The sequence below is a fragment of the Alteromonas sp. M12 genome (assembly GCF_037478005.1).
Taxonomy (GTDB): Bacteria; Pseudomonadota; Gammaproteobacteria; order Enterobacterales; family Alteromonadaceae; genus Aliiglaciecola; species Aliiglaciecola lipolytica_A.
The window spans coordinates 3,748,651-4,671,396 of sequence record NZ_CP144164.1 but is presented as its reverse complement, the minus strand read 5'-3'; the positions used below and the strand labels follow the sequence as shown (position 1 = coordinate 4,671,396).

Sequence of the window (922,746 nt, the reverse complement as noted above, 5' to 3'; positions counted from 1 at the left end):
GCCATTTACATAATCGATAGCAAGCTGCCCATTAACAAACCACTGAGCGGGTGCGTTCCAATCAAGCCCTACGCCTGCTAACAGGCGTTTTGCCCGTGCAGATTGCAGCGGAATTTCACTAATAATATTGATAGATTGATCAGGAATGTAGGCAATTTCACCGCGTAGCACCGTTTCTCCCAAACTTAGATCATAGGTTGCGCCATAAAGAGTTCTTCGCTGATATGTTAGGGTAACCGTTGCGGGCTGATTAATTAATGGTTGCTGTACTAAAGTTAGAAGGGGATCTGTATCCGGTCCTCGAAACGTCAACAACGAAAGCTCGCCAGAACCAAGTGGACGAGAAGCACGCATTCCGAAAGTGGATTGCTCGAGGCTGGTATTGCGCTGTTCAGCGATCATCGCAATCGGTGTCGAGGATAGATTTATGCCTCCCGTAAAGCGAGTCGAATGAGTAAAAAATAGCGTGTTGATTTCTGCCTGCTGGGAAACTGTGCCATCCAAGGCAAATGAAGCATCTAGTTTAAATTTCCCCAGAGTATTGCGCCAGCGAGCTCCCCACCGAGCAATGCGTTGGGGTCTAACATCGGTCAGCACAAAATCGCGGCGCCGCACTGGGTCAAAGCGATCGGTAATTTGAATACCATCTAACACTCCCCAAGGAGTAACTTGCTTACCCAGAGTAAGCGTATGAGCACGCTCGCGCCATTGCACAAATGCACGGTCTACCTCGAAACGTGTATGTTTACCATCGAGCAAAGGCTTGCTAAGCGATGAGTAGGTATTTACCGTGCCTAAGCCAACGTCGTCATCTGCTGCTTCACCTCGTAGATCAAGGTATATGCTCCAGTTTCGGTTAATACGATAGCGTGTATCAGCGCTTATACTTAATCTCGCATGTTGTAGCTCAGCGTCATTCAGATTTAAACCTAAGCGGTATTCGACTTTTATTATGCTCGAAACAGATTGCGCAAAGGCCAAATTTATCTGGCAAACAAAAATGCTCAGCAAAACCAGGCTGGCTTTAAGCAGATTATTGTTTGCTCGCAAAAAAATGCTGTTCATGCTGAAGCTCAACTTTTATCTTCGAGTAGCATAAGTGGTGCTCCATAGGCTAACTCATCGGCAGTGAGCAAGTAGGTAGGCACCTGAGTAACCGCCCGCATATCGCTTATGATAATTTCGGTTTGATGTTGGAGTTGGGAATTGTCAATCGTAAAATGTGTTGCAGTCCAGGTTTCATCGATAATATCGAGGGCAACAACATTTACCTCTTTTAGGGGCGCATTGTCGCTATCCGTATATTCTATCTTGATGGGAAACCAGGTTTGAGAATCAATCTTTGCTCTAAAACTAGCGTAGCCAATTTCAGCTTTTATCAGCTCGTTTTTGGGTACTCCTTTGAGTTGGTAATAGGTCTTACCGTTTTCCACTGTCGACTCTCCTAAACTGAAGTCCCAATCTTCCAGTGCAAACTTAAAGTTGTCTTTAATGTCGCCATAACTCAAATCGGTGCCCATGAAGTAGTCTCCGCGGCTCGAAGAGGGAAGTTTTCGTACTCGATCAGTGGCAGGTAAGTAGAGCCAGTTTTGGTCCTGACTCGCGCTGTTGTCATGACTTAAAAAGCTAGTGTCACGCAGCCCTGCAGGTTCGGTAAAATAAATACCTATTTTGGTTCTTTCTGGCACTTGAGAGTGGACTACCAAGGCTGAGCGTTTACGCTCAGAACCTGCATTGTTACGCATAGTAAAATGCATAAACCCTACTCTGCTTTTATTTGACGAGCGATTAGCCACTTTTTCAGCAAGCTCAATTGCACTCATTTTAGTGCTGGCGTTCCCCTCATGGATGGGCATTAACAGCAAAGATAAAAGTGATATGACTACCAATTTTTGTAAGTATTTCATTAGTATGCTCCTTTAAATTTGGGTAATAGGGCGTGCTTTGTGAACAATGCATAAAGTGCAGGGATGACAAATATCGCGCCCATAAGACTGCCTAAAGCTGCCATGGCAACTAACGCGCCAAACCATTGCAGAGGTGGCGCAGAGCTTAAACAAACAACGCCAAGTGCAACGGCAAGGGCGAGAGCAGAAAATAAACAGGCTCTGGCGACGATTAAATAATTCCCTGAGAATGCATCCTCTATAGATGTGTTTTGTTGTCTGGCTTGATTGACGCTGTAAATTAAGTGAATGGCGAAGTCGACACCTAGGCCGGTAGAAATGGCGGCTGTCATAGATGTAGCTGGTGCAATATCGATGTTAAGTGCGCCCATAGCCGCGTACGTAAACAAGACGCCAGTGATAACCGGCACTAAACTCAGCAGTGCTTTGAAAAATGAGCGAAACATTATCAAAGCAGACATAAAAACAAATAAAATCGCCAGTCCAAGCCCGACAAAATGTGACTCTGCTAACAGCGACATCCAGCCAACGTTGACTGCCACTCTGCCGCTAACACTTGCTTCTAAACCTGTTTCTAAAGACCATCGTTTGGCAATGTTTTCGAAGTTTTGCACGGTATTTTTTACATTACTAAAACGATCTGTGCTCAGCTGCGCGCGGATGAGAGCGTGTTGATAGTTTAAATCTATCTCCTCATCAAAATCGCCGGGGTCGCCCGATGATTCATATAAAAACATATATTGTGCAGGGGCATTTTGCTTACTCGGAAAACTACCAATCGGCTCATCGGTGAGAACGTTATGCATGAGTGTCATGTAGTCAGCAACCGAGGTTGTTTTTGCTACAAATGCCTGCGCATTCAACTGTGCTTGCAAGCGCGCGATCGCTTTCATCGCATCAGGTGTTATCAAATCGTTTGAGGCGCTACCAGAGACCACTACATCTAAAAAATTCAAGCCCGATAAACGCTCATTTAAGGTGATATCAGCGATACGCACTTGCTCATTTTCTTGAAAATAATTTTGACGTTGGTAATCAAAATTTGCCTGCAATGCAAAATATCCCATAACCAACGTCAATACTGCCAATACACTCGCTGTGGTTGCAGGTTTTTGAGTCGCTTGTTGAGTGACATTTTTCAAACAGGCATCAACAAAGGTAAATTGGCTTTTTACTTGGTTTTCTTTTGCCTGTAGCTTGCTTAAAGCCATAATTGCAGGTAACGCGCTGATACTTAGCAGCCACGCCATGATTGCACCAAGAGCAGCCATCCGGCCAAATTCAGCGATGGGCTGCATAGTTGAACCTAGCGCTAAGCCGCAGAAACCAGCCACAGTAGTGACAGTCGTGAGTGTAATTGGTAAATAAGTATGATTGAGGGCATCAAGCAAATTTTGCTGACGGGTTTTGTGCCAATTTGTACGACACTTATGCAAAAACAGGGTTGATATATGCAGACTATCAGCAATGGCGATGGCCATGATAATTACCGGCAAAGCGGTTGTGATTAAATAATACTGCGCCCCCATCCAACCCATAAAGCCAATTGTTGTAGCGGCAGAGCCAGCGATCACGTAAAACGGGCCAATTAACCCACGTAGATTGCGCAGTGCCAACCAAACTATGAGCATGGCGACTGTCACTGCGACAGGTATAAACAACCGTGTATCGCTTGTGACCATTTGCGCCAAGCGTCCGTTCATTGAGGCTACGCCGGTAACATGTATAGTGATTGATGAGGTCGATTCACTATTCGCAATTGCCAATACTTGACGATAGGTTTCAGTGGCATGATTAGCATCATACACTGGGATAATTAGAGTTAATGTATCGCCATTTTTCGACGCCAATAGTCCTTTCATCATGCTCATACTATTGAGGCGCACAAAGGCTTGCTTTGCTGCATCCATGGTTAAAGGGCCTGACGGGACAATAGCTTCAACAAGCAGGTCACCCTGTTCACCACGTATCGCGCTTTCATTTAAGATACTAATAAAATTATGTTTTTTAACATTACTTAGTGCTCGGGCTCTGCTCTCAATTCGGCGTAGTGTTTCGATATTTTCAGGCGTAAACGCAGACCTATTTTTGGCAGCAACTAAACCCACTACAATAGGATCTTCTAATCCGAATATTTCGGCAGCTCGGTCTCTCGCGTAGGCAGCTGGATGATCCTGTGGTACGAATGCATCTACCGAAGATTCTTTATGCACTTTGCTAATTCCAAAGCCCATCGTGAGGATAAATATAAGTGAGATTAAGATTACCCGTTTGGGCTTTTCGATGACCCAAGCGAAGTAGCGAGTTGTATATGAGGATGTATTATTGTTGGAAGTCATAATCTTAGTCTCTTAATCAATTTAATTGATAAATATGCCTATCTCAGCGCTGTATTTTCGGTCGCTATTTAACTAAGCGTCCTGAGTGCACAAAAACGACACGACCTGTCTAATTTTTTTAATCTTTTGTCTTAAGTTCGCTCATTTGCAGTCGAAACTGAAGATGAGTTAGCTTCGATGACGGTCTAATATGTAATCAGTCACCTGCTGAATAACGAATGGATCTTTTAAAATATTGCGATGGCCTAGGCTTTGAGTTTTGATATATCGAGAGCCATCCCAGGCCTTTGCCAATTGGTCACCTACTTCTATTGGAATGAGTCGATCATCTTTATCGTGGATGAGTAAACCGGGAACCGGCACAGACTGAATTAAACGGGTAATGTCTGTCTTTTTTGCTTCCAACGCGTATCGTTTTTTCAGTTTTGTTAGAAGCTTATCCATGATGGCTTCGGGTAATCCGGTGATGGTATTGAATACTTGCAGATGGCTATCTAGGGATTTCATTGGCGCGATCAAACAAAGCTTACTAGGCAGTAACCAGGTTTGTGCGCGCAACAACAAGACGCTAGCAGTGCCGCCAAACGAGTGCGCCACTATGCCAAATGGTTTTCCGTATATGGAAATCACAAACTCTAAGGTGGCAGAAAAATCACCTAAGTGAGTAGCTTGATTGCTTGACAGTCCATGGGCCGGCATGTCGAAGGCTACAACCTTATACCCTTGTTGTATCAGCGGCGAGATAAAGGCTTTCATCACATTTGAGTTACTCTCCCAGCCATGCACCAGATATACAATTTTTTCTCCATGACCCCAACTGTGAGTTACAATGTGTCCATTACGATAAGCTATTTTTCGAGACTGCAATTGAGGCGGTAAATCCAGCAAATTATACGGGCGGCGTTTGCGTGTATTCGTGAAGTGGTAAAGCGCCACTTTGAGTCCTATTGGTGGTAACGCTGTGCAGCAAAATTTAAGCGCTAGCCGCTGGATTTTTTGCAATGCATTCAATGAAAAAGTCTTATCTTTAGCACCGTTGTCATACTCTCTAACATGTGTCATCGCGTTCTCCCTTTTACAATAAGGTTTACGAATTGCCTTCTAGTCTTTCAAACAAGGGGCTTGATGCTTGCCTCTGGTTATTTTCAGGCGTCCTATATCTATAAGCGCTAGTCAATTTCGAAAACGACAAAATATTTTTAAACGAATGAATTAATTATCTATTTTTTTGAAAAGCGGCCAGAAAAGTGAGAGCAAGGAAAGTGAAAGCGAATCACATCTTGACGATGAGAACACAGATATATTTGCTTAACGTAAAACAATGGGAGTATATTTGAACAGCTATTTGCCTGTATTTAACGCGATTTTTGGGCACAAAGTAGACAGGGTTAAAGCGTTATCGCTTTTCTGGAAATAGATTCTTCACATGGGTGAATTGATATGCCAGTGGCACTTCACAAGGGCAATATAACTGAGCTTCTATACCAATGGCAGGAGGGCGATGAAAACGCCCTGTCTGAGGTCAGTAGTATTGTGTACGCAGAGCTAAAAAGGCGTGCAAAAGCTCATATGCGCCAAGAACGCCCTGGCCACACTCTCGAAACCGCGGCACTGGTCAACGAAGTCTTTTTGAGCTTATTCGATGCTGATGTCAGCTTTGCCGACCGGCAACACTTCTATAGTTTGGCCAGTAGAACAATGCGTCGCATTTTAGTTGACCATGCGCGCAGCATTGGCCGCTTAAAACGGGGTGCTAACGGCATGAAAATCACCCTAAACACCGAGTTTTTAAGCGCTAAACAGGATGTAACCCAATTTCTGTCTCTCAATAGTGCTCTAGAGGGGCTGGTGAAGCTTGATAATCGCAAGGCGAATATTCTTGAGTTAGAGACATTTGCCGGATTAAGTATTCAACAGATTGCTGATTTGTACGCACTTTCAGTCAGAACCGTGGAACGTGAATTGAAGTTTTCGAAGGCGTGGATTTGTAAAGAGATGACGTAAACCTTCATCGCATTATTGGTAAAGCTTTTTATTGTCTCCTCAAATGCCATAGAAAAAATTTTGGGATTGGCAAGTTGGGCCGCTTATGTTCGCCGAGTTTAGCGAAAATATATCAAGTAGAGACAATTTATGGATAATAACGATCTACCCATTATTGAAGAATATTTTCATAAGGCACTTGAACTACCCGCTGAAACAAGACGAGATTTCATCACTCAAACTTTCCCAGACCAAATTGATATTCAACAGGCCATAATGGGTCTATTAGAGCACGCAGACGAAACCCAAGGGCTTGGTAAAATTGTTCAGAGCGCAACTCAAAATGTGTTTGACGCTGAGCAAGATTTAAGTGGCACTATGGCGGGGGTTTACAAGCTTACCAAAAGGCTGAAAACAGGTGGTATGGGGGCGGTGTATATAGGTGAGCGAGCCGATAACCTCTATGAAAAGAAAGTCGCCGTAAAACTCATTAAATCCTTGACCACCAGTGAATATTTGTTAACACGCTTTATCGAAGAGCGACAAATACTGGCTAATCTAGAGCATAACAACATAACACACCTATTAGATGGTGGCACGACCGCGTCGGGCACTCCTTTCCTAGTGATGGAGTATGTTGAAGGCCTGCCCATTGATCAGTACTGCGAACAGCATCGACTGAGCGTGAAACAACGACTTAAACTGTTCGTAAAGGTATGTGAAGCGATTCAATACGCCCATCAAAACTTAGTGGTGCATTGTGATATTAAGCCTGAAAATATCCTAGTCAATCAGGATGGTGAGCCCAAAGTGATGGATTTTGGTATTTCCTACTTATTAACCCAAAGAGAAATGAATTCTTCGGGACCTCGTTTGTTAACTATCCAATATGCAAGCCCTGAGCAAATTTTAGGAGAAGCCATAAGTGTCTCTTCGGATATTTATTCGTTGGGGGCGGTGCTATATAAAATACTGACGGGGAGCATCGTATCCCAACAGCAAAACCTCAGCAAAGAAGAGGTGCTGGCATATATTCAATCCCAAGCACTAACCCGTGCAAGTGTTCGCGCTAAAAACAACGAGAATGACTTTTACAAAAATACAGCGAGTTCTATAAGCACAGACCTAGACGCGATAGTAGATAAGGCCCTACAAGGGAAAAGTCAGGACAGATATAGCTCGGCAGCGGATTTTGCAGCAGATATAGCACGTTTTTTAAATCAATATCCTGTTCGAGCTCATGCTATCGGTTGGATGCATAGAACGTCGTTGTTTTTGCAGCGCAATGCGATAGCGTCGGCGATGGGATTCGGACTATCAATTTCGTTGATAACTGCGAGCGCGGCGATTTGGTATCAATCTGAACAAGTGAAACAACAGCGTGACATTGCGCAACAAGAGCGTGATACCGCGCAAACAGAACAGCAAAAAGCACAGGCTGTCACCGATTTTATTACCGAAATGTTTAAAGGTATTGATCCCGATAGGGCACAAGGAAATGAAGTGACTGTGTTTGATATGGTGGAATCGGCAAAAGAAAAGCTGAGTAATCCTGAGCAAACCAAACTCGCACAGCAACCCATGGTACTTGCTCAATTGCGCTACGTGATTGGCGAAATGTATTGGCAAATCGGCAAGATACAAGAAGCCACAGAGCAGTTGCAAATGGCTGACGCAATTTACAATCAATACCCTGCTCAGGATATTGAACTTCATATTTCAACACTCAACGCACTGAATTCGGCCTATAGTCGTGCAGATTTGCCAGAAAAGCGAGGTGAGATACTTGAATCAATTGTCGCTCAGGCTCGGACACTTTACGGAGAACACCACCGACACACGATAGGCTATACACTAAATTTAGGCGGTTATTACAGTGATACGGGCGAGGTTGAAAAAGCGATAGATATGCATTTGCAAGTGCTTGAAGATGCAAAACAATATTTGGGTGAAAAACACCTCATGGTAGTGCTGGCCTTAGCAAGTCTAGGAAACAACTATTTACGCTACGGTGATAATGAGGCCTCTATTGATTATTTTAAACAAGCCTTGTCTTTAGCAAAAGCAAGTTTAGGTAGTAAACATACGCTGGTTATATATGTACTGGAAAGACTCAGCTTTCATTACATTGAAAAAGATAGGTTTAATTTGAGTAAACCCTACACAGAAGAGCTACTTTCCCTAACTACCGAAATGTTAGGGCTTGAGCATCAAGATACTCACAGAGCACAATTCTTAAACGCAAAGATACTTAGCTCAGAAGGGTACTTTGCTGAAACACTCGAGATTCTCAATCATTCTTTACAGACATTGCCCGCGATTGTCGGTGCTAATCACATTGACATTATTAATACTAAATCATTTAAAGCCGAAACCTTGTCAAATCTGTCGATGCACCAAGAGGCGATATTATTGGCGCAAGAGGCTATCGATGGCATGGCTGATAAGTACGGTGAACTCAGTCCAAATACGTTATATGAATATCATAAATTAGCCCTGCGCTATCTTGCCGCTGATGCCCAAGACGAAGCGCAACATCTCTACCGGTTAGTGCTAACTAAATGGCACAATTTTGATGCTAAGACGCCATATGATGTAACCGCAAAAAACGGCTCGCTGTATTTTCTGCATACCCAATTTTCAGACTTTGAGCGAAGCAATAATCTACCGATAGATGCTATCAACTCACTGAAACGCGCTATAGATGTGACGCAACGTCATCCAGAGCAAGACTATCCTGACTTGAGCCAAAATATTCGCTTGTTGATAAGCTTAATGCAAACTCAAATGCCAAACGATAGCGCACAAGAGTACGTTGAATATTTGCACAAGGTAGAATCTACAGCGTCCGACACCTAACCGAGTATTCAGGGTATAAAGGATAATCAGGGGGCAAGCAAAGCAAATTGAAGATGATTCAATTACTAATGCAATTCTTTCACAGTTTCCAGCTGCAATATTCCGCTCATGTATGGATTAATCTATGTTTTTAGTGTTAAAACAGCCACTTAGTTTAGCTGGTAAGAAGTTTGCTACATACAAACCGTAAACAAATCATTATTTAGGTTAGGTTGGTTAAACAGAATAATAATACAGGACACTGTTGAGCTAACCGTTTTTATGGAGGTATAGAATGAAGAATACTAAACTTTTAGCAGGCGAAAAATTTCCAACAATACAAATCACAGATACTAACGGCAATTTAGCAAGTCTTTCGGATGCAGCACACCTTGGTGAGGATAAAGACAAGTGGTCTTTGGTTGTTGTTTACCGCGGGTATCATTGTCCGATTTGCCTCAAATATCTAAATTCACTTACCGAATATACAGAAAAACTAAAATCCTTGAACATCGACGTAGTTGCCGTTTCTGCTGATACACCAGAGCAATTAGACAAGATGAAAGATAAAGGATTAGATGTTAATTTTCCGGTTGTTACTGGTTTAACCTTAACTCAAATGCATGCACTGGGGTTATACATTTCAGATCCTATGAGTGACTCTGAAACCGACCATGCTTTTCCAGAGCCTGGCTTGTTTGTAGTCAATCCAAAAGGTGAAACCGTGATGATTGAGATTGCAAATGCACCTTTCATTCGTCCAGATCTGGAACAGTTCGTTAGTGGACTTGAGTTCGCACTCAACAAAAATTATCCAGTGCGCGGTACTCACCAAAATTAATCGTTCAGATTAGGTCGGCATTGGCTTCTATTGCTATCCAATTTGGAAAAGGCAATTGCCAATGTCGACCACACTTAACTTCAGCTTAGCGTCCCTCATCAGCCTAATTTTGATTCCTACCTGCGAGTTTTCGCTTGGTTTTAATCGACAAAAACGCTAATCATCAGTCACCTTTGTTTTACCTTCTTTGCAAGACGAAGGGCGTCTCACCTTTAATATCCTACGATTGCCTTCTTTGTCTTAACAATCTAATTGCATAAAAAAAGAGCCGATAAAATACCGACTCTTTTAGATTTCAATGGATTTTACATTCAATCCGCAGTTTAGGTGACTAGGTTCTATTGTTGATTGATTACGACCGATTTAATATTCACGAATTCGGTTATGCCAAACCCACCATGTTCTCTGCCATAACCACTGGATTTCACGCCACCAAAAGGCAAATTGGGCTGTGCTAATCCATAACCGTTGATATTAACCATACCGGTATCAAATTCTTCAACGGCTAGTTTTACCGCTTTGTCTTCATCTTCTGAGAAGATACCGCCGCCTAAGCCATATCTGGAGTCATTGGCAACTTCCATTGCTTCTTTGTTATCTTTGACTTTGATTAGCGCTGCAACTGGACCAAATAACTCATCGTCATAAGCGGGCATACCTGATTGCACATTTTCAAGAACTGACGGTGGGTAAAAATAACCCGTCATATCTGGGATTTCGCAACCTATTAAAACTTTTGCCCCTTTATCAATGGACGTTTTAACTTGCTCATGTAATTCGTCTCGCAAATCTTCTCGTGCCATAGGGCCTAAATCTGTTTTTTTATCGTTAGGATCACCCATTTTCATATTTTTAAGTTGGTCAATGAAGGCTTGTTTGAATTCGTCATATTTCGCTTCAGTAACAACGAAACGTTTGGCGGCTACACAGGTTTCCCCATTGTTGATCATTCGCCCCTGAACACAGGCTTGCACCGCGGTTTCAATATTGGCATCATCAAGTATCACATATGCATCGTTACTACCTAATTCCAAGACGGTTTTCTTTGAATGTTTACCTGCTGTTTCAGCTACTTTTTTACCTACACCGTCACTGCCTGTAAAAGTAACACCACGTACTTTGCTGTGTTCAATAAGCTGGGTTGCCATAGACCCTTTGATGATGAGAGATTGATAAACGTTTTTTGGAAAGCCTGCTTTTTCGTACATCTTTTGAATTTCTACAGCCATGCCAAATACATTGGAAGCATGTTTCATCACTGTGGTGTTGCCGGCCATAATGTTGCTGATGCTGTATCTAATGACCTGATATAGAGGAAAATTCCATGGCTGAATACCTAAAATAACACCTATAGGTTGGTAGCTGATTATCGCCTTGCCACCTTCAATTTCCCGCTCTTCGTCTTCCAGAGCTTTTATCGCTTCGGTGGCAGTGTATTCACAAATGCCTGCACAAAGTTCAATTTCTTGTTCACCCTGGGCGCGCACTTTGCCCATTTCTGCGGTCATTAATCTGAGCAATTCACTTTTATTTTCGCGAATTGTGCTGGCCAAGCTTAATACCAGTTCCGCACGTTGATCTTTAGGTGTGTTTCGCCAAGATAAAAATGCCTCATGACTTTTATCTACGGCTGCATTTGCTTCTTCTAAGCTCAAAAGTTGGAACTCGTCTAGTACCTGCTCAGTAAAGGGATTAATTGTTTTTACTGTGTTCGACATGATATTTCCTCTTTTTAATTCAACGAAGCTGTAGGTGCAAAACCTTTACCAACTTGTAACCTTATGAATTTAAGATGAAATTTGATTTTTCGAATTTAATTTTGTGAACTTGATTCAATACCTTTGCAAAATATTCACAGTCAACATGCAAGGTGATTGGTCTTGAAGAAGTAAATAAAAAGCCCGTAAAATTGATATTTACGGGCTTGTTAATAGAGCAATTTCAGCTTAGTGTTTTGTGAACTCTAAAAAACGTCTATTACTGCTGATTGAAAAGTTTAATGGAAGCTGACTTTTAATAATTCCACTGAGTCTGCAAAGGTCAGAGTTTGCAGTTCGCCTTTACCTTCAACATTAATCGTGTTGACTTGTTGTGGCCATAAATCGCGTAAGGCATCATGACGTATACTCAGATTCTCTAACTTAGCAGGCTGTGTGGTTTCCTGATAAACCCAGAAAAACTTCCCCTCTATTTCATGACCAACCACTTTTAGAGGCAAGGCTTTTTGCTGACTATCAAACAAGTAAAAGCGTTTGCTTACATAGTCGCTAAACTCATTTTGAGTCTTTTCTGAATCGAGTATATCCGCGTCTTTACCAAATATTTCTTTTACCGCATGCTCGGCATCATGAACCCTAAAGCGGTGCATGATTTCAATATTCTCAGTGCGCGGATTAAACAACACTGTGCTTATCGCGGTCTTTTGTTGATGTGCACTTAGGGAAAAAGCTGTTAACAACAGCGCCCCTAAAGCTAGTTTGATTAAATTATTCATGATCAATTATTGTCGTCTTCTTCAATATCGTCTTCATCATAGGTTTTTAGTTCGGTTTTTATATCTTGCATAATGTCCCGATAAACCTTGCCGCTACGCTTTTTGGTCTTGTAAGCTTCAATCCGCGACGGAATAATTTTAGGTGGATAATGGTTGTTGCTTACATCCACGTCAGCTGTTTCCCAGTGGGGGTCAACAGTCACACTAACTAGCTCTTTGTCTTTGTCAGTGATAATCAGTTTGCTAACCGCTTTAGGGGTACGACGCCAGATTTCTGCTGGAATATACTGATTTTCAACACTGCCGTCAGCAAAGGTTAGCTCCAGTATAATTGGCATGACTAGACCACCTTTATTGGAAAAGTCCAATACATAGTAGTTTTTGTCTTCTTTCACAGCGCGTTCTAAGGCTGTTTTTTCCCATGGTTTGAGTTTGCTTAAGAACTTCTGATAAGCATTGCGTTCTTTGTTGGTTACCGTGAAACGATCATTCTCGTCATAAAAATCGGTAATATCAGGGAAACGCTCAATCCAAAGTTTGCGTCCTTCCGCTTTGTTACGGATGTCCGTTAACGATTCAGGTTTATCCAACTCTTCTTGGCGCTGACGAGCAAAATCGATATCTGGATCATGGGTGTCTAAACGTAGTTTATAGATTTTATCTATGGAGATATCAACATGGTCTGTACTGTAAAACCAACCACGCCAGAACCAATCTAGATCAACCCCAGAGGCTTCTTCCATAGTGCGGAAAAAGTCTGATGGTGTAGGGCGCTTATACTTCCAACGTTGCGCATACTCTTTAAATGCAAAGTCGAATAATTCACGGCCTAGGATAGTTTCGCGCAGAATATTGAGGGCTGCGGCAGGCTTTGTATAAGCATTAGGACCTAGTCGTAAAACGCTGTCTGATTGAGTCATAATGGGTACTTGATTTGATGACTTCATGTAATCCACAACATCTCTTGGTTCAACACCCCAAGGAATACTAGGATCCCATTCACGACCGGCTACACCGTCTAAAAAGCTATTTAATCCTTCGTCCATCCAAGTCCACTGACGTTCGTCTGAATTGACTACCATTGGAAAATAAATATGACCAATTTCATGGATAACTACGCCTATTAAGAAACGCTTTTCAGCTTGCGAATAAGTGCGGCTACCATCTTTTTGCAATTCAGTACGAGGACCGTTAAAGGTGATCATCGGATATTCCATTCCACCTACAGGACCATTCACTGATTGTGCAACGGGGTACGGATAATCAAAGGAAAAACGTGAGTAGACTTCTAAGGTTTGGATGATTGATTCAGTGGAATACTTTTCCCATAATTTGCCGCCTTCTTTAGGGTAAAACGACATCGCCATGACTAAAGGTTGATCATCTCCACCTTGCTGGTGGCCACGGGCATCCCACATGAATTTGCGTGACGAAGCCCATGCGAAATCACGTACATTGTTAGCACTGAATTTCCATGTTTTTGTTGCGTCTGTGCCTTCTTTCTCGTTTTCTAGCGCTTCTTCAGCCGTCACCACGAAAACGATACGCTCTGCATCTTCAGCTTGCTTTAAACGTTTGCGTTGGGTAGATGTGAGTACATTTTTGGGGTTTTGTAACTCGCCAGTGGCGCTGACAATATGATCCGCAGGTACGGTCAGTTCCACCTCGTAGTTACCAAACTCCAAGGTAAATTCACCTCGACCAATGAACTCTCGGTTAGTCCACGCTTCGTAATCGGTATAAGCATGTAAACGCGGGAACCATTGGGCTAATAAGAAAATATCATTTCCGCCTTCACGCTCATCATCAGGGAAATGTTCATAACCTGAACGTGCTGTTACGGCATCTTCTTCGACAATATTAAACGCGTAATCAATATTGAATACGGTTTTTTTACCCGGCTTCAGGTGACGAGGTAAGTCGATACGCATGTTGGTACCCACTATTGTGAATTTGAGCTTGTTACCGTTGCTGTCGGTCACTGACTGAATATCAAAGCCTAAGTCGTGGTCATCGGTAAATTGCTGGCGACGCAGTGCACCTAAGCTAAGCTGTGCGGGTTTATCAGATGATGCAGATGCCGTTGCTGGACCACGGTTACCAATACCACCAAAGGTGGTGGTCATGGCCGACATTGAGTCGTTGCGAAATTTATTCTGCTCTAATTGCATCCACAAATACTTTAACGTATCCGGTGAATTGTTGTGGTAAGTGATTTGTTCACTGGCTTCAATTCGACGCTTTTGTTCATCTAATTTTGCCTTGATTTGGTAATCTACTTGCTGCTGCCAATATTCATGACCGGGTTCACCTGCGGCGTTGCGATACACATTGGGAGTAGGAAGAGATTCATCTAGCTGACGAAATTTATCTTCAAAATCGCCTTTTGTTTGATTAATTGCTGCGTTTGCAAAGCCAATCGCAAAACATGATAGCAAAGCTACCATAGAGAGTGGTTTAAACATTGTGTTACCTGATTGTTGTATAGAAAATTTGCAATGTGAGCAGAGTTTTAATCGACACCTTCAACGACATGCAGTTATTATTATTTAAAGAATGCTTCTTTGAGTAACAAATGAGGGAGAGCCTAAACTGATCGCAAATTAGGGGCTGCAAAAGCTACAAAGTTACTTGAAACATCATTTAAATCTTACAACAATGCGCTGAAAAACTGAATGTTATAACTTAGTGATTGTTTTTTTGATTTAGCGAAATTTGTATCAATATGCTTACATAGTTTGCTAAATTTGTTCAATTAAAACACGATGATAATGGCTAAATGGTAAAAATAGCGAAGATGACTAGCTAAATTTGGTCTCACCGATGAGCAATCAAAATGGCTGAGATATTGTCTTTTCCTCCTAGCTGATTTGCCTGTTTAATTAATTCATTGACCCTAGTTTCAGATGCTTTTTTTTCGCTAATAATAGCCTGCATGTCTTGCAAATTTAGCTCGTTATACAAACCATCTGAGCACAGTAGTAACAAATCATTAAGACCTAATATGAGCGTTATATTGTCGATCACAGGTTGTGCAAGGGATCCTCCTAAACATGACGTAACTAAGTGGCGCTGGGGATGTTTAGCCGCCGCCTGATCATCAATAATATTGTCGTCTTTGAGTTTCTGTATCAAAGAATGATCTTTGCTAACTAATCTCAATTTACCTGCAGTGTATAAATAGGCGCGACAATCTCCACTCCAGTATATTTGTAAATGCTGTTGTTGCTGGACTGCCAGAATCATAGTGCTACCCATACCTGCATACAATGTGTGTTGCCGGCTGGCGGTTTGTATTTGGTTATGCACTTTGAGGATCGCATTGGTGACGGTTTGAGATGGCTGTTTAATTTCAGTTGGTAAATACTTACAAATTATATTGGCCGCTATTTCACCAGCATTGTGCCCACCCATACCATCAGCGACTATCCAAATACCTTGGCTATCATCCATAAAAATTGCGTCTTGATTGCTAGTTCTGCGAATGCCTTTGTGGGTGTTACCCGCAGCCATATACATCTCAGTTTTTGGCACTTTGCAGGCGTTGGTACAAGGTTTTGTATTCAAAAGAGTCTAGTCCAAATGTAGTTTGTAAAATGTTCAATGCAGATTCTTCGTATTCAATTGCTGCTTCTGGCTGAGCATTTTTATATAAGCTTACCGCATATAATGCGTTGGCTTTTGCCATTAATTCTGAGGGATCTGGTGCCTTGGACGTTAAAATTTGCAGAGCTTGTTCAAAGTTGTCTTTTGCTAGTTGGATTTTATCTTCCCGTAGCGCGAGATCACCTAGATTGACTAAAGTTTTTGCCACATATATATGACCTTCGGGAAAGATCAGCGCAAAAAGTTCATATGAATCATCGAAATACCGGCGTGCTTTTTGATAGTCATTTTTGAGCATGTGTAAATTGCCTAACGCATCCAATACACTGGCATAAAACGGGTGTTCCTTACCCACAGCTTGCTCCACCATGTTCAACATTTCTTCACGCATTTCGATACTGCGATCATAGTGCTTTTGTTTCGCGTAAATATTGCTAAGCACTCCTGTACTGGCAATGATTTCGATATGTCCATAATCATGAATATTGCGCCTAATAGTAAGTCCTTCTTGGGCATATTTTTCTGCTAGTTCTAGCTCACCAAGTTGCAAATACGTGTCTGCAAGTTGGTTGAGGCCATGGGCAAGATCTAAGCTTGGCGGTTTATCTAACGATTTTTCAATTTCAATACCACGTAGCAGCACTATTTTAGACTGGGCGTAGTCACCTACCCTGCGAAGTGAATGGCCCAATCCAAAATAACGACTTGATAAATGATTTATCAATATCTCTTCGGCGTACTCTCCTCCTGCCGCTACCACTTGCTCGGATCGTGTTAAGGCATTTTGATAATGCTCGATTGCCAAGGTGTCTCGTCCACTATATGAGTAGGCGGAACCCAATCCGTATTCAAGCCAGATGTAAAAGTTATCTATTTGCTCTGCACTTAAGCTGGAAGTATCGGTATTTTCCAGATCTTGGATAAGTGACGCAGTTAAGCTGAGTGCCTGATCATATTGACCGGTATTTACGAGTAGGTTGGCCTTCTCATTTCCCAATAAAAATTTTAGGGCAATATAGCTCGCATTTTCTGAATCTTGTTTGGAGGCGAACAGATATTGTTCGGCTTTTTCCATCATAGAAGAGGATAAATCGTATTCCCCGAGTTGGTTATATACGCTGGATAACGTGCCGCTGAGTTGTGCCATGATCAATGGATCACTGTTAAGCTTGTCTAAATCGACGGCTGCTTGGTCGACTAATGACTTAACACTAATGGATTCGCCTGCATGGATATTGGGATCTGCGGCATCGAACATATCCGTCATGAATTTAGCTGTTTCTTGCGCGATAAAAGCTTGTTTTAACGCCGCATCACGTTCATTTTGAATCGTAATAGATTGCTGCATTATGACGATACTAGTGCTTATTAAACTCGCCAAAAACAGGGATACTAGCACCGTACTTAAGGTATTACGTTGCACAAACTTTGTGACTCTATAAACAAGGCTGTCTGGCTTGGCAGATATGGGATAGTTGCGTTGATGTCTTACAATGTCTTCTAAAAAGTGCTCAGTACTTGAATAGCGTCGTTCAGGATCTTTTTGCAAGGCTTTCATTACAATCGTATCTAAATCCCCCTTCAGGCTTTTGGCCCGTTTACGGATATGTTCATCAGTTGACTCTAAACACTTGAAACTTGGACGTACCGGCACTTGGTCGACTATCATCGATTCCAAGCTAGACTGAGTGGTGGCGGAAGTATCGAACACTGGTTCGTCGGTTAACAGGTGCATTAACAAAGCACCCAATCCATATACATCTGAGCGAGTCGTTATATTGCTACCAAGCACTTGCTCTGGAGATGCATTGGCAGGAGTTAAGACTCGGCTAAACTCTTGGGTTAAATCGCCGGCAAGGTTAGCTCCCTCGTGACTTTCTTGTACCAACTTGGCAATGCCAAAATCCAGTAATTTAACGTCACCTTGAGCATTAACTAAAACGTTGCTGGGCTTAATATCACGGTGCACAACTAGGTTTTGATGAGCGTAGATTACGGCAGCTAAAACTTGTTTAAATAAATCCAAGCGTTGTGGAATATCTAATCTATGTTGCTGGCAATATTGGGTAATAGTGACCCCATCAACGTATTCTAAAATAATATAGGGTTGTCCATGCTGGGTTTCTCCACCACCAATAAAGCTTGCAATGTTTTTATGGTGTAATGACGCCAGAATTTGACGTTCGCGTATGAAGCGTTGTAGGCTTTGCACCGTAAAATGTTTACGGTGAATCACTTTAATGGCAACCAGTTGTTCAAAATCACCTTCGGCACGTTCGCCCAAGAATACACTGCCCATGCCGCCATCACCTATAGGTTCAACCACTTTAAATTGTTCGACAACATCGCCTGCTTGCAATGCTTGATCATCGATTAATAATTGCGATGCTGAAGCGGCAATAATGCCCGACAAATTAGGATTATTTCGAGTGCTATTTTCGACTCCTAGCATTTGCATCACACTTTCGTAAACCTGTTCATCTCCCTCGCTTTTACGCTGCACGTATCCTTGTTGCTCAGCTGTTGGCAGCGCTTGTGCTTCGCTAAATAACTGTTTAATTAGAAACCATTTTTGTTGCTCCATATCAGTTTCGCTCTGGGCTGGATGAAGATGAATTATTGGCGTGAATTTGGACTTTGAACCAGGCTTTCGCGGCCTGTATGTCGCGTTCTACTGTTGCTACGGAAAGTCCCAAGAGGTCTGCTATTTCAGGATGGGTTAACATGGAAAAGAGTTTGAGTTCAAAAATCTGCGAGGCACGTTGATCAAAGCAGGCAAGTTGATTAAGTAATTCATCAATGTACATCAGCTCTACTTGATCTTGACTTGAGAGCTGGGCTATATCCCCTTGTTGATCGACTAAGGTCACTTTAATTTGCTTACCACCTCGTTTAGCCGCATATTTTTCACGGGCATGGTCAACCAAAATTCTGCGCATTTGTTGGGCGGCAATGGCGATGAAGTGTTGTTTGTCAGCAATATTCATCGTTTTTTCAGCAAGCCTTATGTACGCTTCATTCACTAATGCAGTAGCCTGCAGCGTGTGGCCTTGTTGTTCAGCACACATAAAGCGTGATGCAATACGATGTAATTCTGCAAGCATCAGTGATTGTACTTCTGGGGATAACGATTCGATTTTGTTTGCAAAAGACGACATAACTTCGTTCTCTGTGAAGTGCACTGCAAATCTGCTAGGCGTTTTGTTTATTTCATTTTTGCACAAAAAACAAACCGAGCAAAGAAATCCACGGAATTCAGCTACATTGCTTTTTCGCTGTTTACTAAGCACCATTCTCAATCCACAGTGTTGTCTTTAGCTACCGGATTGACGAATTTGCTTAATGAGTTTGTTAAACGCTTCGTTGTCGTCTAATTGTCGAGGGATCATCTGGTAATTGACCTGACCAAGCGCACCATCAACGTCAACATCTAACACTCTGTCTCCGGTTAAAACTGCTTTTAACGGGCCTTGCAAAGGCAAATCGTCGCCAACAAATACCCCTGGAGATTGTTGTTGAAATGGATGGATGACTACCATGCCTGGTTGTATTTTCAACACAAATAAGTGGGTCCAACCTTCAATGGCATAAATACGACCACGGTCTATGCGTACCACTTTATCGAGGCTAGAAATTGTCCATAATCCATCGATTGCAGATACCTCTTTGGGTTTAACATCAGTGATAGAGGGTAGAAACGCGCCTATCTCGGGTATTTGATTGACTTGAGCTTGCGTTGGCGTAAACCATAAAATACTCATGACAAAGAACGCTTTTATTTTAAAATGACGAAACATGTATAAATTCCTTGTTTTGATCGTTAGTTAGCTAAAAGGTGAGTGGAGCTAGCAGCAAAAATGCTGCTAGCTGTTATGAATGCTCACAGTGCAAATAGTGATCTATTCGATATTGGTGTTTCCGAATGCGCCTGTGCCTTCTTTAGTGCCACCATTCTCGCCAGGCTCGCCAATATCAAAGCTGTTATCATTCAGTATCACAGCAAAATTATCTGCTGGTACGGCATCGAAGATGCCGTAACTCCAGCCTCCTTCACCGGCGGCAGTGTCATCCTCTGAACCAATTCTCGCAGCAGCGCCATCGCCACCCATTCCTGTCGTAACTTGGTTATTGCTGATGGTTGCCGGTGTATTGCTACCTATAAAGATACCAAATGATGGACCGCCAGCACCTGAACCACCGATACCGCCATCGCCACCGTCACCGCCATCACCACCGTCTCCACCTTCGCCACCACTGAGGTTGCCTGGATCGCCTTCGCCACCGCTGCCGCCTTCACCACCATCAGAGCCCAAACCACCTTGGCCACCGTTTCCACCATTGCCAGAAATGAGGATATTGTCGACAACTTCATTTAAGCTTCCTCCGACGATGTGAATGGCAATGGATGCACCGCCTGAGTAACCGGCATAACCACCGGTACCGCCACCACCGCCTTCACCGCCACCGCCGCCAGCTCCACCATTTTGTCCAAATGAACCGCCAGCGCCACCACCGCCGCCACCGCCGCCGGCACCTGAGTAGCCTACATCGCCCACTTCACCCGTACTGACGCGATATGCTCCAGTGCTAAATAAAGCCCCCCAACCCAAGGCTCCGTCGCCAGAGGAACCTCTAACACCATCATCTCCGTCCGAACCGGGCGAACCTTTTCCATCATTGTAAGTCGAAAATCCTCTAGTACCTCCGCTACCACCGGATATAAATGGAGACGTCGTTCGACCTTTACCTGACACGCCGTCTTCTCCTGTTTCAAACGAATTATTTCCTGCATTACCGCCAGCACCGCCATCCCACCCCGTTGTACCAGAACCTCCTTCACCTCCTACTGTATTAAAACCGACTCGGCCATCTTCGCCATCGTTACCATCGGAGCCTTTAGTAGAAGGCTGGGTTGTCCTGTCGGCACTGGATTTTCCATCTCCAACACTAATTTGATTGTTCCTCACATAAGTGGTTTCAACTTGATCTAAGTAGACACCCACTGTGTAACCAGGTGTCGTTTGTAAATTGGTTGAAGTGAAACCGTCAACGGTAATTGTGGAGTTTTCGAGGGTGAAAGCACTGGCGCCACCTGAAACATATAGACCCAACATGTTTAAGTTTGAATCCGTATCTTCAGTGATCTGCAAATTGATCCCAGCCACTTTGGAAGCTTGATCAACATTGTAAAAAACCAATCCAACGCGTTCTACTACTATTGGAGTGGGGTTACTTTGAGGTTCGTAACTCCAGTCGTCGTCATAGCCCCCATAGATACTGTTTCCTCCTGTTAAATTCTCACGTTGACTATAATCAATCCCTTCCCATAGGGCATAAACAGTTGGTTGAGCTGGAGTTTGAAGATAGAAATCAGCAGTATCGGGTGATTGCAGTATTGCATTTGTAAAGTCAACAAAGGGGGCATCTATACTTCCGGTAGAGGTTCCGCTGAAATCTGCATCAACAAATACCGCGGTATCGGTATCTTCTACTACGATAACGGAAATAGTGTCAGTGGCACTTTGACCACCCGCAGTTGCCGTGACTCTGAATTGAATGGTATCCACATCATCAGGTGCATTAAAAGACGCGCTAGCACTACTAAACCCTTGTGTATTGGCTACGGGATCACCGTTAAGTTGCTGCCAAGAATAGCTAATGCTGTCAGCATCCGGGTCGGTGGCAGTGGCGGTAATGGTGACGACATCACCTGCGCTGACTAACATACGAGAGTCAACCGACACTGTCGGTGGGCTTCCAGTGCTTTGGCCGGTTCCTCCACCACTACTTCCGCCGCTACCGCCCCCACCACAAGCTGATAGGGTGATTAATGCAACCGGGATGCTGGCGTATCGACAGCAACTATAAAGATATGTCTTCCGTTTCTCAGTGGGCAATTTCATTGAATTCTCCTTGGTGAACTTATTGTTTTATTGATGCCTTAATCTAAGAAGCGTAAAGCAGTCTAAAAAACCATCAAAAAAATGAAGAAATAGAAATTTACTCAGAGATTGTTCTGTATGTGTTTGAATTATTTGTATTTTAATTTTTAAAAAGTCAGGAATTGATTTCTAAATAGGCTGTTGCTAGGATCCAACTTCAAACTTGGATGTGGGGACGACCTCACCGCTCTATTTTATTTTTTGAGGACGACCTCAACTTAATATGAGCGTTATTATGTCTTGGTTTATTCTCATTATTGCAGGGTTTTTGGAAGCTGGTTGGTTAGTCGGTATTCAAAAATCTGAATCATTTACTCATATTCCCTACGTTATACTTGCTGTGTTATCTATGGCACTGAGTTTACTGTTGTTTTCAATTGCAACAAAAGACATTCCCATTAGCCATGCATATCTTGTTTGGTTGGCTGTTGGTGCGTCTAGTATTTCAATTATTAATCATTACTTCTTCGATCAAAGCCTTTCTATTAAACAACTTATTTGTTTAATTATCATTGCGTTGGGAGTTATTGGTTTGAAGTTGAGTAGTTAATTTCAAGAAGATTTACGATTATAAAAAGAGTGAGATATTTATGTCTGGTGAAAAAGATTTAGCCAAACTTATTGCTTCAATGGAACCCGTTTTGTTGCCACAAGAGTATGTGTTTGCGACTTTTGAAACTTATGATTACCAAATGTTGCAACAGTTGAAACCGATAAGCACGTTTTTAGAAAAAGAAGGTATGTCGGTGATTATTGAAAAACACCTCGCCGATAAGCAAAAAATTGCTTATTCAGGGGTATTTAAGTGTATTACCCTAAATGTGCACTCAAGCCTTGATGCCGTTGGTTTAACCGCCGCTATCTCTAAAAAACTTACCCAATCAAATATCAGTGCAAACGTGGTTGCTGGTTATTATCACGATCATATTTTTGTCAGTACCAAGGACGCCGCTCAAGCTATTAAAGATTTAAAGGATTTGGCAAAGAACGGTTTAGTCAACTGACAAGGCTGTTAATTGTAATGAGCCTGTTTAGTTGGAGCTGTGTTCATATTCAGCTTCAGCTTTGACCTCAGACTCATCTTTTCCACTATTCTCCACGGGGAGGCGGATGATCATTTGGCGGACCACCTGCGCCATTAGGTCCGCCAGGAGGGCCGCCAGCGGGGCGAACGGATTCGCCGTGCAAGCAGCCTATGAACATATTCTCACTGGGACTGGCAGCGTGGTAATGATAACCTCGTGTTTGGTCGGTAATTCCCCGACACTGATCAAGTCCTTCTGTTTCTTTACCTTGGGCATCTTTCATTGCGTAAATACCGTATCCATCAGACGCGTAACCAATTAAAGGAGCATGACCATCATCGGTGTCTTCGAGGGTATCAGTGCAGCCGGTGGTCGAATGGTAGTGATAGCCTTGATGGACGTTAATATGTCCACCACAATCGTCAAAAGCTGCGATGGTATAGGCTCCTAGAATGGCATTAATTGGTGCTGGACCAGATAGTTCAGTGCCGTCTAAGGCAATGCCTACCGTATGAACTCGTCCGGTTTCAGCTGCAGGAATAGGTTGGGTAGGAATTAGATAAGTCAGTGAAAAATCGTCATCAAGGTATTCTAATTCGCATTCAATGCAGTTTTGCATATATTGTTCTTCAACGTCAGGCCGTGCCGCCCCTAAACAGGCTGCTTTGGTCGCGGTGTAGCGCACATTTCCAGTGTTGGCTTCATACACCATCCACTTTTCGTCACCGTAATATTCACCTAGCTTTAAAATAAACTCACCGGTGATATCTACCAAATCGCCAGTTCCCTCTTTACTAAACCAAGTTCCGCCTTTATCTGCCCCATCGGTGATTTTTCTCGGGCAAAAAGGACCAGGTTCACGTCCTGCTGGCGCCCCAGAGGTAACTAATTTATAGCAGGTGGTTTTTGTGCCTTCAGCTGTTTCACAGTCAACGATTGTCGGCGTTTCGAGAAACGCTCCTTCGGCAAACATGGAAAGGTCTATGCCCTTGGCACTGGCTGATTGCGTAACATTCTTGACCGAAGCGTCGTTGCATCCTGTTAATGCAATCGCAGCAGACACAGCCACCATCATTAATGGCCATTGATATGATAATCCCATGCTTTAACCTCTGAATTCTGATTTTACTAAGCTAACTTTTCATTAAGTATACTCATTAGTCTACAGAATAAATGTGCAGATATTATGAAGTGAGGCGGTTTAAAGTCTAAAAACAGTAACACTAATTATAGAGAATGTGCGCTGTTAGAAATAACTAGTTACTCCTACTTAATCCCACTGACAACCAATATAAACAATAATCGTAAAGATTTATGAACATATTTTAAAACAGCATAGATACGTTAACCCTACCTTAACCATCAGCTTGTTAAGCTTTGCTTCAATTATAGGCCAATACAATTTATCGATAGTGCATTGCACAATCATAAAGTGGCTTTCGCCTCATCTTATTTTGTGTATTTAATTAGGAATGCTTAATTATGAAATCTTCAATCAGCATCGTGGGACTGCTTACGGTAGTAACTTTGCTAAGTGGTTGCCAGCAAGAAAGCGCACCCCCGAAAACCGCCTCTGTGCCAGTCGTATCTTATGTTGCAGTAACAACGGGTGAGCATAAAATTGATACTAAAATGCAAGGTCGTGTTGTTGCTTCCTCAATTGCAGAAGTACGCCCACAGGTAGGTGGCATTGTGCAACAGCGTTTATTCAATGAGGGCAATACCGTAGAAAAAGGTGAATTGCTCTATCAAATTGATCCGGCTACGTATCAGGCAGCTTACAATGAAGCAAAAGCAAATTTGAACAGTGCTAAGGCTTCGCTAGAAACGGCTAAGTTGAAGGATGAGCGTTATGCGAACTTGTTGAAGTTTGAAGGTGTTTCACAACAAGATGCTGACGATGTTCATGCGACTTATTTAGAAGCGAAAGCCAATATTGAAAAGTATGAAGCCGCATTAGCTTCTGCGTCTATCAATCTTGAATTTACTAAGGTTACCGCTCCTATTTCTGGGCATATTGGCATTTCCAATGTGACTCAAGGGGCATTAGTTACTGCGCAGCAAACTACCGCCTTAGCGACTATCCGCAAACTTGACCCTATCTATGTGGATATGACAAAAAGCAGTAAAGAATTGCTTAAATTGCGTCAAATGTTGGGTTCCAAGGGGATTTCCGAAGGCACAACTGAAGTTTCACTTACCTTGGAAGACGGCTCTGAGTATGACCACAAAGGCCAGTTGAAAATGCAGGAAGTGTCAGTAGATGCGTCAACCGGTACTGTCACCCTTCGCGCTGAATTTCCGAATCCAAATGGTTTGTTATTACCTGGAATGTTCGTAAGAACTCAAGTAAATGAAGCGGTCAATCAACACGCAATACTCGTTCCACAACAAGGTATTTATCACTCAGCCACAGGCGAAGCTTATGCCTATGTTATTGGTGAGAATAACTTAGTCGAAAAACGCACTGTTGAAACCGTTAATGCCGTTGAAAACAAATGGTTGATCTCAAGCGGATTGTCAGAGAACGATAAGCTCTTAGTTGAAGGGGCTGGTAAAGTTCGTCCTGGCAGTGAAGTTAAACCTGTATTGGTTGAAATGACCGAGCAAGGCACCATGATCACCGTGGTTAAACAAGACCAAAATAGCTCCTCTGTACAAGTGGGAGTGTAGTTGATGTTTGCTCGCTTTTTTATTGATCGCCCAGTATTTGCTTGGGTTATCTCAATCATCATTATGCTTACGGGTATTGCCTCTATTTTATCGTTGCCTGTAGCGCAGTACCCAAGTGTGGCACCGCCTGTAATCAGTGTAAGTACTAGCTATACAGGGGCGGATGCGGCCACAGTTGAAAACAGTGTTACGCAAATACTAGAACAACAGTTAACAGGGTTAGATGGGCTTCTGTATTTTTCGTCTTCTAGCACGTCTGATGGTGCAGCTTCGGTTAAAATCACCTTTGAAGAAGGGACTGATCCTGATTACGCGCAAGTACAGGTACAAAATAAAGTTGAGCAAGTTAGTACTCGATTTCCTGAGTCGGTGCAAGCACAAGGTGTCACAGTTACTAAATCCAATTCAGATTTTTTATTGGTAGTTGCACTGTATGATAAAACCGATCAGGCGACAGCCTTTGATGTAGCAGACTATATATCTTCCAACCTACAAGACTCTCTAGCACGAATTGAAGGTGTTGGTGACGTCAGAGTATTCGGTTCGCAATATGCCATGCGTATTTGGTTAGACCCGAATAAATTAGCGGCTTATGAGCTTATGCCGTCAGACATTAGCAGTGCATTAAGCGCACAAAATGTTCAGGTTCCTGCTGGTAAAATAGGTGCCGTACCTACGCTGGCTAATCAAGAATTGAATGCTACTGTGACTGCCCAATCGATGATGTCTACGCCGGAAGAATTTCGCAATATTATTGTTAAATACAATTCAACGGGGGCGAATGTACGCTTAAGTGATGTCGCTCGAGTGGAAATTGGCAGTGAAAGTTATAGCGCTATTCCACGTTTGAACGGCCATCCAGCCTCAGGTATTGCAATAATGTTGTCACCTGGAGCAAACGCCCTTGATACGGCCACGCGGGTTAAAGATAAAGTGGCTGAACTGTCGGTCAACTTACCTGACGGTTACGAAGTGACCTTCCCCCGTGACAGCACAGCGTTTATTAAAATATCCATAAGTGAAGTGGTACAAACCCTGATTGAAGCGGTTATTTTAGTTGTGCTGGTTATGTGGTTGTTTTTGCAAAATTGGCGGGCCACATTGATCCCTGCTATTGCTGTGCCGGTAGTTTTATTGGGGACATTTGGCGTGCTGGCGGCGTTTGGGTTCTCAATCAACACACTGACTATGTTCGGTATTGTCTTGTCCATTGGTTTGTTGGTAGATGATGCCATTGTTGTGGTAGAAAACGTCGAACGTTTGATGCGCGAAAAGAACCTATCGCCACGTGATGCGACCATAGAGTCTATGTCGGAAATTAGTACGGCACTGGTGGGAATCGCGGTTGTGTTATCTGCTGTATTTTTACCTATGGCGTTTTTTGGTGGCTCCACAGGTGTAATCTATAAACAGTTCTCTATTGCTATTGTCTCTTCTATGACGTTATCGGTTATTGTCGCGTTAACCCTGAGTCCTACGTTATGTGCCAGTATGCTTAAACAAAGCAACCATAGCAGTGAAGGTAAGGGCTTTTTTGCTCGTTTTAATCGCGGTTTTGAGCGCATGACGAAGTCTTATACTGGCCATGTCGAAAGCATTATTGCGCGTAAAGTTCGCTGGGTTTTGGTGTACGGTGGCATAGTTGTTGTTTTAGGTTTGCTAATTGTTCGTCTACCTACTGGTTTCTTACCTCAAGAAGATCAGGGCAGCACTATGTTTCAAATTAATTTGCCCCCAGGTGCATCCATCAAGCGTACACGGGCCGTGGCAGAGCAAGTCGAGCAATACCTGCAGGAAAAAGAGTCTGACATTGTTATTCGTTCCTTTTCTATTTCCGGTTTTAATTTCGCCGGTAGTGGCCAAAATGCGGGTATGGGATTTGTTGCATTGACGCCTTGGGATGAGCGACCTAACGAAGAGCAAAGTGCAGATGCGCTAATTAATCGAATGAATAAAAACCTGTCTAGTATTCGTGATGCCAGCGTATATTCTATGTCGCAGCCGGTGATTCAAGGGCTAGGGCAAAGCAATGGTTTCACCTTTGAATTGCAAGCCGCAGCGGGCACAACTCGTGATGAGCTTACCCAATTGAAAAATGAGTTGCTCGAAAAAGCACGACAAAGCAGTTTGCTTGTTGGGGTCAGAGAAGGGGCGTTAAGTGATACTCCTCAACTGAAAATTGATATTGATAATGGCAAAGCCACCGCACTTGGATTGTCATTATCAGATGTATCTAGCACCTTAACCTCAGCTTGGGCTGGAACTTATGTAAATGACTTTATTGATAATGGTCGGGTGAAAAAGGTCTATTTAGAAAGTGATGCGCAGTTCCGTTCGAAACCTGAAGACCTGGGTGAATGGCATGTTCGTGGCACCAACGCTGATGGTGAAACGAGTATGACGCCTTTCTCCGCTTTCAGTACTATTTCTTGGTCAAGCGCACCACAAAGTTTGTCTCGTTTTAATGGAATTGCGTCTTATCAGCTTCAAGGTGCGGCAGCCAGTGGCGTCAGTTCGGGTCAAGCTATGGCTGAAATGGAGCGCTTAACCCAAGAAGTGGGGCAGGGAAAATTAAATTTCTCATGGAGTGGATTATCTTACCAAGAGAAATTATCTAGTGGACAGTCCTCCACCCTCTACGCTATTTCCATTTTAGTGGTTTTCTTAGCGCTAGCGGCGTTATATGAAAGTTGGTCGGTGCCGTTATCGGTGATTTTAGTTATCCCGCTTGGTGTTGTAGGTGCAGCATTGGCAGCCAGTTTAAGAGGTTTGGAAAATGACATTTATTTCCAAGTAGCTCTGGTTACTACCATTGGATTGGCTTCAAAAAATGCGATTTTGATTGTGGAATTTGCAGAGTCTTCTTATCAGCGCGGTATGTCGTTGATTGATTCTGCTGTGCACGCTGCCAAGTTGCGTTTAAGGCCAATCATTATGACGTCTCTTGCGTTCATTTTCGGAACCATACCATTGGCTATCTCATCCGGTGCAGGAGCTAATAGTCGAATTTCCATAGGTACAGGAATCGTTGGTGGAACCTTCACCGCAACTGTTTTGGGGATTTTCTTTGTACCTTTATTCTTTGTCATCATCCGTGGCTTATTCCCAAAAAGACGTCCGGTTTATGATGATGCTGTTAATACAGGGGAGAAAGCTGATGCGTAAATTCTCTTTACCTAACAAGGGTGTCGCTCGTTTATTACCTATTGCTGGTGCTTTGATATTGGCAGGTTGTAGTACTTTATCGCCTGAATATACACGTTCAGAACTGCCTGTTGCACAGACATGGGAAAATGCTCCCCAAGCGCAGACTCCCGGTTTATCAGACCAACAGGCCGCGCAGGTGCCGTGGAAAAGCTTTATTAAAGATCCACGCTTAACTCAGGTTATTGAACTTGCCCTGAAAAGTAATAGAAGCTTGCGCCAAACTTTAGCCGATGTAGAAGCTGCCCGAGCAACTTATCGAATCCAAGATGCAGAACTGTATCCGCAGATAAATGCAGGATTAAGCGGTAATCGTACTAAGGCTTCGTCAGGAAATATTAGTACGACCTACCAAGCTGAAGTTGGTTTAAGTAGTTACGAAATAGATCTGTTTGGCAAAAACCGCAGTTTAAGTGCGGTGCAAATGGAAGCTTATTTGTCGAGTCAAGAAACGGCAAAGGCGGCAAAAATTTCACTGATTGGTGAAATTACCAGTGCTTGGTTAACCTTGGCCGCTGATAAAAACCAGCTCAAATTGGCTCAGGAAACGGCCACTAACGCGCAAAAAACCATGGATATAACCAATAAAAGGTTAGAAATGGGAATCGATTCTAGAATCGATGTGGCCAGCGCTGAAACCATTTATTATAACGCCCGTTCTGATATTGCTAGTTATACAACCCAAGTGGCGCAAGATCTGAATGCACTGCGTTTGCTTGTGGGCGAGCAACTAGACGACAGTTTATTGCCAGAACTATTACCAAGTAGCGAAAGTTTAGTCACAGATGTACCTGTTGGCTTGTCATCATCTGTATTGTTGCAGCGTCCCGATGTATTGGCAGCTGAGCATACTTTGAAATCGGCCAATGCCAATATTGGTGTAGCTAGAGCAGCCTATTTCCCAACGTTATCTTTAACCGCAACCGGTGGTTTGGCTAGCTCGGTACTCGCAGATATATTCAGCGGCGGTGCAAGTTCAATCTGGACCCTTGCACCTAGTATCAGCTTGCCAATATTTGACGGTGGATCTAATGATGCCAACTTAGCGTACAGCGAAGCTCAGCAACAGAAGTACTTAGCCGCATATGAATACACTATTCAAAGCGCGTTCTCAGAGGTCGCCGATGCGTTAGCACGCAGAGCAACTATTCAAGAGCAGCTAAATAGTCAAAAATCCTTGGTGTTGGCTGCAACTCGCAGTTACGTTTTATCCCTTGCCCGCTATAAAGGTGGTATCGATAACTTTCAAAGCGTTTTAGAAGCACAGCGAACAATGTATCAAGCCAATCAATCGCTGATTCTGACCAAACAAGCCGACTTGGAAAATCGTATCACTTTGTATCGAGTTTTGGGTGGCGGACTAGCTGAAGAGAAAACTGCGTAACACAAATGTCTATACTCACGGGTAAGACAACTGGCGGTTATTAAAGCAAATTAGGAATAGTTAAATTAATCATGAACGTATTGTTAGTTGAAGATGATATCGACCTTGCCACAACCATAGTTGATTATCTTGAGATCGAGTCTATCGAGTGCGATCACGCAAGTAATGGTTTAATGGGATTAAGTTTAATCGAAAGTAATCATTACCAAATGATAATACTTGATATTAACATGCCTAAAATGGATGGTTTAACGCTATGCAGCACCCTACGGGAAAGAGGCATGGATATTCCTATTTTGATGTTAACCGCCCGAGATAGCCTTGATAACAAATTACAGGGTTTCGAGGCGGGTAGTGATGATTATTTGGTTAAACCCTTTGCCATGAAAGAGCTGGTGGCACGGGTACAAGTGCTTGCAAAACGGCGAAGCGGAGAAGTTAAAAAGTTAGCCGTTGGTGATTTAAGTTTAGATTTAAGCCAACACACTGCACATTTAAAGCAGAATACGCTAAAACTTTCGCCAATCGCATTTAAGATACTCGAGGTCTTGGTGCGGACCAGTCCGCAAGCTGTGAGTCGGCAACAACTTATGCAACAGGTTTGGGGCGACGAACAACCAGACAGTAACAGCCTAAAAGTACATATCCATCATCTACGAAAGCAGTTGGATGTTGAGCAGAGTAATGTAAAACTTGAAACTGTGTCAGGTGTTGGTTTTGCCATTAAAGTGGATAGTGAAGGAAATTAATCGTGAAAATCAGGCCAAGTCTTAAGCTACACTTTTTTTTTAGCGTCGTATTGCTTGGCTCCTCTATGGTCATTGGTTTTTCGTTTTTAAGTGTTAACTACTTTGTGGATGGGCTCGACAGGAGTCTAAATGGCATAATGTTCGAAATCGCCAAAACCACTGAAGTTGAAGATCAACATCCTAAAATTATCGCCGGCATTCATGTTGCTAGTCGTTGGCAAGATACCCCTGAACTCATACGGCAACATTTCCCCAATCCACCGTCGGAAGTAGGACAGTTACTCAAGATAAAAGACCAAGCCACTATTTTATCCATGCCTAAAAATCTGTACTTTGTGGTTTTGTACCATGGCCCTAATGGTGAAGAAAGATTCATATCTAAGGTCATGCTAGAAAAAGACTTTGTGCCAAATTACTCCGATCTGCATCCTACTAACCGCTTAATATGGACGGCTATAGTCGCTATTATCGCCATATTATTATTTGCTCTTTTACTGGTAATGATAATGCTAAAAGTCACTAAGCCTCTTGAATCATTAAAAAGTTGGGCTAAGTCTTTAGATAAATATAATCTTCATTCGCCGCCCCCTGATTTTACCTTTAACGAACTCAATGTATTGGCTTCGTTGGTGCAGAGTAGTCTGGTGTCAGCACATCAAAGTTTAGAACGAGAACAGCGTTTTCTCAGCTATGCCAGTCATGAATTGAGAACACCTATTGCAGTTATTCGAAGTAATGTTGACTTATTGCAGCGCATAAACGAGAAAGTTCCCACCAGTGAAAAGCAGAAGCTTACGTTAGAACGAATACAGCGGGCTGGTCTTACTATGACGAATCTGACGGATACATTTCTTTGGTTGAGTCGGAATGAAGAATTAAACGTAGCGCCAGAAACGGTCAAGCTGGATGAAAAAATTAGACAGGCCTGTTGTGACTTAAACTATTTGCTCAGCGGCAAAGATGTAGAGGTCAAAGTGGAAACGGAAGAGTGCGAGGTAAATACCGTCGCCGTTGCCTGCCACATTGTTATCAACAATTTAATTCGAAATGCCTATCAGCATACTCAACACGGTGAAGTGAAAATTGAACAACAAGGCAGTCGAGTGATAATCATTAACACCAATACCAGTAATGATAATACTTCACCTATGGTTGATTCGAATGATAGCAAAGTAGCTTTTGGTTACGGTTATGGATTGGGGTTACAATTAAGCGAAAAAATTATTAATCACCATGAATGGCATTATGAAAAGACCAGCACTCCTGGATTTTATCAAGTTACAATAGACTTTAACGGTCACAATTAGTTGCCCTAGGTTAAGGTGATTAATTTACAATACTTAATTCCGCCCTTTTTTGCCTAAAGCTTTGGCGTTTCTAATGTCTCAATTGGACTAATATGCAGTACAAACAGAAAAGATGGATCAAGATGTTCATCGGCATCATTCTGATATGTTCAGGATGTGCAACTATCGCAAACCTTGATTTAAACCGACTTTACGGTGAAGAAAATACCGATAACCGGATCAATGCAACAACTGAACAATCTTCGCCAGACAGCGCCGCCACAGTTTTTTATGAGACCGAAGTTGCACCTGTTATAAATGCGCGTTGTGTGGTTTGTCATGCTTGTTATGACGCCCCTTGTCAGTTAAAAATGACACACCCTGAAGGCATCGAGCGAGGTGCAAATAAAGAGAAGGTCTATCACGGCTCACGTATTATTGCCGCCACGCCTAATCGACTTTTTATTGATGCGCAAAGCTCAAGTGAATGGCGAGAGCGGGGATTCTATCCAGTATTAAATGAGCGCGAACAGTCAGCTGTGGCTAACACTCAAGCTTCGGTGTTAGCAAAAATGCTCACCTTGAAAAAGCAAAACCCGTTACCAGCCGATAAATTGTTAGATGAGCGCTTTGATGTCAGTATCGACCGCAGCCAACAATGTCCCACAGTGCAAGAGTTCGAAGGTTATGCCCAAAGCCAAGCATTTGGAGGGATGCCTTATGCGCTGCCTGAATTGAGCGATGATGAACATAACACCTTAATCAATTGGATTGAACGAGGTGCTTACATGCCAGCGCCAGCGCCTATTTCGGTTGCAGAACAACAGGCGGTGCAGCAACTAGAAGATTTTTTAAACGCTGAGAGTTTGAAAGAGCAATTGACCGCTCGTTACATTTACGAGCATTTGTTTAGCTCTCATCTGTATTTCAGTGAGCTAAGTGATGACGATGTTCAACCGCAGTTTTTCAATATGGTACGTTCTCGAACGCCCTCTGGGCAGCCGATAGAAATTATTGCTAGTCGTCGTCCGTTTGATGATCCTAAGGTAGAGCGGGTTTATTACCGCTTGTTCCCAGTGCACTCAACAATAGTCAATAAAACCCATCAACCTTATGCCATCAACAAAATTCTGACCGACAAATGGCAAAAATGGTTTATTGAAGCGGATTATACAGTCACAAAAATGCCTAGCTACGAGCCGAAAATCGCAGCCAATCCGTTAACCGCGTTTAGTCAATTACCGGTCAACGCTCGTTATCGTTTTATGTTAGAGCGTGCACAAAATACTATTATGGGGTACATCAAAGGTCCCGTTTGTCGCGGACAAGTCGCGTTGAATGTGATTAACGACAGGTTTTGGGTGTATTTTGTAAAGCCAGAAGTAGCCGCTTCCCCTCAGATCAATCGATTTTATGAAACACAAAAAGACAACCTGCGTTTACCTGCTGAAAAACAAAGTACCGCTTTTGCTGTAACTTGGATCGAATACGCTTCTCGTCAAGGTGATTACATGCGGGCCAGGCAAAACTTCATGAACACTGAACTGGAAAAAGACTACCACTTTAGCCCTGACGATATTTGGGATGGTGATGGTGAAAATCAAAATGCCACATTGACGGTATTTCGTCACTTTGACAATGCTACCGTGATCAAAGGTTTAGTAGGTGAACCGCCTAAAACAGCGTGGGTTATTGACTATGCCCTGCTGGAACGTATTCATTACTTGTTGGTCGCAGGCTTTGATGTGTATGGTAACTATGGTCATCAACTGATGACTCGTTTATACATGGATTTTTTACGTATGGAAGGGGAAACTAATTTCTTAGCATTTTTACCACCAGATAGTCGGCGTGAAGAGTTGGCTTCTTGGTATCAAAAATCTGGTCCCGAATTGACGTCATTTTTTGAAGGTAATGTGCATATTTTTGATCAACCAAGTGGCATTGAATTTAAGACCAAGAATCATAAACAAGAGCTATTTGATATTTTTGCGGAACACTTAAAAAAGGTGCAACCTGTTCGTTACCAATTGAAAGAGAGTGAGCTAACAGGCAAAAGCAAGGCGCTGCTGGCTCAGTTAGCCAATATTAAAGGAAAAAGTGCGTCTGTATTGCCGGAATTAAGCATGATTATGGTTGAACCAAACGATGGCAAACAACCAGAAATTTTTACTCTTGTACGTAACAGTGCGCATTTTAATGTGAATAGCTTATTTTCTGAAAGTGCCAATCGAGATCCAAAAAATGATGACGTAACCTTAGTGCATGGATTGCTCGGTAGTTACCCAGATGCGTTCTGGCGAGTCAAAGAAACTGAGCTTGCTCCCATGGTCGCATTGGCGCAAAAAATTGAAACAGAACAAGATTATGCCGCATTTTTAGACTCATTTGCAGTGCGTCGAACCGCTGCAGACTTCTGGCAATTTAGTGATAAGCTAAACCAAATTTTCAAGCAGCAGAACCCTATCGAAGCAGGCTGGTTAGATTACAACAGGTTGGAAAATCGTTGAGCCAATCGTGGTCATAACTCCAGTTATTCAATACAGTAGCGCACACAACAATATCTGAATAGGTCAAAAGTCATCATTAAAAAGGTGACTTTCTTCACCTGTGCGCTTCACTGTCTGTCGCTATATTAAGCTCTCTTACTTAATATCTTTCTAAAGGATTAATCATGAGCTTATCAATAACTGCACATACTAAAACAATCAATGCGTTTATCGTCTGTGCGCTTGGGGCCCTATTCTGGCTTGCCGCTCCCAGTGCTTTTGGCCAAAACCAACAACCCAATGGTCCTGCTTTTACGGCTCAAATGAGCAAGGTGGACTTGTTTGATAAGTCTCGGCAACGACCGATTAAGGTCACGGTGTGGTTTCCTTCTGAACAAATCGCTGTATGTGAAAAAGCGCCCATTTGTATTGATAAGCGAGGGCATAAAAATAAAGTGTTTGTCTTTTCACATGGTGCGATGGGCGATCCCATGGGGTATAACTGGATAGGGTATGCATTAGCATCTCAAGGGTTTACCGTTTTAGCTCCCTCGCATTTTGGTGAATCTTGGATATATGGCCCAGATAATATCGATCCTCAAGCGGCTTTGCGTATGTGGGATCGTTCCTTGGATATATCCTATGTTCTCAATCAGTTTTCCTCTGCCGAGTATTTAAGTGAACAATTAAACTTCAATAACGTCACTGCCATAGGCCATTCTTCAGGTGGCTTTACAAGCCTAGCGTTGGCGGGTGCGACCTTGGGTAAAGACATGACTCAGTACTGTCAATCAACTGCTGCGCAAAAAGATTTAAGTTGTCAGTATGCAAAGCTATCAGAAGCAAAAAATGATAAGGAAACACTGTTATCTGCAAGCTACAAAGATGAGCGGATTACTGCCGTCATTGCTTTCGATCCTGCTCTGGGTCCATCAGCGGATGTCGAAAGTGTCAGTGAAATTTCTGTCCCCGTGCTACTGATTGCTCCACTTAATAACGACTTTTTAGACTTTGCAGGGCACGCTGGTTTTTATCATCAGCAATTGCAAAATAGCCGCTTGGTGAGCTTACAAAATAATGAAGGTCATTTTGTTTTTTTAGACAGTTGCAAGCATACCCACAAAGCGATGGGAGTTTCCCTGTGTAAAGATAGAGTTGGTGTTGATAGAGAGGCGGTACACAGACAACTGTATGCTGACATCTTTGGATTTATTTTTAGGTCGTAATTGAATTGTATGTTGCGACAAAATAGAGCTGAAATTAATTTGCGGGTTTTCCTGTCTAATACTGAAGATAACAATGGAAAATTGAGGGAGATTGAAATGTGCAGTTCACCCAAAAGCAGCGGTTCAAGCCGCCCGCGCCGTGCTCCGATTAAAAGTATAGCCGAACGTTTAACCTCAGAACAAAGAGCACGATTTACTCTAGTAGCGAATCGTGCACAAGAACGACGTGATCAGCGACAGGCTATCAATAAGCGCTGGGAGCAGAGGAATTTAGATAATTGCCAACAAAAGGCTAGGGCAATTAACAGTACCTCCAACTCTTCGCCTATCATAGCGTGGTTTGCTAAATTGTATTTTGCTATTCGGTAAATTCAAACCCCTAGCATGGCCTTTAGGTCATGGAAATAACCAAAACCTCACAAAGTTGTAGCACGGGCTTTAGGCCGTGGAAACGGTTGCCGTATCCTCGCGGGGGGTAAAGCCCCCGCCTACACATTCCAACCGTAGCATGGCCTTTAGGCCATAGGGAAACCCTTACAACCGCGGCGCTAAAGCACTCCAATAATTATATTTCTTCAATTATGGCGTTTACTTTCTCCAAATAAACTTGCTCTGGAATCTGCCCATTTAAATACAACTGTTTGAGTTTTTCTAAGCGCACTTCAATTTCTGATTTTTGTTGTTGATTAGATGGCTGTGAAACTCTTTGTTGCTGAGTTTCTTTAAAGGTTAAATTACTTTCATGCTGATTAGCTGTTGCCCGAATTTCCCTTGATTGATTTGGCTGTTGGTTATTTTGCTTAGATTGTGCTGCTTGCATAGGTCCATCTAATGCTATTTTAATCCAATCTTTTCGCTGCTTTACCTGAGTTACACCATCGGACAACTGGAGTTGCCATGAGTGATCCGTCTCTGAACTGTAATCACCAGTTGATAATTTAAATCCCTTTAATTCCGAATTGGTGGCAAAGCGTGAATTATTGACACTATTTCCAGCTCTAATGTACTTTTTTTGAATATCGACCTGAGCTTCTGCCAACAACAAATACAGGTCATTTCCACTAACATACACAGAACCGCTGGAATACAATGTCTCTGCGCCTATACCAAGAAATGAGGAATGTCTGTCAGACACCGAAAATATCAATAGTTGATTATTGGCAAGGGATTGTAAGGTGCTAAAAATACCCTCAGATAAAACCTTTACCTCTCGTTCTGTAAAAACTGTTTTTACCTCGTCGCTGCTTACCAAAGAAGACAACAGGCTATCTGAAGATTTAGGCTCGATGCTAATTTTAGCTAAAGCTGAAGCTAAAATGGGTTGAGAAATCTGTGCTGCAGGTTGGTTTTTTGTCGGTATATTTTCAACTTCTTGAATGGCGATATAATCGAGCTTATGCTGCCAAATGGTTTTTTCAAAGCCATGCAGATTGGATGTGTAACCGATCAACATTAAAATTGCTGTAAAACACTGTAAGTTGCTCATAATTATTCGCCGCCAAGTCAGGTTTAGTTGTTTTATTAGTAGCATTAGATACAGCAATATACATACCATAGCCCTAATTACAGAGCGTTATATTCCATTGAAAAGCTAAGGTCATTCTGGATGTGTTGATGGCATTGAGTCTACCGACGCTTTAGGGCGAAATCGGCTTTTAAGATGGGCGACACAGCAACTGTCTTAAAAATCACCAAACTGTATCATCTGCGACACTTGGACATGCAACACTTGATGCTTTTTCTCCTTTACGAAGTTTGTTTCTGACTAAATAGCTTTTGTCATTTTTCTCCCATCTAAATAAAAAAACACTTTCATAACATTGGCTTAACAATAAAGTGAGGATAGTTATAACAGCTGGTGTGACGCTTGCACTAAGTCTTAGGTATTGTTTTTTACCCAACCATATTACAAAGCTAAGGGGTTGCTTGGTATTAGACAATCATTCTGTTTAAACGGATTAGATTATTCCGAGCCGGTGCAGTCCTTGAAAGGAGTCTCATAGAGACACGGCGTAATGATTTATAAACGACTTGAAATTAAAACGTGGGAGTAATTCAAGCATGTCTGATATACCAGTTTATCGTAATTATATTAATGGTGAGTTTAGCGCTGAGCCAACATCCACCATTGAGGTGTTCAACCCTGCAAATGGCCGTTTGTTGTCTAAGGTTCCTAATTCTTCAACTGAAGAAGTTGAACAAGCTATTCATGCTGCTCGAAAAGCGCAGTCTTCATGGGCCCAAAAGCCGGCTATCGAACGCGCAGGTTTTTTAAAGAAAATCGCCGATAAAGTAAGACAGAATGCTGAAAGACTAGCTACTGTCATCGTAAAAGAGCAGGGAAAAACAAAAGAGTTAGCGAACGTAGAAGTTAACTTTACGGCCGACTACATTGATTATATGGCTGAGTGGGCACGTCGCATTGAAGGTGAAGTTGTTACTAGTGATCGACAAGGAGAAAACATCTTTGTCTTTAGGAAGCCCCTTGGCGTAGTCGCGGGAATCTTGCCGTGGAACTTTCCATTCTTTTTGATTGCAAGAAAAATGGCTCCTGCACTTATCACCGGCAATACCATTGTTGTTAAGCCAAGTGAGGAGACGCCAAACAACTGCTTCGAGTTTGCTAAACTTGTGGCTGAAACCGATCTGCCTGCTGGCGTATTCAATGTTGTTTTTGGGACAGGGCACGAGGTGGGTAATGCACTGTCTACCAGCCCTAAAATAGATATGATCAGCTTTACTGGCAGTGTAGGTACAGGTTCAAGAATAATGGCCGCTGCAGCGCCAAATATCACCAAACTTAATTTGGAGTTAGGTGGTAAAGCACCTGCAATAGTATTGGCGGATGCAAATGTTGACTTAGCTGTGGAGGCAATAAAGAACTCGCGAGTGATCAATACAGGGCAAGTTTGTAATTGTGCTGAGCGAGTCTATGTTCAGGCTTCTGTGGCCGATGAATTTACTACCAAATTGAGCGCTGCAATGTCTGCCACACGGTACGGCGATCCCTTAGCACAACCCGATATTGATATGGGACCATTGGTAAATAAAATTGGATTAGATAAAGTTGCTAAAATGGTCGAGTTTGCCAAACAGCAAGGTGCTGAAGTGGTGACTGGCGGAAATTTAGCAGATCTAGGTCAAGGTTTCCATTATCAACCAACAGTCTTGACAGGATGTAATAGCGATATGGAAATTATGCAAAAAGAGATTTTTGGCCCGGTCTTGCCTGTTCAAATTGTCGCAGATTTAGATGAAGCGATTGCTTGTGCAAATGCATCAGAATATGGACTAACATCTTCTGTTTATACTCAGAATTTAAGCCTTGCCATGAACGCGATTAGCGGCTTAGATTATGGAGAGACCTATATCAACCGGGAAAACTTTGAAGCTATGCAAGGTTTCCATGCTGGTGCTCGTAAATCAGGCATCGGAGGTGCTGATGGTAAGCACGGTTTATACGAGTATATGAGAACTCATGTGGCCTATATTCAGTCTTAATCTTATTCGCTGGGTCTCGTTAGTCGAGGCCCTTTGCCATTAAGATCAAAGTTGTATGGAATATCATGGAAAGATTAAAGCGAAAACTCAAAAATCGAGGCGTGAAAGTTGTTGAACTCAGCAGGGAAGAATACGCTAATAAGGGCGTAGCGCTCAACAATACTACAACCTCTTTGACTAGCAACTGCACTGAAGAGTGTGGCGAGATTGCAAACTTTAGTGCTATCTTAGCCGTTGACGAAGGTGGTATCTTTTATTTTGTTGAAAGCACCCTGAACGATTACTTGTTGTTACCTAAAGGTTATCCCTCCAGCATAACCGTTTATGAAAAAAATATATTTGAAAGTGTCGAAGTTGCGACATTTTTTATACAGAACATTGTCCCCAAAAATCAATTACCGCTGCACATCATCAATCCCGCTGAATTGTCCAATCTGCGTCGCGTTTATATTATAAAAAACTAGCTTAATTCAGATGCTTTTTTAGGCTTATTTTGGTGATTAAAAAGGGCATATCGAGTATGCCCTTTTACCTACTTCAGTTAATAATTGCAGTGAGTAAGTCCTATTTAGAAGGTCACTGATGCTTCAGCAATTATGCCGTCCCATTCTGCTCCGCCTGCAGCACCAAACTCAGTAGCACCACCGCCAGAGAATTGTTCTTCTTCTTGTTTCACATATTCAATTTTAAATAAGGTTGAATCATTCATCCACCAACCGGCACCAACCTGTAATCTTGTTGCATCATTTTCCGTCTCGATTCCTTCACTATCGTTTGTCGATTCTTGATAGCGCACCGCTAAATAGGCACTAGCGGTAAGATCGTATTTACCTTCAATTGACCAAAATGCCATTTCTGATTCTTGTTCGATATAGTTGGTCTGCAAGCTACCTTGACCATCTGCCCAACTAAAATCGTCGTTGGCTTTGCCGTATAAAGCATGGATCATGAAGTTATCGGTTTTGTATTGCACGTCGGCTTGCCAGATAAAGGCATCAACGCCGGGTATGATCAACGTATGAGTGCCTCTAGCACTTACCGCCGTACTAGCGAACTGATAGTTGTCACCATCACCTAAGCCTATTGCAGAACCAAATGCTTTGCCTGTTACGGCATCCATATCATGATTGGTTTTGAAGGTACCTGCACCGAAAGAAAGTCCGCTCTTGAAATTCAACGTCCCTCTTAAACCATAGTTATAACCACGACCGTCACTGAAATCAGCAAAGAAGTCAGGTGTAGAAACAACTGCATCCCAGGTGATGTTTGTGTCGTTTGAGACATCATGAACACCGTAAACCCAAACACCTTCTTCAGCGGTGATCATGTCAACTAAGCCATTTCCTACAAATGGATTGGCTTGCACCGCGGCACCATCTGAATAACGTAAGAATGTCTGAGTGGTGGAAATGAGATTACCTAAACGCAAGCCCATGGTATCGGTCATATCAAATTGAATCCAAGCCAAATCTTGCGAGATAGCAGCACTGCCGTTATTCCAATCATTTGGTTCTTCCGCAAGCTCTGCAAATATCGACACTTTTTCGGAAACCTGTGCATTAATGTTCAATGCAAAGCGCAAACGATGGAAGCCTGAGTCAGATTCTGCATCCGCCGGATTTACCGCAGCTCCATCAACTTCCATTCCTGTCTGCCAAGACTGCATGACGGCACCGCTAAATTGAATTTTACTTGTATCAGCAGCGAAGGCTTGGCTAGCTAATAAAGAGGTCAGAATCGCTGATGCGACTTTTAATTTTTTAAATTTAATTTTCATGATTATTTTCCCATTGTATTGTGGCCTGTGAATGGTTAGCCATCGACTATTTCGCAATTCGCATGCCATGGTTTTTACATTTCGATAACAAAATAAAGCTAGTTAAAACAATGGGTTGTGCTTTTTGTTGAAAATTGTGAGTGACGCTTATGTTGCAATGTTGCATTAGTGATGCGACAAGTGAATGATACCTGTGATAAACATGCTACGAGCGGATTTGAGGTATCAAAAAAAGCCAACGCAAGGCGCGTTAGCTATTTTTAATCGAGGCTAATTTAGGTTAGTTAAGTGGCGCAATAAGACTGTGGTTTTTTTAGTCGTTTGCTAGTAAATTTCGTTAGGTTGAACGATGTTATATTTGCGCATTTTTCGATATACAGTGGAGCGGCAAATATTCAACTCTTCTGACACTTGAGTGATATTCCAACGATACTTTTTAAGGGTTTCTAGTAAATGCTGTCCTTCCTGATTTCCCACATAATTTGAAAGTGTTTTATTTTGCTCAACAGAGTCTTCAATTGGAGCTTTGTTTTCTAATTGTATGTTGGCACTTACTATGTCTTTGGGGAGGCAGTCTACTTCAATTTTATTGTCTTCGGATAACGCTTCTGCAAACTTTAGAGCGCTGACTAACTGGCGGATATTGCCAGGCCAATGATAACTGTGCAAAATACTCCGTGCCTGCTCGGAGACTTGGATTTGTTGCTCAGAATTTAGATTGTTCAACAGATAATTAATTATAAAATCTTTGTCTTTTCTATCTCTTAAGTTTGGTAATTCGATAGACATACCGTTTAAACGATAATAAAAATCTTCCCGAAACAATTTTTGGCCAATTAATTCGTGCAAATTTTGGTGGGTAGCTGAGATAACTTGAATATCGATATGCGTCGGCTCAGAAGCGCCTAGTGGGATGGTCTCCCTCTCAGCTAAAACCCGTAACAAACGGGTTTGCAGTTGGATCGGCATATCACCTATTTCGTCCAGAAATATAGTGCCTCCGTGGGCCAACTCCAATTTACCTTTCATTCCCTTTTTATTCGCACCAGTAAAAGTACCGCTGCGGTAACCGAATAATTCGCTTTCGATCAAAGATTCTGGAATAGCTGCACAATTGAGGGCGATGAAAGGTCCATCAGAACGGTCGCTTGCACGATGAATTGCGCGTGCAAAAGCTTCTTTTCCTGTACCCGTTTCACCGGTAATCAGGAATGGAATATCTTTATTAATGACCCGCATGATTTGTTTAATTTGCGACTGTGCAACGGGGTCTTCCCCCGCGAGCTGTTGCAAAGTCGGGTGCGCTTTCATTGCTAAGCTTTCTGTGGGTTTTCGTTCTGCAACAGTGTGTACACTGTTTAACTTGCCAGATGGAACCCGTAAGCCAATCTCAATTTCCTCTAGCATCTTAGGCGAGAAGGATCGCACGACGACGCCGCCACCTTTACTTTTGGTAAGCAACTCATCAATTGATTGACCAACGATATCTTCTATTTGACTGCCCGGAAGTTGTTGATCTGCAGGCAATAATGAATCGTATTCAGCGAAAGCAGAACGATTTGCACCTACGATGATACCTCGTTCATTCACCGCTAAGAGTTGTTCTTGAATGAGATCTGCAAAGCTTTCTGTTGGTTTAATACTCATGGTGATTTGATTGCGATATGCTTGTCGAAAATAACTATTTTCGATCATTCGTCCGTACATCATTACCATTTGTAAGGTCAAAAATTGGTTTTCTTTGTTTTTCGAAGCACCTAAACAAGAGGCATTTAAGCAACCTCTTAATTCACCCATTGGATCGAAAATAGGTGTGACTGAGCAACTCAATTGGCTTTGTTCAGCAAAAAAATGTTCGTGTTGATGAACGATAATTGACTCTTTTTCAGCTAAACAAGTACCAATTCCATTTGTTCCAACTTGTTTTTCTGACCATCCAGCTCCAACTCGTAATCCAGATTTCTGACATTTTTCACGAATACTATTAGGTATTTTAGCGTCTAAAGTTAAGCCTGTTTCATCGGTTAAAACAACAGAAAAACCGGCATTTGAAATTCGTTTTGCAAGGCCAGTAACACCATGCTTTGCAATATTTAAAAAGTCTTCTTGTCGCTGCAACTGTTGTTGCATTTCACTACTAGATAAAATCTCTACTTCGCTTTGTTTATGCGGGTCAAGGCCATATTTCAAAATACTTCGCTGCCAAGAATTGACGATCATTTCATTCGGTTTTACATCTCGTTTTTGAAAATTTCCGGTCATAAAAGCGATAACATCGTTTGTCGATTTGAGCTGAGGTGCTTGTCTCATTTTATCCATTCTCCAACACAATTAAATTCCTAGCGTAAACAGCAAATTTTTCACTATTTTCGTTCTATTCATTTAGACCTTCCCTTTCACCATAACACTGAATTTTTAAATGTTTAACATTTATTTGACATATGTTTGCAATGTTCAATATATCCAAAATTTAGGTGTCTCATTTTCGCATTTATGCTGCAACACCTGTGTACTATTTAAAAATCATGTTTTCAAAAGGTTAAAGGCTATAAATAATAATTCGTTAAAAATCAGCTGGTTATAAAATTATTTAAAGGGAAATGTTATTGGCATGTTAATTGATTCATAAGTTCGCCAATCAAAAAATCAAACAGGGGCACGGATAATAATGAAATCTTTAGTATTTAAAATGAAATATCTTAGTTGTTGCATAGGCGCTGTAGGGCTGATATCCGCTTATTCGGTATCAGCAGCAAACCTGACAACCCTTAACAAAAAAATTGAAAACTATAAAACGGTTACCCACAAACGATTAGTTGAAGCAGCACCCCAAGACTGGTTGTTGCCTAAAGGTAATTACGAAGGCTGGATGTACAGTAAGCTAAAAGAAATCAACTCTAAAAACGTTAGTAAGCTTAAACCGGTTTGGACTTACTCTACGAATTTGGACTCAGGTCATGAAGCACCTGCACAAATTAACAATGGCGTTATGTTTGTATCTACACCTTACAACAACGTACTTGCATTAAATGCCAAAACTGGACAACTGTATTGGCGTTATAAGCATGATAATCCGTATGATTTGAGTGTTATGCACAATACTAGTCGTGGTGTAGCCTTGTGGGGTGACAAAGTTTATGTTGCTGGCCTAGATGGCACACTTAACGCGTTAGATGCAGCAACGGGTGAACGTTTGTGTCAAAGCCAAATCGGTGATTGGAGCATAGGTGCATACATCACGTCAGCGCCTACTCCAGTGAAAGGCAAAATTCTAGTCGGTCCTTCAGGCGGCGAATATGGTGTACGTGGTTTCCTTGAAGCTATGGATGCAGAAACCTGCGAAACTGCTTGGAAAACCTATAGCGTACCTGGCCCTGGTGAGCCTGGCCATGAAACCTGGAAAAAAGAAGGAAAACGTCCTGACGCTTGGAAATATGGTGGCGGCAGTATGTGGATGCCTGGCAATTATGACGCCGATGAAGATATCCTTTATTGGGGCGTAGGTAACGGTTCGCCTTGGTTAGGTGACCAACGTCCAGGTGATAACTTGTATGTTGCATCTTCTATCGCGATGGATCCTGACACCGGCAAAATTAAGGGGCACTATCAGTACCACTATAACGACTCTTGGGATTGGGCTGCGATGAACGCACCTATGCTGATTGATGGCCTCAAAGACGGTAGAAAAAAGGTTAAAGGTTTAGTTTCTCCACAACGTAACGGTTACATGTATTGGTTAGAAAGAGATGGTAAAGGCAAGATTGAATATCTCGAAGGCAAACCTTTCGTAGCGAACAATGCGTTTAAATCTTTGGATCCTAAAACGGGTCGTCCTACCTATGATTACGACCACGTTCCAGTCACTGGCAAACGTGTCTCTTACTGCCCAAGTCTTTGGGGTGGGAAAAACTGGCCTTACGAATCATATAACCCAGATACAGGGATGATGTATGTACCAGCAAACGACAACATTTGTAATTCCTTCGAAGGTAAATTCCAAGATGATGTTGAACCTGCTTCAGGTCAATTCTGGGCTGGTATCGATATTCCTGACTTAGACGTGTATTTAGCTGATAAGAATAAAGGTGTTGGCCAGATGCAGGCGTGGGATGTGAACAAGCGCGAAAAAGTATGGCAGCACGATTACGGCAAAACCATGAACTGGGGACCTGTTCTATCTACAGCTGGCAACATTGTATTTAGCGCCGGTACCAATGATCGCATGTTGCGAGCATTTGATGCCAAAACTGGCGAAGTACTTTGGGAGTTCCCTTTGAACTCAACCGCTATTGCACCACCTGTCGCTTATGAAGTGGACGGTAAGCAATACATAGCTATAACCGCTGGCTACGGTGTTGATCCTCATTGGACCAATGGTGTTTTGGCAGCAAAAGACGAAACCGGTGAATGGATATCAGATGTGCCTGAAGGTGGCGTAATCTGGGTATTCGCTTTACCTGACGCTTAAAAAGCTTGAAGGGGAGGCGAGTGTCTCCCCTGACTTTCATAAACCAATAAAATAAAAAGTCTATTTAGCCTGCTGAAGTTCGAGGTGTAGCAATGAAAGAAAAAATAAATAACAAGCATGATGATATCGAGCAAGCAGCATGCTGTGGTTGTGCCCAAACCAATCAAAATCACGGTACCGATAGCAAGAGACGCAATTTGCTGAAATATCTTGCTTTAGCAATACCGGCAGTGAACTGTTTCACTGGAAATACAGCATTAGCTGCAATCAAGAAAAAATCGCCAGAAAGTAAATTGCCCCCACAAGTAGGTGATCGTTTTACCTATTTTAGCAAGCGTTTACAGGGACCTTTAATCAAAATATCTGATCTCGCTGAATCAGATAAACAATTGCTAGTGGTACCTGTGGATCCAAAAACCGGGGAAGTGCGAGATGGCTCTCGTTACAACCAAATTCTGATTCAAAAGCTGTCTAAAGAATCGCTATCGACAGAAACACAGCAAATGTCTGCCGACGGCATAGTTGCTTACTCCGCCATATGTACTCACGCAGGCTGCCCAGTCACCGGTTGGGTAGAAGAGGAAGAAAACTATATGTGTCCTTGCCATCAGTCGGTTTTTAATCCTAAAGAAGGCGGCGGAGTGGTGTCTGGTCCTGCGCCAAGAAAATTACCAGCCTTGGCATTAGCCGCTGAAAACGATGAACTCGTGGTTGCCGCAGAGTTTAATAGTTGGATTGGATTTGGAAAGCCACCGCGGTGAACACGTTAAGTCAAATTAATTGGTAGTGCGTCAAATGCTACTTAATAGATAACCAAAGAGAGTTAATTATGAAAAAAGTCAGTATTAGTTTAATTGTTATTTCACAAATGCTTTTGGGACTTGCTGCATCAACAACTGTATCAGCCGCTGCGAAACCGATTACAGGAGTGAGTTGTAATGGTGGTTTTTTCGTAAGAACACCTGACAAACATATTCATTGGATTGATGAAAAAACCGAAGAGCATGTTCAGGTTTATGACAAAAGTGATGACATTTATGCCATGGCACAATGTGGCACGGGCGTGGTGACGGTTTTTGAAAAGCAAATCGATGGTGAGCAACAATACAATGCGACCTATAGCCCAAATTGCATGAACATTGGCAGTGAAAAAGGCTTGTCGTCACATATTTATCAAGGTAAAGAAAAGATAAATAAGATCGATGCAAAGGACGGAAAACTCGAGATTCGCTTTGTTAATAACACTTACCTGCGTGGTGAGACCTGTGCGTCAGTTAGTGCAGGAAAATAAAGTGTTAGCGCGCGCTTTTGGGCACGTTGCAGTGGTTAAGCAGTTAATCTGCTTTGCCACTGCTTTTTTGTTTTTAATCAGCTGTACCGGCACTAAAAGTCCGACTCACGCAACAATAGACGCTGATCGAGTGATGCTCAGAGCAGTACTTGATAAGCTAGAACAATCTTATCCTCTTTTACCTAGCGTCGATGAAAAACCAACATCATCACCGCTTTTTAGGTTGGGCAAAGAATTATTTTTTAGCCGCTCGTTAAGTGGCAACAAAGACGTTGCTTGCGCTAGTTGTCATCATCCGTACCTTGCAGGCGGAGATAAACTTAGTTTGCCAGTTGGCGAGTCAGCTTATGATCCCGAGTTGCTTGGTCCCGGCCGTTGGCATGACTGGCAGTCTTCTGCTGATCCTAATGCGGATGGCGCGCCAAACGTTGCGCGTCACGCACAAAGCACTTTTAATTCTTCATTATATAATCGAGCAATGTTTTACGACGGTCGTGTTTTTGTTTTAGATGACGAGTCTAAGAATGGCGGTCAGGGCCAAAACCATCGCACACCTGATAGTAATTTATGGTTAGGAGATATTGCTGCAGGCAATGATCTTTTGGCCAGTCAAACCCGTTTTCCAGTGGTCTCAAATGACGAAATGCGCGGCTATAGTTTCGCCACTGCACAAACTCATGAAGGCATACGTGACGCACTTGTAGCAAGAATGAAACAGCATGATAAAAATCAGTCATGGTTAAAATTGTTTCGTGCCGCATTTGGTGAACCTGATGCTAATGCCGATACGTTGATAAATTTTAGCAATATTGAAAAAGCCATTTCGTACTACCAATCTACCCAAGTGTTAATTGATAATGATTGGTATGCCTATATCAAAGGCGACGAAGATGCACTAACAGATTTACAAGTTGAAGGTGCATTATTATTCTTCAACCAATCGCAACAAGGCGGTGCTGATTGTGTTGCTTGCCACACTCCGCCAATTTTTTCCGATGAACAGTTCCACAACATTGCTGTTCCCCAATTTGGTAGAGGCAAGCAGCCCAATGGTGAAGATTTTGGACGTCGAGGGGTCACGCAAAAAGACCAAGATAGATTCGCGTTTCGGACACCCACTTTACTGAACGTGACCGCGACTGCTCCTTACACACACTCGGGAGCATTTACCCAATTGTCGGATGTTATTGCTCATCATATCGATCCTGTGAACTCCGTTGAAAATTACGATTTTAGTTTCGCCAATAATCCGCAAATGCAGTATGTCAGTGAGTTAAATCCGCAGGCCAAAGCGCATTCTCAAAAGCCGCTTAAATTTTTATTAGAACAACAACAGCAAGGTTTGAGTAAACTACCCAGTGATGTGCATATTAATACCCATCAAAGGGATGCCATTGTAGCTTTTCTCAGTGCGTTGACTGACCCCTGTTTGAATAATCAAGAATGCCTTGCGGTTTGGGTGCCAAATGAAAATGAAGACGCACCCGACTCACTGCGTCTAAATGCAAAAATGGGTGATTTTGCTCCTCCTCCTAAACCTTTGGCTAGTCTGAGCAAAACCTTAATCACTGATAACCGCAGTACGCTCAAATCTTCAGGTCGGATAAAAGCCATCGTACTTGAGTCCCACTTATTTGGTTGCGAAGTCGCAAAGGTGGACGAGATTGACAATAAGCCCCATCAATTCAAAGAAGTGGCTTTAAGATCGGGGTTAACTAAGCGACATCACATTTCTTGGCCACTTTATAATCTACAATCTGCACAACGCCTAATTTTTAGTGGCGGTGTTGCCGCTGGCGATGTTGACGGCGATTGTTGGCCAGATATTTTTCAACCTACCGGAGATGGCTCGGCAGACGTTTTATACCGAAACAACCGAGATGGCAGTTTCACCGACATATCTAAACAATGGGGAATTACCTCTAAAGAATTATCGAATGGCGTTGCCATGGTCGATATCGATGGCGACAACGATTTGGATATTATTACCTCTAATTTGGTTCACCCTAATTTGTCTTCTATAGCAGGTGAGTTAAATGGTGATCAACATAGCCAGAATCCCACGTTATACATTAATCATAACAATCAAAAATTTATACCGATTAAAAACTCAGGTATTGCAGCGCAGTTAACCAGTTGGTCATTTGCGTTTGCCGATTATGATTTGGATGGTGATTTAGATGCATTAACGACCCACTGGCGAGGTCCTGGATTGGGAGGTCAACAGCCCAACCATTTGTGGGAAAATGTTAGCTCTGGTACTACTTTGGAGTTTGTCGCAGCTGATAAAAAAGCGCATTTAATGGAAATGATCGGCAGCACTGACTTTACCTTTACCGGTACCTTCTCTGACATTGATGACGATGGCTACCCAGATCTGTTGATGGCCGCCGATTTTGAAACTAGTCAGGTGTATAAAAATAGCGGTAATGGTCGCTTTGAAAATACCACCCACTTATCACAGATTACCGATAAAAACGGTATGGGCAGTGCTGTGGCTGATTATGATAATGATGGCGATCTGGATTGGTTTGTCAGCAGTGTATCTGACTCCAATGGTAAAGCTGAAGGAAACTGGGGAGTAGAAGGAAACCGTCTATACAACAATATTGATGGACAATTTATTGATGTGACGGACGAGGCTGGAGTTGCCGAAGGGTTGTGGGCTTGGGGAGCGTGTTTCGCCGATTTCAATAATGACCAATGGCCCGATATCTTTCACGTGAATGGCTTTGATTTGGATAGTGAGTTACGCAAACACTTGGGTAGCCCCTATGCCTATATGAAGTTAAAACGTTCAATGCGAGAATTTGAAAACACCCCAAGTCGTTTATTTATGTCTAATCAAGATGGCACTTTTAGCGAACAGAGCAGTGAGCTTGGGATTACCGATACGTTATCAGGACGCGGTGTTGCCTGTTTAGATTATGACCGAGATGGTGATGTTGATATTTTAGTCAGCAATCATCAAGACCGATTGTTGTTATATAAAAACAACGCATCTTCGTCTGCAGACAAAGGGTTCATTCATTTGACCTTACAAGGGCTGGGTAAAAATACCCAAGCTATAGGTGCAAAAGTATACGTCACCGCCAATGGCATAACGCAATTGCAAGAGGTTCGGTCTGGCGGAAGTTTTATATCTAGCTCTCCATCTGAATTACATTTTGGTTTAGCAGATGCCGATGTTGTCGATGAAATTCGTATTGTGTGGCCTGGCTCGGAACAGTTTGAAAGCGTTCATCGGAATGTTGTGGTGAATAAGTTTTATACCATTAAACAAACCCAAAAGCTGGATGATGAGTTAGGTAACTCGGCTCTTCAAGCAATGACAATATCTTCTAAAAATGCAGATAACATCAGTGAGTAAATCATTTCAAAACTCAACCATTTGTTATTTAAATCTTAGTTTCAAAATAGGAAAAAACTGAATGAGATTAAGTCAGTGTCATAATTTTCACGACTTTAGAAAACTTGCAAAAAAACGCCTACCTAGCCCCATTTTTGATTATATCGATGGTGGTGCTGACGATGAGGTTACTATGCAACGTAATACTCAAGCGTTTAATCAATGTGACCTTATTCCGAGTGTTTTGTCAGGGGTACAAAACATCGATATGTCAGTTGAAGTGATGGGCACCAAATTACCTATGCCTGTCTATTGTTCGCCAACGGCATTGCAACGTCTGTTTCATCATCAAGGTGAACGAGCAGTTGCTGCCGCAGCTGATAAATTTGGAACCCTTTTTGGTGTTTCTTCTCTTGGTACTGTCAGCATGGAAGAGATTGCTGAAAAATTCAGTGCGCCGCAAGTCTATCAATTCTATTTTCACAAAGACCGAGGCTTGAATCGGGTAATGATGGAGCGTGCTAAACAGGCCAATATCAAAATAATGATGTTAACCGTTGACTCAATCACTGGCGGAAACAGAGAAAGAGATTTGCGCACCGGTTTTTCGATTCCCTTTAGATTGAATTTAAAAGGGCTTTGGGAGTTCGCATCTAAACCTATGTGGGGGATTAATTACGTCACCCACGAAAAGTTTTCATTACCGCAATTAGACGCGCATATCGATATGAAAGGTGGTGCCAGTTCTATTGGGGGGTATTTTACTGAGATGCTGGACCCTTCTATGAATTGGCAAGACGTTGAAGACATGGTGGCGTTTTGGGGAGGCGAATTTTGTCTTAAAGGTATCATGAATGTCGAAGATGCTAAAAAAGCCGTGGATATCGGTTGTACCGGCATAGTGGTGTCGAATCACGGTGGTCGGCAACTTGACGGTTCTCGAAGTTCTTTTGATCATCTAGCTGAAATTGTAGAAGCGGTTGGCGATAAAATTGATGTGCTATTTGATAGTGGGGTGCAACGTGGAACCCATGTGTTAAAAGCACTTTCATTGGGCGCTAAGGCGGTTGGTATAGGACGGATGTATCTATATGGATTGGCCGCAGCGGGACAGCCTGGCGTCGAACGTGCACTTGGTTTGATGCGCACTGAAATTGAAAGAGATATGCGTTTAATGGGCTGTAAAAACATTCAGCAATTAAGCTCCAAGAATTTGCGTTTCAGATAAGGTTTTGGTTTTTACAGCGGGTGGAAGTTTTGCCCACGATGGACATTTAAGCACAATAAAAACAAGGTGAGAAAATGAATTGTCAGAAGTTTAAGATTATTTGGTGCAGTATTTTCACTATTGCTGGGAGTAGTGTATCCGCTGTCAGTTTGGCTGAGTCATTAGCGATAGATGAACGAATTACAGTAACTGCAACTCGTCAACCTCTTGCAATTATGCAAGCCGATAGTAGCGTAAGTATTATCGACTCAAGTGAGATTGAAGAAGTTGGGCATCAGCATATCAATCAGTTATTTCATACTGTACCCGGTGGTTGGATAAGCCGTGGCAATGGTCAAGAACACTTAACTGCTATTCGTTCTCCTGTTTTTACTGGGGCTGGTGGTTGTGGCGCATTTTTATTTGCCCAAGACGGTATTTCCTTGAGAGCTCCTGGGTTTTGTAACGCTAATCAACTGTTCGATGTGAACTCTGAACAAGCTAGTAGAGTGGAGGTGGTTCGAGGCCCCAACAGTGTTTTTTACGGCTCTAATGCAGTTCATGGACTGATTAACGTTATTAGTGCCGATGTTGAAGGTGTGCAAAATACAGTTTCTGCTGACGTAGGCGGATACGGTTTCCATCGACTCAAAGGCACTTTTAGTCAAGGCACTGCAGAGGCGGGTTTTGCCTTATTAGCGAATATCACTGACGATGACGGTTATCAAAACGACAGTGGTTTCAATCAGCAGAAAATTGACCTTATTCATCAGCAATCTGTAGGTCGGTGGGAAGTTAAAAATGTGCTTAGTTATGCCAACTTAAACCAAGAAACCGCTGGTTTCATTGAAGGCGAATTGAGTTACAAAGATGAAGCTATGCGGCGTATAAACCTGAATCCAGAAGCCTTTAGGGAGTCTAAGAGTTTTCGTGCTCATAGTCAGTGGCAAACAGAACTAGAACAGGGCGTTTTTAAACTAACCCCTTACGTCCGTTGGACTGATATGCGTTTTCTACAGCATTATTTACCTTGGCAAGCACTTGAAGAAAACAGTCAACAAAGTGTTGGTATTCAGGGCCAATATGAAAAGCACTTTACCGATGTAGAATTCATTTCAGGAATTGACGTTGATCTTACTAATGGTGAGTTAACAGAGTCCCAAGGGGAAGACTTTTCGCCGACTATTCCCCAAGGTGTTCACTATGATTATGATGTGGACGCTACGCTTATCTCGCCTTTTGCGCATACAAAATGGAGTATTACAGAAAATACGCAGCTAAGTGTAGGCGCGCGTTTTGATATGACGAAGTACGACTACGATAATCATTTAACCGATGGTGATGTATGTGCAGCAGAGGTGGAAAATTGTCGTTTTACCCGTCCCTCTGATCAAACTGTCGACTTTGAACAGTGGTCTTGGCGTGTAGGCTTATTGCATTCAATCACTCCTAATCAAACTATCTTTTCTAATTTAAGCAGTGGTTTTAGAGCACCTCAAAGCACAGAACTTTTTCGCTTACAAAGCGGCCAACAAATTGCGAATTTAGAAGCTGAAGAAGTGCTATCTGTTGAGTTAGGATGGAAAGCATCGTGGCAAGGATTTCAGGCAGAAGCCGTTGCTTATCAAATGGAAAAAGAAAACGTAATTTTCCAAGATACTCAGAGACAAAATATTAGCGAAGGAAAAACAATGCATACGGGGTTGGAATTCAATTTCCGTACAGCATTAGCTGACAATGTTCAGCTTGATGCCAATTTGGGGTGGGGACGACATACTTATAAATCCGATTTAACCCTGTCTAATATTAACATCGAAGGGAATTATATTGATACGGCACCTAAAGTTTTGGCCGGAGCCAGATTACATTGGCAAGCTATGGAGACATTGAACTTCCGTCTGGAATGGACTCATATGGATGAATATTATCTAGATCCAGAAAATACAGCCACTTACGCGGGACATGACTTGTTTAACCTGCATTCAAGTTGGCAAATGAACGACAACATAAGTTTGTCACTGCGATTAAATAACCTTACCAATCGAGATTATGCAGAGCGCGCAGATATCGCATTTGGCAATTATCGATATTTTGTCGGTTTACCTAGAACCTTGTTCGCTAGCATTACCTTCACCCTGTAAAAATCTGCGGGGCTAAAGCCTCCGCCTACACATTCAAACCCGTAGCATGGCCTTTAGGCCATGGGGAAACCCTTACAACCGCGGGGCTAAAGCCTCCGCCTACACATTCCAACCTGTAGCATGGCCTTCAGGCCATGGAAATAACCAAAACCTCACAAAGTTGTAGCACGGGCTTTAGCCCGTGGAAACGGTTGCCCTATCCTCGCGGGGCTAAAGCACCCGCCTACACATTCCAACCGTAGCATGGCCTTTAGGCCATGGGGGAACCCTTACAACCGCGGGGCTAAAGCACCCGCCTACACATTCTTGTTATGTTTCTTTGTTCTTGTAGCACGGGCTTTAGGCCGTGGAAACGGTTGCCGTATCCTCGCGGGGCTAAAGCCTCCGCCTACACATTCCAACCTGTAGCATGGCCTTTAGGTCATGGGGAAACCCTTACAACCGCGGGGCTAAAGCACCCGCCTACACATTCTTGTTATGTTTCTTTGTTCTTGTAGCACGGGCTTTAGCCCGTGGAAAATATATATCGATCACTGGGTTAGGTGCATAAAAGTTGTATTCATCAGCATTCTAATGATAATTTCACGTCTACTAAAAAAATCATTAGAAAAATTCTTAGTTCTAATGATGTTGGGAATTTACATAGGAATAAAAAATGGATAATAACGAAAATAGCCCGTATCAAGCTCCCGAGTCTGATCTTACTTCAACAGAGGCACCTACTGGATCTTGGGTTTATACCGGCCCATCAAATAAAGCCGTCGGCGATGGAATGACATGGATATCAGAAGGTTTTAGTTTATTTAAGCAAGATATTGGTATGTGGATAGTGACCATGATTGTTGGCTTCGTTGTCGCAATTGTGATCAATATTATTCCTTTCATTGGCTCAATCATTAGCATGTTTTTAACCTATATTTGGGTAGGTGGATTGATGTTAGGTTGTCAGGCAGCAGCAGAGGGTAAGCCCTTTGACATCAAATATTTGTTTGCTGGATTCTCTTATCGCGCAGGCAGGCTAGTGGGCTTATCTGCAATTGGTGCTGTTATCAGTATTGTCGTTATGTTTGTAGCTATGGGTTCGGTATACATGGACATCCTAGCAGGAGAGAGCAGTCCTGAAATGATGGGTGCGCAATTTTGGTTATCATTTTTAGTCGCAATGGCGTTAATGTTGCCAATGGTAATGGCAGTATGGTTCGCTCCAGCATTAATCGTATTACAAGATATGCCGGTTTTTGCTGCGATGAAGGAGAGCTTTATCGGGTGCTTTAAAAACGTGATGCCATTCTTAATCTACGGCATAGTGATGTTGGTGCTGTACATTTTAGGCGCTTTACCATTAATGTTAGGTTTGTTAGTGGTTGTACCTTTGTTGTTCACATCAATGTACATTTCTTATCGTTCAATTTATCTGACCGAAGCTGCATAAGCTAGCAACAATAGCTGGAGTCATCCGTGACTCCAGCGTTCCAATCTAGGATATGTAAGCGCCCATAAGTGCGATCAAAATGATTAGTAAATGAGGAACTAAAACAGTTGGAGTTAGTGCATTTGTCGCATAACTCACAATCAACTTAATGCTACTAGGACGGTTAAACTCCCATTGGCTATTGTATTGCATACCAGTGTCTTGCATCGGATTTAGTAATGCTTTTTCAACTGCCAAAAGTCGCTGACTAATTCTCCCCTGAAAGGTTTTCCAAATTCCATCGAGCATCCAAAATACGATACACAGTGAAGGTACGATAAAATCAAGCTGTACATGAAACACTAAAAAGCTGCATAAGATCACACTGAAAACTTTAATCAACAATGAAAATTTCTCATAACTGTCGTATTGGTACTGTAATGTTGTCCATTCTTGTTGCAGGGAGCTAGGGTTAACTATGTCCAAAATTTATTCCTATTTATACCGGCGCTAGGTTCAAAAGTATTTGTAATTCAACCTCAGTATTACAGACAAAAAAACGGCTCGCAATGGAGCCGTCAAATTTTGTTGTTGGTATTGCTTAGCTATTATTTATCTCATCATGTTGATGAATAATTAAATACGTTCGTTCAAAACGCTGGCAATTGCAGAATCCATCAAACCTTGTTCAGAAACCCAAGCTCGCAAGGTTTTACCGTCAGATTCAGGCGCATTCAACTGACTTTTTGGCATTTTTTTAACTAACAAAGTCCCGGTTTCAATTGCGCCGGCTTTAAATGCAGTGCGAATTAGGCTTTCTCCATTACAACTTACAGAAGCGTAATAGTCTTGAAGTTTAAGTCTGTAGTCGGTTTGAACGACTTTCATTTTTTTACGTAACTCGGTTTTATCATCCGCTTGAACAATAGTGCAGATATTTTTCAATGCTTCATTCACGTCAGCTTGAGCTTGCCCAGCGAACACAAATGAAAAGGCAACAATAGACAGCGAAGTTTTAACTATTTTCAACATGGTTATTTCCTCAATAAATTAAAGTTTAAATTTTAAGCGTGTTTCGATGGCGCGCATTAAACGTGAAAATCCTAGTTGCCGATAGCATTGGGAGAATACATTCGTATCTCAGTGGATACCTTAAAAATACTATCTGGTCCTTTAATCCATTTGGTATTACTGAGTATGATAGACAGCATTTTTTTAACATGTTGATTTGTATGAATATTGAACAGGTGTAAAAGGTGAAGATTAGCGCATAATGGTGAAATAAAGCTCATCAGCAACCACGAGAATTAAAATTATTTCTTCTGAATTTAGGCTAAAGCATCAATTTCCGTTAAGCGTTGAGGTAGTTGTTTTTTCAAATAGATAAAGCGTCCCCATGTCCCAGCTAGCACTAGGGTTTGTAAAATTACTTGCGTCAGCCAAAGACTCTCGCCACCTTGCTTGATAAAAGATAACCCTGCAAATCCAACCAAGCCTAACCACAGAGCAGTTAAAATCACTGCGCTGACTTTCCAGTAGTACACTTGGTTGCTTAGTTTTTTACGTTTGAATTCTAATAGCTGATTGATATCCAGACTGTGCTCGAAAGGTTGCGATTGACGTAAACGAAACGCCCAAAGGCTAAATACCAAGGGAATAGGACTTAACGCCGCGAACAATAGCTTGCCAAGAGTTGTATCAGCATAAACTAATAAAAAGTACACGCAAAAAACGCTAACGCCGCAACCTGTAATTAAATCAATCCAGGCTTTTAGCTTTTCCCGTTGGTTGTTTCTGGCAACTTGCAGAGCTAATTTGTGTACGTCTATTTTAGGGGTATTTTGTTGAAAGGCTTGCTGCCATTGTTCAAATTTCGGATCCATGATTGTTCCTCTATAACAATTGTTCTAGTTGTTGCCGAGCTCTACTGGCGCGCTTGGCAACAGCGGCTTCAGACAAACCTAAAACGCTAGCAATCTCTAATTGGGTAAAACCTTCCAATTGCATAGTAATAATTTGTCGATGGCCAAGGGTTAGTTGACGCAGCGCTGACATTAGGTCTAAGTGTTTATCTTGATGGGTGGCATTTGGCGACATTGTTTGCAAATCATCAATATTCTCATCTGACAGGTTGTTATTGCGTCGGCTTTCGCGCAGTACATGATCAACTGAACGATTGTGAGCAACTCGTGCAATAAAGGTTTTTATGCTGCTGTCACCCCTAAAAGTCTCCAGAGCTCGCCAAACCGCCAAACTAATATCTTGAATCAAGTCTTCTCTTAGCCCCAAATCGGCTTCATAAGTTGCTGCAATACGTGCCAATAACGGCGCGTATTGCGACAAAATATCTTCAATCCTTGCAGTTTGAGTCACGCACCTTCCTATTGATCGTTGGTGAGATCTTTAAATGCCACATAGTTTATACAAAGCAACCATGGACCGAGTAATAATGCGCTAAGTAAAAACGTAAATGGCACAGCCATTATTGCCAGTAGATTGATAGCGAAAACTACTGTTAGGGGTTTCCATGCGCGAAGTGCTAAGCGAATTCCGTTGTTAATTGAAGTCGGTATATTTTTGTTTTCTAACAAAAGGTATGCAGGTACAAACATCAACAATATGCTAACCGGGGTAGCTGAGGCAAATATAATGGATAACTGCGCAGGCGTCACATCTACCATTTGAGCATAAAACAATAATTCGAGGCCACTGCTCCCCAACATAGCAACAGCTGTGAGCACTTGCGCCGCAGTCGGGAGTAACAATAACAAACTCAACAATGGTAGTTTCGACCAACCTGTATAGAGTCTTAAACTTTTGAATGTAAAAGATTTATGCAGTGATATTTGATCTAATACTGGCCATAACGAAGCGATTAGTATGGCCATCACTAATTTAGATGTGATGACACCAAAAGGAGCGGGTAATAATTGAAATAGACCTTCAATAATGATTGTTGCCAACATTAAAAAGAATATCTTAAACGGTGCTTTTAAGCATAAATTTAGCCCTTGTTTTAACCAAATAAAACTTTGTGATGGTGTGGTTTTTTCATGCATTTTTAACGTTGCAGTGTTCATATCAAATCTCTCGTTTTAGTGAATTACTTAAATAGTCGAGACAAATGAAAATAACCTGACATTTTTTTTCAATTTTTTTAAAAAGTATTTTCCACGACATTAAAAACTGTTTTTATATACAGCTTGTAGATTGGTGTTATACTTATTTTTGGAATCTAAAAGAGACATGGAAATGCACAATCTTAAAACCATTTTAGTGATAGCTTGTTTCTGTATTTTAGGGTTGGTTGTTGTTCCTTATGCCCAAGTTGTTTATTCAGGAGATCCAAATTTGAATACTGAAAATGTAACAGGCGAGTTCGAAGTAATCATGCAACCGCAAACGGATGCCGAATTTTCAGTTGCAAGAATGACCTTGGATAAAACTTATCATGGTGAACTTGACGGCCAATCGAAAGGGCAAATGCTAAGTCATATGACCGAGGTTAAAGGTTCTGCCGGTTATGTGGCATTAGAATCGTTCACAGGTACTTTAGACAGCAAACACGGCAGTTTTGTGTTAATCCATCAAGGCATTATGAACAAAGGCGAACCGTCTTTAGCGATTACCGTGGTACCTGATTCCGGCAGCGGCGAATTGACCGGTATTGTGGGTACTATGAACATTGAGATTAAGGACACAAAGCACTTCTATATTTTTGATTACAAGCTACCTTAGTTGATTTACTTGGTGTTGAATGAACCACCTTCAACACTTCTATCCTTAAGCTAAACGCCCTTTATATCTAATCCCTGCAAATACACCTATGTTTAATCGTCGTCTTTCTACTTGCATTTATATATAAGTGGTTATATAAATGCTTATATAGAGGTGCGTATGAACAAAGATTTTCTAAATGAATTAGGTGAACTGGCGTTAGGCAGTCGCTTAAAACGAGTCAGTGAACGAATGATGGCAGATGCTGCCGCGGTGTATCAGCATTTTGATATGAACATTCAGCCCAAATGGTTTACTTTGCTGGCTTTATTAGATCGAAAAAAGCAAGTAAGCGTAGTAGAAGCTGCTAATTTGCTGGGATTAACTCAACCAGCCCTGAGTCAATTCAGTCGACAGTTAGAATCTAAAAAATTAATTGAGATTCAGTTAGACACTGAAGACTCAAGAAAAAGAGTACTGAGCTTATCAACGCTAGGGCATCAAAAAGTCGCGGAAATGCGACCTGTATGGGCGGCCGTTGATAAAGCGGCCAAAGATTTATGCAGTGAGTTTGAAAATCACTTTTACGCTTCATTGCAGACTTTCGAAAAAGCCCTTGATAAACGCTCGTTACTTGAGCGCAGCAAAGATCATTTTGAGCCATTAAATACCTCCCAAAACACCAATATCGTGGATACAACTATGTTAGAAAACAGCCTCACTTTTTTAGATTTTGAATCGGATTTAGCGCCATTTTTTGAGCAAATTAACAGCCAATGGATAAAAAGCATGTTTGTGCTTGAAGATGTCGACAAACAAGTATTGGGTCATCCTCAGGAAAACATTATCGATAAGGGAGGCAAAATTTGGTTTGCTAAGCATTCCCAATTAGGTGTCGTTGGCGCTTGCGCATTATTAAATAAAGGAGATGGCGCATTCGAACTGACTAAGATGGGCGTGTTGGAGAACGCCCGCGGTTTAAAAGTAGGTGAAAAATTGCTGCAGCATGTCATCGCCCAAGCGAAACTATTGCCTATCGACTGCCTATTTTTATTAACCAATGCCAAATGTGAAGCCGCCATTCATTTGTATGAAAAAAATGGCTTCACACATGATGCGTTGATTATGGATAAATACGGTAAGAGTTATCAAAGGTGTGATGTGGCTATGCGTTGGAGCGACGCATAGCCTAGGGATAGTTACTGCTAGTTAGAGATTTGCACACCACTGAGACAACTCTTCGGCTACTGGGCGTTTATGTTCGGCTAAAAAAGCCAAATAGGTTTTTGCATCACGATTTACAATTCGTTCAATGGGAAAATTAATTGATTGCGCATGGCCAATACTCTTTTCGTAATTTCCTAAATCAAAAGCGATATGCGCATCACTTGAAAATACAACTTTCCAATCATGCTTATCTATTAGTTCCAGAATGCGAACGCAATTAGGTTCGCTGCCTTGCCGTGAATGAGTGAAGGAGCTGTTATTTATCTCCAGTAAAACATTATGTTCCTTGGCCGCAATAATTACTTCTTCGTAGTTTATCGGAAAGTTTGGGTTGCCCGGATGACCGATTATCTGGCAGTCTCCACCGGCAATAGTGTTTATTAGTGCTTTGGTGTTGATGGTTTTACTCGCTGGTGCGAATACCGGTTCATGGAAACTCGCAATAACAAAGTCTAAGTAAGGTTTCATACCATTTGGCACATCTAACCCCCCTTCAGGTGGCAATATATTTGCCTCAATGCCTTTAAGACAGGCTATTCCATCGACAATTCGTGGTATCACATTACGATTTCCAAAGTGCCAAGGGTGAGGCGAGTCAGGCATTTCAGGTCCATGATCGGTTAATGAAAACATTTGTAACCCTTTCACTTTAGCTTGCACAAAATAATCATGAACGGTGCTATATGCATGTGTGCTGGCGATGGTGTGTGAGTGGGTGTCTACAAGAATTTTCATTGCTTTTGTTATCCTTTTGGCGTTTAACTGCAGATAAATAACAACATCACTTTAGATGGATCTTGTTATTGTTCAGTAATTTATATAGCGAATTTATTGCGCATCAATGACAGGGGTATTGGAAACTTAAAATACATGGAAATTGGGCGTTGATACGACGTTAAATGAATGCTTCAAAACTATACACTAGCAGTGTATCAATTTATGCTAGATTGGTGAAATAAAGCAGGGAGACAGATTAATTGTAAGGCTAAACAGCTAACCTCCTTGCTAACATCAAGTGCGCGAAACTAACCATAATGGGAGAGCAAATTGGACAAATTCATGCGAGCAGCCATTGATGAAGCTATCAAAGGCAAACAGGAAGGCGGTATCCCTATTGGTTCAGTTATTGTTTATCAAAACCAAATCATTGGTCGTGGACATAATCGCAGAGTGCAATCTGGTAGTCCCATTTTACACGGTGAGATGGATGCCTTCGAAAATGCTGGGCGACAACCTGCAAGTGTATACCGTGAGTGCGTTTTGTATACAACATTGTCACCCTGTTCAATGTGTTCAGGGGCAATTCTGTTGTATGAAATTCCTAAAATTATCATTGGTGAAAATCAAACCTTTATTGGTGAAGAGCAATTGCTTAAACGCAGAGGTGTTGAGCTAGAAGTTCTGCAGGATCCAGAATGCATTCAACTGATGGAGCAATTTATTACTGAATCTCCCGAATTATGGAATGAAGATATTGGTACTGAATAGCTAGAAAAAGTAACTTTAGGTCTTTAAATATTTACTCTATGTTAATAATTTTTGACATTGAGTTTGTTTAGGTATACATTTCTTCCAAGTTAGTTTGGAGGAACTTGCATGGACATGTCATTTAAAGAGAAAAGTCATTGGATTTCATTAGTCAGCACAATTTGTATATTTGGTTACTACTTTTATAGCATTGTGATGCTCACTGGTATCCCGATTGAAGAGGCTAAAGAAAGTGCCAAAGATTTACTGATTCAAGCTATTGGTCTTAGTGTATTGGTAGAAATAGTGCTGCACAGCATGTTGGCAGCCACCAATCATAAAGCAGCTGAAATGGGCGCTGACGAAAGAGACAAACTGTTTGAATATCGCGGTAATCAAGTTGGCTATACCATTTTGGTGGTCGGCGTAGTTTTTACCCTTGGACGAATAATTACAGTTGAATATAATCCTGAATTTGCCGACCACTATAGTTCTATGCAAATTCCACTGTTAACTGCGCATATATTGATGTTTAGTTTCATTTTGTCTGAAGTCGCTCGATTTTCTGTCACCTTGTTTAATTATCGTAGAGGATATTAGGGTGGCAGACATACTTATTACTAATCGCATACGTGAAAAGCGTTTTTTTGCTAACGAAATGACGCAACAAGCGCTAGCGGACAAAGTTGGGGTGACCAGACAAACCATTATGGCGATCGAAAAAGGCAAGTATTCCCCTTCTTTGGAAGTTGCCTTTAAAATGGCTGAAGTGTTTGAATGTCACCTAGATGATATTTTTCAATATCAACCCAAATAAATAGTACACTTTTAGATCATCAGCAAAGTATAATGCTGGCAATTAACAATGAATTTAAGTTGTTTGAGCAATATTAGAATGGGGCAATTCCTTTTGAATTGCCCCTTTTTACAAATATTGGCAAACCTCGGAGCAAATAAATGAGCAAACCCGATAACTGGACAATTGAAGACGCAGAGAAGTTGTACGGCGTTAAGCGCTGGAGTAGCGGCTATTTTGAGATTGGTCCTAACGGAAATTTGCATGTTACCCCTGATGTAACGAATGCTGAAATGCGCATCGATTTCAAAGATGTTATTGAAGAGATCAAAGAAGAAGGAATTCAGTTTCCTGTTGTTCTTAGATTTCACGACATTCTGCGGTCACAAGTTGCGTTGTTAAATGAAACTTTCATCAAAACCATCAAAGATTTTGGTTATCGCGGAGAGTATCGCGGTGTTTATCCTGTGAAAGTTAACCAAATGCGCGAAGTAGTGGAAGAGATTGTCGATGCGGGCAATAAATATGCTTACGGCTTAGAAGCAGGTTCTAAAGCTGAACTACTGACGGTTTTAGCCTACAACACCAACCAAGACTCACTAACCATTTTAAATGGTTATAAAGATGAGGAGTTTATGCGCTTGTCATTAATGGCGCGTAAACTTGGACGCAAAATAATTGTCGTCATTGAAAAGTATTCTGAGCTTTTGTTGCTAGTCAAACTGGCCAAAGAATTAGACATTGAGCCGATTATTGGCCTGCGCTCGAAAATGACCGTGAAAGGTCAAGGCAAGTGGGAAGGTTCTGGTGGTGATCGGGCTAAATTTGGCCTCACCAATACCGAGATTATTCAAGCGGCTCGTTATCTTGAAGCTCAAGGCATGGGGCAGTGTTTTAAACTACTGCATTTCCATATTGGTAGTCAGTTGACGGATATTCGCGCCGTTAAAGACGCCATCAGCGAAGGTGCGATGATCTACTCCGAATTGCACCATATGGGCTTTCAGCTCGATTATGTTGATGTTGGTGGTGGACTTGGTATTGATTACGACGGCAGTAAATCTACCAATGATTCATCTCGCAACTACACCATTGCTGAATATGTAGCAGACGTTGTGTTTGGTATGAAGGAAGTTTGTGATCTTGAACAAGTGCCTCACCCAACTTTAGTAACCGAGAGTGGCAGAGCTATCACCGCTCATCACAGTTGTGTTGTGGCAGAAATTGTTGGTGAAATTCGCTCAAACAGTGCGGAAATGGAAACGGATTTCGAAGAGCACGAGCATATTTTAGTTACCAATATGCGCGACCAAATTCGTTTATTAGCAACCCAAGATAACTTGCAAGAAATTTTCAACGATGCTTCTCAATACAAAGAGCAAGCGGTATCTGCGTTTAAACTGAGAGTTATTAGCTTTGAAGAGTTAGCGAAAATCGAAACCCTTTATTGGCAAATTATGGTTAATTTGCAAGAGCGTTTGCAAAATGCTGATTTTATTCCTGAAGAGATGCAAGAGCTTGATTACAACTTATCATCGCAATATTTGTGTAACTTCTCGGTATTCCAATCAGCTGCTGATACATGGGCGATTGATCAAGTATTACCGATTGTGCCGCTTTCTAGAATGAATGAGCGACCAAATGTAAACTGTTCGCTGGTGGATATAACCTGTGACAGTGACGGTAAAATTGACCAATTTGTATTGGGTAAAGGTATTTCAGATGTATTGCCTATGCACAAACTGAACAAAAACGAAGACTACTATTTAGGTATGTTCCTCACCGGAGCGTACCAAGATGTAATGGGTGACATGCACAATTTGTTTGGTCGTTTGAATGAAGTGCATATCTTCAGTCATGATGATGACCCTCTCGATTTTTATATCGAAGAAGTTGTCACCGGATCGTCTGTAGATAATGTGTTGTCTATCATGCAATACAACCCAAGCTTTATGGCGCAATCCGTTAAAAAATTGATTGATGCTAAAATTGCTGAAGGTGAAATTAAGCCTAGAGAAGGTGTTAAGTGGACGGATTTTTACGAAAATTGTTTGAAAGGGTATACCTACCTAAAAACCTCGTAATTGAAATCTAGGTGGTGTATTTGCGCCACCTAGATGATCCCATTTCTGAAATGTTTTTACTGCTGATAGTGATTTACTCAATTCACTGCATTAAAGGTTTTTGCAATTGTCAGCGCATGTCAGTAAAGTGCTAAGCTACGGTTAACCCCCAGTTTGCTTTGCCAATTGCCGTTTTTGAGTTTCTTCATAAGATTCAAAATAAGCCTGCCAGAATTTTGCAGTAAAACTATTGATAAGATTTGATTCGGCATTCATCAGCATCGCGTAACCTACTTTTTGATCTGGTGCGAAAGACACATCTGCGCGATAGCCCTTCACCCAACCACCATGATAATTTAATTTGTGGCCTTTAAAGTCGTAAATCCGCCAACCTAAGCCATAATGGGCATCTTTCAAGAATCGTCGCCAATCTCGTCTGCGTAACTCTCGTGTTGTTTTGATTTTTTCTGAGGTGACCGTATCAACTATTTCTGGGGGAATAACCTCTGGATATTCTCCTAACATTGCGCGCACCCAAATCGCCATGTCTTCAATACTGGCGTTTACTCCCGCTGCTGGACCATAACGATAATAATCATCTTGAACTTTGGTTTCTCGCCATTTCGAGCGGGTGATTGCCACATGGGGTTTTGCCCATTTGGGCGAGCTTTGTAAACCTTGTCTTCCTGTACTGGCGTGCGGCATTTTTAATGGTTTAAAAATGGTCTCGCTTAATTCTTTACCATAACTACTTTTATGGTTGATGTAATAATCTTCAAGTACGCCAAATAATGCATTTTGATAGGTGTAACATTTGCCTGGGGAACACAAGGGCTCTAATTTCGCTAACTGTCCTAGAACACGTTTTAACGAGTAATTCGCTTCAATTAAATTGTCGTAAGCATTGGGGATATATCCACTGGACTGGCTTAACAAATGTCCAAGGGTTATCGGATTGGGATCTAACCGATTAAAGCCGTATTCGGGCACAATCTCTAGTATCGGTGTTTGCCACGTAAACTGTTTTTCTGCGACTTTTTTGGCCATTAACACACCGGCGAATGTTTTCGACACAGAGGCCAATCTAAACACAGTATCGGTATCAATTTTTTGACCAAAATTTTCAGTCAAACCATAACTAATCACCTTAGCCGGTTCGCCTTTACGAATAAAAACAAGAATATAACCAGGCACATTGTGCTTCATAGCTTGTGCTTGGGTTTTGGAGGCAAAGTCGTAAAGCCAGCTATCTTCTTCAGCGAAGGCCGGCGGGCAGACAATTATTGTCAACCAGAAAAGGACAATTAACGTTAAACATCTCATCCTGACAAGGATACTAGTTGAAGGTGGCTGAAACAACAGGGAAATGAATTCACTCTAATAAGGGACTAATTTCATATCACTTCCGTTTTCAGCGCGTTTTATTGATCTTTTGCGGTTAAACTTGCTCTAAGTTGGCTAAAAGTAACCTTTATGAATACCAAGCAAATATACCAACAGGCGCGCAAGTCCCGTGATCCTCGATTTGACGGACAGTTTTATGTGGCAGTGAAAAGCACGGGCATATTTTGTCGGCCAATTTGTCCTGCGCCTTCACCAAAAGAACAAAATGTCGAATATTATGAATTGGCACCTTTGGCGATGCAGGCGGGCTTTCGTCCGTGTTTACGTTGCCGCCCTGATAGTGCACCGGGTTCTTTTGCTTGGAAGGGCACCACTACTACACTCGAACGGGGCATCAAATTACTGCGTGCTCACCCCGAGTTAAATGTTGAGGATATTTGTGAAAAATTGGGTGTCAGCGATCGCTATCTGCGTGATTTGTTTCAAAAGAAGCTGGGAATATCACCTAAAAAGTTTCGTTTGTTTGACCAGCTATTGATGGCTAAAAATTTATTACACAACAGCACATTGTCGATTGACGATATAGCTATCGCTAGCGGCTTCACTAGTGCCCGTCGGTTACAAGCTAACCTGCAATCCAACTTGCAACTCACGCCGACTCAGATTCGTAAGAGCGCAGCCAGCAAAATCACCTCGCCCCACGGCAGTGAGCAGGGTATGAAGTCAGCCTCATTACACATTCAGTTGGCGTATCGAGCCCCTTACAACTGGCCGCATTTACGTGACTTTTTAAAACTACGGGCGATTGCTGAGATAGAAACCGTGACTGAAAATAGTTATAGCAAAGGATTCACCTATGGCAATGCGCTAGGGCATTTTACTGCTACTTTAAACGCTACCAAGAATTGTTTTGACGTGTCGCTCAGCATCAATGATTTGAGTTGTTTTCAAGCTGTGGTAATGCAAATCCGGCGTTTATTGGATTTGGATTGCGATCCGCATATCATTCACACGAGTTTGCAGGCCACCGGGCTACCCCATGACATTATTGTTCCAGGAATTCGAATTCCTGGTGTATGGAGTGCTTTTGAGGCTGCTTGTCGAGCCATTTTAGGGCAACAAATTTCAGTTAAAGCCGCGGTCAATCTGGTTTCTCAATTAGCTCATGAACTTGGCGGAAGTTATCAGCAGCAACGACTTTTTCCTTCCCCTGAGGCTATTGCCGAGTCAGATTTGAGCTTTCTTAAAATCCCTGACAAACGCCGACAGTGTTTACGGGATCTTGCCAAGTTCCAGGTTCAAAATGGGCTGTTAAGTGACTGGCAAAGTATCAAAGGAATTGGCCCTTGGACGGTGGCTTATGCCAATATGCGCGGGCTTTCCAATCCGGATATCTGGTTAGATTCTGATTTGGTGATCAAAAAACAAATTCAACAACACCTTTTAAATCCCGATGCAGCGGCTCCATGGAGGAGCTATCTTACTTTTCAATTGTGGAGCATGGCATGACGCATAGCAGTGATTTATTTTATAGTTATCTCGAAACGCCCATAGGGCAAATAGAAGTTTGTGCAAATAGTCAGTGTATTGTTTCTATATATTTTTCAGAATCTCAACAAGACATTTATCAAGGCAACCCCATAACGGAAGAGGCAGTAACTCAATTGAATGCCTATTTCGAGGGTAAGTTAACCCGTTTTCAATTACCTTTGGGTGCTGTAGGTACTGACTTTCAGCGCCAAGTTTGGCAGGCTTTAGCAAATATTCCTTTTGGTGCGACATGCAGTTATGCTGATATAGCCAATCAATTACACAAACCCAAAGCCGTTAGAGCTGTAGGGGCGGCAAATGGCAAAAACCCACTTTCTATCGTTGTTCCTTGTCATCGAGTGATTGGCAAAAATGGCACACTTACCGGTTACGCCGGCGGATTAGAACGTAAGTCATGGCTATTAGAATTTGAACAAAAAGGTCAATAACTCCTACTTGTTATTAAATCGGAGTGAGCAAAGGTAAATGATGTAATGAGATTAAAAGACGTATTCGAATTGGTGATGTTAGGTGCAATTTGGGGATCATCCTTTTTGTACATGCGTTCTGCCACACCAGAGTTTGGTGCTTTTGCCCTTGTCGCAGTGCGCACAGGAATTGCCGCCTTGTGTTTATTACCACTGCTATTTCTTCGTAAAAAGGTCTCAGTTGTTAGGCAGTATTGGCGTCCCATTTTATTTGTAGGATTAGTTAACACTGCCATCCCTTTTGTTATGTTTAGTTACAGTACCGTGTTATTGGGGGCTGGCATGGCCTCTATTCTGAATGCTACCGCCCCAATGTTTGGCGCTATTGTTGCCTTTTTGTGGTTGAAGGAACGACTAACAGGCTTGTCGGTTTTTGGCCTATTTATTGGCTTTAGTGGCGTGGTTGTGATCAGTTTGGTTCGTACTGGAATTGACTTACATTTGTCTGTGTTACCTATTTTGGCGGCGCTAGGCTCAACATTCGCTTACGGAATTGCTGCTTGCTACACCAAAAAACATCTTACCGGAATCAACACTCTTGCCATAGCAACGGGTAGTCAAGTCTTTGCTACGCTTGCTTTAATTCCCTTTGCCGTAATGCTTTGGCCGCAACAAATGCCATCATTTGATGCGTGGGTGCAAGTGATAGTGCTTGGGGTCGTTTGCACCGGTTTTGCCTATATTTTGTATTTCCGGTTAATTGCTAATGTGGGTGCATCCAAAGCCATTACCGTTGCGTATTTGGTGCCAGTATTTGGGGTGTTATGGGGCGTGTTGTTTTTACAAGAAATGCTAACTCTAGGCATGTTGTTGGGGGCAGGGTTAATTTTATTCGGAGTGAGCCTCACAACAGGTGTGATTAAGTTTAGACTCAAACTCGCCTAGCAAAATACAAGCAGGTAGCAAGTGTAACTACTTACTACTCTGATTTTGATAATTGCATTCTGACAATATTACGACCGTCTCGTTTGGCCTGATACAAAGCATCGTCTGCATAACCTAGCACTTCGGTTAGAGGGCGCAGCGTGTCGGTGTGTGATACGCCAAAGCTAGCAGTTACTTGAACTGCAGCTGAGCCGGTGGAAGCGGTCATATTCGACATGCTTTCACGTAACTTTTGTGCCACGTCGTAGGCTTGATCAGGACTTGTGTCTGGCAACAACAGTACAAACTCTTCACCACCCCAGCGACCTACAACATCACCGTGTCGTAACTGATTACTTAACATATTTGATATTTGACGAAGTACATTGTCACCCGCGTTGTGGCCGTGGGTGTCATTCACCGCTTTGAAGTGATCAATGTCAATCAGAATCACCCCTACTTGTAGTCCTTTATCCATCATTTCAGCATAGCGTAATTCGACTTTATTACGATTCGGCAAACGTGTAAGAGGATCGGTCTGGAAGTTTTTCTGCATGTCTTGCTTAAAATAATACAGCAGGTGATAAATCAGCATAAACAATACAAATATAATCACCAACAACGTGACAACACTAATGATAAAGCTGCGGCTTATTTCAGTTTGTCTTGCTTCCAAAGGAGTCAGCAAATACATAGTCCAGCCGAAAGGCTCAACTTTCACTTCCGCAATGAGCGCATCTACACCGGAGGTTTTAACTAACAAATTATTCAGTGAACCATCGGGTAATTTGCTGATGTCTAGCGTTTTATACCAATCTAAACTTTCAAGGGTTTTAAATGTGGCATTCTCAACGATTAAATTAGGATCTGAAGAAAGTGCGATATTATTGTCTTGGTCCACAAAAATAAAATCGTAGCCATATTCGCGTTTGTACTGATCAAAAATTTCCACGAAACTGTCGAGGCTTTTACTGATCCCAAAAAAGCCGAGAAAGTTATCATCACCGTCATACACTTTTAAATCGATATAAAAATGTGGATCTTGCCATTGACCAATATCAGCTATAGCGTCATTAGGAGCAGCTTTGTAGCGAAAATACCAATCCACTTTGTCTTCGACTAATGCCAGTTTTGTCTTGTCTGAGTTGTATTGCATACGGCTGCTTTCACTGGCAATAAAAAACTCCATATCAAACTCGCTTTCGAGTCTTGTGAGCATAGAAAACATTGCTTCTTCATCAATGTCTTTGTCTTTCATTAAATCTTTGAGTTCTTTGGCTTTGGCTAATGTTTCGGATACATGAAGGGGTTCAAGAAGCTGATCAATAATTAAAGTAATAGCAGGAGAAATGGATTGCTGTTGAGCTCGGCTTTGCTCAGCAACAATTTTTGACGCTGTAAAATGAACAAGGGTTACTATTGAAATAACCACTACGGCAAACAAAATTAAAATACTACGATGTAAAGTTCGAAAGGCGTTCAAAGAAATCCAATTTCCATTCATTAATTTCAAGACATCATCTTAACGATAAGCGTCCAATACTTCTACGGATAAAATCCGCACAGGTTTTAGCCAAACAAATAATATATGCTTTGTGTGATATTACTAGACCTTTTAGTGAGCTTAGTTAGAATAAATAGAATTTTATGATTTAAGGATACTCAATGACGTTTTCAGTAGTTGTACTTGCAGCGGGCAAAGGCACGCGAATGAAGTCTAAATTACCCAAAGTACTTCACCCCATTGCCGATAAACCTATGGTGCAACATATTATCGATACTGTGAACACGCTGGGCGCTGAAAGCATTCATTTAATTTATGGCCATGGTGGCGAGCAACTGCAATCGGCATTGGCGCATAATCAACTCAATTGGTGTTTACAATCAGAGCAATTGGGTACTGGCCATGCGGTTCAGCAAGCGGTTCCTCATATTAAAGATGACGAAAACGTTTTGATCTTGGTGGGTGATGCGCCTTTAATTAAAGCGCAGACATTGCAGCAACTAATTGATGTTAAACAACAATCAGATCTAGCACTGTTGACCGTTGAATTGGATGACCCCACAGGAATGGGACGTATTATTCGAGATGGTGAAAATGTTACCGCCATCGTAGAACATAAAGATGCCACAGATGCTCAACGTCAAATAAAAGAAATTAATACCGGCATGATGATCATGGGCGGCGCTGACCTGAAACGTTGGTTATCAGCGCTAAACAGTGATAACGCACAAGGTGAGTTTTATCTCACAGACGTCATCGAGATGGCTGCCAATGAAGGTAAAGTGATTAAAGCTGCTCACCCAGCAAATTCGGTGGAAGTAGAAGGGATTAATAACCGTAAGCAATTGGCAATGATAGAACGGGCTTACCAGCTGGAAAACGCTGAGAACTTGCTGATGGAAGGCTTGTATATTTTAGATCCCCAACGTTTCGATTTGCGCGGTGAAATTTCATTCGGTTTAGATTGCAGCATTGACGTTAATGTCATCATTAAAGGCAAAGTGGAGTTAGGCAATAATGTAAAAATTGGCCCTAATTGCATTTTGATTGACTGCCAAATCGGCGATGATTCGGTAATAGAAGCGAACTCTATAATTGAGCAAGCTGAATTGCATAGTGGCTGCAGTGTCGGTCCATATGCTCGACTCAGACCAGGGGCTGTAATGCATGATAAGTCTAAGGTTGGTAATTTCGTAGAAATGAAAAAAACCGTATTAGGCAAAGGTTCTAAAGCCAACCACCTAACCTATTTAGGCGATACGCTGGTTGGAGAAGGAGCCAATATTGGTGCAGGCACCATTACTTGTAACTATGACGGTGTGAATAAATCCAAAACTATTATCGGTGACGGCGCGTTTATTGGCTCCAATAGTGCGTTAGTCGCGCCAGTGACAATCGGGAAAATGGCCACAGTAGGCGCTGGTTCAACGGTCAATACTAATGTCGATGATCATGAATTGGCGGTCGCTCGGAGCAAACAGCGAAATATACAAGGTTGGAAACGACCGACCAAAAAGACTTGAGAGAATAGGTAACAGGATTCTAGCGACAATTTTTATCTTTAAGTTTTTGCTAACTAATATTAGATAGAAATTGATTCAGGTTGTTATCGTGTATTTCAAGGCCTTGAACAAGGCCTTAAACAAAATTACTGGTTTGCAAATTCGAATATGTTTGAAAAATTGATCTCTCGCTTGTTTAAGCGCACAACACCCAAACCAGCGGTTAAAACTCCGTTAGTCAAGACGTCTGCGGCTATAGATTCGGCAAAAAGTGGCTTACCGGAAGTAACAAAACAAGCGAGTCCTGCTGAATCTAATTTACCTGATATTCCAGTACCTGCAAAAAGTATCACTCTTAGCGTTGCTTCATTTAACCGCTTGGAGTTTCTGTTCTACGATTATTTGTTAGGGCCATCTGAAACCAGTACCACCTTAAATCCCCTAGAACAATATATCTTAACTCGGGTGAATCACGCCCTTAAAAATCCGCAAGACGTGTTAACTCATTTCCCAGTTCTGCCGCAGTCTGTGCTGACCTTAACTAATTTATTGAACGATCCCGACTTTAACTTGACTGAATTCATCAAAGTGATTGAACAAGAGCCGAGTATTGCAAGCGAGCTGATGAAAAAAGCCAACAGCCCTGCTTATAAACGTGGAAATAATGAAATCACCGATCTGCAAAAAGCGTTTATGTTGATGGGTGCAAAAGATATAAAAGAATTTGTTTTAAATGGTTTTGTAAAAAACTTATGTCATCAAAAACCGATTTATTTTAAAGCATTTGGAGAAAAAGTTTGGTTGCATAGCCAAGAGGTAGCGGTGCTTGCCAAAACCCTAGCCCAAGCGCGCAATTTGAATGCTGATGCTGCCTATATTATTGGCTTGATGCATGATTTAGGCAAAATCGTTATTTTCCAATTTATGGTTGAAGCGTTTCAAAAAAGTCATCCAGACTTCAAACAAGATTCATTGGTGTTTAAGAAATTTCTCAGTCAGCGCTCTATGTTGCTCAGTGTTGAGCTAATGAAAATATGGGAAATGCCTTCTTTAATAATCGAAGTGGTAAAAGACCAAACTATATCCATATCTAAGATCTCAGAGCTCTCGCCACTCTCGGCGACACTTTTTGAAGCTAACTTAATGAGTGAGATCAGTCTTACCTTCCAAGCAGGTGATTACGACGAGTTGGCGTTAGAAGAAATGCTTGCAGAAGCATTATTGAGTGACCAAGCCAAAGACCTGCTAAAACAAAACCTTGGAATATTGCCGCCTACCGAGAATTAATCTTGATTGGTGGCAAATTGTTTATCTCAGCTTTTCTCCTTTTGATCGAAAAATACACAGGTATGAAACTAAATACTTGCAATTCGTAAATTATCACCTATTATTTCTTTCGTTTCGAAACTTAAGTGCTTTCATCGGTGGATACAATAGTGCAAAAACGCAATACCCAACAACGTCGTAGAGCTATCATTGAGCGTTTAAACGAACGTGGAGAAGTCGCTGTAGACGCTTTATCTAAGCTGTTTTCAACCTCTGAAGTAACGATTCGAAAAGATTTATCAGAACTCGAAAGTAACGGGTTATTGCTCAGAAAATTTGGTGGCGCTGTCTTATTGCCGTCAGAATCTTCTGAATTAACCAATGAAAAGCTTTCGAGTCGAAAGAAAGCTATTGCCATTGCCGCAGCTACTCTTATTCAAGATCATAACCGTATTATTATTGATAGTGGCAGCACTACAGCGGCGTTAATCCCCCATTTAGCCGCCAAACGTGGTTTAGTCATTATGACCAATTCACTGCATGTGGCGAATGACTTATTAGAACGTGAAAACGAGCCGCAAGTGCTAATGACCGGCGGCACATGGGATCAACAGTCTCATTCGTTTCAAGGTCAAATGGCTGAACAAATGCTTCGCGCCTATAATTTCGACCAAGCTTTTTTAGGTGCTGCGGGATTAGATACGCAGCGCGGTTCTACAACTTTCAATGAGTTAACCTCATTGAGCCGCACCATGGCAGAAGTATCAAAACAAGTGATTGTGATGGCGGAATCAGAAAAATTACAGCGCAAAATACCCAATGTGGAATTGCCCTGGTCAAAAATCTCAATATTGGTGACTGATGATGGCATTGATGAACAAGCCAAACATCAAATTGAACAACACGGCGTAAATGTGATTTGCGCTCCAACCCTTGAAACACATTAGGAGAAGATTATGTGTGGGATAGTAGGCGCAATTGCCGAACGCAACGTAGTTGAAATATTGTTAGAAGGACTGAGACGACTCGAGTATCGCGGATACGATTCAGCTGGAGTGGCAGTGTTGGATGGCAACGGCAACTTGACCCGTGAACGTCAGATTGGAAAAGTAAAAGCACTAAGTGATGCGATTGAAGCGAATCCAGTGAAAGGTTCTACCGGTATAGCGCATACTCGCTGGGCAACCCATGGCGGTGTTACTCAGAAAAATGCACACCCACACTTTTCAAATGACCGGATTGCCGTGGTGCATAACGGCATCATTGAAAACTATGAAGATCTGCGTGCCGATTTACAAGCCAAAGGTTATACCTTTGGTTCAGATACCGACACTGAAACCATTGCTCACACGGTTCACGAAGAGCTTAAAAATGGCAAAGATCTGCTACAAGCAGTGCAAGATTCTGTGAGCCAATTTCATGGTGCTTACGGTACCGTGATTATGGACAAAATGGACGCAAATCGCGTTATTGTTGCTCGTTCAGGCAGTCCATTGGTAATAGGTTTGGGGATTGGCGAGAATTTTATCGCATCAGACCAAATGGCTTTATTGCCGGTTACTCGTCGTTTTATGTTCTTAGAAGAAGGCGACGTCGCAGAGATAACTCGTACAAGCATCAAAGTATACGATGCTGCAGGTACGTTGGTAGAGCGCGATGTATTCGATTCAGATATTGAACATGATGCTGGCGACAAAGGCGGATATCGTCATTATATGCTCAAGGAAATCCATGAGCAGCCCATAGTTGTGCGCAATACTCTGCAAGATCGCTTAGGTGAGAGTGACTTAGTTGAAGGGATATTTGGGGCAGGTTCTGAGGCCATCTTAAAAGATATTAAACATGTGCAAATTATCGCATGTGGTACTAGTTATCATGCCGGTATGACGGCGCGCTATTGGCTGGAACAATATGCCAACGTATCTTGTAACGTTGAAATTGCTTCTGAGTTTCGTTATCGCAAATCAGTGGTACACCCTAACAGCTTGTTGGTGACTATTTCTCAATCTGGTGAAACTGCCGATACCTTAGCCGCGCTAAGATTAGCCAAAAACGTCGGTTATATGTCGAGTTTGGCGATATGTAATGTGCCAGGTTCATCGTTAGTGCGCGAATCTGACATGGCGTTTATGACCTTAGCAGGTGCAGAAATAGGCGTTGCTTCTACCAAAGCGTTCACCACTCAGTTGACTGGTTTCTTGATGCTGACATTGGCCCTAGGTAAGTACAATGGCATGTCTGAAATAGATAAGAAGTCGATTGTTAGTGGCTTACACAGCTTGCCAGCTAAACTTGAAGAAACCTTGAGTTTAACCGCTGGAATTGAAGATTTAGCCGAAGAGTTTGCCGATAAACAACACAGCCTTTTCTTAGGCCGAGGTGATCAATACCCGATTGCTATGGAAGGTGCGTTAAAGCTCAAAGAAATTTCTTACATCCACGCTGAAGCCTACGCATCTGGAGAACTAAAACACGGACCTCTGGCGTTAATCGATGACGAAATGCCAGTAATAGTCGTTGCTCCTAATAACGAACTTTTAGAAAAGTTAAAATCCAATGTAGAAGAAGTGCGCGCCCGAGGCGGTATTATGTATGTGTTCGCCGATAGGCAAGCAAAATTCGCCAGTGACGACACCATGCGAGTTATTAATGTGCCTCATTGTGAGCCAGCTATCGCACCAATCGTGTACACACTGCCCTTACAATTACTTTCCTACTACGTAGCCGTAATTAAAGGTACAGATGTTGACCAACCGCGAAACTTGGCCAAGTCAGTTACTGTTGAATAGAGACTAAAAGGGCCGAAAGGCCCTTGTACGAGTACATTAAAGTTTGAAACTAGACATTAAAGTTTGAAACTCGCACAGCCACGTCACTAGGTTTTGGTTGGGTTTGTGCCAATTGCCGACATTTAGGCTTAAATATTATTTGTATTGTTGAAGAAAGCGGCCGTTTCAAATCAGTCACCAGATGAAATGCAAAAGGTTGTTTACCGATAATTGATTAAACTAATTGTAGGACGGCTTAGAGCGATTTATAGTCATTTAAAAACCTGGCTTTTGGGGTTAAATTCTAGCCCTAAACCGGTCATTTGGAACTGAAAGGCTAATTAGTTCTAGGTCAAAAGTATGTTCAACTCGCTAAAAATGCAGCATAAGGGATTGCAAATAAGCGGTCACCAAAAGAGAGTATTGTATCTCCGTCGTAAAATACAACACCATTTGCAAAACAGTCGTTAACCGCATCACGTAACTTAATGAGTCCCTTGAAATCACTTAATTGGATGGTCGCAGACGCTTTCACTTCTATACCAGTAATATACTTGCCGTCTTGTATAACAAAATCGACCTCTACTTTGTCTTTGTTCCTGAAATGGTAAATATCTATATTGTTGTCTTGCCAACTGGCATATTTTTGTAATTCTTGATACACGTAAGTTTCAAGAAGCTGTCCTAACAAACTTCTATCTTTCTCCAAGTCATCACTTTTTACGTTAAGTAAGGCACACGCTAATCCCGTGTCTGCTAAATGTATTTTGGGGGTCTTGATTAAACGACTCAAGCGGTTAGTGTGCCATGGCTGAATTTGCTCAACTAAGAATATTTGTTCAAGTAATGTAATGTATTCTTTTATAGTGGGGCGGCTTACTGAAAAGGGGGACGCTAAGTCAGATACGTTGAACAATCTAGCAGTCTGACTGGCGCAGAGCTGAAGTAATTTCGGGAGTATGCTTATATTCTGAATACTGGCAATATCCTGAATATCTCGTTGAATAATAGTGTTAGTAAAATCTCGATACCATGCCATTTTCCTGTTTTCACTAGTTCGGCTAAGTGCAGAAGGGTAGCCGCCAGCAGTGATTAACGTGTTAATCTTTTTCCCAAGTTTTACATATCCAGTTGTTTTGACATTTTGATCTAAGGTGCGTGTAAATATGCTTAGCATGACGCTGGATTGGCGACCAATAATTTCAGCTTTCGATAACGCTCTTAGGTGAATAATTTCTACCCTACCCGCGAGCGAATCCGATAACTTTGGAAGGAGTAAAACGTTTGCCGAGCCAGTTAGTATAAAACGTCCAGGTTTTCTATTTTTATCAACGCTAGCCTTAATACTTGTAAATATTTCTGGAGCACGCTGGACTTCGTCGATAATGACTTTTTCTGGTAAATTATCGATAAAACCCACAGGGTCGTTTTTTGCAGAGTTGAGTTGGTTAGTATCATCAAAGGTCAGATAGTAATAGCCCTGCTTTTCACCTACAAGTTGTGCGAGCGTTGTTTTACCACATTGACGAGAACCATGAATTAGCACAACAGGTGTGTCACTAAGCGCATCTAATAAATTTTTTTTAGCGAAACGTTCAAACATTATGCGACTCAATTGGGTTAAGTATGATTCTGACTAATAGTAGAATTTAGTTCGTCCAATTGAAAGTTTAATGTCGTCCAATTGAAAGTTTAATGTCGTCCAATTGAAAGTTTAATGTCGTCCAATTGAAAGTGCGCGAGTACGAATACTTATTTAATAGCTTACTCAAACCAGTTTTTGTCGGCATTATCACTGCAAATTAATGTCGTTCAATAAAATATTTTGAACGGCAGATAAGCTTATCGAGGAACGGTCATTTCATTTTCTTCTGTGCTATTTTCTAAAGCAGTCATTTAGCCTTGGGAACCTGTTCGACGCATGCACTGCTTGAACGGATAGTTTTACGTTAATTCTGACTGAGAACTTTGTGCCAATTGCAGACGTAGCCGATCAGTGCGGGAACGATCTCAAATCGCAGGTTGCGGATCTTCAGAACTTAGCTGCATAAGGTGTGTATAAAGTAAAAGCAGACGGTGAGTGTATTGTTTCGTCATTCAGACATTGCTTTTTATGCTTACACATTTAGCAGTAAGGCGGTGACATGAATGTATAGACTCAGACACTAAAACGAAGTAAAACTGTCAGCTTTTTTTTCAATTCCACATCTTCATTCTCGTAAGTCATTGATTTTGTTTGCTGGCGTGAATATTGCCTATCTGTATATTGACAAATAAAAACAACTAGGAGTTAGCGTGAAACGATTTATGAAGTACATTTTTACAGTAGTCATATTTACAGGTTGGATGGGTGCCGCGCAGGCTTCACTTATTTTTGATTTTACTTTTACGAACTCAGCTAACGGCGGTGGAGTAGTAAGTGGTGAGATTTTGGGATTAGTGAACAATAACACTGTAATGGCCAGTAGTGTAAAGATATTAAGTAACAGCGCGGGTTTTGGTATAGGGTCTTATTCGGCTTTCGCCTATTTGAATTTATTTTACGATCATAAACTACGTGTTAACATTCATAAGATTTCTTGAGCTTCGGAGCGCACAATACATCCCCATTCGTAACCGATTCTTCCCTGATATTTAGTAATTTGAGTTTCACCGGTAGTGGTTTGTCGCACTCTCCACTGAGTGTTGGTACTGATATTTCGGCAGGCTTCAAAGCAACGCTACGTTCCGTCCCCGAACCTCATACGGCCGTGTTGGTTATATTAGGTCTTGCAGGCCTTGGGTTCTCGCGTTACAGAAAACAACATTAACTGGCGTTCCCACTATCCCTGCATTTACCCAACGTAACCAGCGGGTAATATAGTCATCAAGCGCAGCGGCTCTTTTTGGAGCCGTTTGCTTTTGCTCATAAAGCTGACGCACTTTATTCACCGCGTTAGTTATCGTTTTTTCTGCCAAGGCTAGTTCTGGCAGGCCAAATCGATAACCCAAAAAATCGAATGTTTTAACAATCTTTCCAATAAACGTCTTATCTCGCGCTTGTGCAACTTTAAGTAGATTGAAGTGCTGATTAACTGTTTTGACGGCCTTACGTAAGTGCCAGCGTGTTTTTGCCAATACAATGACGTCATCCATGTACCTGCGATAAAAATAACGGAAGTCACCTTCCATCTTTTTATCTAAGGCCTTTAAGTAATAGGCTGCGATTATCGGTGAGAGTGAGCAGCCCCTTGATATACCACATGTAATCGATTTAAACGTTCCACCCATCTCAACACTGCGTTTTACAAACTGCACCAGCAAACGCCAAATAAACGGGTCGCTAATTTCTTTATCTAGCAGTTTAAGTAATAGAGTATGGTCTATGGATTGATAATACTGTTTTACATCAGTTTTCATTACGTAGGAGTAATCAGGCAGGGCTGCGCGAATATCATTCACCGAGGCTTTTAAACCACCATGCCCTTTAATGTGGGTACACAGGGGCGATAAGCCTAATGCATCGGGTAAGGCCATCGCTAACATCTTTAACACTAAAGCATCTTGCGACGACCACAAATGCATTGTGGTGCCATTGGCATTGGTCACCATGCTCAAGGGCATAAAGGTGTAATCTTGCTGGTTGAGCATTTGCAGTAGCTCTGCCCGCAGGGTGTGCCAATGAAAACGCAAATGCCATATATCCGCATTGGCAGGAAAGTTAGTCCGCTGCTTACACAGCCATGAATAAGCGGTATCGATAGCGGCTTCAGTAAAAACGTGTTTGGCTTTTAACATGATTTAAGGATAGTCGAATGGCTGCTATAGGAGAAACCAAACGTTTGTAGGGTGGACGTTGAACGGCTGCTAACTCAGTGAATTTGTTAGACGTCACAGCCAAGACGTATGACCGTTGATCGCTCAAACCCGCCTGTCAGTTTATTTAGTAAGTCTGAGTTTCAAACATTAATCAGTCGAATTTTTATAAAGTTTTAGCTTTGGTTTTTCCTAGTTACAAACATTGGGTAATTTAGGCAAAATCTAAGTACACAAAATTGCGGGTTTGAAACTGACTCAAGTTTTTGATGTGTGGTTACAATGAATAAAGATAGGATTAATTAAGATACGACAAAGTCGCTTGGTGTTAACAAATTAAGGTATCGTATCTTAGACTCGATCTGACATTTATGGTCAAGTGTTTTAGACCTAATCTGACAGTCAGAAATGTAGTCATAACGGACCTTCGAAAATTTTGAATTCCGAACAACTAAAGATATAGATTATTCTTTGCTCAGTGAAACCACAAACAATTACTTTAGAAATCAAAAAACCGACATAAGCACTTGAGTCTGATAATATCATTGGTCAATGAGAGTAGGAAGAGTAACGATAGAGGAACACTGGTGAAGTTGCTTATTTATATTTGCATACTGGTAACGATGTTAACGACGAAGGATGTGGTTGCATTGACAAAAGATGAGTATTTTCATGCCTATCGAGACGTCCTACAGGGCGCACCAACAAACAAACAAGAATTAGCTGTGCTTATAGAGAAGTCGTCGGTGTTATCTGACTCAAGCCCAGTCGCTTCAATTTACATCGCATTGCTTGACTCGCTGATTGACCATCCCACGGGATTCGAAATGTACTCTACGGTGTCTCAAGAAATATCAGCAAAGGTCAAATCGACTCATCCATCGCTGTTTTACAGGCATCAAATACTTGAAGCTTACAATTTAGGTATCAATGGCGATTGGGACTTAGCACACCGCGCTATAGAAAACATCATTTCCAATTCTGTTGACAGCGATGAAGAGCTTTATTTTGACGCCGTAGCGGCAAAGTCTACGTTTTTGGCACGTATGGGGCTGATTCGCGCCTCATTAAATGAAATATCACGTGTTCTCGACCAATTACCTTCGTTAAAAAATAAACACTTTTTTGGTGATGGCGCTATCCAGAATGCCGAGCTTCTAATAGGACTAAGCATGTCTTATCTGGGTGAATACGAAAAAGCAATAGAGCTTTGTTCTAGGACTCAAGGCTTCTTTAAAGAGCGCCCGATGGCCAGCCCCCACAGATATTATCAAATCTCAATGGATTGTCAGCGGCGAAGTTTTAAGGAGGTAGACAAGTCGAAGCAAGCTTACATGATTCTTGATGAATATATTGCATATGCGGAGAATATACGTGACTGGGAAACTTATGTTTATGGGCTTACTCTAAAAATTGATGATTATTATCAAAATGAAAAAGAAATAGCTGCAATAAATCTTATCGAAAGTACTCAAGAGTTTGTTTCAACATTGCCAGAGTCGTACGACAAAGCCACATATGATATTGCTCGTTTCAAGTCAGCAGTGGTTCGAGGGCAACTTGGACTCGCAAAGCAACTGTCAATAGAGCTTAGTGAGCGCTTGAAGAATATTGCAGAAGGAGATTTGTTAAGTGCAGGGTTCAATGCTATACAAGCCGACCTATTTGTAGCAACAGGGGAGATGGAGCGCGCTATCGACTCGCTAAGACAAAGCAAAAGCTATTACCAATCTCTTTACTTTCAAACCGATAACCGAAAGGAGCTGTTTAGCGACTATTACGAGAGTGCCTTAGCAGAGAGAAAATTGCAGTTGGTATCAAAAGAGCATGAATTTTCTAAGCTAAAGTTATTGAGCAGTAGCAGACTAAACACTTTATTAATAACTGGGCTTATACTGTTAACATTAGCCCTGATGGTTATCAGCTATCTCTTCATTGTTCAAAGAAAACTTAAAAAAGAGCAGGCGAAACTTGCATCAACAGATCCACTTACTGGTATTCGTAACAGAAGAAGCTTATTGAGTGCAATAGATCTTGAGGTGGATAAAGCCAAGAGACATAAACAATCTCTGTCTTTAGCATTGATCGATCTGGATTATTTCAAAACCATAAATGACAAATATGGACACGATTATGGTGACGAGTTATTACAAAAGTTTACTCACTTTTTAGAAAGCGTTATCAGGGAAACTGATGTATTTGGAAGATATGGTGGAGAGGAGTTCATTATTTGCCTTCCAATGACCTCCGCTTTGGAGGCCGAAAGGATCTTGAATGATATTCTCAATGGCTATCGTAAACTTCAAATAGGGGCCGATATAAAAAATCAAACTTTTTCAGCGGGAATTACTGAATATAATAATGGGGAAACAACATCTTTGTTAATTAGTCAATGTGATAAGGCGTTGTACAAAGCAAAACACGATGGTCGTGGAAGAATTTACACTCATAAAAAGTAGTTGTGTTTTAAAAATCACGAAATTACATTTAACGAAAACCTAATTATCGGGCGTCTCAGGCAATACTCTAAAGCTCATTTACTAAGTACTGCCTCTTTTCTTTTCCCGGTTCCATACCACCAAAAATTGAACTCACAGTCTATTGCTGCCGATGGAAAACGCCGGAACCTACTTCTGCTTTTCGCTTATTGCCGAATATCTGCTCGTTGCCAAAGCGGACATAGCATTTACATGGACAGCCACAAACTTGATTCTTAAGAAAAGCGAAGCAACTATGTTTGTGTCATCTTTTCAAAGTGTGAATCTGGCCGCTTGAGGCTATCGAGTTCAATCAGGTTTAAACTCATCGTAAATCTTATGCATTTAAACGACTGCAGAGGAATCTAAAGGGAGTTCGAAATTCATTTTACGGTTAAGTGAGTCAACGTCCTTTAACACAACGGTGACTTCATTCCCTATTTCAAATTCATGATGGTTGTTGGTTAATTTTTGCTTATTTGCGTCAAAGTTAAATCCTTGACCGGGCAAACTTGCAATGTGCACTAGGCCTTCGGCACCAGATTGCGCTAACGTAACAAATAAACCTGAGCTGTTCATTCCCGATATACATGCTTCAAAAGAATTGCCGATAAAAGGTTGCATATACTTGCACATCATTGCGTTTTCAACTTCGCGACTAACGATGTCTGCTAAGCGCGATTGGTTAGAGCAATGCACTGATAAAAGATCAATCTCTTCGGAGTTATAGGGATATGCCGTTTTAGGCAGTGTCTTATTTTGCAATTTATCCAACTTTAATTGGCGTAATACCCATTGCAACCCCGTTCTTTTTTGTTGTTTTCGAATCTTTGCGCGAATTGCACGGTGAGTTAATAAATCAGGGTAGCGCCTAATTGGCGAAGTGAAATGGGCATAGGCGTCGTAAGCTAAACCAAAGTGTCCTTGATTATTTGGCGAATATTCCGCCTGACTTTGTGAGCGAAGTAACAAGGTTTGAATCACCTTTGCATCCGCTCTTTTACTCACCTTTTTTAATAAATTATTATAGTGATGAGGTGTTGGCTTATCTCCGCCGCCGAGGTTTAAACCTTTGTCTGACAAAAATGCGCGAAGTGCCGTTAACTTTTTCTGTTGCGGACCGGCATGTACTCTAAATAAACTCGGAATTTTGTTACGTTCTAAAAACTGCGCAGTGGCGACATTGGCGCAAAGCATGAACTCTTCTATCATTCGATGCGCGTCGTTGCGCTTCAGCGGTGATATGTTGGCGATGTTTTTATTTTTGTTGAGTTTAAGCGCGAGTTCTTGTGTTTCGAATTCAATTGCACCTCGTTGTTTGCGTTGTTTGCCTAAAACTCTAAACAAGGAGTGTAAGTTTGCAACATGTGGCACTATTTCTGGATTGGAATCGGAAATTGTCTTACCCAGCTTACTACCTGGTTTAGTAACAAGTGCATTGGCTTGATTGTATGTTAATCGAGCATGAGACTTAATCAAGCCCTCAGAAAACTGAGCGTTGCTAACTAGCCCTTTTTGATTAATTGTCATTTCGCAAACCATCACTAAGCGATCTTCATCTGGGTTTAGCGAGCAAAGTCCGTTGGACAAGGCTTCAGGTAACATAGGAACAACCTGATCTGGAAGATAAATTGATGTCGCTCGTTGTTGCGCCTCAATATCTAAATCATCGTTTGGCAGAACGTAGTGAGAAACATCTGCTATTGCAACCAATAGACGCCATTCGCCAGTTTCTAACTTTTCACAATAAACCGCATCATCAAAGTCTTTCGCATCGGCACCATCAATGGTCACAAATGGCAGAGAGCGATAATCTACGCGCTGGGTTTTATCTTTTTCAGACACTTGCGTACCCAAAGCGCTTGCTGCTTCAAGTAGGGTGTTATCCCATTGAGCTGAAATACCGTGTCGATAAAGGGCAAGTTTGCTGTCTATTCCGGCATCGCTAACGTTACCTAGTACGTCAGTAATTTCAACTTGTGTGTGTTGGCGAAAATTAGGGTAATTTAGGATTTTTGCATTCACATACTGACCGACGCGTGCTTGATTGAGCTTACTCTTATCAACCTGGATAATGTGTGAAATCTTGCTGTTATCTGACTGCAAGACGTAACCTTTACTCTCACGTTGGAGCAAACCAACAATGTGAGTGGTGTTGCGTTCGAGCACTTTAATCAGCGTATTGAAAGCACGTTTTGCATTTTTTGTGGGTTCAATAAGTACCTGAACAATATCACCGTCAAATACGTGATTTAATTGATTTTTGGGTATAAATAAGTCTTTTTCAGACTCGCTATAAGTGACGAATCCGAAGCCATCCGGGTGAATATTGATGACGCCACTTACCAGTGATTCTGGATCGATGAGTTGATAGCCCTTGCGCTGAAATGATAGCTGACCATCACGTTCCATGGCGCGCAAACGTCTTCTTAGTGCCTCTTTATCTTGTGAGGAGTGCAATGCTAATGCATCGGCGATTTGTTCGCGGTTTAGGTGTTTTTTGACGTTGCTAAACAGGCTTAATATAAATTCACGACCAGGAATAGGGTTGTCATAGGTTCTAACATTTGCAGGGTGAGTTGCTGAAATTGATGCGGTTTGATTCAAATTAATAAAATTCTCTTTGAGCCGCCTTGCGTTTTACGTGTTTTTTCAAAAATGGGGATGTAAACCAGTATGTTGGAAATAGAACTTATGAAAAACAGGGCGGTGTGACTCTGAAAATGAGTCGAAATAATAAAACGAGTAAAAGTATTGATAACTCGTTGGACTTAATTGTATGTCAGTCTTCTGCTCACATTTACATATGAGCAAAATCTGACATTAGCTTTATCTGTTTAGTTAAAGCGGTTTAGATACAAACAATGTTTTCTGCTTGTGGGCCTTTTTGACCTTGAGTAACAGAGAATTGTACGCGCTGTCCTTCAGCTAACGTTTTAAAGCCATCGCTAACGATTGCGCTGAAGTGAGCGAAAACGTCAGGGCCAGATTCTTGTTCGATAAAACCAAAACCTTTACCTTCGTTAAACCATTTTACTGAACCAGTAGTTGTATTAGACATAATAGATATCCTAGAAATAATTAAAATTGTGCCAAAAAATTTGGCAATTGAGCGTGAAAAATGGAGATTGTACTGAGGATAACGCGAAGTATTACAAATAAACTATTATGACTAGATTACTACAAATGGAAAACAACGAGGGATTCACAAAAACAGGCCTTTTCTCAAACCTTGGGACTAAAGTACTCTCAATATGCAGGGTAGTCAAGGTGTATTTTTATACCGAATACCAACGAAAATCCTAAGGTCGAATAAATCTGTTATATTTTGCTCCCGTGGTTATTACCTTTGTATTGGCCTTGTAAATTCCCGAACAAGCGAAAAAAGGAACAAATAAGGTGTTTCACCTTAGAGGCCAATTTGCCGTTTTTATTTCGCTGTTAGTGCTTTTGTTATCTGCTTGTTCTTCCAGTCCCAAATTAATGCCGACACCGAATGGTTTTATCAATACGCCTTTTTTAGAAAGCGATATTCCCGAAGCTCTGCGTGAAACCAGTATGGAACTGATATATGTGACAGACCGAGGTAGCTCTGAGCAAAAAGGGGTTATATACGATGCGAGTCGTTTGCCATCAATTGCTTATGGTTTACTCATTGTCATTTGAAGCGTGATCCGTAAGCGGCTAGACCAATCAGGGATTTTCTGCTATTCCTTAAATACCAATTGAAGTCTTTATTCTTCATGGAGGCTAACCCATGACAAGGTCACAAAAAAGTCTACAAAAGTATGCTCTGGGAAGACATAGCGTTTTCAGGAATCTAAAGTTCATTATGGCCTCGGTCATTTCACTTTTTTTGCTGTCATCTCCTTCATTCGTTGCCGCCCAGAGCAAAGCTATTGAACACATTCTGCTTCAGACTGATAAATTAAAACTTATGCCTTACGATAATGGTTCGTTGTCCGGTTGGTGTAAGTTGGAAAATAAAGGAAGTTTTCCCAAAACGATCCCTTTGCGGGTAGAGCATAAGCTCAGCCCCAAACAACGAGCTCAGTTGTTCAAACCGAATCTCGAACAATTTGTACTTCAACAGGTTATTCCTGCTATCGAAAAAACGTGCTCTGGAGCTGCAGGCTTTCGGACAAACTATAACATTCGTCTGTCTATGCAAGATTGGTCAGATTCTTATGGTTATTACGACTTTGATAACTTTGTATTTCGCTATCGTGATGGCATCATCACTCGAACTCAGTATAACCCGTCAAGTGCAGCTCGTACCGCGCTCGGGGAGGACGGTATAGACGCATTAACACCCCCAAAACAGCTAGACCGGGTAGATAAAGTCCTTGGCCAAATCGGTCCTTTCTCGCTTTATCCTCGCAATGATCCCTTTTGTTACGGCTCTATAGCTCACGTCGATGCAGAGTTCGATAGCACCATAGATGAGCGTGATGAATGGGTTAAGGCCAATTATAAAGGGAATGATAAAATCGGATTTGAAGGATTTGTTAGTGAAGAGGTGTTGCCAAGAGTGCGGGAGCACTGCAAACGTTTTATGGCTATAGAGCTACATTTTTATGAACGAGGTTCAGTTAACCGGTGGGAGTCCATGAGGTTTAATCTTAGTTATCAAGGTTCAGTATCCATCGCCCAACATAATATGAGCGAGAAAGCCAAGTCATATGCACGTTTGAAGATTAATCAGCGAGTATTTGGCACCTGTGATTCCTCCCCTTATTGTTCAATGCTCGGAGGTGTGTATCTAGATGCTATCTACCGCTATGACATTCAAACGATTGCCAAAATAAACCAGCAACTGGAAGCTGAATATGCCAAGAAAGCGGGAACAGCCGATCTTAAACGGTTTTTTGACCTAGCCGCTGAGGCAGGGCTCAAAGGTGCCAAAAATACTGATGTATCGTTGCAGTTCCCATCGCTTTTGATCAGCAAATACATTTACGACTTCAGTCGCTTCGCGGTAAGTAAGGCAAAACTCACCGGCAATCGTCAGGATGCTTGTTTTCGTGAAGGAACCAAAGTAGTGGATACCCGCACCACCACTCGAGTGATTGACTATCAAGACCAGATGGGCAACTACGCAGGTAGTGCTGGCGGCATACGAATAGGCAAGGTCTATCGTGTAAACCCCGAATTTCAAACCTTATGTGAGAGATTCTGCGGCCCCGCGAGCGGCGAATTTGCTGATTTTTTAGATAGCTTCCTCACACTGGAAAAAAGCGGGCATATCCTTGCTGGTCTTGAGCACGGAATTAAAACCTTGGATTGCCAAAGCCCGGAAGTTCTGCAGTTCGAAAAGAACTTAATAAAGCTGACAAATAGCGTCATTCAGTAATGTATTACTTTATTAATCAGCCAATTCGAGTCCACAGTATAAGAAGGCGGGAAAAGTAAGATAGGCATCTTTATGAGCTCTTTTGCCGACGTTTTTGTCTTTGCTTTTTCCGCAATTCGCGTTTTTTCTGTTGTTTTATTTTGTCTCGCCATACCGAGATAATAATTGCAGCGATTATGCTGATAAATAAAACGGCGATGCCCACGCCTTACAAGAAACATAGCTGTTCATACGCGCAAGGTAAACCAATGCTAATTTCCATATTGTTTACGCTGCCTCTTTATCTTTTAGTGATATATAAGACCTGATTCTCAGGCAAAGCATTTCCGACAAATCTGTTGGGCCACAGATTTGAAATCTGTTATATTTTGCTCCCTTGGTTATTACTTTTTGTATTGGCCTTGTAAATTCCCGAACAAGCGAAAAAGGAATAACTATGTTTCACCACAGAGCTCAACGCTCAGTTTTTATCTCCTTTTTAGTTCTGCTGATATCTGCGTGTGCTTCCGCTCCAAAATTAATGCCGACACCTAATGTATTTATCAATACGCCTTATGCAGAAAGTGAGGTGCCCGAAGCTCTGCGTGAAACCAGTATGGAACTGATATATGTGACAGACCGAGGTAGCTCTGAGCAAAAAGGAGTTATATACGATGCGAGTCGTTCGCCATCAATTGCTTATGGTGTTGCCAAAGTGAATTTTGCAGATAAGTTATTGCCGTGGAATACATTATTAGCGCAAAGTAACCTGCAAAATCGTTCAGCTGATTTAACCTATGTACTAGAAAACGTCGACGAGCAGGGACGCTTTCCTTTATCGCCGTATAAATTTAGACGGGTAGGAGATCGACTTCAAATTGACGAAGAAATTCTCGCGCAAAAGTCTTTTCATGAAAATCAACTCAACAACAATATTAGCCAACGTTTAAAACAAAGTGAAAATAAAGACGTAATTTTATTTGTTCACGGTTTCAATAATACTTTTAATGAATCCGTATTTACTCTTGCTGGTATTTGGCATTTTCTAAAACGCCAAGGTGTGCCTATCGTATATTCTTGGCCTGCGGCGGCAAAAGGCTTGAATGCCTATTTTGCAGATAGAGAGTCGGGACAATTTACGATTTTCCATTTAAAAGAAACCTTACGATTACTGTTTAAAAATCCTGAAATCGAAAACATTCATATTATTGCCCACAGTCGAGGTACTGATGTCGTCACCACAACGCTACGGGAGCTGATCATTGAGAATAGAGCCAGTGGCGGAAACCCAAGGAAAGACTTACGTATCGAAAACCTCATTCTGGCGGCGCCAGATCTCGATTTTGGGATTATTAAACAGCGATTAATGGCCGAACAATTTGGGCCAGCCTTTGGAAAAATTACTATTTATACGTCTCAAGAAGATAGCGCCTTGGGTATCTCCCAATGGTTAACAAACAGCTTGAGTTTTGGTCGATTAAATACCAAAGATGTTAATCTCAATGAGCGCAATATCTTTAATTCAGTAGGAAATGTGAGCTTAATCAAAGTACCAAAGTCGGGCAGTTTTATTGGACATGATTATTTTCATAGTAATCCAGCCGTCAGTTCTGACCTTATCAACCTGATCTTATTCAATGCCGAACCTGGTTCTAAAGAACGGCCATTGAAAAGACTCGAAAATAACTTTTGGTCACTGGATTCTGATTATTTAATTGAGAAATAAGCACTTTGCATTAAAAAGAAAGTAAGCAGAACCTCTCAGGCTATTTGGCGTGTCGTAATTATCCATTAGTATTGTTTTCATAAAAAATTGTATAGTAAAAATACAATCACACTCATAAAAGGTATCTAAGGTATGAAAGGATTTCAGCTCATTCGCAGCATGTTATTTTCTGTTTTTGGCGTATTTGCGTTAAATACTCTGGCCATTGCAGACACTCAGTTTGTTTATGCAGACGCCTTTGTGAATGTTAAAACCGGTAAATTGGTCACGCGTCCGTTATTAGAAATTCAAGACGGTAAAATTGTCAAAATTACCGCCAATAAGCGTGCCCCAATGCCGCAAAACACCGTCGATTTGAGCGGTCATACACTTTTACCCGGTCTGACCGATATGCACGTTCATCTTACTGCCGATTCACAACAACATGGTTATAGTGGCTTAGCTGACTCTTTACCTAGAGTGACATTAACGGGCGCAAAACATGCGAAAGTAACTTTAATGGCTGGCTTTACTACCGTGCGGGATGTAGGCGCTCCAGGTTTTTCCGATGTGGCACTGCGTGATGCGATTAATGATGGCGACATTGAAGGGCCACGGATGTTTGTCGCAGGAAGCTCTTTAGGTGTTACCGGTGGGCACTGTGATAACAATCTGTTGCCTGCTGAATATAAAGTGACAGCCGATGGTGTGGCAGATGGTCCTTGGGGAGTGCGTAAAAAAGTTCGTGAGAATATTAAGTACGGCGCAACTGTGATTAAGTTTTGCGCCACAGGTGGGGTGTTATCTAAAGGCACTAAAGTAGGCGTTCAGCAATATACGCTAGAAGAAATGCAAGCCATTGTTGACGAAGCTCATATGCGAGGATTAATAGTGGCGGCTCACGCACACGGAACCGACGGTATTGTCAGTGCGATAAAGGCGGGTGTAGATTCAATAGAACATGCTTCATTTCTTAATGACGAGGCGATTTCTTTAGCTAAGAAAAACGGAACTTACTTTTCTATGGATATCTACGTTACTGAATTTATTCTAAGTGAAGGCAAAAACGCAGGCATATTAGAGGAAAGTTTAGCGAAGGAACGTACGGTAGGTAAAAAGCAGCGTGAAAACTTCAGAAAAGCAGTAAAGGCGGGCGTCAATATGGTATTTGGCAGCGACGCAGGGGTTTACCCCCATGGTGACAACGCCAAACAGTTTTCGCGAATGGTAGAGTTTGGTATGACACCACTGCAAGCCCTACAAGCAGCTACTATCAACTCGGCGAAGCTTCTCCAGCAAGAACAGCTATTTGGCAGCATTGAAGAAGGGAAAATGGCCGACATAGTCGCGATCAAAGGCAACCCATTAGATGACATCAGTTTACTTGAGAACGTTGTTTTTGTGATGAAAGAAGGTACTGTGTATTTACAACCAGCGCTTAAGTAACCTGAAAAACCGCGGCACAAAACTCGTTGATCAGAAAAACGCACTGTTAACTATTGCAACTTGCTTTTTCGTTGCCTTAGCCGCTTTTCGCGCTTTTTCCGCTGTTTTATTTTGTCTCGCCAAACAGAAACAACGATTGCCGCTATTATGCCAACAAATAAGGCAGCGATTCCTACTCCAGACCAAAAACACAATTGCTCATATACGCATGGTATGCCAATTTGAATCTCCGTATTGTTCACAATATTTGGTTACTCCATGCATATAGGACAGTGTCAATTGGTTAGCTATGAGTGAGTTGTCACCCTAATAGCTTTTATACTATCGATATATTAGACCTGTTGTTTGTAGATAAAATTTCCGGCACTGCGCAGTGGCGGTCAAATTCAGTTGTAACCAGCACTATTCTATAATTCGACTACAATTAATTAAATCAAATGCCATTGCCACAAGCAGGTTGCATACTTAGGAAATTAGCAGCGCTATAAGTTCAGCGTTTTATCACCCTAAACCTGACCTAGATCAATATGTAAGACTACCTAAGCAGTACACTGAAGTTATCCAATTAGAGCGATAAACATAAGGTAAATTTCAGCATGCAAATAGAAAAACATACACTAACTAATGACTTTCCAGAACATCATCATACTATTCGTCATCTTAAAATGAACGATAGACATTTTGCTAAACAATTTGATCAGTATCATGATGTAAATAAAGAAATTCATCATATTGAAGAACAGAATGAAGCTGTTTCAGACGATTATTTAGAGTCGTTAAAAAAACAACGTGTGGTACTTAAAGATCAATTATTCGCGCAAATAACCGAGACTGAGAAAGCGCTGTAATTTTTCGCTAACTTTTTGATAATGATAAGGCGGCTATAAGATGAAAATGCACAAAAGTTTATTTGTATTCTCCGTTTCCCTGCTGTTTTTCAGCATTACGTTAATTCAGGGATGCTCAAGTCAGATGGCCGCTAATCTCAGAAAAGTAACCTACCCACCTGATTTCAAATACGTGGAGCCGTCACAGCTACGTTCGGATATGGATCGTCTCGCGCAACAAATGCGGGTATTGGAGTTTGCGTTAAGCCAGCAACATGAGCCACAAAGTGTCGGTTTTGCTAAGCAACAACAGCAAGTATTATCTACTTTGCAGAATATTGAAAAGATAGCTTCTGGATTGCGCGCAGGAGATGCGGGGGCCAGTCACCCTTTTCTTCAAGACTATATGCGTGACTTTGTAAGTAAAGTAGACAATGCACGCATTGCCGCGTCTTTGGAAAAACCGAGTTATTACTTGGCTGGGAAAGTGTCTGGTGCCTGTACTAACTGTCATAGCGTAAATCGCTAAGCTCGTTCAAAAATAGCAAAAACCTGCGGGGCAGATCCCGCAGGTTTTGCTGGTCTTATTGTTTTGCAGTGTTTGTCTTTTTTAAGCTTTCAATGTCGGCTATTAGATAGGCCACAGAGGCTTTGTTAAGACCATTGTATATGCCACGTACGTGTCGGTTTTGATCAATCAATAACAGACTTTCGGTATGTAAAAAATCATCTGTGTTTTGAATGTTACCCAAATCTTCACTGGCGAAATAGGCCGACTTGGCAAGTGAATATATCGCGTCCCTATCTCCGGTGGCTAAATGCCATTTGCCACTAACGATGCCATTGGTATCCGCATAATCTTTCAACAAAGCAACTGAATCAGAGGTTGGTCTAATAGAGTGTTGAAGAATTTTCACTTCAGGATCATCAATGAACCTTTCTTGAACCGCAATCAATTTCGATCTAATCGATGGGCAAATTCCTGGGCAAGTACTAAAGAAGAATCCGGCAACATAGATTTTATTTTCAAAGGTTTTTTCGCTTACTTCTTTGCCATCTTGATCAATAAAACTAAACGGCGGAATTTGATGAAAGTTTTCAAGCTCTTTACTATCTGGCTCTAGCCAGATAGGCGTAAATTCTTCACTATTATAGTAAGGTAAAGTATCGGATGCGTGAGCAAACGCACTTAATACTAATCCGCTAAAGAGAATTGTTTGCTTGATTTTGGTAGTAATCTGGTGAAACGACTTCATCTTCAACCCCAACACAGTTATTTGCTTTTCTAAGACCATAAATCCGTCCATTTTTGTATTCAAAATTGGAAAATAGTTTTCCGTTTAATCGCCAGGCTTGTTGTAACCCTATGGGTTTGCCCGCGAGATAGTTAAATTTCTTAAACTTGGCACCGTTCCTATACCAGCGCCAAGCGGTGCCTTCTGCTTTGCCATTGACATACACAAAGTGAGACCGTGGATTACCATTGATCCACCATGTTTTGGTGTCACCGTCACGTTTACCTGAAACATAGTGGGACTCATAACCTAAAGTCCCATTTTCAAACCATTTCCTTGCATGGCCCTGACGCCTACCATTCACGAATTGGTCGCTGGTCGCGATACTTCCTGATGGGTGGTAACTCACCATGTCACCATTAAAGGGTTCGTCTTGGTATACCCGCTGCCCTTGGCTGTTTATCGAAATTTCTGATTTTTCAATAACAAGCGGCCTAACAGGTGCTAATGTCGTTGCCGCCGTTATGGCAGCCACCATCAGCACTGCCAGTACACATATTGAGCGCAGGCCTAAGCAAAAAAACCTTTGCTTATCAGTTGATATCACTCGGTGTACCCTGAAAGTTACCTGGGAAGATTAAATAGTAGTCACCGTTCAAGTATTGTTCGGTTGAAACATGATAATGATATTCAGCATCTTCTTCTGATCCGCCAGTGTACAGAGTGACCGACGTATGGCCATTGGACTCATCTAGATCCGTTGGGTAGCCAGCTGTTGAATAGCAGCGTCTTCCAAATATAAAAAATCCATCGGCCATAATCCCAACCAGTGAATCATCATCATATGAAACTGCCCTAGGCTCTAAATGATAATGGTAGGTTTCGGGCCCTGTGTGAGCACCATTGCGGTCGAATCCTTGAATAACTCCTAAAGATACGTCACCGTTACCTTCTGAATCATTGAATATGGGAGCGCCGCTTATGGCAATACCAATAGCGCCAAGAGGTGTGGCAGATGAAGTAGCGGCAAGCTCAGGATTTACCGGAACGGTTAAATCATAGTCGTTAATATAATCTTCAATATCACCCGGTGAGCGTTGCTGATCAAATAATTCAGCATCTTCAGGTTCAACATATAAACCACTTTCGTTGCCTGAATCCCAATAGGACGATGTGTGGTCGGGTTTACCTGCTGATTCAAGCGCGACTGTGCAGCCATCTTCAGACAGCACAACGGTAACATTTGGTGCAGCTACGAATTCAAGAAAAGCGCTGGATAGCTCTGTCATCGGAGTGTCGCAGGTGCTGGTATCTGAACCTGTATCTGTTCCTGAACCTGTATCAGTGTCACTATCATCTTGGGCAAGCGCAGTATCTGATGAACTGCCTCCGCAAGCGACCAACAATGACAAAACACTGGCAATGCATAGTTCTCTTATTCGATATTTTTTTTCAAACATAATTCACTCACTTTTCTTCACAAAGCTACTTGTTATTCGCATTCATGCGTTTAATTCGTGTGCAATTTAGCATTAAATAAAACGCGGAAATGTGCATTTTTGGAGGAGATTTAGCGCACAATGCTGCAAACTCTATTCGACTATCCCTATATTTTGACTCATAAGAATTCTGGCTATACCGGTTTACAGGGCGTTGTATGCTGGGTAATCTTGAAAGGGTGAGAAACGAGTTTTTATACATTAGGCAATCAAAGAGCGTACATAGATGATACCCATTGAGACCTTATTCATGTTTTTGGCAGCTTCGGCGGCACTTTCTGTTGCACCTGGACCGGATAATATCTTTGTTTTAACCCAGTCGGCATTGAATGGTCGTAAAGCAGGGATTTTAGTGACACTAGGACTCTGCACTGGGCTCTTAGTGCATACTGCTGCTGTATCACTAGGTGTCGCTGTCATTTTTCAAACCTCCGAACTGGCGTTCAATATTCTTAAAGTCGTGGGCGCAGTGTATTTGCTTTACTTAGCTTTTCAGGCTTTTCGCGCAGGTGCCACTCGATTAGAAGCAGCAGGAAACGCAAAGCTAGCTTGGCAGCAGCTCTATTCACGGGGCATTATTATGAATATTACCAATCCTAAGGTAGCGATATTTTTCCTTGCTTTTCTTCCTCAATTTGCCGATCCCAGTAAAGGCTCAGTTACCCTACAAATGTTAGTTTTTGGCGCTGTTTTTATTATTACCGCGCTTGTTATCTTTAGCTTGATTGCATGGTTTGCGGGCTATCTAGGAGATTGGTTAAAAGGATCGACAAAAGCACAGGTGATTATGAATAGAATTGCCGGAACCGTGTTTACCGCGCTCGCATTGAGACTTGTTTTAAGCGAACGTTGATCAGTTCCATTCGACGACTCATGGGGTAAAGTTACCCCATGCAACCCATAGCAACTGATAATTCCCGCAAACGCAATACCCAAAACATCGTTTAACGATTTTATATAAATAATGGCGTGCAAAATTCTTGTTGGTTTTCCGAAACAAAATATTAGCAGCACACATTAATGAAAGCAGAAAGCGACTTTCCTGTTCTTTATCTTAGAGTGCCACATTTTGGTGGGTCTACGATTGTTGTTTGAAGGATGTTTATGAAAACTATTTTGTCTGCGCTGATATTCAGTGTGTCGATTTTTACGGCGAATGTGCAAGCTGATGAGACTATCCTAGCGGGTGGTTGTTTTTGGTGTATGGAGTCTGATTTTGAGAAATTAAATGGCGTATCTGATGTGGTATCAGGTTTTACCGGTGGTGATACGCCTAATCCCACATACAACGGCAATCATCGTGGACATTATGAAGCGGTTAAAATTACTTATGATGCTAATGTGGTGAGTTATCAGCAAATTTTAGATCACTACTGGGTTAATATTGACCCTTTCGATGCTAAAGGACAATTTTGCGATAAAGGTCACAGCTACTTAAGTGCAATTTTTGTTGCTAATGATGAAGAGCGTGCGATTGCTGAAAAATCAAAAGCTGCTGTACAGACTCAATTTCCCGCACAAAAACTGGTAACTCCTGTATTAGCGGCAAGCCGTTTTTACCCAATTAAAGGCGAAGAGATTGGCCATCAAGATTTTTATAAAAAAAGCCCCGTTCGCTACAAAATATACCGTTGGAACTGTGGTCGTGATCAGCGTTTAGAAGAAATTTGGGGCGAAAAAGCTAGCCATTAAAAACACAAAAATCGCCACCTTTGTGTCATGCAGTGAAAACAATAGACGCCACGAAACCGCAAAACTCAGCTATTTATGTAGCAAGGTTTTGCTTTACTCGTTGTTTGTTGTTTAAAATCACCGAGGTTGCGGGCTAGGTTCACTTTCCCTTATCATTCATCAAATGGCACTTGTCGGCATTTTAAATCCTTGAAATTTGTGCTGACCCCTTCACTGATATTAAGGAATATAGATTGAAAAAATCACCGATTCTGGTCGTTCTCATCGCCAGTTTATTTGGCTGCAATACCACCACTGAAAGTAACCAGGCCGTCGCCAATCAAGATGTTAAAAGTAAGATTGTGCAACGGGATTTAAATAGTATCGCCACAGACTATGTAAAACTGGTATTACAGGTAGGGCAGTTTGACGGTGATATTGTTGATGCCTATTACGGACCAGAGGAGCTCAAGCCGGATGACTTAGAGCAGGGGGCTGCTTTTCCTGCCGATGAGTTAAGCGCAACTGTCGAAATATTAATTCGTGAGATTAAAGAGCTGGCAGACGATGCTATTCCAACAGACCAGCAAGCCCGGCGAGAAATGCTAGAAAAACAGCTAATTGCGATCAAAACAAAAGTAAATATGTTAGCTGGGAAAGAGTATAGCTTTGACCAAGAAGCGAACTTGTTATATGACGCCGCACCACCCAAATTTGAGCTTGAATACTTTGACGCTCTGCTTGCTCAGCTAAACGGCTTATTGCCAGGAGAAGGGGCTTTATCGCAACGCTATGTTGATTTTACCAGCCAATTTGAAATTCCAAAAGATAAGATAGATATAGTATTTAAAACCGCAATTGCAGAGGCGCGCAAACGCACCTTAGCTAAAATTTCTCTGCCTGAAAACGAAAACTTTGTATTGGAATATGTTACCGATAAGGCGTGGAGCGGATATAACTATTATCAAGGTAACGCGCAAAGTCTTATTCAAATTAATATTGATTTTCCTATTTATATCACCCGCGCAATAGACCTTGCTGCCCACGAAGGATACCCAGGACATCACGTATACAATGCTTTGTTAGAACAGAAATTGGTGAAGGAAAATCAATGGATAGAATTTTCCGTTTATCAATTATTTTCGCCCCAGTCTTTAATTGCTGAAGGCAGTGCTAATTACGGGATCGACGTTGCCTTCCCTGGCGAATCACGACTTAACTATGAAAAAGAAGTATTGTTTCCCTTAGCTGGTTTAGATGTAAGTAAGGCCGATTTGTATTACCAAGTACATGAGCTAATCGGAAAATTAACTTATGCTGGAAATGAAGCTGCAAGACAATATTTGAACGGGATGATCACAAGAGATGAAGCGGCTGAAATAATGCAAAAATACCAGCTGTATAGCCAAGAAAAAGCTTATCAAAGAACACGTTTTATCGATAAATATCGCAGTTATGTTATCAATTACAATCTTGGCAAAGACTTGGTAGCCGAGTATGTAACATCAAATGGAGGCACTGCAAATAACGTCGATACACGTTGGCAAGTATTTGAAGAGTTATTAAGTAACCCCAAAACCGCTAGTATGATCGCGAAATAAACTGATTTGACCCTGCAGGTTTCAACGGCTTTGACCCTGCAGTTTTCAACGGCTGACTTCTGGGGGACCCCGCAAGTTATCACCAGCATTTAGCTGGGCTAATTTGCTGATCTGATAGGGTTAAGATATATTGTCTTGCATATCAAATATATTGAAAAGTGACTTCCTGTAGTATTGAATTTTGGAGGAGTTTTCCTCTAAGGCTCGTTCAAGTATAGCAGTTTTAAGCTAACCAATTGGTTTTAAAGGGCTTTTATGTCTAAACGTTTGCCACCGCTAAACACTCTTTGGGTATTCCTCACCGCATCTCGTTTATTAAGTTTTACCAAAGCCGCCGATGAACTCTTCATTACTCGATCTGCAGTAAGTCGGCAGATTAAAAATTTGGAAGAGTATTTCGGATTTAAATTATTTGAACGCCATAAAGTGGGCTTAGAGTTGACTGAGCAAGGAGTCATTTACGCGAACTCCATATCGAATGTTTTTGCAGATTTAAAGGTTGCCACCGATACAGTGCATCATGGTAGCGAAAACCGAAAACTAAAGTTGGGGATCTCGGCTACTGTTAATTCAACGTGGTTAATGAGTCGGCTTTGTAGGCTTGAGCAACACCACCCTGAACTTACTTTGTCATTTTTTACCAACAGTTTCGATACCGGTAAAGATTCAATTGATTTTTCTGGTGAAAATATGAATGCGGCTATTCGTCTTGGAACAGAAGATCAATGGCAAGGTTGTCACTACGACAAGCTTATCGACGTATATGTGCAACCTGTGTGCTCCCCATCTTTGCTCGACGAATCTCATGATCCTGAAGATATCACCGCGTTAGCTAACTACAATTGGTTGCACTATGGTCATTTGTCGAAGTTATGGGCTCAATGGTTGTCAACGAGTCGCTATCCCGCGCTACAAACGGATAAAAAAAATATTGTCTTAGATAATGTTGCTGTGGCTACTCAAGCCGCTGTTGATGGTTTAGGGATTATCCCCATGTATCGACCACTAGCTGATCCTCTTTTAAAAGAAGGCAAATTAGTGGTCGCCCATAATTATATGATGCTGAAAAAAGAGTCTTACTATTTTGTTTGCCCTGAAAATTATGAAAATAATCAGACCCTCAAGATTTTTCGAGACTGGTTAGTTAACGAGTCTCAGCAAGCACAACAACAGTGGGATAAAGACTTTTTAGACTAATGCTAATGGCAGTTGTGGTAGGTTAACTACCGTTAACCTAATTTATATGCCACCCATACAGAGATATTTTATCTCGATGTAATCGTCGATACCGTATTTAGAACCTTCTCTACCGTTACCCGATTGTTTTATTCCACCAAAAGGTGCTACTTCTGAAGAAATAATGCCTTCGTTTATACCGACTATGCCATTTTCTAAGTTTTCAGAAAATCGCCAAATTCTTGCATAATTTTGGGTGTATACATAAGAAGCCAATCCCGCTTCAGTGGCATTGGCTAATTCAAGGGCCTGTTCTTCAGTATCAAATGGAATTATAGGGGCAACAGGGCCAAAAATTTCTTCTTTGAATATGCGCATTTGAGGGGTGACATTGGTTAAAATTGTTGGCAGATAATAATTAGCACCCAAGTGGGTTGCTGCTCCGCCTAGTACCTTAGTTGCGCCATTTTTTTCAGCATCTGTCACCAATGCGTGTACATTTTGTGCCGCCGCAGCATTAATCAATGGCCCGATAGTAATACCCTCATCATTGCCATTTCCCACTTTTAGTTTCTTGGCTTCGGCAACAAACTTATCGGTAAATTCTTGATAAATACTCCTTTGCACAAGAAACCGGTTTGCGCAGACGCAAGTTTGACCTGCATTGCGAAATTTGGAAGCGATAGCGCCTTGCACTGCTTTATCAATATCTGCATCTTCGAACACCACAAAAGGAGCATTACCGCCCAGTTCCATTGAGGTTTTTTTAACCGTATCGGCACATTGTTTAATTAACAGCTTTCCTACCTTAGTAGAGCCAGTAAAGGATAGTTTTCTGACCAGTGAACTATCGGTTAACGCCTTGCCTATTTCTATGGCATCAGCACCCACAACAATGGAAAGTAACCCTTTGGGTAAACCGGCCCTTTTTGCTAATTCGGCCAGCGCCAGAGCACTTAACGGCGTGGCTTCTGCTGGCTTCAGTACAACCGCGCAACCAGCTGCCAATGCTGGTGCTACTTTGCGTGTGATCATCGCATTTGGGAAATTCCAAGGCGTTATAGCGGCAACCACGCCAATGGCTTGTTTGATGGTTAATAGTCTTTGGCTAGTGTTATTACTTGGAATAACATCGCCGTAAATACGTTTGGCTTCCTCTGCAAACCATTCGATATAAGCAGCGCCATAGAGTATCTCGCCTTTGGCTTCTGCTAAGGGCTTTCCTTGCTCTGCACAAAGAATTGATGCCAAATCGTCTATGTTTTCTATAATCAGGGCATGCCACTTTTGCAATATTTTTGCTCTATGTTTTGCTGTGGTTTGACGCCATTTTTGCATGGCACTTTGAGCGCCCTGTATAGCAATATTGGTATCATTTTTATTGCCGCTAGCCAGCTTACATATTTCTGTACCAGTGGCTGGATTGAGTATTGGAAAGGTGCTTCCTGAGTCACCTTTCACCCATTCTCCATTAATAAAAAGTTGTGTTTTTAACAACAACGGATCTTTTAGAGATAGCATTTTAACCCCATTTTATATTGGCAAAGAACATCGATGATTAACCTTTATGGGTTAACCGCGATGAACAAATAAACGTTTATTTGGTTGACGATTGTTAATTAGCTGAAGGCTCTAATTTGGTTGACGATTGTTACTTAGTTGACGACTCTTCTAGCGAAACTAAAGTTGCGCGGTAATGAGGTAAACATTTTCCTAGCAATAGAGCTGAGCCTGCCATGGCAAAAAATGAGACTAACAACAAAGAATATCCCACCATCTCCGGTGAACCGAAAATGTAATCTGTAGATAAAGCAACCAATGTTGGACCTAGCCCTAAGCCGATTAAATTTACGATGAATAGATACAAAGCACTAAATTGTCCTCGCATATTACTCGGAACAACTTCTTGAATTGCTGCAGGCCCTAATCCCATCATGAAGTTTGCGAAAAACGTTGAAATTGCCAGGATGAGCAGAACCACTGTGAGATCAGAAATAAGGGGGTAAATTAAGGTTGGAACAATACCAATGATCATTGCCCACATCGCCACCCTTATTTTCGCATCACTTTGGCCTTTCTTGAAACGTCTATCAGCGGCTATTCCGCCAGCAATGACACCGCCAGCACCACAAATTAAAACGATTAAACCAAATGCTAGGCCCACCTCACCACTATCCATTCCATGTACGCGAATTAAGTAGCTTGGTACCCAAGCCAACGCACCATAACCGGCAACCGAAGCTAGGGCTGCGCCAAAATTATGTAATAAAATTGTCTTTTTATTATTTTTAAAAAACTGAACAACTTCGGCTACTGGTACCGCCTTTTCTTGTTTTTCACTTCGTGCAGGTTCTTTTAGGGTAAACAGAAAGGGTACTAGCAGCAGCCCTGGCAGACCGACGGCTAAAAATACCGCTTGCCATGCATAAACTTCACCTATAATCGGTAAGGAGATGGACGAAAATGTAGAAGCCCATTGGATAACCATGCCGCCAACAATTAACGCCATACCACCACCAAGATAGATACCCATGGTGTAAACTCCAATGGCTTTGGCTAAGTGTTTTTTCGGTACGCTATCGGCGATAAGTGAATACGCTGCTGGAGATAGTCCGGCTTCACCAACACCTACTCCCATGCGTGCAAAAAACAACGACCAATAACTTTTTGCTAAACCACAAGCTGCGGTCATTAAACTCCAGATGAAAATGGACCAAGCAATTATGCCTCTGCGACTTTTACTATCAGCTAGCCGCCCTAAAGGGAGCCCCATGAGGGTATAAAATAAAGCAAACGACAAGCCTTGTAACAAACTCATTTGCGTATCGCTTATGTCCAAATCGCGCTTCATAGGTTCAACTAATAAGCTTAAAATTTGTCTATCGATAAACGAAAATGTATAGGCTAATAATAAAATAAAAATTAAATAGGCAGCATAAATACTCTGCTTCGGAGATTCGCTTAGTATTGCACTTGATTCTACTTTGCTCAGTGTTTTTTCAGTCATTTCACTATCTCATCTAACAATTAGAAGGAACTAATAAGCGGCTTGATAAATGGCTAGAATATCTGCTTCGTTCATCGGTCTGGGGTTATTAATCAATAAGCGTTCTTGTTTCATTGCATCTTTGGCCAGTGTGACTAAAGAGTCTTGGGTAACCGCCACACTCTCCAAGCGAGTGGGAAGTCCTATATCTGTAATTAGGTATTCTAAATGTTGGATAAAGGCTTCTGCTTTTTCGGTATCAGAACCAAGCATGGAGCAGGTATCAGGAATGATGGCTTCGGCTAACTCAGCATACAAGTGCGCTGCAGCCGGCATATTAAACTTCAGTACGTGGGGCAATACCAGCGAATTACTCAAACCGTGGGGAATATGGTAATGACCACCTAATGGATAAGCCAGAGCATGAACAGCGGCTACGGGCGCATTGGCAAATGCCTGACCAGCCAAAGTTGCACCTAGCATCATATTAGAGCGTGCAGCTAAATTCTCTCCTTGATGCACTGCAGTTTGAATATTTTTCGACATCAACGTTAAGGCTTGCAGCGCGAGCATATCTGAATAAATGTTTTTCTTAATCTTACTGGTGTACGCTTCAATGGCATGCACCATGGCATCGATGCCTGTGGCAGCAGTGATATGCGGAGGGAGTTTGACTGTCAGAGTGGCATCTAGCAGCGCAATATCGGGTAGTAGTACACTCGACACTATTCCCATTTTCATTGCTTCACCTGTGGTGACAATAGAAATTGGCGTCACTTCAGATCCTGTGCCAGCAGTGGTTGGAATTTGGATTAATGGCAGTCTTGAGTTTTCAAGTTTGTCGATACCAAAGACGTCGTTTAGGGATTGCTTAGAATCAGTAAGTGCCGCGATTAATTTTGCCGTATCTAATGAGCTACCTCCACCTAGACCAATTACGCCATCGATATTGTTCTTTCTGGCAAATGATATTGCGTTTTCAATGACTTCTGTTGGAGGATCTACCTCGACTTCACTGAACACCGCAAAGTTTATTGCGTTGTCTTGTAAACTGGTCGTTATTTTTTGATGTAGCCCAAGGCTGACAATACCTGGATCTGTCACTAGCAAGACATTTTTAATGTTGAGCTTGTAACAATATTCAGCTATCTCGGATGCAGCGTTAGGTGCATTAACAATTGATTTGGTGGTATTGAAAACAAATGACATATTTTTTAACTTATTGTTGGAAAGAGGGGGAAGCCCCCTCTTTGATTTCTGCAACTATGGGATCGAATTTAGAATGCTAATTTCACTTTCGCATAGAGTACACGGCCTAGTGGGTTATGTTGTTTAGGATCATAACTTAAGCTGCCTTCAGCAATATAAGCACGTGGTGGCATTTCATTGAGTAGGTTTTTAATACCTAAGGTTAATACAGCTTCACTGTCATCGGTAATATAAAAATTAGCCGAATATTGCATATCTACAGTTGTAAATGCGTCTACTGTTGAACTTTCGTTTGGTAAAGCGGACACATCTACTCCAGTGTCATAGCTTGATACATAGTTAACATTAATTGAAGCTCTTTGGCTTTCACCCAACCAATTAAAGTTTACAGAGCCTTTGGTTTCAGGCATTGAGCGAGCAAAGTTATCAATATTAAACGAGCCAGCTGCTTCAACTACTTCACCGTTATCTTTAGTCAGTTCGTACGAATTAAAATGCGATGCATTTAAACTAATATTAAACTGATCTGATAAAGTCCATGTCGATTCGAAGTCAATACCTTCAACACTTACCGACGATGAATTAAAGTAGTTAACTTTGACAGAAGATAAGAAACCAGCATCAGTACGAATAATATCTACACCATTTGGATCATCAATCAACTTCCCCTGAGCATTTTCAACAGTGATCAAATTGGTATAATCAACACGCCAGAAGTCTAATTTAAAATCCAAGTTATCCGTTGGTTTAAAAATCAAACCTATATTGTAGTTGTCAGATTCTTCAGGCTTTAAATCCTCGTTACCTGTAGCAATTACCCCAACAAAGGCACTGGATTTTGCGGTACCGTCATCGTTGTAATCGGTAATACTGGTAATAACTGCCGATGAAGCATTTTTCTGTGATAACGATGCGTCTCTAAAGGCGGTACTTGCAGATGCGCGCATGATCCATTGATCAGATATTTGCCAGCGAACGGCTATTTTGGGATCGACACTTGAATCATTTTCTAATTTTTCGTAACGCAGTGCCGCTTTTATTTCAATGTCTTCTGAAACAGGGATAACACTTTCAGCAAACAGTGCAAAGGTGTTTTTATCAGCATCAACTTCTGACAAACCTTGTAGAAAGATTAAATCAACTGGGATAGGGTTGCCTTCGTCATCAAATCTGATTTCATTGACATCATCGGTTTCAACTTTAAAGCTTTCAGTTCGCGCTTGAATACCAGCCGCAAAACCAATTGCTCCGGCTGAAACTTCATATAAATCACCACTAACAACAGCATCAAGTACCAACAAATCGGTGGTTTTCTCTGATTCTGTCATGTAGGTAAAGTCATCGATAACTGATTGGCTAAGGCTAGAGCGATCAAAAGGGTTAAACAGCTCATCGTTATTCGGACCACCCACCCCTGCTAATGCTGCTACTAGTCTTGATTTCAATTGGTCTTGCTGATACTGCTTATAGTTATTTTTACTGTAAGTTAATGCTGTATCCCAACTCCAACCATTATCAAAGTCACCGACTAAACTTAACGAGGTGCGGAAGGTATCATTTTCACGGGGTGATAAAGCGGGTTCATAGTCAGCTCCTAATGGTCGACCTAACCAAACGACACCGACACCAAATGGGTTACCTGAGTCTGTAGGACCAATGTATGGAAAAGTTAAGTCCGGGTAACTGGGTGATTGAGGGTTATCTTTTACCTCATTTGAGCTCCAACTAATATCAGCAGATAAGGCAATTCCGTTGTCAAAATCATGAGATATATTGCTATACAGTTGTGCACGGGTTTCAGTATTCACCAAGTTATATAAAGGCCCATAATTAAAACCACAGCGTGAACCATATGCTTGGGGAATTATCATGCCTAAGGTATCATCTAAGCAGGTGGGGTCAGGTACATTTTCAAAGGCCCCATAGCTCCCAGCGTAGGGGCCATCGGCTACCTCAGCATCAGCCAAAAGTAAGAATGAATTACCCAAAGAGCTAAATGCTACATCACCTAACTCAGGTCTATCAGCAATTGTTAGCGGTGTTCTGTCTAGGTAATGACCTGATACTACAATCGAGGTGTTGTCAAATTCAGCTCCCCATAAAAAGCCTATGTCAGTGTCTTTTTGACTACTATCGGCGGCTTTGCTGATTGAAGCGTTAATTTCAAACCCTTCAAAATCTTTACGTAATATAAAGTTAACTACACCGGCAATGGCATCCGAACCATACGTAGATGCGGCACCCTCTTTTAACACTTCAATTTGCTCAATGGCATCAATAGGAATATGACTGGTATCCACAAATACACTGCCATCATTGGTCAGTGCCCCTGAAATTGTTTGACGACGACCATTGATGAGCACCAATGTTGAACTTAAGCCTAAACCTCGTAAATTCACATTACCTGTTCCTTGGCTAGCGGCTTGTGAAAAAGAGTCAGCTTGGTTTTCAGCACCGGAAGAAATCGCTAATTTTCCGATCAGCTCTGAAACCGTGGTGGCACCGGTAGACTGAATGTAATTGTAATCTAGCACTTGTACAGGCTCTGCAGCATCAACTGAGGTGCGTTTAATGTATGAACCTGTAACTTGAATTTTTTCAGGTTCGTCTTCACTATTTTTTGTTTGTTGAGCATTTGCAGAGAAAGCTAATGCTGTAGTGATAGAAATAGCGAGTAATTTTTTTGAAGTTAATATTTTAGTTATTTTCATATTGTGTGTCCCGATAGAGTAGTTTTAATTTCAAACTTGTCTTACTTTTTCTGCATCTTACTTCTGGTACATCACCGATTTGAGCACCATTGCGCACTCACAGACTGCGTCTTTTGATTGTTGTAATACGCCGAAGTTGATAAATCCGTGAAACATGTCGGTATAGCAAGAATGTTTAACTTCTACGTCGTTTTCAGTGAGTTTATCGGCGTACATTTGGCCTTCATCCCTAAGGGGATCAAAACCACAAGTTAAAATAAAAGCAGGTGGTAAATTTTGAAAATCCTTTGCTTTTAATACGTTAAAGCGAGGATCATTTTCTTGTTCTTTACTAATGTATAACTGATGAAACCATTTCAATAAATTTTCGGTTAGCAGTAAATTTTTAGAAAAAGCTTCACGACTTGGTGTGGAATCATTTCCAGCAATGCTGGGGTAAATCAATAGCTGAAAATAGGGTTTGAATTTATCCTTATTGAGTAAGCAATAAACGGTTGCAAGGTTAGCTCCTGCACTATCACCACCCAATGCAATTCGAGCTGAATCCAAGTTAAGAGATTGTGCATTTTCCACAATCCAGTCAGTGGCTTCTTGGGTATCTTCTATCGCTCCGGGAAACACTGTTTCTGGCGCTAATCGATAGGCTACAGAAATAATAACAACATTCGACTGCACACAAAGTTGAGCAAGAAATTTGTCGTACGATTCAATGTCGCCAAGGACAAAACCTCCCCCATGAAAATAGATAAGTGTAGGGTACAGATTTTCATGTGAGGAGGCTGGCCTATAAACTCGTGCGGCTAACTCATGGTTTTCACAAGGAATAGTAATATCTTCCCTGATGATATTTGTAACTTCTGCATGCTCATATGGGTTCTTTCTAAACTGTCTAACATATTTAGGTTCGAACTCGTATGCCGGAGGTAACGAATGGATATAATTAAGCACTTCTTTGGCATGGTCATCAATACCTGCACTTGACGCTTCTGCTTTGTTCAAAACATTTTCTTTTGCGTTGGTTTGACTGCCAAAAAATGTCTCTTTTTCGGTCTGACTTATTTGTTTATTCACATCTTTTGACAACATTATTCCTAGCCACTGTTATTTTTTTGTTATTTTTATGTTTGTTTCGAAGTGGTAGTTTTTACATCTTAAAAATTGAGCGCTCAAGTAACATATAGGCAACAGGCTGTTGACATATAATCAACAGCCTTAAAAATAGACATTAAAACAATGGGTTAAGTTTTTTTTGTGCGGTTTTTTGAAGCTTATACTGATGTGTTTTTTTGTTTAATTTTTTTAACAAAAACGCACGAATAATAACAATTAGATGAATGAGTCAAAATGAACTGGATAAGTGGAACAATGATCTACGCCTAACTGACGAGCTTGATCGATGTCCAACAAGATATTATTTAAATTTAGACTGATTAGTGGTTTTGGAGGGGAGAGTTAAAATTTGTCTATTCTATTTTCCTTAAGAACAGAGGGAGCAATTATTTTCATAGAGCTTTAAAAACAACCAACAAAGGTAAATGAATATTTACCTTTGTTGTCCTGACTATTCATTGCCACCGCTTTAAATCAGTTTATCGTTACCTTTCTGAGCGATTAGTTGCTTAGTTCCCTGGCATTGAAATGTAACCAGGTAGCTGTTCAATGCGATCCATCCACGCTGTAATATTGGTGTATTTAATCATTGTGATGTTTCCTTCATGAGCAACGGAGATGTAGGGATATATAGCACAATCTGCAATGGTTGGTCGGCCTGCTGCTAACCAATCGTGGTTGAAAAGGTGGTTATTGATTAACTCTAATATTCGCGTTGAACGCTCTAAACATAGGCTCAGATCGCTTTGTATATTGAATTTTTCAATTAGCCTAGCGGTGTTAGGGCCGTGTTGAATTTCATTCGATGCCACAGACAGCCATTGCATCACGTCAGCTTGTAAATGTGGCTCACTTGGCCACCAAGCTTCACCGCCATACTTACTTGCTAGATAGACAAGAATGGCTTGTGCATCTCGCAAAACCACGTCACCGTCTTTTAAAATTGGAATCTCACCCCAAGGATTTAACTGCAATATGTGTTCTTCTTTGTGTTCACCTTGCATGAAGTCCACTGGGGTAATAGTTAACGGAATTTCTGCAAGTGAGGCGAATAACCTTACTTTGTAACAATTGCCTGATAGTTCTAAATCATATAGCTTCATTGTTTCCTTCCTTAGGTAGTAATTGGTTAAATTCAAGAACATTTCCGTCTGGATCACGGATGAATAATGAGATTCTGCGAGGCCCTAGTTTTTTGGGGCCTTCAGTAATTTTTATGCCTTCTTTCGCTAACCAGTCTAAAAATTCATTCATATCATCAATTATAAATGCAGGATGGGTAATGCCTGGTTTCTTTATTGCTTCATCAAGAAGTACATTTTTTTGATCTTTAGTTTTTGCGCCATTAAAAATAAGGTTAATGCGCACACCTGCTGATGTAACCATTTCATTCGCTTCACCTTCAGGAATTCGATATGTCTCCTTGAAACCAAGACGTTGGTAAAATTGAAGGGAGATTTTTCTATTACTCACTCTGATACCCACATGATCATATGCTTGTGCTACTTGAGGGTTAACAGGTAGTTGATTACTCATAGTGATTTTGATTCCGCTCATTAATCAATACACTATGACATTTTGTGATTTAAAAGATAATACGGTAAATTTGGTAAAGATATTTTCAAAAAGTGAGATAATAATGGATCGATTACAAGCTATGTCTATGCTGATAAAAGTCTTAGAGGCAGGCAGTTTTTCAGTTGCAAGCAAGAAGCTGAAAGTGCCGCTGCCTACGTTGAGCAGGAAAATATCGGAACTTGAGAATCAGCTGGGCGTTCGCTTGATCCACAGAACAACACGAAAATTATCATTTACGGAGTCTGGTCTTGATTACATCAGAGCCTGTAAAAGAATTCTTGAGCAGGTTGAAGAAGCTGAGCGCGGGGTTAAAGGAGAATATTCAGAACCGCGAGGAGATTTAGTTGTCACCGCCCCTGTGATGTTTGGTCGGCTATATGTTTTGCCTATTGTTACCGAGTTTTTAGCGCTGTATGCCAACATCAATGTACAACTTCTGTTGTCAGATGGAAATGTGAATCTATTCGAAGATGAGGTAGATATGGCATTTAGAATTGGTAAATTGACCGACAGCTCAATGATTGCAACACAAGTGGGAAACATGCGAATTGTGACCTGTGCCAATCAACAGGTGTTAAGTCAGCACCACAGATTAGCGACCCCTGATGATTTAGTGAATTTTTCATGTGTCACTCTCAATACGGCTATGGCAACACCACATTGGAGTTATAAACGCCCTGACTCCAATGTAGCTATTAATGTGAATATTAGATCGCGCTTGACCGTTACCGATAGTGAATCTGCGGTTTTAGCGGCAATTAATGGGGTTGGTATAACCCAACAATTACACTACCAAGTTAAACAAGCGGTAGATGAGGGAACCCTTAAAATTATATTGCCAGAGTTCGAACCCGATGCGGCACCTGTGCATATAATTCATAAAACTAGAAAGTATATGCCGCAAAAAATGCGCAGCTTTCTAGATTTTGCATCACCAAAATTGAAAACTAGAATTCAGGCGCTGTCTGCTTAACTCATGCTTAATCCATTTCTGTCTTGGTCAAGCCAGTTTTGTGAGCAGCATGTCGCTTTGTCGCTGGCTATCTATTTAGTCGGTGTATCCGGTTCAATCTACTGAGGGCAGTTTTCGCCTTGCCGTAACCTTTTTCTGCTGATAGTTGGTACCAGTTTTTTGCTCGATCGAGATCTTTAGTTACGCCTTTGCCCGTCTCATACATCACTCCTAACTGATATTGTGGAATGGCATCTCCTTGTTCAGCTGCCATCAGCCACCACTTTACAGCTAATTCGTCACTTTGCTCTACTCCTGTTCCTGAAGCGTAGGCATTGCCTAAATTATGTTGGGCAAGAACATTGCCAAGCTTGGCGGCTCGTCGATACCATTCAACTGCCTCTTGAGGATTTTCCTTTTTGGCCAGTCCTTCTGCATATGCGGTTCCCATCAAAAAAGTTGCCTCGGGCACCCGCTGTTCTGCTAGTTTTTCTACATCAGCAATAACGCCTCTAGCAATAGCTTTTGCTTTGTCTTTATCCGCTGGATATCCCATTCTGCCGGTTGAATACACTCTTGCTATCCACATAACCGCTAGTGGATCTTTGGTCAAAGCTGCGGTCTCTAGCAGTGTTTTAGCCTTGCCATCATCCACTTTTCCCGTGGCACCTATGTACCATTTAATTGACTCATCTAAATTAGGGTCAATTTCATATTGCTGTGCAGCATGAGTGCGGAATGAAACAGCAATGAAAAGCACAATGAGTAATGAAAGTGATCGAAGAATAGATAATTGAAAGTAGTTTTTCATTTTACTCCTAAGGCTTATGCTTTAATGATTGAATTGTGATGGTTGAGTTGAAAATTAAACTCTGACGAATTGTGGATTGGCAGATTGTTCAACTTATTTTTAGAGTACAAGTTAATAAAGCGCGGCTCAATATACTTTTTAAAATTGAGACGGTTTGTGACCAGAAAAGAAAGAGTACGAAGGTTAGTGTTAGATAATTACCGCCCTTGTTGCGCTATGTAAACAAAGGCGGCAATGGTAAACCTTTAGCTGATTGGCTCAGCCAAAGGTTGATTCGGATTTAGAATGACGCTTTTACTGCAAGTCTTGCAGTTGCACCATCACCAATAGTAACGTTATTCGTACCGCCACCAGCTAAGTAATCTTTATCCAAAAGGTTTTCAATATTCAAACGAAAATCAACATCTTTACCCATTAGGTTTGCGCGGTATGTAGCACCTACATCGACTCTGGCATATGAATCTTTAGTGACCGTATTCGCATTGTCAGCGAAACGCTCACCTTGATAGAAAATACCCGCATTAAGCGCTAGTTTTTCAGATAATTCGTAACGTGACCATATGGAAGCCGACCATTTAGGGGCATCTGCAGGAGTGTTACCTTGATAGGTTTCATCTACTTCATACTCTGCATGCAAGTACATCGCTGATGTCATTACAAACCACTTGTCGGTAACGGCACCTTGTGCGGATATTTCAAACCCTTTATGGGTTTGTAAACCAGACTGAGTGGTAACAGTCTCATAATCTGGATCGTCATTTAATTGTTCAGAAATGAGTGTTCCCGATTTTTCAATATTGAAAATGGCAGTATTTAATAATAGACGATCTGATACTTCCCATTTAGCACCTATCTCAATTTGTTTAGAGGTAGTTGCATCGATTTCCATACCAAAGTTTCTATCTAATTCATCTTCAATAGTTTCACTTGATTGTGGTTCAAAACCTTCAGAATAGTTCACATAAATAGTGCTGTTTTCTGCAGGGTGATAAAGCACACCAACTTTAGGTAATAATGATTCGTTGTCTGCACCTTCACGATTTTGCTTGTCGTAACGACCACCAATAGCTACTTGCCATTGTTCATTTAAGGTCATTAAGTCTTGGAAATAAACGCCATAATAATCATATTCAGTGGTGCTTAACGTTGTATCTCTGTGATAATCAAGGTCTGGAACCGTTGGTTCAACTTCACCTGGAGTAAAAGTGATTGAATCACCTCTTTCGATTAATTGACCGTAATAATAATCAAGACCGTTAGCACCAAACAATAGGTTATGTTCAATACCACCGAAGGTGAATTCACCATTTAAATCTATAAAGGCGGTTTTAAACTGCCAATCATCAAAACGATCATAAGGATTGGAAGTATAGCTATCACCCTGTTGATAACCAGAAGGTAAGGAAGGTGAAGATTCAAAACGCTGACGTTCAAATGTCTGTTCGTTATAACCAAGTTTCACTTGCCATTCCGGGGTAAAGAAATAAGTTACTTTAGCGCCGATATTTTCTACTGTTATATCAGTAAATGCCCATGAAAAGTCATTAATGGTGTGCTTCTCACTGACGATATCACCATTGCTATCTAGCCAAGCGCCTGTATCTAAACCAGCTTTATCATTAGTGCGGTCATAGTAGGCACTTATCACTAAGTCGTCGCTGAACTTGTGCTCTAGGGCAAGAGAGCCCAAAAAGCGATCACGTTCACGGGTTTCACCGTTTTGATATTCGCGATCAAAATTAACGTCTTGTTTAACCACAACTGCACGGTAAGTTGTGTCAGCCGTGATTTCGCCACCGGCATCAAGCATAAAGCGAGTTGAACCCTGTTGATCGGTATCCGCGCTTATTTCTAACAAGCGTGTATTGGTGGGCTTTTTGGTAACCATGTTAATTAAGCCGCCCGGTGCAGATTGGCCATATAGAATACTTGAAGGCCCTTTGATAACTTCGACACGGGATAAGGTTTCAATGGGTTGTTGGTAATGGGACCAATGCTGATGGCCGTCACGTAAATAACCGGTAGATGAACTTAATTCAAAACCTCTGGAGCTAAAGACTTCACGATTTCGTTGTTTAGTTCCTGGTGACAAACTTGCGTCATTGTGCAGTACTTCACCGAGTGTCGTGGCTAACTGTTCATTGATAATCGTATCAGGAATTACGGTTACTGCTTGGGCTGTTTCTAGTAACGGAATGTTGCTACGCATGGCACCAGATGCATCTTGCACCTGATAATCATTAAAATATGTTCCATTTACACTAATGACCTCAAGGTCTTTTTCACTATCGCTGGAATCTGGTGTTTGAGCGGCACTTGAAAGAGACATTAGTCCTAAACTAACACCAACAAAAATCTGGTTAAACTGCATGGAAAGCCCTGAAATTATTTAAACTAAATTACGTGGAAGAGGATGTTAACACAAACGCGAATGATATCAATTCCTATTTGGGGTTTTAAATAAATATAAAGGAATGAAAAAATATAAGGAAAATACACAGAAACAGTGGCGTTGGAGACAAAGGATTCAAAAAATCACTATCATTGCGTTGGGTTTGACAAAGTTGGATTCTTCACACGTTGAATAATCAAACTGCTAATAACGGCTTAATACCTTGAATTTGGAAAAGCACAATAATCATTTATATGTATAGGGAGATTTAAGTTTGAGCAATTGTGTGATTCATTACTCAGCGTGAATTTTTATTAACGACAAGGCGGGGCTATTCTCTTTTATGATAGAGATTTAGGCCGATTAACTAGGCGTAATACATTATCAGTTGAATCACTACCATTACCACTAATAAGGGTAATATCCAGCGACTCATTTTAGACATTTGTTCACTAGACAATCTAAAGTTGGAACGTTCAAGTAACGGAATGACAACCAAAAGACTAATAAACAAAACACCCAATATAATTAAAACTGTCAATTTTCACTCCTGTTTGTGCCAACTTAAATTGCAATGCATAAGCAATTTTCAAGCGACTGTTGTTGACGCTAGCTCAAGGCGTCAATTCATACATACAAATATGGGGGGAGCGCGGCTAAATTCAAGCTAAATGAAACCGCAGGCTACAGCTTCTTCAGTCAACCGTCATTGGCAATCTACATTAACAACTTTTGGATTAGCTAATTTACTTTTTTTTCTTTGGGGCATACGACATACTTGCGCCAACTTAATTTTAGGTACAACAACGATGCCATGGTAAAACGAAGTATTTTGACACTGGTTAGCGTCTCGATAGTCATTGCAGCAATATTAATTGGCTCATCTATTCATACTCTTTACAGTAAAAAACACATTAATATTGACCCAAAGTTGCATGAAATTTCAGGGATAGAAATTGATAAAAGAAATCGTTTGTGGGCGATCAATGATAGTGGTGACGATCCTAAGCTCTATCAAATAAACACAGACGGTTCTATTGCCAAAGAAATATTAGTGACTAACGCTAAAAATATAGATTGGGAAGACATGACTCAAAATAGTTTTGGGCATTTTTTTCTTGGTGATTTTGGTAATAACGACAATTCACGCAGATGGCTAACTATCTATAAAATAGAAAATCCCATTGATATTAAAGGCAATACCACTGAAGCGGAAATTATTAAGTTTACCTATCCTGAGTTAGATGAAAATCCTGTCACGCCAGATAAGAGGAACTACGATTTAGAAGCTTTTGTTGAATTTGATAGGCATCTGTATTTGTTCACTAAGAATAGAACCGAACCTTTTGATGGTATTACAAATGTTTACAAGGTCGGTGATCATGCAGCTAACTTTGATGCTGAATTAATTGGTTCATTTAAAACCTGTACCACAATGGGCAAGTTATGTTGGATTACATCTGCCGCGTTAAGCCCTAACCGCAAACAGTTAGCCCTATTAGATTCAACTAGCATTTGGCTATTTGAAAACTTCGAGGGTGATAAGTTTTTTGACGGTGATGTGTCGCGCATCGACTTAGGTATTGTGACCCAAAAAGAAGCTATCACATTCTTGGATGACAATAGCATAGTGTTCACAGATGAATCATTTCGTGGTATCGGCGGAAATGCTTACGTTATTAAATTGGATGAAGTCTCAAAAATATCAATTCGTCACCGCATTAAAAAAGTCGCTAGTGACGTAAACGATTAAATTGCTTAGCAATATAAAACCTAGCCAAGCCAAACTATCAAAGTTGGTTTAGCTAGGCTCGCAATTACTATTTGGTCACTAACTTGTTTTAAAGAAACCGACTTCTTTATTTAGTTTTTCCGCGAGTTTATCTAAAGCAATGGTTGCTGCGTTATTCTGCTCTAACGAATAAACGGTTTTTTTGTTGATTTCATCAATTTGAGCGACAACCTCATTTATTGTGCCAATTATGACAACTTGGTCAGAAGCCGTATCTGCCACTATGGTCGCATTATTAAATGAATTGTTCGCATTTTCTTCAATTTCTTGCAGTAAATCCATGGCATTGTGCGTCTTGGTTTGACCATCTTGTACCTTGGGCAACGTATTTTGCATGACAGTTACTGCTGTGGAAGTTTCTTGTTGCACTTCTTCAATGGTCGATTGAATTTCACTGGTTGCTTCTCCTGTGCGCAAGGCTAACTGTCTTACTTCATCTGCAACCACTGCGAAACCGCGTCCAGATTCACCAGCTCGAGCCGCTTCTATGGCTGCGTTGAGCGCTAAAAGGTTAGTCTGATCTGAAATACTGTTAATCACATTGGTAATGCCACCAATCTGATTGGTTAACGCCTCTAATTTACTAATTTGTTCCACCGCTTGGGCCACTGTGGTTGCGACGTTTTGCATGGCATCGACACTCAATGCCATGGAATCGATTCCATTGCTCGCACGTTCCACCATACGTTTCGCATTAACTTTGTTTTTAGATGCGGTTTCAGACACAAAAACGATATTTTCTTTAATGTCACTCAAACGAGTACGAGTGCTCACGGTGAGTTGATCTTGTTCTTGGGCGAGTAACACTATCTCTTTCGAGCCTTGGGTAACCAATGTGGATTGTTGTTTTAAATCGTGAGATGCCGCCGCAATTTCAAGTACTGTATTGCGCAGTCTTTCCTGCATTTTTGACATCGTTGCCAACATGCTATGGTCATGCTTAGTACTGAATGATTGAGCCAAATTCCCTTGCGCAATTTGAGACAGGGATTCTGCTGCAACCGCAGGTTCTGCGCCAAGTGACGCTTTAAAGCTATTGGCGATAACATAGGCGACTAAAATGGAAAGTATTAACGCACTAAAGGTTAACACCAACATGGTAGTTTTAAAGCTAGCGGCGTTTTCTAAAATCTGATTGGTAGCAGCAACGTTTTTGCTTTCTTGCAAATCGATAAACGAATTAATCGTATCGAGCCATTGAACGAAGAGTTGGCTACCACCATTTCTTAGCAGCGACAAACCATCGTCGCTCGACTGACCTGTTTTGGCCTTTATCACTTGTTGTATCACGCGTTCTGTTTGTTGTTGGAGATTATCGAGTTGTTGCAAAATCGATGTTTCTTGGCTGCTAAAAATAGTTCCCGCTGCTTGCATTGCTTGCATTTTATCACTGGATGAGCGGTAAAATTCGGTTAACCTATTAATATCGTCTATATGAACCTTAACATTCGCAGGGCTTTGAGCTGTGGCTAAATCGCGAATCGCAATGGCACGATCATGGACACTTCCGCGAAAGTTAATTGCGTGCCTTTGTTTTACCACATTAATGTTTGTCATTGTGGTGAGCGTGCTACCGATCATATTGACTCGATAAATGCCTACCATGGTAAGTATCACCATAAGTAAAGTGACAATACTAAAACCAATAAGCAAACGTTTATTTATACTAAAGTTATTCAACATATCCATTATCTTTCCAGTTCAAAGTTGGGCGACTTAGCCATCCAAAGGTTTTGTTTTTTCTATTGGCTTTGTATCTAATCGTGCCACGCTACTTGAGTACATCGATACACAAAATGGCACAATATAAGTAAGGATTACCTTGAACCAAATTATTTCTGCTTCGCCTAAAAACGCCTCTCCTTGATTGATTAACGTTAGTATTGTTCCTACCACTATACTAATAAAAATTGCTGTCTTAAGTTGTTTTGCCGTAAACACCGTTGTCACCTTCTGTAGTAAACTGTGTTGTAGAGTTGCCGCCTTCAATTTTTTGAAAACTCCTATGCAATCGGTTCTTAAAAACCAAGTGTATAGGGCGATATCGATGATATTGTTAAACAACTTGTTGAATCGCATCTCGTTGTGTTTTATCAATCGCTAGTTTAAGAACAATGTTATCGGCGAAAACTTTCACTTTGTTATGTTTAAAATTTTCCGCAACTCGGGAATTTAAGCCTGACAAATACTCATTGTAGTTTAAATCAGGCGTTATTCTATTAGACTAAAGCAGTGAGTATTGCTCAACACAGTTCGAATTGAACAAGTAAGGATGATTAAAAGCCATAATCATAAGCAATTTAGAAAGTTATATTTGCTTGGAACCTATGGTTGAGGTTTAGGTCAGAATCTGCGGTTATTAAAATCTGTTACTTGGAAATCGTCTTATGTCTTACCGTTTAAGTTTTGTGATTCTACTTTTTTCGTTTGCTTTGTCAGCCTGTGCAGGCAAACCTGAGCGCCATCAAGAAGCAGAAGAAATATTCACTACCAAAATTCACGCTGATGGCTCGAAGCGCTTTGTTCTGGCGATATTGTATGAACAGGGTAAAGGCGAAGGTCGTGGCGGCGAAGGTAAGCCTGAGGGCAAAAGAGGGGGCGGCGAAGGTGGCCGTTCACGGCAAGGTAGAGGTGGCCGAGGTCAATCTGAGTCAACCCAAGATACTTCGCAAGTCAGTTCGATTCAGCGCAGTGAAGGCGGTTCTGATGAAGATAAACGAGAGGCCGTCTTGGAATTGTTAGACAAAAAATTAACCGAAACAGGTTATTGTCGACATGGTTTCATTGAACTGGACTTTTCACAAATGCGCAGCAAAACTGAAATAGTCGGTGAGTGTCAGGAAAGTGCCTCACAAGAAGATAAACAACGTTGGTAATAGTGCCCTGATATGCCTGTCATTGGCCATATCAACGTTTATCGAATTGCTTGTATGCTAAGTTAATATGCCTGATAGTATGGAACTGATTACGTACAACAAATTACTTCCAACCAAGTTGTGGACCAAGCCTAGGAGGCATTATGAAATATTTGCTAATGACCATTATTGTGATGTTTAGTAGTATTGTGAATGCAGAGGATACCAGCATCGACAGTGATAGCATCTTAGTTACGGTGATCTTAAAACATCAACAAGACAAGAGTTTAACTGAACTGCAGGCCATTCAAGATAAAAACGAGTTTTGGCAATCATTTCCGCCCGAAGGTATGCAGATTGAATCTTGGTATGTGGCTATGGGCTTAGGCCAGGTTATTACTTTGCGCGTGTCGCCCAAAGATTTGAGAACTTTAAATTTAGCAGTAGAAAAATCTGCGTGGGGCTCGTTTACCACTGAGTTTTATCCGACCTACGAGTTTCAAGGGATAGCGAAAAAAATAAAAGCGAGTAAAGCCGAGCCGAAATGATGCATTAACTTTTTACATCGTTAAGCAAACTTTTCTATCATGCTAAACAGCTTTGCCTGCTCTATTGGTTTGGATAAATATTCATTCATTCCAGATGCAAAACACTTTTCACGTTCATCAGACATTGCATTAGCAGTAAGCGCTATGATTGGAATTGAATTAACCGGTGTTGGTAGTTGTCGAATATGCTGTGTGGCTTGGTAGCCATCCATATTGGGCATCTGACAATCCATTAAAATGATTGAATACTCGTGCCCAAATTTGATGCCATGTTTGAGAATAGCAAGCGCCTCGATACCATCTTTCACAATGTCGAAAACGATGTGTCGCTGCTTTAACATTTCGCCGATCACCACTTGATTAATTTCGTTGTCTTCAACGATGAGTATTCGTAAGTGGCTTAGATCCATTTCTGTGGTCTGAACAGCAGAAGTGGTTGAGGTTAATCCACTGGCTTCAACTATCCCAACGTTAATGCTTGCTTTGAATTTGCTACCTGCATCAGGGGTGCTTTCTACGCTAACGTCCCCTCCCATTAGTTGACATAATTTTCGGGTAATAGAAAGCCCTAAACCCGTGCCCCCAAACTTACGCGTGGTTGATGCATCCGCTTGATTAAAAGGTGAGAACAATTGCGCTAACTGTTCTTCATTTATACCCACACCTGAGTCTTCCACAAGAATCGTCAACATAGCGCGATTGTTGTCTTTCAGTGTTATTTGGGTCGTTATATCAACCTGCCCTTGATGAGTAAATTTTATAGCATTCGAGAGCAAATTAGAGCAAATTTGACGTAATCTCGTAGGGTCAGATACGGCAAAAACTTTATCGGTTAATTCAAACTTTCTTACTAACTTGATGGATTTGTCTTGCGCCCGTGGATTAAAGATTTCGACGCAATTATTGAGCAATTGATTGAGATCTATTGGCACTTCTTCGAGGGTTAACTTATCTGAGTCAATCTTGGTGAAATCCAAAATATCACTGATAATCCCCAGTAAAGAGGTTGCGCTATCCTTGGCCAATCCTAGAAATCGTTGTTGTTGAGAGTTAAGCGGAGAGCTCTCCAATATTTGTAACATGCCTAGAACACCATTAATCGGTGTGCGAATTTCGTGGCTCATATTGGCTAAAAATAAACTACGAGCTTCAAGTGCTAGTGAGAGTTCTTTATGCCTACTTTCCAATTCAACCCTATTGTTAACTTGCGCAGTAATATCTTGAAAAGCGCCGACTAATCTTACGCATTTGCCATTATCTAACTCTGCTTTACCCTTTACTGCTACCCATTTTTCAGTGCCTCTTTGGGTAATAATCTCAAACTCGCCAGAAAAGTGGCCACCCTTTTCTACGATGCCGTTGAGCAAAGAAGTTATTCGTCGCTGATTTTCACCAGGTTTATAAAAATCTAATCCGGATTCAATAGTTGGTTCAAAACCATCGTCTACTTCATGAATTTTTTTCGTTTCTGTAGACCAAAAAAGTTTTTCGCTTGCTAAATCCAGTTCCCACGCGCCGACATTTGCTACCTGACCCATTTGCTCTAAGATATCTTGTTGACGCGCCATGGCTTTTTGCTGTGCTTGTAACAATTCGATCTTCTCATGACGAGCAATTTCATTCCCTATCCAATGTGAAAGTAATTCGATAAAGTCATGTTCTTCGTCGCTAAAAGGTTTTGAGCGAGGTGCGCTTGCTGAAAAATTAATGGTACCGAAACGTCTGCCTTCCACTATCAAAGGTGCACCTATATAACTTTCCAAACCAAAATTTGTATAACAAGGGTGCTGAGCAATACGGCTTTTTCCTGCATGATAGAATGACAGTGCTTGATTGGTTGCTAAAGTGTGCAAACAATAAGTTTCAGCTACATTGAAAGTGGTACCAGCTAGGAGTGAGTTATCTGGGGAAATCGCATATCGAACCGTATAAATATCATCGTTTATTTCACTGATAATACCAAGTTCCAACTGAAAATAATCGGCACCCATTTTCAGCAGGGAAACCATTTTTTCAGAATCTGACAGTCTGTTATCTGAGGTGATTTGATACAACTGTTTTAGATTATGCACCGCAATTTGTTTCCTTCTAAATTTAAACCAATAGTAGGCTTAAATTGAGCATTTAGCACTATGGAGTTTAGCTGAATTGAAAATCAATGTTCCTGATTTCCTGCACCCTACCGTTTTGATAAATAAGTTTCAAACTTTAATATACTCTAAACGGATTTTGTCCGGTTTTAGACCACTTTAAGTTTCAACCAGTTTAAAAAAGGGGGAGGAGTCTAGGATTCCAAAACAAGTTATAAAATTGGTTAATATAACAATCGTAAGTGTTGGTGTGCCAATAAATAACGGATGTATTTAAGACCCATCACTTATTGGCATTAAATTGGCACTTTTGCGGCTTTCTCACAGGATTGGCGGAATTACGCCAATTAGGCGTGTTGACTATCTTTCTACTTATTTAAATCAGCTATTAATAGCCGTTATTAAACTCTATGTAGACGAAAGATTGAGTCGTTTTTCAACTATGATGGGCATATCTTTGCGCACAGCAGAAATACGAACTCGGACCTTTTGAGTATCATCAGATAGAGCTTGATATTTAAACGATTGATTCCCTTTAATACGAGTCAAATACATCGTTGAGTTATCTAATAATTTAACGCCTTTACTGCTTACCACTTCTGCTTTCACATTGTGGTAATCAGGATGGATATCATAACTAATAGTGAATACTCCGCCTTTAGCTGAGGCTTGGCTATCAGTTGAAAGGGTTACGTTCAGCGGCGCGTTTTGTGGAGGCCTAAAATGCTGCAACATCACAGGGTGTAATTCTGGTGACAGTGGCGGAAATTGGGGGATCTTACTCGTTCCATAATCGTGGTACTGACAGCTAAAGCTATATGCTGAGAATAGTACGCAACAGTACACAAGAAAAAGCGATAATTTTTTCATCTTTATGCCTATATTGTTAGTTAAGTGAGGTTTTCACAATAATTTGTCTGGCAAAAACGCGATGACTGTCTATTAGCTAGAAAAAACGACAGCGTTTCAACGTTTGTATTGGAAAAAACTGGCTAAATATCAACCCGTACTCCCATGCTGGTCGAATAATAAACTAGCAAGATGTTCGCTTATCGGTCAAGTTATATCGACGAAGTGACCAACAACAGAGACTGTTGGACAAAATATCCCGCCTAATCATTTTTCCTCAAGTTGGTAATCTAGTCTTTGATAAAAACCCTAAAACACATCATCGGCTATGTTAGTTATCGTTCTTTTGAGCTAAAGCAACGCTTCCAATTTTACAACTAAGGTGTTGATAGGCACTATCTTAGAAAACTGGTATTACGATATAACAAAATTTATATTTGGGTTGTAAATTCTGCTAACTATAATTTTAGAGTGATAAAAAATTGAACAGAAAAATTGCTTTGGGTCGTTGCTACAGTATTGGATTCCTTTTATTAATATTACTCTTATGCACTTCTGCACAGGCGGAAAGTAATCCGATTTATGATGAAATTGAATGGATAGAGTTAATGCCGCAGAGCGATCTCGACGCATTACTTGATCCACCTGACTTTCTGAACGAAATAAAAGACGGTAGTGAGCTAGACTCTGTTCAAGCTCTATCTGGTATGAGCGAAAAGAGTGAAAATGTAGAACGCTTTCAACAAGCGTTAACGTCAACTCGTATTATTCAGAGTTTCGACAAAAAATCGATAAGAATTCCTGGGTTTATTGTTCCTCTGAGCTCTGATGATCAGAAACGTGTAGTGGAGTTTTTCATCGTTCCGTATTTTGGTGCATGTTTGCATATGCCGCCACCGCCACCAAATCAAATCATTTACGGTAAATTTAGTAAGGGAATTAAGCTTACTCAGTTAGATGTGGCGTTTTGGTTTGAAGGTGTCATTAATATTGAAACCAATAGCAACGAAACAGGGACATCTGCTTATGCAATGACCTTGGATAATATTGAAATATATGACTGATAATTCAATCGCCAAAATAACTCTGGTTGAAAACTAAAGTATCTTGTATGTGATATCGCAGTTAAAACAGTCTTGAAAATGTCAGTATTTGCACATCGTAAATTTGCAATTAGCATATTGTTTTGTGCCGGTTTGGGACTATTGGTTGGGCGTTTGGGTGCTGATTCTTGGCCATCCGTGAAGAATGTATTTTTTACAACGCCCCAACTGTATTTCACATATAATAAACTGCTGCAAGAACATTACCAAAAAGCTAAGGCTCTCGCTGTTGACATAGAAAGTTCTACCTTTACTTATTTTAGGATAATCAATCGAGTTTATAATTCATTTAAGAGGTTGCTTGGTAAGGTTGATAATTCGACTTCCTAAGACTTAAATTCTTAATGTGACCAAAACCGATTAACGCTGCGCCAGTAACAGAAGCAATCACTTCGCCGGTTTCACCGAAAACATCGTGTCCAAGCACAGCTGCAAGGACTAATATGATTATTCCTATTAATGCTGTGACTAGAACAGACAAACTACGTTGGTGCACATAACCAAATGCAATGGCAAATACACTGATGGGAACCACTGCATAAAGTAGCCAAATGTGAAAGTGTTCATCATCAAAAATCGCGAAACTCGTCAAAGTCGGTAGCGCAATTAAAATTATCGGTGACAGTAGGCAATGAACAACACATAAAGTCGATATTGTAATTGCAGAGCGGTCAGCAAAAGTTAACAGTTTTTTTAACATCATATTAGTACCTGATTTTATTTTTAAAGGTGTTTGTTATCGCACTCTAATACTAAGTAAAAATAGATGTATTCGAGTTTAAGCTGGATGGCTTTAAAAGGTTCATGTTTAACGCCATTGCAATTGAGGTGCACTTGCAGTTATCAGCTTCGAACCCTGCCCCAATTGCGTGCTCCATTGAACGTGTAAACTTTTTAGATTGTGGTATTGCTGCAGAATCGGAAAAGTCATTTCTGATATGGCTTGCTCGCATTCGAGTAAGTAAATAAATTCTAGATCGTGATGTTGCTTAGTTGGACTCTCATCATGTTCAGTGGATGCCAAAGCGCTTTGTGAATCGTTACGCTGAACACACGTTGAATCAAACTGAACAAGATTGTTAAAGTCTGTTCGATTTTTCTCAAACTGGTCAACTAAATACTGCTGATGTTTATTTTCAGGGCTATGTTCAAAACCCAATATGTCTGAGGCGGGTAGTAAAAACTGTACTTGCCAGAGCTCATTTTCCTGAACAATAAAAACGCTGCCTTGTCCATGGACATGGTGTTGAGATTGCACATTACAAGCCCAGCTAGCTAGTATAAGGACTCCTAAAATGGATAATTTCATCTCTCCCCCCATCTCGATTAAAGGTTGTTAGTTTGGTTGTTGTTGAGATAATATAACATCACTTTATTGATTGATATGGTATAACGTATCAACATTTTGCTATGTTGTTTAGTGCTCTTCGGGGCTTTTTGTCAATAAATATTATGACTGATGCTGAGATAACAATCTGTCAGCAAAGTGAAACACACTTTATGCTGCACAATAGCTAGACTTAGCACAATTAAGGTTGTGTACATGTTTATGCAATATTTTGGTGTTTGAATAAACCCAATACAGAATAATACTCACCAATATAATAGGAATTTTTATGCTTACCCGAAGACAGTTTAATCAAGGTTTTGTAGCCATGGCATTTGGTGGTCTTGCTACTCATTTACACGGTGGTGAGCTAACTCGTTATTTAACTGATGTGGCTAGCGGTAGCAATTCTCTAGGCGGTTTGGTTCCAGATCCTAAAGGCATAATTGATTTGCCGCCGGGATTTAGTTATCGAGCGATTTCACAATTGGGCGAGGTTATGAATGACGGCTTAACTGTGCCTGATCGTGCCGATGGCATGGGGTGTTTTATGGTGGATGAGGAACGTGTAGTGTTAGTTCGCAATCATGAACTCTCTCCTTCTAACGGCACAACCGGGCAGGTTCGTACAAGCGTAGATTCGGCAGCCGTTTATGATACCTATTCATCGGGCAATCCGTTGCCAGGTGGTACCAGTAATATTGTTTACAACCTTAAAACACACCAAGTTGAATACCAGTGTATGTCGTTGCTTGGAACTATCCGAAATTGTTCTGGTGGTATTACTCCTTGGGGAAGCTGGTTAACCTGTGAAGAATCCGTCGCCACTGCATCTGCTAAAATTAACAAAAATCATGGTTACGTGTTTGAAGTGCCGTCTCAAGCAAGACAATTGGTTAAACCAGATCCGATAAAAGCCATGGGGAGGTTTAATCATGAAGCAGCATGTGTGGATCCTATAAGTGGAATTGTTTATTTAACAGAAGACCGCCCAGATAGTCTTTTCTATCGATATATACCAAATCAAAAAGGAGATTTAAAAGCGGGAGGTCAATTACAAGCTTTGGTAATTCAAGGAGAGTCTAAATTTGATACCCGTAACTGGCAAGAATCGCGCATGCAGGTTAATCAACCTTATGCTTGTGAATGGATAGATCTGGATAATGTGGATAGCCAAGATGATGATTTACGGATACGCGGGTTTGCAAAAGGCGCTGCTCTATTTGCTCGCGGTGAAGGTATTCATTTTGGAACAGATGAAATGTACTTTTGTTGCACCAGTGGCGGCAAGGCAAAGCTTGGACAAATTATGCGTTATAAACCTTCGCCTAAACAAGACCAGCAAACAGGCACTTTGACATTGTTTGTGGAAAGTTTAGACAAAGTCACTTTTAATTTTGGAGACAATATAACAGTCGCACCTAGCGGCCATTTAATTGTGTGTGAAGATCAATACTCAGACACGGTTAATAATCATCTAAAAGGGGTTACTCCCTCAGGTAAAGTCTACGACGTTGCTAAGGTGCGTTGGCAGACCGAGCCCGCTGGAGCTTGTTTTTCAGATGATGGTTCAGTGTTATTTGTAAATTTATATTCTCCTACTACCACGTTGGCTATAAGTGGTCCTTGGGCGTCACTTAATGCATAAAATCGAATACCTACCCACTAACATAATAACAGGCGCTTTAGGTGTTGGAAAAACCACACTTATTCAGTCTTTACTAAAACAAAAACCTAAAGAGCAACGGTGGGCGGTGTTAGTTAATGAATTTGGTGAAGTGGGTGTCGACGGGGCACTTTTAACCAGTCCTGAAAAAAATGGTGTATTTATCAAAGAAGTACCTGGTGGCTGCATGTGTTGCACGTCAGGAGTGCCGATGAAAATAGCGTTGAATGTATTGCTGGCCAAAGCCAAACCACATCGTTTACTGATTGAGCCTACGGGCCTCGGTCATCCAAAAGAAGTGTTAGCCACGCTTACTTGTGCAGATTATCGAGACGTGCTGGACGTACATGCAACTCTAGGTTTAATCGATGCGCGCCGAATTCTGGATCAGCGTTGGCGTGCACACAAGACGTTCCAAGAGCAACTACAGACTGCTGATTATATAGTGGCAACCAAGTCGGATCTTTATGATCACGAATCTCAATCTTTATTGGCTAGTTATTTATCAGAAATTGGTGTTTCCACCACTCCAATTGTATATTCTGACAATGGCATTATTGACCCTATACTACTGCACAATAGGTCTCGACATGTAGAGAACATCTACGTTCATCAGCATAATCATCCTGCACATTCTATTTTGACTCCCTCGTTTGACACACCTAAAGTAGGCTCAATTAAAGTTGAAAATAGTGGTGAAGGATATTTTTCGTGTGGTTGGATTTGTGCCCATTCAGTCGTCTTCGATTATCAACAAATTATGGATACGTTAAGCGGCTTAGACGTGGAACGTTTAAAAGCCGTTTTTATTACCCAACAAGGTGCTTTGGGGTGTAACTATAGTGACGGTGTTTTACGGATCACCGAAATTGACAGTGCCAAAGATTCGCGCATTGAATTTTTAACCCAAGATAAGCAACTCGCCGGGCAAACTAGCAAAATATTAGAAACCTCGTTAGGTTTAAATTCGGTTTGTTCTAACACTTTTAGTTAATGCTGTATCTTAAGTTTCACTGTTTGATTGCTTTTTAATTAATTCGCCTTGTCTTCCGATGTATGAGGTTCTGGTTGTTTATTCATTCTCTGCAACTGATAGTTTCTTATATGGGCAAAGGCGATAATGCTCGAACCCAATACGGTTAAAGCAACTTCAGCATAGTTACCGAGTAAGTCATGGCCCAGCAGTGCTGTCACAATTAATAGTGTTAGCCCTAATGAAGCGAGCAAAAAGACTCTTCCGCTGCGATGATGGAAATAACCCATAATCAAAGCGATGACACTAATTGGCACTACCGCAAAGAGCAACCAACGGTGGAATAGCGCGTCATTGATGGCAAATAAGCCAGAAAGCGGAGGCATGATAATGAGTAAAATAGGAAAAAAAAGACAGTGAACTACACATAAGAGAGATAACCCCACCGCTACTTTATCGCTTATTTGTTGAATCTTAGTCATATAGATAGACCCCCAGATGAATTCTTTTTGTGCTTCTGTGAAGAGCAATCGTTGCAAATGCTATTTAGTTCAATTTGTGAACCTAAAATCGGAAAGCCAGCACTTTTCGCTTGTTCAGACAATGTTTTAATCAGGTCATTCGCCAATTCGATTTTTTTTATGCTCTGACAAGATTTACAAATCAAAAAAAGTGGAGGTTGGTGCTTCCACGGACCAAAAGTAGGGGCACAAATGATGTATTTGTTAATCGAATTAAGGCGATGAACTAGCTTCGCAGCTTCTAAAAATTCCAATATACGATAAACCGACATTGCGGTAATCGGTGCGCCGATTATAGAGTTATAGTGATCTGTTAATTCGTAAGCTGATACCGGCGTGTTTAGTTGGAATAACACTTCTAATACATGCTGGCGTTTTTCCGTTAGCTTACTACCAGATTCTTCACAAATTAACCTAGCTATTGAAATCAAATTTTTTGTTTCACTAGACTTCATAGTCTTTTTCCCTACCGACTTTTCGCAGTTTGAGACAGTTATTTCTAAATTAGCCACAAGGGCAGGTTTAGTTGAAATACGCTCGTTTGCGCCTGTCTATGCAAATTTCCGCACTAATATTTTTTCCAATTTATAGGATTGCCTTTGCTTTTGATACATTATAACATAACCTAATTGGTTGAAACAGTATAACATAACATTGGAGAGTGAGATGTATAAAATATCGAGAATTGTGGCACTTGTTAGTGCGCTCATACCTGCGAGCGTCATGGCGCAATCTATCGAAGGGGTGGTTAAAAATAGTGATGGGAAGGCCGTTTCTGGTGCCCTTGTTAAGGTTGAAGGAACAAACGCCAAAACCCATACCGATAGCGACGGATATTTTGTAATTAACGATTTGAGAGCAGGAGTTAATGAATTTCATATCTCAGCTTCCGGTTTTGCTCACCTTCATCAAGACATCGTTTTGAATGCAGATGAAGTTACAGAATTGGCGTTAACTTTAATTCGTTCACCTATTGAGGTTATTGACGTAGTTGCGACTCCCATCCATATGTCGGTGATGGAATCAGCCTCTCCGATAAGCGTGCTTTCAGGTGAAACATTGCGTCGTCAACAAGCTTCCACCTTAGGTGATACCTTAGAGAAACTGCCAGGTGTTCAATCGAACTTTCACGGTAATGTTGCCAGTACCCCGATTATTCGAGGCTTGAGTGGGCCTCGGGTACTAATTGCACAAAATGGTTTAGACGTAAGTGATGTATCCAGAGTGGGTCCTGACCATTCAGTGGCCACTGAAGCTTCTACTTCGCAACAAATTGAAGTCCTGCGTGGACCTGCCACCTTATTTTACGGTAGTGGTGCAATTGGAGGTGTCGTCAATGTGGTTGATGGACGTGTTCCCACTGACAATTCCACGCAAGGTGAATGGTTGCTTGAAAGCAATTCCGCTGATGATAAAAAGCTCGCGAGCTTTAATCTCACCACAGGGTATGAGTCGTTTGGTTTTTACGCCGATGGTTATTGGCATGAATCTAATGATTACGAAGTGCCTGTAGAAGCTGAGATCGAAGAAGATGAACATGATCATGAAGAAGAAGAGGGTGGTGATTATGTTGTGGAAAACAGCGCTGAAAAATCAAATGGTTTCACTCTAGGCGCGAGTTATCTCTTAGATGATGGTTATGTAGGCGTTGCGGTTGAGCAATTTAACCGTGAATACGGTGTGCCCGGCCATTCACATGATGGTGACGTCAGTGTGTTTGCCGATCTAGAACAAACACGGGTGCAATTGCTCGGCGAATTAAATGTGCAATCACAGTGGATCAATAAAGTTAACCTTAGAGGTACATTTACTGACTACGAGCATGCCGAGATAGAAAATGGCGAGGTGGGTACCTTATTCGAAAATGATACACATGAGCTCAAAGTAGACGTGATGCATAACCCATTCGTTGATTGGAATGGTGGTATCAGCTTTCATTATAAAAATAGCGAAGTTTCAGCTGTCGGTGAAGAGGCTTTCACTCCCCCTTCGAAGTCTGAGACCATTGCATTAGCTGTTATGGAAGAAAAACACTTCGCAGATGTGTTATTACAATTTGGTGCTCGAATAGAGCGTGTCACCATTGATGCCGATAACGTTTTACTTCCTGTTCTTGAAGCTCACGGGCACGACGAAGAAGAAGATGAACATGATCACGATCATGGCGATGAAGAAACCGCCACACGGGTTTTCGATGTTGCTCATAAGTTTACGCCAGTTAGTGTGTCTGCTGGTTTAGTTTGGGACTTCACCCCTGGTTATAATATTGGCCTTTCTGTTTCACGTTCACAGCGTGCACCTTCAGCTGCAGAGCTGCTGTCTTTTGGCGCACATATAGGCACCAATAGCTATGAAGTGGGCGCTTTATTTGCGCTAGACGATGAAGAAATTGGGCTCTCTGGTGAAACCATTGACCTTGAAACTGCCAATAACATTGATTTGACACTGCGTAAGACTCAAGGTGATGTGGCATTCGTATTCAATGCTTTTTATAACCAAGTAGACAATTACTATTATCAAACCAATACCGGTCTTTATGTTGAAAGTAGTCATGACCATGATGAAGAAGAACACGATCATGATGCGGAAGAAGAAGAGCATACTGACGAGTTACCAGTGTATATATTTGAAACCGATGACGTAGTCTTAAATGGTTTTGAAGTGCAAATAGCATGGCAGGCAACCGATACGTTTAAAGCCACTGTGTTCTCTGACTTTGTTCGCGCGCGATTAAAAGACGGTGGCAATTTACCCCGTACTTCACCACTTCGTTACGGCACGCAATTCGCCTACGTCGATGACAGCCTAACTGCCCACTTAGATGTGACCCGCTATCAAAGCCAAAACCATGTTTCAACGGATGAAACCACTACCGATGGTTACACCATGGTTGATGCAAGTGTTGCTTACGATATACCTGTGTCGAATCAAGACGTCACTGTGTATCTGAAAGGCACAAATTTGACCGATACCGAAGCGCGAGTACATACCTCATTTATTAAAGATATCGCCCCTCGCCCAGGACGTAGTTTCGCCGTGGGCATAAGAGGCAATTTCTAATTCGATAATCACTTTTCACACAATAAGGAATAAACAATGACAACCACACGCAAACTTTCTTTACTCGCTGCGACAATCAGCGCGCTACTGTTAACCGGCTGCGGTGATGCAGAAACGACCATTATTGAAAAAGAGTCGATTGAAGAAGTTGATGATTCAACGGAAGATGAGCATGATCACAGTGATGACGAATACCTAATTGAATCAATGGGCCGATTGGCAGTGTTATCTTCTGATAGCAATGCTGCCATTTACGATTTAGATGATGGGGATGAGTTAGATTCGTTTTCATTAACCTATTCGTCGAGCACTCTAACTTCCTCTGCTGACTATCGTTATGCCGTAATTGCTAGTCGTTCTGATGATTATGTCGGTTTTATCGATAGCGGTATGTGGCGTGAGGATCATGGCGAGCATTTACATGATTACCAACAAGGTCCGGCGATGAGTGACTATCAAATCATTGGCAGTCGACCTACCCATATTATTAATCATGATGGCCAGATGGCAATTTTCTTTGATGGCGATGCAGACTCCAATACACCAGCTTCTATACAGGTTGCAACGGATACCGATATCAGTGGTGAGACAAGCCTACTGCCGACTCTGAGCTATGATATAAACATGCATGGTGCAGTTGAACCTAAAGGAGAGTATTTATTGGCAACTGTGCGTCGTGATGACGCAGAAAGTACCTCGGCGGCTAAAATATTACCTGACCAAGTTGCTTTGTATCATTTGCATGATGATGAATATGAACAAGAGCAGGTGCTTGATGTACTTTGTCCAGATTTGCATGGCAGCGCTATAAATGAAAGCTACGCTGTGTTTGGATGCAGTGACGGTATATTGGCCGCGCACGCACATGATGATGAATACGAAGCTGAAAAAATTGCCAATATTGATGTGTTGGACGGTTTGAGAATCGGCACTATTTATGGTCATGAAGAGAATGATACTTTTATCGGTATCGCTTCAGGCCACGATGCTGGTGAGGCAATTTTAATTAAAATTGCCCCTGCAGACAGTGAAATGGAAGCCCTTGAATGGCAACCAGAAAGCGATGCCAGTCCGGTTGCTTACGGGTTTTCCTATGAAGGGGATATGTTTTTGGTGTTGGACAGCCAAGGTTATTTGAATATCCTTAGTGCTCACGACCATGATGGCGAAACCCATTGGGAGCTTGAGCAAAGCCTTGATATCTCGAATGAAGATATTGCCGATATGCCTGATGGCATCAATTTCAGTATGACAATGGCACAAAATGGAAACTATGTGTATGTATCTGACCCCATTGCTCAACACGTTTTGCAAATTGATTTGGAAACTATCGAAGTTGTGAGTGATATTGAACTAGGCTTTGCCGCTTCCAGTATTGAATGGTTGGGTATCGCCGAAGAAGCGCACGATCACTAGTTATTGATTGTTGTCGACTTAGTTAGCCATGGAGAGGACTTTGATCCTCCCATGGCTATGTTTATTGGCTAAAAATCATTCGTATTATATCCACAGTTCGAACTATTACTGATTCGATGATAAGTGTCCTTTCATTCTTAAAAATCGTGTTACCACTAGTGTCAACAGCGCCCAGCCAACCCCCATCAACCAACCCGCGACTACATCAGTAGGCCAATGCACGCCTAGGTAAACTCGGCTCACACCAATTGATAAGGTTAATATAATCGCGATCACATAGAAGTAGGTTTTGACCCGTTTGCGCACCGGCAAATACGACAGCATTCCGGCTAAGGTAAAGTAAACCAAGGCTGATAGCATGGCATGCCCGCTAGGAAAACTGCTGGTATACACATAACTGCCATGAGGGACTAAATCTGGGCGAGGGCGAGTAATGCCAAACTTCAATGAAAAGCTAACCAACATTCCTGAAACAATGGTTAACACTAATAGCGCTGCAATTTTGGGTTTATTTTCGATGAGTAAGAAAAGAGTGACAAACAAGGTGAAACTGGTTAGCACTGCTACCCCACCTAAGGCAGTAATGTCCCTCATCATCTCTTCTACCCACTTAGGACCAATGGGGTCTGAAAGGTCATTAGCATCACGAAATGCTAGAATAATATTCTGATCTATCTGCGGTGTACCACCTAACACCGCAAACCCAGCTAATTCGTAAAACGCCCAAATAATCACGGCAAATAAAAAAAGCAACATAAACTGCTTAATATAGGGTTTTTCTACCACTGTTTTTAGCACTAATTGTCTCCCTAAATAGCGTAATTTTTATCATTCTATATTAGATGGCAATGAACAAACTCACCAGCCTAATCATCACTACAAACATCACGTTAACTTTTGGTTAACTTAAGTGGTGACAGTATTAACAAATTTATAAAAACGACTTTCGTATATAAACTTCACTAGGCTATTGCTCTGTTCATTTAAATTATATTAAGTTGTTGTTTTTATTTATCTTTTTTGTCCCGTAAGACTAAAGTCGTAGATCCGTTTTAATCTCGGACGAGTTAATTTGAGGCGTTTTATTGGTATTCTGATATGCACATTAACCGATATAATTTACTGCAAGAGAGAAGCAATAATGTCAGCAACTTCTAGAATTCTTTGTCCGACACTTAAAGAGCGAGTTATGAGTGCAGAACAAGCCGCTGAATTGATACCCGCAGGTGCTAATATCGGCATGAGTGGGTTTACAGGGGCAGGTTATCCAAAAGCAGTACCGAAGGCGTTAGCCGAACGTATCAAACGCTTAAATGCAGAGGGCAATGATCCATTCCGTATTAGCCTTTGGACAGGCGCATCGACAGCTCCTGAGCTTGATGGTGTTTTAGCCGAAGTCGATGGTATCGAAATGAGACTGCCATTCCAAAGTGATCCTATTTGTCGCGATAGAATTAACAACGGCACTATGGACTATGTCGATTTGCATCTTTCAGAAGTGTCACAATATGCTTGGTCTGGCTTTTTAGGCAAAATGAATATTGCCCTTATTGAAGTTGCTGGAATACGCGAAGACGGTAAGCTAATTCCATCCTCGTCCATTGGTAACAATAAAACCTGGATAGAACAGGCCGATAAAATCATTCTGGAAGTGAATAGCAAACAAAATATTAAGCTTGAGGGCATGCATGATATTTATTATGGCACGGCATTACCGCCTAACCGCAAACCTATTATGCTTACCGATCCTGCTGACCGTATTGGCGAGTTCTACTTTGAATGCCCTCCTGATAAAGTGATTGCGGTAGTTGAAACCCATGCGGAAGATCGAAATTCTCCGTTTAAACAACCTGATGAGGTTTCGCAGAAAATTGCTCAGCATATTCTTGATTTTTTCCAACGGGAAATTGAAGTAGGTCGTTTGCCAAAAGAACTGTTACCTATTCAATCTGGTGTAGGAAACATCCCTAATGCTGTTTTAGAAGGTTTAGATGCGGGTCCGTTTAAAAACCTATCGGCATTCACTGAAGTGATTCAAGATGGTATGTTGAAAATGCTCAAATCCGGCACTTTGAGTGTTGCCTCAGCAACGGCATTCTCGTTGAGTCCAGAGGGACTTAAAGAGTTTGATGACAATATCGATTTGTACCACGACAAAATTATTCTGCGTCAACAGGATATCAGTAACAATCCAGAATTGGCGCGACGTTTAGGTATAATTGCAATGAACGGCATGATCGAAGCGGATATTTACGGTAACGTGAATTCTACCCACATCATGGGCACTCGAATGATGAACGGTATCGGTGGCTCCGGAGATTTTGCTCGTAACGGTTATCTATCTATTTTCGTGTCTCCATCTATTGCAAAAGATGGTGCTATTTCATCTATCGTGCCTATGGTATCTCATGTGGATCACACTGAACATGATGTGAAAGTAATAGTGACAGAGCACGGTTTAGCAGATTTACGTGGGCTATCGCCGCGTCAACGGGCCAGAGAGATAATCAACAATTGTGCTGATCCTAGTTATCGTCCTGCGCTGCAAGATTATTATGAAAGAGCATTACATTCAGGCAGAGGCATGCATACTCCGCATTTACTAAGCGAAGCCCTTAGCTGGCACGAACGTTTTGAAAATGAAGGTCATATGTAACAACTAGTTTGTGACGTTAACCTAAAAACCTCTTTATTGAGGTTTTTTAGGTTTTAGCTCGGCGTAATCTCAGCCATTGAAAAACACCTATTCCAATGGCTAATATTATAAGGTTAATAATGCCGTTTTCAGGCCCGCCAGCGCCACCATTTAACCACACTTCAGAGGTTGGAATTAAGCGAATAATTAACGCTGCAGCATCCACATCTACGCCTGTAATTGGGATCTCAAAACCACATCCGAAAAACCAATTCCAACCAGCATGCCAACCCATTGCCGACCATATATTGTTTGTATAGAGGACCAATGAGCAGGCAAATACGGAAAACAGGAAGGAGCCCACCGCGACATACCAAGCAACACTTGAATCAAAGTGCAGTAAGGTAAATAGCAATGATGACAATGTAATGCCGATCAGAAGGTTAGACTTGCGGGTAATAGCAGAGAGTAACCAGCCCCTAAATAACAGCTCTTCAGCACTTGATTGTATACAAAAGCCAATCAGCAATAGGAATATCATCCCTAGTTCGGATGTTGAAGACCACGCCGGGAAAATCGCATCTAACTGATAACCGCCTGCCAGCGCGATTAAAAAAACGATTGTGCCGCTCATGGCAATCCCAAAAAATAGGTATCGAGGGAAGGTAGTGGTTGCCTCTTGGATAGATAAGCCAATACTAACTAGCGGACGTTTCTCAACATAACACGTCCACAGGCTAACAATCGCGATCATAAGGGCGAAGGGTAAAAGTAGAAAAAGTAACAGTCCATATGTGCCAGCGAAGTCACCTTCATCGGTCATAAAGCCCAAGCTGGTAAGAAGTAGGTGGAAAGGCAATACTGAGCCAATCACAAATACTGCACCAATAATTGGACAAAGTGCTGCCCATGGGATCCATCCGTTGGCCTCGACATCAGAATAAAGCTTGTTTGTGTGCAATTTAAATCCCTTCAGAGTATATGGAGCTAGATTAAGTTGAAACTAACGAATAAAACTCTTTTATCTCTTTTACGGTAACAGTGACGAGTTCCATCTCGTCCTACTTTATTCTAAATTTGCCGGCAATATCGTTTTATTGTTTAGTTATCCTTTAACAGCTTTGTATTTATTGTGCATAAACACCAATAAAATAAAGCCAACTAGCACCACTCCAGCGCCTATTGGGCGTCCCAAATCAGCAGACAAATTAAACCCAATTGCGGCTGTCATGATGTAAGAAATAGTGACTCCGGTGGTGATCACAGCAGGAATACTGGCGATCCAATGAAATGTGCCTCTGTCGAACAAATATTTCGTGGCCAGCCACAACACGCTGGTAGACAACAACATATTTGAGAACGCAAAATAACGCCAAATTACGGTGAAATCGAGTTTCGTCATAAAGTAAGCAATAGCCAAAATAGGCACAGCAAGTAACAGACGATTGCGAATGCTCTGAGGAATATCAAACGCATCAACAATAGTTAGGCGCAACGAGCGAAACGCTGTATCACCCGATGTGATCGGGAACACCGCTACTGCAACAATGGCCATAATACCGCCAAATACGCCTAAGTAGCTATTTGCAATGTGGTTAACCACCAATCCTGGACCACCCGCATCCAGCATAGCTTTGAGACCCGCATAGCCTTCCGGGAAAGCGGCAATACCTGCTAACGCCCATACACAAGCAACAATGCCTTCACACATCATAGCGCCGTAATAGACAGGTCTTACGTATTTTTCATTGGTTAAACAGCGGGCCATAATGGGTGCTTGTGTCGAGTGAAAGCCACTGATAGCACCACAAGTTATAGTCACAAACAATAATGGCCAAGTGGGCAAACCTTCGGGGTTAGGGGCTAAAAAGTCGTGAGCATGGTCAGCTTCAAAATAAGCTAAGAAGTCGCCAGCGATAGGTAGATGGGGAGCATCGATTAACAACGCAATGGCAATCATAGACGTCATAACGATCATTAATAATCCAAATATGGGGTAAAACTTGGTAATGATCTTATCAATAGGCAAAAGTGTGGCGAGAAAGTAATAGCCTAGGATTACTAGTACCCAAAAGGTATTATTGGCCAAAAAGGTATCTTGGAAAGCGTCTAGGTTACTCAATAAACCTGCTGGGCTCATGATAAAAACCACGCCAACAAAAAACAGTAACATAGCGGTGAAAATAAGCATTAAACCTTTAAATACTATGTTGAAGTAGTGCCCCGCGATTTCCGGTAAGCTTTTGCCATCTTCCTTTATGCTCATCACTCCAGAGAAATAGTCGTGAACGGCACCACCTAAAACATTACCTAACACAATCCAAACCAGTGCGACTGGACCGTATAGTGCACCTAGGATGGGGCCAAAAATTGGACCTACACCGGCAATATTCAAAAACTGAATTAAAAACGCCCGAACAGGGTGAACAGGAACATAGTCGACCCCTTCGCTAAAACGCGTTTGCGGAGTGGCAATATTGGGATCTATGCCGGCCTGTTTTTCAACAAATGGGCTATAGAATTTGTAGCCGAGGAGCAATATAGAAATACAAATAAAAAAGATGATCATTGCTGTGAATATCTCAGTTTAGGTTTTTTGAAAAAGAGCACAGTGATCGCACTCCGCCTTCATTTTTTAATAATTTATAATAGGTTGAATGTAGTGGGAGATAATAACAAAGTCGAACATAACAGAAAACGGAAAACACGCTTAATAGAATTTAATCAACAAAAAAGGGCTAACCATGTTAGCCCTTACAATGCATAACTTACAACGAAATTAGAAGGTGTAAGTATAACCAAGGGTTGCTGATTGAGGTTTGCCTGCAAATACAGAGCCATGCACTCGTGTGGTTATGTACGTTTCGTCGAGTAGGTTATCCACGGTTAAGTAAAGTTCAGATGCATCATTAATAAAGTAACGAGCCGATAAATCAATAATAGTTCTAGCGTCAATTAACTCATTTGCAGGAATAGCACCTTGTCCTGCTTTAGTACGCATTTTTGACGTGTAGCGACCCGCTAGTGTTACTTGCCAAGAATCGGCTAGTACACCAACAGAAAGATATAACTGATCATCAGGTAAGTAGGTTAACGAGTCACCCTTTTGAACGTCATCCCAACTTTCAAAGTCTGATGAGAAGTCTGAACCAAACTCTGCACTGGTGTAGGTATAAGCTAGTCTTACCGGGAAGCTTATACTGTTATTTTGGTTAAACTCATAACCTAAACTCAACTCTAAACCACTAACTTCAACTTCCCCGGCATTGTACTGGCTACCTATGTTGTCATCGTCACAACCCTGAGCTGCAGTGCAGTTACCGTGCATGTTGCTGTAATCTCCAATAAATACAATCGCCTCAGAGTTAAATGCATTTTGGTTGTAACGAAAACCCGCTTCGTAGTTCCAACTTTCTTCTTCTTGACCATCGGCATTTCCAGGTGCCGCGGGTGAAAACCCTTTTTGCATGCCCGCCAATGCAATCAGAGAGGGGGTTACTTGATAAGTTGCCGATAAAGAAGGCAATATCGAGCTAAAGCTGTTTTCTATATCTGTATCAGCCATCCCGCTGCGACCCGGATTAGTTTTTCCCCAATCTAAGCGTTTTGTGGTGACATCTTCAAAGCGAAGACCAGCGGTTATTGCAAAATCACCTAAAGTGATACGGTCTTGTATAAATATTGCCCACGCTTCAGCACTGTCAATACGGTTTGAATCTGTTCCTGGGACTCCACTAGAAATACGAGTCATGATTTGGGTTGTATCTAATTGGTATGTGTCAGCCCACTGGTAACGATCCATCTCATCTTCATGGTAGCGCACGCCAAACGCAAGCTCATGATTTTCAGTGTAATAATTGAGTTCAGACTGAATGCCTTGTGATAAATAATCACGATTGTTAGCTTTGACGCCAACTTCAATTGGTGCGGTATTGAGACCCTGATCAAAATCAGCGGCAGCTTGAATGCCACCACTGCTTAGACTTTTACCATCAATACTATACGCTTTGTACCAATTACGGTGAAAATCATTGAAGTAAGCGGTTGTACTTAATACTGCATCTGGATTGAATTCAATCATGTGACTCAACTGAATCTGTTTGTGCTCAGTGTTCATCTGATCTTTTTGTGATGCTGAATAACGCACAAATGGTGTAGTTGCATAGTCTTCGTCAGTTAATCCCATGTAGGTTTCATCTGATACTTCATCTGCATATTTCAGTTTTAGCTCAAAAATTTGTTGATACTTAGCCGACTTGTTTGATTTGAAACGAATTTTTGTCATAACATCGTTTTTTACAAAACCGGTGTCGCCGCCAACACCATTGATATCGCGGAAACCGTCCGCTTGGTAACGGTAAACTTCGCCTACTGCATCAACACGTTCACCTTGACCACCTGCATACGCATGTATTTTACCGAAGCCATCTTGACCGGCGGCAATATCAATTTTACCGGCTAAAGCTGCCTCTGGAATTTCACGAGAGAGCATATTGATTACACCACCAGTGGTACGTGGGCCATATTTAACCGTAGAACTACCTTTTAATATTTCAACACTTTGCATACGACCGGAAGTCGGGAAGTAATAAGCCGCCGGAGATGCATAAGGTGCGGGGGCAGCTAATATGCCGTCTTCCATGATAGTGATTTTTTCAGAACGGTTTTGGCCGCTGCCACGCATTCCTAAATTAGGACGTAGGCCATAACCATCTTCTTCTTGAACATACACTCCAGGGACTGTGGCTAAAGACCGCATAATATCTGTGTACTTAAACTTATCGATTTCAATTTGGCTAATTACGTGAGCGCTACCTGGTACCGTGTTGATGGGATTCTTACTACCAAAAATATGCATTTGCTCAATTTCGGTGTCTACAGCGTTATCGTCTGCAACCGAATCAAATGTAATTAATAAAGCACTTGCGATTATGCTTAAGCACAAAGTGTTTGGCTGGTTCATTAAAAGCTCCGATACAATGAATATATTAATGTAAATAGAAATTATTCTTGTTTACATTGTGGTGGCGAGCATTTTACTTAAGCAAATCTCAAAAGCAAGATTACGCAAAGAGCTATTTTTAATTTAATATTCTAATGATTGTAATTAATAATAGGATTGAGTGAAAAATAGGACTTGCATCAATTTTAATGATGATTTTAGTGTTTTTTCAACGACTCACGAATAGCGATTCGCAGCATTATTGTTTAGCTCAGTGGTTATTTTCCAAAGACAGACCAGCCGGTTTTATTGGCCAGCAGTTCCAATGCCATAGTACCGAGTTTACTATTACCGATATCATCGAGTCCGGGTGACCAAACGGCAATCGAGGCATTTCCAGGGGCAACAGCAAGAATACCACCGCCTACACCACTCTTGCCTGGTAGTCCGACTCGAAAAGCAAATTCACCTGAGCCATCATAATGGCCGCACATCAGCATCAAAGCGTTGATACGTTTGGCTCGTTGTGCAGAAACCACCGTGTAGCCGGTTATTGGATTAATGCCATTGTTGGCTAAAAATAAGCCGGATTTTGCCAGCTGAGTGGTGTTCATAGCAATTGAACAGTGATGGAAATAGGTGCCTAGCACTTGTTCAACAGGGTTTTCAAAGTGTCCAAATGAAGCCATAAAATAGGCCAGAGATGCGTTTCTTGCACCGGTTTCCAATTCAGACTTAGCCACTTTTTCATCAATAGCGATGCTGTCATCATCTGCAACATAGCGCATAAAATGTAAAATTTCGGCTAACACTTCCTTAGGTTCATGGCCTTGCATAATCAGATCTGCAATAGTGATTGCACCGGCATTGATAAAAGGGTTTCGGGGTTTACCGTGTTCATGTTCAAGTTGTACGATTGAATTAAAGGGATCACCTGAGGGTTCTCTACCCACTCTATGCCAAATATTATCCCCTAACTTACCTAGTGCCAGTGTTAAGGTGAAAACTTTGGATACGCTTTGAATCGAAAATAAAGTATCGGCGCAGCCTGCTCGGTAAATTTCACCGTTGGTTAAGGCCACGCTGATGGCAAATTGATTAGGGTCGACTTTAGCTAATTGAGGAATGTAGCTGGCGACTTTACCTTTATCTTCAATGGCCATCATTTGTTCGGCAATTTCGTCGACAATACTTTGCAAAGATATCTCCAATTATTTGCGGTTGGCGTTTTCTGCTTGCTTTACATACTATCTCGCAATTCTGCCATTAACCTAAGGCTTTTTAACCGAGCGTCGGAATCATGAATCGGAAATGACACTATCAATTCGTCGATGCCTGTTTTTTCAATAAAGTCAGTCAACTTTGCTTTTATCGATTCTTTTGTTCCAACTAATGCGTATTGTAGAACGTGCTCGACATTGTACATGTCAGCAATACTCCAATGAATTTTGTCTACAGGTTTAGGGAACGGAGTGTTGGCACTTGTACGCATCTGCAGAAATTTTTGTTGGACCGAAGTATATAAATAAGTTGCTTCTTCTTCTGTATCCGCCAGCACAGCCATTACCCCTGCCATTGCATAGGGTTTAGGGTTGTCAGTGGTTGCTTTGAAGTTACCTCGGTAGCTCTCTAAAGCTTGAATTAACTGATCAGGAGCAAAATGAGAGGCGAATGCGTAAGGCAATCCAAACTCTGCGGCTAGCTGTGCACTGTATAAGCTGGATCCCAGCAACCATAAAGGAATATTGGTATCTTGGCCTGGTACTGCCAATACAGGTTGAGCTTGCGGACCTAAATAGCTTTGTAACTCACGAATATTTTGTGGGTACTGATCAGCTCCAGAACCACCTTGGCGTCGCAATGCCATAAGTGTTTGCATGTCGGTTCCCGGCGCACGTCCTAAACCTAAATCAATACGATCGCCATAGAGCTCTGCCAAAGTACCAAATTGTTCCGCAATGATTAACGGTGCATGGTTAGGGAGCATAACTCCGCCACTTCCAATTCGAATTGATTTTGTGGCTGCACCAATATTGGCAAGTAATACTGCAGTAGCCGAGCTGGCAACACTTTTCATTCCGTGGTGCTCTGCTAACCAATATCGTTTGTAGTTATGCTTTTCTGCTTCTACCGCCGTTGTACGAGCCATATTTAATGCGTCAGAAACGGTTCTGTCTTCGCCGATGGTGGCCAAATCTAATATCGAAATCGGAATCATGTTAATTATCTAGTCATTGAATCGGTACTAGGATTATTGCGGCGCAAGAAGACGTTTACAAGGGGGCGAATGGTAATATCAGCGCAGAACTAAGCCGTTGTCTATAATATTCAAAATAAGCAAAATCAATAGAGCTAGATGGAAGCCTGTGGCGTTGATAAAATTAGCAAGTAATCTGTTGGGAGGAATCGCTATCGTTTCGTTGGCTTTCAGTCGTTTTCACAGTTGATCCATATTTGAATGGTGATATTGTGGTTGTTTAGAGGGCGAATAACCCGTAACCAAATATACATGAGAAGAAACTAATGAAAAAAGGACTAATCGTTTTTGCAATTATTATCCTGCTTATAGCAGGCGGCGCTTGGTATTTGTTAAGTGGTGCGGGGGACTTTATACGTGTTCAGATTGAACAGCAAGGCTCCAAATATCTTGGCACACCGGTATCGGTTTTCAAAGTCGATTTAGCCTTGGGCGAAGGTCGTTTGACGATTAGCGATATAGATGTTGAAAATCCAGACGGTTTTAGTGATGAGGATGCGTTTAGTGTTGAGAACATTACTTTAGATTTAGGCGAAGTGCTAAGTGAACCTTATGTCGTTCAAACTGTAAGCATAAACGCACCAGAAGTACTGTACGAAGTAGATGAAAAAGGCCAAGGAAATTTACTGGTCATTAAAAATAATTTGACTGCCAACCTACCTAAATCAGAAGGTCAAGCGTCTACTGAACCAGGTGCCAATCCGTTAATAATTGTGGAAAATGTGACGGTTAGCAATGTGCGTTTAAAACTCGACTTTGAAAAACTCTCCACGGGAGATTTTAAAATTGAGCAAAAAACTTATGAGATTACTTTACCTACCTTTAACGCGGGTCCTATTGGTCAACCCAATGGCATACCTGCCGACCAAGCTGGTGTTGCGATAGTAAATGCAATGCTTGATAACATCATTGCTAAAGCGAAATCTGAAGCAAAGAATAAGTTAGCAGAAGAAGCCAAAAAACTAGCGCAAGAAAAACTTGATGAAGAGAAAGACAAACTTACCGAGAAAGCCAAAGATAAACTTAAAGGTTTGTTTAATTAAGCTTGGTAAAACACTCTTTAAATAGTCTAAAAGGGTCAGATTGAATTTAAATCTGACCCTTTTTTTATCGCTATAAATCGATATTTGATTATGTGACAACCCCTCACTTTTAGCCATTTACTGATGCAGCTAAATACCAATTTTCAGTCTCAAATAACTAGAGGAAGTGAATGCTAACTTCGGTATAAGTATCAGAAAAAAAAGAAGATTATATAAAACCTAGATGTAAATAGTTGGTGAATGCCTTATAGTGACGCTCGCATTTTCAACGATTCTTAAAATCAGGCATCCAACAAAAATGCATTCGTTGTTAGATTATTAGTGTCAATTTTTGTCACTTACCACAGGCACTCTTTTTATAAGGATCGTTATGAAATTCGCATGTATTGGACTAGGTAATGTTGGTCGTTCATGGGCTGTTACTTTTGCACGGGCAGGTTATCAAGTTCGTTTATGGGATAAAGATCCAGAATCTTTAGCAAAAGCCTATTCGCTTATACGCAAAGCACTAGAAGACTTAACCACAGTGGATCCAGATTTTGATGTGCAAAAGGCTTTTGCTAATGTGCACCTTGCTGAAACTATGGCGTTGGCGGTTGAAGATGCCGATTATGTACAAGAAAGTACGGCTGAAAACGTTAACGTGAAGGTGCAAGTGTTTAATGCGTTGGGGGATTTGGCTCCGGAAAAATGCCTATTAGCTAGCTCCACATCAGCGATTCCGGCCTCTGAATTTTTAGCATCGGTAAGTTATCCGCAACGCTGCCTTATTGTTCATCCTGTTAACCCTCCACATATTATTCCCTTGGTGGAGTTATGCGCATCGCCTTGGACCAGTCCTGAAGTTGTCCAGCAAGCTAAGTCTATGATGGAGCAATTGGGCCAATCGCCGATTGTATTAAACAAAGAAATCGATGGTTTTGTGCTTAATCGACTGCAGTGGGCCTTACTTGGTGAAGCTATGCATTTGGTTGGTGAAGGATACTGTTCAGTTGAAGATATCGATAAAGTGTTAACTAAAGGTCTGGCTTTACGCTGGGCACTTATGGGACCTTTTGAAGTGGGGCATCTTAACGCGACTAAGGGTTTAGAAGGTTACTTTGATGTACTCCAAGACGCGCTAAAACGTGTGCAAGGTAGTCTTAAAACAGATTATCCACCGAATAGTGACTTAGTCTCACAGGCCCATGATGTTATGGCTAAACGAATACCGGTAAACGAAATCGAAAACTATCAATCAGCAAGAGACCAACGTTTATTGAAACTGCGCCAGCATATTGATGGGACGAGTTGCAAAAATACCTAAATGAACCTAACAGCAAGCATTGAATACATGCTCTTCACGACTGTATTCAATGCGACTTATTGAGCTTAATCACTACTTGGGTTTAACTACGCGAGGTTCTTAGACAAAAAGTCGACCGTTCTGGTAAATGCTAACTCCGCACTTTTTTGATGATAACTAGCGCGATCAACACAGGAAAATCCATGATTGGCTTCGGCATAAACATAAATAGGTTGTTGTGGATTAGCTGCACGAATCAATTCAATATCTTGTTGGCAAACATAAGGGTCAACTTCCCCAAAATGAAACAGCATAGGACAGCTAGGTTGCTTGCTTAAATGATCTGTAATTGCCGTTCCGTAATAACTCACCGCGCAGGTTGGTGATAATTCGTTAGCACTTACGTACGCCAAAGTACCTCCCATGCAATATCCTAGCACCGCAATTTTACCATCTACTTTAACGGCTTCCATCGCAGACTTAATATCAATTAGCATATCTTGTTGTTTGGATTTGCCCATCAGCTCGACACCTTTTTCGACATTAGCATAATCGAGAACAATGCCTGGCTCTAGTCTGTCAAACAATGAAGGCACTATGGTTTTATAGCCCAATTCAGCAAATTCCCGTGCTACCGATTTTAGATGTTCTGTGATGCCGAAAATTTCCTGAATGATTACCAAACCCGCTTTCGGATTTTCAGGCTCGGCAAGATAGGCGGTAAATTTATGGCCATCTTCAGCGGTTAAATTTATATTTTTGTTCACAGCGTTCACCTTTTATAACGTCAGATACTTTTAGCTCAATTTATCCAATGTGCATACTATTAAGCCGCATTGAAAAGCGGCGCAATTATGGATTTCAGTTAAGCAAAATCCTTAGTTCCATAACCAAGGTTGCGTTTGGCTTTGTTTATTCTCGAATGCGCTTATATCGTCTATGTCCATTGTCAGTTGTCTGGATATTTCATCTAAACCTGAGATCAACATTTGCTTATGTGCAGCGCCGATTTCAAAGGTTATGTTACTCTTCCCCTCAACTTCGATGCTCTGGGTCGCAAGGTCGATAGTGATAGGTTTTGCTTGGGCTGCGTTATCTAACAATATTTTAATCTGTGATTCTGATAACACTATGGGTAATAACATATTGTTAAAACAATTCGAATAAAAAATCTCACCGAAACTTTGTGCGATAACGCACTTTATTCCATAGTCTGTAAGCGCCCAAACAGCGGTTTCTCTGCTTGAGCCACAACCAAAATTATTGCCGGCAATGAGAATCTTTGTTTTAGAAAATTGTTGCTGATTTAATACGAAGTCGGCTTTTGGTTGGCCCTGACTATCAAATCTTCGATCATAAAATAAACATTCATGCATCCCTTGTTTGCTCAGACGAGTTAAGAAGCGTCCAGGGTAAATAACGTCGGTGTCTATGTTGTCTTCAGGCAACGCCGCAGCGATTCCCGATATTTGTTTAAAGCCTGTCATATTTGAGTTCTACTATGCTATTAAATAAGTTCACGGACGTCTGTTATTTCACCCGTAATTGCCGCGGCGGCTGCCATGGCTGGGCTCATTAAATGGGTACGTCCGCCGACGCCTTGGCGTCCTTCAAAATTTCTATTTGAGGTTGAAGCGCATCGCTCGCCCGGCTTTAGTCGGTCATTGTTCATCGCCACGCACATGGAACAGCCTGCAGCTCTCCATTCAAAACCTGCGCCCATGAAAATTTGGTCGAGGCCTTCAGCTTCCGCGTGAGCTTTTACTTCACCTGAGCCTGGGACTACAATTGCCAACACATTTTCGGCAACGCTTTTTCCGATGATAACCTTGGCCGCTGCGCGCAAGTCTTCAATCCGACTATTAGTACAAGAACCAATAAAGACTTTGTTTATCTTCAATCCTTTAATTTCAGCATTGGCTTTGATATCCATATAATCTAGGGCTTTTCTCCAACTTGCCTCAGTGGAGTCGTCTTTAGCATCAGCAAGTTGTGGAATTTTATGGCTAATTGAGATGGTGTGTTCAGGGCTGGTCCCCCAACTGACATAAGGTTCAAGGTTATCAATGTCGATCTCAATTTCAGCGTCGAATATTGCATCGCTATCACTGGGTAAGGTGCGCCAATAGTTAACTGCTTGATCCCACAAGTCGCCTTTGGGGGCCATAGGACGATTTTGCAAATAGTTAAAAGTCACTTCATCAGGTGCGACCATACCAACACGTGCGCCGGCTTCGATTGTCATATTGCAAAGCGTCATGCGCGCTTCCATGCTCATTTTTCGGATCACATCACCAGCGTATTCAATGGCATAACCTGTTCCACCGGAAACTCCTAACTTAGCGATAGTCGCAAGCGCCATATCCTTAGCGGTAACATGCAATGGTAATTCACCGCTGAAGGTAATACGCATGGTCTTTGCTTTCACTTGGTTTAGGCATTGAGTAGCGAACACTTTTTCACATTCACTTGCGCCTATTCCAAATGCTAGGCTACCAAATGCACCATGAGTTGCGGTATGAGAGTCACCGCATACCAAAGTAGTGCCAGGCAATGTAAAGCCTTGCTCAGGACCCACGATATGCAAAATCCCCTGACGCTTATCGTTTACTGAAATGTAGGGCATTCCTGTATCTTCGACGTTATTTTCCAACGCAATTAACATCGCTTTTGCTTGTGGATCTGCTATGTGCTGTCTGTTGTTGCTGCTAGGTATTGTGGTTGGTAAAACGTGATCTACCATCGCCAATGCTTTTGCTGGTTGGCGTAATTTAGCACCTCGTTGCTTTAATGATGCAAAAGAAACTGGCGTGCTAACTTCTTGAACAAGATGGCGATCGATGTAAATTAGGCAAGTATCATCCTCATTTTGCTTAACGACGTGGCTATCCCAAATTTTGTCATACAGTGTTTTACTACTCACTTTTAATCACCTGTTAAAGAATGTACTGAGGTTAAGGAACTATGCAAACTGGCGACATTCGACTAGAGACCCTGTTTAATTTGCAGAGCGGGTCGTTGAGCTATGTCTATGGTTAATCGCTGACTTTTTAATTGCTTCTTTTATCGATTTATCTGGATTGAGTACACCACCGTAACTTGGCAAGATTGCGCTAAATTGGTGTTCATTAGTACGGCTGAAAATAGGCAAATGGAGCTGTAGATGATCGCCCTAGTTATCGGAAACCGTTGTTATGTAAACAATTTTGTGGATGGAGTCTACCTGAAACTTAGCGCTTTAAGTAGCAATGCGTACCATCTGGCTATGTCCATTTCGTATAATATATTTAATTCACGTTAAGCTGAGTAGAGTAGCAGTTACTTTCATTGGCGTGCAGGCATGTATGCCAAATCAACCAATTTGAATTTTGAAATGGCATACAATGAAGTTGCTAAAGCACTTTATAACGCTAAAATTAATGGACTGCACAAATTAGAGGTTTGTCATTCATCGGGTACTTTTTCGATGTCCATTTTTGCCAAGGAGAATCGCGGTGCAAAACTATATTCTGGCTATCGATCAGGGAACTACCAGTTCAAGGACGATTTTATTTTCATTGGATGGCAAACCTTGCTTTATTGCCCAACAGGAGTTTAGTCAATCCTATCCTGATGATGGATGGGTAGAGCATGATCCTGAAGAAATTTGGCAAAGCGTCCTGAAAACCTGTAAAGACGTTATTGTTGAAGCACAGATTGACGTTTCTCAAGTCGTTTCTATTGGTATAACCAATCAACGAGAAACGACAATAGTGTGGGATAAAAAAACCGGAAAAACCCTGTATCCTGCAATAGTGTGGCAAGACCGGCGAACTTCCTCAATCTGCAAGCAGTTCAGTGAAGATTCCCAGCTAGTAGAGCATATCACCGACACTACGGGATTATTATTAGACCCTTACTTCTGCGCAACTAAAATTAAATGGATATTGGACAATGTAGAAGGAGCGCGCGAAAAAGCTGAATCTGGTTTACTTGCTTTTGGCACCGTTGATACATTCTTAATTTGGCGGTTGACCAAAGGACGCTGCCACTACACAGACGCAACCAATGCCTCTCGCACTATGTTGTTCGATATTCATAAGCAACAATGGGATCCACAACTTTTAAAAACATTCGATATCCCGCAATCAATCTTGCCAACAGTATTAGACAGCGCTGACGAGTTTGGTAAAACGAATCCTACATTGCTGGGCAAAGCTATCCCTATTCAAGGAGTTGCAGGGGATCAACAGGCAGCGCTGTTTGGACAAACTTGTTTTAAAAAGGGCATGGCAAAAACAACCTATGGCACTGGTTGTTTCATGGTGTTGAATACCGGTTTAACACCGCTTAAATCTCATAATCGACTATTAACAACGGTCGCTTATCGGTTAAACGGTGAAACAACTTACGCTTTAGAAGGCAGTATCTTCATGGCTGGCGCTACGATTCAGTGGTTGCGCGATGGCTTGCAACTAATCAAAGAGGCGTCTGAAACTGAATCGCTGGCGAAGATGGCCAGTCCGAACAATAGTGTATTTTTGGTGCCGGCGTTTACTGGCTTGGGTGCGCCTTATTGGGACCCTGATGCGCGCGGAGCTATTTTAGGTTTAACCCGTGATACAGGTATTAATGAAATAGTCGCAGCAGGTTTACAGTCAGTGTGTTATCAATCAAAAGATCTGCAAAAAGCCATGGAAAGTGATGGTGCCCGTGCAACCAACCTTCGAGTTGACGGCGGAATGGTTAAGAATGATTGGTTGATGGGTTTTTTAGCTGACATCTTAGGAGCAGAGGTGGATAGACCTGAAATTACTGAAACCACTGCTTTAGGAGCAGCCTATTTGGCCGGATTACAAGCGGGTATCTACAAATCTTTAGATGAACTGAGTGCACAGTGGCGATGCGAACACACATTTACGCCAAGGTTCTCTAAACAAGAAAGGGACCATGCTTATTCTTTATGGCAACAAGCGGTGAATCGAATTCGCTGTGATTGAATGCTAAACCCTTGCACACAGATCCATCTTAATGCTGTTAGACAGGCAATAAATTGCCCATGCTCATCGCTTTTTATCCTTAAGTGGGCGTGATTTTGCCACTTAATTTCATGTGTTTTTGGCCTATTACCTACTAATAGTTTCTAGAAACAAAGCTATACGCTTTATTCGCTTGTTCAATTGTATTGGTCACCTGAGAAACCGTTGATTCTATCGTTTCCTTGTCGGCATCTTCAAACATGTAGTCTGTTACATTGTTATAGATGGATTTGCCGGAGAATGATTCAATCGCCATATCGGCAGCGGCAAACGCCACCCCTATGGGCCCCCCATAAACAAATCCACCCAATAATTCAGATACCGGATCCACACTGGTATGGTATGTATTTTGGTAAATATCAGAGACAATAGGAATGTGATTTAGAATGTTAATAGTATCAAAAAAATCATCCATGCCTAAGCCATCTTCACCTATTACATAATTTGAAATATCTTGAATTGAACCCAACAAGGTAGTGTCAGAATTTAACGCGCTTAAGTCAGTGGTGCTTACTTCCGGCTCGGCAGAAATAGCGGCAGTCGCACTACTGAAAAGGTTGGCACTGAGACTACTCAATAAAGAGGTTTGTAGGTTCGCAATTGAATCTAGTGACGTCAGTTGAGATAAAGAGTCTTCAGTAAATTGATCTAACCCAATAGCTGAAAAAAGACTTTTCTGAATGCTGTCAATTGCTGAATCCATGTTGGCGTTTTCTTCAGTGGAGTTATCACTGTCGTTTTGCTGCATCAGTGACATTAAACCACCAAACACCTGATTGATTCCTTCTGAGCTTGCTGAGGATTCACTTGCAGAAGGTGTTTCAACGGCGGTGCCTAAACCTAAGTTATTTTGCAATGTATCTATGACATTCATGGGTAATGACTACTCTTAATTTACGCATTTTGGATGGAGTTTTGTAGATGCTGATAGGCTAAAATCGTGCCAAAAATTTAGCCAAGTATCATATACTTAAACAACTTGGCTGAAATTCTATTTACATTAAAAGCGCTAGTGTAAAGTTTTAGTAAAGGTACTAAAGTGATTTATTTTTTCGGTAAAATAACCTCAGAATTTGGCATGTGAGAGGCAATTCTAATCATAAATATGTTGTTATCTTTAGATAGCAATTGAGGTTATATTTGAGTATGAAAAAGTATCACTTTATCTCTTTTTTCTGTTTTGTTGTTTGCTCATGTTCACAAACACCTAGCGTAGAAGAAGAAGTTGTCGAAAACCTGCCAACCAATCCAAAAGTTAGTCAAAGAGCCATTAGTCAAAAAGACAAAGAGATCATGCCCAATGATCCCAGTTACAGACCTATCCGCATGGAAGGGGTCGAATCTATAGCAGTCCCCACAGGATCACTTTTTCAACTAGACGATGACGCTAGCCTGTATCAGTTGCACCGCAAATACCAAGTGGGTGACATGATTTTAGTTCGACTAAGTGAGTCAACTACGTCAAAAAAATCCATCGATTTTCAAAGGGATAAAAGTAGTCGATTTGAGTTAGGACCTGTGAATGTTACTGCTGGACCTATCCAGATTGATGAAACAGACTTAAATATAGAACACAATGAAGAAAATGAGTTCGATACATCATCAGAAGCCAATCAATCTAATTCTTTGAAAGGTGATATTACCGTATATGTAAAAGAAGTCTTACCCAATAATAATCTTGTGGTTGCCGGCGAGAAGTGGATTACGCTGAACACTGGGCAAGAATACGTCAGATTTTCCGGTGAAATACGAACCGCCGATATTGATGCTTCAAATACTATTATTTCCTCTAAAGTGGGGAATTCACGCATTGAGTACAGTGGCAAAGGCGAATTGCACTCCAATCAAGAAGAGTCAGTAATCAATAAATTATTTGGCATTTTCAATTAACTGAAAAATGAATATAACTATGATGAAAATGTTGAATTGCACAACCTTGTTGGTGCTTTTGCTGCTCTGTCCTAGGGCCTTTGCTGTGTGGCAACAAGGTGAGGCGACGGTCAAATTAGACGGTGCTGACGTTAGCGACGTAAGAGTGACAGCTATCAAAAATGCAGTTGCAGACGCATCTTTTAAAAACGGCAGTTTTGTTTCTGCAGAAGATGTGGTGTTAGATGGACTACTAGTGAGCAGTAAATCGGTGATTACCACCCAAGGCCAAATTCAGCGAGTAGAAGTGCTTAGTGAATCTGTGAATGAAGATGTATTTAATGTTATCGTCAGAGTCGAATTCTCACCTATGTTCAATTGTCCCCATGATGGATACAACCGCTCGGTGTTGCTTACCCAGTTTCAAGTCTTAAAACCCCAGCAAGCTAGCCATGGTGGTATTTTTGATATCGGTAAGCAAATAAGTAAACGCATTGAGCAACAATTGCGTGCTGAACAAACCAGTCCTAAGGTACGACTGATTGACAAGGCGTTCACTGGGGTTAACTCCTATGACCAAATCCATCTTAACGAATTAACCAACAAAGCCATTTATATGTCCAAAGAATATGGACGGCAGTTTGTCATGTTTGGGTTTATTCGCGATATCAGTTTATTTGAACAAGTCAAAGAAGAATTGCTTTCAGACGATGTATCTTTAAGACGCAATTTCACGATTCAAGTATATGTACTGGATGTTTATCGGCATACGATTATATTCCAAGAGTCTTACCATAGTGAAGCGGATTGGGAGTACAGTGATGACTACAATGTAGATACCAATAACAGTTTGTTTTGGCGCAGTGACTATGGCCGTACAGTACTTAACACTGTCAATGGCGCGGTGTCGGATGTTGCTAATAAACTTCAGTGTGAGCAGAGCTTTGCGCAAATTGTAGGAACAAATAACCATAAATTGATCATCAATATGGGCTTAGACAATGGACTAAAGTTAGGCGATAAATTCCTACTCTATAAAAAACGCTTACCTGTTAGCGCAAATGGATTGAGTCATGCGGCTTTGACTGCGGTTAACCAAGGTGTATATAAAGTCGTGCAATTAGACAGTTTGACCGCTGAATTGAGTAATGATGATCCTGCCCAAGTGATAAACGGCGACTTACTCGATCTGGTCAGCCCAACTCGCTAAGATCAAAGCATAAAGTCACTTAGTGTTGGCGGAGTAATATTCAAAGACGCATATCTATTCTTACCACTGGGCTAGTTGCCCTTAACGAACACAGATACGCCAGTCATAGCTATACCTGAAACTACTCGTTTTGCATTATTAGGAATTGGTTTTGCGGCGAAATTCAACACTTCCCCCCGACTATCAAATTAGCAAGTGCATTTTTATTCCAGCTTATAGCGCATCATTTTAGTGCAATCATTTATGCTTGGGATAAGTCCAATTAGCCTAATCTGGCTGCTAGGCCTTTAAAATTAACAATTCTTAAAACTTGACCTTTTGGTCATTTTCTTGCATCGCAACCCCATTCGTTTTGGCTATGACAAATCAAACTCAATGACATCGAGTTCTAACTCTCATTTACGGGCAGACCTAAGGCAAATTAATGAAATCCAATTCTGAACTGCTCTATGGGCTTAACGATATTCCCTCTAAAAAGCAAAGTATCACCGCTGCAACCCAGCATATTCTGGCGTGTTTTGTGGGGATCATCACGCCAACCTTAATAATAGGTGGAACTCTAGGGTTGCAGGCTGAGTTGCCATATTTGTTGAGTATGGCGTTATTTGTATCAGGAGTGGCTACCTTTATCCAAGCTAAAACTATAGGCCCTATTGGTAGTGGCTTGATTGCTGTACAAGGTACAAGCTTTTCCTTTGTTAGTGCCATTTTAGTAGCCGGCTTTGCAATCAAAGCCAAAGGGGGAAGCAACGAGGAGGTATTATCGACTATTTTTGGGGTGTGTTTGCTCGGAGCCTTTATCGAAGTTGTTATTAGTCAATTTATTACCAAAGTGAGGCGTATTGTTACCCCTCTCACCACCGGTATTGTGATCACAACCATTGGCTTTAGTTTAATTAAAGTCGGCATGACAGACCTTGCAGGTGGTTTTGGTAGTGACACTTTTGGCGATACGCAAAATTTATATATTGGAATTTTTGTGCTGGTGACTATCATTGTACTCAATGTCTCGTCAAACCCATGGGTTAGGTTATCAGCCATCATGGTTGGTATGGGATTAGGAACATTGCTGGCCTACTGGTTAGGTATCGTTTCGGTGGAACATATTGGTGAACAACCTTTGTTTAGCATACCCGTGCCTTTCAAATACGGTTTAAATTTTGATTGGGAGGTGTTTTTACCCGTTGCGCTGATTTATCTGATGACGGCGCTGGAAAGCTCTGGTGACTTGACGGCTAACAGCTTGTTTTGTGGTTTGCCCATCAAAGGTGAACAATACTTAAAGCGCATTAAAGGCGGTATTCTGGCCGATGGGGTTAATTCTGCATTGGCATCGGTGTTCAATACCTTTCCAAATACCACTTTTGGGCAAAACAATGCGGTAATCCAACTAACCGGAGTGGCGAGTCGACACGTCGGGTTTTATATCGCCGGTATTTTGGTGTTGTTAGGTTTGTTTCCGGTAATTGGAGGTGTATTGCAATCAATTCCTAAACCTGTTTTGGGCGGCGCGACTTTAGTGATGTTTGCCACTATTGCGGTGGCCGGTATTAAAATTCTGGCAAGTGAACCTATCGACAGACGCAAAACACTGATTATGGCCACTTCATTTGGCGCTGGCTTTGGGGTGTTAATGGAGCCAAATGCGCTTCAAGGACTACCTGAAGCGCTGCGAAATATATTTTCTTCTGCGATTACCACAGCCGGCGTTATCGCCATTGTGATGAGTTTATTGATCCCAGATCCTGTTCACGAGGAGGAGAGAGTCTCCTCGCAATCTTAACCGCTCTGTACAAGTGCGGTTCAATACTCATCAGTTTGCAGATACCACTTTGGCTTTTCCTCTGCCACTTTTTTCTGAGGCAGCACTAAGTTCGCCGTCTTTTTGCAAAATCAAATGTACATCGCCAAAGCGACCTTCGCTTATGATGTAACCCATTTCTTGCAGCGAGTTTAACGTAGCATCACTGATACCTGGATGCACTCTGATGGTGTCCTTGGGCCATAATTGGTGATGAAAACGCGGGCTATTTGCAGCTTCTTCGGCGCTCATATTAAATAACAATGTGTTGAGTATTGATTGGGTAACTGAGGATATGATGGTGGTACCGCCAGGTGAGCCTGTTACCAGTTTCACCGTTTCGTCCTCAAGCACAATAGTCGGAGACATTGACGATAACATACGTTTGAAAGGGGCAATTGCATTGGCTTCACCGCCAATTGCGCCAAAGAAGTTTGGAACGCCTGGCTTAGCACTGAAATCATCCATTTCATCATTTAATAAAAAGCCTGCACCTTCCGCTACTACACCCGCCCCAAAACTCAAATTGATAGTGGTTGTATTGGCAACGGCATTACCCCAACCATCAACAATGGAAAAGTGTGTGGTGTCCTCACTCTCATGTAAGCCTGGTTTGATGTCGCTGGTGGCTGAGATAGCGGTTAAGTTAATGTCGTTTGCACGGGATTGAATATATTCAGGGAGCATTAACTCAGTTTGCGGAACATCGATAAAATCTGGATCACCTAAGTATTCGGCGCGATCGGCAAAAACTCGTTTACCTGCCTCTGAGACTAAGTGCAAATAGGCCGTAGAGTTTTGTTTAGGCAATGGATTGGTTTGAATAACAGCATCAATCATGCCTAACCACTGAGCAACGGCAATACCACCTGAACTCGGTGGTGGAGCGGTGATCAAAGTATAACCACGCCATGGAAAGCTTATCGGTGTGCGCCACTTAGCTTGATAAGAAGCTAAGTCTTCCAATGTAATTAAACCGCCATCTTTTTGCATAAAGGAAACAATGTGTTCGGCAGTTTCACCTTTATAAAATCCATCTACACCAAGATCGCGGATACGCTCAAGGGTTGCAGCTAACTCGGGCTGTTTGAACAACATACCTGACTTAGTGGCATCCGCGAAGTAGTCTTCAAAATTACTTTCAATGCCATTTTCTTTTTTACGAGCGATATAACGAGTCACTTTTTCAGCCAATTTCTCAGGCACAATAAAACCGTCTTTGGCCAGGCTAACAGCTGGCTGAACTAAACGAGTCCAAGGTAACTTGCCATACTTTTTATGCGCTTCCCACATGCCCGCTACTGTACCAGGAATTCCGGATGCTTTTGCACCAAATAATGACTGGACCGAGACCACATTGCCTTGTTCATCAAGGTACATATCTCGAGACGCTGCAGCAGGAGCCATTTCACGATAATCTAAAAAGTCAGTTTGACGATTAAAATAGATTGTCATAAATCCACCACCGCCAATATTTCCAGCTTCTGGAAAGGTAACTGCTAGGGCAAACTGGGCAGCAATAGCAGCATCTATCGCGTTACCGCCTTCGTCTAAAACGGCCAGCGCAACATCAGCACCAAATTTATCAGGCATTGCCACAGCATAGTCGCCCTTGGCTTTGTCGATACCTGTCTGAGTACAGGCACTGAGGAAAATAACAAAAGATAAAACAAATAATGTACGCATAAGTATCTATCCAATCATAAGTAAACTAGCAATAAAATAAGCAACCAGAGTTAATCCACCGGCAACCAGCGCGTAGGGTAATTGAGTGCGAACGTGCTCGAGTAAATCACACCCCGAAGCTAATGAAGACACCGCTGTACTGTCTGATATTGGTGAACAGTGATCACCAAATATTCCACCACCCAAAATCGCAGCGATGACCAACGAAGGAGGTAAACCAAGTTGTTGAATCAGTGGCACGCCTATGGGGATTAGAATAGCGAATGTGCCCCACGATGTCCCTGTAGTAAATGACATAATCGCCCCAGCAATAAACAACATTGGTACAACAAATACTAATGGTAAGTACTCACCAACCATGCCTGCTACAAATGTGCCCGTGCCTAATATTTTTAAGCTAGCGCCTAAGGTCAGAGAAAGCAGTACTATGGTTACCAAGGGTAAGAGTTCTCCCATGCCTTTAAAACCAATCTCCACCGCTTGATGATGATTAAATTGTTTGCCAGTCAACAATAAGAAATAAGCAACAACAGTAGCTAAGACCGTGGCATACAATACGGATTTACTGCCACTGCCGTCAGATAAAACGCCGTTGCCAGTCCAAAACATAAAACCTACCATGCTTAGTACCATGGTTAATATAGGGACTACCATGTAACGGGCTTTGGTGGCTGGCGCGGCAGAAAGTTTACTTTTAGTGGCATCGAGTTGCTGCTCAGCCTTTGCCATTGGACCGTGAACTTTATCCGCAAACACAGTGTAAGCAGCAATGACCAAGGTAATAATTGCATAGAAGTTGAATGCAACTGTGCCCCACAAAATACTGGCTGAAGATTCTTCTAATTCATAACCATCGAGTAAACCAAGTACAAAGGCGCCCCAACCATTCAGTAAAATTAAAATACAAACGGGCGCGCTGGTGCTGTCAATAAGGTAGGCAAGTCGCGCCCGGCTCATACCAAATTTATCAAACAAACCGCGAGCAAATATTCCAGCAGTAAGCACACTTAGATTCGATTCAATGAAGATCACTATGCCGGTTAACATCGTCAAGCCGCCTACTTGTCGGCGATTGTTGGCAATACCACGATGGGTTAACCAGTTTACGGTGGCTGTAACACCGCCTGAATCTCTGATATAGGCTAATAATGCACCCACTAGTATACTGAACAATAGAATGCGCGTATTTCCTGCGCTGGTGGCTACCGCTACCACTCGTTCAACCGAAGATATTGGTGCTAAAATCACACTTTCAGAAGCTGAAGTGAGTAATATAAGTGTCTCGGAACTTAGTACAGCCATCAATAATGCCATGATGACTTCTTTCTTCCAAAACACGATAAATATCGCAATCAATGGCGGTATGATGGAAACCCAGTCCATAAATTAGTCCCTACAGTCTTATTTTTATTAATTTGAGTACATGGAAGTATTCGTGATCTGAATGACGTTAAACCAATAGTGTATTCTTTTACTGGTGGTAATTACATGCTCTTATTCAGTCGGTCACCTTAAACCAGACAGGTTTAAAAGGGAATATGTACAATTAAGCTAATAACATAAAAATATAAAAAACATGACGTTTGTCTAGTCCTAAGATGTGACATGGACTCTATTAGCAAACCAATTTTATATGGTTAAAAAGCTAACTAAAAAGCATCAAACCTAATTTACGTACTGGGATTTTCCCTATTAGGTTTGATGACTTATGTGGGGAAGGGGTTGTTAACAATCAAAACATCCCTTAATTAGGCAGTCGTATTTATGGGGGGAGCGACCTTATTCATCAATTCCACCGATTTTTGGACGCCCTCTTTTGAATAACCTTCAGATTCTAATTCGGTTAGAAGATCTTTCAAGCGTGAAGCCGTAGTCTGGTCTTTTGTATCATCAGCAATCGAAGACAACATGCTTTTGAACGATTCAAAATTTACCGCTTTTTCTGAGTCTTTTTCACCGTACAGACCAATTTCCCCGTCCATTTGGGCCATCATTTGCGTCATTTTTTGTTCACGCTCTTGAACGGCTTTGTCATGTTCTTGTTGGCTCAAATTACCATCGCTATTTGAGTCCATGTTACTGAACATGTCAGCTGATTTGGTGCTCTCTACGCCTTCAGCTGTTAACGCTGCCATAAACTCAGTAGCGCTGACAACTCCGTCTTCATTAGTGTCAGCGATATCAAATTGTTGCTGAGCTTTTTCTTTCTCACGGGCAGCAGGATCTGGGCCACCTCCACCTATCGACATAATATTCATATTTTGCTCCGGTTGGTTAACTTCAACTAGCTACAAAGCAGATTTGATTCCAATTTGTGTAAAGATTATGTAAAGGTCAAAGGTTCAAGGTAAGTAATTGAATTTTAGAATATTAAAAGTTATTGGTGGTGCTTTTTGAGTCACCTGTTAAGCACTCATTTTTTTAATTTTATAGCTAACACGGCATGATTTTGCCTACTTACCAAATTTGTATAAATACAACAGGAAATGTGCTGCCAGCATTGGAGGTGCTGCAATTGCCGCGATAGTAACTTTAAAACTAAGGGAAATACGAAGATTGAGGGCTAATTAGTTTGTACCTCTCTTGGTGCCACTACTACTAAAGTACCCCTTTGGTTAACCCTTTAGCCAATAGGCGTTTGGCACTCTTCTGAATTAGGATTGTTAACCAAAAGTTAATAACAAATACAAGGTCAATAGACATGAAGCGACGGAGCGTATCATTTTCGATGCTGATAATGAGTTTTTCTACGATGGCTCAGCAGCCCGGACCTGAAATTATTGAAAAGCTAGTTATTACCGGAGTATCCCCACTTGGTGTGCAAAGTGTTGGGAGTATATATTCTGTCAATCAGGTACTAGACAGCTCTGATTTGGCGCCTCAATATGGTCCGTCTTTGGCTCGTTTACTCGATAGCCAGTTATTTAGTGTGTCGATCAATGATGTGACTAATAATCCATTTCAACCAGATGTACAATATCGTGGTTTTACCGCATCGCCTTTATTAGGTCTTCCTCAAGGATTATCAGTATATTTAAACGGTACACGCTTCAACGAACCATTTGGTGACACCGTGAATTGGGATTTGTTGCCAACATCGGCATTAGAGCAAGTTTCCCTAGTCGCTGGCGCGAATCCATTGTTTGGTCAAAACACCCTTGGTGGCGCATTGGTTTTGCGTTCTAAAAACGGTTTTAACTTTGAACAGAATAAAATAAGTCTGCAAGCAGGAGATTTTGGTCAGCAGGGGATTAATTTTGAATCCGGTGGTAACAATGAAGAGTGGGCTTACTATGTGAACGTCAACTCTTACCAAGAAGATGGCTGGCGAGATTATTCTGATAGCGAAATAAAACAGCTATTTTCAACAATTAGCTACCAAGGCGATAACCACTTTTCAGAGTTGACCCTAGCTGCGAGCGATAATAGGTTAATTGGTAATGGCGCTATTCCTGTTGAATTAATTCCATTTGAAGGACGCGACGCAATCTTTACTCGGCCTGATCAAACTGAAACTGCGCTACGCTTTATTAGTTTGAAAAATCAATGGACGCTCTCTGAAGACACCAATTTAGTGGTAAACGCTTATTATCGGAAAAATGAAATTGTCACTTACAACGGTGACGATAGTGATTATGAAGAGTGTGATATTGGTTTTGGTGAAACCCTTTGTGTCGAAGATGAAGATGCCGAAATTGCAGAATTAGATGACGATTTAGAGGGCGATGATGAGGCGGAAGAAGATGACGAATTTGAAGCCGATGATGCTGTACACTTTGTGGATTATGCCGCGCTAACCCCCCTTGAAGATATCTCATCATTTGATGCCGACGACATAGATGGCACAGCCAATACAAGTTTAACGAAAAATCAATCTTCAGGTATCAGCGCAGAGCTAAGCGGCAAGGTCGAAGCCGCCAGCCTAGTGCATCATTGGACTGCAGGACTAGGGATTGATGTGGCTTCAATTGATTTCAGTAGTGATACTGAATTCGCCATACTAAATAACGATAGCGCCGAAGATAGTCGCGATGTGATGGGCATTGGAGTATATGACCTAGATTCTATGGTTAGATTAACAACTGATGTACGCCATCTGCATCTGTTTTTCAGTGATAACATCGTTTTAAACCAACAATGGTCGTTGCAACTATCGGGTCGCTACAATCGCTCAGATATTGACATGGTAGACGGTGTAGAGACTGGTCCAGGCTCGCTAAATGGAGAACATCAATTTAATCATTTCAATCCGTCGTTTGCTGTCCATTATCAGACTGGTGATCTATCGGTTTATAGTAGTTATAGTCAATCCTCTCGAACGCCTAGCCCTGCTGAGTTAAGTTGCGCTGATGAGGATGATCCGTGTAAATTACCCAATGGTTTTGTTGCCGATCCTCCGTTAGAGCAAGTGGTGACTAATACCATTGAATTGGGTGCTCAATGGCAATATCAGAATGGCCAACTTAGCGCTGCTATTTATAGCAGTGACAGTAAGGACGATATTATCTTCCAACAAGCCGGTGATCGTCCCTCAGTTGGCTACTTCGTGAATGTGGATAAAACCCGTCGCCAAGGTATCGAGTTGGGCTTAGCCCATAGTATCGACAAGTTGGATATAGACGCGCAATTTAGTTATCTACAGGCTACTTTTGAATCGTCATTTATGTCGTTTAGCCCGCAAAATCCTTTGGGGCCAAATCGACAAGTTAATCCGCGAGACAAAATTCCTGGTCAGCCAACCACTCAAGCAAGCATATCTTTTGATTACGCGGTTAGCGAAGCGTTCGCTCTTAACGCAGATATTAACTATTCTTCAAGCCAATATTTCCGCGGAGATGAAGCTAACGAGAACCGCCAACTATCTGGTTATACAATTGTAAACCTAGCCGCGAGTTATGGGTTTGAAAATGGTATTAATTTAGCTATCCGCCTAGAAAATGCCTTCGATGAGGAGTTTGAGACCTTTGGAACCTATGGTGAAGCTGACGAAGTATTAGGAGACCTATACCCTGATATAGAATCACCTGAATTTATTGGCCCTGGGCAGCCTCGAACATTACGTTTGTATGCCTCTTATGCCTTCTAGATTAGTGTAAAGTCCTCAATAATCTTCAGTTTAGGGGATACTTAACTGAACGAACTATGGAATCGAATTCACTTAATCGATTTGCGCACAAAAATCGGTTAAGTGAATGAGATTACGTGTGATATTATTCTTTGTTCGAGCCCCGCATCAGGGACAATTTTCACACACTCTAGTTTAAAGGTATTTAATCACTGTGCGTTGTTATTATTCCACCAGACCCTCTCTTATACTCATCCTTACCCTAAGTTTGCTCGGTTCATTTAAATCACAGGGTAACCCGCTCGAATCTGAAAATGTCTCATCTAAGGTTCAGCAATCTTCGCAACAGGAAACAAATAGACAGTTTGCTGGAAATCAACTTAATGATGCTGACGAGCACGACGAGCACGACGAGCATGACGACGAGGTTGAAACTATCACTGTTTCCTCTACGCGAGTTGGTCGCAACGTTACCGATGAACCTGTTCGAATAGAAGTGATTAACCAAGAAGAGCTCGAAGAAAAAGCCATGATGCGCCCGGGTAATATTTCTATGCTAGTGGCCGAAACAGGGGGCGTAAGAGTTCAAACCACATCTCCGGCATTAGGCAGTGCTAATATTCGTTTGCAGGGGCTTTATGGTCGTTATACGCAGTTGCTAAATGATGGTTTAGCCCTTTATGGTGGGCAAGCTGCTTCTATTGGTTTGTTACAAATTCCGCCAACTGATTTAGCCCGTGTTGAAATCATCAAAGGCTCAGCTTCTTCGCTTTATGGTGGTTCAGCAATGGGCGGCGTGATCAATCTCGTCTCTCGCAGACCTTCAGATGAAGCCGAAGGAGAAGTGTTATTTAATTTTACTTCCCGAGATGGACAAGACGTCACCACTTATTTAGCTACTCCGGTAAATGATTCTTTAGGCGTATCATTGACCGCTGGTGGCCATCATCAAAGCACACAAGATTTTGATGATGACGGTTGGATTGATATGGCTGGCTATGAACGCTATACCGCTCGACCTCGCTTATTTTGGGAAGGAGAAAATGGCGCGACTGTTTATGCTACCGCAGGCTACATGACTGAAAATCGTCAAGGTGGCACCCTCGAAGGTTATACCTTGCCCGATGGAAGTTTTTTCGAACAAACTCAAGACAGTGAGCGAATCGATAGTGGCATCATTGCTACCGGACCTTTAGGGGATGTCTTAACCTGGAATGTGCGCGGTTCTGCGATGCTGCAGAAACACGATAAACAATTTGGTGAAGACCTAGATGAAGATAGCCATGAGAGTTATTTATTGGAAAGTACTCTGTCTGGTTATACCGATAAATCGCAATGGGTAGTTGGCCTAGCCATGCAGTCAGATAGTTTTGAGTCAGAATATTATCCTGAGTTTGATTACACCTTTGATGTCCCAGGATTATTTGCCCAAGCTGATTATGAATTCAGCGAGCAGGTATCAACTTCATTAAGTATGCGTTTAGATGATCACAGCGAATATGGCAGCCAGTTGAGCCCTCGAGTATCAGTGTTATACCGTCCGCAAGATTGGACCGTTAGAGCATCTTATGGCCGTGGCTATTTTGCACCAACGCCCTTTGTGGAAGAAATCGAAGCTGCTGGCCTATCACGCTTGGCACCGCTTCAAAACATTCAAGAAGAAACGGCGGTTACCTCTTCATTGGATATTGGGCGTCAATTTGATCAGTTAGAAGTAAACGTTACTTTTTTCGCATCAAATGTTGAGCATGTCACAGAATTAGAAGCTTATGCATCTGAAATCGATGGTCCCCTAGACCGCGTGCGTTTAGTAAATGCGCAAGGTGAATCAAGGATTTACGGTTCAGAATTAATGCTGCGTTATAAATGGCAGGATTTTAAAGTCACCGCCAGCTATCTCTTTTTAGATGCCACCGAGGTTGATCAAACAACTAAGCAGCGTCAACGTATCAAGCTCACTCCTAAACATTCTGCGGGTTTGGTAGCAATGTGGGAACAGCACGGGAAAGGCCGGATTGGTTTTGAAGCCTATTACACTGGAAAACAGCGATTAAGCGGTAATCCCTATCGTTCTGAAAGTAAACCTTATTGGCATCTTGGTTTGTTGGGCGAAATAACCTTAGGTCAATTTAGTTGGTTTGTGAATGCGGAAAACCTTCTGGGTATCCGCCAGACCAAAGAAGATCCATTGGTATTACTAATCAGAGCACCTGATGGTCAATGGACTACCGATATATGGTCGCGTAATGACGGTTTCATTGTGAATGCCGGCCTAAGAATGCGTTTTTAATATATGCATTCATATTGCTAATTGTTTTGGCAATTACTTAGTGCTGAGTAGAAATCTGAGGTGCCAAATAGGGATGCTAAATTTAATTAGCATCCTGTGGTAACAGAACCCGCCCGCGCAGTGTTGTCTGTTCTATCAAAAATATGATAGGCGAAGCAATCGTCTGCGACACTCTTCGATTTTGGATAGATGATACTTGCCACACCGGGAGAAAAAGATAAATCTAAAGTCGCTGGGGCTGAACTAGTGTTGAAATACATAAAACAAAAATCCCCACTGTACTCGCAGATTTCAGTATGTTCATTGTAACCTTGGTCAAGTATATCAATGTCCATGAAATTGGTTAGCGCAGTACCAGAGTATATCCATGGAGTACCATAGACGGTAGCGATAAATACACCGTTCACAGTTACACCTGTTTCACCATCTTCAGGATCAGAATCTCTATCTTTGTTGTGTTGCTGCTTAATCACCGACTTTGCGTAGACTAAATCATTGGCTGATTGCAGTTGTCCACCAATATTCTTCAGCACAGATGCGTTTGCATCCGATGACAAATCAATGAATCGCGGGGCAGCCGTGACGGCCAAAATGCCGAGGATGACGATGACTATTATTAGTTCTATTAGGGTAAACCCTTTACTACGCTGCACTAGCATTCCTTCAAAAATCGATTTTCATAATCCTAATAGATTTCCGAAATAATTAAAAGTGACCGTAAAATAAAGCGTAGTGGAACGCAGGCATTGGGAATCAAATATTATACGGATGTATTCTATGTTATTGATAAATATATAAGTAATCATTTCACTTTGATCTTTTTTCAGCATAATATTATTTAACAGAAGATCGTTAATGAGTTAATTGGTTAAAAAGTTATTTACAAGGAGCATTGTTGTGCACAACAAAAATCATGGATTTACTCTTATTGAGCTAATAGTAGTCATCGTTATTCTTGGCATTTTAGCGGTTGTGGCTGCTCCTCGATTTATTGATCTGAGTACCGATGCTCGATTGGCCACATTAGATGGCTTGGAAGGAACATTGCGCTCAGCGTCTGATTTAGTCCACTTTAAAGCCACAATCGAGAAAAAAACCGATTGCGATACTGACCCTACTATTGAGTTGGGCAGTGAATCTATTACTTTGCGATGTGGTTATGCCTGCCCTCATCCTAGCGGGATTGCCAATGCTGTTGAAATTGATGACAGTTTTACTTGGGTCGGCGGAAATTGCAGCGGCCAGCTAGGTTCTATTGATGTGCAAATTAGCGATGCTCCTGACCCTAGTAACTGCAAGATTCGTTATGTGTCAGCACGATCGACTAGGGAGCCTACTTTCACGCAAACAATCACAGGTTGTTAATTTAAACAAACTCATACTTTGTTAGATACGACATTAAGCTGTGCTAGAAAAGCCCGACAAAATCGGGCTTTTTTGTGTCGGCGCAAGTGGCGCTTAGTGAAGTTTCAACTTGGGACCCACAATGTTCCTGACTTTGCGGAAAAACAAAATAAATATCCCTTTAAACCAGCCGTGAATAGCGAATAGGTGCATATTATAAAGGGATACATATACCAATTTGGCTAACCGCCCTTCTATAAACATACTGCTATTTGACAGTGCACCCATCAAATTTCCCACGGTGCTGTATTTGCTCAAATGCACCAATGAGCCATAGTCTTTGTATTGATATTTTTGTGCCGGTTTATGCTTAAATTCATTGATTATATTGGTTGCTGCAGTACTGGCCATTTGGTGAGCTGATTGCGCCCGTGGAGGCACCCAGCGGCCATCTTCTTGTTGGAACCCACAGCAATCACCAATGGCATATATATTTTCATCTAAGGTACTTTTTAAATAAGGCGTGACCAAAATTTGATTCGCGCGATTGGTTTCAAAGATCCCCAGTTGAGTAATAAAATCAGGTGCTTTTACACCCGCTGACCAGACCATTAAATCGGCTTCAATCAACTCATTATCGCTTGTCATGAACCCCTCTTTTTGCGCCGAAATAACTTTTGTACCTTCTAAAACCTTAATCCCCAACTTGGTTAAAGCCTGGCGAGCTGAGTTGGTGATTTTTTCGGGTAATGCTGGAAGAATGCGCTCCCCAGCTTCAATAATAGTTACCGTTAATTTAGCGGCAGACATTTCCGGCATGCCATAGGCTCTGGCGAGATTGGCGACGTGGTGCAGTTGAGCGGCTAATTCCGTACCGGTAGCGCCACCACCTACTATTGCGACATGCAATGGTTTACTTTCTACACCTTTTTGGTTAATCCGCAGAAGTTGATTAAGCAAAGCTTTATGAAAGCTTTCTGCTTGCGCGAGTGAATCGAGGAAATAGCAGTGATCGGCTACTCCTGGTGTACCAAAGTCATTGCAAACACTGCCAATAGCAAGAACTAGGGTGTCATACTGTAAAGTGCGTTTAGGTAAGATTAACTGCGCATTTTCATCATACAAAGGCGCAAGTTCTATTTGCTGATTTTGTTTGTCGATGTGGCACATATTGCCCAGTTGAAATTGATATTTGTTGGCAACTGCATGAATTCGATAGTTGATGCCATCTGAATTTTTATCAATAACACCTGCCGCGACTTCATGTAAAAGCGGTTTCCAGACATGATTCTGGCTTTTATCAACCAAAATGATTTCTGCTTTGTTTTTTTTCCCTAGCTTTTGACTAAGGCGTTTGACTATTTCAAGGCCGCCAGCGCCTCCTCCTACAACTATAATTTTCTTCATATATGTTCTCCAATCATTCCAGATAGGACATTTATGTTGTAAAAGGCTTATCTTGAAAGACTAGTTCGGGTTAAATAAATGCGGCAGTGAAACACTGCCGCAAAAATGATGATATTGAGCATTAACAATTCATTGTCACTGCTCTTATTTCTATGTCTACCATTTGTAATCTAGTGACATCATCAGGTTTCTAGGTCTACCAGGGAAATAACGATCTCCACCAAAACTGGTGTAATCCGCTCTTTCTGCATAACTGGTATCGGTTAAATTGTTGATTCTGGCAAATAACGTGAGCGCGTCAGTAACTTGCATTGAGGCTCTTAAATTTAATACATCATGGCCATCATAACGGTGAAGGTTCTCAGGATCAGTGTAATAGTTGCCCATGTGCTCCCATTCTAATTCGGCTCTGGCTGATGCATTAATATCCCACCCTAGGCGCGTATTAGCGATGGTTTTTGGCGCGGTATCAATGTAGTTGCCATTGATATCAATGTCACTGAGAATTTGGCTATAGGAGTAGGTATGTTTAGCGTAGCTTGCAGCTACCATCAAATCCCAGTTTTCGGCTAATTGATATTGTAACTCTAACTCAATTCCCCGGTGTCTTGATTCACCATCGTTCACATTGTAGTAGTCACTATCCCTAAAGATGAAGTTGTCTTTATTCATGTTATAGATGGATACTACATAACTCAGTCCATCAAATTGTCCTTTTACCCCAACTTCGGCATTTGTCACTGTTTCAGAGTCTAAATCGGCGACTTCTTGTTCCCGTTGCAGGCGATAGAGTTCTGTTGCTTGTGGTGCGCGATAGCCTCGGGATAAGTTGGCGTAAAATTGTGTGTGCTGAGAAAACTGATAACGGATACCGAGCTTTGGGGAAGTATTGCTATAGCTGTTTTCAGAAGAAGGTGGACGACTGTAGCGGCAACCACCGAAACTACATTCAGTACCATCGTCTTTTGTGCGGCCACTTAACATATTATTGGTGTAGTCGTAATTCATATTTTCGTAGCGTAAACCGAATGACACTAACCAATTATCTTGCTGCCAATCCACTGATATAAAAGGTGCATATAAGGTGGCTTCGACATCATAATCATAATGCATTCCAATGGGTACCGTTGCTGTTAAAAACGCAGAACCTTCGGTTTCAGCATCTTGATATTGGCGCATACTTCCATCGGTTTGTTCTGCATCTAAACCTAGGCTAACGGTGAGGTTGTCAGAAGCGCTGTGTTTCCACATTGACTGCACACCAAAGCCGTCTTGTTCATTTTCTTCCATCGGTGTGCCAGGTAAAAAATGCATTAAGAACGACATGTTTTGATTACGCATATAAGGTGTTATGGAGAGCACATCTTGGTCGCTTAAATTCCAAAGTGCGTTTGACCATAATCTAAAAGACTTGGCTTTTCTAAAGGCTTCTGGGTTTTCGTTGGCCTGTGCTAAGTCTTCGTCTTTGTAACTTTCGAAACCAGTAATATAGCCGGCGGTTTCTTGGTCTAAATTGGTATAAGTGAGTCCAGTGGTGAGGGTCAAGTTATCAGCTTCAAAACGATGGCGTAGGTTAACTTTTTCTTGGTCGACACTTTCTTCATCTCGATATCCTGAATCGCGGGTGACACTGGCATTGATACCGATCCCCGAGTTACCGAAGTCTGCACCTTGTCGAAACTTGTATCGATTATATCCGTAAGAACCGTAATCTATACCGAATAACCCTGCATCTACTGTGGTGTCTGGTGTGATTACGTTTATGACTCCGTGTACGGCATTTGAACCGTAAAATGCAGAGCCCGGCCCTTTGATAACATCTATGCTTTGAGCCATTTCACTGTGGGCTTCAAAAAGCTCGTTGATATTACAAAATCCCGCGGCCCGCAAAGGTATGCCATCTTCTGCGGTGAGAATGCCACCACAAGCACCTGAACCAGCCATTACTTGCGAACGCAGGGCGGGTAGATATTCTTGGCCATTTCCTCGTTGCACCCCAGCGCCGGCAATGAAGCTAAGGGCTTCTTCGATATGAGTGGGAGCTAGCAACCCTAATGTTTGCTCGTCTACTGTACTTACTACATATGGCAAGTTGGAAGTGTTGGTTGCAACTCTAGTGGCTGTAGTTGTAATTCTTTCTATTCCATCGGGCGATTCCTGCGCGATCCCGGAGAATGGCAATAAACAGGCGACTAAACCTAAGTGTGAAAGTCGAATTGATTCACTTAAGCGAGTAAGTGGTGATACTTGCTGAAGGGTTTTAGTTAGAAAAATCATATGAATACAGCCTTCTTAAACATAATTTGGGAGCGCAGTTTGACACTTACGATGCCACAATTCTAGGGTGACATTAGTTACTGAATCATATGTTTATTTTGTGTTAATTAGTAGTTAACAAGCCTGCACTTTACGCACTGTTTTTCTAATACTTTCCAGCCCTAATCGAACTACTTCCATTGGCTACTACTTTAGAACTAGATCTTTAGTCGCTTTCTTTTTGAGGACTAAAGTGCAACACAAAGAGCCCAATCGACGAGTTTCTAATTTGCCGTTAGCAAACAATACTAAATCAACAAAAAAAGTGCGTCGGCAACGTATCGATGCATAGGGTTGGAGTAACCCGGGATAGATAGTTCATGTTGCTCAACCAATAATACTAACAATCAAACAGGGTACACATGAACATGAATAAATTTACATTTACTAAAGTTAGTTTGGCAGTTTTAGGCTTAGTTAGCGGCGCAGCTTCTGCAGCAATAACAATCTATGACGATCCAGAGGTGGCAAGTGTCACAGTTGATGCGTCTTTCAATACATTTTACGTGTCTAGCAGCACAGACAACGACATATCAGGAATAGATCGCGACCAGTCTAGAGTCAAAATGGGCTTTCTACCTAACTATGTGGGTATGAATTTTAGCAAAGAAATTGACGGCGTTAAGGTTGGTGGGCGCTCTTCTTTTTGGGTCACAATAAATGACAGTAATACAGGCGTAACCTCAACAGGAATCGATGTCCGTCAGTTTTATGCCACTTTGGATTTTGATTGGGGGCAGGTATTAATAGGCAAAGATTTTACCTTATTTAACCGTTCTAATATTTTTCTAGACGAAATATTACAAGGTTACGGCAACGTTAACGACACCCTCGGTTTGATTGATGGGCAAGGAGTCTCGTTTGGAAATATTGGTACAGGTTACACCTATCCAATGCCAACGGCTCAAATTACGTATCGTTCACCTGAATTTGCCGGCGGTTTTAAATTAGCCATTGGCTTGATCGACCCTGCTAATACTTCTACTGACACAGGCCCTGGTCGATCGAGTGAAGAGAGCACGCCAAGAATTGAGGGAGAATTAACTTACACCAGCAAGTTTGAAGACGGAATGTTCAATGCCTTTGTCGGTTTTCTTTCGCAAAGCACTGAGAGCGACATTCAAGGTGACGTTGATTCCACAGGCTATTCTTATGGTGCAAAACTCAATATGGGTGGCTTCGCGCTAAACGCCTCTGGTTTTACTGGGGAAGCCATCGGTTTGTTGCTCGGTCCCACAGATAACGCATTAGGTTTACAAAACTTGTTATATGAAGACGGAAATGAAGTGGATAGCAGTGGCTATCTAGTGCAAGGCTCGTATAAAACTGGCGCTAATCGATTTGTCTTGTCGTATGGCAATACTGAAGTTGAAACTCAAACCCCTTGGGAAATGGATGGCGCTCAAGTCGCGTGGTTCCATAGTTATAACAGCGCAGTGACCTTTGTTGTCGAATACGACATGAATGAAATATCCATTGGTGATGCGAGCGAAGAGGTTAAGTCCATCGCCCTTGGAGCCATTGTGAACTTTTAACCAATAGCTTTCAATTTTTGCCCCTAGGTAGGGGCAAAAATTATTTTCCGGCAGCCGGTGCCGGTGTGACTGCCAACTCAATTCGGAGTTGAAGGTGCAAAGTCCGGCAAACTGGTAACGCTTTTACTAAATATGAACACCGGAGTTAACAAAATGATATATGCACAACCTGGACAAGAAAATTCACTCGTAACTTTTAAACAACAGTATGGCAACTACATTGGTGGCGAATGGGTCGCACCGGTCAAAGGACAATACTTTGATAACGTATCGCCTGTTAACAATGAGGTCTTTTGTTCAATTCCTCGTTCAACTGAGGAAGACATTAACTTAGCCCTAGATGCAGCACATAGAGCAAAAGATGCTTGGGGCAAAACGTCTGCAACTGACCGCTCTAATACGCTTTTGAAAATTGCTGACCGTATTGAGCAAAATCTTGAAATGCTGGCGGTTGCTGAAACTTGGGATAACGGTAAAGCTGTGCGTGAAACTTTAAACGCAGATATTCCGTTATGTGTCGACCACTTTCGCTATTTTGCAGGATGTTTGCGTGCTCAAGAAGGCAATATGAGTGAAATTGATGAGAACACCATCGCTTATCACTTCCATGAACCGCTAGGCGTTGTTGGCCAAATTATCCCTTGGAACTTCCCACTTCTGATGGCTGCTTGGAAATTGAGCCCAGCATTGGCGGCGGGTAACTGTGTGGTCATGAAACCAGCAGAACAAACTCCAGCGTCGATTCTGGTACTGATGGAACTGATTGGTGATTTATTGCCACCAGGGGTGCTAAATATTGTAAATGGTTTTGGTAAAGAAGCGGGTGAAGCTTTAGCAACCAGCAAACGTATTGCAAAAATTGCATTCACCGGTTCTACACCAATTGGTTCTCATATTCTTAAATGTGCGGCTGAAAACATCATACCTTCTACCGTTGAGTTAGGTGGTAAGTCTCCAAATATCTACTTTGAAGACGTAATGAATCATGAAGATGAATATCTAAGCAAATGTGTTGAAGGAACTGTGTTGGCATTCTTCAACCAAGGTGAAGTATGTACCTGTCCTTCTAGAGCATTGATTCAAGAATCCATTTACGATGATTTCATTTCACTGGTAGTTGCGCGTACGCAGCAAATTAAACGTGGCAACCCATTGGATACAGAAACCCAAGTGGGTGCGCAGGCTTCAGAACAGCAATATGACAAAATTCTAAGTTACCTAGATATTGGTAAAAAAGAGGGTGCTGAAGTACTTATCGGCGGTGGCCCTGCAATGATTGAAGGTTTCAGCAAAGGTTTTTATGTTGAACCTACTTTGCTAAAAGGTCGCAATGATATGCGCGTGTTCCAAGAAGAAATTTTTGGTCCAGTGGTCGGTGTGACTACCTTTAAAGACGAAGCAGAAGCTTTGGCAATTGCTAACCATTCTGAATTTGGTCTAGGCGCAGGTTTATGGACTCGTGACATGAACCGTTCATACAGAATGGGACGCGCAATTCAAGCGGGTCGAGTATGGACTAACTGCTACCACGCTTACCCTGCCCACGCTGCATTTGGTGGCTATAAAAAATCAGGCGTAGGCCGTGAAAATCATAAGATGGCGTTAGGTCATTATCAACAAACCAAGAACTTATTGGTTAGCTATGACATTAACCCATTGGGCTTTTTCTAAAAGCGTTGCCTTGAAAAAGGCGTAAGTGGGGGTTTCCGCACCCAGTGCGGAAACCTTTTTCGCTTAGCGAATAACAACTTAGGTTGATGATTAACACTCATCCCGTTTAAAACAACCGGAGTATATATGCGAGTTCCAACCGCTTTAGTTTTGTTCTTGGTGTTGTTGCTTAGTGCAACGGCTCAGGCTAGTAACACTATCCGTGTTGGGGTTTTAAAATATGGCACCCTTAATTGGGAAATGGATGTTTTAGAAAAATTACAATTAGCAAAACAATATAACCTTGAGGTTGAACGAATTCCGTTAGGTTCACCGCAAGCGCTGTTAGTTGCCTTACAAGGCGGTTCAATCGATGTCATTCTTAATGATTGGTTGTGGGTGGCACGGCAAAAAGAAGCAAACCGCGACTTTTATTTTTACCCCTATTCCACCGCGGCTGGTGCGCTTGTTACTCATCCCCAATCAAATATTCATGAACTTGCTGATTTACGTGGTAAAACCATTGGCATTGCGGGGGGCAATACCAATAAAAATTGGGTGCTGTACCGAGCATTCTTAAAGCAGCAAGCCAATTTAGATCTCGCTCGCGATGTGACGGTAAAGTTCGCCGCCCCGCCGATGCTCAACGCGCTAATCGCGAAAGGCGATTTAGATGCGGTTATTAATTTCTGGCATTACGCTGCGCAATTGAACGCACAGGGGATGCCGTCTTTAGTGACCATGCCCGAAGTATTGAATGCCCTAAACGTTGAAGGTCAAGTGCCTGTTTTAGGTTGGGTATTCAAACAACAATGGGCGGATAAAAATAGTGAAACCATCAATCTTTTTTTGAGCATGTCCGCGCAAGCTCGCCAACTTATGAAACATGACGACGATATTTGGCGGCAAATCCCCACGTTTAGCAAAAAGTACTCCGCGCAAGTGCAACCCTTTTTAATGGATGGATATCGACAAGGTATTCCCGATACATTTGTGCAATCGCAAAAAGTACAAATAGACGCTCTATTTCAACTCATCAAGGCAAATGACAGTCAACATGCTTTGACGGGCAACTTGGGAGGGCTTCCAGATGATATCTTCTGGCGTCACACCCGTGTTAGATAAAGCTACAAAGCCAATTCAAGTTAAATCTAAGGGTTTCCAAGGAAATACGTTTATTCGTATTGCCTCGTTATTACTATTGTTGGGTCTTTGGCAATTAAGTGTATGGTTTTTTGCAGTACAAATGTTGCCGTCGCCAACAGCGGTCTTTAACGCGCTTATTGAACATATTGCATCAAATGAACTGCCCTATCATTTGGGAGTAACTCTACAACGAGTGATGTTCAGTTTCGTCATTGCTATGTTGCTGGGTTCGATTATTGGTCTGCTCATGGGCTATTTCAAAAAGGTTGATATTTGGCTGGATAGCCTACTCACTTTGGCCCTAAATATACCTGCACTGGTCACCATCATTTTGTGCTTTATGTGGTTCGGGCTAAATGAATTTTCTGCAGTGTTAGCAGTTATTTTGAACAAAGCGCCCAATGTTGCTGTCACTTTACGTGAGGGAGCAAAAGCCATCGATAAAAGTCTGATGGAGGTAGCGAAAGTCTATCAATTACCCTGGCAGCGAACGTTAACAAAAGTATATCTACCACAGCTCTATCCATATTTTTTAGCAGCAGCGAGAACGGGACTAGCGTTAGTTTGGAAAATTGTATTAGTTGTGGAGTTGGTTGGCTGCAGTAACGGTGTTGGTTTTCAACTTGGTAACTTTTTTCAGTTTTTCGATATCACCAGTATTTTGGCATATACCTTTGCTTTTGCTGCAATTATTTACACCGTTGAAGGGCTGATTTTAAGACCCTGGGAACGCAAAGTAACGAGGTGGCGAAAATGTTAACTGTAGATATTCATAACAAAGTTTTTGAAGCTGGTGTCAGCATAATTAAAAACCTGAATTTTTCGGTGGACGAAAACGAAATTGTAGCCTTAATTGGTCCATCGGGTGCGGGTAAAAGTACCTTGCTCAATCTTATTGCTGGTCTTGATGAGCAATTTGAAGGCACTATCACTAGTCCAAATTGTGCAATGCATAATATCGGTTTAATGTTTCAAGAGGCGCGATTGATGCCTTGGTTGACCGTATTGGAAAATGTCGTATTGGTTGCTGAAGGCCGAAAGGATAAACAAAGGGTTGAGCAAGATGCGTTGGAAATCCTTAAACTGGTTGGTATGGAAGGTCATGAGAATGCCTATCCGAAACAATTATCCGGTGGCATGACCAAGCGGGTCGCCTTAGCCAGAGCATTTATGTTTAACCCAGAGGTGTTACTCATGGATGAACCCTTTGCGTCTTTAGATGCACCTTCGGCAGAGCAGTTACGCCAGAAGTTGTTGATTCTTCAACAACAAATGCATTCAAGCATATTATATGTTACCCATGACTTAACTGAAGCTGTCGCTATTGCAGATAGAATCATATTTTTAAGTGAAAAACCGATGACAGTGATCGAAGAAAGAAAAGTGACGCTTCCTCGACCGCGATATTTACATGATCCTGAGGTAGGTGACATTTGCCAATTTTTTTACCGTCAATTTCCAGATTTACTTTGCACACATGAAAATAGTGCTAAATGTATGTGAAACATGATGGCTTTTGTTGTTAAGCAATTGTGAAAGAGATAGTATTCCTCCATACATCAGGAGGAAACATGGGCAATCAAAATCTGCATTTAAATGTGGTGGAAAAATCTATCCCAGGCGTGGCAATGGCTGGTTCGGAGCATACTGACCCTGTGCTTGCTGCCGAAGAAATTTATGCTGCGATTGCGCCTTGTCAGCCAACATGTGTAGTGTTTTATTGTGGGGTTAATTATCCTCAAGCAGAACTATCAAAAGAGTTGACTAAGTATTTTTCAGATACGGTGGTAATAGGTTGTACTTCTGCTGGTGAAATTACCCCGTTGGGCTATCGTAAACACAGCATTAGCGCATTTGCATTAAGTAGCAGTGAATTTGCTGTTGAGTCTATATTAATTGAAGATTTAGCCACCTTTAATGTAGCTGAATCTGATGTTTTAGTCGGTGGAATGATGGATAAATTGCGTGAAAAAGCAGTGTCTCCTCATCCCATTGAAAAGCAGTGTTTTGCTTTGTCGTTATTAGATGGTTTGTCTGTACGTGAAGAGTTGGTGATAAATGCACTAAGTTTGAGTCTGCAAGATATCCCCATCGTGGGTGGTTCTGCAGGCGATGACCAGAACTTCCTCAACACACAAGTTTATTACGATGGCCAATTTTACACTAATGCTGCGGTTATCATGTTAGTGAATACAATTTGTGAGTTCGAAGTGTTTAGCCAGCATCACTTATCACCAGAAGACGAAAAGCTAGTGGTAACACAGGTAGCACCTAATTCCCGTGTGGTGCATGAATTTAATGCCGAACCTGCGGCGCTTGAGTACTGTAGAATTAATGGTTTGAAGTTAGAGGATTTGAACTCTAAAACTTTTGCAATGTACCCACTGGCGGTACAATTTGGTGAACAATTGTATATTCGCAGTATTCAAAAAGTGAATGACGATCTGAGTTTAACTTTTTTCTGTGCCATCGACTCAGGCGTGGTGTTAACTAAAATGATTTCGCCCGGATTGTTGCCACATACATCGCTTATTTTTAATTTATTGAAAGAATCCGTGGGTGAGATGCAGTTGGTTATTGGATTTGATTGTATTCACCGACGAATAGAAATAGAACACCATGATATTGCCGAAGAAATGTCTGTAATGTATCGAAAGAACAATGTAATCGGCTTTAGTACCTATGGCGAACAAATTAACGGATTGCACCTGAATCATACCTTTACGGGTGTTGCTATTGGATATCCATATGACCCAAACCAACGTTCCCTTACCAGAAAGTAGTGAGCTAACTGTCAAAGTAGATCATGAGAGAACTGAACTAGAACAACTGCGCTATGAAAATCAAAAACTTAGCAAAATAAACAATGTTTTGATGCGTCGCGTTGAAATGGGGTGGGGAAATCACAGTGACGCATATCAATCCTTCGAAGATGCAGCGCTACTGGCTGATAAAGTAAAAGAACGAACTCAAAAACTGCAGCAAACCCTTCATCGACTTGAAGAGTCGAACCAAAAATTAGAACAAGCACGTTTGGATGCTGAACGTAACCGGCAGGCATCAGATCAGGCACGACAAAGACTCAATGATGCAATTGAAAGTATCTCTGAATCCTTTGCTTTATTTGATGATGAACGAAAAATGGTGATGGTAAATAGCCGTTGCAGCGAGTTCTGGCGCAAACACAATATTGATTTTGAAATTGGCAAAACAACCTTTCAGGAAATCACTGCCGCGTCTTTACCTTATGTTGATAAGCAGGCAAAAGCACAAAAGACGGTGGGAATGTATCCTGATCCTATCACCCATACTATTTTTAAACTCAAAGATGGTACCTGGATTCAAATGTCCGAAAGAAAGTCCTCTGAAGGGGACTTAGTTGTAGTTTATACCGACATTACTAACATTAAACAAAGTGATGAGCTGCGCTATGAAAAAGCCATGGCTGAACAAGCTCAGGTACTAAAGTCGACCTTAGAAAACATGTCTCAGGGAATTGCCTTAGTGAATGCAAATGGCAATATTGAAACGTGGAATCAACGGTTTTTACAATTAGCAGGTATTCGCAAAAACAAAGTTCATCGTGGTGATAACTATCTTGGACTACTGCGAGGTAGTGAGTTAGATGAGTCACTTACCGAGAACCAATTGTCAGGTATTCTAACTCAAAAGGATGATTTTGAGACTGAAAAAACCTTGCAAAGCGGCAAGGTTATTCTTATCAAACGGCATTCAATAAGTGGCGGTGGATATCTGAATAGTTACACTGATATAACCGAACGCAGCCTAAACCAACAGGCTCTGCAAGAAAGTGAGCAGCGTATTCGATTAATAACCGATGCGATGCCTGCGTTGATTTCATATGTAAACAAAGATATGTGTTATGAATTCGTCAACCGCGAATTCGAAAAATGGTTCCAGCGGTCTCGCTCAGAAATCATTAGCCACCATTTGAATGATGTACTAGGTGAAGAAGAATTCAACAAACTTTATCTGTACATTGAAAGGGCGATGCAAGGGCAATCAGTCAACTTTGAGGTTGAGCACAGGCACGATGGTGGTAATCCGCGTATCTCCAACAAGACTTTCATTCCTCACTTTGACCAAGATCGTAATGTCATTGGATTTTTCACGTTAGAACAAGACGTAACTGAGCAGCGCAGAACGGCCAAAGCGTTACGCCATGCCTATGACTACATGGAGCAGCGAGTTAATCAACGCACCCAAAAAATATCTGAAATTAATCTGCAGTTGCGCCAGGAAATAGAAGATCGCCAATTGGCCGAAAAAAGTTTAATTGATGCGAAAAGCGAGGCAGACCGCGCCAATGAATCTAAAAGTAAGTTCCTAGCGGCGACTAGCCATGATTTATTGCAGCCGATGAATTCTTCGCGGCTATTTGTCGCTGCGCTGAATGAACTTAGTTTGAGTGCCGATGCTGAAAAACTGTTGAGTTCGTTAAGTTACTCATTGGAAAACCTCGAATCACTAATCAGTGCTTTAGTGGATATTTCAAAACTTGAAGCTGGCTTGATCGAACCCGTATTAGAAGACTTTTCGATTAATGACTTATTGAATAATTTGGCCAGTGAATTTGGTCCGCAAACCGAAGCGAAAAATTTACGTTTTCGATTTAGCGGCTCTACCCGAGTGGTGCATTCTGATGCTTATTTATTGGCTCGTATTTTACGTAACTTACTCAGTAATGCCGTGCGTTACACCAATGAAGGCTCAATACTCTTAGGGGTTCGCAGACGCAAATCGGCACTGGAAATTCAAGTCTGTGATACTGGTATCGGCATTCCAGATGATAAGTTAGTGGAGATATTCCACGAATTTAACCGTATTGATGCGAAAAAGCGACGTCACGATCAGGGGTTGGGTTTAGGTCTGGCTATCGTTGAAAAGCTGGCCAGTGTTATGAATCATCGTATCTCTGTAACTTCGGTAGAAGGCCAAGGTTCTAAGTTTAGTATCTTCATTCCTTATGGCACAAAAAGCAGCCAAGAATTGTCCTTGAACCAAGCAACGGCTCAAGATAGATTCAATAGTCACCTTGAAGATGCGAATATTCTAATCATTGATAATGATATTGAAATTTGTTCCGGGATGGAGACTTTATTGCAAGGCTGGGGATGTCAGGTAACCAGTGTTCAAACTCTAGAACAACTGCAAGACCGCAACTGGTTAAGGTCATTGGCGCCACAATTGATAGTTGCCGATTTCCATCTTGATAACGGAGAAACCGGTTTTGATGCACTGAAAATTACCGAAAGTGTGTTAGGAAAGTCAGTGCCTGTGATTATGATTACGGCCAACTATACCAATGAGCTTCGCCAACAAGTGCGAGAAAAAGGTTATTCTTTACTCAATAAACCGGTGAAGCCCCATAAGATGAAGCTGGCAATTTCTAACTTACTATCTAACAACTAAGCCCAATTGGCCTTATTCAGCGCTGACTGATTAAGAGCAGTTGGGATAACCGATTAAACTAAATTTTTAGCGAATTAAGTATTGGTTAAAATCAATATTAGCCGCACACAAAGCTGCTTGAATTCGATTGTGTACATTTAATTTATTTAATATCGCAGAGACATGGGCTTTAACAGTGGTTTCTGCAATATTGAGTTCGTAAGCGATTTGCTTATTCGATTTGCCTTTGGTGATACACTCGAAAACCAGTAACTGTCTCCTTGTTAGCGCACCAATTAATTTCGGATCTATCTGTTGTGCGGCTAAATCTTTTTTCGGTTCACTAACGGAACCTTTACGAATAATATCCGGTGGCAAATAGACTTGACCAGAAAGCACTTGTTCAATAGCCGCGACAATTTGCTCACAACTCGAAGATTTAGTTATGAAACCAACGGCGCCATAAGTAAATGATTGAAGAACAACACTCTTATCTTCTTCTGCTGAAACGATCACAATCGGCACTTCAGGATATAAATTGCGAAATCGGACTATCCCATTCAAACCATCCATACCGGGCATGTTGAGATCAAGTAAAACTAGGTCGATATTCGGATTCTCTTCTGCTTGAGCAAGAGCTTCTTCCAAATCAGTACAAGTGATCGTTTGCGTGTCAGGGATATTTCGCTCTACAAAATCGGTAATTGCATAGCGGAACAATGGATGATCATCAGCTACTAATATTTCTATCATAATGAACAACCTAATTTGAGTTTAACAATTATTTTACAAGATTTGGGCGTGTACTGTCGAGTCATATCTTGGTTCTCACTTTTTGCAAACTACGTTTGGGGTCGTAACCCCAGATGGCTAAGGCGCTTAGTATTACCGTTGTTACCAAGGTTATTATCATGGCATTAAAATTCGCTGATTCATACAAGGCGAATCGAATAAGTTCTACTCCATGAGTAAAGGGGTTGTATTGAGATATCCAATATAACACTTCGTTTGACTCGCGCATTTTCCAAAGTGGGTAAAGAGCTGAGGATAAGAAAAACATCGGAAATACGACAAAATTCATTACTCCTGCAAAGTTCTCAAGCTGTTTAATTCGAGAGGACAAAAACAATCCTAGTGCTCCTAACATTAGGGCCGTGAGCAGCAGTGCAGGAAAGGCCAGCAAGTAACCCACTAGTGTCATTTTAATCCCCAACAGCCATGCTATCGCAAAAAATACATATACTTGAATAATGGAGATACTGGCACCCGCCAGCAGTTTTGCAATGAGTAAAAATGGCCTAGGCATAGGACTGGTGAGGAGTACTTTCATACTGCCCATCTCGCGGTCATAAACCATAGATAACGAACTTTGTAAGCCGTTAAATAGCAATATAATGCCTGCCAGTCCCGGCACTATATAGACGTCATAGGTTATGTAGGTTTGATAAGGGGGGATAATCGCAATCCCTAAGGCTGCGCGAAATCCGGCGGCAAATACCACTAACCATAAAAGCGGTCTGACGATAGCGCTTACTAGCCTAGCTTTTTGTTGTAGAAAGCGCAGCATCTCTCGTTTAATAATACCGTTAAAGCAATACCAGTATTGAATCATGAGGCTTCCCCTATAGTCATTTTCTGATACAAAGTTGCCACATCGCTGCAACCCTGGTCAGACAGTGCTTTTTGACAAGGAGCGTCTAGACATACCTTTCCTTGATGTAAAATAAACAGATGATCCTGTAAGGTGATTTCATCAATTTGATGGGTGGAAGACAAAACGGTAATTCCGTCTTTGGCACACAGTTGTCTGATATGTTGATTGATACTTTGTCTGGTTTCTACGTCCAAACCCACGCTTGCTTCATCGAGTAATAGCAATGTCGGTTGGTGCAGCAGAGCCCTGGCTATTTCTACACGACGACGATGACCGCCATTGAGATTTCTGACTTTTTCATGTTGTCTATCTTGTAAATTAAAACGACTTAATTCTGCTTGCATTCGTTGGCTGGCGATACTGCGTTTTATGCCATGCAAACTGGCGTGATACAGCAGATTTTGGGCAATGCTCAAATCTAAATCTAAGGTACTTTGCTGAAACACTATGCCCATAGATTGCATCGCACTGCGCGGCGACTTTTGTATATTTTCACCTTGCACTTTTATCTCACCATGTTCGGTATTCAATAACCGACAAATAAGTGAAAATAATGTGCTTTTACCCGCGCCATTAGGGCCCAGCAAAGCGTAAAACTTGCCCGCTTCGAGAGACAAATTGACCTGTTCTAGTACTTTCTTCTGCTGATAACGATAATTCAGATCTGTTATCTCTAGTACTCTTGATTCGGTGTGACTGATTGCTTGATTTTGCTTCACGGTTTCACCGCTATACCCCAAGGATAACGACCGACTCTAATGGTCTTTATCACTTCTAGATCCTCGACATCAATGATGGATACATCACCACTTACCCCATTGGTCGTTAAAAGTAACGATTGGTCTTTTGCAAAGGCCAGTTGCCACACTCGTCGTCCCACTAATAAGTAATCAAGCACCTCAAAGGTTTTTGCATCAACCACTGCAACGTGGTTTGAGGGTCCTAAAGCCACAAAAGCATATTTGCCATCATCGGTTAGTTTTATTCCGACCGGTTGCACCCGATCTTTGTGTACCCCTTTCACATTAAAGCGAATGGTATGTAGTATTTTTCGCGTATCAACATCAACAATTGTGACTGTGCCACCGATTTCCGATGATGACCACAATTGTTTCCCATCTAAACTAAATTCCACATGACGGGGGCGCTGATCAACCAAGGTGTTATCGACCAATTGAAAATTGCTGGTATCAATCCAATGCAACATATTGGTAGTTTCAGTGGTATTTATTGCCCACTTTCCATCTGGGCTAATCGCCATGCCCTCAGGCTCTACACCAACATCGATTTGGGCGAGGACGGTGCGGGTTTGTGTATCGACTACCGTAACCACAGCGTCGTCCTCATTGGCGATGTATAGATGACGGTCATTTTTGTGCAACGCAAATTGTTCGGGATCTTCACCAGAGGGTAGGTTGTGAATAATTCTATTGGTCGCCACATCCATTACTTGTACCGCATCAGATTCACTGGCGCAAATATACAAGTAAGCAAAATCTTTACTAAAAATGATGCCCCTAGGGCGCATTCCCACATCAATGGTATCGATCACCTCTAAACTATCTAGGTCAATGATTGAGATGGTGTCATCTTTCTCGTTAGACACATAGGCGGTTTCTGCGTAGGCCAAATTTAAATTTGCGAGTAAGAATGAGATTAACAACAGGTTTTTCATGATTTATACCTTGTCCATATTGCATTTAACTTCAGGTTTGTCGTATCCGAGCGTATCGAGATCAGTCGAAGGATGCAGAAAACCTTGTTGTGGTGATTGACTAACTAACGCATTGGGCTGAACTAACGGAATGGGTTGGCGCAGTTGGCCGTTATAGTCCCGAAAAGTTAGCTTTCTACCTTTAAATGCGGCCAACTCAAATTTATCGCTTAGCAAATACTGATACAACACTTGTACATCATTTGATTTGGTTCGAGTAACTGCTTCAGCTATCGCCCTTACTGCTAACCAAGCGGCATAATCTTCGTTTTGCATATCTCTAGCAGTGAACTGATTAAATCGGTTTTGCAACTGCACAGCTCCCCACTGTTCAATACTATGATGCCAAGCGACCGGAGTGAGGCCATGAGTACCTGCTACCGGCCGGGGGAGCCAAGTGTTATATGGCAGATAAAAACCGTATTGGTTGTGCGCATCGGTGACAATAACCACATCGTAATCTTTCGACTGGGTGAGCGCTGGGACTTCTTGTTGTGCAACCCGTCTTAAGTCAGTAGTGAACGTCCATTTACGTTGACCAATGATTTTACTTCCAAAGCGTTTCGCTGAACGTTGATAGGAGGCCGCAATAGTCTGATCTTGCTGATCAGATGAACTCACGATTAACCACTTTTGCCAGCGTTTAAACACCATGAATTGGGCCAGTGCATCACTTAGCATAGCTTGACTTGGAATGGTGTGCAGTAACCCGCTTTGACATTGATTAGTGCGCCAAGTATCACTTTTATTGCCAGCATTTATGACTAAGCGGCGGGCTGAATTATGGCTTAATAAATTGGCCAAAAGCGCGTCGCTACCTACCGCTATTATTGGTCCTTGGTGATGTTGTTCCCATTTGGAAACTTGTTGCTGTAATGCACTAATGTTGGCATCTTGAAAGACTGTTAGTGCGAAATGCTGTTGTAAAAATCGACCAGTCGTATTGCTATCATTAATACCTAGTTGCGCGCCTGAGACGGCCAGATTGTCTGCCCGTAACTTACTCGCAAGGACGCTGTTAGGCTTGGCTGGTTGCTCTACTACTATCGCGATTGGAATCGTTAAGTTTGCTGCACTTTGTTGTGCTTTAACCTTGGTAACCGAGCCTACACACAGCAAAGTCAGTAAACTTAAGCAGATTGTTTGATAATCAATTCGTCGCCATAGTCGCAAACCCAATAAAGTACTTGGCATTTTTGGTTGGGCATCATCGTCCGTACTGTTCAGCATAAACATGAGCGCAATTCCTTCTTTATCACTAAGTCTGACTCATACTAATGGAAGATTTAGGCTTTATGTATGAGCAAAAAGGATGAAAGGTTTACTACCTAAGTACAATTGGAAGCTTTTTTTGAATCACCTAACGTTACCCTATTGGCTGGGATGAGATGCTCAAACGACAAACAACACGACTAAAGTTGTCTGCTTCTAGAGACCAGCTAAGACTTTTAGATGACTTTAAGACAACTTTTGGAGAACGATAATGAATAAATTAGCTACAGCTGTATGTGCAAGTTCGCTGGCGATGATGTCTGTGTTTACTTATCAAGTGTACGCCCATGGTGATGTTACGCCGCAAGCCGTTGATGTAAGTAGTTTGCCTGAATTAGGTGAGGAATGGCGTGAGACAAATCCATTTACTGGCAATGAGCAAGCAATAAAAGTAGGTGACTCCGCCTACAACCAGAACTGCGCTCGTTGTCATGGCCTTGCGGTGATCTCTGGTGGAATAACCCCGGATTTACGTAAACTGAATGATCCTAATGAATTTTTTAGCAGTGAAGAAGCGGATGCTTGGTTCATGAGCCGTATTCGTCATGGCGCAGTAGTGGATGGCCGAGTTTATATGCCTCCGTTCGAAGGTATTTTAAGCCAAGAAGCAATGTGGGCAATTAAAGCATACATTGAAACTCGTGACGTGCCAGAGTAAGCCATGAGTAGTCAACTTGGGTGTCGCTACCTGATTGCAGGAATTTTACTCTTTATGAGTATGTTTCCTGCTGCTTCGATGGCGCGTAGTTTTGATGACATCATGGAGTCTGGTTACATCTCGGTGGCTGTCTATAACGACTTTCCACCCTATTCGTTCAAACAAGGGGACGAACCAAAGGGCATTGATGTAGATGTTGCCAAAGAAGTAGCCAAGCAGCTTGAGCTAGATATTCGCTGGATGTGGATTACCGCAGATGAGAACCTCGAAGATGATATGCGCAATGCTATCTGGAAAGGCCACATCATCACTCGGGAAAAAGCCGATTTGATGATGCGAGTGCCATACGATCGAAAGTTCAGCTACGCAATTGACGGCTATGGATTACCTAAAAACGAAATGGTGGTGATGTTTGGTCCCTATCATCGAGAGAGTTGGGCAATCCTCAAAGATACCAAAAAAACCAATAACATCGATACCTTAGCTATCTTTCAGTACGAAAAAATTGCGGTTGAAATCGATTCTTTACCGAGTTTTTTTCTAGGCGCAACAATAGGTGGACGTTTACGCGATAACATTATTCATAGCAAAGATATTTTCGAAGCAATCGACCTGCTGAAAAAACAAGAAGTTGCGGCCGTCTCTGGTATGCGTTCGCAATTAGAGTGGGGAATGCCTGATATTGAACCGCGCTTCACGATAAATGCCGCTGGTTTGGCAGCTATCAGCATTAAATCTTGGGACATTGGAATGGCGGTACAACAAGATTTTCGTCAGCTGGCGTATGCTATTGAAGATCAAATCACCCTGATGGTCGACGACAAGCGAATGCAATCTATCTTTGACAGTTACGGCATCACTTTTGAACCAGCCAGCCTGTATCAACAAAGTAAATAACACCCTTGGTTAGAGCCGCAGTGCTCTAATCAATTTTCAATCTGTAATTTCCTCCTCCTCATTTGTGCAATTAGGCTTTTTCAATTTGCCTAATAATCCGCAAACGCTGTTGAAAGTGAATTAACAAGCAAATAGTGAAAAAAAGTATTTAGATTGTTTGGGACTTTAGAATGCGTAATTTTTTGCTAAGTACTACTACTAACGGACTAAGAATGATAATCCAAGGTTCAATGGTTGTTAACAAGTTGTTGTTCGATACTAATTCACGACGGCTAAGGTGGTGAAAGCAGTTTAATACGTTTTACCGCAAGAGACGGACAATTACATTAAATCCCGGGGATACCAGTCAGTACGTAGGACCGCCTCGGAAAAACAATAAAGGCGGTGTAACGCCTTAAAGTACCTGTTGAACTACTGGAGAATTCTAATGAAAAGCCGAAAAATTTCAGGCCAATTGCTTAGTACGACACTTGGCCTATCCCTCGCGTTTGGGGTGTTAAGTGCAAGTGCGCATGCCGCAGTCACAGATAAAGATATTATCAACGACCAGCAAACCACAGATGATGTGGTTAGTTATGGTCTTGGTCCTCGTGGTCAGCGATACAGTCCACTTGATACTCTGAATACCAAAAATGTCAAAAAAATGCATCCTGTTTGGGCTTTCTCTTTAGGGGGCGAGAAACAACGTGGTCAAGAATCACAGCCAATAGTGAAAGATGGTGTGATGTACGTGACGGGGTCCTATTCTCGAGTGTATGCAATTGATGTGGACACTGGTGATGAACTTTGGCAGTACGAAGCTCGACTACCTGATGGCATCATGCCTTGTTGTGATGTGATTAACCGTGGTGTGGCAATCTATGATGACTTGGTTATCTTCGGTACGCTAGATGCAATATTGGTCGCCTTGGATCAGAAAACCGGTAAGGTTCGCTGGCGTAAAAAGATGGGTGATTACAAAGCAGGTTACTCATCTACTGCAGCACCTATGATCGTTAAAGGTATGGTCGTGACGGGTATATCTGGTGGTGAGTTTGGGGTAGTGGGTAAAGTTGAAGCCCGAGATGCTAAAACCGGTGAGTTAATTTGGTTGCGTCCCACTGTAGAAGGCCACATGGGATACCTCAATGGTAAAGAGAACGGGATTACTGGCGGCGAAGCAAACAAAACCTGGACCGGCGACCTGTGGAAAACTGGTGGCGCAGCTACTTGGTTAGGTGGCACCTATGATCCAGATACAGATTTGATATTTATGGGTACTGGTAACCCAGCACCATGGAACTCCCACCTACGTCCAGGTGACAACTTATACAGTTCATCCCGTTTAGCCATCGATCCTGATACTGGAAAAATTGTTTGGCATTTTCAAACCACGCCACATGATGGTTGGGATTTTGATGGTGTGAACGAAGTTATTGCGTTTGACTATAAAGATGGCCGCAAAACGGTAAAAGCAGCAGCAACCGCAGATAGAAATGGTTACTTTTATGTTCTTAACCGTGAAGACGGTAAGTTCATTCGCGGATTTCCATTTGTTAACGGGATTACTTGGGCTACGGGCTTAGATGAAAACGGACGCCCAATTTTTAGTGAAACAGGTCGTCCAGGAAATCCAGCCGACTCTGAGTCAGGTGAGAAGGGTAAATCGATCTTTTCTGTACCTGCATTCTTAGGTGGTAAAAACTGGATGCCTATGGCTTACAGTCAAGATACTGGATTGTTCTATGTACCTTCTAATGAATGGGGCATGGACATTTGGAATGAGCCGGTAAATTACAAAAAAGGTGCGGCTTATTTAGGTTCTGGCTTTACCATTAAACCTATTTTCGACCACATAGGTTCATTAAAAGCGGTTGATCCTAAAACCGGCGAATTGGTCTGGGAATTCAAAAATAAATCGCCTTTATGGGGTGGTGTATTGGCCACTGCTGGTAACTTAGTGTTCACTGGAACACCTGAAGGTTATTTATATGGCTTTAATGCCAAGACTGGTGAAGTCGTTTATAAGTTTAATACTGGATCAGGCATTGTTGGCTCGCCTGTGACTTGGGAAAAAGACGGTGAACAATACCTGAGCGTGTTATCTGGATGGGGTGGCGCTGTTCCATTGTGGGGCGGTGAAGTTGCTAAGACCATCAAAGATATCAACCAAGGAGGAACCGTTTGGACCTTTAAATTGCCACGCAGTTAATGTTGGCGCCGTGACAAGGGGGGGTCCCACCATCTTGTCACGTTTTTTATTTAAGTGGTCTGGCAGCTGTATTTGCCAGACCGTTTTTAATTTGATTACGTCAGTTTGTTTATCAACTGAGGCAAATTAGGAAGCCAATTGCCATGATGCTTGTTCGCAATTGTTTAATCATATTCGCAATCACCTTCTTGCATAGCGCAGCGCAGGCGTCTGCCATACCTGAAGAACAAATCAAACAAATATTTCCTAAAGCCACGTTAATCGGTGAAACCCTAGCGGAGTATCCGGTACAACCGGTATATCAACTTCAAGAATTACTTGGTTACGTATTTCAAACAAATGACTTAGTCGAACTTCCGGGTTTTTCAGGCGACAAAATTAACCTTTTGATTGGACTCGACACTTTAGGCAACATCAAAGGGATTCAAATTTTAGCGCATCATGAGCCAATATTTCTGCATGGTTTAGGTCCTGAGCCATTAAATGCATTCATTGCCCAATACATTGGTAAAAACGTATCCAATCGAATCATAGTAGACAAAGCCGCTAACGATACCAATCCCGATGACAACACTGTACATGTTGATGGCGTTACCAAAGCCACTGTCTCTGTGATTGTGGTCAATGACACTGTTTTGTTGTCTTCTTTGCAAGTGGCTAGAAATATGTTGGAGGGTTTTACAGTTGCGCCTTTAGCTACCCCTAACGACGATTTTCAGCCACTCACATGGCAACAACTTTTAGACAAAAACTATGTGCAAAAATGGACGCTAACCCGAGAACAATTTGAACAACAATTACATGCCGCATTAGAAGACTTTCCAACAGATACATTCACCACCGAACAAGGTGATGAATTTACTATTTACTACGCCTATTTGAATGCTCCTAGTATTGGCATTAATTTGCTTGGTGAGGGTGAGTACCAACGATTAATGGACGGATTAAAGCCTAACGAACAAGCGTTTGCGGTTATGTCAGAAGGTTTTTATCACTATCTGGAAGATGATTTCAAGCCAGGTACAGTGGCAAACCAGATTAGTTTGGAGCAAGGCAGTTTACCGCTGGCGATGCGGGATTTAAATTTTTATAGCTTTACTGAGCCTAGCCTAGCGCAACAAGCGCCAATCGCCGATGATTTACAACTGTTTGTGGTTAATACGCAGTCGGGATTTAATCCTAGTTTACCGATGCAGTTTTCCCTCAATATAACAGTGGCTAAAAACCACCTCGTACAACAACAAGCTAGTTTTCAGAATGAATATAAGTTGCCACTGTCTCTTTTTGATATTGCGGAGGCTGTTGAAGTTGAGGCCGCTACACCGCCATGGGTAAGAATATGGGAATCTCGGATTGCTGTGATAAGCGTTTTAGTTATTAGCTTAATCGCCGTCACTTTTATTTTCGTCTATCAGCATCGGTTGTCTGCTAATCAAAAATTGTTCCGTGTGGTACGTTGGGGGTTCATGTTTTTCACCCTGTTTTTCATCGGTTGGTATGCGCAAGGGCAATTATCGGTAGTTAATATATTTCCAATTATTCAAAGTCTATTCAAAGGCTTTGAAATTCAAATGTATTTAATGGATCCGGTGTTGTTTATTTTGTGGATCTACGTTTTTATCAGCTTGTTTATAGTCGGCCGTGGAATATTTTGTGGGTGGTTATGTCCTTTTGGCGCATTGCAGGAAATGCTTGGTTGGGTGGCTAAAAAGTTACGTATTCGCCAAAAGAAAGTGCCGTATTGGTTACACAGCAAGTTGTGGTGGATTAAATATGCAATATTGATAGGGCTGGTATTTACCTCAATTTATTCGCTGGGCACTGCGGAAGTGTTGTCAGAAGTTGAACCTTTTAAAACGACGATTACCTTGCAGTTTTATCGTTATTGGCCATTTGTTGTGTATTCCTTGGTACTACTTGGCGCGGGTTTATTTATTAATAAGTTCTACTGTCGGTATGTATGCCCATTGGGGGCTGGATTAGCTATTTTAGGCTATTTCCATTTGGGGGAATGGCTAACCCGCAGGAAAGACTGTGGCTCTCCGTGCACCTTATGCCACCATAAATGTGATATCAAAGCTATCACCCCAAAAGGTGAGATTAATTACAATGAATGCGTTCAGTGTTTGGAATGTATTGTGTATTACAACAATGATGATTTATGCCCCCCGCTTAAAAAGAATAAGCGCAAAAAAATGGGTAAAGCCATCGACGTTTCTCAGCAAGCAGTTTAAACACTGTACCTTTTATTTGGTGTTTAGTTTCCGTTCCTGAATCTATATAGATTCAGGCTTTCGGGCTTTATCTTCCGCGCTGCATTGACTAAAGATGCACTATGTTTCAATTATTTAACCCACTGAATTGCTAATAGGGTGCGACAATATGTCGCATTGTTGATAGCACTTAAGTTTCTATAATGGTCGCCAATCATCGTTATTGTTTATATTGGAATAGGCCATGCGTATATTGCTCTGGCAACTCACATTTGTATTTTCTTTGTGTTCTTTTAGCGTGCTTGCACACGACTTTAATGCTGGCAAATTACAGATTGAGCATCCATGGGCTCGACCGACTGCGCCTGTTGTAACAACGGGGGCCGTGTACCTAAACATCCACAATCCCAGTGCTGAATCGGAAAAGTTAATTGCCGTGAAAGTACCTGAAAATATTGCTTCATCGGTTCAAATACATCAAACCACCTTCAATCAAAATATGGCCAGAATGCGTGAAGCCCGCGATGGTTTAATTATTCCAGCTAAAGGAGAATTAGCGCTACTCCCCAAAGGCGCGCACATCATGCTGCTTGGCCTTAAAAAGCAATTACAAAAAGGCGATAAATTTATCGCGACTTTGCAATTCGAACACAGTGGAGAACTACCCGTCGAGGTTTGGGTAGAAGATAAACCTAATCAGTCTGCCACTGAAGGCTCGCATCACTAGTAATTCATCATTAACCACTCATTATTAGAGAACTATTATGCAAATGAATGCACGTTTTATATCTACCAGTATCGCCGGATTATTTGGTCTTAGTGTTTTAACGGGGTGCGGTGGAAGCAGTTCCAGCGACGATACTTTAGTGGCTCCTGTAGCCACAGCTTTTAATCTTAACTTTAAAGCTATGAGCGGTTCTGAAGAAATCAATTGTGACACCATGCTAACAGGATACGGCAGTGATCAGAGTTACAGTGTTGGTTTGAGCGATCTGCGTTTTTATGTGAGCAATATTAAATTTTATGACCAGTATGATGTTGAGATTGAGATCACATTAGATGAAAACGAATTCCAGTATCAAAACGCAGAAGGTTTTGTTGGACTCGTAGATATGACCAGCAATTCAAGTGGTTCTTGCCAATCTGATGCAATCGCGTTTAGTGAAGGTACCGCTCGGACAAATACCTCAATAACTGGGACGTTGTTTGATACTGGCGTCACTAAAGTGACCTTTGATGTTGGTGTTCCCCAAGGCGTAATGAAAGATGTAATTGCGACCAACTCAGCTGAAGACGCTCCTTCTCCATTAAATGAAATGTATTGGTCTTGGGCAGGTGGTTATCGCCATTTCGTGATGAACTTTGCCATTGAAGATACCAATGGGGTTGCTGGTGAAGGTTACTTACACATAGGTAGTCGCGGATGTGGTGGAGATGGATTGCTTGCACTTGAAGGTAAAGATGAGTGTGACTTTGTAAATACCCCCAAAGTCGAGCTCATTGATTTTGATCCGGCGGTAAATACTGTGGTGATTGATGTGCAAAAGGTGTTGAACGATGTGGCGTTTGCATCAACAAATGGAACCGATGCACCTGCTGTAAGTTGTCACTCCGCGCCTAGTTCTGCACAAGTGGACTGCGGCCCTATATTCGTTAACTTTGGGATTGACGGGGACACTGGAGAAGCGACTGCCAGCAGCAATCTAACCGTGAGTATGGAATGATTTTCAAGGTTGTTGTTGAATCTTCGTTTTGCCTTATTAGATATTTATTTTAGTGCAATTAAAGTGATGATATGAAGTACATTTTTGCAGTCGTGATAGTGGCAATGTTAAGTGCCTGTAATCAATCGTCCACTACGACGGTGGAAGAAAGTGTGCAACAAGAAACCCTAAGGGAATTGTTGGATCTACCTGAGCATATGGCGGTGCCAGCAATTCCTGATTTTAACCCGCTCACTCGGGAAAAAATTGAACTGGGTCGTTTTTTGTTTTACGACAAACGCTTGTCTGCTAATCAAACTCAATCTTGTGAATCATGTCACGACCAACAATTGGCTTTTTCTGATGGCTTAGAAGTGCCAACAGGCTCCACCGGCCATCAATTAACCCGCAACAGTCAAGGTTTGGCAAATGTGGTTTATCATTCGACATTCACTTGGAGCAACGATACGTTTCTGGAACTTGAAGATCAGCTAAATGTGCCCATTCGTGCCGATAATCCTATTGAATTAGGCGTTACTGACTCGGAACTTGAAGAAGTGTTAGCACGCTTTGATGCTGATCCCGCTTATGTTGAAATGTTTGCAAATGCTTTTCCTCAGAGTGATACAGGCGCCACAATCAATAAAATCATTTTTTCTTTAGCCAGCTTTGTGCGCACCATGATAAGTGCCGGTAGCGCTTATGATCAGTACTTACTGGGCGATAAAACCGCACTGACAGAACAGCAAAAATTGGGATTTCAATTATTTAATGGTGAAAGGTTCGAGTGTTTCCATTGCCATACTGGTGCAAACTTTTCTGTTTCCTATCGAGACTCGAATACAAATTCAGGCAACATCCAATTCCCATTTTTCAATAACGGTTTGTACAACGTTGATGGTGAGGGCAGTTACCCCGCAAGCGATCAAGGTTTATACGATTTAACCTTAAATGAAGCTGATAAAGGGTTGTTCAGGCCACAAAGTCTTCGCAATATCGAATTAACTGCGCCTTACATGCACGATGGCAGTATTGCCACATTGCGGGAAGTCATCGAGCACTATGCCCGTGGTGGGCGTTTAATCGAATATGGTGAAAACGCCGGTGACGGTAATTTAAGTCCGTTGAAGTCTGGACTCATCTTGGGATTTGTCGCAAGTGATGAAGAGATAGATGCTGTGATCGCTTTTTTAGAGTCACTTACCGATTACGAATTTATTAATAACCCTAAATTTTCAAACCCTTTTGAAGAGCAATAATGAAACTCAAAGCATGCTTAATTTTTGGATTTTTTGTCCCTTTTACATCGCAAGCTCACGAAGTTGAGGGCATAGCCGCGCGTCCAGACTCAGTTGAAGTGCGAACCGCAATCACTTATCGAAGCGAAGATGCGTTCTCGGATACTGAAATTTGGCAGTTCCCTGGTGTACTACTTGGCGGCGAAGCGCTTCCTGTAGAAAAAGGTATAACTTTGGATGATGTGCAATTGTTGGGGCACTTAAACATTAAAGATGATTACTTCATTAGCACCAAAGTAGGGGCTCACAGTCACAGTGGTGAAAGCGAGTTAGAATTAGAAAACCTTTGGTTTGGGACGCGCTCTTCTATCGCAGGACAGCCATTGTTATTTGAAGTAGGTAAAATGGCAACTGAAGTGACACTGACGGCTAATTTTCACGCATCTGACGATGTATTTAGTGAAGCTCCTTTGCTCGCTGATGTCTTTTTTGGACGGCATTCCAGAGACTTAGGAGCGCGCGCTAGAATCCGTTTGATGGGAATTGATTTTGGTGCTGAGCTTTGGAATGGCGACAATTGGCCAGCGACCTCCGGAGAAGGTGCCGCAGCATTGTTCGCCCATTATCAATATGAACACGACGGGATAAATGCCACTTTAGGTAGTTGGCTAATGCATAGCCGAGCGGAGAATCGAGTTGATGAACGTTATAGCGATGGTCACAGCCATGGCGACCAAGATCTTACCGCATCAGATCTCTCATTCTCTGGTGATACCACTATGGTCGGGGCATTTGCTAATCTTGAATGGCAACTTAACCCTATCACTTTACATGCTGACGTTGAATGGATTCGAGCTGACTTCGATGCTGACCTAGCTGACACAACGCAGACAGCGGTTTTAGACGCCACTCAAGATGGTTACAAGTTTCAAGTTGGCGTGTCACTTGATAATCATACCTTACAAGCTAAGTATGAGCGTTTAGTGGTAGACAATCGATTTACTGAGACATCACAAACCTTTATCCAACAGTCAGGCTTATTTAATAATGACCATGAACCGGCAAAAGCTGCTGTGGCTTGGATTTGGCAGTTTCACCAAGACTTCAGGTTTCGTACTGAATGGTATCAAGATGATACCCAAGAAGAAGGGGTTAGTAGATGGTCTGTGGGTTTAGTTTGGCACTATAAGCTGCTATAAATAATGAAAAATAGACTAAAGTGATTTAATCTCGATGCCACACCTACAAACTAACCGACAACTATTAAAACTCATCAAACTGCGATATGGATTCATATTTGCGCAGTTGTTGGTCGTTTTACTTGCCGAATATTGGTTTGAATACACACTTCCTTATTTAACTTTAAAGTTAATTATTGCACTAGAGTTGGCGATTAATATGTTGCTATTCTATTGTTATCGAGGCAATCGAAACGCCCACTCAGGTGAATATCTGTTCCAAGTTTTGCTCGATATTGTACTTTTGACAGTATTGTTATTCTTTGCCAAAGGTGCAACCAACCCCTTTGTTTCGTTATTGTTGATACCCGTCGCGATTGCCGCAGTTACTCTTTCTCGTCGCTTGTTGCTGTTGGTCAGCTTTGCCGCTTTAGTGGCTTATTCTGTATTATTCTTTAGCATTGACCCTCATCAGATGCATATGGTCGATATGCAGCAACACTTCTTAGGAATGTGGGTGAATTTTGTTGTATCTGCATTGGTGGTGGTGCTGGTGGTGGCATCTTTAGCCCAAGCTATGCGAAACCAAGAGCGTTTTGTAAGCAAGTTGCGGGAAGAACAATTACGGCAAGAACAATTGGTAGCATTAGGCACTACTGCAGCTCAATTTGCTCATCAACTGGCAACCCCCTTGGCGACGGCAAATTTGCTAACCGAAGAGCTTGAGTTTGAATTAAATGATGACAATCCTCTGCTCAAACAATTGAGCGAACAATTAAGTTTATGTAGCCGTCGTTTGGAAGATTTTCGCGAGATGTCGGAAGAGGTAAAGTTAAACACCAAAAGACTGATTCCAATACCTCAATTGTTTGTCAAATTGCAACAAGAGGTACAGCTAAATTTTGCTGATATAGAAGTCCAATACAAAATAGCGAGCTTAGAGAAATTTGCTGTTCGTGCAGATACCACTTTGTTACCCGCGTTATTAAATTTAATTCAAAATGCTGTGCAATCTAGTAAACGTAATAACTGCCAACAGATTCAAATTCAGTGTCAAGTCAATAATCATGCTAAAACAAGTCAACTGGTGCTCAGTATCCGTGATTTTGGTACCGGACTACCCGAACAGAGCTTGCTCGAGTTGGGGTCGACCTTAGTAGAAAGTCAACAAGGATTTGGTATGGGAGTATTACTTAGTCACGCTACATTAGAGCGTTTGGGAGCGCAACTGCGCTTGTACAACCATTCAGAGTCAGGGGCGGTGGCCGAAGTTTTATTAGAATTGGTAACCCTACAATGAAACTTTTGTTAGTGGAAGATGAGCAGAGTTTTGCCGATATTTTATTGCGACGTCTGACACACCAAGGATATCAATGTTTGCACGCAGATACTGTGGAAAAAGGCCTAGAAATGGCACAGCAATCATTTCCAACACACTTAATTTTAGATTTAAAAGTGGGCAGCCAAAATAGTTTGTCCATCTTGCCGCAATTAAGGCAGTTATTACCCACTTCTCGAATCATTCTGTTAACTGGATATGCCAGTATTGCGACCGCAGTTGAAGCTATTAAAGCTGGTGCAGATGATTATTTGTCGAAGCCTGTAGACAGTAAAACCTTGTTAGCAATGTTAGCCGGTGACACCCCAAAAGAGGTCACACAGAATACTAATATCATGTCGCCTGCAAGGTTGGAATGGGAACACATTCAGCAAGTTCTGAAAGCTAATCAGGGAAATATTTCAGCAACTGCTCGGCAACTGGGAATGCATCGCAGAACCTTACAACGTAAATTAATCAAAAAACCGAGAAGCGATTAAGTAAAAACTAGTGCTGCTCTATCTCATTTGGCTTACCTCATTTTAAGCGTACCTAAACCCGCAAATATGGTTAACTGTTCAGCGCTAAAATAGACAAAATTATATTTACTGCAGAGGTGATTTAATCAAGCTGCAAAAATATCATGTTAGAATGCAATTTGATTGCTATGAGGACATAAAATTGCTTAATCCTTCCTATTTTTTGGGTATTGATGGTGGTGGTAGTAAGTGCAAAGCGCGCTTAGAAGATGCACAAGGAAATCTTTTAGCTGAAAGTGTCGCCGGCCCTGCGAATCCTGCACGGGATCAGCAATTGGCAATGGCATCCATCCAACAGGTCAGTGAACAGGTTGTAAAGCTTGCGGGTTTACCTAATTCCGCCTTGGCAAATACCTACACAGCTATGGGGCTTGCTGGCTTGAATTTACCTTTTTATAAAGCGCAAATGCTAGAGTGGCAACATCCATACGCTCAGTTGACCCTGAGTACTGATTTATACATTGCGTGCTTAGGTGCTCATAATAGTGATTCAGGCGCCATTGTTATAGTTGGAACCGGTAGTTCTGCGCTTGCCTGTAATCAGGGGCTGCAGTTTGAGTACGGAGGCCATGGATTTTTGTTAGGCGATAAAGGCAGCGGTGCTTGGATGGGACTGCAAACTGTGCGTTGGGCATTAGAAAGTTTCGATGGCATTGCACCATCAAGTCCATTTGTTGAGGCGGTTTTTCAGTTTTTTAATTGTTCAGATCCCGCCCAAATAGTCGAAAAATATTTAACCTCCAGTTCCGCAGATTTTGCTAAATTAGCGCCATTAGTGTTCGAATATGCAGATCAAAACGATTTTGTTGCAACAGGAATTGTCAAACAAGGAGCAACTTATTTGAGCTCTTTGGCGAGAAAATTACAGACTCATGGGCCTCAACGTACCGCCTTTATAGGTGGGTTAGCCTCACGCATCCAACCTTGGTTGGATGAAGATATTCAAGGCTCTATTCAGCCACCAATTGCCGCACCAGAGTATGGCGCAATTATGTTGGCGAAAAGAGAATTTGACCTATTACATAACAGCAAGTAGCGCTCGCTGTTGTGTTTTAGCGAGAATGTAACGACCCTTTTAATCCAAGTTAACTCCAATTGAGATAATTAGGCTAATCACACAGGAATCAAATATGACTTTTTACCACGCCAGTCGATTGTTCGATGGGCAATGTATTCGAGATAATGTCAGGTTGAGTGTTGAAAACGGGGTTATACGCGGATTAGATACGAATCCCCAATCCACAGATTTACCTTTAAAGGGGTTGGTGACAGCTGGTTTTATTGATACTCAAGTGAATGGTGGTGGCGGGCTCATGTTTAATCAACAACCGAGCCTGACTACGATCAGAAAAATCAGACAAGCACACAGTTTGTTTGGCACAACAGCAATGTTACCAACACTGATTACCGACAATTTGGCCATTATGCAGCAAGCGGCAGACGCTATTGCAGAAGCGATTGTGTTAAAAGAACCGGGAATTTTGGGCATACACTTTGAAGGGCCTCATCTGAGTATTCCTAAGCGCGGAATTCACTCAAGTCATGAAATAAGACCGCTAAGCGAAGAGGAAATGGCGATTTTTTGTCGTCAAGATTTGGGTAAAGTTGTGGTCACTGTGGCCCCCGAAAATGTCTCAGCTGCACAGATATCGGAATTGGTAAGCTGCGGTGTGATTGTTTCTTTGGGTCACTCAAATGCTGACATTGATACTGCTCTGCAAGCCATCGATGCTGGCGCTAGTGGGTTTACGCATTTATTCAATGCCATGTCAGGCTTGGCGGCGCGAAATCCAGGAATGGTGGCTGCAGCATTGCACGATCCCCGAGTTACTTGTGGACTGATAGCCGATGAATTACATGTCCACCCTTACAATTGCCGTTTAGCGTTCCAGTGCAAAGGCTGGCAGAATTTAATGTTGGTGACGGATGCCATGGCACATGTTGGGGCTGATGTTGAATCCTTACCTTGGCTGGATACGCATATTATACGTACCGGTAACAAACTCACCTTACCCGATGGCACCTTAGCTGGCTCCGCTCTGGATATGGCATCAGCAGTGAGTAATATTCATCAAAATATGGGAATAGCCTTAGAGTCAGCGCTAAATATGGCAAGTTTAACTCCCGCTCGTTTTTTAGATTGCTCAGATAGAGGTAAAATAAGTGTGGGGATGCAAGCGGATTTTGTGCTGTTAGATGATCAACTGAATACCTTAGGTTGTTGGATTGGTGGTGTTCAGGTTACCCATGAAGGGGCTCAAATATAATCTATGCACCACCCGCGGTTATGCTTTAGTAATTTCCACATCGGTTTGAGGGACACAACTGCACGCAAGTATGTAACCTTGGTTTGCTTGTTGCTCTGTTAAGCCAGTAAGTTCGTTTATGTTCTTGACCTGACCACTATTGAGTTTGACTTTGCATCTGCCGCAAATCCCCGCTCGACAAGAGTAAGGTAAGTTTAAGCCGGCGGCTTCCCCTTGCTCTAAAATGGAGGTTTGATTGTCACCTTGGTGATTCACATTCCAGCTAGAAAAAGCGATTTCCACAGATTTTATTGCGCTCTGCTCAGTGCTCTCTGCTTGAATTGGTGATCTTCCGGCTTTTCTTGCTGGCTTCGAGCCTAGGTCAAAATGAATAGTGCGAGTTTGCCGTTCAGTGACAACCACTTCATCGTTTAGGCTTAAGTTTCCGCTATTAAGGGCAATGAGATTTTGCCCAAAAAGTACATCGCCTTTTTTATCTTTACGGTACTTTTGTAGCGTTGAAAGGGGTTCTAATTGAGGGTTTTTTTCGCCAGTAATTGGATCAACTGTTGTGAAAATACATCGCGAACATGACTTCATGATCTCAAATTCAACTTCACCTATGCGAATTTTTTTCCAATTATCTTCCTCAAATGGCGCACAATTATCGATGACTAAATTAGGCCGAAATTGACTCATTGTCACTGGTGTAGCTAAACGTGAATTTAGATCATTTAAACTTTGCTGTGAAATTACTAAAAATGGATAGCCATCAGCAAAAGATACCTCACTGTCACTGTTTTTAACCCGACGCTTTGATTGTTCGCCAAAGAACACCAATTTACATGGTTTGCCAAGAAACTGACTAAACCAGTGATCATAAATAGGATCGCAATATTGTCCATTTATGTCATCTTCCCAAACTTTCACCGTCTGATATTTTTCAGAAAACTCTGCATATTTGATAATTAATTCTGGCATTCCTGGCGCATTTAATCGCAAACCTGTTGCCGTGACCTCCGTTTGAACAAGGCACAAGGTGCTGTCGGTTCTCGCAGTGATAAAGGTGCCATTGGTTTGGGTTAATACAAATCTGCGATCAAATTCCAAACCCATTTGCTCTACTTTGCTACTGGATAAGGAAATACCTGCACAGGATTTAATAGGATAAATATTGATTTGACTAAGAGTTAATTGGGGCACAGTAGTTGTCTTATTAGGTTATGTGTTAAACATTTCGCAATTTGCATGCACTTTGAAAAATGTATTAGCACCGCTATTTGAATAACGGTGCTTAATTGTCTGTGGTTTAGTGAATATTATTCGGATGCACTATTTAAATAGTCTACAGCCAAGGATGACATCACTTTTACACCGGTCTTTAAGGCCTTTTCATTGACGTAAAAATCAGGACTGTGATTGGTTTTCATGTCTTCTTCTGGCACACCATCAGCCCCAATACCCAACATAAAATACAATCCTGGAATTTTGTCTTGGAAATAGGAAAAGTCTTCCCCAGCCATAATCACAGCATTTTGGCGCACATGTTCCTCACCAACCACTTTTTTAATTGTAGGTAGCATTTGTGCGGTCAATGCTTCGTCGTTGTAGGTGACTAAAGTTGCTGATATGACTTTAAAATCGGCTTTAGCACCAGTCAAAGAAGCAGCGGTTTCAACCGTAGATTTTAAGCGTTTTAGTAACTCTTCACGAACACCTTTATCAAAGGTACGAATAGTACCGCTCATGGAGACTTTTTCGGAGATTATATTATGTCTCAAACCACCTTCAATAGTGCCCACTGTGATCACCGAAGGTGCCGCAGTGATGTCAAGTTGTCTGCTTGGAATAGTTTGAATTGCGGTCACAATTTGGCTGGCAGCTAAAATGGGATCTACACCTAACCAAGGCGATGAACCATGGGTTTGCTTGCCGGTTACTTCGATGAAAAAGGTGTCCACTGCTGCCATGGCTCCTTTAGGACGATATAGAATATCACCGGATTTATATGGCCATACATGCAAACCAAATATTGCTTCGGGTGCATATTTACCCTCTAACACACCTTCTTTAATCATCATTGCTGCACCACCGTCTTCATCTAGTGGCGCTCCCTCTTCAGCGGGCTGGAATATAAATTTAACAGTGCCTGGAATCTGTTCTTTTATGCTCGCCAGTACTTTGGCAGTACCCAACATAATCGCCATATGAGCGTCGTGTCCACAAGCGTGCATCACGCCAACCTCTTTACCATTGTATTGAGTTCGTTGTTTTGAAGCGAATGGTAAACCAGTTTGTTCAGTAACAGGTAACGCATCCATATCCGCTCTTAGAGCTAGTACTTTACCCGGCTTGCCACCTTTGAGAACACCTACAACGCCGGTAAAGGCAACCCCAGTTTCTACTTCCATACCAAGAGCTTGTAAATAGGCAGCAACTGTTTTTGCGGTTTCAAATTCGCGATTAGACAGCTCCGGATTTTCATGGAAATGACGTCTTAACTTAATCACTTCAGCCTCAATCTCGTCACTTTTTTGGGCAATCAGAGTTTCTAAATCAGCGCTGAAAGCCTTGCTAGAAATCACTAAACTTAATAATAAAGTTATTAAATATGTTGAAAGTTTCACCCTTGTTGATCCTCTAAGTCCAATCTGTAATTCATGAGTCTACTAAATTTGGAGCGCATAATCTTGATGTTATCCAGGATTTAGTTAATAAGGGGAAACGCAACCAATTCCCAGTATTTGAGTTATCTGTGCAAGCACATGATGGGCGCGAGTATGCCTATTCAAAAAATCTTCGCTTGCTTAACGGGTCTGTAAAAACTATGAATTTTTCAGTTTGCGACGAACTAGGGTGTTTGCTGAGACAAAGTGGATAGAAGACGTTAATAAATTGTTATTCGCTGAAATTGTTATAGCTTCAACCGATTTTCTTATACGGCTAATAGCGCTCATGCTTATATGATTTCGGCTATTCTAAAATTAACCAATCGACAACGGAAGTAACTCATGAAAACGATGAAACGACTTGTAAGTGGCGCAGCAATGAGTATTTGTTTGCTTACTAGTGCCCAATTGGCTGCCCATGAATTGGGACTGCAATTATTTAGTTTACGTCATCAGTTTGCTGAAGACCCAGCCAAAACCCTTGACCAAATCCAGCAGTGGGGTTTACATGCAGTGGAAGGTAGCCGTGACCTATATGGTTACACCGTTGAAGAATTTCGAGCAGAATTGGATAAACGCGGTATTGATGTGGTGAGCTCAGATACTAGTTTTGAGGAACTTCGAGATAATCCTATGGCGGCGGTATATCGAGCCAAATTCTATGGTGCAAGCTATACCACTTTCTATTGGGTTCCTCACGGTGAAAATTTCCTATTTGAAGATGCGCAAAAAACCGTAGATGTAATGAACCAAGCCGGTGCGTTGCTCAAGAAGCATGGTGTGACCTTGCAATATCATGCGCATGGATACGAATATTTACCTTATAAAAATGAAACCCTGTTCGATTACATTATCCAAAATGTCGACCAAGCTAAATTTCAAATGGATGTATTCTGGACTAAACACGGTGGTATGGATCCTACCGCGTTACTTAAAAAATACCCTGGAAAATTCACTTCATTGCATTTAAAAGATCGTAAAAAAGGTACTGAAAATTCATCTAAAGGATCTGCTGACGGTGATACTAATGTCGTGTTAGGGCAGGGAGACGTGGGCATAGCTGCAGTTGTGGCGGAAGCTAAAAAGCAAGGTATTCGATACTTCTTTTTAGAAGATGAGTCGTCTCGGGTGGTTCAACAAATACCAGCGAGTTTGTCTTATTTGCAGTCTTTAGAAAAGTATTAGTAACTCGTCAGTAAACTCAAAGGCGAGTTTTGAGCGTCTCAAAACTCGTTAGTTGTATCTACTCCAGCGAATCAGCATCGTCTAACATGGTCGCTTTAATCGCCGCGTTTTGTATTTTCTCTGCCTGCATTTGTTCGCGCATTTGGGAGGGATGAAATCCAAAAAATTGTTTAAATTGCTTCGTGAAATAGCTGTGATCACTAAAGCCACATTTGAACGCGATTTCAGAAATCGGAGTATCTGTTTCCACCAACATTAATCTCGCATTTTCCAGACGTACTTCGCTAATAATTCGAGTGGGTGTCTTGGATAATTGCTTTTTGAAACGTCTTTCAAGGGCGCTGACAGACAAATGGGATAACTCCGCTAACTCCTTTAATGAAATGGCCCGGTGATAATTCTTGCGAATGAAATCTAAGGGGATACGAATGCTTTCAAAATTTGCTAGTGCTTGAGAGGATTTATGAAAGTGCCGAGTGATGCCGTAAGAACCGATGATATTGTCATTTTTATCGCGCAGTGGCCGCTTTGATGTTGAAAACCAACCTAATTCTCCATCTTTAGATATATTCATTTCCAAGCGAGACGTAATTAATTCTCCTTCTAGCAGTTTTCGATCGTCCGTTATGTATTGCAGTGCTAGATGGGGATCGAAAAGCTCGGTATCGCTTTTTCCGTAAACTTGGCTTCTATGCTGAAATCCAGAGTGTTCAAGATAAGCATTGTTGGCATAAACAACACGACTTTCCCGATCTTTAATCCAAAACAGAATATCTGGAGTAAGTTCAAACACATCGACTAATTGTTTGATTTCCAGCTCTCCCATAGATTCAATCCAGAATTGTGACATAAATCCCTCAGGTGACGTCGTTAGATACGTTCATATTATAGTATGCGCCGAAATAATTGCACTAATGACCGAATAAATTATATCGAGAAGCTTGCCTGATTGCCTATACTTGATAACGAAATGTTAATGCTTATGCGAGGGTGAGGAATTCATGGAGAACACAAGGTCATCGAGTAAAATTCGAATGGGTATGGTTGGCGGAGGTAAGGGCGCATTTATAGGTGCTATCCACCGTGCTGCCGCAAATCTAGACGGAGAGATCGAGTTGGTCTGTGGGGCGTTTAGTTCCGATTATCAAAATGCTTTAGATACTGCTGAAATGTTGAATATTCCTGCCACTCGTTGTTATGCGGATTTTAACACTATGTTTACAGAGGAGGCGAGGCTGCCAGAATCCCAGAGGATGCAGTTTGTTTCTATAGTTACGCCGAATCACTTGCATTTTCCAGTAGCTAAAGCTGCATTTGAGGCAGGTTTTCACGTACTCAGTGATAAACCCGCAACCTTCACCCTAAATGAAGCAATTGAATTGAAAGGCATTATTGAAAAGTCAGGTTGTCTGTATGGATTGACCCACACCTACACCGGTTATCCAATGGTTAAAGAAGCAACTGCACGGGTAGCTAACGGCGAGCTTGGCGACATTACTAAAATAGTGGTTGAGTACACTCAGGGTTGGTTAGCCAACAAAGATGATGAAGATAGCAAACAAGCCAGTTGGCGTTTAGATCCTAAGCGCGCTGGGGTGAGTTGTTGTATGGGCGACATCGGTGTACACGCGGCAAATTTAGCAGAAACTATTAGCGGTTTAGAAATTGTCAAATTATGTGCGGATTTGGAGCCTGTTGTCGACGGCAGACAACTCGATGATGACGGTACCGTGTTATTGCGTTTCAACAATGGCGCAAAGGGAGTTTTACTATCAAGCCAAATATCAGTAGGTGAAGAAAATAATTTGAATATTCGTATCTACGGAACAAAAGCTAGCCTGCAGTGGCAACAGATGGAACCCAATACCCTTTGGATGAAGTTTAACGATAAACCTAGCCAGATGATTCGTGCCGGAGTTGGTGAGTGTGCTCCTGCAACTGCGCAAAGTCTGCGTACTCCTGCGGGGCACCCTGAGGGCTATATTGAAGCTTTCGCCAATCTATATGGTCAATTTGCACAACAGATTCGCGACTTTGATGTATCAAAGCAGACGGATATTTCGGTTCAAGCGCCAGGCATAAATGAAGCAATTCGAGGAATGGCATTTATTGAAAATACCGTTGCAGCCAGCAAGTCTTCGCAAAAGTGGCATCCCTTTTTACTTGCCGATATCCAACTTTAAGGAAACAGACAATGAAACAGATTAAAGGCCCCGGTATTTTTTTAGCGCAGTTTGCCGCCGATGAGTCGCCGTTTAATAATTTAGATGATATTTGTCAATGGGCATCATCGTTAGGTTTTAAAGCGATTCAGATACCCACTTGGGATGGGCGCATTTTTGATTTACAGCAAGCAGCGATGAATCAGACTTACTGTGCAGATATTGAAGCGACCGTTGCCAAACATGGCATGGTAATTAGTGAGTTATCAACTCATTTACAAGGTCAGTTGGTTGCCGTTAATCCTGCTTACGATGAAATGTTTGATGGCTTTGCCCCGGATGAGGTGAAAAACAATCCAGCCGCACGTCAAAAGTGGGCGGTACAGCAGATGCTGTGGGCAGCGAAGGCGAGTGCTAACTTAGGGTTGACGTCTCACGCTAGTTTTTCCGGTGCTTTATTATGGCACACTATGTATCCATGGCCGCAACGACCTGCAGGATTAGTCGAACGTGGATTTGCAGAGTTGGCGAGTCGATGGTTGCCGATTCTGGATGCCTTTGATGAAGCCGGCGTGGATCTGTGTTACGAGTTGCATCCTGGTGAAGATTTGCATGATGGCGCTTCTTTCGAAATGTTTTTAGAGGCCACTAATCATCATCCTCGGGCTAATATCTTATACGATCCAAGCCACTTTATTCTGCAACAACTAGATTATTTAGCATTTATCGATTTGTATCACGAGCGAATCAAAGCATTTCATGTCAAAGACGCAGAGTTTAGACCATCTGGCCGCTCTGGCGTGTATGGCGGCTATCAAGGCTGGCTGGATAGACCCGGGCGTTTTCGTTCATTGGGCGATGGTCAAATTGATTTTAAAGCAATATTTAGCAAATTGACGCAATACGGTTTTGATGGTTGGGCAGTCATGGAATGGGAATGTTGTATTAAGCATCCAGAAGACGGTGCGGCAGAAGGTGCAAAATTTATTGCTGAACATCTTATTCGTCCCACTGAAAAAGCATTTGATGATTTTGCGGGTAGCGGCAAAGACGATGAATTGAATCGCCGTATTTTGGGGCTCTAAAGTAAAATTGAAATAGTGGTCAACGAATCGTTATTGGTTTGATCATAGGAGTAATAAGAAAAATGAATAATGTAACTCTGCGCCTAAGTTTAATGATGTTTTTACAGTTTTTCATCTGGGGAGGCTGGTTTGTCACTTTAGGGACGTTTTTGGCCAATAACTTGTCTGCCTCGGGTAGTGAGATTGGTATGGCCTTTTCGACGCAATCATGGGGAGCCATTATCGCCCCATTTATCATAGGTCTGATTGCTGATCGTTATTTCAATGCCGAAAGAATTCTAGGGGTGCTGCATTTAATCGGTGCTGTGCTGATGTATTGCCTTTATCAAGCCCCTGATTTTGCAGCTTTTTATCCATTTGTTTTAGGTTACATGATTGTTTATATGCCGACCTTAGCCTTAGTTAATTCGGTGGCGTTTTCGCAAATGCGTGACCCGTCAAAACAGTTTGGCAAAATTAGGGTGTGGGGCACTATAGGGTGGATTGTGGCTGGTTTATCGATTAGTTATTTATTTGCTTGGGATGGAAAAGAAGCAATTCAACAAGGAATGCTCGGCAATACATTTTTATTGTGCGCAGCGGCATCTCTAGTTTTGGGGCTGTTTAGTTTCATGCTACCGAAAACGCCACCGAAAAGTGCTGGTGAACGAATGGGATTGAAAGAGATCTTGGGACTTGATGCCCTCGCATTATTGAAAGATAAAAACTTTTTAGTGTTCTTTATATCTTCTATTTTAATTTGCATACCTTTGGCTTTTTATTATCAAAATGCCAACCCATTTTTGACTGAAATTGGGGTCGCGAATGCGACCGGGAAAATGACGCTAGGACAGGTTTCCGAAGTCGTATTTATGCTAATACTACCGGTCTTTTTAAACCGCTTCGGTATTAAAATTACTTTATTGATCGGTATGCTGGCATGGGTTTTACGCTATGTGTTATTTGCCTATGGAGATGCCGACAGTGGAATTGCCTTACTCTTAGTCGGTATTGCGTTACACGGTGTTTGTTATGATTTTTTCTTTGTTTCTGGACAAATATACACAGACTCCAAAGCCGGAGCTAAAGTGAAAAATGCGGCACAAGGTCTAATTACCTTAGCAACCTATGGGATTGGTATGTTAGTTGGCTTCTGGATAGCTGGCAAAATAGCCGATTCGTATGCTACTGACATTGGCCACGACTGGTTCAATATTTGGTTATTCCCAGCGGTATTCGCATTAGCGGTATTTTTACTATTTATGCTGGCATTCAAAAACGAAAAAATCGCAATCAATAACGAAGCGGGAGCCTCCGATGAAACCAACTAAACTAAGCCAACCACAAAGACGCAAGTTTGTGCAGCACCTTGTCCGTGCAATGGGACTGACCACGGCCACTGCTCTGGTATATGGCTCGAATCTTAACGTGGCAATGGGATTTCAGATTAGAACTGGGGATTTAGACGCTGCAGGAGTGTTGTTTGATAAACCCACCATGCTGACATTAAAGCATATCGCTAACACGATTTTACCGCGAACTGACACTCCTAGCGGTGCAGATTTAGATTGCCACGGATTTGTCGACCACCAACTATTTCGCTGTCACAGTGAAAAAGAGCAGCAAGTGTGCTTGGATATTATTACCCAAATAGACCAATATTCAATGGCAAATTTTAAGCAATCATTCAGTCAAATTGATGCTCAAAAGCAAGCTGAATTATTACAAGCTATTGAAGCCATGCAAGGCTTTTCCCTACCACAAAAAAATCAGTTTAAGTTTCTTAAGTCACTGATTATATTTGGCTATTTCACATCAGAAGAAGGTGCAAGCAAAATTCTTCGATACGACCCTGTGCCAGGCGGTTTTAGTGTTATTCCTTTAAAAGAGGATGACAAATCGTGGGGCAGTTTTGCTTATTATTGAGCTAGTTTGATACTGACATAGTTTTTTGTTCGAACAAAAAAATCGCTAGGAAATGACGTGAATAAAGATATTTATATAAAACAACAAAATGAAAAATTTGATGTATTGGTTGTGGGTTCTGGGATTACCGGTGGTTGGGCAGCGAAAGAGTTTTGTGAACGGGGTTTCAAAACTCTGATGATCGAACGTGGCCGAGTGGTTGAACACCGCAAAGATTATGTCGCTGAAGGTAAGCCGGTTTGGGATTATGAAAATCGTAGCAAAGTAGATAATCTGCTAATTGAACAACAATACAAAATTCAAAAAGATTGTTATGCATTTCACGATGGTACTAAACAATTTTTTGGCAATGACCGCGATCTCCCCTATGAAACAGCTGATGGTACTGATTTTCGCTGGATACGGGCAAATCAATTAGGCGGTAAATCTTTGTTGTGGCATCGGCAAAGTTATCGCATGTGTGAAGACGATTTTTTAGCTAACAAACGTGATGGGGTTGGTAATGATTGGCCGATTCGATATCAAGATATTGCAGATTGGTATTCTTATGTTGAAACCTTTGCTGGCATCAGTGGTAGCAAAGAGAATTTGTCTAACCTACCCGATGGTGAATTTTTACCGCCCTTTGCTATGACGGGCCCAGAAAAAGCGTTGAAAGCAGCAATAGAGAAGGCCTTTCCCGGACGTAATTTAATAATGGGACGAACGGCTCACCTGACTAAACCCACTACTTTGCATCTATCTCAGGGGCGAGTGCAATGTCAGACCCGTAATGAATGCCAAAAAGGCTGTTCGTTTGGGGCCTATTTCTCGACACAAAGCTCAACTTTGCCAGCAGCAGCAAAAACCAATAATTTGAGTATTGCCGCAAATAGTGTTGTACATAGCTTAATATATGATGAAAAACGCAATCGGGTTGTTGGGGTTAGAGTGATCGACAACGATGATCTGTCTACCCGTGAGTACTTCGCCGATGTGGTGTTTTTGTGTGCAAGTACCATTGGTAGTACCCAAATTATGCTCAATTCTACTTCTAAGAAATTTCCTAATGGTATTGCTAATTCGTCAGGTGTGTTAGGCCACTACTTAATGGATCATAACTATAATGCCCGCGCCACTGGGGATATTGAAGGTTTTGAGGACGAGTATTATAAAGGCCGACGGCCTTCATCTTGTTATATGCCAAATTTCCAAACCAGACCTGAGTTATACCGTAAGGGCTATTTGCGCGGGTTCGCCTATGGCATTAATACCTATCGCGCTGATTGGCGTGGCAAAAGCCAACAAGATGGCATTGGCAGTGAGTTTAAAGATCAGTTAACTCAACCGGGTAAATGGGGCGTTGATTTTTCTGCGCAAGGGGAAATGTTGCCACATTTTGATAATCAAATGTCATTACACCCAAGTAAAAAAGATAAGTGGGGGATGCCACTAATTAACTTTAACGTGCAATATCGAGAAAATGAAAAAGCTATGATGGATGACGCCGCCGAAATGGGCGCTGAAATGTTACGGGCTGGTGGATGTACTAATGTCAAAAGCGGCACTAGCTATGATTTACCCCACCGTGCTCCAGGTATTGCTATTCATGAAGTTGGCACCGCGAGAATGGGACGAGATCCGAAAACCTCTGTATTAAATCAATATTGCCAAAGTCATGACATTCCTAATTTATTTGTCACTGATGGTTCGGCATATTGCTCTTCAGGTGTGGTTAATCCATCACTCACCTTTATGGCGTTAACTGCTAGGGCTGTGGATTATTGTGCTAAGGAAATTAAAGCACAGCGTTTGTAGTTTAAGACGCTAACGGCTATTTGGGGTTGCTTGATAGCGCCATGTCCCGCAAAATAGCCGACTTAGCATCTAATAAACTGACAGGGAATAGAATGGCCAATTGCTGCAGTGAAAAATCCTGTGAAATAGAAGCGCTCAGGGATAAACAAGGTAAGACGTTAAAGATAGTGCTGGCTATCAATGCGATCATGTTTGTTGTGGAATTGACTGCTGGGTTGATGGCAAATTCAGTGTCGTTAATTGCAGATTCTTTAGATATGCTGGGCGATGCAATGGTTTACATTTTTAGCATTTATGTGATTGCTCGCGGGGCAAAAATGAAAGCCATATCCGCCATGTTTAAAGGCTCGATTATGGCTGTATTTGGTTTATTTGTTTTAGCCCAAGCAATTTACAGTATCATAGTTCCTCATTCACCCACATATGAAGCGATAAGCCTGTTTGGTTTCATCGCCTTATTAGCCAATGGTGTATGTTTGGCATTGCTTTGGAAACACCGCGCGGAAGACATTAATATGAGTTCGGTATGGTTATGTTCACGCAATGACATTATCGCCAATATTTCAGTTATTTTTGCTGGTGTTGGGGTTTGGTTAACTAGCTCCGGTTGGCCAGATATCGTGATCGGTCTAGCTTTAGCCTGCTTATTCTTACAATCCGCTGCACAAGTCTTAAAAGAATCAATTAGCGAGTATCGCACCGCCCAATCCTGAATATTGTGCCGACGTCTGTGTAGCATGGCCTTTAGGCCATGGAATATCTCAAACACATTGCGGGGCTAAAGCCGCCGCCTTCAATACAAAACCCCGTAGCATGGCCTTTAGGCCATGGAATATCTCAAACATATTGCGGAGCTAAAGCCGCCGCCTACAATACAAAACCCCGTAGCATGGCCTTCAGCCCATGGAATATCTCAAACGCATTGCGGGGCTAAAGCCGCCACCTACAATACAAAACCCTGTAGCATGGGCTTCAGCCCATGGAATATCTTAAACACATTGCGGGGCTAAAGCCGCCACCTACAATACAAAACCCTGTAGCATGGCCTTTAGGCCATGGAATATCTTAAACATATTGCGGGGCTAAAGCCGCCGCCTACAATACAAAACCCCGTAGCATGGCCTTTAGGCCATGGAATATCTCAAACGCATTGCGGGGCTAAAGCCGCCGCCTACAATAGAAATCCCGTAGCATGGCCTTTAGGCCATGGAATGAACGTATATTCGGGCCGATGAACAACGCAATAAAAACGATAAATAAAGGTGATTGCGTCAGTAAAAGCATTTAGAATCGCCTCCCTTAAATTAATTTCTTCTATCAATATCAAGGATAATTCAAGTGAATCTGAAGTACGGATTTTGTTGCATTGCGGCGCTGTTTTCCCTGTCAGTGTCTTCAATATCGGTTTTGGCCCAACAAAATGTGGAAACACTGCAGGTTACGGGTACGCGACTAGCTGATAATACAGCGGGCAGTTTTTCCAGCTTATCTAGAGAGCAAATTGATGCTATCAACCCTGCATCCACACTCGACCTTCTGAATCGCATTCCCAATATCGTTATTGCTGAGAACGGTGTTGCTGGTGGTGTTTCCTTTGTATCTGTGCGTGGAGGCGAATCTAATTTCACTTTGGTTCTAATTGATGGTGTTGCGGTTAATGACTCAACAAATAGTCGTGGGGGCGGTTTCGATTTTAGCCAAATAAACCCGCAAAGTATCGAGCGAGTTGAGGTTTATCACGGTGGCATCAGTGCCATCTACGGTGGTGAGGCCATCAGCGGAGTGATTCATATTATTACTCGAGAGCAAGCTGCGCCAGCGATTAATTTGGAAGTTGGCAGCGATAAACAGGTTAACGGGAGTTTAAATCTTTCCCATGCTTACGCGAATGGTGTTTCGGTGTTGGCGAGTCTATCTTCTAGGCAAAGGGAAGCTTCTGATTTTGCCACGGCTAACAGTCAGCAAGGTCTGTTTAAAGTCGCTTTTGCCAACACTAAACAAAATCACCGACTGTTAGTCACTTACAGTGACAATGAAAACCTGAGTTTTGCTGAAGATTCCGGTGGAGAGCTTTATGCAATGCCTCAGGTAGCCGAACAACGCAACAGCGAGCAGTGGCTGGTGGGCTTAAACAATACGCTTCAGTTAGAACCATCGTTGGCTGTTAATCTTAACCTGTCTTGGTTGGATCGTCAGGAGTCATCAGATCACCCAGGTATCGCCGAAGGAGTGCAATCAGGTGTGCCTGCTAGTGTTATTGATTCACAGTTCACTCGTTCTGAAATTGAATTGTTTGTGAATCATCAGCTAAATCAACAAACTACCATTGTGGTTGGGGTTAGTGCACGCGATGCTGAAGGCAGCAATACTGGCTTTCTTGATTATGGATTTCAACTACCTGTAGATTTTGTATTAGAACAGAATTCGCAAAGTGCCTTTATTGAAGGGAAATATGCGCAAAATAACTATGCTATAGATTTAGGATTGCGATATGACGATGCTGACAACTTCGATAGTGAAACATCGGTTCGATTCGCTGGACATTATGATCTTTCTGATGATGTAAATGTGTTTGCGGTGTACAACGAAGGTTATAAATTGCCGAGCTTTTTTGCCTTGGCACATCCGCTGGTGGGCAATCCGGAGTTGCAACCAGAGCGCAGTGTCAATAAAGAACTCGGCGTGGAATGGGTCTTTGAACTGGGGCAAATTACATTGGTGTTATTTGAAAATGATTTCACTGATTTGGTAGATTTTGACGCTGAACTATTTACCTCAGTCAATCGAAGTAGTGTGGAAACTTCAGGGGTAGAGCTAAACAGTAATATTGAATTAACAAAGTGGCTGCAACTGTCAATTGACGTAAGTTATGTAGATATCACGGTTGACGGCCAGCAAAGCCAGTTGCGCAGACGCCCTGAATGGTCTGGCGGTGCAAGTTTAGATGCCCAGTGGCACGACGTGACTATCTCAATTTTTGCAGATGTGAGGGATGCGTATTTAGATAGTTCAATTCCCACAGGATTAGTTGAATTGGGTGGATATGCTAAATACGGTGTATCAGCAAATTGGCAGTTATCGGATAATTTGCAGACTCACTTAAATATCGATAACGCCCTTGCTCATGACATTCAAGATTCCGTTGGGTTTGAGAATAATGATGCCAATTTTCGGGTTGGTATGACCTATCAATTTTAAACTAAAAATATCTTTAAACGGCCAAATACAGTTAGGTATTTGGCCTTTATGATTAACCGCTAACCTGCGGTTAATGAACGAAAAAAAGCACAATTTCCACCGCAATCAAGATGATGATTATCCATTCCAAAAATGAAGAATGTTTATGGTTTTGCTCCGCCGCCAGCATTTCAAAGAGTTCATGAATAGTTTCTAGCTTGAGGTTGAGCAATTCAATTCTTTGAGTCAGTTCAAGATATTTGGTTGCGGCCAAATAATCTTCTTGGGTCGCAGGGTAATCCCAAAAATATTCTGGTACATCCAATAAACTAAAACGCAACATAATGTCGTTTTTAGTTTGAAATAGCGCTCCTCGTCGCATCGCCAGCTTTTTTCGGCTTAATTTGATATTACCTGTGGTAGCAAGTTCTTTTGCCAGATGTCGATTATGGGTAATCGTACTTTCCGCTTGAGATTCAAATACTTCCAATTTACGTGACTGCGCAAAAGCATGGCTTATGGCCAATAAAGTGTGAGTTTTCGCCGCGCCTAAAGTAAAGATGTCATTGCAAATGGATAGCTTGGCATCATCGACCAAATTAAACTGGTAAACTTCCCAGTGCTCAGTTGGACCTGTGGTATTAAACGCCTTCAAGTCTTCCATTAAATCAGTCTTTTTAGCGGCACTGATTCCCCAAGTCACAACCACCCCATAGTCAAATATAAATACATGACCTTTAGGAAGATCTATATGTAACGCATCTCTGTAACGATTAACCACAAAGTGTTTAGCAAACTGACTTTGAATCGCCTTGAGTTCAAGGGTGTCTGCGATGCAGTTAACTTCAATCAGTTGAGATGAAAAATTGCTTGTCATGTTTTTTCCTTATTTATTTACACGACTAATAACAACGGCTGTACGTAATTTGGACTTACCAAATACCGACAAATTATTAAAGTCTTCTTTCGCCAACGGAATATGTTGGCAATCTGCCATTTGCTGATTATCAACTTCCTCTGTGGTGTCATCTGGATCAGGGTCATGGAAATATAAGCAGTCATCATCCACATGGGTAATAGTGACCCAATGCGGTGACTTTTTACCGTCTAGTTGATAGGTACTTATCAGGCTCAGCACTACCGAACCTGCTGCTAATTCTGATTGGATCATTGCTACACTGGGTGCGCTATATTGGATCGGTAATCCAATTTCCTTTGCTCGTTGTTTAAAGCGTTTTTCAACAGCATGCATGATGTTTTTTTTATGCTCACTGCGCACGCCATCAAGAAACAAAGTGTCTTTTGTATTTACATATACCTTGGCATCAAAACCCCGTTCCATTGCCGCTATGCCTAAACCAATAGGATGACAACCACCGTGACCAGATGTCATGAAAATGGTGGTAGCTTGTCGCCAAATATCTAACTCTAAAGATTGGTTCATGTTCATCTCAGAATCGAGATTATTCATCGCCATCATCAAAGCTGCAGGTCCACAAGTAAACTCCGTGGTTTGTCGATACCAAGGGTAACTTGCCCAGCGTTGTTGAGTTAAACGTTGGTGAATCGGCTTTTGCATACGCAAAGCGTCTACGCTGTTATGATAATAGTTGCGATAAACACCAAAAGATCGGTAACCGAAAGATTTATAAAGGTTTATCGCCGTTTCATTGTCACAGGCTACTTCTAAACGCATAAACAATTTTCCGCGCTCAACAGATTCTTTTTCCAATTCACTCAATATACGTTTGCCCAAACCGCTTCCTTTGGCTTGTTTCGATACGGCAATCGAATATAGCCTGCACAAACGAGTACCTTTGCGCATCAACACAAGTCCATAACCCAATATCGCTGCTTGAGATTTTTCCGACGCGTTTTCTTGTACCGCCACAATAAATACACATGTAGGAGATTTCAGCCAATGCCTGAAACTCCGGCGGCTTAGCCGATCAGAATCGAAACTCTGTTTTTCCAATTCGAGCAGTTGCTGCAAATCTTCATTTGCAGCTGCTCTTATTAAAATTGGCATCGTTTGTTGTTTAGATACCATAACGTTCACTTAGCGACCTCTCGCTTCAAGACGATTCGCAAATTCTTGCATAATGATCATGTACAGCTCTTTACCTAAATAAAGGTCTTCCACTTTCGACTCCAAACTGGGGTTGTCATTCACTTCAATCACATATACCTGGTTATTAACCTGTTTGATGTCTACTCCGTATAAACCTTTACCAACGATAGCACTGGCTTTCACCGCCGCATCTAACACGGGCTTGGGTACTTCGAAAGTTGGCAAAGTCTCAAAATCACCGGAGAAATGTGCTTTGGAGCCGTGGTTGTATATTTGCCAGTGATTGCGAGCCATAAAATAACGGCAAGCATAAATAGCACGGCCATTAAGCACACCAATACGCCAATCGAAATCGGTATAAACGTACTCTTGGACTAAAACCAACGCTGATTTAGTCAACATTTCGGTTAATTTCAATTTTAGCTCGGCAAAGTTCTCAACTTTAAACACACCCATTGAAAACGAACTTTCGGGTAACTTAAGTACGATTGGATAGCCAAATTCTGCGGCTAGCTTTTCGCAGGTTTCATCAAGTGCGTTTGACACAAAACTGCTTTTTGGAGCTGGTACTTTGTTATAGCTAAATGCATCGTGTAAAAACACTTTATTGCAACAGCGCAGAATCGACTGCGCATCATCAATGACTACCAGACCATCTTGTTCAGCTTTGCGCGCTAAACGATAGGTGTGGTGATCGATCGCAGTGGTTTCTCTGATAAATAGAGCATCATACTGACCAATATTGGTTGCTTGTTTTGCGTTAATTAGCTCCGCGTGAATACCCACTTGTTCAGCAGCCTTTATAAAGCTTTTCAACGCCTTACTGTCACTTGGAGGTGTTTTTTCCTGTTCATTAACTAAAATCGCCATGTCCCAACGGAATTTTTTCTTGTTGTAATGATTGCGCCAAGTTGATTGGGTGTAATGTTCCAAACGCTGAATAAACACCGGCCAAGTTTTCGCATCCAACTCGTTACAGCCCATAACCGATACCTGCACCCAAATAGAGTTATCAGATGGCTTTATTTTTAGGCGTAATATTGGCGCTGGATAACGTTCAAACACATGTTTTGATAACTTTTTGAAACTTTCATTTTCGGTCCAACCAAAAAATACCAAGATTTCCACTTCTTCCTTATCAAATTGCATAGGAAGGAAAGACTTAGCTAGTGTTAGTCCAGATTTTTCTACTGATTCGTGCCGATTTAATGCGGTTAAATCGTTAATACAGTTAACGCTGGGTAACACCTTATGTTGACGGGCTTCAGCCAGTAACGAACAGTAGTAACCCTCGCTCAAATAAAGCGATGTATTACATAAGTTGATTACTCTGGTTTTGGGTTCACCAGCTTTAGGATAATCCGCCAAATACTGAGCAAAATCGATTATATTTGCATCAATTTGTGGTAACCCATCTAACGTGTCAACGACGACTAACGATTTATACATTTGTTAATTTCAGCCTTAAATGTGAATTTTTTAAACGCTGAAAAAGTCATTTTAACAGCCTTAAAAAAGTGAGCGAAATATAGACGTTCCATAGCCAAATACAACAATAAAAGCCTAGTACATTGACGAAAAATTATTGTCTTCACGAGCAAATTAATTTGCTGGCAAAGATCAATGAATGGGATAAAAATTCAGCCACTTTTTAGACTGATTAAATTCCCTAATTGAATTGGAGAAAACAATGAATAAATGGCTATTAGGCGTAGCAGTAACTGCAATTTTTGCTAGTGTTTCTTATGCGCAAGAAGCAGCAGATCCAGACACCGTTGCTGATATGCTGCAATACTGTCTTGAAGTCGCCGCGGAAGATGGTACTGGCGATTTGAGCAAGCAAGAGTTTGTTTTAAATTGTGTTAACGACGAGCTTGAATCTGAAGGTTTCACAAAAATAACGGCATTACCTAAAAAAGTATAATCACACCCGCCTACACATTCAAACCCGTAGCATGGCCTTTAGGCCATGGGAGGCTTGTATTTTTCGCGGCGCTAAAGCACGCGCCTACACATTCAAATCCGTAGCATGGCCTTTAGGCCATGGGAGGTTGTTTTTTTCGCGGGGCTAAAGCCGTCGCCTACAATAGAAACCCTGTAGCATGGCCTTTAGGCCATGGAATATCTCAAACACATTGCGAGGCTAAAGCACCCGCCTACAGAGAGGGGATTTCATCCAGCCCATCGGGCGCGGCCTTTAGGAGCTTATTGCAGAAACTGAGTTTGTGATAAATTTAACTACTGCAATGAGTTCTTCAATATTGTTATTTTCAATCACATTCAGATAAATACGCACGTTAAAATCACAAGGAATATCCAATTTTACCAATCCGGGGTAGCTTCCTGTTTCAGGTAATAATGTACAGCCTTTTTCACTACTATTTAATTGCCCAAGTCCTATTTGATAAGAGCTGGTTTTTAAACGTGCATTTCGGCATTGGGGGAATTGTTGATAAACATTGTCTGTGACTTTATGGCTCCACTCAATGTGAACATATTCTTCCAAATCTTGGCTATTGGGTTTGGCAAAAAAACGCAGGGGGATTTCTGCTATTTGACTGGTTTCAACGTTATCCAGTTTAAGCGGTTCTGTGGTGAAGGCCATGTCTATGGTGCGTTCATGTAGTTGCCTAGACAACAATTCAGTGTTTCCTAAATCTGTTCGAAGCGATATCTCAGGAAATTGATGAGCGACCTCGCAGAGGATCTTATCAAGACTTAAATAGAATGCATTCGGAGTGGTTGCCACACTCAAAAATCTGACGCTTTTATGATTTAATGCTTGTTTTGCCTCTAGCAGTTTTGCCGACAGTTGTTTCGCGTAAGGAATGAGCTGTTCACCAGCTGGAGTAAGTTGAATACTATTTCGATTACGAATAAACAAGGCTGTATTAAAATACTCTTCGAGCAATTTAATCCTGGCACTAACGGCAGATTGAGTGAGGTATAAGTTGTCAGCTGCTTTACCAAAATGGCGTGTATTAGCAACTTCCAAAAAAGTACTAAGGAAACGGATATCCACAACAAATTCACGAATTTGACTAGGTTACCCGTTTAATACTTTAAATATGCCGATTAAGCAAGCCCTATGGCCTGCTTAATCTTTCTAGCTTAATGATATTGAGATTGTCTATCTCGCTCTCGACTCAACTTTTTACTGTCTCGTTTACGCCTTTCAATATCATTCATACGCTTACTTTTGTGCGGCGCGTCAGAATTACTATACATCCAGTCTGAATTATCAAAGTCTTCTTTTTCGCGTCTGTAATCTTTGCTCATTTTAGCTCACCAGTTAAATATTCATTACTCATTGCATGACAGAATAGAACTCGCTCCATCCTGACTCTGTTTGAGTGGAGTTATCATTGCAACTTCCTAACGGGCTGTGAAACAAAAAAAATTTATCTTTAAGATAAATATATTTTTTGCTGAATTGGTATTAGTTTTGATGAGTGGGTTTTCTGCCCATGGGTTTTACAATGTTATGGGCAGAGCGAAAGCTCCGCCTACGGGGAGGGCGTTCATCCAGCTTTTGTAGCATGGGTTTTAGCCCATGGGAGGCTTGTCTTCTTTCGCGGGGCTAAAGCAGCCGCCTACAATAAAAATACCGTAGCATGGCCTTTAGGCCATGGAATCTTGTATGTTCTCGCGGGGCTAAAGCCGCCGCCTACAATAGAAATATCGTAGCATGGCCTTTAGGCCATGGAATCTTGTATGTTCTCGCGGGGCTAAAGCAGCCGCCTACAGGGAGAGTTCATGTGGCATGGGTTTTAGCTCATGGAATGCAACCCGAACATATTGCCTTCCGTATCTATCGCAAGCACTATAAATCCGTAATCACCGATCGACATTTTTTGCCGTTGAACCTGTCCTCCGGCACTCTCAACTTTAGCTCCTTCTATTGCGCAGTCATCACAGGAAAAATAGACTAAGGTACTATTTCCGCCAGCAGGAAAATCTGACATCTTCACGAGTGCGCCTGATGCGCCATATTTTTCCATGTCAGATGGGAAAGCGAGCATCTCTACACTGCCATCACTAGGATCGCTTAACGCCTCCAACTCTACATCAAATACTTTTTCATAAAATGCCTTAGCACGCTTAATGTCGTCGACATAAATTTCAAACCAACCAACTGGATTTTGCATAACTTTCTCCTATCAAAATACTTCACTAAAACTTCGAGAAGTATAGGTCAAATTTTTAGTACCCTTTAAATTTAAAGGGTAAATCTACGAAATAAGCCATTGATACGCCGTACCATCCAGCGTGGATAATGGGTGGCATACTGGACTAACATTTTATTGGCCAATTTATCTAGAAATACCACGTCACCTTTCATCATAGCTTTATAGGCGTCGTTGGTGAGGGAATCTGGTTGTGCTTTTAGAAAACTTGGGATGTACTGTTCAACGCCATGGGCGCCACTCAACATCTTAGTTTCAGTAATCCCCGGACACACGCAAGTCACAGTTACGCCGGTACCTTTAAGATCTTCTGAAATCCCTTCACTGAACGACAAAACAAATGCTTTACTTGCACCATATGCACTAAAACTTGGGGTCGGCATAAAGCTGGCTATAGAGCCTACATTGACTATTCGGCCTTCGCCCTTCGCAATCATAGGGCCAACAAATACGCGGGTCATATTGACTAGGCTTTGAATGTTCAGTTGAATTAAGTTGTTAAGCGTATCTACATCCGCTTGTTGAATGGGGTCTATTTGCATCATGCCTGCGTTATTGACCAAAATGTCGACTTCTATTTTATCGGTCATTAACTGTTCATATAACTTTTGTGCGCTATGTTTAAGGCTTAAGTCAGTGGGATATACATGACAAGTCACAGCATATTTTGCATTTAAATAAATCGATAATTCATTTAACTTTTGCTGATTACGAGCCACTAAAACCAGATCGTGTCCGTGTTTGGCAAAGGTTTCGGCGAAACTCCTGCCAATCCCTTCTGATGCTCCCGTTATCAATACTGTGTTTAATTTGGTCATAAAAAATCCTGTTTTATTCGCGCGCGTATTTTAAAAGTCATCAATTGAACTGAAAATTGTAGTCCAGATTGAACATAGCAGCTTTTTTGTTTGAGACCCAAGGGTATTCTTATTGACTGTTTTTTGCACTATCGATTGGTTTGGCAGATGCTTCTTAACAATACATATTTACCAGTTTGACACAGGTAATTAAGCAGCTAGCTTAGTCGTATTGGTTGCTGTGTTGCAGTTTACAGGAAAGAACGTAAGCGAGAATGGCAATTTACAAAGGGTAGATACTCTCAATTTCGAAGAGCAGGTATTGGAGACTCAATCTGATTCGTTGTGAAATCAATATTTAGAATATTGATGTAAAAACGACAGACATTTCTATATGGGTAGGTGAGAAATCGTTAATTTAATTTTTTAACAAAACGATAAAAAAAGGCCCACTTACACGAATGCAAATGAGCCATTTCGGAGCTTGAACTAATTGCTATTTATAATTTGTAGCGAACGCCGACAAACACCTTGCGACCCCATTCTGAGTATGAACCTGGCACGCTACTAGTGCCGTTATAGCTATGCCAATTGTCATTTAATAAGTTATCTAGTTGCACATAGGCTTCTAAATTACTACTAAATGAATACGTAGCTGAAGCCGATACCCAAGTCATTGGATCAGCCGTTCCTTTGTATGGAGTTTCACTGACTAAATTAAGGGGGGACCAATGACTCAGAATGAAACTTTCAGTATGCGAGCCCGATAGACTCAAGCTCAGATTATCGGTGTTATACATTAGATTTAGTGAATAAGAAGTATCTGGAATTCCCGCCAATACCCCTATTTTTGTTCCGTCTTGATACGATTCTGTATCTATGTAGGTGTAGTTTGCATTAATACCAAAACCAGATTCAAAGAAATGTTGCAGTGAAAACTCATAACCAAGGACTTTAGCGGTATCTAAGTTTTTGGGTTCGAACACATTAAATGGAGTATCGACGTATCCAGTTTCTATCCAAGGTTGTGGATTTTCTACTGGGTAAACTGGGCGATTTGCTTGATCTTCCTCAGTGGGATAAACGTTTTGCCAATCTTGTACAAATCCCTTGATGTCTTTCTGGAAAATTGCAGCCGTTAATGCGGATCCCTCTGAAAAGTACCATTCTATGGATACGTCAGATTGTTTGGCTTTTACCGGCGATAGCTTAGGGTTTCCCACTCGATTTAGAGTAAACTCCCCCCATGCTGCTGAGCCATCGTCCACTTGGGTTGATAATTGGTTTAACGAAGCTCTGGCCATTACTTCGGCATAAGATAAACGCAGAAGTAAGTTGTCCGATAATTCAATAGCGAAATTGACAGAGGGGAGTAATTCGGAATAACTATTTTCCACTGAGATCGCAACCGGATCATAGTGTTCCACTACCCACACCCAAGCGGCTGGCGCACTGACTTTTTCGATTTCCCAAAGCCAACCATTTGACGTGGTATCAGTGTTAACATAGCGTAAACCAGCATTACCTGACCATTCCATGCCCGCTATTTCACCAAACAGGTTACCTTGAACGAAAAAGGATTTTGTATCTTCGACAACTTCGAAAGATTCGTTTGGATTGAAACGTCCTTCATCTGCATCTGAATATCCGTCGGGGTAAACCTCTCCTGTAAAGCGGTTAATGACATCCGGATTGTTATCTGAGGCTTCTAAAGCTGCTTGATAAGCATCAATATCAAATCCTACAAATTGTCGTGGAAAATCGCCTGAAACATCACTTAAAAAATCATCTATCGGAAAGCCTTGCACAACATCAACACCCGTATCTGCGAAAGTAAAAGGCGCATTACTGTATAGTGTTTGTGCATGTTGATTGTCTATTTTCACACGATCTTTACTACGTTTGTTATAAACAGCACCAAATTCAATACTTGAAACAATCGGCATATCTAAAAACAACTCGCCTATAAGTGACCCCCCAATAACTTCATCTTCAATATTCACTCCATTGGTTTGGGAATAATGGGGTCCGAACTGACTGTCGTTAACTAAGTCACCAACAGAGCTAATTGCATCATCCGCAAAATCTATTATAACGTTAGGTAAGCCGCCTTCTGTCAAGCTAAAAGTAGCCGTGTTTGGCACCCCACCTATGCCGTGGGCTACAACAAACTTATCTTTACCGCCGGCGTCGCGTTTAGCATTAGAAAGGTATACGTCACCGGTTACAGTAAAGTTATCGTTTACTTGAAACTTTCCATTTAAACCGACTTGATAAGTATCTACAACACGATGTTCGGTTATGGTCACTAATTCTGGAATCAGGTTATCCATGGTCATGCCAGTGACCATTGTTCCCTCTGGGTTTAGCTCAGTTGCAATTCCGCCAAAGGTAGCATCACGCCAACTCGACGCTTGACCTACCAAATAATATGACTCGGTATAACCTTGAGATGGCGCGTCTAAGCGAGTCCAAAGAAAGTCTGCATTAATATCAACCTTTGAACTGGGTTGATACTGGAAGGCACCGGAGAATGCCATACGTTTCTTTTCTTCAATTTGTGCGGTATAGGCGACAACATTAGGAATGATTAATTCGTTAGAAGCATCTTGCCAGTTAACCACACCACCATCGCTATTGTCATGATCCCAACCCCAATTGACCCCATAATTCAAATCTGAGAGTGAGTCCGTTCGTGTCGGTGTGTTGCTGTATAAAGCAGAAAAAAGAAAGCCCATTGTTTCGTCAGCAAAAGTGTTGCTGCTTACCGCGGTAAATTTGTAGCCGTTTTTATCGGCTTTATCACCATAATTGCCCTCAACTGAGAACGATCCTTGTAACCCTTTGTTATCAAAAGGACGGGCCGTTCGTAAATCAATTGCCCCACCTATACTGCCCTCAAGCGTTGAAGCCTTAACAGACTTATGTACCCAAGCCTCTGAAATGACTTCTGATGGTAAGACATCAAAAGCGAATTCACGGCCGCTTTGATCGGTTGCCATAATACGACCATTAATGGTTACAATACTAAATTCAGGACCCAAACCGCGAATATTAACGCCTTTGCCTTCACCACCGCTTGTTCTGTCAATTGTTACCCCAGTAATATGAGATAGCGAGTCTGCAACATTGGCATCCGGAAAAATCCCCAGTTCTTTAGCTGTGATACCATCAACGATTGAATCACTAGAGCGCTTAAGATCTAAAGCTTTGATTAAGCTAGCTTGGGCCGATGTAACCGTTATGACTTCAGTTTCGTCAGTTGTGTTATCAATTGAGTCTTGTGCGTGGACATTAGTACAAATCAACGCCACGGCAATTGCTAACGATGTCTTGTTAAAGTGAGTATTCATGAAGCCCTCTTTTGTATTATGGTGATGTAAACAAAAACAAACCTAACGAAACGATAACCAACTTTAATTTAACTTTCAACGTTTTTTAAACAAAATGTAACACAATGAAATGTGGTTGAGGCTTAATTGCAACATTTTTAATAGCATAAATTGAAGATTTCACATTTTTATTTTGAGCGAAATATAGCCTGAAATGCCTGTGAATAAAAGTGTTGGTAGGTTTTTTGGGCTTACTCTGTATGCGTTAGAGAGATTAAACGAAGACTCTCAAAATTATTTTATAATATCGATTTTCAGAGGCAGATAAGTGAAATTGGTAACTGTTCATTTGTTTCAATAAGTTTCACTTCCGGCGTTTTTAAATGTTTAAGTGTCAGTTAGGTTAGATTTAAATTATAGAACGGGCTTTAGTTCGATAACGGAAGCGAAGATGTAATTGAAGCCTTTTAATTATGGAACGGCTTTAGCCCGTCAACGAAAGCGACGATGTACTTGAAGCCTTTTAATTGTAGAACGGGCTTTAGCCCGTTGAAGTTATATCATTCGACTAAGCTCAGTTTACTTCTTTTTCAAACGCTCTAGGGCCACAGCAGAAAGTGCTTTTCCCGATAGCTTTGCTGCATAAATTGCGGCACCTATATCAGGTGGAAATTCTGGTCTTTGGATATGGTATGTGTCTGAAAACCCCTGTAATGCTTCGGAAAAGGGCTTAGTGATAATGTCGCTAGCGCTAAATGCACCGCCGGAGAAGCTAACTTTGACCTCTTCATCGCTTGAAAATTGTAATGCTTTACGGGTTCCCTCAACTATTTCAGCTAGCTGTTTACCTGCATCACTAAAGATCTGTTTAGCCAACAAGTCACCTTCTAAAGCTGCTTCAAACACAAGAGTCGATATTTGTGCTATTTTCCCTCTAGAGCCTTGCCATTTAGTTAGCACTAATGCCGACATATCCAGATCGTTGATAATATTAAAGGTTTCTTTTAACTTATAGTAAAGTGGACCTTTTATATCTCGTCCATCGCTCATACGTGAAAACAGCATCAGTCCTTTTCGACCAATCCAGTAGGCAGAGCCTTCATCACTGAATAGTTCTCCCCAACCGCCGCATCTTGCACTTTTACCGTTACGTTTACCGTAAGCAATGGAGCCTGTGCCAGCGATCATGTTAATACCATCTTGGCCTGCAAAGGCTGCAGCCCATGCATTGACCATGTCATTATCGCACTGATAGTTTTGTTGCGGGAGTATGTTAGAGGGAAGCGTTGCTAAAATTGGATCTACTCCACTATCTTCGCCAAACGCCGGCAATCCCAGGAAACCATATTCTAGTTCATTAACTGTCTTACCAGCCTTTGAAAGTAATGCGTATATACCTTTCGCTATGACGGTTTTAGCACCTTCAATACCCACTTCAACGTGGTAGCACGTGGCTTCTTGGTGACTGGCTAGAACGTCACCATGAGCGTTGATTAACACAAATGCCGTCTTTGTCCCGCCACCATCTACACCTAAAAACATGGTTATCTCCTGAGAAACAATTAACTAGATTACAGAGTGTGAATATTCACACCTTTTACTACTCGATTTACGGTTCCTGAAGCGCTTGGGTTATCAGGCTTGTTCCCCACACTGAGCGCGTTGAAAAAACCAAACACTTGGGCGCAAGCAATAAAGGGTAAAAGCAAAAAACGATCCGATAGCCTTGCCATGTTATCAAACACAATTTCATTTTCTTGAGGGATCATTGGAATTGAATCTGCTCGTATGGTGAGAACATGCCCTGCTTCATCATCAGCCTGTAATTCATTCACTAAATCAAGATCATATTGCCGCGTGAGTGGATTATTGGAGATATACACAATAACCAAGGTATTTGCATCTATCATTGCTTTAGGCCCGTGGCGAAATCCTAAGGGGGAGTCAAAACACGCCATAGTCTGACCGTCGGTTAATTCTAACAATTTTAACGCACTTTCTTGTGCTAAGCCTTTAAAAGTACCACTACCCAAATACACTACACGGCTGAATTTTTTATCCGCCAATTTCGATAGGGGTAAAATTTGGTTATTTAAAAGTTTTGTCGTTGCAGCAACAGCCTCGTTAAGTCCGGTTTCGAAATTGTGAGTTGGACAGAATAAATAAAGTGCACTAAGCAACATAGAACTGAAACTAGAAGTCATGGCAAAACTGCGATCATTTGTTTGTTCAGGTAGATATAACGCGAGTTTATTATTACCTTCACAGCGCTTCGCAAGTTCACCATCACTATTGCAAGTTATGGCTAACTGATAACATTCGTCAACAAGTTGGTCGGCATATTCCAATGCTGCAACGCTTTCCGGACTGTTTCCTGAACGTGCGAAAGAAACAAGTAGTGTCGGCACCTTAGCCTGAAAATATTCTGAAGGGTTTGACACTAAGTCAGTGGTTGGAATAGCTTCCACTCGTTTATTCAACTCGTGCATTGCAATGGGAGTGACGCACTGGCCAACAAAGGCTGATGTTCCTGCACCGGTAAAGATAATGCGAATGTTCGGCTTGTTTAATATAGGGGTCAAAAAAGCTTCTATTTGTTGTTGCTGAGACTGCAGCAATTTCAAAGTTGCTTGCCAGCATTCTGGTTGTTGACTGATTTCTTTGGCTGTCCAATAGCCGTCTAATTGTGCTAATTTTTCTTCGGAAAAGTTTAGATAATTCATAGTTTGCTGAATTCCTTGATCAATTGACTGGCTGCGGGTTACAGGCGGCAGAGTATTGTTTTAGTACTAAAGATATTTTGTGAAATATAAACCCTTTAATTGAGTTATCAATTTCACCGGCAATTAGGGCATTGTGTTGCTCAGGCATATATTGACTGATAAGTGTGAGTGGCGGCGGGTTCTGTTCAAGATTTTCTATTAATTGTGAAAGCGCTTTATCCACATTTTTATCAGGCCAGTAATATCTTATTCTGTCGCTCAAACTGTATTTGCAATCCAATTCCTGTTGTCGGCTGTCTTGCGAGTAATATTTTTTCCAGTAACTATCGTTTGTATGCATCGCTGTTAATAGGGTGTTTTTCAGATTACTCCAATCATTAGCGGCTATCCATTCTTGCTCAATACACTCCAATGCAAAACAAGCTTCTCGGAACGCGAAAGTCAGCCATGGACCTACTTTTAATATTCCAAAATGTGCTGACACTAAATCCGTCAAATGTTGTTGTGTTTGATAGTCTGTGGAGTGGGCTTCGAATACCATATTTTCGTGATGGCTAATCATTTCACTCAAGTCATGGGCTTTCTCTGGTATAAAAGCATCAATTTTGTGCAAGCCAAATTCAACACCAGGTTGCACTACCAAGCCTATAATTCTCGGCCAAACATAAGACAATCCAGCTTCTGCAAAGGTTTTCTGATGGATGGCTATCGTCGTGTTGGCATCTTCAACAGAGGTTAATTCCAATTCTTCTGAATCATCTTGAGTTCCACCGGGTACAGGTACTTCCGTTCCAATTACATAAACTGGCGCTTCGCTACCTGAATCTTTCCATGCTTTTTCTGCAACTAAGCAGAGTCTTGCAGCCCTTTTAGCAACGTCATGATCACCCAAAGGAATAGGATCATCACTACAAGACATTGAACAATCCAAATGAATTTTGCCAAAACCAGCGCGAACATATTGATCAATTAGTATTTCTGATTTTTGCATTGCCTCTTCAGCGTCAAGATGCTGCCAGCAATTGGGACCTAAATGATCGCCACCCAGTATAATTCTATGTTCATTAAGACCGACACGATTGGCCATAGCAAGTACCATTTTACGAAAGTCTTTAGGCGTCATGCCGGTATATCCGCCATCTTGGTTAACTTGGTTAGACGTTGCCTCAAGTAATAAGGTTTCATTATGTAATAAAACATGTTGCATTGCAGCTTCTATTACTAACGGGTTAGAGGTGCAGACCGCGTATACTCCAGAGCATACCCCTTTTTTTTGCTGCTTTACCATATCTAATAATACTTTCATTTTACCTCCATTTTCGATGGGTATAGCCTATATTTGGCAAAATTATGGTGGATAAAGGATGGTATGTAAACATAAAAGTTACATTAAATTTCAGTTTGTCTGATTTTGATGGTTGTTTTTGTTGTTTTTGTGTCGTTTATTTGCTTTTAAACTAAAGGGTTACAAAATAATTGCTTTTTTATGTTTCATTTTGTATTGACAATGGTTTCATTGATAGCCAATATTGTTTCTGACAGACGGCTTGGTGTAGTTCAAATAAAAAATAAAAACTATGTCGTTTCCATATATCAGGTGACAAGGTGATACTCATGAATAAACACAAAACCAAAATATTTAGACAATCAACTTTGGCGTGCGCGGTAGTTTTAGGGCTAAGTGCGCCACAAGTTGGCGCTCAGCAAAGTGATGACAGTACTGAAGTCATCGTTGTGACAGCAGTTCGAGGTAGTTTAGAAAAATCTGTTTCCATAAAACAAAATGCGAAATCTTTAGTCGATTCGATTGCGGCTGAAGAGTTAGGGCGTTTCCCCGATGATAACGTGGCTGACTCCCTTTCACACATTTCAGGTATCACCGTTAGTCGGACTCGAGGGGGAGAAGCGCAATATGTCAATATTCGCGGATTAGGTCCAGAATTTAGTATTGTAACCCTTAATAACCGTATTCTTGCCACCGATGATGGAGGACGTAATTTTGCGTTTGACGTTATTCCTTCAGAAATGATCAATGGTGCCGATGTCTGGAAAACCGTTGAAGCTAAAGGAATTGAAGGAAGTATCGGTGGAGCTGTTAATTTGAAATCAGCTAAAGCACTCGATAATCCAGGGCAACACGGGGTGTTTTCTGCCACTGCAGATTACAATGATTTATCTGAGGAGGTGGGAAAAAAGTTTAATGCTATTTATAGCACAACAACAGATGACGAAACTTTAGGCTTTATTGTCGGTGTAACTCACGCAAACGGAAATGAGCGGGCTGATGATATGTTCGACAACTTTGTCTTTGGTGTACAAGATGAAATGTCCTACGATGTGAATGCTGACGGTATAATCAGCGCCAATGAAGAAAATTTAGTCATTCCTGGCTCCTATGCGCTTGGTTCTTATGCTACTGATTTTTCACGAACTGGTGTTACTTCAAACTTGCAATGGCGTCCAAACAATAAGTTGCAAGTTGGTGTCGATATCATGCTTACAAAGTTGGAAGCAGACTCCACCGGTTATACGCAATCATTCTACATGGCAGATGAAAGCGAGGCTCAAAATCGTTTATCTAATATCGTGCTAGATGGCAATGTTATCACTGCCATGGACGTAGCAGATGTAAGTATGGAGGTTGTGACGTTAGACGAACACCGTACCGTCGATACATCTTTGTTTGGTTTAAATGCAAAGTATCAATTAACTGACGATTTGATTGTTGAAGCAGATGTATACCGCTCTCAATCAGAGCGTGATTCAGGTGGTAAAAATACTTTTGTCGTAGCAGGGGCTCCTGGTGCACATAGCGGTCATTATGAACTTAATAATGGTGGTTTGCCGGATTATATCCCGACTTGGACCGAAGGCCGTAGTTCCAATGATTTTGGGAATGACGACTTTTCCCCCCATTGGGCGGCAAGAGATGGAAGTGATATCAAAGATACGGTTACCGGGTTTTCTTTGGATAGTGAATTGAGCTTTGACCATGATGTACTTGTGTCGTTGGACTTTGGGGCTGCTTATACTAGTCGCAATAAAACCAATACGGCTTACGATAACTACGAATATGGTGCTTGTAACTACTGTGGTTATCCGTTTACGTTTGGCGAAGTGGGTGCGGATGTGGTTCGTGACTTTCCGTACGATAATCTGTTTGCTGGTGAAGGGGCGAATATTCCCCGTTCTTTTCCGATTTTTAGCATCCCAGATTATGCTGCTGGCCTAGCGGCTTCTGATGGAATGACAATTGTTGATTACCTTGGCAATGAACGTACGTTTGGAGAAAATGAATCTGAGCTCTGGGAGCCTATTTACAACCCAGTTAATTCTTATGATATTGAAGAAGATACAACCGCATTATATTTACAAGCTAATTTTGAAGGTGATCGATGGTTTGCCAATGCCGGTCTTCGCTGGGTAAAAACCGAAGTCACGGCTATGTATTCTTACAACAATATCGAATCAATTCAGATTGTTAATCCAGACTCGTCGAACCCTTCTTGGGACGTCGAATACTCCGATAGCGCGGCACAAACCGCAAATGGTAGTTACAGTAAAATTCTGCCAGCAATCAATTTTGGTTTTCATATTACTGATGACTTGCTTTTGCGGGCTGCCGCGGCGCAATCCCTATCTCGTCCGACTCTCGATCAACTGGCCCCATTAACTACAGATAATGCGCAATCTGGGTTGTTTACTATGGATATCAGTGGAAATCCAAATATTGAACCTGTATTTTCCGACCAAGCTGATATGGCACTGGAATGGTATTTCGAAGAAGGTGGCTTGCTAAATGCGACAGTTTTTTGGAAAGAATTAGATGGTTTCATTACATCGAACACCACAAGAGAAGAAATTGCCGGAGAGAGCTTTCAAGTTACCCAGCCAATCAATGGTGATTCAGCCGAAGTTTTTGGTTTGGAACTTGGGGTTCAGAAATTCTTTGAAAACGGCTTCGGTTTTACGGCTAGTTATGCTTATACCGATACCAGTACTGTTGTAAATGGCGAAGATGCAGGCGCATTGCCAGGCGTTGCTGATACCTCTTACTCGTTCTCTGTAATTTATGAAAAAGACCGATTAAGTGCGCAGCTAGCGTTAGATTACACTGGTGATTTAGTTGTCGATGCATTTAGTCCATTGGGAGATGATTATCAGACGACCATGGAAGAAAGCAAGATTATGTCGTTGTCGGTAAAGTATGACGTAACTGATTATTTGCAGTTGTCAGTTGAAGGTCAAAATTTGCTTGATGAGTCTAATCGTAGCTTCCAAGGACGCCCCGATTTACCGGCATCTATTCAACTTTACGGTAGAACCTTTAAAGCGGGTTTGAGATACGATTTTTAATTAACGACTAATCGAGCCTAAGGCGTTTGCCTTAGGCTTTGAGTCAATGGTTAAAGTTTTGAATTACATTTATTTACTAATACGCCAGTTGCGTTGCTCAATAATAAAAACAAGATAGGAAGATAAGAATGCAGTCAAAAAAATGGTTAATCTTTGCCATGGTAACCACGATTTCGTGGGGACTTTGGGGCGCATTAACTGCGGTATTTGCTAATCAATCAATTCCATCAACGGTGGTTTATAGCATATGGGCCATTACGATGATTATTCCTTGTATTGTCGCCTTGAAGCTCATTGGTTGGAAATTGGAGACCGACAAGCGCTCTATTTGGCTGGGTTGTTGGATTGGTTTCTTAGGCAGCGGTGGTCAAATGTTACTGTTTTACGCCGTATCTGTTGGTCCTGGTTACTTGATTTTTCCGATTGTCTCTTTATCGCCAGTGATTACCATTGCGCTCTCTTTAGGCTTGCTTAAAGAACGAACTGGTTTACTAGGTGGGATTGGTATCCTACTAGCAATGTTGGCGTTACCCTTGTTTGAGTATTCACCTGCTGGTGAAGAGCAGAGTTACGGTGTGCTTTGGTTCTTGTTAGCACTTGGTGTCATGGCTGCATGGGGAGTTCAAGCATTTTGTATGAAGCTTTCAAACCATCATATGAGCGCTGAAAGTATCTTCTTTTATATGACAGTCACCGCAGTTTCATTGATTCCTGTTGCTTTCCTAATGACAGATAGTAACGCACAGGTTGATTACAGTTTTTCTATGCTATTTGAAACAGCTTCGGTACAAATATTAAATGCCATTGGTGCGTTGTGTTTGGTTTATGCGTTTCGTTACGGCAAAGCCATCGTTGTTTCACCATTAACTAATGCTGGAGCGCCACTGTTATCTACCGTACTGACTATAGTGATTTTAGATGTGATACCTAATAACGTAAAAATTGCGGGCATTATTATTGCCACTATTGCTGCGCTAATTTTGGCGTTAGAACCAGAAGAAAAACCGCAGAATTCAACTTTGGAGGGGCGTGCAGGTGAATAAGTTTATAGCTTCCCTAAATTCAATACTGTTGTTAATCATAGCAGCAACACTGATCTCTTGCAGCCACTCTAAAGCTGGCAAAGATGAAATGTCAGATCATTACACAATGTCTGACTTCGCCAGTGTTAAAAAATTTGATACCCATGTGCACGCAAATAAGCAAGCTACGGCATTTATTGAACAAGCTCAAGCAGACAACTTTGAGCTATTGACTATTAACGTCGATTACCCTGATTTTCCGCCTATCGACGAACAACAAGCTATTGCCTTATCATTAACCCAGGCCTACCCGAAAACCCTGTATTTTGCTGCCACTTTTTCAATGCTCAATTGGGACAATCCTTCGTGGGCATCCGCGGTGCAAAAACGTTTAGATAAGGCCCTTGCCGATGGTGCTAAGGCCGTAAAAGTTTGGAAGAACATTGGCATGTCGTTCCGAGACAGCGAACAGCAGTTGGTGATGATTGATGATGCAGGTTTAGATCCTATATTTAATCATTTAAGTCAATTACATGTTCCCGTAATAGGACATCAGGGAGAACCCCATAACTGCTGGTTACCCATAGAGCAAATGAGCGTGAATAATGATAAACAGTATTTTGCTGCGCACCCTCAGTATCATATGTATTTGCACCCAGAAATGCCCAGTTATGAAGCGCAAATGCTAGCTCGTAACAATATGTTAGATAAACATCCTAAAATGCGCTTTATTGGTGCTCACCTAGCCAGTTTAGAGTGGAGTGTTGATGCCATGTCAGAGTTTTTGCAGCGCTATCCTGACGCGACCATTGATCTAGCTGCTCGCATGGGACAAGTACAAGCCCAGTCAGTAAATGATCTTAACAAAGTTAGAGCATTTTTTATAACCTATCAAGATCGCATCCTGTATGCCACAGATCTTACCCATAGTTCCGAAGCTGCAGATCAAGAATTTAAAAATAGCGTCCATCAAAAATGGTTGGAAGATTGGCGTTACCTTAACACAGACTCAGAGTTCACGGTGCCTGAAGTAGACGGCATCGTAACCGGCTTGAAGTTACCCAAAGAAGTAATCGATAAGATTTATTATCACAATGCTCGCCGAGTGTTTAGCATCAATTAATTACAATTAGAAAGGGTAGGTGGGCCTTTGTTGGCCCATCTACTGAACCTAGTAAATGGAGAATATCAATGAGATTCAAGTTCGCCACTCGATTGGCTGCCATTTTAGTGAGCGTGCCTTTGCTGCATGCTTGCATCACTCCGGAAGAGCCGAAAAATGAAGTCATCAAAGTCGAAAATAGCGGTATCACCCTTGAGTTCGATGGGCAATTGCGCACTCGTGTCTCTGCCACCCTAGGCGATAAAATTAATGTGCTTGGTGACTATCAGACAAGTGAGTATCTGGTTACTAAATCAGGTGAGTTAGTTGATAATTTTAGGGTGCTCAATAGTACTCAGCAAAAAGTTGAATCTGAACTAGGTAAGGGCATCCAAACCACTTTAGTTGGCTTGGCTTCCAATGGCTTACAAAAACAACTACAAGTACAAGCTTTTCCTGACTTCCCTAATACACTGTTTATTCGAGTCACATACAAAAATACCGCTGAGCAAAGTGTGATTCTGACTAAGTGGGTACAAAATGCCTATCAACTTTACGCCACTAACAACACTGGGGAAACTCATTTAGCTAGTCTGCTTAATGATTCTGAGCCAGATTTTTGGTCTTATCAGGGCGCATCTTATGAGGATCGCCGAGATTGGGTAATGCCTTTAGCTCCCGGTTATGAGCAACAAAACTATATGGGAATGAATGCCACCGATTATGGCAGTGGTACCGCAGTTGCTGATATTTGGCGAAAAGATATAGGATTAGCCATAGGTCATATCGATTTGAATCCAAAATTGGTGTCATTCCCTGTTACTTACCCTGCAAATGAACACATCATAGATAAAGCGGCTTATTTACAGGTTGAGTTAGAAAAAACCGTGAAGTTAGCCCCTGGAGATGAATTGACCACCCTGGATACCTTCGTATCTGTCCATCAAAAAGATTATTACGCAACACTGAAAATGTATCGCAACGTAATGGCGCGTAAGGGTCTGACCATGGCGGATGTTCCGGAGTCGGCTTATGAGCCTATTTGGTGTGCTTGGGGTTACGAACGTGATTTTAGTTTTGAAGAAATACTGCAAACTTTACCAAAAGCTAAAGAGTTGGGATTGGAATGGGCCGTCTTAGACGATGGCTGGCAAACGGCAGAAGGGGATTGGTATCTTGATCCAGAAAAATTCCCCAATGGTGATGCTGACATGAAAGCATTTGTTGGTGATATTAAATCTGCTGGATTGAAAGCCAAGTTATGGTGGGCGCCATTGGCTGTGGATCCTGGTACCGATATGATTGAACAACATCCTGAAATGTTGCTGCTTAATGAAGATGGTAGCACTCGAGATGTGACCTGGTGGGACAGTTACTATTTATGTCCCGCGGACGAGCAAGTCCGTCAACACAGTGTTGAGCTAGTTAAAAAGATGCTTGGTGAATGGGGTTATGAAGGTTTAAAAATTGACGGCCATCACTTAAACGGAGTTCCTCCTTGTTATAACCCAGAACACAATCACGCTACTCCTGAGGCATCAGTTGAAGCCCTAGCTGATTACTGGAAGTTACTTTATGACACTGCCATGGAAATTAACCCTGAAGCGGTAATAGAAATATGTCCTTGCGGAGACTCATATGCATTCCACAACCTCCCTTACATGAATCAAACCGTTAGCTCTGATCCACTAACATCTTGGCAAGTAAGATTAAAGGGGAAAACTCTAAAAGGCTTAATGGGGGAATCAGCACCTTATTACGGGGACCATGTTGAACTTAGTGACGATGCCAGTGATTTTGCATCATCTTTCGGCATTGGAGCGGTTCTTGGGACTAAGTTTACGATGCCATCAGACAATGAAGCGGCGCAGCAGTTTCTGCTCAACCCTGAAAAAGAAGCCATCTGGAAGCAATGGTTTGATTTATATAACCGCAAAATGCTTCCTAAAGGCACTTACTTAGGTGAACTATATGACATTGGTTTTGATCGCCCTGAAACCCATGTTGTTGCCAAAGATGGCAAGCTATACTTCGCATTTTATGCTGATAGTTTTAGTGGCAATCTTGAGTTGCGCGGTTTAACAGCTAAACAATACCGAGTAACAGACTATTTCCACTCAAAAGAACTAGGGGTAGTGACGGTAGCTAATGGTAATGCAAAATTGAACGCTGAATTTGACCAATTTCTATTGGTAGAGCTAACCCCAATTGCCAATAGTACAGTAGAGTAAACTCATGATTCGCTGTTGCTTATTACTTCTAACGGTATTTGCCAGTTCAATGTGTCTGGCAAATACCCAATCAAGCATGCAAGATCAGTTAGCACCAGAGTTGGTATTAGCCAATTTAAATAATACGGCAGAAATTGACTTAGAACACTATAAAGGCAAAGTAGTATATGTGGATTTTTGGGCTTCTTCATGTTTTGCATGCCGCTTGTCTTTTCCGTTTCTAAACAAACTTCAGGCTAAATATGCCCAGCAAGGGTTTGAAATAGTGGCAGTTAATACTGACGCTTCAAAACAAGATGCTTTGGACTTTTTAGCCAAATACCCTCTTAACTACCCTGTAGCCTGGGATCCAGAGGGTACGTCAGCTGACGCCTACCAAGTGCGAGCCCTGCCTACAGGATTTTTAATCGATGCATCTGGCAAAGTTCGACTGGTACATCTAGGGTTCTCAGTGCGTCACGAAGCCTATTTAACCGCGCATGTGGAAAAATTATTGGCTGAAATGATTGAGTAGACCGCGTCTCAAAAGCTGGATAGCGCGAATGAAGAACATGCACTATTACGATGTGAAAGTTACATAATGAAAGTTACATTGTGTAAAGGTTTCATTCAGATTAGAATGAACATAGTTACAAATGAAACTTAAATGGAAAAGGTAAAACTATGCGCGACACCAGTCACAGACGTGAACATATAGCTCGGATGCTCAAAGAGAACGGCAGCGTTCAAGTGCTTCCTTTGATTGAGCAATTTAACGTATCTGGTGTCACGATTCGCAAAGATTTACGCTTTTTAGAAAACCAAGGCATCGCCACGCGTTGCTATGGTGGCGCTATGTTAAATGACATTGGTTTGTTTGAAACTGAAACCACCTTTGATCGCAAACAAGCTCTGCATGCCGAGGAGAAATCCAGTATTGGTAAAATTGCTGCAGATTTAGTTAACGACGGTGATGCTATTATATTGGATTCTGGCTCGACAACGCTTAAGTTGGCTTCTCATTTAGGTGGTCGAGAGAATGTTACAGTGGTGACTAACAGCTTAAACATCGTCAACGAATTGAAACTTCAAGAGCATATAGAAGTGATGTTATTAGGCGGTACTCTCAGACATAAAAGTCAGTCATTTTTTGGCAGCAGTGCGTTAGCAACCCTTAAAGATTTGCACGTAGATAAACTCTTTTTAGGTGTAGATGGCTTTCATATGGATAAGGGGATTTCTACCCATTTTGAAGCTGAGTCTTTGTTAAATCAGTTAATGTGTAAAGTTGCCAGTGAAATAATAGTGGTCACAGACTCATCTAAATTTGGTCATGTTTGTCTACATAAAATTCTTGAACCAACGGGAGTCAATCAAATCATCACCGACAGTAATATTCCCCAAGACTATCTAGATGGTCTGCGCCGAATTGGTATTAAAATCACTCTTGTCGATGTAGATTAAAATCCAACCAAGCCATTTCTTGTCAACCTCCAGTAAATTTGAATATACTGTATCAAAATTAGGGAGTTAGCATGGATAGCAGGTGTAAACAGTGTGGTATTTTAAATCCAATTGATTTTCCTAAGTGTCTTAGTTGTGGGGAAATTCAAGATACCTTCCATTATAAAAGTCGAATCGCTGCGGCGACCCTTGCATTTTTTGGTGGCATGTTTGGTTTTCATCGTTTTTTCTTAGGCCAGTGGTGGGGAATATTTTATTTATTATTCTTCTGGACGTACATTCCTTGGTTAGTGGGGATCATTGAAGGCATTATCTTCTTAAATACTACTCAACATGATTGGAATAAAAAGTACAACCAAGGTGTTTCCGCTGGAAAAGAAAAAGGCACTGTTGTAGTCATTATTGCCATTTTGATACCAATCTTTTGTATTATTGGAATATTAGCGGCTATCGCTATTCCGGCATATCAAGGTTACCTAGTAAAAGCTAAGATGGCCGAAACACAAGTGATGGCGAATACAGTTATGACTGCTGTTGAAGTGTATGCGTTATCAGAGGAACAGTGGCCCCAAGATATTTACGACTTGCCAATAACGGGACGTACATCCAATTCACAGGTGAGTGCGGTGGAGGTGAATAATGGGGTCATTTATGTGCGGTTTTCTCCTGACTCAGGGGTTAACGGCAACATGATTTTAATTCCTGAGCCTACTGACAGGGGCATTTACTGGGATTGCGAGCAATCCACAGTGTCCCGAGATTATTTGCCTAGCAAATGTCAATTTAACTGAAGATTTTTGCGCGCAATGGCAGCATGTTTAATTGACACTTAATTATTGAACGCTCAATACTTTGTTCAAATTGCCAATAAATTCCATTGAATCGAATGTGAGTGGCAAACGAGTAAGTTTTTCGCCCGTAGAGTCGAGAATTAACAATACCGGATACCCAGTTACGCGGTAACGTTCAGCGAATTGTTGCCCTTGTTCTGTATCATAGTCGACCCGGGCAAACACGAAGTTTTCATCAATTACGTCCTTGACTCTGTCATTGGAAAAAATTGTGCTGTCTAATTTACGACAAGTGGGGCACCAAATCGCAGACATGTCAGCCAACACCAATTTATCATGGGCCTGGGCTTTCGCCAGCGCCACATCAAAGTCAAGCATCTGGATTTGAATTTTGTCTTTCGCTTGCTGACCTAAATGACTTTGATACCATTGATAAGCTAAGTAAATAAAGGTAGCGACGATAATAAACAGAACTATATTGACCAATTTATTATTCGATTTTGATGTATTTTCAGATGACATTGTCTTTTTAATTACCTCTTGATTGTTGCGCCTTTTAAACTAGACCTGTGCTTTTTGCGTTTTATTACACACTCGTTTGCAAATTATCGTTGAGTTGCGTAAAGCTTAATCCAAATTTTTGTAAGTAAACCCGTAATCTATGGGAGTCGTTGCTGCTTATTTTGTTTTGTCTGCTAACGTTAAACAATTTACGACCTGCATCGGCTAAATTTTCTGATGATAAACAAACGTGTATAACATTTTGTAATTGCATCTGGTCGAACATATCCATCGCAGCAAGTTGATGTTCGTCAAGATAGCGACTTAACTCTACCTGTTTTGTGATCGCTCCACTATGCCATCGTTGATTTAAACGAATAATCTCCGCATCTACAGTCGCTGAATCAATTCGCCCTCCTTTGCTTAACGTCGCCATGCGTTTTACGCTGGCGTTGAGATCACGAAAGTTGGCGGTCCATAGGGCCTTTTCACTGCGGGCAAACTGTAAATAACGTTTTTTTGCTTCACTTCCAAAACGAATATGCACATCATTAAGCCGCGCATACTGACGTAATTCAAAATCTAAATTTGGCTCAAAATCTTCGATACGTTGTTTAAGTGCGGGTAAACGCCAGTTCCAAATGTCAATTCTGGCAAGCAAGTCTTCCCGAAACCGACCTTGCGCCACAGCACTACGCAAATCTAAGTTCGTACCTGCAATTAATTGAAAATCGCTGTATACCGCTTTATCACTGCCTACTGGATAAAATTGTTTTTCTTCAATGGCATGCAGCAACATGGCTTGTTCATCAATGCCTAATTCGCCAATCTCATCTAAAAATAAAATACCCTGGTCGGCATTTTTTAGATAACCATCACGGGCACTTTGCGCGCCAGTGTATGCACCTTTGATATGTCCAAATAAAGCAGACATAGCCCCATCACCAACTAGGGTGGCACAATTGACAGCCACTAAACTGCCAACAACACCGCCACGAGAAACCTTTAATTCGTATATACGTCTAGCCAACTGGGTTTTGCCCGCGCCTGTGGGGCCTTCTAGTAACATTGGGTCTTTAGCGTTGATTGCTACCTGCTCAATTTCTTCAATCAATTGGTTAAACGCAATGTTGCGGGTTTGAATGCCTGCTTTTAGAAAATCTCTTGCGGATGCGGCTTGTTCCGAAAAGCGGGCCGCTAAGGCTGCATATTTAGACAGGTCCAAATCGACAATACTGATCACACCTTTAGCCCGATTTTCTGCTTCAGGGTCTGGCGAAACCTGAACCAACTTAGAAGCAGGATATATTTGTGCTTCGCTTAACATGAACATACAGATTTGGTTGACGTGGGTACCCGTGGTGATATTCAAGTAATAGTCTTCTTTGTCGGTATCAAAATCATAGTGGCTGGCATGTTGATATAACCAATTGTACACATCGGCAAAATCCCAAGGATCATTCCAAGCCGTTTCTACTAATACCACCTCGGTAGCAGGAGATACCTCTACAACATCGGCGCTTATTCGCCGCGCTAAATTAAGGTGCGAGGGTTCATACAATAATTCTAATCTATCGACCTGAAAATTATCTTGCATCACAGCACTGATGGTGGGGCGCCAGGTTTGCCAGCGTTTGGCACCACGGCCCTTATGGTCCTTTACCACTCCCAGAATGGTAAACATCACATTTTTGCGACTCATGATTTTCAACCTATCTAATAAAATATAACTTTATCTAATTAGATATATTTTGTGAAGTTGTCTTTTGAGGTGTTGTCTTGTGGAGTGGTAATAAATTTATATTTATCAATGATATAAATTTTATTTCTAAGTTTTTATTTTTGTGGCACAGCACTTGTAATACATCAATTGTTTTTAACGAAGCGGAGTTGTTTCAAACGGCAACCTGATACACGTGGCAATGCCAAAAGTGTATATCTCGGCAAGAACACCACTTAAATTGGTGTGAAAGCACCTCAAACGACATAGTTTGATTGATGATTAAACGACGAGAGGTAAAGGCGAAAGCCCTGTGGGTTCGAGTCCCATAACCATTGTAATAGCCCGACATAAGGCTAGTGAATGACCACTGTGGTGAACTCACACAAGCAACATTGATTTAGTAGGCACTGTATGGATACAGTGCAAGGATGTTCAGAAAACGACGCCTGCTAAATCAACCTTGTTTGTTGTCAATTCACGCAAGTTACTTACCCCTTATGTCACACACCTTAGGGTGTGTTGAGGCACTAAAAAAAGGAGAAGCTCTAATGACTAAACAAGGGAAATTTATAAAAGTATTTATTGTTGCAGAAAACACAATCGCGTTTCTGTATAGAAACCAACAATTCATGCAGGTATTGCCTGCTGGGGAGCATCGTTTGTGGGATTTTAGCAATACCCTGACGATGAAACAGTTTGCAGCAAATAGCATGTACTACTCAGATGCTGATTCGTTTTATTTAATTAAAACATACCCAGAGGTGGCAGAGTTAGTTCATGTTTGGCGCTTAGGTAACGACGAGCTGGGATTGTTATATATCGATGGCCAGCTTTGTGGTGTTGTCGCTCCAGGTGAGATCCTACATCTGTGGAAATCTGCGGGCGAATTCCGTTTAGACAAAGTTGCTCTAACCGGTGATCTTGAAGTGGCTAGATCTGTGTTGGAGGAAATTAAGCATCGAGGTAAAAATGATAGTACCAAGTTAATTGCCACCAAAAGCTCCGTTAAGCGGGCACCAGTCGCTACGGTCGAAGTCAAACCGCAGCATGCCAGCTTGCTATATGTGGACGGCAAATTCATGCGTACTTTGGGTGCGGGAACTTATGGCTTTTGGCAGCTAAGCAACACGGTTACGGTAAAAAACTACGATTTGCGTACACGCAATCAAGAGGTTTCTGGGCAGGATATCTTGACCAAAGATCGGGTTACAGTGCGGGTGAATTTAAGCGCCACGGTGAAAACCCTAGACCCAGTTATTGCTGCAGAGCAAGTAGAGAATTTGGATGAATACATCTACAAATCATTGCAGTTAGCCTTGCGTGAAGTGGTTGGAACTAAAACCTTGGACGCACTGCTTGAAGACAAGCTTTACGTTAACCAAACCGTCAAAGCGTTGGTTGAACAGGAGTTACATTCGGTTGGTGTAAGACTTGAAAGAGTCGGCGTGAAAGATATTATTCTGCCCGGGGAAATCAAGGCAATCTTGAACCAAGTAGTGGAAGCACAAAAAGCCGCTGAGGCCAATGTGATCAAGCGTCGGGAAGAAACCGCTGCGACCAGAAGCTTGCAGAATACCGCAAAAATGATGGAAAACAACCCAACGTTGTTGCGCTTGAAAGAGCTAGAGTCACTGGAAAAGGTGTCAGAAAAAGTAAGCAACTTGAACGTTTATGGTGGTGTTGATCAGTTGCTGCGGGAAACCGTTAAATTGACTTAAAGGTTATGGACGGAGCAAGGAAGCTTCAGCCCAAGGACGGGCTTCTGCCCGTAGCATGGCGTTCAGGCCATGGGAGGTTGTTTTTTCGCGGCGCTAAAGCATCCGCCTACACATTCAAACCCGTAGCATGGCGTTCAGGCCATGGGAGGTTGTTTTTTCGCGGCGCTAAAGCATCCGCCTACACATTCAAACCCGTAGCATGGCCTTTAGGCCATGGGAGGTTGTTTTTTTCGCGGCGCTAAAGCATCCGCCTACACATTCAAACCCGTAGCATGGCGTTCAGGCCATGGGAGGTTGTTTTTTCGCGGCGCTAAAGCATCCGCCTACACATTCAAACCCGTAGCATGGCGTTCAGGCCATGGGAGGTTGTTTTTTTCGCGGCGCTAAAGCACCCGCCTACACATTCAAACCCGTAGCATGGCGTTCAGGCCATGGGAGGTTGTTTTTTTCGCGGCGCTAAAGCACCCGCCTACACATTCAAGCCCGTAGCATGGCCTTCAGGCCATGGAAGGTTGTTTTTTTCGCGGCCTAAAGCATCCGCCTACACATTCAAACCCGTAGCATGGCGTTCAGGCCATGGGAGGTTGTTTTTTCGCGGCGCTAAAGCACCCACCTACACATTCAAACCCGTAGCATGGTCTTTAGGCCATGGAAACCTTCACACTCGCGGCGCTAAAGCACCCGCCTACACATTCAAGCCCGTAGCATGGCCTTTAGGCCATGGGAGGTTGTTTTTTCGCAGGACTAAAGCACCCGTCTTCAGGGTGATATTGATAACCTGAATTATCCCTTATCGTTAATTCAAATTATTTGAATTAAATTATCAAAATGTTCCGATTTTAATTTCTTTTTCCGTCTATATACTCTTTATCAACGAATTTGAAGGAGATTCTTCAAATATTTTAATTTCAAATAAATTGAGGGTATTGTTATGAGTGGAACGTTTTTAGCGAAAGTTTTTAATTCAGACCAAGGGTTTTCACCATTGGCATTAAGAATTCCAGTAGGAATAATTTTTATTGCCCACGGTAGCCAGAAGTTGTTTGGTCTGTTCGGTGGCTACGGTTTAGAAGGTACCGCTCAGTTTATGTCGTCACTGGGGTTAGAGCCTGGTTATTTGATGGCGTTGTTGGCTGGAGCAGGAGAGTTCTTTGGTGGATTATTTCTTCTAATGGGTTTGTTAACTCGTCCAGCAGCAATAGTAACGGCAATTACTATGCTAGTGGCTATATTTACAGTACATATTGATAATGGTCTGTTTATGTCCAACGGTGGATATGAGTTTGGTTTAGCTTTGTTGGCAGCGTCTGTTTCCTTAGCCATTTCCGGTTCAGGAAAATTGGGTTTGGATGTTTTAATTGCTAACAAGTTATCTTTGTAGGAGTACGCCATGTTGACGCTACGTAAAGCTGCCGATAGAGGCAAAGCTAACTTTGGTTGGCTTGATAGCAAACATACATTTTCGTTTGGTTCCTATCATGATCCGAAACACATGGGGTTCTCAAAATTACGAGTGATTAACGATGACAAGGTTTCGCCTGACGCTGGATTTGGCACTCACGGTCACCGCAATATGGAAATTATTAGTTTCGTTACCCACGGAGTGATTGAGCACAAAGATAGTATGGGGAATGTACAATCTTTACCCAAAGGTGAATTTCAGTTGATGTCAGCTGGAAAAGGAGTTCAGCATAGTGAATATAACGCTTCGCCTACTGAACCCTTGACCTTTTTACAGATATGGATTGAACCCAACGAATTTGATGGCAAGCCTAGTTATCAGCAAAAAGACTTTGGTTCGAAATTAGGCATTACACCCATTATTACGGCAACAGGTGAGAATGGCACATTATCGATTAAACAAGATGCGTCGTTAAGCCAATTAATTCTAGCGCCAGGGCAAATTATCGAACTGGATATTGATGAAGATCGTAAGTATTACATTCATCAGGTAGAAGGAAGTTTAACGGTTAATTCAGACGTACTTGATGTTGGAGACGGTTTGAAAATCGAAGATGAATTAAGCTTGAAGTTAGAAAATTCAACTGAACAGCAGCTTGTGGCTTTGTTATTCGATTTGCCGAGCTAGAGTGATCAATTACATCAGAGCTTGAGGTAATACCTCAGGCTCTTTTTTGCGTTTAAGGAACCTACACTATGCATCACGCAATTTCATTGGAATCGCTAAGAGTGTTGCACGCAATTGAGCGTAAAGGCAGTTTTTCTGAAGCGGCCAAAGCATTATTCAAAGTGCCGTCTGCACTCACTTACACAATGCAAAAGTTGGAGTCAGAACTGGGGGTGGAACTCTTTGATCGCAGTGGCAAACGCGCGACTTTAACTCAGGCTGGCCTGATATTGCTGAATGAAGGTCAAGGGATTCTTGATGCGGCCGAACGACTCGAAGAAAAAGTGAAACAAGTGGAGTCTGGCTGGGAAACCCAACTGACGATTGCCAAAGATACAATTATGCCGAATAAACCCGTAATTGAGCTGATTAAAGGGTTTTGTTGTTTAGATAAACAAGTTGAAATTACGCTAATTGAAGAAGCGTTAGCTGGTGGGTGGGATGCGCTATATTCAAACCGTTGTGACTTGGCAATTGGAGTCACCGGGGAATTACCCAAAGGACCCTATGCTGTGCATCAAATAGGCGAAATTGAATTTGTGTTTGTTGTGGCTAAAAAGCATCCGTTGGCGGATTTTATCGGAATATTAGAAGGCCAGAATATTAAACAATATCCCGCAATTGTTGTAGCCGACAGTTCGCGCAATTTGCCAGAACGTTCAAGTGGATTATTTGAAAGTAAACAAGTGATCAGGGTTCAGAATATGATGGCTAAGCGCGATGCACAAGTGCAAGGTTTAGGTATTGGATTTTTACCTCTTCATCTAATTGAATCACAATTGGATAGCGGAGACTTGGTGGCGAAAGCCACATCTTTGCACCGTCCTGCGGTACCTGTGTATATGGCATGGGAAAAGCATAAATCAGCTAAAGCCTTGGCGTGGTTTATTGAGCAAGGCAAGAATCATAAGTGGTTTTAGGTTAAGCGATAATATCCTTTGAGGCTAAAACCAGTTGTTACAGGCGGATAACCACTTCCACACCTTTTTCGTCTTCACGGTTTTGAATATTGATTTTTGCTTTGTGATATTCAGCGATGATTTTGGCAATATAAAGGCCTAAGCCTAAGTGTGTTTCGTGATTAACTTGGTGATCTCTTACCGAAACCATGGAGTTGAGTAACTGTTCATGCATATTCTCTGGCAATTTGGGCCCAGTATTGGCGATGGTCAGCTCCATATAGCCATTTTTTTCCATCAACGATAACATTATTGTGTTGTGTACAGGGCTAAATTCCACGGCATTAGCTATTATTTTATCTAGCATTTGTGCAAACAATTCAGGCGAGCCATTTAAATTTTTAATCAAATTGTGGGTATTTAAAGCAAATTTATTTTGTGGATAAGCAATTCGATAACCTTCTGTGCAACCCATGAGTAATTCGGATAACTCAAAATTTTCTCTTTCACTGTATTGAATCGCTTGTTCCAGACGAGTGGCTTCACTCATGTTGCTGAGAATTTTACTGAGGCGATGAATGCCTGATTGTGCACGTTCAATATATTGCTGTTTTTCCTGTTCGTCATTGCCGTTATTTTGTTCCATGGATAAGTTCTCTAATGACGATTTAACAATGGCCACAGGGGTGCGTAGTTCATGGGATAAGCGGGAACTCATATTTTCCAAATAATGATTATATTGTTGTAATTTGTCTAAAACGCTGTGAAAGGTTCGAGATAAATCACCGATTTCATCTTGGGTATTGGAACGGGGAATATTCCCCAAGATTTTACCGTTTTCATCAATTGCAGATTCAGTCTCGTTGCGCAGTTTACTGATCCGAAACGAGATCCGAGATGCAAATAAAAACAGCGCTGCGGTGCCTAAAAATACCACGGCAATTATCACGTGGAATAGCTGTTCTAGTGCACGGTTTCTTAGGGTGCGGATACCGTGGGTAGTCTGCTCAACTACCACAGCTCCCATCACTTGTTCATCGATAAATATTGGGTGGGCTGCAGATAACACTACGGCTTTGTTGTCCGGTGATAAGCGCCACTGAGAGCTAGCCGTACCCGTTAATGCTTTGGCTAAATCTTGGCCTTTCAGTGCATAGGCATTTTCCAATTCATCAACGAACCCTGCTGGCGGTTTTGTGAGTATTTGATAATACAGCGGGAATAACCAATCTTGTTCAATTCGATGCCAGAGTGTATCGCGCTTTCGCGGTTTGGGAGCAATACGCACGCCAGTTGCATCTTGAATCGAACCCGAGCGGGCGAGCACACGCATGTGTTTATCCACTACCCAAACTCTAGCATTAGAGTATTTTAAACCTTTTAAAATCTTCTCAATTTCAGGGGAGGGAACTAGTACAGTGCCTAAAGAATCGGATTGGTTAGGATTGGCAGTGCCAATAATATATTTACGTTCTCGGCTTTGTAAATCGTCCACATCTGCTATAGCAAAGGCAATTTTGCTGGACATAATTTCTAATGGAAAACGCAGTTCTATGTTGTAACCATTTTCAGTTTCCTGCCAGTTACCTTGGATAGCGGTTTCCAATGATAGAGGACGCAAAGATTCAGGGTTTTCATCAAGTAAATAGGCGTTTACCCAACCAGACTGCTGGGGCGCGACAATATATCGTCTGAATTCTCCTTGGGGATCGGTTACCGCTATTAATAAATAGTCATTTCTATCGACTCTAAGACTATTTTTGGGGCGATAAACCAAGTGATCATCCACCACCTCAAACATGGCATACAGATACTTATTATATTGCCCGACCATGTGCTCAAAATAGAAACTCTCGGGATCATAAAATACATTTTGTTCGATTAACTGCATTTCTGCGTAGTGCAAAGATAAGTGGCGATAATCAACCCAATCATCTAGCTGGCCGTCTAATTGTATTGGATCAACAATTTTATGGGCGTAAAGATCCGTTCCGGGTTTTACATCTTGCAAATAAGATGACTGGCTATCAAATAATGTTGGTCGTTCATGTAGCGCTGTAGCAACTGCTCGGGCGGTGCCTTCCATTGTCTGTTCCTGACCGGTGCGCAGGTAGCTTTCCAATTCCCACACGTACTGATACCCCAACCATGGAATGGTAAATAGAAATAACGACAGTAATAAAAGTTTTAAGCGGATGCCAAAGCGAAGACGGTTCATAAACTAACTAGATTTCCAGCGATAGCCCATGCCGTAGACGGTTTCAATGCGATCGAATTCGGCATCTAATTGCATAAACTTCTTACGTATACGCTTAATATGCGAAGTAATAGTAGTGTCATCAACGACCATTTTTGATTCATCCATAAGTTGTTGGCGACTTTTCACATGGCCAGCATATTTGGCAATGGCATGTAACATCCAAAACTCAGTCACGGTTAGTTCTATGGATTGACCGTGCCAGCTAACGGTCATTCTATTGCTGTCCATTAGTAAGGCACCAGACTCGATCAAATCAGTAGCAACTTGCGGTTGATTGAGTAGTTCGGTGCGTCTGAACAAGGCGGCGATGCGAGCCAGTAAATGAGGCAAACTAATGTCTTTGGTTAGATAGTCGTCGGCACCCATGCGTAAACCACAAATTGTGTCGTAATCATTGTCTCTAGCGGTAAAAAAGATGATTGGTAGGGTTTTCGATAATGAACGAAGTTGCTGACATAACATAAAGCCGCCGTCTATTTCTTCATTTAAGCCAATATCGACTACAGCTAAGTCAGGTAATCGCTGCATAAAGGCCTGCTCTGCATCAATACGACTAGCATAAGTAAATACTTCGTAGCCCTGTTTTTGCAACGCCGATGCATAATTATCTCTAATCGCTGGGTCATCTTCGACTATGGCAATACGTTTTGACATCAATTTACCGCTTTTTCTAACTGTTTCTGTTTAGTGATAACAACTATATCGCAAAAATTTGTTCAGCCCATGGCCTTTTAGCTGAATAAATGCAATTTCCATTTTTTCGCCACATTTGCTCACCACATTGCCATTTTTGCCTGCATTTGATGACAGAAAGTCCCGCTTAAATAGACTCCATCGAAACAACACAAACTAAAACAACTTACTCTTTTGGAGAACAACTATGAAAAAACGTATTTTATTTCCACTTACCGCAATCGCTTTAAGTCTTTCGACAAATGTTTTGGCTGCAGACGGGGTTTCCAAATCAAGAACAACAGAAGAGCAAACTAATGGAGCCATTGGTTTTGGGTCTGGTGCGGTGGCAGGTGCATTGGTTGCGGGGCCGGTTGGTGCAATAGTTGGTGGTCTTTTTGGGGTGATGATTGCCGAAGATGTAAACAGTGACAATGCGCTGGAGGCAAGTGAAAGCGAATTGACGAAAAGCTATGCCCAACTATCGCAACAACAAGAACAACTTGCTCGTCAAGAAGCTCAGTTAATCGCGTTACAACAGCAATATGAACAGGCGCAACAAGAAAACCAAGTGCAATTGGTTGCCATGGATAATGAGATTGAGCGAGTGATGCAAGAAATGGAATCAAATATTCAATTCCGAACGGCGTCCTATGTACTCGAGTCGCACTTTAAACCGCAGTTAGATTTAGTTGCACAAGGATTAAAAAATAACCCTAATTTAGTGGTCAGCTTGTCGGGCTTTTCTGACAGCCGTGGTGATGACTCTTTCAATCAAGCATTGTCTGAACAGCGCGTAGTGAGTGTTAAAGACTATCTTTTATCTCAGGGGGTTTATGATAAGCAAGTACTTACTTTGTCTTTCGGTGAAACGCAGCCAGTCTCGGCCGAAGCTAACAACGAAGACTTCTTCTTTGATCGTCGAGTGCTAATTCGAGTTGCTGAAGGTCAACAATCGATGACTGCATCAAACCTATAGGAGAGCGACAGTGATTAAGCGTCTGAGATTTGTCATCGTCCTTTCGCTACTTTTTATCTTAGGTGCGGTGCAATATGCAACGCCCTTTTTCAAGGATGAAAGTACCGATGAGCCATCCACTAGCCAATCTAGGTTCAAAATAGATGTGTCCTATGAATCTGTAGATGGTGCTAACTCATCTGTGTATGTAGATGATTATCAACAAGTTGAACAGGGAAGTTTGTTTTTACAAAAACAGGGAGAGCAAGGGTATTTGTTGTCACCGCTTTTAGATACGCGAGTAGACATGAATATTACCGGCTTAATTGCTCGGGCTAAAGTGACACAGACGTTTACTAATACCAGTGATGAATGGGTGAATGGTATTTATGTGTTCCCGCTACCCGAGAACGCCGCTGTAGATCATTTGGAAATGCGAATTGGCGAGCGGCGAATTGTGGGGCAGATTCATCCTAAACAGAAAGCCAAAGCCATATACGAACAAGCGAAACGAGAAGGAAAAAAAGCCAGTTTGTTGGTGCAGCAGCGACCTAATTTATTTAAGAATTCAGTGGCAAATATAGGCCCTGGTGAGTCGATTAAAGTGACTATTGAATACCAACAAGCGGTAGCTTATGAAAACAATACCTTTAGTTTACGATTTCCAACAACGGTAACACCAAGGTACTTACCTAAATTGAATCTAGATGCAGGGACTCAAGCGGTTGCTGATAGCGGTTGGGGCATGACACCGCCAGTCTACAAGGAAAACCCTCCTTCGAATAACCAGGCACAAGAACCTGAGCCGATGCATAAAGTGGCTATCAATATCGCCCTAAATACAGGCTTTGCGTTGCAAAATATTGAAAGCAAATTCCACCCCATTCATCAATTAGAGAAAAAAGCCGGAGTTTACGAAATATCCTTACAGCAAAACATGATAGCCAATCAAGACTTTGTACTGAGTTGGCAGCCAGAAGCTAATCAAAGTCCTAAGGCTGCACACTTTGTGCAGCGTACCGAAGAGGGCATTTACGGCATGGTGATGTTGATGCCACCTGATGGGGATACTGAAACCTTGAATTTGCCTAGGGAAGTTATCTTTGTGATTGATACATCTGGCTCAATGTCAGGAGACTCAATGCCGCAAGCGAAACAAGCGCTCATATATGCCATTCAACAATTGCCAGAAAGTGACACTTTTAATTTAGTTGAGTTTGATTCAACGGCGAGGAAAATGTGGGCCACTCCCAAAGTTGCTAACACTAACAGTAAATCGGCAGCTGTAGAATATGTTGCGAATTTGAGCGCCGATGGTGGCACCGAAATGTTGTCAGCGCTGCAATTAGCGTTAGGTCAGCAGAGTCCAAGCGCTGCTTTTAAAGAAACTGAAAGTCGCATCCGCCAAGTTATTTTTATCACCGACGGCTCGGTGGGTAACGAGGCAAGCTTGTTTGAATACATTCAAGATAATTTGCAACAAAGCAGGTTGTTCACGGTTGGGATTGGTTCAGCTCCGAATAGCTTTTTTATGACTGAAGCGGCGCGGATGGGAAAAGGTACCTTTACCTATATTGGCTCTACTGATTCAGTGCAACAACAGATGCAGAACTTATTTACGAAATTGACCCATCCATTGTTAACTGATTTGATGATGAGCTTTTCGCAAAATGTTGAGGTCTATCCCCGTAATTTACCCGATTTATATAAAGGTGAGCCGCTTATGGTGAGTTATCGTGGGGCTGAAGCTGTGGATAACTTAATTGTCACTGGATCCTTGAAAAATCAACATTGGCAGACGGCTTTGTCTTTACAAAATGGCGGCAGCGAAACCGGTTTAAATGTGCTTTGGGCGAGGCGCAAGATTGCCCAATTAGGCCGAGATAAAATGTTGGGACAAGATTACGATGAAATGAACAAACAAATTGAACAAGTGGCGATGGCCCATCATTTGGTCAGCGAAATGACCAGTTTGGTTGCCGTGGATGTAACTCCTACTGCGCAAAATACAAGTAAGGATGCACAGCTTAAATCGCATTTACCCAAAGGACTTAAAAGGACGCTGGGTACCTTACCGCAAACCGCAACAGCGGCCCAATTACAATGGATGTTAGCGTTACTACTTATGGGGGTTGGATTATGTATGGTCATTTTCACAAGGCACCGTTAAGACGAAAAGTGCTGAATATCGTTTGGCGTTATAAATGGGCGAGTCTGTGTTTTGTACTGAGTGCATACTTGTTTGCATCCAGCGGCTATATCCATGCCAAAGCACAGTTAGCACAATATTTAATTGAAGATGCTTGGGTTGAGTCGCTACACAGTGGTGAAAAAATAGCTCCTTGGGCATGGGCTGATACTTGGCCTGTTGCCAAGCTCAATATTGCTGACCAAAGTTTGTATGTTTTAGCGGGGGCAACAGGCAGGGTGATGGCATTTGGCCCTGGTCATATGAGCAGTACGCCTTTTCCTGGGGAGCCGGGTAATGCGGTCATTACGGGGCACCGTGATACCCACTTCGCGTTGTTACAAGAGATTAAAATTGGCGATGTAATAACCACAGAAACGGTAAATAACGTTAGTCAGTATGAAGTATTGGAAGTGCGGATTGCTCATCAAAATCAGATTAATTTAACCGAGTCTGGTATCGATGATGAACTAACTTTGATTACCTGTTATCCGTTCAACAGCGCCGCACCTAATCCTGAACTGCGATACGTGGTGCGGGCTTTGAAAATTGATGCCTAGAACTAGATTACATTTGCTTGATTAAGTAGTCTAGACCACCGGTGATTGCGGCTACTTGGGCGAGAATACAGTTTTCGTCGTCGACTTTCGGGCTGTCCGGGTAAACCTCTGTAGTGGTGACATACTTAGCGCCCGAAAAGCCACCACATAAGAATAGTTTACGTTTGTCATAATTAATTACTCCCCGTTGTTCCATTGGCGTTCCAATGAGTTTTCCATCGGCATCAGCGGGCGCAATGTGAGTGACTTTTTCTACCGAATCTATCACCGCTTTTTGAAATTCAGGAGCCGGATTGTTGCTGTCTCCAACCCCATAAAATCCATCAGGAATATCCCACACATCCTGATGAATACCATCTCTTGCACTCAGTGCCGGACGAAATTCAGAGTTGTCTGTGTCAGTGGTTTCGTGCAGATCAAAATGGGCTAACAGGTCTAGTTGCAAGCCTTGTACATAATCCATGGCTAGCGCTGCTTCAGGGGCAGGTGAATTAGGATAAAACGAACGGTTTGGATCAATCGCTTTTGGGTCCCAGCGATTAATGGTTTCATAACCCCAAGGGCTTAAGCAAGGTAAAACCACAAAATTAAAGTGCTCTTCATAGGCTTTTGCTTTGCTTTTAACAAACCGAATCGCTCCTTGTACACCGCTAGTTTCGTAACCATGTACACCACCGGTAATTAAAATGCTTGGTTTGTCGTCGTTCCACGCTTTAGTTTTGATCGCAAACAGAGGGTAACGCTCTTGGTCATAGGGCAGCGCGCCATATTGAAGTACTTTAAAGGACCCTTTTAAGTCTTCTAGTTTTGCCAATACCTCAACCTTGTATTCCCGTTTGACTTGTTGGTTATTCAACCATTGCGCTTTTTCAGCATCGCCCCAAGGTTGACCAGGCACGCCAATTGCGTATTCTTCGTAACTCATGTTGTTCCTATTCATACGTTAATATTGCAGATTTTGGTAAGGTAACACCTGTAGTTTCAGGCTGTAAACCTTTGCATCAAAGTGACGATAAAGCGTCATTAAAAAACGCTTTAATTGTTTATTCACACTTGAAATATGGCAAAATGACAGCATATTCGAAGTTGACCTGACTCTCTCTCCTTCAGGTTATATCAAATTCGATCGATTGAACCTCCGTTAAGTTTGCGATTAGCAGGCGTTTAGGTTCACCAAAATAAAATAAAAAGTTAAATGGGAAGCGCTATGAAAGCCTTAGACATTTCTGGTCTGACAAAAACCTACAAGGGTGGTACACAGGCTTTAAAGGGTATCAATTTACAAGTCTCCGAGGGAGATTTTTTTGCTTTACTAGGCCCAAATGGCGCAGGTAAATCTACCACCATTGGTGTGATCAGTTCGTTAGTCAATAAGTCTACTGGAACGGTAAACGTATTTGGTCATTCTGTCGATACTGAGTTGGTTGAAGCCAAATCCTGTATAGGTCTAGTGCCGCAAGAGTTTAACTTCAATCAATTTGAAACCCTTTACCAAATTGTGGTCAATCAGGCCGGATATTATGGTGTCCCTCGCAGTATTGCCAAACAACGGGCCGAAAAATACCTTAAGCAATTGGATCTATGGGAAAAGCGCAATGAGCCGGCAAGAGAGCTTTCTGGCGGTATGAAACGTCGTTTAATGATTGCGCGGGCATTGATGCACGAACCCAAAATGTTGATTCTTGATGAACCCACAGCCGGCGTTGATATTGAGATTCGCCGTTCAATGTGGACCTTTCTAAAAGAAATTAACGAGCAAGGTATCACCATCATTTTAACCACTCATTATTTAGAAGAAGCGGAAATGCTGTGTCGCAATATTGCCATCATTGATAAAGGCATTATTGTTGAAAATACCAGTATGAAGGCTCTTTTATCTAAATTGAGTATGGAAACCTTTGTACTGGATTTACCTGTTCAATCAAAACCACCCACTTTACAAGGTTTTGCGTTTCGCAATATTGACGACCATACACTTGAAGTGGATGTAGACAAAGACGTTGGTTTGAACGATGTATTCCGTCAGTTGACTGACCAAGGAGTAACAGTTTTGAGTATGCGCAACAAAGCCAACCGATTAGAAGAGTTATTCGTCAGAATGGTCGAAAAAGGCAGAAAAGAACAGGCAGGAGCAGCATAATGGCAAATCGCAATTTCACAGCCTTACGCACTATCTGGATTAAAGAATGTACTCGCTTTTTGCGGATCTGGATTCAAACCCTAGTGCCGCCAGCGATTACCATGTCTTTGTACTTCGTTATCTTTGGAAGCTTGATTGGCTCGCGTATTGGCCAAATGGGTGGTTTTTCGTATATGGAGTTTATTGTACCGGGTCTAATTATGATGTCGGTGATCACCAACTCTTATGCGAATGTGAGTTCCTCGTTTTTTAGTGCCAAATTTCAACGTAATATTGAAGAGTTACTGGTAGCGCCGGTGCCTAGTTGGATTATTGTTCTAGGGTTTGTTGGTGGCGGTGTGGCGCGGGCAATACTGATTGGTATTATTGTCACTACGGTCTCGATGTTCTTTGTGGATATTCAAATCCACAATTTAGCGATAATCATCGTTACTCTTATTCTGACATCCTCTTTGTTTGCCACGGCAGGTTTAATTAATGCGGTTTACGCTAAAACATTCGACGATATCAGTATGGTACCAACCTTTGTTCTTACCCCATTAACTTACTTAGGTGGTGTTTTTTATTCGCTAACCTTGCTACCAGAATTTTGGCAGTGGGTGAGTAAAGCCAACCCAATCGTGTATATGGTTAATGGATTTAGGTACGGTTTTCTCGGCGTTTCAGATGTCGACTATATGTTATCGTTAGGCTTGTTAGTCGGTTTTAACTTGTTGTTATTCACCATTGCATATCAACTAATTAATCGCGGTGTCGGCATTCGAAGTTAAATCTAAAGCAAGGTTAAAGATACAGTTATTATGCATACAGGTAATTCGCGAAGTATTAGTAGCAACCAGCTTGGACCCCATGAAAAAGTGTCTGAGTTGGTGCGTCGACATCTAGCCAACACTAGTCAAAAACCCTTTAATCAGCATACTTTGGATGCGTTCGAAGATGTGAAAAAGTGGCGTTTGCAAGTGGACCCTGAATTGCGAAAGCCTTTGATTTTTGATTCTTGTTGCGGTGTTGGTGAAAGCACATCGCACATTGCCGCGCAGTTTCCGGATGCGTTAGTGGTGGGAATTGATAAGTCTGAATTGCGTACCAATAAACATGTTCATTACAGCGATAAAGCGCCTAATTATTTAGTAGTACGTGCGGATGTGAATGACTTTTGGCGCTTGGCTAATTCTGCCCAATGGCAATTGAGCCATCATTTTTTACTGTATCCCAACCCCTACCCCAAATCATCTCAGGTGCAGCGAAGGTGGCATGCCTGCGCTGCATTTAAAGACATAGTTGGACTGGGTGGAATATTAGAGGTGAGAAGTAATTGGCAAATTTACATCCAAGAGTTTGCGGTTGCGTTAAATACTGCGGGTAAGTCGGCCGCTGTGAGTCCTTATCATAGCGCTGAGCCACAAACCCCGTTTGAGCGAAAATATTGGGCCAGTGGGCAACAAAGTTGGCAGGTTGTTAGTCACCTGTAATTGATTAGGCTGCCGCGTTATTTAGTTCGCGGCGCTGTTTGTTGATTTTAAGCGGATAAACCTCAGTCTAACAATTCGGTTTTGGAACGCTAAAATAGTAGCCTTGGGCATATCGAATGCCTAATTCTTTTAACTTTTCTAAGGTTGCCCAAGTTTCCACATGCACTGCTACAACACTTATTTCTTTCTCTTTTGCCAGACCCGTAAAGTGTTCTACAAATTCATAGGTTTGTTGATTTTCCATTAACTGAGAAATCAGTCCGCCAGCTATCTTTATACCGTTAACCGGCAGATTTAAGATGCTGTTGATATTGCCTGGTGTAGCACCAAAGTGATCGATGTATATGGCAATATCTAACCTGCGACACTGGGCAGCGAAAGACTGGAAATCATCTATATTTTCAAGCACTACAGCAGCCGTTAACTCCAAGCCAACCCGTTTAGGATTAGGGTAGTCGTGAAGCGCTTCTGATAGTGTATTGAATAAATCTGGATTGAGCATATCTTGTTTGTTGATATTGATGTTCCATGCCGCGTTTAGATCTCTAAAATAGTTTGCACTACGATTCAAAATCGTTTCAGTCAATTGTACAACGGACTCTTGTTGTTCAATAACATGTAAGAACTCACTTGGCAGAAAGGTTTGTTCACTTGGAGTGACTAATCTGGCGAGGCATTCAAAACGCCAAACCGTTTCTTGAGATATGTCCATTATAGGTTGGAAAAAAGGAACTATTCTATCCAGACTAAAATTATCCGTGACTTCTTGTATGTGCATAATTGTCCTCGTTACAGCATTATGACTTCTGAGCGTCGGTTTATTTTAATCAATAAATAAGGCTTGCTCGGAATTACAACAATAGCACCACTTTTTCCTTTCAGAAAATGAAACTTCCTGAGATTTGTTAAAAAACTGTACTTTTTATTAACTTAGGATGCTTTATATTTGGCGAAGTGGCAGATTTGCGCTAAAGTCCGCGTCTGAAAGTTTTCATATGAGGTTACAACGAGTGGGTAAAGCGACTGCCAGTTTGGAGCATATGTTCCGTGTATTTACCAAGCCTGAAGGTAAAGATTCCAAACTCGCGCAAATAGAAGAGCATTTGTCAGATAATCTGTCGGATTTTCTTTCCCAACATGTTGTAACTACCGCGAAATCTCTTGAAGATATTGAGCAAAATTTTCAGGAATACAAAGTGCCTGAATCCCCTGAATTTGTCTCTAAACATGCAGAGGTGCTGTTAGAAAAAGTTGTCGCCAATTCAGTGAATACTTATGCTCCAACGTTCATTGGGCATATGACGTCTGCTTTGCCGTACTTCCACTTACCTTTAGCAAAGCTGCTGGTGGGGTTGAATCAAAACTTAGTAAAAATTGAAACTTCCAAAGCGTTTACGCCTTTGGAGCGTCAAGTTGTCGGCATGTTGCATGAATTGGTTTATAACGAGTCAGAATCTTTTTATAAAACCCATTTGCACAGTGCAAAACATTCTCTTGGCGCATTTTGCTCAGGTGGAACCATTGCCAATATTACCGCGCTCTGGGTCGCTCGTAACAAAGCGTTAGCTGCCGACGGAAATTTTCGAGGCGTTGCAAAACAAGGCTTAGCCGCGGGTTTAAAACATTATGGCTATGCCAATATGGGGATTCTCTCTTCCAAGCGAGGACACTACTCACTTTCTAAAGCCGTAGATATTCTAGGTTTAGGACGTGAGCAAATGCTGACCGTCGATAGCCAAAGTCAACGTTTATCCCCTGAAGACGCATTGAAAGTAGGACGACAGTTTGAACAGCGTGGAAACAAATTATTAGCCATTGTTGGGATTGCGGGCACCACAGAAACAGGCCACGTTGATCCCCTAGATGAATTGGCCGATGTCGCCAAAGAATTAAACTGTCACTTCCATGTGGATGCCGCCTGGGGAGGAGCAACCTTATTCTCCAACCGCAATAAAATGAAACTCAAAGGTATACACAAAGCAGACTCAGTCACCCTTGATGCTCACAAACAAATGTATGTTCCTATGGGGGCAGGTGTTGTGGTGTTTAAAAATCCTGAAGACAGTAATGCGGTGCGACATCACGCACAATATATTTTACGAGCCGGCTCTAAAGATTTAGGTGCGACCACATTAGAAGGTTCGCGTAACGGCATGGCAATGATGGTTTACTCGGCGTTTAATATATTCGGTCGTGAGGGATATGAGTTACTCATTGACCAAAGTATCGAAAAAGCCCAACGTTTTGCCTCTCTGATTGACCAACATGATAATTTTGAGTTGATTACTGCACCTACTCTGTCACTTTTAACTTATCGGGTAAAACCAGCCATGGTGAACGCTCATGGTGATATCGAAAGTGAAATGTTGGACAGATTAAATGTCACAGTTCAAAAGCAACAGCGTGAAGCGGGTAAATCCTTTGTTTCTCGAACACGCTTAACGGTTGAAAATTACGGTACCAAGCTTCTCACCGTATTTCGCGTAGTATTAGCTAACCCGTTAACCACTGACCAAGATCTGGTAAATATATTAGAAGAACAGTTGGATATTGCGAAGCGTACAGAAACTTGGAAAGAGCTTGAGAATCAAGCTCTTTTACCGTCAAAAAGATCTGTTGGTTAGTTCTATTTTACTCAAGTGTCACTTGAATATTATCGATCAGGCGGGTTTTTCCTAAAAATGCGGCTGCCAAAATAACCAACTCGGTCTCTTCATGGCCGGGACTCAATAATGATTCCACGGAACGAATATCAATATAATCTACTTTCAATCCTGCATTGTTAAGTTCTTCAGTGTACTGCTGAATCAAATTACTGAAATCTCGTCGCCCGAGTTGAATGTTTTCACTCAATTTCTGTAAGCAACTATATAGTGCTGGGGCTTTTGCTCGTTCAGACTCAGTTAGATAGTTGTTGCGTGACGACATTGCTAAGCCATCATCCTCTCTAACCGTTGGTACACCGTAGATTTGTAGGTTCATTGATAAGTCAGTGACCATGGCTTTAATCACCTGTAATTGCTGAAAGTCTTTCTCACCAAAAAACGCCATGTTTGGTTGTACCATATTAAACAATTTACACACTATGGTGGCCACACCACGAAAATGGCCGGGACGACTCGCTCCACAAATCATATAGGACAAGCCGGGCACTTCTACAAAAGTCTGCTTTTCCAAACCTCGAGAGTAAATATCTTCTGCTTTTGGGGTGAAAAGGACATCTACCCCTAAGGCTTCTAATGCGGCCATATCTTGTTGCATAGTGCGTGGGTATGCGGCCAAGTCTTCATCAGGTCCAAATTGTAATGGATTGACAAAAATAGACACTACCACTATGTCTGCATGCTTTTTGGCTTGCTCGACAAGGTGTAAGTGCCCTTTATGTAAATTTCCCATGGTGGGGACAAACGCAATGGTTTTACCATCGTTTTGCCATTTTCTGCGTATTTCTCTAAGCGGTGTTATATCACTAATTTGCTGCATAATGTGTCCTATATATTCTTAGCTATTAGTTAAAGCTATGTTCTGCGCTTGGAAAAACGCCATTTTGCACTTCTTCAATATAGGCCTTAACTGCTTCGCGCATATCCCCGGTGATTTCTAAATAGTTTTTAGAAAACTTGGGCATGTAATTGGCACTAATGCCAAACATGTCGTGCATTACTAAGATTTGACCATCGGTATGCGCGCCGGCGCCTATACCAATTACAGGAATATTAATTGCCTTGCTAATTTTCTCAGCTAAAGGAGCTGGGACACACTCTAAAACCAACATCTGAACACCGGCTTGTGCCAATGCTTCAGCTTGTTCGAACAATCGTTCTGCTTGCAAGTCGCCACGACCTTGGACTTTAAATCCACCAAAAACGTGCACTGACTGTGGAGTAAGGCCTAAATGGCCACACACAGGCACGCCACGCAAGTTTAGCCCCTTAATGGTATCATTCAGCCAGTCTCCGCCTTCTACTTTAACCATGCTAGCGCCAGCGGCCATTAGAGTGGCAGCATTGGCATAGGTTTGTTCTGGCGTTGCATATGTCATGAATGGCATGTCGGCCACCACAAAAGCACGACTTGTTCCTTTACGAACGGATCTCGTGTGGTAAGCGATATCATCTATGGTAACAGATAGGGTATCGTCGCAGCCTTGCAGCACCATGCCCAGTGAATCACCGATCAAAATCACATCAACACCTTGCTCGTCAAATAGCTTGGCGAAGCTGGCATCATAAGCGGTTAGCGCTGTGATTTTTTGTTTCTCTTGTTTCATTTTAAACAAGCTTGACGTAGTTACTTTCTTAGTCATAATAATCACCTCTGCTAACTGAAAAGTGCAACAAAATTAGATGGTTGCTCACTTTTGATTATTTCCATGTCACATTTGTTCTGATTACTTCGAGCCCATTTTCAGGTACGCTTTTTAGTATAGAAACTAAAGAGTCACCACATGGTAACACGAGTTCAGGAGCTATCTCACGTAACGGGTATAGTACAAATTCCCGTGTTTTCATACCGTAATGGGGCACGACTAAATCATCGCTTCGAATTTGTTCATTGCCATACAAAATAATATCTAAATCTAGGGTTCTAGGTCCCCAGCGTTCGGATTTCCGCTGTCTGCCATGGGTCAGTTCAATTGTTTGTAAGCTGGAGAGTAATTCCGAAGGCGCTAATCGTGTTGCTATTGATACCACAGCATTCACATAATCAGGTTGATCTTGCGGGCCCATAGGTTTGCTAGCATAAAAACTTGAGCATTGTTTTATGTGCGTGTCTTTGAGACCGTCAATTGCACGCAACGCCTGTTGCAGTTGCTGATCAGGCTCGGCTAAATTGCTACCCAAACCTATGTAACTAATTACGGGTTGCATTAGGAGGCGCTGGGTTTCTTACTTTTGGGACGGCGGCGAGTGCGACGAGCGGGCCCGCCTTCAGCTTCTCGGAGTTTAACTAACATTTGTTTGCGTTTATCTGGGCTAACCTCTTGAAACTCAGTCCACCAATCAGCTAACTCAAGCAGTTTACCCCCTTCAATTTGTCCACGAATCAGCAAAAAGTCATAGGCTGCACGGAAACGGGCATGTTCTAACATTTGATAGGCTCTGCGGCCGAAACGCTTTGGTAAACGCAATTGTAAAAGCCAAATTTCTCGCATCATGCTGGAAAAACGTTTGGGGATCATAATGCGTTGTATTTGTCGGTGAAGCACATCGTTGACCGCGATATTGAATGCATCGAAATGATTCAAACCTGCTTCGTCCATGAGCTTTTGACAGTGTTCTTCAATTGGATACCATAAAAATGCGGCATACATGAATGCGGGGGTTACTCTTTGACCGGTATTAATCCGGTTATCAGTATTCATCAGCATTTTTCTAATAAACTGATTTTCACGACTGTCGCTGCCTTTTAGCAAGGGCGCTAATTGTGGAAATAACGGTTGGATAAGATCATATTCCTGCATTAATTCAAAGGTTCTTAAACCTTGTCCGGAAATAAACAGTTTAATGACTTCTTCAAACAGGCGAGCAGGCGGAATGTTGTTTAATAAACTGCCTAATTGATGAATTGCAGCGGCGGATTCTTGGCTGATTTGCATATTCAGTTTGGCTGCAAATCGCACTGCCCGTAACATTCTAACCGGATCTTCACGATAACGAGTTTCAGGGTCACCAATCAGCTCTAAACGTTTGTCTTTGATTGCTTGCATGCCATTGGCAAAGTCGGTCACCGTAAAGTCGGTGACGCGGTAATACATCGCGTTTACTGTGAAATCGCGACGTTCTGCATCTTCTTCAATACTGCCAAAAACGTTGTCTCTGAGAATTTGACCTTCTTGACTTTGTTTGCCTAGCACCTCTGCAGGTTTTTTGCCTTTTTCGTCATCCGAGTTTTGGTGATGGCCTCTAAATGTGGCTACTTCAATAATTTCACGACCAAAAACGACATGGGCTAAACGAAATCGGCGGCCAATTAAACGACAGTTTCTAAATAGCGCTTTGACTTCATCAGGAGTGGCATTGGTAACGACATCAAAATCTTTTGGCTGCAGTCCCATAATAAGATCACGTACACAGCCGCCTACTAAGTATGCATCGAATCCTGCGCCATTTAGGCGGTACAATACTTTCAGGGCATTATCACTGATACCTTTTCTAGAAATGCCATGCTCACCGCGAGTGATAACCTTCGGATTGAGTAAATCCGAATGGTATTCGTCAGCGTTTTTTGTCAAAGCATTTTTGACCTTTTTGATCACTCGAGAAATGATGCGTTGGCTCCTGATAACACAAATAATTTTAATGGCGCGCAATGATATACTGGATGAAGAGTATTTTCTATCTGTTGATATAGCTAGTTGCCAGTAAATTGGCTGTGAATACAACTAATACATCTAAATTATGTCTAGTTTAATTTACGACAACTAGAATCTCTTATCATTAATTGGGTATCTAGCACCACAGAGTCAACAGGCTTTTTGTTGAGTAAATCCAGTAAAGCAGAGACCAAAGCTTCCCCGCCTTTTTGGGTGTCTTGATGAATCGAACTTAGTGAAGGTTGTGTGAATGCACACACTGAAATGTCATCATATCCCACTATTGCCACTTGCTCGGGGACACTAACTCCTTGTTCGTTCAATGCTCGCATCATACCTAAGGCTATTGAATCACTGGCCGCGACTATACCGTCGTAATTAAACTGATTATTTTTCAATAAGGCTAAGGTTACTTTGTAGGCATCTTCAAAGGTAAAGTGGATGTCTAACGGATTGGGTTGTTGCAATTGTGCATTTTTCAAAACCTGTTGATAACCTGCAAAACGCAAACCTGTTTCAAAGGAACGCATGCCACAAAAGACAATATTCTCACATCCTTGTTTGACTAAATGTAGAGTAGCCAATTCCCCACCCATGAAATTGTCAGTACCAACAGTCACATAGTCGCTGTTCTTTGATTGACCACCCCAAACCACTATCGGTTTTTGATGATTTATTAGTTTATCAAATGCATCCATATCGTCACCCTGACCAAACACAATCAGTCCGTCAGCGCGGTTCATCGTAAAATAATCATCTAGAGAACTGGTTTGAGCAATATTGTGGGACACCAATAACAGATCGTATTTATGACGACTTAGCTCATCGGCAATTATGCCAACGATATTCAATACAAAGGGGTCAGTAAAAGATTGATCATGTTCGGAGCTTTTAATAATCACAACGGCAATGGTGTTAGAGGTTTTCAATCGGAAGTTTCGGGCCGCGGTATTAATCTTAAAATCGTGAGCTGCCGCGAGCTTTTGTATTTTCTCGCGGGTTTTTGCACTAATTAACTTATTGTTATTCAGCGCCCTAGAAGCAGTTGAACCTGAAACCCCAGCGAGTTTTGCTAAATCGGAAAGCGAACGAACTTTTTTTGTCATGACTATCTCCAAATACTGCAGTTCATGGCAATTCCATTGAAATAGATATTTCAGTAGAGAGGAAAACTCTTAATGCTTTGATACTATTCACTATTGTACACCCTATTGATGTTAGCTTGCAGGTTAAATGATGCAAAATATCATTACCTGAATTCATCCAACATTCCGAATCGGCTTAACATCGGCTACGCACCACTTTATTTTTATCTAGGCTGATTATAGACCCGAATAAAAAATAATTGCAATCGATTGCATTTTTACATATGTTTAACAAAGATTAGCGTCACTTATTGAGTTAATGACACTTCATGGAGCATGTTAGAAGGTGACTAATGAGGTTATTTAGGTGTAATCGAGTATCGCTAATATCCGTTATTTCACAACAGTGCTCGAAGTTAATCAATTGCTTAACTTGGAGCAAAATTATAGCCATTAATGGTGATTTCAATGCCCAGATTTATGACCATATTTGCCATTGCGGCTTGTTATTTTATTTTTGCTATCTTGCTCAATAGTGTAGGGACGGTCATTCTACAATCGATTAATAGTTTCGATATCAGCAAGCCCATCGCCAGTTCTTTAGAAGGATTCAAGGATCTTTCTATTGCCTTTGTGTCTTTTGCCATTGCAGCGTTTGTGCCTAGAGTGGGTTACAAACTGGCGATGATGGCAGCCTTAATATTGGTTGCTGCGGTCTGTGCGCTCACTCCGTTGTTTGCCGACTTTATGATGATCCAAATTTTATTTGCCTGTATCGGAACGGCTTTCGCGCTAATTAAAGTTTCGGTTTATAGCATCGTCGGTCAGTTGTCAGATGATACTAAAAGCCATGCATCACTGCTGAATACCATTGAAGGTATTTTTATGCTGGGGGTGTTGTCAGGTTACTGGTTATTTAGCGGATTTATCGATGCAGAAGCTCCCCATTCTTTACGTTGGATGGAGGTGTATTATTGGCTTGCAGGATTCACAGTCTTAACCGCATTAGCCGTGCTTTTTTCACCGATAAAAAAAGCGCCAAAAGCTGAACTTACTAGACCCCTGATCGACGATTTTATGGAGATGATTAAGCTCACCTACCGACCTCTGGTTTTGGTATTTGTGTTATCCATTTTCTTTTACGTTTTAATTGAACAGGGGATAGGTACTTGGTTACCTACATTTAACAACGAAATATTGCACTTACCTTTAGATGTCAGTATTCAGATTACCAGTATTTTTGCCGCTGCTATCGCCATAGGACGTTTATTGGCAGGACAAGTTTTGCGTTTCATGAATTGGTACAAGTTTTTGAATATCTGTTTAATTTTTATGGCCATATTGATGTTGTTGTGTCTGCCGATGGCCAATACAGTTCAAAATGCTGGCCAAATCAGCACTATCTCCAGCGTCTTTGATGCACCACTCGCTGCCTACTTATTACCTCTTGTGGGGTTACTGATGGCACCTATTTATCCGGTTATCAATTCAGTGATGTTAAGTTCGCTAGAAAAAGCACTGCATGCGCCCATGACCGGATTAATCGTGGTCTTTTCCGCCCTTGGGGGAACAACAGGGTCGATAATTACCGGCATTGTATTTGAGTCTTTTGGTGGTCAACGGGCGTTTTATTTATCTTTGATACCGATGGCGCTGATTGCAATCACGCTATTTTTATTCAAACGCTCAACTGGTCGAATTTCACCTTTCTCAAGCCGCGACATAGAAGAGGCCGCATGAGCACTTTAATAGGACGTCAAACCGCTGGTAATTTTGAGCAAAGCTTGGCTTTTTTCAGCAGCGCATTATTTGATCAGGTCCAAACATCGGGTCTGTTTACCGACAGTAAACACTTTGCAGATGCCACGCCTAAAACCGATTGGGATGAAATTTACCAACAATATGAACAGCAATCAGCATCTGGTCATTTCAAATTGGCAGAGTTTGTTGAGCAATATTTTAGCTTTCCCGAACCGATAAAGCTGGCCGAAAATGTTCGTTATCAAACCGTTGCTGAACACATTGAAGCTTTATGGTCACTTTTACAAAAGCAGCCAGATGCCGACAGCAAAGATTCTCTTTTGCCACTGCGATTTCCTTACTTGGTGCCGGGCGGTCGATTTAGGGAAATATATTATTGGGATAGTTATTTCACTTCTTTAGGTTTGCTCAATTCTGGACGCAAAGAATTAGTCAAATCGATGGTGTTAAATTTTATTCAATTGCAGAAAGATATTGGCTGTATTCCCAATGGTAATCGCAGTTATTATTTTAGTCGTTCCCAACCGCCAGTATTGGGCTTAATGGTAGACATGCTGTTCAGGTCTGAGGGCAACTATAAGGATCTAGACTTTCTCAAGGAATGCGTAGAAGCCATGGATTCTGAATATGCGTTTTGGATGGCGGGTGCTGAACAGTTGAGTGAACCTTTTCAAACTCATAGTCGTTCAGTCAGAATGCCAAATGGCGGGATTTTGAATCGCTATTGGGATGAGCAAGCTTGTCCTCGACCTGAATCTTATGCTGAGGATATAGATTCTGCTGAGCATAAAAAAGACCATGAAAAATCCACTTTCTATCGGCATATTCGTGCTGCATGCGAATCAGGTTGGGATTTCAGTTCGCGCTGGTTAGCGGATCCAGAAGATCTGCAAAGTATCCAAACTACCGATATTATCCCTGTTGATCTCAATTGTTTGCTGTATCAGCTTGAAGTGTTATTGAGTCAGTATTGGGACTTGTTAGGGCAAAAAAGTAAAAGTCAGCTTTACCAGCAAAAATCGGAAACTCGTAAAGTAACCATACAATCTTACTTTTGGGATTCTACAGATAACTTCTATCGGGATTTTAATCTGAAAACAACCAGTCAATCTGCGGTGATGTCTCTTGCCGGTGTGTTGCCTCTATTCGTTAACCTTGCCAATCATGAACAGGCCGAAGCCGTGGCCAGTCGATTGGAAAACGAATTTCTATGTGCTGGAGGTTTGCTTACCACTTTGTGTCAAAGTAGCCAGCAATGGGACGCACCAAACGGTTGGGCGCCATTACATTGGTTTGCTGTTAAAGGGTTACAGCAATACCAACAGAATGAATTGGCGACACGGATCATGCAAAACTGGCTCGCTAACGTAGAACATTATTTTCAGGCCCATGGAAGTTTAATGGAAAAATATAACGTCAAAGAAATTGACCATGTTGCGCAAGGTGGTGAGTACGAGGTACAGCATGGATTCGGTTGGACTAACGGGGTGACTAGCGCCTTCTATCAACTTATGGAGTCGAGTCAGCCCAAGCTTGAATTGCCCAATCTAAAATAGCCTGAGTCTGTTGTGGAATATGTTTAGGGACAGGTAGATTAAGATGATCCAGGGCGACGATGAGGTTTTCTTCTGTTTTATTAAGATTCAATGCCGGCGCATGATTTTGTTTACTGAATTTGCGCCCGTCAGCTGACCTGACCAATGGTAAATGCAAACATTGAGGCAGAGCCTTGCCCAAGGTCTTAAATAACGCCCACTGGCATGCTGTGGCCGTTATTAAATCTTCTCCCCTAACTATTTCGGTAACGCCTAAATTTATATCATCAGCCACAGATGCTAGGTGGTAGGCGTACAATCCATCTTTGCGCCTAACAATAAAATCTTCTTGGGTTGCGTTACTATTTACTTCGAGTTGTCCTAATCGAACATCGTTTATCTGCGATATGTTAAATTGGTTTTTTATCCGAAGGGAATATGGGGCTTGTATCTGTTTTTTATCTCTACAAGTGCCGCTATAGAATTCGCCAATAGCCTTGATTTGCGCTCGTGTGCATTCACAAGGATAAAGTAAATTTTGGCGACTGAGTTGCGATAAAATATGTTCGTAATATTGGCTGTTTTGACTTTGCAAAATGACATCGTCATCCCAAATCAAACCATGGGCCTTTAACGTCAACTGAATACTTTCTATTGCGCCAGCCATGATTCTTGGCGGATCAATATCGTCAATGCGTAGTAGCCACTTGCCGTTATTCACTTTGGCTTGCAAGAAACTTCCCAGAGCGGTCACTAATGAGCCCATATGCAGTGGCCCAGATGGACTTGGTGCAAATCGACCGATATAACTTGTTTGGTTCATAAATAATCACCAACTTAAAGTTAACGCTCTAGAAACAACAAAAGCCGCAGGTTAGCGGCTTTGGAATCGACTTAAAAAAATTAACCTTGTAGCTGTTTTTCTTTAATTTCAGCTAGGGTTTTACAATCGATACATAAATCAGCGGTAGGTCGAGCTTCTAATCGCCTTACACCAATCTCAATGCCACATGCATCGCAAAAACCAAAGTCGTCCTCTTCAATTCGTTTTAACGTTTTTTCAATTTTCTTGATTAACTTACGTTCACGGTCGCGGGTACGAAGTTCTAAGCTGAATTCTTCTTCTTGAGCCGCTCGATCTACTGGATCTGGGAAATTGGCCGCTTCATCCTGCATATGGTGAACAGTACGATCTACTTCTTCGCGAAGTTGAGAGCGCCATGCTGACAATATTTTACGGAAATGCTCGAGTTGAGCATCGTTCATATACTCTTCGCCGTCTTTCTCCTGATAAGGAGTTAGACCAGCTAGTGCTATTAATCCTAAACTTTTTTCTTTTCCAGTTGGCATGTGCCAATTCTCCTACACTACGACACAAACGTTGTTTAGCGAATGAGGATATATAGCAGATTGCTATTATCCTAGCAAATTAGGCTTGGTCGAATATATGTAACTGTTACGCTTATCAGCGGTAAAATTGGCCTAGTAAATACCAATTTTTTTGAATAAAAAACGGTGAGCTGTTTTTTACGACTCGCAAACATAGACTCCTTAGATAAAAAATCAACCTTTTTTTTACAGATCGAAACTTAGTTGCTGATTTAATTGTAGTTTTTCTTCAGAGATTTTGCAGCCGTAGGCGATAATTTGTACGCCCGCAGCCATTGCTGCTTGTAAAGTCGCCGAATATTCCGGATCTATGTCGGTAGCAACTCGGATATTTTTGATGCCAGTATGCTGACTACAAAACAACAATACAGCGCGTTTCCCAGCTTGAGCAATGACAATTAGTTCACGTAAGTGTTTACTGCCCCGTTGGGTTTTTGCATCAGGGAAATAACCAATCCCGTCCCTCAGTAATGTAACTGATTTTACTTCAACATAACAATCGGGCAGATTGTCAGAGGTTAACATAAAATCTATTCTGCTATTTTCTTCTCCGTACTTTACCTCTGGTTTAATCCCTTGGTATTCAGCTAATTCTTTGATTTTTGATTGGGCAAAAGCTTCGGCAACTAATTTATTCGCATTGTGGGTATTGACCCCTATCCAGTCGCCTTGGTGATTTTTACTTAGCTCCCAAGTGTATGCGAGTTTCCGTTTAGGGTTATTCGATGGACTTAACCACACTTCAAAGCCGGGGTCGCCGCAACCCGTCATGGCACCTGTATTTGGGCAATGAGCGGTGACGATTGAACCATCAGAAAGTTCCACGTCAGCTAAGAATCGTTTATAGCGTTTTATTAACTTACCCTTGATAAGTGGAGTGGGGAACAGCATATTACCTCTCATATCATGCGCTTTAGACTGCGCACACTGTTCCATGATTTAGTCTAATTAATCATGGATGCCAAAGAAAAAGGAAACCAGTATGTCACATCTTTTAGTCGAACTCAGTTATCAACCCGCTTCAGCCCATTGGGGAGATAATGCATTAGTTAGTTTTGCTGCAGAAACCGCCACCATTCACTTAAACCCTGAAGATGCTACGGATACTCAATTGTCCAAAATTGCGGTGGTTGCCCGTAAACTGGATGGAATGAATCTGTCTGGCGTCACTTTATCTGGAGATTGGAGTGAAGAACAACAATGGGCATTGGCATTTAGTTATCGTCGAGCACGCAATGCTGCTGAGATTAAATGGTTAGAAAATAGTGACAAAGAAAGCTTAGAAAAACGTTACGCTGCGCTGTGTTTTACCCGCGATTTAGTCAATGAAACGCCTGAAAAACTTTCACCGGAAGAATTGGCTAAACGCAGTGTAGACTGGCTAACAGAGCTATCTGGTGACAAAGTGTCTGTAAAATACTGTGTCGGTGAAGAGTTGGCAAAAGCTGGCTGGGTGGGCATATATAACGTTGGCCGAGGCAGTGAACGACCCCCGGTTCTATTAGAAGTTGATTACAACCCCAGCGGTGATGAAAATGCAGCTGTAGCTGCGGCTTTAGTGGGTAAGGGAATTACTTTTGATAGTGGCGGGTACAGCATGAAAAGTAGTGAAGGCATGTTGAGCATGAAGTGCGACATGGGCGGGGCGGCAACGGTAGTTGGTGCACTTGGACTGGCCATCATGCAAGGATTGAACAAGCGGGTTAAATTATTCTTATGTTGTGCTGAGAACCTAGTCAGTGGGCATGCTTATAAATTGGGTGATATTTTAACCTATAAAAACGGTGTGACAGTGGAAATTGTTAATACTGATGCTGAAGGACGTTTAGTGTTGGCGGATGGTTTAATGGCAGCCAGTGAAACCAATGCACCTTTAATTATTGACGCAGCTACTCTCACTGGTGCAGCTGTTGCTGCTACCGGTGGAGATTACAATGCAGTTTTTTCACTTGATAAACCTGCACTACAACAATTTATTATTCAATCAGAAAAACAAAATGAGCCAGTGTGGCCGCTTCCCTTAGAGTTATGGCACCAAGATAAATGTCCATCACCTTTTGCTGATACTGCAAACAGTCGTGCACAAAAAGGTGGCGGTGCCGGTGGTGCATCTAACGCCGCTGGATTCTTGTCACGTTTTGTTGGTAATCAAGGTAAAGGTTGGATTCATGTTGACTTAGCAGCGGCTTATAATGGCAGTGGTACTAGTCATATGCCTGCTGGTGGCAGTGGAATCGGAATAAGAGGAATTGCACAGGCGTTATTAGACGCTTAGAAGTGACTTTTTCAACTAGACTTAGGGTTCACTAATTTATTGGTGAACCGTTTAGCAACTGCTGGTTAAATCATTTGTAGATACCAGCTAGCTTTTAAATACCACCTACACGCTCAGCAAACTCTTTATATTTTTCCACTTCGTTTCTATCAAACAAGGGTTTACCTTGACTATCTTTCGCCTTAGAAGCTAACAGACTTTCTCTTTCTAAACGCTCAACTCTTTGATTTTTTACTCCTAAAAAATTAGCTACCTCGGTTACGCTGATTAAACTCATCGGAGCCTCCACTATTGTGCATTTTTACTTAATCAAAGCGTAAAGTTGTCATATTGCTAGTTAATCGCTTGTTTAGATTTCCAAGCTTGGTTGCCTATGAAATTACGATAGTTTTGGATTCGATTATGGATATACCCTAAATAGGTTTACAATGCCGCGAAATTCGAATTGATGGAGGTATAATGGATATTTGGTCTGCAGCGGTAATGTTATTTCTAATAATGGATCCTTTAGGAAACTTACCAATATTTATGTCCATTTTGAAATCAATTGAGCCTAAACGTCGTCGTAAGGTGTTAGCGCGAGAGTTGGTTTTATCATTATTGATCATGTTCATCTTTTTATTCAGTGGACAAGCCGTGTTGGACTTCCTAAATGTGAAACAACAAGCGGTTAGCATTGCTGGTGGTATTATCTTATTTTTGATTGCAATTCGCATGATCTTCCCTAATAAAGGGAGCCATGACGACGATGTAACTGAGCAGGAACCTTTTATTGTTCCCTTAGCTATTCCAATGATTGCCGGTCCCTCGTTATTGGCTGCTCTGATATTGCTTGCTAACCAAGATCCTCTAAGGATGTTCGATTGGTCGTTAGCACTTTTTTCAGCTTGGGCTGTTTCCGCGAGCATTCTCATGTTTTCTGGTGTATTTTTTAAGATTCTTGGAGAGCGTGGCTTAATCGCGATTGAGCGTTTAATGGGCATGATTTTGATTATGTTGTCGATACAAATGTTTCTCGACGGCGTAGGTAATTACTTTTCACTGGGAGTGACCAATTGACCTCTAAATTAAATACATTTCAAAAAGTTCGTGAGTTAACTGGCTGGCATGCCGTTGCATACGCTGCCACTTTAACTGAACGTATGAAGCCTAATTTCCAGCTATTCTGCGAAACAGCTGAATTCGATGATGAAGGTCAATTCCACAAGTCTTTGGAATCGATTTGGCAGTGGTTGTCTCGTACGGGCTCGAAAATTAATTTCGCTTTACAGTTGGAAAAAATTGAAGATGTGACTCCCGATGCTGCTGAACATGATAGCTTCGGTGTATATCCAGCAATTGATGCGGCAATTTCTTTGGCTGCAATAATGTCGCTGATAACCAATGATGAACCTCAAGGTGCGGTGATAGTTTCCAAATTATCACAAGGGAGTGTCGAAGCATTTGTTGAACTAGTATCTGATCAGTCGTTGAGTGCTCAAGAAATAAAAGAGCACCCATTAATGCAGTGGGAAGTGGCGTTTCAAAATGAATTGGTGCAACAAATAGTCGCAATGCCTGAAGGGGCAAAAAGTGTGAAAGTGCTACGCGAAATGGCGACCAGTGAAGGCGTATCGAATATCGGAATTGAGATTAATTCACAATAAATAATTTACTAGACACACTCTGAGTCGATTTTTCTTTGATACAGCGCCAATTATCTGGAACTTGGTAGTGCTGGTTTTGCGTTTCACATTCGATGTAAATAACACTTTCGGTAACGGTTAAGTGATTTGCTTGGATTACATCGATTGCTTTGGGCACTAAACCGGCATTAAACGGCGGATCAATAAAAATTAAATCAAAGGTATCTTTTAGTCTATCGCAAACCTCAAGACTATTCCCATTTATGACTTTAGTTTGTTGCTCGGATACTTGCAGTTTTTCTAGATTGCTACTGATTAACTGCGCAGCGACCTTATCTAACTCAATAAAAGTTGCACTAGTAGCATGTCTTGAAAGTGCCTCAAAGCCAAGGCTGCCGCTGCCAGCAAACATATCTAAACAACGACTTTCATTTACATAAGGCATTAACCAATTGAACAAGGTTTCTTTGGTCCGATCGGTTGTCGGACGTAAACCTTGTGCCGCTAAAACTGGTAGCTTTCTGCCACGCCACTTGCCACTTATCACCCGGATTGAGCCGGTGATGGCATTTTGCTTTTTTACGCCTCGCTTCATGAATCCAAGAAATGCTATGATTGTCAAAATTGGACGATAGTGTATACCTTTAGTCGCTTTTCTGCATGCACACTTTTTGAAAAGTCAGGTTGCTATCAATAAACTTTATATCAGTCGATTTTTGTTTATTAATAAAGACAAAACTCCAGACTCACATTATCAAGAGAATTAACTAAAGCATGTCTAAATTTTTCCGCTGGTTCAATAAAGATAAAGATGAAAAATCAAATCAATCTGTCGAGCAAGATGAGACGTTACAGAATGTCAGTGAAGAAGATACCGGAAAGCAAGAATCTCCTGCATCCGAATCCTCGGACGAGCAGCCTAAAGCGTTAGAATCGAATGCTGCTGCAACGGTGAGTGTCGAACAGAATATTGATTCCCCGGTTACTATTTTTGAACAGCCCCAAGTTGTTGACGAAATAGCTGCAACCCAACAAAATCCTGTTGAGCCAGAGCCAGAGCCAGAGCCAGAGCCAGAGCCAGAGCCAGAGCCAGAGCCAGAGCCAGAGCCAGAGCCAGAGCCGGAGCCAGAAGGGTTTTTCAGCAAACTTAAACGCGGGTTGTCGCGAACCAAACAAAATTTAGGTAGTGGTTTTGTTAGTTTATTTAAAGGTAAAAGCATCGATGACGAGTTATTCGAGGAACTCGAAACCCAATTGCTAGTTGCCGACTTGGGTATGGATACCACGAGTAAAATTATTAAGGAGTTAACCGAAAGTGCCAATCGTTCGCAGTTGAAAGATGGCGACGCGTTATATCAACTTCTCAAACAGCAAATGTCGGATATTTTAGGTCAATCTAGTGAACCTCTTAAAATCGACTCAGCTGACGGGCCATTTGTGATTCTGATGGTTGGTGTCAATGGCGTTGGTAAAACCACTACCATCGGGAAATTAGCCAAACAATTTCAACAGCAAGGTAAAAAAGTCATGTTAGCGGCAGGAGATACATTTCGTGCCGCAGCTGTTGAACAGTTGCAAGTTTGGGGAGAAAGGAACAATATTCCTGTGGTTGCCCAGCAAACGGGCTCAGACAGTGCGTCGGTTGTTTTTGATGCTTTCCAGTCAGCTAAAGCGAAAAACATGGATATTCTCATCGCAGATACGGCAGGCCGTCTGCAAAATAAAGATCATTTGATGGAAGAGCTCAAAAAGGTCGTTCGGGTCATGAAAAAAATCAACCCGCAAGCCCCCCATGAAATCATGCTTACTATTGATGCTGGTACAGGACAAAATGCAATTAGTCAGACTAAACTGTTTGATGAAGCTGTGGGTTTAACCGGTATCACCCTGACCAAATTAGATGGCACCGCAAAAGGGGGCGTCATATTCGCAATCGCAGACAAGTTTGATATTCCCATACGCTATATTGGTGTGGGTGAAGGGATTGATGATCTTCGTCCATTCGACAATCAGCAGTTTGTAGAAGCACTGTTTCAAGACAATGATAGTTAGACGCAGGTAACAACGTGATTAAGTTTGAACAGGTAAGTAAAACCTATCCAGGCGGGCAACAAGCCTTACGCAAAGTAAGTTTTCATATTGAGCCCGGTGAAATGGCGTTTTTAACCGGCCATTCTGGCGCGGGTAAAAGTACCCTGTTGAAACTCATTAGTATTATGGAGCGTCCTACTGTAGGACGCGTGCTGATCAATGGCCATGATCTAAATACCATACATCGTCGACAAATCGCGTTTATTCGACGAGATATTGGAATGATTTTCCAAAGCCATCAATTATTAATGGATAAAAGCGTGTTTGATAACGTTGCACTGCCATTGGTTATTGAAGGTTACTCCCATAAAGAAACCACTAAACGAGTGCATGCAGCGCTTGAAATGGTTGGGCTACGAGACAAAATAAAAAGCTTTCCAATGATGCTTTCAGGGGGGGAGCAACAACGCGTGGGTATTGCCAGAGCAGTTGTTAATAAACCTCCTTTGTTGTTGGCAGATGAACCGACAGGAAACTTAGATCCTAAATTGTCGATGGAAATCATTCGTTTGTTTGAAGACTTTAATCAAGCTGGCGTATCTGTTTTTATTGCGACCCATGATTTAGGATTAATTGCCCGAATGAAGTACCGATCACTGACCTTAAAACAAGGACAAATGATCACCGATGGTTTGAGTGAAGAGTGGGATAGTGAAGAGCCTAAGGAGTATGATTTTTAATGAGTATTCTGTTTAAAGGCCGGCCTCAAGGTGCTTACTCTTCTAAAATTGGCATGTTCCAGCGCATAACCATGTTTTTTGTCAGTCATGTAAGACAAGCATTAGGGAGCTTAGGTGAACTATGGCGAGCGCCGTTAGCGTCATTGATGACCGTTGGCGTACTTGGGTTGAGTATCACATTACCCAGCACCTTCTATATTTTAGTTAAAAATGCCGAATCGATTGCGGAAAACTGGCAGCAGGCCTCTGAAATAACCTTATTCCTACGTAAAGGGACACAATCCAAAGACGCTAATCAATTAGTGACTAGACTTGGGCTTTGGCCTGAAATCGATTCTGTGACCTATATTCCTGCCGATCAAGGATTGCTTGAATTTCAGCAACAAAGTGGTTTGGGAGAAGCATTGAGTTACTTAGATGAAAACCCGTTACCGGATGTGATTTTAGTCAATCCCACCTCCCAAAATACATCGCCCTCTGCTGCTAAACAGCTATTAGATAAGCTTAATCGTGAACGTCATGTGGAAGTGGGGAAACTCGACATTAAGTGGCTAGAGCGCTTACACGGCTTTTTATCTATCGCCAAAGAATTAATCTATGCCGTCGCTCTTTTGTTATTTCTAGCTGTGGTGTTAATTATTGGCAACACCATTCGCTTAAATATTCTAAGTCGACGGGATGAAATTTTGGTGATGAAATTGGTTGGTGCTACAGATGCATTTATACATCGCCCATTTATGTACACCGGTATGTGGTATGGCTTGTTAGGCGGTTTGATGGCTTGGTTTGCGGTTATGTTATTGCTTTGGTGGATGGGCGGTAGTATTGATGCTTTAACCGCGCAATACGCAAAAGACTTCGACTTAACAGGTCTAGATATTACTTCGCTGCTAGTTATGCTGGGAGTCTCAATCTTTTTAGGATTAGCCGGCTCAATGATATCTGTACATAAGCATGTAAGAAGCATTGAACCGAAATAACTCGATCTCTAAATCATATTGAGATGAATTACGTTATCTAGGCTATCGCTTTAGGGTAGTGTGGAGAGATTGATTGGCGAATTGTATTACCCCATAGCACCGCTTGATTGAACATATGGTGTAAGTGTTTTTGCTCTATTTCCAGTACTTCTGAGATTTTTCTAACTTTCATCCAGGTTGCGCTTTCAAAGGCTCTTGCCAGCAAAATGTAGAGATAAAAATCGTTCTTACCACCACACAATGCATATTTTACCTCGTCTACAATTGGCATTTTATTCACCAATTCCTGCATATCTTGATCTAATAATGCATCTAACAAAGAAAATAAACCGGCCATAAACCCGGTTGGCGGGTTATCGCCAATCTTTCTGTGTTTTGCAATCAAATCACAGAATTTGGCTCGCACTAGAGACATATGCAACAGTTCCATAGGCTTATCATCTGCTAGATTCGCCAGTGCAAGTAGGGCGATGAATTTCTTAATTTCAACTTCACCCATGTAATTTAATGCATGTTTTAACGACGTAATTTTAAAACGTTTATTAATCATTGGGTTATTAATAAACCTCAACAACATATACGACAGGCCAACATCTCGTTCAATAATTTCATTTATACGATCAATACCAAAACTTTCATTCGCTGTTTCGCCTATCAACTCAACCAGCGATAACTTGTTGACCGGCAATGGAGCTTGGTTGAAGTTAACTGGTTTTGAAAAGAAATAACCTTGGAAGTAATCAAAGCCTAAGTCATTAAAGGATATGAAATTTTGTAGCGTATCAACATTATCGGCAACCATTTTGACCTTGGCATTGGAAAACCGTGGCATCTGCTTTGCGATATTAGGAAAAGCATGTTGGAAAGTGTCAATTTTGACGATATTGACGAGGCTGAGTAACTCGCTGCTAGTGGTCAATTTAGGTTCGTTTAAGGCTATCTGAAATCCCATGTCACGGATATTCTGACAGGCTTCAATGATCGATTCTTCGCCCTCAACGTTCTCAGATACTTCGACCACAACAGTATTGGGGTCTAGGCTATTTGGAAGGCCCTTGAGTATGGTCTCATTGGTGAAATTAATAAAAGACGTTTTTTGGCAAGAAATATCGTCTAACGCCAACTTCAAATTTGATTGATTCTGTGGTTGAGGTTGAGATGCATCAACTAATTTGTCAGGAAAACAGTTATTTTTACCGTCTCTAAAAAATAGCTCATACGCAAATACTTCTTTTTCCTTGTCTAAAATTGGTTGCCTAGCCACAAAAGCGAACATCAAAAGCCCCTATTATTCCATTTTATACAAATTTTAATTTGTCGTTTCTGATTTATTAATTAACGAATTGAACGGGTCATAGCTGACGCCCATTTAATCGATTCATTGTAAAAACTATGCAACATGTCTTGATCAAGTTCAAGTTTAGTTGAATGGTGTGTCACACCGTTCCAGTCGCCGTATTCAAACGCTCGAGCAACCACTAAATAATCTCTAAGTTGGCCTTCAATGCCACATAACGCATTCTTTAAGTCGTCGTTTAATGGTAATTTTTTTATTAACTTTGACATATTCTGATCTAACAATGCATCTAAAAGTGAAAATAAACCAACTAAAAATCCTTTAGGTGGGTTATCAGCATCATTCTTAGCCATAGAAATGAGTTCACAAAATTTAGCGCGAACCAAAGACAGATGAATTAACTCAGGTGGTTTTTCATCTCCTAAATTAGCGATGGCCACCAACGCGATAAACTTTTTGATCTCTATTTCGCCCATATAATTCAATGCATGATTTAATGAATTGATTTTATTGCGTTTATTCATAATTGGATTGTTGATAAAACGCATCAACATATACGAGAGGGAGACATCTTTTTCGACGATCTGACAAATTTTGTCGAATTCAAATTGGCTATTTGCACTCTCGCGCATTAACTTCAACAAATTGAGTTTAGAACTCGGAATGTTTTTATGTTTCTTGATTTCGGGTTTAGCGAAAAAGTAGCCTTGGAAAAAATCAAATCCAACAGCTGAGTAACGCAAAAACACGTCATGATTTTCAACTTTTGTCGCCACTAATTTGATGCGAGCTTGTTTAATGCGAGATAGGTTTTGTTCTATAAGCTTAAAGTCAGTGGTGGTAACGTCTACCTTAATTATGTTGATAACTGAAAATAGGCGATCCCATTTGGGATCAAAATCATAATCGTCTATGGCTATTTTATAGCCGAGCCCACTGATGTGTTTGCACGCTGCAATAAGCTTTTCAGATACTTTCACACTTTTTATTAACTCAATAACAACCGTTTGCGGATCGAATAGAGTGGGAAATCGATAGAGTAGGGTGTCTGTCTGAAAGTTGATGAAGGCCGTTTTTCCATCTGAAATTTCTTCAACGCCTATTGAAAAGTGGCTGTTTGTAATAATTTTTGATGTCGCTTGATTCGGCTCAATGTCTGGAAAACAGTTACCCTCACCATCTCGAAAAAGTAGTTCGTAAGCAAATACCTGCATCTGTTGGTCAAAGATAGCTTGTCGTGCGATGTAAGAAAACATTTAACCTTGCCTAATACCTGTTCAACTTGATTGAATATTAGTCGAGTATAGTGTTCTATTTTAATTTAAAATTAAACCTTTAAATATAAATATGCGCCCCCATATAGCTTGAATGTCTTTTTTGAGACAATTAATTTCAGTTTGAGTGAATTATTTATGACCTTTTGCGGTCTATATACGTAATAGATAATTGGCTTTGCCCATTTGTATTGATAGAATACTGGGCTGTAACGAATAATGAGGTATACATGAGCACAAATATGCAAGCTATGGTATTAAGCGTTCCTCACAGTGGCAGCATTGAAACTTATATTCAAGCTGTTAGCAGCATCAACATGCTGACTGTGGAAGAAGAACGTCAGCTAGCAGAACGTTTGCAGCGAGATGAAGACATTGAAGCGGCACGAAAGCTAGTTATGTCCCATTTACGTTTTGTTGTACATATTGCTAAATCATACTCAGGTTATGGATTACCCCAAGCTGATCTCATTCAGGAAGGCAATATTGGCCTAATGAAAGCAGTGAAGCGATTTGATCCAACCGTCGGTGTGAGACTAGTGTCTTTTGCTGTGCATTGGATAAAAGCAGAGATTCATGAATTTGTGCTTAAAAACTGGCGTATTGTGAAAGTGGCAACCACTAAAGCACAGCGTAAGTTGTTTTTTAACCTGCGTAAAAACAAAAAGCGTCTAGGCTGGTTTACTCACGATGAAGTGCAAAAAGTAGCACAAGAGTTAGGTGTGAGTACCAAAGAAGTACTGCAAATGGAAGCTAGAATGAGCAGCCAAGATCAAGCATTTGATTTGTCTGCTGATGATGACGAAAGTGGAAGTTTTGCACCGGTACAGTTTCTAGAAGACAAAACAACTGATGTAGAAAGCGAAGTAATTAATTCTGATTGGGATAGCAACGCTTCTAAACGTCTGCACTCGGCGATCAAAACCTTAGACGAGCGCAGTCAGCATATTATCCAGACTCGTTGGTTGTCGGATGACAAGTTGACGTTGCAAGATTTGGCTGACAAATATGAAGTGTCTGCTGAACGTGTACGTCAGATTGAAAAGAATGCAATGAAGAAATTGCAGTCAGCCATGGTTGCATAATCAGCTAGTTCAAACACCTATAATGACTTCATAAAAAAGCGCGAATTATTCATCGCGCTTTTTTTATGCTTATTACTTTTACAGAACAACCTAATCCGGTTCTGCAATTTTACTCGGTAATACCCAGAACACACCTTTGAATTCAGCAACTGGTGACTCACCATCTAGAATATCTACTTGTAGTTTGATCGCCACTTTCTTATTTCTTTCTAACAACTCAAGCTTACCTTCCAAGGATTCAATGTTACATAAGGCTCTGGGTTGCATGGTAATAGGTTTATGGTAGTGAATATCACCATCTCCCAATACAATCTCTCCCTCTAATCCTTTTTCTTTCAGTTTTAAATGGATCATGCCCCAGCCAGTTAATGTCGCCAACGAAAAAATACTGCCTGCGAACATAGTGCCATGTAAATTAATATTCTTGTTTAACGAAGCTCTAACTTCTAGTGTCTTGCCACTGTATTGATAGAGTTGAATCCCCATTTGTTCACTAATCGGGATGGTTTCATGCCAGGTATTTTGTAGATCTTGGCACCATTTAGGGTGCAGCATTACTTGGTTCACATCTGACAGTTTTTTAATCATTTGTGAACGTTTCAGTTTACCCATTTCAGTTGGCGCTTCTTTTTCTACTACAAATCCACAAGCTTCAAAAAACTCGATGGATATACGACGACTGTTGGTAACCAATCGTTTCGCACCTTGCTGTCTAGCAACTTCTTCTAATGCCGAATATATTAACTTGCCTATTCCCTTACCTTGGCATTCTTTAGCAACCGCTATATGTCTAATTTGGGCTTCTTCTGACATATTTAAATGTACACGCCCTACAGCAACGACTTTACCGTTGCCATCAACAACCATTCGATGCTCACCAACTTGTTCGTATTCATCTTTCTCAGAGCCTAACGGATGGTTCCATGGCTCCCTCAACATTTCCCAACGGAAATGGAAATACTCTTCAAGTTGTTGCTCCGTTTTTGGCGTTTCTATTCTATACATAAAATAAGTCGTCTCTTTTATTACAGGTCAATTCAAGAAGGATGTTTTTTCAATAATTAACCTAAAACCTATCTTGATATCCACGTTTGCCCGCGAAAAATGTTCATCATTAAAGCGCAATCGCAGACCACGCACAATAGACAGGTTAATTTATTTGAAGATGAAATGTAACGGGGCCGTCGTTTACAAGGGATACCTGCATGTCTGCACCGAATTGGCCAGTTTGACATTCAATACCCTGCTGCTGACAGTAGTTAACGAATTGCTGATACAGCTCTTTACCTAGCTCAGGAGGCGCTGCATCTGAAAATCCGGGTCTATTTCCCTTACGAGTATCGGCAACTAGGGTAAATTGGGAAACAATTAACATAGCACCGCCAAACTGTTGGATATTGAGGTTCATTTTTCCATCAGCATCACTAAACATTCTTAATTTGATTAGTTTGTTGGCAAGTTTTTTAACGGTTTCTAGGGTATCTGTTTTTTCGACACCTAAGAGTAACATCATGCCCTTATCAATTTTTCCAACAATATCATTGTCAATTTCTACATGGGCTCGGGTAACGCGTTGAATCAGTGCAATCAAGATTGTTTCTCTTTTAGAAATTTAGCCATTCTATCGGTTGCGTGACAAATTGCATCGCTTATTCTTGGATCTGATGCGCTATGACCGGCTTCTGGTACTATTAATAATTGTCCCGCACGCCATACTTTACTTAAAGTGTAAGCATTTTCCATTTTACAGACAATATCGAATCGACCGTGGATTATCGTGCCTGGAATGGAGTCTATTTTATGAATATTCTTTAAAATTTGGTTTTCTGCAATGAAGCAGCGATTTTTAATATAATGGCATTCCAACAAAGCCAAGCTGGCTGCACGGCTTATATTTTGATGGAAATCATGTTCCTTAACCGAGCTATTCAAAACGGAAATGCGTTCTTCCCACATGCACCAAGACTTCGCTGCATGCACTCTGGTGAGTTCATCACCATTTAAAAATATCTGATAAAAACGGTCGGTTACCGAAACGTTTTTAGCGCCTTCTTTAACAATTTCCACGAATTCGTCATAATATTCGGGAAAAAGTTGAGCAGCCCCGCCACTTTGTTCAATAAACCATTCAAAATCTTGTTTTCGACCTAAAAATACGCCACGTAATATAATCGCGGAAACGGCTTCTGGCTTGGCAATAGCACTCAGTAAGGCCAACGTTGTGCCCCAAGAGCCGCCACAAAGCATCCATTTCTTTATTCCTAGATGCTTTCGAATCATTTCAATATCGCTGAGTATGTGGGCTGTTGTATTCTGTTCTAGCTTAGCAAACGGAAGCGATTTCCCACATCCTCGTTGGTCAAATCCGATTATTCGGTATATGTCAGGATTAAAAAAACTTCGGTACATCGGCGATAATCCTGCACCTGGCCCGCCATGAAGATATAAAACGGGTATGCCTTTTGGGTTACCTGATTGCTCAAGGTAAATTTGGTGCCCGTCACCTACATCTAAAATTTCGCTATCATAGGTTTTAATCGGTGGATATATATGGCTCATAAATTCCGCTTTTGTTTGTTTATTGAATCCATTTGCTTTAATTTAGCACTTAATTCGTAAAATTTACGACTTCTATTCAATAATAACTCGATTTCGGAGGCAAAAATGGCCGGGCAAGGATCTGGCGGCAATGTGATTGCTGCAATTTGTAATATCTTTTTTCCAGGGTTAGGGCAGTTGGTACAGGGCAGAATCTTGGCTGCTCTCATTTTCGCAATCATCTTTTTTGGTGGTGCAGCTCTGTGGTTTTTAATTGTTCCTGGTGTTATTGCTGGGATAGCCTATATTTGGGCAATAATTGATGCTGCTAAATACAAAGGCCCATAGATATGAAAAAAATAATAGTCGTAATCTTTAGTCTTATGATGTTCGGTTGCCAAAGTGCATATTATGCAGCTTGGGAAAAGCTCGGTGTCGAAAAGCGCGATATCTTGGTTGATCGTGTCGAAGAAGCGAAAGATTCTCAAGAAGATGCCCAACAGCAATTTGCCTCTGCGTTAGATGAATTCAGTCAATTAATTAACTTTGACGGTGGCGATTTACAGGATGTGTACGAAGATCTAAGCAGTCAATATGAAGCAAGCAAAGATGCCGCGGACAACGTTAGTAATCGCATTGATAAAGTGGAAAGTGTTGCTGAAGCATTATTTGACGAGTGGACTGAAGAGCTTGAAAAGTATTCAAATGCTAAGTTAAAACGTGATAGTGAAAAACAACTCAGAGAAACACAGAGACGCTATAATTCGTTGATTTCAGCTATGCGTAAAGCTGAGTCAAAAATGCCTCCAGTGCTATCAGCTTTGCAAGACAATGTTCTTTATTTAAAACATAACCTAAATGCCAACGCAGTAGGTGCATTGCAAGGTGAATTCAACCTAATCAAGAAAGATATTGATGTTCTGATCAAAGAAATGAATTCAGCTATTTCGCAAAGTAATGCGTTTATATCAAGTATTCAATCTTAAATTAAGGGGCAAACTGCCCCTTTAAACTCTTTACGGTTAAATATCTAAAACCTTATTTGTGTGGCTCTTCGGGCAAATCATCGGGTTTTACATGATTTTCTTCATCGCCATCATCATCAGGTATCAGATTGCGCTCTTCACCAGTGTCTTCCTCTGGCATTATACGTTCCAACGCTCGGGTGAATTCAGCGCCCACCAAAACCAATATCCAACTTAAATATACCCACACAAACAAAATGGGAACAACCGCAATTGCCCCATATATCACTTGATAAGAAGGGAAGTTTTCCACATACATGGAAAACATTTTTTTGGATAATTCGAATAGACCGGCAGCCAAGATTGCGCCTGATAGAGCATGTTTATAGCTGATCTGTTTGTTCGGTACGACCATGTATAAAATGAAGAAGGCAATCACTGAGGTGATAAATGGCACTACTTTGAGCAATACAGTGCTAAAGCCTGGCGTATATTCGTCAGCGTAGTTAGCCAAACCAACCAAGTAAGAGCTGACCAAGACACTGACCCCAATCAAAAGGGGAGCTAAAGTAAGTACCATCCAGTAAATGGCAAAGGTGTATATGCGGGGGCGTTCGCTTTTAGCTTGCCATATTCTGTTAAGGGTTTTATCAACATTAGAAATAAGGGTTAATGCAACCACCACCAGAAACGCAATACTTAAGGCTCCCATTTTGGAGGCATTATTGACGAATTCTGTCATATGTTTTTGCAACACATCCCCAGAGGTGGGAATGAAGTTATTAAATACAAACTGCTCTAAGTGCTGCCTTACTTCTGAAAACGCTGGAAACGCCGACAGAATGCTGAAAAACACAACAATAAAGGGTACTAACGACAGCAGAGAAACATAAGCGAGATGGCCAGCAGAAACACTAATGTTATCTTTTTGACAGTGGTGGACAACATTCCGCAACACAATATATACGTGCCCTAAAAAGCGTTTACTCTGTGCGAACCAGTTCTGCTGTGTCATACCACTCTCAAAATTAATTTATAGCAACAGCAGTTTATCCGTTTTGTGCACGAACGCCTAATAAATGACAAATTGCGTAGCTTAATTCACTTCTGTTTAGAGTATAAAAATGGAAGTCTCGTATTCCTTCTTTGGCTAATACTTTGACTGTATCCATTGCGATGCTTGCACCCATTAGATTTCGAGTTGTCTGATCGTCTTGAGCTAAGCCATCGTACATTTTGTGTAACCAGTTAGGTACGTGCACGTTGGTAAATCCGGCAAAGCGTTTAAGAGTTTGATAATTTGTCACAGGTAATATGCCCGGTACAATATCTAAATCTATACCGGCCGCCGCAGCACGGTCTCGAAAGCGTAAAAATACCTCTGCATCAAAGAAAAATTGACTAATTGCTTGGGTGGCTCCTGCTTCCGCTTTACGTTTCAGGTTAAGCAAATCGAACTGTGCATTGGGCGCTTCAGGATGTTTCTCAGGATAAGCTGCAACAGAAATATCAAAATCGGCTACGTCTTTTAGCAAAGCGACTAAGTCTGATGCGTACATTTCGGTTTTTTCAGTACCTGCTGGTAGATCGCCTCTTAGTGCAACGATTCGTCTAATACCTGACTGCCAATAATCTTTGGCTATCTGGATTAGCTCTTCTCTACCTGCGTCTACGCATGTTAAATGGGGGACAGCTGGCACACCAGTTTCACTTTGAATCCGTTTAACCACGTCATGAGTCCGGTCTCTTTCACCACTGTTGGCACCATAAGTTACCGACATATAGGCTGGCTTCAATGGCGCTAGACGCTCAACTGATTTCCAAAGTGTTTGTTCCATTTGTTCCGTTTTAGGCGGGAAAAATTCAAAAGAAACATTGATATCGCTTAACTCAGACAGCGATTGATTTAGCGACTCAATACCTTGTGCGTAAGAGACCATGCTGTACTCCAATATGTAAAATAATAATAATACCAATCTATTTTCTGTTAGTACTTTTACGTACAATTTGGTATTAGCCGTTTAGACGTCTAAACTAAACTGAGAATGATAAGCCGTCAAGATGTTTAGACATCTAATAGACTTGAGGTTAGACTTTCATCTTATAAGAAAGATAAAAGAGCAACAGTATGGCAAAGTGGAACGGAAAATACATACATCCCTACGCTGAACACGGTAAAAAAAGTGAACTCGTAAAAAAAGTAACAGTTTCAATCCCGTTAAAGGTTTTGAAGGTCCTTACGGATGAGCGAACTCGTCGACAGGTAAATAATTTAAGGCATGCAACAAATTCAGAGCTGTTGTGTGAGGCTTTCTTGCACGCTTTTACTGGACAGCCACTCCCTGACGATGACGATCTTCGCAAAGACAATCCCAATCGAATTCCCAAAGAGGCTCGAGAGTTAATGGAAGCGATGGGTCTAGAAGTGAAGGAAATTGACGACTGATCAGAGTTAGGCGCTACACTAACTATGTTATGCTTTCAATTGCATCAATCCACAATTGTAAAATCCCATTATTGGTGCAAAAATAGTCAAGATTCGAGTGAGTTTCATGATTTATTCATCTTTGTGCATTATTCTCGCTTTGGCAGGTAGATTGCATTAAGAACATTAGCTGTTTAATTGAAAATTAATTAAGTGAATAAATAGTCATATAAATATCGCCAATTGAGGACAAGTTAACATGGTAAAAACACCGCGTATCCCGCGCAATACAATGAATGATCATAGTCTCGAGTGGGCTCAGAAGCGTCGTGAATACCTTACCGAACAAACAGGCACGGAACTGCCACATACTGGGCATTTTTCTATCGACCCAGAAGCGCTCCCTGGAAATATTGAAAATTTCATAGGTGTCGTGCAGATGCCAGTCGGAATTGCCGGTCCTGTTCAGGTGAATGGTGAATATGCGAATGGCTTATTTCATGTACCCTTAGCGACAACTGAAGGTACTTTAGTTGCAAGTTATAGCCGAGGCATGCGAGTTATAAATGAGTGTGGTGGCGTCAATACGACAGTTGTTGAACAGTTTATGCAACGAGCCCCCGCGTTTATTTTTGCCAACGCTAGAGAAGCTCGTGAATTCGGCAAGTGGATAGATGAACACTTCTTAGAAATTAAAGCGGCAGCTGAAACAACGACTAGTATTGGTAAGTTAGAACACATCATGCAGTGGTCTGTTTCAAAAACACGTTACTTACGTTTTAACTACACCACTGGCGATGCCGCTGGTCAAAATATGGTGGGTAAAGCAACCCTTGCTGCTTGCGAATGGATAGTGGCGAATTATCCTGAAAAGTGTGAATACCTATTATCGGGCAATATGGATACTGATAAAAAGCATTCCCACCTGAACATGTTGCACTCTCGTGGTAAACGAGTAATCGCTGAAATCGTTCTTAAAAAAGACGTGCTTAAAAAGATCATGAAAGTCGATACCAAAATGTTGGCTCGGGCTACTGTGTTGGCTAATACCGGCGCGTTGATGGCTGGAGCTGCATACAACGGTCCACATTCGGCGAATGGAATTGCATCGATATTTATTGCCACAGGGCAAGATGAAGCCAATGTGGTGGAGTCTCATGCAGGTTTACTTTCCCATGAACTTTTGGATAACGGCGATTTTTACCTTTCTGTTACCTTGCCGTCGTTAATTGTTGCAACTTATGGTGGCGGAACGGGCTTACCGACTCAAAAAGAGTGTCTTGAACTGATGGATTGTTATGGCACAGGTAAAGCCAACAAGTTCGCAGAGATCGTTGCCGCAACGGTATTAGCTGGAGATATTTCTTTGGCTTGTGCGGTTATTGGCGGGCATTGGGTCAGTAGTCACGATAAATTTGGTCGCAACAGAGACTAGGTTATATTCAAGTATTCAGATCACCTCGCGATGGGGTGGTCATGAATTTTCTGCTATACACTTTTAATTCTAGCCATTAAATACACATCCGTTAATTCTCCGTTTCTAAATGCGTAATTTTGCGCAGTCCCTTCAATTTTAAAGCCAAATTTTTTATAAAGCGCAATGGCACTATCATTATCTGTATACACTTCTAGTTCGATACGGGTGACGGCCAACCAATTTTCAAGTAAATCAATTGCAGCTTTAAGTAATTGACTACCGTAACCTTGATTACTTTTGCTAGGTACCACCGCCATGCCGATATTTGCTGCGTGTTTACGTCTATTATTAGTACATACTTCTATGCCTATCTGAGCAACGATTTGCGCATGCTCTGTGACAACTAAACTATAGAAATTATCCGGCTTGTCGCCTAAAAATGCCTCCCAGCTATCCAACGAAGGGTAGGGTAACTGAAGCGTATTGGCGTAGTTTATAGTTTGTTCATAGATTTGTTTAATTTGTGGAATGTCGGCTTTATCACTGTGTCGAATTTGCATCTAAATTCCTTTTTAGCCGGGATTGCAGAAAGAAGGCGCTAAGCGCCTCACTTTATTCAGCCAAATAGTTTTTTGGCAGTTCTGTAATGGCTGCGACTCCTGAATCGATAGCTGCCTGGGCAACGGCAGTAGCCACTCGCTTACACAACCGAGGATCCATAGGTTTGGGAATTATGTATTGACGCCCAAACTCTAACTTATCAATGTCACTGGCATCTAATACTTGCTGAGGAACAGCTTCTTTAGCAATACTACGAATGGCATTGACGGCTGCAATTTTCATTTCGTCATTTATTTTAGAAGCTCTAACATCAAGTGCACCCCTAAAGATAAATGGGAAACACAGTACATTGTTTACCTGATTTGGATAATCAGAGCGACCCGTTGCCATAATCAGGTCATCACGAACTTTATGGGCTAATTCCGGTTTAATTTCTGGATCTGGGTTTGAACAAGCAAAAATAACCGGGTTCGCAGCCATCAGTTTCAATGCTGATGCTGGCAATACATCGGGGCCTGAAACACCTACAAAAACATCTGCGCCATCCATTACATCTTCAAGTGTGCGCTTGTCAGTATTGTTAGCAAACATTTGTTTATGAGGGGTTAGGTCGTCACGACGAGTATGAATGACGCCTTTTCTATCAAGCATATAAATTCGTTCACGCTGGGCACCACATTTAATCAATAGTTCCATGCATGCGACAGCTGCAGCTCCCGCACCCATACATACCACATTGACGTCAGCGACATTTTTACCCTGAATTTCCAACGCATTGAGCATACCTGCAGCAGTTACGATTGCTGTACCGTGCTGATCATCGTGAAATACGGGTACTGAGCAACGTTTAATCAACTCTTGTTCAATTTCAAAACATTCGGGGGCTTTAATATCTTCTAAGTTAATACCGCCAAAGGTATCGGCGATACTTGCCACTGTATTGATGAACTCTTCCGTTGTACGATGGGTCACTTCAATATCAATTGAGTCTAAGCCGGCAAAGCGTTTAAACAACAAAGCTTTACCTTCCATTACCGGCTTTGATGCAAGCGGGCCTAAATTACCTAAACCTAATATCGCCGTACCGTTGGTAATGACTGCCACCATGTTACCTTTACCAGTATATAAATATGCGGCATTAGGGTCTGCTGCAATCTCTCTAACTGGTTCGGCAACGCCGGGGCTATATGCTAATGCTAAATCTGTAACACTTTCTGCCGGTTTTGTTAGCTCAACGCTAATCTTTCCCGGTACAGGTTTGGAATGATAATCCAATGCTTTTTGTCGAAAATCAGACATAACTGTCCTGTTCCTTACTTTGTAGGGTAAACACATCAATTAACTGAAAACTATCAGCTTGTAACAGAGTGCTCGGTTAAGGGTTATTTAATTAATATCAGCTTATTATTTTAATTCTCGCGCTTTAAAACACCTTCAGATGTATACAAAAGCGGCTGCTACCAATTGGTCGAATGTAACATAGCTTAAACAAAACCACATATCAGATGAGGCTATGAATACTATTCACGAATATGATATGAGTTAGCAATTAAGGATGTACGCCTTATTATTCTATCCTGTAAAGCCTTGAAAGTTTTCACTCTTTATATAACTTTTCATCTGAACTCATATAAAACTTTTCACTTGTGTTAGAACCAATATCATTTTATAACGGGGTATCTCCTTAATATAATGGTAATTCTCTTCTTCTTAGCTTATGACTGATAATCGACCGTTAATCAAGCACATAAAAAATCATGATGCATTGTTTTCTGATTTAGCCCTGATTCGAAACGCCCATGCGGCGCAACTTGGTTTTGTCCAATATGGTTATCATAAAACGCCAAAATTCATTAGCGCTGATGGGCAAAGGCATTGTATTGAACCTGAGCGTAGTGTTGTTTTGCCGAATCTTACTGCGCTCAAGGGCGTAAAAACGATTTTGAGTAAGGTGCTGCCGGGTCTTTCTTTAGTAACTAAAAGTGAGTTAGGTTTTCGCTATCCAACCGCGGCACTTGCAGGTCTAGATGCGCCCTTTATTAAGCGTTTTCGCTCGGAATACTTCCATCGAGTAGGGGAGGATCGCAATATATGTCGGCCAACGAATCTGTCCTATGGGATCAAAAGTCGTGGTAAAGGTGATAATCGACAGGAATATGAAATATGGGTTCCAGATGATCAACTGCAACAAGATCCTCTTCCCTTGTTTATTGATAAGTATGGTGAAGATTTACCTAACGATGTTCGCGATTTTGCAACTCAAACTCCTATAGTGCATGGTTGGATGGGGGTAAAAAGAGCTGCGTTTGAAGCACTGTTTCACGATCCTGAAATTACCGGAGACTTGGTGATTTGTTTAGGCTTCTCTGTTGATGTGTATAACATTGGTGCGCGACCCGATTTATCTTTTTCAGAAGAGTTAAAAAGTTCAGTAGCGGTAAGTAATGTCGAGTTGGAATGGGAGATTATGGGGTATTATGCACCGAATAACTACCAATTCGAACATGACATAGTATGGCAGGCCATTAACAATACATTGGCGGCAATTGGTGAGCCAATTAGCGATGTATATGGCAAGCAAATTATTCCAATTCAGGAAAGTAAGACTGAACGTATCTTATCTACAATTCAAGCGCAAGGTATTAGCTCTGAGCAGATTGCTAATATGGATTTAAAACCATGGGAGTTTTTACAGACAGCAAGTTCTCATCGACGAAAGCCAAAAGATCCCAGTCGTTCGATTAATTTACTTGGGCGATTAAACCGCCTATTTTATCAAGCTCAAAGAAAGCTGCCGTCACTTAAACATATTCATGATTTAATTGCCGAATAAAGTCGTCCATTACGCCCAAAAAAACAGGCACAAAAAAAGGCGCATTAAGCGCCTTTTTCAATTCGTAGCAGTTAGGCTTATTTTTTGCCCAATGCACCGAAACGTTTCTTGAACTTGTCAACACGACCACCAGTATCAACATTACGTTGCTTACCAGTGTAGAATGGGTGACATGCTGAACATACGTCAAGGTTCATGTCTCTACCAAGGGTTGAACGAACAACAATTTTGTTGCCACAAGAGCAAGTAGCTGTCATTTCAGTGTATTCTGGATGAATATCTTGTTTCATATGGATTACCTCATTTCTGGGCCGTATCGCTATACAACCCGAAGTTGCACACCATACGCAAATTAAATTAAATAGCGGCTTGCCGCAAAGAGGCGCGCATATTAATGTAAAGGACTGTATTGATCAAGTTGTTTTTCGACTGTTTGTTAACCAAATCGTGTCTTTAATAGCACCAAATCGTCTAGGATTATCGAATTTAGCCCATGCCCATTTATCAAATTGCACTGCCGTTACCCAAACGACAATTGTTCGATTATCTTCATGCAGATGGCGACCTGCTGCCTGGTTGTCGTGTTCGGGTGCCATTTGGGCCCAGAGAGCTTATAGGTATTGTGTTTTCAACCACCGAGGACTCTCCTTTTTTAAGTAAATTAAAACCGATCAATCAGGTTATCGACGAGCAGCCTGTAATCGATAAAACGCTACTGTCCCTGTGTAATTGGTTGGCGAGCTATTACCATCACCCAATTGGTGAAGTGATGCACACCGTATTGCCAGTGGCATTGCGTAAGGGTGAATCTGACAAGCCTAAACCAATTCAAATGCTGTGTTTAACGGATGCGAATCAAGACGAGATCCCTGAGCAACTCAATCGAGCTAAAAAGCAACGCGAACTTTATATCGAACTTTTGCAGCGACCGATATCACTGAGTACACTAAAACAGACCTATACCGACGGTGTTATCAAAGCTTTAGTGGAAAAAAAGATTGCTAAAGTGGAATCAGTTTTTGAACAAAACGAAAGGTCTCAATTTACTATTGACGGATCCATTGAAAAGCCCCAACCCAATGTTGAACAAGCCCTAGCAATAACTGCAATCAGTCAATCGTTAGCCCAATACACAAGCTTTTTATTGGAAGGGATTACCGGTAGTGGTAAAACCGAAGTGTATTTACAAAGCATTGAAGAGGTTCTAAAAAGCCACAAACAAGTATTAATCCTGGTACCAGAGATTGGTTTAACACCGCAAACTGTAAAACGCTTTGAAAAACGCTTTGGGATTGAAGTGGGGATTTTGCATTCTAATCTAACCGATAACGAGCGCTTGGCAGTGTGGCAAAAAAGTCGTTCCGGCAAGCTGGGGATCATTATTGGAACACGTTCGTCAATTTTCACCCCTATGGCGCGTCCTGGAATGATAATTGTTGATGAAGAGCATGATGCTTCGTATAAACAGCAAGATGGTCTTAAATACAGTGCCCGTGATTTAGCCGTAATACGTGCAAAAGAACATAAGATTCCACTTATATTGGGTTCAGCAACACCTAGTTTAGAGTCGCTGAACAACGCGTTATCTGGCCGCTATCGGCTATTGCAGCTTAATCAACGTGCGGGTAACGCCTTGCAGGCTAAACAAAGTGTTTTAGATATTACTAACCAGCCATTAACTGCTGGTTTAGCGAGCGGCATGCTTACCCGCATTGAACAGCACTTGAAAGCGGGTAATCAAGTGATGTTATTTGTTAATCGTCGAGGATATGCACCTGCTTTACTTTGCCACAGTTGTGGGCATGTGGAAGAGTGTAAACGTTGCAATAAACCGTACACAGTGCACAAGTCGTTACACAAAATGCAATGTCATCACTGTGGTGCGGCTAAGGCATTACCTAAACAATGTAAAGAATGTGGTCATCATGAGTTGCTCACTCAAGGAGTCGGTACTGAACAATTAACCATGTATTTGGAACAACAATTTCCTCAATACAGTGCGGTGAGAATCGACAGTGATAGTGTGCGAGGTAAAGCAAAGTTAGACAATTTATTAACAGAAATTAATGCTGGAGCCCATCAGATTTTAATTGGCACCCAAATTTTATCTAAAGGTCATCATTTTCCAAATGTCACTCTGGTGGTGATTTTAGATGCTGACGGTGCACTTTTCAGTGCAGACTTTAGAGCTTCAGAGCATCTCGCTCAACTAATCACTCAGCTTTCTGGCAGAGCGGGTAGAGCCCAAAAACCGGGCGAAATGTGGTTGCAAACCCATCAACCTGGACACCCATTGTTGCAAGACTTGATTCATAACGGCTATGGTCATTTTGCACGCTTTGCACTTTCGGAAAGAAAGTTAGCCAATTTACCGCCTTTTAGTTTTCACGCACTGTTTAGAACGGAATCATTGAAGGCTCAAGATGGCTTTGAGTTTTTGTCTCAGGTAGCGCAAATGACGCAACATCCGCAGATTCGTGTTGTTGGGCCTATTCCTGCCATTATGGAAAAACGGCAAGGGAAATATCGCATGCAACTGTTAATGCAAAGTCAAAGTCGCGCTTTGCTAAATCACGTTATTGGCCATTTCGCAACTGAAATTGAGGCATTACCCAGCGCAAGAAAAGTCCGATGGTCAATTGATATCGATCCGCAAGATTTCATCTAAATCTTGGTTTTATTGTTGGTTTTATGTGGCTGTTCACGATACTATTTGCCTTGAACTCAGGAATAAGATGCATCGTCTGAGTAATCACTAATCATATATTTCAAATGCATTGCCGTTAGTTCATTACCCTAGAAATCACTCTCACTTATTAAAATAATAAATATGGCACACAAAGATTTTGTAAAGCGCGGTCAGGCACCTAAAAAGAAACCAGTCAAAAAAGTGGAAAAGCCGAAGCGTCCTTGGTTTCCATTTCTTATTACCTTAATACTCGTCAGCGGTTTTGCTTATTTTTTATGGGCCATAAGCCACCCATCTAGTTCAGACGAGGTTCCACAAGAACAGCCGCAAGTGGAACCAAAACCACAAAAGCAAAAGGTACAAGGGAAGACCAATGATCAGGAATCATTACCTGAAATGCCAGAAGAAGAATATATTTATCCTGAAGAACTTGAACACGGTAGCGTAGAGATAGATCGTAAAGAACAAGAAAAGTCAGCACGACCTTATTTGATGCAATGTGGTTCATTTAGGCAAAAACAGCAAGCCGAAAAAATGCGCGCCCAATTGGCTCTGCAAGGATTAGAATCGTTAGTGAAGGCCAGTGAAGGTAAAAATGGTCTTTGGTATCGTGTCATTTTAGGTCCATACGATTATAAAAGAGATGCTGAGACAGACCGACATGTTATCCAGCGTATTGGTATTGGTTCCTGCCAAATTTGGTACTGGGACCTTTAAGCCTTGTAGCATGGCCTTTAGGCCATGGATTTAAAATCTCTCACGGGGCTAAAGCGCCCGCCTACAGATTGTTTTGCATTTGTAGCATGGCCTTTAGGCCATGGATTTAAAATCTCTCACGGGGCTAAAGCGCCCGCCTACAGATTGTTTTGCATTTGTAGCATGGCTTTCAGGCCATGGATTTAAAATCTCCCACGGGGCTAAAGCGCCCGCCTACAGATTGTTTTGCATTTGTAGCATGGCCTTTAGGCCATGGATTTAAAATCTCTCACGGGGCTAAAGCGCCCGCCTACAGATTGTTTTGCATTTGTAGCATGGCCTTCAGGCCATGGATTTAAAATCTCCCACGGGTCTAAAGCGCCCGCCTGCAGATTGTTTTGCATTTGTAGCATGGCCTTTAGGCCATGGATTTAAGGCCATGGATTTAAAATCTCCCATGGGTCTAAAGCGCCCGCCTATAGATTGTTTTGCATTTGTAGCATGGCCTTCAGACCATGGATTTAAAATCTCCCACGGGGCTAAAGCGCCCGCCTACAGGTTGTTTTGCATTTGTAGCATGGCCTTTAGGCCATGGATTTAAAATCTTCCACGGGGCTAAAGCGCCCGCCTACAGATTGTTTTGCATTTGTAGCATGGCCTTTAGGCCATGGATTTAAAATCTCTCACGGGGCTAAAGCGCCCGCCTTCAGGTTGTTTTGCATTTGTAGCATGGCCTTTAGGCCATGGATTTAAAATCTCCCACGGGGCTAAAGCGCCCGCCTACAGATTGTTTTGCATTTGTAGCATGGCCTTGAGCCCAAAACGTGAAATTTGGGGCTGATCCACCTATATCGTCTTCATTTTTTAAGATACTTAAACCTTAATGCTTGAAAATTCCTTCCCGCTCCCCACATATACTCCATGAATCGTGACTCGCATTTAACGTGGGTTGATAAAGTTGATCTAAACAAGGAGCAGACGTGACTACCATTGTATCCGTACGCCGCAATAATCAAGTCGTCATCGCAGGTGACGGGCAGGTTTCGTTAGGAAACACTGTTATGAAAGGCAATGCACGAAAAGTGCGTAGACTCTACAACGACAAAGTAATCGCCGGATTTGCTGGTGGCACTGCCGATGCTTTTACTCTTTTTGAGCGTTTCGAAAGTAAATTGGAAATGCATCAAGGGCATTTAACTAAAGCTGCAGTAGAACTGGCAAAGGATTGGCGAACCGATAGGATGTTACGTAAGTTAGAAGCGTTATTGGCCGTGGCTGATCATACCGCTTCTTTTATCATTACCGGTAATGGTGATGTGGTGCAGCCAGAGCAAGATCTCATCGCTATTGGTTCAGGTGGTCCCTATGCCCAAGCGGCAGCTACCGCGTTACTGGCAAATACAGAGTTGAGCGCACAAGAAATCGCAGAAAAGAGTCTGACGATTGCTGGTGACATATGTGTGTTTACCAACCACAGCCAAACAATAGAAACGTTGAATTACTAATTTTAATAGCACTGATTTAATCGCTCAGTGCGACACTATTTAAAGGTTTTTTATGTCTGAGATGACCCCAAGAGAAATTGTCCACGAGTTGGACAGGCACATTATTGGTCAGCAAGATGCAAAGCGAGCAGTGTCAATTGCACTTCGTAATCGCTGGCGTCGTATGCAATTAGAACCTGAATTACGTCAGGAAGTAACCCCAAAGAATATCTTGATGATTGGTCCTACTGGTGTTGGTAAAACCGAAATCGCCCGTCGCCTAGCTAAATTGGCCAATGCTCCTTTTATTAAAGTAGAAGCAACCAAGTTCACAGAAGTGGGCTATGTTGGTAAAGAAGTAGAAAGCATCATTCGAGATCTTGCAGACATCTCTATTAAGATGACCAAAGAGCAAGAAACTGAAAAAGTGAAGTATCGAGCTGAAGAAGCTGCTGAAGACCGTATTCTTGATACACTTTTACCACCACCAGAAAATGCGTGGGGTGAAAAAGAGAAAGTTGAAGATAAAGGTACTCGTCAAACTTTCCGTAAAAAATTAAGAGAAGGTCAATTAGACGATAAAGAAATTGAAATTGATGTTGCTTTGCCTCAAGTAGGGGTAGAGATCATGGCGCCTCCTGGAATGGAAGAAATGACCAATCAACTTCAGGGCATGTTTCAGAATTTATCTGGTTCTCAAAAGAAGAAAAAGAAACTAAAAATTAAAGAAGCATTTAAACTTTTAGTTGAAGAAGAAGCTGCGCGATTAGTTAATCAGGAAGAATTGAAAGATAAAGCACTGTTTAACGTTGAGCAAAACGGTATCGTTTTTATTGATGAAATCGATAAAATCTGTAAACGAGAAGGCACTGGCAGCGCCGATGTTTCTCGCGAAGGTGTGCAACGGGATCTATTGCCTTTAGTTGAAGGATCGACGGTATCGACTAAACATGGAATGGTTAAGACGGATCATATCTTGTTTGTCGCCTCAGGTGCTTTCCAGATGAGTAAACCCTCTGACTTAATACCTGAGTTGCAAGGACGTTTACCAATTCGAGTGGAACTTTCAGCGTTAAGTGTGGAAGACTTCGTTCGCATACTAACAGAGCCAAATGCTTCGCTCACTGAGCAGTACATTGCGCTTATGGGTACTGAAGGAGTTGGCGTTAGCTTCACTGAAGACGGTATAAGACGTATCGCTGAAGCCGCTTGGCAAGTGAATGAGCGGACTGAAAATATTGGTGCTCGACGTCTGCATACTGTGATGGAGCGGTTAATGGAAGATATTTCTTTTGATGCATCTGAAATGGAAAACGAATCCGTACTGGTAGACGCTAAATACGTCAATGAACATCTAGATAAGTTTGTTGATAATGAAGATTTGAGTCGCTTTATCTTGTAGCTTCATTTTAATAATCAAGAGCCATTAAACGCATTTTAAAATTGACTTTGAAATGCGTTTTTTTATGTGGGCAATTTGGCCTAAAATTTGTCGGGGTATTGCTCTCTAACTTGATTAAACTGACTAATATTGGTCAATAATAAATCGACTAGTTTAGGTTCAAATGCTTTACCTCTTTGCTCGTTTAGGAAATCGATAATTTCCTGATTAGCCCATGGTTTTTTATAACAACGCTTGCTTCCTAAAGCATCAAATACATCCATAAGTGCAGTTATGCGCCCAGCAATAGCAATCTCTTCACCTTGAAGACCTTGTGGGTAACCTGTGCCATCCCACTTTTCGTGATGCTGTCTTGCTATGGTGGCCCCTAATTGCAAAATCGGGTTATCAGTTCTAGCCAACATTTCAAACCCGATTTGAGCATGGGTTTGCATCACTTCCCATTCAAGGCTATCTAATTTGTCAGGCTTGTTTAACACATAATCAGGAATCCCTACTTTCCCCACATCATGAAGTGGGGAGGCAAGTTTAATCATCTCTGAGTCGAAATCATCTAGACCATATAGCTTTGCTAGCATGTAGCTGGTTTGCGCTACCCGTTTAACGTGACTACCGGTTTCTTTGCTGCGCATTTCAACCGCTTCGCCAATAATATAAGACAATTCTTTTTGAGAGTCCTTAATGACATCGCGTAGCTTCAGATTTTCATGAGCTACGGCAATATTGTGGGCGAAAAACTCCAATAAACGATGTTGCATGGGTTCTAATTGCTTATTTTGAGCTACGTAAAGTACATTTTCTGTGTTGCGCTTAGTGGTAAAGTAACCAATAAAATAATCTTCTTCGTAAATCGAATGTTTGAGTGCCAATGCCCGTTTGATTCGCGCATTAACCTCGCTACTCAATGACAGCGAGGTCTCCATCTCAACCGGTTGCGGTTGGTTCAACGCAAGTATATGAACATTACTCAAATTATTATTTGCGTCTTTGGCAACCGCGCAACAAATTACCGCCTCTTCCTCGATACCTAAGACTACTGCTACTTGCTTTAATATTGCCGAACCAAACTGAGGAAGTGTGTCACATTCAATAAACTCGGAAGAAGCAGCAATGATTTTTTCCAGACCGATTCGGTGTTTTTCTATGGTTAAGATATCTCTATAACCACGTAGTGCAGAATAAACAGAGGTTTTTAATCTCAACGCGGTTAATTCGGTCTTATTTTTGTAATCATTGATATCGTATTCCCGAATAACACTTTCTTCTGGGGCTTCACCAGGCTGTCCTGTACGCAGGAATAGCCGAATCTTATGGTTATTTAAATCTTCTCTAACCCATTTGACAAAGTCTAAACCGGCATGAACTGTTTCCATCACAACATCCACTATCGCTACGGCAAAGTCGTGTTGGCTATTTGAAATTATATTTTTAGCTTCGGTTGCAGTATAGGCGCTATGTAACGCTAGTCGTCCATCATCAAAGACTAGATCATTGAGTACGATTTTGGTTATGTTGTGAATTTCAGGTTCGTCATCAATAACTAAAACATTCCATTTATAATCAAAGGAATCCTCTTCTTCCGGCATATCATCAGCGAATAAAAATGTATCGTTCATACTTTTGCCCCTGCTGCCCCGTGTACTTTTCACGTTATGTTTGTGTATAGATTAGTCGCAACACGAAGATTTTGTGATTTTTAAGGGTATAATTTTACACGTTTTAGTGAGGAAATAAATTATTCGCTAATTCTGGCCCGAAAATCTGACTGTCGCCTTGATTTGAAGAGGTGAGTACAAATCCTGCCCAGTATTTTGGATGACGATATTTGCCCGAAGAGTGAAATCTAAATTGGGTTAACTGTAGCGCTTTGGGGGCGTCCCCTTCGGATTCCACTAAGTTTGCGTAAAACTGTTTCACGAATTCTGAAGTCGGTCGATCTTGAATAGCCCAAATAGTACCCACCACCGTCTTAGCACCTTGGGCTAAAAATCCTCGCGTAATACTACGCATCCCTGAGCCTTTATAATTTTTCCCAACCATAGTTTCGCAGCCGCTAATAAACACTAAATCAGCAGATACAGGTTTACTTAGCAATTGATTTAAGCTTAAAAATCCAGGGGTTAAATTACCTTTAATATTCTCTCCAGCGGTTAATACGCCAACAATATCCGGTAATTTTTTATCGAAATAGCCGTGTGTTCCAATATGCAGAATGTTTGAATTACGAACTTTTTTAGACATTAAAAATTGACTAGTCGCATTTTCGGCAAAGCCTTTATTTATTTGGTGACCAGCAAATAAATTAGCTACGTACTTTGCTTCTTTAAGCGTGCCTGGTAAAGCCGCTAATGTTAAACGTTCAGATATGGATCCAGGTGTAATGTCATTCACCTGTGCAGTGAAATCAGGGTTTGCAAAAATGGAAATTTCAAAGTTCTCAGCGTCAGTTGAAAATGTCTGCTCAAAATATGAAGTGGCAGATGTAATAAAAACCGATTGTGAGGTTTCAACTAATGGTTTGTAGCTTTCTGCTGTTGTGGCAGTATTCCACATAGAGAACGGCATCTTATGTAAACTTTCATCGGGAATAATCAAAATTTTAGTTATTTTTTGCTGTTCAATGACATCAACTGGCAGTAAAGAAATATCCCGAAACTGTGTGTTCAACCATGGTTTGCTAGAAGCATATGTGCCGTGAACGTAGTTTTTTACCATCTCCGCAATCTCTGCCACTTTTGCTATTTTTTGAACCGATATATCGTTGTGTGTGACGTTAAGTGAAAACATGGTGTGTCCATCAGAAAAATATCTAACCAACATTTGATCTGATGGCAACGATTGTTGAAATGCATCTAAGGATATATTAGCAATTTTCGAATCGTGATTTTGTTCGTTCAATACTCTAGCTAGATAATCATCTCTTGCTTCAACTAATCGGAGTTTTTCGCTTGATGAGTCGCTTAACAACATCTGTTTTTCTTCTGCTAACCAAATATTGTACAAAAGTTGAATTTGCGCCTCATTTTCACTCGCAACTTCATCGATAGAAAACAGGTTTCTCTCTTGTTTTGGGTCAACTGAATAGTACTTTTCCAAAACTTCGAAAAGTCTAGCGTAGTGATGACGAGGTTGATTTTTAATGCGCTCATTATCTAATAACGAGGTAATATAGGTATTAATAAAACTAAATCTAGCCGCATTCCAAGCTTGCGGATTGGCTACGGTTAATCGACTCTTTTCTATTAATGACATCGCCTTCTCAGCAAAAATATCAACCCACTTAAAAGATTTTTCTTGCTGACTTATTTGAACTAATAACGTAAATACTTCGATCTGTTTAATGGGGTAGGTTTTGTTTTCAATATCAATAATATCTTCGTTATAAAAACTGTCGTAATCTAATAGTGCTGCTAACTCTTGAAGCTCATCTTTATCAATCGGCTTAGCTAAATACACATTGTCTATTTTGAATTTCAGGATTTTTGCATCAATTTGAGTGGTGTGAAGTGTTCTTGGATCGTTAAATACATTGTTTAAGTGTGTTTGGGCTTTAGTGAATTCTTTTTGTTTAATTGCCGTTTTTGCGAGTTCGACTTGTAATACAATTTGATAATAATCCTGTTGGTTCTTCAATAAATGCTCGGCGCACTCTAACCATTGATTGGCCCCATCAAAATCACCTTCCTCTCGACTTGTCGCCCCTATCATAACGGCGGCTCTTGCAATCATTAAATCTTGCTGACCTAAATTCAAACAACGTGCAAGTTCCCATTGCTGATTGGGCAAGGTGTTTTGTACCTGATTTATGGTATTGGAAAAGTAACGTGAACCTGTGTCATATTCACCTGTTTGGAAAAGCAGAAAACCTTTACTAAATAACAAGGGGGCAATACCTGGGCTGTTAGAATCACTGATAATATTTAACCCTTTATTTAAATAATTATGAGCTTGAGCAAACGCGCCTTCTCGGTAGGAAGATAAAAAAGCATTACTATAGAGTTCGGCCATTAAAAATCGATATTCAGGGGCATTTTCTGCTTTAGAAATCGCATTTTTAACGGTTTCTAATGCCAAGTTATGTTTGTCTTCAAAATTGTAATAGAACCAAAGGTGATGAAGTATGTCTGCCGTCAGCCAATTAGGAGATTTAGATAGTGCTTCGAGTACTTGTTGATATAAATTTTTAGCGTATACATCCAGATCCAAACCTGCTTGTTGGGAATGGGCGATATCAGCAAACATGCTTCCACAATGTTGAATAAATTTTGATTGGTTTAGAAGCGCGGTTTGATCATTACTAAGTTGGCCATGATGTTTAGAATAAACATACAGAGTTGCAGCTAATTGTGCGGCAACTTGGGTTTTGACTGGGTCATCTATTTGGCTCTCAGGCTCAAAAGATGAAGTCCAAACTGCGCATTGAGCAATAATGTCTTGGGCGCTGAATTGATTTAAATTAAAGCTAGTAATAAAGCCAAGAGAGCCATTTTTAACTTGCTTTGCATTTTCCATTAGTCGGCGAAGCGTCCATCTGGAGAAGTCGCTATTTAGATCACTATTGGTTATTTGCGAAACAATTGAATAGGGCTGATTAGTTTGCGTTTGTGCAGGAGTAGCCAAAATATCGATAACGTTTTGGTACGCAGAATAATCTGTATTGTCTAATTCTATCAAACTGATTTTAGGAGAAATTTTAGTATAATTTACCAGCACCCTAATTTTATTGGTTTCAGTATCGGCTTGTGGGAACTGAATTAGGCTAAAATACTCGGTATCTTTGCTGTCTATATCTTTTTTTTCAATCAATTGATTATTAACGAAAATTTCAATTTCTAAAGGCTGGTCGGCATGACTCAACTTCAATAGTGCTGCATGGCCAACTTGATTGACTGTTAATGCGGTAGATTCCATTGCACTACAGGTAAAACTGGCACACAACAAGATAAGACTGTAGGACAAAAAACGGAACATATTTAGCAAAACACGTCTTTGGTTAACAATGGATGGCACATTGTAACCTATAAATTTTGTTTGGGATAAGAAACTTGGAGCTAGTGCCACCTTGAGGAAGTGGCACTTTTAGTCAGCGATGCGGGTTAATCGAGAAGGTAAACTATCCAACTGTGTTTTGATTTAGCTATGTTTCCGTATTTATCTTGCCAAATCACATGGGCAATAATATCGCTATCTGGATTGTCATCCGCCGGTAGAAAGTTGGTCCATTCTTTGATGTGCCACCCTTCTAAATCATCAAACATAATGGTTGAGATGCCATCGTTTATATTGACCAGTTGCGTTTTATCTTCATTTAATACAAATACGGTGTTGTCTGATGCTAATCTGAATAACTCAGGCCATTCGTTAGCACTTGAACCGTCTTGATTGACAGCCGTTTCTTGTACATATAGTAGATCAGCAATTTTTTTCTTACTGATCTCAATAAAGTACCTTCTTTGTGGAACAAAAAACCAAGGACTAATTTGTGAAACTATTTCTTCCTGCGTTTTAGTTCCGCCAGATTGTTCGACCGCTTCTATGCCTAAAGCTGTAATTTCTCTTATTATTTGGTCGGGCATACAGTTTCCTTAGTTCACATTGAAAAGTTTATGCAAGTCTACATTGTTGTTCTCGTCGAGTAACTTATCTTTCACTTCGTCTAATACCATCAATGCATGACGTTTATCATAAGTACCGTTTTTGAAAATTGATAGGGCTTTAGTATTGATAGCGTCATGTAATACATCTGCAATTAGAATACTCCCTAGTTTACCAAGCCTTTCTCCGTTTTGAGTGGTAGCGGCTTCTTGCAGGATATATGTCCAAAGTGGCAAGTTCTGGATATTGAGCTTTTCAATGCCATCAAATTGCGGTGACAATTTTTCCAGAGGAGTCATTTGAAAAATGTCGTTTAGCTCGGCTTGAGCATTGATTTTTTTAACAATGTTGTATCCAGATGGAATTTGTTTGTTTAGCCCAGCCAATATATTTTTAAAGATAATACGGATCATTTCTGAATTGTCAGAAGGAAAACGTATTTTTGACATGGCATCTGATAAAGACAGATCAATTTTATTGGCTTTTTGATTGTCTCCAAAAAAACGACGCCATTGAATTACGTGTTTATCTTGTACTTTTTGTGAAGATGCAAACAACGAGGTCAACGGTACTTCAGGTTGAAAGCGCCTAAGTGCGTAACTATTTCTCACCATACTGTGACCAAAACGAAATGCACTATTGTGAAAATAATCTAAGCGCTGCTCGGTTTTGAAGGGTAATTCAGGCTTTGCCTGTTGATTAAAATACACCTCAAAAATATGCGGATCTAAAAGATTTTTTAGATAATATTCAATGGTCACAAACTGAAAGGTTAGTATGGTGTGGCATTTAGCATTTTCAAAATCGAAATGATATGGAGCTTCTATTAATTGGTTGTGAAAATTCTGCCAGAATGCATGTAGCTGACAAATAATATCGTTGATGTCATTGCGGTGTTCGGGAATTCGCGCTTTACCATTGTCGTCTCTTGCAACGTCGAAACCTTTTACCCCTTGCCATTGTATTGGGCGCAACTCAAATCTGTCATTCACAATACTATTGTTTTGACCATATAGACTTTCCAGTAACAATTCATTGCTTACCGTTCTGACTGGGTGATCTGGTGGGGTGGTATGTGGTGCAATATCGTGAGCAATCATTTGCCCAAAATAAGTCATTCCCGCATCAAGATTACTTGATGGTACTGTATTGTTATTTTCCAATAATTTTTCTGCAATTTGCAGTAATACAGGATCACTCAAATAATCGGGATTCCACATCTTTTTAAGTTTGTGGGTGAAACTAAAATCCAACATAACTAATCTCTTACTGCTACTACCAACGATTTCTTATTTCTATTGTTTGATTCATCAAGGGAATATTGAATTTCTATCAAACCAACTTGCAACATCTCTTTATCTACCGATATGACTACTTCCCCTTCGGTGTTAGGGGTGTAGGACGCGGTATAGATTGGACTCGATGAGGAGTTAATAAACATGTTGATTTGATATGTTTTAGTAACATCAAACTCGTCTTGAAGGACTAGAGAAACAGATGATGAGACATCATTAAGAGAAAATGTCTGATCAACATTGGAGGTGTTGCCTCTTGCTGAAGACACGTAAACCATGGAAGGCGAAGAGAACGTACTATTCGACGTGACCAAATGTTCAAAATTGACAACTAACGAAAACAGCAGAGCACCGGCACAAAGAGTACCTATGCTAGCGCGCGCAGGTGTCGCAAACAACAATTGCCAAAACGTTGGTTTTTGTTTCGGGCTTTGAGCTAAAAACGGTAACGCTTTAATAAACATCGAGTCGAGCTGCAATTGGTCTACAACGTCAGGATTTTCCATTAGGTAAATTTCAAATTCTTCACATTCTTCTGCACAGAGCTTGCCTTGCATATAGCGATTGGCGATATCACGTCTTTCGATATATGCTTGATCCATTGGTGTCATTAGAACCTCTTATTTTCTCCAGCCAACAAACCATAATTATATAGTTTTCCCAAATGGCCGTTCTATTCTTCCGTGTCGGTGTTAATAACCAAGTGTTGCGGGATTTGGATTTCTCTCACCTGATTGTGAAAAAAATTATCAATTGAAGAAGACTGGGCAGAAACTGAAACTTGACAGGCTAAGGCAAGGCTCAATAGTGATGTTAATGTTGTTTTATTTAGATCAATACCTAATTTAAGTTGAATGACATCTTTAAGTCTTTCGCGCGCTCTGTATAACACTCTGTCAAAGTGCGCTGGGCTCAATTCAAACTCGTCGCAAATTAGTTGTTTGGATTGGCCATAGACAAAATAACGATACAATAAATCTCGATCTCGTTGGGCAGGTAATTCATCAATAACCTGTTGTACAATTTGTACTAATTTTTCAGAATTGAGTGAATTAAAAATGGATTTCGACGTGTCTGGGTATTCCAAGTCGATTGAATCTGAATATTCGGTTTTACGCCGCGACTCCTTGCGGAAATGGGCTATCAACAAATTAAGCCCGGTCCGACGAATATAGGCGCCGACTGCTGAGCTATTTTCAATTTTACCATTGCGAATGTTGTCGATAACTATGAGGAAAGTATCTTGGGCTATGTCATTGGCTAATTCGTCATCGTCAGCCTGTTTTTTCAAAATAAAAAATAGACTTTTCCAATATTTATTAACCAATTGTTGCTCAGCTTGAGTCTCGCCAGAGGCAATTCTGTCCACCAGATACTCCGACGTAATCATCTCCAACGTTCACTCCTACTGCATAAAGAACAATCGAATTATTGATCTACTATCGATTGATTCACTGAGCAGACCTGAATGCTAAAACTTAGTGGAATTTTAAACATGATGCAACCGCTAGAGGACTGATATTTCAATTTATTCGGCTGTATTCAAAAGGTTTAATGAGTTTTGATTAATTAATAGGCGTCTATATTGTGGGTAATTCATTTTCCCTTTGATTTAAGCCAAGTCGCTTTTTAGAAATCAAAAACAAGCACCTAGTTGTTATATCAGCACGACGCATTGCTTTATTACTTCTTTCTTATTCATTTTTAACAATTGTCAGAAGCATTCACCTTGGTCCGATGTATTGTGAGTAAAATCTGCTCTATCGTTTATTTGTCTTGGTGATGAGGGGGTTAGGTTATTGAAATTGTTAATTATTTATCAGACATTAGTTTGTTCTTTCGGCTATTTATCAGCTCCTTATTGAGGACGATTAAAGACATTTCAAAATGGAGAAAAATCAAAGGAATTTAATCTATTTTTTGATATCATCAGAAAGTCGAAATTTTTGTTGTAACTCCGTCCTTTCATGACTCTGATGGCTAGCTGAACAATCGTCTACCGATTGATTGGTGGAAAAGTAATTTTTACTTTTTTTATGCCATTAAATGAGTCCGAAAGAAGACGTCAAAAAGTAAAAAATAAACCTTCTAAATAACTAAAAAGGTCAAAGTAGTTGATTGGGAAACATTATGTACAGCAAGGTACCTTGCAAGAGGCACTTGTTTTAATTGTCGATGATGAACCCATCAATGCTATGGTTATCGCTGACTTATTGGCGAACTTGTATAATACCAAAATTGTCCATTCTGGCGAAGAGGCGTTAGAGTTTTGCCAGCACCAGACACCGGATTTGATTCTATTGGATGTGGTGATGCCTGGGATTTCGGGGTTAGAAACATGTCGGACAATTAAGAATAATCAAAATCTACAACACATCCCAGTTATTTTTATCACCTCGGTTAAAAGTCAAAACGATGAAAATAAATGTTGGGAGGCTGGAGGAGTCGATTTTGTTTCCAAGCCGGTTAATGGTATTACACTGTTAAACCGCGTGAAAGCTCACCTTACTTTAAAAGCACAATCTGACTTTCTGCGAAAAATGTCATTTACCGACGGTTTAACCGGGCTATACAACCGACATTTACTCGAAGATGTATTGAATAAGTATATGCTTCAGTCTAGTCGCACCGAGTCTCCATTATCACTCCTTATGCTGGATATCGACTGGTTTAAACGCTTTAACGACAGTTATGGGCATATTAGTGGAGACAAATGCCTAATTTCGGTCAGTAATGTTTTAAAAGACGTTTTACATCGTCCAAATGACATGTCATTTCGCTATGGCGGAGAAGAGTTTCTATGCCTTTTGCCCGATACCGATAGGGCTGGAGCTGAGCATATCGCGAAAACTATTTTACAAAAAATAGCGGATTTAAAGGTGCCTCACGAAGCGTCACCATTTGGAATCGTTACCGCAAGTATTGGTTTGTATAGCACAAGCAATAATGAATCTTACAAAGTCAATGAAATTATCCGAAATGCCGATAAAGCACTTTATTTAGCAAAACAAAAAGGTCGGAATCAATTCACCGGTTAACTTGCGTTGTTTTTAGCGAACTACTAAAGTTTAAAGTCATTTACGCATAATCTTTTATATCATTAGTTACTATCTGGTTAACTTTCAATTTATTGAAAAGCACAGAGGGTTTTGGGTGCAGTTTTTTCTACGGAGTATTTAATGTCAATAAAGCCACGTTTGCCCAAGATAAAATCTTGGTATGGCGGGAAAAACTTATTTATACCTACCTTTTTTCTATTTGTATCAATAATTTCTATCGCTATTATCATTTTCGAAACTCAACTTAATACTACTATTATGGCTTTAGTTGAAGAGAATCAGCGGGTAACAAATAGTCGAATTGACACTCAGGTACAACAATCCCTTTCCAAATATCGAAATGACTTACGCTTTTTGTTTGGTACACCTCCTATTGAAGGTTTTGCCAATACTATGGTGCAAGATTCTGAAGTAGATGGTTCTACTCATGAACAATGGAAACAAAGGTTAGAAACTATCTTTGTAGCTTTTGTTGAAAATAATTCAGAGTACGAACAAATGCGCTTTATCGGCATTGGCAATGAAGGCAAAGAGTTAGTGCGCGTTGAACGAAGTGGCGGTGGCATAAAAGTGGTAGGCGATGCTCACTTGCAAAACAAGAGCGATAGAGACTACTACCAGCAAAGTGTAAAACTGTCTGCGGGACAAATTTATCTGTCCGAAATTTCACTAAATCGTGAGTTTGGCGAAATAGAATTTCCTTATCGTCCTATGCTCAGATTATCTATACCGGTATTCAATAATCAAATCGAACGTTTAGGTTTCTTAATCCTAAATATCAATGCCAGTGAACTGCTGAATTCGATTCAAGACCTTGTTGATAAACCGAACCAACTAATCTTAACCGATAGTAACGGCTTTTTTCTGGTGCATCCTAATCCAGAACTAATGTACAGCAAGGATCTAAACCCAGAAGCAAGTTGGGACAGTTATTACAATCAGAAACTAGACTTGGGCAGTCAAATCGATATTACTAGAGTGAAACACTACCCAACAGGAGAGTTCTATTCTTCTGCTAAAAAATTAATTATCAGTGGTGATTTTAATGATGGCTTTCTGCTCTCTCATATTCTAACCCCAGAGGCAGTAATAAGTGATTTAGCGATGCAAAGACGAACCAATGTCTATGCCATTTTATTTGTTGTATTTATTGTAATAGTAATCGTTTTGGCGGTTTTTCAGAGAGGGTTGCGTAGAAGTCAGGAATTAGCTGAAGCAAGGGCGGAATCCGAGGCTATTGTTAATGGCTCGCAAGATGCTATTTTCGGGTTAACAACCGATGGGCGAATATCAAGCTGGAATCGCGCCGCAAAGGCGTTATTTGGTTTAGATTTCGAGCAAGTAGAAGGTCGGCGTGTTGTGGAGCTATCGTTATTTCCTGAGGTCAATTTTGATGAACTTATTCATAAATTGGCAAGTGGCGTGAGTCAGCAGTCTTTAGAAACCTGTTTACAGCAGGATCAAAACATTAAGCTGTTGGTTTCACTGTCTGCAATTCTTCAAGATGGCGTTACTTTCAGTGGAGTTGCGGTGATTACACGGGATATTACTAGCTTAAAAAAGGCCGATGAAAAAATCCGTAAAGTAAACGCTGAATTAGAGGTGAAAGTCGCTCGACGTACCGCCCAATTGGAAAAAGCGAGCGATGTTAAAAGCGCGTTTATTTCTAACATTAGCCATGAAATGCGCACCCCACTTAACGGTATAATTGGCACTTTAAATCTCATTAAAAAAGAACCACTTAGTGAACAACAGTTACAGTACCTTGATATGACGGAAGTGAGTGTTAACTCGCTCTCGGTGTTGATTAACGACATTTTAGATTTATCAAAAATAGAAGCGGGTAAATTAGACCTGGATTACAAAGCATTTAAACCTGGTAAATTAATTGAAAGCTTGTGCGGAAGTATGGCAGTCAAAGCGCAAGAGAAAGGCCTAGAATTTATACTTGATAGCATTGATATAAAGTGTGAATCAATCATCAGTGATCCGCATCGCTATTCACAGATTCTTACTAACATTTTAAATAATGCAATTAAATTTACCAATCAGGGACATATTTTAGTCAACGCCTATTCAGAACAACTCGATGATAATCATTGCAGTCTGCATTTCGCGGTGACAGACACTGGAATAGGCATCGCAGAAGAAAATCAGAAACGATTATTCAGTGCATTTTCCCAAGAAGACAGTGCTATCGCTTCTAAGTACGGTGGAACAGGCCTTGGACTATCGATATGCAAACAATTGAGTAAATTACTCAATGGCCAAGTGACCTTCAAATCAGAAAAAGGCAAAGGCAGTACGTTTCATTTCCAAGTACATATCCCCAATGTTAACGTGACGTTCAAACGTCCAGAGAAACATCTCAGTGGCAAACTCGTTTCCATCTTAGTCGCGAATCAACAACTCCATCAAAGTCTATGTAATATGGTCGTCAAACTCGGCGCTAAGGTTATGCCTGATAATGAGATTACCGGCTACTTAGAATCGAATACTGAACTGCCGGCAAAATTGCCTGACATTTTTATTGTTGATCAACTTGATCCTCGGGCACAGTTACTTGAACATTGCTGGGACGCTATAGAATATGCCAACAACAGCTCTGCTAAAGTGGCCATGTTGTATAATACTCGTGATGCCAAAACCATGTTTAAACGTCTTAAGCCTATCTATATTTCCAAACCCGTGTCTATTTCAGAGTTTTTATTGAAATATACCGACAAAAAGCAAACGTTAGCCGACGCCAATTCAGAGCAGAAAAAGCCTAAAATAGCTGAAGTGGATCTTCCCGTAGACAGTAAATTAACCGGTGCTAGAGTATTGGTTGTGGATGACAATGATATAAATGTCGAGGTGGCAATAGGCATTTTAAAACCTACTTCAGTAGAAACAGTGAGAGCTGCCAACGGACAACAAGCAATCGATAAATTGCTCGCATCTGCTGCCAGTGGGGAAATTATTCACTGTGTACTAATGGATTGCCAAATGCCAATTTTGAATGGTTATGAAGCAACTGCGCAAATACGTAACGGTGAAGCTGGTCAGTTATATATTGATGTTCCAATCATAGCTATGACCGCAAATGCTATGCTGGGAGAAAGGCAAAAATGCTTAGAGGCTGGCATGAATGATTATGTCACTAAGCCAATTTCTGCTGAAAAATTGATAACTAAACTGACTAAGTGGGTGTTATCTGTGTTTAAACCCAAGGTTAAAATTATTAATGACAGTGAAGATACGGAACAATCTATTGCCCAAGCTATTACCTCTTGCGTGGTTTGGGATAAACAGGGAGCACTTACTCGGTTGATGAATAATCAAAACCTGTTGAACAAAATATGTAATATATTTTTGCAAAGCACTGGAGAAAAAATTGCAAAGTTGCGAGGCAGCGTCCAGAGTCAATCTTTAGAAGAAATTTGCCAATTGAGTCATTCACTTAAAGGTGTTTGTGGAGATATTGGTGCAATGCAGCTACATGAAACCTTTGGTAATATAGAGATTGAAGCTCATAAACCGAATATTGCCGCGATTGAAAGTTTGCTTGTGACCATGGAACAGCAATATGACACTCTAGTTAACCTGCTTGAAAAACATATCGAAGCTGCAGATTAGATTATTAGCCCAAGGTATTGGCTTAGTAAACCCCGCTAGTTTCGACTGTATTGACAGCCAAAACTAGGGAGAAACGGTTCGCTTTGTTAGTCGGCTAGGGTCACATAGTGACGTATTCTTCTCCAGAAGTAGGATGAATGGCTACGCAAGCATCAAAATCAGCTTTAGTGGCGCCCATCTTCATAGCCACGCCAAATCCTTGCAGAATCTCGTCCATACCGGCACCTATGCCATGTAAGCCGACGACTTTTTCTTCCTCACCTGCACAAACTAGTTTCATTCGAGTCATTTGACGATGTTTCGTCACTGCTGTGTACATAGCCGCGAAGCTAGAGCTATATACTTTAACGTTGTCAGCACCGTATTCTTTGATCGCCTCATCTTCACTTAAACCTATAGTGCCGATTGGAGGATGACTAAATACCACTGTTGGGATAAGAGAATAATCCATGTGTGCATTAGTCTGACCGTTAAACAAACGCTCAGACAATAAACGTCCTGATTTAACCGCAACAGGTGTCAGTTCAACATAACCAATGTTATCGCCTACCGCATAGATCCCATCTACGTTGGTATTTTGGAATTTGTCGACTTTGATGTATCCACGTTCATTGAGTTCAACGCCAGTATTTTCGATGCCAATTTTATCATTAGCAGGTTCACGTCCAATGGCCCAAACAACACAGTCTGTTTCAATACTGGTACCGTTTTCAAATTCAATGGTTAACGAACCATCTGTATTTTTAATTACCTGTGTGGGAGTAGCATGGGTGTGCAGAGTAGGACCATCTTGAGCCATAAGCTCTACTAAGGTTTCGGATAACATAGTATCAAAACTTCTTAATGGCGCGTGTTTACGCACGACTAAATCGGTTTTTGTACCTAAAGCGTGCATTACACCTGCTAGCTCTACCGCGATATATCCGGCACCAACCACAACCGCACGTTTAGGTTGTTGGTTTAATTCAAAAAAGCCGTTAGAGTCGATTCCCAATTCTGCACCTGGGATCTTTGGTATGGTAGGGCGACCGCCAGTAGCAATAAGAATGTGCTCTGCGGTATATTGTTTGCCATTTACTTCAACGGTATTTTTGTCTACAAAAGTAGCAAAACCTGAAATTAAAGTAACGCCATTTTTCTCAAAGCCGCTGCTGTAGCTACCATGAATGCGCTTGATATAGGCTTCTCTGCTTGCAACCAAGGTTTTCCAATCGAATTTATTGATTGTGACATCGAACCCGTAGTCTGGTGCGTATAGGTTTATGGCTTCAGCGACATGGGCGCCGAACCACATCACTTTTTTAGGTACACAGCCCACATTTACACAAGTGCCGCCAACCGCTGTTGCCTCAATTATTGCCACCTTTTTGCCATACTTTGCTGCGCGGTTTGCTGAAGCAATTCCACCACTGCCCCCGCCGATACATATGTAATCAAAATCTGCCATGTTTTATCCTGAAGTTAGTTGTATTAATTAGGTTATTGTAGATGAATAAGAAGCACAAATCCTGTGGATTCAATTTTCAGACAAAAAGTTCATGAAGGTAATAAATATATTTGCCTATCTCTTGTAATTGCCTTTATAAGGCCTCACGTACAAAGTTCCAACCCTTAAAATATTAATGGATACATTTATGAATCAAGTCGCCACTCATCATTCTCAATCAGATATCAAGTCTTTGCCTCAGTTTACGCAAATCAAAATTAGCGAGATAAAAGACTCAATAAAAGAGGCGATTTCGAACTGTAAAAACACTATTAATAGGGTATTAGAGCAAGAGACCGTGAATTGGGACACTATCATTCAACCAATTGACGAAATAGATGATATTTTGGGTAAGCTGTGGTCACCAGTATCGCATATGAACTCTGTTGTGAGTAATGACGAGTTACGTGAAGCCCACGATGCATGTCTACCACTATTATCTTCCTATGGCACTTGGGTTGGGCAGCACAAAGGTCTTTATGATGCTTATACTCAGATTAAGCACTCTGAAGAATTTTCCACACTCTCGGTTGCGCAGCAGAAAGTTATTGATAATGGTATCCGCGACTTTACCTTGTCTGGGGTTGCGTTGGAAGATAGTAAAAAGCAACGTTATGGTGAGATTAAAAGTCGGCTGTCAGATTTATCCTCTACATTTAGCAATAATGTGATGGATGCGACATTGGCTTGGCAAAAACATATTACTGACAAATCTGAATTGGCCGGGTTACCAGATTCTGCCTTAGAAGCAGCTAAGCAATTGGCTGAAAGCAAAGATCTAGAGGGCTGGTTGTTCACCTTAGATATTCCAAGTTATTTGCCCGTTATGACCTATGCCGACAACCGTTCGTTGCGAGAAGAAATGTATCGCGCTTACACCACCCGTGCTTCAGAGCTAGGTCCTAATGCAGGCGAGTTCGACAATACCCAGATTATTGAAGAAACCTTAGCTTTGCGTCATGAGTTAGCCAATCTTATGGGGTTTGCAAGTTACGCTGAACGCTCGCTAGCAACTAAGATGGCCGAGTCTACTGAGCAGGTTACTGGATTCCTAGAAGACTTAGCAAAACGCTCAAAACCGCAAGCTTTAAAAGATCTTCAAGAAGTTACCCAATTTGCCAAGGCTGAACATCAGGTAACTGAATTACAAGCATGGGATTTAGCCTACTACAGTGAAAAACTAAAACAGCAACAATATTCCATTTCAGACGAACAATTGCGCCCCTATTTCCCAGAAAAGCAGGTAGTCTCTGGTTTATTTGAAGTGGTTAAACGTTTATACAAAGTTAATATTGTGCAGCGTCAAAACGTTGATGTGTGGCATAAAGATGTTGAGTTTTACGATATTGTCGACAGTGACGGTGAATTGCGTGGTAGTTTCTATTTAGATTTGTATGCGCGGCCTCGCAAGCGCGGTGGAGCGTGGATGGACGAATGTCAGGTTCGTAGAACGCGAATCGACGGGCAATTACAATATCCTGTGGCTTACTTAACATGCAACTTTAATGGACCCGTGGGTGACAAACCTGCGCTGTTTACCCATGACGAAGTCATTACTTTGTTCCATGAGTTTGGTCACGGTATTCATCATATGCTAACTAAGGTAGATGTGGCCGGCGTTTCAGGAATCAATGGTGTGCCATGGGATGCAGTGGAGTTACCTAGTCAGTTTTTAGAAAATTGGTGTTGGCAACCCGAAGCGCTAGCATTCATATCGGGGCACTATGAAACAGGCGAAGCCTTGCCCAAAGACCTGTTAGACAAGATGTTAGCAGCGCGTAATTTCCAATCGGCGATGCAAATGATGCGACAATTAGAATTCAGTTTGTTCGACTTCACCTTACATGAACAATACCAGCAAGAAAATCCGGTTAATGTGCAAGAATTTATTCAAAAAGTGCGTGAAAAAGTGTCGGTACTTAAAGCTCCAGAATTTAATCGTTTTCAAAATAGCTTTGGGCATATTTTCGCCGGCGGTTACGCGGCTGGTTATTACAGCTATAAATGGGCAGAAGTATTAAGTTCTGACGCCTTTAGTCGGTTTGAAGAAGAAGGGATTTTCAATCCGCAAGTGGGTTCAGACTTTTTACACAATGTTCTGGAAATGGGCGGCAGTAAAGAGCCGATGACGTTATTTGTGGCATTCCGCGGAAGAGAGCCCAGCGTTGATGCATTATTACGCCATTCGGGTATTGCCGCTTAATCAAATTAAAAAAGGATAGTGTGCTTTTGGCAACTTTAGAAACATTTGAACACCTTTACCAACGAGCCTGTGAGCGTAAAGGAGGTCCTAAAAAATTAGCTTTATTGTTGTCGAAGCCACTGACACCTAAGAAGATAGAAGCTATTGGTGATGATCGTTTTTTAGCAGAATTCAGTAAAAAGGTTTTCCAATCAGGTTTTGTTTGGAGAGTAGTGCGGGATAAGTGGCCTAATTTCGAGCGAGCATTTTTCAATTTTGATATTGAAAAGGTCATTTTAATGCCAGATGAGATGCTCGAAAAAAAAGCCCAAGATCCCAGTATTATTCGTAATTACAACAAAGTAAAAACCATTCGTGAAAACGCATTAATGATTCAAACCGTTAAACAGGACAAAGGTAGCTTTGCCAAGTTTGTGGCCCAATGGCCCACTCACGATATTATTGGGTTATGGGCATATCTGAAAAAACATGGCGCACGTTTAGGTGGCAATACCGGACCTTACGCATTGCGCGCCTTGGGTAAAGATACGTTTATTCTTAGCCAAGATGTGGTGAGCTATTTTGCCAAAAGAGATGTAATCAGCGGCTCTGCTTCATCTAAACGCAGTTTAACGGCTATGCAAAACGCATTTAACGATTTTCATCAGCAGAGCAATCTTTCACTGCAAGAAATCAGTCAAATTATTTCTTATAGTGTAGGTGATAACCATGTTCAAGTTGAATAGTGATTCTAGGTTCAGGTTTAATAGTCATGCATGAAGATTTTCGGTAAACTGATGAGATTAGTTTAAAAGGAAATACCATGAGCAATAGTCACGTCCCTGAGTCTGAAATTGAGACAAATGAAGTGGATCAAGTAAGTGTTGTGTCGACTGCTGAAGATTCGCCAGTCACTCGAGAAGAAGACTCGCAAACTCACTTTGGTTTTAAACAAGTAGACAAAACCGAAAAAGCGTCCATGGTGGCCGATGTATTTCATTCGGTGGCGGCCAAATATGACATTATGAACGACATGATGTCTATGGGGATTCATCGTTTATGGAAACGCTTCACCATCGATTGTAGTGGTGTTAGAGCAGGACATAAGGTCTTAGATCTAGCTGGTGGAACCGGTGATTTAGCCGCAAAGTTTTCTAAAATCGTTGGCGAAACTGGGCAGGTGGTATTAGCCGATATTAACAACGCCATGTTGAAAGTAGGCCGCGATAAACTACGCAACAAAGGGGTCGTTGGCAATTTAGATTATGTTCAAGCTAATGCCGAAATGTTGCCGTTCCCAGATAACTATTTTGACGTCATTACCATTGCTTTTGGACTGCGTAATGTCACCGACAAAGACAAAGCCTTGGCTTCTATGTATCGTGTATTAAAGCCCGGTGGTCGTTTGTTGGTACTGGAGTTCTCAAAACCGCAAAGTGACATGTTAAGCAAAGCTTATGATCTGTATTCGTTCCACTTATTGCCTAAAATGGGAAAGTTAGTGGCCAATGATAGTGAAAGTTATCAGTACTTGGCAGAGTCAATTCGAATGCATCCTGACCAAGAGACCTTAAAAGGTATGATGGAAGCTGTGGGTTTTGAGCAAACCACATTTCACAATCTAACCGGTGGCATAGTGGCGCTGCACAGAGGGTTCAAATTTTAATGCCTGCAGCCCAATTAGTGTCTTCTGGCATTGAACGTATTTTTAATCATCTACTGAAACTTGATCCTAGTTCCGTTTTTGCACTCAAAAAAATGGTAGGAAAACAGCTCAGCGTTGATATTCATGAATTACCATGGACGTTAACCTTTAGTTTTTCTGATCAAGTAGATGTTTTAGTTGCTATGCCTGATGAAGAGATTAATACTGATTGCCACTTAGCATTGTCGTTGTCCACTTTACAGAAGTTAAAGGACACCAGCCAAATAACCCGTTTGATTCAAAACGGTGAACTTGTGCTAGAAGGTGATGTGGCAATTGCTCAACAGTTTAGTCAGTTAATGACTGAGTTAGATATTGATTGGGAAGAACAGCTATCAAAATATACAGGTGACATGCTAGCGCATAAAACCTTTAGAGCAGGCAAAAAACTCATTCAAACTGCAAAAAGTCAGGCTAATCGGCTAGCTGTTACCTTGGCAGATGCGGCAATTGAAGAAAAGCGCATCGCTGCGCCAGCTATTTTAGTGGTAGATTTTTGTGACCAGGTGAATGAACTGCGCAGTGCTACCGACAGGCTTGCAGCAAAGTTAAGTCGCTTAGAAAACCAATCCAGCACCTCATCAAACAAGCAGAGCAGTTAAACCAATGCGGACTCTTCGCCTATATAAGATTAACAAAGTTCTATTGCAACATGGATTAGATGAATTAATTCCTGAACACTGGCTACCTTGGTATGCCAAGCTGGGCAGGTCTTGTCAATTTTGGTTACGTAACCAGCATCCAGATAAACCGTTAGGGGTGAGAATAAGACTGGCGTTGCAAACCCTTGGTCCGGTATTTATTAAGTTTGGGCAGATGCTGTCGACTCGTCGGGATTTACTGCCTGCTGAAATTGCTGATGAATTGGCTATCTTGCAAGATAAAGTGCAACCTTTTGATAGTGCCGTGGCCGTTGAAATCATTAAACGTGCTTTAAATATCTCTGAATTGAATGAGTTATTTTCAGAGTTTGAAATCACTCCTTTAGCCTCTGCATCCATTGCACAAGTTCATAGCGCAGTATTAAAAAGTAACAACAAAGAAGTGATCGTAAAGGTTATTCGACCAGATATTGCTGGCACTATTCATGCTGATATTGAATTAATGCATTCACTGGCATTTGCAGTACAAAAATTATTGCCCGATGGTAAGCGGTTAAGACCGGTTGAAGTAGTAGATGAATATAGAAAAACCATTGTTGAAGAATTGGATCTAGCAAGAGAAGCGGCAAACGGTATTCAATTGAAACGCAATTTTGATGGCGCTGATTCGTTATATATACCAGAGATATACAGTGATTATTGCTCAACCAATGTGATGGTAATGGAGCGCATTTATGGTATTCCCATTTCCAATATTGAAGCATTGGAAGCTCAGAATACCAATATGAAGCTTTTAGCTGAACGGGGTGTCGAAGTTTTCTTTACCCAAGTGTTTCGCGATAGTTTCTTTCATGCAGATATGCATCCGGGAAACATTTTTGTTTCAAAAATGCACCCAGAAAACCCACAATATATCGCTATTGATTTTGGTATCGTGGGTACGTTAAATAGAGACGATAAGCGCTATTTAGCTGAGAATTTTATTGCGTTTTTCAATCGTGATTATCGTAAGGTTGCAGAATTGCACGTGGATTCTGGCTGGGTCCCTGCAGATACTGATATTGAAGCCTTTGAGGTGTCTATTCGCACTGTATGTGAGCCTATTTTTCAGAAACCTTTGGCGGAAATTTCTTTTAGTAATGTGTTGTTGCAGCTGTTTAACACTGCTCGGCGGTTCAATATGGTAGTGCAGCCGCAATTGGTGTTACTGCAAAAAACCTTACTTTATGTGGAAGGTTTAGGACGCTTGCTTTATCCCCAGTTAGACCTTTGGCAGACCGCAAAGCCCTTTTTGGAGCAGTGGATGAAAGACCAGATTGGCTTTGTGGCTATGTTTAAAAAAATTAACGCTAACCTACCATTTTGGTCAGAAAAGCTACCTGAAATTCCTGATCTGATCTATGACAGTTTAAAACAAGTTAAACAACTTCCAGCGCTACAACAAAAACATTTTGATCAGCAGCAATTACAGCAACGTCGGGCTCAAAAAAACTTATTTTATGTGCTCACTGGCTCTACACTGATTATTTTGTCCGGTCTCTTGCCGCTTTACATAAATAGCTTTATTCCCAGTGTTTTAATGGCGGGAAGTGGTTTGGGTGCTTGGATTTATGCGTGGTTTAGGCACTAGTATCGGCTCGATATTAACTCCTTATTTTTAATTAGATCGCCTAATTTAAAACTATTTTTGCATTTTACTAGACGGTCGGTCTATTATATGCCTATGAACACTTCAAAAATACCAATTCCCAAGCGCGGAAGACCACCTAAGGTGGCACGTGAAAATCAGGATACGCGAGCTGAATTAATCCGCAGTGGCGTAGAGCTTTTAACTGAGCAAGGCTTTTTCGCCTCGGGTATTGATAAAATACTAAAAAAAGTAGGCGTACCTAAAGGTTCTTTTTATCATTATTTTGCTAGTAAAGAAGTGTTTGGGCGTGCAGTTATAGAAAGTTATGCAAGTTACTTTGCCAAGAAGTTAGACAGCCACCTGTTAAATAGCGATATCGATCCTATTCAACGAATATCCAATTTTGTTGAAGACGCTAAATCAGGTATGCAAAAACATCAGTACAAACGGGGTTGTTTAGTCGGAAATCTTGGACAAGAAGTCGATGTTTTGCCAGAAAGCTATCGACAATTGTTACTCAATATCTTTACTGACTGGCAAGCTCGCATAGAAGCTTGTTTATTAGAAGCCCAGCAGCAAAAATTGATTTCTGCTAAGGCAAATTGTCAGCTTCAAGCCGAGTTTTTTTGGGTGGGCTGGGAAGGTGCCGTGAGTCGGGCTAGATTAGTACAAGATGCCGAACCCCTTAACAACTTTTTATCACAATTTATTGCGGGATTACCTAGATAGTATTTAGGTATTCGTTTTAACTATTTATAGACGATTGGTCTATATTCGGAGGCTATATGTTTCAAGGTATATTAATTAACAAAGACGACAACGGATATCAGGTTGAATTGAAAGAGCTTGATGACAGCATTCTGCCGGAAGGTGACGTTACTATTAAAGTGACTCATAGCACCTTGAACTATAAAGATGGTTTGGCCATAACGGGCAAAAGTCCAGTTGTTCGTAAGTTTCCTATGGTACCAGGAATTGATTTGGCAGGCACGGTTGAGCACTCTGAGACCGATAAATTTAAAGTTGGCGATAAAGTATTGTTAAACGGTTTCGGAGTCGGGGAAGTGCATTGTGGCGGTCTAGCGCAAAAAGCACGACTTAAAAGTGAATGGCTAATCCCTTTGCCTGAGGCGTTTACTGCTAGCCAAGCTATGGCTATAGGTACTGCTGGTTACACGGCGATGCTTTGTGTTATTGCTCTTGAAAAAAATGGTGTGACGCCAGACAAAGGCGATATTTTGGTCACCGGTGCTAATGGTGGGGTGGGAAGTTTTGCAATCACTTTGCTAGCGAAATTGGGCTATCAGGTGGTCGCTTCAACAGGCCGCCCTGAACAGGCAGATTATTTGAAAAAGCTCGGAGCCAGTGAGATCATCGACCGAGCATCTTTATCTGAAGCAGGCCGTCCCCTTGGAAAAGAAAGATGGGCTGGGGCCGTTGATTCAGTGGGAAGCCATACCCTAGCAAATATCTGTGCCGGTCTTAAGTATGGTGGAACCGTGGCTGCGTGTGGTTTAGCCCAAGGTATGGATTTTCCAGCATCAGTCGCACCATTTATCTTACGCGGGATTACCCTTGCGGGGATTGATAGTGTAATGCGTCCGTTAGAAGATCGTATTGAAGCATGGCAACGCCTAGGTGAATTACTCGATCCAACGACATTAGATGATATTGCGAACAATATAACCTTAAGTGACGTAATAGAGACCGCGAAAGAACTGCTGAATGGCAAGGTTCGTGGAAGAGTGGTAGTAACTCTTTAGGTTTGATTGCGAGAATAGCGCTGAGTTTAAATAGCGGCGCTATTCTCTTATTCCCTGTAAACAACTTTGTAATTTGCTCAATTTCCTTGAGTTCTGATGTTGCATGTAATTGACTTACACTAACAAATCACGATTGTGAGGTTTGTTTAGTTCCATTATCGGACCCGCGGGAATAATCTGGGTTGGATTATACTGGGTGTGGCTAAAATAATAATGTCGTTTAATATGCACAAAATTGACTGTGTCTGCTACTTGAGGGTATTGGTATAACTCACGCAAATAGCCTGAAAGATTTGGATAATCAGCTATGCGGCGGATATTACATTTGAAATGCCCAACATAAACGGGATCAAATCTAATTAAAGTAGTAAACAAGCGCCAATCAGCCTCTGTAATTTGCTGACCTACTAAATATCGTTGTTTAGATAGTCGTTTATCGAGCCAATCTAAGGTTTCAAATAATGGAATAACGGCGTCTTCATAGGCCATTTGATTAGTGGCAAAGCCAGCTTTGTAAACACCATTGTTTACAGTGTTGTATACCCTTTCGTTTACTTCATCAATTTCAACGCGCAAATTCTCAGGGTAAAAATCAATCTGGTTATTTGTCAGTGAATTAAACTGAGAATTGAAAATTCGAATTATTTCAGCAGATTCGTTATTAACAATTGAATTGGTTTTTTTATCCCACAACACCGGAATTGTCACCCGACTGGTGATATCAGCTTGGGCTTTGGTATATACCTGATGCATAAAATCAAAATTAAATAATTTATCCCCTGTAGCATCTGGAAAGTCAGAAAATTCCCAACCATTTTCTAACATGTCTGGGGCCACCACTGATACATCAATATGAGGCTCTAAGCCCTTTAATTTTCGGAAAATAAGTGTTCTGTGTGCCCATGGACAAGCTAATGCAACGTATAAGTGGTAACGACCGGACTCAGGTTTAAACTTTGCGTCTGCTTTGGTTGAAATCTGGTTTCTGAATTTAGATGCTTGCCTTTCGAATTTGCCGCCACTTGACTCAGTGTCGTACCACTGGTCGACCCACTTTCCATCCACTAACAATCCCATGTATCCCCCTTTTATATATGCTGAACGGTTTCATCAATCATATTAGGTATGATTTATTTAAAAAAGTAGCGCACTTTTGTTGCGGAATCAGGGTTAACGTTCGCCAAAATACCCTTCAATTCGCAAAGCGATGCCATAGGATGCTGAAAACTGTTCATCTCTACGCCACAACACAAAAGGTTCAACTTCGTAAAATAACCAACTTCTATCGGTTTGTTTACGTAATTTAACACTGACCAAATATTCCTCTAATCGATAATTTGGCCGAGTTATACCTTCGATGTAATAACCGTAGATGACAGCACTCGTATCATCAAGTTGTTTGAAACCCTGCCAACTATGCTGCCATAACCAATCATTAGTTTTGTCTCTATATTCAAAGCGATTGTGATATCTAAGTAGTAAGTTTTTTGAATAGTCGTAGTTGAAGGTAAGACTGAAGGAGGTACCTAATTTATCTCGGTTGTAATAGTAGATTGATGCGTCGTAGCGCATTTCCACTGAATCACTCAGACCTATGGCATCTCGGTATCTAGACTTCGCGTAGTATTGAAATCTGCGACCAAAACCGATTCGATGGGAAAGTCCGCTATCAGGTGACACCTTGTAACGTAGCGCTAAGTTAAAACTATCTTCACGAGCAAATTCACCACTTCCGCTGCTGGCGACTCGGTCGTCTTGCTCTTCGTCAAAATCAGTAAGTATCAAATCAACGCGATTTTTTAGGTTAGGTAGCTTTACTCTGACCTTCAAACGCGCCTCAAATTCCTCTAAATTTCGAGACCTAGGCTCTATTCCGAGTCGAAGACGCACTTCGCCAAGTGCTTTTTGGTCTTCTTGAAGGTTTTCATTTGCAAAAAAATTATCAAACCATTGTGCCGTGTCTAATACCGACTCGGAAATATTTTTATGCATAGAATCAAGCCACACGTCCTGCTCTTCTTGGGCTACAGCGGCATTGCTAAAATGTAAAATTAGAAAGAATAATGCAACAATTCTTAAATTAGGCAAACTTATTGCTCCAAATTGGGTCTATAAATCATGCTCTTTTTTTATCTATGTATCAAATCCAGTGACGTTTCAATTTAGCTACGTATAATAGCCTTACTAAATTTATAGGAGTTTTCAAATGGGTAATATTGGTTGGGCGCAATTGTTGATTGTTTTGGTTATCGTTTTATTGTTGTTCGGAACCAAAAAATTACGTTCTTTAGGTGGTGATTTGGGTTCTGCTGTTAAAGGTTTCAAGAAAGCAATATCAGATAAAGATGCTGATTTCGAAGAAGACACAGCGAAAAAAACTGAAGAAAAGATTGAATCCAAAGAACAAAATGTCCAGCAACAAAATGAAGCTGAAAAGCAACCGCAAAAAACTGAATAGTCGAAAAGAAAAGCTAGCTTATGTTTGATATCGGGTTCTTAGAAATACTGGTTGTGGGTGTGCTCGCTTTATTAGTGCTTGGCCCTGAACGGCTGCCTGGAGCAATGCGCAGTGTGGCGAAAACATTTCGCAGTGTGCGCTCCATGGCTTCGGGTTTTAAACAGGAAGTAGAAGAGCAGTTACGGGTTCATGAATTGCATGAAAACCTCAAAAAAGCAGAGCAGCAAGGTCTAGAAAATTTATCTCCGGATCTGCAAAAAACAGTTGATGAACTGAAAGCATCCGCAGCATCTGTCAATAAGCCTTACGATAAAGATAAATCTTAAATGTCTGATCCTAATAGTTTTATTTCTCATTTAATTGAATTGCGAAGCCGCTTGCTCAAAGCGGTTTTGAGCATACTAGTGGTATTCGTACCTTTAGCGTTTTTTGCTCAAGATTTGTATCATTTGTTGGCCACGCCGTTGTTGAACGCAATGCCTGATAATTCCCAAATGATTGCAACTGATGTTGGGGCGCCATTTTTTGCGCCTTTTAAACTGACGTTAGTATTGTCATTTTTTCTAGCAATACCCTTTGTGCTTTATCAAATTTGGGGATTTATTGCACCAGGGCTTTATCGCAACGAGAAAAAATTGATCGCGCCTCTTTTGCTTTCAAGCACACTGCTTTTTTACGCTGGAATTGCCTTTGCCTATTTTGTGGTCTTCCCGGTCATATTTGCGTTTTTCGCAGGTATAGAAATTAACGGTGTTGCATTCACAACGGACATTAGTAGTTATCTTACCTTTGTATTGAAGTTGTTTTTTGCCTTTGGACTCGCCTTCGAAATTCCGGTAGCGGTGATTCTGATGTGTTGGGCTGGAATTACCGATGCCGCCTCGCTAAGGGCGAAAAGGCCGTATGTCATAGTGGGTGTGTTTGTTGTGGGGATGTTGTTGACACCGCCCGACATAATCTCGCAATCGTTATTAGCTGTTCCCATGTGGATACTATTTGAAATAGGAATTATTATTGGGGCGTTATATACACCAAAAGCAGATGACGAAGACGAACAACAAGAAAAAGAAAAAAATCAGGAAGTATCATGAAGAAATTAATTATATTGTTTTTGTCAGTTTGTGTTTATGTCACTACTGTGTCAGCACAAGCTGAAACCGTTGGTGAGGCTCTTAAAAACTGTGGACAAGTTCAAAATAGTTTAAAGCGCCTAGTTTGTTATGACAAAATCGTCAATCAATTAAACCGTTACGGCGGGTTGCAGGACTTGATGCAAGTGCCGGCACCTTTACCTGCAAATAATCAGTTAGCAGCGCAAAATTCTGAGCAAAATATTGTACTAGAAGCTAAGCCTGAAAACGCAACGAAAAGTCAGCGTAATGCTGAATTTGGTAGGCAAGCAAAGCTGCCTGAAGATACCGATGATAAAATCTATGCAACTGTGGTTGAAGTCACTAAAGATGGCCTTAAACGGGCTGTTTTCAAATTAGACAATGGACATATTTGGCGTGAACAGGAAGCCACTAATTTTAAAGTGAAGGTCAATGAAGTAATTTATATAGAACGCGGTGCACTAGGTTCCTATCATTTAGGAAAAGATAGTCAAAATCGCCGTATTAGAGTGAAGCGTATTAACTAACCTCACAGCGAAGCAAGTTACCCTGAGGTTATGCACACTAGGGTAAATCCTTATGATACATTAATGGGCTATAGTATTTAAATTATAAAATTGTGCCTAGCCCATGAATTATGGGGATAAACAAGATGTTTCAAGGAGTGTTCTCTTAATGAGCAGTATAGAAAGACCGATCAAGGTTGTTGGTTGCATAATGCTGAGTCAGGCCTACTAGTTTGACCCACTGGTTTGATATAGGCATAAACTTACCGGATAAGCGTTTAGTGTTTCCGGATGCTATTGAGCATGCCCTTCATAATGACGTAACTGGTATATTACTCATTGGTACTGATATCCAGCAAAGCCAAGAAGCGCTTTCGATAGCCCAACAATTTCCAAACAATTTGGTTACCAGTGCGGGTATTCACCCGCACTATGCAAAAGATGCCGCCCCCGACTTTATCGAACAACTCAAAAACCTAGCGACTAACCAAAAGGTTGTTGCTATTGGCGAATGTGGATTGGATTTCAATCGTAATTTCTCGCCAGCACAGACGCAATTGCGGGTATTTGAGCAACAGTTGGAATTAGCTTGCGAATTACAGTTGCCGGTTTATTTGCACGAACGAGACGCATTTGCTGAACAAATCGCCCTGTTAAAAGCCTATTCCCCCAAATTATCGGGGGCTGTGGTCCATTGTTTTACTGGCAGCCTTGCTCAAATGGAAGCCTATTTAGAGTTAGGTTTCTACATTGGTGTTACAGGCTGGGTTTGTGACCCTAAGCGTGGTGAATCTTTGCGTGAAGCCGTATTAAAATTACCATCACAACGAATGCTTTTGGAAACAGACTCTCCTTATTTATTTCCTAAAACGCTAAAGGCAAAGTCCCGTAACAATCAACCCGCTCATATTCCGCACATTGCTGAATTTATTGCAAATTTACGTAATCAGGAGCTACAGGACTTGAAGCAAAACTGTTGGCAAAATACTATGGATTTATTTGCAGTAGGCGCAAGTTTTGAACATTAATAAAAATTCTGTGGGCGTCCACAAAACTTGGTTTATTGGCCTAATTATACTGTTTGGATTAATCAGTATTTTATCCATCGCAAAACTAGGTTCTACAAACAACTATTTACTCGATATAAATCAAGGCACCCTTTATCTTGAGGACCCCACGAACTCTCTTACTATAGAGAAGTTGCGAAAATATCAAAATTCACAGTGGAATCAAGAAAGCTCAGACTTTTTAGTGTATGGAATGAGCAAAACGCCGTATTGGTTTAAGTTTTTTCTGCCCAACAACCTTAGTGAAAATCCAAAATTAATTGAAATCGACTACGTCATGCTCGACAAAGTCGATATATGGTTTTTTAGTAATGGAAAATTGATTTCGGAATACCACGAAGGTGACAGTTATCCGTTTAATTCCCGTCAGATAAAAAATGAAAAGTTACTCTTTCCTGTACCAAATTCGGAGAAACGAATTTCAGCCATTGTCAAAGTGCAGACAAGTGGCACTGTGAAATTGCCGTTGCGTGTTTGGGAAGAAAAAGAGTATTTGATTTACAATGGTGAGCAAAATTTACTATTGGGATTGTTTTTCGGTTTTATGCTGGCAATGGCCCTGAGTAATTTGTTCTTTTATGTTTCAACCAAAAAGCCCAGCTTCCTAAGTTATAGTTTATACGTGGTATCGATTGCACTAACTCTTGCTACGTTGCACGGTATTGGATTTAAATATATATGGCCAGATTGGGTATGGCTACAAAGTCGCAGCGTGGGCATTTTCGCCACCCTCACCATTTTATTCGCATGCATATGTACACGACAGTTACTGGAAGTTTACAAACATAGTAGAACCTTAGATCAATTATTGAAATATTCAGTGTGGTGGCTTCTGTTATCCGTTTTTGCGAGCTTAAGCATTCCTTACTATTACTACATCATGTATTTCCTTGTGATCTTATGTTTCGCATCTATTTTGGTGTTTGTGGTTTCACTATTAATGATGTTACGAGGAGTTAAACTCGCACGTTTGTATCTGCTTGCTTGGTCGGTTTTACTTGTTTCTGGCGTTTTAGCAGGACTAGAAAGCGCAAATTTACTCGAGATAGATTTGCCAGCACAATATTTTGTTATGTTAGGTGCGGCCATTGAAACCTTTATGTTGGCTTTTGTTTTAGTTATTTCGTACTCCATTCAGCGCGAGGAGCAATATCAGAGTCAGGAACTCGCTTTGCTTGAAGAACGTATGGCCCGAGAAGCGCAAGAGGAAGCACTTAAACTAAAAGAGCAAGCCCAGCAGAGTTTAGAATATAACGTTCAGGAGCGTACCTTAGAGCTCGAAATAGCACTGCGGGAGTTGTCTGAAACAAACAATGAGCTAGAACAGCAAACCCGTACCGATAGTCTGACCGGTATTCGCAACCGTAAACACTTTGATAAAAAATTTCAAGCAGAGGCTCGACGCTGTCGCCGCGAGCGCTCTGATCTATCCTTAATCATGCTGGACATAGATCATTTTAAGAATATTAATGACACTTATGGTCATGTTGCCGGTGACGAAGTAATTAAAAATGTGGCTAACATTTTAAAACAGAATTTAAAACGCACAACTGATGATGCCTGTCGCTACGGTGGAGAGGAGTTCGCTCTTATATTGCCGAATACTGATTTTGAAGGTGCTAAAGCATTGGCACAAAGACTCCGAGAAATCATTGAAAACACCGTTACCGAAGTTGATGAATTACAACTCAAAGTCACCATTAGTGCTGGCGTTGCTTCTACTATCGTGAGTGGTGTAGAGGATGAAAAAAATCTTTTAGAGAGTGCCGATAAGGCTTTGTATCAGGCGAAACGAGATGGCCGAAACCGGGTGAGAAGTATACATTTACACGCCCGCGATATTGTATAAATAACTAAAGAGGTAAATATTTCTATGTTCGATCAAAAGTTTCCTGCCAACCGTATGAGAAGAATGCGCAAACACAGTTTCACCCGGGAGATGATGGCAGAAAATACCCTAACTGCGAAGGATTTGATTTACCCCATGTTTGTTGTTGAAGGCACACAGCAACGAGTTGCGGTCCCCTCTATGCCAGGTGTAGAGCGCCTATCTATTGATTTATTGGTGGAAGAAGCTAAAGAGTTGGTCGACCTAGGAATACCCGCTATCGCTATTTTTCCCGTGACTCCCCTCGATATTAAATCGGATTGTGCGAGCGAGGCATTTAACCCTGAAGGTTTAGCACAGCGAGCGGTAAGAGCAATAAAACAGAATGTTGCTGATATTGCGGTGATTACCGATGTCGCACTCGACCCTTTTACCTCTCACGGACAAGATGGTTTGATTGATGAGTCAGGTTATGTCTTAAATGATGAAACCTGTGAAGTATTGATGAAACAGGCTTTATCACACGCGGAAGCTGGCGCAGATATCGTTGCTCCTTCAGATATGATGGATGGACGTATTGGAATGATTAGGCAAGCCCTAGAACAGCATGGCTATATTAATACTTGTATCATGGCTTATTCCGCTAAATACGCGTCAAACTACTATGGCCCTTTTCGTGATGCAGTCGGTTCAGCTGGCAATATTAAAGGGGGAAATAAGCATAGTTATCAGATGGATCCTGCTAATTCCGATGAAGCGCTTCACGAGATCGCACTTGATTTAAAAGAAGGTGCAGATATGGTGATGGTTAAACCAGGTATGCCGTATTTAGATATAGTTCGGCGTTGCAAAGATACCTTTCAAGTTCCCACTTTTGTTTATCAAGTTAGTGGTGAGTACGCGATGCACAAAGCTGCATTTGAAAATGGGTGGTTAAATGAAGAAGCCGTAATCATGGAATCTTTGGTGGCATTCAAACGTGCTGGAGCAAACGGCATTTTGACCTACTTTGCAAAGCAAGCCGCGCAAATACTGGCAAGGTAATTATTCGCCGGTTTGCTAATCGCGCCATTTTCCAGATACGGCAAGGTTTGCATCTAATATCGAAGTTACATAGCCAAGCATAGTTAACCTTAATTGTGCTTGGCTTAAACTCTTCCCCCTCTTTGGGCAATGACGCTCACACTTTAATATGAAACTAAGATTAGTTCGGATAGCTAGCCGTTTATGCAGCGAAATACTTCGTTGACTAGTGCTCACCGCTATCAATTAAATACTGCTTTGACCTATGTCAAAAGAACTAAGCATGACAGACAACCTAAATTTAAGCGTTTATAGTCAAGCAATATCAGCTCAACCAAGCAAATACAGAACAATCACATTGTAGATGTGAAAAAGTTTCTAGATTCAGTGTACTTTTTGCAAATTAAACTCAACGTTGAAGGTGTAGGGATTATTTAGAGTTATTGTTTTTATTTATATATCAATGACTTACTTTGTTGTTCGATGTTGGCACGTAATGCGCATTAAGAATATCGAACACAAACAAAAGGAGAATATCATGTTGAGCTGGGCACTAACATTTTTGGTTATCGCAATTATTGCAGCTGTATTTGGTTTTGGTGGAATTGCAGGTACTGCAGCTGGTATCGCTAAAATCATCTTTTTTGTTTTCGTAGTTTTACTGGTGATTTCACTCGTAGCCAATGCCGTACGCGGTAAAGGTCCGAAAGTATAGAGAACTCGATCATCACGCTAAATGAACTTTATAAAAATTCATAATTAATGGAGATACACATGAAAAATTTTAAACATACTTTACAAATCTTACTAATCGCTGGTTCAGTATTCGCTCTAGCTGCTTGTGAGCAAGGTCCTGCAGAGGACGCTGGTGAGAAAGTTGATGAAATGGTAACAGACGCAGGTAATGCGCTAGAAGATGCTTGCGAAGACGTTAAAGAAGGCGTTAAAGCAGAAGACAAAGACTGTTAATAAATGTCAACCCGAAGCGCTTTCACGCAGAATAAAAGGGCTCAATGAGCCCTTTTTTATTTTCAGATGAGGTGATTTATGGACTTTAAAATAATTATTATCGCAATTGTCATCAGTGTAGGATTTTTTGTGACATCTACCGGACTAGCAGGTGGCAGTCCAATCTACACATTCTTGGCTTCCTTTGGTCTATTTATGATTATACTGGTAGTTAGCATGCTACTTTTTGCCAAGAAAAGATCGAAAAAATAAATTGATTTAGTAACCTCACTCGATGCACGAAAGTGAGGTTACTTCATGTTTGCTTGGCGGTGGCGGTTACAATAAGGATGTATGAATGAAAAACCTAGCCAGATTAGATAAACTGTTTGACTCAATAAAGACTAGTTTCTGGTTTGTCCCGCTACTTATGGTTGTGACATCGATTACTTCAGCTTGGTTAATGGTATGGATTGATCATGCTCAAGCTTGGGGGGCTTTAGATTGGTTACCTTTCCTCTATCAAACCGATCAGAGCACGCTTCTTTCATTACTTAATACCATCGCCGCTTCAATGATAACGGTTACTAGTATCGCGTTTTCAATAACAATTGTTACCTTAACCTTAGCATCTTCTCAGTTTGGTCCGCGCTTGATTCGTAATTTTATGGACGACAGAGGAACCCAAGTCGTACTAGGAACTTTCATTTCAATCTTCTCATACTGCGTAGTACTAATTTACTCCATGAGTCTGGATTCAAATCAAGGCATCAAAATGGGCTTGGCTATTATTTGGTGTCTACTGGCCACATTATTTAGTGTCATTGTTCTCATCTATTTTATTCATCATGTAGCCCGTTCAATTCAAGCAGATAACGTCATTAATGAGTTGTGTGAGGAAATAAACCACGCAATAGAACCGTTATTTTGTAATGAGCAAACCTCTGTTTTACAGAATAAGGCGGACAGCAGCTTTTCTTATACCTTGTCAGTGAAAGCGAAGCAAAGTGGCTATTTGCAACTTTTAAGTAATGATAAGTTACTTGATGTCGCCACTAAGCATGATGTTTTAATCGAGTTGAATTGGCGACCCGGCGATCTGATTAACCAAAGCACGGAACTGGCTAGCGTGAAGAGTCTGACGCCCATTACAAGTGACTTAAATAACGCGGTAAATGAATGTTGTGTCATCGGCAGTAATAGAACACCGATTCAAGATCCTGAATATGCCATACACCAAATGGTAGAAATCGCGGTACGCGCGCTATCTCCAGGGGTTAATGATCCCTATACGGCGATAACCTGCGTTGATAAATTGTGTTTAGTGCTATGTAACTTATCCAATCAAAAGTTGCACGCCGGACAATATTTTGATCAAAGTGGCCGATTAAGATTATCTCGCAAACCTTATGATTTTGTGGGGTTAGCGAACTCTGCATTTGATCAGATTCGTCAATATGCTGTCGGCTCTGTGGCGGTGACAATTCGGCTACTTGAGAGTCTAGAACGTATTGCATTGGTATCAGATAAGATCGACGTGCATAGGGTGATTCAACGTCAACTGCATGCTATTGAGCAAGGCAAAGAAAGCGCACAATACACTGAAAAAGACACAAAGGATTTTGTCAAAATAGCACAAAATGTTAAAACTCTTCTAACTGTTGAAACTTTGAATTAGATCTTGTAGAGCAACTAGAATAAACCATTTAGTGAAATGCTTAGGTGATGATCTGTATCACTGCTCTACAAGGTCACTGTCGTTAAATCTGCTACATACTAATAACCTACAGCTTCCATAAACTTCAGCGCTAAGTAGCGCTGAAGTTTATTTTACAAGCCTGCAAATACCGCCCCGCAAAATCTCTAATTGCCAATATCGAATACTTCTAATCAGTGAAAAATTTGCTTGCGCTTAAAGCTGTAGAAATTACATTTGAGTATTTCGAAAATACATACTCCTTTTACGCTATGAACATGGGAATTATTTAATTTATATAAAAAACAATGAGTTATAAGTTGGCATCGAATTGGCATTAGCTAAAGTGTCTAAACAAAAAGGAGAGACTGATATGAAACGTACTACTTGTTCACTAATTATAGCCGCTGCTTTAACAACTGCTTCAATGAGTGCTAACGCAGAAAACGAATGGTCAGATAAAGCAAAAGATGCATGGATTGACGGTAAAGCTGAAACAACTTTATTATTCAATGGCAACCTAGATTCTTTCGACATTAATACTGACGTAAATGATGGCGTGATTGTGCTAACCGGTAAAGTTGATACCGATGTGGATAAAGCGTTAGCAGAAGAGTTAATGTTGTCACTTGAAGGTGTAGAAGAGGTTGATAATCAATTAACCGTTATCAAAGATGAAGATGATTCTGACACCGCCCAAATAATGCAAACCCTGAAAGACTCAAAAGTGGAGTCTGTGGTTAAAACCCGTTTACTATTCGAATCTGAAGTCAGTGGTACTGACATTGAAGTTGAAGTTGAAAACGGTGTGGTGACCCTAACAGGTACGCTAGACTCAAACGCTGAACGTGATTTAGCGGTAACTATTGCCGAGAATACAGACGACGTGAAAAACGTTGTTTCTAATCTTACAATTGGCAAATAGTATTCACTAAAGTCTACAATTTGATAATTCCAAAGCGCCTTCGGGCGCTTTTTTACGTTGTGTGTAAGCGTTTTATATAAAATTCTTTGTATCGATAAAAGGGGATAACTTTAAGTAACTCTTCAATTGGGATCATCGCAAATGCCCAAAAAATTGACACCTCGAAGTATAGAATCAGTAAAGCACAAATTGGCAAAGCAATAGCCCATTGGGTGATAAAGTGAATTTTCAGGACAAGATTACTGTTTCCCAGTGCGCGCAAGATGTTTCCTGTAACCGTATTGTAGGCTCTTATAATCGGCAGCACGATATATAAAGGAGCTATTACCATCAACGCAGTTTGTACCTCAGCTTCAATATCTGGGTAAATAAAATGAATATTTTGGCTGAGTAGTAAAAATATGGCAGCGATAAAAAGCGATATGATCATTCCCACTTTGGTACATTTAGAGATAAAGGTTTTGTGCTCTTTGCTACCCCTTTGTCCTAGTGCCTGACTTATACTGATTGCCGAAGCTTGCGCCCAAGCATTAGGAAATTGGGTGCCTGCCCGGACCCAGGGGAAGATCAAAGTGATTGCAACGAATGCAAATAAATCTAATTGAGCAAATAACAGTTGATAAACGGTGGCGCCAACATAAAGCACAAAAAAATTCGCGGCGATAGGATAAATTTCGGCAAATTGTGGGCCAATTTCTGTTAGAAATGGCCTATTTTTGGGGTAAGTGAGGTCGACTTTGTTATCCAGTTTCAGGGCTAAATAAAGGAAGCTAGCCCTTAAAAATATCGATATTAAACTTCCCCAAGCGGCGCCTTCTACACCTAGACCTTTATAATCAGCAAATCCATTAATCAACACATAACTCAATAGTGCGTTGACGGGCAACTCAATCATAAAGCCTTTAAGCGGTACCATAGTATTGCCAATGCCATTACAAAATGCAGTACACACTTGAGTGTATGCGGTCAGCAAAACAATATACTTAGTAATTGAAATATAAGATTCGGTGAGTTCTGCAAGTTCGGGGTTGTCGGTAATTCCAGCCACTATATCGGAACTGAAAAAGGTCAAAATAAATATAAAAATCAATGATGTAGATATATTTATAACTAAGCCTGACCAATAGGCAATGGCTAATTCTGCTTGGCTTTTTGAACCAAATGCTCTGCCAACCAGCAGCTGTATGCCATTACCAATAGCTATTTCTATGCCCAACACAAACGCCACTATGGTCGTTGCAATGCCCATAGCGGCCACGGGCAATTCGCCCAAGGGAGCAACGAGCAGGGTATCAATCATCAACATGGATTGAACGAGCAAGGCATTAAAAGCTAAGGGCCACGCAAGTGCAAAGTTTCTTTTAATTTGCGAATTGGAATTTATCAATGGATTATCTTTATTAAAAACGCGCCACAATAATTAAAGGTTGTGGACTCATTTGACTCGAGTGAAATGTAAATCGAGCCATTTTTGATGGATACAGCGATATTACGAATAACATTATTCTACATAGCAAACTATTATGTAACAAAGGAATTTACAAGGGAATAACTAAGGCGAGCGCGATTCATAACGGAATCATTGCTAAGGCTAGCCTGAAAGTACCTGTTTTATGTTTAATTCGACTGAAATAGGTGGCTCTTTACGGCTTCAGAATATCAAATATTGAATAGCGAAAAATAGCTTAATGTTTATACTATTGTAATTAACAGGAGGGAATCTTATGGCGACTACAAAAAAACAAGCAGTAGTACTGGTTCATGGTATTGGTGAGCAAAGGCCAATGGAAACGGTCAGAGAATTTGTAAAATCGGTTTGGGTAAAAGACAGCAACATTGAAAATACTCGGTTTTGGAATAAACCTAGTGAGGTGTCAGGTTCTTTTGAACATCGCCGGCTTACTACAGATTATGCCACTATAAAAAATAATGCCGAGAAAAAAACCACATCTAGAGTGGATTTCTACGAATATTATTGGGCGCATCATACCGTCGGCACTACGCTGGAACATTTACGTGGTTGGGTCTTTTCGATGCTAAGACGCAAACCAAGTGATTATCCCTCGGCGTTAAAACCCATGATTTATTTATTGTGGGGCTTAATCTTTACGATTTTATTAATTTTGATTTCCATTGGCTTTTTTGAACCCACAGAAAAAGGGCAGGGAGGAGCCAGTCTGCATGGAATCTATGAAAGTTATATTAGTCCTATTTTGCTTTTTGTGCTGAGTATTGCAGTGGCTAAAATTGTCAGTTATTTGGGCGACGTCGCACGATACATTACTGCTACGCCATCGAATATTAAGGTAAGAAAAGAGATCCGTGATGGCGGTGTTAAATTGCTGGAAAGTATCGCTCAAACTGGGAAATACGATCGTATCGTTTTAGTGGGTCATAGCTTAGGTTCCATCATTGCATATGATGTTTTAACCCAATACTGGGCTCGCAAAAACAAGTTTAAAAATGCCGCGGGTGAGTCTCTTCCATTATCTGAAAACGCCTTAAAACTCATTCATGCCATGGAAGAAATGGATCATCAGCCTAAAGTTGAAGAGTACCGCAAACTCCAGTACCAGCTGTTTGAGCAACTAAAGCTAGACAGCGAAGCCCATGGTGAAGCATCTGGGATGTCGCAGTGGCTGGTGTCCGACTTGGTAACCTTGGGCAGTCCCTTAACCTATGCAGATTTTTTATTGTTCGATAATAAAATGGACTTTGTTGATAGGAAGTTAGATCGTGAATACCCAACTTCTCCGCCGGTGAAGGAAAATGAGCATTACTACTATCAAACTACAGACGCCAAGTTTTTGCATCATGGTGCCGTGTTTAGTTTGGTTCGATGGACTAATATTTATTCAAAGCCTTTCAACATTTTCTGTGGTGACCTTATATCAGGCCCAGTGAGTAGAGCTTTTTCAAATCCGCAAATTTCCAAAGATTTGGTGTCTGAAGAACAACCGGCTTCGCCTATTTTAGATATTGACGTGGAGGCTGCGTATCCTAAGCGAAATCCACGGTTATTTACGCACACAAATTATTGGCGATGGCACGACAATTTCGACCGCGATGGAGCACCAGACCACATCTTAAAACTCCGTGAAAGCCTGGGATTGGTGGATTGGTAGTGATACGGGAATAAGCAGGCAGTCGTTGTTGCTATTGCCTAATTGAGCACATGGGCTAAATGTGACTTAACGTTGAGCATGATTTAGGATTAAAATCATGCTCATTTGTCAGCATTGTAATAATGGACTTTATTGCGGCCTTGGGTTTTAGCTCGATACATTGCTTGATCAGCATTCCTGAATAATGCCTCAATACTTTGTGCGTCAGTAGGAAATAACGCAATCCCAATACTGGCAGTACAATAAACATCTTTGCCTTGAATATTGTATGCTTCAGCCAGTGCGCTAGATAGCTTTTTACCCGCACTTTCGATGTCTTTAGGTGCAGAAGTACCAATAAATACCACAATAAACTCATCGCCACCTAAGCGAGCCGCTATATCATTGTTTCTTATGCATTTTGTTATCCGTTTTGAACATTCTCTCAGCACTGTATCGCCAGCTTCATGGCCCAATGTATCGTTAACATTTTTAAAGTTATCTAGATCCAACATCGCAATAGCTAATTGTTTTTTATCACGTTGCGCGTTGGCAATAGCGCTGCTTAAATGTTCATGCAATAAATTGCGATTAGGTAAGTTTGTTAAGCTGTCATAATGTGCCTGCTGCCATATGATTTTATCTGCTTTTTGTCGTTCAATTGCAATACGTGCGAGATTAACAAATTGCTCTATGAGTTTGAATTCATCGGCTGTAGGAGTGGATATTTCACGAAAATAAATGGAAAAAGTGCCTAGTACGTTTCCTTGGTTACCAATTATCGGTTCAGACCAACAAGCCGCCAGCCCTGCTTTTTGTGCAATGTCTGCCCAAGCTTTCCAATTGGGATGGGTTGCGATATCAGAAACGACAACACGTTTACCTGTAAAAGCAGCTTCTCCGCATGATCCGACTCCTGGAGCATTAGCTAGACCGTCAATGGCTTCATTGAAAAAATCTGGCAATCTAGGCGCTGCACCTAGAGTCAGTTTTTTGCCTTCTTTGTCGAGTAATAAAATACTGCATACGGCATGTGGAATTTCATTCTCAATAGCTTGTGTAATTGCTGGTAATACTTTAGATAATTTATTGGATTTGACGATCAACTCGAGAATATTATTGTGAAGTTGGTTTATTTTGTCTTTTGCTGATAATTGACGATTTTTATTTTGCATAAAAACGGAGAATGTTAACGAAAAAATATTCGTTACTATAAACGCACCGATAATACGTGGCAGGGTAAAACTGTCAAATTGCTGATAGGTTAGTAAGCACGCAACCGTTACTAAAAGGAAATTAAATAAGCTAGCGGCTATGGTTGGTAATAAATAGAAACTGGCTATGATGATTGGGAAAATCCAATATATTAATCCAGCCCCTTTAAAATAAATGCCCAACAAAATGGTAACTTGAGCAACAACCGCGAATAACCCCCTGAATAACTTAATTCTACTGGTAAACCATACGCCAAGAAAAATAGTAAAGATACCGCCAACCGCGACCAGATCCACCAGAATATGAGCGCGATCGTCAGCCAAAAGACTAATAATCAGGAAAGGGAATAATATTAGGGTTGCGGAGGCCGTAATAGCTAACAGGATTTTATCTTCTAAAGTCCGATCTTCGATTTTTAATGCCATGCTAGATTAATATCCTATTCATGAAATCACCTCTTTGCGATATTTTACAGATAAAAGATAAAAATGAACGAGTATTTAACACGATAGTGAATAACGTTAGCATAAATTCAATAGGTAGATGCTTTTAAGAATACTTTGATGGTTAAAAGCCAGCTAATTTTACTTAGCTGGCGGTAGGTCGATTTATCGATTAATCCACTGCAAAATTACATCAATCGGACTTTTAATCTTGCCCAATAATTATTCTGAATCCGGATTTGAATCCTCGGCTGACTGAGAAGCCGACTCTGAGCCTTGTTCAGGATTTTCGTTACTGTCTTTTCTGTGCCGATCGCTCAGCATTGTATTCAGTTTCTCGCCACCTTTGGCGCCAAAATCCAGAGTTCTGATTGGAAACGGAATTAAAATATCTGAGGCTTCTAAAGCTTTTTTAATTTCCACAACCGCTTTGTGTCTGGCTTGCATAAATCCCGTTTCTCCTGGATATCTAATCCAAAACCAAACCAGTAGATCAACACTACTTGCACCAAAGCCCTTAGCGAACACGTCTGTTTCTTCCTTATTTATCACAAAATCACACTGATTAATTACCTCGACTATTGCCTTAACTGCTTGTTCGGGATCATCGGCGTAGGATATGCCAACAGGAACTTCTATTCGCCGTCTTCCTGTAGCAGAATAATTAGTGAGTATGTTTCGAAACAGAATTTTGTTAGGAATGACTTCAATTTGACCGAAAAAGGTCTCAACTAAGGTGTTTCGCAGATTTATGGTTTGCACAGTACCAAATACTTTATCTGCTTCTATCACATCACCAATTTGGAACGGTTTTCTTATCCCCATGGCAATACCTGCAATTAGGTTTTCTGCCATATCTTGGAACGCAAAACCTAGCGCCAAACCTACGATTCCAGCCCCTGCCAACAATGACGTCACTGTGCCGGTCAATCCAAGGAAGTCTAAAGCTATAAAGAGTCCTGCAATTAGCACCATTACTTTAATAATGGATGCTAACAAGTCAGCTATCTGTCTTGACTCTAAGGTTCTTCGCAGTACATTTCGAACCGCTCTACCCACAAACTTAGCGATAAGGCCAAAAACAATGGCGAGTAGTATGGCCACTACAAAATTAGGTAAATGTTTGATTCCAGATTCCAGCCACCCTTCAAGCTTGTCGTGAATTAATGTCCAAAATTTATCTATTTCAATAAGTTCCATATTCAATACTTCCCATTTTCTATGAGGTTTGGTTATCTGAAATTGAATGTGTTAGATCCGTTAACTTTTGGTAAGTCACGATTATTTGCGCGACTACTTTTGAAATAGCGCCTTTAACATCAAGTTCACTTGTTGCGTCGATCGCGTTATTTAATTCTGCTAAATGCTGTTCTTCAACTTCAATCAAATGCTTAAGTAGGTCTGGGGGATTTAATTTGACCTGCTTGCTCAAAATATTATGGTAATAGTCTTCTATGGAAGTAGAAGTCATGGTTTCTTGTTCGGATAATTGATAGCGGTCTTGGGCAATTTCGACAAGTTCAGGTATCTGTTTGAAATAGCTTTTCGCCATGTCAAAACAGACTTGTTTAATGGCATAGTGTTTAATGTTTTGACCTATAAGGTTATAAAAATCACCACCTAATCGGCACATTTGAATTACCGCTTTGAGAAGCGTCCGGTTGGCTTCTAATCTATCTTCTTTATTATTGTTAACCACTGACATTCTGAGCTCCTTAGTGAATCTTTACCTTAAATTTAGGTGCGCATGTGTTCTTTGTTTACGCTATGTGAAAAATATTGCTACTTACCAATCTTGTTTAATCGCTATGGGTTATTCACTAATTATTATTCAATATTTGCGCCATAGTTTAACTTACTGATTTATATGTATTTATTGGCAACTCTTGATTGGTGATATATTGAGCTTGAGTAAATATTACTTACTTATGTTCGAGGGAGTTGTAAGTTTGCCGAATTCAATCAAGCAGTAAATACCTACTGCTTGATTGAAAATCGTATCGCTTGCATGGCATCCAGCCTAGTTTTTGGGTTGAGAAAAGACCTTCAAGGACTGCGGGTTCTGGGTTACTTGAATGCTATCAGCTTCTCTGTTTTCCCCATCTACTACATACTTTAGTTTGCCTTCGGATTTGACTGTTATGCGTTTAGCTGTGGTGTGCTGAATAGTTTCGTCGTCGCCACTATCAAACATGGTTCGCAGCGCTAGTTGCGCTAATTTTAAGTAATTTTCACTGGCGCTTGAGGTATTAGTAAGCCAAGTAACATCTAACAAACCGTCAGTAAAATCTGGTAGTCCTCCACCTTGTGCTAATACAGTGGTGGCTGGCGCCGCATTGGCAATGACTAAACTTCCAGTATGAATCGATTGCGGATCATTGTCGTCAATTTGGATATTTAAGTTGGCGCTGTTATTGACTTCTATAGCATCGTACAATGCCCCTAAATAAGCGAATTGACCGCTATTATTCTTTTCATCACGATTAGCCTTTTCTATCATTTTCTGTTCAAAGCCAATGCCTACCACTAAAAGTACAAGTTCATCATTGCAAGTTGCAGTATCAATTTGCATAACATTACCGGCAATAATAGCATCGCAGGCAACTGCTACAGGCGTTACTTTCGAAGAAGGGCCATAGAGTGCGTGACCAAGCGCGTTAGCGGTTCCCATAGGCATTATGCCCAACGTTAAATCTGTGTTGACCAATTGAGTCGCAACTTCTGTCAAGGTGCCATCACCGCCGCATGCAATAATGCATTTTGCACCTTCTTTTATGGCTTGTTGAGCCATTTCTTTGCCATCTTGTTCTGGCGTTGTTTGGTATATTTGCAAATCAAAGTGAGGTGACAGGCGTTGAATAATTTCCTCTTTGCTGTCTTGCCATTTACCGCCGCCAGCAACAGGGTTGGCAACTATAGCGAGTCGATTTTTTTGAGTAAATACGCCTTGGCTGTGCAAGTCTTTTAGCTTTTTTAACTGATGTTTATTCAACCTTGCGGTGGAACGGGTTTGATTGATTTCTTTGATGGCTTCTTCTACTGACAATTCTGGACTTTTACTTAACAAGTAAGCGGCCATAACCAATACAGACCGGCCTCTACCTAGCGCACAATGGACAACGACGGCTTTGCCGGTTTTAATATGATTGTCTATCCAGCTAATGGCTTGCATCAAATCATCTTTCGAAGGAGTTTGATGATCTAATACGGGAACATTCAGATAGTCCATATTTTCACCATGGGCAGAAACATCTAGCCCATCGAATTCAGCCGTCACATCGAGTACCGCTTTGACTTCTAAATGATTTAGCTCTGGCATATCGGAAGGAAATAAGCGGCAGGCAAGAAATAGCTTGTCACGAATTTTTTGGATTGGCGGGACGCTGTCGTTTTTACGAGCCCAAGCGTTATACAACTGCACACCAACAAAAAAGGGCACAAAAACCCACTTCACATAGAATGGGATTGAACCATCAATTTTTTTTCTAAAAATTTTAGGTGATTGGACTGAATAGGCAAAGGTGACCAAAATAAGCGAAAGGCCAATCCAGATAAACAATACTTTGAACAAAAAGCTATCAATCAGCAAGGCAAGAGCTAATGATAAAATCCCGCCCAGTCCATAGTATTTTATAATAAACATACTTCACCCTATTTCGAAAATTGAATCTACTCGACAAAGTAAAGCGAACTACGTGCCAACCTTAATGTTTTCTATCTTATTGATATGTAATTAAAAATTATAGTCCTATGTGTTTAAAGGTTAAATGGGCGCAATAAATACAGGCGCTTTCGCATTTTTTACACATTACAAATATTTGAGTTGAATTCCTATACCGTAACGTTGTTGGTGACGGTTGTAGTCAATCAAAGAGTCACCATAACCGTTAAAATATTGGAATACGACATCGTACCTTTTGTTTAAAGGATAGGTGATATTCAATTCTATGCTGCCTTTATTATCTGATTTTAAATTATTTCTGACTAAAGTGAGAAAATTGAAGTTGCCGACCTTTTTTCCATATCCGATCTCAAAATGCCCGAGATAATCGGTAATGTCTGGGTTGTCATCCCCTTCTGGGCTATTTACTGTTTCTTTTTCATCTTCTGGGATCCGATACCAGGCTTTAAGGTAATACACTGAGTCTTTGTCACTAAACAATGCAGACGCATATAAACGGTTCCAGCTCCTAGATTTTAACCCGCTTTGGCCATTGGAATTATGATTTAAGCCCAAGTGAACTTGATCAAATTTTATGCCTAGGAATCGATAATGGGTTTTCCAAAAATAGAATATTTCCGGTTCATAATTAGTTTCACGAAATGGTTTTGATGCCTCATCGTTATACACCTGCCAAAAAGATGTCACACTGAAACCGGCGTATATCCCAGATAAGTTGTCATCGTTAATGTGAATTGGCAGCTTCACACTGATTTGATATTTTGCTTCTAGATTATCGACGTTTTCTGAATCCAGCTCAGTTACGCCAATAGTGTTAGGATCTTTTACGTAAGTAACTGGCAAAATATAATTGGTTTTATATTGGGTTATTGCAAAGGGAATTTTTAATGCTAAGTCATCTGAGGCGTCGCGTTTTTCCGTTAAGGTTTCTTCAACCTTACTTGATTCTTCTTCCAGATCTGAATCGGTAATTACTTGCGCCACGGCAAATTGGCTAACAGTTAAACTTATCAGACTGACAAGAATCACTATCCTTTGTTTTAAACGTTCCATGGGGTTGCTGCTCGATGAAGATAAAGTAAACAGATCTTTTCATTAATTACTGATTTTTAAAAGCACAAAAGGCAACTTTTCTTTAAATATTCAGAATTCGTTAAACCAGTATTTTCGTTTTATGACAATGCTTAGTTGTTTAGCTTACTGCGGGGCTGAGAGGTTGCGGACATTAAATAGTAAATTGTTTATAATCTAATCTCCGTTTTTTATTCACAATAAGAAAAACACGATTATGCCAATCATATTCACCGTTTTGCTGATGTTCATCCCTTTAACTGCCATATCAGCTGAAAACACAATTGTTACTGCAAACTTATCAACTAATCGTTCTGTCGACTTCAAACCTGATGCTGCAGCGCAGGGGGGAAGTCATAAAGGGAGTATCAACGTGCTATCTTGGAATGTGTCAGGAGATGCGTTTGTGAAGTCTCCTGAGGTACTAAAAGCACTTGTCGCTAGAGGCAAGTCGAATATTTTATTATTAGACGAAGTTTCCCCTTTAACCAATAAATCGCACTTATATAACGCTTTACCTAAAGATAGTTTGGCACAAAACACGGATTGGCATATCAATTTTGGCAGCAGTGGGGGACGGCAACGAAATGTTGTGATTAGCCGTTTTCCTCACGAAGTCTTGCCGGAATTCTCAAACATAATCCCCTATCCAAAGTCTGAAAAAAAGCGCATACACCAGCGTATGATTAATGCAGGTGATGTGAAGTACGCCAATACCTTAGATGACGGAATAGCAGTTAACGGAGTGATATTACTCGAGGGTGGAAATAGATTGTTGGTGGTTTCTGCTGATTTAGAATGTTGTGGTAGTGACCCGAGCAGTTGGGCTGAAGATAAAAGAAGAATTGAGGCAAGGGAAATACGCCGATTAATTGGAAAAGTAATTGAACGCACCCATGTGGATGGAATAATTTTAGCGGGAGATTTCAATCTGGTTAGTACAGTAATGCCTTTGCTAATACTTTCAGGGCCTTACTCTAAACCTCATTTTGGTTTGATCGCCGCAGAGTTGAAGCATTTGGATGGAAAACAAACTTGGACTTGGGATGGTCGAGGTACAAAGTTTCCCTCTAGAGTGATGGATTTAGTAATTTATAGTCCGAATAGACTTCAGTTGGTCGGCGGTTACATATTTGATCCCGATGACATTACCGCAACGGAGAAAAAAAGTATGGGGATTCAATCGCTTACTTTTTCTAAGCTATCTGAACATCTACCAGTGATAACTCACTTTGAATGGCGATAACATTTACTAACGCATCTAAACAATAAAAAAAACCACCGCCTCCAGTAGTGTTGAAGACAGTGGCTTGCTCTAGAACTTAATCAGAGCAGCAGGACCCTAAGTAGGGGAGAGGAACTAAATCGTTAATGAGGTTTTTGCATTTCCACCTGATATTTATCTGCCAGTTGGTCTTTTTGATTGGCTGACAATACCTTTCCAGCTTGCTGGAAAAATTCGTGTTCTTCTTCTTCCAAGTGATGCTCAACTAAGTGTTTAAGTTTTTTCATAGTAGCTAACCAGCCTGGTGAACTCATCTCAGTTTCGTCTAGCTTTTCAATTAGCTCATCAATTTCGTGATGCTCTGCAATTGCGTGTCTCGATTGTTCAATGGTTTGGTCAGACTTCATCAGTGGCGAATAAAAATAACGTTCTTCAGCAATTGCGTGATCTACTAGTGCTTGTTTAAGTTCGCCATAGAACTCACGACGGCTCTGTGTGTCACCAGAGGTTTCTACAAGTATTTTCATCAGTAGACGTTGTTTTTCATGGTCTCTACGAATAGCTTCAAAAATTTCCATTGGATTCTCCCTAAAGAATGTAATTTCGTTTAATTTGCGGTTCTGTGTTAGCTATTGCGAACTTGATGCCATAACGTCAAGTTTTATATAAGTTTTTGATTTTAAATGATTAAAGTATTGTTTTTGGCGTGTGGAATTAAACTGAATATGAGGTGATACGGAAATTATTACAGGACAAATGTATCTTTTTCAGACTTGCGGGGTATAAAGAGTTGATGTTCAAATACAGCAAATAGCAGGGAGTAAAATATGAAATCGTTTTTGATTGCTTATTTAGGGGTGGCAGTTTGCTATCTGATTTTAGACGGTATATGGCTAGGACTCATTGCTAAAAATACGTATCTGGAGGCGATGCAAGGTATGTTGCGGGAGTCTTACCCGTTAATGCCTTGGATAACATTTTATCTATTGTATTGCGCTGCGGCTGTGTATTTAGTGGTTCTAAAGAACCAACATGCGCAGTGGTGGCAAGTATTCCTCGATGGTGCTGTGTTAGGGGCTGCGGCTTATGGCGCTTATAACCTCACTAATTACGCAATATTAGAAGGATGGCCTTTGGGAATCACGCTAAAAGATTGGGCTTGGGGAACCTTTGTAACTGCGGCTAGCTGTTTATCAGGATGGTTACTACTTTCTCAGTTTAGTCAGGACGCGCCTTGAGTCAAAAAAATGCGAAAGCTGACGGGCAGCTTTCGCATTGTATTGGCTATCTAAGACTTTTTTAAGCCCGAATTTGACCGTTGCCGTTAACTAAGTACTTTTCGGTGGTTAAAGACTCTAAGCCCATAGGTCCGTATGCATGCAATTTAGTTGTTGCTATACCAATCTCAGCGCCTAAGCCCAATTGACTGCCATCTGAAAACCGTGAAGAGGCGTTTACCATAACCACTGAGGCATCTACGCTGCGTTGGAAACGTTTTGCTGATACTTCGTTTTGTGTACAAATAACTTCAGTGTGATTACTGCCAAATCTTGCAATGTGATCCATAGCATCATCCATGCTATCCACTGTTTTTATCGCAATTTCCAAATCTAAATACTCTTCTCCAAAGTCCTCATCTTGAATTACGTTACAGCGGGCTATGTGTTCAGCAGAACGTTCACAGGCATTAATTGTAACTGAGTGGCGAATCAGCACATCGCTAACGATGGGTAATATCTGTTCAGCAATGTCTTTATGAACAACCAAACCTTCAATTGCGTTACACACACCAGTACGTTGTGTTTTACCATTGATCAACAACTGAATAGCGGTTTCAAAGTCGGCGTCAGCATCAAAATACAAATGACAGACACCTTTGAAATGCTGAATGACTGGTATTTTACTGTTTTCAGTTACGTAATTTATCAGGCCTTCACCACCGCGAGGGATAACAACATCAATAAACTCACGCTGTTCTAGTAGTTCCTGCATCAATTTACGATCAGGATTAGGTACAACCGTAATGAGTTCTGCTGGTAAATCATGCTCAACCAGTACGTTTTGTAGAATTTCGGAAATCGCTTTGCTTGAGGCTAGAGCTTCCTTACCGCCGCGTAAAATAACCGCATTGCCAGATTTGAAGCACAAGGCTCCTGCATCGGCTGTTACATTCGGTCTGGCTTCGTAAATCATGCATACAACACCCAAAGGCACGCGCATTTTACTAATTTCTAAACCATTGGGACGTTGGCCCAATTCACGTTGGATACCCACAGGGTCAGCAAGATTAACGATGGTTTCGATACCCACCGCCATATCTTCTACTCGCTGAGTATTCAAAGTGAGTCGGTCCATCATGGCATCAGATAACTGGGCCTGCTTGGCATTATCCAAATCCACTTGATTTGCTTTCAATATGTGTTGCTCACCATTTCTAAGTGCTTTTGCCATGTCTCGTAATACACGGTCTTTCTTCTCGGTATCCAATACCGCTAGTTTTCTGGCTGCCTTTGCAGCCTGTAGAGATAGGTCTCTAATTAAACTCATTGTTTCTCCAATAGTGCTATATTTTTGTCTGATATAATCGGACCCGTCTGGCGCTGAAATTCGTTGGCGAAATCCTGGTCCGTTTGTTCAGCAATAAATGTCAAAAGACAACTGCTGTAGTTTGACCGAGCTTTTGCTAACCTTGTACCGTCGCCTTTGCGTACAAGAACGGTATCACCAACTGAAAAGCTACCTTTAATTTCGATGATTTCATCACTGGTTAGAGCATCATCATCGTCCAATGAAGTAATGTCGACGTCGTTCCCAACCACTACCACACCTTGCTCTTTGGATGTGTGTTTCATCCAATGCTCATGTTCTTTCATTGGTGTTTCGTGTGGCTGAAAATGAGTTCCTGGATTTTTACCTTCTAACAGCATGTTGAAGGTGATTTCGGTAAACCCGTTAACAATAAAAGTATCGATGCCGTGAGAAACTGCTTTTTCTGCCGCTTCGATTTTAGTGCGCATTCCGCCTGTGCCTGTTGCACTAGTCGTCCCACCAGCCATTTTGTAAATGTCTTCGTCAATCTTTGAAACCCAAGATAAGAGTTTTGCATCGTCATGAGTATGAGGGTTTTTGTCATAAAGACCGTCGATATCAGAACAGATGATGAGAGAATCAGCATCGGCTGCACCTGCAACCATGGCAGCAAGGTTATCGTTGTCACCTACGCGCAAATTGTCGGTTGTCACAGTGTCATTCTCGTTGATGATAGGAATGATGCCGTTTTGCAATAATGAAAAAATTGTTTCACGTATGCTCACGTAGCGTTCCCTATCTCGTAGGTCGCCGTGAGTTAGTAATATCTGTGCTGAAGGAAAGTCAAATAAACGGTCCCAAGTGGCCATCATTTCAGTTTGTCCTGCGGCAGCCATAGCTTTTTTGATGGCGATACTTTCTGTTTCACCTTGGAATAGGTGACGGCCAGCCGCTACTGAACCAGACGAAACCAATACTACTTCGATTCCTTTAGCGCGACATTTAACAATAAATTGTGCGATTCCCAATAAAAAGTGTGAGCTACACCCCTGATTTTTAGGTGCAATAAGTGCGCTTCCTACTTTAATTACGATTCGTTTCCAATTAAACGTATTCATTTTTCCTGCTTTTTAACTATTAATAATTTGATTTGAGCTAATTAATTGTATTGAATTAATTAGTGTACGAACGATATTATGCCTTTTTTTGCTCAAATAAGCAACGACGGGGGCTCTGAGCGAGTTGTTATAGATGTTAATATAAAGATCTGTCTGGATAGCTATTTACCCTAATCAACCCTATGTGAATATGTATGCATTTAATGTGAATAACTAATCATTGTGAATAATATAATTAATTGTAAATTATTATATTAAAACGCTTTTTTATTGCGCTATTTCCTTTATTTGGTAGAGTTCAATGCAAATTAATAGGTAGTTACCACTATGAAAAAATACGAATCGCTTTTGGTTTCTTTGCGTAAGGTCATCCGCGCGATTGACTTGTACTCAAAAAAATTAAGTAAAGAAACAGGCTTAACTTCGCCGCAACTTATTGTCTTACAGCATATTTCGTTTAGCGATGGCGTGATGGTGAAGGATATTGCTAACAGCATAAATTTAAGCTCTGCTACTGTAACCAGTATTCTTGATCGTTTAGAGAGTAGGGGCTTTGTGATCCGTGAAAGGTCTTCTATTGATAAGCGTAAGGTAGAAATTCACCTTACCGAAGAGGGAAAAGACGCAATTAAAGAGTCTCCAACCTTGTTGCAGCAGCATTTTATTGCACGATTTGAAGCCATGGAAGAATGGGAACAATCGCAAATGCTGGCGACAATGGAGAGAATGGCTATGATGATGAATGCTGAAGATATTGATGCAGCGCCACTATTGCAAGTGGGCGGAATTCAAGCTCCTGAGTAGTTTAAAAGAGCACTTTTTACAGTGCGGCCAGTCTCTAAATTGTTTAGTGTTCTAATTGATTTTTGTGGCTCTATTTTAACCACCACACTTGATGACCCATACCCAGCTAGATTAGAACAATCGTATGCCCGTTATCAAAATCTCAGGTTGTCATTATTCGTCATCAGAAATTGATTTCCCTCCTACGCTAAATTGATAATAAACATCCAAAGCTTGCTCTATTCCGCTTGTTGCTTCTAAAAACAATTTAGGTAATATCTGATAACGCAAGGCTACCTCAGTTGAAGAGTCAAACACATTTACGCCATAACGTAACTGCACTCCCGGTGCTATATTTCCTGATAATGAAATTTGCGTACCATCGTCGTCACTGTTGGCGCCTAAGGCTAAATCCTCGATACCTAATTTGCGGCCTAATTGGTCGACCTTATTTTCGCTTCCTTTAAGTCCTTGGCTTAGCAGTGCTGCAGCGAGAACTTGATCATTGGACGTTTGACTTTCGCTAGACATGCTTTTACCCAATAGTAAGTATGATAACGCCTCACTTTGGATCATCGTAGGAGTCGAGAATACCTCGACTGATGGTTGCTCCGCAGCACCTGATACTCGGACACCGGCAATAACATCGTCTTCGGTTTTGCTTTCGTCACGAATAGCTTCTATATCTAAGCGCGGATTGTCCAATGGACCTGAAAATAAAATATTACCTTTTTGAATGACTAAATCTTGACCGAAGGCCTTATAAGTCCCATTAACTAAATTAAGACTGCCGTTACCAGTTAACCTCTGGTTTGACTGTTTTAGCTCTAAGGAACCGCGAAGGTCGGTCTTTAAGCCGAATGCTTCCAGTTTTACATCGTCAGTTTTTTTCGGATCAATGTTGACGTTAAAAACCATATTTAGGTCACGAGTTACGGTTTTTTCCTCAACAGGTTGATTGACTATAATGGTATCGTCAGAGGGTGATTGCGCATTGGCCGGTAAGTCTTTAACTTTAATGCGGGCATAAAAGACATCTGTACTGCCGGACACATTGATTGCCTCTTTCGTCATTTCTACCTGTAAGTTGGGAGAAAAGCGGGTTCTGACTAAATCGCGATACTCCAATTCAAATGTATCTCCTTTAAGGCTGAAATCACCGATTAACTCTTCCGTCCAATCTAATGTCCCAGCACTGCTACCTTTGCCATTACCAAACATAAAGTCACCTTTGAGTTTGGCACTCTGGCCGGCAAATTCCATATCTTGGTTCCAGTCTGAAACCCGCCCAGGTATTTCTTCTCCAGCAAAGTTGAAGTTTTTGAGTTGTAATTTGCCGTCTAGAAGTGGGGTTTTTAAATCGCCAGATAGTGCTAAGTTGCCATTCACAGTTCCTGATAGTTCTGTTAATTGGGGGATCAGTTCTTGATATGGCTTGGCTAAAATATCTTTTAGTTTTAACTCCCCCTGTAAGTTGCGCTTTTGTTCGAGGTCGGTGATGGTTAAATCTAAATCAATTGCGCCAGAGCTCTGTGTTTGAAAGTCAAAATGGGAAATGACTTGTTGCCCATCCACAGACATATCAAACGCGAGTTTTTGCATATCTACAGGCTTTTTTAAGCCCTTTATTTTTACAGACGTCGGTGAAAAATGTCCTGCAACTTTGGCAACAGGTAGGGAATCTGCCTGCCATTTACCTTTTGCGGTGAAAAAGAATTGAGTATCAGTGGATATGTTCTGTAACTGTGGAACAAATTGACTGACTATTTGTAATAGTTCCAGTTGATTGCCATGTATATCGAATTCTGCAATTTGGTTTTTAAAGGAGGCTTGATTAACACATAGTTCGGCCTGTTGGTCGTTCCAACAATGTGCATCTATTTGGTAGTGCTGGTTCTGCCAATCAGCTAAAAGTTGGGTGTTTTGCTGATCTAGAGAATATGCACCCCATTGGCTGCTGAAGTTACCAGTTATCCACTGGCCAACCCATTTTGTTTCTTCAAGATGACCTTCGATTGTGGAATCTATCTGAAATGCTTGGCTATCGACTTTGGTAATCAGTTTATGTTGCTTTGCGTCACCGGCTAGTTCGAATTGAATCGTATTGATAGGTTCTTGATTAATCACCAGCTGTTCAAGGTTGGTGCGAACATCAAAGCGTTTATTTTCATCCCAATTTACACTTCCTTTTGAGCTTAAGCTGTGCAATGAAATTGTTTGATAGTTAACTTGCGATGCTGTTAATTCATATTCAACTTTCGGTTCAGTTAAAGTACCTGAAATATTGGCGCTTAGTCCTGTGCTTCCGTCCAAATCCGGATACAGTTGAGTTAACTCTTTGCCAATAAAGTCTAATTTTGCTGCAAGAGTATTTTGATTGTCGAGTTTTCCTTTGAAGGTGAGCGTGTTTTCACCATTGGCCAAACTTAAACTCGGAATGTCTAACCCCGAGTTTTTATCATAGGAAGCGTTACCAGCTGCTTTGAGCGGATAACCTAACCAATTCCCATCGGCACTCAGCTTGTCTATTTTGGCTTGCAATACGTCTGAACCGTACACGCCACTATGCATAAGGCTTGCGTTAATACTGCCCTCTAAATCCGACCAGAATAACCCAGGTTGAATCTGTTCAACTAGAGCTTTACCTTGCCAGCGGGCTACATCGGTTAACACAACTACGCCGGAGGTGTGAATATTTCCCCCAAGAGTATTGATTTGAGCCTTAGTCAGTTGAATTTTTTGGTTGTTACCACTTGCTGCAACCTGCACCTGACTGGTGGGAATTCCGGTAGCAGATAGGCTAGTTTGCAAATCGAGCTGATAGTTCTCCATATCGCCCACTAAACTAAGATTTCCTGACGAAATATGTATCGGTTGTTCTGCAGGCAAGGTCACTGGTTGCCAGTTTATTTTAAGATTTATTGGTAGCTTAGGTGAGTCTAATGTAGCGCTTCCTTGTGCTGTAGCATTAATGTCCCCAGTTATTTGGGTGTCGAATTCTAAGGCTTTTAAATCACCATTGGCGTTAGCCTGGAGCACTAGTTGATTCTGGTTGTTGTCGGTGGTTTGCGCCTTACTAGAAAGGGCCAACAGATAATCTTTGCTTAGCGCTAAATCGACTTGCACATTGACCAATTCATGTTCCAATTCGAACTGTTCAATAGTAAGACTGCTGTCCTCAATAATTACTCCGGTTGATAAACGGTTGAATGCAAAAATTTCCTCATCTACTTGCATAATACGGGCATTGCGAATAACTATCTTTTTGCCATTAATATCAATGGGAATCATCAATGGTGGTAACTCAACGGGTTGATATTGCCAGTTAGAGATTTGCCCAATATTAATCGTGGGTTGTTGATCTGTAGCAGCTTGCTCAGGCGGTTCATTATTGGCTAAAACGATCTTTGGCTGGCGTATTTCCAATGATTCTATATTCAATACCTTGTGCATGTTTAGGTTGGCCAATAACGACTGCCAGGATATTTTGGCGACGTTTTCAATCTCTACTGAGAGACTATTGAGTTGGATATTCGGTGCAATTACAGCCACGGGTAAGCTGATTTTTTGCAAGGTTTCTTGTGTCTCAGTTGGCTCAGACTCGCCCACAGTAATTGTGGTTTTGCCTAAGTAAAGTTCGCTCAAGCAGACTTGCATTAATAAGCTACATGACCAATCAATATTGGTTTTTAAATTGCTGGCATCAATATCTATAGTGCTAGATTGGAATTTGATTTTTTGAAACTCAAGCGTCCCTAGTAAACCACCTGATTTGTGCCTAATGTTCAGGCCATCAACGGAACTGTTGGCGATGGCTATGACGCTTGAGGTTCCCCATGGCGTGAATAAAAAGCCGATTAGACAAATTAAAATGATTAGTATGTATGCGGTCCATTTCCCCGTGCGCTTTAACCACATCATATAGAAGGCCCCATCGCTAAATGAAAACGTACTGAATTACCGTAATCACCATGTCCACTGGCAAGATAAAAGCGAATTGGACCTACCGGAGACATCCAACTTGCGCCGACACCTAGACTGTAGGCTAATTTTTCTAAAGGCTTGTTGCTTGCGCCCCCCACATCCGTGAATATTGCCGCTCGCCATTCATCTGAAACCGGGTAGCTGTATTCGATACTTGCCACATTCAAGTATTTTGCTCCAAGTAGCTCACCATCTTCACCATCATCATCGATTTGCCTAGGCGCAAGTGATTGATAGGCGAATCCTCTGACACTTTGGTCGCCACCGGTAAAATAGCGTAAATCTGATGGTACTTGGTCAAAGTCATTGGTTGATAGAGCGCCGACTTCGGCACGCATTAAGAACCGATGTTCCCCAATACTTCGTAACCACTTGGTTTGAAATGTCACTCTGGCCAAGTTGATATCTGAAACAACAGCGTCGCTTGCTGTTTCAATAGTTACCAACTGCAAATCTCCCCAATTCACATCTAAACCGCCTCTACTGCGATGACGGGATAGGGTGAAACCTGGAATTAATAGCGTGGTAGTTTGCAAAGGTGTTTCTGCTTGTTGGAAGCGAGATTGCTCTAAACGGACGAACGCAATTTTATTCCACTCATTATCTTCACCAGTCCAATGTCGCTGTAAAGCCAGTGAAATCGTGTCACTGTTAGTATCATTATCATATAGCGACTTCACACCAAGTTGGGCTGATACATAGTTATTTAACGGATCTTCAATGGGAATTTTATATTTCACACTAGCCGTTTGTTTGGGCTCAGAAACATATATATTTGCGCTCATACTGTGCCCATCGCTATTTACCCATGGTCGCTGCCAACCCAATGTAACCCTAGGACCTGTATCCGTAGCGCCGCCTACTCCTACATTAAAAATATCTCTGGGACGACTTACTGCGACAACTTCAATTGGAATCTGATGTTGCTCAGCTTCGCCCAATAATGGACGGGCAACAACTTGCTGAAAATACTCAGTTTGCCCCAAGCTTTGGTTAAATTCGCCTAGCTTAGACGCGAGATAGGGGTCACCCTCTTTAAATGGGAGAACTTGCATAATAAGTTCAGAGGCTCTTTGATCCTCAGGTATCTTTAATTTACCAAATTGATAACGTGGACCTGTCTGGTATTCGAGACGGATTTGCGCGCTGTTTTGTTCTACATCCACCTTTATTTCACTAATAATAAATTTACTATCAAAAAAGCCTCGGTTTAATGCAACGGAATCGAATCTAGACTTGGCAGATTTATATTTACCATGAATTAATGGCTCCCCTTTTTTGATTGGAAACTTATTGATAATACTTTTGAATCCTTCGTCTTCTTTACCATCACCAGTAACTATGACATCTAGTTGAGTAATTTTTACTTGTGGACCTGTTTTAAGTTTTAACTTGAGTGAGCTACATTTCTCGCTGGAATTGTAAGCAATCGAATCGATGGAGAGATTGTAATAGCCAAATGCGCGGCCAGCTTCAGTGACTTTGTTTTCAATGGTTATTTGCTCATCTACAGATAAATTGCAATCCGCTGGAGCTGAGAGCGTGCTTAGGTGTGCCGCAATATTGGTTTCCAAATCGCTATCATCTACGCCCTCTAAAGACACATCAATAGCAACAGCTTGGCGACAAGCCAAAACAAGCAAGAAGCTTAAAAACCAAGCATTTTTTAATTTCTTAAACACTAAATAAATAACCCTACTGATTAGACCCACATACTCGAAAACGGTTTTATATCACTGCAAAAATTATGATTAAGCAAAAACCATGACAACTTAATTAGATAGTGCGTGATTAGAGTAAGAAGAGTGCTCCTAAACCAAGAAAAGACACAAATCCGACAATGTCAGTGACAGTGGTCAAAATCACTGAGCCAGACAATGCAGGATCTAACTTTAGCTTATCTAACAGCACAGGAACCCCTACGCCAGCCAGAGCAGCGGCACATATATTGACTAAAATTGCACAACCTATTACCAGCCCTAACATTCCACTACCAAACCAATATGAAGCGACAGTGGCAATGACTATTGCCCAAATAACCCCATTTAAGCCGCCGACTTTTAGTTCTTTGATCAACAACGCCTTCAGGTTTGCAGCGTTTACTTGCTTAAGTGCTAATCCACGAATAATCAAAGTTAAAGTTTGACTACCTGCAATTCCACCCATACTTGCTACTACTGGCATTAAGACCGCAAGTGCCACTACTTGTTGCAAAGTGGCTTCAAATAAACCAATAAACCATGACGCTAAGAAGGCCGTAAGTAAATTAATGCCTAGCCACAATGCCCGATTTTTAGCGCTCTTTTTAACCGAAGAAAAAAGATCCTCATCTTCATCCATACCTGCGCCGGCCATTAATTGGCGCTCATATGATTCATTTAATAATTCACATGCTGAACCAATATCGACCCGCCCTAGAAACTTAAAGTTTTCATCTACCAATGGCAGGCTGGTAAAACCCGAACGTTGAACGCTAAGTGCGGCGCTATTACAATCATCACTGGCTTTAACAATGGTAATATCATCCTCGGCTATATCTGCCAAGGGAGTGTGCTCTGGAGTTGAGTAAATTTTGAAAAGCTTCACCGCTTCAGAATATTGCCCGGCTCTGTTTACCAAATAAATACAATCTGCATAATCAGGAATTTCTCTGCGTAAAAATCGTTTCGCATCGCTGACCTTTGCAGACAAGGGTAAAATCAAGTTTTCTGGGTTGCGCCAATGGCCTATTTGCTCTTCTGAATATTGATTTGCACCTTCGTATAATTGCCTTTGCTTCTTATCCATCGCCTCTAACGCGAGATCCAATAATCGGCTATGCAAAGAATCTGATAGCTCTAGTAGGGATTCAGCATCAACGTCGGTGAATAGTGCTTCTAATTCTTCATCAGGAGTGGCCGCGAGTAAGGTTTCCCTTGGATCGCCACGCATTTCTACCAATACATCGAGTTGCTTATGTCGGGGCAAAGCATGCCACGCGCTAATGCGTTGCTCCAGCGGCAGAGACTCCAATAGCAGTGCTATATCAGCCTCATCTTGAACTGCTATTTTACTATGTATTATCTCGCTATCGGATTCATCATCGAGATTGACGGCTTCGTGGATTAAATCGGAAATTTGATCTGCCATTTTACTTCACCTTAATTTATAACCATTTTTTCCACAGCATGGCTGCCAACATAATTATTGCGACTATCACCATTGACGACGCTAAATAATTAAACGCTTCTGGATTCTCAGTACCTGGTAACCCCGCTACATTCATACCAAATATCCCAGTTAAAAATGACAGCGGAAGAAAAATCGCAGTCACTAGGGATAAAACATACATACGCATTCCTTGCTGCTCAGCGATGCGGTTACGAAGCTCATCTTGCAGTACCATTGAACGTTCTTTAGCTAAATCGAGATCCTCAACATAGCGAGTCATGCGATCGGTCAAATCTCTTAGTTCATAGGCTTGCTCTTGACTAAAGAATTTGGCCATTCTGTATAAGTTGTCTAATGCGTCACGTTGTGGCGCTAGATAACGTCTTACGGCCGCTGATTTTCTGCGCACCATGCTCAGTGCATAACGGTCAGAACTTTCGAGTCCACCTTCCGCTTCAAATGCTGACAGTTCTTCGTCTAGCGCTTCAACGACCTCACTAATTCGACTGGCGATTTTACCTATGAGCAATAAAATAAAGTCAGCAGTATCGGTTGGCGCGTCGCCACTTTCAATCATACTCTTGGTATCTTGGACTGAATATAATATGCGGTCTCTGCGACGAGCCGTAACAACATGATGATCATTAAACCAAATGCGCAGTGACACCATGTCTTCTAATTCGGAATCTGGGTTGTAATTTATGCCACGTAGATAAATCAAAATACCATTGTCTTGTAACAACGCTCTTGGACGAGTTTCTAATGCAGACAATGAGTCACATATCACATCAGATAAGCCTAGCCCTTTCATGGTATCCCATGCGTCAGGGGTGTCAGCTTGGAGATGAACCCAGTTGTAACCAGCGCTGATCTCTGGCGTGAATATATCGGCAGTTTTCCCATCACTACTAACCCCTTTTTCATCAACAAATAGTGACCAAATGAGACTCGTTTGTGATGAATCAAGTTGACTGTGGTTAGACATCTTTATTTCTCCTTTTACAGCTTCTTCGCTACAACGTGATAGTGCCCACAATACAAACGTCCATTTGTGAGAAGGCTGTTTCAACCTTGTGCTGAATAAATATTTGTCGACATTAAATCGAACATGCTTTCTGCTTATCTACCTAGGTGATAAATAGTGGAGTTCAATAGGTTAATTATAGTCGCGCGATCATCTTCTATTAGGCATATAATAACAATATATTTTGTGGCTTTAGATGCAGTCTTACGAGACTATTTGATTGTGGATTAGGAATGCGCAATAAAATCGCCTAAAACAGCAAACAAAATTAACTTTTACTGTGCTCAAACAGAATAAAATAGGTTTAAGGAAAAGTCGTGAAATTAAGGTTGCTTGTGATACTGGGACTAATGATGTTTCTAACCTCGTTCAAAAGTTCCGCGTTTGTTTTTACCATTTCAGAAAAACAACTAAATGCAGTGCTTTTGCTGAGTTTCCCCATTGTTCGCGAATATCAGGGCGTGGTAGCAACGTTTTATGATCCTAGTGTAAAATTAGACGCACTGGACAAAACCGTCGATATCACTACCACAATAAAAGGCTTACAGGATGGTAAATTGTTTATTGCCCGTGGCACCATCGAGGGCCAGTTTGACTATGACCCGTTAAATCGACACCTCAGAATCGAAAAACCCATTCTCAAAGATTTCAAAATGATTGAAAATCAACTCGAAGATAGTGAGCATGCTGTGCGAACTATTAAACAAACTATTGGACGTAATTTACCAGAGATTATGCTGGTGGACTTCAATCAACTTAAAATGGGCTTTGGTGAGATAGCTCCAAAAGATGTTGATATTACCCCACAGGGATTAGCTATTAGTTTTTAATCGCACAATCTGTGCAGTATTGACTGAATCAGATTGTTGCTTATAACGTCATAGCGCGACGAATTTAGGCTCTTCAATTAATTGCTTGAAGGTTGAATTTTATTAAATTCAATAAACCATAATTCCATAAACTCTTGCATGATCTTTTGTTCGATTTCTATCGCTCTTTCTGTGGGACAAAAAATAGTACAGCGAATTTCAGTGTGACCAACATTGTTGGTAGACACTTCAATGACAGGTTCTGGCCCAGGTATTTTAACATCTAGTCTTCGCTCAATTATTTGATTGTAACGGGTTGCCACTTCGTAGAAATCTGCGCATTGTTGCTGAGCTTTTTCTCGCAAATTTTCAATGATTAAGTAAGGGTTAATGTCTTCATCACGGGTAATGGTAAAGTGATGAGTAACATAGCGCTTTAAGAAGTTTAGGTTTTTGATAGGGCTGCTAATCAACCTATTGTTCGGTACAAACAAGGTTTTACCTGAGTATTGATAACGATCGATGTCCACTTCCAACATAGTGGTTTTAACCCAGTCGATGGCTGATACTTCACCAGCGAAACCGTCAACTTGAATCCAATCGCCAATCCTAAACGGACGCGTAGACATCACGTAAAAGAATCCAATAATACACTGAATAAATTCTCTCGTTGCAATCACAATTGCCACAGCAAATGCAGCGATGGAAAGAGCAAAATTTTGAATTTCATTTATCCATAAGCTGAGTAGTAATACGATCAAAATGAAATTCAGTAAGTTTTTAATATTACTTACTAAATAGCGTTTATCTTGACGCTTTTTCTTGGCCCTAGAGCGCACTAAGCTAACTAACAGGTATTTGAGAGAAATCAACACAATGGCAACCGCCAAAGTGGAAATTAAACGATGTTGGTAAATCAATTCGATCATGTTGAGAATGAATTATCCTTGGTTAATGCAGTTTTATGGTTTGCAGGCGTACCGAAATTATAACTGCTAGGCTACATGACACTGCGGATTAGTACAAAACGTTTATTTATTGCACCTTCAAAGAGGAAAAATAGACATTCAAATTTAGAATGTTTTTATGCCTTTTAGAGACTATTCTTTTAAATCGTCAAAGGGGTGTTTAAATCACGCCATCAGCCCATTAAAAGTGCTTTGTAGTTTAGCTAAAGCTAAGTACTATAGGGCCCAGTTTATTATACGGAGTTTTACAATGCGTATCGCTATATTATCGCGAAATCCTAACCTTTATTCTACCAAAAGACTAAAGGAGGCCGGCGAATCGCGGGGACATACAGTTGATATTGTCGATACCATGCATTGTTATATGGATGTCACCAGTAGTCGACCATCAGTTCGTTATAAAGGTCGTGCTTTACCTAAGTATGATGCGGTTATTCCTCGAATTGGCGCGTCTGTTACTTTTTACGGTACTTCGGTTGTAAGACAATTTGAAATGATGGGCACGTTTTCCATAAACGAATCCGTTGCGATTAGTCGTTCTAGAGATAAATTACGTTCATTGCAATTGTTATCTCGCAAGGGTATTGGGATGCCAAGAACAGGTTTTGCTAATCATCCAGACCGGATCGACGATTTGATTAAAAACGTTGGTGGCGCACCAGTGGTCATTAAATTGCTAGAAGGAACCCAAGGTATTGGGGTGGTGCTAGCTGAAACTCAAAAAGCAGCGGAATCGATTATCGAAGCTTTTATGGGACTCAACGCCAGTATTTTAGTCCAAGAGTTTATTAAAGAGGCAGGCGGTTCAGATATTCGTTGTTTAGTGGTGGGTGGAAAAGTGATAGCCGCCATGAAACGTCAGGCGGCCGATGGCGAGTTTCGTTCAAATCTGCATCGTGGTGGAACAGCGAAAATAGTCAGATTATCTCCCGAAGAACGCAAAACAGCGGTAGATGCAGCTAAAACCATGGGATTGAATATGTGTGGCGTTGATTTGTTGCGTTCTAACAATGGCCCTGTTGTGATGGAAGTTAACTCGTCCCCAGGACTCGAAGGAATTGAAAAGGCAACCAACAAAGATATTGCTGGCATGATCATTGAGTTTCTCGAAACCAATGCCAAGCCTAATAGCACTAGAACCAAAGGTAAGGGCTAATGGAGCAACTCATTATAGGTGGCGTTGAAATTCTACCGGGTGAGAAAAAGCACGTACATATTGAAATGCCACCTCTTTATACCGATACCAATATGTCTATTCCCGTATATGTGCAAAGAGGAAGGCGACCGGGACCAACTATTTTCGTCAGTGCCGCAATTCATGGTGACGAATTAAATGGGATTGAAATTGTTGGTCGCTTGATTCGCAATCGCTCAATAAAAAATTTACGCGGCACCTTAATTGCTGTGCCTATGGTGAATGTTTATGGCGTTTTGAATCAAAGCCGTTATTTACCCGATAGACGTGACTTGAACCGTAGTTTCCCCGGTAGCAAAAAAGGCTCTCTGGCCGGCCGAATCGCGCACACTTTTTTGAAAGAAGTAGTGGCAAAGTGCGATGTCGGGATAGACTTGCACACAGGGGCAATCCATCGCAGTAATTTACCCCAAGTTCGCGCTAATTTGGATGATGAAGACACGCTAAATATGTGTAAGGCATTTGGTTTACCAGTCATGCTCAATGCTGATATCCGCGATGGCTCATTGCGTCAAGCTGCCGCTGACTTAGGTGTAAAAGTGGTATTATACGAAGCTGGTCAGGCACTTAGATACGATGAATTTTCTATTCGTGCGGGCGTCAAAGGTATTATCAATATAATGCGCGACATCGGCATGTTGAATAAAAGTAGCTCGAAAAAAGAACATGATATTGAGCCTTTTATAGCTCGTCAAAGTGGCTGGGTAAGAGCCCATGAAAGTGGCTTTGTACAGCACATTGCGCAGCTTGGTGATCATGTAGAAAAGGGCGACCCTTTAGCCAGAATTGCCGATCCCTTTGGCAATGAATTAGGCACGCTACTGTGCCCAGCTGAAGGCATTGTTATCGGTAAGCAAAATATTCCATTGGCCCAAGAAGGTGAAGCCATGTATCACGTTGCCTATTTTAAAAAGCCGGATACAGTCGCTGAAAATGTTGAATTGCTACAAGACAACTTAGTATTGAATGAAGCCCCAATGGTTTATTAAACGGGAACGTTAAAATATGCAGACATACCAAAATATGCCAGTAATTGGTGCTTTAGAGCTTTGTAACTTACCTGAATTAGCTATTCAGAATTTAAATATTCGAGTGGATACCGGCGCGACAACCTCTTCTTTGCATGTTGATGATATTGAAGAGTTTGAAAAAGACGGTGAAACCTGGGTGAGTTTTAACATTCATCCAGACATACACGATGTAAATGAAATTGTTAGGCGGGAAGCCAAAGTGGAGGCTGTGCGTAAAGTAAAAAGCTCTACTGCAACACGAGAACGTCGTTACTTAATTGAAACGCTTTTAGAAATAGCCGGTGCGTCTTGGAAAATTCATCTTAGCCTTACTGACCGTTCGGAGATGACCTATTTGATGTTGCTAGGCCGAGAAGCTATGAGTGGGCGATTAGTGGTAAATCCTGGGGAAGAGTATTTGCTTGGAACTAATCCGTAATGCAAACTGCCCGTCAGTTGGCGTTCAGTTTTGCGCTATGATGCACTGCAGGAATGGTTTTGGAAATTGTTGTTAGTGCTGAAAACACTATTGTTGCTATTTATTTATTAAGTAAACCGAGGGAGCCTCGCGTATATTTGGCGCTGGAAACTTTGGAAAAGTGGTTATTTGATGTCGGTTAAATCGTTAAAACAACATATTTTTAGGTTATCAAGTGGGTTGGTGTTGCTGTGTGCGATCGCCATTCTGACCAACGTTTGGATATCAACGATTGACCAAGCGAAGTTGCAATTAGCAAATAATCTTAAAGTCGCCGAATCAGTATTTACCCAAGTACTTGATGCCAGAGAGGACCTGTTGATTAGTTCAGCTGAGGTACTCACGTCTGATTATGGATTCAAAACTGCTATAGGTAGTCAAGATAGTCCAACCATTGATAGTGTTCTGAGTAATCATACAAAGCGTATTTCAGCAGATTTAATGGCCCTGATATCTCTTGACGGCACTGTTACCAACAGTACCTCTGGGCGTTTAATTGTAGGCAATGAATTTCCTTTTCCGCAATTTATAGAACAAGCTGTTTATGAAGGTGGTGCTAGCGAAATTTTGCTGATAAATGACAAATTATATCAAGCAATACTATTGCGGGTAAGAGTTCCTGGGGCACCAGCTGTCGCTCTGGTGGGCTTTGAAATAGATAGAAGTGTACTGGATTTGATGAAAAGTATTACCCAGTTAGATGCCACCATCAAAGTCTATCGTGACCAACAACAAGTGTTTGTCACCTCCACCTTAGCTAAAGAAGCTGTTGACGCTAGTGTAATGTTTGAAAACCAGGATATTTCTTGGTTTAAATTGTCTTTTATGCCAGAGCATCAAATCATATCTAAGTCATTTTTGCTGAAGGAACGAGAAAACGGTCAGATATGGGCCATGATGTCAGAAGATTCTGAACGATTGTTTGGCGAATTCAATCAATTGCAAATCAAAGTAAGCGTTATTGCATTGTTAAGTGTGCTTTTAGCTTTAATACTTGGTGCGCTGGTGGCACGAAAATTATCCAAGCCTTTGGGGCAGTTGTCTTTCGTGGCACACAAAATCGCGGCCGGAAATTATGAACAGCCCATTGATATAAAGGCTAACACCGTTGAAATTGATGAGTTGGCGTCTTCCTTTCAAACTATGCAAGCTAATATTCATGAACGGCAAAAACAAATCAGTTATCAAGCCAGCCATGACTTGCTGACAGATTTACAAAATAGGTACCAGATCAGAGATGTGATAGCTAAAAAGTTTGCGACCAATCAACAGTTTCAAGTTATTGGAGCCAACATTATAGGTTTTAGAGGTGTTAACGATATTTTCGGTTATCAAAGTGGCGACGACTGTCTACAGACCATTGCCAGTCGTTTTAAACAACTCGGTGGCGAAAGTGCGAGATTAAATGGTGGGGAGTTTTTGTGGATCCCTGAAACTCCTTTGTCACTGGAAAAACTAAAAGATATCCAAAAAGAAATCGAATTGCCGATCATAATTGATGAAGTTGTGATGAATATTAAATTGGCAATGGGCATGTTGTGTTGTCCCGAAAACTGTGACGATACCGAAAGTGTGTTTAAACGATTAAATATTTCATTGGATGAAGCGCGTATATCTCCTAGCTTACTCGTTAAGTACCAAGACGATTTTGAAAAACGTTATACCCGACGATTAGCCATAATATCAGAACTAAAATATGCACTGGTGTCGGCTAAATCTGAGTTAAACATGGTTTACCAACCAAAATTAGACTTAAAAACAGGTCAGGTAACCCACGCCGAAGCATTGATTCGCTGGAACAGCAAGTCGTTAGGATTTGTGCCGCCCGATGAATTCATTGGTATTGCAGAACAAGCAGGCCTTATTGGACAGGTAACCGACTACGTGATTCGCACGGCGATAATGGATGCAAAGCGGGTGTCTGAGAGTGGGCTGGATATTTGTATTGCCATTAATTTGTCTGCTAAAGATATCCTTAATCCAAATTTACTTGGTGCTGTCGAGCGTCATTTAAAACACTATAAAGTGGCAGCAAGCCAATTGTCATTTGAAATCACAGAAAGTGATTTGGTCGCCGATCCACAAAAAGCAGTAATAGAATTAAATAAATTCAGAGAAGTCGGGTTTTCATTAGCGATCGACGATTTTGGTACTGGTTATTCTTCACTGGCCTATTTGAAACAATTGCCGGTTTCGGAACTCAAAATTGATAAGAGCTTTGTTTTAAACTTGGCAGATCAAAGCAGTGATCAACAAATTGTACAAACGATATTGGAATTGGCGCATAACTTTAACTTAGGTGTTATTGCCGAGGGAGTCGAAAACCAAGAAACCCTTAAATTATTAAGAAAGTGGGGCTGTGATTGGGTGCAGGGCTACCATGTTTGTAGGCCGATAGCGGTTGAAGATATGATTGAGTGGTGTTTGCAAAATAAACCAACTAACTGGTTTGAATAAAAACTGCTATTTGTAAAAAACCGTAATTCACTGGAAATTTCTCGCATTTGATGATGATTTGAAGGTTTCGTCATTCTTTCGTGATACTTTCGGGATAATTTCCGTCCAGAGTTCTTCTCGTCAACTAACTTATTGTCGAGGAAAATTTATGAAAACAAGTACTAAAATGCTTACCGCTAGCCTACTGACCGTTGCTATGCAACCTGCATGGTCTGCTGACCTTACCGTTGAAATCCAAAATCTTACCCAAGGTATCTATTTCACTCCTTTACTAGTAGCTGCGCATACGCCTGAAGCTAGTCTGTTTGAATTAGGTGAAACTGCTTCTGCTGAAATTGAAGCTATGGCTGAGATGGGAAGTTTAGACGGGCTAATGAGTATCGGGACTTCGGTTAATGCCAATATGGTAGCCGACCCCGCTGGTGGTTTACTCGCCCCATCATTATCTATAAGCACAGCTCTTACTACTGATGATTCCAATACAGTATTATCTATTACCGGAATGATTTTGCCATCCAATGATGGGTTTGTTGGACTCGATAATTGGCCTATTCCTAGCGAAGCTGGAACCTATACTTTCTACTTAAATGCTTATGATGCTGGTACAGAAGCAAATGACGAATTGCGTACTAGTATGCCTGTGCCTCCTCCACTTGACCCGCTATTAGGCAGCAATGGTTCTGGAGTGACGAGTGAAGAGTCGAACAGTACCGTTCACGTTCACCGAGGTAATATCGGGGATGCAGAAACGGATGGTGGTACAAGCGATATAGTGAATAGCATTCATCGTTGGTTAAACCCGGTTGCCAAAGTTACAGTAACCGTAAACTAGGAGGCTGTTATGTTGCAATTATTTAAAAACAAGCCGCTACGTTTGGCTATTCTTGCCTCTATTACTCTTGGTTTAGTTGCCTGTAATGATGACGATGATCCTGAAACCCCATTACCGCCTGTGGCCGTGGATGTGACTTATCAAATTACGGTAACTAATCTAACCAATGGACAGCCACTATCACCGATTGCTGTAATACTGCATTCAGATGATAACCTTTGGATGATTGGTGATTCTGCGTCAGTTGAGTTAGAAACTATGGCTGAATCTGGCGACAACTCAAGCCTGCTTGGTTTACCCATGGTTTTAGCTTCTGCCTCTGGTGATGCACCTGTAGGTCCTGGTGTTAGCGAAACCTTTGAAGTGACTATAGAGGACGTCACCGATGCTAAACTAACCGTTGCGACAATGTTAGTGAATACAAATGATGCTTTTACCGGTCTTAATGCTTGGGATTTATCTCAATTAGCTGTTGGAGATACTTGGAAAGGCGCAATGGCTGCATATGACGCGGGCACTGAAGGTAATTCTGAAGCTGCTGGGACTATTCCTGGACCTGCTGATGGTGGTGTCGGTTTTGAAGATGCGCGCGACGATGTTGATTACGTAGCAATGCATCCTGGAGTGGTTACTTCAGCTGATAACTTAGCCACATCGGTGTTGGATTCTCAACATAAATTCGACAACCCTGTAATCAGTATTAGTGTGACTCGAATCGAATAATAGGGCTACACTCAGTTAACTCTAGTCAATCGAGCTCTAGTAAATTGCAAGATGCTAGAGTTAACTTTGTATTTTTTAGGTAGTGTAAAATGACAGATAATGTGCTCTTGGTAGAAGACGATAACGATATTGCAAATTTGATTCGACTTAATTTATCCGAATTAGGCATTGAAACTACGCATATTGATAATGGTAAAGCTGCCTTAGAGTGTGCACTTAACGATGATTATTCGTTAATGATTTTAGATGTCATGCTGCCACAGATAAGTGGATTGGATATTTGTCGTCAGGTCAGAGATAAGAAACCTCAACAAGCGATTATCATGTTAACGGCAAAAAACTCAGAAACTGATCGTGTATTAGGGTTGGAGCTAGGTGCCGATGACTACATGACAAAACCTTTCAGCGTTAGGGAATTACAAGCAAGGGTCCGTTCGCAGCTCAGAAAAGTCGCACTGCTAGCTGATGCCGGTCGTAACATCGAACCTGAAACTGATAAACCATTGACCATAGGTAGTTTGGTGATTAATCAAAAAAATCACTTAGTACTGTTTGATAATGCAGCCCTGGATCTCACCGCCACGGAATTTGAGTTACTTTTTCATTTGGCCAGTCACCCAAATCAAGTTTTTAGTCGCAGTCAGTTACTTGAGTCAGTTTGGGGATACCATCACAGTGGTTATGAGCACACAGTGAATTCCCATATAAACCGTCTTAGAGCTAAGATTGAAGGAGATGCCACTTCCCCACAAATTGTGCAAACTGTCTGGGGCGTTGGTTACAAATTTAACCCTGAAGGTGTCCATAAATATGCGACAAACAATTGATTTATAAATATAAGTAAATGATTTTTAATTCCAATTTAATATGATTACGTCGTTTAATTTTAGTCAATATAAGGCATACTAGGTGTCGCAAATTATTGACACTGTTTACCTTTGACCCTTTTTTATCAGCGCAATGTCAATTCTTAAAGATTAACTAATTCATAGGGAAGTGACTTTGGGCAACACTATACTTATCGCTTTTTCGCTAGTCCTCGTGATAGAGGGTATTGGACCTATGTTGTTTCCTAAACGTTGGAAAAGTTATATCTATCAAATTGCCACTCAACCAAATGAACAACTTCGCACTATTGGTGGTGTGATGGTGACTATAGGTGTAGTCAGCCTGTTCTTCCTACTTGAAAAATAAAATGGCGAAAAGTGTGTAAATTTGTTGTTTTTAGACGCTGCAAACATCTTTTTACTGAAAAATTACGATAAGTTAGCAATAAACCCCAGAGAAATTGAAAAAACGGATGATTTATCAACACAAATTTTGGTAGAATCCACGCCTAATTTCCTGACAGTTTTTCTTCAATGGCTAAAAATGTTGTAGTGCTCGGTACCCAATGGGGTGACGAGGGTAAAGGTAAAGTAGTAGATTTACTCACAGATCAAGCGACCTATGTTGTCCGTTATCAAGGTGGACATAATGCAGGTCATACGCTCGTAATCGACGGCGAAAAAACCGTTCTTCACTTAATTCCTTCCGGTGTTTTACGCGACAATATTACCTGTGTCATAGGTAATGGTGTGGTGTTGAGTCCAGAAGCGTTATTTAAAGAAATGAAAATGCTTGAAGACCGAGGAATCCCGGTAAAAGAGCGTTTGGTTATCAGTGAAGCCTGCCCGTTAATTCTTCCCTACCATATAGCTGTAGATATGGCTCGAGAAGAAGCGCGCGGAGCTAAAGCAATAGGCACAACTGGTCGTGGTATAGGTCCAGCTTATGAAGACAAGGTTTCTCGTCGCGGCTTACGTGTGGGAGATTTGTTTAATGCTGAAGACTTCGCTGTTAAACTGAAAGAAATTCTTGAATATCACAACTTTGTACTGACTCAGTATTATAAAGCTGAACCTGTGGATTTTGATACCGTATTAAAAGATGCCCTAGCGGTAGCCGACGTATTAAAATCAATGGTTGTTGATGTCACTGACGTATTGGATAAAGCCAGATTGCGTGGTGATGCCATTATGTTTGAAGGGGCACAAGGAACTTTACTCGATATCGATCACGGTACCTATCCTTATGTGACTTCATCGAACACCACTGTCGGTGGTGTGGCAACCGGTTCTGGTTTTGGTCCTCTTAATCTAGATTATGTACTAGGTATCGTAAAAGCCTACACCACTCGAGTGGGTTCAGGGCCTTTTCCAACTGAATTAGATTGTGAAGTTGGTCAACATCTTGGTATCAAAGGCCACGAGTTTGGTGCGACTACAGGTCGTAAACGTCGTACGGGTTGGTTTGACGCTGTAGCCATGAAACGTGCCGTTCAAATTAACTCAATTACAGGTTTCTGTTTAACCAAACTAGATGTGCTTGATGGTTTAGAAGAGTTGAAGATTTGTATTGGTTACAAACAGGCTGATGGCTCAGTAAAAGACGTGCCTCCTATGGCTGCAGATGATTACGAATTGATCACACCTGTTTATGAATCTATGCCAGGTTGGAGCGAAAACTCCTATGGTGTAACCAACTATGATGATTTACCAGACGCTGCGCAAAAATACATTAAGCGTATTGAGGAAATCACTGGGGTACCAATAGATATTATTTCAACAGGCCCTGACAGAAACGAGACGATTATTTTACGTCATCCATTTTCTGCATAAACCTTGTTGTTCGCTATCATAAAGCCGCTTTTAAGCGGCTTTTTTTATGGCGCAATTATTAACAATAATTCATCATAACCATTGCATAATTCGGTTATAGCTATATGTGTAATTATAGATACTTGAAAATTTTATGAGGTGCTTATGAATACTGCCAGTCAAGATACTGGAAAACCTGCGCAATCTAGCGATATTCAGGACTTAGTGTTGGGAATACGTGAAGTGTTTGCCAGTGGCTACAGTAAAGAGTATCAGTGGCGAGTAGAGCAGCTCAAGCAACTGGAGTTATTAATCCATGAGAAACAGGATGTTTTACTTGCAGCCCTAGAACAAGATTTGGGGAAATGTAAAACAGAAGCATGGATATCTGAATTAGGCTTTGTGCTAGGAGATATTCAACATACTCTTAAGCACTTAAAAAAATGGATGAAACCCCGAAAGAAATCTACTCCACTGGGGGCGCAACCGGGGAAAAGTTATATCTTGCCTGAACCCCTTGGAACTATTTTAATCATTGGTGCTTGGAATTATCCCTTTCAATTGCTTCTTGCACCTTTGGTGGCAGCGATAGCAGCGGGTAATTGTGCCGTTCTAAAACCTTCAGAGTTAGCCGCTAACATGTCTAAACTCTTAGCTGAACTCATTCCTGAATACCTTGATAATAATGCCTTTGCGGTGGTGGAAGGGGCTGTTGATGAAACCACAGAATTATTAGCCCAACGATTTGACCACATTTTTTATACCGGCGGTGAAGCGGTAGGGAAAATAGTAATGTCAGCTGCGGCTAAACACCTCACGCCAGTCACACTCGAACTGGGAGGGAAAAGTCCCTGCATTGTCGATAATTCGGCGAATATTGACGTTACTGCGGCGAGAATAGTTTGGAGTAAATGGATGAATGCCGGGCAAACCTGCGTGGCACCTGACTATGTTCTGGTTGATAAGAGCATAGCAGACCAATTGTTGGTGGCGATTGAGAGAAAAATAACGGCGTTTTATGGGGCGGCAGCTGAAACGAGTAAAGATTATGGCAAAATTATCAACCAACGACATTTTCAGCGTTTAGCTAATTATTTAGAAGGTCAAAATGTGGTTTTTGGTGGCAAGCAAAACATTCAAACGGGTTACTTCGAGCCGACTTTGGTTCTTAATCCGCCGTTAGACAGTGAGCTAATGCAACAAGAAATATTTGGACCAATCTTACCTATAGTCACATTAGATTCAATTGACCAAGCGATTCCTTTTGTTAACGAGCGATCTAAACCTCTGGCTTTGTACGTGTACACAAACAACGATGATTATGCGCAAAAAGTGTTGCATCAGACGTCAGCTGGCAATGTCTGTGTTAACGATGGATTTATGTTTATGACCAATCCTGACCTACCTTTTGGCGGTGTCGGTAATAGTGGGATGGGAAGTTATCATGGTCAATCTGGCTTTGACCGTTTAAGCCATTTGAAAACGGTGATGGAGCGTAGTTTTAAATTTGATGTTAGTTTGCGTTACCCACCTTTTAGTAAATTCAAATTATCAATTTTGAAAAGGATTTTATAATGAACGACAGTGATATCCGTCCCTTTCATTTAGCTATTCCGGTCGACGATTTGCAACAAGCTGAGCGTTTTTATGGGGAGGTCATTGGTTGCTCGAAAGGACGGCAAAGCGAACAATGGATAGATTGGAATTTTTTTGGACATCAGTTGGTTACACATTTGGTTGAAAATATGCCCTCAGCAGCCAAACCCAATGAAGTGGATAATAAATCCGTTCCTGTACCGCACTTTGGCGTGGTGTTGAGTATGCAAGATTGGCACGCATTAGCTGAGCGAATGCAACAACACAATACCGATTTCGTTATTCAGCCATACGTGAGATTTGCCGGACAAGTTGGCGAACAAGCTACAATGTTCTTTCTTGATCCTAGCGGCAATGCTTTAGAATTTAAGGCGTTTAATGATTTACAACAATTGTTTGCGGTTTAAATAGTAAAACTAATTACCTGAAGACTGTATTGTCTCATCAAACATGAGTTCTTGCTGAGCAGTCGCTTCGGGTTGTTTCTTCTTTACCTTTTTAGTCGCAGTGTATCGACCTGGAATGTGGTTTACTGCGATTAAAATATTTAACGTAACTGCGCCTAAAACTGACAATACAACGATATTGAATTCAAACATCAACAGCGATGACAACAGAATAATACAATCAGCCACTAAACCAATGTGACCAGCTCGAAGATTAAATTTATTTTGCAGATAAAGAGCTAAAATTCCCAGCCCACCTAGGCTTGATTTATGTCTAAACATGATCAACATGCCAATACCGATGAGCATGCCGCCTACAGTTGCCGCAAACACTGGGTTAAGATCAGAAATGACAATAAAGTGATCCATATATTCTGTCATTAGCGACACCAAAGTTACCGAGATAAAGGTATTGACGGTGAAACGTTTACTGAGCTTTGTCCATGCTAAAAAATAAAAAGGGATGTTGACGACAAAGAACACAACACCAAAACTAAAGGGTACAAAATGTGTTCCTATGATTGCGATTCCCGCACTACCACCCGTTAAAATTCCCTGAGTTCCGAAAAATACAACGCCTAAGGATACGAATATACCTGCACTGAAAAGTGCCAAAACATCTTCGTAGAATCGGTGTGTAGGGAATGGCATAGCTGATGGTTTTCCTTTTCTCAATGGTGGTTCTGGAATTTGCCGCAAGTGTACCGCAATTAGCTCAGCTTAAAAGCTTGAAGAGATTATGATGCGGTGGAATTTTGACCGTTTAAGTATCGCTTTCTTTACGACTCTTTACACTAGGGTAAACGGACTGTATATAAGATGTAACTATGCATTGGCAAACGCTAATAATGTCCCAGAATTACAATTTTTTGTCCCAATTTTAATACTTTGCTTGTCCCAAAATTATAAGTTCATGTCCCAAAATTATAAATTGGTGCTCCAATTCTCATGGTGTCGCTTAAGTAAAATACATGGATAAATACGACTAAGTGCTTTTCCATCTTTGGAAAATATCGTTTCGTTTCAAAAATTGCGTATTAAAGGTATTTTATAGGTATGCAAGCACTAACTTTTTAGTGCTTCATTTATCTAAAAGGTGCAGCTAAATTACCTATATTAAACCCTAAGTTAACTGGCAGCACCTAGCAGCGTTAATCTGAATATTCATCATCAAATATTTCTTCAATGGGCATACTAAAAAGCCTCGCAGCTTTAAACGCCAAAGGTAAACTGGGATCAAATTTACCTTTCTCAATTGCGTTTATAGTCTGCCGAGATACATCTAATGCATCGGCTAAATCAGCTTGCGTCCAGTCACGCTCAGCCCGCAATACTTTTAGACGATTTTTCACATGTATCTCCTATAACCAATGGCCACTGCAATGCCGTAACTTATCCCCATGACAAATAAAATATTAGACGGGTTAGGAGAGTGAGATATTAGGCGTACTGCTTCTAACAATCCGTACATGGCTCCAAAGACCATACTTACACCCAATGAGATTGCCATCGCTTCCAATTGTATCTTCCGTTGCATTTCATCCATACAGATTAAATGTTGTTTATTTGCGATTATCATTTTGAAACCAAATCCAAGGTTGATGAAAATAGCAATAAGCGTGAAAGTCGTTGCATAGTCCCAAAAAAATTTGGGGCCAAATGCCACTAACGCCAAGCTTAATACCCAACAAGATGTCCAAACGAAAAGTTGCTTTGTCGCTGATTTCCCTCGTTGCTTAATATTTTGAGAGTCGTTTTTTATGGTATTCATATGTATGCCTCATTTGATATATAGTAAATAACACTTTACTTTATGGCAAGCTTAGGTGTCTTTTATGCTGAAGTCAAGTATGCTTTACAAAATGTTTGGCTTTATTGATATTTCCCGATGCAGAGCTCACTTTAAAGCTCGGTCGAGTGCCCATTGGCTGCAACATATGAGACCTCATATTTTAAAATGTTTTTTCCGCGCTGCACTAAAGTACTATAGCCAGTTAACATTTCATTAACTAAAAATAGAGGCTCTACTAACTCACGAGTTCTAACTATGAAAATTCATTTTACTTTGTTCGTAATGTTAATGTCGTTTGCCACTTTTAATACATTTGCAAGCAGTTGCAAAGATGCTGTTGTGCTAGTGCATGGAAATACTGCCTCTCCGGATAGCTGGGACAATACCTATGAGCTGTTGCTCGATGCTGGTTATTCATCGTCAGAAATATTTCGCCCAGATTGGGGATCAAAATCCTGTGCAGTTTGTAATAATCACTCTGGGAGTGAAGAAACACCAGTGAATCAAGCCATCACCAATGCCATAGCAAGTTCTTGTACGGGGAAAATTGATGTTATTGGCCATTCCATGGGAGTCACATTAGCAGCTCAACAGATTTCTAAATTAGCGGTATCGAGCAGTGTAGATACATTTGTTGGTATTGCAGGAGCTGTGCGTGGACTTTGGTCATGCGGCGTTTATCCATTTAATGTTTGGAATTCTACTTGCGGATATTATGGGTTGTCGGTGCAAAGTCCGTTTCTAGATAGCCTCTACGGTACGCCTTTAGGTGCTAAAGTATACTCCATAAAAAGCAACATCGATCAGATAGTGTGTAGCACAGGTGTTTGTTCTGTGGGGGGCGTTCATAGCAGCAGTATTTGGAATGAAGACGCAAGTTATACCTATGTGTTAGGGCATTTTGGATTACAAACTGATACGGCTAATCAACAAGTAAACTTGATTCAGTAATTGAGTTTGTACAATTCCAACAAACCAAAGGGTTGAAGTGACATAAAAAAAACACCTAATGGGCCGAACCCATTAGGTGTTTTTTAATCAATACTAAGGTTTGTTTATTAGGGTGTTAAACCCGTTCAAACACAGTAGCTATACCTTGACCAAGGCCAATACACATAGTGGCTAGACCAACAGACTTGTCGTTAGCTTCCATTAGATTAAGCAAGGTTGTGGAAATACGTGAACCGGAGCAACCAAGAGGGTGACCTAGTGCGATTGCACCACCATTAAGGTTAACTTTGTCTTCGTAAGTATCGATCCAACCCAACTGTTTAATACATGACAGTGCTTGGGCTGCAAAGGCTTCATTAAATTCAGCCAATTCAATATCGTCCATGGTCATACCGGCACGCTGAAGTGCTTTTTTGGTTGCCGGAACTGGACCAAAGCCCATAATCGCTGCATCACAGCCAGCTACTGCCATCGAACGAATTTTAGCTCTAGGTGTTAAACCAAGGGCTTTAGCGCGTTCGGCAGACATAAGTAACATCGCAGAGGCCCCATCCGATATCGCTGATGAAGTACCAGCTGTAACGGTTCCATTTACGGGATCAAATACCGGGCGAAGTGCCGCCATAGTTTCGATAGTGGAATCTGGACGAATCACTTCATCAGCCTCAATGAGTTTCAATACTCCATTAGCGTCATGGCCTTCAGTTGCCACAATTTCATTCCAGCGACCTTCTAAGTGCGCTTTATGTGCTAACTGATGCGAACGAGCACCAAAGGCATCTTGCATTTCACGGGTAATGCCGTTTTGTCTACCTAGTAATTCAGCTGTCATACCCATGTTGCCAGATGCTTTGGCAGTATATTTGGCTAAGCCAGGGTGAAAATCTAGGTTGAAGTTCATGGGTACATGACCCATGTGTTCAACACCACCAATCATGTATACATCGCCCATGCCAGTCATGATACCTTTAGCGGCATCGTGAAGAGCTTGCATCGATGAACCACATAAACGGTTTACTGTCACAGCAGCCGTTGTGCGTGGTATTTGGGTCAATAGTTGCGCGTTACGAGCAACGTTAAAACCTTGTTCTTTGGTTTGCTGTACGCATCCCCAAATGATGTCTTCAATTTCACTTGGGTCAACACCAGGGTTGCGCTCCAATAATTTCGTCATCAAATGAGCAGATAAAGTTTCTGCTCTTACGTTACGGAAAATACCGCCTTTAGAACGACCCATAGGGGTACGAATGCAATCAATAACAACAACGTCTTTCATGTTAAGTCTCCTTGGGTCAGTTTAGGCTGAAAGTTGAAAGTAAGATTTACCAGAAGCGGCCATTTCGCGAACGCCGTCAGTGATTTGGTAAATCGGCCCTAAATGCGCGTATTTATCCGCTAAGGCAACAAAATTACTCAATCCCATTGTTTCAATGTAGCGGAACACGCCACCTCTAAACGGTGGGAAGCCCAAGCCGTAAAGTAGTGCCATATCAGCCTCAGCTGCACTGCCTACTATGCCTTCTTCTAGACAACGAATCATTTCATTGGCCATTGGAATCATTAAGCGCGCAATGATCTCATCTTTGTCGAAGTCTTTTGTTTCGGCACAAATAGGTTTGATTAACTCATAGGCTTCTGGTGCTGCTGTTTTACTAGGGCGACCACGTTTATCTACGCCAAAGTTATAGAAACCTTTGCCGTTCTTTTGCCCAAGTCGCTCAGCTTTATACATAACAGTGACTGGATCATCGCCAATTTTCTGCATACGTTCAGGTATACCGTCTGACATCACACTTGAGGCGTGGTCAGCAGTGTCCATACCAACAACGTCCAACAAATATGCTGGACCCATTGGCCAACCGAAGATTTTTTCCATTACTTTATCAACGGCAACAAAATCAGCCCCATCGAGGACAATTTTGCTGAAACCTGCAAAGTACGGGAATAAAACACGATTGACTAAGAATCCTGGACAATCATTAACCACAATGGGTGTTTTACCCATTTTTAGAGTGGCAGCTACAACTGTATTAATGGTTTCTTCAGAGGTTTTTTCGCCACGAATGATCTCAACCAATGGCATTTTGTGCACTGGATTAAAGAAATGCATGCCACAAAAGCGTTCAGGCTTGTCTAAGCTCTTGGCTAATTGGTTGATGGAAATTGTTGAAGTGTTAGAACAAATGATCGCATCGTCTGCTACTGCTTGCTCTGTTTCTTTCAATACAATGCCTTTGATCTTAGGGTTCTCAACAACGGCTTCTATTACCAAGTCCACCTCTTTAATGGCTGAGTATTCTAGAGTAGGCACGATATTGTTTAAGGTTGAGGCCATCTTGGCTGCATCGACTTTGCCACGTTGCATACCTTTGCCTAAGATTTTGGCTGCTTCATTTAAGCCTAGATCCAATGCCGGTTGGGCGATGTCTTTCATGATCACAGGCGTGCCTTTAACTGCAGACTGGTAAGCTATTCCGCCACCCATGATACCTGCACCTAATACCGCTGTTCGTTTAATTTCTTTAGTAGAAGCTTTTGCTTGTTTTTTGCCTTTACTTTTTACTAACTGATCGGCAAGGAAAATTCCAACTTGTGCTTTTGCTTCATCAGATTTTGCTAACTGAGTGAAACCTTCATTTTCAAGCTTCAACGCACCTTCGCGGTCAAGGCCTGCGGCTTTAGTTACCGTATCAACCATCATATGAGGTGCAGGATAATGTTTCCCTGCTTGGGCGGCGACCATAGCTTTAGCCGTTGAGAAGCTCATTAGGGCTTCATTTTTACCAAGTGTAAGTGGTGCTTTCTTTTGAGCTCGTCGTGCTTGCCAGTCAAATTTGCCAGCAATCGCATCTAATAAAATACTTTTACCTGCTTCAATTAAATGCTCTGGTGCCACTACGCTATCAACAGCTCCCTCAGCTAAGGCTTTCGCTGCTTTTCTGTCGCGACCTGTGGTCATCCATTCAAGGGCGTTATCTGAGCCTATCAGACGTGGCAGGCGAACCGTGCCACCAAAACCAGGCATTAACCCTAATTTTACTTCCGGTAAACCTATACTGGCTGTGGTGTCGGCAACACGTAAGTCACAAGCTAACGTCATTTCACAACCGCCACCTAGTGCGAAACCATTTATTGCTGCGACTGTAGGGAAAGGTAAATCTTCAAATCGATCAAATACTTGAGAAGTTTTAGCTACCCAATCAAGCACTTTTTCTTGGGGCATATCAAATAAACTAGTAAATTCGGTGATGTCTGCACCAACGATAAAAGTAGATTTGGCTGAACGAACTAGAAGACCTTTAATATCACTATTTTTAGCTAATGCTTGGGTTGCTTGATCTAATTCATTTACGGTTTGCTGGTCAAACTTGTTCACAGAACCTTGTGCATCAAACACCAGTTCTGCGAGGCCATTTTCCAGTAATTTCGCGCAAAGGCTTTTGCCTTCAAAAATCATCGTTATCTCCTTCAGTTTAAGGCAGAATAAATGGCTTTCGTTAAGTAGAATAAATCGTCTAAAATACTTAAAGCCATTTAGTAGGGTTTTTAAATCTAATTATAATTGTGTAATTTATTGCACTTAAGCAGTAAATTGTTGTCGAAGATCTAGTTATTCTCAACTCTAATCTGAGCTCATAATAACATGTGGTCGGATCTCTATTATTCAATTTATTTATGTATTAATATTTTTTGAACAAAGCATGTTAGTACTTGCCATGCTTTGTACAGGTAATTTATTGTTCGGAGTTATGACAACTGTTATGAACTATTTTTTCCGAAATGTCTTTTTAGTGCTCGCCGTTTTTTGGGTTTTCAGCACTCACCTGCAAGCACAAACGTCGGCGTCTGCCGTTGACGATGCTTTAGCGCATCAACGAAACGTGTTTAAAGCGCTAGAAAATATGGTGGCCAAACCTAACTCTGCGGAATATCGCCGTTTAAGGGAACAATTAAAAGGCTATCCGTTAGAACCTTACATTGAGCAGCAAACTCTCAAAGCCCATCCATATTTAGCTAATCAAGACAAAATAGATACTTTTTTAGCCCAATATGAAGGTTCTCCTTTAGACCGATCGTTGCGTTATAAATGGTTAACCTATTTAAAAAATAAAAATTATGCTGATTTATACATGCAGTATTTTCGACCCACCTCGAATGTGGAGCTCACCTGTCAGTATTTAACGTATCAATTAGCCGATCCTGCGAATCGTGAAAGCGTATTTAAAAAAGCATCTGAACTTTGGGTAGTGGGTAAATCACAGCCAAATGAATGTGATAAGGTTTTTGCTGCTTGGACGCAAGCTGGTTTTAGAACCCAAGAACGGGTTTTGAAGCGGTTGGCGTTGGCTGGAAATGGCGGTAGTCATACCCTGATTCCTTACTTAAAGACGCTGTTACCGGTTGAACAGCAATATTTAGCTGACTTGTGGTTACGGGTCCGTCGATCGCCCAACTATGTTAGCCATTTATCTAAATTCCCTAAAAAACACCCAGAATTAGAACTGGATATTATTCAGTATGGTTTAGGACGCCTAATTTGGCGAGATGAAGAGCTTGCGATTAAAACTTGGCAATCGGTACTCAAAAAATTCGATGTTGAGCAAAGTCGGCAGTATGATCTTGCTGGCAAATTTGCGGTGGCTTTAGCGATTTCTGAACATCAAAAAGCCGATGAGTGGCTCGAAAAAGCCAGCCATGAAAATGCCGACGAACAGTTATTTCGCTGGCACTTAGCGCACGTGTTGAAAACCGGAAATTGGCAACATGCATTGGAAGTGATAGAACAGATGCCGGAAAAAAATAGCACTGAACTGAGTGCTAGATATTGGCAGGCCCGAGCTTTGGAAAAAATGAATGCCGTTGAAAGTGCGAATCAAAATTACCAATGGTTGGCAAAGCAACGCCATTATTACGGTTTTTTAGCTAGTGGTAAGTTAGCGCAAACACCGCAAATTATAGATCGTCCGTTGGAATTTGATAAACAAACCTTAAACCATATTGCCAATATGGATTCGGCGAAACGGGCTTACGAGTTTCTTCAATTGGAACGCTTTACTTCTGCACGTCGAGAATGGTTTCATCTGCAATCGCAGCTAAATCAACAGCAAAAACTGGTATCTGCGGTTTTAGCCGATAGTTGGGGCTGGCATGACCGGGCCATTTATGGTTTTTCTAATACCGGGTATTTAGATGATATTAAACGACGTTTTCCAATGGCCTATCGCGAGGAGTTAGTTAATCATTCTGAGGCCAATCAAGTTGATCCTGCTTGGGCGTTTGCCGTTGCCCGCAGAGAAAGTTCGTTTATGGCAGACGCGAACTCCAGTGCTGGCGCAAAAGGACTGATGCAACTATTACCTGGTACGGCTCGTTATTTGGCAAAAAAACAACTCAAAACCAACGTGCTTTTTGATCCTGATATTAACGCCGGCTATGGCACTCAGTATTTACGTTACTTAATGGACAAAATGGATAATAATCCGGTGCTTGCCACAGCGTCTTACAATGCTGGCTGGCGACGAGTGCAGAAATGGATCCCCAAAGATCACAGTGTAGATATGGATGTTTGGATTGAAACCATACCTTATAAAGAAACCCGCAACTATGTGAAAGCAGTTTTAGCTTATCAGCAAATTTATGCAATGCAGTTAGGTAAAAAGTCACCATTATTCAATGAACTAGCGAATATGCAACTGGGTGGGCAAACGTTATAAATGTGTAAATTGATTTACATTTTAGAGATTAACTTTCGCCGCCTTTGTTGACCAGTTCCCTTTGGTATATGTTAATCTAGCTGCATTGAATCTAATCTATATGAAGTCCGATAAATACTATGCATACACTTTCTGAATTATATCCCAGCCACATTATTGAAATGCAAAAGCGAACTAAAGAAGCTTTGCTGCGTGAGGGCATAGATGGCTTGATTATCCACTCTGGTCAAAGCAAGCGAATGTTTTTGGATGATAATCATTACCCATTTCATGTTAACCCTCAATTTAAAGCTTGGGTGCCGATAATTGATAATCCAAACTGTTGGTTGGTCGTAAATGGTGTTGATAAGCCCAAGTTGATTTTTTATCGACCTAAAGATTTCTGGCATAAGGTGCCGCCAGAACCTACTGACTTTTGGGCGTCTGAATTTGATATAGTGTTATTGACTCAGGCGGATGCCGTAGAAAAACATCTGCCGTACGACAAGAAGAAGTATGCTTACATTGGGGAATATTTAGAGGTCGCCAGAGCGTTAGGCTTTGATATGGTAAACCCTGATAGAGTCTTACATTATTTACATTATTATCGTGCTTATAAAACAGATTATGAATTGCTGTGTATGCGTGAGGCAAATCAATTAGCAGTTAAAGGACATTTAGCTGCTGAACAGGCGTTTAGAGCTGGCATGTCTGAGTTTAATATTAATCAAGCTTACTTAAAGGCGGTGAAGCAAGGCGACAATCAAGTGCCATATAACAACATAGTCGCGCTAAATGAAAACGCCGCGATATTGCATTATATGGAGCAAGAAATCGCTGCCCCCACTAAATCTCGTTCATTTTTAATTGATGCAGGCGCAAGTTTCCATGGGTACGCTGCAGATATTACACGTACTTACAGTCAGCAAGATGATCGTTTTGCCGAGTTAGTCGCTGCAATGGATGAGGTTACTCTCAAATTGATTGACCTATTAAAGCCAGGTGTGGCTTATACTGAAGTGCACTTAGCTGCCCACAAATACATTGCTGAGTTGTTGAACCGTTTTAATATTGTTAACTTGTCTGCAGACGATATTTTGCAAAATGGCATAACCAAGACCTTTTTCCCCCACGGTATCGGCCACTTTTTGGGGTTACAAGTTCATGATGTGGCTGGACATGTAGCGGATGATCGCGGTACGCCTAATCCTCCTCCTGAAGCGCATCCATTCCTACGTACTACTCGTATTATCGAATCAAGACAAGTCTTCACAATTGAACCTGGTTTATATTTCATAGATAGTTTATTGGCAGATTTACGTGCTACTGAACAGTCCAAATACCTAAATTGGGATGTGATTGATGCTTTTAGACCCTTCGGTGGAATTCGTATTGAGGACAATATAATTGTGCATCGCGACCGGAATGAAAATATGACCAGAGAAATGGGCTTAAATTAGTCTTTAAATCTTTGTTAGAGCAAACGCCGCTATTGTTAAGCGGCGCGTTCTACAGATATATTTGCCAAACCAATAAGTGCTTTTTTGTAATCTGAATCAGGCAATGGCGCTAAGGCTTCAATTGCTTGATTAGCTGCTTGCAGCGCTTTTTGTTTGGTGTAAACCAATGAACCAGTTTGTTCCATGGCGGCTAGAATCTCGTCTAGACTTTCCATGCCGTTGTTTAGTTCAATTGCTTCTTTGATAAGGGCTTTTTGTTTCTCATTACCGTTCCACATAGCATAAAGCAGAGGTAAAGTGGGTTTGCCTTCTGCTAAATCATCCCCTACATTTTTACCCATTTCGTCGCTATCAGCGGCATAATCAAGAATATCATCAACTAACTGGAATGCTGTGCCTAAGTAGCGTCCGTAATCTTGCATAGCTTGCTCAATTTCAGGCGTTTGATCGGTGATCACGGCAGCTAAAAGAGTAGCAGCTTCAAATAAGCGTGCAGTTTTACTATAAATGACTTCCATGTAGCTTTCTTCACTGGTGTTGGGATCATTGCAATTCATCAATTGCATGACTTCACCTTCAGCGATAACATTTGTCGCAGATGAAAGAATCTCCATCACTCGCATACGCTTTAAGTCGACCATCATTTGAAATGAACGGGTGTACAAAAAGTCACCTACCAACACACTGGCTTGATTGCCAAAAAGTTCGTTCGCTGTTTCTCTTCCTCTTCGCATCGTGGACTCATCTACTACATCGTCGTGTAATAGAGTCGCAGTATGAATAAATTCAATAATCGCTGCTAGTGTGTGATGCTGCTGGTTTTCAATGCCTACTGCACGGGCGGCAAGCACCGTAATAAGTGGACGTATTCTTTTACCGCCACTGTTAACAATGTAGAATCCCAATTGATTTATTAATGCCACATCTGAATTCACTTGGGATTGGATTAAGGCGTTAACAGCTTGCATGTCAGGATCAGCAAGACGGCGTATGTTATTTAAGTCCATTATTAATTAATTGGCTCATTTTTACGGTATGTTAATATGCGTGCAATTCTACATAAAAACACAGATCTATCTAGTCAAGTAACCGAATATTATGGCTGTTCACGGAAAAAGCTGAGCTTTTACCAAAATAATTACGATTTAGGCTTGCTACGATAGTTCAGTTCACGTACAATTCGCGCCCTGTTTTTGAATTGTAGCGCCGTGGGCGCAGAGCGGAGTTAAATATGTACGCGGTTTTCCAAAGTGGTGGTAAACAACACCGTGTGGCCGAAGGCCAAACCGTTCGTCTTGAGAAAATCGAAGTCGCACCGGGTGAAGCGGTTGAGTTCGATAATGTCTTGATGGTTAGTAATGGTGATGATGTAAAAATTGGTATGCCTTATGTTGATGGCGGCAAAGTAACTGCTGAAGTAGTTTCTCATGGTCGTGGTGACAAGATTAAAATTGTCAAATTCCGTCGTCGTAAGCATTCTCGTAAGACCCAAGGTCATCGTCAGTGGTTCACGGAAGTGAAAATCACTGGTATAAACGCTTAATAGGAGTACGAACTAATGGCACATAAAAAGGCGGGTGGTAGTACTAATAACGGTCGTGACTCAGAAAGTAAACGTTTAGGTGTTAAGCGTTTCGGTGGCGAGTCAGTATTAGCTGGTAATATCATTGTTCGTCAGCGTGGAACTCGTTTCCACCCTGGAGATAATATGGGTATCGGTAAAGACCACACTCTTTTCGCATTGTCTGATGGCAAAGTTGAATTTGGTGTTAAAGGTCCTAAGAACCGCAAATATGTAAGCATCGTTGCAGAGTAAGACGAGCTAACAAGTAAATTGAAAAAGCCCCGCTCTTGCGGGGCTTTTTATTGCTAGAGAAAAAAGTTGGGGCGGAGTAATATATTACTTGGCCCGTGTAAGCTTAATTGAGGTGTGAGATGAAATTTGTAGATGAAGCTGAAATACGTGTTGAAGCTGGAGACGGCGGCAATGGCGTTATCGGTTTTCGCCGCGAAAAATACGTTCCTAGGGGTGGCCCTGATGGAGGCGATGGTGGTGATGGCGGCAGCGTTTATCTGGTAGCAGATGAAAACCTTAACACCTTAATTGATTTTCGCTTTGAACGTTTTCACCGTGCTGAACGTGGCAAAAATGGCCAAGGCAGTGATTGTACAGGGCGTGCAGGCGAAGACTTAGAGCTTAAAGTACCCGTAGGTACCAGAGCCACCGATAAAGATACTGGTGAGGCTTTAGGTGACTTGACCAAACACGGTATGCGTTTGAAAGTGGCGCAAGGCGGTTTCCATGGCCTTGGTAATGCGCGTTTTAAAAGTAGTACCAACCGTGCCCCAAGACAAAAATCTAACGGTTCTCCAGGAGAGATTCGTTGGTTAAGTCTAGAATTGATGTTGCTTGCCGATGTTGGTTTATTAGGGTTACCTAATGCCGGTAAATCGACCTTTATTCGTTCGGTATCGTCTGCAAAACCTAAAGTTGCTGATTACCCTTTTACTACTCTTGTACCTAATTTGGGGGTAGTAAGACAGGATTCTCAACGTAGCTTCGTGATAGCGGATATTCCTGGATTAATCGAGGGAGCTGCAGATGGAGCTGGCTTAGGCATACGCTTTTTGAAACACCTAGAGCGTTGTCGGGTACTGTTACATTTGATTGATTTATTACCCGCTGATGAATCTGATCCGGTTGAAAATGCCAAAGCAATTATTGCTGAATTAGACAAATACAGTCCTAAATTGGCGGCTAAACCACGTTGGTTAGTCTTCAATAAGATCGATTTGTTGCTCGAAGAAGAAGCCAAAGAAATCTGCGATAAGATCATTGAAGCATTAGATTGGGATGGCCCAAGTTTCCAAATCTCAGCATTCCAGAAGAAAAACACCGACGAAGTTTGTCGCGAAGTCATGAATTACTTAGATACACTGCCAAATGAAATGGATAGTTTGGAAGAGTCTGAGGAAGAAGTTAACTTCAAATGGGATGCGTACCACAGTCAGACACAACAAGATGATCACTTAGATGATGATGATGATGATGATTTTGATGACGACGATGACGATTACGATGTAGAAGTGGTTTACACTAGAGAGTAGATTTTTTTAATCGACTAAGCTAGGTAATTGACACTGAGCGCCTGAAGTATTTTCAGGCGTTTTTGTTTCTGTTGTTTCTGTTAAGAGTTCAGCATAGCTGCGCTTTAGCAAATCATCATCTGGAAATTTGTCTAAGGCATATTCCATCAGTTGCCGCGTTTGTACAGGGCATCCTTGATTGGCAAGAGAGTAAGCGTAATTGTTTAGGTAAGCACCCTGATCTTTACCATACTGCCAACCTTTGAAAAACCATTGATTAGCCTGTTGATAATCGAACTCGGCGAAATGATTAGCAAGCAAAAAGTAGCCTAGCCATTGTTCAGGCCACTGTTTTGTCGCAGCAACTAAGTTTGTTAAACCTGCTTCCACTTGGCCGGTTTGTAGCATGTCAAACGCTGCACTAGTGTATTTAAATGCGTCCAAATTATTATGGGTTAATCCCGCAGGTAAGGGCATCAAATACCAATAATTCCCCCTTTGCCATAGGCGCTCAAAAAGCTCAAATGACATAGTATGGCTTTCGGTGACCCCTGTGTGGAGCTGAATAGTTTGACTATCGAGATCATATCCAGTGACCAATGCATAATGCCACATAGGCAACCAAGAAATTGATTGGTTTTGAAAAACGATGACAGGCACATCATGCTCAATTGAATAAAGTAATTGTTCCAAATTTCCGCGTCCAGAATAGGCTAAATAGCCATACTGCCGAGCAGCTGAAACCATTTCCAATTGCAAGCTGCCTTCTTTTTCAGGAATAAATAGCTTAGGCGCAATATCTTCAGCGGAGACTTGCTCTCCATAATAGGCGAACACCTCCGATAAGGTTGTTGGCCCACAGTAAAATTCTTGCTGAGGATAAAAAGGAACGTCATCGAGATTCTTTTGACTCGGTATATCCGTTGGCGCAGACGCCTGCAAGGCGTCCGCTTGTGGCGTCGATTGACATCCGGTTAGCCAGAAAGCGCCAACCAATAGCAGCCACTGCACAACCAAGGTGATATTTTTCATCCGGTAAATATTATGTTAGCTGTTGATTGGACGAATGAACGGGTAAACATCGGTAATTCCCAACACATCTAATACCGCAATAACCACAAGCACAGTCACAATAGTTCCTACAATACCACCTGCTGGAGCTTCGTTAAGCTGGGCATTCAGTTGATTAATTTCACTGTCCGTCATTGCATTAATTCTGGCTAGCGCGTCTTTTTTTTCAACGCCTAAATCGACGAGTTTATTCTGCACTTCTTCTCGATCAAACATAGAAATAATTTGTTGTTTGTTATATTGAGTTGATTGAGTTTGCATTACGCTTGAAGAGCTAATTGCTTCGGCATGAACCAAACCGCTGAAAAGCGTTAACGCCATTATGTTTGCAATCAATAGTTTTGTGAGTTTCATAATTACTTCCTTCAAATGGTTTATAAGAATCACGATATCTATGTCAGTAAAGCAAAAACTGAACCAAAATTGGAAAATGCTGGTATAGCATAGACTGCAGGTGGCTTAGGGGCTTTTAGATTAAAAAACTACAGAGAGTTGTTCTGAAAATTTTACCTAAGTTGTAACTATTACACGACACATTTAGATATTTAAAAGTGTTAGAATGAAGCAAGTTAACACAACCAATGCGCTACGCATTTTTTAAATTAGTATTGTTTAAAGGCTGTAAATTTATATGTTGATATCAATGATTGCTGCGATGGCAAAGAATCGTGTGATTGGGGCTGATAACAGTATGCCTTGGCACCTTCCGGCAGACTTAGGTCACTTCAAGCGTACGACTTTGGGTAAGCCCGTAGTGATGGGGAGGAAAACCTATGAGTCCATCGGTAAAGCCCTTCCCGGTAGATTAAACATCGTCATTAGCCGTGATTCTGAGTACCAGCTCGAAGATGCTATCGTTGTGTCGAGTTGTGAGGACGCTGTCAAAGCCGCTGGCGATATAGACGAACTGATGATAATTGGTGGCGGCACAATTTACAGTCATTTTTTACCATTATGCCATCGCCTGTATTTGACTCAAATTGACTTGGCCGTGGCAGGAGATACGTATTTCCCTGATTATAATCAGTCAGCTAATTGGGAAGTTATAGAAACGGAGTCTCACTTAGCCGATGAGAAAAATAAGTATAACTATCAATTTCTTACCTTAAATCGTGTAGAGAGTTAATTAGAAGATTATATGCGCCCAGAACTTAATCTCAGTGATGTGGAAATTGTTGAATTTGCCGAGTTGGATATCGCCATTTTAAGCCATCGAGGCTCACCGCGAACTTTACCGCTGAGTATTCAAAACTTCGTTGCGTGGCGAAAAGCCAACCAGCTTTCGCCTGTCAACAGTCGTACATTTAATATTATTTATGATGATCCTAGGCAGGCTACTGAAACTGAATACCGTTTCGGATTAGGCGTAGAAATTAAATCGAATTCGTATGCTCTGGCTGAAAATATGCATTTTGAAACCATTCCTAGTTGTCGATGCGCCTATTTTAGACACATAGGGCCAGAACATTTATTGTCCCATAGCTTAGAGTTTTTGTTCACCCACTGGCTTAATGCTACGCAAAATCTCCCTGGGAAATTCCCGCTATTTTTCGAACGTGTCAGCTTCGGACCCCAAGTGTTAGAAACAGAAATGATCACAGATATATATTTACCCTTAAATTAGCCCTAAAAATCGTATTTTAGCGTGCTAATTACTTCTGTGTTTTTACACTTCGTGATACTTTAATAGTAAGCAATTTTTAAGTTGAGCAAAATAATGCCAAAAGCGAGTGAAGTAAAAAAGAATGCCGCAATTGAACATAACGGTAAAGTCTATCTTGTAAAAGATATCAACAAACTTACCCCTAGTGGTCGAGCTGGTGCGAGTTTATACCGTATGCGTCTGTATGAAGTTTCTACCGGGGCAAAAGCTGATGAAAGTTTTAAAGCGGATGAGATGATCAATACTGCTGAGTTCTTCCGTCGTAAAGTCATGTTTTCTTACGTTGACGGTACAGAATACGTGTTTATGGACAGTGAAGATTACACACCATTTTCATTGGACAAAGATACAATTGCTGAAGAGTTGCTGTTTTTTACAGAGGAAACTGAAGGTCTACAGATATTGATTGTAGATGGTAAACCTGTAGGGATAGAACTACCTGCGTCTGTTGAGCTAGTCATTACTGAAACTGACCCGTCGATTAAAGGCGCATCGGCAAGTGCGAGAACTAAGCCAGCGACACTTTCAACTGGGCTAGTCGTTCAAGTACCAGAATATATTGCAGCAGGTGAAAAAGTTAAAATTAATACGGCTGAACAAAAATTTACCAGTCGCGCGTAGTTTTGGGTCATAAGCCATTATAATTCGATGAATAAGATAACCAAAATAGCCTCACTTATCGGTGGGGTTATTTTGTGTTTTTTTCTGTTTAATTTCATTACAAATAAGCAAATCCAAAAAAATGACGAGGTTACTTCGTCACTCAAGCCTGAAATTGCCTTTACTACTTCCTCTAATGCTACCCCGTTGAAAAAAAACACTCAGCAAGTTGCCGAACAGCAAATTGCTTCAATCGAGTCTGGGCCCGAAGCCGATCCCAACTATATTGTTGAATGCGATGTGGAGCAAATCACCGACTATCAAGGCATGAGCAATGGGGAAATATTTGCCAGTTTTGACAGTTCCTTGTCAGAACACAAGCAGTTGGCTTATGCGTTATTCTCTGATTTGTCAGAACAAGCCAGTCGACTAGATAAGTTATTCTCGTTCAATCAACGTTTCCCCAATAATTCCCTAGCACTGGAACAAATTCTAGGTTTATGTACAGAAAATAAAGGTCATCAAGGTTGCAATCAGCAACTGGTTGAACAGGCGATTTCTGTTGGAGGGGATAACGCTGCAATGTGGTTCGCTGTTGCTAATTTCCACGCAAGTAGAAATGCTCTTGATTTGGTTAAAGATGCGCTTCGCCAAGTTAATAGCGCTCCGCTATTCGAAGAAAGTTTCGCAGATTATATCGGACTTTATATAGATAGCTTACAAGGTCGCCCAAATGAAAATTTTACACGAAATGCGCTTTCTGCTTTTGGGGCCGCTGCAACGCAACCGAGTTTTTTCAATATTATATCTAAGCTGTGTACCGACAAACCTAAACAGGATGTTGAGTTTTTACAACTTTGTTTATCCTTAGGGCAGACGATGGAATTTCAAGGGAAAACTAATATTACGCAAAATATCGGCATGGCTTATCAAGAAGTGATTTACGAACTTGAGGGTAATGATTTGGCACTAAAGGAGCTAGAGCTAAGAAGGGAAAAACATTTTGAACATTCGATTTTTCTTTTTCATAAGGCGACAAATTTAGCGTTATTTGATCAACGTTTGTTTCGTAGTTGGTTAGAAAATCTGCGAAACTTAGGTGAGCAAGCTGCTGCGCGTTTAGTGATTGAAGAAGCAATTGAGCTATCAAAAAATACCTTCTATCAACCCTGTCCTTAAGGTTGTTGATTCGCCACATTGGGGATTGACGTTAGCCTGCTTTGACCATGTGTAACGCCGCCGCTTTGCATGCTTCAAATTCATATCTAGATTGAGATACCCTGGAGGACACCAAACCTCCTTGCAACAAAGCAAATGCTATTATGGCTAACTCTTCAGCAGACTTATTCGTTATAGCAAATACGCCTTTGTCTCTGCCATTTTGAATCATTTTGGCTAAGGAATGTTGATGCAGATTATATAACTCTTGTACTTTTGATTTTGTCCGTTCGGGAACCGCGTCCCAAGTCGCAGCAAAACTGGCTGCAGGGCATAGTTTTTGTGCCGCTCCAATATGGTTTTCAAACCAATTAACGTAGATGCTTAGTTGATTTTCTACCGGTTCATTTTGAATCTCGAGCAAACTTTGTTGCAGCATTTTCATTAAGCGATCAATGATAGCTTCACTCAGATCTTCTTTGGTTTGAAAGTGATAATAAACACTGCCTTTTTTAATCCCTACACCTAAGGCAAGCGTTTGAAAGGAGACACTAGAAAATGACTTGGTTTGCAATATCTCTTGCGCCAAGTCCATTAAGGCAACTTTTGTCGGATTTATAGTATTCATTCGACTACCTTACGTCAGCTTTTCAGCTGGTTCAACTTTTGTTCGACGAATACTTTAACTGCTTATCACCCGCACAGCAGCAGTGGATTTTAGACGGAAGCTTCTCTGTCTTTTAGTAACGTGAAGGTATAAACGTAACCATATACACCAGTAAAAAAAATACTTGGGGCAACGGTTAACCACAGGTTGGGAGTTTGATTCAACCAATTTACTGTTATAGCAATAGTGGCCTGAACCAATAAGGGAAGAATAGGTGCTAAAAGTGTACCTGGTACCATAGTACCACTGGCTTTTTGCGCAGATAGATTCAATGCAGCGTTAAAGGTCTTAAAGATAGCAATGTTCTGGGTTGTTTTAGAATGTACTGTACAGATAATTGGTACAACAAAAATAAGCGAAAAACTACTTTGTCCAAATTTCTGCACTGATTTTTCTAATGCAAAGGTGAAAAGTAAGGTGATAGTCGCGCTCAGCGTGCCCTGAACGATAGCCGACCTTAATACTAAACTAGAATCCTCAGAGACCATATTGTTGGCCCAATAGGTCCAAGCAAAATAAAACACAAAAGAGATGAGTGCAGATAAAACTAAACGTAAATTTGATGACATAGGTAACCTTTGTTTGTGCGAAACCAAAGAATGAGTCCTTAGTCACGTATAAATTCGACTGTGCATGACTAACTGTATTATCGGCTAGTTGGAATCTTAGACCTGCAAAATCATATTTCTATTTCATAGCAATGATCTTTTGCCTCAATAGATGACTATACTGTAGTCTATTGTGAAATAAATCCTCAATAAAATGGAGAGTTAGATGGCAACTGTTACATTACAAGGCAATTCTTTTGAAACTGTTGGTGAATTACCAGCAGTAGGAAGCAAAGCACCAGATTTCAACTTAGTTAAAGTTGATTTATCATCTGCTACCTTAGCGGATTACGCGGGTAGTAAAGTTATTCTAAATATATTTCCGTCTGTCGATACTGGCACATGTGCTACCTCTGTTCGCAAATTTAATGAAAAGGCTGCTGATCTGGATAACACCAAAGTGATTTGTGTTTCAGCAGATTTACCCTTTGCTGCGGCTAGATTCTGTGGTGCAGAAGGTATTGAAAATGTTATTACCGGTTCTAGTTTCCGTGGCTCTTTTGGCGATGATTATGGTGTCGCATTTAAAACGGGTCCACTAGCGGGTTTATTATCTCGTTCAGTGGTGGTTATCGATGCTGATGGTACGGTAATGTTTACTCAACAAGTAGCTGAAACAACTGACGAGCCTGATTACGACGCGGCATTAGCAGCACTATAGTTTGGTTAATTAACCAACCCCTAAGCCGGTGTTTAAGGGCAGGTTAAGCGAAAAATTTCGGCCTGAAACAAATCGTTGCAGGCCGCATCTTTAGCTCTAAGGTTAATTCGTAGGTTACTACGAATAAGCCCCCCGCAATACAGAATGTCCTTATAGGCAGTTGCTTTGGCGTCGTATAATGGCTAAGTAGCTGCAGTGAAATACAGCGAAGAGACAGAAAACAAAAAGACGTCAATTTTGACGTCTTTTTAATTACTATTTTGATGTTTAATCATCTTTGTTAAACAGCGCTTCTAGATTTAATCCTTGGTGTCCTAACATATCCCGTAAGCGTCGTAATGCTTCAACTTGGATTTGTCTTACCCTTTCTCTGGTGAGACCAATTTCAGCGCCAACATCCTCTAATGTAGAAGGTTCGTATCCCATCAATCCAAAGCGTCTAGCTAAGACTTCACGTTGTTTGGGGTTCAGTTCTTCTAACCAACGAATGATGCTACATTTGATATCTTTATCTTGTAAATCTTCTTCTGGACCGTAACCTTTTTCATCAGCAATGATATCTAGTAGTGCTTTATCATTCTCACTTCCAATTGGTGTATCAACAGATGTGATTCTTTCGTTTAATCGCAACATTTTAGTTACGTCTTCAACGGGTTTGCCAAGTGAATCTGCAATTTCATCTGCAGTAGGTTCATGATCTAGTTTCTGAGCGAGCTCCCGTGATGCTCTGAGATAAACATTTAATTCTTTTACCACATGGATAGGTAATCGGATAGTTCTGGTTTGGTTCATGATCGCTCTTTCGATGGTTTGTCTTATCCACCAAGTAGCGTAGGTTGAGAAGCGGAAACCGCGTTCAGGATCAAATTTTTCTACAGCTCGAATTAGTCCTAGATTACCTTCTTCAATTAAATCTAATAAAGCCAATCCACGATTGTTGTAACGTCTTGCTATTTTGACGACCAAACGTAAATTACTCACAATCATGCGTTTGCGAGAGGCTTCGTCTCCCTTTAAAGCGCGTCGTGCAAAATACACTTCTTCTTCTGCTGACAACAGAGGTGAAAAACCTATTTCACCCAAATACAACTGCGTGGCGTCCAAGTTTTTCTGGATTTCTTCTTGGCCAGCCAGTATTTCTTCCATGGGATCTTTCTCATCATCGGCTTCAATTTCTGCTAATTCCGAGTCGATTTCTTTTTCGTTTACAATCGGCTCAGCCAAATTTACAACGATGGTATTTTTGTCACCCATATACAATTCTCCTAAAAGATTTTATTTAGTCCACATTTCTCCTATAGGCCTTTCTAATTATTATTTATTGTTATTATCTACTAGGTAAATACTTCAATGGGTCAACAGACTTGCCCCTGTACCTAACTTCAAAACGAAGCTTAACTTTATCGGTACCTGTACTTCCCATGGAGGCTATTTTTTGCCCCGCCTTAATCCACTGTTGTTCTTTTACAAATACAGCATCATTGTGCGCATAAGCACTCAAAAAAGACTCAGAATGCTTAATTATGATCAACTGACCATAACCTCTCAAAGCGTTCCCAGTGTATACAACTTTGCCATCAGCGGCGGCAACGACTTGGTCACCTTTAGAACCCCTGATTTCAATACCCCGACTGCCTTGCTCTGAAAGCGAAAATTTAGTTGCTAATTTCCCTTTTGCAGGCCAAATCCATTTTTCTATTCTACTAGGGAATTCAATGGTTTCTGACCGCTTGTAAGGTTTGTTAACATCTTTGTTACTTTTACCATACGCTTGCTTTCGTGGTGGGTCAACTGTCCTGTTTGTTTTTGTTTTGGTGGTCTGACCAGGTTGGTTATTTACTCTTTTTTGAACTGCTTTAGGTGGCGTTTTTAAGACTAATTCTTGCCCTGGATAAATTGCATAGGGCTTTGTTATGTTGTTTTGTGAGGCGATATCTCGGTAGTCATTTCCGGAAAACCAAGCGATTGAAAATAAAGTATCGCCTTTTTGGACAATATACTTGCTGCCTGTGAATCCGTTCTTTTCAAAGTCGCGATAATCTTTCCCTTGGTAGAGTTCGATCACTGGGGCAGGGGTAGAGCGGTTGGAGCAGGCGGATACAAAGACAATTGTTAGACTAAGAGGTAAGATGAAAGCTAGCGCTGAGAAATGTTCTCGCCTTATGTTATTTGCCCATAAACTCGCCAGCTTCTGCATCTGAATTAATCCGGTTTGGTCCCCAACTTTTCTAGAAAAACAACCATAATAGCGCCGATAAGCATCAAAGAGATTGCAGGTATCAGTTGCGCTGGTAGTCCACTGGCAGCCTCATAAGTGGCGGGTAACACGTTGTTCTCTACTAAAGGAATAACTTTTCCGTGACGATTGACCACGCTCTCCACAACTAGTTTCCATGGCCATACTTTGTTTAAAGAACCTAACATAAAGCCCCCAAGTAAGGCCAATGTCATCGTTTTATGTTTTTCAAACATCCAGTGTAAAACTCGAGAAAATGACAATAGACCAACCACACAGCCGCCAGCAAACAGGGCTAGGGTACCAATTTGAAAGGACTTTACGGCAGAAAGAATGGGCATGTACATGCCTAACAATAATAGAATAAAGCTGCCCGATATGCCTGGAAGTATCATTGCACAAATTGCGATCATGCCTGATAGGAATACCATAAGACTGGTAGCTTCAACATGTGTTGGGGTTATAGTAGTGATGTAAAAAGCCGAGATAGCCCCGCAAAGAAAAGCAACTAATATGCTAGCACGCCATTTGTCGATATGTCGCACTACCGACCAAACTGCGGCCAAAATTAAGCCAAAGAAAAATGACCAGAGTAAACTAGGGTAGCTATCGAGTAAAAATATAACAAGGTGTGAGGCGCTAATCACGCTGACTAGAATGCCACCAAAAACACACGCTAGAAAAGCGCCATTGATATGTTGCCAAGCGGCTAAGATTCCTTGTTTAAATAAGATACTTAGCGCTTCAGGTCCACATTGCTTCAAAGAATAGATTAATTCTTCATAAATGCCTGTCATAAAAGCGATAGTTCCGCCAGACACGCCTGGAATAGCGTCTGCAGCTCCCATCAGAGCACCTTTTAACCCTAGGCCAACAAACTGCTTAGTGTTTCTACTAATTGGTTTCACTAATTTACTTCCTTGGTAATTGACAAACCTTAAATGATATCGCCGGCGACGAGTGGAACAAAACGCACAGATTCCACAATCGTGGTATTGAACTCATCTTTATCACGCACGACCACATGTAGTTTTTGATCGTCGGTTCCAACGGGAATCACTAACATGCCGCCATCATTCAGTTGTTGATAAAGTTCCGTCGGCATATGACTAGCCGCTGCGGTAACGATAATTCCGTCAAAAGGACCTTTATTTGCCCAGCCTTTCCAGCCGTCACCATGTTTCATCGATACGTTGTGTAAATCCAATTGATTCATTCTGCGTTTAGCTTGGAACTGTAAGGCTTTAATTCGTTCAACACTAAACACTTTATTGAACAATTGCGCCAAAATAGCGGTTTGATATCCTGAGCCTGTGCCAATTTCTAATACTGAATGGTTTTGAGCATCAGAACTAAGCAAAAGTTCGGTCATTTTAGCGACTATGTAGGGTTGTGAAATGGTTTGCCCTTGGCCAATCGGTAATGCCGTGTTTTCATAGGCTTTATGATGCAATGCATCTGGCAGAAACAATTCTCGAGGTGTTGCGGCAACGGCCTGCAATACTCGTTGTTCCTGTATTCCTTCAGCATGTATCAATTGAGCTAAAGATTGACCTTTTCTAGTGGCGCGTTTCATGTGATTCCTTGTACTTCATCTTATTGTTATGTGATTTCTATATCTAACCATTTTTTCATGTCATTTAGACTATTGTAAGCTGTCATATCTACACTCAAGGGAGTGACAGAGCAACGGTTCTGCGCCACAGCGTAAAAATCGGTTCCCGGGCCTGCGTCTTGTTCTTGGCCTATTGCGCCATACCAATAAACGTCCTGACCCTGAGGGTCTTTATCTTTTACCATGCTTTCAGCCCGATGGCGACGCCCTTGACGAGTCACTTCGATGCCTTGCAGATCTTGGTAGGGAACATCGGGTACATTAATATTAAGAATTTGGTCTGCCGGCAATGGATGTTTGTGCAAACGCTGAATAATTTCTACTACTACTTTGGCTGCTGTTTCAAAGTGTTTACATTCGTGACTTGCTATTGACACTGCGATAGCAGGTAAACCCATGAATCGCCCTTCTGTTGCCGCCGCGACTGTGCCGGAATAGATAACGTCATCACCTAAATTGGGGCCATGGTTGATCCCAGAAACAACCAAGGTGGGGTCTTTTGCTAGAAACTGGTTTATGCCCAAATGCACACAGTCAGAAGGAGTTCCGTTAACTGCGTAAAATCCGTTATTTTGTTTTTCGATTCGCAACGGTTTTCGTATCGATAGGGCATTACTAAAAGCGCTGCAATTTTCCTCCGGCGCGATCACTGTTACATCATAGAGTTCACTTAAATGGGCGTATAAGGTTTCTAAGCCTTCGGCAAAAAAACCATCATCATTGCTCAGCAGTATTTGCATTTATTAACTCTCTTAATACTGACGTTGCAAAGCATCCTGCAGGCAACGAAAATTGTATATTCAGCGTATCTGAGCTAATTTGCCACTGTAAATTTTGTGGTTTCAAGCAAATAGCTCGACGCTCCTGTTTTAAGCCCAATGCCGCAAGTAATTGACATACGTTGAGTTGTTGCTTTGCGACTTGTTGCTCAAATTCTTTTACTTGACCTTCGGTGGTTAGCTCACCGGTTCCCCACATTGGCGCAGATAATACAATATCATTTTTTTCTAAGCGTAACCGTGTCTCGTGATCTATTTGTTGAGCAATAAAAAAACTATTGCTGCCAGTTAAAATACAGGCCTCACCAGGTAGTGGCGTAGCATAGGTTTTTTGCAATAACCGTTGGTGTATAAATTCGTTGAATAACCAAGAACGTAACGCTGAAATTGCCATTGAGCGCTTATTTCGATTGCGAATGGTTTCACCGTTTAGCATCGTTTGTGCTAGTAATAAATTTCCCCCCGCCTGATGATGGCGAGATTCACCAAAACGCTGGGCGCCAAAATAATTCGGTACACCATTTTGCTGAATATACTCTAATCTTTGGGTTAACTGTGAAGTATCTGTTATCTCGCGTACAACTAGTTCAAAGCGATTACCTTTTAACGCCCCAACTCGCAGCTTCTTGTTGTGTCGTTTAGATTCAAGGATACGCAAACCATCTAATTGTAAGTCTTGCCATTCAAAGGTTTGTTTCCCAGGTGCATGAACACCGAACCATTGCTGGGTTAATGCGTGTTTGTCTTTGCGCCCAGCATAAGTAATAGCGCGCAAAGGAAGACCGCAAAATTTGGCTAACTGTTCCGCGACAAAAGCGGTGTTTAAACCTTCTTTTTGCACCCACAAATGAATATGCTCACCTTCACCTGTCAGTTCGTATCCGAGTTCTTCACGTACTACAAAATCAGCGAAACTCGATTTAATTGTACCCGATGCGGTTGGCGCCGATTGTTGATGCAGCCAGTGCTCAGTGCCCAAAGCAATCATGTATTGGCTACTTGCAATAACACTACAGCGTGGCAGGCTATGCCTTCTTTTCGACCAGCAAACCCGAGTTTTTCAGTGGTTGTGGCTTTCACATTCACTTGTTCAATATCCACTTGCAAATCGCTACAAATATTCTGCCTCATGGCGGAAATATGCGGCGCCATTTTGGGTGCTTGTGCCACAATCGTCATATCTAAATTAGCCAATTGATAGCCTTTTTGGCGAATCAGGTCATATACATGTTTTAGTAATTCTCGGCTATCTGCACCAGCATAAGCTGAGTCTGTGTCGGGGAAATGCTTGCCAATATCACCTAAGGCGCAGGCCCCTAATAAAGCATCACACAAAGCGTGTAGCGCAACATCACCGTCGGAGTGTGCGACCAAGCCCATTTCATAATCGATGAATTCACCACAAATGACTATGGGGCCTTCACCACCAAATTTATGTACGTCGTAACCATGACCAATTCGCATTGCTATTTTTCCTGAGATAAATAAAACCTCGCCAATGCTAAATCATTGGGACGGGTTATTTTAATATTGCGTTCGCTTCCCTCAACTAAATTAACCGGCCATCCAGCCCATTCCATCGCCGACGCTTCATCGGTGATAGTCACACCTTGCTCTAGTGCTTCAGTGAGTGATTGTCTAAGTTGCTTAAGTGCAAAAAACTGCGGTGTTAAAGCATGCCATAGCCCATCTCTATCGACGGTTTTAGCGACACGATTTGGATGCGCTTGTTGAGCACGTTTCATCGTATCTTTAACCGTATTCGCGAGTATGCCTCCACCATTATTCTTCTCGTAAAGACTGAAAAGTTGGTCCAAATCAGCATGACTGACACAAGGGCGAGCGGCATCGTGAACGGCAATCCAATCTGCATTATTGACTGCGCGTAAACCGGCCAACACTGAATCTGCACGCTCTGAACCTCCGTCCACTCTCGTTATCCATTCTTGCTGACTTAAGGGTAGCAAGTCAAAATAAGGATCCTGCGGATCCAGTGCGATAACAATATGGGAGACTCTAGGATGGGTAATTAACTTTTCAACAGTGTGTTCCAACACAGTTTTATCGCCAATTTTCAAATACTGCTTGGGTTTGTCTGCCTGCATGCGTTTACCGACTCCTGCTGCAGGAACAATTACGCTAAAACTGGGGAAATGTTGAGTCATGGATTCATAAGTCGTTTGCAGTTTAAGTTCGCACTAGTTTGAAATCTATTATGTAGATTTCAAACCAACAAATTTTATATTTTCAATAAATTAGAGTCGGCAGCTTTGCTTTAACTCATTTAATCTTGAGCTGGCAGAATGCGGTAAAATGTCTCACCTTGTTTAATCAATCCTAGCTCATTTCTGGCCCGCTCTTCCATCGCATCGACACCTATTTTAAGGTCGTGAATGTCGGCTAAAAGCAAATTGTTGCGCTGGATTAAATCAGCATTTCTGGCTTGTTGTTCTTCGACTAACTGTTTAATTTCAATATAATCGGGAATACTGTTTTTACCGAACCAAAGACGATATTGCAGTAATAAACATAAACTCACGAGAATTAACGTGATCCATTTCATATTTGTCTGCCCTCGCCACTGCAATAATGTCAATATTATGCCGAGAATCCACAGCCAAAGCCAGCACTAACCCACCATGGAATGATAACTAGTTGCCGAATAATTTATCTTTTAGTTTATCTTTGAGCTTATCTTTTTGTTTTTCAAGGACGTTATTAAACTGCGCGTTTAACATTTCTTCCATGCTGCCCAAATCGCCATCCGCCACACTCTGCCAATCAATCCATTGAGTTAATTGGGCATTTTTGTCGCCTAAAACATTTTGCGCTTTACTATCAAGTTTAGTGCGCAATTCTCCTAGTTTAGAGGTTTGATCAGCTGTCAGGTTGGTTAACATGGTTTTGCCAATTTGCTGATCTAAATCGGAACTAAAGGAAACATCGGGATGCTCGAAACTGCCAGCAATCTTGGTATTAATGTTAAGGTTGCTCAAGCCGGTTAGGGTTTCTGCGATCACTTTTGTTAGGTTATTGGTGCCTGTTGCGGCCATGCTCAATTGCTTGAAGTCAATGTTACCCGAGCCTTTCATTATGCCATTGGCAACGGCTAAATTACCGCTACTGCCCATTAATGCACTTTCAACTTTGGTTGATAGCTTTTGTTCTTCTAGCAGCGCAATTTCCTGCAGTTTAATGCCTTTCAGATCCCACTCCTGACGTGCAACCATACCGAGATCTGAAAATTCAAAATCTCCGTCTACTTTCAACGATTGCCATAACGAACTCGTGCTTGAATCAATCTTAAAAGTAGTTGGTTGGCCTATTCTGTTATGTTGGTGGGTGATGTTTAACCACTTAGAAGCAATGGTTTCTTGTTGCCATGTAAGGGAAATGTCTGCTTTTTTAACCCAGATGTCTGGGAGTTCAGCGGCATCAGCAAATTCAATCCACTTACCTTCGGCGCGCTGTTGCTGCTGTTCGCTTTGAGCATTGCCCATTAATGGCGCCGCGATTTGGTATGCACTTAATAGATAGTTGCTCCAAACGGCGGCTTTATCGCCAAGGATCATTCGAGTAACGTCTTGAATTGCGCCTTGGTCACCGGCAATCAAATTTTGCAATTGCTTATAATCTTGCCCTGGAGCAGATTTCAGTTCGGCTAACTTGGGAGATAAATCTTTTTGTGCAGCTTTTACTGCCTCGTTGAAGGCCTCAATCTTTTGTTTATCTAGGTTGATTTCTTCCCGTAGGGCATCGAATTGTTTTTTAGCGGCAGCAAGTTTAATTGGATCTTTATAATCTGTTTGGGTAAGAGACTCTATTTCAGTTTTGTAATCTTGAAGTTTCTCTTTACTAGGAAGTTCAGCATATTTTGCTTTTACGTTTTCACTGTGTAGAGCGTATGAGTTCTGAACTTCTTCTATGGCTTTGTCTGTTTTCAAAGGTGAACGGGCTAATATTTCGTCGACACTGGGAATATTTTGCGGATCAACAATCGATTTGGCTCCCGCTTCAATACGTGAAACGTTATAAACACTACCTTCAGTTTCTCGTGGTTGACTAAAAGCCACTCCAGAGATAGTCATATCGTCGATGATAATTTTGTTTAATAACAGCGGCGCTAACTCGATTTGTGCGGTTAGTTTGTCTGCTTGAATTTGGTTATGAGTAGGTTGATTCGGATCGGTTAATTGTATATTTTCAAAAGTAACCCCAAATGGCGAAAAGCTGTGAGATACAGATTCGATATTCACTTCTGCACCTGTGACTTCTTCCAAACCAATGGTCGTTGCCAGTTTTATCCATGTATCTAAAAAAAGAATCAAAATAGCGCTTATTAAGCCTACTATCGCTATAAAGCCTACCAGTCCTTGCCAACGAATAATTTTATTCATGATTAACCTCCAAAGCGCTGATACATTTGATACACACGGCTACCTTTGATGATTTGTAATATTCGCCATTGTTCGACCCATGCTAAAAAGTGTTCACGGTATTTGACGACTAATATACGACTCACAATAAGTACCAAAGGTGATAATGCCAAACTCAGCGCCAGACTGCCCATGGTCAAGGTGTTGTAGAACTGACTTAGCCGGCCAAATCCAGTGTTATAAAAACTCGTCCATATGCTCTGTAAATTTTCGCTGGTTAAAATGGCTTCGCCGATGTTCATCATCATCGGATCGAGTATTAGCGCTAATGCTGAAAACACGCCCCAGGAAAGGATAAATGTGGAAAGGTTGACTCGACAAAATAACACCACAAATAAAATGATCAGATTGTGCAGTTTAATCAGTGGGGTTAGACCGAAAATCATTCCTAACATAATGCCAAAGGCTAGGGACCAAGGGCCGGCATCTGAATGTAAGGCCTTCAATAATTTTGCGAAAACAAACACGTGCAAACTCCTTGTATGAATAATAATTTTCGATTGAAAGTGCAATCACACAAACTAGGCTGTCACTAGAGTGAATATAGCAGCCAAGCTAAAAATGCATTAACTGAGTAAAAATAACCCAGAAAACCTGTGAGACAGGGCTCACAGGTTTGGGTTCATTGTTTTTTGTGATAATTATGCCGCAAATAGCAAATTAATCATCTGACTCTTCTAAGGTCATTAGCTTAGTGTTACCGCCAGATGCAGTGGTATCGATACTAATGGTTTTTTCAGTTAATAACCGTTGAATAAGATTGTCAGAATACTCAGAAGTGATGACAGGTAAAATAGCGCCTTCACGCTGAGCCAATTTTTGCGCCAAATACGCCTTGCTATGACTTTGACTATCTATTACCACACCGGCAAGTTGCGGCGCATCTAATAGCGCTTGCAAATGGGATAATTTAGCTACCTGAAGTACCGCTTCTGGTGCGCCAATTGAACGCCATTTGTTAACGAATTCGGTGGCTTCATCGTAAAACAAATCAGAAACAACCGCGATTACTACGTTACCTGTAGCCAACGCCGTTACAATAGATAATGCCCAATATTCAAATGTTACCTGCTCATCGGCATAACATAACAGCACTCCTCTTGGTTCTAGATAGAGGGTATTGGATTCACCTGTTGGTCCTGGCAACTCAGTAGGCGCTTTGAGCATTTTTTGAATTTTAATCAGTTGAGCTCTAGAAACCGCTAAAGTTTGATCTAAATCTTCAGCCAAATCATCGAGAATATCGACTCTTGCTAGCTTAGCAAGTAGCTGTCGAACCCAAGAAATACGAGAAGTAAGATTAGTCGAACGCCAATCAAATTCTGCCTCTGCGGCATTATTCATTATTTTCAGCGCACCGCTTTCATCAATCCCTGATGCTTCAAAAACTTGTTGAATTTGTAATTCATCTTTGATTTCACTCTTCAACGGAGTGGCTTTTTCGATCATCAATCTAGGTAGATAATTAGGGCCACCTGCTTTAGGTCCAGTGCCGGACAGTCCTCTGCCGCCAAAAGGTTGAACACCAACAATCGCACCAATCATATTGCGGTTGATGTACACATTACCTGCACGGGACAAGCGACCTAATTCCATGGCCTTTTCATCAATTCTTGAGTGCACGCCCATGGTTAAGCCAAAGCCTGTTCCATTAATTTGTTGAATGACATTAAGGGTGTCTTTTTCTTTAAAGCGAACAATGTGCACACAAGGACCAAACACTTCTCGGGTTAACACATCGATGTGATCAATTTCATATAATTTAGGTGTGAAATAGAAACCGTTTTTACAATCTTCCGGCAAAGGTGCGTCGTAAAGTAACTTCGCTTTTCCTTGCATATCAGTAACATGCTGCTGCAGACTGTTTAGCGCTTTTTGGTCAATAACAGGACCAATATCCGGAGATAGCATGGATGGGTCGCCGACTCTTAGCTCTTGCATGGCACCAATTAACATTTCAATAATGGTATCGGCAATGTCTTCTTGTAAAAATAATACTCGCAATGCGGAACAACGTTGTCCGGCACTTTGAAATCCAGATGCGATAACATCATCAATAACTTGTTCTGGCAGCGCTGTTGAATCAACAATCATGCAGTTTTGACCACCAGTTTCTGCAATCAGTGGCACCTGTTCAGTGCCTCTGTTAGCTAGTTCTTTGGCGATTAAGCTACCGGTTTGCGTTGAGCCGGTAAATATCACTGCTTTAATCCGTGAATCAGGGAGTAGCACATCGCCAATAACCGGACCTTTATTCACAAGGGTTTGCAATGTACCTTTTGGAAGTCCAACGTTTTCCATCAGTTCCACCGCTCGAATGGCGATCAAACTGGTTTGTTCTGCAGGTTTGGCGAGTACCGTATTTCCTGTAACCAAAGCCGCAACTACTTGCCCTAAGAAAATGGCTAACGGGAAGTTCCAAGGGCTTATGCACAGCACTACACCCCGAGGGCTAAGTCGATTATCTTCAGATAACTCTTCAGCTCTTGCTGCATAATAGCGACAAAAATCAACGGCTTCACGAATCTCATCGATGGCGTCTTGGGCTATTTTCCCCGCTTCTTTTAAGCATAATGCCATTAATTCATCGGAGTTACGCTCAAGTGCGTCAGCAGTGCGTCTTAATATTTCTGCTCTGGTTTCGACGGGCGTGTTTGACCACTTTTGAAAAGCGCGTTCGGCTAATTCCAACTTATGTTTTATTTGCTCAGGTGAGTCATACACCAAGTGGCCGATAGCTTCATCTTGCTTGGCTGGATTTCGAACCACATGGATGGTCTCATTTTCTTCTGGCTGAGCAACACAATTTTCTGACTGCCAACGATCAAGGGCTAATTTAAGCGGCGCAATATGATTGATATCGGTTAAATCTAGGCCTTTCGAATTAGCCCGTTCAGCACCGTATAAATCTATCGGTTTAAGAATTTGCTGGTTATATTTGAATTTTAATCGTTGGGTTTTTTCAACCGGATCTTCGAGCAAGTCTTCAACCGGTTTGCTGTCATCTACAATGGCGTTTACAAACGATGAGTTAGCCCCATTTTCCAATAGTCTTCTGACTAAATAGGCTAACAAATCTTCATGTTCACCAACGGGAGCGTAAACACGACATTGTACTTTTTCTTCAACCACAATTTGGTCATATAAACTATCGCCCATGCCATGAAGACATTGGAACTCGAAACCTTCTTTATCGTCTCCAGCCAGTTCTAGAATAACCGAAGCTGTGTATGCGTTATGCGTAGCAAATTGCGGGTATATGGTGTCTTTGTAAGCTAACAAGCGGTTTGCACAGGCGTGGTATGAAACATCTGTGGATGATTTACGAGTAAAGACCGGAAAGTGTTCCAAACCAGCTTGTTGGGCATTTTTTATTTCCGTATCCCAATAGGCACCCTTCACTAGTCGTACCATCATAGTGCGACCCGTTTTTAAGGTTAAGTCTCTGAGCCAATCAAGTACATATAAAGAGCGTTTCTGGTATGCCTGAACAGCTAAACCGAAGCCGCTCCAATCACCTAAATCTGGATCTGAAAATACTTTTTCAATGATATCTAACGAGATATCTAAACGATCTGCTTCTTCTGCATCTACCGTTAAACCAATGTCATAATCTTTGCACAACATACATAGTTGTTTTAAAAGTTTAGGAATGACCTCCAACACTTCTTCACGATTGGTAAATTCATAACGAGGATGAATGGCTGATAATTTTACTGAAATACCCGGGCTGCGCTTAGGCCCCTTTTTGTTGGCAGCTTTACCAATTGCATGAATAGCTTCTTCATAAGCATCGTAATATGCCTGAGCGTCCTTAGCGGTGCGCGCCCCTTCACCAAGCATGTCATATGAATACACATAACCTTGTTGTTCTTTTTCGGCGGCCCGTTTCAATGCATCATCAATGTTTTCACCCATGACGAACTGTTTGCCCATTACCTTCATCGCAATGTTCATGGCTTTACGAATTACCGGCTCACCCATTTTTCCAAGGGTTTTTTTCAATAGACCGATGCTGTTGCGTTTACGATGATCGGTATATGAGACCATGTTGCCCGTTAGCAACAAGCCCCAAGAAGAAGCGTTCACAAAAATCGAATCACTGGTGCCTAAGTGTGAACTCCAAGCACCTTTTGAAAGTTTGTCACGGATTAACGCATCTTGTGATTTTTTATCGGGCACCCGCAATAGTGCTTCTGCTAAACACATCAGCACGACGCCTTCAGCCGTCGACAATGAATATTCATTTAGCAGCGCATCTACACCGCCGTGTCCCTCTTGTTCACGGCGTATACGCAAAACCATTTTTCGAGCACGTTCCCAAGCCCGACTGCGGGCTCCGACAGATACTTCTGCATCAGGCAGAATATGATCCACAGCCAAATTTTCGTCTATACGATAAAAATCTCTTATCTTTTGTCGAATTGGACAACTAGTAACCAAATTACCTTGAAAAAGCATACTGTACCTCCGTTAAGGGATTAGCGATTAATAATCGGGCGAGTGTATAGATTGATAGAGTGTAAATACAGTCAAAATGTAGACGTGTTTATACCACTTTGGAAGAAGAAGCGTCGGTTCGATACTAAAAGGATATTACGCTGAAGATTGGCGTTGGGATCAAACATCAATGCACTCCGTTTAAGGAGTGCATTTTTCATACTAAATAATTACATCCATTGGTCACTGCGTTTACGCTTTTTCGGTAAATAGGCAATGATTACACCCAGCAGAATACTCACTAACGCGATAATGCCGCCTCGAGTGAACCACTTCATTTGGGCACTTTGATCTAGCATATCTAGTTCTCTTTGCAGTTTCTGAGTTTCTTTCTTTTGACTTTCTAAGTCTTTAACTAACACCTTGTTTTGGCTAGTTAAATCAGAAAGCTGCTGACTCAATAAATCATTTGATTTGTTAAGTTGCGCAATTTGAGAGGTAGATTGTTTGGCACTCTGTTGCAGTCCGGGAACGAGTTCACGAATGCTTTGCTCATTGCTAACATACTGAGATTCTACCCACCCAGTGCGCTGTTTATCATCGATCACTTCGGTGAATCCAGTCTCTTTATTCTCTTGTAAAACCGTAATACGTGTACCGGCTGTAATCGAGCCTAGAATACGGTAATTCCTAGTCGGACCGGTATGCATAAATGCAGATAGGTCGTCAGTGATATAGCGAATATCACCAGAGCTGTCGTTAGGTTCTTGCTGTGCACTTACGTTGCTAATTGCCAACGTGAAAATAATAAAAATTGTGGTTGAAAGCTTGCCCATAATTCATCAATGTTAAATATAAATTTAGACAAATGGTATGGTCTTGTATTCCCAAAGGCAAGTCATGGTTTGATTGATTGCCTTGGTTTGTTGTTCGGAGTATTGTTTATGCCATTGATTACCCGCTAATTTATCCTCTCATTGGACATGTGTTTTAATGGAAAAAGAAATTGAATTAAAGTTGTTATTGCCCGATGGCATTGACGAATCTGACTTATTATCGACCTTGGGACAGTTTTCAGCGAATATTGAAACGTCCGAATTTACCTTGTTTAATCAATACTTTGATACTCCTGAATGGTTGTTAAGTGCGAATGGCATAGGGTTACGGGTTCGAAGTAGTGATAAAGGTATTGAACAAACGGTTAAGACTGCTGGCAAAAGTATCGGCGGTTTGCATCAGCGCCCTGAATATAATGTTTCCATAGATTCATTGTCTCCCTCTTTAGAATTATTTGATCCCAGTATTTGGCCTCGAGATATTTCAGTTGCTGAACTACAAGAAAAGATCATCCAGATTTTTCACACTGACTTTAAACGTAAAGCCTATTTACTGCGGTTATCCGACGGCACTGATGTAGAATTGGTGTTGGATAAAGGCTCAGTAAGCACTGCCGATAATAGCGCCGACATTTGTGAAATAGAGTTGGAACTGAAAAGTGGTGATGTTGCCGTGCTATTTGATATCGCAGAAAAAATGGCAACTTTAGCACCTAGTCAATTGTGTAATTTAAGTAAAGCAGGGCGCGGCTTTACCCTTGCCCGTAATGCTCTTGCGCCAGAACCTCAAAAAATTAGCAGTGTCACTTTATCAGATTCGGATGATTGTGAAAGCGGCTTTATTAAAGGCTTAGGCTACGCGTTGTCGTTCTGGCAAAAAGCTGAATATCGCTACATGCAAACCAAAAAAGTCACTGATTTAATTGATATATACGTAGGTTTGCGATTAACCAGAGATTGTGTGCACATATATTCCAAAGCGCTCCAATGCAAAGCCATAGAAGATCTCAGCAGAGCGCTTAACTTGCGGTTAAATAAGTGGGCTTGGATTGAACAGTTAAAAAGTATTCGAGCGTTACGTTCAAAACGCGGAATGTATAGTAAACGTTTAGCTCAGCATGATGCATTGGTCAGTTATTTACGAGGATTACAAGATGGAACACTAAATCTATCTCGTCCCCATTATTTAATTACCCACCAAGATAATTCGTTATTGCAACTTGGTTTATCGCGACTACTTGTGACTTGTCCTTGGCGACAAAAATCTGATGCCCACACTAAACCGCTAAAAGAACATGCAGAGGCAGTTTTGCAGCAAAAATGGCAGAGCGTATTGGCTGGTATCAACGCCGATGTTGGCAGCATGGAAGAGTATCTGCAACATTATGAACAATTACTTAGTGCGTTAAACACGGATTTGCTGTTAGGGTCATGTTTGGATAACTATCGACGCCAGCCATTTCTTGATCCTTGGAGCGATGTGTTGGAAGGCATACAGGAATTACGCAAACTCAATGTGTTTCAAACCAAGCTATTGGATTCAGATGTGGAAGATAAATCTGAGCTTTTGCAATGGAGTGAGGTTAAGAAAAACAGTCTTCTGACCGTTATAGAGTTAAGTAAAGGAGTGGCAATGTCTATGGAAACATATTGGTGAATACGTAATGGGTGATATGAGTCTCTATCAAATCGCGATTAGCTCAATGCTAGTTGGCTGGTTTATTGGGCTTATTTTAGTCTGGGTTCGTTACGAGCAATTTCCCCACGCCAAATTAATTTTAACCGCCATCTTGGTGTGGCCATTGCTACTTTTAGACGAGTGGTTAAAGTTATCAGGATATCAATCTCAACTTAATTTTTTGGTAGGCTCCTCGCCATTCTTTTCGGCGTTAATCATTGCCTGTTTAGTACTGAGTATCCGACAACTTACGTTGGCAAAGTTTGCCAATAATAATGTCCTATTTTTTATACCCACAGTGCTGCTTTTAGCTGGCCAGTTACCACTTTGGTTAGCACCAACGGAGCTCAGAATTGGGATGCTACAGTCGCCGCCGATGGGTGACATATTGCTAAATTGGCCGTTCTATGCGACCTATTTATTCAGCGCCTTCGTGACATTAAGTTTTGCGGTTCACGCCGCTGAATACCTTGCTTCTTATCATTATTACTTATCAGATCAAGTAGTTGATATCGATATTTTCGAAATGCGTTTTACCAGCAACGGCTGTTATGTATTAATGTTTACCGCATTTTTATCTATTTGTGTCATCGGCTTAGCCGCCTTTGATTTGTTGCCTATCATTGTGCAATGGCAAACCTTAGTGAATATGCTAAATGCGACTGGATGTTTGTATTTGATATTACTTCTGGTGCAAAACCGAAAATACTCTCCCACACCTTTTGCCTATTCACAAATGGATAAAGGGAACTACTCTGAGGATCAGCTCAGGCATACTTTAAAACAAGCGGAAAAAGCGATCATTCAGCATAAAGCCTATAAACGCAAAGGACTTCGTATTAAACAGGTTGCAGACGCAGCACAAGTAGAACCCGCTGCCTTAGCATTGGCCACCAGATTCGTGTTGAAACGAAATTTTCGTGCATTTGTCTATCATTATCGATTGGAATACGCGAAAAAGGTGCTTATGCGCACTGATCAAAAGGTGACTAGTGTGGCCAAGCGACTAGGATTTAATTCCGAAAAGTACTTGAGCAATGTATTTGTTAGATACATAGGCTTAATGGGCAATCGAGATAAAAACAAAAGTGCAGGACCTGTCAAAGTTAATCCACCTAAGACCGCAAAGTAACTCGCCTGACAATCTGTTTTGTGGTTTTTTTCGTTTGATATAATTAATCGATTAAAGTAATCACATTTAAACATTTAAGTTCAATCAGTTCTGTGTGTACACTCAATCTTGTTTTTGAGAATAATTACGAAAACCAACATTTAATGAGATCTACTACAAAATAACGAGTAGTCGTTCGAGTGACAATCAATCAGCTATGCTGAACAATCTCGAACCCTTAAAGCGTTAAATCTGAATGGCTGGAAAATATCTGTTATTTAGCTTGATGGGAATGATGGACTATCTTTAAAGATTTACACTAGTAGTTCTTGCCAATAATCTAATGGGAAAAATATGAAAGCATCAGATTTATTTGTACAAGCATTAGAAGCGGAAGGGGTCGAATACGTATTCGGTATCCCTGGCGAAGAAAACCTCGATTTATTAGAATCCTTAAGAAAGTCACCTATCAAACTAATTCTTACCAGACATGAGCAAGGTGCAGGCTTCATGGCCGCAACATATGGCCGTTTAACTGGAAAAGTCGGTGTGTGTTTATCCACCCTTGGCCCTGGTGCGACTAACCTAGTGACACCAGCAGCTTATGCGCAACTTGGTGCTATGCCGATGTTGATGATTACTGGCCAAAAACCAATTAAAACCAGTAAACAAGGTCGCTTTCAGGTAATAGATGCGGTTGATATGATGCGTCCTTTAACCAAATACACCACCCAAGTGGTGAGTGGTGATCGCATTCCATCCATAGTTCGTGAAGCATTTCGATTGGCCCATGAAGAGCGTCCTGGTGCTGTTCACATTGAATTGCCGGAAGATATTGCCGCTGAAAAAACCAACGCAAAATTAATCAAAGCTAGCGCCGTAAGACGTCCCATCGCTGAAGATAAGTCGATTGACGGTGCGGTTAACATGATAGAGACAGCTAAGTCACCGGTTTTACTCATTGGTGCTGCTGCAAACCGTAAACTCACCGCTAAGATGCTCAAAGAGTTTGTTGAAAAAACCGGTATTCCTTACATCACCACACAGATGGGGAAAGGGGTTTTAGATGAAAGCGGTAAATTGTTCATGGGCAATACCGCATTATCCGATGGTGACTTTGTACACCGAGTGATTTCACGCGCTGATTTGATCATTAACGTCGGTCATGACGTGGTAGAGAAGCCGCCATTTTTCATGGGTAATGATGGCAAAAAAGTCATTCATATTAATTTCGCCTCCGCTGCGGTTGATCCTGTGTATTTCCCTCAATTGGAAGTGGTCGGTGATATTGCCAATAGCATTTGGCAAATTAAACAAAAAATTACGCCATCCAATAATTGGAAACTTGATTTTTATAGCGATGTTCATGATGCATACATTGCTCATCGTAAAGTGTCAGAAGATGATGACCGTTTCCCTATATTGCCGGAACGTTTTGTACGAGATATTCGTACCGCAATGCCAAAAGACGGCATAGTGACCCTCGATAACGGCGTATATAAAATTTGGTTTGCTAGGAACTATCCTGCTTATCTACCCAATACATTGTTGCTTGATAATGCTTTGGCAACAATGGGGGCAGGGCTGCCGTCAGCTATGGCGGCTAAGATTGTAAACCCCGATAAATCGGTTATTACCGTGTGTGGTGATGGTGGTTTCATGATGAATAGTCAAGAAATGGAAACCGCAGTGCGCCTTAAATTGCATATAGTGGTGATTATTCTACGTGACGATGCGTATGGAATGATCAAATGGAAACAAGCGCATATGGAGTTTGATAATTTTGGTTTGGATTACGGTAATCCCGATTTTGTTAAATACGCTCAAAGCTATGGTGCCAAAGGCTGGCGGATTGATTCAGCCGAAGAATTGTTACCAAGAGTACAGGCTTGTTTAGCTGAGCCAGCTGTACATCTAATTGATGTGCCTGTTGACTATTCTTTGAATGACCAAACATTAAATAAAACCATTCGCGAACTTAGCCAAAAACTATAGGAACAACCATGTTACAAAAAGCTTATCCTTATTATTTAGCGAATAAAGCCGTTTATGCCAATCAAGATTTAGTTGTAACTAACAAGTACACAGGCGAAGCTGCTACTACAGTGGCAATGGCCAAAGCTGATGTGATTGACCAAGCAATTGAAGCTGCAGATAAAAGCCAAGCTGCGTTAACGGCAATGAAGCCATACGAGCGTCAAGCGATATTAAATCACTGTATAAAACGTTTTGAAGAGCGCTTTGAAGAGCTGGCATATGCTTTGTGTATTGAAGCCGGTAAGCCAATTAAAGATGCTCGAGGCGAAGTGACGCGCTTAATTGATACTTTCCGTATTGCGGCTGAAGAATCCGTCAGAATCAGTGGCGAAGTGATGAATTTGGAAATTACCCCTCGCGCCAAAGGCTATCAGGGGATGTATAAAAAAGTTCCGATTGGTCCATGTTCATTTATTTCCCCGTTTAACTTTCCGTTGAATTTAGCGGCTCACAAAGTTGCTCCTGCATTGGCTGTTGGTTGTGCTTTTGTGTTGAAACCAGCAAGTCGCACGCCATTAGGTGCATTGATTATTGGCGAAATCTTGGCTGAAACTGATTTGCCAGAAGGTGCGTTTTCAATCTTGCCTTGTAGTCGTGACGGAGCTGATCTGTTTACAACCGATGACAGATTTAAGTTACTTAGTTTCACCGGTTCTCCTGATGTGGGTTGGGATCTTAAAGCTCGCGCAGGCAAGAAGCCGGTAATACTTGAACTAGGTGGTAACGCTGGTTGTATTGTTGATCATGATACTGATTTAGATGATGCCATTGAACGCATTGTATTTGGAGCTTATTACCAGTCTGGTCAAAGTTGTATTAGTGTGCAGCGAGTATTAGTGCATGAATCTATTTATGCTGATTTTAAAAAGCGTTACGTCGAAAAAGTCGCGAATTTGGTGCATGGCGATCCGCTAAGTGAAGATACATTTATCGGCCCTATGATTTCAGAATCTGAAGCAACTCGTCTTGATGACTGGATTGCCGAAGCCAAATCTAAAGGTGCTAGTGTATTATGTGGTGGCAAACGTGACGGAGCTATGCTGCAGGCAACTGTGTTAGAAAACGTACCAAGCGATGCCAGCATTAGCGCTGATGAGGCCTTTGGCCCAGTATCAATTATCGCTCCTTTTAGTGATTATGACGATGCTCTAGAAGAAATTAACAATAGCCAATTTGGCCTGCAAGCGGGTGTTTTCACGCGAGATATCTATAAAGCGCATAAAGCATGGGATGTGTTAGATGTTGGTGGTGTCGTAATTGGTGATGTTCCAAGCTGGCGAGTAGACAACATGCCATATGGTGGTGTTAAAGAGTCTGGATTAGGTCGTGAAGGTATTCGCTTTGCTATTGAAGACATGACAGAGCTACGTTTGATGGTATTGAGAACGCCTCAATAATTGTATAATTAAGTGACTAGTCCTGAAATAGGTTGATTCTTATTTCATTTGAAACGCCCGGTGAATTTCATCGGGCGTTTTGTATTTAACGGCCAAGTGTCGTCGTCGACTATGCTATGTCTCAACAAGTTCAGCCAGCATAACCTTTGCTTGCTCGAGATTTTGTGGTTTGTAGAGTAATAATTCGCCTTTCCCATTTGGTCGACAACCGCCAATTTAAAACCGCGGAAATAGTCACCTCGAGTAGTTTTAACGGAAATTTCATTGCACTGTCCCAAACCAATTTGAAAAGTGTCAACAGTATTTAGGACGGCTCACACAGCGTAACCCTAACTTCGCCGTTGTTTTTGGGAGGGAAGTTTATTGCTCACTGGTTCTACTTGTTAAATCAAATGAATGTGTTTATATTACTGCACTCTTGTCGGAGTGCTAGCACGATTTAGTTGACTAAGTTGTGTGGGCTGAGACCGTTTATTCGGGATCCGTTGAACCTGATCGGGCTAGTACCCGCGAAGGAAACAAGCGTAACGCTGTAACCATTAAGGCGCTTTTATTGCGGCTTAATCTTACCGCTTATTTTGCCAATTTGGGGGCTATTCTAGGTTGTTAGACGCAATCTGCCCTTATTAAGATAATTGGCGCTTTTCAACACCAAACCTCTCCAGACAAGCAACTTCATTTTTTAACAATATGAGAGATTGCTAATGTCAAATCGTCGTCAAGCTCGCGCTAATGCGAAACAATTTATAGATAACTTTACACCTTTTTCCTACCCCAATTCGAACAAAATATATTTATCAGGCAAGCAACACGATATTCGTGTGGGTATGCGCGCAATAACACAAACAGATACGATTTTAGGTGGCAGTAAAGAGGCCCCTATCACCCAACAAAATCCGGATATTCTGGTGTATGACTGCACAGGACCCTATTCGGATCCTAAGGCTCAAATCAATTTACACCAAGGTTTAAACAAACTGCGTCGCGACTGGATCCTGCAACGGCAAGACGTTGAACAGTTAAAGCAAGTCAGCTCTGAGTTCAGTCAAGAGCGCATCGCCGACGATGGTTTCGAGCACTTGAGGTTCAACCGCTCAGTGAAACCATTAAAAGCCAAATCTGGCAAACGTGTAACTCAAATGCACTATGCCAAAGCGGGAATCATTACTCCAGAAATGGAATATATTGCAATCCGTGAAAATATGGCCAGAGAAGATGTAACAGACCCTGTTTTGCGTCAAAAAGCCCAAGGTAATGCCTTCGGTGCTCTAGTGGGACAACCTATCACCGCAGAATTTGTGCGCCAAGAAGTAGCACGAGGACGTGCCATTATCCCAGCCAATATTAACCATCCTGAATCCGAACCTATGATCATTGGACGTAATTTTTTAGTTAAAGTGAATGCCAATATTGGAAACTCTGCGGTTACTTCTTCCATCGAAGAAGAAGTTGAAAAATTAGTTTGGTCAACACGCTGGGGAGCTGACACAGTAATGGACTTATCCACGGGACGCTATATCCACGAAACCCGTGAATGGATTATTCGTAATTCCCCTGTCCCTATTGGCACAGTTCCTATTTACCAAGCGCTGGAAAAAGTAAATGGCGTGGCCGAAGACCTCACATGGGAAGTCTTCCGTGACACATTGATAGAACAGGCTGAGCAAGGAGTAGACTACTTTACTATCCACGCTGGGGTATTGCTGCGTTACGTACCAATGACCGCGAAGCGCTTGACGGGCATAGTGTCACGGGGCGGTTCGATTATGGCGAAATGGTGTTTATTCCATCACCAAGAAAGCTTTTTATATGAGCATTTTCAGGAAATCTGCGAAATATGCGCCGCCTATGATGTCTCTCTGTCATTAGGCGATGGTATGCGCCCTGGGTGTATCGCCGATGCTAACGATGAAGCACAATTTTCCGAGTTAGAAACCTTGGGAGAGTTAGTCAAAATAGCTTGGCAATATGACGTGCAAACCATAGTTGAAGGCCCAGGCCACATTCCAATGCAATTGATCAAAGAGAACATGGACAAACAATTGCAAATTTGTAGCGAAGCGCCTTTTTATACCCTTGGCCCGCAAACAACCGACATAGCTCCAGGCTACGATCACTTTACCTCTGGAATTGGCGCAGCGATGATAGGTTGGTATGGGGTAGCCATGTTGTGTTATGTCACTCCTAAAGAGCATTTAGGGTTACCCAATAAGGAAGATGTTAAACAGGGTTTGATTGCCTATAAAATTGCTGCTCATGCGGCTGATGTGGCCAAGGGCCACTTAGGCGCACAGATCCGCGACAATGCGCTATCGAAAGCTCGTTTCGAATTCCGTTGGGAAGACCAATACAACCTTGGTTTAGATCCCGATACTGCAAGACGTTATCACGACGAAAGCTTACCCCAAGAGTCTGCCAAGGTGGCACATTTTTGTTCCATGTGCGGGCCTAAATTCTGCTCCATGAAAATTACTCAAGACGTGCGCGAATATGCCGCCAAACAACAAGTTCAGATAGAGCAAGATGCCTCACGTTTGCAATTGAGCAAAGCTGGATTGAGTCCGCAGGAAATAGCATCTGCAATGCTTCAAAAATCGAAAGAATTTAAAGCCCAAGGTGCTCAGGTCTATACCCCCATCAATGAACAAACCGTTCGGGAGTCTGAATAAATCATGGGTGTTTATGTAAGCACGAGCAATGTAAGCACGAACATCGACTCGAATAAGTTGCAGTCTGCTACTCGCCCCATTGTTTGGTCTATTGCTGGCTCAGATAGTGGCGGTGGCGCTGGCATTCAGGCTGATAGTCTAACCATTAACGACTTGGGAGGGCATGCATGCACAGTTGTGAGTGCCATCACCGCTCAAAACTCACAACAAGTTCAAGGGATCACCGCTACCCAAACAGCCATGCTCATAAAGCAACTGGATTGCTTATTGGAAGATATTCCTCCGGCGGCAATTAAGATTGGTATGTTAGCCAACGCTGAGCAAATTCGATGTATCAGTGAATGGCTTGCCAGCAAGTTGGCATCCTATGAACAAACCAATAATTTGCAAATTCCAGTGATTTGGGATCCTGTGATGGTATCTACTAGCGGTCAAACTTTATCAAGGTATAAGCAACCAAGTTCGTACTCCGCTTATTTGCAACTGGCAAAATACGTTACTCTGATAACCCCTAATCGATATGAGTTAGGCGTATTACTGGAACTAAGCCAGTTACCTAATCACGCTCAACAGGAGGAACTAACAAATCTCGACAATCTCGCCAACTTTCTTGGCTGTAACATACTGTACACCGGTGGAGACGTTCGAAATAGTGAGTCACATAACGCCGCTTTAGCAATCAGCGCAACAAAAGAAAGTGCTTTGTACAGTAGCGCTTTAGATCACGGCAGTGCAATTGATTGGTTAGCGGCTAAAGCGATTCCATTTACCTCACCTGAGCACCAACATCAGCGAATTGGCTTTAGTAGCCCTCGTGTCGTAACCCAACATAATCACGGCACCGGCTGTACCTTATCCAGCGCCATAGCCACGGCCATGGCCGTTGGCTATCCATTATTAGATGCGATTGTGGTTGCCAAAGCATATGTGCATCAAGGACTAACCTATGCATACCCGGTAGGCAAAGGACCGGGAGTTTTAGCGCGTAAAGGCTGGCCGCAAAATCTGGAGCACTTTGCCAAGATCATTGTGCCTAAATATCCAAACATAAACCAAGCCAATGAGCTTAGTTTTGCCAACGTCCAGCAGCCCTTGCAGGTCTATCCAGTGACCCAGTCCATAAATATACTCAAAGACGTATTAAAAGGCGGGGCACGGACCGTGCAATTACGTTTGAAAAACTCATCTAGTGTTGTTTACTCTGAACAGCAACTTGAACAGGCCATACAAGCGGCAGTTGCGTTAGGTCGGCAATATCAAGCGCAGGTATTTATTAATGACCATTGGCAATTGGCGATTAAACATGGGGCATTTGGCGTGCATTTGGGCCAAGAAGATTTATTGCAAGCAGACTTGTCGCAAATCGCAGAGGCCGGTTTAGCATTGGGATTGTCCTCCCATGGATATTTTGAATTGTTGCTGGCGCAACAAATGTCGCCCAGTTATTTGGCCATCGGCCATATCTTTAGCACGCCAACCAAATCAATGCCTTCTCAACCTCAAGGACTGAATAAACTTGAAAAGTATTGCACCTTGATGGGTGATCGCATGCCCCTTGTCGCCATTGGTGGCATAGATCACACTAACCTTCGTGCATTAAAACAAACTCAAGTGGCCGACGTCGCCGTTGTGCGCGCCATCGAAAAAGCAAGTGAGCCAGGAAAAAGCTGGCAAAAACTGCAACAAATATGGCAGGCAATGTGATGACAAACAAAAACATAAACGTCAGCACAAACAAAGATACGACTGATACCTTGAGCGACAATCAGTTTATTCAATATTACCGACAAATATTATTGTCTCAAGTTGGCGAGCATGGCCAGCAGAATTTGCTCAATCAACATGTTATCGTGGTGGGTATGGGGGGACTAGGCTGTCATGTCAGTCAGCAATTAAGTGCTGCGGGAATCGGGCATCTTTACCTCATTGATGACGATGTGGTTGAATTGTCGAACCTGCCTAGACAAATTCTGTTTGATGCGAGCTCCATTGGCACACATAAAGTCATTTGTGCGGCTGAAAAAATCACCGCAATGAATCGTGATACACAAGTACGTTATTACTGTCAAAAGTTTACCCAAACCTTTGCTCAGCATTTATTGCATAACAATGTTGACCTGCAACAAGCCCACCGAACTGGTCAGTTAAGCATACTTGATTGTTCAGACAACATGCCCACGCGGCAATTAATTAATGCTTGGTGTGCAGCTCACTTTATCCCGTTGATTAGCGCATCAGTAGCAGTTTTTTCCGGTCAACTATTGGTGATTGATGGCCAAGTCGCCCCTCAAAGAGGCTGTTACAACTGCTTTTTCACCAGCAATTCAAGCACCCAAGGCTGTGCTAATTTAGGGGTACTTGGTCCTAGCGTTGGCATCATGGCCAGTATGCAGGCGCTGGCGACTATCAAACATATGTTAAAGCTTGATACAGAGCTTAAATATATGCACATTTTTGATGGCTTACAACTAAGCTGGCGTCAGCTAATTCGTCACCGAGATCCACATTGCAAAACCTGTGGACATTGGCCGAAGCGCCCACAAAATCAACTTTCCCCGCCGCTTCAAACCACTCAATGCGAGGTAACCTTATGATCACCCTTTATCTAAATGAACGCCCTTTACAGGTCGAAAAAAATAGTAATTTACAACAGGTTTTAGAGCTTGGTATGCCATCACTTGCTGCTAAATTAGACAACATTGCGGCAGTTCACAATCAACATTTGGTGCCGCAAAGCCTGTGGCAGATAACTATCTGTCATGAAAATGATCACATTGAAATATTTAGCGCTGTGGCGGGAGGTTGAGGAATGTTAACAATAGCAGGACAGCGTTTTTCTTCGCGTTTATTTAGTGGCACCGGAAAATTTTCCAGTAGTCAGGTGATGTTAGATGCATTGCACGCATCAGGAACAGAGTTAGTCACTCTGGCGATGAAACGTATTGATTTAAAACATGGCACCGACAATCTAATAGAACCCTTAACAAAGATGGGAGTGAAGTTATTACCCAATACATCAGGGGCCCGAAATGCACAAGAAGCTATTTTCGCCGCTCAACTTGCCCGTGAGGTGTTACACACCCACTGGATAAAATTGGAAATTCACCCAGATCCCAAATATTTAATGCCCGATCCCATAGAAACCCTAAAAGCCGCAGAAACCTTGGTGAAACAGGGGTTTGTTGTGATGCCTTACGTACACGCAGACCCCGTGTTGTGTCGGCGTCTAGAGGAAGTTGGTTGTGCAGCTGTAATGCCACTAGCAAGTCCCATTGGTAGTAATCAAGGTTTACTGACCAAAGCATTCTTACAGATCATTATTGAACAAGCTAAAGTACCTGTAGTCATCGATGCAGGCCTAGGTAGTCCTTCAGATGCCACTGCGGCAATGGAAATGGGCGCCGATGCCGTATTAGTTAATACCGCGATTGCTTCAAGCCAACAACCTGTCACTATCGCACAGTGTTTTCGTCACGCCGTTATCACTGGACGCAAAACTTATCATGCGGGGTTAGCACGGGTTTCGAACCAAGCCAGCCACACCAGTCCATTAACGGGGTTTTTAAATGAGCTTTGTTGATATATATAAACAATTAGATTTAACCGCCTTACAACTGGCGTTACATAGCGCCACCACCAGAGATGTTGAGCGAGCATTGCAACATCCAAGGGGAAATCTTCATGCTTTAATGGTGTTATTGTCGCCAGCAGCCACTCCCTATCTGGAACAAATGGCGCAGCAAGCCAAAGCAATTACCTTACAACGCTTTGGTCATAATATTCAGCTGTTTGCGCCCATGTATCTGTCTAACTTGTGTGCAAATGAATGCGATTACTGTGGTTTTACCCTAAGCAATAAAATCAAACGAAAAGTGTTATCTACCCAAGAGATAGCGCAAGAAATCAATATTCTTAAAGATCGCGGTTTCGATTCTCTATTGTTGGTTACAGGAGAACATGAAAGTAAAGTAGGCATAGACTATTTCGCGCAGGTATTACCTCAATGTAAAAGTCAATTCAGCCATGTCTCAATAGAAGTGCAACCTTTGCAAACCGAGCAATACAAACAACTAGTTGGCCTAGGATTAGATGGAGTCTTGCTGTACCAAGAAACCTATCACCCCGTTACCTACGCAAAACATCATACTCGAGGCAAAAAGTCGGATTTTTTGTACCGTTTAGACAGTCCGGATAGAGTCGCTCAGGGGAATGTGGATAAAATTGGCTTAGGGGTGTTGTTAGGCTTAGACGACTGGCGTGTCGACGCACTACTAATGGGGCATCATCTAGCCTATCTAGAAAACCGCTATTGGCGCAGTAAATATAGTATTTCATTGCCACGGTTACGACCTTGTACGGGGGGAATTGAGGCTAAAATGCCAATATCCGACACAGGACTAGTTCAATTAGTCTGTGCATTTAGATTATTCAGTGAAACTTTAGAAATCAGCTTATCCACCCGTGAAACAAAGCAATTTCGAAATAATCTCATGCCACTGGGCATTACCCATATGAGTGCCGGTAGTTCTACTGCGCCCGGTGGTTATGGGAAACCAGCGGATCAATTAGAACAGTTTGATATCAGCGATGAACGCTCGGTAAGGGAAGTTGCCGAGACTATAAAAAACAACGGATATACCCCGGTTTATAAAGATTGGCAAGGAGACTGGATTGCGACTTAGTCAGTTAAGCGACAGGGATTCAAGCTGGCTAAGTTCATTCTCCAATTGGTAAATAAGCGGTTATTAAGGCAGGCATTGTTGCTAATGACATCCTAAACAACGCTAATAACATCCTAAACAACTATTTCAGTTGTTGTAGCACAAACTAAGTATGCAGACCATGCAGCCTTAGTTTGGAGAAACTGGCAGCTAAATGAGTGACTGGTCTTGGAATAGTATGGCTCTTATTTTAAGACTAAACACTGAAACGGATTCATCGCCGAAAAAGCGAATGTACTTGCGGAACTGATACTGGAGAAACAGACTGCTGATATACAAACCTGTTATTAATTTTTTGAATTGTCAGTTATTTTCACTGTTTGTGTAAAAAAACGGACACTTTTTTGAGGGAATCAAAATATCGTTATCGCTTTTTCAGTCTATGTCTGAAAACGCGTTTATTAATATTTGGTGGGTGAACTGTTTACGCAAATAAAAGCCTCTTGGCCGGGTTTTTATTATTGTTCCTTGGGCGCCTACTGCTTCTGTTAGCGCTTTTCCATCTGCAGCTTTGGGGCGAATTTGTAATGCCTGTCCATGTTTTGCAGTGATGTTTTCCACCTCACCTAATACAATCATATCCATTAATTCTTCCCAATCTTGCTTAAGCAAGTCTAATTGAGCGAGGCTTGGTTGCCAAAGAACTGGGGAGGCTACTCTTCGTTCTGCGGGCATTAACTCTCGACTGCCTTCGACAGGCACCCATAAAACACAATTAAGCTTATTTCTTACGTTGCTGGTTTCCCAAGTAATACCGGAAACATTTAGCAAATGCGCAAAACAAACATAGGTAGTTTCTAGGGGCATTCCCATTGAATCTATGGGTAAGGTTTTTAACTCTACCCCTAAATCCGGAAAATCTTGCTCAGGATTGGAACCAGCGTGTGCCCCCAAAAATAGTTCTAATAACTGTCCAGTCCAACCTTTATCACGTTTGAAATTGGCTGGTACTTGAACATTCGCGTACTTGGCTAACTCTCCTAAAGTCAGGCCCGCTAGTGCTTGAGCGCGAGAAACGAGTTCTTCGATTGTGTCTGGTGGGGCGGTAGCCGGTGTGATCAAGATGAACCTTACCTCAATATTATTTATTACCACTTAACATAGTTGGCGATGATATTTCTTTGCTTGACCCTTAGTTTATGGAAGAATGGCAAAATATTAAAGAAATCAATCCCCCCGGGAGTCAAAGTGATTGATGCCGAAGGATTCCGCGCGAATGTCGGTATAGTGATTTGCAATAGAATGGGGCAAGTATTTTGGGCAAAACGCTATGGACAACATTCATGGCAGTTTCCACAAGGCGGAATAGATCAAGGTGAAACTGCTGAACAGGCTATGTATCGAGAGTTAAATGAGGAAGTTGGACTAAAACCAGAAAACGTAAAAATACTCGGAGTTACCAAAAATTGGGTTAGATATAAATTACCCAAGAGGCTGATTAGGCAAGGTACTAATCCAGTTTGCATCGGGCAAAAACAGAAATGGTTTTTGTTGCAATTAGAGTGCAAAGAATCAGATGTCGATGTGTTAAGTTCAGGGCATCCTGAATTTGATGATTGGCGTTGGGTTAGTTTTTGGTATCCAGTAAGAAACGTTGTTTCATTTAAACGAGATGTGTATCGACGAGTAATGAAAGAGTTTGTGTCTTTTGCGATGCCTATTTACAGCAAAAACACGCAGCCTCAACGCAACCGAAGGCGACGGAGATAGTTTTAAAAGGCCCATGATAACTAGCTTAAAACGGATAGTTCAGGAAGTCAGTAAAATCCCCGTACTGGAGGAGGCGCTGAAGCACCTGACTAGCAGCATTAAAGAAGCTATTGGCGTGGACTCTTGCTCGGTTTACCTTGCTAACTACGAAAAACAACATTTTATGCTGATGGCAACTGATGGTCTCGATTCTGCGGCTGTCGGTAAAGTGGCAATTGGCTTTTCCGAGGGCTTGATTGGTTTAATCGGTCAACGTGAAGAGCCGTTAAATATTCTTGATGCTCAGTCGCACCCGCGCTTCAAACACTATCCCGAAGTCAAAGAAGAAAAATATCACGCGTTTCTTGGAACTCCCATAATACATCAACGAAAAGTCTTGGGTGTTCTTACGTTACAACAGAAAAAGAAACGCCGTTTCAGTGAAGATGAAGAAGCCTTTTTAGTTACCCTTTCTACGCAAATTGCGTTAGAAATCGTGCATGCAGAAACCCGTGGTTTTCTGTCTTTTATGGACGACAATAATCGAGATAAATGGCAACGAAAAATATCCGGTGTGCCTGGCTCTGCCGGCTTGGGAATGGGGATTGGTTTTGTACCTCACTTTAAAGTCAGTCTGTCCAGTCATGTTGCCAAACGATCAGACAACAAAGAGCTAGAAATCGCTCGCTATCGTGAGGCGGTGAATGTTACACGTAGCCAAGTCGAGGAGCTATCTTCACGGATTGAGGGACAAGTCCCCAGTGATGTTCAGGCTATTTTCCAAATTTACAGTCACCTTTTAGACGCCAATAGTCTTGGTCATGAGGTAGAAGCACGGATTAAAGACGGCTGGGATGCTGCCAGTTCACTAAAATATATCATTGAAAATTACATTCAACAGTTTCGCAACATGAGCGATCCTTACATGCAAGAGCGAGCTGTTGATATTGAAGATCTTTCCAACCGTATATTGGCTAATATATTGGGAGGTGACAGCCCAGATCAGCGACCACTGGATGTCAATCAAAATGCGATTTTGGTTGCTGATGAAGTTACCGCGCCTATGCTTGCTGAATTTTCTACAATGAAGTTATGCGGCATTATATCTGTGCGAGGTTCTAGCAACTCTCACGCCGCTATTTTGGCTCGAGCAATGGGTTTACCTGCGGTGATGGGGTTATCTGATGCGCCACTTTCTTTACTCGATGGTAAAAAATTGTTGGTCGACGGTTACTCTGGTGAAGTCATCGTTTCGCCCTCAGAAAGTGTTCGACAAGAATTCAATATATTGGTTAACGAAGAGCAAGAACTCTCTGACCGTATTCTGGAGAAAGCTCATCTTCCCTGTGTTACTGAGGATAACTACCCTGTATCTCTGTTTATCAACGCTGGTCTTTCGGCGGAGATGGAGAACACCAATTTCACTTATGGTGAAGGAGTTGGCCTGTATCGCACCGAAGTGCCTTTTATGTTGCGAGAGCGTTTTCCGTCTGAACAAGAGCAGATGACCTTATACCGGGAAATGCTCGAATCTGCTCCAGATAAACCCATTACTATGCGTACCTTGGATGTTGGGGGAGATAAGCCTCTGCCCTATTTCCCGATCAGTGAAGAAAATCCATTTTTGGGCTGGCGTGGAGTTAGACTGACCCTTGATCATCCGGAAATTTTTCTGGTTCAGATACGCGCTATGCTGCGCGCAAATATTGGCTTGGGTAACCTGCAAATCATGTTACCAATGGTCACGTCCGTTTCAGAAGTTAACGAATCTAAACGCTTAATCAAGCAAGCTTACCATGAAGTATCAGAAGAAATTTTAGACACTGGTACTGTATTAGAGATGCCTAAAATTGGGGTGATGCTGGAAGTCCCTGCAGTTATTTATCAAATTCCACAATTGGCTAAAAAAGTCGATTTTTTCTCAGTTGGTAGCAATGATTTGACTCAGTATCTACTTGCTGTAGATCGCAATAACGCCCGTGTTTCAGGATTATACGACAGTTACCATCCAGCAGTACTGGCAGCGCTGTTGAGCATAGTAGAGCAGGCCAATGAGCATAATGTGCCTATTACTGTTTGCGGCGAATTAGCCGGCGAACCAGGTGGTATTATTTTATTGTTAGCCATGGGCTACAATAAATTCAGTATGAATAGTCACAACTTGTTGAAGATTAAATGGGTTGTTAGAAGCGTCACCGTAAAACAGTCTAAAATATTATTACAAAGTGTTCTTGCTTGCGAAGACCCTTTGGAAGTACGTGAACAGATTAATCAATATCTTGAGTCAATCGGGTTAGGCGGTTTAGTTCGAGCAGGTATTTAATTGTTTGAGATACCTACACTTTTTGCCGTTTATTTAGCGCTTGGTGCGGTTGTTGGTTTTCTTGCCGGTTTACTAGGAATCGGCGGTGGGCTGATTATTGTACCTGTATTGATGTATGTATTTGAACGACAGTTGGGCTTGCCCTTGTTACATGCATTGCCGATGGCCATAGCGACTTCCTTATCGACCATCATTCTAACGGGTTTATCCTCCACTCTATCCCATTTTAGGTTGCGTCATATCAACTCAAACATTGTCATCTGGTGTGCACTTGGTATCATTCTCGGCGCTTTGGCTGGTCCTCAGATAGCGGTGCGAATTCCAGCAGAAAGTCTAAAACTAATCTTTGCTTTCATGGTCCTATTTATTGCCTTGCAAATGATTTTTTTAAAGCCGAAAAGTGTCAAAAGCGCAATTTCAAAGCCGATGTTAATCACTATTGGTTGTGTGACTGGGATTATTTCCGCGTTTATGGGCATTGGCGGCGGAGCAATCATGGTTCCTGCTTTGGTTTGGTTTCGAATTGATATTAAACAAGCCATTGGTTGTGCAGCTTTTTGTGGAATGGTCATTGCGATATTTGGTTCTTTTAGTTTTGTCTTGGCTGGTTGGGAAGTGCAAGATCTACCATCAGCTTCATTTGGTTATATTTATTTACCTGCGGTATTGGGCATTGTAATGACATCAATATTTACCGCTCAATTGGGGGCTAAAATTAGCCACCGTTTAAATACACAACGTTTAAAACAAATATTTGCGGCATTCTTGGTCATAGTTAGCCTGCAAATGTTTTTAGGATAATTGAAATTATGTCGCAAAGTTATTACACCCTCCCTGAAATTGATCCTGCTATTTTTAATTTGGGTTTCCTGAGTCCCAAGTGGTATGGAATGATGTATTTGGTCGGTTTTGTTGCAGCTTGGTGGTTAGCTAATCGTCGCCTTGCTCGCACAGGCTGGAGCAAAGAACAGCTTAGCGATATGTTATTTTGGGGATTTTTAGGGGTTATTATTGGTGGTCGCGTTGGTTACGTGATGTTTTATCAGTTTGCTTTGTTTATTGATAACCCTCTGTATCTGTTTAAAATTAATGAAGGTGGGATGTCGTTTCATGGCGGACTACTTGGCGTTTTAACGGCATTATGGCTCAGTGCTCGACGCTTAAAAGTGCCATTTTTAGTGGTGGGGGATTTTATCGCTCCGCTAGTCCCCATCGGCCTGGGCGCTGGGCGCATAGGCAATTTCATTAATTCTGAACTTTGGGGACGCACGACAGACGTGCCTTGGGCTATCATTTTTCCGAATGCGGGCAGTGAACCTCGTCACCCTTCGCAACTTTATGAATTTGCGCTTGAAGGGGTTTTGTTGTTTATTATTTTGTGGTTATATTCTAAAAAGCCGCGCCCAATCGGTGCTGTTAGTGGCATATTCTTATTAGGTTACGGTTGTTTCAGATTCTTTGTGGAGTTTTTCCGTCAATGGGATGGCCATTTAGACTTATATTTAGGTTTCCTCAGCCGTGGTCAAATGTTGTCATTGCCGATGATAATTGCCGGCGTATTAATGATTGTTTGGGCTTACAAACAAAACAAAATATACCAACCTCAAAGCACTAATCAAAAGAAAGGTAAGAAAGTTTAAATGCAGCAATATTTATCATTAATGCGCCATGTTTTAGAAAATGGCAGCAAAAAAGAAGATCGTACCGGTACTGGCACATTAAGTATCTTCGGCCATCAAATGCGCTTTAATCTGGCCGAAGGTTTTCCATTAATCACCACAAAAAAATGTCATATGCGCTCGATAATCCACGAATTATTGTGGTTTATAAAAGGTGAAACCAATATCGCCTATCTAAAGGATAACGGTGTTAGCATCTGGGATGAATGGGCCACGGATGAAGGTGAGCTTGGCCCAGTATATGGGAAACAATGGCGCAGTTGGCAAGGCACAGATGGCAAAGTAGTTGATCAACTTAGCGACCTGCTTGAACAAATAAAAAATAATCCTGATTCTCGTCGGTTATTGTTAAGTGCTTGGAACCCCACGGTATTGCCTGATAGCAAATTATCTCCTAAAGAGAACGCCAAACAAGGTAAACAGGCGCTTCCGCCATGCCATACTATGTTCCAGTTTTACGTCATTGATAACAAGTTGTCCTGTCAGCTTTATCAACGCAGCGGTGATATTTTTCTGGGCGTTCCTTTTAATATTGCTAGTTATGCTTTATTAACCATGATGGTTGCACAGGTGTGCGATTTAGAATTAGGTGATTTCATCCATACTTTTGGTGATGCTCACCTTTATACTAATCATCTGCAACAAGCTGAATTACAGTTAAGTAGAGAGCCTTTGCCATTGCCGAAAATGAAGCTGAATCCAAACATCAAAAGTTTGTTCGATTTTACGATTGATGATTTTGAGTTAGTCGACTATCAATGTTATCCACATATCAAAGCACCGGTCGCCATCTAATGAGTTTTTTGCGTGTCTACTAAAATACTCATTTGTGACGACTCTGGTTTCGCTCGCAAGCAAATGGCGCGCGCTTTACCGCGCGGTTGGGATGTCAGTATCAGTTTTGCCGAAAACGGCGAGCAAGCGATTAAGATGATCAAAGCAGGTAAAGCTGATTTGGTCTTCTTAGATCTAAATATGCCGGTTATGGACGGTTATCAGACCATGCAGGTGATTAAAGAGCAGGACTTACCCTCTTTAGTGATTGTGGTGTCAGGTGATGTTCAACAACAAGCGCGCTCTCGAATGCAACAAATGGGAGCGTTGGATTTCATTAGAAAGCCGGTAGATAGTCAAAAGCTGGCTGCGATTTTAACCCAATACGGTATTTATTCAGGAAGTGATTTACGCCCAGATATTACCAGTAACCACGGCACCACCCCAAGTGCTCCAACACGCCTATTGAAAACACAGCAATTTTCTGTAGCGGAAAAACTGGACGTTTATCGTGAAATGGCCAATGTTGCTATGGGACAAGCCGGTGAAAAGTTAGCACAGTTGCTGAATATATTTATCGATTTACCCATACCCAATGTCAATTTGATTGAAACCACAGAATTGCACATGGCAATGGCTGAAATTAACAATAATGACAGTGTGTCGGCCATTTCTCAGGGGTTCATTAGTGCCGGCATCAATGGCGAAGCTATACTGATTTTTAATGATGGTAATTTTGCAAATATGGTGGATTTGCTAAATTACAAGAAAGCTAAGCTTGATGAATCCATGGAATTAGAAGCATTGATGGATGTCGCCAATATTGTGGTAAGTGCATGTTTGAGGGCTTTATCAGACCAGTTGAATGTGACTTTTACCCATAATCATCCCATTGTGTTAGGACAACATTGTGGTTTGGATGAGCTGTTACAAAATAATGTGTCTAGATGGAATAGGGTGCTTGCTATAGAAATAGCATATGCCATTAAAGCTAAATCTATTCACTTTGATTTACTATTACTGTTTCCAGATAAATCAATCGACCTAATGTTTGAAAAACTGGTAGAAGGTAACTAATAACTAATGAGTGATGACTTCTCTGACATAAATGCACTTCATTGGCAGTTTGATTTGCTTGGCTCAATTGAAGTGGGAATCACCGTACTTGACCGTGACTTTAATGTGCTGGTGTGGAATCAGTTCATGGAAAATAACAGCGGTATTTTACCTAGTCAAATCAAGTACAAAAACCTTTTTGAATTTTTTCCTGAAATAGATAAAGAATGGTTCTTAGTCAAAACAGAGCCGGTACTGAGGCTCAAGAGTTCAGCATTTATTATTTGGGAACAACGACCATTCTTGTTTAAATTTGAAACCAGTCGCCCAATTACCTCTGCTTCAGACTTCATGTATCAAAATGTCACCATATTTCCACTGACCTCGTTAGAAGGAAGGGTAGAGCAGATTTGTATCGTTGTTTACGATGTTACTGATGAAGCATTAAACAAAAAAGGCATCGAATCTCTTAATCAGCAATTAGAACAGATTAGCCGTGTTGACGGATTGACAGGCGTATTTAATCGGCGCTATTGGGAAGAACAGTTTTCACTGGAGCACAAGCGGATTGTACGTAATGGCTCCCCGGCATCAGTACTGATGTTAGACATCGATCACTTTAAAAAAGTCAACGATACCTATGGTCACCCGGCAGGTGATTATATTATAAAAACCTTGGCTAAGGTTGTGCAACAATCCATCCGAGAAACTGATCTTGCTGGGCGTTATGGAGGAGAGGAGTTTGCGGTGCTACTACCAGAAACCAATGCCGAAAATTCTATGATTGTTGCCGAGCGGATCCGCACTAGTTGCGAAAACTTATTGCCGGTTTACGAGGGCAATGAAATTCCCTTTAGTGTGAGTATTGGCATCGCTGAATTCCGAGTTACTTATCAAGATCATATGGCTTGGTTAGAAAAAGCCGACCAAGCTTTATACACATCTAAAAAAGAGGGACGGAATCGGGTTAGTAAATATTAACCAACTGACAGCGTTCCTAGTTTGATAAGATTTAAGATGTTGGTTCTGCCAATGTGGCGAATTGACATCAGCGCAGGTCACGTTTTTCCAACGCATATATATGATCCTTTATCATCCATAATATGACCAAGCTTGGCAGAACCATTACTGCTGTTAGTATGAAAAAGAAAGCCCAATTTCCATCCATCCAATCAACTAAGAAGCCACTGGCAGATGCCATTAGGGTTCGACTTAAGGTGCCCAAAGACGCCATAAGCGCATATTGAGAAGCAGAAAACGCTTGGTTACAAAGAAGGGAAATAAATGCAACCAGTGCCACTGAACTCCAAGCTGCAGTAAAGCCGTCTACAAAAATAGTGGCCGCAAATAAGGCTTTATCGGGGCCGACAACTGACATAAGAGCAAACATCAGATTACTTGCTGCCATGGCTATTCCACCTGTCATTAACCCTCTATAGATACCATATCGAACATTGACCATTCCGCCTAAAACAGCAAATACAATTGTTACCCACCAATTAAGTATTTTGGAATAACTGCCAATGTCGCTATTGGTAAAGCCCAGTTCTTTATAAAAAACAATACTCATGCGACCTAAAAAAGCTTCGCCGATTTTGAATAAAAAGATAAAGGCTAAAATAGACAGCGCTAGTTTTACGGTATTGCGGCTGAAAAAATCTCGAAAAGGTTCAATTAAAGTCACCATTAACCAATTTGTCACCCGTTGAGAGCGATTTAACTGCAGATCGCCGACCATGGCTTTGGCATATCGTGCACTCGCAGCGACTTGCTGTTCTAAGCGGCTAGTGACAGGCTCATCACTAAAGAAAACCAACAGCATTAGTCCAGCCATGATTGCCGCTAAAACAAAATAGATATCCGACCATTGCCAACCTGCCATATCGGCAATGAAAAAGGGAATTGAGCCTAAGCCCCCATAGCCTGTCCACCAACCCGCGGTCGCCATAGAGGATGCGGCGGCGAGCTTGTCTTTTTCATAGGGTTTAATAATATCGATTCGATAAGCATCAATGGCAATGTCTTGGGTTGCAGAAAATATCGCAATTGAAAATCCCACTAAACCAATCACTAACAGGTTTTCCTCTGCCGGAACCACAGCCATACCGACGCAGGCAATGATAATCATTAATTGTGTTGTCACAATCCAGCCTCGGCGTTGACCAAGTACCGGTGGTTGGACTCTATCCAGTAACGGAGACCATAGGAAGTTGATTGAATAAGCAATTGTTATTGAACCAATTAAACCTATTGACGAGCGGCTAAGACCGCTTTCTTGCAGCCAAGCCGATAGCGCAGAACCGATCATCACCCAAGGGAAACCGCTGGCGATACCGAATAAAAAGACAAAAAGAAGACGCTTATCTTTATAACAAAGAAGTGTATTTTTTAATGTTTCAGACACAAATTTTCAATAGCTTAGGAAAAGAGCTATTGGATCACGTATAACTTAACAGTTCAATATCTAATTCAATTTTGCAGCACAAAGGGCGGTTGTTGAGGGTTACGGTCGGATACCGATGCAATCTAAGGGGTATTGCCCTTCACCTTCTAAATAGTTTAAGCAGGTTTCAAGTTCTGAACGAAGATATTGATCATGTAACAATTTTTGTTCTGGCCAATAATTTAGCTGATGTAGCAAGTGCCAGAAAACACGCTCTTTTTGCGAGTAGGGTTCATCCACTCTTTTTTTAACATGCGCCCACTCTTCAAGAGTGTCCCAAAAATATAGGTCTAACTCTATGTAGGGGATTTTGTAAGACCAATATCCCCGAACAAAAAAAGCTAGTTGACCAGCTTTATTATTTATAAAGTTTTCAATATTCACGGCTATTTTGAGTGACTCCGTTTGGTAGAATACTATGAAGTATAGACCGCAAACTTAACGAATGTTCCCTAGGATTGGAATAAAATTTTCATCCAATTGATATATTGAGAAATTAACTACGCAAAAAAAACGGCTAGGGGTAAATTTGTGGGCAAGGTGGAGCTTGGCTTTTTTACCAACCCATATGGGTCAACCAACCATAAATTTCTTTGCCTAAGCGGGCAAACTGTTGGTTGTCCATAGTTTGACCTATTAACTCTCTTTGCCGATACATCATTTTCAACGATTTTATCGATTGTATTTTCCGTTGACTCACTGTCGCTTTTGCCCAAGAGGTATCCCACGCTGAATAAACATCAAGGTAAGGCATTTGCGTTTCAGCTACCCATTTAGGGAGTTGTTGATTGTAACTACGGTCTGGCCATTGCGGACTAATTGACACCATGCCGTCAGGTTGATCTAATTTATTTTCAGCATATATTTTGGTTAGCCATGCGGCACTTGTTCCTTGCGCAATGACTAGGAAAAAACCATTATATTGACGTGTTTTACCTGTAACTGCCTGCATCTGTTGAATAATCTGCTGTTCATGTAGTTCAAATGCGGGCTGTTCAATTTGACTTGTTGCCGCTTTTGTTAAGGTCTCTTGAACGGCGACAGAAGTGGGCGTATCTGGAGTTTGGCTGCTAGTGTCAGCGGCTTGATTATTAGTTGTGGTCTCATCAAGGGCGGGCCAAAAACCACTGATTGGCGCAGGCATTATCATCGTCACCCAGCCAACATTATTGAGCGACGTAGACAGTTGAGATAATCCATGTTCACTAAATGGGTTTCTGCCTGACTCACTGATCAAAACAGCGACGCCACGGGTTATCGCCGTATTTGATTCCGATATAACAAGTGGAATTTGTTTTTCACCTACCAAAAGGACATCATATTGGTCGTCAAATTGACTGTGTTGAATGTCATTCAGAGCCGCTTCAGGTGATTGCATGCCATGCGCAGCAAAGCCGATCATTGATATGATCAGGCCGAGTATTTTGCCTAACGATGACTTACCCACAATTGCTCACAATTCATTTAACGCTAATTATTATCTATATCGGTAGCAACGCTTTGAGACTTGAATGAAAACGGCACTGGGCATTCAAATGCCATGGGCTCATCCGTTAATGGATGGTTTAATTTGAGTGATTTCGCGTGTAGTTGCAAACGATTCGCTGCTTGCAGGGCTTGCTCATGGGCGTAAAGTCGATCACCTAATATTGGATGACCGATACTTAGCATATGTACTCTTAGTTGATGAGAGCGTCCAGTTATCGGTGTTAGTTCAACTAGCGATTCGTCTTTATCACAGGCTAATCGTTTCCAATGGGTCAATGCTTTTTTGCCACGTTCGTGATCAACCATTTGTTTTGGTCGATTAGGCCAGTCACAAATCAGTGGTAAATCAATGCTACCTTGTTCTTCACTTAATTTACCAAATACCCTGGCAATATAAGATTTAGCCGTTTGCCGTAACTCAAATGCTTTGGAGATTTTACGGTGGCTATCCATATCCAATGCTAAGACGATAAGTCCCGACGTTGCCATGTCCAAGCGATGCACAATAGTCGCTGTTGGAAAAGACCGCTGGACTCTGAGCTGCAAACTATCTTTATGTTCAAGTGCTTTTCCAGGCACCGTTAATAATCCACTGGGCTTATTTAGCACCAGCATGCTCTCATCTTGATAAACGATATCGAAATAGGGATATCGGCTTGGGGCATAATTCAAAATTGCCATTTACGCTGTTTTTCCAGTGTGTTTATTGTTCTTCATTAATGATTATTAACCACTAACCTTACCGCTTCTAAATGCACTTCCGCGCTCCCTAAAGCATTATTTAAAGCGTCCAATTGATTGCGAATAAAATCTAATTCTTCTTCTCGAATAGATTTATTCACTTTGCTTAAACTTTGCAAACGCTGGAGTTCTTCGTGCAAGTTACTTTGCATACTGTCTATGCATTGCTGTTTAATCTTGTCGGCATCTACCCTTGCAATGTCGGTAGCTTGTTGGATTGCTCTTTCAATTTGTGATTGCAGAGCATTCACCAACTGAGCTGACATCTTCGGATTCACACTATCAAGCATATGAAATACTTTATCGGTTTGCTGACCTTTCGGATCTACCGTTATCTTAATCGGAGTGGCGGGCATATAACGATTAACTTGCAAGTGCTTTTCTGCTTTGGTTGAGAGCACAAACAAACATTCTAACCAGTAGTATCCTGGTGGAAGTGATTTATCCCTATTCATACCAATCACGCTTTTACCCTGTACATCGGTAGTAATAGTATCCATTGCATGCTGCACCATTGGATGGTCCCAACTGAAAAAATGAACGTGTTCTAGCTTCGTCGCTGTTTGTCGTTCATAAGTGATAGTCATACCCTCTTCTTCTAATCCTGGAAGTTGTGTATGCATCGACTCCGTTTGTTTTAATAAATAACAGTCGTCATCTTTTTCTTCTTGCAATACTCCAATGGTATCAAACAACTGGGTCATGAAACGTTCAAGTTTGGGCGAGTTATCGGAGTCTTCAATACCTTGGATAAGCTGTTGAATTTTCCCTTTACCGGATGAATTAATCTCTAATAATTTGTCTCTGCCTTGCTCTAATTTACTTTTCAATTGGGCATAAATGGTTTGCGTGTCTTCGATGAGTTTGCGCTTAGCTAACTCATCATGGGGGTTTTGCAAAGAAGTGAGTAGCATCTCTTCTACTTCTTCGTAAACGCTGGTGCCTGCAGGACAGGTTAATTCAAAGGCGTTGAGTCCATCGTGATACCACTCGAGCATGACCTGCTGGGCCGAGTTAACAAAAAACGGCACATGCAATTTAACATCGTGTTTTTGTCCAATGCGATCCAGTCTGCCTATGCGTTGTTCTAACAAATCAGGAACTTGAGGCAAATCAAATAACACCAAATGATGAGCGAATTGGAAATTTCGACCTTCACTGCCAATCTCACTACAAATAAGTACCTGAGCGCCTTCTTCCGATTGAGCAAAGTAATTGGCTGTGCGATCTCGCTCTACAATACTTAACCCTTCATGGAAAACTCCGGCTCTGATCCCTGATTTTCGGCGAATTGCTTCGGCTAACATTAAGGCGGTTGACGCTTTAGCACATATTGTTAGTACTTTTTCACCGCGCAGTTGCTGTAGATGGTCGATAAACCAATCTATTCTGGGATCAAAATCAGTCCAACTGTCGACTAATTCTGGAATGCGTTCTGGCGAGAGCAAGCGGCTTGAATCAAGTTCTACTTCAAGATGTTGTTCATACTCTTCAGGCATCTGCAGCGGGTAAGAAAGCAACTCTCGGGCTGGAAAACCTGTTACTCCAGAACGACTGTTTCGGAAAAGCACTCGCCCTGTACCGTGCCTATCTAATAGTTGATGAATTAACTTATCTCTGCTTGCTGCATCGGCAAGTTCAAGATTCGATACGAGATCTTCACCTGCAAATTCTTGGATTGCCTGAATCGCGCTTTCGTCCAAGGCTATTTCTTGATTGTCTTTGGCCAGTAAGGGTTCAATGGCTTTAGCAAGTTTGCTGTATTGTTGTTCTTCATGCACAAATTCTTGGTAACTATGGAATCGCGCGGGATCTAATATGCGTAATCGGGCAAAATGACTTTCATGACCTAACTGGTCTGGGGTGGCAGTTAATAATAGAACGCCTTTAGTCACTTGTGCCAGTTGTTCAATCACTTCATATTCTTGAGATGGTTGTCCTTCGGACCAAGTTAAATGGTGGGCTTCATCCACTACCATTAGGTCCCAAGGTGCTTCACATGCTTGTTGGAAATAGCGACTGTTGTGGGTAAGGAAGTCGAGACTACAAAGAATTAACTGTTCCGCTTCAAACGGGTTACCCGCCTCTTCGGCCATGGCCTGGCAGCGCTCTTCGTCAAAGATAGAAAAAGCCAAGTTAACCCGTCTTAACATCTCCACTAACCACTGGTGAACCAAGCTATTTGGCACCACAATCAATATTCTTTGGGCTCGTCCAGTTAATAATTGTTGATGAATAATCAGCGCCGCTTCAATGGTTTTCCCTAAACCTACTTCGTCTGCTAATAACACTCGTGGGGCATGTCGGCGACCAACTTCGGAGGCAATGTGTAATTGATGGGGAATAATGTCGACTCGAGCCCCCAAAAAACCTAACAAATCAGAGGTGTCATGCTGATATTGATGAGTAATGCATTTTTCTCGCATTTCGAACCATTTGGGCTCATCCACCTGACCGGCTAAAAGTCGTTTTTGCGGTTGATTCAATTGAAAATGGTGGTCTACAAAAGTTTCTTTTAGATCCACATCTTCGCCAGTGTCCAAACGCTTGCCATGGTAGGTAAGCATATTGTCTCGTTGGCTGATATTTTCTACTATGAATTGCCAATTAGCATGACTAGTTACTTTATCACCAACCTCAAAGGTTACTCTGGTTAAAGGCGCAGAAGCTGGGGCATATGTGCGCGTTTCGCCTATCGCAGGGAAGAGTATTTCAACGGTTCGATTGTTTACGGCAATGATAGTGCCTAGGCCAAGTTCTGACTCAGTATTGCTAAGCCAACGTTGCCCTAAAGCAAAGTTGTTTGTTTGTGTCATAGTAGAAAATCTCTTGGGCTGTAAAGGCTAAATCTTAGCTTGCCTTTGAGCCAATTAAGGGCTTTCGCCAAATCATAAAGAGCGCGATTATAACGTTTATAACGGACTTTTGCAGTGTGTTATCTGTCAGCCTTTAGCAAATTGGTTAACAACTCAGTAAGGGGGAGTAAAAACCCCAGGGTAGGAACGCCTAAGGTGCTCATTAGCCTGTTGAAATTGTCGGTTGAATATCCGCAGTATCTTGTCAACACATTGATGTATAAGATTTTTTTTATAGATTAAAAAGTCTTTTGTAAAAGTTAATGAAAGTGGCGAAAAAGTGGTTTATGGTAAGGATGAATTTAGTCAAAACCATGCGCCTATTTTTTCTATGCGGGCAGTTAATCGGAGTAGCGGATGCCAGAAAAAGCTGAAATGAATACCAAACTTTATGTGCTCGACACCAATATCCTCTTACATGAACCTCTCGCTTTTCTCTCTTTCAAAGAACATGACGTTGTCGTACCTATGACGGTTCTAGAAGAACTGGATTACATTAAAGATAGTAAAAAAGATGTTGCGCGGGATGCTAGAGTCTCTATTCGCGCAATGGAAGATCTGCTGCACGAGGCAACACCTGAACAAATGATTGAAGGGGTTGCTATGTCAGGGCTGGGATCAGGAGAGTCAGCGCCTACAGGTCTATTATCTATCTTTGCTGATCATGGTTTACCTTTTGAGCAGCAGGTTTTTACCAGTAACGATAACGACAATCGAATAATCAATGCAGCCTTGCATCTGCAAAAGATTAAACTGCCTAGACAAGTAGTCTTGGTGACTAAAGATATCAACATGCGTTTAAAAGCCAAGGGCGCTGGATTAGCCCATGTTGAAGACTATCGAACTGACCAATTAATTAGTGATATCAAGTATTTATCGAAAGGTTATCACACCTTCAATGGCGATTTTTGGCAATGCGTGAAAACCGTTGATAGCCGAACCGAAGGTCGAGATACTATTCATACTATCGATAAAAAAGCGTTGCCTGAAGCCTATATCAACGAGTTTTTGATTGATGATGAAGAGCAATTCGCTGGCTTAGTGGAAAACATAACCGACGATACACTCGAGGTACTCGACTTAGGCTACGATCGTCTTATGGGACGCAATGCCTGGGGAATAACACCTAAAAATATTGGTCAGGCTATGGCCTTTCATGCCTTGCTCGATCCACATATCGATTTGGTTATACTCACCGGACCTGCGGGCAGTGGTAAAACATTGTTAGCACTGGCGGCGGCGTTGGAAATGGTCATTGAGAAAAACATGTATGATAAAATCATTGTGACTCGAAGCACCCCAGAAATTGCTGAATCCATCGGCTTTTTGCCTGGAACGGAAGAAGAAAAGATGGCGCCTTGGTTAGCGGCTATTACCGACTCTTTGGAAGTTTTGCACAAAAACGATGAGAACGTAAAAGGCTCGATGAGTTACATCATGGAAAAAGCCAATATACAATTCAAATCGGTAAACTTTATGCGTGGTCGTAGTATCCAAAATGCGATTGTGATTTTAGACGAATCTCAGAACCTCACAGCTTCTCAACTAAAAACCATCATAACCCGATGCGGAGAGGGCACTAAGCTGATTTGCGGCGGAAACTTGGCGCAAATTGATAGTAATTACCTAAGTGCAGTTACTTCAGGATTAACTTATTTGGTGGAGAAATTCAAAGATTTCTCAGGTAGTGCAACTATCAACTTAGACGGCGTTGTGCGTAGCCGTTTGGCTGAATTTGCGGAAGAGAATTTATAGAACTAATTTACTCAAACAGTCACTAGATTAATAAAAAAGAGATGTTTTCACATCTCTTTTTTATTCGTTTTTATTTATCACGTTTACCTGCAACTTAAAGAGCCAAGTAAATCTCGTATTGGTATAGATTATTGGGTTTCAATAATAAGCCGAATGTGTGCTTGAGTGGTTTCTAACTGATTCACAGCTAAGGGATTGGCACAACTCGAAAAGTGCCATTTGCAATATGTCTGGCGGTGTCATCTGAAATTTTTCCAATGCTCACCATTGCAGGCCCTGTCGGTTCAATTAAAACATGTTGGGCACCACGAATATCGATGGCTTTTTCGTCTGGACGCTCACCCAAGTTTACGGCTAGAAGAGCATGATTGGGCAAGTAGACCATTGCCATGCTGAGATCTGGCAGCAAAGAGCGCATCAAGGAGGCTGTTAATGTGGCTTTGCTATCGCAATCTCCTTTATTGTTATTGAGCACCTCTATCGGTGTGAAGAATCCCGCGCCGTTGGAATCTATGCGACTAGTCAATTCGTTGTAGGGAATTGTTTGAATCCAGCCTAGCATCAAGTTCACGTATGTTCGCGTGTCACTTCCTTGTTCTAATTGCTCGTATATAGCTTGAGCTGCGGGCAGTAAAATTTCTCTGCTTTCCTGGATATAACGAATATGGTCGGGAATGACGCCTTCTTGTCCCAAATGGTTGACGAAGCGAGTGTAGTGGTTTGCAAATAAATAATCATCAAATGCACTATCTTGCTTTTCAGACATAAGTGATTTCCACTTGTCTAGCATTTCTTGATATCGGCTAGTCACTTCAATCTCTAAACGATTACCGCGTTGCTGAATGAGGACGCGGGCTTCTTTAGGATCGACCCTTTGGGCTTGTTTCATCAGTTCAATGTAAACATAGCGCTGAGCAATTTCTGGTTTAAATACGGTTTGATTTTGATACTGATCTTGGGCTGCGGATTTGTCGAGTGAAAATTCCAACGTCTTAGTTTGGTTTGACTGGTCAATCCATTGATAGTTGAAAACGACGTTTTCCCCATCAGAAGATTGGTTAAATTGTAACTGTTGTGCGTCAACCGCAAATATCGAGGCTGCAGAAAATAATACACACAAACTTATTAATAATCGTTTCATTGGAATTCACCGTCTCTTTGTCTTAAGCATAGTAGCGAATTTCAGAGTTGAGGTTAAATTTATGGGCAACGAATTCTGAGATTATTTTGTTGTTTTTTCAGTAAGAAACCAATTTAGTTTGTCCCGCAGGGTAACTACTGTGCCAATAATGATTAGTGAAGGTGGTTTAATGTCAGCTGCTGCGGCAAGCTCTTGAATGGTAGCTAAACTGCCTGTCACAACTTTTTGTTTATCAGTGGTGGCAGATTGCACCATCGCTATTGGCATATCTTTGGGCATACCATGTTCAATGAGCTTGTCACGGATAATAGTTAGGCCAGTTATCCCCATATAAAAAACGATAGTTTGATTTTTTTGTACTAAAGCAGGCCAATCTAAATCAATAGTATTGTCTTTTAAATGGCCGGTTGCGAATACTACTGATTGCGCATGGTCGCGATGGGTTAACGGGATTCCTGCATAACTTGCCGCCCCTGTTGCTGCGGTGATCCCCGGCACCACTTGGAATGCAATATTACGACTCACTAGGGTCTCAATCTCTTCTCCACCACGTCCAAAAATAAAAGGGTCTCCGCCTTTGAGTCGAACCACTCGTTTTCCTTCTGCGGCTAAATCGGCAAGTAAAACGTTTATGTCTTGCTGGGGCAGAGTATGTTGGCTTTTAGCTTTCCCCACATAAATCTTTTCAGCATCTCGACGCACCAACTCTAGAACTTCTTTGGACACCAATCTATCGTAGACCACAACATCCGCTTTTTGCATTAACCGCAGGGCTTTGAAGGTAAGCAAATCTGGATCACCAGGACCCGCACCTACTAAGTAAACTTCACCATGGACTTTCTTTTGCTGGTGGTTTTCCAATGACTCGGCAAATAACGCCTCTGCTTTTTGTTGATTACCGTTAAACACCTGCTCTGCTACAGGACCATCAAGGATATCTTCCCAAAAAAACCTACGGGCAGTTACCGTCGATAATTTCTGCTTTACCAACTCTCTAAACTTTTCTGAGAATTGCCCTAGACGAGCTGTTTTTTGCGGGATGTAAGATTCTAATTTTTGGCGTAAATAGCGTAATAAAACCGGTGCAACGCCACCACTGCTCATGGCGATCACAATTGGCGAACGGTCGATAATCGACGGGGTGATAAACTTGCACAAAGGTGTGTTATCAACCACATTAACTAAAATATTGGCATCACTAGCCAGTTTATGAACTTGTTGATTCACTTCGCTGCTATCGGTTGCCACAAAAATCAGGTCTCGCTGCGTAATATCTTCATGGCTAAATTCTCTTGAAATGACGGTGATTAAGCCTTGTTCTGCAAACTGCGCTACTGTGTTACACATCCAAGGTGCTACTACTGTAATTTTTGCTTCGCTTTTAAGTAGCAATTCTATTTTACGGGCAGCCACTTCCCCTGCTCCTACTACTAAGCAGTTTAACTTTTGAGTATCAATAAAAATGGGGAAATAACGCATATCGGTTGCCTATAGTAGTAGTTGAGAAATAGATTCTGCGTGAAAATCCATATAGAACAAAAGTATTAAAAGCTAATTGATAGTTCTTTTGGTTATTTAGAATTTGAATCAAAAAACCCGCCTTGTGAGCGGGTTTGATATTTTATCGTTTATCGAATTTCCGTGATTTACGTTTCGGTGGCTCTTCGCTCCACTCACGAATGGCTAAACGCTGTCCTGCTACACGTGTCTTTTCAAGTACACCAAAAGTGTTAGCCGGCATGCCTTTTGGCAAATCAACGGTACTGAAGTTATCAAATATTTCAATAGCACCAATATTTTTACTGCTAATATTTGCTTCGTTAGCTATAGCTCCAACGATATTACCAGGCTTGGCACCGTGTGTATGACCAACATCAATTCTATAACGTTGCATACCTTCATCGGGTTTGCTGCTGCGGCTACGTTTTGGTCCACGATCATCTCTTGAACCACGTTCTCTGCCGCCGCTACGAGGTGCTCTTTCCCGATCATTATAAGCAGGTTTTGCATTTAAGTCAGGGCGGTCGCCTTCTTTAAGAATTAATGGCTCATCACCTTGCGCAATTTTCGCTAAAGCGGCCATGATTTTCTCTGGAGCTGCTTCAGTTTCTTTTTGAATTGATTCAACAATTGGAATTAAGCTCTCAATTGAATCATCTTGAATGGCTTCGATTACGCTGGTTTTAAAACGAGATAGTCGAGTTTCATTGATTTCTGAAATCGATGGAATCGGCATCTGTTCAATGCTTTGTTTGGTTGCTTTCTCGATAGAGAACAACATGCGCTTTTCACGATGTGAAATAAATAAAATCGCATCGCCTTGGCGTCCCGCACGACCGGTACGACCAATTCTGTGTACGTAAGATTCGGTATCATAGGGAACATCGTAGTTGATAACGTGGCTGACACGCTCAACGTCCAATCCACGGGCTACTACGTCGGTGGCCACAAGAATATCAATTTTACCTTGTTTAAGGCGATCAACCGTTCTTTCTCGTGCGTTTTGCGCGATGTCACCATTTAATGGTTCAACATCGTAACCACGGGCTGATAATTTATCAGCTAATTCTACGGTAGCGGTTTTGGTACGTACGAAAATGATGACACCATCAAATTCTTCCACTTCCATGATACGGGTTAAGGCTTCTAACTTATGATGTCCAGCAACCTGACAAAAACGCTGTCTAATGGTACTTGCGGTACTCACTTTGGACGCAATTTTTACATGTTTAGGATTATTCAAATAACGTTCAGTTATTTTCTTAATTGGCGCTGGCATTGTCGCTGAGAAAAGCGCAGTTTGGCGAGTCGCTGGCGCGTGGCTTAAAATCCATTCCACGTCGTCAATGAATCCCATACGCAACATTTCATCGGCTTCATCTAGTACCAAGAAGCGTAATTTGTCTAGTTTAAGCGTGCCGCGTTTTATATGGTCAATAACACGGCCTGGCGTACCTACCACTACCTGAACGCCACGTTTTAACTGACGAATTTGATTGTCGTAAGATTGGCCACCATAGATAGGTAGAACGCGGATTTTTTTCGAAAAGCTAGCATACACTTGAAACGCTTCTGCTACTTGGATAGCTAATTCGCGGGTAGGCGCTAAAACTAATAGTTGAGTGTAATCTGCGTCAATGTCTAGATTGGCCAACATAGGAAGTGCAAACGCACCGGTTTTACCTGTACCTGTTTGTGCTTGGCCAAGAAGGTCATGCCCTTGTAATATTAACGGTATACTCTCAGCTTGAATTGGAGAAGGCTTTTCATAGCCCACTTTTTCAATCGCTTGCAAGAGTGCTTCAGGTAGATTAAGTTCTTTAAATGTTATATCTGTCGTACTGGTCATTCATGATCCCTGGTTACCGGATAAGTAATTAACTGACATCAGCTAATTACAGCTAAACAGGCAATCTTGAAAAGTGCCTAAAGGCCGGTATTGTTTAAAGGCGTAGTATATTAGATAACCTTATTTTAAGCCAACAAAGGTCTCATTTCAGGTGATATTTTTTGGTTTTTTAACTGGTAGTTAACGGTGAATTAACATAAGAGGCATAATTTTAATAAAATCAGTGTTAGTCTAGGCGTTTTTAAACAAAACTTACTGTTAAAAAAATAACAAGCCTTGTAGCATAGAGCTAATTCGACATTAAGGAAGAGTTAACAATATGAGAACATTACTAATAGCATTTAGCGTTAGCCTCATTCTAGGATGCACTCAAAAAACAAGTGAGGAACACTTAACGTCCGCGCAAGAATTCGTTGAACAGAATAAATTTAATTCTGCAGTTATTGAACTGAAAAGTGCCGTTCAAGCTGACCCTAAAAATCCTAAAGCGCGTTTCGAACTTGGAAAAGTGTACTTAAGACAAAAACAATATGAAAGTGCAGAAAAAGAACTAAATCGAGCATTAGAATATGGTCAACCTGCTTCAGACGTCATTCCTTTATTATCTCAGGCCTATCAAAATTCCGGTGCTTATGCAGAATTGAGTGAAATTGACCACTCAGAAGCAGGGATGACACCTGAGCAAGAGATAGAAGTGGGCTTCTTTAAATTGCAGTCGCTGGCCCAATTAGGAAAAGAAGCGGATGCGAAATTATTATTAGAACAACTTAGTACCATTAACGCTGATACTGTTTATAGCGGATTAGTTGAAGTCTTTGGTTTAGTGTTAAATCAAAATATCGACGAAGCGATAAATAAAACCGATTCGTTGGCGCAAAAGTATCCTGAAAATGCCGATGTACTTAAGTTGCAAGGTCAATTGTATTTGCGTACTCAACAGGCTGATAAAGCAGCTGAGGTATATGAAAAGTACTTAGCGTTATATCCAGAAGATACACAGATTGTATTTGTCTTAGCAAAACTTTTAGTTGATAACGGAAAAATTACCCAAGCAGAACCATACATTGATCAATTATTAGCGATCAACCAAGATAATGCCTTACTTAATCAATTGAAAAGCGTCGTCAGTGCAGCCAAAAACGAGCATGAAAACGCGCAAAAATATGCTGAAAAAGCAATTCAAAGTGGTCGCGGTGACCCAGTTTTGAGATTGATTGCAGGGCATGCGGCATACGTGCTCAAAGACTATGAAGCGGCGAATACTCACTTGTCTTATATTGCCAGTTCTTTGCCAGCTAACCATCCAGCGCTAAAAATGTTGGCGGCCAGTCAATTGGAGCTGGGGTTATCTGAAGATGCGAGCAATGTATTGGAAATGTTTAGTGAAGTGACCGAGCAAGATGCTAAGCTGTTTTCCAAAGCCGGATACGAGTTAATTCGCGCTGGCAATCTAATCGATGCCAAAGAAGTCGTTGCACGCTCAGCAGAGATAAGCCGTTCTGCGGAAGACCTAACTAGATTGGGCGTATTAAGACTCTCATTAAATGATGTCAGCGGCATCATAGACTTAGAAAATGCGCTTGAACAAAGTCCAGATATGGATGTAACAAGAGCAACCTTAGCAAATGCGTACCTTGCAACTCGACAATTCGATAAGGCACAAGAACTTGCTGACGAATGGATTGCCTCTAATCCAGAAGACTTTAAAGCCTATATGCTTGCCGGAGAACTGGCGATTAAGCAAAGTGATTTTGATAGTGCATTGGCTATGTATAAGAAGGCCGAAGCGCTAGATCCTGAAAATGGTTTGATAAAGCTAGCTATTGCCAACTTAGACATAGCCAAAGGTAATCGTGATTCCGGGCATGAAAAATTACTGGCTATTTTATCTAAGAAACCAAGCTTTATACCCGCTTTAGCATCCTATTACCTTTCTCATCGTCAATTGAAAGAAAGTGCCAAAGGTATGCAGCCGGCGTTAACAGCTCTACAAAATGAACCGCAAAATACAGACTTGAAGCTGGTAGTAGCTCGAATGTATTTATCTGAACAAGATTGGAATCAGGTTTTAACAACCCTTGAGAGTATCCCTGAGAATGATTCTATACCTTCATCTTTTTGGAATTTAAAAGGTAAAGCTTTGCTTGGAATTGGCGGTATAGCAGATGCCAATCAACATTATGATAAATGGCTTGCCAGTTATCCAAATAGTAGAGATGCCAACTTAGGTAAAATGCTATTGCTTGATGCCAAAGGAGATTTCGCCGAAGGTGCCAAACTAAGCAGTCGTTTTCTTGAAGCTCGTGATGATTTAAGTGTAGAGGTGTTGAGAACACATTTCTTAGTTATGTCCAGACAGTTTGAAGAAGCTAAGGCCGCGCTTGCAAAGTTACCAGAAGCCACTCAACAATTGCCTGTAGTCAAAGGCTTCAAAGCCCGCATTCAAATGTCCGACCAAGAATATGCCGATGCTCTGGTTAATTCTGAAGCCGTATATGAAGCAATACCCAATAGTCGAAATGCAGTGTTGCTTGCGGTGAATCTAGAACGACTTGATCAAAAATCTCAAGCGCTCGCGCTGCTGCAAAAACATGCTGAAAAGTATCCCAATGATATTGCGGTGAAAATGATGGTTGCAGAACGTCAAATAAGCGGTGATGAAGAAAAAGCCATCGCCACTTATGAGAAAACCTTAGAGTTAAACCCAAATAACTTTGTTGTACTGAATAACTTGGCTTATTTGTATGCGCAAAATGGACGTTTAAAAGAAGCCGAAAAATATGCGAAGCAGGCGGTTGAACAACATCCTAACAACCCTGATGCGGTGGACACCTTGGCGCAAGCTTTGATGAAACAGGAAAAGTATGAGGAAGCCTTAAAATATTATGACCGTGTGATAAATGATTCGATGGAGAATAACGAGATCTATCTTAATTATGTAGAAGTATTACTGGCAAGTGGTAACAACAGCTTAGCGAGAAGAAAGCTTGTGGAGCGTACTTTTACGGATGAAAATACCATCGCACGAGTCAAAAGCCTAAAAACCCAGTATGGAATTTAATGAGTGCAACATGCTCACCTCAATGAAGTGGCTGTGCGCTTGGTAAATTGAAATTAGCAAATTGAGACATAAAAATGGGAGCGAATGCTCCCATTTTTATGTCGGTTCAGAAGGTTAGGAAAAAGTTCTAATCCTTTTTGAAATTCTTACACTTTTGGGAAATAGGAAAATTCACCACATTGTTCAATGGCACTGTGGGTTTTTGGTTTGAACTTTCCTTATTCAAATCTATACAAACTAACTTAAAAGACTTACCAGCCAAGTGCTTAAATGGTTCTGAGACTCTTTTAATACGCATAATTTTATTCCATTTGAGATTTTAACCGTGGTCAAATTAATTTCGGCCACTGGTACAATCATTGTTAGCTATCATTTTGGTTTCGCTGCTTTTATTACTACTAAGCGAAAACAATGCCAGCTTTTAAAAATTGAATAATACAACTTTTACTGTCTTTATGGTTATTTAATTTACCTAATAGTTATGGTTAGCTATACTTTTGACGCTTTATCCCTTAAAAAACGTCCTAACGTCAATAATTTTTTGACGCTATACCTTTATAGTGCAATTAGAGCGGCTTTACTCTCATTTGAGATGAATAAATTAACAAAGCAGTGAGCATAAATGTTTACATTCGTGGGGGAAGTTGACCAATCCGCTGGCTGCACTCTGCGCCTTTTGCCAACACAACGGATTGGTGATGTTCAGTTACCTTATGATTTTACAGATATTTTTTGTTGATTGTTTTTATTAAGTTGTTGAATCTGCTCGTGAATGTCATTTAATTGTTTGGATAAGTCAGCAATTGTAGGTTCGCCTAACTCCAACATCTTATCATTTCGTGCTTTTTGGTTTTCCTGTTCCATGACATTAACCACAATACCAATCACCATGTTTAGGAAAGCAAAGGCACTTAAAAATATGAAGGTTAAATAAAATATCCAGCTAAGTGGATAAACCTCCATGGTTTCATACATCACGTCAGTCCAATCTTCAAACGTCATGACCCTAAATAGAGTTAACATGGAAATTGTAATATCACCCCATAGCACAGGGTTAATTTCTTCAAATAAGGTGCTTCCAATTGCTCCATAAATATAAAAGATTATAAACATTAATAACATGACATAGCCGAGTTGGGGCATGGCTTTGACCAATGATGTTAACAGTAGGCGCAGTTCAGGAATAATAGAAACCATTCTGAGCACCCTAAAAACCCTAACCAAACGGGCTATTATTGCCATGTCGGTGTTGTCTGCAGGAATAATACTTACCAATACAATTAAGGTGTCAAATATATTCCAGAGACTTTTAAAAAAGTCTCGTTTACGAGGTTCCGCAAAAAAACGAATGGTTATTTCAGCGAAAAAGAAAAAGGTAATAAACCAATCCAAAAAGGTGGTGACCGATATTAGAGTCGGTGACATTTCATAAGTTTTCGCGCCAACTAGTAAGGCCGAAAAAATAATTACCGAAATAACCACAAGTTCGAAAATTTTGTTAGACCGAATCTTTATAAATTTAGCTTTTATTGCAGACGCATTCATGTCAGTTGGAGTCCAAAAAAAGAGTTAAACAAAGCGCCGATATATTATCAAACAGCATGATAAGGTGAACATAAAAAATCCGCTAGCGGCAAAGCCGGTAACGGATTTTTTGCACGTTAATGGGGTTAAGAAGCGGGTCTTAACCCTCGGTTAATATCTTCTAAGTCTTGTTCTGTTAGGTTACCTGCAGAACGTTTCAAGGTCATAACTGCGGAGATAAAATCATAACGTGCGCTGGCAAGATTCCGACGCGCATCAAACAGGTTACGAGTGCTGTTAAGCACATCAACTATGGTCCGCGTACCTACGTCAAATCCTGCTTCAGTGGCTTGGAGCGCACTTTGTGCTGAAATAACCGCTTGTTCAAAAGCGCGAATCGTTGACGTTGCTGCCACTACATCATTATAAGAACTGCGAATAGAGCGAACAGTCGAACGATGGGTCAACTCTAAATTTTCACTGGCTGCAATGAAATTGTATTTTGCTTGGGCCGTTTGCGAGCTCACACTGCCACCTGAGTAAATAGGCACATTTAAGCTTAGGCCAATCGAATCATTGTCTCGTGCCGGTAAGTCAATACCAAGAACTTCGGTATCATCACTGCCAATTGAGGCCGTGAGGCTAACTGTTGGATAATGGCCAGCTCGAGCGTGTTTAATGTCATCTTTGGCTATTTCAGTTGCCAATTTACTCACCATTAAATCCAGATTCTTTTCTTCGGCGATGGAAAGCCAGCCATCTACTCGCTCTGGAATGGGTCTTGAAGCTGAAAAGCTTTCAGTATTGAGTACCGACAAGTTATCGTGATACTTACCAGTGATTTCTCGCAATTCTTCTAATCTAAGTTCAACTAAATTTTCAGCCACAATTTCTTGTGCAACCGTATTATCGAAATTAGCTTGAGCTTCATGCACATCAGTAATTGCAGTTAATCCAACTTCAAAGCGTTGTTTAGTTTGTTCTAACTGACGTTCAATCGCGCGCTTTTCTGCTTGCACAAATTCTAAGCCATCTTTGGCACGAAGTACTGCCAAATAGGCAATCGTGGTTCTAACAATAAGCTCTTGTTTGGCCAATGCAAAAGTGGTGTCACTTTGCTGAGCGATTTTTTCTGCTCGATTTAGACCAACCCAATTCTTATGGTCATACACCGACAACGAAAGGTTGATATCCCAACCCAAATTGGTTGTGTCAGTGGTAATTATTGATGGCGACGAACTGTCGTTTGAATAATTAAGTGATTCCTGAGAACTTTTACTATAGCTAATAACACCAGAAACTTGAGGCAATAAGTTCGCCCGACTGATTGATATGCCTTCAAAGGCTGCGTCGCGATCAGCTTTCGCTTTATTGATCGTGGGATCTTGTTCCAGTGCGCGTTGATACACCTGATAAAGATCATCTGCATAGGCTTGAGTGGCCACGCTAAAGCCAATAAGCAGAGACAGAATTGATTTTTTCATTTGCTTTCCTATTTATGTTCCGTAGTGTATTGCATGATGCTAGTTTATTCGATTATTTTTATTTCGATTCAAAGTGTAAGTAAATCAAGCGTTAACCGAAATCGATAAGTGGTAACAGTATCCCTTGAAGTGTAACAGAATATGTTAGCTAGAACCTATGCTCTGTTGCCATTTTACTTCGCTTTTGTACTTTGCTAAGCAAGCTCGCGTATTTTCCCCAATGTTTTGTGCAAAATATCGGTACTTTCTTGGAAAGCAAAGCAGCAGCGAAATTAATAATGCTATTAAGCTATGGGATAGGTTGTATATCAAGGTAATTGAACTGATAAATTAGCAGATCTGTATTAAATTTGGGGATGAATAAATTGAAGCCTTTTCCAACGTTTACTAAAAACGATGTAAAACTAACTAAAACTGCACCACTTTATAGTGGCTTTTTCAAACTGATCGATTATCAATTTAGCCATCGTTTATTTGATGGCGGGTGGAGTAGTTCAGTTAAGCGTGAAGTGTTAGAGCGAGGACATGCCGTTGCTGTCTTATTGTTTGACCCAATTCTAGATGAATTTGTTTTTATCGAACAATTTCGTATTGGGGCTTATGCCACTAGTGAATCGCCGTGGTTGATTGAGATTGTTGCTGGCATGATTGAGAAAGATGAAGCCATCGAAGAGGTATGTCGTCGTGAAGCTTTCGAAGAAGCGGGTGTTACCATAAAACGTCTACACAAAGCATTGAGTTACCTTTCAAGCCCCGGTGGGACCACAGAGCGGATTCATATTTATGTAGGTGAAGTGGACGCGTCAACTGCCCATGGTGTACACGGACTCGCTCATGAAAGTGAAGATATTTTGGTGCGTCGCGCGACTAAGTTAGAAGCAATTGATTGGCTAAACGAAGGGAAAATCGATAACGCTGCTACGCTTATCGCGTTACAATGGTTTCTTATTAACGAACAAAAAGTACATAATACTTGGCATGAAAACACTTAGTCGACAACGCAAATATGTTCCAAACTTACCGTCATTGCTGGCGGTGTGTGAGGCTAATTATGCGCGTTTGCTGCGTTTGTTACCTGACTGTGACACTGTGACACTAAGTTATACTTTTGAAATTAACGATGGTTTGTATTATCGCGTAAAAATTATTGATAGTAGTCGTTATACCAGTACTGTTGAGTTAGCCCAGTTGGCGGATGGCGTGCCTGCTTTTTTACGTCCAGTGATGCAGATTCGGCTATATCATGACGCCAACGTAGCGGAAGTACTCAGTGCGCAACACATTGGCTCACTCAAACCCAGCTATGCCTACCCCAATACTAATATGCACCAGCCCAACGAAAAAGAAATGACCAACCGATTTCTTGCTGAATGGTTATCGTTTTGTTTGCGTCACGCTGAGTCAATAGGCTCTTCAGAGGTTTAGCGTAAATTATCATGGCAAAGATAGTCCAACTAAGTGATTGCCATTTGTTTAAAGACAAAAACAAATCTGGCTACAATAATATTAATCCCTACCAAACCCTCAAGTTATTGTTGTTACGGGTTGAGCAACTCAATCCCGACGGGATAATAGTAACCGGTGACATTTCAGGTGACGATAGCGAGCAAAGTTACCTGCACTTTTTGGATTTGATGGAACAGTTTAACCTATCCCACAATTTAAAGGTTATTGCTGGTAACCACGATCAATCTGGCTTATTTGATAGCCTGTTAGGCCAATTTGATTTAGCAAAGGGGCAACCTTGGCGACAAGACAACTGGTTTATTCATGGTTTAGACACTCGTCATCAAGGGACTTTGGGACAGGTTGGTGCTGCAGATTTACAAAGTTTGATAAATAAGTTGCAGAATCACCCTGACGATTTTCATATGATTGTTTGTCACCACCACCCGATTGAGTGTGGTGGTTGGATGGATAAACATGAATGGCTCAACCGTCACCAATTTTTTCATCAAATAAAGCAACTGCCGCAAGTGAAGTTAGTCGCATACGGACACATTCATAATGATATACAACAAAATCTGCATGGCTGTTGTTTTCAATCTAGTCCGTCTACTTGTTGGCAATTTGCGAATATGGCTGATTTTGCACTAAGCGAGGAAATGCCGGGTTTCAAGGTTTATCAATTGCATAACGATGGGACTATCGATAACCAAACTATCCGCTTGCAACAGGAGCAATTAGGTTAAATGGAAAATGTACTAATTTATATTCACGGTTTTATGAGTTCGCCGCAATCTGTTAAAGCTCAACAAACTCTAGCTTATGTGCGTCAACACCATCCAGAATTGACAATGGAAGTACCGCAAGTACCCAACTATCCGCTAGATGCAGCTCAAATGTTGGAAGCCTTGGCACGCAAATATGAAGGTAAAAAGCTAGGTTTTATTGGCAGTTCTATGGGCGGGTTTATGTCCACTCATTTGGTTGAAATGTTTGGTGGCAAAGCCGTGCTGATCAATCCTGCGGTGCGTCCCTTTGAGTTATTGAAAGGATTTTTAGGCACTCATATCAATCCCTACACTGCTCAAGAATTTACCTTACAAGAACCGCATATTCAGCAGCTTGTTGATTTAAACACAACTGAATTAAAGGATCCGCAGGCGTATTGGGCACTATTGCAAACTAATGATGAAACCTTAGATTATCGTCAAGCAGAACAAAAATATGCGAATAGTCGCCTGACCATTGAACAGGGAGGCGATCATAGTTTCCAAAACTACGGCGATCATTTGCCAGAAATATTTGAATTTTTGCTGACATAACTTAATTCATCTGCCCCTAGTCTTTCTTTGTCTTATTGGGAGGAAAAATTGAATGTTATTTTTGCCTAAAGAAAAACACAATATGTTGATTGCTCAGTGCATCTTGAGTTGGTAACATCAGTAGCAGTACAGGTGTGACCAATCACCTCCTTTTGGCAACAAAAATCGAATAAAAAGCATGTCAAACCAATATAATTCTGATGCAATTGAAGTCCTTAACGGATTAGATCCAGTTAAACGTCGTCCGGGGATGTATACGGACACCACTCGCCCTAACCACCTTAGTCAGGAAGTTATCGATAACAGTGTCGATGAGGCCTTGGCTGGATTCGCCAGTAATATCAAAGTCACTTTGTTTGAAGACCAATCAGTGGAAGTGGTTGATGATGGTCGTGGTATGCCGGTGGATATTCACCCTGAAGAAGGGATTTCAGGTGTCGAGCTGATCATGACTAAATTGCATGCCGGTGGCAAATTTTCCAACAAGAACTATCAGTTCTCTGGTGGTTTGCATGGTGTGGGAATATCGGTTGTGAACGCATTATCTACCCGTGTAGAGGTAGTGATTCGACGAGACGGTAATGTTTACAGCATGGCGTTCGAAAATGGCGAAAAGGTCGAAGATCTCAAAATAGTGGATACCTGTGGTAAACGTAATACGGGAACTGGCCTAAAGTTCTGGCCTGATCCAGTGTATTTTGATTCCGCTAAATTTTCAGTTACCAAGTTATTGCATATCTTGCGTGCCAAAGCGGTTTTATGCCCAGGCCTTAAAATTAAGTTCGACAATAAAATCAGTAAAGAAAGCCATGAATGGCATTATGAGGACGGCTTACGGGACTATTTATACCAGTCAGTCAGTGAATATATCTCATTACCTGAAGATGCACCTTTCGTAGGCAAACTGGCAGGTAATCATGAAGCCGCAGATTGGGCGGTGATGTGGTTGCCAGAAGGTGGCGAGTTAGTGACTGAAAGTTACGTGAACTTGATTCCAACAGCGCAAGGAGGTACTCACGTAAACGGACTGCGACAGGGGCTGCTTGAATCCATGCGAGAGTTTTGTGAATACCGAAACTTATTGCCTCGTGGTGTGAAATTATCACCAGAAGATATCTGGGATAGATGTGCGTATATCTTGTCAACAAAAATGCAGGACCCGCAATTTGCTGGACAAACTAAAGAGCGATTGTCCTCACGGCAAGCCGCAGCCTTTGTTTCAGGGGTGGTTAAAGATGCCTTTAGCTTGTGGCTGAATCAACATACTGACGTGGCTGAATTGCTGGCTGATATGTGTATTAACAATGCCCAACGTCGTTTACGTCAAAGTAAAAAGGTCGCTCGTAAAAAGGTCACTCAAGGGCCAGCGTTACCGGGTAAGTTAACCGACTGTACCAACCAAGATATTGAGCGCTCAGAATTGTTTTTAGTGGAAGGTGATTCCGCTGGTGGTTCAGCTAAGCAGGCTCGAGATCGGGTTTTCCAAGCTATCATGCCGCTGCGCGGGAAAATATTAAATAGCTGGGAAGTTGATTCTTCACAAGTGCTGGCATCCCAAGAGATCCACGACATTTCGGTTGCTTTAGGCATAGATCCAGACTCAGAAGATTTAAGTGGACTACGTTACGGCAAAATTTGCATACTTGCCGACGCAGACTCCGATGGATTGCATATTGCAACACTACTGTGCGCATTATTTGTGCGTCACTTTAGAACGCTAGTTAATCGCGGGCACGTGTATGTTGCCATGCCGCCGTTGTTTAGGATAGATGTGGGTAAAGAAGTTTATTACGCCCTCGATGAAGGTGAGAAGCAGGGGATATTGGACCGTATCGAGGCTGAAAAGAAACGCGGTAAGGTTAATGTGCAACGATTTAAGGGGCTGGGTGAAATGAACCCTATGCAACTTAGAGAAACAACAATGGACCCCAATACTCGTCGTTTAGTCCAACTTACTGAAGGCGATGCTGGCCAAATGATGGAGCTAATGGATATGTTGCTTTCTAAAAAGCGCGCGCCAGATCGGAAGGTATGGTTGGAATCTAAAGGCAATATGGCTGAGGTTTAGTTGTGTTGTCATCAAACATAATTTAAAAATAATAATAATAAATCGATAAAGGGGAATGTGTGGTTTCTAAACAACGCGGGTTTACACTCATTGAGTTAATTATAGTAATAGTTATTTTAGGCATTTTGACAGTAGTCGCAGCGCCAAGATTTATTGATATTTCTAGTGATGCGAAAATTTCTGTTTTGAATGGTATTGCAGGCAACATTCGTTCGACTGTTAGCCTAGTTCAACACAAGGCTAGAATAAAAGGGCTTACGACAACTAGCACAAATCCAGGTACGGGTCAGTCTGAACTGATCGTTGATTTTGGGTTCGCAGAGACCGAACTCTATTTCGGTAATCTTTGTCCGGAGGCTGAATCTGAGTTAGGCGATGCCGTTGATTTCTTCGAATTTATGGAAATTTCGTCCGATGAGAATTTACTCAGACGCACCGATAATCAATATGCGTTAATTGGTTACGATGTGCCAAGTTCAGGCGTACCTACTGATCAGGGATGTTATGTGATCTATGATTCATTCGCCGAACCAAATTGCACGGTCGAAGTAGTCGATATAGACTGTTAAACTAGTTGCTGCTGTTTCGACATCGTTGTTGCAGTGTAGTGCTTTATCCCATAACAATTAAGTAATAACGGGTAGTTTAATCGAGTTACCAAGGCATTTTGTTACCTGGAAAATGTTATTTACTAGCCATTAAATGATGCTGAGTTAGTGCAATAACTGTGTTTTTTAAGCCGTTTGTCGTGACAAATTGTCTGGACTAATTTTAATGTCTAAAGTATTTAAATTATTTAAACTCGCATTAATCAGTTTGTTGGTCGTCACGCTTTTATTAATCGTATTGATTATTGAAACAAAACCATTAGTAGTGGTGGATGCTACGGCTCAAGTTGATGATGCAGACACCATAAATTTATTGCTTTCCCAGGCACGACAAGTAACTCGAAAACGTTATATTCCGCAGACCATAATCATTTCCAATCCGCAAATGAATAGCATAGTCGGATTTTTACAACGAGCAATCCCCGAGTTCTCAGGTGAAATTACCACAACTGAAGAAAAACTCAGTGCTAAATTCAGCTATAAAATTCCAATTAATTGGTTCTCAGCCTATGTGAATTTAGAAGGTGATTTAATCTCTTCGGCCGGTATTAAGGTCGATAATATCAAACTCGGTGACTTACCTATTTCGGGTAAATGGGCGCTCTCAGTGATGACCTATATCGTCAATTGGCGAACTGAAAGCGACTTGGGAAATTTGGCCCTAAAACAAGTCTCTGAAGTAAAAACATCTAATGCTGATGTGCAAATTAAGTTAATTCCAATCCATGAATTTTTGGTTAGCCTAAATGAAATAAGGAATGGACTATCTGGCACCGATAATGAGGAGCTTAAACAAAGAGTCACATATTATTTGGCCTTTTTAGATGCCCTAAGTTTCTCACAGCATAGGGGGGGCTTACCGTTATCTGATTTTATAAACCCGTTGTTTAAGAAAGTGAAGTCTAAAACAGCCAACTCATCAGCAGTGCTTGAAAATGAGGCGGCATTATTGGCGTTAGCGATTTACGTTGGGCATCATCGGATGGCGAATTTTATTGGTAAGGTACAGCCATACCAAAATAAAGTCGTTATGCCATACTATCGTCCGCTACTGCGTGGTCGCAGTGATTTAACGCAGCACTTTGTGATTTCTGCAGCGATTAAGATTTTATCTCAGCAGGGGATAAGTAATGCTGTGGGAGAGTTTAAGGAACTGATGGATCGAGCTGAAGGTGGATCTGGTTTTAGTTTTGCAGATTTAGCCGCTGATTTGGCCGGTATTAAGTTGGCAGTTATGGCGATAGATCCCCTATATGCGGAAGCATTGCAAGATGCTTTGGCACAAGTCCAAAGTGAAAATCAGTTCTTCCCTATCATTGATAACTTACCCGAGGGATTGAGTAAGGACGTTTTCAGCCGGCACTATGGCAATGTCGAAAGTGAGGAATACAAGGAGGTTGTGCGCAGTATTAACCGGCAGATCGAAAATCTTCCCCTGTACCAAGATCTTACTATCAAAGAAAGTGACAGTAATAACCTGCTATAGAAGATCTTGAATAGAGCGGTAGACTTCTGTGGCTTTTTCGGTAGTCAGATTATTGCGAGCAGCTGAACCAACGCTACTGGAAACGCGAATAAATTCAGTACCAGAAAGTGCCTCGGTTTGGTTACTTTGACTGTTCATTTGGGCACTTTGGTTTCGTTCATTTTGTGTTTGCTCGTTTTGTTGTAAAATCCGAGCCTGAGCTGACAGTTCAACTTCAGGTTTGTTGGCATTCCCAATGCCAAATGCATTCACACTAGACTCTCTACCGTTAGCAGCACTAGAAAGAGATTTAGATAGATTATTCAGGCTGTTACCTGCTGTAATTTCCATACTCATACCTCCAAATATTAAACATGCAAAACATTTATGCTCAGTTTATTTAATTTGCTTTTTATTGGTGAGAGATCCCTTTATTAATTATGGTCTAATTTGCTCAAAAAACAACCTATCTTGTTGGTTGTCAGTTACGCCATTTTGATAGGGGGCTCGGTGATTATTAAGCTATGGGAATAACCAGCACTTACAAGGTGGTTTTTAATTGGCTCAAGGTGCTCAATAATAATTCCATTTTTTTGACAATCTCAGGCAGCGAACTTTCAAATTGCGCTTGATCCGCTGTTTCCAAGCTGGCTACCTCAGCGGCGAGTTCTTTAACGTAGGGCATGAAACGTTTGCTTTGAACTGCAAAGCCGGCATCTTCAGCAAAGATATGATTAAACTTGCCTTTTCCAGATTGTTGCAATTTAGATAATGCTTCATCTGCATCTATCGACTTACGATAAATGAGCTGCATATTTTCGGTTAATTTTTCAAATAACGGGCGAAGTGTACTGTTCGATTGTGCGGACATGAAAAATGATCTCAATAAAGTGAAAAAAAATACTCAAGGAAGTTTTTTGTGGGCCGATAACGACCGTGGACGGGTAATTTTGCCTGTTTTTTTAAATTGCTACAAGCAATGAGGTAATTGGTATGGAACTTCAGGGTGTAAATACATCTGGAACTACCGGTGCGTCCCTTGAAACAAAAGCCTTGCAACTCGCGAAATCAAATCAAGAGACACAAGGCCAGGCGACGCTTCAGTTGTTGGAATCAGCGGCTGACGTACCAAAAGTTTCTTCAAATCCTGCACTTGGGTCGAACGTAAATACATTCGCCTAATTAAGGATGAAGATGTAAGTCTAGAGGTGTCTTGCCAGGTTGTCCGCCAATTTCTCTAACGAGTTTTGGGACAAGAAATCCTGGCAAGCGCTTTATCATTTCAGCCATGATTTCCCTTGCCTGATTTTCGCTCACATCAAAATGCGAAGCACCTTTTACTTTATCTAGCATGTGCAGATAATAGGGCATCACCCCTGCTTCAAATAGGCGTTCACTTAACCCTATTTGACTCTCCGCCGTATCATTCACCCCTGCGAGCAAAACAGATTGATTCAACAGTGTTACCTGTTTTTCCCGGAGTAAATTTAATTTTGCAATCAAATTTGAGTCTATTTCATTAGCATGGTTAACATGCAGTACCATAATTACTTTTAAACGAGACTGTGAAATCCAACTGGTCAATTGAGAGTCTATTCTATTGGGAATCACCACGGGTAAACGTGTGTGTAATCTTAGTCGTGTAATATGGGGAATTTGTTCAATTTGATTGGTAAGCCAAGCCAAAAAGTCATCTTTAGCCATTAACGGATCACCACCGGAGTATATAATTTCATTTAATTTTGAATCTTGCGCAATATAATCCAAGGCTTCCAACCATCCTTGTTTATTTAAACTATTTTGCTGATATGGAAAATGCCGGCGAAAACAATAACGACAATTGACTGCACAGCCACCACGCACCATCAGCAGAGCTCTGGTTTGATATTTGTGTAGTATCCCTTGCTGTGGGGTTTCTTGCTCTTGCAACGGATCCACAGTGTATCTGGGGTCTTCAAGGAATTCCTCATATAATGGGAAGACCTGCTTAAACAACGGATCTTGGGGATCTCCTTTGCTCATTAAACGAGCAAAGTGTTGTGGGACACGCATGGGAAAAAGTGATCTAGCCTTAATATTTTCGATCTGTTTTTCCACTGGAATATCAAGATATTCCAGCAGTTTTTGCGGATCATTAAAACTAGTTGCCAGTTCTTTTTGCCAGTTACTCTCTACAGAGATGGATTTTTTAGGTATTATCAGCGCCAAACGAGTACTCAATCGATTAATTTAGAGGATTTATGGCTAATTACAGCACAAATGAATTCAAAGCGGGCTTAAAGATAATGCTCGACGGCGAACCTTGCAACGTTCTTGAGAACGAATATGTTAAACCAGGTAAAGGTCAGGCCTTTAACCGCGTTAAAATTCGTAAACTTATTTCCGGTAAAGTGTTAGAAAAAACATTCAGATCCGGTGATAGCGTCGAAGGTGCAGACGTAATGGACACGGAACTTACGTATTTGTATAACGATGGCGAATTCTATCATTTTATGAACAACGAAACTTTCGAACAGATTGCCGCTGACGAAAAAGCAGTTGGTGAAAATGTGAAATGGCTAGTCGAGAACGACAATTGCACAATCACCTTGTGGAATGGTAGCCCAATTGTTGTTACGCCTCCAAACTTCGTTGAGCTAGAGATCACAGAAACTGACCCTGGTTTGAAAGGTGATACTGCAGGTACAGGTGGTAAACCAGCCACTTTGGTCACCGGTGCAGTAGTTAGGGTACCTTTGTTTGTACAAACTGGCGAAGTGATAAAAGTTGACACTCGCAGCGGTGAATACGTTTCACGGGCTCAAAAGTAGTCTACCTTTCTAGAGCCCAATCTCAATTGGGCTCGCAATTTATCTGGTTTTTATGAATTCATCAGTTAACTGGCGACCAACCGCGTCTATTCAAACTTTGAAAAAACGGGCTGAGATTAACGCTCAGATCCGCCAATTTTTTGCACAACGTAATGTATTAGAGGTGGAAACGCCTGCGTTAGCCCACGCCGGTGTCACTGATATACATTTGCACGCATTTAACACTCAATTCAATAGCCCTCTGAACCCAGAACCCGCAAATTTATTTTTGCAGACATCCCCAGAATTTGCCATGAAACGACTTTTGTGTGCAGGTAGCGGCTGTATCTTTCAATTGTGTAAATCTTTCCGCAATGAAGAGGCTGGCAAGCAGCATAATCCAGAATTTACCATGTTAGAGTGGTATCGAGTGGGTTTTAACCATTTGCAGTTAATCGACGAAGTCGATGCGCTATTACAACTCGTACTCAAAACAGAACCACTTGACAGGTTAAGCTATCAGCAGGCGTTTCTTACACACTGTGATATCGATCCCTTGACCTGCAGTTTAGCGGAGTTAAAACGCAAAGCAGAATATTTTGGCTTTGCTAATATCGCCCAAGTAGAGAATTCGAAAGATGTGTTGTTGCAACTGCTTTGTAGCCAAGTTGTCGAACCTAAAATTGGATGTTTAAGACCTGTGGCATTAACCCAGTTTCCCGCATCACAAGCTGCATTAGCGCGGTTGAATAAAGATGATCCACGAGTTGCTGAGCGTTTTGAAATTTATTTCAAAGGATTAGAACTTGCCAATGGCTACCATGAACTGGCCGATGTGAAGGAGCAACAAACACGATTTGAACGGGACAATCAAGCTCGTATACAAAATGGATTAGGAAAGATTTCTTTAGACCCGCACTTTATGGCTGCTATGGAAAGTGGTTTACCTGATTGTTCAGGCGTCGCGCTGGGAGTTGATAGGCTAATTATGCTTGCGTGTGAGCTCAATAATATTGAACAGGTAATGAGTTTTTCCATTAATAACGCCTGATTCAGGAATCTGAACTTATATTTAGTGGTTTGGATCGACAAAATACGTGGTATGCCATCCAATTTTTGTTAAACTAGAAGTGATGGATTTTTAATCGACGCACTAACAAGTATTGCTTTGTTTGTTCTCCAATAAAATGAAGTACACATAGGTTTCGATTTTACGAGTGGATTGATGTCACGACTTTTTCCCAAACCAAAACCTGCTTTTCTGGCAGATTATTTGGTTCACAGTAATTCCAATAACATTCAGTATGCCATTTACTTTTCTTGTTTGGCATCTGTGGTTTTCGGTATTCAATTATTAAATCACCTTCGCCTTGGTGGTGATATGCTCTTTGCCGCCAACATGCCATATACCCTGTTATATATGGTTTCTTTTGTTTTCGCAGCGTGTAATGTTTTGATGTTACGCAAGTTAAAAGCACTCCCTAGGTTGTCATCATTTGTCAACGCCATTGAAATTCTGTTTACTGTGTTTTTTGCCAGTGTAGGTGTTTTCTGGTCGCTACTGAGTGTCAATGATGGACATGGCATAGCGCCTTTTATTGTTATCATGATGCTACTGTGCTTTTCGCTGCAAGGGCACCTAAGTTATTTGTTGAGCATTCTCGGTTTTGCCTTTCTAGGGCTTATTATCGGATTGCTTGTAAATAGTCTAAGCCGTGATATTTGGTTCGATATAAGTCTGGGTTTTAGCAGTACGCTAGTGTGTTTTGCAGTGGCTCATTTAATTGAAAAAAGTAGATTGAAAAGCTTTGAAGAGATTTCTAAATTAAGCAGTACAAACCGGCAATTACGCACCCTTACTCAACAGGATCATCTGACTAAACTGCTTAATCGCAGAGCTATTGATAGTGCGCTAAAAAGGGAAATGGCCAGAAGTGAACGTTTTGATCATCCGTTGTCTCTGTTAATGATTGACGTGGATAACTTCAAACAAATTAATGATGGGTTTGGTCATGTTTTTGGGGACCAGATACTTGTAGATATTTCAAGAAGTATCAAAAAACACGTCCGTGATGTTGATTATGTAGGAAGAATGGGCGGCGACGAATTTTTGGTTATCTTGATAGAAACTAACCCAAACAATGCGTTGCAAATTGCAGATAGAATGCGTAACGAAGTGCGGTCGATAAATAGCCAAATATTAGAATGTAATATTTCAATCAGTGTTGGTCTCACAGCTATGCAGGGGGAGAGTGTTGTCGCCTTGCTAGAAAAAGCCGACAAAGCACTATATTTAGCTAAAAAAGCCGGCAAAAATAAAGTCCGTAGTGTTTTCTCGCAAACCAATGAAACGACCAATTTATGAATTGTAAAGGTACCCTAGTTGCGCAGACAGAACGTTTAAATATACGCAAAGTCACTTTAGCAGAAGCTTTCTTTATTTTAGAATTAGTGAATGACCCAGATTGGATTCGGCACATCGGTGACCGCAACATTCACAATCAAGCCGATGCCCGCGAATTCATTGAAAATGGCCCTTTTGTGTCTTATCAGCAAAATGGTTACGGTTTGTACGTATTCTGTGATAATCGAAAAAAACGGCCTATGGGAATTTGCGGTATGTTAAAAAGACCCTTCCTAGACCACCCTGACATTGGCTATGCAATTTTGCCCGCGTTTAGGCGCAGAGGCTTGACACTAGAAGCTTGTAACGGTGTATTACAAGCCGATTGTAAACGTTTAGGCTTAAAAACCGTGCACGCTATGATTTCAGCAGAAAATACACAGTCAATCAATCTAATTGAACGCTTGGGTTTTAAGTACACCAAGATCGTTCAACACCAAGCAGAAGACACTATGCTGTTTACCTATTCAAAATAGCGCTTAACTCTAAATTTGAATAACTACAGTGGTGGTAAAATTGTCACTTTGTTTAATATTACCGGTTCTATTGGTACATCGGCCCAACCTATAATGGCGTCATATTGGGTTTCTACCTGAGAAATAGCATCTAAAATATCTGTGCCTTCAGTGACATAACCAAATACGGCATACCCCCACTTCCTACCAGGATCTAAGCTCTCATTGTCACTGAGATTAAAATAAAATTGACGATTTGCCGAGTGAGGATCATTCGAACGCGCCATAGCTATGGTATAGGTTTGATTTTTTAGACCGTTTCCAGCTTCGTTGTAAATATCCGGAAACTTGGACAAATCTTTGAAGTCTTTATCATAACCTCCACCTTGCACAACAAAGTCGGCGATGACTCTGTGAAAGATAGTCCCTTCAAAGCTGCGCTTATCCACGTAGCGTAAAAAATTGTTCACTGTGATGGGGGCTCTAGATCTATCAAGCTCAACGACAAAGTCGCCCATGGTCGTATGCATCATCACTCTTGGGTAATAATTATCAGGTTGAATTTGTGAACCATCGTCTTTGGGTTTTGCGTGGGATAAAAACGTGACTAAGATGAATGTCAGCGTTAACAAACAGTTTTTCATGATAATTACTCTCTACTTCAACGAAGATAAAATACTAAATTTTTTGTCACTTGAAATAACATTATAACCACCAAATAAGCGCTTTAATTTTTGCGGATATTCTAAATGCCTATTGCCGATTATCCGTAACTCACCACCCTTTTTGAGTTTTAAGTGCGCATCTTCAAACATTTGGGTCGCAATGTGATCAGTGATGGTATTCAGTTGATGAAACGGTGGATTACAAATTACCATATCAATTTGTGTTTGATTTTCCAATTGTTCAAGGCAGTTGCTAACGATAAAACGTGCTCGGTGCATCTGTGTCGGCAAGTTATTTTGCACATTGAGTTTAGCTGATGCGACAGCCATGTATGATTCATCTATAAAAATGACTTCTGCATTGTCATATCGTTTTAATATGCATAAGCCTAAAACGCCGTTTCCACAACCCAAATCAACTACGGTTTTAGCTGTACAATCCGGTAAATTATCAATTAATAAACGAGCGCCAATATCAATTTGTTGACGAGCAAACACATTTGCATGATTGTTAATGGTAAAAGGTTCTTGGTCCATTTTCCAAACAGTAGGATAGGGTGACGGCTTTTGCTCTAATCCAAGATTAGGTTCACAAAAGACTAAGCGAGCCTTTTTCTTCGCTAAGGATGTATGAGTTTTTCCGAGGTACTTTTCAAACAGTGATAAGGTCGATTTTTGTATCATCTTAGCTTTAGCTGCAGCCACTATTTTAGTTTTTGCTGAAACCACGCTTTGTAACTGAATTAACTGATGTTCTAGCAGCGCTAGCGTTTTGGGTATTTTGATGATTACCCAGTCTGGCTGTTGCGGCATTTGCGCTAAACTATCAATATAGGTGATCTGGGTATTGTCTAAGTTATTTAGACTAATATTTTGTTTACATGCCATCTGGGAAACTAGAGAATCACTCACATGGTGAATGTTGGCGTCGTGCAACCAGCAGCTTAGCGCGCCAAAATCATCATTCAGGATAACAATATTGGTTTGATCGATATTGTCTTGGTTTTGTTGAATATGATCGAGGATCAATTCGTCTGCGGCATCCCATGCTTGCCAACTAGGGTGAGTAAATCGCTTTGGATAGCGGTATAATTGCAGGGACTTTCCTAAAAAGTTAAAGCTAGTGTTCATTTCAGCAGGATTCACGTGAGTTATATGCAACAGGATTTATTTTCATCCCACCAAGCAGGCCTTACTCAAATGCCGATGAAAGATGCAGATGTGCATTATCAGGCAGATTTTTTGGAGCAGGACACTGCCACTGAATTGTATCAGAAATTACAGACTAAATTAGCTTGGCAACAAGATTCAATTCAAATCTATGGACGAACGGTGGCGATTCCGCGTTTACAGGCATGGTACGGAGATCAAGAGGCTACTTATCAGTATTCAGGTTTGAGTATGCAACCTAATCCTTGGGTCAGCGAATTGCAACAGCTTAAAAAGACTTTAGAGCAAGTTTGTGAAACCCATTTCAATTCTGTTTTGGCAAATTGGTATCGCAACGGGCAAGACAGCATGGGTTGGCATGCCGATAACGAAATAGAACTAGGTAGACAACCGATTATTGCCTCATTAACTTTAGGTCAAACTCGTGATTTCGATTTTAAACATATGCAAAGCGGTCAGAAAGTGAGATTTCCACTGCACAATGGCAGTTTGTTAATAATGGCTGGAAATACCCAACAATTTTGGCAACATAGCCTTCCTAAACGCAGTCAATTAATGGCAGGACGCATAAATCTGACATTTCGCAAGATATTTCAACAAATTTAGTCGTTATAAGAATAGCCGAGTCATCGACCGGAAATTATATCTATCAGACTCAATCACTTAGTCGAAAACATGAAAAAATAGTTTTTTAATTTTTCCCGAACAGGCTAAATTTATAGTTAGAGACACAGAGGGACCACATCATGAATATCCAAAATAATATTGAAAAGAAGTTGCTGTCGCATTTCAATCCAGCACATTTGGAGGTTATCAACGAAAGCTTTATGCACAATGTACCTAATGGCGCTGAAACCCACTTTAAAGTGGTTTTGGTCACGCCTGAATTTGCTGGTAAGCGTTTAATTAATCGCCACAGAGCGGTAAACGCAGTCCTCAAAGAAGAGCTTGCGGAGCAAATACACGCTTTGGCGTTACATACTTACACTGGTGAAGAGTGGCAGAGTTTGTACGGTAACTCCCCAGATTCACCTAATTGTTTAGGCGGCTCGAAACAAGCGGCATCTTAATCTGAGATAACTTAAGGAGTGTCTCTTAATTATAGGAGCGCTCCATTTTCTAAAATTATGGATTACTTCAGCTTTGCTGCTGTTGATAGTATCTCCTAGCCAGTTGAATCTGCTCACAGATAACCTGAACTTCATCCAATACTCGTGTCGTCATTCGGTATAGCCTGTCTGCATCAGGGCGAAATACAAAATCGTTTTTTACCGCCGGCAAAAAATCGAATTTCTGCCAATCATAAAGTCTACTTGCTAATTGTTTATTTGCTTTAGGTTGAATAATAACCTGCGGCATTTTACTAATTACTTGCTCTAGCGACACGGAAGGGTAGTCATTCGATAAATCAGCAAAGATGTTTTGTGCGCCGCAAATATTTAAGTGTTGCTGTGGCCATGCATTTCCCGCAATGGTTTGTAGTGGCGCTGACCATATTTCGAAAAAGACTGAAATTGGAATTTGATTGGCATATTGCTCGCGCAATTTTTTCAAGCCCATTACATAGGTGTCGGCTCGCAACCGGGCTACCGTTTGTCTACCCGTCACTTCGCCAAACATGAGGAGTTCTTTAGCGACATCTTCTAATTGTTTGGGGTCAGAATAAATAACGGGAATCCCAAACTGTTCTAGTCTGGCTAAATCTTCCAGTGGGTTTCCACTTCTCCAAGCAATCACGATATCGGCTTTCAACTTCAATATTTTTTCGATTTGCAAACGACTATGATCTCCCACTCTGGGCAGTGTTTTAGCTTGCTCTGGATAGTCGGCATATGAACCAGTAGCTATTATTTGCTTGCCAGCACCTATGTCAAATAGCAGCTCTACAATATGTGGTGCCAAGGCTATTATTTTTAAATTTTGTTTATCCGTTTGTAATGACTGCTCAGTACCTTGCGACGCTAAACAAATCGAAGTAGAGAGTAGGGCGCAGGCTAAGGCAAAGAGCCCATAAATAAACCTGACTTTGATGATTTGAAAAGACAACTTTAACGTCCTCGGTTTTTTTGTAGGGCAAATAAGAAAAATAGGCTGCCAATTGCGGAGGTGATAATCCCAATGGGGATTTCTTGGTTGTCGACTATCACTCTGGCGACAACATCGACCCAAATTAAAAAACTACCGCCAACTAGTACACAGCCAATTATTAAATTTCGGCTAGTTACCCCAAACCAACCTCGGACAATATGCGGGATCATTAATCCAACAAAACCAATTCCGCCGCAATAGGCCACTATGCATGAGGTGAGTGCTGCGCAAATGACTAAAACCATTAGACGCAATGAGTCTACTTTAATTCCTAATGTTTGCGCATTTTCATCACCTAACAACATTGCGTCTATGTGACGACCGAAAAGCCACAATAAAACAACACTAATAGTGACGATGGGGAGCATAATCCACACGAACCACATTTGTGCATTGGCTAAACTTCCGAGTAACCAAAAAATGACTTTATTGGCAGCAAAGGGCTCAGCCATGAATAATAAAAAATGACTTAAAGCGCTTAGCATAAACGAAACGGCCACACCGGCTAAGAGTAGATGCTCGGTGCGATTTCCAAATAATTTACGGGATAGTATCTGAACAATAGTGACAGCTAGAAAAGCCCCTAAAAAGGCAGCTAAAGGCAATGCATAAGTAAAGGGGATTTGCGCTAGAAAAGCAAAAGTTGAAGAGTATGAAGCTAAGCTACCATTGAATAGTAGGGTTGCAATACTTGCTCCTAACCCCGCTCCTGAAACCACTCCGAATAAATAGGGATCCGCCAATGGATTGCGATAGACATTTTGTAATGTTGCCCCGGCGACAGCTAAACCTGCTCCAACTAAAAAACCAACAAGCACGCGAGGTAGTCGAACTTGCCAAAATATAACGTCATCAACCTTAGCTGGGCAATTATTTAGCACACATTGAAATACGGTGAGCACATCAAGGTCTGCTGCGCCAAAAAACAATCCACAGAAAATACTCAGTAAGCTGAGGCTGGTAAGAATCCCCCATTTACTCTTAGACATCGACTGAGCCTCTATTCTTCTCATAATCGTCAAAATCAATATCAGGAGGATAAAACTCGATTCTTATTTTATTCGCACCTGGCTTTTCAATAATTTGACAGGGGGTTTTGAAAACCTGCTGCAATCGCTGTTGGGTCAACACATCTTTAGGATAGCCAAAGGCTAATAACTGACCTTGAGCTAAAAGCGCGATTTTGTCACAGTAATCGGCCGCGTGATTTAAGTCATGCAGGCTCATGACTATAGTGACTTTGTTTTGTTTCGCTATTTTGCGCAATAAGGATAATATTTGATGTTCATAATACACATCTAAGTGGTTTATCGGCTCATCTAACACAAACAGTCCCGCACCTTGAACTAACGCTCTGGCAATTTGCCCTCGCTGTTGTTCTCCCCCCGACAACGAACTAAATAGTTGATGACTTTTTTCCCTTAAACCAACCTGTGCGATTGCTTCAGTAACTCTTGCTTTTTGTTCTGAAGATACCTTGGAAAATATAGATTGATGAGGAAGTAAGCCCATACTAACTATTTGTTCAAGGTTTAGGTTGAAAACACTAGCATTGAATTGATTCACTACTGCTATTTGTTTAGCTCGGGTAATTGCGGAAAGGTTTTCGAGCGCTTTTGAGTGCCAAAATACCTGTTGCTCAGAAGGATATTGACCAGAAATTAATTTTAGTAATGTGGTTTTACCCGCACCGTTTGGCCCTACCACAGCAATTAGCGCTCCCTCTTCTACCTGAAACCCAATATCAGATAATATTTGCGTATCAGCAATATAGTAATTGAGCTTATTTAGTTTGAGCATTGGTGTGACAGTCTTTCCCATTTTGTTTTATCGAAGGGATGTTAAGCGATGTAGCAACCTATTCGATGTTTAAAATTATTGGTATTTAGGGAAATCGCAACGAAATGATTATGCAAGTCGATCGTGTATTCCCGCACGCTAGAAAAAAGGTATAAGTAAAGATTAGGCTGGTATCTGACTCTCAATCGGCAAGAATGCCAATTAATTACAGTTGCGGGTACAGTTTTGGATTTACACCAAATTCCCATTTTGTTTTCACTGGGGCGCAGGAAATAAAACTACCCTGTGCGTAACTTGGAGTGAAAAACCGAATCTATTATATAGCCAAAATATAGCAATCTTTGTCCTTGTGCCCTAGCGTTATTTGCTAAAAAAACGTTTAATATCGTACAAATAGAATAATAAGACAGGTATATGGGAATGTTTAACGCCGCTTCGCTATCGCGGACCATTGACGTTATTAACGATAATATATGCAAATTAGTTAGCTGGTTTACTTTGTTTATGGCGTTAATCACATTGCTTATCGTGATATTAAGGTATGGCTTCGATATTGGCTGGATTGCGATGCAAGAATCTGTAATGTATTTGCACGCTTGTGTGTTTTTGTTAGGTAGTGCCCATACGTTGCGGGTTAATGAGCACGTCAGAGTCGACATATTTTACAGTCGATTCGATACTGTTAAAAAAGCTAAAATAGATACTTTTGGTACATTATTTTTTATGTTGCCGGTTAACTTATTTATTTTTATTATTTGTTGGGATTACGTGGCATCTTCTTGGAATATTATGGAAGACTCACAAGCAGCTGGTGGCTTACCAGCGGTGTTTCTGCTCAAAACCTTCATACTTTTATTTGCCGCGCTCATGGTTTTGCAGGGAATTTCAGAATTAATTCGCAATATCAGCGTTTGTTTAAATCACCCTAAAAACGTGATTACTGAGGATAAATAATGGAATACCTCTCTCTGATCATGTTCTTAGTTGTTTGTTGCACGTTATTACTGGGTTATCCAGTGGCATATACGTTAGCTGGAACCGCTTTAATTTTTGCGGGTGTGGGTGCATTATTTGGTGTTTTTGATACCGCTTATTTACAAGCTGTACCTAGCCGACTTTATGGCATAGTGACAAATCAAACTTTAATCGCCGTGCCCCTGTTTGTTTTTATGGGGATCATGTTAGAAAAATCCAAAGTCGCTGAGAATTTATTAATTGCCATGGGTCAAGTATTTGGACGGTTGAACTCCGGTTTGGCAATTTCAGTGGTGTTGGTTGGTATGTTACTGGCCGCGAGCACCGGTATTGTAGGCGCAACAGTGGTCACTATGGGCCTGTTGTCACTACCGACAATGTTGAAACAAGGATATTCACCTTCATTTGCCACCGGAGCAATTTGTGCCACAGGCACATTAGGGCAGATTATACCGCCTTCCATCGCGCTGGTTTTGTTAGGTGATGTGTTATCTAGTGCGTTTCAACAGGCACAGCTTAATATGGGGATATTTTCACCTGAGTCTGTATCGGTAGGGGATTTGTTTGTTGGAGCCTTAGTACCCGGTATGATTTTAGTGGCGATGTACCTGCTATACGTGGTGGTGTTTGCCAATAGACACATCGATAAAACGGTCCGAAACGAACAACGAGAAACACAAGCTGAGGTCAGTCTTGCAGGCGCTTTATTGCCACCTTTGATCTTAATATTTGTGGTGCTAGGGTCTATTTTAGGTGGCTTCGCAACACCCACTGAAGCTGCTGGGGTTGGAGCTGCTGGAGCTCTGGTACTGGGTTTGGCCAAGAAACAGTTTAGTTTAGAAAAATTGAAAGAAGTGATGTTGGGTACTACTCGTGTCACTGCGATGGTCTTTTTGATTCTTATTGGTGCTTCGATATTTTCATTGGTTTTCCGCGGCTTTGGTGGTGAAGAGTTGATTGAACACTTCTTTGAACAGCTTCCCGGTGGTGCTTTTAGTGCGGTTTTACTGGTCATGGTTGTTATCTTTTTACTCGGATTTATTCTTGATTTTATTGAAATTACTTTTGTTGTAGTGCCAATAGTCGCGCCGGTTCTACTGGCTATGGGGGTAGATCCAATCTGGCTCGGTATTATGATTGCCGTCAATTTGCAAACTTCGTTTCTGACACCGCCTTTCGGATTTGCTCTGTTTTACTTGCGAGGTGTAGCGCCAGCAAATGTTCAGACCACTCAAATATACAAAGGCGTGATACCCTTTATAATTATTCAATTACTATTATTAATAGGCTTGGCTATTTGGCCGGATCTGGTAACGTGGCTGCCTTCGATTTTGTGACCCCTATGGATTCAATTAAATGAAAACCTTTAAGTTTGTATCTTTATTTTTTTCGATTGCTCTTCTTGCTTCCTGTGGTGGCAAGTCATCGTCCGATTCTAATGCCACTGAATCGCAACAAACCTATCAGTGGAAACTGGTTACTTCGTGGCCGAAGAACTTTCCAGGTTTAGGAAGAGCCCCAGAGACATTTGCTAAACAAGTAGAGCGCATGTCTAACGGCCGCTTAAAAATTAAAGTGTTTGGCGCAGGTCAAATGGTCCCTGGATTTGAAGTCTTTGATACTGTTTCTAGTGGTGCCGCTGAAATGGGCCATTCAGGATCATATTATTGGAAGGGGAAAGCCCCAGCGGCACAAATATTTACCGCTATTCCGTTTGGCATGAATGCCACTGAGTTTAATGCTTGGCTGCACTACGGTGGCGGCATAGAAATGTGGCGTGAATTATATGCCCCATTTAATTTAATCCCCTTTGCAGGTGGCAATACCGGCGTACAAACTGCGGGTTGGTTTAAAAAAGAAATTAATAGCGTTGAAGATTTGCAAGGCTTAAAAATGCGGATTCCAGGGCTGGGAGCTGAAGTTCTTAAAAAATTGGGTGGTATCCCTGTGGCGTTAACTGGAGGGGAATTATTCACTTCATTGCAATCTGGTGCCATTGACGCAACTGAATGGGTTGGGCCTTACAACGATTTATCTTTTGGTTTATACAAAGCCGCGAAATATTATTATCACTCTGGCTGGCATGAACCTGGCGCTAGTTTAGAGTTCATTGTTAATAAAAGTGCCTATGAAGCTTTGCCTGATGATTTACAGGCCATTATCGAGGTGGCTACAAGAGCTGTGAATCAAGACATGTGGGATGAGTATACCGCGGCTAATAATGATGCCGTTCAAGCGCTTGTTGAAACCCATGGTGTTGACATGCGCCCTCTTCCTAAAGATGTTATTGCTGCTTTACATGCTGCTAGTATTGAAGTCATGCAAGAACAATCCGCTGCGGATCCTACGTTTGCTAAAATTTACGCGTCTTATCAAAAGTTCCAAGAAGGCGTATCTAAGTATCACCAAATTTCTGAGATGGAATACTATATTAATCGACAACAAAAAAAATAAACTAGCTGTTCAGATTTGTTGTTGTTGCAATGGCTATTACAATAAGCCTTTATAGTGTAAAAGCTATTCTGAAACCTATTGAAAATTTTTTTTATAATGCGGTTTTAATAGATGACTGGCTGTTTAAAATGTTCGGTAAAATTTTTGAGGAAAATAGACTATGGTAATTAAGCCCAAGGTACGTGGCTTTATCTGCACTAACGCCCACCCAGTAGGTTGCGCTGCAAGTGTTGAAGAACAAATCGAGTATGTTAAAAGTCAGGGAGATTTAGGAGATGGTCCCAAAAACGTTTTAGTTTTGGGGTGCTCAACAGGTTACGGCCTTGCGTCTCGAATCGTATCTACTTTTGGTTATGGGGCAAAAACCCTTGGTGTTTGTTTTGAAAAGCCACCTTCGGAAAGAAAAACGGCGACGGCCGGCTGGTACAATACTGCTGCATTTCATCAGCAAGCAAAAGACGCTGGTATTTATGCAAAAACCATAAACGGTGATGCATTTTCCAATGAAATCAAACAACAAGTGATTGAAACTCTTAAAGCCGACATAGGTAAGGTTGATTTGGTTATTTATAGTTTGGCTTCTCCTCGCAGAACCGACCCAGAAACTGGTGAAGTGTATAAGTCTACTCTTAAGCCTGTTGGACAAAACTATAAAACCAAAACCTATGACACCGACAAAGATTTGATCCACGAAATTGAATTAGAAGCGGCCAATGAGGAAGAGATTGCCAATACCATTAAAGTCATGGGTGGTGAAGATTGGGAGCTATGGTTGAACGCTCTAGCTGATGCTGATTTGTTGGCGGATAACTGCAAAACAACAGCCTATACCTATATAGGTAAAGAGTTAACTTGGCCAATATATGGTCAAGCGACTATCGGTAAAGCTAAAGAAGATCTTGATCGTGCCGCGAGTGAAATTATTAAGCAGCATAGCGACAAAAATGTTTCGGCTTATGTCTCTTCTTTGAAAGCATTGGTTACTCAAGCAAGTTCAGCGATTCCAGTAATGCCTTTGTATATATCGTTAATTTACAAAGTCATGAAACAAGAAGGAACCCATGAAGGTTGTATTGAACAAATCACTGGTTTATTCCAACAAAAACTGCTGGTAGATTCTCCTGAAACTGACGAAGCCAATCGACTTCGTATGGATGGCAAAGAAACCAACGAAGCTACTCAGGCTGTTATCAAAGGTTTGTGGGATAAAGTCACACAAGATAACTTCCATGAACTAAGTGATTACGCAGGTTATCACCACGAGTTCTTGAAATTGTTTGGTTTTGATATTGACGGTGTCGATTACGAACAGGATATCAATCCATTAGTAGAATGGTAGATAGCCTTTAGAACTATTTCTAATGTTATTCAAAACCCTAATTGTCGCTCGCGCATTAGGGTTTTTTAACAATTTAGTTACTTGTTAAAAAGGTGAGTGCTGTGCATAATTTGCACTATATTTAGAAAATCCCTAAATATTATGCGGAAAATCCTTATTTAGCCGTAAATAGCGTAGCGTAAACAGCTGGAATAATGCTAAAATTCCAGAGTTTACTGACATGAGTTTCTTTGATTAGTTCATAAGTGACTCAATTGCTCAATCATTCTCTTGCGAGGTGTGGACCAATACGGATTTTATTTCTGTGTTCACCTGGTTAAGGATTCACACTCAACAAAAGACAAAAATAGTTGATAAGTAAGATCACCTTTGAGTTTTCAAGCGAAACTGCGGATGTCACCATTCTTCGCATTATTTAGCCAGAATTCAAAATTGATATTTCTTTCACTTTAATTTTATTTTTACAAGACTGCGGTTGCATATGATAAAAATCAAGCAAGGGTTAGACCTTCCTATTCAGGGGGCTCCTAACCAAACAATTCAAAACGGCCCGAACGTCACTCGCGTGGCTGTCTTGGGGGAAGAATATGTTGGCATGCGTCCTACCATGTTTGTTCAGGTAGACGATGTTGTAAAGAAAGGTCAGGCTCTTTTTGAAGACAAAAAGAATCCTGGTGTTCTCTTTACTGCGCCAGCAGCGGGCAAGGTAGTTGAAATTAATCGTGGAGCAAAACGTGTTTTGCAATCTGTGGTTATTGAATTAGCTGGTGACGAGCAAGAAACCTTCGACAAATATGACGCTGGACAATTGAGTTCAGTAGCACGTGAAAAAGTTGAAGAGAATTTGGTTAAGTCAGGCTTGTGGGTTGCATTCAAAACGCGTCCATACAGTAAAGTGCCTGCACTGGGAAGTGAGCCAAAATCAATTTTTGTTACCGCAATGGATACCAACCCATTGGCCGCCGATCCGCAAGTAGTAATTGCTCAACGCAAAACTGATTTTGAAAACGGTTTAGCGGTATTGAAGCAACTTACCTCTGGCTCAGTATTCGTCTGTAAGGCTCCTGGCGCTGATATTCCTACTGGTTCAACTCCGGTTGAAGTAGAAGAGTTTGCTGGTCCACACCCTGCAGGTTTAGCTGGTACTCATATCCATTTCTTGGATGCCGTGGGTGCAAGTAAAACCGTTTGGTCGATTAACTATCAAGATGTCATGGCATTTGGTGCCTTGTTTACTTCTGGTGAGTTGAATAACCAACGCGTGGTTGCTTTAGGCGGCCCTGCGGCGAAAAATCCTCGTTTGGTGAATACTATCCTTGGTGCTGACATTGAACAGTTAACTGCTGGTGAAACAGTGGGTGATGATGTTCGAGTGATTTCAGGTTCAGTGCTTATGGGAACGCATGCTCATGGCGTTCACGGTTTCTTAGGCCGTTATCACACGCAAATTTCATTATTAGCTGAAGGCCGTGAGAAAAAATTCTTAGGTTGGTTAGCGCCAGGCAGTGACATGCATTCTGTTACTCGTGCCTATCTAGCGCATTTATCACCTAAAAAACTATTTAATATGACAACGTCTACCAATGGCTCAGACCGTTCCATGGTACCTATTGGTAATTACGAGCGCATTATGCCGCTGGATATTTTACCAACTTTGTTGCTTCGTGACATCATTTCTGGTGATACCGACAGTGCGCAAACACTGGGCTGTTTGGAGCTTGACGAAGAAGATTTGGCGTTGTGTACGTATGTTTGTCCGGGTAAATACAACTACGGACCTATTCTACGTGACTGTCTCACCACCATTGAGAAAGAGGGTTAGGTCATGGGATTAAAAGCCTATTTAGAAAAAATAGAACCGAATTTCGAAGCCGGTGGTAAATATGAAAAGTTTTATGCGCTTTACGAAGCAGCAGCGACTATTTTTTACACGCCAGGTAAAGTAAACAAAGCATCTACTCACGTACGTGACAGCATAGATCTTAAACGCATCATGATCATGGTATGGATGGCTACTTTTCCAGCTATGTTTTACGGTATGTACAACGTTGGTGCTCAAGCTCATGAAGCATTGTTACTTGGTGCTGGCACCTTGCCTGATATTTGGCAAGCGAATTTGTTTAGCGCATTAGGTGGGCAAATTGGTGTTGAAGGTACAGGCTGGTTAGGCATGATGTCCTACGGTGCGTGTTTCTTTCTTCCTATCTATGCCACTGTATTTATTGTTGGTGGATTCTGGGAAGTGTTATTCGCTTCTGTGCGTAAACATGAAATAAACGAAGGGTTCTTTGTTACCTCAGTGTTGTTTGCATTGACCCTACCGGCAACGATTCCATTATGGCAAGTTGCTTTAGGTATTACTTTCGGTGTTGTTATTGCCAAAGAAGTCTTTGGTGGTACAGGTCGTAACTTCTTAAACCCAGCGTTGTCTGGTCGAGCCTTCTTATACTTTGCATATCCTGGGCAAATATCCGGCGACCAAATTTGGGTTGCAGCTGACGGTTATTCTGGCGCAACTTGGTTGAGCAAAGCTGCGTCTGGCGAGATGGACTATACCAACATGGACCTTTGGTGGAACTCGTTCTTCGGCAATATTCCAGGTTCGGTCGGTGAAGTATCGACGCTAGCCATCATGCTTGGTGGTCTATTTATTATTTATATGCGCATTGCCTCATGGCGAATCGTTCTGGGTGTTCTGTTAGGTGTTGCTTTCTTTGCATCTCTATTGAACTTTGTAGACAGTAGCACTAACCCAATGTTCGCGATGCCGTGGTACTGGCATATGGTAACTGGTGGATTAGCGTTTGGTATGTTCTTTATGGCAACAGACCCAGTTTCAGCTTCTTTCACTAATAAAGCTAAATGGGCATATGGTTTCTTAATCGGGTTTATGACAGTGATGATTCGTGTACTTAACCCTGCATTCCCTGAGGGTGTGATGCTAGCCATATTATTTGCAAATTTATGGGCGCCACTATTCGATTATTTCGTGGCTCAAAGTAACATTAAGCGGAGGGTTGCTCGTGTCGGATAAGAAAAAAGAAACCTTAGGCAGAACTATCGGTGTTGTAGTCGCTGTATGTCTAGTCTGCTCAGTTGTTGTTTCTGGCGCAGCCGTAGGCTTGCGAGAAATGCAACAAACAAACGCTGCCAATGATAAGCGTAGTAATATTCTTCAAGCTGCTGGACTTGAAACAACAGCAGAATGTGACGTTCCTTGTACTTTTAATAAGTTTGTTACTGAACGTTATGTTGATTTAGCAACGGGTAAATATGTTGAAGTTGAAGAAGACTTCGATATGTATAAAGCGGCTAAAGAAGAAAAGTACAGTGTTAAAGTCGAAAACAGCAACGTCGGTTTCCAACGTCGCTCTAGCGTCGCCAGTGTTTATTTGATTGAAAATGAAGCCAATCAAGTCACTCGAATCGTTTTACCTGTTCATGGTTCTGGATTGTGGGATTTGATGTATGGTTTCCTTGCGATTGATGCTGATGGCAACACCGTTCGTGAATTGGTCTACTATCAACAAAAAGAAACACCAGGATTAGGCGGTGAAGTACAAAACCCTAGCTGGAAAGCGAAGTGGGACGGTAAAAAACTGTATAAAGATGGTGATGTGGCAATTCAGGTTAAGAAAAATGCAGGATCTGGCAACGACTACGCTGTTGATGCACTATCCGGGGCAACCTTAACCAGTAACGGTGTGCAGAACACATTGACATATTGGTTGGGTGAGAATGGTTTCGGACCATACCTTAAAAATCAGACTTGGAAATCATAGGGCGAAGCACAATGGCTGAAACTAAAGAAATGAAAAAGGTGCTGTTCGGACCCATTCTGGACAACAACCCCATCGCATTGCAAGTGTTAGGTGTTTGTTCTGCACTTGCTATTACTACTAAATTAGAAACTGCATTGGTTATGGCTTTAGCTCTGACCTCAGTAACGGCATTTTCTAATTTATTTATCTCTCTAATTCGTAAGCAGATACCTTCTAGCGTTCGGATTATTATTCAAATGACAATCATTGCATCTTTGGTAATCGTTGTTGACCAAATCCTAAAGGCGGTCGCGTACGATATTGCTAAAGAATTATCGGTATTTGTTGGTTTGATTATTACTAACTGTATCGTAATGGGGCGTGCAGAAGCCTACGCAATGAAGAGTCCACCTTTCATGAGCTTCCTTGACGGTATTGGAAATGGCTTAGGCTATTCTTTAGTACTTATTATTATCGGTACAATTAAAGAATTGTTTGGTTTTGGTACCATTCTCGGTTTCCCAATTTTACCGCTAGTACAAAATGGTGGCTGGTATCAAGGTAATGGTCTATTAATTCTACCTTTCAGTTCTTTCATTTTGATCGGTGGATTAATTTGGTTTATTCGTACCATTCGTCCTGAACAAGTCGAACCTAAGGAGTAAGACATGGAACATTATTTAAGCCTTTTTGTTAAGTCTGTCTTCATTGAAAACATGGCATTGTCATTGTTCTTAGGTATGTGTACTTTCTTAGCAGTATCTAAAAAAGTAAAAACTGCTATGGGACTTGGTGTTGCGGTTATCGTGGTGTTGGGTATTTCAGTACCTGTAAACCAAGTAATTTACGTAAACATTCTTGCTCCTGGCGCACTTGCTTGGGCTGGTTTCCCTGATGCAGATTTGAGTTTCTTAAACTTCTTAACCTTTATCGGTGTTATCGCAGCATTAGTTCAGATTCTAGAAATGAGTTTGGATAAGTTTTTCCCAGCGCTATATAACGCGTTAGGTATTTTCTTACCGCTAATTACCGTTAACTGCGCCATCTTTGGTGGTGTAGCTTTCGCCGTACAACGTGAATATAACTTCACTGAAAGTGTGGTTTACGGTATCGGTAGTGGTGCAGGTTGGGCAATCGCGATTACCCTACTAGCGGCAGTACGTGAAAAATTAAAATATGCTGATATGCCTGAAGGCATACGTGGATTAGGCTCTGTGTTTATGATTGCAGGTCTTATGGCATTGGGTTTCCAGTCGTTCACTGGCGTAGCCCTTTAAGCGAAGACACTAAGGAGTATTTGTAAATGAATCCAAATGAAATTTACCTTGGTGTAGGTATGTTTATTGCCATTGTATTGGCACTCGTACTTATCATCATGTTCGCAAAGTCTAAGCTTGTACCATCAGGCGACGTGACTATCACTATCAATGGCGACCCTGATAAAGCCATTACGGCTTCACCTGGCGGCAAGTTGCTTGGCGCTTTGGCTGATTCAGGTATTTTCGTATCATCTGCGTGTGGCGGTGGTGGCTCGTGTGGCCAATGCCGTGTTGATATTAAATCTGGTGGTGGCGAGATTTTGCCTACTGAACTGGATCACATAAGTAAACGTGAAGCGAAAGAAGGTTGCCGTCTATCTTGTCAAGTTGCGATTAAACAAGACATGGATATTGAATTACCAGAAGAAGTCTTTGGGATCAAAAAATGGGATTGCGAAGTTATTTCTAACGATAACAAAGCAACCTTCATCAAAGAACTTAAATTGGCTGTGCCAGATGGTGAAAGTGTTCCTTTCCGTGCCGGTGGTTATATTCAAATTGAAGCTCCACCTCATCACGTTAAATACAAAGATTACGACATTCCTGACGAGTACAAGCCTGATTGGGAACGTTTCGGTTTCTTTAATATCGAATCTAAAGTAGACGAAGAAACTATACGTGCATATTCAATGGCTAATTACCCAGAAGAAGAAGGGATAATCATGCTGAATGTGCGTATTGCTACGCCTCCACCGAACAATCTAAGCTTGCCTGCGGGTAAAATGTCTTCTTATATTTGGAGTTTGAAAGAAGGCGATAAAGCCACTATTTCTGGTCCATTTGGTGAATTCTTCGCTAAAGACACACAAGCTGAAATGGTCTTTGTGGGTGGTGGTGCAGGTATGGCGCCAATGCGTTCTCATATTTTTGACCAATTGCGTCGACTTAAGACTGACCGTAAAATTACCTTTTGGTATGGTGCTCGTTCGCTACGTGAAATGTTTTATGTTGAAGATTTTGATATGCTTCAAGCAGAAAACGAAAACTTTAAATGGCACGTTGCCTTGTCTGACCCTCAACCAGAAGACAATTGGGAAGGTGATACTGGATTTATCCACAACGTATTGTTGGAAAACTATTTGAAAGATCATCCAGCGCCGGAAGATTGTGAGTTCTACATGTGTGGGCCTCCTATGATGAATGCTGCAGTCATCAATATGCTTAAAGAATTAGGCGTTGAAGACGAAAACATCATGTTAGATGACTTCGGTGGCTAATATCTAAATGGAAAGTTGTAAAGAGGGACATTTATGTCCCTTTTTTTTGTGAGCATTAGTGTTATTAAATGAGCTTGTTGTATGAATAAAGTGAAATCCCTCGGCCTACTATTATGTGTTTTAGTGGTAATACTGGTTGTTTGGAATACTCCTAAAAGTGCTGGCGAAATCCATTTGTCAGGTGCGACTATGGGGACTAGCTACAATGTGAAAGTTCTTGCGGATGTGGGTTTGCCACCGGAAGAATTACAGCAAAAAATTGATGACCTGTTGGTCGATATCAATAAGTTAATGTCAACCTACGATCCTAACTCCGAGTTGTCCCGCTTTAATCAACAACTTAGCTCTGAACCCTTTAAAATGTCGCCAGCTACACTTACAGTATTAAAGGAAGCGAAAAGGCTAGGGGAAGTCAGTCTGGGCGTACTGGATGTAACCATAGGACCTCTAGTTAATTTGTGGGGCTTTGGACCTGAAGCCCGACCAGAAAAAATTCCTTCACAGCAGACAATCGATTCGCTTAAAGAACAAATTGGCCTGAACAAGTTGGTTATCCAAGATAACTATCTAATTAAACTGCAGCCTGACTTGTACGTGGATTTGTCGACCATTGCAAAAGGTTATGGTGTAGATGCTGTAGCTGAATTATTGGAGTCTTACGGTTACAAAAACTATTTGGTAGAAATTGGTGGCGAGATGCGCGTGGCCGGTGTAAAGAGCAATGGTTCAGGTTGGCGTATTGCGGTTGAAAAGCCAGTCAATAACGAACGCGCTGTACAGTCAATCCTCACAATTGGGAATAACGCGGTGGCAACGTCGGGAGACTACCGTAATTACTTCGAACAAGATGGCATTCGTTACTCCCACTTGATTGATCCCAGAACTGGCTACCCTATTCAGCATAACTTGGTTGCGGTAACTGTTGTTCATCCTTCTTCTATGACTGCAGATGGTTTAGCGACGGCTTTAAATGTATTGGGGAAAGACGATGCACTGCGAGTTGCGAAAGAACATAACCTAGACGTGATGTTAATTACGCGAGAAAAAGGTAGCTTTAAAGCGTATACTACCGGAAAGTTTGACGAATATATTAACGCTGCAACTGAGCAGTAATTTAAATTAAAATAGTTAGGATATAGTGTGAGTACATTTATTTTAGCCTTTGTGTTTTTTCTCGTTGTGGTGCTAGCCATGGCAGTAGGTTACATATTCCAGCAAAAAACAATTGCAGGAAGTTGTGGAGGTTTAGGTGCGCTAGGTATTGCAAAAGCTTGTGACTGTCCAGAACCGTGTGACCGCAAAAAAGCGCGCTTAGAAAAAGAAGAAATACGCCAGAAAAAACTGGCCGAATGGAAACAGAACCAAATTTTATAAATTCTGAGATGAAAATTATCACAAGGTTGTAAGTTTTATTACAACCTTGTACCTACCAAAACTTAAACCGTTTTTCCGCTATTTCCCAGCTGGTTGCAAGATAATATACTGCAAAATAAATTACTTTTACTACACTTAGTAAAAAGCTAAGCAGGGAAAGAAAATGCCTAAAGAAACCCCAATAGAACGTCGCAGACGCATAGCAGCGCATACCGGAATCACCAGTTTACGAACTGATTTTTTACATATTTGCAAAAAACACCCTGATAGAATTGGCATCATCACAGAAGGCGATTCTTGGTTTGCATACCCTAAGAAGTGGGTTGCATTTGGTGGCGATATTAACGTTATCCATCATATTGAGAATGTGGTTTCTAGAACAGATAAAGTCAACTTACTTAGGCTGGCAAGTAATGGCGATGAAGCGGTTAATATGATGTCAGGTCAGCAAAAAGCAGACCTATCTTCAGTCTTGCAACAGAGTGCTCAATACGTGAAGTTGATTTTATTCTCTGGCGGCGGCAACGATATTGTCGGTAAACGTGACATGCCAATGATTTTGAACCAATACGAAGAAGGATTTAGCGCTCAGGACTGCATTCATGCTTCACGCTTTAACCGCAAAATGGATGCAATCATGTTGGCTTATGACCAGTTAATTGATTTACGTGACGAGTATAATCCTCAAGCAACTATCATTACCCATACTTACGATATTGCCAAACCGAGTAAAGACGGCGCTGAGTTTTTTTGGGGGCTGATAAAGACAAAACCTTGGATTTATCCTTATTTAATAGAAAAAAATATACCACTAGAGTTACATTTGCCGATAGTCGAAATTCTTTTAGGTACGCTAAAAACGCGACTTCAAGCGTTAGCAAGTCGTCCGGAACATTTGAATAAGCTCATTGTTGTGGATACCCAAGGAATTTTGCGACCTGGTAATAAAACAGATTGGCTGAATGAAATTCATCCTACAGAGTCGGGCTTCAAAAAAATTGCCAAACCTATATATGCGCAAATGAAATCACTAGAGCCTGAACTTCCTGCATTCAAATGACTTGACCTGAATTTACCATTACTGTATAAAAAAACAGTTTAATGGTTTTGGTTGAGGTTATGCGCAAAATTATTCATATCGATATGGATTGCTTTTATGCAGCAGTAGAAATGCGTGATAATCCTGCGTTACAAAATGTACCTATTGCTATCGGAGGTCGATCTGACAAGCGAGGTGTTATTTCAACTTGTAACTATCCCGCTCGCAAATTTGGTATACGTTCTGCGATGGCTACGGCACATGCGCTTAAACTCTGTCCTAACCTTGTTATGGTGCCAGGTCGTATGGAACTATATGGACAGATTTCCAAACAAATACGCGCTATTTTCGAGCGATACACCGACAAAATAGAACCCCTTTCATTGGACGAAGCCTATTTAGATGTGTCTGATTCCACGCTATTCTCTGGCAGTGCTACTTTAATAGCAGAGGATATACGTAAAGCAATAGTGAACGAAACGGGGTTAACAGCCTCTGCTGGCGTTGCACCTATAAAGTTTGTGGCAAAAATTGCCAGTGATGAAAACAAGCCAAATGGCATATGCGTGATCACGCCAGACAAATTAGATGACTTTGTTAAAAAGCTCCCCCTTGGGAAAATTCCTGGAGTGGGTAAAGTGACTGTGCAGAAGTTGCATAATTTAGGCTTATACACCTGCAATGATGTGCGCACTTATCCCATTGAGCAGTTAATTAAGATCTTTGGTAAATTTGGTCCGATAATTTGGAAGCGTAGCAATGGCATAGACGATCGAGATCTCAGTTTATCTCGTGAACGAAAATCCGTTGGTGTTGAGCGCACATTACATGAAGATATTCAGACCAAAGAACAATGTTTGCAAGTATTAGAAACCCTCTACCCTAAATTGGAAGAACGATTAAAAACAGCCCGCAGTGACAACAAGATTCAAACTCAAGGTGTGAAACTAAAGTTTAGTGACTTTCAACAAACCACTGTTGAGCACCGATGTTCTGAATTAGATAAAAACTATTTTGTTGAATTGCTTGATGAAGCCTTTAGTCGCAAAACCGAACGTGGAATTCGCTTAGTTGGCTTGCATGTAGGCTTACCAACTAAAAGTCGGTTTCAGCAAATGGTGCTGCCTTTTGATTCAGCCCTAACATAGCCATAATGCGCTAACTTGTTTGCAGCAAATGTAGTTAAATGATGTTTAACAGTTGCACTTTAAACTATGTTATTTTCAAGTATGCGTTTTCACTCTATTAGGTAGTTAATACTTTGTTTTCCCTCCCTCGAAATGTTTGGATTTTGACATTTATACTTGCCTTAGCGATGAGTGCGGGAGCGATGATGGTAATGGTAGGAGGCCTTGTTGGAGCGAATTTAGCCCCCTCTGTTGGTCTTTCCACGTTGCCGGTAGCAATGATGATCATAGGTACCGCTTTTGGCGTCATACCCGTTACTCGTTGCATGGGAAAGCTAGGTCGAAAACCTGTTTTTTTAGCCGTTGCTGGATTGGCTTGTTGTGCCTCATTGCTTGCTGCATTGAGTATATATATTGCACATTTTATATTATTTTTAGTGGCTACTTTTTTGTTAGGGATAGCAATTTCTGGGTTTCAGCAAATCCGCTTCGCCGCTATGGAGTCAGTGACCTTTGAACGTGCCCCTAAAGCTGCATCCACTGTACTACTTGGCGGCTTAGCCGCAGCCATCATAGGTCCGGAACTCGCCACTATTGGTAATCAATTATTGGCAACCCCATTTGTTGGTTCATTCGTTTTAATGGCCGTACTTTGTTTGATTTGTATAGGGTTATTCGGCTTATTTAAAGAGACCCATACCCCGCTGCAACATACAGGAAAGCAAAAAGTTGTTATTCGTGATGTCTTGTCTAAGCCTTCTTTCATTATTGCGGTCTCTGCGTCAGTGATAGGTTATGCACTCATGAGCTTTATCATGACAGCAACACCTGTGCATATGCATATCAATACTTTGTATAGCTTAGAGCAAGCTAAGTGGGTAATTCAAAGTCATATTCTGGCGATGTACATTCCTTCAATATTCAGTGGTCTGTTGATTGCAAAACTCGGCGTTTATCGGGTGATAGTGGCGGGTCTTATTATCTACTTGTTAACCATTGCGGTTGGTTCAATTGACAGTCAACTGATCAATTACTGGGTCGCTCTCATTTTATTGGGTATAGGCTGGAATTTTTTATTCTTAGGTGGAACTGTGCTTCTGCCGCAAACACATACTATTGAGCAGAAGTTCCAAGTTCAGAGTATTAATGAATTCGCTGTTTTTAGTGCTCAAGGCATGGCTGCGTTGGGAGCCGGTGCACTACTCTTTGCTTTAGGTTGGAAGGGGTTAATGCTAACTAGTTTTATGATTATTTGTTGCCATCTAATTTTGCTGTCTTGGCAGGCTTGGCGGATTAGATCAGCAACAGTATTGGAATTGAATGGAGAAGGGTAAGTATGCTAAAAGCAGGTAAGTATCGTCATTACAAAGGCAATGATTACGAAGTGATTGGGGTTGCTAAGCACTCCGAGGATGAAACCGAATTAGTGGTTTACCGTCCACTTTATGGTGAAAGAAATTTATGGGTAAGGCCATTGGATATGTTCATTGAAGAGGTTGATGTTGAAGGCAAACTTATTCCGCGGTTTCGATTTATCGATTAAAAGCAAAGCTGTACCGCCTTGAGGCTTAAAACAGACAATTAAAAACGGAGCTATTTAAGCTCCGTTTTAGGTTTGTGTTAATGGCTAGATAACAGTATCAAAACTTAAATTTAAGACCTGCTTTATAGATTCTACCCAAAACTTCATAGTTGCTTGGAAAGGTGTTGCCCGAATTTGAACTGGTGTCACCAATATCATTGCCTAAAACCGGTGGTTCCTTGTCAAACATATTATCTATACCCAAAGTAAAGGTGGCATATTTAGTAAAACTATAACTGGCAAATATGTCGAAGTAATCGTAAGAATCAATTTTTCTGAAGGCTTCAAATCGCAAGTCACGCTCACCTGGCTCTACATCCACAGAATTAATATGTCTCCATAATAACGAAACAGTAAAGTCATCATATGACCATGTGGTGCGCTGAATCCAACGTATATCAGATAGCGGATCACAACTGGTACCATAATATCCTTTGCAGTCTAGTACGGGGACAGTATCAGAACTTTGTGACTCCTGGGTTAAGTATTTATTGATGTTACCTGAGATGGCAATGTTGCCCATCTCCTCTAAATCAAAATTCATGTTGAATCCAATTTCAATTCCTTCAGCACGAAGATACTTCAAATTGGTAGTGAATTGATTTACACCCGCCGCAGAACCGGTTAAGTCTCCTCCAACACGATTGATTTTGGCACATTCACCAGCGTCACCATTGATATAACATGAATCAAGTATTTCCTGCGCGGAAAAATTACCAATGATCCCAGAAATATCGATGTCGTAATAATCGACCGATAATGTAAAGTCGTTGGCCCAATCAAAATCTGGGGTCCACACGAAACCAGCAGTGAAGGTGTCTGCTTCTTCTGGTCCTGGCGGATTACTAGGTGAACTGCCGTTAAAGGTATTGATTTGACCCGAGATAATGTCGGGTATCACGCCTACTTGCGCTTCAGTCATGCCAGTTGAGACACATAGTGCTGTTAATGCCGCGTCAATATTTCCTGCATTGGCTATCGAGCAGGGATCAATAACGGCATTATCTAAACCAGATGTGACAGGGGAAGCCAGTTCACCTACGTTTGGCGCTCTATTGGCTTTTTGTTGCATCACTCGCAATAACAGTGGCCCTACTGGACGCCAATTGAATCCTATTTTCCATGATTCTGCAGTTCCGATAGTATCAAAATCTGAAGTCCTAAAACCGAATTCTAGATCCATGGTTTCAGCAAACGCAGCACCATCGAACACGGGTAGAATCCCTTCAAAATAAAATTCATCAACTTTAAAACCACCTTTAATTGGAAGCAAGTTACCTCCAGCTCCACCTTGACAGCTAGCTGGGGTTTCTTTTAAACATTCATCCGGCTCCAAAATACCAGTCTCCGTCCTGTTTTCAAAACCAAAACTCATAGCTAGCGGAGCCCCAGCTGTGGGTAACTCAATGAAGTCTACTGGGCCGGTAAGTACGAGGGAGATAATTTCTTGTTCGTATTTCTGTTGCTGTAAAGCAATCGCTCTAGCGTAGGCCGAAGCCGCATCTGTAATAGTGCCAAAGCCGCCAAATAAATTAATAGGAACACAAGTTCCACCCACTGCACAGGTGACACCATCACGGGTATCCAATGCATTTTGGATGTTACCAAGATTGGTATAGCCGTCACGCACTGTTGTGCGATTAGACTCTCCGTATTGATAAGAAAAATCATAATCCCAGTCGGCTGCTAGTTCACCACGAATACCGGCGTTAATTTGCCAAAGTTCGGCATCATAGCGTTCGGAACGTGGGCCTAATTCTAGGGTTCGTCTACGTAATCTAACGGTTAGAGAATCCTCTGTATCCACAATTCCATTGTTGTTAGCATCATTCCAACTGCCACCATTTAATAAGGTTCCATCACCTACAGCGGCATTCGCGCCATCAAGAATAAAGTCTAAAGCCTGTGTGCCAATGAGAGGGTTGTATAGCGGTAAATTGAAACTGCTACCAAATGTACCGGAAGGCGCGACTTGCTGAACCACTGTGGTATTAGTGAAGTTAAACGATGAGTAGAATTCCATGTGATCGTTTATTTCATAGTTAGCAAGGGCTGTTGCGCCATAACGTTGAGCTGGCGTTTGATAATAATTAAATGGGTTAAAGTTGAATAAACTACAGTTTGAACCAAGGGTACCGTCCTCTCTAAACTGTCCACTTACACCGGTTCCTATTAATTCAAATCGAGTGGGGATTGCAGTAGTTGAACCGCTACCAGATAAATCCACAACGTTTGGACCGCCACAACCAGCAGGCGGCGGTGTGGCTACATCTCCGTTTAGAAACTCTTGATAACCGGAACCTGTGTTGGAATTAATACCGAATAATCCTAAGGAACGATCGCCGAGCAGTACTGAGTCCCGTTCCATCCAGCTAATTGATAAAACCGCATTCCCTCGGCTGTCATCAAAGTTAGCGCCAATGGTAAGAGACATATTGTCTTGGTCGCCATCACTTTCGCTACTTTGCGAGTGATTCATATCCAGAGCAACACCTTGAAAGTTGTTCTTCAGTACAACGTTCACTGCACCAGAAATGGCGTCAGAACCATAAACGGCAGAAGCTCCCCCGGTGACTACATCGATTCTGTCAATTAGTGCCGTAGGAATGTTGGCGGTATCTACTTGGCCATTAAAATTAAATGGCACCATGCGTTTTCCATTTAGCAGTACTAAATTACGTTGCGCCCCTAAACCACGTAAATCTATGGTTGCAGCACCTGCGGTGCCATTATTTACGTTGCCACCATCGGCGGGAATAGTAGAGGGTAATGAGCGAATTATTTTTTCAAACTCGGGGGTTTGTAAATAACCAATCTCTTCCTCTCCCAAGGAAAAAATAGGACTGGATGATTCAACTCCGGGTGACAAAATACGACTACCTGTTATTGAAATCTTTTCTACATCGGTCGTGTCTGTAGCTTCTTGAGCGGCAACAAATGATGTACTAATTGCTGCCATCGAGCTAGCACAAAGTGCCAACTTAATTGATCTGGCTAGTTTTGAGGTGATATACATTTTTAGCTCCCCAATGGGTCTCAATGGTTAATTGGACTCACATTTTTTGTATAGTTAGTTTGTGACAAAAACCACTTGTCTAGAGATAAGCTATGCGCTATCTCGGAGTTGCTCTAGGTGGTTTCCGTCAAGCGTTGTAAGTGTGTGACCAAAGGAGTGTTTTGCGTGTTGAAGCGGGGGAACTTTCGATGAACGGCGGCTGTGCAGGTTTAATTGTCGCCCAATAAATTACTCGGAAATTAATTAAGTTATTGAAATTTAGCGATTAAATTATATTTATACGATTTTTGTTGTGCTTTAGGCTGGTTACTTCTAAAGTTTTAATTGAGATGGCTTTGGGGCGAGTGGGGACAGGTTGTGATGAATAGTTAACCCACTTTAATGCAATTTTATGTGTGGATTATTTATGAAAACATCGATATGTTAAAAAAAAGCCAACGATAAAGAATAATTGAAATGGCCCATTCAAAACTTATTTTTAATCGCTATTTCTGGTTTGCCAACACCTTCTTTTGGTTGGCTGTTCACGCCCTTTACACACACGTTAAATTTTTAGCGTTTGAGCAAAATGAAAAAAATCCAAATTGGACTGAACTTTGGATCGCGATAAGTCCTTGGTTTATTATTTGGATAGGCGTGACCGCCATTATCTTTAAGCTAGTGCAATACACAAGTCACTCATCTCATTCAACCACTGTTAAAGTTTTTTTCCACTTAAGTTGGATGGTGTTTATTCTATTTATCTATTGGGGCACGGCGCATCTACTCATCATCGCCGTAACAGATCGAACAATGGATGAGTTTTCGTATTACTTTCTGCGCACCATAACTCAGAATGCACAATTGGATATTTCTATGTATTTAGGAGTGCTTGGGGCAGCGATGGCATTGCGTTTTTATCATAATGCAGTGCAAGAAAGTCTTGAATTGAAGCGTTTGCATCATGAACTCACCCAAGAACAGTTACGGACTTTACGTTCTCAGCTGAATCCCCACTTTTTGTTTAATGCATTGAATACTATTGCCAGCTTAGTGCGCTTAAAACGTGAAAAGGATGCAGTAACAGCCCTATCCGAATTGAGTATTATGTTACGTAAAATACTCGAAACTAAAAATCATGATGATATTAAGATCAAAGACGAAGTTGCTTTTATAAACAGTTATTTAGCGATCCAAAAAATGCGCTTTGCAGATAAATTAGATACCCATATTCATGTGCAGCCAGAATGTCTCGAGCTGACTATTCCGAACATGCTTTTGCATCCTTTAGTTGAAAATGCGGTGCAGCATGGTTCCCAATTAGAGTCGAGTCGAAACCTTTTGAATTTAGATATAAGTCGAGATGAAAACGAACTTAAAGTCGTGTTAACCAACAAGGTTGCAAGGAACGATAATCACTGTGGCTTTGGAATTGGCCTTAGCAATACCCGTGAGAGGTTAGCTCGATTATATGGACAATTTCGTTTGGAATTGCATCCACTTGAAAACGATTTATTCGAAACCTTATTAGCAATACCGATAGGAGGACAAGATGCTTAATGTTCTTATCGCAGACGATGAATATTTGGCTCGGGAAACTATCAAAGTATTATTATCCAACGAATCAGATATTGGCAATATTTATGAGGCCGAAGATGGCAATCAAGCACTCTCACTGGTCAGCGAATTTAAACCTGACGTGGTATTTTTAGATATTGAAATGCCAAAAATATCGGGTATCCAAGTTGCTAAACATGTACCTCCTGAAAGCGTTATTATTTTTGCAACCGCTTATAATGAGCATGCTGTAGAGGCATTCGAGCTCAATGCGATTGATTACATTTTGAAGCCTTACGATGATGAACGTTTTTTTAAAGCTCTGGAGCGGGCTAGAGCAAAAATCACCGGTGAGCAACAAGATGACTATGCTAAATTGAGTGAGGCCATTCAGCAGATACTTTATGAGCAGCAAAAAGCGTATCGTGAAAGATTAGTAATACGAGATCCTGGGCGAATTCGTTTAATTGATGTGGCTCAAATTACCTTTATTTCTGGGGCGGGAAATTACGCCGAAATTCATCTTGATGATGGCAAGCATGTATTGCATCGAGAAACACTTTCGACTTTAGAAGAACAGCTTAATCCCCAAGAATTTGTGCGAATCCACCGTTCATCTATTGTCCGTCGTAGTGCAATAAGTGAATTACGGCCGAATGATAAAGGAGATTATTCAGTGATTTTACAAAGTGGTGAGGTGTTAACCCTATCTCGTCGAAATAGAGTGAAACTCGACGAGTTAACCAACTAAACAGAGAACGTTATTTCAGCTTAAGATTAACTCATAAACAGCGCGCATAACGTCCATAAAACCGCGGCAATCGAAGCGGCAAATGTAGCAGGAACAAGTTGTGTTTTCACATGATCCATTAAATCGCAGCCAGTTGTCATGGAACTTAAAATGGTGGTATCCGATATCGGTGAGCATTGGTCGCCATACACGCTGCCATTTAAAACAGCAGCAAAACAAATCATCATAAATACTTCTGGATTAGCTAACATTTCGTTTTGAGAAATGTCCCACACCAGGGGCATCGCTAATGGGAATGCAATGGCAAATGTTCCCCAGCTTGTACCTGTGGAAAACGCGATGATCATGGTGAGTAGTTGTAAAACCACCGGTAAAATCCAAAACGGTAGCTCTTCGCCTAGTAGATCTACTAAATAAATTCCGCCGCCAAGTTGTTTGCTGATAGTGCCGATGGTGATAGCTAACATTAAAATGACGGATGCAACAACGACTCCTTTCCAGCCTATACCAAGCCCATTGAGCATTTCGCGAATTTGCATACCTTTACCCAGCGCGAAGAGCACAGCGATGAGTAACGCACCGCCAAAAGCCCAGTGAATTTGTGGGGTACCGGTGAATATAAAGGTTACCACAGCAATCCCAATTAGACTGACTAAAGGAAAAACAAACTCGATCCAATGAGGGTTATACCCTTCAGGCACGCTCGTCTCTTGCAGTTCTTTTGCGCTAATAGGGGCCGCGTCTGGAGCATCTAACTGGCCGGTCAGTCTGGCCCTAGAAATGGCTTTGCGAATTGGTGCGCCGGAAAAAACGGTGAATTCTAAGCTAAGAAGGAGAGTACCAATTACTGCAAAAATGCCGTAAAAACTAAATGGAATACTGGAAAAAAAGAAAGCTATTCGGTCGGCTTCAGTGGCTAAGAATGCCACCCCTGGAACAAATATAAATGCCTGAATATATGCAGGCCAGGCGTTAAATGCGATCACTGCTGCAATAGGCGAAGCGGTGGAGTCAACCACATAACTCAGTTCTTCATGGCTCACATTCGCTTTGTCAGCCATGGGCTTGACAGTGGTACCAACTAATACAGTACTCATGGTGCCACCTTGGAAAAACAACACCCCTAACATCCAAGTTACTAGCTTTGCTGAACGAGGACCGGTGACAAAGCGTTCACTCATCATTTCCGCAAACGCTTGTGCCGCGCCTGTTTTAGACCAAATTCCCATCAGCCCGCCCAGCAACCACAAATACAATATTAAAATTGAGGCTGCGTCAGTGGTGGCCATATTAGGTATTAAAACTTCTTGGCTGATATCAAACTTGCCTAACATAAAAGCGCCCACAACGATCCCGCTAAACAAGGCAAGCAGAGGTTCTCGGCTGATTAAGCATAGGGCGATCGCGATGAATGCTGGTAACAGCGACCATACTTTAAAGTGATAATCTGCGCGAAGTAAAATAGGGTTTTGACCGACGTCTGAGATGACAACCCACTGTTCTTTTATTTCTGGTTCTGAGGTCAGTAAATTGAGTTTATGCTGGGCCAGTGGCGATAGTTCGTAAGGAGTAACGTCGCTAATAATTTGTTCATTACCTTGCTTTACGTATGCCCATTCACCTTGTTCTGTTAAGTAGGTTTGGTATTGTATCCTTGATTCGACCCAAGTTGCTGAAACATATAAATTGACATACAAAGCGCCTATTAAACCTAAAATAATACATAAAAAGGTCAACTTATTTTGCAATTTATTCATTCTAGCGCCACTCTAAGTAATTATGTCTTTAGCAAATTGAGAAAGTAATAGTCTAGCATCCAAGGAGGCTAAACTTCTAAGCTATTTAGGCACTATTGTCGTTAAATGCTAACGATTAGTTGAGCTCTTTATATTCATAACTGATTAAACACATAGGATAGGAAAATGCGTAAACAAGTTGTTTTATTGATGTTTCTGTTAACTGGATTTTTAACTACGTCTGGCTATGCTCAAAATAATCCTGATGACGTTACTATGAAGTCTGAAAATTTGGGGGATTCAGTCTATATGCTAACGGGTATGGGCGGAAATATTGGGGTATCAGCCGGTGAAGATGGGCTTCTGATTATTGATGACCAATATGAACCTATGGCAGAAAAAATCTCTGCTGCTTTAGATTCAATTCTGAAAGACAAGTTAAGGTACGTGATTAATACCCACTATCACGGTGATCATACTGGCTCAAATGCGTATATGAAAGAAGTCAAAGATGCCACTATTTTCGCCCACGATAATGTCCGTGTCCGACTGCTAAACAAAGAGGAGCATAAACACTCGGAATTGCCTGTCGTAACTTATTCTCAAGGTGTTACCTTTCACTTTAATGGTGACACACTAAAAGTAATGCATTTATCCAACGCTCATACCGATGGAGACAGTGTCGTTATGTTTGAAAAAGCCAATGTTTTGCATACTGGTGATTTATTTTTCAATGGGCTTTTTCCCTATATCGATATTGATAGTGGGGGCTCAGTAAAAGGTTACATTGCCGGGGTAGAAAAACTGATTAGTATGATTGATGATGATACTAAAATTATTCCAGGTCATGGACCTTTAGGCGACAAGGCGCAATTACAGGCATTTGTTGAAATGATTAAACAAACATCTTCGCAAGTTAAACAGTTGAAGATAAATGGATTGCCAGTTGAAGATATTATAGACGCGGGATTAGATGATAAATGGAAAGAATGGAGCTGGGCTTTTATCAATGAAGAAAAATGGATAAGAACACTTTACCGTTAATTTTAGTCGAGGCCTCCGAACAGGATATAGCCAGCCTTTGTGGGTGGTTTGTCAGTTTTGATGAAATTCGTGATTGGGGGGGACCTAACATCTCCTTCCCCATTAGCTCCCGCAGTCTAATTGTAGAAACTAAATTAGCGCAGGGAAGGAGTTATAAGCTAATAGATACCAAAAACAACATGCTCGCTTTTGGGCAGTGTTATGAACGACTTGGAAGGTGTCACTTAGCCCGTTTGGTTGTCAATCCTCAGAACAGAGGCTGTGGTGTTGGTAAGCAACTCGTTAAGCAACTACTGACTCAAGCCCCCGAATACCTAGTAACTAAGGGCTTTTCGTTATTTGTATGGCCTCATAATAAAGTCGCTAAGAAGCTGTATCAATCTTTGGGTTTCCGGCGAGTAAATTATCCGGAATCTATAACACCTGAGATGGCTAAGTGTGACTATTTAATTAAAGACTAAATAACAGATTGAAATAATCAGCACTAATCAGGTTAAAACAACGCAAGTTTGGGGGTTGAAGACAAAATCAATCAACGCCGCCATGCAAAACATTCGTTTTCAAATCTAAAGTAACTATTTAATTTTACCCTCGCAGTCAACTCTGAGTATAAAATTTCCCATAGCAATCAAGCGTATGTACAAATAATGAACAATTATATGAGGGCGAAAAAGTGAAAATATATGCGCATAAAATAGACACTCGTTTGAACGGTACGCCCTAATAAAGTGCTAATGCACCAAACTGGTATGATGTGCGTCAAAAGACACTAATGTGAAAACATTAAGTTGTTGATTTTTATAGATAAAAAAGTTGGCACTGAAGCTGCTAAGTAAGCTTTGATTACGCATCTACGATAGAAAAGTTATGTGTGTAACCATTGATAATAAAAATAATAAACAATGTTGAAATACTTCAAACGCTAGCTAAGTTGTTTGAGGCAGGAAGGCAATACTACCCGCACAAATTTTCGTGTCCTGTGGTTTGTGCGGGTTTTTTCCTTCTATTATTCTTTACTATTCTCATATACGCGTTTACCAGCAACCCAAGTTTCCACTACGTTAGTTTTCCAAAGTTCTTTCTTATCAATTTCGAAGATATCCTGATCTATCAAAATGAAGTCAGCCCATTTACCTTTAGTTAATCCACCTAACACTTTTTCTTGATGAGCGGCATAGGCTGCATCTATGGTAAAGCCTTTAAAAGCTTGTTGGAGACTTAACGCTTGACTGGGGATCCAGCCTTCGACAGGTTGGTTGTTTCTGTCTTGACGGGTGACAGCTGCGTGAATGCCATAAAATGGATTAGCTAATTCAACTGGAAAATCTGAACCTAGCGGCAATGGTGAGCCCTGATCAATGAAGCGTTTCCAAGCGTATGCACCACGTAGACGATCTTTTCCTAAACGGTCTTCAGCCATGTTCATATCGCTGGTGGCATGGGTAGGTTGCATGGAGGGAATGATGTCTAGTTGTTTAAAGCGTGGGATATCATTCAAGCTGATAACTTGAGCATGTTCCACTCTATTGCGCAGCTCTTTACCGCCAACGGTTTTGAATGAGGCTTCAAATTGATTTAAGGCTAAGTGATTAGCGAGATCACCAATAGCGTGCACATTGAGTTGAAATTTGTGCTTGAGTACCAAATCAAAAAGGGGTTTAAATTGTGCTTCCTGCATGACCATCAGCCCCTTGTTGTCAGCTGCATCTGAATAGTCTTCGAACAAAGCTGCTCCACGACTACCTAGGGCTCCATCGGCCATGGCTTTGACACTTCTAATCGATAAAAAATCGTCGGGATCATTAAAATAACCCGCCTCGAGTACTTCCTGTAAACTGGGATCTTCAAACCAGAACATTGCATAAATACGCACAGCTAAACTTTCTGCTAAGGCTTTTTGTTTAAAAAAATCATATTCTGATTTGCTTATTCCAGCGTCATGCACATTGGTTATACCCACTGAAAGTAAGTGCTGTGAAGCGGCTTCTAAGCTAGCTTCAATGCTGTCGTTACTTTCTTCTGGTAGATGTTCCGATAGTAAATCCATCGCCGTATCTATTAATACACCTGATGGATTTCCTTGTTCATCTCGAATGATCTTGCCACCTGGCGGATCCAAAGTGTCTTTGTCTATGCCCGCGATTTGCATTGCTTTACTGTTAACCCAAACGGCATGACCATCCACTCGACTTAAAATAACAGGGGTTTCATTCACATATTCGTCAAGCAGTTGTGCTTTGGGAAATTGTTTGTCTGGCCACAATACTTGATTCCATCCGCCGCCTATTATCCACTCTAAATGTGAGTTTGCTGCTGCATATTCGCCTACCTTAGAGGCTGACAGTTGTGCAGATTGCACATCGCGTAAGTCAACTTCTAGCAATGAGTAGCCAAGGTATAATAAATGCCCGTGCGCATCAATTAAGCCCGGTAAAAGGGTTTTTTGGCGGCCATCAATAAATACACTATCTGGATATTGATTCATTAAGGTTTGATCGCCGATGGAAATCACTTTGCCGTTTTCAAAGACTATATGAGAAAACTGGATCATCGCTCCATCATTATTGAGGGTATATCCTTTAACATTGCCTACCATTGTTGGTTTAGCATGTGTAAAAAAGCTAAGGAAACAGACAAGCAGTACAAGTAAATTTTTCATAAATCCTCTTATTTTTATAAGCTAGGTAAATGACCTAGGTAATCGACGGACCAAATTTGTTGCATTTTTTTATGATCAATATTTCCGCCCGATAACAGCACTAATATTGTTTGACCTTTCGGTTGATGTTTTAACCACTCAATGACGGCCTGCATCGACATAGCGCTGGTGGGCTCCATATGCAGCTTGAGTAAATGTTGCAACCACTGAGTCCAGTAAGCGATATCAGGTTCGGATACTTCCACTATACCATCTAGCATTTTTAGTACCGCAAAAGTATGCTCACCTATTGATGGCGTCGCAGCCCCATCGGCCATGGTTTGCGGTGGTTTGTTCAGCGTTATTATTTTATTCTGACGTAAAGACTCTGCGGCATCGTTGGCTACCAGTGGTTCTGCCCCCAATATTTTTGCCGATGGACAAAGGGCTCGAGCCGCAATTAATGTGCCTGATAATAGTCCACCGCCACCACAGGGCGCAAATATCGCGTCTACATCACCTGTTTGTTCGAGTGCATCCACTACCAAGGTGCCCTGTCCAGCGATAATGTCGGGGTGATTAAATGGAGGTATCCACAAGGTTCCTGGTTCTATGGATGCCTGTTTTACTGCATCGTCTGCTTCTAGTCGAGTTGGGTATAGCGCTAGTTCAGCACCATAATACCGAGTAGCTTGTGCTTTTACTGCCGATACATTTTCGGTACTAAATATTTTCGCTGGAATACCATATAGGCTGGCTGCGTATGCAACTGCTTGGGCATGATTGCCTGAACTATTGGCAACCACACGTTCTGGTAAAGCATTCTGTTCGGCTAGTTTGGCCAAGGTATTAATAGCACCGCGCACTTTGAATGCGCCGGTTCGTTGTAAACATTCTGCTTTAAATAAGATTCGGCTGCCCAACCATTCATTCAATAACGAAGATTCAATTATTGGGGTTTGATGTATCATTGAAGCAATCCGTTTGCGGGCTTGAACAATGTCAGAATAGCTTGTCATCTAGACTCCTTTTTTCGCATATTAAGTCGTTATCTACAGATTTTATGTATAGTAAGCGGCTTACTTCGTCTGACGTTTATTTTTGATTTCCTAGTGAAGCATAAACTCGACACAATGGGTATAGGTGTATTGTGTTTTGCAACCAATCCCCTATGCTTAATACCGCAACATGAATCAGGAGACAAAAATGGGATTGTTAGACAAAATAATGGGGAATGCGTCAGAAATTAATGTGGCTGACGTTAGTGAAGAGTTAGCTCCTATCATAGGGGCAAGTGAAACCATAGAACGTGTATTTAAAGAAATCCGTGATATGTACGTCTTTACTAATAAGCGTTTGATATTAATAGATAAACAAGGTTTAACTGGAAGAAAAGTCGACTATCACTCAATTCCTTATCGGGCAATTACCCAATTTAAACTGGAAACCGCAGGACATTTCGATTTAGATGCTGAGTTCAAAATTTGGATATCTGGAATTGATGAGCCAATTGAAAAAGAATTAAATAAAAATGTGGTAGTTGGCATTCAACGTACCCTTGCCGATTATATGTTTTAAGCGATATAGCCAAATTAGGTGGGAATGATTTTCCACCTCGTCTACTTTATGAATAGCAGCGTGCAAGTAAGTGATCCTCCCAAATGATCCCCAAAACTAAATTTAACGGATTTCGATTTAAACAATTCGATATTGAACATAAAGATTGTGCCATGAAAGTGGGAACTGATGGGATATTGTTAGGAAGCTGGGTGGCGAAAGGCAATTACTCTTCTATTTTAGATATTGGAACCGGCAGTGGCTTAATTGCGATTATGTTGGCGCAACGAGCTGCCGAGCAAAGTCACATATTGGGCATAGATGTTGATGAGAAAGCGGTTTTACAGGCTCGAAAAAATGCGAACAACTGTCCGTGGACAACAAAACTGTCTTTCCAACATACAGCTTTGCAGCAATTACCTAGGTCATCTCAATACGACTTAATTGTGAGCAATCCGCCATACTTTGAAGGAAAAATGGGAGAGCTAGAAGTCACAGACGCTAATTTCATGACTGAATCAAGAAGGCAAGCTAGACACGATACGCGCTTAAGCCTCGCCGAATTATTCCACTCAGTATCTAATTTATTAACACCGCATGGGCACTTTTACTGCATATTACCGTTGCAAAGTGGCGATATCTTTACTCTTGCTAAGCAGCAAGGCCTTTACTGTCAAATGCTAACAGTGGTGAAATCAAATCCTTCTAAGCCGGCAATACGTCAATTACTAAGGTTTGGATTTAGTCAAACAGAGCTAATTACAAAGGAATTCAGTATACATAACCAACAAGGCGCTTATTCCGATGAATACCTAGATCTTTGTCGGGACTACTATATTAATTTTTGAATCGGCATGGTTACTTTAAGTTGCTTTGCTGAAGGTTTTTTATACAAACAATTTTCTCTTAGCATATTTGTTGCTATATTTAATTTAGATGGTTTAGATAAAGTGGTGATGTATGCGTGATATTGAACTACCGGATTCAATCTCTAACTTAGCCGATAAGCTGCAAATTGTTGAAATTGTATGGCAAGGTATTCCGTTTCAAATTCCCAAATTTGCAGTTTACAGTATCTTAAATAACCCCGTTTTCGACAGATTTATGTATCGTAATGGGCGACGTGTGGCACTAATCAAACTTGGGCGCTATGAGGTGCCAGTAATTGATCCATTTCGAGGCAATATTGATAAGCCACCTGAGCATGTTGTTATCATCACTCACAGCAAGGGAGATAGGTTTGGGTTGTATGGTTATCCTGCCGATCATGTGGCTGATGATGTCTGTGTAGCCAGAAACCATCGTTCGGTCAAACGTATTATTAAAGATTTTGTTTAGTTAAATTAACTATCACCTGAATAATTCTCAAGTTTGAGTCATAACAAAGTAGCAGCCAAAAAAAAGCCCTTCAATTGAAGGGCTTTTAAAATCAACTTGAATCTTATCAGCTGTCTTTAACAAGAATTGACACTTTGTCTATTCCTGCTTCTTTGGCTTGGTTCATTACTTCAACCACGATACCGTGCTTGGTTTTTGAATGAGCCTGGATCGCTGCAGAATCAGTATTATTCTCTGCTAAAAAGCTTTGGATGTTTGCCACAACACGACGGATATCAACTTCACGGTTATCCATTACAATGGTACCTTGCTGATCAATTCGTATCGCCAATGTTTTTGCATTACTTGGCGGCGGCGGCGCATCTGGAGCCTTTGGACGATTAGCCATCAAGCCAGCTTCTTTCACAAAAGACGTCGTTACAATGAAGAAAATCAACATAATAAAAACGATGTCTAGCATGGGGGTCATATCAATTTGAGCTTCGTCATCAGCGGAGCCGTGCTTTTTCTTTCTCATAAATTCAACCACAGTTACTAATCGTTAATGTCCTAGTATAGAATCACTTTGGTGTCAGAGTAAATGCGTTAAATGAAATTTGTTGCTAGATTTTAGCAATTAATTTTAATTTGAGTTTAAAATTGCCCGTTAATTGAGCGCTTTCCCCAAAATTCTAAAATATTTCAGTACACTAGCGTTACTTTCTAACCTATGTTTTTCAATCGGATATATTCCTACTTGTGCTTCTACAGTTTGTTTTGTGCCTTGCACTAGGAATGCATTTTTAACGCTTTGATCCTGAATAGCTGCTTCAAACGCCCTTGCAGCCATCTCTTGTGGTTGAGCGAAATAATACAGTTGCATGCTTTTATCTGCTTGTACGCAGCGTGTGACATATTCGCTGGGCTCGATTCCATTACTGTCTAAAAATAAGGTTTGAAACCAATTCGAGAGGGTTTGGTTTAAAGGATGTGAATGCATTATGGCATCTTCTAACCAAAGACTAGAGGCAAATGCATGGGGTAGGTTTGTGGAATACATTTTAGCGCTAATGTAATGATCGAAACCATGGAACCACTCATGGGCTAGGGCGCCGCCACCTGCATTTTTAGCTAAGGATAGTTGTCTCTTAGGTGCATGATAATGTGCGCTACTGTGCTTTTGTCCGCCAATCCCAAAAGCCAGTGACAAAGTACCATTGAGGGAAATGACTTGCTCATTGACTTGCAAGATGTCCATTAAGTCACACAGCGCATCGAAAAATAGGTTAGCCGCTAACTGTTGCTCAGATTGGGTTACCCATTTTCCGATTTGAATCGTCTTGAAACCGAAAATTTTACGAATATCTCCAAAACTTACGTCCGCTCCCGCCCGATGCTCTGCACCGTTTCGATAAAAAGGTCGCTGAATTCTAGGGATAATATCCGACATTAGATGGCTAGCTTAGTGGAATTTCAGTCAGCAGTTGTTCACACCATTGACTGATACGTTGTTCGCTTAAGTCGTATTGGTTTTCATCATCTAATGATAATCCAACAAAATGACTTTTATCTGCAGTCAGTCCTTTGGAATGATTAAACTCATATCCTTGATTGGGCCAATAGCCTATAAATTCACACTCAAGCACTGCTAACTCGTCGTGTAACATTCCTAGCGCATCCTGAAACCAGTCGGCATAACCAATTTGGTCTCCTAATCCGAACAAGGCAACGGTTTTTCCTTTTAAGTTCAGGCTTTTAATATCATCCCAAGTCGACTCCCAATCTTCCTGCAATTCACCAAAATCCCATGTGGAAATGCCGAACAACAATATGTCGAATGATTGTGCTTTGCTCAATGCTACGTCTTTTATATTAAATAGTTGAACAACAGGGGCATCGAAAAGTTCGTTGATTTCTGATTGGATTTTTTCTGCGGCCATTTCTGTATAACAGGTGGTAGAACCGAAAAATAAACCAATGTTTAGGGCGTTTTCTGACATTTTTTTCCTCATACTAATTCCGATAAGGGATGCGTTATTTAGAAACGCTCCTAAACGAAATAGGTATTAACGATTACTCAACCATTATTGTCTCTGTATGCGCTATCAATATCCAACGATTTTTTATTTTTATCTGTTAGCAGCCGTTTTAACTACTGCAGAGTCGATGATGTGGCGTCAATCTTTTTTGATAAAAGTGACTTGCTCACCATTTGCTAATAGAACAGAGGCTTCTACTTCGGTGCAATCGTCGTTTACTTTCAATTGGCCTATTCCCGCTCCGTTTAGAAGCGTTCTTATTTGTTGGTTGCTAGGGCGGCGATGGCGAATAGTCATGTTGCGACGTTGCGTGAACCAGTTCAACGGTGACTTTGGACCGAATAAAATCTGATTCAGTCTATCCAACCAACTTATTAATTTTTCTGGAAACTCGTTTTTAATACCGCTACTGGTTATCTGAGTGATGTGGGGACTGTTGCGCCTGAATTTTAGGGTTATGTCGTAGACAAAGGAATAATGTACGTCACCAGATAAGATCACAAAATTGGGGGGCGTTTTGTAATGCCGAAAAATATTAAGAATCACACTCGCAGTGCCTTTGTGCGCCATCCAGTTTTCCGCATCAACCATTAATGCTCGACCAAAAAAGGTAAAAATGCGCTGAATGGTCTCAATCAGTTTAACACCGAATATCGGTGCTGCGGAAACCATAATAACAGCGGGTTGATCGATCAACTCTTGTTGTAAGTCGCATAACGCTTCCCAGTCCATCAATCCTGAAGGTTTACTTAAACTTGATTCCGAGCGCCAACGCTGAGTCCGCGTGTCTAACACAACAATTTTCGGGTGAGTGTTCAAGGTATAATGCCATTGGTCCCAGTGCAGCAAAATATCAATAACCTGATCATGTTGTTCGATACCACTATCGCTGAAAAAAGGCAGTAATTTTTCTGTGAGCGGAGAAAGTTTTGTTACATCATTGCCCCAACCTTGGCACAGCCAATATCCAATTAAGGCATTACCAACAATGCGTTTAGCAAACGCATTATTATAAACCGCTTCCTCCCAACCTCGGGTTAAGTTCCAATCGTCGGTAATGTCATGGTCGTCGAATATCATATACACAGGAATATGCGCCATTGCTCGGCGCACTTTAGGTAACCCCTGTTTAAATTCTTCTACCCAATGCAATTCTTCTGCGTAGGTAGCTTGATATTGAGGGGCGATATTGTCTGCTTCAAGTTTGCTAAAACGCCACATTTCAGGAGACCATATTAGCGCGTACATACCTATTACTTCTGCGAAGCTTATCAAATGGTTATTTGCATTTACCGAAGTAAATATCGGTTTCTTTTTACCCTTGAAAAAGTAAGACATTACGTTTTCAGTTGTATCATTGTCAGGTAACAAAGTAGGGCGTTGGTAATAACAATTTTCATCAGTTGGTAATTGCTTACTACTATCTATTGTCGCCCCTGACAGTTCTTCTTGGAATAAACCTAAATACTCAATAACTTGGTTAATAGCGAATAAAGTCGGGCCTGCCACATCATCAATATAAGCCTGATCGCCAGATAATATGAGTAAATCGGGTGCTGAGGCTTCATCTGCAAATGACTGTTCCAAAGCCTGATCAATAGATAGCATCCCATCCTTACTATTGTGATGAGGTTTACGGCAGGAGCCATGTAAGACGTTATTGATTTGCCTATTAAAAAAGAAACTCGGAGAGCTTTGCTGGTTATACACTATGTCAGGCATCAATTCTTGCAAGGTTTTACGAATGCCTTGGTTATCGGTAAGGGTAATGTCGTAAAAATAGCGGGTCGCTTCCGTTAACGATTCAGAAAGTGCTAAGGTAGTGACGTAAATGAACGCATTTTTGCCTACTCTGACGATATTTGAGTGTTCGTCAATATTCTGGTGATATAAGATATCAGACTCTTTGGTCCAGACTTTAGCATCGAATTCGTATTTGTGACTAACTAGCATCCACAATGTAATACTAGTTTCATCAATTGCACGAAGAATAGGTCCCGCAATAATCGGGGGCAATTCTTTGGGAGGATGTTGAGAAAGTCTTGATTTTACCAAAGCAATATTAAAAATAGTCGAAATTTCTATTCAGTTTGCATTAGTTTTAAGCGAACAAGCAAATAGTTTTCTGATTTACTTGCTATTAATAAATTAACAACTTATAAAACCTGCCGAAGGATGAGGAAAGGAATAATGAAGAAACTGAGTCTAATTTTTTTAGTTGTTGTTGGACTGGCGGGGTGCGCGGAAGAGAAAGAGCAGAAATCACAAAGTATTCCTTTGCAAGGTCAGTGGTTAACTGAATCTACTGGCGATGTGATGCTTGATCCACAAACTTCCGGACTTAAAAGTTGGCGTGGGAAATTACTTTCTGTCTCTGATGGAAGTGCGGATATTTCTCAGCGTAAGCAGCTACATGTTATCGAGCCTAAAAATGCACTGGTTTTAGAAGAATCACTGTTATTTGTTATGTCGGAAGCTGTTCAGCAGAGTTGTTTTGCCGCATATTTAAATGATGCGCCTGATCTAGAGGCACTTGCCGTTGATCCGCGCAATGATAAAGTGTTTGTGGTTGTCACCGAAGATGCGACTCGTGGTGAAAGCATGTCAGAAAGTTGTTTTGAAAAATATCGAAACAGCGGTTCAACTGACTATCCAACATTGTTAGTGCGACTTGAGCTACAAGACGACAATTCATTGTTGATCACGCATGTAAGGCCATTACAGTTTGAAGCATCATTAAACATTGGCAATTTCCCCAATGACGGTATCGAAGCGATGACTTTTGGACCCGATGGCACTCTTTATTTGGGCTTGGAGAAGGACAAACAAGTAAACGCTCGAATCTTCTCAGTCAAAGTCGAAGATTCTTTTTGGGCATCTGATGACTTTGTTCAAGTAACTGATTTGGAGCTCAGATTACCAAAGTTTGAATCCGGTAATCATCCGATTAATGCCATGGACTATTTGCCTAGAACTAATCACCCTGGCTATTTAGTTGCTGCCGCTAGAAATGATAACAATATTTGGTTGGTTGATTTAAAAAAACAACACGAAACCAAAATTATCCCAGTTCACTATTACGCACCTACTAATTCTAATGATCCTAATTGTGGTCAATGGGAGTTAATGAATAACGCTTCTTTAGAGGGGTTGGCTGTAGTGGGAGATAAAATTTGGATGATCAACGACCCGTGGAAAAAATATTACAAAGAAAACGTTGTTTGTGAAACGAATCGAACTAAATACGAACAAATGGCGCCGCTGTTATTTTCTATGCCTATCGATCCTAATTGGTTTAACTAAATAAGAACCAGCGTAACCGACGAGTTAAATACTTATCGGTTACACTGTTTGTTATTCGAATATCCTGATAGCTAAAACGTTGTCATTTCAATCGACTGGCAAAGTTCTTTTTAAATTTCGCTAATTTAGGGGCCACGACCATATTGCAATACTGGTTCTGTGGGTTGTTAGTGAAATAATCCTGATGATAATCTTCGGCTTGGTAATAATTGTTGATTTCCGTGACTTCGGTAACGACAGGGTCTGGCCAGATCTTTTGCTCTTCAATTTCCGCGATAATCTCTTCGGCTAATTTCTTCTGTTCATCATTATGATAAAAAATAGCACTTCTATATTGGCTGCCTACATCATTGCCTTGTCTATTTAATTGGGTGGGGTTGTGCAAAGAAAAGAATATTTCCAATACATCTCGAAACGAAATTTTATCCGCATCAAAATTGACTCTCACCACTTCAGCATGGCCCGTTGAGCCACTGCAAACTTGCTCATAAGTTGGATTATCAATGTGACCTGCAGCATAACCTGAATAAGCTGATTGGATGCCATCAACAGAGTTGAATGCTGATTCAATACACCAGAAACAGCCGCCTGCTAGGGTTGCTTGTTGAATATTTGCCATTTTTTCCTCAGAAAATAAGTTTTCGCGAATTGTTGCACTTAACATGGTAACGAATTTAGTTTAGTTCAAGGCATCCACAACAGATAGTTTTGCGTACTAAGATTATCATTGCCCGCTTAACCCTCTCTTATTTTGCTTAGTGATGTGCATGGGAATAATTGAGTTAGCGGAAAGGGGCAAGCTATTGCGCTCTAAATACAGAGGTAAAATTCAGTTATGCAAAAAACAAATGCGCTAATTATTGGCAGTTCATCAGGTATTGGTGCCGAGCTTGTTCGTCGATTGTGTCATAACAGTCACTTTGATGTTGTCCATGCTGTATCTAGAAGACCCGATAAAATCGAACATCCAAAACTCTGCACTCATCAACTAGACAGTGTAGATGAAGTGCAAGTAGAGAACCTTTGTAAAGAGTTGCAAGCATACGGTCAATTTAGCCTGGTTATTTGTTGTATCGGCGTTCTTCATGCCGACGACATAACAGGGGCGGTGAGGCCAGAAAAAAGGCTAGAGGATGTTACAGCTAGACAATTGGAATACTACTTTAAAGTAAATACTCTGGCGCCTATGATGTGGTTAAAACACCTGCCTATGCTTTTTTCTAAATCGGTTCATTCTCAAGTGGTTTTTTTATCGGCTCGAGTAGCCAGTATAGAAGATAATAAACTGGGAGGTTGGTACGGTTACCGAGCCAGTAAAGCCGCGTTAAACATGCTCGTGAAAACTAGTCAGGTGGAATACAAACGTCGATTTAAAAACGTAGAACTTATCTGTTATCACCCAGGTACAGTAGATACGGGGTTGTCTAAACCTTTTCAATCCAATGTGCCAAAGGAAAAGTTATTTAGTGTGGATTTTACTGTGCAAAGACTACTATCACACCTGCAAACATTAGACTTCAACCAAGCTCCGCATTTTATTGATTGGGATAATCAACCGATTCCATGGTGAAATGTGGGTGTTTTATCAATATTACGCTGCATATCTGCTGTGTTTTAATTTTTGGCAAACCTATATTTTTAAGTAAAAGACATTTTAAAATTAGCCTGTTAACATCGTCATTCTAACCTAAAAACAATAAGGGTGATTAAACTGCGCTGTAGTCTACAGTAAGGGGTAATCAACCAACAAAAAAGGAAAATATTATGGCAGCAGATCGCGAACAGTTTGGTTCTCGTCTCGGGTTTGTTTTGGCTGCGGCAGGGTCCGCTGTGGGTATTGGCAACATGGTGGGATTTCCAGTTGCTGCCACCAAAAATGGTGGCGGAGCATTCTTGCTCATTTATGCCGTTTTTGTGATGTTAATTTGTTTACCCGTGATGTTGGCAGAGATGTCTATTGGACGGCGAAGTCGAATGGATCCCCTCAATGCTTATGTCAAACTTAGCCAAAATCAATTGCATTGGCGGATAGCGGGATGGTTGTCAATTATTACGCCTTTTATGATCGCGGTATTTTATCTGGTCATTACCGTGTGGATCTTTGGTTACCTGTTTCAAATCGCGATGGGTAATTTAGATAAATTAGCCGATCCTTCAACATTTACTGATTTCGTAAAGTCTTCGCAGTTATTTATATACATGGTTGGTGTGTTAGCTGTGGTGTACTTAATTTTGCAAGGAGGGGTAAAACAGGGAATCGAAAAAGCCGCAAAAGTGATGATGCCCGCCTTGTTTGTCATGCTAATCGGTCTGGTTATTTTTGTACTTACCCTAGACAATGCCTTTGCTGGGGTGGAATATTATTTGGTCCCCGATTTCAGTAAAATTGATGCATCTGTGGTCAGCGCCGCATTATCTCAAGCGTTCTTTTCCTTATCTTTGGGGATGGGGATTATGATCACCTATGGTTCGTATTTAGATAGCAAAAGTGATGTACCAGGTTCGGCCAAATTCGTTGCTTTAGCGGATACAGGGGTGGCCTTCATTGCAGGCCTTTTAATTCTTCCGGCGGTATTTTCGTTTAACCCTAATACCAATACAGCAGAGTTGAGTGACTCTTCTGTAGGAATGATTTTTACCTTTTTGCCTAAGATATTTCTAGCTTTACAGGCTTCCATTGGCTACGTTGGAGCAAGTGTTGTCGCCGGTTTGTTCTTCTTACTGGTATTCTTTGCCGCCATAACCTCTTTGGTTTCAATTTTCGAAGTGCCAGTGGCATCCTTTATGGAATCGAAAAAAGTGGGCCGGAAAAAAGCGTTGGGCGTAATGGGGCTGTTATTGGTTGTGACCTCTGGGGTGACGACTCTGTCATTTGGTATTTGGGATCCCGTCACCTCATTGACGAGTTACGCAGGACAGAATAAATCCTTGTTCGACATTATTGTCGATGTTTTTTATGACACAATTTTGCCATTAAATGGATTGCTAATCTGTCTATTCGTGATTTATCGTTGGAAAAAAGAGAATTTTAATGCAGAGTTAGACCAAGGAGCTCCTAGTTACAAAGGCAGTTTCTTTGAAAAATACGTCGACTTTTCGGTGGGAACCTTTATCCCGCTAATCCTATTTTTAGTCTTTATTAATACTGTCGCACTGAAGTATTTCGGAAAAGCGCTGATTGGATAGTTAGGTAACTAACTTCAAATTAAAGCCGGTCAACAGACCGGCTTTTTTACATCTGATAAATATGAATTTGAGGTTTTAGGTTGGCGCTAAAGCATATCGTATGGACTAGGGTAGGCTAAGGTTAGCTCAAGTGCGTTAATGGTGAGGTCACAATTGATGCGTTTGCCTGAGGGCGCAGAGGTGACAGGGGTAAATTCAGGAGGCGGCAAGCCTAAAGACGTTGCGGCATCAGTATAATATTGCTGTCGGGTTGGGTGCTCAACACTACTTAAGTGATAAGTCTGGCCAAACTTATTGTTTGTAATTATCTTTTGAATGGCGCTAATCACGTCTTCCCGGTGTACAAGGTTGATAGCTTGCTGACCATTTTCAATATTTTTCCTGCCGCTTAAACTACGTGCAGGATGTCTATCTTGTGAGACCAAACCTGCTAATCGAAGAATACAGGCGTTTTGCTGGAATAGATCGCGAATCCAATTTTCAATATCGACATGAGCTTTGCCACTGTTGGTGTGCGGAGCTACTGGTGAATATTCGTAAATTATTCCATCGCGATTACCATAGACCGCAGTAGTTGAAATGAAAATAACCTTTTGTATACCTTTTTGTTTGGCTGTTGTGACTAATGCTTGCATCTGATTAGTGTATTCAGTCAAAGATGGCGATTTGCGACCTGGTGGTATATTCAGGATAAGAGTTTGCACGTCAAACAAGTTGCCTAGTTCAGGGCTGTTTAAGTTATCGCCCAGAGCATATTGGAACGCTGATACACCCATATCCTGTAACTTTTTGACGTCAGAGGCAGAACGTTTTGTGGCCACAATTGAGTGGCCACTTTGAGTTAATGCTTGGGCAAGTGGTAAACCTAACCAACCCGCCCCAATAATTGCTATTTTCACGATATTTATTTTGCCTTTTACATTTTATAATCTGACTTCACGGTAATCAGATTTAATCCTGACAACTCTTGCATTGAGTTTTGAAGTTTATTTTCAGCATAATCAATGCTTGCTAAACGCATGCAAAAAGCATCGGCTTTTTGTTCTAACTTTTCAGCTCTGGCTTCAATCTTTTGTTCGATATTTTGGCCAAAGTTATCCAAACGTTCATCGAAAGCATCTGTATCACCATCACCAAATATAAGTTCGGTTCCAAGGGCAATCATTAAATGGCCAATGGATGCGGTAACCACTTCTTCCACTGTTTCTTCAAAATCTTGTTGCCACTGCGCACCTAAAAAATCGCCATCTGAAAAGTTAGCAGAATCTATATGAATGCTGCCATCATCAGCGTAAAAGTTGAATTCAATTTTTTCCTTAATTTGATCTAATTTTTCTTGGATCTTATCCACTGCGTTGCTGTCCGTTCCCAGCAAATTACCCAAAACTTCAGACACTGCAACATTGGCTATTGCTACACCATCTAGGGCAAGTTCAGCCGCTACTGGGACTGCATCGTAGATACCATTGTAGTATTCAGATACCCACCTTTCTTGGTCCCTGTTTACATCCATGCGCTGGCCGTTTACAAATAACGCTTCGCCAGCATCAATTTTAATTACATCATTGGCTTCAGTCGTTATGGTCAATACGTTGTTTATTAAGGAAACTTGACCATCCATGCTAACGTCACACTCATTTGCGGCCGCGGTGCCAGAGAGCAACAATATACTTGCGGCGATCACTGATTGTTTCATAATTTTTTCCTCTACATAAATTAACTAATTAGCACAATGACCGGTAGCGACCACTGACTGTGTTGATTGAATTTATTAATAAGGTAGCAACACTCTGGCCAGTTTTAATTAGTTCAATATAATCAATTGGTTAACTTATTTTAGAATTGTGAAGTTGGTAATATGACCTACGATGAATAGGAAGAAATACTAAAAGTTAGTCAATTTAACTATATTCTTTTGGCTATTATATATTGAAGAAAATTTTAACTGTTTGATATAGATCACTCCCCCAATTAGACGTTTTGGTGCATAATGTACGGAGTTTAACGTTAATTAACTTGGAGATAGCATGGTTGATGCCATTTTATTTGGAATAACAGTTCTTGTGTTTGTTTTGGGCGCAACCTGTTTGATTATGGGTTTTCTACCTTCACCTGCTGGTGGAATGCGTGAGAAAGTTGAGTATGGATTCTTCGGTGTGACGGGATTGGTTGCGACTTTGTTGTTGTCCGTAGCCCTAGCCTGGAGCTAAATCTAAGCTTTTTAATCAATGATATTAACGCTGACTAAAGTTTTCCTCTAAATGGATGCAAACAGTCAGCGTTATTGTTTGCAAGACTAGGGCGCAATCCCTGTATTGATTATTTGTCGCTAACTCTTTGATAAGCTCTCAGATTAAAAACAGGTAACATAGCTAAACAGTGATCAAAAATATCTGCCTGCACCCCTTCATAATTTACCCAATTTTTATCTGCACAAAAGCAATATATTTCCAAAGGTAGTCCGGTTTCAGTTGGTGGCAATTGACGAACCATCATGGTCATATCTTTATTGAGTTGCATATGATGGTGCAAATACGCATTAACGTAGGCTCTGTAAGTACCTATGTTGGTTAAACGGCGACTGTTTAATAAATCTTGCTCGTCAATATGTTGTTGATCGTGATAATCGCGCAGCAACTGGATTTTAGATTCAATATAGTCACTGATATATCGGATTTTTTTGTACTCGCTAAGCGTTTCAGCATCACAGAACTTAATACTACTGATATCTATTTTTATCGCGCGTTTTATTCGCCTCCCGCCCGACTCAGACATGCCGCGCCAGTTTTTCACTGAATCACTGATTAACGTATAAGTGGGTATTGTTGAGATGGTTTTGTCCCAGTTCTGTACTTTAACTGTGGTTAATCCAACTTCTAATACTTCACCGTCAGCACCGTATTTTTGCAGTTCAATCCAGTCGCCCGTATTCACCATTCGGTTCGCAGCAATTTGAATTCCCGCCACAAAACCGAGAATAGTGTCTCTGAATAACAATAATAATATGGCTGTAACAGCACCAAGACCTGAAAGTAACAGTAGGGGAGATTTATTGAGTAAATTAGAAATAATAAGCAGTACAGCAAGGATCACGACGACCAGTTTAGCCACTTGAATAAAGCCGGTTATCGGCGCTCGTTTGGCCAAATCTGACGCGTTATACACGTCTTCAATTGTGTTAAATAGCGCACTACTAGACCATACAACTGAGACAGCTATATAAATCAACATGGTTTTTTGAATAAACGCGTAAAGAATATTGGATACGTCAAGCAAAACAGGGGTTAATAAAAATATAACCAAAGCAGGAACTATGTGGCCTATACGCTGGAAAAACCCATGTTTATGGAGCTCATCATCCCAATTATTTCGGCTTAATGAAACGATTCTCGAAATACGCCCGCGCATCAACAAACGGGTTAACATGAAAGCGATAGTGGCCAGACCTAAAGATAGTAAAATAGCGGAGGTTTGATACAACCAGCTATGCTCAGTGATGTCTACATCAATCGTACTTAAATTCGTCAGCAACCATTCTTTGACTTTTTCTTGTTGAAGCATTATTTCGAGCTACCTAATTGTGATATGAATTTATCTTTACTGGCCCACAAATCATTTAGCCAAATCTGGAACCGTCCTTTAAACTCCGCATCGTTGAAATAGTCTCCAATAACATCATCCGCCACGGGGAGTACATCAATGTGCACAACTATGCGGGTAAGATTGCCGCACAGCATATCCATCATTGGATGTTGGTTGTTTTCAGGATACAAAATGGTGACATTCAAGATATTAGTAAATTGGTCGCCCATAGCCGCTAATGTAAAAGCTACACCTCCGGCTTTAGGGGGAAGTAAATGTTGGTACTGGCTGGATTTAGCCCGCTGCTTTTCTGGTGTGAATCTTGATCCTTCAACAAAGTTGATTACCGTAGTTGGTGTGCTTTGAAACTTCTTACAGTATCTACGGGTGGTTTCAATGTCTTTGCCTTTTAAGTGGGGATTCTTCTCCACGAACTCTCTGCTATAGCGCTGCATAAAAGGCATGCCAAGGGCCCAGGCTCCTAAACCAACAAAGGGCAACCATATGAGTTCTTTCTTGAGGAAAAATTTGGGGGCGGGGATCCGCGATGCGGCAAACTCAATCAATAAAATGATATCTAAATAGCTTAAGTGATTTGGCATCATCAAATACCAGCTGTCTTTGCTCAACTCCCCTTCTACAGAACAGTCCCATTGGACGTTGTTGGTCAGTCGTATGAGTTTGACACTAACCACCCCAAACGCAAACATCATAAAATGCATCATTGGGCTGAGCAGTGATGCTACCCATTTAAATGGGAGTATAAACTTAATTACCCCCAAAATAATAATCAACGCTGCCCAAAAACCAAGATTAAGTATTTGTAATGCAAAATGAATTGGGAACATCAAAAAAGCAGGGATAAAACTTAACATAACACTCTATTTACTCGATGACATAGTCGTGAGAGCGTGATCTTTTTCAGACCACAATTGATTTAACCAACGTTGGAATCGAGCGCGTTGTTCGGGGTTGTCAAAATAATCCATGCCAAAGGCATCACTATTAAGAATGTCTTCGACGGACAAAATTCTCACTTTTACTTGTATTTTTTTGACCCTACCACACACAAAGTCCCAAAAAGACGGTATACCTTCTGGATAATATATTGTTACGTCCAAAAACTTGTGCAATTGATTGCCCATGGCACTAAGCACAAACGCCATCCCGCCAGCTTTAGGTTTTAAAAGGTGTTTATAGGGACCGTTGATTCGCTTCAACTTTTCCTCTGTTAACCGCGTGCCTTCTACGAAGTTCATAATACTGACTGGTTTAGTGCTGAACTTTTCACATGCTTTGCGGGTACTTTCCATATCTTTACCCTTCAAATGTGGGTTTTTGGCTAGAAAAGACTTCGAATGACGACTCATAAAAGGAAAATCTAACGCCCACCAAGCGATACCTAAAAATGGTACCCAGATTAATTCCTTTTTTAGAAAGAATTTAAGAAAGGGAATTTTGCGATTAAAAATACGTTGTAAAACAAGAATGTCGACCCATGACTGATGATTAGACGTCACTAAATACCAGTCATTAAGTGTAAGTGTTTCAACGCCTTCTACATCCCACTGGGTATTGGAAGTGATTCGTTGATTTAAGTTATTCACGCCAATCCAAGCAGTTGCACAACCATCTAACGGATAACTAACCAACTTTTGCCAAGATTTAATTGGGATCAACTTTAAAAATGAAAGGATCACAATGGGGATGACCCAAAAGACAGTATTAAAAAAATAAATAATGACAGATATGGTACCAATAAAATGACCAACAATATTGCGGATAGACACGCTAGAATAGACCCCATTTCTCAGAATTAATGGGCGATATTGTAAACTAAATTGTGGGCTTTGTTGCAAACAATTATTGTGATTCGGTAGACGATTACAAAATTTGATCCAGCCAACTTCTATTTCGTGAAAAGTGATTCCCCAAAAAAGCCATTTGGTCAGCCAAAATACGTCGATTCATCAGGTAAAATCGCTCATACAAATTGGGTGTGAAGGGCACTGCAATTAACGACATTTGAGCTTCTTCAGGAGTACGCGCTGCCTTGTGGCAGTTACAGCGTGTGCAGGAAGTTGCTGAGTTGGTCCACACATCTTTTCCGCCGCGAGAGCGAGGGATAATATGATCGCGAGTGAGTTGGGATGATTTAAATTTTTGTCCGCAATACATGCAAAGAAAGTTGTCTCGACGGAATAGATAACGATTACACAGGGATATTTTGCCGTCCAAGTTCGTCACTTTTCCTTCGCAACCAATAATTGAAGAAAGCTGAAGTCGACTCTGAATTCCTTGATTATTCCAGCCACCAAGCATGACTTTTTTGCTTTCACCCAGCTCGAATAAAACCCGATCTTGGGCATAATACTTGGCCGCTTCTTCAGGTGTTATCCACGCTTGCGGCATACCAGATTTGTTCAATCGCAATACCAACATAAATTTCCCCAACTCGCTGTAGTTGTTTCAAGCTCCCTGAAAAATGGTCGATTGATGATTACTTGTATTGTCTACAAACCACTTTGTCAGGAATTTGAGCCTGTAATTATAATTATGGTTCCAAATCGGTATAAATAATATACAGCTACTGTGACAGATTTAGTGCAAAAAATCTAACAATACAATTTTCTTTCGATTCAAATATTTATTTGCGTTTAAACATAATCTTTTTGTGAAGCTAGTGCATAATAATGACTTGCAGTTGAATCTATAAAAGGATGCTATTTATTCAATCTTATATTCCAGGACAAAATGATCTGTGGTTCTTGCCGTTAGGTGGTACAGGCGAAATCGGTATGAACATGAATCTTTTTGGACATAACAATCAGTGGTTAATGGTAGATTGTGGCCTCACTTTCGATGAACCATTAACCTATAAAGAAGGATTTGCAGTTGGACCAAAACATGATGTGGTCTGTGCCGATCCCTCATTTATAACTCGTCAAAAAGAAAATTTGGTTGGCATAGTTATCACTCACGCCCATGAGGATCATATTGGTGCCTTACCGCATCTTTGGCATCGCTTTAAGTGTCCCGTTTATACAACGCCTTATACCGCTGAAATACTTCGTCGGAAATTGCGAAATAGCGCTAATCAAAATATGCCAATTATTGAAGTGGTATCTGAGCAAATTGTTGATATTGGCGTTTTCAATGTGCAATGGATGCCAATTACACACTCTATTCCAGAACCCCATGCGTTAATTATACGGACTGAAGCGGGGAATATTTTCCATACTGCGGATTGGAAAATTGATAGTCATCCGGTTACCGGTAAAGCATTTAATGAACAACCGTTTAAGTCACTGAGAAAGCAGAATATTTTAGCCATGATTTGTGATTCAACCAATGCCACAAAAAGTGGATATTCTATATCCGAAGGGGCTTGTTATCGAGGATTGAAGCAGCTAGTGGATGAAGCACCTGGCCGTGTAGTCGTGGGCTGTTTCAGTAGTAATATTGCGCGATTGATTACCCTAGCGAAAATCGCCAAACAAACAGGACGATATCTAGCGTTGCTTGGCCGCTCATTGCAAAATACCGTAGGGGCCGCCAAGGCAACAGGGCATTGGCCTGAAGATTTAAGCATAATTGACTCTTATCACAGTGGCTACTTGCCGGCTAACGAAGTATTGGCTGTCGCTACAGGTAGTCAAGGTGAACCAAGGGCTGCCATGTCTAAACTGGCGCAAGATCATTACCGTGACTTGTCACTTGATGAGGGGGACTTGGTCATATTCAGTTCTATTGTCATTCCTGGAAATGAAAAAGCCGTTGAGAATCTGATCAAGGCGTTCAAAGCGCGTAACATAAACACTGTTTTGTCTGAAGACTGTGAGTTTGCTATTCATGCTTCGGGTCACCCTTGTGAAGAAGAGTTGAAATTAATGTACAACTGGGTGCGTCCACAAGTTGCAGTGCCGACTCACGGTGAACAAATGCATATGCAAAGAAACGCTTATTTAGCTAAGCAGTCAAATGTTTTACGCACGTTAACCGGCAATAATGGGGATATATTTTTGCTGGCTCCACAATTAGGAGTAAAGCGCCAAGCGGTAAAAACAGGGCGTATTGCGCTGGATAACAATTAAATACAACATGCTTCGAGTTCTATGGGTTTATCTTTAGTGTTTGCCATGCATGATTGCTATAAATGTAGCGATTTCGCTTATGTGGGGTGAGTTTGAGCTGAAGATGATCAACTTCGGAGACCGAAAATAATAGCAAGGCAAAGTTTACACTTACTTCGTCTTGGTTAACGTTATCACTTACTTGAGCTTGGTGGATGTCATCAAGACCTAAAATTTCGCCGGGGGTTTCCCAAGAATACGACTGTTGCGCGCTAGAAGACAGGTTTTGCCAATGTTGTAAACGCAGCGACTGATGTTGCTCATTTTGGAAATCTATAATCTGGATATTGCCGGTTAAGCGGTACTGCTCTCTGGATTGACTAAAATACCAACATATTTGAGCTTGGTTATGGGTCTGAATTTGATTGATTTTATTGCTTCGTATATCGGTGTGGATAAGCAAAGACGTAGTAGTATTCAAAAAACCACGAAAAACGACGGTTCTGACTTCTGGCTGGTTTTGATTATTAGTAGTCGCTAGTTGGATATATTTTGATTCAGGTCTAGTTTGGCTATCAACTATTGAAGTCTGTAGTTTTTTAAACCACATTATCGAGTCCATATTTTCATTCATTTTTTCAATCAACTTCCGTAATTTGGCCTACCAGCATTTGCCTAAATATATTCTGGTTAATGTCCTAGACTAACATGTTGTTTGCTTAAGATTGGCAATAACATCCTTCGCCATCAGTGACCACTGTGGCACCTAGATGATTATTTGCGACTATGGTTTTAGCTATTGGTTCTATTAAACTTGTCCGAGAGCTACACAGATAACCAGTGGAATAGGGGCCTAAATATCCTAAATTACCTGACTCATCAAAAATAACCACTGCTGGGTAGGATGGAATTAGTTTTTTCAGGTTGGCGTTATTTTTAGGATCAATTGTTTGCACCTTGTAGCCATTTTCAGCAAAGGTAATATTGAGTTTACGAATATGGGTTTGTGACAGTTTATTGCAACTGCAAGATCCCCCTTGAATATGAAAGACCGTATTGTTTATCGGTTGTAACGCGCCGGAAAAAACGGATTTAACTTTGTCATCAAAGTCTTGTGACATTGAGGCTAGCAGCAATGATTGCTGGGGGTCGAAACTCGTCACCTTATTTTGAGCAAAGTAAAATAATGCGAACAGACTTGCACCTGCCCACATAATCACAGCTAAGATCCCTTTAATTGTCATCGGTTAGTTTCATCTGAATTTACTAAGACTTTGCATTAATTTGCTTGATATGAGCTCTAACTGTTGAGTTTCATTGGAAACAGATTGCACTAATGCGGACTCTTTCTGACTAATTGAATCCAATTGCCCCACAGAGTTGGCGATATTGTTAATCACATTGGTTTGGTTTTCCACCGCGCTCTTCAAACCATTAGTCACCTCATCAACGTGTTCGATATTTGATTGTACGCTTTGCATTAAATTAAGGGCTGAATCAGCTTGTTTACTGGTGGTGTTTCCTAAAGTCATACACTCCTGCATAAATAAACTAGACTGTTTGGAAGATGACAGCAGTCTTGCCATGATTTCATTGACTTCTTCGGTACTGGTTTTTGTTCTCGAAGCTAATTGACGAACTTCATCGGCAACTACTGCAAATCCGCGTCCTTGCTCACCCGCTCTGGCCGCCTCAATCGCAGCATTTAGTGCTAGTAGGTTAGTTTGGTCTGCTATAGATTGTATGGTTTCTAAAACACTAGAAATGCTATCGCACTCATTGGCCAAGTCTTCAATACTTTTACTGGTCTTTGAAATGTTCTCAACTAATTTGCTCACTTCGGTATTTGCGTTCGTCATCTCCGTTTGCGCTTTTTCGGTATCCTGTCTGGCATCACTAGCGCGATTATAGGTTTCTATGGCTAAATCCGATATGCTTGTGGCAGAATCCGATAGCTGCTCAGAAGCATTCGCAATAGCGGATATTTCTGAGTTTGCGATTGGTTTAAATTCTTGTAGTTCATTTGAAGCAGCTTTGGTGGAACTCGCATTTTTGTCTATTTTTCCCCCGAGCATCTCCACTTCATTGACAATAATTTCAAAGGATTGAATTAATTGATTAAAGGCAATGACTGATTGGCTTTTAGAATTGGGGTTAGAGCGATAAGTCAGATTAAATTTGCCGTCACCTGTGGCAATGCCGCCAACACTTTTTAATAATTCATGGGCAGCTTGGGTGTTAACTGCGTTCTTTTTACTCATCCAGCCTAAAATCACACCTTGCGCTATAGCATAAGCAAAATGCACTAACAGTAAGGTGAAAAGTAGTTCACCATCTAACAGCACATATAGGGGCGCACCAGCCTGCTGTAAAAAGAAAAAGCCTAAATGGTGCACTGCAACGACAATAATCGCGGTAACAAAAACACGCCAATTTTGATAAAAAGCTAAAAACGACATCAACACAAATATGCCAAAGTGTATTTCAATCGCACCGTGCATCTGCTGAATATGTAAAGCTGAAAACAACATGAAGCTGACAGCAACTACGTGCTGAGTAATTTCGGCTTGCGCGTTTCTATTGATCAAAAGTAGTGGAATAATAACGGCAGGAATGCCTACTACAGTCGCTTCAAGCCAAGTTCCATAAATGGGAGCGATGGCGAAGCTGATCAGTAATAGTATTGGTAAAACAAAAGTCACAACCTTGTTAGCGCTGTCTATCCATGGTCGGTTCATGCTATTCATTTCGTATATCCACATTTTTGTTGAAAATAAAATGCTAAGTTTGCAGGTGAATTCGCTTATTTAGCCTTTAAAATGAGAACGGAAAGTTTTAAATGCAGATGAGCAAACGGTATATTATTCTTTGCTTCAATGTGTACCTTGAACTAGCAGTGCTAGATAAAGCTTAAGCACTTTCTAAAACGTTGAATAATTGCCGTTGTTAAATTATCCGTAGCAAATTAAGCTTTCATTCGTTCTTTCAATATTCTCTTTATCGTTGTTTAATAAAGTTACATTAATGTAACTAATGTAGATCAAACAAATATTATCATTCGAATATCTCAACACTTAATGTTAGCTTGGATTTATACATTTTGCCTTTACATTATGAGAGTTAAAATATGACAGTCACGAAACAATTATTCACCGAAATTACTTCAAATGGCCAACTAACCGTTTCTTTAAAAGAACGAGAAATACCCGCTTTGAAGCCTCATGAAGTTATGGTTCAAATCCAAGCGGCACCTATTAATCCGTCCGATATGTGGCCAATGTTTGGTCCAGCCAACGTATACGAAGGAACCTTTAATAAAGATCAAATGGAATTTACTGCGCCAGTTGCACCAGCGATGCTTGCTAGCGTGCGCTCAAGATTGGATCAGGTTTTACCAATAGGTAATGAAGGGGCTGGTAAAGTGGTCGCCACTGGAGACAGTGAATCAGCCAAAGCCTTGATGGGGAAAACGGTCGGCGTATTAAGTGGTGCAACTTACTCTGAGTTGTGTGTTGTGCCATTTCAAGCATGTATTGTCCATAATGAAAATACCTCAGCTAAGCAAGCGGCTTCTTCTTTTGTTAACCCATTAACCGCTTTAGGTATGGTAGAAACTATGCGTGCAGAAGGACATTCTGCTTTGGTACATACAGCAGCCGCGTCGAGTCTAGGAATAATGCTGAATAAAATATGTATTGCTGAAAATGTTCCGTTAGTGAATATCGTTAGAAAACAAGAGCAGGTAGAAATACTAGAAAAGCTTGGGGCAAAATACATTTGTAATTCCTCAAGTGAAAACTTCAAACAAGATCTGTATGAAGCAATCGAAGCTACCGGAGCCACATTGGCCTTTGATGCAATTGGTGGTGGCGACTTAGTCAGTAATATACTCGCAGCAATGGAAAGAGTGGGAAGTAAAGACGCCAAAGGATTTAATACTTATGGTTCAGCTGATAACAAGCAGGTGTACATTTATGGTGGATTAGACTTTTCTCCAACAGTGTTAAATCGCGCCTATGGCATGACATGGGGTATTGGAGGCTGGTTGCTAATGCAATTCTTAGGCAAACAAAGTCCACAAAAGGTAAAACAATTACATCAGCGTGTTGCTAATGAAATCGATACAACTTTCGCCATTGATTTTACCGATGAACTGTCTTTTGAGCAGGTTCTAGAGCCTTCTGTTATTGCCAAATATATGGCAAAGAAAACCGGCGAGAAATTTTTACTCAACCCCAGTTTAGGTTAATCTAAGCCGGTTAAAAAACTAAAAATAGTGAAGGATACAATTACCCTTCACTATTTTTTTTGGTTTGTTTTGATATCGAATGTTGCGGTGAATTCTCATTGCAAATAGCTTAACTAATGCATGACTAACGCTTTGCATACCTACTTCTTTATGTAAAGTGCAAAGCGTTAAGAAGTGTGAGCTTTACCCAACAAGCCACATCCCATCTGAATGTTAGATAGGATGGGAATTATCACGCTGCAGCTACATTGAATAAATCAACGAAGGATGGCTGTAATTGAATATCTACTGGTAATTTCAACAGCCTTGCTACATCGCTTGCTGAAATCAATCCACGAATTTCGTGGTTACTCTTATCAATTACCAAACAATGTTGTTGATGATTATCCCTCAGAGTTTCTACTACATCACCCACTCTGGCTGTACTTAATTCCTCGTAAGCGAAAGCTTTAAGCGTGTTTCTAGGACGCATAAAATCGGTGACGGTAATTTCTTCCCGAGGTTGATTTTTGGTAACTTTCGCAAGTATTTTCTGCTCGGTTAAGTCACTTAATGCAATAACTCCAATGAAGTTCTTTTCACTATCAAGTACCAGTTTCATTCTAACATGTGACTTTTTCATCAGATCTTCAAGTTCCACAGCTTTCGCTGTGGAATCGATAACCAAAGGCATGAACTGCTTGAAATCAGTGAAAATAGACAACGCATTTGAACGCATTGTGATGCTAGTGTTTTCGGGGGGCCAAACGAGTTTGTCTACAGATTCAGTGTTATAGAGCGCTAACTTTTTCATTTGCACGCTCCTTTTTAACACTTTTTAACAGATTGCTTTTTGTTTTAGACTGAATAAATGCACAGTCGACACGATAACGAATTAAAACGTCAGTTATACTCATGGGAATACCCTCTGATTTTATAAAATTAAAAAATTGTTTTTGTATCAGATGGATATAGAGGGCGGACCGCGTATAAAGTCAGCATTTTTGAATACAATAAAAGCTGCATTTTGCTGATAAGCGAAGGGGGCATAGCTGACTAGGCTTGAAGATGAAGTGAATGAATTTAAGATCGCATCGAAATCAAAGTCTAAAGGATCAAGACTAAATATTTGCGCCTGTTCTACTATTGAACTGGATTGGTCGACTGCACCTTGTTGATTCTCAAATGCTACTGATGAGAAGCTAAAACTAGCTACCCACGACATCAGCAATATATTGAACCAAAGGGTTTTCATCAAATTCTTACTCTTTACTACTTAGTAATTATTTACAGACAGTGACATTAATCTTAACTGTTTGGCATCTCCAAAAGTGTTTGGTTCACCCGAAAATGCAAACAAATATCAAGTTGTTCAAAATTAGGAGAAAAAGTAATGCCTATGCAATTGCTTTCTCCCAATCTGTTATATGGTAAAATACGCCTATAAAGTGGCTATGTACAAATTTTTCAACCCATTAAATCGACCAATTGTCGTAGATGTTAAAAAATTGTCACAATTTCGCATATTAATTTAACTATAGGTTTATAACCTCGATATTTTAGGCAACTGGATTCCATTGAATACTTCAACCATCAACCGCACCATTTCAATCGCGCCAATGCTGGATTGGACTGATAAACATTGTCGTTATTTTTTACGACAGATTTCACAACACTCTTTGCTTTATACCGAAATGGTGACAACGGGGGCTATCATCTTTGGTAAGGGCGATTATTTAGCTTTCAATGATGAAGAGCATCCAGTTGCGCTGCAATTAGGTGGTTCGGATCCCGTGGATATGGCTCGCTGTGCGTTGCTCGCCCAACAACGTGGTTATGATGAGGTGAATATTAACGTTGGCTGTCCGTCTGATCGTGTACAAAATGGACGCTTCGGCGCTTGTTTGATGGCTGAGCCAGAAACCGTTGCTGCATGTATTAAGAGTATGCAGGCCGAGGTAGATATTCCAGTGACTGTGAAATCTCGTATTGGTATCGATGAAATGGACGAGTATGAAGATTTGACCAGATTTATCGAACAAGTCGCGGATGCTGGTTGCGATACCTTTATTGTGCATGCCCGTAAGGCTTGGTTAAAAGGCTTAAGTCCGAAGGAGAATCGCGACATACCGCCTTTGATGTATGAGCGTGTTTATCATTTAAAAGAGCAATTTCCAGATTTGCACATTAGCATTAATGGTGGAGTGAAGACGTTGGACGATGTGGCCTTACACTTAAAATATATAGATGGGGCAATGATAGGTCGCGAGGCTTATAGCAATCCGTATATTTTAGCCGAGGTTGATAAGCTTTTTTACAACGATAGCCATGCTATTCCAACTCGTCATCAGGTTGTTGAAAAAATGATTGAGTATGCAGAGGTCCAATTAGAGTTACCTCATACCCGAATCTGGCACATAGCTCGGCATATGCTCGGTTTATTCCAAGGACAACCAGGTGCGCGTATTTGGCGCAGATACTTAAGTCAGAATGGTACTCAAAAAGGTGTCGGCATTGAGTTATTGCATGATGCATTAGATACTCTGGATGAAGCTCAATTCCAAGCGGAACAATTTCGCAATACTCATGCACCTGACCAAGTTGGTTAAAAACGCTAAGTGACTTGGTCAAAAACACTAAAATATTATTTTTTACTTCAAAAAAATGTTCTTTGGTTTATTTGTCGCGTCCCATGTTTTTTGAAAATCCTTTAAAAAACAAATGGATGTAATTTTTTTTAGTAGTTGGCACAACTATCGCAATAATGATTGCGACTTAACTAGTAACTGAATAATCAGTTACACATACAGCACAACTACTAAGGAAATTATTATGTTTAAGAAAATCACAGCAGCAACAGTACTTATCTCAGGTTTATTCGTAGCTTCATCTGTACATGCAGCAAATGTATCAGTAGAACAACTTGTTGGTTCACTTATTTCACAAGCAGTTAGCGTTACTAAAGAAGAAATATCATACGGTGTTGAAGAGGCCATTTTGACAGTAAACAATTCAATTGGTTTTGAGTCTGATTCACAAGATTATGTAACTAACGTAACCATTACAGATTTAAACAGTGACACTGAACTTAAAAAAGAAGAAAGTGATAAAGCTGAATAGTAAGGAGACTAACTATGTTTAACCACATACATCTACTTACTCTATTATTAGCACCGGTAATGGCCTACCTCGCAGCAGCATTAGTATTTAGTCTGGTCGAGTGTAAAAAGAACAGCCATGCAGTACCGGTTAATGGTTCTAATCTCCAATATCATGACGGTCGCAACGCGCAGTAGAGACCGTCATCTTTTATTTAAATTACCCTCTCGAAATTTATCCATCCTTAGCTTAAATAACTTTCCATCCTGTCCGCTTTGTCATCTAAAATAATGGTTCACTAAATTAATTGTTGATATATACTTGATGTGTCAATTAATGATTTGGATATGAAATGAAAAAACTAACTGACTCTATGTCGCTGTTAATCAATTTGAACTTAGCTGCTGTAAAGGTTAATAAAAAGCTTGATCGTAGTTTAAGTGTGCACGGGATTAGCTTTAGTGAGTACATGGCATTGCATGTTTTGTCTAATCAACCCATGCACACAATGAGTCGAATCGCCTTAGCTGAAGCTTTAGGTATGACAGCTTCAGGTGTAACACGTATGTTGAATCCTCTAGAAAAAATTCACCTCATTGAAAAACAAAAAAATCCAAGAGACGCCAGAATAAGTTTGGTTAAGTTATCGGCCACAGGTGCTGCATTGTATGAAGATGCATCTGTCAGCTTTAAACACTTTTCTGAGAATAGTGTATCTGACTTAAGGCAATATCAAATGGAGTCTGTTCTGGAAGTACTTAAGAAGTTTTAGTTGCCCGTCCGTTTCAAACCCTAGTATTAGGTTTAGCGGACTTGCTAAAAGTACTACTCACTTTTCAGAGGTTTGTTGGTTTGCCTGGTGAGATCGCGATCTCTCTAAAGATATGTTGTGCGCCGACAACATACTCCCATCACTATGACGTTTTTTCACGCCCTTAATTCAGACATCGAACATTTATCTGCCGCTATTTTATAACGCTTTCCTAGTTTTAATATTTTGACCAACTAATTAGCGAATTTGACTAATATCCTAATTTGAAATTCAAAACGTATTTTTTAATTTCAGGTGAAAATATTAAAAGTAGATAATAAACAATGGTTTAGCTGTATTTGAAAGTTTGGCACGTAGTTTGTAATAAGAGAAGTACTGGTAAAGAAAATTGAATTTAGAATTATCAAAGTAATTCAAAATACAACACTCATATAAATCTCGGAGGATCGAAAAATGGGTATGTTCACAAGAATGTCAGACATAGTACAAGCAAATCTTAATGCCATCTTAGACAAAGCGGAAGATCCACAAAAAGTCATTCGCCTAATAGTGCAAGAAATGGAAGAGACCTTAGTAGAAATACGCTCAGTTGCGGCAAGAAGTTTAGCTGATAAAAAACACTTAGTGCGCAAACAGGAAAAGCTAGAGGGACAAGTTAAAGATTGGCAGAGCAAAGCCACAGTCGCGCTTAAAAAAGAGCGTGAAGACTTAGCTAGAGCCGCTTTAGTAGAAAAAAACAAAGCGCAAGAGTCGTTAAAATTGCTAACCAAAGAAATGGACGTGGTTGAAGAGGCTATTGCTAAATTGCAAGACGATACTTCACGTTTGCAAGAGAAACTTAAAGAAGCAAGAAGTCGTCAAAAAGCGTTGGATATTAGACAGCAATCAGTGTCAGTACGTCTGAAAGCGAAAACCTCTCAGAGTGTGGAGAAAATTGACGATGCAATTGCTCGGTTCGAACATTATGAAAGTCGTATCGACGACTTAGAATCACAAGTCGAAGCTTATGATTTGGTATCTGAAAGCCAATCTTTAAGTGCGCAAATCGAGAAGCTTGAACAAGACGAAAATATCGAAAAAGAGTTGGCTGCGCTGCGCAAGAAAGTCGCGTAACAAAGTCGGCTCGGCAATCTCTAAAATGTTTATTCGTAAGGCCTGAAATTTTTGGGCCTTCGATTAAAACGTACTAATTTCTGTAGGAGTATCAACATGAAAGACTATTTAAATACAAATCAACTATATCGTGACACGGTTCGTGGCAAAATTAGCGGCGTATGTGCAGGCATTGCAACGCATTTTAGTGTTGATGCTTGGATTGTAAGAATCGCAGCTATCGCAGCCTTTATTTTTATGCCAATGGTTGTTGGTGTGGCTTATCTGTTAGCGGTTTTGTTAATTCCAACAAGATAACCTTAGTTTCGTAGGGAGAATGCGATGAAAAATCTTATTTTAGCTATTTTGATTGCCGTACTTATTACTTACAGTTGCGGTATCTTGGTTAGCGAGTGGTTTGATTTCTCGATTCATTTAGATGAGCATATATTTGGTCCGATGGAGTCGGTTGTAGGGGTTACCGCTATTGGCGCCGTAATGGCCATTGTTGGTGTTATTGTCGCTATCAGCGTGTTTGGTGCCATAGCATTGGCTTTGTTTGTTGCGTTTGTGGCTATGTTATTGGCTGGCGTTACTGTGTTTTGGCCAATGTTACTGGTGATTGCCTTCATTATCTGGTTAGTAAAAGACAAGCGGCCAACTCAATATTAACGGTAAAAATCGCCGGGCCGCATGAATACCAGTTACCGTTATTAACCGCACAACATAATCTGCCGCCATTATTAGGTGAGACGATAAACAACTCACAACTGAAAAAGCGCTGACTATTCTGGTAAAAGCGCGTGAATTAATTGATAATTACGGGAAATTTATTATTCAGGAAAGGCAGTTTATGAAATTCGTCAAGCAGCAACCGTGGTTGATTTTCATCGGATTATTGGTTTGTAGTTTTGCTAGCTCTGCAAATATCAAAATATCAGATGCAACAGTACGTTTATTACCGCCAACAGTTCCTAATACAGCTGCTTATTTTAAAATCCAAAATACTTCCAACAAAGATGTGGTTCTGGTATCCGCCAGCACCGACATTGCTGAAAAAGCTGAATTGCATGCTCATGTTATGGAAAACGGTATGATGAGTATGCAACAACAAGAACAAATTAAAATACCAGCTGGGGAAACAGTCGCCTTCAAACCTGGTGGTTTACACGTAATGATATTTGGTCTTAAAAAGCCATTGTCAGAAAATCAAAGGGTTTTAATTACCTTGGTCAGCGAAGATCAAAAAACGATTCAGGTAGAAGCAAAAGCGGTTATGCCCGGCAAAGAAAAGTCACATAGCCATCATTAGAATAGATGATGTTATGCGTGTAAGGTGTCATTAATTCAAAATACAGGAAGCATATTATGCAACGTTTTTTAAATGCGAAATGGCTCACCACCACTTTCCTAATAATTGTGTTTATAGGTTGGTTAGTTTCTATCTATTGGAGTTCAGAACCTGATTCGTTCAATGTGAGAACTGAAGCTCAATCATATGCTCAAGCGAATTCGGAAAATGTGGTTGTAGGTTACACAACAACTCATACACTGATTCGTGTGGTGGAATCGTTAATGGATAAACCGGGTGGTTATTTATCAAACGACGTTATGCCGCCGGGAATATTCATGGATAACATGCCTAGATGGGAATTTGGAGTGTTAGAAATGTCGCGTGATCTTGCGTTGGCAATGCGCAAAGATTTTAGTCGCTCGCAGTCACAATCTATGGAAAACCCAGAGTTAATAAAAGCGCAGCCAGCGTTAAATATGAATCACCTGAGTTGGATGCTTCCTTCAGCAGAGTCAATGTACCAAGACGCGCTTAAAGATTTGTATGCTTATCGAACTGATTTGGCTGATAAAGGCCAAGGCAGTGCGCAATTTTTCTCTCGAGCAGATAACTTGAGGGATTGGTTGAAGCAAGTAGAAAAACGATTAGGCAATCTTTCACAGAAGCTAAGTGCCAGTGTCGGCCAAGAAGTGCTAAACACAGATTTAGCTGGGGATGCACAAGCTAGACAGTCTACACCTGAACCTAAACAGCGTTATGAAAAAACCAGCTGGTGGAAAACCGACGATAATTTTTATGAAGCAAGAGGTGCCGCATGGGCTCTGATTCATTTTCTCAAAGCGGTAGAAGTCGATTTTGCTGACGTGCTTGAAAAGAAAAATGCCACAGTCAGTTTGCGTCAAATTATTCGTGAACTCGAATCTACTCAACAGACAATTTGGAGTCCGATGATTTTAAATGGAAGTGGCTTAGGTATGTTAGCTAATCACTCATTAGTCATGGCGAACTATATTTCCCGAGCAAATGCTGCTTTAATCGAATTAAATGAACTGTTAAATCAAGGATAAAAGAGTGAAACATAGAGTCAAATCATTAATTTTAGCCGCATCCGTAGTCGCTGTACCTGCCCAAGCAGATACTCTACTCGGTTTGTATGTGGGTGCCCAAGGCTGGAATATGGATACCGAAGGTGGATTTGCCAACGATGCTGATATAACCAGATTTAATTTTGATACTGAAACTAAGTCGAGTTTTTATGCCGCATTAGAGCATCCGATCCCGTTGTTACCGAATATCAAAGTTCGTCAAACAACCCTAGATACCAGTGGCGATATTACACTAAATAGCACATTCACTTTTAATGGTGAGATTTTTAGTGTAGACACGGCGCTGACCACGGAAGTGGATATGAGCAATACCGACTTTATTTTGTATTACGAATTATTTGATAACGATTTGGTTAGTTTTGATTTCGGCATCAATGGGAAATACGTAGACGGTGAAATATTTGTTAGAGAAACGGCGGACGCCTCTAACTTTGCCAGAGAAGAGTTTTCTGGTGTTGTGCCTATGGTGTATTCAAAACTTTACATTGGCCTACCTTTTACCGGCTTAGGGGTTTACGCAGAGGGCAGTTATTTGGCGATAGATGACCACTCTTTGAGTGATTATGAAATCGCGTTAGCTTACGAATTTATAGACAATTTGGCGATTGATATGACGCTACAACTGGGCTACAGAGCGACTTCTTTAGAGTTGGAAGATCTAGATGATATCTACTCAGATTTAGAGTTTAGTGGTGCATTTGCCGGGATCGAAATACACTTCTAAGTCAATAAAGTTTGGTTTTAAGTCCAATAAGTAATAAAAAATCCTATTTAGGTCTTTCCTGTTAATAATAAAAAACGCTAACCTGCTTGCATCAATTAAAAGGTTAGCGTTTTTATGTCTTCAAAGAACAATCAGGCACTTGTGCCAACTGCTGTTATTAACGAATCACAATGGCAACAAATTAATAGCGCCATCGCGCCGCTAAACAATGACCAGCTTACTTGGATGAGCGGCTATTTGGCGGGTTTAGCACATCAACAAACCGGTGGACAAGTCGTTGCACCTGCTGCAACTGGTGCCGTTGTTGAAAAGCAACTTACAATTCTTTATGGATCACAAACTGGCAATGCCAAAGGTGTTGCCCAAGACTATAAAGAAAAGGCAGAACATGCTGGTTTGAAAGTCAACTTACTGAGTATGGCTGACTACAAAGCTAAGCAGTTGAAAAGTGAAACTCATCTACTTATCGTGGTCAGTACTCACGGTGAGGGCGATGCGCCAGATGATGCAGTTGAATTACATGAGTTTGTTGGCAGTAAAAAGGCACCTAAACTGCCAGAATTAAATTTTGCTGTAGTTGGCTTAGGTGATAGCAGTTATGAATTCTTCTGCCAGACCGCAAAAGACTTTGACGCTCGTCTTGAAGCCTTGGGCGCCAAACGCATTACTCCAAGAGTCGATTGTGACGTAGATTACGAAACTGTAACCAACGCATTTTTTGATCAAATAGCCATTCAGTTAAAAGAAGAATTTGCCGCTAGTCAAGCGCAAGTTGCACCTGTCGCTGGGGCTGTAGTTAGTACTTCTGGAACGGCAAGCAAATCAGAATATTCTAAGAAAAATCCATTTACGGCTACTTTATTAGAAAGTCAAAAAATCACTGGGCGAGATTCAATTAAAGATATTCGTCATATCGAAATTTCTCTTGAAGAATCAGGTATTCAATATCAACCAGGTGACGCATTAGGAATTTGGTTTACCAATGACGAAGCGCTAGTTGACGAATTATTGAAGCTCGTTGCTGTTGATGAAAATGAAACCGTGGTGGTTGGCAAGGATACTCTTAGCGTTAAACAGGCGTTAATCGAAAAATTTGAGTTAACCTTGAGTTATCCTACATTTGTGAAGAGCTATTTAGAGTCTGCTCCGAATGAAAAATTACAAGCATTATTCGATGATAAAGCGAAGCTAAGAGAGTATTTAGCGGATAAGCAAATTGTTGATATTGTGACTGATTTCCCAGCAAAAATTAGCGCTGAGCAGCTGGCTAGAGCACTCAGGCCCATTACCCCAAGACTGTATTCAATCGCTTCGAGTCAAGCAGAAGTAGATGATGAAGTGCACCTTACTGTTGCAATGGTTGAATATGACGTCAATGGCAATGTGCGCCAAGGTTCAGCTTCCAACTTCTTGGGGAAACGCCTAGAAGAAGGTCAAGAGCTCAAAGTGTTTGTCGAACATAACAATAACTTCCGTTTACCACAAAACCCAGAAACACCGGTGATCATGGTTGGTCCAGGCACAGGAATCGCTCCGTTTAGAGCTTTCATGCAACAGCGTGCAGAAGATGATGCCGAAGGTAAAAACTGGTTGTTCTTTGGAAATCCAAGTTTTACTCAAGACTTCCTATATCAAACGGAATGGCAACGTTTTGTTAAAGATGGCGTGGTAGACAAAGTTAGTTTGGCATTCTCCCGTGACCAAGAGCAAAAGATTTATGTACAGCACCGCATTTTAGAAAATGGTGCTGAGTTATTTGATTGGCTAGAGCAAGGCGCGCATTTTTACGTATGTGGTGACGCGACCCACATGGCTAAAGATGTTCATGATGCACTTTTGACTGTTGTTCAAGAACACGGTGGTAAAAGTGAAGAAGATGCTGAGGCGTATTTAACCGAAATGCGTCGTAGTAAGCGTTATCAGAAGGATGTGTACTAATGGTTTCCGATAAAAAGTTTATAGTTGAAGGTAAATTGGCAGAAAACGAGCGTATTAAAGGCGATAGTAACTTTTTGCGCGGGACGATTGCCCAAGACCTTAAAGACGATTTGACCGGTGGCTTTACCGCTGACAATTTTCAGTTAATTCGATTCCACGGTATGTATCAGCAAGATGACCGTGATATTCGTGCTGAACGAGCGAAACAAAAACTAGAGCCATTACAAAATGTGATGTTGCGCGCACGTTTACCTGGAGGAATTATTTCTCCAAAACAATGGTTAGCAATCGACAAGTTTGCAGAAGAGCATAGCCTTTACGGCAGTATTCGTTTAACTACTCGTCAAACGTTTCAGTTCCATGGTGTATTAAAACCACACATTAAAATGATGCACCAAATGCTTGATAAAGTGGGGATTGATTCAATCGCCACCGCTGGCGATGTAAATCGGAACGTGCTGTGCACGTCAAATCCAGTGGAGTCTGCAGTACATCAAGAGGCGTACGAATGGGCTAAGAAAATTAGTGAACATTTGCTGCCTAAAACGCGCGCTTATGCTGAAATTTGGTTGGATGGAGAAAAGGTCGAAACGACTGAAAATGAACCCATTCTAGGAAATAACTATTTACCGCGTAAATTTAAAACGACAGTGGTTATTCCACCGCATAACGATATTGACGTGCATGCAAATGACCTTAACTTTGTGGCCATTGCTGAAAACGGCAAACTAGTTGGTTTTAACGTATTAGTGGGCGGCGGCTTAGCCATGACCCATGGTGATCACTCTACTTATCCTCGTAAGGCTGATGACTTCGGTTATATCCCATTGGATAAAACCTTGGATGTCGCAGCTGCTGTTGTTGGTACTCAGCGGGACTGGGGGAATCGTGTTAACCGTAAAAACGCGAAAACCAAATACACTCTTGAACGTGTTGGGGTTGAGAACTTTAAAGCTGAAGTTGAAGCTAGAGCGGGCATTGAGTTTGCGCAAAGCCGTCCGTATGAGTTTACTTCTCGTGGAGATCGTTTCGGTTGGGTTGAAGGCGTTGATGGCAAATACCATTTAACCGTTTTCATTGAAAACGGCCGTATTCTAGATTACCCAGGGAAAACCTTAAAAACAGGCTGTGCTGAAATTGCTAAAATTCACACTGGTGATTTTCGTTTAACCGCGAATCAAAATCTGGTTATTGCTGGCGTGCCTGCTGAGCAAAAACAGGAAATTGAATCTTTAGCCAGAACTCATGGCTTGATTTCAGATGACGTGAGTAATCAACGATTAGATTCCATGGCTTGTGTTTCATTGCCGACTTGTCCTTTGGCAATGGCGGAAGCTGAACGTTATCTGCCTGATGCGGTAACGGAAATCGAAGGTTTGCTAGCAAAACATAATGTCGCTGACCGCAGCATAATATTCCGTGTCACTGGTTGTCCTAATGGATGTGGTCGAGCCATGCTTGCAGAAGTTGGTTTGGTTGGAAAAGGCCCTGGTAAATACAATTTCCACCTCGGTGGCGATCGTCAGGGTACGCGTATCCCCAAAATGTACAAAGAAAATATTAGCGAGCAAGAGATTTTAGCTCACCTCGACGAACTTATAGGTCGTTGGGCTAAAGAAGGTAACCAAGACGAAGGTTTTGGTGACTTTTTGATTCGCGCTAAAGTCATCGCTCCGGTTGTTAATTCAGCCAAGGATTTTTATGCCTAACGCAGTATTCCAAAATTCAGCCGAAAATGCTCATGCAGCAGATTGGATTAACAGTCTAGACACTGAGCAATTCGCTGAGCTTAATGCAGATCTTGAAAAACAAACACCTCAACAACGGGTGGTTTGGGCGCTCAAGCATCTGCCAGGTGAGCACATCGTTTCGTCTAGTTTTGGTGCTCAATCAGCGGTAATGTTACATTTATTATCTCAAGAATATGCCGATATTCCTGTTGTCTTAACTGATACCGGTTATCTTTTTCCTGAAACCTACAAATTCATTGATGAGTTAACAGTGCGATTAAAGCTTAATTTGAAAGTGTATCGGGCTCCAGAGTCCGCTGCATGGCAAGAAGCTCGTCACGGATTATTATGGGAACAAGGTATCGAAGGTATTGAGAAATACAACAAGATGAACAAGGTTCTACCTATGCAGCAGGCTTTGAAAGAGCTGAAGGTTGGAACTTGGTTTGCTGGTTTAAGACGTTCTCAGTCAGACTCTCGTGAAAACTTAAATGTGCTGCAAAGATTAAACGGACAAACCAAAGTTTATCCAATTATTGATCAGTCAAACAAAGCACTGCATCAGTACTTAAAAGCACATGATCTGCCTTACCATCCACTTTGGGAGAAAGGTTTTGTGTCTATTGGTGACTGGCATACTTCGAAAGCTTTGGAAGCTGGTATGAGTGAGCAAGATACGCGTTTCTTTGGATTGAAGCGCGAATGTGGGTTGCATGAGTTTGGTGACGGCATTTAGCGGGGATAAATCCCCGCCTACAATGTAGCATGGGCTTTAGCCATGATTAATTTAAGAAGCAGCCGAAACTTTATCCAATTTTGTCCTGAGTTTTAGTATCAAAATCACTGGCATCGTGACGCTCATGCAACTGTGATTCTGGTTCTCCCCAAGTTTTATTTACCATGCGACCACGCTGTACTGCTGGACGCTCAGCAATCTGATCTGCCCAGCGAATAACATTTTTGTATGTATGGGCTTCAATAAATTCAGCTGCATCGTAAGCTAACCCTTTGACTAAAGCGCCATACCAAGGCCAAGTTGCAATATCCGCAATCGTATATTCATCACCACACATGTACTCTTTGTCAGCCAGTAGCTTGTCGAGCACATCAAGCTGACGTTTTATTTCCATGGTGTAGCGATCTATAGGGTATTCAAGTTTTTCAGGTGCATACGCGTAAAAATGACCAAAACCGCCGCCTAACAAAGGCGCACTAGCCATTTGCCAGAATAACCATGATAGACATTCTGTGCGTTGAGTGGGGTCTTGAGGTATGAATTCGTTAAACTTTTCAGCCAAATACAACAGTATCGAACCTGATTCAAACACGCGAGTAGGTGGTGATGTGCTGTGATCAACAAGGGCTGGAATTTTAGAGTTTGGATTAGCCGCCACAAAACCACTGCTAAATTGATCGCCTTCTAAAATATCGACCAAAAATGCGTCGTATTCCGCTCCTTTGTGTCCTTTTTCTAACAGTTCTTCTAGCAATACAGTCACTTTAACGCCGTTTGGTGTCGCTAAAGAATAAAGTTGCAAGGGATGTTTGCCCACTGCTAACTCTTTGTCGTGAGTTGCACCTGATATTGGCCTGTTAATATTTGCAAATTTCCCACCGCTTTCTTTATTCCAAGTCCATATTTTAGGTGGGGTATAAGAGTCACTCATTTTAGCTCCTGATAAAATTAGATAAGCGTATAGGATCGCATAGAATATTTAGATTGGGGTCAATTGAAAAACTTAAAGTAATGAACTTCAATTTAATTCAAACTCACCTGAAAGTAATACTAACAGGTCATCAATATAGTGTTTATTGGCAGTGCTATTTATCAAGCGCGCTAGTTCAGAGCCAATTGAGGTAAATTTATAATATTGTAGGCTTAAGCCTCTTTTTTTCGGGGCTAAATGAAAGCTTTCGCCGGCACAGCGATATTGAAATCTACTCTGTATTTCAAGCTCACTAGTCTCTATTTCACTATTATAAATTAACCCTAGATCCATTAACGATAATAGGTCAGGGTAGGCTAAACCATATGCGGCTAAATTTATTTGTTCGTTTTTAATCAGTCTAAACACTGACAAAATATTAGGTTTTCGATGATAACCGTAGATGATTTTTAAACCGTGTTCACCTTTTCGTCTACTTGCCATTCCTACCGCTAACTTGAGGATTTTGGCATCTCTATGGGTTAAGTTTTTTAAAGTATGTAAGGTTTTAAGTGAAAAAGAGCCGGGAACGCTTATCTCTACTGTGAAAATTTTAGCCCATAATTCTTGCATTGCTGGTGAATTGATATTTTCTGCCATTTCGCTAAAACTGAAGAACCAATCGGGATCCAGTTCATCTTGAACTGCTTGCTCTTGGCTGAAATCTGTCGCTAAAGTAAGTATACGTTCTAAATTTTTTAATTTTCGTTGTGCTTTTACAAACTGATGGCGACTCACCTTTTTATGCAGGTCTTGTTCAATAGCGCTCTTTTGCCCTATTGCAATGCCCGCCCTACTAAACCATTGCAGCATTTTGGTTTTCACCTGTTTAGCGTGCTCGGTGCTGGCTTTTTGTGTCGATGACACCTGTCCTTGCGCAGTGCTTTTGGCAACGGAATCTTTCCCCTGTAAGAGGTTGGGAGGTGGGATATTGGAATCTATTTTCATATAAGTGAAATTGACCTAGATAATAGGAGAATGATTATACCCGAAATCCACAACAATTGACGAATTCGACTGACATTATGAAATTGTGACAAAAACAAGCGGTTTTGCTGAATTTTGCTACAATTATTATTCCTCTTTGCTGCATATTGAGATATGTTTAAGCTGTAAACAATAGTATTCACCAATTATGGTGTTCGTATAGTGGAAGGATGAATGTCTCCAACGGATTATGAAAATGATGAATTGATTTTCTTGGAAGAAGACGAATCACAGGAACAAGAGACTAATTTCGGTCGCTGGAATGTGTTAGTAGTTGACGATGACGAAGAAATTCATTCAGTAACCAGATTAGCTTTGTCTGATTTACAGCTCAATGACAAAAAGCTACATTTTCATCATGCTTACTCAGGAGAGCAAGCACTCACTATCATTGAAAAGTTAGGCAGTAAACTAGCCATTATTCTTCTCGATGTCGTAATGGAAACCGATGATGCTGGGTTAGTGGTCGCGCGCAAAATGCGCGAAGAACTTAAATTAATGGAACCCAGAATAATCCTGCGAACAGGTCAGCCTGGTTATGCACCAGAAGAAAGTGTCATTAAAGAATACGATATTAATGATTACAAAACAAAAACCGAACTTACTCGCAGTAAACTGGTTACTACAATAATCGCCTCTCTTCGTTCGTATCAGCAAATACTCACCATAAATCAAAGTCGCCAAGGCTTGGAAAAAATTATTCACTCCTCAGCTAACCTATTAGAAGAGCACTCAGTGAAGGGGTACTGCGAAGGCATAGTAACCCAAATTAGCTCATTAATTGGTCTAGATGCTGGCGGTGTTGTCTGCGCGCGGGCTGGTGCTATTTTAGATAAAGAAGATAACAGCGTGTATGTGTTAGGGGCCGCTGGAGAATTTGCCAAGTACATCAATGAAAGTTTGGAAAACCTGCACGATAAAAAAATCGTTGATTCAGTAAGTCGCTGTTTAAGCAAAAAACAACACTTATATGAAGACAATTACTCTGTCTTGTATTTAAACAGTTCCGGTTACGATGCTGCGGTTTTTCTCAATGCAAAAAAGCAGATCAATTCACTAGACCGAAAACTGCTAGAGGTGTTTTTACACAGTATTTCCATCGGCTATGAAAATGTAAATCTGTTCCACCAATTGCGCACAGCAGCATTTAAAGACTGGTTGACCAAACTGCCCAATCGTAATGAATTCATTAATATGCTTGATGAAACTGCAGTAATGACAAGTACCGGTTACAACGTAGTCGCGTTGCTTGATATTAAGCATTTTTCCGATGTAAATGATGGATTAGGACAAGATGCAGGGAATAACCTGCTAAAAGCTGTATCTAAGCGAGTTCAGGACAGTTTAGGGGCAAATGTCAGAATGGGCCGTATCGGTGCTGATGTTTTTGGTTTGATTGGTTCTGAAGAAGTGGTGAATCCTGAACGAGTTAACGCTTTGTTTGCGTTCCCGTTCAAGGCTGGAGATCACACCTTACCTATTAATATAACCATGGGCTTTTGTAAGTTAGTAGATTATGAATGCTCTGGTATTAATTTATTAAAACAAACCAATATTGCCCTAAATCGAGCGAAAAAAGACCTCAACACCAATTTTGGTTATTACGAACCGGAAATGGAAGAAAAGACGACTTGGCGATTAGGTTTGATTCGCCAACTACGAACTGATTTTTCTGCACGCAAGTTAGAAGTTTGGTATCAACCGCAAGTAGATTTAGTCACTGAACGTGTTGTTGGTATGGAAGCGTTGTTGCGCTGGCCAACTGAAAATGAGGGCTTTATTTCCCCTGCGGTATTTGTTCCGTTGGCAGAGTATTCGGGTCTGATTATTGAAATTGGTGCTTGGGTTTTAGAGGAGTCATGCTGTCATCTCAAAGAGCTTATAAACAAAGGTTACACCGATTTGCGCATGGCTGTGAACATTTCCATGCCGCAATTCAGAGACCCAGACTTCATTCAAACGGTTAAAACGTCAGTAAACGACAATTCAATAGTGCCGGCGCAATTGGAATTGGAAATTACTGAAAGTGTTGTGATGGACGAACCGCAAATTGTTGTAGAGTCACTCAAGGAACTTAAAGAGTTTGGAGTGAAAATCGCCATTGATGATTTTGGTACTGGATTTTCATCAATGAGTTACTTGCAGCAACTGCCATTAGATCGCTTGAAGGTAGACAGGTCATTTATTAACGAGATAAAGCCCAATAAATCTGCATTCATTGCCGAAACTATTGTAACTTTGGGTAATCGTCTTGGTTTACAGACAATTGCTGAAGGTGTAGAAAAACGAGAGCAAGCTAGCTATATGTTGAAGTTAGGCTGTGATGAAGCGCAAGGTTATTTATATGCAAAGCCGATGGCATTTGATGAACTTGTCAAATTTTTAGATAGCTATCAATAATATATCAAACTCTTTTTGCTCAGTTATCCAAAAGGAAATTGCTCATTCGCTCTAGGTATTATCCTGAATGATTGTTTTAACTTCAGGTAAAACAGATTCTTCAAACCAAGTGTTCTTTTTTAACCAAATATTATTCCGTGGTGAAGGGTGGGGTAACACTATGTATTCTGGCAAATAGTCTTGCCAGTTCCTGACTCTGTTAGTGACACCTAACTTGTCGTTTAAGTAGTAATTTTGTGCATATTGACCAATCAAAAGGGTTATTTTGGGTGTAAATGAAGATAGCAATCTTTGATGCCAAATCTCTGCACACTTCTTTATAGGGGGAAGATCTCCAGAAGATGACTTTCCAGGATAACAAAACCCCATGGGTAAAATAGCGACGATATTTTCGTCGTAGAAAGTTGCTTTATTCATACCTAACCATGTCCTTAATCTATCTCCAGAAGCATCGTTCCATGCTAAGCTAGAATTATGGGCGGCGAGACCAGGTGCTTGACCAATTATACAAATTTGGCTATTCGCACTTCCTTGAATGATTGGGTTAGGTTGCAACGGCAGAATATTCACACATTCTCGGCAGTTTCTTGCTAAATCAAAGCCATTTTTTTTCAATAAATTACACTCTGTCATAATACTGTCATAAAACTATGGTCCGAATTTGTTGGTACCACACATAGTCTGTGTTATATTCTTTTCATCGGAGAACCGATGAATTAATAGGAGTAACACAATGCGTAAATTATTTTCTCTTCTTGCCGTCTTATCTTTAGGAACGGTTGCGCATGCTCAAGCCGATCAGTTAAAAACCTTTGATTGTGTAGACAAGCAATCGTTTGAAGTGAATAGTCAATGCATGGCAAATAAGATTAGCCAAAATATGACTTATCGAAACGTGCAAATGGACATTGCTGAAAAAGCAAATATTCAAAGTGATGCAATTATGGCCACTATAAAATATTATCCAAAAGACGCGTTAATCGAAGTTGTCGCTCACCGAGATGCGTTAGCGGACCAATCGCTAACAGCAGCAGTGCAACGCTAAGTTATTAAGCTTTTAAAAAAACCTGACAATCGTCAGGTTTTTTTTGTTTCGTATTTTAGCTTTCGACATTCGCGGGGCTAAAGCACCCGCCTACATATAGCAATCAAACCCAACATCAAATTTAAATTGTAGCATGGGCTTTAGCCCATAGAATCAAACCCAACATCAAGTCTAATTGTAGCATGGGCTTTAGCCCATGGAGCCGAGAACAACATCAAATTTAAATGTAGCAAGGGCATTAGCCCATGGAGTCGAGAACAACATCAAATTTAAATGTAGCAAGGGCATTAGCCCATGAAATCTACCTAAACCGCAGGTCGTGCCATAAACATCACTAGCAAAAAACTTTGTTCAGTTTAGGGTTTATTAAAGCCAACGCTAAGCCATTTGATAAAGTTCGTAGAACTTTTGCTTCTGCTGCAACATACTTAATTTTAGTTCTTTGTATTTGTTTGCCAATTCAAAATTGTCGTAACTTTTTTTGATCCGCGCTTGATTAAATTCCAACAACTTTTTCTTAGTCGCATAATAATCACTCATTTTGGCAACTAGCACATCGTACTCGTGTTGTAGTTTAACCATAATTTCTTCAGCGTCTGGTAGATTAGAGATTTTCTTCTGCGTACGTTTCATCATCATTTCAAAACGGGCTTTTTCAATTCTTTCTTCAGGGCAACGACGAAGGTTTTTCGCCAGTTTTAGCGCACAAAGTCCACGAATCAACCACTTAGTTGGATCAAATTGCCACCAATGGATGCCGTTTCGGTAATCGTACTCAAAAATATGATGATAATTGTGATAGCCCTCACCAAAGGTGAAAAAGGCTAAGATACCATTGTCTCGAGCAGTGTTTTTATCTGTGTAAGGCTGTTTACCCCAAATGTGCGCAAGGGAGTTGATAAAGAAAGTCACGTGGTGAACAACAACTAATCTAAAAACGCCAGCTAGCAGCAGCATGCCTAATACGTCGCCATTTAAAAATCCTAATGCGATTGGAATTCCAAAGTTGGTCGCTAACACTATGGGTAAATAGTATTTATGTTGCCACATGACAATAGCGTCTTTTTGCAAATCTCTACAGTTTTTATAATCATCAAAGCGGTGTGACTCATAATCTCTGAGCATCCAGCCTATGTGAGAAAATAGAAATCCACGTTTAGCGGAATAGGGGTCTTTGCCATTTTGATCCACAAATTTGTGGTGAACTCTATGATCCGAACTCCAGTGTAAAATACTATTTTGCAGTGCCATAGCACCGCCAACCGCTAATATGAATCGAACAACAGAATTGGTTTCATAAGCTTTATGGGACCATAATCTATGGTAGCCGGCCGTTATTGACATGCCTGAAAAGTAAATCAAGAAAACACATGTAATCACTTCAAACATGTCGAAACCATTGAAATAGGCTTCTAATGGTACGCCAATAACAGCGATTACACCGGTAATAAGAAAGACCAATATGTTGGTCAGTAGCAGAGGAGGTTTATTCATTTAATATACTTTTGAGCTTACAACTGTACGCTAATTTATCCTGAGCTAGGTATTTTATCAAGTAAATAAATTGAAAAGACTGTTAACCTGAGGTGTAATTCAAGCTGATAACTTTATTATTAGTGTAAAACATCTGAGGGTAGTAAGTGATTCAAACTCGACAGCAACAAAAGTTAAAAACCCGTCGTGCAATCATAGATGCAGCTTTTGGTCTGTTAGATGAACAACATAGTTTTTCAAGTATGAGTCTCAGGGAAGTGGCAAGAGCCGCTGGTATCGCGCCTACGTCCTTTTATCGTCACTTCAAAGATATCGATGAGTTAGGGTTAACGCTAGTGGATGAAGCTGGGTTAACTTTGCGTCAATTAATGCGTCAAGCTAGAGTAAGAATAGCGTCAGGAGGCGGAGTTATTAGTACTTCCATAGATACGTTTATGGAATTTATCTCGGCTAACAGCAATATTTTTAGATTGTTATTAAGAGAACACACTGGGACCTCAAACGCCTTCAGAGCTGCCGTGTTCAGAGAGATTCAGCACTTTACCGAAGAACTGACCGACTATACTGTGGCAACAACTGGTTTAAATAGAAAACTCGCGAATTTACAAGCTGAAGCAATGGTTAAACTGGTGTTTAGTACTGGTGCTGAGGCGCTGGATTTAGATCCTATTCAAAGAGAACAATTGGCGATTCGATTAAAAATTCAGTTAAGGTTCATTACAAATGGCTCGTTAGAGTTCGCTAAAAGCAATGAACCTATTTAAATCTTGTTAGTTTTTTCGCACTAAATACACACCGGCTTCAACGTGGTGGGTATAGGGGAACTGGTCAAATAGAGCAAAACGATGGACTTCATGAGTTTTGCTTAATAGGTCCAAATTATTTTGCAAGGTTTCTGGGTTACATGAAATATACACGATATTGTTATATTTACTGATCATTGAAACTGTTTCATCATCTAAACCTGCTCTTGGCGGATCGACTAACACTGTGCGGCAATCGTATTGGGCTAAATCCACCCCTTCTAGTCGATTGAATTTTCTTATCCCCGCTTGGGCTTGTACAAACTCTTCGCTAGACATACGAAGAATTGTCACATTGTCAGCCTGATTGGCGCTGATATTATATTGTGCTGCAGCAACTGAGGTTTTTGAAATTTCGGTGGCTAAAACCCGTTTGAAGTTTTGCGCCAAGGGAATGCTAAAGTTGCCTAAGCCGCAGTATAATTCGAGTAAATCACCTTCGCTATTTGCGGTAACATCAAGTGCCCATTCAAGCATTTTTTGATTAACCAACGCATTTGGTTGAGTAAAGCTATTTTCAACTTGCTTAAATTCATAGGTTCTTTGTCCTATAGGTAAACGCTCGATGACAAAATCTTTATCCACTATGACTTTTTGTTTACGGGCTCGACCCACTATATCTATTGGATAGTGCTGTCTTAGCTGTTTTAAAATTTTACTTATCTGTGCATGCCAGCTTTCATCTAATGGCTTGTGGTAAAGCAGGGAAACGACAATTTCACCACTTAAAGTACTTAAATAGTCGATTTGAAATAGTTTGCGTCGCGCTATTTCATTGTCTTTTAATAGCACCACCAAATCGGCCATTACTTGATTGATCAGTTTACTCGCGGGAGGAAATTGATCGACGCGGTATTTCTCTTTGCTTTGTTGGTCGAACATGATGTGAAACAGCTCATCACCTTCATGCCAAACACGAAACTCCGCACGCATTCGGTAATTCAGAGTTTGCGAAGCGAACACTTCTAATTTGGGCATTTTAAATTGGCTAAACTGAGCGCTTAAAGCTGTCACTTTTTCATCGAGTTGAGCTTGGTAAAATTGGGGATCTATTTCTGTTGGACGCATCAAAAACTCGATAAGGTTGGCATTGAAAGAAGATTCGCGAATTTTAAAGATTTCCTGCGCGCTTGCAAATGCAATTTGGTTTTTGTTTTATCGTACATAGGGTAAAGCACTAATTTGACTGATTATTTCCCATATTAGCGGAGTTATTTAATTTAATTTCTCAATAAAGTGAATTTATAGCCGATACTATTACATGAGGATAGTGAGGTATTGCACATGAATTTCGGTGAAATTAAAGCGTTTATGGGAGATAAAACTCAGGTTAATCCCAATGACGCTGTGAAAAATCAATTGCGCGAAGCGGGTTTAAGACAAGCCGAAGCGGGTATAAGTGCGCCTGCAGAATCTACGGTTAGCAAACTCAGCTCGCAAACCACAGTCGGGTTAAGAATTTACAATAGCTCGCTCAATCAAACATTACAAATTGATGAGAAGCGGGCCAATCTTAAAAACCCAGAAGAAACTAACAAGAGTCTGTTTGACTTCGAGGAAGTGGCCAAGAATGTGCTCCAATTTGTTGGTGGAGTGATATCTGGCGCTGCTCGTAATGGGGCAGATGAAGAAACATTAGTTAGTTTATTCGAACAAGCACGTTCCGGTGTTTCTAAAGGTATTAAGCTGGCTGAAAAAGATTTATCTGGTTTTATGAACGAAGAAATTTCCGACGGAATAGGCCGAAGTGCCGATTTGATTGAACAGGGAATTCAGCGTTTACAAGATAAACTCTTCGGTAGTCAGAGTGATCCAGAAGATAGGGAATTGCAATCAGATACTTCGTTAATAACAGAGAGTCTTTCTGCCTCCAGCCAACAAAATGGCGAATTACAGATCCGCACTCGAGACGGTGATGAAGTGGTTATTCGTTTCGAAGATTTAAAACAATTCGAATTAAATCGACAGGTTTTATTGCAACAAGAAAAACAGATTAAGCAAGAACCAAACATTGAGCACAATGATGTATTGCCACGGGCTGGTATTGACAGTGCTGGAAATGAAACAGTAGAAACTGCCAACAACGAAGCTGAAGAAGTATCAGCTCAATCTAATACTCAATCTGAAACGTCTCAAGCCGCCACTAAACAAACAGAAGTGCAGCAGTCGGTGTTTATTGCACAGAATAATTACAGCTTTTCTGTATCTGGAGAGTTAGACGAAAGTGAGTTGCAGTCCATTGGCCAGTTAGTTTCTGATGCTAATGATTTGGCTACGACGTTTTTTGATGGTGATATCGAACGGGCCTTCGAACAGGCCTTAGAAATTGGTTTTGATGAACAGGAGCTAACCGGCTTCGCTTTGCAGTTAACTCGACAAGAGCAAGTGGAAGTAGTTAAAACTTACGAGTCAGTCTCACACTACAGCGATGAGCAAGGTAGTCAAGAACAGTCATCAAAGCCGGTGGAGAGAGTAAGTGATTACTTACAAAAAATGTTGAATGTGTTTGAGCAATCACAGCAAAAGTTAGCCGATGGTGATCAGTACGAAACTTTGATTAATAGCATTATTAATGAAGTGCAGGATTTAGGTACAAATGATTTGGTGTCGGCAATCAATGATTTTCATGCATTCAATAAACAGTTATTGAATAATTTGCCCACTGCAAATCAATCATCTGAATCTGAACAATAGTTTAGAGACTAGTGCCACAGTTTATTAACAGGCTGTGGCACTAGTGCATAAACTGAAGTGCCTTTGGATTAATCAGCCCCACTGATGATCTGAATTTGCGCGATATCAGTGTCACCCTTTAAGACTTTCAAAATACCGTCTTGGGTAAGAGTACGCATACCGTCTCGCATTGCCTGGGCTTTCATTTCTGTTACCGATGCTTCTTTGTAGACAAGCGAGCGAAGATCTGGAGTCATGGTGAGAAGTTCATGTACACCGGTTCTTCCTTTATAACCAGTGTCACCGCAATCATCACAACCTTTTCCTCGGTGCAACCTCAATGGCTCTTGAAGATCCAGTTCTTGAAGATATTCTTCACCGTATTGACGGCGGATAAATGCCATGTCTGTTTCGGAAGCTTCATATTCTTCTTTGCAGTTAGAGCATAATGTACGAATCAAACGTTGCGCCATAATACCAACACAGGCATCAGAAAAGTTAACCGGATCTAATCCTAAATCTAATAATCGGGTTATTGTTTCTGGCGCTGAATTTGTGTGCAGAGTCGAAAGCACCAAGTGACCGGTTAAGGATGCTTCAATACCGGCATGAGCGGTTTCTTTATCCCGCATTTCACCAATCAGGATGATATCCGGATCGGCCCGCAAGAAAGCCCGCAATGCATTAGCAAAGGTAAAACCTATTTTGGGACTGACCTGAACTTGTTGTAAACCAGGTTGGGTTATTTCCACCGGATCTTCGGCAGTCCAAATTTTCTTATCTGGTGTGTTTAAATATCCCAATATTGCATGCAAAGTGGTAGTTTTACCTGAACCAGTTGGACCTACAACTAGCAATATTCCATGGGGCTTTTTGATCATTACCCGCAACATGCTCATATTTTTTGGTGAGATGTTCATTTTTTCAATGGGCAAGGCGCCACCCGAGGCCAATATCCTCATGACCACGCCTTCGCCGGCTACTGTGGGTATTGTCGCGACCCGAACTTCAACCAATTGGCCAGACATTTTAAATGCCAACTTGCCATCTTGAGGGACACGCTTTTCTGCGATGTTCAAGTTTGACATGATTTTTATACGGGCAATAACCGCACTATGGTGAGACGCTGGAACTTGTGTAATATCTCGACAAACACCGTCGATACGCATTCGTACCCGAGTTGGACCGTTCTTTTCTGGATCCACATGAATATCTGACGCATTTAGTCGTTTTGCGTCGTGCAGAACACGACTAACCAAACGTACCACTGCAGGAGCATCATCCGACATCTCCTCACTGGTATCATCTAATTCTTCACTACTGGTACCAATTTCGTCCAGTATTTCATCCATCTCGCCTGGCGTACCACCACCACCGCCTGCCCCTAAATATTGTAAAACTTGATTGGGCAAGCCTACGGAGATTTCATAACTGTCTATCCCTAATGCGCTTTCAATTTCCATCAAAAGTGCAGCATTGTTAGGTTCTGCCATTAAAACTATCGGGTTTTCAGAGGCGTCTGCTAACACCACAACGTAGTTTCGTTTTAAATAAGACAGGTTTAATTTATTGCCACTTTGTAATACGTGATATTTCTCAGGAAGATAACTAATATAAGGAACTTGATAGTGAACTGATAATGCATTACCCAATTCATCTTCAGGGATACGGGCTTCTGATACCATGCGTTGGATTAACTGGCGGATATCTTTACTGGATTCAGTAAATTGTTTGAGATCTTTTTCAGACATCAATTTGCGATGAACAAGATAATCAAACGGATTACTGGTGCCACCTAACTCATAACGAAATTTATTGCCTAATATTTCTGACAACGAATTCGCTAAGCGCAGGTCGGCATCACCAAAGGAACCTACTTTTTTATTAATAATCTGCATTACGCCCATCAACACGCCGGCGTTCAAAATCGGCACACAAATGATATTTTCAGTTTTAAAGGAACTGTTTTTATCAAATTTGTCGGCAAACTTTAGGCGAGGATGTATTTCCGCGAGCTCTTGCGCATTATAAGGATCACTAATCAATAATGGTTTTTGACTCAGTGCAACATACCCAGCTATGGACTGGGGACTGATAGGAACTTTAATTTGAAGTGTCTCTTTACCCGTTTTAAAACGGGCAACCAAGTCTTGATGTTGACGCCTGCGTTGAAAAATACTCATACGCTGAGCTTCAAACAAATTCAGAATAATCGGTTCCAATTGCTGATAAGCATCCATCAATGAAGGATGTGCTTCTAACAATCTGTCTATTTTTTGAAGAGTCTCTTCAATAACAAGTTCTGTTGCCATCTACTACGGTCAGTGTCATTACTTATTCCCTAACTATAACTGAGTGTAATCATTAACAAAACCTAAGATTTAGATTGCTTCTCATCGGACTCGCTTGGTTTCACATTTTGGTTGAATAAAAAGCCCATAATGCTTAACAGCATTGCGCCATGCATAATAGGATTTGCGAGTATATCAGTTCCTTGTCCATACCAGTCACCGATTGCCTGTATGAAGGCGAATCCAATCGCTATATAAAATATCCAATTTATAAAGGTGATTAATTTAGGTGGCATATTATTAGCCTTCATTGCTATCTGTTTTTGAGGATTTTTCTGTTGTGTACTCATTGAACAAAAAACCGCAGATGATATAGAGCAAAGCGGTTTGTAAATTGGGATTAGTTGACATATCAATATCATTCACAATCCAACTATAAGTCGCACTCCAGAGATTAGTAGCTATCATAAAAAATAAAATAGCATTGGCGAATATTATAAATTTACGGTCCATAACACTTCCTTAAAAATTTTTGTTTTATAAAAAATAAAAGGGGAGGCATATCCCCTTCTATCATTGAGCTAAATCAGTGGAATAAGTTATATATGGAGATCCCAAGTTGGTAACCAGCTTTTCCTCCGAACACATACCCAACACCGTAGCCGATAGCGTAACCTGTGACTTCGTTGTCGGGCATTCCTCCTGAAACTTCTACCAATTCAATTTTATTTAATTCGATCATAAAAGCTCCTTTTAATTAATGAGTAGCATCATACCAACCGAAACCAAGCCCTCTGCCAAATGCCATGAGCCCCGGTAGGCTGTTAATATAGCCTACCGCTGACATGCCGGCGCCAAAAGCCACAACTAAAGGGGCTACACCACCATTCACTTCTTCTAATTGCATTACATTCAATTCTCGCATTTGCGAATTCCTTTTGATTAATTAAAATTCGTCGTATGGCTAAACATCACCTACGAACTCTTTATTGCGCTAATGTGGTTGTTAATACTTTCCTACATCAATGCAATATCAAAAGGTTAGTGAAATGGTAACTAAAATACACCTGTCCCTTGGTACAGTTTTTTATCGCTATTATTTCTCTTAATTGTTGTACTTATAAAAAAACCTTCTAAACTCGACTTTTATTAGTAATAGGCGTTGCAATAAATCTTCACACATGTATAATTCGCGCCCACTCGCCCTGATGGGTAGTGATTTCAGCCCTATCAATAATTAACCATGTAAGTGGGGAGTTTGAGAAAAAGCTGAAATATTATGAACAAGACCCCAATTGTGGGTCATCGGTTTACATGCATCCTCCCACCTAATGAAAGGTTGGTGTGGATGGTTTTTTTTGTTCTTTCGATTGGAGCTTAATCGATGCCAAATCAAAGAATTCGTATTCGTTTGAAAGCGTTTGATCACAAGTTGATCGATCAGTCTACGGCTGAAATCGTTGAAACTGCGAAACGTACAGGTGCTCAGGTTAGCGGTCCTATTCCACTACCTACTCGCAAGGAACGCTATACAATATTGGTTTCACCTCACGTGAATAAAGACGCACGTGATCAGTATGAAATCCGTACACATAAGCGTTTGGTAGATATCATTGAACCAACTGATAAAACAGTTGATGCATTGATGAGATTGGACTTGGCTGCCGGTGTTGATGTTCAAATCAGCCTGGGCTAACAAGAGAGGGTTTTAACAATGGCGATTGGTCTTATCGGTCGTAAAGTAGGAATGACGCGTATCTTCACTGAAGATGGTGTTTCAATTCCTGTGACTGTTATAGAAGCGACCCCAAACCGTGTGACTCAGTTACGTACTGAAGAAACAGATGGGTATCGCGCGCTACAAGTAACCGCTGGTGATAAAAAAGCAAACCGCGTTAATAAAGCTTCAGCAGGTCATTTTGCTAAAGCTGGCGTGGAAGCGGGCCGTGGTTTATGGGAGTTTCGTTTAGACAGCAACGAAGGCGAAGGTATTGAAGTAGGCAGTGAAATTACTGTTGAAATCTTTACTGAAGCTACAAAAGTTGATGTTGCAGGAACTTCTAAAGGTAAAGGTTTTGCCGGTGCTATCAAACGTTGGAACTTTAGTCACCAACGTATGACACATGGTAACTCTTTGTCTCACCGTGCTCCTGGTTCGATTGGCCAAAACCAATCTCCAGGTAAAGTTTTCAAAGGGAAGAAAATGGCTGGCCAATTAGGCAATAAAGCTGTGACTACTCAATCTTTGGAATTAGTACGTGTTGACGCAGAGAACAACCTTCTTCTAATCAAAGGTGCAGTACCTGGTGCTCCAGGCAGTGACGTTATCGTCAAGCCTGCAGTTAAAGCGTAACGTCTGGGAGTTAAGTGATGGAATTAGTATTGAAAGACGCGAATAGCGCTCTTGAAGTCTCCGAAGCAACCTTTGGACGTGATTTTAACGAAGCGCTAGTACACCAAGTAGTAGTGGCTTACGGTGCAGGTGCCCGTCAGGGTTCTAAAGCACAAAAAACACGCTCTGAAGTTAGAGGCGGTGGCAAGAAGCCTTGGCGTCAAAAAGGTACAGGTCGTGCCCGTGCTGGTACAATCCGCAGCCCAATTTGGGTTGGTGGTGGCCGTGCGTTTGCAGCCAAACCTCAAGATCACAGTCAAAAAGTAAATAAAAAGATGTACCGTGGAGCTATTCGTAGCATCCTTTCTGAATTGGTACGTCAAGATCGCTTGATTGTGGTAGAAAAATTTGGTGTTGATGCACCTAAAACAAAAGCATTGATTGCTAAGCTTGACGAACTTGAGCTTAACGACGTGTTAATCGTAACGTCAGAAGTAGAAGAGAACTTGTTCTTGGCTGCTCGTAACTTGTATAAAGTTGACGTTCGTGATGTTCAAGGCATTGACCCAGTAAGCTTAATTGCATTCGAAAAAGTGTTAATCACTGCCGATGCAGTTAAACAGCTAGAGGAGTCGTTAGCATGATCTCTGAAGAGCGTTTACTTAAGGTGCTTTTAGCACCGCATGTTTCTGAAAAATCAACCATGGCTGCTGAAGGCAACAACGCTGTTGTTTTCAAAGTCGTAAAAGACGCAAACAAAGCTGAAATCAAAGCGGCAGTTGAAAAACTGTTTGAAGTTGAAGTTAGCAGCGTTCGTACCTTAAACGTGAAGGGTAAAACCAAGCGTCACGGTCAGTCTTTTGGTAAGCGTAACGACTGGAAAAAAGCATACGTTGTGCTTAAAGAAGGTCAAGACATCGACTTCGTCGGTGGCGAAGCTTAAGAAGGGGATTTGATATGCCATTATTAAAAGCTAAGCCGACTTCTGCTGGTCGTCGTCACGTAGTTCAGGTTACAAATCCTGATCTACATAAAGGCGCACCTTACGCACCATTGCTTGAGAAAAACAGCAAGTCTGGTGGTCGTAACAACAATGGTCGCATTACTGTGCGTCACATTGGTGGTGGTCACAAACAGCATTATCGTTTAATTGACTTCAAACGTAACAAAGATGGCATTCCAGCCAAAATTGAACGTTTGGAATACGATCCTAACCGTTCAGCTAATATTGCACTTGTGCTTTATGCTGATGGTGAGCGTCGTTATATTCTTGCTCCGAAAGGTGCTCAAGCTGGACAACCTATACAGTCTGGCGCTGATGCTCCAATCAAAGCGGGTAACGCCATGCCAATGCGTAACATCCCAGTAGGTACAACTGTACACGCTATTGAGATGAAGCCTGGTAAAGGTGCTCAAATTGCTCGTTCTGCAGGACAATATGCACAAATATTAGCGCGTGCCGAAGGTTATGTAACACTTCGTCTACGTTCTGGTGAAGTACGCAGAGTTCTAGCCGATTGCCGCGCCACTATTGGTGAAGTTGGTAACGCTGAACACATGCTACGTTCACTGGGTAAAGCTGGTGCAACACGTTGGCGCGGTGTGCGTCCAACAGTTCGTGGTGTAGCCATGAACCCAGTAGATCACCCACATGGTGGTGGTGAAGGTCGTACCTCTGGTGGCCGTCATCCAGTTTCACCTTGGGGTGTACCAACTAAGGGTAAGAAAACCCGTAGTAACAAGCGTACCGATAAACTTATCGTACGTCGTCGTAACAAGTAACAGCGAGGATTCACCATGCCACGTTCTCTCAAGAAAGGTCCATTTATTGACCTGCACTTGCTGAAGAAGGTAGAGGCTGCAGTGGAAAAGGGCGAAAAGAAACCAATTAAGACTTGGTCTCGTCGCTCCATGATCATCCCAGATATGATTGGGTTGACCATTGCGGTCCATAACGGTCGCCAGCACGTACCTGTTTTCGTCTCTGACGAAATGGTTGGCCATAAGTTGGGCGAATTTGCTCCAACGCGTACTTACCGCGGCCATGTCGCGGATAAGAAAGCGAAGAGATAAGAGGAAAAATTATGGAAGCTTTAGCTAAACATCGTTTTGCCCGTTCTTCGGCTCAAAAAGCACGCTTGGTTGCAGATCAAATTCGCGGTTTACACGTTGAAAAGGCGCTTGAAGTTCTGACTTATAGTCCGAAGAAAAGTGCTGCTCTAGTCAAAAAAGTACTAGAGTCTGCGATTGCGAACGCTGAACACAATGAAGGCGCAGACATCGATGAGTTGACTGTCGCAAAAATCTTCGTTGATGAAGGCCCAACTATGAAGCGTATCAAGCCAAGAGCCAAAGGCCGAGCTGATCGTATCTTTAAACGCAGCAGTCATATCACTGTTGTAGTAGCGGACTAGGAGATTAGAAATGGGACAGAAGGTACATCCTACAGGTATACGCCTGGGTATCAGCAAACCATGGACGTCTACTTGGTACGCTAACACAGCGGAATATGCAGACAACCTGTTTAATGATCACCAGGTACGTAAATACCTGACTAAAGAATTGAAAAACGCGTCTCTTTCAAAAATCGTTATCGAGCGCCCAGCAAAAAGCATACGTGTGACTATTCACACAGCTCGCCCTGGTGTTGTAATCGGTAAGAAAGGCGAAGATGTAGAGAAGCTTCGCAAATTTGTATCTAAGCTAGCCGGTGTGCCAGCTCAGATCAATATTGCTGAAGTGCGTAAACCTGAACTAGATGGCCAGCTTGTTGCTGACAGTATTTCTAGCCAATTAGAACGTCGCGTAATGTTCCGTCGTGCTATGAAGCGTGCTGTACAGAATGCAATGCGTCTTGGCGCTAAAGGTATCAAGGTTGAAGTAAGCGGTCGTTTGGGCGGAGCAGAAATTGCACGTTCAGAATGGTATCGTGAAGGTCGTGTACCACTACACACTTTCCGTGCTGATATCGACTATGCAACTTCAGAAGCTTTGACTACTTACGGCATCATTGGCGTAAAAGTTTGGATCTTCAAAGGTGAAGTACTAGGCGGATTGCCTCTTACGCAAGAGCAACCTGCTCAAGCACCTAAGAAGAAAGGCCGTTCTGCTAAGCGTGAGGGCTAATAATTATGTTACAACCTAAACGTATGAAATTCCGCAAAATGCATAAAGGTCGCAACCGCGGCATGGCAGTTGCGGGCGGCAAAGTTAGCTTTGGTACTTACGGATTGAAATCAATTGGCCGTGGTCGTATGACTGCTCGTCAAATTGAAGCAGCCCGTCGTGCTATGACTCGTCACGTTAAACGTCAAGGTAAAATTTGGATACGAGTTTTCCCTGACAAGCCAATTACTGAGAAGCCTCTAGAAGTGCGTCAAGGTAAAGGTAAAGGTAACGTTGAGTACTGGGTATGCCAAATTCAACCGGGCCGTGTGTTATATGAGATGGAAGGTGTTCCAGAATCATTGGCTCGCGAAGCGTTTGAATTGGCAGCGGCTAAATTGCCATTTAAAACAACCTTTGTAACTCGGACGGTGATGTAATGAAAGCTGAACTGAAAGCCAAAAACGTAGAAGAATTGAACGCAGAGTTGTTAAACCTTCTTCGCGAACAGTTTAACCTACGTATGCAGCACAGCACTGGACAGTTGGAAAAGACTGACCAGCTACGTAAAGTGCGTCGTAACATTGCGCGTGTTAAAACCATTCTGACTGAAAAGGCTGATAGCTAATGACTGAACAACAAATTCGTACAGTTCGCGGTCGTGTGGTAAGCAACAAGATGGATAAAACCATTACTGTTGTTGTTGAACGTTTCGTAAAACACCCTATTTATGGGAAGTTCCAAAAGCGTTCGACTAAACTTCACGCCCATGACGAAACTAACCAGTGTAACGAAGGTGACGTAGTAACTATTACTGAATGTCGTCCTTTGTCAAAGTCTAAAAACTGGACTTTGGTTGACGTAGTGACTAAAGCTACTGCTATTTAAGTAGAGCTTTACGTAAAATTAGAAAGCCGCTCATTGAGCGGCTTTTTTGTTTTCGGCTTATATTAAAAAATGATCATCAAACTGCCTATCATTAAAATAAGTGTAAACTTGGACAAGACTATGGCTATACTGTGGAGGTCTTAAATTTAAAATAATTATATGATTAAAGCTGTTCGAATAATTGTGATGCTTATTGTCGCCACATCGCCTTTGCGCGTCATGGCAGACACCTTTGTATCCCACTGCCGGGATTTTCCGCCGGAATTATATTTTGATGGTAAAAAGTGTATAGGTGTTATTCCTGAGCTAGTTGAAGACGTTCTCAACGAGTTAGGTCACGATATAGATTGGATTTATGCACCGTGGATACGATCAATGAAAGAGGCCAAACGCGGTAATGTTGATTTGTTAGTTCGACATTCTATGACCGAGCAGCGTCTGGCTGTTTTAAAGCCGATTAATTACGGGATTAGAAAAAGAACTCTGTCTTTTTTTAAATCCAATGAATTTAAAGGTGATATAACCTCCTACGAAGATTTACAACACGTCAAATTGGGCGCGATTCGTGGTGTTTTTTACTCAGCCGAATTTTCTAAACTTAACCAAGATAAGCTGATATTGGTCGGCAGGACTGAGCAATTAATCGGCATGTTAGAGATGGCAAGAATTGATGTTGTAGTAACTTCACCGTCACACAATATCGATTTATTTGAAGGCCGTTTCGAAAAGGTGTCCTTTGAAGATTCTTTTTTAAATTATTATTACATTAGTATTCCTAGAAATTCTAAAGCAATCCGCTTTTATGATGATATAGCCCGAGTTATGCTTAAGTACCGAAAGACAGGTCAAGTTAATCGGTATTTTCAGAAATATGGGGTATCTGTACCCGAACAAATTTTTTCTGAAAAAGAGGATAAACCATACTAAAATTTCATTCTGAACATCGCATAGTTTTACAATGTTCGTACACTATTATCACTATCTTCAGGAGTTGTCTGCTCGCAACAAATATTTAATCTTGGTTTTGCTGTAGATTGTGTAAGGGATAAAATCGAAACACGAATATTATGGGTACTATCTATATCCATGGCTTCCATTTTGGGCGAGATAGGAAGTTCGATAAAAGTTTGCTTCAGAGCTTCTAATCTATATAGTCCTACTAAATTCTGTGATTAAATTAAAGTTAGCGTTTTTGTCGTTCGAGGTTTTAGAAGTGCTAAAGTGTTTCAGTAAAATATTGCTTGTTGGCAGTTTAATCTTTTGGGGGACGCTTAACGCCAGCCCAAATTCAGTTCAAAAAAATGGCGCAAGCAAAATTCTATTTGCGATAAATGATCCAGGTTCACCACCGTATTTATATTTTGATGATGAAAATCGCCGATACCAAGGAATCATTGTAGACTTTTTCAACAGTTTTACAGAAGAAAACAGATTTGATGTACAGTTTTTAGATTCTAGTAGAGCCAGAAACGAATACTTGGTTTTAAATGGAAAAGCTGATCTTTTTCTATCAAGTCCAGTGTGGTTAGATAATCCTGACGAAGTCCTATATAGCGATGATTTGATACTTCACAAAACTTTTTTGTATTCTGTGAATCAATTTAGTCAGCCATTCTCATTGTCTACCTTACCTAAATCATTAATTTGTGCACGCAGGGGATATATATATCCATCCTTAACTCAGTTATTCAAGGATAAAAAACTTATAAGGGTAGATTCAAGTTCACAAATAGCTATCGCCAATATGCTAGTGAAAGGCCGTTGTGATTATGCTGTTATGAATGAGTACAATGCCAACGCTGTACTCAACCAGAAGCAATTTTGTGATACTACTTTTTATCAATCACCTAATTCTATTCATGAAGCTCCGTTAGCCTTCGTGATAAATAAACAACGAAGCGATATTATTTCCAACTTGAATCAGCAATGGCGTATTTTTCAAAATTCCGGTCAGTTGAGTGATTCGATTCGCTTTCACGGTGGAGCTACTGAATTAGCATCTAAAACAAGCTGTTAGCATCTATGGGCAATTACTTTGTTAGACTAGACTACGCCATTGATTTTCTACCAAATAAAACTTGATACTCCAATAAGACAGAATAATATTGCAGCTGCTATGTGGACAGCCTTCACAGGCAGTCTTTGCATTAGTTTCTTACCTAAAAATATAACCGGCACATTGGCAATTAACATTCCTAAGGTTGTCCCTGCAGTAACCAGCCATATAGATTGATACTGCGCACCTAACAACACGGTTGCTACTTGTGTTTTATCACCAATTTCGGCAATAAAAAACAAAATAAAGGTCGCGATAAATGCCCCATATTTATCAAACTGATTTGTTGTTTCTTCGTCTTTATCGGGGATTAACAGCCACAGACCGACGGCGATAAAACTAGCCCCAATAATCCAATTTGCGATGTCAGAAGACAAAAAGTTGCCGATGTATAAGCCAAACCAGGCGGATATACCGTGATTGATCAAAGTGGCTATAATTATTCCAGCTACGAGCGCGCTTTTATTTCGAAATTTAATTGTTAGGAGTAATGCAAGTAGCTGGGTTTTATCGCCTATTTCGGCAAGGGAAACGGTTAAAGTTGAAGTGAAAAAAGCTTCCATAAATGATTCTCTGCGGGGTAAAAAAAGGTACAAAGCCATTCGCCCGCTGTTCGAATCGCATTGCACCTCAGGTCTTGCCGATATCCTAGTGGATACAAATCTACCATATGCCGTTTTCGCACAATTATGTTGACAGATTTACTCAATGAATTGAGCAGGCTACTCCCCCGAAGCGATAATTGAATTTTAATTTGTTACACATAAATTGCAATGGCTTTTTTATTTTGTTTGAAATTCCTAATTGCTGTAGTTTGCACTTCTTTTTATGCTTAAAAAATATTCTAATTACTTGTTTTTAATCTTTATTTATTTTATCGTTTCAGCCTACTTTCAATAAATTACTCTACTGAATCTGCCTTTCAAAAATGGAAAAAAGAAAGGAAAAGAGCAAGGAAAAGAACTTTGTTAAAACAACGTGGTTTTACACTCATAGAACTCATCATTGTCATTGTGATATTAGGGATTTTAGCGGTTACCGCTTTGCCACGTTATATCAACTTGTCTGACGACGCGAATCTTGCCGTTATGAAAGGTGAGACGGCGGCGTTTAAGTCTTCTGTTGATTTGGTCCGCAATACTTACTTGGTAAGGAAAACGAGTCCGATAGTTGTGCACGGCTCAACTGTTGAAATTGATAGCACCTCCGAATGGCCTACTGGCACCGGTGTCGGAACGGCTCTGTGTATTAGTTTGTGGGATAGTTTGATGGAAGATGCAGCAACCATGAACGCAATTAGTAACAGCAGCCCTCAAGTCACTGGGTGGAGTGCGATTGGATTAAGCAATCTGTGTATTTATGGGAAAAAATACAACGACAGTACCTTTGCGTCTGGTGATCTTCCGCACTTTGCATATTTTATTAATGATGTAGCTGGTATAACTTTATTGGGTCAGACATATGCCGGCTCAGCAGGTGAAATTCAAAAAGTTAATATGTAGACCAGATACTCACTCTGGTGCGCCTAAGCGCAATCAGTATTAAGACGATTTAGCCGACACTGCCGCAATAACGCCTTGCCTATAATTATCGGTTTTTCTATGATTATCTCGAATTAATGCCTTTACAGTAACAAACAAGTTTAGCATTCACACATCCAAGCTTTAGGATATCTACACGCTTTTCATAAGGGCAATAATGTTCTCAAAAGCCACTTTGATTGTACTTTCTTAACCTAAATTAGTATTTATGTGTTGCTTATTTTGCTCGAATAAACAACTATTTAAGTATCTGTTTTTTTTAAGCATATAGTGGGCAGTTACCATTTATGACGTTGCGCTCAATTAATATTCCACCTCTACTGGCAATAATGCTTATGTTCTGTAGTTTTTTAGTCAGAGCTGAAACTGCGTTTTTCTTTCAACATGCAGATAATCAAACTCCTTTTTCACAAATACACGCCACTTTAGTAAATCGTATTGCTGATTCTGCAACCGTTGAAGAGCAGGTGAAAAACAATTTCTCTTTGGCATCGTTGTTATTGCAATTTGATCGGGTTGAGTTACTAACCGAAGTGTTAGATGAGTTGGCTGAGCTGGGTGTAGGCCAATCCAATGGTGTGAATTCACTCAAGTGGCAGATATTTAGGGGGTATAGTTACTTTTCATTAAGTCAATATGTTGCTGCAGATACCTCTTTTAACCAAGCGAAAGACATTCTGGATATTTTAAACATCGCAAATAAACAACAACCTGAGTTGATTTATCTTACTGCCGTATTGACCATGTACAGCGGTATCAATGACGGGTATTTGCAACGTTACACTAAGGCTACTGAATCACTGTCTGAGGTGAACCATATTGCCAACGCTAATAATTGGTCGATACTTTCTGGGCTATCTCTGTACTACAGTGGCGATGTAAATTACGAGCTGAAAAATTACGAACAAGCTGAAGTTTTTTATCGATTATCTAAACAAATGTTTGCCGAACATGACACCATATTTAGGGCCATCTCATTAATGAGTGAAGGGCAAATGATCAATATTGTAGGCGACCGAAAACAGGCATTCTTTTTATTGGATAATGCAATTCAGGTATTTGTCAAAATGGAAGATATTTCTTCTTTGGCGTATGCCTACCTACTTAAATCGTATTTTCACAGTAAAGATGGTAATGATACCGAAGCCTTGAGGTGGATTGGCGAATCTGTGACTTTACGGGAAGAATTGAACAACCCAGTCACTATCGCTAACTCTTACGTGCATTACAGTTCAATTTTAAACGCTAATGGCTTTCTTGACCGAGCTTTAAGTTACGCTGAAAAAGCTGCGTTAATGGCTGCCGAAACCGATGATTTAGCAGGCCAATGGGATGCATTTAATCAATATGCAAGAATACTAAACGAAAAAGGCGAATTTCAGAAAGCCTACGATTATATGTATAAGTCGGAACGTGCTCTTTTGGCCAAAGCTCGATTAGATATTACAAGTCAAACCGCAAGATTAAACAGTGAATTTAATTTGGCACAACAACAACTGGAAAATCAGTTTTTAGACGAAAAGAATGAATTGTTACAAACCCAGTTAGAACAGCAAACGCAATTGCAAAAAAGACAGCAATGGATAGTCCTTGGTTTAGTGGTTTTTACCGTTATTGTGATGTTATTTCTTGCGATAATATACCAGCTTTATCGCAAAAATAAACGCCTAGCCATATTGGATAATCTGACTGGATTACGCAATCGCAGGAGTATCTTGGAATCCGGGGAGCAGGCCTTTGCTATTAGTAAACGTTACAAACAGAACTTATGTGTACTGATGCTCGACGTGGATAATTTCAAATTAGTAAATGACAATTACGGACACGCTGAAGGAGATAAAGTGCTGAAGTTCGTTGCTTCAATTTGCAAAGAGGCATTACGGGCTTCCGACTATGTAGGGCGAATTGGTGGTGAAGAGTTTCTATTCGTTTTACCAAATAGCAGTGAAAAAGAAGGCAATCAATTAGCCAAACGTCTTTTCCAGAATATTCAAGAGCACATCTCACAAGCGGGTTTAAAAGTGGGCGAGGTTACTTTTAGTCTTGGTTTGGCGGCAAACTTAGAGCAGTGCAATGACTTTCTTGAGCTCGCCAGCTTAGCTGACGCAGCACTTTATGAAGCCAAAGCCAAAGGTAAGAATCAGGTGCAAACATACACAGATGAGATGCAGTTTAAACACAAAGTAGAACCTACGGGCTAATTTGACTGTTACTTGCTTGATGGAATAACTGATTCAAAATGCGGCCTGAGTTAACCAGATTGTCTGGCCTACTAGGCAGTCAGAATCCCAACATTTTGCACACGTCAGAAACAAAATACCGTCTTTGTCCACTTCAAAATAAATATTAAGTCGACAAGACGGTAAGTATGATAATGATGCACAGTTAGCCTACAAGTTTACAATCAAGTAGGTTGCGAACTACTATCTTAGAGTTGCTCTAAGCATCCACGCGGTCTTTTCATGTACACGCATTCTATCTGATACCAATGCTGCAGAAGATTCGTCATCTGCATCTTGAGCTACTTTAAGGGCCTCTCTACAAGTTTTAACCACTTGCTCATGACCCTGCAACAGAATTTTAACCATTTCTTCTGACGCGGGGACGCCATCGACTTCTTTAATTGCGCTCAGTTTTGCAAACTCTTTATAGGTCCCTGGTGCAACCATACCCAAAGTCCGGATCCGTTCTGCTATATCATCAACAGCAACCGCTAACTCAGTATAATGTTCTTCAAACATCAAATGTAACTCTCTGAATTGAGGACCCGTCACATTCCAGTGAAAATTATGGGTTTGGAGATACAAGGTATAGCTATCTGCCAGTAACTTTTTCAAACCTTCAGCGATTTGATTACGATCTGTTTCATTAATACCAATGTCAATTTTCATAATTTCTCCTTGTTATCTAAGAATCTGCTAATCAGTATAGTCGTTTAGAAAATTTTGTATAATTAGTTTTATCGATTGAGTTTATCGCTTCACTATATCAATCTCTCAATATATAAACGTTTAATGTCAGAAAAAGTTCAACCGTCAAATTTATTATTATTAATCAATTGGTTGGTTAACAAAGCTAGCTGTAGCTCAACTCGTTTAACTTCTCTGAGTACAGACAATCGATTTAATTCCATGAACAACCATAAGCGCATAGCTGCGAAGATGATAAAAGCCACAAGTGTTCCAAGCAGCCAGTGTAATTTAATTCCAATATTTTGTTCATTGAATAGATTGAACCCGAAATAAATCGCCAATCCTATGAATATAACTTGCAGGGAAATAATCGCGATGGCCGTAAATTTGAATGTCCCTTTAAAGCTTCGACCAATAAGTTGCAATGTATTTGCTTCTTGTTCAGATACCTTTTCAGCATTGCTTTGTTGTTGCATGGCCGCTAAAATTTTTTGATTAATATCACTCATTTTAATGTCCTTTATTGCTTAGTTTAAGTTTTTGTCGAATCCCATGCAGCCTCGATTTCAATGTACCTACCGGGAGTCCGACAATATGGCTAATCTCGGTTAGCGTAAACTCTTCAAAATAGTGTAAGTACACTAACTGGTATGCGTTGTTATCTAGATTAGAAAGATCAACTTCTGGTGTGTTGTCTAGCAACTCAACTTTCTCGATTTCAAGGTATTGACTTGCTTCAAGTGCACGGGCTTTGTGACGCTCTTTTTGTAAATGTTTGATGGAATCAGCGCACTTGTTTTGTAGTATTTTAAAAATCCATTTAGGAAAAGCCGCAGGATCTTCAATTTTTTTAATATTCCTGCACATATCAAGCAACGCGTTTTGGATTGCATCATTTGCTAAGTGTTCGTCTTCCAGAAGTCTTGACGCATAACCAATTAATTTGGGATACCAGACTCGAAGCAACTGTTCGAGTGCTTTTTCATCGCCCATTTGAGCGTTTATGACTAACCACTCAGTTAAAACTGTTTCACTATTTCTTTTCATACTTTATAGGTCTGTCAATAAGCTCCAGCGGTTCAGTATTTCTTTAATCTTTCGTGATTCGCCCGTGATACTTTTGTGATAAATCATTCGTAATCTGACAATTGCTAGTAGTTATCCCTCATTGCTTGGCGATTAGTAGTGAATTTATTAATGCCAATGTTTCTATCTCTAACATTAATAAGACAAACGAAAGGGATGTAAGCCACGGGAACGCTTTAAATATTGTTTCAAAAGCGTGTTTACTTAGAATATTGGAAGACCATAATTATGAAAACATTAAACAAAGGAATTATCACTACTGCTTTGGGGGCATGCCTAAGCCTCTCAGCCAATGCTACAACTATTCAGGTGCAGGTTAGCAGTTTATTTGACGATGGAGGTTTAGCTATGACGCCAGTCTGGTTAGGCTTTCATGACGGTATGTACGATGCTTTTGACGCAGGCTCTGTGGCGTCTTCGTCATTACAAAGTTTAGCGGAAAATGGCATGACTGCGGGGATTGAAGCGGATTTTGCAATGAGTAACCCAATGGGAGTTCAAAGTGTGTTAGCCGCTCCCACTGGTGCGGCACCCGTGTTTGAGCCGGGTGAAACGGCAACTAGCGGATTGTTAGAAATAGAAGCGATGAGCAGTGGTTATTTCAGCTTTTTATCCATGCTTATTCCCACAAACGATGCGTTCATTGGCAATGACAACCCAATGTCATATTCACTATTCAATGACGATGGTAACTTTGTAGGATTGGACATCTTAGTGCTAGGTTCATCAGTCTACGATTCTGGTACTGAATTAAACCGAGGATTTGGTGCGCCTTTCTTGCAAGGAGCTGAGGCCGAAGCACGTCAAAACGAAAATGGGGTGATCACCTTTCACAACGGGCTTGAAGTCTTACCCGGAGGATTAGCTATCATCGGTGGAACTACTGCCAGTGGTTATACCCTAGACCAAGCTGCTGCCGATTTTACAGCATCTGGTTTTGAAGTGGCACGCATCACCGTATCACAAGTTCCGGAGCCTGCAACGCTTGGCTTTTTTGCTATCGGATTATTGGGTTTGATGGCTCGGATTAAACGTAAATTAGCTGACTAATATTATCTGCTGCTGCGCACTTGGGTGGCAGCTTTTCGTATATCCTGAATCCAAAATTATTTTTCAACTTATAAGTTGGCGTTAGCGGTTTACGCGAGGCTCAGCACTGCTCTATCCTTTTTATTTGCTAAATCCCATCAACACCTTGTTACATCTTGAATTTGCAGGTCACCAGTGAGGCATCACAATAGTATCCACATGCAAATTTTATGGGGAAATTTGATGGATACCATTTCGGCAATAGTTGTCGAAGATAAAGCCGTGATAGATAGATGCTTGACGCCTCGTTTAACGGCATTCGAAAACATTAACATATTAGCCCATTGTGATAATCAAAAGTGTGGCTATAGCTATATTCTTGAGTACCAGCCTGATGTCGTGTTTGTTGATATCGAAATGCTTGGCGCAAATGGTATTGAACTGCTAGATAAGCTCAATGGAGCAATAGTACCATTACCTAAAATTGTTTTTGTCGCAGCATCTAGCGAGTTTGCGATGCAAGCGTTTGAATACAAGGTGTTTGATTATTTATTAAAACCCATCTCCAATTGCCGTCTCAAGGCTTGTTTAGATAGGCTAGGAAATGCATTGTTAGAGAATCAAGCGTTGCTTGCGCAAACTAAACTTAATCAATTGTTGTGTAGTAAAACCGGTAAGTCGTTGGATGGTTTTATGCAATGCCTAGAACATTCGAAGCAAGCTACACTAACGGATTTGCAACAAACTATTTCAATTAAAAGCGGCACTCAATGGTTACGGATCAAGCTAGAAAACATTTTGTGGATTGAAGCCGCTGGTGATTATATGTGTATCCATACCCTTGATGAGACCCATATAGTGCGTAAAACACTTCGTCAATTTGAAGCCGAATTGGATAAAAGGTGTTTTCCAAGGATCAATCGGTCAAGCATTATAAATCTGAACCAGATTACACATCTAACCCCTAATTCAAATGGCGAATATATGGCCAGATTAGTCTCTGGCGTTGAGCTCAAAGTAAGTCGTAAATACAAGCTTAAACTGAGTGCACTAAATTTAAATTGATTTAGCGACAAATTTATCGGAATTATAGCAACTGCTATTAACAGGAAGGGGAGGTGAATTAACCGCGTATTATGTCGTAAACGTCAAATAGGCTAACATTCCACTTTGCTAGCTGAATTGCGACTGTTTTAGGATGGCAGAGGCTAATGAATTTGCGTAATATTGCTTTCAACACTGTCATTCTGGCCTAGTAGATTACAATAGTTCAATGGCTAGAGCTTGAAGTAAACTGAAATTGATAAGGGTTCTATGCCAAACCATCTGTCTATACGGTCGTACAGTACTAAGCCCACTAATCATAGCCACACATTCAATCAGTTGGTTTTGCCTCTGAGGGGCGTTATCAATATTAAAGTAGGTAACTTTAACGGCAAGGTAGCGCCGGGTGAGTGTGTCGTTGTGAAAGCCAATGAATCTCATCTTTTTACGGCAAATACTGAAGCTAGGTTTGTAGTCGCTGATATGCAAGTTCTGCCAAAAAACCTGGAACTGTCTGAACAGGTTGTTTTTACAATTAATTCAAGTCTTATCAGTTATTTAGGATTTATCGAGAATCAACTTGAATACCAGCTAAACCCGTCTCTTGAGCAAGCGATGTACGAAACTTTCTTTCTTATATTGAGTGAACAAGCTTTACTACCAAAAGTGGATAGACGAATTGGCGCTACTATTGCCTACATAGAACAGAATATTGCCAACAAACTACAAATTAAACACTTGGCTAAAATTGCATGTTTGAGTGAAACACAACTTAAAAAATTGTTTAAGCAGCAGACTGGTACTACTGTAATGAAATATGTCACCACCTTAAGGATGGAAAAAGCTCAGGCATTGCTGCGCCATACGGATTATCCTTTGCAGCTAGTTGGAGAAAGGGTCGGATTTAGTGATCTTTCGAGCTTTAGCCGAAAGTTTTCAAGCTATTTTGGTCTTCCTCCAACAAAATTTAAACATTAAATTTAGTCTGCTTCGTCAAAGAAAGTGTCTTATTTGTCAAATTTTTTGAATTTTAAAGGCGTATAGTTTTACTACCATTAAATACACATTCTCACATTTTGTTATGTCTCAGCAATTCCACGTTTTTAAAAGTATTTTTGCAATAGTTATTGCTAGCTTTCTTTGGGGTACCACTGGGGTAGCAGCAAGCTATGCGCCAGATATTAGCTCATTGGCGATAGGGGCTTTTTCGATGGGTATCGGCGGCGTGCTTTTGGTGTTTTCTGCCCGTTCCAAGTTACGCGCTGATTTTAGATTAATGCTCGCGTATCCCCATTTCGTGTTGTTCGGAGGCGCGTGTGTCGCGATCTACCCGTTAGCCTTTTATACCTCGATGCGATTTTCTGGTGTTGCTATTGGTACTGTCATTTCTATTGCTAGTGCACCTTTTTTTGCTGCATTGTATGAACGGGTTATTAGTAAAAAGAATATTTCTGTTCAGTGGATTGTGAGTTTTGTTATCGGCGTTATTGGAATTGTCCTGTTAGTGATTGGCAAAACTGACGGTTTAGTCACATCAACTCACCAAACCTTACAATATGTGGGGATTATTTTGGGTTTATTGGCAGGGCTAACCTATGCTGGCTATTCTTGGGCAGCTAAACATTTGATTGAAAAAGGTATTGATTCACAATCTTCGATGGCAGGGTTATTTGGCTTGGCTGCATTGTTGTTACTACCGTCTTTATGGTTTACCGGTGCTAATTTATTTTCTACCGTTACAAATACCTCGGTTGCTTTGTACATGGCCTTTTTTCCGATGTTTCTAGGGTATTTATTGTTTGGATTTGGCTTGAAACTTGTTGATGCTAGTCGCGCCACGTTAATAACGCTAATCGAGCCCTTGGTTGCTACTTTTTTAGCGGTTATCATTGTGGGAGAAGATTTTAAGTTGATTGGTTGGTTTGGTATGGGGCTGATTTCGCTGTGCCTAGCATTACAAACGGTGAAGTTTAAACTTCAGCCTCAGATGGACTCGGTGGTAATATCGAAAACTTAACATGCAGATGGTAATGTTTTCCCCATAGTGACTTCATGGTCACTATGGGAATATTTGTTCTGGTTTATTTTCCTTCATTCTCTACACTTGGTTGTTTGCGCATAGATTGGGCTATTTTTTCGCCACTTCTACCGACAACATAACCGCCTACACCTACGGTTAACAGCGTAAACAGTTCCTCTGGCAGTTCTAACATTGCCACTTTGTCGGTAAACAGATTGAGGTAAGGAAACAGAATGTAGTTATTCGCTACAATAAAAATAATCACCATCATTAAGACCGGCCGCCAATTTCTCTGTATCCAACTTTTGCCTTGAGCTTCGGCGACAATGACGGCTTGCTGAGCTTGAAGTACTTTAGTTTCATACTCTAAAACTTTGTGCTCCAACTCAATCATCTTAAGTTGTACACCAGCCCTAATTTCATCGAGTTGTTTTTTAAGTACTAAGCGTTCTTCATCTGAAGTGTGCACATTATCAATCAAATCTGCAGCTGGCTTAAAAATACCGCCAATAAATTCCATAATTCCAATAGCCATAATGACTCCTTTCTTTAGTTAGGGTGAAATTTACCGGTTATTTACTGCGACTGTTTGCCACTGTTTACAATGGCGATTGTCTTAACCTGTCCTAATATGTTTAACATTTTTTCAGATTAATTGCTGTATTTTTAAACAACTTTTGATTGTGTATAAAAATAAACGTGAATAGTTTTTACATAAGCGCTTTTGGTTTAGAGGACTGCGCCCCCCGCATTGCGAAGTGCGTTCCTAATAAAGATAGTAAACAATAACCAGCAAAATAGTAGAATCCTTGGCCTGCATTAGATAGTGTTTGTGTGCTGATATCTAACGACATTTTAAATCCGAATACCGCAAAATTATGAGAGTCAGTTGTTTCTGCGTGATTGGTGGATAAAATAGCGAGGAAAACCGCTACGACAAACACATCAGCCATCGACCATTTCCCAATGCTTGAAACCACACTTAAAAAAGCCCGTTCTAGCCTTGTACCAGGTTGGAAATATGCAACACAAACCATGCTCGTTTTTATCAGTGGTATCCCCACTGAAAACAGTAAAATTAGTGCCGCGACTAATATTCTTTGGTCGTGCCATAACTCATCGATGGTTGCCATTATCGATAGCTCTTTATCGACAATACTGGAGCTCAGAGTCGATCCCCCTAATGATGCAGCCATCTCCATATCTAACGAAAACATAGGTAATAATATTCCAGGGAAAAACAAACCTATTGCAAGAATATTTAGTGCAAAACCAATATGACGTTTCAAAGCATAATCCTGTGAGTGTATTCAATATGGGACAAATATACCCTAATCATTTTTGAAATCAGTTGTTGGTTTAAAAAAAATTAGATATTTATGAAAGTGATTGAATTCCGAGTCTGTTTTGACCGAAGTTGATTTAGCTGTGATGACTTTGCATCACCTAAGTTTGTTTTATATTGCTTGTAAAATTAATATCACTTGGGAGCTAGCAAGGCTGTGAATTCAGTTTGATATCTTTTGAGTTGCAATAAAAAAATGAGTTTGGACCGCTATACTCTTATACTAGTTAGACTAAGACTGATTAAAGTATTGGTACTAAGGGTAATCCACTATGACTATTATACAAATAACTGAGCTATTTGGTTGGGCGTCAATAATTAATCTCGCCTATTTATTACTTGCTACATTAATTGTAACACTTATGCCTGATGCAATAGCTTCAATTCATAGTAAGGTATTCAAAGTTGAAAAAAGCACATTGCCACCTTTGTATATTAACTTTCTGAGTCTTTATAAAGTCATGACATTGGTTTTTATTGTTTCTCCGTATATTGCTTTAAAAATAATGGGGAGTTAAGCGCTAAATGAAGAAGTCCGTATTCATATTCTTAGTCTGTGGATCAATTTTTATCTTCAAAAGTGGGATAGCAAACGATGGACTTCAATTGGCAAGTCAGGAAGATTTATTGGTCGCCAAAGGTGAGCCCAATTCCCAACATGAGTTTGAAGATCAAGGAGACCTTTTTGTTCATTACTACTATCAAACTGAGAATGAGTCTTATTTGGTAGATGTTGAAACCGGTAAGGTTTGCAATGCCTATACAGGCAAAGAAGTTCGCAGTTGCTTTCCTTGTGCTGAGAATGAAGTTTCATTTAAATGCCCTTAACAAACCTATGAGATTGATATGTCGAAAACAACTAAGTATTTATTAATATCAGCGTTATTTTGCCTCGCCTTTGTCTGCTATTACGTTGGCAGTGTCATTGGCGCAATCGCATTTATTGCATTAGGCTTTTTGTTGGAGGTGGCTCTGTGGATTGGTATTTTAAAGACGTCTAAAAAACATATGTCTAACCGCTCTTGAGTCGATTTCCTGCGCTGATGTGAAGACAAAAAAATAGCACTTTAAAAGTGCTATTTTTAAGATTAAAACCTGTATTGAATCAGGCTTATTTCACTGGGAATCCGCGATCGCGCATCAGGGCTTCTACATTTGCATCTCTACCTCTAAACAAACGATAAGCTTCAGCAGGGTCCATTGCGTTTCGAATGGCGAATAAATGCTTAACTAGCTTTTCACTTAGTTCTTTGTCGTAGAATCCACCAGGTGCTTCAGCAAAGGCTTCAGCAGCATCTGAGGTTAAAACTTCAGCCCACATGTACCCGTAATAACTAGACGCATAACCTTCACTACTAAAGATGTGCCCAAATTGAGTACTACGGTGACGCATTACCATTTCTTCCGGCATGCCTAATTTCACAAGTTGTTCTTGTTCAAACTTCTGAGGATCAATCGCAGCAGGATCTGTTGTGTGATACAACAAGTCCATTATTGCAGATGCCATGTACTCAGTGGTTTTGAAACCTTCATTGAAAGTAGATGCTTTTTTGATTTTAGCTACTAACTCTTGTGGGATAGGTTCACCGGTTTTGTAATGCACTAGATAATTATTAATTACTTCATCAGTGATTAACCAACGCTCTAACAATTGAGATTGGAATTCAGTGTAATCACGCACACCTGAATGTGACGTTGGGTAGGCTACCTTGGCCGATAAGAAGTGCAATGCATGGCCAAATTCATGGAAGTAAGTTTCCGCATCATCCCAAGAAATCAATGTTGGCTCGCCTTCAGGACCTTTCACGAAGTTTGAGTTATTCGAAGAAAGTACCGTTTTCTTACCATCAAAAGTGGTGTAACTGCGGTAAGTCGTTGCCCAAGCGCCAGAACGTTTACCAGTGCGAGCAAATGGGTCTAAATACCATAAACCTATATGTTCACCAGACGTAAGATCTGTCACTTCCCATACTTTAACATCTGGGTGAAAAACAGGTACTTTGCCTTCTTCGATAGGTGTAAATTTGAAGTTGAAGAGACGACCTGCAACATAAAACATAGCTTCGCGAAGTTTGTCTAACTGCAAATATTGTTTTACTTGGTCTGAGTCTAGGTCGTATTTTTGTTTACGTACTTTTTCAGCATAAAAACGATAATCCCATGGCTCTATGGTGATATTCGCATTCTCTGCATCCGCAACGGCTTGCATGTCTTTTACTTCTTCATCCACACGAGCAATAGCCGCAGGCCAAACTTTCTGCATCAAGTCCATGGCGTTTTCAGGATTTTTCGCCATGCGATCTTCTAGTCTCCACTGTGAATAGTTTTCGTAACCTAACAGTTGAACACGCTCATGACGCAATTTTAAAATTTGTTTGATCAATTCATTGTTGTCATATTCGTCACCGTTGTTGCCGCGGCTGTAATATGTTTCCCAAACTTTTTTACGTAGTTCACGTTCTTCAGAGTAGGTTAAGAACGGGTCCATTGATGAACGGGTGTTAGTAATCGCATATTTACCTTCATGGCCTCGCTGGGCTGCGGCTGATGCTGCACCAGTCACAAAGGACTCAGGTAAACCAGAAAGTTGATCAGCGTCGATGTAGAGCACATAGTTTTCTTCATCAGCCAACACATTATTTGCAAATTTGGTTTGTAAACTTGCTACTTCTTGGTTTATTTCTGCATAACGCTTTTTCGCTTCCCCTTCCAAGGTCGCGCCATTGCGTGCAAAACCGTTGTATGTCAACCAAGTCACACGTTGCTGTTCAGAATTTAGCTGTTTATATTCTTCGCCTTCATACACTGCTTTTACCCGTGCAAAAAGCTTTTCATTTTGGTTTATCTTTGAACTAAACGCGGAGATCTTAGGAACCATTTCCTTTTGAATCTCACGGAACTCAGGGCTATTCTTATTGGAACTCCAAATACCCCAGTAGGTGAATACGCGACCTAACTCTGCACCAGACTTTTCTAACGGAACAATAGTATTTTCGAATGTAGGCGCTTCAGGATTGTTAATAATCGCGTCTACTTCGGCTAAATTGATTTCCATTCCTTTTTCTAACGCTGGAACTAGTAGGGCTAAGTCCATTTTATCAAAAGCTGGAACACCGCCATAAGGGCCTGAATATTCAGCAAGTAATGGATTTGTTTCTTGTGCGACTTGTTCAGTCATGGATGTTTTATCTTCTGTTTTAGTGGGGGTTGTGCTTTGAGAGCACCCACCTAATGTTGCAATTAGCATTGCACTTGTTAGTGTCAGAGCAAATTTTTTCATTTAATTTTTACCAATTATTTGAGAGATAGTTCCGTCATTATTATTATTCATTGTATGCTCTGAAATGAGCATTGTGGATAATACTAATCTTTAGTGTCAAAACTACAAGCGCTAAGGCCAAATCTACTTTTACATATCGTCTACAAACCCTTACAAAGTATGTTTCACATATCTTTTTCTAGTTTTAAGCCGAAGTGCTGAGTTTGGTCTTTTTAACTAAGTGATTGAAAAGTATTGTTGCGTGTTTGAATCGTCTGTTGTTCACGTATTGTTTCGAATACCTAATGTCGGTTGATGTACGTTACAGCTGCTGTTTTTTGAGTACTATTTAATCAAGTTAAATAAACCCTTTGAGTTAGCCATCATGTTCAAGTATTTGTGTTTGTTTATGACCTTAGTTGGCAGTAGTTGCCAAGCAGATGAGTTTTTTATTGCTAAAGGGGTGAATTGGCTAAACAACCTAGTACCAGAGACCACCAAAATTGAATTTAATAAATCTCGTATTAAATTTGATGGCTGTCGTCATCGGGAATATGAATTAACATTTAGTCAACCGGTTAACCAACGTTTGTCATTTGAAGGCGGTATGAGCTATGCGAACGGTAAGCTGCAGTGGGGCATCAATAGCCAAAAAATCAGTCTTAAGCGTTACTCTTTTTTACCACGCTATAGTGTCAATCGTAAAATTAGTCTAAGTGCGGGTGTCATCCTGCAATCTGCGCCTGAATTTAGTACTTCTCAGGGATTAGAGCTCGCCTTACCGAAAAGTAAAATTTATAAGATTAGCAGTCGTTTCAAAGGCATCCGAGATGACCATCAGGTGGATATCGCATTGAGTAGTCACCATTGGGATGCTAACGATGAATTTGGCACTTTGTTTGACAACGGATTAATCGATAATAAGCTAAATGTTAATTACGCCGCATTTTTCTAACGCTAAGTTCGCAGTGCTAAACCGCAGCCCCCTTTACGACTGTTTGACGTAAATGTTTAATGTCACAAAGTAACTGAATTTTACTGAAATCGTTTTTAGCTATCTGGGTTACACAGGTATTTTCAAATCCAGCGCGCTCTAAACTCAGCCGATCAATTTTTAAAATGTGTTCTAAAATATATCGTAAGACCAAGCCATGAGTCATGACCATCAAGCTGTCTTCTACCGCGTTCGCCTGCTCAATAATGTGTTGCCACGCTAGCTCAACACGTTGACCAAATTGGTGCTGACTTTCGCCATTTTCGGGTTGATAATCGGCGGCTAAAAAATCAAAGTCAATTTGCTTCCAAGGGGTTCCTCTGAGCGCTCCCAAATTACGTTCCTGTAACAGTTCCGATAAAACTAATTCGCAGCCCAATAGTTGCTGAACCGGCTTTGCTGTCTGCTGGGTGCGAGTATGATCGCTACACAATATTCTAGAAATAGCGTGGTGTTGATAAGCATCGGCCAAATCTTTTGCTTGTTGCTGACCATGAGCGGATAACGGAGTCTCTGGCGTCTGTACAATCCTATTTCGGTTGCCGTCTGTCTCACCGTGGCGGACCAAATAAATAGACATCATTAAGCCCTTAATTTATGCAAATACAACGGTTTTATTTTTGTGAATAATCACGCGATCTTGCAAGTGGTAACGAACGCCATTGGCTAACGCGGCTTTTTCACAATTCTTGCCTTTACGAACCATATCTTCAGCCGAGTCACTGTGACTGATGCGTATCACTTCTTGCTCAATAATTGGCCCTTCATCTAAGTCTTTTGTCACATAATGACAAGTCGCGCCAATCAGTTTAACACCGCGGTCATAGGCTTGTTGATAAGGTTTAGCTCCGGCAAAGGACGGCAAAAAGCTATGGTGGATATTGATAGCTTTGCCTGCTAATTTTTGACATAAGTTGTCAGGCACAATTTGCATAAATCGCGCAAGTACTGTGAGATCTGCTTGATACTCTTCTAGTAAAGCTTCAACTTGGGCAAAGGCCACTGCTTTGTCTTGATTTTTGAAATCTACCCAATGGAAAGGTACTCGATACCAATCTGCAAATTGTTTCATTTGCGGGTGATTCGCAATGATGCAAGGTATTTCACAATCAAGCTCACCACTGTGCCAGCGATGCAGAATATCAATGAGGCAATGAGATTCATGGCTGGCAAGCAAAGCCACTTTTTGTTTTTGCAAGGAATCGGATACTTTCCACTTCATTGAAAATTGTTTAGCGATGGGTTCAAAGGCCTGTTTGAAACTCTCTAAAGTCAATTTCAGCGTGTCAGTCTTTATTTCATGACGCATAAAAAAGCGCCCTAATTTGGCGTCTGTATGGTGGCTTGCTTCTACAATAGTGGCTTGATGATCAGCTAAAAACTGACTCACAGCAGCGACTAATCCTACTTGATCGGGACAATCGATTACCAGCCTGAAGGTTTGTTGCATGAATAAATTACTCTTGTTAAATCGGACTTACTACTAATCCCCTTATTGTGCTGCCGGAATAGGCCTGAGGTAAAGCACTTATTGGAATTACATAAAAGTTTATCTTGGGCGAATGGGACGATGCAAAGGCCAAGTCTGTCGAATAGGGTATTGCACCCCGTTTTTGCCACTAACAGATTCAAATAAATGCAATTGATCTATCTTTAACTCGAAATCTGGTTCATATAGTGGCGCCGGAGGATTGTTTTTAGCGTTTCTAACTAGGGTGATATGAGGAATATACTCTCTAATGGGCAAGTTCAGTCCTGCTTGTTGTGCATATTCGGTCAACCGTTTTGTCGTTTGCAACATGTGCTCTGGAATTTGGGTACTACCGAGCCATAATATTTTCGGTTTTGACCAATAACCTAAGGTATCAATTTGCAGGCTAAAATTTTGAAATTGGCTTTCTTGTATGGCACAACAAAGGTGGTCTAATTGTTGTTCTCTAACTTGTCCTAGAAACACACTAGTGATGTGAAAATTTTTAGCAGGCACGCAGCGCTCAAATCTCGGTAAGGCTTTGTTGCGCCAATCATCTAATGCAATTTTTGATTTGGCATCTAAATCAAATCCTAAAAAGTAGCGCATTGAAACTCCAGCAACGATAGAATGGGGTGATTATAGAGGATTTTTGGTTTGACTGCGTGTTACCTGTAGAAACTTGCTGGCCAGCATTAGAAAAATACATTGAAGATCAAGATGTGATTTTAGTGGCTCCACCTGGAGCGGGTAAATCCACATATTTGCCTTTGAAACTGCTACAACATCCTAAATTTGCTGATCAGAAAATCATTATGCTGCAACCGCGACAAATAGCAGTGACGTCGATCGCCAACTATTTGTCAGAGCAGCTAAATGAAACCGTTGGGCACACCATCGGTTATCGTATGCGAGGTGAAACTAAAGTAAGTGCTCACACTAGATTGGAGATTGTTACTGAAGGGTTGCTTACCCGTATGTTGCAAAACGATCCAGAGTTAGCCAATGTTGGACTGATTATATTTGATGAATTCCATGAGCGGAATATCCATTCTGATTTTGCCTTAGCGTTATGTTTGGAAGTAAAGCAAGCGCTCCGTGATGACTTACGGTTATTGGTAATGTCGGCGACTTTGGATGCAGCAGCGGTGGCTAATTTATTGCCTGATGCCAAACAATTGGAAAGTCATGGCCGCAGTTTTCCGGTCACTAGCCATTACCGACCACGAGATAAAAGTACTCTTTTAGAGCAACATGTTTTTAAGATTATCAAAGAAGCAGTGAATAGCCACGATGGCGATATTCTTGTCTTTCTGCCCGGTGCACGACAAATATTGGCAACGCAACAATTGTGTGAGCAATACTTTGAACAAGATATTGAAACTTATACTTTGTTTGGACAACTGGATAAACAAAAGCAGCGTTTAGCAATACGACCGGCTAAACAAGGCATGCGCAAAATTGTGCTGGCAACCAATATTGCTGAAACTAGCTTAACCATCGACGGTATTAAAGTGGTAATTGACTCTGGTTTAGAGAATGTTGCAAGTTTTAATTGGCAGCGGCGCATCGAGCAGTTAAGCAGCAAACAAATTTCTAAAGCCTCAGCTACTCAGCGGGCAGGTCGGGCGGGGCGTTTAACTGCTGGAGATTGTTACCGATTGTGGTCTAAGGATACTCAACAACGTTTAATTGCACAGCGCCCCGCGCAAATTTTAGAAACAGATATTAGTGGCTTGTATTTAGATGCAAAAGTCTGGGGCAGTGAATTATCTGAATTACCTTTGTTGGACACCCCTAGTCGTTCTCAACTCGACTATGCAAAATGGGTGTTATCGTTATTAGGTGCGATAGATTCCTCCGCTAAATTAACCCCCCATGGCAGAGCGTTGAACGGCTTTGGTTGCCATCCAAGATTGGCTGGGATGTTAGTAGACAGTCAAAAAGGGCAGCCCTTGCAAAAAGCGCTAGCGTGCTTATTGGTGGCAATGCTTGAATTTCGTCCCATTAGTGAACTGCGAAGAGAAACCCAGCTACGTCAGCATTTACGTTTTCTACTCACGCAGCCCTCGCATCCTATTTGGACGCAAGCAAAACGTTGGGCAAAACGGCTTGGATGTTCTTGTGATAGCCGTTCGGTAAGCCTTGAAAAGGGGAATCTCAGTGAACTGTTAAGTGTGGCATATCCTGATCAGATAGGTCGCTTGCGAGACAATGGAACTTATCAGCTAGTAAATGGAACAGGAGCTAAATACTTCAACTCAAAAGATCAAGGCACTAGTGCGTTGAGTAAATGGATTATCGTGACCAAATTAACCATCAGTGACCAGGCTGATGCACTCATACAAATGGCCGAACCAATAGACGAACACTTGGTTTTTGAGCGATTTAAACATCATTTTAAACGACAAAGTGAATATAGTTGGTCCCATACATTGGCAAAAGTTGTCGCGCGAGAAAAACAAACATTCGGCGCTATTACGCTATGGGAAAAACAAATCGAAGCCTCAGATGGGCTGCAATGCGTGCAAATATTGATGGCGCAAATCAAACAACAAGGACTTTCATTTTTACCTTGGAAAGAGAAGGTTTGGACGTTTATTTATCGAGTAAGTTTGGCTCGTAAAGTGGAAGGTGAGCATTGGCCTGATTTCTCAGAGACTAGCTTGTTGGCTGAGCTCGAAGAATGGTTGGAACCTTTTCTCGATGGCATAGTTACAGGCAATAAGCTACAGCAGTTAGATTGGTTAACTATCTTAAAAAATCGATTAACTTGGGAGCAGCAACAACAACTAGATCATCACTATCCACTTAAAATGAAAGACGCAACAGGGCAAGACTGTAAACTAGTATATTCAGCCGATGAACAAGTTGAAATGCAAGTGAAAATGCAGCATATGTATGGTTACGATGGTTCACCCTGTGTTGCCAATGGCAAAGTACCAATAACCCTAACACTGCTATCACCAGCCGGTAGAGCATTGCAGAAAACCCAAGATCTTGCAGGGTTTTGGCAAGGTAGCTACAGCCAAATTCAAAAAGAAATGAAAGGCCGATACCCCAAACATTTTTGGCCCGACAATCCAGCGACAGCACAAGCAACAACGCGCGTTAAGAAATATATGTAGTGCTCAAGCCTAATATGTCGCAGTATAGTATTCCAGCGTTAGTTGTTTGAGCCAACCACGTTGCACTGATATACTGGCTTCTTGAAAATAACCCCAACAAAGATCCCCTTATTCAGCCATGTCATTAGCCCAAAAATTGAATCCCTTACCTTGGTTCCGCAAGTATTTCTGGAAGTTGTTTCTGGTTTGCGTCGTTGCTATGTGTGCCTACATGGTTTATTTAGATGCTATTATTGCCCATCAGTTTTCTGGTAATAAATGGCAAGTTCCCGCGCAAATTTATGCTCGTCCTTTGGTGCTAAGCTTAAAAGAAGAAATCACCAGTAAAGAAATTATAGAAGAGCTGACGCTATTGGGGTATCGACGGGTTGCTAAAGCGAGTCGCACTGGTGAATATCAGTACAACAATAATCATTTCGAAGTTTATCGTCGAGCGTTCCATTTTCCTGATGGCTTTCAAGCCGAGACAGCTTTATCTCTGACCGTTAAATCGGGGCGTGTGTCTAGCATTGTTAACCTCAATAGTGGCAAACAAATTGATAGTTTCCGTTTAGAGCCATGGTTAGTTACACGATTGATCAGTGAGGGGAAAGAAGATCGTATGTTGGTGTCTTTGGGTCAGGTGCCTAAAGAACTAGTTGAAGCTTTAGTTCTGGTAGAAGACAAGGATTTTTATCAGCATCATGGAATAGCTCCGCTTTCAATTTTACGGGCTTTGATTGCTAATATCTCAGCGGGACGCGCGGTGCAAGGTGGCAGTACCTTGACCCAGCAATTGGTTAAGAACATGTATTTAACCAATGAAAAGTCGATAACCCGTAAAATCAAAGAAGCGTTTATGTCAATATTGATCGATGCCCGTTATAGCAAAGATCAAATAATGGAAGCTTATTTAAATGAGGTGTTTTTAGGACAAAACGGGAATACTGGGGTGCATGGATTTGGTTTGGCCAGTTACTTCTATTTCGATCGGCCGTTAAACGAACTAAATCTAGAAGAAATGACCACCCTAGTTGGTATGATCAAAGGGCCGTCTTATTACAATCCAAGGCGTCATCCTGAGCGTGTCATTGAGCGACGTAATCTGGTGTTGAGGCTGCTGTTTGAAGCTGGAAAGATTAACAAAACAACCTTTGAACAGTTGTTGGATAAGCCAATTCAAGTCGCCACTGGCGCAACTCTGGTTAGGGGGAAACATCCAGCCTTCATGGATAGAGTAGGGCGAGAATTACGTACTATTCTAGATAATCCAGATATTCGTGATTCTGGTGTGAAACTCTTTACGTCCCTTGACTCAAACGCTCAGCGCAAAGCCGAGACCGCCCTGTCTGGTGGATTAACCAGTATTGAGAAGCAACGTAAATTAGAGAATTTACAAGCCGCTATGGTAGTCACTGACATTGATAGTGGTGAAATTCGCGCTATGGTAGGAGATCGCAACACCGGTTTTAGTGGTTTTAATCGAGCATTGGATGCGAAACGCTCCATAGGCTCTTTAATCAAACCAGCAATTTATATCACTGCTTTAGAACATCCAGAAGAATATAATCTGGCCACACCTCTGTTCGATGATCCAATCAAATTACCCAGTGAAGGTGGGGAAACTTGGGAGCCGCAAAATGCAGATAAAAAGTTTCGTGGTCAAGTGCCATTGTATACAGCATTAACACAATCACTGAATGTTCCCACTGTAAGCTTAGGTATGGAACTAGGCTTAGAAAATATTACTCAAACACTCAAGCGTTTAGGGGTAACTGAACCTATTACCCAATATCCTGCATTGACCTTAGGTGCCCTAGATTTATCGCCTATTCAAGTCAATCAGGTATATCAGACGATTGCAAATAATGGCGTGCAAATCCCTCTTCATACAGTTAACGCAATCATGTCTGCAGATGACCAATTAATGTATTCATTTTCTTCTCAGGCCACTAGAATCATCGATGAAAAAGTAGCTTATTTGATGAATTACGCGCTGCATAAAGTCACCTTAGAGGGCACCGCGAAACAAATTAGACGGCGTTTTCCAACGATTAATATGGCCGGCAAGACCGGTACAACTGATGATTATCGAGATAGTTGGTTCAGTGGTTACGACAAAAATATATTAGTAACCAGTTGGATTGGCACTGATGATAACAAAAGTACCGGGTTAACTGGTGCCAGTGGTGCATTGCGATTATTTATGGATTTCCAGTTATTGCAAGAACCTAAGTCACTCGTTCGTCGCTTCCCTAAAGGTTTAGGGATCGCACATTTTAATCCGCAAACCGGTAGAGCGACGCAAGCGGGATGTCAAACAAGCATGAGTTTGCCAGCCATATTAGAAGTGCTGCCGAAACGAGCCGATAAATGTGATACCAAAAATCCGAAGATCCAAGAGCGCAAGAGCTTTTGGGAAAGGCTTTTTGGTAATTAACCAAAAAGTTAATTATTAATATTCAAAACTGACATTAACGTTTGTCTTTGGGGGGCATTGGTTTTTTCACATGTTTGTCTAAGAACGGCGCTAAATCGGTCGGTTTACTGCAATCTAAACTACCACCAGTAAAGGTGGATAAAACGGCAATGGTTTTATTTACTGTTGAGCTGCAATCCACTCGTACCGAGTTACTTTCTCTTAGTTTTTCATCGTCCGTTTTAAAGGGATCAAACTTAGGTAAATTCAAATCAGGCGACTCTCTTTGCTGACGATAGCGCTGCGCCTCCTGTTCAGCCATGCGTTGATTGGCTTGGGCTGAGTGATCTAACAAATGTTTTTGCGCTAAGTTTCGTGAGGTCTCAACCTGAGTGTCAGTGTTAGTTTTGTCTGGAAAATCAATCGAAGGCAAATCTTCCCGTCTTGAATCATTTTCAATAGGGGGGATTTGCGGTGTTACCTGTTCAACAATTTCGGGCGCTTCATTAGGTTCGATGGTATCTGCTGGTGGTAACGTTTCTGACACTTCTATTTCAGTTACTTCTACGTCTTCAATAACTTGGTCTGCTTGTTGTTTTTGTTGATTATCATCAGGTTTGGCCAGCGCTTCTGGTTCAGATAACGGTTCAACAGTTTCGATTTCGGCAGCTTCTTCCACAACTTTTGGCGCTGGCAAAAATACGAGTTTGGCGTTGATCGCAGAAACCTCTTGCTCGATTTTTGTTGGGATAATAATTCGTTGTTGAGACAAAATCCACCAACCAATCAGGCCATGAGCAAGCACGGAAATAAACAACACTTTTCGTAGAGAATTGTTTTTCGTTTTGGTTGGAAGGTGTTGTTGACGTTCAAAATCCAAGGTGAGCGCTATCCAGCATTAATATTTGTGAACTTGATTCGACAATAGACTTGCAGTACCTCCTTTAGTTCCCTAAAAGCAACACTTTCGAAATACATCCAGACAGCGCACCCAGAACGTGCAAAAATAGGTATTTGCACACAATTGGTGCGTAAGTTGACTGTTTAATCTGCTTTTTTTAATCTAAGTCTTTGATTTTTATGTGTAAACATTAGTGGCATAAGACTTGTTTTAAGAATGGAGCGTTTCAATAAAAACAAATTCAAAATACCGGGAGTAACACAATGAAACTAGTAACTGCGATAGTTAAGCCTTTCAAGCTTGATGATGTTCGCGAAGCCATTTCAGAGATTGGCATTGATGGTTTGACTGTCACTGAAGTGAAAGGCTTTGGACGTCAAAAAGGTCATACCGAATTGTACCGTGGTGCAGAATACCAAGTGGACTTTTTACCAAAAGTTAAACTGGAAATTGCGGTTCAAGACGATCATGTTGAACGTTTAGTTGAAGCTATTGTTAGCGCAGCGAAAACGGGCAAGATTGGAGACGGAAAAGTATTTGTGTATGACTTAGAGCATGCAGTACGTATCCGTACGGGTGAAACTGACGGCGAAGCCATTTAAGTAGCAGGGCAGGAGAAAATCATGGAAATTACATTCGAACTTGGGTATGCACTAGATACCTTTTACTTTTTGATATGTGGCGCCTTAGTCATGTGGATGGCAGCTGGCTTTACAATGCTAGAAGCCGGTTTAGTGCGTGCTAAAAACACCACTGAAATATTAACTAAAAACATTACTTTGTACGCAGTCGCTTGTATCATGTATATGGTATGTGGCTACTCAATTATGTACGGTGGAGACGACTTCACATTGTTCCTTAGCGGAATCGTAGGTGACGGCGCAACGGGTGAAGCAGAACCTGCTACCTATGCTCCTTCAGCAGACTTCTTCTTCCAAGTAGTATTCGTTGCAACTGCAATGTCTATCGTTTCAGGCGCGGTCGCTGAGCGTATGAAATTGTGGTCTTTCCTTGCATTTGCCGTAATCTTAACTGGTTTCATCTATCCAATGGAAGGTTCTTGGACTTGGGGTGGCGCTTCTGTATTCGGTATGTATACACTTGGTGACTTAGGTTTCTCTGACTTTGCTGGTTCAGGTATTGTACATATGGCCGGTGCTGCAGCTGCTTTAGCTGGTGTGTTGATACTAGGTGCTCGTAAAGGTAAATATACTGCCGATGGCAAAATTAATGCGATTCCTGGCGCTAACTTACCGTTAGCAACATTAGGTACATTTATCCTGTGGATGGGTTGGTTTGGTTTCAACGGTGGTTCTGTTCTTGCGACAGCGACTGTAGAAAGTGCTAATGCTGTTGCTGTAGTATTTATGAATACTAACGCTGCTGCTGCTGGTGGCCTAGTTGCTGCACTTATTCTAGCGCGTATCTTGTTTGGTAAAGCTGACCTTACTATGGCTTTAAACGGCGCGTTAGCTGGTTTGGTTGCTATTACTGCAGAGCCTTCTACTCCAACTCCACTGCAAGCTACTTTGTTCGGAGCTATCGGCGGTCTATTGGTAGTTGGAAGCATTGTTGCTCTAGATAAAATGAAAATTGATGATCCAGTAGGTGCTATCTCTGTTCACGGTGTGGTAGGTCTTTTAGGACTTCTACTAGTACCTATTACAAATGATGGTTCTTCTTTCTCTGGTCAAATCATCGGTGCTATCACAATCTTTGTATGGGTATTCGTAACTAGCTTGGTTGTATGGTTAATACTTAAAGCTATCATCGGTATTCGTGTAAGCGAAGAAGAAGAGTTCGAAGGTGTAGATATTGGCGAATGTGGTTTGGAAGCATACCCAGACTTCACTGGTGGACGTTCTTAATACCTACTCTTTAAGAAAAACACAGAGGGCGAATAAAAAAATAAGAATAATCAGAATAATAACAACATCGTCCTACTGTTGTTAAAAACAGACAAAACCCCGCTAATCAGCGGGGTTTTTTTTATGCTCAGCTCTGATTATTCTGAATCATCCTTTCGAAGTTAATTGTAACTATCTGAATATCTTGAACTTACACAGTTTTTAACACTCTTGGTATCCTTCCTGCTCTGAACTAAATCAATGTTAGTTGTCAGATGCCTATAGACATTTTGAAAACTGACGTGACTTTTTCAGGAGAAATTATGATTATAAAGCCCCTTCATGTGTCTTTACTCTGTTTCATTGCAATGCTATCCGCTTGTGGTTCTAATGATGATGCTTTGCCGATTTTTGCCGCTCCCGTTAAAACCACTCTACCGTCTTTTTCCTTAGCCGTGAGTGATGCACCAGCAGACGGTTTAGCAGATGTAATTTTGTGTTTTTCGACTATTACCCTCAAAGGCGAGGAAGAAGATCTTACTTTCAAAGTTGGTGATCCAGAGTTTGCTCTTACGGCCAACGATTTATGTTTGGATGATACCAATAATGTGGTGCCTAATGCGGTTGGAATTGACCTTCTTGAGTACACTGGTAGTCTCTCAATACCGCTAGTAGAAGAGATTAATATACAAGCCGGTCAATACTCTCAAATAAGCCTTGGTATGACAGATGGTTCATACACGGTAGATAAACTAAAGCATACAAAAAATCCGATAACCATCGCATCCAATGAAATCACCTTTGACGGGTTTACTGTAACTGAAAACAACACAGCAGATTTTACGGTTGAATTCGATTTACGAAACGCCTTGACCAACCCCGTGGGACAAGATGAATATTTTTTACAATCAACTGGAATAAGGTTGGTAGATAATCAGCAAGCTGGGCAAATCAAGGGGCAAGTTTCAGAAACGCTTTTGATTAATCAATTATGTGAGCCGTTAGCTGATATCAATGGCTCTCCTGCGGTTGTGTATTTGTATGAAGGCATGAACTTAGAATCTAGTAAATTGGCAGATAATGGTGGTTTAGAACAGGTTCTTCCTTTTGCCAGTACAAGTGTCTATTTTGATGCTTCACAAACTACTTACCCCTTTGATATTGGTTTTGTTCCCTATGGAAGTTACACGCTGGCACTCAGTTGCGATCTTACTGATGATCCAGAGTTAGATGACGAAGTAGGCTTTGTACAAATTCAAGAAGTCAGCATAGATGATGCTAAAACTGAGGGAGTAGTCAATTTTGAGGACGTTAATGAATAGGCTTTAAAGCATAGAAAAGTGCTTTTACACCACTTGCGTTTATATTTTCTTTAAACCAATGGTCGCAAAGCGTATCCTTTAAATCATCAAATAGTATAAAGGGTGGTTTAATGAGATTTCTTGCGTGTATCTTTGGTTCATTGATTGTATTCAGTCAATACAGTTCAGCCTATGATCGTATCACTGGTGAACCCTTCGCTTCACGTTCTGAGGTTATAGCGACCAATGGTATGGTTGCCACTAGCCAACCATTAGCCACGCAAGTTGGCTTAGACATCTTAAAGCAAGGTGGTAACGCTATTGATGCCGCTATTGCTGCGAACGCCATGCTGGGCTTAGTAGAACCAACCGGCAATGGAATTGGTGGTGATTTGTTTGCTATCGTCTGGGATGCAAAAACGCAGCAGCTTTATGGATTAAATGCCTCAGGCCGTTCGCCTAAATCGTTAACGTTAGAATACTTTAAAGAGCAAGGTATGGAAAAGATTCCATCCCATGGTCCTTTGCCGGTTTCCGTTCCTGGCGCTGTTGATGGATGGTTTGAACTACACGGTAAATTTGGTTCATTGCCGATGACTAGTATCTTATCTCCAACCATAGAGTATGCTAAAAAAGGCTTTCCAGTAAGCGAACTTATTGCTTGGTACATGCAACGTAGCGCGCCAATTTTAAGTAAGTATGAGGGATTTTCCGATACTTATATGCCCAATGGTTCAACACCTAAAAAAGGTGAAATATTCGTAAATCAGAATTTAGCCGCCACATTGGAAAAAATAGCCACAGGTGGTCGCGATGCTTTTTATAAAGGTGATATCGCTCGAACTATTGCCGCCTATATGAAAGCGCAAGGTGGATTCCTTAGTTATGAGGATTTAGCTAGTCACACATCCACTTGGGTAGAACCCGTCTCGAGTAATTATCGTGGCTATGATGTTTGGGAATTGCCACCAAATTCGCAAGGCATTGCGGCTTTGCAAATTTTAAATATGCTTGAACAGTTTGATATCGAAGGAATGGGCTTTGGTTCGGCTGAATACATTCATACATTTGTAGAAGCTAAAAAACTGGCGTTTGAAGATCGCGCAAAATATTACGCCGATCCGGCATTTAATCAGATTCCAACTGATTGGCTGATATCCAAACAATATGCCCAACAACGGGTGAAGCTACTGAATCAACAAAAGGCAGCCAATCGTTATGATGCCGGCCTCAATGAAGGCGATACTATCTACCTAACCACCGCAGATAAAGACGGTAATATGGTATCGCTTATCCAATCCAATTATCGCGGGATGGGCTCAGGTATGACACCCACAGGCTTGGGATTTATCTTGCAAGATCGCGGTGAACTGTTTTCTCTGCAAGAAGGACATTTTAACGTTTATGAACCAGCGAAACGACCATTCCACACTATCATTCCTGCTTTTGTGACAAAAAATGGCAAACCTTGGTTGAGTTTTGGAGTAATGGGTGGTGGTACACAACCACAAATGCATGCCCAGATAATAGTCAATTTAATTGATTTTGGAATGAACCTGCAAGAAGCTGGAGATGCACCAAGAATACTGCACAGTGGTTCAAGCCAACCGACAGGTACTTTGATGGAAGATGGGGGCTATGTGAGCCTCGAAAGCGGTTTTTCAGCCAAGACTCGACGAGAATTAGTGCAAAAGGGACATATATTACGAGATGTATCTGGCAGCTTTGGTGGTTATCAAGCTATTCTTAGAGACAGCAAAACTGGTGTATACTTTGGCGCCTCTGAAAGCCGGAAAGATGGCCAAGCTGCCGGCTATTAACTGAACTTACAATGCTCTTCTATTAATAAAAAAGAACAAGAAAAATATGACACAACCCCAAAAAGGCATTTGCGCAGAACCCAATTTACATGCGCAATATTTGATGTTTAATGTTATCGATGATGATGCGCAAGTGATACGCGCAAAACTGGCTCATATCCTCAATGTATTTGAACACTATGATGAGGAGCATTATGAGGCCATGGTGTCGGGTATCATAGCGGTTGGCACTAGTTATTGGACTGACTTATATCCGGGCCTAATTCCAATGGAACTCGCGCCTTTTCCAGATATGGAGTGTGATGATCGCAATGCGCCAGCAACACCATGTGATTTATTTATTCAAATCCGTGCTGACCGAGCGGACGTTTGTTTTGCCATAGGTAGTGAGGTGTGTGAGTTGCTCAAAGGACATGTGGAGTTATTCGAGGAAGTTAAAGGATTCCGCTATTTAGATGGGCGGGACTTGATTGGTTTTGTAGATGGCACAGAAAACCCCAAGGGCATGCACAAACGAACTGTAGCCGTAGTTGGCGATAAAGATCCCGATTTTGCTGGCGGTAGTTATATTCATATTCAACGTTACCGAACCCATATGGATCGTTGGCAAAGACTACCGGTTAAAAACCAAGAAGATATAATTGGTCGCACCAAAGAGGACAACGTCGAATATGCTCGCGAAGATAAACCCGCATTTTCACATGTCAAACGCTCGGGAATTAAGGATGCTGACGGAAATAGCCTTGAGATATTGCGGCAAAGCATGCCTTACGGTGATATGACGGTGAAAGGACTATTTTTTGTATCATTGGCTAACAGTCCTAAACCATTTACGCAGATGTTAAGCAGTATGGTGTTTGGCGATGAAAACGGCGTATATGATAGGTTATTGGATTTTACTGTAGCAGAAACCGGTGCTGCGTTTTTTGCCCCTTCACTTAACTTTATTAAAGCTAATAAAGACAAGTAAAACAGACCGCAAGGTGTCAGGTGTCGTGCCGATAGCCGACACCTCCATTGGTCTTTTTAAAGCAATTATATTTTTAACGTTATTCCAAATTGGTGGTTAATCGATTCGCGAATGGCTTTTTAGAAAATCCTATTCGTAATGCGCCATAAGCCAACATGATAAAGGCTATGCCAATAGCAACCATAGCAGCAAACACCTGTTGCTCACCGCTAAACACATTAGCCGTGACTAATACTACTGAAATCACAACGACAAATACTGAGATGATATATTTAGCATGGGACTTGATAATTTCAGACTTACTTTTGTATATCGCCACAATGGAAAGTAAAGCAATTAATGGAATGATGACCACTTGTTGCAGCGCAAACATTGCGAGTAAATAAGCGGCTAATCCAATCAGTTTTAAACGGTTTGCTGTGTTCATTATAACAACCTTTGCCATTGTATTTTGATTAGAATGTCATTAACCCCTAATGCAAACAATAAGACATAGGTCGTAGAGTTTAAGGGATTGAGGGCGGGTGCTTTAGCCTCTTGGATGTTTGCAGTTTTCCATGGCCTAAAGGCCATGCTACGGCCTCTTGGCTGTTTGGGTTTTTCCATGGCCTAAAGGCCATGCTACGGTCCCGCGGTTGTTTGGGTTTTTCCATGGCCTAAAGGCCTTGCTACGACCTCGTGGATGATTGGAGTTTTCCATGGCCTAAAGGCCATGCTACGGTCTCTTGGCTGTTTGGTTTTTCCATGGCCTGAAGGCCATGCTACGGCCTCGTGACAATATTTACTAGTCGATTAAATGGGCATTGTCGGGCTGACGCAATGCACCATGAATAGAAATCAATGCCCAAATGACTTCTAAGGTGAGTACAGGGTAGTTTTTATCTATCCACAATTGCGGTGTTAGTGCTAAGGCCGCATAAACATTTAAATACAAATAGGTTTTTTGCGTCATTTTCTGCGCGCAAAATAGCAAATAAGCGGCGCCAAAAACTAATGCCGATGTCCAACCTAAGATACGAATCGACAAATCAAGTTGATAAAATAAAGCTAACAGGGCAGCTATCCACATAAAGGCTACGGCAACCGCCATCATTCGAAATGTGATTGGTGTGTTCTTTAGGGTGATATTCAGCAGTAATAACAAGCTAATGACAGCCCAAAATCCATTTATTACGACAGCTTGCCATGATGAAACCAATAGTGAGTTTATTATCAGGCTAGTGGCCGCGACCAAATTACCCGCGTAATAGACTCTTGGCGACCAGTTTGTTACTAAGGATAAGTATGCATGGTTAAGTAAATATAAAACCGTACCTATCCATCCTAAGCCTATTGTAATCATGGCTCTAACTGAATATGCATGTTTTTAACTCGCAATTCTTTGCCTACATGGGGGCCATTTAAAATCACAACCTTACTGGTTTCCATCATGTTCTTATAAATGCGGTCTGAATGTGATGGTTTTAGAATTTTTGAACTCCATTGAAGAACGATAACTTTGGTTCCTATTGGAATGGTGTAATAATCAATATTACCGTTTTGATTGGTAAATTCTCCAAGTATTGCCGGAAACCCTTCTGATGTTACTAATGTCGCTAAATCGACTTGTTGCTTAAGGTTTTGAGTTGGTTGCAACTGTGCATCTTCGCCATTGAGTCGCATCGTAATGGCTTGATCAAACTTTTCAATTAATGCCTTGCCTTCGGCTGTTTTACTAGCAATAATATGTAGACTAGATTCATCTTTCACTTCATCAACTGGAATAATCAACTGTTTTTGCTCTGAAAATCGGGTATCCAGTAAGTTGTTCATTACGCCTTCGGTCATCGGTAATATTTGTACTTCATTGTTTAATAAAGCGATGAGTGCATCTTCTTCGGTTTCATACTGTTTGCCATCTGTGACAATACTATCTATTTTTTCGCCATAACTATAACCAGCCACTTTGGCTATTTTGAGGGATTCATAGTTGTTATTTGCTAACTCAGAAGACACAAAGTGACGATTAAAATAGAGTCGACTCGTGAGGTAGAATATAGGTTTTGAGTAGTAGTGTTTTTCTGCCCGTTGCTGTGTATAAAAATACGGATAACCAAGTTGTGCTTTTTGTTTTTCCAATAACAATGCGGCGTCTCTATAGGGCACGTAACGCCACTTAACATTGGCTTGTGCGTAAGCGGCAATTGTATCTAACACTTTTGCAGCTCGACCCATAGGTTCACTTTCTGGATTAATGTATGGAGCCCATACATCTGTCAAAACTTCTATTGATACGTCTTGTGCGTATAACCGTTGTGTTTGCATCGTTGAGCATAAAACCAATGCGACTAAAATAAGGAGTTTTTTGCCCATGATTACAGTTTCCTTTTGGCAACAGACATATAAATAAAGGCAAGGGCAATCATCAAACCAATTCCTATTCCAAACATGGTATCTGCATCTAAACTAGCTATTAATGTGAGTATCCAAGAAGAGCTTTCGTCGTTGTAATCTAGAGCCGGACGGGACATCACCTCTCTACTGTGCTGAGACAAAAATATTAATAATTCGAAAATGGTGAACAGACTGATGGCGAATAAAATCCTATCGGTTTTTATACTATTAAGTTTGCTTTGTTTGGAATTTGCTTCTTCAATTTTGTTTGAGCAAATCTCTTTCATATCATCGCCGTTCTTTATCAACAAATCGAATTCCCAAGATTCAAAAATTTCGTCTAAGTATTTCCGTTTTTGTCGAGTTAAGTATTTTTTGTGTTCATTTATCGAAACTTGGTGAAGTTTTGATTGAATTCGACTGTCTTCAAGTTGATTCTGTGCACCCAATAAATTGCCATCAATATATGCATGGGCGATAGCTTCATGTAAGCGCAGGTTACATTTTTCTTGCGCTGTGTAGCAGTATTGAGCAAGTATCATGGTGTCTATGCGTGGATCACTTTTCGCTCGCTTATCAACAATCACGTAGTTTAACCAAGTCATGGATTCAGTTTTTACTTGGTCAAAACTATTAGCGCTTGTGACACTGTCGAAGTTGATTAGATTGCAAATTTTTTCTGCGTCTTGTGGACATTCCGTTTCAGCTAGCCACTGATGTATTAATTGACGTATATCCGTGTTTTCTAGTTGTGATCTATGGATATTCAGTGAACGAGCGGTCCAATATAGACGGGTCGAGCGAGACCTAGGTTTAATAAGCAGTGGATTGTTAATACTGTTATATATATCTTTAATAACTGCCTCAAGGGCTGGCAATGATTGTTGTATAGCGAATTCGGCTTGTTGCTGAACTTGTGATTCCATTTGTTTAATATCAGCTTGAATAGGCAAGATCAGTTGGCATTCCACTACCGCCAATTCATTTGGAAATATATGAAACTTGACCTCGACATTTTCCCATTGTGTTTTCCACAGGAAAAATGACATTGAAGATACATCACTATCAAGGTTTACATACTCGGGGCCATCATTGAGCCAAGTTACACTCTCGATATCTTTTCTTTGACTCAAAGACGTCATGAGTTTTTTGAAATTGTTAGATTTGCGGTTAAATCCCCTAATTAAAGAGAAAGGCACATCTATTGGAGAAATGGCGGTGAAACAAATTTGATTATCGGATGGATCTTGTTGGGGGGAATTCGAAACCACGACTGGCTCTCCTTGCTACTACTGAGCGCAATATAGCAAACCTACTGATGAATGAGAATCATTGAACGCCATACATTGATTTGGTGGGGATTTTTTGTGCAAAAGCCAAACCTGTAGGCGGGTGCTACGGCCCCGCGGTTGTTTGGGGTTTTCCATGGCCTAAAGGCCATGCTACAGGTTTGGAATTGTAGGCGGGAGCTTTAGCCCCGTGGATGCTTGGAGTTTCCCATGGCCCCGTGGTTGTTTGGGTTTTCCATGGCCCCGTGGTTGTTTGGGTTTTCCATGGCCTCGTGGTTGTTCGGTTTTTCCATGGCCTAAAGGCCATGCTACAGGTTTGGAATTGTAGGCGGGAGCTTTAGCCCCGTGGTTGTTTGGGTTTTCCATGGCCTAGCCATGCTACGGCCTCGTAGCTGTTTGGATTTTTCCATGGCCTAAAGGCCATGCTACGGGGAAATTTGTCGGCGTTAGAGTTCTGCTGCACCGTCCCAATTTGCGGGGACTAGGGTGTTTTTTAGGGCGTGACACTGTTCTATGTGATGGGCGACCAAGTGGTCATTCGGATTTAACAAACGTGCTTTTTCGAAACAACTTAATGCTTTGTTCCATTGTTGAGACTTGCGATAATTAACCCCTTTTTCGATCCAAGGCGCGGTTTTCAATTTTAATGTCACACTTTGTTCAGGAAGGTGATTGAGTATTTCATACACTTCTACAGGATTTTTACGTCCCTTGACTCGAACCCAATCAAGCAGCCTGTAGGTAAACTTCGCTTTGGCATCTGCAGTTGCAAGTAACTGTGAGCTGACTATGATATCGGCACCCAATTTCGGTGCCAGTGATTCCAAACGGTAGGCGATATTCACACTGTCACCAATCACAGTCGTATCCATTCGATCGTCTGAGCCGACTGTGCCAATAATCACGGGCCCGAAATGAATACCTACACCTATGTTGATAGGTGGATAACCACTGTTGCTTCGGTGCTGGTTATACACGTTTAACGCATAACGCAAATCTAAAGCTGCATTAAGCGCATCTATTGCTTTATCTTGATTACTACCATTGGGATGGTCAAATAATGCCATGATCGCATCGCCAATAAATTTATCAATAAAGCCACCATTTTGATGAATAGGATCATTCATCCGCAAGAAATAGGAATTAAGAAATTTCATCAATTCTTGTGGGGTCATCTTTTCTGATAGACCGGTAAAACCGCGAATATCGGAAAACAAAATGGCTACTTCATCTTCATCTGCTCGACCAAGCTCTAAGGTATCCGAACCATGTTTAGCAAAATGTTCAACAAATTGTCGAGGTACAAACTTTTGAAAGGTTTGAGTTAGGCGAAGTGCTTCATCAGCTTTTGATAAAAACCGCTGATCCGCTTCATTGGCGCGCAAGGTACTTTGCACCTGCGTTTCCATTTGCGCGTCGGTTTGATTCGAAAGGTTAACGAGGTTTCGTTGTTTTAAGATTCGATTTAGACGCAACAATGCCACTGCCATGATGACAATAATAACCAGTAAAACTAGCGGCACAGGTTGTAAAATTTGTTCCAACATTTTTGCGTCTTTTTCTTATTTTTATGAATAACGTAATCAACCTAACACAGCATCACTTTTAAACCTATTAGGCTGTTAACTCAGCGAATACTTCTTTGGTAATTTGTAAGGTTTTTTCTACGATATCCATATCATGCATTGCCGAAACGAAACCTGCCTCATAAGATGCCGGAGCCAAATAAACCCCTCTTGATAGCATGCCATGAAAAAAGCGATTGAACATCTCAGTATCACAATTAATTGCTTGTTTATAATTGGTTACCTTATCTATGTCGGTAAAGAAAATACCAAACATGCTGCCAGCATAATTAACGGTCATCGGAACCCCATGCTCTAAAGCTATAGATTTTATGCCTTCCGCTAAGGTTTTGGTTGCTAGGCTCAGTCGGTCGTATAGACCAGCCTCTTGAATTTGTGTTAGTGATGCTAACCCGGCTGCCATGGCAATAGGATTGCCGGATAAAGTACCTGCCTGATAGACTGGGCCTGTCGGTGCGATTTGTTGCATAATTTCAGCTTTACCACCAAATGCCCCTACAGGCATGCCACCACCGATAACCTTGCCTAAACAGGTCAAGTCAGGAACAATAGAATATAGCTCTTGTGCACCACCACGGCTGACTCTGAAACCGGTCATAACTTCATCAAAAATCAAAACACTTTGATATTGGTCACAAATGTCTCTCAGACCCTGTAAAAATCCATCAACGGGCGGGATACAGTTCATATTGCCCGCAACTGGTTCAACAATAATACAAGCAATATCATCACCAAATTCAGCAAACGCCTGTTTCACACTATCAATATTGTTAAATTCCATGGTCAAGGTATGTTTTGCCACATCCGCAGGTACACCTGGAGAGCTTGGAACACCCATTGTCAGTGCACCAGAGCCGGCTTTCACTAACAGCGAGTCTGCGTGTCCGTGATAACAACCTTCAAATTTAAGAATTTTATTTTTGCCAGTTACGCCTCGGGCTAAACGAATAGCACTCATGGTTGCTTCTGTGCCTGAGTTGACCATTCGTAGCATTTCCATTGACGGAACTAGTTTATTAACCAATTCAGCCATGGTCACTTCAGATTCTGTGGGCGCTCCAAAACTAAGGCCATTTTCAGCTGCATTAATAACTGCTTGACGAATTTTAGGGTTGTTGTGACCTAGCACCATTGGACCCCAAGATTGCACATAATCGATATATTGCTTGCCATCAGCATCGTAAATATAAGGACCATCGGCTTTAACGATGAATGGTGGAGTGCCACCAACGGCTTTAAATGCTCTGACTGGGGAATTGACGCCACCAGGGATATGTTTTTGTGCTTGCTCGAATAATTGTTGTGATTTTTGCATGTAATTTATTATCTCTTTGAACTATACCAATGAACGTCACGATCGTATTTTGAAACTAACTTTTCTACCCCAAGGGTCAGTGCAAAAAGCGCCATTCTAACTAATACGCCGTTATCTGCTTGTCTGAAAATGGCCAAATTGGGGTGTAAATTAAGGTCATTGTCCAACTCATTCGCGTCGGCTCGTGAGTCTCTTGGGAGTGGGTGCATTATGACTGTTTTAGATTGGAAGTGTTTAGTATAAATGGTTTGGTTTAAACGAAATTTTCCGCGATATTTATTTGCTTCTGCTTGTGTTTCAAAACGCTCTTCTTGAATGCGAGTTTGATAACAAATGTCGGCATCCACACTACCTTCAAGTTGATCGGTTATTTTAACCTTGTGGCCCGCGCTGCGAATCACATCCAATATTGACTCAGGCATCGCCAACTCTTTAGGTGAAATAAGTGTGAAACGTACGTTATTAAATAAACTCAATAGCTTAGATAACGAATGCACAGTTCGACCATATTTTAAATCACCAATCATAGCGATATGAATACCGTCAATTTGCCCACCATGATATTGCTGTTCTTTGCTAATAGTATATAAATCTAACAGTGCTTGAGTGGGATGTTCATTCGCGCCATCACCGCCATTAATCACCGGCACGCGGCTGCCTTCAGCAAATTCAGATACTGAACCTGATTGCGGGTGACGCATGGTAATAATATCGGAATATCCGCTTAATACTCTGGCTGTGTCGAACAACGATTCGCCTTTGGCTAGCGCCGAACTGCTCATACCGGTGGTTTCACGCACCTCACCACCGAGTAGATTGAATGCCGTACCAAAGCTAACACGGGTTCGCGTGCTCGCTTCAAAAAATAAGTTTCCCAAAATAGCTCCGTCCAACACTTTTGTGCGTTTTTGGCGAAGCGCGTAGGGTGTCATCTTATCAGCTACATCGAATATCGCCTGAATAGAATCACGGTCGAATTGATTGACTGAAAGAATGTGCTGACCTTCAAAATTCATCGCATACCCTTATGTTTAATGACAGGAAAAATGATTAGGCTGAGAATAGCGCTTATCCTGTTGCTGGCTCGAGAGTCTATCAAAAAATTGCTGTCGGATAATCTTATTTCTGATTATTTTTATGAAATGATTGGCAGCCTTTCAAGACAATCAAATTGTAGGTTGTGGCATAGTTTTTAAGGGCTTTCCTAGTTTCGGTACTTTCACCTATTGCTAAAGTGTCACCGCTACCAGAGAGGTACTTAATTCCACACTGTTGTTGCAAAACCTCCAGAGGATAGAGGTTCATATCTACCCCTGGGAAGCTAATAACTTTGTTAGTAAAGGCCAATAATTTGAAGTTTTGCTGAGCAACTGCTGCGTCGGCATCAATTACTGCTTGTTGTGTTGAAGTTAACCTAGCGAGTGACTCCGTTTGGGTGTCAGATTCGATAATTGGCGACTTTGTCACACTACTGACCTTTTCAGTTATGCAGCCAGATGTGCTAATCATTAGCAATGCCGCAGCGCTCATTTTTAGATTACTCATTTGGCACAACACGCACAGCGGCGCCCTCTCAACCTTGCAGCCGCTAGTAACATTAGCAACCAACCGAAACTACCACCGCCAGAGCTATCATCCGGTGTTGGCAGTGGCGTGGGTGTAAGCACTTCTTGGTTAACGGTAATACTAATGGTTGCAGAATCAGTGGCAAAGCTAGGATCTTCAATTCGATAAATAATACTGTCGCTACCAAAATAACCATTGGCAGGAGTATAACTGACTTGCCCATTATTGATACTGACCCGTCCTGAGCCTACATAAGTGACTTCAGAAATAATTAACGAATCTTGATCCGCATCTGTGTCGTTACTTAATACATCAATGTTAATCGTCCCTGAATCTTGGTCAATTGTGATACTGTCATTCACTGCTACAGGGGCGTCATTGACGGCTTCTATTTGCACCGTAAATGGGAAAACATTGCTATCACTAACACCATCATTAACCGAAATATTGACGATTAAACTTCCTGAAAAGTCAGGGTTTGGTGAGACGCTAGTTTCGTTTGCTACGTAGTTTGCCCCTGGTGACACATCCAAACTGAAGTTGGATGGATAGCTTGAATCCGGATCATCAACTAACAAGTCAGCAAAGCTAATCACAAAACTTGTATCTTCTAATTCGGTTCGCTCGATTTGTCCTGTAATCAAAGGAGCGACAGGATCACTGCCGGGCACTATTTCAAAACTGCCAGGATTCACCGCGTAAAACACATTATCAGAACACCTTACTTTTATGCGGGCGCTGCTTGTACTGGTGCTAGGAGAGGTGACATTTTGTTGACCATCGTTTGCTGTATTGGCCAATAAAGTCGACTCGAAAACGTTATCGCCATCAGCATCAAGCAATATATCCACTGCGGAACATGAAATTGGAGCGCTATTTGTGCCGGCAACCTGCCAATCAACTAGGTGGCTTTGCCCGCCAATCCAACGGGCGTCGGCAATAGGTGTTGTCACCGAAAAAGGAGTATCAGTAGGCTCTACATTGATATTCGCAAATTGCGTAATCACGCCGCCATTTCCATCTCGAACTAAAAGCTCAAATGTGAGTGCGCGCTCGGTGGTGGGGTAGGCTTCGCCAAAGCCAATTGAGTCATTCAGCACTTGACTAATTTGTGGAAAATAGCGAGTCGATGCGTCAGAAGGTGGGTAGGAACGAAATAACGGGTTAAATCCATTGTCTTCAGACATTTCTTGCACTGATTCAGTGGCACCGTTAAAACCGCCTGGATTCACTTGATCCCAACTATATGTCAACAAATCATTATCGCTGTCGGTGGCTTGAGCGGTCAGAACGAAAGGGGTATTTGCTGGTATGCTGTGATTGATTTCAGAGCTACTGATAATCGGAATCGCATTGCCATTGGTTTCTGTCGAACCACAATTTCTACGACTTAACAGTGATTGAATTTGTTCCACCGAAAAACTGTGAAAATAATCGTCAGAATCGTTTTGTATATTTTGGCTAGAGCATAGACCTGCATATGACATTATAGTCGAACCGCTGCCAGGTTCGACGGCAGCATTTCTGGAGCGTTGGTCTTCACTGCAGCCCGCGGCGTTGGATGCGTTAAACGTATGTTCTGCACCTAACTGGTGGCCAAATTCATGAATGACTAATTGAGTATAAAAGCTCTCGCCAAAGGGTCTGTTGCTACCAGTTTGTCCTCGGGCTTTAAAGTCCTCAATACAAATACTTTGGATAGTTGCCAAGCCACCTGAGTCGGTATTCAATACATGACCAATATCGTAGTTGTCTGGGCCAATCAAATCATCGATAACGATTTGATTGGCTTCTAAATCATCACTTGCATCATTTACGAAGGGGTCGGTACTGCTATCGGTATAGATAATTCTGTCATTGTTCGCCACAAGCTCAAATTGGATTGCCAAGTCAGTTAATAGAATTTGATTAATCCGATTGATGAGTTTTGTTAACTCGGCAATGGTGCCAGCTTCGCCTCCATTTGCCGTGGTATATTCTCCGCTGGTACTAATCGCTATTCGATAAGTTGTGATAGCGTTTCCATTCGCCCGAGCAGCATCTGGGTCTAAAGATGTCGCTTTTTTTGACACAGTTTTGATGGTTGCTGGTAGGGTTAAGTAATCTTGTTGCTGAGCCAGTTGCGACTTTTGCTGTTCAGGGTTGATTTCATCTTTCACCCAGTAACTAACATAATCTAGAGTGTTACCTAGTTTATCAAACGTCAGAATTGCCCATTGTGTATCGATTTTAAACATTGCCGATAATCCGTCCGGAGAAAGATCAAATCGGCCCTTATCTTGTGGATTATTGACGTTGTAGCCAGTAAACGAGCGGACCAATGGGAATTTCTCTGCCAGAGGTTCGGCCATTACTCGAACTTGCTGTAATTTGAAGATAAGGTAATCACCCTCGGGAGTGGGGACCGAGAGTTCAAATTCAGATGTTTGATTGTTTATCAGCGAAGTGAATTCAATAGGATTGATCGTCAGCTCGTTTCCAGTTGCGACGGTTTGCCTGTATCGGGCATCAATTTTAGTTGTAGTCTTTGACTGTTGCCACAATGGGAATTCTTGAGCTTGTGCCAAAGGCAGCAAACAAATACTGGCGAAAAAGAACGCAATGTAGATACGGATATTAATTGTCATTAAAGTACCACTTTTAACCTAAATGTTAACTTAGTTAAGTGTGGCATAGCACAGTGCCACCAAACTATTTTAGTCTCAAATACTGATTAACCCTGAAAATAACTTACTTTTACATTCAGCAAAACGCCCACCCAAGGCAATCAGACGGAAAGGCAGCTTAGCCAGTTAATCTAATTAAATACGTAATCTAGCGTATTTAGATTCATCTTTCTTGAACCGATTTTTGGGTTGTGGGAGACTCGATGGTGAGCTTCGTTAAAACCAACAAAAAAGCAGCTCTTAGGCAAACGGATATATGCAAATATCAGGCTGTTTGTATCTATCACAGCTTAGCATGTCAAAGTTTCGGATTGCTTAATAATCCTCAACAATACAACTAAAAAATCGTGAAAAGGAAAACTTAGATATGTTTAAAGTGACTAAAATCGGGATATTAAGTTTACTATCGTGCACTCTTTTTAATAGTTTTGCTGAGGTTAAGTATTACCCTTCAGCAAATGAAAATATGCCTTTTTCTCAAGCTACCCAAGTTGATAATATCGTATATTTGTCCGGTCAAATTGCGAATGACGAAAATGGTAAACTGGCTGACAATATCACTGACCAATCTCACCAAGTAATGAAAAACATTGATGCCACATTGAAGGGGATCGGTTTGACTATGGATGATGTGTTTAAATGCACAGTAATGATTGAAGATATCGAAAAATGGAGTGACTTCAACAAAGTTTATGTGACTTATTTTAATCCTAAAAAATTGCCATCCCGCAGCGCTTTTGGAGCTGATGGGTTAGCCATGGGATCGATGTTAGAGTTAGAGTGCTGGGCTTATGCGAATAATTAGTTTTCAGCTGAGATCATCTGAATGATATGGGTAACCGTTCGCGTCACTAATTCAGTTTGCTTAGCTTCTGACTTAGTAAAGGGTAAACCCAACAAGCTGGATAAGTAAAAATCACCTTTTAGCATATTAAAAAATGTGTAGGCCCAATATTCAGCGTTAGCTTTGTCTAATTTTAGGTGTACATTTTGTTGAAAAAATTCGCGTAAAATTTCGATTCCGTGCTGTGGACCTGCGATATAAAACAGTTCTGCTACACGAGGATTGGTAGTGATCTCACCGATTACTACTCTATGCATGGCGATAGACTGCTCATCTTGTAACAAGTTAATTATCTGGTTGCCATAGGTTAGTAACGCTTCAGTGGGATCCTGCTCAACATCCCGCATATGTTCTTCGCCCAATTGATATTGGGCGCATTTGTATGCAATAACCGATGTGAACAATGCATCTTTATTGCTGAAATGAGAGTAGACCGTTTGCTTAGACACTTCCGCTTTTTTAGCCACTTGGTCCATTGACGTAGAAGAAAATCCCTGACTTAGAAATAAATCGCTTGCCGCCAAGAGAATATTAACGCGCTTCTCTTCGCTTTTAGGTCTGCCAACTTTTGTCTGTACTTTCAAACAATTAGACTTTACTTCGGATTTCGATTGCGACACTTTTTTACTCTTGTTTAAATTAAAAGTTAATTACTAAACTAGACGGTCTAGTATTTATATATTAATCTCTATAGTAATACAAAACCGTGTTAGACAAAATAACAATCTTAAGTAGGCTTGATCAGTGAATAAACCATCGTTTAAATCATTACTAATTCCCATCGCAATTATATTGCCACTCATGGCTGTGGTGGGATTAATGATCGCTGCAGGTTCTGGGCAGGTTACTGCACCGCCCTCAGAAGCAAAAATACATCAGGTGGAAGTGGTTAAACTTTCACCCCAAGATAACTATCAACAACAGCAATTAGCTTATGGCCGGTTGGAATCTGCAAACCTATCAAATTTAGGGTTTGAACTAGCCGGAAAAGTGCAGCAAATTTGGGTGGATGAAGGTGATCACATTGTTGCTGGGCAACTGATTGCTAAGCTCGATACCAAGCGACTTGATGCGTCTATGAAAGAGCTAGAAGCGGCGTTGCAATCTGCTAAGTCAGATTTGCGCTTAGCCAAACAGTCACAACAACGGGTGACTGAACTGGTGAGTAGGAATTTAGAGTCTACCCAACGGTTGAATGAAGTTGATGAAAGCACGCAAGTGGCCAAGGCGCTGGTTGAACAAACTCAAGCACGGATTAATACGTTGTTGGTGGAACTTGAAAAGTCCGAATTAAAGGCATCCTTTGAGGGCACTATCGTATCCAGACCCATTGACCCTTCAACAGTGGTCAGTGCCGGTCAGCCAGTGGTGGTGGTGCAACAATCTTCAGCTTATGATGCGCGAATCGCGTTATCCAGTGATCAAGCATTCGGATTAACGGTCGGCCAAAAACACAGGTTAATTGCTAATGGCATCAATTTGTCTGGGGTCATTAAATCTATCGCTAAAACCAGACAAATGGATACCCGCACGATAGATGTTATTTTTTCCATCGAACCTAATCAACATCCTTTGTTGCCGGGGGATTTAATTGCATTGACCTATAGTAAGCAAGTTGATGAATCTGGAGTCTGGGTGCCTAAACAAGCGCTCAGTAGCGGTATTCGCGGCTTATGGACATTGTTTACCGTACAAGGTAAAGGGCAACAAACGGTTACTTCTCGTTCTGTTGAAGTGTTATTTGCTGGTCAGACACACAGCTATGTGCGTGGCCCCCTGAGTGCGAATGATTGGATGGTTGTAAGTGGTGCGCATCGGCTCGTTCCTGGGCAAATTGTGAATGCTGTTGAAGCGCAAACATCTGCCAGTGAAGAGCGCGAATTGGCTTCTCATCAAGGTAAGCTGTAATTATGGGACAGAATTCGCCTAACAATATTATTAGACCTTGGTACACCCAGTTTTTTAGTAATGGTCACTTATTAGCACTCACTATCATTATTTTATTAGTGGCTGGAATTTCCGCTATTACCTCGTTGCCACGACTTGAAGATCCTCGTATTGATACACGAAACGTGTTGGTTATTACCCCTTATCCTGGCGCATCTGCCGAGCGGGTAGAAGCCTTAGTGAGTGATGTGCTTGAAGATGAGCTGCGTCAGCTATTCGAAATTAAAGAAATTAATTCCACCTCTAGAGCCGGTATTTCAGTTATCAGTATTGAACTTCAGGCATGGGTAGATAACAGTAATAATGAACAGATATTTTCAAAAATTCGCGACAGTATAGCCGATGCCAGTCAGCTATTTCCCGCTGGAGCGGGGGAACCGGAGCTAGATGAAAAGCGCGGCGCAACATCCTTTACGTTGCTAGTTGCGTTGGGGTCGCCTGAAGGTTATCAAACGCCAATGTCAATCTTGAGTCGTATGAGCGATGAAGTTGCCGACCGACTCAGAAACGTGCCTGGAACCGAGCTTGTTAGGATATACGGTGAGTTAGACGAAGAAATTGTCGTTGAAGTTGACCCTCATAAATTGTCTGGTGTGGGATTAACGGTTCCACAAGTCAGTCAACTCATTGCAAACGCAGATCCGAAGTTGCCTGCTGGGGTTGTGCGAACCAATAGTCAAAATATTCGTATTCAAGTTGCGCAAGAATTGGCAAGCTTAGATGTGATTCGTAATATTCCATTGTCAGTATCAGCGAATGGACAGTTTTTGCGGGTGCAGGATGTCGCCAAAGTATACCGAGGATGGCAAGATCCTCCCAATGATATTGCCTTGGTTAACGGCCAGCAAAAAGTCTTTGTTGCGGCGCGAATGCAATCTACCGTGCGTGTAGATAATTGGACTAAAAGTAGTAAAGAAGCCCTCGAAGATTTTAATTCACTGTATCAAGGTAGCGTTGCTGCGGATATTATTTATGAACAGAATCAATATACTGAATCTAGGCTGTTAGATCTCACTCAAAACCTGTTGATGGGGTGTTTGGTAGTGATGGTTGTGGTGTTTCTGTTCATGGGTTTTCGCTCTGCTTGGATTGTCGGCATCTCTTTACCTCTTAGTGCCGCTTTTACACTTTTTTCGCTAAACTTTTTCAATGAACAAATTCATCAAATGTCGATATTTGGCATTATCATCGCTATTGGTTTATTGATAGATAACGCCATTGTAATTACCGACGAAATTCGGGCAAATTTATTAGATCGGCAGAATTCCCGATTAGATGCATTGGTGAAAAGTGTTCAGCACCTGTTTAGTCCGCTTTTAGCCTCCACATTGACCACAATTTTAGGCTTTATGCCAATCTTTTTGCTACCCGGCAATATTGGTGATTTCATAAGCTCTATTGCGATTAGCGTCGTGATGGCATTAATCGGTTCGTTGATTATCTCACTCACTGTTATTGCGTCATTGGCAGCTCGTTTTTTACCTAGACCAGATTCCGAAATGCGGCCGCAGGCTTGGTATCAAGGCGGGATTCAATTCAAAGAGCTTACTGATTGGTATAAAAATACTATTAGTAAAGCGATTAAACGCCCTATTCTTTGGCTATTGTTAACCACTGCATTACCTATTTCAGGATTTATTTTAGCTGGGCAGTTAGGGAATGTCTTTTTCCCCAGTGCAGATCGAGATCAATTTGAAATCCAAATGTGGCTACCTGAAGGTAGCTCGTTAAACACTACAGAAACTGTCGCTAAACAGATGGATGAGCATATTCGTTCACACCAAGGTGTGAATCAAGTTACTTGGTTAGTAGGCGCATCTACACCTTCAATTTATTACAATCAGGTGATGAAACGAGATAATACAGCTCACTTTGCGCAAGCGGTCGTGACTACTGATTCCGTTTCATCAGCAGCCGCGCTGATTTCTGAATTGCAACTGAGTTTAGATGAGGAGTTTCCTCAGGCAAGGGTTGTGGTCAAAGCGTTTGGCCAAGGACCACCCATTGCCGCGCCTATTGGAGTTGAAATATACGGTCCAGATTTAGCTGTTATCGAAGAATTGGGCCAGCAGGTGCGATTGGTTATGTCACAAATACCGGGGATCACCAATAGTATTGCCACTATCACCCTTGGCGAACCTGAGTTTATCTTAGATGTAACCCGCAATGAGTCGGCTTTAGCCGGATTATCGTTAAATGATATTGCCAGCCAGCTTCAAGCTTCATTGGATGGCCAAGTTGGAGGTTCGATTTTAGAAGGTACCGAAGAAATACCGATTCGAATTAGACTGCCAGAATCGCAACGCAATAATATTGATAGTTTAAATGCTATTCCGTTATTAACTAACACATTAACAAATCAACAACGGTGGGTACCCGTGTCAGCGCTAGGGGAATTCAAGTTCACCTCTACGATTGCTGGAATTACCAGAAAAAATGGCGAAAGAGTTAATATCATCGAAGGGTATTTGATGCCTAATGCCACTGCTGTTGACGCGAGTAAGTTGTTACAAGTCAAACTGGCTGAGTCAGGATTTGAATTACCCAAGGGCTATCGAATCAAATTGGCTGGGGATGCTGATGAGCAGCAAGAAGCTTTAGGACTCTTAGCCGCTTATGCGCCAGTATTGTTGGTGCTGATGATAACCACCCTTATTTTAACCTTTAGAAGTGTCAAACTTGCAGCCTTAATCGCCTCTGTGGCAGTTCTATCCGTGGGGTTAGGAATGTTCAGTTTATGGTTATCAGGTTTACCCATTGGCTTTAACCCGTTGCTCGGCAGTGCTGGACTAATTGGGGTGGCAATAAATGGTTCAATTGTAGTTATAGCCTCTATCAATGCTAATCCTGCAGCGAAACTCGGCGATATTGACGCTATTGTAAAAGAGACCATGAGCTGTAGTCGCCATATCCTTTCCACCACCTTTACAACAGTGGGTGGCTTTATCCCATTATTAATTTTTAGTGAAGGGAGCTTTTGGCCGCCGCTTGCTGTTGTGTTGGCCGGAGGTGTCGGTTTTTCGGTAATACTCTCATTAATTTATACTCCCATAGTAGCCGGTCGTTTAGCTATTCGCAGAGGAAGAAAATTTGCGCTAGAAACTGCCGCTATGGCTACCTAGTATAACCATTGGATTCAACTGCTCGTTTTAGATGCAGGACTTACAGTTAAGGCTGAGTATCTTAAAGCGCATAGCTATAACTTGTTTATTGCTGCTTTTAATTCGTCTAAACTGCGGTATTGGTGCTGAAATTACCGGATGTGATGGCAATGAACTATGCTTAAAACAATTAAACGATTGTTTCATACAGATTGTGTTTTCTGCCAACGGTTAAGGCTGATTATCCTATGGGGTGTAATTATGATGGTAGTGTATTTTTATGTCTGGCAATGAAAAAACTAAACGAGATATTACTGACATCGAGGCACCTTTCGAGAGTGAGCTGCACAGTATTAAAATAAAAGGAGTGGCAAAACGAAATGGTTTAACCACTTTTTTAATTGGTTTAGTCGCCTTGTTTGTGGCGATTATGTTATTGGCTTTTCTGCCGCATTCGCTTTATTTAGTCGGCGTTTTTGCGCTAAGTGCCTCCATCGTCACTATGCTCATCGGTTGGTTTAAAGTTCGTGAGCCAGTGCACAGTATTGAGCTCACTAAAACCCATATTTTGTACCATCATCGACATGGTAAATGGTCATTAGAATGGTCAAACATTCAGCGTATCGATGTACCAAAAGTTAGCCATGGTTTAGAACAAATAAACTTAGGAATGGTGGGGATTAAGATTAAACAATATGAGCCACTTCTGAGCTCCATTTCCCCTCGTTTAGCAACTAATTTACTGCTAGAACAACGGCCTTTGCTACTGCAAAATAACCAGTGCGTTGGAGGCGGTTGTTATAGTAATACATTAATTGAAAACGATACGTTCAAAACTCCCGAAGGTAAAATCATTAAAGGCATACCAGCAATGTTAGCCAATCGAATGACCAAATTGAGAGCTGGCTTAGGTTTTGATGTGTTTATTTCAGTGGGAGAACTGGACCGCAGCAGTGAAGACTTTGTTGTTTTATTAAGAGATTGCCTGTCTAGTGTCAATAGCACTTTTCCTGACTAACACTTCTTTTATGCGAACGCTTCACTGTCGGTTATGACATTCTTTGCCTCTTGGATTAACGACGGAAGTCGCAATTTCACAATACTAAATTCATCTAGTTTTATGGCCGTTTCTAATTCATCACACAAATCCAACAGCATCGGGACACCGGTATATAAACATGCACCATGTAGTTTGTGAACAAGCTGCTTTAGGGTTTGTTTATCGGTTATCTTCCAAGCATCTTCTATTTGAGTAATTAAGTCAGGTAACTCTGCAACAAATGCACTTAGCATATCTTTTGCGGCAGCCTCGTCTTGGTTTGCAATTTTTAGTGCCATAGACCAATCGACGGAAGAACATTCAGTTGCTGAACTAGAGGTATTACACCAGCGTTTTATCAATACAATCAAATCTTCTAAATCAAGGGGCTTAGGCAGGTAATCGTCCATACCTGAGGCCAGTAATCTGTCTTGTTCTTCTTTGAGTGCATGTGCGGTAACCGCTATGATCGGAGTGCCTAAATTCAACTGGCTTTTACGAATTAAGCGAGAGGCCTGCAATCCATCCATAATTGGCATTTGCACATCCATTAAAATAATATCGAAATCTTCCTGATTACATAAATTAACGGCCTCTTCACCACTGTAGGCAAGGCTTAATTCTAGGTGTGAGGGGTTTAACCAAGTGCTTAATAAACGCAAATTCATTTCCATATCATCAACCGCAAGTATTTTGACTTTTGGTAATTCAAGTAAGTTTTGCTGTATCTGATTATGGTGTGACTCGATCGGCGTTTGCGTCAAACTGGCCAGTTTATTCAGGGTTAAAGGGAGACGAAGTTGTGTGGGTTTGGTTACCTGATGAGACTCATCGAAAGAAATACCGTCGCCCGAATAGAGAATTATAAGATTGGAAATTCTAACATTCGTCAATTGAGTCAAAATGTCTACATGCGTGGTTAAGTAGCTTTCTGGAAGGCAGACGAACAGACTGTCATAATCTTGTTTTGTAGTGACAAACTCTTTGATACTGTGGGCTAGCGTGACTTTTGCTCCGGTATTTTCTAACATCTTAGACGCTGAGTTTGTAGTGAGCGCATCGGTATCTAAAAGCAATACTTTTTTCTCCGCCCAGCCAATGTTGCGAGCAAACTGCTCTGATTCGTCCAATATTTTGGTACTAATAGTGACGCGAAAACAACTGCCTTTTCCGGGATCACTGGTTAGCGTGATTTTGCCGCCCATCAAATGCACTAACTGTTGACAGATCACCAATCCTAAACCTGTGCCTTGATACGTTCGGCTGGTGGAGTCTTCAATTTGCGAAAATGCGTTAAATAGCTTTTTGCGATCGTCTTGGCTAATACCTATGCCGGTGTCTTCGACATTAAAATTTAGCTCATACATGTTGTTAGGTAATAACTTACCGGTCACTAGAAGGCTAATATGACCACTGGGAGTAAACTTTAATGCATTGCCTAACAAGTTGGTTAAAATCTGTTTGATTCGTTGTGCATCTCCCTCGAGTTGCTCAGGCAAGGGGGTTAACTCATAAATGAATTCCAACTTCTTATTATGTGCAGATCTGGCCATTACGCTAACCATCTCTTCTAAGACATCATTTGGACAGAAGGGTTGATTATGTAATTGCAATTTACCCGCTTCTATTTTCGATACATCTAATACGTCGTTGACAATATTCAACAAGGTATCGGCAGCAGAATTAATAATCCGCACATGCTCTTGTTTATCAACGGGTAACGGTGTGTGAATCAGTTCTTTGCTGAACCCTAGAATCGCATTCAATGGGGTGCGAATTTCATGGCTCATATTAGCGAGAAACTGAGATTTTATGGTGCTGGCGTTAATCGCATCTTTTCTGGCGATATCTAGACGGGCATTTTGTTCTTCTATGAACTCCATGTTATTGCGTAAATCATTAGTAGCTTGTTGAATCTCGCGTTCCAATTGATTATGACTTTTATCCATCATCGCAATTGAAAATAACCCAGCTTGGATAAACAAACCAACATGCAGACAGTAAGTGGTGAACATATTGGTAGGCAAAAAGCCGGTTAAGCTGGTCATACTGACCAGTGCGCTTACAATGAGTACTAACCAAGCTGCTATGAAGTATCGCGCTGGATTAAATTTATTCGAATAACTTTCTATCCCCGCGACTAAAAAACTGGCGATAGCAAAAAACGTTACCAGATATACAATGGCATTTTGCCAAGCAGCAGGGAACAAACTAATTAAGGAGCAGAACCCCATGGTGACCAGCACGCCAATATTGGTTTTGATAAAAGGAGCTGTTTTGAATGCCGTTCGTTTGGCCTCTAAAAACATGTAAGTGAAGATGCCTGATGCTATCCCGACCAGCACGAATATTAAATCCATATGGCTGGTTAGCCACAATGTTGCTTCATAAGGAAACAATAAAATTGAGTGCCCACCCCAAACAAACTGCCAAGTAATCACAGCCAGAATATAACCAACAAAGGCTAATAAGCTTAGCTCTCTATTGATTAAATATAAGATTAAGTTGTATAAGGCTAAAATTAATAAACCGCCATAAAATAGGCCCCAAATCAAGTTATCCCAAAACACCATTCGCATATATTTTTCGTATGGTTGAATGTCCAATGGGGCAATAACTTGCATGCTTTTGGATTCGATTCGGACATAGAGATCGACTGGAGTCGCTAGTGGCAGATTGACTTTAAAAGCAGGAAAGCGACTAAATTGGGCGCTGGATAATTTCCCCTGTTTATTTGAAGCAATGAGTTCGTCACCTGCAAATAAATAGAAATCCGCTCGGTCCATGTGCGCAAAACCAATATCAATCACCCACTCTTGTATGTCACTAACACGATTTAAGCTGGTGCGTAACCATAGACCGCCAGTATGAATGCCGTAATTAGGATTAGATGAAGAGTGCCATATAAATTCGTTTCTGCGCTGACGTACGTCATCTATGCTTAGTTGGATATCTGTTTCTGCTAGTACTTTAACTTTATCTGATAGATGGGTGGTTTCTTCATTGTTTATTAACTGCAAAGTTGACTGCGCAAAGGCTGGTAGTCCAATGGTAATTAGAAATAGTCCCAAAACTAAGCTTTTTAGCAGATGCATGATGAGTCATTTCTTCCAAGTGATTGAAAAGCGTAAATATCATTAAACCCTTTGGCATCAGGTTTTTCAATTCTAAAATGTTCAGTTTGGCAACTAACTGACGAATTGGCGTAATAGTTTAGTAACCAGATTAAACAATTTCACTCCAGTGGATGCAGAATGCCTAGTTTATCTTCTATTTCATCGCAACACTCAGAAAATATGGACTAAAGACGGACAAAAACGCGTATAGTTAAAATGATTAATTGCATTACACCATTTAAGGATTTTCAGATGAAAAATATAAACCGCGGATTGACATTATTTTGTGCAGTTTTGTATTCAACGTGGGGATACTCTTTGCCGTTGGAAAAACTTACTCTGCCTGATGGTTTCAAAATTGAAGTGTATGCAGAAGACGTGAGTAATGCTCGCCAAATGGCATTAGGCAAAACTGGCATCGTTTATGTTGGGAGTCGCGCAGAAGGTAAAGTGCATGCTGTAGTGGATACCGATAAAGATGGTACTGCAGATAAAGTTGTCGTGGTTGCAGAAAATTTAACTATGCCTAGCGGTATTGCCTATAAAGATGGCGATTTGTACGTTGCGGCTGTTAGCGAGGTACTCAAGTTCGAAAATATCGATGAAGTCTATGCTAATTCACCAAAAGGGGAAGTGGTAATTAGTAGCTTGCCTACAGAAACCCATCACGGTTGGAAGTATATTGATTTTGGCCCTGATGGTTGGTTGTATGTGCCTGTCGGAGCGCCATGCAATATATGTCAAACGGAAGGGGACGGTAAGTTCGACGACCCTAGATTCGCTAGTATTCTCAAGTTTGATTTAGCCAGCGGTGAAATGAAATGGGTTGCTAAGGGCGTCAGAAACACAGTGGGCTTCGATTGGCAACCTGACAGCAAGGAATTGTGGTTTAGTGACAATGGGCGAGATTGGATGGGCGATGATCTTCCACCATGTGAAATCAACCGAGTAAGCGCAGATGATCAGCACTTTGGTTATCCTTACATTCATGCTGGTGATATCAATGACCCAGAGTTTGGAGCCGGCAAAAACCCAGACGATTACACAAAGCCAGAACTTAAACTCGGCGCTCATGTAGCTCCTTTGGGTGTGCATTTTTATCAAGGTGGGCAATTTCCAGCGGAATACAATAAGTCACTATTTGTCGCTGAACACGGTTCTTGGAATAGAACTGAAAAGTCCGGTTATAAAGTAATGAGAGCCAACTTTAATGGTAATGAAATTGGTACCTATGAGACCTTTATTGAAGGGTTTTTAAACCCAGATGATACGGTTTGGGGTCGTCCTGTTGCTTTCTTGGTTTTGCCAGATGGTAGCATGTTAATATCGGATGATTTCGCTAACGCGATTTATAAGGTAACCTATCAGAAGTAAACAGTTTGGCGAATCTTGTGAAAACGATAACAGCTAAAGTGTTATTCATTGACAACGTTGCCCGAAAAGGGCGCTAAAAAAACAATAATAATAACGACGAAGAATAGCCAGTTTATTCTTGTCGCATTGAAAATGGCCTGCACAAATATACTATGAGTGAAGATACAATTATCAACAAAGATGGTTCAGAGCAGCTCGCACTGAGTCGTTTTACCGAAGATGCATATTTAAATTATTCGATGTACGTGATCATGGATCGTGCTTTGCCTCACATTGGTGATGGTCTCAAGCCGGTGCAACGACGAATTGTTTACGCGATGTCTGAATTGGGGTTGAGTGCCTCAGCTAAATATAAAAAATCAGCCAGAACCGTAGGTGACGTGTTAGGTAAGTTTCATCCCCATGGTGATTCCGCATGTTACGAAGCCATGGTGTTAATGGCTCAGCCTTTTTCTTATCGTTATCCCTTGGTTGATGGGCAAGGAAATTGGGGGGCACCAGATGACCCCAAATCTTTTGCTGCGATGCGTTATACCGAATCGCGTTTATCTAAATTCAGTGAAGTATTGCTCAGTGAGCTTGGTCAAGGCACAGTTGATTGGCAACCGAATTTTGATGGCACTATGGATGAGCCTAAGGTATTGCCCGCTCGTCTTCCTCATATTTTACTGAATGGCGTTACCGGTATCGCTGTGGGCATGGCCACTGACATCCCACCGCATAATGTGCGAGAAGTGGCCAATGCCTGTGCGCTGTTACTTGATAATAGTAAAGCCGAACTGCAAGATATAATGGAACATATTCAAGGTCCTGATTATCCAACCGAAGCGGAAATCATTACGCCTAGAGAAGATATTTCTAAGCTTTATGAAACAGGACGAGGCTCAATAAAAATGCGCGCTGTTTACCATGATGAAAGTGGTGATATCGTAATTACAGCATTGCCTCATCAAGCATCTGGCGGAAAAATTCTCGAACAAATAGCGCATCAAATGCAAGCGAAAAAGTTGCCAATGGTGAGTGATTTAAGGGATGAGTCAGATCACGAAAATCCTACTCGATTGGTGATTACACCCCGTTCTAATCGCGTAGATGTTGAACAGTTAATGCAACACTTGTTTGCCACTACGGATCTTGAAAAGAACTATCGAGTCAATATCAATATGATTGGCTTGGATGGACGCCCAAAAGTTAAAGACCTACGTACCATTTTAAGTGAATGGCTGGTTTTCCGAAAAGACACTGTGGTCAGACGATTACAGTATCGTTTGGATAAAGTGCTCGCTAGGCTACATATTTTAGAAGGTTTGCTGATAGCATTTTTGAATATTGATGAAGTAATTCGCATTATTCGTTATGAAGAAGAGCCAAAACAGCAGCTTATCAAAACCTTCAATCTATCTGACAAACAAGCTGAAGCAATTTTAGAACTTAAGTTGCGCCATTTGGCCAAACTTGAAGAGTTTAAAATTAAATCTGAGCAAGAAGAGCTTGCAAAAGAACGAGATGAACTACAATTATTGTTAGGTTCAGATCGACGTCTAAAAACGTTAATCAAGAAAGAAATTCTATCGGATGCAGAAAAGTATGGTGACGATAGACGTTCCCCACTGGTTTTGCGCGAAGAAGCTAAAGCCTTATCCGACAAAGAATTAGTTCCTTCTGAAGCCGTAACCGTAGTGTTATCCGACAAAGGATGGGCACGTTGTGCAAAAGGCCATGATGTGGACGTCGAAGGATTAAGTTATAAAGCCGGAGACGTATATCTTGCCAGTGCCAAAGGTCGAAGTAATCAACAGGCCGTTTTCCTCGATAGTTCCGGGCGAACCTTTGCTTGTGATGCACATACATTACCTTCTGCGCGAAGTCAGGGAGAGCCGTTAACTGGGCGCTTCAGTGTCGTCGGTGGTGAGACGTTTCAGCATGTAATTATGGCCTCAGATGATCAACGATATCTAATTTCGTCCGATGCCGGTTATGGTTTTGTAGGTAAGTTCGCCGACATGGTTAGCAAGAACAAAGCAGGTAAAGCCTATATCTCGTTACCGGTTGGAGCAAAAGTGATTAAGCCGCAAACGGTTTCTAATATTGAAACTGATTGGTGTATGGCGATATCGAATGAAGGTCGAATGTTAATGTTTCCATTGCGTGATTTACCAAGTCTTGGTAAAGGTAAGGGCAATAAAATAATCAATATTCCGTCCGCAAAAGCAAAAACCAGAGAGGAATATGTCACTGTTCTGACAGTAGTGCCAGACGGTGCTAGTGTGAAAATTATCGCAGGTAAACGTGGTATGACGCTTAGCGCCGCTGACCTCGTTCACTATCAAGGCGAAAGAGGTCGAAGGGGCAACAAACTCCCTCGCGGTTTACAGAGGGTCGATAGCGTTGAGGTAGAATTTGAAGGAACTTCAGCTGACCTTGCATCAGACGAGCAAGACACAGAAGGTAACTCATAGCGTGAAAGGAGAAAGCAGTGCAAGCACCACAAATGAATCCACCACCAAAATGGTTTTGGATTGTTGTAGGGGTTTTGTTAGCTTGGAATCTGTTAGGTGTGATGGCCTTTATTCAACAGGTAACATTAAGCCCTGAGCAAATAAATTTAATGCCGCCAGCAGAGCAAAGGTTGCATTTGGAACAGCCATTTTGGGTATTGTTAGCGTTTGCCTTTGCGGTGTTTGGTGGAACGTTAGGCTGCGTAACCTTATTACTTAAAAAGTCGTTTGCGCGAGTTATTTTCTGGATGTCATTTGTAGGTGTATTGGCACAAATGGGACACTCGTTTTTTATCTCGAATGCATTAGACGTTTACGGGCCTGGCGCTGCAGTTATGCCAATTATGATACTAATAGTTTCAGTCTTTTTAATTTGGTTTTCGGGTAAAGCCATTGTCAAAGGCTGGATCGTTTAATCAAGCTTTGACTGTGGTTAACTATTTGGCTTAGGTACAGATTTTTGGCCGCAAATTGCATATTCTCATACCAGATCCTACTATCAATTTAGACGATATTCAGTCGCTAGAGGTTTATACCATCGGGCAATGAAAAGAATATTTAATCAACTAGGAAGTCTCAATTGAAACAGGAATTAGTCTCGTCTCTTAAACAACACTTTGGTTTTGATGATTTTAGGAACGGACAATTTCCGGTAATCGAGACCATTTTAAATAACCACTCTTGCTTGGCCATATTCCCCACCGGATCAGGTAAGTCCTTGTGCTATCAGTTTAGTGCATTACAACTACCGAATTTAACTTTGGTGGTGTCTCCTTTACTTGCCCTAATGCAAGACCAGCTAGACTTTTTATTGGCGCGAAATATTGCAGCCGCCAAAGTCGACTCAACCTTAAGTTATGCGCAAAACCAACAAGTGATGCAAGATGCTCGCAGTGGTACTTTGAAAATATTAATGGTGTCGGTAGAGCGTTTCAAAAACGAACGATTTAGACAATTTATTGAGTCGGTGGATGTGTCATTACTTGTTGTAGATGAAGCGCATTGTATTTCCGAATGGGGACACAATTTTCGACCGGATTATTTAAAGTTGCCGGATTACCAAAAAGCCTTGAATATTCCTCAGGTTTTACTGCTTACCGCCACGGCCACAGCAAATGTTAAACATGACATGGCAAACAAGTTTGCTATTCAGGCGCAACATATTGTGCAAACTGGATTCTATCGTGCAAATCTGAACCTCAAGGTTCTGTACGCTCCTGAAGAGCAAAAAACAGTCATGTTAATGGAGCAACTAGCTAAGCTCAGCGGAGCCGGTATCGTCTATGTTACTTTGCAAAAAGAGGCTGAAGAGTTAGCTTTAGTTTTACGTCAGCAAGGACACAATGCAGTGCCATATCATGCTGGCTTAAAAGACCAGCAACGACAATCTACTCAGCAGCAATTTATGGCTGATCAAATTGATATAGTGGTCGCAACTATTGCATTCGGTATGGGAGTCGACAAATCTAATATACGATTTGTAATTCATTATGAGTTACCCAAATCGATAGAAGCATATAGTCAAGAAATTGGGCGAGCTGGTAGGGACGGCCTAACATCAGAATGTATTACGTTAGCTAATTTGAATAACCTGACTCGCCTTGAAAACTTCGTTTATGCAGATACTCCTGAACTCAACAGTATTGCTAAGGTTATTCAAAATATAAAAGATCTCTGTGCGCTTTCTTCCGCTGGCGATATTAGGTGGGAAACCCAATTAATTCCTTTATCCAACGACACCAATGTTCGCCAACTACCATTAAAGACCTTGTTAGTGCAATTGGAGTTGAGGAAAGTGATTACTCCTCTGTTTGGCTATTTTTCGGAGATCCGTTTTCGGTTTATTGAAGATATTTCGAAAATACTTGCCCGCTTTGATGGCGAACGACGTCAATTTTTAGAGGCTGTATTTGCTGCCAGTCCGATGAAAAAAGTATGGGCAACGCTAGATCAAGCGGAACTGAAAAGCGCCTATCCGCATCCCCGTAACCGTTTGGTTAGCGCGTTGGATTATTTACATGGGCAAGAACTCATTGAATTACAAAGTCAGCGACATACCGATGTTTTCAAAGTCGATGAGACTAAGCTAGCGGACCCTGATTTAACCGAGTCATTATTTGTCTATTTTAAACAAAGAGAATCGGCGGAAATTCAACGGATTGATGATTTGGTGGGGTTTTTCCAAAATAAGCAGTGTTTAAGTCAGACATTAGCCCGTTATTTTGACGACAATAGTTTAACCCAAGCATGTGGACATTGTAGTGTGTGTTTATCGGGTGGAATTAACTTACCCGAAATTATTGATTCTGCTGCGCCTGATCAAGGGCGACTCGAAAAGATATTCGCAGAACTATCCGCTAGTTATACGGCGAAATTTGATGAACCCGTCTCAAGGGTTTTATTTACACGATTTTTGGCGGGCCTTAGCAATCCATATTTGACAAAAATAAAGGCCAGAAACCTAAACGGTTTTGGCCTTTGTCAATCTATGCGTTATCAACAGTTGTTTGCTTTGGTTGAAAAGGTTTGTTAACGCTTACTTACCACCTATCCTAATAAAGATTTGGTTTAAGATTTTTTGGCGTTAGTACTTTCGAAGATCTTATCAGCCGAAGCTGCCACAAAACCTTGATAAAGTTCACCGTTAGGCAATTCGTATCGTTGGGCAAATTCATAAAAACAGCTTGGAATGACCTTGCTGGTGTCTGAAAAATTCACCTCAATATGATCAGCCATTGTGGAAGACTGCGTTAGGTAAACCTCTGGGCCACCTTTGATTTCGCCACCTGATGTATTGAGTATAAAACCCGCTTGTTTTAATAGGTCATTTACATCGGTCAATAAGTCTAAATCTTGAAGATGATTGACTGAAACGGTGAAATGGTTGGCGCGATATCCCCACGCAGCCATCCAAGCTGCATATTCAGAAACCTCCAAAAGGGTTTCATATTCGTCACTGGATATTTGCCAATGGGGACCTGAATACAAAAAGTTTTCTTGGCTAGTCGCTTCTTCTGCTACTTGGCTCACCATCTTATGAATGATGTCTTGTATGGGCTTTTCGAACTCGTTCACCAATAATTCGCTAATAAATACTTTGGGTTTGGTGCTTTGTGGATGTTCAAAATGTTTTGCTTTGAGTTTCTTTTGCACAAAGTCATATTGGCCTTTTTCCACATAACCTAAGGCCAAAAAATGCGCCGCAAGTTTATCTAAATTGACAGAGTCTATATCAAAGGTGCGAAACGCGACATGGTCGTTTACTAGCTCAGATTGTCCATTGTATTGCCCTAGCAATTTATGAACTTTTTGTGCAGAAGGGGTAATGTTTATGTAATCCTGCCAAAGATTTGCAAACAAAGTGTCAATATCAGTGTGCATAGCTGCAGCCTATCTCGATTTGGTAAAAGGGCCTGCAACGCATAATGATTACAGGCGGTTAAATAACTTATATGCTTAAGCCAGGGCTTAAGGTTCCAGGCAGAGTTACCTGCTCCAATTCCACAGAAGCCACAGGGAAGGCACAATAGTCAGCGGCATAATATGCGCTAGCACGGTGATTACCGCTTTCCCCAATTCCGCCAAATGGCGCGGCACTGCTTGCACCGGTAATCGGTCTATTCCAATTTACAATACCTGCACGTATGCGTTTGAAAAAGTGCTGATAGTCCGCTTCACTGTCGCCGATGAAACCTGCACTTAATCCGAATTTGGTGTTATTTGCTGACGCAATTGCTTGGTCAAAATCGTCATATCGAATTACTTTCAAAAGAGGTCCGAAATGTTCTTCATCAGGCATCTCATCAAACATAGAAGTAACATCGAGAATCCCCGGTGTGACGAAGCCTGTTGCTGTATCCATATGCTTTAGTTTGACTAATTCAGTTGCACCTAAATCAACTAATTGTTGCTGTGCTTTAACCATTCCAGCGGCCGCATTAGCAGAAATCATTGCGCCCATAAATGGCTGTATTTCGGCATCATAATGGTCAACTTTGATGTTTTTGGTAACCTCAATTAGCTTGGCTAGAATTGCGTCGCCCTGTTCACCGTTTTGAATAAACAACCGACGGGCGCAGGTACAACGTTGTCCAGACGTGACAAATGCCGATTGAACAATGTCGTGGACTACAGCGTTAATGTCTTTTGCATCTTTTACGATAAGGGGGTTATTACCACCCATCTCCAAGGCTAATATTTTACCCGGGTGACCTGCAAATTGTTCATGTAAAATTTTGCCAGTACGCGAACTTCCTGTGAAAAACAGGCCATCAATATCAGCATGGCTTGCTAATGCTTTACCGGTTTCTACTTCGCCTTGTACTAAATTCAAAACCCCTGCAGGTAAACCCGCTTGCTGCCAGAGTTTCACCATTTTCTGAGCCACCAAAGGGGTCAGATCACTAGGTTTGAATACTATGCTATTACCGGCAATGAGCGCAGGAACTATATGTCCATTAGGAAGGTGGCCTGGGAAATTATACGGACCAAAAACTGCTACTACACCATGGGGTTTGTGGCGAATAAACGCCTTGCCCACAGGCATTGGATTTTCAACTGTACCCGTGCGATCTTGATACGCTCGTTCTGATATCGCAATTTTGCCAACCATCGCACCTACCTCAGTTGCCGTTTCCCATAACGGTTTTCCCGTTTCTTGAGCAATGGTTAATGCTAAGTCTTGTTTGTTTTCAGTAAGTAGCTCTGCATACCGTTTAACAATTTCCAGACGGCCCTCAAGGGGTAAATCACTCCAGCTTAAAAACGCGTTTCGGGCAGCTTTTACTGCCGCATCTATTTGTTGCGGCGAAGCAGATTTTGCTTGCCAAATAATGGTGTTTTTAGCGGGATCAATTGATTCAATATCGTGACCTTCACCTAGGTGCCACTCACCTGCAATATAGTGGGCTTGTGTCGTCATACATAATTCCTATGGCTGGGTTATTAAATTATTTTGGTTGGCGCATATCGTATATGGTCATTTTCAACGACCATTAACGCTGCAGCGCTTTCGGGAGAGATATACGCAAAGTTGTTGTCGTTATCTACATAGACTTCCGTGGTAATTGCTCTAAAGTCTTTTACCTTAGTATTAATTACGTAGCATAAAGCGCCGTCAGCGGCTTTTTGCTGGTCAATTTTAATCGGCAGCTTACGACTAGCTTGGGCGGTTCTAATGTGTTGGATATTGGCTTCTACTGTTGGGCCACCATCAAAAATGTCCACATAGCCACGGCTAATAAACCCTTCTTGTTGCAAAAGCTGTAAAGCAGGACGAGTTTTTTCATGAACTTGACCGATAACCGCTTGCGCCGCTTTGCTCAACAAACTGACATAAATTGGGTATTTGGGCATTAATTCGGCAATGAAGACTTTGTCTCCAATGCCGGTTAAATAATCCGCAGTGGGGAAGTCCATTGAAAAGAAATGTTCTTCCAGCCATTGCCAAAATGGAGAGGTGCCGTTTTCGTCACTTACTCCACGCATTTCAGCAATTACTGTTTCTGAAAACCGAGTTTGATGCTCTAACATAAATAAAAATCGAAATTTTGACAGCAATCGACCATTACTGCCTTTACGAGCATTTTCTTTGAGAAACAAAGTGCATATTTCAGACACACCTGTGTAGTCGTTACAAAGCGTTAAAATATCCACAGTGTTGTGGATTTTAAGCTCACGAGAAGCATGCACTACTTTGCCACAATGATAGTGGTAAAAAGAGTCTTCTAGGCCGACTGTCGCAGCAATGCCACTGGTACCGACTACTTCATTTGTATCGGTATCTTCCATGACGAATAAATAGCTTTGATTAGCGGGTTTATCGACTTTCTCTCGAAAAGCAATTTCAGATTGTTCTATTTTGCGTCGTAACAAAGCCTCGTTTACAGGCAGTGATGTAAAACCAATACCTGACTCAACAGCAATATCATACAAGGCATCATAATCATTTAACGCAATAGGACGGATCACTTTCATAATAGCGTGCTCACTTTACTGGTTGCGTTTTAGCTTAGCTATTTACAACATGCTCAATGGCACGTTCAAAACGCGCTAAACCTTCGGCGATATCTTCATCAGGGATGACTAATGAAGGTGCAAATCGCACAACATTTGCGCCAGCAACTAGGCACATCATATTGTTAGCAGCAGAAGCCACTAAAAAGTCTCTTGCTTTACCGTGATATTGTTCATTCAGGGCACAACCAATTAATAAACCTTGGCCGCGAATTTCACTGAATACATTGAACTTTTGATTAATTTTTTCTAAACCATCGCGGAATAGTTTTTCTTTACGCTTAACGTCTTGCAGAACCGCTGGCGTGTTAACAATGTCTAAAACTTTTTCTGCAACTGCGCAAGCTAATGGGTTACCACCGTAAGTACTTCCGTGTGTGCCGACTTTCAAGCTAGCCGCTATTTCAGAGGTGGTTAGCATTGCACCGATTGGGAAACCGCCGCCTAATGATTTTGCCGTTGTGAGGATGTCAGGGACGACGTTTAAGCCCATATATGCGTATAAATGTCCTGTACGGCCAACGCCCGATTGCACTTCATCAAAAATAAGTAATGCGTTGTGTTCAGAACATAAAGCCCGCACGCCTTCTACAAATTCTTGGCTAGAACTGATTACTCCACCTTCACCTTGCAAAGGTTCCATAATCACGGCGCAGGTTTTATCCGAGATAATGTCTTTAAGTGCATCAAGGTTGTTGAAATCCACATGCTCAACAGCACCTGGTTTAGGACCAAAACCATCAGAATAAGCTGATTGACCGCCAACAGTTACGGTGAAAAATGTACGTCCGTGAAAACCCTGATTAAAAGCGATGATTTGATTTTTGTCTTCACCAAAATGCTCTAGTGCGTAGCGTCTAGCTAGTTTCAGTGCAGCCTCGTTTGCTTCTGCACCTGAATTTGCAAAGTAAACTTTATCAGCGAAGGTAGCGTGAGTTAATTTTTTACCTAAGCGAAGAGCCGGCTCATTGGTGAATACGTTACTGACATGCCACAATTTTTCGCCTTGTTCTTTCAAGGTGGCGACTAAATCAGGATGGCAATGGCCTAATACGTTCACAGCGATACCACCGGCAAAGTCTATGTATTCTTTTCCTTCCTGATCCCAAACTCGAGATCCTTGACCTTTTACAGGAACAATTGCCGCTGGGTTGTAATTGGGAACCATAACTTCGTCAAACGTTGCGCGTGTTACTTGCATTCTTTACCTCACTTAAAATTCTGGACGTCTATTTTCACTTGTGATTAATACTGGGTTGGTCACCAAAAAATACTTGCCGAACGACCAATTTGGACTGCGCATTGTGTCAGATTTTATTCAATCTGTCTCTAGGGTAAACGCCGAAAACCCTTAAATTTAAAGGGATGCGGCTAATTTTGCAGGAATAGTGAATAACTATTTAAACTAAGCAATCTGCTGTTTATGCATAAAATTGTGCTACGCCATACAATTTTATGCATCTCTAAAATTGTCTATGGATAGCCGCTTTTGAGGCTGAACTGTTTTGATTAAATTTACTTACAGCGAAATTAGATTCTAACTAGAATTGAGAGTTTATCTAATTCACAAGATCATAAAGCAATCATGATAGTTGCATGAATATGTAAAAAAAATTTTAAAAATTATGGGGATAAACGAATTTACTGAGACGTTTTGATTATTTTTCATCCAAAATTATATCAAAATCTCGCAAATTAGTTTTCTTCAATTCGCCCAAAGCACCTTTAGGAAAGCAAAATTGACGTAGATATATTTTTGCTTCGTCTAAGGAAATCAACTTATTCGATTTAAGAGTTCGATATCGATTGTAGGCTTCACCTTGGGCTAGTACTTTACCAAATGGAGACATTTCGCCTATTTCTTTGTAGTTAGCAAATTCGTTCATGGCTTCAACAAAAACCAGTCGTTTGAATGGCATCCGCGAAATGAGCTCTGTGCTTAGTGAATAACCATAGGTAGTTAACGCATTGAGTAAAAACGTTTCTGAAGGTACAACTTCCCCCAACGCAAAATGTTCATCTCTCTTGCGCTCATTTTGCGCTTCGAGTACCGCTTCTCTGTGCACCTGCTCAAATAATTTAAAAAATAGGCGCACTATTACTATTTTACCGAAGTCATGGAATAACCCCAGTAGAAAGGCATTATAACTATCTAGTTTATTCAATTGCGCTAACTTTTTACATGACATCGCTGTACCAATAGACGCATCCATCATTTGCACTTTGATTTTTGGAAAAGGATCGGTAATTTGCGGTAAACAACGTCGAAATGCTATGGAAGGGATCAGCATCTTAATATTCTCAACGCCTAGATAGCTTAACGCGGTTTTTAAACTTTCAACTACAACTACTTTGCCATTTGAGTCTACTCTACGATATTTAGGGGTATTGATAAGCCTAATCAATTCATCATAAAGCCAAGGCATTCCAGCCGCTATAGGTTCAATTTTGCTGATGGAAGTTGATTTGGCCGCCAGCGAATCAAGTAGTGCGGGCAGGTTGTGGTCAAAGCCTAACACTTCGTTGAATAGTTTATCAGTATCTTCGAGTTGAGCTTCTAAGCGCTTGATAACCTCATTATGAACCATGTTTTGGATATCTTGCACATAGTTAGTGTGAGAACGTCGATTGAGCTCTTTATCATGTCTAGCTTGTTTCTCAACTTGCAGCAGTGTGCGCTGAGCTTCACTATTCGCGGGCAATTCAACATCCTTTGTTTCTGTACCTGCTCCCATATGCTGCTGGGCTAATTTTAGGCTAATAGTCAGGTAATCAAAGCGTAGGTTGATTTCGTTTTTTAATGCCAAAAGTTCGCTCATTGATTCTTCTTATTGCCGTTGAATTAGGTTTGGGATGTACTATTGTAAATTAGCAGACTTGTAGAGTTGAAAAAACACTTTAAATAGTTTCGTTTGTAGCTAACCACCATCTATCGGCAATCTTAACAAAATTACTTAATAATTTATGCCCTACTTTAGTTAAAAGTGACTCAGGGTGGAACTGCATGCCCATTAATGGCCAAATTTTGTGCTCTATCGCCATAGGTTCGAACTGGCTAAATTCTTCACACCAAGCGGTAATATCAAACTCTTTCGGTAATGAATCGCAATTCAGTATCAAAGAATGATAACGAGTGGCAATAAATGGGTCTTCAATATTTTCGAAAAGGGGGGTTGAGTTATGGCGAATACTGGAGGTTTTACCGTGCATTATGTGTTCGGCCACTTCCACTTTTGCACCGAATATTTGCCCGATTGCTTGATGTCCTAAACAAACCCCAAGAATAGGGATCTTGCCTGCAAAAGTGCGAATAGCTTCTAGTGTGACTCCCGCTTCATTGGGCGTGCAAGGCCCAGGGGAGAAAACCAAATATTGCGGTGCAAGTTGGGCAATTTGCTCACAGGTTATCTGGTCATTTCTCACTACCTGCACTTCGACATTCAATTCTCGGAAGTAACGAGCAAGGTTATGAGTAAAAGAATCATAGTTATCGATCAACAATAGCATGACAATTTACTTTCCAAAAAAGGATTACCCGCAGAACCGTAACTTTCCAAAAATGTTTTCCTAATCAGCGCTAAGGCTTTGGTATAAATCCAACTGCTTGGTAAACTTTTTGAATCATTACAGAGGCACGAGCACTGGCTTTTTCAGCTCCATCTCGCATAACCGTATTCAAATAGTCTTGGTCTGAACGTATTTCGTGGAACTTAGCTTGAATAGGTTCTAGCAACGCAACAACCGCATCGGCCACATCACCTTTTAAATGACCATACATTTTGTCTTCGTATTCAGGTACTAAGCTATCAATGCTTTTACCTGTTGCACAGGACAATAACGATAATAAATTGGAAACCCCAGGTTTTTCCTGTTTGTCGAAATAAATGCGCGCCTGCTCATCTGAATCCGTTACTGCACGCTTAATTTTCTTACTAATCTTTTTAGTATCTTCTAATAAGCCAACAAAGTTATTAGGATTCGAATCAGATTTCGACATCTTACTGCTTGGATCCTGAAGACTCATTATGCGGGCACCAAACTCAGGGATAAATGGGTCTGGGATCGTAAACACGTCGCCATATAAGTTGTTGAAACGTGTGGCCACATCGCGGGTAAGTTCTAAATGTTGCTTTTGATCATCACCTACAGGTACTTTATTTGGCTGGTACAATAAAATATCAGCAGCCATAAGAGCAGGGTAGGTCAATAAGCCAGCGTTAACGTTAGCCACATTTTTAGCTGATTTATCTTTGAATTGAGTCATCCTGTTCAATTCACCCATTTGCGTATAGCAATTAAGCACCCAAGCCAATTGCGCGTGCTCTGGCACATGGGACTGCATGAAAATGGTACTCTGACTTGGATCTATTCCACAGGCTAAGTATAAAGATAAACCGTCTAAACATGCGTTGTAGAGGGCTTTAGGATCTTGACGCACTGTAATTGCATGCATATCGACAATCATATACAAACAATCATTATCTTGTTGCATATCGACCCATTGGCGCAATGCGCCCATATAGTTTCCTATAGTCAGTTGTCCAGACGGCTGACAACCACTTAATACAATTGGTTTACTCATATTATAAAATTATCTTCTTAAAGGTTAGAAACACGCTTAAGCCATATTCACTTTGCTTAATTCTGCGCGCATTTGGTCTATGACGTGTTTGTAATCTGGCTGATTAAATATGGCTGAGCCAGCAACAAAAGTATCGGCCCCTGCTTCAGCGATGCTGCGAATATTATCGACTTTTACGCCGCCGTCAATTTGAATTCGAATTTGTTTACCCGATGCTTGTACCCTTTGTTTAACAGATCTGATTTTATCCAGTGTTTGCGGTATAAACTGTTGTCCGCCAAATCCAGGGTTAACCGACATCATTAGAATGAAGTCTAGTTTATCTATTATATGGTCAAGACAATTTAACGGCGTCGCCGGGTTCAGCACTAATCCAACCTCACAGCCACTTTCGATAACTAATTGCACACTTCTATCTAAATGCTTTGTTGCTTCAGGGTGGAAACTGATTCGATTTGCGCCAGCTTTGGCGAAGTCTTCAATCATCTGATCAACAGGCTCTACCATTAAATGCACATCAATCGGCTTTGTTACGCCGTGTTTCACCAATGACTCACACACTAACGGACCTACCGTTAAGTTTGGAACGTAATGGTTATCCATCACATCGAAGTGAACTAGATCTGCACCAGCTTCTATCACACTATCCACTTCGTTTCCTAAACAAGCAAAATTAGCGGAAAGGATAGAAGGAGCAATTAAAAAAGGACTCATGAACTTCTCCAAAAAAATTTGACGATAGTGTAAAGAAAAATGGTTTATGAAAAAAGCGCTAGCGCTCTCAAAATGGCGCACCAGATTGGTGCTGAAGAACTAATCTGGTGCTTCAATATCACCATAGGTTGCTTTTCAATATAAACTTTATTTATTAATAATTAAATTTTATTAATAAGAAACAATAAGTTACGTTCTTGTAAAGATTGTATAAATAAGCGGCATCAGAATTGCCTTATTGATGCCAGCGACAAAAATAAAATAATAATAAAAATTAAAACATTGAAAACAATATAAATTTCGGAGAACACATATGAAAACGTTGAAATTGGCCGCATTGGCTGTTGCTGTACTTTCTGCAACCAGTTTTAGTTCCTTAGTTCAGGCTGAGGTTTCAGCTAACTTTGGTGCAACAAGTAACTACATTTGGCGTGGTATGAGTCAAAGCTCTAACGATGTATCCGTTTCTGGCGGTATCGACTACTCAGATGAAAGTGGTTTTTATGCGGGTACTTGGGTTGGTTCAATTGACTGGGGTAACGGTGATGGCACTGAAAACGACTTCTACTTAGGTTACGGCGGTGAGTCTGGTGACTTCGGTTATGATGTTGGTTACATTTATTACATGTATCCTGCAACGGGTTTTGAAGATTCTGATTTCGGCGAAATTTATTTCAACGGTACATACAAAGCGTTTTCTTTTGGCGTAGCTTACACAGTAAACAGTCAATATGACGACGATGCACCTTATGGAACAGGTGACCTTTACTACAGCGTAGGCTATGGTATTGATCTTCCGAATGAATTTGGTCTTGGTTTAACATACGGTTATTATGACTTTGACAGTGATGACGAAGTATACGGCGATGTTGATTTTGGTCACTTCCAAATTGATCTATCTAAAGGTGATTTTACATTGAGCCTTTCAAAAGCAGATGATGAATCAGGTGATGACGATACTAAATTCGTTGTTAGCTGGGGTACATCGTTCTAATTTATTAGTTAAATTGAAACGCCTTAAGAGCCAACTTTCGAGTTGGCTTTTTTGCGTTTATGGTTAAATAAAGCTGCTTTGAAATGAATGTAGGTTGTCGTAAATTCTAAATACTTAGGACAAGCGACATAAAATTGGGATAAAAGATAGTTGTTCATTTTATCAACACACGTATAATAGGGCGTAATGGCTTTAATCTAAGGTGGTTACATGAACAGGAAGTTGAAAGCAGTTTTTTCAATTGGTACGGTTATGTTTGGCATGGTTTTTATGCTCAAAACTCAGCTTTCAAACACCGATGATTTCTGCCAAAACATTGATGTAATTGAATTTAATCAAAACCTACCTATCTCACATCCAATTAATCGATGCGCCTCAGCTAATCAGAAAAACGTGAGTTGGACGAGTTGGTTTTCTGGACGATCTGGCTATAAATTCCATTATCTAGACTTGCTAGAGCTACTTTCTAGAGCCGCAGATAACAAGTCTACTGTTCCATCGGGTGCACAGTAATTGTCAGAGCCTAAGCAAAACAACAGCCTTTGGGGCGTTTTTAAAAGCGTCGCTGCCAGTGTTTTTGGTGTGCAATCACACCAAAATTATGAGCATGACTTTCAGCAAAAGTCCTTCGTTCCATTTCTCTTGGTTGGTGTGGTCTTCGTGATTGCGTTAATTCTCGGCTTAGTTGCCGTGGTCAATATCGCGCTCAATTAACCTAACCTATAAACCTACTTGTCATCAGCAGAACTAGGTATAAAGGGCCAGTAGCTCACCCACTTTTACTCTTTTATCGCCTTTTTGACTGATAGTTCGCTTTACCATCAAACTTGTTATATCTGCTTGAGAATAAATTTCTCGGGTAAAAGGTGTATCGTGATTACTTATTAAAACACTGACCGACTTTTTCTTTGCATTATGCTTTGCTAATTTGGCTAACAATAACTGCTCATCTAACGAAAACCCATTCTTGGAATATTGGGTGAAGTTAGCGGTTAAACTAATTGGTGCGTACGGCGGATCGCTATAGATGACATTTCCCGATCTAGCGCGCGCAAAAGTATGTTGAAATGGCTCACAGGTAAAGGTGGCCTTTTGCGATTTTTCAGCAAAATAATATAGTTCTTTTTTCGGGAAATAAGGTGCTTTGTATCGACCAAAAGGCACATTAAATCCGCCAGACAAATTATATCTGCAAAGCCCGTTATAGCCGTGTCGATTTAGATATAAAAACAGAATCGATTTAAAAAATAGATCATCAGAGTGATTAAACTCTTTACGCAATTCGTAGAATCTTTTTTCCTGATTATTCGAGGGGCTAAAAAGCTTTTCAGACTCTTTAATAAAATATTCTGCCTGCGTTTTGATAATAGAGTAAAGGTTTATGAGATCAGGATTGATATCATTCAAAACGTATTGAGGGTATTCGGTGTTTAAGAAAACAGAACCGGCACCAACAAAAGGTTCGATCAACTTGTTACCTTGGGGTAAACGTTGGCAAATTTCGTCAATCAGTCCGTATTTTCCGCCTGCCCATTTCAGAAATGCCCGATTTTTGTTTTTCTTCATGTCCGCTTTTTGGTGTAACTACAACGAGGTTATTGCTGAGGTACTGCCAATTCTACCTTAATTTGTTTAACTGATTTAGCAAATGGAACTGTTTTGTCAATGCTATCGGGTAAGGAGGCCGTATACTGCCGCGCTTGTTGAACATTGGCAAAGGTTTTTTTGAAAATTACCACATGCCAATCACCACCAAAACGTTGAGTGGTGTATATCCAGCTGGTTTCTTGTAAACCATGCTGAGTTATGAATCTCTCGGCCACGGCTGGGTCGCTCATTGAAGCCAATTGTAAAACGAAAAGGTTATCATCCAATTCAAGAATAGGGTGTTTAGCTGGTGGCAATACTAACTTAGCTTGTTCCGCTTTTGTTGCTCGCTCTTGTTGTTCTGCCTGTTTAGATTGTTTTTCTTGTTTGACCTGTAATTGCTGCTTTTCAACTTCTTGTTGCCAGCTAGTAACAAGCTCTTGAGAATGGTCAACGGGTAACTGTTGTTCGCTGTTTTCTAGCTGCAACGATTGGCTAACTTCATCCTGTTGTTGCTCTATTTGCTCTATTTGCTCTGTTTCTTCTACGTTAGGTAAGTCACTCTCTAACGGCATATTGTCGTCTAATTGAATAGATTCCAGGGACTGCGTAACGTCGATTACTTGCTCTTCTGCAAGCTCGTCAACAGGCTCATCGACAACCGTGTAATGTGGGTCGACAAACTGTTTTATTTCGTTTGGATACTGCCAAAATACCAACATCGAAAAAATACCTAAAAAGACCATTCCCGCTAAAATTTTGAACAGTGGTTTAGTGATTATTGACTCGGATTCAGCGTCGACTGTCGTCTTGAATCGTTGATCAATCTCCGCTCTTTTTTGGCTGATACTTTGACTATAGCTTTGCGTAAATTGATTCGTCGTGACAATTTCAGAGCTCAGTAATATCGGCAAATGTTGATTATCTTTGGCCAAGTTTGACTTCGCCGATTCCGTCCACTCTGGACTACCGAATAACAATACATTTAGATGATGACCTTTTTGCAGGTCCTTATTTTTTAGAACTAAACTCCAAAGCTCGTTTAACAACTTTGTTGATATGTGTTGTGCCGCACAGATACAAAGCAATATTGGACCGGCGTCTTTGGATATGTGCTGAATTAGTTGCTCATCAAGTGGTACGTTGGGCGAAAGAGGGTGGCTGACCAATTGACGATATATTTCGTTTCTATAATCTGAATCACGAAGTGTGCTCTCACCATTGATAAAAGCAACTTCAGTGTTTTCGTGCTGTTTGGCTATAAATTGCTGTAATGAGGATTGCTGTTGCGACAAACTTTCACAGCTAATAAATATGAGCTGAGACGAGTATGAAACTAAATATTCCAGTCGACTATGCAACTCGTTTATGGCCACAATCCCTTCTCTTAGCTATTCAATATATTTTGTAATATGTCGGGTTCTATATCTTTAGTAACGACGGCTTTGCCAATGGCTGTAGGAATTATGAACCTAATCGCGCCAGATAGCACTTTTTTGTCGTGTTGCATGTGTTGCATGAAAATATCGTAATTCATGTGCTCAGGGGCGTTTATGGGCAGGTCAAATAACGCAATAAGCTTAATCATTCGTTCTAAATCTGATTTTGATATCCAATTCTTGTTGTAGGCGACTTCAGCCGCTAGCACCATGCCGCAACCAACGGCCTCACCGTGCAACCAATTGCCATAACCTTGCTCGGCTTCTATAGCATGACCGAAAGTATGACCTAGGTTCAACAGTGCGCGAATACCGTGCTCTTTTTCGTCTTTAGAAACGATCTCAGCTTTTATTTCGCAACAACGGTGTACTACGTATTTCAAATGCTCAGATGAGAGGTCTTTCAAGGCTTGGGCGTTTTCTTCTAACCAACTGAAAAATTCGGCATCGTAAATGATTCCATATTTGATCACTTCGGCCATTCCTGCTGCAAACTCTCTTGCTGGCAGGGTTTTTAAGGTATCGATATCAATGACAACAGATTTCGGCTGATAGAAAGCACCGATCATGTTTTTACCCAAAGGGTGATTAACGGCTGTTTTGCCGCCCACCGATGAGTCCACTTGAGATAGTAGCGTAGTAGGAACTTGAATAAAGGGGATGCCCCGTTGAAAACAGGCCGCAACAAATCCAGTTAAGTCGCCAATTACGCCGCCGCCCAATGCAATCAGCGTTGTGTCTCTTGCCGCATGCTGTTCTAAAAGTTGGGTTGTTACGGCTTCGAATTGAGTAAGGTTTTTGTGTTGTTCACCATCTGGCAAACAAACAACCTTCACGTCTACACCATCTAACGCGCTTAATAACGAACTCAAATAAAGAGGTTCGACGATCTCGTTAGTAACGACTATCGCCTTGCCACTTTGAATTTGGTCTTTAAACGAATCTTTGGAAGTCAGTAAACCTGAATCTATATTGATTGGGTAACTACGCTCACCCAACTCTACTCTAATTGTTGACATGAGCGCACAACCTCTTGTGTGAAACGGTCTTATTAAAGTCCGATTTTATCTATGATTTGGCTAGCGACTGCTCTTGCGCTTTGATCATCAGTATCGACAATATAATCTGCCACTTCCTCATAAAGAGGATTGCGAGATTCTGCAAGTTCGCGTAAAACCATTTCCGGATCATCTTTTTGCAATAAAGGACGGCGCTTGTCTCGTTGAGTACGAGCAACCTGTTTGTCTATGGTTGTTTGCAAATAAACCACAATGCCTCTGGCGGACAAACGATTACGGACATTTTTACTGACAATAGAGCCACCACCGGTCGCTAAAACAATACCTTGTTTGTCAGTCAAATCGTTAATCACGGTCTCTTCTCTAAGCCTAAAACCATCTTCGCCTTCTAAATCAAATATCCACGCGATATCCGCGCCAGTACGGCGTTCAATTTCCTGATCGGAATCAAAAAACTCAAGATGAAGTTCGTCGGCAAGATGCCTTCCTATCGTGCTTTTGCCAGCCCCCATAGGACCAACAAGAAAAATATTACGCTTTTCTGCCATTTTTGCTTTTATCACAACTTTAGTTAACTGGGGTTTTGCAGCCCAATTTGAATTATTCCAATTACGTAAAAGTCCCATTTAATCAATTAGATAATTAAATAAAATTGACTCGATTCGTTTAAGTAATTGGTCTGAACATGACCTCGTCGAAATTTCGAGAGCGCGATTATCTCAGTTATATGCTGAAATTTGCAAGTTTTGTTGCTTTTAATTTGTTCCAAGATTAAATCTATTGCTGTAAAGATGCCTTATCTGCTTCCATTGTCGCGGTTAACAAACCCTAAAATATGTCAAAAATGGATAAATAAAACAGTAAGCAGGGACAATCTAGCGATTCATACAGAGTCTAATGTTGATTGCGTTAAACTTGAACCTAAATTTGCCAGACTCAATCAAAAAATCTCAAAATATTCAATCGGCTGATACATGACTTAGCTGTAAAAAAGGGCAATAACATTGCCCTTAAGTCGTCAAAAATAAAATCGGTGAATTGGTTATAGGGAATCAACCAAAATTTTAGGTGTAACGAAAATCAATAGTTCACGTTTTTCATTTACCTTTTGAGAATTACGGAACAGGCTACCGACAACTGGCAAGTCTCCCAACAGCGGTATCTTAGACACGTCATCAGTTGATGTCTGTTGGAAAATCCCCCCTAGTACAATGGTCTCACCATTTTCTACCAATACCTGAGTGCTGATCTCTTGGGTATCGATTGCTACCGCCGGTCCAGTTGAAGTGGAGACAGTTTCACCGCGAGTATCTTGAGTTACGACCAAATCCAAAATGACACGATTGTCAGGAGTGATATGCGGTGTAACTTTTAAACTTAATACCGCTTTTTTGAATTCTACAGAAGTCGCGCCACTTGATGTTGCTTGTACATAAGGAATTTCAGTACCTTGTTCAATATAGGCTTCCTGCTGATTGGCCACTGTAATTCGTGGGCTAGCAATAATTTCACCTTTATTTTCGGTCTCCAGCGCGCTTAGTTCTAAATCAATGATGGTACCATCGACCAGTCTAGCGATTTGAATTCCAATGCTGCCCGCAGGATTAGAGACTGGGAGATTAACGTTTAACCTATCAGCCAAATCAGGGAATATGCCAGCGGCGATGTCGTTCGCGCCTTCTAACGAGCCAGAAATACCGCCATCGGAAGTGCTGTCACTGATGCCCCATCTAACGCCAAGTTGCTCATCGACATTATCTCGAACGGTAACCATTCTTGACTCGATTAACACCTGTTTGATGGGAATATCCAGCGCTTTTATCAATGCACGAGCTTCCTCAACAGAGGCCGCGGTATCACGTAGCAATACTGTATTGGTGCGCTCATCAATGGTTACTGAGCCTCTTGCACTGAGAATACTGGCATCAGCAGATTTTAGAATCGCTGCCATTTCAGCTGCCTTGGCATAGTTTATTTGAATATTTACCGCGCTCAGAGGTGCTAAATCAGCCACTTGTTGTTTAGATTGTAATTGCTGTGTTTCTCGCGCTGTGAGTTCTTCAGAAGGGGCGATAAGAAGAATATTACCTTCAAGACGTTTGTCTAGGCCTTTAATTTTTAGAATCATCTCAAGAGCTTGATCCCATGGCACCCCAGATAAACTAATGGTTACATTGCCATTTACCGTGTCTGTGGTAACTAAATTGAACCCGTTCACCTGTGCAATAATTTGCAATACTTGTCGAACAGGGACGTCTTGGAAGTCTAATGAAATCGGCTCACCGGTAAAGGCTGATTCGGCTTTACTAGCTTCTGGTTGATCGTCTTTTTCAATTTCAATTACTAACTGATTGCCATTCTTTTTATGAGTAAAGTTAGCTTTGCTGAGTAATTTAAATTCAATTTTACTGCCTTTCGTTTCCTGAAAGGTTTCTATATCGGATACTTGTGTGGCGAAGTCTATTACATCAAGGGTGAATAACTGGTCATCAGCAAGTTTGACCGCAGGCAGGGTTAAAATCAGCTTTTGATTTCCTTGCGATAACTGCATTTGGAAATCAGCATTATTAAAATCTAAAGTGACACGTGCACCGCCGGTTGAATTGCGTTTGAAATTGAGATCGGTCAACTCGGAACGAAAAACACTCGCCACCTTCTTTTCTGGGTCAACTAATACTGGCTGAACTTGTTGGGCCGCTGAATTAAACGAAACGCAAGATATTCCGGCAAGTACTAAACTCAGCCAAATCCAATTATGCTTAGCTTTATTTAGTTTATGATTAAAGATAAAACGTTCAGACATTATTATTTTCTCCTGCCTGTGAAGACATACTCAGTGTTGCTTTATTTTTTTGCCAGCATCCGGCGCCATCAGGCAGCATTTCTTCGATTGAAATATTACCATTGTTGATCGATGTAATTTTTCCGAAGAACAAACCTATGTAGTCTCCTGTCGTGACTTTATGTAACGAACCATCATTGGCTGTTACTAAGGCCCACTGTCGTCCTTGACTGGTAAAAGTACCAGAGATCGTTAGTGCATCTAATCCAAATGCCTCCAATGGACTTTTGGTTCTGTTGAAGTCAGGCTGCAAACAGTTTTCGCGTTTCGCTTCAACCGTTTGTACCGCTACATTTCGAGGTCGCTTAAATGGACTGCGGAGTCCGCCCGCTTTGTATTCAAAAGCAGGTTGGGTTTTAAATTCGGGGTAGGGTTCTATGCTAATAGAGGTGCTTTGCTTAACTTCGACCACATAGGTTACCAAGTCATCCGTTTGCGCCTCACAACCTGCCAGCATGACAACAGCCATTATCAAAACGATTATTTTCATTGGCCTTGCTCCGAAACCGCTGTGCGATAAGTCTTGGCTTGAAGTTGTAAACGTAATTCAGAACCCTGTTGAGTGATATCAAAGTTATGTAAAGTCACAATCCGCGGTAATGCTGCAATGTTAGATACAAATTGGCCAAATTCATGGTAATTACCGGTGACTTCCATTTGAATCGGTAATTCAGTATAAAACTCTTTAGGAATTTCTTGTTGCCAGTTAATCAGTTTGAAATTCAATCCTGCAGTCGTGCCCACAAAGGTAATGTCATCAATGAGGCCAGGTGTCTCGTTACTGGTAGGCAGTGATTTTAACATTGACGAAAAGTCAGCTTCTATTCTGGCTAGCTGTTCTTCATAGGCTTTTAGATTAACCGCAATTCTGTATTTAGCGGCAAATGTCTGTTTTAACTCTACTTCTTCGGCTTGGGTTCTATCTAACACAGGTAATTTAGAGGAGATTAATCCGTAATAACCACCGACCGCGACTAAAATCGCTACAAAAAGCGCAACTACGGTTTTCACTTCGAATGGCCAATTCGCGACCTGTTCGAAATCCAGTTCGTTCATCTCTTTGAGTTTATTTACATCAAATTTCATTTTTGACCCTCTGCTGGTGTTTCAGAGAAGTCCGGTGCCACTGAGGAGTTTATGGTAAATGTTAATTTAAACTCGCTGACTGCATCGGGCGCTGAGGTATCAGCCACAATGGATGATAATTCACCCTGACCAAATATCTTCGAATCTTCAATCTTGCGCATAAATGAAGATAGGCGGTTATTCGATTCGCTCACCCCGGATAACTCCACGGTATTGCCTTGACGGGAGAAGGAGCGAAACGAAACACCTGGGGGAACCAAGCGAGCCAGTTCATCAAATACGATAGGCGCAACATTGCGACTGGTTTGTAATTGTTCAATCAAGGCCATGCGTTGTTCAATGGCTTTCTTGCTGTCTTTAATATCTTTTATTTTGGCTATTTCTGCATCTAAAACTGCGATTTGACCTTGTAGAAAAGCGTTACGTTGGTTTTGGCTGGCAATCTTGCTATCGATTAACATGCCCACCAGATACACAATAATCATCACAAACAGTGCGACTGCAAATAGTAGTGTTAAAAAATCTTTTTTCTGTCTCTGTCTAAGCTCTTCTCGCCATGGTAATAGATTTACATGTGACATGGTTTGAAACTCCTAGATGCTAAACCAGCTGCAATCACTAGTTGTGGCGCAACTTTTTGAAAACCTTGCTGTTCAGCTTTTTCAGAGATTTGCATTTGTTCAAATGGGTTGAAAAGGGTGACTTCCACTGCCAATTCACCTTCAAGTGCCGCGGCAATTTCTTCTATATTTGCCCCGCCACCACAAACCATCAAAGATTCTGGCCTCTCAGCGCCAGTTGAACTGATATACATTTGTACTGCTTTGCTGATGTGTTGATTTAAGTTCGCTAAAAATATTGGGAAGGTATCTTCGCGCCATGTTGCAGGTAACTCACCGTTTACTAATTGCTGTTCAGTTTCTGATTTATCTAAGGTATGGATTATGCTGAGATCTTGAATAAGGCTGTTCATACCAAAACTGTGTTCTTTACTATAAATAACTCTGTCATTTTCTACGACACAGAGTTGTAATTGAGAGGCACCAATATTAAAACACAATATTGGTTTATCTGCGGGATATTCAGCGAACTCGATAATTGCATTACCCAAAGCATAATTTTCAATATCGACGATTTTAGGAACAAATTCCACTTCTCTTAATAATGTGATGCGACTATCGACCACATCTTTATGGGCTGCGCTGAGCAACACATCTACTTTACCGATGTGAGTTTTACTCTCACCTAACTCTTCAAAATCCAGATATACTTCCTCTAACGGATAAGGAATTAGACTATCAGATTCGATTTCTATTTGGGTTTCTAACTCGAAGTCCCGTTGATCTGGATCCATATAAACTATTTTACTCAATACCGAACTTCCAGATATCGCGACTACTACATTTTTATTTTTGCTTTTCAGTGACAACTTCACTTTTTTGAGCACATTGCTTATGGCGTCAAAATCTTTTATTTCTCTGTCAGCAAAGGCATTGCCGTTTATCTGCTCACATGCGAAACTCTGCACCTTAGTCTGGTTGCCATCTTGTTCAAACAAAACAGCCTTAACGTACCGTGTACCGATATCGAGACCTATCATTTGTGAAGCTTTTTTCTTGAAAAGTTCTTTCAACACAGTTAGTTCCGAATCATCTTAGTTGCTTTAGTTTTACCATTATTACTCATTTTTTTGTTTTTAATGGTTCTAATAACGGTACATAGGTATAAAATATAAGTCATTTAGTCAATTTTGCTCTGGTAGTTTTATTTTTGTGAAGTACATCAAACTGTTATTAATAATGAGTATAGCCGCATTTCTGCTAGGTACGATAGCGATTGTAGGTATGTACTTTTATATCAAACCCGATCTTCCAAGTGTTGAAGTGCTAAAAGATGTGCGCTTACAAACCCCCATGAAGATTTATACACAAGACGGCAAACTAATTTCACAGTTTGGGGTCAAGCGTCGTATTCCGTTAGAGTTAGATGAAGTCCCGCAATCATTAATAAATGCCGTACTTTCTATAGAGGATAGTCGCTTTTACGAACACCCTGGTATAGATCCTATCGGCATAGCGCGGGCTTTTGTGAATTTAGTCTTAACCGGCGAACGTGGGCAAGGTGGTAGTACCCTCACGATGCAGCTAGCCAGAGGCTTTTTCTTAACCCGTGATAAAACCTATATACGTAAAATAAAAGAGATCTTTATTGCTTGGCACATGGAAGGTTTGCTCAGTAAAGATGAAATCTTAGAGCTGTATTTAAACAAAATTGAATTGGGGCATCGTGCCTTTGGGTTTGGTGCTGCTGCTCAAGTATATTTCGGAAAATCCGTTAATGAGCTCAGTTTAGCTGAAGTAGCGACTATTGCTGGACTGCCTAAAGCGCCTTCTACTTTGAATCCAATTTCCAGCCCAGAAAGAGCGAAAGCGCGTCGTCGAGTCGTATTGTTAAGAATGCTCGATGAGGAATATATTACCCGTGAAGAGTTTGATCAGGCCAGCAATGAAACTGTCATTTCTAAACGCCACGGTGCTGAGATTCAGTTAGATGCGCCTTATTTGGCCGATCTTATTTATAATGAAATGGTTGAATTGTATGGCAAAGAAGAAGCTGAAACTGGCGGATATCAAGTTTTCGCTACCGCACCTTCGGATTTGCAGTTTGCCGCACAAACAGCAGTAATACGTAATTTACATGATTATGATGAAAGACATGGTTATCGTGGTCCTATTCGCGTGTTATGGGGAGAGCCAGATGACAATCAAAGCCTAAACAACAGTGAAGATCAAAATACTGAATTGGTAGCCTTGGATTCTGAACCTTGGGATGAATCACAAATGCTAGAGGTTTTGGCCGCTTATACGCCAATTGGCGTGCTAAACCCAGCAGTTGTTACTCAGGTTGATGAAACCAGTTTTGTGGTTTTTAATGGCCAAGGAAATTATCAAACTATCGAATGGCAGGGTATGCATTGGGCAAGATCCTACATTGACGACAATCGCCAAGGACCGGATCCTAAAAGTGCTGCTGACATTGTGGCTGCAGGTCAATTGATCTGGATTAGACAAAACGAGGAAGGGATCTGGAAATTGTCGCAATTGCCAACAGTGAGTGGTGCTTTTGTGGCACTGGATCCTAAAAACGGTGCGGTGCAGGCTATCGTCGGTGGATATAGTTTTTATCAGAGTCAATTCAATCGCGCGACTCAAGCTAAAAGACAAGTAGGCTCGAATATTAAACCTTTCATATATTCCGCAGCAATAGAACAAGGTTACACCTTAGCAAGTATTATTAACGACGCTCCTATCAATCAGTGGGATGCAAGTACTGGCACAGCATGGCGGCCACAAAACTCGCCAGCTGTGTATGACGGACCAATTCGAATGCGGGTCGCCTTGGGCAAATCGAAAAACGTAGTGTCAGTGCGTTTATTACGGGCAATTGGTATTAATGCCGCGGCTGACCATCTGAGTAAATTTGGTTTTGACCGCGCTGAAATTCCGAAAGATGAAACCTTATCACTAGGTTCAGGTTCACAAACTCCCCTAGAGGTTGCTACTGCAATGTCGGTTATTGCCAATGGCGGTTATTATGTGCGCCCTCATTTTATTCAACGTATTGAAGATGAGCACGGCAAAATATTGTGGCAAGCTAATCCTCCGCAAGTGTGTGAAGAATGTGAAACTCACAATGCTGAGCAAACATCTGTAACCAATGCATCAGAGCTTAATTCAGAGGAGCTCACAGAGCAGCAAATCGAGGCTTTGTTGGCGGCTGAATTAAACGGTTTCCCAGAAGATGAAGCCGATTCTCAGCCTGAAATAATCCAAGCCCAAAGAGTGGTGTCTGCGCAAAATACCTTTTTAGTGCGCGAAATGATGCGTACAGCTGTTCGAGGAAATGGTCGATGGAGCAATGATCCCCAGCGCAATACCTATTGGCTTGGCACTGGCTGGCGGGCGAGAAACATTCTTGGTCGCACCGATCTGGCGGGTAAAACCGGTACAACCAATGACTCTCGGGATACTTGGTTTAGTGGTTTTGCGCCAGGGTTAGTGGCTACTTCTTGGGTTGGTTTTGATGATATGAGTCGTATGCTCGGCCGTACATCTCGTAACCAGAATTTGATAAACGAAAATCCTGAAAAATTTAACTGGATTGGCAACGCCATGATCGGCGCGGAAGATGGCGCGAAAGCAGCTCAACCTGCATGGATTCGCTTTATGGAAAAAGCGCTTGATGGTGTGCCTCAAGAAATTAAACCTATGCCTGAAAATATCATCACGGTGAGAATTGATAGAGCAACGGGTAAACTTACAACACGAACAGATTATACGTCTATGTTTGAATATTTCATAAAGGGTACCGAGCCAACCTCATCAGTTCAGTCTGACTCGGTTGTTGATCCCTTTGAAAGCGATCAATCAGAAAGTGTGGAACCTGAAGATATTTTTTAGGTCCGATAGGGAAGTTTCACTTTTCAAACGTATATATAAGAACAAATGCTCCTTACTCCTAAGTTCGCTCATGTAAATTGGTAGCTAACTTAGGAGCTGGAGGCGCATTTAAGTTGATCGAAAATGGATGAGTTATTAGATAAATAATTCTGATGCACATCTGACCAGACAAATTGATACTGAGTTTAGCTGAATATTCGTTAAACTTGCTATTACTTGACACCTAAGCACTTTAAATCCTCTTGATAACAAAGAGAAAACTGGAAAAAAAATACCTCTAATGAGCAATACTTCTAAATACTTGTATATTCCCCATTCTGGCCCTTCACTACTTGAGACGCCGCTGTTAAATAAAGGTAGTGCGTTTACCGCCAAAGAACGTGAAAACTTCAATTTGACCGGTTTGTTGCCGCCACGCTATGAAAGCATTGAAGAGCAGGTCGAACGGGCTTATATGCAATATTCCAGTTTTTCCTCACCCATCAACAAGCATATTTATTTGCGCGCGATACAAGACAATAATGAAACCTTGTTTTATCGATTAGTGCAGTCTCATATCGATGAAATGATGCCGATTATTTACACCCCGACAGTTGGGGATGCTTGCGAACAGTTTTCGGATATTTATCGCAGTTCTCGTGGTTTATTTATTTCATATTCTGAACGAACGCAAATAGACGATATTCTGCGTAATGCCACTAAACGTAAAGTAAAAGTCATTGTGGTAACTGATGGTGAGCGGATCTTGGGCTTAGGTGACCAAGGAATTGGTGGAATGGGTATACCCATTGGTAAATTGTCACTGTATACCGCATGTGGCGGAATTAGTCCTGCGTATACTTTACCGGTGATGTTGGATGTAGGGACAAATAATCAAAAATTGCTCGACGATCCTATGTACATGGGCGCGCGTCATAAACGTATTACTGGCGATGAATATAATGAATTTGTCGATATGTTTATTCAAGCAGCCCACAAACGTTGGCCTGACGTTTTGATTCAGTTTGAAGACTTTGCACAGCCTAATGCCATGCCATTATTGGAACGTTACCGTGAGCAGGTCTGCTGTTTTAACGATGATATTCAAGGTACAGCAGCGGTTACTCTAGGTTCAATCCTCGCAGCTTGTTTGAGCAAAGGTGTTAAATTAAGTGCGCAAAAAGTGGTATTTGTGGGTTCAGGTTCTGCAGGATGTGGTATTGCAGAAATGATCATCAGTCGTATGTGCCAGGAAGGAATTAGCGACGCTCAAGCTAGACAGCAAGTGTTCATGATTGACCGCTTTGGCTTGTTAACTGATGGTATGCAGGGCCTTCGCGACTTCCAGCAAAAGTTAGTACAAAATCCTGAAGTGATTAAGCAGTGGAATACTGAAAATGAATGGGCGAGCTTGTTAGACGTAGTTACGCATGCAAAACCAGACATTCTAATTGGGGTTTCCGGACAGCCAGGTCTATTTACTGAAGAAGTTATTCGCGGAATGAAAGCGAATTGTGATTTGCCGATTATTTTCCCATTAAGTAATCCATCCCGTCAGGTTGAAGCAAGACCCGAGCAAGTTATTGAATGGACCAACGGCCAAGTTATTATTGCTACGGGAAGTCCCTTTGCTCCTGTTGCATATAACGGCAGTATTTTCCCCATTGCCCAATGTAATAATAGTTATATCTTTCCAGGAATTGGTTTGGGTGTGGTGGCCACAAAAGCTCGATTGGTCAGTGAAGAAATGTTAATGGCAACCAGTGAAGCCTTAGCACTTGCTTCGCCACTAGCAAGTGAAGGTGAGGGATCTTTGTTACCGCCTTTAACCGACATTGCTAGTCTGAGTAAAAAGATTGCATTTGCAGTAGGCAAGGTTGCGCAACAACAAGGTTTGGCTTTAGAGACCTCTGACGAAGCTTTACGAGCTAGTATTGAAGCTAATTTCTGGAATCCTAAATATCGTCAATACAAACGTACTAGTATTTAATCGATTTACTGCCAACTATTTATGTTAAATAGTTGGCAGTGTTGTCGCAGTCAAATAGTTTCGCAATTTGAGCTCAGCCCACATCAAGTAAAAAGGCTGTTTATTTATCAAGGGCCATTACAAATACTTTCGAATTTCTTTGAAAGTTATATAACAACTTTTTCGATTCAGGCAGCGCATCAATGCTGGCCAAAACGAATCCTTGTTCTTGAAACCAATGTGCAGTCACTGTCGTCAGCACAAAAATACTCTCTAAACCCTGCTCAATGGCATCTTGTCGAATTGCTTCGAGCAGACGTTCAGCACGACTTTTGCCGCGATAATCACCATGGGTAGCAACACAGGCAAGCTCACCAGTACCATCCTGCGGGTAAGGATAAAAGGCAGCACAGGCGATAATCATACCGTCTCGCTCAATGACCGTGAACTGTTCAATTTCCGCTTCAAGGAGTTCTCGAGAACGTTTAACCAGAATACCTTTTTCTTCAAGAGGATTGATCAGTTGTAGGATCCCGCCCACATCTTCAATTCGTGCTTTTCTAAGTTGCTCGTAATGGCGTTTAGAAACAAGCGAGCCTGAACCGTCACGGGTGAACAACTCCTGCAATAAGGCGCCGTCCTTTTTGTAACTGACACAGTGACAGCGAGGAATATCAGCGGCTATTGTCTGGTTAATGGCATCCAATATTCCTAACTGGTCTTCTCTGGCACCTTCTTCAAGCAAATCAGATAATTGGGCTGAATCGATATTACGACGCAGCTTTCCTGTTTCATCTAAAATGCCCTGATGTTCAGAAAAAACAATCAACTTATCGGCGTTTAAGCTGATGGCAGCCTGTGTGGCGACATCTTCATGAGATAAGTTGAAGACTTCGCCCGTAGACGAGTAACCCATGGGTGAAAGCAATACGATTGAACCATCCTGAAGATGATCGTTGATGCCCATCACGTCAATTCGTCTTACCACACCGGTATGCTCAAAATCGACGCCTTCTCTAACGCCCATGGGCATAGCCACAACCAAATTACCAGAACACACACGAATATGAGCTCCGTGCATTGGCGAGTTAGCTAGCCCCATGGTTAATAGCGCCTCGATTTGCGAGCGCACCGAGCCTGCAGCGTCTTTTACAGATTCCAAGGTTTGTTTGTCGGTGAGACGAATATTATTGTTGAAACGTTTTTCAACCCCTCGTAATGCAATGCGCTGATCGATTTGTGGCCTTGCACCGTGCACTAAAACAAGCTTCACACCCAAACTGTTGAGTAAGGCTATATCATTGATAATGTTAGGAAAATTAACATCCTCAACGGCCTCGCCACCAAACATTAAAACAAACGTTTTGCCCCTATGAGAATTAATATAGGGTGCTGAGTTGCGAAACAACCTAACGCCATCAATGTCTGACATCACCATCTTTCGTTCCTCAGCTCTTTAAACTTTTCAGTTCTGCATCAAGGGCTGCAAACACTGGATGAGCACCTGTGCCACCTAAAATATTGCGTTTGTCCACTAAGTATTCAAGCTCTAATACAGCATATACATCATCTTCAATTACTGAACTGAAGGTTTGCAATTCAGCTATGCTTAAATTTTCAATGGGTTTGTTTTGCTCAATGGCTGCTAGAACAATTTGACCAGAAATATCGTGTGCCGTCCTAAATGGAATACCTTTAGCAACAAGGTAATCTGCCATTTCGGTAGCATTGGCATAACCTTGTTTGGCCGCCTGAGCAGTCCGTTGAGCATCTAACTCAATAGTGTCTACCACTTCTGCAGCGATACACAAACAGATATGCCATTGATTAACTGCATCAAAGGCACCTTCTTTGTCTTCTTGCATGTCTTTGTTATAAGCCAAGGGAAGACCCTTCATGGTAACCAACAAACCTTGTAAGCTTCCAAATACTCTGCCGCATTTTCCGCGCATCAATTCTAATGCATCTGGATTTTTCTTTTGCGGCATTAATGACGAGCCTGAAGTGACTGCATCACCAAGGGTGATAAAGCCGGCTTCGCCAGAGTTAAAGAAAATAAGATCTTCAGCCATGCGCGATAAATGCATCATTGAAGTACTGGCACAAAACAATAGTTCTAAAACATAGTCTCGATCGGATACGGCGTCTAAACTGTTGGCGCAAGGAGAGCCAAAGCTCAGCTGTTCAGCAATTTCCTGACGATCAATGGCGTAAACCGTGCCGGCTAGCGCGCCACTGCCTAATGGGCATTGATTCATTCTTACCAGCAAATCCTCTAAACGACTAATGTCGCGTTTGATCATCTCAACATAAGCCAAACACCAATGCGGGTATCGTACTGGTTGAGCTCGTTGTAAATGGGTGTAACCAGGTAAGATGACGTCTCTGTTGCGATCAGCAGATAATACCAGCGCACTTTTAATTGCCAGTAAATCGTCTTTCAAGCTTTCTAGGTGCTCTTTACACCACAATCGAAAGTCGGTAGCGACTTGATCGTTACGACTGCGACCGGTATGAAGCTTTCTTCCCAGATCACCAAGTTTTTCAATTAACGCAGACTCAATGAAACTGTGAATATCTTCTTCACTACTGGCATCAAAATCCAATTCATCTGCTTCGGCTTTGCTTAGCAATTCATTTAAAGCAGCTTCTATTTGTTGCTGTTCTTGAGTGGTCAATACACCTGCTTTAGCAATGGCACGTGACCACACAATTGAACCGCGAATATCTTGGCTGGCCAAAATCCGATCAAAGGGCAACGAGTCGTTGACCTGTTTGAACATATTACTGCTGCCCTCTTGAAAGCGGCCTCCCCATAAACCCATGACTAGTTTCCTTTATTCGCGTCGCGCGCTTTTTTATTTAAGGTTGCAATACGACTTGATAAGCTGAACAAACGAATAAATCCTTCAGCATGTTTTTGGTCATACACATCGTCTTGTCCGAAGGTGGCAAAATCTTCTGAATACAAGCTATTTGGTGAACGACGTTGAGTAACAGTAGCGCGACCTTTATATAGCTTAATGACGATGTCACCAGTAACTTGTTGCGCAAATACTTCGGCACCTGCTAACAATGAGTCGGAAAGAGCAGTAAACCAACGTCCGTCATACATCACGTGTGAAAACTCTAAACCTAAATATTCACGGTGTTTTAATGCTGCTTTATCTAAAACCATGCACTCTAGCGCTTTATACGCAGCCATAATGACTGTGCCGCCAGGAGTTTCATAACATCCACGAGACTTCATGCCGACTAAGCGGTTTTCAACGATATCGATTCGGCCAACACCATGTTTGGCTGCAATTTTGTTCAGTTCAACTAGCGCGTTATATGGCGAAAGAGCAACACCGTTAACTGTAGTAAGTTGTCCTTTATCAAAACTTAGGGAAACGCTTTCAGGCTTGTCTGGCGCATCTTCTGGATCGACGGTCATGGTCCAAATGCCTTTGGTTGGTTCACACCAAGGATCCTCTAATTCACCACCTTCATGAGAGATGTGCCAAGCGTTTGCATCACGGCTGTATATTTTAGTGGCAGAAGCACTGGTTTTAATATCACGTTTTGCTAGGTAATCTAATAAGTCTTCACGTGAAACCATATCCCACTCACGCCAAGGTGCAATAACTTGTAAGTCAGGTGCTAGAGCTGCAAAAGTACTTTCGAAACGTACTTGGTCGTTACCTTTACCAGTACAACCGTGGCATAGCGCGTCTGCGCCTACTTTACGGGCAATTTCTACTTGTGCTTTCGCAATTACTGGACGAGCCATTGAAGTACCTAGTAAATATTCACCTTCGTATACCGCGCCAGTTTTGATTGTTGGATAAATATAGTCAGCAACAAACTCTTCTTTCAAATCAACGATATAACATTCGCTGGCACCGGTTTTAATGGCTTTTTCACGAAGACCTTCTAATTCTTCATCGCCTTGGCCAACATCTGCCGCAAAGGCGACTACTTCACAATCATAATTTTCTTTCAACCATGGAATAATGGCAGAGGTATCTAAGCCGCCTGAATAGGCTAAAACAACTTTTTTAACGTCGGGTTTTGACATAACTATTTCCTAAATAAACTTGTGTTGATTTGTAGTTTGAACAAATCAGCTTCAACAGATTGATTTTTTAAAATGAACTTCGAGTCACTCAATTTTAAGCTAACAACGTTACTAGAATGGCATTTTGGCCATGCATTCTATTTTCAGCTTGTTGCATTAATAATGATTTATCGCTATCAATTAAAGTACCGCTAATTTCTAAATCACGATGAGCGGGTTGGCAATGCATAACGTATTGTGCACCGGTTAATGCCATCATAGCTTCGTCGACTTTGTATGGGTCAAAAATGCGTTTAATATCTGATAACGGTGTTTCATCTCCCATTGATAACCACGTATCAGCATAAAGTACATTGGCACCTTTAGCGTCTTCGACGTTATTACTTTGGATGATTTTTGCACCAGATTTTTCTGCAATTTTTTGGCTTAATTCAAATATCCCTTGATCAACTTCGTAACCTGCAGGGGTAACACTAACGATATTCACCCCAAGTATAGCGCCAACCAGCAATAGTGAATGGGTAACGTTATTGCCATCACCTACATAAGCTAAGGTTAAGTTTTCTAATGAACCATAGGTTTCTTGTAAGGTGAGAAAATCAGCTATTGCTTGGCACGGGTGATAGAGGTCGCATAACGCGTTGATTACCGGTACTTTAGAAGCTTGACTAAACTGCACTAAGGTATCATGACTAAACACTCTGGCAACAATCGCATCTGCCCAACAAGCTAAATTTGCTGCTGTGTCTTTGGCGTCTTCTCGGCCAGCTAGTTTACCAGCCTGGGAGTCAAGGTAAACCATGTGTCCACCGAGTTTATTGATACCAATATCAAAACTAACACGGGTACGCAAAGAGGGTTTCTCGAACAAAGCCGCAATTGATTTTCCAGCCAAAACTTGATTGTGTTCTTCAGGCGCAGCTTTAATTTTTGCCGCTAGCGCCAACAAATTATTTAAATCCTGCGAACTCCAATCTTTAAACGTTAATAGGTCCTGTTTCATTTGTTTTCCTTAGACGATGGGAAAATAGTTGTTCCTGCAGAAGCGTTTTCTTCAGTTGGAGTATCTTGGGTTAAAATATCAAGGTTTTTCCAACTTGCTATAGTCACAGACTGTCCTATTTGATTCGCCGCATCTAATGCCGCTTCTACTTTCACTGTCATACCATCGCGAATAACACCATCTGATATCAAAGTTTCAATATCGTCAGACGTGAGTTTATTAATAAGTGACTTATTCTGATCGAGCACACCTGCTACATCTGATAACAAAACTAGTTGTGCATTAAGCAGTTTGGCAATGGCTGTTGCTGCTTGATCGGCGTTGATATTAAGCAATTCACCCTGGTCATCTGCTCCAATGGAGCTCACTATGGGTAAAAAGCCAGCTGCCAACAGAGTCGTCAGTAAAGTTTGATCAACAGGCTCTGCAGAACCTACATTGCCTAATTCTTCACTGATTTGATGGCAATTGGTAATGTTACCATCCAATAAACTTAATCCCACAGGGATAAGTCCACTTTTTTTCGCTAATGCACACAAGTTCTTATTGGCTGTGCCGGCTAAAGCACCGACGACATAATCAATTTGTGATTTCGGCGTGACTCTCAGACCATTTAGTTTATGACTGCTAAGTGACAGATTTTTTAAAAGCTTCTCAACACTGCTGCCACCACCATGAACTAACACTATTGGCTGTTGTTCTTGAGCGGCATAAAGCGCGGCAAAAAAGTCTGCGGAAATACTTGGGTCATCTAAAAATGCACCACCAACTTTGATAACTTTTACTTTCATTTACTCACCTCAGCAATTAATCCAGTAGGAGATGCAAAACCGAAACTTAAGTTAGCACATTGAATTGCTTGAGATGCTGCACCTTTTAACAAGTTGTCGATGGCACTGCCAATGACTAAATATCCAGATTTTTCATCTAACTTCCAATGCAGATCACAGTGCGCAGTATTCACTACATCATCTAACTTAGGAAAATGATTTAGTAAACGGATAATAGGTTTATCACTGTAGGCTTTTTGGTAAGCATCCGATACTTGCTCTTTGCTGGTGCCAGCAACTGTTTTCACCGTAATTGTGGCCAATATTCCGCGCTTAAAATTACCTAAATGGGGAGTAAATATAACGTCGGTACCTAAGGCTTGGCTAATTTCTGGCTGGTGGCGATGGCCAAGAACACCATATGCTTGCAGGCTCACTTCGCAATAGCTATTTCCCAAAGCGGCTTTTCTTCCCGCACCACTAACACCAGATACCGCATTAATAATTGGACGATGCTGGCTGTCTAACAGATTTGAATTAAACAAAGGCTTGAGCGCTGATAGCGAAGCTGTAGGGTAGCAACCTGGCACTGCTACTAGCGATGCCTCAGCAATAGACGCTGCATTCCATTCAGCTAACCCGTAGACCGCTTTTTCAAGTAACGGTTTATGCTGGTGTGCAAATCCATAAAAGTCTGCAAACACGTCTGCATCTTTAATTCTGAACGCCCCTGATAAATCGAATATTTTTGCTTTTCCTGCCGTTAATATAGGCATCCAGTCGTGGCTGGCTTCGTGAGGTGTGGCTAAAAATATGGCATCTAAAGAATCTGCGAGCTCGCTTAACAGACCATCATTAATGGGTAAAACCTTAGTGTCGACTAAACCGCTTAAAGAGGGGTGGAGCTGACTTAAAGCTTTATTTGCATCTTGACTGTTTTGCGAAACAAACAATCCTGCTAGCTCAAATTTAGGATGCAAGGTTAATATTCTGGCGAGTTCTGCGCCTGTATATCCACTTGCTCCGATTACACATGCTTTCAACATAATGATGTCTACCGATAATTTTTGAAAATGTTAACTTAGAAAAATAAAAAAAGCGCCCCAATCCTTTAAAAACTTCTTCTATATCAAAGGAGAGGAGCGTGCTACGCAACCAAAATTAGATTCGTCGGACAGACGTACAAGCGTAGCAAGGCAGGGAGTTATTTGTGCTCATAGTTCTCATTTATTCTCTATTCATCAATTTTCAGGCAATATGCACTGTAATTGATCGTTAAGGTTTAAAAATCAGTTTAAAACTGGTTCTTTGTTGCATGGACGTAGCATGCCATCAATGTTATAAATATGCAATAAAAGTGAATAATTATATTTTAAGGTTCTTATGCCAAATTTAACTTTCTTAGAAGTTTATGAAAAAATCATTTCCATCCCTACAATAAGTGCCGTAGACGAAGATCTAGATATGAGTAATCGTCAGTTAATCGACTATTTAGGGAATCTTTTTTCAGACTTAGGTTTTAGCATTTCTATTCAAAAAGTGCCTGAAGCACGGAATAAATTCAATTTATTAGCCAAACTCGGCACGGGCAAGGGCGGTCTGCTGTTAGCTGGTCACTCAGATACAGTGCCATTTGATGAAGGTCGATGGAATAGCGACCCATTTATACTGCAGCAAAAAAATGATTCCTTTTATGGTTTAGGGACCTGCGACATGAAAGGATTTTTTGCTTTTATTTTGGAAGCTTTAAAAGATATTCCTTTAAAAAAGCTGCAAAAACCACTGTATATTTTAGCCACAGCCGATGAAGAAACCTCTATGGCCGGAGCTAGGTTTTTTGCTCAACAACAGTTAATTAAACCTGATATGGCTATCATTGGTGAACCCACAGAGCTGAAACCAATCGGTAAACATAAAGGACATATGGCGCAGAGCCTAAATATTACTGGAAAAGCTGGCCATTCCAGCGATCCAGATAAAGGCGTAAACGCCATTGAAATTATGCAAATGGCAATACAGCAGCTACTCACATTACGTGACCAACTTGCCAAAAATTACCGCGACGAAAGTTTTAGTGTTCCCCAAGCAACGATGAATTTAGGGCATATTCATGGCGGCGATGGCGAAAATCGAATTTGTGGACATTGCAAACTTAACTTTGATATTCGCTGTGTACCTGGATTGAGTGATGAAGAAGCAATTGCATTGATTGATGAAGCGCTGTTACCTGTTAAACAGGCTTATCCTGACCGCGTAGACATGCAGCTTATGTATCCGACAGCTCCGGCGTTCTCATGTAAGAATGAGCACAATATTATCGCCTTAGCTGAAAAGTTGACGGATTTTAAAGTCACAAATGCTAATTATGCTACTGAGGCTCCTTTTATCAATCAGCTTGGCTGCGATACTTTGGTTTTGGGGCCGGGCAGTATCAATCAAGCCCATCAGCCGGATGAGTTTATATCGTTAGAATATGTGGACCCCACAGTTTCTTTGTTAAAGAATATGATAAAACACGTGTGCTTTAGCGAATCAGCTAGATAAATACTAGGAAATAATATCCATGACTGAATTAGTAAAAAAGACCATTGCTTTAGTGGCTCACGATCACATGAAAGCGGAGTTAGTTGACTGGAGTCGCACCCATATTGAACAATTGAAAAAATATAATTTGGTGGCGACAGGTACAACAGGCGGACTAATCGCCGACAGTTTAGATTTACCTGTTCATCGTTTTAAAAGTGGACCTTTAGGTGGCGACCAACAAATTGGCGCATTAATCGCTGAGCGAAAACTAGATTGTTTAATCTTTTTTTGGGATCCACTCAACCCCGCACCTCATGATCCTGACGTAAAAGCTTTACTTCGATTATGTTCGGTGTGGAATTTGCCTGTAGCTTGTAATCGTTGCACTGCGGATTTAATCATTACTTCGCCGCTGTTTGACAGCGACGAATACTTGAGGACTGTGCCTGATTATTGATAGTCAGTTTATAACTATCAATAATCTTTAACGTAACCAATGTGATAGTTAGAGTTCGTCGTCTTGATGACGTCTCTTCTTATCATGTTTGTCACCACCTTTGCGGTGTTCTCTTTTTTCATCCATTTTCGCCATTTTTGCCTGTTGTTCCTCATCAAGGATATTCCAGATTTGATGGCGCACTTTTGACATGTCTGTCGACATTTGCAAATGAGCTGCTTGAAGTTTCTCACTCACTGCCAACCATGCTGATTGATCAAAAGTTTCACTTCTAACCAGCTGTTGAGCTTGATCGCGATAACCTTTCACCGTTTCACGCTGAGATTCCATAGCCGCTTTTTGGCTTTCAAACAAAGCTTTAATTTTTGCACTTTGCTCGTCGGTTAAGTCGAGTCTCTTGAACATTTTCATCGGCGAAGAACGTTTTTCTCCTTTATGCCCCTTGCCTTTGCGTTCTTTGCCTTTTTCGCTCATGGCACTCAACTTTTGTTGTTGCTCTGCGGTGAGGGTATTCCAGACAGCGTTGCGTTTGGTCGCCGAGCTTAACGCAAGTTGAGATTTAATATCTTGCTCTTGTTGTAACAAACTCACTACCGAATCTTGATCCCAATCAGTAGATCTAATTAAGCTCTTAAGCTGATTTTTGATGTTGTTTAAATCTTGCTTGTAAATTTCACCATCTGCTTTAGATTGCTGCATGATAGTGCGTACATCAAGTTTTTGCTGATCTGTTAAATCTAGCTTTTTGAATACCGCACGCATTGGTGGTTCTGGACGCTCATGCGCTTGAATTGCAAATGCAGTGACGGCTGCGGTAGCAGCTATGGCAATGATTGCTTTAGAAAAAATCAATTTGCTTTTCATGTGTATCACCTTTTGATTAATGTTTAACGAAATAACGACATTTACCTTGTCGTTGATTTGATAAACATTATAGTTACGCCAATGCAAAGAAGTGTCTGGCCATTGTAAAGCTTGTGTAAATAATGTTCTTTTCGTCTGTCACTTAATCAGCTGGAAGCTTACAATTCACCACATAATGTACCAATGACATATAGAATAATTGAGGTTACATGCAAAATAAATCACTACTTGTTATCGATGATGACAAAGAACTGTGCAACTTGTTGATAGAGTATTTGTCGCCCCAAGGATATGAAATAGATCAAGCCAATGATGGTGAGACAGGCTTACAAAAAGCCATCGGGCCGAAACATTACGATTTAATTTTGTTGGACGTGATGTTACCGCAAATTGATGGATTTGAAGTGCTTAAGCGATTACGCACTAGTCATTTAACGCCAGTGTTGATGTTAACAGCTAAAGGCGATGACTTTGATAGAATTTTTGGGTTGGAGCTTGGCGCCGACGATTACTTGCCTAAACCATTTAATCATCGTGAGTTATCGGCTCGGATTAAAGCCATCGTTAGGCGCATGGATTATTTGCCTTCAACAAGCTCTCAGCAACGATTACAAATTGATGATGTTGTATTGAACCCCAATACACAGAGTGTTGAATGTGCTGGAAATATTTTAGAGTTTACCGCTACTGAGTTTTTAATTTTGCATTTGTTGATGATAAACGCAGGTCAAATTGTTAGTAAAAATGATATCAGCGAAAAAGTATTGGGCAGAAAATTGATGGCATTTGATCGCAGTATTGATATGCATGTGAGTAATATTAGGCGTAAATTAATGCAACACAGTGATCAAGAAAAAATTAAAACGGTTAGAGGTACTGGCTATTTGTTCGTGGTTGAACAATGAGGTTTTTAAAAAAGCTTAACCCTGCCAACAGTCTTTTTGGCAAAACGTTTTTATGGTTTTGGTTGGCAGCGATTCTGTTGGGTCTTGTTGGCGCTTGGTTAGCTAAGCAAACCAACTCTAACTACTCAATTAAACCGCTAAATAACGTAGACATTAATCGTATACAGCAAATAGCATCTCGTATTGAGCTAACTGCAGAGCGATTTCCCAAAGCCGAATTAAATCGTTTATTAGGCCGCACGGGGCAAAGAAGCAAAGATGCATTGATGTTAATAGATGCTCAAAGCAAAGAATTTATTTATGGTTTTCCAAGAGAAATGATGCCGTTAAAAGAGCCGTTTTTGGAACTCATTAATGAGACGCAACCTTTTGTTATTCGAACTACGTCAGGGGTCTTTTTTGGGCCAGCTAAAGTCTCGGTAAGAGGACAGACATATTTTCTGTTCACTGGTAAACCGCGCCCTCCAAATCTTGCACGGCAGTTGATGCAGACAAATCCCATAGCGCTTGGCTTAAGCGTATTGCTAGTCAGCGGAAGTCTGTGCGCTTTGTTTGTCTGGTCGCTTGTTCGACCTATTCGACAATTGCAGAAAAGTGCTAGGAAAGTGGCCAATGGTGACTTAACCCAGAACGTAAAATTTGCATCAAAAAGAGGTGACGAGATAGGCGCCTTGGGGCGAGATTTTAATTCTATGACGAAACGCCTTGCCGACTTAATGGGAAGTCAAAAAAGGTTAGTCGCTGATATATCACATGAGTTAAGGTCGCCACTGGCAAGATTGCAACTTGCCATTGGTATTGCTCAAAATCAAAAAGAACAGCTGCCAGAGTCGATTGAAAAACAGCTATTGAGAATCGAAAAAGAAGCACAGCAAATCGATTCAATGATTGGTCAAGTGTTGCGTCTATCTAGATTAGAGGCAGATGTAGCAGTTGAAGATAAACAACTTGTTGGTTTGAAAAGTTGTTTTACAGAGCTTTTCAATGATGCCGAGTTTGAGGCGCAAAATAGTGGTAAGGAATTAATTTTAGGTGACATTCCAGAACTGACTTTAAGTTGTTATCCACACCTACTGAAAAGTGCTGTAGGAAATCTGATTAGTAATGGAATAAAATATTGTTCTACTAAAGTTGAAGTGTCAGTGGTTAATCTGACTACTACACTACAAGTGACGGTAAAAGATGACGGTACAGGTGTACCTTCTTCGGATTTGGAAGATATGTTTAAACCGTTTTATCGGTTGTCTGCGTCACGAAATCGAGATACGGGTGGGGTAGGTTTAGGCTTAGCCATTGTTAAACAAGCGGTAAAATTACACGGCGGTGAAGTCGTAGCCATGAATTCACCAGAAGGTGGATTAATTGTAAACATCACGATTCCGATTAAACAATAATGAGTGAAACCTTTGAGGCGAGATCGCGAGTGAATTGTGTTTGTAGATTGATTCTATGCAACATTGCAGTATTACGCATCTTGATGAGTGATTTAATTGTTAGCGTACAACATGATTGAACAGAGCCAAATCCCAGAAGATGAAACTTTGGTAGAAAAGCGGAATCAGCAATTTATAGAACCGTTTTGGCAAAGAAACGTGATTAACGGTTATTTTCTGGGGAAGCAAAAGGTACGAATTGCCTATGCTTATGTGATCAATCCGAATCCTATTGGAAGCATAGCCATTTCCTCTGGTCGTATTGAAACCTTATTAAAATATAAAGAGCTGGTATTCAATTTGTACCACGCAGGTTTTAGTGTGTTTATTCACGACCATCGAGGACAAGGGTTGTCAGGACGAATGTTAGATGATCCAGAAAAAGGGTATGTGGCTGATTTTGCAGACTACGTTGCTGATTTTAAATTGTTTTTTGACCAAGTTATTAGCCCTAATAGCGTTCATAAACCGATTTTACTTAGCCATTCCATGGGAGCTGCAATTTCTAGTTTGTATTTACTCACACACCCTGGAGACTTCGCTAAATGTATTATGTCGGCTCCGATGTTCGGTATCAGGCCTGCATTACCAAAATGGTTAAGTTGTTTGCTAATTGAAAGTTATACCTTGCTAAACCATGTCTTTGGTAAAAGCCCATGGTATTTTATTGGTCAGTCCAAATATAATCCTAAAGCCTTTGCAATAAATGAATTAACCCATTGCCAACAAAGATACAAAATTTTTCGAGATACCTATGAGGCTAATCCGCAATGCAAGCTAGGTGGGGTCACAACAGCTTGGCTCAAACAGGCTGATAAAACGATGTCATTTATCCAAAAAAATGCTGCCGCAATTACTATTCCAGTGTTGTTATTGCAGGCTGGAGATGATCGGGTCGTGAATAACGCTAAACAAACTCAAGTCGCAGCAAAAATGCTAAATTGTGAGCTTATGCGAATTGAAAATGCGAGTCATGAAATATTCTTCGAAACTGAGGATATTCGTGATCAATCGTTACGGGCAATTTTGAGATTCTTAGCTTAAGCGAATTTGCCGCGGCATAGCTTAAAATAGTGAAGTTGCAGGTTCTTGCGGGCGTAATATTTGTTACACTTAAACAATTAGTTTTCTAGAACCTCGATTAAATATGCTTAGTATTGTTTTATATCAACCGGAAATCCCTCCCAACACCGGAAACATTATTCGTCTGTGCGCAAATACAGGTTACGACTTGCATCTGATTGAACCGCTAGGGTTTGACTGGGATGATAAAAAAGTGCGCAGGGCGGGATTGGATTATCATGAATTTGCTGAGGTTAAACGTCACGCAGATCTAACTGCTTATCTTCAATCCGAAAAACCGCAAAGAGTGTTTGCCTGCACCACTAAAGGTACTAAAAATTTCGCAGATGCTGATTTTAAATTGGGTGATGCGTTACTGTTTGGCCCTGAAACGCGAGGCTTACCTGACGAGGTCATTCAGAATTTACCGGCGGAACAACGCTTAAGAATTCCAATGTTGGCCAAGAGTCGCAGTATGAACTTATCGAATGCGGTTTCGGTTTTTGTTTATGAGTCTTGGCGACAATTGGGTTTTGAAGGGGCTGTTTAAGGAGAGGTTAGCTTAACTAACCTTCTACAGTTGGCTCTCTGCCTAGCAACGTAAGTGCGGCACTTTTCGCTGGTTTCCCTTGATAAAGCACTTGGTAAATCTGCTCAGTAATCGGCATTTCAACAGCTAACTTGTCGGCTAAAATTTTGACTTCTTCTGCATTTCGATAGCCTTCTACAACTTGACCAATACTGTCGATAGCATCTTCAACCGACTTTCCTGTTCCTAAGGCTAATCCAAAACGTCGATTTCGAGATTGATTGTCGGTACAGGTGAGTACAAGGTCGCCTAATCCTGCCATGCCCATGAAGGTTTCAGGTTTAGCTCCCATTTTTAATCCTAAACGGGTAAGCTCAGCAAGTCCTCGGGTGATTAATGCGGTTCTCGCATTTGCACCAAACCCTAAACCATCAGATAACCCGGCACCAATTGCGATCACATTCTTAACCGCACCACCTAATTGAACGCCAATGAAATCGGGATTTTTGTATACCCTGAAGCTTTTTGAACAGTGTAATTTTGCACTAAACTCTTCCGCTAAGAGTTCATCCGTTGACGACAACGAAATAGCGGTTGGTAACCCTGCCACCATTTCTTTGGCAAAGGTTGGTCCTGACAGAACAGCCAAAGGAATATCACTTCCCAAAACTTCCTCTGCAACTTCTTGGAGCAATCTACCAGTTTTTGGTTCCAGCCCTTTTGTCGCCCAAATCAAACGATGCTGATCTGTCAAAAATGGCTTAATTGCTGTTAAAGTTTGCGCAAAGGCATGGCTTGGTACAACGACTAGAATATCTTGGCTGTTGGCAATTGCCGAAGCAAGGTTTGGAATAATTTCCAAGGCGTCAGGAAATATCGCTTCAGGTAAGTATCGTTGGTTGCATCGGGAGGTTTGCATTTCTTTCATCTGCGCGGTATCTCGACCCCACAGATAGGTTTGCACTTCATTTCGTGCAAGACAAAACGCAAGAGCAGTGCCATAAGACCCTGCTCCTAGTACTGTAACGCTTTGCTTATTTAGCATTGTCATTACAATGATTAAGCATCAAGTTTTTGCGCTTGACCTTGCTGTTCTTGGGCACGCTTTTGCATGTAAGCAGCAAAGATTGCATCAAAATTAACCGGTGCAAGGTTTAATGGAGGGAAAGTACCTCGATTAACCAAATTAGAGATAGTTTCTCTTGCATAAGGGAACAAGGTATTTGGGCAGAATGAACCTAAAGTATGCGCTTTATTTGCTTCAGGCATTTCACCAATCATAAAGATACCCGCTTGCTGAACTTCACAAAGGAATGCCGTTTCTTCGCCTAAATTTGCGGTTACTGTAACCGATAAAACGACTTCATAAAGATTCGTTTCTAATTCAACTGTTTTAGTATCTAAATCCAGTTTAATTTCAGGTTTCCACTCTTTTTTGAAAATTGCAGGAGAGTTTGGTGTTTCAAACGAAATGTCTTTTGTGTAAACACGTTGAATTGCAAATTGTGCGTTTTGTTGTGGAGCTTGCTCACCGGCTTGGTTAGCTTGGATATCATCTGCCATGTTAATTTTTCCTTGGTTTACTGCGTTATACGCTAAGTAGGTTGTCTAGTTTATTTTGTGACTCTAGTGCATACATGTCGTCGCAACCACCGATATGCTTGTCATCAATAAAAATTTGTGGAACGGTATAACCGCCATTCGCTCGGGTAATCATGGTGTCACGAAGATCAGGGTTTTGATCAATTCGATATTCTTCGAATGCAACGCCTTTTTCTTCTAGTAATGCCTTTGCACGATGGCAATACGGGCAATAACCTTTGGTATATAGTTCAACTTTGCTCATTGTCAGCCTTAAATCTGTTTATTTCGCAACGGGCAAATTTGCACTCTGCCACGAATTCATTCCACCTTTTAGTACGGAAGCATGACTAAAACCAGCTTTCAATAAAGCTGTTGCTGTCTTTTTAGCTGTCATGCCCATGGCACACACTACAATAATGGGTTTGTCTTTGAATTTTTCAAGGGCGCTAAAGTCAGCGCCATTTAGTTGTTCTGTTTTAATTTGTTTTGCGCCAAGAATATGGCCTTTATTGAACTCTGCAGCCGGGCGAATATCCAACACTACAGCATCTTGTCGATTCATAAGAATCGTTGCTTCGTGGGTGCTAAGTTCTTTGACTTGAGAAAAAATCCCAGCCACATAGCTATAGATAATTAACACTACTAGTGCTACCCAACCAGCAGACAAAAAAGGATGGTTTCCAACAAACTCAATAATTTGATCCATTACTACTTCGGCCCCTTGGCGTAGAAAAAAAGAGTGCAAAGTATATAGAAAATCTATACAGAAACCAGTCCTTGCATAGTGGAATCTGCAATTCAGCTATAACTTAACTGATAAATACTCTTTAAGTGATGTAGTTCACAGGATAAACTGTTGGGGATCTATCAATATGAATGTTCTCAAAACCGATTCAAAAGTCGATAGATGACTTCACTCTTATTAACAACTTTATCAAAAATTACACAGGAGCAACCTATGCCCAACGCGAAAAAGACGCTAGCACTGCTTATATTGGATGGATGGGGACATCGTGAAGATACCGATAAAAACGCCATTGCTAACGCCAATACGCCAGTTTTAGATAAGTTGGTGCAGGAATATCCCAATACGTTTATTTCCGGGTCTGGTCTTGATGTTGGATTGCCACCTGGTCAGATGGGAAACTCTGAGGTAGGGCATGTTAACTTAGGAGCCGGGCGTGTGGTGTATCAGGAATTCACACGTATTAGTAAAGCGATTGAAGATAACGAATTTGAAAGCAATAAGGTTTTGGCTGCATCTGTAGAAAATGCAGTAAATAAAGACAAAGCTGTGCACATTATGGGGCTTTTATCTCCAGGTGGCGTGCACAGTCACGAAGACCATTTATTTGCAATGGTCAAAATGGCTGTCCATAAAGGTGCTAAAAAAGTCTTTTTACATTGCTTCCTTGATGGTCGAGACACAGCACCAAAAAGTGCAAAGGAATCTTTGCAAAAAGCTGACGAGTTATTTAAAACTCTGGGTGTAGGTAAAATTGCAACTTTAATCGGTCGTTATTATGCGATGGATAGAGATGAGCGATGGGAACGGGTTCAAGCGGCTTATGATTTAATTTCTCAAGGCAAAAGTGAATACCAATATGCGTCCGCAATAGAAGCACTTGAGGCTTCTTACGAGCGTGATGAAAAAGATGAGTTTGTTAAACCTACCATTATTGGTGATGCCGTTAAGGTTGAAGACGGCGATTCACTGATCTTTATGAATTTCAGAGCGGACCGTGCAAGAGAGATAACTCGTGCTTTTGTTGAGCCAGAATTTAGCGGTTTTGAACGGGAATATTGCCCTAAAAATCTAAACTTTGTGATGTTGACTCAGTATGCGGATTCTATCGATGCCCCTTCAGCTTACCCTCCCGAACCATTGGTTAATGTGATGGGCGATTGGTTGGCGCAGCATCATAAAACGCAATTACGTATCTCCGAAACAGAAAAATATGCTCACGTTACTTTCTTTTTCAGTGGCGGTCGTGAATCTGAGTATGAAGGTGAAGAGCGTATTTTGATTCCGTCTCCAAAGGTAGCAACATACGATTTGCAGCCGGAAATGAACTCTAAGTTGCTAACCGATAAGTTGGTTGAGGCAATCGAATCGGGCAAGTACGATGCAATCATTTGTAATTATCCAAATGGCGACATGGTAGGCCACACAGGCGTATATGAAGCGGCTATAAAAGCTGTTGAAGCTGTCGATAGCTGCATTGGACGGGTAACGGAAGCATTGAAGAAAGTTGGCGGCGAGTGTCTGATTACAGCTGACCATGGAAACGCTGAACAAATGGTCAATGCTAAGACTGGACAAGCGCATACCGCTCACACCAGTGAGTTGGTGCCTTTTATTTATGTAGGTCGAGATGCAGATGTTCGCACGGGTGGAACCTTGAGTGACGTAGCACCCACTATGTTGCACCTCATGGGCATGGAGCAACCAAAAGAAATGACTGGCAAACCCATTATGACCCTTAAAAATTGATGTTACATGTAAATTTGTACACAGTTTAAGATGATACATATTCGTGTTTTACTCCGGCTACTGTGTTTTGCAGTGGTTGGAGTTTGTTTGTCTGTTAGTGCCCAACAAACTGAAGAATTAAAAGATATTCAGGCTCAGATTAAACAAAAACAGCAGCAAATTAAAAAGCAACTTGCCGAAGCAAAACAGTTACAGCAGCAATTAAAAGCTGCTGAACTGAATATCGCGCGAACAGTAGAGAAGATCGAAAATACCCGCAACGAGTTACGCAATAATCAGCGTCAACACAAAGAGCTGGTTAATCAGCAAAAATCCTTACAATCACAAGTAAAACAACAGCAACAAGCCCTAGCAAGCCAGTTAAAAAGTATGTACATGGTGGGTGAAAATGATTTCGCTAAGATGTTGTTTAATCTTGAAGATGCATCAAAAATGGAGCGGACTTTTAGTTATTATCGCTACTTAACCGAGGCGAGAAAAAAACAAATTGATGCGTTTCGCAATTTAGTGACTGAACTTCGAGAGGTTTCAGAACAACTCTTAGCCAAACAGCATGAGTTGGAAATATTAGAAAAAGAACTAACTCAGCAACAAGTGCAACTTCAGCAGCAGCAAGATTTGCGACAAATTACGTTAACCAAAATTGAAAAACAAATTGATTCTGAAGCGGCAAAAATAGAACAACTACAAATCAATGAACAGGCGCTACTTAAAGCGATTGAAGAGGCTGAGCGTAACGCTAAGCAAGGGCCTTTGAACTTAACTGGATTAGCAGGCCTTAAAGGGAAATTACTATTACCGACGCAAGGTAAAATGCGTAATATGTTTGGTCGAATTCGACAGGGACAAATTCGTTGGAAAGGAGTGTTGTTTAACGGCAATACTGGGGCTCCCGTGCGAGCAGTGCATGCAGGTAGAGTTTTGTATGCTGATTGGCTTCGGGGATTTGGTTTGGTTACTGTATTGAGTCATGGTGATGGTTATATGAGCTTGTACGGGCATAATCAGGCGTTGTTGAAAAAGGTTGGAGACACTGTGCAAAGTGGCGAAACCATTGCGCTGGTTGGACAAAGTGGTGGACAAAGTAGCCCTAACTTATATTTCGAAATTCGTCACAAAGGGACGCCAATTAATCCAAGCCAATGGCTTAAAAAATAATAACTCACATGACATATACTAAGAATTAATCACTATCGTGCATTATATTAAAAAACAGTTACGCAAATTAGCCTGTATGGCTCTATTATATTTCCCAATGTTCCCCTTGTTGGCTGCGGAAATTGCGTTGATTATCGATGATATGGGAAACACTAAGCGTGACGAGGCGGCTTTCAACTTGCCTAAAGAGGTGGCATTTTCAATCTTGCCCCTTACCCATTTATCCGAAAAATTTTCCCGTAAAGCGGCATTCCAAAAACGCGACGTCATGCTGCATATTCCCATGGAGTCGCTGGCCGGAAAACGATTAGGTCCAGGAGCCTTAACCGCAGATATGTCTGCTGAATCTATCCGACAAACACTCATGCAGGCGCTGGCAACTGTGCCTGATGCTATCGGAGTGAACAATCATATGGGCAGTAAACTAACGCAACTTAGTTTACCGATGAATGTCACAATGGAATTCTTAGCTCAGCACCACCTATTTTTCGTGGATAGTAGAACAACGCGATATAGTAAAGCGCTAAAAATCGCGCAACAAAATGGTGTGTTAAGTGCACCACGCAACGTATTTTTAGATAATGATAGTCGAGTTGAAGAAATCGATGTTCAATTTCAACGATTACTTCAACTGGCCAAACAACACGGTCACGCAGTAGGGATTGCGCATCCTTACCCGCAAACTGTGGCCTATTTGCAAAAAGCTTTGCTGTCAGTCGACAAACTGAATGTACAATTAGTTACTATCAGCGAGCTATTGCATACTCAACACCTCGCAGTGGTCCAAGACGTAAATATAAAATCGCGTCGAGTATCATCTGAACTTGAATAAACTCAAAGCAGATAAAAGGAATAATTATGGCTGCTTCTAATCTACTCGCTTTAATTGATGATATTGCCACTATTCTTGATGATGTCGCTGTGCTTTCCAAAGTTGCAGCGAAAAAAACCGCCGGTGTCTTGGGGGATGATCTTGCTTTGAACGCCGAGCAAGTTTCTGGTGTAAAAGCTGATCGGGAATTACCAGTGGTGTGGGCTGTCGCTAAAGGCTCATTTTTAAATAAACTCATTTTAGTGCCCGCAGCTTTAGCAATTAGCGCATTTTTACCTGTGTTAATCACCGTTTTGATGGTTATTGGTGGCTTATATTTAAGTTTTGAAGGTTTTGAAAAGGTATTCCATAAGTTCTTCCACTCCAAAGAAGAGTTACAGGCCGAGCATGCAGAAAAGATAAAAGCTTTGGCAGATCCTAACGTTGATCTCGTTGCTTTAGAAAAAGATAAAATTAAGGGCGCAATTCGCACTGATTTTATTCTTTCTGCTGAAATAATTGTAATAGTACTGGGCACTGTAAAAGACGAAGTTTTCATGACCCAGTTGGCGGTGGTATCTGGGCTGGCGTTACTTATAACCGTGGGGGTCTATGGTCTAGTCGCTGGTATTGTGAAATTGGATGACTTGGGACTCTATCTACTGCGTAAATCGATAACCGGCAAGTTTGATACACTGCAACGCACCTTAGGTAGAGGACTATTAATGTTTGCCCCTATGCTGATGAAAACCTTAGCTATTGTTGGGACTGCTGCCATGTTTCTGGTTGGTGGTGGCATATTGGTGCATAGTATTCCAACTATTCATCATGTGGTTCATGAAATAGTCGCTTGGCTTGAAACCCTATTTGGCAGTGTTAGTCAAAGCGTTGCCCCAATTTTACTCGAAGGTTTAACCGGGGTAATGGCCGGTGCTGTAGTGATGCTTGTTGTGACCTTCGCCACTAAACTGAAAAAATCTTCCTAAAATGAAGTAATAGGTCGCTCAACAAAGCACAAAACCGATTGTTAACTTTATTATCATTTGCGTCGTTTGAGGCTATATTGATTATACAGTGATATAAAGTGAGGTTTTCCACTATGGAATTAGGACAATTTTCGGTTAGCTTGGCAGTGAAAGACATTGTTAAATCCAAAGCATTTTATGAAATGCTTGGGTTTATAACCCATGAAGGCTGTGGCAGCGTTGAAGATAAATGGCTGATATTACAAAAAGACACTACTGTTATCGGATTATTTGAAGGTATGTTTGAAGATAATATTCTTACGTTTAATCCCTTGGATGTCAGATCAATAGAAGCTCATATTCGTAAAAATGGTTATCCAATCGATTCTGAAACTCAAGGAGAGTCAGGGCCTGCCCACTGTACTTTAAAAGACCCTGACGGCAATGTAATTATGTTTGATCAACACCAATGAGTTGTTCAGAATTAACCTGCTGGAAATGTGGCAACCGTCTAACCGATGTTATATTTCCTATGTCTCGCCGAGAAGAATGTGCCAACTGTGGTGCAGATCAGCATGTTTGTAAAATGTGTAAAGATTACGACGGACGAGGTGGCTGCAATGAACCAAGGGCTGAGCAAGTAAGTGATCCTGAAAAGGCAAATTTCTGTGACTATTTCTCACCTTCTGGTAAAACCTTTGCTCAAACTCAGGATCACAAAGCACAACACGCCAAAGCACAATTGGCCGCCCTATTTGGTGAAGAGCCCGAAGTGAAGGATGTGGCAGAATCTGAAGATAAACAATTAACGCCCGCGCAAATAGCCGAACAAAAATTACGGGACTTGCTAGGGGATTAATGAATTCAGCGGAATAAATTACGTCCTATATTTGACATTTTGGGCTCGGATTCCATGGCCTAAAGACCATGCTACGGATTTCTGTTGTAGGTGGGTGCTTTAGCCCCGCAATGTGTTTGAGATATTCCATGGCCTAAAGACCATGCTACGGATTTCTGTTGTAGGCGGGGGCTTTAGCCCCGCGATGGGATTGAGATATTCCATGGTCTAAAGACCATGCTACGGATTTCTGTTGTAGGTGGGTGCTTTAGCCCCGCGATGGCTTTGTGATATTCCATGGCCTAAAGACCATGCTACGGATTTCTGTTGTAGGTAGGTGGGTGCTTTAGCTCCGCGATGGCATTGACATATTCCATGGCCTAAAGACCATGCTACGGATTTCTGTTGTAGGTGGGGGCTTCAGCTCCGCGATGGCTTTGTGATATTCCATGGCCTAAAGCCCATGCTACGGGTTTCTGTTGTAGGTGGGTGCTTTAGCCCCGCGATGGCTTTGTGATATTCCATGGCCTAAAGACCATGCTACGGATTTCTGTTGTAGGTGGGTGCTTTAGCCCCGCAATGTGTTTGTGATATTCCATGGCCTAAAGACCATGCTACGGATTTTTGTTGTTTAACCCAACAATTGGCCTATAAAAAAAACTAATAACGGTTGCATTTGAATGGAAATGTTATACTATAACGTCCCGGTTTTAATAGGGTAAGATTTAAACTTGATCTTATATCCTGCATTTAATGTAAAACTGAATTAAATAAGCATAACGTGAGAGGTTTAGTTAGCGCCATGGCAACATCTGAAAATAAATCAGTAATGGATAGAGTAGGGATCTGGACGTCCAGTATCTGTGCTTTGCATTGTTTGCTGTTGCCTATTCTCATTCCGCTTGTGCCCTTTGTCAGCGCGAGCTTTTTTGCTCAAGATTGGTTTGAAAAAACGATTCTGACCTTATCGATGATAGTAGGTTTCTGGGCCCTTCTTTTCGGGTTCTATCGATACCACAGACAATTATATCCAATATACAGCTTGCTCTTAGGTGGCTTAATTTATTGGAACAAAGATATGTTTGGTGAGGCTTATGAACCATTTACTATTGGTTTGGGAGCGCTACTGATCGTTGCAGCACATGTTGCCAATATTCGTTTGTGCAAAAGCTGCGATACTTGTCACGATTGTGAGTCTAGTCAACAGCCGAATCAGTAAGAGCTAATCTGGCATTGAGTGGATTATTGCAAAATACTGCGTCCACTCCCCATTTTTGCAATTGTAATAAGTCTTCAGGCTGATCAACGGTATAAACACCCATTTTAAGTCCTCTTCGTTTCGCATCGTAAACAAAATTTTTGTCTACAAATGTCACATCAGCATTAACAAACTCAGCGCCTAAGTTTTCAGCAAATGCAGCGTAGTCAACTGGCTTATTTGCAGTTAGTGCGCCTATTCTTGAAGTAGGTGAAATCGTTTTAATGGCTTTTAGTAAATGATGATCAAATGACGAATACAAAATATTTGAGCATGGAATAGATAAGGTTATACAGGCTTGCTGAACGTATTTTAGGAGCAAAGGAATATCCCTAACGCCCTTCAATTCAATGTTGATTTGACAGGATTGACCGATACATTCTAGCGCTTCAAATAGGGTCGGTACTGTTTCCCCTTCTCCTGCATCTAATTTTCTGATTTGCTCAAGTAATAATGAATCTATATTACCAATGCCATTGGTAGTGCGATGAAGCCAGCGATCATGAATTAAAATAAATTCGTTTTGATGTTGGAATACATCAAATTCAATGCCATCGGCTTGCTGGGAAATTGCCGTTTTAAGAGCAAGTAAGGTGTTTTCTGGTGCCAGCGCACTGGCACCACGGTGAGCGTATATAAACACGTAAAATCCATTAATCGCTAGCCTAATAAAAGGAACTATTTGCGATGCAGTTTTTGGGCGTTTACAGTCTCGTAGATTGCTGCAGAAATTACCAGTGTTCCACCGAGAAAAGTTTGCCAGTTAGGTTTTTCATCAAGCACGATAATGGCCAGAATCACGCCATAAAAAGGCTGCATACAGGCTACCAACGCAAAGGTTTTAACCCGTAGATGTTTTAAGCTAGTCGCAATCAAGGCATGGGGTAGGGCGGTTAAAAAGATACCTAGCACCACTAACCACATATAGGTTTCACTACTGGCCGTGAAAAAGTCGTCGGAAACAAAAAATAACAGGCTAATTAATATCACTAACGTCTGGTAAGCCATTGCGTGGGAGCCAGAGTAGTGAGAAAAATACTTTCGATGGCATAAGTTTCTAAGTGCGTAAAGTACCGCAGAAAGCATGCCTATAAGAATTCCTAAGGTTACGTCATTTTTTAAAGAAATTTCAGGAACGATCAGGAAAATACCAATAAATACCACGATTGCGCTGACAACGTCCTGCCAAACTAAACGAATTCCTTCAAAGAACGGCTCTAACAAAACCGCGATAACGGGGAAGGTGAAAAGTGCAATCATACCAACTGACACTGACGAGTACTGCATGGCTGCAAAATACGTTACCCAATGCGCTGACATCAACAAACCAAGGGCTAAGGCAACCCAATAATCCTTAATATTATTAAGGCGCAAGCTAGCCCCTGAGAGCTTGACTAACAATGCCAACACGATACAAGCAACCAATGAACGCCCAAATGTAATATCGGTAGCGGACAGAGGAATAATTTTAGACATTAATGCCGTGGCACCTAACAATATTACGGTTAGGTGCAAAGACCATAGGCTTCGTTTTACTGGATGCATGAATCTTAGTCTTTTAGCGTGGCGAAAACTTCACCTAGTCGTGTTGTGTCACCGTTGGACTGACCGTTGAACTCGATCATTTCCGGTTCAAAACAGGCAACAATAGTAGAGCCCAGTTTGAACAGTCCCATTTCCTCGCCTTTGGCCAAAGTAATGGTATTTTCGCTATCTTTGGGATAACGCCAATGTTGAACATTTTTCCCTGCAGGGGGAGTTACCGTACCAGCCCAAATTGTTTCGATACTGGCAACTATAGTTGCACCTACCAATACAATGGCGAACTTACCGTGCTCAGACTCAAATACGCATACAACACGCTCATTGCGGGCAAATAGTCCTGGTACGTTTTCGGTGGTGAGAGGGTTTACTGAAAACAGCTCTCCGGGTACATAAATCATGTCCGTCAGTACACCGTCCATAGGCATATGGATACGATGGTAATCTTTCGGTGATAGATAAATGGTAGCGAATTTTCCACCTTGAAAAGGTGCAGCAATATCTGGATTACCACCTAAAAGAGTAGTCAGACTGTAATTATGACCTTTGGCTTGGAAAATGGTATCAAAATCAATGTCGCCCAATTGACTTACTGTGCCGTCTACTGACATCGCTAATTGCTTAGGATCATCACAAATTGGGCGCACACCTTCTTTTAATTCTCGGGTAAAAAATTCATTAAATGTGCGGTAGTGGTCAGGCTCTGAAAATTTAGCCTCTGACATGTCAACGTTATATTGTTTAATAAACAACTTAATCAATGCGGTGGTTAATCCACCTGCTTCACTAGCTGCCAGCTTACCCACTAGTCTGGATAGCAAGTGTTTAGGCAATATGTATTGTAACTTAATTTTGAACCAACTGATCAAGACCGGAGCCTCCGTAATTTCGACCAAGTTATTGTATCGTATATTGTAATTTTAGTCTGAGAATGAGTCGGTCTAACTCATGCCATTTTGATGGGGAGTAGAAAAACGCCCCATTTTTAGGGGCTTAGAAGCCTATTGTGGAAACAAAAGATTACATTTAAGTTGGAATTGCGCGGTTTGGTCTGTTGTCTTCCATTGAAGATAATATCTTATGGTAACTGGCATATCGTTGCTGAGATATTTCGCCATTTAACGCTGCCTGCTTAATGATACAACCCGGATCATCTAAATGCTTACAGTCTCGAAATTTACAGCCGCCAATATAATCTCTAAATTCAATGAATCCTGAGGTCACTTTTTCTACAGGCAGATGCCAAAGAGCGAATTCCCTGACGCCCGGTGAATCAATAAGATCTCCGCCTCCTGGGAAGTGTAACATTTTAGCCGCAGTGGTCGTATGTTGGCCTAAACCTGAATTGTCTGAGATGTCGCCAATTGCCTCATCTGCATCAGGGAGCAATTGATTGACGATACTCGATTTCCCCACTCCTGATTGACCTACAAATACGCTAATTTTGTCTGATAAAATGTGTTTAAGTTGTTCTATACCTTCACCGGTTTTACAACTGGTAAGTAACACTTGGTAACCTATATCTCTGTATATTTGTAGTTCTTTATCAACGGCTAAACGTGCATCTTCATCTAGCATTTCAATTTTGTTTAACAGCAAAACAGGTTGAATCTGAACATCTTCAGATGCAACTAAGTAACGATCAATAATATTCAATGAAAGCGCCGGTAAAACTGAACTCACAATTATGATTTGGTCGATGTTGGCGGCAATTGGCTTAACACCATCATAAAAATCAGGTCGAGTGAGAACGGAAGTTCGGTCATGGACTAATTCAATGATGCCGCTCACCCCTTCATTGACATCTTTGCCGGGACGAAATTCAACTTTATCACCGCAAACCACACTGCCAATAGTGCGTCGCATGTAGCACTTGGTGATCTCCCCGGATTCATCTTGTACGTCAGCATGTTTACCAAAACGTCCAATAACGGTTCCATTTCGGCTATCAGCTAATTGTTCATCGTTTTGAAAAGACTCTTTGGTGGAAAGCCTTTTTTGACGGTTGGTAGAGACCTGTCGTTTTTGTTTTTTTGTTAACTTTGGTTTTTTTGCCACGTTTACTTTACTTAATTTGGCTCGTAAGACTCATACATGTTAACGTCAGCGCGTGAATTTTGATAATATTTTATTTGGCTTGGCTTATCGGCAAGCTAAATCCTGAAAGATACGCTTGGTGAGATAGATAGTTTAAAACTGTCGAATAGTTGAAGAAAAAACCAGTTGGCCCATTAATAAGGTTTGTATTATGCCATTAAATAACGAAAATTTAGTTTGGATAGATCTTGAAATGACCGGACTTGAACCTGAAACCGATGTCATTTTAGAAATTGCTACTATTGTCACCGACAAAAACCTCAATGTTCTAGCAGAGGGGCCGGTTTTAGCGATTCATCAAAGCAATGAGATACTCGACAACATGGATGCTTGGTGTGTTGATGTGCACGGTAAGTCGGGCTTAACAGATCGTTGCAAAGCCAGCTCAATAGATGAGAAAGAGGCAGTAAAACAAACAATTGCATTTTTACAGCAATATGTTCCCAGTGGAGCTTCCCCATTATGCGGTAACACTATCGGGCAAGATCGTCGATTTCTTGTGAAATATATGCCAGACCTAGAAAACTATTTTCATTATCGCAGTATTGATGTCAGTACATTAAAAGAGCTAATTAAACGTTGGAAGCCTGAAGTTTTGGACGGATTCCATAAAAAAGGTACTCATCAAGCCTTAGATGATATTCGAGAGTCTATCGAGGAATTAGTTTATTACCGTCAGCATGTGTTCAATATATAAGCGTAATGATTATATTTTTAGCAATTAAAGCAACTTAACTAAATTAATTGAAAATAACACTTGATTCGTTAAATTATTTTTGTACAATGCGCACCCGGTTTAGGATGAACCGAAAGCAAAACGGCAAATCAGGAATTGCCAACCACCACCAAAATGCGGGAATAGCTCAGTTGGTAGAGCACGACCTTGCCAAGGTCGGGGTCGCGAGTTCGAGTCTCGTTTCCCGCTCCAATTTTCTAAATGAAATCTATCTATACATCTAAAGATAACTTTCCCAAACAGGGAATCTGTTATTACTTTACTCGTTCCTGATAACCATAACTTCACTGTTAACCGTTCTTCTTGAGCGTCGAAGTTCAGCGATTATTTTAGCTTGATACTCATTATAAAATAGCTCACACTCTCGTGGTCCAACCAGTAAGTGGAGAATACACCATGTCAGTTAAAAGCCCGTTAAAACAATTTGTCGATAAAGCCAATCAATACCCTCAATGGCTGAGTCAATTTCTGATGACAACTTTGTTCCGCTATAAAGTAAAGTTGGTGGGCACTGCTAAAATCGACATTGTTGAAACGGACGGGGTCTCTGCAACCTTAAAATTGAAAAATAGGCGTAAGGTTCGTAATCATATTGGCACTGTTCATGCGGCTGGTATGGCGTTGTTGGCTGAATCCGCCACCGGATTTGTGGTTGGTATCAATTTACCAGCAGATAAAATTCCGTTAATCAAAACGATGAACCTGAACTATGTCAAACGCTGTACCGGAGATATTACTGCTAAGGCGTGGCTGACTGAGGAACAAATTGAATTAATGCAACACCAGCCAAAAGGTGAAATTACAGTGCAAGTTGTGATTACTGATGGAGCAGATATTGTACCCCTTGAAGCTGAGATGATATGGGCCTGGGTGCCGAAAAAATAACCCTCCAATTGGCAAATCTGCCGTCCCGGCTCAAAAGGGATAATACAATGCTCAAAAGGGATAATACAATGCTCAAAATCAGAACGAAATTGGGGCTTGGTATATAAATTATTTATCAACTTTCTTAGCCAACAAGTACGAATTTGAATAAGCGTTTTTTTCTATCCGTAATTTTTCCTTTTAGCCTCGTTTCAATAGTTCTTTTGGCCTATTTTATGCTAATGATTTATGCACCTTAATAGTTCATTAACCTCAACCCTGTAGCGGATCTGCGACGAATTTTACCCGACTTTAAATTGTCATCAAATTTTTATTGACACTAGGTCGTTTTGGTTTTATTTATCCACTTGAATAGACGCACCAATTTGTGTTTTTGTTGTGAATTGCAATAACCAATTTGGAACCAGTTTTTAAGATTGATTATTTTTTGTTTTTTGGGATGTCCATCATGGCAAATATTACAAGAGATTCTTTGACAAAACGCGTTTTCAGCGATGTGAAAAATTATCCTTACGGCTTTTCACGTTCTGGAGACTTTTCGATTAATGAGAGCAAGGCGTTAAGTCAATACGGTGCCTTATATGCTGCTTTAGTAGATGGTGTTATTTCACCTGAAACCGAAGAAGATCAGCACTTTATTGAATCGGCATTTGGAAAGGTAGAACCTGAAACTGTTTCGGAGCGTGCTTGGTTAAAATACCAAAAACGCATTAGTCGACCAAAACTGGGCAGTATCTACGGCAACAAGCCTTCTCATCTGAATGACGATGACGAAGACGCGTCAATAAATGACGATGTAGAGTTAGAAGTGGATATGGATTCCTAAAAGCGTGTAAATAAAATGTAAATTCATCCTATTTATGGCTATTTTAAGCTTGATAATAGGATGTTCATCCTAAAAAAACGGTATATTGGGATATATATCTCACTTTATGCCGTTTTGCTGTTTTATCTTCCTAATCTGTCACGTATAGTCCCTCTATAAATCTAACAGTCACTAATTAATTACACAGGAGGATGTCTGGTGGAAATGATGTCAGGTGCAGCTATGGTAGTTCGCGCCCTTAAAGATTCTGGAGTTACGCATGTGTTCGGATACCCAGGTGGTGCCGTTCTCGACATTTATGATGCTTTGTATGCACAAGATGACGTCAAGCATGTACTCGTCCGCCACGAACAAGCCGCAGCCCATATGGCTGATGGTTATGCTCGCTCTACAGGAAAAACTGGTACTGTTTTAGTGACATCGGGACCCGGAGCAACCAATACAATTACCGGTATTGCCACTGCTTATATGGACTCAATTCCTATGGTTGTGTTGTCTGGTCAGGTGCCTTCAATGCACATAGGTGAAGATGCATTCCAAGAAACTGATATGGTGGGTTGTTCACGTCCAATCGTAAAGCATAGTTTTTTGGTTAAACGAGCAATCGATATTCCTATGGCCATCGCTAAAGCATACTACATCGCTAATACCGGCCGTCCAGGTCCTGTGGTTGTTGATTTGCCAAAAGATTTAGTGAATGTGCTTGAATCTCATCCTTATGAATATCCTTCTGATGTGACTATGCGTTCTTACAACCCAACGTTGAAAGGACACAGTAAACAGATTAGAAAAACTGTTGATACTTTAGTTAGTGCAAAAAGACCTGTGCTTTATGTTGGTGGTGGTGCAATTACCTCTGAAGCCTCTGCATTAATTACTGAGTTGGCCGAGAAACTTAATGCCCCTGTAACTTCGACGTTAATGGGCTTGGGAGCGTTCTCAAGCGTACATGAGCAGTTCGTTGGCATGTTGGGTATGCATGGTACTCTTGAAGCTAATAAAACGATGCACAACGCCGATTGTATTTTTGCCTTAGGCGCACGCTTCGATGATCGTGTGACTAACAATGTGGAAAAATTCTGTCCCCATGCAACTATTATCCACGTTGACATCGATCCCGCGTCAATTTCTAAAACCGTTGCTGTGCACATACCTGTAGTCGGTTCCGTTGATAAGGTTGTTGAGCAAGTATTAAGTCAACTTAATAAAAAAGACTTATCAGGACAGAAACAAAAGCTTGCGGATTGGTGGAATCAAATCAATTCGTGGCGTGATCTTAAGTGCTTAGATTATCAGAAAAATGATGACGTCATTAAGCCACAGCAAGTTATCGAAGCATTGTATAAACATACAAACGGTGATGCATATGTGAGTTCTGATGTTGGTCAACACCAGATGTTTGCTGCGCTTTATTATCCTTTTGCAAAACCGAGAAGATGGATCAATTCAGGTGGTCTTGGCACCATGGGCTTTGGTTTGCCTGCCGCCATGGGTGTTCAAATGGCTAATCCTGAAGCCGTTTCCGTAGTGGTAACGGGTGACGGTAGTATTCAAATGAATATCCAAGAGTTATCTACTTGCTTGCAATATAACTTGCCAGTCAAAATTATTTCATTGAATAACCGCGCGTTAGGCATGGTAAGACAATGGCAAGATATGATTTATAAAGGTCGCCATTCTCATTCGTATATGGATTCTATGCCTGATTTCGTTAAATTGGCTGAAGCTTATGGCCATGTTGGCATTAAAGTTAATCATCCATCTGAGCTTGATGAAGCAATGGAGAAGTGTTTTGCCTTAAAAGATCGCTTGGTCTTTATGGATATAGCAATAGATCAGAATGAACATGTATATCCCATGCAAATCAAATACGGTGCTATGGATGAAATGAGATTAAGTAAAACGGAGCGTACCTGATGAGAAGAATTATCTCTGTATTGATGGAAAACGAACCAGGTTCATTGTCACGCATTGTGGGCGTGTTTTCTCAACGTGGATATAACGTTGATTCACTGTGCGTAGCACCTACTACAGACTCAAGCCTTTCGCGTTTGACCATAGTGACCCACGGTGATGACAAAGTGATTGAGCAAATTACTAAACAGGTAAACAAGTTAATAGATGTACTAAAAGTTACTGATTTAACCGATGGAACCCATGTTGAACGTGAGTTGATGCTAATTAAAGTTGCCGCGAAAACGGATTTAGTGCGCTCTGAAGTGAACCGTACTGTTGATATTTTTCGCGCTCAAATAGTGGACACAGATGCAAAAAATTACACGATTCAAGTAACTGGAACGAGTGATAAATTGGATGCGTTTGCGCAAGCCATGTGGGCTCAGACTGAAGTTATTGAGTCTTCCAGAACGGGAGTTTGTGGTTTGGCTCGCGGTGAAAAGTCACTAAGAGTATAGATTGTAAAACAGTAAACTGTAGCTGGGACGCCCGTCCCAGTTACAGATTTAAGTCATTACCCAAAGCCCCTCGGCCATTATAATCCATTTATGCAACTAGCCAATGCTATGGTTTAGTTCAATTCCATGGCCTAAAGTCCATGCTACACCTGATTTATTTGGCGTCGCTTCCCGTCAGAATTACCGGCGCGCCACCAGTTGAAATGCGTGTTGCGTCACCCGCTACCTCTTGCATCTCGGCACTTTCCAATGTTTGCTGCAACGCCTCTGCTGAAGGAAAGGGCATGGAAAACATTTGATAGAATGGGGATGGGTTTTGCGGTTGTGAATCAAATTTGGTTACAGTATAAGGTTTATGGTCTGTGGGGATGTTCATTTTCTCATGAAGCAACGATATATGTGCTGGATAATCGATCTCGAATTGAGCCACATCAGTTGGTTGAGGGTATAAAACAACTAATTTAACTTCTGACATAATGCATTTCCTTATTATTAATAGTTCTGCAGCGGCATTGTTAACAGAACTCTAAACCATATCGCCTTGGGCTGTGGCAACACTAGAAACTTCAGCAATTAACCCAACTAGAGGTTACGAATGCCTCAACTGAATCTCGAAAAGTTATTTATCATTGATTTTGCGCTTTTACTTTTGTATTACATAGAACCCTTAACTACTCGATAAAGTAAGTACCCCAACCATCGTAGTGTATATTATGTTTGTCAGCGATTTTTAGCAGTGTATCCGTATCTTTATTGATCAAATCAATATCTAGCATTCTTTCTACAACAGCATCAAAGCAGAATACGGTGCCACCATCGTCTAACATCAACTCTTCGGCATCACCCACTTCAAAACCCGCTTTGAAAGCATCTACAGCTGCTTTTTCGAGGACATCAAAATCAGAATGAGCAAAATGATATTCGATAGTGTGTGGCAATTCTGCATTGCTTCCGTCTTCAATTAAAGCTTCAACGGTTTCTTGATTAAATTCGTACCACTCTTCTTTTTGTTCTGCATTGCTCATTGGCTATCCTTCGTTGTTTATACTTTTGAGATAATCTATTTAACTTCGTCGATTTGTGCAACTTGATTGTCAAGTTCCGCAATCTTGATTTTCATCCGGTTATGGATTTCTTTGGCCCAAGTTTTGGCGTCATGTTGTTTATCCAAGATTACGGGCTCGCTCAAGTCAATAAGCAAAGTGCCATTATCCCATCGGTTCAACTGTATTTTTTGATGTAAATTACTCGTGCTTACCATCACGATAGGTTCGTTGACAGCTTGCGCAATTCTGAATGCTCCGGTTTTAAAACTTAATAGACCACGACCTCTACTTCGTGTCCCCTCGGGGAAAAAGAATACTGAAAGTTTGCGTTGATTAATTTTGTCTATTGTTTGCTTCAAAGTATCTTTAGCTCGTCCAGAATCTTTACGGTCAATCAAGATATTGCCAGATAACCAATACAACCAACCAAAAATGGGAATCAGTACTAGGCTTTTTTTGCCCACAGAAACAACGCCCTTTTGAGCGGAAAGACACACTGTGATGAGATCATAACTATTCTGATGGTTTGCAACAAAGACGAAAGGGCCACCATTTTTAACGCTGGTTGGCACATTGACCTTTACTTTCAAGCCTATCATGGGTGCAATAGCACCATATACCTTGCCAATAACATGCACGTTGTTACGATGAAATGGACGCACTAGGCACATCACAATCATTGCTAAACTTGCAAGTGTAAAATAGCACAAAATGAATATCACTCGTCCAATAGCTAACACGTGTACTCTCAAATAAAAAATGGGCGGTGAGTATACAATGTTTCTGATTAATACCAAATCTTAACCTAATCTAGTTATAAGCGACTTTTTCAGAAATTAACTCTGTTCACGGCAGTGCTTAACCAATAAAGTAGAGATATGCTGTGTAGATCGTGTTCAGATGGTCGATAACTATTAGTTATTATTGAACTTTGTGATATTGCTTGAGGTAAATCAAATTGATGCAAACCTTTACTCCAGAAGATCTTGATGATGATATCTTGAATGATCTCCTCGATGAAATTAATGAACTTTATGAGGCCAGTGAGCAAACTCTAATTGAATTGGAGCTGCGACCAGAAGACAACGAGCTGCAACGTTCGCTCTTTCGCTCAGTGCACACTATCAAAGGGGATTTAGGCTTAGTTAACTTTAAACCTCTGTTGCCGTTGCTCCAACACGTTGAAGATCTGCTCGATTTTTTACGCAAAAACCAAGTTAGATATACCAGTACAATGAGTGATCTGGTTTTGCTAACCATGGACAGAGTTAAAATCTTCGTGGAAAGTTGCTTCGAAAAGGGTTTTGCTCAGTACGATCCAGAGCTGTATCGTCTGTTAGTTAACCATGTAGCGAAAATCACCCCGGAAAATTCTGCTTCTCATGAGCAACTGCTATCTGATGCGGTGCTGTTACTCAATCCTGATTTAGACCACACGGCAGCAGATGTTATCGAAGAAGCTGCAGGTGAAACCACACCATCGCGGTCAGTCACATTGGCTAATACCGGTATTCCTAAAGGGTTAAGTAATGAAAAACAAATGGACATTTTGTTTTTCAGAGAACTCATGAAACCGATAGAGCGACGTTCTATGTATTGGGAAGGGCGCGGAGATCGCATTGCAAAGTTGGCTTTTTATATCAATAGCATTGCGGGTAATCCAATTGAAGAAGATCAGCTTGCCGTAGCCTGTTATGTGCACGATTTTGGAATGGCCTTTATGCCTCTTAGTATTTTACACAAAGAAGGTAAATTGACTGCCAATGAGTTTAATTTGGTGCGTTCACACGTGTATAAGAGCTCAAGATTATTAGAACATCTTGATCAATGGAATAGTGCACGAAAAATTGTGATGCAACATCACGAACGCATCGATGGAAGTGGCTACCCACTAGGTATTAAGGACAAAGATATCTGTGAAGGTGCAAGATTGTTAGCCATTTTAGATAGTTTTGATGCGATTACTCACAGTCGTGCTTACACTGGACATAATCAACAGCCTAAGAAAAGAGCAGTGGTTGAGATAAATAGAGCGGCGGAAGGTCAATATTGTAAAACTTGGCTTGGACATTTCAACCGAGGAATGGCAGTTTTACTTACCAAAGGATAATTTTGTTATAGAAGGATTTAGCAAGCTGGATTATTGATTTCCAGCTTGCCTACCTACAGTCACTATTCAGCCTGTGCAGTAATGAATGAACCTATTTGCGTAGCGTTGCGCTTTGCAGAAAATTCAACCAAAGATTGACCAGAACAAGTAACATTGTTATCAGCTAAAACACGCTTAAGAACACGCTTTCTAGAAGAACCTAGCTCGCCAACAAAACGGTTTAATGACAATTTGAAAAGCTCTACGTCGTTGTTGACTACTGCTTTACAAAATGATGCATACTCTAAATCACCAATGAATTTTACGCTTTCAGCAGAAGACTCTGAAGCTGAAGCTGTAAATGGAACAGATAGGGCAAGCAAACTTGCTAATACTAATTTTTTCATAATGGACACCTATTTAATAAATATAAAATAAATTTTGAATCACTGATTACCTAACCAGTGAGATTTATTGTAATTAAATTTCAGTTTAATGTTGTTTTTATACTGTATAGGTTTGATTAAAATTGTGTTACACGCTTCCGAAAAACGTTACATTTGACTCTAAGTTATTGATTTAGTTTGTTTGTTAGGTTTTTCTATATATCATAAAGATATATCTTTTCTTATTTTTATATGAAAGTTGTATTGTAATTTAATTACAAAACGCCTTGCAGCCTATGTTTAACAAGGAGTTGTTAAAAGAATTAACTGTTTTTTACATCAAAACGCGAGAATTTAGGAATACCTTGCGCGGTAACTAAGCTCAAAGTGGTTGTTGCTAGTCAATTTTTCGAAGCTTATTTGATGCACCAGAAGCAATTAGCGTTCAGTTCTTTCGTTGTTTGTAGTTATTTGCTCACAGTTCGCGGAATAAAATGTGGGCTATAAGAACACAGTTAAGCATCCCTTCAGCTTTTATTCATCTTAATTGGTCCACAATGATTCTCAGATTAACAGGAAAGTTTTTGGAGTAAGCATGACCCGATTTACATTAATTAGTACTTTTTCACTAATGTTCTCAATCGCTTCGTTTTCAGCCTTGAGTGCGCAAAGTGATACAACGGAATCCATCAGTGTTACTTCTACAGAATCTCAATACGGTTCAGTGTTAGCTCAAGTGAACAAAAAAGGCGTACCGGGAAGTGTTCAAAAACAATCAATGGAGTCAGTTTCATTAGATAAAGCTGAAGCCCACAAAATGCGGCAAGCGGCAGCGCCTTTAACTAGGCCACTTGATCGTGACTTACGTATGGTCGAAGACGATCCTGATTTTTGGATTTACGATGCAACCGTATTTTTAGATATAGATCGCGATGCTGACGGATATTACTCTGGATTCACTCTGGAATTTGATGCCGACACTATTTATACCGAAGCGGAGGTTTATGCCCGTTTATATTTGGCAAGAGGTGACGTATTTGAAGAATATCACACTACCTCGCTATTTTTTATCAACGGTGATTCTAGTTCAGATAGCTATGTTATTGAGAGTGACCTGCAAACTGGTTTTCCTCCCGGTGATTATGAGTTGTTAATTGAACTCTATGACACCTATGACAATCGTTTAGTCGCGATCTCTGATGGATATAGTGATGCAGACTTAAGTTTACTCACACTTGAGAGTCAAAGTTACGAACAGCCACAAGTAATTATCGTCACTGAACACGGTGGAAGTTTTGGATTTCTTACCTTGTTGTTAATACCAATACTAATGGGAAGAGTATTTTTCACAAGAAGTTAGGTTTGGTTAGGTAAGATTTTCTGGGAGCTTAGGCTCCCTTTTTTTATGAGTCTAATTTGTACAAAGAAATTTTATTTAAGATCTTGAAGTTTTTGTATCAAACAATATCTACCTTGATATGCCAATTTGGGCTGACTTAGGCTAGCATGCTCGCCACAGTTTTGAATGTTGTATTAACTCACCCTTTTGTATTTAGCGGAGATTAAGTTTGAATAAAAGTATTGCCACTAATGGTTTGGCCGCACTGTTAGTGTTGGTTGGTTTCGGTTTAGATAATAGCATAGTGAAAACCGTGGGGTTATTTGCTTTGTCAGGGGCACTTACCAACTGGTTAGCCGTTCATATGTTATTTGAAAAAGTCCCTGGATTATACGGTTCTGGCGTGATTCCTGAGCATTTTGAAGACTTCAAATTAGGTATTCGAAATTTGATTATGGAGCAGTTTTTTAATAGCGAAAATATTCAACGTTTCTTGACGGATAATAAGCCTTCTTTAGCTATACATGTGGGCGCGCTGCTCAAAAAAGTGGATTTAAACCCCACGTTTGATTCGTTGGTAGCGGTGATTAAAGAGTCTTCATTTGGGCAAATGCTTGGTATGTTTGGAGGTGAAGCAGCCTTAGAGCCCCTCAAACAGCCCTTTGTTACTAAAATGGAAACATCACTTGAAGGTATAGTTCAAGACCCAGCATTTATGGCTGCTCTGCAAGAACAACTCGCTGGATCCAATTCCAATGACGATCTCATAGCAAATATTAATAAAATTGTTGAGCAGCGTTTAAATGAGCTCACGCCAACCATGGTAAAAGTACTCGTACAACAAATGATTAAACAGCATTTGGCTTGGTTAGTGGTATGGGGAGGTGTATTCGGTGGTTTAATTGGTTTAATAGCGGCAATCTTTGTTTAGACCGGGGGATGGCTAACTTGATGACGACTAGGTTTAAGCTGACTTAAGCCTTTTTCATTGTTCTCGCCAGTTAGCACTGAGCTAACTAGCGCAGAAACTAAAAACCCCGGTACAACCGGGGTTTGTGTTTAGAAAAAGATTAAACTCAGAGTGCTTGAATTGTATCTCGCTGTTCGTTGAGTTTATTTATCTGCATTTGGAAGTCATCCAATTTAGCTTTTTCTTTGTTAATAACAGCTTCAGGAGCATTGCTGACAAATTTCTCATTGCTCAGTTTACCTTGTGTACGGGCAAAATCTTTTTCGATTTTGTCCAAGGCTTTAGCAATTCGCGATAGTTCCGCGTCTTTATCTATCAGACCTGCCATTGGGATAAGAATTTCCATTTCGCCCACAAGTGCTGTCGCTGAGGCTGGCGCTTTATCGCCGGCTTTCAGCTCTGTAATGCTCTCAAGCTTCGCCATTTTTGCTAAGAAACTCTCACTCAAGTCTAAGCGAGACTGATCTTTGTCACTGACATTTTTCAAAAGTACATTGAGGGGTTTATTGGGTGATATATCCATTTCACCACGAATGTTACGTATTCCTACAATGAAGCTTTTCACCCATTCAATATCGGCTAATACACTTTCGTTTTGACGGGGAGCATCTAATTCAGGAAATGGTCTTTCCATGATGCTATCGCCTTCAAGCCCACATAAAGGTGCCACTCTTAACCAAATTTCGTCCGTAATAAATGGCATAATAGGGTGCATAAGACGCAATAGACTTTCCAGAACATTGATAAGTGTATGTCGGGTGCCTCGTTTTTGCGCATCAGTGCTGGTTTCAGCATTCAGAACTGGTTTAGACAACTCTAAGTACCAATCACAGAATTGATTCCAAGTGAACTCATATACAGCTTGGGCGGCAATATCAAAACGATAATCTTTGAGCGCCGATTCAAATTCACTTAGGGTTTGTTGAAAACGTGCCCAAATCCATTTATCAGCGAGACTTAATTCCAACTCACCACCCTGAATGCCGGTATCTTGTTCTTCGGTATTCATTAATACAAAACGTGAAGCATTCCACAATTTATTGCAGAAGTTACGGTAACCTTCCACTCTGCCCATATCAAAGTTGATATCTCTGCTGGTGGATGCCATTGCTGCAAAGGTGAAACGCAACGCGTCAGTGCCATAGGCATTGATACCATCTGGGAATTGTTTGGTCGTGCGTTTGGTTATGGCTTTAGCTTTTTGCGGCTGCATCATGCCCGCGGTACGCTTTTCCAATAACGCTTCTAAGGTAATACCGTCAATTAAATCGATGGGATCAAGCACGTTGCCTTTCGATTTAGACATTTTATCCCCTTGCTCATCACGAATAAGTCCAGTGATGTATATTTCTTTAAAGGGAATCTTGCCGGTGAATTTTTTGGTCATCATGATCATTCTGGCTACCCAGAAGAAGATAATGTCGAAGCCAGTTACCAGCACTGAACTAGGCACAAAAGTTTCTAATTCCGGTGTCTCTTTCGGCCAGCCCATAGTGGCGAATGGCCAAAGGGCGGATGAAAACCAGGTATCCAATACGTCTTCATCTTGGCGTAAATTAACATCTGCGCCTAGATTGTGTTTTTCACGCACTTCGGCCTCATTGCGGCCTACGTATATGCCCCCTTTATCGTCATACCATGCTGGAATTCTATGGCCCCACCATAATTGACGTGAAATACACCAATCTTGAATGTTGTACATCCATTGGTAATAGGTTTTATTCCAGTTTTCTGGGACAAATTTTATCTCACCGCTTTCTACCGCTTCAATCGCAGGTTTGGCTAAAGATTCAACGGCAACATACCATTGGTCTGTTAAGTAAGGTTCGATTACCGCACCTGTGCGATCGCCTCTAGGCACTTTTAGTTTGTGATTTTCGACTTTAACTAAAATATCCGCCGCTTCTAAATCTGCGACAATTTGTTTACGCCCATCAAAGCGGTCTAGCCCTCGATATTGCTCCGGAGCGGTATCATTTATTTTTGCGTCTGCCGTGAAAATATTAATCATTTCTAGGCTATGGCGTTTACCCATCTCATAATCGTTAAAATCATGGGCTGGGGTAATTTTCACGCATCCAGTACCAAATTCCGGATCCACATAATCATCAGCGATTATCGGAATTTCTCTTCCAGTTAGCGGTAATGTGATGCTTTTACCAATTAAACTTTGATAACGTTCATCATCTGGGTGCACTGCCACGGCGGTATCGCCAAGCATTGTTTCTGGTCTTGTTGTCGCTACCACTAGCTCGCCACTGCCATCCGTTAGCGGGTAGCGCATGTGCCACATGAAGCCATCTTCTTCTTCGTTTAACACTTCTAAATCAGACACTGCGGTGTGTAACACTGGGTCCCAGTTTACTAGGCGTTTACCACGATAAATTAGACCTTCTTCGTGCAATTTAACAAATACTTCTTGAACTGCTTCAGACAGGTCAGGATTCATCGTAAATGCTTCTCTTTCCCAGTCTGGAGAAGTACCTAAGCGGCGCATTTGTTGAGTAATATTACCGCCTGATTCCTCTTTCCAATCCCAGATTTTGTCGACAAAGGCTTCTCGGCCTAAATCATGGCGGGTTTTACCTTGTGCATTTAATTGGCGTTCTACAACCATTTGGGTGGCAATACCTGCATGGTCAGTTCCACATTGCCAGAGAGTATTATCGCCTTTCATTCGGTGATAACGAATCAGTGAATCCATGATGGTATGCTGGAAAGCATGTCCCATATGTAGGTTACCAGTAACATTCGGTGGTGGTAACAAAATACAGTAAGGGTCACCTTTTCCGCTGGCTTTAAAATAGCCTTTTTGTTCCCAGAGTTGGTAACGGGCTTGTTCGATATTCTGTGGACTAAAAGTCTTATCCATGTTGATTCTCATTAATGCTACTCGCGGGCAGGTTATGCATGTTTAATCCTGCTGCGCGGTATTGTTTATATCTTTCTCGAGCCTGTTGCTTAGCGGTTTCTTCTGCGGGCACAAAATCGAATATTTGTTTGAAGCGCTGAGCGTCGCTGGGCACTTGGTTGGCAAGGTTGATTACCACTGGCCTATTGCCGGGGTTATTCACCTGCCAGCATATTTCCACTGGAGCGCCTCCACTTGGGCCTTCGCCACTTAAATTGTGGGGGACAAAAGCCTCCAGTGGTTGCTGCCAAAGAAGCTCATCGAAGGCTTCAGCTGATTTTTTATCGTCACAGATAACTAAACAACGGCGCTTATTACGATAGCTATTGGCGGCTAATTCACATGCTGTTAGCCAGTGCGCAGGATGCTCTTCATCTGCTTTTTCTAGCATGTAAAAAGTAACATCAGTCATTACTCTTCAGTTTCCAGTCCTGCACGATTCATCAAAAACTGGGTCATCATAGGCACGGGTCTTCCGGTCGCGCCTTTGTCTTTGCCACTGCGCCATGCCGTGCCTGCAATATCCATATGCGCCCAGTTATATTTTTTAGTGAAACGAGACAAGAAGCAGGCCGCTGTTATGGTACCTGCCGCACGTCCACCTAAGTTGGTCATGTCTGCAAATGGGCTATCCAGTTGTGATTGATATTCATCCCACAAAGGTAAGCGCCAAGCTTTATCACCACTTTGCTCTGAAGCATTTAGCAGTTCGTGAGCTAAAGGATTGTGATTACTCAATACGGCAGATGCATGGGCTCCTAAGGCAACGATACAAGCACCGGTTAAGGTAGCCATATCTACAACTAACTCAGGGTCAAATCTTTCTACGTAGGTCAATGCATCACATAACACCAAACGACCTTCGGCGTCGGTATTCAGAACTTCCACAGTTTGCCCTGACATGGTTGTTAGAATATCACCTGGACGATATGCGTTGGCATCGGGCATGTTTTCACAGCCAGCTAAAACGCCAATCACATTGAGTGGAATGTTCAGGGCGGCAATGGCATGCATAGTACCTAACACGCCCGCTGCACCACCCATGTCATATTTCATTTCGTCCATGCCTTCGCCTGGCTTAATAGAAATACCACCTGAATCAAAAGTCAGTCCTTTGCCGACCAAGACTACTGGCGCTTGATCTTTCGGGCCGCCATTGTGATGAATAATAGTCATAATCGATTCGTTAACTGAACCACGCCCGACAGCCAGATAAGAGTTCATTTGTAATTCGGCCATTTGCGCTTCATTTACCGACTCAATTTTGATGCTGGCGTAATCTTTTTCTAATATTTTTGCTTGTTCCAACAAATATGCTGGATTACAAATATTAGGTGGCATGTTAGCTACATCTCTTGTGGTTTTCATTCCAGCTGAAATAGCCAATCCGTGCTCAACAGCACGTTCGCCAGCAGGCAATTCGCGACGAGTCGGCACATTGAAAACAATTTTACGCAACGGACGACGGGGCTCGCCTTTTTTAGTTTTGAGTTGTAAGAAGGTGTATAGTGAGTCTTGAGTTGTTTCTACTGCTTGGCGGACTTTCCAATAAACATCTCGACCTTTAACATGCAGTTCACTTAAGAAACACACCGCTTCCATCGAGCCAGTTTCGTTAAGTGTCTTGATGGTTTTATCTATAATTTGCTTGTACTGACGCTCGTCTAATTCACGTTCTTTTCCGCAACCAACCAATAATACTCTTTCACTTAGAATATTAGGGACATGGTGAAGCAACAGCATTTGGCCGGCTTTGCCTTCCAAGTCGCCTCGTCGTAACAGGTTACTGATATAACCTTCGCTGATTTCGTCTAGTTGTTCTGCTACTGAGGTTAAACGTCGGGGTTCAAATACACCAACGACTATACAAGCGCTGCGTTGCTTTTCAGGGCTACCGCTTTTTACGCTAAATTCCATGCTAATTCCTCATTGTAATCGAAGTAACTGATGCTATGTTATTCAAATAATGACCAGCAATCAGTCAGCAATATATTTTCAGGATTGTCTGTCTTTTTGCTATTGCCTGACAGATTCGAAGAAATTCAAGTCCAAGAGTGGCTTTATTTAAAGTCATTCATACATTAAACTTGTCAAAACACTAAGTTTACTTAAAAATTCGCATCATGCCACTAAAAAAGCGACTTTTCCCTTGGACAAAAAGTGCTGATATTCCGCTATTTACTTAAAGAAACCGTAAAGTCACAATTGGCTGTGTTTCTTGTCATTATGGCCATTTTCCTCACACGTAATTTCGTGCGGGTATTGGCAGACGCCTCCGACGGCGAAATTCCTGCCAGTTTAGTGCTAGGCTTTTTGGCCTTGAGCACCCCTTATTTGGCATCTTTAATCTTACCCTTGAGCTTATTCCTCGGAGTGATGTTAGCCCATGGACGCATGTACGTAGACAGTGAAATGTCGGTGATGCGAGCCTGTGGCATCAGCGAATGGTATATCACTAGAGTGATGTTGGTGCTGTCGGTATTGATGATGGTAGTGACCGCCACTTTAACCTTGTGGTTGGCTCCCTTGTCCGTTGAAAGTGAATATCAATTGCAAGAAAAAGCCGGTGCCGAAAGTGGTTTGACTGCGTTAATCGCTGGTCGCTTTCAAGAAACGGCCAATCGTAAGGCGGTGATATTTGTCCATGAAATAGATTCAGATAATGCTTCATTGAACAAAGTGTTTCTTGCACAGCACGACAAACGCGACGAACAAGAGGTGCATATTGTCTATTCTCAAAAGGGTAAAGTCAGTTTGGATGACGAAGGCTCACAGCAATTAATTTTGCAACAAGGGGTTCAATATGAAGGTAAACGGGGCAAAAGGGATTACCGAGTTGTTGAATTCGATCAGTACCAAATTGAAATTTCAGAACGGGAAGCCGAACAAAAGCGCCGTAAAATGACCGCCATCCCGACTATGGATCTATTGGAGGATGACAGTATTGAAGCGATTGCTGAATTACAATGGCGGATTGCAATCCCGTTGTCTTTGCCTTTCCTTATTTTAATTGCTGTTCCATTGAGTTCAGTAGACCCACGGCAAGGCCGATTTGGCAAAATGTTCCCTGCATTATTACTTTATCTTGGATACTTTATGTTATTGATGGCAGGCAGAAAAGTATTAGAGGATGGTAAAATCCCCCCTGCTTTTGGATTATGGTGGGTGCATGCTGTGGTGTTGCTAATTGGAGTAACATTAGTGGTCAAAGGTCGTCCGATTGGAGTGCGGTTTAGAGCCGCGTTTGGCAGAGGGTAGGCATGTTTCGTATTCTAGATATTTATATTGCTCGCACCTTGCTTGGCACCACGGCGATTAGTTTGTCTGTACTTGTAGGTTTAAGCGCTCTGATTAAATTCGTAGAGCAAATGAAAAGCGTCGGCCGTGGCAGTTACGATATGACCGCAGCTGGTATTTATGTGCTGCTCAGTTTACCCCGCGAGTTAGAGCAGTTCTTTCCAATGGCCACCTTATTGGGCGGTTTGATCGGATTGGGTATTCTGGCAAGCAATTCTGAGTTGGTGATCATGCAATCGGCCGGGTTATCACGTTGGAATATCACAGTATCGGCAATGAAAACGGCCATTGTGATGGTTTTATTTGTGATGGCAATTGGTGAATGGGTGGCACCTGTTACCGAAGCAAAGGCCAAAGAAATAAGAACCCAGGCTATATCTGGCGGCAGTTTGTTTTCATCTGACAGTCTGGTGTGGGCAAAGGATGGTGATAACTTTGTGAGCATAGGTGAGGTTGTTGACCGCAATAATCTTATCGATATCAATGTCTACGAATTTGATTCAGATTTGAACCTTCGTCAGATTACGAGCGCTGAAAAAGCGGAGTTTGTGGATGACGTTTGGCGCTTAACAAACGTTGATTATACGTTTATTGGCGATAAGAAAATACGTGGACAAAATGTCAAGTTAGGCAGTTGGCAATCAACTCTCACTCCTGACAAATTGAGCGTGGTAAGTGTCAAACCCGAAGCATTATCAATTCAAGGTTTGAATGGTTACGTGCAATATCTAGAAAATAACAGCCAAGATTCGGGGCGTTATAATTTGGCATTGTGGCGTAAAATTTTGCAACCCGTGTCTATTGGCGTAATGTTGTTACTAGCCTTATCCTTTGTGTTTGGCCCGTTGCGCAGTGTGACTATGGGAGCTCGGGTCATTATGGGAGTATTAGCGGGGTTTGCGTTTTTCATTAGTAATGAAACCTTTGGCACCTTCAGCTTAGTCTTTCAACTGCCCCCTTTCCTCGGTGCAATAACGCCAAGTTTAGTTTTTGCTGCAATTGCCGGATTTTTGCTCAAACGCTAACCCCCAAAAATAAATCAAGGGGTAAGATCCCTTTGATTTATTTCAAGTTAAATATATAGCGCAGCATAAATATGCCAGCCATGATGTAAGTAAGGGCCGATATTTGTTTGTATTTGCCCATCCCCAGATTCACCCCAACATAAGTGATAAAGCCCAATGCGATACCTTCGCTTATGCTAAACGTGAGTGGCATTGTGAGTAAGGCTACAGTGGCGGTTGCTAACGAGGGCAAGTCATCAAAATCTAGTTGACGAATAGACTCCATCATAAATATACCTACCATCACTAATGCTGGCGTGGTTGCCATTACGGGCACTACAACCATCAATGGAGTGAAGAACAAGGCTAACACGAAGCAAAGGGCGACAATTACCGCAGTGAGCCCCGTTCTGCCGCCGGCTGACACCCCTGATGCTGATTCTACATATGATGTGACCGGTGATGTACCTAAGGTTGCTCCTACCACACTGGCTGCAGCATCAGCGGTCATGGCGCTGCCCATCTTCGGTAATTCACCATTACTATCAAGTAAGTTGGCTTTGCGAGATACGCCTATTAGGGTACCTATAGTATCGAACATATTCACAAACAGTAGGGCGAATATTAGATCCCAGGTGTGCGCAAAATTTTCTATGGGATACATAATATCCATTGCAAAAAACGTTGATGATATGCTCTCTGGTAACCCAACTATTCCGGCGGGAGTAGGGGTTAATGTACCTTCTCCATGGGGAATGAAGGCGCCAATAATGGCTAAACCAATAACCGATATTAAAATTGCCCCAGTAATATTCTTCGCGACTAATATGATGGTACCGACTATGCCCGCTAATGCCAGTAGGGTCACAGGTTGAGATAAGTCCCCTAAAGACACCAATGTGGCTGGGTTATCGACAATCAAGCCGGCATTTTTCAGTCCGATAAAAGCAATAAATAGTCCGATACCGCACTGCACACCTATCTTTAAGGCATTCGGTATAGAATCGGCAATTTTTTTGCGGATCCCCAATAACGATAACAGTACAAATAAAATCCCATTCCAAAATACAATACCAAGGGCCGCTTCCCAAGGCACCTCTCGAGTAATACAGATAGTAAACGCAAAAAACGCGTTGAGCCCCATGCCCGGTGCCATAGCAATCGGATAATTAGTCATGAATGCCATCAACAAAGTGCCAATACAGGCAGCCAATGCAGTTACCGTAATTAAGCCGGCGACGGGCATACCAGAGGCGGATAAGATGCTTGGATTGACTACTAATACATATGACATAGCGGCAAATGTCGTCAGACCGGCAATGCATTCGGTTTTAAAGTTTGTACCGTGTTGCGACAGACTAAAAAAGCGCTCTAAAAATGTGTTCATTGGATGATGTCTCTAGTTATTATAATTGACCTGATGTCTATCAGCATTTTTTATACTATTAAAATCAAGCGCTTGGTGGATTTTGGCGATAATTTTTCCAATCGTCAAGTAGGGCTTTTACGACTGTGCTACCTACCGTATAGGCTGATTCCAAGGCCGATTGCATGCCAGCAAAGCCCGCCTCACCGCTTTCCATCGCCAGATTTTCGGCGGCACTTAAACCTGTTGGTTGCATAGAGTAATTGCTACCTGTACGCAGCACCATCACTCTGTCTCTATCTACTTTATCTATTCGGTCTAAATACTCTATGGCTTGCATAGTGCCGGTGTCTTCCATACCGGAGCTGACAAAGTTACCCTGACCGTTGGTCCAAAAGGTTGTCCAGTCATTTGCCCATTGATTAAGTCGTTTTCCGTGCCAGAACGTAGACGAGGCAAGCTGATCACCTTTGAGCACAAAAGGTTTTTTCTGCGCATTTGCAAAGTCGCTGTATTTGGCCCGCAATTCTGCCATTGCTGGGTAATCTGTTAATTGAATATTTTTAGTGAGCTGAAAAGCCCATTCCGTTAACGATGGATTCAGTTTATAAACTTCACCGTTAGCGCTGTGCTGGGTGTCTGATGCGTGTTCTGAATCAGAATATGGAGCATTGGCAAAAAGCGGAAAATAACCAGAAGACCACTGTTCTGGAATTTCTCGTGCGTCAATTTGGTGGGCTAAGTCGCCATCTACAATCCATGTTGCCCAAGCGGCAGAACCAATAGATGCATCAGCGGGATCAAAACCCGCTATGCCGGCTACCAACCAATAGGCCTTACTTAAATCAAAGCGAGGATCTAAACCTAGCGCCATTATTGCTGCAGTGGCCTTAGCGGTGCCCATGCCGGTGACAATTCCCATCACGCCAGTGTCAGTATTCATATATATATCGTGATGTGAGTGGGGGAAATCGAATTTGGTTGAGAGTTTTTGGCCGGCCTTCCAAAGTTGGAATTCACCGGGTTTATCCCCTTCATCTTCACCAATTTCAAACATGGTTACCACAACCACTTTTACTTCAATCGCTGTTGGAAGCGTTGTTGAATTAGATTCACTGTTATCGACAGTACAAGCTGTCAACCCTAATATAGCGACACTGAATAATGCGCTGTTAAATAATTTTTGGAGTGTAATGCCGAACATTTGTCGATTCCTGTAAAAAGGGTAAATATGTCGAAACAACATATTTACCCTAATACCAATAAAACAATTAACTCATTTTAACGTTATTTTTAAGATTAAAATTTATAGCTAAATTTCGCTTGGTAATGTCTTGGTAACTCAGGTAGCACAATTTGCGCCCCAAATAGATCTGGGAAATTTGCGCGATAGTATTTTTCATCCGTAAGGTTCTTAATGGATAAACTCGCAGTCCAGGTATCTGCATCGTAAACAACCCCTGCATTGACCAAAGTATAGGCAGGTAATTCAACCGATTTAGAGAAGCTAGAGTAAGTTTCGTCAGCACGAATTACACTCCCGTTTATTGCAAAACCATTCTGGAAATCATAGGTCGCGGTTGCGGTGTAGATGTTTTCTGGAATCCCTTGTTTACGGGCATCTTCTTTACTTGCACCAACATCGATTAAGGTTAAGCCGATGGGATTACCACCAAATACAAGTGATGGGTCAGATAGGCTAGTCAGATCTTCAGCACCCAAGAAACCAAATAATGAACCACCTTCACCATTGTTGTATGCAGTTAGGTTGTATACTTTCATGTTGGTATAACCAGCGGTAACAACTAATTGCTCATTCACAACCCAACGTAATTCAAACTCAGTACCTTTGTTCTCAGTAGTTGCATTGGTAACAATCGCTTGTGCATTAAAATCGGAGCGTTCTTGTTTATAGGAAGATAAAGCAAAATACAAGGTATCATCTAAAAACGAGCCCTTGATACCAATTTCTTTCAATTCAGAAGTATCAAATGCACCGTTATATGAATTGCCATCATCATCAATCAATTGACCATAACCAATCTCAGCACCTTGACCTGCAATCACGGTTGCTTGTTCCGCTATCGTGATGTAGGGAATCAAACCAATTGGCGTTTTATATGAAATACTGGTGTTCCATGAGGTGCCATTGAAACTATCCTCAGCACTAACAACAGGCCCTTTCACCAATAGCTTATCGCCGTGGCTAGTGGTTTCTACATCGATAACGTCATAGCGAAGACCTAACACGATATTCAGGCCGAAATCCCAGGTTAAATCGGTCATCGCAGCAATACCATAATCGATGTAATTACCTTCGTCATAGTTATCGTAATTGTCGTCGATACGTGTGGCTAATTCACGTCTATCTAACGCGGTTGACTCCATGGTTAAATCGCGACGGTTAAAGTACTCATAGGTAAAATCATCACCATGTAAGAACTGAGTGCGTCGAATAGATGGTGACACCTGAAATTGTGCAAGTAGAGAGTCGTTTTCGTATTCAGTTGAAATAATCAATTTGTTTTCGAAAACAGAACTTTCATGGAATTGAGAGAAACCATAGGCATTTTCATTGAGGTTTTCATATGCCTCATAAAACATTTGGTTTTTAATTTCCCAATCATTTTCTGTGTAATAAATAATATCGAAATATAGGGTATCAACAGTGTTAGTTAGGACATCGTCGGCGGCAACTAATACCTGATTACCGCTTAATGTTGTGGTGCCAGGATTATCAAGCTGCATCAATTCAGTGGCGTCGGCATCGGTGAACGATGGTGCAAATGCATAGAAAAAGTTTTCTCCAGCTAGATTTACAGCACCATACTCTTCATGGGAAATAGCTCCTGAACCATCGGTATCAATATTTTTGGCGGTACCCGTTATGTAGGTTCCTGTGTCAATTAAATCTTGGGTTAAGCGGTTCCAACCGGCTACTTGATTTCCATCATAATCATGATGCATTCCACCAAATTCAAGGCGTAAATTATCAGTGATATCAATATTAAACGATGCTTGTAACACGGTTTGATCGGTTGCTGAGTTATCATAGTAGCTGCCAGAATTCTCAACTTCACCATAGAGATAGAAGCCCATTTTTTTATCGCCGATTGACGCTGGGCCACCTAATTCGGCAGTTAGGACACTTTTGTCCCAACTTCCTAATGTGTATGAGAATGCACCTTTATTTTCATCCAAATATTGGCCACCGCTAGCACGGGCAGATTTAGGGTTAAAGTTGAGGTATCCCCCAATTTTAGCTGGTCCGTAAATAGGGGAAGCTGGGCCTCTTACAATATCGATACTGCTTGAGGCACCAATTGGAGTTGGATAGTTTCCAGGATTATCTAATCGTTTAACCCCTCGAAAATATGCTTCACCCGGAGTACCACGTACATCCAAAGAGCCCGCAACACCAAAGAATGATTGGGTATAAGTACCTGGAGCGAAAGCGACTAAATCATCTATGTCGGATACCGCAAAACGCTCGAGTTGTTCATCACTAATCGTGGAGGCTGAACGGGGAGTCTCCAGTATAGATTTTCCAAAACCGAATACTGACTCTACATCTTGACCAGGCAAGCTACCTAAGGAGCCTGTAATAGAGATGCGCTCCACGCTTTCAGTTGCATCTTCTTCAGCTTCTTGTGCATATAAACTCAAAGGCTGCAAAGTCGCAAGACCAATAGCAATTCCCAATGCTACCGGATGAAACTTTTGTTTGTTGTTGTTTTTCATAGTGTGTTTCCTGGCTTGTGTGTAATTCTTATTTGAATAAATTGATTTTGATTTCTGAATCAATTAGTCAAGAGAGTTAGCACAAAAGATGCCAGAGAGTTGACCGAATGGTCAGCTTTTTTGTTGTTTTATAAGGTATTGAAATATAGGGGTATTTATTGGTTTTTTGATGAGGGGGTTATTTTTTTCGCAGGCTGCTTAACGTCTAAGTGCACCACAAAAGGCCTAAAAAATGAGCATTGCACCATACTGAACACTCTGTGAAAAATAGCGCTTGTGAGCCTTAGATCCTTTTATTTACCGATGTCGTTGAATAATCCTAAATAGCAGCAAGAAAAAATTCTGATTGAGTTCATTAGCGATGATTAAGTGCTTAAAGTGATTTCCAAGCACGGTGATGATTTGCATCTTTGCTTAACACCAGCATTTCAGTTCCTGCCAGTCTATCTTGCAAAGATTGTTTATTTTTCACATCAAATAATACTAAAAGTGTTCCCAATCCCCCTAATGAGAAAATAATTCGCATTAAAGCTCGACCGTAGCCCAACGGCTGATCGGTTGTACTAAATAAACGTAATCGCCAAGCACGCATGCCGATGGTTTGTCCACCATTTCGCCAAAACCACAAAAAGAAAACCAAAATCCAGAATCCAACCCAGATTTGCTCGCTGATTCTAAACCACAAGGATTGGTCAGTAAAATCCATGAAATGGGTAAAACCTTGCTTATCAATTATGCCATTTTCAAATAACATCAAGCCAATAACTGAATAAATAAGTCCTGCACACATGCCAATTGCCACGGCAACTAGGATGTCATATACCATGGCTGCTAATCGTTTAAAAAAGCCAGCACGAGGAAAATGTTGGGTAGTTTGGGTCATGTTAACCTAAATGATAATGATGCTATGGGCGCACAAAATTAGTTGGCAAAATTTAAACAAATCAAGCTTATATTGTATTCACAACAACATAAGCCATGCTGATATTAACCGACCAAGTGAGTCAAAGAATAACGATCACGGGTTTCATTGGATTTTTTTCTGACTTCTTCCAATGCTTCGGCTTCAGATATTTCAAATAATGAATTAATTAAACGATGAAAATGGCCGTGCATAGCCGCTCGTGCTTCTTGAGAGTCATGCTTTTTCAGTGCCAAATAGATGCGTCTATGTTCTTCAAGACGATCTTGAACACTACTACTACATACACCTTTATATGCAGCAACAATTTGTGGCTGAGACTCACGTAACGTCCAATAATGTTGTATCGAATAAAGCAAAGCTGTATTGCGAGTTGCAGTAGCAATAATCGAATGAAATTCGCGATCAGCGGCTTCTGGCTCATCGCCATTTTCCATTGCTTTTAACGTTTTCTCTAGTGCTTCGAGTTCTTTATCGGTAATTGATAATGCAGCAAGGGCGGCTGCTTCTCCCTCAACTAAAGCGCGCGCTTGTGTTAATTCAAATGCGCTGATGTTGGGCGTAGATTCGCCTTTAGATGCAGTATCAATGACGTATACACCTGAACTCACTTTTACTTCAACTCTGCCTCTTACTTCTAGCGCAATTATCGCTTCTCGAATAGTAGGGCGACTGACTTCAAAGTTTTCTGCTAATTCTCTTTCTGGTGGAAGGCGACTGCCCACAGGGTAACGGCCAGCGTCAATCTGTGATTCAATTTTACTTACAATCTGCCAAAACATACGACGATTTTTCATTTTCTAAATTTTTCCTGAAACAAAATTTATACAGCAAAGAACAATTAGCCAGAGTCTGCATCTATAATAATGCAAATTGTACGCGTACTTAACTGCAATGCCAATTTGTATAGCCCAACGTGCTAACTGTACTAAGTTGAGCAAGCAACTGAGAAATACATTGGTAAGCAAGATTAAGTTAAGGATCTTACCGTGCAGAGCAATTGATTTAATACAATTTTAAGTGGCTAAATACTTTTTATTTTGTACTAGTCTACACCTTAATCTGTTTACGAATCTTGTTAAGTGTTCAATTTTATTTAGCAATAATAATTCTCAGCAATAATGATTTCAACAAGCCTAGATTTCGTAAACAAATACCTGACCATTTGATTTAGTTGTTTTATTTGGATTTGGTATTTTTGGTTATACCTTTTTTATGTTTTGGTTGACAATGCGGTTTGTTCAGGTAACTTACTCATGCCCGCGTACCCTGCGGAGGCCACCTCGGTGGCCTAATTTCCCTCTCTCTCATTTTAAATCTTTATATTTCAAACCCATCGACATTAATTTGTAATCATAATATTGTAATCATAATATTTGTGGTATGACCAATATTTGTAATTGGTAATGCTATCATTCTGTTTTGGTTAGTTTGTTGTTGGCGGTTTTTATTCAATACGAATCGACAGAAACTGGACATAATTAGCAGATCTTCATGATCTAGGTGTGGTTTTACAAACAAGTGAGCTAAATAATGGTGCAACAAAGTGATAATTCGCAGATATATTCTTCAAAACCTATTGTCATGATTGGGGAATGTATGATGGAGCTAAGTCAATACGGAGATGACAAGTTTCATAAGGGCTTCGCTGGGGATACTTTCAATAGCAGTGTTTATATGAAACGTGCTTTTGAGCAATTAAATGTTAATTTTATGAGTTGCATTGGCAGCGATACTGTAAGCACACAACTGCTCGATATGTTGCAATTAGAAGGCTTAGATAATCGTTTTATCGAAGTAGATGAAAAGCGTATTATGGGTGCTTACATGGTGCAAACAGATGATCAAGGTGAGCGTTCTTTTTTATATTGGCGCAACGACTCTGCGGCTAAATTGTTAATGCAGAACTTGTCAAAAAATGCCGAACAAGCCCTTCAAGATTGCCAATTAATCTTTTTTTCCGGTATCACCTTAGCTATCTTAAATGACAATGATCGTGCTCAGTTACTGCATATGCTTTGTCGTTTGCGTAATAAAGGTGTCAATATTGCATTCGATCCAAATTATCGCCCCGCTTTATGGGAAAACGAAAAAGTCGCCCAAAATGCCATAGGTCAGGGTTTTCAGGTAGCCAATATTTTATTGCCGGGAATGGAAGACTTCGAACTATTTGGGTTGCGACAACGGCAACAAATTGTCAAATTTTTAAATAGTTGTGGCTTTGATGAACTGATTATTAAAGATGGCTCGAAGAGTGTTTTCGGCTATACCTCAGATGCATGTTGTGAAGTGCAAGTTGCCCCTAATCCCGCCGTTATCGATACCACTTCTGCTGGCGATGCTTTTGCTGGTGTTTACCTGGGAGCAAGAATCCTAGGCTTAGATATGAAAAGCGCCATCGAAAAAGCGGCTGCAGTTGCCAAAGAGGTCACTAATCATCGCGGCGCGATTATGCCCCAAGAAAAATTTAAGAACTTCTGGAAAGGTTACAAAGCAGCGTAAAAGACTTTGCTAGACTTAGGTTTATAGGTTGCATTTAGCCTTATCCAAGTACACTATTAGTTATTATGAATTTGGTTAAATGCCCTAGCAAAAATGCCCCCTGATCCTACTAGCAATAAACGTCATGATTTAGTCTTGCGAGACATTAATCGTCTTAAACAAAAAATCACTTTTAATAATGTTCCACCGTTTTACCATGCAGTTTCGACTTCCTTAGGCCTAGCCGAAGGAATGTTTCGTTATGGCTTTGAGAACTCTCTTGATGGATTATTAAATCAGGCTAATTGGAATCCCAAAACCCTTGATGGTAAGGCCGGCCAGCTTGGCTCAGTCGAATTTACGCGAGCTCCTAGGTTGTCTATTTACAAGGTGTTTACCCATCGAGGGTTTGAAATTCATTGCATTCCTTGGATGAAAAACCAAGAAGTTGATAGAGGTTTAATTAATCATCCAGATATGGAATTTAAGCGCTGGATCCCAAGTTCAATGAAAGTGTTGTTTCGCATTGCTCAGTTGCATACTTTTATACAAAGCTACTTTGATGTGGGGGACGAGGCTGATTTGGAGTTAATTAAATACGCGCATAATATTAGTGAAGATTTCATTGATGATTTGCAACACAAGCTGAATGTTGTCAAAGTCCACGGGATTTCAATCAGAGCATTTTTTGACGTAATGCAGAAAAAACACAAAGCAGGCGAAGATTTTTATTTACCTAAAGTGTATGACTTCAGTGAGCAATAAAGATCTTCGTTTGCGATTTTTAATTAGAGACTGCTTGCTGCTTAATTAAACCGACTTAAATTAACCTACTAGTGTCCTTTATGGGAGGCATGTCGTTTCGACAACCAAGTCGATATGGCAACTTCACCCTCGGCTCTGAGCTTAGCCAGTTTCTCGTCCGTCACTGTCTCAAGGGGTTTATTCCGCACACAAATAAGATTTTGATTAAATTGTTGGCAGCTGCCTTTGTGTAGTTGTAGGTTGGCTGACACGTATCCACAAGGGGTTGCTATAGCCTTCTCAGCGCATGCTTGTAATGCTGTATCGTCAATGTGCCCTTGATGAGCAACACTGTTAAAAGCAACTAATCCAACTATCAATACATATTTTTTCATCATTTTATCCTTAAATAATTACTCGCTAACCAAGTACCCTTGTTCACCTTTGAAACAACCGATAAACATATTTTCTCCAGCGCTCGCCGAATGGTAGTGATAGCCTCTAGTGTCATCACTATGACCACGACATTCGTCCAAGTCGTAATCTTCTTCGCCAGACATATTTAGCATTCCATAAATACCGTATCCGTCGATGGCATAACCTAATAAACTGGCGTGATTGTCGTCTTGAAATACCGATTCTGTGCAACCAGTTGAAGCATGATAGTGGTAGCCTTCAAACGGATTGATGTGTCCACCACAATCATCAAACGCAGCGATGGTATTGGCTGCAAGAATAGCGTCAACAGGAGCAGGAGGAGCTAACACCACGCCGTTAACTGTTATTCCCAAATCGTTATTGTTGATACTGTCGGGATTGCTCATTGCAACGGGTTCAACGGGGATTAAAAAGGTTTGAGACACTGCACCACCAAAGTAAGTGAGTGAGCATTCGACACAGTGATTTTGGTATTCTTCTGCAACATTCGGGCGGGCCGCACCTTCGCAAGAAGCTTGCGTATTGGTTACATTGACGTTGCCTGTTTCAGGATCATAAAGTTGCCAATCGGCGCCGTAGAGATTGGCAAGATTGAGAATAAATTCGCCATCAATATCATACACTTCCCCTGAACCGTCAAACCAGATTCCTCCTTCACTGGCATCGGAATAAATAGTAGGAGGACAAAAGGGACCGATGTCCGTTGTGACAGGCTCGCCAGCGATAGTGATCCGGTAGCAAGTCGTTGAGGTTCCACCTGATAAAGTGCAGTTTTCAATGGTAGGGGTTTCAAGTAGCGCACCATCGTGAAACACATCTGGGTCGAAAGTAGATTGGGTTGTCAGCGAACTGTCGTCACTGCTACTTCCATCATCAACAGTGACATCATCTGTTTGGCTGCCATTACATCCGTATAACAATACGCTGCTAATTATCAATGATAGAGCAAAACATGATTTTTTTTGCATTCTAGAGCCTCTACTTTGTACTCAATATTTGAATGAGCGAAAGCATAGCGACGAAATGTGCAGAGACTGTGCAAATAAAGTGTGTTTTTGATTGAAATTTAAAGCCCTTGGAAGATTCGCTGCCCGTATTTATTCGATTTTATAACCAACGCCATAAATTGAATGTAGCAGGGGATTTGCGGATTGACCTATTTGTAATTTAGCTCTTAGATTTTTCATGTGACTATCAATAGTACGTGAGCTAACAATTCGCTCATCCTCATAACAGGTATTCATTAGTTGGTCGCGTGAAAATACCACGCCAGGACGCTTAACTAAGGCCAGTAATAACCTAAATTCCACCGGGGTTAATTCAACGTGAACATCCGCTACTGTGGTCTGGTGACGAGCTAAATCCAGTTGAATATTTTTATAGGTAACTACATTGTCTAAGGAAATCGATTGTTGTTCAAATCGACGCAATATGGCTTGTACTCTTGCTACCACTTCTCGGGCGGAAAAAGGTTTGCAAACATAATCATCGGCTCCAATTCCTAAGCCCATTATTCTATCTATTTCATCTACTCTGGCGGTTAACATCAGAATCGGAACCGTGGAAAATTGACGAATTTCTTTACATAGAGTGTAACCATCTTTAAACGGCAACATGACATCCAGAATAACGAAGTCAGGGGAGTGTTTTTTGACAAACTCGATTACGTTTTTGCCATCGTGTAAAACGGTAGCCTGAAAATCTTCTAGTTGTAAAAACTCAACTAAGATTTGAGCGATCTTGGGCTCATCTTCAACAACCAGAACATGTTTTTGTTGATTCACTTTTCACCCCTTGGTAACGGAAACATTACTTCGATACATAAGCCACCTAGCGAAGATGGTGATGCCTTAATTTGCCCCTGATGGGCTTCTGCAATATTTTTACTAATTGTAAGACCCAGTCCTGCACCGGATTCTCTGCTGGTGCGCGATGAATCTACCCTAAACATGGGTTCAAATAGCTTCTCGCAATAGCTATGTTTAACTGATGGTTTGGAGTCGTTGATGCGTAAGCTAATGTGCTCTTGTTGTACCGATAAAGCTATATCTATCTGCCCAGGCGTATCTGTATATGCAATGGAATTCATTAGCAAGTTCAAGCACAGTTGTTCAATTCGCCTATTATCCATGGTCATCATAATATTGTGTTGAATGTCGGCGGTTATTTTTATCGACTTTGCTCCTGCGTGCTGGCTAACACTTTGAATGCAGCGTTCAACAGTTTCGGATAAGTTTGTCTGAACCATGGAGTACTTCAATGCTCCCACATCCGATAGAGATAGTTGGTACAAATCTTCAACCAGATGATTTAGACGCTCAGTTTCCTGTTCCAGAGATAGTAAATTTTTCAAGTTAAAGGGTCTAACCCCTTCTTTTAATAAATCAATTTCACCGGTTAGCACTGTTAACGGAGTTCTCAATTCGTGAGAAATATCCGCAAAAAGCCGATTTTTGGCAGAGCGGTTTTTATTTAAGGTTTGGCTTAAGTAGGAAACGTTATCCATTAATTCGCCAAGTTCATCTTTGCGATTTGTGGTGAGATTAACAGCGTAATTGCCGCTACTAAGTTGGGAAACACCTTGCATAATTAGTTTGATGGGCTGCAACAATTTACGAGATACCAACAGTGACAGCAAGCCGGCCAAAATTAAACAGACGAGTCCAATAATTAAAAAAGCAGAAAATTGTTTTTGCGCAAATAGGTTTGCTGACTCAGAGGAACCTTCAATGCTTGGCCAGCTTCTAAGTTCGCCCACTTTTATATTATCTATATACAATGGATAGCTAAACGAGTTCTGACTATTATCTGAGTGGTCATCACCTGAAAGTAGCGCGCCATTTACGTCGAATAACCCCGTTGGAGGGCCGGACGTGTTATCCCGCCAGGGCGCGCCTGGATTGGGTTTCTCGTTAGGTCTATTGGCAAGCAGTTGCTGGTGGGGAGGCGGAGCATGTCTTGGCCGCTCTCCACCACCTCTATTATTCATGGGCGGATGTTTTGGCGGAGAATTAAAACGTTTATTGTTGTTGATAAAGTCTTCCAGACCAATCCGTTGAACGTCTTCCCAGCTGTTCTTGGACAATACATATTGCGCCAGTACATCGTTACTTATTTTCTCAAGACGGCTTTGTTCGATACCAGAAACAAATTCCAGAAATCCTTGTTTAAAGCTCCACTGGGCAAGGCTTAAAGAAATCACCAGCATAGTGGTGATAAGGCCCAATAAAATCAAAAATAGTTTAGTTGTCATTTTCATGGCGCAAGTATATCGGGTGAATTTGGCTTGCACTAGTCACAAAAGCTGAAGTAGCGCTTTATTCCACGGTAAATGCACACTTTCTGCACATTCATTTGTTAACCTTTAACCAGTGAAAATAGTCAATTTAACCGTTTACATCTTTTAATTTTGGAGAATTGTATATGCAAAAATCAGTGATGACACTTTTGATTTTGAGTTCCGTTTTAGTCAGCCCATTAACGCTAGCAAAGCCAGATAGAGAAGGGCGAGGTGGTAAGCCTCCGCAAGAAGCAATCGAAGTTTGTGAAGGAAAAAGTGAAGGCGATGAAGTGAGCTTCAGTACGCCCCGTGGTGATACTATTACCGCTACTTGCCAAATCATGCAAGACGAACTTGTAGCTGTGCCGGAAGGGCATGGACAGCGCAGATCTGAAGACAATAACTAATACCGGAGCGAACAATGCAAATTAATAGTCAAAGCAGTTCAATCAATATGTCTGATATCAATATGGATGATACTCAACAAAGACGTCCGCCACCACCGCCACAAGGTGCAGTGCCGCCAGGTCTTGAGTCATCAGTGGCGTCTTTATCATCTGAGCAGCAAGAGCAAGTGACATCCATGTTGAGTTCTTTATCTAAAGATCAGCAAGCGGAATTGAAATCATTTCTGGATAGCAATAAGTCTCAGGCAGATAAGCTAAGTGATGAGGAAAAAGGCAGTCAATTTCTTAACGCGCTTTCTCAAATTAGCGGACAAAAATCCAGTTCTGATAGTTTGTTAACTGTTGATACTTACGCTTAGCAGTAAAAATTCAGTTCATGAGCACATCATTTGTCCGATTATGCCTAATTTATCGACATTTGATGATGTTCATTGCATAAAATACTTGCAAGCAGAAATTGCGAAGATATAATGCCTGCCACTCGTTAGCACAGCGAGTATACCAAACGCTTAATCAAATAGATTAATCGTACGTTGCCAGAGTGGCGGAATTGGTAGACGCAGCGGATTCAAAATCCGCCGCCAGTAATGGTGTGCCGGTTCAAGTCCGGCCTCTGGTACCAAACATTAAACCAACTTTTTAGTTGGTTTTTTTGTGTCTGAAATTTGAGTTAATCTCAACTCGCCGGACTATTCGTGAGGTGAGCTCTTCGAATTAACGCTAGACAAAACCCAATTTGAACCCATCCATGGTGGCTCACCCAGCCATGCCATCCTTGGCGTGTCGTGCGGCTGGGCGCAACTGCGTTGCTAAGGATTCCAGCCTTACCCTCTGGTACCAAACATTAAACCAACTTTTTAGTTGGTTTTTTTGTGTCTGAAATTTGAGGTCGTCCCGTTGTTGTTGATAAGCCCACTTTTGTAGGTGGGTGCTTTAGCCCCGCGGTTGCCGTTTGATGCCATGGCCTAAAGGCCATGCTACAAGTTGGTTTTTTTGTGCCTGAAATTTGAGGTTGCCCCCAGTAATGATGAAGAGCCCACTTTTGTGGGTGGGTGCTTTAGCCCCGCGGTGGTTGATAGGGGCCATGGCCTAAAGGCCATGCTACAAGTTGGTCTTTTTGTGTCTGAAATTTGAGGTTGCCCCCAGTAATGATGAAGAGCCCACTTTTGTAGGCGGGTGCTTTAGCCTCGCGGTTGTCGTTTGATGCCATGGCCTAAAGGCCATGCTACAAGTTGGTTTTTTTGTGCCTGACATTTGAGGTTGCCCCAGTAATGATGAAGAGTCCACTTTTGTGGGCGGGTGCTTTAGCCTCCCGGTTGTCGTTTGATGCCATGGCCTAAAGACCATGCTACATGTTGTTTTTTTTTGTGCCTGACATTTGAGGTTGCCCCCAGTAATGATGAAGAGCCCACTTTTGTAGGTGGGTGCTTTAGCCTCGCGGTTGCCGTTTGATGCCATGGCCTAAAGACCATGCTACATGTTGTTTTTTTTGAGCCTGACATTTGAGGTCGTCCCGTTGTTGTTGATAAGCCCACTTTTGTAGGTGGGTGCTTTAGCCCCGCGCAGTTGCGCGACCTTCCATGGGCCTAAAGGCCATGCTACGGGAAGAATGGCTCTTGTAGGCGGGTGTTTTAACCCCGCGCAGCGACCTTCCATGGCCTAAAGACCATGCTACAGGTGTTTTTTTTGTGCCTGAAATTTGAGGTTGTCAGGTTGTTGTTGATAAGCCCACTTTTGTAGGTGGGTGCTTTAGCCTCGCGGTTGTCGTTTGATGCCATGGCCTAAAGACCATGCTACAAGTTGGTTTTTTTGTGCCTGAAATTTGAGGTTGCCCCCAGTAATGATGAAGAGCCCACTTTTGTAGGCGGGTGCTTTAGCCTCGCGGTTGTCGTTTGATGCCATGGCCTAAAGACCATGCTACATGTTGTTTTTTTTTGTGCCTGACATTTGAGGTTGCCCCAGTAATGATGAAGAGTCCACTTTTGTGGGCGGGTGCTTTAGCCTCCCGGTTGTCGTTTGATGCCATGGCCTAAAGACCATGCTACATGTTGTTTTTTTGTGCCTGACATTTGAGGTTGCCCCCAGTAATGATGAAGAGCCCACTTTTGTAGGTGGGTGCTTTAGCCCCGCGGTTGCCGTTTGATGCTATAGCCTAAAGGCCATGCTGCAGGTGGGGGGCGAGGATGAAGAATATACAACTCAGGTTATCAATTTTTTCTAGTAATATCCTCGATGTTGATAGTCAATAGCTATCACTGGTTTGAGTTAATTTTTATTTAACAAAGGTTAAAATTCACGGTGTTTAATGTATTTTTTAATTTAATTGAGGACACTTTATGAAAAAAAACATTTTGCCTTTTATTGTATTCTCGCCACTTTCAATGCTCTCGTTTGCTTCTAATGCAGCCTCTCCTTTAAATGAGGAAGCGAATAGCACAAAAGTGATGGTTGTAGATCATTATGGTAAACCACCATTCAAGCGTTCATTTGTAGAAGCAAAAAAATACGATGTCGTGCAATTTAAGGCAGAAAGTAGTGAGCAACAGTGTGTAAACAGAATAACTGTGTCAATGCGCAGTAAACCTCCCTATAAACGATCTATAGAGTGTGTCCCAATTGATGATGTTGCTCAATTTGAGCTTACTGGCAATAGGAAATCTGCCAACTTCCGCGGCAGCCCACCCTTCAAACGTCGTTAATATTATCTTATGTAAACAGCGGTCTTTCTCAATGGGACCGTTGTTTTTTCAATTTCGTGAAAGGTTATCTTTACAGAGTCGCAGAACTTGGCGCCTCGTTTTATTAAAGTGAATTCAATTTGTCAGTTGAAATTTAGAACAGATATTTTGACAAAGCTTCGATGTAATAACTAATAATAGTGGGCTCGATGGGGGCAAAAGTAATAAGGTTAGCGATCAAATTAATTGATAGCTAACCTTGTAAAGAATTTTCTAGCTGGCTCTTTTACGAGCGAAACCTAGGCAAAGTACAATTAAAGACATAAGTGCTAAGCTACTAGGTTCGGGTACGTCTGCAGCATCAAAGCTCAAATCGTCCATAGCCCATGCCCAACCATCAGCGGGCTGAAGACCTTCAATTCTTTTAACGCCCGTGGCGGCAAAAGAGACAGGAACATAAGCAGAGAATAATCCTGAGGTAATAGACTGAGTTTCAATCAATAAATCATTCATATCAAATAAGTTAAAGGTAACTGATGAACTACCTAAAGTATCAAGCATTAGAGATATATTCGAAGCACTTGATGCAAATAAAATCTCCACTATATCAGCACGATTTCCTGGACATCCAAGATTTGCATTAGCACAGTTCGTTAATACATTAGGTGAGCTTGGGGCAGTCACGCCGTCTGGATCGGGGGCGGCCGCAATGTCAGCTAAAACGCCATCTTCAAAACCAGCAAAGGTCACACCAAGGCTTTGATATTGATTGGTGATAGGTGTATTAGCCGCAATCGCCACACCATTTGCGTCAGTATCAAAATTGATAATGGTTGCAGTAGCAAAGCTACTGAAAAAGATAAAACTTAAACCAGCTATTAATTTATTCATTTTATATGTTCTCTTTATAAGTGAAGTTATAAATTTAACTATCCAATCTTAACTAAGCATAAAATGAATCACTATTTAAATTATTAAATATCAAATACTTAGATTTTGTTTGTATAGCGAGCTAAGTAATCTGTTAAAAACATTGACACAAATAAGTATTAACACTGATTGATTATGAACGCTTGCCTAATTTACTGAGTTCATCGCCTATTCACCTATTCACCTATAAGTAAAAAGAACATACCAGAATCGTTTCTTCACCTTTATTTTGTTTTTGGGCATCAATTAAATGGTGAAAAACACTAGCATTGTTATGGAGGTTCTAGATTTTATTTCTTGACGGAATATGTTGCATACTTTATTGCACCGTACCTACTTGTTCATAATACTCGGCAACATCTTTCATTTGTTGTTCGGTCAACTCGCTAGCAATTACGTTCATAATGATTGAATGTCTTTTGTTGCTACTGAAGTCTTTAAGTTGTTGTAAAAGATAACCTTTATTTTGACCGGCTAAATTAGGCCAGGTATCGTTAATAGTATTGCCTGTCATTCCATGACATGACAGGCAATTAGCGCGCACGTTTTGTCCATCTAGGTTAATGGATTGGGACTGGGCTTTTTCGAAAGGTAATTTAGAATAATACTGGGCGATTTTCGTCAAATCTTGATCCGAGATATTCGTCAATAGACCCGTCATCAGCACATTTTCTCGGCTCCCCTCTTTGAAGGCTTTTAATTGCGCCAACAGGTAACCTTGTTTTTGCCCCGCTAAATTTGGCCATTCATTGGTCGTCGCCAATCCATTTTCTCCATGGCAAGCAGCACAGCTAGTCGTTAAGGATTCCATATCTTCGGCGGCAAAAGTTTGCGCCGTTAGCAAACTGAAACTGATTAACATTGCTATATTCATACACACATTTTTTAAGGGAATTTTCATCATTATTAGTTCTCAAAAGGTGTTTAATTTGTCGTTGTGATTGAAGTGCTTTTATCTAAAATTTGCTCAAGCAACTTAGCTCTATGATCCACAACTTCCATTAATGGTTCTTGTCGTAATGTTTCGACTTCTTGTTCGGTGTAGGGCACAAAGTCATCTGGAACACTGTCTTTTCCCATGACGGGTATCATCCAGTTCATCAATTCCGCAAGCTCCTTATTGTCCAACGCACTATTGGCTGCGCCGGGCACTTTAATCAGGTATTCACGTCCTTCGGCACTATTTAAAAATATCCCAACTGCGCCATTCATATTGGGCACATCTTTTCCTCCGCTGCCATCACCGACGTGACAGCCTTGGCATAACATTTGGTAGTTAAACAATGCTCTAGCTTCATTAACGGCCTCTTCGGCATTGCAAGTAAAGCCAAATAAACAACAAAACCACAGCAGACGACTAAGATGTTTTTTCATCTACATTTACTTATCAAACGCGATACCAACCACGATTGCGGTTGAACAGTGATACACAGAACTGCTAGCACCTAAACACCAGTTCACGTCGTTAGATTTGTCTGAACGATATAATGGGCGGTCGCCTTCGTCTCGTTGACATAAGCAGGTATTGCACTGAGTTTTGCCACAGCAATCGTTGTAAGAAATCACATAATTACGGCCATCCACAGGGTTAGTACAAGTGCCAATCCAGGTAATAGGTGACATTTCAGTACCAGGAGGGCAAGAATTAGTCGAGCCGCCACAACATTCACACAAAAATCCGTCTACAGCACAATAGCGCCAATAGTCACAGCTACCAGGATCGCCGACTTCTTGCGGGAGTCCTTTTGGTTCGGCTGCTCTGGCAACGGGAAGCAATGGAATAGCACTTGCACCTACTAAAGTCGCTCCAAGCTTTTTTAGCAATCCTCGTCTTCCGTTGGTTTGTGCTAACTCACGTGCCTTTTTTTCAAACATTCGGTCTAAAAATTTCATTTTATTTAACCTCCACAAACTGTTCTTCGGCTTGTTGGCCTTGCATGAAATCTTGGATTGACGCTATTTTTCGCTCTTTAGCTTCAAATAAGCTATCTAAATGCTCTCTGGAATTGATGATCCCCATAGATGCAACATTGCCCAATTCATCGATAACCACCGCATAGGGTAGTTTAGCTACACCGTAAGATTTCCCTAACAACTCAGACACTATGTAGGGGTAATCAGAAAGTCCATATTGCTTCACAAAACCGGCGTGGTCTTGTTGCTTACCATCACTGGCCAAAATAAGATCTATCCACGATTTTTCTGATTTAGCGGCAGATTTCAGTGCGGGTAACAAGCTCTTACATACAGGGCAGTCTGGAGATACAAAAAATAATAATTGCGATTTATACGATGGTGACTTTCCACCAACATCCACAAGCGCAGAGGATAAGGTTTGCAGGCTTAAATTAGGCGCGGGTGCACCTACTTCCAGAGTTTGATTGATCGCTAGTGCACCTGCTGGAGCCACGCGCTCAAACAGCACTCCTACTTGTCGGATCAAAGCAAATATTACAATCGATTGTAGAATAACAATTATCCACAACACACTATTTGAAACAGTAATAAAGTCCATTAGTTGGTCCTCAATATAGAAATTTTTTGCGCATTAGCGATTAAGTTCTCAACGCAAGAATAAGTTAAAATTAGAAACGCCCCCGTCATTAGCACGGCGAACCAGAGTGATGATGCAAATCCAGCTGTTGGCAAAGTACAAATTAATACTAATGGAACTAAAACTGCGTTCCTTAAGATTAAAGGCCAACTGACTTTTATGTGAGAATTTGGACCGCTGCATCCACAGTTGATATCTCGTTTTCCCTGAATAAGCTGGATGGCCATGCCTGTTAGATAAATACTCAACAGCAACGCGGCAATAATTGAAGCGTTTGTACGGGTCGCTTCAAATATAAGCGCAACCGCAATTATTAGTTCTAGCGCGCCCAAGACGTAACTCAATGCAGATGCTAGCTTTGGTTTAGTTACACCATAGTCAGCAAAGAGTTGTTTGTAATATTCGCGATTACTTGCTTGTAATTTATGGATGGCTGCTCGCACAAATAGCCACATAAAAAACAATGCGATAGCGTCAGATAAAAAGTTAAAAACATTCATTAATAAGCCTTATGAATGATGATTGGTGTGATGTTTCCAAAGTCACTAATGGTTTTAACTAGTTCGCCTGTTTTGGGATTAATGATGTCTAGATTCATTTCTCCGTTTGTCACTACCAATAAAGGATCTTTACCTCGAGTTACGGCAACGGATACCGCCCAGTTAGGTGCATCGATTGCAGCAATACGCGATTGAGTTTTAACATCAAATACCCATATTTGCTCGCCGCCATGGGTTTGTGAGCCATCGAATCCGTTAGGATTCATTACCACATACATTAAGCCTTGTTCATCAGTGTCGGCAATGGCCAATCCCCCTGGTCTCCAACCTGCTGCTTTTTCTTGCTCAGTAACAAGGCTCCACTTTCCTTTGTAAGTAGCTACTTCGGCAGATAAATCGATTGCGTGAATTTCGCCTTCGAAACTAGGGAAGTAGGCGATATTATCGATATATGCGGGGCGTTCAAAAATAGGTGTTTTATCGGTATCAAAAAATGGAGCGACTCGTTGTTGAGAAGACTTTAGGCCATTTTCATCTAAGATTGTGGTCAGCAAACTGCCATTGCTGCATATTGATGTCACGCTATATTTTCCAGTGGGGAAGGGCAAAACACAGCCTGGAGTTCCTACTGTTCCAACAACCTCGTGGGTGTCTAAATTAACCACTGTGAAAGATGCTGCAGGGCTAAAATTAGCGATATATAGAAATTTCTCGTCGGCCGACAGTGTAACAGCATCTCGTCTTGGCAGAGACTGCAGTCGAGTATGTTCTAAAGTGATTTCTTTGATTGGTGTTAGGGTCACTTTGTCATATATAGCGAGCACATCTATCTTCGGGCCTCGACTACCGCGAGAGTGAAAAGACTCTACAATGTAGAATTCAGGTCGTGTTTTTGCAGCAGCAAAATTACCTAATAAATTTTTATCTGCTGTTCCTTTTATTCGTTTGGATTGTTTCGGCTCATTTATGTCTAAAATGATGACTTTGCCGCCGAACATACTGGTAAAACTTGATTCGTCTACAAACATCCAGCTTTCAGGGTACTTGGCTGGCAAAACTTCGATTTTACCGGTTTTTTCGATTGGTAACGGAGGTAAACTGGGGTCTACTTTTATAGTGCTTGTGGCACTGTCTTGCGTCGCATTTGAGTTGACCATTGGTTCTTCTTGCGTCATATCTGAACTAGTTGTACAACCAGTCACAAATACTGAAATTACGACGCTATTTAGTAGTATTTTGGAGAGCTTTATGTTCATAAACATATTGTTTTAATCCTAACCGCAGCTATGTTTTATTTATTTGCGATTTAACGGGTGAACCGATCTTGTTTTGAAGTTATCAAACATCACCCGTTAATATATCGTTTTTCAAATCTATTATTTACGTCCTTTTTAGTAATAATTATATTGAATGTTTACACCCATCCATCTTGGTCTGGCGTAAAACTCTTGGATAAAGCCAGCACTTTGCGTGAAATCAAATGAGTACACTCTATATTCTTCATCGGTTAAGTTTTTAACAAAAGCCGAAGCCTTCCAGTTATCATTTATTTGATAACCAAGACGCGCATTAAAAACGGTATATGATTTTTCTTTCGATATATCGCTATTTGTGATGTCGAAGAATTGCTCACTCTGGAGATTGAAATCCAATTGAGCAGAGATCTTCTCAGTCGCCTGATATCTTACTATACCGTTAACTGTATACTTGGGCGCAAGTACCATTTCGCGATCTTCTACTGTGCCTACACCGCGCACAACCACACTTTCAATTTCTGTATCCAGTAAACTAGCTCCAAGCTTAATATCCCAATCATCACCAGGCACCCACGTAACTTCTACATCTAGGCCCTGCAATTTCGCATCGGAATTATTGATAAATTGGCTTAAGCCAGCGAATGTCAAAGCTTGATAATTTTTATAATCATAATAGAAGATACTGCTGTTAATTCTTACATCGCCACTGGCCAAGGTGGTTTTTATGCCAGCTTCATAGCTTGTCAGTTCTTCTGAGTCAAACGCTACGTCTTCTTCGGTTACGCCATCGGTGAAGTCGAGAAAGCCGCCATTGAACCCACCACTTTTAAAGCCATTAGCGATATTGAAGAATACTAAGGTATCTTTGCTAATTTTGTAGTCCAGCCCAATTTGGCCTGAGATATTATCATCGTCGATACTTGTTAGGTCTGCTGCAGTCGGATTTTGATCAGTAAAGTTAAAATAATAATCTGTACCAGGGTAACTTGAATCACCGACTAAACCACAAACATCTCCGGCTGGAATAAGACATGAGTTTACAACAGCGTCAGGTTTTGTTGTCGCTAGATTTTGATAATCCATGCTGCGGTCTTCTGATGTATAACGTAAACCAAGGGTTAAGGTCAGCTTATCGGTTAGTGGTGTTTCGATTTGTCCAAAAAGGCCATAGGATTCCGTATCTTGATCATAGTCAATATCGTAATTCACAAAAAGCACTAGATCTGAGCCAAATGTGCCTTCTGGTGCGCCTGTTATGGCATCGATGAGAGGGCCTGGATAGTTAATATCTAAATCAAGAGCACCTGTGACTTCATTTTCAAAATAATAGGCGCCTGCAATCCAATCGAACGATTCTGCCGAACCACTTAATCTAAACTCTTGACTGAATTGTTCATTTTTCGATGAAAATTGAGGAACTAGTCCACTATAAGGACCGACGTCGGCATCTTCCTGATGTAGTTTTTCTACATTCTCTATTGCTGTGATAGAGGTAAACGTATAATTAGTATTTTCCCAGTTTAACTTTAAAGAGGCACCATCTGAGTCTATATCTAACACGCCTTGTCGATTATATTCACCAGCAAAGTTATCTCCATCGTTATCCGCATACCCGTAAAAATCTGAGGTTGTATTTCCAGTCCCGTCATCCGATGCCAAATGCTGGTATTGAGGAGCATTTGTATTAGATTTACCACCATGAATATTAAACAGTGCGGAAAAATCATCAGTAATATTGAAGTTTAACTGTAAGCGATAAGCTCGGCTGTCAGCTTCATTTGCATCTTTACCAATTCTATTTTCAACATAGCCGTCGTGATTGTTGGTAGCAATCGCTAATCTTCCTTGTATAGAGTCAGTTAAACTGCCACCTACTGCCGCTTCCGTCTTAATTTGATTGTATTGTGCAACGGTAACATCAAACAAAACTTCAGTGTCTTCGGTTGGTTCTGCGGATATGAAGTGGACTAAACCACCGGTTGCGTTTCTACCATATAGAGTACCTTGAGGTCCTCTTAGTACTTCTACTCGCTCTAAGTCAAATAGCTGAAAGGTTAGACCTGGCATCGCTGATTGATATACTTCATCGCGATATACTGCTATTGGTCCTTCATTGTTATCATTGAAATCATTAAGCCCTACACCACGCAGAGAAATTGAAGGGTTATTACCTTCTCCAACCGGTGTACCAATATTTAACCCTGGGGTTTGCGCAGAGATATCAACACTATCGGTCATGTTAAGCTCACGAAGGGCATTACCAGAAAAAGCGGTAACAGAGACACTTACGTCTTGTAAATCTTGTGATTTTTTCTTTGCAGTGACTTGAATTTTTTCAAAAACACTATCTTCTTGTGCATAAGAAATGGACGATAAGCCCAAGCTCAAGGTTGTTGCAATGGCGAGGGCTAGTTTATGGTGTCTCATGTTTCAATACCTTCTTAATTATTAGAATTTTTATATCTGAACAGTAAAGTCTTATCCAAGAATGCGCTGTGAATCTTGGGTTTTAGTGGATTAATAGTGTTAATTATTACTTGATTTATCAACTAAGTGGCTAATATATACACATTGTTAATGGCTTGTCAAAATTTATAAGAAGAGAAAGGCGTTAAAAAATTAGTTAATCAGTGAAGGTTTTTTAAAATATAAAAGCCAAAATATTGCTTCAATAATTCAATAATTCAATAATTCATTAATTCATTAATTCATTAATTCATTAATTCAATAATTCACTATTGCTAATAATTTTGGTTTGCTGAACTGTTGGAGGCGGGTACACGGTTATGCCATGGCCTAAAGGCCATGCTACGGGAAGAATGGCTCTTGTAGGCGGGTGTTTTAACCCCGCGCAGTTGCGCGACCTTCCATGGCCTAAAGGCCATGCTACGGGAAGAATGGCTCTTGTAGGTGGGTGCTTTAACCCCGCGCAGCGACCTTCCATGGCCTAAAGGCCATACTACGGGAAGAATGGCTCTTGTAGGTGGGTGTTTTAACTCCGCGCAGTTGCGCGACCTTGCATGGCCTAAAGGCCATGCTACGGGAAGAATGGCTCTTGTAGGTGGGTGCTTTAGCCCCGCGCAGTTGCGCGACCTTCCATGGCCTAAAGGCCATGCTACGGGAAGAATGGCTCTTGTAGGTGGGTGCTTTAGCCCCGCGCAGTTGCGCGACCTTCCATGGGCCTAAAGACCATGCTACAGGAAGAATGGCTCTTGTAGGCGGGTGTTTTAACCCCGCGCAGCGACCTTCCATGGCCTAAAGGCCATGCTACGGGAAGAATGGCTCTTGTAGGCGGGTGTTTTAACCCCGCGCAGCGACCTTCCATGGCCTAAAGGCCATGCTACGGGAGGAATGGCTCTTGTAGGCGGGTGTTTTAACCCCGCGCAGCGACTTTCCATGGCCTAAAGGCCATGCTACGGGAAGAATGGCTCTTGTAGGCGGGTGTTTTAACCCCGCGCAGCGACCTTCCATGGCCTAAAGACCATGCTACAGGTGAGGGTTTCTATTTAGTATAAGCACCTCGGCGGTTAACCATGAATTTATGAGTGGAAAATAGACTGTTTTGTAAAGACAATCTTTACACTTCTGGTAAAGAATCAGCCGTCAAATCATGTTAAAATTTGCGCTAGAAATATCCATACATTAAGAAACTAAACCAACTTAAATTCTCAGGACATAACATGCATAAAAAGCAAGTTGTGTTTTTTTACATGTTTGAACGTAAAAAATGGGCTTGAATTAAAGGAATATTAAATGAAAACTTTATTAGCTTTACTCATCACGACACTGACTATTTCTACTAACGTATCAGCCAACGATACTGTGGATAAATTAAAGGGGTTATTAGGTAACACTGCGACTATCAATAACGAGTCTACCCAGTCTGAGTCGTCAGAACAGACTCAATCACTTGATGTTTCAAGTTTAGTTAGTTTAGTCTCTGATAACCTAGAAGTATCTGAAACACAGTCGGAAGGTGGCTTAGCTTCGATTTTTGATTATGCTAAAAACAACCTTTCAGGAACTGATTACACTCAACTTGCGCAATCTATTCCTGGTTTGGATTCGTTGTTAGAAAACGTTCCCACATTAACTTCGGATTCATCTTCTAACAGTTCATCAGTTTCTGGTTTACTTAACAAAGCTTCTGAATACAGTTCATCTTTGAGTGCAATTAATGAATTAAAACAGCAATTTGAAGCGCTTGGTTTAGATACTGATATGATTGCCAACTTTATTGCGCAAATTAATAGCTACTTTAGTGAAGAAGAAGATACGCTATCTTTGTTGCAGTCTGGTTTAGGCAACATAATGACCGCACTCTAATCATTTTATTTGTGGGTAACGTCTAGCGGGCAACACTTTCGCGTAAGGTCCTAGTGGATATTGTTGTAATCCAAGATGTTACTCGCTGTTTATAAGTTCAGGTTTTTACTACTCTCAGGCTATTTGTAACGCGCAATTTGTTTACAGTGCTCACGCAACTTTAAAATGCTAAGGCTATCTAAAAGGCTTTGGCAATATTATGAAATCATTATTATGTCCCTTAGAAATTTACCATCAGCATTTCGTAAATAGCCCAAGTGGTTGCGAATAACCACTTATTTGCTTTGCGCATATCTCACTTATGCTCTTATTTTGGGTGTGCTAACGCCATGGATTCTGCAATCCCAATTAGCGCAATTATTAAGTGACAAATTGCATCGTGTTGTCAGTATTGAAAAAGTGAGAATAAATCCTTTTTTACTGCGTATTCGCGTTTCCAATTTGGTTATTGAAGAAAATAAAAGTCACCAACCTTTTGTTAACGTTTCGCTATTTGAAGTGGATGCTAGCTTTTGGCAAACCTTGCTACATTTCACACCGACTTTGGAACACTTATCTATCATCGAGCCTTATGGGCATATAGCTAGACTCGCCGAAGGTGAACAGGCTCAATTTAACTTTTCTGACATTATTGATAGTCTAAATGAAGCCAATGCTGAAAAAGAACCCGTCGAAAAAGAACAGACTGAAATTCCTCCTCTTCGTGTGAATAGAGTGAATCTTGAAGGCGGACAGATTCGATTTTCTGATGATGTATCCAATACCAATATTATTTTTCCGAATCTGGCTTTTGAGGTAACCGATTTCGACACCCGCGCAGCGACATTTAAACTAACTGAACAACAAAATACCGCAACCGAAGACAATCATTATAACGTTAAGATTGAAACCTCTGAAGGCGGCTCCATTGGGTTCGCTGGTCAAGTTCAATTGGTACCTTTTGAGATCAAAGGCAATATAGCACTGTCGGCGATAGCCCTTGCACCTTTGTGGCCTTTATCAAATGACGTCATTGAAGCAAGGCTGGCAAATGGATTATTAGATTTCTACGGGGATTATCATTTATCAGAAGGACAAGAAAGTCTTCGCTTTCAGGCTCATAATACGCAGCTTACTTTATCTGAACTGACAATATCCGATTTAACTCAGCCAAGAATTACAGTGGCCGAAATCAACATACACGACCTTAGTTTGGACACAGACACAGAACAAATTGATGTGGCTGAAGTTATTATTAGTAAACCCTGGATTGACGGAAACCTTGATGAGCAAGGCTTGGATTTACAAGCTATGTTTATGCCATCATCAATCGCAACGACAAAACAAACCTCTTCTTTAGCTGAGCAGCAAGTCAATACTCAAACGAGTCAAATTGATGAATCCAACTGGCGAGTCATTTTGCAATCTTTCGCGCTAAATAATGGGGATTTTCAGATCAATGAAAGTCATGTTTCTAAGGGCATGCATTGGCGAGTTTTTGATTTAAATGCCACCACTGGTGTTGTTGATACAAGTTTTCAGCTACCTATCGAGTATAGCCTAGATTTAGGAGTCGGTGGCGAGGTTAGGGGGTATCCTGAACAAGCTTCTGGTTACCTTAGTAGCGATGGGAAAGTCAACGTATCTTCTGAGCAAGTTTCTGGTTCTTTTGAGATTAACCAGTTTGCGTTAAGCCAACTTCAATCCTATTTGCTTCCCTATGTAAACGCGATCTTGCAAGATGGCGCCGTGGGGATCTCAGGGACATTTGATGCGGGAACTGCGAGTCCAATCACCTTCACAGGCGATGCCAATATCGCCAACCTGACGGTGATTGACGGACTACAACAACAACCCTTACTTAAATGGCAGGATATGAATATCCAAGGTATTCAATATCAGTCACTGGAAAATCAACTTTCAGTACAAGCTGTCATGTTCGATAAACCCTACACCAAGTTCATTATTCACAAAGGCAAACAAACGAATATTGGCGACCTTCTGGTGCAAAATGCTTCAACCGAGGCTGATTCCGCGCTGGTTGCAGATGATGCTTCACCACCAGAGTCAGCGGCGCAAGAAGGGACTGAAGATACTCAATCTGCCTCTAATAACATCGCCATTAGGATTGACGATATTAGTATCAATGATGGCAGTGCTTATTTCGAAGATAATTCTTTAAGAGCCCCTTTTGCATCAGGTATCGAGGCATTGAACGGAAACATAAAGTCACTTTCCTCCACGCCAGATACCACTGCAAATGTTAACTTAATGGGTAAAATTGATGGTTACGCACCAGTGATTTTAAAAGGGGAAGTTAACCCTCTTATTGAACAGATTTATCTGGATTTAAATTTCTCTGTTGACGGTGCAGAACTGACCTCAGTTAATCCCTATTCAGGTACTTATATGGGGCACTTTATTGATAAAGGATTACTGTCACTAAATGTGGAATATAAGCTCGAAAATAACCAGCTAGTGGGTGACAACAAGATCGTTATCGACCAACTCACCTTGGGGCGCAAAACTAATTCGGAGCAGGCGGTTAATCTGCCCCTATCCTTAGCCATTGCATTATTACAGGACTCTAACGGCGTTATTGATCTGGGAATGGAAGTATCTGGAGACTTAAATAACCCGAGCTTCGGTTTTGGTTCAATCATATTCAAAGCCCTTGGCAATATCATCACCAAAGCGGTGACAGCCCCTTTTTCCTTATTGGCAAATTTAGTCGGTAGTGAAGATGAGCTGAATAAAGTGACCTTTGCCGATGGCTCTGCTGAGCTCAACGAAGCGGCTTCGCAAACCCTTCAAACCTTAGCAGCAGCCTTGGCAAAACGTCCGGGGCTGAAAGTCGATATTGAAGGCACGGTGAACGAAGTGACGGATGCTTATGAGTTGGCTGAGCAAAAGTTACAAGCCAACCTTCAGGAAATTTCCAAACAAACATCTCTTCCTGAAGGTTTTAGTCCATCTACAGTGCCACTTTCAGGTCCAATTGCAGATGCCTTAAGAACCCTGTTCACTACAGCTACAAATAAAGAGATTGAAGAACAAAGAAAGCTGATAAAGACGAGATTGCAAGAAGGAGATAGCGAGAAAATCGTTCCAGAGGAGCAATTAGAGCAAGCGTTGATGATTGCGATGTACAATCAAGTTCGAAGCACTATCAACGTTCCTCGCCATGAATTAGCTAAACTTGCTGAAGATAGGGCCAAATCGGTAAAAATGTTTTTAAGTGAAAACGGAAGTATTGATCCCAACCGACTGTTTTTACTCAACAGTCGCCAACATTTAGCCAGTGCTGAAAGTGGTGTAACACTTACGCTGAAAGCCAACTAAGCAGTTAATCTCTTGAAATTTATCAAGCTTGCTCCTTATCTGCATGGGCAAGCTTGATAGTATCCAGTGTAAAAACAGTATTATTCGCCTAGGCCACTAATCGCCAGCAAACCCAGTGAACACAAACTTCTGCACCCGTCTGCCTGTGCTTACTTCTGAGGTATATAAATTACCATCGCTGTCTACAACTACGCTGTGAAGCCAGGTAAATTGGCCAGGATAGCGTCCGGGACGTCCAAAGCTGCCTAACACTTCATAGGTGTCGTGCCACTGAGTTCACTTTTGATCAATGTGACGCTTTCAAGAGTCATATGCCAAGGTGAATTAGCTATTTCATGTTTCTAAAAATCGTTGTTATCGGCCAACGACTTTCAAATTGTTCAATAGTGCTTGTTATTTTTAAACATATATTTTACTTAGATTTAACTACATTGTTTTATTGTTTTAATTATTTGTTAATGTATTTTTCTCGGCTTAAACACAAGTTATCGGGTTGTATTTTACGCAAAAATCCATTTGATTTATCTTTAGTGTATTGTTTTATATGAAGAAATAATGGGTTTCATGGTTATCTGATAAATAGATGGAAGCTAACTTTATTTTAGTTATTGAGTTGTCATAATCAAAAAATTCCACACGGTGTTGCAAAAATGTTGCGAATAAGGTTTTGTTGCTGAGTGTGAGGTTTTTAAAATAAGGACACATGAGAATGCATTTTAAAAAGAATAAACTAACACAAATTATTGTCTCCACATGCGCGTCACTTTGTACGCTATCTTCGGTTGCTTTTGCACAAGAGAGTGATGAAAGTACAAAGAGTTTAAAAGACTTAGAGGTTATAGAAGTCACCTCTACTCGGCTTGGGACGACACTATCGAAAACTTCTTCTGCGGTTACCGCGCTGTCTGCTAAAGACTTAAAGACCGCCGGAATTACCGATCCCACTTCTTTACAGGATTCAACTCCGAATATTTCTATCGATCGAAATAACGGATTACAAATAACCATTCGTGGAATATCAAGTAGTGATAACACTGAGAAAGGTGATCCTTCAGCTTCATTTTTGCAAGATGGTGTGTATATTGCCCGTGCTCAGGCGCAAGAAGTATCATTTTTTGACTTAGAGCAAGTTGAAGTCTTACGAGGACCTCAAGGTACATTGTATGGACGGAATGCTACGGCTGGCTTGATTAATGTTATGTCAGCTAAACCAAGTATTGATTATGTTTATGGTTCGTTTGACGTGTCTTTAGGTAGCTTCAATCAAAAACAAGCCAGCGGTATGATTAATGTACCTATTTCAGACAATGCGGCGATTCGAGCGGCTGTTAATATTGATAAGCGTGACAGCTATATCCGAAGTGGCAGTGAGTCCAATGCTCCGCAAGGTCCAGATAAAGACAACCTTTCCTTCCGGTTAAGTGGTCTATTCGATATCAGTGATGATGCTAGTTTATTAATACGTACGGATTATAGTGAAATACAAGGTAACGAACGTAGCCAAGTATTGGTTTCAAACTTTTTTGATAGTAATACTATTGCCGCGCCGTCAGGAGATGTTGCCGGCACTAACCCTACCTATATCGGTGACCAAAAAAGTACAGATGAATTGCTCACAGTGGATTGGGTCGACCCAGTAACGGCTTCTACAGACAATAAAATCTGGGGGATAATGAGTGACTTCAACTGGGATCTAACCGATGAGTTAGCGTTAACCTATATTGGTTCTTATCGGGAATTTGAACGTAGGGAAGTAAATAGTCTTTTCTTCGGTACTCACCCTGTAATCGGCCCTATTGCAGTACCTAGAGATTTAACTGGTGACTATAGCCAAAATTCACACGAATTACGCTTAACTTATGTAATCGACGATTTAAATTTGCAAGGTGGCCTTTATTATTTTAGTGAAGAGTCGGATATTGAAGCGATTTTTAAAGGAGTACTAGCCACCTCTCTTCCTGGAAATTTGGGCACCGAAGGATACGATGGTTATGTCTATGGGTTCCCACAATCCACTACTGCTGATTCAATAGCTGCTTTTGCCCAGGGTCGATATAGCTTTTCAGATACCCTAGCTCTGACCCTTGGTGTACGCCAAACCAATGACGAAAAACGTCGTGTTGGTGCACGTGTACTTCATGTCACTGTGGATGAACCTTTAGATTTCACTGCTAGTGCGACTAACCCACTGCCTGACTCTTTGAACAACGCTTCGGTTGAGTATAGTGAAATGACCTGGAAAGTTGGTTTAGATTACGACTTCAGTGAAGAAGTATTAATTTATGGTCATATATCTACCGGATACAAAGCCGGCGGATTCAATGATGGCTGTGTTGCCAGTGATGAAAATTGTCAATCGCCTAAAACCGAAGATTATATTTATTATCAACCAGAAGATCTTACTGCTTATGAGTTAGGCATAAAAATGGACTTGGATAATGGACTAAGAACATTTTTCAGCTTGTTCCATTACGATTACGAAAATTTGCAGTTAAATAATTTAGGCTTGTGTGGTGGTGCCCCTTGTCAAAACATTTCCAATGCAGGTGCAGCTGAAATTGATGGATTCGAAATGGAGTCTCGTTATTATTTAACCGATTTGAGTAAGGTTACAGCTTCCTTTACGTGGTTAGATGCTACTTATACCGACTACCAAATCACGCCAAATGTAAATCTATCGGGATCATCACTTAACAGATCCCCAGAACTCGCATTTACATTGGGTTATGAACGTATTTGGGAGCTTGAGAGTAACGCTGCAATTACTTTCAATGCAGTGTATCGTTGGAATGACGGTTATGATTTATTGTCCAATAAAATAGTAGCTCAGTTTGAACAGCCCTCCTTTAGCAAATCAGATATTTCAGTGGTTTATACCTCACCAGAAGAAGACTGGTATGTGCAAGCTTTCGTCAAAAATATTGAAGATGAAGTCACATTGAGTACTGCTGACGTAAGCTCTAACTTCCCAGGTCTATCGGATGGCGTCGCACGAGTAGCCGCCCCACGTACCATGGGTGTTCGTTTCGGAATGGAGTTTTAAGCTCTTTTCAATTCATCAATTCAATGAGTTAGCCCCTAAGTTTAAAAGCTCTTGAGATTATTCAATCAAGAGCTTTTAAATCTTTTCAATCAAACTGCGAGAAAATCATGACCTTTAGAAAACCGATTATCTCATTGGTTACATTCGCTTGCTCTATGTTAATTACTTTAATTAGCTGCGGTATTGCACATGCATCTAAATCACCTCAACTAGGAAAACAACCAATGAATGAAATAATTGACGCTTTAACTTTGCTGGAAAAAGTTAAATTGATTCGTGGCACCGGAATGGATCTAAGTGCATTAGAAAGTAATGCACCTACTGTTGGCATGGTAATCGATGAACGCGTCCCAGGCGCGGCGGGCAACACCCACGCTATCCCAAGACTTGGAATACCATCGATTGTGCTGGCAGACGGTCCTGCGGGACTAAGAATCGCCCCTACACGAGAAGGTGTTGATGACACTTTCTATTGTACCGCTTTTCCAATCGCGAGTTTACTGGCGTCAACATGGGATACTGATTTGGTAAAACAAGTTGGTGCCGCTATGGGACATGAAGTAAAAGAGTATGGCGTTGACGTACTGTTAGCTCCGGCGTTAAATATTCATCGATATCCCTTAGGTGGCAGAAACTTTGAGTACTATTCAGAAGATCCCTACATTTCGGGAAGTATGGCTGCAGCCATGGTTAATGGTATTCAATCCCATGATGTTGGGACTTCCATAAAACACTATGTGGCAAATAATCACGAGTGGAATCGAAACAGAATTAATGTAAAGGTTGATGAGAGGGCTTTACGAGAAATTTATTTAAAAGGATTTGAAATTACAGTTAAAGAAAGTCAACCATGGACAGTCATGTCTTCATACAACAAAGTTAATGGAACTTATACTTCAGAAAGTGAAAGATTGTTAACCGAAGTACTGCGGGAGCAATGGGGGTATCAAGGTGTAGTGATGACCGATTGGTTCGGTGGTACGGATCCTGTCGCGCAAATGAATGCTGGAAATGACTTATTGATGCCTGGAACTGATGAGCAAGAGCAAGCAATTATTGCTGCTGTAAAGTCTGGGCAATTGGCAGAGTCAGTGCTTGACCGAAATGTCCGCAATATTTTAAGTATTGTGTTAAAAAGCTCGGTTTATAAAGGTTATCAACACTCTAATCAACCTGATCTAGAAGGCAATGCGAAAATTGCCCGCATGGCTGCTTCTGAAGGGATGGTGTTGCTACAAAATCAAGATGCAACGCTCCCTTTATCTATTCATAAGGAAGTGGCTGTTTTTGGCAATAGTTCATACGAGATTCATACTGGAGGAACTGGCAGTGGTGATGTTAACGCTGCTTATTCTATTTCTTTGCAACAAGGCTTAGATGATGTAAATTTAGACGTTCATAAAGGTTTGGCAAAAAAATATATCGACTATATTAACTCTGAAAAGTCCAAACTACCGACGAGAAAAGGCATTGCTGCTTTTCTACCAGAAACACCAATCAACGAATATGGCGTTGATGAAAATACATTGCAAACGTTATCTCAGACTAACGATGCCGCAATTATTACAATTGGACGCAGTTCAGGAGAGTTTGTAGATCGGCAAGCAAAAGACGACTTTTACCTGAGTGATGATGAACAAAAATTAATCAACGGTGTAAGTAAAGCTTTTCATGCAATGAATAAAAAAGTAGTGGTTATTTTAAACGTGGGAGGCGTCATTGAGACGGCTAGTTGGCGTGATAAAGTCGACGCAATTCTTTTGGCTTGGCAACCGGGCCAAGAGGCCGGTCATGCCATTGCTGATGTGTTAATTGGTAAAGTTAATCCATCAGGCAAACTAACTACCACTTTTTCTTTACGGTTAGAGGATGGTTTACCCGCTCAAAACTTCCCTGGAGTTGTTACTGACGGTAGTAATGAACTTAAAGATATTATGGGTAACCAACCTTCTGAGATAACTTATAAAGATGGAATTTTTGTTGGTTATCGTGATTTCAATACAAATCATAAAGCCGTCGCTTATCCATTTGGTTTTGGTTTATCTTATAGTGAGTTCTCGTATAGCAAGTTAAACTTAAGTCACACTATATTTACCGATGAAATCGACGCTTCAATTACAATTAAAAATGAGGGGAAAGTTTCGGGTAGAGAGGTCGTACAGCTCTACATAACAGCGCCTAAAGGCGTTCTAGCAAAACCTAGTGAAGAGCTGCGACATTTCGCGAAGACCAAGTTACTAGCCCCCGGTGAGTCACAGGCCATTAGTTTTACGATAACCACTAAAGATTTGGTTTCTTATAATCCTGAGTTGTCTAAATGGGTGGCAGACGCTGGAGATTATCAAATTAAGTTAGGAGCTTCTTCAAGAGACTTCCGTCAAATGGCAACATTTACGAAAGAGCAGTCTAGTCAGTTACCACTTTAGTAAAACGCCTTAGGCACGGAAGCCTAAGGCGAAATATTATTACCCTGTGTTTAATTTAGAAATAAATAAGTTGGCGGCAGGTCCAAGGTTGTCAGAAAAATGATGCAGGGCAACGATTGGAATTTTCAAATCGTTACCCCAACTTTCAGTGGTTAGCACTTTAAATGTGCCAGCATCAATTTGTTTTTTAACAAACTCTAAACTGCTAATCGTCCAGCCCAACTTTGCATTGACTGCCTGTGTCAAAGAATCTATGTCACGCATCCGCCATAGATGGTGAGATACAGTGCCTTTATCTTTTTGCCCAGTTAAATCTGAAAAGTCAGTTAGCATGAGTTGTCGGTGTTGGACTAGAGTCTGGGTGGTAAGCGGTAATTTCTTTTTAGCCAATGGGTGATCGCAATGCACAATGCAGGCAAGAGATAATTCAAATAGTTTTTTTATGTTATAGGTATTTTCAGACCCAACATGGAAAGGAGCAATTGCAAAATCAACCTGATAATCATTAAGAAGTGAAGATACTTCACTGCCACAGGTATGATGTAACTTTAAGTCCAAATCGGAAAATTTGTCAGATACCGCACTAAGTGCTGGAATTAACTTATTAAAAGGGATAGCGTGGTCAATTGCAATAGATAAATGAGATTCAACACCAAGGCTTAGTTTATTGGCCGTAGAAACCAATAAGTTGTTTCTTTGTATTATATCCTTTGCTTCCCGAAGCAGAATTTGTCCTTCAGAGGTCAACTTTAATTGACTGCCAGAACGATCAAACAAAACTACACCAAGATCGATTTCTAGATTGGCAATAGCACTACTAATAGCAGATTGGGCTTTTTTAAGATGCCTTCCGGTGGCTGAAAACGAACCTAAATCCGACGCCGTAACAAAAACATATAGAGATTCCATTGACAATCTCATACTGCGTACCTAATTATTTTTTAATCCTGCAAGTAGTATTTTAATATAAACCTTTAAATCACTAAACTCTATATCGTAGACTTCTTTATAGACTTTTTCTCGACGGCATAACTGTTGAGCTGTGGTATAAAACGGAGTAAATACCACGCCCATTAATTTACTCATGCTTAGGCCAAAATTATTAATTGAATTATCGTCTACTCCAGCTTTGAGGATTTTATAAAGTGGCGTTTCTTTTAATTCATTTAAATTTTTAGCGCCAACAAAATAGGTTTGCTCTTCTGAAAAGTAATCAAAATGAATGGTGTATAAAACAGATTCTTTATTATTTTGCAAAGTATCAAACAATATCGTGAAATATTGTGTGAGTGTCTCGAACCCACTATCACCTTGATAACTTTGTGTGTTTTTCATGATCGTGGAATTTTTTTTCAAATCTTCCAAAATGGCGGTAGCCAACTCTTCCTTATTTGAAAAATAATTATAAAGGGTTTTTCGATCAATTTTGGCTGACTTAGTTATATCAGTCATTGACGTTAACACTATGCCTTGATCTAAAAACATTTGTTTAGCTACGTTGATTATTTTGTTGCGCTGCAACTGCTTGGTTCTGCTTAGAGCCATTATCTTATTACCAAGTTTATGAGTTTAAAACGTTTAATCATTTGAATTTAGTCTATTGTGTCGTGTTAATCATTTCTTGTACTCTTGATTCTTTCAAATGATAAAATTTATACATTATCCAGGCACTCAACACACCACCGAAAACCGGGACTAGACTATATAGAACAAATATACCATGCAGAACTTCTGGGGTTTGTTCGGTGTTAGCCACATAGCCTATCCAACCGAGTAAAATACCACAAATGCCCGCCGCTAATGCTTGCGTGAGTTTGGTGGCAAAAGTTTGCAATGAAAATACCGTGCCTTCTAAACGCTTTTTATTATGATAATTGCCATATTCAACAAAATCTGTAGAAAACATACCCAATAATAACAGCGGTAAAAATACCGGTGCCGATTTTAATATTTGTAAAATTATCACGACTACAATACTTTCGTAGCCAATAAAATATTGAAGCAAACTAAAGCCTGACCCAATTAGGGTACCCCAAATATATAAATTTTTCTTTCCAAAATGTTTTATCAGTAATGGGGTTAAGGCGGCTAAAATGAAAACTGGTAACATGGCGGCCACCATCAAAGGGGCGACCCAAGTCGTCTCACCATTACCTAAATTATAAATGGCAAAATAGTTAGTGGCGATAGCTGCTGTATTTGTACCTGTTGAAATCAAAATAGCGATATAAAAAATCTTCATAGGTTGATGATTCTTCAAATAATTCCAAGAAGCTTTAAGGGATACATCGGAATGAGATTTTTTGGTGGATTTAATTCGCTCCACCGCAAAATAGCGGATCGGTATCATGATCAACATGGCTATAATGCACAGTACAGTGACCGTTTCTGTCCAACCATATAATGAAATAAGTGGCATTGTTGCAGCGGCCACGGTAATCCCTGCTATTAATGCAGCTAATCGTCCCCAAGTTAAGATAATAACTCGCTCATGGGAGTTCTTAGTCATCACCGAAGACAACGCAAAAATAGGCACATCACACAAGGTATATATCATTCCCCATAAAATGTAGCTGGCATAGGCATACAATAAGTTTCCGTCAGGTCCCCAGTTGGGATTAAAAAATAAAGCAATGGTGCTCAGGGGCAAGATGAAGTTAACCCCTTTGATCCAAGGCAAAAATTTCCCGCCTTTGAAATCGCATCGATCGACAATACTGCCTAAAATTGGGTCATTTACCGCATCCCAGGTACGCGCAACCAACAATAGAATACCTACTGCCGCGGCACCTATGCCAAGTACATCGGTGTAATACAAATTTAAAAACTGAAACACTAGCATAAACAGTATATTTTGACCTAGGAAAAATGCCCCGTAGGAAGCACGCTCAGTGCGGGATGATTCTAGTTTCATGATGACCCTTATTTTCTATTTTTATTGGTTACTGCGTTGGTTATTCAAAAATATTAAGGTAAAACCTTATTCACTTCTTACACCCGCTCCACAGAGCAATTTAATCCAGTCTTTATTCATAATATGTATCAACGAATCCATTACCTTTGGCTTAAATTTTCCGTCGCTCATTGCCACTAATTGACGTAAAGTCATTTCATCGAAGATGGCATTTATCACTAATTTATCTTGCTCGGTCATTTCTCCGAGCTTTTCAGTCATTTTATTGAATCCAATTTGAAAAAGTTTGCCACCAATCCAGGTATCTTTGACTTCCCGCATTGTGGAGTTTAATTGAAATGGCTTGCTTGGCAGTGCTGGCGGAATATCTTTTCCTAAAAGATTTTGGAAATCCTGCTCAGTATAGTTTTGTGCTTTAGGCGAAAAGTACGCAGATAAACTGACATCTTGAGCGCCTTTAGGATTATCACCTTGGATTGAAATGACATCACAGAGGCGAATATCACTGATAGAAGCTCCAATAAATAGGTTGAATTGATCCGTCTCCACGCGCCATTTGTGATTCTTGCTACACCAGAAAGCAAAGTCCCTTTTGCATAATTGCATAGTAATCCTTTGTGATTCACCAGGGGCTAAACTAACTTTTGCGAAATTTTTAAGTTCCTTTTTCGGTCGATGAACGGAGCTATTTTGTTGACCTATGTATAGTTGCGCAACTTCTGCGCCCGTCATATTACCCGTATTTTTTAGGTTAAAACTGACAACAATGTCATCTACACTTGTTAGATCAAAGGTGTTTTCATCGTTACTCTTGTGGTTATCCTGGATCGTTAGATCTGAATATTCAAAGGTTGTATAAGATAGACCATGCCCAAATGGAAATAAAACTGGCACTTCAGCGGTATCAAAATAACGATAACCCACCCAAATGCTTTCTCGATATTGAACTTGTCGCGATTCACCTGGGAACCATGGTTGACTTGGGACGTCGTCAATAGAGACAGGGAAGGTTTCAGCTAATTTACCACTGGGGTTTACTTGTCCAAATATTATATTCGCAAGCGCTGATGCACCTGCTTGCCCGCCTAAGTAGGCTTCAAGAATCGCTGGCACTTGGTTCGCAAATGGCAATTCAACAGGAGATCCATTTTGCAGCACAATGACTAGCTTTTCATAAACCGGGGCTAATGCTGCAATTAAATCCAATTGCACCTTTGGTAAATGCATATGTTTGCGGTCAAAACCCTCGGATTCATAGGATGTGGGTAAACCCAAGATGACAATTACCTTATCACTATTCTGAGCTATTTTAAGTGCCTCAGATATGAGTTGTTGATCTTCGGTTTCATCTAAGTGATAACCTTTGCAATAACAAATATTGGATAACCCATCGCTGTCTATCAATTTAGCTATCGCATCGTAAGGCTGCTCTAATTTAGTCGGGATTATTTGTGAACTGCCACTGCCTTGATAACGGGTGTTTTTTGCAAATTCACCAATTACCGCAATGTTATCTGTGGTTGAAAGAGGTAATAGACCACCATCATTTTTCAAAAGTACAGATGCTTCTTCGGCTGCCTTTCGAGCTAAAGCATGGTGTGAGTCGACAGAAAATGTATGTGTTGGTTGAAATGCATCCCGTGAACGAATGATCAAATCCAGTACTCTACCAACAGATTTATCCAGCTCCTCCATGGACAAATCGCCACATTTAACGGCACGAATAATCCTATTGGTGTTGATATCTCCACTGGAAGGCATTTCTAAACCTTGGCCATTTTTAATGCCCAATACACGATTATGATTACCACCCCAGTCAGTCACTACCAATCCTTGATAGCCCCATTCTTGTTGTAAAATATCCGTTAGGAATTTACGATTTTCCGCCAAATAGGTGCCATCAACTTTGTTGTAAGCTGACATGACTGTCCAAGGTTGAGTTTTTTTCACTGAAAATTCAAACGCTGGCAAATATATTTCACGTAAGGTGCGTTCATCAATGATGACATCGGTGATCATGCGGGATGATTCATGATTATTCACGGCATAGTGCTTTAAGCTACAACCTATACCCTTAGACTGCAGTCCATCGATCCAGGCAATGGACATTTCGCCAGATAAATAGGGATCTTCAGAAAAATATTCGAAGTTACGCCCACCTAAAGGGTTACGCTTAATGTTGACTCCAGGCCCTAACAAAACACTTACTTTTTCAGCGAGACATTCGTCGGCCAGAGCATTACCAACTTCAGCTAATAATTCTCTATTCCAACTTGCGGCTAAACCTGAGGCGGTGGGAAAGCAAGTGGCAGGTACACTATCATTCAACCCTATGTGATCAGAATCATCAGGTTGTTTACGCAAACCGTGTGGCCCATCAGTAACCATAATTGAAGGCAGGTTGAAACGCTCAATACCTTGCAATCGCCAAAAATCTTTTCCGGAACTAAGCTTCGCTTTTTCTTCTAAAGTGAGTTGCGATAATAATTTTTTTGTTTCAGCACTGTAGGCTGAAATTAACGACGGCACGGTTACTGTTGACATTGCCACACATCCTAATTCTATGGTTGGTAAATGAGATGTTAATGAAACACTCAAGTTTTAATCTTTTTTCAACATAACATAAGAAATAATAAAATACACACGCTGTGGAAATAAATGTAAAAAAAATACACTTAATGTAGAAAAAATGTGAAAAAATAATTACACACCGTGTGGAAAAATGATATGTTAGCTCCACTCAACGTTTAAAATAATAGGGTGAAATGGTGTTTCAGTTGCTCATAAAGAAAAGTGACAGTGGCAAAAACAGGCTTCGAATAGGTAGGATTTTTCTTATTTTCATAATTCTATTTATTATATACAAAGCTCTTAATACGCATTTTAAGAATATCGAAGGTCAGGATCTGAAGCCTGACTTGGCGACTAGTTATTTGCAGAACGTGAGCACGTTGAAATCAAATCAGCAAGAATCAGCTAAAGGGCAACCTAATGTTATCGTAATTCTGGCGGATGATATGGGCTATGGCGATTTATCCGGTTTTGGTTCGGAATTAATAAACACACCAAATATCGATGAATTAGCGAGTAATGGGGTGGCGCTAACAAATTATTATGCACCTTCTCCTATTTGTTCCCCCTCTCGAGCTGGATTACTCACCGGTCGTTATCCTGTCAGAAGCCATGTTCCTTCAGTCTTTATGCACAGCGAAAAATTCCGTAATAAAGCCATCACTAAATTGCTCACATTTAGCGGCGCTTACTCCTATGGAATGCAAGGGATTTCCCATGATGAAGTACTTTTGTCAGAAGCATTGCAGGCAGCTGATTATGAAACTGCACTAATCGGTAAATGGCATCTCGGTGACCACGTAAATGACAGACCCAATAAACATGGTTTTGATTATTTTTATGGCGCTCTGTATAGCAATGATATGCAACCCTATGAAATCTATCGAAACGAAGAAGTAGACTTACCAGAACCAGTTGATCAATCAGTATTGACTAAAAATCTTACAGTAGAGTCGATCCAATTTATTACTGAAAATAAAGAAAAACCCTTCTTTTTATATTACGCCTCTCCGTTTCCCCATGATCCAGCCTTAGCCAGTCAAGATTTCGCCGGTACCTCTAAAGCAGGAACCTATGGGGATACAGTCCAAGAGTTAGATTGGAGTGTGGGTGAAATAATGAAGTCACTAGAAGAAAACGGGATTGCCGATAATACCCTTGTGATTTTTTCTAGTGATAATGGTCCTTGGTTTGAAGGTAATGCCGGACAATTTAGAAGTCGCAAAGGCTCTAATTTTGATGGCGGGAATAAAGTGCCATTTATTGCGTGGATGCCTGAAAAGATTAAACAAGGCAGTGTGTCAGATGCACTGGCAAGTGGAATTGATATTTATCCTACTATTTTGCAGATGCTGGATATTGAGTTACCCCAAGATCGGATTATTGATGGGGTAGACATGATGCCAATCCTGCGTGGGGATAACACCGTTAGCATCCGCGACGAACTGTTTCTATTCAAAGCCAAAAAACCTATCGCTGTGGTTAATGGCCAATATAAATACTATCGCAGAACATCAAGTGACATTGGCTTTTACTGGCTTAAACAGCAAGGTCCTTTTCTATTTGATTTAAAACAGGATCAAGCTGAGTCATACGATGTTAAAAGTCATCAGTCGGAAAAAGCCCAAGAGTTAAGTAAAAAACTAGATCAATTTGAACAGGAAATTCAAAACAATTTAAGAGGTTGGATTGAATAACTGTATTTGTGAAAGCGCTAATAAAGTTGAAATCTTGATACCTCTTATAAGGTATTAACCGTCCATTAGCGCATTGATTTTCAAGATGTATAAGCAATAAAAACAATCCATGTAAGTTGTTTCTTCGCAACTTAATTTGGCCAATAATCTTAGATATATAAGGTAAGCCCTATGAAGAGTATATTTAATCTATTAGTTGTTATATGTGTATCCTGCACAGCAATGGCACAGGAGCAGAAACGCCCTAATATTGTATTTATTTTCAGTGACGACCATGCCGTGAAAGCGTTAAGTGCCTACGATGACACTTTAATGCAGACGCCAAATATCGATCGTATAGCTAAAAAAGGTATGCGCTTTGACCGTGCATATGTAGGCAATGCTGTTTGCGGCCCCTCTAGAGCGACCTTATTAACAGGCAAGCACAGCCACGCCAATGGCTATGAAACAAATGACTGGTCAGGAGAGTTTAATGGCCACCAGGAAACCTTACCCAAATTATTGCAACAATCTGGTTATAAAACCGCGGTTTTTGGTAAGTGGCATTTAATGAGCGACCCCGTGGGGTTCGATGATTGGTCGGTAATTGACAATGTTATGGAGCAAGGCACTTATTATAACCCTAGTTTCAGAAGCCCTGCAGGGATCAAAGAAACGACCGGATATGTCGCAGAAATTGTAACCGATCAAACGATTTCTTGGCTTAAAAATCAAAAGCAAAGTGAACAACCATTTTTGCTTATGTATAACCACAAATCTCCTCATCGAGATTGGATCCCAGCACCACAAGAGTTAGCAGAATGGGATGAAAGTGCAACCTTACCAGAACCTAACACCTTACTACGTTCAATGGACGGTTTGAGTGAAGCAAGACAAAACTCGCGTATGAGTATTGCCGATGATATGACGGACTTGGATGTTAAGTTATCTGAACCATCATCGATGAATGAAGAGCAATTAAAGCTGTGGGAAGCGACCTTTGCAAAAGGTAATGAGGAATTTGAAAACGCTGATTTAACTGACGACGAAATTACTCGTTGGAAATATCAACGTTATATCAAAACCTACACTGGTTCAGTTAAAAGTATGGACCGTGAAATTGGTCGGTTGCTTGATTACTTAGAGGCAAATAATTTAGACGAAAATACCATTATCATTTATTCATCAGACCAAGGTTTTTACTTAGGGGAAAACGGTTGGTTTGATAAACGTTGGATTAATGATGTGTCCTCCAAAATTCCATTATTAATTCAATGGCCAAACCATATTAAAGAGGGAAGCAGTACTTCTGCTCTAGTACAAAACATAGATTTCGCACCAACTCTTCTTGATGCTGCAGGTGTTGAAATCCCCGAAGCGATGCAAGGGATCAGTTTATTGCCGGTATTAACCGACGATGAATTTGAACCTCAATCAAGAGATCTTTATTACCAATTTTATGAAAACCCCGGTTTTCATGGCGTTGCTCGTCATTACGGTATCATTAGTGAACGCTACAAACTCGCCAACTTTTACAATAACGAAGAATGGGAACTGTTTGATACACAAACCGATCCTGATGAGCAAATTAATCTCTACGGTCAACCAGGGTATGAAAAGGTTACTGCGGACTTAAAGCAGCGTTTGCTAAGTTTACGTGCTCAGTACAAAGTACCTAGTACTGATGATGATCCGCAGCCACCTTGGTACTACTCAACCTTGATTCGTGTTGTAGAAATGATTATGGGTTGGATGTAATCTGATATTGCACTGAACCAAATCAGTTAAAGATTGGAAAGTAACCTGGCATGGGATGTTTATGCAAAATGTCAGGTTACTTTTTTGGTTTAAGTTTCACCACTTTTAACGCAGAAGATGCTTTACACATTTCTAAAATTAACTCGCCGCACTAACCTACCTGCCAACAAACCCAGTGAGCACAAACTTCTGCACCCGTCTGCCAGTGCTTACTTCTGAGGTATATAAATTACCATCGCTGTCTACAACTACGCTGTGAAGCCAAGTAAATTGTCCTGGGTAGCGGCCTGGGCGACCAAAACTGCCGAGTACTTCATAAGTATCATGCCATAGGATCCAGATACGCCCGTTCATCATATCTGCCACATACATATACTTATTGTCTGGGGAAAAATCGATATCTGATGCCGTTCCTAAGCCTCCAGTATCTCCAGCGATAATAACATCTTGAATGAACTGAATTTTTCCTTCTTCATCAGCTTCGAATACTTGAATACGATTATTTCGTCGGTCACAAACATAAATTTTGCCGTCAGTTGACTGTGTTACACAATGCACAATGTCGCCAAAACTTTTTGCTTTAGTGCTGGTGTTTTCACTGTTGCTGGTGGCTTGTGAAACGTCGAATGCCCCTTGTCTTGTTCCGCCTCCAGGTTCGCCACCATAAGCTCCCCATAATTGATCAAAACTGTTGTCATTCGTGTCAAAAGCAGTAATTCGTTTGTTGATATAACCGTCGGCAATAAATACTTGATCATTGATGCTGTTATGGAAAATATCAGCTGGATTCCCCAAGGCATCTTGGCTCAAATTTCCATCGGTTTTACCACGTTGGCCATACTGACGAATAAATTCCCCTTGCGCGGTAAAATTCAACACAACGTGGTCATCTTTGCCATTTCCACCAAGCCAAACTGTATTATCTTCATCAACGTAAAGGCCGTGAACGGTAGCGGGCCATTGATTAGTTCCGGCTAAACTCGGCGCTAGTTCTGGACCGCCCCAAGCCTGAAGTAATTCTCCATCTGGTGAAAATTGCATAACATGTGGGGCAGCTTCACAACATAAGCCTGTGTTGTTGGTTAAACCTAAATCTAAGCCACTAAGTGAGTTAGGGCGATGTAAAATCCACACGTTATTCTGTTTATCTACGGCTAGACCTGGTACTTGTCCCATTAACCAAGTTGCTGGCATCTTGGGCCAGCTCGCATCGACACTGAATTGTGGAACTTTGTGATTTGGGCTAGTTGCTGGGTAGCGTTCAACCGCCACCAAACTATTTTCAGTCGTTTTAGTAAGCTTGGATGGTTCAGCTTCAGATACGCCACAAAAAAGAGAAAACAGGCTTAACCCAAGTGCTTTTAATCCCAGTTTGTTAGATGGTAAATATGATTGAATCATCTCTGCGCCTATTAATTCTATGGTTGATTTAAATGCAAGCAAACTACAGCATATTACTTAGCGACTGCTTAAATAACGGTCAGCTTGCTACCTGACATCATCCTAGGTAAAAACCTATGCTAATAAAATTACTTTACGTCGAAATGCAGATAATAGAAGACCTAATTTTATTAAGTTTGAAAAGACTATTATGTCGCACCCACTAAAAAATTGTAAATAATGATATACTCGAGAACCACTAAGGCCCTTAGTATCAACAGAGTTTTTGTACTCTAGTGACTGCATTGACCGCACTAAGCGATGGGATTCGCGTTCCAGTAAAGAACAGCTATAGCAAAGCAGCTTACTGCTCATCTTTTAATTTTGTCGGAATAATATTTATGAAGCTCGTTACCCAATTGTTTTTCAGCTTAACCTTAATCGTCGGAATCAGTGCTTGTTCCGATTCAACTGAGCCTAAATCAGTTCAAGATAGCGCTAATGAAACTGCCTCACAAAAGCCCTCTAATTCGATTGATAGCCAACGTCTTTCTGACATTGTCAAAGTACTAGCGTCAGAGGAGTTTGAAGGTCGCGCTCCTGGTGGACCGGGTGAAGCAAAAACTGTTGCCTATTTAATTGAGCAATTTCAATCTCTGGGTTTGGAACCCGGCGGCATTGATGGTGGCTGGACGCAGTCGGTACCGCTGGTGCATACACAGTTAGACTCCAGCGGTTCACTGAATATAAAAGTAGCAAACGCTGATCAAACATGGCGGCAGGGAAGTGATGTGGCTATTAGCACTGCTCGTGCGGTCGACAAAGCAAGTATTAAAGATGCCCCTTTGGTATTTGTGGGATATGGGGTGAATGCACCTGAACGTAACTGGGATGATTTTGCTGATATTGACCTAACCGGCAAAGTTGCGGTCTTTTTAGTCAATGATCCCGACTTTTCAGCTGCACCAAATGAAGCCGTTGCTGGCCGGTTTGGCAATAAACGCATGACATATTATGGTCGTTGGACATACAAATATGAAGAAGCTGCGAGACGAGGTGCATTAGCTGCGTTAGTTATTCATGAAGACAAGGCTGCGGGTTACGGTTGGAATGTGGCATCGTCTTCCGCCGGTGAACAGTTTACCTTGGCTGAAACCAATGGCCCTTTGCCTCCTTTGCTGCAAGGTTGGCTGCATTACGACGCTGCAACAGCATTGTTTAACGCTGTTGGCTTAGATTTAAACGAACAGCGAAAACTAGCTCGTTCAGATGACTTTAGTGCTTTTGAACTGCCAGAAGCGAGATTATCAGCTGACTTTACGGTCTCAATGGATAATATTGATTCACAAAACGTGTTGGCGCGATTGCCAGGAACCTCTCAACAAGATGAAACCTTAATGGTATCTGCTCATTGGGATGCTTATGGTCAAGGAGAGCCGGATGAATTGGGTCGCACTGTTCGTCCAGGAGCTAATGATGATGCACTTGGCACCGCTGGTGTAATTGAATTGGCTCGCGTGCTTAAAGCTGGACCGCCTATGGCGCGAAGTGTGGTGTTTGCAGTTTGGACTGCTGAGGAGAGTGGATTATTAGGTTCTGCCGCTTATGCCTCGAACCCCATTTATCCTCTATATTCTACGGTCGCCAACTTTACCTTAGACATTTTACAAACAGCGGGTCCGGCTAGAGATGTTATTTTGGTTGGTGAAGGTCAAAGTGATCTTGAAGATGATCTTGCTCGCGCAGCGGCATTGCAGTCTCGCGTGGTTACACCGGAAAATTTGCCTGAAAATGGTTTGTTTTTTCGTGCAGACCATTTCTCAATGGCCCGTCAAGGCGTACCTGTTTTGTTGATAATGGGCATAGCCGGTGGAGCTGATTTGATCGATGGAGGACGTGCTGCGGGCGACCAATGGATTGCCGACTATACCGGAAATTGTTATCACCAAACCTGTGATGCTTGGAGTGAGGATTGGGATTTACGCGGTGCGGTTGAAGACATCGAATTATTCCACTCAATTATACGAGATCTAGGCGATTCGAATCGCTGGCCACAGTGGAAAGAAAGCTCTGAATTTCGCAAAATTCGCATGGAAACTGAGAATATGAGAATGAGATCTCAGTAGCTTGCAATGTATAAAAAAGCCAACTAACTAGTTGGCTTTTTAAGGCAAATATAACGGTTCGGTTTTAAGCAACCACTAATTGCCAAACTCCTTTTATGCCAATTGCCGACGTGAAGATTGAAAACAGTAAAATCGCGGCAAGAATGACATTGGCTATCCAGCTGTTAGCATGCTCTTTCATTAAATCCTTGCGATTACCCAGATAGAAAATGCAAGCTACGGTAACTGGCAAGATAACGGCATTAAACGCTTGGGAAATAATCATCACAAACACCGGGCGTGCATCAAAAATCGGTACAACTAAGCCAAGCAGTGAAATAACAAATACCATGATACGGAATTTAGCTAGGGTCATATCGCGTTCTGCGCCGGTGTAGTCACACAACAGCCAAGGTAGCATTAATATATTAGGAAATTGTGAGGACACGCCAGCTGCTATCAATCCAAACGCAAATATTGAGGTCGCTAAGGTTCCCGCTAGTGGTTCTAAAATACCTATCATTTGAGATGCTTTGGATAAACCAATACCTTCAACGAATAAGGTGCCCGCGGCTGCAGCCATAATGGATGCACTGATGATGAACATCAGAAATACCGAGAAAATAGCGTCATTACGTTGTTTGTTATAATCAGCCAAGGTCCAGCCCGCTTCCTTTACCAAGGTGGTGCGGATAATAAATAAACCGGAAAAAACAGTGGTGCCAATCATTGAGGCGATGACTAAAAATGGCCCCTTGTCGGTAGATGATGTCACTTCTGGAATACTGGGTATTAAGCCTTTTAGAATCTCCATTGGAGGCGGCATCATGATAAAGAAGTTTATTAAAAAACACGCCGACATTATGGCGACAATAACCGCGAGGCTACGCTCGAAAAACTCGGTTTTACCATTCCAAAATATGAAATAAACCAAGCTTAGAAAAAATCCAGCAAAGTAAATAGGCGCAATACCACCATCGATAGCAGATTTTGACCATTCATAACAGATATCGGCCACTATACCCATTACACCCATTACACTGCCACATACACCAAAGGTTAGTGCCACTAAGAAGAAAATGCCGACACCTGGGTGGATGTGCTTCCTAAATGCTTGAAGAGCCGTTTCGCCAGTGATTAAGGTATAACGACCATACAAGTTAATCATGAAAAAAGTACATAAACAGGAGGCTATGATGGTCCACAATAAAGACATGCCATATTCAGCGCCTGCCTTTGCCATTGCGGTAACACTGCCGGTGCCAATGTTGAATCCCAGTAAGAAAATACCGGGTAGAAAAAGAGCCAGTCCTTGGGCAAACTTTTGTTTAAAAGACTTTTTGTTCGGATGATCCATTTGTGGTACCTCTGTCATTATGATGACTCCGGTTGTTGCGCAATGGGCGCTGCTTTATTACCCCGCAACTCTCGCTAGGATTTATGCTTCCCAGATATTCGAGTAACCCAGATTTATAATAAAGTCGATTTTAGCTATGATTTCGCTGCCTAATCGCAACTTATTTACTCACTTTCGCAACATAGCTAAGTCAACTTTTTTACTTTATTGTTATTTTTTGTCACTTCCTGGATAGCACTCCAGTACAGTCATTCCCGATTCAGATTCGTATTGGAAATCTTCAATGTTTGCAGGACAAAAGAAGCGATCCCACTGATTTAATTGGGTAACTTCATTTCCTGCTCGCAAAACACCACTTCCTTGGGTTACTACCCCTATGAAAAAAGCATCTTGTTTACGCAGGAAATTGCCTTGAACGGTAGCACGTCTGACGGTAAAGCAAGGGGTTTTATCAGGACCGATTAGCTCTTCGAGGGTGTTACCCGCGTTGTCGTCAATCAGTACTTCTGGGATGCAACGAAATTCATCATCTATCTGTTCAGGCGGAACAGGGGAGAAGTTGAACGCATCTAATGCAGTCTCTATGCCGCGGTCCATAAAGCGTGCTTTTTCAGGAATCACATAACCACATCTTTCGAATTCAAATCTGACTGCTAAATCAGATGGTTCCATGATCTCCAACATCAAAATGCCTTCTCCTAACGCATGGGGACGTCCGCCTGGCAGCAAAAATACGTCACCTGGTTTTACAGGTATGCGATCGAAACACTTTTCAATGGAGGCAATATCTTGTTCTTCTATCCATTTTTTGAGCTGTTCACGACTGGGTGATCTTTGAAAGCCGGCGTAAATGTAGGGATCAGTTACATCTTCGCGGATCTCCAAAATAACATATGCTTCGGTTTTCCCACGAGGATAACCTAGTCTTTGTTGTGCGAATTCCCGGGTAGGATGCGCTTGGAAATGCAACCGTGTGGCACTGTCCAGGTATTTTACTAGCGGAATGTCATCTAACGAGCGAGCAGAGTTATTAACATAACCTAAAAAGTGTTGTTGATCTTGATTCAACAAGTCACGAAACGTCACTGATTTGCCATCTTCAAGCTTGACGGTTGCTAATCCTTCAGAGATCTCTTCGCGGCCAATGTTACGGGCTTCTACCGTTGAACCAATCCAATCTTCTGGAAAACTGGAATCTTGTGGATTCTCTTTGCCTTCGATTAGATCGAGCAATTTTCCACCTTGATAGGTTCGCCAAACACGGTTTGCCGAAAACTTAATGATATTATTCATGATGATTGCTCTTCGAACTGGGCAGAGAGGGCTCTTATTACCCCTCTAACTTCGGCAAGACCTTTCAAACGACCAATGCCGGAATAGCCTGGGTTGACGGTTTTACCGATGTCATCCATCATCTGATGACCATGATCGGGACGAATAAATATGTCTTGATCTAGCGAGTTGGCTTGTCGACGTCGGTTTTCTTCATTCAACAATTCTTTCACCACATGAATCATGTCTATGTCACTATCGAGATGGCTAGCTTCGTAAAAAGTGCGCTGTTCATTAGGGTCACGGGTGACACCGCGAAGATGAGAGAAATGAATACGCGGTCCAAATTGCTTAGCCATAGCCGGTAAGTTGTTGTCTGGACGACTGCTATATGTGCCTACGCAAAGGGTAATACCGTTTGAAGGGCTAGGTAGTGCATTAAACAGAATATCCAAGTCGTCTGCGGTACAAATAATACGCGGTAGTCCAAGCATATCTCGAGGTGGATCATCAGGATGAATGGCCAGTTTAACGCCCAAAGCTTCTGCGCGAGGAAGAACTTGTGCTAGAAATGCAAACAAACTTTCACGTAAAGTATCACTTGTTACATCTTTGTAGTTGCTTAGCATGGCGCGAAAATCGTCCAGTCCATAAGCGTCAGTCATTTTACCAGGTAGACCAGCAATTATATTGTTGGTCAGTTGTTCTTTATCGGCCTCAGACATAGCTTCAAAGACCTGTTTTGCTTCTTCTATTTCAGCTGCACTGTATTCTGCTTCAGCGTTATCACGTTGCAAAATAAAAAGATCGAAGGCGGCAAACTTTTTCTGATCAAAACGCAGCGCATATGCACCGTTGGGAAGTTTGAATTTGAGATCGGTACGCGTCCAATCAATCACCGGCATGAAGTTGTAGCAAATTGTTTTTATTCCGCATTTGGCTAGGTTTTCCATCGATTCGATCCAATTATCGATGTACTTTTGATGGCCAGGTCGTCTCAGTTTTATATCTTCATGGACAGGAATACTTTCTACTACACTCCATTTAAGGGGCATAAGATCATCTTCACAGTTTTCTATTAGAGCCTGATATTGACGAATCGCTTCAATTGACCAAACGTCACCGGTAGGAATAGTATGCAGCGCACTGACAACATCAGTTGCACCTGTTTGTCTTATATCATTTATGGTTACGGGGTCGTTGGGACCGAACCATCTCCAAGATTCACGCATTTTAAGTTTCTCTAATTAAAATAAAAAAGTAAGCTTTTCACCTTCACTTCATCAGCAACGCCATAATGTGTTTACAATCCGTCTTTGCTCATTTGAAGTAAGTGTCTACTATCAACAGATTATTAGAGTAACCTTCCGGTGGCAGCTTTACACATTGAAATTAGTACCCGCTCCCATTGAGGGATATGCGTGATTGTGAAAATGACAAATTAAAGTATCCAATAATACCAAATTGGTCAACCAATATATTCTGTCTATCGTGCCACTCACCCCCTGTTTCGTTTCTTTTTCACACTATTTAGTTACATGAAAATCTATAGCATCTATACATAATCTTTACTCAACGCTATATCATGGGTTGTCTTTAACATGTTGATATATATTGTTATTTTAAGGTTTTTATTGATTTTTACATGCTTTGGTTATTAGAATGTAAGCATTGGCTAGACCAATACTTTAAATTTTTGTTAAAAAATATATTACCAAAAGGTTGACCTTTACAGGATAAATTGTAAGTATTACGTAAATTATTTGTAAGTCTTGAGCCTTTATCTTGTGAAGTAATAAGTTTGTGTAAATTTTTATCTAAACTATATTCCATAAAGATGATGTTCAATTACTGAAAAATAAGCTTAAAACACACATAAAACTCACAGGAACAATATATGCAACACAGATTATCGAAAATTACTTTAGCGATGCTTTCAGCAACCGCGCTAAATATGTCCGCATCTGCTTTTGCACAAGATGCGCAGCCAAGTGCAGATGACGATTACGAGGTTATTCAAGTAACAGGTATTCGTAGCTCACTAACCAACGCCCTTGCCGAAAAGCGGGAATCGAATAACTTGGTTGAAGTCATTGAAGCGGTTGATATTGGTAAGCTACCAGATCAAAACCTTGCGGAAGTACTAGAGAACGTTACTGGTATTCAGATTACAAGAACAGCTGGTGTTGGTACCGGTGTTCAAATCCGTGGTACTAACTCTAACCGAACGGAAATCAACGGTGTATCTACTGTGGGTTCTGGCGCTGGACGCAGCGGTATTAGTTTTGAAGATGTTTCAGCAGGAATTATATCTGGCGTTGAGGTGACGAAGTCTCCTGAAGCTAAAACAATTGAAGGATCTGTGGGTGGAACTGTAAACCTGAAAACAATACGTCCACTTCAGCTTAATGACACCCTAATCTCCGTTCGTGTACAAGGTGAAAATAGTAGCTTATCTACAGACAGTACTTTTACTCCTAGACTATCAGGTACTTTTGGCGACAATTGGGATACTGATAACGGCGAATTCGGTGTAGTAGTAAGTCTTAACTATGCTGAGCAAGATGTTACTGCTTTCCGTCCTCGTGCTGATAGAGATAACTCTGTAGCTGCAGATAGTGGCGCGGCAAGTGCACAAGATTTTGATTACTTACCAATTCAATTCTTCGTACAAGATTATGACAACTACGAATATGAATCTACTAACATTGCCGCTACTTTTGAATGGGCGCCAAGAGAAGAGTTGAAGTTGTTTTTTGATGCCGTTATTAACGATCAAGAACGCAGACAAGAAAGTTCAAGAATTCAAGCATCAGGTATTAGTGGACTTAAAGACATTGCCGCTCCTAGTGAATTCGAAACGGTTAACTTTGGTTCTTTAGGTGGCCAAGACCTTGGTAGCATCCAAGCAGCTGTACGTGGTGTCATTCCAATTGATGGAGATGGTTCTGACGGTAACTTACGTTTCTCAGGTGATACAAATTCTCGTATAACCAAAAGTGAAATTTACAGACTTGGTGGTGAGTGGACCGGTGATAACTTTAAAGTGAGTGCTGAGCTGTCTTCTTCAAGCTCTGATACTACTACTCCTAGCTTCAATACTACATTGAACTTTATCAACCCTAACTCTCCATTGAATGCTGAAGCTCTTCTAGCCAATCACTTTGCCAATGAAGCAAACGGTAATGAAGACCTATACGATTCAAACGAAAATGGTACGCCATTTATTTACGATTTAACCGGCAACGCACTAACCTTTGGTGTTGCTACAGGTGAAGTAACTGGCCCTAGCTCTGAACAACTACTTGACCCAGCTAACGTGGTATTGCGTGATGTGGCGATTGGCCAAGATGTCGCGGAAAACAGTGAAGATGCTTTCCGTACTGATTTCACTTATTACCTAGACGGTGTTGTGACTTCGGTTGATGTTGGTTTCCGTTACAGTAAAGTAAACAGTCTTCGTGACGAGATTACGACCAGCGTAGGTTTAAGAGAATTCGCAGATAGCCCTACTGGTGATTTGTTCGCAGAACTACTGGTACCTGGGCCGACTAACTTTAATGATGCTGATGGTAGAGAATTATACGTACGTGATTTTCTTCTTATTGACGCAGAAAGAGTTGCTTCAGATCCAGATGGCGTGTTAGCTATTTTAAATGATGCCATTGTTGCTAATAATGCTATTACTGGTTCAACTCGTGGACCTATTAGTTCACCAACTTCAAGCTCAGCTGCTTTCTTTGATATTGAAGAGAAAACGACTGCTTTGTATGCGCAAGGTAACTTCTCTTATGAAATGCTCCGCGGTAACTTTGGTGTGCGTTATTTAAAAACTGACGTGACTTCAAGAGGTAACTCTGTAACTAACGATGTGGTTACTGCTGTTACAACTGAAAGTGATTACGACTTCGTATTACCACGTATTAACGTAGTAGCCGATGTACACGATGATGTTGTTGTTCGTGCAGGTTGGGGAAAAGATATTAGACGTCCTGATTTTGATGACCTTTCAACGTCGTATACATTCTCTACTAGTCCAAACCCAGCAGTACAACTAGGTAACCCTGGTTTGGCTCCTGAAGAAGTGACTTCATTCGATTTGTCTGCTGAATGGTATTTTGCTGAAGCAAGTATGGTTAGTCTTGGTATTTTCCACAAGAAACGTTCTGAATTGCACGTAACTCAACAAGATGACCCATATGAAGATCCTGTAACTGGTTTCCGTGATATCACAGATCCTTGTGAAGGCGGCGGTATCTTTAACCCAATTGCAGACATCAACGTATTTGGTCCAATTGGTACCGGCGTATGTGTTCCTACATCGCAAAAAATTAATGACACTGGTGAAACGACTCAGAAAGGGATTGAATTTGCTGTTCAATATGACCTTGCTGGTTTCGAAGATGACCTAGGTTGGGCTTCTGGTTTCGGTGTGATTTTCAACTATACCATTCAAGAGTTCTCAGGTGGTGAGGCAGAAGATTCAGCAACTAGCCGTGCTAACGCTGTGTTTGCATTAACAACGGGTATTGACGATATCAGTGTTTCTGCAGTTCAGGGCTTACTTGACTTGTCTGAAAACTCTTACAACTTTACGTTGTACTATGAAAAGTATGGTTTGTCGGCTCGTATGCGTTACACATGGCGTGAAGCGTACCGTTCAACTGACTTCGGTAGTACTTCTAGCTTACCTTGGGGATTCCCAGTGGTACAAGAAGACAGAGGACAACTTAACGCTAGCGTAAGTTATGATATCAATGAGCAATTCAACGTTGGTATTGAAGCTGTTAACCTCACAGAGTCTGAAGTTGAGCAAAGTTGTATCAACGAAGGTGGTTTGCTTTGTTACCAAGGTTTAACTGACCGTAGAATCACCATTGGTGGTAGCTACCGCTTCTAAGAGTTGTAAATATACCTAACTAAGATTGCCATTATTGATGGCAATCATTTTCCAAACAGATATTAGGGTTAGGTATTTATATTACTAAATTGAAAGCAAGCCCTATGGCTTGCTTTTTTATTTGCTGCAAATAACACCTTCTATTCTGTATCACTTTGCATTTCTCAATACTTTCTGTTTCGGAATCCTGTCCGTTTAGCAACACCAACTTATGTTAAACCTTGAAAACCTGCGGGGTCAGAGCCATAGATTTAGAACTGCGGGGGCAGAGCCAATGATTTGAACCTGCGGGGTCAGAGCCATTGATTTAAACTTGCGGGATCAAAACCATTGATTTTATTTCAACGGCTCTGACCCCTTTGATTTCTATCTTTTGGACTATTTGGCAGATTTTACCGATGCTATCCAGTTTTCAATATTCGTCTCTAATACCGATAGTGGAATTGAACCGCTACCTAACAAAGTATCGTGGAAATCTTTTATGTTGAATTTATCACCTAACTCATTTTGGGCTCGTTCGCGCAGCTCCAACATTTTTAATTGTCCAATTTTGTAAGCAAGGGCTTGACCAGGCCAAGATATATAGCGATCGATTTCGTTAATAATATCTTCCTCACTTTTAGCCGCATTTGCTTTAAAGTAGTCAATAGCTTGCTGTCGAGTCCAACCTTTGTAATGTATGCCCGTATCTACTACTAAACGCACTGAGCGCCACATATCATAGGTTAATTGACCAAAGCGGGAGTATGGGTCTTTGTACAAGCCCAAATCGTATCCCAAGCGTTCACTGTACAATCCCCAACCTTCTACAAAAACGGTAAAGCTTAAGAAACGACGGAAGTAGGGCATATCATCCAATTCCATTTGTAACGCCAATTGCAAATGGTGTCCTGGTACTGCTTCGTGAACACTCAGCACTTCCATTTCATATTTAGGACGGGTTTCAGGTTGATATAAGTTCACATAATAATAACCCGCACGGGAACCATCAGCGGCGGGCGGATTGTAATATGCCGTAGTCGAATCAGGGGCAACCGCATCAGGGATAGCTTTTAAGCCATAGGGTATGCGAGGAAGTTTGCCAAATAATTTGACGATCTCTGGGTCGATACGTTTGCTGATTGCGAGATATGCATCAAATAACTCTTCGGGCGTTTCATAATAAAATTGTGGATCTGTACGTAAAAAGTTAACAAATTCCTCAAACGTGCCGTCAAAGCCGGTTTCTTCCATGACTTTATCCATTTCTGCTCGATTGCGTGCTACTTCATCCAAACCAATCTGATGGATTTCATCTGGTGTCAGGTCAGTAGTGGTAAAATAGCGAACCTTCTGCTGATACGATGCTTTACCATCAGGCGTATCCCACAAACCATGGGTAGAGCGTGTTGCAGGGAGATATTGGTTAATAAAAAATTCGTTAAATTCAGCATAGGCTGGAATGATATGGTCAGCAATAATGGCTTTAGCTTTTAGCTGTAAGCGCGCCTGTTCAGCAGATGATATATGGTCACTGATATTGATAAAGGGCCGATAAAAAAGACTTTCCTCTGGTGTGTCGACAAGCTGTTTTTGAATTTGCGCAGGGATGCGTAGCATAGTATCGCGGGCAGGCATCATGCCTTGCGACATACCGGTTTCCATCAAGGTTTGATTTTGCTCAAGTAACCTGGGGATTTTTTCCAGTCTTGTTAACCAATTTTCATAGTCTTTGACCGAACTTAGCGACACGAAGTTGGCCATATCGTCCAAGGTTTGCACCCCTTGGTTTTGGTCTATCGGCATAAGATAGGACTTATATTTGTGCTCTTCTATGGACATTTCTAGCTGCCATTTAAACAACTGATAGTTAGTCTGCTGACTGTCCGTTAATTGTTCGACATCAATACTAGAAAGCTTTGCAAGGACGTCACGATTATGAGCGTCAATTGCATTGATTGCCGACAAACTCATGTCTTGCCAACGACTATTTTGCTGATCATTACCTAATCCAAGGTAACTAGCATAAGCAGGGTAAGTATCTAGAAAGTACTGCCACTCCTCATCGAGTATTTGTTGCAGCTGTTGTTGTGCATCATTAGGCGCTGTTACTGATATGGAGTCTTTAGTTTGTTGTGGAGCGGCACAAGCAGTGAGCAGCATTGCCGCAAATAGCATTTTTATAAACAGTTTTATAGGCATCTTGATTTCCCTTTCGAGTATGTTTTTTAACCATACTCTTTTATAAAGGGTTCGTACAATTTTAGCAAATCTTTGCTTAGTTTGGTAAGCGCAGCAAACACTGTTATTTGCGCGCTATGCAAACCATGTGAAGTTCACTTATTTCAGTATATTTCTGATTTGTTGCGCAACTTCAGGATAATCAGATGACTCAATAAATCCTAACGAAAATGATTGAGGAGTGCTCAGATATTTGTCTTTTTCATGACGTCCAAAGCCCAATACCGTCATATATGGTCTGCTTACATAGTCATCCGGATATGCATCATCTTGATGATGTAATAAATAGATCATTCTCGATGTTTTTACATCCCCAAAAGCAAACCATTCAGGTGCGGGAAGATCACCAATAAAAGCTTCATTTATGGGGTGTTGTTGGTCATCGACAGAGGCATACCAGAAATCAGTTTCGTCCATCTCTCCACCGGGTACGCCTTCATATTGCACCCAATATTTATAGCCTTCACTGACTTGTGACATCGTGAAATCGCAGCGATCTGGATAGAAGTCCCATTGTCCCTGCCATTTACCATTACCTGAAGTGAAGGTAATTCTGACGTGTTCATCCGTTTCAATATCAATGCTTGAAGTCGACAGCTCGGTTCCCGCGTTTAACGCATGGAAATAATTTCCGTCTTGTTTGTGTATTGCATTTGGAAAACCACGATACTCGCCTTTCCAACCTGAACCTTTCTCATCGTGGAACCCAATCCAATCCACGCCATCTTTGTCTAACATACTTGATAGCCCACCACCTTGTTTTTCAAGATAAAAAGTGGCGTTATCGATACTAATTATATAAGCGCTAACACCACCGGCAGACTCATCCACACCATGGCTTAGCGTGACTGATTTTTGTTCATGCTTTTCTTCAATAGATGGTTTGCAAGCGGCGAGTAGCAGAAGACCACTGGCAATAAAAACAAATTTTAATTTTGAAAACATCCAATTCACTCGTGTAATAATTCGTTAAAATAGAAGCAATAGCACCGCCTATGCGGTGCTTAGTGCTTTTTTCGATGTGGCGCTTCTTTTCAATAAGAAACCGACAGCGAGTATGGCAAGTGCACAGCATACAAATACCAAGCGTCCCCACATTGGATTCGGAATCAACATCATCGCCAGTACCCCAGCTCCCATATACATCACCATTGAACCTAATTTGTGACGTTGTTGACGGTCGAATTCATCTTGCTCAAAATCGGCAATGAAAGGGGTCTCTAGATCTTCAAAAAACAGCTCTCTTTCATTGATATGTTGATCTTTTTGTTCTGAATAAAACAAACTGGATATACAGAAGAAACTGGCGGTAATAAGTAAGTGTCCGCCAATAGTGATCATCAAGTTGATATCAATCGATTCACGGCGAGTAAATTCTTGTTCCATTCCTATCAAATCGGCCAAAACTTGCGGCGTGAAGATATTTGCTGCAAACCAAGAAACAAACAAGCCCACTATTACAGTTGCCCAAGGCGCCCATTGCGGTGTCTTTTTAATGAACAAACCAAAAATAAGCGGAATAAGCAAAGGAACTTGAATCATGGTCGACACGTTCATCATCAAGTCAAACAGACTGAGCTCTTTCAATGACTTGAAGAATAGCGCCACTGCGATAACCAAAATCCCACTTATAAAACTGACAATTTGACTGATGGTAAGCAGGTGTTTATCACTGACATCTTTGTTTCTTTTAGTCAAAAGAGGTTGGTAAATACTGCGGACGAAAATGCCTGAATTCTTATTTAGGGCTGAATCCATTGAGGACATAGTGGCTGCAAACAAACCGGCTAACAATAATCCGACAGTTCCCACCGGCATAGCGTTGCGGGTAAATACCAAATACACCGCATCAGCAGCTTTGTTGCCTAGCTCCGGGTAAGCTGCCGCCGCGTCAGGGTATAAGGTGGCTGAGGCCCAAGGTGGTATAAACCAAATAATACTTCCTACACCCATTAGTACCATGGCTAACAACGCGGCTTTACTTGCATTTGCTGAGTCTTTTGCGTTTAAGAAGCGAAATGAATCATGCATGTTCATGATAGTGATCATTTGTTTAGCTAGGAAAAATACAAATGTGGCCACTAAAATTAAGCCATAATTCATATCTGGTCCCATCACAAAGTCCACTGGGAAGTTATCTATCATCGCCGTCGGTCCACCCACTTTGACAAGTGCGATAATGGCGCAGGCTATGGAAATGACGGCAACCACTAAGGTTTGTACAAAGTCAGAGGCGACTACGCCCCAAGCACCAGACAATACCGAAACAAATAATACAGTTAGGCCGGTGGCGATGATGGTGGTGCTCACATCAGCGTCAAAAACAACACTGGTGAACACTCCTAGGGCATTAAGCCATACTCCGGCGTTGATAAAACTGAAAATAATCAGCGCCCATGAGAAAAACTGTTCATTTTGATGACCAAAACGACGCTTAATTCCTTCGGTAGGAGTATCTACGCGCATTTGACGAAAGCGCGCTGCAAAAAACGCCCAGCCGCAAAAATAGGCAAAGGTATTGGCAAAAAATACTAAACTAATCGAGAAACCATCAGTAAAGGCTTTGCCTGCTCCGCCGGTGAATGTCCAAGCGGAGAACTGCGCCATAAACGCAGTTGAACCAACCATCCACCAAAGCATGCGTCCGCCACCACGGAAGTAATCGCTGGTTGAGTTTGCAGCCATTTTTTTGAACGCAAAACCAATCCCGATAACTAACATAAAATATCCGGCAATAACTATATATTCATATAACATGAGTAGGCCTTTTATTGCAGATGACTAACGTCAACCCAATTGTCGTTTTTACGGATTATGTCGATCAGTTGCTGATATTGGCTGCCTTCTTTAAACGTTTGATAAGGAGCAACGTTTTCGCCTTTAATATCGTTTAGTAGTTCTCTGATAAGGTAGCGCCAATTCTTTTCGGTATCGCCTTCTGCTTCAGGAACGTTATTAGCAATGTCCTCTGGTAATGCAAGCTCTTGCCATCCTTTGGTTTTGTCATGCACATACAATGGCCCACTAGCATAGTGTCCTTTAATGTAGATCGCGCCTTCACTACCATAAATCACCACATGGTCTTCATGGAAGCGAGGGTGTAATCCACCGTGTTTAAATAACACTGAAACTGGATTTTTAGCCATTTCACTTTCAATTTGAGCTAAAACCGTATAGGTCCATTCGACGTTCGATTCGCCCCATTTAAGAGCAGGATCATTTAGATCACTAGGAATGAAATCGCGACGTTTTTTAAAGTTATGCACACCTTCAACGATTGGCGCTTTGCCTAGATCGTCCCGCACCTCTCCCATAATCGATAGGATTTTTTCACCAACGATGGAAGTGACAATAGACAATTTGTGAGTAAAGTTATTATTTAGTCGGCCACCGCCATGTTCTTTTCTGTGTGACCAGCCAAACGGAATATCGCGTTCTAAATTGAAGTGAGAAATACACTCAACTTCTAATGGTTCACCGATAGCGCCGGCTTCAACTAAACGCTTGGCGTGAATCACATCAGGCATGTAGCGAAAGCTTGCGGCAAATGCAGTTTTGACATTTTTTGCAACCGCCAACTCATAAAGTTGTTTTGAGGTTTCACCACTTTCAGTTAACGGCTTATCACAGAAAACGTGACAACCACTTTCAATCGCCGCGGTAATTGCTTCAACGTGAGCACCACCTGGTGTTGCAATTGAAACGACATCTGGCTGACAATCTTGCAATGCTTTTTGCCAATCTGTGCCGGCATAGGGGATATTCATGTCTTTAGCTACTTGCTCTACAACACTTTGAGTTCTGCCTACGATGCCGACGACTTCGGCACCCATATCTCGAAATGCTTCAGCATGTCCTTGGCCCGCAAATCCGGTGCCGAATATTAATACACTTATCTTTTTGCTCATGTTGTTTCTCCAACTTAACAAAGCTTAAATTCAAAAAAGTAGAACTGGATTACCAATTCCAAACGGTTCCATCTTCTAGTCGACTGACAGGCAGATAAGAACGTTTATAGGGATATTTACTTGCTTCTGTTTCATCAAACTCAATCCCTAGACCAGGGGCGTCACTGACGTATGCCATGCCTTGCTCTACTTTAATTTGATGTTTGAAAATTTGTTTGGACTGCTCGTTACCAAAACCAACAAATTCTTGAATGCCAAAGTTAGGAGCCCATATATTTAAATGCATATGCGCAGCAAAACAAATTGGTGACAAATCAGGAGCGCCATGTGGAGCAGTTTTAACGTTATATATACTGGCAAAATCTGCCATACGTCTTAATGCTGTAATTCCGCCAGCGTGAGTTGCGGCCGCTCTAAGGTAATCAATCAGTTGGTTTTGAATCAAATCCTTACAATCCCAAATAGTATTGTAAGTTTCACCAATCGCGAGTGGGGTAGTGGTGTGCTGTCGAATTACTTTATAACTGTCTTGATTCTCAGCAATAGAAGCGTCTTCTAAGAACATTAGGTTATAGGGTTCAAGTAATTTACCCAGTTTTGCTGATTCTATTGGGGTTAAGCGGCTATGCACGTCGTGTAATAGTTGGATGTCATTGCCAAATCGTTCTCTGGCCTTCTGAAACAACTCAACGATCATGTTAAAATATTTTTGCGTCGACCAGGTCTCTTCTGGCGGTAACGGACGATTACCTTGTAATTCGAAGTAATCTTTTTTGTCTCCAAGTACGCCGTAAGTGACATTCAAACCGGGCACAGCAGACTGCAATCGAATTGCTTTAAAACCTTGATTGATAAGGTCTTCCGTTTTATTCAAAGTGTCTTCGATGTCTTCACCACTAGCATGGGCATAAAGTGTTACTGCTTGTCTGCTCTTACCGCCTAGTAACTGATAAACCGGCAAGCCTGCAGCCTTCCCTTTGATGTCCCATAAGGCCATATCAATAGCGGCTATAGCGGCCATATTAACTGCGCCTTTACGCCAGTAAACGCCTTTATACAAATATTGCCATATGTCTTCGATATCATGGGCATTGCGACCGATAAGGCAAGGGGCTACATGTTCTTCCAAATAGCTGACAACCGCCATTTCGCGACCGTTGAGTGTAGCATCACCTACACCGTATATGCCTGCATCAGTAGTGATCTTCACCGTGACAAAATTTCTGCCAGGGTTACAAACAAATACTTTGATTTCTTTAATTTTCAACTGATATTCTCTCTTTGCAGATAAAGTTACTAAACCGGTTTAGTTGAATAATTTAGCATAGTATTGCAGTATGTCAACTTTCCCATAATAAAATTAACAATAGCGATACATAGATGGCAAAAGTGAAATTAATTGATGTAGCTCGTTTTGCAGGAGTATCAAAAAGCACAGCTTCACAATACCTAAATGGGCGATTTGACTACATGTCGAAAGAAACCCAAGAACGAATTCGCGCAGCAATTGCTGAATTGGATTATGTTCCCAATCCTATCGCGAGAAACCTTAAGGCGACCAAGACTAAAACCATTGGAGTGGTGGTCAGAGATATAACGGGCTTTTATACCAGTCGGGTTATCCGAGGGGTAGATGATTACTGTAAAGCGAACGGCTACAACGCACTAATTTATAACACTGATTTTGACCCTGAGATTGAAGCAAAGTCTATTGAGGCGCTGTATCAACTGCGTGTTGATGGAATTATTATTGCGTCATCAGGTAACAATAATCAGCTCGTTACGGATTACATTGGTAAAGGTATGCCGATAGTGCACTTTCAAATTGAAAATGATGGAAGTGAACAAAACATCGTTTTATCTGACTACAAAAAAGCGGCGTTTGATGCCACTGAATACTTAATACAGCTTGGCCACAAGAAAATTTGTTTTGTCACCCAAGACTTTAAAAATGTTATCTCCAGAACGGAACGCTATCAAGGATATGCAGACGCACTTACTAAGCATGGTATTCCAGTAGAAGATAGTTTAGTGCAATTCTGGCAACGTGAATCAGGTTTTCAAGTAGAGCCAACGGAAATCATTAAATCTGCGGCTCCAACTGCATTTTTCACGCAACATTTACCTATCACTATCGAATTGTTAAGAGACTTAAATCAAGCCAATATATCTGTCCCGGACGATGTTTCATTGCTTGGTTTTGATGAAATCCCAATGGCCGAATTCTTTAAAGTACCAATTACAGTGGTTAAGCAAGAACCCTACACCATAGGTATGGAAGCAACTCAATTACTGCTTAATAACATTGCTAACGAGAGTAATCTTTCCCACAAAATTCTAATTCCGTGTTCTTTAGAGTTAAGAGAGTCTTGTAAAGCAATCTGATTTCGCGGATTGCTTTCTACGTTTATGCGTATAAAGATGAATAAATGGTTATTTTTGATAAACCGATTTACCTGTTGGTTTACTGCTGCAAATTAGATCTCAACATCGCTAATCCAGCCAAAATTGAGTTAACCAATTGGCAACCCCTAGATTCGCTTAATTTCGCCATGGAAAGAGAGTTTATAAATGTGCTCTGCAGTGGTTTTTTTGATTGTTTAGTCATAACACTTAGCCCTCAGAAAAAGGCTACACATATGCCGAATTTACAGTACAGTATATTTCTGGATTTTATACTGAAGAACTTTGTGGGCTTTTTCTTATATGGCTAATGATAAAACGAACAACTCCGATAGCGCTGCATATTTTAATGGCCAATACATACCTTTGAGCCAAGTCAGCATTTCTCCTTTAGATCGCGGCTTTCTATTTGGAGATGGGATTTATGAGGTGGTGCCTGTCTATAACGGTAAACCTTTAGGCGGTGAACAACACTGGCAACGTTTGCTTGAAGGACTAGAGGCCGTAGACATTCCACTGGGCTATAGTGTGCAGGAGTTAAAGGATATTGCGCAACCGTTGTTACCGAGTAATCAGCCCTCGCAAATGCTTTATGTGCAAATAACCCGTGGCGTTGAAGCGGTTCGCAAGCATCGATTCCCAGTAGAAGCAAAACCGACAGTACTGATGTTTAGTACCCCATTTACACCTCCTTTCGACAAAACATATCAAGGCTGTGATGCCTATTTTCAAGAGGATTTGCGCTGGCAGCGCTGCTCTATAAAGTCCATTAGCTTGATGGGGAACGTGATGTCCTATCTACAACTGGCGCAAAATGGTGTGCCCAATAGTGAGGCATTGCTAGTTAGAGATACGCATGTAGTTGAGGCTCCGAGCAGCAATTTATTTATTGCTAAAGACGATATTATTTTTACACCGCCGGTGGATAACATATTGGCCGGTGTGACCCGCAAACTGATTATTGAAATTGCTGAAAAACAAGGTATCGAAGTACGCCAAGTTTCTCCCACAGTCACAGAGGTCAAACAAGCCGATGAGGTTTGGGTGAGTAATTCTTATGAAGAGTTAAAGCCGATTACTTATATTGAAGGTGAGAAGGTGGGAGAAGGCAAACCTGGACCCATCTGGCAGCGTTTATTTTCCAGTTATCAACGACTGAAACAGTAAACTACTTTTGTCTGAATTAATCGCAAAAAGATCAACTTAGTTCGCTACAGCTAAATAAGAGATAACTATGCCAACAAGCTTTTTCCAACGGATTTTATTGCCCGGTTTTATTCTACAGTCAGTTTTGATTGGAGGGGGCTATGCGACAGGCCGAGAATTAGTCCAGTTTTTTCTTAGTTCGGGTCCGTTAGGCGGATTTTTAGGGATTTTAGTGGCAACTGCTGCTTTTAGCTTAATTAGTATGCTGAGTTTTGAATTTGCTCGATTAACCCAAAGTTATACATACAGAGGTTTTTTCAAAAAGCTATTGGGTAAAGGTTGGATTGTCTATGAGTTGGCATATTTTGCCCTAGGCATTTTAGTCTTGGCGGTGATTGGTTCTGCTGCGGGGGAAGTGGTTTCTGAACATTTGAATATATCCAGTACCCTTGGCACTGTATTGTTAATGGTCTCGATTTGCGTACTAGTCGCTTGGGGAACTAAGCTGATTGAGAAGGTATTAGCCGGATGGTCGTTTCTTTTATACCTAGTGTACGGAATATTTGTTTATTTGTACTTGCGTGAATATGGTGGAAATTTAAATGAACAACTATTTTATGGGGAAATTAAAGATAGTTGGTTTATCAGTTCAATCCAATACGTTGGTTACAACATTGCAGCCTTACCACTAATTTTGTTTTGTGTTCGCCATATGGCTGATCGCAAAGATTCATTTATGGCAGGCGCCTTGGCTGGCCCTTTAGCTATGTTGCCAGCATTATTTTTCTTTGTCGCTATGGTGGCAAATTCTGCACAAATAACAGAAGCAAAGGTGCCATCTGACTTGATGATGCAGCAATTGAACATGCCTTGGCTAAAAGCCATTTTTTACGTAGTGTTATTCGGTACCTTTATCGAAACAGGCACTGCGTTTATCCACGGCATGAATGAACGAATCGCTGAAGTGTATGAGGAAAAACAACGCATAATGCCCAAACTTTTGCGTCCTGCAATTGCTGCTATTGTTTTAGTGTTATCAATTTATTTAGCTTCCTCAGTTGGGCTGGTTAGTTTAATTGGTCGTGGCTATGGCACTCTTACTTGGGTTTTTGTGGTGGTATTTGTGTTGCCGATTCTCAGTATCGGCAGCTACAAAATTTTTCGCCTCTCAGCATAGGCAGATTGATAAATACGTTTAACCTGTTCATATCAATATATGATGGTGTTGCTTTATTCTGCTAACCAAGGTTCGTTTTGCACTCTGAGCATAGCTTCAACTCGGTTTTCCACATTCAGTTTACTTAAAATCGAAGACACGTGATTTTCTATTGTGCGATTTGATCGACAAAGCGTATTCGCTATCTCAAGGTTACTTGCGCCTGTGACTAACAGCTTCAAAACTTGTTGTTCTTTATTGGTGAGTCCAATTGGGTGTTTTCGTGTTTTAGAATAAGGACCGCGGCGAAGTTTTGGAAGAATATCGGCAAACCCTTCTGATGCGGCAATATTTCTCACTTTTTGTTGCAGGGCTTTGGCCTGCATCTTTTCGAATAGTTGCCATGCGTTCACGAATGAAGATTGCCGACGCTGCCCCTGAATTGACAGTAGACAAATCGCAGCGTTGAAAGGCATTCCAAGGGTCTGCCATGCAGAATAAGCCGCTTCGTCGTTACCTGCTAATTGAAGTTGATAAGGTTTTGATATGCTATCTTGCCGAACATTTGGTATTTCATATTGTAAAAGTTTAGACCAAAAAAATAATTCGCCTGACTGCCATTGGTTCAATACACCAGGCGGCAATTCATTTAACCAATCTATATGCTTTTTAGCTTCTTCTATACAAGTTGTGTTGTCCGCGTTTAACCATTGGTATTCAATAAGTCCTAACCTAGCTGGAATGATGTATTGGTTTTCATTGGTTGATTGGGCGTCTTTTAAGGCTTGATTAAGCAACTCATGACTATTCGCAACTCCCAGACGTAAGTTGACTCGTGCGAGAACAATTAACGCCGGCAGTTTCATTAATAGGGTTTGGTTTTGAATCGATTGCACGCCGGCAGCAATGGTTTGTGCATCTATTAATCTTCCTTGTTCCTGACGCAGTTGGGCTTGTAAACCTACTAAATAATAAGTCCACGAATCTAGATCATGAGCGATATCGTATTGAATGCCTTTTTGAGTCATAGTTTCAGCCAAATCAAGTTTCTTAAATCGAATACAATAGTCTGAAAAGTTTGTGTAAACCCTTGCTACATCCTCGTGGAAACCATGTTGTTCTGAAATAGCTAAACTTTGTCTTAGTTTATCTTCGCCCGTGGCATCGCCATGCATCAATAAAGCCGTCCCAATATTATTTAGCGCATGTGCTTTCACCGTAGGATTTGAAAACTGTTTTGCCAGTTCAAGGGCTTTATTTCCCCAGTGTATGGCGTCGTCCGTTCGGTCGTTGAGCATATCCAATTGTGAGCGTAAAGAGTAGGCCATGGCCAGTTCGCTAGAGGCTGGTATCGACTCAAATGTTTTAATCGCCTGGTTAGCGTATTGCTCGGCTTTTTCGGCATGGCCTTGATACCAATAAAGACGTGACAGCGAACGTAAGTTTTCACCTACTTTATCTTGTCTGTCTAGGGCTCTCCATAGGCTAATGGCGTGGCGTCGTGCGTCGATTACAGTTTGTTGCATGTGGGTTGTTAAGCTAACTTCATATGCCCAGTTTTCATGCAGGCTTGCAGCAAGTTCAGGTTCAGCATATTCAACAAAACTTAGGGCTTTGCTGTAAAACGATGCGGCTTCCTTATGGGCTCCTAGTTCAGCTGCTTTAGTCGCTGCATTAGGTGCGTATTTAAGCACTCTTTCGGCATCTAAAGCCCCCTCAGCATGATGCACCAACCAAGCTAAATTAGTGCCTAAAGACAGTGTTTCTAAACACTCAATTATACGCTTGTGAGTTAGTTTGATTTGCGGCGGTGATTGATTTTCCAATATGGCTAACCGAACTAGTTCATGCTTAAACCGAAATATACTTTGCTGATCACATACCAATAATTTTCTGGCAACACAGGCCATTGCGAACGATTCACCGTTTTCATCAAATAATTTGCCAATCAAAACGGCTGGAATACTATATGGAATAAGACTCAAAACCTGCAAAAGTTCTCGTTCATTACGGCCTAATAATTGTACTCTGCTGCTCACCGCCTCTCTAATTGACGCGGGAATTGTGTGATTGTTATAACCGTTATTAGCTAACAATTCTGCAATAAAAAATGGGTTTCCACCGGTGATCTTGTGTAAGGCATCTGGATCATAGCCACTGTCTTTACTTAATTTTGCCACCGCGTCTTGGCTTAATTGTTCGAGATGAACGCGCACTGTATGTGCAGAAGGCACTAATGAAAGTACTGAACTCAAAGGATGATTTTGCGTCACTTCATCGACTCGATAACTTAGACACAGTAAACAGGGCAAAAATGAGATACGTCTTACGATATATTTGATTAGGTCTAAGCTGGCATGGTCGGCCCAATGAACATCTTCTATTACCAAAATAGTTGGTTTTCCCAATTGGCTAATTGCCTGAAAAAAGCTGGAATAAATTAAGTTAGGTACGGCACCATTTTCCAATTGCGTGAGCAAGGTAGGCGATAGCAACTGGGCAAAATCGTATATTGGAGCATATGGGCGAGGCGTAAATAAGGGATCGCAACCTGACCAATAAATGTCTACTGTGCTATCTGCATGGGAACGGACGTGCTCCAACAAGGTGGTTTTACCGATACCGGCTTCACCACTTAGCAGCAATATTTTTCCCGATTGAGCTATTTGAGAGATACTGTTTGATATCTTATCAATAGCGGCTTCTCGCTCTAAAAACATTCTAATTACCTGCTCCGCTGAGCCTCAACTATATATTCTAATTTAAGTTAAATTTCGCCCAATTGCAGGATTTTGCAAAATTTAGGTGGTTGGTTCACAAAAAACAGGTGTCAGTACTCAGTTTTAGCCACGTGCAAGTATTTATACTTTGATAACTAGGATAGTGGCTTAATTTGGCTTTTAAATGCGTAAAAAGGAGCGACCATGAAAACTCTTAATTCAATTTTTATAGGTATTATGGCAACAACCTGGTTAGGAACAGGCATGGCTGTCCCCATAAATGCTAATAGTGGTCTGTCATTTTACCATGACTTCATTATTGCAGGCGGAGGTCAGTTGCCTATTGGATTAGAGGTTAATAGCGATGGCCCGATTTATTCTTACTCAGTGAATACCGAGCTACAAGCGGCAGATAGTGTTGAATTTGATGACTTTGATGTGGTGATTGCAGGTGACGCTCCTGACAACCCTTCGAGTTTCACAAGCGTTGGCAGTAGCACACGTAATGCTGGTACCGAAGGTGCTTTCGGCATGAATAATACACAGCTATATCAAATCGTTGAATATGAGTTAGTTCCTGATGGTAATAGTGATGTTTCTGAATATGGAATATGGGGGAATGGGCAGGCCCAGGCAACCATTAGCTCAGAACTTTTTGATACTCAAGCTAACACTGAAGCGTCTTTTCAAAGAACCTATACTCTTTCCAATCAAAATACCACAGCATTGACATTTTCAATTGAAGGCGAATTTGAAATGGGGATGTTTGCAATAGCGGACGGAGAAAGTAGTGTCGCAGAAGCCTTCGCAATGCTAGATATGTTTTTCAACTCTAGTAATGCGTTAGATATCGTTTTTGCCGACACTAGTCCGTATATAAATAATCAAACTGAAAGCGGCGATAATGCGATTATGTCATTAATACGGGAAACGGACATAACAAATACCGGCCATATGAGTTTTACTGGCAGCGCAAGTGCAACGGGCACTGATATTGGAGGCAGCCAGCAGGCATTCGGTGATGGCACATTTTCCTATGCATTGGGTATTACTTTGCAACCCGGAGAAGAAATCAGTATGTCCCACCTTGTTACTTATTCAAATTTAGCGTTAATCGAGCAGCAAATTACACAGGTAAACGAGCCTTCCACGCTTCTATTTATATTTTTAACCTCTGCTTTTATCCTGTTTGTCCGAAAAAATCCTACATGAAGTCATAACCTTGAATTGCTATAGCCGCTAAATCTAAGGGGTTATTCTGGCTTATTAACTTGAAGTGTTTTTAGTTGCGCTAGGGCAATCTTTTTGGCACAAGAAATCTCACTATTTGAGTTTTTAATTAGCGCCATTTAAAGTAGTTTAAACAATAGTTAATTCGAGCGTACCATGCAGAATTAGGATTATGACCGGTGTTTTTAGGTGATTTCAACTGGTTGTACTTGTATCAAAATTACTAAAGTTATATTGTTCGCATCTAGTCGTTAACAACTATTAAGGTACTCGAACTTGAAACTCACGCCGCCCTAGGCTGTCCTCCCTCTATCATCTCGTTGATTCTTGTTGTGCAAATGTCCCACATTGCTCGCGGACTTATTTGTTTTGAAAACTGTTACTTTCCTTACGTTACAAGGGAAGGTCAAATTTTAGGTTATTTACATGCTCGAAAACATGAAAAGAGAGTGGTTCTCTAATATTCGTGGTGATGTGCTTGCTGGTATTGTTGTGGCATTAGCCTTGATACCGGAAGCGATTGCTTTTTCAATTATTGCCGGAGTGGATCCTAAAGTGGGTCTCTACGCTTCGTTTTGTATCGCCGTCATTATTGCATTTGTGGGTGGCCGACCAGGAATGATTTCCGCTGCTACCGGAGCAATGGCACTGCTCATGGTAACCTTGGTAAAGGAGCATGGGTTGGAATACTTGCTGGCCGCCACTTTATTTACCGGTGTGCTGCAAATTATTTTTGGTTTCCTCAAACTTGGCAGTCTAATGCGCTTTGTTTCCCGCTCGGTGGTAACCGGTTTTGTTAATGCATTAGCTATTCTAATTTTCATGGCGCAATTACCTGAATTGACCAATGTAACTTGGCATGTTTATGCTATGACAGCGGCCGGTTTAGGCATTATCTATCTATTACCTTATGTTCCTACTATTGGTAAAGTTGTTCCGTCACCGTTGGTGTGTATCGTCACCCTTACTATTGTTTCGATAGCGTTAGGTTTAGACATTCGAACTGTGGGTGATATGGGCGAACTACCCGATACGTTACCGATATTTCTGTGGCCGGAAGTTCCGCTTAATTTAACTACCCTTGAAATTATTTTACCTTACTCCCTTGGGTTGGCCGTGGTTGGCTTACTTGAGTCTTTGATGACGGCAACAATAGTTGATGATCTAACCGATACAACCAGTGACAAGAATAAAGAATGCAAAGGGCAGGGCATGGCGAATATTGGTGCTGGTTTATTTGGTGGTATGGCTGGTTGCGCCATGATAGGCCAGTCAATTATCAATGTGAAATCAGGTGGCCGCGGCAGGTTGTCTACCTTTATTGCGGGTCTGTTTTTAATCATTATGGTGGTATTTCTTGACGACTGGGTTGGCCAAATTCCAATGGCTGCGCTGGTGGCAGTTATGATCATGGTATCAATAGGAACCTTTTCTTGGTCATCTATCACTGATTTACGAAAACATCCCATGTCTTCAAATATCGTTATGGTGAGCACTGTTATTGTTGTTGTTGCTACCCACAATTTAGCTATTGGGGTATTTATTGGTGTGCTGTTAGCAACCTTGTTCTTCTCCAATAAAATCGGCCGTTTTATGGCTGTCAAGTCCCACTATAACGAAGTTGAAAAAGTGCGAACTTACGAGATAATCGGTCAGGTGTTTTTTGCATCAGCAGAACAATTTGTTAACGAATTTGATTTTAAAGAAGCTGTCGAAACCGTTGTGATTGATCTTAGCCATGCACATTTTTGGGATATCACTGCGGTGTCATCCTTGGATAAAGTGGTAATTAAATTCCGGCGCGAAGGAGCGACTGTTAATCTTGTGGGAATGAATGAAGCAACGGAAACAGTGGTTGATAAATTTGGGGTTCACAATGATCCTAAAGAAGTCGAAAAGCTGTTTGGCGGACATTAAGGAGATAATGATGACGAAAATAGTGACTTGTGTAGATGGTTCTGCAATCACCCCAGCCGTGACAGCGGCTGCTGTCTGGGCATCAAAGAAACTCAACAAACCCATTCTGTTTTTACATGCTTTGGAAAAAGAACAGCAGCATGGCGCTGATGATTATACTGGTGCCATTGGCCTAGGTGCGCGTTCAGCTTTGCTTGAAGAAATGACAAAGTTAGATGAACAACGTGCCAAAGTAGCTCTGCAGTTAGGCCGTGAGTTGCTTGACGATGTAGTTCAACATGCACAAACTTCTGGTGTTGCTGAGGTTGAATCATTACAAAGACATGGTGAAGTTGTAGATTCGATAAACGACATCGAAGACAAAACCAGACTCATTGTTATTGGCCGCAATGGCAAAGGACATGATAATAGCTTTAACGCACTAGGATCGAATATTGAGACCCTACTGCGCAAAGCAGTGCATCCTGTTTTGTTAATTCCAGATACTTTCAACCCACCAACTTCGTTTATGATTGCTTATGATGGCAGAGAAACTGCTGACAAAGCATTGCAACGGGTAATTGATGGTGGGTTATTGCACGGGCTTCATTGTCATTTGGTTTCGGTAAAAAATAACGAAAAAAATCTACAGGATAAATTCGAATCTGCTCAGCAACGATTGCAACAAAAAGGCTTTCAAGTGACTGCCTCTTACCTTGAGGGAGATATTTTTGAGTCGCTTATGGAGTACAAAAAATCCCATAATATTGAACTCATTGTTATGGGCGCATTTGGGCACTCTAAGCTTCGGCAGTTTTTTGTTGGCAGTAATACGATGAAAATGCTTGAACGAGGTGATGTACCTATGATCGTGCTGCGTTAATACCTTTATATTGATTGCAAATACAGCCCAACCTTTACGTGCTATTGCTTAAAGTATTGGGGAGTGTTGCACAAGTGGCTTGCAAATGGGCAGGCGGCTTAGCTAGTAAACTTAAAACTAGTCACTATATCTGGGTTGTCTATATTCTTATTTTAATTAACCGCATCATGACTTTTATCTAAAATATTAATGGTCACAAAGCAATTTTCGTTCAAAGATTGATTATCGTATTGAGCATCTACACATTCACCGCCATCACTAGCGGTTTGTCTGCTACCAGAGTATGCAAACACGGCAGTACCATCATCTTGCAATTCAATTAAGCTTTCTAAAAAGTAATCTGAGACAACGGCGATCGCAGTTGGCCGTTGCTCAGTTTGCAAAAAAGCTTCGGTCTCGAAAACGACAAAATAAGGATGTCCTTCTTCGGCGAAACTCATTACTGAGTACTTTCCTTGTGTCGAAAATCCCCAAAACCAACTTATAGCAACATCTCCTTTAATAACCTCAATAAGCACAGGCAGATGGCCCTTTTCTCGTTTGTACAAAATCAAGTCATTCACTGGGAAATGCTCTGCTTGGGTGGAAAGGGAGCATATTTCAAGGTTTTTTTGCGGAACGATTTGGCACTCCAATGACATTAAATCTGCAGCGGCGATTCCGTTGGTGGGAATAAACAAGGATAATAAAATTAGACCGTAAAGTGTCTTCATGGATATCTTTTACTATTAGCGTTCATTTATCAATGCTCATTAGTGACCTACTTAATTCCAACAAATAACACTATCTTAGATTACGATTCTCGGCATTCGTCGTACCTATTTCTTTAAATTACAGGTTAACTTAACAATATTCTAGGTTTGCTTAGGCCAAATCATATTTTCTAATCTTTATTTGCCCCTTTTAACTTGATATTAAATTTTTCAACGTATGAAATTGAAAAAAATGAATGCAAATATTGAGCTGTTATTTCATTTTTTGCACTCATATTTTTCTGTTTGATTGCATTCATTATTTTCACATTAGACTAAAGGCTAATAAAACCGCGGGGGTAACTATTGGCATAAGGGTTGCTATATCTGATGGATAAATAGGAAACCTGTATTTTATGTTTAACGACATTCCATGTACGGTCAAAAATACTAGAGACAAATAACATGAAACTAAACAATAGAAATAAGATTGCAGTTCTCGTAAGTGGGTTGTTGAGCTTTTCTACTCTAAATGCAAGCGCGGCAAGCAGCGGCCTTTTGGGGCTTAATCTTGAAAAAGTCACAGCAATTACAGATGTCTCAGAATTGACAACATCTTTGGGATTGCCAGAGCTTCCAGTGCTTAATAGCATCTTAGCAATGGATAATGAAATTTTAATCCAAGGCGGTGATATTGCGGTACTCAACGATTTAGTTAATTTAGTTGGTGGATTGGTTACCCACGAATTGCCGTTGGTCGGAGGAATTGGTGTACGAGTTTCTGATTTGCAATTGGAGCTGCTTAAAAGTCTACCTGCTCTGATTACAATTACTGAAAATCAACCTCTTTTTACTGCTGGTGCCCTTGATAATTGCCTAGTGTATGGAAGTCATGTTGTTGACCTAGAAAAAAATAAGGTGAGCTGGAACTTATATAATGCCCGTGACATGAATACTAATGTCGACGAAATGAGTTTCACTTGGCCTACAAGTTTGGGCAACATCAAATCGGTTAAATTCAATGGTACAACTGTGTTTTGGAGCTTGTTTGGCCGCCAAAACGGAGAGTTAACCCTAGATTCTTCTTGGTTAAGTCGTTACGCAAAAATGAACGCCTTTGATGATGCAAAAGTTGAATTAACTTTCTCCCGTAATGGCGCAGAAAATTATCAACAAAACGACTTTTCAATGGACGTTTCGTTTACCCAAAATTGTACTCGTGACCTAGTGAAAGGATACGACACTCAAGCCAATGAAGGCGATAGCAACAGCTACTATGTAAACACCATTGGTGCTGATGAGTTACATGACAATGGTATTACCGGTAAAGACATTACCGTTGCGGTTATCGATAGTGGTGTATGGGCGAGTCACAAAGCGCTAAAAAATGACACCTACGATAATCCTAGAATTACAGCTGCTTTTGATGCAATTGAAAATCAGGAATTACAACCAGAAGATATGACGGATGAAAATAGTCATGGAACACATATTTCTGGGATCATCGCCAACAGCGACCATGCAGTCGTTGATGGACAGATGCGCAGTTATTATCAAGGGGTTGCTCCAGACGCAAACCTAGTGGTGATTAAAGCGTTCTATGAAGATGGCCATAGTACTTATTTAGATGCACTTAGAGCGATTCAATATATTGCTGATAATCACGAAGAACTTAATATTCGAGTTGTGAATTTATCCTTTGGTGCGCCGCCACGTTCGAATTATTGGGCGGATCCAATCAATCAAGCGATCATGAAATTATGGGAAGAAGACATTGTAGTGGTAACCTCTGCTGGTAACACTGGACCGGCGGCAATGACTATCGGTGTGCCTGCCAATGTTCCTTATGTTATTAGTGTTGGCGCAATAACTGACAACTACACGCAAGATAATCCTCATGATGATGAGTTACTTTCATTCTCATCTCAAGGTCCAACGCACGAAGCTTTTGTTAAGCCCGATTTGGTTGCGCCAGGTGGACATATATTTAGCTTAGCTAATGAAGATATGTATGTGCCTAATAAATTTCCGCAATATATGGTTGGAAATGATCGCTTTATTATGTCTGGTACGTCACAAGCGTCCGGTGTGGTAAGTGGGATAGTGGCGTTAATGCTGCAAAACGATCCGAGTTTAAGTGCTAACGATGTGAAGTGCCGCTTAATGAGCAGTACTACCATGGCGCAGTTATCAAATGGGCAACTTGCTTACAGCCCCTTCCAACAAGGTTCAGGTAGTGTAAATGCTGTTAAAGCGGTTGAATCGACTGCTATGGGATGCGCTAACAATGGCCTGGACATAGCTGCGGATCTAAGTGGTGAACAACACTATATGGGCGCTGCTCGTAAAGATGAAAATGGCAACTATTACATCGAAGGTTTTGAATTTGAGGTTTGGGAAGAAGCTTTCATTTGGGAAGAAGCCTTCATTTGGGAAGAAGCTTTCATCTGGGAAGAGGCTTTCATTTGGGAAGAAGCTTTCATCTGGGAAGAGGCTTTCATTTGGGAAGAAGCTTTCATCTGGGAAGAAGCTTTCATTTGGGAAGAGGCTTTCATTTGGGAAGAAGCATACGTGAACCAAGAAAACTTTTTGTTGCAAGAATAACCCTATTTACTTAATACCTTCAGCCCCTCAGAGTTTATCTTTGCAGGGGCTGAGTTGTTTTTTATCCATGTAATATTTTGTTTATTCCTTTCATTTTTAATCAGTATGCTTAAAGTTGCTTTATATAACCTTGCGATAGGCTTGAATACTAGGTTAAACGCGCGCTTTTTAGGCTATTTACAGCAATTCATTGGCATACGTATTTCATTAGGTTAATCTAATTTAAAAACGATGAGCAGTGAAGAAGTATGTTGAAAAGAGGAATATTGGGTTATTTGTTTTTTCTGTTATTAAGTAGCAGTGCAGTTGCCGCAGATGCTCCTAATTTCAATTTCTCCTCAGACGATTTAACTAAGCAGCTAGCTCAAAAAAGTGTACGACAGATATACCACGATAGTACTGGCTATATGTGGATAGTTACCCAAGTAGGCGTCAGTCGTTACGATGGGTATCAATTGTTACGTTTCGTTCATGATCCTCGAAATGATACATCTCTTAGTTCGGATAACGCCTTCGCAATTATTGAAGATCACCAAAAGCGTTTGTGGATAGCCACTGACGGTGGTGGGCTTAACTTGTTCAACGCTGCCAAACAAACGTTTACAGCTTGGACAGAAGCCGATAATTCTGCTTCTGCACCCACATCAAATAGACTTCAAACGTTATTCTTAGACTCCCAAAATTTTATTTGGATTGGTTATCGAAATGGTAATTTTAGCCGTTTTAATCCTGATGACATGATTTTTGAGCATTTTAATACCCGAGAGCTTCTACCTGAGCTTGAAAAAGATGCCTCTATTACATCCATTGTTGAAGATGAAGAGTACATTTGGCTTGCCACCAATGGAAATGGTTTAATTAAATTCCACAAGCAAAAGCAAACCGTAGAGCGATTATTTTCGGGGCCAAATTCAACATTTTTTAGTAACTCGTTAAAGCAACTATTTGTTGATGCCCAACAAAGGTTGTGGATAGCCAGCCAAGACGCTGGTGTGACAGTAGCCGATCCTAAAAAATTAAAGTTCTCTAATTGGCAACATCATGAAAATCTAAAACATAGTTTACCTTCCAATCTTGCTTATGCGATTTTTCAGGACCACCGTCAACGTATCTGGATTGGCACCGATGCTGGCGTTGCGCTTTGGGATGGCAAAGATGGTTTTGACACTTTTACAACCGAAGATGGGGTGACCGATAATATCATCTTGTCAATTCAGCAAGATTCTACTGGGTTAATTTGGCTGGGTACCTTTAACGGTATTACCAAAACCATTGAAGTACCCTTTGAGCATATAGCGAAAGGATTAGCGAATAACGTTGTTTTAGGATTTGCTGAAACCCATGCAAGTGATGGCGTATCGTCAATTTGGATAGCCAGTTATAGTGGGTTGACACAGCTAGATGCGAACGGAGAAGTAATTCAAATCATCAATAAAGAAACTCAACCAGCGTTACGGGACGCAAGAGTTACAGCGGTTCTTGGTGAAAATAATATATTGTGGTTCGGGACTCGGGGGGCGGGGTTGGGGAGACTCAATGTCGATAACAATCAAATCGACTTCTTTTCCCATGATCCCGCAAATCCTGATAGCCTAAGTTTCAATGGTGTCACCAGCGTTTTAGCCGATAATGCGGGCAATATTTGGGTAGGAACCTTTGGTGGTGGCTTAAATTATTTGCCTGCGGGAAGCGATCAATTTGTGCATTATCGGCATGATGAAAATGACCCAGAAAGCATAAATAGTGATCGGGTTTTGGCTATTTATCAATTGCTTGATGGCACTATCGCTGTTGGCACTGTGTCCGGTATCAATTTACTTGATTTGGCTGACAGTAAATTTCAACGTATTGAGCATATTCCTGAGGATATTAATAGTTTGTCCGCTGCGACGGCATGGACCTTTTATCAAGATTCAAAAGCACAATTGTGGGTTGGCACTCAGGGGGGCGGGTTAAATAAATGGCTGCCTGAAGATATGCAAGCAAACAACAATAACTTTACACACTATGACAGTTTTAGTGGTCTTCCAAGCAGTCATATTTATGCAGTTTTAGATGATAACAATGGCAACCTTTGGTTAAGTAGTACTGCAGGGTTAACTCGGTTAAATGTCGAATCAGGTAAAACAAGACATTTTGATAGTTCTCAAGGATTAAAAGAAAGCGAATTTAACTATGGTGCGGGCTTTAAAGATAGTAACGGGTTTATGTATTTTGGTGGTATCACTGGCTTTATTCGTTTTCATCCCGACCAGATAAAAGACAGTTCAGTGGTACCTCCTGTGGTGGTGGTTAGAATCAAAAAATTGAATGAACAAGTTTGGTTTGATGTGCCTTATCAGCAGTTACAGCAGCTAGAATTAGACTACAAAGATTATTTTATTTCATTTGAATTTGCAGCCCTTGACTACAATGCGCCGGGCCTCAACGAGTATCGATATAAATTAGACGGACTTGATTCCGATTGGATTGAACTAGAAAATCGACGCATTGCAACATTCACCAATTTACCGGCTGGAAACTACACACTTAAAGTGCAGGCGAGTAATAACCAAGGATTGTGGAATACAGAAGGTATTGTATTGCCGATAAATGTGCTCCCTCCACCTTGGAAAACAATGTGGGCTTACAGCTTGTATGCGCTCATTGTGATTCTAATTGTGCTAAATACTATGTGGCGCTACCGACTTAAACGTTTGGCCGAGATCCAGCAACTGATTGACCTAGAAGAGAAGGTTGAAGAACGTACCAAAGAGTTACGACATGCCAATGCGCAACTTGAAACCAGTATGCAAGAAACAGAAAAAGCCAGAAAGTTAGCAGAACAAGCCAGTAAAGAGAAAAGTGATTTCTTAGCTATCATGAGTCACGAAATTCGCACTCCAATGAATGGTGTACTGGGCATGACAGAAGTATTGTTAAGCTCTGATCTTAAACCTAAACAACAGCATTTTGCCCAATTGGTGTATCGTTCGGGGCGGTTGCTTCTCGATTTACTCAACAATATTTTAGATTTTTCCAAGCTTGAAGCCGGTAAAGCGACTCTGGAGTCAGTGCCAGTTGATCTTGAGGCTTTGGTTGAAGAGGTGTGTGATTTGTTTAGTGAGTCGGCCTATAACAAAGGCTTGTACGTAAACGCTATTCTATCTCCAGATCCTCTCCCTGAAGTTTACGCCGACCCAGCTAGATTACGACAAATCATTGCAAACTTAACCAGCAACGCGATTAAGTTTACAGAGCAAGGCGAAGTGAATGTCAGTATTAGGCGTGTTCCTTGTTATACCTCCCATGCAGATTCTTCGGAAGCGCCCAATAATTACAGTGGTTTTGAAATAAGCATTCAAGATACTGGTATAGGTATGGCACCTGATCGACAACAGAAAGTCTTTGAAATGTTTACCCAAGCAGATGCCTCTACCACCCGAAAATACGGCGGGACAGGATTAGGCCTAGCGATTTGTCGTCAGCTTACCACGTTAATGGGCGGTAACATTGATGTGCAATCTACACTAGGGCAAGGCAGTACATTCAGCCTCGAAGTTGATTTGCCATTAACCCACAACCAGGTTATCGAGTATACGCCAGAGACTCGTTTTCCCACTGTACATTTGGTGAATCTTAACGGTGGTTTAGGATTGGCAGTTACTAATATGTTGAGCAAATTAGGTGTTAAAACCTTACATGTGCAACGAGTTAACGGACAATTAGCCTCTGCAAAGGATGGTTTATGGATCAGCCTTAGTGAATATGAGGGGGCAATACAAGAAGCGCAAATCCCATTGCAAAAATGGATATGCTTGTTGCCCTCCTCACAGTGGCAAGAAAACGATAAACGCAATATTTTGCCGCTACCTATTCATTTGAGTGAACTACAGGCAAGTTTACATAAAGCCATAGGTCTTAAAAGTGCAGATCGTCAGCACAGCAATAACGACTACCCTAATCATCAGAAGTTTAATGCGAATATCTTGGTAGCAGAAGATAGTTTAACTAATCAAGAGGTAGCGAAAAGCATGTTAGGCATGCTTGGTTGTGAAACATGGTTGGCAGATAATGGCGCAGAAGCGGTTGAACAAATAAATCTACGTCAACCTGATTTAGTGTTGATGGATTGCCAAATGCCTATTATGGATGGCTACAAGGCCACCATGGAGATCAGGAAAAACTGGCCGGAGATTCCAATTATTGCACTAACTGCTGGTATGGGAGATGATTTACGCCAACAATGTTTAGGGGCAGGCATGAATGATGTTATGACTAAGCCCTTTTCATTGCGAGAACTTGAACATACTTTGACGCGCTTTTTAGGCTCTGTAAAACAACCTCAGGTCAATGATTCACCAGACAGTGAGCACGATAGTCTAAATGCCCCTCATAGTGGGAATAGCGTAGCCAGCGATGAAGAGCCAGAATCGGAGTTAATCGATATGGCAACGGTGGATACGTTATTGAAAATTAGTCGAGATACCGGAAATCCAGTGTTTGTAAGAGTGTTGGATGCATTTACCCAAGAAGCTGAAAAATTAATCACACAGCTGTTTACACAAGTGAATAGTCCAGACATGGATTTGCATGAGGTTGCAGAAATTGCACATGCCTTAAAATCGATGTCAGGAAACTCTGGCGCTAAGGCATTGTATCAAATATGTCAAACCTTAGAGAGCATGTCAAAACAGCAACAATCGGAAGGAATCGATACTTTAGCACACAGTATACAAGCTACTTTTTTACAAAGTTGCGAGCAGTTGGAGACATTCAGAAATGTCAGTTGAATCAAAAATTAAAATCCTAGTGAGTGACGATGATCTCACCGCGCGAATTTTAATGAAAGAAACACTTAGCAGTGACACCATTGAAGTGCTTGAAGCCGAAAATGGGAAACGCGCTTTGGAGCAGTTTGAGAAGCACTCTCCTTCACTGATTTTACTAGATGTTTCTATGCCAGAAATGAATGGATTTGAAGTATGCGAACGGATCCGCAGTTTAAAAAGCGGCGAGCATGTTCCTATCATTATGGTAACAGGTTCAGATGATTTGGAGTCTATTCACCGCTCATATGCGGTAGGGGCAACTGACTTTATTGCCAAACCTATTAGATGGCCAATTTTGGGTGAACGAGTTAAGTACATCCTCCGTGCGAGTCAAGCCTTTGCAGATTTAGTAACGCAGCAAAAAGAACTCCATCAACTGGCTTTCTATGACACTTTGACTGGCTTGCCTAATCGCCAATACTTAATGCAAGATTTGCAACGTTTTCTTGCTTTAGCTCAGCGTAAACAACATCAAGCCGCAATGTTATTTATCGATCTTGATCGGTTCAAGCGGATAAACGACACCATGGGGCACAGTAATGGCGACAAATTACTGCGCAAAGTGGCTCATCGCCTACAAACTAATTTACGGGATAGTGATGTTTTTGCCCGCGTAGGGCAGAGTCTCTCTTTAAATCAACCACAACTTTCCAGTTTTGGTGGGGATGAATTTACTATTTTTTTAAATGGGCTAAACGATGCGAATGAGGCCACCTTAGTTGCTGAAAGAGTTATTCGTAGCTTCAGTAAGCCGTTTCAACTAGAACAGTTTGAAGTGGTAATTACACCCAGTATTGGTATTTCGATGTTCCCTAATGATGGAGAAGACGCCGAGACCTTACTTAAAAATGCAGACACAGCGATGTACTCTGCCAAACAGGCAGGCCGCTGTTGTTATAAGTTTTACCGTGACTCAATGAATGCTAAAGCTGCCGCTCGATTACAACTCGAGCAAGATCTACGTCAAGCACTCAACGCCGGTGAAATAATACCTTTTTACCAACCACAAGTTTGTGCGCAAACGGGACACATACTGGGAGTTGAAGCGCTCGTAAGGTGGTTGCCAGCAAATGGAGGAATGATTCCGCCAGATGAATTTATCGCTATTGCCGAAGAGACCGGTTTAATTAATGTTTTGGGACAGCTTGTATTAGAGCAAAGTTGCCAGCAAGCCAAAATCTGGATGAACAACAATACGCCTGTCAGAGTGGCGGTGAATGTCTCAGGTCATCAATTTAGACAACATAATTTTACCGAAATCGTAGCTGAGGCCCTGCGTAACAGTGGATTACCAGCAGAGTTACTCGAATTGGAGTTAACTGAATCGGTGATTATGAGTGATGCCGAAGAAAATATTGCACGCTTGATTGAATTAAAAACCTTAGGGGTAACGTTAGCCGTCGATGATTTTGGAACGGGTTACTCGTCGTTGAGTTACTTGAAAAAATTCCCTATTGATATATTAAAAATTGATCGCTCATTTATGTGTGATTTGGACTCTGCACCTGATGATGTGGCGATTGTGGAAGCTATTTTAGCCCTTGCTCAAAGCTTGAATCTCGGTGTGATCGCCGAAGGTATCGAAGATGCTGGGCAAATAGAAATATTAAAGGATAGTAAACATTTATTGTTGCAAGGCTATTTATTCTCACGGCCATTGGCAGCTGAATATATAGCTCCTTTGTTAACTCAGAACTTTACTCACCTTATGCAAAAATAAGAATAATAATAATGAAACCTTGCAAGTCTGATGAAGCAGTTGAAGAAAATAAAGAGCAAATAACACTATTTATTGATGGTGATTTAGCCGCAGATTCAGCATATTCCGCGGCGATTTCTGCGCTCCAACACACCTTTGCTGCAAAGTACGATTTCGTTATTACAGCACTGGCTGAGCAGAGTTTGCCAACGACAATGTTATTGCTTTGTCAAAATGAAGAGCACGGGACTTCTTTGAGCAACAGATTTAACTTGCATAGCTTGCAGGTATTTTGGTTGCCACAAGACCCCTCATATCAACCGTTAAAACCATTAATAAACGGGCACTGGTATTTAGACTGGAAACAACCACCTACAGTCTTGCCAGTACTGTCGTTAATACAACAGCAGCATCGATTGCTGGCGGATTTCTCCACCACCAAGCAAAAACTATCGATGTTAACTGAGTGTTTAGGGGAAATGTCTTTGACCCTAAATTCACATGGCCAAATAATTGAAATGAATGCGCCTTTACTAAAGGTTATGGGGGAGTCTGGGAAGTCAGTAATCGGTCAAACATTGCTTTCGTGTCTGAACATTCCCTCTTCAATCGCTAAACGTCGAATGACACAAATTTTGGCTGATTTAAGTCGTACTCACTCAATGACTAGGTTGCCACCATTTCCTGTTCAATTGAAAGATGCAGTGGTTATGCTCGATGGCTTTGTTGGCCCTTTTAATCATGATGACACTTTATTGATTTTACGGCAGATCGCTAGTTGGCAGAATCAGGAGTGGTTAGAACAGTCGGCCGCAAAAAATACACCGGTAACGCTTTTGCTGGTGAATCCCGACGATTTTGCGGCATTTAATCAACAATATGGCCGCGATATAGGCGATCAACTTTTAGCTGAAATTATACAATGTATGTCGGATTTATTGCGTTCCGCTGATTTTGCTAGCCGCTTTAGCGGAGCTGTATTCGCTGCTCATCTACCAGAAACGAATGAACAACAAGGTCAGGTTTTAGCATCTCGCATGCGTGAAATGCTGCGTAAAAAACGCTTTTCAGCTAAAAAAGTTAATTTGGATTTTAGTTTTGGCTTAGCCACTATTGAGTCAGAAGAACAGCTTAACGAACATTCTCCGTTAGAGCTTTTTCGACGAGCAAATGCCGCGCTACAAGCCGCGCGAAGCATCGGAGGCGGCACATTAGTTTGCTGGCAACCGAAATTCGACGCTAACATATTGGCTAATTTAGATCGCATGAGTGGTAAGTTTTCTGATGCCGCCGATGACGACTTCAAACTCATTACGCTGCAATGGGATATTATTCGTATTATCGGCAGTACACACGATTTGCAAAGCTTTTCTGAGCAAGTCTGTCAGCTCATCAGCAGCGGAATGTCATCGATGTATGCCGGATTATATTTAACCAAAGGCGATGGTTTAATTAATTTATCTTGCGCAAGTGAGCCTAAAGTAGAGGTGAAAAGTGTCCATCAATGGGTTACCACTAATATCCAGGTCGATAATCTAGATAATTTGACCGCTGTACCTTTACTTGAGCTGAACGCCACTACGCTTCAAGCTTCTGTACCTTTAGTGACTCGCGGTAAATGCCTAGGGGTTATTGTCTTGCGTTGGCATAGCAACCAGCAACCTGTGGCTAAAAAATACACTGAATTACTACAACAAGTCTCGGCGAACTTAGGTACTGCCATTGATCGAATTATATTGTTGGATCAAAGTCATAAACAGGGCAACAGCCCAGCGAAAAGTGAACCTGATAATCATCAAACCCACGAGTTGTTATTTGAATCTGCTGCGATGCGCACCTTGATGCAGCAGGTACAATTAGTAGCCCCAACAGATGCATCTGTGTTGCTTATCGGTGAATCAGGAACTGGTAAAGAAGTGATAGCCAGACAAATCCATAATCACGGATTACAGCCCAATAAACCCTTTATCACCGTCGATTGCAGTACCATAGTTAAACATCTGATTGAGAGTGAGCTTTTTGGGCACAGAAAAGGAGCCTTCACTGGAGCCACCAGTGATCAACCAGGAATGATTGCGCAAGCTGACGGTGGTACCTTGTTTCTAGATGAGGTAGGGGAGTTACCACTGGACATACAATCAAAATTATTGCGCTTCGTACAAGAGAAAACCTTTGTTGCCGTGGGCGATCAAAGGGTAAGGAAAGTGGATGTTAGACTGGTATTGGCAACCAATCGCAATTTATCAGATGAGGTGGCCGCAGGTCGTTTTCGTGCTGATCTTTACTACCGAATTAACGTTTTCACGTTAAATTTGCCTCCTTTGAATCAGCGTGGCGAGGACACCTTGCTGTTAGCGCGACATTTTTTGAAGAAGTTTAGTCAGCAATACAATAAACTAATTCTCGATATTTCGTCATCAGCAGTCGAGACATTACGTCGTTACAGTTGGCCTGGCAACGTAAGAGAACTTCGAAACTGTATTATGCGGGCTGTTATAACTTGCCCCAGTGACTATTTAGAATCTGAGCACTTGAATCTACAAGCGCCATCTTTAGAGCTGCAGCCCTCAGCTTCTCATGCCACGCCGAGTTTACAGACTGTAGAGCTTACCCAAGATGACGACGAAGAGCTGTTGCCCGCTTTAACCGTGTTGCTAAACAAAGTTGTCTGTCTGGCCATTCAACAACCTGCATCTTTTCCGGTCACTGTTTGGTTAGAAAAACTATGGATTGAATTGTGTCTACAAAAATGGGGAAGCCTTTATCAAGTCGCACTCAAAGTTGAGCAGTCAGAATCGACTTTACGAAGACGCTCTGCAAAATTAAAAGATACTGCAATTGATCACCCTCTATTAGAAGAGTTAACTGTTGAATGCAGCTCGTTGCTGCAACGCTTCCTGGATGGAGACGCAATCCCCAATCTGTGGTCTACCTTAGAATCTACAATGTATGCAATTGTCGTTAGGCAACAGATAACCCAACAAGCAAAAGCCAAGTTATTGGATGTAACTCAACCCACTTTGCGTAAAATAATGCAACAATACCAAGGTTAATTTGGGTTAGTCTTTTAAGTACTTTTGAATCATAGAGAGCAGCGATACTTTATCAATTGGTTTGGACAGAAAATCGGTCATGCCTGCCGCTTTGCACTTTTCTCTATCTTCAACGTAAGCATTAGCTGTGAGTGCAATAATTGGCTTATTAAAGTTTAACTTTGTTTTTAATTTAACCGTCGCAGTTAAGCCATCCATAACAGGCATTTGTAAGTCCATTAAAATCAAATCAAATTGTTCAAATATACAGGCGTTAATAGCTTTTTCACCGTCGCTTACAATTGACACATCGTAACCAGCAGCTTCAAGCATTGTTTTGACCACTTCAGCGTTAATTTCATTGTCTTCGGCAACCAAAATTTTAAAACTACTTTGTGATGGTTCAGCTTTAGAATCCTGCAGTAAATGAGTTTTTTGTAATTGACGTAAATCACCCTCTAATTCTTGTCTGATAATAGGCTTAGCATGGGTGCGCCATATTACTTTTCGCACGTCTTCCGAACATTCTAAATCTTCGATAAGTGCTGAGACCAAAATGATGTAGGGGAGTTGCGTCCCCTTTTGTCTTAACAGTTCTTCAATTAAATCAACACCGCTCAAACCAGGCATCGATAGGTCGAGGATTAAGATGTCAAATTGTGAGGTGTCGGTGGTTAAAAATTGTTCCGCAGAATTGAAGGTAGAGGTGTTCATACCTTGTGATTTGGCAACATGCTCAATATATTCTCTGCTCGTAATTAAATCATCGACAATGGCACACTTTAAATGCGCTTCCGAGTGAATGTTTTCGACTTTCTCACTGTCTATTTCAATCGGTATTGATAGCGTAAAGCAACTGCCCTTAGCTAATTCACTTTGCACCGTGAGTTCACCTTGCATCAAATCAGCTAACTGCTTAGTGATAGCTAACCCCAACCCTGAACCTCCAAACAATCTAGTGGTGGATTGTTCTGCCTGCTCAAACTTATTAAAAATAGAAGACAGTTTTTGGACTTCGATTCCAATCCCAGTATCTTTAACACTAATAGACAGCCAATACTTCTTGTTTTTAACGTTCACGCCAACAGAAAGGGTTATGCTGCCAACGTCGGTGAACTTAATGGCATTATTCAATAAGTTGTGCATGATTTGCGATAACCGCGTAGGGTCGCTTATGACACGAGTGGGCAAACTGGTTGTTTTGTGAAAATTGAAGGTTAAGTTTTTTATTCGACAATTCGCCGACTGCACAGATGCAACGTCATCGAATAGCTGAACTAAATCAAATGGTGTCCGTTCAATGCGTAACTTACCCGCTTCAATCTTTGACAGGTCAAGTACATCATTTATCAGCACCAACAATTGTTTGCCAGCGCTTTTAGCCTTTTTTAAGTAGTCATTACTTTTACTTGGATTATCGATGGCCAACTCTATCATGCCAAACAAACCGTTCATTGGGGTTCTCAATTCATGGCTCATATTGGCTAAGAATTCAGATTTCGCTTTATTGGCCTGTTTTGCCTGACGTGCTGACTCTTCGGCTTTGTGCAACGTTAAACGCAGCGACGCCAAACTACTTGTAATTGTGGCTTCCATAGGTCGAAAAATTAGAAGAGCTTCAAGCACTAATAATAGCAAGGTAAATAACCACAAAAACAATTCAATGTTTGCCACTCGCTCAACTCGTTCGCGCGCAGCCAACTCAAATTCCTGCACAACTTGATTAAGGGCAAAAAGAAGTTTGTCGGTTTCAGTTGTATTAAAGTGTGAAGGGATAGCTCCACATGTATCAGCAAGGCTACTAAAATTGAGTGCCGCTTCAGCGTAGTTTTGGCTTTTTAAATTTAACCCAAACTCACCAAAATACAGCTCTTGTACTTTAGCGGGCAAGTTTGGTAACTCACTTAGATAAACGCGATTACGCTCAAATGTTTCAACTGTGGATTGTAGCGCCTGACTTTGCTGCGATTTGTCAGCTGGACAGGTTGATAGTCGAGTGACAAACAGCGCAATGCGTTGCGACAGCATGCGTTGTTGGCCTGCAATATTGACGATATAAGCATCATTCAATTGTGCTTTAATTATATACCGCAACATTAATGCAGAAACAGAGACTGTGGCCGCCACTAGGAAAAGTGCCACTATATAACGTGCTCTAATTGTTAAGTGTTTACTAAATAGAGTGGTTAACACATGATTTGCTTCTTTGAGATCGCTTATCAACTAGATTAGAGAGACGTGTGATAAATGCAACCCTTCGCGAAAAATTTTCGCCAAATTTAATATGAGAAAATGAACCCTAATTTTTGAGTAACCGCGCCTTTGTTGTTTTATTACAAAGTCGACTAGGCCTTAATTACTGTAGCTATTTCTGCTTGAGAGTAAGTTTTACAATTTTCTTTTCACTGAGGCCGCTATTAGTCATCCTAATCTGTGTTTCCAGTCCTTGATTAAACACCTTGTATGGCCTAATTTTTTAATCATCAGCAGCTATTCGAAAACAGCGTAGCTAACGGATTTACTAGTCTGCCAATAATATGATCGAATATTCACGCTTGATAGCGTACATCCTAATGCTATTAACTTTACAAGCATAAAAAAGTCGTAGCACTGTTTGGCAAGTATATTGCTATTTCAGATTAGTTCGCGCAATGGGAGTTGGCCAAAGCGTTGTCGACACACCTGTAGTTCTACAATTGGATGAGAACACCTTATGTTGGATTCAAATATGCTAAATCCGTTAAATAGATACATCAAATTGGTATGCTTAATCAGTGTTCTGGTTGTCAGTGGATGCAGTTCTAGTCGTGTTGAGCAAGTCGATGCACAACCTCCAAGTAACCAGCAGATTACTATCAATACCTCCCAAGGGGAGCAGGTATTAACGCCTACAGTGGTCACTTATGATCCTGTTACGTTTGCGGACCCTTTGGAGTCAATCAATCGGCCTATTTTTGCTTTTAATGATGTTGTGTATCGTTATTTTCTAATCCCAGTTGGCAAAGGCTACGATGCTGTAGTGCCAGATCCTGTGCAAACCGGCATTGGTAATTTTTTCAGTAATTTACGGGAACCTCTCAATCTTTTAAATAATTTGGCCCAAGGTGAAGGTAAAAAATCGGGAACCAATTTGGGAAGATTTTTAATTAACTCTACTGTGGGATTGCTGGGTTTGTTTGACCCAGCCGATGCTTGGTTTGATATGCCGGAAGAAACCGCGACTATAGGTGATACTTTGGCGTCGTATGATGTTGGTTATGGCAATTATTTGGTGTTACCTATCCTCGGTCAGTCAGATTTCAGGAACGCCTTTTCTACTCTTAGTGAAAGTATTTTGAGTCCCGTTCATGTTATTTCTGACTCGCCTGAATCAAGCTATTTACAAGGACTAGATGGTTTCAACGACTTTGTCCCTACAGCTCCCTCTTATGAAGAATTAAGAGCGCAATCTGATGATCCTTATACTTTTTTCAGAAATATGTATCTTCAGAGCGTAGAAAGGGATGAGCAATTTGAAGGTGCGCCTCAACAATTTTCCCCTTCACCTGCGAACAGTGAAAAAAATCGTAATAAAACCACTAATCTAGATTCACAGCAGAGGGCGGACAGTAGTGAAAAGTAATTTAGCGCAACTGTTGATCCGTCACAGCAAATGGATTCTGCTCGCATTTGTTATCTTGGGAATTATTTCGGCCTATTTTGCACAGCGATTTAGAATTGATGCTTCAGCAGATACATTATTGGTAAAGGACAATCAGCTTTATATTGAAACTCAGGTAATGAATCAAAAATTCTCGCCGGATGAATTTATACTTGTGGCTTATGAACCGAAAAATCACGCTGTTTTTTCAGATAAAACCTTCGAGCAACTTCAGCAACTTGGCGATGCTTTCTCGGCATTTCCCAGAGTTAAATCGGTAACCCACATACTCAATGTTCCGCTGCTCAGCAATGCCACATCGTTAAGTGCCGATTTAGATCCAGATGCATACACTTGGGAATCACAGCGTTATTCAGCACAACAAATGCAACAAGTTTTTCAGGACCATCCGTTGTTTACTGATTTACTCGTCAATAAAAAGCAAAGCGCGACTGCTATCCAAATCGTATTCAAAAAAAATCGCCAATTAGTCGAGATTCAAAATCAGATCACAGATATTCAAAAAAATGCCCTTGAAAGGGAGTTAAGTAAGGATGAGCAAGAAAAAATAGACCAACTAAAAGCGCAAGCTGATCCGATCGACCAAGAACTGAAAGCGCAACGCAAACAAGAAATAGACAAAATTTATGAAATTACCGAACAATATCAACAAGACGCGAGTTTCTATTTAGGCGGGGCTTACGTGTTAGGCCAACAAATGATTGATATTATTAAGCGCGATCTTGTGCTATTTGGCAGTGCTATTGGTGGAGCTATTGTGGTGATGCTATTTATTTTATTTCGCCGCGTACGCTGGGTAGTATTACCGGTCGTATCTTGTAGTTTGAGTGTTCTATTAACGGTGGGAATCTTTGGTTTATTAGATCTGCGGACCACTGTTATTTCCTCAAATTTCATCGCTTTGCAGCTTATTCTGACTTTAGCTGTAATGATTCACTTGATTGTAGAGTATCGACAACTGGCTGTGAAAAATAGTCAAGACAGTCAATCCGAGTTATTAGAACAAACCTTAAAAAACAAGTTTAAGCCTTGTCTTTATGCTGGGTTAACCACCTCTGTTGGATTTGGATCTTTGCTATTTAGCGGGATTCAACCTGTGGTTAGTTTCGGTTGGATGATGATAGTCGCTATGATTATCTCTATTCTGGTGAGCTTGTTGCTGTTTCCTGCATTTCTATCGGTTTTATCTCATAAAGACGAAAGCGGTGAAAATCGAGTTACTCAAAAAATTATCAACGGCTTCACTGCGCTTAGCTTAAATTATGCAAAAACCATTGGCGTCTTGAGCCTAGTGCTGGTGGGGATATCCGTCATTGGGATTATGCGTTTGGATGTGGAAAATAGTTTTTTAAACTATTTTAAAGAGTCAACAAAAGTGCGCCAGGAGTTAACGTTTATAGACCAAGAGTTCGGGGGCTCTACGCCAATGGATGTGGTGTATACGATTCCCAATGAACAACAAGACAAACAACTAGTGTTAACTGCGGAGTCTGTCCAAACATTACAAAAAATCCAAGCCGTGTTGCAAAGTTATGATGCCATGGGCAATGTGACTTCGGTATTCAATTTTACCGAATTGGCGATGCGAATAAATGATCAAAAGCCGTTAACCGAGTACGAATTAACAGCCATTTATACTTTGGTGGATAAGTCGCTTAAAGATAAATTGTTAGGTGCGTATTTCGACCCTAAAACCAATCAACTTAGAATCAGTACTCGGATTAAAGACAGCACAGCTGATTTTAATCGTGCTGAATTTTTAGAAAATCTCAAAGCCGATATGCAAACAATTGGTGTCGATAAGCAAGACTATGTTTTAACCAACCTGTTTGTGCTGTATCAAGACATACTACAGCGTTTGTTTAAATCCCAAATTATGACGTTAGGATTAGTCTTTATCGCGTTATTCTTTGTTTTATTTGCGATATTTCGGTCGGTGCGCATTGCGCTGGTTGCCGTCATTCCCAACATTCTTACCACTATGACTATTTTAGGTGTGATGGGCTTGTTGGCAATTCCATTAGATTTAATGACGATCACCATATCGGCCATCGCTATGGGGATTGCGGTAGATGATACCATCCATTTTATTCATCGATATCTTGAAACCCAAAAAAGTTCAAAACCCGCTGAAGCGATTAAAAAAACCTTCAACAGCGTGGGTTACGCACTATTATTCACGACGACCATCATCACAATTGGCTTTGCATTGTTAAGCTTCTCTGATTTTGTACCTAGTATCTTGTTTGGGTTATTAACTGGCTTGGCGATGCTAATGGCGCTGTTGACTGATTCAACGTTGTTACCGGTGTTGTTAAAGCGTTTTGTGAAAAACTAGTTTTGGATAACAAATTGTGTAACCCAAAGATCCCCTCTGCATCAGTAAGACTGAGCAGAGGGAGTTTAGTTTAATCAAGAAGTTTTATTCAAACAGCTGAGCCGACGAAACCGTTGGGGTCAAGACGAAGCTGTGTTTTTCGGCTTTTTGTTTGTTTTTAGCCGTGATTTCCAAATTTTGCTCGGAAGGGGAGCTGCCAAATATATTGGCGTGGAAAGTGAGTTTTTCAGCGTCACTTTTAAGGGTAAATTTACCCATCACTGTTATTTGAGATAAGGGTTGCACCTGAGATAAAGATTGCTCTTCAGCATGATGATCAATAACCGGTGAAAGTATTATCGACTCTACCGCTATATTGCCGTGCTGGTCACTCATGCTTATTTGCTTTTTAACTTGCTGCGTGATTGTGGTTCGCTGATTATTAAATTCGATCATCGATACCACACCATCCTTATTCTCATCGATGTTTTCGATGCCAGAAACAGGTAGCGATAACACCATATACACATCATTTTCAATAAAGTTTAAAGTTCCGTGCTGAGCAACCATTAAGTGGGCGTTTACCGGTTGAAGTATGCCGTAGCAAAATAGCAAAGCCGCCATCGTTAAAACTGCAAAATTATTCATGATGAGAGACGCTGTCTTTCGGTTTGACGCTAACATATTACAATGACCCTTTTATGCAACGTTGAAAAAATGGATAAGTATCAGTAGCAAAATAGTGGTAAATGCCTTCAGGAAATTCTGGCGTAACACCAATGCGACCATTACATTCGTCTAAGTCACCAGAGCCCTCAACATATTCCCAGTCTTGTAAGAAAGTGCCAAGTGGGTAAGTGTCAGTGGAAGGTCGACTATCACTAACTGACTCTACCAATTGATAGCTTCCCGTCATGGACGTTAGTTCTGAGCTGGCATCCAAGGCATCACTGTAGCCGTATCGGGCATAAATAGGGAAACCATCAGCGGCCCAACCAATGAGGGTCATCGCGTTGCTATTGCCATTTTGCAGTGTGATAAAGCCTTCTGGCATTCCGTGATAGTGATATGTACCATCAGGTTGCACGTGAGCATTATTGTCATCGGTACCAAAATCAAACACATTTTGACTTAGGGCTTCGATACTCCAATTTCCACTATTGTCGATTAGACTGCAGTCGTCACCTGAATCGTTACAACTTCCAGCAGTATCAGCGTCTATTTTTACGCCATTAAGCACATAGCCAACGGCACCTCGAGGCCCGCCTAATTGAGTCACATTGGTCGACTCTGTTGGTGCTAACGTATAGCTGACGGACACAGATTGTTCTGAAATCGTATTGGGATTACCAGCATTTGGGAAGGTACCTACAACGTGATCGGGTATACCATTGGCGGTTAAGTTACGATTGGTGCCATCGCAAGACCAATCAGCATAGCTCGTAGCAGAAACTGATTCTGAGTCGTTGTATTCGTTATAATAATAAGTACACAGCACACCATCGGTTGAGTCACTTGAATATGCAGTCCCATTGTCGTTACTCGTAGTGTCTTGATCGGAAGACGTTTGCTCTGAATCTGTCTCCGTTGTCTCGGTGCTTTCTCCATTGCATGCTGTTAACCAGCAAGACAATGCTGCTACCGTCAGTAAATTTATAGAACAGGTTTTAAACCTATACAACATTCTCATCAGTTAGATCCCTATAAGTTAACCATTGTTGTTAATCATGCATTGTCATAAATCTTGTACTGAGAGCTTAAAAGAGCAATGTGCAGAAGCGGTGCACAAACAGCGAAATTAATGTGGAAGTCGCGAAAACATCAATTTCAAGTAATGAAATGGGATATCTGCTAGCAAGATGACGCACACAATTTTCGCCATTTTGTGTTTCTTTCTTTTGTTCTTTTGATATTCGAAGGATTAGATTCTGGCTGCGAATTAAATTATTAACATTCAATTTGTCAAAAATAATTAACATTTTAAGGCTTAGTGAAAAGCTATTCTAATATCGATTTTAATGTATCTTAAATTATCGTATCTAATTGAATAATATAAATAAAAATTTGAATTTTAGGTGTGTTATGAGATACCTGAAAAGTACTTCACCTTTAACAAAATAGTAAATTCGCAACTTTTTTTAGGTTATTTAATTAACAATATATTGACCTTTACAGATAATTTGTGGGAATATGCTCACATCATGAGCATATGCGCATAATGGGGTTTTCTTTAGAAAACCTGAAATGATCAGTAAAAGCGAATCAATAGCATGGTAATGCCGTACTAAAACTATTATTTTGATTCATTTATTTTTATTGGGACCGACTAGCCCACAACTACAATATAACGACAGGTAATAAATATGACACCTGATAAATATGAAATTAATCTGAATACTGTTGGTGAAGAGCAACTACCTATTCCTAAACATAAGTTAAAGGGATGGACACATTTTTTAGGCTTATATGCTGGTGAGCATGTTGCCGCTACCGAATTTGTCATTGGAGCCACATTTGTAGCCCTCGGCGCTACTATGTCAGATATTTTACTTGGCTTGTTGATCGGTAACGTTCTCGCGGTGTTGAGTTGGACATTGATAACTACGCCAATCGCCATTGAAACTCGCTTGAGTTTGTACACTTATTTGCAAAAAATAGCCGGCAATTCGATGACGACCCTTTATAACTGGGTCAATGTCATCATTTTCACGGTTATCTCAGCAGCAATGATTACGGTTTCTGCGACAGCCGTGAGATTCGCCTTGAATATCCCGGCGCAACTCAATTGGTATCCCACTAATTTATGGTTTGTGTGTGTAGTACTAGCGGTTGGAACCATCGTTGTTTTAGTCGCCATGTATGGTTTTACAGCGGTCTCTAATTTCTCGCGTATTTGTGCTCCTTGGTTATTTGTCATGTTTGTGTGTGGCCCGCTAGTTCTATTACCTGCACTGTCTCAACATGTACTAGGTGATACCAGCTTGAGCGGCTGGGCTGATTTTATGGAAATTGGTAGCTTATCGGTGTGGACAGGTGTGAACGCGAATGGCGAACCTGGTATTGGACTGTTGGAAGTGATTGGTTTTTCTTGGGCGGCCAACACTATTACCCACGTGGGTTTGATTGATATGGCACTTTTACGTTATGCGAAAAGACGTGCATATGGTTTGTGTACCTCAGCAGGCATGTTATTTGGACACTATATTGCTTGGATTTCTGCAGGAATAATGGGGGCAGGCACCGCTATCATTGTGAAAAAATCCATTATTGAATTAGATCCAGGTGACGTTGCTTTTCAAGCATTAGGCCTATCGGGCTTAGTGATCGTCATTGTGGCAGGTTGGACTACTGCAAATGCCAACCTGTACCGCTCAGGTCTTGCTGCGCAAGCTATTTTTAAAAACCAATCTAGAAACAAAACGACCTTGATTGTAGGAATTGTTGCCGTCATCATCGCCTGTTTCCCCTTTGTATTTAACAAAATGCTGCCGCTATTAACCTACGCCGGACTGTTAGTTGTGCCCGTTGGCGCAATCGTATTCACGGAACACTTTGTCTTTCCACGTATAGGTTTCACGCGTTACTGGGTTACCTTCAAAAACCTTACTCACAGTGTGCCCGCCGTTGCGTCATGGGGTCTTGGACTGACATTTGGGTTTGGGTTAAATGCGCTTGATGTGTTGTCTTTTTATTACCTATTTATCCCAACTTGGTTTTTCACAACTGTGTGTTACATAGTGTTGGCAAAATACCACGGCGCATCGGAAGAATATCCACACGAGAAACAGCAAATGGAAGTGTTTGAACAACGTGTAGAAGAATTCCAAGAGCAACAGGCTAGTCTGGAGCCAGACGTGCGCATTGATACTTCATTGTTTTCGAAAGTTCTTCAGGTGGTGTCCATTAGTAGCCTAATAATCACGACTATATTTGCAATTAAAACCATGTTTTTCAGTTCGGGTATACCCGCATATGAAGCCAATCGCGATCTGTTTCAAACTGTTGGTTTCGTCTGCACTATTACTTATTTCATTACTGCATATTGGAATATGCAGCGTAAAAAACAATTAACTACGCAAGCGTAGAAGGGGAAGGTTAATGAATACTCAATCCAATGTTCGTCTAAATGAAGATAACCTTCACCATCTACCTAGCGGTATTTCGGTGCCCAATTACGACCGTAAAAAAGTCAAAGCTGGAATTGTGCATGTAGGTGTTGGTGGTTTTCACCGTTCTCATGAAGCTTATTATACCGACGCTTACATGAATCAAACGGGCGACCTTAATTGGGGGATTTGCGGGGTCGGATTAAGAGATGCTGATCGCAAAATGAAATCAATTCTTGAACAGCAAAATTACCTTTACACGCTAATTGTAAAACATCCTGACGGCACGATAGAAAATCAAGTGATTGGTTGCATGACCGATTTCTTGATGGGATGTGATGAGCCTAATTCGGTCATCCAGAAAATGGCGGATGCCGATACCAAAATAGTTTCGCTAACGATTACTGAAGGTGGTTACAATTTTAATCCAGCGACCAATGAGTTTGATTTTGACAATCCTGATGTAATTCATGATTTAGCGAATCCATTTGCTCCTCGTTTAGTTTTTGGTTTTTTGACTGCTGCATTGAAACTGCGTATGGAAAGGGGGCTACCTCCTTTTACGGTGCAATCTTGTGACAATATTCAGCATAATGGTGATGTTGCCCGTAAAATGTTGCTGGCGTACAGCCGAAAAGTTGATTTTGAGCTGGCCAAATGGATTGAACAAGAAGTTCCGTTTCCCAATGCCATGGTCGATCGCATTACTCCGGTAACAACCCCAGCTGATATTAATTATTTGGCATCGGAAATGGGGGTATCAGATGAATGGCCAGTCACTTGCGAACCTTTCCATCAATGGATAATTGAAGATAAGTTCAGCGTGGGTAGACCGCAGTGGCAGAAAGTTGGAGCGCAATTTGTTGCCGATGTGACACCTTACGAAAACATGAAAATAAGACTGTTAAATGCAGGCCATTCAGTGCTTGGTATTTTGGGGTCAATCCATGGTTTTGAGACGATTGATGAGAGTATTCAAGATCCTATTTTCCGTCAGTTTTTGCAATTATTTATGGACAATGAAGTCACGCCTATTTTGCCTCCGGTAAGTGGAATTGACTTAGATGAGTATAAACAAACGTTACTAATTCGCTTTGCAAACCCGAATATTAAAGATCATTTAACGCGAATTTGTTCTGAAAGTGCTTCGAAATTGGCGACTTTCTTAATTCCAACTATCAACGATAATTTGCGTCAAGAAGGCGATATCCAGTGCGCTGCACTGGTATTAGCTGCATGGTGTTATTACAGCGACAAACAGACTGATCGTCACGGCAAAGAGATCACTATCATAGATGTGATGTCTCAGCAGTTGCATGTTGCAGCCGCTAAATATGCAGTGAATCCTGCTTCGTTTTTGGAAATGACTTCAATTTTTGGAGATTTAAACAAAAACCAAGGTTTCATGGACGTCTATAAAAAACACTTAAAGGCGATCTATACCGATCCAAATGTGAAAAAACACATGCAGTCAATTATTAATAGCACAGCGTTAGCGGTATCTTAGGGATACTAGAGTTAATATTTGTACTTTTGCATAACGTCGGCTAGCTTTAGTCGACTTGGCTTATTTTTAGAATTTTGGAGTTACTATGGCTATTCCTAAAGTTGCCGTATTTGGTGAGGCGTTGTTTGACATGATTCAGCAACAAGATGGAAGTTATCAACCTTTCATCGGTGGTTCACCGTTCAACGTGGCTAGAAGCTTCGTTAAACAAGCAATTGACTGTACTTATTTATCACCCATATCGACGGATTATTTAGGTGAAAAAATCCACAGTTCAGTCATTAGTGAAGGAATTCATGTTCCTGCAAATAATCGTTCAAGCAAAAATACGTCTCTTGCTTTGGTGTATAAAGCTGAAGATGGAAAACCGAACTACCGTTTGTATCGAAAGTCAGTTGCAGATTTAGATATTACCTCAGAAAAACTATTGTCAATGCTGCCGGATGATCTTGACCTTTTTCACACCGGCTCTCTAGCAATCGTGCCTGAAATGCTCGAAGTGTTGATTCCAGTTATTACCACTTTGAAGTCACGTGGCGTGAAAATTAGTATCGATGTTAACGTCCGGAAAGGCGTTGAAGAAAATCATCACCAATACGTAGCGTCGATATGGCGATTCGTAGAGTTCGCCGATATTGTCAAGGTGAGCGATGAAGATCTAGAGCTAAAAGGCCTTTACGGTAAACCAGAATTTCATGCTAAATCTATGCTCGATAGAATGGAAAATGGCATGGTAGTTTTAACTTTGGGAGAGGGCGGATCGCACCTAATAACCGATCAATACAATTTATTTCAAGCAGTCCATAAGCCGGCTGTGTTTGGTGATACGGTAGGGGCTGGTGACACGTTTTTCTCTGCCATGCTTGCGCGCCTGTTAAAAAATGATGCGCTTTGCACCTCTGCCCCTGAAGAAACTTTGATGGATGGTCTAAGGTTTGGTGCTGTGGCTGCCGGTCTAAATGTTGAAAGCATAGGTTGTAATCCTCCTACTTTTGAACAAGTAGAAACCCTCATAAGCTCTCTAAAAAAATAAATTCTGCAAATTTCTCCCCACCAGTGGTAGCCACACAAGATGATTGTGCTGGCTGCCAATATCAACGCTCTTGCAGCATTGTAAACCTCAGATCTTCATTAACGTTTTAATATGTGCAATAGCACCTGTTCTAAGTGCCGATAAACTGTACCCACCTTCTAAAAATGAAACTATTTTTCCGTCGCAACAGGTATCTGCGATGTCCATGATTTGCTGAGTTAACCAAGAATAATCCGAGTCTAACAAATCCCAATCTGCAAGTGGGTCGGTATGATGACCATCAAAACCAGCGGAGATAAGAATTAGTTCAGGTGCAAATTTTTGTAGTTCAGGCAACACCCGTTCAGCGTAACATTGTCGAAATGTTTGAGAATTGGTGCCGGCTGGTAATGGGTAATGTAAGCAATTTTCAGCGGCTTTTTCAGGTATGGTGTAAGGATAAAACGGATACTGGTATGAAGATAAAAATAGTATTGCAGGGTCATTTTTCAGAATGTCTTCAGTGCCATTTCCATGATGTACATCAAAGTCTAAAATTGCAATGCGTGTAAGATTATATTGCTCTTTGGCGTAGGTCGCCGCAACCGCAATATTGTTGAAAAGACAAAATCCCATGGCTTGATCTTTTTCGGCATGATGACCTGGTGGTCTTACGGCACAAAAAGCATTTTTAAATTTTTGATTGAATAAACCATCAATAGCAACTATACCTGCACCAGCAGAAAATAAAGCAGCCTCGAAAGATGCATGATTCATTTTCGTTTCATCATCTACCGGAAAGTACTGGCCTTTTGGCGGTGAAAATTGTTCAATCTGTTCAACATGGCGCGGAGTGTGAGTTTGCTTTAACAGATCTTTAGATACTTTTTGTGAAGGGATATTGAGTATGAAGTCAGCCAATCCAAATTGAATTAAGCCATCTTGGATTGCATGCAAACGAGCTGGGCTTTCAGGATGTTCATCTCCCATTTCATGGAGTAAACAATTAGGATGTGTAATAAAAGCCGTAGAAGACATAAAATAACCCTATAAGTTGTATGGGATAATGATAGCAAAACAAAAGCGCTAACATCTAAGAGATTTTAAATGAAACATTATTTACATTCATTTTTTTCCCCCAGTTCAATCGCCTTGTTCGGCGCAAGTGAGCGCGAATCATCGATCGGAAAGACGGTGTCTCTCAATTTAACCTCAGGTGAGTTCAAAGGACCTATTTATTTTATTAATCCTCGTCATGCCGAAGTCCTCGGTCGACGATGCTTCAACAGCATTTCAGAAATCTACAAACCCGTTGAATTGGCTATTATTGCCGCGCCCGCTTCGATTACCAATCAATTGATGGAAGAGTGTGGAAAATCAGGTGTGAAAGCCGCGATCATCTTATCTGCTGGGTTTGGAGAAGCCAATGAAGAAGGCAAAAAGCTTGAAGATGCAGTACAACAAACGGCTAAGCGATACAAAATTCGTCTTATTGGACCTAATTGTCTTGGCGTGGCTCGTCCGGTAACGGGTCTTAATGCAACTTTTCACAGTGGCGAAATTAATCAAGGTAGTTTGGCACTGGTGTCCCAATCTGGTGCATTGTGTACATCGATTCTTGACTGGGCTAAATCCCGTAAGTTGGGGTTTTCTGCGGTGGTATCTATTGGTTGTGCTGCTGACGTGCAATTTGGGGAATTACTCGATTACCTAACCTACGATTCACGAACTAAAAGCATTCTTTTGTATATTGAAGGCATCAATCATGCCCGCTCCTTTATAAGTGAGCTAAAACGTGCGTCTCGGGTGAAGCCGGTTTTAGTGTTGAAAGTAGGGCGACATAATAAAGGTACCATGGCTGCGCAAATGCATACTGGAGTAACCTCTGGAGAGGATGACGTATTTAACGCAGTGTTACGCCAAGCAGGCGCGGTGAGAGGGTATCGGGTTTTTGATCTCTTTGTTGGTGCGACAGTGTTGTCTACCAACAAACGTTTAGAAGGTGAAAACTTAGCAATTATCACCAACGGCGGAGGTCCAGGGGCTATTGCTGCTGACCGTGCAACTGATTTAAATTTAAATTTAATTTCGTTAAGTGAAGATACAGAAAAACAATTGAACCAAGTGCTGCCAGCCAATTGGTCTAAAGACAATCCTATCGATATTATTGGTGATGCAACGCCGGAGCGTTATCAGCAAGTTCTTTCCTTATGTTTAAAGGATAAAACTATGCATGGCATAGTGATTATTTTGTCTCCGCAATCAATGACGCAACCATTGCAAGTGGCCAAAGAAATTGTAGAAGCCTCCAAAAAATCATCAAAAGTTATTATTTGCTGTTTTATGGGCGGGGAAATGGTGGCTGAAGGAAGAACCTATTTAGAAGATAATCAAGTTCCAACCTTCACCACACCAGAAGCTGCCATTGAAGCATTTTCCTATTTGCGCAATTTTACTCGTAACCAACGTCTTTTATTGCAAGCACCCGATCCTTTGCAAAAGGAAGAAAAGGTCAATACTGAAGCGGCTAAGTCAGTCATTGAGCATGCGTTGAGTGAAGGGCGCACGGTCTTGACTGATTTAGAGTCAATGGCAGTCCTTGATTCGTACAATATTTCTACAACGCATGCTAGTTTGGCCCATGATATAAACGAAGCAATCCAGATTGCTAAAACCATCGGTTATCCCGTTGTGATGAAGGTTTACAGTAAAACCATTTCCCATAAGTCTGATGTGGGTGGCGTGAGATTGGGTATTTCAAACGACGAGGCGGTTAAAAATGCTTATCACGATATTATAGATTCGGTTTCCAAATACTTCCCCGAAGCGGAAATAAGTGGTGTAACAGTTGAAGCCATGTACATTAAAAAACGCAGCAGGGAAGTGTTGGTTGGCATATCTAATGATACTGTTTTTGGTCCAATAATTACTTTTGCTGCTGGTGGCATCGCAACAGAAATTATGGGCGACCGAGAGGTGGCAATCCCACCACTGAATAAAACCCTAGCCCGTGAGTTAATGAACAATACACGTATTGCCAAAATGTTAGGGGCATTTAGGCAACTTCCGGGATGTAATATGGGGGCCATTGAGCATGTCTTGTTACGTTTATCTGAAATGGCCTGTGAGTTGCCTTGGATTAAAGAATTGCAAATTAATCCGTTGGTGGTTGATGAATACGATGCTATTGCTTTAGATGCTAAAATTTTCATTGAAGCGCATTCGCAAACCGGACGTTATGACCATATGGCAATTCATCCGTACCCAATGGAGTTGGCAAAAACAGAAGAGCTTAGCTCTGGTGTGTTATTGGAAATCCGCCCAATTAGACCCGAAGATGCTAATTTAGAACGTCAATTTGTGAGTACTTTGTCACCCACTGCAAAGTATTTTCGTTTTATGCAAAGCATTAAAGAGCTGCCGCAAAGTATGTTGGTGCGCTTTACACAGATCGATTACGACTTAGAAATGGCATTACTGGCAGTAATCAGCAGCGGCAAAATGGAACGTGAAATAGGCGTTGCTCGCTACATCACCAATATTGATAAAGTAAGTTGTGAATTTGCTGTCGTGGTGGCCGATGATTGGCATCGTAAAGGCATCGCTGTGCGCTTAATGAATGCACTTATAGAAAGTGCCAAGGCAAAGGGGTTAGAGCGAATGGAGGGCATGGTTTTGGCTGAAAACACAGGAATGTTAGGTTTTTGCGAAAGTTTAGGATTTGAAATCAAGCGTGATCCAGAAGATCGCAGTATTTTCAATGTGGTTAAATATCTACAGCAGTAAACTCACAATGCGCGAGTTTATTGTTTTATCTGCAATAAGCTGAAAACAAATTAAAAGGTGACAATTATTTTGTAACAGTCCATAGTGGATATTGTGTAAAAGCAACGTAATCAATAAGTTATTTATTTTTTAACAAAAACTCGTTGCATAATTTATTGTTTTAAATATTAACCAACCTATGACACGGAGAGTTTCAACTATGTTTGTTCAGCTCAGAAAAATTTTATTGATTGTGGTAACTGTAACCGTCACACCACTGTCTATTGCCTTTGATTTTAGTGAATGTAGCGAAGATCACTGTGTGAAAACCTTCAAGGAATTTAAAAAGTATTCAAAAAAAGGTCACCCTAGCGCAATGGAGACATTAGGTAATTTTTATGTCACCGGATACGGTACGGATAAGGATAATTCGCGAGCGCTTCGGATGTACAAGAAGGCAGCTAAATGGAATCAGGCTACCGCACAGTATAAAGCGGGATTGATGTATATCTCAGGTGCTACGGACGACGACCCTAGCAAGGGAATAAGTTACCTGAAAAAGGCCGCTAAAAATAAAGTGTATGACGCAGCTTATGTCCTCGGTGTCGTTTATCTAGAAGGTGAGATAGAGGAAAAAGATTACGATGAAGCAAGAGAATGGCTAGAATTAGCATCTGAACATAATATGTCTAAAGCGAGTTATTTATTGGGCAAGATGTATGACAGCCAACTATTTGGTGCAGATCAACAAGATAAATCTATTGCTCTTTACAATAAGGCCGCTTATAAAATAGAAGCCGCTAGAGAACGTCTCATCGAATTAAATCAACCGCTTCCTCCAGGTAACGACAATAGCATAGAGCGTATTGTTGTTAACCCTCAAGACTTACAGGAATTCTTTATCGATCAACTGCAAATTCTGCGTAACACTCCAGCACCCAAAGTCGGGACCGGAAGCCGTATATCTGGACAAACTTGTGAAAAAATGATGTCTTGCGGCACCCTTGGTGGAGAAGATGCACAACGAATGCATACTGAAGTCCAAAGAGCCGTAGGAATGATTATATCCAGCAAATTCAGAATTGAATAAAATAGTATAAATTAAGAATTTCATTTGAGTTACTAGTCAAATCGAGGCTATGATTGTAAAAAAGCAATCTTTGTTGATAATGTCATCTCACTTTTGTGGATTTGATGACATTATCGCTCCCACCTGCTTTTACTCCGCTAAACTTAATTAAACACCCAAATATATGAAGTGACTAACTCGACAAAAAGGCCCAAAGCATCTTAAAAACTTTGCTGAAAATAGTTATAAGCATCAATAAACTCCAACAAGTTTCAATCCGCATAATTTCTGTTGCTAGCATTATTCCGATTTTGTAAGAATAGTTTTAGGTGTTGTTGGTTTTTGAATCAATAATTAACCTCATATTTTACTGAAATGTGCTATAAATAAGTTGAGGTAACGATTGGAACTTTCGAAATACGAACAGATTCCAAGTGGCTCCAGTTATGGATGTAGATTACAGAGCACAATAAAAAATGGTTTTAGAAAATAGTAGGGTTAAAAAAGCATTAGCCTTCCTCACAGTAATAATCTTTCTATTTTCAGTTGTTATGATTTGGAGTTTCTTTAAGCTCGACAAAAGTAGCCACTTCCATCAACTGAACATTCGTCATTTTAAACACACACTTGAATTGAATGGGTTAATTTCAGTTCCAAAACGCTTAGCGTCTGCAGGTAGCACGGCTGATATGACTGAGATTCGCTCTGTGATTGTGCGTATTCGTCAACAACCTTTTGAATGCCTTGAAATGGTTGGAGCTTCCGAACGATTTTTTATGGGCCTAATTGGCACCGATGAAGTCATTACATTGTGTGAGAAGGATTTGGAGATTGCCAACCAAACCTTGCAGGTAATAAGCCAATATGAAAACGGTGAGATTACGTCACAAAACGTGCAAGATCAGTTAGTTTTCGCCCTCAATGAATTTCGTAATAATTCAATTCTATTCGAACAGCCTGTTGAAAAAACGGTTGATTTCATCTCCCAAATTACCATTTTATTAATTGTGTTCACATCGATGATAGTGTTGTTTTTTACACATATCATTTCAAAGGCTGTAACTGCTGTTCTGAATAAAAGAGAAGAGGCAATGAAGGCCCTTGCAAAAAGCGAAGAACGCATAAAACAGCTAGCCTATAACGACTCTTTAACTGGTTTGCCCAATAGAAACTTATTAGAACACACGATTAACGCCGCCGTTGCTAAAGCACATAGAAATAAAGCTCAATTCGCTGTGATGTTTATCGATTTGGATCGTTTTAAAGATATTAATGATACCCTTGGGCACTCAGTGGGCGACAAATTGCTAGTTGAAATGGCCGAACGCATAGCGCATACCGTTCGCGAATGTGATTCAGTGTTGCGTTTTGGTGGTGATGAATTTGTTGCCGTAACGGATTGCTTCGAATTAGTTGAGACAATTGATAATATAGCCCACAGAATCATAGAAGCCGTTCGCCAACCAATCAAATTAGCCAACATGGAATCTTTTATTACCGCCAGTATTGGGATTGCCTGTTACCCTCAAAATGGTGAAGATACCAACTCACTTTTAAAGCATGCTGATGCCGCCATGTATCAGGCGAAAAATGCAGGAAAGAACCAATTTCAATCTTACGATATGCAATCTGGAAGTAAATTAAATCGCAGATTAACCTTGGCGGCGCAACTTCATCAAGCTATTAACAATGAGGAACTAAGCCTTGTTTATCAACCTATAGTGGCTCTTGCTGATAATCGTACTGTAGGAAGTGAGACGCTGTTGCGTTGGACTAATGCAGAAAATGGAGCTGTTGGACCAGACGAATTTATTCCAATTGCTGAAAATGCGGGGCTAATTATTGATATCGGAAGTTGGGTGATGGAACAGGCTTGTCAGCAATGTAAAATTTGGCAAGACGCAGGCGCTACTGAGCATGCCATGGCAATTAACGTTTCGACTCTTCAATTGAAAGATAAACGTTTTAGTCAGCGCCTGTCTGATACGTTAAGTCGGCTAAATTTAGCTGCCGATTCTATCCATATTGAAATCACTGAAAACAGTGCAATCACAGAAGATAAAGTTAGTGTTCAGACGTTATATGAATTATCTGAATTAGGAGCCAAATTGTTACTGGACGACTTTGGCACAGGTTACTCATGTTTAAGTTATTTAAAAAACTTGCCGTTTGATGTATTAAAAATAGATAAAAGTTTTATGCCTGCAAATAACACTATTGCATCAACAATCATCGCTATGGGTCACGAATTGAATATGGAAATTATTGCTGAAGGTATAGAAACATATCAATGCTATCAATTTTTGCGTAACTTGAAATGCCAGTATGGTCAGGGGTACTTTTTCCAAAAGCCAGTTCCGGTAAATCAGTTCGATATTTTTAAAAATTTCACCGCTCAAGCAGTGTGACACACAATATTCCGGATTTTCTACTTTAAAATGACCTTTGACTAGAGTTGGCTAATCAGCATAGGTGTATTGATTGTGTCTGTTTCCTCAACGTTATTTTGGACATAAAAAAGCCCACTAGTAAGTGAGCAAGGGTGCGTTGGGAATTACACCAAAAATATAACGTACTGCGGATTTTCACATTTTGTGGTTTGTCCGCAGTGAAGTTTGAGATTTTTTTGTACTAAGACGCCTGTTCAATAGTAATTAAGCCTTGTTTGTCCATAATCGAAGCGATTTCTGTGACACTTTCTGGATCATCAATAGTAGAAGGGATGTTATAAGATTCCCCTGCAGATATCTGGCGTAATAATTTACGCAGAATTTTACCTGAACGTGTTTTAGGTAAGCGTTGTACAACAATAGCACGGCTGAAACAGGCTATAGGCCCTATCTCATGTCTAACATTTGCAATCAACTCTGCTTGCAGCTTAGCTTCATCGATATCGACACCGTCTTTGAGAAGCACCATACCGATAGGCACTTGACCTTTTAAACTATCGTGAACACCAATCACACTGCACTCGGCAACTGCCGGGTGGGCGGCTAAAATTTCCTCCATTTCTCCGGTAGAAAGTCGGTGACCAGCAACATTGATGACATCATCTGTTCGACCCATGATGAAAACGTACCCATCTTCATCTTTGTATCCACCATCACCAGAGCAATAATATCCTGGATTTTGCGTAAGGTAACCGGCGACGAAGCGATCCTGATTGCCCCATATCGTTGGTAAACAACCTGGTGGCATTGGCAATTTAATAGCGATTGAACCTTGTTTGCAAGGAGGCATTTGATTGCCCTCATCATCTAAAATCTGCACGTCGAAACCTGGTACTGGTAAGGTTGCAGAGCCGGGTTTTGCTGGCTTGCTTTCAATTCCCAGCATGTTTGCACAAATCGCCCAGCCCGTTTCTGTTTGCCACCAATGGTCAATAACTGGCTTACCGGTTTTTTCGCAAGTCCATTGATAAGTCGGGGGATCGAGTCTTTCTCCGGCCATAAAAATAGTTTGAAGATTTTGCAACGGAAAATCGGCTAATAATGTTGCTTCTGGATCTTCTTTACGAATAGCTCGAAACGCCGTTGGTGCGGCAAATAAGGTTTTCACATTATATTCTTGTGCGACGCGCCAAAAAGCGCTGGCATCTGGTGTTCTGATTGGTTTGCCTTCGTAGACAATAGTCGTGCAACCTTTTAAAAGCGGTCCATAGACAATATACGAATGACCTACTACCCAACCTACATCAGATGCAGCCCAAAAAACCTCGCCTTGCTTCATGTTATAAACCGCATCCATTGAGTAATGCAAAGCCACAGCATGTCCGCCATTATCTCGAACTACGCCTTTGGGTTTGCCGGTGGTACCGGAAGTGTACAGAATATACAATGGATCTGTGCCTTTCACCGGCACACATGAGGCTGGTGTCGCTGCTGAGATGGCAGTGTGCCAATCTAGGTCACGACCCGCTATCAGTTCTGCTTTTGACTGTTCTCGTTGTAGCACGATACAGTGCTCAACTTTATGTTTCGCTTGTCGAATAGCTTCGTCAACATAAGGTTTATATTCGATAATTTTTGATACTTCGATTCCGCACGAAGCCGTTACCAACACTTTAGGCTCAGCATCGTCAATCCGCATTGCTAACTCGTGAGGGGCAAAACCACCAAACACGACTGAATGAATTGCTCCTAAGCGAGCCACTGCTAACATTGCAATAACGGCCTCAGCAACCATTGGCATATATATAACCACACGATCGCCTTTTCCTACGCCTTGTTCGGCTAAAACCCCTGCAAATAGCGCAACTTCGTCTCTAAGTTGACGATAGGTGTAACTGCTTTTTGAATTTGTGACGGGGGAATCGTAGAAGATCGCAATTTGCTCGCCTAGCCCTTGCTCTACGTGGTAATCCACTGCCATATAACAGGTATTCATTACGCCATCTTCAAACCAGCGATGAACCCCGTTGTTATCCTTACTCAATATGTTTTGGGGCTGGTTGTACCAAGGTAACTTCGATGCTTTTTCCATCCAGAATTTTTCTGGTTGAGTAATAGATAGGTCGTATTCACTTTTATAAGACATTTTGTTTCTCGCATTTGTAAGTTAACTCGTATCTTCTTTTCTACTTCTCTTGAAATTTGATTTGTAAGTCATCTTGAAAGTTTTCAGTTGTTAGATCATACAAGGGCAGGGAAATAAAGTAGATAAGACCTTGGGCGTATATAAGTCGTAATTTTACTGCGACGTTTTGATTATTAGGCTAACCGAGGGGGATTCGAGCTGAAAGTACGCCCGCCCTTAGATTGTTGGCTTTAAGCTTTTGCTGTGGCGCGTTCCTATGATTAGACTCAAGTCATTTTCGCGACTGAAAAATAAATAGCTAAGATGATTTTATGCTGGCGCTTATAGGTTTTGTAGTCACAAGTAGTCGTGTAACGTCTAATTTTTTGAAGTTTGTGTTGAAAGTTTACGGTTTCTATTACGGGTTGTGCTTTGGTGAGCAAGGGACACACAATAACCCAGTCTTTTATACAATATTTTCCATAGGAATTAGGTATAATGCATTGCTTATGTCCTATCCTATTCCAGCAAAAATCACCGAACAGACCTATGAGGTCAAAAAGAGCAAGTTTATCGCCTGTGCTAGTTTCGCAAACAGTCGAGAGCAGGCTATGGAGCAACTTGCGTTAATAAAATTGCAATATCCCGATGCCCGCCATCATTGCTGGGCATACTTATTAGGTAACCCTGATTCACCTGCTAGTGTTGCTATGTCTGATGATGGGGAACCCAGTGGAACGGCTGGAAAACCGATTTTGAATGTACTCCAGCATAAAGGTATCGGCGATATTATGCTGGTTGTTACTCGTTACTTTGGTGGCATAAAACTAGGTGCTGGCGGGTTGGTAAGGGCTTACTCTAATTCTGCCCAACAAGTAATCGAAGCATTGCCCATTCAAGAGCAAATAGTGTTATTGCCTTTGCATCTGCTAAGCGACTTTAAACATGAACAATTTATACGGCACCTTACAAACCAGCATCATGGTGTAATCGATGAATGTGAATATGCGGAAATGGTGCGAATTCAGGTTTCCCTTCCTGATGCTGAAATACCTGCTTTTATTGCAAGTTGCCACAACGTAGGAATTCAAGTTATTCAATCATAAGAAAAAGTTATCCCAATGTATTTATAAATGTGTTTCAAATAGAAAACCAAAATCGAATTATTTAGTGAATATTTTAACTGCTTAATATGTATAAATAGCCTGTCCAATATAATTCCTCGTCGCCCTATATCCCTTGCTATCACTGCCCTTAGATGTAATTTGTCGTAATAATTGTGTTGTTCATCTCATGAATTTATTAAGAGTAACTTATCAATTTGATATTCTATATAAACAATATGAATAACTATTTCACAACATATACGGGCATAGTATCTACATTAAATCATTTAAATTAGGAGAGGGTATATGCCTGTTATTGCTTTTCCAGCTGAGTGTAAGCCTGGTGAGAAGCGTTGCTCAGTAATGCCAATCAACGTAAAAGCTTATACGCTATTAGGTGCTGATGTTTGTATCCAGTCGGGTATAGGTGAGGCGATTCACATTCAGGATAGTGATTATCAAGACGCTGGTGCAGAAGTTATCACGGACCGAGATGAATTGTTAAAAAAAGCAGATATTGTACTTAGTCTACATAAACTTACAGCAGATGAGATTAGTTTGTTAAAACCAGAAGCGCTCATTGTTAGCTATTTGGACCCTTTCAATGAACAGAGTTTTGTAGATAAGTTATGTTCAGCCAATATTACTAGCATCAGTATGGAAATGATCCCCAGAATCAGTCGCTGCCAAAAAATGGATGCGTTGAGCTCTCAGGCGAGTTTAGCTGGGTATGTCATGATAATGCAGGCAGTTAATACACTCGACACAGTATTACCTATGATGATGACTCCGGCAGGTACCTTGAAGCCAGCCAAAGTGTTTGTGATTGGTGCTGGAGTGGCGGGTTTGCAAGCAATCGCCACTGCGAAGCGTCTAGGCGCTAGTGTGACCGCATTTGATACTCGCTCAGTTGTTGCTGAACAGGTTCAATCGTTGGGCGCTAAATTCCTTGATATAGATCTGGGGCAAACTGGCGAAACCGGTCAAGGGTACGCGCAAGCATTAACCCCTGAACAGATGCAAATTCAACAACGTGAACAAGCTAAATGCATAGCCGATTCAGATATCGTTATCACTACTGCACAATTGTTCGGTCGTAAACCTCCACAATTAATCGATGACGCTACTATAGCAATGATGAAACCCGGTAGCGTCATTGTTGACATGGCTGCGGAAACCGGTGGCAATGTAGCAGGATCAGTGGCTGGAGAAGTAGTTGTTAGACATGGGGTAAGTTTGGTTGGAACTGGCAATTGGGCTAATGGAGTGGCTAAGCATGCCACGCAAATGTATGCCAGCAACTTATATAATTTAATCAGTGAGTTTTGGTCAAAAGAAAACAACCGATTTGAATTGGATGTTGAAGATGAAGTCCAGTCTGGTTGCATCATTACCCACCATGGGAATGTTGTAAATAAGATGATTCAATCGTTCTACGAACAAGCTAGCAACCAGCAGGAGAAAGCATAGTGGAAGCCATATATTTATTATTTATTTTATTGTTGTCGATTTTTGTTGGTTTCGAATTAATTCAAAAAGTTCCGGCTACTTTGCATACACCTTTGATGTCTGGTGCTAATGCTATTTCAGGGATTACTTTAGTCGGCGCATTGGCCTTGGCTGGAGATGACAGTTTAGGTCAGTACGCTGAATTTTTAGGGGCTTTCGCGGTTTTTCTAGCCACGATTAACGTGGTCGGTGGTTATTTAGTTACCGATCGCATGCTTGCCATGTTCAAGAAAAAAAATTGATCCCAACTGAAGATTAAGAGGACTTTAAAATGATAGAAACTACTTCGACTTCAGCGTTGGTAATTAATCTTACTTATGTGCTGGCAGCCGCGTTATTTATTTTTGGATTAAAACTTTTAGGTCATCCATCATCTGCACGAAAAGGTAACTTACTCTCAGCGGTAGGGATGCTTTTAGCCATTGTTGTCACCTTGTTTGACAAGAATATAGTCAGTTTTGAATGGATCGCTATTGCGATTGTTGCCGGCAGTATTGTTGGCTTCTTTGCCGCAAGATTAGTCGCGATGACGTCGATGCCAGAACTGGTTTCATTGTTAAATGGCATCGGAGGACTTGCGAGTGTGTTTGTGGCGTGGTCAACAGTGGAATCAAATGGCCAACTTTCTGGCTTCGTGATGTTGGTTACTTTTCTTGCGTTATTAATTGGTGCAGTAACCTTTTCCGGAAGTTTGGTGGCTTGGGCAAAACTAAGTGAGCGGATCACAGGCAGAGCGGTAACCTTTAAAGGACAGGTGATTTTCAATTTACTGTTAGTCACAGCCATTTTATTTAGCGGGTATTTATTTATTGCGCAACCAGAGTTTTCACCTGGTTTTACCTTGGTGTTGTATAGCGTGATGGGCTTAGCTCTGCTGTTCGGTATTATGCTAGTTCTGCCTATTGGTGGAGCAGATATGCCGGTGGTTATCTCGCTGTTAAACAGTTATTCGGGTTTAGCGGCCTGTGCTGCAGGATTCGCACTGCAGAATAATATTCTCATTGTAGCCGGATCCTTAGTTGGGGCCAGTGGCATAATTCTGACCAGTATTATGTGTAAAGCGATGAACCGTTCATTATCAAACGTCCTATTCAGTGGTTTTATGCCGGTTGTAGAGTCAACTATGGTAATTGAAGGCGAAGTAAAACCTTTATCTGCAGATGACGCTTATTACGTTTTAGAAGCAGCGCAGTCAGTGGTTGTTATTCCTGGTTACGGTATGGCTGTGGCTCAGGCTCAACATGCGATGAAAGAATTACAGGTGTTACTGGAAGAAAATGGAGCGGAAGTGGCTTATGCCATTCACCCTGTTGCCGGCCGTATGCCTGGACACATGAACGTACTTTTGGCTGAAGCTGACGTTTCTTATGAGCAATTATTCGAAATGGATGAAATCAACAAACGTATCGAAAATTTTGATGTGGCAATGGTAATAGGCGCAAATGATGTGGTTAACCCCGCGGCTCGCGAAATGAAGGGCAGCCCTATTTATGGTATGCCTGTTATTAACGCTGATTTGGCTAAAAACGTCTTTGTACTGAAACGAGGTATGGCATCTGGTTTTGCTGGAGTTGATAACCCGTTGTTCTTTAAACCAAATTGCCGCATGGTATTTGGTGATGCTAAAGAAACCTTAGGTGCCATCATAAGGCAGTTCGCTGATTAATTTCAGCCTCGATTTGATGTAATACCACTGTGCACTTTTCATCTGGAAAGTGCACATTATTCCTCCCTTCAGCTATTTTAGTATTCCATTTTAGTGTTATTTAACAGCTATTGATTAGATGCACTTTGACATGCTGGACTGCTCTACTTTACAAATACCCTTACCCTAGGATTCAGCTGACACTAAAGCTGTGCAAACATATGAAAATGTAAACCTAAGCTCGTTGCAGCCTGTAATTTTATGTACTTAGACTTTATACACATTAGGTAGGGCTGTGACTAGGAACCGGCACAGCCAAACACAATCAAAATTCGACAATGTGATGCCTGATGCCTACTCCAGCTTAAAAACTGACTCGCTGCGCTGGTTACTCATCTTGTTTATTGAAATAAACGCAGTCTTTAAAAAATTATATGTCCAGCTAAAGCAATAATAGGCAAAGTAACAATAGTGCGCAGGATGAAAATAACGAATAGTTCGCCAAAATTAACTGGGATTTTACTGCCTATTAGCAGGGCACCCACTTCACTCATATAAATCAGCTGACAAACCGACAATGTCGCAATAACAAATCGGGTGAGATCAGATTCAATTGAACTGGCTAAAATTGATGGAATAAACATGTCGGCAAATCCCACCACTATTGTTTTAGACGCTTCAGTGGCTTCTGGTATCTGTAAAAGTTCGAGAAAGGGAATGAATGGCATGCCTAAGTAACTAAAAATAGACGAGTGCTCTGCTAGTATCAGAGCAATAGTGCCAATAGCCATCACCACTGGAATTACACCGAATATCATATCGACAACATTTTTGATGCCTTCTATAAATACATATTTAAAACCGCCCGCTTGAGATGCTCGAGTAAGCGCTTGTTCAATACCCCATGAAAAAACATGGTGTTCTTTAGGCACAGTTTCATCATCCGCATGTCTTGGTGATTGATCAATGTAATGGTCTTTTTTCCAAGATAACGGGGGTAATTTGGGGACAATAATGGCGGCAACGATACCTGCAAAACTAATGGTAAGGTAAAAAGGAATAAATAAATGTTCTAATTTTACCTGCGTAATCACCACTAGACTAAATGTGATAGAAACCGCCGAAAAAGTAGTGCCGATGACTGCGGCTTCGCGCTCGGTATAAAACCGTGACTCATATTGCTTTGTGGTCATTAAAATCCCCACACTGCCATCACCTAACCAAGAGGCCATACAGTCAATAGCGCTTCGCCCCGGTAGGTTAAATATCGGGCGCATAATTTTGGTCATCAACGTGCCGCAAAATTCGAGTAGCCCGAAATTAAGCAATAATGGCAGTAACATACCGGCGAATAAGAATACTGAAAACAACACAGGAATTAAATCATTGAGTACCAAGCCACCTGTATCACTAGAGGTAATGATGGTGGGCCCTACTTGAAGGTAGGTTAACAGAATAAATACAGCGCCGAGCACTCGCATGAGTAACCAAAAAGGTGTGACCGTCAGCAGGGTATTAAAAAATGCACTTTGTTGCACGGCTCTAGGTTTACACAAGGAAACAACACTTGATGCTATGGCCATGAAAATCACGATAATCGTCATCACAAGTTGAATGTTCTTGCCCATTTCGGCTTGTAATGCTTTGGAGGCGACTGCAATGGGAATAGTAATGGCACCATCAATACTAATGGGTGCCATAAACAGTAGTAATCCAATGAGGGAAGGGAGGGTAAAAGTCAGTAGTGTCTTTAGACTGTGTTGTTTATTCAATTTTATTACACCGGAATATTTAAGGTGGAAATCACCCTTTTTTCAAAGGCGATTAAACCTGCTTTATTGTGACAATTATGTCTCAGCAGTGTTGTTTGGGAGGCAAGGTTAACCGCTTATTTGGGCTATGTAAAATGTTAACTTATGCATTCGCAGACGCATGTGGATAATGCATAAAAATAGTCTGATTAGTAAAAACCTAGTGCTTAGCAATGGTAGCTATAGCTGAATAACGTAGATTAAAGATTCCTGTTCATTTAACAATCTGAATCGGCTAAGTCGCTTTGGTTTATTCAAACCCGGTAGCGGCTACAGAAGCGTTGTCCTGAATATAGCTATTATCCCTCGCTACTTTCGATTTGAACGGTCACCGGGGATTCAGCATTGCTTTGCACAATAGCAGGGGAGGCACTTGCTTTGCGTGCCAAATTATGTGAAAACATGAAGGGTAAATATGGAAAATATGAGGCAAGATACATATTCATTTTAGGGCAAATGAATTTTTATTTGCCCTGTACTTACTAGAGGAGAACCCGATGACGGATTGGCTTGAGTCACCCCTATTGACATTATCAGACGTGGAAAGATTTGAGACTGAAATGCCGCTTCTAGATCGTCTTGCTGGAGACAGTGTGTACGATGTCTTCGTCCAAGCAGCTGAGCGCCATGCTAATCGAACCGCATTGACGATGCTGATGACCGGAGATGACGACGAACAGCCTCGCCGAGTCAGTTACGCCGAGTTACTGGAACTTGTTCATCAGACGGCTAACCTTTTCACGAGTCTTGGTGGCGAGCGGCCCGGAGTCGCGTTCATGTTGCCGACGCTTATCGAGACCCACGCCGTTCTGTGGGGCGCGGAAACTGCAGGTTACGCGGTTCCGATCAATTTCCTACTTCAACCGGAGCACATCCGCGGTCTGATTGAAGCCTCTGGGGCGAAAATTCTGGTCACGTTCGGGCCACATCCGCAGCTCGATATCTGGGAAAAGTCACTCGAGTTGAAACAACAGATGCCTGATCTGATCGTTGTGCGCGTCGCTCCGCCAAGCACTCCGGCTGTTGATGGCGTGATTGATTTCTACGCCGCGATTGCGGCTCAACCGACCGATAGATTGACTTTCGAAAAACTTGGCAGCGGTACTGACGTTGCTGCGTACTTCCATACTGGAGGCACAACAGGCGTGCCAAAACTTGCTGCCCACACCCACGTGGGCCAGCTCACAGCCGCATATGGCTGTGCCGCATTAATGAACCTCGAGTCTGCTGACGTTGTGACCGGCACGCTTCCAATGTTTCATGTCGCGGGCACGATCCTAATCGGTATCAGCACATTCATCGCTGGAACAGAGGTAGTTATCATGTCGCCATCTGGACTGCGCAATCCTGCGATGGTCAATAATTTTTGGCGGATCTGTGAACGTTATGGTGTCACGGTCGCTGGTGGCGTGCCGACGTCAATCGGTGCGATCATCCAAGTTCCTGTCGATGGGGCAGACATCAGCTCAATACGAAGCGGACTCACCGGAGCCTCATCGCTTCCTGTTTCTGTGCGCGAAAAGTTTGAGTCGATCACCGGCATACAACTCAAGGAGATCCTAGGCATGACCGAGGCATCAGGTCTCATCTCTTGCAATCCGTTCAAGGGCCAAGGCGGTGCCGGTTCGGTGGGATTGCGTCTGCCGTACACTAAAGTAACCGTTCGCCGCCTCGAAGACGATGGTTCACTTGGTGCGGAATGCGAAGTCGGTGAAATCGGCGTGCTGACCATTGCTGGGCCAACGGTCTCACCGGGCTACCGGAACGCCGAACAAAACGAAGGGACCATAGTCGACGGTGTACTCAACAGTGGTGACCTCGCCTACACTGACGCTCAAAGCAGGATTTACATTGCGGGACGGTCGAAGGATCTGATTATTCGCAGTGGACACAACATCGATCCGCTGATGATCGAAAATACCCTTCAGCGCCACCCAGCGGTGGCGGTCGCGGCAGCAGTGGGGATGCCAGACGTATACGCCGGCGAACTGCCGACCTGTTACGTGCAACTTCTCCCGAACATGACTGCCACCGAAGACGAACTCAGAGCGTTTGCCCAAACCCAGATCAGCGAACGGCCCGCATGGCCCAAACATATTCATATTGTTGACTCAATCCCAGTCACGGCGGTTGGAAAGATCTTTAAACCAACGCTTCGTCGCGACGCGGTCAAGCGCGCCGTCGAATCTATCCTCACCCAGAATAAACTCACTGGTGACGTCAATGTTACCGTCGGTGGTCCACGAGGAATGCGAGTCGAGGTTAAACTGTTTGGCGCTCAGCAAAGCGACGCTACACGACTTCAGGATCTGTTGGATGCCTATTTGTTTGAAGCGACGGTTACCAGCTAGGCATTGGCAGTGAATGTAAGTCGCAGAAAAGACCGGCAACTGTTACACAGGGGGCGTAGATAGCGGTGATTAGAATGTAGAATAAAAGCAGCCTTTAAAAGGCTGCTTGATTTGCAAAAAATTTCCAATTAGTTACCCATCAAAATGTCCCACTTTTGTATATAAATCTTTGATTGATTGCTCATTGGTTATATCTACAATATGGTCAACATTTCCTGAGCGACCTGCGGCTGTTACAGGATTTTGGTTTGTAACACTCCAGTCCGGCCATTTAGGCTTGTGAACCTAAATGCTCCTTGTATCGATACACGGGGGTATTGCTTCCAAACTTGACTCAGATATCACAACGTTTTATTGTCAAACAAAACATATGGTTGACCTTAAATGTTGAGTGAAATTAACACCCTAAACAGCGGAAAGCGCGAGCGCATTTGGGCCAAGCCCCGCGAGTACTTTCCCGATGCTTTTGCTTGATATGGTAAGGTTAACTAACCCTTGTATATTTATATTCGCATGAAACTACTGCTGCACACAAACCGCTTAAACTAAGGCAAATTAAACCAGAAATAAAACTAGTAAAGCTTAGCGACCAAACAACTTCACGATACCCTAGAGTAGACATTGAAACTATTGGGCTATTGGGGTCTCCTGCAATAGTTTGGGGACCTGCAAATATACTTAAAATGAGAAGCCCTAAGGTTGCAACAATTGCTAGGTAACCAATTGCCCCTATAAGCCGCGACGCCAATAACAGTGTAAATAGGTTCTCGGTTTTAATATTTGAATATGGGTATAATTTCATTTAAATCCTTTTGGATTCCACTATAGCTCTCGACTTTATCGGCGTTATAACACTATTAATAAGCCGCAAATGCGCGTGTTTAAACTCGGGCCTTGTATGTATATAAATTTTACCTATTTTAATCATAGAGTATAACTTTTTTCAATATATAGGCTTTTTCAGATACCTACTTTTTTCTCTTTAAAAATTCGGCAATTATCCGTGGGCTTGCATATGTCTGGTATTGGACGCTAAGATTTTAAACAATCACAGCAAGCGATGGTGCAGTGACATTGATTTATTGAAGTTTGAGTGTTTGAATCTTTGAATGTTTGCTTGGGGCAAGATCCCGACCGTCGCTGGTTAATACAAGTCTCGTCGATAACGTCCGTTTGCTAACAATGCTGATGTATTTTCCTGCCCTAGATACTCGGTTAACACTTGATGAACGCCGTCACCCATTCCAGCTTTATTACCACAGACGTATATGTCAGCTCCTTTATGCACCATGGTTTTCAGTTTTTCTGAATTGATATGAATAATATCTTGCACGTAGGCTGGCTCTTGAGGGGCTCTTGAGTACGCAAAATGTAAATCAGTAATCAAACCACTTTGTTGCCAACTCTCCAATTCACCCTTGAGCATATTGTCGTTTTGTGGGTCGCGTTCGCCATAAATCAGCCATACCGGCCCAGTTTTTCTTTCAATCGCTCGTTGTGCGAGTTGCGCACGTAAGCCCGCTAATCCGCTGCCTGCGCCGATCAAGATTAATGGACGTATTGCACTTTTAATGTGACAGCGACTATTCGCGCGAATAGTTCCTTTGGAAATATCGCCAATTTTACTGAATTGAGTAAGCCAACCGGAGCCGATTCCAGGTTTACCATCAGGGGAGGTCTGTAGTCTGACAATTAATTTAAGTACGTTTTCATGGTGTGCAGAAGCGACTGAGTATTCTCTATTTGGCAGAGGGACTAATGAGCTTAACCAAATCGCTGGGGGAGTATGCTTAGAAGTAAAACGCTTTGGCAATACAACAGTGCTTAAGTGTTGTTTTAGCGGCTGACTCAAGCCATCTTTAGTTACCAGCATACGACCATCTAGCTGATGTTTGTTTAACCAATTCTCAATATTTTTTGCATCATTGCGTGGCTGAATAGAAATCACATCACCAGCTTGCCAACTAGGAAGTTCAGATTTCACGCTAAAAGTGAGTAAATACAAAGGCGGATTATCACTTTTAGGATTGAGACATTGGCGGTCGATGAGTTGCCAATCGCAGAAACGATCCGCTGCCTGTTCAGTTTCAGTTAGCGGCATATTTTGACTATCAAGTTCAATCACTTCAGCTTTAGATTTAGCGCCCAAATTGGCTAAACCGCTATGCAAATTGTGACCAAATGCACAAAAGTGTTCATATGTGCTATCGCCTAGAGCAGTGACTGAATATTGTAAATGTGACAAATCAATAGCTGACTTTTTGGATAGTATATCTTGATAAAAACGCTGACCATTATCTGGTGGCTCGCCGTTTCCGTAGGTGCTGACCACAAAATGGGCCTGTTTAGTGGCCTGCAAGGTTTGTTTGTTAACTTGGTCAAGAGGCAGTAAATTGACTGCCTCTTGCGTGCCGAGTTGTTGGGCTTTTTTAGTTGCTAATGCTGCAGCCGAACCACTTTGACTGGCATAGGCAATTAACGTTGAAGCGGCTAAATTAATTTTAGGTTGCGTGCGCTTGTTGCGCACATACAACCCGATACACCAAAATAACCACGCTAACGTTAAAAAAAACGCCAGACTAATTCGCACTGTTTCGTTCAAAAGATATCTTCCGAGTTTGGTTACATTGGTAACACTTCAAGTGTTGCTGCGTAACTTCCTGTGCGCTTAGTTGCTGGCGCTGAAACCTGTTCATCTTCATATTCAGCTTCTAAAAAGTAACGTCCAGCAGTTGGCCAAGTTACTACAAATTGACCTTTATCGTTGGTGGTTAGTTTAATTTCGTTTTGTTGATTACGGTAACGAACTCCATCAGGAATGATTTCAATAGTGGCACCTTTTGCGGGTTTGCCATCAATTAAAAGTGTAAATGTAGCGGCCTCACCGGCATATAAATCATTTGGGTGAGTCAGCGGGACCATTTCTAATCCTTGATTGGTAGGGGCAAAAACGTCGTCGCTTGGTGCACCTAAGGTTACAAAGGTTTCAACCCGACGATAACTGCGGCTAACTCGTAATTTTTTTGCGTCCTTAGGAACAGCTGTGGCGAATTCAGAATCCTGAGCTGTTTGTCCACGTCTTGGCCACATTTTACGTTTACCATCTTCGTCTTCCCACATAGCACGTAAACCGCCGCTGCTGGTGGCTAGCTTGTATGTGCCTTCTTGATTCAATTGAATATCAAAGGTACTGCGATATTGACCTTTTGCCGCATTTAGAAGTTCTACGGCGTTACCTTGAGGTCCATATGCCTTCACGCCGGCTAGATTCATGGCTACGTGATCAGGAAAAAATAATGTATTGGAAATTGCTGCGTCAAAGGTCACATAAGGCGCATCGCCTGACAATACTGTCGAACTAGGCAACATCCATGCTCTATGCGCTTGGGCTTGCATCGCGACTGAAGCAGTTAGCATGCCCGCAGCTAAAAGTTTTAATAAATGTGTGGTTTTCATGTAATTTACTCCAGTAAATGGTTAATCGTTAGTCTGTAAATTCAAGCTAATATTACCCAGCTCTGATTTACCGCTTTTATAAATAGGTAAAGTAGAAGTATCTAGCGGTAACGTCAGTGGTATCTCTATCAACTCTCTGCCACCGACTTCTCGTGCCGCTTCAATGCGTAATTTATAATCCCCAGGCTCTAGCCCTTTCAATTCATCTTTATCTAGGTCGATACTAATTTGATGACTTCCTGGGCCTCTTGTGGCCGACGTTAGGCCATCGTAGGGTAAATTCAAGCTGCGCCCCCCTCTGCGCCACCATTGGCGCATGTCTTTCAACCATTCCTGACCTTCATTGTCTGCCATCTTAACGTCATACCATACTGCGATTTGGGTAGATTTTCGGGCCTTGTTTTCCAACCAAACGGCGACGTAAGGACTATGATATTCAGCTACATTTAACTGCGGGATATCGATCTCAAGTGCTAACTTCTGACTATTCGCATAACTAGAAAACATGCTTAAAGTAGCGCTTATAATTAATAACTTTTTGGGTATGAACATATAGTTACTCTTTTAGTGAATAAACAGCAGCATAAGCACTAGCGGGATTAACACTCCTAAAGCCGCTAATGGCGCTGTTGACTGCCTATGGGAAGATTGACGCCACAACAAAATTAAGCCAGTGCCACTAAAAATAATGCAACCACCGGCAAAGATATCGATAAACCAACGCCAAACCGTGCCGCTGTCGCGGCCTTTATGTAAATCATTGAAGTATGCTAACCAGCCTCTGTCCGTATCTTCGTAAACAAATTCCCCAGTTTCGGCATCGAGGGCCAACCAAGCGTCGCCCCCAGGACGGGGCAATGGCAGATAAAATTCTGTGCCATCCCATTCGCTGCTGTAGTGACTTGGCAGAACAATTTGATGATTTGAATAGAGCCAGTCTTCGATTTCAACAGATAGCTTTTGCGGTTGTTCACTTGCACTTAACCACTGCTTCATAATGACATCTGGCACCTGTTCTTCTACGCTATTAAATGTAGGTTGGGCTGGTATGTCAGCTGCATGGTTAAGGGTAATGCCAGTTACTGCGAAAAGTAGCATACCCACCATACATACAGAGGCGCTAATCCAATGCCACTGCCTAACTGTACCCAATGAAAATCCCATTGCCCTACCTTATGTCTAATATTGTTAAGCTAATTTACTTATAAACTTAATGGCACCGTCTGAAACATCAATGCCATTTAACAATGCTGGCAACCTCGATTTTTGTTGATTTGCGAGGGCTAAAATTTATCGCCGAAATACTACATAAAATTAACCGTAATGTAAATATGAATACGAACCATTCTCAATAGAGGGCGTGGAGAGGGGAGAAATTGCGTGTTACTGGATAATTTAATTAGGTTTTTTGCGGCTTTAAACAAAAAAGACCTTTTAACTAAAAGGTCTCTTAAACTATAAATGCTATTTAAGTTGGATTGTGTAAATTGGCTTTATTGAGATTGAGAAGGAAGTTCAGATTGAAATTTGACAATTTGATCTAACAACCCAATCAGCAACTGAGCTCCGGTTCCTGATGCAATTCCATCAAATACGTTTTCGACATTTTTACCTTGCTGACCACCTGCTAAATCACTCACTGAGCGTATTACAATCCAATCTACGTCATTTACAAAACACACTTGCCCAACTGCAGCTGATTCCATTTCTGCGACTTGCGCATCATAGACCCGTTGTAGCCAATTTCGATATTCGGCATTATCTAAAAACACTGAGCCGGTAACTCCATTACCACCTACCTTTATATTGATAGGGTGTCCAGAAGGCATTTTTATATCGTCCATTGAAGATAGGGCTTTGTGGGTTAAATCTAATAGTTCTGGGGTGACGGTGAAATAGGGCATCTGTCGCGGTTCTGACCAGCCTTGTTTAATCACTGACATTTCTTCAGGATGAATAAAACCAATATTTTCATATGCAGGCGCATTAGGATCATTCTGTTCACGTTCCTCGTAGCGTTTTAGCGCATGTTCGTAATAGTCTGGCAGTATATAACCCCCTTTATTATCTGCTTGTGGATTAGCGTAAACGGATTCATCATGAAAGTACCAACGTTCAGGAATGGCGATGTCACCGGGTTGAAAAGCCGGGTTCACGCCACCTGCTATTCCCATCATTAAAACTCTATCAATTGGAAAGTAGTCTAATGCCATTTGCATCGTCATTGCTGCGTTAGGCACGCTAATGCCGGTGGTAAAGATCACAATAGGCTCACCTTTAAAGTGTCCTAACTGATATTTAACGCCTTTTATGGTCAATGTTTGCTCAATCTGGGCATCAGGTATTTTCGAAAAAGCCGCGTCGATAGCTTGGATCTCTGGTGAATATGCTGCGACTATTGCGGTCCATTTTTCGCCATTTGGAAACTCTCTAGGACCATATTTTTCTGCGTTTTGCGGTGAAGCAAAACAATTAACAGTGAAGATAACAATAAACAAGGTAGAAATTTTGAACATTTTTGGGATCCTGTGAAGGTTTGAACACGTCTAATCGCTAGCAGGTTGCTCGATTTGAATTTGAAACAGTGTCTAACGAGATTAATAGATCAATCAAGTGAAGTCTTTGAAGGATATGGAGCAACAACAGGACATCATTAAAAACGTCAGAAACAAAGTAAGTGCAGCTCAAAAAGCAAAAAGTACACCAAATTTAGAGTTTAAAATTTATGTTGAAAATATTCCCCAAATTGAGTGAGTTATGAGCATTAAAATAGTATCTCTGCTAAAATCGTATTGGTTCAAGTGAATTGGTAAATTATGAAATTACTATTGATTTTAATTTTTATATCGGTTGCATTCCCTGTGAAATCGAAAGATTACACTGTCAATATTTTGGATTTATTTAAAGACGATATTGAAGCGACGCATCTTACTCAATATTACACTGATATTTATCAGGCAGTGGATATCACGCCTTCGTTTACATTTTATCCGTCAAAACGAGGATTGAAGATGGTCAACGAAGGAACTTTAGATGCTGAAGGGTTTCGGCTTGATGTGGTAGGGGAGCACTTTAGTCAATTAATTAAAATCGATGAGTCTATCGGACATTTGCAGATTGGATTTTTTTGTTTAAATAAAAATGATTGTAAAGTTGATGAATCTTCTATCGTCGGCGTTTTATCTAGTTTCCGCGGTGCAGTAGACTTTTGTGCTGAATCTAGCATTGAGTGCCATTTTATTGAAAACATTAATTCAATAGCAAAAAAATTGGATACCGGACTGTTGGATGCAATTTTTGCCACCGATATAGAAGCGCAAAAAATACTATGTGCATCTAGCTATGATTCGTTTCAATTTTTACCCAGCCAAGTATCTAAACTGCCACTTTATCACTATGTCAATAAGCGACATTTAAGCTTGAAACAAGGGTTGGAAAAATCCATACGTGAGGCAAAAAACAATGGCAAGCTTGCCATTCAATTTTCCAATCATACACTTACTAATCTAAGTTGCGAAAAGACTGTAACCTTCATCACTCCCTAATCTTTAGAGTATATTGGAATTGGAATTGGGATTTGCTGTCTTTTTTTCGATACACGGCCAATATCTGAAATACTGCCAAATGTCAGTAAACTATGATTCTGAAAAGCTAAAAGGGAAATAGGGCGCACCAAAATGGGGCGATGGAGCTGGCAGTGTGCAATAAATATTGTTCGTCTTAGCCGATTCTCATATTAAAAAGTAAAAAATAGCCTGATATTTGTCAACAGATTGTTAGTTGTCTATTTAAAGTGGTTTTGCTTATTATCAATCAATGTCTTCCAGCATTTATATATCGCAGTGGCTTAATAATTGCTTTGTTAACAGTAATGTTGATTTTAAGCGCTTAAACAAATTCACAGTTCTAATTTATAGGTGATAAGGCCCGTCGACTTTTTATTCATTGGTTAAAAAGTGTTGATTAGTTATAAGCAATTTAGATTACAAAGCGATTAGCTTATTTTTCGTTCTGTTACCCAATTTAGGATATACATGTTAGAAACTTTTACCATCATATTAACCGTTTTAATATTCGCTTTGGTTTTCGTTAGAGCTTATACGAGAATTACGGACCGTATTAGGTTGATCCGCGCTCTGGATGTGATTACCCAACTCCGCAGTTTAATCGGCAACTTGCAGCGTCACCGAGGACTCAGTGTCGGCTATTTAAATGGTAATCTGCGAGTCGAGCCATTAATTATTGAGTTGCGCCAAAAAATTGATCTAGGGATAGTAAATTTAGACAAAGATGACGTATTTAACAAACAGTCTCGCTGGCTGAGTTTTATTGACCATTGGCCACGTCTTGAAAAAAATGGTTTTTCGTTAACTATCGCAGAGAGTTTTACGCAACATACTAGTTTGATAGAAAACCTCTTAAGGTTAATGGAAGTTGCTGCTGATGATTGGAAAAAGACGCACAAGTTACCCAGAGAGATTTTAGATCTGCAATGTATTTGGAAAGAGTTACCTATGGCTGTCGAGTTTATCGGTCAGGCTCGAGCAATAGGAATAGCCGTTGCCGCTTCAGGTGAGATAACCAATAAGGACAAAAATAAGCTGAAATATCTTGAACAGAAAATTCAAGAATACTCGATGACTTCTTTTAGCCTATTGGCCGGTCTTTCAAATGAGGAGAGCAAACGTTTAATCGTTGAAGCCAGAAACGCGTGTAAAATATTGACTGGGACTATTAAACAGGAACTCATCCAACCTACAGATATTAATATTGATGGCGACAGCTATTTCACTATGGCCAGCAATACAATGGAATCAATGAACAGCCTTCTAGATAACGAAATTAAGCGAATTAAAGCTTACACCTAAAATAGTCATGGTAGTAAAAGCCCCATTTCCCTCGTTGATTTTCCCCACTGACTTGCTAAAGTCAGTGGGGTTGCAGTTTATAAAGTTAATTCATGGAGAAGCAATGGTGTTTGGATTTCGCAATAAATTAGGTTTCGGACTGTTGATCTGCGCCAGCATTTTGAGCCATTCTGTTTATGCTGATACGTTGCGTTGTGGCTCAAAGTTAATTAAAACCGGTGACACTACCTTGGATGTAATTTTAACCTGTGGCGAACCTAGTTTTAAAGAAGACTTAACTACCCAGCAGAAAAAACACCGTGGCGTTAAACTAGAGCGCTATCTTTACAAGCAACCAAAAGGTCAATTTCATAAGATTTTGGAATTTCGAGACGGAGTACTTATTAAAATAGAGAATGGCCCAAGAAGTTAAGTTGCTCGTCTTATTCCCCTTCAAAACCTCGTTCTGCTGTATATAAGTCGCTAAATAAACGCGTTTCAGCTGTTGCTAAACAACCTTTTTACTCTTGTTTTCGGTCTCATAAATTTGCTTATGGCTATTATTGTTACCTTTTAACTAGGCGTGCCGAGACGAACCTTAGTTTATGTTGTAGAGTTGTAGTTCAAGAGTTGTTAATTGACCGCATTTAGGGTTCATTGCTACTATGCAAAACAACAGATTAAAATGATTGTTTTTGATAAAAGTAATCGCTAAAAGATCAACTAAACTTCACATACTTTGCCCTTTAGACGTTTATTCCTGTCTCGGTTAAGCTAACGATTTTAGTTTAAATATTAAACGCGTGTTAGGCTGAGAATTCCTTCCATGAAAACAAAAGTAATCTTTAGCAATGGCAAAATGCTGTAAGGACAAGGCTCCGCTTGAATGAATAACAATATTAAAAATGTTTTTGAAGCAGTACCAAATAATTTGTTAGTCATCGGAGAATATAATTTCTGGTTGGTTGCCCTGTCGGTATTTATTGCTATGTTTGCTTCATTTATGGCGTTTCAAGTGGGTTACCAAGCAGCTAACACATTATCGCCTAAACGACGACAATTAGCATTGATGGTTAGTAGCATTGCCTTGGGAGGTGGTGTTTGGTCGATGCATTTTATTGGTATGTTGGCATTTGATTTATGTACTGATGTTAATTATGGCGTGTCGTTAACACTAATTTCATTGATACCTGCGATAGCTGCGTCTTGGGTCGCTCAAAATCTCCTCATGCAAGACAACATAAGTCGAGCGCAACTGATATTAGGCGGGATTTTGGTAGGGTCAGGCATAGGCGCTATGCACTATATTGGAATGGCGGCCATGGAAATGGCGCCATTACTTCGTTATGACTTACCAATGTTTATGCTATCTATTTTAGTCGCAGTTGGTTTAGCTTTTGTCGCACTTTATTTTCGTTTTGGCTTAGATAAGTTTACCCAAATTAAGTTAAGTGAATTTTCTAAGATATGCATTGCCAGTGTGGTAATGGGGATTGCAATATCCGCTATGCATTATACCGGCATGGCCGCAGCCCGTTTTGTGTTACCTGAAGGAATGGAGTTATCACAGCAATCTGAACACATTTCATTTTTCCTGGCACTTGCTATCGCGTTTATTACAGTCGTTATTATCGCGCTGGTAATCGCGCTGAATTTCGTTTTCAAATATAAAGATATTTCAGCTCGTTCGTTACAGAATGAAAAGCGCCTAGTGGCAACTATGGATACCGCTGTAGATGGAATCATCACTATCGATGAATGGGGCAAAGTAATCAGTGTAAATCGTTCAGTCGAGAGCTTATTGGGTTGGTCGGCAGAGGATTTAATTGGTAAAAACGTCAACAAAGTTGTTCCCGCTCCACATCATGACCAACATGATAGCTACATCAGTAATTATTTGCGCACCAGAGAAGCTAAAATTATTGGTGCAAGCAGAGACGTTGAGGCTCTTACTAAGCAAGGGCAAACTATTCCCGTAAGGTTACATATAGGTCACGTTGAAATTGAAAACCAACACCTATTCGTTGCGTTTTTACGTGATTTACGTGGAAGACTAAAACTGCAATCTGAGATACGTGAAAACGAAGCGCGTTTTCGTTCGCTGTTGAGTAACCTACCAGGCATAGCTTATCGCTGTTTAAATCAAGCAGAATGGCCATTTTTATTTATCAGTGATGAAGTGGAGAATATCCTCGGCTACCCTGCAAAAGATTTTATTTTACCCAAAGGACAACGTCGTTTTGCGGATTTTATTCATCCTGATGATAACGAACATATTATGGAAACCGATTTTGATAACCCTGATGGTTTTGTGATTGATTATCGAGTTATTGATAGGTTTGGTGAGACGAAATGGATGCTGGGCTATGGTCGCGCGATTAGCAGCGAAGATGGCAGTGAAAGTTATCTTGATGGGTTTATTATGGATATCACCCAACGAAAATCTATTGAGCAAGAGTTGGTGCAGGCTAAGAACAAAGCCGAACAAGCAGCCTCTGCTCGTGCTGCTTTCCTAGCGAATATGAGTCATGAAATTCGCACTCCCATGAATGCAGTTGTTGGCTTTAGCGACATTCTGCTTGATAGTGAACTATCTTCAACCCAGAAAAAGCATGTCACTACGATTAATCAATCCGCTAAATCTTTGATGCATATTCTGAATGATATTTTGGATAGCGCCAAGTTAGATAAAGGCAAGTTTCAATTAGAATATCGCGATTTTTCTATCGTCGAAGAAATTGACGCCGTGGTATCAACTTTATGGCTACAAGCCCAGCGAAAAGGGGTCTCTATCGATCTTGAAATCGCCACTGATATCACCGGTAACTATAATGGTGTGCCTGATCGAATTCGCCAAATTCTAACCAATATAGTCGGCAATGCGGTCAAGTTTACCCACAAGGGTAGCGTCACTATTATGTTGTCAAAACATACTGATGACATGGTCAAATTTGAAATAAAAGATACCGGTATTGGTATGTCAGAAGAACAATTGCAAAACGTTTTTGAAGCCTTTGAGCAAGCTGACGAATCAATGAGTCGACGCTTTGGTGGCACAGGTCTTGGCACGACTATCAGTAAACAGTTGGTTGAACTGATGGGGGGAACTATTTCCGCTACGAGTCAATTGAATATTGGCTCCGTATTTACCTTCACGCTGCCACTTAAGAAAGTAAATGGTAGAAGCCAAAAAGCCCAAAAACTATTGCCAACCAAACTGCCCAAGTTACGCATTTTAGTGGTTGATGATCTGCAACAGAACATTGATTTACTAACGATTTTGTTAACTCGTGCTGAGCATACTGTTATTACCGCTCGAGACGGAGAACAAGCCCTGATTCGGATGCGAAATGACAAACCTGACGTGGTACTGATGGATATTCAAATGCCAGTGATGGACGGGCTAAGCGCGGCACAAAAACGCAGGGAGCAAGAACAGCTAGAAAAATTACGGCATATTCCCATTGTTGCGCTAACGGCCAGTGTGCTAGAAAAAGATCGTCTGTCTGCTTTAGAAGCGGGAATGGAAGGATTTGCTAACAAACCTGTTAACTTTGAACTGCTTACTTTTGAAATTGCTAAAGTATTGAAGTTACATCGAGATGTCGATAACACTATTTCTGTCGAACAACAGTTGGACCACTTATTATCAATAGATATTGATAAAGGCACGAAATTATGGGGCTCTAAAACCACGTTATTTCAACAAGTCAGCGAGTTTATTCGCGACTGTGAAGCCAAATTAGAACAATTAACGTTTTTTATTGAAATCGCAGAATGGTCCGAACTTGAACAAAGCGTTCATGCGTTGAAAGGAGTTGCAGGCAACTTATCATTAGCTAAATTTGCGGGGATTGCGTCTGAGCTGGAAAATAATATCGAAAAAGCCGACGCTACAAACTTGCTTAAAATGGTTCAATCTATGATGGATGAGCTGCATAAAATTGCAAAAATTATCGGTATGCGAAATCAACAGATGAACCAAGGTTTGGTTGAAGAAGATGAATTCTTGAGTAATGACGCTTTGTTACTAGTATTAGATCAATTAGTTGAGATTGTCAGAAAAAATGAGTTTGATGAATTACTAATTGATAAATTGTCTTCACAGAATAAGCATCCATTGTTTGCAAAAATGGTTGAAATTGTCGAAGTCTTAAATGATTTCGAATTCGAAAAAGCAATTAATTTAATTGAACAAATGCAAAGTGAATTGCGCGTCAGTTAGAGATGGGAATAGACTATGTATACAGCAGTTAATCGACAAAAACTTCTGGTGGTAGATGATGAACCCGCTAACCTGAGGATACTGAATCAAATCTTAAGAGAGTCTTATTCTCTAACCTTTGCGAAAAGCGGATTTGAAGCACTTGATCTGGTCGAAAAAGTTAAACCTGATTTAATCTTGTTAGACGTTATGATGCCAGGAATGACTGGATATGAAGTATGCACCGTGCTTAAATCCAACGAATTAACCAAACATCTTCCAGTCATTTTTATTACTGCGTTAGCGGATGCTACAGACGAAGCTAAAGGGTTTGAAGTGGGCGCGGTAGATTACATATCCAAGCCTATTTCCCCAGCTGTAGTAAAAGCCCGTGTCGCTACTCATTTATCTTTAGTCGATGCAGAGGAGTTGCGTCGCACACGTTTGCAAGTTATCCAACGCTTGGGTCGAGCATCAGAATATAAAGACAACGAAACCGGAATGCACGTAGTTCGCATGAGTCATTACTCTAGATTATTAGCTCTGGCTTATGGATTTTCTGAGAGTGCGGCAGATGACTTATTTCACGCTGCGCCTATGCATGATATCGGAAAAATAGGTATCCCAGATAGAATAATGCTCAAACCGGCACGGCTTACTGTTGAAGAATTCGAGATAATGAAAAAGCACCCAGAAATTGGCGCTGAGATTTTAGGTGAATCGGATTCAGAACTCATCGATTTAGCAAAAGTCGTCTCTTTGACTCATCACGAAAAATGGGATGGTAGCGGCTACCCTAAAGGGTTGTCTGGAGAAGATATACCTATTCATGGTCGTATTGTCGCATTAGCCGATGTTTTCGATGCGCTCACTAGCAAACGTCCATACAAAGAAGCTTGGACAATTGAAAAGACCATGGAGTTTTTGCAAGAACAAAAGGGTAAACATTTTGATCCCAAAATCGTTGAGCTATTTCAGCAAAATTTAGACAAAATGTTGGACGTGAAAAACCGTTTTCAAGAAGACTAGTTTTAAACAACCAAATAGCCATTAGAACCTGCTGCGCAAAGGTTAATCTAGGTTGTCTTAAAGACGCGATAAGCTATTAATCAATGATGTTCCCTAGCGTGCTGAATAATTTCACTGGCAATGCTGGGAATCAGCTGCACCGGTAGATCATGTCCCATTCCAGGGTAAATTTTCAGTTTACTATTTGGGATTGATTCAGCTGTCGCCCTTCCGCCCGCCACATGCACTAATTTATCACTGTCACCGTGGATTACTAAACTTGGCGTGGTTATTTTGGACAGTGCTGGCTCTCTATTTTCAGCGGCTAAAATAGCCAAAAATTGTCTCGCCGCCCCTCTGGAAGGTATGCCTCGTTGTAGCATGCTCTGGACGTAATTTTGTAAATATGGGCTAGCGGCCGGATAGTCGGGACTTTCTATGGCGCGCCACTTTGATACATGGTGGTTTAGCACATCTTCGAACCGGCGTGACTTGGGTTTACTGATTAAAAGCGGCCTAATTGATCTATGCACAGTCGGTAACTCGGGGTTTCCAGTGGTGGACATAATCGAAGTTAATGTTTTAATTTGCTGAGGATGATGAATCGCTAACAATTGCGCGATCATCCCCCCCATTGACGCCCCAACTACATGCACCTTGGAAAGGTTAAGTTCATCGATTAATGCACTAACATCTTTTGCCATATCATGCAGCTGGTATGGGACCTTGAGAGACCGCCCCATTTTGTATTTAAACAACGTCCAAACTAAATTAGGCAAACCTAAGTGATTTAAGTCTTCAGAGCGACCAATATCACGATTATCTAACAATAATACTTGGAAGTTAGCGGCTACCAAAAGTTTGATTAGTTCTATTGGCCAGCCGGTTAACGGAGTGCTTAAACCATGAATGAGTAAGATGGTAGGATTTGAAGGTATTCCATGTAGCTGATAGGCAATATTTACACCGTTAACCTTGACTAACTTCTCTTGCATTGATTACTCCCAATATATTGTAATTCTTTAATAAAAGAATTTTTACCCACAAGTATTTTATGGGGAAAAATTAAACCCACCTGTCGGTAGTAATACTTACCATGATGATTTTTAACGTTTTATTCTAGCAATTAGCATACTGTTTGAATTGTTTTGTTTGGCTTTTATGTTAGTTTATTTTTGATAATAAAAATAAACAGCTTCACTAAAGCGTATTTACTCGGGACCGAGTTGCTTAAACAGCGTTATAAAATCTAATTGAGCAAAAATTATTCGAGCTTTAGCTGAAAATACATGTTGCCTCATTGAGGCCGCAAAACACTGTCATATTCGCACTACACCGTCATATTGACGGTTCAAATTGAGAAGTTGTAATGTTTAACCGTGACCTAAAACAAAAAATAGTTACCTTAGAAAACACCTTGAGCGAACAGGTTTCATTAGTCAGTTCAATCCAAAATCATGTTGCTTATATTGAATTTACTCCCGATGGAACGATTTTGATGGCCAACTCGTTATTTCTTTCCGTAGTTCAATTTAATAATGATGAAATTGTAGGACGACATCATCGTATGTTCTGCGACAATGAGTATGTTAATTCTAGAGGATATTATGAGTTTTGGCAGAAGCTGCAATCAGGCGAAAGTTTTTCAGGGACGTTTCCAAGGCTAAATAAACATGGCCAACAACTATGGTTAGATGCAACGTATTTTCCGATTGTTCATGCCGGTAAAGTGACTAAAATAGTTAAAATTGCGACGGATGTGACCCAACAATATACCGCGTTACAAACTCAACTTGCGATAAGTAAAGCCCTAGATTTGTCAATGGCGGTCATAGAGTTTACTCCTCAAGGGAATATTTTGTATGCCAATCAAAACTTTTTACAAACCATGGACTGCACGCTAGAAGATATACAGGGAAAACATCACAGAATCTTTTGTTCAGATCAGTTTTATCAAGACAACCCGACTTTTTGGGAGGATTTAGAAAGTGGCAAGCTAACCTCTGGAATGTTTGTCAGGAAATCGTTTAGTGGTCAAGAAATATGGTTAGAAGCCACTTATAACCCTATAAAATCAGAGACCGGAGAAGTTATTAAAGTCATTAAGTTTGCGGCAGATATTTCCGACCGGGTGAAACAAAACTTAGCTGTGTCTGAAGCAGCAGAAGTGGCTTACTCTACTGCAGTTGAAACTGCTCAAATTGCTATGCAAGGCTCAGAAACGTTAAAAAATGCCGTTCTTAATTCCAGCGCAATAGAGCAAGAAGTTATAGAGTCTGTAAAGTTAATTGAAAGCTTGGGCAATCAGTCAAATTTGATTGGTAGTATTGTCTCGACAATAAGCTCTATCGCCGATCAAACTAACTTGTTAGCACTGAATGCCGCAATTGAAGCAGCAAGGGCTGGGGATACAGGGCGAGGTTTTGCGGTTGTCGCGGATGAAGTTCGTCAACTGGCTGCTCGCACAAGTAATTCTACCAATGAAATTGGCGATGTGGTGCGTTTGAATCAAGAATTGACGGATGAGGTTACTCGTCATATCAATTCCGTTTCTGATACCGCAAAAAAAGGCACAGACTTATTACAAGCAGTTGAAACGGCCATTCATGAAATTAAAGAGGGCGCTGAAAATGTATCTCGTTCTGTCGCAGGGTTATCTGACAATACTCAATAGTTTTACTCAGAAAATTGTAAAACTGGAATGTCATGTATTGCCTCTAAAATCGCAAAATGAGACATAACTCTAGCTTGCTGTTTTTAGTGGGGTGGGGGTTCCATAGGTCAAACCATAACCGATGGGGAATTTTATTTGGTAGCTGGCATTGTCTGCGTCTGTGGCATCCAGAGAATTTTCAGGCCAGCTGAAACTCAGTTGCCCTGAGAAGGAGGCATCACCAAATATAACATCTGCGATACCTGCGCCTTCTGATCCCGGCAGCCAAGCTGCTACAAAGGCCGCAGATTGGTCCAACTCAGGATTAATTAGCAATGGCCTACCGGAAACCAACAAAGTCACTACGGGTATTCCTTTGTTAACTAACAAATCAATAGTTTTCATCGCCAGAGGGTCAATCATGCTTAACGCTAAAGAGTTACCTGATGCCGACTGGATTTGTAGTTTTCCATTTATTTGTTTACCTGACTCGAACATCACATTGTCACTATAACGAATGTCGCCTAGTCCTTCTGCATAAGGCCGCTCGCCTACAATCACTATTGCGACATCAAAATCTTGCTGTTTGACTGCGGCTATTTTTGACTCGGGTATCAATTCAGCGTTAGCATTGAGTGCTTTGATCCCCTGCCAGACTGAGGTTGCCGCTGGAAACTCTTGATTACCATCAATGCCTTGCCAAGAAAGTGTAAAACCACCGCATTGATGACCTATATTGTCTGCATTGGTTCCTGTTACCAACACCCTTGCTTGTTTGCTAATTGGTAAGATGGCGTGTTGATTCTTTAGTAACACCAATGATTTTTGAACCGCTTCACGGGCAATATCACGATGCAGTTTTGAACCAAAATTAGCATCTTTTGCCAATGCACGCTTTGATGGTTGAGGTTTATCAAATAACCCGGCAGCCATTTTGACTGATAAAATTCTTCGTACAGCGTCATTTATACGTTCAATAGAAACTGTTCCTAATTCCACATGGGCGCTTAAATGTTCAATAAATTCTTTCCAATTATCAGGCACCATGAACATGTCTATCCCTGCATTGACCCCTTGCGCTACCGCCAAATAAAAGTCTGCAGCAAGATCATCGATACCCTGCATATCGGAAATTAGAAATCCTGGAAATTGCATTTTTTGTTTTAAAACACTGGTGAGTAGATGGCCATGGCCGTGACACTTGTCACCATTCCAACTGCTAAAAGAGACCATAATAGACAGTGCGCCAGCTTCAATTGCTTGGTAGTAGGGGCGGATGTGAATTCGTTCTAAATCTTGCCAATCGAGTAATGTATCTCCCTGATCGATTCCATGCTTAGTGCCGCCATCACCGATCCAGTGTTTAGCGCAGGCTAGCACTCCAGAATGGGTTAAGTCGGTTTGTAGGCCTGTGATCATTGCGCTGGCAAATTGACAGACTAAATTAGTATCCTCGGAAAAACTTTCATAGGTTCGCCCCCAATGATAGTCCTGAGCAACGGCTAAATTAGGTGAAAAAACCCAATCGACACCCACTGCGCAAACTTCTTTGGCAGTTACCCTTGCGATGTTTTCAATAAGCTCAAAGTCTGCACTTGCCCCTAAGCCAATATTGTGTGGGAAAATGACCGCATCTTTAACGTTGTTGTTACCGTGTATCCCATCGACACCATAAATAATCGGGATAGCTAAGTGGTTTTCATCGGCTTTCATTGACGCCAGCCAATAGGCGTCGGTCATATCCAACCAGTCTTGTAATTCGTTGTTACTTGGAGCTGAACCTGCTGCACTTAAAACTGAACCAATATGATATTGATATATCTCCTCTGCAGAGCAAGTAGAGCGCTCTGTTTGAGTCATTTGACCGATCTTTTGCGGCAATGTCATCGACGAGAGAAGTGTCTCCACATGGTCAATTATTTGCTGATTAAATCCGCTATTTAGTTTAACCATTGGTTAATACAAACTCCGTTATTAAGCTCGCTTTGGCGCTACCTGAAATCCATAATTGAAATTTACCAGCTTCAATATTCAATTGCATGTGACGATCATAGAATGCCAACTCAGATTGTTCCAGTGTAAAAACAACATCGACTTTTTGACCAGAAGGAATAAAAACACGTTTAAACTGTTTGAGCTCTTTTACTGGGCGGGTGACACTGCCAACTAAATCTCGAACATACACTTGTACAATTTCTTCTGCAGCATAGCGTCCGGCATTTTTGATGGTCACTTGGGCTTTGATTTGTTCGCCAGATGAGAAGGACTTTTTGTTCAAAGTTAAATTCGTATATTCAAAATACCCATAGGATAACCCGAAACCAAACTCAAAAAGAGGCGAGAAATGGGTATCCAAATGCGTTGCTGCCATTCCCAGTGAGGTTTGTGGGGAGCGCTCTGGAACATCATTCATGTGAATGCATTGTTCTTCGGTAGCCGGTTTACCGCTATGCTTTTGGTTGTAATAAATTGGAATTTGCCCCACTTTTCGGGGAAATGAGACTGTTAATTTTCCCGATGGCGATGACTTTCCTAATAGTAAATCGGAAATCGCAGGTCCTCCCATAGTGCCTGGGTGCCAGGCATAAAGAATACTATCGACCTTATCCAAAATGGGTTCTATGGTGAGTGGTCTTCCTGCCATAATTACCAGTACTATAGGTTTACCAGTAGCGGCGATTTTCTCGATTAACCACTGCTGTTGTCCCGGTAAATCAAGCTCAGCGCGGCAATGGGCTTCGCCAGATAAAATGGATTCCTCCCCCAAACATAAAACCACAACATCTGACTTTTTGGCTATCTCGATGGCGTCGAAAGCTAAATCAGTATTGTGAGTTCGGGTATTTTGTAATCCTTTGGCGTAATTTAGCGTTACCTGTTCACCCAAGGCATCGTTAAGGGCCTGTCTAAGGGTAATACTATGTTCTTCTTCACCATCAAAAATCCAAGTGCCTAGTTGCTCGTAACCGTCATCCGCCAAAGGTCCAATTAAGCCAATACTGGTTAATTTTTTACAGTTTAGCGGTAACCTTTGGTTATTGTTTTGCAGTAGTACGCAGCTTTTTAGCGCTAATTGTTTGGCTATTTCTAAGTCGTTATTGTCGTAATACAAGGGGCCTTGTTGATGGGCTCTGCGCTTTTCGTGTGCCTCATAGTCAAGATCGAATAGGCCTAACTTTTCTTTTAAATGAAGTATTCTGAGTACCCGCTGATCAATTTCTTGTTCACTCACCTTGTTGTTTTCAAGCAAGCTCGAAAGATTTTCACGATAGGTAGTGCTGACCATTTCCATGTCAATACCCGCGTCAAATGCTGTGAAGGCGGACTCTTCAGCGTTTTCGGTCAAACCATGAATTTGTAATTGTGCTATGGATTCCCAATCACTCACTACAAAGCCTTGATAATGCCACTCTTTACGTAATATTGAGTCCATTAGCCATTTATTACCACTGGCAGGTAAACCGTCTAAATCACTGAAAGACGACATAAAGGTGGCAACACCTGCATCGGCGGCGGCTTTAAAGGGCGGGAAATAAATATTACGTAGCTCATTTTGTGGAATATTGGTGGTGCAATAATCTCGACCACTTTCCGAAGCTCCGTAGCCTACAAAGTGTTTCGCACAGGCGGCAATGGCTGTTGAACTCTGCAAGTTATCGCCCTGAAAACCTTCCACCATGGCCACTCCCATTATCGAAGATAACACAGGATCTTCACCAAAACTTTCAGCTATACGTCCCCAGCGAGGGTCGCGACTAATATCTATCATCGGAGCAAACGTCCAATTAATCCCTACATTTGAGGCTTCTTTGCCGGCAATTTGTGCGGCTTTTTTTACTAATACTGGATCCCAACTTGCTGCTTGGCCCAACGGAATTGGGAATATTGTTTTGAAGCCATGGATCACGTCTCTGCCGACTAACAGCGGAATCCCTAATCGACTTTCTGTTGTGGCAATACGTTGCAGTTTCGACAGTGTCTTCGCACAGACTTCATTAATGACTGAGCCCACAAGCCCGTCTCTGACATCTTGTTCAAGTTGTACACTGTCGTTGCCCATTACTTGGCTAAGCTGTCCAATCTTCTCATCTATATGCATTTTTGAGAGAAGGTGAGTGATTCTGTCAGAGTAACTAACAGCTACACAGTTCGATGATGAAGGTTGGTCAGTTGAAAGCATAGATTTGCCTGATTCCATAAAGAAAAACTCTTCGCTAAGACGACAACGTCTTTTGAAGAGCCTTTGTTAACGTTTTTATCATTAACCTTAACTCCCTTATACAACAATTCAAATTAAACAAGCCAAAGTGGACTAGCCGAGAGTTAAGGCGGTCGGTTGCTACTCTTCCTTCTGAATAGCGCTTTACACAAAGTTCCTTGCTTAATCACTTTGCCCGTTTGACCGCTTCGACGTGTGTATTGCCACAACTTACCGTTTTTCGTTTGTCTGGCGCTCGATAAAATGTAATTTTATTGTTAACTAGTTTTATGCTGCCCGTTAATTCGAGCGCTCAACCTTAACCTGATACACACCGGAATCATTTCAATGACCAAGAGTAATGTCGCGACTTCTGCCCAAAGCGCTATTCAGGTAACCGCAAATCGAGACAAAATTCCCTTATTGCGCAAGTTCATTTACGGCTTAGGCGCACTGGTTAATAACCTGCTTGGTGCGGCAATTGGCGGAATGGTTATTGTGCTAAATTTAGGTTTAGCCATGAATCCGGCGTTGGTTGGTTTGGTAAGTGCGTTACCGCGGCTAACAGATGCGTTAACTGATCCATTGATGGGATATATCAGTGATAACACCAAAACTAAGTGGGGACGCAGGCGGCCCTATATATTTTGTGGGGCTATCGCGGCTGGGATTATCTATGCATTGATTTGGCAATTGCCTAGAGAACAAAGTGAAATGTTCTATTTCTGGTTTTTTCTCATCGGTTCTTTGTTTTTTTATTTGGCCTACACGGTATTCGCAACGCCTTACATCGCTTTAGGTTATGAATTAACCCCTGACTATCATGAACGCACCCGCTTAATGGCAGTGCAAAACTTCATGGGCCAAATGGCATATCTCATGGCTCCGTGGTTTTTGTGGTTCATGCAAAACGATAAGTTGTTCGATGACATGATTCAAGGCGCGGGGTGGCTGGCTATTATTATTGGTTCCTTTACGATTTTTGTGGGTATTTTGCCTGCGATATTCTTAAAAGAACCTAATTTGGCGATTTTGGATAAACCCGCTCAAACCGACACTGAAATTCTCAGTCCTGGTATTAAGGGATTTTTCCAAGGGTTTGGCGAGGCCTTGAAAAATAAACCTTTTCTGTGCCTATGTGGCGCTACTTTTTTGGTCTTTAATGGCTTTATGATGGTTTCTTCGTTCCAGTTTTACGTGATTATTTATTATGTTTTTGCTGGTGATACTAACCTCGGTTCAGAGTACGCTGGTTGGGCGGGCACTCTTTCTGCAATCTCTACTTTTTGTGTCATATTCATCACCGCAAAACTCTCTACTTTATATGGCAAGCGTAAAGCGTTTTTCATTGCCATTGGATTTTCCATCGTTGGTTACGGATTAAAGTGGTTCTGTTATACACCTGAAAACCCTTGGTTGATTCTTATTCCGGTGCCTTTTATTTCATTTGGCTTAGGAGGTTTATTCACACTTATGGGCTCGATGATTGCTGATGTATGTGATTTTGATGAACTAAAGATATTTGCTCGTCGCGAGGGGATGTTCGGTTCGATTTATTGGTGGGTGGTTAAATTGGGCATGGCCGTGGCGCTAGCAGCTGGTGGTTTTATTCTGATTGCTACGGGGTTTGATGTTGAACTTGGCGGAGAACAATCGCACACGACTATCACCTTGATGCGTTTGGCTGATGCGGGCATCCCAATTGTATGTTCGCTGATTGCAATAGGGTTAATCGTGATTTATCCAATCACGGAAACCACAGCTAGACAAGTTCGCGACCAGTTAGAAGCACGTAGAGGTAAAGTATAGACTTTTCGTTACACTATCGGTTTAATTTGTTTAATAACTGACTGCGTAGCTGTCTCGCCAAGGTTTCATCTAAGGGGCTTAATATTCCTTTTCTAGTGGCGGGAATATGCGCGTTTTCTGCAGGATTAAATACGTAGTGTTGAAAAACATCCTGCCACACCTGACGTTGCGATTCAGGTAGATCACGAATGGCTAATATTGCGTGATTGAGTGCATCTAGCGGCGTGCCCATGTAATCCGGAACTTGACGCCACCAGTAGTTCAGTAAAACGTTAAATTCAGTCAGCCCTTCAACATGATGCCACCACATACTGGGAATGAAGATACAATCTCCCGGCTCAAGTTCAACGATAAAACAGTGTTCAATTGCTTCGGCAAACTTAGGGTATTTTTCGAAATCTGGATGATGAAAATCCACTAAACTAGCTGATTGTCCTGCCGGCGTATAATCCAACGGACCTATATACAGGTTAGCTAACTGCTCGGGGGGAAATAATATAAACCTACGTCGGCCGACTACATTGCATGCAAGGTTATCTGGTATGTCGTAGTGCGCAGCTATACGAGAACGGTTACCAGCCCAAATACTGACTAACGGCGAGTCTTGCAATGGCGGTAATTTGTTATGTTCTGTGAATCCCGGCAAAATATGATTCACCGAGGTTGAGCCTAGATAAGTGGAAGGTGAATCCTTGCTCCCAGCAAGCGCAATAATTTCGTTAATCAGGGTTTTAAAAACGGTGGTTTTGGGCTGAAAATTGAAGCCTTGCAAATCGTCATTATAGAAAAACCGGCCAGCCACTTCTGGCGGTGCCACAAATGCCTGAACGGGATTGTTGTTGGCCCATTGATTTAAATAATCAGCTGCACATTGAGGTGATTCTAATCCTGCTTTTACGGATGGCCAATCTGCCACTAGACCTCTAAAAATACAGGGTAAAGAACTACTTAGTTGTGCTTGATTTAAGTCGGCTATTGTACTGTTAAGCACTTCTTTTAAGCTATTTTTTGAATCGAAAGGCAATTTCATAGGGCTTACAACGACGCGTTTTTCTTTTCAATTAATAATGATAAGTTCGACATGGACGCCTCCATCATATGCATCATTTGTAAGTATCCTTGTTGGTGTAACTTTTGTAAAACATCCCCTTGAAGGGCTGCTACTTTTTCTTCGTTAACACTGTAAAGACTATTTAACTCATGATTAGAGCCGTCTTTTAACTGTACTTTTATACTAACCGGTTCAATCAGCTCATATTGCATAATGGTGTCTATAAATTCATCAGTTTGAGAATGTCCTTGATGAATGGTTTGCAGTACAGAATTAATATTTTGCAAATAATCACTTTGCCCACCTTGTTCCAGAAATACCTTCTCTCCGGCAGTTTGACTGACTCTTGGGCTATCCATATCCACAAATACCACGGGATCTTGTTTCAGTACACCATCAACTTGCACGTTTTGGAAGCCAATCAGAAAAGGGCGTCTACGAATAGTTAGCGGAATATAGTTGGCCTGCCAGCCTGAATCGTTTAGATAAAGGTTCTCTAGTGGGGCAAACCCAAAAAGCGCTATAGCTTCGAATTTTCCAGTGTCAGTATGTTTGTGAAAAAATAGAGGATACAAGCCCTGAGCTTCACGAAACTCAGATACAAACACATTGGTAAAACTAATATCATCGCCAAGGTTAGGCAAAAAATCCGTGATTACCTGCAAATCTTTGTGGGTGACATTATCCAGTAGTTGATGGTTGGCCATTAGCTTTTCCTAATTAATATTTGGTGAAGGTGGTTCGCTTTAACAGTTGTGAACTTAAACCTAAATTCGTTGCAATCCATATTGATGAATTTTGTTAATCAGTTCCCGATTGGTGGGTAATCCTCTGAGTAACTTTTCTGTCATTTGCTGGTTTTTTCTAAAATTTTCCAGCGCAATTTGCTGATTATCAGAACGTCTAATCGTTTTAGACTGCTGAGTTTTAAAGCCCATTCCGTATAATACATATTGATAACTTGCTGACGGGAATACCTCATCGGTTTGGGTAAAATCACTGTGCCATGGTGATTGGTGTTGCCACAATTCCATCAGTTCTGTGAGCCCCTCAGGAATAGTTTCAGCTCGGCAATTGTCAATCCAATAATCAGAATCAGTACGTTTGGTCAGTACATAATGCAATTTTAGAAAATCGATGATTCTGTCCCAGCGATAACGAAATTTATTATTGAATCGTTTTGCGACTATATCCATTACGTTGCGATTGGCTGGAAGCTGTTCACTGATCATCGCCGCAGACAATTCCACTAATACCAATGCGGAGGCTTCCAGTGGTTCCAAGAATCCAGCCGATAAACCAACAGCAACACAGTTTTTATGCCAGAAGGTTTCGCGATGGCCCGGCACAATGGGAATTTTACGAACATTAAGTTCATCAACCTTATTGCCAATACTTTCACGAATATACTGACGCAATTCCAATTCAGCTTGCTCATCACTGATATGTGCTGTGGAATAAACATGGCCAACACCGCGACGCGAAGGTAAACCAATGTCCCAAATCCAGCCGGCGCTTTGTCCAGTAGATATAGTATGCGAGGCAATCGGGCTTTGTTCATCAGGGTAAGGCACATGTACCGCTAGTGCGGCATCATTAAATAAAATGTCCTTTTTGTGTATAAATGGTATTTGATAGTGTTTACCAATTAATAATGCATGGAATCCACTGCAATCGATAAATAAATCACCGTTAAGATCATTATGTTGTTTCGTTGATAAGCTTCGAATATCGCCATTTTCATGGCTATTAATTGCGATTACAGTATCAAGTATGTGTTTGACTCCAAGCTTTTCAGTGCAATGCTGTTGTAGGAACGCCGCAAATTTACCTGCATCTAAGTGATATGCATAGTTGGCAACATGGGCGAATTCTGGGGTAGTGTTTTGTTTTGGTGCTAAGTCTCGCTCACATATTTGCCCCTGAAATGACACTGCATCGGCAAAGGGAATATGCGCAGCTTGCTGTTGCCAAAATGGCGCTAAATTAATTTGTTCATAACCTTGAGGCAAAACCAGTGGATGGTAATAGGCATCATCTTTTGCTCCGGTCACCCATTTAGCAAATTTAGCACCTTGTTTGAATGTGGCATCGCAGCAGCGGATAAAGTCGGTCTCGGTAACACCCATCTTACGCAGGGTTCCGCGCATAGTTGGCCAGGTTCCTTCGCCCACACCCACAGGTTTCACGTCTGGTGATTCAATTAGGGTAACTGATATACCTTGTTCTGAATGAGCCATGTGCTCAGCGGCAATTACGCCAGCGGTGAGCCAACCGGCTGTGCCACCCCCTACGATGACAACATTGCGAATTTGATTAGTTGACAAATTATACTCCCAGCCACGCTTTACATTGATTCTATATTAAATGTAAATTTACAAAATAATAACAAAAAGCCGCCACTAAGACGGCTTTTTCTTGCTTATTTGCGCTTAAAATGAATAGCGCGCACCAAAGTTATAACGGGTACCGTATTGACGAGCAAACAAGAATTGCTCTTCATAACGTCCGTAACCTTCCTCGGTTTCATTGGTTAAGTTAAGCCCTTCAAAGAATACGGTTAGATTGTCGTTAACATCGTAGTTAATGCTCATATCGTACTGCTCATATTCTTTAAAAAACTGTGGAGGCGCTTCAGCTGTGCCTTGTGCCTGACCTATACCAATTAGGTAGGAATCACGCCATGCATAAGTGAGCTTGGCCGATAAACCGTCTTTTTCGTAAAACACTTGGACGTTTGCTGAATCACTTAGCCCATTTAATGGAGACTGTACCGAGAAGTTTTCAGTGTCATAGTTCACGTCACCATCAACTAATGTCATGTTAAAGGCAGCGCCAAAGCCACTTTCACCGAACAAATGTTGAATCGCGAATTCAATCCCGTCTACCATCTTTTTCTCGCCGTTTGACGGTTGACTGACTAGCCATTCAACTAGCGGATCGTCGTCACTTTGGCGAACGATTTGAGTTTCACAACAATCGTCATCTACGCCGCCGCCATTATCAATGATTTGTTGCCAAATCGCGCCATCGGTAGCTTGTATGCCATTAGCCACTAAATCTGCTTCAGCTTGAATAGCCCTTGGTCCAATATACGGGTCTCGGAGGCCATCAACTGTGATAGTAGTGAAGGTATTTTGAATAAAGTTCTTTACGTCTTTGCGGAAATAGCCAAGTGACGCGTAACTGCCTTCTTCATAGTAATATTCAAAACTGAAATCTAAGTTAGTGGACTCAAATGGCAGTAGGTTGGTATTCCCTGAAGAGCCGGTGCGACCGCCGGGCTTGGGACTTCCTGATAGAGATCTCGCGCCTATCAAGTTGCCAAGAGGTGCTCGAGTGATAGTTTTACTGGCAGAGAATCTAGCAACAATATCGTCAGTAACTTCTAATTTAATGTCTAAATTAGGTAGCACTACATCATGCTCGCCGGTATAGGTCACAGTACCGCCATCACTTGCACGATAGCGCATTTGCCACTCAGTGGGGTTTGTCCAAACTAGGTAGTCTTCCACGCTATCTTGTAACACTAAGCTGGTAACGTCAGTTTGCTCATAACGTACGCCTATATTCACATCCAAAGGCATATCTGCAATTTCAAAATACATATCTGCAGATAGGTAGGCGCTTTGGGTTTCTTCTGTTAAATCTGCACGGCTATTGGTACCAAAATCAGGATTAAGAGGGTCAGTTGAAAATCCAAAATAGTCCTGCATTCTAGCAATCACTTCTGCATAATCGAAGGTATAGTAATAGTTAGTGACGAGGTTACTCCCGCCATTTGAAAACTCATCTAAAAAGTCGCCGGTATCGGTTCGGGTGAACATGCTATCTGGGAAAATGGCTTGGTTTCCATTATAACCATTAGGTCCAACATTACCGTTATTGGCAGAGTATCCACCAAAATATTGGTCCGTGTTGGCTAGACCAAATTGCACTTTTGTCAGGAAGCTATCGTTGGGGTTAACCCACTCAGTATCTAATTGGATTTGTTCAATGGTTGACTTGCCTTCTGCACGTCCAAATTGAGCGAAAAGGGGATCAAAATCACCCGGATCGGCTTCTTCTGCGCCATTCGGCCAGGTGATATCAAACTGCGGGACGCCGCCACCAGAGAAATCATAGGTTTTTGTCACTATGTTATTCGGCCCTAAAATCACGTTGCCAGAGTGACCTGTGCCATTATCTGCGCCGTTATCTGTTGTGGTTTTAGAGTCGTGGTAATCAAGCTCAACATGAAAGTTATCAGTAGCTTGCCATTCAAAGTTAAAGCCAATGGAGTCGCTTTCTACTAACAGTGTTTCAACGTTAGCTGAGTGGGCAAAATCGTTGCTTGATTCAGTTAAGCTAATTGCCGAACCTCGCTCATCTAACTCGTACGAATTTATGTTTCCGCCGAAGTTAAACCAAATTCCAAATCCTTGACCAGATGTGGCGGTTTCTGATTCAGAGTAGACATAATCTAAAGTGAAAGTCATATCGTCACGTGGCGCATATTGCAGCGTCGCCATGCCGTTTACACGTGTCCGTTCTACATTATTAATATTGTATGAGATTTGACGAGGTAAATAGGTGTGGCCAGCTTTCCCGTCTTCCAATGAGCCGTCTATGGTATCTTCTTCTAAACTGCTCGCGTCAGGGCGTAAATCAATAAAGTCAGTGGTTGTGCCAAGAGATTGATCCGCTTGCCAGCCCGGAACATTTGCACTTTGTTGCTGGAAGTTACGTTCTTGCATTGATAACGAAATTGCCACACCAAACGTATTGTCAGCAAAAGTATTGCTATAAAGAGCTGACAATTCAGGCGTTATATCATCACCTTCTACATTCGATTCATCGTAAATGCCCTTGGCTGACACAACATACTTTAAGCCTGGACTGCTCAAGGGTTTGGCGGTAATAATATTTACTGTTGCACCTAAACCACCACTTGGAACGTCAGCGCGTCCGGTTTTATATAACTCTAGTGCGCTCACACCGTCTGAAGACAAATTCTCTAAATCGTAAGAACGGGTGTTTCCTGTCCCTGGCATTTGTCGACCATTTAAGGTGACCAAGTTAAAATCAGGTCCAAAACCTCGGACGGTGATTTGGCTACCTTCACCATTTTTACGGCTGATTGTCACGCCGGGAATACGTTGCAAAGATTCAGCGATATTGGTATCTGGAAATTTCCCCATTTCCTCAGCAGAAATAGCGTCAACTACCCCTTGTCCATCGCGTTTAATGTCCATTGCTCGTAACAATGAACCGCGAATTCCCTTTACTTGAATCACTTCTACATCATCTTGCGAAACCGCAGCGTCTTCTTGTGCATTGGCGGCGGGTACTAAAACCCCACCTAAAAGCATAGACATTGACGCAGCTAAGTATTTTTTCTTGAAGGTCATATGTTTCATAGTTGCCCTACTTAATTGTTCTTTATTCTGTGTAAACCCTTTGGGCTTTATATCTTTTTGTGTAGACACAAAACCCAGTAAGCAGTAATTAGTTTTTATTTCGAGCTATCATTCAGACGTAATCTTTACGTTATCAATGCGGTAAATTGCGCCGTCACCGGTGCCCCAAGCTGGGAATATCATTAAGACGTCGATAGCACTGATATCCAGCCCCGCGTCGGAAAGAGTCAGAAGATCAAATGTGTAAGTTTGCCATTCGCCGGTTACCGGAACTTCGCCTTCTTTACTCGCTTCAAGGGCCAATTCCACAGCGGTTTCTGCGCCTAAAGACTCCACTTTAAACACCCAAGCTGTAGTTTCACTCGGCGTAGCAATTACCTTCATATCGAATTGAATAACCCCGCTTGTTAATAGGGTTGTTGCGTCAAACTCTGCGCCATCTTCTGCTAAGAAGCCCATTACCGTTGGCGTTGCACCGATTTGGAATTCAGCCGTCGCTCCATGTGCTGCATCCCCATCTATTTCAACAGTTGGTGTTGAACCACCACAGCAATCCCACATTGGCCACTGGGCATTTTCTTGGTCAGCAAAAAGCGTAATTGAGGGAGGTGGTGGGTTGAATATCTTGGCATTATCGACGCGGTAAACAGCGCCTTCTCCTGCACCCCATGCAGGGAATATCATGACCACATCAATAGCGCTTAAGTCAAGGCCGGCATCCGCCAAATCTTGTAAGTTAAAAGTGTAGGTCTGCCATTCGCCTGTTACTGGGGCAACCCCTTCGTTGCTGGCAGATAAGTCCAGTTCTACAGCTTGTGCTGCACCATTACTCTCTACTTTAAACAACCAAGGCGTAGTATCGTTAGCAGCACCTGTGACAACTTTCATTTCAAATTGGATTACACCAACGGCTTCTAACAAACTAGCATCGAATTTTACCCCGTCGCCAGATAGGAAGCCCATTACCGTTGGCGTTTCACCAATGCTAAATTCTGCAACTGTGCCGTGTTCTTCATCATCAATCGCTTCAACAGGTGTTGATCCGCCGCAACAATCCCACAGGGGCCATTCCATATTGGTTTGGTCCGCAAATAACACCAGTTCAGGATAGTCGATGGCAAATTTTACGTTGTCTACACGATAAGTCGCGCCTTCACCTGTTCCCCATGCAGGGAAAATCATGATGACGTCGATACCAGTTAAATCCAAACCTGCATCTGCCAAATCTTGCATAGAAAATGAATAGGTTTGCCATGTACCTGCAGTCAATGGATTTCCGTCAACGTCCTGTGTGATATCGAGTTCAACTGCCTGACTAGCACTGTTACTTTCAATTTTAAATTTCCACACCGCGTTAGCGTCGCTTGGCAATGAAACAACTTTCATTTCGAAAGTTAAAGCACCAGCGGTTAACATAGGGGATGCATCAAAACGCACAGGCGTATCAAGTAAGGTTGTGTTAAAACCCATCACTGTAGGCGCAGCTCCAATCACAAATTCAGCCACTGCACCATGCTCGGCGTCATCGGTCTCAATAGTAGGAGTAGAGCCACCACAACAATCCCAAATGGGCCAATCCGGATTGGCCGCATCGGCAAAAACGGTGAGTTCTTGAACCACTCCTGTTGAAGGAGGTTCAGGAATCGGAGCCTTGCCTGTTACCAAAGCATCATCTTCATCTTTATAACCACCGCGAACTGTTTCGCAACCTTTACCCGTCATCGGGTTGGTTGAACATTCGTAAACACGAACATAATCAATAATGTAACTTTGTCCGTTGGCAAATGCGGTTTCATCGATACCTAGGTTGTTTACGTTTGAAGGCCAATCTCCACCTACTGCTAAGTTGAGTAGAATGTGGAAATCTTGATCAAATGGCGCAGCGTCCCAATGTACTTCTTTTTCACCAGTGGCAATATCGAAGTATTCAGAGAACCAACCTTGATGAACTAAACCAGAGGCTTCTCCTTTACTGTTGTAACGCACTTCTGAAGCCATTTGAGTTGCATACAAATAGCCATCGACATACCAGCGAATTTCGCCTTCTTGCCATTCTATGGCGTAGGTGTGGAAGTCATCAGCTGGATTGGCACCATCTGGCAGAAGATATTCCTTACCGGATGATTCATTTTGCGGCCAGTCGCGACCATAGTGCAAAGTACCATGGACATATTTTTCTTCGTTACCGTCGGCATCTACTACACCCAAATTAACCGCTTCAATAATATCGATTTCACCTGACTTGGGCCAAGAGCCATAAACTTCGTCGGTAGGTAACATCCAAAATGCCGGCCAACTACCTTGTCCAGAGGGTAATTTAGCGCGCATCTCAAAGCGGCCGTATGTCCAGTCACCCTTATATTTCGTTCTTAATCGCGCAGACGTATAGGGTAGTTCGGCACCTTCTTCGGCAGGTTTTGCGACAATATTAAGCATACCATCTGCGACAAAAGAGTTTTCAGAGGAGTCGGTGTAACATTGTTGTTCATTGTTCCCGCCTCCGCTGCAATTGACTTCATGACTCCATTTGGTTGAATCGATACTATCCCCATCGAATTCATCATTCCAAATCATCACCCAGTCTTCGACTGGCGCGGACGTATCAACTGCTTTTAAATCTGTATCTGAATTAGAACCGCCGCAACCAGTTAAAGATATCGCGATAGCGGCACCTACAGATAGAGACAAGTTGCGCGTCGTGTGCTTTACGCTTTTTATTCTCATTGTGTTCTCCGAAAACAAAACCAAAGTGATTTTGACTGGTTATTAATCCGATGCTTCTGCGTTATGTCGTCACAGTGAATTATCAGATTCCAAACCAGATGTTAATTGCCTGATTTGATATGTAACACAAAGGTTAATAATCTGCGGGCGAAAATCGATAAGGCGGGACTAGTAGGAGATGGAACGGACTTATACACTAATTATACCAATTTTGAGAGCTGGGTATAAATCGCAAATACATTCTAAAGCCGCTATTTTAAAGGCTTTTGGGGTTTTCGCTGGGGATGAGGCCAGTTGGCCGTCTCACTAGTCCGCTTTACCTCGTTTACGTTGCATGCCGCAAAAGTTTGCATACAGTTAGCAACAAATTTTTAATAATTTAACGTTATTTAAACAAGGGCTGTGTATGAAAAGTTATCATTTTTCGCGGTTTATCATATTGTGCTTTTCATGCTCCTTTATATGGGTAGGTGCAGGGTGTACAAATTCTCAAGTAACACAAAATAATCTTCAACCAGCATCGCCCAAAGGGGCATCTGAGGTTTTTGCAGCCTCAGTAGTACATGCGATTAATGTTGGCGGTCCTGAGTACCTTGGACAGGACGGGGTTCTTTATCAAGCCGATACGTTTACAGTCGCAAATACTAAAGGACAGTCAAAAGGAATAAAAGGAACTCAAGATCCTAGGTTGTTCGAAACCTATCGTATAGGCGATATGAACCTTCCTCTAGCAGTAAAGAATGGCATTTATGACGTTACCTTAAAGTTCGCAGAGCCGACAGATATGCGGGCATCGGATAGGCTGTTCAACATTAACATCGAGGGGCAAAATCAAATACAAAACCTTGATATAACCGTTGCTAGAGATGGTAAAAAATTATCAGCGCTAGTGCGCACTATACCGAATATTAAGGTACAAGATGGTGAACTGAATATTGTCCTAGAAGGGGTTAAAAATGCACCTGTTTTACATGCCATTATTGTCCGCAGTAAACAACGAGATCCACAGCATTGGCAATTGGTTTGGGGGGACGAATTTAACTATTCAGGCGCGCCAGATACTGAAAAGTGGAATTATGATATTTGGCCTGCTCGTAAAGTAAATGATGAGGATCAAACTTACACTAACAGATTGAAAAATGTGCGGGTAGAAGACGGTGTACTTGTTATTGAAGCCCATAAAGAGCAGTTTGCAAATGCAGAATATACCTCGGGGCGAATTCACGCCAAAGACAAAGGTGACTTTCTATACGGAAAGGCAGAAATTCGTGCTCGAATACCAGCGGGACAAGGCACCTGGCCGGCAATCTGGATGTTACCTAGTGATGCTTTCAAATACGCTACCAAATGCAGTTCTGATAGCGAATGGCAAGGCAATAACGAATGTGACGCATGGCCTAACTCCGGTGAAATCGACATTATGGAGTATGTTGGTTACGACCCTCACAATATCCACGGAACTGTGCATAACAAAGCATACTATTGGGTTAACTGGGAGCAACGAAAAGCCAGTATCGACGTTGGCCCTGAGGTCAATAACGACTTCCAAATTTACTCTCTGGAGTGGGGACCAGAGCATATCATTATTGCATACAATGATATTCCCTATTTCTACTATTCGAATCAAGGCGAAGGTTGGCAAGCCTGGCCCTTCGATCATCCCTATCACATCATTCTAAACCTTGCTATCGGGGGGGGCTGGGGAAGGGCTGGTGGGCCAATAGATGACAGTATCTTCCCTGTGAAAATGGAAGTCGACTACGTTCGAATTTATCAGCTGGAACAGTAATCATAGATCTTCAACTTTTTAATCATGGGTGGCGACACCGGTTAACAATTTACTTAACAAAGCAGTTAAAAATATGAAAAATACGATAAACCAAAAGATTAATGGTTCATTTGTCAATTTGGCCGGTGAACGTTATTACAAAATTGAAAATGTTGATCAAATGCCGGCTTTTTTCATTAGTTTGGTATCCGATAGCGACCATTGGCTTTTTGTTTCATCAACTGGTGGCTTAACCGCAGGGCGCGTGTCTCCTGAAACTGCCTTGTTTCCGTATGTTACAGTAGACAAAATCCATGAAAGCAGTCATCACACTGGGTGTAAAACAGTGTTTAAAATCATTCTGGATGACAAAGTTAATCACTGGGAACCGTTCAATTATCTGCGCGAACACAATTACTCCCTGAGCCGTAACCTTTACAAAAATACCTTGGGTAATAAGCTGTGTTTTGAGGAAATAAATCATACTTTGCAATTGGTATTCCGCTATACCTGGACTACTAGCGACGAATACGGATTCTGTCGCATCGCTGAGATAGAAAACATTTCAGAACAGCAAGTGAACGCTGAAATGCTTGATGGGTTGCTCAACATTTTGCCCGCTGGCACCCCACGATTTACCCAATCTCAGTCAAGTAATTTAGTCGATGCGTATAAGTTTAATGAACTTGACGAACACACTGGAACCGGCATTTTTACTTTATATTCAGGCATTACAGACAGAGCTGAACCTAGTGAGTCGTTGCGAGCTAATGTGGTGTTTTGCTTAGGCTTGCAAGAACCAAATATTTTATTATCGGAAGAGCAAATTAACAGTTTCAAAAATCAACAAAAAATCGTGACTGAATCCTCTTATCGTGGAGTTCGTGGCGCATATTTGGTGAATAGTAAATTTGAACTAATGCCATCTCAGCATAAAAGCTGGATGTTAGTCGCAAACGTTGAACAAGACCAAAAACAAGTTACTGCTTTACTTGAGGAGTTAAATTCTCCCAGTACTTTGCAAAGCAAAATAAGCTCTTCGATTGCCGCAGGCAGTGATGCTCTTGCTAGAATTATGGCCAGTAGTGATGGTTTTCAGCAAACCAACGAAGAAGAAGTGTCAGTTCACCACTATGCGAATACCTTGTTCAATGTATTGCGTGGCGGTATTTTTAATGATCAATATCTGATTACAAAAGACGATTTTATTAAAACGGTGAAAACCTTTAATCAAGGGGTTTACCACGCCAATCAGAATTTCCTCGCAGCTCTGGATGATAAATTCTCTGTGCAAACATTAATAGCGGAAGTAGAGCAGGTGGGTGATCTGCAACTGCAAAGGCTGGCGTTTGAATATTTACCTATTACCTTTGGACGCCGCCATGGTGATCCAAGCCGCCCTTGGAATCAATTTGCGATCAATTTAAAAGATAAACAGGGCAATCCACTGCTTTCCTACCAAGGCAATTGGCGGGATATTTTTCAAAACTGGGAATCGCTCACCTTCAGCTACCCGCAGTTTATTGAAAGTGTCATCGCCAAGTTTTTGAATGCCTCAACAATGGATGGCTATAACCCTTACCGAATTACCAAACAGGGAATCGATTGGGAAGTGGAAGAGCCGGATGATCCCTGGAGCTATATTGGCTACTGGGGAGATCATCAAATTATCTATTTGCTGAAAATGTTAGAGCTGTCAAAGCAGTTCCACCCCGAAAAACTCAATCAACTTTTAGCTGCTGACATATTCAGTTATGCAAACGTGCCATATCGGATTAAGGATTTTGACGCGCTATTGGCGAATGCGAAAGATACCGTTTCATACGATGAAGAGTTAGCTGCAAAGATTGAGCAACGAGTACAGGCGATGGGATCGGATGGCAAATTGGTGTTGACTAAAAGTGGTGAAGTTTACCAAGTTAATTTAGTCGAAAAGTTGTTGGTTCCTTTGTTGTCTAAGCTCAGCAATTTAGTCATTGACGGAGGCATCTGGCTTAATACTCAGCGACCAGAATGGAATGATGCGAATAATGCATTAGTGGGGCAAGGTTTATCCATGGTCACCTTGTATTACATTCGTCGCTACTTACATTTCTTTAAAACGCTTATCGCTGAGCAGCAGCAAGACGTGCAATTATCATTGGAAGTGAACCAGTGGTTATTAGATAGCTGCGATGCTTTACACGCTATCGCGCAACAAATAACCCAAGGTTCGGTTTCAAACACTGCGCGTTTTGAGATGATGCAGCGCCTTGGCTTGGCCGCAGAAGCTTATCGCAAGCGCGTTTATCAAGCTGAGGGATTTACTGGCAAAACGACTCAGGTGATGCGCCGAATCCATGTCCTTATTGATGATGCTTTGTTAGCTATAGACCATAGTATTCAAAGTAATCGTGCTGAAAACGGGCTATATCATGCTTACAACGTGTTGAAACTGGAACCGCAATGTTCACAAGTAGGGCATCTTTATCCCATGTTAGAAGGTCAGGTTGCGGCGCTTAGTAGCGGTGCAATTAAAGGTGAGGAAGCCATAGCGGTATTAGATGCGTTGTTTGATTCAGACATATACCGTGCGGACCAGCAAACCTTCATGTTGTATCCCGATAGAGCACAAAGTCGATTCTTAGATAAAAATAAAATACCTAAAGGTGCATTAGATAAATCAATTCTTTGCCAACAAATGTTAGCCAACAACGATGAGCGTCTGATTATGCTAGACAATCGAGGGATACTAAGATTTAGTGCAGATCTCAAAAATGCCAATGATGTTGCCGACTTAATTGATACTTTGGTTTTGCAATACGGCGAACAACTAGGGGCTGAAAAAAATCTTATTTTAGCTGTCTATGAAGATGTATTTAAGCACAATGCCTTTACTGGTAGATCAGGTGGTATGTTTGGCTTTGAAGGACTTGGTAGCATCTATTGGCACATGGTTTCGAAGTTATTACTTGCGGTAAAAGAGCAGTTCTTTCAGGCAATTGAAGAGCAGCAAAGTGAGCACCTAATTAAGCGCTTAGGTGAACTTTATTATCAAGTGCGTAAAGGTATCGGCTTTAACAAAACCCCTGAACAATATGGTGCTTTCCCTACCGACCCATACTCACATACGCCAAAACATGCAGGTGCTCAACAACCTGGAATGACTGGCCAAGTAAAAGAGGAAATTCTCACCAGATTTGCTGAGTTTGGCTTGCATGTAGCCGATGGTAAAGTGAGTTTCAATCCGGCTTTATTGCGCAGCCAAGAATTTTCTGCAGATGCCACAAACTTTACATACCTCGATATAGACGGAAACTGGCAAAAGCTGGCTTTACCTTGCAAAAGCTTAGGATTTACCTGGTGTCAGGTACCATTTGTATATCATTTGAAAGAGCAGGGGGACGGTGAGATTTGCATTCAATACGCAAATGGCAAGATTGAAAGATTGCAGCAAAACTGCCTAACTAAACAACAAAGTCAGATGTTGTTCGATCGTTCAGGGCAAATCCGAAAAATAGACCTGAGTTTAACTAAACAGCAATTGTTTAGCTAAATTTGGATTCACCGCTGTACTTGCGTGATATAGATATCGTGTGTACAGCGGTGATACTTGGATAACAAGTAAACAATATTTTAAATAACTAGCGTGTTATTCACTGTCAGCGGATTGTTGCTCTGCTGCTTGTTTTTGTTTCTCTGCTTCTTTTTCTTGCTTTTCTTTCTCTGCAACAGCAGACAATAAACTTTCGTATTCAGCTTGCATGGCGGCAATGTCCATCTTGACGTCGCTGCTCCATGTTTGACCAAAGTCATCGGTACTGACGATTTGTCCTTGATCGCACAAGAAGTAAATACGCTGCCCGTTAGTTAATTTAGGCAAGGCTATTTCACAATCTGGTTTAGCTGTGCCACGCATAGTCCAGTCTTTTCTTGAAACATCCTCACTATTCGCGGTGGTACTAATAATTTGCAGTTGTTTAACTGTTTTATCTGCTCGTCCAAGGGTAATAAGGGTTTTGTCTTCCAGAACAATGGGTAACGAACGATCTGTAGTATTGTCTCCAAAAGTTTTTAAACTGCGGTTAAGGGATATCCAGCTTTGTCCGTAATCAAAGCTAACGGCCTGATCGCCTATACCATCCCATTGACTAACCTCTAAGCCAACCAATACGCCATTTTCCAGTTGTGAAACTTGCACCATTGGTGAGGATTTCACGCTACTCCACTGGTTAGATTCGACGTCGAAATCATGAAGCTTGTTATCGTTAAGCACTCTGAGTTGACCATCGGCGCTTAAAATCGGAAATAACCCACCGTTTTGCACCCAAAAATCATTCGGGTTTTTTCGTTCAAAATCCCCTATACGCTGCCAAGACAAGTCGTTTTTATTGATGCTGTAGAAGTAATGATTTTTTGCCGAAGCGGTCACTGCAAACAGCGCCTCCTTGGCTTTACCAAACCAAATAATTGACTCTGCTGCTGAAACTGGCTGAGTTGCTGTCCAACTTCCTCGCAAACTATCGCTAACAAATACTTGTCCGCGCTCGGAGCCAACTAAAATTTTACCGTCTAACTCTAAAACACTGGTTAGTTGTCCGTTTGTCGGTAAATCAATTTGAGACCAACTATTGTCTTGGTTTACAACGTGTAACTGACCGAACTTAGCGGCCACAGCCCGTTGTTTATGGTCTTCTAAAATGAGGGCTTGGCTGCCATAGGCATTGTTGCGTGAGAGGCTACTTAATTTGTCGCGAAATTGGACAAACTTGTCATCTTCCCAACCAAGTGATTGATTGAAATTAACGCTGCTGGCTAAATTGGGGAAATGTTCAATAATAAAATCTTGCAGATTTTCCGCTTCACTAATACGCGTGACATAGGCTTTGCTAGAAGAGCGATTACTCCAAAAGGAGGTTTCTTTAATATTCAACAAAGGTTGGAAAACCAAACTACCTAAATTGGTAAACTCACCGGCTTTTACGTTAAACGTACCAGCTGAAGCATATACGGGCATAGTCAACCAAGAGCTCATATTGCCATCGGAATAAAAACTATAAAGAGAAGCAATTATGTATTGCCCTTCTGGCATGCTGCCGGCAAATAGCTGACTATCTACAACACCTTGCGAGTTAGGTGAAAAAGTATAAGCTTCAGGATCCCACTCCACTTCATCTTCATTGAATGCTTTGTTTTTGGCTGCGGCTTTCGCTTTTGCCTCTTCAATCGCGGCCTGCTTAATTTGCTCGTGATTGTCCATTCTAACGGCTATAACTTCGGTCCATCCTGCATGCAGTGGTGCTAACCGACCGGTGTTATTTATTACTTGAAGTGCAACTACACCGTGATTCTGGGCAAGTGGCTGGCTACTATCTAAACGTGTTGATTTGATTTCATAAGTAGCGCATCCATTCAGAAAAGCGCCAATTACAAAAATGAGAATCAATTTTTTCATCGATTTTTCCATTAAAATATTAAAAATGCGACCAGCCACTATCTTTCAATAGGTTAGTTGTACTGACCAAAAACTTAGGGAAAATGGGTTTTGATAGGAATCAAGCTCCATTTCTACCGCAAGATAGAATGGTGCTTTAGGTGGGGGAGTAAATTCTTATTGTTTCGCAAGCTGCAAAAAGCACTGATTGGTTTGAGCATCTTTATTCGTCAACGTTTGTACTGCTTTACCCTTTTCATCGAGGGTAACCACTAAATCAACATTCTTCTTAGCGCATTTATGCGCGTCCGCATACAATGCCTCGATCTGATAATTATTGCCAGAAGTTTGCTCATAATCTTCGGCGCTTAACAACTTATTTTCAGCTTTTCATTGTTCATAAGTCTTTAAATCGCGTTATCACCTTCGCTTGGCGGCGTAGAGGCACATCCGTAAATAACAACCATTAGTAAAATCAGAATAACTTGTTTGTGCGTAACTCCTTGTTTTGTCTCTAATATCCATAATCGAGAACTATATGAAATGTTAGCTGGTTAGCCTACATCAAGACTTTTTTTAGAAACTAAATTATTATTCCCCTTAATCTGATTAGGGTTTAGCGCAAGGCTCGTCTCTATGTTTTGGCTTTTTAGCGCACCAAAATGTGCTCCAGCTCTTCCAGAGATTTGCCTTTGGTTTCAGGTAAGTAATAGATGATAATCGCTAAACCAATAAGCGCAAAAATAGCATAAAAAGCAAAGGTATAAGTGACACCTAAGGTGGCTAATTCCCATGGGAAGATGAGTTGCACTAAAAAGCTTACCGCCGAATTAATTAAACCCACAAACGAGATGGCAATGCCGCGAATTCGGTTGGGAAACAGTTCTGAAAATAACACCCACATGACGGGGCCAAGAGAAATGGCAAAGCAAGCGACAAAACCTAATAAACTGATGAGCACCCATTTCTGGTTGACGTTGATCGAAGCAGCAATGAGTTCCGATTCATGTTTCAGTGCTATATCAGCGCCTAAATGCGTAACCAGTGCGGCTTTAAATTGCAAATCGTTCATGTACGTTGTTTGGGTCAGCGCCGTTTGACTTTCGTGGCTAATCTCAACAGGGATTTCGGTTAATGCTTTAGCATCTAACTGATAACTTGCTTGACCAAATTGAAACGCCATCATGGCCATACAAACAGCGATGCCTGATACACCAAATATCAATAATGCCTTCCGTCCCACTTTGTCGATTAGCAATATGGCAAACACGGTAAACAGTAAATTAATTAAGCCCACTAAAACGGCTTGCATAAAGGATGCGTCGGTACCGAATCCACTTTGCTCAAATATCATAGGCGCATAAAAGAACACCGCATTAATTCCGGTAATTTGTTGTAAAATAGCAATTGAAATACCGATGATCATTACCAAGCGCATTTTCGGTTTAAGCAATGTTAGAAGTGAGGCTTGCTGTTGCTGGTTATCCTGTTTTAAGCCAGCTTCTATGCTATTAAGTGTATCTTCTAATTCGGCTTCCGGAACTGTTTTACAAAGCACTTGTTTGGCTTCGTCCGGCCTGTTTTTCAGTAATAACCATCTTGGACTTTCTGGTACAAAATTCAAACAAAAGAAATATAACAACGCTGGGATTGCTTCTAGGCCTAACATCCAGCGCCAATTCCATTGTTGAATATTCCACGTATCTTGTTCCGGTGTTGTTGCAGAACCAAGTTGTAAAATCAAATAATTAGTGAAAAAAGCAGCAGAGATTCCAATAACAATGTTCAATTGATTGAGTGATACCAGTCGACCACGAAACTTGGCAGGGGCAATTTCAGCGATATACATAGGAGCGATTATCAATGCTGCGCCAACACCAAAACCACCTAGCATTCTCGCCAGAACTAAAATCAGAAAACTGGGGGCGACTGCCGACAATACGGCAGATAATAAAAATAGGAAAGCGGCGACTTTTAGTACCGTTTTTCGACCAAGCTTATCTGCTAGTGGACCTGAGATCATCATTGCTAAAGTAGCGGTAAGGGTAAGTGATGCAACGGCCCAGCCTAGTTGTAATTTGGTTAATCCAAACTCGGGCTCGATAAATTTCACCACACCAGAAATAACCGATGCATCGAACCCCATTAAGAACCCACCTAATGCTGCAATAAGTGAAATAAAAGCGACGTAAAAAAGTGAAAATGAAGTGTGTTTTGACATATTAATCGCTCTTGTTTTAGGGCTGGATTAGCAAGTATCAATTTCGTGATATTAGTGAATTTAACGATTTACGTTAACTTATTTTTTACTTTTAAAGGTGAATATACGGTAAAGTGGTTCGCCGCTGCGGTAGGGCGGACTGCAAAACTGGCGGTTCGATCGGGCAGAGTGTAAAATTTTGATTCACCTTCGAAAGGTTCACTATGTTGCAAAAAATAACGGATTTTACAAAACGCTTTATTGCTAATCAGCCGAGTCGGAAGTTTTGGTTGTGGCAAGTTGGTTTTTGGTTATTTGTCAGTGTTATGAGCTTTGCGGTACTCACCCTTTGGTACGGTCCATTTTCTTGGCCTCACATCCTGCATATTATACTCCAAGCTCTGTTAGGACTAATGTTGTCCTTGGTGTTGTATTGGGTGTTCATGCACATTTGGGACAAAAGTACTCGTTTTCGAGCGCTGGTTGGTTTTATCACCGTCATGCTGGTGTCGTTTGTTTGGACGTTGGCTCGTGTATATGCCTTTATTTCTCTTACTGGCGATGGCACCGAATGGACGCAGTTTGGTGGTTGGCATTTTGCAAGTATTTTCATCTTTCTATGCTGGGCCGGTCTGTTTCATGGCATTCGATATTATGAATTGTTGCAGACTGAACACATTATATTGTTGCAAGCGGAATCAGAAGCCAAAGAAGAGCAGTTGAAACGCATGAAAGCACAAAATGTGGCAAGAGATGCACAACTTAAGATGCTTCGTTATCAGCTCAATCCGCATTTTTTATGCAATACCTTAAATGCAATTAACTCTTTGGTTGAAAGCAACGAAACTGTCAAGGCTCAAAAAATGACAGTCCAATTGAGCAAGTTCTTGCGCTATTCATTGGATAATAATCCAGATACTAAGATTCCGTTGGAAACCGAAGTCAATGCGTTAAATTTATATTTGGAGATCGAGAAGACCCGTTTTGAAGATCGTTTGCGATTGGATTTTGAGATTACAGCCGAAGCCAAATCGGCTTTGTTACCCAGTCTTTTATTGCAACCCATTATAGAAAACTCAATGAAACACGCTATTGCGCAAAGTGAGTCTGGTGGCACAATCGAGTTTAGAGCCGAAGTTGTTGATCATCGTTTAGTACTACAATTAAGTGATACTGGCTCTGGGGCTAAAATCGCTAAAAGTAAATTGAAAAGCTCTACCGGACGTGGTGTTGGTTTACGCAATACTGACGAACGCCTCAAAGCACTTTATTCTGATGATTATTCAATGGATATCAAGTTATTACCATCAGGTGGCCTGAAAACCATTATCAATATTCCTTGTGAATACAATCTAGCGGATAAAGTAGACAGGACCAATACCAAGGAAAAAACTGCATGAACAAGATTCGAGCCGTTATTGTCGATGATGAGCCGCTTGCCCTTAATGTACTGCGAGCAAAATTGAACCAGTTACCACAAGTGGAAATTGTTGGTGAAGGTAAAAATGGTCGTCAGGCGATTGAATTGATAATGGACTTAAATCCCGACTTGGTTTTTCTCGATATTCAAATGCCTGGGTTGAATGGTTTTGACGTGGTGAAAAACCTGCAAAGTGAACTGGTTCCTTTGATTGTTTTTACCACGGCATATGAACAATATGCATTAGATGCTTTTGATGTGCATGCGGTTGATTATATTCTCAAACCCATTGATACGGAGAGAATTCAAAGAGCAATTGAACGAGCCCAAGAACGAATGGCAGCAAATGAACAGGTGGATTATAAAATACCAATCATTGGAGCTATTGATACCATTAGTCGCAGAGAAAGCAATTTTGAGCAAGACGAAGAACTTACGGTTAATCATGCAAACAATAACCTAGAACGTAAAATTGTGATTAAAGAGCGGGATGAAATTACCTTGCTCAAACAAGCCGATATCGAGTGGATTGATGCCGCTGGGGATTATGTGTGTTTGCATGCTGAGGGAGAAACCCATATCAAGCGTATTACTCTCAAAGAATTGCTAGAAGAACTTGATGATACAGTTTTTAAGCGGGTCCATCGCTCCACTATCATCAATCTGAACTTCATTGAAAAAGTCATACCACATACTAAAGGTGAGTTCTTTTTGCAGCTTCAAGGGGGCACGGAGCGGATTAAAGTAAGCCGAAATTACAAAGAATCAATTCGTACCTTTCTAACTGAAAAATAACCATTTATTATTTTTATCATAGTGAATTCGACCAACGCCTTTTTTATGCGTTATTCTCAGTTGTATTTGATATCCTCTAATGCTCTTATAACATTCCATTAACGACTGGCTACATCAATAACTACAGGTTAGATGAAAAACTCTGTTATTTCAGATATCTAACTGAGTTTTAATTTTTATGATGAAAATAAAATCAAAATGGCCGTTAGTTACGTAACACTTCAAAACTTTACATGGTGAATAAACGGATGAATTACATCACTACAATACTGTTGCTTCCTATCATACTTGTCACATTGACGATTTTTCATTCTGCTCATGCTCAGCAATTTGGCGCCAAAGGACCAACAGAAGTTATTGTAAATAGTGTTAGTTTAGACACTCAAAGCTCTTCGGTGGAGGCAGTGGGTTCAGCTGAAGCTATAAAATCTGTGGATATCTTTCCGGCTACCGCAGATAGAGTTGTGGCAGTAAACTTTGTACCTGGACAAAAAGTTGTGCAAGGTCAGGTATTGTTAGAGCTTGATTCTCGTCGTCAAAAAGCGGCTTTACAACGGGCCAAGATTCAACTTCATGATGCGACTAGGAATTTAACTAGGTTACAGCAAAGTAGTAGCAAAGGTGCGGTAACAGAAAGCGCACTAGATGTGGCGTCAACTGCTAAAGAGTTAGCAAAAATGGATGTGATTGATGCTGAGATAGAATTACAAGACAGAATAGTCATCGCGCCTTTTACAGGTTATGTGGGACTCACTGATGTGGAAGTTGGCGACCGCATTACCCAACAAACATTAATCACAACTTTAGATGACCGAAGCCAATTGTTTATCAATTTCCGTGCCCCAGAATCTGCCGCCAATACGCTAGCAAAAGACAGTTTAGTTACCGTACAACCATGGACCAATCGAGAAGCGACACTAGAGGCTGAAATTGCCCAGTTAGATTCAAGAATCAGTGATACTGATCGCACTATTTTAGCTCGCGCTATTTTAGACAATGCACAAGATAATTACCGTCCAGGAATGAGCTTTCGCGTCAACATCAGTGTGCAGGGGCAATCTTATCCAGTTATTCCTGAATCAGGCCTTTCATGGGGCGCAACCGGCGCATACATTTGGAAGATGGTAGATGGTAAAGCGGTAAAAGTTGAGGTGCAAATTAAACAGCGTATGCGCGGTTATCTGCTAGTCGAGGGAGATATACGCAAAGGCGAGCAATTGATTGTAGAAGGTATTCAACGATTGCGACCAGGGCAGGCTGTTAAAGTCCGAGCACAGGAGACAAATTAATGAACTCATCTTCCCATCATCAACAAGACTTACCGTCTTTGTCGGTGCGCCGACCTGTACTTATCGTAGTAATCAATTTGTTAATCATGATAGCGGGAATTGCTGCACTAAGCGGTCTTGAAGTGCGTGAATTACCCGATGTAGACCGTCCTAGGTTAACTGTTTCTGCTAGCTATCCGGGAGGTTCCCCCGAAACTGTTGACATGGAGGTAACGAGTCGACTAGAAGGCGCTATTGCGCGCGTAAGTGGGGTTGACTCCATCAGAGCACAAAGTGAAGAGGGCAATTCACGAACCGTTGTGGAATTTCGTCCCGGTATCAATTTAGAAGACGCTGCCAATGAAACCCGTGAAGCAATTAGCCGAGTGCAACGGGAATTACCCGATGAAGTTGAACGACTTTCTATTATCAAAGCGGATAACGACGCACAAGCAGTAGTTAGCTTAGCTGTTTCCAGTGACAACATGAGCATGGAAGCAATGACCGAAATGGTTGAAACTGACTTAGCGCCGATGTTTCTGAGTATTCCTGGAGTCGCCGATGTGCGGCTTAATGGTGACCGAGAGCGGGTGTTACGGGTCACAATAGATCCTTTACGATTAACCAGTTTTGGCTTATCAGTAACAGATGTGGCTGATGCCCTCAGACTTGCCCCTTTCGATGTTCCAGCGGGTAGCCTCAGGTCTACCGACCAAACACTGATTGTTAGAGCAGACGCGACCTCAGTGACCACAGATCAAGTTGAAAATATTGTTATTAGAGGCGACACCCGTGTGGCAGATGTGGCAAGTGTGTATTTTGGTCCCGCGGATGCGCAAAGTCTGGTGCGTCTAGACGGTACCCCTGTCATCGGGTTGGGGGTTTTACGGCAAGCCAGCTCAAACACCATTGAAATTTCAAATGAAGTTCTGAAAATGGTCAAGCAACAACAGTTGCGATTTCCAGAGTTAAATATCGTCGTCACCTCAGATGATGCGGAATTTATCCGTGGCTCTGTAGAAGAAGTAATTACCTCGTTGACGTTTACTATTGGCCTAGTTGTATTAACGCTTTGGGTGTTTATCGGCTCCGGTCGGGCAACAATTGTACCTGCACTTGCTATACCTGTGTCGTTAGTCGGTGGCTTGGCGGTGATGTGGATGTTAGGTTTTTCGATAAATATTCTCACACTGTTGGCATTGGTGTTGGCCACAGGTCTGATTGTTGACGATGCTATTGTGGTCTCAGAAAATATACAACGACGGCGCTCGCTCGGTTTAGGGGCAAGAGCGGCGGCGGTTATCGGCAGTCGCGAGGTGTTTTTCGCTGTAGTAGCAACCACAGCCGTATTGGCCGCAGTGTTTATTCCTATTGCATTTTTGCCGTCAACGGCGGGGCGTTTATTTCGTGAATTTGGTGGTGTCTTAGCCAGTTCTGTGATTATTTCATCTTTTGTGGCTTTGTCTCTAGTGCCGGCATTAACTGCGAGACTACCAATTAAGAAAAATAGTAAGCATTTTTTGGGCGGTTTTGGGCAATGGTGCTCTCGGGGTTACGAGCGAAGTCTAGCTTGGAGCTTACGCTATGGCTGGTTAATTTTATTACTCTCATTGGCTGCTGGGGCATACGCCGGTTATTTATATCAATCATTAGATAATGAGCTTTTACCCAACGAAGATCGCGGTAATATCCGTATTTTTGCCCGAGGTCCTGATGGTGTAGGGGTTAACTTCATGGATCGCCAAGCCATGCAAATGGAAAATGCATTGATGCCTTATGTTGAAAAAGGTGAGGTTAAATCAATTTATACCGTAGTCGGGCAGTGGGATCCTAATATTGTGTTTATTACGGCGCCTTTGGTGCCTTGGGATGAACGTAGTCAATCGCAACAACAGATTATTGAGCAATTACAAGCTGAAGTTGGCGCAATTCCCGGCGCGCCTGGTCGAGCTTTTGGTTCGAATAGTCTAAATTTACGGGGCCAAGGCGGAGGATTGGAACTGGCTTTGACCGGCGAAGAGTATTCTGAAATTTATCAGGCTTCGCTAGATTTTAAAGCAAAAATTGAACAACAGCTTTCAGGGTTTGGCGAAATTCAAATTTCCTATCAACCTACGCAACCGCAATTGCGAGTGAATATAGATAGACGTCGAGCTGAAGAGTTGGGGGTATCATTTTCGGATATATCAACCACCCTCAGAGCGGCTATCAATGGTGATGACATCGCAGATTTGAATGTGGGTGATCAGGCTATACCAATCATTCTGCAGGCATCTAATGCCAATTTAGCTAATCCTTCTGATCTCACCAACCTATATGTATCTTCACAAAATGGTGGTTTAGTACCGCTATCTAGTCTTGCTTATATAACCGAAGAAGGTGTTGCTTCAGAACTTGAGCGTCACGCTCAACGCCGCTCCATTAAATTAGAATTAGAATTGGTTGATGACTCTTCGATGCAAACATCGGTAGATAGTATTCGCCAATTAGCCCAAGAAACCTTGCCGCCAGGAATTGGCTTAGTGTTTCTTGGTGAAGCTAAAACATTCGAAGAGACCTCACAACAAGTGCTGATGACTTATGTGTTGGCGTTTATTATAGTTTTATTAGTACTGGCGGCTCAATTTGAAAGTGTGAATAGTGCTGTGGTGGTGATTTTAACCGTGCCTTTTGGTATCGCATCTGCCTTATTCGCTCTTTATATCACTGGAATTTCGATTAATATTTATTCGCAAATTGGTTTGGTGATGTTGATAGGCCTATTGGCTAAAAATAGTATTTTGCTGGTGGAGTTTGCCGACCAAATGCGTGACCAAGGCTACAGTGTTTATGCTGCCATTATAGAAGCCGGCAAAGTTAGATTACGGCCGATTATGATGACCTTAGTGTCTACCATTTTAGGTGGTTTACCTTTAATCCTCTCTACCGGTGCTGGAGCTGAAGCTAGAAACGCTATTGGTTGGGTCGTTTTTGGTGGGCTTGGAATTGCAGTGGTGTTCACCCTTTATCTAACTCCAGTGCTGTATTTAGGATTAGCCAGATTCACTAAACCAAGAGCAGACGAAGCCAAACGTCTTGATGAAGAACTAGATAAAGCCAGTGCCGCGGGGATCGCCGTAGAATAGGTTTTAAATTTGCCAATAAATTATGCTGGCAGACAGTACAATGTGCCTACTGTCTGCCTAGCCAAATAGTGTTAGATTTACTGCTATCGTCGCTAAAAACTAACCTATAAATAATTAACTTAGTTGGTTGTAATGTCTAAATGGTACCCTGAGTATTTACGCATATTAATCACCCGATCATTATCTAACATCCAGTATTGTCCCTTGATGCCATTTAGCACACCTTCAAACTCGAATTCTTTATCCAAATTGATTGACTTGATTTTACTTGGGTACTCAGACACAGGGTATTGAATGTCAATTGCGGGCATATCGATTAGGCTGATTGCTTGTAGCCCATATTGTGAGCCAATATCATCTAATTCCATTTCCACTAAACCAAATAAGTGTTCTCGCATGGCAATTAAGTCAGCTTCTTTAGGGTGCTCTTTGAGCATCGCTCGCCAATTCGTTTTATCGGCAATATGTTGCTTAATTACCGTTTCAACTAAGCCACTGAGCAACCTGTTCTTTACCCGTAAAATAGGTATTGCTTGAGTTGCTCCTTGGTCGATCCAGCGGCTTGAAACACCATCGCTAACGTGCCTAGTAATCCCCACTTTTAAGGTGCCGGTATTGGCTAGATACACAAAATGATCGTTCATGCAGTTGTCTTCCCCCCATTGGGGTTCACGACACGTTCCTTGCTCATAATGGCAAGTTTCAGGTTTGATTATACAAGTATCGCACTGAGCTAGTTTCATTAAACAGCGATAACAATAGCCTTGATTAAAGCTTTTTTTGGTTTTTGTATTGCAATGGACACAATTAATCACGCCCTGATAGCTTACTTTCAGCGCGGTTCCAATTAATGGATTCATGCTGATGTGCGAATCACCAATAGGTAAACTATATTCAACCGTAGAGCCAATTTCAGCTTGACCGCGCATTTTGCGAATATTTCCAGAATAAGTGGGCATTAACGTTACTTCTTAGGTTATTGGGCGTTATATATCGCCGTCAAAATAGTGAATCTACATATTATGATGTGGCACTAGTTAATTAAGTTTTGTTGTTCTTTTGTTGTTTAATTAGCACCGTCATGTTTTAGGCTAGATAGTTTCCATTTGAAGATAATCTAGTACAAGTTGCGAATGCTAATTGAATCTCTGCTTGATATCAAAAATCAGAGTAAATTTTGTATGGAAACAAACTTTTTGCACATTTTCCGTCTATGTTTCACTTTAGATTAGCATTTGAGATATATTTGACTTGGGCAAATTACCGATGCGGGATCCATAATGATAAAATTGTTGTATGCAGTGTTACTTTTATTGCCACTAAATGGCTACTGTTATGACTTGTATCTGGTTCGCCATTTTGAAAAACAATCTGGTGGCACCGATCCTGGATTGACTCAACAAGGTCAGCTTCGTGCTGAAGCCCTTGCTGATTATTTAATGCCGAAAAATATTCAACACATTTATTCAACTAAGTATCACCGAACCAAGCAGACAGCCCAGCCTTTCTCACAACGATCAGGACTAGATGTGCAATTCTACTCGCCTAAGCAACTGACAGCTTTTGCTCAGAGTATCAAGGCACTGCAAACTAATGTGCTGATAGTCGGTCACAGTAATACGACTCCTGAGTTAATTTCTGCGTTAGGGGGCGTTGCTACTAAAATTGATGAAAGTGAATATGGTGAACTGTTTATTTTGCAAATCTGTGATGATCGTGTAAACACCAAAAGTATATTTATCTCAGCGCCTTAAGCTATTTTTAAAGTTTTTCGAATCGTTTAATAAGCATAGCTAAGGTATGAATTAATATAATTTCTTGGATGAAAAATGCACTACAATGAAAACTCAGTTTTCATCAGTGATGGTTAGAGGAAAATTTTTGTATCAGTTTATGCGACTTATTGTCGCCTTTATCACGATAGGGTTAACAAGCTTGCCGTCAGTTGCTGCACCCATCAGTATGTGGCAATCGCCCTATAATGAATTGATTTCACAAAAAGCCAAGGAACCGGCGACAACATTACAGAAATTGCTTGAAAACCCGCCATCAGTGGGACAAGACAGTTTGCAGCATGCTCAGCATCATTCTACTTTGAGTATGGTTTACTACTCGTTATCTTTTCCTGCTAAAGCATTAAAACACGCTAGAACCGCCCTTAGCTTTATCGATGCAAAAACCCAACCTTGGTTATTTCATATGACGAAGCTCAACGAAGCACAGGCTTTGGATTTTGTGGGCAGACCTAAAGAGGGTTTAGTCGGCAGCAGTGCCGCGTTAGTTTGGGCCGAATTAAACAACGACGTTAATCTGCTAGTGAGTGCTTTATATGTAAGGGGCATAATTTTTAATTCATTAGTGGATTATCAAGGAGCATTAGTAGACCTGCAACGAGCTTACGAACTTGCGCCGCAATCTGTACTGCTAAGCCGTGGAGACGTTGCTGGCATTTTAGCTTTGGTATATGAATATCGACGGGAAGATGCCCTTTCTATCCCATTTTTTGAAGAAGCCGCAAACTTTCATCAGCAAAATAAAAACTATTTGGAGCTGAGTATTGCGTTATATGGTTTGGGCAGAGCGAATAAGAACGTCGGTAACCGTGAACTAGGTCGCTCTCAATTAAAACAATCACAAGACCTAGCCGAGCAAGTAGGGGATGAGCAGGGAGTGGCATATGCTTTGAAAGAAATTGCGGGTATTTCTTTGATGGAAAATAATTTTTTAGAAGCAAGGTCGAAATTGCAACAGGCCTTCAATATTTTCGAGAAAAGTCAAAATATTTACATGCTTTTAGATACCAGTTTATCTTTGTTAAAAGTCGCTATAGCAGAAAAGAATATTGAAAACGGGAAACAATATTTAGCAGCCGCCAAATCTTACATCGATCCAGATAATATGCCGGTACAAAATATCTCGCTTGAAGAAATGCATGCCCGTCTATTGGCATTAGAAGGTAGGTACCCAGAGGCATTTGAAAAGCTAGAGGCAACAGTATCTTGGAAACAACGTGTTTTGAGTCAACAAAGTACCCAGCAATTACACAGTTTGCGGTCTAAATATGAAATCGAAATTAAGGATCGGGAAAATAAACTATTAGAACAAGAAAACCGCACACAGCAAATTAGCATCAACGATGTGGAAACTAAAAATTTACAGTTATTAATGCTATTTGGAGCAACTTTAATCATATGTGGTTTATTGATTGTATTGGTGTATCGCACTATCCAAAATCGAAGCAAATTGGAAAAGTTAGCGAATGTAGACGGTTTAACTGGATTGGCCAATCGTCGCCATGCTTTTGAGATACTACAACAACAAATTGAGTTGGCCAGTCGACATAAATTTAAATTGTCAGTGGCTATTGTTGATATCGATTTGTTTAAAAAAATAAATGACACCTTTGGTCATGCTGCTGGTGACGAGGTGTTAACCAGTTTTGGTGGCTTATGTTTAGATACTTTCCGACAAACTGATGTTATAGGTAGAATTGGCGGTGAAGAGTTTATGATCGCATTGCCGCATACATCCCTTGGTGATGCTGAAAAAACCCTTAAAAGTTTGTCCCATAAGGTTAAACAACTACCGATTTCATTTGATCTAAATGGACTCAGTCTATCTATCTCTACCGGTTTAGCCGAATATGCTCAAGGCATGACACTAGAGTGTTTAATGGCGCAATGCGATAAAGCCCTTTATCAAGCGAAACGAGGGGGGAGAGATAAGGTTGTGATTTTTGATGAGCAAGATCCATCATTACTGCAATTAGAATTATAATAATTAACCAAAAGCGCATTTTACATCTAATCTAGAGTAGTGAATCAATTCACCAAAACACTTTTGCCCAGCAGACTTTTAATCTGGATTGGTATTCTTCAAAGCTGTATAATTTGGTTTTTCCTTTGATTCCAACGGAGCGCCTCCGCTATTGCAACATATCCCGCAGAAAGGGTTCATACTCACTCGTAAAGTGGTTGAACGAAATGGTTGTGCCTGTATCGAATTTTGGTTGAGCACCGAACAAGGACCGGTAAAAATCATTACTGATCAACAAAAACCAGTGATGTTCATTGCAAATTACGATGTATCGCGCGCTAGGGCTTTGTTAAATCAATCGGGGATTGCGCTTGAATTCAAATCAGTAAAGTTAAAAACATTCGAACAAACTTCTGTGAACGCCCTGTATTTTGCAACTACTGGGCCTTTTTATCGCGCCAGAGATATTCTTGCCGCCGCAAAAATCACTGCATTTGAAAATGACATCAGGATGCCCGATAGATACATGATGGAGCGTTTTATCTGTGCTGGTGCTTATTTTACCGGCGAGGTTCAAAATGAGCAGAGCGAGGCAACGTCTGGCTATATTTCGTTGAAAAATGCTCGCCTCAAACCCGCTGATTACATTCCGAAACTAACCTTAGTGTCTCTTGATATTGAGTGCAGTATGGACGGCGAACTATATTCAATTGGACTATCTAGCGGCGATTTTAAACAAGTCATAATGATCGGGCAGCCGGAAGATAATCAGGATTGGCTGATATGGGTTGAGGATGAAAAACGTCTCATTGAACAATTGAATCTATCTATTACCCACTTAGATCCAGACCTTATTATTGGCTGGAATATCATTAACTTCGATTTCAAAGTGTTGACCCAAAGAGCCAACAAATTGAACGTGCGATTGCGTCTTGGGCGAGATGGAAGTGACGTTTACTGGCGTGAGTCGCGAAATGATAGTAACCAGGCGTTTATGAATATTGCTGGACGAGTGGTCATTGATGGTATCGATAGTTTGAAAACAGCGACTTACCATTTTGATAGTTTTAGTTTGGAAAATGTCGCTCAAGCATTACTTGGAGAGGGAAAAGACACCACTGATGTGGATAATCGTGTTGCCGCTATTACCCATGATTTTAATCATAACAAACTAAAATTAGCTAAATATAATCTGCAAGATTGTGTGTTAGTGGAAAGAATCTTTGAGCATACCAACTTAATTAGTTATTTACTGTTACGAAGCCAATTAACTGGGCTGGAACTGGATAAAATTGGTGGTTCTGTAGCTGCCTTTATTAATCTCTATCTGCCTAAACTCCATCGTTCTGGGTATGTATCGCCCAATCGACCCGCAAATGGCGGGTTAGCAAGTCCTGGCGGATATGTAATGGACTCATTTCCTGGCTTATACAAAAACGTATTGGTACTCGATTTCAAGAGTCTTTACCCTTCTATCATCCGTACTTTCAAAATCGACCCACTAGGTTTAGTGGAGGGGTTACTTGAGCCGGAAAACGCTATTCCGGGCTTTCGTGGCGGTTTATTTTCGAGGGATAAACACTTTCTTCCCGATATTATTACCAGCTTGTGGCGACAAAGAGATGAGGCAAAGCGTCAACAGGATACGGCTCGCTCGCAAGCAATTAAAATCATAATGAATTCGTTTTATGGTGTTCTGGGATCTGGTGGCTGTCCCTTTTATGACACACGCTTAGCAAGTTCAATCACTATGCGCGGCCATGAAATTATGCAAACCACCGCTGCATGGATTGAAGAAAAAGGTTACAAAGTCATTTATGGAGATACTGACTCTACTTTCGTTTGGCTAGAAAATACTAAGGGAGTAGAACAAGCGTTGGATATAGGAAAGACTCTTGAGCGAGAGATTAACCAAATGTGGCAACAAAAAATTCAACAGCAACTCGATTTGCCATGTCACCTAGAAATAGAGTTTGAAACCTTATTTTCAACCTTTTTGATGCCGACCATTCGGGGTGCTGAAACGGGCAGCAAAAAGCGCTATGCAGGTTTGAAGTATGCTTCAGGTAAACAACCTGAACTCATATTTAAAGGTTTGGAAACGGTTCGTTCTGATTGGACCAAACTTGCTAAAGAATTTCAACCAACCTTGTATAGAATGGTGTTTGCTAATCAGGATGTAAGTGCTTACTTGCTTGATGTGATTAGAAAAATAAGATCAGGGGAGTGTGACGAACAACTAGTATATCGAAAACGACTACGCCAACCTTTGGTCCAATACACGAAAAATGTGCCACCTCACGTAAAAGCTGCCCGTATTGCCGATGAGCAAAACAAACAGCTCAACAAACCACTTCGTTATCAAAACAAAGGCTGGATAAGTTATGTAATTACCTTAGATGGTCCTCAGCCTGTAGATTACATTCATTCAGCCTTAGACTATGAACATTACATTGATAAACAAATTAGGCCCATCGCAGAAGGTATTTTACCTTTCATAAATGTCTCCTTTGAAGACATCACTAGCGATCAACTGGGCCTGTTTTGATCATTCTGGATGATAAGAGTCATCTCTGAAGTCAGGGTATGTATCAATTCCAAGTAATTTATACAGTAAGCAAAATCCAAAACTGCTGGTATAAAATAATGCTGCGCCAATTACACCTAATACAATGCTTATTGTGGTACCGTATAAACCTTCAACCGCCATTGCCAAAAATGCAAGTGCTAAAATTGAACGAATTGCTGTATCTAATATGCCAACATTTTGTTTCATTTTTCTATCTCCTAATCCGATGTACTTATCTTAGGCTTATGGCATAAATTGATGTTGATCTGAATCAACTTAACAACACCTTTGTGAGTTATTTGCTTTGTGAAGCTGACGAATCATTAGCGCCGCACAGATAACGAAAGCTTCGGTGTTAGACTTTTTTACAATATAAAAATTGGCGCATACAGAGTATATTAGCGCCCATATGTTTTATGAAAATAGGTTGGATTGATGCACAGAATACTTGTAATTGACGATGATCAAATTACCTTGGAATTAATACAGCTGATTTTAGAAGAGTTTGTTGAAGGTGAGGTTATTACCATAAACAGTGCCGTTGATGCTGTGCGTTATATAGATAAAAATGACATGAATAAAATTGATTTAGTTATCTGTGATTGGCAAATGCCGGAACACGATGGTATTGCGTTGTTGAAAACGGTTCGTTCGAAACGTCAGGACTTGCCATTTTTAATGGTGACAGGAACAGCAACCAGAGATCTTGTTATGTCTGCTAAAAAAGCCGGCGCCTCAGAATTTATTGCTAAACCATTTAAAAATCATGACTTAACCGATAGAGTAGCGAAATTGCTAAAATAAATAGATTCTTACACTATCCGCTTTACTAATTAACATTGTTAAAGGAACAATCATGCAGTTTGATGATGTCATCGACAGGTCCGCTACTCACGCATTCAAATGGGAAAAATACAAAGGGACAGATATCTTACCTATGTGGGTTGCAGATACTGAATTTGCGAGCCCTAAGGCGATACAAACAGCTCTTGCACAACGTGTGGAGCACGGCTTGTTTGGGTATACTTTGCCAGCACAGTATACGCCGGCAAATGACGCTGTTGTGCGTTGGTTAAAAGAGCAACACGATTGGCAAATTGATCCTCAGTGGATTGTCTGGACACCTGGTGTTGTGCCTGCTTTCAACGTAGCGTGCAAAGCTTATTGTGAGGCGGGGGATTCGGTGATGATTCAAACACCTAATTACCCACCTTTAAGAGCTGCTCCGGGAATTAGTGGACTAAACAGAATTGAAATCGATAGCGTTGAGATTGACGGTCGATGGACTCTGGATTTTGCGCAATTAGAAGAACAGGCGAGTGATCCTAAGTGCAAGTTGTTTATCATATGTAACCCTATGAATCCTGTTGGCTCGGTATTGAGTGAAGCTGAACTCACTAAAATTGCGCAAATTTGCAATAAATATGACGTCAAGTTGTGTTCAGATGAAATTCATTGTGATTTAGTCCTAGATGAATCGAAAAAGCATTTGCCTGCTGGGAACTTCGCTGGATTAGAGCACAACTCAATTACGCTGATGGCCGCGAGTAAAACCTTTAACGTTGCAGGTTTAGGCACATCGTTTGCGATTATTCCTGATAGTAAATTACGCGCTGAATTTGTAGTGGGTATGCAAGGGTTTATCCCTTGGGCAAATGTTATGGGACTGGTAGCAACCGAAGCTGCATTTACTTTATGCGACCAATGGCATTCTGAATTACTCGATTATTTGCGCGCAAATTTAGCCTATGTCGAGCAACAGGTAGAGCAAATTGAAGGGCTTAGATTGTTAAAAGTGGAAGCGACCTTTCTGGCTTGGATAGATGCCAGTGGGTTAGGCTTAGACAACCCACAATCTTATTTTGAAAGTAAAGGAGTAGGACCCTCACCAGGCGTTGATTTTGGCAATAAACAATTTGTTAGAATTAACTTCGGTTGTCCAAAAAGCATGCTTGAAGAAGCATTTAATCGACTAAAATCTTAATTTCTCCAGCTGGGGCGTAAAAATATCAGATAAATACACTGACTATTTTATACAGCCCCAAAGCTGAAACGAATGCGACTATTAAACCTCCAAACAGGTTGGCTAAGATTCCGTTTTTATGCTGACCCATTAGTTTTTCGTTGTTTAAAGTCCAGATTAAGAAAATGGCAATAACCGGTAACAGCAAACCGTTAGCCGCTTGCGCAAATAAAATCGCCGCTAAGGGTTTTATGCCAATGCTGGCAAAGAGCACACCAACAATCATCACTGTTATCCAAATACACTTAAATCGCTTATCGGCAAGTTCAGTTTTCCAACCCAGCGCGCCGCTAACAGCGTAAGCTGCGGCTAAAGGGGCGGTAATCGCACTAGTGAGTCCAGCTGCAAATAAGCCAATTGCAAAGAAAACATTGGCATAGCTACCCAATAAGGGGGCCAGTTGTTGACCTATGTTAGCGGCGTCTACTTGAGTTTGTGTGGCAAAAAAGGTACTTGCTGCACAGGATAAAATTGACAGTGTAATTAACCCACCTAAACCAATGGATAAGGTGCTATCAATCCGATTATTTGTTAATGCAGAGTCTAGATTATCTTTATCAGGGGCGTTTTTGGACACAATACTGGCGTGTAAAAATAGGTTATAAGGAACAACTGTTGTCCCTATCAAAGCCATTATCATTAAACTGCTACCATCAGGAAAATCAAATGCCAAAGCACCCCGAACAATGTCTTGCAAACTTGGTCCAGCAATAAACATAGTGGCAATAAATACGGTAGACATGGTTAAGACTAAAGTGATCAGCGACTTTTCTACCCACTTGTATTGGCCGGTTAGCAGTAGGCCACTTGAAATTGCAGCCAGTAACCATACCCAGTGAGTTAATTCTCCGCCAGATAAACCAGATAGACCTATAGCAGCACCTGTTAAGTTGCCACCTTGATAGGCCGCATTGCCTATACCTATCGCACTTACGACTAACAGGCAGGCTAGCATTTTTTTAATACCAGTGAATTGTTGACTAATAGCTTCAGCTAAGCCACTACCTGTAACCAACCCTAAGCGCGACGCCATTTCCTGTAATACAAAAGTGGCGATAACTGAGAACAGTAACGCCCAAACCAAGGCAAAACCAAAATTTCCTCCTGCTAGCGTGGCAGTGGTCACAGTTCCAGGACCAATAAATGCAGCGGTTACCAACAGCGCAGGGCCGAATTTTTTCATAATGATACCAATTTTATCTTAAACCCTGTTCACACTGACTTTCTGGGTAATTGAGGTGGACGAAATGAGTGATAAGTCAGCTTAACGCAGAGTAAGATTGTTGTCACTTGCTTGGCTCTACATTGGCATGCAAAGTGTCGCAGATGGTGCTGATTTTTAAATGAATTGTTTTAAGACAGGTGGTATGGGAGTTCGATTACTTGAGTGGGAGAAATGACGTTACAGCAAGTGATTGGTGCAACGTCATTTATATTAGAATATGAATTATCTTAGAAGTTTAATCTTGCTCCGACTACCACTGAGCGACCCGGTAAAGGGGCGACATCTTTGATAAAGGACGCATGAACCCGAGCTTCTTTATCGAGTAGGTTATTGCCTCTAACAAATAATACCAATTCATTGTCGGCTACCTCGGTGTAATAATTATACGCCGCATTTACTAAGGTATAACCTGCAGTTTCAGTTTCATAATCAGCGATATCGGTTTGCTTAGCGTTGTAGGTTGCACCTACTTCGGCGTGCCAATAATCACTTTCAAAGTGCAATCCAAAACCAATTCTTGCTGGTGGAATACGAGGCAAGTTTTCACCACTGGTGAGTTCTGCTTTTGTTATATCGGCAAAAGTTTCCAAGCGAATTTGCTCAGTTATGTGCCAGTCTATTTCCGCTTCGAAGCCATAAATTTCAGCATCTTGCTGACGGAATAAATATATTGCCAGACCTTCATCTTCATGATCATGGTCAGCATCAAGCTCTTCGTCACCTTCTTCTTCACTATGAATATGACCATCTTCAGATACTAATCCGGTATTTTGTTGGAACAGGTAGTTGTCGATTTGATTGTAAAAAATACTAAAGGTCGCCTCTACGCTGTCGCCGGAAGTGTGATAAGTCAGATCTAGGTTGTTTGATATTTCCTTTTCTGCGTCTTGTTGGTTCTGGACTATATGGTATTCACCAGCTTCGACACTGGGTTCAATATCAAATCCAGCACCAAGTTCGTATGTGCTAGTTGCGATATGCAGACCGTTTGAATACATCTCAGCGGCAGAAGGTGCTCTTTCAGAACGAGCATAATTAAATGACAATGTAGCGTCGTCTTGAACGCTCCACACCACACCTGCCGATAAACTTAATGCAGAATAACTTGCATCATCAAAGAAAATCTCATCAGTGTGCTCATCTTCCGTTGATTCGAAAAAGCTGTTATCTACAGAAATATCACTTTTTTCATAACGGAAACCCAATTGCCATAAAAATTTATCGACATGTTTCTCTTCAAGCACAAAGAGCGCAAGTGAGTCACTTTCTGAAGCAGGGGTAAAAGCTTCATCACCCAATGCTGAAAAATCACTGTTGGTGTAATTGAGGCCGATTACCCCTTCCCAACCATTGATACTGCGATGTTTTCCCCACAAACGGGACTCGATGGATTCATTATTAAACGTTGTACCTATAGCGCCATCTTCAATTTCACTATGACTGTAATCGGTGTAAGCACTGCGGAATTTAAATTCACTGAAAAAGCCATCTAGATCATGCAGATCGACTAACATTTGGTAACGATCTTGGTCTAATCTAGCAAAGACTTCCTCTTCTTCATGCTCTTCTTCTTCTTCCTCATGCTCTTCTTCATGAGAATGACCAGGTATACCATAATCACTTTCTAATTGGCCGAACGAGAATGCTACATTGAGATTATCTGAAGCCCAACCTAAACCTGCGGTAAAACCGTTTGAATCGATAAACGAATTATCTAACTTACCACTGTCTTCGGTGCCATCAATATCTGCGGAACCTGGAATGGAATAGTTTTCAGTTTCTCTATCAAATGCATCAAAATGCCACATTACTGTGTCATTGCCGCCATCCACATTCAGATTAAGTAAATCTTCACTCGAAACAGAGTCATGTAAGTAACTAACTTTACCTTCAATCTCATCTCGTCTTTGCACAGGTAAACGATTGTCTACGATATTTACCACACCACCAATTGCGCCGCTTCCGTACAACAGCGTTGCAGGTCCTCGTAACACTTCTATTTGAGTGGCGTTAGCTGACTCTGTGGATACTACGTGATCTGGTCCTACTCTAGATGCATCTGACGCATCTAGACCGTTTTGTAGAACTTTAACTCTTGGGCCATCAAGGCCTCTAATAATGGGGCTACTTGAAACCGGTCCAAAATAGGTGCTATGAACACCGGGAACGTTTTTTAATGTTTCACCTAGAGTTGGGGCAATTCTCGATTCTAAATCCTCACCTGCGATAATTGAAACTGGCGTAGCAGACTCGAGCACAGTAGGATTAAGGGGATTTGACGTAATGACCAATTTTTCTATTTGTTGTTCATCTTTTTGAATTGGTTTGGTTTGCGCGTTAACTTGGTTAGAAACACTTAGTGCTAGTATAATGGTACTGGCGAGTAAAGAGTATTGTTGCGATAGCACGACGAGCTCCTTTATTTAGAATGTTAATGCAATGTTATACTGTATCAATTGATATATTATAACGTTCTAAGTGGTTTTTTTGTCAATGTTTTTTTCAGTAAATTTCAATGTTAAATGAATCTAAAATCTGAAATGCCAATAGGAATGAGTTTTGCCATTCGTAAAACCTGACGCTTTACAACAGCTTGAAAAAATATGCAGGCAGTATCCAACACTATTACATTCACCACATTATGTGACGGGAATTGTCTTTGCTGTTAGCTCTGCACCCGAGATACCTATGCCTGATGTTTGGCTTAGCTGGGCATTTCAGCAGAAGCGCGGTGGCGTTTCAGAGTCGGAAGTGGATCATATCGCTGAAGTTTTGATGGCTTTATTGCAACATGAATTAGCGCAGATGCGCACAAATAATATTGACTATCCAGGCAAAGGCCAGCCTCTGCCTGATAACTTAACCGCAGATATTCCTGTTAGCCAATGGCTGCAAGGTTTATTGACTGGGCATAGTCAGTTGGAATCGGTTTGGCAGGGATGTTGGCAACAAGTGCAAGTAAAACAACCAGAAAAGCTGAGTGTATTCCAGCGTGACTTAAAACATTGTTTATTGATGTTTAGTTCGTTTGCCAATATTCCTATTGCACTTGAACAAGCTAAAAGAGTGAATAACCTGAAGTTACTTGAAAACCTTCCCAAGATTTACGCATCTTTGCCAGCCGCTTTGAAAACTTATGTGGATTTATCAGGCCGGCTTGCGGAGTTTTTACCCGACCAATTTGAGACCTTTGAGCAGCCTACGAAGCCTTCCTCAGATTAACTATCTAACGGACGTTTGGCTTTTCTGACGGCCTTTGGATGCATTAACTTTTCTAAATCATGCATACAATTGGCAATTCTTGCATGAGTTTTTTTGTCATTTGTGATGGCGTTATACAACCAATGATAAGCGTCTTCATAATCATAAGGGCTGCCAAATCCATCGATGAATAAATCGGCAAGTTGAATTTGAGCTTTGAGGTTTCCTAGGGCGGCGGCCTCTCGTAAATAGATAACTGCACGCTGCTTGTCTTGTTGAACTAGTTTACCTGCAGAATAGTATCGACCTAACTGCTCCAAAGCGGCAGGTAGTCCCTGATCGGCAGCTTCTTGCATATAACTAATGCCTCTAGTTGGTTCTGCATCAACACACACTCCCCAGGCTAACATATCGCCCCACAAAAATTGAAAAGAAGGAATCTTTAGGGTTTCTGCGCGTGCTTCAATGTCTTGCACAAGTTGGCATCTGTCGAGCACCACACGGTCGAGGTGTTCATTGCGATTTATCAATCCAATCAATTCATCTTGAGTGTATAACTCAACCGCTTTTATCGGTTCTGCACCGTGCAAATTAAACGACAACAAAGCCAATGATGTAATAAATGAAGTAAACTTAAACAGGCGCATATCAAATTTTCCGCAGAGTCAAAAAATTAACCAACTATAATGATTGTATCGACATTTACGCAAAATACTAAATACAAAAGCACATTTAGGCACGGGGCACCCAAAGAGCTGCCCTTAGAATACAACAAGATGACAGCGACAACAGTCGATACAACCGTTGCCTACCGTATTTATCCAAATTCTATCGGGAAGTTAGGGCGGACTGAATAATTTGCGCGTGTTCTGCTAAATCATGTCCTAAATCAGTTAGATAGCCGCCATCTGGTTGACTAACCACGCCTTTGTCAAATAACCTTTTTGCTGCATCTACCATTGACTGTTCAGCATCGTGATGGATTTTTAGTCCTTGCATTAAACTTTTGTTGGGGAATTTTAAGATTAGATTAAGTTCTTCGGTGAGCTCGTTGTTAAAAGGCATAATTTACTCTTCTTATAATGTTGAATGTTATTTTCGTTTTACATATTTTCCGTCAAACAGGGTTGTCCAAGTTTTGCCATTGTTCTGGCTGGACTCCCAATGTTGACGTACGCTTTTGTCGGCTGATGGCGTCCAAGTAATTCTGTGCACAATATTTTCTCCTTTAGGTGTTTTTCCCGGACCTTCAAGTACCATAGATTGCCCGTCAAATTTGCCATTCAAAGACAGAAGTAAACCGCTATTATCTACCCAAGTTTGATGCCATTGTTGGTTGCTAACATCAAATATATTGATGCTTTGACCTTGGTAGCCTGAAGGCGTTTGGTATTCTTCTGTTAAAATACATCCGTTTAGTTGTGAGGTGATTTTATTTATTCCAACAATTTTGTGTTGTGGAGAATATACGTCCCAAGTTCCTAGCCAGAAATCAAATTGCCTATGGGTAGGGCTATCACACGCTGCTGAGGCGTGAAAACTCATTATCGAGATAATTAATAACACACTGCATCTAATGTTCGATTGCATAGCTTTTGTACAATGGAAGATCACCTGTATTTAGATTATCCCTGAATTGATAAAATTACAAAAATTTAACAATTTATTTTTACAACTAAATTCTCACATCTCTCGTATAAAGCTTCCCACGGGTTTATACTTATTAGTTCTGAATAGATAGCGGTTCAACATGAAATACAAAGACTTACGAGATTTTATAGCGCAGTTAGAAAGCAGAGGTGAACTTAAGCGAGTTTCCCTTGAGGTAGATCCTGACTTAGAAATGACCGAAATCGCCGATCGTACGTTACGTGCCGGTGGACCCGCTATATTATTTGAGAATCCAAAAGGCTATTCGATTCCTGTTTTAGCGAACCTTTTTGGTACTCCTGAACGTGTAGCCTTAGGTATGGGCCAAGAAAGTGTTGGCGCCCTACGGGAAGTTGGAGAACTATTAGCCTACTTAAAAGAACCCGAACCACCCAAAGGTTTAAAAGATCTGTGGGAGAAACTGCCGGTGTTCAAGCAAGTGTTGAATATGCCAGCCAAAGAAGTGCGTAAAGCCGTTTGTCAGCAAGTGGTGATTACCGGCGAAGATGTAGATTTGTCGACACTTCCCATTCAAAGGTGTTGGCCAGGTGATGTGGCTCCTTTGATTACTTGGGGGTTAACTGTTACCCGAGGTCCAAACAAAAAACGACAGAATTTAGGCATTTACCGACAACAAGTGATAGCCAAAAATAAAGTGATAATGCGCTGGTTATCCCACCGTGGTGGCGCCCTGGACTTTAGAGAGTTTTGTCAGCAAAATCCCGGTGAAAACTATCCGGTATCAGTGGCTCTTGGGGCTGATCCAGCAACCATACTTGGCGCCGTAACACCGGTTCCAGACAGTCTGTCAGAATACGCATTCGCAGGCTTATTGCGGGGAGATAAAACCGAAGTAGTTAAATCTATCAGTAATGACCTTCAGGTACCGGCCAATGCTGAAATTGTATTAGAAGGATACATTGCGCCCGGTGAAACTGCACCAGAAGGACCTTATGGTGACCATACTGGGTATTATAATGAAGTGGATGAGTTTCCGGTCTTTACAATAACCCATATAACTCATCGAAAAGATCCCATATACCATTCAACTTATACTGGCAGACCACCTGATGAGCCAGCAATATTGGGCGTTGCGCTAAACGAAGTGTTTGTACCCATTCTACAAAAGCAATTTCCTGAAATTGTTGATTTTTATCTTCCTCCAGAAGGCTGTAGTTATCGGTTAGCAATAGTGACCATGAAAAAACAATATCCTGGTCATGCCAAACGGGTAATGATGGGAGTTTGGTCATTCTTACGTCAGTTCATGTACACCAAGTTTGTGATAGTTTGCGATGACGATGTGAACGCCAGAGATTGGAAAGATGTTATCTGGGCAATCACAACGCGAATGGATCCATCCAGAGATACAACGTTAATCGAGAATACGCCAATCGATTATCTTGATTTTGCGTCCCCCGTTTCAGGATTAGGTTCGAAAATGGGAATGGATGCTACCAATAAAATGCCGGGTGAAACCGATAGAGAATGGGGCGAGCCGATTGAGATGGATGCCTCAGTTAAGTCCTATGTAGACGAAATCTGGGACAGCTTAGAGCTGTTACCTAAATCTGATTAATAAAGAGAAGCTAGCGTTTTTATGTCACCAATAAGTTGTAAAGTAGAATCAATTGAGCCGTTAACCGACATTGTTAGTCGAGTAAAGTTGGCTGCATCAAGTCCAGTGTCGTTTAAAGCCGGACAATACGTGAAAGTTATTATGGGTGAAAACGATTCCCGACCTTTCTCTATAGCCAACGCGCCGGATGGTAGTAACCAAATCGAGTTACACATAGGGGCAGGTGTTGGCAATGATTATGCCGGTCAAGTGTTAGAAAAAATGAAGACCAAGGGTGAAATCGATATCGCTGGTGGACATGGTGAAGCATATTTACGAGACGAGAATATTAAACCCACTATTTTATTAGCTGGCGGAACGGGGTTTTCATATACATATTCTATTCTCCAACAACGATTAAAAATCGCCGATACGCAACCTGTATTTTTATACTGGGGAACTCAGACGTTAGCTGATATGTATGAATACGAAGCGCTGATTGAACTGGAGAAAAAGCATTCGAATTTTCGATTTATTCCGGTAGTAGATGCACCTGATGAAGATTGGCAAGGTAAATCCGGTTGGGTTCACCAAGCCATATTGGCTGATTTTGTCAGTTTAGAACCCTATCAAGTGTATGTTGCAGGTCGATTTGAAATGGCCGGTGTGGCTCGAGACGATTTCCAAAAACAAGGCTTATTGTTGGAAAACCTGTTTGGAGATGCTTATCAGTTTATTTAAAGTGTATGCCTAAACACATATTGCAGGGCTATTTGGCTGCTTTTGAATAAAATTTGCCCAAAATTTCAAAAAAACATAGTTTAGTAACAATCAATGACTATAATGCCGAATATGAATATAAAAAATAAACAAAATTTAGAAAAAAACGATCCTCATTTCCTGCGCGAAAAAGATAAATATGAAAACCCTGTAGCAAGTAGAGAATACTTGCTACAGGTGATGGTAGAGCAAAAAACTCCCCTTACATTTTTAGAAATTTGCCAATTAGTTAAAGCCTCAGACGAAGATAGCCGTGTGGGTGTTCAACGACGCCTAAGAGCTATGGAACGGGAAGGTCAAATTGTCTTCAATCGCCAGAAAAAGTATGGCGTGGCTGATAAGATGGAACTGATTAAAGGTCGTGTTATTGGTCATCGAGATGGTTTCGGCTTCCTAAAACGCGATGATGGCGAAAAAGATTTATTTATCCATCAAGCTCAAATGCAAGCTCTGCTTCATGATGATGTGGTGTTAGTAAAAGAAAGCGGAACAGATAACCGTGGACGCAGAGAAGCTAGAATCGCCAGAATTATCGAGCCACGCACCGAACCAATTGTTGGACGTTACTTTGTAGAGCACGGTGTAAGCATGGTTATCCCTGATGATAGCCGTATTGGTCATGAAATTATGATCCCTTCTGAGCATGTTAATGGTGCTCGCCAGGGAAATGTTGTTGTGGTGGAAGTCATACAGCGTCCCCGCAAACGCGTAAATCCTATTGGCAAGATATTAGAAGTGCTTGGCGAGCATATGGCCCCAGGCATGGAAATCGAAATGGCATTGCGCACTTTTGATATACCTCATGAATGGCCAAAGGCTGTCAGTAGACAAGTTGCTAGTTTACAAGAACAAGTTCCTGAAGAAGCAAAGCAAAATCGAATTGATTTGCGTCAATTGCCACTGGTTACTATTGATGGTGAAGACGCGCGTGATTTTGATGATGCGGTATTTTGTGAGCCTCTTGACGAAGGAGGTTGGCAGCTTTGGGTTGCTATTGCTGATGTCAGTTATTATTTGAAAACCGGCACCGCATTGGATGATGAAGCACAACAGCGCGGTAATTCAGTTTACTTTCCTGAACAAGTAGTTCCTATGTTGCCAGAAGTATTGAGCAACGGGTTATGTTCCCTTAATCCTGAAGTTGATCGTTTGTGCATGGTCTGTGAAATGACGATTAGTGCGCACGGAAAGCTGCAAGATTACCAGTTTTATGAAGCCGTTATGAATTCTAAGGCTCGTCTTACATACACCAAAGTGGGTGCAATATTAGACGGCGATCCAGAATTACATAAACGTTACATTGAGCACGTTCCCCATTTGCGTAATTTGCATGATATGTACCGTGTGCTGAAAAGAGCACGTAATAAGCGGGGCGCGATTGAGTTTGAAACTCAAGAAAGTAAATTTGTGTTCAATGCACAACGGAAAATAGATCACATTGTTCCAGTGGTGCGCAATGATGCCCACAAGCTGATTGAAGAATGTATGATTTTGGCAAATGTGTCGGCGGCTCAATTTTTAGAAAAAAATAAAGCGCCAGCATTGTATCGAATCCACGATGAACCGAATGAAGACAGATTGACTTCTTTTACGTCTTATTTGAAAGAAGTCGGCATTGAACATCGCATAGGTAAAGAAGCTAAACCGCAAGATTTCACCGATTTAGTGGGAAAAATACAAGGTCGTCCAGATCAAGAGTTGATACAAACTATGCTGTTGCGTTCAATGAAGCAAGCGGTATATGACAATGACAATATTGGTCACTTTGGATTGGCTTTAGAAGCTTACGCTCACTTTACATCGCCAATTCGGCGCTATCCTGACTTAGTGGTGCACCGCGCAATTAAAGCGGTTCTTGATAAGCAGGCCAGCCGTAAAAGTAAAACCGGTGGCAAGTCATACAGCGAAGAAGAGGTAGAGGCGCTAGGCGAACAGTGTTCAATGACTGAGCGCCGAGCAGATGATGCGACAAGAGACGTGGCTGATTGGTTAAAATGTGAATTCATGTTGGACCACGTAGGCGATGTATTTGAAGGCGTTATTGCGTCTGTTACCGGTTTCGGCTTTTTTGTGCGCTTGAGTGAGTTTCATATCGATGGATTGGTACACATCTCATCATTGGAAAATGACTACTATCATTTTGATGAAGTGAAACAATGTCTGGTTGGTGAAGCTATGGGTAAACGTTACCGTTTAGGTGATCCCCTCAAAGTTAAAGTGGCAGCGGTTAATCTGGATGAACGAAAAATTGACTTTATCTTAGATGAACCTAAGGGCCGCGGAGCTCGCAAAGCTGCCGGAAGCAAGCCTAGAAAGGCGACCGATAAAACGCAATCAAAAGGCGAACCCAAGGAGTCGGCCAAACAAGGTGCGGCGAAAAAAGGGGCTGGTAAACCAAGCAGAAGAGCCACAGATAAATCATCGACTAAGGCTGCAAAGTCTAAACGTCGTTCAGCAAAAAGGAATAAATAGGCATGGCTCAGCAAGAGTGGTTATATGGTATTCACGCTTTAGAAGCAGTTGTTCAGCGCGAACCCGAAAGACTCATAGAGTTGTTTGTGCTCAAAGGTCGTGAAGATGATCGATTGTTCAACATAATCAATCAAGCTCGACGTTTTGGGATTGCTGTGCAATTTTGCCAACGCAAAACCTTAGACGATAAAGTGGATGGTGAACAACACCAAGGAGTCGTTGCTCGAGCTAAACCTGGTAAGCAATACAGTGAAAATGACTTAATGGCGATAGTTGAAAGCAATGATAAGCCGTTTTTGCTTATCCTTGACGGAGTAACCGATCCTCACAATTTAGGTGCTTGTTTACGTACTGCAGAGGCAGCTGGCGTTCATGCCCTAGTGGTGCCCAAAGATAAGTCAGCGGCATTAACACCTACAGTACGCAAAGTTGCCAGCGGAGCTGCTGACGTAATTCCATTAGTGCAAGTCACCAACTTAGCAAGAACCTTAAGGGAACTGCAAAAAGCTGGAGTATGGATTGTTGGCACTGCAGGCGAAGCAAAACAGAGCCTTTATGAGTGCTCGTTTAATGGCCCTATTGCTCTAGTCATGGGGGCTGAAGGCAAGGGCATGAGACGATTAACCCGAGAACATTGCGATGAGCTTATCAAACTGCCAATGGCTGGCACCGTCACTAGTTTGAATGTTTCAGTTGCAACTGGGGTTTGCTTGTTTGAAATAGTTCGCCAAAGACAAGTTTAGTCATTCTACAATATGGTTTATTCACTTACCTCAAGCTTTCAATGTCAGTGAATAAACCATCAGCCCAACCTCTGTTTACCTGCGCTAATACTAAGTTAAAATTCATTAATAACTCGCTGCATTTTTCAGTAAAAATATGTTGAATAGTTTTCTATCATCAAAAATGATTATTGATTCATCGAAAATAAGGTTCATTCAGCCGCAAGCAGTGTTCTAATAGTGTTATCTTTTTGTTAATTTAAAGACTTAGACGGTTTATTCATTCAATCAATGAGTAAATTTAACCTAGTCGGAACGAATCAGGTATCCAAATGACCACTAAAACGCCTCTAGAATTATTTTACGAAAAAGTAAAATCACACCCCAATAAAATATATTTAACTCAACCTCAAAATGGCAAAGTAACTGAATATAGTTGGCAGCAAGTGGATCAAAAAGTACGTCAAGTGGCGCAAGGTTTGACCAATTTAGGGTTACCAAAAGGCAGCCATATTGGACTTATTTCAAAAAATTGCGCCGAATGGTTCATCACTGATTTAGCCATAATGATGGCCGGACACATTTCAATACCGATTTTCCCAACCGCCGGCCCTGACACAATATCCTACGTGTTAGATCATGCTAAATGCCCAGTCGTTTTTGTGGGTAAGTTGGAACATGCGGCGGAGCAAATTGCTGCAATTCCTGATGGTATTAAGAGTATTGCTTTTCCATATGCTGGGAACATGTGTGACGTCGATTGGGAAACTTTCACCGCAGGCGGTGAGTTCGAGGGATATCCTGTACCCGATATGAAAGATGTTATGACCATTATTTATACATCAGGAAGTACTGGTGCGCCTAAAGGTGTTGTACAAACCTATGAATCTGTTAGCTGGACTGCGAAATCGTCGTTATCTGCATTAAGTGTCAATGAACAAGACAGAATTCTAAGTTATCTACCCCTTGCTCATATTACTGAGAGAATATTAGTCGAGATGGCGAGTTTATATTCTGGGCTACACATATTTTTCATCGAATCGTTGGACACGTTTAAAACAGATATTCAGCGCTGCCAACCTACATTGTTTATATCTGTTCCAAGACTCTGGACTCGTTTTCAAATGGGGGTTTTGGCGCAAATGCCCCAGAAGAAACTTGAGCGTTTATTACGGATACCTATTATTGGAGGTATTGTCGCTAAGAAAATTCGTAAAGGCTTGGGGTTAGATAACGCCCGTCTGTGCGCCAGCGGGTCTGCACCAATTCCTCCCGCCACAATCCACTGGTTTCACCGCATCGGCATAGAAATCTGTGAAGGCTGGGGCATGACAGAAAACTGTGCTTATGGAACTAGCAGCGTGCCTTTCCGTGAAGACAAAATTGGTTGTATTGGTAAAGCCTATGAAGGTGTCGATATTCGTATTGCTGAGGATGGGGAAATTCAAGTTAAAGGCCCCTGTAATATGAAGGAGTACTATTTAGAGGCTGAAAAAACTGCCGAAGTCTTTACTGAAGATGGTTATTTGCGAACCGGTGATAAAGGCGAATTAGATAATGAAGGGTATATTCGTATCACTGGACGCTTAAAAGATATTTTTAAAACCGCCAAGGGTAAATACGTAACGCCGGTGCCGATTGAATCGTTAATCATGGAAAATGAAATAGTCGAACAGGTTTGTGTAACGGGCAGTGACCTCAAGCAGCCTATCGCATTGTTGATTATTTCCGAAATAGCGAGAAAACAAAGCGCCGAACAAGTGATTAGGTCTCTCGAAGAAACCGTACATAAAGTGAACGCCAACTTAGAAAGTCATCAAGTTTTAGATAGATTAGTAGTTGTTGAAGATGATTGGACGATTGAAAACGACTTATTAACGCCAACTTTGAAAATAAAACGGCATGTTTTAGAGAAAAAATACAAAGATGTGATTAATGCACCTTACAAAGAAAAGGTGGTTTGGTTATCATAGGCGGATATTTCCATCTCACTTAATCTGATTTGGATATAAACTACTAGCGAAATGGTGGGCGGTAATTAACAGTTTTCATTTTCAGTAGGGGCGGTTGAATTAGGTAGTTGTCATTTTTTATTGGCATACTTAAAGTCACTGCCCATTGTTTTCTATTGGAGTTTACGAGTTTTTTGAAAAGATTATCTAAAGATTTGAACTTTTATTTAGTGTATGAATCGTAACTTCGTTATAGAATCCCCTGCAATTAGGTTTTGCGCTTGTTTTTAAGGAAAGTGTTTTAATGCGAAGTAAAGTTAGTTTTGCCCTGATGGGTGTGTTATTGGCCACAGGGTTAACAGCCTGCAGTAGCTCAGATGACAATGATACTGAATTCAGTTCTTCTGGTTATATTCAATTTTACAATGGTTCCACAAATAGTGCTTTAACCACTATGCGCGGCACTGAAGAAACGCAAGTTCTAGCATCTGCGTCTTACGGTGATGTCACTAGTATGATCCAGACCGATACGGGATTTACTGAAATTGAGTTTTATCGGACAGATTCAGATGACCAAGAAGTGATTCTTGAGACTCGCGATATTGATTTACCAAATGGTCAGAAAACGTTGGTAATGCTAACCGGTGATTTCACCGACCCAACGTTCAATGAATATCGCTTTGAGCGCGAAGAGCTTGATGACCATTTTAGATTATTTGCTATTTCGGTTGTTTCTGACCAAAGCAGCTACGATTTGTATATGAGTGATTCAGGTTCTCCGTTTAGTGAAGCTAACTTGTTATCTACCATAAATTACGAAAGCTTGGATGAGATGGTTTACTGGGCTCCTGATGACGATGACGAAAACTTCGACGAAGGTAGCTATACTATTTACCTAACTGAACCTGGTTCAACTGACGTCATTTTTGAGTCTAATACAGTTTCATTCCAATTTGCTACTGAGTATGTTCTAGTCATTCGCAGCAGCAGTGGTGCGATTCAAGATGATATCGAAATTGATTTAGTGCTTAACTCTTCAACAGTGTCGAACCTTGATGATGTTAATGCGAGCGCTCAATACCGTCTTTACAACAGTCTAGACAATGGCGCCGTTGAATTTACCTTAGAAGGAAATGAAGTAACTGATCCTTTGCAAGTAAATGCAAATGAAAAAACTGACTTTAATGATATCGAATTCGGTGATTATCGTTTATCTGCTGAGCTAACAACTGACGGTACTATTAACTTTAACAATCGCTTAGTAACGTTAAACCAAGGTGAAAGTAAGGCTATCATCATCTATCAAGATGCTAACGATAAGCTAACTTCACTATCTTTCGATGAGAGTGATCAACCTCAGGTTTACGATAAAGAAGTGGTAGCTGCTAACTTAGTTTCTGATTTCATCGACGTTGACTTATATTTTGTACGTAAAGACGAAACCATTGAATCTGCTGAGTACCTAATATCAAGTATCGACTTTGGTGAATCTAAATCGGTTACATTGCCAAGTGATTTCTATGAATTGGTAGCGGTATTCGATGACAATGAAGATACCCAAATCTTATTGGATAGAACTGAACTACTAGGTTTAAATGAAGAAGCAAATTATATAATTACTATTGAAGAGTCGTTAGATTCTCCAACAGGATATAAGATTTCACTTCTATATTAATCAATTGATTCAGTAAAAATCGGCTCCTTAGAGCCGATTTTTTTATCCAACAAGTTATTTTCCCACAGCTGTTAAACCTTCCTTTGTAAATCTATATTTACTGATTACCACTTATTCTACAATTATTTTGAAATTGCGCTATCACACAGCTTTATTTTCTGTTATAGTTTCGCGCCCTTTTTATAGGGGTATGTATGAATTTTCAGCAAGCGAAAAAGCATTAAACTTTTAGTTTGTTAGAATTTTTGTAGCTTAAACGACCCGTGAGGGTCTTAATTTAAACAGCGGAGCACTAACATGATCCAAATGCAAACTAACCTGGATGTTGCCGACAACTCCGGCGCTCGCAGGGTTCAGTGTATTAAGGTTCTTGGTGGCTCGCATCGCCGTTATGCACATATCGGTGACATCATCAAAGTTACTGTCAAGGAAGCAATTCCTCGTGGCAAAGTAAAAAAAGGTGACGTTCTGAATGCAGTGGTGGTGCGTACTAGGAAAGGCGTTCGTCGAGCTGATGGTTCTACTATCCGTTTTGATAATAACGCAGCTGTTTTGCTTAACGCAAACAAGCAACCTATTGGTACGCGTATCTTTGGCCCGGTCACTCGTGAGCTTCGTGGAGATTCATTCATGAAGATCATTTCATTGGCCCCAGAGGTACTATAAGGAGTCACGATAATGGCTAGAAAAATTCGTCGTGATGATGAAGTAGTCGTATTAGCAGGCAAAGACAAAGGAAAACAAGGCAAAGTCCTTAAAGTACTAGCGTCTGATGACAAGCTAATAATAGAAGGTGTGAATTTGGTGAAGAAACACCAGAAGCCTAATCCTCAAATGAATGTCCCTGGCGGCATCATTGAAAAGGAAGCAGCAATTCACGTATCAAATGTAGCGGTTGTTAACCCAGCGACGGGTAAAGCAGATCGCGTTGGTTTCCGTTTCGAAGATGAGAAGAAAGTTCGTTTCTTCAAATCTAACGGCGAACTAGTTTAATTAATTGGAGAGTACGATGGCGAAACTGCATGATTTCTATAAAGAAACAGTAGTGGGCGAACTTGCGAAGCAGTTCAACTACAAAAGCGTCATGCAAGTCCCTCGGATCGAAAAAATCACCTTAAACATGGGTTTAGGTGAAGCGATAGCGGACAAGAAAGTTTTGGAAAACGCGCAGGCTGATATGGCTGCGATTGCTGGACAAAAACCAATTGTTACTGTTGCTCGTAAGTCTGTAGCGGGTTTTAAAATCCGTGAAGGTTATCCGATTGGCTGTAAAGTAACCTTACGTGGTGAGCGTATGTGGGAATTCTTGGAACGTTTGATTTCAATCGCAATTCCTCGTATCCGTGACTTCCGTGGCTTGAATGCAAAATCATTCGACGGCCGTGGTAACTATAGCATGGGTGTACGTGAGCAAATTATCTTCCCTGAGATCGACTTTGATAAAGTTGATAAGATTCGCGGTATGGATATTACTATCACTACTAGCGCAAACTCAGACGATGAAGCAAAAGCGCTTTTAACCGCTTTTAACTTCCCGTTTAGAAAATAAGGTGTAGGGTTATGGCAAAAGAATCAATGAAAGCGCGCGAAGTAAAACGCGCCAAGCTAGCAGCAAAGTACGGTACTAAACGTGCTGAGCTAAAAGCGATTATCAGCGATGTTAACGTTACTGATGAAGAACGTTGGGATGCTGTTCTTAAGCTACAACAACTTCCACGTGACTCTAGTCTATCACGCAAGCAAAACCGCTGCCGTGTAACTGGACGTCCACATGGGTTCCTACGCAAATTTGGTCTTAGCCGTATAAAGTTGCGTGAAGCAGCAATGCGCGGTGAAGTCCCTGGCCTTAAAAAAGCCAGCTGGTAAGGAGTAGCCAATATGAGCATGCAAGATCCTATCGCGGATATGTTTACCCGCATTCGTAACGGCCAATTGGCAAGCAAAGTAACAGTTGCTATGCCTTCTTCTAAACTTCGCGTTTCAATCGCTAAAGTTTTAAAAGATGAAGGTTATATCTCTGACTTCGCTGTGTCTGGTGACGTTAAGCCTGTAATTGAAGTAGCACTTAAATACTTCGAAGGCAAAAAAGTAATTGAGAGCATTGAACGAGTCAGTCGTCCTGGTCTGCGCATCTATAAGAAAAAAGATGAGCTTCCTAAAGTGATGGGTGGTTTGGGAATAGCTATCGTGTCTACCTCAAAAGGTGTGATGACTGACCGTGCAGCGCGTAAAGCTGGCATGGGCGGTGAGATCATCGGTTATGTAGCGTAACGGGAGATAGAATATGTCACGTATAGCAAAAGCTCCTGTCGATATCAAATCTGGTGTAGAAGTAACTATCGCTGGTCAAGATGTCACAGTTAAAGGAAAAAACGGTACTCTAAATCGTTCATTCAACGACGCAGTTGAAGTCGTACAAGAAGAGAATCAATTGAAAGCACTTCCTCGTGAAGGTTTCGCTAACAATTGGGCTCAAGCTGGTACAGCTCGCTCTTTATTGAATGCAATGGTACATGGTGTATCTGAAGGGTTCGAAAAGAAATTACAACTAACAGGTGTTGGTTACCGTGCTCAAGCACAAGGTAGCAAACTTAACCTAACGTTGGGCTTCTCTCACCCAGTAGTTTATGAAATGCCTGCTGGTATTTCGATTGAAACTCCTACCCAAACTGAAATCGTCGTCAAAGGCGCTGATAAGCAAGTGGTAGGTCAGGTTGCAGCTAACATCCGCGCTTATCGTCCACCAGAGCCTTATAAAGGTAAGGGTGTTCGTTATGCTGATGAAGTTGTGCGTCGTAAAGAAGCTAAGAAAAAGTAGGTAGGTGATACGATGGATAAGAAATCAGCTCGCTTGCGTCGCGCTACCCGCGCCCGCAAAAAAATTAGTGAACTGGCCGCGCATCGCTTGGTTATTAACCGCACACCTCGCCACATATACGCGCAGTTAATCGCGCCTAGTGGTTCAGAAGTGTTAGCGGCGGCTTCTACTGTTGAAACAGAACTTCGTAATTCCCTTAAATCTACGGGTAATTCTGAAGCTGCTGCAGCAGTAGGCAAAGCGATTGCAGAACGCGCTATTGAAAAAGGCATCAAAGAAATTGCTTTTGACCGTAGTGGTTTCAAATATCACGGTCGAGTTAAAGCATTAGCTGACGCTGCACGTGAAGCAGGCCTTCAGTTCTAGGAGTTAATTATGGCTAAAGTAGAAGTTCAACAACAGGGTGACCTGTTAGAAAAGCTGATCGCTGTAAACCGTGTATCAAAAGTAGTTAAAGGTGGTCGTATCTTTAGCTTTACTGCTTTGACAGTAGTTGGTGACGGAAATGGTCGTGTTGGTTTTGGTTACGGTAAGGCACGTGAAGTACCTGCTGCAATCCAAAAAGCTATGGAAAAGGCACGTCGCAATCTTGTGAACGTAGACCTTAACGGCAACACGCTACAGCATCCAATTAAAGGACGTCACTCAGGCTCCAAGGTTTACATGCAACCAGCATCAGAAGGTACTGGTATTATTGCCGGTGGTGCAATGCGTGCAGTTCTTGAAGTTGCAGGTGTACAAAACGTACTTTCAAAATGCTACGGCTCAACAAACCCAATCAACGTTGTTCGTGCAACAATCAATGCTTTAGTAGAGATGAACTCTCCTGAAGGGATTGCTGCAAAACGTGGATTGCCTGTTGACGAAATTTTGGGGTAATTGAACATGGCTAAGATGATTAAAGTAAAGCAAACTAAAAGCTCTATTGGTCGTCTACCTAAGCACAGAGCTACATTGACTGGTTTAGGTTTGCGTCGCATCGGGCATGTTCGTGAGTTGGAAGACACCCCAGCCGTTCGTGGCATGATCAACCGTGTATATTACATGGTCGAATTAGTGGAGGAGTAAGAGATGAAATTAAATACTATTGCTCCTGCACCTGGAGCTAAAAATTCTGGTAAGCGCGTAGGTCGCGGTATCGGTTCAGGTCTTGGAAAAACTGGTGGCCGCGGTCACAAAGGTCAAAAGAGTCGCTCTGGCGGTTCTGTTAAGCCTGGTTTTGAAGGCGGACAAATGCCAATCCAGCGCCGTCTACCTAAGTTCGGTTTCACTTCTCGTGTATCCTTTGTTTCTGACCAAGTTACATTGAGTGAAATTGCTAAAGTAGAAGGTGATGAGGTTTCACTAGTAACTTTGAAAGCAGCAGGTCTTATCAAAAAAGAAATGCTAAACGTCAAAGTTATGAAAAGTGGCGAAATCTCTCGTGCAGTTACTGTAAAAGGTTTAAAGGTATCTAAAGGCGCACTTGAAGCAATTCAAGCAGCTGGCGGTAAAGTAGAGGAATAAGCTAGATGGCAAAACCAGGACAGGACTCAAGCGCTAAAGGCGGCTTGAGCGAGCTTAAATCAAGACTATTGTTCGTACTAGGTGCGATCATTGTATTTAGACTCGGTTCATATGTACCTATTCCTGGTATTGATGCCAATGTGTTAGCTCAGTTATTTGAGCAGCAAAAGGGCACTATCGTGGAAATGTTTAATATGTTTTCAGGTGGTGCACTTGAGCGCGCATCGGTTCTTGCCCTAGGTATTATGCCATATATTTCGGCTTCAATTATCATGCAGTTGCTTACAGTTGTGCATCCGCCGATGATTGAGTTGAAAAAAGAAGGCGAAGCCGGACGTCGTAAAATAAGTCAGTACACACGTTACTTTACGTTGGTGTTGGCAACTTTCCAAGCAATTGGAATAGCGACTAATTTACCTAACTTGATTTCAGGTTTGGTGATTGCTCCTGGTTTCGGTTTTTACTTTACAGCGGTAGTGAGTTTGGTTACTGGTACCATGTTTTTGATGTGGTTAGGTGAGCAAATTACCGAAAGAGGTATCGGTAACGGTATCTCCATTTTGATCTTTTCTGGTATTGTTGCCGGTCTGCCTACAGCGATTGGTCAGACTGCGGAGCAAGCCAGACAAGGTGACCTGAATGTACTATTGTTATTGTTGATTGGTGTAATCATTGTTGCCATCACTTACTTTGTAGTGTTTGTTGAACGTGGTCAACGACGTATTGTTGTTAACTATGCGAAGAAACAGCAAGGCCGTAAGGTTTTTGCAGCACAAAGTACGCATTTACCTCTTAAGGTAAATATGGCCGGTGTTATTCCTCCTATCTTTGCATCTAGTATTATTTTGTTCCCTGGAACTATCGCAAGTTGGTTCGGTCAAAATGAGTCATTCTCCTGGTTACAGGATGTGGCTTTGATGTTGTCCCCTGGGCAGCCTTTGTACGTAATGTTATACGCTGCGGCGATTATCTTCTTCTGTTTCTTCTATACTGCGTTGGTATTTAACCCACGTGAGACAGCAGATAACTTGAAAAAGTCTGGTGCTTTTGTACCTGGTATTCGTCCTGGTGAGCAAACGTCTCGTTACATCGATAAAGTAATGACACGCCTTACTTTGGCAGGCGCACTTTACATAACCTTTATTTGTTTGGTGCCTGAATTCATGTTGATCGCTTGGAACGTTCAGTTCTATTTTGGCGGTACATCACTACTTATTATCGTGGTGGTAATCATGGATTTCATGGCGCAGGTGCAGACTCATTTGATGTCACATCAATATGAATCTGTTCTTAAGAAAGCGAATCTTAAAGGCTACGGTCGTTAAGATAAGCGTTTACGGAGTGGTGATATGAAAGTTCGTGCATCCGTTAAAAAGATTTGCCGTAGCTGCAAAGTCGTAAAACGCAATGGCGTGGTACGTATAATTTGTAGTTCTGACCCTAAGCATAAGCAAAGGCAAGGTTAATCGAAATGTGGTATTTGGGTGAAATCGGTCATACTACCGACTCACCCAAGCTTAATTTGCAATTTGGTCATCGGGTAAGTATCCTATCGGGCTTTTTAGGCTGATGACAATAATTTAAGAGGAGTGCTGTTAATGGCCCGTATCGCTGGCATTAACATCCCTGAACACAAGCACGCTGTGATTGCTATCCAATCAATCTATGGCGTAGGCGCGACACGTGCGAAAAGCATTTGTGAAGCTGCTGGTGTTACAGAGTCAACCAAGATTAAAGATCTTGATGAAACAACGATTGACAAGCTTCGTGACGAAGTCGCGAAATTCATGGTAGAAGGTGATCTTCGCCGTGAAGTGTCAATGAACATCAAACGTTTGATGGACCTAGGTTGCTTCCGTGGTATACGCCACCGTCGTAGCTTACCTCTACGTGGTCAACGCACTAAAACAAATGCGCGTACCCGTAAAGGTCCTCGTAAGCCAATTAAAAAGTAAGCGAGGTTAGTTATGGCTAAAGCACCTACAAAAAGCACGCGTAAGCGCGCAAAACGTCAAGTTGCAGACGGTATGGCTCATATCCATGCGTCTTTCAACAACACAATAGTGACAATTACTGACCGTCAAGGTAACGCCTTGTCTTGGGCAACGTCAGGTGGTTCAGGTTTCCGTGGTTCACGTAAATCTACCCCTTTTGCTGCACAGGTTGCTGCTGAGCGCGCAGGTATTGCTGCTCAGGATTACGGTTTGAAAAACTTAGAAGTATTCGTAAAAGGTCCAGGTCCAGGTCGTGAATCTGCAATCCGTGCTTTGAATGCAACTGGTTATAAAATCACTAATATTACCGATGTGACACCTATTCCTCACAACGGTTGTCGTCCACCGAAAAAACGTCGCGTTTAATCGACGGACAGTTGGAGAAAGATCATGGCTAGATATTTGGGTCCAAAACTCAAACTTAGTCGTCGCGAAGGAACAGATTTGTTCCTTAAAAGTGGCGTTCGAGCAATTGACTCGAAATGTAAGATAGATACTGCCCCAGGTCAGCATGGAGCCCGTCGTGGCCGTTTGTCTGATTACGGTGTGCAGCTACGTGAAAAGCAAAAAGTACGTCGTATGTATGGCGTATTGGAAAAGCAGTTCCGTAACTATTATAAAGAAGCAGCGCGTTTAAAAGGCAACACAGGTGAAAACTTGCTACAGCTTTTAGAACAGCGTCTTGACAATGTTGTTTACCGTATGGGTTTTGCTAGTACACGTGCTGAAGCTCGTCAGCTAGTAAGCCATAAAGCTATTATGGTTAACGGTAAGGTTGTTAATATACCTTCTTATAATGTTTCTGCTGAAGACGTTGTTTCCGTTCGTGAGAAATCTAAAAAGCAAGCGCGTATCGTTGCTGCTTTAGAGTTGGCGGACCAACGTGAGAAACCAACTTGGATTGAAGTAGACAGCAAGAAGATGGAAGGCGTTTTCAAACGTGTTCCTGAAAGAACTGATTTGTCTGCTGAAATTAACGAACAGTTGATCGTCGAACTTTACTCTAAGTAAAGCATAATCAAGAGAGGAAACAATGCCGGGTTCTGTAACTGAATTCCTAAAACCAAGGTTAGTGGAAATAGAAAACTTATCACCAACACGCGCTAAAGTGACACTTGAGCCATTAGAGCGTGGTTTTGGTCATACTCTTGGTAACGCGCTTCGTCGCATCCTTTTGTCATCGATGCCTGGTTGCGCCGTGACAGAAGTTGAAATCGATGGTGTATTACATGAGTACAGCACTAAAGAGGGTGTACAAGAAGATGTCATCGAGATTTTGCTTAACCTTAAAGGTTTGGCTGTTAAAATCGAAGGCAAAACTGAAGCTACTCTTACTTTAGTCAAGTCTGGTGCAGGCCCTGTTACTGCTGGTGATATTCAGCATGATGGAGATGTAGAGATCTTTAATCCTGACCATTTGATTTGTACGCTTACTGGCGATGCCGAGTTAAGCATGCGTATCAAAGTTGAAATGGGTCGTGGATATGTTCCTGCGTCAACTCGCCGTTCCTCTGAAGAAGATGATCGACCTATCGGTCGTTTGTTAGTTGATGCTTCTTATAGTCCAGTAGAGCGTATAGCTTATAACGTTGAATCTGCTCGTGTTGAACAACGCACAGATTTAGACAAATTAATTATTGATATGGAAACCAATGGAACTTTGGATCCGGAAGAAGCGATTCGTCGTTCAGCTACAATTTTAGCTGAGCAATTAGACGCATTTGTTGAACTTCGTGATATTTCAGAGCCTGTTGCTAAAGAAGAGAAGCCGGAATTTGATCCTATTCTTCTTCGTCCAGTTGATGATTTAGAGCTTACTGTACGTTCAGCTAACTGTTTGAAAGCTGAAGCTATCCAGTACATTGGTGACCTGGTGCAACGCACTGAAGTTGAGCTGTTAAAAACGCCTAACTTAGGTAAGAAATCTCTTACTGAGATTAAAGACGTGTTGGCATCTCGTGGTCTTTCTTTGGGTATGCGCCTAGAAAATTGGCCTCCAGAGAGTATCGCAGAAAAAGATTAATCAGGTCGCAAGATAAACTGATTTGTAAAGAAGGATAGAGCTATGCGCCATCGTAACAGTGGTCGTCAGTTAAATCGTAACAGCAGTCATCGTCAAGCAATGTTTAAAAACATGGCTGGCTCATTAGTTAAGCACGAAGTTATTAAAACTACGTTGCCAAAAGCTAAAGAACTGCGTCGCGTAATCGAACCTCTTATCACACTTGCTAAGCAAGATAGTGTAGCTAATCGTCGTTTGGCGATGGCACGTACTGGTGATAAAGAAGTTGTTGGTAAATTGTTTAATGAACTTGGTCCGCGCTATGAAGCTCGTCCAGGAGGATATCTTCGCATTTTAAAATGTGGTTTCCGTTCTGGTGATAACGCGCCAATGGCTTTCGTTGAACTAGTTGACCGTCCAGTTATTGAAGAAGTTGAAGAAGCTGAAGTAGTAACTGAGGAGTAATAACTCCAAACCAATTAAAAAAGCCGAGCTAATGCTCGGCTTTTTTGTATCTGCTATTTATCTAAACAATAATTAGAATAAACTGCCAGGTCGAAACTTATTGGTTTTTTATGAACGCTAACTGTTCATCTGTTGCACCGGCATTTTTTGCATACTTAAATAACTCTTCAGGTGGCACCCCCGCATTAATAGCGGTCACCAAAATTCTTCTTACACTTTCTTGCTCCTTTGATGATTCGCGTAAAGCGGTAGTAACTACCTGCTCAGCTTCATCTGGGAAGGTTGCTAATAATGCATCTACTACATATTCACCAACAAACGGCATTGCTGAAACTGCAGTTTTGATAATTTCTACCATTTCATTTGGATGTGAGCGAGATAAAGTTTGCACGATGTTGTCTGCGGAATCTGGTTCTGTCTCCACGGCAATGCGTACAATTTCGTCCATTTCTTCAGGTGTTGAAAAGGCTGCTGCGCGAACTATAAAGTCGACATAACTAGGTTCTGCATTAATAGCTGTCTCTACAATGCTAGAGCAACTACTAATACCTTTTTCAATCGCCAAAGAAACAACTTCACCTGTTAATGCTGGTTCGGCAGAAATAGCTGCGTGGATAATTTCTTTATACTTTTCTGGATACAAGTCTAGGGCAGTGCTTACTACTCCGATTGCTTCTCTAGGGTAATTTCCGATAATACTTTTTATTGCGCGGCCGATGGACATCGACTGATCAACTTGCTTTTTAACAAAGTCAGCGGTCAAGCGACTATTATTGTCACTAACGCCATTTGCTGGTATTGCAAATGCGTGAGTACTTAAAACGCCCAAAGCTAACACGATCGGGGTAATTTTTTTCATAATAAACACCTACTTAGACCTACTAATCTGTAGTAAGACAACAAAAATCGTTAAGAGTTTAAAAGTAACAACAATTTGTTATAAATAATACTTTATTCGGTAATTGTTCGTTAAATAAACTGATTTCGACAATATTAAATTAATTTCACTTTTTTTTCGGTATTAGGGTTGACCTAAAGTTATAAATCTCTACAATGCGCCCAGCTTTTGCAGGACATCTTAATTTTGTCAAACCAACCTTAAGAGAAGCTGAAGAAAGCGAGAAAAAAGATTAAATAATTTATAAAATAAATTGTTGACATCAAATACCGGAAGTGTAGAATACGCCTCCCGCTTGAGAGAGACCTAACGGACTCACTAAGCAGAGAAAAAGTTTTCTAGGCGACGTCAAGTAATGACAGTCACCTTGCGCAAACATTATCTCAGTAATCGGACGTCACCTTGTTCCGCATTACGCTTCGATAAGTTTGCACTAAATGTTCTTTAACAATTTGCAACAAGACAATCTGTGTGGGCACTCATTATAAGAGTGCTTACCAAAAAAAGTTCATATTTCGAAAGAAGTTTAATTGAAGAGTTTGATCATGGCTCAGATTGAACGCTGGCGGCAGGCCTAACACATGCAAGTCGAACGGTAACATTTCTAGCTTGCTAGAAGATGACGAGTGGCGGACGGGTGAGTAATACTTAGGAACATGCCTTTGTGTGGGGGATAACTATTGGAAACGATAGCTAATACCGCATAACGTCTACGGACCAAAGGGGGCTTTCGGGCTCTCGCGCAAAGAGTGGCCTAAGTGAGATTAGCTAGTTGGTGAGGTAAAGGCTCACCAAGGCGACGATCTCTAGCTGTTCTGAGAGGAAGATCAGCCACACTGGAACTGAGACACGGTCCAGACTCCTACGGGAGGCAGCAGTGGGGAATATTGCACAATGGGGGAAACCCTGATGCAGCCATGCCGCGTGTGTGAAGAAGGCCTTCGGGTTGTAAAGCACTTTCAGTTGTGAGGAAAGGTTAGTAGTTAATACCTGCTAGCTATGACGTTAGCAACAGAAGAAGCACCGGCTAACTCCGTGCCAGCAGCCGCGGTAATACGGAGGGTGCGAGCGTTAATCGGAATTACTGGGCGTAAAGCGCACGCAGGCGGTTTGTTAAGCTAGATGTGAAAGCCCCGGGCTCAACCTGGGAATAGCATTTAGAACTGGCAGACTAGAGTCTTGGAGAGGGGAGTGGAATTCCAGGTGTAGCGGTGAAATGCGTAGATATCTGGAGGAACATCAGTGGCGAAGGCGACTCCCTGGCCAAAGACTGACGCTCATGTGCGAAAGTGTGGGTAGCGAACAGGATTAGATACCCTGGTAGTCCACACCGTAAACGCTGTCTACTAGCTGTTTGTGTATTATATACGTGAGTAGCGAAGCTAACGCGCTAAGTAGACCGCCTGGGGAGTACGGCCGCAAGGTTAAAACTCAAATGAATTGACGGGGGCCCGCACAAGCGGTGGAGCATGTGGTTTAATTCGATGCAACGCGAAGAACCTTACCTACTCTTGACATCCAGAAAATTTGGCAGAGATGCCTCAGTGCCTTCGGGAATTCTGAGACAGGTGCTGCATGGCTGTCGTCAGCTCGTGTCGTGAGATGTTGGGTTAAGTCCCGCAACGAGCGCAACCCTTGTCCTTAGTTGCCAGCATTTAGTTGGGCACTCTAAGGAGACTGCCGGTGACAAACCGGAGGAAGGTGGGGACGACGTCAAGTCATCATGGCCCTTACGAGTAGGGCTACACACGTGCTACAATGGCGAGTACAGAGGGAAGCGAACTTGCGAGAGTAAGCGGATCCCCTTAAAGCTCGTCGTAGTCCGGATTGGAGTCTGCAACTCGACTCCATGAAGTCGGAATCGCTAGTAATCGCAAATCAGAATGTTGCGGTGAATACGTTCCCGGGCCTTGTACACACCGCCCGTCACACCATGGGAGTGGGATGCAAAAGAAGTAGTTAGTCTAACCTTCGGGAGGACGATTACCACTTTGTGTTTCATGACTGGGGTGAAGTCGTAACAAGGTAACCCTAGGGGAACCTGGGGTTGGATCACCTCCTTACACTATAGGTATCACTTTTGTGGTGCAGTGTTCACACAGATTGTTTTGTTGTTAATAAAGAAGAGCAAAGAAGTAAGTGCTTGGGTAACAAGCAAATATTGCACATGCTAATGAATTGGCAGAAGCAAGATATAGGCTTGTAGCTCAGCTGGTTAGAGCGCACCCCTGATAAGGGTGAGGTCGGCAGTTCAAGTCTGCCCAAGCCTACCATTTCGCATTTATGCTGCGTTGGATACCTCGTCGTTTAGTGAGCTAAACGTCCTCGATATCCGCCTTGCCTAAACGCGAACTGGCCGAAGATTCATCATCTTCAACCTTATTTACGATGTTTATGCTGTATATAAGGGGCTATAGCTCAGCTGGGAGAGCGCCTGCCTTGCACGCAGGAGGTCAGCAGTTCGATCCTGCTTAGCTCCACCACTTTCAAAAAGAAAGTGATTGCTCAATAAAGGAAAGCAAGCCTTAATCAATAAATGTGAATTAGCATATATTGATTAGGGTTTTTTAAACCTTAAGACGCGGCGCGAAGCGCCAAGTCAATGTTCTTTAACAATTTGGAAAGCTGATAAAAGTAATCAAAAATAAAGAGTAATAATTGAAGAGCAATCTTCGAGCGTACTCTATCTGATTTTGTGATTAGTACTTGTCACGCATACACGAGCTCTTTAATGAGCACCTATGATTTGTGAATAAAAAGGCGCAAATCAAACCAAGGTAACCGTTAATCATTCATGTCTTTAAACGGGATAACGAAGGTGTTTGGGGTTGTATGGTTAAGTGACTAAGCGTATACGGTGGATGCCTAGGCAGTTAGAGGCGATGAAGGACGTGTAAGTCTGCGAAAAGCTGTGGTGAGTTGACAAAACGCATTTGAGCCACAGATGTCCGAATGGGGGAACCCAGTGCATTTATGCACTATCTGCAACTGAATACATAGGTTGTAGAGGCAAACGAGGGGAACTGAAACATCTAAGTACCCTTAGGAAAAGAAATCAATTGAGATTCCCCTAGTAGCGGCGAGCGAACGGGGAGCAGCCGAGTAATTATGACGTAGTGGAATGTGTTGGAAAGCACAACGGTACAGGGTGATAGTCCCGTACACTAAGCGTTATTTTTGCCATATTAAGTAGGTCGGGACACGTGTTATCCTGACTGAAGATGGGGGGACCATCCTCCAAGGCTAAATACTCCTAACTGACCGATAGTGAACCAGTACCGTGAGGGAAAGGCGAAAAGAACCCTGTGAGGGGAGTGAAATAGAACCTGAAACCGTATACGTACAAGCAGTGGGAGCAGACTTGTTCTGTGACTGCGTACCTTTTGTATAATGGGTCAGCGACTTATATTTTGTAGCAAGGTTAACCGTTTAGGGAAGCCGTAGTGAAAGCGAGGGTTAACTGCCCGTTTAGTTGCAAGGTATAGACCCGAAACCCGGTGATCTAGCCATGGGCAGGTTGAAGGTTGAGTAACATCAACTGGAGGACCGAACCCACTGACGTTGAAAAGTCAGGGGATGACCTGTGGCTGGGGGTGAAAGGCCAATCAAACCGGGAGATAGCTGGTTCTCCCCGAAAGCTATTTAGGTAGCGCCTCGGACGAACACCATTGGGGGTAGAGCACTGTTAAGGCTAGGGGGTCATCCCGACTTACCAACCCTTTGCAAACTCCGAATACCAATGAGTGATATCCGGGAGACACACGGCGGGTGCTAACGTCCGTCGTGAAGAGGGAAACAACCCAGCGCCAGCTAAGGTCCCAAAATATTGCTAAGTGGGAAACGATGTGGGAAGGCTAAGACAGCTAGGAGGTTGGCTTAGAAGCAGCCACCCTTTAAAGAAAGCGTAATAGCTCACTAGTCGAGTCGGCCTGCGCGGAAGATGTAACGGGGCTAAGCAATATACCGAAGCTGCGGATGTTTACTTTGTAAACATGGTAGGGGAGCGTTGTGTAAGTGGCTGAAGGTAAGCTGTGAGGCTTGCTGGACATATCACAAGTGCGAATGCTGACATGAGTAACGATAATGGGGGTGAAAAACCCCCACGCCGGAAGACCAAGGTTTCCTGTCCCATGCTAATCAGGGCAGGGTAAGTCGGCCCCTAAGGCGAGGCAGAGATGCGTAGTCGATGGGAAACGGATTAATATTTCCGTACTTGGTATATCAGTGAAGGGGGGACGGAGAAGGCTAGGCAAGCTTGGTGTTGGTTATCCAAGTGAAAGTGCGTAGGGCGTTGAATTAGGTAGGTAAATCCGGTTCAACACTAACCTGAGACACGAGACGAGTCACCAAGGTGACGAAGTTGTTGATGCCATGCTTCCAGGAAAATCCTCTAAACTTATGGTATATCGAACCGTACCCCAAACCGACACAGGTGGTCAGGTAGAGAATACTAAGGCGCTTGAGAGAACTCGGGTGAAGGAACTCGGCAAAATCGTACCGTAACTTCGGGAGAAGGTACGCCCTTGTTTGTGATGGAACTTGCTTCCTAAGCGAACGAGGGCCGCAGTGAAAAGGTGGCTGGAACTGTTTATTAAAAACACAGCACTGTGCTAAATCGAAAGATGACGTATACGGTGTGACGCCTGCCCGGTGCCGGAAGGTTAATTGATGGGGTTAGCGCAAGCGAAGCTCTTGATCGAAGCCCCGGTAAACGGCGGCCGTAACTATAACGGTCCTAAGGTAGCGAAATTCCTTGTCGGGTAAGTTCCGACCTGCACGAATGGCGTAATCATGGCCACGCTGTCCCACCCGAGACTCAGTGAAATTGAAATCGCAGTGAAGATGCTGTGTACCCGCACCTAGACGGAAAGACCCCGTGAACCTTTACTACAGCTTGGCACTGAACATTGAATCTACATGTGTAGAATAGGTGGGAGGCTTTGAAGCACAGTCGCTAGATTGTGTGGAGCCGCCTTTGAAATACCACCCTTGTATATTTGATGTTCTAACATTGGTCCCTTATCGGGATTGTGGACAGTGTCTGGTGGGTAGTTTGACTGGGGCGGTCTCCTCCCAAAGAGTAACGGAGGAGCACGAAGGTTAGCTAATCACGGTCGGACATCGTGAGGTTAGTGCAATGGCATAAGCTAGCTTAACTGCGAGACAGACACGTCGAGCAGGTACGAAAGTAGGTCATAGTGATCCGGTGGTTCTGTATGGAAGGGCCATCGCTCAACGGATAAAAGGTACTCCGGGGATAACAGGCTGATACCGCCCAAGAGTTCATATCGACGGCGGTGTTTTTGGCACCTCGATGTCGGCTCATCACATCCTGGGGCTGAAGTCGGTCCCAAGGGTATGGCTGTTCGCCATTTAAAGTGGTACGCGAGCTGGGTTTAGAACGTCGTGAGACAGTTCGGTCCCTATCTGGTGTGGGCGTTGGATGATTGAGGGGAGCTGCTCCTAGTACGAGAGGACCGGAGTGGACGAACCGCTGGTGTTCGGGTTGTCATGCCAATGGCATTGCCCGGTAGCTACGTTCGGAATCGATAACCGCTGAAAGCATCTAAGCGGGAAGCGAGCCCCAAGATGAGTCATCCCTGACAGTTTAACTGTCCTAAAGGGTTGTTGAAGACTACGACGTAGATAGGCAGGATGTGGAAGCGTTGTGAGGCGTTAAGCTAACCTGTACTAATTGCCCGTGAGGCTTAACCATACAACGCCCAAATGTCTTCGTAAGAAGCATGGTGTTGTAAGAGTGACAAGACAACACAAAATTAGCTCGATAGAGCACAGAGTACGCATACTCTTTGATTACACAGCTTTACCAAATATGTTAATGTTTTGCCCAAGCGGCGAGACAACCAGTTTATGTCTGGCGACCTTAGCGACACGGTACCACCTGATCCCATCTCGAACTCAGAAGTGAAACGTGTTAGCGGCGATGGTAGTGTGGGGTTTCCCCATGTGAGAGTAGCACATCGCCAGACTCCCATTAGAAGAAAGGCTACCTATTTAGGTAGCCTTTTTTTATGCCTGCGATTTACCTAACGAAGCGCCTTTATGAGCATCGAGATAGGTAGCATTCCTTCTAAGCGCTGCCGCGCAACAACACCCCAAGAGAAACCATACCCATCAAGTGTTATGCAATACCTGACGATGTAATAAAACGCTAGGTGTTAACCGTCCCTGGTGCTTCGTCCAGCCTCGCATCCATGCGAGTCGTTCAGTCGGCTAACGTTGCTGCGCAACTAAGAACAGCCTCCTTCACCCCCATGTGAGAGTAGCACATTGTCCCTTGCCGGAACGGGACTCCCATTAGAGAAAGGGCTATCCGAAAGGGTAGCCCTTTTTTGCATGTGTACACTTTAAAACTTAAGCGGATATCTCAATCACAGTTGGATAGCCCTTACTCTAAGCGCTGCCGCGCGAAATCTACTCCCGCAGTCAACCGTCACAAAGTGGATTCCCAGCCTCAAGCACAGCTTGAGTCGTTCAAACGGCTGGAGCGGTGCTCCAGAGAGCCCCGTTTTCACCCCCATGTGAGAGTAGCACATTGTCCCTTGCCGGAACGGGACTCCCATTTAGAGAAAGGGCTATCCGAAAGGGTAGCCCTTTTTTGCATGTGTACACTTTAAAACTTAAGCGGATATCTCAATCACAGTTGGATAGCCCTTACTCTAAAGCGCTGCCGCGCGAAATCTACTCCGCAGTCAACCGTCACAAAGTGGATTCCCAGCCTCAAGCACAGCTTGAGTCGTTCAAACGGCTGGAGCGGTGCTCCAGAGTGCCCCGTTTTCACCCCCATGTGAGAGTAGCACATTGTCCCTTGCCGGAACGGGACTCCCATTTAGAGAAAGGGCTATCCGAAAGGGTAGCCCTTTTTTGCATGTGTACACTTTAAAACTTAAGCGGATATCTCAATCACAGTTGGATAGCCCTTACTCTAAAGCGCTACCGCGCAAGAACTATCCCGCAGAGAAACCATACCCATCCAGTGTTATGCAATAGCTGTTCATGTATTAAACTGCTAGGTGTCACACATCCATGTGGAGCTGGCCAGCCCGACATCCATGTCGGTCGTGCACTCGGGCGGAACTGCGTTCCTAAAACATCCTCGCTTACCCCCATGTGAGAACAAAGAAACGCGCAAACCTGTAGCACGGGCTTCAGCCCGTGGGTTGTGATTTAGCTAACGAAGCATCTTTATGGACATTGATATAAGTAGTACACCTTCTAAGCGCTGTCGCGCAACAGCACACCAAGGGAAACCTAATCCACCCAGTGTTATGCAATGCCTATCCATATAATAGGAAACTAGGTGTCACACATCCATGTATAGCTGCCCAGCTCGACATCCATGTCGGTCGTTCAAACGGCTGGAGCTGTGCTCCAACAGAGACCCGTTTTCACCCCATGAAAGATCAAAGAGACGCACAAACATATAGCGCGGGTTTTAGCCGGTGGAATAACTAGAATATTAGAAAGGTAACGAGGTTAGTGGGGAAGATCTATTTAGGGTTTTAAGCTCGACAATGATTCTCTAAGTAAATTCAGCGTTTTGGTTTAATCATCTTAATCTGTGTCGAGGTAAGTTTGTTTTAAACTATATAGCGTGGAATTGTTTAACTTCCCTTAAACTGCTAACTAAGGTTGTGCAGTTTAAGGGTATATAATACTAAGGTTATTTGGTATTTCTAAGTCAGAAGGCAGATACGCAATTGCCCCTTCTGTTTCAGCTAAAAACTTCAGGGTTTCTTGTGTTGAATTTAATTCTATTGGCGGCTTGCTTCTTCCTGTAAATTTCATCTGCGCCCAATAAGCTTGGATTCTGGATTCGGTTAGGCCTACAATTTTCGTGTTGAATTCAACTCTTAATTGATTGCCTGACGGCAGGTTAACAGCTTTATATTTATGACTTAGTGCGCCTCCCATAAATATGTGTCTAATTTGTTGTTTACTCAAAATTTGTTGTTCATCTAACGGATTTAGGACGACAATAAAGTCAGAATCTTTATCTTCTGCGTAGGAGTCAGGCACCATAAAAGCAAAGATTAAAAATGTAAGCCATAATATTCTAATGATTTGTGATGTAATTAAATTATTCATTTAAAACACCCACTCTAGACCAACAAGGTACAAATTCGATTTTCCGTCGAAAGTAGTATTTTCATCAAAATCGAAAAATGAATTGGACCCGTTATCTTCCTCTATTGCTGAGTATTCAACTTTAAGAGCGAGATTAGATAATACGTCCCAGCGTGCTCCCAAAGTCCAGCTTTGCATATCTGTAGCAGCTGCATCTAAAAATATACTATTGTAAGCTTGAGCTAATTGATCTAGGTTAGGATCGAAGCCCACGGGTATTTCTTGGACTGGTGTTTTACTGTCTCCGTCGCTATCTGCAAAAGTAATATGAAAGGTAAAAGGAGCGTAATTAAAACCTGCTGTCACATAATAGCTCTGGATCTCTGGTATGAAATCAAGATCTGTCTCAATATTTACCCACTCAGATCTAAAGAAATAGTCTAAATTGTCGTAGACAATTCCTATCTGTTCTACTTTAGCTACGCCTTTTGTGCTCAATGAATCAGCACTTCGGCCAAAGTTAAGATCGGATAAATAACGTTGAAATTGATGAATTTCAGTAATATTTAGACTTAAATTACCTTCATAGTGTGCCAATCTTAATTCGAAATTGTTTTTATTAATTTTTCCGATTAAACCTCGCAGATTACGAGCCGTAAAACCTGTGGGCGTATTACTAAAATTTACGTCACCATCTTCTTGACCTATATAAGCTTCTATACTCGCTTCAAAGTTGCTATTGGTGAATTTATAGATTAAGTCAGCGCCTTCAAAAGTTCGAAATAGAAAATTATCGTAAACTTGCTGTGGTAGGTTTATCCATGGATAGGCAAAACCGACATCTGTGTAGTCACTCATTGAAAAGAATGGGGCACGTAACTTGCCGAATTTAATTTGTAAATTGTCTGTTGCTTGATAGGTTAGGTATAGCCATTCAATACCAGAATCTTTCGACCGATCCGCTCTAGCGATAAGTTGTGTAGTCCCTGACCATTTTTCACTAAATTTATATTCGGCTTGCAATGCTATTAAACTAGATGGCTCAAAACTAAGACTGTCGTCATAGCCTTTATAGTCGACGTTATCTTCATCCAAATAACCGCCAATTACTCTTGCATAGCCGGAGAACTCTAGATCTTTGGCGGATAGCGATAAGTGGCACAATGCAGTTGAAATTATTAAAAATTTTAAAAAAGTATGTCGTATTAACAAGTTCTATCCCTAGTATCTTTTTTCAATGTTACCGCTGTTAAGTTGATGATGTTGTAAATGCAGTTTGATGGTATTTGAAATGCGCCTTTTTATCAGTAGCTTTTTCTATACGGGAGTATTATCCATAATTTATAAAGTACTACTTAACTCAGTTAATCTAAGTTGATTAAGATCAAGTAATTTACACATTTATTTAAAATCTCATGTATGAATGTATTAGATTCTAGTCGGAAATCTAATTCTATACAGATATTGTCGCCTAACTATTGGCGTTGACCATAATATAATTCTTGATATAGCTTTTGCGCTTTTTCAATCGCTTCAGGTAGTTTAGCTAAAGGTAGCGGTTTAGCAAAATAATATCCCTGCATTTCATCACTTCCATTGGAAATCAAATAATTAGCTTGTTCTGCAGTTTCCACTCCTTCACTGCATATCTGCAGTCCTAATCTATGGCCTAAATCCAAAATGGTTTGCAAAACGACTGTGTCCTTTCCAGAGCTATCGTGCTGCATTACAAACATTCGATCAATTTTGAGGGTGTCTATTTGAATTTTAGTTAGGTAACTAAGGGACGAATACCCTGTACCAAAATCATCTAGAGCAATAGAGCCGCCCATTTGTCGTATGTTATTGAAAAAATCATTAGCACTGTCGAAATTTTCTAGATAACTAGATTCAGTCATTTCAAATTGAATATTCTGAATATTAACCTGATAGAGATTCAGATTTTTCTTAATAAAATGTATGAAACTGCGATCTTGTAAATCATGACTAGAAATATTCAAAGAAACAACGAGGTTTTGTTCAACCATTTTTTCTAGAACATTCATGTCTTTGAAAACTCGCTCGACCAACCACCGCGTAATGGATTTAACTTTTCCGCTTTGTTCAGCGATAGGAATGAATTCACCTGGAGATATACTTCCTAACTCATCGTTATTCCAACGTAAAAGAGCTTCTAAACCAGTTACAAAGCCTTTCGATGATATTTTAAGTTGGTAGTGAATTTCGAATTCGTTTTTGGCTATTGCATTGGTAATTAGGTTGGCTATTTGCACTTTTCTGCGATTTTCTTCTAGCATTTTTTTATGGAAAACAGTGTAAGAACCTTTGCCTTTTTCTTTCGATGCGTACATTGCAATATCTGCATTACTGATGAATGTGTTGATATCAAACTCAGCATCGGTTGCTTTCGCAATACCAATACTTACACCGGTTTGAATATCCCAACTGTTAATCTCAAATGGGGTCATCAAACCCTCAATTATTCGATTCGCTATATTAACGGCTAGTAGTGAACTGCTAAGATTTGGGATCATGATTAAAAACTCGTCTCCACCCAATCGCGCTAGGATGTCGCCTGGACGCAGAAAGCTTTTAACTTTGCTGGCGACAGCTTTGAGCAGTAAATCGCCGGTCTCGTGTCCCAAGGTGTCATTAACCCCTTTAAACCCATCTACATCGAAAAACATAATCGCTAAATCTTCGTTTTCTCGCTGGCTTCTGGCTAACTCTAATCTAAGCAGTTCCATAAAAAACATACGATTTGGTAACCCCGTCAAGGTATCGTAGTTAGCCAAGTGTTGCATTGAATTCTGTTGCTCAATCAATTTTTCCGTGTTTAATTGATTGGTCTTAATTTCCGCATTTATCGTGCCCAATAGTTTATTGATATTACGACCTAATTCCGATACCTCGTCATTACCTGAAACTCGGTATTTCAAATCATAATCGGTGGTTGACTCCACTTTTTTAGTAAACTTAGTGAGACTCAAAAGAGGTTCAAATAAACGCTGATATATCCAAAAAGAAATCATCATTGCTAAGACAACAACTAACATCACTAGCGGGATAGCGCTGAAAAATAGACTATTCTTACTCTCATTCAATGGTCGTTGGTAGTCTTGAACGACTAATAAATGGCCAACCGGAAACTTTTCTTCACCTATGGTTTTTGAAACAGCTAAACCTTCATCGGTTATGGTTACATCAGGGGGTAAGTCTTGTGGTGAAATTGAGGTTAATTCAGGAGAGAAGTTTTCTAAATTGAGGTAGTTTGGGTGTACATAATAATGGATTAAATTCCAATCAGCATCGAATACATTCACAAACTTAATATGTTCGTAGCGGTCGAGCCCAATTAGTTCTGTTATTATCGAGAAGGGATCCGGCTCCTCGGAAAGGGTCGATAATAGGTTATCGGCAATATTTGATGCCATTGCATCTAAATTTTGTTCTACGGATTTCCGGTATAGGTTTTCATGTTCGTTTATGGCTAAAAAGAAAACTGAGCCCGAGCTAATCAAAATAGATATGATAATGGTGATAACAAACTTGTATCTAATACTATGAAACATCTAGCTGATTCCCTGCCTTTTCAAAGTTTAAACAAGCTAATTGAATAATTGCTTAAGTTATGTCTGAGTTCAGACTAGATGGCATACTACCAAGTACTCTAAATGCTAAAAATTCAGACTTAAATTTGAAACAAATTTTGCTAAATTAAGTGGAAAAGCCTTTGTATTTTAAAACAAATACTTAGTATATACCACTGCTAACGTTGCATGATGTTCCAATGCGTATTCACACTTCGAAATCTAACGGTTTAAGCCAATTGAATGCGCTAAATTACTTCATTAGATAAACATCAATTTAGCAAATTACTTGTGAAAATAGCTTACTGCACTAATTTATTTGAGCTTAAATGGCTGTATTTATTATTTATTTTAATATCTAGCACGCTTAATAGAGGTGAAACCTCAGTACTAAAATGCTATATTTCAGCAAAAATTACCTGCCAAATAAATAAGTTTAAAATAATCAATTAAAGCTTATGGCTTTCACTAATTCAGTTTTAATTATAGAGGATTAAATGGCTTCTCCTAAATTTCATAATGCCGTACGTAAGTATCACAGATGGTTAGGCTTTTTTTTGGCGGGGATCATGGGGATCTATGCAGTCAGCGGGACTTTATTGATTTTTCGTAAAACCGATTTTCTAAAATACCCACAAGTTGAAGAACGCCAGTTAGATAAGGGATTAAATGGCAAATCTTTGGGTAAACAAATTGCTCTCAAAGGCTTTGCTGTTGAAAGCGAAGTTGACGATATGGTTGTGTTTAACCAAGGGCAATATAACAAACTAACCGGAGAGGTTGTTATTAATAAAAAAGATTACCCAGCGCCGTTAGCTAAATTAGTTAAATTGCATAAAGCCACAACGGGTAGCCCGCTTTTCTTTCTCAACATTAGTTTTGGCATAGGGTTGTTATTCTTTGTAGTTTCGGCGTTTCTGATGTTTATGCCTAAGTTACCGATGTTTAAAAGCGGCGTTAAAATAGCGGCTGCAGGTGCAGTGTTTGCAATTTTAGTTGTTATGTTTGGTTCGTAAATGTACTGAGTTGCGGCAAAGTCGCTTGTAACTAATACGTTGAATGATGTTTAAAAAAGGCCTGAAATTATAATGATTTTCAGGCCTTAATTTTAATACTCTTTGGGTTAATTTACAGTGTTTTTACTAGCTAAAGTTTCGTTAACCACTTTATCTTGCCCATCTAAACTATGCCTAGAGTGATATTTACCGACCGGTAGGGTCGTTACAACTGAGTAGTTTACCTGTCTTGCGATGGGCACATAATCAGTTATGGCTGTGCTTATTGCTGTGCTAATAATATCAGCCAACAAATTTCCACTATTTCCCGAGGTATTGATCACCACAACGTTTTTGTAGTTCCACAAAGATTCGTTGGTTGAGGTTGATATAAGCTCGAAATCGGCTCCAACTGTAACGTTTCCACCCGTCACATAATAGTTCGTGTCCCATTGATTGATAGTAACAAAAAGTACCGCATCAGCCCCGAACATAGTTTTAAACTTTGCAGGTTCAACGCCTTTCAATTGCTCGCCATCAACGACGCCTTCTACAGCCAACATCATTTCGATCATGGGGATAGGCATAACATAGTATCCCGCCTCAGCTAGTGGCTGAGCGATAGTGGTCGAATAGAGTTCTGGAGCGTCTGCTGCCGTTGAACGATTGATTGCTGGTACTACAAGGATTGAATTTGTATCCTGTTGGTACATCTTTGGATAAGCTTCGCTTTTCGTTAAAATGGTAGGTGTCGCACAACCAACTAAATGGGCGATAATGAATAATGAAAAAAGTCTAGTTAGTTGACGCATTATTGACCTCCATCTTTTCAATCATGGTTAACATTGTTCTCACCATTATCGCCGATTCTGGAAACAACGCTTCTTCCTGTTTTAAAAACTGTTTCGCGCCGTTGAGATTGTTAGCGTCTAATTCTAATTTTGCCAACTCAGCGTAGATACCAGGAGGTATTTTTTTATTCTTACGAGCCGCATTTTCGATGATATCTAACAGAGCTGCTTTATGTTGACTTAAACTATCAGTAGAGGGTTCATGTTTATAGTCGTACGCAGTTTCAGAATAGTCTCCCCAGTAATAAATTGTTTTAGGTGCCGCACAAGCACCTAAAAATACGACTAAAACTCCCACGCAAGTGTTTCTAATTATTTTTCTCACGGAACATTTACCTCGAATACATTTCCATTGGTGACGTAAATTTTACGTTTTACTACCGTTTTATCATTTCTAACTATTTCGATTAGATGCGTACCTGAGCTTATTTCAAACTTGGTCACTAAATTTCCATCAATTTTAAATTTATCTGCTTGTTGCAGACTAATCTGTTTTCCATCAATCGACAGTGACCCCGAAGCAATATTGCCAGTCAGTTGCAGATAAGCTTTGTCGTCTAATTGTTTTACTTCGCTAAAGCTGCTGCTACAACCCGCTAAAAAAACCGCAAATATGAATGCTACTAATAATTTCATTTCTTACTCCTCACCTTCTAACACGACAATTTGATCCAAAGTTGATGCATCTATGCTTCCTGATACTACCTCGGTAAGTGAGAGTGCGTTTTGTCCAGTTCCAATGAAATCAATAACTTTGATAGTGGCAACTTGTTTTCCTGGTAGCTCAATCATCATTCCACTCTGGGGATTTTTCACTTGCTTGCCCTTGGTTTTTACAACAAATTTATCACCAGTTTGAATTCCTTGGTCTTCGCCACCCGTCATTAAGTACATACCATCTTGCTGTGCGACTATATACGCCTGCCATGGGACATCCATTAGATTCTCAACAATATTACTAACCAGCTTGGAAATGGCAGCAGATATGGCTCTATCATCTAAACTTGTGTCGTATCCGGCTGTTTCGCCAACGCCAAAAACTCGGTTAGCCTCTGTTCTCGCCTCGCCAGAAGCTTCCTCTGAATAAACAATTTGTCCGGTTTTAGTATTGATAAGTCGGACATTAACGGTCGCGTTTGCAATCTGTATTTTGTTGCGGCTGAAAACACCAACTTCACTGTTTGTCGCACGACCGAATTCGGAAACCGATCCGACAATTAGATAATCAGCACCCACTTTTTCGAGTTGGGTCTGATTTATTTGGCTTTCTTCTTCTAATTCATCTAATTCTTGGCGTTCTAACATTATGAATTTTTGCGTTTCTGTTAAACGGCTAGACAAAATATCTGCAGCTTGTTTACCTAAACGGTCGCCGGAATTATCAATCAAAAAACTATTAGTACGTTTGGTTTCATCTGAAAATCGAGATATTGCCACTACTCTTTTTAGTCCTTTGCTATCAGGCTCTACAATCGATTGGCTAATAACCGGGGAGGAGGCTTCGATTTTGTTTACCGTCCCTCGTGTTGAGCTTGTACAGCCATTTAGTGCCAACCCAATGGATATAACAGCAGAAACAAATACTATCCTTTTCATAACTTCCTCTAACTCATTAATTATTAATAAAAAACAGCTTAAAATATCACAATCTAAAAGCTGATATTAGTAAAAATAAAAATGATAAGGTTTGCAGTGATTAAAAAGATGACCTAATGCAATATTGAAGGTATGTTTCAAACGGTTGAAGTAGACGTGTAAGCCAATGGTGTATTGCGCAAAAAATTTTTGGCGGATGTAACTTATTTTCAAAAAAGGCGAAAATACTTAAGATCAAGGTTGACGATATTTAACCAAGTAGCGCGTTTTAAAACGTTTTTGTCAGGGCTTTTGATTGCACTTTCGCAAAAAAGTTTTGCATTTATGTAAATATAAAAACGAAATATCAGATAAGTCGCGCTACGCTAACACGCCGAATGAATACAATAATCTGGCATTTACATTAATAACTAAACTGACACTGCAGTTTTAATTTTTAACGATTTGGATAAGTAATTAGGAATTATGGGACTTAAATCATTTGTTTATATCTTTATTGGATTAATTGTTGCCGCGGTTGCGATGGTTTGGTTTAGTCAGGATAACTATGACCAGGTTTTTCACGCTGAATATGTGGGAAGCGAAGTGTGTGGTGACTGTCATATTATTAATTACGACGCTTGGTTAAAATCCCCTCATCACAATATTACTCACGCACCCAGTGAAAATACTGTGGTTGGTAATTTCAATAACGGGTCATTCTTTTTAAATACTGACCCCAATAAAACCAACCCAGCTGTAAAGTCCTTCCGTGAAGGTGATGAATTTTATTTAGCCCTCAAGGATATTAATTCTGAGCAGTACACGCCTTTTAAAATCGATAAGGTTATCGGTTACCAATATCGACAAACTTATCTTACCCAAGAAGAAGGCGGGGTATTGCGGCGATTACCTGTGCAATGGTCGGTGGCCAGAGGAGAGTTTTTTGCTTATTGGAATGAGCAAGAGCAAAGCCCGGAAACTGTTGACGATTTATGGGAACAGATGAAGCCATTAAACTCGGCATGGAATTTATATTGCGCTCGCTGTCACACCACTAATTTACAACAAATAAGCAAAGACCGCGCTCATACAGTGGCTAATGTAAAATGGACTGAAGATGGCGTTGGCTGCGAAGTATGTCATGGCCCTGGCAGTGAACATGTTGATTATATGCAAGACAAACCTGTTAACCGCATGATGTCTTTGGTTAACCTTAAATTGTTCGATGAACCAGTTCCGTACATCATGAATGCAGCTGACCATTCTCAAGGGGTTGCGTTGAGTGTTTGTGCCCGTTGTCACGGTTCAGATATTTTACGTAAACGTATGGACGCTTATCGGACCTACTCTCCAGGTTATGATCATGCGGGCAATTTGAATGACTTGTCTGAGTATTTTACTGAGGCAGAAAGTGTTCCTGGTCGCACATTTCCCACGCTGCAAGTTTGGCCTGATGGACGGCCCAAAGGGCTTGGCACTTTATTTCGAACCTTTGCTGATTCTGCACATTATGAACAAACTGATATGCGTTGTTACGACTGTCATGATCCGCACAATAACAAACAACCTGCTCAATTTGGTATTTTAGAACCAACTGAAGTGAGTAATCAGTTTTGCTTAGAATGTCACCAACCTATACAACAAAATTTGACGGCCCATACCAGACATGCACCAGACACTAAAGGTTCTTATTGTTATGACTGTCACATGCCAAAGAACATGTTGAACCAAGTATCTGGCATAGACTACTTCGTTCGTAGTCACAATGTGGGGACAATACCCAATCCACTGTTGTCGGTTAAAATGGGGCTGGAAAATTCACCTAATGCATGTAACGAATGCCATACTAAGCAATCGCCGCAGTGGGCAGTAGACAAAATGCGAGAATGGGGAATGGACGGCCACTTGGTTGAAACCGACTTGCATTTAAACCGAAATGCCCATTCAGATTTCACCCACTAATGGCAGTTAGAGGAAAAGTTTAGTGACTGATTCTGTTTTATTAGATTTGTCCAAACCCTATGTATTAATCATTATGGGAGTAAGCGGCTGTGGGAAATCGACTATTGCCAATTTGCTCTCACAGCTGTTATCCATAGAGCTGGTCGAAGCTGATGATTTTCATAGTCTTGAGGCAAAAACTCAAATGGCTAAAGGTATCCCGCTCACTGATGAAATGCGTGAACCTTGGATTCAAGGGCTAGTCGAGCATTTAAGTAAAAACAAACAGTCTAGTAAAGTGATGGCTTATTCTGGCTTGAGGAGACAACATCGAGCGCGTTTTCGCCATTTAGGATTACCCTGTTTATTCATCCATCTTATTGCACAGCCCAAAGAATTAGCATCTAGGCTTGAACACAGACAAAACCATTTTATGCCAAGCAGTTTGATTGCCAGTCAATTTGCTGCACTTGAAGACACCTCTGCGGAATCAGATGTGGTTGAAATTGATTCCACTCAATCACCGCAGAAAATTATATTAGAAATTTATAATTTACTCGGTCTTCGTTGACGTTGATACATAAATACCCAGCCCCCAAACAAACCAGCCAAGCACTGAGCAAAAATACCTAGTGGCGTTCTCGCACCCGCGATAAGGGTAATGTCCATAATAGGTTGCATGGCTGTTAGCATGGTAAACAGAGCAACTGCGCCAGCAATGGGATAAAGCCATAATATTGGTTTTGGCCAAACCTTGTTTATCAAAAAGACACACACAAAGGCGATAAATAATCCAACTAAAATAATCGCGCCGTAGGTGGGCAGTAGGCCGAGTAAATCTTTGCCTGAGGCGGATAATCTTGTTTGCCAACTGATAATCACATCAAGCTTAATTAATTCGTGCAGAACGAATTGAGTATGTAAAAGGCTAGCTAAAACAAAACAGCTCAGTGTTGCTGCAATAAAATCGAAAATTAGTTTAATGGTTGCTTTCATAGGATAACCTTGACGTAGTCAACATTAACTAGTCTGCCATTTTAGTTAGAAAAATAACAATCTTTTGAATAGCAGTAGTAAACGGATATCGTCAGCTTAATTCGCATTTTTTCTCAATATGGGTATATTTATGCTTTAAGAGCCTAATCAATTAATTGTTTTTAACCCCAAGGAATTGTTTGTGAAGATTAAATATTTAACGCTGTTGTTATTTTATTTCTTATTCATTAGCATTCCGGTGAATGCAAAGTCGGATTTATTTTCGGTAGAGGAAGTTGTCACTGATTTGGATTATCCTTGGTCGCTTGCATTTATTTCTGAAAGCCAATTTCTGGTTACTCAAAGAACCGGAAGTTTGCGACAAGTAGTCAACTTTACTCTCAGTAAACCTATCGAGGGTTTACCGAAAGACATCTATGTGAATGGTCAAGGTGGCCTGTTAGATGTGGTGCTTCATCCTGACTATGCTCAAAATGGTTGGATCTATCTGTCTTATTCAGCAGGCAGTGATGAACGCAACACCCTCAAAGTAATGCGCGCCAAACTTAAAAATAATCAATTAGTTGATAGCCAAGTTATTTTCACTGTAAAACCTTATCGAAATACCCCTGTACATTACGGTGGCCGATTGGCTTTCTTAGACGACAATTCGTTGTTGATTTCTTCTGGCGATGGCTTTGACTTTCGCGAAAATGCACAACGTGTGAATAATCAGATGGGAAAAATTCTACGAATTTTGGATGATGGTCAGATACCAGATGACAATCCATATATCGGCGAAACTGAAAAGAATCTTGCCCACTCTGTATATTCGTTAGGGCATCGCAACCCACAAGGTTTAGTCTATGATCCCATTCGAAATCTCGTTTTTTCAAATGAACATGGTCCTGCAGGCGGCGATGAAATAAATATCATTAGAAAAGGTGAAAACTATGGCTGGCCGATTATTACCAACGGTAAAGATTATTCAGGTGCGTTAATTACGCCATTTAAAAAATATCAAGGAATGCGACAACCATTAGTGGATTGGACTCCTTCTATCGCGCCATCGAGCATAACTGTCTACGATGGCATGATGTTTCCACAAATGCGCGGCGATTTTTTGGTTAGTAGTTTGAAGTCGAAAGAAATTCTTTGGATTCAAATGCAACAGAACAAAGTGGTTGGGCAGCAATCTCTACTCTCTGAGCTAGGTTACCGATTCAGAGATGTTAAAGTGCATCCAGACGGCTCTTTGTATATACTGGTAGACAGCCAAAAAGGTAAAATATTACGGGTGACTGCAAATCGCTAAAGGCTGATTTGAGGTAGTTCGGAAATAATTAATTATGATAAATGTATATAGATTCTGTGTATGCTGACTATCATTAAATAATCATTGTGAATGATTCAATTTTTCACGGTTTACCTTTATACTGTCGCCAATATTTCTCTATATTCATAATTTAAAAGGACCATAAAGTGTTAGAAGCTTATCGTAAACACGTAGAAGAGCGTGCCGCTGAGGGTATCCCCCCTAAACCATTAAATGCAGAGCAAGTTGCTGGTTTAGTTGAATTATTGAAAAATCCTCCTGCTGGCGAAGAAGAGTTCTTGTTAGAGTTATTATCTGAACGAGTTCCTCCTGGTGTTGATGAAGCCGCTTATGTGAAAGCTGGTTTCTTAGCCGCTATAATCAATGATGAAGCGACTTCTCCGTTGATATCAAAAGATGCTGCAATTCAATTGTTGGGCAACATGCACGGTGGTTATAACATCGTAACTTTGGTTGAAGCTTTGGATAACGAAGATTTAGCAGAGTTGGCGGCTGAAGAGTTGAAACACACTTTGTTGATGTTTGATGCATTTCACGATGTTGAAGAAAAATCAAAAGCTGGAAACAAATATGCCAAAGACGTGATTCAATCTTGGGCTGATGCAGAGTGGTTCACATCTCGTCCAGACTTACCTGAAAAGATCACTTACTCAGTATTTAAAGTTACCGGTGAAACCAATACCGATGACTTGTCACCAGCACCAGATGCATGGTCTCGTCCTGATATTCCTTTGCACGCACGCGCTGCATATAAGATGACTCGCGATGGTTTAACGCCTGAAGTGCATGGCGAAATCGGTCCACTTAAACAAATTGAAGAAGTTAAAGCAAAAGGTCACCCTGTTGCTTTCGTCGGTGACGTTGTAGGTACGGGTTCTTCTCGTAAATCAGCAACCAACTCGGTTCTTTGGTTCTTCGGTGAAGATTTACCTGGCGTACCAAATAAACGTGGTGGCGGTGTTTGTATCGGCGGTAAAGTTGCACCTATTTTCTTCAACACAATGGAAGATGCTGGCGCGCTAGTGTTTGAAGCTGACGTTGACAAGATGAACATGGGCGATGTTATTGATATCTACCCACTAGAAGGTCGTATCACTAACGCTGAAACCGGTGAAGAACTTGCCAAGTACGAATATAAATCTGACGTCTTGTTAGATGAAGTTCGTGCTGGCGGTCGTATTAACTTGATAATCGGTCGTGGTTTAACGGATAAAGCTCGTGAATCCCTTGGACTTGGTACTTCAGACTTGTTCCGCAAGCCTGTTCAACCAACTGATACCGGTAAAGGTTATACACTTGCACAAAAAATGGTTGGTAAAGCATGTGGCGTAGAAGGCATACGTCCAGGCACATATTGCGAACCTAAAATGACAACAGTGGGATCTCAAGACACCACAGGTCCTATGACCCGTGATGAACTTAAAGATCTGGCTTGTTTAGGTTTTTCTGCAGATTTAACTATGCAGTCTTTCTGTCACACTGCGGCTTATCCTAAGCCAGTAGATATCGACACTCAGCACACTCTGCCAGACTTCATTATGAATCGTGGCGGCGTATCACTGCGTCCAGGTGACGGTATCATTCACTCTTGGTTAAACCGCATGTTATTGCCAGATACTGTAGGTACTGGTGGTGATTCTCATACACGTTTCCCAATGGGTATTTCATTCCCAGCCGGTTCTGGTTTGGTTGCTTTCGCAGCTGCTACAGGTGTAATGCCGCTTGATATGCCAGAGTCTGTTTTGGTTCGTTTTAAAGGTAAAATGAAGCCAGGTATCACGTTACGTGATTTGGTTCATGCAATTCCTTTATACGGTATCAAGCAAGGTCTATTGACCGTTGCTAAGAAAGGCAAGGTAAACGCATTCTCTGGTCGTATTCTTGAAATTGAAGGTCTTGATGGACTAACAGTTGAGCAAGCGTTCGAATTGTCAGATGCGTCTGCGGAGCGTTCTGCTGCAGGCTGTACTATCAAGCTGTCTAAAGAATCTATCGCTGAATACCTAACGTCTAACATCACTATGCTACGTTGGATGATCAATGAAGGTTATGGTGACCCTCGCACTCTTGAGCGTCGCGCACGTAAGATGGAAGAGTGGTTAGCTAATCCAGAACTTATGGAAGCTGACAAAGACGCTGAGTATGTTGAAACCATTGAAATTGATCTTGATGAGATCAATGAGCCAATCCTATGCTGCCCGAACGATCCTGATGATGCTAAAACCTTATCTGACGTTGCTGGCGCAAAAATTGATGAAGTATTCATCGGTTCTTGTATGACCAACATCGGTCACTTCCGCGCTGCAGGTAAGTTACTTGAGCAATTCAATAAAACCTTGCCTACACGTTTGTGGATATCTCCACCAACGAAGATGGACAAAGCAGTATTGATGGATGAAGGTTACTACAATATATATGGTCGAGTGGGCGTACGTACTGAAATGCCTGGTTGTTCTTTGTGTATGGGTAACCAAGCGCGTGTACTTGCTAATTCAACAGTACTATCTACATCGACTCGTAACTTCCCTAACCGTTTAGGTGATGGCGCTGATGTATATTTATGTTCTGCTGAGCTTGCTGCTGTAGGTGCCATTGTTGGCCGTATTCCTACAACTGCTGAGTACATGGAATACGCGAACAAGATTGAATCTATGTCAGGTGACGTGTTCCGCTACTTGAACTTCGACCGTATCGAAGAGTTTAAGAAAGCCGAAGATGCAGCTAAAGAGAAAATCATCCCTGCGCTAAATATTGCGTAAATAAGCCATGCAATACTAAGCAAGGTTTATGTAAATGCAAAAACCGAACGTAATCTTTGATTCGTTCGGTTTTTTTATGCATGCTATTTATTAGTTGATTGGATTGGCTGACACTGAAGAAGTTTAAGTGAACACTAATATCTGTTTTCTATCTATTTTGCCAAGCTTAGGGAAAGGGAACTAAATACTGCCGATAAGCTCCAATTAGTGCAATTTTAATCGAAAAAATTAGAGACTATTAATGAAGACCATATTGTTAATGTTAGTATTAGTAAGCCTAAACGCGTGCACCGCAAGTTCGACCAAAGAATTTTTGGGGCATGCGGCAGCAAATGCTGCAGATACTCAAGTAGGCTATAACCAACAACAGTGTTTTACAGTAAAAAACCAATGTGTTCAGGGGCATTATGAAACCTGGCAAACAAGTGATGGCGTTGAAGGGTGTTCATGCAAAAATTTATGATTAAAAATGTATATGCGGCAGTATTATTTATTGCCGCTTCCGTTCTATCATTGGCTGCCACAGCGGTCGAATTTGAAGAAGCAATAGTGCAAGTTGGCGACAAGGTATTAACTGTGGAGTACGCCAAGTCTTTTGAGCAACGTGCCACAGGTTTAATGTATAGAGAAGAACTGTGCGAAAGTTGCGGCATGTTATTCAAATATTCCCAACCACGTATCGCGGGTATGTGGATGAAAAACACCTTCATTCCCCTTGATGTCGCCTTTATTGATGAAAAAGGCAAGATAACGGACATTAGAGGTATGCAACCACATGATTTAACCTCAATCAATTCTTCAACTAAAGTGCTTTACGCGTTAGAGATGAATATAGGTTGGTTTGCAAAACACGATGTTAAAGTAGGACACTTTGTACAAATTCAGACACCCTAGTAAAGCAAAAGCTAGTGACTTTGTTATTTAATGGTGCCGCAAATGAAGTTAATCCGGAGTATGGTTGATGAAATACACTGGCAGTTGTCACTGTAAAGCAGTTCAGTTTGAAGTGGAGTCTGAAGAGCAAGTCGAAGTAGAGGATTGCAATTGTTCCGTATGCAGTAAGTTCGGTTTTTTGCATCTGATTGTTCCTAAGCAGCACTTCAATTTAATCTGCGGTGAACAGTTCCTAACTGAATACAGATTCAATACTGGTGTTGCAAAGCACACCTTCTGCAAAGTTTGTGGCGCTAAGCCATTTTATATTCCACGCTCAAACCCTGATGGCGTTGATGTGAATGTTCGATGCTTAGACACTAAACCTGCTGAAATCACAATCGTTCCTTTCGATGGACAAAATTGGGAAGATAATGCCGCTAAACTTGCTCATAAGAGTAAATTGAATTAAGCAGCAAGCATATTCGGTTTTTACTAAACAGTTCTATCATTTCATCTAAAGGTAATTCAGAAATATCCATTTTGAATTGTTATATAGAAAATGTAGATAATTATTCAGTTGAAAAATGCATAGTCAATTCAAAACTAATCGAAGGAAATTGCTATTTATTACTTTTAAATAAGTTTATATCTGTTAATTTACTGCGATTATTTTCAAAGAGGATCTAGCGTGACAATTCCTGACCTTAACATCGCCAAGTTTGGTGGCACTAGTGTGGCAAATTATGCCGCAATGCAAAACTGCGCAAAGATTATCGCTGCTAACCCTTCTACTCGCGTGGTAGTTGTTAGTGCGTCTGCTGGTGTAACCAATCATCTAGTTAGCTTATCAAATACAGCATTGACTCATGCACAGATAGCGCAAATTCTTGAGCAGATCAAAACGATTGAAAATGGAATTGTTGCTCAGCTTGCTAAACCAGATGAAGTAACTGAAAAATTAAGCTCTTTATTTGACGCTATGGAAGCATTAGCTTTTCACGAAGAGTTGTTGCATCGCGATGATCTGAAAGATGGTTTGTTATCATTTGGCGAACGTATGTCATCTTTATTGATTACCGAAGTATTAAAAGAGCAGGGCGTGAATGCGGAAAACTTTGATGCCCGCAATGTTCTGCGAACCAATTCCGTATTTGGTGAAGCTGTTCCACAAATCGATGAAATTAAATCTTTAGCTAGCCAAGTAATGAAGTCTGAGTTAGCTGAAAAAGTTTATGTCACTCAGGGGTTTATTGGTGCTGATGAGCAAGGCCGAACTACCACTTTAGGTCGCGGAGGAAGTGATTTCACTGCGGCTTTATTAGCTGAAGCTTTGGATGCGGTTAGTTGCGAAATTTGGACAGATGTTGTTGGTGTGTTCACAACAGATCCGCGAATTACTGATGCAGCCAGACCACTTCCAGAATTGAGTTTCGATGAAGCGGCCGAAATGGCCAACTTCGGTGCCAAAGTGCTGCATCCTGCTACCATGGAGCCAGCGCTGCGTAAAAACATTAAGGTGTTTGTAGGCTCGAGCAAAGAACCAGAGAAAGGCGGAACTTGGATAGTACGAGATTGTGTAAATGAGCCGCCTTATCGCGCTATTACACGTCGTAAGCAACAAGTGATGGTGACTGTGAAAACACCTAAAATGATGCATGCTCAAGGTTTCTTGCAGCAGGTATTCACTATTATTGCTAAGCACAGCTTAAGTGTCGATTTGGTAACTACTTCTGAAATAGCAGTATCCTTTACCTTAGATAATCCAACTAACTCCGTTGCGGAAAGACTTAATCGCGAAACACTTGATGAATTGCGTGACTTTTGTGAGGTGGTGGTTGAAAGCGATTATGATTTAGTAACAGTGGTGGGTAACAATATGCATAGTGCCGCTGGCGTATCAGCAAAAATATTTTCTTCGGTTAGAGATTATAATTTACGGATGATTTGCTACGGTGCTAACCCCCACAATATGTCATTCCTAGTGCATCAGGATGACAGTACTGAAATTGTCAAGGAATTGCATCGTTCGCTATTCGAATGATGGTTTAGCAATTAATAAACTGAAATAAAAAAAACGCTGCATTTTATGCAGCGTTTTTATTTTTGTATCGTCTGGTTTTAGTTTGCCATTTTAGACTCTAAATTGTTGAATAGAAGCCTGCAATTCTTCAGCTAAACGTGCAACTTCTTCACTTGAGTCTGCGGTTTGCTGTGCGCCAATCGAGGTTTCTTCAGCAATCCCAACAATATTCTCCAGCTTCTCACTAATTTCTTGAGATACCACGTTCTGTTCTCTAGCAGATTGCTCAATTTGGCTACTTACATCATGTGCTCTATGCACAGCTTCGGTAATTAGATCAAGAGCTTGGGTCGCTTTTTCTGTTTCCTCTACACAGACAGTTGTTTGTTCTTTGCCTTGGTTCATTACCATCACCGCTTTTTCAGCGCCTGCTTGCAGAACTTCAATCATGTCGTTAATTTCTTGCGTAGACTTTTGCGTACGACTCGCTAACGTACGAACTTCGTCAGCCACTACCGCAAAACCTCTACCATGCTCTCCGGCTCTAGCTGCCTCTATCGCCGCGTTCAATGCTAGTAGGTTAGTTTGGTCAGCTACACCGCGAATTACGTCTAAGATACCACCTATGCTCGCGCTATCTTGATGAAGTTTATTAATTACATTGGCAGCATCGTCGACATCAACTGCAAGCTTTTCAATGGTCATTTTATTGTTTAACGAAATACCTTTTACTTTTTCAGCTTCAACATCGGCATGGCGAATTTGATTCAAGGTATCTTCAGCGCTTTGCGTAACCATTTGAGATGTGCTGTGCATTTCTGTGGTTGCTGCGGCCACTTGAGCAACTTGAGATTTCTGATTCTGAATCGAGTGCGTGGTTTGTGCGGTCACTGTCGACGTTTCTTCTGATGCTGCGGCCAATTGAGATGCGCGTGTACTTATTCCAGTGATTAACGTTTTTAGGCTATCGATTAGGTTGTTGACGCTGGTGGCCAATTCTCCAAATTCGTCATCTGAACTATCGTCTAACTTGCGGGTTAAGTCACCTGAAGAGACGACATGTAGAACTTCATTGACCTTTCTAAGTGGCACTGTTATGGCTCTTACGCTGGCCCATCCTATCCATGCTGCTAAAACGGCAGAAACGATTATTAGCACAATAATCACAGTTGTACCCAGGGCCACACGATTTGCTACTTGATCTTTCATCTCGTTGGTTTTTTCTTCAGCTACTTTCAGCAGCGCATCTAATTCTGCAATTGCTTGTTGAATATTTTCTTCTGAAGACGCTAACGCCTCAGATGCCGCTAACTGACTGTTTAATCGAGTGACTTGGGTGTTAAGTAAACCGTCTGAAGCAGTGACTGAGCTAATAACAGAATTAACCAGGTTGGTGATTTCTTGCATAGTGCCGCTGTCATCTCGGTTTCCTGCTAGTGATTGCATTTCTGCTAACTGGTCTGAAATTTGGCCTATGACTAACTCTACTTCATTACCAATAGTGTCGGCGCGAACCAAATTTTCGGTTTTGATATAATCTGCACTCACCGTTAGAAGTGATAATAATGAGGTTTCTAATTTACTGCCAATCTCAGCAGCTTCGCTTAATTGAGCGTTGGATTGCACACTATCTAAATCAGCAAAATCTAGCAATAACATGGAAGAGTCATCTGAATTGTCTTCAACACTTTCTACGATATCGCCAAGTCTTGCCCCTTCGTCTAAATAGGCTTTTCGGCTTTCAAACATATTACTGACATTGCTAGTATATTGTTGGTAAATGCCTTCTACGTTTTGCAATGCTTGACTAAAAATTGGGTCTTTACTGACTTTACCTTTGATCATCGTCACTTCGTTTTGGAAATTAGATTCACTTGTACGCAAATTTTCTAGTTGTGTGTTTAAGGCTTCGGAATTGGTTTCGTAATAACCCGCAACCGTCAGTCTACCCATATTTAGAAACGAAATTTTAAGTTGATTACTGGCGTTTAAAGTGGGGATGGCTAAGGTGTTTACTTCATCAGTTGCAGAATCAATCGAATTAAAATTAAATAGCGAGGAAACACCTATCACCAGTAGTAAAACAGAAATAAGCGTAAATCCGCCTATTACCCTCATTGCGACTGATATTTTCATTTAGTAATTCCTCTGTTTTATTGATCTTTTTATTCTAATATTCGTGAAGATCAAATTGTTAACAATTCTGCATTAAGCGTGTCAAATTTTGACAGAAATGTCATAAATTTAGTTACACAACTTTTTAACAAGTAAAATCAGTTTATCACTGGTTTTCCACAAACATAATGACTAAATGATTTGATACGTACATCAAATGATTATTAAGTATAATCTGCACACTTTTTTTGTTGCTGAGTTTGGTATTCTCGCCAGTCATCGGCGGCTTAAAAGCCTTTGCAAAGATATTGATATCTCAACCAAACTCCATGTTATTAACTAAATCTGATGCTGTCTTAAATTATCGACATTTGTATATGATTCTTTAGAAAGGAAATTTGTGCATGAGTCGGCAGAGTTAACGATTTGTATTTTGAACACTAATTCTTTGTTCGCTCTCCAGACAATATAATGTCATGGTGTTTCCCCATACGAAGCCTGTGTCTAAACCGATAAATTGTTTCGATTGGGTTTGTCCCATTAACGTTGCCCAATGTCCAAAAATAACACGCTGACTTTTTTTGAGTTTTTGATTATCTACTGCAAACCAAGGTTTTAATGATGTGTTGAATTTGTTAGGCGCGCACTTAGCTTCAAATTCTAAGGTGTTAAGTTTTTTAAGATAGCGCATACGAGTAAAAGCATTGATGATAAACCTTAGTCTATCCATGCCCAATAATTGCTCATTCCAACGATTTGGTTCAGCGCCATACATAGATGCTAGCATATGTAAGTAGTCAGGACCGGCGAGAACAGCAGAAACCTCATCACTTAACTCTACAGCTTTTTTAAAAGACCACTCAGGATATAAACCGGCATGACTTATTAATGTCTCTTTATTGATGCGCAAGGCCAATGGTTTTGTTCTTAACCAGTTAGCGAGTTCCTGTGCTTTGTCAGAGCGTAGTAGGGGACCTAAAAAGTCACTCCGCTTAGCTACTTTTAATTGTCCTAAAATCGCAAGGAAATGTAAGTCGTGATTGCCTAAAACCGTATCGAATGCTTCACCAAGAGAGTTGAGAAACATTAAGGTGTCAAGAGAGTCGGGTCCTCTAGCAACAAGATCGCCTACCGCCCAAAGTTTGTCATTGGCAGGGTCAAACTTTACTTTATCAAGCAGTTGCCGAAGACCAGAGTAACAACCTTGAATATCACCAACTACGTAATTAGACATAAGTTTTGCGAAGAGCCTGTTTGACTATTAATTAAGAACGTTTGAATCAGCTAATCTAAATACGTCTATAGGTACTTTAACCAATTCATCCTGAGCATCTTTAAATTCGTAGTGCCCTTGCATAGTGCCCACTGGCGTGTCTAAAATAGCACCGCTGGTGTATTGATAATGTTCGCCTGGTTTTATTACCGGTTGTTCTCCGACAACACCTTTGCCTGAAACTTCCGATATATCCCCATTTCCATCAGTAATTAACCAGTAGCGATTTAGTAGGGTAACTTCATCTTTACTGTTATTAGTGATCGTTATTTTGTACGCAAACGCATATTTTTCCTCGGTTTCAGGAAATCTATCTTCAAGATATTGAGTGTGCACATCAATGCAAATATCATTAGCATCCATTATTTTTTAAGACTCTTGTTGAGAAAGGAAGTTGGCCACGGTTGCGAAGTCTGCAAGACTTAGATTTTCTGCTCTTAACTCAGGATTGAGACCTAGGTCTTCAAGCTGTTTTTCTTCAATTAATTTTTTTAAACTATTACGGATAGTTTTTCTGCGCTGGTTAAATGCTTGAGCGCACACTTGGTTTAGCATTTTCTGTTCGATGACCTCAACCGGTTTTTGGGTATGAGGTAACAGTCGTACCACAGCCGAATCGACCTTCGGAGGAGGATTGAAAGCGCTAGGCGGTACATGTAAAACGGGAATAACTTGGCAGTGATATTGCGCCATAACAGACAATCTGCCATAGTTTTTTTCACCGGCCTTAGCCGCTAATCTATTCACTACTTCTTTTTGCAACATAAAGTGCATATCTTTGATTTTATTAGCAAAAGAGAAAAGATGAAACATTAGAGGAGTTGATATGTTATAGGGCAAGTTCCCAAAAACACGCAGTGGATTTTGCTCATCACATAATTCGGAGAAATCAAATTTAAGTGCATCAGCCTCGATCACATTCAATTTTTTCGAAATAAATGGATGTGATCTGAGTCGGTTTGCCAAATCTCGGTCTAGTTCGACTACATTGAGTTTGCTGATGTGCTCACACACAGGTTCAGTAAGTGCCGCCAATCCAGGACCTATTTCAACTAAATTCTCTCCCTCTTGGGGATGAATTGCCGAAACAATCTGATCAATAATGTAAGCATCATGTAGAAAGTTTTGCCCAAAGCGCTTACGGGCGGTGTGGCCTAAGTGTTGTTTACTCATATACGTTTTACTGCCAATTTTAACGCGTCATTAATCGCACACTCAAAACTTCCAGAGTTTGCTTCACCTGTTCCAGCTAAATCTAAAGCAGTGCCATGGTCAACAGATGTGCGAATGAAGGGGAGACCCAAGGTGGTGTTAACTGATTTGCCAAACCCTTTGTATTTCAATACGGGTAAGCCTTGGTCATGAAACATGGTTAAAATAACGTCTGCTTGCTGCATGTACTTTTCTTGAAACATTGTATCTGCTGGCAATGGGCCGGTGATTTTAAGTCCTTGTTCGCGTAATTCATCTAACGCTGGAATAATAATATCTATTTCTTCGCGTCCTAGATGCCCATCTTCACCAGCGTGGGGATTTAATCCACAAACAAAAATATGTGGAGTGGGTATCCCAAACTTGAGCTTCATATCAGTGTGCACAATGTGTAATACTTTATGCAGTCTTTCTCGAGTGATTGCTTTTGCTACATAGGCTAATGGGATATGAGTGGTAGCCAATACTACTCTCAGCCCCTCAGTAGATAGCATCATAACTACGTCTTGGGTGTTTGATTGACTAGCAAAATACTCTGTATGTCCACTAAATGAAATACCGGCCTCATTGATGATGCCTTTGTTTACTGGACCTGTTACTACCGCGTCAAACTCTTGGTTCATATTTTTAGCACAAGCTTGGCGCAATGTTTCTACAACGTATAAACCATTTTTGGCGTCCAATTGCCCCGCCACGACTTTAGATTTGGTCGGGATATCGATGATGTACAGTTGACCAGGTGCTTGCACTTGGACTACATCGCTTTTGTAGTCGAGCAAAGTCAAAGGTAGGTTAAGCATAGCCGCACGTTCGGTTAACATCGTACGGTCAGCAAAAACAACTAATTGGGCATCCCATTTATTTTGAGCCAGCTGAATAATCAGATCTGGCCCTACTCCGGCAGGTTCACCTGGCGTGATCGCAATCTTGAAAGGCAATTTAACTTCCTAATTCATTTGAAGGGTCTAACACTTCTATGTAAGCAGCGTCGCGCATTTCCCTTAACCAAGCATCCGTTTCTTCAGAAAATTTACGATTAAAGATAAGCTGATAAGCTTTGTCTTCTTTACGTTTATCGGTCGCATCGTCAACACGTTTACCAATCATTTGTACTAAGTGCCAGCCGTGTGAAGAGCGGAAAGGTTGACCAATTTCATCTGCTTCTAAATTAGCTAAAGCATCTCTAAATGCTGGAACGTATATATTTGGATCGTTCCATCCTAGTTCACCACCTTTAATCGCTGAGCCAGGATCTGCTGAATGTTCTTTAGCAAGCTCTTCAAATGTAGCATCACCGGCGATGATTTGTTTACGATACTCTTCTAATTTTTGTTTCGCTTTTTCGTCACTTAAGATTACTGAAGGTTTGATTAGAATATGTCTAGCGTTGACCTCTTGTACTTTGACAACTTCGATTCCACGTAAATCTTTTACTTTCAAGATATGGAACCCTGCACCACTTCGAATCGGCCCAACTATTTCATCTTTGCCTTTATCTTGAACCGCTTCAGCGAAAAGTGTTGGCATAGAGTTGATGTTCATCCAACCTAAGTCACCGCCTTCTAGTGCTTTTGAACCAGAAGAAGAGGCTATCGCAATCCGTGTGAAGTCAGAGCCACTGTTGAGTAACTCCAGTACTTTATCTGCGGTTGATTTCGCTTTTGCAATATCTTCGTCTGTAGGCTGAGGAGGAAATCCAATCAAAATGTGCCCTAAGTTGTATTCCGCCTGTTCTGCGCCTTGTTCATCAATTAACTTGACTAGGTTTTCGATTTCTTGTGGTGTGATATAAACTCTTCTGCGTACATTTGCACGTCTAACTTCTTGGGTAATCAGCTCTTTGCGGATGTCTTCACGATAGACTTCAAAAGGAATACCATCTTTGGCAATAGCTGCTCTAAACTGCTCCATCGACAAATTGTTATTTGACGCAATGCCGGCAATGGTTTGATCAAGTTGAGGATCACTGATTTGTATCCCCATTTTTTCAGCCATTTGAGTTTGTAAGTTATCAGTGACTAATTTTTCAATAGCTTGCGTGCGCAGAGCACGGTCTGACGGTAAAGTTTGATTATTGGTTTCTGCATTGCGTTTCACTTGTTCTACCAATGCATCTATTTCACTTTCTAAAATGACACCTTGATCGACAATAACGGCTACTTTATCTAACGAAACCTGTTGTGCCACACTTTGAAAGGTAAGAAGTGTGGTTAAAGCTATAGCGACGACTAATAATTTCATGTTTATTACTTTTACTCAAAACGTTGTGAAAATGCCCTCAATTTGGACATTATATCTGTTATTAATTTATCAGGTAAGATTGGCGATAACCAAAAAGACCATCTTCGAGCATATCTCGGCGACTCGTTCGTGCTTCACCACCGGTGAATTTAAAGCTAAATTTCAAATTAACACTGGTCTCAAATTCCTGTGTATCTTCTAATCCACTGTCATCATATCGGTTACTTAAGTACCTTTGTCCAACAATGCTAATTGCCCAACAACAAGACTCGTACTGAATACCAGTGTATGTTTCGATGGTACGTTGAGTGTTTAAATCTTTATACCATCTACCGACCCAATGCCAATTTTTTGCTAATGGCCAGCTCGCAGTGAGCCCCATTTGATCAATTTTTTCGCCCGATAAATTACGCACAAACCTGTGATTCAATTGAAATATTTTATCTTCGCTTAATTGATATTCCAATGAAATACTGCTGCGCTCTACCTTATCAGTTTTAGTCGCAATCTGTATTTCTGAATGTGCAAACCATTTACTGCCAATTTGCCAATCCAACTCAGATGCCAACGCAGATTTATCTTCATCTTTGCTGGCCGCGACAACACGGTTATCTTTGAGATAGAAAATTTGACCTAAACTAAGGGCAAATTGTTCCCGACTATTTTCATCTAAAATTCTAGTGGTTAAACCTACCGTTACCTGATTGTTGTCACTAATTCTGTCGAGACCTGTAAATTCTTGTCCACGGAACAAACCATTAAAGTCATTTAATAAGCGAGTTGTGTCATACAATCCTATTTGGTTTTGGTCTTCGTAACTAGTATACAAGTACTGAATTTTTGGTTCTAATGTTTGCCGCAATTCATTGTCAAACCACTCAATATCTTTTTCGAAATGTAACGCACCAAATAAACGCCCTTGGGCTAATGAGCGGTTAGTGCGCTCTGCAAGCTCGGTTCCTTCGATATTATCTTGGCGATAATAGGTGTTAAACAAGGTAGCTTCTGCTAAAAATTCGCCCCAATGAGCACGTAACGGTAAGGCCAGGCTGGGCGCAAAATGCAATCTTGTTGCTTGCGGTAAGTCAGATTGTTGGTTCTCAAAATAGGCTAATTCTGAAGTAATGCGAAATTCCAAGCCGGCAAACATATCTGTTTGATAGTTTAACTTCAATTCGGGCATTGCACGATAATTTGTCGGATGGTCGCCTATTATTTCAAAATCTCTGAAACTAAGGGAAAAATCTAAGTTATCACTGTAGTAGTTTAACGCCATTGTTTGATACAAGTGAGTATCTGCGCGATTGTAAAAATCTGAACCAAAGTCGACGATATAGTTATCATCGCTCAACGCGTTGTAATCAATATTTAGGTTCCAATTATCGCCAATGCTGGTGGAGTTCAGTAATCGATAAAAATATCTAGCGTCACTGTCACTTGTGCTTTTGTCATCGTCCAAATATTCAATATTTATTTGTCCGTTGCTATTATCAGTTAGGTACCTGAATTCAGTTTTTAACATCAACCCTAAGTCTGTCATCAAGCGAGGAGTCAAAGTCGCATCGTAATTTTCCGCAATATTCCAATAAAACGGTTGCTCATAATCTAAACCTGTGGTGCTCGAAGTGGTGATTTCGGGAAACAACAATCCGGTTTGACGCTGATCTGAGACTGGAAAAACGAAATAGGGTAAATAAAAAACAGGAATATCTTTCAAGTAAAAAACTGTGTTTACCGCTTCTCCCCAAAGTGCATCCTCTTCAATTTTGATGCTGCTGGCATTTATTTTCCAGTCCTCAGAACCCTCAGGGCAGGTGGTATAACTCACGTCAGTTAATTCTAATCCCACTTGCTGATCGATATCTATGACACCCGCAGAACCTCTGCCACCAAATTGGCGGAGGTGGTATTTAGTATCATTCATTGATAACTGACCGGAGGTGGTATTCAATCTAACGTCGCGACTTTGCACTACCATCAAATCATCGTTGTAGCTAACATCCCCCGAGGCTTTCAATTCCGTTTTGTCTTTGTCTATTGTTGCGTTGTCGGCCAGAATTCGAGCTTTTTCATTATCAATGGTGATATCGCCTTCGAAAGTGGCGTAGCGATTTTGGTTGATTTGGGCACGATTGGCCTTAACTCTTATCTGATCGGCTGAAATAGTTTGGTCAGCAACAAAATCCTCGGTACTAATTGCACAGGAGGAGGTTGGCTGAACTTGAGCTGCAACACTCCCGACAGCGCAGGTCAGGAGTAAAGAAGTGATCTGGTTAATTTGCATACAGGGTCTAAGTTAAATTGCCGTGTAGAGGTCGATAATCGACATTAAAAGTGTAAATTTTAAGTGCTTGAACATGATTTACCAATAAACTTCCCAAAAAATACACCACAATGGATTTCCTTTGATCTATTATGCTTTCGCATTGGCTATATTTATACCACAAATATGAGGTAAAACGTGACACAAATAGTGCAAACCAAGAAGGCATTGTTACAATGGATAAATTCTTCCACAGAGTTTAGATGTCAGAAAATAGAAATGATTTTTGGCGATGCAAGTTTTCGTCGCTATTTTCGCTTTTGGGATGAATTGAGTCATACCTCAATCATTGCCGTAGATGCACCGCCAGAATACGAAGACAGTTCAAAATTTGTTAATCTTGCCAATGCCTATTTTCAACATCATGTCATAGTACCAAAAGTGTTAGCGCATAATCCTGAACTTGGTTTTTATTGCTTACAAGATTTTGGTGATAAGCAATTCAGTCAAGCATTAAATCCGGATACCATGCAGGTGTTATACACCAATGCCCTTAATCAAATTCCTGCAATTCAGTCTTGTGTCGTTGCAAATGGACAATCTTTACCATTTTATGACGACGAATTGTTGCGGAAAGAAAAATACATCTTTACCCATTGGCTAATTGAGGTGCATTTAAACATCAAGCTAACAAAAAGCCAAATGGATAGCGTCGATAAATCCTATGAATTTTTGCATCAAGCATTCAAATCTCAACCACAAGCAGGCGTACACAGAGATTTTCATAGTAGAAACTTGATGTTATTAGCCAACGGCGATATTGGTGTCATTGATTTTCAAGATGCGGTAATCGGCCCAATTACTTATGATGCAGTTTCGTTATTGAGAGATTGTTATCAAAAATGGCCACCAGATCAGGTTGAATTGTTACTGCGCCACTTTCACCAACAATTTTATTCTCAATATCAATGGCAAGATTTTACCTATTGGTTTGATCTCACTGGAATTCAGCGACACCTCAAGGCTAGCGGGATATTCTGTCGGCTTTTTCATCGTGATGGCAAAGATGGCTATCTGTCACACATTCCACGAACCTTAGATTATATTCTTGAAGTGGGGGCAAATTATCCAGCATTAGCAGACTTGGTTGGATTAATAGAAAACACCATTAAACCCAAATTATTGGAGTTGACTAAGTGAAAGTAGCAATGATTTTGGCTGCCGGGCGGGGAGAGCGAATGCGCCCCCTCACGGATACCACACCTAAACCACTGTTAACTGTAAAAGGTAAAGCATTAATTGAATTGCATTTGGAAAAGTTGGCCTTAGCTGGTTTTCAACATGTGGTGATAAATCATGCTTGGCTTGGAGAGCAAATAGTCGCATTTTTGGGGAATGGTGAGCGTTACAACCTGCAGATTCATTATTCAGCAGAAACCAGCGCACTAGAAACCGCTGGTGGAATTATCAATGCCTTGCCACTGCTGAAGTCGTGCTTACAACAGCAACGTTACTTTACCGTTATAAATGCTGATATTTATTCAGATTTTGAGTTTAGTTGCCTACCTAATGAGTTAGATGGCAGCAAAGGGCATTTGGTTTTAGTTAATAACCCCCCACATAATCTAAAGGGCGACTTTAATTTAATTGACCACAAAGTCGTGCGTCAGCCACAAAATCAATTCACCTTCAGTGGAATAGCTGTTTATGATGTCGGTTTGTTCGCTAATCTTGATGGGCGAAAATCACCATTGGCACCACTACTTTTTGATTTAGCAGAAAAAGGTCAACTTACTGGTCAGCACCATACAGGCATTTGGTTTGATATAGGTACTCCGCAACGTTTAGAACAAATTAATAAGATGGAAGGTTAACAATGCCGATTTGGGGAAAAGTATTAGGAACTGTGTTTGGGTTTATGTTCCGTGGCCCAATTGGAGCTGTGATTGGATTTATAATAGGTCACTTTTTTGATAAGGGGTACAGTCGCGATTTTAATCAAATGGGAGGGTTCAGCCGCTTTTTTACCAGTCAAGATGAGCTGAAGTCCCAAGCCATATTTTTTCATGCTTTGTTTTCCCTGATGGGACACATAGCCAAAGCAGACGGTCAGGTAACTGATTCGGAAATACGCATGGCAACCGCTTTGATGGACCAAATGAATCTGCAGGGCGATACTCGTAAAGAAGCGCAGCAAGCTTTTCGTGAAGGTAAAGCAAATGATTTCCCTGTGGATGAAGTGTTGCGCGAATTTAAAGCTTCTTGCCATGGCAGACGCGATGTATTGCAGGTGTTTTTAGAAATTCTTATCCAAGCCGCTTTTGTTGATGGAAAATTAGATAAAAAAGAGCAGCATTTGTTGGAAAAGGCCGCTCGTCATTTGGGATTCAAAGAGCATGAATTTCTGTATTTACTTTCCATGTACGAAGCGGAAATTCGCTTTCGTAGCGGTCAAGGACGCGGCAACGGCAACCGCGGGCGCTCACACTCGCAACAACCTCACTATTCACAACAGCAATCGCTTCAAGATGCGTATAAGATTTTAGGGGTGAAAGAAAGTGATGATGGCAAGACTATCAAAAAGGCTTATCGTAAACTTATGACCGAATACCATCCGGATAAATTAGTTTCCAAAGGTTTACCGAAACAAGCTATTGAGATCGCAAAAAATAAGGCCCAAGATATTCAATCAGCATATGATTTGGTTAAACAAGTCAAAGGGTTCAAATGATATGAAACAAAATAGGGTATATTTGTTGAGTATTTTATCTTCCATCTTGTTAATTGGTGGAGGGTTGACAGGATGTGCAACTACGACAAAGGAACAGTCTCAAGATATTCAACCGCCCATTGTTTTGGATTTTGATACTTCTAATATGGATGCGGATACAAAATATTGGTTGCAGCAAATAAACCAGTTTTTCATCGCTGATGTTGATTCGGTTGTCACACCCTACACAACCCTGTTAGAGAGCTTGAATTCTTGGCCTGAAGCCGATTTTTGCAGTCAAGCACATCAGCAAATCATCGACGATACTTTGGCGTTAAATAATACCAGTTTAATGGCTTATCGGGTTGCGCTTCATTGTGCAGATATGGCTTCAAATGACGAGAAAAGCCAGCAAATTAAACACAAAATCGACCTCATTTCAGGTCTTTTACTGCAATCCGGAAACGGCGAAACGCCACTACAAGCAATTAAAATTAGGGACCTTTACGAAGCTCAAATTATTTTTAATTGGGTTGGTATCAGCGTATTCGATATGGAAATGGTTCGTCTAGCGAATCAAGTCGTATACAAAGTACATACAATGGATACGCTAAATTCTAAATACTCAGTGTACTACGTAGAAAATACTGAGTTTTTCGCGCGCCAACGTAATCTTCTGATCCCGCAAAATGGAAAAAGCAAACAGCTCGCTAAAATTCAAATGGAAAGCCGTTTTCAGACTGGAAGCGTAGCGGCTTTTCTTTGGCAATTTGGCAATTGGCTTAGAAATGATCACCCAGAGTTGGTTATTCAGTCATTGGAAAGTTCCGACAATCTAGGCGCGGTAGCCTCTGTTGCGTTAGCTTACGCTTACTTACATACCCAAAACACCGATGAACTCGAATTTAGAATTGATGACTTACTCACCTATTCTGAAAATGGATTTGTTGATGCTAGCGCGGTCTTTGACAGTATATGTTGTCAACCCAAGACCCTTTTGAGGTGAGCGAAGCGGCACAGCTATATCGATATAATGTCAAAAATTTAGGGGCCCAAGAGGCAACTAATGCTTGGTTAGACGGCTTTTTAAATCAACCTAATAACGGTCCATTATTCGATTTATTATTAGATAATTTGAATGATGAGTATTTTAGCTATTGGCGAAATGCTATCAATCGTTATAACACCACCTTTGGTTTGATAACCCCATTAGTTAATCAAAAGCTAACGTATTTGCTTCAGCGTTTAGGTGAAAGATATCCTCGAGCAAAATTAGATTATGCACATATTTTATTGAAAGGTGGTTGGAATAATCAGCAAGATAGCGACGCTGGATTAGCCATTATCGCGCAACTGGCCGAGCAAGGTTATGCCAGTGCACAATTAGATTATGGGATTTTATATACGTTTTCTCACTTTGGTTTGGCTAAAGATCGAGATAAAGCTTTTTATTGGTATCAACAAGCAGCAGACCAAGGTGATCCCAACGCACTCTATAATGTGGCTCTTGCATATCGCTTTGCACGAGGGGTTAGCAGAGACTTGTCACAAGCAATTGAATACTTTCAAAAATCGATGGACGCGGGGTTTCACTTGGCCGGTTGCCGCTTAGGTGATCTGTATGCCGATGAGGTGGAAATCCGCAATTATGATTTAGCTACCCAATTTTATAAGCAAGTCATTGATGATCCTGAAAGTAATGCTAACGAAGTGGCCAGTTGTGCCTATGGTTTGGCATTTATTGAGATTGATCATTACCAGGATATAGCGCAAGGAATTAATCGCTTTAAACAAGCGGCGAGTTTAGGTGACAAAGACGCGATGTTTGAATTGGGTATTATTTATCGTGAAGGTGAGCTTGTTGAAAAAAGCATATCTCAATCGATTGAGTATTATGTACAAGCTGTCAATCACGGAAGTTTTCGAGCCGCTGCGAATTTAGGTTATATGTATGAGCATGGCGAAAGTGTGGCGGTGGATTATGAAAAAGCGGCGAGTTTTTACCAATTTTCAGCCAACGGAGGCAATTCTACCGGACAGAACAATTACGCCACGTCGTTGCGATACGGAAATGGTGTAGAGAAAGACCTTAAGGCCGCCGTCGAGTGGTATCAAAAGTCCGTCAGTCAACGAAATGGTTATGCCGCGGAGAACTTAGCGGATATTTACTATTTTGGGGAGTTAGGGGAGTCCGATTACAAACAAGCCTGTGATTATTATGAAAAAGCCGTTGAGTTTGGTGTTGAGCATGTTTTGTATGATGTTGGATATTGTTATTTTTATGGCGAAGGCCGTGAACAAAATATTGATAAAGGCCTAAAATTATTTGAACAAAGCGCTGCAAAAAATAATCAGAATGCCCTTGTTGAACTCGGTTATATATACGCCAGTGGCGAGGTGGTTGCTGCAGATCCACAAAAATCAGAATCCTATTACATTATTGCCTATGCGATGCAAAATCCCGATGCGCTTTCGGATTAGCGCAATTGCATGAGACCGAAAAAGGTCTTAAAAAAGATCTCGTTTTGTCCACGGTTTATTATGAACAAAGTGCTAAATGGGGATCGGTAGAAGGGATGGTGGCAACTGCCAAAGCTTATATACAAGGTCTTGGGACTAAATCTGATCCTAAAAAGGCCAAAATATGGCTCAAAAAAGCGGTAGAACAAGGCTCAAAAGAAGCTAAATTGATGCTGAAGAATTTGCGTTAAATGATGCTTAAGGAGCAGTAAATTGGCAGTACAAGATGATCATTTAGCATTAGTCGAGACCTTTATTGATTCTATTTGGATAGAAAAAGGGCTCAGTGAGCATACCTTAAATGCCTATCGTTCCGACTTATTGAAGTTCGTTATTTTTGCTGAAAAACACTTAGCTGACTTTGAACTTAGCCACTTTAGCAAATCTGATTTAGACCAATACTTAGCCCACCAATACGATTTAGGCATGTCTGAGCGCAGTATCGCGCGTTTTCTAAGTAGTTTGCGGATGTTCAATATTTACCTGTTGCAATCGAAGTTACGAGACGATGACCCTATTGCACAAATGCGCAATCCTAAGTTACCGCAATCACTGCCTAAAACCCTGAGTGAAGAGCAGGTAGATGATTTACTCAATGCGCCCAATATAGATAATCCAATTGAGTTTAGAGATAAGGCCATGTTGGAGGTTTTGTATGCCACAGGTCTGCGTGTATCCGAATTAGTATCATTGCGAATGGAACAAATGGGGTTGCAACAAGGGGTAATAAGAGTCACTGGTAAAGGTAATAAAGAACGATTAGTGCCCCTTGGCGAAGAAGCTATTGAATGGTTATTGAGATTTATAAAATTAGCGCGTGGAAACTTGTTAAAAACCGAATCGGATATTGTCTTCCCAAGTAACCGTGGTGTGATGATGACAAGGCAAACTTTTTGGCACAGGATAAAACACTATGCCCTTGTTGCTGGTATTCAAACCCATTTGTTCCGCATACGTTACGCCATGCGTTTGCTACCCACTTGCTCAATCATGGGGCTGACTTACGAGTAGTGCAAATGCTGTTAGGTCACAGCGATTTATCGACAACCCAAATCTATACACATGTGGCCACACAAAGATTGCAAATGCTGGTGGAAGAGCACCATCCTAGAGGCTAATTAGTTAATCTGTAATGTTTGCTTTCCAGAAACATGATTTTATTAGAAAACCTGAAAATATATGCCTATGTAAGTTTAGGTTTGATTGGATTGGCGGCGCATTCGTTATAAACTAACGAACAATATTGAAAGGTAAAATTAACTGATTAGATGCAATTTATTACTCATTTCGCAGGTCTAACAATTAGTAACACCGTTAATAATTGTTAATTAATAGGAAGGTAAATGAAAAATTGGATAAAACCACCCGTAATTTTGGTGACCTTGTGTGTTGCTGCCGTATCAGCTTATGCAATGATGACAGACAAAGAAAGCGCTTCTGCTAACTTGATACTGCAAAAGTGATGGTCAAAGATCAGGCTGACACTACTCCCAAAGTAGGGTCAAAACTAAAAGCAGATGTGGGTAGTCCAGACTACGCCAAGACTAAACAGAAATTAGAAAGTGTTTTGGGCCTTAAAGTGTTGGCTATTGGTGATTCGCCAGTGCCTAACTTAGCTCAGGTGTCGACCAATCAAGGTCTATTTTATGCCAGTGAAAACGGTAAATACCTAGTAAGTGGTCGAATTTTCAATGTCGATGCCGGAATGCGTAACGAAACTGATGTAAAATTAGCTGAATTGCGTATAGAAGGTATTTCTGATTTTTCTGATGAAGACGTCATTGAATTCAAGGCAAAAGATGAAAAGTATGTGATTAACGTCTTCACTGATATTACTTGCGGTTATTGCCGTAAACTGCATCGTGAAATTGACGATTACAATGACAAAGGGATTACCGTTCGTTATTTAGCATTTCCTCGAGGTGGTCTTAATACCCAAACTTATTACGATATGGTTGCAGTATGGTGTGCTGATGATAAACAAGGTGCACTAACCGCGGCAAAAACAGGGGCTGATGTTGATGGCAGCACTTGTAGTAACAAAGTTGCTGATGAATATGCATTTGGAACTCGTATCGGCGTCAATGGTACCCCAAATATCATCTTACCCGATGGTTCATTGGTTGGTGGCTACATGCCTGCAGATGCGTTACTAGAGAAATTATCGCAAATATAAGTTGAAGAAATTTGGGCTCGAAACATAAACTGTTTTGAGCCTTTTATTTTCCAGTGTCACTCTGCTCACCTCAAAAAACGATATCATATGTCTGCCAAAATTGTCCGTCGCGAAACCGTATCTGACTCCCACTTATCACATATTTCCCAGCCTATTATTCGACAAATTTTTGCTAGTCGCGGAATAGAAGATGCGAGTCAGTTAGATAAACGTGCTAAAGCGTTATTACATTATCAACACCTTTCAGGAATGGATGCTGCGGTTCAGGTGCTGAGTGAAGCGCTTGAAAAACAGTTAAAAATTATCATCGTTGGAGATTTCGATGCCGATGGAGCCACCAGTACCGCGTTGACAATGTTGTGCTTGGCTAAAATGGGTGCCAGTGGACATTCTTACCTAGTACCTAATCGATTTGATTTTGGTTACGGTCTAAGTCCAGAAATAGTACAAGTGGCTCATCAACAAGGTGCGCAACTGATTATCACTGTCGATAATGGCATAGCCTGTTTTGATGGTGTAGATAAGGCCAAAGAACTGGGGATAAAAGTGCTGGTCACCGACCACCATTTAGCTGCAGACCGTTTACCTCAAGCTGACGCGATCGTGAATCCTAATCAACCTGGTTGTGAGTTTTTATCGAAAAACTTGGCGGGAGTAGGGGTGGCATTTTATTTGATGTTAGCCCTGAGAAATCACCTTAAACAAACCCAGTGGTTTGACAAAAAAGCCATTCCGGAACCCAATCTAGCTGAGTTTTTAGATATTGTCGCTTTGGGAACAGTTGCTGATGTGGTGCCGTTAGACAGTAATAATCGTGTGTTGGTTTATCAAGGACTGCAACGAATTCGTAGTGGTAAATGTCGACCCGGTATCAAAGCTTTAGTGGAAGTTGCTGGTAAAAGTCCCGAAAGAATGGTGTCCAGTGATTTGGGATTTGTACTCGGTCCACGACTCAATGCGGCGGGTAGGCTAGATGATATGTCTTTGGGAATAGAATGTCTGTTAGCTGCAGACCATAGCAAAGCCCGTCAAATGGCCGTGGAGCTCGACTCATTAAATCGAGAGCGCAGAGAAATTCAGCAGTCCATGCAAGACCAAGCGTTAGCCAGTTTAGAAACGTTAGCGATTGATGGCGATCAAACTAAAAATGGGATTATTGTTTATCAAGCTGACTTCCATCAGGGGGTTATTGGTATTGTTGCAGGTAAAATCAAAGAAAAATACAATCGTCCAACTATCGCCTTCGCCCATCAAGACGATCACACTCTCAAAGGGTCAGCAAGATCAATCGCTGGTCTGCATATTCGCGATTTATTAGAAGAGATCAACAGTCGCTATCCCGATGTGATAGTCAAATTTGGTGGTCATGCTATGGCCGCAGGCTTAACCATTCATGCTGACAAGTTTGCTGCATTTAAGCGTATTTTTGAGCAAGTTAGCCACGAACTTTTAAAAGATCGTGATTTAAGTGGGCAGATATTAAGTGATGGTGAGCTCTCTCATCAAGAATTCTCACTTGAATTTGCGCAACAACTTAAAGATTCAGGTCCATGGGGGCAGGGCTTTCCTGAGCCTATTTTTGATGGCATTTTTACGCCAGTAGATCAAAAGTTATTGGGCGGTAAACACCTCAAACTAATGTTGAAGGCAGAATCGGGCGTATTAGTGGATGCAATTGCGTTTAATATTGATCCGCAGCTTTGGCCCAACCCTAGTTGCAAGCAAATTCACATTGCTTACAAGTTGGATATCAATGAGTTTAGAGGACGAGTTAGTTTGCAACTGATGGTAGAAGCATTAGAGCCTATTCTTTAAAAAAGTCTTGATTCTGCTGAGCCAACATCGCCTCTATGTCTTCAATATCAGGAAGTGAGGTATTTGCATCATTACTATTTGGGTTTTCAGTCGCAATAACTTTTTCTTCATTCGACCACTCGCCCAAATCAATCAGTTGGCAGCGCTTACAACAAAATGGTCGGAACAGACTTTTTTCATTCCATTCTACTTTTTTTGCACAAGTGGGGCAGGATACTTCCATCGTAACGTTAAACTCCTAACAACTGGCAATATTAAACTGAACTGACTCATTGACTTGAGTACTGCCATTTTCATTGGCTGTAAATAACATAAATCGGATTGCATAGCGGTATTTGTTACCACTCAACATTGGGTAGTAGCCCTCATCGGTAAGACTCTGAATGCGTATTAATTCACTTTTGTCATCAGCGATGCCTTGGTAAAAACCATTTTCTGCGGTAATAGCGGTAAATCGGCCTCTTTCTCGCAAAAAGGCTAAAGTAATATCGATAGCTTCGTTGATCAAATCGAATTCCGATAACCAATTATTAATATCGCTACGAATTAAATCCAACGGTTGTTTGATCCAATAGTGTAAATTGGGTAAATCGAAGCTGCAGGTACCACCTGGAATGGAAAAACGTTGTCTTATCGAGCTTAAAAATTTGTCTTCTTTTAAACTCGCTCCGACTTTTTTCGAGTGTTTGAGTTGGTCTCGAAGGCGAAGTATTTTTTGTAACGCAGCTTGCAATGCTTCTGAATCAATCTTTGGATGTTGCGACCAAAATACTAAGTTTTTTTCGTGAACTTCGATGTCTTTTAGAATGTCACTACGAATATCCAGTCGTTCTAAAAGATCAAGTAAAGTGAATAGGGCCTCAAAAAAACTCATAAACTGCCAATCTTCTTGGGCTTGTGCGCTTTGTTTGAGTTGTATAAACAACTGTTCAAGACGCAAATAGGTCCTGACTTTTTCGTTTAATGGAAACTCATAAACAGCTAATGACATTGATTATCCTAAAGAAATTATACGCAGACGGAAGATTTAATGTTCTTAAAAATAGTAAATTAAATAGTTAGAACTGGCTATTGAATGATTATTATAACCGGAACTACACCGCAAAACGCATCAGATTTCAACCCCAAGATAATAAAGTTGCCATCAAGTCACATTAGCGCCATTAGATAATTTGGGGGTCAATTGGTAAAGCAGCAGTTAGAAGAATAACATAACAAAATTGGTCTGAGTCAATATTTGGTTTTTAATACACAGTACCGTCAATGTTTTATTTGTTTAAATCAAGGCCAGTTGATTGTTCGCTTGCAATAAATATTGCTTGTGCAATTGGCTTACTTGGTTTGTTAAATTATCAACTGGGCCATTATTATCGATTACATCGTCGGCATGCTTTAACCGCACCTTACGAGAGACTTGGTTAGCCATTATGTTTTTAATTTGCTGTTGAGACTGTTGGTCTCGGTTTGCTGCCCGTTGCAGCTGAATGTCTTCACTAACATCGACCACCAAAACCCGATTGACCATTGCCATCATGTTATTTTCGATCAACAAGGGAACGGCAAGGATACAATATGGAGACTTAGCCTGTTTTAATTGACGTTGCATATTTTGGCGAATTAATGGATGCAGTAGGTTATCTAACCAAGTTTTCAATAAGGGATCAGAAAATACTATCTCTCGAATATATTGGCGGTTCAGATTTCCGTCACTTAAAAGCGAATCTTTCCCAAATTTTTGCGCAATCAAATGCAAAGCCGGACTACCTAGTTCAACCACTTGACGGGCCAACACGTCAGCGTCTATTACATCGATGCCTAAATCAGCAAATAAATCTGAAACGGCGGTTTTGCCACTGCCAATTCCGCCAGTCAATCCAACTACGTAATCACTCATGCTATTGCCCAACTCCAATACCAGTTAGCTATATCTTTGCCATAAATTAACGTCAGCCAACCGGCAATCGCCAAGTACGGACCAAAAGGAATATGGCTGCCTTTATCTTTTCCTTTGATCAATAAATAGCTAATTCCTATAATTGCACCAACAAAAGATGAAAGTAATATGATGATCGGAAGGTATTGCCAACCGACCCAAGCACCTAAGGCTGCGAGCAATTTAAAATCACCGTAACCCATTCCTTCTTTGCCTGTGAGTAACTTAAACAGCCAGTAAACACTCCACAGACTTAGGTAACCTGCTGCCGCTCCAATTATGGCGTCGATAGGACTTACAAATAAGCCCGTGGTACTGAATACTAGACCTAACCATAAAACTGGCAGGGTAATTTGATCCGGTAACAACATTTTATCGATATCAATAAAAATTAACGCAATCAGGCACCAAGTCAGTAACACTGCGGCGGCGGCTTGCCATCCGAAACCAAAATGCCAGGCTATCGCCATGCTGGCTAAAGCAGTCAGCAACTCAACGGCAGGGTAGCGAAATGAAATTGGATTTTTGCACTGACTGCATTTTCCCTTAAGAAAAAGCCAGCTAATCACTGGAATATTCTCCCAAGCTCTTATTTTATGTTGGCACTTAGGGCAAGTTGAGTCAGGTTTAATTAAATTGAACGTCTCTGAAGAGGCTTGTTCTGCCGATTCTGGCTGGAAATATTGTTGATACTCTTGTTTCCAACCTCTTTCCATCATTAACGGCAAGCGGTAAATAACCACATTTAAAAAACTGCCTACCAATAAACTGACGACAAAGACAAAACTAACAAAAAATAGGGGTGAATCGGCTAAGAGCTCAAACATCGCAGGCATATATAGGCACTTTATTATTATGAAAAATCATTTTGTTTAAGCTTGCCAGAAAAGTCTTTAGGTAGAAACCTTTCTAGCAATCATAATACGAATTATATAACGTGAGTCTGGCTTTTGCTAAACCACGTTACCCATTTGGAAGATTGGTAAATACATAGCGATAATCAAACCACCAATGACCACCCCTAAAACGGCCATAATCATCGGCTCTAACAAACTGGTTAAGCCGTCAACCATGTCATCTACTTCGGCTTCGTAAATAGTTGCAATTTTACTGAGCATATCATCCACTGCACCAGACTCTTCACCGATGGCAATCATTTGCGTCACCATGTCTGGAAACACGCCTGTTGCGCGCATCGCGGTGTTCATTTGCATACCGCCAGCAACTTCCCGCTTAATAAATAATATAGCATCCCGAAAAACGGCATTGCCCGAAGCGCCAGCGGCTGAGTCCAATGCGCCAATCAAAGGCACACCAGCAGCAAAGGTGGTTGCAAGTGTACGGGTAAATCGAGCGATTGAGGCTTTTTTTAAAATTTCACCAATAATGGGTATTTTGAGAATTAGCATATCCACTTTATCTTGTAAGTTTTTTGACTTTTTGTGGGCCCGCATAAATAAAACCGCAGCAATCGCTGTGCCCGCCGCGATGAAAATGCCAAAATCTTGCACAAATTGGGAAATAGCTAATACAAATAAGGTAAAGGCGGGTAATTCAGCTCCAAAGCTACTGAATATTTCTTGAAACTGCGGTACTACAAATATCAATAGGATAGTGGTTACAATAAAGGCGACTACTACTACCGCAATTGGATAGAACATGGCTTTTTTGATTTTCGATTTTAACGCTTCGGCTTTTTCTTTATAAGTCGCGATTCGATCATAGATTGTTTCTAAGGCACCGGATTGTTCACCGGTTTCAACCAAATCACAATATAGGTCTTCAAATTGATCAGGATGTTTGCGCAGCGCACTTGATAGCGGATTGCCGGCTTTGACTTCATTGGCAATCTCGGTAAGCATTCGGCGCATGCTTTGTTTTGCATGACCTTGGGCGATCATGTCGATGGTTTGAATTAATGTAACACCCGCCCCAAGCATGGTGGCGATTTGTCGAGATAACACACAAATATCTTGAGCGGAAACTTTGTCTTTTCTACCAAATAGTGGCTTGGCGAGTTTCTTAACTTTAGTGGCAGAAACACCTTGGCGGCGTAGCATGTTTTTCGCTTCCGACAACGAAATAGCACTGATCTCGCCTTTACGACTGTTGCCTTTTTTATCGACTCCAACCCAGGTATACATTTCTGCTGTTTTAGCCATCGTTAAACCCTATTTATCTATCTGTTTAGACGAAAAAGCCCAGTTAACCTGGGCTTTAAATATTATTTTCTTAGCTAAATATTAACAAAGAGTAGTATCACTACAAGTTGGAGTCCAAGTTACCTTGCCAGCCGCATATGCAGCAGTTAAAGTATAGGTTTTACCTGCCAAATCACTACCAGTCTTACCTTCAGTTACGATAGTACCGTCAGTAGTAGTCAAACCTACTTCTGCTGCAGATACTGTTACGTTAGCTGGGATACCATTTGAACCACCGTCACAATCAGTCAATGCATTGTTAACCTGTGCACATACTTCAACCGCTGATTTCGCTGCTGCTGTCGCATTAGTTACTTCAGTAAACTTCGCTTTTTGCGTGTATCCTTGGTAAGCAGGTAATGCGATGGCTGCAAGAATACCGATAATCGCTACAACGATCATCAATTCAATTAGTGTAAAACCTTTGTTGTTAGTCATTTGAGTCATTTTCATGGTATTTATCTCCTGCACCATTGAGTGCGATTTAAGTTACTGTAAAATAATTAGTTAAGTTGTTTGTTGCCACAACTACGTTTGCGTTTGATGGCGTCCTCGTTGAATTCATAATCAGTATAGAACGAGATCCGTTACTGACAAGTATGCAGAAATATACTCAAGTCTCTTTCATCAAACAATTTTGCCGTCTATAAATAGTTAACTAATTGATTCTAAGAGATAAATCAATTGATTTGACATCCTTGGTTAAAGCCCCTGATGACACAAAATCTATACCTATTCCCCGCAAATTATGCAATTTTTCTTCGGTTATATTGCCCGAAACTTCCAATTTCACTGTTTTTTGATTGATCAATACTGCTTGACTAAGCATTTCGTGATCAAAATTATCCAACATCACAATATCTGCCCTTGCATCTATCGCCTGTTGCAGCTCTTCGAGGCTTTCCACTTCCACTTCCACCTTGGCTTGCGGCATATTTTGGCGTGCTTGTTTAACTGCGTTGGCAATAGAGCCGCACGCCAATATGTGGTTTTCTTTTATAAGGAAAGCATCAAATAAACCAATACGATGATTTTCGGCACCACCGCATTTTACCGCATATTTCTGTGCCAAGCGCATGCCTGGTATAGTTTTGCGAGTGTCTAATAAGGTGATACCGCTACCCGCGAGTATATCAACGTAGGCTTTCGCCGTGGTTGCAGTTCCAGATAATGTCTGTAAAAAATTGAGGGCGGTGCGCTCTGCAGTCAATATGGAGCGCGCCGAGCCAGCGAGTTCGCAAAATATTTGATTGGCTTTACATAAATCGCCATCCGCCACTAACCAATTGACTTTGATTTCAGGATTTACTTGTCTGAATGTTTCAGTTGCCCATTGTATACCGCATATTGTGCAGTCTTCTCGGGTTAGAATAGATGCTTTTACCATCACATCATTACTAATTAATGCCGCGGTAATGTCTCCATCTATTGGGCCTAAGCCATTTAAATCCTCGTCAAGCGCTTGCTCAACATCTTTTATTATCGAGTTTTGATTCATATATAAGTCACACAAGTAAAGTAATCGCAGATTAGCCAAGAGGTAATCTATTTAATATTGTTAATGTCGCAGTATTAACCAATCTCCACGTTGAGTAAATTCCAACTGTTTGAGTACACTCATACCCAACAGAATTTCATCACTTAACATACCGGGGTTGATACTGGCACGAACGTCGTTTATTCGGATCGAGCCTAAGTCAAGTTGTTGGATGTTAGTTTGCGCTACAGTCACATTGCCGTTAGCGGTTGAAACGGAGTATCTAGCGCCACCGACTAAACCTAATTCATTGGCCAAATGAGCTGGAACAGATACATTGGTTGCGCCTGTATCTAATAAAAAGGTAACAGGTTGTCCATTAATCAGGCCACTGGCTACATAATGGCCCATACGATTGCGCTTGAGCTTAACTTCAGCGGCACCGTTGTTTAGCTGACTTTGCGGATTTTGATTTGGATTTTTTTGTTTTTCTAAACGATCACCAAAAAATAGCGATAGCAGCAACAGACCGACTATCCAAAACGCAAAAAACATCCATTTTCCTATTTTAGTGGAGTTTTCCGCTGGTGATTGATTTTGTTCCATTCTATACCCTGCTATGCTGCTTCTTTATCGCTTATATATTAACGGCTATTTTTATATATGGTCTCAGACACCAGATTGCAAATAAACGCGGGTTGGCTAGATTCGGTTCAACGTTCTGAATGTGAGCATTTTGATTGCAGACCAGCGGACCATGATATCAGTCTATTGGTAATCCACAATATATCATTGCCTCCCGGTGAATTCGGCGGCCCGCATATTTTAGATTTTTTTGCTGGAAAACTTCAGCCTCACAGCCATCCTATATTTGAACAAATATATCAGATGCGGGTGTCATCTCATTTGTTGATTCGACGAGACGGTCAAATTATCCAATTTGTAGGATTCGAAGAACGCGCTTGGCATGCTGGTGTTTCGTCCTTTCAAGGTCGTACCAGATGCAATGATTTTTCAATTGGCATTGAGTTGGAAGGGACAGATAATACCGCATATAGTGAACAGCAATATGCAGCATTGGTTCAAGTCACTAACGTTATTGTTGAAAAATACCCATTAATTACTATAGGTAGAATCGTCGGCCATAATGATATTGCTCCAGGACGTAAAACTGATCCTGGGGTGAGTTTTGATTGGCCAGGCTTTAGGCAACAGATTAGTTTCAGCAAGAGCATATAAGGCCGAGGCCTGCAGCGCTTTTTTGCAGCAAACACTTTTTTATAATGAATATAATAAATAGAAGGAAGTTACATGACATTAATTAGCTTGATTGTGGTTTTGATGGCAGAACGTGTAGCCACTCAAACCAAGTATTGGCGAGAGAGTTTCTATAATGGCCTTTATCAACGTTTTTTAATGAGAAAAAATATCTTTTCTGAAGATATGTCCACTGCCAGTTTTTTAGCGGTGGTTATTCTTCCTGCGCTAATCCTTCTAATATTAATCAATAGCGTTGATAACGCTTTGATTAGACTCATTCTTGATACCGCGATTTTGATGGTATGTATAGGCTGTCCCAATTTGCGAGATGTGTACAAATGTTATCTGCAAGCGGCTAATCGAGGTGATTTTCAGGCTTGTACTATGTATGCCGATCAGTTGGGCCACAGTGGAGACAGCCCAGGCTCATTTGGCCAAGAATTGGTATGGTTGAACTATCAACATTATGCGGCGGTGATTATTTGGTTCGCGTTGCTTGGCCCTGCGGGTGCGGTTATGTATGTTTTGGCAAGAAGCACAACTCATGCTTACAAAACAGAGTTTCAAAATGAATTAAGCATAGCCCAACAATTAATGGCTATTCTTGATTGGCTACCTGCAAGAATTACCGCTTTAGGTTTATTATTAATGGGGCACTTTTCTCGCGCATTGCCAATTTGGTTGAAGTATTTATTTGACCTTAATGTTTCGGCAAAAGAACTTTTATGCAAAGTCGCCGACGCCGCAGAAGAAGTCGATATTAACAAAGAGGACTATACTGAAGAGCCTTGCACTTTGGTGCGTTTAGCCAAACGAAATGTGATGTTTTTAGTGGTCTTAATATCAGTGTTATCGCTTTCTGGTTGGTTGAGGTAAATTAAACACCCTAAATGCTATCATTGAATGTAATGGTCTGACCTCGCTTTAAAGGCCTTTAAAAATACGTTGTTTAACAATTTTCGAATTTAATTAACAGAATCATTGAACAAGTTTTTTAGGTAAAAGGTTTACGTAATTAAATAACTAGTCTAACCTATTAGGTAAAATGGTCTTACCAATTTGCAGTGTGGGGTGTAGCAAACTAAGTTTTTTGCTAATTAACACTATGGCGAGTCCTAAAAATATGGCAGGTCCTAACATTTTTTGAGGAAGCACACGCAAATATGCAACGCATACAGTCGAGAAAACTTTCTGATGTGATCACTGAACAGCTTGAATCGATGATCATTGATGGGCGTTTATTAGCTGGTCAAAAGTTACCTTCGGAACGTGAGCTCGCCGAGAATTTCGCCGTATCTAGACCGTCATTACGTGAAGCGATTCAAAATTTAGAAGCTCGCGGTTTGCTGTTACGCAAGCAAGGCGGTGGTACCTTTGTTAAGCGTAATCTTACTGCATCGGTTACCGATCCTCTTCTGGATCTAATTGCTAAACGACCTGAAACTCAATTTGATTTACTCGAATTTCGTCATGCTTTAGAAGGCATGGCTGCATATTATGCTGCGCTGCGAGGCCAGCCAGAAGACTACGTTAAATTAGAAGAAGCACTAGCGTCCATTTCGGAGCTTTCTAAAAAATCAGACAAAACAGATTTATCTAAAGCCTTGGTAGATTTTTATCTCGCCATGGCTAAAGCCTCACACAATTTGGTGTTAGTGCACGTTATGCGTAGCTTGAAGTCGATGTTGCAGGAAAATATTAAAGCTAACTTTGAAATGCTAGCGATTAGAGACGATGTCACTGACATCATTCATAAACAACGTGAAAAAATATTGGCTGGAATAGTTTCTCGTGACCCGGAAACTGCTAGGCAAGCAAGCAATGAACACTTGGCGTTCATTGAAGATATCTTGTTAGAAATAAACCGACAAGATACCAGAATTCAACGGGCACTTAGAAGAATTGAAATACAGAAATAACCTTATTGGCATTGTTAATATTGCTAATTTATGTAATTTACTTACTGAACTGAAAGAAAAGAATATAAATTTAAACTATTCTTTATTTTCTCGGTCAGTAAATTTTAACTTTAAACTAACTAAAGGAAAGCACCATGGCTGATATGATGCATCCGGATGTGGATCCACAAGAAACCCAGGAATGGATAGAAGCACTAGACGCAGTACTTGAAGAAGAGGGTGTGGAACGCGCTCACTACTTATTAGAAAGCTTGATCGAAAAGGCTCGCCGTAATGGTGCTTACCTGCCGTACACAGCTACCACTGCCTATATAAACACCATTCCCGCAGGTCAAGAACCGACCATGCCTGGGGATCAAACGATTGAAGCTAAAATTCGTCAAGCAATTCGTTGGAATGCAATGATGATGGTTTTACGCGGCTCTAAGAAAGATTTGGAGCTAGGTGGCCATATATCAAGTTTTGCATCTTCAGCTATGCTTTATGATGTCGGTTTTAACCACTTTTTCCGTGCGCCAAACGAAAAAGATGGCGGCGACTATTTATTTGTTCAGGGCCATGTTTCTCCTGGAATTTATTCTCGCGCATACATTGAAGGTCGTTTAACTGAAGATCAGCTTGATGGTTTCCGTCAGGAAGTGGATGGCAAGGGGATTTCCTCTTATCCTCATCCTAAGTTAATGCCTGATTTTTGGCAGTTCCCAACTGTATCTATGGGCTTAGGTCCAATGCAGGCTATCTATCTAGCTCGCTTCTTAAAATACCTCACAAATCGTGGACTAAAAGATTGTTCAGAACAGCGTGTATGGTGTTTCATGGGCGATGGCGAAGTTGATGAGCCTGAAAGTTTAGGAGCTATTGGTTTAGCCTCTCGTGAAGGGCTAGATAACTTAACATTTGTCATCAACTGTAATTTGCAACGTCTTGATGGTCCTGTTCGTGGTAATGGTAAAATTATCCAAGAATTAGAAGGGACTTTCCGCGGTGCTGGTTGGGAAGTGATTAAAGTCATTTGGGGACGTTATTGGGATCCTCTATTGGCACGGGATACCTCTGGCAAGTTACTCGATGTAATGAATGAAACCGTCGACGGTGAATACCAGAATTACAAAGCCAAAGGTGGCGCTTACACTCGCGAAAACTTCTTTGGTAAGTACCCAGAGTTAAAAGACATGGTGTCAAACATGTCAGATGACGATATTTGGCGCTTGAATCGTGGTGGACACGACCCAGTAAAAGTTTATGCTGCATACAAACGTGCTTCAGAAACACAAGGTCGTCCTCAGGTTATCCTAGCTAAAACCGTTAAAGGTTACGGTTTAGGTTCAGCTGGTGAAGGCAAAAACATTGCTCACAACGTCAAGAAAATGGACATAGATGCGGTTCGTCAATATCGCGACCGTTTCAATATTCCAGTTGCTGATGACGATCTTGAAAACTTACCTTATTACAAGTTTTCTGAAGATAGCCCTGAATTGACTTATCTCAGACGCCGTAGAGAAAAGCTGTTTGGTTATATGCCAACCCGTTTAGCGGACAGTACTGAAGATTTACCAGCGATACCGTTAAAAGCGTTTGAAGCAATCACTAAAGGGTCAGGGGAGCGTGAAATCTCCACTACTATGGCGTTTGTTCGCGTATTAACCGTGATGCTCAAAGACAAACAAATTGGTAGCCGTATCGTACCAATTATTCCAGATGAAGCCCGTACTTTTGGTATGGAAGGTTTGTTCCGCCAGGTAGGTATCTATTCTAGTCAGGGACAAAAATACGTTCCTCAAGATGCCGATCAAGTAGCCTATTATCGCGAAGATAAAAAAGGTCAGGTGTTACAAGAAGGTATTAACGAACTTGGTGCTATGGCATCTTGGTTAGCTGCCGGTACTTCTTATTCAACCAATAACCTACCTATGATTCCGGTCTACATTTATTACTCCATGTTTGGTTTCCAACGTGTGGGTGATATGGCTTGGGCTGCGGGTGATAGTCAGGCTAGAGGTTTCTTAGTTGGTGGAACAGCAGGTAGAACCACACTAAATGGTGAAGGTCTGCAACACCAAGATGGACACAGCCATGTACAAGCGGCTTTGATTCCAAACTGTGTAACTTACGATCCAACTTATGGTTATGAAGTAGCTGTGATTGTGCAAGACGGTTTACGTCGCATGGGTGAGAATCATGAGAATGTATTCTATTACCTAACCGTAATGAACGAAAACTACGTTCAGCCAGAAATGCCTAAGGGTGCCGAAGAGGGAATTATTAAAGGTATTTATTCTCTTGAAAAAGTAGGTACAGCTAAGAGCAAGAAGAAAGTTAAGTTGCTTGGTTCTGGTACTATTTTGTTGCAAGTTCGTGAAGCTGCGCAACTGTTGAAAGATAAGTTCTCAGTTGCCTCTGAAGTATTCAGTGTACCTTCATTTAATGAATTGGCTCGTGATGGTTTAGACTGCGAACACTTTAATATGCTAAACCCAGACAAAAAAGCCAAAGTACCTTATATCACTAGCGTGCTTGAAGAAGGGTTTGACGGCCCGACTATTGCTGCGACCGACTACGTTAAAAACTATGCTGACCAAGTTCGTGCATTTGTGCCAGGTCAATATAAAGTACTAGGGACCGACGGTTTCGGTCGTTCTGATAGTCGTCCTAACTTGCGTCATCATTTCGAGGTTGATGCTAAGTTTATCGCCCTTGCAGCGTTAACTGAGTTAAGCAAAGCCGGTGATATTGATAAGAAAGTTGTGCTAGATGCTATCAAAGAGTTTGGTATTGATGGCGATAAACTTAATCCGCTTTACGCGTAATTGGGAGGACTCAAAATGTCAGATTTAAAAGATGTATTGGTCCCCGATGTGGGCGGTGAAGAAGTTGAAGTCATTGAAATCTGTGTTTCTGTAGGTGACGATGTCGAAGCAGAAACGTCGCTGATAACGGTTGAAAGTGATAAGTCCAGTATGGATATTCCGGCGCCGTTTGCAGGTTCGGTTGCAGATATTTTGGTGAAGGTAGGTGACAAAGTCAGTCAAGATACTTTGATCATGAAACTTGCCGCTGCGGGCGCGTCCTCTGAAGCGGCTGCTTCAGAGTCAGCACCAGAACCAACGGCAGAACAACCTAAAGCCGCTGCTGCAAGTGCTAGCAGTGAAGTGATTGAAGTTAAGGTGCCTGATATTGGTGGTGACACTGATGTTGATGTGATTGAGGTACTGGTCGCCGAAGGCGATAAGATTGATGCAGAAACGGGTTTAATCACCTTGGAAACTGATAAGGCGACCATGGACGTACCTTCGCCTGCTGCAGGTGTGGTGAAGTCGCTTAAAATCAAAGTCGGAGACAAAGTCTCTGAAGGAACTTTGATACTTGAATTAGAAACTCAAGGTGCATCAGATTCTGCCGCGGATACTGCGCCTAGCGCTGCTGAATCGGCACCATCGCCAGCACCAGCACAACAAGCATCTGCGCCAGAAGCCCCTGCAGCTGAAGAAGCTGACTCGGGTGAACAGAGCACCTCAGTGATTGATGTAAAAGTACCTGACATCGGTGGTGATACTGATGTTGATGTCATTGAAGTATTGGTTGCGGTTGGCGATGAAATAGAAGCTGAAGCAGGCTTGGTGACTTTGGAAACCGATAAAGCCACCATGGATGTACCGTCACCGAAAAGTGGTACGGTTAAAAGTGTCGAATTAAAGGTTGGCGATAAAGTATCAGAAGGTAGTTTGGTTATCACATTAGAGGTAACTGAAAAATCAGCACCCAAAGCAGCTGCTCCAGCACCTGCCCCTGCTCAACAAGCAGCGGCACCTGCAGCACCTGCCAGAGCTGAGAATACCCGTAAGCCACCGGTTCCACATCATCCATCTGCGGCCGACAAAAAATCCAGTGGTAAAGTTCATGCTTCACCGTCGGTGCGTCGCTTAGCGAGAGAATTTGGTGTAGATTTAACACAGGTTGCTGGTAGCGGTCCTAAAAAACGTATTTTAAAAGAAGATGTGCAATCTTTTGTTAAATACGAATTATCACGTCCTAAAATGACCCCTGGGTCATCTGTTGGAAGTGGTTCAGGTGGTTTGCAAGTACTAGCTCCACCGAAAGTTGATTTTGCTAAGTTTGGTGAGGTGGAAGAAGTTCCACTAACGCGAATTCAGAAAATCTCTGGACCAAACCTGCACCGCAATTGGGTAACGATTCCACATGTTACGCAATTTGAAGAAGCCGATATAACGGAATTGGAAAAATTCCGTAAAGAGCAAAACGTCATCGCTGAAAAACGTAAACTAGGGGTTAAAATTACACCTTTAGTCTTTATGATGAAAGCGGTAGCCGATGCGCTTAAAGCGTATCCGGTATTCAATACGTCTTTGTCTGAATCTGGCGAATCACTTATCCAGAAAAAGTATTACCATATTGGTATTGCTGTTGAGACTCCAGGAGGACTTGTTGTTCCTGTAGTACGTGATGTGGATAAAAAAGGTATTGTCGAACTTTCTCGAGAACTTACTGAAATTAGTATCAAAGCCAGAGATGGAAAACTTAAAGGTCCGGATATGCAGGGCAGCTGTTTTACTATCTCTAGTTTAGGCGGCATTGGTGGTACTGCATTTACGCCTATCGTAAATGCGCCTGATGTGGCTATTTTAGGTGTTTCGAAAAGTGAAATGAAACCAAAGTGGAATGGTAAAGATTTTGAGCCAAGACTCATGTTACCGCTGTCATTATCTTACGATCACCGTGTGATTGATGGTGCTGTAGCTGCACGTTTTGCGGTTCATTTGAGCAACGTGTTGGCTGATCTTCGCCAAATTCTACTTTAGGTCATAATTAAGTGCGCTTTTGCTTAAATCATGTTGAAGCGCACTTTTTTGATATTTTTCGTGTTTAGTCGTGCTTTACTTTGCTAACATAAAGTCGCAAAGGTAGTATTTTACAGGTCTGTCAGAATAGAATTCGAAATTTGAGGTCATAATGAGCGAAATTAAAACTCAACTGGTTGTGCTAGGTGCAGGACCTGGTGGTTATTCAGCAGCGTTTAGAGCTGCCGATTTAGGTATTGAAACAGTCATCATTGACTCCCGTGAAACCTTAGGTGGAGTATGTCTTAACGTAGGCTGTATCCCTTCTAAAGCGTTACTTCACGTAGCTAAAGTAATTGATGATGCGAAAGAAATGGCTTCACACGGCGTTGTGTTCGGTGAGCCTAAAATTGATTTAGATAAAGTACGTGGCTGGAAAGACAGTGTAGTAGGGCAACTTACTAAAGGTTTGTCAGGCATGTCTAAAATGCGCAAAGTTAAATTTGTGCAAGGTTACGGTAAATTCACCGGTTCTAATACCCTTGAAGTAGAAGGGAAAGACGGTAAAACAACCATTACATTTGATAACGCGATTATAGCTGCTGGTTCAGAGCCAGTTTCACTTCCCTTCATTCCAAACGATGATGATCGAGTAATCGATTCTACAGGCGCGTTGGAAATGAAAGATATCCCTGAAAAAATGTTAGTTTTGGGTGGCGGTATCATTGGTTTGGAAATGGGGACTGTTTATCGTTCTCTAGGTTCGCAAATTGATGTGGTTGAGTTTTTAGACCAGTTGATTCCAGCTGCTGACAAAGACGTCATCAAAATTTATCAAAAATACGTTAAAAACAAATTTAACGTCATGTTGGAAACAAAAGTAACAGCTGTTGAAGCTAAAGACGACGGTTTATACGTTACTTTTGAAGGTAAACAAGCACCTGCTGAGCCAGTTAGATACGATAAAGTACTAGTGGCAGTTGGACGTCGTCCAAATGGCAGTTTAGTTGCAGCCGATAAAGCTGGCGTGAAAGTAGATGAGCGCGGTTTCATTAACGTTGATAAGCAAATGCGTACTAACGTTAGCAACATCTATGCGATTGGTGACCTTGTTGGACAACCTATGCTTGCTCACAAAGCGGTACATGAAGGTCATGTTGCTGCAGAAGTTATTGCTGGTAAGAAGCATTACTTTGATCCTAAATGTATTCCTTCAGTTGCCTACACTGACCCAGAAGTCGCTTGGGTAGGATTAACTGAAAAAGAAGCTAAAGAGCAAGGCGTAAGTTATGAAACTGCCTCTTTCCCTTGGGCTGCTTCAGGCCGAGCTATTGCTTCTGGTCGTACTGAAGGTATGACTAAAATGATATTCGAAAAAGACACTAACCGTGTAATCGGTGGTGCAATTATCGGTATCAATGCGGGTGAAATGTTAGGTGAAATTGGTTTAGCCATTGAAATGGGCGCTGATGCTGAAGATGTTGCTTTGACAATTCATGCTCACCCAACGTTAAATGAATCAATTGGTTTAGCTTCTGAAATATTTGAAGGAAGTATTACTGATTTGCCAAACCCAAAAGCAAAGAAAAAGTAATTCTCTGAACGATACAAAGAATGCCAGTCTGCGTTGAGCAAACTGGCATTTTTTATGTCTGCAGGTTTTATCTGGTTTTATCATCACCTGAGCTTATGCTTCTATAATTAAGCGGGGGGATGAGCTAGATTCGTTTTGCTAAATAAAATTATTATAAGAGGAATTATTATGCCGCAAGAAATTAAAGGTAGCTGCTTATGTGGTGCAGTGACCGGTCAGGTTCATGGACCTTACAAACGTTTTTATCAATGTCATTGTGATCGCTGTCAAAAGAAAACTGGCTCAGCGTTCGCTTCACTAATATTTACCGATCCTGACAATATCCAATGGCACAGTGGTGAAGATAAAATAAAACGTTTTGATCTACCAAATGCGGTGCGCTTTAGTAATGTTTTTTGCTCTGATTGCGGCTCACAAGTGCCTTATTTAACCCGTGATGGCAGTATGCTGTGCATACCTGCTGGCTTCTTAGATGGCGTTCCAGATATTACGCCCCAAGCGAATATATTTTGGGAAGAAAAATTTGCTTGGTACGATGATGGCCAAGCGGCACCTAAATTTGCCCAATATCCAGAATAGTATTGGATTAATTGAATTCAGATCATTATTAAAATCATAATTGGTATTTCGCCTACTTTTGAATAAGGGTGTAAACTATAGGAAATGATCTGAATTTATGAATAAAAGTCGCCACTGTGGATCAACTCGAGTTTTTTGACATCCCTAGCCCCTGCATCGGTGTTTGCCAATCAGGTAAAGGGGGCTATTGTACGGGATGTTTCCGCAGCAGGGACGAAAGGCTGTATTGGAATCAGACTACACCTTATGCCAAAAGGGTTATTATAAAAGCTTGTCAGAGACGCAAAGCCATAGCCTCACGCAGGAAAAACGGCGATGCTAAAACAACAACACCTCAGCAAACAGACATGTTTGATGAGTAACGGCCTTTCCCACAGACTTCAACTGCGGTAATTGTATGTTAATTGGCTAACTTAGCGATACTGCTGATGATTTGATCCCAAGCCTCTTCAGGCAATGTGTGCCCCATACCTTTAATAATAACTAGTTCACAATTTTCGATGGCTGCGGCTGTGGCTATCCCACACTCGACGGGAACAAGCGGATCACAATCACCATGGATCACCAGGCTCGGTAATTTAATCTTATGTAACGCTGAGGTTCGATCAGGTGAGGCTAATATTGCACAGGTCTGTCGCCACACGCCATCAGGGTTAAATGAGCGTTCTCTGGCGTGCTGCATAAGCTTTGCTATCTTCTTTTTATCAAAATTGAAATAGTCACCATTGAGCATTTTCCATAATTTTAAAGAATAATGTAGGTAAGCTTTAGGATCTTTAGGCGGCGGCTGTATGATTTTTAACATTACCGACTTTTTGGGTTTAGGTAGCGATCGGTTACCGGTAGTAGACATAATAGAGGTTAAACTGGCCACCCTATTTGGATAATCTATGGCGATACATTGGGCGATCATTCCACCCATAGATACTCCTACTAAATGGCAGGTAGCAATGTTTAGATGATCTAATAATGCAACTGCATCACCGGCCATCGTATGTAAATCGTAAGGAACGTGTAGCTTTTTACCAAACAATTGATTGGCCGCGACTGAAAAAATGGTTGGCTTTTTTTGACCTTGTAATAAGGTACTTCTGCCAATGTCGCGATTGTCGAAACGGATCACCCAATACCCTTGGTCCACCAATTTTTGACAAAATCGTGGATCCCAATGAATCATTTGAGTTGCTAGGCCCATTATCAACAATAGGGGTTTGTCTTTTGGGTTACCAAAGGTTTGGTAACACAACGTAATTCCGTTTACGTCCGCGAACAGCTCTTCGCTATTAGTTACTTCACTCAAATTTATGCCCTGTCAGGATTTGGATACAGAACTCTATGTAAGGTTTTTTGTCTGAATGGCTGCCATTGGCCTTCTTTTTGCGCTAATCGATTGGCGACAATCCATAATACCTGAGAATTATGTCCTAAGCCCATATGGCTACCTTTCACCTCAATATTTTCCGATTGTGGATGTAAATGTTCATTTGAGTTGATACATGATTGCCAGTGAGCTACGCCGTCACTACGGGAAAAAATAGCTGAACTTGGAACCTGTGGTGGGGGAATAATTCGTTGTGCAGCATCTGGTTCTCGTTGATTTAAATCGCCATTTATCATCTCAAACATTTTAGCCGCTACGGGGGCAGAACCCTGAGGGCCATTAAATGGACTGCCTAACGAAATAACTTGTCTTACACAATCAGGAATTGCACGGGCAATTTCTCTTGCCAAAATGCCACCCAAACTCCAGCCCACAAGGCTGACCTTGGCATCGTGTTTGACATGCAATTCAATGACTTTATTGAGTAACTGGTCACTCACGATATGCTGTCCACCTACAATGTGGGTGCCTAGGTTTCTTCCTAAGCCCCAACCATGAGGTTTATAACCTTTCATTTTGAGAAAGGTACGTAGAGGTTTAGTCGAAATATCCGAGGCTAAGAAACCAGGCAAAACCATCACAGGATGTTTGTCACCACGAGGAGCTTGCAGCAATAAAGGCATCAATAAACTGGTTGTACCGAATTCGAAAAGCGATCTGCCCTCCGAGAGCATATGGCGCTTTTTGGGACGATTGTTTGGCAGTGTCGCTATTTCGTTATTCATATAAACTCTCTACTTCTTTGGTTATATACTTCGTGCTTTATTTTTCATTTAACAAAGCGTTAAACGCAGCCATGTTGGCTTGCTTCTTCTGCACGGCAGCTTCCAATTCATTAGCGGAATCTAATATGCATTTAGTTAAAACATCTATATCGGGCATCAAATTGGCTGAACTTGTTGGACTGATTGTGATCGTCCCGTCGTAGCTTAGCACCGGCATAATTAACCCCATACCATCAAAAATGGGCCCGGTTCCCATATTGGTAAGTAACTTGTGTCCGCCTAGATACAACGGAATATTTGGGCCCGGGACATTTGTAATTACCAAGTTGAAAAATGGTTTATGCCACTTGGCTAACGCTGATCGTGTATAAAATCGTGAAGCTACACCAGCTAAACCGAATGGAATTAAGTCTGCGTATCCCATTAGACTTTTAGCGTCAATTGCTTCTTGGTACAGCTTACCAACTAGGGTATTAACATGGATTTTCTCCAAACGCTTAATCGGGTCTGCCTCATTTGTAGCTAATTGGATGTACATGGCTGATACCTGATTTCCCATCGCGTTCTTTTCATCTTTCGAACGGGTTGAGACAGGCACCATAGCTACCAATGGTTGCTCAGGCAATTCCCCTTTAGCTAATAGGTATTGGCGCAACGCACCGCCACAAATAGCCAATATCACATCGTTTAGGGTAGCCCCATCAACCACTTTACGTATTGCCTTTACCCGATCAATTTCGAGTAAAGCGGAATTCCATTTACGTTCTTGCTCAACCACCCCATTAAATGGCGTTTTTGGAGCGCGGAAGGGCAGGGTTGGCATTTTAATGCCATGTACACGGGACAGATAACTGGCTTTTAAGGTGGCCTTGCCTGTATCCCATAACAATCCCGGCAATTTTCCCGGAATAGTAACTAAGTTATACGCACTACGAGCCATAAGGTTCATCGCGCCAGGGATCTTTTCTTGGGGTTTGGATACTTTCGCGGGGACCGGCCGAGGTTTGGGAGTGACATCCCACATCATGGCCATTAAATCTGCACCTGATTTACCATCGAAACCAGAATGGTGTACTTTAGTTATTATCGCGACAGATCCTTTCGGTACTTGCGATACGTTGTCTAAGCCTTCAACAAAAATAAATTCCCAAAGCGGTCTGCTCCTATCTAGACATGTTGAAAAATGCTGAGATGCAGCATAACGCAGTTCCTTCCAAGAACCCGGCGCAGGTAATTTCATGTGTCGTATATGTAAACTCAAATCGAAATTGGGATCTTCAATCCAGTAAGGTCTATCTAGGCTTAGGGGAACGGTAACCAGTCTTTCGGTGAGCTTTGAAACTAGATGGATACGTTTTTCCATAAATTCGTAAAACTCTTCGAATTTCATCGATCCTTCCATTATGCATACGCCACCTATATGCATCGGGATTTTTTCAGTTTCTAAAAATAGAAAAGTTGCATCTAAACCTGAGAGTTCTTCCATCCTGCTTCCCTGTTAACAAACAGTTATAAATATACCGTACGCCTAACAACGTAAATATCAACTTTTTTTTGTGGTTGGATAAGCAGTGCGGCTGAAGCCTTGGTTAAATATGAAAACCCATAACTATGCACAAAAAAAAACCGCAATTTGAGTTCAGCATGACTATAATGTCCACTACTATCAATCACATCTCATCCAAAAGTATTCGTATTTATGCAAGCAATTGATTACGCAAAAAAAGCTAGCACCTCATTTGCCCTGCCAGACATTTGTCTGCGTATTCGGCAAATGTTAGATGATCATCAATCAGACGTCGAAGATATCGGAAACCTTGTTAGCTTAGATCCATCACTTGCATCCAAATTACTTAAATTAGCCAATAGTCCATTGTTTAGATTCCGCTCTCAGGTCGATAACATTGGTAAAGCAGTAAACATACTAGGTGGCGAAGCACTATATAATTTAGTTATGGCTGAAACTGCGAAAGATGCATTCGACTCTTTGAGTGATGAAAATGTGGATCTGAAGCGATTTTGGAAACAGAGTTTATTCACTGGTTTAGTGGCTAAGCATTTAGCCAAATTAGCGCGAGTTAGAGGTTCTGAACGGTTCTTTTTGTTGGGTTTACTGCATAATTTAGCAGAATTGGTGGTGACGAAAGAGAGTCCTGAGTTAGCTGCTAAATGTATTCCAGCAGATCACGCAACAGTGCCATTTGCGCTGCAAAAAAATATACTCGGATTTACTTATCCACAATGTAGCTCAACGATTTTGCAACTTTGGCAACTGCCGACGCAAATTTCATTGCCCATCATGCATATCACCGATGAAGATTATGCTATGGGTAACAAAGAGGTCGCTATTATGCATGTGGCTGCCATTGCAGGATATATGCTGGCGACGAACTTCCCAGGAAACCTGCCTGAAACAATTAATCCAGCGATCTTAGCAAGTGTAGATTTGGATGTTGAAGTACTTGTTGATGCTATCACTTTCAGTAAGCAGGAAATAAACCAAATGATGTCTATCTTCAGTCCTTACTAACTCGCTAGCATTAAACATCGTCGAGCTTGTCGCTAAAAGCAGACATATCTTTGATATGCAATGTAGGAACGGGTTGAAAGTAGC

General features: G+C 41.3%; 784 protein-coding genes, 4 tRNA genes, 3 rRNA genes, 3 pseudogenes and 2 riboswitches (1 of these 796 only partly in view). Of the genes and pseudogenes, 437 read left to right on the top strand and 357 right to left on the bottom strand.

From position 1 onward, the window contains the following. The 4 genes from VUI23_RS20025 to VUI23_RS20010 form a co-directional block, all read right to left on the bottom strand. A protein-coding gene (locus tag VUI23_RS20025) for a DUF1302 family protein (protein WP_342805705.1) crosses the window boundary here: on the bottom strand, positions 1-1,065 show its 5' portion. It extends 273 nt beyond the left edge of the window; the window shows 1,065 of its 1,338 coding nt (coding positions 1-1,065); it begins with the start codon at positions 1,063-1,065; the stop codon falls past the left edge of the window. A gap of 8 nt (positions 1,066-1,073) precedes the next feature. Further along, positions 1,074-1,907, bottom strand: coding sequence for an outer membrane lipoprotein-sorting protein (locus tag VUI23_RS20020; RefSeq protein WP_342805703.1), 834 nt, complete (start codon positions 1,905-1,907; stop codon positions 1,074-1,076). Then, entirely contained in the window at positions 1,907-4,246 is a 2,340-nt protein-coding gene (locus VUI23_RS20015; RefSeq protein ID WP_342805701.1) for an MMPL family transporter, read from the bottom strand. The genes VUI23_RS20020 and VUI23_RS20015 overlap by 1 nt, the downstream gene beginning before the upstream one ends. 168 nt (positions 4,247-4,414) lie before the next feature. Further along, positions 4,415-5,308 (bottom strand): alpha/beta fold hydrolase, encoded by an 894-nt coding sequence (locus VUI23_RS20010; RefSeq protein ID WP_342805699.1) that lies wholly within the window; start codon positions 5,306-5,308, stop codon positions 4,415-4,417. A gap of 378 nt (positions 5,309-5,686) precedes the next feature. Here VUI23_RS20010 and VUI23_RS20005 point away from each other — a divergent pair, with 378 nt between their 5' ends. The 3 genes from VUI23_RS20005 to VUI23_RS19995 all read left to right on the top strand — a co-directional run bounded on the left by VUI23_RS20005 (position 5,687) and on the right by VUI23_RS19995 (position 9,908). Then, a complete protein-coding gene (locus tag VUI23_RS20005; protein WP_342805697.1) occupies positions 5,687-6,250 on the top strand; it encodes an ECF-type sigma factor in 564 nt (187 codons plus the stop codon). Between the two features lie 129 nt (positions 6,251-6,379). Next, positions 6,380-9,088, top strand: a complete 2,709-nt coding sequence (locus tag VUI23_RS20000) for a serine/threonine-protein kinase (protein ID WP_342805695.1) — start codon at positions 6,380-6,382, stop codon at positions 9,086-9,088. Positions 9,089-9,362: 274 nt separating this feature from the next. Then, positions 9,363-9,908, top strand: a complete 546-nt coding sequence (locus tag VUI23_RS19995; RefSeq protein ID WP_342805693.1) for a peroxiredoxin-like family protein — start codon at positions 9,363-9,365, stop codon at positions 9,906-9,908. A gap of 338 nt (positions 9,909-10,246) precedes the next feature. Here VUI23_RS19995 and VUI23_RS19990 read toward each other — a convergent pair whose 3' ends face one another. The 8 genes from VUI23_RS19990 to VUI23_RS19955 all read right to left on the bottom strand — a co-directional run bounded on the left by VUI23_RS19990 (position 10,247) and on the right by VUI23_RS19955 (position 21,911). After that, positions 10,247-11,626 (bottom strand): NAD-dependent succinate-semialdehyde dehydrogenase, encoded by a 1,380-nt coding sequence (locus VUI23_RS19990; protein ID WP_342805691.1) that lies wholly within the window; start codon positions 11,624-11,626, stop codon positions 10,247-10,249. 278 nt (positions 11,627-11,904) lie between these two features. Then, positions 11,905-12,402, bottom strand: a complete 498-nt coding sequence (locus VUI23_RS19985) for a DUF6702 family protein (protein WP_342805689.1) — start codon at positions 12,400-12,402, stop codon at positions 11,905-11,907. A 2-nt stretch (positions 12,403-12,404) separates the two neighbouring features. Next, the gene (locus VUI23_RS19980; protein WP_342805687.1) at positions 12,405-14,867 is read right to left on the bottom strand and encodes a M1 family metallopeptidase; all 2,463 of its coding nucleotides are present in this window, start codon (positions 14,865-14,867) and stop codon (positions 12,405-12,407) included. 352 nt (positions 14,868-15,219) lie between these two features. Next, the gene (locus tag VUI23_RS19975) at positions 15,220-15,915 is read right to left on the bottom strand and encodes a protein phosphatase 2C domain-containing protein (RefSeq protein WP_342805685.1); all 696 of its coding nucleotides are present in this window, start codon (positions 15,913-15,915) and stop codon (positions 15,220-15,222) included. Between the two features lie 7 nt (positions 15,916-15,922). Next, on the bottom strand, positions 15,923-18,592 hold the full coding sequence (locus VUI23_RS19970) for a serine/threonine-protein kinase (protein WP_342805683.1): 2,670 nt from the start codon (positions 18,590-18,592) through the stop codon (positions 15,923-15,925). Position 18,593: 1 nt separating this feature from the next. Then, positions 18,594-19,166, bottom strand: coding sequence for an ECF-type sigma factor (locus tag VUI23_RS19965; RefSeq protein WP_342805681.1), 573 nt, complete (start codon positions 19,164-19,166; stop codon positions 18,594-18,596). A 156-nt stretch (positions 19,167-19,322) separates the two neighbouring features. Then, on the bottom strand, positions 19,323-19,805 hold the full coding sequence (locus tag VUI23_RS19960; RefSeq protein WP_342805679.1) for a hypothetical protein: 483 nt from the start codon (positions 19,803-19,805) through the stop codon (positions 19,323-19,325). 102 nt (positions 19,806-19,907) lie between these two features. Next, the gene (locus VUI23_RS19955) at positions 19,908-21,911 is read right to left on the bottom strand and encodes a hypothetical protein (protein ID WP_342805677.1); all 2,004 of its coding nucleotides are present in this window, start codon (positions 21,909-21,911) and stop codon (positions 19,908-19,910) included. Between the two features lie 274 nt (positions 21,912-22,185). Between VUI23_RS19955 and VUI23_RS19950 the strand changes: the two genes are divergently transcribed. Together VUI23_RS19950 and VUI23_RS19945 are read left to right on the top strand one after the other, a co-directional pair. Then, positions 22,186-22,500, top strand: coding sequence for an SMR family transporter (locus tag VUI23_RS19950; protein ID WP_216047888.1), 315 nt, complete (start codon positions 22,186-22,188; stop codon positions 22,498-22,500). A gap of 40 nt (positions 22,501-22,540) precedes the next feature. Beyond that, positions 22,541-22,954, top strand: coding sequence for an ACT domain-containing protein (locus tag VUI23_RS19945; protein ID WP_342805675.1), 414 nt, complete (start codon positions 22,541-22,543; stop codon positions 22,952-22,954). An 85-nt stretch (positions 22,955-23,039) separates the two neighbouring features. Here VUI23_RS19945 and VUI23_RS19940 read toward each other — a convergent pair whose 3' ends face one another. Further along, complete coding sequence (locus VUI23_RS19940; RefSeq protein ID WP_216047890.1) at positions 23,040-24,077, bottom strand: YHYH protein; 1,038 nt, start codon at positions 24,075-24,077, stop codon at positions 23,040-23,042. Positions 24,078-24,457: 380 nt separating this feature from the next. Here VUI23_RS19940 and VUI23_RS19935 point away from each other — a divergent pair, with 380 nt between their 5' ends. From VUI23_RS19935 to VUI23_RS19900, 8 genes are all read left to right on the top strand, one after another. After that, positions 24,458-25,648, top strand: coding sequence for an efflux RND transporter periplasmic adaptor subunit (locus VUI23_RS19935; protein WP_216047891.1), 1,191 nt, complete (start codon positions 24,458-24,460; stop codon positions 25,646-25,648). Between the two features lie 3 nt (positions 25,649-25,651). Continuing rightward, a complete protein-coding gene (locus VUI23_RS19930; RefSeq protein WP_303500346.1) occupies positions 25,652-28,813 on the top strand; it encodes an efflux RND transporter permease subunit in 3,162 nt (1,053 codons plus the stop codon). Next, positions 28,806-30,236, top strand: coding sequence for an efflux transporter outer membrane subunit (locus tag VUI23_RS19925; protein WP_342805673.1), 1,431 nt, complete (start codon positions 28,806-28,808; stop codon positions 30,234-30,236). Before VUI23_RS19930 ends, VUI23_RS19925 begins: the two co-directional genes overlap by 8 nt. 68 nt (positions 30,237-30,304) lie before the next feature. Then, complete coding sequence (locus VUI23_RS19920; protein WP_216047919.1) at positions 30,305-30,985, top strand: response regulator transcription factor; 681 nt, start codon at positions 30,305-30,307, stop codon at positions 30,983-30,985. Between the two features lie 2 nt (positions 30,986-30,987). Continuing rightward, complete coding sequence (locus tag VUI23_RS19915) at positions 30,988-32,292, top strand: HAMP domain-containing sensor histidine kinase (protein ID WP_303500350.1); 1,305 nt, start codon at positions 30,988-30,990, stop codon at positions 32,290-32,292. Positions 32,293-32,384: 92 nt separating this feature from the next. Beyond that, positions 32,385-34,781 (top strand): fatty acid cis/trans isomerase, encoded by a 2,397-nt coding sequence (locus tag VUI23_RS19910; protein WP_342805670.1) that lies wholly within the window; start codon positions 32,385-32,387, stop codon positions 34,779-34,781. Positions 34,782-34,945: 164 nt separating this feature from the next. Beyond that, a complete protein-coding gene (locus tag VUI23_RS19905) occupies positions 34,946-35,986 on the top strand; it encodes a hypothetical protein (RefSeq protein WP_216047895.1) in 1,041 nt (346 codons plus the stop codon). Positions 35,987-36,082: 96 nt separating this feature from the next. Continuing rightward, entirely contained in the window at positions 36,083-36,355 is a 273-nt protein-coding gene (locus VUI23_RS19900; protein WP_342805668.1) for a hypothetical protein, read from the top strand. 196 nt (positions 36,356-36,551) lie between these two features. Here VUI23_RS19900 and VUI23_RS19895 read toward each other — a convergent pair whose 3' ends face one another. Continuing rightward, positions 36,552-37,472, bottom strand: a complete 921-nt coding sequence (locus VUI23_RS19895) for a hypothetical protein (RefSeq protein ID WP_342805666.1) — start codon at positions 37,470-37,472, stop codon at positions 36,552-36,554. A 575-nt stretch (positions 37,473-38,047) separates the two neighbouring features. Between VUI23_RS19895 and aldA the strand changes: the two genes are divergently transcribed. Next, positions 38,048-39,487 (top strand): aldehyde dehydrogenase, encoded by a 1,440-nt coding sequence (gene aldA / locus VUI23_RS19890; protein WP_342805664.1) that lies wholly within the window; start codon positions 38,048-38,050, stop codon positions 39,485-39,487. 65 nt (positions 39,488-39,552) lie between these two features. Continuing rightward, positions 39,553-39,951: a hypothetical protein gene (locus VUI23_RS19885; protein ID WP_342805662.1), complete on the top strand. Its 399-nt coding sequence runs from the start codon at positions 39,553-39,555 to the stop codon at positions 39,949-39,951. A 104-nt stretch (positions 39,952-40,055) separates the two neighbouring features. Here VUI23_RS19885 and VUI23_RS19880 read toward each other — a convergent pair whose 3' ends face one another. Further along, positions 40,056-41,264: a hypothetical protein gene (locus VUI23_RS19880; RefSeq protein ID WP_216047899.1), complete on the bottom strand. Its 1,209-nt coding sequence runs from the start codon at positions 41,262-41,264 to the stop codon at positions 40,056-40,058. Between the two features lie 324 nt (positions 41,265-41,588). Beyond that, complete coding sequence (locus VUI23_RS19875) at positions 41,589-43,574, bottom strand: sigma-54-dependent Fis family transcriptional regulator (RefSeq protein ID WP_342805660.1); 1,986 nt, start codon at positions 43,572-43,574, stop codon at positions 41,589-41,591. A 358-nt stretch (positions 43,575-43,932) separates the two neighbouring features. On the opposite strand from VUI23_RS19875, the gene VUI23_RS19870 reads away from it, so the two are divergent. The 7 genes from VUI23_RS19870 (at position 43,933) to VUI23_RS19840 (ending at position 55,152) form a co-directional block, all read left to right on the top strand. Further along, positions 43,933-45,732, top strand: a complete 1,800-nt coding sequence (locus VUI23_RS19870; RefSeq protein ID WP_252728983.1) for a PQQ-dependent dehydrogenase, methanol/ethanol family — start codon at positions 43,933-43,935, stop codon at positions 45,730-45,732. A gap of 92 nt (positions 45,733-45,824) precedes the next feature. Then, positions 45,825-46,493 (top strand): Rieske 2Fe-2S domain-containing protein, encoded by a 669-nt coding sequence (locus VUI23_RS19865; RefSeq protein WP_342805658.1) that lies wholly within the window; start codon positions 45,825-45,827, stop codon positions 46,491-46,493. Between the two features lie 68 nt (positions 46,494-46,561). Continuing rightward, complete coding sequence (locus VUI23_RS19860; RefSeq protein WP_342805656.1) at positions 46,562-47,023, top strand: hypothetical protein; 462 nt, start codon at positions 46,562-46,564, stop codon at positions 47,021-47,023. Further along, positions 46,998-50,393, top strand: coding sequence for an FG-GAP-like repeat-containing protein (locus tag VUI23_RS19855; RefSeq protein WP_342805654.1), 3,396 nt, complete (start codon positions 46,998-47,000; stop codon positions 50,391-50,393). The genes VUI23_RS19860 and VUI23_RS19855 overlap by 26 nt, the downstream gene beginning before the upstream one ends. Positions 50,394-50,454: 61 nt before the next feature. Beyond that, positions 50,455-51,600, top strand: a complete 1,146-nt coding sequence (locus tag VUI23_RS19850; protein ID WP_342805652.1) for an alpha-hydroxy acid oxidase — start codon at positions 50,455-50,457, stop codon at positions 51,598-51,600. 74 nt (positions 51,601-51,674) lie between these two features. Beyond that, positions 51,675-53,720 (top strand): TonB-dependent receptor, encoded by a 2,046-nt coding sequence (locus VUI23_RS19845; protein WP_342805650.1) that lies wholly within the window; start codon positions 51,675-51,677, stop codon positions 53,718-53,720. Positions 53,721-54,375: 655 nt separating this feature from the next. Further along, positions 54,376-55,152: a BPSS1780 family membrane protein gene (locus VUI23_RS19840; RefSeq protein WP_342805648.1), complete on the top strand. Its 777-nt coding sequence runs from the start codon at positions 54,376-54,378 to the stop codon at positions 55,150-55,152. A gap of 45 nt (positions 55,153-55,197) precedes the next feature. Here the strand turns inward: VUI23_RS19840 and VUI23_RS19835 are convergent, their stop codons facing one another. The 5 genes from VUI23_RS19835 to VUI23_RS19815 all read right to left on the bottom strand — a co-directional run bounded on the left by VUI23_RS19835 (position 55,198) and on the right by VUI23_RS19815 (position 58,211). Next, the gene (locus VUI23_RS19835; RefSeq protein WP_342805646.1) at positions 55,198-55,617 is read right to left on the bottom strand and encodes a hypothetical protein; all 420 of its coding nucleotides are present in this window, start codon (positions 55,615-55,617) and stop codon (positions 55,198-55,200) included. Positions 55,618-55,767: 150 nt separating this feature from the next. Further along, on the bottom strand, positions 55,768-56,163 hold the full coding sequence (locus VUI23_RS19830) for a DUF3718 domain-containing protein (protein ID WP_342805644.1): 396 nt from the start codon (positions 56,161-56,163) through the stop codon (positions 55,768-55,770). Positions 56,164-56,459: 296 nt separating this feature from the next. Further along, a complete protein-coding gene (locus VUI23_RS19825) occupies positions 56,460-57,014 on the bottom strand; it encodes a hypothetical protein (protein WP_342805642.1) in 555 nt (184 codons plus the stop codon). A 10-nt stretch (positions 57,015-57,024) separates the two neighbouring features. Next, positions 57,025-57,504 carry a sigma-70 family RNA polymerase sigma factor gene (locus VUI23_RS19820; RefSeq protein WP_342805640.1) on the bottom strand — a complete coding sequence of 160 codons (480 nt, stop codon included), beginning with the start codon at positions 57,502-57,504 and terminating at the stop codon, positions 57,025-57,027. Positions 57,505-57,512: 8 nt separating this feature from the next. Continuing rightward, positions 57,513-58,211, bottom strand: coding sequence for a hypothetical protein (locus VUI23_RS19815; protein ID WP_216048608.1), 699 nt, complete (start codon positions 58,209-58,211; stop codon positions 57,513-57,515). Positions 58,212-58,383: 172 nt separating this feature from the next. On the opposite strand from VUI23_RS19815, the gene VUI23_RS19810 reads away from it, so the two are divergent. Next, on the top strand, positions 58,384-58,869 hold the full coding sequence (locus VUI23_RS19810; RefSeq protein ID WP_216048609.1) for a DUF3224 domain-containing protein: 486 nt from the start codon (positions 58,384-58,386) through the stop codon (positions 58,867-58,869). A gap of 159 nt (positions 58,870-59,028) precedes the next feature. Next, on the top strand, positions 59,029-60,036 hold the full coding sequence (locus tag VUI23_RS19805) for a bifunctional helix-turn-helix transcriptional regulator/GNAT family N-acetyltransferase (protein ID WP_342805638.1): 1,008 nt from the start codon (positions 59,029-59,031) through the stop codon (positions 60,034-60,036). 21 nt (positions 60,037-60,057) lie between these two features. Here the strand turns inward: VUI23_RS19805 and VUI23_RS19800 are convergent, their stop codons facing one another. Beyond that, positions 60,058-60,810 (bottom strand): phosphatase, encoded by a 753-nt coding sequence (locus tag VUI23_RS19800; RefSeq protein ID WP_342805636.1) that lies wholly within the window; start codon positions 60,808-60,810, stop codon positions 60,058-60,060. Positions 60,811-61,122: 312 nt separating this feature from the next. Here VUI23_RS19800 and VUI23_RS19795 point away from each other — a divergent pair, with 312 nt between their 5' ends. The 4 genes from VUI23_RS19795 (at position 61,123) to speA (ending at position 64,422) form a co-directional block, all read left to right on the top strand. Continuing rightward, complete coding sequence (locus tag VUI23_RS19795) at positions 61,123-61,563, top strand: nucleoside deaminase (protein ID WP_342805633.1); 441 nt, start codon at positions 61,123-61,125, stop codon at positions 61,561-61,563. Positions 61,564-61,671: 108 nt separating this feature from the next. Then, positions 61,672-62,142, top strand: coding sequence for a hypothetical protein (locus VUI23_RS19790; RefSeq protein ID WP_303500368.1), 471 nt, complete (start codon positions 61,672-61,674; stop codon positions 62,140-62,142). A 1-nt stretch (position 62,143) separates the two neighbouring features. Next, entirely contained in the window at positions 62,144-62,359 is a 216-nt protein-coding gene (locus tag VUI23_RS19785) for a helix-turn-helix transcriptional regulator (RefSeq protein ID WP_342805631.1), read from the top strand. A gap of 140 nt (positions 62,360-62,499) precedes the next feature. Beyond that, positions 62,500-64,422: a biosynthetic arginine decarboxylase gene (gene speA / locus VUI23_RS19780; RefSeq protein WP_342805629.1), complete on the top strand. Its 1,923-nt coding sequence runs from the start codon at positions 62,500-62,502 to the stop codon at positions 64,420-64,422. Between the two features lie 141 nt (positions 64,423-64,563). Here speA and VUI23_RS19775 read toward each other — a convergent pair whose 3' ends face one another. Next, positions 64,564-65,607, bottom strand: coding sequence for a serine hydrolase domain-containing protein (locus VUI23_RS19775; RefSeq protein WP_342805627.1), 1,044 nt, complete (start codon positions 65,605-65,607; stop codon positions 64,564-64,566). A 267-nt stretch (positions 65,608-65,874) separates the two neighbouring features. On the opposite strand from VUI23_RS19775, the gene VUI23_RS19770 reads away from it, so the two are divergent. Genes VUI23_RS19770 through VUI23_RS19760 form a run of 3 tightly spaced genes read left to right on the top strand, consistent with a single transcriptional unit; the run spans position 65,875 to position 68,648 of the window. Continuing rightward, a complete protein-coding gene (locus VUI23_RS19770) occupies positions 65,875-67,254 on the top strand; it encodes an AlkA N-terminal domain-containing protein (protein WP_342805625.1) in 1,380 nt (459 codons plus the stop codon). Continuing rightward, a complete protein-coding gene (locus VUI23_RS19765) occupies positions 67,251-67,724 on the top strand; it encodes a methylated-DNA--[protein]-cysteine S-methyltransferase (RefSeq protein WP_342805623.1) in 474 nt (157 codons plus the stop codon). The genes VUI23_RS19770 and VUI23_RS19765 overlap by 4 nt, the downstream gene beginning before the upstream one ends. Before the next feature lie 45 nt (positions 67,725-67,769). Next, positions 67,770-68,648 carry a DMT family transporter gene (locus VUI23_RS19760; RefSeq protein ID WP_216048619.1) on the top strand — a complete coding sequence of 293 codons (879 nt, stop codon included), beginning with the start codon at positions 67,770-67,772 and terminating at the stop codon, positions 68,646-68,648. A gap of 34 nt (positions 68,649-68,682) precedes the next feature. Here the strand turns inward: VUI23_RS19760 and VUI23_RS19755 are convergent, their stop codons facing one another. Then, a complete protein-coding gene (locus VUI23_RS19755; protein WP_342808323.1) occupies positions 68,683-70,110 on the bottom strand; it encodes a sensor domain-containing diguanylate cyclase in 1,428 nt (475 codons plus the stop codon). 182 nt (positions 70,111-70,292) lie between these two features. Here VUI23_RS19755 and glmU point away from each other — a divergent pair, with 182 nt between their 5' ends. The 4 genes from glmU (at position 70,293) to glmS (ending at position 75,688) form a co-directional block, all read left to right on the top strand. Further along, positions 70,293-71,654, top strand: a complete 1,362-nt coding sequence (glmU, locus tag VUI23_RS19750; protein ID WP_342805621.1) for a bifunctional UDP-N-acetylglucosamine diphosphorylase/glucosamine-1-phosphate N-acetyltransferase GlmU — start codon at positions 70,293-70,295, stop codon at positions 71,652-71,654. Between the two features lie 147 nt (positions 71,655-71,801). Continuing rightward, positions 71,802-72,920 carry an HDOD domain-containing protein gene (locus VUI23_RS19745; RefSeq protein ID WP_342805620.1) on the top strand — a complete coding sequence of 373 codons (1,119 nt, stop codon included), beginning with the start codon at positions 71,802-71,804 and terminating at the stop codon, positions 72,918-72,920. Between the two features lie 149 nt (positions 72,921-73,069). Continuing rightward, the gene (locus VUI23_RS19740; protein WP_303500375.1) at positions 73,070-73,846 is read left to right on the top strand and encodes a DeoR family transcriptional regulator; all 777 of its coding nucleotides are present in this window, start codon (positions 73,070-73,072) and stop codon (positions 73,844-73,846) included. A 9-nt stretch (positions 73,847-73,855) separates the two neighbouring features. Next, the gene (gene glmS / locus VUI23_RS19735; RefSeq protein WP_342805617.1) at positions 73,856-75,688 is read left to right on the top strand and encodes a glutamine--fructose-6-phosphate transaminase (isomerizing); all 1,833 of its coding nucleotides are present in this window, start codon (positions 73,856-73,858) and stop codon (positions 75,686-75,688) included. Between the two features lie 343 nt (positions 75,689-76,031). On the opposite strand, the gene VUI23_RS19730 is transcribed toward glmS, so the two are convergent. After that, on the bottom strand, positions 76,032-77,270 hold the full coding sequence (locus VUI23_RS19730) for an ATP-binding protein (protein WP_216048624.1): 1,239 nt from the start codon (positions 77,268-77,270) through the stop codon (positions 76,032-76,034). A 692-nt stretch (positions 77,271-77,962) separates the two neighbouring features. On the opposite strand from VUI23_RS19730, the gene VUI23_RS19725 reads away from it, so the two are divergent. Then, positions 77,963-78,250: a hypothetical protein gene (locus VUI23_RS19725; protein WP_342805615.1), complete on the top strand. Its 288-nt coding sequence runs from the start codon at positions 77,963-77,965 to the stop codon at positions 78,248-78,250. 174 nt (positions 78,251-78,424) lie between these two features. On the opposite strand, the gene VUI23_RS19720 is transcribed toward VUI23_RS19725, so the two are convergent. Next, the gene (locus tag VUI23_RS19720; RefSeq protein ID WP_342805613.1) at positions 78,425-79,444 is read right to left on the bottom strand and encodes a reverse transcriptase domain-containing protein; all 1,020 of its coding nucleotides are present in this window, start codon (positions 79,442-79,444) and stop codon (positions 78,425-78,427) included. Between the two features lie 605 nt (positions 79,445-80,049). On the opposite strand from VUI23_RS19720, the gene VUI23_RS19715 reads away from it, so the two are divergent. Then, positions 80,050-81,921: a GGDEF domain-containing protein gene (locus VUI23_RS19715; RefSeq protein WP_342805611.1), complete on the top strand. Its 1,872-nt coding sequence runs from the start codon at positions 80,050-80,052 to the stop codon at positions 81,919-81,921. Between the two features lie 363 nt (positions 81,922-82,284). Here VUI23_RS19715 and rnr (VUI23_RS19710) read toward each other — a convergent pair whose 3' ends face one another. Both rnr (VUI23_RS19710) and VUI23_RS19705 read right to left on the bottom strand, forming a co-directional pair. Continuing rightward, the gene (rnr, locus tag VUI23_RS19710; protein WP_342805609.1) at positions 82,285-84,546 is read right to left on the bottom strand and encodes a ribonuclease R; all 2,262 of its coding nucleotides are present in this window, start codon (positions 84,544-84,546) and stop codon (positions 82,285-82,287) included. 244 nt (positions 84,547-84,790) lie between these two features. Then, on the bottom strand, positions 84,791-85,000 hold the full coding sequence (locus tag VUI23_RS19705) for a cold-shock protein (RefSeq protein WP_216048631.1): 210 nt from the start codon (positions 84,998-85,000) through the stop codon (positions 84,791-84,793). Between the two features lie 338 nt (positions 85,001-85,338). On the opposite strand from VUI23_RS19705, the gene VUI23_RS19700 reads away from it, so the two are divergent. From VUI23_RS19700 to VUI23_RS19675, 6 genes are all read left to right on the top strand, one after another. Continuing rightward, the gene (locus tag VUI23_RS19700) at positions 85,339-85,605 is read left to right on the top strand and encodes a hypothetical protein (protein WP_342805607.1); all 267 of its coding nucleotides are present in this window, start codon (positions 85,339-85,341) and stop codon (positions 85,603-85,605) included. Between the two features lie 91 nt (positions 85,606-85,696). After that, a complete protein-coding gene (locus tag VUI23_RS19695; protein ID WP_342805605.1) occupies positions 85,697-87,292 on the top strand; it encodes a hypothetical protein in 1,596 nt (531 codons plus the stop codon). A 436-nt stretch (positions 87,293-87,728) separates the two neighbouring features. Beyond that, entirely contained in the window at positions 87,729-88,997 is a 1,269-nt protein-coding gene (locus VUI23_RS19690; protein ID WP_342805603.1) for an alpha/beta hydrolase, read from the top strand. Positions 88,998-89,129: 132 nt separating this feature from the next. Next, complete coding sequence (locus VUI23_RS19685; RefSeq protein ID WP_342805601.1) at positions 89,130-90,422, top strand: amidohydrolase family protein; 1,293 nt, start codon at positions 89,130-89,132, stop codon at positions 90,420-90,422. A gap of 596 nt (positions 90,423-91,018) precedes the next feature. Continuing rightward, complete coding sequence (locus VUI23_RS19680) at positions 91,019-91,270, top strand: YdcH family protein (protein WP_216048637.1); 252 nt, start codon at positions 91,019-91,021, stop codon at positions 91,268-91,270. 40 nt (positions 91,271-91,310) lie between these two features. Further along, positions 91,311-91,778 (top strand): hypothetical protein, encoded by a 468-nt coding sequence (locus tag VUI23_RS19675; protein WP_216048638.1) that lies wholly within the window; start codon positions 91,311-91,313, stop codon positions 91,776-91,778. 55 nt (positions 91,779-91,833) lie between these two features. On the opposite strand, the gene VUI23_RS19670 is transcribed toward VUI23_RS19675, so the two are convergent. Genes VUI23_RS19670 through VUI23_RS19660 form a run of 3 tightly spaced genes read right to left on the bottom strand, consistent with a single transcriptional unit; the run spans position 91,834 to position 93,944 of the window. Further along, positions 91,834-92,505, bottom strand: a complete 672-nt coding sequence (locus VUI23_RS19670; RefSeq protein WP_216048639.1) for an SCO family protein — start codon at positions 92,503-92,505, stop codon at positions 91,834-91,836. Continuing rightward, the gene (locus VUI23_RS19665) at positions 92,453-93,091 is read right to left on the bottom strand and encodes a toxin-antitoxin system YwqK family antitoxin (RefSeq protein ID WP_342805599.1); all 639 of its coding nucleotides are present in this window, start codon (positions 93,089-93,091) and stop codon (positions 92,453-92,455) included. Before VUI23_RS19665 ends, VUI23_RS19670 begins: the two co-directional genes overlap by 53 nt. Next, on the bottom strand, positions 93,078-93,944 hold the full coding sequence (locus VUI23_RS19660) for a YHYH protein (protein ID WP_216048640.1): 867 nt from the start codon (positions 93,942-93,944) through the stop codon (positions 93,078-93,080). Before VUI23_RS19660 ends, VUI23_RS19665 begins: the two co-directional genes overlap by 14 nt. A 289-nt stretch (positions 93,945-94,233) precedes the next feature. On the opposite strand from VUI23_RS19660, the gene VUI23_RS19655 reads away from it, so the two are divergent. The 4 genes from VUI23_RS19655 (at position 94,234) to VUI23_RS19640 (ending at position 98,452) form a co-directional block, all read left to right on the top strand. Then, positions 94,234-94,836 carry a LysE family translocator gene (locus VUI23_RS19655; protein WP_342805597.1) on the top strand — a complete coding sequence of 201 codons (603 nt, stop codon included), beginning with the start codon at positions 94,234-94,236 and terminating at the stop codon, positions 94,834-94,836. A 251-nt stretch (positions 94,837-95,087) separates the two neighbouring features. Then, entirely contained in the window at positions 95,088-95,675 is a 588-nt protein-coding gene (gene msrA / locus VUI23_RS19650) for a peptide-methionine (S)-S-oxide reductase MsrA (protein ID WP_342805595.1), read from the top strand. Positions 95,676-95,908: 233 nt separating this feature from the next. After that, entirely contained in the window at positions 95,909-97,255 is a 1,347-nt protein-coding gene (locus VUI23_RS19645; RefSeq protein ID WP_303500691.1) for a hypothetical protein, read from the top strand. Between the two features lie 255 nt (positions 97,256-97,510). Then, positions 97,511-98,452: a LysR substrate-binding domain-containing protein gene (locus tag VUI23_RS19640; RefSeq protein ID WP_342805593.1), complete on the top strand. Its 942-nt coding sequence runs from the start codon at positions 97,511-97,513 to the stop codon at positions 98,450-98,452. A 42-nt stretch (positions 98,453-98,494) separates the two neighbouring features. On the opposite strand, the gene VUI23_RS19635 is transcribed toward VUI23_RS19640, so the two are convergent. The 7 genes from VUI23_RS19635 to VUI23_RS19605 all read right to left on the bottom strand — a co-directional run bounded on the left by VUI23_RS19635 (position 98,495) and on the right by VUI23_RS19605 (position 107,983). Continuing rightward, positions 98,495-99,952, bottom strand: a complete 1,458-nt coding sequence (locus VUI23_RS19635) for an NAD-dependent succinate-semialdehyde dehydrogenase (protein ID WP_342805591.1) — start codon at positions 99,950-99,952, stop codon at positions 98,495-98,497. A 130-nt stretch (positions 99,953-100,082) separates the two neighbouring features. Then, complete coding sequence (locus tag VUI23_RS19630; protein ID WP_342805589.1) at positions 100,083-101,438, bottom strand: MFS transporter; 1,356 nt, start codon at positions 101,436-101,438, stop codon at positions 100,083-100,085. 30 nt (positions 101,439-101,468) lie between these two features. Then, entirely contained in the window at positions 101,469-102,626 is a 1,158-nt protein-coding gene (locus VUI23_RS19625) for an iron-containing alcohol dehydrogenase (protein WP_342805588.1), read from the bottom strand. Positions 102,627-102,694: 68 nt separating this feature from the next. Continuing rightward, complete coding sequence (locus tag VUI23_RS19620) at positions 102,695-105,337, bottom strand: TonB-dependent receptor (protein WP_342805587.1); 2,643 nt, start codon at positions 105,335-105,337, stop codon at positions 102,695-102,697. 57 nt (positions 105,338-105,394) lie between these two features. Next, positions 105,395-106,423, bottom strand: coding sequence for an alpha/beta hydrolase (locus tag VUI23_RS19615; protein WP_342805585.1), 1,029 nt, complete (start codon positions 106,421-106,423; stop codon positions 105,395-105,397). A 533-nt stretch (positions 106,424-106,956) separates the two neighbouring features. Then, entirely contained in the window at positions 106,957-107,550 is a 594-nt protein-coding gene (locus tag VUI23_RS19610) for a glutathione S-transferase (protein WP_342805583.1), read from the bottom strand. Then, the gene (locus VUI23_RS19605; protein WP_342805581.1) at positions 107,537-107,983 is read right to left on the bottom strand and encodes a VOC family protein; all 447 of its coding nucleotides are present in this window, start codon (positions 107,981-107,983) and stop codon (positions 107,537-107,539) included. The genes VUI23_RS19610 and VUI23_RS19605 overlap by 14 nt, the downstream gene beginning before the upstream one ends. A gap of 103 nt (positions 107,984-108,086) precedes the next feature. On the opposite strand from VUI23_RS19605, the gene VUI23_RS19600 reads away from it, so the two are divergent. Then, positions 108,087-108,998, top strand: coding sequence for a LysR family transcriptional regulator (locus VUI23_RS19600; protein WP_342805579.1), 912 nt, complete (start codon positions 108,087-108,089; stop codon positions 108,996-108,998). Between the two features lie 67 nt (positions 108,999-109,065). Here VUI23_RS19600 and VUI23_RS19595 read toward each other — a convergent pair whose 3' ends face one another. From VUI23_RS19595 to VUI23_RS19585, 3 genes are all read right to left on the bottom strand, one after another. Next, positions 109,066-109,788 (bottom strand): tetratricopeptide repeat protein, encoded by a 723-nt coding sequence (locus VUI23_RS19595; RefSeq protein WP_342805577.1) that lies wholly within the window; start codon positions 109,786-109,788, stop codon positions 109,066-109,068. Between the two features lie 280 nt (positions 109,789-110,068). Then, a complete protein-coding gene (locus VUI23_RS19590; protein WP_216048655.1) occupies positions 110,069-112,159 on the bottom strand; it encodes a TonB-dependent receptor in 2,091 nt (696 codons plus the stop codon). Positions 112,160-112,547: 388 nt separating this feature from the next. Beyond that, positions 112,548-112,721, bottom strand: coding sequence for a hypothetical protein (locus VUI23_RS19585; RefSeq protein WP_216048656.1), 174 nt, complete (start codon positions 112,719-112,721; stop codon positions 112,548-112,550). 273 nt (positions 112,722-112,994) lie between these two features. Here VUI23_RS19585 and VUI23_RS19580 point away from each other — a divergent pair, with 273 nt between their 5' ends. Next, positions 112,995-113,933, top strand: coding sequence for a hypothetical protein (locus tag VUI23_RS19580; protein WP_216048657.1), 939 nt, complete (start codon positions 112,995-112,997; stop codon positions 113,931-113,933). A gap of 78 nt (positions 113,934-114,011) precedes the next feature. Here the strand turns inward: VUI23_RS19580 and VUI23_RS19575 are convergent, their stop codons facing one another. Further along, the gene (locus tag VUI23_RS19575; protein ID WP_342805575.1) at positions 114,012-115,661 is read right to left on the bottom strand and encodes a methyl-accepting chemotaxis protein; all 1,650 of its coding nucleotides are present in this window, start codon (positions 115,659-115,661) and stop codon (positions 114,012-114,014) included. A gap of 27 nt (positions 115,662-115,688) precedes the next feature. Then, complete coding sequence (nrtS, locus tag VUI23_RS19570; RefSeq protein ID WP_216048659.1) at positions 115,689-115,913, bottom strand: nitrate/nitrite transporter NrtS; 225 nt, start codon at positions 115,911-115,913, stop codon at positions 115,689-115,691. A 446-nt stretch (positions 115,914-116,359) separates the two neighbouring features. Here nrtS and VUI23_RS19565 point away from each other — a divergent pair, with 446 nt between their 5' ends. Both VUI23_RS19565 and VUI23_RS19560 read left to right on the top strand, forming a co-directional pair. After that, on the top strand, positions 116,360-116,848 hold the full coding sequence (locus tag VUI23_RS19565) for a hypothetical protein (RefSeq protein ID WP_303500705.1): 489 nt from the start codon (positions 116,360-116,362) through the stop codon (positions 116,846-116,848). A 143-nt stretch (positions 116,849-116,991) separates the two neighbouring features. After that, the gene (locus VUI23_RS19560; RefSeq protein WP_342805573.1) at positions 116,992-117,375 is read left to right on the top strand and encodes a hypothetical protein; all 384 of its coding nucleotides are present in this window, start codon (positions 116,992-116,994) and stop codon (positions 117,373-117,375) included. Between the two features lie 20 nt (positions 117,376-117,395). Here VUI23_RS19560 and VUI23_RS19555 read toward each other — a convergent pair whose 3' ends face one another. Then, positions 117,396-119,447 carry an ATP-binding protein gene (locus VUI23_RS19555; RefSeq protein ID WP_342805571.1) on the bottom strand — a complete coding sequence of 684 codons (2,052 nt, stop codon included), beginning with the start codon at positions 119,445-119,447 and terminating at the stop codon, positions 117,396-117,398. Positions 119,448-119,873: 426 nt separating this feature from the next. Next, positions 119,874-120,335 carry a hypothetical protein gene (locus tag VUI23_RS19550; RefSeq protein WP_342805569.1) on the bottom strand — a complete coding sequence of 154 codons (462 nt, stop codon included), beginning with the start codon at positions 120,333-120,335 and terminating at the stop codon, positions 119,874-119,876. Positions 120,336-120,796: 461 nt separating this feature from the next. Between VUI23_RS19550 and VUI23_RS19545 the strand changes: the two genes are divergently transcribed. After that, the gene (locus tag VUI23_RS19545; protein WP_342805567.1) at positions 120,797-121,378 is read left to right on the top strand and encodes a DUF3299 domain-containing protein; all 582 of its coding nucleotides are present in this window, start codon (positions 120,797-120,799) and stop codon (positions 121,376-121,378) included. Between the two features lie 328 nt (positions 121,379-121,706). On the opposite strand, the gene VUI23_RS19540 is transcribed toward VUI23_RS19545, so the two are convergent. Both VUI23_RS19540 and VUI23_RS19535 read right to left on the bottom strand, forming a co-directional pair. Beyond that, on the bottom strand, positions 121,707-122,120 hold the full coding sequence (locus tag VUI23_RS19540) for a MerC domain-containing protein (RefSeq protein ID WP_342805565.1): 414 nt from the start codon (positions 122,118-122,120) through the stop codon (positions 121,707-121,709). A 105-nt stretch (positions 122,121-122,225) separates the two neighbouring features. Beyond that, complete coding sequence (locus tag VUI23_RS19535) at positions 122,226-122,726, bottom strand: DUF2796 domain-containing protein (protein ID WP_342805563.1); 501 nt, start codon at positions 122,724-122,726, stop codon at positions 122,226-122,228. Between the two features lie 307 nt (positions 122,727-123,033). Between VUI23_RS19535 and VUI23_RS19530 the strand changes: the two genes are divergently transcribed. Together VUI23_RS19530 and VUI23_RS19525 are read left to right on the top strand one after the other, a co-directional pair. Further along, complete coding sequence (locus VUI23_RS19530; RefSeq protein ID WP_342805561.1) at positions 123,034-124,392, top strand: alkaline phosphatase PhoX; 1,359 nt, start codon at positions 123,034-123,036, stop codon at positions 124,390-124,392. Then, positions 124,385-125,404, top strand: a complete 1,020-nt coding sequence (locus tag VUI23_RS19525; RefSeq protein WP_342805559.1) for a GTP-binding protein — start codon at positions 124,385-124,387, stop codon at positions 125,402-125,404. The genes VUI23_RS19530 and VUI23_RS19525 overlap by 8 nt, the downstream gene beginning before the upstream one ends. Positions 125,405-125,442: 38 nt before the next feature. Here the strand turns inward: VUI23_RS19525 and VUI23_RS19520 are convergent, their stop codons facing one another. After that, entirely contained in the window at positions 125,443-125,865 is a 423-nt protein-coding gene (locus tag VUI23_RS19520; protein ID WP_216048668.1) for a MerC domain-containing protein, read from the bottom strand. After that, the gene (locus VUI23_RS19515; RefSeq protein WP_216048669.1) at positions 125,862-126,359 is read right to left on the bottom strand and encodes a transcriptional repressor; all 498 of its coding nucleotides are present in this window, start codon (positions 126,357-126,359) and stop codon (positions 125,862-125,864) included. The genes VUI23_RS19520 and VUI23_RS19515 overlap by 4 nt, the downstream gene beginning before the upstream one ends. Positions 126,360-126,570: 211 nt before the next feature. On the opposite strand from VUI23_RS19515, the gene VUI23_RS19510 reads away from it, so the two are divergent. Together VUI23_RS19510 and VUI23_RS19505 are read left to right on the top strand one after the other, a co-directional pair. Beyond that, positions 126,571-128,964: a TonB-dependent receptor gene (locus tag VUI23_RS19510; protein ID WP_342805557.1), complete on the top strand. Its 2,394-nt coding sequence runs from the start codon at positions 126,571-126,573 to the stop codon at positions 128,962-128,964. Between the two features lie 36 nt (positions 128,965-129,000). Continuing rightward, the gene (locus VUI23_RS19505) at positions 129,001-130,380 is read left to right on the top strand and encodes a 5-methyltetrahydrofolate--homocysteine methyltransferase (RefSeq protein WP_342805555.1); all 1,380 of its coding nucleotides are present in this window, start codon (positions 129,001-129,003) and stop codon (positions 130,378-130,380) included. A gap of 105 nt (positions 130,381-130,485) precedes the next feature. Here the strand turns inward: VUI23_RS19505 and VUI23_RS19500 are convergent, their stop codons facing one another. Further along, positions 130,486-131,178, bottom strand: a complete 693-nt coding sequence (locus VUI23_RS19500; RefSeq protein ID WP_216048672.1) for a phosphatase PAP2 family protein — start codon at positions 131,176-131,178, stop codon at positions 130,486-130,488. A 343-nt stretch (positions 131,179-131,521) separates the two neighbouring features. Between VUI23_RS19500 and VUI23_RS19495 the strand changes: the two genes are divergently transcribed. Continuing rightward, positions 131,522-133,036 (top strand): acetyl-CoA hydrolase/transferase family protein, encoded by a 1,515-nt coding sequence (locus tag VUI23_RS19495; RefSeq protein ID WP_216048673.1) that lies wholly within the window; start codon positions 131,522-131,524, stop codon positions 133,034-133,036. A 46-nt stretch (positions 133,037-133,082) separates the two neighbouring features. On the opposite strand, the gene VUI23_RS19490 is transcribed toward VUI23_RS19495, so the two are convergent. From VUI23_RS19490 to VUI23_RS19470, 5 genes are all read right to left on the bottom strand, one after another. Further along, entirely contained in the window at positions 133,083-133,976 is an 894-nt protein-coding gene (locus VUI23_RS19490) for a CPBP family intramembrane glutamic endopeptidase (RefSeq protein ID WP_303500719.1), read from the bottom strand. Positions 133,977-134,120: 144 nt separating this feature from the next. Beyond that, positions 134,121-135,584, bottom strand: a complete 1,464-nt coding sequence (locus VUI23_RS19485; RefSeq protein WP_342805554.1) for a carbon starvation CstA family protein — start codon at positions 135,582-135,584, stop codon at positions 134,121-134,123. A 210-nt stretch (positions 135,585-135,794) separates the two neighbouring features. Beyond that, positions 135,795-137,978, bottom strand: a complete 2,184-nt coding sequence (locus VUI23_RS19480) for a TonB-dependent receptor (RefSeq protein ID WP_342805552.1) — start codon at positions 137,976-137,978, stop codon at positions 135,795-135,797. Between the two features lie 257 nt (positions 137,979-138,235). Next, on the bottom strand, positions 138,236-139,156 hold the full coding sequence (locus VUI23_RS19475; RefSeq protein ID WP_216048677.1) for a glutaminase: 921 nt from the start codon (positions 139,154-139,156) through the stop codon (positions 138,236-138,238). A gap of 41 nt (positions 139,157-139,197) precedes the next feature. Next, positions 139,198-140,175, bottom strand: a complete 978-nt coding sequence (locus VUI23_RS19470; protein ID WP_216048678.1) for an LLM class flavin-dependent oxidoreductase — start codon at positions 140,173-140,175, stop codon at positions 139,198-139,200. A 305-nt stretch (positions 140,176-140,480) separates the two neighbouring features. Between VUI23_RS19470 and VUI23_RS19465 the strand changes: the two genes are divergently transcribed. After that, entirely contained in the window at positions 140,481-141,257 is a 777-nt protein-coding gene (locus tag VUI23_RS19465; protein ID WP_216048679.1) for a hypothetical protein, read from the top strand. Positions 141,258-141,627: 370 nt separating this feature from the next. Then, positions 141,628-142,563: a 3-hydroxyacyl-CoA dehydrogenase NAD-binding domain-containing protein gene (locus VUI23_RS19460; protein ID WP_342805550.1), complete on the top strand. Its 936-nt coding sequence runs from the start codon at positions 141,628-141,630 to the stop codon at positions 142,561-142,563. A gap of 86 nt (positions 142,564-142,649) precedes the next feature. Here VUI23_RS19460 and VUI23_RS19455 read toward each other — a convergent pair whose 3' ends face one another. The 3 genes from VUI23_RS19455 to leuC all read right to left on the bottom strand — a co-directional run bounded on the left by VUI23_RS19455 (position 142,650) and on the right by leuC (position 145,465). Continuing rightward, positions 142,650-143,309: a dienelactone hydrolase family protein gene (locus VUI23_RS19455; RefSeq protein WP_303500723.1), complete on the bottom strand. Its 660-nt coding sequence runs from the start codon at positions 143,307-143,309 to the stop codon at positions 142,650-142,652. A gap of 111 nt (positions 143,310-143,420) precedes the next feature. Beyond that, the gene (gene leuD, locus VUI23_RS19450) at positions 143,421-144,029 is read right to left on the bottom strand and encodes a 3-isopropylmalate dehydratase small subunit (protein ID WP_303500724.1); all 609 of its coding nucleotides are present in this window, start codon (positions 144,027-144,029) and stop codon (positions 143,421-143,423) included. Between the two features lie 20 nt (positions 144,030-144,049). Next, on the bottom strand, positions 144,050-145,465 hold the full coding sequence (leuC, locus tag VUI23_RS19445; protein WP_342805549.1) for a 3-isopropylmalate dehydratase large subunit: 1,416 nt from the start codon (positions 145,463-145,465) through the stop codon (positions 144,050-144,052). 571 nt (positions 145,466-146,036) lie between these two features. Here leuC and glpK point away from each other — a divergent pair. Beyond that, positions 146,037-147,521 (top strand): glycerol kinase GlpK, encoded by a 1,485-nt coding sequence (gene glpK / locus VUI23_RS19440; RefSeq protein ID WP_342805547.1) that lies wholly within the window; start codon positions 146,037-146,039, stop codon positions 147,519-147,521. Between the two features lie 133 nt (positions 147,522-147,654). On the opposite strand, the gene VUI23_RS19435 is transcribed toward glpK, so the two are convergent. Next, positions 147,655-148,434: a hypothetical protein gene (locus tag VUI23_RS19435; RefSeq protein ID WP_342805545.1), complete on the bottom strand. Its 780-nt coding sequence runs from the start codon at positions 148,432-148,434 to the stop codon at positions 147,655-147,657. A 272-nt stretch (positions 148,435-148,706) separates the two neighbouring features. Between VUI23_RS19435 and VUI23_RS19430 the strand changes: the two genes are divergently transcribed. From VUI23_RS19430 to VUI23_RS19420, 3 genes are all read left to right on the top strand, one after another. After that, the gene (locus tag VUI23_RS19430) at positions 148,707-149,450 is read left to right on the top strand and encodes a flagellar basal body L-ring protein FlgH (protein ID WP_216048685.1); all 744 of its coding nucleotides are present in this window, start codon (positions 148,707-148,709) and stop codon (positions 149,448-149,450) included. Between the two features lie 19 nt (positions 149,451-149,469). Then, positions 149,470-150,639 carry a flagella assembly protein FlgT middle domain-containing protein gene (locus tag VUI23_RS19425; RefSeq protein ID WP_216048686.1) on the top strand — a complete coding sequence of 390 codons (1,170 nt, stop codon included), beginning with the start codon at positions 149,470-149,472 and terminating at the stop codon, positions 150,637-150,639. 424 nt (positions 150,640-151,063) lie between these two features. After that, positions 151,064-152,422, top strand: a complete 1,359-nt coding sequence (locus VUI23_RS19420; RefSeq protein WP_216048687.1) for a nucleobase:cation symporter-2 family protein — start codon at positions 151,064-151,066, stop codon at positions 152,420-152,422. A 30-nt stretch (positions 152,423-152,452) separates the two neighbouring features. Here VUI23_RS19420 and ggt (VUI23_RS19415) read toward each other — a convergent pair whose 3' ends face one another. From ggt (VUI23_RS19415) to VUI23_RS19405, 3 genes are all read right to left on the bottom strand, one after another. Then, complete coding sequence (gene ggt / locus VUI23_RS19415; RefSeq protein ID WP_216048688.1) at positions 152,453-154,126, bottom strand: gamma-glutamyltransferase; 1,674 nt, start codon at positions 154,124-154,126, stop codon at positions 152,453-152,455. Positions 154,127-154,132: 6 nt separating this feature from the next. Continuing rightward, the gene (locus VUI23_RS19410; protein ID WP_216048689.1) at positions 154,133-155,509 is read right to left on the bottom strand and encodes a Na+/H+ antiporter NhaC family protein; all 1,377 of its coding nucleotides are present in this window, start codon (positions 155,507-155,509) and stop codon (positions 154,133-154,135) included. Positions 155,510-155,874: 365 nt separating this feature from the next. Then, positions 155,875-156,384 (bottom strand): EF-hand domain-containing protein, encoded by a 510-nt coding sequence (locus tag VUI23_RS19405; RefSeq protein ID WP_342805543.1) that lies wholly within the window; start codon positions 156,382-156,384, stop codon positions 155,875-155,877. 494 nt (positions 156,385-156,878) lie between these two features. Here VUI23_RS19405 and VUI23_RS19400 point away from each other — a divergent pair, with 494 nt between their 5' ends. Beyond that, positions 156,879-159,212, top strand: a complete 2,334-nt coding sequence (locus VUI23_RS19400) for a TonB-dependent receptor (protein ID WP_342805541.1) — start codon at positions 156,879-156,881, stop codon at positions 159,210-159,212. A gap of 193 nt (positions 159,213-159,405) precedes the next feature. Beyond that, complete coding sequence (locus VUI23_RS19395) at positions 159,406-161,481, top strand: TonB-dependent receptor (RefSeq protein WP_342805539.1); 2,076 nt, start codon at positions 159,406-159,408, stop codon at positions 161,479-161,481. A gap of 86 nt (positions 161,482-161,567) precedes the next feature. On the opposite strand, the gene VUI23_RS19390 is transcribed toward VUI23_RS19395, so the two are convergent. Then, positions 161,568-162,140 (bottom strand): prepilin-type N-terminal cleavage/methylation domain-containing protein, encoded by a 573-nt coding sequence (locus VUI23_RS19390; RefSeq protein ID WP_216048691.1) that lies wholly within the window; start codon positions 162,138-162,140, stop codon positions 161,568-161,570. A gap of 238 nt (positions 162,141-162,378) precedes the next feature. Between VUI23_RS19390 and VUI23_RS19385 the strand changes: the two genes are divergently transcribed. After that, positions 162,379-162,846: a type II secretion system protein gene (locus VUI23_RS19385; RefSeq protein ID WP_216048692.1), complete on the top strand. Its 468-nt coding sequence runs from the start codon at positions 162,379-162,381 to the stop codon at positions 162,844-162,846. 93 nt (positions 162,847-162,939) lie between these two features. Here the strand turns inward: VUI23_RS19385 and VUI23_RS19380 are convergent, their stop codons facing one another. Together VUI23_RS19380 and VUI23_RS19375 are read right to left on the bottom strand one after the other, a co-directional pair. Then, positions 162,940-164,232, bottom strand: a complete 1,293-nt coding sequence (locus VUI23_RS19380; protein ID WP_342805537.1) for an NAD(P)/FAD-dependent oxidoreductase — start codon at positions 164,230-164,232, stop codon at positions 162,940-162,942. A gap of 156 nt (positions 164,233-164,388) precedes the next feature. Further along, complete coding sequence (locus VUI23_RS19375) at positions 164,389-166,509, bottom strand: TonB-dependent receptor (protein ID WP_216048694.1); 2,121 nt, start codon at positions 166,507-166,509, stop codon at positions 164,389-164,391. A 407-nt stretch (positions 166,510-166,916) separates the two neighbouring features. On the opposite strand from VUI23_RS19375, the gene VUI23_RS19370 reads away from it, so the two are divergent. From VUI23_RS19370 to VUI23_RS19340, 7 genes are all read left to right on the top strand, one after another. Beyond that, positions 166,917-168,083: a porin gene (locus tag VUI23_RS19370; protein WP_342805535.1), complete on the top strand. Its 1,167-nt coding sequence runs from the start codon at positions 166,917-166,919 to the stop codon at positions 168,081-168,083. A gap of 153 nt (positions 168,084-168,236) precedes the next feature. Continuing rightward, entirely contained in the window at positions 168,237-169,754 is a 1,518-nt protein-coding gene (locus tag VUI23_RS19365) for an aldehyde dehydrogenase family protein (RefSeq protein WP_216048696.1), read from the top strand. Between the two features lie 126 nt (positions 169,755-169,880). Then, positions 169,881-170,858 carry a transporter substrate-binding domain-containing protein gene (locus VUI23_RS19360; RefSeq protein ID WP_342805533.1) on the top strand — a complete coding sequence of 326 codons (978 nt, stop codon included), beginning with the start codon at positions 169,881-169,883 and terminating at the stop codon, positions 170,856-170,858. Beyond that, positions 170,824-171,639: an ABC transporter permease gene (locus VUI23_RS19355; RefSeq protein ID WP_252729210.1), complete on the top strand. Its 816-nt coding sequence runs from the start codon at positions 170,824-170,826 to the stop codon at positions 171,637-171,639. Before VUI23_RS19360 ends, VUI23_RS19355 begins: the two co-directional genes overlap by 35 nt. Beyond that, positions 171,633-172,382: an ABC transporter ATP-binding protein gene (locus VUI23_RS19350; RefSeq protein WP_342805531.1), complete on the top strand. Its 750-nt coding sequence runs from the start codon at positions 171,633-171,635 to the stop codon at positions 172,380-172,382. The genes VUI23_RS19355 and VUI23_RS19350 overlap by 7 nt, the downstream gene beginning before the upstream one ends. Positions 172,383-172,450: 68 nt before the next feature. Further along, positions 172,451-173,662 carry a nitric oxide-sensing protein NosP gene (nosP, locus tag VUI23_RS19345; RefSeq protein ID WP_216048699.1) on the top strand — a complete coding sequence of 404 codons (1,212 nt, stop codon included), beginning with the start codon at positions 172,451-172,453 and terminating at the stop codon, positions 173,660-173,662. Next, on the top strand, positions 173,628-176,312 hold the full coding sequence (locus VUI23_RS19340) for a NahK/ErcS family hybrid sensor histidine kinase/response regulator (RefSeq protein WP_216048700.1): 2,685 nt from the start codon (positions 173,628-173,630) through the stop codon (positions 176,310-176,312). The genes nosP and VUI23_RS19340 overlap by 35 nt, the downstream gene beginning before the upstream one ends. A gap of 66 nt (positions 176,313-176,378) precedes the next feature. Here VUI23_RS19340 and VUI23_RS19335 read toward each other — a convergent pair whose 3' ends face one another. From VUI23_RS19335 to VUI23_RS19315, 5 genes are all read right to left on the bottom strand, one after another. Further along, positions 176,379-177,044, bottom strand: coding sequence for a response regulator transcription factor (locus tag VUI23_RS19335; RefSeq protein WP_342805528.1), 666 nt, complete (start codon positions 177,042-177,044; stop codon positions 176,379-176,381). 61 nt (positions 177,045-177,105) lie between these two features. Continuing rightward, on the bottom strand, positions 177,106-177,903 hold the full coding sequence (locus VUI23_RS19330; protein WP_342805526.1) for an ABC transporter permease: 798 nt from the start codon (positions 177,901-177,903) through the stop codon (positions 177,106-177,108). After that, a complete protein-coding gene (locus tag VUI23_RS19325) occupies positions 177,900-178,664 on the bottom strand; it encodes an ATP-binding cassette domain-containing protein (RefSeq protein WP_342805524.1) in 765 nt (254 codons plus the stop codon). Before VUI23_RS19325 ends, VUI23_RS19330 begins: the two co-directional genes overlap by 4 nt. Next, the gene (locus VUI23_RS19320) at positions 178,661-179,620 is read right to left on the bottom strand and encodes a YVTN family beta-propeller repeat protein (protein ID WP_216048703.1); all 960 of its coding nucleotides are present in this window, start codon (positions 179,618-179,620) and stop codon (positions 178,661-178,663) included. Before VUI23_RS19320 ends, VUI23_RS19325 begins: the two co-directional genes overlap by 4 nt. A gap of 3 nt (positions 179,621-179,623) precedes the next feature. Further along, a complete protein-coding gene (locus VUI23_RS19315; protein ID WP_342805522.1) occupies positions 179,624-180,895 on the bottom strand; it encodes an ABC transporter substrate-binding protein in 1,272 nt (423 codons plus the stop codon). Positions 180,896-181,142: 247 nt separating this feature from the next. On the opposite strand from VUI23_RS19315, the gene pedF reads away from it, so the two are divergent. From pedF to nagA, 12 genes are all read left to right on the top strand, one after another. Further along, positions 181,143-181,589: a cytochrome c-550 PedF gene (pedF, locus tag VUI23_RS19310; protein ID WP_216048705.1), complete on the top strand. Its 447-nt coding sequence runs from the start codon at positions 181,143-181,145 to the stop codon at positions 181,587-181,589. A 3-nt stretch (positions 181,590-181,592) separates the two neighbouring features. After that, positions 181,593-182,486 carry a transporter substrate-binding domain-containing protein gene (locus tag VUI23_RS19305; protein ID WP_342805520.1) on the top strand — a complete coding sequence of 298 codons (894 nt, stop codon included), beginning with the start codon at positions 181,593-181,595 and terminating at the stop codon, positions 182,484-182,486. A gap of 427 nt (positions 182,487-182,913) precedes the next feature. Then, complete coding sequence (locus VUI23_RS19300; RefSeq protein WP_216048707.1) at positions 182,914-184,677, top strand: PQQ-dependent methanol/ethanol family dehydrogenase; 1,764 nt, start codon at positions 182,914-182,916, stop codon at positions 184,675-184,677. A gap of 143 nt (positions 184,678-184,820) precedes the next feature. Beyond that, positions 184,821-186,911: a 4Fe-4S binding protein gene (locus tag VUI23_RS19295; RefSeq protein WP_342805518.1), complete on the top strand. Its 2,091-nt coding sequence runs from the start codon at positions 184,821-184,823 to the stop codon at positions 186,909-186,911. A gap of 223 nt (positions 186,912-187,134) precedes the next feature. Continuing rightward, positions 187,135-187,617, top strand: a complete 483-nt coding sequence (locus tag VUI23_RS19290) for a copper chaperone PCu(A)C (protein WP_342805516.1) — start codon at positions 187,135-187,137, stop codon at positions 187,615-187,617. A gap of 37 nt (positions 187,618-187,654) precedes the next feature. Then, entirely contained in the window at positions 187,655-188,614 is a 960-nt protein-coding gene (locus tag VUI23_RS19285; protein WP_342805514.1) for an MbnP family copper-binding protein, read from the top strand. 71 nt (positions 188,615-188,685) lie between these two features. Continuing rightward, complete coding sequence (locus VUI23_RS19280; protein WP_342805512.1) at positions 188,686-189,852, top strand: MbnH family di-heme enzyme; 1,167 nt, start codon at positions 188,686-188,688, stop codon at positions 189,850-189,852. Further along, complete coding sequence (locus VUI23_RS19275) at positions 189,852-191,030, top strand: hypothetical protein (RefSeq protein ID WP_342805510.1); 1,179 nt, start codon at positions 189,852-189,854, stop codon at positions 191,028-191,030. The genes VUI23_RS19280 and VUI23_RS19275 overlap by 1 nt, the downstream gene beginning before the upstream one ends. Before the next feature lie 34 nt (positions 191,031-191,064). After that, positions 191,065-192,309, top strand: coding sequence for an ATP-binding protein (locus VUI23_RS19270; RefSeq protein ID WP_216048713.1), 1,245 nt, complete (start codon positions 191,065-191,067; stop codon positions 192,307-192,309). Next, positions 192,306-192,827, top strand: coding sequence for a response regulator (locus VUI23_RS19265; RefSeq protein WP_342805508.1), 522 nt, complete (start codon positions 192,306-192,308; stop codon positions 192,825-192,827). Before VUI23_RS19270 ends, VUI23_RS19265 begins: the two co-directional genes overlap by 4 nt. A gap of 181 nt (positions 192,828-193,008) precedes the next feature. After that, complete coding sequence (locus VUI23_RS19260) at positions 193,009-193,902, top strand: BadF/BadG/BcrA/BcrD ATPase family protein (protein WP_342805506.1); 894 nt, start codon at positions 193,009-193,011, stop codon at positions 193,900-193,902. A 94-nt stretch (positions 193,903-193,996) separates the two neighbouring features. Next, a complete protein-coding gene (nagA, locus tag VUI23_RS19255) occupies positions 193,997-195,133 on the top strand; it encodes an N-acetylglucosamine-6-phosphate deacetylase (protein ID WP_342805504.1) in 1,137 nt (378 codons plus the stop codon). A gap of 18 nt (positions 195,134-195,151) precedes the next feature. Here the strand turns inward: nagA and VUI23_RS19250 are convergent, their stop codons facing one another. Next, positions 195,152-196,315, bottom strand: a complete 1,164-nt coding sequence (locus tag VUI23_RS19250; RefSeq protein ID WP_216048717.1) for a YcbX family protein — start codon at positions 196,313-196,315, stop codon at positions 195,152-195,154. 116 nt (positions 196,316-196,431) lie between these two features. Continuing rightward, complete coding sequence (locus VUI23_RS19245; RefSeq protein WP_342805502.1) at positions 196,432-197,739, bottom strand: amidohydrolase; 1,308 nt, start codon at positions 197,737-197,739, stop codon at positions 196,432-196,434. Positions 197,740-198,123: 384 nt separating this feature from the next. Between VUI23_RS19245 and VUI23_RS19240 the strand changes: the two genes are divergently transcribed. Then, positions 198,124-198,966 (top strand): TIM barrel protein, encoded by an 843-nt coding sequence (locus tag VUI23_RS19240; RefSeq protein WP_216048719.1) that lies wholly within the window; start codon positions 198,124-198,126, stop codon positions 198,964-198,966. A gap of 58 nt (positions 198,967-199,024) precedes the next feature. On the opposite strand, the gene VUI23_RS19235 is transcribed toward VUI23_RS19240, so the two are convergent. Continuing rightward, positions 199,025-199,816: an AraC family transcriptional regulator gene (locus VUI23_RS19235; protein ID WP_342805500.1), complete on the bottom strand. Its 792-nt coding sequence runs from the start codon at positions 199,814-199,816 to the stop codon at positions 199,025-199,027. Positions 199,817-199,967: 151 nt separating this feature from the next. On the opposite strand from VUI23_RS19235, the gene VUI23_RS19230 reads away from it, so the two are divergent. From VUI23_RS19230 to VUI23_RS19200, 7 genes are all read left to right on the top strand, one after another. Next, positions 199,968-201,149 carry a Gfo/Idh/MocA family oxidoreductase gene (locus VUI23_RS19230; RefSeq protein WP_342805498.1) on the top strand — a complete coding sequence of 394 codons (1,182 nt, stop codon included), beginning with the start codon at positions 199,968-199,970 and terminating at the stop codon, positions 201,147-201,149. Between the two features lie 11 nt (positions 201,150-201,160). Then, positions 201,161-202,213, top strand: a complete 1,053-nt coding sequence (locus VUI23_RS19225) for a sugar phosphate isomerase/epimerase (RefSeq protein WP_216048720.1) — start codon at positions 201,161-201,163, stop codon at positions 202,211-202,213. 62 nt (positions 202,214-202,275) lie between these two features. Further along, positions 202,276-203,523, top strand: coding sequence for a nucleoside permease (locus tag VUI23_RS19220; protein WP_216048721.1), 1,248 nt, complete (start codon positions 202,276-202,278; stop codon positions 203,521-203,523). Next, positions 203,510-204,118, top strand: coding sequence for a gluconate 2-dehydrogenase subunit 3 family protein (locus VUI23_RS19215; protein ID WP_303500763.1), 609 nt, complete (start codon positions 203,510-203,512; stop codon positions 204,116-204,118). The genes VUI23_RS19220 and VUI23_RS19215 overlap by 14 nt, the downstream gene beginning before the upstream one ends. 57 nt (positions 204,119-204,175) lie before the next feature. Then, complete coding sequence (locus VUI23_RS19210; protein WP_342805496.1) at positions 204,176-205,915, top strand: GMC family oxidoreductase; 1,740 nt, start codon at positions 204,176-204,178, stop codon at positions 205,913-205,915. Between the two features lie 92 nt (positions 205,916-206,007). After that, positions 206,008-206,628, top strand: coding sequence for a cation transporter (locus tag VUI23_RS19205; RefSeq protein WP_303500766.1), 621 nt, complete (start codon positions 206,008-206,010; stop codon positions 206,626-206,628). Between the two features lie 625 nt (positions 206,629-207,253). Beyond that, positions 207,254-209,113, top strand: a complete 1,860-nt coding sequence (locus VUI23_RS19200; protein ID WP_216048725.1) for a TonB-dependent receptor — start codon at positions 207,254-207,256, stop codon at positions 209,111-209,113. 70 nt (positions 209,114-209,183) lie between these two features. On the opposite strand, the gene VUI23_RS19195 is transcribed toward VUI23_RS19200, so the two are convergent. From VUI23_RS19195 to VUI23_RS19185, 3 genes are read right to left on the bottom strand one after another with little or no spacing between them, the layout of a single operon-like run. Continuing rightward, positions 209,184-209,969: an RMD1 family protein gene (locus VUI23_RS19195; RefSeq protein WP_342805494.1), complete on the bottom strand. Its 786-nt coding sequence runs from the start codon at positions 209,967-209,969 to the stop codon at positions 209,184-209,186. Between the two features lie 9 nt (positions 209,970-209,978). Further along, positions 209,979-211,142: a GNAT family N-acetyltransferase/peptidase C39 family protein gene (locus VUI23_RS19190; RefSeq protein WP_342805492.1), complete on the bottom strand. Its 1,164-nt coding sequence runs from the start codon at positions 211,140-211,142 to the stop codon at positions 209,979-209,981. Between the two features lie 9 nt (positions 211,143-211,151). Next, on the bottom strand, positions 211,152-212,612 hold the full coding sequence (locus VUI23_RS19185; protein ID WP_216048728.1) for a RimK family protein: 1,461 nt from the start codon (positions 212,610-212,612) through the stop codon (positions 211,152-211,154). Positions 212,613-212,853: 241 nt separating this feature from the next. On the opposite strand from VUI23_RS19185, the gene VUI23_RS19180 reads away from it, so the two are divergent. Beyond that, positions 212,854-213,087, top strand: coding sequence for a hypothetical protein (locus VUI23_RS19180; RefSeq protein ID WP_342805490.1), 234 nt, complete (start codon positions 212,854-212,856; stop codon positions 213,085-213,087). A 273-nt stretch (positions 213,088-213,360) separates the two neighbouring features. On the opposite strand, the gene VUI23_RS19175 is transcribed toward VUI23_RS19180, so the two are convergent. The 8 genes from VUI23_RS19175 to VUI23_RS19140 all read right to left on the bottom strand — a co-directional run bounded on the left by VUI23_RS19175 (position 213,361) and on the right by VUI23_RS19140 (position 223,508). After that, positions 213,361-214,185, bottom strand: a complete 825-nt coding sequence (locus VUI23_RS19175; RefSeq protein ID WP_342805488.1) for a LysR family transcriptional regulator — start codon at positions 214,183-214,185, stop codon at positions 213,361-213,363. An 89-nt stretch (positions 214,186-214,274) separates the two neighbouring features. After that, positions 214,275-214,442, bottom strand: a complete 168-nt coding sequence (locus VUI23_RS19170; RefSeq protein WP_216048731.1) for a hypothetical protein — start codon at positions 214,440-214,442, stop codon at positions 214,275-214,277. 491 nt (positions 214,443-214,933) lie between these two features. Continuing rightward, positions 214,934-215,311, bottom strand: coding sequence for a VOC family protein (locus tag VUI23_RS19165; protein WP_342805486.1), 378 nt, complete (start codon positions 215,309-215,311; stop codon positions 214,934-214,936). A 71-nt stretch (positions 215,312-215,382) separates the two neighbouring features. Continuing rightward, positions 215,383-216,168, bottom strand: coding sequence for an SDR family oxidoreductase (locus VUI23_RS19160; RefSeq protein WP_342805484.1), 786 nt, complete (start codon positions 216,166-216,168; stop codon positions 215,383-215,385). Between the two features lie 479 nt (positions 216,169-216,647). Then, entirely contained in the window at positions 216,648-219,500 is a 2,853-nt protein-coding gene (locus VUI23_RS19155; RefSeq protein WP_216049194.1) for a TonB-dependent receptor, read from the bottom strand. Between the two features lie 558 nt (positions 219,501-220,058). Then, entirely contained in the window at positions 220,059-221,021 is a 963-nt protein-coding gene (locus VUI23_RS19150; RefSeq protein ID WP_342805482.1) for a BadF/BadG/BcrA/BcrD ATPase family protein, read from the bottom strand. A gap of 29 nt (positions 221,022-221,050) precedes the next feature. Then, positions 221,051-222,202: an SIS domain-containing protein gene (locus tag VUI23_RS19145; protein ID WP_342805480.1), complete on the bottom strand. Its 1,152-nt coding sequence runs from the start codon at positions 222,200-222,202 to the stop codon at positions 221,051-221,053. Positions 222,203-222,221: 19 nt separating this feature from the next. Next, the gene (locus tag VUI23_RS19140; RefSeq protein ID WP_342805478.1) at positions 222,222-223,508 is read right to left on the bottom strand and encodes a D-tagatose-bisphosphate aldolase, class II, non-catalytic subunit; all 1,287 of its coding nucleotides are present in this window, start codon (positions 223,506-223,508) and stop codon (positions 222,222-222,224) included. Between the two features lie 308 nt (positions 223,509-223,816). On the opposite strand from VUI23_RS19140, the gene VUI23_RS19135 reads away from it, so the two are divergent. From VUI23_RS19135 to VUI23_RS19105, 7 genes are all read left to right on the top strand, one after another. Then, on the top strand, positions 223,817-226,558 hold the full coding sequence (locus tag VUI23_RS19135; RefSeq protein WP_342805476.1) for a TonB-dependent receptor: 2,742 nt from the start codon (positions 223,817-223,819) through the stop codon (positions 226,556-226,558). A 128-nt stretch (positions 226,559-226,686) separates the two neighbouring features. Then, on the top strand, positions 226,687-227,601 hold the full coding sequence (locus VUI23_RS19130; RefSeq protein WP_342805474.1) for a DMT family transporter: 915 nt from the start codon (positions 226,687-226,689) through the stop codon (positions 227,599-227,601). Then, positions 227,594-228,703: an amidohydrolase family protein gene (locus VUI23_RS19125; RefSeq protein ID WP_342805472.1), complete on the top strand. Its 1,110-nt coding sequence runs from the start codon at positions 227,594-227,596 to the stop codon at positions 228,701-228,703. The genes VUI23_RS19130 and VUI23_RS19125 overlap by 8 nt, the downstream gene beginning before the upstream one ends. A 68-nt stretch (positions 228,704-228,771) precedes the next feature. After that, positions 228,772-230,913, top strand: coding sequence for a glycoside hydrolase family 36 protein (locus VUI23_RS19120; protein ID WP_342805470.1), 2,142 nt, complete (start codon positions 228,772-228,774; stop codon positions 230,911-230,913). 4 nt (positions 230,914-230,917) lie between these two features. Then, a complete protein-coding gene (locus VUI23_RS19115; protein WP_216049187.1) occupies positions 230,918-231,427 on the top strand; it encodes a TlpA disulfide reductase family protein in 510 nt (169 codons plus the stop codon). A 149-nt stretch (positions 231,428-231,576) separates the two neighbouring features. Beyond that, a complete protein-coding gene (gene agaR / locus VUI23_RS19110; RefSeq protein WP_216049186.1) occupies positions 231,577-232,356 on the top strand; it encodes a transcriptional repressor AgaR in 780 nt (259 codons plus the stop codon). 71 nt (positions 232,357-232,427) lie between these two features. Then, positions 232,428-233,147 carry an NINE protein gene (locus tag VUI23_RS19105; protein WP_342805468.1) on the top strand — a complete coding sequence of 240 codons (720 nt, stop codon included), beginning with the start codon at positions 232,428-232,430 and terminating at the stop codon, positions 233,145-233,147. 42 nt (positions 233,148-233,189) lie between these two features. Here VUI23_RS19105 and VUI23_RS19100 read toward each other — a convergent pair whose 3' ends face one another. Both VUI23_RS19100 and rtcR read right to left on the bottom strand, forming a co-directional pair. Then, the gene (locus VUI23_RS19100) at positions 233,190-233,669 is read right to left on the bottom strand and encodes a thioredoxin family protein (protein WP_342805466.1); all 480 of its coding nucleotides are present in this window, start codon (positions 233,667-233,669) and stop codon (positions 233,190-233,192) included. 64 nt (positions 233,670-233,733) lie between these two features. Then, a complete protein-coding gene (gene rtcR / locus VUI23_RS19095; RefSeq protein WP_342805464.1) occupies positions 233,734-235,350 on the bottom strand; it encodes an RNA repair transcriptional activator RtcR in 1,617 nt (538 codons plus the stop codon). 569 nt (positions 235,351-235,919) lie between these two features. Here rtcR and VUI23_RS19090 point away from each other — a divergent pair. The 4 genes from VUI23_RS19090 to VUI23_RS19075 all read left to right on the top strand — a co-directional run bounded on the left by VUI23_RS19090 (position 235,920) and on the right by VUI23_RS19075 (position 240,137). Continuing rightward, positions 235,920-237,089, top strand: coding sequence for a slipin family protein (locus VUI23_RS19090; RefSeq protein WP_342805462.1), 1,170 nt, complete (start codon positions 235,920-235,922; stop codon positions 237,087-237,089). Positions 237,090-238,020: 931 nt separating this feature from the next. Next, entirely contained in the window at positions 238,021-238,470 is a 450-nt protein-coding gene (locus VUI23_RS19085; protein ID WP_303501859.1) for a DoxX family protein, read from the top strand. A 9-nt stretch (positions 238,471-238,479) separates the two neighbouring features. Beyond that, positions 238,480-239,178 carry a pirin family protein gene (locus VUI23_RS19080; protein ID WP_216049181.1) on the top strand — a complete coding sequence of 233 codons (699 nt, stop codon included), beginning with the start codon at positions 238,480-238,482 and terminating at the stop codon, positions 239,176-239,178. Between the two features lie 68 nt (positions 239,179-239,246). Next, complete coding sequence (locus tag VUI23_RS19075) at positions 239,247-240,137, top strand: LysR family transcriptional regulator (RefSeq protein ID WP_342805460.1); 891 nt, start codon at positions 239,247-239,249, stop codon at positions 240,135-240,137. Between the two features lie 37 nt (positions 240,138-240,174). Here the strand turns inward: VUI23_RS19075 and pdsS are convergent, their stop codons facing one another. Together pdsS and pdsR are read right to left on the bottom strand one after the other, a co-directional pair. After that, positions 240,175-242,334, bottom strand: a complete 2,160-nt coding sequence (gene pdsS / locus VUI23_RS19070) for a proteobacterial dedicated sortase system histidine kinase (protein ID WP_303501864.1) — start codon at positions 242,332-242,334, stop codon at positions 240,175-240,177. 3 nt (positions 242,335-242,337) lie between these two features. Next, positions 242,338-243,030 (bottom strand): proteobacterial dedicated sortase system response regulator, encoded by a 693-nt coding sequence (pdsR, locus tag VUI23_RS19065; RefSeq protein ID WP_216049178.1) that lies wholly within the window; start codon positions 243,028-243,030, stop codon positions 242,338-242,340. A gap of 226 nt (positions 243,031-243,256) precedes the next feature. On the opposite strand from pdsR, the gene pdsO reads away from it, so the two are divergent. The 3 genes from pdsO to VUI23_RS19050 are packed head-to-tail and all read left to right on the top strand — an operon-like array spanning position 243,257 to position 246,754. Beyond that, positions 243,257-244,027: a sortase-associated OmpA-like protein PdsO gene (gene pdsO / locus VUI23_RS19060; protein WP_342805458.1), complete on the top strand. Its 771-nt coding sequence runs from the start codon at positions 243,257-243,259 to the stop codon at positions 244,025-244,027. 10 nt (positions 244,028-244,037) lie between these two features. Beyond that, positions 244,038-246,176, top strand: coding sequence for a marine proteobacterial sortase target protein (locus VUI23_RS19055; protein WP_342805456.1), 2,139 nt, complete (start codon positions 244,038-244,040; stop codon positions 246,174-246,176). Continuing rightward, the gene (locus VUI23_RS19050) at positions 246,146-246,754 is read left to right on the top strand and encodes a class GN sortase (protein ID WP_216049175.1); all 609 of its coding nucleotides are present in this window, start codon (positions 246,146-246,148) and stop codon (positions 246,752-246,754) included. The genes VUI23_RS19055 and VUI23_RS19050 overlap by 31 nt, the downstream gene beginning before the upstream one ends. 7 nt (positions 246,755-246,761) lie before the next feature. Here VUI23_RS19050 and VUI23_RS19045 read toward each other — a convergent pair whose 3' ends face one another. After that, on the bottom strand, positions 246,762-247,679 hold the full coding sequence (locus VUI23_RS19045; RefSeq protein WP_342805454.1) for a M14 family metallocarboxypeptidase: 918 nt from the start codon (positions 247,677-247,679) through the stop codon (positions 246,762-246,764). A 282-nt stretch (positions 247,680-247,961) separates the two neighbouring features. Between VUI23_RS19045 and VUI23_RS19040 the strand changes: the two genes are divergently transcribed. From VUI23_RS19040 to VUI23_RS19030, 3 genes are read left to right on the top strand one after another with little or no spacing between them, the layout of a single operon-like run. Continuing rightward, a complete protein-coding gene (locus VUI23_RS19040) occupies positions 247,962-248,894 on the top strand; it encodes an ABC transporter ATP-binding protein (protein WP_342805452.1) in 933 nt (310 codons plus the stop codon). Beyond that, positions 248,894-249,664: an ABC transporter permease gene (locus VUI23_RS19035; RefSeq protein ID WP_216049172.1), complete on the top strand. Its 771-nt coding sequence runs from the start codon at positions 248,894-248,896 to the stop codon at positions 249,662-249,664. The genes VUI23_RS19040 and VUI23_RS19035 overlap by 1 nt, the downstream gene beginning before the upstream one ends. Before the next feature lie 30 nt (positions 249,665-249,694). Continuing rightward, positions 249,695-250,366, top strand: a complete 672-nt coding sequence (locus tag VUI23_RS19030; RefSeq protein ID WP_342805450.1) for an SAM-dependent methyltransferase — start codon at positions 249,695-249,697, stop codon at positions 250,364-250,366. Positions 250,367-250,433: 67 nt separating this feature from the next. Here VUI23_RS19030 and VUI23_RS19025 read toward each other — a convergent pair whose 3' ends face one another. Continuing rightward, on the bottom strand, positions 250,434-251,144 hold the full coding sequence (locus tag VUI23_RS19025; protein ID WP_216049170.1) for an EAL domain-containing protein: 711 nt from the start codon (positions 251,142-251,144) through the stop codon (positions 250,434-250,436). Positions 251,145-251,361: 217 nt separating this feature from the next. Here VUI23_RS19025 and panP point away from each other — a divergent pair, with 217 nt between their 5' ends. Next, positions 251,362-252,990: a pyridoxal-dependent aspartate 1-decarboxylase PanP gene (gene panP, locus VUI23_RS19020; RefSeq protein ID WP_342805448.1), complete on the top strand. Its 1,629-nt coding sequence runs from the start codon at positions 251,362-251,364 to the stop codon at positions 252,988-252,990. 7 nt (positions 252,991-252,997) lie between these two features. Here panP and panC read toward each other — a convergent pair whose 3' ends face one another. From panC to VUI23_RS18995, 5 genes are all read right to left on the bottom strand, one after another. After that, positions 252,998-253,849 (bottom strand): pantoate--beta-alanine ligase, encoded by an 852-nt coding sequence (gene panC, locus VUI23_RS19015; RefSeq protein ID WP_216049168.1) that lies wholly within the window; start codon positions 253,847-253,849, stop codon positions 252,998-253,000. 25 nt (positions 253,850-253,874) lie between these two features. Beyond that, positions 253,875-254,672, bottom strand: coding sequence for a 3-methyl-2-oxobutanoate hydroxymethyltransferase (gene panB, locus VUI23_RS19010; RefSeq protein ID WP_342805446.1), 798 nt, complete (start codon positions 254,670-254,672; stop codon positions 253,875-253,877). A 58-nt stretch (positions 254,673-254,730) separates the two neighbouring features. After that, positions 254,731-255,237, bottom strand: a complete 507-nt coding sequence (gene folK, locus VUI23_RS19005; RefSeq protein WP_342805444.1) for a 2-amino-4-hydroxy-6-hydroxymethyldihydropteridine diphosphokinase — start codon at positions 255,235-255,237, stop codon at positions 254,731-254,733. After that, positions 255,237-256,550 carry a polynucleotide adenylyltransferase PcnB gene (gene pcnB, locus VUI23_RS19000; RefSeq protein ID WP_342808321.1) on the bottom strand — a complete coding sequence of 438 codons (1,314 nt, stop codon included), beginning with the start codon at positions 256,548-256,550 and terminating at the stop codon, positions 255,237-255,239. The genes folK and pcnB overlap by 1 nt, the downstream gene beginning before the upstream one ends. Before the next feature lie 221 nt (positions 256,551-256,771). Next, on the bottom strand, positions 256,772-257,788 hold the full coding sequence (locus tag VUI23_RS18995; protein WP_342805442.1) for a LacI family DNA-binding transcriptional regulator: 1,017 nt from the start codon (positions 257,786-257,788) through the stop codon (positions 256,772-256,774). Positions 257,789-258,235: 447 nt separating this feature from the next. Here VUI23_RS18995 and VUI23_RS18990 point away from each other — a divergent pair, with 447 nt between their 5' ends. Further along, complete coding sequence (locus VUI23_RS18990) at positions 258,236-259,507, top strand: MFS transporter (protein ID WP_342805440.1); 1,272 nt, start codon at positions 258,236-258,238, stop codon at positions 259,505-259,507. Then, positions 259,504-261,084 (top strand): alpha,alpha-trehalase TreF, encoded by a 1,581-nt coding sequence (gene treF / locus VUI23_RS18985; protein ID WP_342805438.1) that lies wholly within the window; start codon positions 259,504-259,506, stop codon positions 261,082-261,084. Before VUI23_RS18990 ends, treF begins: the two co-directional genes overlap by 4 nt. Here the strand turns inward: treF and gluQRS are convergent. From gluQRS to sfsA, 3 genes are all read right to left on the bottom strand, one after another. Continuing rightward, positions 261,038-261,886, bottom strand: coding sequence for a tRNA glutamyl-Q(34) synthetase GluQRS (gluQRS, locus tag VUI23_RS18980; protein ID WP_303501885.1), 849 nt, complete (start codon positions 261,884-261,886; stop codon positions 261,038-261,040). The two genes, treF and gluQRS, sit on opposite strands and share 47 nt — an antisense overlap. Positions 261,887-261,966: 80 nt before the next feature. After that, a complete protein-coding gene (gene dksA / locus VUI23_RS18975) occupies positions 261,967-262,413 on the bottom strand; it encodes an RNA polymerase-binding protein DksA (RefSeq protein WP_216049161.1) in 447 nt (148 codons plus the stop codon). Between the two features lie 225 nt (positions 262,414-262,638). Then, positions 262,639-263,343: a DNA/RNA nuclease SfsA gene (sfsA, locus tag VUI23_RS18970; protein WP_303501893.1), complete on the bottom strand. Its 705-nt coding sequence runs from the start codon at positions 263,341-263,343 to the stop codon at positions 262,639-262,641. 91 nt (positions 263,344-263,434) lie between these two features. Here sfsA and pepB point away from each other — a divergent pair, with 91 nt between their 5' ends. After that, a complete protein-coding gene (gene pepB, locus VUI23_RS18965) occupies positions 263,435-264,727 on the top strand; it encodes an aminopeptidase PepB (RefSeq protein WP_342805436.1) in 1,293 nt (430 codons plus the stop codon). Between the two features lie 94 nt (positions 264,728-264,821). Here the strand turns inward: pepB and VUI23_RS18960 are convergent, their stop codons facing one another. Next, positions 264,822-265,004, bottom strand: coding sequence for a helix-turn-helix domain-containing protein (locus tag VUI23_RS18960; RefSeq protein WP_342805434.1), 183 nt, complete (start codon positions 265,002-265,004; stop codon positions 264,822-264,824). A gap of 182 nt (positions 265,005-265,186) precedes the next feature. Here VUI23_RS18960 and VUI23_RS18955 point away from each other — a divergent pair, with 182 nt between their 5' ends. Both VUI23_RS18955 and VUI23_RS18950 read left to right on the top strand, forming a co-directional pair. Beyond that, complete coding sequence (locus VUI23_RS18955; RefSeq protein WP_216049158.1) at positions 265,187-265,786, top strand: YhgN family NAAT transporter; 600 nt, start codon at positions 265,187-265,189, stop codon at positions 265,784-265,786. Beyond that, a complete protein-coding gene (locus VUI23_RS18950) occupies positions 265,783-266,373 on the top strand; it encodes a YjaG family protein (protein WP_216049157.1) in 591 nt (196 codons plus the stop codon). Before VUI23_RS18955 ends, VUI23_RS18950 begins: the two co-directional genes overlap by 4 nt. Here the strand turns inward: VUI23_RS18950 and rsmD are convergent. After that, positions 266,360-266,947, bottom strand: a complete 588-nt coding sequence (rsmD, locus tag VUI23_RS18945; RefSeq protein ID WP_216049156.1) for a 16S rRNA (guanine(966)-N(2))-methyltransferase RsmD — start codon at positions 266,945-266,947, stop codon at positions 266,360-266,362. The two genes, VUI23_RS18950 and rsmD, sit on opposite strands and share 14 nt — an antisense overlap. Positions 266,948-267,126: 179 nt before the next feature. Between rsmD and ftsY the strand changes: the two genes are divergently transcribed. Genes ftsY through ftsX form a run of 3 tightly spaced genes read left to right on the top strand, consistent with a single transcriptional unit; the run spans position 267,127 to position 270,103 of the window. Continuing rightward, positions 267,127-268,404, top strand: coding sequence for a signal recognition particle-docking protein FtsY (gene ftsY / locus VUI23_RS18940; protein ID WP_342805432.1), 1,278 nt, complete (start codon positions 267,127-267,129; stop codon positions 268,402-268,404). Positions 268,405-268,418: 14 nt separating this feature from the next. Then, positions 268,419-269,123: a cell division ATP-binding protein FtsE gene (ftsE, locus tag VUI23_RS18935; protein WP_216049155.1), complete on the top strand. Its 705-nt coding sequence runs from the start codon at positions 268,419-268,421 to the stop codon at positions 269,121-269,123. Next, positions 269,123-270,103 carry a permease-like cell division protein FtsX gene (ftsX, locus tag VUI23_RS18930; RefSeq protein WP_342805431.1) on the top strand — a complete coding sequence of 327 codons (981 nt, stop codon included), beginning with the start codon at positions 269,123-269,125 and terminating at the stop codon, positions 270,101-270,103. Before ftsE ends, ftsX begins: the two co-directional genes overlap by 1 nt. Before the next feature lie 37 nt (positions 270,104-270,140). Here the strand turns inward: ftsX and VUI23_RS18925 are convergent, their stop codons facing one another. Beyond that, complete coding sequence (locus tag VUI23_RS18925) at positions 270,141-271,379, bottom strand: HDOD domain-containing protein (protein ID WP_216049153.1); 1,239 nt, start codon at positions 271,377-271,379, stop codon at positions 270,141-270,143. A gap of 59 nt (positions 271,380-271,438) precedes the next feature. Further along, on the bottom strand, positions 271,439-272,656 hold the full coding sequence (locus tag VUI23_RS18920; protein WP_342805429.1) for an HDOD domain-containing protein: 1,218 nt from the start codon (positions 272,654-272,656) through the stop codon (positions 271,439-271,441). Positions 272,657-272,904: 248 nt separating this feature from the next. On the opposite strand from VUI23_RS18920, the gene rpoH reads away from it, so the two are divergent. Further along, positions 272,905-273,759 carry an RNA polymerase sigma factor RpoH gene (gene rpoH, locus VUI23_RS18915; protein WP_216049151.1) on the top strand — a complete coding sequence of 285 codons (855 nt, stop codon included), beginning with the start codon at positions 272,905-272,907 and terminating at the stop codon, positions 273,757-273,759. A 90-nt stretch (positions 273,760-273,849) separates the two neighbouring features. On the opposite strand, the gene VUI23_RS18910 is transcribed toward rpoH, so the two are convergent. From VUI23_RS18910 to pip, 3 genes are all read right to left on the bottom strand, one after another. Continuing rightward, entirely contained in the window at positions 273,850-274,764 is a 915-nt protein-coding gene (locus VUI23_RS18910; RefSeq protein ID WP_216049150.1) for a bifunctional GNAT family N-acetyltransferase/hotdog fold thioesterase, read from the bottom strand. A 145-nt stretch (positions 274,765-274,909) separates the two neighbouring features. Next, positions 274,910-275,350, bottom strand: coding sequence for a D-aminoacyl-tRNA deacylase (gene dtd, locus VUI23_RS18905; protein WP_342805427.1), 441 nt, complete (start codon positions 275,348-275,350; stop codon positions 274,910-274,912). After that, entirely contained in the window at positions 275,347-276,318 is a 972-nt protein-coding gene (gene pip, locus VUI23_RS18900) for a prolyl aminopeptidase (RefSeq protein WP_342805425.1), read from the bottom strand. The genes dtd and pip overlap by 4 nt, the downstream gene beginning before the upstream one ends. A gap of 105 nt (positions 276,319-276,423) precedes the next feature. On the opposite strand from pip, the gene VUI23_RS18895 reads away from it, so the two are divergent. Both VUI23_RS18895 and VUI23_RS18890 read left to right on the top strand, forming a co-directional pair. Next, positions 276,424-276,645, top strand: coding sequence for a hypothetical protein (locus VUI23_RS18895; RefSeq protein ID WP_216049147.1), 222 nt, complete (start codon positions 276,424-276,426; stop codon positions 276,643-276,645). A gap of 2 nt (positions 276,646-276,647) precedes the next feature. Continuing rightward, entirely contained in the window at positions 276,648-277,283 is a 636-nt protein-coding gene (locus tag VUI23_RS18890) for a DUF2959 domain-containing protein (protein ID WP_216049146.1), read from the top strand. 52 nt (positions 277,284-277,335) lie between these two features. On the opposite strand, the gene VUI23_RS18885 is transcribed toward VUI23_RS18890, so the two are convergent. After that, entirely contained in the window at positions 277,336-278,277 is a 942-nt protein-coding gene (locus VUI23_RS18885) for a virulence factor BrkB family protein (RefSeq protein ID WP_303502274.1), read from the bottom strand. 34 nt (positions 278,278-278,311) lie between these two features. After that, positions 278,312-279,202: a methylenetetrahydrofolate reductase gene (metF, locus tag VUI23_RS18880; RefSeq protein WP_342805423.1), complete on the bottom strand. Its 891-nt coding sequence runs from the start codon at positions 279,200-279,202 to the stop codon at positions 278,312-278,314. Between the two features lie 188 nt (positions 279,203-279,390). Between metF and metJ the strand changes: the two genes are divergently transcribed. Together metJ and VUI23_RS18870 are read left to right on the top strand one after the other, a co-directional pair. Beyond that, complete coding sequence (gene metJ, locus VUI23_RS18875) at positions 279,391-279,708, top strand: met regulon transcriptional regulator MetJ (protein WP_216049143.1); 318 nt, start codon at positions 279,391-279,393, stop codon at positions 279,706-279,708. Positions 279,709-279,946: 238 nt separating this feature from the next. Continuing rightward, positions 279,947-281,122, top strand: coding sequence for a hydroxymethylglutaryl-CoA reductase (locus VUI23_RS18870; RefSeq protein WP_216049142.1), 1,176 nt, complete (start codon positions 279,947-279,949; stop codon positions 281,120-281,122). Between the two features lie 53 nt (positions 281,123-281,175). On the opposite strand, the gene VUI23_RS18865 is transcribed toward VUI23_RS18870, so the two are convergent. Both VUI23_RS18865 and VUI23_RS18860 read right to left on the bottom strand, forming a co-directional pair. Further along, positions 281,176-281,664 (bottom strand): GNAT family N-acetyltransferase, encoded by a 489-nt coding sequence (locus VUI23_RS18865; RefSeq protein ID WP_342805421.1) that lies wholly within the window; start codon positions 281,662-281,664, stop codon positions 281,176-281,178. Between the two features lie 52 nt (positions 281,665-281,716). Then, entirely contained in the window at positions 281,717-282,964 is a 1,248-nt protein-coding gene (locus VUI23_RS18860) for a malic enzyme-like NAD(P)-binding protein (protein WP_216049140.1), read from the bottom strand. A gap of 418 nt (positions 282,965-283,382) precedes the next feature. Between VUI23_RS18860 and VUI23_RS18855 the strand changes: the two genes are divergently transcribed. Further along, positions 283,383-284,498 carry a hypothetical protein gene (locus VUI23_RS18855; RefSeq protein ID WP_342805419.1) on the top strand — a complete coding sequence of 372 codons (1,116 nt, stop codon included), beginning with the start codon at positions 283,383-283,385 and terminating at the stop codon, positions 284,496-284,498. 77 nt (positions 284,499-284,575) lie between these two features. On the opposite strand, the gene rpmE is transcribed toward VUI23_RS18855, so the two are convergent. Next, positions 284,576-284,788: a 50S ribosomal protein L31 gene (gene rpmE / locus VUI23_RS18850; RefSeq protein WP_216049138.1), complete on the bottom strand. Its 213-nt coding sequence runs from the start codon at positions 284,786-284,788 to the stop codon at positions 284,576-284,578. 203 nt (positions 284,789-284,991) lie between these two features. Here rpmE and priA point away from each other — a divergent pair, with 203 nt between their 5' ends. Both priA and VUI23_RS18840 read left to right on the top strand, forming a co-directional pair. Then, on the top strand, positions 284,992-287,166 hold the full coding sequence (gene priA, locus VUI23_RS18845; protein ID WP_342805417.1) for a primosomal protein N': 2,175 nt from the start codon (positions 284,992-284,994) through the stop codon (positions 287,164-287,166). A gap of 162 nt (positions 287,167-287,328) precedes the next feature. Continuing rightward, the gene (locus VUI23_RS18840; protein ID WP_216049136.1) at positions 287,329-287,904 is read left to right on the top strand and encodes an SPOR domain-containing protein; all 576 of its coding nucleotides are present in this window, start codon (positions 287,329-287,331) and stop codon (positions 287,902-287,904) included. Positions 287,905-288,149: 245 nt separating this feature from the next. Here VUI23_RS18840 and VUI23_RS18835 read toward each other — a convergent pair whose 3' ends face one another. Continuing rightward, the gene (locus tag VUI23_RS18835; protein ID WP_342805415.1) at positions 288,150-288,287 is read right to left on the bottom strand and encodes a hypothetical protein; all 138 of its coding nucleotides are present in this window, start codon (positions 288,285-288,287) and stop codon (positions 288,150-288,152) included. Positions 288,288-288,863: 576 nt separating this feature from the next. Here VUI23_RS18835 and hslV point away from each other — a divergent pair. After that, on the top strand, positions 288,864-289,388 hold the full coding sequence (gene hslV / locus VUI23_RS18830; RefSeq protein WP_216049135.1) for an ATP-dependent protease subunit HslV: 525 nt from the start codon (positions 288,864-288,866) through the stop codon (positions 289,386-289,388). 52 nt (positions 289,389-289,440) lie between these two features. Beyond that, positions 289,441-290,769, top strand: coding sequence for an HslU--HslV peptidase ATPase subunit (gene hslU, locus VUI23_RS18825; RefSeq protein WP_342805413.1), 1,329 nt, complete (start codon positions 289,441-289,443; stop codon positions 290,767-290,769). Between the two features lie 80 nt (positions 290,770-290,849). Here the strand turns inward: hslU and VUI23_RS18820 are convergent, their stop codons facing one another. The 6 genes from VUI23_RS18820 to VUI23_RS18795 all read right to left on the bottom strand — a co-directional run bounded on the left by VUI23_RS18820 (position 290,850) and on the right by VUI23_RS18795 (position 299,028). Continuing rightward, on the bottom strand, positions 290,850-292,385 hold the full coding sequence (locus VUI23_RS18820) for a DUF3369 domain-containing protein (protein WP_342805411.1): 1,536 nt from the start codon (positions 292,383-292,385) through the stop codon (positions 290,850-290,852). Between the two features lie 103 nt (positions 292,386-292,488). Then, entirely contained in the window at positions 292,489-295,779 is a 3,291-nt protein-coding gene (locus tag VUI23_RS18815; RefSeq protein ID WP_342805409.1) for a CHAT domain-containing protein, read from the bottom strand. 86 nt (positions 295,780-295,865) lie between these two features. After that, the gene (locus VUI23_RS18810) at positions 295,866-296,345 is read right to left on the bottom strand and encodes a hypothetical protein (protein WP_216049131.1); all 480 of its coding nucleotides are present in this window, start codon (positions 296,343-296,345) and stop codon (positions 295,866-295,868) included. A 9-nt stretch (positions 296,346-296,354) separates the two neighbouring features. Continuing rightward, positions 296,355-297,620, bottom strand: a complete 1,266-nt coding sequence (locus VUI23_RS18805) for a peroxidase family protein (RefSeq protein ID WP_216049130.1) — start codon at positions 297,618-297,620, stop codon at positions 296,355-296,357. A 2-nt stretch (positions 297,621-297,622) separates the two neighbouring features. Then, entirely contained in the window at positions 297,623-298,270 is a 648-nt protein-coding gene (locus tag VUI23_RS18800) for a hypothetical protein (RefSeq protein WP_216049129.1), read from the bottom strand. 62 nt (positions 298,271-298,332) lie between these two features. Then, positions 298,333-299,028 (bottom strand): sigma-70 family RNA polymerase sigma factor, encoded by a 696-nt coding sequence (locus VUI23_RS18795; protein WP_216049128.1) that lies wholly within the window; start codon positions 299,026-299,028, stop codon positions 298,333-298,335. 745 nt (positions 299,029-299,773) lie between these two features. On the opposite strand from VUI23_RS18795, the gene VUI23_RS18790 reads away from it, so the two are divergent. Together VUI23_RS18790 and VUI23_RS18785 are read left to right on the top strand one after the other, a co-directional pair. Beyond that, the gene (locus VUI23_RS18790) at positions 299,774-300,697 is read left to right on the top strand and encodes a diguanylate cyclase (protein WP_342805407.1); all 924 of its coding nucleotides are present in this window, start codon (positions 299,774-299,776) and stop codon (positions 300,695-300,697) included. A gap of 141 nt (positions 300,698-300,838) precedes the next feature. Further along, positions 300,839-304,336, top strand: coding sequence for an ATP-binding protein (locus VUI23_RS18785; RefSeq protein WP_342805405.1), 3,498 nt, complete (start codon positions 300,839-300,841; stop codon positions 304,334-304,336). A 100-nt stretch (positions 304,337-304,436) separates the two neighbouring features. Here the strand turns inward: VUI23_RS18785 and gorA are convergent, their stop codons facing one another. Next, entirely contained in the window at positions 304,437-305,783 is a 1,347-nt protein-coding gene (gene gorA / locus VUI23_RS18780) for a glutathione-disulfide reductase (RefSeq protein WP_216049125.1), read from the bottom strand. A gap of 187 nt (positions 305,784-305,970) precedes the next feature. Between gorA and prlC the strand changes: the two genes are divergently transcribed. From prlC to VUI23_RS18745, 7 genes are all read left to right on the top strand, one after another. Beyond that, positions 305,971-308,025 (top strand): oligopeptidase A, encoded by a 2,055-nt coding sequence (gene prlC / locus VUI23_RS18775; protein ID WP_342805403.1) that lies wholly within the window; start codon positions 305,971-305,973, stop codon positions 308,023-308,025. Positions 308,026-308,051: 26 nt separating this feature from the next. Next, positions 308,052-308,750, top strand: coding sequence for a DNA-3-methyladenine glycosylase I (locus VUI23_RS18770; RefSeq protein ID WP_342805401.1), 699 nt, complete (start codon positions 308,052-308,054; stop codon positions 308,748-308,750). 77 nt (positions 308,751-308,827) lie between these two features. Then, on the top strand, positions 308,828-309,670 hold the full coding sequence (ubiE, locus tag VUI23_RS18765; RefSeq protein WP_216049122.1) for a bifunctional demethylmenaquinone methyltransferase/2-methoxy-6-polyprenyl-1,4-benzoquinol methylase UbiE: 843 nt from the start codon (positions 308,828-308,830) through the stop codon (positions 309,668-309,670). Beyond that, positions 309,670-310,311, top strand: coding sequence for an SCP2 sterol-binding domain-containing protein (locus VUI23_RS18760; RefSeq protein ID WP_216049121.1), 642 nt, complete (start codon positions 309,670-309,672; stop codon positions 310,309-310,311). The genes ubiE and VUI23_RS18760 overlap by 1 nt, the downstream gene beginning before the upstream one ends. A gap of 4 nt (positions 310,312-310,315) precedes the next feature. Further along, positions 310,316-311,941 (top strand): ubiquinone biosynthesis regulatory protein kinase UbiB, encoded by a 1,626-nt coding sequence (gene ubiB, locus VUI23_RS18755; protein WP_342805399.1) that lies wholly within the window; start codon positions 310,316-310,318, stop codon positions 311,939-311,941. An 87-nt stretch (positions 311,942-312,028) separates the two neighbouring features. Continuing rightward, positions 312,029-312,670: a TetR/AcrR family transcriptional regulator gene (locus VUI23_RS18750; RefSeq protein ID WP_342805397.1), complete on the top strand. Its 642-nt coding sequence runs from the start codon at positions 312,029-312,031 to the stop codon at positions 312,668-312,670. Positions 312,671-312,726: 56 nt separating this feature from the next. Further along, the gene (locus VUI23_RS18745) at positions 312,727-313,704 is read left to right on the top strand and encodes an MDR family oxidoreductase (protein ID WP_216049118.1); all 978 of its coding nucleotides are present in this window, start codon (positions 312,727-312,729) and stop codon (positions 313,702-313,704) included. Between the two features lie 114 nt (positions 313,705-313,818). On the opposite strand, the gene VUI23_RS18740 is transcribed toward VUI23_RS18745, so the two are convergent. Both VUI23_RS18740 and VUI23_RS18735 read right to left on the bottom strand, forming a co-directional pair. Beyond that, entirely contained in the window at positions 313,819-314,781 is a 963-nt protein-coding gene (locus VUI23_RS18740) for a glutathione S-transferase family protein (protein WP_342805395.1), read from the bottom strand. A gap of 93 nt (positions 314,782-314,874) precedes the next feature. After that, a complete protein-coding gene (locus VUI23_RS18735; protein WP_342805393.1) occupies positions 314,875-315,792 on the bottom strand; it encodes a hypothetical protein in 918 nt (305 codons plus the stop codon). A gap of 118 nt (positions 315,793-315,910) precedes the next feature. Here VUI23_RS18735 and tatA point away from each other — a divergent pair, with 118 nt between their 5' ends. From tatA to VUI23_RS18680, 11 genes are all read left to right on the top strand, one after another. Beyond that, a complete protein-coding gene (tatA, locus tag VUI23_RS18730) occupies positions 315,911-316,162 on the top strand; it encodes a twin-arginine translocase TatA/TatE family subunit (protein ID WP_216049116.1) in 252 nt (83 codons plus the stop codon). 20 nt (positions 316,163-316,182) lie between these two features. Continuing rightward, positions 316,183-316,488, top strand: coding sequence for a Sec-independent protein translocase protein TatB (gene tatB / locus VUI23_RS18725; protein WP_216049115.1), 306 nt, complete (start codon positions 316,183-316,185; stop codon positions 316,486-316,488). Next, complete coding sequence (gene tatC / locus VUI23_RS18720; protein ID WP_216049114.1) at positions 316,489-317,253, top strand: twin-arginine translocase subunit TatC; 765 nt, start codon at positions 316,489-316,491, stop codon at positions 317,251-317,253. Beyond that, complete coding sequence (locus VUI23_RS18715) at positions 317,250-317,801, top strand: hypothetical protein (RefSeq protein WP_216049113.1); 552 nt, start codon at positions 317,250-317,252, stop codon at positions 317,799-317,801. Before tatC ends, VUI23_RS18715 begins: the two co-directional genes overlap by 4 nt. A gap of 212 nt (positions 317,802-318,013) precedes the next feature. Continuing rightward, complete coding sequence (locus VUI23_RS18710) at positions 318,014-318,808, top strand: TatD family hydrolase (protein WP_342805391.1); 795 nt, start codon at positions 318,014-318,016, stop codon at positions 318,806-318,808. Then, positions 318,798-320,696: a diguanylate cyclase gene (locus tag VUI23_RS18705; RefSeq protein WP_342805389.1), complete on the top strand. Its 1,899-nt coding sequence runs from the start codon at positions 318,798-318,800 to the stop codon at positions 320,694-320,696. Before VUI23_RS18710 ends, VUI23_RS18705 begins: the two co-directional genes overlap by 11 nt. Positions 320,697-320,720: 24 nt before the next feature. After that, a complete protein-coding gene (hemB, locus tag VUI23_RS18700; protein WP_216049110.1) occupies positions 320,721-321,719 on the top strand; it encodes a porphobilinogen synthase in 999 nt (332 codons plus the stop codon). Positions 321,720-322,236: 517 nt separating this feature from the next. Then, positions 322,237-322,413: a DUF1328 domain-containing protein gene (locus VUI23_RS18695; protein WP_216049109.1), complete on the top strand. Its 177-nt coding sequence runs from the start codon at positions 322,237-322,239 to the stop codon at positions 322,411-322,413. A gap of 59 nt (positions 322,414-322,472) precedes the next feature. Further along, positions 322,473-322,667, top strand: a complete 195-nt coding sequence (locus VUI23_RS18690) for a hypothetical protein (protein ID WP_216049108.1) — start codon at positions 322,473-322,475, stop codon at positions 322,665-322,667. 337 nt (positions 322,668-323,004) lie between these two features. Next, positions 323,005-324,324 carry a DUF2254 domain-containing protein gene (locus tag VUI23_RS18685; RefSeq protein ID WP_342805387.1) on the top strand — a complete coding sequence of 440 codons (1,320 nt, stop codon included), beginning with the start codon at positions 323,005-323,007 and terminating at the stop codon, positions 324,322-324,324. A gap of 391 nt (positions 324,325-324,715) precedes the next feature. Next, positions 324,716-325,267: a BON domain-containing protein gene (locus VUI23_RS18680; RefSeq protein ID WP_216049106.1), complete on the top strand. Its 552-nt coding sequence runs from the start codon at positions 324,716-324,718 to the stop codon at positions 325,265-325,267. 52 nt (positions 325,268-325,319) lie between these two features. Here VUI23_RS18680 and VUI23_RS18675 read toward each other — a convergent pair whose 3' ends face one another. Next, positions 325,320-326,654: an MATE family efflux transporter gene (locus tag VUI23_RS18675; RefSeq protein WP_342805385.1), complete on the bottom strand. Its 1,335-nt coding sequence runs from the start codon at positions 326,652-326,654 to the stop codon at positions 325,320-325,322. A 337-nt stretch (positions 326,655-326,991) separates the two neighbouring features. Here VUI23_RS18675 and VUI23_RS18670 point away from each other — a divergent pair, with 337 nt between their 5' ends. Further along, positions 326,992-328,392: a hypothetical protein gene (locus VUI23_RS18670; protein WP_216049104.1), complete on the top strand. Its 1,401-nt coding sequence runs from the start codon at positions 326,992-326,994 to the stop codon at positions 328,390-328,392. A gap of 101 nt (positions 328,393-328,493) precedes the next feature. Here the strand turns inward: VUI23_RS18670 and VUI23_RS18665 are convergent, their stop codons facing one another. The 5 genes from VUI23_RS18665 to VUI23_RS18645 form a co-directional block, all read right to left on the bottom strand. After that, on the bottom strand, positions 328,494-330,011 hold the full coding sequence (locus VUI23_RS18665; RefSeq protein WP_342805383.1) for a sensor domain-containing diguanylate cyclase: 1,518 nt from the start codon (positions 330,009-330,011) through the stop codon (positions 328,494-328,496). Positions 330,012-330,251: 240 nt separating this feature from the next. Beyond that, positions 330,252-331,229 (bottom strand): mechanosensitive ion channel family protein, encoded by a 978-nt coding sequence (locus VUI23_RS18660; protein WP_216049102.1) that lies wholly within the window; start codon positions 331,227-331,229, stop codon positions 330,252-330,254. Positions 331,230-331,248: 19 nt separating this feature from the next. Then, positions 331,249-331,734 (bottom strand): hypothetical protein, encoded by a 486-nt coding sequence (locus tag VUI23_RS18655; protein WP_303500432.1) that lies wholly within the window; start codon positions 331,732-331,734, stop codon positions 331,249-331,251. A gap of 315 nt (positions 331,735-332,049) precedes the next feature. Next, positions 332,050-333,672, bottom strand: a complete 1,623-nt coding sequence (locus tag VUI23_RS18650; protein WP_342805381.1) for a diacylglycerol kinase family protein — start codon at positions 333,670-333,672, stop codon at positions 332,050-332,052. 165 nt (positions 333,673-333,837) lie between these two features. Further along, positions 333,838-334,764, bottom strand: a complete 927-nt coding sequence (locus VUI23_RS18645) for a phospholipase A (RefSeq protein WP_216049099.1) — start codon at positions 334,762-334,764, stop codon at positions 333,838-333,840. Between the two features lie 235 nt (positions 334,765-334,999). Between VUI23_RS18645 and VUI23_RS18640 the strand changes: the two genes are divergently transcribed. Further along, positions 335,000-336,028, top strand: coding sequence for an endonuclease/exonuclease/phosphatase family protein (locus VUI23_RS18640; RefSeq protein ID WP_342805379.1), 1,029 nt, complete (start codon positions 335,000-335,002; stop codon positions 336,026-336,028). Between the two features lie 122 nt (positions 336,029-336,150). Here VUI23_RS18640 and VUI23_RS18635 read toward each other — a convergent pair whose 3' ends face one another. Further along, positions 336,151-336,585, bottom strand: coding sequence for a hemerythrin domain-containing protein (locus VUI23_RS18635; protein ID WP_342805377.1), 435 nt, complete (start codon positions 336,583-336,585; stop codon positions 336,151-336,153). Positions 336,586-336,834: 249 nt separating this feature from the next. Between VUI23_RS18635 and VUI23_RS18630 the strand changes: the two genes are divergently transcribed. Then, positions 336,835-337,245 carry a DUF2177 family protein gene (locus tag VUI23_RS18630; RefSeq protein WP_342805375.1) on the top strand — a complete coding sequence of 137 codons (411 nt, stop codon included), beginning with the start codon at positions 336,835-336,837 and terminating at the stop codon, positions 337,243-337,245. Positions 337,246-337,306: 61 nt separating this feature from the next. On the opposite strand, the gene VUI23_RS18625 is transcribed toward VUI23_RS18630, so the two are convergent. Together VUI23_RS18625 and proB are read right to left on the bottom strand one after the other, a co-directional pair. After that, positions 337,307-338,554 carry a glutamate-5-semialdehyde dehydrogenase gene (locus VUI23_RS18625; protein ID WP_342805373.1) on the bottom strand — a complete coding sequence of 416 codons (1,248 nt, stop codon included), beginning with the start codon at positions 338,552-338,554 and terminating at the stop codon, positions 337,307-337,309. Beyond that, positions 338,551-339,654: a glutamate 5-kinase gene (gene proB, locus VUI23_RS18620; RefSeq protein ID WP_216049094.1), complete on the bottom strand. Its 1,104-nt coding sequence runs from the start codon at positions 339,652-339,654 to the stop codon at positions 338,551-338,553. Before proB ends, VUI23_RS18625 begins: the two co-directional genes overlap by 4 nt. A 327-nt stretch (positions 339,655-339,981) precedes the next feature. On the opposite strand from proB, the gene VUI23_RS18615 reads away from it, so the two are divergent. Then, positions 339,982-340,458 carry a MarR family transcriptional regulator gene (locus VUI23_RS18615; RefSeq protein WP_216049093.1) on the top strand — a complete coding sequence of 159 codons (477 nt, stop codon included), beginning with the start codon at positions 339,982-339,984 and terminating at the stop codon, positions 340,456-340,458. Positions 340,459-340,611: 153 nt separating this feature from the next. Here VUI23_RS18615 and VUI23_RS18610 read toward each other — a convergent pair whose 3' ends face one another. The 4 genes from VUI23_RS18610 to VUI23_RS18595 all read right to left on the bottom strand — a co-directional run bounded on the left by VUI23_RS18610 (position 340,612) and on the right by VUI23_RS18595 (position 348,556). After that, complete coding sequence (locus VUI23_RS18610; RefSeq protein WP_342805371.1) at positions 340,612-344,358, bottom strand: translocation/assembly module TamB domain-containing protein; 3,747 nt, start codon at positions 344,356-344,358, stop codon at positions 340,612-340,614. Continuing rightward, the gene (locus tag VUI23_RS18605) at positions 344,355-346,103 is read right to left on the bottom strand and encodes an autotransporter assembly complex family protein (RefSeq protein ID WP_342805369.1); all 1,749 of its coding nucleotides are present in this window, start codon (positions 346,101-346,103) and stop codon (positions 344,355-344,357) included. Before VUI23_RS18605 ends, VUI23_RS18610 begins: the two co-directional genes overlap by 4 nt. Positions 346,104-346,212: 109 nt before the next feature. Beyond that, a complete protein-coding gene (locus tag VUI23_RS18600) occupies positions 346,213-347,550 on the bottom strand; it encodes a magnesium transporter (protein WP_216049090.1) in 1,338 nt (445 codons plus the stop codon). 16 nt (positions 347,551-347,566) lie between these two features. After that, a complete protein-coding gene (locus tag VUI23_RS18595) occupies positions 347,567-348,556 on the bottom strand; it encodes a zinc transporter ZntB (protein ID WP_342805367.1) in 990 nt (329 codons plus the stop codon). A gap of 356 nt (positions 348,557-348,912) precedes the next feature. Here VUI23_RS18595 and VUI23_RS18590 point away from each other — a divergent pair, with 356 nt between their 5' ends. Continuing rightward, a complete protein-coding gene (locus VUI23_RS18590) occupies positions 348,913-349,425 on the top strand; it encodes a hypothetical protein (protein WP_342805365.1) in 513 nt (170 codons plus the stop codon). A gap of 77 nt (positions 349,426-349,502) precedes the next feature. Here VUI23_RS18590 and VUI23_RS18585 read toward each other — a convergent pair whose 3' ends face one another. Beyond that, positions 349,503-350,333, bottom strand: a complete 831-nt coding sequence (locus tag VUI23_RS18585) for a mechanosensitive ion channel family protein (RefSeq protein WP_342805363.1) — start codon at positions 350,331-350,333, stop codon at positions 349,503-349,505. A gap of 289 nt (positions 350,334-350,622) precedes the next feature. On the opposite strand from VUI23_RS18585, the gene rimK reads away from it, so the two are divergent. The 12 genes from rimK (at position 350,623) to VUI23_RS18525 (ending at position 361,709) form a co-directional block, all read left to right on the top strand. Then, positions 350,623-351,528: a 30S ribosomal protein S6--L-glutamate ligase gene (rimK, locus tag VUI23_RS18580; RefSeq protein WP_216049086.1), complete on the top strand. Its 906-nt coding sequence runs from the start codon at positions 350,623-350,625 to the stop codon at positions 351,526-351,528. After that, positions 351,528-352,556, top strand: coding sequence for a succinylglutamate desuccinylase/aspartoacylase family protein (locus VUI23_RS18575; RefSeq protein ID WP_216049085.1), 1,029 nt, complete (start codon positions 351,528-351,530; stop codon positions 352,554-352,556). The genes rimK and VUI23_RS18575 overlap by 1 nt, the downstream gene beginning before the upstream one ends. Positions 352,557-352,572: 16 nt before the next feature. After that, complete coding sequence (locus VUI23_RS18570) at positions 352,573-353,016, top strand: ATP-dependent zinc protease (protein ID WP_342805361.1); 444 nt, start codon at positions 352,573-352,575, stop codon at positions 353,014-353,016. 59 nt (positions 353,017-353,075) lie between these two features. Then, entirely contained in the window at positions 353,076-353,198 is a 123-nt protein-coding gene (locus VUI23_RS18565) for a hypothetical protein (RefSeq protein WP_342805359.1), read from the top strand. After that, entirely contained in the window at positions 353,188-355,512 is a 2,325-nt protein-coding gene (locus VUI23_RS18560; RefSeq protein ID WP_342805357.1) for an EAL domain-containing protein, read from the top strand. The genes VUI23_RS18565 and VUI23_RS18560 overlap by 11 nt, the downstream gene beginning before the upstream one ends. 148 nt (positions 355,513-355,660) lie before the next feature. After that, positions 355,661-356,344 carry a spondin domain-containing protein gene (locus tag VUI23_RS18555; protein ID WP_216049082.1) on the top strand — a complete coding sequence of 228 codons (684 nt, stop codon included), beginning with the start codon at positions 355,661-355,663 and terminating at the stop codon, positions 356,342-356,344. A gap of 9 nt (positions 356,345-356,353) precedes the next feature. Next, a complete protein-coding gene (locus VUI23_RS18550) occupies positions 356,354-357,067 on the top strand; it encodes a spondin domain-containing protein (protein ID WP_342805355.1) in 714 nt (237 codons plus the stop codon). Between the two features lie 89 nt (positions 357,068-357,156). Continuing rightward, complete coding sequence (locus tag VUI23_RS18545) at positions 357,157-357,894, top strand: response regulator transcription factor (protein ID WP_342805353.1); 738 nt, start codon at positions 357,157-357,159, stop codon at positions 357,892-357,894. 175 nt (positions 357,895-358,069) lie between these two features. Continuing rightward, positions 358,070-358,261 (top strand): DUF2065 domain-containing protein, encoded by a 192-nt coding sequence (locus tag VUI23_RS18540; protein WP_216049079.1) that lies wholly within the window; start codon positions 358,070-358,072, stop codon positions 358,259-358,261. Positions 358,262-358,428: 167 nt separating this feature from the next. Then, on the top strand, positions 358,429-359,727 hold the full coding sequence (locus tag VUI23_RS18535; protein ID WP_216049078.1) for an adenylosuccinate synthase: 1,299 nt from the start codon (positions 358,429-358,431) through the stop codon (positions 359,725-359,727). 144 nt (positions 359,728-359,871) lie between these two features. Beyond that, complete coding sequence (locus tag VUI23_RS18530; RefSeq protein WP_216049077.1) at positions 359,872-361,281, top strand: aldehyde dehydrogenase family protein; 1,410 nt, start codon at positions 359,872-359,874, stop codon at positions 361,279-361,281. Continuing rightward, on the top strand, positions 361,281-361,709 hold the full coding sequence (locus tag VUI23_RS18525) for a VOC family protein (protein ID WP_216049076.1): 429 nt from the start codon (positions 361,281-361,283) through the stop codon (positions 361,707-361,709). Before VUI23_RS18530 ends, VUI23_RS18525 begins: the two co-directional genes overlap by 1 nt. 9 nt (positions 361,710-361,718) lie before the next feature. Here the strand turns inward: VUI23_RS18525 and VUI23_RS18520 are convergent, their stop codons facing one another. The 3 genes from VUI23_RS18520 to VUI23_RS18510 form a co-directional block, all read right to left on the bottom strand. Further along, positions 361,719-362,399 carry a YitT family protein gene (locus VUI23_RS18520; protein ID WP_216049075.1) on the bottom strand — a complete coding sequence of 227 codons (681 nt, stop codon included), beginning with the start codon at positions 362,397-362,399 and terminating at the stop codon, positions 361,719-361,721. A 500-nt stretch (positions 362,400-362,899) separates the two neighbouring features. Beyond that, entirely contained in the window at positions 362,900-363,100 is a 201-nt protein-coding gene (locus VUI23_RS18515) for a helix-turn-helix transcriptional regulator (RefSeq protein ID WP_216049074.1), read from the bottom strand. Next, entirely contained in the window at positions 363,097-363,519 is a 423-nt protein-coding gene (locus VUI23_RS18510; RefSeq protein ID WP_342805351.1) for a DUF2178 domain-containing protein, read from the bottom strand. Before VUI23_RS18510 ends, VUI23_RS18515 begins: the two co-directional genes overlap by 4 nt. A gap of 276 nt (positions 363,520-363,795) precedes the next feature. Between VUI23_RS18510 and VUI23_RS18505 the strand changes: the two genes are divergently transcribed. Then, the gene (locus VUI23_RS18505) at positions 363,796-364,491 is read left to right on the top strand and encodes an alpha/beta fold hydrolase (protein WP_342805349.1); all 696 of its coding nucleotides are present in this window, start codon (positions 363,796-363,798) and stop codon (positions 364,489-364,491) included. A 115-nt stretch (positions 364,492-364,606) separates the two neighbouring features. On the opposite strand, the gene fadA is transcribed toward VUI23_RS18505, so the two are convergent. Together fadA and fadB are read right to left on the bottom strand one after the other, a co-directional pair. After that, entirely contained in the window at positions 364,607-365,767 is a 1,161-nt protein-coding gene (gene fadA / locus VUI23_RS18500; RefSeq protein WP_216049071.1) for an acetyl-CoA C-acyltransferase FadA, read from the bottom strand. A gap of 21 nt (positions 365,768-365,788) precedes the next feature. Then, entirely contained in the window at positions 365,789-367,948 is a 2,160-nt protein-coding gene (gene fadB, locus VUI23_RS18495; RefSeq protein WP_342805347.1) for a fatty acid oxidation complex subunit alpha FadB, read from the bottom strand. Between the two features lie 304 nt (positions 367,949-368,252). Between fadB and VUI23_RS18490 the strand changes: the two genes are divergently transcribed. Both VUI23_RS18490 and pepQ read left to right on the top strand, forming a co-directional pair. Then, complete coding sequence (locus tag VUI23_RS18490; protein WP_342805345.1) at positions 368,253-370,205, top strand: transglycosylase SLT domain-containing protein; 1,953 nt, start codon at positions 368,253-368,255, stop codon at positions 370,203-370,205. A gap of 119 nt (positions 370,206-370,324) precedes the next feature. Beyond that, entirely contained in the window at positions 370,325-371,644 is a 1,320-nt protein-coding gene (gene pepQ / locus VUI23_RS18485) for a Xaa-Pro dipeptidase (protein ID WP_342805343.1), read from the top strand. Between the two features lie 35 nt (positions 371,645-371,679). Here the strand turns inward: pepQ and ispB are convergent, their stop codons facing one another. Beyond that, entirely contained in the window at positions 371,680-372,651 is a 972-nt protein-coding gene (gene ispB / locus VUI23_RS18480; RefSeq protein WP_216049067.1) for an octaprenyl diphosphate synthase, read from the bottom strand. A gap of 224 nt (positions 372,652-372,875) precedes the next feature. Here ispB and rplU point away from each other — a divergent pair, with 224 nt between their 5' ends. From rplU to cgtA, 3 genes are all read left to right on the top strand, one after another. Then, complete coding sequence (gene rplU / locus VUI23_RS18475) at positions 372,876-373,187, top strand: 50S ribosomal protein L21 (RefSeq protein WP_216049066.1); 312 nt, start codon at positions 372,876-372,878, stop codon at positions 373,185-373,187. Positions 373,188-373,202: 15 nt separating this feature from the next. Then, positions 373,203-373,460 carry a 50S ribosomal protein L27 gene (gene rpmA / locus VUI23_RS18470; RefSeq protein WP_216049065.1) on the top strand — a complete coding sequence of 86 codons (258 nt, stop codon included), beginning with the start codon at positions 373,203-373,205 and terminating at the stop codon, positions 373,458-373,460. Positions 373,461-373,579: 119 nt separating this feature from the next. Continuing rightward, positions 373,580-374,752: an Obg family GTPase CgtA gene (cgtA, locus tag VUI23_RS18465; protein ID WP_342805341.1), complete on the top strand. Its 1,173-nt coding sequence runs from the start codon at positions 373,580-373,582 to the stop codon at positions 374,750-374,752. Positions 374,753-374,758: 6 nt separating this feature from the next. Here cgtA and VUI23_RS18460 read toward each other — a convergent pair whose 3' ends face one another. Continuing rightward, positions 374,759-375,763, bottom strand: coding sequence for a PA2778 family cysteine peptidase (locus VUI23_RS18460; protein WP_342805339.1), 1,005 nt, complete (start codon positions 375,761-375,763; stop codon positions 374,759-374,761). A 15-nt stretch (positions 375,764-375,778) separates the two neighbouring features. Beyond that, on the bottom strand, positions 375,779-376,156 hold the full coding sequence (locus VUI23_RS18455) for a PA2779 family protein (RefSeq protein ID WP_342805337.1): 378 nt from the start codon (positions 376,154-376,156) through the stop codon (positions 375,779-375,781). Positions 376,157-376,433: 277 nt separating this feature from the next. On the opposite strand from VUI23_RS18455, the gene folA reads away from it, so the two are divergent. The 4 genes from folA to VUI23_RS18435 all read left to right on the top strand — a co-directional run bounded on the left by folA (position 376,434) and on the right by VUI23_RS18435 (position 379,244). Continuing rightward, on the top strand, positions 376,434-376,928 hold the full coding sequence (gene folA, locus VUI23_RS18450; RefSeq protein ID WP_342805335.1) for a type 3 dihydrofolate reductase: 495 nt from the start codon (positions 376,434-376,436) through the stop codon (positions 376,926-376,928). A gap of 12 nt (positions 376,929-376,940) precedes the next feature. Beyond that, positions 376,941-377,426, top strand: coding sequence for a GyrI-like domain-containing protein (locus VUI23_RS18445; RefSeq protein ID WP_342805333.1), 486 nt, complete (start codon positions 376,941-376,943; stop codon positions 377,424-377,426). Positions 377,427-377,519: 93 nt separating this feature from the next. Then, the gene (gene yeiP, locus VUI23_RS18440) at positions 377,520-378,086 is read left to right on the top strand and encodes an elongation factor P-like protein YeiP (RefSeq protein ID WP_342805331.1); all 567 of its coding nucleotides are present in this window, start codon (positions 377,520-377,522) and stop codon (positions 378,084-378,086) included. Between the two features lie 27 nt (positions 378,087-378,113). Then, positions 378,114-379,244 (top strand): hypothetical protein, encoded by a 1,131-nt coding sequence (locus VUI23_RS18435; RefSeq protein ID WP_342805329.1) that lies wholly within the window; start codon positions 378,114-378,116, stop codon positions 379,242-379,244. 31 nt (positions 379,245-379,275) lie between these two features. On the opposite strand, the gene VUI23_RS18430 is transcribed toward VUI23_RS18435, so the two are convergent. Both VUI23_RS18430 and VUI23_RS18425 read right to left on the bottom strand, forming a co-directional pair. After that, positions 379,276-379,851 carry a TetR/AcrR family transcriptional regulator gene (locus VUI23_RS18430; RefSeq protein WP_216049057.1) on the bottom strand — a complete coding sequence of 192 codons (576 nt, stop codon included), beginning with the start codon at positions 379,849-379,851 and terminating at the stop codon, positions 379,276-379,278. Between the two features lie 89 nt (positions 379,852-379,940). Beyond that, positions 379,941-380,459 carry a hypothetical protein gene (locus tag VUI23_RS18425; RefSeq protein ID WP_216049056.1) on the bottom strand — a complete coding sequence of 173 codons (519 nt, stop codon included), beginning with the start codon at positions 380,457-380,459 and terminating at the stop codon, positions 379,941-379,943. Between the two features lie 205 nt (positions 380,460-380,664). Here VUI23_RS18425 and tpx point away from each other — a divergent pair, with 205 nt between their 5' ends. After that, positions 380,665-381,159, top strand: coding sequence for a thiol peroxidase (gene tpx / locus VUI23_RS18420; protein WP_303500457.1), 495 nt, complete (start codon positions 380,665-380,667; stop codon positions 381,157-381,159). A gap of 267 nt (positions 381,160-381,426) precedes the next feature. Here tpx and rpoS read toward each other — a convergent pair whose 3' ends face one another. From rpoS to VUI23_RS18355, 13 genes are all read right to left on the bottom strand, one after another. After that, positions 381,427-382,413 (bottom strand): RNA polymerase sigma factor RpoS, encoded by a 987-nt coding sequence (gene rpoS / locus VUI23_RS18415; RefSeq protein ID WP_216049054.1) that lies wholly within the window; start codon positions 382,411-382,413, stop codon positions 381,427-381,429. 73 nt (positions 382,414-382,486) lie between these two features. Continuing rightward, on the bottom strand, positions 382,487-383,356 hold the full coding sequence (locus tag VUI23_RS18410; RefSeq protein ID WP_342805327.1) for a peptidoglycan DD-metalloendopeptidase family protein: 870 nt from the start codon (positions 383,354-383,356) through the stop codon (positions 382,487-382,489). 5 nt (positions 383,357-383,361) lie between these two features. Then, entirely contained in the window at positions 383,362-384,303 is a 942-nt protein-coding gene (locus VUI23_RS18405) for a DUF368 domain-containing protein (protein WP_303500461.1), read from the bottom strand. A 29-nt stretch (positions 384,304-384,332) separates the two neighbouring features. Further along, on the bottom strand, positions 384,333-384,971 hold the full coding sequence (locus VUI23_RS18400) for a protein-L-isoaspartate(D-aspartate) O-methyltransferase (protein ID WP_216049052.1): 639 nt from the start codon (positions 384,969-384,971) through the stop codon (positions 384,333-384,335). 26 nt (positions 384,972-384,997) lie between these two features. Further along, positions 384,998-385,750 (bottom strand): 5'/3'-nucleotidase SurE, encoded by a 753-nt coding sequence (gene surE, locus VUI23_RS18395; protein WP_342805325.1) that lies wholly within the window; start codon positions 385,748-385,750, stop codon positions 384,998-385,000. Continuing rightward, positions 385,728-386,777, bottom strand: a complete 1,050-nt coding sequence (gene truD / locus VUI23_RS18390; RefSeq protein ID WP_342805323.1) for a tRNA pseudouridine(13) synthase TruD — start codon at positions 386,775-386,777, stop codon at positions 385,728-385,730. Before truD ends, surE begins: the two co-directional genes overlap by 23 nt. After that, on the bottom strand, positions 386,774-387,253 hold the full coding sequence (gene ispF / locus VUI23_RS18385) for a 2-C-methyl-D-erythritol 2,4-cyclodiphosphate synthase (RefSeq protein ID WP_216049049.1): 480 nt from the start codon (positions 387,251-387,253) through the stop codon (positions 386,774-386,776). The genes truD and ispF overlap by 4 nt, the downstream gene beginning before the upstream one ends. 2 nt (positions 387,254-387,255) lie before the next feature. Further along, positions 387,256-387,954 (bottom strand): 2-C-methyl-D-erythritol 4-phosphate cytidylyltransferase, encoded by a 699-nt coding sequence (gene ispD / locus VUI23_RS18380; RefSeq protein ID WP_216049048.1) that lies wholly within the window; start codon positions 387,952-387,954, stop codon positions 387,256-387,258. Positions 387,955-388,073: 119 nt separating this feature from the next. Continuing rightward, positions 388,074-388,352 carry a cell division protein FtsB gene (ftsB, locus tag VUI23_RS18375; RefSeq protein WP_216049047.1) on the bottom strand — a complete coding sequence of 93 codons (279 nt, stop codon included), beginning with the start codon at positions 388,350-388,352 and terminating at the stop codon, positions 388,074-388,076. Positions 388,353-388,440: 88 nt separating this feature from the next. Then, the gene (locus VUI23_RS18370; protein WP_342805321.1) at positions 388,441-390,186 is read right to left on the bottom strand and encodes a TIGR03545 family protein; all 1,746 of its coding nucleotides are present in this window, start codon (positions 390,184-390,186) and stop codon (positions 388,441-388,443) included. Between the two features lie 2 nt (positions 390,187-390,188). After that, positions 390,189-390,692 (bottom strand): TIGR03546 family protein, encoded by a 504-nt coding sequence (locus VUI23_RS18365; protein ID WP_216049045.1) that lies wholly within the window; start codon positions 390,690-390,692, stop codon positions 390,189-390,191. A gap of 193 nt (positions 390,693-390,885) precedes the next feature. Next, positions 390,886-394,686 (bottom strand): bifunctional proline dehydrogenase/L-glutamate gamma-semialdehyde dehydrogenase PutA, encoded by a 3,801-nt coding sequence (gene putA, locus VUI23_RS18360; protein ID WP_342805319.1) that lies wholly within the window; start codon positions 394,684-394,686, stop codon positions 390,886-390,888. Positions 394,687-394,895: 209 nt separating this feature from the next. Continuing rightward, a complete protein-coding gene (locus VUI23_RS18355; protein WP_216049043.1) occupies positions 394,896-395,501 on the bottom strand; it encodes a TIGR04211 family SH3 domain-containing protein in 606 nt (201 codons plus the stop codon). 157 nt (positions 395,502-395,658) lie between these two features. Between VUI23_RS18355 and VUI23_RS18350 the strand changes: the two genes are divergently transcribed. From VUI23_RS18350 to VUI23_RS18335, 4 genes are all read left to right on the top strand, one after another. After that, positions 395,659-397,158 (top strand): CYTH domain-containing protein, encoded by a 1,500-nt coding sequence (locus VUI23_RS18350; RefSeq protein WP_342805317.1) that lies wholly within the window; start codon positions 395,659-395,661, stop codon positions 397,156-397,158. Between the two features lie 7 nt (positions 397,159-397,165). Beyond that, the gene (locus tag VUI23_RS18345; protein WP_216049041.1) at positions 397,166-398,311 is read left to right on the top strand and encodes a helix-turn-helix domain-containing protein; all 1,146 of its coding nucleotides are present in this window, start codon (positions 397,166-397,168) and stop codon (positions 398,309-398,311) included. 333 nt (positions 398,312-398,644) lie between these two features. Then, positions 398,645-400,285 carry an acetolactate synthase large subunit gene (locus VUI23_RS18340; protein WP_216049040.1) on the top strand — a complete coding sequence of 547 codons (1,641 nt, stop codon included), beginning with the start codon at positions 398,645-398,647 and terminating at the stop codon, positions 400,283-400,285. Between the two features lie 8 nt (positions 400,286-400,293). Beyond that, positions 400,294-401,724, top strand: coding sequence for an aldehyde dehydrogenase family protein (locus VUI23_RS18335; protein ID WP_216049039.1), 1,431 nt, complete (start codon positions 400,294-400,296; stop codon positions 401,722-401,724). A gap of 39 nt (positions 401,725-401,763) precedes the next feature. Here VUI23_RS18335 and VUI23_RS18330 read toward each other — a convergent pair. Beyond that, positions 401,764-401,922: pseudogene (locus tag VUI23_RS18330) on the bottom strand (IS3 family transposase); the annotation flags it as partial. A 214-nt stretch (positions 401,923-402,136) separates the two neighbouring features. Then, positions 402,137-402,259: riboswitch (TPP riboswitch) on the top strand. A 169-nt stretch (positions 402,260-402,428) separates the two neighbouring features. On the opposite strand from VUI23_RS18330, the gene thiC reads away from it, so the two are divergent. Genes thiC through thiH form a run of 6 tightly spaced genes read left to right on the top strand, consistent with a single transcriptional unit; the run spans position 402,429 to position 409,075 of the window. Further along, positions 402,429-404,393 (top strand): phosphomethylpyrimidine synthase ThiC, encoded by a 1,965-nt coding sequence (gene thiC / locus VUI23_RS18325; protein ID WP_342805315.1) that lies wholly within the window; start codon positions 402,429-402,431, stop codon positions 404,391-404,393. Between the two features lie 3 nt (positions 404,394-404,396). Further along, complete coding sequence (gene thiE / locus VUI23_RS18320; protein WP_342805313.1) at positions 404,397-406,097, top strand: thiamine phosphate synthase; 1,701 nt, start codon at positions 404,397-404,399, stop codon at positions 406,095-406,097. Further along, on the top strand, positions 406,097-406,987 hold the full coding sequence (locus tag VUI23_RS18315) for a HesA/MoeB/ThiF family protein (RefSeq protein ID WP_342805311.1): 891 nt from the start codon (positions 406,097-406,099) through the stop codon (positions 406,985-406,987). Before thiE ends, VUI23_RS18315 begins: the two co-directional genes overlap by 1 nt. Then, positions 406,984-407,199, top strand: coding sequence for a sulfur carrier protein ThiS (thiS, locus tag VUI23_RS18310; protein WP_342805309.1), 216 nt, complete (start codon positions 406,984-406,986; stop codon positions 407,197-407,199). Before VUI23_RS18315 ends, thiS begins: the two co-directional genes overlap by 4 nt. A 3-nt stretch (positions 407,200-407,202) precedes the next feature. Continuing rightward, entirely contained in the window at positions 407,203-407,973 is a 771-nt protein-coding gene (locus VUI23_RS18305; protein WP_303500477.1) for a thiazole synthase, read from the top strand. Next, entirely contained in the window at positions 407,960-409,075 is a 1,116-nt protein-coding gene (thiH, locus tag VUI23_RS18300) for a 2-iminoacetate synthase ThiH (protein WP_303500479.1), read from the top strand. The genes VUI23_RS18305 and thiH overlap by 14 nt, the downstream gene beginning before the upstream one ends. A gap of 414 nt (positions 409,076-409,489) precedes the next feature. Here the strand turns inward: thiH and mutH are convergent, their stop codons facing one another. Further along, complete coding sequence (gene mutH / locus VUI23_RS18295; RefSeq protein WP_342808319.1) at positions 409,490-410,173, bottom strand: DNA mismatch repair endonuclease MutH; 684 nt, start codon at positions 410,171-410,173, stop codon at positions 409,490-409,492. A gap of 129 nt (positions 410,174-410,302) precedes the next feature. Here mutH and rppH point away from each other — a divergent pair, with 129 nt between their 5' ends. The 7 genes from rppH to VUI23_RS18260 are packed head-to-tail and all read left to right on the top strand — an operon-like array spanning position 410,303 to position 417,616. Then, positions 410,303-410,824: an RNA pyrophosphohydrolase gene (gene rppH, locus VUI23_RS18290; RefSeq protein ID WP_216049032.1), complete on the top strand. Its 522-nt coding sequence runs from the start codon at positions 410,303-410,305 to the stop codon at positions 410,822-410,824. Between the two features lie 13 nt (positions 410,825-410,837). Continuing rightward, positions 410,838-413,126, top strand: coding sequence for a phosphoenolpyruvate--protein phosphotransferase (ptsP, locus tag VUI23_RS18285; RefSeq protein WP_342805307.1), 2,289 nt, complete (start codon positions 410,838-410,840; stop codon positions 413,124-413,126). Then, the gene (locus tag VUI23_RS18280) at positions 413,127-413,927 is read left to right on the top strand and encodes a sulfite exporter TauE/SafE family protein (protein ID WP_216049030.1); all 801 of its coding nucleotides are present in this window, start codon (positions 413,127-413,129) and stop codon (positions 413,925-413,927) included. An 8-nt stretch (positions 413,928-413,935) separates the two neighbouring features. Continuing rightward, positions 413,936-414,766: a prolipoprotein diacylglyceryl transferase gene (lgt, locus tag VUI23_RS18275; protein WP_216049029.1), complete on the top strand. Its 831-nt coding sequence runs from the start codon at positions 413,936-413,938 to the stop codon at positions 414,764-414,766. Then, positions 414,767-415,600: a thymidylate synthase gene (locus VUI23_RS18270; RefSeq protein ID WP_342805305.1), complete on the top strand. Its 834-nt coding sequence runs from the start codon at positions 414,767-414,769 to the stop codon at positions 415,598-415,600. A 12-nt stretch (positions 415,601-415,612) separates the two neighbouring features. Further along, on the top strand, positions 415,613-416,656 hold the full coding sequence (locus tag VUI23_RS18265; RefSeq protein ID WP_342805303.1) for a response regulator: 1,044 nt from the start codon (positions 415,613-415,615) through the stop codon (positions 416,654-416,656). A 6-nt stretch (positions 416,657-416,662) separates the two neighbouring features. Continuing rightward, positions 416,663-417,616, top strand: a complete 954-nt coding sequence (locus VUI23_RS18260; RefSeq protein ID WP_216049026.1) for a sensor domain-containing diguanylate cyclase — start codon at positions 416,663-416,665, stop codon at positions 417,614-417,616. Positions 417,617-417,683: 67 nt separating this feature from the next. Here VUI23_RS18260 and VUI23_RS18255 read toward each other — a convergent pair whose 3' ends face one another. From VUI23_RS18255 to rapA, 5 genes are all read right to left on the bottom strand, one after another. Continuing rightward, positions 417,684-419,039 carry an MFS transporter gene (locus VUI23_RS18255; RefSeq protein WP_216049025.1) on the bottom strand — a complete coding sequence of 452 codons (1,356 nt, stop codon included), beginning with the start codon at positions 419,037-419,039 and terminating at the stop codon, positions 417,684-417,686. Between the two features lie 99 nt (positions 419,040-419,138). Then, positions 419,139-419,462 (bottom strand): hypothetical protein, encoded by a 324-nt coding sequence (locus VUI23_RS18250; RefSeq protein ID WP_216049024.1) that lies wholly within the window; start codon positions 419,460-419,462, stop codon positions 419,139-419,141. Positions 419,463-419,634: 172 nt separating this feature from the next. Beyond that, positions 419,635-420,525 (bottom strand): DUF3530 family protein, encoded by an 891-nt coding sequence (locus VUI23_RS18245; protein WP_303500486.1) that lies wholly within the window; start codon positions 420,523-420,525, stop codon positions 419,635-419,637. 23 nt (positions 420,526-420,548) lie between these two features. Further along, a complete protein-coding gene (locus tag VUI23_RS18240) occupies positions 420,549-421,247 on the bottom strand; it encodes an RluA family pseudouridine synthase (protein WP_216049023.1) in 699 nt (232 codons plus the stop codon). Positions 421,248-421,282: 35 nt separating this feature from the next. Further along, positions 421,283-424,123 carry an RNA polymerase-associated protein RapA gene (gene rapA / locus VUI23_RS18235; RefSeq protein WP_303500487.1) on the bottom strand — a complete coding sequence of 947 codons (2,841 nt, stop codon included), beginning with the start codon at positions 424,121-424,123 and terminating at the stop codon, positions 421,283-421,285. 396 nt (positions 424,124-424,519) lie between these two features. On the opposite strand from rapA, the gene VUI23_RS18230 reads away from it, so the two are divergent. Then, positions 424,520-425,917 (top strand): PhoH family protein, encoded by a 1,398-nt coding sequence (locus VUI23_RS18230; RefSeq protein WP_342805301.1) that lies wholly within the window; start codon positions 424,520-424,522, stop codon positions 425,915-425,917. Between the two features lie 187 nt (positions 425,918-426,104). Here the strand turns inward: VUI23_RS18230 and VUI23_RS18225 are convergent, their stop codons facing one another. The 3 genes from VUI23_RS18225 to VUI23_RS18215 all read right to left on the bottom strand — a co-directional run bounded on the left by VUI23_RS18225 (position 426,105) and on the right by VUI23_RS18215 (position 430,407). Next, positions 426,105-427,058 carry a hypothetical protein gene (locus VUI23_RS18225; protein ID WP_342805299.1) on the bottom strand — a complete coding sequence of 318 codons (954 nt, stop codon included), beginning with the start codon at positions 427,056-427,058 and terminating at the stop codon, positions 426,105-426,107. Positions 427,059-427,139: 81 nt separating this feature from the next. Further along, positions 427,140-428,537, bottom strand: coding sequence for a siroheme synthase CysG (gene cysG / locus VUI23_RS18220; protein ID WP_342805297.1), 1,398 nt, complete (start codon positions 428,535-428,537; stop codon positions 427,140-427,142). Positions 428,538-428,679: 142 nt separating this feature from the next. Beyond that, positions 428,680-430,407: a DEAD/DEAH box helicase gene (locus tag VUI23_RS18215; protein ID WP_216048983.1), complete on the bottom strand. Its 1,728-nt coding sequence runs from the start codon at positions 430,405-430,407 to the stop codon at positions 428,680-428,682. A gap of 319 nt (positions 430,408-430,726) precedes the next feature. Between VUI23_RS18215 and prsT the strand changes: the two genes are divergently transcribed. Beyond that, on the top strand, positions 430,727-433,468 hold the full coding sequence (prsT, locus tag VUI23_RS18210; RefSeq protein ID WP_342805295.1) for an XrtA/PEP-CTERM system TPR-repeat protein PrsT: 2,742 nt from the start codon (positions 430,727-430,729) through the stop codon (positions 433,466-433,468). Positions 433,469-434,179: 711 nt separating this feature from the next. On the opposite strand, the gene VUI23_RS18205 is transcribed toward prsT, so the two are convergent. Together VUI23_RS18205 and tolC are read right to left on the bottom strand one after the other, a co-directional pair. Beyond that, complete coding sequence (locus VUI23_RS18205; RefSeq protein WP_342805293.1) at positions 434,180-435,013, bottom strand: ion transporter; 834 nt, start codon at positions 435,011-435,013, stop codon at positions 434,180-434,182. A 125-nt stretch (positions 435,014-435,138) separates the two neighbouring features. Continuing rightward, positions 435,139-436,476, bottom strand: a complete 1,338-nt coding sequence (tolC, locus tag VUI23_RS18200; RefSeq protein WP_216048980.1) for an outer membrane channel protein TolC — start codon at positions 436,474-436,476, stop codon at positions 435,139-435,141. Positions 436,477-436,832: 356 nt separating this feature from the next. Between tolC and nudF the strand changes: the two genes are divergently transcribed. The 7 genes from nudF (at position 436,833) to VUI23_RS18165 (ending at position 443,406) form a co-directional block, all read left to right on the top strand. Continuing rightward, a complete protein-coding gene (gene nudF, locus VUI23_RS18195) occupies positions 436,833-437,468 on the top strand; it encodes an ADP-ribose diphosphatase (protein WP_342805291.1) in 636 nt (211 codons plus the stop codon). After that, on the top strand, positions 437,455-437,901 hold the full coding sequence (locus tag VUI23_RS18190) for a DUF1249 domain-containing protein (RefSeq protein ID WP_342805289.1): 447 nt from the start codon (positions 437,455-437,457) through the stop codon (positions 437,899-437,901). Before nudF ends, VUI23_RS18190 begins: the two co-directional genes overlap by 14 nt. Positions 437,902-437,912: 11 nt before the next feature. Continuing rightward, entirely contained in the window at positions 437,913-438,668 is a 756-nt protein-coding gene (locus VUI23_RS18185; RefSeq protein ID WP_342805287.1) for a metallophosphoesterase, read from the top strand. After that, complete coding sequence (locus VUI23_RS18180; RefSeq protein WP_303499150.1) at positions 438,669-439,244, top strand: YqiA/YcfP family alpha/beta fold hydrolase; 576 nt, start codon at positions 438,669-438,671, stop codon at positions 439,242-439,244. Positions 439,245-439,422: 178 nt separating this feature from the next. After that, positions 439,423-441,312 (top strand): DNA topoisomerase IV subunit B, encoded by a 1,890-nt coding sequence (gene parE, locus VUI23_RS18175; RefSeq protein WP_216048975.1) that lies wholly within the window; start codon positions 439,423-439,425, stop codon positions 441,310-441,312. 59 nt (positions 441,313-441,371) lie between these two features. Further along, positions 441,372-441,881, top strand: coding sequence for a prepilin-type N-terminal cleavage/methylation domain-containing protein (locus VUI23_RS18170; RefSeq protein ID WP_342805285.1), 510 nt, complete (start codon positions 441,372-441,374; stop codon positions 441,879-441,881). A 205-nt stretch (positions 441,882-442,086) separates the two neighbouring features. Next, positions 442,087-443,406: a hypothetical protein gene (locus tag VUI23_RS18165; RefSeq protein WP_342805284.1), complete on the top strand. Its 1,320-nt coding sequence runs from the start codon at positions 442,087-442,089 to the stop codon at positions 443,404-443,406. Here VUI23_RS18165 and VUI23_RS18160 read toward each other — a convergent pair. Together VUI23_RS18160 and VUI23_RS18155 are read right to left on the bottom strand one after the other, a co-directional pair. Next, positions 443,401-443,736, bottom strand: coding sequence for a hypothetical protein (locus VUI23_RS18160; protein ID WP_216048972.1), 336 nt, complete (start codon positions 443,734-443,736; stop codon positions 443,401-443,403). The genes VUI23_RS18165 and VUI23_RS18160 overlap by 6 nt on opposite strands. Positions 443,737-443,926: 190 nt before the next feature. Beyond that, positions 443,927-444,256 carry a hypothetical protein gene (locus tag VUI23_RS18155; RefSeq protein ID WP_216048971.1) on the bottom strand — a complete coding sequence of 110 codons (330 nt, stop codon included), beginning with the start codon at positions 444,254-444,256 and terminating at the stop codon, positions 443,927-443,929. A gap of 122 nt (positions 444,257-444,378) precedes the next feature. On the opposite strand from VUI23_RS18155, the gene VUI23_RS18150 reads away from it, so the two are divergent. Beyond that, the gene (locus VUI23_RS18150) at positions 444,379-444,567 is read left to right on the top strand and encodes a hypothetical protein (RefSeq protein WP_216048970.1); all 189 of its coding nucleotides are present in this window, start codon (positions 444,379-444,381) and stop codon (positions 444,565-444,567) included. On the opposite strand, the gene epmB is transcribed toward VUI23_RS18150, so the two are convergent. After that, on the bottom strand, positions 444,568-445,593 hold the full coding sequence (gene epmB / locus VUI23_RS18145; RefSeq protein WP_216048969.1) for an EF-P beta-lysylation protein EpmB: 1,026 nt from the start codon (positions 445,591-445,593) through the stop codon (positions 444,568-444,570). A gap of 32 nt (positions 445,594-445,625) precedes the next feature. Here epmB and efp point away from each other — a divergent pair, with 32 nt between their 5' ends. The 4 genes from efp to VUI23_RS18125 all read left to right on the top strand — a co-directional run bounded on the left by efp (position 445,626) and on the right by VUI23_RS18125 (position 449,054). Next, entirely contained in the window at positions 445,626-446,195 is a 570-nt protein-coding gene (gene efp, locus VUI23_RS18140; RefSeq protein ID WP_216048968.1) for an elongation factor P, read from the top strand. A 52-nt stretch (positions 446,196-446,247) separates the two neighbouring features. Beyond that, positions 446,248-447,225, top strand: a complete 978-nt coding sequence (gene epmA, locus VUI23_RS18135; protein WP_342805282.1) for an elongation factor P--(R)-beta-lysine ligase — start codon at positions 446,248-446,250, stop codon at positions 447,223-447,225. 174 nt (positions 447,226-447,399) lie between these two features. Continuing rightward, the gene (locus tag VUI23_RS18130; RefSeq protein WP_342805280.1) at positions 447,400-448,539 is read left to right on the top strand and encodes a GGDEF domain-containing protein; all 1,140 of its coding nucleotides are present in this window, start codon (positions 447,400-447,402) and stop codon (positions 448,537-448,539) included. Continuing rightward, complete coding sequence (locus VUI23_RS18125) at positions 448,536-449,054, top strand: GNAT family N-acetyltransferase (protein WP_342805278.1); 519 nt, start codon at positions 448,536-448,538, stop codon at positions 449,052-449,054. The genes VUI23_RS18130 and VUI23_RS18125 overlap by 4 nt, the downstream gene beginning before the upstream one ends. A gap of 23 nt (positions 449,055-449,077) precedes the next feature. Here the strand turns inward: VUI23_RS18125 and VUI23_RS18120 are convergent, their stop codons facing one another. Continuing rightward, positions 449,078-449,677 carry a peptidylprolyl isomerase gene (locus VUI23_RS18120; protein ID WP_216048964.1) on the bottom strand — a complete coding sequence of 200 codons (600 nt, stop codon included), beginning with the start codon at positions 449,675-449,677 and terminating at the stop codon, positions 449,078-449,080. A gap of 12 nt (positions 449,678-449,689) precedes the next feature. Beyond that, on the bottom strand, positions 449,690-450,829 hold the full coding sequence (locus tag VUI23_RS18115; protein WP_342805276.1) for a methyltransferase: 1,140 nt from the start codon (positions 450,827-450,829) through the stop codon (positions 449,690-449,692). A gap of 24 nt (positions 450,830-450,853) precedes the next feature. Between VUI23_RS18115 and VUI23_RS18110 the strand changes: the two genes are divergently transcribed. Continuing rightward, entirely contained in the window at positions 450,854-451,474 is a 621-nt protein-coding gene (locus tag VUI23_RS18110) for an alpha-ketoglutarate-dependent dioxygenase AlkB (protein ID WP_342808318.1), read from the top strand. 140 nt (positions 451,475-451,614) lie between these two features. Continuing rightward, the gene (locus VUI23_RS18105) at positions 451,615-451,938 is read left to right on the top strand and encodes a BolA/IbaG family iron-sulfur metabolism protein (protein ID WP_216048962.1); all 324 of its coding nucleotides are present in this window, start codon (positions 451,615-451,617) and stop codon (positions 451,936-451,938) included. 67 nt (positions 451,939-452,005) lie between these two features. Here VUI23_RS18105 and VUI23_RS18100 read toward each other — a convergent pair whose 3' ends face one another. From VUI23_RS18100 to VUI23_RS18090, 3 genes are read right to left on the bottom strand one after another with little or no spacing between them, the layout of a single operon-like run. Next, positions 452,006-452,914 carry a cobalamin-binding protein gene (locus tag VUI23_RS18100; RefSeq protein ID WP_342805274.1) on the bottom strand — a complete coding sequence of 303 codons (909 nt, stop codon included), beginning with the start codon at positions 452,912-452,914 and terminating at the stop codon, positions 452,006-452,008. A 2-nt stretch (positions 452,915-452,916) separates the two neighbouring features. After that, entirely contained in the window at positions 452,917-453,945 is a 1,029-nt protein-coding gene (locus VUI23_RS18095) for an iron ABC transporter permease (protein WP_303499165.1), read from the bottom strand. Continuing rightward, complete coding sequence (locus VUI23_RS18090; protein WP_342805273.1) at positions 453,938-454,756, bottom strand: ABC transporter ATP-binding protein; 819 nt, start codon at positions 454,754-454,756, stop codon at positions 453,938-453,940. Before VUI23_RS18090 ends, VUI23_RS18095 begins: the two co-directional genes overlap by 8 nt. Before the next feature lie 147 nt (positions 454,757-454,903). Continuing rightward, positions 454,904-455,057, bottom strand: a riboswitch (cobalamin riboswitch). A gap of 113 nt (positions 455,058-455,170) precedes the next feature. On the opposite strand from VUI23_RS18090, the gene VUI23_RS18085 reads away from it, so the two are divergent. The 16 genes from VUI23_RS18085 (at position 455,171) to VUI23_RS18010 (ending at position 470,904) form a co-directional block, all read left to right on the top strand. After that, entirely contained in the window at positions 455,171-455,710 is a 540-nt protein-coding gene (locus VUI23_RS18085) for a TRAP transporter small permease subunit (protein WP_342805271.1), read from the top strand. Continuing rightward, the gene (locus VUI23_RS18080; RefSeq protein WP_342805270.1) at positions 455,710-457,068 is read left to right on the top strand and encodes a TRAP transporter large permease subunit; all 1,359 of its coding nucleotides are present in this window, start codon (positions 455,710-455,712) and stop codon (positions 457,066-457,068) included. The genes VUI23_RS18085 and VUI23_RS18080 overlap by 1 nt, the downstream gene beginning before the upstream one ends. 19 nt (positions 457,069-457,087) lie before the next feature. Next, entirely contained in the window at positions 457,088-458,185 is a 1,098-nt protein-coding gene (locus tag VUI23_RS18075; RefSeq protein ID WP_216048959.1) for a TRAP transporter substrate-binding protein, read from the top strand. Between the two features lie 160 nt (positions 458,186-458,345). Continuing rightward, on the top strand, positions 458,346-459,524 hold the full coding sequence (gene fabV / locus VUI23_RS18070) for an enoyl-ACP reductase FabV (protein WP_216048958.1): 1,179 nt from the start codon (positions 458,346-458,348) through the stop codon (positions 459,522-459,524). Between the two features lie 481 nt (positions 459,525-460,005). Continuing rightward, positions 460,006-461,346, top strand: a complete 1,341-nt coding sequence (locus VUI23_RS18065) for a Na(+)-translocating NADH-quinone reductase subunit A (RefSeq protein ID WP_216048957.1) — start codon at positions 460,006-460,008, stop codon at positions 461,344-461,346. Between the two features lie 3 nt (positions 461,347-461,349). Next, on the top strand, positions 461,350-462,558 hold the full coding sequence (locus VUI23_RS18060) for an NADH:ubiquinone reductase (Na(+)-transporting) subunit B (RefSeq protein WP_216048956.1): 1,209 nt from the start codon (positions 461,350-461,352) through the stop codon (positions 462,556-462,558). Further along, positions 462,548-463,306: a Na(+)-translocating NADH-quinone reductase subunit C gene (locus tag VUI23_RS18055; RefSeq protein WP_216048955.1), complete on the top strand. Its 759-nt coding sequence runs from the start codon at positions 462,548-462,550 to the stop codon at positions 463,304-463,306. Before VUI23_RS18060 ends, VUI23_RS18055 begins: the two co-directional genes overlap by 11 nt. 11 nt (positions 463,307-463,317) lie before the next feature. Continuing rightward, the gene (locus VUI23_RS18050; RefSeq protein ID WP_216048954.1) at positions 463,318-463,950 is read left to right on the top strand and encodes an NADH:ubiquinone reductase (Na(+)-transporting) subunit D; all 633 of its coding nucleotides are present in this window, start codon (positions 463,318-463,320) and stop codon (positions 463,948-463,950) included. A gap of 3 nt (positions 463,951-463,953) precedes the next feature. Continuing rightward, complete coding sequence (gene nqrE, locus VUI23_RS18045) at positions 463,954-464,562, top strand: NADH:ubiquinone reductase (Na(+)-transporting) subunit E (RefSeq protein ID WP_216048953.1); 609 nt, start codon at positions 463,954-463,956, stop codon at positions 464,560-464,562. Between the two features lie 26 nt (positions 464,563-464,588). After that, the gene (gene nqrF / locus VUI23_RS18040; protein ID WP_216048952.1) at positions 464,589-465,821 is read left to right on the top strand and encodes an NADH:ubiquinone reductase (Na(+)-transporting) subunit F; all 1,233 of its coding nucleotides are present in this window, start codon (positions 464,589-464,591) and stop codon (positions 465,819-465,821) included. Between the two features lie 81 nt (positions 465,822-465,902). Continuing rightward, complete coding sequence (locus tag VUI23_RS18035; RefSeq protein WP_303499172.1) at positions 465,903-466,934, top strand: FAD:protein FMN transferase; 1,032 nt, start codon at positions 465,903-465,905, stop codon at positions 466,932-466,934. 27 nt (positions 466,935-466,961) lie between these two features. After that, on the top strand, positions 466,962-467,195 hold the full coding sequence (nqrM, locus tag VUI23_RS18030) for a (Na+)-NQR maturation NqrM (protein ID WP_216048950.1): 234 nt from the start codon (positions 466,962-466,964) through the stop codon (positions 467,193-467,195). 163 nt (positions 467,196-467,358) lie between these two features. Then, complete coding sequence (locus VUI23_RS18025) at positions 467,359-468,255, top strand: hypothetical protein (RefSeq protein WP_216048949.1); 897 nt, start codon at positions 467,359-467,361, stop codon at positions 468,253-468,255. A gap of 59 nt (positions 468,256-468,314) precedes the next feature. Then, positions 468,315-469,382, top strand: coding sequence for a DNA polymerase IV (gene dinB / locus VUI23_RS18020; RefSeq protein WP_342805269.1), 1,068 nt, complete (start codon positions 468,315-468,317; stop codon positions 469,380-469,382). 143 nt (positions 469,383-469,525) lie between these two features. Next, positions 469,526-470,695, top strand: coding sequence for an MFS transporter (locus VUI23_RS18015; RefSeq protein ID WP_252729251.1), 1,170 nt, complete (start codon positions 469,526-469,528; stop codon positions 470,693-470,695). A gap of 2 nt (positions 470,696-470,697) precedes the next feature. Beyond that, on the top strand, positions 470,698-470,904 hold the full coding sequence (locus VUI23_RS18010; protein WP_303499177.1) for a DUF1653 domain-containing protein: 207 nt from the start codon (positions 470,698-470,700) through the stop codon (positions 470,902-470,904). Between the two features lie 97 nt (positions 470,905-471,001). Here VUI23_RS18010 and VUI23_RS18005 read toward each other — a convergent pair whose 3' ends face one another. Continuing rightward, positions 471,002-473,959, bottom strand: a complete 2,958-nt coding sequence (locus VUI23_RS18005; protein ID WP_342805267.1) for a TonB-dependent receptor — start codon at positions 473,957-473,959, stop codon at positions 471,002-471,004. Between the two features lie 456 nt (positions 473,960-474,415). Between VUI23_RS18005 and VUI23_RS18000 the strand changes: the two genes are divergently transcribed. Together VUI23_RS18000 and VUI23_RS17995 are read left to right on the top strand one after the other, a co-directional pair. Next, positions 474,416-475,498, top strand: a complete 1,083-nt coding sequence (locus tag VUI23_RS18000; protein WP_342805265.1) for a histidine kinase — start codon at positions 474,416-474,418, stop codon at positions 475,496-475,498. Then, entirely contained in the window at positions 475,491-476,246 is a 756-nt protein-coding gene (locus VUI23_RS17995; protein WP_342805263.1) for a LytTR family DNA-binding domain-containing protein, read from the top strand. The genes VUI23_RS18000 and VUI23_RS17995 overlap by 8 nt, the downstream gene beginning before the upstream one ends. A 26-nt stretch (positions 476,247-476,272) precedes the next feature. Here the strand turns inward: VUI23_RS17995 and VUI23_RS17990 are convergent, their stop codons facing one another. After that, positions 476,273-478,003 carry a Na+/H+ antiporter NhaC family protein gene (locus VUI23_RS17990; protein ID WP_303499180.1) on the bottom strand — a complete coding sequence of 577 codons (1,731 nt, stop codon included), beginning with the start codon at positions 478,001-478,003 and terminating at the stop codon, positions 476,273-476,275. Between the two features lie 165 nt (positions 478,004-478,168). Here VUI23_RS17990 and VUI23_RS17985 point away from each other — a divergent pair, with 165 nt between their 5' ends. Next, the gene (locus VUI23_RS17985) at positions 478,169-479,026 is read left to right on the top strand and encodes an MBL fold metallo-hydrolase (protein ID WP_342805261.1); all 858 of its coding nucleotides are present in this window, start codon (positions 478,169-478,171) and stop codon (positions 479,024-479,026) included. Beyond that, positions 479,002-479,487 (top strand): GNAT family N-acetyltransferase, encoded by a 486-nt coding sequence (locus VUI23_RS17980; protein WP_216048940.1) that lies wholly within the window; start codon positions 479,002-479,004, stop codon positions 479,485-479,487. The genes VUI23_RS17985 and VUI23_RS17980 overlap by 25 nt, the downstream gene beginning before the upstream one ends. A 545-nt stretch (positions 479,488-480,032) precedes the next feature. Here VUI23_RS17980 and VUI23_RS17975 read toward each other — a convergent pair. Continuing rightward, positions 480,033-481,685 carry an amidohydrolase gene (locus tag VUI23_RS17975; protein WP_216048939.1) on the bottom strand — a complete coding sequence of 551 codons (1,653 nt, stop codon included), beginning with the start codon at positions 481,683-481,685 and terminating at the stop codon, positions 480,033-480,035. A gap of 14 nt (positions 481,686-481,699) precedes the next feature. Next, positions 481,700-482,683, bottom strand: coding sequence for a serine/threonine dehydratase (locus VUI23_RS17970; protein ID WP_216048938.1), 984 nt, complete (start codon positions 482,681-482,683; stop codon positions 481,700-481,702). 187 nt (positions 482,684-482,870) lie between these two features. Between VUI23_RS17970 and VUI23_RS17965 the strand changes: the two genes are divergently transcribed. The 3 genes from VUI23_RS17965 to VUI23_RS17955 all read left to right on the top strand — a co-directional run bounded on the left by VUI23_RS17965 (position 482,871) and on the right by VUI23_RS17955 (position 484,559). Then, entirely contained in the window at positions 482,871-483,242 is a 372-nt protein-coding gene (locus VUI23_RS17965; RefSeq protein ID WP_216048937.1) for a PH domain-containing protein, read from the top strand. An 83-nt stretch (positions 483,243-483,325) separates the two neighbouring features. Next, positions 483,326-484,069 carry a methyltransferase gene (locus VUI23_RS17960; protein ID WP_342805259.1) on the top strand — a complete coding sequence of 248 codons (744 nt, stop codon included), beginning with the start codon at positions 483,326-483,328 and terminating at the stop codon, positions 484,067-484,069. A gap of 112 nt (positions 484,070-484,181) precedes the next feature. After that, entirely contained in the window at positions 484,182-484,559 is a 378-nt protein-coding gene (locus VUI23_RS17955) for a hypothetical protein (RefSeq protein ID WP_303499185.1), read from the top strand. Positions 484,560-484,665: 106 nt separating this feature from the next. Here the strand turns inward: VUI23_RS17955 and VUI23_RS17950 are convergent, their stop codons facing one another. From VUI23_RS17950 to VUI23_RS17935, 4 genes are all read right to left on the bottom strand, one after another. Next, positions 484,666-485,076, bottom strand: a complete 411-nt coding sequence (locus tag VUI23_RS17950; protein ID WP_216048934.1) for a biopolymer transporter ExbD — start codon at positions 485,074-485,076, stop codon at positions 484,666-484,668. Between the two features lie 129 nt (positions 485,077-485,205). Continuing rightward, the gene (locus VUI23_RS17945; protein ID WP_216048933.1) at positions 485,206-485,988 is read right to left on the bottom strand and encodes a CLCA_X family protein; all 783 of its coding nucleotides are present in this window, start codon (positions 485,986-485,988) and stop codon (positions 485,206-485,208) included. A gap of 7 nt (positions 485,989-485,995) precedes the next feature. Beyond that, positions 485,996-486,538: a flavodoxin FldB gene (fldB, locus tag VUI23_RS17940; protein WP_216048932.1), complete on the bottom strand. Its 543-nt coding sequence runs from the start codon at positions 486,536-486,538 to the stop codon at positions 485,996-485,998. 177 nt (positions 486,539-486,715) lie between these two features. Beyond that, positions 486,716-488,632: an alkaline phosphatase D family protein gene (locus VUI23_RS17935; RefSeq protein WP_342805257.1), complete on the bottom strand. Its 1,917-nt coding sequence runs from the start codon at positions 488,630-488,632 to the stop codon at positions 486,716-486,718. A 135-nt stretch (positions 488,633-488,767) separates the two neighbouring features. Here VUI23_RS17935 and VUI23_RS17930 point away from each other — a divergent pair, with 135 nt between their 5' ends. Beyond that, positions 488,768-489,880 (top strand): hypothetical protein, encoded by a 1,113-nt coding sequence (locus tag VUI23_RS17930; RefSeq protein WP_252729249.1) that lies wholly within the window; start codon positions 488,768-488,770, stop codon positions 489,878-489,880. 82 nt (positions 489,881-489,962) lie between these two features. On the opposite strand, the gene msrA (VUI23_RS17925) is transcribed toward VUI23_RS17930, so the two are convergent. Beyond that, a complete protein-coding gene (gene msrA, locus VUI23_RS17925; protein ID WP_216048930.1) occupies positions 489,963-490,499 on the bottom strand; it encodes a peptide-methionine (S)-S-oxide reductase MsrA in 537 nt (178 codons plus the stop codon). 216 nt (positions 490,500-490,715) lie between these two features. Between msrA (VUI23_RS17925) and VUI23_RS17920 the strand changes: the two genes are divergently transcribed. Further along, the gene (locus VUI23_RS17920) at positions 490,716-491,450 is read left to right on the top strand and encodes an SDR family NAD(P)-dependent oxidoreductase (RefSeq protein ID WP_303499188.1); all 735 of its coding nucleotides are present in this window, start codon (positions 490,716-490,718) and stop codon (positions 491,448-491,450) included. Positions 491,451-491,644: 194 nt separating this feature from the next. Then, entirely contained in the window at positions 491,645-493,066 is a 1,422-nt protein-coding gene (locus VUI23_RS17915; RefSeq protein ID WP_216048928.1) for a sodium-dependent transporter, read from the top strand. Between the two features lie 86 nt (positions 493,067-493,152). Here the strand turns inward: VUI23_RS17915 and VUI23_RS17910 are convergent, their stop codons facing one another. Next, positions 493,153-493,965, bottom strand: a complete 813-nt coding sequence (locus VUI23_RS17910; RefSeq protein ID WP_342805255.1) for an SDR family oxidoreductase — start codon at positions 493,963-493,965, stop codon at positions 493,153-493,155. 17 nt (positions 493,966-493,982) lie between these two features. Continuing rightward, positions 493,983-494,762 (bottom strand): DUF2884 family protein, encoded by a 780-nt coding sequence (locus tag VUI23_RS17905; protein ID WP_342805253.1) that lies wholly within the window; start codon positions 494,760-494,762, stop codon positions 493,983-493,985. A 331-nt stretch (positions 494,763-495,093) separates the two neighbouring features. Between VUI23_RS17905 and VUI23_RS17900 the strand changes: the two genes are divergently transcribed. Beyond that, entirely contained in the window at positions 495,094-495,276 is a 183-nt protein-coding gene (locus VUI23_RS17900; RefSeq protein ID WP_216048925.1) for a hypothetical protein, read from the top strand. 109 nt (positions 495,277-495,385) lie between these two features. Here the strand turns inward: VUI23_RS17900 and VUI23_RS17895 are convergent, their stop codons facing one another. The 4 genes from VUI23_RS17895 to VUI23_RS17880 form a co-directional block, all read right to left on the bottom strand. After that, on the bottom strand, positions 495,386-496,627 hold the full coding sequence (locus VUI23_RS17895; protein WP_342805251.1) for a mechanosensitive ion channel domain-containing protein: 1,242 nt from the start codon (positions 496,625-496,627) through the stop codon (positions 495,386-495,388). Then, positions 496,627-497,523 carry an acyltransferase gene (locus VUI23_RS17890; protein WP_216048923.1) on the bottom strand — a complete coding sequence of 299 codons (897 nt, stop codon included), beginning with the start codon at positions 497,521-497,523 and terminating at the stop codon, positions 496,627-496,629. The genes VUI23_RS17895 and VUI23_RS17890 overlap by 1 nt, the downstream gene beginning before the upstream one ends. A 6-nt stretch (positions 497,524-497,529) precedes the next feature. Beyond that, positions 497,530-498,432, bottom strand: coding sequence for an acyltransferase (locus tag VUI23_RS17885; RefSeq protein WP_342808316.1), 903 nt, complete (start codon positions 498,430-498,432; stop codon positions 497,530-497,532). Between the two features lie 100 nt (positions 498,433-498,532). Beyond that, the gene (locus tag VUI23_RS17880) at positions 498,533-499,090 is read right to left on the bottom strand and encodes an HNH endonuclease (RefSeq protein ID WP_216048922.1); all 558 of its coding nucleotides are present in this window, start codon (positions 499,088-499,090) and stop codon (positions 498,533-498,535) included. Between the two features lie 356 nt (positions 499,091-499,446). On the opposite strand from VUI23_RS17880, the gene VUI23_RS17875 reads away from it, so the two are divergent. Then, positions 499,447-500,742: a ribonuclease J gene (locus VUI23_RS17875; RefSeq protein ID WP_342808315.1), complete on the top strand. Its 1,296-nt coding sequence runs from the start codon at positions 499,447-499,449 to the stop codon at positions 500,740-500,742. Positions 500,743-500,761: 19 nt separating this feature from the next. Here the strand turns inward: VUI23_RS17875 and VUI23_RS17870 are convergent, their stop codons facing one another. From VUI23_RS17870 to VUI23_RS17860, 3 genes are all read right to left on the bottom strand, one after another. After that, positions 500,762-501,331, bottom strand: coding sequence for a pyridoxamine 5'-phosphate oxidase family protein (locus VUI23_RS17870; protein WP_342805249.1), 570 nt, complete (start codon positions 501,329-501,331; stop codon positions 500,762-500,764). A gap of 109 nt (positions 501,332-501,440) precedes the next feature. Further along, positions 501,441-501,965, bottom strand: coding sequence for a DUF6436 domain-containing protein (locus VUI23_RS17865; protein WP_216048920.1), 525 nt, complete (start codon positions 501,963-501,965; stop codon positions 501,441-501,443). 9 nt (positions 501,966-501,974) lie between these two features. Continuing rightward, entirely contained in the window at positions 501,975-503,468 is a 1,494-nt protein-coding gene (locus VUI23_RS17860; RefSeq protein WP_342805246.1) for a methyl-accepting chemotaxis protein, read from the bottom strand. A gap of 380 nt (positions 503,469-503,848) precedes the next feature. Between VUI23_RS17860 and VUI23_RS17855 the strand changes: the two genes are divergently transcribed. Further along, the gene (locus tag VUI23_RS17855; RefSeq protein ID WP_303499198.1) at positions 503,849-504,970 is read left to right on the top strand and encodes a zinc-binding dehydrogenase; all 1,122 of its coding nucleotides are present in this window, start codon (positions 503,849-503,851) and stop codon (positions 504,968-504,970) included. Between the two features lie 232 nt (positions 504,971-505,202). Here the strand turns inward: VUI23_RS17855 and VUI23_RS17850 are convergent, their stop codons facing one another. Beyond that, positions 505,203-505,763 (bottom strand): CBS domain-containing protein, encoded by a 561-nt coding sequence (locus VUI23_RS17850; RefSeq protein WP_303499199.1) that lies wholly within the window; start codon positions 505,761-505,763, stop codon positions 505,203-505,205. Between the two features lie 147 nt (positions 505,764-505,910). Continuing rightward, a complete protein-coding gene (locus tag VUI23_RS17845) occupies positions 505,911-506,204 on the bottom strand; it encodes a hypothetical protein (RefSeq protein WP_342805245.1) in 294 nt (97 codons plus the stop codon). A gap of 322 nt (positions 506,205-506,526) precedes the next feature. Between VUI23_RS17845 and dusA the strand changes: the two genes are divergently transcribed. The 13 genes from dusA (at position 506,527) to VUI23_RS17780 (ending at position 517,440) form a co-directional block, all read left to right on the top strand. Continuing rightward, positions 506,527-507,558: a tRNA dihydrouridine(20/20a) synthase DusA gene (gene dusA, locus VUI23_RS17840; RefSeq protein WP_342805243.1), complete on the top strand. Its 1,032-nt coding sequence runs from the start codon at positions 506,527-506,529 to the stop codon at positions 507,556-507,558. 223 nt (positions 507,559-507,781) lie between these two features. Beyond that, positions 507,782-508,069: a hypothetical protein gene (locus VUI23_RS17835; protein ID WP_216048914.1), complete on the top strand. Its 288-nt coding sequence runs from the start codon at positions 507,782-507,784 to the stop codon at positions 508,067-508,069. Positions 508,070-508,083: 14 nt separating this feature from the next. Further along, positions 508,084-508,245 carry a hypothetical protein gene (locus VUI23_RS17830; protein ID WP_216048913.1) on the top strand — a complete coding sequence of 54 codons (162 nt, stop codon included), beginning with the start codon at positions 508,084-508,086 and terminating at the stop codon, positions 508,243-508,245. A gap of 155 nt (positions 508,246-508,400) precedes the next feature. Beyond that, positions 508,401-508,820, top strand: a complete 420-nt coding sequence (locus VUI23_RS17825) for a MarR family transcriptional regulator (protein WP_342805241.1) — start codon at positions 508,401-508,403, stop codon at positions 508,818-508,820. A 453-nt stretch (positions 508,821-509,273) separates the two neighbouring features. Beyond that, positions 509,274-509,933, top strand: coding sequence for a phage shock protein PspA (gene pspA, locus VUI23_RS17820; protein ID WP_216048911.1), 660 nt, complete (start codon positions 509,274-509,276; stop codon positions 509,931-509,933). 96 nt (positions 509,934-510,029) lie between these two features. After that, entirely contained in the window at positions 510,030-510,230 is a 201-nt protein-coding gene (locus VUI23_RS17815; RefSeq protein ID WP_216048910.1) for a PspC domain-containing protein, read from the top strand. Between the two features lie 24 nt (positions 510,231-510,254). Next, complete coding sequence (locus tag VUI23_RS17810) at positions 510,255-510,584, top strand: hypothetical protein (protein WP_342805239.1); 330 nt, start codon at positions 510,255-510,257, stop codon at positions 510,582-510,584. Between the two features lie 181 nt (positions 510,585-510,765). Next, positions 510,766-511,224, top strand: a complete 459-nt coding sequence (locus VUI23_RS17805; RefSeq protein ID WP_303499203.1) for a copper chaperone PCu(A)C — start codon at positions 510,766-510,768, stop codon at positions 511,222-511,224. Between the two features lie 56 nt (positions 511,225-511,280). After that, complete coding sequence (locus tag VUI23_RS17800) at positions 511,281-512,273, top strand: DUF2333 family protein (RefSeq protein WP_216048907.1); 993 nt, start codon at positions 511,281-511,283, stop codon at positions 512,271-512,273. 4 nt (positions 512,274-512,277) lie between these two features. Further along, the gene (locus tag VUI23_RS17795) at positions 512,278-513,036 is read left to right on the top strand and encodes a TIGR04219 family outer membrane beta-barrel protein (RefSeq protein WP_342805237.1); all 759 of its coding nucleotides are present in this window, start codon (positions 512,278-512,280) and stop codon (positions 513,034-513,036) included. Positions 513,037-513,150: 114 nt separating this feature from the next. Continuing rightward, entirely contained in the window at positions 513,151-514,974 is a 1,824-nt protein-coding gene (locus VUI23_RS17790; RefSeq protein WP_216048905.1) for an assimilatory sulfite reductase (NADPH) flavoprotein subunit, read from the top strand. Then, positions 514,974-516,683, top strand: a complete 1,710-nt coding sequence (gene cysI, locus VUI23_RS17785) for an assimilatory sulfite reductase (NADPH) hemoprotein subunit (protein WP_342805235.1) — start codon at positions 514,974-514,976, stop codon at positions 516,681-516,683. Before VUI23_RS17790 ends, cysI begins: the two co-directional genes overlap by 1 nt. Next, on the top strand, positions 516,676-517,440 hold the full coding sequence (locus VUI23_RS17780; RefSeq protein WP_342805233.1) for a phosphoadenylyl-sulfate reductase: 765 nt from the start codon (positions 516,676-516,678) through the stop codon (positions 517,438-517,440). Before cysI ends, VUI23_RS17780 begins: the two co-directional genes overlap by 8 nt. Positions 517,441-517,510: 70 nt before the next feature. On the opposite strand, the gene yghU is transcribed toward VUI23_RS17780, so the two are convergent. Continuing rightward, on the bottom strand, positions 517,511-518,371 hold the full coding sequence (yghU, locus tag VUI23_RS17775) for a glutathione-dependent disulfide-bond oxidoreductase (RefSeq protein ID WP_342805231.1): 861 nt from the start codon (positions 518,369-518,371) through the stop codon (positions 517,511-517,513). Between the two features lie 87 nt (positions 518,372-518,458). Beyond that, the gene (locus VUI23_RS17770; protein ID WP_342805229.1) at positions 518,459-519,358 is read right to left on the bottom strand and encodes a TIGR03899 family protein; all 900 of its coding nucleotides are present in this window, start codon (positions 519,356-519,358) and stop codon (positions 518,459-518,461) included. A 213-nt stretch (positions 519,359-519,571) separates the two neighbouring features. Here VUI23_RS17770 and VUI23_RS17765 point away from each other — a divergent pair, with 213 nt between their 5' ends. Then, positions 519,572-521,797 (top strand): EAL domain-containing protein, encoded by a 2,226-nt coding sequence (locus VUI23_RS17765; RefSeq protein ID WP_342805227.1) that lies wholly within the window; start codon positions 519,572-519,574, stop codon positions 521,795-521,797. A gap of 51 nt (positions 521,798-521,848) precedes the next feature. On the opposite strand, the gene VUI23_RS17760 is transcribed toward VUI23_RS17765, so the two are convergent. After that, on the bottom strand, positions 521,849-522,430 hold the full coding sequence (locus VUI23_RS17760; RefSeq protein ID WP_342805225.1) for a uracil-DNA glycosylase family protein: 582 nt from the start codon (positions 522,428-522,430) through the stop codon (positions 521,849-521,851). Positions 522,431-522,530: 100 nt separating this feature from the next. Between VUI23_RS17760 and VUI23_RS17755 the strand changes: the two genes are divergently transcribed. Next, positions 522,531-522,842, top strand: a complete 312-nt coding sequence (locus tag VUI23_RS17755) for a pyridine nucleotide transhydrogenase (RefSeq protein WP_216048898.1) — start codon at positions 522,531-522,533, stop codon at positions 522,840-522,842. A gap of 378 nt (positions 522,843-523,220) precedes the next feature. Here VUI23_RS17755 and VUI23_RS17750 read toward each other — a convergent pair whose 3' ends face one another. Continuing rightward, entirely contained in the window at positions 523,221-524,336 is a 1,116-nt protein-coding gene (locus VUI23_RS17750) for a fatty acid desaturase (RefSeq protein WP_216048897.1), read from the bottom strand. A 146-nt stretch (positions 524,337-524,482) separates the two neighbouring features. On the opposite strand from VUI23_RS17750, the gene fabR reads away from it, so the two are divergent. Continuing rightward, complete coding sequence (gene fabR, locus VUI23_RS17745) at positions 524,483-525,100, top strand: HTH-type transcriptional repressor FabR (protein ID WP_216048896.1); 618 nt, start codon at positions 524,483-524,485, stop codon at positions 525,098-525,100. Positions 525,101-525,106: 6 nt separating this feature from the next. On the opposite strand, the gene trmA is transcribed toward fabR, so the two are convergent. Next, positions 525,107-526,207: a tRNA (uridine(54)-C5)-methyltransferase TrmA gene (gene trmA / locus VUI23_RS17740; protein WP_342805223.1), complete on the bottom strand. Its 1,101-nt coding sequence runs from the start codon at positions 526,205-526,207 to the stop codon at positions 525,107-525,109. 216 nt (positions 526,208-526,423) lie between these two features. Here trmA and VUI23_RS17735 point away from each other — a divergent pair, with 216 nt between their 5' ends. Continuing rightward, positions 526,424-527,833, top strand: coding sequence for a DUF5610 domain-containing protein (locus tag VUI23_RS17735; protein WP_342805221.1), 1,410 nt, complete (start codon positions 526,424-526,426; stop codon positions 527,831-527,833). A gap of 68 nt (positions 527,834-527,901) precedes the next feature. Here VUI23_RS17735 and VUI23_RS17730 read toward each other — a convergent pair whose 3' ends face one another. From VUI23_RS17730 to VUI23_RS17710, 5 genes are all read right to left on the bottom strand, one after another. After that, complete coding sequence (locus tag VUI23_RS17730) at positions 527,902-530,124, bottom strand: GspE/PulE family protein (protein WP_303499211.1); 2,223 nt, start codon at positions 530,122-530,124, stop codon at positions 527,902-527,904. Positions 530,125-530,186: 62 nt separating this feature from the next. Next, positions 530,187-530,399 carry a hypothetical protein gene (locus tag VUI23_RS17725; protein ID WP_303499212.1) on the bottom strand — a complete coding sequence of 71 codons (213 nt, stop codon included), beginning with the start codon at positions 530,397-530,399 and terminating at the stop codon, positions 530,187-530,189. 4 nt (positions 530,400-530,403) lie between these two features. Beyond that, positions 530,404-530,616: a hypothetical protein gene (locus tag VUI23_RS17720; RefSeq protein ID WP_216048891.1), complete on the bottom strand. Its 213-nt coding sequence runs from the start codon at positions 530,614-530,616 to the stop codon at positions 530,404-530,406. A gap of 73 nt (positions 530,617-530,689) precedes the next feature. Further along, positions 530,690-530,845: a hypothetical protein gene (locus VUI23_RS17715; RefSeq protein WP_216048890.1), complete on the bottom strand. Its 156-nt coding sequence runs from the start codon at positions 530,843-530,845 to the stop codon at positions 530,690-530,692. A 15-nt stretch (positions 530,846-530,860) separates the two neighbouring features. Then, positions 530,861-531,028: a class IIb bacteriocin, lactobin A/cerein 7B family gene (locus tag VUI23_RS17710; RefSeq protein WP_216048889.1), complete on the bottom strand. Its 168-nt coding sequence runs from the start codon at positions 531,026-531,028 to the stop codon at positions 530,861-530,863. Between the two features lie 459 nt (positions 531,029-531,487). Between VUI23_RS17710 and rpsJ the strand changes: the two genes are divergently transcribed. The 13 genes from rpsJ (at position 531,488) to VUI23_RS17645 (ending at position 538,445) form a co-directional block, all read left to right on the top strand. After that, a complete protein-coding gene (rpsJ, locus tag VUI23_RS17705; RefSeq protein ID WP_006002183.1) occupies positions 531,488-531,799 on the top strand; it encodes a 30S ribosomal protein S10 in 312 nt (103 codons plus the stop codon). An 18-nt stretch (positions 531,800-531,817) separates the two neighbouring features. Continuing rightward, positions 531,818-532,456 (top strand): 50S ribosomal protein L3, encoded by a 639-nt coding sequence (gene rplC / locus VUI23_RS17700; RefSeq protein ID WP_342805219.1) that lies wholly within the window; start codon positions 531,818-531,820, stop codon positions 532,454-532,456. Between the two features lie 17 nt (positions 532,457-532,473). Next, the gene (gene rplD / locus VUI23_RS17695; protein WP_216048887.1) at positions 532,474-533,079 is read left to right on the top strand and encodes a 50S ribosomal protein L4; all 606 of its coding nucleotides are present in this window, start codon (positions 532,474-532,476) and stop codon (positions 533,077-533,079) included. Then, a complete protein-coding gene (gene rplW, locus VUI23_RS17690) occupies positions 533,076-533,378 on the top strand; it encodes a 50S ribosomal protein L23 (protein WP_216048886.1) in 303 nt (100 codons plus the stop codon). The genes rplD and rplW overlap by 4 nt, the downstream gene beginning before the upstream one ends. Before the next feature lie 14 nt (positions 533,379-533,392). Continuing rightward, the gene (rplB, locus tag VUI23_RS17685) at positions 533,393-534,217 is read left to right on the top strand and encodes a 50S ribosomal protein L2 (protein ID WP_216048885.1); all 825 of its coding nucleotides are present in this window, start codon (positions 533,393-533,395) and stop codon (positions 534,215-534,217) included. 15 nt (positions 534,218-534,232) lie between these two features. Then, positions 534,233-534,508 (top strand): 30S ribosomal protein S19, encoded by a 276-nt coding sequence (gene rpsS / locus VUI23_RS17680; protein ID WP_014107406.1) that lies wholly within the window; start codon positions 534,233-534,235, stop codon positions 534,506-534,508. 11 nt (positions 534,509-534,519) lie between these two features. Further along, positions 534,520-534,849, top strand: a complete 330-nt coding sequence (gene rplV / locus VUI23_RS17675) for a 50S ribosomal protein L22 (RefSeq protein WP_008845781.1) — start codon at positions 534,520-534,522, stop codon at positions 534,847-534,849. A 10-nt stretch (positions 534,850-534,859) separates the two neighbouring features. After that, on the top strand, positions 534,860-535,561 hold the full coding sequence (gene rpsC, locus VUI23_RS17670; RefSeq protein ID WP_216048884.1) for a 30S ribosomal protein S3: 702 nt from the start codon (positions 534,860-534,862) through the stop codon (positions 535,559-535,561). 5 nt (positions 535,562-535,566) lie between these two features. Further along, the gene (rplP, locus tag VUI23_RS17665) at positions 535,567-535,980 is read left to right on the top strand and encodes a 50S ribosomal protein L16 (protein ID WP_216048883.1); all 414 of its coding nucleotides are present in this window, start codon (positions 535,567-535,569) and stop codon (positions 535,978-535,980) included. Beyond that, the gene (gene rpmC, locus VUI23_RS17660; RefSeq protein WP_216048882.1) at positions 535,980-536,168 is read left to right on the top strand and encodes a 50S ribosomal protein L29; all 189 of its coding nucleotides are present in this window, start codon (positions 535,980-535,982) and stop codon (positions 536,166-536,168) included. The genes rplP and rpmC overlap by 1 nt, the downstream gene beginning before the upstream one ends. Further along, positions 536,168-536,428: a 30S ribosomal protein S17 gene (rpsQ, locus tag VUI23_RS17655; protein WP_216048881.1), complete on the top strand. Its 261-nt coding sequence runs from the start codon at positions 536,168-536,170 to the stop codon at positions 536,426-536,428. The genes rpmC and rpsQ overlap by 1 nt, the downstream gene beginning before the upstream one ends. Positions 536,429-536,587: 159 nt before the next feature. Next, complete coding sequence (locus VUI23_RS17650; protein ID WP_342805217.1) at positions 536,588-537,355, top strand: transporter substrate-binding domain-containing protein; 768 nt, start codon at positions 536,588-536,590, stop codon at positions 537,353-537,355. A 286-nt stretch (positions 537,356-537,641) separates the two neighbouring features. Next, positions 537,642-538,445 (top strand): transporter substrate-binding domain-containing protein, encoded by an 804-nt coding sequence (locus VUI23_RS17645; RefSeq protein WP_342805215.1) that lies wholly within the window; start codon positions 537,642-537,644, stop codon positions 538,443-538,445. A gap of 47 nt (positions 538,446-538,492) precedes the next feature. Here the strand turns inward: VUI23_RS17645 and VUI23_RS17640 are convergent, their stop codons facing one another. Next, positions 538,493-539,047: a TMEM165/GDT1 family protein gene (locus VUI23_RS17640; protein WP_216048878.1), complete on the bottom strand. Its 555-nt coding sequence runs from the start codon at positions 539,045-539,047 to the stop codon at positions 538,493-538,495. Positions 539,048-539,449: 402 nt separating this feature from the next. Between VUI23_RS17640 and VUI23_RS17635 the strand changes: the two genes are divergently transcribed. Further along, positions 539,450-539,986 carry a prepilin-type N-terminal cleavage/methylation domain-containing protein gene (locus VUI23_RS17635; RefSeq protein ID WP_342805214.1) on the top strand — a complete coding sequence of 179 codons (537 nt, stop codon included), beginning with the start codon at positions 539,450-539,452 and terminating at the stop codon, positions 539,984-539,986. A gap of 326 nt (positions 539,987-540,312) precedes the next feature. Continuing rightward, a complete protein-coding gene (locus VUI23_RS17630; RefSeq protein WP_342805212.1) occupies positions 540,313-542,226 on the top strand; it encodes a GGDEF domain-containing protein in 1,914 nt (637 codons plus the stop codon). Between the two features lie 222 nt (positions 542,227-542,448). Here VUI23_RS17630 and VUI23_RS17625 read toward each other — a convergent pair whose 3' ends face one another. The 3 genes from VUI23_RS17625 to VUI23_RS17615 form a co-directional block, all read right to left on the bottom strand. Beyond that, positions 542,449-542,919, bottom strand: a complete 471-nt coding sequence (locus VUI23_RS17625) for a Dps family protein (protein WP_303471664.1) — start codon at positions 542,917-542,919, stop codon at positions 542,449-542,451. Between the two features lie 134 nt (positions 542,920-543,053). Further along, positions 543,054-543,446 (bottom strand): DUF6768 family protein, encoded by a 393-nt coding sequence (locus VUI23_RS17620; protein WP_342805210.1) that lies wholly within the window; start codon positions 543,444-543,446, stop codon positions 543,054-543,056. A gap of 1 nt (position 543,447) precedes the next feature. Then, the gene (locus VUI23_RS17615) at positions 543,448-543,984 is read right to left on the bottom strand and encodes an RNA polymerase sigma factor (RefSeq protein WP_342805208.1); all 537 of its coding nucleotides are present in this window, start codon (positions 543,982-543,984) and stop codon (positions 543,448-543,450) included. A 267-nt stretch (positions 543,985-544,251) separates the two neighbouring features. Between VUI23_RS17615 and VUI23_RS17610 the strand changes: the two genes are divergently transcribed. The 4 genes from VUI23_RS17610 (at position 544,252) to VUI23_RS17595 (ending at position 548,113) form a co-directional block, all read left to right on the top strand. Continuing rightward, entirely contained in the window at positions 544,252-545,073 is an 822-nt protein-coding gene (locus VUI23_RS17610; protein ID WP_342805206.1) for a spondin domain-containing protein, read from the top strand. Between the two features lie 222 nt (positions 545,074-545,295). Beyond that, positions 545,296-546,117, top strand: coding sequence for a LytTR family DNA-binding domain-containing protein (locus tag VUI23_RS17605; protein ID WP_342805204.1), 822 nt, complete (start codon positions 545,296-545,298; stop codon positions 546,115-546,117). 399 nt (positions 546,118-546,516) lie between these two features. Next, a complete protein-coding gene (locus tag VUI23_RS17600) occupies positions 546,517-547,074 on the top strand; it encodes an AraC family transcriptional regulator (protein WP_342805202.1) in 558 nt (185 codons plus the stop codon). Between the two features lie 103 nt (positions 547,075-547,177). Further along, positions 547,178-548,113: an EamA family transporter gene (locus tag VUI23_RS17595; RefSeq protein WP_303471015.1), complete on the top strand. Its 936-nt coding sequence runs from the start codon at positions 547,178-547,180 to the stop codon at positions 548,111-548,113. Positions 548,114-548,177: 64 nt separating this feature from the next. On the opposite strand, the gene VUI23_RS17590 is transcribed toward VUI23_RS17595, so the two are convergent. After that, positions 548,178-548,651 (bottom strand): 3TM-type holin, encoded by a 474-nt coding sequence (locus VUI23_RS17590; protein WP_216048868.1) that lies wholly within the window; start codon positions 548,649-548,651, stop codon positions 548,178-548,180. 175 nt (positions 548,652-548,826) lie between these two features. Next, on the bottom strand, positions 548,827-549,405 hold the full coding sequence (locus VUI23_RS17585) for a paraquat-inducible protein A (protein ID WP_342805200.1): 579 nt from the start codon (positions 549,403-549,405) through the stop codon (positions 548,827-548,829). A 328-nt stretch (positions 549,406-549,733) separates the two neighbouring features. Here VUI23_RS17585 and VUI23_RS17580 point away from each other — a divergent pair, with 328 nt between their 5' ends. From VUI23_RS17580 to VUI23_RS17570, 3 genes are read left to right on the top strand one after another with little or no spacing between them, the layout of a single operon-like run. Beyond that, positions 549,734-549,979 carry a DUF6868 family protein gene (locus VUI23_RS17580; RefSeq protein WP_216048866.1) on the top strand — a complete coding sequence of 82 codons (246 nt, stop codon included), beginning with the start codon at positions 549,734-549,736 and terminating at the stop codon, positions 549,977-549,979. A 7-nt stretch (positions 549,980-549,986) separates the two neighbouring features. Further along, positions 549,987-550,289, top strand: coding sequence for a hypothetical protein (locus VUI23_RS17575; protein WP_216048865.1), 303 nt, complete (start codon positions 549,987-549,989; stop codon positions 550,287-550,289). Between the two features lie 18 nt (positions 550,290-550,307). Beyond that, positions 550,308-550,487, top strand: a complete 180-nt coding sequence (locus VUI23_RS17570; protein ID WP_303471007.1) for a hypothetical protein — start codon at positions 550,308-550,310, stop codon at positions 550,485-550,487. Positions 550,488-550,572: 85 nt separating this feature from the next. On the opposite strand, the gene VUI23_RS17565 is transcribed toward VUI23_RS17570, so the two are convergent. Further along, positions 550,573-552,741 (bottom strand): M3 family metallopeptidase, encoded by a 2,169-nt coding sequence (locus VUI23_RS17565; RefSeq protein WP_303499218.1) that lies wholly within the window; start codon positions 552,739-552,741, stop codon positions 550,573-550,575. A 364-nt stretch (positions 552,742-553,105) separates the two neighbouring features. On the opposite strand from VUI23_RS17565, the gene VUI23_RS17560 reads away from it, so the two are divergent. After that, entirely contained in the window at positions 553,106-553,675 is a 570-nt protein-coding gene (locus VUI23_RS17560) for a hypothetical protein (protein ID WP_303471004.1), read from the top strand. A gap of 16 nt (positions 553,676-553,691) precedes the next feature. On the opposite strand, the gene VUI23_RS17555 is transcribed toward VUI23_RS17560, so the two are convergent. From VUI23_RS17555 to thpR, 3 genes are all read right to left on the bottom strand, one after another. Continuing rightward, on the bottom strand, positions 553,692-554,297 hold the full coding sequence (locus tag VUI23_RS17555) for a histidine phosphatase family protein (RefSeq protein WP_303571364.1): 606 nt from the start codon (positions 554,295-554,297) through the stop codon (positions 553,692-553,694). Between the two features lie 12 nt (positions 554,298-554,309). Further along, positions 554,310-555,164 carry a formyltetrahydrofolate deformylase gene (gene purU / locus VUI23_RS17550; protein ID WP_216048861.1) on the bottom strand — a complete coding sequence of 285 codons (855 nt, stop codon included), beginning with the start codon at positions 555,162-555,164 and terminating at the stop codon, positions 554,310-554,312. Positions 555,165-555,263: 99 nt separating this feature from the next. Further along, positions 555,264-555,794, bottom strand: coding sequence for an RNA 2',3'-cyclic phosphodiesterase (gene thpR / locus VUI23_RS17545; RefSeq protein WP_342805198.1), 531 nt, complete (start codon positions 555,792-555,794; stop codon positions 555,264-555,266). 56 nt (positions 555,795-555,850) lie between these two features. On the opposite strand from thpR, the gene hrpB reads away from it, so the two are divergent. Next, entirely contained in the window at positions 555,851-558,313 is a 2,463-nt protein-coding gene (gene hrpB, locus VUI23_RS17540) for an ATP-dependent helicase HrpB (RefSeq protein ID WP_342805196.1), read from the top strand. A gap of 118 nt (positions 558,314-558,431) precedes the next feature. After that, positions 558,432-560,732, top strand: coding sequence for a penicillin-binding protein 1B (gene mrcB, locus VUI23_RS17535; RefSeq protein WP_342805194.1), 2,301 nt, complete (start codon positions 558,432-558,434; stop codon positions 560,730-560,732). Positions 560,733-560,766: 34 nt separating this feature from the next. Here mrcB and VUI23_RS17530 read toward each other — a convergent pair whose 3' ends face one another. Further along, entirely contained in the window at positions 560,767-561,591 is an 825-nt protein-coding gene (locus VUI23_RS17530; protein WP_216048857.1) for a hypothetical protein, read from the bottom strand. A 284-nt stretch (positions 561,592-561,875) separates the two neighbouring features. Between VUI23_RS17530 and glnK the strand changes: the two genes are divergently transcribed. From glnK to VUI23_RS17505, 5 genes are all read left to right on the top strand, one after another. Next, a complete protein-coding gene (gene glnK, locus VUI23_RS17525) occupies positions 561,876-562,214 on the top strand; it encodes a P-II family nitrogen regulator (RefSeq protein ID WP_216048856.1) in 339 nt (112 codons plus the stop codon). Positions 562,215-562,235: 21 nt separating this feature from the next. Continuing rightward, positions 562,236-563,480 (top strand): ammonium transporter, encoded by a 1,245-nt coding sequence (locus VUI23_RS17520; RefSeq protein ID WP_216048855.1) that lies wholly within the window; start codon positions 562,236-562,238, stop codon positions 563,478-563,480. A gap of 302 nt (positions 563,481-563,782) precedes the next feature. Beyond that, positions 563,783-564,781: a DUF4382 domain-containing protein gene (locus VUI23_RS17515; protein ID WP_303499227.1), complete on the top strand. Its 999-nt coding sequence runs from the start codon at positions 563,783-563,785 to the stop codon at positions 564,779-564,781. A 110-nt stretch (positions 564,782-564,891) separates the two neighbouring features. Next, the gene (ggt, locus tag VUI23_RS17510) at positions 564,892-566,580 is read left to right on the top strand and encodes a gamma-glutamyltransferase (RefSeq protein WP_216048853.1); all 1,689 of its coding nucleotides are present in this window, start codon (positions 564,892-564,894) and stop codon (positions 566,578-566,580) included. 46 nt (positions 566,581-566,626) lie between these two features. Next, the gene (locus VUI23_RS17505) at positions 566,627-567,550 is read left to right on the top strand and encodes a Dyp-type peroxidase (protein WP_303499228.1); all 924 of its coding nucleotides are present in this window, start codon (positions 566,627-566,629) and stop codon (positions 567,548-567,550) included. A gap of 79 nt (positions 567,551-567,629) precedes the next feature. Here VUI23_RS17505 and VUI23_RS17500 read toward each other — a convergent pair whose 3' ends face one another. The 9 genes from VUI23_RS17500 to VUI23_RS17460 all read right to left on the bottom strand — a co-directional run bounded on the left by VUI23_RS17500 (position 567,630) and on the right by VUI23_RS17460 (position 578,306). Beyond that, positions 567,630-567,977 (bottom strand): hypothetical protein, encoded by a 348-nt coding sequence (locus VUI23_RS17500; RefSeq protein ID WP_216048851.1) that lies wholly within the window; start codon positions 567,975-567,977, stop codon positions 567,630-567,632. 357 nt (positions 567,978-568,334) lie between these two features. Further along, positions 568,335-568,892: a hypothetical protein gene (locus tag VUI23_RS17495; RefSeq protein ID WP_342805192.1), complete on the bottom strand. Its 558-nt coding sequence runs from the start codon at positions 568,890-568,892 to the stop codon at positions 568,335-568,337. Then, entirely contained in the window at positions 568,889-569,902 is a 1,014-nt protein-coding gene (locus VUI23_RS17490) for a transporter substrate-binding domain-containing protein (RefSeq protein ID WP_342805191.1), read from the bottom strand. The genes VUI23_RS17495 and VUI23_RS17490 overlap by 4 nt, the downstream gene beginning before the upstream one ends. Before the next feature lie 2 nt (positions 569,903-569,904). Beyond that, positions 569,905-571,194 (bottom strand): hypothetical protein, encoded by a 1,290-nt coding sequence (locus VUI23_RS17485; RefSeq protein ID WP_342805189.1) that lies wholly within the window; start codon positions 571,192-571,194, stop codon positions 569,905-569,907. Between the two features lie 464 nt (positions 571,195-571,658). After that, positions 571,659-572,759, bottom strand: coding sequence for an adenylate/guanylate cyclase domain-containing protein (locus tag VUI23_RS17480; RefSeq protein WP_216048847.1), 1,101 nt, complete (start codon positions 572,757-572,759; stop codon positions 571,659-571,661). Positions 572,760-572,826: 67 nt separating this feature from the next. Then, positions 572,827-574,113 (bottom strand): glutamate-1-semialdehyde 2,1-aminomutase, encoded by a 1,287-nt coding sequence (gene hemL, locus VUI23_RS17475; protein WP_216048846.1) that lies wholly within the window; start codon positions 574,111-574,113, stop codon positions 572,827-572,829. Positions 574,114-574,121: 8 nt separating this feature from the next. Further along, positions 574,122-575,129, bottom strand: a complete 1,008-nt coding sequence (locus tag VUI23_RS17470; RefSeq protein ID WP_216048845.1) for an aspartate carbamoyltransferase — start codon at positions 575,127-575,129, stop codon at positions 574,122-574,124. Between the two features lie 103 nt (positions 575,130-575,232). Continuing rightward, positions 575,233-575,658, bottom strand: a complete 426-nt coding sequence (locus VUI23_RS17465) for a hypothetical protein (protein ID WP_342805187.1) — start codon at positions 575,656-575,658, stop codon at positions 575,233-575,235. Then, positions 575,655-578,306: a reprolysin-like metallopeptidase gene (locus tag VUI23_RS17460; protein WP_342805185.1), complete on the bottom strand. Its 2,652-nt coding sequence runs from the start codon at positions 578,304-578,306 to the stop codon at positions 575,655-575,657. Before VUI23_RS17460 ends, VUI23_RS17465 begins: the two co-directional genes overlap by 4 nt. Positions 578,307-578,712: 406 nt before the next feature. On the opposite strand from VUI23_RS17460, the gene VUI23_RS17455 reads away from it, so the two are divergent. Beyond that, the gene (locus tag VUI23_RS17455) at positions 578,713-579,150 is read left to right on the top strand and encodes a RidA family protein (RefSeq protein WP_216048842.1); all 438 of its coding nucleotides are present in this window, start codon (positions 578,713-578,715) and stop codon (positions 579,148-579,150) included. On the opposite strand, the gene VUI23_RS17450 is transcribed toward VUI23_RS17455, so the two are convergent. Then, positions 579,147-579,809 (bottom strand): TetR/AcrR family transcriptional regulator, encoded by a 663-nt coding sequence (locus tag VUI23_RS17450; RefSeq protein ID WP_342805183.1) that lies wholly within the window; start codon positions 579,807-579,809, stop codon positions 579,147-579,149. The two genes, VUI23_RS17455 and VUI23_RS17450, sit on opposite strands and share 4 nt — an antisense overlap. Before the next feature lie 124 nt (positions 579,810-579,933). Here VUI23_RS17450 and VUI23_RS17445 point away from each other — a divergent pair, with 124 nt between their 5' ends. The 3 genes from VUI23_RS17445 to VUI23_RS17435 all read left to right on the top strand — a co-directional run bounded on the left by VUI23_RS17445 (position 579,934) and on the right by VUI23_RS17435 (position 585,255). Beyond that, complete coding sequence (locus tag VUI23_RS17445; protein ID WP_216048840.1) at positions 579,934-581,097, top strand: efflux RND transporter periplasmic adaptor subunit; 1,164 nt, start codon at positions 579,934-579,936, stop codon at positions 581,095-581,097. Positions 581,098-581,099: 2 nt separating this feature from the next. Next, positions 581,100-584,258: an efflux RND transporter permease subunit gene (locus tag VUI23_RS17440; protein ID WP_342805181.1), complete on the top strand. Its 3,159-nt coding sequence runs from the start codon at positions 581,100-581,102 to the stop codon at positions 584,256-584,258. Between the two features lie 259 nt (positions 584,259-584,517). Next, positions 584,518-585,255, top strand: a complete 738-nt coding sequence (locus tag VUI23_RS17435; RefSeq protein ID WP_342805179.1) for a DUF2982 domain-containing protein — start codon at positions 584,518-584,520, stop codon at positions 585,253-585,255. An 8-nt stretch (positions 585,256-585,263) separates the two neighbouring features. Here the strand turns inward: VUI23_RS17435 and VUI23_RS17430 are convergent, their stop codons facing one another. Next, positions 585,264-588,371 (bottom strand): 7TM diverse intracellular signaling domain-containing protein, encoded by a 3,108-nt coding sequence (locus VUI23_RS17430; protein WP_342805177.1) that lies wholly within the window; start codon positions 588,369-588,371, stop codon positions 585,264-585,266. Between the two features lie 273 nt (positions 588,372-588,644). Here VUI23_RS17430 and VUI23_RS17425 point away from each other — a divergent pair, with 273 nt between their 5' ends. The 4 genes from VUI23_RS17425 (at position 588,645) to VUI23_RS17410 (ending at position 594,797) form a co-directional block, all read left to right on the top strand. After that, positions 588,645-589,766, top strand: coding sequence for a PQQ-dependent sugar dehydrogenase (locus VUI23_RS17425; RefSeq protein WP_342805175.1), 1,122 nt, complete (start codon positions 588,645-588,647; stop codon positions 589,764-589,766). 152 nt (positions 589,767-589,918) lie between these two features. Next, positions 589,919-592,225, top strand: coding sequence for a DNA topoisomerase IV subunit A (gene parC, locus VUI23_RS17420; protein WP_216048835.1), 2,307 nt, complete (start codon positions 589,919-589,921; stop codon positions 592,223-592,225). A gap of 17 nt (positions 592,226-592,242) precedes the next feature. After that, positions 592,243-592,680 (top strand): hypothetical protein, encoded by a 438-nt coding sequence (locus VUI23_RS17415; protein WP_342805173.1) that lies wholly within the window; start codon positions 592,243-592,245, stop codon positions 592,678-592,680. A 164-nt stretch (positions 592,681-592,844) separates the two neighbouring features. Continuing rightward, a complete protein-coding gene (locus VUI23_RS17410) occupies positions 592,845-594,797 on the top strand; it encodes a RecQ family ATP-dependent DNA helicase (RefSeq protein ID WP_342805171.1) in 1,953 nt (650 codons plus the stop codon). A 35-nt stretch (positions 594,798-594,832) separates the two neighbouring features. Here the strand turns inward: VUI23_RS17410 and VUI23_RS17405 are convergent, their stop codons facing one another. From VUI23_RS17405 to rpe, 8 genes are all read right to left on the bottom strand, one after another. Beyond that, a complete protein-coding gene (locus VUI23_RS17405) occupies positions 594,833-595,645 on the bottom strand; it encodes a DUF1338 domain-containing protein (protein WP_342805169.1) in 813 nt (270 codons plus the stop codon). 67 nt (positions 595,646-595,712) lie between these two features. After that, positions 595,713-597,185: a succinylglutamate-semialdehyde dehydrogenase gene (gene astD, locus VUI23_RS17400; RefSeq protein WP_216048831.1), complete on the bottom strand. Its 1,473-nt coding sequence runs from the start codon at positions 597,183-597,185 to the stop codon at positions 595,713-595,715. Positions 597,186-597,208: 23 nt separating this feature from the next. Then, entirely contained in the window at positions 597,209-598,240 is a 1,032-nt protein-coding gene (astA, locus tag VUI23_RS17395; protein ID WP_216048830.1) for an arginine N-succinyltransferase, read from the bottom strand. Positions 598,241-598,274: 34 nt separating this feature from the next. Further along, positions 598,275-599,480 carry an aspartate aminotransferase family protein gene (locus VUI23_RS17390; protein ID WP_216048829.1) on the bottom strand — a complete coding sequence of 402 codons (1,206 nt, stop codon included), beginning with the start codon at positions 599,478-599,480 and terminating at the stop codon, positions 598,275-598,277. Between the two features lie 457 nt (positions 599,481-599,937). Then, entirely contained in the window at positions 599,938-601,098 is a 1,161-nt protein-coding gene (locus tag VUI23_RS17385; protein ID WP_216048828.1) for an HDOD domain-containing protein, read from the bottom strand. Positions 601,099-601,177: 79 nt separating this feature from the next. Then, on the bottom strand, positions 601,178-601,786 hold the full coding sequence (locus VUI23_RS17380; protein WP_216048827.1) for an aminodeoxychorismate/anthranilate synthase component II: 609 nt from the start codon (positions 601,784-601,786) through the stop codon (positions 601,178-601,180). A 70-nt stretch (positions 601,787-601,856) separates the two neighbouring features. Then, positions 601,857-602,861: a tryptophan--tRNA ligase gene (gene trpS / locus VUI23_RS17375; RefSeq protein WP_216048826.1), complete on the bottom strand. Its 1,005-nt coding sequence runs from the start codon at positions 602,859-602,861 to the stop codon at positions 601,857-601,859. A 36-nt stretch (positions 602,862-602,897) separates the two neighbouring features. Beyond that, positions 602,898-603,575 (bottom strand): ribulose-phosphate 3-epimerase, encoded by a 678-nt coding sequence (rpe, locus tag VUI23_RS17370; protein ID WP_216048825.1) that lies wholly within the window; start codon positions 603,573-603,575, stop codon positions 602,898-602,900. A 313-nt stretch (positions 603,576-603,888) separates the two neighbouring features. On the opposite strand from rpe, the gene VUI23_RS17365 reads away from it, so the two are divergent. From VUI23_RS17365 to VUI23_RS17355, 3 genes are all read left to right on the top strand, one after another. Next, on the top strand, positions 603,889-604,569 hold the full coding sequence (locus VUI23_RS17365) for a TorF family putative porin (protein ID WP_216048824.1): 681 nt from the start codon (positions 603,889-603,891) through the stop codon (positions 604,567-604,569). 210 nt (positions 604,570-604,779) lie between these two features. Beyond that, positions 604,780-605,082, top strand: coding sequence for a hypothetical protein (locus VUI23_RS17360; protein ID WP_216048823.1), 303 nt, complete (start codon positions 604,780-604,782; stop codon positions 605,080-605,082). Continuing rightward, on the top strand, positions 605,083-605,283 hold the full coding sequence (locus VUI23_RS17355) for a DUF2970 domain-containing protein (RefSeq protein WP_342805167.1): 201 nt from the start codon (positions 605,083-605,085) through the stop codon (positions 605,281-605,283). A gap of 33 nt (positions 605,284-605,316) precedes the next feature. On the opposite strand, the gene VUI23_RS17350 is transcribed toward VUI23_RS17355, so the two are convergent. The 9 genes from VUI23_RS17350 to pilM form a co-directional block, all read right to left on the bottom strand. Then, positions 605,317-606,135: a Dam family site-specific DNA-(adenine-N6)-methyltransferase gene (locus VUI23_RS17350; protein WP_216048821.1), complete on the bottom strand. Its 819-nt coding sequence runs from the start codon at positions 606,133-606,135 to the stop codon at positions 605,317-605,319. A 29-nt stretch (positions 606,136-606,164) separates the two neighbouring features. After that, positions 606,165-607,532 (bottom strand): SPOR domain-containing protein, encoded by a 1,368-nt coding sequence (locus VUI23_RS17345; RefSeq protein ID WP_342805165.1) that lies wholly within the window; start codon positions 607,530-607,532, stop codon positions 606,165-606,167. Between the two features lie 11 nt (positions 607,533-607,543). Beyond that, positions 607,544-608,614: a 3-dehydroquinate synthase gene (aroB, locus tag VUI23_RS17340; protein WP_342805163.1), complete on the bottom strand. Its 1,071-nt coding sequence runs from the start codon at positions 608,612-608,614 to the stop codon at positions 607,544-607,546. 32 nt (positions 608,615-608,646) lie between these two features. Then, positions 608,647-609,162, bottom strand: coding sequence for a shikimate kinase AroK (gene aroK, locus VUI23_RS17335; protein WP_216049198.1), 516 nt, complete (start codon positions 609,160-609,162; stop codon positions 608,647-608,649). A gap of 494 nt (positions 609,163-609,656) precedes the next feature. Continuing rightward, on the bottom strand, positions 609,657-611,417 hold the full coding sequence (locus tag VUI23_RS17330; protein WP_342805161.1) for a type IV pilus secretin PilQ family protein: 1,761 nt from the start codon (positions 611,415-611,417) through the stop codon (positions 609,657-609,659). Then, on the bottom strand, positions 611,410-611,946 hold the full coding sequence (locus tag VUI23_RS17325) for a pilus assembly protein PilP (protein ID WP_216048817.1): 537 nt from the start codon (positions 611,944-611,946) through the stop codon (positions 611,410-611,412). The genes VUI23_RS17330 and VUI23_RS17325 overlap by 8 nt, the downstream gene beginning before the upstream one ends. Beyond that, on the bottom strand, positions 611,943-612,542 hold the full coding sequence (locus VUI23_RS17320; RefSeq protein ID WP_216048816.1) for a type 4a pilus biogenesis protein PilO: 600 nt from the start codon (positions 612,540-612,542) through the stop codon (positions 611,943-611,945). The genes VUI23_RS17325 and VUI23_RS17320 overlap by 4 nt, the downstream gene beginning before the upstream one ends. Beyond that, positions 612,539-613,123, bottom strand: a complete 585-nt coding sequence (locus tag VUI23_RS17315) for a PilN domain-containing protein (RefSeq protein WP_216048815.1) — start codon at positions 613,121-613,123, stop codon at positions 612,539-612,541. The genes VUI23_RS17320 and VUI23_RS17315 overlap by 4 nt, the downstream gene beginning before the upstream one ends. After that, positions 613,111-614,175, bottom strand: a complete 1,065-nt coding sequence (pilM, locus tag VUI23_RS17310; RefSeq protein ID WP_342808314.1) for a type IV pilus assembly protein PilM — start codon at positions 614,173-614,175, stop codon at positions 613,111-613,113. The genes VUI23_RS17315 and pilM overlap by 13 nt, the downstream gene beginning before the upstream one ends. 139 nt (positions 614,176-614,314) lie before the next feature. On the opposite strand from pilM, the gene VUI23_RS17305 reads away from it, so the two are divergent. After that, positions 614,315-617,002, top strand: coding sequence for a PBP1A family penicillin-binding protein (locus tag VUI23_RS17305; RefSeq protein ID WP_342805159.1), 2,688 nt, complete (start codon positions 614,315-614,317; stop codon positions 617,000-617,002). A 280-nt stretch (positions 617,003-617,282) separates the two neighbouring features. Beyond that, positions 617,283-618,971 (top strand): NAD-dependent malic enzyme, encoded by a 1,689-nt coding sequence (locus VUI23_RS17300; RefSeq protein WP_216048813.1) that lies wholly within the window; start codon positions 617,283-617,285, stop codon positions 618,969-618,971. Positions 618,972-619,071: 100 nt separating this feature from the next. Here VUI23_RS17300 and argA read toward each other — a convergent pair whose 3' ends face one another. The 6 genes from argA to argC form a co-directional block, all read right to left on the bottom strand. Next, positions 619,072-620,388, bottom strand: a complete 1,317-nt coding sequence (gene argA, locus VUI23_RS17295; protein ID WP_216048812.1) for an amino-acid N-acetyltransferase — start codon at positions 620,386-620,388, stop codon at positions 619,072-619,074. A gap of 10 nt (positions 620,389-620,398) precedes the next feature. Next, positions 620,399-621,775 carry an argininosuccinate lyase gene (argH, locus tag VUI23_RS17290; RefSeq protein ID WP_216048811.1) on the bottom strand — a complete coding sequence of 459 codons (1,377 nt, stop codon included), beginning with the start codon at positions 621,773-621,775 and terminating at the stop codon, positions 620,399-620,401. 2 nt (positions 621,776-621,777) lie between these two features. Continuing rightward, on the bottom strand, positions 621,778-623,010 hold the full coding sequence (locus VUI23_RS17285; protein ID WP_216048810.1) for an argininosuccinate synthase: 1,233 nt from the start codon (positions 623,008-623,010) through the stop codon (positions 621,778-621,780). A gap of 94 nt (positions 623,011-623,104) precedes the next feature. Further along, on the bottom strand, positions 623,105-624,013 hold the full coding sequence (locus VUI23_RS17280) for an ornithine carbamoyltransferase (RefSeq protein WP_216048809.1): 909 nt from the start codon (positions 624,011-624,013) through the stop codon (positions 623,105-623,107). Next, on the bottom strand, positions 624,010-624,804 hold the full coding sequence (argB, locus tag VUI23_RS17275; protein ID WP_342805157.1) for an acetylglutamate kinase: 795 nt from the start codon (positions 624,802-624,804) through the stop codon (positions 624,010-624,012). Before argB ends, VUI23_RS17280 begins: the two co-directional genes overlap by 4 nt. Beyond that, positions 624,801-625,829, bottom strand: a complete 1,029-nt coding sequence (gene argC / locus VUI23_RS17270) for an N-acetyl-gamma-glutamyl-phosphate reductase (RefSeq protein ID WP_216048807.1) — start codon at positions 625,827-625,829, stop codon at positions 624,801-624,803. Before argC ends, argB begins: the two co-directional genes overlap by 4 nt. 337 nt (positions 625,830-626,166) lie before the next feature. On the opposite strand from argC, the gene argE reads away from it, so the two are divergent. Continuing rightward, the gene (gene argE, locus VUI23_RS17265) at positions 626,167-627,327 is read left to right on the top strand and encodes an acetylornithine deacetylase (protein ID WP_216048806.1); all 1,161 of its coding nucleotides are present in this window, start codon (positions 626,167-626,169) and stop codon (positions 627,325-627,327) included. Between the two features lie 19 nt (positions 627,328-627,346). Then, positions 627,347-627,766 carry a methylglyoxal synthase gene (locus VUI23_RS17260; protein WP_216048805.1) on the top strand — a complete coding sequence of 140 codons (420 nt, stop codon included), beginning with the start codon at positions 627,347-627,349 and terminating at the stop codon, positions 627,764-627,766. Positions 627,767-627,814: 48 nt separating this feature from the next. Here VUI23_RS17260 and VUI23_RS17255 read toward each other — a convergent pair whose 3' ends face one another. Then, positions 627,815-628,630 (bottom strand): Spy/CpxP family protein refolding chaperone, encoded by an 816-nt coding sequence (locus VUI23_RS17255; protein ID WP_303499261.1) that lies wholly within the window; start codon positions 628,628-628,630, stop codon positions 627,815-627,817. Between the two features lie 209 nt (positions 628,631-628,839). Here VUI23_RS17255 and VUI23_RS17250 point away from each other — a divergent pair, with 209 nt between their 5' ends. From VUI23_RS17250 to trmL, 4 genes are all read left to right on the top strand, one after another. Next, positions 628,840-629,535: a response regulator transcription factor gene (locus tag VUI23_RS17250; protein WP_342805155.1), complete on the top strand. Its 696-nt coding sequence runs from the start codon at positions 628,840-628,842 to the stop codon at positions 629,533-629,535. Then, complete coding sequence (locus tag VUI23_RS17245) at positions 629,532-630,929, top strand: ATP-binding protein (protein ID WP_303499263.1); 1,398 nt, start codon at positions 629,532-629,534, stop codon at positions 630,927-630,929. Before VUI23_RS17250 ends, VUI23_RS17245 begins: the two co-directional genes overlap by 4 nt. A gap of 111 nt (positions 630,930-631,040) precedes the next feature. After that, positions 631,041-632,012 carry an alpha/beta fold hydrolase gene (locus tag VUI23_RS17240; RefSeq protein WP_342805153.1) on the top strand — a complete coding sequence of 324 codons (972 nt, stop codon included), beginning with the start codon at positions 631,041-631,043 and terminating at the stop codon, positions 632,010-632,012. Between the two features lie 103 nt (positions 632,013-632,115). After that, on the top strand, positions 632,116-632,580 hold the full coding sequence (gene trmL, locus VUI23_RS17235; RefSeq protein ID WP_216048800.1) for a tRNA (uridine(34)/cytosine(34)/5-carboxymethylaminomethyluridine(34)-2'-O)-methyltransferase TrmL: 465 nt from the start codon (positions 632,116-632,118) through the stop codon (positions 632,578-632,580). 16 nt (positions 632,581-632,596) lie between these two features. On the opposite strand, the gene gpsA is transcribed toward trmL, so the two are convergent. From gpsA to VUI23_RS17215, 4 genes are read right to left on the bottom strand one after another with little or no spacing between them, the layout of a single operon-like run. Next, positions 632,597-633,610, bottom strand: a complete 1,014-nt coding sequence (gpsA, locus tag VUI23_RS17230) for an NAD(P)H-dependent glycerol-3-phosphate dehydrogenase (protein WP_216048799.1) — start codon at positions 633,608-633,610, stop codon at positions 632,597-632,599. Positions 633,611-633,618: 8 nt separating this feature from the next. After that, positions 633,619-634,122 (bottom strand): protein-export chaperone SecB, encoded by a 504-nt coding sequence (gene secB, locus VUI23_RS17225; RefSeq protein ID WP_216048798.1) that lies wholly within the window; start codon positions 634,120-634,122, stop codon positions 633,619-633,621. Positions 634,123-634,147: 25 nt separating this feature from the next. After that, positions 634,148-634,405, bottom strand: coding sequence for a glutaredoxin 3 (gene grxC / locus VUI23_RS17220; RefSeq protein WP_216048797.1), 258 nt, complete (start codon positions 634,403-634,405; stop codon positions 634,148-634,150). An 18-nt stretch (positions 634,406-634,423) separates the two neighbouring features. Then, the gene (locus tag VUI23_RS17215) at positions 634,424-634,849 is read right to left on the bottom strand and encodes a rhodanese-like domain-containing protein (protein ID WP_216048796.1); all 426 of its coding nucleotides are present in this window, start codon (positions 634,847-634,849) and stop codon (positions 634,424-634,426) included. A gap of 252 nt (positions 634,850-635,101) precedes the next feature. On the opposite strand from VUI23_RS17215, the gene gpmI reads away from it, so the two are divergent. The 7 genes from gpmI (at position 635,102) to VUI23_RS17180 (ending at position 641,628) form a co-directional block, all read left to right on the top strand. Further along, positions 635,102-636,637, top strand: a complete 1,536-nt coding sequence (gene gpmI, locus VUI23_RS17210) for a 2,3-bisphosphoglycerate-independent phosphoglycerate mutase (RefSeq protein ID WP_342805151.1) — start codon at positions 635,102-635,104, stop codon at positions 636,635-636,637. A gap of 87 nt (positions 636,638-636,724) precedes the next feature. Further along, a complete protein-coding gene (locus VUI23_RS17205; protein ID WP_342805149.1) occupies positions 636,725-637,795 on the top strand; it encodes a peptidoglycan DD-metalloendopeptidase family protein in 1,071 nt (356 codons plus the stop codon). A gap of 76 nt (positions 637,796-637,871) precedes the next feature. Continuing rightward, positions 637,872-638,627: a divergent polysaccharide deacetylase family protein gene (locus tag VUI23_RS17200; protein ID WP_342805147.1), complete on the top strand. Its 756-nt coding sequence runs from the start codon at positions 637,872-637,874 to the stop codon at positions 638,625-638,627. A gap of 26 nt (positions 638,628-638,653) precedes the next feature. Next, the gene (locus VUI23_RS17195; RefSeq protein WP_216048792.1) at positions 638,654-639,592 is read left to right on the top strand and encodes a DUF808 domain-containing protein; all 939 of its coding nucleotides are present in this window, start codon (positions 638,654-638,656) and stop codon (positions 639,590-639,592) included. A gap of 113 nt (positions 639,593-639,705) precedes the next feature. Continuing rightward, positions 639,706-640,044 (top strand): VOC family protein, encoded by a 339-nt coding sequence (locus VUI23_RS17190; protein ID WP_342805145.1) that lies wholly within the window; start codon positions 639,706-639,708, stop codon positions 640,042-640,044. Further along, on the top strand, positions 640,041-640,430 hold the full coding sequence (locus tag VUI23_RS17185) for a hypothetical protein (RefSeq protein ID WP_216048790.1): 390 nt from the start codon (positions 640,041-640,043) through the stop codon (positions 640,428-640,430). Before VUI23_RS17190 ends, VUI23_RS17185 begins: the two co-directional genes overlap by 4 nt. 781 nt (positions 640,431-641,211) lie before the next feature. Then, the gene (locus VUI23_RS17180) at positions 641,212-641,628 is read left to right on the top strand and encodes a MerC domain-containing protein (RefSeq protein WP_216048789.1); all 417 of its coding nucleotides are present in this window, start codon (positions 641,212-641,214) and stop codon (positions 641,626-641,628) included. Here VUI23_RS17180 and VUI23_RS17175 read toward each other — a convergent pair. The 4 genes from VUI23_RS17175 to rsgA form a co-directional block, all read right to left on the bottom strand. Continuing rightward, complete coding sequence (locus tag VUI23_RS17175; RefSeq protein WP_342805143.1) at positions 641,606-642,310, bottom strand: glycerophosphodiester phosphodiesterase family protein; 705 nt, start codon at positions 642,308-642,310, stop codon at positions 641,606-641,608. The genes VUI23_RS17180 and VUI23_RS17175 overlap by 23 nt on opposite strands. Positions 642,311-642,345: 35 nt before the next feature. Further along, entirely contained in the window at positions 642,346-643,212 is an 867-nt protein-coding gene (locus tag VUI23_RS17170) for a DMT family transporter (RefSeq protein ID WP_216048787.1), read from the bottom strand. 5 nt (positions 643,213-643,217) lie between these two features. After that, complete coding sequence (gene asd, locus VUI23_RS17165) at positions 643,218-644,078, bottom strand: archaetidylserine decarboxylase (protein WP_216048786.1); 861 nt, start codon at positions 644,076-644,078, stop codon at positions 643,218-643,220. Between the two features lie 157 nt (positions 644,079-644,235). Further along, positions 644,236-645,267 carry a small ribosomal subunit biogenesis GTPase RsgA gene (gene rsgA, locus VUI23_RS17160; RefSeq protein WP_216048785.1) on the bottom strand — a complete coding sequence of 344 codons (1,032 nt, stop codon included), beginning with the start codon at positions 645,265-645,267 and terminating at the stop codon, positions 644,236-644,238. A gap of 190 nt (positions 645,268-645,457) precedes the next feature. Between rsgA and orn the strand changes: the two genes are divergently transcribed. The 6 genes from orn to ilvN all read left to right on the top strand — a co-directional run bounded on the left by orn (position 645,458) and on the right by ilvN (position 650,167). Continuing rightward, positions 645,458-646,003 (top strand): oligoribonuclease, encoded by a 546-nt coding sequence (gene orn / locus VUI23_RS17155; protein ID WP_216048784.1) that lies wholly within the window; start codon positions 645,458-645,460, stop codon positions 646,001-646,003. Between the two features lie 155 nt (positions 646,004-646,158). Beyond that, a tRNA-Gly gene (locus tag VUI23_RS17150) sits at positions 646,159-646,234 on the top strand. A 204-nt stretch (positions 646,235-646,438) separates the two neighbouring features. Then, a complete protein-coding gene (locus VUI23_RS17145) occupies positions 646,439-646,927 on the top strand; it encodes a DUF4442 domain-containing protein (protein ID WP_342805141.1) in 489 nt (162 codons plus the stop codon). Between the two features lie 448 nt (positions 646,928-647,375). Next, positions 647,376-647,753, top strand: coding sequence for a DUF413 domain-containing protein (locus VUI23_RS17140; RefSeq protein ID WP_216048782.1), 378 nt, complete (start codon positions 647,376-647,378; stop codon positions 647,751-647,753). Positions 647,754-647,951: 198 nt separating this feature from the next. Then, positions 647,952-649,670 carry an acetolactate synthase 3 large subunit gene (locus VUI23_RS17135; RefSeq protein ID WP_216048781.1) on the top strand — a complete coding sequence of 573 codons (1,719 nt, stop codon included), beginning with the start codon at positions 647,952-647,954 and terminating at the stop codon, positions 649,668-649,670. Further along, the gene (ilvN, locus tag VUI23_RS17130; RefSeq protein ID WP_216048780.1) at positions 649,670-650,167 is read left to right on the top strand and encodes an acetolactate synthase small subunit; all 498 of its coding nucleotides are present in this window, start codon (positions 649,670-649,672) and stop codon (positions 650,165-650,167) included. Before VUI23_RS17135 ends, ilvN begins: the two co-directional genes overlap by 1 nt. Positions 650,168-650,321: 154 nt before the next feature. Here the strand turns inward: ilvN and VUI23_RS17125 are convergent, their stop codons facing one another. The 3 genes from VUI23_RS17125 to VUI23_RS17115 all read right to left on the bottom strand — a co-directional run bounded on the left by VUI23_RS17125 (position 650,322) and on the right by VUI23_RS17115 (position 651,953). Next, positions 650,322-650,642, bottom strand: coding sequence for an EthD family reductase (locus VUI23_RS17125; RefSeq protein ID WP_342805139.1), 321 nt, complete (start codon positions 650,640-650,642; stop codon positions 650,322-650,324). 196 nt (positions 650,643-650,838) lie between these two features. After that, positions 650,839-651,192: a ribonuclease E inhibitor RraB gene (gene rraB / locus VUI23_RS17120; RefSeq protein WP_216048778.1), complete on the bottom strand. Its 354-nt coding sequence runs from the start codon at positions 651,190-651,192 to the stop codon at positions 650,839-650,841. Between the two features lie 35 nt (positions 651,193-651,227). Beyond that, positions 651,228-651,953 (bottom strand): 1-acylglycerol-3-phosphate O-acyltransferase, encoded by a 726-nt coding sequence (locus VUI23_RS17115; RefSeq protein WP_216048777.1) that lies wholly within the window; start codon positions 651,951-651,953, stop codon positions 651,228-651,230. A gap of 221 nt (positions 651,954-652,174) precedes the next feature. Between VUI23_RS17115 and VUI23_RS17110 the strand changes: the two genes are divergently transcribed. Next, complete coding sequence (locus VUI23_RS17110) at positions 652,175-653,323, top strand: HD domain-containing phosphohydrolase (protein WP_216048776.1); 1,149 nt, start codon at positions 652,175-652,177, stop codon at positions 653,321-653,323. A gap of 62 nt (positions 653,324-653,385) precedes the next feature. Here the strand turns inward: VUI23_RS17110 and VUI23_RS17105 are convergent, their stop codons facing one another. Then, positions 653,386-653,709: a DUF3718 domain-containing protein gene (locus VUI23_RS17105; protein WP_216048775.1), complete on the bottom strand. Its 324-nt coding sequence runs from the start codon at positions 653,707-653,709 to the stop codon at positions 653,386-653,388. A 574-nt stretch (positions 653,710-654,283) separates the two neighbouring features. Here VUI23_RS17105 and VUI23_RS17100 point away from each other — a divergent pair. Next, positions 654,284-655,048: a choice-of-anchor H family protein gene (locus VUI23_RS17100; protein WP_216048774.1), complete on the top strand. Its 765-nt coding sequence runs from the start codon at positions 654,284-654,286 to the stop codon at positions 655,046-655,048. Positions 655,049-655,256: 208 nt separating this feature from the next. Further along, positions 655,257-655,958, top strand: coding sequence for a DUF445 domain-containing protein (locus tag VUI23_RS17095; protein ID WP_342805137.1), 702 nt, complete (start codon positions 655,257-655,259; stop codon positions 655,956-655,958). Between the two features lie 145 nt (positions 655,959-656,103). Here the strand turns inward: VUI23_RS17095 and VUI23_RS17090 are convergent, their stop codons facing one another. Genes VUI23_RS17090 through pepA form a run of 3 tightly spaced genes read right to left on the bottom strand, consistent with a single transcriptional unit; the run spans position 656,104 to position 660,825 of the window. Next, positions 656,104-658,869: a valine--tRNA ligase gene (locus VUI23_RS17090; protein ID WP_342805134.1), complete on the bottom strand. Its 2,766-nt coding sequence runs from the start codon at positions 658,867-658,869 to the stop codon at positions 656,104-656,106. Then, entirely contained in the window at positions 658,862-659,320 is a 459-nt protein-coding gene (locus VUI23_RS17085) for a DNA polymerase III subunit chi (protein ID WP_342805132.1), read from the bottom strand. The genes VUI23_RS17090 and VUI23_RS17085 overlap by 8 nt, the downstream gene beginning before the upstream one ends. Further along, entirely contained in the window at positions 659,320-660,825 is a 1,506-nt protein-coding gene (gene pepA, locus VUI23_RS17080; protein WP_216048770.1) for a leucyl aminopeptidase, read from the bottom strand. The genes VUI23_RS17085 and pepA overlap by 1 nt, the downstream gene beginning before the upstream one ends. 243 nt (positions 660,826-661,068) lie before the next feature. Here pepA and lptF point away from each other — a divergent pair, with 243 nt between their 5' ends. Together lptF and lptG are read left to right on the top strand one after the other, a co-directional pair. Then, positions 661,069-662,166 carry an LPS export ABC transporter permease LptF gene (gene lptF, locus VUI23_RS17075; RefSeq protein WP_216048769.1) on the top strand — a complete coding sequence of 366 codons (1,098 nt, stop codon included), beginning with the start codon at positions 661,069-661,071 and terminating at the stop codon, positions 662,164-662,166. A gap of 2 nt (positions 662,167-662,168) precedes the next feature. After that, entirely contained in the window at positions 662,169-663,230 is a 1,062-nt protein-coding gene (gene lptG, locus VUI23_RS17070; RefSeq protein WP_216048768.1) for an LPS export ABC transporter permease LptG, read from the top strand. Between the two features lie 37 nt (positions 663,231-663,267). Here lptG and VUI23_RS17065 read toward each other — a convergent pair whose 3' ends face one another. The 5 genes from VUI23_RS17065 to VUI23_RS17045 all read right to left on the bottom strand — a co-directional run bounded on the left by VUI23_RS17065 (position 663,268) and on the right by VUI23_RS17045 (position 670,035). Beyond that, positions 663,268-664,596: an NCS2 family permease gene (locus VUI23_RS17065; protein ID WP_216048767.1), complete on the bottom strand. Its 1,329-nt coding sequence runs from the start codon at positions 664,594-664,596 to the stop codon at positions 663,268-663,270. Positions 664,597-664,660: 64 nt separating this feature from the next. Next, on the bottom strand, positions 664,661-665,779 hold the full coding sequence (locus VUI23_RS17060) for a purine nucleoside permease (RefSeq protein ID WP_216048766.1): 1,119 nt from the start codon (positions 665,777-665,779) through the stop codon (positions 664,661-664,663). A 95-nt stretch (positions 665,780-665,874) separates the two neighbouring features. Next, the gene (locus VUI23_RS17055) at positions 665,875-668,316 is read right to left on the bottom strand and encodes a TonB-dependent receptor (RefSeq protein WP_342805130.1); all 2,442 of its coding nucleotides are present in this window, start codon (positions 668,314-668,316) and stop codon (positions 665,875-665,877) included. Between the two features lie 373 nt (positions 668,317-668,689). After that, positions 668,690-669,199 (bottom strand): RDD family protein, encoded by a 510-nt coding sequence (locus VUI23_RS17050; RefSeq protein WP_216048764.1) that lies wholly within the window; start codon positions 669,197-669,199, stop codon positions 668,690-668,692. A gap of 104 nt (positions 669,200-669,303) precedes the next feature. Beyond that, entirely contained in the window at positions 669,304-670,035 is a 732-nt protein-coding gene (locus tag VUI23_RS17045) for a FadR/GntR family transcriptional regulator (RefSeq protein ID WP_216048763.1), read from the bottom strand. A 736-nt stretch (positions 670,036-670,771) separates the two neighbouring features. On the opposite strand from VUI23_RS17045, the gene VUI23_RS17040 reads away from it, so the two are divergent. Beyond that, positions 670,772-671,740, top strand: coding sequence for a sugar kinase (locus tag VUI23_RS17040; protein WP_342805127.1), 969 nt, complete (start codon positions 670,772-670,774; stop codon positions 671,738-671,740). Between the two features lie 93 nt (positions 671,741-671,833). Further along, on the top strand, positions 671,834-672,484 hold the full coding sequence (locus VUI23_RS17035; protein ID WP_342805125.1) for a hypothetical protein: 651 nt from the start codon (positions 671,834-671,836) through the stop codon (positions 672,482-672,484). Between the two features lie 68 nt (positions 672,485-672,552). Here the strand turns inward: VUI23_RS17035 and VUI23_RS17030 are convergent, their stop codons facing one another. The 4 genes from VUI23_RS17030 to VUI23_RS17015 form a co-directional block, all read right to left on the bottom strand. Continuing rightward, the gene (locus tag VUI23_RS17030) at positions 672,553-672,861 is read right to left on the bottom strand and encodes a hypothetical protein (RefSeq protein WP_342805123.1); all 309 of its coding nucleotides are present in this window, start codon (positions 672,859-672,861) and stop codon (positions 672,553-672,555) included. Positions 672,862-672,876: 15 nt separating this feature from the next. Then, positions 672,877-673,869, bottom strand: a complete 993-nt coding sequence (locus VUI23_RS17025) for a YHYH protein (protein WP_216048759.1) — start codon at positions 673,867-673,869, stop codon at positions 672,877-672,879. Positions 673,870-673,998: 129 nt separating this feature from the next. Continuing rightward, positions 673,999-674,685 (bottom strand): response regulator, encoded by a 687-nt coding sequence (locus tag VUI23_RS17020; protein WP_342805121.1) that lies wholly within the window; start codon positions 674,683-674,685, stop codon positions 673,999-674,001. Beyond that, positions 674,682-676,154, bottom strand: a complete 1,473-nt coding sequence (locus tag VUI23_RS17015) for an ATP-binding protein (RefSeq protein WP_342805119.1) — start codon at positions 676,152-676,154, stop codon at positions 674,682-674,684. Before VUI23_RS17015 ends, VUI23_RS17020 begins: the two co-directional genes overlap by 4 nt. Before the next feature lie 170 nt (positions 676,155-676,324). Between VUI23_RS17015 and VUI23_RS17010 the strand changes: the two genes are divergently transcribed. From VUI23_RS17010 to VUI23_RS16995, 4 genes are all read left to right on the top strand, one after another. Further along, complete coding sequence (locus VUI23_RS17010; protein WP_342805117.1) at positions 676,325-676,588, top strand: hypothetical protein; 264 nt, start codon at positions 676,325-676,327, stop codon at positions 676,586-676,588. Between the two features lie 14 nt (positions 676,589-676,602). Further along, positions 676,603-676,947 (top strand): hypothetical protein, encoded by a 345-nt coding sequence (locus VUI23_RS17005; protein WP_216048755.1) that lies wholly within the window; start codon positions 676,603-676,605, stop codon positions 676,945-676,947. A gap of 176 nt (positions 676,948-677,123) precedes the next feature. Further along, positions 677,124-677,210: transfer RNA gene (locus VUI23_RS17000), tRNA-Leu, on the top strand. Positions 677,211-678,924: 1,714 nt separating this feature from the next. Further along, positions 678,925-679,287, top strand: a complete 363-nt coding sequence (locus tag VUI23_RS16995) for a hypothetical protein (protein WP_342805115.1) — start codon at positions 678,925-678,927, stop codon at positions 679,285-679,287. A gap of 252 nt (positions 679,288-679,539) precedes the next feature. Here the strand turns inward: VUI23_RS16995 and VUI23_RS16990 are convergent, their stop codons facing one another. From VUI23_RS16990 to VUI23_RS16955, 8 genes are all read right to left on the bottom strand, one after another. Then, positions 679,540-680,157 carry a PEP-CTERM sorting domain-containing protein gene (locus tag VUI23_RS16990; protein WP_342805113.1) on the bottom strand — a complete coding sequence of 206 codons (618 nt, stop codon included), beginning with the start codon at positions 680,155-680,157 and terminating at the stop codon, positions 679,540-679,542. 358 nt (positions 680,158-680,515) lie between these two features. After that, positions 680,516-681,100, bottom strand: a complete 585-nt coding sequence (locus VUI23_RS16985; protein ID WP_342805111.1) for a c-type cytochrome — start codon at positions 681,098-681,100, stop codon at positions 680,516-680,518. A gap of 20 nt (positions 681,101-681,120) precedes the next feature. Further along, a complete protein-coding gene (locus tag VUI23_RS16980) occupies positions 681,121-681,570 on the bottom strand; it encodes a cytochrome C (protein WP_342805109.1) in 450 nt (149 codons plus the stop codon). A 6-nt stretch (positions 681,571-681,576) separates the two neighbouring features. Then, positions 681,577-682,089: a methylamine dehydrogenase light chain gene (locus VUI23_RS16975; RefSeq protein WP_216049550.1), complete on the bottom strand. Its 513-nt coding sequence runs from the start codon at positions 682,087-682,089 to the stop codon at positions 681,577-681,579. 1 nt (position 682,090) lies between these two features. Next, positions 682,091-682,711: a redoxin domain-containing protein gene (locus VUI23_RS16970; protein ID WP_342805107.1), complete on the bottom strand. Its 621-nt coding sequence runs from the start codon at positions 682,709-682,711 to the stop codon at positions 682,091-682,093. Continuing rightward, positions 682,711-683,250 (bottom strand): MauE/DoxX family redox-associated membrane protein, encoded by a 540-nt coding sequence (locus VUI23_RS16965; RefSeq protein WP_342805105.1) that lies wholly within the window; start codon positions 683,248-683,250, stop codon positions 682,711-682,713. Before VUI23_RS16965 ends, VUI23_RS16970 begins: the two co-directional genes overlap by 1 nt. Then, a complete protein-coding gene (locus VUI23_RS16960) occupies positions 683,250-684,512 on the bottom strand; it encodes an amine dehydrogenase large subunit (RefSeq protein WP_342805103.1) in 1,263 nt (420 codons plus the stop codon). The genes VUI23_RS16965 and VUI23_RS16960 overlap by 1 nt, the downstream gene beginning before the upstream one ends. A gap of 129 nt (positions 684,513-684,641) precedes the next feature. After that, a complete protein-coding gene (locus VUI23_RS16955; RefSeq protein ID WP_342805101.1) occupies positions 684,642-686,933 on the bottom strand; it encodes a TonB-dependent receptor in 2,292 nt (763 codons plus the stop codon). 483 nt (positions 686,934-687,416) lie between these two features. On the opposite strand from VUI23_RS16955, the gene VUI23_RS16950 reads away from it, so the two are divergent. The 5 genes from VUI23_RS16950 to VUI23_RS16930 all read left to right on the top strand — a co-directional run bounded on the left by VUI23_RS16950 (position 687,417) and on the right by VUI23_RS16930 (position 697,622). Next, positions 687,417-687,692, top strand: a complete 276-nt coding sequence (locus VUI23_RS16950) for a hypothetical protein (RefSeq protein WP_342805100.1) — start codon at positions 687,417-687,419, stop codon at positions 687,690-687,692. A 567-nt stretch (positions 687,693-688,259) separates the two neighbouring features. After that, positions 688,260-688,832: a DUF2780 domain-containing protein gene (locus VUI23_RS16945; RefSeq protein ID WP_342805099.1), complete on the top strand. Its 573-nt coding sequence runs from the start codon at positions 688,260-688,262 to the stop codon at positions 688,830-688,832. A gap of 279 nt (positions 688,833-689,111) precedes the next feature. Continuing rightward, positions 689,112-692,153 (top strand): DUF748 domain-containing protein, encoded by a 3,042-nt coding sequence (locus VUI23_RS16940; RefSeq protein ID WP_342805097.1) that lies wholly within the window; start codon positions 689,112-689,114, stop codon positions 692,151-692,153. Between the two features lie 709 nt (positions 692,154-692,862). Beyond that, a complete protein-coding gene (locus tag VUI23_RS16935; protein ID WP_342805096.1) occupies positions 692,863-695,196 on the top strand; it encodes a TonB-dependent receptor in 2,334 nt (777 codons plus the stop codon). A gap of 224 nt (positions 695,197-695,420) precedes the next feature. Then, on the top strand, positions 695,421-697,622 hold the full coding sequence (locus tag VUI23_RS16930; RefSeq protein WP_342805094.1) for a glycoside hydrolase family 3 N-terminal domain-containing protein: 2,202 nt from the start codon (positions 695,421-695,423) through the stop codon (positions 697,620-697,622). A 39-nt stretch (positions 697,623-697,661) separates the two neighbouring features. Here the strand turns inward: VUI23_RS16930 and VUI23_RS16925 are convergent, their stop codons facing one another. From VUI23_RS16925 to VUI23_RS16910, 4 genes are all read right to left on the bottom strand, one after another. Next, entirely contained in the window at positions 697,662-698,543 is an 882-nt protein-coding gene (locus tag VUI23_RS16925; protein ID WP_342805092.1) for a LysR family transcriptional regulator, read from the bottom strand. Positions 698,544-698,552: 9 nt separating this feature from the next. After that, positions 698,553-699,167 carry a TetR/AcrR family transcriptional regulator gene (locus VUI23_RS16920; protein ID WP_342805091.1) on the bottom strand — a complete coding sequence of 205 codons (615 nt, stop codon included), beginning with the start codon at positions 699,165-699,167 and terminating at the stop codon, positions 698,553-698,555. Positions 699,168-699,219: 52 nt separating this feature from the next. Further along, the gene (locus VUI23_RS16915) at positions 699,220-700,536 is read right to left on the bottom strand and encodes a glycoside-pentoside-hexuronide (GPH):cation symporter (RefSeq protein ID WP_342805090.1); all 1,317 of its coding nucleotides are present in this window, start codon (positions 700,534-700,536) and stop codon (positions 699,220-699,222) included. 66 nt (positions 700,537-700,602) lie between these two features. Then, positions 700,603-703,080, bottom strand: coding sequence for a glycoside hydrolase family 3 C-terminal domain-containing protein (locus VUI23_RS16910; RefSeq protein ID WP_342805089.1), 2,478 nt, complete (start codon positions 703,078-703,080; stop codon positions 700,603-700,605). A gap of 407 nt (positions 703,081-703,487) precedes the next feature. Here VUI23_RS16910 and VUI23_RS16905 point away from each other — a divergent pair, with 407 nt between their 5' ends. Together VUI23_RS16905 and VUI23_RS16900 are read left to right on the top strand one after the other, a co-directional pair. Continuing rightward, positions 703,488-704,804, top strand: coding sequence for a sulfatase (locus VUI23_RS16905; RefSeq protein WP_342805088.1), 1,317 nt, complete (start codon positions 703,488-703,490; stop codon positions 704,802-704,804). Between the two features lie 171 nt (positions 704,805-704,975). Then, the gene (locus VUI23_RS16900) at positions 704,976-706,541 is read left to right on the top strand and encodes a sulfatase (protein ID WP_342805087.1); all 1,566 of its coding nucleotides are present in this window, start codon (positions 704,976-704,978) and stop codon (positions 706,539-706,541) included. Positions 706,542-706,697: 156 nt separating this feature from the next. On the opposite strand, the gene VUI23_RS16895 is transcribed toward VUI23_RS16900, so the two are convergent. Further along, positions 706,698-707,942 carry a beta-propeller fold lactonase family protein gene (locus tag VUI23_RS16895; RefSeq protein WP_342805086.1) on the bottom strand — a complete coding sequence of 415 codons (1,245 nt, stop codon included), beginning with the start codon at positions 707,940-707,942 and terminating at the stop codon, positions 706,698-706,700. 380 nt (positions 707,943-708,322) lie between these two features. Here VUI23_RS16895 and VUI23_RS16890 point away from each other — a divergent pair, with 380 nt between their 5' ends. Beyond that, entirely contained in the window at positions 708,323-710,047 is a 1,725-nt protein-coding gene (locus VUI23_RS16890; RefSeq protein ID WP_342805085.1) for a M28 family peptidase, read from the top strand. 64 nt (positions 710,048-710,111) lie between these two features. Here the strand turns inward: VUI23_RS16890 and VUI23_RS16885 are convergent, their stop codons facing one another. From VUI23_RS16885 to uxuA, 3 genes are all read right to left on the bottom strand, one after another. Beyond that, on the bottom strand, positions 710,112-711,401 hold the full coding sequence (locus VUI23_RS16885) for an Nramp family divalent metal transporter (protein WP_342805084.1): 1,290 nt from the start codon (positions 711,399-711,401) through the stop codon (positions 710,112-710,114). A 192-nt stretch (positions 711,402-711,593) separates the two neighbouring features. Next, positions 711,594-712,676 carry a mannose-6-phosphate isomerase gene (locus VUI23_RS16880; RefSeq protein WP_342805083.1) on the bottom strand — a complete coding sequence of 361 codons (1,083 nt, stop codon included), beginning with the start codon at positions 712,674-712,676 and terminating at the stop codon, positions 711,594-711,596. Further along, complete coding sequence (gene uxuA / locus VUI23_RS16875) at positions 712,673-713,887, bottom strand: mannonate dehydratase (RefSeq protein ID WP_342805082.1); 1,215 nt, start codon at positions 713,885-713,887, stop codon at positions 712,673-712,675. Before uxuA ends, VUI23_RS16880 begins: the two co-directional genes overlap by 4 nt. Positions 713,888-714,552: 665 nt before the next feature. Between uxuA and VUI23_RS16870 the strand changes: the two genes are divergently transcribed. Beyond that, positions 714,553-717,555, top strand: a complete 3,003-nt coding sequence (locus VUI23_RS16870) for a TonB-dependent receptor (protein WP_216049566.1) — start codon at positions 714,553-714,555, stop codon at positions 717,553-717,555. 378 nt (positions 717,556-717,933) lie between these two features. On the opposite strand, the gene VUI23_RS16865 is transcribed toward VUI23_RS16870, so the two are convergent. From VUI23_RS16865 to manD, 5 genes are all read right to left on the bottom strand, one after another. Beyond that, positions 717,934-719,736 carry a DUF885 domain-containing protein gene (locus tag VUI23_RS16865; RefSeq protein ID WP_342805081.1) on the bottom strand — a complete coding sequence of 601 codons (1,803 nt, stop codon included), beginning with the start codon at positions 719,734-719,736 and terminating at the stop codon, positions 717,934-717,936. Positions 719,737-719,874: 138 nt separating this feature from the next. Continuing rightward, positions 719,875-720,720, bottom strand: coding sequence for a hypothetical protein (locus VUI23_RS16860; protein ID WP_303499348.1), 846 nt, complete (start codon positions 720,718-720,720; stop codon positions 719,875-719,877). A gap of 48 nt (positions 720,721-720,768) precedes the next feature. Next, a complete protein-coding gene (locus tag VUI23_RS16855) occupies positions 720,769-722,532 on the bottom strand; it encodes a transporter (protein WP_216049569.1) in 1,764 nt (587 codons plus the stop codon). 11 nt (positions 722,533-722,543) lie between these two features. Then, complete coding sequence (locus VUI23_RS16850) at positions 722,544-723,683, bottom strand: Gfo/Idh/MocA family oxidoreductase (protein WP_342805080.1); 1,140 nt, start codon at positions 723,681-723,683, stop codon at positions 722,544-722,546. Positions 723,684-723,732: 49 nt separating this feature from the next. Then, entirely contained in the window at positions 723,733-724,950 is a 1,218-nt protein-coding gene (manD, locus tag VUI23_RS16845; protein WP_216049571.1) for a D-mannonate dehydratase ManD, read from the bottom strand. Positions 724,951-725,063: 113 nt separating this feature from the next. Between manD and VUI23_RS16840 the strand changes: the two genes are divergently transcribed. The 3 genes from VUI23_RS16840 to VUI23_RS16830 all read left to right on the top strand — a co-directional run bounded on the left by VUI23_RS16840 (position 725,064) and on the right by VUI23_RS16830 (position 728,409). Further along, positions 725,064-726,068 (top strand): LacI family DNA-binding transcriptional regulator, encoded by a 1,005-nt coding sequence (locus tag VUI23_RS16840; RefSeq protein WP_216049572.1) that lies wholly within the window; start codon positions 725,064-725,066, stop codon positions 726,066-726,068. Between the two features lie 321 nt (positions 726,069-726,389). Beyond that, positions 726,390-727,253, top strand: coding sequence for an aminotransferase class IV (locus VUI23_RS16835; protein WP_303499349.1), 864 nt, complete (start codon positions 726,390-726,392; stop codon positions 727,251-727,253). Between the two features lie 67 nt (positions 727,254-727,320). After that, positions 727,321-728,409, top strand: coding sequence for a hypothetical protein (locus VUI23_RS16830; protein WP_342805079.1), 1,089 nt, complete (start codon positions 727,321-727,323; stop codon positions 728,407-728,409). A gap of 53 nt (positions 728,410-728,462) precedes the next feature. Here the strand turns inward: VUI23_RS16830 and VUI23_RS16825 are convergent, their stop codons facing one another. After that, the gene (locus tag VUI23_RS16825; RefSeq protein WP_342805078.1) at positions 728,463-731,108 is read right to left on the bottom strand and encodes an AAA family ATPase; all 2,646 of its coding nucleotides are present in this window, start codon (positions 731,106-731,108) and stop codon (positions 728,463-728,465) included. Positions 731,109-731,312: 204 nt separating this feature from the next. Between VUI23_RS16825 and VUI23_RS16820 the strand changes: the two genes are divergently transcribed. From VUI23_RS16820 to VUI23_RS16810, 3 genes are all read left to right on the top strand, one after another. Next, the gene (locus tag VUI23_RS16820) at positions 731,313-732,320 is read left to right on the top strand and encodes a hypothetical protein (protein ID WP_342805077.1); all 1,008 of its coding nucleotides are present in this window, start codon (positions 731,313-731,315) and stop codon (positions 732,318-732,320) included. Between the two features lie 444 nt (positions 732,321-732,764). Continuing rightward, positions 732,765-734,255: a SulP family inorganic anion transporter gene (locus VUI23_RS16815; RefSeq protein ID WP_216049577.1), complete on the top strand. Its 1,491-nt coding sequence runs from the start codon at positions 732,765-732,767 to the stop codon at positions 734,253-734,255. A gap of 10 nt (positions 734,256-734,265) precedes the next feature. Next, the gene (locus VUI23_RS16810; protein ID WP_303499354.1) at positions 734,266-735,117 is read left to right on the top strand and encodes a universal stress protein; all 852 of its coding nucleotides are present in this window, start codon (positions 734,266-734,268) and stop codon (positions 735,115-735,117) included. A 152-nt stretch (positions 735,118-735,269) separates the two neighbouring features. Here the strand turns inward: VUI23_RS16810 and VUI23_RS16805 are convergent, their stop codons facing one another. After that, the gene (locus VUI23_RS16805) at positions 735,270-735,830 is read right to left on the bottom strand and encodes a hypothetical protein (RefSeq protein WP_216049579.1); all 561 of its coding nucleotides are present in this window, start codon (positions 735,828-735,830) and stop codon (positions 735,270-735,272) included. A gap of 444 nt (positions 735,831-736,274) precedes the next feature. Here VUI23_RS16805 and VUI23_RS16800 point away from each other — a divergent pair, with 444 nt between their 5' ends. The 4 genes from VUI23_RS16800 to VUI23_RS16785 all read left to right on the top strand — a co-directional run bounded on the left by VUI23_RS16800 (position 736,275) and on the right by VUI23_RS16785 (position 747,976). Further along, entirely contained in the window at positions 736,275-738,413 is a 2,139-nt protein-coding gene (locus VUI23_RS16800; RefSeq protein ID WP_342805076.1) for a S8 family peptidase, read from the top strand. A gap of 275 nt (positions 738,414-738,688) precedes the next feature. Then, a complete protein-coding gene (locus tag VUI23_RS16795; protein ID WP_342805075.1) occupies positions 738,689-743,185 on the top strand; it encodes a two-component regulator propeller domain-containing protein in 4,497 nt (1,498 codons plus the stop codon). Next, positions 743,175-744,944 carry an EAL domain-containing protein gene (locus tag VUI23_RS16790; protein ID WP_342805074.1) on the top strand — a complete coding sequence of 590 codons (1,770 nt, stop codon included), beginning with the start codon at positions 743,175-743,177 and terminating at the stop codon, positions 744,942-744,944. The genes VUI23_RS16795 and VUI23_RS16790 overlap by 11 nt, the downstream gene beginning before the upstream one ends. Positions 744,945-744,955: 11 nt before the next feature. Then, positions 744,956-747,976, top strand: coding sequence for a sigma 54-interacting transcriptional regulator (locus tag VUI23_RS16785; protein ID WP_342805073.1), 3,021 nt, complete (start codon positions 744,956-744,958; stop codon positions 747,974-747,976). Positions 747,977-747,982: 6 nt separating this feature from the next. Here the strand turns inward: VUI23_RS16785 and VUI23_RS16780 are convergent, their stop codons facing one another. Next, on the bottom strand, positions 747,983-750,052 hold the full coding sequence (locus VUI23_RS16780) for a response regulator (protein ID WP_342808312.1): 2,070 nt from the start codon (positions 750,050-750,052) through the stop codon (positions 747,983-747,985). Between the two features lie 616 nt (positions 750,053-750,668). Here VUI23_RS16780 and VUI23_RS16775 point away from each other — a divergent pair. Further along, positions 750,669-751,577 (top strand): VacJ family lipoprotein, encoded by a 909-nt coding sequence (locus VUI23_RS16775; RefSeq protein ID WP_216049584.1) that lies wholly within the window; start codon positions 750,669-750,671, stop codon positions 751,575-751,577. Then, positions 751,567-753,954 (top strand): MMPL family transporter, encoded by a 2,388-nt coding sequence (locus tag VUI23_RS16770; protein WP_342805072.1) that lies wholly within the window; start codon positions 751,567-751,569, stop codon positions 753,952-753,954. Before VUI23_RS16775 ends, VUI23_RS16770 begins: the two co-directional genes overlap by 11 nt. 84 nt (positions 753,955-754,038) lie before the next feature. Here the strand turns inward: VUI23_RS16770 and VUI23_RS16765 are convergent, their stop codons facing one another. Together VUI23_RS16765 and VUI23_RS16760 are read right to left on the bottom strand one after the other, a co-directional pair. Next, positions 754,039-754,581, bottom strand: coding sequence for a hypothetical protein (locus VUI23_RS16765; protein ID WP_303499359.1), 543 nt, complete (start codon positions 754,579-754,581; stop codon positions 754,039-754,041). Between the two features lie 37 nt (positions 754,582-754,618). After that, a complete protein-coding gene (locus tag VUI23_RS16760; protein ID WP_342805071.1) occupies positions 754,619-755,623 on the bottom strand; it encodes a YHYH protein in 1,005 nt (334 codons plus the stop codon). Positions 755,624-756,296: 673 nt separating this feature from the next. On the opposite strand from VUI23_RS16760, the gene VUI23_RS16755 reads away from it, so the two are divergent. The 3 genes from VUI23_RS16755 (at position 756,297) to VUI23_RS16745 (ending at position 760,579) form a co-directional block, all read left to right on the top strand. Further along, on the top strand, positions 756,297-758,018 hold the full coding sequence (locus VUI23_RS16755) for a hypothetical protein (protein ID WP_342805070.1): 1,722 nt from the start codon (positions 756,297-756,299) through the stop codon (positions 758,016-758,018). Between the two features lie 13 nt (positions 758,019-758,031). Next, a complete protein-coding gene (locus VUI23_RS16750; protein WP_342805069.1) occupies positions 758,032-759,546 on the top strand; it encodes a mannitol dehydrogenase family protein in 1,515 nt (504 codons plus the stop codon). Positions 759,547-759,631: 85 nt separating this feature from the next. Beyond that, positions 759,632-760,579 carry a PfkB family carbohydrate kinase gene (locus VUI23_RS16745; RefSeq protein WP_342805068.1) on the top strand — a complete coding sequence of 316 codons (948 nt, stop codon included), beginning with the start codon at positions 759,632-759,634 and terminating at the stop codon, positions 760,577-760,579. Between the two features lie 87 nt (positions 760,580-760,666). On the opposite strand, the gene VUI23_RS16740 is transcribed toward VUI23_RS16745, so the two are convergent. Further along, positions 760,667-761,596: a histone deacetylase family protein gene (locus VUI23_RS16740; RefSeq protein ID WP_342805067.1), complete on the bottom strand. Its 930-nt coding sequence runs from the start codon at positions 761,594-761,596 to the stop codon at positions 760,667-760,669. Between the two features lie 69 nt (positions 761,597-761,665). Here VUI23_RS16740 and VUI23_RS16735 point away from each other — a divergent pair, with 69 nt between their 5' ends. The 3 genes from VUI23_RS16735 (at position 761,666) to VUI23_RS16725 (ending at position 767,800) form a co-directional block, all read left to right on the top strand. Beyond that, a complete protein-coding gene (locus tag VUI23_RS16735; RefSeq protein ID WP_303499365.1) occupies positions 761,666-764,344 on the top strand; it encodes a bifunctional acetate--CoA ligase family protein/GNAT family N-acetyltransferase in 2,679 nt (892 codons plus the stop codon). 199 nt (positions 764,345-764,543) lie between these two features. Next, positions 764,544-765,413, top strand: coding sequence for a tetratricopeptide repeat protein (locus VUI23_RS16730; protein ID WP_216049591.1), 870 nt, complete (start codon positions 764,544-764,546; stop codon positions 765,411-765,413). Positions 765,414-765,943: 530 nt separating this feature from the next. Then, the gene (locus VUI23_RS16725; protein ID WP_342805066.1) at positions 765,944-767,800 is read left to right on the top strand and encodes an EAL domain-containing protein; all 1,857 of its coding nucleotides are present in this window, start codon (positions 765,944-765,946) and stop codon (positions 767,798-767,800) included. Between the two features lie 223 nt (positions 767,801-768,023). Here VUI23_RS16725 and VUI23_RS16720 read toward each other — a convergent pair whose 3' ends face one another. Beyond that, the gene (locus VUI23_RS16720; RefSeq protein ID WP_342805065.1) at positions 768,024-769,928 is read right to left on the bottom strand and encodes a propionyl-CoA synthetase; all 1,905 of its coding nucleotides are present in this window, start codon (positions 769,926-769,928) and stop codon (positions 768,024-768,026) included. A 488-nt stretch (positions 769,929-770,416) separates the two neighbouring features. Here VUI23_RS16720 and VUI23_RS16715 point away from each other — a divergent pair, with 488 nt between their 5' ends. The 4 genes from VUI23_RS16715 (at position 770,417) to VUI23_RS16700 (ending at position 774,188) form a co-directional block, all read left to right on the top strand. Beyond that, positions 770,417-771,013, top strand: a complete 597-nt coding sequence (locus VUI23_RS16715; protein ID WP_303499425.1) for a YigZ family protein — start codon at positions 770,417-770,419, stop codon at positions 771,011-771,013. Between the two features lie 306 nt (positions 771,014-771,319). Next, positions 771,320-772,483 carry an NAD(P) transhydrogenase subunit alpha gene (locus VUI23_RS16710; RefSeq protein ID WP_342805064.1) on the top strand — a complete coding sequence of 388 codons (1,164 nt, stop codon included), beginning with the start codon at positions 771,320-771,322 and terminating at the stop codon, positions 772,481-772,483. After that, positions 772,483-772,764: an NAD(P) transhydrogenase subunit alpha gene (locus VUI23_RS16705; RefSeq protein WP_216049596.1), complete on the top strand. Its 282-nt coding sequence runs from the start codon at positions 772,483-772,485 to the stop codon at positions 772,762-772,764. Before VUI23_RS16710 ends, VUI23_RS16705 begins: the two co-directional genes overlap by 1 nt. 29 nt (positions 772,765-772,793) lie before the next feature. After that, a complete protein-coding gene (locus tag VUI23_RS16700; protein WP_216049597.1) occupies positions 772,794-774,188 on the top strand; it encodes an NAD(P)(+) transhydrogenase (Re/Si-specific) subunit beta in 1,395 nt (464 codons plus the stop codon). A gap of 401 nt (positions 774,189-774,589) precedes the next feature. Here VUI23_RS16700 and VUI23_RS16695 read toward each other — a convergent pair whose 3' ends face one another. After that, positions 774,590-775,867 carry a YjiH family protein gene (locus VUI23_RS16695; RefSeq protein ID WP_342805063.1) on the bottom strand — a complete coding sequence of 426 codons (1,278 nt, stop codon included), beginning with the start codon at positions 775,865-775,867 and terminating at the stop codon, positions 774,590-774,592. Between the two features lie 608 nt (positions 775,868-776,475). On the opposite strand from VUI23_RS16695, the gene VUI23_RS16690 reads away from it, so the two are divergent. Continuing rightward, entirely contained in the window at positions 776,476-778,329 is a 1,854-nt protein-coding gene (locus VUI23_RS16690; protein WP_342805062.1) for an acyl-CoA synthetase, read from the top strand. Between the two features lie 138 nt (positions 778,330-778,467). Here VUI23_RS16690 and VUI23_RS16685 read toward each other — a convergent pair. The 6 genes and pseudogenes from VUI23_RS16685 to VUI23_RS16660 all read right to left on the bottom strand — a co-directional run. Further along, positions 778,468-778,584: pseudogene (locus tag VUI23_RS16685) on the bottom strand (short chain dehydrogenase); the annotation flags it as partial. Between the two features lie 889 nt (positions 778,585-779,473). Next, entirely contained in the window at positions 779,474-780,931 is a 1,458-nt protein-coding gene (locus VUI23_RS16680; protein ID WP_342805061.1) for a flavodoxin domain-containing protein, read from the bottom strand. 20 nt (positions 780,932-780,951) lie between these two features. Beyond that, on the bottom strand, positions 780,952-781,785 hold the full coding sequence (locus VUI23_RS16675) for a DUF4198 domain-containing protein (RefSeq protein WP_342805060.1): 834 nt from the start codon (positions 781,783-781,785) through the stop codon (positions 780,952-780,954). 21 nt (positions 781,786-781,806) lie between these two features. Then, a complete protein-coding gene (locus tag VUI23_RS16670) occupies positions 781,807-782,337 on the bottom strand; it encodes a DUF2271 domain-containing protein (protein ID WP_303499374.1) in 531 nt (176 codons plus the stop codon). A gap of 12 nt (positions 782,338-782,349) precedes the next feature. Then, the gene (locus tag VUI23_RS16665; RefSeq protein ID WP_342805059.1) at positions 782,350-782,949 is read right to left on the bottom strand and encodes a PepSY-associated TM helix domain-containing protein; all 600 of its coding nucleotides are present in this window, start codon (positions 782,947-782,949) and stop codon (positions 782,350-782,352) included. Positions 782,950-783,278: 329 nt separating this feature from the next. Beyond that, positions 783,279-784,301 (bottom strand): 5'-methylthioadenosine/S-adenosylhomocysteine nucleosidase, encoded by a 1,023-nt coding sequence (locus VUI23_RS16660; protein WP_342805058.1) that lies wholly within the window; start codon positions 784,299-784,301, stop codon positions 783,279-783,281. Between the two features lie 97 nt (positions 784,302-784,398). Between VUI23_RS16660 and VUI23_RS16655 the strand changes: the two genes are divergently transcribed. From VUI23_RS16655 to VUI23_RS16630, 6 genes are all read left to right on the top strand, one after another. Then, a complete protein-coding gene (locus VUI23_RS16655; protein ID WP_342805057.1) occupies positions 784,399-784,539 on the top strand; it encodes a hypothetical protein in 141 nt (46 codons plus the stop codon). A gap of 62 nt (positions 784,540-784,601) precedes the next feature. Further along, on the top strand, positions 784,602-785,330 hold the full coding sequence (locus tag VUI23_RS16650; RefSeq protein WP_342805056.1) for a hypothetical protein: 729 nt from the start codon (positions 784,602-784,604) through the stop codon (positions 785,328-785,330). 489 nt (positions 785,331-785,819) lie between these two features. Next, a complete protein-coding gene (locus VUI23_RS16645) occupies positions 785,820-786,653 on the top strand; it encodes a nitrate- and nitrite sensing domain-containing protein (RefSeq protein ID WP_342805055.1) in 834 nt (277 codons plus the stop codon). A 7-nt stretch (positions 786,654-786,660) separates the two neighbouring features. Further along, positions 786,661-787,065 (top strand): DUF2845 domain-containing protein, encoded by a 405-nt coding sequence (locus VUI23_RS16640; RefSeq protein WP_216049608.1) that lies wholly within the window; start codon positions 786,661-786,663, stop codon positions 787,063-787,065. 453 nt (positions 787,066-787,518) lie between these two features. Continuing rightward, positions 787,519-790,857, top strand: a complete 3,339-nt coding sequence (locus VUI23_RS16635; RefSeq protein WP_342805054.1) for an MHYT domain-containing protein — start codon at positions 787,519-787,521, stop codon at positions 790,855-790,857. Positions 790,858-790,872: 15 nt separating this feature from the next. Then, a complete protein-coding gene (locus tag VUI23_RS16630) occupies positions 790,873-791,865 on the top strand; it encodes a two-component system response regulator (protein WP_342805053.1) in 993 nt (330 codons plus the stop codon). 80 nt (positions 791,866-791,945) lie between these two features. Here the strand turns inward: VUI23_RS16630 and VUI23_RS16625 are convergent, their stop codons facing one another. Then, on the bottom strand, positions 791,946-792,839 hold the full coding sequence (locus tag VUI23_RS16625; RefSeq protein ID WP_342805052.1) for an alpha/beta hydrolase: 894 nt from the start codon (positions 792,837-792,839) through the stop codon (positions 791,946-791,948). A gap of 374 nt (positions 792,840-793,213) precedes the next feature. Here VUI23_RS16625 and VUI23_RS16620 point away from each other — a divergent pair, with 374 nt between their 5' ends. Then, entirely contained in the window at positions 793,214-794,518 is a 1,305-nt protein-coding gene (locus tag VUI23_RS16620) for a PAS domain-containing methyl-accepting chemotaxis protein (RefSeq protein ID WP_342805051.1), read from the top strand. 69 nt (positions 794,519-794,587) lie between these two features. Here VUI23_RS16620 and VUI23_RS16615 read toward each other — a convergent pair whose 3' ends face one another. Then, positions 794,588-796,450 carry a glycoside hydrolase family 3 N-terminal domain-containing protein gene (locus VUI23_RS16615; RefSeq protein ID WP_342805050.1) on the bottom strand — a complete coding sequence of 621 codons (1,863 nt, stop codon included), beginning with the start codon at positions 796,448-796,450 and terminating at the stop codon, positions 794,588-794,590. Continuing rightward, on the bottom strand, positions 796,443-798,695 hold the full coding sequence (locus VUI23_RS16610) for a glycoside hydrolase family 3 N-terminal domain-containing protein (protein ID WP_342805049.1): 2,253 nt from the start codon (positions 798,693-798,695) through the stop codon (positions 796,443-796,445). The genes VUI23_RS16615 and VUI23_RS16610 overlap by 8 nt, the downstream gene beginning before the upstream one ends. Before the next feature lie 348 nt (positions 798,696-799,043). On the opposite strand from VUI23_RS16610, the gene VUI23_RS16605 reads away from it, so the two are divergent. Then, on the top strand, positions 799,044-800,504 hold the full coding sequence (locus VUI23_RS16605; RefSeq protein WP_342805048.1) for an MFS transporter: 1,461 nt from the start codon (positions 799,044-799,046) through the stop codon (positions 800,502-800,504). A gap of 13 nt (positions 800,505-800,517) precedes the next feature. Here VUI23_RS16605 and VUI23_RS16600 read toward each other — a convergent pair whose 3' ends face one another. From VUI23_RS16600 to VUI23_RS16580, 5 genes are all read right to left on the bottom strand, one after another. Continuing rightward, positions 800,518-801,534: a cupin-like domain-containing protein gene (locus VUI23_RS16600; RefSeq protein ID WP_342805047.1), complete on the bottom strand. Its 1,017-nt coding sequence runs from the start codon at positions 801,532-801,534 to the stop codon at positions 800,518-800,520. Positions 801,535-801,539: 5 nt separating this feature from the next. Further along, a complete protein-coding gene (locus VUI23_RS16595; RefSeq protein WP_216049616.1) occupies positions 801,540-802,262 on the bottom strand; it encodes a SapC family protein in 723 nt (240 codons plus the stop codon). A gap of 60 nt (positions 802,263-802,322) precedes the next feature. Beyond that, the gene (locus tag VUI23_RS16590) at positions 802,323-803,882 is read right to left on the bottom strand and encodes a tryptophan halogenase family protein (RefSeq protein WP_342805046.1); all 1,560 of its coding nucleotides are present in this window, start codon (positions 803,880-803,882) and stop codon (positions 802,323-802,325) included. Between the two features lie 105 nt (positions 803,883-803,987). After that, positions 803,988-806,954 (bottom strand): TonB-dependent receptor, encoded by a 2,967-nt coding sequence (locus tag VUI23_RS16585; RefSeq protein WP_342805045.1) that lies wholly within the window; start codon positions 806,952-806,954, stop codon positions 803,988-803,990. A 108-nt stretch (positions 806,955-807,062) separates the two neighbouring features. Beyond that, a complete protein-coding gene (locus tag VUI23_RS16580; protein ID WP_342805044.1) occupies positions 807,063-809,678 on the bottom strand; it encodes a family 16 glycosylhydrolase in 2,616 nt (871 codons plus the stop codon). 406 nt (positions 809,679-810,084) lie between these two features. Here VUI23_RS16580 and VUI23_RS16575 point away from each other — a divergent pair, with 406 nt between their 5' ends. Both VUI23_RS16575 and VUI23_RS16570 read left to right on the top strand, forming a co-directional pair. Next, complete coding sequence (locus VUI23_RS16575; RefSeq protein WP_342805043.1) at positions 810,085-811,467, top strand: malectin domain-containing carbohydrate-binding protein; 1,383 nt, start codon at positions 810,085-810,087, stop codon at positions 811,465-811,467. A 73-nt stretch (positions 811,468-811,540) separates the two neighbouring features. Continuing rightward, positions 811,541-814,981, top strand: coding sequence for a hypothetical protein (locus tag VUI23_RS16570; protein WP_342805042.1), 3,441 nt, complete (start codon positions 811,541-811,543; stop codon positions 814,979-814,981). Positions 814,982-815,077: 96 nt separating this feature from the next. Here the strand turns inward: VUI23_RS16570 and VUI23_RS16565 are convergent, their stop codons facing one another. The 3 genes from VUI23_RS16565 to VUI23_RS16555 form a co-directional block, all read right to left on the bottom strand. Then, positions 815,078-816,880, bottom strand: a complete 1,803-nt coding sequence (locus VUI23_RS16565) for a hypothetical protein (RefSeq protein WP_342805041.1) — start codon at positions 816,878-816,880, stop codon at positions 815,078-815,080. 156 nt (positions 816,881-817,036) lie between these two features. Continuing rightward, a complete protein-coding gene (locus VUI23_RS16560; protein WP_342805040.1) occupies positions 817,037-817,234 on the bottom strand; it encodes a hypothetical protein in 198 nt (65 codons plus the stop codon). Between the two features lie 274 nt (positions 817,235-817,508). After that, the gene (locus VUI23_RS16555; protein ID WP_342805039.1) at positions 817,509-819,080 is read right to left on the bottom strand and encodes a sugar porter family MFS transporter; all 1,572 of its coding nucleotides are present in this window, start codon (positions 819,078-819,080) and stop codon (positions 817,509-817,511) included. 203 nt (positions 819,081-819,283) lie between these two features. Here VUI23_RS16555 and VUI23_RS16550 point away from each other — a divergent pair, with 203 nt between their 5' ends. From VUI23_RS16550 to VUI23_RS16535, 4 genes are all read left to right on the top strand, one after another. Then, positions 819,284-820,459 (top strand): histidine kinase, encoded by a 1,176-nt coding sequence (locus tag VUI23_RS16550; RefSeq protein WP_342805038.1) that lies wholly within the window; start codon positions 819,284-819,286, stop codon positions 820,457-820,459. Beyond that, complete coding sequence (locus tag VUI23_RS16545) at positions 820,456-821,274, top strand: LytTR family DNA-binding domain-containing protein (protein ID WP_342805037.1); 819 nt, start codon at positions 820,456-820,458, stop codon at positions 821,272-821,274. Before VUI23_RS16550 ends, VUI23_RS16545 begins: the two co-directional genes overlap by 4 nt. Before the next feature lie 248 nt (positions 821,275-821,522). Then, a complete protein-coding gene (locus VUI23_RS16540) occupies positions 821,523-822,563 on the top strand; it encodes an efflux RND transporter periplasmic adaptor subunit (protein WP_342805036.1) in 1,041 nt (346 codons plus the stop codon). Next, positions 822,563-825,667, top strand: a complete 3,105-nt coding sequence (locus VUI23_RS16535; RefSeq protein ID WP_342805035.1) for an efflux RND transporter permease subunit — start codon at positions 822,563-822,565, stop codon at positions 825,665-825,667. Before VUI23_RS16540 ends, VUI23_RS16535 begins: the two co-directional genes overlap by 1 nt. Positions 825,668-825,786: 119 nt before the next feature. Here VUI23_RS16535 and VUI23_RS16530 read toward each other — a convergent pair whose 3' ends face one another. Next, positions 825,787-826,626: a DUF2797 domain-containing protein gene (locus VUI23_RS16530; RefSeq protein ID WP_216049629.1), complete on the bottom strand. Its 840-nt coding sequence runs from the start codon at positions 826,624-826,626 to the stop codon at positions 825,787-825,789. Between the two features lie 321 nt (positions 826,627-826,947). On the opposite strand from VUI23_RS16530, the gene VUI23_RS16525 reads away from it, so the two are divergent. The 3 genes from VUI23_RS16525 (at position 826,948) to VUI23_RS16515 (ending at position 831,971) form a co-directional block, all read left to right on the top strand. After that, complete coding sequence (locus VUI23_RS16525) at positions 826,948-827,421, top strand: phosphoglycerate mutase family protein (protein ID WP_342805034.1); 474 nt, start codon at positions 826,948-826,950, stop codon at positions 827,419-827,421. 85 nt (positions 827,422-827,506) lie between these two features. Continuing rightward, positions 827,507-829,444 carry a diguanylate cyclase gene (locus VUI23_RS16520; RefSeq protein WP_342805033.1) on the top strand — a complete coding sequence of 646 codons (1,938 nt, stop codon included), beginning with the start codon at positions 827,507-827,509 and terminating at the stop codon, positions 829,442-829,444. Between the two features lie 151 nt (positions 829,445-829,595). Next, positions 829,596-831,971: a DNA polymerase II gene (locus VUI23_RS16515; RefSeq protein ID WP_342805032.1), complete on the top strand. Its 2,376-nt coding sequence runs from the start codon at positions 829,596-829,598 to the stop codon at positions 831,969-831,971. On the opposite strand, the gene VUI23_RS16510 is transcribed toward VUI23_RS16515, so the two are convergent. After that, positions 831,972-832,199 (bottom strand): DUF2892 domain-containing protein, encoded by a 228-nt coding sequence (locus VUI23_RS16510; protein ID WP_342805031.1) that lies wholly within the window; start codon positions 832,197-832,199, stop codon positions 831,972-831,974. A 228-nt stretch (positions 832,200-832,427) separates the two neighbouring features. Between VUI23_RS16510 and VUI23_RS16505 the strand changes: the two genes are divergently transcribed. Both VUI23_RS16505 and VUI23_RS16500 read left to right on the top strand, forming a co-directional pair. Further along, a complete protein-coding gene (locus tag VUI23_RS16505; RefSeq protein WP_216049634.1) occupies positions 832,428-832,796 on the top strand; it encodes a response regulator in 369 nt (122 codons plus the stop codon). A gap of 52 nt (positions 832,797-832,848) precedes the next feature. After that, on the top strand, positions 832,849-833,976 hold the full coding sequence (locus tag VUI23_RS16500) for a PatB family C-S lyase (protein WP_342805030.1): 1,128 nt from the start codon (positions 832,849-832,851) through the stop codon (positions 833,974-833,976). A 25-nt stretch (positions 833,977-834,001) separates the two neighbouring features. Here the strand turns inward: VUI23_RS16500 and VUI23_RS16495 are convergent, their stop codons facing one another. Next, positions 834,002-835,198, bottom strand: a complete 1,197-nt coding sequence (locus tag VUI23_RS16495; protein ID WP_342805029.1) for an Nramp family divalent metal transporter — start codon at positions 835,196-835,198, stop codon at positions 834,002-834,004. A gap of 269 nt (positions 835,199-835,467) precedes the next feature. Continuing rightward, complete coding sequence (locus VUI23_RS16490) at positions 835,468-837,648, bottom strand: TonB-dependent receptor (protein ID WP_342805028.1); 2,181 nt, start codon at positions 837,646-837,648, stop codon at positions 835,468-835,470. Between the two features lie 151 nt (positions 837,649-837,799). On the opposite strand from VUI23_RS16490, the gene VUI23_RS16485 reads away from it, so the two are divergent. Further along, a complete protein-coding gene (locus tag VUI23_RS16485; protein WP_216049638.1) occupies positions 837,800-838,462 on the top strand; it encodes a UPF0149 family protein in 663 nt (220 codons plus the stop codon). Here the strand turns inward: VUI23_RS16485 and VUI23_RS16480 are convergent. From VUI23_RS16480 to VUI23_RS16470, 3 genes are all read right to left on the bottom strand, one after another. Beyond that, complete coding sequence (locus tag VUI23_RS16480) at positions 838,459-839,088, bottom strand: tetratricopeptide repeat protein (protein ID WP_216049639.1); 630 nt, start codon at positions 839,086-839,088, stop codon at positions 838,459-838,461. The genes VUI23_RS16485 and VUI23_RS16480 overlap by 4 nt on opposite strands. A gap of 181 nt (positions 839,089-839,269) precedes the next feature. Further along, a complete protein-coding gene (locus VUI23_RS16475) occupies positions 839,270-839,506 on the bottom strand; it encodes a TIGR02647 family protein (protein ID WP_216049640.1) in 237 nt (78 codons plus the stop codon). Positions 839,507-839,533: 27 nt separating this feature from the next. Beyond that, complete coding sequence (locus VUI23_RS16470; RefSeq protein WP_342805027.1) at positions 839,534-840,007, bottom strand: hypothetical protein; 474 nt, start codon at positions 840,005-840,007, stop codon at positions 839,534-839,536. A 184-nt stretch (positions 840,008-840,191) separates the two neighbouring features. Between VUI23_RS16470 and ubiD the strand changes: the two genes are divergently transcribed. From ubiD to rplQ, 23 genes are all read left to right on the top strand, one after another. Continuing rightward, positions 840,192-841,670: a 4-hydroxy-3-polyprenylbenzoate decarboxylase gene (gene ubiD / locus VUI23_RS16465; RefSeq protein ID WP_216049642.1), complete on the top strand. Its 1,479-nt coding sequence runs from the start codon at positions 840,192-840,194 to the stop codon at positions 841,668-841,670. A gap of 21 nt (positions 841,671-841,691) precedes the next feature. Further along, entirely contained in the window at positions 841,692-842,390 is a 699-nt protein-coding gene (gene fre, locus VUI23_RS16460) for an NAD(P)H-flavin reductase (RefSeq protein ID WP_342805026.1), read from the top strand. 111 nt (positions 842,391-842,501) lie between these two features. Then, the gene (gene rnr, locus VUI23_RS16455; RefSeq protein ID WP_342805025.1) at positions 842,502-844,901 is read left to right on the top strand and encodes a ribonuclease R; all 2,400 of its coding nucleotides are present in this window, start codon (positions 842,502-842,504) and stop codon (positions 844,899-844,901) included. Positions 844,902-844,903: 2 nt separating this feature from the next. Next, positions 844,904-845,644, top strand: coding sequence for a 23S rRNA (guanosine(2251)-2'-O)-methyltransferase RlmB (rlmB, locus tag VUI23_RS16450; protein WP_216049645.1), 741 nt, complete (start codon positions 844,904-844,906; stop codon positions 845,642-845,644). Positions 845,645-845,955: 311 nt separating this feature from the next. After that, complete coding sequence (locus VUI23_RS16445) at positions 845,956-847,596, top strand: AMP-binding protein (RefSeq protein ID WP_342805024.1); 1,641 nt, start codon at positions 845,956-845,958, stop codon at positions 847,594-847,596. A gap of 283 nt (positions 847,597-847,879) precedes the next feature. Beyond that, positions 847,880-849,250: a DUF4397 domain-containing protein gene (locus VUI23_RS16440; RefSeq protein ID WP_216049647.1), complete on the top strand. Its 1,371-nt coding sequence runs from the start codon at positions 847,880-847,882 to the stop codon at positions 849,248-849,250. 297 nt (positions 849,251-849,547) lie between these two features. Next, a complete protein-coding gene (gene rplN, locus VUI23_RS16435) occupies positions 849,548-849,916 on the top strand; it encodes a 50S ribosomal protein L14 (protein ID WP_008846203.1) in 369 nt (122 codons plus the stop codon). Between the two features lie 12 nt (positions 849,917-849,928). After that, a complete protein-coding gene (gene rplX / locus VUI23_RS16430; protein ID WP_216049648.1) occupies positions 849,929-850,243 on the top strand; it encodes a 50S ribosomal protein L24 in 315 nt (104 codons plus the stop codon). A 16-nt stretch (positions 850,244-850,259) separates the two neighbouring features. After that, a complete protein-coding gene (gene rplE / locus VUI23_RS16425) occupies positions 850,260-850,799 on the top strand; it encodes a 50S ribosomal protein L5 (protein WP_216049649.1) in 540 nt (179 codons plus the stop codon). Between the two features lie 11 nt (positions 850,800-850,810). Beyond that, complete coding sequence (rpsN, locus tag VUI23_RS16420; protein WP_216049650.1) at positions 850,811-851,116, top strand: 30S ribosomal protein S14; 306 nt, start codon at positions 850,811-850,813, stop codon at positions 851,114-851,116. Positions 851,117-851,128: 12 nt separating this feature from the next. Then, the gene (gene rpsH / locus VUI23_RS16415; RefSeq protein ID WP_216049651.1) at positions 851,129-851,521 is read left to right on the top strand and encodes a 30S ribosomal protein S8; all 393 of its coding nucleotides are present in this window, start codon (positions 851,129-851,131) and stop codon (positions 851,519-851,521) included. Positions 851,522-851,534: 13 nt separating this feature from the next. Further along, positions 851,535-852,068 (top strand): 50S ribosomal protein L6, encoded by a 534-nt coding sequence (gene rplF, locus VUI23_RS16410; RefSeq protein ID WP_216049652.1) that lies wholly within the window; start codon positions 851,535-851,537, stop codon positions 852,066-852,068. A 12-nt stretch (positions 852,069-852,080) separates the two neighbouring features. Beyond that, entirely contained in the window at positions 852,081-852,434 is a 354-nt protein-coding gene (gene rplR / locus VUI23_RS16405; RefSeq protein ID WP_216049653.1) for a 50S ribosomal protein L18, read from the top strand. A gap of 9 nt (positions 852,435-852,443) precedes the next feature. Beyond that, positions 852,444-852,947 (top strand): 30S ribosomal protein S5, encoded by a 504-nt coding sequence (gene rpsE / locus VUI23_RS16400; RefSeq protein WP_216049654.1) that lies wholly within the window; start codon positions 852,444-852,446, stop codon positions 852,945-852,947. 6 nt (positions 852,948-852,953) lie between these two features. Next, complete coding sequence (gene rpmD / locus VUI23_RS16395) at positions 852,954-853,136, top strand: 50S ribosomal protein L30 (RefSeq protein WP_216049655.1); 183 nt, start codon at positions 852,954-852,956, stop codon at positions 853,134-853,136. Between the two features lie 3 nt (positions 853,137-853,139). Then, on the top strand, positions 853,140-853,574 hold the full coding sequence (gene rplO / locus VUI23_RS16390) for a 50S ribosomal protein L15 (RefSeq protein WP_216049656.1): 435 nt from the start codon (positions 853,140-853,142) through the stop codon (positions 853,572-853,574). A 5-nt stretch (positions 853,575-853,579) separates the two neighbouring features. Continuing rightward, entirely contained in the window at positions 853,580-854,899 is a 1,320-nt protein-coding gene (secY, locus tag VUI23_RS16385) for a preprotein translocase subunit SecY (RefSeq protein ID WP_216049657.1), read from the top strand. A 24-nt stretch (positions 854,900-854,923) separates the two neighbouring features. Next, positions 854,924-855,040 (top strand): 50S ribosomal protein L36, encoded by a 117-nt coding sequence (gene rpmJ, locus VUI23_RS16380; RefSeq protein ID WP_216049658.1) that lies wholly within the window; start codon positions 854,924-854,926, stop codon positions 855,038-855,040. A 132-nt stretch (positions 855,041-855,172) separates the two neighbouring features. Next, entirely contained in the window at positions 855,173-855,529 is a 357-nt protein-coding gene (gene rpsM, locus VUI23_RS16375; RefSeq protein WP_008846192.1) for a 30S ribosomal protein S13, read from the top strand. A gap of 12 nt (positions 855,530-855,541) precedes the next feature. Next, positions 855,542-855,934, top strand: a complete 393-nt coding sequence (rpsK, locus tag VUI23_RS16370) for a 30S ribosomal protein S11 (protein ID WP_216049659.1) — start codon at positions 855,542-855,544, stop codon at positions 855,932-855,934. 24 nt (positions 855,935-855,958) lie between these two features. After that, positions 855,959-856,579 carry a 30S ribosomal protein S4 gene (gene rpsD, locus VUI23_RS16365; protein ID WP_216049660.1) on the top strand — a complete coding sequence of 207 codons (621 nt, stop codon included), beginning with the start codon at positions 855,959-855,961 and terminating at the stop codon, positions 856,577-856,579. A gap of 22 nt (positions 856,580-856,601) precedes the next feature. Next, a complete protein-coding gene (gene rpoA, locus VUI23_RS16360; protein ID WP_008846189.1) occupies positions 856,602-857,591 on the top strand; it encodes a DNA-directed RNA polymerase subunit alpha in 990 nt (329 codons plus the stop codon). 42 nt (positions 857,592-857,633) lie between these two features. Beyond that, a complete protein-coding gene (rplQ, locus tag VUI23_RS16355) occupies positions 857,634-858,035 on the top strand; it encodes a 50S ribosomal protein L17 (RefSeq protein ID WP_216049661.1) in 402 nt (133 codons plus the stop codon). Positions 858,036-858,132: 97 nt separating this feature from the next. Here rplQ and VUI23_RS16350 read toward each other — a convergent pair whose 3' ends face one another. After that, positions 858,133-858,894 carry a hypothetical protein gene (locus VUI23_RS16350; protein WP_303499420.1) on the bottom strand — a complete coding sequence of 254 codons (762 nt, stop codon included), beginning with the start codon at positions 858,892-858,894 and terminating at the stop codon, positions 858,133-858,135. A 566-nt stretch (positions 858,895-859,460) separates the two neighbouring features. On the opposite strand from VUI23_RS16350, the gene VUI23_RS16345 reads away from it, so the two are divergent. The 5 genes from VUI23_RS16345 to rrf all read left to right on the top strand — a co-directional run bounded on the left by VUI23_RS16345 (position 859,461) and on the right by rrf (position 864,923). Next, positions 859,461-860,996: ribosomal RNA gene (locus VUI23_RS16345) — 16S ribosomal RNA — on the top strand. 133 nt (positions 860,997-861,129) lie between these two features. Beyond that, positions 861,130-861,206: transfer RNA gene (locus VUI23_RS16340), tRNA-Ile, on the top strand. 134 nt (positions 861,207-861,340) lie between these two features. After that, positions 861,341-861,416: transfer RNA gene (locus tag VUI23_RS16335), tRNA-Ala, on the top strand. Between the two features lie 351 nt (positions 861,417-861,767). After that, positions 861,768-864,649 (top strand): 23S ribosomal RNA (locus VUI23_RS16330). 158 nt (positions 864,650-864,807) lie between these two features. Further along, a 5S ribosomal RNA gene (gene rrf / locus VUI23_RS16325) occupies positions 864,808-864,923 on the top strand. The 16S, 23S and 5S rRNA genes sit together here with 2 tRNA genes alongside, the layout of an rRNA operon. 1,672 nt (positions 864,924-866,595) lie before the next feature. On the opposite strand, the gene VUI23_RS16320 is transcribed toward rrf, so the two are convergent. The 3 genes from VUI23_RS16320 to VUI23_RS16310 form a co-directional block, all read right to left on the bottom strand. Next, positions 866,596-867,042, bottom strand: a complete 447-nt coding sequence (locus VUI23_RS16320) for a hypothetical protein (protein WP_342805023.1) — start codon at positions 867,040-867,042, stop codon at positions 866,596-866,598. Beyond that, positions 867,043-868,233 carry a hypothetical protein gene (locus VUI23_RS16315; RefSeq protein WP_342805022.1) on the bottom strand — a complete coding sequence of 397 codons (1,191 nt, stop codon included), beginning with the start codon at positions 868,231-868,233 and terminating at the stop codon, positions 867,043-867,045. A 263-nt stretch (positions 868,234-868,496) separates the two neighbouring features. Next, a complete protein-coding gene (locus tag VUI23_RS16310) occupies positions 868,497-870,593 on the bottom strand; it encodes an EAL domain-containing protein (RefSeq protein WP_342805021.1) in 2,097 nt (698 codons plus the stop codon). 515 nt (positions 870,594-871,108) lie between these two features. Here VUI23_RS16310 and VUI23_RS16305 point away from each other — a divergent pair. Next, on the top strand, positions 871,109-871,627 hold the full coding sequence (locus tag VUI23_RS16305; RefSeq protein ID WP_216047245.1) for a hypothetical protein: 519 nt from the start codon (positions 871,109-871,111) through the stop codon (positions 871,625-871,627). A 107-nt stretch (positions 871,628-871,734) separates the two neighbouring features. Here the strand turns inward: VUI23_RS16305 and VUI23_RS16300 are convergent, their stop codons facing one another. Genes VUI23_RS16300 through VUI23_RS16285 form a run of 4 tightly spaced genes read right to left on the bottom strand, consistent with a single transcriptional unit; the run spans position 871,735 to position 874,053 of the window. Then, positions 871,735-872,418, bottom strand: coding sequence for a GNA1162 family protein (locus VUI23_RS16300; protein ID WP_303501414.1), 684 nt, complete (start codon positions 872,416-872,418; stop codon positions 871,735-871,737). Continuing rightward, positions 872,402-872,782, bottom strand: coding sequence for a DUF4810 domain-containing protein (locus VUI23_RS16295; protein WP_303501411.1), 381 nt, complete (start codon positions 872,780-872,782; stop codon positions 872,402-872,404). Before VUI23_RS16295 ends, VUI23_RS16300 begins: the two co-directional genes overlap by 17 nt. Beyond that, a complete protein-coding gene (locus VUI23_RS16290) occupies positions 872,779-873,093 on the bottom strand; it encodes a hypothetical protein (RefSeq protein WP_216047243.1) in 315 nt (104 codons plus the stop codon). Before VUI23_RS16290 ends, VUI23_RS16295 begins: the two co-directional genes overlap by 4 nt. A gap of 3 nt (positions 873,094-873,096) precedes the next feature. Next, positions 873,097-874,053, bottom strand: a complete 957-nt coding sequence (locus VUI23_RS16285) for a CsgG/HfaB family protein (RefSeq protein WP_342805020.1) — start codon at positions 874,051-874,053, stop codon at positions 873,097-873,099. A gap of 465 nt (positions 874,054-874,518) precedes the next feature. Between VUI23_RS16285 and VUI23_RS16280 the strand changes: the two genes are divergently transcribed. Both VUI23_RS16280 and VUI23_RS16275 read left to right on the top strand, forming a co-directional pair. Continuing rightward, positions 874,519-875,997, top strand: a complete 1,479-nt coding sequence (locus VUI23_RS16280; protein ID WP_342805019.1) for an ammonia-forming cytochrome c nitrite reductase subunit c552 — start codon at positions 874,519-874,521, stop codon at positions 875,995-875,997. A gap of 22 nt (positions 875,998-876,019) precedes the next feature. Then, entirely contained in the window at positions 876,020-876,547 is a 528-nt protein-coding gene (locus VUI23_RS16275; protein ID WP_342805018.1) for a gluconokinase, GntK/IdnK-type, read from the top strand. On the opposite strand, the gene VUI23_RS16270 is transcribed toward VUI23_RS16275, so the two are convergent. Then, positions 876,523-876,972: a hypothetical protein gene (locus tag VUI23_RS16270; protein ID WP_216047239.1), complete on the bottom strand. Its 450-nt coding sequence runs from the start codon at positions 876,970-876,972 to the stop codon at positions 876,523-876,525. The genes VUI23_RS16275 and VUI23_RS16270 overlap by 25 nt on opposite strands. Before the next feature lie 181 nt (positions 876,973-877,153). Here VUI23_RS16270 and VUI23_RS16265 point away from each other — a divergent pair, with 181 nt between their 5' ends. The 6 genes from VUI23_RS16265 to lysC all read left to right on the top strand — a co-directional run bounded on the left by VUI23_RS16265 (position 877,154) and on the right by lysC (position 883,963). After that, positions 877,154-878,266 (top strand): PQQ-dependent sugar dehydrogenase, encoded by a 1,113-nt coding sequence (locus tag VUI23_RS16265; RefSeq protein WP_303501402.1) that lies wholly within the window; start codon positions 877,154-877,156, stop codon positions 878,264-878,266. 167 nt (positions 878,267-878,433) lie between these two features. After that, positions 878,434-881,046, top strand: a complete 2,613-nt coding sequence (gene acnB, locus VUI23_RS16260; RefSeq protein WP_216047237.1) for a bifunctional aconitate hydratase 2/2-methylisocitrate dehydratase — start codon at positions 878,434-878,436, stop codon at positions 881,044-881,046. Positions 881,047-881,287: 241 nt separating this feature from the next. Further along, positions 881,288-881,509: a hypothetical protein gene (locus tag VUI23_RS16255; RefSeq protein WP_303501400.1), complete on the top strand. Its 222-nt coding sequence runs from the start codon at positions 881,288-881,290 to the stop codon at positions 881,507-881,509. Continuing rightward, on the top strand, positions 881,494-881,940 hold the full coding sequence (locus tag VUI23_RS16250) for a DUF192 domain-containing protein (RefSeq protein WP_342805017.1): 447 nt from the start codon (positions 881,494-881,496) through the stop codon (positions 881,938-881,940). The genes VUI23_RS16255 and VUI23_RS16250 overlap by 16 nt, the downstream gene beginning before the upstream one ends. A gap of 67 nt (positions 881,941-882,007) precedes the next feature. Continuing rightward, positions 882,008-882,391, top strand: a complete 384-nt coding sequence (locus VUI23_RS16245) for a GFA family protein (protein ID WP_342805016.1) — start codon at positions 882,008-882,010, stop codon at positions 882,389-882,391. 219 nt (positions 882,392-882,610) lie between these two features. After that, complete coding sequence (gene lysC, locus VUI23_RS16240) at positions 882,611-883,963, top strand: lysine-sensitive aspartokinase 3 (protein WP_216047233.1); 1,353 nt, start codon at positions 882,611-882,613, stop codon at positions 883,961-883,963. A 90-nt stretch (positions 883,964-884,053) separates the two neighbouring features. Here the strand turns inward: lysC and VUI23_RS16235 are convergent, their stop codons facing one another. The 7 genes from VUI23_RS16235 to lptD all read right to left on the bottom strand — a co-directional run bounded on the left by VUI23_RS16235 (position 884,054) and on the right by lptD (position 893,067). Then, the gene (locus VUI23_RS16235; RefSeq protein ID WP_216047232.1) at positions 884,054-886,078 is read right to left on the bottom strand and encodes a methyl-accepting chemotaxis protein; all 2,025 of its coding nucleotides are present in this window, start codon (positions 886,076-886,078) and stop codon (positions 884,054-884,056) included. 397 nt (positions 886,079-886,475) lie between these two features. Beyond that, positions 886,476-887,291 carry a symmetrical bis(5'-nucleosyl)-tetraphosphatase gene (locus tag VUI23_RS16230; RefSeq protein ID WP_342805015.1) on the bottom strand — a complete coding sequence of 272 codons (816 nt, stop codon included), beginning with the start codon at positions 887,289-887,291 and terminating at the stop codon, positions 886,476-886,478. 27 nt (positions 887,292-887,318) lie between these two features. Next, positions 887,319-887,693: a Co2+/Mg2+ efflux protein ApaG gene (apaG, locus tag VUI23_RS16225; protein WP_342805014.1), complete on the bottom strand. Its 375-nt coding sequence runs from the start codon at positions 887,691-887,693 to the stop codon at positions 887,319-887,321. Between the two features lie 6 nt (positions 887,694-887,699). Then, on the bottom strand, positions 887,700-888,503 hold the full coding sequence (rsmA, locus tag VUI23_RS16220; protein WP_342805013.1) for a 16S rRNA (adenine(1518)-N(6)/adenine(1519)-N(6))-dimethyltransferase RsmA: 804 nt from the start codon (positions 888,501-888,503) through the stop codon (positions 887,700-887,702). After that, complete coding sequence (gene pdxA, locus VUI23_RS16215) at positions 888,500-889,480, bottom strand: 4-hydroxythreonine-4-phosphate dehydrogenase PdxA (RefSeq protein ID WP_342805012.1); 981 nt, start codon at positions 889,478-889,480, stop codon at positions 888,500-888,502. Before pdxA ends, rsmA begins: the two co-directional genes overlap by 4 nt. Before the next feature lies 1 nt (position 889,481). After that, positions 889,482-890,783 carry a peptidylprolyl isomerase SurA gene (surA, locus tag VUI23_RS16210; RefSeq protein WP_216047227.1) on the bottom strand — a complete coding sequence of 434 codons (1,302 nt, stop codon included), beginning with the start codon at positions 890,781-890,783 and terminating at the stop codon, positions 889,482-889,484. Between the two features lie 61 nt (positions 890,784-890,844). After that, positions 890,845-893,067: an LPS assembly protein LptD gene (gene lptD, locus VUI23_RS16205; protein ID WP_342805011.1), complete on the bottom strand. Its 2,223-nt coding sequence runs from the start codon at positions 893,065-893,067 to the stop codon at positions 890,845-890,847. A 177-nt stretch (positions 893,068-893,244) separates the two neighbouring features. Here lptD and VUI23_RS16200 point away from each other — a divergent pair, with 177 nt between their 5' ends. The 9 genes and pseudogenes from VUI23_RS16200 to recJ all read left to right on the top strand — a co-directional run bounded on the left by VUI23_RS16200 (position 893,245) and on the right by recJ (position 902,267). Then, positions 893,245-894,246 (top strand): phosphotransferase, encoded by a 1,002-nt coding sequence (locus VUI23_RS16200; protein ID WP_216047225.1) that lies wholly within the window; start codon positions 893,245-893,247, stop codon positions 894,244-894,246. A gap of 8 nt (positions 894,247-894,254) precedes the next feature. Beyond that, positions 894,255-894,920, top strand: a complete 666-nt coding sequence (murU, locus tag VUI23_RS16195) for an N-acetylmuramate alpha-1-phosphate uridylyltransferase MurU (RefSeq protein ID WP_342808310.1) — start codon at positions 894,255-894,257, stop codon at positions 894,918-894,920. A 2-nt stretch (positions 894,921-894,922) separates the two neighbouring features. Then, entirely contained in the window at positions 894,923-895,777 is an 855-nt protein-coding gene (gene djlA, locus VUI23_RS16190; RefSeq protein ID WP_216047224.1) for a co-chaperone DjlA, read from the top strand. A 1-nt stretch (position 895,778) separates the two neighbouring features. Further along, positions 895,779-896,762 (top strand): hypothetical protein, encoded by a 984-nt coding sequence (locus VUI23_RS16185; RefSeq protein WP_342805010.1) that lies wholly within the window; start codon positions 895,779-895,781, stop codon positions 896,760-896,762. Continuing rightward, on the top strand, positions 896,732-898,237 hold the full coding sequence (locus VUI23_RS16180) for an SEL1-like repeat protein (protein ID WP_342805009.1): 1,506 nt from the start codon (positions 896,732-896,734) through the stop codon (positions 898,235-898,237). The genes VUI23_RS16185 and VUI23_RS16180 overlap by 31 nt, the downstream gene beginning before the upstream one ends. 5 nt (positions 898,238-898,242) lie before the next feature. Then, positions 898,243-898,467, top strand: coding sequence for a hypothetical protein (locus VUI23_RS16175; RefSeq protein ID WP_342805008.1), 225 nt, complete (start codon positions 898,243-898,245; stop codon positions 898,465-898,467). A 22-nt stretch (positions 898,468-898,489) separates the two neighbouring features. Next, a pseudogene (gene xerD, locus VUI23_RS16170) lies at positions 898,490-899,394 on the top strand (site-specific tyrosine recombinase XerD). A 344-nt stretch (positions 899,395-899,738) separates the two neighbouring features. Further along, on the top strand, positions 899,739-900,452 hold the full coding sequence (locus VUI23_RS16165) for a thioredoxin fold domain-containing protein (protein WP_342805007.1): 714 nt from the start codon (positions 899,739-899,741) through the stop codon (positions 900,450-900,452). A gap of 87 nt (positions 900,453-900,539) precedes the next feature. Then, on the top strand, positions 900,540-902,267 hold the full coding sequence (gene recJ, locus VUI23_RS16160; RefSeq protein WP_342805006.1) for a single-stranded-DNA-specific exonuclease RecJ: 1,728 nt from the start codon (positions 900,540-900,542) through the stop codon (positions 902,265-902,267). On the opposite strand, the gene yacG is transcribed toward recJ, so the two are convergent. The 8 genes from yacG to VUI23_RS16120 all read right to left on the bottom strand — a co-directional run bounded on the left by yacG (position 902,257) and on the right by VUI23_RS16120 (position 908,484). Continuing rightward, on the bottom strand, positions 902,257-902,490 hold the full coding sequence (gene yacG / locus VUI23_RS16155) for a DNA gyrase inhibitor YacG (RefSeq protein WP_303501375.1): 234 nt from the start codon (positions 902,488-902,490) through the stop codon (positions 902,257-902,259). The two genes, recJ and yacG, sit on opposite strands and share 11 nt — an antisense overlap. A gap of 15 nt (positions 902,491-902,505) precedes the next feature. After that, complete coding sequence (gene zapD, locus VUI23_RS16150; protein ID WP_303501372.1) at positions 902,506-903,258, bottom strand: cell division protein ZapD; 753 nt, start codon at positions 903,256-903,258, stop codon at positions 902,506-902,508. A gap of 285 nt (positions 903,259-903,543) precedes the next feature. Beyond that, a complete protein-coding gene (gene coaE, locus VUI23_RS16145; protein WP_216047217.1) occupies positions 903,544-904,161 on the bottom strand; it encodes a dephospho-CoA kinase in 618 nt (205 codons plus the stop codon). Then, positions 904,158-905,036: an A24 family peptidase gene (locus VUI23_RS16140; protein WP_342805005.1), complete on the bottom strand. Its 879-nt coding sequence runs from the start codon at positions 905,034-905,036 to the stop codon at positions 904,158-904,160. The genes coaE and VUI23_RS16140 overlap by 4 nt, the downstream gene beginning before the upstream one ends. A gap of 117 nt (positions 905,037-905,153) precedes the next feature. Then, positions 905,154-906,362, bottom strand: a complete 1,209-nt coding sequence (locus VUI23_RS16135; protein ID WP_342805004.1) for a type II secretion system F family protein — start codon at positions 906,360-906,362, stop codon at positions 905,154-905,156. A gap of 81 nt (positions 906,363-906,443) precedes the next feature. Next, on the bottom strand, positions 906,444-906,854 hold the full coding sequence (locus tag VUI23_RS16130; RefSeq protein ID WP_342805003.1) for a prepilin-type N-terminal cleavage/methylation domain-containing protein: 411 nt from the start codon (positions 906,852-906,854) through the stop codon (positions 906,444-906,446). Positions 906,855-907,059: 205 nt separating this feature from the next. Continuing rightward, a complete protein-coding gene (gene nadC / locus VUI23_RS16125; RefSeq protein ID WP_342805002.1) occupies positions 907,060-907,899 on the bottom strand; it encodes a carboxylating nicotinate-nucleotide diphosphorylase in 840 nt (279 codons plus the stop codon). A gap of 60 nt (positions 907,900-907,959) precedes the next feature. After that, positions 907,960-908,484, bottom strand: a complete 525-nt coding sequence (locus tag VUI23_RS16120; protein ID WP_216047212.1) for a TIGR02281 family clan AA aspartic protease — start codon at positions 908,482-908,484, stop codon at positions 907,960-907,962. A 57-nt stretch (positions 908,485-908,541) separates the two neighbouring features. Here VUI23_RS16120 and ampD point away from each other — a divergent pair, with 57 nt between their 5' ends. The 8 genes from ampD to VUI23_RS16080 all read left to right on the top strand — a co-directional run bounded on the left by ampD (position 908,542) and on the right by VUI23_RS16080 (position 918,388). After that, positions 908,542-909,117 carry a 1,6-anhydro-N-acetylmuramyl-L-alanine amidase AmpD gene (gene ampD, locus VUI23_RS16115; protein ID WP_342805001.1) on the top strand — a complete coding sequence of 192 codons (576 nt, stop codon included), beginning with the start codon at positions 908,542-908,544 and terminating at the stop codon, positions 909,115-909,117. Between the two features lie 72 nt (positions 909,118-909,189). Beyond that, positions 909,190-910,014 (top strand): beta-lactamase regulator AmpE, encoded by an 825-nt coding sequence (gene ampE / locus VUI23_RS16110; protein ID WP_303501359.1) that lies wholly within the window; start codon positions 909,190-909,192, stop codon positions 910,012-910,014. 287 nt (positions 910,015-910,301) lie between these two features. Continuing rightward, entirely contained in the window at positions 910,302-911,057 is a 756-nt protein-coding gene (gene pdhR / locus VUI23_RS16105) for a pyruvate dehydrogenase complex transcriptional repressor PdhR (RefSeq protein ID WP_216047208.1), read from the top strand. 134 nt (positions 911,058-911,191) lie between these two features. Then, entirely contained in the window at positions 911,192-913,864 is a 2,673-nt protein-coding gene (gene aceE / locus VUI23_RS16100) for a pyruvate dehydrogenase (acetyl-transferring), homodimeric type (protein ID WP_216047207.1), read from the top strand. Between the two features lie 15 nt (positions 913,865-913,879). After that, positions 913,880-915,874, top strand: a complete 1,995-nt coding sequence (gene aceF, locus VUI23_RS16095; RefSeq protein ID WP_342805000.1) for a dihydrolipoyllysine-residue acetyltransferase — start codon at positions 913,880-913,882, stop codon at positions 915,872-915,874. A 151-nt stretch (positions 915,875-916,025) separates the two neighbouring features. Beyond that, on the top strand, positions 916,026-917,447 hold the full coding sequence (gene lpdA, locus VUI23_RS16090; protein WP_216047205.1) for a dihydrolipoyl dehydrogenase: 1,422 nt from the start codon (positions 916,026-916,028) through the stop codon (positions 917,445-917,447). 168 nt (positions 917,448-917,615) lie between these two features. Next, the gene (locus VUI23_RS16085; RefSeq protein WP_216047204.1) at positions 917,616-918,026 is read left to right on the top strand and encodes a GFA family protein; all 411 of its coding nucleotides are present in this window, start codon (positions 917,616-917,618) and stop codon (positions 918,024-918,026) included. A gap of 116 nt (positions 918,027-918,142) precedes the next feature. Beyond that, positions 918,143-918,388 (top strand): DUF1289 domain-containing protein, encoded by a 246-nt coding sequence (locus VUI23_RS16080; protein ID WP_216047203.1) that lies wholly within the window; start codon positions 918,143-918,145, stop codon positions 918,386-918,388. Between the two features lie 38 nt (positions 918,389-918,426). Here the strand turns inward: VUI23_RS16080 and VUI23_RS16075 are convergent, their stop codons facing one another. Genes VUI23_RS16075 through VUI23_RS16065 form a run of 3 tightly spaced genes read right to left on the bottom strand, consistent with a single transcriptional unit; the run spans position 918,427 to position 921,618 of the window. Beyond that, positions 918,427-919,326: an alpha/beta hydrolase gene (locus VUI23_RS16075; RefSeq protein ID WP_342804999.1), complete on the bottom strand. Its 900-nt coding sequence runs from the start codon at positions 919,324-919,326 to the stop codon at positions 918,427-918,429. A gap of 2 nt (positions 919,327-919,328) precedes the next feature. Beyond that, positions 919,329-920,132: a hypothetical protein gene (locus VUI23_RS16070; protein ID WP_303501347.1), complete on the bottom strand. Its 804-nt coding sequence runs from the start codon at positions 920,130-920,132 to the stop codon at positions 919,329-919,331. A 37-nt stretch (positions 920,133-920,169) separates the two neighbouring features. Continuing rightward, complete coding sequence (locus VUI23_RS16065) at positions 920,170-921,618, bottom strand: wax ester/triacylglycerol synthase family O-acyltransferase (RefSeq protein ID WP_342804998.1); 1,449 nt, start codon at positions 921,616-921,618, stop codon at positions 920,170-920,172. A 213-nt stretch (positions 921,619-921,831) separates the two neighbouring features. Between VUI23_RS16065 and VUI23_RS16060 the strand changes: the two genes are divergently transcribed. Then, on the top strand, positions 921,832-922,662 hold the full coding sequence (locus VUI23_RS16060) for an HDOD domain-containing protein (RefSeq protein WP_342804997.1): 831 nt from the start codon (positions 921,832-921,834) through the stop codon (positions 922,660-922,662). Positions 922,663-922,746 lie beyond the last annotated feature (84 nt).

Excerpts from the sequence above, each read along its gene's own strand:
- VUI23_RS19790 (WP_303500368.1), top strand. The coding sequence starts at position 61,672 with ATGGACATGTCATTTAAAGAGAAAAGTCATTGGATTTCATTAGTCAGC.
- VUI23_RS16635 (WP_342805054.1), top strand. The coding sequence starts at position 787,519 with ATGAATAACAATATTAAAAATGTTTTTGAAGCAGTACCAAATAATTTG.
- VUI23_RS18575 (WP_216049085.1), top strand. The coding sequence starts at position 351,528 with ATGGAGCAACTCATTATAGGTGGCGTTGAAATTCTACCGGGTGAGAAA.
- VUI23_RS17825 (WP_342805241.1), top strand. The coding sequence starts at position 508,401 with ATGAAAAAACTAACTGACTCTATGTCGCTGTTAATCAATTTGAACTTA.
- fldB (WP_216048932.1), bottom strand. The coding sequence starts at position 486,538 with ATGTCAGAAAACGCCCTAAACATTGGTTTATTTTTCGGTTCTACCACC.
- VUI23_RS19625 (WP_342805588.1), bottom strand. The coding sequence starts at position 102,626 with ATGTCATTTGTTTTCAATACCACCAAATCAATTGTTAATGCACCTAAC.
- thiH (WP_303500479.1), top strand. The coding sequence starts at position 407,960 with ATGAGCTTTGTTGATATATATAAACAATTAGATTTAACCGCCTTACAA.
- VUI23_RS19635 (WP_342805591.1), bottom strand. The coding sequence starts at position 99,952 with ATGCTATCTCTAAAAGATCCGTTGTTGTTAAAAACACAACTTTTTATT.
- VUI23_RS19695 (WP_342805605.1), top strand. The coding sequence starts at position 85,697 with ATGACAAGGTCACAAAAAAGTCTACAAAAGTATGCTCTGGGAAGACAT.
- VUI23_RS18455 (WP_342805337.1), bottom strand. The coding sequence starts at position 376,156 with ATGAAACTCACAAAACTATTGATTGCAAACATAATGGCGTTAACGCTT.
- astA (WP_216048830.1), bottom strand. The coding sequence starts at position 598,240 with ATGAAAGTGATCCGTCCTATTGCGTTAAATGATTATGATGCCTTGTAT.
- djlA (WP_216047224.1), top strand. The coding sequence starts at position 894,923 with ATGCCGATTTGGGGAAAAGTATTAGGAACTGTGTTTGGGTTTATGTTC.
- VUI23_RS18600 (WP_216049090.1), bottom strand. The coding sequence starts at position 347,550 with ATGGCAGATCAAATTTCCGATTTAATCCACGAAGCCGTCAATCTCGAT.
- aldA (WP_342805664.1), top strand. The coding sequence starts at position 38,048 with ATGTCTGATATACCAGTTTATCGTAATTATATTAATGGTGAGTTTAGC.
- trpS (WP_216048826.1), bottom strand. The coding sequence starts at position 602,861 with ATGAGTAAACCAATTGTATTAAGTGGTTGTCAGCCGTCTGGACAACTG.
- VUI23_RS19120 (WP_342805470.1), top strand. The coding sequence starts at position 228,772 with ATGAGATTCAAGTTCGCCACTCGATTGGCTGCCATTTTAGTGAGCGTG.
- VUI23_RS16760 (WP_342805071.1), bottom strand. The coding sequence starts at position 755,623 with ATGAGAATGTTGTATAGGTTTAAAACCTGTTCTATAAATTTACTGACG.
- VUI23_RS18630 (WP_342805375.1), top strand. The coding sequence starts at position 336,835 with ATGAAATCGTTTTTGATTGCTTATTTAGGGGTGGCAGTTTGCTATCTG.
- VUI23_RS17145 (WP_342805141.1), top strand. The coding sequence starts at position 646,439 with ATGTCAGTTAAAAGCCCGTTAAAACAATTTGTCGATAAAGCCAATCAA.
- VUI23_RS17465 (WP_342805187.1), bottom strand. The coding sequence starts at position 575,658 with ATGAGTAATCTAAAAATGAGCGCTGCGGCATTGCTAATGATTAGCACA.
- VUI23_RS18230 (WP_342805301.1), top strand. The coding sequence starts at position 424,520 with ATGCCAGAAAAAGCTGAAATGAATACCAAACTTTATGTGCTCGACACC.
- fadB (WP_342805347.1), bottom strand. The coding sequence starts at position 367,948 with ATGATTTTTGAAGGCAAAAGCCTTTGCGCGAAATTACTGGAAAATGGC.
- VUI23_RS18445 (WP_342805333.1), top strand. The coding sequence starts at position 376,941 with ATGCGCCCAGAACTTAATCTCAGTGATGTGGAAATTGTTGAATTTGCC.
- VUI23_RS19160 (WP_342805484.1), bottom strand. The coding sequence starts at position 216,168 with ATGACCAAATTAAACACAGTATTGATAACGGGAGCATCAGAAGGGATT.
- VUI23_RS18370 (WP_342805321.1), bottom strand. The coding sequence starts at position 390,186 with ATGAATAAAATTATTCGTTGGCAAGGACTGGTAGGCTTTATAGCGATA.
- VUI23_RS19105 (WP_342805468.1), top strand. The coding sequence starts at position 232,428 with ATGGATAGCAGGTGTAAACAGTGTGGTATTTTAAATCCAATTGATTTT.
- VUI23_RS18955 (WP_216049158.1), top strand. The coding sequence starts at position 265,187 with ATGGATATTTGGTCTGCAGCGGTAATGTTATTTCTAATAATGGATCCT.
- VUI23_RS16535 (WP_342805035.1), top strand. The coding sequence starts at position 822,563 with ATGAACTCATCTTCCCATCATCAACAAGACTTACCGTCTTTGTCGGTG.
- VUI23_RS17180 (WP_216048789.1), top strand. The coding sequence starts at position 641,212 with ATGGCAACATCTGAAAATAAATCAGTAATGGATAGAGTAGGGATCTGG.
- VUI23_RS16545 (WP_342805037.1), top strand. The coding sequence starts at position 820,456 with ATGAACAAGATTCGAGCCGTTATTGTCGATGATGAGCCGCTTGCCCTT.
- parC (WP_216048835.1), top strand. The coding sequence starts at position 589,919 with ATGAGTGAAGATACAATTATCAACAAAGATGGTTCAGAGCAGCTCGCA.
- VUI23_RS19365 (WP_216048696.1), top strand. The coding sequence starts at position 168,237 with ATGATATATGCACAACCTGGACAAGAAAATTCACTCGTAACTTTTAAA.
- cysG (WP_342805297.1), bottom strand. The coding sequence starts at position 428,537 with ATGCGTTATTTCCCCATTTTTATTGATACTCAAAAGTTAAACTGCTTA.
- VUI23_RS18665 (WP_342805383.1), bottom strand. The coding sequence starts at position 330,011 with ATGGCATTAAAAATCGAAGATCGGACTTTAGAAGATAAAATCCTGTTA.
- VUI23_RS19955 (WP_342805677.1), bottom strand. The coding sequence starts at position 21,911 with ATGAAATTGCCCACTGAGAAACGGAAGACATATCTTTATAGTTGCTGT.
- VUI23_RS18640 (WP_342805379.1), top strand. The coding sequence starts at position 335,000 with ATGCCAATCATATTCACCGTTTTGCTGATGTTCATCCCTTTAACTGCC.
- VUI23_RS16825 (WP_342805078.1), bottom strand. The coding sequence starts at position 731,108 with ATGTTTTTAGAGCGAGAAGCCGCTATTGATAAGATATCAAACAGTATC.
- VUI23_RS19040 (WP_342805452.1), top strand. The coding sequence starts at position 247,962 with ATGAAAGCCTTAGACATTTCTGGTCTGACAAAAACCTACAAGGGTGGT.
- VUI23_RS17735 (WP_342805221.1), top strand. The coding sequence starts at position 526,424 with ATGAATTTCGGTGAAATTAAAGCGTTTATGGGAGATAAAACTCAGGTT.
- VUI23_RS17595 (WP_303471015.1), top strand. The coding sequence starts at position 547,178 with ATGTCTCAGCAATTCCACGTTTTTAAAAGTATTTTTGCAATAGTTATT.
- VUI23_RS19400 (WP_342805541.1), top strand. The coding sequence starts at position 156,879 with ATGGCTCAGCAGCCCGGACCTGAAATTATTGAAAAGCTAGTTATTACC.
- fabV (WP_216048958.1), top strand. The coding sequence starts at position 458,346 with ATGGTAATTAAGCCCAAGGTACGTGGCTTTATCTGCACTAACGCCCAC.
- VUI23_RS16475 (WP_216049640.1), bottom strand. The coding sequence starts at position 839,506 with ATGCCTTTTAACAACGAGCTCACCGAAGAACTTAATCTAATCTTAAAA.
- VUI23_RS17260 (WP_216048805.1), top strand. The coding sequence starts at position 627,347 with ATGACTGAATTAGTAAAAAAGACCATTGCTTTAGTGGCTCACGATCAC.
- VUI23_RS17800 (WP_216048907.1), top strand. The coding sequence starts at position 511,281 with ATGCAACGTTTTTTAAATGCGAAATGGCTCACCACCACTTTCCTAATA.
- VUI23_RS16650 (WP_342805056.1), top strand. The coding sequence starts at position 784,602 with ATGAAATTACTATTGATTTTAATTTTTATATCGGTTGCATTCCCTGTG.
- ftsX (WP_342805431.1), top strand. The coding sequence starts at position 269,123 with ATGAGTATTCTGTTTAAAGGCCGGCCTCAAGGTGCTTACTCTTCTAAA.
- rsmA (WP_342805013.1), bottom strand. The coding sequence starts at position 888,503 with ATGAGTAAACAACACTTAGGCCACACCGCCCGTAAGCGCTTTGGGCAA.
- VUI23_RS18560 (WP_342805357.1), top strand. The coding sequence starts at position 353,188 with ATGTCGGTTAAATCGTTAAAACAACATATTTTTAGGTTATCAAGTGGG.
- msrA (WP_216048930.1), bottom strand. The coding sequence starts at position 490,499 with ATGGCAAATATTCAACAAGCAACCCTAGCAGGCGGCTGTTTCTGGTGT.
- rpsN (WP_216049650.1), top strand. The coding sequence starts at position 850,811 with ATGGCAAAAGAATCAATGAAAGCGCGCGAAGTAAAACGCGCCAAGCTA.
- VUI23_RS17460 (WP_342805185.1), bottom strand. The coding sequence starts at position 578,306 with ATGACAATTAATATCCGTATCTACATTGCGTTCTTTTTCGCCAGTATT.
- VUI23_RS18345 (WP_216049041.1), top strand. The coding sequence starts at position 397,166 with ATGGGTGATATGAGTCTCTATCAAATCGCGATTAGCTCAATGCTAGTT.
- VUI23_RS17725 (WP_303499212.1), bottom strand. The coding sequence starts at position 530,399 with ATGCCACCTAAATTAATCACCTTTATAAATTGGATATTTTATATAGCG.
- VUI23_RS18180 (WP_303499150.1), top strand. The coding sequence starts at position 438,669 with ATGGAAAATGTACTAATTTATATTCACGGTTTTATGAGTTCGCCGCAA.
- VUI23_RS17955 (WP_303499185.1), top strand. The coding sequence starts at position 484,182 with ATGCGTGATATTGAACTACCGGATTCAATCTCTAACTTAGCCGATAAG.
- VUI23_RS19605 (WP_342805581.1), bottom strand. The coding sequence starts at position 107,983 with ATGAGTAATCAACTACCTGTTAACCCTCAAGTAGCACAAGCATATGAT.
- VUI23_RS16530 (WP_216049629.1), bottom strand. The coding sequence starts at position 826,626 with ATGCCCACTTATTCTGGAAATATTCGCAAAATGCGCGGTCAAGCTGAA.
- VUI23_RS16980 (WP_342805109.1), bottom strand. The coding sequence starts at position 681,570 with ATGAAAAAACATCTTAGTCGTCTGCTGTGGTTTTGTTGTTTATTTGGC.
- rpsM (WP_008846192.1), top strand. The coding sequence starts at position 855,173 with ATGGCCCGTATCGCTGGCATTAACATCCCTGAACACAAGCACGCTGTG.
- VUI23_RS19340 (WP_216048700.1), top strand. The coding sequence starts at position 173,628 with ATGACCCAAACCAACGTTCCCTTACCAGAAAGTAGTGAGCTAACTGTC.
- VUI23_RS18895 (WP_216049147.1), top strand. The coding sequence starts at position 276,424 with ATGGCCGGGCAAGGATCTGGCGGCAATGTGATTGCTGCAATTTGTAAT.
- VUI23_RS19945 (WP_342805675.1), top strand. The coding sequence starts at position 22,541 with ATGTCTGGTGAAAAAGATTTAGCCAAACTTATTGCTTCAATGGAACCC.
- VUI23_RS19075 (WP_342805460.1), top strand. The coding sequence starts at position 239,247 with ATGCATCACGCAATTTCATTGGAATCGCTAAGAGTGTTGCACGCAATT.
- VUI23_RS16935 (WP_342805096.1), top strand. The coding sequence starts at position 692,863 with ATGCATTTTAAAAAGAATAAACTAACACAAATTATTGTCTCCACATGC.
- VUI23_RS19620 (WP_342805587.1), bottom strand. The coding sequence starts at position 105,337 with ATGAAAATAACTAAAATATTAACTTCAAAAAAATTACTCGCTATTTCT.
- epmA (WP_342805282.1), top strand. The coding sequence starts at position 446,248 with ATGAATTCATCAGTTAACTGGCGACCAACCGCGTCTATTCAAACTTTG.
- VUI23_RS16595 (WP_216049616.1), bottom strand. The coding sequence starts at position 802,262 with ATGGCCAACCATCAACTACTGGATAATGTCACCCACAAAGATTTGCAG.
- VUI23_RS16065 (WP_342804998.1), bottom strand. The coding sequence starts at position 921,618 with ATGGAAGAACTCTCAGGTTTAGATGCAACTTTTCTATTTTTAGAAACT.
- VUI23_RS19800 (WP_342805636.1), bottom strand. The coding sequence starts at position 60,810 with ATGAAAATTCTTGTAGACACCCACTCACACACCATCGCCAGCACACAT.
- VUI23_RS16815 (WP_216049577.1), top strand. The coding sequence starts at position 732,765 with ATGCTCGAAAACATGAAAAGAGAGTGGTTCTCTAATATTCGTGGTGAT.
- VUI23_RS19590 (WP_216048655.1), bottom strand. The coding sequence starts at position 112,159 with ATGCAGTTTAACCAGATTTTTGTTGGTGTTAGTTTAGGACTAATGTCT.
- fre (WP_342805026.1), top strand. The coding sequence starts at position 841,692 with ATGTCACCAATAAGTTGTAAAGTAGAATCAATTGAGCCGTTAACCGAC.
- rraB (WP_216048778.1), bottom strand. The coding sequence starts at position 651,192 with ATGAGCAATGCAGAACAAAAAGAAGAGTGGTACGAATTTAATCAAGAA.
- pedF (WP_216048705.1), top strand. The coding sequence starts at position 181,143 with ATGAATAAATTAGCTACAGCTGTATGTGCAAGTTCGCTGGCGATGATG.
- VUI23_RS17300 (WP_216048813.1), top strand. The coding sequence starts at position 617,283 with ATGAGCAATACTTCTAAATACTTGTATATTCCCCATTCTGGCCCTTCA.
- VUI23_RS18890 (WP_216049146.1), top strand. The coding sequence starts at position 276,648 with ATGAAAAAAATAATAGTCGTAATCTTTAGTCTTATGATGTTCGGTTGC.
- VUI23_RS19090 (WP_342805462.1), top strand. The coding sequence starts at position 235,920 with ATGACTAAACAAGGGAAATTTATAAAAGTATTTATTGTTGCAGAAAAC.
- VUI23_RS16970 (WP_342805107.1), bottom strand. The coding sequence starts at position 682,711 with ATGGACTTTATTACTGTTTCAAATAGTGTGTTGTGGATAATTGTTATT.
- VUI23_RS19300 (WP_216048707.1), top strand. The coding sequence starts at position 182,914 with ATGAAAAGCCGAAAAATTTCAGGCCAATTGCTTAGTACGACACTTGGC.
- VUI23_RS16165 (WP_342805007.1), top strand. The coding sequence starts at position 899,739 with ATGGTCAAAGATCAGGCTGACACTACTCCCAAAGTAGGGTCAAAACTA.
- VUI23_RS16630 (WP_342805053.1), top strand. The coding sequence starts at position 790,873 with ATGTATACAGCAGTTAATCGACAAAAACTTCTGGTGGTAGATGATGAA.
- folK (WP_342805444.1), bottom strand. The coding sequence starts at position 255,237 with ATGCAACCCGTAATTAGTTACATAGGTTTGGGTAGCAATTTAGCCGAG.
- tatC (WP_216049114.1), top strand. The coding sequence starts at position 316,489 with ATGTCTGATCCTAATAGTTTTATTTCTCATTTAATTGAATTGCGAAGC.
- VUI23_RS18010 (WP_303499177.1), top strand. The coding sequence starts at position 470,698 with ATGCTAAAAGCAGGTAAGTATCGTCATTACAAAGGCAATGATTACGAA.
- VUI23_RS18225 (WP_342805299.1), bottom strand. The coding sequence starts at position 427,058 with ATGAAACGATTATTAATAAGTTTGTGTGTATTATTTTCTGCAGCCTCG.
- proB (WP_216049094.1), bottom strand. The coding sequence starts at position 339,654 with ATGAATACGTTTAATTGGAAACGAATCGTAATTAAAGTAGGAAGCGCA.
- purU (WP_216048861.1), bottom strand. The coding sequence starts at position 555,164 with ATGCAACAAACCTTCAGGCTGGTAATCGATTGTCCCGATCAAGTAGGA.
- trmL (WP_216048800.1), top strand. The coding sequence starts at position 632,116 with ATGCTTAGTATTGTTTTATATCAACCGGAAATCCCTCCCAACACCGGA.
- VUI23_RS17440 (WP_342805181.1), top strand. The coding sequence starts at position 581,100 with ATGGGACAGAATTCGCCTAACAATATTATTAGACCTTGGTACACCCAG.
- VUI23_RS17985 (WP_342805261.1), top strand. The coding sequence starts at position 478,169 with ATGCGTAAACAAGTTGTTTTATTGATGTTTCTGTTAACTGGATTTTTA.
- VUI23_RS17495 (WP_342805192.1), bottom strand. The coding sequence starts at position 568,892 with ATGATTACAATAGGCTTAGGATGGATAGGTACGGTTTTATATTTACTT.
- VUI23_RS17470 (WP_216048845.1), bottom strand. The coding sequence starts at position 575,129 with ATGAATTTTGAAGGTCAGCACATTCTTTCAGTCAATCAATTCGACCGT.
- VUI23_RS19425 (WP_216048686.1), top strand. The coding sequence starts at position 149,470 with ATGATGAAAATGTTGAATTGCACAACCTTGTTGGTGCTTTTGCTGCTC.
- tatA (WP_216049116.1), top strand. The coding sequence starts at position 315,911 with ATGGGTAATATTGGTTGGGCGCAATTGTTGATTGTTTTGGTTATCGTT.
- glnK (WP_216048856.1), top strand. The coding sequence starts at position 561,876 with ATGAAACTAGTAACTGCGATAGTTAAGCCTTTCAAGCTTGATGATGTT.
- VUI23_RS16185 (WP_342805010.1), top strand. The coding sequence starts at position 895,779 with ATGAAACAAAATAGGGTATATTTGTTGAGTATTTTATCTTCCATCTTG.
- nosP (WP_216048699.1), top strand. The coding sequence starts at position 172,451 with ATGGGCAATCAAAATCTGCATTTAAATGTGGTGGAAAAATCTATCCCA.
- VUI23_RS19765 (WP_342805623.1), top strand. The coding sequence starts at position 67,251 with ATGACGCATAGCAGTGATTTATTTTATAGTTATCTCGAAACGCCCATA.
- VUI23_RS19910 (WP_342805670.1), top strand. The coding sequence starts at position 32,385 with ATGCAGTACAAACAGAAAAGATGGATCAAGATGTTCATCGGCATCATT.
- VUI23_RS17780 (WP_342805233.1), top strand. The coding sequence starts at position 516,676 with ATGCCTAACGCAGTATTCCAAAATTCAGCCGAAAATGCTCATGCAGCA.
- VUI23_RS17770 (WP_342805229.1), bottom strand. The coding sequence starts at position 519,358 with ATGAAAATAGATTCCAATATCCCACCTCCCAACCTCTTACAGGGGAAA.
- rpsQ (WP_216048881.1), top strand. The coding sequence starts at position 536,168 with ATGACTGAACAACAAATTCGTACAGTTCGCGGTCGTGTGGTAAGCAAC.
- VUI23_RS17140 (WP_216048782.1), top strand. The coding sequence starts at position 647,376 with ATGGCAAATATTACAAGAGATTCTTTGACAAAACGCGTTTTCAGCGAT.
- VUI23_RS20020 (WP_342805703.1), bottom strand. The coding sequence starts at position 1,907 with ATGAAATACTTACAAAAATTGGTAGTCATATCACTTTTATCTTTGCTG.
- VUI23_RS17085 (WP_342805132.1), bottom strand. The coding sequence starts at position 659,320 with ATGACTGATGTTACTTTTTACATGCTAGAAAAAGCAGATGAAGAGCAT.
- ispF (WP_216049049.1), bottom strand. The coding sequence starts at position 387,253 with ATGCGAATTGGTCATGGTTACGACGTACATAAATTTGGTGGTGAAGGC.
- aroB (WP_342805163.1), bottom strand. The coding sequence starts at position 608,614 with ATGTCAACAATTAGAGTAGAGTTGGGTGAGCGTAGTTACCCAATCAAT.
- VUI23_RS18810 (WP_216049131.1), bottom strand. The coding sequence starts at position 296,345 with ATGCCCGACCAAATAATAAGAGAAATTACAGCTTTAGGCATAGAAGCG.
- VUI23_RS19630 (WP_342805589.1), bottom strand. The coding sequence starts at position 101,438 with ATGACTGAAAAAACACTGAGCAAAGTAGAATCAAGTGCAATACTAAGC.
- VUI23_RS18840 (WP_216049136.1), top strand. The coding sequence starts at position 287,329 with ATGGCACACAAAGATTTTGTAAAGCGCGGTCAGGCACCTAAAAAGAAA.
- VUI23_RS19460 (WP_342805550.1), top strand. The coding sequence starts at position 141,628 with ATGAAATTCGCATGTATTGGACTAGGTAATGTTGGTCGTTCATGGGCT.
- VUI23_RS16765 (WP_303499359.1), bottom strand. The coding sequence starts at position 754,581 with ATGAATAATTTTGCAGTTTTAACGATGGCGGCTTTGCTATTTTGCTAC.
- VUI23_RS17880 (WP_216048922.1), bottom strand. The coding sequence starts at position 499,090 with ATGTTGGTATTGCGATTGAACAAATCTGGTATGCCGCAAGCGTGGATA.
- rsmD (WP_216049156.1), bottom strand. The coding sequence starts at position 266,947 with ATGAAGCGAGGCGTAAAAAAGCAAAATGCCATCACCGGCTCAATCCGG.
- VUI23_RS19675 (WP_216048638.1), top strand. The coding sequence starts at position 91,311 with ATGAAAATGCACAAAAGTTTATTTGTATTCTCCGTTTCCCTGCTGTTT.
- VUI23_RS17285 (WP_216048810.1), bottom strand. The coding sequence starts at position 623,010 with ATGTCAAAACCCGACGTTAAAAAAGTTGTTTTAGCCTATTCAGGCGGC.
- VUI23_RS16740 (WP_342805067.1), bottom strand. The coding sequence starts at position 761,596 with ATGTCTTCTACGGCTTTTATTACACATCCTAATTGTTTACTCCATGAA.
- pip (WP_342805425.1), bottom strand. The coding sequence starts at position 276,318 with ATGAGCCATATATATCCACCGATTAAAACCTATGATAGCGAAATTTTA.
- rplO (WP_216049656.1), top strand. The coding sequence starts at position 853,140 with ATGAAATTAAATACTATTGCTCCTGCACCTGGAGCTAAAAATTCTGGT.
- secB (WP_216048798.1), bottom strand. The coding sequence starts at position 634,122 with ATGGCAGATGATATCCAAGCTAACCAAGCCGGTGAGCAAGCTCCACAA.
- hemB (WP_216049110.1), top strand. The coding sequence starts at position 320,721 with ATGTTCGATCAAAAGTTTCCTGCCAACCGTATGAGAAGAATGCGCAAA.
- VUI23_RS18120 (WP_216048964.1), bottom strand. The coding sequence starts at position 449,677 with ATGAAAAACTGTTTGTTAACGCTGACATTCATCTTAGTCACGTTTTTA.
- ubiE (WP_216049122.1), top strand. The coding sequence starts at position 308,828 with ATGAGCAATAGTCACGTCCCTGAGTCTGAAATTGAGACAAATGAAGTG.
- VUI23_RS18110 (WP_342808318.1), top strand. The coding sequence starts at position 450,854 with ATGCAACAGGATTTATTTTCATCCCACCAAGCAGGCCTTACTCAAATG.
- lptG (WP_216048768.1), top strand. The coding sequence starts at position 662,169 with ATGTTTCGTATTCTAGATATTTATATTGCTCGCACCTTGCTTGGCACC.
- metJ (WP_216049143.1), top strand. The coding sequence starts at position 279,391 with ATGGCAAAGTGGAACGGAAAATACATACATCCCTACGCTGAACACGGT.
- VUI23_RS16120 (WP_216047212.1), bottom strand. The coding sequence starts at position 908,484 with ATGGAACAAAATCAATCACCAGCGGAAAACTCCACTAAAATAGGAAAA.
- sfsA (WP_303501893.1), bottom strand. The coding sequence starts at position 263,343 with ATGCTGTTCCCCACTCCACTTATCAAGGGTAAGTTAATAAAACGCTAT.
- VUI23_RS19850 (WP_342805652.1), top strand. The coding sequence starts at position 50,455 with ATGAGATTAAGTCAGTGTCATAATTTTCACGACTTTAGAAAACTTGCA.
- VUI23_RS19350 (WP_342805531.1), top strand. The coding sequence starts at position 171,633 with ATGTTAACTGTAGATATTCATAACAAAGTTTTTGAAGCTGGTGTCAGC.
- VUI23_RS17010 (WP_342805117.1), top strand. The coding sequence starts at position 676,325 with ATGCAAAAATCAGTGATGACACTTTTGATTTTGAGTTCCGTTTTAGTC.
- tpx (WP_303500457.1), top strand. The coding sequence starts at position 380,665 with ATGGCAACTGTTACATTACAAGGCAATTCTTTTGAAACTGTTGGTGAA.
- VUI23_RS16250 (WP_342805017.1), top strand. The coding sequence starts at position 881,494 with ATGCAAAAATTTATGATTAAAAATGTATATGCGGCAGTATTATTTATT.
- VUI23_RS19875 (WP_342805660.1), bottom strand. The coding sequence starts at position 43,574 with ATGAGACAAGCACCTCAGCTCAAATCGACAAACGATGTTATCGCTTTT.
- VUI23_RS18760 (WP_216049121.1), top strand. The coding sequence starts at position 309,670 with ATGCCTGCAGCCCAATTAGTGTCTTCTGGCATTGAACGTATTTTTAAT.
- VUI23_RS19560 (WP_342805573.1), top strand. The coding sequence starts at position 116,992 with ATGAAATATTTGCTAATGACCATTATTGTGATGTTTAGTAGTATTGTG.
- VUI23_RS19655 (WP_342805597.1), top strand. The coding sequence starts at position 94,234 with ATGTTTTTGGCAGCTTCGGCGGCACTTTCTGTTGCACCTGGACCGGAT.
- rpmD (WP_216049655.1), top strand. The coding sequence starts at position 852,954 with ATGGCTAAGATGATTAAAGTAAAGCAAACTAAAAGCTCTATTGGTCGT.
- gorA (WP_216049125.1), bottom strand. The coding sequence starts at position 305,783 with ATGGCAGATTTTGATTACATATGTATCGGCGGGGGCAGTGGTGGAATT.
- VUI23_RS18005 (WP_342805267.1), bottom strand. The coding sequence starts at position 473,959 with ATGTATATCACCTCAAAACTAGCCAGATCAATTAAGTTGGCACTTTGT.
- VUI23_RS16180 (WP_342805009.1), top strand. The coding sequence starts at position 896,732 with ATGTTGTCAACCCAAGACCCTTTTGAGGTGAGCGAAGCGGCACAGCTA.
- VUI23_RS19265 (WP_342805508.1), top strand. The coding sequence starts at position 192,306 with ATGAAACTTTTGTTAGTGGAAGATGAGCAGAGTTTTGCCGATATTTTA.
- VUI23_RS18550 (WP_342805355.1), top strand. The coding sequence starts at position 356,354 with ATGTTGCAATTATTTAAAAACAAGCCGCTACGTTTGGCTATTCTTGCC.
- VUI23_RS18660 (WP_216049102.1), bottom strand. The coding sequence starts at position 331,229 with ATGGAACTTATTGAAATAGATAAATTTTGGACATTAATTCACGACAAG.
- VUI23_RS19860 (WP_342805656.1), top strand. The coding sequence starts at position 46,562 with ATGAAAAAAGTCAGTATTAGTTTAATTGTTATTTCACAAATGCTTTTG.
- VUI23_RS17900 (WP_216048925.1), top strand. The coding sequence starts at position 495,094 with ATGGTTGATGCCATTTTATTTGGAATAACAGTTCTTGTGTTTGTTTTG.
- VUI23_RS18435 (WP_342805329.1), top strand. The coding sequence starts at position 378,114 with ATGAATAAGATAACCAAAATAGCCTCACTTATCGGTGGGGTTATTTTG.
- VUI23_RS19895 (WP_342805666.1), bottom strand. The coding sequence starts at position 37,472 with ATGAGCAACTTACAGTGTTTTACAGCAATTTTAATGTTGATCGGTTAC.
- VUI23_RS19950 (WP_216047888.1), top strand. The coding sequence starts at position 22,186 with ATGTCTTGGTTTATTCTCATTATTGCAGGGTTTTTGGAAGCTGGTTGG.
- VUI23_RS17965 (WP_216048937.1), top strand. The coding sequence starts at position 482,871 with ATGGGATTGTTAGACAAAATAATGGGGAATGCGTCAGAAATTAATGTG.
- VUI23_RS18490 (WP_342805345.1), top strand. The coding sequence starts at position 368,253 with ATGAACTATTTTTTCCGAAATGTCTTTTTAGTGCTCGCCGTTTTTTGG.
- VUI23_RS16890 (WP_342805085.1), top strand. The coding sequence starts at position 708,323 with ATGAAGCTCGTTACCCAATTGTTTTTCAGCTTAACCTTAATCGTCGGA.
- rplR (WP_216049653.1), top strand. The coding sequence starts at position 852,081 with ATGGATAAGAAATCAGCTCGCTTGCGTCGCGCTACCCGCGCCCGCAAA.
- VUI23_RS18995 (WP_342805442.1), bottom strand. The coding sequence starts at position 257,788 with ATGACAAAAAAAGTTCGTTCGCTTTCCGATTTAGCAAAACTCGCTGGG.
- VUI23_RS17950 (WP_216048934.1), bottom strand. The coding sequence starts at position 485,076 with ATGAGAAAGAAAAAGCACGGCTCCGCTGATGACGAAGCTCAAATTGAT.
- rplF (WP_216049652.1), top strand. The coding sequence starts at position 851,535 with ATGTCACGTATAGCAAAAGCTCCTGTCGATATCAAATCTGGTGTAGAA.
- VUI23_RS16660 (WP_342805058.1), bottom strand. The coding sequence starts at position 784,301 with ATGTTCAAAATTTCTACCTTGTTTATTGTTATCTTCACTGTTAATTGT.
- VUI23_RS17865 (WP_216048920.1), bottom strand. The coding sequence starts at position 501,965 with ATGACAATTAAAGGGATCTTAGCTGTGATTATGTGGGCAGGTGCAAGT.
- VUI23_RS19960 (WP_342805679.1), bottom strand. The coding sequence starts at position 19,805 with ATGTTTCGTCATTTTAAAATAAAAGCGTTCTTTGTCATGAGTATTTTA.
- VUI23_RS19900 (WP_342805668.1), top strand. The coding sequence starts at position 36,083 with ATGTGCAGTTCACCCAAAAGCAGCGGTTCAAGCCGCCCGCGCCGTGCT.
- VUI23_RS18715 (WP_216049113.1), top strand. The coding sequence starts at position 317,250 with ATGAAGAAATTAATTATATTGTTTTTGTCAGTTTGTGTTTATGTCACT.
- rpoA (WP_008846189.1), top strand. The coding sequence starts at position 856,602 with ATGCCGGGTTCTGTAACTGAATTCCTAAAACCAAGGTTAGTGGAAATA.
- rplX (WP_216049648.1), top strand. The coding sequence starts at position 849,929 with ATGGCTAGAAAAATTCGTCGTGATGATGAAGTAGTCGTATTAGCAGGC.
- VUI23_RS17860 (WP_342805246.1), bottom strand. The coding sequence starts at position 503,468 with ATGAATAGCATGAACCGACCATGGATAGACAGCGCTAACAAGGTTGTG.
- secY (WP_216049657.1), top strand. The coding sequence starts at position 853,580 with ATGGCAAAACCAGGACAGGACTCAAGCGCTAAAGGCGGCTTGAGCGAG.
- VUI23_RS18270 (WP_342805305.1), top strand. The coding sequence starts at position 414,767 with ATGCAGCAATATTTATCATTAATGCGCCATGTTTTAGAAAATGGCAGC.
- VUI23_RS19290 (WP_342805516.1), top strand. The coding sequence starts at position 187,135 with ATGCGTATATTGCTCTGGCAACTCACATTTGTATTTTCTTTGTGTTCT.
- rtcR (WP_342805464.1), bottom strand. The coding sequence starts at position 235,350 with ATGAGTCGCAAAAATGTGATGTTTACCATTCTGGGAGTGGTAAAGGAC.
- VUI23_RS16925 (WP_342805092.1), bottom strand. The coding sequence starts at position 698,543 with ATGAGATTGTCAATGGAATCTCTATATGTTTTTGTTACGGCGTCGGAT.
- VUI23_RS19505 (WP_342805555.1), top strand. The coding sequence starts at position 129,001 with ATGACAACCACACGCAAACTTTCTTTACTCGCTGCGACAATCAGCGCG.
- VUI23_RS16570 (WP_342805042.1), top strand. The coding sequence starts at position 811,541 with ATGAAAAATACGATAAACCAAAAGATTAATGGTTCATTTGTCAATTTG.
- VUI23_RS18190 (WP_342805289.1), top strand. The coding sequence starts at position 437,455 with ATGAAAACACTTAGTCGACAACGCAAATATGTTCCAAACTTACCGTCA.
- VUI23_RS19185 (WP_216048728.1), bottom strand. The coding sequence starts at position 212,612 with ATGTATAAATCGTTAGTCGTCGTTGACACGTTAGATGGGTTACCACAA.
- VUI23_RS18800 (WP_216049129.1), bottom strand. The coding sequence starts at position 298,270 with ATGACACCAATGGATCAAGCATATATCGAAAGACGTGATATCGCCAAT.
- orn (WP_216048784.1), top strand. The coding sequence starts at position 645,458 with ATGCCATTAAATAACGAAAATTTAGTTTGGATAGATCTTGAAATGACC.
- VUI23_RS17555 (WP_303571364.1), bottom strand. The coding sequence starts at position 554,297 with ATGATGTCTATTTATTTGGTCCGCCACGGTGAGACAGACGGCAACCGA.
- VUI23_RS19315 (WP_342805522.1), bottom strand. The coding sequence starts at position 180,895 with ATGTTTATGCTGAACAGTACGGACGATGATGCCCAACCAAAAATGCCA.
- VUI23_RS16860 (WP_303499348.1), bottom strand. The coding sequence starts at position 720,720 with ATGTTTTCAAAATTAAAATTTGTTTTTATTGCCAGTGGTCTTCTGCTA.
- VUI23_RS16285 (WP_342805020.1), bottom strand. The coding sequence starts at position 874,053 with ATGAAAAGGATAGTATTTGTTTCTGCTGTTATATCCATTGGGTTGGCA.
- ggt (WP_216048688.1), bottom strand. The coding sequence starts at position 154,126 with ATGCGTACATTATTTGTTTTATCTTTTGTTATTTTCCTCAGTGCCTGT.
- treF (WP_342805438.1), top strand. The coding sequence starts at position 259,504 with ATGAGCACTTTAATAGGACGTCAAACCGCTGGTAATTTTGAGCAAAGC.
- VUI23_RS19705 (WP_216048631.1), bottom strand. The coding sequence starts at position 85,000 with ATGTCTAATACAACTACTGGTTCAGTAAAATGGTTTAACGAAGGTAAA.
- VUI23_RS16290 (WP_216047243.1), bottom strand. The coding sequence starts at position 873,093 with ATGAAATTATTAGTAGCATTCATATTTGCGGTTTTTTTAGCGGGTTGT.
- VUI23_RS18355 (WP_216049043.1), bottom strand. The coding sequence starts at position 395,501 with ATGGGCAAGCTTTCAACCACAATTTTTATTATTTTCACGTTGGCAATT.
- VUI23_RS19115 (WP_216049187.1), top strand. The coding sequence starts at position 230,918 with ATGATTCGCTGTTGCTTATTACTTCTAACGGTATTTGCCAGTTCAATG.
- tatB (WP_216049115.1), top strand. The coding sequence starts at position 316,183 with ATGTTTGATATCGGGTTCTTAGAAATACTGGTTGTGGGTGTGCTCGCT.
- VUI23_RS16805 (WP_216049579.1), bottom strand. The coding sequence starts at position 735,830 with ATGAAGACACTTTACGGTCTAATTTTATTATCCTTGTTTATTCCCACC.
- nqrE (WP_216048953.1), top strand. The coding sequence starts at position 463,954 with ATGGAACATTATTTAAGCCTTTTTGTTAAGTCTGTCTTCATTGAAAAC.
- VUI23_RS19980 (WP_342805687.1), bottom strand. The coding sequence starts at position 14,867 with ATGTTTAAACCACTCTCTATGGTAGCTTTGCTATCATGTTTTGCGATT.
- VUI23_RS16855 (WP_216049569.1), bottom strand. The coding sequence starts at position 722,532 with ATGTTATATGAATATATAGTTATTGCCGGATATTTTATGTTAGTTATC.
- VUI23_RS17575 (WP_216048865.1), top strand. The coding sequence starts at position 549,987 with ATGAAGAAGTCCGTATTCATATTCTTAGTCTGTGGATCAATTTTTATC.
- dinB (WP_342805269.1), top strand. The coding sequence starts at position 468,315 with ATGCGCAAAATTATTCATATCGATATGGATTGCTTTTATGCAGCAGTA.
- rplB (WP_216048885.1), top strand. The coding sequence starts at position 533,393 with ATGCCATTATTAAAAGCTAAGCCGACTTCTGCTGGTCGTCGTCACGTA.
- VUI23_RS17995 (WP_342805263.1), top strand. The coding sequence starts at position 475,491 with ATGCTTAATGTTCTTATCGCAGACGATGAATATTTGGCTCGGGAAACT.
- VUI23_RS19760 (WP_216048619.1), top strand. The coding sequence starts at position 67,770 with ATGAGATTAAAAGACGTATTCGAATTGGTGATGTTAGGTGCAATTTGG.
- VUI23_RS18150 (WP_216048970.1), top strand. The coding sequence starts at position 444,379 with ATGGAACTTCAGGGTGTAAATACATCTGGAACTACCGGTGCGTCCCTT.
- VUI23_RS18745 (WP_216049118.1), top strand. The coding sequence starts at position 312,727 with ATGTTTCAAGGTATATTAATTAACAAAGACGACAACGGATATCAGGTT.
- VUI23_RS17350 (WP_216048821.1), bottom strand. The coding sequence starts at position 606,135 with ATGAAGAAAAACAAAAATCGGGCATTTCTGAAATGGGCAGGCGGAAAA.
- ampE (WP_303501359.1), top strand. The coding sequence starts at position 909,190 with ATGACATTAATTAGCTTGATTGTGGTTTTGATGGCAGAACGTGTAGCC.
- VUI23_RS18910 (WP_216049150.1), bottom strand. The coding sequence starts at position 274,764 with ATGTATAGAATAGAAACGCCAAAAACGGAGCAACAACTTGAAGAGTAT.
- VUI23_RS17390 (WP_216048829.1), bottom strand. The coding sequence starts at position 599,480 with ATGCAAGTAACACGCGCAACGTTTGACGAAGTTATGGTTCCCAATTAC.
- VUI23_RS17750 (WP_216048897.1), bottom strand. The coding sequence starts at position 524,336 with ATGAATAAACCTCCTCTGCTACTGACCAACATATTGGTCTTTCTTATT.
- VUI23_RS19370 (WP_342805535.1), top strand. The coding sequence starts at position 166,917 with ATGAATAAATTTACATTTACTAAAGTTAGTTTGGCAGTTTTAGGCTTA.
- VUI23_RS16955 (WP_342805101.1), bottom strand. The coding sequence starts at position 686,933 with ATGAGACACCATAAACTAGCCCTCGCCATTGCAACAACCTTGAGCTTG.
- VUI23_RS18635 (WP_342805377.1), bottom strand. The coding sequence starts at position 336,585 with ATGGAAATTTTTGAAGCTATTCGTAGAGACCATGAAAAACAACGTCTA.
- VUI23_RS19240 (WP_216048719.1), top strand. The coding sequence starts at position 198,124 with ATGAAAACGATGAAACGACTTGTAAGTGGCGCAGCAATGAGTATTTGT.
- VUI23_RS17170 (WP_216048787.1), bottom strand. The coding sequence starts at position 643,212 with ATGCATCCAGTAAAACGAAGCCTATGGTCTTTGCACCTAACCGTAATA.
- nadC (WP_342805002.1), bottom strand. The coding sequence starts at position 907,899 with ATGAATCAAAACTCGATAATAAAAGATGTTGAGCAAGCGCTTGACGAG.
- surE (WP_342805325.1), bottom strand. The coding sequence starts at position 385,750 with ATGCAAATACTGCTGAGCAATGATGATGGTTTTTTTGCCGAAGGCTTA.
- VUI23_RS19100 (WP_342805466.1), bottom strand. The coding sequence starts at position 233,669 with ATGTCATCTGAAAATACATCAAAATCGAATAATAAATTGGTCAATATA.
- VUI23_RS18585 (WP_342805363.1), bottom strand. The coding sequence starts at position 350,333 with ATGATCGAATTGATTTACCAACATCGTTTAATTTCCACTTTGGCGGTT.
- VUI23_RS19165 (WP_342805486.1), bottom strand. The coding sequence starts at position 215,311 with ATGCAAAATCCAGTTGGTTGGTTTGAAATTTATGTCGACGACATTAAG.
- rapA (WP_303500487.1), bottom strand. The coding sequence starts at position 424,123 with ATGACACAAACAAACAACTTTGCTTTAGGGCAACGTTGGCTTAGCAAT.
- VUI23_RS19225 (WP_216048720.1), top strand. The coding sequence starts at position 201,161 with ATGAAACAGATTAAAGGCCCCGGTATTTTTTTAGCGCAGTTTGCCGCC.
- VUI23_RS19965 (WP_342805681.1), bottom strand. The coding sequence starts at position 19,166 with ATGTCGTCTTTTGCAAACAAAATCGAATCGTTATCCCCAGAAGTACAA.
- VUI23_RS18105 (WP_216048962.1), top strand. The coding sequence starts at position 451,615 with ATGAATATCCAAAATAATATTGAAAAGAAGTTGCTGTCGCATTTCAAT.
- VUI23_RS17245 (WP_303499263.1), top strand. The coding sequence starts at position 629,532 with ATGAGGTTTTTAAAAAAGCTTAACCCTGCCAACAGTCTTTTTGGCAAA.
- VUI23_RS17990 (WP_303499180.1), bottom strand. The coding sequence starts at position 478,003 with ATGAATAAATTGCAAAATAAGTTGACCTTTTTATGTATTATTTTAGGT.
- VUI23_RS18155 (WP_216048971.1), bottom strand. The coding sequence starts at position 444,256 with ATGTCCGCACAATCGAACAGTACACTTCGCCCGTTATTTGAAAAATTA.
- trmA (WP_342805223.1), bottom strand. The coding sequence starts at position 526,207 with ATGCGTCCAACAGAAATAGATCCCCAATTTTACCAAGCTCAACTCGAT.
- VUI23_RS16975 (WP_216049550.1), bottom strand. The coding sequence starts at position 682,089 with ATGAAATTTTTAGACCGAATGTTTGAAAAAAAGGCACGTGAGTTAGCA.
- VUI23_RS17905 (WP_342805253.1), bottom strand. The coding sequence starts at position 494,762 with ATGAAACAATCAGTGATCGCCGCAAGTATATTGTTGCTCTCTGGCACC.
- VUI23_RS17005 (WP_216048755.1), top strand. The coding sequence starts at position 676,603 with ATGCAAATTAATAGTCAAAGCAGTTCAATCAATATGTCTGATATCAAT.
- glmU (WP_342805621.1), top strand. The coding sequence starts at position 70,293 with ATGACGTTTTCAGTAGTTGTACTTGCAGCGGGCAAAGGCACGCGAATG.
- VUI23_RS17765 (WP_342805227.1), top strand. The coding sequence starts at position 519,572 with ATGTCTCCAACGGATTATGAAAATGATGAATTGATTTTCTTGGAAGAA.
- VUI23_RS18545 (WP_342805353.1), top strand. The coding sequence starts at position 357,157 with ATGACAGATAATGTGCTCTTGGTAGAAGACGATAACGATATTGCAAAT.
- hslU (WP_342805413.1), top strand. The coding sequence starts at position 289,441 with ATGTCTGAGATGACCCCAAGAGAAATTGTCCACGAGTTGGACAGGCAC.
- VUI23_RS16870 (WP_216049566.1), top strand. The coding sequence starts at position 714,553 with ATGCAACACAGATTATCGAAAATTACTTTAGCGATGCTTTCAGCAACC.
- VUI23_RS19080 (WP_216049181.1), top strand. The coding sequence starts at position 238,480 with ATGTTGACGCTACGTAAAGCTGCCGATAGAGGCAAAGCTAACTTTGGT.
- VUI23_RS17975 (WP_216048939.1), bottom strand. The coding sequence starts at position 481,685 with ATGAAAAATTTACTTGTACTGCTTGTCTGTTTCCTTAGCTTTTTTACA.
- VUI23_RS16255 (WP_303501400.1), top strand. The coding sequence starts at position 881,288 with ATGAAGACCATATTGTTAATGTTAGTATTAGTAAGCCTAAACGCGTGC.
- VUI23_RS18090 (WP_342805273.1), bottom strand. The coding sequence starts at position 454,756 with ATGCTCAAACTAAATAAGCTCAATTACTATATTGCTGATACGCAAATA.
- VUI23_RS19430 (WP_216048685.1), top strand. The coding sequence starts at position 148,707 with ATGAAAAAGTATCACTTTATCTCTTTTTTCTGTTTTGTTGTTTGCTCA.
- VUI23_RS20000 (WP_342805695.1), top strand. The coding sequence starts at position 6,380 with ATGGATAATAACGATCTACCCATTATTGAAGAATATTTTCATAAGGCA.
- VUI23_RS18885 (WP_303502274.1), bottom strand. The coding sequence starts at position 278,277 with ATGACACAGCAGAACTGGTTCGCACAGAGTAAACGCTTTTTAGGGCAC.
- VUI23_RS17200 (WP_342805147.1), top strand. The coding sequence starts at position 637,872 with ATGGCTCTATTATATTTCCCAATGTTCCCCTTGTTGGCTGCGGAAATT.
- VUI23_RS16775 (WP_216049584.1), top strand. The coding sequence starts at position 750,669 with ATGTTGGATTCAAATATGCTAAATCCGTTAAATAGATACATCAAATTG.
- zapD (WP_303501372.1), bottom strand. The coding sequence starts at position 903,258 with ATGTCATTAGCTGTTTATGAGTTTCCATTAAACGAAAAAGTCAGGACC.
- VUI23_RS16750 (WP_342805069.1), top strand. The coding sequence starts at position 758,032 with ATGAATACTCAATCCAATGTTCGTCTAAATGAAGATAACCTTCACCAT.
- rpsH (WP_216049651.1), top strand. The coding sequence starts at position 851,129 with ATGAGCATGCAAGATCCTATCGCGGATATGTTTACCCGCATTCGTAAC.
- argE (WP_216048806.1), top strand. The coding sequence starts at position 626,167 with ATGCCAAATTTAACTTTCTTAGAAGTTTATGAAAAAATCATTTCCATC.
- ispD (WP_216049048.1), bottom strand. The coding sequence starts at position 387,954 with ATGACTCAACATTTCCCCAGTTTTAGCGTAATTGTTCCTGCAGCAGGA.
- VUI23_RS16835 (WP_303499349.1), top strand. The coding sequence starts at position 726,390 with ATGGCTAATGATAAAACGAACAACTCCGATAGCGCTGCATATTTTAAT.
- lgt (WP_216049029.1), top strand. The coding sequence starts at position 413,936 with ATGTCGCAAAGTTATTACACCCTCCCTGAAATTGATCCTGCTATTTTT.
- VUI23_RS19375 (WP_216048694.1), bottom strand. The coding sequence starts at position 166,509 with ATGATTTTTCTAACTAAAACCCTTCAGCAAGTATCACCACTTACTCGC.
- VUI23_RS16130 (WP_342805003.1), bottom strand. The coding sequence starts at position 906,854 with ATGAAAATGACTCAAATGACTAACAACAAAGGTTTTACACTAATTGAA.
- VUI23_RS16235 (WP_216047232.1), bottom strand. The coding sequence starts at position 886,078 with ATGAAAATATCAGTCGCAATGAGGGTAATAGGCGGATTTACGCTTATT.
- pdsS (WP_303501864.1), bottom strand. The coding sequence starts at position 242,334 with ATGAACCGTCTTCGCTTTGGCATCCGCTTAAAACTTTTATTACTGTCG.
- panC (WP_216049168.1), bottom strand. The coding sequence starts at position 253,849 with ATGCAGCAAATTAGTGATATAACACCGCTTAGAGAAATACGCAGAAAA.
- ptsP (WP_342805307.1), top strand. The coding sequence starts at position 410,838 with ATGATAACTAGCTTAAAACGGATAGTTCAGGAAGTCAGTAAAATCCCC.
- VUI23_RS17830 (WP_216048913.1), top strand. The coding sequence starts at position 508,084 with ATGTTTAACCACATACATCTACTTACTCTATTATTAGCACCGGTAATG.
- VUI23_RS18130 (WP_342805280.1), top strand. The coding sequence starts at position 447,400 with ATGTCACGACTTTTTCCCAAACCAAAACCTGCTTTTCTGGCAGATTAT.
- VUI23_RS16565 (WP_342805041.1), bottom strand. The coding sequence starts at position 816,880 with ATGAAAAAATTGATTCTCATTTTTGTAATTGGCGCTTTTCTGAATGGA.
- VUI23_RS16525 (WP_342805034.1), top strand. The coding sequence starts at position 826,948 with ATGATAAAATTGTTGTATGCAGTGTTACTTTTATTGCCACTAAATGGC.
- nudF (WP_342805291.1), top strand. The coding sequence starts at position 436,833 with ATGAATAAATTGAAGCCTTTTCCAACGTTTACTAAAAACGATGTAAAA.
- VUI23_RS18350 (WP_342805317.1), top strand. The coding sequence starts at position 395,659 with ATGGAAAAAGAAATTGAATTAAAGTTGTTATTGCCCGATGGCATTGAC.
- nqrF (WP_216048952.1), top strand. The coding sequence starts at position 464,589 with ATGAATCCAAATGAAATTTACCTTGGTGTAGGTATGTTTATTGCCATT.
- VUI23_RS18410 (WP_342805327.1), bottom strand. The coding sequence starts at position 383,356 with ATGCAGAAGCTGGCGAGTTTATGGGCAAATAACATAAGGCGAGAACAT.
- pepQ (WP_342805343.1), top strand. The coding sequence starts at position 370,325 with ATGCATACACTTTCTGAATTATATCCCAGCCACATTATTGAAATGCAA.
- pepB (WP_342805436.1), top strand. The coding sequence starts at position 263,435 with ATGTCACATCTTTTAGTCGAACTCAGTTATCAACCCGCTTCAGCCCAT.
- rpsE (WP_216049654.1), top strand. The coding sequence starts at position 852,444 with ATGGCTAAAGTAGAAGTTCAACAACAGGGTGACCTGTTAGAAAAGCTG.
- VUI23_RS19520 (WP_216048668.1), bottom strand. The coding sequence starts at position 125,865 with ATGACTAAGATTCAACAAATAAGCGATAAAGTAGCGGTGGGGTTATCT.
- VUI23_RS19535 (WP_342805563.1), bottom strand. The coding sequence starts at position 122,726 with ATGAAATTATCCATTTTAGGAGTCCTTATACTAGCTAGCTGGGCTTGT.
- VUI23_RS19515 (WP_216048669.1), bottom strand. The coding sequence starts at position 126,359 with ATGAAGTCTAGTGAAACAAAAAATTTGATTTCAATAGCTAGGTTAATT.
- VUI23_RS19140 (WP_342805478.1), bottom strand. The coding sequence starts at position 223,508 with ATGAAAGTATTATTAGATATGGTAAAGCAGCAAAAAAAAGGGGTATGC.
- prsT (WP_342805295.1), top strand. The coding sequence starts at position 430,727 with ATGAGAACATTACTAATAGCATTTAGCGTTAGCCTCATTCTAGGATGC.
- VUI23_RS19470 (WP_216048678.1), bottom strand. The coding sequence starts at position 140,175 with ATGATTCCGATTTCGATATTAGATTTGGCCACCATCGGCGAAGACAGA.
- VUI23_RS19615 (WP_342805585.1), bottom strand. The coding sequence starts at position 106,423 with ATGTTGTCAAAAGATGTGAATAAACAAATAAGTCAGACCGAAAAAGAG.
- VUI23_RS18460 (WP_342805339.1), bottom strand. The coding sequence starts at position 375,763 with ATGAAAAATATCACCTTGGTTGTGCAGTGGCTGCTATTGGTTGGCGCT.
- VUI23_RS18315 (WP_342805311.1), top strand. The coding sequence starts at position 406,097 with ATGACAAACAAAAACATAAACGTCAGCACAAACAAAGATACGACTGAT.
- VUI23_RS17050 (WP_216048764.1), bottom strand. The coding sequence starts at position 669,199 with ATGACCCAAACTACCCAACATTTTCCTCGTGCTGGCTTTTTTAAACGA.
- VUI23_RS17720 (WP_216048891.1), bottom strand. The coding sequence starts at position 530,616 with ATGGACCGTAAATTTATAATATTCGCCAATGCTATTTTATTTTTTATG.
- VUI23_RS17250 (WP_342805155.1), top strand. The coding sequence starts at position 628,840 with ATGCAAAATAAATCACTACTTGTTATCGATGATGACAAAGAACTGTGC.
- VUI23_RS17065 (WP_216048767.1), bottom strand. The coding sequence starts at position 664,596 with ATGAACACATTTTTAGAGCGCTTTTTTAGTCTGTCGCAACACGGTACA.
- VUI23_RS17760 (WP_342805225.1), bottom strand. The coding sequence starts at position 522,430 with ATGACAGAGTGTAATTTATTGAAAAAAAATGGCTTTGATTTAGCAAGA.
- VUI23_RS18505 (WP_342805349.1), top strand. The coding sequence starts at position 363,796 with ATGAAAATTCATTTTACTTTGTTCGTAATGTTAATGTCGTTTGCCACT.
- VUI23_RS19390 (WP_216048691.1), bottom strand. The coding sequence starts at position 162,140 with ATGCTAGTGCAGCGTAGTAAAGGGTTTACCCTAATAGAACTAATAATA.
- rplN (WP_008846203.1), top strand. The coding sequence starts at position 849,548 with ATGATCCAAATGCAAACTAACCTGGATGTTGCCGACAACTCCGGCGCT.
- VUI23_RS18025 (WP_216048949.1), top strand. The coding sequence starts at position 467,359 with ATGCCTAAAGAAACCCCAATAGAACGTCGCAGACGCATAGCAGCGCAT.
- VUI23_RS17590 (WP_216048868.1), bottom strand. The coding sequence starts at position 548,651 with ATGGCTATTGGAATTATGGAATTTATTGGCGGTATTTTTAAGCCAGCT.
- VUI23_RS16645 (WP_342805055.1), top strand. The coding sequence starts at position 785,820 with ATGTTAGAAACTTTTACCATCATATTAACCGTTTTAATATTCGCTTTG.
- VUI23_RS19485 (WP_342805554.1), bottom strand. The coding sequence starts at position 135,584 with ATGATCATCTTTTTTATTTGTATTTCTATATTGCTCCTCGGCTACAAA.
- VUI23_RS16575 (WP_342805043.1), top strand. The coding sequence starts at position 810,085 with ATGAAAAGTTATCATTTTTCGCGGTTTATCATATTGTGCTTTTCATGC.
- VUI23_RS16480 (WP_216049639.1), bottom strand. The coding sequence starts at position 839,088 with ATGCGCCTGTTTAAGTTTACTTCATTTATTACATCATTGGCTTTGTTG.
- VUI23_RS19045 (WP_342805454.1), bottom strand. The coding sequence starts at position 247,679 with ATGAGTTACGAAGAATACGCAATTGGCGTGCCTGGTCAACCTTGGGGC.
- VUI23_RS16520 (WP_342805033.1), top strand. The coding sequence starts at position 827,507 with ATGAAAACTCAGTTTTCATCAGTGATGGTTAGAGGAAAATTTTTGTAT.
- VUI23_RS19880 (WP_216047899.1), bottom strand. The coding sequence starts at position 41,264 with ATGAAAATTAAATTTAAAAAATTAAAAGTCGCATCAGCGATTCTGACC.
- VUI23_RS18870 (WP_216049142.1), top strand. The coding sequence starts at position 279,947 with ATGGTAAAAACACCGCGTATCCCGCGCAATACAATGAATGATCATAGT.
- VUI23_RS19540 (WP_342805565.1), bottom strand. The coding sequence starts at position 122,120 with ATGATGTTAAAAAAACTGTTAACTTTTGCTGACCGCTCTGCAATTACA.
- VUI23_RS16880 (WP_342805083.1), bottom strand. The coding sequence starts at position 712,676 with ATGAATAATATCATTAAGTTTTCGGCAAACCGTGTTTGGCGAACCTAT.
- rlmB (WP_216049645.1), top strand. The coding sequence starts at position 844,904 with ATGGCTCAGCAAGAGTGGTTATATGGTATTCACGCTTTAGAAGCAGTT.
- thiC (WP_342805315.1), top strand. The coding sequence starts at position 402,429 with ATGTCAAATCGTCGTCAAGCTCGCGCTAATGCGAAACAATTTATAGAT.
- argH (WP_216048811.1), bottom strand. The coding sequence starts at position 621,775 with ATGGGTTTATGGGGAGGCCGCTTTCAAGAGGGCAGCAGTAATATGTTC.
- VUI23_RS16300 (WP_303501414.1), bottom strand. The coding sequence starts at position 872,418 with ATGCGTCAACTAACTAGACTTTTTTCATTATTCATTATCGCCCATTTA.
- VUI23_RS16820 (WP_342805077.1), top strand. The coding sequence starts at position 731,313 with ATGAAAACTCTTAATTCAATTTTTATAGGTATTATGGCAACAACCTGG.
- VUI23_RS18855 (WP_342805419.1), top strand. The coding sequence starts at position 283,383 with ATGACTGATAATCGACCGTTAATCAAGCACATAAAAAATCATGATGCA.
- VUI23_RS16865 (WP_342805081.1), bottom strand. The coding sequence starts at position 719,736 with ATGCCTATAAAACTGTTTATAAAAATGCTATTTGCGGCAATGCTGCTC.
- VUI23_RS17930 (WP_252729249.1), top strand. The coding sequence starts at position 488,768 with ATGAAGAAACTGAGTCTAATTTTTTTAGTTGTTGTTGGACTGGCGGGG.
- VUI23_RS19030 (WP_342805450.1), top strand. The coding sequence starts at position 249,695 with ATGCATACAGGTAATTCGCGAAGTATTAGTAGCAACCAGCTTGGACCC.
- VUI23_RS19050 (WP_216049175.1), top strand. The coding sequence starts at position 246,146 with ATGTATGGTCATTTTCACAAGGCACCGTTAAGACGAAAAGTGCTGAAT.
- lptD (WP_342805011.1), bottom strand. The coding sequence starts at position 893,067 with ATGCAAATTAACCAGATCACTTCTTTACTCCTGACCTGCGCTGTCGGG.
- VUI23_RS18115 (WP_342805276.1), bottom strand. The coding sequence starts at position 450,829 with ATGAACACTAGCTTTAACTTTTTAGGAAAGTCCCTGCAATTATACCGC.
- VUI23_RS18260 (WP_216049026.1), top strand. The coding sequence starts at position 416,663 with ATGAGTGATGACTTCTCTGACATAAATGCACTTCATTGGCAGTTTGAT.
- nagA (WP_342805504.1), top strand. The coding sequence starts at position 193,997 with ATGACTTTTTACCACGCCAGTCGATTGTTCGATGGGCAATGTATTCGA.
- fadA (WP_216049071.1), bottom strand. The coding sequence starts at position 365,767 with ATGAAAGACGTTGTTGTTATTGATTGCATTCGTACCCCTATGGGTCGT.
- VUI23_RS19575 (WP_342805575.1), bottom strand. The coding sequence starts at position 115,661 with ATGGATATGTTGAATAACTTTAGTATAAATAAACGTTTGCTTATTGGT.
- VUI23_RS19870 (WP_252728983.1), top strand. The coding sequence starts at position 43,933 with ATGAAATCTTTAGTATTTAAAATGAAATATCTTAGTTGTTGCATAGGC.
- VUI23_RS17945 (WP_216048933.1), bottom strand. The coding sequence starts at position 485,988 with ATGTCGGATATTATCCCTAGAATTCAGCGACCTTTTTATCGAAACGGT.
- VUI23_RS18080 (WP_342805270.1), top strand. The coding sequence starts at position 455,710 with ATGGAATACCTCTCTCTGATCATGTTCTTAGTTGTTTGTTGCACGTTA.
- VUI23_RS18645 (WP_216049099.1), bottom strand. The coding sequence starts at position 334,764 with ATGGAACGTTTAAAACAAAGGATAGTGATTCTTGTCAGTCTGATAAGT.
- VUI23_RS19205 (WP_303500766.1), top strand. The coding sequence starts at position 206,008 with ATGGCCAATTGCTGCAGTGAAAAATCCTGTGAAATAGAAGCGCTCAGG.
- VUI23_RS16320 (WP_342805023.1), bottom strand. The coding sequence starts at position 867,042 with ATGAATAATTTAATTACATCACAAATCATTAGAATATTATGGCTTACA.
- VUI23_RS17565 (WP_303499218.1), bottom strand. The coding sequence starts at position 552,741 with ATGAAAAAATTTGCTCTGACACTAACAAGTGCAATGCTAATTGCAACA.
- VUI23_RS19145 (WP_342805480.1), bottom strand. The coding sequence starts at position 222,202 with ATGAATTATCTAAACTTTTCCGAAGAAAAATTAGCACAATTAGACGGC.
- VUI23_RS18860 (WP_216049140.1), bottom strand. The coding sequence starts at position 282,964 with ATGTCTGATTTTCGACAAAAAGCATTGGATTATCATTCCAAACCTGTA.
- VUI23_RS19420 (WP_216048687.1), top strand. The coding sequence starts at position 151,064 with ATGAAATCCAATTCTGAACTGCTCTATGGGCTTAACGATATTCCCTCT.
- VUI23_RS17815 (WP_216048910.1), top strand. The coding sequence starts at position 510,030 with ATGAAAGACTATTTAAATACAAATCAACTATATCGTGACACGGTTCGT.
- VUI23_RS19335 (WP_342805528.1), bottom strand. The coding sequence starts at position 177,044 with ATGATAGAAATATTAGTAGCTGATGATCATCCATTGTTCCGCTATGCA.
- VUI23_RS19660 (WP_216048640.1), bottom strand. The coding sequence starts at position 93,944 with ATGTTTGAAAAAAAATATCGAATAAGAGAACTATGCATTGCCAGTGTT.
- VUI23_RS17870 (WP_342805249.1), bottom strand. The coding sequence starts at position 501,331 with ATGTGGTTTAAAAAACTACAGACTTCAATAGTTGATAGCCAAACTAGA.
- VUI23_RS16540 (WP_342805036.1), top strand. The coding sequence starts at position 821,523 with ATGAATTACATCACTACAATACTGTTGCTTCCTATCATACTTGTCACA.
- VUI23_RS19275 (WP_342805510.1), top strand. The coding sequence starts at position 189,852 with ATGAAACTCAAAGCATGCTTAATTTTTGGATTTTTTGTCCCTTTTACA.
- VUI23_RS17890 (WP_216048923.1), bottom strand. The coding sequence starts at position 497,523 with ATGTTAAGTTTTATCCCTGCTTTTTTGATGTTCCCAATTCATTTTGCA.
- VUI23_RS18535 (WP_216049078.1), top strand. The coding sequence starts at position 358,429 with ATGGCTAAAAATGTTGTAGTGCTCGGTACCCAATGGGGTGACGAGGGT.
- apaG (WP_342805014.1), bottom strand. The coding sequence starts at position 887,693 with ATGGATGCTAATGATATTTGCATTGATGTGCACACTCAATATCTTGAA.
- thpR (WP_342805198.1), bottom strand. The coding sequence starts at position 555,794 with ATGCGCTACTTTTTAGGATTTGATTTAGATGCCAAATCAAAAATTGCA.
- rpsK (WP_216049659.1), top strand. The coding sequence starts at position 855,542 with ATGGCTAAAGCACCTACAAAAAGCACGCGTAAGCGCGCAAAACGTCAA.
- dksA (WP_216049161.1), bottom strand. The coding sequence starts at position 262,413 with ATGCCAACTGGAAAAGAAAAAAGTTTAGGATTAATAGCACTAGCTGGT.
- gpsA (WP_216048799.1), bottom strand. The coding sequence starts at position 633,610 with ATGACAATGCTAAATAAGCAAAGCGTTACAGTACTAGGAGCAGGGTCT.
- VUI23_RS19690 (WP_342805603.1), top strand. The coding sequence starts at position 87,729 with ATGTTTCACCACAGAGCTCAACGCTCAGTTTTTATCTCCTTTTTAGTT.
- VUI23_RS17715 (WP_216048890.1), bottom strand. The coding sequence starts at position 530,845 with ATGATCGAATTAAATAAAATTGAATTGGTAGAAGTTTCAGGAGGAATG.
- VUI23_RS17090 (WP_342805134.1), bottom strand. The coding sequence starts at position 658,869 with ATGGATAAGACTTTTAGTCCACAGAATATCGAACAAGCCCGTTACCAA.
- VUI23_RS19295 (WP_342805518.1), top strand. The coding sequence starts at position 184,821 with ATGATGCTTGTTCGCAATTGTTTAATCATATTCGCAATCACCTTCTTG.
- VUI23_RS17620 (WP_342805210.1), bottom strand. The coding sequence starts at position 543,446 with ATGAGTGATATTAATCAAAAAATTTTAGCGGCCATGCAACAACAAAGC.
- VUI23_RS17425 (WP_342805175.1), top strand. The coding sequence starts at position 588,645 with ATGAAAAATATAAACCGCGGATTGACATTATTTTGTGCAGTTTTGTAT.
- pepA (WP_216048770.1), bottom strand. The coding sequence starts at position 660,825 with ATGGAATTTAGCGTAAAAAGCGGTAGCCCTGAAAAGCAACGCAGCGCT.
- VUI23_RS16280 (WP_342805019.1), top strand. The coding sequence starts at position 874,519 with ATGGGACTTAAATCATTTGTTTATATCTTTATTGGATTAATTGTTGCC.
- msrA (WP_342805595.1), top strand. The coding sequence starts at position 95,088 with ATGAAAACTATTTTGTCTGCGCTGATATTCAGTGTGTCGATTTTTACG.
- VUI23_RS17710 (WP_216048889.1), bottom strand. The coding sequence starts at position 531,028 with ATGCGAGAATTGAATGTAATGCAATTAGAAGAAGTGAATGGTGGTGTA.
- rplD (WP_216048887.1), top strand. The coding sequence starts at position 532,474 with ATGGAATTAGTATTGAAAGACGCGAATAGCGCTCTTGAAGTCTCCGAA.
- VUI23_RS16135 (WP_342805004.1), bottom strand. The coding sequence starts at position 906,362 with ATGGCTAAAACAGCAGAAATGTATACCTGGGTTGGAGTCGATAAAAAA.
- VUI23_RS19905 (WP_216047895.1), top strand. The coding sequence starts at position 34,946 with ATGAGCTTATCAATAACTGCACATACTAAAACAATCAATGCGTTTATC.
- VUI23_RS17045 (WP_216048763.1), bottom strand. The coding sequence starts at position 670,035 with ATGAAAAATCGTCGTATGTTTTGGCAGATTGTAAGTAAAATTGAATCA.
- VUI23_RS19360 (WP_342805533.1), top strand. The coding sequence starts at position 169,881 with ATGCGAGTTCCAACCGCTTTAGTTTTGTTCTTGGTGTTGTTGCTTAGT.
- VUI23_RS16500 (WP_342805030.1), top strand. The coding sequence starts at position 832,849 with ATGCAGTTTGATGATGTCATCGACAGGTCCGCTACTCACGCATTCAAA.
- VUI23_RS16960 (WP_342805103.1), bottom strand. The coding sequence starts at position 684,512 with ATGTTTATGAACATAAAGCTCTCCAAAATACTACTAAATAGCGTCGTA.
- VUI23_RS19745 (WP_342805620.1), top strand. The coding sequence starts at position 71,802 with ATGTTTGAAAAATTGATCTCTCGCTTGTTTAAGCGCACAACACCCAAA.
- VUI23_RS16675 (WP_342805060.1), bottom strand. The coding sequence starts at position 781,785 with ATGAAAACCACACATTTATTAAAACTTTTAGCTGCGGGCATGCTAACT.
- VUI23_RS16615 (WP_342805050.1), bottom strand. The coding sequence starts at position 796,450 with ATGGTTAAACTAAATAGCGGATTTAATCAGCAAATAATTGACCATGTG.
- VUI23_RS17515 (WP_303499227.1), top strand. The coding sequence starts at position 563,783 with ATGATTATAAAGCCCCTTCATGTGTCTTTACTCTGTTTCATTGCAATG.
- VUI23_RS17730 (WP_303499211.1), bottom strand. The coding sequence starts at position 530,124 with ATGGCAACAGAACTTGTTATTGAAGAGACTCTTCAAAAAATAGACAGA.
- recJ (WP_342805006.1), top strand. The coding sequence starts at position 900,540 with ATGTCTGCCAAAATTGTCCGTCGCGAAACCGTATCTGACTCCCACTTA.
- ampD (WP_342805001.1), top strand. The coding sequence starts at position 908,542 with ATGGTCTCAGACACCAGATTGCAAATAAACGCGGGTTGGCTAGATTCG.
- VUI23_RS19495 (WP_216048673.1), top strand. The coding sequence starts at position 131,522 with ATGTCAGCAACTTCTAGAATTCTTTGTCCGACACTTAAAGAGCGAGTT.
- argA (WP_216048812.1), bottom strand. The coding sequence starts at position 620,388 with ATGGTGATGTCAGACATTGATGGCGTTAGGTTGTTTCGCAACTCAGCA.
- VUI23_RS17875 (WP_342808315.1), top strand. The coding sequence starts at position 499,447 with ATGAACATGAATCTTTTTGGACATAACAATCAGTGGTTAATGGTAGAT.
- VUI23_RS17240 (WP_342805153.1), top strand. The coding sequence starts at position 631,041 with ATGATTGAACAGAGCCAAATCCCAGAAGATGAAACTTTGGTAGAAAAG.
- VUI23_RS17605 (WP_342805204.1), top strand. The coding sequence starts at position 545,296 with ATGGATACCATTTCGGCAATAGTTGTCGAAGATAAAGCCGTGATAGAT.
- panB (WP_342805446.1), bottom strand. The coding sequence starts at position 254,672 with ATGACTAAGAAAGTAACTACGTCAAGCTTGTTTAAAATGAAACAAGAG.
- VUI23_RS16985 (WP_342805111.1), bottom strand. The coding sequence starts at position 681,100 with ATGATGAAAATTCCCTTAAAAAATGTGTGTATGAATATAGCAATGTTA.
- VUI23_RS19235 (WP_342805500.1), bottom strand. The coding sequence starts at position 199,816 with ATGTCACAATTCTGGATTGAATCTATGGGAGAGCTGGAAATCAAACAA.
- VUI23_RS18680 (WP_216049106.1), top strand. The coding sequence starts at position 324,716 with ATGAAACGTACTACTTGTTCACTAATTATAGCCGCTGCTTTAACAACT.
- VUI23_RS18160 (WP_216048972.1), bottom strand. The coding sequence starts at position 443,736 with ATGGAAATTACAGCAGGTAACAGCCTGAATAATCTATCTAAATCTCTT.
- VUI23_RS17500 (WP_216048851.1), bottom strand. The coding sequence starts at position 567,977 with ATGAACACAGCAAACCGTTTAAAACTGATTGGATTAGCCGCTTATTTA.
- VUI23_RS19925 (WP_342805673.1), top strand. The coding sequence starts at position 28,806 with ATGCGTAAATTCTCTTTACCTAACAAGGGTGTCGCTCGTTTATTACCT.
- VUI23_RS17650 (WP_342805217.1), top strand. The coding sequence starts at position 536,588 with ATGATTAAAGCTGTTCGAATAATTGTGATGCTTATTGTCGCCACATCG.
- VUI23_RS17640 (WP_216048878.1), bottom strand. The coding sequence starts at position 539,047 with ATGGAAGCTTTTTTCACTTCAACTTTAACCGTTTCCCTTGCCGAAATA.
- panP (WP_342805448.1), top strand. The coding sequence starts at position 251,362 with ATGAGGTTACAACGAGTGGGTAAAGCGACTGCCAGTTTGGAGCATATG.
- VUI23_RS16945 (WP_342805099.1), top strand. The coding sequence starts at position 688,260 with ATGAAAACTTTATTAGCTTTACTCATCACGACACTGACTATTTCTACT.
- VUI23_RS19840 (WP_342805648.1), top strand. The coding sequence starts at position 54,376 with ATGGATAATAACGAAAATAGCCCGTATCAAGCTCCCGAGTCTGATCTT.
- ubiB (WP_342805399.1), top strand. The coding sequence starts at position 310,316 with ATGCGGACTCTTCGCCTATATAAGATTAACAAAGTTCTATTGCAACAT.
- VUI23_RS16440 (WP_216049647.1), top strand. The coding sequence starts at position 847,880 with ATGCGAAGTAAAGTTAGTTTTGCCCTGATGGGTGTGTTATTGGCCACA.
- VUI23_RS17380 (WP_216048827.1), bottom strand. The coding sequence starts at position 601,786 with ATGCTATTGTTGATCGATAACTATGATTCTTTTACTCATAACCTTGCT.
- rplP (WP_216048883.1), top strand. The coding sequence starts at position 535,567 with ATGTTACAACCTAAACGTATGAAATTCCGCAAAATGCATAAAGGTCGC.
- VUI23_RS17435 (WP_342805179.1), top strand. The coding sequence starts at position 584,518 with ATGTCTGGCAATGAAAAAACTAAACGAGATATTACTGACATCGAGGCA.
- VUI23_RS16735 (WP_303499365.1), top strand. The coding sequence starts at position 761,666 with ATGAAACATTATTTACATTCATTTTTTTCCCCCAGTTCAATCGCCTTG.
- VUI23_RS17405 (WP_342805169.1), bottom strand. The coding sequence starts at position 595,645 with ATGCACACTGATATTGACACTTTGTTTGCAAATCTTTGGCAGGATTAC.
- VUI23_RS18125 (WP_342805278.1), top strand. The coding sequence starts at position 448,536 with ATGAATTGTAAAGGTACCCTAGTTGCGCAGACAGAACGTTTAAATATA.
- VUI23_RS17915 (WP_216048928.1), top strand. The coding sequence starts at position 491,645 with ATGGCAGCAGATCGCGAACAGTTTGGTTCTCGTCTCGGGTTTGTTTTG.
- VUI23_RS16070 (WP_303501347.1), bottom strand. The coding sequence starts at position 920,132 with ATGAATAACGAAATAGCGACACTGCCAAACAATCGTCCCAAAAAGCGC.
- VUI23_RS19995 (WP_342805693.1), top strand. The coding sequence starts at position 9,363 with ATGAAGAATACTAAACTTTTAGCAGGCGAAAAATTTCCAACAATACAA.
- VUI23_RS18165 (WP_342805284.1), top strand. The coding sequence starts at position 442,087 with ATGTCTAAAGTATTTAAATTATTTAAACTCGCATTAATCAGTTTGTTG.
- VUI23_RS18520 (WP_216049075.1), bottom strand. The coding sequence starts at position 362,399 with ATGCCATTCCCTACACACCGATTCTACGAAGATGTTTTGGCACTTTTC.
- VUI23_RS18655 (WP_303500432.1), bottom strand. The coding sequence starts at position 331,734 with ATGTCAGTGGTTAACAATAATAAAGAAGATAGATTAGAAGCCAACCGG.
- VUI23_RS16245 (WP_342805016.1), top strand. The coding sequence starts at position 882,008 with ATGAAATACACTGGCAGTTGTCACTGTAAAGCAGTTCAGTTTGAAGTG.
- ubiD (WP_216049642.1), top strand. The coding sequence starts at position 840,192 with ATGAAATACAAAGACTTACGAGATTTTATAGCGCAGTTAGAAAGCAGA.
- VUI23_RS16640 (WP_216049608.1), top strand. The coding sequence starts at position 786,661 with ATGGTAGTAAAAGCCCCATTTCCCTCGTTGATTTTCCCCACTGACTTG.
- VUI23_RS18750 (WP_342805397.1), top strand. The coding sequence starts at position 312,029 with ATGCCTATGAACACTTCAAAAATACCAATTCCCAAGCGCGGAAGACCA.
- VUI23_RS17430 (WP_342805177.1), bottom strand. The coding sequence starts at position 588,371 with ATGCATCTGCTAAAAAGCTTAGTTTTGGGACTATTTCTAATTACCATT.
- VUI23_RS16665 (WP_342805059.1), bottom strand. The coding sequence starts at position 782,949 with ATGGGATTTTCATTGGGTACAGTTAGGCAGTGGCATTGGATTAGCGCC.
- VUI23_RS16830 (WP_342805079.1), top strand. The coding sequence starts at position 727,321 with ATGCCAACAAGCTTTTTCCAACGGATTTTATTGCCCGGTTTTATTCTA.
- VUI23_RS19230 (WP_342805498.1), top strand. The coding sequence starts at position 199,968 with ATGGAGAACACAAGGTCATCGAGTAAAATTCGAATGGGTATGGTTGGC.
- VUI23_RS19885 (WP_342805662.1), top strand. The coding sequence starts at position 39,553 with ATGGAAAGATTAAAGCGAAAACTCAAAAATCGAGGCGTGAAAGTTGTT.
- VUI23_RS18925 (WP_216049153.1), bottom strand. The coding sequence starts at position 271,379 with ATGTTCGCTTTTGTGGCTAGGCAACCAATTTTAGACAAGGAAAAAGAA.
- VUI23_RS18960 (WP_342805434.1), bottom strand. The coding sequence starts at position 265,004 with ATGAGTTTAATCAGCGTAACCGAGGTAGCTAATTTTTTAGGAGTAAAA.
- VUI23_RS16780 (WP_342808312.1), bottom strand. The coding sequence starts at position 750,052 with ATGTTGCGGTATATAATTAAAGCACAATTGAATGATGCTTATATCGTC.
- VUI23_RS19035 (WP_216049172.1), top strand. The coding sequence starts at position 248,894 with ATGGCAAATCGCAATTTCACAGCCTTACGCACTATCTGGATTAAAGAA.
- hemL (WP_216048846.1), bottom strand. The coding sequence starts at position 574,113 with ATGCAAAAATCACAACAATTATTCGAGCAAGCACAAAAACATATCCCT.
- VUI23_RS18430 (WP_216049057.1), bottom strand. The coding sequence starts at position 379,851 with ATGAATACTATAAATCCGACAAAAGTTGCCTTAATGGACTTGGCGCAA.
- VUI23_RS19380 (WP_342805537.1), bottom strand. The coding sequence starts at position 164,232 with ATGAAGAAAATTATAGTTGTAGGAGGAGGCGCTGGCGGCCTTGAAATA.
- VUI23_RS17315 (WP_216048815.1), bottom strand. The coding sequence starts at position 613,123 with ATGTCACATGTAAATCTATTACCATGGCGAGAAGAGCTTAGACAGAGA.
- VUI23_RS17850 (WP_303499199.1), bottom strand. The coding sequence starts at position 505,763 with ATGAAAAAGTTAGCGCTCTATAACACTGAATCTGTAGACAAACTCGTT.
- thiE (WP_342805313.1), top strand. The coding sequence starts at position 404,397 with ATGGGTGTTTATGTAAGCACGAGCAATGTAAGCACGAACATCGACTCG.
- VUI23_RS17855 (WP_303499198.1), top strand. The coding sequence starts at position 503,849 with ATGACAGTCACGAAACAATTATTCACCGAAATTACTTCAAATGGCCAA.
- rpmC (WP_216048882.1), top strand. The coding sequence starts at position 535,980 with ATGAAAGCTGAACTGAAAGCCAAAAACGTAGAAGAATTGAACGCAGAG.
- aceE (WP_216047207.1), top strand. The coding sequence starts at position 911,192 with ATGGCTGATATGATGCATCCGGATGTGGATCCACAAGAAACCCAGGAA.
- VUI23_RS18075 (WP_216048959.1), top strand. The coding sequence starts at position 457,088 with ATGAAAACCTTTAAGTTTGTATCTTTATTTTTTTCGATTGCTCTTCTT.
- rplV (WP_008845781.1), top strand. The coding sequence starts at position 534,520 with ATGGAAGCTTTAGCTAAACATCGTTTTGCCCGTTCTTCGGCTCAAAAA.
- yeiP (WP_342805331.1), top strand. The coding sequence starts at position 377,520 with ATGCCAAAAGCGAGTGAAGTAAAAAAGAATGCCGCAATTGAACATAAC.
- VUI23_RS17520 (WP_216048855.1), top strand. The coding sequence starts at position 562,236 with ATGGAAATTACATTCGAACTTGGGTATGCACTAGATACCTTTTACTTT.
- priA (WP_342805417.1), top strand. The coding sequence starts at position 284,992 with ATGCCCATTTATCAAATTGCACTGCCGTTACCCAAACGACAATTGTTC.
- astD (WP_216048831.1), bottom strand. The coding sequence starts at position 597,185 with ATGACGACACAAGCCCACTATATTGCAGGTGAGTGGCACCTAGGTGAA.
- agaR (WP_216049186.1), top strand. The coding sequence starts at position 231,577 with ATGCGCGACACCAGTCACAGACGTGAACATATAGCTCGGATGCTCAAA.
- VUI23_RS18685 (WP_342805387.1), top strand. The coding sequence starts at position 323,005 with ATGAAAAACCTAGCCAGATTAGATAAACTGTTTGACTCAATAAAGACT.
- VUI23_RS17215 (WP_216048796.1), bottom strand. The coding sequence starts at position 634,849 with ATGGATCAAATTATTGAGTTTGTTGGAAACCATCCTTTTTTGTCTGCT.
- VUI23_RS17360 (WP_216048823.1), top strand. The coding sequence starts at position 604,780 with ATGAACAGGAAGTTGAAAGCAGTTTTTTCAATTGGTACGGTTATGTTT.
- rpsD (WP_216049660.1), top strand. The coding sequence starts at position 855,959 with ATGGCTAGATATTTGGGTCCAAAACTCAAACTTAGTCGTCGCGAAGGA.
- VUI23_RS18000 (WP_342805265.1), top strand. The coding sequence starts at position 474,416 with ATGGCCCATTCAAAACTTATTTTTAATCGCTATTTCTGGTTTGCCAAC.
- VUI23_RS18050 (WP_216048954.1), top strand. The coding sequence starts at position 463,318 with ATGGCTGAAACTAAAGAAATGAAAAAGGTGCTGTTCGGACCCATTCTG.
- VUI23_RS18340 (WP_216049040.1), top strand. The coding sequence starts at position 398,645 with ATGAAAGCATCAGATTTATTTGTACAAGCATTAGAAGCGGAAGGGGTC.
- VUI23_RS19865 (WP_342805658.1), top strand. The coding sequence starts at position 45,825 with ATGAAAGAAAAAATAAATAACAAGCATGATGATATCGAGCAAGCAGCA.
- mrcB (WP_342805194.1), top strand. The coding sequence starts at position 558,432 with ATGTCATTAGCCCAAAAATTGAATCCCTTACCTTGGTTCCGCAAGTAT.
- VUI23_RS16840 (WP_216049572.1), top strand. The coding sequence starts at position 725,064 with ATGGCAAAAGTGAAATTAATTGATGTAGCTCGTTTTGCAGGAGTATCA.
- VUI23_RS19305 (WP_342805520.1), top strand. The coding sequence starts at position 181,593 with ATGAGTAGTCAACTTGGGTGTCGCTACCTGATTGCAGGAATTTTACTC.
- VUI23_RS17505 (WP_303499228.1), top strand. The coding sequence starts at position 566,627 with ATGACACAACCCCAAAAAGGCATTTGCGCAGAACCCAATTTACATGCG.
- VUI23_RS18695 (WP_216049109.1), top strand. The coding sequence starts at position 322,237 with ATGTTGAGCTGGGCACTAACATTTTTGGTTATCGCAATTATTGCAGCT.
- thiS (WP_342805309.1), top strand. The coding sequence starts at position 406,984 with ATGATCACCCTTTATCTAAATGAACGCCCTTTACAGGTCGAAAAAAAT.
- VUI23_RS19565 (WP_303500705.1), top strand. The coding sequence starts at position 116,360 with ATGTCTTACCGTTTAAGTTTTGTGATTCTACTTTTTTCGTTTGCTTTG.
- VUI23_RS19480 (WP_342805552.1), bottom strand. The coding sequence starts at position 137,978 with ATGAACCAGCCAAACACTTTGTGCTTAAGCATAATCGCAAGTGCTTTA.
- VUI23_RS19025 (WP_216049170.1), bottom strand. The coding sequence starts at position 251,144 with ATGCACATACAAGAAGTCACGGATAATTTTAGTCTGGATAGAATAGTT.
- yacG (WP_303501375.1), bottom strand. The coding sequence starts at position 902,490 with ATGGAAGTATCCTGCCCCACTTGTGCAAAAAAAGTAGAATGGAATGAA.
- VUI23_RS18785 (WP_342805405.1), top strand. The coding sequence starts at position 300,839 with ATGTCAATAAAGCCACGTTTGCCCAAGATAAAATCTTGGTATGGCGGG.
- VUI23_RS17630 (WP_342805212.1), top strand. The coding sequence starts at position 540,313 with ATGACGTTGCGCTCAATTAATATTCCACCTCTACTGGCAATAATGCTT.
- folA (WP_342805335.1), top strand. The coding sequence starts at position 376,434 with ATGTTGATATCAATGATTGCTGCGATGGCAAAGAATCGTGTGATTGGG.
- VUI23_RS16140 (WP_342805005.1), bottom strand. The coding sequence starts at position 905,036 with ATGCCTGCGATGTTTGAGCTCTTAGCCGATTCACCCCTATTTTTTGTT.
- VUI23_RS18610 (WP_342805371.1), bottom strand. The coding sequence starts at position 344,358 with ATGATGTGGTTAAAGCGCACGGGGAAATGGACCGCATACATACTAATC.
- VUI23_RS16720 (WP_342805065.1), bottom strand. The coding sequence starts at position 769,928 with ATGTCTTATAAAAGTGAATACGACCTATCTATTACTCAACCAGAAAAA.
- VUI23_RS17490 (WP_342805191.1), bottom strand. The coding sequence starts at position 569,902 with ATGGGCAAAAAACTCCTTATTTTAGTCGCATTGGTTTTATGCTCAACG.
- truD (WP_342805323.1), bottom strand. The coding sequence starts at position 386,777 with ATGATTGCTTTGGGCACTGAGCACTGGCTGCATCAACAATCGGCGCCA.
- VUI23_RS17455 (WP_216048842.1), top strand. The coding sequence starts at position 578,713 with ATGTTTAAAGTGACTAAAATCGGGATATTAAGTTTACTATCGTGCACT.
- murU (WP_342808310.1), top strand. The coding sequence starts at position 894,255 with ATGATTTTGGCTGCCGGGCGGGGAGAGCGAATGCGCCCCCTCACGGAT.
- VUI23_RS18085 (WP_342805271.1), top strand. The coding sequence starts at position 455,171 with ATGGGAATGTTTAACGCCGCTTCGCTATCGCGGACCATTGACGTTATT.
- efp (WP_216048968.1), top strand. The coding sequence starts at position 445,626 with ATGGCTAATTACAGCACAAATGAATTCAAAGCGGGCTTAAAGATAATG.
- VUI23_RS19595 (WP_342805577.1), bottom strand. The coding sequence starts at position 109,788 with ATGAAAAACTACTTTCAATTATCTATTCTTCGATCACTTTCATTACTC.
- VUI23_RS17055 (WP_342805130.1), bottom strand. The coding sequence starts at position 668,316 with ATGAAAAACAACAACAAACAAAAGTTTCATCCGGTAGCATTGGGAATT.
- VUI23_RS19580 (WP_216048657.1), top strand. The coding sequence starts at position 112,995 with ATGGTAAAACGAAGTATTTTGACACTGGTTAGCGTCTCGATAGTCATT.
- VUI23_RS18805 (WP_216049130.1), bottom strand. The coding sequence starts at position 297,620 with ATGTTGGATTTTAGTTTCACCCACAAACTTAAAAAGATGTGGAATCCC.
- VUI23_RS19330 (WP_342805526.1), bottom strand. The coding sequence starts at position 177,903 with ATGATTCAATACTGGTATTGCTTTAACGGTATTATTAAACGAGAGATG.
- VUI23_RS17365 (WP_216048824.1), top strand. The coding sequence starts at position 603,889 with ATGAAAACGTTGAAATTGGCCGCATTGGCTGTTGCTGTACTTTCTGCA.
- VUI23_RS17610 (WP_342805206.1), top strand. The coding sequence starts at position 544,252 with ATGAAAACATTAAACAAAGGAATTATCACTACTGCTTTGGGGGCATGC.
- VUI23_RS16690 (WP_342805062.1), top strand. The coding sequence starts at position 776,476 with ATGACGGATTGGCTTGAGTCACCCCTATTGACATTATCAGACGTGGAA.
- rpmJ (WP_216049658.1), top strand. The coding sequence starts at position 854,924 with ATGAAAGTTCGTGCATCCGTTAAAAAGATTTGCCGTAGCTGCAAAGTC.
- rpsS (WP_014107406.1), top strand. The coding sequence starts at position 534,233 with ATGCCACGTTCTCTCAAGAAAGGTCCATTTATTGACCTGCACTTGCTG.
- rpoS (WP_216049054.1), bottom strand. The coding sequence starts at position 382,413 with ATGGGTGACAAAAATACCATCGTTGTAAATTTGGCTGAGCCGATTGTA.
- rplW (WP_216048886.1), top strand. The coding sequence starts at position 533,076 with ATGATCTCTGAAGAGCGTTTACTTAAGGTGCTTTTAGCACCGCATGTT.
- VUI23_RS17105 (WP_216048775.1), bottom strand. The coding sequence starts at position 653,709 with ATGAAAAAATTAGTATTAGCAAGTTTGCTTGCCCTATCTGTTCCATTT.
- VUI23_RS17970 (WP_216048938.1), bottom strand. The coding sequence starts at position 482,683 with ATGACAAGCTATTCTGACATTGTTCAAGCCCGCAAACGGATTGCTTCA.
- tolC (WP_216048980.1), bottom strand. The coding sequence starts at position 436,476 with ATGAAAAAATCAATTCTGTCTCTGCTTATTGGCTTTAGCGTGGCCACT.
- VUI23_RS16810 (WP_303499354.1), top strand. The coding sequence starts at position 734,266 with ATGACGAAAATAGTGACTTGTGTAGATGGTTCTGCAATCACCCCAGCC.
- VUI23_RS16900 (WP_342805087.1), top strand. The coding sequence starts at position 704,976 with ATGAAGAGTATATTTAATCTATTAGTTGTTATATGTGTATCCTGCACA.
- aceF (WP_342805000.1), top strand. The coding sequence starts at position 913,880 with ATGTCAGATTTAAAAGATGTATTGGTCCCCGATGTGGGCGGTGAAGAA.
- VUI23_RS16605 (WP_342805048.1), top strand. The coding sequence starts at position 799,044 with ATGACCAAGAGTAATGTCGCGACTTCTGCCCAAAGCGCTATTCAGGTA.
- VUI23_RS18335 (WP_216049039.1), top strand. The coding sequence starts at position 400,294 with ATGTTACAAAAAGCTTATCCTTATTATTTAGCGAATAAAGCCGTTTAT.
- VUI23_RS16755 (WP_342805070.1), top strand. The coding sequence starts at position 756,297 with ATGACACCTGATAAATATGAAATTAATCTGAATACTGTTGGTGAAGAG.
- VUI23_RS17805 (WP_303499203.1), top strand. The coding sequence starts at position 510,766 with ATGAAATTCGTCAAGCAGCAACCGTGGTTGATTTTCATCGGATTATTG.
- VUI23_RS19195 (WP_342805494.1), bottom strand. The coding sequence starts at position 209,969 with ATGACAAGCAATTTTTCATCTCAACTGATTGAAGTTAACTGCATCGCA.
- VUI23_RS19280 (WP_342805512.1), top strand. The coding sequence starts at position 188,686 with ATGAAGTACATTTTTGCAGTCGTGATAGTGGCAATGTTAAGTGCCTGT.
- VUI23_RS18625 (WP_342805373.1), bottom strand. The coding sequence starts at position 338,554 with ATGAGTTTAATTAGAGACCTATCTCTACAGGCTGCAAAGGCAGCCAGA.
- VUI23_RS18065 (WP_216048957.1), top strand. The coding sequence starts at position 460,006 with ATGATAAAAATCAAGCAAGGGTTAGACCTTCCTATTCAGGGGGCTCCT.
- rpoH (WP_216049151.1), top strand. The coding sequence starts at position 272,905 with ATGAGCACAAATATGCAAGCTATGGTATTAAGCGTTCCTCACAGTGGC.
- VUI23_RS17320 (WP_216048816.1), bottom strand. The coding sequence starts at position 612,542 with ATGAAATTTGATGTAAATAAACTCAAAGAGATGAACGAACTGGATTTC.
- pspA (WP_216048911.1), top strand. The coding sequence starts at position 509,274 with ATGGGTATGTTCACAAGAATGTCAGACATAGTACAAGCAAATCTTAAT.
- VUI23_RS17385 (WP_216048828.1), bottom strand. The coding sequence starts at position 601,098 with ATGAGCGAACTTTTGGCATTAAAAAACGAAATCAACCTACGCTTTGAT.
- VUI23_RS19270 (WP_216048713.1), top strand. The coding sequence starts at position 191,065 with ATGCCACACCTACAAACTAACCGACAACTATTAAAACTCATCAAACTG.
- rpsC (WP_216048884.1), top strand. The coding sequence starts at position 534,860 with ATGGGACAGAAGGTACATCCTACAGGTATACGCCTGGGTATCAGCAAA.
- VUI23_RS17325 (WP_216048817.1), bottom strand. The coding sequence starts at position 611,946 with ATGAAAATAATCGTTTTGATAATGGCTGTTGTCATGCTGGCAGGTTGT.
- VUI23_RS19150 (WP_342805482.1), bottom strand. The coding sequence starts at position 221,021 with ATGTTTTTAGGTGTAGATGGTGGCGGGACAAAGACGGCATTTGTGTTA.
- VUI23_RS19155 (WP_216049194.1), bottom strand. The coding sequence starts at position 219,500 with ATGAATACTCACTTTAACAAGACATCGTTAGCAATTGCCGTGGCGTTG.
- VUI23_RS16585 (WP_342805045.1), bottom strand. The coding sequence starts at position 806,954 with ATGAAACATATGACCTTCAAGAAAAAATACTTAGCTGCGTCAATGTCT.
- VUI23_RS17185 (WP_216048790.1), top strand. The coding sequence starts at position 640,041 with ATGAGTTGTTCAGAATTAACCTGCTGGAAATGTGGCAACCGTCTAACC.
- VUI23_RS19830 (WP_342805644.1), bottom strand. The coding sequence starts at position 56,163 with ATGTTGAAAATAGTTAAAACTTCGCTGTCTATTGTTGCCTTTTCATTT.
- VUI23_RS18215 (WP_216048983.1), bottom strand. The coding sequence starts at position 430,407 with ATGACCAGTACGACAGATATAACATTTAAAGAACTTAATCTACCTGAA.
- VUI23_RS19730 (WP_216048624.1), bottom strand. The coding sequence starts at position 77,270 with ATGTTTGAACGTTTCGCTAAAAAAAATTTATTAGATGCGCTTAGTGAC.
- VUI23_RS18990 (WP_342805440.1), top strand. The coding sequence starts at position 258,236 with ATGCCCAGATTTATGACCATATTTGCCATTGCGGCTTGTTATTTTATT.
- argC (WP_216048807.1), bottom strand. The coding sequence starts at position 625,829 with ATGTTGAAAGCATGTGTAATCGGAGCAAGTGGATATACAGGCGCAGAA.
- VUI23_RS16550 (WP_342805038.1), top strand. The coding sequence starts at position 819,284 with ATGTTGCAAAAAATAACGGATTTTACAAAACGCTTTATTGCTAATCAG.
- VUI23_RS19285 (WP_342805514.1), top strand. The coding sequence starts at position 187,655 with ATGCAAATGAATGCACGTTTTATATCTACCAGTATCGCCGGATTATTT.
- VUI23_RS17280 (WP_216048809.1), bottom strand. The coding sequence starts at position 624,013 with ATGAAACAGGACCTATTAACGTTTAAAGATTGGAGTTCGCAGGATTTA.
- VUI23_RS18670 (WP_216049104.1), top strand. The coding sequence starts at position 326,992 with ATGGCGACTACAAAAAAACAAGCAGTAGTACTGGTTCATGGTATTGGT.
- VUI23_RS19970 (WP_342805683.1), bottom strand. The coding sequence starts at position 18,592 with ATGGAGCAACAAAAATGGTTTCTAATTAAACAGTTATTTAGCGAAGCA.
- VUI23_RS18530 (WP_216049077.1), top strand. The coding sequence starts at position 359,872 with ATGAATACTGCCAGTCAAGATACTGGAAAACCTGCGCAATCTAGCGAT.
- VUI23_RS19685 (WP_342805601.1), top strand. The coding sequence starts at position 89,130 with ATGAAAGGATTTCAGCTCATTCGCAGCATGTTATTTTCTGTTTTTGGC.
- VUI23_RS16725 (WP_342805066.1), top strand. The coding sequence starts at position 765,944 with ATGATTTGGAGTTTCTTTAAGCTCGACAAAAGTAGCCACTTCCATCAA.
- VUI23_RS16495 (WP_342805029.1), bottom strand. The coding sequence starts at position 835,198 with ATGAAAAAATTCGGCCCTGCGCTGTTGGTAACCGCTGCATTTATTGGT.
- VUI23_RS17570 (WP_303471007.1), top strand. The coding sequence starts at position 550,308 with ATGTCGAAAACAACTAAGTATTTATTAATATCAGCGTTATTTTGCCTC.
- VUI23_RS16965 (WP_342805105.1), bottom strand. The coding sequence starts at position 683,250 with ATGAATGTTTTTAACTTTTTATCTGACGCTATCGCATTGTTTTTTATG.
- VUI23_RS17755 (WP_216048898.1), top strand. The coding sequence starts at position 522,531 with ATGCGTAAATTATTTTCTCTTCTTGCCGTCTTATCTTTAGGAACGGTT.
- gluQRS (WP_303501885.1), bottom strand. The coding sequence starts at position 261,886 with ATGAACCAAACAAGTTATATCGGTCGATTTGCACCAAGTCCATCTGGG.
- surA (WP_216047227.1), bottom strand. The coding sequence starts at position 890,783 with ATGAAATTATTAGTCGTCGCTATAGCTTTAACCACACTTCTTACCTTT.
- VUI23_RS18035 (WP_303499172.1), top strand. The coding sequence starts at position 465,903 with ATGAATAAAGTGAAATCCCTCGGCCTACTATTATGTGTTTTAGTGGTA.
- VUI23_RS17195 (WP_216048792.1), top strand. The coding sequence starts at position 638,654 with ATGGCTGCTTCTAATCTACTCGCTTTAATTGATGATATTGCCACTATT.
- VUI23_RS16670 (WP_303499374.1), bottom strand. The coding sequence starts at position 782,337 with ATGTTCATACCCAAAAAGTTATTAATTATAAGCGCTACTTTAAGCATG.
- VUI23_RS20015 (WP_342805701.1), bottom strand. The coding sequence starts at position 4,246 with ATGACTTCCAACAATAATACATCCTCATATACAACTCGCTACTTCGCT.
- VUI23_RS19220 (WP_216048721.1), top strand. The coding sequence starts at position 202,276 with ATGAATAATGTAACTCTGCGCCTAAGTTTAATGATGTTTTTACAGTTT.
- VUI23_RS16930 (WP_342805094.1), top strand. The coding sequence starts at position 695,421 with ATGAATGAAATAATTGACGCTTTAACTTTGCTGGAAAAAGTTAAATTG.
- rimK (WP_216049086.1), top strand. The coding sequence starts at position 350,623 with ATGCGTATCGCTATATTATCGCGAAATCCTAACCTTTATTCTACCAAA.
- argB (WP_342805157.1), bottom strand. The coding sequence starts at position 624,804 with ATGAAAGTAAAAGTTATCAAAGTTGGTGGTGCATTTTTAGATGACCCA.
- rplE (WP_216049649.1), top strand. The coding sequence starts at position 850,260 with ATGGCGAAACTGCATGATTTCTATAAAGAAACAGTAGTGGGCGAACTT.
- VUI23_RS17960 (WP_342805259.1), top strand. The coding sequence starts at position 483,326 with ATGATCCCCAAAACTAAATTTAACGGATTTCGATTTAAACAATTCGAT.
- VUI23_RS18425 (WP_216049056.1), bottom strand. The coding sequence starts at position 380,459 with ATGTCATCAAATTTACGTTTAGTTTTATCTGCACTCATCTCTTTTGTG.
- VUI23_RS19465 (WP_216048679.1), top strand. The coding sequence starts at position 140,481 with ATGAAAAAAGGACTAATCGTTTTTGCAATTATTATCCTGCTTATAGCA.
- VUI23_RS17810 (WP_342805239.1), top strand. The coding sequence starts at position 510,255 with ATGAAAAATCTTATTTTAGCTATTTTGATTGCCGTACTTATTACTTAC.
- VUI23_RS16600 (WP_342805047.1), bottom strand. The coding sequence starts at position 801,534 with ATGAAATTGCCTTTCGATTCAAAAAATAGCTTAAAAGAAGTGCTTAAC.
- VUI23_RS17190 (WP_342805145.1), top strand. The coding sequence starts at position 639,706 with ATGGAATTAGGACAATTTTCGGTTAGCTTGGCAGTGAAAGACATTGTT.
- VUI23_RS16230 (WP_342805015.1), bottom strand. The coding sequence starts at position 887,291 with ATGTCTAATTACGTAGTTGGTGATATTCAAGGTTGTTACTCTGGTCTT.
- VUI23_RS16505 (WP_216049634.1), top strand. The coding sequence starts at position 832,428 with ATGCACAGAATACTTGTAATTGACGATGATCAAATTACCTTGGAATTA.
- VUI23_RS19405 (WP_342805543.1), bottom strand. The coding sequence starts at position 156,384 with ATGAATATTATGTCGATAGGTGGAGGTGGCCCAGATCCTGCTGCCCGT.
- VUI23_RS18510 (WP_342805351.1), bottom strand. The coding sequence starts at position 363,519 with ATGAATACCATAAAAAACGACTCTCAAAATATTAAGCAACGAGGGAAA.
- VUI23_RS16305 (WP_216047245.1), top strand. The coding sequence starts at position 871,109 with ATGGCTTCTCCTAAATTTCATAATGCCGTACGTAAGTATCACAGATGG.
- VUI23_RS18095 (WP_303499165.1), bottom strand. The coding sequence starts at position 453,945 with ATGTCTAAGAGTAAATGGGGGATTCTTACCAGCCTCAGCTTACTGAGT.
- prlC (WP_342805403.1), top strand. The coding sequence starts at position 305,971 with ATGAATCAAGTCGCCACTCATCATTCTCAATCAGATATCAAGTCTTTG.
- glmS (WP_342805617.1), top strand. The coding sequence starts at position 73,856 with ATGTGTGGGATAGTAGGCGCAATTGCCGAACGCAACGTAGTTGAAATA.
- VUI23_RS16700 (WP_216049597.1), top strand. The coding sequence starts at position 772,794 with ATGATAGAAACTACTTCGACTTCAGCGTTGGTAATTAATCTTACTTAT.
- cysI (WP_342805235.1), top strand. The coding sequence starts at position 514,974 with ATGGTTTCCGATAAAAAGTTTATAGTTGAAGGTAAATTGGCAGAAAAC.
- VUI23_RS18525 (WP_216049076.1), top strand. The coding sequence starts at position 361,281 with ATGAACGACAGTGATATCCGTCCCTTTCATTTAGCTATTCCGGTCGAC.
- aroK (WP_216049198.1), bottom strand. The coding sequence starts at position 609,162 with ATGGCAGAAAAGCGTAATATTTTTCTTGTTGGTCCTATGGGGGCTGGC.
- VUI23_RS19680 (WP_216048637.1), top strand. The coding sequence starts at position 91,019 with ATGCAAATAGAAAAACATACACTAACTAATGACTTTCCAGAACATCAT.
- VUI23_RS19410 (WP_216048689.1), bottom strand. The coding sequence starts at position 155,509 with ATGGACTGGGTTTCCATCATACCGCCATTGATTGCGATATTTATCGTG.
- VUI23_RS17845 (WP_342805245.1), bottom strand. The coding sequence starts at position 506,204 with ATGAAAACCCTTTGGTTCAATATATTGCTGATGTCGTGGGTAGCTAGT.
- VUI23_RS17895 (WP_342805251.1), bottom strand. The coding sequence starts at position 496,627 with ATGCTTCAACAAGAAAAAGTCAAAGAATGGTTGCTGACGAATTTAAGT.
- VUI23_RS16555 (WP_342805039.1), bottom strand. The coding sequence starts at position 819,080 with ATGTCAAAACACACTTCATTTTCACTTTTTTACGTCGCTTTTATTTCA.
- rplU (WP_216049066.1), top strand. The coding sequence starts at position 372,876 with ATGTACGCGGTTTTCCAAAGTGGTGGTAAACAACACCGTGTGGCCGAA.
- VUI23_RS19355 (WP_252729210.1), top strand. The coding sequence starts at position 170,824 with ATGATATCTTCTGGCGTCACACCCGTGTTAGATAAAGCTACAAAGCCA.
- VUI23_RS17920 (WP_303499188.1), top strand. The coding sequence starts at position 490,716 with ATGCAAAAAACAAATGCGCTAATTATTGGCAGTTCATCAGGTATTGGT.
- VUI23_RS19180 (WP_342805490.1), top strand. The coding sequence starts at position 212,854 with ATGAATAAATGGCTATTAGGCGTAGCAGTAACTGCAATTTTTGCTAGT.
- VUI23_RS18690 (WP_216049108.1), top strand. The coding sequence starts at position 322,473 with ATGAAAAATTTTAAACATACTTTACAAATCTTACTAATCGCTGGTTCA.
- grxC (WP_216048797.1), bottom strand. The coding sequence starts at position 634,405 with ATGAGCAAAGTTGAACTATATACCAAAGGTTATTGCCCGTATTGCCAT.
- yghU (WP_342805231.1), bottom strand. The coding sequence starts at position 518,371 with ATGAGTGACTCTTATACCCCACCTAAAATATGGACTTGGAATAAAGAA.
- VUI23_RS17125 (WP_342805139.1), bottom strand. The coding sequence starts at position 650,642 with ATGTCAGAAGTTAAATTAGTTGTTTTATACCCTCAACCAACTGATGTG.
- VUI23_RS19130 (WP_342805474.1), top strand. The coding sequence starts at position 226,687 with ATGCAGTCAAAAAAATGGTTAATCTTTGCCATGGTAACCACGATTTCG.
- VUI23_RS18595 (WP_342805367.1), bottom strand. The coding sequence starts at position 348,556 with ATGTCTAACCACAGTCAACTTGATTCATCACAAACGAGTCTCATTTGG.
- VUI23_RS19550 (WP_342805569.1), bottom strand. The coding sequence starts at position 120,335 with ATGAAAAAATTATCGCTTTTTCTTGTGTACTGTTGCGTACTATTCTCA.
- VUI23_RS18865 (WP_342805421.1), bottom strand. The coding sequence starts at position 281,664 with ATGCAAATTCGACACAGTGATAAAGCCGACATTCCACAAATTAAACAA.
- VUI23_RS17580 (WP_216048866.1), top strand. The coding sequence starts at position 549,734 with ATGACTATTATACAAATAACTGAGCTATTTGGTTGGGCGTCAATAATT.
- VUI23_RS17060 (WP_216048766.1), bottom strand. The coding sequence starts at position 665,779 with ATGTTCGGCATTACACTCCAAAAATTATTTAACAGCGCATTATTCAGT.
- VUI23_RS19845 (WP_342805650.1), top strand. The coding sequence starts at position 51,675 with ATGAATTGTCAGAAGTTTAAGATTATTTGGTGCAGTATTTTCACTATT.
- VUI23_RS19135 (WP_342805476.1), top strand. The coding sequence starts at position 223,817 with ATGAATAAACACAAAACCAAAATATTTAGACAATCAACTTTGGCGTGC.
- ftsY (WP_342805432.1), top strand. The coding sequence starts at position 267,127 with ATGTCTAAATTTTTCCGCTGGTTCAATAAAGATAAAGATGAAAAATCA.
- VUI23_RS16270 (WP_216047239.1), bottom strand. The coding sequence starts at position 876,972 with ATGAAAGCAACCATTAAACTAATTTTCGATTTTATTGCAGCAACACTG.
- rpe (WP_216048825.1), bottom strand. The coding sequence starts at position 603,575 with ATGAGTCCTTTTTTAATTGCTCCTTCTATCCTTTCCGCTAATTTTGCT.
- VUI23_RS16620 (WP_342805051.1), top strand. The coding sequence starts at position 793,214 with ATGTTTAACCGTGACCTAAAACAAAAAATAGTTACCTTAGAAAACACC.
- VUI23_RS17015 (WP_342805119.1), bottom strand. The coding sequence starts at position 676,154 with ATGACAACTAAACTATTTTTGATTTTATTGGGCCTTATCACCACTATG.
- VUI23_RS16920 (WP_342805091.1), bottom strand. The coding sequence starts at position 699,167 with ATGGCTCTAAGCAGAACCAAGCAGTTGCAGCGCAACAAAATAATCAAC.
- VUI23_RS16715 (WP_303499425.1), top strand. The coding sequence starts at position 770,417 with ATGTCCTATCCTATTCCAGCAAAAATCACCGAACAGACCTATGAGGTC.
- VUI23_RS16910 (WP_342805089.1), bottom strand. The coding sequence starts at position 703,080 with ATGTCAACAGTAACCGTGCCGTCGTTAATTTCAGCCTACAGTGCTGAA.
- VUI23_RS16745 (WP_342805068.1), top strand. The coding sequence starts at position 759,632 with ATGGCTATTCCTAAAGTTGCCGTATTTGGTGAGGCGTTGTTTGACATG.
- VUI23_RS16085 (WP_216047204.1), top strand. The coding sequence starts at position 917,616 with ATGCCGCAAGAAATTAAAGGTAGCTGCTTATGTGGTGCAGTGACCGGT.
- VUI23_RS19600 (WP_342805579.1), top strand. The coding sequence starts at position 108,087 with ATGGATCGATTACAAGCTATGTCTATGCTGATAAAAGTCTTAGAGGCA.
- VUI23_RS17790 (WP_216048905.1), top strand. The coding sequence starts at position 513,151 with ATGTCTTCAAAGAACAATCAGGCACTTGTGCCAACTGCTGTTATTAAC.
- VUI23_RS18555 (WP_216049082.1), top strand. The coding sequence starts at position 355,661 with ATGAAAACAAGTACTAAAATGCTTACCGCTAGCCTACTGACCGTTGCT.
- rnr (WP_342805025.1), top strand. The coding sequence starts at position 842,502 with ATGAATATAAAAAATAAACAAAATTTAGAAAAAAACGATCCTCATTTC.
- VUI23_RS16915 (WP_342805090.1), bottom strand. The coding sequence starts at position 700,536 with ATGAAACTAGAATCATCCCGCACTGAGCGTGCTTCCTACGGGGCATTT.
- ftsB (WP_216049047.1), bottom strand. The coding sequence starts at position 388,352 with ATGAAATGGATCACGTTAATTCTCGTGAGTTTATGTTTATTACTGCAA.
- VUI23_RS19190 (WP_342805492.1), bottom strand. The coding sequence starts at position 211,142 with ATGGTATCTAAACAACAAACGATGCCAATTTTAATAAGAGCAGCTGCA.
- VUI23_RS19815 (WP_216048608.1), bottom strand. The coding sequence starts at position 58,211 with ATGAACACTGCAACGTTAAAAATGCATGAAAAAACCACACCATCACAA.
- rplQ (WP_216049661.1), top strand. The coding sequence starts at position 857,634 with ATGCGCCATCGTAACAGTGGTCGTCAGTTAAATCGTAACAGCAGTCAT.
- pdsR (WP_216049178.1), bottom strand. The coding sequence starts at position 243,030 with ATGTCAAAACGTATTGCCATAGTCGAAGATGACCCAGCGATTAGAGAT.
- VUI23_RS19720 (WP_342805613.1), bottom strand. The coding sequence starts at position 79,444 with ATGTTAAAAGCCAAACACGTTTTTACTGAAGCCGCTATCGATACCGCT.
- VUI23_RS19825 (WP_342805642.1), bottom strand. The coding sequence starts at position 57,014 with ATGGATCCGAAATTTGAACAATGGCAGCAAGCCTTTCAACAAAATACC.
- putA (WP_342805319.1), bottom strand. The coding sequence starts at position 394,686 with ATGCTTTTTCAAGGTAATTTGGTTACTAGTTGTCCAATTCGACAAAAG.
- VUI23_RS16445 (WP_342805024.1), top strand. The coding sequence starts at position 845,956 with ATGACCACTAAAACGCCTCTAGAATTATTTTACGAAAAAGTAAAATCA.
- VUI23_RS18305 (WP_303500477.1), top strand. The coding sequence starts at position 407,203 with ATGTTAACAATAGCAGGACAGCGTTTTTCTTCGCGTTTATTTAGTGGC.
- VUI23_RS16800 (WP_342805076.1), top strand. The coding sequence starts at position 736,275 with ATGAAACTAAACAATAGAAATAAGATTGCAGTTCTCGTAAGTGGGTTG.
- VUI23_RS16060 (WP_342804997.1), top strand. The coding sequence starts at position 921,832 with ATGCAAGCAATTGATTACGCAAAAAAAGCTAGCACCTCATTTGCCCTG.
- ggt (WP_216048853.1), top strand. The coding sequence starts at position 564,892 with ATGAGATTTCTTGCGTGTATCTTTGGTTCATTGATTGTATTCAGTCAA.
- VUI23_RS17040 (WP_342805127.1), top strand. The coding sequence starts at position 670,772 with ATGGTGCAACAAAGTGATAATTCGCAGATATATTCTTCAAAACCTATT.
- VUI23_RS16995 (WP_342805115.1), top strand. The coding sequence starts at position 678,925 with ATGAAAAAAAACATTTTGCCTTTTATTGTATTCTCGCCACTTTCAATG.
- VUI23_RS16785 (WP_342805073.1), top strand. The coding sequence starts at position 744,956 with ATGAAACCTTGCAAGTCTGATGAAGCAGTTGAAGAAAATAAAGAGCAA.
- VUI23_RS17835 (WP_216048914.1), top strand. The coding sequence starts at position 507,782 with ATGTTTAAGAAAATCACAGCAGCAACAGTACTTATCTCAGGTTTATTC.
- VUI23_RS19670 (WP_216048639.1), bottom strand. The coding sequence starts at position 92,505 with ATGAAGTCGTTTCACCAGATTACTACCAAAATCAAGCAAACAATTCTC.
- VUI23_RS19170 (WP_216048731.1), bottom strand. The coding sequence starts at position 214,442 with ATGAGCAAAGATTACAGACGCGAAAAAGAAGACTTTGATAATTCAGAC.
- VUI23_RS18820 (WP_342805411.1), bottom strand. The coding sequence starts at position 292,385 with ATGAACGATACATTTTTATTCGCTGATGATATGCCGGAAGAAGAGGAT.
- VUI23_RS16350 (WP_303499420.1), bottom strand. The coding sequence starts at position 858,894 with ATGAAAAAAATTACCCCGATCGTGTTAGCTTTGGGCGTTTTAAGTACT.
- VUI23_RS19435 (WP_342805545.1), bottom strand. The coding sequence starts at position 148,434 with ATGAATGTCATAGATACATTGCAAAATAACTTAGGTTTAGGCACCGCC.
- VUI23_RS17030 (WP_342805123.1), bottom strand. The coding sequence starts at position 672,861 with ATGATGAAAAAATATGTATTGATAGTTGGATTAGTTGCTTTTAACAGT.
- VUI23_RS19530 (WP_342805561.1), top strand. The coding sequence starts at position 123,034 with ATGCTTACCCGAAGACAGTTTAATCAAGGTTTTGTAGCCATGGCATTT.
- VUI23_RS17980 (WP_216048940.1), top strand. The coding sequence starts at position 479,002 with ATGGATAAGAACACTTTACCGTTAATTTTAGTCGAGGCCTCCGAACAG.
- VUI23_RS19610 (WP_342805583.1), bottom strand. The coding sequence starts at position 107,550 with ATGAAGCTATATGATTTAGAACTATCAGGCAATTGTTACAAAGTAAGG.
- VUI23_RS16580 (WP_342805044.1), bottom strand. The coding sequence starts at position 809,678 with ATGAGAATAAAAAGCGTAAAGCACACGACGCGCAACTTGTCTCTATCT.
- VUI23_RS19805 (WP_342805638.1), top strand. The coding sequence starts at position 59,029 with ATGAACAAAGATTTTCTAAATGAATTAGGTGAACTGGCGTTAGGCAGT.
- VUI23_RS19525 (WP_342805559.1), top strand. The coding sequence starts at position 124,385 with ATGCATAAAATCGAATACCTACCCACTAACATAATAACAGGCGCTTTA.
- VUI23_RS17480 (WP_216048847.1), bottom strand. The coding sequence starts at position 572,759 with ATGTTGGAACAAATTTTACAACCTGTGCCGCTAGTTTTACTGGTTATT.
- VUI23_RS16310 (WP_342805021.1), bottom strand. The coding sequence starts at position 870,593 with ATGTTTCATAGTATTAGATACAAGTTTGTTATCACCATTATCATATCT.
- VUI23_RS19975 (WP_342805685.1), bottom strand. The coding sequence starts at position 15,915 with ATGGCTGCGGGTAACACCCACAAAGGCATTCGCAGAACTAGCAATCAA.
- VUI23_RS17330 (WP_342805161.1), bottom strand. The coding sequence starts at position 611,417 with ATGTCTGAACGTTTTATCTTTAATCATAAACTAAATAAAGCTAAGCAT.
- VUI23_RS18205 (WP_342805293.1), bottom strand. The coding sequence starts at position 435,013 with ATGAATGCGTCTGCAATAAAAGCTAAATTTATAAAGATTCGGTCTAAC.
- VUI23_RS16730 (WP_216049591.1), top strand. The coding sequence starts at position 764,544 with ATGTTTGTTCAGCTCAGAAAAATTTTATTGATTGTGGTAACTGTAACC.
- VUI23_RS18920 (WP_342805429.1), bottom strand. The coding sequence starts at position 272,656 with ATGTTTTCTTACATCGCACGACAAGCTATCTTTGACCAACAGATGCAG.
- VUI23_RS17255 (WP_303499261.1), bottom strand. The coding sequence starts at position 628,630 with ATGAAAAGCAAATTGATTTTTTCTAAAGCAATCATTGCCATAGCTGCT.
- VUI23_RS17615 (WP_342805208.1), bottom strand. The coding sequence starts at position 543,984 with ATGAAAAGAAATAGTGAAACAGTTTTAACTGAGTGGTTAGTCATAAAC.
- VUI23_RS17025 (WP_216048759.1), bottom strand. The coding sequence starts at position 673,869 with ATGCAAAAAAAATCATGTTTTGCTCTATCATTGATAATTAGCAGCGTA.
- gpmI (WP_342805151.1), top strand. The coding sequence starts at position 635,102 with ATGCCCAACGCGAAAAAGACGCTAGCACTGCTTATATTGGATGGATGG.
- VUI23_RS18185 (WP_342805287.1), top strand. The coding sequence starts at position 437,913 with ATGGCAAAGATAGTCCAACTAAGTGATTGCCATTTGTTTAAAGACAAA.
- uxuA (WP_342805082.1), bottom strand. The coding sequence starts at position 713,887 with ATGCGTGAATCTTGGAGATGGTTCGGTCCCAACGACCCCGTAACCATA.
- VUI23_RS18570 (WP_342805361.1), top strand. The coding sequence starts at position 352,573 with ATGCAGACATACCAAAATATGCCAGTAATTGGTGCTTTAGAGCTTTGT.
- ispB (WP_216049067.1), bottom strand. The coding sequence starts at position 372,651 with ATGGACTTAAATAACATACGCCGTCTTGCTGATCCTGACATGCAAGCT.
- VUI23_RS18400 (WP_216049052.1), bottom strand. The coding sequence starts at position 384,971 with ATGAAACGCGCCACTAGAAAAGGTCAATCTTTAGCTCAATTGATACAT.
- VUI23_RS16610 (WP_342805049.1), bottom strand. The coding sequence starts at position 798,695 with ATGGAATCAGGCAAATCTATGCTTTCAACTGACCAACCTTCATCATCG.
- ilvN (WP_216048780.1), top strand. The coding sequence starts at position 649,670 with ATGAGAAGAATTATCTCTGTATTGATGGAAAACGAACCAGGTTCATTG.
- VUI23_RS18650 (WP_342805381.1), bottom strand. The coding sequence starts at position 333,672 with ATGTTTATTATAAAATACTATGGACTGGGCGGGATTTTATCATTAGCT.
- VUI23_RS16895 (WP_342805086.1), bottom strand. The coding sequence starts at position 707,942 with ATGATTCAATCATATTTACCATCTAACAAACTGGGATTAAAAGCACTT.
- parE (WP_216048975.1), top strand. The coding sequence starts at position 439,423 with ATGTCAAACCAATATAATTCTGATGCAATTGAAGTCCTTAACGGATTA.
- VUI23_RS16790 (WP_342805074.1), top strand. The coding sequence starts at position 743,175 with ATGTCAGTTGAATCAAAAATTAAAATCCTAGTGAGTGACGATGATCTC.
- speA (WP_342805629.1), top strand. The coding sequence starts at position 62,500 with ATGAGCAAACCCGATAACTGGACAATTGAAGACGCAGAGAAGTTGTAC.
- VUI23_RS16990 (WP_342805113.1), bottom strand. The coding sequence starts at position 680,157 with ATGAATAAATTAATAGCTGGTTTAAGTTTTATCTTTTTCAGTAGCTTT.
- VUI23_RS17100 (WP_216048774.1), top strand. The coding sequence starts at position 654,284 with ATGACCCGATTTACATTAATTAGTACTTTTTCACTAATGTTCTCAATC.
- metF (WP_342805423.1), bottom strand. The coding sequence starts at position 279,202 with ATGGTCTCTTACGCACAAGGTATTGAGTCGCTAAATCAATCGCTGTCT.
- pdsO (WP_342805458.1), top strand. The coding sequence starts at position 243,257 with ATGAAAAAACGTATTTTATTTCCACTTACCGCAATCGCTTTAAGTCTT.
- VUI23_RS18240 (WP_216049023.1), bottom strand. The coding sequence starts at position 421,247 with ATGGCAATTTTGAATTATGCCCCAAGCCGATATCCCTATTTCGATATC.
- VUI23_RS19085 (WP_303501859.1), top strand. The coding sequence starts at position 238,021 with ATGAGTGGAACGTTTTTAGCGAAAGTTTTTAATTCAGACCAAGGGTTT.
- rpmA (WP_216049065.1), top strand. The coding sequence starts at position 373,203 with ATGGCACATAAAAAGGCGGGTGGTAGTACTAATAACGGTCGTGACTCA.
- VUI23_RS19320 (WP_216048703.1), bottom strand. The coding sequence starts at position 179,620 with ATGAAAAACCTGTTGTTAATCTCATTCTTACTCGCAAATTTAAATTTG.
- pdhR (WP_216047208.1), top strand. The coding sequence starts at position 910,302 with ATGCAACGCATACAGTCGAGAAAACTTTCTGATGTGATCACTGAACAG.
- rpsJ (WP_006002183.1), top strand. The coding sequence starts at position 531,488 with ATGCCAAATCAAAGAATTCGTATTCGTTTGAAAGCGTTTGATCACAAG.
- VUI23_RS19930 (WP_303500346.1), top strand. The coding sequence starts at position 25,652 with ATGTTTGCTCGCTTTTTTATTGATCGCCCAGTATTTGCTTGGGTTATC.
- VUI23_RS19935 (WP_216047891.1), top strand. The coding sequence starts at position 24,458 with ATGAAATCTTCAATCAGCATCGTGGGACTGCTTACGGTAGTAACTTTG.
- VUI23_RS19985 (WP_342805689.1), bottom strand. The coding sequence starts at position 12,402 with ATGAATAATTTAATCAAACTAGCTTTAGGGGCGCTGTTGTTAACAGCT.
- VUI23_RS19770 (WP_342805625.1), top strand. The coding sequence starts at position 65,875 with ATGAATACCAAGCAAATATACCAACAGGCGCGCAAGTCCCGTGATCCT.
- coaE (WP_216047217.1), bottom strand. The coding sequence starts at position 904,161 with ATGAGTGATTACGTAGTTGGATTGACTGGCGGAATTGGCAGTGGCAAA.
- VUI23_RS16510 (WP_342805031.1), bottom strand. The coding sequence starts at position 832,199 with ATGAAACAAAATGTTGGCATATTAGATACAGCAATTCGTTCAATTTTA.
- VUI23_RS17560 (WP_303471004.1), top strand. The coding sequence starts at position 553,106 with ATGTTCAAGTATTTGTGTTTGTTTATGACCTTAGTTGGCAGTAGTTGC.
- rplC (WP_342805219.1), top strand. The coding sequence starts at position 531,818 with ATGGCGATTGGTCTTATCGGTCGTAAAGTAGGAATGACGCGTATCTTC.
- VUI23_RS17110 (WP_216048776.1), top strand. The coding sequence starts at position 652,175 with ATGCAAACCTTTACTCCAGAAGATCTTGATGATGATATCTTGAATGAT.
- VUI23_RS19510 (WP_342805557.1), top strand. The coding sequence starts at position 126,571 with ATGTATAAAATATCGAGAATTGTGGCACTTGTTAGTGCGCTCATACCT.
- VUI23_RS16625 (WP_342805052.1), bottom strand. The coding sequence starts at position 792,839 with ATGCAAGAGAAGTTAGTCAAGGTTAACGGTGTAAATATTGCCTATCAG.
- lpdA (WP_216047205.1), top strand. The coding sequence starts at position 916,026 with ATGAGCGAAATTAAAACTCAACTGGTTGTGCTAGGTGCAGGACCTGGT.
- VUI23_RS18615 (WP_216049093.1), top strand. The coding sequence starts at position 339,982 with ATGAAAAAATACGAATCGCTTTTGGTTTCTTTGCGTAAGGTCATCCGC.
- cgtA (WP_342805341.1), top strand. The coding sequence starts at position 373,580 with ATGAAATTTGTAGATGAAGCTGAAATACGTGTTGAAGCTGGAGACGGC.
- VUI23_RS16710 (WP_342805064.1), top strand. The coding sequence starts at position 771,320 with ATGCCTGTTATTGCTTTTCCAGCTGAGTGTAAGCCTGGTGAGAAGCGT.
- VUI23_RS19990 (WP_342805691.1), bottom strand. The coding sequence starts at position 11,626 with ATGTCGAACACAGTAAAAACAATTAATCCCTTTACTGAGCAGGTACTA.
- VUI23_RS16850 (WP_342805080.1), bottom strand. The coding sequence starts at position 723,683 with ATGAGCAAAAAGATAAGTGTATTAATATTCGGCACCGGATTTGCGGGC.
- VUI23_RS18060 (WP_216048956.1), top strand. The coding sequence starts at position 461,350 with ATGGGATTAAAAGCCTATTTAGAAAAAATAGAACCGAATTTCGAAGCC.
- VUI23_RS16695 (WP_342805063.1), bottom strand. The coding sequence starts at position 775,867 with ATGGCACCCATTAGTATTGATGGTGCCATTACTATTCCCATTGCAGTC.
- VUI23_RS16885 (WP_342805084.1), bottom strand. The coding sequence starts at position 711,401 with ATGACAGAGGTACCACAAATGGATCATCCGAACAAAAAGTCTTTTAAA.
- rpmE (WP_216049138.1), bottom strand. The coding sequence starts at position 284,788 with ATGAAACAAGATATTCATCCAGAATACACTGAAATGACAGCTACTTGC.
- VUI23_RS19640 (WP_342805593.1), top strand. The coding sequence starts at position 97,511 with ATGTCTAAACGTTTGCCACCGCTAAACACTCTTTGGGTATTCCTCACC.
- VUI23_RS20005 (WP_342805697.1), top strand. The coding sequence starts at position 5,687 with ATGCCAGTGGCACTTCACAAGGGCAATATAACTGAGCTTCTATACCAA.
- leuD (WP_303500724.1), bottom strand. The coding sequence starts at position 144,029 with ATGACAGGCTTTAAACAAATATCGGGAATCGCTGCGGCGTTGCCTGAA.
- VUI23_RS18740 (WP_342805395.1), bottom strand. The coding sequence starts at position 314,781 with ATGGGATTGTTAGTGGATGGAAAGTGGGTCGACCAGTGGTACGACACT.
- VUI23_RS18835 (WP_342805415.1), bottom strand. The coding sequence starts at position 288,287 with ATGCAAAACAATCTGCAGGCGGGCGCTTTAGACCCGTGGGAGATTTTA.
- VUI23_RS19810 (WP_216048609.1), top strand. The coding sequence starts at position 58,384 with ATGCACAATCTTAAAACCATTTTAGTGATAGCTTGTTTCTGTATTTTA.
- VUI23_RS19215 (WP_303500763.1), top strand. The coding sequence starts at position 203,510 with ATGAAACCAACTAAACTAAGCCAACCACAAAGACGCAAGTTTGTGCAG.
- VUI23_RS17035 (WP_342805125.1), top strand. The coding sequence starts at position 671,834 with ATGCCCCCTGATCCTACTAGCAATAAACGTCATGATTTAGTCTTGCGA.
- VUI23_RS19940 (WP_216047890.1), bottom strand. The coding sequence starts at position 24,077 with ATGGGATTATCATATCAATGGCCATTAATGATGGTGGCTGTGTCTGCT.
- VUI23_RS20010 (WP_342805699.1), bottom strand. The coding sequence starts at position 5,308 with ATGACACATGTTAGAGAGTATGACAACGGTGCTAAAGATAAGACTTTT.
- VUI23_RS19775 (WP_342805627.1), bottom strand. The coding sequence starts at position 65,607 with ATGAAGCACAATGTGCCTGGTTATATTCTTGTTTTTATTCGTAAAGGC.